Origin of the sequence: Pseudomonas sp. Tri1, assembly GCF_017968885.1 — a bacterium.
Lineage (GTDB): Bacteria > Pseudomonadota > Gammaproteobacteria > Pseudomonadales > Pseudomonadaceae > Aquipseudomonas.
In genome coordinates this window covers 1,821,396-2,744,141 of sequence record NZ_CP072913.1, presented here as the reverse complement: position 1 = coordinate 2,744,141, position 922,746 = coordinate 1,821,396, and the positions used below count along the sequence as shown (strand labels likewise).

General features: G+C 60.3%; 806 protein-coding genes, 4 tRNA genes, 1 other RNA gene, 18 pseudogenes and 2 riboswitches (2 of these 831 running past the window's edge). Of the genes and pseudogenes, 343 read left to right on the top strand and 486 right to left on the bottom strand.

Translation table 11 applies throughout. The features are described from left to right. Both J9870_RS12190 and J9870_RS12185 read left to right on the top strand, forming a co-directional pair. On the top strand, positions 1–69 hold the 3' end of the coding sequence (locus J9870_RS12190) for an aminodeoxychorismate/anthranilate synthase component II (protein WP_210644328.1). 516 nt of this gene lie to the left of the window's left edge; 69 of the gene's 585 nt are visible here — the last part of the coding sequence; its start codon lies off the left edge, out of view; the stop codon is at positions 67–69. 78 nt (positions 70–147) lie between these two features. Beyond that, positions 148–948, top strand: coding sequence for a LuxR family transcriptional regulator (locus J9870_RS12185; protein ID WP_210644326.1), 801 nt, complete (start codon positions 148–150; stop codon positions 946–948). Here the strand turns inward: J9870_RS12185 and J9870_RS12180 are convergent. The 15 genes and pseudogenes from J9870_RS12180 to J9870_RS12115 form a co-directional block, all read right to left on the bottom strand. After that, entirely contained in the window at positions 930–2,222 is a 1,293-nt protein-coding gene (locus J9870_RS12180; protein WP_210644324.1) for a nucleotide sugar dehydrogenase, read from the bottom strand. The genes J9870_RS12185 and J9870_RS12180 overlap by 19 nt on opposite strands. A 29-nt stretch (positions 2,223–2,251) precedes the next feature. Further along, positions 2,252–3,283: an anthranilate phosphoribosyltransferase gene (trpD, locus tag J9870_RS12175; protein ID WP_210644322.1), complete on the bottom strand. Its 1,032-nt coding sequence runs from the start codon at positions 3,281–3,283 to the stop codon at positions 2,252–2,254. Between the two features lie 64 nt (positions 3,284–3,347). After that, positions 3,348–3,974 (bottom strand): phosphoribosylanthranilate isomerase, encoded by a 627-nt coding sequence (locus tag J9870_RS12170; RefSeq protein WP_210644320.1) that lies wholly within the window; start codon positions 3,972–3,974, stop codon positions 3,348–3,350. Continuing rightward, a complete protein-coding gene (gene trpA, locus J9870_RS12165; RefSeq protein ID WP_210644319.1) occupies positions 3,971–4,759 on the bottom strand; it encodes a tryptophan synthase subunit alpha in 789 nt (262 codons plus the stop codon). Before trpA ends, J9870_RS12170 begins: the two co-directional genes overlap by 4 nt. Further along, the gene (trpB, locus tag J9870_RS29490) at positions 4,756–5,967 is read right to left on the bottom strand and encodes a tryptophan synthase subunit beta (RefSeq protein WP_246883143.1); all 1,212 of its coding nucleotides are present in this window, start codon (positions 5,965–5,967) and stop codon (positions 4,756–4,758) included. The genes trpA and trpB overlap by 4 nt, the downstream gene beginning before the upstream one ends. Before the next feature lie 132 nt (positions 5,968–6,099). After that, positions 6,100–6,552, bottom strand: a pseudogene (locus tag J9870_RS29485) (phenylalanine--tRNA ligase beta subunit-related protein); the annotation flags it as partial. A 68-nt stretch (positions 6,553–6,620) separates the two neighbouring features. Continuing rightward, positions 6,621–7,037, bottom strand: a complete 417-nt coding sequence (locus J9870_RS12155; RefSeq protein ID WP_210644315.1) for a hypothetical protein — start codon at positions 7,035–7,037, stop codon at positions 6,621–6,623. Next, the gene (locus J9870_RS12150) at positions 7,027–7,944 is read right to left on the bottom strand and encodes a Gfo/Idh/MocA family oxidoreductase (protein ID WP_210644313.1); all 918 of its coding nucleotides are present in this window, start codon (positions 7,942–7,944) and stop codon (positions 7,027–7,029) included. The genes J9870_RS12155 and J9870_RS12150 overlap by 11 nt, the downstream gene beginning before the upstream one ends. Further along, positions 7,941–9,026: an Ldh family oxidoreductase gene (locus J9870_RS12145; RefSeq protein WP_210644311.1), complete on the bottom strand. Its 1,086-nt coding sequence runs from the start codon at positions 9,024–9,026 to the stop codon at positions 7,941–7,943. Before J9870_RS12145 ends, J9870_RS12150 begins: the two co-directional genes overlap by 4 nt. Before the next feature lie 6 nt (positions 9,027–9,032). Further along, the gene (locus J9870_RS12140) at positions 9,033–10,307 is read right to left on the bottom strand and encodes a M20/M25/M40 family metallo-hydrolase (protein WP_210644309.1); all 1,275 of its coding nucleotides are present in this window, start codon (positions 10,305–10,307) and stop codon (positions 9,033–9,035) included. Next, positions 10,291–11,160 carry a sugar phosphate isomerase/epimerase family protein gene (locus J9870_RS12135; protein WP_210644308.1) on the bottom strand — a complete coding sequence of 290 codons (870 nt, stop codon included), beginning with the start codon at positions 11,158–11,160 and terminating at the stop codon, positions 10,291–10,293. Before J9870_RS12135 ends, J9870_RS12140 begins: the two co-directional genes overlap by 17 nt. After that, positions 11,144–12,259, bottom strand: a complete 1,116-nt coding sequence (locus J9870_RS12130) for a DegT/DnrJ/EryC1/StrS family aminotransferase (protein WP_210644306.1) — start codon at positions 12,257–12,259, stop codon at positions 11,144–11,146. The genes J9870_RS12135 and J9870_RS12130 overlap by 17 nt, the downstream gene beginning before the upstream one ends. Further along, entirely contained in the window at positions 12,256–13,389 is a 1,134-nt protein-coding gene (locus J9870_RS12125) for a DegT/DnrJ/EryC1/StrS family aminotransferase (RefSeq protein ID WP_210644304.1), read from the bottom strand. The genes J9870_RS12130 and J9870_RS12125 overlap by 4 nt, the downstream gene beginning before the upstream one ends. Next, positions 13,386–14,441, bottom strand: a complete 1,056-nt coding sequence (locus J9870_RS12120; protein WP_210644301.1) for a Gfo/Idh/MocA family oxidoreductase — start codon at positions 14,439–14,441, stop codon at positions 13,386–13,388. Before J9870_RS12120 ends, J9870_RS12125 begins: the two co-directional genes overlap by 4 nt. Further along, positions 14,438–15,226 carry an indole-3-glycerol phosphate synthase TrpC gene (locus tag J9870_RS12115; RefSeq protein ID WP_210644299.1) on the bottom strand — a complete coding sequence of 263 codons (789 nt, stop codon included), beginning with the start codon at positions 15,224–15,226 and terminating at the stop codon, positions 14,438–14,440. Before J9870_RS12115 ends, J9870_RS12120 begins: the two co-directional genes overlap by 4 nt. A 265-nt stretch (positions 15,227–15,491) precedes the next feature. On the opposite strand from J9870_RS12115, the gene J9870_RS12110 reads away from it, so the two are divergent. Continuing rightward, a complete protein-coding gene (locus J9870_RS12110) occupies positions 15,492–16,205 on the top strand; it encodes an autoinducer binding domain-containing protein (protein WP_210644297.1) in 714 nt (237 codons plus the stop codon). A gap of 30 nt (positions 16,206–16,235) precedes the next feature. Continuing rightward, positions 16,236–16,862 carry a LysE family translocator gene (locus J9870_RS12105; RefSeq protein ID WP_246883107.1) on the top strand — a complete coding sequence of 209 codons (627 nt, stop codon included), beginning with the start codon at positions 16,236–16,238 and terminating at the stop codon, positions 16,860–16,862. A gap of 76 nt (positions 16,863–16,938) precedes the next feature. Here J9870_RS12105 and J9870_RS12100 read toward each other — a convergent pair whose 3' ends face one another. Further along, positions 16,939–17,838 (bottom strand): LysR family transcriptional regulator, encoded by a 900-nt coding sequence (locus tag J9870_RS12100; RefSeq protein ID WP_210644295.1) that lies wholly within the window; start codon positions 17,836–17,838, stop codon positions 16,939–16,941. Between the two features lie 75 nt (positions 17,839–17,913). After that, the gene (locus tag J9870_RS12095; RefSeq protein ID WP_210644294.1) at positions 17,914–19,128 is read right to left on the bottom strand and encodes an MFS transporter; all 1,215 of its coding nucleotides are present in this window, start codon (positions 19,126–19,128) and stop codon (positions 17,914–17,916) included. A gap of 222 nt (positions 19,129–19,350) precedes the next feature. On the opposite strand from J9870_RS12095, the gene J9870_RS12090 reads away from it, so the two are divergent. The 4 genes from J9870_RS12090 (at position 19,351) to J9870_RS12075 (ending at position 24,570) form a co-directional block, all read left to right on the top strand. Further along, a complete protein-coding gene (locus J9870_RS12090; RefSeq protein WP_210644292.1) occupies positions 19,351–20,616 on the top strand; it encodes a c-type cytochrome in 1,266 nt (421 codons plus the stop codon). Beyond that, a complete protein-coding gene (locus tag J9870_RS12085; RefSeq protein WP_210644291.1) occupies positions 20,613–21,086 on the top strand; it encodes a (2Fe-2S)-binding protein in 474 nt (157 codons plus the stop codon). The genes J9870_RS12090 and J9870_RS12085 overlap by 4 nt, the downstream gene beginning before the upstream one ends. After that, positions 21,083–23,320: a molybdopterin cofactor-binding domain-containing protein gene (locus J9870_RS12080; RefSeq protein WP_210644289.1), complete on the top strand. Its 2,238-nt coding sequence runs from the start codon at positions 21,083–21,085 to the stop codon at positions 23,318–23,320. The genes J9870_RS12085 and J9870_RS12080 overlap by 4 nt, the downstream gene beginning before the upstream one ends. 137 nt (positions 23,321–23,457) lie before the next feature. Continuing rightward, positions 23,458–24,570, top strand: coding sequence for an alkene reductase (locus J9870_RS12075; RefSeq protein WP_210644287.1), 1,113 nt, complete (start codon positions 23,458–23,460; stop codon positions 24,568–24,570). Between the two features lie 8 nt (positions 24,571–24,578). Here the strand turns inward: J9870_RS12075 and J9870_RS12070 are convergent, their stop codons facing one another. Together J9870_RS12070 and J9870_RS12065 are read right to left on the bottom strand one after the other, a co-directional pair. Continuing rightward, positions 24,579–27,515: an EAL domain-containing protein gene (locus J9870_RS12070; RefSeq protein ID WP_210644285.1), complete on the bottom strand. Its 2,937-nt coding sequence runs from the start codon at positions 27,513–27,515 to the stop codon at positions 24,579–24,581. Positions 27,516–27,651: 136 nt separating this feature from the next. Further along, positions 27,652–29,394 (bottom strand): OPT family oligopeptide transporter, encoded by a 1,743-nt coding sequence (locus J9870_RS12065; protein ID WP_210644283.1) that lies wholly within the window; start codon positions 29,392–29,394, stop codon positions 27,652–27,654. 413 nt (positions 29,395–29,807) lie between these two features. Here J9870_RS12065 and msuE point away from each other — a divergent pair, with 413 nt between their 5' ends. From msuE to J9870_RS12040, 5 genes are all read left to right on the top strand, one after another. Continuing rightward, positions 29,808–30,371, top strand: a complete 564-nt coding sequence (msuE, locus tag J9870_RS12060; RefSeq protein WP_210644281.1) for an FMN reductase — start codon at positions 29,808–29,810, stop codon at positions 30,369–30,371. 59 nt (positions 30,372–30,430) lie between these two features. Beyond that, positions 30,431–31,618: an acyl-CoA dehydrogenase family protein gene (locus J9870_RS12055; protein ID WP_210644279.1), complete on the top strand. Its 1,188-nt coding sequence runs from the start codon at positions 30,431–30,433 to the stop codon at positions 31,616–31,618. 8 nt (positions 31,619–31,626) lie between these two features. Beyond that, on the top strand, positions 31,627–32,727 hold the full coding sequence (locus J9870_RS12050) for a sigma-54 dependent transcriptional regulator (RefSeq protein WP_210644277.1): 1,101 nt from the start codon (positions 31,627–31,629) through the stop codon (positions 32,725–32,727). A gap of 117 nt (positions 32,728–32,844) precedes the next feature. Further along, the gene (gene ssuD, locus J9870_RS12045) at positions 32,845–33,975 is read left to right on the top strand and encodes an FMNH2-dependent alkanesulfonate monooxygenase (RefSeq protein WP_210644275.1); all 1,131 of its coding nucleotides are present in this window, start codon (positions 32,845–32,847) and stop codon (positions 33,973–33,975) included. Continuing rightward, on the top strand, positions 33,972–34,820 hold the full coding sequence (locus tag J9870_RS12040) for an amidohydrolase family protein (RefSeq protein WP_210644274.1): 849 nt from the start codon (positions 33,972–33,974) through the stop codon (positions 34,818–34,820). The genes ssuD and J9870_RS12040 overlap by 4 nt, the downstream gene beginning before the upstream one ends. Before the next feature lie 117 nt (positions 34,821–34,937). Here J9870_RS12040 and J9870_RS12035 read toward each other — a convergent pair whose 3' ends face one another. From J9870_RS12035 to J9870_RS11965, 15 genes are all read right to left on the bottom strand, one after another. Then, positions 34,938–35,330, bottom strand: a complete 393-nt coding sequence (locus J9870_RS12035) for a hypothetical protein (protein ID WP_210644272.1) — start codon at positions 35,328–35,330, stop codon at positions 34,938–34,940. 10 nt (positions 35,331–35,340) lie between these two features. Beyond that, the gene (locus J9870_RS12030; RefSeq protein WP_210644270.1) at positions 35,341–36,573 is read right to left on the bottom strand and encodes an SfnB family sulfur acquisition oxidoreductase; all 1,233 of its coding nucleotides are present in this window, start codon (positions 36,571–36,573) and stop codon (positions 35,341–35,343) included. 170 nt (positions 36,574–36,743) lie between these two features. Further along, complete coding sequence (locus tag J9870_RS12025; RefSeq protein WP_210644268.1) at positions 36,744–37,520, bottom strand: ABC transporter ATP-binding protein; 777 nt, start codon at positions 37,518–37,520, stop codon at positions 36,744–36,746. A 62-nt stretch (positions 37,521–37,582) separates the two neighbouring features. After that, positions 37,583–38,917, bottom strand: coding sequence for an ABC transporter substrate-binding protein (locus J9870_RS12020; RefSeq protein WP_210644266.1), 1,335 nt, complete (start codon positions 38,915–38,917; stop codon positions 37,583–37,585). 64 nt (positions 38,918–38,981) lie between these two features. Then, the gene (locus J9870_RS12015; protein WP_210644263.1) at positions 38,982–40,322 is read right to left on the bottom strand and encodes an ABC transporter substrate-binding protein; all 1,341 of its coding nucleotides are present in this window, start codon (positions 40,320–40,322) and stop codon (positions 38,982–38,984) included. 78 nt (positions 40,323–40,400) lie between these two features. After that, the gene (locus tag J9870_RS12010; RefSeq protein WP_210644261.1) at positions 40,401–41,465 is read right to left on the bottom strand and encodes a branched-chain amino acid ABC transporter permease; all 1,065 of its coding nucleotides are present in this window, start codon (positions 41,463–41,465) and stop codon (positions 40,401–40,403) included. Between the two features lie 4 nt (positions 41,466–41,469). Further along, positions 41,470–42,351 carry a branched-chain amino acid ABC transporter permease gene (locus J9870_RS12005; RefSeq protein ID WP_210644259.1) on the bottom strand — a complete coding sequence of 294 codons (882 nt, stop codon included), beginning with the start codon at positions 42,349–42,351 and terminating at the stop codon, positions 41,470–41,472. After that, a complete protein-coding gene (locus J9870_RS12000; RefSeq protein WP_210644257.1) occupies positions 42,348–43,118 on the bottom strand; it encodes an ABC transporter ATP-binding protein in 771 nt (256 codons plus the stop codon). The genes J9870_RS12005 and J9870_RS12000 overlap by 4 nt, the downstream gene beginning before the upstream one ends. Further along, entirely contained in the window at positions 43,115–44,086 is a 972-nt protein-coding gene (locus J9870_RS11995; protein ID WP_210644255.1) for an AMP-binding protein, read from the bottom strand. Before J9870_RS11995 ends, J9870_RS12000 begins: the two co-directional genes overlap by 4 nt. Next, the gene (locus J9870_RS11990) at positions 44,083–45,510 is read right to left on the bottom strand and encodes an LLM class flavin-dependent oxidoreductase (protein ID WP_210644254.1); all 1,428 of its coding nucleotides are present in this window, start codon (positions 45,508–45,510) and stop codon (positions 44,083–44,085) included. The genes J9870_RS11995 and J9870_RS11990 overlap by 4 nt, the downstream gene beginning before the upstream one ends. Before the next feature lie 302 nt (positions 45,511–45,812). Continuing rightward, entirely contained in the window at positions 45,813–47,423 is a 1,611-nt protein-coding gene (locus J9870_RS11985) for a gamma-glutamyltransferase family protein (RefSeq protein ID WP_210644252.1), read from the bottom strand. Between the two features lie 63 nt (positions 47,424–47,486). Next, positions 47,487–48,266 (bottom strand): amino acid ABC transporter ATP-binding protein, encoded by a 780-nt coding sequence (locus J9870_RS11980; RefSeq protein ID WP_210644250.1) that lies wholly within the window; start codon positions 48,264–48,266, stop codon positions 47,487–47,489. A 2-nt stretch (positions 48,267–48,268) separates the two neighbouring features. Next, positions 48,269–49,045: an amino acid ABC transporter permease gene (locus J9870_RS11975; protein ID WP_210644248.1), complete on the bottom strand. Its 777-nt coding sequence runs from the start codon at positions 49,043–49,045 to the stop codon at positions 48,269–48,271. Between the two features lie 12 nt (positions 49,046–49,057). Beyond that, the gene (locus J9870_RS11970) at positions 49,058–49,864 is read right to left on the bottom strand and encodes an ABC transporter substrate-binding protein (RefSeq protein ID WP_210644246.1); all 807 of its coding nucleotides are present in this window, start codon (positions 49,862–49,864) and stop codon (positions 49,058–49,060) included. A gap of 77 nt (positions 49,865–49,941) precedes the next feature. Next, positions 49,942–50,610, bottom strand: a complete 669-nt coding sequence (locus J9870_RS11965; protein WP_210644244.1) for a GntR family transcriptional regulator — start codon at positions 50,608–50,610, stop codon at positions 49,942–49,944. Here J9870_RS11965 and J9870_RS11960 point away from each other — a divergent pair. Further along, positions 50,609–50,809 carry a hypothetical protein gene (locus J9870_RS11960; RefSeq protein ID WP_210644242.1) on the top strand — a complete coding sequence of 67 codons (201 nt, stop codon included), beginning with the start codon at positions 50,609–50,611 and terminating at the stop codon, positions 50,807–50,809. The genes J9870_RS11965 and J9870_RS11960 overlap by 2 nt on opposite strands. 15 nt (positions 50,810–50,824) lie before the next feature. Here the strand turns inward: J9870_RS11960 and J9870_RS11955 are convergent, their stop codons facing one another. From J9870_RS11955 to J9870_RS11910, 10 genes are all read right to left on the bottom strand, one after another. Then, entirely contained in the window at positions 50,825–51,763 is a 939-nt protein-coding gene (locus tag J9870_RS11955; RefSeq protein ID WP_210644240.1) for a helix-turn-helix domain-containing protein, read from the bottom strand. Between the two features lie 76 nt (positions 51,764–51,839). Next, positions 51,840–52,604: a 2-keto-4-pentenoate hydratase gene (locus tag J9870_RS11950; protein WP_210644239.1), complete on the bottom strand. Its 765-nt coding sequence runs from the start codon at positions 52,602–52,604 to the stop codon at positions 51,840–51,842. Further along, the gene (locus tag J9870_RS11945; RefSeq protein ID WP_210644237.1) at positions 52,601–54,208 is read right to left on the bottom strand and encodes a bifunctional 3-(3-hydroxy-phenyl)propionate/3-hydroxycinnamic acid hydroxylase; all 1,608 of its coding nucleotides are present in this window, start codon (positions 54,206–54,208) and stop codon (positions 52,601–52,603) included. Before J9870_RS11945 ends, J9870_RS11950 begins: the two co-directional genes overlap by 4 nt. A gap of 2 nt (positions 54,209–54,210) precedes the next feature. Continuing rightward, the gene (locus tag J9870_RS11940; RefSeq protein ID WP_135845949.1) at positions 54,211–55,074 is read right to left on the bottom strand and encodes an alpha/beta hydrolase; all 864 of its coding nucleotides are present in this window, start codon (positions 55,072–55,074) and stop codon (positions 54,211–54,213) included. Between the two features lie 27 nt (positions 55,075–55,101). Further along, a complete protein-coding gene (locus J9870_RS11935; RefSeq protein WP_135845950.1) occupies positions 55,102–55,704 on the bottom strand; it encodes an amino acid synthesis family protein in 603 nt (200 codons plus the stop codon). 13 nt (positions 55,705–55,717) lie between these two features. Beyond that, positions 55,718–56,167 (bottom strand): VOC family protein, encoded by a 450-nt coding sequence (locus J9870_RS11930; protein WP_135845951.1) that lies wholly within the window; start codon positions 56,165–56,167, stop codon positions 55,718–55,720. A gap of 11 nt (positions 56,168–56,178) precedes the next feature. Then, the gene (locus tag J9870_RS11925) at positions 56,179–57,219 is read right to left on the bottom strand and encodes a YCF48-related protein (RefSeq protein WP_135845952.1); all 1,041 of its coding nucleotides are present in this window, start codon (positions 57,217–57,219) and stop codon (positions 56,179–56,181) included. Between the two features lie 12 nt (positions 57,220–57,231). Further along, positions 57,232–58,026 (bottom strand): SDR family oxidoreductase, encoded by a 795-nt coding sequence (locus J9870_RS11920; protein ID WP_210644235.1) that lies wholly within the window; start codon positions 58,024–58,026, stop codon positions 57,232–57,234. A gap of 26 nt (positions 58,027–58,052) precedes the next feature. Next, a complete protein-coding gene (locus J9870_RS11915; RefSeq protein WP_210644233.1) occupies positions 58,053–59,543 on the bottom strand; it encodes an aldehyde dehydrogenase family protein in 1,491 nt (496 codons plus the stop codon). A gap of 10 nt (positions 59,544–59,553) precedes the next feature. Continuing rightward, complete coding sequence (locus tag J9870_RS11910; protein WP_210644231.1) at positions 59,554–61,095, bottom strand: acetolactate synthase large subunit; 1,542 nt, start codon at positions 61,093–61,095, stop codon at positions 59,554–59,556. Between the two features lie 274 nt (positions 61,096–61,369). On the opposite strand from J9870_RS11910, the gene J9870_RS11905 reads away from it, so the two are divergent. After that, positions 61,370–62,122: an IclR family transcriptional regulator gene (locus J9870_RS11905; protein WP_210644228.1), complete on the top strand. Its 753-nt coding sequence runs from the start codon at positions 61,370–61,372 to the stop codon at positions 62,120–62,122. Between the two features lie 210 nt (positions 62,123–62,332). On the opposite strand, the gene J9870_RS11900 is transcribed toward J9870_RS11905, so the two are convergent. The 5 genes from J9870_RS11900 to J9870_RS11880 form a co-directional block, all read right to left on the bottom strand. Beyond that, a complete protein-coding gene (locus tag J9870_RS11900; RefSeq protein ID WP_210644226.1) occupies positions 62,333–63,607 on the bottom strand; it encodes a serine protease in 1,275 nt (424 codons plus the stop codon). 431 nt (positions 63,608–64,038) lie between these two features. Further along, positions 64,039–65,364: a hypothetical protein gene (locus J9870_RS11895; protein ID WP_210644224.1), complete on the bottom strand. Its 1,326-nt coding sequence runs from the start codon at positions 65,362–65,364 to the stop codon at positions 64,039–64,041. Positions 65,365–65,446: 82 nt separating this feature from the next. Beyond that, entirely contained in the window at positions 65,447–66,796 is a 1,350-nt protein-coding gene (locus J9870_RS11890; RefSeq protein ID WP_210644222.1) for an aminotransferase class III-fold pyridoxal phosphate-dependent enzyme, read from the bottom strand. An 11-nt stretch (positions 66,797–66,807) separates the two neighbouring features. Further along, positions 66,808–68,229, bottom strand: coding sequence for an aldehyde dehydrogenase family protein (locus J9870_RS11885; protein ID WP_210644221.1), 1,422 nt, complete (start codon positions 68,227–68,229; stop codon positions 66,808–66,810). Between the two features lie 93 nt (positions 68,230–68,322). Further along, entirely contained in the window at positions 68,323–69,771 is a 1,449-nt protein-coding gene (locus J9870_RS11880) for an APC family permease (RefSeq protein ID WP_210644219.1), read from the bottom strand. Positions 69,772–70,142: 371 nt separating this feature from the next. Here J9870_RS11880 and J9870_RS11875 point away from each other — a divergent pair, with 371 nt between their 5' ends. Continuing rightward, entirely contained in the window at positions 70,143–72,194 is a 2,052-nt protein-coding gene (locus J9870_RS11875; RefSeq protein WP_210644217.1) for a methyl-accepting chemotaxis protein, read from the top strand. Between the two features lie 65 nt (positions 72,195–72,259). Here J9870_RS11875 and J9870_RS11870 read toward each other — a convergent pair whose 3' ends face one another. The 5 genes from J9870_RS11870 to J9870_RS11850 all read right to left on the bottom strand — a co-directional run bounded on the left by J9870_RS11870 (position 72,260) and on the right by J9870_RS11850 (position 77,925). Next, complete coding sequence (locus tag J9870_RS11870) at positions 72,260–73,528, bottom strand: MFS transporter (protein ID WP_210644215.1); 1,269 nt, start codon at positions 73,526–73,528, stop codon at positions 72,260–72,262. Between the two features lie 125 nt (positions 73,529–73,653). Beyond that, complete coding sequence (locus J9870_RS11865; RefSeq protein WP_210644213.1) at positions 73,654–74,502, bottom strand: ureidoglycolate lyase; 849 nt, start codon at positions 74,500–74,502, stop codon at positions 73,654–73,656. A gap of 36 nt (positions 74,503–74,538) precedes the next feature. Next, the gene (locus tag J9870_RS11860) at positions 74,539–75,279 is read right to left on the bottom strand and encodes an SDR family oxidoreductase (RefSeq protein WP_210644211.1); all 741 of its coding nucleotides are present in this window, start codon (positions 75,277–75,279) and stop codon (positions 74,539–74,541) included. Beyond that, positions 75,276–76,658: an MFS transporter gene (locus J9870_RS11855; RefSeq protein ID WP_210644210.1), complete on the bottom strand. Its 1,383-nt coding sequence runs from the start codon at positions 76,656–76,658 to the stop codon at positions 75,276–75,278. The genes J9870_RS11860 and J9870_RS11855 overlap by 4 nt, the downstream gene beginning before the upstream one ends. A gap of 328 nt (positions 76,659–76,986) precedes the next feature. After that, on the bottom strand, positions 76,987–77,925 hold the full coding sequence (locus J9870_RS11850) for a LysR family transcriptional regulator (RefSeq protein WP_210644208.1): 939 nt from the start codon (positions 77,923–77,925) through the stop codon (positions 76,987–76,989). A gap of 114 nt (positions 77,926–78,039) precedes the next feature. Between J9870_RS11850 and J9870_RS11845 the strand changes: the two are divergent. Together J9870_RS11845 and J9870_RS11840 are read left to right on the top strand one after the other, a co-directional pair. Continuing rightward, positions 78,040–79,220, top strand: a pseudogene (locus tag J9870_RS11845) (fumarylacetoacetate hydrolase family protein). 41 nt (positions 79,221–79,261) lie between these two features. Further along, positions 79,262–81,046: an IlvD/Edd family dehydratase gene (locus J9870_RS11840; protein ID WP_210644206.1), complete on the top strand. Its 1,785-nt coding sequence runs from the start codon at positions 79,262–79,264 to the stop codon at positions 81,044–81,046. Positions 81,047–81,156: 110 nt separating this feature from the next. Here the strand turns inward: J9870_RS11840 and pqqA are convergent, their stop codons facing one another. The 4 genes from pqqA to feaR form a co-directional block, all read right to left on the bottom strand. Then, entirely contained in the window at positions 81,157–81,228 is a 72-nt protein-coding gene (gene pqqA, locus J9870_RS11835; RefSeq protein ID WP_210645223.1) for a pyrroloquinoline quinone precursor peptide PqqA, read from the bottom strand. Positions 81,229–81,304: 76 nt separating this feature from the next. Then, entirely contained in the window at positions 81,305–82,195 is an 891-nt protein-coding gene (locus J9870_RS11830) for a transporter (RefSeq protein WP_246883106.1), read from the bottom strand. Between the two features lie 86 nt (positions 82,196–82,281). Then, positions 82,282–84,399, bottom strand: coding sequence for a PQQ-dependent dehydrogenase, methanol/ethanol family (locus J9870_RS11825; protein ID WP_210644204.1), 2,118 nt, complete (start codon positions 84,397–84,399; stop codon positions 82,282–82,284). Positions 84,400–84,571: 172 nt separating this feature from the next. Next, positions 84,572–85,534, bottom strand: a complete 963-nt coding sequence (gene feaR / locus J9870_RS11820; RefSeq protein WP_210644202.1) for a transcriptional regulator FeaR — start codon at positions 85,532–85,534, stop codon at positions 84,572–84,574. 259 nt (positions 85,535–85,793) lie between these two features. On the opposite strand from feaR, the gene J9870_RS11815 reads away from it, so the two are divergent. Then, positions 85,794–89,021: an ATP-binding protein gene (locus tag J9870_RS11815; RefSeq protein ID WP_210644200.1), complete on the top strand. Its 3,228-nt coding sequence runs from the start codon at positions 85,794–85,796 to the stop codon at positions 89,019–89,021. A 538-nt stretch (positions 89,022–89,559) separates the two neighbouring features. Here the strand turns inward: J9870_RS11815 and J9870_RS11810 are convergent. Next, a complete protein-coding gene (locus J9870_RS11810) occupies positions 89,560–90,174 on the bottom strand; it encodes a hypothetical protein (RefSeq protein WP_210644198.1) in 615 nt (204 codons plus the stop codon). A gap of 255 nt (positions 90,175–90,429) precedes the next feature. Here J9870_RS11810 and J9870_RS11805 point away from each other — a divergent pair, with 255 nt between their 5' ends. Both J9870_RS11805 and J9870_RS11800 read left to right on the top strand, forming a co-directional pair. Beyond that, entirely contained in the window at positions 90,430–90,648 is a 219-nt protein-coding gene (locus tag J9870_RS11805) for a tautomerase family protein (protein WP_135845974.1), read from the top strand. Positions 90,649–90,721: 73 nt separating this feature from the next. After that, complete coding sequence (locus J9870_RS11800; RefSeq protein ID WP_210644196.1) at positions 90,722–91,246, top strand: DoxX family protein; 525 nt, start codon at positions 90,722–90,724, stop codon at positions 91,244–91,246. A gap of 66 nt (positions 91,247–91,312) precedes the next feature. On the opposite strand, the gene J9870_RS11795 is transcribed toward J9870_RS11800, so the two are convergent. After that, complete coding sequence (locus J9870_RS11795) at positions 91,313–92,104, bottom strand: LuxR C-terminal-related transcriptional regulator (protein WP_210644194.1); 792 nt, start codon at positions 92,102–92,104, stop codon at positions 91,313–91,315. A gap of 138 nt (positions 92,105–92,242) precedes the next feature. Between J9870_RS11795 and J9870_RS11790 the strand changes: the two genes are divergently transcribed. From J9870_RS11790 to J9870_RS11780, 3 genes are all read left to right on the top strand, one after another. Continuing rightward, positions 92,243–93,346, top strand: coding sequence for a polyamine ABC transporter substrate-binding protein (locus J9870_RS11790; RefSeq protein ID WP_210644192.1), 1,104 nt, complete (start codon positions 92,243–92,245; stop codon positions 93,344–93,346). A gap of 164 nt (positions 93,347–93,510) precedes the next feature. Beyond that, the gene (locus tag J9870_RS11785) at positions 93,511–93,756 is read left to right on the top strand and encodes a hypothetical protein (RefSeq protein WP_210644190.1); all 246 of its coding nucleotides are present in this window, start codon (positions 93,511–93,513) and stop codon (positions 93,754–93,756) included. Between the two features lie 133 nt (positions 93,757–93,889). Next, a complete protein-coding gene (locus tag J9870_RS11780) occupies positions 93,890–95,656 on the top strand; it encodes a S8/S53 family peptidase (protein WP_210644188.1) in 1,767 nt (588 codons plus the stop codon). 57 nt (positions 95,657–95,713) lie between these two features. Here the strand turns inward: J9870_RS11780 and J9870_RS11775 are convergent, their stop codons facing one another. Then, positions 95,714–95,941: a hypothetical protein gene (locus J9870_RS11775; RefSeq protein WP_210644186.1), complete on the bottom strand. Its 228-nt coding sequence runs from the start codon at positions 95,939–95,941 to the stop codon at positions 95,714–95,716. A gap of 472 nt (positions 95,942–96,413) precedes the next feature. Between J9870_RS11775 and J9870_RS11770 the strand changes: the two are divergent. After that, positions 96,414–97,181 (top strand): annotated as a pseudogene (locus J9870_RS11770) (MFS transporter); the annotation flags it as partial. 26 nt (positions 97,182–97,207) lie between these two features. On the opposite strand, the gene J9870_RS11765 reads toward J9870_RS11770, so the two are convergent. Then, positions 97,208–98,221, bottom strand: a complete 1,014-nt coding sequence (locus tag J9870_RS11765; RefSeq protein ID WP_210644184.1) for an AraC family transcriptional regulator — start codon at positions 98,219–98,221, stop codon at positions 97,208–97,210. Positions 98,222–98,426: 205 nt separating this feature from the next. Here J9870_RS11765 and J9870_RS11760 point away from each other — a divergent pair, with 205 nt between their 5' ends. Next, entirely contained in the window at positions 98,427–99,278 is an 852-nt protein-coding gene (locus J9870_RS11760; RefSeq protein ID WP_210644182.1) for a 3-hydroxybutyryl-CoA dehydrogenase, read from the top strand. Next, complete coding sequence (locus J9870_RS11755; protein ID WP_210644180.1) at positions 99,265–99,885, top strand: TetR/AcrR family transcriptional regulator; 621 nt, start codon at positions 99,265–99,267, stop codon at positions 99,883–99,885. The genes J9870_RS11760 and J9870_RS11755 overlap by 14 nt, the downstream gene beginning before the upstream one ends. Before the next feature lie 9 nt (positions 99,886–99,894). Here the strand turns inward: J9870_RS11755 and J9870_RS11750 are convergent. Together J9870_RS11750 and J9870_RS11745 are read right to left on the bottom strand one after the other, a co-directional pair. Further along, positions 99,895–100,529 (bottom strand): annotated as a pseudogene (locus J9870_RS11750) (response regulator transcription factor). A 4-nt stretch (positions 100,530–100,533) separates the two neighbouring features. Beyond that, entirely contained in the window at positions 100,534–102,819 is a 2,286-nt protein-coding gene (locus J9870_RS11745; protein ID WP_210644178.1) for a PAS domain S-box protein, read from the bottom strand. 234 nt (positions 102,820–103,053) lie between these two features. Between J9870_RS11745 and J9870_RS11740 the strand changes: the two genes are divergently transcribed. Then, positions 103,054–104,676 carry an acyl-CoA synthetase gene (locus J9870_RS11740; protein ID WP_210644177.1) on the top strand — a complete coding sequence of 541 codons (1,623 nt, stop codon included), beginning with the start codon at positions 103,054–103,056 and terminating at the stop codon, positions 104,674–104,676. Positions 104,677–104,829: 153 nt separating this feature from the next. Beyond that, positions 104,830–106,602 (top strand): acyl-CoA dehydrogenase C-terminal domain-containing protein, encoded by a 1,773-nt coding sequence (locus J9870_RS11735; protein ID WP_210644175.1) that lies wholly within the window; start codon positions 104,830–104,832, stop codon positions 106,600–106,602. 40 nt (positions 106,603–106,642) lie between these two features. On the opposite strand, the gene J9870_RS11730 is transcribed toward J9870_RS11735, so the two are convergent. The 7 genes from J9870_RS11730 to J9870_RS11700 form a co-directional block, all read right to left on the bottom strand. After that, on the bottom strand, positions 106,643–109,663 hold the full coding sequence (locus tag J9870_RS11730; RefSeq protein ID WP_210644173.1) for an EAL domain-containing protein: 3,021 nt from the start codon (positions 109,661–109,663) through the stop codon (positions 106,643–106,645). Then, positions 109,651–110,670, bottom strand: a complete 1,020-nt coding sequence (locus tag J9870_RS11725) for a substrate-binding domain-containing protein (protein ID WP_246883142.1) — start codon at positions 110,668–110,670, stop codon at positions 109,651–109,653. Before J9870_RS11725 ends, J9870_RS11730 begins: the two co-directional genes overlap by 13 nt. Positions 110,671–111,084: 414 nt before the next feature. After that, entirely contained in the window at positions 111,085–111,354 is a 270-nt protein-coding gene (locus tag J9870_RS11720) for a YceK/YidQ family lipoprotein (RefSeq protein ID WP_210644169.1), read from the bottom strand. Between the two features lie 193 nt (positions 111,355–111,547). Further along, entirely contained in the window at positions 111,548–112,801 is a 1,254-nt protein-coding gene (locus J9870_RS11715; RefSeq protein WP_210644167.1) for an OprD family porin, read from the bottom strand. A 92-nt stretch (positions 112,802–112,893) separates the two neighbouring features. Further along, a complete protein-coding gene (locus tag J9870_RS11710) occupies positions 112,894–114,198 on the bottom strand; it encodes a citrate:proton symporter (protein ID WP_210644165.1) in 1,305 nt (434 codons plus the stop codon). Positions 114,199–114,335: 137 nt separating this feature from the next. Continuing rightward, positions 114,336–115,661 (bottom strand): dicarboxylate/amino acid:cation symporter, encoded by a 1,326-nt coding sequence (locus J9870_RS11705; RefSeq protein ID WP_210644163.1) that lies wholly within the window; start codon positions 115,659–115,661, stop codon positions 114,336–114,338. A gap of 41 nt (positions 115,662–115,702) precedes the next feature. Next, positions 115,703–116,785, bottom strand: coding sequence for a 4-oxalomesaconate tautomerase (locus tag J9870_RS11700; RefSeq protein ID WP_210644161.1), 1,083 nt, complete (start codon positions 116,783–116,785; stop codon positions 115,703–115,705). A 168-nt stretch (positions 116,786–116,953) separates the two neighbouring features. Between J9870_RS11700 and J9870_RS11695 the strand changes: the two genes are divergently transcribed. After that, positions 116,954–117,844 (top strand): LysR family transcriptional regulator, encoded by an 891-nt coding sequence (locus tag J9870_RS11695; protein WP_210644159.1) that lies wholly within the window; start codon positions 116,954–116,956, stop codon positions 117,842–117,844. A 192-nt stretch (positions 117,845–118,036) separates the two neighbouring features. Here J9870_RS11695 and J9870_RS11690 read toward each other — a convergent pair whose 3' ends face one another. Together J9870_RS11690 and J9870_RS11685 are read right to left on the bottom strand one after the other, a co-directional pair. Further along, complete coding sequence (locus tag J9870_RS11690; RefSeq protein ID WP_210644157.1) at positions 118,037–118,444, bottom strand: VOC family protein; 408 nt, start codon at positions 118,442–118,444, stop codon at positions 118,037–118,039. Between the two features lie 23 nt (positions 118,445–118,467). Next, complete coding sequence (locus tag J9870_RS11685; protein ID WP_210644155.1) at positions 118,468–118,893, bottom strand: YciI family protein; 426 nt, start codon at positions 118,891–118,893, stop codon at positions 118,468–118,470. Between the two features lie 163 nt (positions 118,894–119,056). On the opposite strand from J9870_RS11685, the pseudogene J9870_RS11680 reads away from it, so the two are divergent. The 3 genes and pseudogenes from J9870_RS11680 to J9870_RS11670 all read left to right on the top strand — a co-directional run. Then, positions 119,057–119,377 (top strand): annotated as a pseudogene (locus J9870_RS11680) (MFS transporter); the annotation flags it as partial. A 149-nt stretch (positions 119,378–119,526) separates the two neighbouring features. Next, positions 119,527–119,967, top strand: a complete 441-nt coding sequence (locus J9870_RS11675; RefSeq protein ID WP_210644153.1) for a hypothetical protein — start codon at positions 119,527–119,529, stop codon at positions 119,965–119,967. A gap of 32 nt (positions 119,968–119,999) precedes the next feature. Next, entirely contained in the window at positions 120,000–122,957 is a 2,958-nt protein-coding gene (locus tag J9870_RS11670) for a DUF4132 domain-containing protein (protein ID WP_210644150.1), read from the top strand. Positions 122,958–122,967: 10 nt separating this feature from the next. On the opposite strand, the gene J9870_RS11665 is transcribed toward J9870_RS11670, so the two are convergent. Together J9870_RS11665 and J9870_RS11660 are read right to left on the bottom strand one after the other, a co-directional pair. Next, on the bottom strand, positions 122,968–124,029 hold the full coding sequence (locus J9870_RS11665) for an HD domain-containing phosphohydrolase (RefSeq protein ID WP_210644148.1): 1,062 nt from the start codon (positions 124,027–124,029) through the stop codon (positions 122,968–122,970). After that, a complete protein-coding gene (locus tag J9870_RS11660; RefSeq protein WP_210644146.1) occupies positions 124,014–126,914 on the bottom strand; it encodes an ATP-binding protein in 2,901 nt (966 codons plus the stop codon). The genes J9870_RS11665 and J9870_RS11660 overlap by 16 nt, the downstream gene beginning before the upstream one ends. Positions 126,915–127,150: 236 nt before the next feature. Here J9870_RS11660 and J9870_RS11655 point away from each other — a divergent pair, with 236 nt between their 5' ends. After that, entirely contained in the window at positions 127,151–130,147 is a 2,997-nt protein-coding gene (locus J9870_RS11655) for a PAS domain S-box protein (protein ID WP_210644144.1), read from the top strand. Further along, entirely contained in the window at positions 130,144–130,773 is a 630-nt protein-coding gene (locus J9870_RS11650) for a response regulator transcription factor (RefSeq protein WP_210644142.1), read from the top strand. Before J9870_RS11655 ends, J9870_RS11650 begins: the two co-directional genes overlap by 4 nt. A gap of 15 nt (positions 130,774–130,788) precedes the next feature. On the opposite strand, the gene J9870_RS11645 is transcribed toward J9870_RS11650, so the two are convergent. The 11 genes from J9870_RS11645 to J9870_RS11595 all read right to left on the bottom strand — a co-directional run bounded on the left by J9870_RS11645 (position 130,789) and on the right by J9870_RS11595 (position 142,259). Further along, positions 130,789–131,865 (bottom strand): chemotaxis response regulator protein-glutamate methylesterase, encoded by a 1,077-nt coding sequence (locus J9870_RS11645; protein WP_210644140.1) that lies wholly within the window; start codon positions 131,863–131,865, stop codon positions 130,789–130,791. After that, complete coding sequence (locus J9870_RS11640) at positions 131,862–132,374, bottom strand: chemotaxis protein CheD (RefSeq protein WP_210644137.1); 513 nt, start codon at positions 132,372–132,374, stop codon at positions 131,862–131,864. Before J9870_RS11640 ends, J9870_RS11645 begins: the two co-directional genes overlap by 4 nt. 1 nt (position 132,375) lies before the next feature. Further along, positions 132,376–133,179 (bottom strand): protein-glutamate O-methyltransferase CheR, encoded by an 804-nt coding sequence (locus J9870_RS11635; RefSeq protein ID WP_210644136.1) that lies wholly within the window; start codon positions 133,177–133,179, stop codon positions 132,376–132,378. Then, a complete protein-coding gene (locus tag J9870_RS11630) occupies positions 133,176–133,700 on the bottom strand; it encodes a chemotaxis protein CheW (RefSeq protein WP_210644134.1) in 525 nt (174 codons plus the stop codon). Before J9870_RS11630 ends, J9870_RS11635 begins: the two co-directional genes overlap by 4 nt. Before the next feature lie 75 nt (positions 133,701–133,775). After that, the gene (locus J9870_RS11625; protein ID WP_210644132.1) at positions 133,776–134,288 is read right to left on the bottom strand and encodes a chemotaxis protein CheW; all 513 of its coding nucleotides are present in this window, start codon (positions 134,286–134,288) and stop codon (positions 133,776–133,778) included. A gap of 3 nt (positions 134,289–134,291) precedes the next feature. Next, complete coding sequence (locus J9870_RS11620) at positions 134,292–136,682, bottom strand: methyl-accepting chemotaxis protein (protein WP_210644129.1); 2,391 nt, start codon at positions 136,680–136,682, stop codon at positions 134,292–134,294. A 21-nt stretch (positions 136,683–136,703) separates the two neighbouring features. Further along, positions 136,704–138,830 carry a chemotaxis protein CheA gene (locus J9870_RS11615; RefSeq protein WP_210645217.1) on the bottom strand — a complete coding sequence of 709 codons (2,127 nt, stop codon included), beginning with the start codon at positions 138,828–138,830 and terminating at the stop codon, positions 136,704–136,706. A 16-nt stretch (positions 138,831–138,846) separates the two neighbouring features. Further along, positions 138,847–139,164 (bottom strand): STAS domain-containing protein, encoded by a 318-nt coding sequence (locus J9870_RS11610; protein ID WP_210644127.1) that lies wholly within the window; start codon positions 139,162–139,164, stop codon positions 138,847–138,849. A gap of 32 nt (positions 139,165–139,196) precedes the next feature. Then, entirely contained in the window at positions 139,197–139,565 is a 369-nt protein-coding gene (locus tag J9870_RS11605) for a response regulator (protein WP_135844811.1), read from the bottom strand. An 11-nt stretch (positions 139,566–139,576) separates the two neighbouring features. Then, a complete protein-coding gene (locus J9870_RS29695; RefSeq protein ID WP_281728967.1) occupies positions 139,577–140,758 on the bottom strand; it encodes a methyl-accepting chemotaxis protein in 1,182 nt (393 codons plus the stop codon). A 247-nt stretch (positions 140,759–141,005) separates the two neighbouring features. Continuing rightward, a complete protein-coding gene (locus tag J9870_RS11595; protein WP_210645213.1) occupies positions 141,006–142,259 on the bottom strand; it encodes an HD-GYP domain-containing protein in 1,254 nt (417 codons plus the stop codon). A gap of 619 nt (positions 142,260–142,878) precedes the next feature. Between J9870_RS11595 and J9870_RS11590 the strand changes: the two genes are divergently transcribed. Both J9870_RS11590 and J9870_RS11585 read left to right on the top strand, forming a co-directional pair. Then, a complete protein-coding gene (locus J9870_RS11590) occupies positions 142,879–143,625 on the top strand; it encodes a hypothetical protein (protein ID WP_210644125.1) in 747 nt (248 codons plus the stop codon). A 209-nt stretch (positions 143,626–143,834) separates the two neighbouring features. Then, on the top strand, positions 143,835–145,526 hold the full coding sequence (locus J9870_RS11585) for a thiamine pyrophosphate-binding protein (protein WP_210644123.1): 1,692 nt from the start codon (positions 143,835–143,837) through the stop codon (positions 145,524–145,526). A gap of 60 nt (positions 145,527–145,586) precedes the next feature. Here the strand turns inward: J9870_RS11585 and J9870_RS11580 are convergent, their stop codons facing one another. Continuing rightward, complete coding sequence (locus J9870_RS11580) at positions 145,587–149,321, bottom strand: ATP-binding protein (protein WP_210644121.1); 3,735 nt, start codon at positions 149,319–149,321, stop codon at positions 145,587–145,589. Positions 149,322–149,352: 31 nt separating this feature from the next. Continuing rightward, positions 149,353–150,453, bottom strand: coding sequence for an ABC transporter substrate-binding protein (locus J9870_RS11575; RefSeq protein WP_210644119.1), 1,101 nt, complete (start codon positions 150,451–150,453; stop codon positions 149,353–149,355). Here J9870_RS11575 and J9870_RS11570 point away from each other — a divergent pair. From J9870_RS11570 to J9870_RS11540, 7 genes and pseudogenes are all read left to right on the top strand, one after another. Continuing rightward, entirely contained in the window at positions 150,452–150,670 is a 219-nt protein-coding gene (locus tag J9870_RS11570; RefSeq protein WP_210644117.1) for a hypothetical protein, read from the top strand. The two genes, J9870_RS11575 and J9870_RS11570, sit on opposite strands and share 2 nt — an antisense overlap. Before the next feature lie 416 nt (positions 150,671–151,086). Next, positions 151,087–151,991: pseudogene (gene gcvA, locus J9870_RS11565) on the top strand (transcriptional regulator GcvA). Positions 151,992–152,066: 75 nt separating this feature from the next. Then, positions 152,067–152,894 (top strand): DMT family transporter, encoded by an 828-nt coding sequence (locus tag J9870_RS11560; RefSeq protein ID WP_210644115.1) that lies wholly within the window; start codon positions 152,067–152,069, stop codon positions 152,892–152,894. Positions 152,895–152,931: 37 nt separating this feature from the next. Further along, positions 152,932–153,693 carry an SDR family oxidoreductase gene (locus tag J9870_RS11555; protein ID WP_210644113.1) on the top strand — a complete coding sequence of 254 codons (762 nt, stop codon included), beginning with the start codon at positions 152,932–152,934 and terminating at the stop codon, positions 153,691–153,693. 232 nt (positions 153,694–153,925) lie between these two features. After that, positions 153,926–154,357, top strand: coding sequence for an ester cyclase (locus J9870_RS11550; protein ID WP_210644110.1), 432 nt, complete (start codon positions 153,926–153,928; stop codon positions 154,355–154,357). Positions 154,358–154,375: 18 nt separating this feature from the next. Continuing rightward, positions 154,376–154,630: an IclR family transcriptional regulator C-terminal domain-containing protein gene (locus tag J9870_RS11545; protein ID WP_210645211.1), complete on the top strand. Its 255-nt coding sequence runs from the start codon at positions 154,376–154,378 to the stop codon at positions 154,628–154,630. A gap of 33 nt (positions 154,631–154,663) precedes the next feature. Further along, positions 154,664–154,879: a hypothetical protein gene (locus J9870_RS11540; protein WP_246883105.1), complete on the top strand. Its 216-nt coding sequence runs from the start codon at positions 154,664–154,666 to the stop codon at positions 154,877–154,879. Between the two features lie 42 nt (positions 154,880–154,921). Here J9870_RS11540 and J9870_RS11535 read toward each other — a convergent pair whose 3' ends face one another. The 8 genes from J9870_RS11535 to J9870_RS11500 all read right to left on the bottom strand — a co-directional run bounded on the left by J9870_RS11535 (position 154,922) and on the right by J9870_RS11500 (position 161,212). Continuing rightward, positions 154,922–155,551 carry a LysE family translocator gene (locus J9870_RS11535; RefSeq protein ID WP_210644109.1) on the bottom strand — a complete coding sequence of 210 codons (630 nt, stop codon included), beginning with the start codon at positions 155,549–155,551 and terminating at the stop codon, positions 154,922–154,924. A gap of 339 nt (positions 155,552–155,890) precedes the next feature. After that, positions 155,891–156,256 carry a hypothetical protein gene (locus J9870_RS11530; RefSeq protein ID WP_210645209.1) on the bottom strand — a complete coding sequence of 122 codons (366 nt, stop codon included), beginning with the start codon at positions 156,254–156,256 and terminating at the stop codon, positions 155,891–155,893. Between the two features lie 120 nt (positions 156,257–156,376). After that, positions 156,377–156,778 (bottom strand): biopolymer transporter ExbD, encoded by a 402-nt coding sequence (locus J9870_RS11525; RefSeq protein ID WP_046061820.1) that lies wholly within the window; start codon positions 156,776–156,778, stop codon positions 156,377–156,379. Position 156,779: 1 nt separating this feature from the next. Then, positions 156,780–157,505: a MotA/TolQ/ExbB proton channel family protein gene (locus J9870_RS11520; protein WP_210644108.1), complete on the bottom strand. Its 726-nt coding sequence runs from the start codon at positions 157,503–157,505 to the stop codon at positions 156,780–156,782. Between the two features lie 99 nt (positions 157,506–157,604). Further along, positions 157,605–158,417 (bottom strand): energy transducer TonB, encoded by an 813-nt coding sequence (locus J9870_RS11515; RefSeq protein ID WP_210644106.1) that lies wholly within the window; start codon positions 158,415–158,417, stop codon positions 157,605–157,607. Positions 158,418–158,465: 48 nt separating this feature from the next. Next, positions 158,466–159,491: an ABC transporter substrate-binding protein gene (locus tag J9870_RS11510; RefSeq protein WP_210645207.1), complete on the bottom strand. Its 1,026-nt coding sequence runs from the start codon at positions 159,489–159,491 to the stop codon at positions 158,466–158,468. Between the two features lie 22 nt (positions 159,492–159,513). Next, a complete protein-coding gene (locus tag J9870_RS11505) occupies positions 159,514–160,326 on the bottom strand; it encodes an ABC transporter ATP-binding protein (RefSeq protein ID WP_134924881.1) in 813 nt (270 codons plus the stop codon). A 1-nt stretch (position 160,327) separates the two neighbouring features. After that, the gene (locus tag J9870_RS11500; RefSeq protein WP_210644103.1) at positions 160,328–161,212 is read right to left on the bottom strand and encodes an ABC transporter permease; all 885 of its coding nucleotides are present in this window, start codon (positions 161,210–161,212) and stop codon (positions 160,328–160,330) included. Positions 161,213–161,597: 385 nt separating this feature from the next. Between J9870_RS11500 and J9870_RS11495 the strand changes: the two genes are divergently transcribed. Then, the gene (locus J9870_RS11495; RefSeq protein WP_210644101.1) at positions 161,598–162,686 is read left to right on the top strand and encodes an LLM class flavin-dependent oxidoreductase; all 1,089 of its coding nucleotides are present in this window, start codon (positions 161,598–161,600) and stop codon (positions 162,684–162,686) included. A 234-nt stretch (positions 162,687–162,920) separates the two neighbouring features. Here J9870_RS11495 and J9870_RS11490 read toward each other — a convergent pair whose 3' ends face one another. Then, the gene (locus J9870_RS11490) at positions 162,921–163,715 is read right to left on the bottom strand and encodes a class II aldolase/adducin family protein (RefSeq protein WP_109753345.1); all 795 of its coding nucleotides are present in this window, start codon (positions 163,713–163,715) and stop codon (positions 162,921–162,923) included. A 126-nt stretch (positions 163,716–163,841) separates the two neighbouring features. Beyond that, entirely contained in the window at positions 163,842–164,747 is a 906-nt protein-coding gene (locus J9870_RS11485; protein WP_162893845.1) for a LysR family transcriptional regulator, read from the bottom strand. Positions 164,748–164,988: 241 nt separating this feature from the next. Between J9870_RS11485 and J9870_RS11480 the strand changes: the two genes are divergently transcribed. From J9870_RS11480 to J9870_RS11425, 12 genes are all read left to right on the top strand, one after another. After that, the gene (locus J9870_RS11480; protein ID WP_116832785.1) at positions 164,989–165,597 is read left to right on the top strand and encodes a cysteine dioxygenase; all 609 of its coding nucleotides are present in this window, start codon (positions 164,989–164,991) and stop codon (positions 165,595–165,597) included. Further along, positions 165,594–167,177: a rhodanese-related sulfurtransferase gene (locus tag J9870_RS11475; RefSeq protein ID WP_163858027.1), complete on the top strand. Its 1,584-nt coding sequence runs from the start codon at positions 165,594–165,596 to the stop codon at positions 167,175–167,177. Before J9870_RS11480 ends, J9870_RS11475 begins: the two co-directional genes overlap by 4 nt. Before the next feature lie 99 nt (positions 167,178–167,276). Next, the gene (locus J9870_RS11470) at positions 167,277–168,230 is read left to right on the top strand and encodes an ABC transporter substrate-binding protein (RefSeq protein WP_210644099.1); all 954 of its coding nucleotides are present in this window, start codon (positions 167,277–167,279) and stop codon (positions 168,228–168,230) included. A gap of 12 nt (positions 168,231–168,242) precedes the next feature. Continuing rightward, positions 168,243–169,595, top strand: a complete 1,353-nt coding sequence (locus J9870_RS11465; protein WP_210644097.1) for an LLM class flavin-dependent oxidoreductase — start codon at positions 168,243–168,245, stop codon at positions 169,593–169,595. After that, a complete protein-coding gene (locus tag J9870_RS11460; RefSeq protein ID WP_210644094.1) occupies positions 169,592–170,584 on the top strand; it encodes an ABC transporter substrate-binding protein in 993 nt (330 codons plus the stop codon). Before J9870_RS11465 ends, J9870_RS11460 begins: the two co-directional genes overlap by 4 nt. 58 nt (positions 170,585–170,642) lie before the next feature. Continuing rightward, the gene (locus tag J9870_RS11455; protein WP_210644092.1) at positions 170,643–171,830 is read left to right on the top strand and encodes an acyl-CoA dehydrogenase family protein; all 1,188 of its coding nucleotides are present in this window, start codon (positions 170,643–170,645) and stop codon (positions 171,828–171,830) included. Beyond that, entirely contained in the window at positions 171,827–172,786 is a 960-nt protein-coding gene (locus J9870_RS11450) for a D-isomer specific 2-hydroxyacid dehydrogenase family protein (RefSeq protein WP_210644090.1), read from the top strand. Before J9870_RS11455 ends, J9870_RS11450 begins: the two co-directional genes overlap by 4 nt. 457 nt (positions 172,787–173,243) lie before the next feature. Then, positions 173,244–175,373, top strand: coding sequence for a TonB-dependent receptor (locus J9870_RS11445; RefSeq protein ID WP_134924889.1), 2,130 nt, complete (start codon positions 173,244–173,246; stop codon positions 175,371–175,373). Between the two features lie 34 nt (positions 175,374–175,407). Continuing rightward, positions 175,408–176,982 carry an FAD-dependent oxidoreductase gene (locus J9870_RS11440; protein WP_163858023.1) on the top strand — a complete coding sequence of 525 codons (1,575 nt, stop codon included), beginning with the start codon at positions 175,408–175,410 and terminating at the stop codon, positions 176,980–176,982. Positions 176,983–177,006: 24 nt separating this feature from the next. Next, a complete protein-coding gene (locus tag J9870_RS11435; protein WP_210644089.1) occupies positions 177,007–177,504 on the top strand; it encodes a RidA family protein in 498 nt (165 codons plus the stop codon). Positions 177,505–177,540: 36 nt separating this feature from the next. Continuing rightward, positions 177,541–180,024: a TonB-dependent receptor gene (locus tag J9870_RS11430; protein WP_210644087.1), complete on the top strand. Its 2,484-nt coding sequence runs from the start codon at positions 177,541–177,543 to the stop codon at positions 180,022–180,024. Between the two features lie 110 nt (positions 180,025–180,134). Next, positions 180,135–181,112 carry an aliphatic sulfonate ABC transporter substrate-binding protein gene (locus J9870_RS11425; RefSeq protein WP_109753359.1) on the top strand — a complete coding sequence of 326 codons (978 nt, stop codon included), beginning with the start codon at positions 180,135–180,137 and terminating at the stop codon, positions 181,110–181,112. Positions 181,113–181,121: 9 nt separating this feature from the next. Here J9870_RS11425 and J9870_RS11420 read toward each other — a convergent pair whose 3' ends face one another. Continuing rightward, positions 181,122–183,113, bottom strand: a complete 1,992-nt coding sequence (locus J9870_RS11420; protein ID WP_210644085.1) for a sigma 54-interacting transcriptional regulator — start codon at positions 183,111–183,113, stop codon at positions 181,122–181,124. A 197-nt stretch (positions 183,114–183,310) separates the two neighbouring features. Between J9870_RS11420 and J9870_RS11415 the strand changes: the two genes are divergently transcribed. The 3 genes from J9870_RS11415 to J9870_RS11405 all read left to right on the top strand — a co-directional run bounded on the left by J9870_RS11415 (position 183,311) and on the right by J9870_RS11405 (position 186,140). Then, on the top strand, positions 183,311–184,333 hold the full coding sequence (locus J9870_RS11415; protein ID WP_210644083.1) for a Gfo/Idh/MocA family oxidoreductase: 1,023 nt from the start codon (positions 183,311–183,313) through the stop codon (positions 184,331–184,333). Further along, positions 184,330–185,121 (top strand): TIM barrel protein, encoded by a 792-nt coding sequence (locus J9870_RS11410; RefSeq protein ID WP_210644081.1) that lies wholly within the window; start codon positions 184,330–184,332, stop codon positions 185,119–185,121. Before J9870_RS11415 ends, J9870_RS11410 begins: the two co-directional genes overlap by 4 nt. A gap of 92 nt (positions 185,122–185,213) precedes the next feature. After that, positions 185,214–186,140 (top strand): sugar ABC transporter substrate-binding protein, encoded by a 927-nt coding sequence (locus J9870_RS11405; RefSeq protein WP_210644079.1) that lies wholly within the window; start codon positions 185,214–185,216, stop codon positions 186,138–186,140. Positions 186,141–186,232: 92 nt separating this feature from the next. Here J9870_RS11405 and J9870_RS11400 read toward each other — a convergent pair whose 3' ends face one another. Continuing rightward, a complete protein-coding gene (locus J9870_RS11400; protein WP_210644077.1) occupies positions 186,233–187,024 on the bottom strand; it encodes a GntR family transcriptional regulator in 792 nt (263 codons plus the stop codon). Between the two features lie 251 nt (positions 187,025–187,275). Here J9870_RS11400 and J9870_RS11395 point away from each other — a divergent pair, with 251 nt between their 5' ends. The 5 genes from J9870_RS11395 to hisM all read left to right on the top strand — a co-directional run bounded on the left by J9870_RS11395 (position 187,276) and on the right by hisM (position 191,391). Further along, the gene (locus tag J9870_RS11395) at positions 187,276–188,289 is read left to right on the top strand and encodes an SIS domain-containing protein (RefSeq protein ID WP_210644075.1); all 1,014 of its coding nucleotides are present in this window, start codon (positions 187,276–187,278) and stop codon (positions 188,287–188,289) included. Positions 188,290–188,291: 2 nt separating this feature from the next. After that, positions 188,292–189,146, top strand: a complete 855-nt coding sequence (locus J9870_RS11390) for a PfkB family carbohydrate kinase (protein WP_210644073.1) — start codon at positions 188,292–188,294, stop codon at positions 189,144–189,146. Between the two features lie 62 nt (positions 189,147–189,208). Next, positions 189,209–189,979, top strand: a complete 771-nt coding sequence (locus tag J9870_RS11385; protein WP_210644071.1) for an ABC transporter substrate-binding protein — start codon at positions 189,209–189,211, stop codon at positions 189,977–189,979. A 24-nt stretch (positions 189,980–190,003) separates the two neighbouring features. Further along, complete coding sequence (locus J9870_RS11380; protein ID WP_163858013.1) at positions 190,004–190,693, top strand: ABC transporter permease subunit; 690 nt, start codon at positions 190,004–190,006, stop codon at positions 190,691–190,693. Then, positions 190,690–191,391 (top strand): histidine ABC transporter permease HisM, encoded by a 702-nt coding sequence (gene hisM, locus J9870_RS11375; RefSeq protein ID WP_210644070.1) that lies wholly within the window; start codon positions 190,690–190,692, stop codon positions 191,389–191,391. The genes J9870_RS11380 and hisM overlap by 4 nt, the downstream gene beginning before the upstream one ends. A 65-nt stretch (positions 191,392–191,456) precedes the next feature. Here hisM and J9870_RS11370 read toward each other — a convergent pair whose 3' ends face one another. Beyond that, entirely contained in the window at positions 191,457–191,990 is a 534-nt protein-coding gene (locus tag J9870_RS11370; RefSeq protein WP_210644068.1) for a DUF2867 domain-containing protein, read from the bottom strand. Between the two features lie 20 nt (positions 191,991–192,010). Beyond that, a complete protein-coding gene (locus J9870_RS11365; protein ID WP_210644066.1) occupies positions 192,011–192,628 on the bottom strand; it encodes a DJ-1/PfpI family protein in 618 nt (205 codons plus the stop codon). A 126-nt stretch (positions 192,629–192,754) separates the two neighbouring features. Between J9870_RS11365 and J9870_RS11360 the strand changes: the two genes are divergently transcribed. Further along, positions 192,755–193,309 (top strand): TetR/AcrR family transcriptional regulator, encoded by a 555-nt coding sequence (locus tag J9870_RS11360; RefSeq protein WP_210644064.1) that lies wholly within the window; start codon positions 192,755–192,757, stop codon positions 193,307–193,309. A 44-nt stretch (positions 193,310–193,353) separates the two neighbouring features. On the opposite strand, the gene J9870_RS11355 is transcribed toward J9870_RS11360, so the two are convergent. Genes J9870_RS11355 through J9870_RS11320 form a run of 8 tightly spaced genes read right to left on the bottom strand, consistent with a single transcriptional unit; the run spans position 193,354 to position 201,026 of the window. Then, positions 193,354–194,544 (bottom strand): extracellular solute-binding protein, encoded by a 1,191-nt coding sequence (locus J9870_RS11355; RefSeq protein ID WP_210644062.1) that lies wholly within the window; start codon positions 194,542–194,544, stop codon positions 193,354–193,356. Continuing rightward, entirely contained in the window at positions 194,541–195,515 is a 975-nt protein-coding gene (locus J9870_RS11350; RefSeq protein WP_210644060.1) for a GTP-binding protein, read from the bottom strand. The genes J9870_RS11355 and J9870_RS11350 overlap by 4 nt, the downstream gene beginning before the upstream one ends. Further along, positions 195,512–195,811 (bottom strand): hypothetical protein, encoded by a 300-nt coding sequence (locus J9870_RS11345; RefSeq protein ID WP_047229666.1) that lies wholly within the window; start codon positions 195,809–195,811, stop codon positions 195,512–195,514. The genes J9870_RS11350 and J9870_RS11345 overlap by 4 nt, the downstream gene beginning before the upstream one ends. Positions 195,812–195,824: 13 nt before the next feature. Continuing rightward, positions 195,825–196,574 (bottom strand): SDR family NAD(P)-dependent oxidoreductase, encoded by a 750-nt coding sequence (locus tag J9870_RS11340; protein ID WP_210644058.1) that lies wholly within the window; start codon positions 196,572–196,574, stop codon positions 195,825–195,827. Between the two features lie 14 nt (positions 196,575–196,588). Further along, positions 196,589–197,350: an SDR family NAD(P)-dependent oxidoreductase gene (locus J9870_RS11335; protein WP_210644056.1), complete on the bottom strand. Its 762-nt coding sequence runs from the start codon at positions 197,348–197,350 to the stop codon at positions 196,589–196,591. Positions 197,351–197,360: 10 nt separating this feature from the next. After that, positions 197,361–198,701: an MFS transporter gene (locus J9870_RS11330; protein ID WP_210644055.1), complete on the bottom strand. Its 1,341-nt coding sequence runs from the start codon at positions 198,699–198,701 to the stop codon at positions 197,361–197,363. 28 nt (positions 198,702–198,729) lie between these two features. Further along, positions 198,730–199,608 carry a polysaccharide deacetylase gene (locus J9870_RS11325; RefSeq protein ID WP_003200462.1) on the bottom strand — a complete coding sequence of 293 codons (879 nt, stop codon included), beginning with the start codon at positions 199,606–199,608 and terminating at the stop codon, positions 198,730–198,732. Between the two features lie 41 nt (positions 199,609–199,649). Next, positions 199,650–201,026, bottom strand: a complete 1,377-nt coding sequence (locus J9870_RS11320) for an amidase (RefSeq protein ID WP_210645205.1) — start codon at positions 201,024–201,026, stop codon at positions 199,650–199,652. Between the two features lie 331 nt (positions 201,027–201,357). On the opposite strand from J9870_RS11320, the gene J9870_RS11315 reads away from it, so the two are divergent. Further along, positions 201,358–202,359: a GntR family transcriptional regulator gene (locus J9870_RS11315; RefSeq protein ID WP_210644053.1), complete on the top strand. Its 1,002-nt coding sequence runs from the start codon at positions 201,358–201,360 to the stop codon at positions 202,357–202,359. Between the two features lie 14 nt (positions 202,360–202,373). On the opposite strand, the gene J9870_RS11310 is transcribed toward J9870_RS11315, so the two are convergent. Beyond that, the gene (locus J9870_RS11310; RefSeq protein ID WP_135844793.1) at positions 202,374–202,826 is read right to left on the bottom strand and encodes a MarR family winged helix-turn-helix transcriptional regulator; all 453 of its coding nucleotides are present in this window, start codon (positions 202,824–202,826) and stop codon (positions 202,374–202,376) included. Between the two features lie 62 nt (positions 202,827–202,888). Here J9870_RS11310 and J9870_RS11305 point away from each other — a divergent pair, with 62 nt between their 5' ends. Both J9870_RS11305 and J9870_RS11300 read left to right on the top strand, forming a co-directional pair. After that, positions 202,889–203,449 carry a PaaI family thioesterase gene (locus J9870_RS11305; RefSeq protein WP_210644051.1) on the top strand — a complete coding sequence of 187 codons (561 nt, stop codon included), beginning with the start codon at positions 202,889–202,891 and terminating at the stop codon, positions 203,447–203,449. A 68-nt stretch (positions 203,450–203,517) separates the two neighbouring features. Beyond that, on the top strand, positions 203,518–204,522 hold the full coding sequence (locus J9870_RS11300) for an aldo/keto reductase (RefSeq protein ID WP_210644049.1): 1,005 nt from the start codon (positions 203,518–203,520) through the stop codon (positions 204,520–204,522). A 117-nt stretch (positions 204,523–204,639) separates the two neighbouring features. On the opposite strand, the gene J9870_RS11295 is transcribed toward J9870_RS11300, so the two are convergent. Continuing rightward, positions 204,640–205,410: a GntR family transcriptional regulator gene (locus J9870_RS11295; RefSeq protein WP_246883104.1), complete on the bottom strand. Its 771-nt coding sequence runs from the start codon at positions 205,408–205,410 to the stop codon at positions 204,640–204,642. A gap of 69 nt (positions 205,411–205,479) precedes the next feature. Between J9870_RS11295 and J9870_RS11290 the strand changes: the two genes are divergently transcribed. The 8 genes from J9870_RS11290 to J9870_RS11255 all read left to right on the top strand — a co-directional run bounded on the left by J9870_RS11290 (position 205,480) and on the right by J9870_RS11255 (position 215,746). Then, complete coding sequence (locus tag J9870_RS11290) at positions 205,480–206,760, top strand: M20/M25/M40 family metallo-hydrolase (RefSeq protein ID WP_210644048.1); 1,281 nt, start codon at positions 205,480–205,482, stop codon at positions 206,758–206,760. A 93-nt stretch (positions 206,761–206,853) separates the two neighbouring features. Next, on the top strand, positions 206,854–208,425 hold the full coding sequence (locus J9870_RS11285; protein ID WP_210644046.1) for an ABC transporter substrate-binding protein: 1,572 nt from the start codon (positions 206,854–206,856) through the stop codon (positions 208,423–208,425). A gap of 15 nt (positions 208,426–208,440) precedes the next feature. Next, positions 208,441–209,388, top strand: coding sequence for an ABC transporter permease (locus tag J9870_RS11280; RefSeq protein ID WP_210644044.1), 948 nt, complete (start codon positions 208,441–208,443; stop codon positions 209,386–209,388). Then, a complete protein-coding gene (locus tag J9870_RS11275; protein ID WP_210644042.1) occupies positions 209,381–210,214 on the top strand; it encodes an ABC transporter permease in 834 nt (277 codons plus the stop codon). Before J9870_RS11280 ends, J9870_RS11275 begins: the two co-directional genes overlap by 8 nt. Then, complete coding sequence (locus J9870_RS11270) at positions 210,211–211,845, top strand: ABC transporter ATP-binding protein (RefSeq protein ID WP_210644040.1); 1,635 nt, start codon at positions 210,211–210,213, stop codon at positions 211,843–211,845. Before J9870_RS11275 ends, J9870_RS11270 begins: the two co-directional genes overlap by 4 nt. Then, on the top strand, positions 211,835–213,052 hold the full coding sequence (locus tag J9870_RS11265; RefSeq protein WP_210644038.1) for a M20/M25/M40 family metallo-hydrolase: 1,218 nt from the start codon (positions 211,835–211,837) through the stop codon (positions 213,050–213,052). The genes J9870_RS11270 and J9870_RS11265 overlap by 11 nt, the downstream gene beginning before the upstream one ends. A 96-nt stretch (positions 213,053–213,148) precedes the next feature. Continuing rightward, positions 213,149–214,396 carry an OprD family porin gene (locus J9870_RS11260; RefSeq protein ID WP_246883103.1) on the top strand — a complete coding sequence of 416 codons (1,248 nt, stop codon included), beginning with the start codon at positions 213,149–213,151 and terminating at the stop codon, positions 214,394–214,396. Positions 214,397–214,936: 540 nt separating this feature from the next. Further along, the gene (locus J9870_RS11255; protein ID WP_210644036.1) at positions 214,937–215,746 is read left to right on the top strand and encodes an isocitrate lyase/phosphoenolpyruvate mutase family protein; all 810 of its coding nucleotides are present in this window, start codon (positions 214,937–214,939) and stop codon (positions 215,744–215,746) included. A 269-nt stretch (positions 215,747–216,015) separates the two neighbouring features. On the opposite strand, the gene J9870_RS11250 is transcribed toward J9870_RS11255, so the two are convergent. The 10 genes from J9870_RS11250 to J9870_RS11205 all read right to left on the bottom strand — a co-directional run bounded on the left by J9870_RS11250 (position 216,016) and on the right by J9870_RS11205 (position 228,332). Further along, on the bottom strand, positions 216,016–217,557 hold the full coding sequence (locus J9870_RS11250) for an amino acid ABC transporter permease/ATP-binding protein (protein ID WP_210644034.1): 1,542 nt from the start codon (positions 217,555–217,557) through the stop codon (positions 216,016–216,018). Between the two features lie 49 nt (positions 217,558–217,606). Continuing rightward, the gene (locus J9870_RS11245) at positions 217,607–218,404 is read right to left on the bottom strand and encodes a transporter substrate-binding domain-containing protein (protein ID WP_109755259.1); all 798 of its coding nucleotides are present in this window, start codon (positions 218,402–218,404) and stop codon (positions 217,607–217,609) included. Between the two features lie 23 nt (positions 218,405–218,427). Continuing rightward, positions 218,428–219,477 (bottom strand): 2-oxoglutarate and iron-dependent oxygenase domain-containing protein, encoded by a 1,050-nt coding sequence (locus J9870_RS11240; RefSeq protein ID WP_134923798.1) that lies wholly within the window; start codon positions 219,475–219,477, stop codon positions 218,428–218,430. Beyond that, on the bottom strand, positions 219,470–220,327 hold the full coding sequence (locus J9870_RS11235; protein ID WP_210644032.1) for a TIM barrel protein: 858 nt from the start codon (positions 220,325–220,327) through the stop codon (positions 219,470–219,472). Before J9870_RS11235 ends, J9870_RS11240 begins: the two co-directional genes overlap by 8 nt. 395 nt (positions 220,328–220,722) lie before the next feature. After that, positions 220,723–222,993, bottom strand: coding sequence for a molybdopterin guanine dinucleotide-containing S/N-oxide reductase (locus J9870_RS11230; RefSeq protein ID WP_210644030.1), 2,271 nt, complete (start codon positions 222,991–222,993; stop codon positions 220,723–220,725). Between the two features lie 189 nt (positions 222,994–223,182). Continuing rightward, a complete protein-coding gene (locus J9870_RS11225) occupies positions 223,183–223,971 on the bottom strand; it encodes an ABC transporter ATP-binding protein (protein ID WP_210644028.1) in 789 nt (262 codons plus the stop codon). Further along, positions 223,965–224,963, bottom strand: coding sequence for an ABC transporter permease subunit (locus J9870_RS11220; RefSeq protein ID WP_109755264.1), 999 nt, complete (start codon positions 224,961–224,963; stop codon positions 223,965–223,967). The genes J9870_RS11225 and J9870_RS11220 overlap by 7 nt, the downstream gene beginning before the upstream one ends. Continuing rightward, positions 224,950–226,023, bottom strand: coding sequence for an ABC transporter substrate-binding protein (locus J9870_RS11215; protein WP_116832038.1), 1,074 nt, complete (start codon positions 226,021–226,023; stop codon positions 224,950–224,952). Before J9870_RS11215 ends, J9870_RS11220 begins: the two co-directional genes overlap by 14 nt. A gap of 29 nt (positions 226,024–226,052) precedes the next feature. Continuing rightward, positions 226,053–227,378 (bottom strand): LLM class flavin-dependent oxidoreductase, encoded by a 1,326-nt coding sequence (locus J9870_RS11210; protein ID WP_210644027.1) that lies wholly within the window; start codon positions 227,376–227,378, stop codon positions 226,053–226,055. A 12-nt stretch (positions 227,379–227,390) separates the two neighbouring features. Next, entirely contained in the window at positions 227,391–228,332 is a 942-nt protein-coding gene (locus tag J9870_RS11205; RefSeq protein ID WP_210644025.1) for an aliphatic sulfonate ABC transporter substrate-binding protein, read from the bottom strand. 424 nt (positions 228,333–228,756) lie between these two features. Between J9870_RS11205 and J9870_RS11200 the strand changes: the two genes are divergently transcribed. The 3 genes from J9870_RS11200 (at position 228,757) to J9870_RS11190 (ending at position 231,009) form a co-directional block, all read left to right on the top strand. Next, positions 228,757–229,512 (top strand): SDR family NAD(P)-dependent oxidoreductase, encoded by a 756-nt coding sequence (locus tag J9870_RS11200; RefSeq protein WP_246883102.1) that lies wholly within the window; start codon positions 228,757–228,759, stop codon positions 229,510–229,512. A 29-nt stretch (positions 229,513–229,541) separates the two neighbouring features. After that, positions 229,542–230,378: a CmcJ/NvfI family oxidoreductase gene (locus J9870_RS11195; protein ID WP_134923791.1), complete on the top strand. Its 837-nt coding sequence runs from the start codon at positions 229,542–229,544 to the stop codon at positions 230,376–230,378. Positions 230,379–230,640: 262 nt separating this feature from the next. Then, positions 230,641–231,009, top strand: coding sequence for an AraC family transcriptional regulator (locus J9870_RS11190; protein WP_246883101.1), 369 nt, complete (start codon positions 230,641–230,643; stop codon positions 231,007–231,009). 18 nt (positions 231,010–231,027) lie between these two features. Here J9870_RS11190 and J9870_RS11185 read toward each other — a convergent pair whose 3' ends face one another. The 6 genes from J9870_RS11185 to pstS form a co-directional block, all read right to left on the bottom strand. Further along, positions 231,028–231,600 (bottom strand): hypothetical protein, encoded by a 573-nt coding sequence (locus tag J9870_RS11185; RefSeq protein WP_210645197.1) that lies wholly within the window; start codon positions 231,598–231,600, stop codon positions 231,028–231,030. Between the two features lie 71 nt (positions 231,601–231,671). After that, on the bottom strand, positions 231,672–232,370 hold the full coding sequence (locus tag J9870_RS11180; protein ID WP_210644022.1) for a hypothetical protein: 699 nt from the start codon (positions 232,368–232,370) through the stop codon (positions 231,672–231,674). Positions 232,371–232,463: 93 nt separating this feature from the next. Beyond that, complete coding sequence (gene pstB / locus J9870_RS11175) at positions 232,464–233,225, bottom strand: phosphate ABC transporter ATP-binding protein PstB (protein WP_025214260.1); 762 nt, start codon at positions 233,223–233,225, stop codon at positions 232,464–232,466. 75 nt (positions 233,226–233,300) lie between these two features. Next, entirely contained in the window at positions 233,301–234,212 is a 912-nt protein-coding gene (gene pstA / locus J9870_RS11170) for a phosphate ABC transporter permease PstA (protein ID WP_210644020.1), read from the bottom strand. Continuing rightward, the gene (pstC, locus tag J9870_RS11165; RefSeq protein ID WP_210644019.1) at positions 234,212–235,177 is read right to left on the bottom strand and encodes a phosphate ABC transporter permease subunit PstC; all 966 of its coding nucleotides are present in this window, start codon (positions 235,175–235,177) and stop codon (positions 234,212–234,214) included. Before pstC ends, pstA begins: the two co-directional genes overlap by 1 nt. Positions 235,178–235,252: 75 nt before the next feature. After that, positions 235,253–236,284, bottom strand: coding sequence for a phosphate ABC transporter substrate-binding protein PstS (pstS, locus tag J9870_RS11160; RefSeq protein ID WP_109755278.1), 1,032 nt, complete (start codon positions 236,282–236,284; stop codon positions 235,253–235,255). Positions 236,285–236,491: 207 nt separating this feature from the next. Between pstS and ppk2 the strand changes: the two genes are divergently transcribed. After that, positions 236,492–237,385, top strand: coding sequence for a polyphosphate kinase 2 (ppk2, locus tag J9870_RS11155; RefSeq protein ID WP_210644017.1), 894 nt, complete (start codon positions 236,492–236,494; stop codon positions 237,383–237,385). Positions 237,386–237,533: 148 nt separating this feature from the next. Here the strand turns inward: ppk2 and J9870_RS29690 are convergent, their stop codons facing one another. The 3 genes from J9870_RS29690 to J9870_RS11140 are packed head-to-tail and all read right to left on the bottom strand — an operon-like array spanning position 237,534 to position 238,996. Further along, positions 237,534–237,800, bottom strand: a complete 267-nt coding sequence (locus J9870_RS29690) for a hypothetical protein (RefSeq protein WP_210644015.1) — start codon at positions 237,798–237,800, stop codon at positions 237,534–237,536. A gap of 8 nt (positions 237,801–237,808) precedes the next feature. After that, entirely contained in the window at positions 237,809–238,066 is a 258-nt protein-coding gene (locus tag J9870_RS29685; protein ID WP_210644013.1) for a LysR substrate-binding domain-containing protein, read from the bottom strand. Between the two features lie 3 nt (positions 238,067–238,069). Further along, positions 238,070–238,996, bottom strand: a complete 927-nt coding sequence (locus J9870_RS11140; RefSeq protein ID WP_210644011.1) for a LysR family transcriptional regulator — start codon at positions 238,994–238,996, stop codon at positions 238,070–238,072. Positions 238,997–239,239: 243 nt separating this feature from the next. Between J9870_RS11140 and J9870_RS11135 the strand changes: the two genes are divergently transcribed. The 8 genes from J9870_RS11135 to J9870_RS11100 all read left to right on the top strand — a co-directional run bounded on the left by J9870_RS11135 (position 239,240) and on the right by J9870_RS11100 (position 247,388). Further along, positions 239,240–240,676, top strand: a complete 1,437-nt coding sequence (locus J9870_RS11135) for an NAD-dependent succinate-semialdehyde dehydrogenase (RefSeq protein ID WP_134923778.1) — start codon at positions 239,240–239,242, stop codon at positions 240,674–240,676. A gap of 12 nt (positions 240,677–240,688) precedes the next feature. After that, complete coding sequence (locus J9870_RS11130) at positions 240,689–241,021, top strand: carboxymuconolactone decarboxylase family protein (RefSeq protein WP_210644009.1); 333 nt, start codon at positions 240,689–240,691, stop codon at positions 241,019–241,021. 1 nt (position 241,022) lies between these two features. Next, complete coding sequence (locus J9870_RS11125) at positions 241,023–242,024, top strand: NAD(P)H-quinone oxidoreductase (protein WP_210644007.1); 1,002 nt, start codon at positions 241,023–241,025, stop codon at positions 242,022–242,024. A 641-nt stretch (positions 242,025–242,665) separates the two neighbouring features. Beyond that, positions 242,666–243,439 (top strand): pirin family protein, encoded by a 774-nt coding sequence (locus tag J9870_RS11120; protein WP_210644005.1) that lies wholly within the window; start codon positions 242,666–242,668, stop codon positions 243,437–243,439. Positions 243,440–243,561: 122 nt separating this feature from the next. Next, positions 243,562–244,341 carry a helix-turn-helix transcriptional regulator gene (locus J9870_RS11115; protein ID WP_210644003.1) on the top strand — a complete coding sequence of 260 codons (780 nt, stop codon included), beginning with the start codon at positions 243,562–243,564 and terminating at the stop codon, positions 244,339–244,341. A gap of 93 nt (positions 244,342–244,434) precedes the next feature. Continuing rightward, positions 244,435–245,394 carry a zinc-binding alcohol dehydrogenase family protein gene (locus J9870_RS11110; RefSeq protein ID WP_210644001.1) on the top strand — a complete coding sequence of 320 codons (960 nt, stop codon included), beginning with the start codon at positions 244,435–244,437 and terminating at the stop codon, positions 245,392–245,394. A 516-nt stretch (positions 245,395–245,910) separates the two neighbouring features. After that, on the top strand, positions 245,911–246,552 hold the full coding sequence (locus J9870_RS29470) for a DUF2182 domain-containing protein (protein WP_246883100.1): 642 nt from the start codon (positions 245,911–245,913) through the stop codon (positions 246,550–246,552). Between the two features lie 113 nt (positions 246,553–246,665). Then, the gene (locus J9870_RS11100) at positions 246,666–247,388 is read left to right on the top strand and encodes a hypothetical protein (RefSeq protein ID WP_210644000.1); all 723 of its coding nucleotides are present in this window, start codon (positions 246,666–246,668) and stop codon (positions 247,386–247,388) included. Positions 247,389–247,947: 559 nt separating this feature from the next. Here the strand turns inward: J9870_RS11100 and J9870_RS11095 are convergent. Genes J9870_RS11095 through J9870_RS11080 form a run of 4 tightly spaced genes read right to left on the bottom strand, consistent with a single transcriptional unit; the run spans position 247,948 to position 251,482 of the window. After that, the gene (locus tag J9870_RS11095) at positions 247,948–248,784 is read right to left on the bottom strand and encodes a sugar phosphate isomerase/epimerase (RefSeq protein WP_210643998.1); all 837 of its coding nucleotides are present in this window, start codon (positions 248,782–248,784) and stop codon (positions 247,948–247,950) included. A 1-nt stretch (position 248,785) separates the two neighbouring features. Continuing rightward, a complete protein-coding gene (locus tag J9870_RS11090; protein WP_210643996.1) occupies positions 248,786–250,027 on the bottom strand; it encodes an FAD-dependent oxidoreductase in 1,242 nt (413 codons plus the stop codon). A gap of 9 nt (positions 250,028–250,036) precedes the next feature. Beyond that, positions 250,037–250,357, bottom strand: a complete 321-nt coding sequence (locus J9870_RS11085; protein ID WP_210643994.1) for a MocE family 2Fe-2S type ferredoxin — start codon at positions 250,355–250,357, stop codon at positions 250,037–250,039. A 36-nt stretch (positions 250,358–250,393) separates the two neighbouring features. Continuing rightward, positions 250,394–251,482: a fatty acid desaturase family protein gene (locus J9870_RS11080; protein ID WP_210643992.1), complete on the bottom strand. Its 1,089-nt coding sequence runs from the start codon at positions 251,480–251,482 to the stop codon at positions 250,394–250,396. 162 nt (positions 251,483–251,644) lie between these two features. Here J9870_RS11080 and J9870_RS11075 point away from each other — a divergent pair, with 162 nt between their 5' ends. After that, positions 251,645–252,694 (top strand): LacI family DNA-binding transcriptional regulator, encoded by a 1,050-nt coding sequence (locus J9870_RS11075; RefSeq protein WP_210643990.1) that lies wholly within the window; start codon positions 251,645–251,647, stop codon positions 252,692–252,694. Between the two features lie 18 nt (positions 252,695–252,712). Here J9870_RS11075 and J9870_RS11070 read toward each other — a convergent pair whose 3' ends face one another. Continuing rightward, positions 252,713–252,856 carry a hypothetical protein gene (locus J9870_RS11070; protein WP_210645478.1) on the bottom strand — a complete coding sequence of 48 codons (144 nt, stop codon included), beginning with the start codon at positions 252,854–252,856 and terminating at the stop codon, positions 252,713–252,715. Between the two features lie 344 nt (positions 252,857–253,200). On the opposite strand from J9870_RS11070, the gene J9870_RS11065 reads away from it, so the two are divergent. Genes J9870_RS11065 through J9870_RS11035 form a run of 7 tightly spaced genes read left to right on the top strand, consistent with a single transcriptional unit; the run spans position 253,201 to position 261,025 of the window. Beyond that, positions 253,201–253,938: an FCD domain-containing protein gene (locus tag J9870_RS11065; RefSeq protein WP_210643988.1), complete on the top strand. Its 738-nt coding sequence runs from the start codon at positions 253,201–253,203 to the stop codon at positions 253,936–253,938. Continuing rightward, positions 253,935–254,939 carry an ABC transporter ATP-binding protein gene (locus J9870_RS11060; protein ID WP_210643986.1) on the top strand — a complete coding sequence of 335 codons (1,005 nt, stop codon included), beginning with the start codon at positions 253,935–253,937 and terminating at the stop codon, positions 254,937–254,939. The genes J9870_RS11065 and J9870_RS11060 overlap by 4 nt, the downstream gene beginning before the upstream one ends. Beyond that, positions 254,936–256,054: an oligopeptide/dipeptide ABC transporter ATP-binding protein gene (locus tag J9870_RS11055; RefSeq protein WP_210643984.1), complete on the top strand. Its 1,119-nt coding sequence runs from the start codon at positions 254,936–254,938 to the stop codon at positions 256,052–256,054. Before J9870_RS11060 ends, J9870_RS11055 begins: the two co-directional genes overlap by 4 nt. Then, a complete protein-coding gene (locus J9870_RS11050) occupies positions 256,051–257,553 on the top strand; it encodes an ABC transporter substrate-binding protein (RefSeq protein WP_210643982.1) in 1,503 nt (500 codons plus the stop codon). Before J9870_RS11055 ends, J9870_RS11050 begins: the two co-directional genes overlap by 4 nt. 34 nt (positions 257,554–257,587) lie before the next feature. Then, entirely contained in the window at positions 257,588–258,535 is a 948-nt protein-coding gene (locus J9870_RS11045; protein WP_176688168.1) for an ABC transporter permease, read from the top strand. Then, a complete protein-coding gene (locus tag J9870_RS11040) occupies positions 258,532–259,404 on the top strand; it encodes an ABC transporter permease (protein ID WP_210643980.1) in 873 nt (290 codons plus the stop codon). Before J9870_RS11045 ends, J9870_RS11040 begins: the two co-directional genes overlap by 4 nt. Positions 259,405–259,429: 25 nt before the next feature. Further along, positions 259,430–261,025 carry a gamma-glutamyltransferase family protein gene (locus tag J9870_RS11035; protein WP_210643979.1) on the top strand — a complete coding sequence of 532 codons (1,596 nt, stop codon included), beginning with the start codon at positions 259,430–259,432 and terminating at the stop codon, positions 261,023–261,025. Between the two features lie 466 nt (positions 261,026–261,491). On the opposite strand, the gene J9870_RS11030 is transcribed toward J9870_RS11035, so the two are convergent. The 7 genes from J9870_RS11030 to pyk all read right to left on the bottom strand — a co-directional run bounded on the left by J9870_RS11030 (position 261,492) and on the right by pyk (position 269,385). Further along, positions 261,492–262,259, bottom strand: a complete 768-nt coding sequence (locus tag J9870_RS11030) for a TerC family protein (RefSeq protein WP_210643977.1) — start codon at positions 262,257–262,259, stop codon at positions 261,492–261,494. Between the two features lie 160 nt (positions 262,260–262,419). Continuing rightward, positions 262,420–263,943 carry a 2,3-bisphosphoglycerate-independent phosphoglycerate mutase gene (gene gpmI, locus J9870_RS11025; protein WP_210643975.1) on the bottom strand — a complete coding sequence of 508 codons (1,524 nt, stop codon included), beginning with the start codon at positions 263,941–263,943 and terminating at the stop codon, positions 262,420–262,422. A gap of 8 nt (positions 263,944–263,951) precedes the next feature. Beyond that, entirely contained in the window at positions 263,952–265,577 is a 1,626-nt protein-coding gene (locus J9870_RS11020; protein WP_210643973.1) for an NADP-dependent glyceraldehyde-3-phosphate dehydrogenase, read from the bottom strand. Between the two features lie 97 nt (positions 265,578–265,674). After that, positions 265,675–266,454: a triose-phosphate isomerase gene (tpiA, locus tag J9870_RS11015; protein WP_210643971.1), complete on the bottom strand. Its 780-nt coding sequence runs from the start codon at positions 266,452–266,454 to the stop codon at positions 265,675–265,677. A 3-nt stretch (positions 266,455–266,457) separates the two neighbouring features. Continuing rightward, positions 266,458–267,759, bottom strand: a complete 1,302-nt coding sequence (gene eno, locus J9870_RS11010; protein ID WP_210643968.1) for a phosphopyruvate hydratase — start codon at positions 267,757–267,759, stop codon at positions 266,458–266,460. After that, entirely contained in the window at positions 267,752–267,922 is a 171-nt protein-coding gene (locus J9870_RS11005; protein ID WP_210643966.1) for a hypothetical protein, read from the bottom strand. Before J9870_RS11005 ends, eno begins: the two co-directional genes overlap by 8 nt. Before the next feature lie 14 nt (positions 267,923–267,936). Further along, the gene (gene pyk / locus J9870_RS11000; RefSeq protein WP_210643964.1) at positions 267,937–269,385 is read right to left on the bottom strand and encodes a pyruvate kinase; all 1,449 of its coding nucleotides are present in this window, start codon (positions 269,383–269,385) and stop codon (positions 267,937–267,939) included. A 319-nt stretch (positions 269,386–269,704) separates the two neighbouring features. On the opposite strand from pyk, the gene J9870_RS10995 reads away from it, so the two are divergent. From J9870_RS10995 to J9870_RS10985, 3 genes are all read left to right on the top strand, one after another. After that, the gene (locus J9870_RS10995; RefSeq protein WP_210643962.1) at positions 269,705–271,327 is read left to right on the top strand and encodes a methyl-accepting chemotaxis protein; all 1,623 of its coding nucleotides are present in this window, start codon (positions 269,705–269,707) and stop codon (positions 271,325–271,327) included. 150 nt (positions 271,328–271,477) lie between these two features. Continuing rightward, positions 271,478–272,431 carry a GntR family transcriptional regulator gene (locus tag J9870_RS10990; RefSeq protein ID WP_246883099.1) on the top strand — a complete coding sequence of 318 codons (954 nt, stop codon included), beginning with the start codon at positions 271,478–271,480 and terminating at the stop codon, positions 272,429–272,431. Then, complete coding sequence (locus tag J9870_RS10985) at positions 272,424–273,062, top strand: aldolase (RefSeq protein ID WP_210643960.1); 639 nt, start codon at positions 272,424–272,426, stop codon at positions 273,060–273,062. Before J9870_RS10990 ends, J9870_RS10985 begins: the two co-directional genes overlap by 8 nt. A gap of 49 nt (positions 273,063–273,111) precedes the next feature. On the opposite strand, the gene acnA (J9870_RS10980) is transcribed toward J9870_RS10985, so the two are convergent. After that, positions 273,112–275,793, bottom strand: coding sequence for an aconitate hydratase AcnA (gene acnA / locus J9870_RS10980; protein WP_210643958.1), 2,682 nt, complete (start codon positions 275,791–275,793; stop codon positions 273,112–273,114). A 214-nt stretch (positions 275,794–276,007) separates the two neighbouring features. On the opposite strand from acnA (J9870_RS10980), the gene J9870_RS10975 reads away from it, so the two are divergent. Continuing rightward, positions 276,008–276,748, top strand: a complete 741-nt coding sequence (locus J9870_RS10975; RefSeq protein WP_210643956.1) for an ABC transporter substrate-binding protein — start codon at positions 276,008–276,010, stop codon at positions 276,746–276,748. A gap of 38 nt (positions 276,749–276,786) precedes the next feature. Here the strand turns inward: J9870_RS10975 and J9870_RS10970 are convergent, their stop codons facing one another. The 4 genes from J9870_RS10970 to J9870_RS10955 all read right to left on the bottom strand — a co-directional run bounded on the left by J9870_RS10970 (position 276,787) and on the right by J9870_RS10955 (position 280,999). After that, entirely contained in the window at positions 276,787–277,827 is a 1,041-nt protein-coding gene (locus J9870_RS10970; protein WP_210643954.1) for an AbrB family transcriptional regulator, read from the bottom strand. After that, positions 277,824–278,888 carry a lactonase family protein gene (locus tag J9870_RS10965; protein WP_210643952.1) on the bottom strand — a complete coding sequence of 355 codons (1,065 nt, stop codon included), beginning with the start codon at positions 278,886–278,888 and terminating at the stop codon, positions 277,824–277,826. Before J9870_RS10965 ends, J9870_RS10970 begins: the two co-directional genes overlap by 4 nt. A gap of 42 nt (positions 278,889–278,930) precedes the next feature. Further along, positions 278,931–279,812, bottom strand: coding sequence for a LysR family transcriptional regulator (locus tag J9870_RS10960; protein ID WP_210643950.1), 882 nt, complete (start codon positions 279,810–279,812; stop codon positions 278,931–278,933). A gap of 116 nt (positions 279,813–279,928) precedes the next feature. After that, positions 279,929–280,999 carry an isocitrate/isopropylmalate dehydrogenase family protein gene (locus tag J9870_RS10955; RefSeq protein ID WP_210643944.1) on the bottom strand — a complete coding sequence of 357 codons (1,071 nt, stop codon included), beginning with the start codon at positions 280,997–280,999 and terminating at the stop codon, positions 279,929–279,931. A gap of 398 nt (positions 281,000–281,397) precedes the next feature. Here J9870_RS10955 and dctA point away from each other — a divergent pair, with 398 nt between their 5' ends. Next, a complete protein-coding gene (dctA, locus tag J9870_RS10950; protein WP_210643948.1) occupies positions 281,398–282,753 on the top strand; it encodes a C4-dicarboxylate transporter DctA in 1,356 nt (451 codons plus the stop codon). Between the two features lie 53 nt (positions 282,754–282,806). Here dctA and J9870_RS10945 read toward each other — a convergent pair whose 3' ends face one another. From J9870_RS10945 to J9870_RS10935, 3 genes are all read right to left on the bottom strand, one after another. Next, positions 282,807–283,823 carry an amidohydrolase family protein gene (locus tag J9870_RS10945; protein WP_246883098.1) on the bottom strand — a complete coding sequence of 339 codons (1,017 nt, stop codon included), beginning with the start codon at positions 283,821–283,823 and terminating at the stop codon, positions 282,807–282,809. 83 nt (positions 283,824–283,906) lie between these two features. Next, the gene (gene otnK / locus J9870_RS10940) at positions 283,907–285,175 is read right to left on the bottom strand and encodes a 3-oxo-tetronate kinase (RefSeq protein ID WP_210643946.1); all 1,269 of its coding nucleotides are present in this window, start codon (positions 285,173–285,175) and stop codon (positions 283,907–283,909) included. Positions 285,176–285,291: 116 nt separating this feature from the next. Further along, on the bottom strand, positions 285,292–286,362 hold the full coding sequence (locus J9870_RS10935; protein ID WP_210643944.1) for an isocitrate/isopropylmalate dehydrogenase family protein: 1,071 nt from the start codon (positions 286,360–286,362) through the stop codon (positions 285,292–285,294). Between the two features lie 254 nt (positions 286,363–286,616). On the opposite strand from J9870_RS10935, the gene rraA (J9870_RS10930) reads away from it, so the two are divergent. Continuing rightward, positions 286,617–287,099: a ribonuclease E activity regulator RraA gene (gene rraA / locus J9870_RS10930; RefSeq protein ID WP_210643942.1), complete on the top strand. Its 483-nt coding sequence runs from the start codon at positions 286,617–286,619 to the stop codon at positions 287,097–287,099. Here rraA (J9870_RS10930) and J9870_RS10925 read toward each other — a convergent pair. Beyond that, a complete protein-coding gene (locus J9870_RS10925; RefSeq protein WP_210645193.1) occupies positions 287,092–288,030 on the bottom strand; it encodes a GntR family transcriptional regulator in 939 nt (312 codons plus the stop codon). The two genes, rraA (J9870_RS10930) and J9870_RS10925, sit on opposite strands and share 8 nt — an antisense overlap. Positions 288,031–288,261: 231 nt before the next feature. On the opposite strand from J9870_RS10925, the gene J9870_RS10920 reads away from it, so the two are divergent. From J9870_RS10920 to J9870_RS10905, 4 genes are all read left to right on the top strand, one after another. Continuing rightward, entirely contained in the window at positions 288,262–288,921 is a 660-nt protein-coding gene (locus tag J9870_RS10920; protein WP_210643940.1) for an aspartate/glutamate racemase family protein, read from the top strand. Positions 288,922–288,951: 30 nt separating this feature from the next. Continuing rightward, entirely contained in the window at positions 288,952–289,740 is a 789-nt protein-coding gene (locus tag J9870_RS10915) for a TIM barrel protein (protein WP_210643937.1), read from the top strand. Positions 289,741–289,870: 130 nt separating this feature from the next. Continuing rightward, the gene (gene phbB, locus J9870_RS10910; RefSeq protein WP_210643936.1) at positions 289,871–290,614 is read left to right on the top strand and encodes an acetoacetyl-CoA reductase; all 744 of its coding nucleotides are present in this window, start codon (positions 289,871–289,873) and stop codon (positions 290,612–290,614) included. 118 nt (positions 290,615–290,732) lie between these two features. Then, complete coding sequence (locus tag J9870_RS10905; protein WP_210645191.1) at positions 290,733–292,067, top strand: CitMHS family transporter; 1,335 nt, start codon at positions 290,733–290,735, stop codon at positions 292,065–292,067. Between the two features lie 455 nt (positions 292,068–292,522). Here J9870_RS10905 and J9870_RS10900 read toward each other — a convergent pair. From J9870_RS10900 to J9870_RS10875, 6 genes are all read right to left on the bottom strand, one after another. After that, positions 292,523–292,598 (bottom strand) — tRNA-Gly (locus J9870_RS10900). A 62-nt stretch (positions 292,599–292,660) separates the two neighbouring features. After that, entirely contained in the window at positions 292,661–293,221 is a 561-nt protein-coding gene (gene pgsA / locus J9870_RS10895; protein WP_123343204.1) for a CDP-diacylglycerol--glycerol-3-phosphate 3-phosphatidyltransferase, read from the bottom strand. 32 nt (positions 293,222–293,253) lie between these two features. Continuing rightward, on the bottom strand, positions 293,254–295,077 hold the full coding sequence (gene uvrC / locus J9870_RS10890) for an excinuclease ABC subunit UvrC (protein WP_210643934.1): 1,824 nt from the start codon (positions 295,075–295,077) through the stop codon (positions 293,254–293,256). A gap of 2 nt (positions 295,078–295,079) precedes the next feature. Then, positions 295,080–295,721 carry a UvrY/SirA/GacA family response regulator transcription factor gene (gene uvrY / locus J9870_RS10885; RefSeq protein ID WP_134923765.1) on the bottom strand — a complete coding sequence of 214 codons (642 nt, stop codon included), beginning with the start codon at positions 295,719–295,721 and terminating at the stop codon, positions 295,080–295,082. A 127-nt stretch (positions 295,722–295,848) separates the two neighbouring features. Further along, entirely contained in the window at positions 295,849–296,283 is a 435-nt protein-coding gene (locus J9870_RS10880; protein WP_210643932.1) for a GNAT family N-acetyltransferase, read from the bottom strand. Positions 296,284–296,293: 10 nt separating this feature from the next. Next, positions 296,294–297,052, bottom strand: a complete 759-nt coding sequence (locus tag J9870_RS10875; protein WP_210643930.1) for a carbon-nitrogen hydrolase family protein — start codon at positions 297,050–297,052, stop codon at positions 296,294–296,296. Positions 297,053–297,207: 155 nt separating this feature from the next. On the opposite strand from J9870_RS10875, the gene J9870_RS29680 reads away from it, so the two are divergent. Both J9870_RS29680 and J9870_RS10870 read left to right on the top strand, forming a co-directional pair. Further along, entirely contained in the window at positions 297,208–297,336 is a 129-nt protein-coding gene (locus J9870_RS29680; RefSeq protein WP_281728965.1) for a hypothetical protein, read from the top strand. 333 nt (positions 297,337–297,669) lie between these two features. Continuing rightward, the gene (locus J9870_RS10870) at positions 297,670–298,740 is read left to right on the top strand and encodes a 3-deoxy-7-phosphoheptulonate synthase (RefSeq protein WP_210643928.1); all 1,071 of its coding nucleotides are present in this window, start codon (positions 297,670–297,672) and stop codon (positions 298,738–298,740) included. Positions 298,741–298,781: 41 nt separating this feature from the next. On the opposite strand, the gene J9870_RS10865 is transcribed toward J9870_RS10870, so the two are convergent. After that, entirely contained in the window at positions 298,782–299,843 is a 1,062-nt protein-coding gene (locus tag J9870_RS10865; protein WP_246883097.1) for a hypothetical protein, read from the bottom strand. Between the two features lie 327 nt (positions 299,844–300,170). On the opposite strand from J9870_RS10865, the gene J9870_RS10860 reads away from it, so the two are divergent. The 10 genes from J9870_RS10860 to J9870_RS10815 all read left to right on the top strand — a co-directional run bounded on the left by J9870_RS10860 (position 300,171) and on the right by J9870_RS10815 (position 313,251). Then, positions 300,171–301,049 (top strand): triacylglycerol lipase, encoded by an 879-nt coding sequence (locus tag J9870_RS10860; protein WP_210643926.1) that lies wholly within the window; start codon positions 300,171–300,173, stop codon positions 301,047–301,049. Between the two features lie 95 nt (positions 301,050–301,144). Then, complete coding sequence (locus J9870_RS10855) at positions 301,145–301,426, top strand: peptidylprolyl isomerase (RefSeq protein WP_016774509.1); 282 nt, start codon at positions 301,145–301,147, stop codon at positions 301,424–301,426. A 129-nt stretch (positions 301,427–301,555) separates the two neighbouring features. After that, a complete protein-coding gene (locus J9870_RS10850) occupies positions 301,556–303,424 on the top strand; it encodes an extracellular solute-binding protein (RefSeq protein ID WP_210643924.1) in 1,869 nt (622 codons plus the stop codon). Further along, positions 303,424–304,482, top strand: a complete 1,059-nt coding sequence (locus J9870_RS10845) for a microcin C ABC transporter permease YejB (RefSeq protein WP_210643922.1) — start codon at positions 303,424–303,426, stop codon at positions 304,480–304,482. Before J9870_RS10850 ends, J9870_RS10845 begins: the two co-directional genes overlap by 1 nt. Beyond that, positions 304,482–305,504, top strand: a complete 1,023-nt coding sequence (locus tag J9870_RS10840) for an ABC transporter permease (protein WP_210643920.1) — start codon at positions 304,482–304,484, stop codon at positions 305,502–305,504. Before J9870_RS10845 ends, J9870_RS10840 begins: the two co-directional genes overlap by 1 nt. 14 nt (positions 305,505–305,518) lie before the next feature. After that, positions 305,519–307,099 (top strand): ABC transporter ATP-binding protein, encoded by a 1,581-nt coding sequence (locus J9870_RS10835; protein ID WP_210643918.1) that lies wholly within the window; start codon positions 305,519–305,521, stop codon positions 307,097–307,099. 144 nt (positions 307,100–307,243) lie between these two features. After that, positions 307,244–308,650, top strand: a complete 1,407-nt coding sequence (locus J9870_RS10830) for a sigma 54-interacting transcriptional regulator (RefSeq protein ID WP_210643916.1) — start codon at positions 307,244–307,246, stop codon at positions 308,648–308,650. Positions 308,651–308,961: 311 nt separating this feature from the next. Further along, positions 308,962–310,353 (top strand): GntP family permease, encoded by a 1,392-nt coding sequence (locus J9870_RS10825; protein WP_210643914.1) that lies wholly within the window; start codon positions 308,962–308,964, stop codon positions 310,351–310,353. Positions 310,354–310,360: 7 nt separating this feature from the next. Beyond that, positions 310,361–311,137, top strand: coding sequence for a 3-hydroxybutyrate dehydrogenase (locus tag J9870_RS10820; protein WP_210643912.1), 777 nt, complete (start codon positions 310,361–310,363; stop codon positions 311,135–311,137). Between the two features lie 158 nt (positions 311,138–311,295). Next, positions 311,296–313,251, top strand: coding sequence for an acetoacetate--CoA ligase (locus J9870_RS10815; RefSeq protein ID WP_210643910.1), 1,956 nt, complete (start codon positions 311,296–311,298; stop codon positions 313,249–313,251). 152 nt (positions 313,252–313,403) lie between these two features. Here J9870_RS10815 and J9870_RS10810 read toward each other — a convergent pair whose 3' ends face one another. Next, positions 313,404–314,519, bottom strand: coding sequence for a PilT/PilU family type 4a pilus ATPase (locus J9870_RS10810; protein WP_210643908.1), 1,116 nt, complete (start codon positions 314,517–314,519; stop codon positions 313,404–313,406). Positions 314,520–314,652: 133 nt separating this feature from the next. Here J9870_RS10810 and J9870_RS10805 point away from each other — a divergent pair, with 133 nt between their 5' ends. Both J9870_RS10805 and J9870_RS10800 read left to right on the top strand, forming a co-directional pair. Continuing rightward, positions 314,653–317,190, top strand: a complete 2,538-nt coding sequence (locus J9870_RS10805; RefSeq protein ID WP_210643906.1) for a PAS domain-containing protein — start codon at positions 314,653–314,655, stop codon at positions 317,188–317,190. Positions 317,191–317,235: 45 nt separating this feature from the next. Next, positions 317,236–317,511, top strand: coding sequence for a peptidylprolyl isomerase (locus J9870_RS10800; protein WP_019690952.1), 276 nt, complete (start codon positions 317,236–317,238; stop codon positions 317,509–317,511). Between the two features lie 125 nt (positions 317,512–317,636). Here J9870_RS10800 and J9870_RS10795 read toward each other — a convergent pair whose 3' ends face one another. The 14 genes from J9870_RS10795 to cobW all read right to left on the bottom strand — a co-directional run bounded on the left by J9870_RS10795 (position 317,637) and on the right by cobW (position 333,531). After that, on the bottom strand, positions 317,637–318,551 hold the full coding sequence (locus tag J9870_RS10795; RefSeq protein WP_210643904.1) for a sugar kinase: 915 nt from the start codon (positions 318,549–318,551) through the stop codon (positions 317,637–317,639). Between the two features lie 154 nt (positions 318,552–318,705). Then, positions 318,706–319,923, bottom strand: a complete 1,218-nt coding sequence (locus tag J9870_RS10790) for an amino acid deaminase (protein WP_210643902.1) — start codon at positions 319,921–319,923, stop codon at positions 318,706–318,708. Positions 319,924–319,953: 30 nt separating this feature from the next. Next, positions 319,954–320,718 (bottom strand): IclR family transcriptional regulator, encoded by a 765-nt coding sequence (locus J9870_RS10785; protein ID WP_003182813.1) that lies wholly within the window; start codon positions 320,716–320,718, stop codon positions 319,954–319,956. A gap of 127 nt (positions 320,719–320,845) precedes the next feature. After that, complete coding sequence (locus J9870_RS10780; RefSeq protein ID WP_134923748.1) at positions 320,846–321,232, bottom strand: RidA family protein; 387 nt, start codon at positions 321,230–321,232, stop codon at positions 320,846–320,848. 26 nt (positions 321,233–321,258) lie between these two features. Further along, on the bottom strand, positions 321,259–322,065 hold the full coding sequence (locus J9870_RS10775) for an amino acid ABC transporter ATP-binding protein (RefSeq protein WP_210643900.1): 807 nt from the start codon (positions 322,063–322,065) through the stop codon (positions 321,259–321,261). Then, positions 322,062–322,724: an amino acid ABC transporter permease gene (locus J9870_RS10770; RefSeq protein WP_144925750.1), complete on the bottom strand. Its 663-nt coding sequence runs from the start codon at positions 322,722–322,724 to the stop codon at positions 322,062–322,064. Before J9870_RS10770 ends, J9870_RS10775 begins: the two co-directional genes overlap by 4 nt. Before the next feature lie 9 nt (positions 322,725–322,733). Beyond that, positions 322,734–323,396, bottom strand: coding sequence for an amino acid ABC transporter permease (locus J9870_RS10765; RefSeq protein WP_092327511.1), 663 nt, complete (start codon positions 323,394–323,396; stop codon positions 322,734–322,736). A 54-nt stretch (positions 323,397–323,450) separates the two neighbouring features. Further along, positions 323,451–324,299, bottom strand: coding sequence for a transporter substrate-binding domain-containing protein (locus tag J9870_RS10760; protein WP_210643898.1), 849 nt, complete (start codon positions 324,297–324,299; stop codon positions 323,451–323,453). Positions 324,300–324,695: 396 nt separating this feature from the next. After that, positions 324,696–325,037 carry a hypothetical protein gene (locus J9870_RS10755; protein WP_210643896.1) on the bottom strand — a complete coding sequence of 114 codons (342 nt, stop codon included), beginning with the start codon at positions 325,035–325,037 and terminating at the stop codon, positions 324,696–324,698. A 54-nt stretch (positions 325,038–325,091) separates the two neighbouring features. Continuing rightward, positions 325,092–326,738 (bottom strand): phospholipase D-like domain-containing protein, encoded by a 1,647-nt coding sequence (locus J9870_RS10750; protein WP_210643894.1) that lies wholly within the window; start codon positions 326,736–326,738, stop codon positions 325,092–325,094. A 198-nt stretch (positions 326,739–326,936) separates the two neighbouring features. Next, complete coding sequence (locus J9870_RS10745) at positions 326,937–327,500, bottom strand: VWA domain-containing protein (RefSeq protein WP_210643892.1); 564 nt, start codon at positions 327,498–327,500, stop codon at positions 326,937–326,939. A gap of 101 nt (positions 327,501–327,601) precedes the next feature. Then, the gene (locus tag J9870_RS10740) at positions 327,602–328,603 is read right to left on the bottom strand and encodes an AAA family ATPase (RefSeq protein ID WP_210643890.1); all 1,002 of its coding nucleotides are present in this window, start codon (positions 328,601–328,603) and stop codon (positions 327,602–327,604) included. Positions 328,604–328,689: 86 nt separating this feature from the next. Beyond that, a complete protein-coding gene (cobN, locus tag J9870_RS10735) occupies positions 328,690–332,463 on the bottom strand; it encodes a cobaltochelatase subunit CobN (RefSeq protein ID WP_210643888.1) in 3,774 nt (1,257 codons plus the stop codon). Positions 332,464–332,466: 3 nt separating this feature from the next. Next, positions 332,467–333,531: a cobalamin biosynthesis protein CobW gene (gene cobW / locus J9870_RS10730; protein WP_210643887.1), complete on the bottom strand. Its 1,065-nt coding sequence runs from the start codon at positions 333,529–333,531 to the stop codon at positions 332,467–332,469. 96 nt (positions 333,532–333,627) lie between these two features. Then, positions 333,628–333,842, bottom strand: a riboswitch (cobalamin riboswitch). A gap of 216 nt (positions 333,843–334,058) precedes the next feature. Beyond that, positions 334,059–334,282, top strand: a riboswitch (cobalamin riboswitch). 100 nt (positions 334,283–334,382) lie between these two features. Here cobW and J9870_RS10725 point away from each other — a divergent pair. From J9870_RS10725 to cobM, 4 genes are all read left to right on the top strand, one after another. Continuing rightward, the gene (locus tag J9870_RS10725) at positions 334,383–334,571 is read left to right on the top strand and encodes a CbtB-domain containing protein (RefSeq protein WP_014338677.1); all 189 of its coding nucleotides are present in this window, start codon (positions 334,383–334,385) and stop codon (positions 334,569–334,571) included. Between the two features lie 11 nt (positions 334,572–334,582). Continuing rightward, the gene (locus J9870_RS10720) at positions 334,583–335,278 is read left to right on the top strand and encodes a CbtA family protein (protein WP_210643885.1); all 696 of its coding nucleotides are present in this window, start codon (positions 334,583–334,585) and stop codon (positions 335,276–335,278) included. Continuing rightward, entirely contained in the window at positions 335,275–335,679 is a 405-nt protein-coding gene (locus J9870_RS10715; protein WP_210643883.1) for a cobalamin biosynthesis protein, read from the top strand. Before J9870_RS10720 ends, J9870_RS10715 begins: the two co-directional genes overlap by 4 nt. Positions 335,680–335,756: 77 nt before the next feature. Continuing rightward, entirely contained in the window at positions 335,757–336,503 is a 747-nt protein-coding gene (gene cobM, locus J9870_RS10710; RefSeq protein WP_210643881.1) for a precorrin-4 C(11)-methyltransferase, read from the top strand. 201 nt (positions 336,504–336,704) lie between these two features. Here cobM and nfuA read toward each other — a convergent pair whose 3' ends face one another. Next, positions 336,705–337,289: a Fe-S biogenesis protein NfuA gene (nfuA, locus tag J9870_RS10705; RefSeq protein ID WP_109751793.1), complete on the bottom strand. Its 585-nt coding sequence runs from the start codon at positions 337,287–337,289 to the stop codon at positions 336,705–336,707. Between the two features lie 116 nt (positions 337,290–337,405). Then, entirely contained in the window at positions 337,406–339,697 is a 2,292-nt protein-coding gene (locus J9870_RS10700) for a fatty acid cis/trans isomerase (RefSeq protein ID WP_210643879.1), read from the bottom strand. Positions 339,698–339,854: 157 nt separating this feature from the next. On the opposite strand from J9870_RS10700, the gene metH reads away from it, so the two are divergent. Together metH and J9870_RS10690 are read left to right on the top strand one after the other, a co-directional pair. Beyond that, positions 339,855–343,565, top strand: a complete 3,711-nt coding sequence (gene metH, locus J9870_RS10695) for a methionine synthase (protein WP_210643877.1) — start codon at positions 339,855–339,857, stop codon at positions 343,563–343,565. 54 nt (positions 343,566–343,619) lie between these two features. Next, on the top strand, positions 343,620–343,838 hold the full coding sequence (locus J9870_RS10690) for a DUF2970 domain-containing protein (RefSeq protein ID WP_135844707.1): 219 nt from the start codon (positions 343,620–343,622) through the stop codon (positions 343,836–343,838). 54 nt (positions 343,839–343,892) lie between these two features. Here J9870_RS10690 and J9870_RS10685 read toward each other — a convergent pair whose 3' ends face one another. Continuing rightward, entirely contained in the window at positions 343,893–345,032 is a 1,140-nt protein-coding gene (locus tag J9870_RS10685) for an ABC transporter substrate-binding protein (RefSeq protein ID WP_210643875.1), read from the bottom strand. Positions 345,033–345,536: 504 nt separating this feature from the next. Here J9870_RS10685 and J9870_RS10680 point away from each other — a divergent pair. The 3 genes from J9870_RS10680 (at position 345,537) to J9870_RS10670 (ending at position 349,016) form a co-directional block, all read left to right on the top strand. Further along, positions 345,537–347,195: a nitrite/sulfite reductase gene (locus J9870_RS10680; protein ID WP_210643873.1), complete on the top strand. Its 1,659-nt coding sequence runs from the start codon at positions 345,537–345,539 to the stop codon at positions 347,193–347,195. Further along, positions 347,179–347,673: a DUF934 domain-containing protein gene (locus J9870_RS10675; RefSeq protein ID WP_053121484.1), complete on the top strand. Its 495-nt coding sequence runs from the start codon at positions 347,179–347,181 to the stop codon at positions 347,671–347,673. Before J9870_RS10680 ends, J9870_RS10675 begins: the two co-directional genes overlap by 17 nt. A gap of 380 nt (positions 347,674–348,053) precedes the next feature. After that, positions 348,054–349,016 carry a transposase gene (locus J9870_RS10670; protein ID WP_210639263.1) on the top strand — a complete coding sequence of 321 codons (963 nt, stop codon included), beginning with the start codon at positions 348,054–348,056 and terminating at the stop codon, positions 349,014–349,016. Between the two features lie 94 nt (positions 349,017–349,110). Here J9870_RS10670 and sohB read toward each other — a convergent pair whose 3' ends face one another. Next, on the bottom strand, positions 349,111–350,142 hold the full coding sequence (sohB, locus tag J9870_RS10665; RefSeq protein ID WP_210643871.1) for a protease SohB: 1,032 nt from the start codon (positions 350,140–350,142) through the stop codon (positions 349,111–349,113). A 264-nt stretch (positions 350,143–350,406) separates the two neighbouring features. Between sohB and J9870_RS10660 the strand changes: the two genes are divergently transcribed. The 4 genes from J9870_RS10660 to J9870_RS10645 all read left to right on the top strand — a co-directional run bounded on the left by J9870_RS10660 (position 350,407) and on the right by J9870_RS10645 (position 354,347). After that, positions 350,407–351,117 (top strand): histidine phosphatase family protein, encoded by a 711-nt coding sequence (locus tag J9870_RS10660; RefSeq protein ID WP_210643869.1) that lies wholly within the window; start codon positions 350,407–350,409, stop codon positions 351,115–351,117. 51 nt (positions 351,118–351,168) lie between these two features. Further along, a complete protein-coding gene (locus tag J9870_RS10655; RefSeq protein ID WP_210643867.1) occupies positions 351,169–351,483 on the top strand; it encodes an SCP2 sterol-binding domain-containing protein in 315 nt (104 codons plus the stop codon). Between the two features lie 218 nt (positions 351,484–351,701). After that, positions 351,702–353,420 carry a hydrogenase maturation protein gene (locus J9870_RS10650; RefSeq protein ID WP_210643866.1) on the top strand — a complete coding sequence of 573 codons (1,719 nt, stop codon included), beginning with the start codon at positions 351,702–351,704 and terminating at the stop codon, positions 353,418–353,420. Positions 353,421–353,483: 63 nt separating this feature from the next. Next, on the top strand, positions 353,484–354,347 hold the full coding sequence (locus J9870_RS10645) for a LysR family transcriptional regulator (protein ID WP_210643864.1): 864 nt from the start codon (positions 353,484–353,486) through the stop codon (positions 354,345–354,347). A gap of 214 nt (positions 354,348–354,561) precedes the next feature. Here J9870_RS10645 and J9870_RS10640 read toward each other — a convergent pair whose 3' ends face one another. After that, the gene (locus tag J9870_RS10640; protein WP_210643862.1) at positions 354,562–354,795 is read right to left on the bottom strand and encodes a DUF465 domain-containing protein; all 234 of its coding nucleotides are present in this window, start codon (positions 354,793–354,795) and stop codon (positions 354,562–354,564) included. A gap of 217 nt (positions 354,796–355,012) precedes the next feature. Between J9870_RS10640 and J9870_RS10635 the strand changes: the two genes are divergently transcribed. Then, positions 355,013–355,534, top strand: coding sequence for a DUF4142 domain-containing protein (locus J9870_RS10635; protein WP_210643860.1), 522 nt, complete (start codon positions 355,013–355,015; stop codon positions 355,532–355,534). 285 nt (positions 355,535–355,819) lie between these two features. Continuing rightward, a complete protein-coding gene (locus J9870_RS10630; RefSeq protein ID WP_210643858.1) occupies positions 355,820–356,473 on the top strand; it encodes a Pr6Pr family membrane protein in 654 nt (217 codons plus the stop codon). Positions 356,474–356,566: 93 nt separating this feature from the next. Here J9870_RS10630 and J9870_RS10625 read toward each other — a convergent pair whose 3' ends face one another. The 7 genes from J9870_RS10625 to J9870_RS10595 all read right to left on the bottom strand — a co-directional run bounded on the left by J9870_RS10625 (position 356,567) and on the right by J9870_RS10595 (position 366,012). After that, positions 356,567–356,848: a hypothetical protein gene (locus J9870_RS10625; protein WP_210643856.1), complete on the bottom strand. Its 282-nt coding sequence runs from the start codon at positions 356,846–356,848 to the stop codon at positions 356,567–356,569. A 95-nt stretch (positions 356,849–356,943) separates the two neighbouring features. Beyond that, the gene (locus J9870_RS10620; protein ID WP_210643854.1) at positions 356,944–359,055 is read right to left on the bottom strand and encodes a PAS domain-containing hybrid sensor histidine kinase/response regulator; all 2,112 of its coding nucleotides are present in this window, start codon (positions 359,053–359,055) and stop codon (positions 356,944–356,946) included. Positions 359,056–359,267: 212 nt separating this feature from the next. Next, positions 359,268–362,345, bottom strand: coding sequence for an error-prone DNA polymerase (locus J9870_RS10615; protein ID WP_210643852.1), 3,078 nt, complete (start codon positions 362,343–362,345; stop codon positions 359,268–359,270). Then, positions 362,342–363,763 carry a DNA polymerase Y family protein gene (locus J9870_RS10610; RefSeq protein ID WP_210643849.1) on the bottom strand — a complete coding sequence of 474 codons (1,422 nt, stop codon included), beginning with the start codon at positions 363,761–363,763 and terminating at the stop codon, positions 362,342–362,344. Before J9870_RS10610 ends, J9870_RS10615 begins: the two co-directional genes overlap by 4 nt. Before the next feature lie 7 nt (positions 363,764–363,770). Next, the gene (imuA, locus tag J9870_RS10605; protein WP_210643847.1) at positions 363,771–364,394 is read right to left on the bottom strand and encodes a translesion DNA synthesis-associated protein ImuA; all 624 of its coding nucleotides are present in this window, start codon (positions 364,392–364,394) and stop codon (positions 363,771–363,773) included. Beyond that, positions 364,394–365,011: a transcriptional repressor LexA gene (gene lexA, locus J9870_RS10600; RefSeq protein ID WP_210643845.1), complete on the bottom strand. Its 618-nt coding sequence runs from the start codon at positions 365,009–365,011 to the stop codon at positions 364,394–364,396. The genes imuA and lexA (J9870_RS10600) overlap by 1 nt, the downstream gene beginning before the upstream one ends. 116 nt (positions 365,012–365,127) lie before the next feature. Continuing rightward, positions 365,128–366,012, bottom strand: a complete 885-nt coding sequence (locus J9870_RS10595) for a LysR family transcriptional regulator (RefSeq protein WP_210643844.1) — start codon at positions 366,010–366,012, stop codon at positions 365,128–365,130. A gap of 129 nt (positions 366,013–366,141) precedes the next feature. Here J9870_RS10595 and J9870_RS10590 point away from each other — a divergent pair, with 129 nt between their 5' ends. Beyond that, on the top strand, positions 366,142–367,785 hold the full coding sequence (locus J9870_RS10590) for a GMC family oxidoreductase N-terminal domain-containing protein (RefSeq protein WP_210643842.1): 1,644 nt from the start codon (positions 366,142–366,144) through the stop codon (positions 367,783–367,785). Between the two features lie 205 nt (positions 367,786–367,990). Further along, positions 367,991–369,613, top strand: a complete 1,623-nt coding sequence (locus J9870_RS10585; protein ID WP_210643841.1) for an MFS transporter — start codon at positions 367,991–367,993, stop codon at positions 369,611–369,613. Positions 369,614–369,654: 41 nt separating this feature from the next. Here J9870_RS10585 and J9870_RS10580 read toward each other — a convergent pair whose 3' ends face one another. From J9870_RS10580 to J9870_RS10565, 4 genes are all read right to left on the bottom strand, one after another. Further along, positions 369,655–372,132, bottom strand: coding sequence for a TonB-dependent receptor (locus tag J9870_RS10580; protein ID WP_210643840.1), 2,478 nt, complete (start codon positions 372,130–372,132; stop codon positions 369,655–369,657). Between the two features lie 95 nt (positions 372,133–372,227). After that, entirely contained in the window at positions 372,228–373,187 is a 960-nt protein-coding gene (locus tag J9870_RS10575) for a FecR domain-containing protein (RefSeq protein WP_210643839.1), read from the bottom strand. After that, on the bottom strand, positions 373,184–373,705 hold the full coding sequence (locus J9870_RS10570; RefSeq protein ID WP_210643838.1) for a sigma-70 family RNA polymerase sigma factor: 522 nt from the start codon (positions 373,703–373,705) through the stop codon (positions 373,184–373,186). Before J9870_RS10570 ends, J9870_RS10575 begins: the two co-directional genes overlap by 4 nt. A 104-nt stretch (positions 373,706–373,809) precedes the next feature. Further along, complete coding sequence (locus J9870_RS10565; protein WP_210643837.1) at positions 373,810–374,217, bottom strand: response regulator; 408 nt, start codon at positions 374,215–374,217, stop codon at positions 373,810–373,812. Positions 374,218–374,460: 243 nt separating this feature from the next. On the opposite strand from J9870_RS10565, the gene J9870_RS10560 reads away from it, so the two are divergent. Together J9870_RS10560 and J9870_RS10555 are read left to right on the top strand one after the other, a co-directional pair. Further along, positions 374,461–376,407: a DNA topoisomerase III gene (locus J9870_RS10560; protein ID WP_210643836.1), complete on the top strand. Its 1,947-nt coding sequence runs from the start codon at positions 374,461–374,463 to the stop codon at positions 376,405–376,407. A gap of 633 nt (positions 376,408–377,040) precedes the next feature. Then, complete coding sequence (locus J9870_RS10555) at positions 377,041–377,370, top strand: hypothetical protein (RefSeq protein ID WP_210643835.1); 330 nt, start codon at positions 377,041–377,043, stop codon at positions 377,368–377,370. A 58-nt stretch (positions 377,371–377,428) separates the two neighbouring features. Here J9870_RS10555 and glsB read toward each other — a convergent pair whose 3' ends face one another. Then, the gene (glsB, locus tag J9870_RS10550; RefSeq protein WP_210643834.1) at positions 377,429–378,337 is read right to left on the bottom strand and encodes a glutaminase B; all 909 of its coding nucleotides are present in this window, start codon (positions 378,335–378,337) and stop codon (positions 377,429–377,431) included. A 210-nt stretch (positions 378,338–378,547) separates the two neighbouring features. Here glsB and J9870_RS10545 point away from each other — a divergent pair, with 210 nt between their 5' ends. Further along, positions 378,548–378,739 carry a hypothetical protein gene (locus tag J9870_RS10545; RefSeq protein WP_210643833.1) on the top strand — a complete coding sequence of 64 codons (192 nt, stop codon included), beginning with the start codon at positions 378,548–378,550 and terminating at the stop codon, positions 378,737–378,739. A 10-nt stretch (positions 378,740–378,749) separates the two neighbouring features. On the opposite strand, the gene J9870_RS10540 is transcribed toward J9870_RS10545, so the two are convergent. Further along, positions 378,750–379,769, bottom strand: coding sequence for a hypothetical protein (locus tag J9870_RS10540; protein ID WP_210643832.1), 1,020 nt, complete (start codon positions 379,767–379,769; stop codon positions 378,750–378,752). Between the two features lie 289 nt (positions 379,770–380,058). Here J9870_RS10540 and J9870_RS10535 point away from each other — a divergent pair, with 289 nt between their 5' ends. Continuing rightward, positions 380,059–380,466, top strand: coding sequence for a YkvA family protein (locus tag J9870_RS10535; RefSeq protein WP_210645187.1), 408 nt, complete (start codon positions 380,059–380,061; stop codon positions 380,464–380,466). Between the two features lie 27 nt (positions 380,467–380,493). On the opposite strand, the gene J9870_RS10530 is transcribed toward J9870_RS10535, so the two are convergent. The 8 genes and pseudogenes from J9870_RS10530 to J9870_RS10505 form a co-directional block, all read right to left on the bottom strand. Continuing rightward, the gene (locus tag J9870_RS10530; protein WP_210643831.1) at positions 380,494–381,423 is read right to left on the bottom strand and encodes a ZIP family metal transporter; all 930 of its coding nucleotides are present in this window, start codon (positions 381,421–381,423) and stop codon (positions 380,494–380,496) included. 71 nt (positions 381,424–381,494) lie between these two features. Continuing rightward, complete coding sequence (locus J9870_RS10525) at positions 381,495–382,376, bottom strand: manganese catalase family protein (RefSeq protein WP_210643830.1); 882 nt, start codon at positions 382,374–382,376, stop codon at positions 381,495–381,497. A gap of 260 nt (positions 382,377–382,636) precedes the next feature. Further along, positions 382,637–382,757 (bottom strand): annotated as a pseudogene (locus J9870_RS29465) (glucose starvation-inducible protein B); the annotation flags it as partial. A gap of 26 nt (positions 382,758–382,783) precedes the next feature. After that, a pseudogene (locus tag J9870_RS29460) lies at positions 382,784–382,942 on the bottom strand (general stress protein); the annotation flags it as partial. 7 nt (positions 382,943–382,949) lie between these two features. Beyond that, positions 382,950–383,014 (bottom strand): annotated as a pseudogene (locus J9870_RS29455) (hypothetical protein); the annotation flags it as partial. Positions 383,015–383,467: 453 nt separating this feature from the next. Continuing rightward, positions 383,468–383,716 (bottom strand): metallothionein, encoded by a 249-nt coding sequence (locus tag J9870_RS10515; protein WP_210643829.1) that lies wholly within the window; start codon positions 383,714–383,716, stop codon positions 383,468–383,470. 30 nt (positions 383,717–383,746) lie between these two features. Next, positions 383,747–384,019 carry a hypothetical protein gene (locus J9870_RS10510; RefSeq protein ID WP_210643828.1) on the bottom strand — a complete coding sequence of 91 codons (273 nt, stop codon included), beginning with the start codon at positions 384,017–384,019 and terminating at the stop codon, positions 383,747–383,749. Positions 384,020–384,083: 64 nt separating this feature from the next. Beyond that, positions 384,084–384,593: a DUF892 family protein gene (locus J9870_RS10505; protein ID WP_210643827.1), complete on the bottom strand. Its 510-nt coding sequence runs from the start codon at positions 384,591–384,593 to the stop codon at positions 384,084–384,086. Between the two features lie 194 nt (positions 384,594–384,787). Between J9870_RS10505 and J9870_RS10500 the strand changes: the two genes are divergently transcribed. Then, on the top strand, positions 384,788–385,627 hold the full coding sequence (locus tag J9870_RS10500; protein ID WP_210643826.1) for an NAD-dependent protein deacetylase: 840 nt from the start codon (positions 384,788–384,790) through the stop codon (positions 385,625–385,627). A gap of 120 nt (positions 385,628–385,747) precedes the next feature. Here the strand turns inward: J9870_RS10500 and J9870_RS10495 are convergent, their stop codons facing one another. Beyond that, positions 385,748–386,638, bottom strand: a complete 891-nt coding sequence (locus J9870_RS10495; RefSeq protein WP_210643825.1) for a LysR family transcriptional regulator — start codon at positions 386,636–386,638, stop codon at positions 385,748–385,750. A gap of 142 nt (positions 386,639–386,780) precedes the next feature. Between J9870_RS10495 and J9870_RS10490 the strand changes: the two genes are divergently transcribed. The 4 genes and pseudogenes from J9870_RS10490 to J9870_RS29730 all read left to right on the top strand — a co-directional run. Further along, on the top strand, positions 386,781–387,479 hold the full coding sequence (locus tag J9870_RS10490) for a CoA transferase subunit A (RefSeq protein WP_003200117.1): 699 nt from the start codon (positions 386,781–386,783) through the stop codon (positions 387,477–387,479). A 35-nt stretch (positions 387,480–387,514) separates the two neighbouring features. Further along, positions 387,515–388,180, top strand: coding sequence for a CoA transferase subunit B (locus J9870_RS10485; RefSeq protein WP_003180355.1), 666 nt, complete (start codon positions 387,515–387,517; stop codon positions 388,178–388,180). Between the two features lie 11 nt (positions 388,181–388,191). Continuing rightward, complete coding sequence (locus tag J9870_RS10480; RefSeq protein ID WP_210643824.1) at positions 388,192–389,373, top strand: acetyl-CoA C-acetyltransferase; 1,182 nt, start codon at positions 388,192–388,194, stop codon at positions 389,371–389,373. Between the two features lie 454 nt (positions 389,374–389,827). After that, a pseudogene (locus J9870_RS29730) lies at positions 389,828–390,478 on the top strand (hypothetical protein); the annotation flags it as partial. 138 nt (positions 390,479–390,616) lie between these two features. On the opposite strand, the gene J9870_RS10475 reads toward J9870_RS29730, so the two are convergent. After that, entirely contained in the window at positions 390,617–391,327 is a 711-nt protein-coding gene (locus tag J9870_RS10475; RefSeq protein ID WP_210643823.1) for a FadR/GntR family transcriptional regulator, read from the bottom strand. Positions 391,328–391,664: 337 nt separating this feature from the next. Here J9870_RS10475 and J9870_RS10470 point away from each other — a divergent pair, with 337 nt between their 5' ends. Further along, positions 391,665–393,011, top strand: a complete 1,347-nt coding sequence (locus J9870_RS10470) for an MFS transporter (RefSeq protein WP_210643822.1) — start codon at positions 391,665–391,667, stop codon at positions 393,009–393,011. A 28-nt stretch (positions 393,012–393,039) separates the two neighbouring features. Next, a complete protein-coding gene (gudD, locus tag J9870_RS10465) occupies positions 393,040–394,383 on the top strand; it encodes a glucarate dehydratase (protein WP_210643821.1) in 1,344 nt (447 codons plus the stop codon). A gap of 185 nt (positions 394,384–394,568) precedes the next feature. On the opposite strand, the gene glgB is transcribed toward gudD, so the two are convergent. The 3 genes from glgB to J9870_RS10450 form a co-directional block, all read right to left on the bottom strand. Continuing rightward, a complete protein-coding gene (glgB, locus tag J9870_RS10460) occupies positions 394,569–396,803 on the bottom strand; it encodes a 1,4-alpha-glucan branching protein GlgB (RefSeq protein ID WP_210643820.1) in 2,235 nt (744 codons plus the stop codon). Positions 396,804–396,814: 11 nt separating this feature from the next. Further along, complete coding sequence (treS, locus tag J9870_RS10455) at positions 396,815–400,159, bottom strand: maltose alpha-D-glucosyltransferase (protein ID WP_210643819.1); 3,345 nt, start codon at positions 400,157–400,159, stop codon at positions 396,815–396,817. Between the two features lie 195 nt (positions 400,160–400,354). Next, positions 400,355–402,352 (bottom strand): alpha-1,4-glucan--maltose-1-phosphate maltosyltransferase, encoded by a 1,998-nt coding sequence (locus J9870_RS10450; protein ID WP_210643818.1) that lies wholly within the window; start codon positions 402,350–402,352, stop codon positions 400,355–400,357. Positions 402,353–402,561: 209 nt separating this feature from the next. Between J9870_RS10450 and J9870_RS10445 the strand changes: the two genes are divergently transcribed. Continuing rightward, on the top strand, positions 402,562–402,726 hold the full coding sequence (locus J9870_RS10445; protein ID WP_210643817.1) for a hypothetical protein: 165 nt from the start codon (positions 402,562–402,564) through the stop codon (positions 402,724–402,726). Positions 402,727–402,885: 159 nt separating this feature from the next. Here the strand turns inward: J9870_RS10445 and J9870_RS10440 are convergent, their stop codons facing one another. After that, on the bottom strand, positions 402,886–403,386 hold the full coding sequence (locus tag J9870_RS10440; RefSeq protein WP_210643816.1) for an MgtC/SapB family protein: 501 nt from the start codon (positions 403,384–403,386) through the stop codon (positions 402,886–402,888). Positions 403,387–403,522: 136 nt separating this feature from the next. Here J9870_RS10440 and J9870_RS10435 point away from each other — a divergent pair, with 136 nt between their 5' ends. The 3 genes from J9870_RS10435 (at position 403,523) to mapR (ending at position 406,939) form a co-directional block, all read left to right on the top strand. Further along, positions 403,523–403,759, top strand: a complete 237-nt coding sequence (locus tag J9870_RS10435) for a DUF3203 family protein (RefSeq protein WP_210643815.1) — start codon at positions 403,523–403,525, stop codon at positions 403,757–403,759. 204 nt (positions 403,760–403,963) lie between these two features. After that, positions 403,964–405,376 (top strand): cytochrome c oxidase accessory protein CcoG, encoded by a 1,413-nt coding sequence (ccoG, locus tag J9870_RS10430; RefSeq protein ID WP_210643814.1) that lies wholly within the window; start codon positions 403,964–403,966, stop codon positions 405,374–405,376. 153 nt (positions 405,377–405,529) lie between these two features. After that, the gene (gene mapR / locus J9870_RS10425; protein WP_210643813.1) at positions 405,530–406,939 is read left to right on the top strand and encodes a GntR family transcriptional regulator MpaR; all 1,410 of its coding nucleotides are present in this window, start codon (positions 405,530–405,532) and stop codon (positions 406,937–406,939) included. Positions 406,940–407,003: 64 nt separating this feature from the next. Here mapR and J9870_RS10420 read toward each other — a convergent pair whose 3' ends face one another. After that, complete coding sequence (locus tag J9870_RS10420) at positions 407,004–407,750, bottom strand: SDR family oxidoreductase (protein ID WP_210643812.1); 747 nt, start codon at positions 407,748–407,750, stop codon at positions 407,004–407,006. A gap of 79 nt (positions 407,751–407,829) precedes the next feature. Beyond that, positions 407,830–408,708: a Dyp-type peroxidase gene (locus J9870_RS10415; RefSeq protein WP_210643811.1), complete on the bottom strand. Its 879-nt coding sequence runs from the start codon at positions 408,706–408,708 to the stop codon at positions 407,830–407,832. Positions 408,709–408,975: 267 nt separating this feature from the next. On the opposite strand from J9870_RS10415, the gene ampC reads away from it, so the two are divergent. Then, positions 408,976–410,124 (top strand): class C beta-lactamase, encoded by a 1,149-nt coding sequence (gene ampC / locus J9870_RS10410; protein WP_210643810.1) that lies wholly within the window; start codon positions 408,976–408,978, stop codon positions 410,122–410,124. Between the two features lie 156 nt (positions 410,125–410,280). Here the strand turns inward: ampC and J9870_RS10405 are convergent, their stop codons facing one another. The 3 genes and pseudogenes from J9870_RS10405 to J9870_RS10395 form a co-directional block, all read right to left on the bottom strand. After that, the gene (locus J9870_RS10405; protein ID WP_210643809.1) at positions 410,281–410,826 is read right to left on the bottom strand and encodes a DUF4174 domain-containing protein; all 546 of its coding nucleotides are present in this window, start codon (positions 410,824–410,826) and stop codon (positions 410,281–410,283) included. A 299-nt stretch (positions 410,827–411,125) separates the two neighbouring features. Then, the gene (locus J9870_RS10400; protein ID WP_210643808.1) at positions 411,126–411,911 is read right to left on the bottom strand and encodes a sulfite exporter TauE/SafE family protein; all 786 of its coding nucleotides are present in this window, start codon (positions 411,909–411,911) and stop codon (positions 411,126–411,128) included. Between the two features lie 112 nt (positions 411,912–412,023). Continuing rightward, a pseudogene (locus tag J9870_RS10395) lies at positions 412,024–412,727 on the bottom strand (hypothetical protein). A gap of 321 nt (positions 412,728–413,048) precedes the next feature. Between J9870_RS10395 and J9870_RS10390 the strand changes: the two are divergent. Together J9870_RS10390 and J9870_RS10385 are read left to right on the top strand one after the other, a co-directional pair. Further along, a complete protein-coding gene (locus J9870_RS10390; protein WP_210643807.1) occupies positions 413,049–414,200 on the top strand; it encodes an aldose epimerase family protein in 1,152 nt (383 codons plus the stop codon). 161 nt (positions 414,201–414,361) lie between these two features. Further along, positions 414,362–415,183 carry an aldo/keto reductase gene (locus J9870_RS10385; RefSeq protein ID WP_210643806.1) on the top strand — a complete coding sequence of 274 codons (822 nt, stop codon included), beginning with the start codon at positions 414,362–414,364 and terminating at the stop codon, positions 415,181–415,183. Positions 415,184–415,377: 194 nt separating this feature from the next. Here J9870_RS10385 and J9870_RS10380 read toward each other — a convergent pair whose 3' ends face one another. Next, a complete protein-coding gene (locus J9870_RS10380; protein ID WP_210643805.1) occupies positions 415,378–417,741 on the bottom strand; it encodes a DNA polymerase II in 2,364 nt (787 codons plus the stop codon). Positions 417,742–418,088: 347 nt separating this feature from the next. Here J9870_RS10380 and J9870_RS10375 point away from each other — a divergent pair, with 347 nt between their 5' ends. From J9870_RS10375 to J9870_RS10355, 5 genes are all read left to right on the top strand, one after another. After that, complete coding sequence (locus tag J9870_RS10375; protein ID WP_210643804.1) at positions 418,089–418,529, top strand: CBS domain-containing protein; 441 nt, start codon at positions 418,089–418,091, stop codon at positions 418,527–418,529. Positions 418,530–418,640: 111 nt separating this feature from the next. Beyond that, a complete protein-coding gene (locus J9870_RS10370) occupies positions 418,641–419,237 on the top strand; it encodes a paraquat-inducible protein A (RefSeq protein WP_210643803.1) in 597 nt (198 codons plus the stop codon). 11 nt (positions 419,238–419,248) lie between these two features. Further along, positions 419,249–419,893 (top strand): paraquat-inducible protein A, encoded by a 645-nt coding sequence (locus J9870_RS10365; RefSeq protein ID WP_210645183.1) that lies wholly within the window; start codon positions 419,249–419,251, stop codon positions 419,891–419,893. Continuing rightward, complete coding sequence (locus tag J9870_RS10360; protein WP_210643802.1) at positions 419,874–421,532, top strand: MlaD family protein; 1,659 nt, start codon at positions 419,874–419,876, stop codon at positions 421,530–421,532. Before J9870_RS10365 ends, J9870_RS10360 begins: the two co-directional genes overlap by 20 nt. Before the next feature lie 17 nt (positions 421,533–421,549). Further along, positions 421,550–422,086 carry a PqiC family protein gene (locus J9870_RS10355; RefSeq protein WP_210643801.1) on the top strand — a complete coding sequence of 179 codons (537 nt, stop codon included), beginning with the start codon at positions 421,550–421,552 and terminating at the stop codon, positions 422,084–422,086. Positions 422,087–422,195: 109 nt separating this feature from the next. On the opposite strand, the gene J9870_RS10350 is transcribed toward J9870_RS10355, so the two are convergent. Next, positions 422,196–422,825, bottom strand: coding sequence for a glutathione S-transferase family protein (locus J9870_RS10350; protein ID WP_210643800.1), 630 nt, complete (start codon positions 422,823–422,825; stop codon positions 422,196–422,198). A 193-nt stretch (positions 422,826–423,018) separates the two neighbouring features. Between J9870_RS10350 and J9870_RS10345 the strand changes: the two genes are divergently transcribed. Then, positions 423,019–423,648: a phage infection protein gene (locus J9870_RS10345; RefSeq protein ID WP_210643799.1), complete on the top strand. Its 630-nt coding sequence runs from the start codon at positions 423,019–423,021 to the stop codon at positions 423,646–423,648. 98 nt (positions 423,649–423,746) lie between these two features. Here the strand turns inward: J9870_RS10345 and J9870_RS10340 are convergent. The 3 genes and pseudogenes from J9870_RS10340 to J9870_RS10330 all read right to left on the bottom strand — a co-directional run bounded on the left by J9870_RS10340 (position 423,747) and on the right by J9870_RS10330 (position 426,963). Next, a pseudogene (locus tag J9870_RS10340) lies at positions 423,747–424,840 on the bottom strand (DUF1615 domain-containing protein). A 221-nt stretch (positions 424,841–425,061) separates the two neighbouring features. After that, positions 425,062–426,036 carry a porphobilinogen synthase gene (hemB, locus tag J9870_RS10335; protein ID WP_210643798.1) on the bottom strand — a complete coding sequence of 325 codons (975 nt, stop codon included), beginning with the start codon at positions 426,034–426,036 and terminating at the stop codon, positions 425,062–425,064. A 228-nt stretch (positions 426,037–426,264) separates the two neighbouring features. Further along, positions 426,265–426,963, bottom strand: coding sequence for a glutathione binding-like protein (locus J9870_RS10330; protein ID WP_210643797.1), 699 nt, complete (start codon positions 426,961–426,963; stop codon positions 426,265–426,267). 321 nt (positions 426,964–427,284) lie between these two features. On the opposite strand from J9870_RS10330, the gene J9870_RS10325 reads away from it, so the two are divergent. Next, positions 427,285–427,959, top strand: a complete 675-nt coding sequence (locus tag J9870_RS10325) for a histidine phosphatase family protein (protein WP_210643796.1) — start codon at positions 427,285–427,287, stop codon at positions 427,957–427,959. A 19-nt stretch (positions 427,960–427,978) separates the two neighbouring features. Here the strand turns inward: J9870_RS10325 and J9870_RS29445 are convergent. The 3 genes and pseudogenes from J9870_RS29445 to selD all read right to left on the bottom strand — a co-directional run. Then, positions 427,979–428,083: pseudogene (locus tag J9870_RS29445) on the bottom strand (metal ABC transporter ATP-binding protein); the annotation flags it as partial. Between the two features lie 9 nt (positions 428,084–428,092). Beyond that, positions 428,093–429,196: a tRNA 2-selenouridine(34) synthase MnmH gene (gene mnmH, locus J9870_RS10320; protein ID WP_210643795.1), complete on the bottom strand. Its 1,104-nt coding sequence runs from the start codon at positions 429,194–429,196 to the stop codon at positions 428,093–428,095. Further along, a complete protein-coding gene (selD, locus tag J9870_RS10315) occupies positions 429,196–430,230 on the bottom strand; it encodes a selenide, water dikinase SelD (protein WP_210643794.1) in 1,035 nt (344 codons plus the stop codon). The genes mnmH and selD overlap by 1 nt, the downstream gene beginning before the upstream one ends. A gap of 309 nt (positions 430,231–430,539) precedes the next feature. On the opposite strand from selD, the gene J9870_RS10310 reads away from it, so the two are divergent. From J9870_RS10310 to J9870_RS10300, 3 genes are all read left to right on the top strand, one after another. Beyond that, on the top strand, positions 430,540–431,490 hold the full coding sequence (locus J9870_RS10310; RefSeq protein ID WP_210643793.1) for a nucleoside-specific channel-forming protein Tsx: 951 nt from the start codon (positions 430,540–430,542) through the stop codon (positions 431,488–431,490). A 42-nt stretch (positions 431,491–431,532) separates the two neighbouring features. Then, entirely contained in the window at positions 431,533–432,549 is a 1,017-nt protein-coding gene (locus J9870_RS10305) for a purine nucleoside permease (RefSeq protein ID WP_210643792.1), read from the top strand. Between the two features lie 128 nt (positions 432,550–432,677). Further along, positions 432,678–432,959: a hypothetical protein gene (locus J9870_RS10300; RefSeq protein ID WP_135844638.1), complete on the top strand. Its 282-nt coding sequence runs from the start codon at positions 432,678–432,680 to the stop codon at positions 432,957–432,959. A gap of 5 nt (positions 432,960–432,964) precedes the next feature. Here J9870_RS10300 and J9870_RS10295 read toward each other — a convergent pair whose 3' ends face one another. Beyond that, complete coding sequence (locus J9870_RS10295) at positions 432,965–433,417, bottom strand: DMT family transporter (RefSeq protein WP_210643791.1); 453 nt, start codon at positions 433,415–433,417, stop codon at positions 432,965–432,967. Between the two features lie 2 nt (positions 433,418–433,419). Beyond that, positions 433,420–433,884 carry a DMT family transporter gene (locus J9870_RS10290; protein WP_210645181.1) on the bottom strand — a complete coding sequence of 155 codons (465 nt, stop codon included), beginning with the start codon at positions 433,882–433,884 and terminating at the stop codon, positions 433,420–433,422. Positions 433,885–434,029: 145 nt separating this feature from the next. Here J9870_RS10290 and J9870_RS10285 point away from each other — a divergent pair, with 145 nt between their 5' ends. Then, a complete protein-coding gene (locus J9870_RS10285; RefSeq protein WP_210643790.1) occupies positions 434,030–434,962 on the top strand; it encodes a LysR family transcriptional regulator in 933 nt (310 codons plus the stop codon). Between the two features lie 14 nt (positions 434,963–434,976). Here the strand turns inward: J9870_RS10285 and J9870_RS10280 are convergent, their stop codons facing one another. Continuing rightward, positions 434,977–435,579, bottom strand: a complete 603-nt coding sequence (locus tag J9870_RS10280; RefSeq protein ID WP_210645179.1) for an NAD(P)-binding domain-containing protein — start codon at positions 435,577–435,579, stop codon at positions 434,977–434,979. Between the two features lie 142 nt (positions 435,580–435,721). Between J9870_RS10280 and J9870_RS10275 the strand changes: the two genes are divergently transcribed. Both J9870_RS10275 and J9870_RS10270 read left to right on the top strand, forming a co-directional pair. After that, positions 435,722–436,669: a LysR family transcriptional regulator gene (locus J9870_RS10275; RefSeq protein WP_210643789.1), complete on the top strand. Its 948-nt coding sequence runs from the start codon at positions 435,722–435,724 to the stop codon at positions 436,667–436,669. A gap of 35 nt (positions 436,670–436,704) precedes the next feature. Further along, positions 436,705–437,292, top strand: a complete 588-nt coding sequence (locus tag J9870_RS10270) for a hypothetical protein (protein ID WP_210643788.1) — start codon at positions 436,705–436,707, stop codon at positions 437,290–437,292. A gap of 124 nt (positions 437,293–437,416) precedes the next feature. Here the strand turns inward: J9870_RS10270 and J9870_RS10265 are convergent, their stop codons facing one another. The 4 genes from J9870_RS10265 to J9870_RS10250 all read right to left on the bottom strand — a co-directional run bounded on the left by J9870_RS10265 (position 437,417) and on the right by J9870_RS10250 (position 440,993). Next, the gene (locus tag J9870_RS10265; protein WP_210643787.1) at positions 437,417–438,133 is read right to left on the bottom strand and encodes an alpha/beta fold hydrolase; all 717 of its coding nucleotides are present in this window, start codon (positions 438,131–438,133) and stop codon (positions 437,417–437,419) included. A 64-nt stretch (positions 438,134–438,197) separates the two neighbouring features. Beyond that, entirely contained in the window at positions 438,198–439,310 is a 1,113-nt protein-coding gene (locus tag J9870_RS10260; RefSeq protein WP_210643786.1) for a M14 family metallopeptidase, read from the bottom strand. Between the two features lie 103 nt (positions 439,311–439,413). Further along, entirely contained in the window at positions 439,414–440,193 is a 780-nt protein-coding gene (locus J9870_RS10255; protein WP_210643785.1) for an ABC transporter substrate-binding protein, read from the bottom strand. A 365-nt stretch (positions 440,194–440,558) separates the two neighbouring features. After that, positions 440,559–440,993 carry a rhodanese-like domain-containing protein gene (locus J9870_RS10250; RefSeq protein ID WP_210643784.1) on the bottom strand — a complete coding sequence of 145 codons (435 nt, stop codon included), beginning with the start codon at positions 440,991–440,993 and terminating at the stop codon, positions 440,559–440,561. 102 nt (positions 440,994–441,095) lie between these two features. Here J9870_RS10250 and ftrA point away from each other — a divergent pair, with 102 nt between their 5' ends. Then, on the top strand, positions 441,096–442,055 hold the full coding sequence (ftrA, locus tag J9870_RS10245) for a transcriptional regulator FtrA (RefSeq protein ID WP_210643783.1): 960 nt from the start codon (positions 441,096–441,098) through the stop codon (positions 442,053–442,055). Positions 442,056–442,115: 60 nt separating this feature from the next. On the opposite strand, the gene cobF is transcribed toward ftrA, so the two are convergent. Both cobF and J9870_RS10235 read right to left on the bottom strand, forming a co-directional pair. Next, on the bottom strand, positions 442,116–442,871 hold the full coding sequence (cobF, locus tag J9870_RS10240) for a precorrin-6A synthase (deacetylating) (protein ID WP_210643782.1): 756 nt from the start codon (positions 442,869–442,871) through the stop codon (positions 442,116–442,118). Continuing rightward, the gene (locus tag J9870_RS10235) at positions 442,868–443,434 is read right to left on the bottom strand and encodes a histidine phosphatase family protein (protein ID WP_210643781.1); all 567 of its coding nucleotides are present in this window, start codon (positions 443,432–443,434) and stop codon (positions 442,868–442,870) included. The genes cobF and J9870_RS10235 overlap by 4 nt, the downstream gene beginning before the upstream one ends. A 289-nt stretch (positions 443,435–443,723) precedes the next feature. Between J9870_RS10235 and J9870_RS10230 the strand changes: the two genes are divergently transcribed. The 8 genes from J9870_RS10230 to J9870_RS10195 all read left to right on the top strand — a co-directional run bounded on the left by J9870_RS10230 (position 443,724) and on the right by J9870_RS10195 (position 451,982). Further along, complete coding sequence (locus J9870_RS10230; protein WP_210643780.1) at positions 443,724–444,578, top strand: MurR/RpiR family transcriptional regulator; 855 nt, start codon at positions 443,724–443,726, stop codon at positions 444,576–444,578. 2 nt (positions 444,579–444,580) lie between these two features. Further along, positions 444,581–445,225, top strand: coding sequence for an isochorismatase family cysteine hydrolase (locus J9870_RS10225; protein WP_210643779.1), 645 nt, complete (start codon positions 444,581–444,583; stop codon positions 445,223–445,225). Further along, complete coding sequence (locus J9870_RS10220) at positions 445,222–446,574, top strand: glutamine synthetase family protein (RefSeq protein ID WP_210643778.1); 1,353 nt, start codon at positions 445,222–445,224, stop codon at positions 446,572–446,574. Before J9870_RS10225 ends, J9870_RS10220 begins: the two co-directional genes overlap by 4 nt. Continuing rightward, positions 446,558–447,310, top strand: coding sequence for an N-formylglutamate amidohydrolase (locus tag J9870_RS10215; RefSeq protein WP_210643777.1), 753 nt, complete (start codon positions 446,558–446,560; stop codon positions 447,308–447,310). The genes J9870_RS10220 and J9870_RS10215 overlap by 17 nt, the downstream gene beginning before the upstream one ends. Positions 447,311–447,385: 75 nt before the next feature. Continuing rightward, complete coding sequence (locus tag J9870_RS10210) at positions 447,386–448,735, top strand: APC family permease (protein ID WP_210643776.1); 1,350 nt, start codon at positions 447,386–447,388, stop codon at positions 448,733–448,735. A gap of 110 nt (positions 448,736–448,845) precedes the next feature. Continuing rightward, positions 448,846–449,862, top strand: a complete 1,017-nt coding sequence (locus J9870_RS10205) for an arginine N-succinyltransferase (protein WP_210643775.1) — start codon at positions 448,846–448,848, stop codon at positions 449,860–449,862. Positions 449,863–449,920: 58 nt separating this feature from the next. Further along, positions 449,921–450,955, top strand: coding sequence for an arginine N-succinyltransferase (gene astA / locus J9870_RS10200; RefSeq protein ID WP_210643774.1), 1,035 nt, complete (start codon positions 449,921–449,923; stop codon positions 450,953–450,955). 157 nt (positions 450,956–451,112) lie between these two features. Further along, positions 451,113–451,982 (top strand): oxaloacetate decarboxylase, encoded by an 870-nt coding sequence (locus tag J9870_RS10195; protein ID WP_210643773.1) that lies wholly within the window; start codon positions 451,113–451,115, stop codon positions 451,980–451,982. A gap of 237 nt (positions 451,983–452,219) precedes the next feature. Here the strand turns inward: J9870_RS10195 and J9870_RS10190 are convergent, their stop codons facing one another. After that, positions 452,220–453,449, bottom strand: coding sequence for an acyl-CoA dehydrogenase (locus J9870_RS10190; RefSeq protein WP_210643772.1), 1,230 nt, complete (start codon positions 453,447–453,449; stop codon positions 452,220–452,222). 177 nt (positions 453,450–453,626) lie between these two features. On the opposite strand from J9870_RS10190, the gene J9870_RS10185 reads away from it, so the two are divergent. The 3 genes from J9870_RS10185 (at position 453,627) to J9870_RS10175 (ending at position 456,076) form a co-directional block, all read left to right on the top strand. Continuing rightward, positions 453,627–454,556 (top strand): LysR family transcriptional regulator, encoded by a 930-nt coding sequence (locus J9870_RS10185; protein ID WP_063322104.1) that lies wholly within the window; start codon positions 453,627–453,629, stop codon positions 454,554–454,556. A 128-nt stretch (positions 454,557–454,684) separates the two neighbouring features. Beyond that, positions 454,685–455,086: a MerR family DNA-binding transcriptional regulator gene (locus J9870_RS10180; RefSeq protein WP_210643771.1), complete on the top strand. Its 402-nt coding sequence runs from the start codon at positions 454,685–454,687 to the stop codon at positions 455,084–455,086. Between the two features lie 90 nt (positions 455,087–455,176). Beyond that, the gene (locus J9870_RS10175) at positions 455,177–456,076 is read left to right on the top strand and encodes a hydroxymethylglutaryl-CoA lyase (protein ID WP_210643770.1); all 900 of its coding nucleotides are present in this window, start codon (positions 455,177–455,179) and stop codon (positions 456,074–456,076) included. Between the two features lie 641 nt (positions 456,077–456,717). On the opposite strand, the gene J9870_RS10170 is transcribed toward J9870_RS10175, so the two are convergent. Beyond that, entirely contained in the window at positions 456,718–458,415 is a 1,698-nt protein-coding gene (locus tag J9870_RS10170) for an AMP-binding protein (protein WP_210643769.1), read from the bottom strand. Positions 458,416–458,614: 199 nt separating this feature from the next. Between J9870_RS10170 and J9870_RS10165 the strand changes: the two genes are divergently transcribed. From J9870_RS10165 to J9870_RS10150, 4 genes and pseudogenes are all read left to right on the top strand, one after another. Then, positions 458,615–459,778 carry an isovaleryl-CoA dehydrogenase gene (locus J9870_RS10165; RefSeq protein WP_210643768.1) on the top strand — a complete coding sequence of 388 codons (1,164 nt, stop codon included), beginning with the start codon at positions 458,615–458,617 and terminating at the stop codon, positions 459,776–459,778. Between the two features lie 11 nt (positions 459,779–459,789). Beyond that, positions 459,790–461,396: pseudogene (locus tag J9870_RS10160) on the top strand (carboxyl transferase domain-containing protein). 13 nt (positions 461,397–461,409) lie between these two features. After that, a complete protein-coding gene (locus J9870_RS10155; protein WP_210643767.1) occupies positions 461,410–462,228 on the top strand; it encodes a gamma-carboxygeranoyl-CoA hydratase in 819 nt (272 codons plus the stop codon). Beyond that, positions 462,225–464,174 (top strand): acetyl/propionyl/methylcrotonyl-CoA carboxylase subunit alpha, encoded by a 1,950-nt coding sequence (locus tag J9870_RS10150; RefSeq protein ID WP_210643766.1) that lies wholly within the window; start codon positions 462,225–462,227, stop codon positions 464,172–464,174. The genes J9870_RS10155 and J9870_RS10150 overlap by 4 nt, the downstream gene beginning before the upstream one ends. A 29-nt stretch (positions 464,175–464,203) precedes the next feature. Here J9870_RS10150 and J9870_RS10145 read toward each other — a convergent pair whose 3' ends face one another. Next, positions 464,204–464,851, bottom strand: a complete 648-nt coding sequence (locus J9870_RS10145; RefSeq protein WP_210643765.1) for a S24 family peptidase — start codon at positions 464,849–464,851, stop codon at positions 464,204–464,206. A gap of 129 nt (positions 464,852–464,980) precedes the next feature. Between J9870_RS10145 and J9870_RS10140 the strand changes: the two genes are divergently transcribed. Beyond that, a complete protein-coding gene (locus tag J9870_RS10140; protein ID WP_210643764.1) occupies positions 464,981–465,319 on the top strand; it encodes a DUF3077 domain-containing protein in 339 nt (112 codons plus the stop codon). 494 nt (positions 465,320–465,813) lie between these two features. Further along, positions 465,814–466,965 (top strand): M14-type cytosolic carboxypeptidase, encoded by a 1,152-nt coding sequence (locus J9870_RS10135; protein WP_210643763.1) that lies wholly within the window; start codon positions 465,814–465,816, stop codon positions 466,963–466,965. A gap of 101 nt (positions 466,966–467,066) precedes the next feature. Here the strand turns inward: J9870_RS10135 and J9870_RS10130 are convergent, their stop codons facing one another. Together J9870_RS10130 and J9870_RS10125 are read right to left on the bottom strand one after the other, a co-directional pair. Next, on the bottom strand, positions 467,067–467,603 hold the full coding sequence (locus tag J9870_RS10130) for a cytochrome b (RefSeq protein ID WP_210643762.1): 537 nt from the start codon (positions 467,601–467,603) through the stop codon (positions 467,067–467,069). Further along, the gene (locus J9870_RS10125; RefSeq protein WP_210643761.1) at positions 467,600–468,682 is read right to left on the bottom strand and encodes a catalase family peroxidase; all 1,083 of its coding nucleotides are present in this window, start codon (positions 468,680–468,682) and stop codon (positions 467,600–467,602) included. The genes J9870_RS10130 and J9870_RS10125 overlap by 4 nt, the downstream gene beginning before the upstream one ends. 156 nt (positions 468,683–468,838) lie before the next feature. On the opposite strand from J9870_RS10125, the gene J9870_RS10120 reads away from it, so the two are divergent. Together J9870_RS10120 and J9870_RS10115 are read left to right on the top strand one after the other, a co-directional pair. Continuing rightward, positions 468,839–469,345: a sigma-70 family RNA polymerase sigma factor gene (locus J9870_RS10120; protein ID WP_210643760.1), complete on the top strand. Its 507-nt coding sequence runs from the start codon at positions 468,839–468,841 to the stop codon at positions 469,343–469,345. Beyond that, positions 469,342–470,094: an anti-sigma factor gene (locus tag J9870_RS10115; protein ID WP_210643759.1), complete on the top strand. Its 753-nt coding sequence runs from the start codon at positions 469,342–469,344 to the stop codon at positions 470,092–470,094. Before J9870_RS10120 ends, J9870_RS10115 begins: the two co-directional genes overlap by 4 nt. Positions 470,095–470,213: 119 nt before the next feature. Here J9870_RS10115 and J9870_RS10110 read toward each other — a convergent pair whose 3' ends face one another. Continuing rightward, the gene (locus tag J9870_RS10110; protein WP_210643758.1) at positions 470,214–471,050 is read right to left on the bottom strand and encodes an IclR family transcriptional regulator; all 837 of its coding nucleotides are present in this window, start codon (positions 471,048–471,050) and stop codon (positions 470,214–470,216) included. A gap of 243 nt (positions 471,051–471,293) precedes the next feature. Between J9870_RS10110 and J9870_RS10105 the strand changes: the two genes are divergently transcribed. The 8 genes from J9870_RS10105 to J9870_RS10070 all read left to right on the top strand — a co-directional run bounded on the left by J9870_RS10105 (position 471,294) and on the right by J9870_RS10070 (position 479,415). Further along, complete coding sequence (locus J9870_RS10105) at positions 471,294–472,319, top strand: ABC transporter ATP-binding protein (RefSeq protein WP_210643757.1); 1,026 nt, start codon at positions 471,294–471,296, stop codon at positions 472,317–472,319. Then, the gene (locus J9870_RS10100) at positions 472,316–473,185 is read left to right on the top strand and encodes an ABC transporter permease (protein ID WP_210643756.1); all 870 of its coding nucleotides are present in this window, start codon (positions 472,316–472,318) and stop codon (positions 473,183–473,185) included. The genes J9870_RS10105 and J9870_RS10100 overlap by 4 nt, the downstream gene beginning before the upstream one ends. A gap of 6 nt (positions 473,186–473,191) precedes the next feature. Continuing rightward, complete coding sequence (locus J9870_RS10095) at positions 473,192–473,986, top strand: ABC transporter permease (protein WP_210643755.1); 795 nt, start codon at positions 473,192–473,194, stop codon at positions 473,984–473,986. 7 nt (positions 473,987–473,993) lie between these two features. Then, positions 473,994–474,284 carry a (2Fe-2S)-binding protein gene (locus J9870_RS10090; RefSeq protein ID WP_210643754.1) on the top strand — a complete coding sequence of 97 codons (291 nt, stop codon included), beginning with the start codon at positions 473,994–473,996 and terminating at the stop codon, positions 474,282–474,284. Positions 474,285–474,333: 49 nt separating this feature from the next. Then, positions 474,334–475,689: an FAD-dependent oxidoreductase gene (locus J9870_RS10085; protein WP_210643753.1), complete on the top strand. Its 1,356-nt coding sequence runs from the start codon at positions 474,334–474,336 to the stop codon at positions 475,687–475,689. After that, positions 475,686–476,801 carry an FAD-dependent oxidoreductase gene (locus tag J9870_RS10080; RefSeq protein ID WP_210643752.1) on the top strand — a complete coding sequence of 372 codons (1,116 nt, stop codon included), beginning with the start codon at positions 475,686–475,688 and terminating at the stop codon, positions 476,799–476,801. Before J9870_RS10085 ends, J9870_RS10080 begins: the two co-directional genes overlap by 4 nt. 18 nt (positions 476,802–476,819) lie before the next feature. Continuing rightward, on the top strand, positions 476,820–477,881 hold the full coding sequence (locus J9870_RS10075) for an ABC transporter substrate-binding protein (protein ID WP_210643751.1): 1,062 nt from the start codon (positions 476,820–476,822) through the stop codon (positions 477,879–477,881). 208 nt (positions 477,882–478,089) lie between these two features. Continuing rightward, positions 478,090–479,415, top strand: coding sequence for a protein kinase (locus J9870_RS10070; protein ID WP_210643750.1), 1,326 nt, complete (start codon positions 478,090–478,092; stop codon positions 479,413–479,415). A gap of 56 nt (positions 479,416–479,471) precedes the next feature. Here J9870_RS10070 and J9870_RS10065 read toward each other — a convergent pair whose 3' ends face one another. Then, entirely contained in the window at positions 479,472–480,176 is a 705-nt protein-coding gene (locus J9870_RS10065; protein ID WP_003199952.1) for a YebC/PmpR family DNA-binding transcriptional regulator, read from the bottom strand. A 219-nt stretch (positions 480,177–480,395) separates the two neighbouring features. Here J9870_RS10065 and tssI point away from each other — a divergent pair, with 219 nt between their 5' ends. After that, positions 480,396–481,802 carry a type VI secretion system tip protein TssI/VgrG gene (gene tssI / locus J9870_RS10060; protein WP_210643749.1) on the top strand — a complete coding sequence of 469 codons (1,407 nt, stop codon included), beginning with the start codon at positions 480,396–480,398 and terminating at the stop codon, positions 481,800–481,802. Between the two features lie 190 nt (positions 481,803–481,992). Continuing rightward, positions 481,993–482,541 carry a cytochrome b gene (locus J9870_RS10055; RefSeq protein ID WP_210643748.1) on the top strand — a complete coding sequence of 183 codons (549 nt, stop codon included), beginning with the start codon at positions 481,993–481,995 and terminating at the stop codon, positions 482,539–482,541. A gap of 7 nt (positions 482,542–482,548) precedes the next feature. On the opposite strand, the gene J9870_RS10050 is transcribed toward J9870_RS10055, so the two are convergent. Further along, positions 482,549–483,457, bottom strand: a complete 909-nt coding sequence (locus J9870_RS10050) for a pyridoxal-phosphate dependent enzyme (RefSeq protein ID WP_210643747.1) — start codon at positions 483,455–483,457, stop codon at positions 482,549–482,551. 202 nt (positions 483,458–483,659) lie between these two features. Then, the gene (locus J9870_RS10045) at positions 483,660–485,699 is read right to left on the bottom strand and encodes an NADPH-dependent 2,4-dienoyl-CoA reductase (RefSeq protein WP_210643746.1); all 2,040 of its coding nucleotides are present in this window, start codon (positions 485,697–485,699) and stop codon (positions 483,660–483,662) included. A gap of 205 nt (positions 485,700–485,904) precedes the next feature. Here J9870_RS10045 and J9870_RS10040 point away from each other — a divergent pair, with 205 nt between their 5' ends. Together J9870_RS10040 and J9870_RS10035 are read left to right on the top strand one after the other, a co-directional pair. Beyond that, positions 485,905–487,035, top strand: coding sequence for a carbon-nitrogen hydrolase family protein (locus J9870_RS10040; protein WP_210643745.1), 1,131 nt, complete (start codon positions 485,905–485,907; stop codon positions 487,033–487,035). A gap of 2 nt (positions 487,036–487,037) precedes the next feature. Then, positions 487,038–488,075, top strand: a complete 1,038-nt coding sequence (locus tag J9870_RS10035) for an AraC family transcriptional regulator (protein WP_210643744.1) — start codon at positions 487,038–487,040, stop codon at positions 488,073–488,075. Between the two features lie 302 nt (positions 488,076–488,377). Here J9870_RS10035 and J9870_RS10030 read toward each other — a convergent pair whose 3' ends face one another. The 10 genes from J9870_RS10030 to J9870_RS09985 form a co-directional block, all read right to left on the bottom strand. After that, positions 488,378–489,193 (bottom strand): DUF2242 domain-containing protein, encoded by an 816-nt coding sequence (locus tag J9870_RS10030; RefSeq protein WP_210643743.1) that lies wholly within the window; start codon positions 489,191–489,193, stop codon positions 488,378–488,380. A gap of 226 nt (positions 489,194–489,419) precedes the next feature. Continuing rightward, positions 489,420–491,291 carry a SurA N-terminal domain-containing protein gene (locus J9870_RS10025; protein WP_210643742.1) on the bottom strand — a complete coding sequence of 624 codons (1,872 nt, stop codon included), beginning with the start codon at positions 491,289–491,291 and terminating at the stop codon, positions 489,420–489,422. 224 nt (positions 491,292–491,515) lie between these two features. After that, on the bottom strand, positions 491,516–491,788 hold the full coding sequence (locus tag J9870_RS10020) for an HU family DNA-binding protein (protein WP_003183171.1): 273 nt from the start codon (positions 491,786–491,788) through the stop codon (positions 491,516–491,518). A gap of 148 nt (positions 491,789–491,936) precedes the next feature. Next, on the bottom strand, positions 491,937–494,333 hold the full coding sequence (gene lon / locus J9870_RS10015; RefSeq protein ID WP_210643741.1) for an endopeptidase La: 2,397 nt from the start codon (positions 494,331–494,333) through the stop codon (positions 491,937–491,939). Between the two features lie 160 nt (positions 494,334–494,493). After that, entirely contained in the window at positions 494,494–495,777 is a 1,284-nt protein-coding gene (gene clpX, locus J9870_RS10010) for an ATP-dependent Clp protease ATP-binding subunit ClpX (RefSeq protein ID WP_013692650.1), read from the bottom strand. A 107-nt stretch (positions 495,778–495,884) separates the two neighbouring features. Beyond that, positions 495,885–496,526: an ATP-dependent Clp endopeptidase proteolytic subunit ClpP gene (gene clpP, locus J9870_RS10005; RefSeq protein ID WP_003183177.1), complete on the bottom strand. Its 642-nt coding sequence runs from the start codon at positions 496,524–496,526 to the stop codon at positions 495,885–495,887. A 93-nt stretch (positions 496,527–496,619) separates the two neighbouring features. Then, a complete protein-coding gene (gene tig, locus J9870_RS10000; protein WP_210643740.1) occupies positions 496,620–497,930 on the bottom strand; it encodes a trigger factor in 1,311 nt (436 codons plus the stop codon). 422 nt (positions 497,931–498,352) lie between these two features. Continuing rightward, positions 498,353–498,437 (bottom strand) — tRNA-Leu (locus J9870_RS09995). A 58-nt stretch (positions 498,438–498,495) separates the two neighbouring features. After that, positions 498,496–498,571 (bottom strand) — tRNA-His (locus J9870_RS09990). A gap of 40 nt (positions 498,572–498,611) precedes the next feature. After that, positions 498,612–498,688, bottom strand: a tRNA-Arg gene (locus J9870_RS09985). Between the two features lie 281 nt (positions 498,689–498,969). Between J9870_RS09985 and folD the strand changes: the two genes are divergently transcribed. Then, complete coding sequence (gene folD / locus J9870_RS09980; RefSeq protein WP_210643739.1) at positions 498,970–499,824, top strand: bifunctional methylenetetrahydrofolate dehydrogenase/methenyltetrahydrofolate cyclohydrolase FolD; 855 nt, start codon at positions 498,970–498,972, stop codon at positions 499,822–499,824. A 355-nt stretch (positions 499,825–500,179) separates the two neighbouring features. Next, positions 500,180–501,118 carry a D-alanyl-D-alanine endopeptidase gene (gene pbpG / locus J9870_RS09975; RefSeq protein WP_210643738.1) on the top strand — a complete coding sequence of 313 codons (939 nt, stop codon included), beginning with the start codon at positions 500,180–500,182 and terminating at the stop codon, positions 501,116–501,118. Between the two features lie 51 nt (positions 501,119–501,169). Here pbpG and J9870_RS09970 read toward each other — a convergent pair whose 3' ends face one another. Continuing rightward, complete coding sequence (locus tag J9870_RS09970) at positions 501,170–501,376, bottom strand: DUF6021 family protein (protein ID WP_210643737.1); 207 nt, start codon at positions 501,374–501,376, stop codon at positions 501,170–501,172. A gap of 100 nt (positions 501,377–501,476) precedes the next feature. Then, a complete protein-coding gene (locus J9870_RS09965) occupies positions 501,477–502,154 on the bottom strand; it encodes a peptidase C39 family protein (protein WP_210643736.1) in 678 nt (225 codons plus the stop codon). 222 nt (positions 502,155–502,376) lie between these two features. Here J9870_RS09965 and J9870_RS09960 point away from each other — a divergent pair, with 222 nt between their 5' ends. Beyond that, entirely contained in the window at positions 502,377–502,538 is a 162-nt protein-coding gene (locus tag J9870_RS09960; protein ID WP_210643735.1) for a hypothetical protein, read from the top strand. A gap of 76 nt (positions 502,539–502,614) precedes the next feature. Here the strand turns inward: J9870_RS09960 and J9870_RS09955 are convergent, their stop codons facing one another. Then, the gene (locus J9870_RS09955; protein WP_210643734.1) at positions 502,615–503,364 is read right to left on the bottom strand and encodes a TerC family protein; all 750 of its coding nucleotides are present in this window, start codon (positions 503,362–503,364) and stop codon (positions 502,615–502,617) included. A gap of 26 nt (positions 503,365–503,390) precedes the next feature. Next, entirely contained in the window at positions 503,391–503,642 is a 252-nt protein-coding gene (locus tag J9870_RS09950; protein ID WP_210643733.1) for a hypothetical protein, read from the bottom strand. Between the two features lie 138 nt (positions 503,643–503,780). On the opposite strand from J9870_RS09950, the gene nhaR reads away from it, so the two are divergent. Further along, on the top strand, positions 503,781–504,677 hold the full coding sequence (gene nhaR, locus J9870_RS09945; RefSeq protein ID WP_210643732.1) for a transcriptional activator NhaR: 897 nt from the start codon (positions 503,781–503,783) through the stop codon (positions 504,675–504,677). On the opposite strand, the gene J9870_RS09940 is transcribed toward nhaR, so the two are convergent. Next, positions 504,674–505,834, bottom strand: coding sequence for an MFS transporter (locus tag J9870_RS09940; RefSeq protein ID WP_210643731.1), 1,161 nt, complete (start codon positions 505,832–505,834; stop codon positions 504,674–504,676). The genes nhaR and J9870_RS09940 overlap by 4 nt on opposite strands. 285 nt (positions 505,835–506,119) lie before the next feature. On the opposite strand from J9870_RS09940, the gene sstT reads away from it, so the two are divergent. After that, the gene (gene sstT, locus J9870_RS09935; RefSeq protein WP_210643730.1) at positions 506,120–507,352 is read left to right on the top strand and encodes a serine/threonine transporter SstT; all 1,233 of its coding nucleotides are present in this window, start codon (positions 506,120–506,122) and stop codon (positions 507,350–507,352) included. Positions 507,353–507,562: 210 nt separating this feature from the next. Here sstT and J9870_RS09930 read toward each other — a convergent pair whose 3' ends face one another. Next, on the bottom strand, positions 507,563–508,072 hold the full coding sequence (locus J9870_RS09930; RefSeq protein WP_210643729.1) for a DUF1993 domain-containing protein: 510 nt from the start codon (positions 508,070–508,072) through the stop codon (positions 507,563–507,565). A gap of 132 nt (positions 508,073–508,204) precedes the next feature. Here J9870_RS09930 and J9870_RS09925 point away from each other — a divergent pair, with 132 nt between their 5' ends. Then, a complete protein-coding gene (locus tag J9870_RS09925) occupies positions 508,205–508,852 on the top strand; it encodes a DUF480 domain-containing protein (protein WP_210643728.1) in 648 nt (215 codons plus the stop codon). A gap of 5 nt (positions 508,853–508,857) precedes the next feature. Here the strand turns inward: J9870_RS09925 and J9870_RS09920 are convergent, their stop codons facing one another. Next, positions 508,858–509,676, bottom strand: coding sequence for a shikimate 5-dehydrogenase (locus J9870_RS09920; RefSeq protein ID WP_210643727.1), 819 nt, complete (start codon positions 509,674–509,676; stop codon positions 508,858–508,860). 258 nt (positions 509,677–509,934) lie between these two features. Here J9870_RS09920 and J9870_RS09915 point away from each other — a divergent pair, with 258 nt between their 5' ends. Then, positions 509,935–510,285 (top strand): hypothetical protein, encoded by a 351-nt coding sequence (locus J9870_RS09915; protein WP_210643726.1) that lies wholly within the window; start codon positions 509,935–509,937, stop codon positions 510,283–510,285. An 86-nt stretch (positions 510,286–510,371) separates the two neighbouring features. On the opposite strand, the gene J9870_RS09910 is transcribed toward J9870_RS09915, so the two are convergent. The 5 genes from J9870_RS09910 to J9870_RS09890 all read right to left on the bottom strand — a co-directional run bounded on the left by J9870_RS09910 (position 510,372) and on the right by J9870_RS09890 (position 516,435). Next, positions 510,372–511,892, bottom strand: coding sequence for a nucleobase:cation symporter-2 family protein (locus J9870_RS09910; RefSeq protein ID WP_210643725.1), 1,521 nt, complete (start codon positions 511,890–511,892; stop codon positions 510,372–510,374). Positions 511,893–512,027: 135 nt separating this feature from the next. Then, on the bottom strand, positions 512,028–512,852 hold the full coding sequence (locus J9870_RS09905; protein ID WP_210643724.1) for an arylamine N-acetyltransferase: 825 nt from the start codon (positions 512,850–512,852) through the stop codon (positions 512,028–512,030). A 101-nt stretch (positions 512,853–512,953) separates the two neighbouring features. Continuing rightward, a complete protein-coding gene (gene xth, locus J9870_RS09900) occupies positions 512,954–513,748 on the bottom strand; it encodes an exodeoxyribonuclease III (RefSeq protein WP_210643723.1) in 795 nt (264 codons plus the stop codon). Between the two features lie 220 nt (positions 513,749–513,968). Then, positions 513,969–515,540, bottom strand: a complete 1,572-nt coding sequence (locus J9870_RS09895) for a GGDEF domain-containing protein (RefSeq protein WP_210643722.1) — start codon at positions 515,538–515,540, stop codon at positions 513,969–513,971. 235 nt (positions 515,541–515,775) lie between these two features. Continuing rightward, complete coding sequence (locus J9870_RS09890; protein ID WP_210643721.1) at positions 515,776–516,435, bottom strand: ribonuclease T2; 660 nt, start codon at positions 516,433–516,435, stop codon at positions 515,776–515,778. A 182-nt stretch (positions 516,436–516,617) separates the two neighbouring features. On the opposite strand from J9870_RS09890, the gene chrA reads away from it, so the two are divergent. After that, positions 516,618–517,976, top strand: a complete 1,359-nt coding sequence (gene chrA, locus J9870_RS09885) for a chromate efflux transporter (RefSeq protein WP_210643720.1) — start codon at positions 516,618–516,620, stop codon at positions 517,974–517,976. On the opposite strand, the gene arsN2 is transcribed toward chrA, so the two are convergent. Continuing rightward, positions 517,973–518,404: an arsenic resistance N-acetyltransferase ArsN2 gene (gene arsN2, locus J9870_RS09880; protein ID WP_210643719.1), complete on the bottom strand. Its 432-nt coding sequence runs from the start codon at positions 518,402–518,404 to the stop codon at positions 517,973–517,975. The two genes, chrA and arsN2, sit on opposite strands and share 4 nt — an antisense overlap. Positions 518,405–518,540: 136 nt before the next feature. Here arsN2 and J9870_RS09875 point away from each other — a divergent pair, with 136 nt between their 5' ends. Beyond that, complete coding sequence (locus tag J9870_RS09875; protein WP_210643718.1) at positions 518,541–519,026, top strand: hypothetical protein; 486 nt, start codon at positions 518,541–518,543, stop codon at positions 519,024–519,026. A gap of 48 nt (positions 519,027–519,074) precedes the next feature. Here J9870_RS09875 and J9870_RS09870 read toward each other — a convergent pair whose 3' ends face one another. Together J9870_RS09870 and J9870_RS09865 are read right to left on the bottom strand one after the other, a co-directional pair. Beyond that, positions 519,075–519,332 carry a hypothetical protein gene (locus J9870_RS09870; protein ID WP_210643717.1) on the bottom strand — a complete coding sequence of 86 codons (258 nt, stop codon included), beginning with the start codon at positions 519,330–519,332 and terminating at the stop codon, positions 519,075–519,077. 108 nt (positions 519,333–519,440) lie between these two features. Then, complete coding sequence (locus tag J9870_RS09865; RefSeq protein ID WP_246883096.1) at positions 519,441–519,860, bottom strand: helix-turn-helix domain-containing protein; 420 nt, start codon at positions 519,858–519,860, stop codon at positions 519,441–519,443. Positions 519,861–519,908: 48 nt separating this feature from the next. Between J9870_RS09865 and J9870_RS09860 the strand changes: the two genes are divergently transcribed. Next, positions 519,909–520,652, top strand: a complete 744-nt coding sequence (locus J9870_RS09860; RefSeq protein ID WP_210643716.1) for an SDR family oxidoreductase — start codon at positions 519,909–519,911, stop codon at positions 520,650–520,652. Positions 520,653–520,661: 9 nt separating this feature from the next. On the opposite strand, the gene J9870_RS09855 is transcribed toward J9870_RS09860, so the two are convergent. Both J9870_RS09855 and J9870_RS09850 read right to left on the bottom strand, forming a co-directional pair. After that, positions 520,662–521,885 carry an MFS transporter gene (locus tag J9870_RS09855; protein WP_210643715.1) on the bottom strand — a complete coding sequence of 408 codons (1,224 nt, stop codon included), beginning with the start codon at positions 521,883–521,885 and terminating at the stop codon, positions 520,662–520,664. Positions 521,886–522,010: 125 nt separating this feature from the next. Next, on the bottom strand, positions 522,011–523,033 hold the full coding sequence (locus J9870_RS09850) for an alpha/beta hydrolase (protein WP_210643714.1): 1,023 nt from the start codon (positions 523,031–523,033) through the stop codon (positions 522,011–522,013). Between the two features lie 250 nt (positions 523,034–523,283). On the opposite strand from J9870_RS09850, the gene J9870_RS09845 reads away from it, so the two are divergent. Next, positions 523,284–524,201, top strand: coding sequence for an AraC family transcriptional regulator (locus tag J9870_RS09845; RefSeq protein ID WP_210643713.1), 918 nt, complete (start codon positions 523,284–523,286; stop codon positions 524,199–524,201). A gap of 128 nt (positions 524,202–524,329) precedes the next feature. Here the strand turns inward: J9870_RS09845 and J9870_RS09840 are convergent, their stop codons facing one another. After that, positions 524,330–525,817: an amino acid racemase gene (locus J9870_RS09840; protein WP_210643712.1), complete on the bottom strand. Its 1,488-nt coding sequence runs from the start codon at positions 525,815–525,817 to the stop codon at positions 524,330–524,332. 10 nt (positions 525,818–525,827) lie between these two features. Then, entirely contained in the window at positions 525,828–527,123 is a 1,296-nt protein-coding gene (locus J9870_RS09835) for a dicarboxylate/amino acid:cation symporter (protein WP_210643711.1), read from the bottom strand. A 228-nt stretch (positions 527,124–527,351) separates the two neighbouring features. On the opposite strand from J9870_RS09835, the gene J9870_RS09830 reads away from it, so the two are divergent. Further along, positions 527,352–528,302, top strand: a complete 951-nt coding sequence (locus J9870_RS09830) for a LysR substrate-binding domain-containing protein (RefSeq protein ID WP_210643710.1) — start codon at positions 527,352–527,354, stop codon at positions 528,300–528,302. Positions 528,303–528,318: 16 nt separating this feature from the next. Here the strand turns inward: J9870_RS09830 and J9870_RS09825 are convergent, their stop codons facing one another. From J9870_RS09825 to J9870_RS09815, 3 genes are all read right to left on the bottom strand, one after another. Further along, on the bottom strand, positions 528,319–529,182 hold the full coding sequence (locus J9870_RS09825) for a nickel/cobalt efflux protein RcnA (RefSeq protein WP_210643709.1): 864 nt from the start codon (positions 529,180–529,182) through the stop codon (positions 528,319–528,321). A gap of 7 nt (positions 529,183–529,189) precedes the next feature. Then, positions 529,190–529,477 (bottom strand): metal-sensing transcriptional repressor, encoded by a 288-nt coding sequence (locus tag J9870_RS09820; RefSeq protein ID WP_018610008.1) that lies wholly within the window; start codon positions 529,475–529,477, stop codon positions 529,190–529,192. A 381-nt stretch (positions 529,478–529,858) separates the two neighbouring features. After that, complete coding sequence (locus J9870_RS09815; RefSeq protein WP_103308880.1) at positions 529,859–530,134, bottom strand: hypothetical protein; 276 nt, start codon at positions 530,132–530,134, stop codon at positions 529,859–529,861. Between the two features lie 662 nt (positions 530,135–530,796). Between J9870_RS09815 and J9870_RS09810 the strand changes: the two are divergent. From J9870_RS09810 to J9870_RS09780, 7 genes and pseudogenes are all read left to right on the top strand, one after another. Then, positions 530,797–530,979, top strand: a pseudogene (locus tag J9870_RS09810) (BrnA antitoxin family protein); the annotation flags it as partial. A 137-nt stretch (positions 530,980–531,116) separates the two neighbouring features. After that, the gene (locus J9870_RS09805) at positions 531,117–531,293 is read left to right on the top strand and encodes a YhfG family protein (RefSeq protein WP_210643707.1); all 177 of its coding nucleotides are present in this window, start codon (positions 531,117–531,119) and stop codon (positions 531,291–531,293) included. Further along, complete coding sequence (locus tag J9870_RS09800; protein WP_210643706.1) at positions 531,286–531,885, top strand: putative adenosine monophosphate-protein transferase Fic; 600 nt, start codon at positions 531,286–531,288, stop codon at positions 531,883–531,885. Before J9870_RS09805 ends, J9870_RS09800 begins: the two co-directional genes overlap by 8 nt. Positions 531,886–532,029: 144 nt before the next feature. Then, positions 532,030–532,701 (top strand): metallophosphoesterase, encoded by a 672-nt coding sequence (locus J9870_RS09795; protein WP_246883095.1) that lies wholly within the window; start codon positions 532,030–532,032, stop codon positions 532,699–532,701. A 593-nt stretch (positions 532,702–533,294) separates the two neighbouring features. Beyond that, positions 533,295–534,320 (top strand): YaaC family protein, encoded by a 1,026-nt coding sequence (locus J9870_RS09790; protein WP_210643704.1) that lies wholly within the window; start codon positions 533,295–533,297, stop codon positions 534,318–534,320. A 38-nt stretch (positions 534,321–534,358) separates the two neighbouring features. Next, a complete protein-coding gene (locus J9870_RS09785) occupies positions 534,359–535,822 on the top strand; it encodes an RNA-binding domain-containing protein (protein ID WP_210643703.1) in 1,464 nt (487 codons plus the stop codon). 117 nt (positions 535,823–535,939) lie between these two features. Further along, positions 535,940–536,998 (top strand): hypothetical protein, encoded by a 1,059-nt coding sequence (locus J9870_RS09780; protein ID WP_210643702.1) that lies wholly within the window; start codon positions 535,940–535,942, stop codon positions 536,996–536,998. A 19-nt stretch (positions 536,999–537,017) separates the two neighbouring features. On the opposite strand, the gene umuC is transcribed toward J9870_RS09780, so the two are convergent. The 3 genes and pseudogenes from umuC to J9870_RS09770 form a co-directional block, all read right to left on the bottom strand. Continuing rightward, entirely contained in the window at positions 537,018–538,271 is a 1,254-nt protein-coding gene (umuC, locus tag J9870_RS09775; RefSeq protein WP_210643701.1) for a translesion error-prone DNA polymerase V subunit UmuC, read from the bottom strand. A gap of 18 nt (positions 538,272–538,289) precedes the next feature. Next, positions 538,290–538,497: pseudogene (locus J9870_RS29440) on the bottom strand (S24 family peptidase); the annotation flags it as partial. 137 nt (positions 538,498–538,634) lie between these two features. Continuing rightward, entirely contained in the window at positions 538,635–538,946 is a 312-nt protein-coding gene (locus J9870_RS09770) for a hypothetical protein (RefSeq protein WP_210643700.1), read from the bottom strand. Between the two features lie 422 nt (positions 538,947–539,368). Between J9870_RS09770 and J9870_RS09765 the strand changes: the two genes are divergently transcribed. Further along, the gene (locus J9870_RS09765) at positions 539,369–539,809 is read left to right on the top strand and encodes a hypothetical protein (protein ID WP_210643699.1); all 441 of its coding nucleotides are present in this window, start codon (positions 539,369–539,371) and stop codon (positions 539,807–539,809) included. A 194-nt stretch (positions 539,810–540,003) separates the two neighbouring features. Here J9870_RS09765 and J9870_RS09760 read toward each other — a convergent pair whose 3' ends face one another. Further along, a complete protein-coding gene (locus tag J9870_RS09760; RefSeq protein ID WP_072346527.1) occupies positions 540,004–540,312 on the bottom strand; it encodes a BrnA antitoxin family protein in 309 nt (102 codons plus the stop codon). Beyond that, positions 540,296–540,565 (bottom strand): BrnT family toxin, encoded by a 270-nt coding sequence (locus J9870_RS09755; RefSeq protein ID WP_210643698.1) that lies wholly within the window; start codon positions 540,563–540,565, stop codon positions 540,296–540,298. Before J9870_RS09755 ends, J9870_RS09760 begins: the two co-directional genes overlap by 17 nt. A 177-nt stretch (positions 540,566–540,742) precedes the next feature. Here J9870_RS09755 and dusA point away from each other — a divergent pair, with 177 nt between their 5' ends. Together dusA and tal are read left to right on the top strand one after the other, a co-directional pair. Beyond that, positions 540,743–541,729, top strand: a complete 987-nt coding sequence (dusA, locus tag J9870_RS09750) for a tRNA dihydrouridine(20/20a) synthase DusA (RefSeq protein ID WP_210643697.1) — start codon at positions 540,743–540,745, stop codon at positions 541,727–541,729. Between the two features lie 178 nt (positions 541,730–541,907). Continuing rightward, positions 541,908–542,834: a transaldolase gene (tal, locus tag J9870_RS09745; protein ID WP_210643696.1), complete on the top strand. Its 927-nt coding sequence runs from the start codon at positions 541,908–541,910 to the stop codon at positions 542,832–542,834. 214 nt (positions 542,835–543,048) lie between these two features. Here tal and rssC read toward each other — a convergent pair whose 3' ends face one another. The 3 genes from rssC to J9870_RS09730 all read right to left on the bottom strand — a co-directional run bounded on the left by rssC (position 543,049) and on the right by J9870_RS09730 (position 545,735). After that, the gene (gene rssC / locus J9870_RS09740; RefSeq protein WP_134923527.1) at positions 543,049–543,531 is read right to left on the bottom strand and encodes an anti-sigma factor antagonist RssC; all 483 of its coding nucleotides are present in this window, start codon (positions 543,529–543,531) and stop codon (positions 543,049–543,051) included. Next, a complete protein-coding gene (gene rssB, locus J9870_RS09735; protein WP_210643695.1) occupies positions 543,531–544,712 on the bottom strand; it encodes a two-component system response regulator RssB in 1,182 nt (393 codons plus the stop codon). The genes rssC and rssB overlap by 1 nt, the downstream gene beginning before the upstream one ends. A gap of 333 nt (positions 544,713–545,045) precedes the next feature. Further along, complete coding sequence (locus tag J9870_RS09730; protein ID WP_210643694.1) at positions 545,046–545,735, bottom strand: VacJ family lipoprotein; 690 nt, start codon at positions 545,733–545,735, stop codon at positions 545,046–545,048. Positions 545,736–545,937: 202 nt separating this feature from the next. Here J9870_RS09730 and J9870_RS09725 point away from each other — a divergent pair, with 202 nt between their 5' ends. Both J9870_RS09725 and J9870_RS09720 read left to right on the top strand, forming a co-directional pair. Beyond that, positions 545,938–546,558, top strand: a complete 621-nt coding sequence (locus J9870_RS09725; RefSeq protein ID WP_210643693.1) for an HAD family phosphatase — start codon at positions 545,938–545,940, stop codon at positions 546,556–546,558. 109 nt (positions 546,559–546,667) lie between these two features. After that, the gene (locus tag J9870_RS09720) at positions 546,668–546,931 is read left to right on the top strand and encodes a DUF4404 family protein (protein WP_210643692.1); all 264 of its coding nucleotides are present in this window, start codon (positions 546,668–546,670) and stop codon (positions 546,929–546,931) included. Positions 546,932–547,038: 107 nt separating this feature from the next. Here the strand turns inward: J9870_RS09720 and queF are convergent, their stop codons facing one another. Both queF and J9870_RS09710 read right to left on the bottom strand, forming a co-directional pair. Further along, positions 547,039–547,869: an NADPH-dependent 7-cyano-7-deazaguanine reductase QueF gene (gene queF / locus J9870_RS09715; RefSeq protein WP_210643691.1), complete on the bottom strand. Its 831-nt coding sequence runs from the start codon at positions 547,867–547,869 to the stop codon at positions 547,039–547,041. A 61-nt stretch (positions 547,870–547,930) separates the two neighbouring features. After that, entirely contained in the window at positions 547,931–548,452 is a 522-nt protein-coding gene (locus J9870_RS09710; RefSeq protein WP_210643690.1) for a cupredoxin family protein, read from the bottom strand. A gap of 152 nt (positions 548,453–548,604) precedes the next feature. Here J9870_RS09710 and J9870_RS09705 point away from each other — a divergent pair, with 152 nt between their 5' ends. Both J9870_RS09705 and J9870_RS09700 read left to right on the top strand, forming a co-directional pair. Further along, the gene (locus J9870_RS09705; protein WP_025212766.1) at positions 548,605–549,285 is read left to right on the top strand and encodes a heavy metal response regulator transcription factor; all 681 of its coding nucleotides are present in this window, start codon (positions 548,605–548,607) and stop codon (positions 549,283–549,285) included. After that, the gene (locus tag J9870_RS09700; RefSeq protein ID WP_210643689.1) at positions 549,282–550,634 is read left to right on the top strand and encodes a heavy metal sensor histidine kinase; all 1,353 of its coding nucleotides are present in this window, start codon (positions 549,282–549,284) and stop codon (positions 550,632–550,634) included. The genes J9870_RS09705 and J9870_RS09700 overlap by 4 nt, the downstream gene beginning before the upstream one ends. A gap of 105 nt (positions 550,635–550,739) precedes the next feature. Here the strand turns inward: J9870_RS09700 and J9870_RS09695 are convergent, their stop codons facing one another. From J9870_RS09695 to J9870_RS09685, 3 genes are all read right to left on the bottom strand, one after another. Further along, the gene (locus J9870_RS09695; RefSeq protein ID WP_210643688.1) at positions 550,740–551,984 is read right to left on the bottom strand and encodes a lipoprotein-releasing ABC transporter permease subunit; all 1,245 of its coding nucleotides are present in this window, start codon (positions 551,982–551,984) and stop codon (positions 550,740–550,742) included. A gap of 63 nt (positions 551,985–552,047) precedes the next feature. After that, positions 552,048–552,731 (bottom strand): lipoprotein-releasing ABC transporter ATP-binding protein LolD, encoded by a 684-nt coding sequence (gene lolD / locus J9870_RS09690; protein WP_162843734.1) that lies wholly within the window; start codon positions 552,729–552,731, stop codon positions 552,048–552,050. Positions 552,732–552,738: 7 nt separating this feature from the next. Next, entirely contained in the window at positions 552,739–553,989 is a 1,251-nt protein-coding gene (locus tag J9870_RS09685; RefSeq protein ID WP_210643687.1) for a lipoprotein-releasing ABC transporter permease subunit, read from the bottom strand. 94 nt (positions 553,990–554,083) lie between these two features. On the opposite strand from J9870_RS09685, the gene J9870_RS09680 reads away from it, so the two are divergent. Then, entirely contained in the window at positions 554,084–554,680 is a 597-nt protein-coding gene (locus J9870_RS09680; protein ID WP_210643686.1) for a PilZ domain-containing protein, read from the top strand. Then, positions 554,677–555,399: a glycerophosphodiester phosphodiesterase family protein gene (locus J9870_RS09675; protein ID WP_210643685.1), complete on the top strand. Its 723-nt coding sequence runs from the start codon at positions 554,677–554,679 to the stop codon at positions 555,397–555,399. The genes J9870_RS09680 and J9870_RS09675 overlap by 4 nt, the downstream gene beginning before the upstream one ends. A 42-nt stretch (positions 555,400–555,441) precedes the next feature. Here J9870_RS09675 and sthA read toward each other — a convergent pair whose 3' ends face one another. Beyond that, on the bottom strand, positions 555,442–556,836 hold the full coding sequence (gene sthA / locus J9870_RS09670) for a Si-specific NAD(P)(+) transhydrogenase (RefSeq protein WP_041020652.1): 1,395 nt from the start codon (positions 556,834–556,836) through the stop codon (positions 555,442–555,444). A 211-nt stretch (positions 556,837–557,047) separates the two neighbouring features. Beyond that, positions 557,048–558,037: an FAD:protein FMN transferase gene (locus J9870_RS09665; RefSeq protein WP_246883094.1), complete on the bottom strand. Its 990-nt coding sequence runs from the start codon at positions 558,035–558,037 to the stop codon at positions 557,048–557,050. 235 nt (positions 558,038–558,272) lie between these two features. Here J9870_RS09665 and J9870_RS09660 point away from each other — a divergent pair, with 235 nt between their 5' ends. After that, positions 558,273–559,571 carry an MFS transporter gene (locus J9870_RS09660; protein WP_210643683.1) on the top strand — a complete coding sequence of 433 codons (1,299 nt, stop codon included), beginning with the start codon at positions 558,273–558,275 and terminating at the stop codon, positions 559,569–559,571. A 154-nt stretch (positions 559,572–559,725) separates the two neighbouring features. Here J9870_RS09660 and J9870_RS09655 read toward each other — a convergent pair whose 3' ends face one another. After that, a complete protein-coding gene (locus J9870_RS09655; protein ID WP_210643682.1) occupies positions 559,726–561,189 on the bottom strand; it encodes a glyceraldehyde-3-phosphate dehydrogenase in 1,464 nt (487 codons plus the stop codon). A 168-nt stretch (positions 561,190–561,357) separates the two neighbouring features. On the opposite strand from J9870_RS09655, the gene mfd reads away from it, so the two are divergent. The 3 genes from mfd to J9870_RS09640 are packed head-to-tail and all read left to right on the top strand — an operon-like array spanning position 561,358 to position 568,089. Next, the gene (gene mfd, locus J9870_RS09650) at positions 561,358–564,807 is read left to right on the top strand and encodes a transcription-repair coupling factor (protein WP_210643681.1); all 3,450 of its coding nucleotides are present in this window, start codon (positions 561,358–561,360) and stop codon (positions 564,805–564,807) included. A 10-nt stretch (positions 564,808–564,817) separates the two neighbouring features. Continuing rightward, a complete protein-coding gene (locus tag J9870_RS09645; RefSeq protein WP_210643680.1) occupies positions 564,818–565,384 on the top strand; it encodes a CsiV family protein in 567 nt (188 codons plus the stop codon). A gap of 11 nt (positions 565,385–565,395) precedes the next feature. Next, positions 565,396–568,089 carry a DEAD/DEAH box helicase gene (locus tag J9870_RS09640; protein WP_210643679.1) on the top strand — a complete coding sequence of 898 codons (2,694 nt, stop codon included), beginning with the start codon at positions 565,396–565,398 and terminating at the stop codon, positions 568,087–568,089. A gap of 205 nt (positions 568,090–568,294) precedes the next feature. On the opposite strand, the gene J9870_RS09635 is transcribed toward J9870_RS09640, so the two are convergent. The 3 genes from J9870_RS09635 to J9870_RS09625 all read right to left on the bottom strand — a co-directional run bounded on the left by J9870_RS09635 (position 568,295) and on the right by J9870_RS09625 (position 570,926). Next, positions 568,295–569,035: an S-methyl-5'-thioinosine phosphorylase gene (locus tag J9870_RS09635; RefSeq protein WP_210643678.1), complete on the bottom strand. Its 741-nt coding sequence runs from the start codon at positions 569,033–569,035 to the stop codon at positions 568,295–568,297. Positions 569,036–569,045: 10 nt separating this feature from the next. After that, positions 569,046–570,056 carry a beta-N-acetylhexosaminidase gene (gene nagZ / locus J9870_RS09630; RefSeq protein WP_210643677.1) on the bottom strand — a complete coding sequence of 337 codons (1,011 nt, stop codon included), beginning with the start codon at positions 570,054–570,056 and terminating at the stop codon, positions 569,046–569,048. Between the two features lie 162 nt (positions 570,057–570,218). Further along, positions 570,219–570,926, bottom strand: a complete 708-nt coding sequence (locus J9870_RS09625; protein ID WP_210643676.1) for a TetR/AcrR family transcriptional regulator — start codon at positions 570,924–570,926, stop codon at positions 570,219–570,221. A gap of 241 nt (positions 570,927–571,167) precedes the next feature. Between J9870_RS09625 and lexA (J9870_RS09620) the strand changes: the two genes are divergently transcribed. Together lexA (J9870_RS09620) and sulA are read left to right on the top strand one after the other, a co-directional pair. Continuing rightward, positions 571,168–571,776 (top strand): transcriptional repressor LexA, encoded by a 609-nt coding sequence (gene lexA, locus J9870_RS09620; protein ID WP_003199651.1) that lies wholly within the window; start codon positions 571,168–571,170, stop codon positions 571,774–571,776. Between the two features lie 10 nt (positions 571,777–571,786). After that, positions 571,787–572,260, top strand: coding sequence for an SOS-induced cell division inhibitor SulA (gene sulA, locus J9870_RS09615; protein ID WP_210643675.1), 474 nt, complete (start codon positions 571,787–571,789; stop codon positions 572,258–572,260). A 72-nt stretch (positions 572,261–572,332) separates the two neighbouring features. Here sulA and J9870_RS09610 read toward each other — a convergent pair whose 3' ends face one another. The 7 genes from J9870_RS09610 to J9870_RS09580 all read right to left on the bottom strand — a co-directional run bounded on the left by J9870_RS09610 (position 572,333) and on the right by J9870_RS09580 (position 580,877). Then, positions 572,333–572,566, bottom strand: a complete 234-nt coding sequence (locus J9870_RS09610; protein ID WP_122568400.1) for a hypothetical protein — start codon at positions 572,564–572,566, stop codon at positions 572,333–572,335. A 106-nt stretch (positions 572,567–572,672) separates the two neighbouring features. Further along, positions 572,673–573,197, bottom strand: coding sequence for a DUF6586 family protein (locus tag J9870_RS09605; RefSeq protein ID WP_210643674.1), 525 nt, complete (start codon positions 573,195–573,197; stop codon positions 572,673–572,675). A 209-nt stretch (positions 573,198–573,406) separates the two neighbouring features. After that, positions 573,407–576,019 (bottom strand): type I DNA topoisomerase, encoded by a 2,613-nt coding sequence (gene topA, locus J9870_RS09600; RefSeq protein ID WP_210643673.1) that lies wholly within the window; start codon positions 576,017–576,019, stop codon positions 573,407–573,409. Positions 576,020–576,134: 115 nt separating this feature from the next. Then, positions 576,135–576,371 carry a DUF1653 domain-containing protein gene (locus J9870_RS09595; protein ID WP_135844527.1) on the bottom strand — a complete coding sequence of 79 codons (237 nt, stop codon included), beginning with the start codon at positions 576,369–576,371 and terminating at the stop codon, positions 576,135–576,137. A 108-nt stretch (positions 576,372–576,479) separates the two neighbouring features. Continuing rightward, positions 576,480–577,655 carry an acetyl-CoA C-acyltransferase FadA gene (gene fadA, locus J9870_RS09590; RefSeq protein ID WP_210643672.1) on the bottom strand — a complete coding sequence of 392 codons (1,176 nt, stop codon included), beginning with the start codon at positions 577,653–577,655 and terminating at the stop codon, positions 576,480–576,482. A gap of 30 nt (positions 577,656–577,685) precedes the next feature. Beyond that, entirely contained in the window at positions 577,686–579,833 is a 2,148-nt protein-coding gene (gene fadB / locus J9870_RS09585) for a fatty acid oxidation complex subunit alpha FadB (RefSeq protein ID WP_210643671.1), read from the bottom strand. Between the two features lie 606 nt (positions 579,834–580,439). Beyond that, positions 580,440–580,877 carry a hypothetical protein gene (locus tag J9870_RS09580; protein WP_210643670.1) on the bottom strand — a complete coding sequence of 146 codons (438 nt, stop codon included), beginning with the start codon at positions 580,875–580,877 and terminating at the stop codon, positions 580,440–580,442. A gap of 109 nt (positions 580,878–580,986) precedes the next feature. Here J9870_RS09580 and J9870_RS09575 point away from each other — a divergent pair, with 109 nt between their 5' ends. Then, positions 580,987–581,427: a universal stress protein gene (locus J9870_RS09575; protein WP_210643669.1), complete on the top strand. Its 441-nt coding sequence runs from the start codon at positions 580,987–580,989 to the stop codon at positions 581,425–581,427. A gap of 107 nt (positions 581,428–581,534) precedes the next feature. Here J9870_RS09575 and J9870_RS09570 read toward each other — a convergent pair whose 3' ends face one another. After that, the gene (locus J9870_RS09570; protein WP_210643668.1) at positions 581,535–583,448 is read right to left on the bottom strand and encodes an ATP-binding cassette domain-containing protein; all 1,914 of its coding nucleotides are present in this window, start codon (positions 583,446–583,448) and stop codon (positions 581,535–581,537) included. Positions 583,449–583,661: 213 nt separating this feature from the next. On the opposite strand from J9870_RS09570, the gene J9870_RS09565 reads away from it, so the two are divergent. After that, a complete protein-coding gene (locus J9870_RS09565) occupies positions 583,662–585,590 on the top strand; it encodes a transglycosylase SLT domain-containing protein (protein ID WP_210643667.1) in 1,929 nt (642 codons plus the stop codon). Between the two features lie 110 nt (positions 585,591–585,700). Here the strand turns inward: J9870_RS09565 and J9870_RS09560 are convergent, their stop codons facing one another. Then, positions 585,701–587,473: an ABC transporter transmembrane domain-containing protein gene (locus tag J9870_RS09560; protein ID WP_210643666.1), complete on the bottom strand. Its 1,773-nt coding sequence runs from the start codon at positions 587,471–587,473 to the stop codon at positions 585,701–585,703. Positions 587,474–587,730: 257 nt separating this feature from the next. Here J9870_RS09560 and J9870_RS09555 point away from each other — a divergent pair, with 257 nt between their 5' ends. After that, the gene (locus tag J9870_RS09555; RefSeq protein ID WP_003199629.1) at positions 587,731–587,910 is read left to right on the top strand and encodes a PA1571 family protein; all 180 of its coding nucleotides are present in this window, start codon (positions 587,731–587,733) and stop codon (positions 587,908–587,910) included. Between the two features lie 100 nt (positions 587,911–588,010). Here the strand turns inward: J9870_RS09555 and pdxB are convergent, their stop codons facing one another. After that, positions 588,011–589,153 (bottom strand): 4-phosphoerythronate dehydrogenase PdxB, encoded by a 1,143-nt coding sequence (gene pdxB, locus J9870_RS09550; protein ID WP_210643665.1) that lies wholly within the window; start codon positions 589,151–589,153, stop codon positions 588,011–588,013. Between the two features lie 285 nt (positions 589,154–589,438). Here pdxB and J9870_RS09545 point away from each other — a divergent pair, with 285 nt between their 5' ends. Further along, the gene (locus tag J9870_RS09545; RefSeq protein WP_281728961.1) at positions 589,439–590,842 is read left to right on the top strand and encodes an MATE family efflux transporter; all 1,404 of its coding nucleotides are present in this window, start codon (positions 589,439–589,441) and stop codon (positions 590,840–590,842) included. Here the strand turns inward: J9870_RS09545 and tusA are convergent. Then, positions 590,839–591,090 (bottom strand): sulfurtransferase TusA, encoded by a 252-nt coding sequence (tusA, locus tag J9870_RS09540; protein WP_003183455.1) that lies wholly within the window; start codon positions 591,088–591,090, stop codon positions 590,839–590,841. The genes J9870_RS09545 and tusA overlap by 4 nt on opposite strands. Before the next feature lie 184 nt (positions 591,091–591,274). Further along, entirely contained in the window at positions 591,275–592,348 is a 1,074-nt protein-coding gene (gene rlmM / locus J9870_RS09535; RefSeq protein WP_210643664.1) for a 23S rRNA (cytidine(2498)-2'-O)-methyltransferase RlmM, read from the bottom strand. A gap of 172 nt (positions 592,349–592,520) precedes the next feature. Between rlmM and acnA (J9870_RS09530) the strand changes: the two genes are divergently transcribed. The 3 genes from acnA (J9870_RS09530) to J9870_RS09520 all read left to right on the top strand — a co-directional run bounded on the left by acnA (J9870_RS09530) (position 592,521) and on the right by J9870_RS09520 (position 598,072). Beyond that, positions 592,521–595,262, top strand: coding sequence for an aconitate hydratase AcnA (acnA, locus tag J9870_RS09530; RefSeq protein ID WP_210643663.1), 2,742 nt, complete (start codon positions 592,521–592,523; stop codon positions 595,260–595,262). 365 nt (positions 595,263–595,627) lie between these two features. Continuing rightward, the gene (locus tag J9870_RS09525) at positions 595,628–596,416 is read left to right on the top strand and encodes a CPBP family intramembrane glutamic endopeptidase (RefSeq protein ID WP_210643662.1); all 789 of its coding nucleotides are present in this window, start codon (positions 595,628–595,630) and stop codon (positions 596,414–596,416) included. Between the two features lie 90 nt (positions 596,417–596,506). Further along, positions 596,507–598,072: a PAS domain-containing methyl-accepting chemotaxis protein gene (locus J9870_RS09520; protein ID WP_210643661.1), complete on the top strand. Its 1,566-nt coding sequence runs from the start codon at positions 596,507–596,509 to the stop codon at positions 598,070–598,072. A gap of 171 nt (positions 598,073–598,243) precedes the next feature. Here the strand turns inward: J9870_RS09520 and J9870_RS09515 are convergent, their stop codons facing one another. Then, a complete protein-coding gene (locus tag J9870_RS09515) occupies positions 598,244–598,936 on the bottom strand; it encodes an alpha/beta family hydrolase (protein ID WP_210643660.1) in 693 nt (230 codons plus the stop codon). A 96-nt stretch (positions 598,937–599,032) separates the two neighbouring features. Between J9870_RS09515 and ccoN (J9870_RS09510) the strand changes: the two genes are divergently transcribed. From ccoN (J9870_RS09510) to J9870_RS09415, 20 genes are all read left to right on the top strand, one after another. Further along, on the top strand, positions 599,033–600,457 hold the full coding sequence (gene ccoN, locus J9870_RS09510) for a cytochrome-c oxidase, cbb3-type subunit I (RefSeq protein WP_210643659.1): 1,425 nt from the start codon (positions 599,033–599,035) through the stop codon (positions 600,455–600,457). A 10-nt stretch (positions 600,458–600,467) separates the two neighbouring features. Further along, complete coding sequence (ccoO, locus tag J9870_RS09505) at positions 600,468–601,076, top strand: cytochrome-c oxidase, cbb3-type subunit II (protein ID WP_003183469.1); 609 nt, start codon at positions 600,468–600,470, stop codon at positions 601,074–601,076. Between the two features lie 3 nt (positions 601,077–601,079). Beyond that, positions 601,080–601,283 carry a CcoQ/FixQ family Cbb3-type cytochrome c oxidase assembly chaperone gene (locus tag J9870_RS09500; RefSeq protein WP_210643658.1) on the top strand — a complete coding sequence of 68 codons (204 nt, stop codon included), beginning with the start codon at positions 601,080–601,082 and terminating at the stop codon, positions 601,281–601,283. Continuing rightward, positions 601,280–602,233 carry a cytochrome-c oxidase, cbb3-type subunit III gene (gene ccoP, locus J9870_RS09495; protein ID WP_210643657.1) on the top strand — a complete coding sequence of 318 codons (954 nt, stop codon included), beginning with the start codon at positions 601,280–601,282 and terminating at the stop codon, positions 602,231–602,233. Before J9870_RS09500 ends, ccoP (J9870_RS09495) begins: the two co-directional genes overlap by 4 nt. A gap of 483 nt (positions 602,234–602,716) precedes the next feature. After that, positions 602,717–604,159, top strand: a complete 1,443-nt coding sequence (gene ccoN, locus J9870_RS09490; protein ID WP_210643656.1) for a cytochrome-c oxidase, cbb3-type subunit I — start codon at positions 602,717–602,719, stop codon at positions 604,157–604,159. Then, positions 604,159–604,767 (top strand): cytochrome-c oxidase, cbb3-type subunit II, encoded by a 609-nt coding sequence (gene ccoO / locus J9870_RS09485; RefSeq protein WP_022643327.1) that lies wholly within the window; start codon positions 604,159–604,161, stop codon positions 604,765–604,767. Before ccoN (J9870_RS09490) ends, ccoO (J9870_RS09485) begins: the two co-directional genes overlap by 1 nt. Positions 604,768–604,772: 5 nt before the next feature. Then, entirely contained in the window at positions 604,773–604,958 is a 186-nt protein-coding gene (locus J9870_RS09480; RefSeq protein ID WP_003175465.1) for a CcoQ/FixQ family Cbb3-type cytochrome c oxidase assembly chaperone, read from the top strand. Continuing rightward, positions 604,955–605,938, top strand: coding sequence for a cytochrome-c oxidase, cbb3-type subunit III (gene ccoP / locus J9870_RS09475; RefSeq protein WP_210643655.1), 984 nt, complete (start codon positions 604,955–604,957; stop codon positions 605,936–605,938). The genes J9870_RS09480 and ccoP (J9870_RS09475) overlap by 4 nt, the downstream gene beginning before the upstream one ends. 149 nt (positions 605,939–606,087) lie before the next feature. Continuing rightward, on the top strand, positions 606,088–606,342 hold the full coding sequence (locus tag J9870_RS09470; protein WP_210643654.1) for a type II toxin-antitoxin system Phd/YefM family antitoxin: 255 nt from the start codon (positions 606,088–606,090) through the stop codon (positions 606,340–606,342). Beyond that, the gene (locus J9870_RS09465) at positions 606,343–606,753 is read left to right on the top strand and encodes a type II toxin-antitoxin system VapC family toxin (RefSeq protein ID WP_210643653.1); all 411 of its coding nucleotides are present in this window, start codon (positions 606,343–606,345) and stop codon (positions 606,751–606,753) included. 100 nt (positions 606,754–606,853) lie between these two features. After that, positions 606,854–611,251, top strand: coding sequence for an RHS repeat-associated core domain-containing protein (locus tag J9870_RS09460; RefSeq protein ID WP_246883093.1), 4,398 nt, complete (start codon positions 606,854–606,856; stop codon positions 611,249–611,251). Between the two features lie 4 nt (positions 611,252–611,255). After that, positions 611,256–612,266: a hypothetical protein gene (locus J9870_RS09455; protein WP_210643652.1), complete on the top strand. Its 1,011-nt coding sequence runs from the start codon at positions 611,256–611,258 to the stop codon at positions 612,264–612,266. Between the two features lie 376 nt (positions 612,267–612,642). Next, positions 612,643–614,058 carry a cytochrome c oxidase accessory protein CcoG gene (gene ccoG, locus J9870_RS09450; protein WP_210643651.1) on the top strand — a complete coding sequence of 472 codons (1,416 nt, stop codon included), beginning with the start codon at positions 612,643–612,645 and terminating at the stop codon, positions 614,056–614,058. A gap of 11 nt (positions 614,059–614,069) precedes the next feature. Next, a complete protein-coding gene (locus tag J9870_RS09445) occupies positions 614,070–614,609 on the top strand; it encodes a FixH family protein (RefSeq protein WP_210643650.1) in 540 nt (179 codons plus the stop codon). Positions 614,610–614,749: 140 nt separating this feature from the next. Then, positions 614,750–617,200 (top strand): heavy metal translocating P-type ATPase, encoded by a 2,451-nt coding sequence (locus J9870_RS09440; protein WP_210643649.1) that lies wholly within the window; start codon positions 614,750–614,752, stop codon positions 617,198–617,200. Positions 617,201–617,224: 24 nt separating this feature from the next. Then, entirely contained in the window at positions 617,225–617,443 is a 219-nt protein-coding gene (gene ccoS / locus J9870_RS09435) for a cbb3-type cytochrome oxidase assembly protein CcoS (protein ID WP_092166649.1), read from the top strand. Continuing rightward, on the top strand, positions 617,436–618,119 hold the full coding sequence (locus J9870_RS09430) for a sulfite exporter TauE/SafE family protein (protein ID WP_025212718.1): 684 nt from the start codon (positions 617,436–617,438) through the stop codon (positions 618,117–618,119). The genes ccoS and J9870_RS09430 overlap by 8 nt, the downstream gene beginning before the upstream one ends. Positions 618,120–618,379: 260 nt before the next feature. Continuing rightward, positions 618,380–619,762 (top strand): oxygen-independent coproporphyrinogen III oxidase, encoded by a 1,383-nt coding sequence (gene hemN / locus J9870_RS09425; protein ID WP_210643648.1) that lies wholly within the window; start codon positions 618,380–618,382, stop codon positions 619,760–619,762. A gap of 94 nt (positions 619,763–619,856) precedes the next feature. Next, the gene (fnr, locus tag J9870_RS09420; protein ID WP_210643647.1) at positions 619,857–620,591 is read left to right on the top strand and encodes a fumarate/nitrate reduction transcriptional regulator Fnr; all 735 of its coding nucleotides are present in this window, start codon (positions 619,857–619,859) and stop codon (positions 620,589–620,591) included. Between the two features lie 87 nt (positions 620,592–620,678). Beyond that, complete coding sequence (locus J9870_RS09415) at positions 620,679–621,227, top strand: adenine phosphoribosyltransferase (protein ID WP_025212715.1); 549 nt, start codon at positions 620,679–620,681, stop codon at positions 621,225–621,227. A gap of 65 nt (positions 621,228–621,292) precedes the next feature. On the opposite strand, the gene recR is transcribed toward J9870_RS09415, so the two are convergent. The 4 genes from recR to dnaX all read right to left on the bottom strand — a co-directional run bounded on the left by recR (position 621,293) and on the right by dnaX (position 625,644). Further along, positions 621,293–621,895, bottom strand: coding sequence for a recombination mediator RecR (gene recR / locus J9870_RS09410; RefSeq protein WP_210643646.1), 603 nt, complete (start codon positions 621,893–621,895; stop codon positions 621,293–621,295). Positions 621,896–621,961: 66 nt separating this feature from the next. Then, positions 621,962–622,999: an NADP-dependent oxidoreductase gene (locus J9870_RS09405; RefSeq protein ID WP_210643645.1), complete on the bottom strand. Its 1,038-nt coding sequence runs from the start codon at positions 622,997–622,999 to the stop codon at positions 621,962–621,964. Positions 623,000–623,171: 172 nt separating this feature from the next. Continuing rightward, positions 623,172–623,510 carry a YbaB/EbfC family nucleoid-associated protein gene (locus J9870_RS09400; protein ID WP_025212712.1) on the bottom strand — a complete coding sequence of 113 codons (339 nt, stop codon included), beginning with the start codon at positions 623,508–623,510 and terminating at the stop codon, positions 623,172–623,174. A gap of 64 nt (positions 623,511–623,574) precedes the next feature. Further along, positions 623,575–625,644, bottom strand: coding sequence for a DNA polymerase III subunit gamma/tau (dnaX, locus tag J9870_RS09395; RefSeq protein ID WP_210643644.1), 2,070 nt, complete (start codon positions 625,642–625,644; stop codon positions 623,575–623,577). 143 nt (positions 625,645–625,787) lie between these two features. Between dnaX and J9870_RS09390 the strand changes: the two genes are divergently transcribed. Next, positions 625,788–626,552 (top strand): transporter substrate-binding domain-containing protein, encoded by a 765-nt coding sequence (locus J9870_RS09390; RefSeq protein WP_210643643.1) that lies wholly within the window; start codon positions 625,788–625,790, stop codon positions 626,550–626,552. Here the strand turns inward: J9870_RS09390 and J9870_RS09385 are convergent. After that, a complete protein-coding gene (locus J9870_RS09385) occupies positions 626,504–628,246 on the bottom strand; it encodes a GGDEF and EAL domain-containing protein (RefSeq protein WP_210643642.1) in 1,743 nt (580 codons plus the stop codon). The genes J9870_RS09390 and J9870_RS09385 overlap by 49 nt on opposite strands. Before the next feature lie 339 nt (positions 628,247–628,585). Here J9870_RS09385 and J9870_RS09380 point away from each other — a divergent pair, with 339 nt between their 5' ends. Then, positions 628,586–628,900 (top strand): helix-turn-helix transcriptional regulator, encoded by a 315-nt coding sequence (locus tag J9870_RS09380; protein ID WP_210643641.1) that lies wholly within the window; start codon positions 628,586–628,588, stop codon positions 628,898–628,900. A gap of 184 nt (positions 628,901–629,084) precedes the next feature. Further along, on the top strand, positions 629,085–629,648 hold the full coding sequence (locus J9870_RS09375; RefSeq protein ID WP_246883092.1) for a DUF4823 domain-containing protein: 564 nt from the start codon (positions 629,085–629,087) through the stop codon (positions 629,646–629,648). Positions 629,649–629,834: 186 nt separating this feature from the next. Here J9870_RS09375 and ffs read toward each other — a convergent pair. The 7 genes from ffs to J9870_RS09340 all read right to left on the bottom strand — a co-directional run bounded on the left by ffs (position 629,835) and on the right by J9870_RS09340 (position 639,892). Continuing rightward, positions 629,835–629,931: signal recognition particle sRNA small type (gene ffs, locus J9870_RS09370), an RNA gene on the bottom strand. A gap of 433 nt (positions 629,932–630,364) precedes the next feature. Continuing rightward, on the bottom strand, positions 630,365–630,715 hold the full coding sequence (locus tag J9870_RS09365; RefSeq protein WP_210643640.1) for a hypothetical protein: 351 nt from the start codon (positions 630,713–630,715) through the stop codon (positions 630,365–630,367). Between the two features lie 149 nt (positions 630,716–630,864). Beyond that, positions 630,865–632,025: a putative zinc-binding metallopeptidase gene (locus J9870_RS09360; protein ID WP_210643639.1), complete on the bottom strand. Its 1,161-nt coding sequence runs from the start codon at positions 632,023–632,025 to the stop codon at positions 630,865–630,867. Positions 632,026–632,123: 98 nt separating this feature from the next. Beyond that, positions 632,124–634,481, bottom strand: coding sequence for an NAD-dependent DNA ligase LigA (gene ligA, locus J9870_RS09355; RefSeq protein WP_210643638.1), 2,358 nt, complete (start codon positions 634,479–634,481; stop codon positions 632,124–632,126). Positions 634,482–634,638: 157 nt separating this feature from the next. Beyond that, on the bottom strand, positions 634,639–635,484 hold the full coding sequence (gene zipA / locus J9870_RS09350; RefSeq protein WP_210643637.1) for a cell division protein ZipA: 846 nt from the start codon (positions 635,482–635,484) through the stop codon (positions 634,639–634,641). Positions 635,485–635,741: 257 nt separating this feature from the next. Then, positions 635,742–639,230, bottom strand: coding sequence for a chromosome segregation protein SMC (smc, locus tag J9870_RS09345; protein WP_210643636.1), 3,489 nt, complete (start codon positions 639,228–639,230; stop codon positions 635,742–635,744). A 2-nt stretch (positions 639,231–639,232) separates the two neighbouring features. Next, positions 639,233–639,892 (bottom strand): GntR family transcriptional regulator, encoded by a 660-nt coding sequence (locus tag J9870_RS09340; protein WP_210643635.1) that lies wholly within the window; start codon positions 639,890–639,892, stop codon positions 639,233–639,235. Between the two features lie 393 nt (positions 639,893–640,285). Between J9870_RS09340 and xdhA the strand changes: the two genes are divergently transcribed. The 4 genes from xdhA to guaD all read left to right on the top strand — a co-directional run bounded on the left by xdhA (position 640,286) and on the right by guaD (position 646,422). After that, positions 640,286–641,740: a xanthine dehydrogenase small subunit gene (xdhA, locus tag J9870_RS09335; protein ID WP_210643634.1), complete on the top strand. Its 1,455-nt coding sequence runs from the start codon at positions 640,286–640,288 to the stop codon at positions 641,738–641,740. Further along, entirely contained in the window at positions 641,733–644,132 is a 2,400-nt protein-coding gene (xdhB, locus tag J9870_RS09330; protein WP_210643633.1) for a xanthine dehydrogenase molybdopterin binding subunit, read from the top strand. Before xdhA ends, xdhB begins: the two co-directional genes overlap by 8 nt. A 123-nt stretch (positions 644,133–644,255) precedes the next feature. Continuing rightward, positions 644,256–645,098: a xanthine dehydrogenase accessory protein XdhC gene (xdhC, locus tag J9870_RS09325; protein ID WP_210643632.1), complete on the top strand. Its 843-nt coding sequence runs from the start codon at positions 644,256–644,258 to the stop codon at positions 645,096–645,098. Positions 645,099–645,117: 19 nt separating this feature from the next. After that, the gene (guaD, locus tag J9870_RS09320; RefSeq protein WP_210643631.1) at positions 645,118–646,422 is read left to right on the top strand and encodes a guanine deaminase; all 1,305 of its coding nucleotides are present in this window, start codon (positions 645,118–645,120) and stop codon (positions 646,420–646,422) included. Between the two features lie 123 nt (positions 646,423–646,545). Here guaD and J9870_RS09315 read toward each other — a convergent pair whose 3' ends face one another. Continuing rightward, positions 646,546–647,310, bottom strand: coding sequence for a GntR family transcriptional regulator (locus J9870_RS09315; protein WP_003183531.1), 765 nt, complete (start codon positions 647,308–647,310; stop codon positions 646,546–646,548). Between the two features lie 243 nt (positions 647,311–647,553). On the opposite strand from J9870_RS09315, the gene J9870_RS09310 reads away from it, so the two are divergent. Further along, positions 647,554–648,744, top strand: coding sequence for a benzoate/H(+) symporter BenE family transporter (locus J9870_RS09310; protein WP_210643630.1), 1,191 nt, complete (start codon positions 647,554–647,556; stop codon positions 648,742–648,744). A 168-nt stretch (positions 648,745–648,912) separates the two neighbouring features. Here J9870_RS09310 and J9870_RS09305 read toward each other — a convergent pair whose 3' ends face one another. Next, a complete protein-coding gene (locus J9870_RS09305; protein WP_025212695.1) occupies positions 648,913–649,257 on the bottom strand; it encodes a YggL family protein in 345 nt (114 codons plus the stop codon). A 232-nt stretch (positions 649,258–649,489) separates the two neighbouring features. Here J9870_RS09305 and dacB point away from each other — a divergent pair, with 232 nt between their 5' ends. Next, positions 649,490–650,956, top strand: coding sequence for a D-alanyl-D-alanine carboxypeptidase/D-alanyl-D-alanine-endopeptidase (dacB, locus tag J9870_RS09300; RefSeq protein WP_210643629.1), 1,467 nt, complete (start codon positions 649,490–649,492; stop codon positions 650,954–650,956). A gap of 90 nt (positions 650,957–651,046) precedes the next feature. On the opposite strand, the gene J9870_RS09295 is transcribed toward dacB, so the two are convergent. Both J9870_RS09295 and rlmKL read right to left on the bottom strand, forming a co-directional pair. Further along, the gene (locus J9870_RS09295; RefSeq protein WP_210643628.1) at positions 651,047–653,431 is read right to left on the bottom strand and encodes a GGDEF domain-containing protein; all 2,385 of its coding nucleotides are present in this window, start codon (positions 653,429–653,431) and stop codon (positions 651,047–651,049) included. Between the two features lie 143 nt (positions 653,432–653,574). Beyond that, the gene (gene rlmKL / locus J9870_RS09290; RefSeq protein ID WP_210643627.1) at positions 653,575–655,845 is read right to left on the bottom strand and encodes a bifunctional 23S rRNA (guanine(2069)-N(7))-methyltransferase RlmK/23S rRNA (guanine(2445)-N(2))-methyltransferase RlmL; all 2,271 of its coding nucleotides are present in this window, start codon (positions 655,843–655,845) and stop codon (positions 653,575–653,577) included. A gap of 531 nt (positions 655,846–656,376) precedes the next feature. Here rlmKL and J9870_RS09285 point away from each other — a divergent pair. Beyond that, positions 656,377–656,592, top strand: a complete 216-nt coding sequence (locus tag J9870_RS09285; RefSeq protein WP_003223300.1) for a ribosome modulation factor — start codon at positions 656,377–656,379, stop codon at positions 656,590–656,592. 195 nt (positions 656,593–656,787) lie between these two features. Here the strand turns inward: J9870_RS09285 and J9870_RS09280 are convergent, their stop codons facing one another. From J9870_RS09280 to J9870_RS09230, 11 genes are all read right to left on the bottom strand, one after another. Beyond that, positions 656,788–657,807 carry a quinone-dependent dihydroorotate dehydrogenase gene (locus tag J9870_RS09280; protein WP_210643626.1) on the bottom strand — a complete coding sequence of 340 codons (1,020 nt, stop codon included), beginning with the start codon at positions 657,805–657,807 and terminating at the stop codon, positions 656,788–656,790. Positions 657,808–657,905: 98 nt separating this feature from the next. After that, the gene (locus tag J9870_RS09275; protein ID WP_210643625.1) at positions 657,906–659,261 is read right to left on the bottom strand and encodes a hypothetical protein; all 1,356 of its coding nucleotides are present in this window, start codon (positions 659,259–659,261) and stop codon (positions 657,906–657,908) included. 50 nt (positions 659,262–659,311) lie between these two features. After that, positions 659,312–659,749, bottom strand: coding sequence for a hypothetical protein (locus tag J9870_RS09270; protein ID WP_210643624.1), 438 nt, complete (start codon positions 659,747–659,749; stop codon positions 659,312–659,314). Next, complete coding sequence (locus J9870_RS09265) at positions 659,739–660,446, bottom strand: oxygen-regulated invasion protein OrgB (protein ID WP_210643623.1); 708 nt, start codon at positions 660,444–660,446, stop codon at positions 659,739–659,741. Before J9870_RS09265 ends, J9870_RS09270 begins: the two co-directional genes overlap by 11 nt. Next, positions 660,418–660,984 (bottom strand): secretion system protein, encoded by a 567-nt coding sequence (locus J9870_RS09260; protein WP_210643622.1) that lies wholly within the window; start codon positions 660,982–660,984, stop codon positions 660,418–660,420. Before J9870_RS09260 ends, J9870_RS09265 begins: the two co-directional genes overlap by 29 nt. Continuing rightward, on the bottom strand, positions 660,971–661,693 hold the full coding sequence (locus tag J9870_RS09255) for an EscJ/YscJ/HrcJ family type III secretion inner membrane ring protein (RefSeq protein ID WP_210643621.1): 723 nt from the start codon (positions 661,691–661,693) through the stop codon (positions 660,971–660,973). Before J9870_RS09255 ends, J9870_RS09260 begins: the two co-directional genes overlap by 14 nt. Continuing rightward, complete coding sequence (gene sctI, locus J9870_RS09250; protein ID WP_210643620.1) at positions 661,690–661,998, bottom strand: type III secretion system inner rod subunit SctI; 309 nt, start codon at positions 661,996–661,998, stop codon at positions 661,690–661,692. The genes J9870_RS09255 and sctI overlap by 4 nt, the downstream gene beginning before the upstream one ends. A gap of 59 nt (positions 661,999–662,057) precedes the next feature. Further along, positions 662,058–662,321, bottom strand: a complete 264-nt coding sequence (gene sctF, locus J9870_RS09245) for a type III secretion system needle filament subunit SctF (protein ID WP_281728960.1) — start codon at positions 662,319–662,321, stop codon at positions 662,058–662,060. A 3-nt stretch (positions 662,322–662,324) separates the two neighbouring features. Next, on the bottom strand, positions 662,325–663,503 hold the full coding sequence (locus tag J9870_RS09240) for a PrgH/EprH family type III secretion apparatus protein (protein WP_210643619.1): 1,179 nt from the start codon (positions 663,501–663,503) through the stop codon (positions 662,325–662,327). Positions 663,504–663,620: 117 nt separating this feature from the next. After that, complete coding sequence (locus tag J9870_RS09235; protein ID WP_281728959.1) at positions 663,621–664,094, bottom strand: transglycosylase SLT domain-containing protein; 474 nt, start codon at positions 664,092–664,094, stop codon at positions 663,621–663,623. Next, the gene (locus J9870_RS09230) at positions 664,091–665,272 is read right to left on the bottom strand and encodes a winged helix-turn-helix domain-containing protein (protein WP_246883091.1); all 1,182 of its coding nucleotides are present in this window, start codon (positions 665,270–665,272) and stop codon (positions 664,091–664,093) included. Before J9870_RS09230 ends, J9870_RS09235 begins: the two co-directional genes overlap by 4 nt. 491 nt (positions 665,273–665,763) lie before the next feature. On the opposite strand from J9870_RS09230, the gene J9870_RS09225 reads away from it, so the two are divergent. Continuing rightward, the gene (locus J9870_RS09225; RefSeq protein WP_210643617.1) at positions 665,764–666,777 is read left to right on the top strand and encodes a hypothetical protein; all 1,014 of its coding nucleotides are present in this window, start codon (positions 665,764–665,766) and stop codon (positions 666,775–666,777) included. 1,133 nt (positions 666,778–667,910) lie between these two features. Here the strand turns inward: J9870_RS09225 and J9870_RS09220 are convergent. From J9870_RS09220 to J9870_RS09135, 18 genes are all read right to left on the bottom strand, one after another. Further along, positions 667,911–668,213 carry a phosphopantetheine-binding protein gene (locus tag J9870_RS09220; protein ID WP_210643616.1) on the bottom strand — a complete coding sequence of 101 codons (303 nt, stop codon included), beginning with the start codon at positions 668,211–668,213 and terminating at the stop codon, positions 667,911–667,913. Between the two features lie 22 nt (positions 668,214–668,235). Then, positions 668,236–669,333 (bottom strand): IpaD/SipD/SspD family type III secretion system needle tip protein, encoded by a 1,098-nt coding sequence (locus tag J9870_RS09215; protein ID WP_210643615.1) that lies wholly within the window; start codon positions 669,331–669,333, stop codon positions 668,236–668,238. Positions 669,334–669,346: 13 nt separating this feature from the next. Further along, positions 669,347–670,648, bottom strand: coding sequence for an IpaC/SipC family type III secretion system effector (locus tag J9870_RS29435; protein WP_246883090.1), 1,302 nt, complete (start codon positions 670,646–670,648; stop codon positions 669,347–669,349). A 96-nt stretch (positions 670,649–670,744) separates the two neighbouring features. Then, on the bottom strand, positions 670,745–672,514 hold the full coding sequence (gene sctE / locus J9870_RS09205) for a type III secretion system translocon subunit SctE (RefSeq protein ID WP_210643614.1): 1,770 nt from the start codon (positions 672,512–672,514) through the stop codon (positions 670,745–670,747). A gap of 2 nt (positions 672,515–672,516) precedes the next feature. Continuing rightward, positions 672,517–672,999 (bottom strand): type III secretion system translocator chaperone SicA, encoded by a 483-nt coding sequence (gene sicA / locus J9870_RS09200; protein ID WP_210643613.1) that lies wholly within the window; start codon positions 672,997–672,999, stop codon positions 672,517–672,519. A gap of 270 nt (positions 673,000–673,269) precedes the next feature. Continuing rightward, on the bottom strand, positions 673,270–674,304 hold the full coding sequence (locus J9870_RS09195) for an EscU/YscU/HrcU family type III secretion system export apparatus switch protein (protein ID WP_210643612.1): 1,035 nt from the start codon (positions 674,302–674,304) through the stop codon (positions 673,270–673,272). Beyond that, positions 674,279–675,085 (bottom strand): type III secretion system export apparatus subunit SctT, encoded by an 807-nt coding sequence (gene sctT, locus J9870_RS09190; protein WP_210645169.1) that lies wholly within the window; start codon positions 675,083–675,085, stop codon positions 674,279–674,281. The genes J9870_RS09195 and sctT overlap by 26 nt, the downstream gene beginning before the upstream one ends. A gap of 4 nt (positions 675,086–675,089) precedes the next feature. Further along, a complete protein-coding gene (locus tag J9870_RS09185) occupies positions 675,090–675,344 on the bottom strand; it encodes an EscS/YscS/HrcS family type III secretion system export apparatus protein (RefSeq protein ID WP_210643611.1) in 255 nt (84 codons plus the stop codon). Positions 675,345–675,354: 10 nt separating this feature from the next. Next, positions 675,355–676,014: an EscR/YscR/HrcR family type III secretion system export apparatus protein gene (locus J9870_RS09180; protein ID WP_210643610.1), complete on the bottom strand. Its 660-nt coding sequence runs from the start codon at positions 676,012–676,014 to the stop codon at positions 675,355–675,357. Continuing rightward, positions 676,007–676,930 (bottom strand): FliM/FliN family flagellar motor switch protein, encoded by a 924-nt coding sequence (locus tag J9870_RS09175; protein WP_210643609.1) that lies wholly within the window; start codon positions 676,928–676,930, stop codon positions 676,007–676,009. The genes J9870_RS09180 and J9870_RS09175 overlap by 8 nt, the downstream gene beginning before the upstream one ends. Then, positions 676,927–677,820 carry a type III secretion effector protein gene (locus J9870_RS09170; protein WP_210643608.1) on the bottom strand — a complete coding sequence of 298 codons (894 nt, stop codon included), beginning with the start codon at positions 677,818–677,820 and terminating at the stop codon, positions 676,927–676,929. Before J9870_RS09170 ends, J9870_RS09175 begins: the two co-directional genes overlap by 4 nt. Continuing rightward, a complete protein-coding gene (locus tag J9870_RS09165; RefSeq protein WP_210643607.1) occupies positions 677,817–678,272 on the bottom strand; it encodes a type III secretion protein in 456 nt (151 codons plus the stop codon). The genes J9870_RS09170 and J9870_RS09165 overlap by 4 nt, the downstream gene beginning before the upstream one ends. After that, positions 678,256–679,542 carry a type III secretion system ATPase SctN gene (gene sctN, locus J9870_RS09160; protein ID WP_210643606.1) on the bottom strand — a complete coding sequence of 429 codons (1,287 nt, stop codon included), beginning with the start codon at positions 679,540–679,542 and terminating at the stop codon, positions 678,256–678,258. Before sctN ends, J9870_RS09165 begins: the two co-directional genes overlap by 17 nt. After that, positions 679,539–679,946 (bottom strand): Invasion protein B family, encoded by a 408-nt coding sequence (locus J9870_RS09155; protein WP_210643605.1) that lies wholly within the window; start codon positions 679,944–679,946, stop codon positions 679,539–679,541. Before J9870_RS09155 ends, sctN begins: the two co-directional genes overlap by 4 nt. Before the next feature lie 13 nt (positions 679,947–679,959). Further along, positions 679,960–682,011, bottom strand: coding sequence for an EscV/YscV/HrcV family type III secretion system export apparatus protein (locus J9870_RS09150; RefSeq protein ID WP_210643604.1), 2,052 nt, complete (start codon positions 682,009–682,011; stop codon positions 679,960–679,962). A 23-nt stretch (positions 682,012–682,034) separates the two neighbouring features. Further along, entirely contained in the window at positions 682,035–683,141 is a 1,107-nt protein-coding gene (gene sctW, locus J9870_RS09145; RefSeq protein WP_210643603.1) for a type III secretion system gatekeeper subunit SctW, read from the bottom strand. Further along, the gene (sctC, locus tag J9870_RS09140) at positions 683,138–684,793 is read right to left on the bottom strand and encodes a type III secretion system outer membrane ring subunit SctC (RefSeq protein WP_210643602.1); all 1,656 of its coding nucleotides are present in this window, start codon (positions 684,791–684,793) and stop codon (positions 683,138–683,140) included. The genes sctW and sctC overlap by 4 nt, the downstream gene beginning before the upstream one ends. A 4-nt stretch (positions 684,794–684,797) precedes the next feature. Further along, a complete protein-coding gene (locus J9870_RS09135) occupies positions 684,798–685,529 on the bottom strand; it encodes a helix-turn-helix domain-containing protein (protein WP_210643601.1) in 732 nt (243 codons plus the stop codon). A gap of 246 nt (positions 685,530–685,775) precedes the next feature. Between J9870_RS09135 and J9870_RS09130 the strand changes: the two genes are divergently transcribed. The 8 genes from J9870_RS09130 (at position 685,776) to cobA (ending at position 697,637) form a co-directional block, all read left to right on the top strand. Next, positions 685,776–686,987: a CmpA/NrtA family ABC transporter substrate-binding protein gene (locus tag J9870_RS09130; RefSeq protein WP_210643600.1), complete on the top strand. Its 1,212-nt coding sequence runs from the start codon at positions 685,776–685,778 to the stop codon at positions 686,985–686,987. Positions 686,988–687,001: 14 nt separating this feature from the next. Further along, entirely contained in the window at positions 687,002–687,577 is a 576-nt protein-coding gene (locus J9870_RS09125; RefSeq protein WP_025212689.1) for an ANTAR domain-containing protein, read from the top strand. A 489-nt stretch (positions 687,578–688,066) separates the two neighbouring features. Next, positions 688,067–689,278 carry a nitrate/nitrite transporter gene (locus J9870_RS09120; protein ID WP_003199537.1) on the top strand — a complete coding sequence of 404 codons (1,212 nt, stop codon included), beginning with the start codon at positions 688,067–688,069 and terminating at the stop codon, positions 689,276–689,278. A 9-nt stretch (positions 689,279–689,287) separates the two neighbouring features. Further along, entirely contained in the window at positions 689,288–690,958 is a 1,671-nt protein-coding gene (locus tag J9870_RS09115; protein WP_210643599.1) for a bifunctional protein-serine/threonine kinase/phosphatase, read from the top strand. A gap of 428 nt (positions 690,959–691,386) precedes the next feature. After that, a complete protein-coding gene (nirB, locus tag J9870_RS09110) occupies positions 691,387–693,840 on the top strand; it encodes a nitrite reductase large subunit NirB (protein ID WP_210643598.1) in 2,454 nt (817 codons plus the stop codon). After that, positions 693,837–694,154, top strand: coding sequence for a nitrite reductase small subunit NirD (nirD, locus tag J9870_RS09105; RefSeq protein WP_018605256.1), 318 nt, complete (start codon positions 693,837–693,839; stop codon positions 694,152–694,154). The genes nirB and nirD overlap by 4 nt, the downstream gene beginning before the upstream one ends. Continuing rightward, on the top strand, positions 694,154–696,871 hold the full coding sequence (locus tag J9870_RS09100; protein ID WP_210643597.1) for a nitrate reductase: 2,718 nt from the start codon (positions 694,154–694,156) through the stop codon (positions 696,869–696,871). Before nirD ends, J9870_RS09100 begins: the two co-directional genes overlap by 1 nt. A gap of 10 nt (positions 696,872–696,881) precedes the next feature. After that, the gene (gene cobA / locus J9870_RS09095) at positions 696,882–697,637 is read left to right on the top strand and encodes a uroporphyrinogen-III C-methyltransferase (RefSeq protein ID WP_210643596.1); all 756 of its coding nucleotides are present in this window, start codon (positions 696,882–696,884) and stop codon (positions 697,635–697,637) included. Positions 697,638–697,851: 214 nt separating this feature from the next. Here cobA and J9870_RS09090 read toward each other — a convergent pair whose 3' ends face one another. The 8 genes from J9870_RS09090 to ppsA all read right to left on the bottom strand — a co-directional run bounded on the left by J9870_RS09090 (position 697,852) and on the right by ppsA (position 706,035). After that, on the bottom strand, positions 697,852–698,886 hold the full coding sequence (locus tag J9870_RS09090; RefSeq protein WP_210643595.1) for an OmpA family protein: 1,035 nt from the start codon (positions 698,884–698,886) through the stop codon (positions 697,852–697,854). A gap of 107 nt (positions 698,887–698,993) precedes the next feature. Continuing rightward, positions 698,994–699,584 (bottom strand): RNA polymerase sigma factor SigX, encoded by a 591-nt coding sequence (gene sigX / locus J9870_RS09085; protein ID WP_042729583.1) that lies wholly within the window; start codon positions 699,582–699,584, stop codon positions 698,994–698,996. Positions 699,585–699,675: 91 nt separating this feature from the next. Further along, entirely contained in the window at positions 699,676–700,500 is an 825-nt protein-coding gene (locus tag J9870_RS09080) for a mechanosensitive ion channel domain-containing protein (protein ID WP_047227144.1), read from the bottom strand. A 2-nt stretch (positions 700,501–700,502) separates the two neighbouring features. Next, positions 700,503–700,748, bottom strand: a complete 246-nt coding sequence (locus tag J9870_RS09075; RefSeq protein ID WP_014337331.1) for a hypothetical protein — start codon at positions 700,746–700,748, stop codon at positions 700,503–700,505. Between the two features lie 63 nt (positions 700,749–700,811). Then, positions 700,812–701,807 (bottom strand): zinc transporter ZntB, encoded by a 996-nt coding sequence (locus tag J9870_RS09070; RefSeq protein WP_210643594.1) that lies wholly within the window; start codon positions 701,805–701,807, stop codon positions 700,812–700,814. 25 nt (positions 701,808–701,832) lie between these two features. After that, on the bottom strand, positions 701,833–702,324 hold the full coding sequence (rraA, locus tag J9870_RS09065; RefSeq protein ID WP_210643593.1) for a ribonuclease E activity regulator RraA: 492 nt from the start codon (positions 702,322–702,324) through the stop codon (positions 701,833–701,835). A gap of 126 nt (positions 702,325–702,450) precedes the next feature. Continuing rightward, complete coding sequence (locus tag J9870_RS09060) at positions 702,451–703,440, bottom strand: alpha/beta fold hydrolase (RefSeq protein WP_210643592.1); 990 nt, start codon at positions 703,438–703,440, stop codon at positions 702,451–702,453. A gap of 219 nt (positions 703,441–703,659) precedes the next feature. Next, positions 703,660–706,035: a phosphoenolpyruvate synthase gene (ppsA, locus tag J9870_RS09055; protein WP_210643591.1), complete on the bottom strand. Its 2,376-nt coding sequence runs from the start codon at positions 706,033–706,035 to the stop codon at positions 703,660–703,662. Positions 706,036–706,211: 176 nt separating this feature from the next. Between ppsA and J9870_RS09050 the strand changes: the two genes are divergently transcribed. Then, positions 706,212–707,030 carry a pyruvate, water dikinase regulatory protein gene (locus tag J9870_RS09050; protein ID WP_014337326.1) on the top strand — a complete coding sequence of 273 codons (819 nt, stop codon included), beginning with the start codon at positions 706,212–706,214 and terminating at the stop codon, positions 707,028–707,030. A 74-nt stretch (positions 707,031–707,104) separates the two neighbouring features. Here the strand turns inward: J9870_RS09050 and J9870_RS09045 are convergent, their stop codons facing one another. The 5 genes from J9870_RS09045 to J9870_RS09025 all read right to left on the bottom strand — a co-directional run bounded on the left by J9870_RS09045 (position 707,105) and on the right by J9870_RS09025 (position 711,630). Continuing rightward, positions 707,105–707,332, bottom strand: coding sequence for an MbtH family protein (locus J9870_RS09045; RefSeq protein WP_210643590.1), 228 nt, complete (start codon positions 707,330–707,332; stop codon positions 707,105–707,107). 85 nt (positions 707,333–707,417) lie between these two features. After that, entirely contained in the window at positions 707,418–708,830 is a 1,413-nt protein-coding gene (locus J9870_RS09040) for an aspartate aminotransferase family protein (RefSeq protein WP_210643589.1), read from the bottom strand. 117 nt (positions 708,831–708,947) lie between these two features. Further along, positions 708,948–709,454 carry a GNAT family N-acetyltransferase gene (locus J9870_RS09035; RefSeq protein ID WP_210643588.1) on the bottom strand — a complete coding sequence of 169 codons (507 nt, stop codon included), beginning with the start codon at positions 709,452–709,454 and terminating at the stop codon, positions 708,948–708,950. A gap of 167 nt (positions 709,455–709,621) precedes the next feature. Beyond that, complete coding sequence (locus J9870_RS09030) at positions 709,622–710,953, bottom strand: ATP-binding protein (RefSeq protein WP_210643587.1); 1,332 nt, start codon at positions 710,951–710,953, stop codon at positions 709,622–709,624. Beyond that, positions 710,950–711,630, bottom strand: coding sequence for a response regulator (locus J9870_RS09025; RefSeq protein ID WP_210643586.1), 681 nt, complete (start codon positions 711,628–711,630; stop codon positions 710,950–710,952). Before J9870_RS09025 ends, J9870_RS09030 begins: the two co-directional genes overlap by 4 nt. A gap of 175 nt (positions 711,631–711,805) precedes the next feature. On the opposite strand from J9870_RS09025, the pseudogene dsbD reads away from it, so the two are divergent. The 3 genes and pseudogenes from dsbD to dsbG all read left to right on the top strand — a co-directional run bounded on the left by dsbD (position 711,806) and on the right by dsbG (position 715,156). Beyond that, positions 711,806–713,544: pseudogene (gene dsbD, locus J9870_RS09020) on the top strand (protein-disulfide reductase DsbD). Then, positions 713,544–714,413 carry a TlpA disulfide reductase family protein gene (locus J9870_RS09015; RefSeq protein WP_210643585.1) on the top strand — a complete coding sequence of 290 codons (870 nt, stop codon included), beginning with the start codon at positions 713,544–713,546 and terminating at the stop codon, positions 714,411–714,413. The pseudogene dsbD and the gene J9870_RS09015 overlap by 1 nt, the downstream one beginning before the upstream one ends. Further along, the gene (gene dsbG, locus J9870_RS09010) at positions 714,389–715,156 is read left to right on the top strand and encodes a thiol:disulfide interchange protein DsbG (RefSeq protein ID WP_210643584.1); all 768 of its coding nucleotides are present in this window, start codon (positions 714,389–714,391) and stop codon (positions 715,154–715,156) included. The genes J9870_RS09015 and dsbG overlap by 25 nt, the downstream gene beginning before the upstream one ends. Before the next feature lie 104 nt (positions 715,157–715,260). On the opposite strand, the gene J9870_RS09005 is transcribed toward dsbG, so the two are convergent. Together J9870_RS09005 and J9870_RS09000 are read right to left on the bottom strand one after the other, a co-directional pair. Continuing rightward, positions 715,261–716,067: an alpha/beta fold hydrolase gene (locus tag J9870_RS09005; RefSeq protein WP_210643583.1), complete on the bottom strand. Its 807-nt coding sequence runs from the start codon at positions 716,065–716,067 to the stop codon at positions 715,261–715,263. 199 nt (positions 716,068–716,266) lie between these two features. Beyond that, on the bottom strand, positions 716,267–729,253 hold the full coding sequence (locus J9870_RS09000) for a non-ribosomal peptide synthetase (RefSeq protein WP_210643582.1): 12,987 nt from the start codon (positions 729,251–729,253) through the stop codon (positions 716,267–716,269). Positions 729,254–729,524: 271 nt separating this feature from the next. On the opposite strand from J9870_RS09000, the gene J9870_RS08995 reads away from it, so the two are divergent. After that, complete coding sequence (locus J9870_RS08995; protein WP_025212663.1) at positions 729,525–730,073, top strand: RNA polymerase factor sigma-70; 549 nt, start codon at positions 729,525–729,527, stop codon at positions 730,071–730,073. Between the two features lie 129 nt (positions 730,074–730,202). Here the strand turns inward: J9870_RS08995 and J9870_RS08990 are convergent, their stop codons facing one another. The 3 genes from J9870_RS08990 to J9870_RS08980 form a co-directional block, all read right to left on the bottom strand. After that, positions 730,203–731,216 carry a GNAT family N-acetyltransferase gene (locus J9870_RS08990; RefSeq protein ID WP_210643581.1) on the bottom strand — a complete coding sequence of 338 codons (1,014 nt, stop codon included), beginning with the start codon at positions 731,214–731,216 and terminating at the stop codon, positions 730,203–730,205. 69 nt (positions 731,217–731,285) lie between these two features. Next, positions 731,286–732,062, bottom strand: a complete 777-nt coding sequence (locus tag J9870_RS08985; protein WP_210645167.1) for an ABC transporter substrate-binding protein — start codon at positions 732,060–732,062, stop codon at positions 731,286–731,288. Positions 732,063–732,175: 113 nt separating this feature from the next. Next, on the bottom strand, positions 732,176–732,802 hold the full coding sequence (locus J9870_RS08980) for a TetR/AcrR family transcriptional regulator (RefSeq protein WP_210643580.1): 627 nt from the start codon (positions 732,800–732,802) through the stop codon (positions 732,176–732,178). A 180-nt stretch (positions 732,803–732,982) separates the two neighbouring features. Here J9870_RS08980 and J9870_RS08975 point away from each other — a divergent pair, with 180 nt between their 5' ends. From J9870_RS08975 to J9870_RS08950, 6 genes are all read left to right on the top strand, one after another. After that, positions 732,983–734,773: an acyclic terpene utilization AtuA family protein gene (locus tag J9870_RS08975; protein WP_210643579.1), complete on the top strand. Its 1,791-nt coding sequence runs from the start codon at positions 732,983–732,985 to the stop codon at positions 734,771–734,773. A 142-nt stretch (positions 734,774–734,915) separates the two neighbouring features. After that, positions 734,916–736,532: a geranyl-CoA carboxylase subunit beta gene (gene atuC, locus J9870_RS08970; RefSeq protein WP_210643578.1), complete on the top strand. Its 1,617-nt coding sequence runs from the start codon at positions 734,916–734,918 to the stop codon at positions 736,530–736,532. A gap of 33 nt (positions 736,533–736,565) precedes the next feature. Further along, complete coding sequence (gene atuD, locus J9870_RS08965) at positions 736,566–737,723, top strand: citronellyl-CoA dehydrogenase (protein ID WP_210643577.1); 1,158 nt, start codon at positions 736,566–736,568, stop codon at positions 737,721–737,723. Positions 737,724–737,853: 130 nt separating this feature from the next. Continuing rightward, on the top strand, positions 737,854–739,824 hold the full coding sequence (locus J9870_RS08960; protein ID WP_210643576.1) for an acetyl/propionyl/methylcrotonyl-CoA carboxylase subunit alpha: 1,971 nt from the start codon (positions 737,854–737,856) through the stop codon (positions 739,822–739,824). A gap of 62 nt (positions 739,825–739,886) precedes the next feature. Beyond that, positions 739,887–740,429, top strand: coding sequence for an exonuclease domain-containing protein (locus tag J9870_RS08955; RefSeq protein WP_210643575.1), 543 nt, complete (start codon positions 739,887–739,889; stop codon positions 740,427–740,429). Positions 740,430–740,512: 83 nt separating this feature from the next. Then, positions 740,513–740,797, top strand: coding sequence for a pyrimidine/purine nucleoside phosphorylase (locus tag J9870_RS08950; RefSeq protein WP_053120557.1), 285 nt, complete (start codon positions 740,513–740,515; stop codon positions 740,795–740,797). Positions 740,798–740,903: 106 nt separating this feature from the next. Here J9870_RS08950 and J9870_RS08945 read toward each other — a convergent pair whose 3' ends face one another. After that, positions 740,904–741,713, bottom strand: a complete 810-nt coding sequence (locus tag J9870_RS08945) for an MOSC domain-containing protein (protein WP_210643574.1) — start codon at positions 741,711–741,713, stop codon at positions 740,904–740,906. 71 nt (positions 741,714–741,784) lie between these two features. Further along, a complete protein-coding gene (locus J9870_RS08940) occupies positions 741,785–742,708 on the bottom strand; it encodes a chemotaxis protein CheV (RefSeq protein ID WP_053120553.1) in 924 nt (307 codons plus the stop codon). Positions 742,709–743,189: 481 nt separating this feature from the next. On the opposite strand from J9870_RS08940, the gene J9870_RS08935 reads away from it, so the two are divergent. The 3 genes from J9870_RS08935 (at position 743,190) to J9870_RS08925 (ending at position 745,444) form a co-directional block, all read left to right on the top strand. Then, positions 743,190–743,660 carry a hypothetical protein gene (locus J9870_RS08935; protein ID WP_210643573.1) on the top strand — a complete coding sequence of 157 codons (471 nt, stop codon included), beginning with the start codon at positions 743,190–743,192 and terminating at the stop codon, positions 743,658–743,660. A 234-nt stretch (positions 743,661–743,894) separates the two neighbouring features. Next, positions 743,895–744,788, top strand: coding sequence for a sensor histidine kinase (locus tag J9870_RS08930; RefSeq protein ID WP_210645165.1), 894 nt, complete (start codon positions 743,895–743,897; stop codon positions 744,786–744,788). Beyond that, the gene (locus tag J9870_RS08925) at positions 744,785–745,444 is read left to right on the top strand and encodes a response regulator transcription factor (protein ID WP_210643572.1); all 660 of its coding nucleotides are present in this window, start codon (positions 744,785–744,787) and stop codon (positions 745,442–745,444) included. The genes J9870_RS08930 and J9870_RS08925 overlap by 4 nt, the downstream gene beginning before the upstream one ends. Here J9870_RS08925 and yegS read toward each other — a convergent pair. Next, positions 745,428–746,345 (bottom strand): lipid kinase YegS, encoded by a 918-nt coding sequence (gene yegS, locus J9870_RS08920; RefSeq protein ID WP_210643571.1) that lies wholly within the window; start codon positions 746,343–746,345, stop codon positions 745,428–745,430. The genes J9870_RS08925 and yegS overlap by 17 nt on opposite strands. Before the next feature lie 345 nt (positions 746,346–746,690). Here yegS and J9870_RS29430 point away from each other — a divergent pair, with 345 nt between their 5' ends. Beyond that, positions 746,691–746,999, top strand: coding sequence for a hypothetical protein (locus J9870_RS29430; RefSeq protein ID WP_246883089.1), 309 nt, complete (start codon positions 746,691–746,693; stop codon positions 746,997–746,999). Between the two features lie 61 nt (positions 747,000–747,060). Here the strand turns inward: J9870_RS29430 and glp are convergent, their stop codons facing one another. Both glp and moaB read right to left on the bottom strand, forming a co-directional pair. Beyond that, positions 747,061–748,248 (bottom strand): gephyrin-like molybdotransferase Glp, encoded by a 1,188-nt coding sequence (gene glp, locus J9870_RS08910; protein WP_210645161.1) that lies wholly within the window; start codon positions 748,246–748,248, stop codon positions 747,061–747,063. Between the two features lie 22 nt (positions 748,249–748,270). Further along, a complete protein-coding gene (moaB, locus tag J9870_RS08905; protein ID WP_210643570.1) occupies positions 748,271–748,810 on the bottom strand; it encodes a molybdenum cofactor biosynthesis protein B in 540 nt (179 codons plus the stop codon). A gap of 78 nt (positions 748,811–748,888) precedes the next feature. Here moaB and mobA point away from each other — a divergent pair, with 78 nt between their 5' ends. Further along, positions 748,889–749,491, top strand: a complete 603-nt coding sequence (mobA, locus tag J9870_RS08900) for a molybdenum cofactor guanylyltransferase MobA (RefSeq protein WP_210643569.1) — start codon at positions 748,889–748,891, stop codon at positions 749,489–749,491. 75 nt (positions 749,492–749,566) lie between these two features. Next, positions 749,567–749,788 carry a YgdI/YgdR family lipoprotein gene (locus J9870_RS08895; RefSeq protein WP_210643568.1) on the top strand — a complete coding sequence of 74 codons (222 nt, stop codon included), beginning with the start codon at positions 749,567–749,569 and terminating at the stop codon, positions 749,786–749,788. A 78-nt stretch (positions 749,789–749,866) separates the two neighbouring features. Here J9870_RS08895 and J9870_RS08890 read toward each other — a convergent pair whose 3' ends face one another. From J9870_RS08890 to J9870_RS08880, 3 genes are all read right to left on the bottom strand, one after another. Further along, the gene (locus J9870_RS08890; protein ID WP_210643567.1) at positions 749,867–750,757 is read right to left on the bottom strand and encodes a pseudouridine synthase; all 891 of its coding nucleotides are present in this window, start codon (positions 750,755–750,757) and stop codon (positions 749,867–749,869) included. Between the two features lie 71 nt (positions 750,758–750,828). Continuing rightward, positions 750,829–751,149 carry a transcriptional regulator gene (locus J9870_RS08885; RefSeq protein ID WP_135844442.1) on the bottom strand — a complete coding sequence of 107 codons (321 nt, stop codon included), beginning with the start codon at positions 751,147–751,149 and terminating at the stop codon, positions 750,829–750,831. A gap of 95 nt (positions 751,150–751,244) precedes the next feature. Further along, complete coding sequence (locus J9870_RS08880; protein ID WP_210643566.1) at positions 751,245–751,481, bottom strand: glutaredoxin family protein; 237 nt, start codon at positions 751,479–751,481, stop codon at positions 751,245–751,247. A 188-nt stretch (positions 751,482–751,669) separates the two neighbouring features. Here J9870_RS08880 and J9870_RS08875 point away from each other — a divergent pair, with 188 nt between their 5' ends. After that, complete coding sequence (locus J9870_RS08875; RefSeq protein WP_210643565.1) at positions 751,670–753,382, top strand: monovalent cation:proton antiporter-2 (CPA2) family protein; 1,713 nt, start codon at positions 751,670–751,672, stop codon at positions 753,380–753,382. On the opposite strand, the gene J9870_RS08870 is transcribed toward J9870_RS08875, so the two are convergent. Beyond that, positions 753,379–754,587, bottom strand: a complete 1,209-nt coding sequence (locus tag J9870_RS08870) for an ammonium transporter (protein WP_210643564.1) — start codon at positions 754,585–754,587, stop codon at positions 753,379–753,381. The genes J9870_RS08875 and J9870_RS08870 overlap by 4 nt on opposite strands. Before the next feature lie 338 nt (positions 754,588–754,925). Between J9870_RS08870 and J9870_RS08865 the strand changes: the two genes are divergently transcribed. From J9870_RS08865 to J9870_RS08835, 7 genes are all read left to right on the top strand, one after another. Beyond that, positions 754,926–755,240 (top strand): YqjD family protein, encoded by a 315-nt coding sequence (locus tag J9870_RS08865; RefSeq protein ID WP_210643563.1) that lies wholly within the window; start codon positions 754,926–754,928, stop codon positions 755,238–755,240. 2 nt (positions 755,241–755,242) lie between these two features. Beyond that, positions 755,243–755,632 carry a phage holin family protein gene (locus J9870_RS08860; protein ID WP_135844437.1) on the top strand — a complete coding sequence of 130 codons (390 nt, stop codon included), beginning with the start codon at positions 755,243–755,245 and terminating at the stop codon, positions 755,630–755,632. After that, entirely contained in the window at positions 755,629–755,964 is a 336-nt protein-coding gene (locus J9870_RS08855; protein WP_210643562.1) for a hypothetical protein, read from the top strand. Before J9870_RS08860 ends, J9870_RS08855 begins: the two co-directional genes overlap by 4 nt. A gap of 148 nt (positions 755,965–756,112) precedes the next feature. Beyond that, entirely contained in the window at positions 756,113–757,441 is a 1,329-nt protein-coding gene (locus J9870_RS08850) for a deoxyguanosinetriphosphate triphosphohydrolase (RefSeq protein WP_210643561.1), read from the top strand. Between the two features lie 458 nt (positions 757,442–757,899). Continuing rightward, on the top strand, positions 757,900–758,526 hold the full coding sequence (locus J9870_RS08845; RefSeq protein ID WP_123342045.1) for a response regulator transcription factor: 627 nt from the start codon (positions 757,900–757,902) through the stop codon (positions 758,524–758,526). Between the two features lie 11 nt (positions 758,527–758,537). Beyond that, positions 758,538–762,158, top strand: coding sequence for a transporter substrate-binding domain-containing protein (locus J9870_RS08840; protein WP_210643560.1), 3,621 nt, complete (start codon positions 758,538–758,540; stop codon positions 762,156–762,158). Positions 762,159–762,274: 116 nt separating this feature from the next. Continuing rightward, positions 762,275–765,223, top strand: a complete 2,949-nt coding sequence (locus J9870_RS08835) for an HD domain-containing phosphohydrolase (protein WP_210643559.1) — start codon at positions 762,275–762,277, stop codon at positions 765,221–765,223. Here the strand turns inward: J9870_RS08835 and J9870_RS08830 are convergent, their stop codons facing one another. Together J9870_RS08830 and J9870_RS08825 are read right to left on the bottom strand one after the other, a co-directional pair. Continuing rightward, on the bottom strand, positions 765,224–765,706 hold the full coding sequence (locus J9870_RS08830; protein ID WP_210643558.1) for a GAF domain-containing protein: 483 nt from the start codon (positions 765,704–765,706) through the stop codon (positions 765,224–765,226). Continuing rightward, positions 765,703–766,593, bottom strand: coding sequence for an ATP-binding protein (locus J9870_RS08825; RefSeq protein ID WP_210643557.1), 891 nt, complete (start codon positions 766,591–766,593; stop codon positions 765,703–765,705). Before J9870_RS08825 ends, J9870_RS08830 begins: the two co-directional genes overlap by 4 nt. Before the next feature lie 163 nt (positions 766,594–766,756). Here J9870_RS08825 and J9870_RS08820 point away from each other — a divergent pair, with 163 nt between their 5' ends. After that, positions 766,757–769,078: a response regulator gene (locus J9870_RS08820; RefSeq protein ID WP_210643556.1), complete on the top strand. Its 2,322-nt coding sequence runs from the start codon at positions 766,757–766,759 to the stop codon at positions 769,076–769,078. Here J9870_RS08820 and J9870_RS08815 read toward each other — a convergent pair. The 3 genes from J9870_RS08815 to msrB all read right to left on the bottom strand — a co-directional run bounded on the left by J9870_RS08815 (position 769,059) and on the right by msrB (position 770,551). Then, on the bottom strand, positions 769,059–769,523 hold the full coding sequence (locus tag J9870_RS08815) for a MarR family transcriptional regulator (RefSeq protein ID WP_210643555.1): 465 nt from the start codon (positions 769,521–769,523) through the stop codon (positions 769,059–769,061). The genes J9870_RS08820 and J9870_RS08815 overlap by 20 nt on opposite strands. Further along, complete coding sequence (locus tag J9870_RS08810) at positions 769,520–770,005, bottom strand: glutathione peroxidase (protein ID WP_210643554.1); 486 nt, start codon at positions 770,003–770,005, stop codon at positions 769,520–769,522. Before J9870_RS08810 ends, J9870_RS08815 begins: the two co-directional genes overlap by 4 nt. Positions 770,006–770,155: 150 nt before the next feature. Further along, positions 770,156–770,551: a peptide-methionine (R)-S-oxide reductase MsrB gene (gene msrB / locus J9870_RS08805; RefSeq protein WP_210643553.1), complete on the bottom strand. Its 396-nt coding sequence runs from the start codon at positions 770,549–770,551 to the stop codon at positions 770,156–770,158. A gap of 220 nt (positions 770,552–770,771) precedes the next feature. Here msrB and J9870_RS08800 point away from each other — a divergent pair, with 220 nt between their 5' ends. Together J9870_RS08800 and htpX are read left to right on the top strand one after the other, a co-directional pair. Next, entirely contained in the window at positions 770,772–771,983 is a 1,212-nt protein-coding gene (locus tag J9870_RS08800) for a pyridoxal phosphate-dependent aminotransferase (protein WP_210643552.1), read from the top strand. 302 nt (positions 771,984–772,285) lie between these two features. After that, positions 772,286–773,173, top strand: a complete 888-nt coding sequence (htpX, locus tag J9870_RS08795) for a protease HtpX (protein WP_186636836.1) — start codon at positions 772,286–772,288, stop codon at positions 773,171–773,173. A 190-nt stretch (positions 773,174–773,363) separates the two neighbouring features. Here the strand turns inward: htpX and J9870_RS08790 are convergent, their stop codons facing one another. Beyond that, entirely contained in the window at positions 773,364–774,017 is a 654-nt protein-coding gene (locus J9870_RS08790) for a thiopurine S-methyltransferase (protein ID WP_210643551.1), read from the bottom strand. 103 nt (positions 774,018–774,120) lie between these two features. On the opposite strand from J9870_RS08790, the gene J9870_RS08785 reads away from it, so the two are divergent. Beyond that, positions 774,121–774,888, top strand: a complete 768-nt coding sequence (locus J9870_RS08785) for a class III extradiol ring-cleavage dioxygenase (RefSeq protein ID WP_210643550.1) — start codon at positions 774,121–774,123, stop codon at positions 774,886–774,888. 185 nt (positions 774,889–775,073) lie between these two features. Here J9870_RS08785 and J9870_RS08780 read toward each other — a convergent pair whose 3' ends face one another. Both J9870_RS08780 and J9870_RS08775 read right to left on the bottom strand, forming a co-directional pair. Continuing rightward, positions 775,074–776,747, bottom strand: coding sequence for a DEAD/DEAH box helicase (locus J9870_RS08780; protein ID WP_210643549.1), 1,674 nt, complete (start codon positions 776,745–776,747; stop codon positions 775,074–775,076). A gap of 488 nt (positions 776,748–777,235) precedes the next feature. Continuing rightward, positions 777,236–777,991 (bottom strand): spermidine synthase, encoded by a 756-nt coding sequence (locus J9870_RS08775; RefSeq protein ID WP_210643548.1) that lies wholly within the window; start codon positions 777,989–777,991, stop codon positions 777,236–777,238. Between the two features lie 154 nt (positions 777,992–778,145). Between J9870_RS08775 and J9870_RS08770 the strand changes: the two genes are divergently transcribed. Then, positions 778,146–779,492, top strand: coding sequence for a 3-deoxy-7-phosphoheptulonate synthase class II (locus J9870_RS08770; RefSeq protein ID WP_210643547.1), 1,347 nt, complete (start codon positions 778,146–778,148; stop codon positions 779,490–779,492). A gap of 133 nt (positions 779,493–779,625) precedes the next feature. Here J9870_RS08770 and J9870_RS08765 read toward each other — a convergent pair whose 3' ends face one another. After that, positions 779,626–780,855 (bottom strand): winged helix-turn-helix domain-containing protein, encoded by a 1,230-nt coding sequence (locus J9870_RS08765; protein WP_210643546.1) that lies wholly within the window; start codon positions 780,853–780,855, stop codon positions 779,626–779,628. 64 nt (positions 780,856–780,919) lie between these two features. Next, positions 780,920–781,138: a DUF1127 domain-containing protein gene (locus tag J9870_RS08760; RefSeq protein WP_210643545.1), complete on the bottom strand. Its 219-nt coding sequence runs from the start codon at positions 781,136–781,138 to the stop codon at positions 780,920–780,922. A gap of 97 nt (positions 781,139–781,235) precedes the next feature. On the opposite strand from J9870_RS08760, the gene J9870_RS08755 reads away from it, so the two are divergent. Next, positions 781,236–782,090: a LysR substrate-binding domain-containing protein gene (locus J9870_RS08755; protein WP_185045843.1), complete on the top strand. Its 855-nt coding sequence runs from the start codon at positions 781,236–781,238 to the stop codon at positions 782,088–782,090. On the opposite strand, the gene J9870_RS08750 is transcribed toward J9870_RS08755, so the two are convergent. After that, on the bottom strand, positions 782,080–782,829 hold the full coding sequence (locus J9870_RS08750) for a sulfite exporter TauE/SafE family protein (RefSeq protein WP_210643544.1): 750 nt from the start codon (positions 782,827–782,829) through the stop codon (positions 782,080–782,082). The two genes, J9870_RS08755 and J9870_RS08750, sit on opposite strands and share 11 nt — an antisense overlap. A 147-nt stretch (positions 782,830–782,976) precedes the next feature. On the opposite strand from J9870_RS08750, the gene J9870_RS08745 reads away from it, so the two are divergent. The 3 genes from J9870_RS08745 (at position 782,977) to J9870_RS08735 (ending at position 785,283) form a co-directional block, all read left to right on the top strand. Continuing rightward, on the top strand, positions 782,977–783,438 hold the full coding sequence (locus J9870_RS08745; RefSeq protein WP_210643543.1) for a MarR family transcriptional regulator: 462 nt from the start codon (positions 782,977–782,979) through the stop codon (positions 783,436–783,438). A gap of 385 nt (positions 783,439–783,823) precedes the next feature. Next, a complete protein-coding gene (locus tag J9870_RS08740; protein ID WP_210643542.1) occupies positions 783,824–784,243 on the top strand; it encodes an organic hydroperoxide resistance protein in 420 nt (139 codons plus the stop codon). 26 nt (positions 784,244–784,269) lie between these two features. Next, positions 784,270–785,283, top strand: coding sequence for an alpha/beta hydrolase (locus J9870_RS08735; RefSeq protein WP_210643541.1), 1,014 nt, complete (start codon positions 784,270–784,272; stop codon positions 785,281–785,283). 107 nt (positions 785,284–785,390) lie between these two features. Here the strand turns inward: J9870_RS08735 and J9870_RS08730 are convergent, their stop codons facing one another. Next, complete coding sequence (locus J9870_RS08730; protein WP_003199385.1) at positions 785,391–785,960, bottom strand: elongation factor P; 570 nt, start codon at positions 785,958–785,960, stop codon at positions 785,391–785,393. Positions 785,961–786,008: 48 nt separating this feature from the next. After that, complete coding sequence (gene earP, locus J9870_RS08725) at positions 786,009–787,142, bottom strand: elongation factor P maturation arginine rhamnosyltransferase EarP (RefSeq protein WP_210643540.1); 1,134 nt, start codon at positions 787,140–787,142, stop codon at positions 786,009–786,011. A 121-nt stretch (positions 787,143–787,263) separates the two neighbouring features. On the opposite strand from earP, the gene J9870_RS08720 reads away from it, so the two are divergent. Next, complete coding sequence (locus J9870_RS08720) at positions 787,264–787,650, top strand: hypothetical protein (RefSeq protein ID WP_210643539.1); 387 nt, start codon at positions 787,264–787,266, stop codon at positions 787,648–787,650. 2 nt (positions 787,651–787,652) lie between these two features. Further along, positions 787,653–788,135, top strand: coding sequence for a GreA/GreB family elongation factor (locus tag J9870_RS08715; protein ID WP_210643538.1), 483 nt, complete (start codon positions 787,653–787,655; stop codon positions 788,133–788,135). An 11-nt stretch (positions 788,136–788,146) separates the two neighbouring features. Here the strand turns inward: J9870_RS08715 and cysB are convergent, their stop codons facing one another. The 4 genes from cysB to J9870_RS08695 form a co-directional block, all read right to left on the bottom strand. Beyond that, entirely contained in the window at positions 788,147–789,121 is a 975-nt protein-coding gene (gene cysB, locus J9870_RS08710; RefSeq protein ID WP_210643537.1) for an HTH-type transcriptional regulator CysB, read from the bottom strand. A 110-nt stretch (positions 789,122–789,231) separates the two neighbouring features. Next, on the bottom strand, positions 789,232–789,732 hold the full coding sequence (locus J9870_RS08705; RefSeq protein ID WP_210643536.1) for a universal stress protein: 501 nt from the start codon (positions 789,730–789,732) through the stop codon (positions 789,232–789,234). Positions 789,733–789,828: 96 nt separating this feature from the next. Continuing rightward, positions 789,829–790,734 carry a 5'-nucleotidase gene (locus J9870_RS08700; protein WP_210643535.1) on the bottom strand — a complete coding sequence of 302 codons (906 nt, stop codon included), beginning with the start codon at positions 790,732–790,734 and terminating at the stop codon, positions 789,829–789,831. A gap of 21 nt (positions 790,735–790,755) precedes the next feature. Next, positions 790,756–791,709, bottom strand: a complete 954-nt coding sequence (locus J9870_RS08695; RefSeq protein ID WP_210643534.1) for a putative 2-dehydropantoate 2-reductase — start codon at positions 791,707–791,709, stop codon at positions 790,756–790,758. Between the two features lie 268 nt (positions 791,710–791,977). On the opposite strand from J9870_RS08695, the gene J9870_RS08690 reads away from it, so the two are divergent. After that, complete coding sequence (locus tag J9870_RS08690; protein ID WP_210643533.1) at positions 791,978–793,054, top strand: 3-deoxy-7-phosphoheptulonate synthase; 1,077 nt, start codon at positions 791,978–791,980, stop codon at positions 793,052–793,054. Between the two features lie 80 nt (positions 793,055–793,134). Here J9870_RS08690 and J9870_RS08685 read toward each other — a convergent pair whose 3' ends face one another. Further along, positions 793,135–793,416 (bottom strand): GNAT family N-acetyltransferase, encoded by a 282-nt coding sequence (locus J9870_RS08685; RefSeq protein WP_003183779.1) that lies wholly within the window; start codon positions 793,414–793,416, stop codon positions 793,135–793,137. Positions 793,417–794,052: 636 nt separating this feature from the next. Between J9870_RS08685 and oprI the strand changes: the two genes are divergently transcribed. Beyond that, the gene (oprI, locus tag J9870_RS08680; RefSeq protein WP_003199355.1) at positions 794,053–794,304 is read left to right on the top strand and encodes an outer membrane lipoprotei OprI; all 252 of its coding nucleotides are present in this window, start codon (positions 794,053–794,055) and stop codon (positions 794,302–794,304) included. A gap of 123 nt (positions 794,305–794,427) precedes the next feature. Here oprI and J9870_RS08675 read toward each other — a convergent pair whose 3' ends face one another. The 3 genes from J9870_RS08675 to J9870_RS08665 all read right to left on the bottom strand — a co-directional run bounded on the left by J9870_RS08675 (position 794,428) and on the right by J9870_RS08665 (position 796,581). Continuing rightward, complete coding sequence (locus J9870_RS08675; RefSeq protein WP_210643532.1) at positions 794,428–795,399, bottom strand: L,D-transpeptidase family protein; 972 nt, start codon at positions 795,397–795,399, stop codon at positions 794,428–794,430. Between the two features lie 227 nt (positions 795,400–795,626). Beyond that, positions 795,627–795,920 carry a hypothetical protein gene (locus J9870_RS08670; protein ID WP_003183788.1) on the bottom strand — a complete coding sequence of 98 codons (294 nt, stop codon included), beginning with the start codon at positions 795,918–795,920 and terminating at the stop codon, positions 795,627–795,629. A 55-nt stretch (positions 795,921–795,975) separates the two neighbouring features. Beyond that, entirely contained in the window at positions 795,976–796,581 is a 606-nt protein-coding gene (locus J9870_RS08665; RefSeq protein ID WP_210643531.1) for an arylesterase, read from the bottom strand. A gap of 10 nt (positions 796,582–796,591) precedes the next feature. Here J9870_RS08665 and J9870_RS08660 point away from each other — a divergent pair, with 10 nt between their 5' ends. The 3 genes from J9870_RS08660 to greB are packed head-to-tail and all read left to right on the top strand — an operon-like array spanning position 796,592 to position 800,311. Beyond that, positions 796,592–797,275 (top strand): ABC transporter ATP-binding protein, encoded by a 684-nt coding sequence (locus J9870_RS08660; RefSeq protein ID WP_210643530.1) that lies wholly within the window; start codon positions 796,592–796,594, stop codon positions 797,273–797,275. Continuing rightward, complete coding sequence (locus J9870_RS08655) at positions 797,275–799,779, top strand: ABC transporter permease (RefSeq protein WP_210643529.1); 2,505 nt, start codon at positions 797,275–797,277, stop codon at positions 799,777–799,779. Before J9870_RS08660 ends, J9870_RS08655 begins: the two co-directional genes overlap by 1 nt. Positions 799,780–799,813: 34 nt before the next feature. Then, positions 799,814–800,311: a transcription elongation factor GreB gene (gene greB, locus J9870_RS08650; RefSeq protein ID WP_210643528.1), complete on the top strand. Its 498-nt coding sequence runs from the start codon at positions 799,814–799,816 to the stop codon at positions 800,309–800,311. Between the two features lie 38 nt (positions 800,312–800,349). Here greB and J9870_RS08645 read toward each other — a convergent pair whose 3' ends face one another. From J9870_RS08645 to J9870_RS08635, 3 genes are all read right to left on the bottom strand, one after another. Further along, complete coding sequence (locus tag J9870_RS08645; protein ID WP_210643527.1) at positions 800,350–800,658, bottom strand: class I SAM-dependent methyltransferase; 309 nt, start codon at positions 800,656–800,658, stop codon at positions 800,350–800,352. A 250-nt stretch (positions 800,659–800,908) separates the two neighbouring features. After that, the gene (locus J9870_RS08640; RefSeq protein WP_018603042.1) at positions 800,909–801,343 is read right to left on the bottom strand and encodes a DoxX family protein; all 435 of its coding nucleotides are present in this window, start codon (positions 801,341–801,343) and stop codon (positions 800,909–800,911) included. A 100-nt stretch (positions 801,344–801,443) separates the two neighbouring features. Next, positions 801,444–802,862, bottom strand: coding sequence for a transglycosylase SLT domain-containing protein (locus J9870_RS08635; RefSeq protein WP_210643526.1), 1,419 nt, complete (start codon positions 802,860–802,862; stop codon positions 801,444–801,446). Between the two features lie 238 nt (positions 802,863–803,100). Here J9870_RS08635 and J9870_RS08630 point away from each other — a divergent pair, with 238 nt between their 5' ends. Together J9870_RS08630 and J9870_RS08625 are read left to right on the top strand one after the other, a co-directional pair. After that, the gene (locus tag J9870_RS08630) at positions 803,101–803,907 is read left to right on the top strand and encodes a TatD family hydrolase (protein ID WP_210643525.1); all 807 of its coding nucleotides are present in this window, start codon (positions 803,101–803,103) and stop codon (positions 803,905–803,907) included. A gap of 185 nt (positions 803,908–804,092) precedes the next feature. After that, on the top strand, positions 804,093–805,574 hold the full coding sequence (locus J9870_RS08625) for a methyl-accepting chemotaxis protein (protein WP_210643524.1): 1,482 nt from the start codon (positions 804,093–804,095) through the stop codon (positions 805,572–805,574). Here J9870_RS08625 and J9870_RS08620 read toward each other — a convergent pair. Continuing rightward, the gene (locus tag J9870_RS08620; RefSeq protein ID WP_210643523.1) at positions 805,571–805,756 is read right to left on the bottom strand and encodes a hypothetical protein; all 186 of its coding nucleotides are present in this window, start codon (positions 805,754–805,756) and stop codon (positions 805,571–805,573) included. The two genes, J9870_RS08625 and J9870_RS08620, sit on opposite strands and share 4 nt — an antisense overlap. Between J9870_RS08620 and J9870_RS08615 the strand changes: the two genes are divergently transcribed. Continuing rightward, positions 805,755–806,117 (top strand): terminase, encoded by a 363-nt coding sequence (locus tag J9870_RS08615; RefSeq protein WP_210643522.1) that lies wholly within the window; start codon positions 805,755–805,757, stop codon positions 806,115–806,117. The two genes, J9870_RS08620 and J9870_RS08615, sit on opposite strands and share 2 nt — an antisense overlap. A gap of 14 nt (positions 806,118–806,131) precedes the next feature. Here J9870_RS08615 and J9870_RS08610 read toward each other — a convergent pair whose 3' ends face one another. From J9870_RS08610 to J9870_RS08600, 3 genes are all read right to left on the bottom strand, one after another. Further along, complete coding sequence (locus tag J9870_RS08610; RefSeq protein WP_210643521.1) at positions 806,132–806,929, bottom strand: acyl-CoA thioesterase domain-containing protein; 798 nt, start codon at positions 806,927–806,929, stop codon at positions 806,132–806,134. Positions 806,930–807,158: 229 nt separating this feature from the next. Continuing rightward, positions 807,159–807,920 (bottom strand): CHAD domain-containing protein, encoded by a 762-nt coding sequence (locus J9870_RS08605; protein ID WP_210643520.1) that lies wholly within the window; start codon positions 807,918–807,920, stop codon positions 807,159–807,161. A gap of 93 nt (positions 807,921–808,013) precedes the next feature. Further along, entirely contained in the window at positions 808,014–808,304 is a 291-nt protein-coding gene (locus J9870_RS08600; protein WP_210643519.1) for a hypothetical protein, read from the bottom strand. Positions 808,305–808,512: 208 nt separating this feature from the next. On the opposite strand from J9870_RS08600, the gene J9870_RS08595 reads away from it, so the two are divergent. Further along, positions 808,513–809,550, top strand: a complete 1,038-nt coding sequence (locus J9870_RS08595) for a patatin-like phospholipase family protein (RefSeq protein WP_210643518.1) — start codon at positions 808,513–808,515, stop codon at positions 809,548–809,550. 170 nt (positions 809,551–809,720) lie between these two features. Here J9870_RS08595 and J9870_RS08590 read toward each other — a convergent pair. The 6 genes and pseudogenes from J9870_RS08590 to kdpF all read right to left on the bottom strand — a co-directional run. After that, a pseudogene (locus J9870_RS08590) lies at positions 809,721–810,398 on the bottom strand (response regulator); the annotation flags it as partial. Between the two features lie 48 nt (positions 810,399–810,446). After that, the gene (locus tag J9870_RS08585; protein ID WP_210643517.1) at positions 810,447–813,098 is read right to left on the bottom strand and encodes a sensor histidine kinase KdpD; all 2,652 of its coding nucleotides are present in this window, start codon (positions 813,096–813,098) and stop codon (positions 810,447–810,449) included. A 130-nt stretch (positions 813,099–813,228) separates the two neighbouring features. After that, positions 813,229–813,774, bottom strand: coding sequence for a potassium-transporting ATPase subunit KdpC (kdpC, locus tag J9870_RS08580; protein ID WP_210643516.1), 546 nt, complete (start codon positions 813,772–813,774; stop codon positions 813,229–813,231). A 223-nt stretch (positions 813,775–813,997) separates the two neighbouring features. Beyond that, entirely contained in the window at positions 813,998–816,052 is a 2,055-nt protein-coding gene (gene kdpB / locus J9870_RS08575; RefSeq protein WP_210643515.1) for a potassium-transporting ATPase subunit KdpB, read from the bottom strand. Between the two features lie 11 nt (positions 816,053–816,063). Further along, positions 816,064–817,758: a potassium-transporting ATPase subunit KdpA gene (kdpA, locus tag J9870_RS08570; RefSeq protein ID WP_210643514.1), complete on the bottom strand. Its 1,695-nt coding sequence runs from the start codon at positions 817,756–817,758 to the stop codon at positions 816,064–816,066. A gap of 8 nt (positions 817,759–817,766) precedes the next feature. After that, entirely contained in the window at positions 817,767–817,856 is a 90-nt protein-coding gene (kdpF, locus tag J9870_RS08565) for a K(+)-transporting ATPase subunit F (protein WP_210643513.1), read from the bottom strand. Positions 817,857–818,262: 406 nt separating this feature from the next. Here kdpF and eat point away from each other — a divergent pair, with 406 nt between their 5' ends. Together eat and J9870_RS08555 are read left to right on the top strand one after the other, a co-directional pair. Next, positions 818,263–819,627: an ethanolamine permease gene (gene eat / locus J9870_RS08560; RefSeq protein WP_210643512.1), complete on the top strand. Its 1,365-nt coding sequence runs from the start codon at positions 818,263–818,265 to the stop codon at positions 819,625–819,627. Between the two features lie 120 nt (positions 819,628–819,747). Then, entirely contained in the window at positions 819,748–819,915 is a 168-nt protein-coding gene (locus J9870_RS08555; RefSeq protein ID WP_003183831.1) for a DUF2897 family protein, read from the top strand. A gap of 81 nt (positions 819,916–819,996) precedes the next feature. Here the strand turns inward: J9870_RS08555 and J9870_RS08550 are convergent, their stop codons facing one another. From J9870_RS08550 to mtnA, 40 genes are all read right to left on the bottom strand, one after another. Further along, the gene (locus J9870_RS08550) at positions 819,997–820,848 is read right to left on the bottom strand and encodes a DUF1989 domain-containing protein (RefSeq protein ID WP_210643511.1); all 852 of its coding nucleotides are present in this window, start codon (positions 820,846–820,848) and stop codon (positions 819,997–819,999) included. A 15-nt stretch (positions 820,849–820,863) separates the two neighbouring features. Next, a complete protein-coding gene (locus J9870_RS08545; RefSeq protein ID WP_210643510.1) occupies positions 820,864–821,517 on the bottom strand; it encodes a GntR family transcriptional regulator in 654 nt (217 codons plus the stop codon). 175 nt (positions 821,518–821,692) lie between these two features. After that, complete coding sequence (locus tag J9870_RS08540; RefSeq protein ID WP_210643509.1) at positions 821,693–822,028, bottom strand: helix-hairpin-helix domain-containing protein; 336 nt, start codon at positions 822,026–822,028, stop codon at positions 821,693–821,695. A gap of 114 nt (positions 822,029–822,142) precedes the next feature. Then, complete coding sequence (locus tag J9870_RS08535) at positions 822,143–824,137, bottom strand: nucleoside-diphosphate sugar epimerase/dehydratase (RefSeq protein WP_210643508.1); 1,995 nt, start codon at positions 824,135–824,137, stop codon at positions 822,143–822,145. A 632-nt stretch (positions 824,138–824,769) separates the two neighbouring features. After that, positions 824,770–826,779 (bottom strand): nucleoside-diphosphate sugar epimerase/dehydratase, encoded by a 2,010-nt coding sequence (locus J9870_RS08530; RefSeq protein ID WP_210643507.1) that lies wholly within the window; start codon positions 826,777–826,779, stop codon positions 824,770–824,772. A 95-nt stretch (positions 826,780–826,874) separates the two neighbouring features. Next, a complete protein-coding gene (locus tag J9870_RS08525; protein ID WP_210643506.1) occupies positions 826,875–827,891 on the bottom strand; it encodes a glycosyltransferase family 4 protein in 1,017 nt (338 codons plus the stop codon). Then, positions 827,888–828,853: an SDR family oxidoreductase gene (locus tag J9870_RS08520; RefSeq protein ID WP_210643505.1), complete on the bottom strand. Its 966-nt coding sequence runs from the start codon at positions 828,851–828,853 to the stop codon at positions 827,888–827,890. The genes J9870_RS08525 and J9870_RS08520 overlap by 4 nt, the downstream gene beginning before the upstream one ends. After that, on the bottom strand, positions 828,853–830,106 hold the full coding sequence (locus J9870_RS08515; RefSeq protein ID WP_210645159.1) for a glycosyltransferase family 4 protein: 1,254 nt from the start codon (positions 830,104–830,106) through the stop codon (positions 828,853–828,855). The genes J9870_RS08520 and J9870_RS08515 overlap by 1 nt, the downstream gene beginning before the upstream one ends. Positions 830,107–830,120: 14 nt before the next feature. Beyond that, complete coding sequence (gene wecB, locus J9870_RS08510; RefSeq protein WP_210645157.1) at positions 830,121–831,251, bottom strand: UDP-N-acetylglucosamine 2-epimerase (non-hydrolyzing); 1,131 nt, start codon at positions 831,249–831,251, stop codon at positions 830,121–830,123. Between the two features lie 22 nt (positions 831,252–831,273). Beyond that, positions 831,274–832,392, bottom strand: coding sequence for an NAD-dependent epimerase/dehydratase family protein (locus J9870_RS08505; RefSeq protein WP_210643504.1), 1,119 nt, complete (start codon positions 832,390–832,392; stop codon positions 831,274–831,276). Between the two features lie 5 nt (positions 832,393–832,397). Further along, a complete protein-coding gene (locus tag J9870_RS08500) occupies positions 832,398–833,432 on the bottom strand; it encodes a polysaccharide biosynthesis protein (protein ID WP_210643503.1) in 1,035 nt (344 codons plus the stop codon). Between the two features lie 31 nt (positions 833,433–833,463). Further along, positions 833,464–834,246: an AglZ/HisF2 family acetamidino modification protein gene (locus J9870_RS08495; RefSeq protein WP_210643502.1), complete on the bottom strand. Its 783-nt coding sequence runs from the start codon at positions 834,244–834,246 to the stop codon at positions 833,464–833,466. A 1-nt stretch (position 834,247) separates the two neighbouring features. After that, complete coding sequence (hisH, locus tag J9870_RS08490) at positions 834,248–834,862, bottom strand: imidazole glycerol phosphate synthase subunit HisH (RefSeq protein WP_210643501.1); 615 nt, start codon at positions 834,860–834,862, stop codon at positions 834,248–834,250. Further along, positions 834,859–835,992, bottom strand: a complete 1,134-nt coding sequence (locus tag J9870_RS08485; RefSeq protein ID WP_210643500.1) for an N-acetyl sugar amidotransferase — start codon at positions 835,990–835,992, stop codon at positions 834,859–834,861. The genes hisH and J9870_RS08485 overlap by 4 nt, the downstream gene beginning before the upstream one ends. Positions 835,993–836,118: 126 nt before the next feature. Beyond that, complete coding sequence (locus J9870_RS08480) at positions 836,119–837,258, bottom strand: hypothetical protein (protein ID WP_210643499.1); 1,140 nt, start codon at positions 837,256–837,258, stop codon at positions 836,119–836,121. After that, complete coding sequence (locus tag J9870_RS08475) at positions 837,255–838,508, bottom strand: hypothetical protein (RefSeq protein WP_210643498.1); 1,254 nt, start codon at positions 838,506–838,508, stop codon at positions 837,255–837,257. The genes J9870_RS08480 and J9870_RS08475 overlap by 4 nt, the downstream gene beginning before the upstream one ends. Before the next feature lie 12 nt (positions 838,509–838,520). Then, positions 838,521–839,201: a hypothetical protein gene (locus tag J9870_RS08470; RefSeq protein WP_210643497.1), complete on the bottom strand. Its 681-nt coding sequence runs from the start codon at positions 839,199–839,201 to the stop codon at positions 838,521–838,523. Then, the gene (locus tag J9870_RS08465) at positions 839,198–840,481 is read right to left on the bottom strand and encodes a hypothetical protein (protein ID WP_210643496.1); all 1,284 of its coding nucleotides are present in this window, start codon (positions 840,479–840,481) and stop codon (positions 839,198–839,200) included. Before J9870_RS08465 ends, J9870_RS08470 begins: the two co-directional genes overlap by 4 nt. After that, complete coding sequence (locus tag J9870_RS08460) at positions 840,453–841,394, bottom strand: Gfo/Idh/MocA family oxidoreductase (RefSeq protein WP_210643495.1); 942 nt, start codon at positions 841,392–841,394, stop codon at positions 840,453–840,455. The genes J9870_RS08465 and J9870_RS08460 overlap by 29 nt, the downstream gene beginning before the upstream one ends. Before the next feature lie 13 nt (positions 841,395–841,407). Further along, positions 841,408–842,412 carry a Gfo/Idh/MocA family oxidoreductase gene (locus tag J9870_RS08455; protein WP_210643494.1) on the bottom strand — a complete coding sequence of 335 codons (1,005 nt, stop codon included), beginning with the start codon at positions 842,410–842,412 and terminating at the stop codon, positions 841,408–841,410. Next, positions 842,409–843,152: an oxidoreductase gene (locus J9870_RS08450; protein ID WP_246883087.1), complete on the bottom strand. Its 744-nt coding sequence runs from the start codon at positions 843,150–843,152 to the stop codon at positions 842,409–842,411. The genes J9870_RS08455 and J9870_RS08450 overlap by 4 nt, the downstream gene beginning before the upstream one ends. Position 843,153: 1 nt before the next feature. Continuing rightward, positions 843,154–843,840 carry an acylneuraminate cytidylyltransferase family protein gene (locus tag J9870_RS08445; RefSeq protein WP_210643493.1) on the bottom strand — a complete coding sequence of 229 codons (687 nt, stop codon included), beginning with the start codon at positions 843,838–843,840 and terminating at the stop codon, positions 843,154–843,156. A gap of 1 nt (position 843,841) precedes the next feature. Then, the gene (locus J9870_RS08440) at positions 843,842–844,849 is read right to left on the bottom strand and encodes a Gfo/Idh/MocA family oxidoreductase (RefSeq protein WP_210643492.1); all 1,008 of its coding nucleotides are present in this window, start codon (positions 844,847–844,849) and stop codon (positions 843,842–843,844) included. Next, positions 844,846–845,898 (bottom strand): nucleotidyltransferase family protein, encoded by a 1,053-nt coding sequence (locus tag J9870_RS08435; protein WP_246883086.1) that lies wholly within the window; start codon positions 845,896–845,898, stop codon positions 844,846–844,848. Before J9870_RS08435 ends, J9870_RS08440 begins: the two co-directional genes overlap by 4 nt. A 659-nt stretch (positions 845,899–846,557) precedes the next feature. Beyond that, complete coding sequence (gene neuB, locus J9870_RS08425) at positions 846,558–847,634, bottom strand: N-acetylneuraminate synthase (protein WP_210643490.1); 1,077 nt, start codon at positions 847,632–847,634, stop codon at positions 846,558–846,560. A gap of 10 nt (positions 847,635–847,644) precedes the next feature. Then, positions 847,645–848,796 carry a UDP-N-acetylglucosamine 2-epimerase gene (neuC, locus tag J9870_RS08420; RefSeq protein WP_210643489.1) on the bottom strand — a complete coding sequence of 384 codons (1,152 nt, stop codon included), beginning with the start codon at positions 848,794–848,796 and terminating at the stop codon, positions 847,645–847,647. Next, positions 848,793–849,944, bottom strand: a complete 1,152-nt coding sequence (locus tag J9870_RS08415; protein ID WP_210643488.1) for a LegC family aminotransferase — start codon at positions 849,942–849,944, stop codon at positions 848,793–848,795. The genes neuC and J9870_RS08415 overlap by 4 nt, the downstream gene beginning before the upstream one ends. A gap of 8 nt (positions 849,945–849,952) precedes the next feature. After that, positions 849,953–850,933 carry an NAD-dependent 4,6-dehydratase LegB gene (locus J9870_RS08410; RefSeq protein ID WP_210643487.1) on the bottom strand — a complete coding sequence of 327 codons (981 nt, stop codon included), beginning with the start codon at positions 850,931–850,933 and terminating at the stop codon, positions 849,953–849,955. A gap of 512 nt (positions 850,934–851,445) precedes the next feature. Then, the gene (locus J9870_RS08405) at positions 851,446–852,489 is read right to left on the bottom strand and encodes a Wzz/FepE/Etk N-terminal domain-containing protein (RefSeq protein WP_210643486.1); all 1,044 of its coding nucleotides are present in this window, start codon (positions 852,487–852,489) and stop codon (positions 851,446–851,448) included. A gap of 180 nt (positions 852,490–852,669) precedes the next feature. Continuing rightward, positions 852,670–852,894 (bottom strand): LapA family protein, encoded by a 225-nt coding sequence (locus tag J9870_RS08400; RefSeq protein WP_210643485.1) that lies wholly within the window; start codon positions 852,892–852,894, stop codon positions 852,670–852,672. Between the two features lie 27 nt (positions 852,895–852,921). Beyond that, positions 852,922–853,218: an integration host factor subunit beta gene (ihfB, locus tag J9870_RS08395; protein WP_003183877.1), complete on the bottom strand. Its 297-nt coding sequence runs from the start codon at positions 853,216–853,218 to the stop codon at positions 852,922–852,924. Positions 853,219–853,363: 145 nt separating this feature from the next. Continuing rightward, a complete protein-coding gene (locus J9870_RS08390) occupies positions 853,364–853,642 on the bottom strand; it encodes a hypothetical protein (RefSeq protein WP_210643484.1) in 279 nt (92 codons plus the stop codon). Positions 853,643–853,868: 226 nt separating this feature from the next. Beyond that, the gene (gene rpsA / locus J9870_RS08385) at positions 853,869–855,563 is read right to left on the bottom strand and encodes a 30S ribosomal protein S1 (protein WP_210643483.1); all 1,695 of its coding nucleotides are present in this window, start codon (positions 855,561–855,563) and stop codon (positions 853,869–853,871) included. A 120-nt stretch (positions 855,564–855,683) separates the two neighbouring features. Further along, entirely contained in the window at positions 855,684–856,373 is a 690-nt protein-coding gene (cmk, locus tag J9870_RS08380) for a (d)CMP kinase (RefSeq protein ID WP_135844356.1), read from the bottom strand. Then, positions 856,370–858,577 (bottom strand): bifunctional prephenate dehydrogenase/3-phosphoshikimate 1-carboxyvinyltransferase, encoded by a 2,208-nt coding sequence (locus J9870_RS08375; RefSeq protein WP_246883139.1) that lies wholly within the window; start codon positions 858,575–858,577, stop codon positions 856,370–856,372. Before J9870_RS08375 ends, cmk begins: the two co-directional genes overlap by 4 nt. 28 nt (positions 858,578–858,605) lie before the next feature. After that, positions 858,606–859,718 (bottom strand): histidinol-phosphate transaminase, encoded by a 1,113-nt coding sequence (gene hisC / locus J9870_RS08370; protein WP_210643481.1) that lies wholly within the window; start codon positions 859,716–859,718, stop codon positions 858,606–858,608. 13 nt (positions 859,719–859,731) lie between these two features. Next, on the bottom strand, positions 859,732–860,826 hold the full coding sequence (gene pheA, locus J9870_RS08365) for a prephenate dehydratase (RefSeq protein ID WP_003199233.1): 1,095 nt from the start codon (positions 860,824–860,826) through the stop codon (positions 859,732–859,734). Continuing rightward, complete coding sequence (gene serC / locus J9870_RS08360; RefSeq protein WP_003199231.1) at positions 860,826–861,911, bottom strand: 3-phosphoserine/phosphohydroxythreonine transaminase; 1,086 nt, start codon at positions 861,909–861,911, stop codon at positions 860,826–860,828. The genes pheA and serC overlap by 1 nt, the downstream gene beginning before the upstream one ends. Before the next feature lie 233 nt (positions 861,912–862,144). Next, positions 862,145–864,808: a DNA gyrase subunit A gene (gene gyrA / locus J9870_RS08355; RefSeq protein ID WP_210643480.1), complete on the bottom strand. Its 2,664-nt coding sequence runs from the start codon at positions 864,806–864,808 to the stop codon at positions 862,145–862,147. Between the two features lie 445 nt (positions 864,809–865,253). Next, positions 865,254–866,330 carry an S-methyl-5-thioribose-1-phosphate isomerase gene (mtnA, locus tag J9870_RS08350; protein ID WP_210643479.1) on the bottom strand — a complete coding sequence of 359 codons (1,077 nt, stop codon included), beginning with the start codon at positions 866,328–866,330 and terminating at the stop codon, positions 865,254–865,256. Between the two features lie 106 nt (positions 866,331–866,436). Here mtnA and J9870_RS08345 point away from each other — a divergent pair, with 106 nt between their 5' ends. The 5 genes from J9870_RS08345 to J9870_RS08325 all read left to right on the top strand — a co-directional run bounded on the left by J9870_RS08345 (position 866,437) and on the right by J9870_RS08325 (position 871,443). Next, the gene (locus J9870_RS08345; protein WP_210643478.1) at positions 866,437–867,768 is read left to right on the top strand and encodes a TRZ/ATZ family hydrolase; all 1,332 of its coding nucleotides are present in this window, start codon (positions 866,437–866,439) and stop codon (positions 867,766–867,768) included. 60 nt (positions 867,769–867,828) lie between these two features. Next, on the top strand, positions 867,829–868,527 hold the full coding sequence (gene ubiG / locus J9870_RS08340) for a bifunctional 2-polyprenyl-6-hydroxyphenol methylase/3-demethylubiquinol 3-O-methyltransferase UbiG (protein WP_210643477.1): 699 nt from the start codon (positions 867,829–867,831) through the stop codon (positions 868,525–868,527). A gap of 4 nt (positions 868,528–868,531) precedes the next feature. After that, a complete protein-coding gene (gene mupP / locus J9870_RS08335) occupies positions 868,532–869,203 on the top strand; it encodes an N-acetylmuramic acid 6-phosphate phosphatase MupP (protein WP_210643476.1) in 672 nt (223 codons plus the stop codon). Positions 869,204–869,412: 209 nt separating this feature from the next. Continuing rightward, complete coding sequence (locus J9870_RS08330) at positions 869,413–870,153, top strand: YciK family oxidoreductase (RefSeq protein WP_210643475.1); 741 nt, start codon at positions 869,413–869,415, stop codon at positions 870,151–870,153. A 363-nt stretch (positions 870,154–870,516) separates the two neighbouring features. Beyond that, complete coding sequence (locus tag J9870_RS08325) at positions 870,517–871,443, top strand: GGDEF domain-containing protein (RefSeq protein WP_210643474.1); 927 nt, start codon at positions 870,517–870,519, stop codon at positions 871,441–871,443. 281 nt (positions 871,444–871,724) lie between these two features. Here J9870_RS08325 and J9870_RS08320 read toward each other — a convergent pair whose 3' ends face one another. The 7 genes from J9870_RS08320 to J9870_RS08290 form a co-directional block, all read right to left on the bottom strand. Then, positions 871,725–872,528 (bottom strand): iron-containing redox enzyme family protein, encoded by an 804-nt coding sequence (locus J9870_RS08320; RefSeq protein ID WP_210643473.1) that lies wholly within the window; start codon positions 872,526–872,528, stop codon positions 871,725–871,727. Between the two features lie 45 nt (positions 872,529–872,573). Beyond that, on the bottom strand, positions 872,574–875,033 hold the full coding sequence (locus tag J9870_RS08315; RefSeq protein WP_210643472.1) for an EAL domain-containing protein: 2,460 nt from the start codon (positions 875,031–875,033) through the stop codon (positions 872,574–872,576). Between the two features lie 191 nt (positions 875,034–875,224). Further along, complete coding sequence (locus J9870_RS08310) at positions 875,225–877,051, bottom strand: ABC transporter ATP-binding protein (protein ID WP_210643471.1); 1,827 nt, start codon at positions 877,049–877,051, stop codon at positions 875,225–875,227. After that, positions 877,044–877,679, bottom strand: a complete 636-nt coding sequence (locus J9870_RS08305) for a DsbA family protein (protein WP_210643470.1) — start codon at positions 877,677–877,679, stop codon at positions 877,044–877,046. Before J9870_RS08305 ends, J9870_RS08310 begins: the two co-directional genes overlap by 8 nt. Before the next feature lie 3 nt (positions 877,680–877,682). Continuing rightward, on the bottom strand, positions 877,683–878,624 hold the full coding sequence (locus J9870_RS08300; RefSeq protein ID WP_210643469.1) for a rhodanese-related sulfurtransferase: 942 nt from the start codon (positions 878,622–878,624) through the stop codon (positions 877,683–877,685). A gap of 186 nt (positions 878,625–878,810) precedes the next feature. Further along, on the bottom strand, positions 878,811–879,110 hold the full coding sequence (locus J9870_RS08295; protein WP_210643468.1) for a BolA family protein: 300 nt from the start codon (positions 879,108–879,110) through the stop codon (positions 878,811–878,813). Positions 879,111–879,122: 12 nt separating this feature from the next. Further along, entirely contained in the window at positions 879,123–879,650 is a 528-nt protein-coding gene (locus tag J9870_RS08290; RefSeq protein WP_210643467.1) for a DUF2059 domain-containing protein, read from the bottom strand. A 191-nt stretch (positions 879,651–879,841) separates the two neighbouring features. On the opposite strand from J9870_RS08290, the gene J9870_RS08285 reads away from it, so the two are divergent. Continuing rightward, on the top strand, positions 879,842–881,236 hold the full coding sequence (locus J9870_RS08285) for a class II fumarate hydratase (RefSeq protein ID WP_210643466.1): 1,395 nt from the start codon (positions 879,842–879,844) through the stop codon (positions 881,234–881,236). Between the two features lie 132 nt (positions 881,237–881,368). On the opposite strand, the gene J9870_RS08280 is transcribed toward J9870_RS08285, so the two are convergent. Further along, a complete protein-coding gene (locus tag J9870_RS08280) occupies positions 881,369–882,331 on the bottom strand; it encodes a DMT family transporter (protein WP_210645151.1) in 963 nt (320 codons plus the stop codon). A gap of 191 nt (positions 882,332–882,522) precedes the next feature. Between J9870_RS08280 and J9870_RS08275 the strand changes: the two genes are divergently transcribed. After that, positions 882,523–882,720, top strand: a complete 198-nt coding sequence (locus J9870_RS08275; protein WP_135844339.1) for a DUF6316 family protein — start codon at positions 882,523–882,525, stop codon at positions 882,718–882,720. A gap of 193 nt (positions 882,721–882,913) precedes the next feature. Here J9870_RS08275 and J9870_RS08270 read toward each other — a convergent pair whose 3' ends face one another. Together J9870_RS08270 and pap are read right to left on the bottom strand one after the other, a co-directional pair. Then, positions 882,914–884,098: a thiolase family protein gene (locus J9870_RS08270; RefSeq protein ID WP_210643465.1), complete on the bottom strand. Its 1,185-nt coding sequence runs from the start codon at positions 884,096–884,098 to the stop codon at positions 882,914–882,916. A gap of 95 nt (positions 884,099–884,193) precedes the next feature. Further along, on the bottom strand, positions 884,194–885,723 hold the full coding sequence (pap, locus tag J9870_RS08265; RefSeq protein ID WP_210643464.1) for a polyphosphate:AMP phosphotransferase: 1,530 nt from the start codon (positions 885,721–885,723) through the stop codon (positions 884,194–884,196). A gap of 151 nt (positions 885,724–885,874) precedes the next feature. Between pap and mnmC the strand changes: the two genes are divergently transcribed. The 5 genes from mnmC (at position 885,875) to J9870_RS08240 (ending at position 893,455) form a co-directional block, all read left to right on the top strand. Beyond that, positions 885,875–887,857: a bifunctional tRNA (5-methylaminomethyl-2-thiouridine)(34)-methyltransferase MnmD/FAD-dependent 5-carboxymethylaminomethyl-2-thiouridine(34) oxidoreductase MnmC gene (gene mnmC, locus J9870_RS08260; protein WP_210643463.1), complete on the top strand. Its 1,983-nt coding sequence runs from the start codon at positions 885,875–885,877 to the stop codon at positions 887,855–887,857. Positions 887,858–888,144: 287 nt separating this feature from the next. Further along, positions 888,145–889,917 (top strand): N-acetylglutaminylglutamine amidotransferase, encoded by a 1,773-nt coding sequence (locus J9870_RS08255; RefSeq protein ID WP_210643462.1) that lies wholly within the window; start codon positions 888,145–888,147, stop codon positions 889,915–889,917. A 3-nt stretch (positions 889,918–889,920) separates the two neighbouring features. Continuing rightward, positions 889,921–891,666 carry an N-acetylglutaminylglutamine synthetase gene (gene ngg, locus J9870_RS08250; protein WP_210643461.1) on the top strand — a complete coding sequence of 582 codons (1,746 nt, stop codon included), beginning with the start codon at positions 889,921–889,923 and terminating at the stop codon, positions 891,664–891,666. A gap of 141 nt (positions 891,667–891,807) precedes the next feature. Next, positions 891,808–892,995 (top strand): osmoprotectant NAGGN system M42 family peptidase, encoded by a 1,188-nt coding sequence (locus J9870_RS08245; protein ID WP_210645149.1) that lies wholly within the window; start codon positions 891,808–891,810, stop codon positions 892,993–892,995. Positions 892,996–893,227: 232 nt separating this feature from the next. Further along, complete coding sequence (locus tag J9870_RS08240; RefSeq protein ID WP_003199186.1) at positions 893,228–893,455, top strand: YheU family protein; 228 nt, start codon at positions 893,228–893,230, stop codon at positions 893,453–893,455. Here J9870_RS08240 and csrA read toward each other — a convergent pair. The 3 genes from csrA to J9870_RS08225 form a co-directional block, all read right to left on the bottom strand. Beyond that, complete coding sequence (csrA, locus tag J9870_RS08235; RefSeq protein ID WP_210643460.1) at positions 893,444–893,644, bottom strand: carbon storage regulator CsrA; 201 nt, start codon at positions 893,642–893,644, stop codon at positions 893,444–893,446. The two genes, J9870_RS08240 and csrA, sit on opposite strands and share 12 nt — an antisense overlap. A gap of 148 nt (positions 893,645–893,792) precedes the next feature. Continuing rightward, positions 893,793–894,125 carry a YnfA family protein gene (locus tag J9870_RS08230; RefSeq protein WP_210643459.1) on the bottom strand — a complete coding sequence of 111 codons (333 nt, stop codon included), beginning with the start codon at positions 894,123–894,125 and terminating at the stop codon, positions 893,793–893,795. 57 nt (positions 894,126–894,182) lie between these two features. Continuing rightward, positions 894,183–894,998: an SDR family oxidoreductase gene (locus J9870_RS08225; RefSeq protein ID WP_210643458.1), complete on the bottom strand. Its 816-nt coding sequence runs from the start codon at positions 894,996–894,998 to the stop codon at positions 894,183–894,185. 380 nt (positions 894,999–895,378) lie between these two features. Between J9870_RS08225 and J9870_RS08220 the strand changes: the two genes are divergently transcribed. Continuing rightward, positions 895,379–895,531, top strand: a complete 153-nt coding sequence (locus J9870_RS08220) for a DUF3309 family protein (RefSeq protein ID WP_003183939.1) — start codon at positions 895,379–895,381, stop codon at positions 895,529–895,531. 62 nt (positions 895,532–895,593) lie between these two features. Here the strand turns inward: J9870_RS08220 and J9870_RS08215 are convergent, their stop codons facing one another. The 12 genes from J9870_RS08215 to ccmA form a co-directional block, all read right to left on the bottom strand. Beyond that, positions 895,594–897,687 carry an LTA synthase family protein gene (locus J9870_RS08215; protein WP_210643457.1) on the bottom strand — a complete coding sequence of 698 codons (2,094 nt, stop codon included), beginning with the start codon at positions 897,685–897,687 and terminating at the stop codon, positions 895,594–895,596. A gap of 383 nt (positions 897,688–898,070) precedes the next feature. Continuing rightward, a complete protein-coding gene (gene speE / locus J9870_RS08210; RefSeq protein ID WP_210643456.1) occupies positions 898,071–898,946 on the bottom strand; it encodes a polyamine aminopropyltransferase in 876 nt (291 codons plus the stop codon). Between the two features lie 190 nt (positions 898,947–899,136). After that, complete coding sequence (locus tag J9870_RS08205) at positions 899,137–899,544, bottom strand: hypothetical protein (RefSeq protein ID WP_210643455.1); 408 nt, start codon at positions 899,542–899,544, stop codon at positions 899,137–899,139. A gap of 14 nt (positions 899,545–899,558) precedes the next feature. Then, positions 899,559–900,761 carry a c-type cytochrome biogenesis protein CcmI gene (gene ccmI, locus J9870_RS08200; protein WP_210643454.1) on the bottom strand — a complete coding sequence of 401 codons (1,203 nt, stop codon included), beginning with the start codon at positions 900,759–900,761 and terminating at the stop codon, positions 899,559–899,561. After that, positions 900,754–901,227 (bottom strand): cytochrome c-type biogenesis protein, encoded by a 474-nt coding sequence (locus tag J9870_RS08195; protein WP_210643453.1) that lies wholly within the window; start codon positions 901,225–901,227, stop codon positions 900,754–900,756. The genes ccmI and J9870_RS08195 overlap by 8 nt, the downstream gene beginning before the upstream one ends. Continuing rightward, positions 901,224–901,760 (bottom strand): DsbE family thiol:disulfide interchange protein, encoded by a 537-nt coding sequence (locus J9870_RS08190; protein WP_210643452.1) that lies wholly within the window; start codon positions 901,758–901,760, stop codon positions 901,224–901,226. Before J9870_RS08190 ends, J9870_RS08195 begins: the two co-directional genes overlap by 4 nt. Then, entirely contained in the window at positions 901,757–903,745 is a 1,989-nt protein-coding gene (locus tag J9870_RS08185) for a heme lyase CcmF/NrfE family subunit (RefSeq protein WP_210643451.1), read from the bottom strand. Before J9870_RS08185 ends, J9870_RS08190 begins: the two co-directional genes overlap by 4 nt. Positions 903,746–903,748: 3 nt before the next feature. Further along, positions 903,749–904,204 carry a cytochrome c maturation protein CcmE gene (gene ccmE / locus J9870_RS08180; protein ID WP_024778689.1) on the bottom strand — a complete coding sequence of 152 codons (456 nt, stop codon included), beginning with the start codon at positions 904,202–904,204 and terminating at the stop codon, positions 903,749–903,751. Beyond that, positions 904,201–904,377 (bottom strand): heme exporter protein CcmD, encoded by a 177-nt coding sequence (gene ccmD / locus J9870_RS08175; RefSeq protein ID WP_025212528.1) that lies wholly within the window; start codon positions 904,375–904,377, stop codon positions 904,201–904,203. The genes ccmE and ccmD overlap by 4 nt, the downstream gene beginning before the upstream one ends. Continuing rightward, positions 904,374–905,129, bottom strand: a complete 756-nt coding sequence (locus J9870_RS08170) for a heme ABC transporter permease (RefSeq protein ID WP_210643450.1) — start codon at positions 905,127–905,129, stop codon at positions 904,374–904,376. Before J9870_RS08170 ends, ccmD begins: the two co-directional genes overlap by 4 nt. 94 nt (positions 905,130–905,223) lie before the next feature. Next, complete coding sequence (gene ccmB / locus J9870_RS08165) at positions 905,224–905,892, bottom strand: heme exporter protein CcmB (protein ID WP_024778686.1); 669 nt, start codon at positions 905,890–905,892, stop codon at positions 905,224–905,226. Next, complete coding sequence (gene ccmA / locus J9870_RS08160; protein WP_210643449.1) at positions 905,889–906,524, bottom strand: cytochrome c biogenesis heme-transporting ATPase CcmA; 636 nt, start codon at positions 906,522–906,524, stop codon at positions 905,889–905,891. The genes ccmB and ccmA overlap by 4 nt, the downstream gene beginning before the upstream one ends. Positions 906,525–906,723: 199 nt before the next feature. Between ccmA and J9870_RS08155 the strand changes: the two genes are divergently transcribed. After that, positions 906,724–908,292 carry a flagellar hook-length control protein FliK gene (locus tag J9870_RS08155; protein WP_210643448.1) on the top strand — a complete coding sequence of 523 codons (1,569 nt, stop codon included), beginning with the start codon at positions 906,724–906,726 and terminating at the stop codon, positions 908,290–908,292. Further along, a complete protein-coding gene (locus tag J9870_RS08150) occupies positions 908,289–908,618 on the top strand; it encodes an EscU/YscU/HrcU family type III secretion system export apparatus switch protein (protein WP_003199146.1) in 330 nt (109 codons plus the stop codon). The genes J9870_RS08155 and J9870_RS08150 overlap by 4 nt, the downstream gene beginning before the upstream one ends. Positions 908,619–908,830: 212 nt before the next feature. On the opposite strand, the gene J9870_RS08145 is transcribed toward J9870_RS08150, so the two are convergent. The 14 genes from J9870_RS08145 to flhA form a co-directional block, all read right to left on the bottom strand. Further along, entirely contained in the window at positions 908,831–909,223 is a 393-nt protein-coding gene (locus J9870_RS08145) for a DUF2802 domain-containing protein (protein WP_210643447.1), read from the bottom strand. Next, positions 909,224–909,709, bottom strand: coding sequence for a chemotaxis protein CheW (locus J9870_RS08140; RefSeq protein ID WP_003183968.1), 486 nt, complete (start codon positions 909,707–909,709; stop codon positions 909,224–909,226). Between the two features lie 72 nt (positions 909,710–909,781). After that, positions 909,782–910,654, bottom strand: coding sequence for a CheW domain-containing protein (locus J9870_RS08135; protein WP_210643446.1), 873 nt, complete (start codon positions 910,652–910,654; stop codon positions 909,782–909,784). A 95-nt stretch (positions 910,655–910,749) separates the two neighbouring features. Next, positions 910,750–911,541 (bottom strand): ParA family protein, encoded by a 792-nt coding sequence (locus tag J9870_RS08130; protein WP_135844314.1) that lies wholly within the window; start codon positions 911,539–911,541, stop codon positions 910,750–910,752. A gap of 49 nt (positions 911,542–911,590) precedes the next feature. Further along, positions 911,591–912,475 (bottom strand): flagellar motor protein MotD, encoded by an 885-nt coding sequence (motD, locus tag J9870_RS08125; RefSeq protein ID WP_210643445.1) that lies wholly within the window; start codon positions 912,473–912,475, stop codon positions 911,591–911,593. Positions 912,476–912,490: 15 nt separating this feature from the next. Continuing rightward, positions 912,491–913,231: a flagellar motor protein gene (locus tag J9870_RS08120; RefSeq protein WP_025212520.1), complete on the bottom strand. Its 741-nt coding sequence runs from the start codon at positions 913,229–913,231 to the stop codon at positions 912,491–912,493. Beyond that, entirely contained in the window at positions 913,231–914,361 is a 1,131-nt protein-coding gene (locus tag J9870_RS08115) for a chemotaxis response regulator protein-glutamate methylesterase (RefSeq protein ID WP_210643444.1), read from the bottom strand. Before J9870_RS08115 ends, J9870_RS08120 begins: the two co-directional genes overlap by 1 nt. Before the next feature lie 48 nt (positions 914,362–914,409). Further along, positions 914,410–916,671, bottom strand: coding sequence for a chemotaxis protein CheA (locus J9870_RS08110; protein WP_210643443.1), 2,262 nt, complete (start codon positions 916,669–916,671; stop codon positions 914,410–914,412). Positions 916,672–916,701: 30 nt separating this feature from the next. Next, entirely contained in the window at positions 916,702–917,487 is a 786-nt protein-coding gene (locus tag J9870_RS08105; protein ID WP_057448511.1) for a protein phosphatase CheZ, read from the bottom strand. Between the two features lie 18 nt (positions 917,488–917,505). Further along, on the bottom strand, positions 917,506–917,877 hold the full coding sequence (locus tag J9870_RS08100) for a chemotaxis response regulator CheY (RefSeq protein WP_003183998.1): 372 nt from the start codon (positions 917,875–917,877) through the stop codon (positions 917,506–917,508). Positions 917,878–918,043: 166 nt separating this feature from the next. Next, positions 918,044–918,787, bottom strand: a complete 744-nt coding sequence (gene fliA, locus J9870_RS08095; RefSeq protein ID WP_014337177.1) for an RNA polymerase sigma factor FliA — start codon at positions 918,785–918,787, stop codon at positions 918,044–918,046. Next, the gene (fleN, locus tag J9870_RS08090; protein WP_003184001.1) at positions 918,784–919,614 is read right to left on the bottom strand and encodes a flagellar synthesis regulator FleN; all 831 of its coding nucleotides are present in this window, start codon (positions 919,612–919,614) and stop codon (positions 918,784–918,786) included. The genes fliA and fleN overlap by 4 nt, the downstream gene beginning before the upstream one ends. Positions 919,615–919,730: 116 nt before the next feature. Then, entirely contained in the window at positions 919,731–921,080 is a 1,350-nt protein-coding gene (gene flhF, locus J9870_RS08085) for a flagellar biosynthesis protein FlhF (RefSeq protein ID WP_210643442.1), read from the bottom strand. Positions 921,081–921,091: 11 nt separating this feature from the next. Then, positions 921,092–922,746, bottom strand: partial view of a flagellar biosynthesis protein FlhA gene (flhA, locus tag J9870_RS08080; RefSeq protein ID WP_210643441.1) — the 3' portion only. 475 nt of this gene lie beyond the right edge of the window; the window shows 1,655 of its 2,130 coding nt (coding positions 476–2,130); the start codon falls outside the window, past its right edge; its stop codon occupies positions 921,092–921,094.

Here is a 922,746-nt window from a genome sequence, read left to right as displayed (position 1 = left end):
GAAAGCATCCTGACTGAAAACGGCCTGGAACTGTTCCGCAGTTTCATCCGGTGTCACGTGCACCAGTGATTCGCCAGGAGGGGCACACGCCCCTTCTTTTCCGTGCTCCGGCTGTTTCATTCCCGCGATAACAAGAGCGACTCGTTTATGGACAAACTCAACTCCCCCGTCTGCGACCGGACCCAGGCCGGGCGAACCGCACCGCTGACCGCCTTCATGAGTCTGGCCAAAGATGCCAACCGTTGCGATTGGGAGCGCCTGGTCAACAAAGTTTTGCGCCAGCTCGGCTTCGGCAGCTACCTCATCAGCCTGGGACCGGTAGCACGCCGGGATACCGACCCCCTCGCCGGCCTGATCACCACCTTTCCCAAACGCTGGCTGGAACACTATCGCGGTGACGGGCTGATCGAGATCGACCCGATACTGCGGCACTGTCGACGCGAGCTGGTGCCTTTTTTCTGGGACAGCGAACGCAGGCGCGCCCGTGGACGCTCCCGGCACTTCTGGCAGCAACGCGAGCAACACGGCCTGCGCAGCGGCCTGAGCATCCCGCTGCGCTACGAACTGCTCAGAGGAACACTGAGCGTGGCTTTCGACGACACCCAGATCACCGAACAGGAAGGGTTTTCCAACCCCGCCGTCTACCAGTTGTTCATGCTCATCCCCTACCTGCTCGCCGGGATGCGCCATCAACTGCAGGGGCCCGCCCAACCCCGCCAGGACCTGACGCCCAAGGAAATGGACTGCCTGTATTGGGCCAGCGTCGGTAAGACCACCTGGGAAATCAGCCACATCCTGACCTGTTCCGAGCGCACCATCGACTTCCACCTGCTCAATGCCCGACGCAAACTCGGCTCAGTGAGTCGCCAGCAGGCCGTCAGTGCTGCGGCGGCCTGCGGGTTGGTCATGCCTGCGGTTGTCCCACCGGCTTACAGGCGCCAGAAATGATAACCCTCAGCCTCGTAGGACTCTCGATCCAGGACAGCCTTGACATCGATCACACAGGCCCCGGGCAATAACTTGGTGCGCATTTGCTGCAGTGAGGTGCGTCGATAGACCTCATGCGGCACAGCCACGATCATCGCATCGCCTGCGGGCAACTGCTCCCAACTGCTCAATGCGCAGTCGTACTCACGCATGACCGTCGCTGCGTCGGCCAGTGGGTCATGCACATGGACGTTGACGCCATAGGCTCGCAATTCGACGATGATGTCGTGAACCTTCGAATTGCGTACATCCGCGCAGTTTTCCTTGAACGTGATCCCCAGCACATTGATCGTCGAGCCCTTCACCACACGGTTGGCGGCGATCAGCAGCTTGATGGTTTTCTCGACGATCCACTTGCCCATGCCATCGTTGATCCGCCGCCCGGCAAGGATCACTTGGGGATGGTAACCATGGGACTCGGCCTTGTAGGTGAGGTAATAGGGATCGACGCCAATGCAATGACCGCCAACCAGCCCCGGCTTGAAATCCAGGAAGTTCCACTTGGTGTTCGCCGCTTCCAGCACCTGGCGGGTGTCGATCTTCAGTTCCGAGAAGATCAGCGACAACTCATTCATCAGGGCGATGTTCAGGTCGCGCTGGGTATTCTCGATAACCTTGGCCGCTTCAGCCACCTTGATCGAAGGAGCCCGGTGCACGCCTGGGCGGACAATCAACTCGTACAACGCGGCCACGGTCTGCAAGCTCTGCGGACTGTCGCCGGACACGACTTTGACAATGTCGCAAAGCGTGTGAGTACGGTCCCCGGGATTGATGCGTTCAGGCGAGTAGCCGACCGTGAAGTCCTCTTTCCACACCAGCCCCGAAGCCTGCTGCAAGGCGGGAATACAGCGCTCCTCGGTCGCACCCGGGTAGACGGTCGACTCGTAGATGACCAATGCCCCGGCTTTCATATGCCGGCCAACCGTATCGCTGGCCCGTATCAAGGGTGACAAGTCCGGTTGATTCGCCGCATCCACAGGCGTGGGGACCGCGACGATGATAATGTCCGCGCCACGCAGCGCCGCTGGATCGCTCGTATAAGTGAGCAAGTTCGCCTGCTGCATCTGCTCCTCGTCAAGCTCCCCGGCCGGATCTATAGCATCGCGTAATTGATCGATGCTGTGCTGGCAGATATCGAAGCCGATGGTCGGCAAGCGCTTGCCGAATTCGACCGCCAGAGGAAGCCCGACATAGCCCAGCCCCACCACCGCGACAGTCCCAAAAGTCTGTTCCATACTTCGCTCCTTGAAACCCGGCTGTGCCTTCAATTTCGCAATCCACGGGTAAATGACAACAACGTTTCGTAGGTTTGCATTGCCTGTCCGCTGTCCAGAATGTCGGTCGCCAGCTCCAGCCCCTGGGCGATACTCCCGGCCTTGTCGCCCAGGTAGAGCGCCGCGGCACTGTTGAGCAGGACAATGTCGCGTGGAGCACCTTCCCGACCCGCAAGCACTTCCAGGCATAACGCCCGGGCCTGTTCGATGCTGCTGACCTGCAGGCTCGCCAGATCGCACACTTTCAGTCCGAAATCGCTGGGGTGGAGGTGGTACTGGCGTATGTCGCCATCCCAGAGCTCAGCGACCAGCGTGCTACCGGACAGGGAAATCTCGTCCAAGCCATCCTCGCCGTGGACCACCAGCGCCCGCTCGCTGCCCAGTGCCCTGAGTACCTGCGCCATGATCGGCACCAGCTCGGCACTGAACACACCCAGCAATTGCCTGCTCGCCGCGGCGGGGTTGGTCAGCGGGCCGATGACATTGAAAATGGTGCGGATGGCCAGCTCACTGCGGACCCGCGTCAAGCCCGGCAGAGCCGGTCGATGGACTGGCGAGAACATGAAGCCAATTCCCACCCGTTCCAGGCATGTCGCGATCTGCGCGGGCGTCAATTGCAAATCCAGGCCCAGCGCCTCCAGCACATCGGCGCTGCCACAGGTCGAGCTGACACTGCGATTGCCATGCTTGGCCACCCGCACACCCGCCGCGGCCACCACGAAGCTGGCGGTGGTCGATACATTGAACGTGGCCCGCGCATCCCCTCCTGTTCCACACAGGTCCACCAGCGGACCCGCCACCGAATGCCGGACCGGGACCAGAAATTCACGCACCACACGGGCAACACACTCGATCGCCTGGCTATCGAGGCCTTTCACTTGTAAAGCCACCAGCAACGCAGCGATCAACGAATCCGACAACTGCCCCTGCATCAACGCTCGAAAGGCACTTTGCAGCTGATGCGCCTCGACCGGCTCCCCCTGGCTGTACCGTGCAACCACTCCACGCACGTTCTGCGGCATTGTTTTCCCTCACTTGTTACCTGGGCTTATCCCGCCTGTTGGCAGGCCACGGCGGCTGCCGTCATTACTGATTGCTGCTGCGTTGCACGCGTCGCACTTGCCCGAAGGCGATCCGGGCATTTCGACAGAACTCGTCAATAGCCTGGGGCGACTTGCAACCTGGCGACGACTCCACCCCCGAGGACACATCCACGGCCGCAGGCTCGAGCGCTTCGATCAACGCGGCGACGCTGTTGACCGTCAAACCGCCCGCGATCATCGCCTCCGGGTAGCGCGCTGCCGGCCAAGGATGCGCAATCCCATGGCCTGCCCCGGCATCGACCAGCGGCAGCGCCGAGGCCCTTCGATCGCGGCGGTAATCCGACGGCATCACACGACGGATCAAAGGCCGTCCCAGTTGCTCCCAACAACGCCCCTGCTCCTGGCCATGCAACTGCACCAGATCCAGGTCCAGGGCCTGGGTGGTTTCGTACACCTGGCTGTACGGCTGATTCATGAACACGCCCACGACCCTGGCCCGGTCACCGATCAGATCGCGCAAGATCGTTGCCTGTTTGAGCGACAGTTCGCGCTTGGAACCGGGCACCATGACCAGGCCGATCAGATCGACACGGGCCTGCAGGCATGCCTGGATATCCTCCGGAGTCCGGACCCCGCACACCTTGATCGTTCCCTGTTGCCAGCTATTCATCGCCGCCCCCCGGTCTTGAAAGCCGCCAGATAGTGATGGGCCTGCGTAGCGGCTTCGCTTGGATCATCCAGCCGGCGTGCCAAGGCGCTGCCAATGATCACGCCCTCTGCCTGCTGCCACATGGCCCTGGCCTGCTCGGGGGTGCCGATGCCGAAACCGACAGCCAAAGGCAAGTCAGTAAATCGCCGTACCCTTTCCACGAACGGGCCGATGTCGGCCAGTTGGTCGCGTTCACCGGTCGTGCCCAGCACCGATACCAGATAGATGAACCCCTTGGCGTGTTCGGCAATCGCGCGCAGGCGCTTGTCACTGAGGTTCGGCGTCATCAGAAGGATCTGATACAACCCTTGTGCCTCCAAGGCAGCGCGTAACTCACCACTGGCTTCGACGGGCATGTCCGGGACAATCACCGCACTGATGCCCGCCTCAGCCGCCTGCGCGGCGAACCGCTCGTAGCCATGATTAAGCAGAAGGTTTGTGTAGGTCATGACCACCAGGGCGGGCGCCTGCTCGTCCTGGGGGAGTCCAGCGATCTGCTTCAACGCCAACGTCATGGTCATGCCATTGGCAATCGCTGCGTGGCTGGTCTGTTGGATCACCGGGCCATCGGCGACCGGATCGGAGAAAGGCACACCCAGCTCGATGACATCGGCACCAGCATTGCGTGCGGCCTTTACCAGCTCCGGCAGGCTGTCCAATGCCGGATAGCCGACCGTCAGGTAAGGCATCAGTGCCTTCTCGCCCCGCCGGGCGAGATCGGCGAAACAGCTGTCGATACGGTTCATTGGGGGTTTTCCTCCGCACTCGTGAGCTGGGCAATGGTTTGCATGTCCTTGTCGCCACGCCCGCTGAGGTTGACGATGATTCGCGCTCCCTGGGGCAGTTGCCGCGCGACCTTGATGGCGCCGGCCAACGCATGAGCGCTTTCCAGGGCCGGGATGATGCCTTCACAGCGCGACAGCAGTTGGAGGGCTTGCAGCGCCTCGTCATCGCTGGCCCAGAGATAGTTGGCGCGACCGCTGTCACGCAACTGGGCATGCTCGGGCCCGACCATTGGGTAATCCAGCCCGGGCGCGATGCTGTGGGTCTCACCTATCTGCCCATTGGCGTCCTGCAGGACGTAGGAGCGACACCCTTGCAAGACCCCGGACCGGCTCTGTCCGCCCTGGCCGAAACGAATCGAGTGATTGCCACTGCTCTCGCCCTGGCCGGCGGCCTCGACACCGAACAGTTGCACGCCAGGCTCCTCGATGAAGGCCGAGAACAGGCCGATGGCGTTCGATCCCCCTCCGACACATGCCACCAGCGCATCCGGGAGTGCTCCGTCCTCAAGCGCTGCGAACTGCTGCCGGGCCTCGTCGCCGATGACGCTCTGGAAATAGCGGACTATGGCCGGGTATGGGTGCGGGCCCAACGCCGATCCCAGCAGGTAATATGTTGTGTCGGCATTGGCCACCCAGTCGCGCAGGGCGTCGTTGATCGCGTCCTTGAGTGTCTGGGTCCCGCCGGTGGCCGCCACTACCCGCGCGCCCATCAGGCGTATGCGTTGTACGTTCAGCGCTTGGCGTTGCATGTCACGCAAGCCCATGTAGATCACGCATTCGATCCCCAGCAGGGCACAGGCCGCCGCGGTCGCCACACCATGTTGGCCTGCGCCTGTTTCTGCGATCACGCGGCGTTTACCCATCATCTGCGCCAGCAGCGCCTGTCCCAGGGCATTGTTGATCTTGTGCGCACCGGTATGGGCCAGGTCTTCGCGTTTGAGGTAGGTTTTCACCCCGATTTCCCGCGAGAAATTCTCCACCAGCGTCAAGGGAGTGGCCCGCCCCACATAGTGTTTGAGCAAGCTGCGATAGCGTTGCTGGAACGCTGCACTGGCAATGATGTGCTGATAGCGCTCGGTCAGTTCGCTGACCGGTGGCGAGAGGGTTTCAGCGATAAAACAACCACCATGGTCAGCGAACCAAGGACCTTGTCCCGCCAAGGTTTCCAGCGCCGGCGAACGCCCGCCTCCCAGGCGTTGCGCGACAAGTTGCAGGGCCGCCCTGACTGGCGTGCTGTCGAGTGGCGGCAATACGCACCCTAGCAACAACAGCTCAGAGGTGCTGTCATGCGTAGCGGTATGGACCGTGTCTCGAATGGAAAACAGCGACAGGACTTTCTTTGAGTCACGCAGCACCAGCAGGCCGGCCGGCAGCGGCTCGCGTCCTTGACCGCCGACGGGCTCGTACGATTCGTCCTCGCCAGAGAGGTCCAACAGCACCGGTCCTTCGATTCCCGCGGCATCAAATGCCCCCAGCGAAGTCATGGTAGAGACCGCCACCCAGTTGACCGTGTCGACCACCTCATTTATGCGCGGCAACCGGGCCTGGGCCCGGCCGAATGCACGGTGGATGAAGTTGGCGACCGAAGGCAGGTGCTTGCGCGGGTTGATGCCCGCACGTTGGTAGTAGTTCGCATACGGCGCAATCGACGGATGGGTCAACAACGCGTCCTTGTCCACACCTGTCCATGCCGCGCGGTTGGCCGACCAGTCAAGCCCTGCCCCATCGACGCTTCCCACACCAGGCAGGCGCATTGCCAGGACCCTGGCGCCTGGGAACTGCTCACGCGCCGCTGCCGATACATTGATCTCGAATATCTCGTTCATTGTTCTTCCTCGAAGTGCAGGTAACTGCCTAAGCCGCAATCCCTGAGGGTGCCACCGGTCAGCAGGTCGTCCGCCGCTATCAGGATGTTGTAATGGTTGGGAAAATGGCATTCGTCGAAGCCAATGACCCGACCAACGCAGGTATCGCCAAGCAGCACTCGATCACCGCGTTCGATGACCCCGGCCTGCTGGATTTCGACGAAACCGATGAAGCCGACCCGCTCAATCCGGTCGCCCGGCTCGGCCCCTGCCTGATCGGTCGTCACTACTTCGTGCAACTCGCCGCGCCGTACACAACGGGAGCGGTGCTCGATCAGCGTCATGCCACGTGCTTGCTGAGTGTGATAGAGCAGCTTCACCAGCCGTGCCTCGAGCCTGGCCTTGGATGGCCGACGGGGCTGTTCAGCGAGCATCGCGGGCCTCCATCGCATAGGTGGCGCGCACCAGCCGCACCGCATCGACACCGATCGAGCCGTCTTCGGCCATGCCCTGGATGCTCCGGGCGAGGTGGGCGATGACACCCTCGTATTCGTGATAGAGGGACGTCTTGAAACCCACGCTGTCCTTGAGCAAGTCGACGACGACCTGGCGTCCGTCGGCGTAGTCGATCACCAGGTCCTTCTGTTCGCCGTGGGCGTAGTCCCAGCTCAGTTCAACGCTCGCCTCAAGCCCGTCCGCGTTGGTTAGCGTGACCAACGCTCCCATGTCGATCCCCATCGCATTTCGACGAACCTGCGCCCCGGTGACCTCGAACCGACCCAGTACGAAGCTCAGCGTGTCGTAGACATTCGGGCCATTGTCAGCAATGCAGCCGCCGCCACAGGAAGCACTGTCCAGGTACCAGGTGTCATGGCCGGCATGATCTTCGATGCGCTCGTGATAACGCGCCCGCACATGCACCGCGTCATTGAACAGACCTTGCTTCACGGCATTGAGCAGGTGGATGTTGTAGCGTCGGTGAAAGGCCGTGAGCAGGGTCAGGTTCGAGCGGCGGGCCATGTCGCGCAACTGTTCGGCCTGGTCCAGTTCGAGGGTCAATGGCTTCTCGCAGCACACATGCTTGCCCGCCTTCAGGGCAGCCATACAGGCGGTGAAATGAAGATGGTTGGGCAGGTTGATGATCACCGCGTCGAGATCCGGGTCGGCGAGCAAGGTGGTGTAATCGGTGTGGCAACGCACATCCGTCGCTGCGAATGGCGCCAGCCGTTCGGACGCCTTGTCGCACACCGCCACCAGTTGGCACAGGGTGCTGTCTTGCAGCGCCTTGAGGTAGTAATGGGAAATCACTCCCATGCCGATGATGCCAAGCCTGATCGTCATGCCGCTGTCCTCGTGATCGGTGAAATGCCGAGTTGTCCCGCGATGCTGTCGAGCTGTTCCAACAGTGCGGCATCGACGGGAATGCCCTGTGCCAAGCGCTCGGTACGCACCCTCAGGTCAGGCGCGCCGGGATAGCTCAGCGGGTCGAACGCCGAATGCACGGGCGCCTGCGTGATGTACTGGAGTAATCGGTCCATCGATGAACGAAAGCCTTCGCCAGCGCCAAAGGCATCGGGAGACAGGGCCAGGAAGAAGTGACCGATGCTATTGCGCCCCGGTCTGGCATGGTCCGCACCCGTCTGGGCGCCACTGAGCACCCCACACAGGATCTCGACCATCAGGCCCAGCCCCAGGCCCTTGTGTCCGCCCTGCTCCGCGTAAGCCCCGCCGAGCATCGGCAACATCCCGCTGCCGTTCAGGTACGTGCCAGGATCGGTGACCTCGCGGCCCTCGGCATCGTGAAGCCAGCCCGTGGGAATGGTTTGCTGGCGTCGAATGGCCTGTTTGATCTTGCCGCTGGCGCAAACTGTAGTGCTCATGTCCAACAGGAATGGCGCTGGCATGGCAGCCACCGGAGCCGCCAGGCTGATCGGGTTCGTACCCATCAAGGGCGCCACACTGCCCAACGGGTGAGCGACGGGCTCACGACCCAGGTTGGTCATGGCCATGCCGATCATGCCGTGTTCCAGCGCCATGCTGGCGTAGAAACCCGCCGCGCCGAAGTGGGAACTGTTGCGCACCACCGCACAGCCAATCCCAAAGTCCCGAGCCTTCTCGATGGCCCGTTCCATGGCCTGCTGTCCCGCCAACAGCCCCAGCCCGCCATTGGCATCAAGGGTGGCGCAGGCCCCTTGGTCGCTGATCCACTGACCGGTGGCGGCCAGATTGATTTCGCCACTCCGGGCGCCGGCGATGTAGACATTGGCCAGGTTGGCAATGCCATGGGTATCGTGGCCGTTCAGATCGGCATGCAATAACACGGGCGCCGCCTTCTGGGCCTGGGATGCGGTGAACCCGGCTGCCTTAAGGGCAGCCACAGTGAACCCATGCAGCTCATTGGCTGCAATGCAGAAGAAATCCATAGTGTTTTATCCTTGCTTGAGAGTGTTTTCGATCGGCTCGGCAAAGCGGCGTAGCAGCCCCTTCACAGCAACTGCGAAGGTTTCCAGGTCATTGATCGAAACGAATTCACGGGAGGTATGCGCACCGTTGTCGGCCAGTGAACCCGGCCCCCAGACGATGCTGTAGGCGCCGTCGCCCTGAGCCCACATCGCATCGCAGGTGAAAGCCTGTTCGGCATCCGGGTTCGCCACGATGCCGGCCTCGCCCAACAGGCGCTGCAAGGCCACATGGTGGTTGTTCAGGACCGGCAAGCCGCGCTTGAGCCAGCGAGCGCTGCAGGTGGTACGCAGGCGTTCGAGGGTCATGAGGAAAGGCGGGCTCTGGGCGAAACGTGAACTGCATTGCTGCAACGCCTGGTCGAACGCCTGCTCGACCAGCACCTCGGCATCCCGCGCCTGAGCGGCACTGCGATAGGCAAAATTGAAGAGGCAGTGCCCACTACCGTAAACCCGGTTGTGGTGCATGCCCGTATGCAGACCGGCCAGGGTCATCTTCACCTGCAGCACGTGCAACGGCTCTGCCAACTGGGCAGCCATGGCCTGGGCGACAAAGCCCAGAACCAGCGTTGCATTGTCGCCCTGGTGCGGAAAGTCGTCGGTCGAATCCCTGCCATCCATCCGTACTTCGTACGTCATCGAGGTGGTAGAAGCATCGAAGTAACCAGGTCCTGTCGGCTCCACGAAGATGTTCAGACAGCCCAGGTGGCCTTGCTCGCACAGGTAACGGGTACCATAGACGCCCATGGCGCCCCCTTCTTCACCGGCGACCACCTGGATCAGCACGCGGATATCATCCAGTGCCCGCGGCTCTTGCATCTGCAAGGCCTCCAGCGCTGCCAGCACCGCCAGGCCTGGCCCCTTATTGTCCACCGCACCGCGCCCCTGCACGCAGCCATCGACTACCTGCACAGGCAGGTGGGGCGACACAGTGTCCATGTGGAAATTGAACATGACCGTGCGTTCCCGCGGCCCGTTGCCGATCTCCAGCACGCTATGGGGCTGCCAAGCCAGGAACTGCGGCGCCTCGTTCATCCGGCGCTGTACCGATACCGGCACCCGCGCCTCATCGGGCAAGGCACCAGGACCGTTGAACACCTCGCGCATGCCCACTGCCTGCGCCCACTGGGCGAAGAGCGTATTGGCCTGTGCGATGCCCGAGGGCTGGCCGGTCTCCATCGGGGTTACCGTGTCGATGCACAGCAGTTGCTCAAGCCGGTCTACGTATTTATCCGTGAATAGCATGTTTCGCCTCCTGGCACGATTGCAGCAAGTCCCGTGCATGCCCGGCATAGGCCTGATAGATCTGCCGTTGTCGATGCGGATCCGTAGCCGACTGTTTGAGGTGCGGGATCAGGCACAGGTGCGGCTCGATCGAAAACCAGCCGTCGTAACCCTTGTCCAACAGCAGATTGATGCAGTCTTTGGCCCGCACCTGACCTTCCCCGGGGAAGGTGTAGTGCACTTCGTCCGCTTCCCGGCCCCCATCCTTCAGATGCACATGCGCCACATGCGGGAGAACTTGGCGCAGAAACGCCAAGGCGTCATAGCCATAACTCAAGCCATTGCCGATATCGAACAACAGCTTCAAGTGATCCGAGCCAACGGCATCGAGCAATTGCAGGGTCTGCTCGGCTCCCTGGCCGGCCCACCCGGCACAGTTCTCGTGTATCAGCACGACGTCGGCATCTTCGGCCACCTCGACCAGACGCTTGAATCGCTCAATGACCGCATGCCGCCAGCGAGCCTCTTCCCAGCCACAATTGGGGTAGGACATGACACGGATCATCCGCGTCCCAAGACGCCCGGCCATCTGTAACAGGCATTGCAACTCGGCCCGGTCGGTCTGCCAGTCGGTATCGATCCTGCTGCCCCAATTGCCGATCTGCGAGGCCAAGACCACCACTTCCACGGACTGTGCGAGCAGCGAATCGCACATCGATACGCGTGATCGCTCCGACAGGTTGGCCAGCGGCACGCTGTCGACACTGCGCAGCTCCAGATGCCGCCAGCCCAGTTCCGCATGACACGCCAACTGCTCGGCCAAGGACGCGCAGCCTTCATCGGCGATCCCCGTGAGCTTAAATGACCTCGGCATGGCTGAACTCCTTCAACGCCTCGATGACGCGCGAAACCTGCCCGTCACTCATGCCGGAGCACAGGGGCAATGCCAGGCATTGCTTGCCCAGCAGACGCGCATTGGGGTAGTGCGCCGGCCCTGCGGACCATTGGACAAACGCCGGCTGCTCGGGCAGCGGCACAGGAAAATGCACGCGGGTCTGGATACCGCGGGCGGTGAGATGCTTGGCCAGCCTCTCACGCTCTGCACTGCGCACGACGTAGGCGTGAGGGGAGAAATCCGAGGTGCCGCGATGCTGGCCGAGCAACACGCCATCGCAAGCTTCGATGGCTTCGTCGTAGGCCTTTGCAATCGCCTGCTTACGGGCCAGATGCAAGTCGTTTTCCCGCAACCGGGCCTGTAGCCAGGCGGCATTGGTCTCATCCATGCGGCTGTTGTATCCCAAGCGCTGGTGATAAAAGCGCCGGCGGCCGTCCTGCCCATGATTGCGCAGCATCCGGACGGCTCCCGCTACCTGGTCGTCGTCGGTAATCACCGCGCCACCGTCGCCGATACCGCCCAAGGGTTTGGCCGGAAAAAATGAATACACACCAATGTCACCGAGCGTGCCGGCATGACGGCCGCGCAGGCGCGCACCGAATGCGGTGGCACTGTCCTCGAGAATCAGGACATCGTCGGGCAGTGCCTCACGCAACGCATCGATGTCAGCCAGACCGCTGAACAAGTGGGCGACCAATACCGCCCGCGTCCGAGGGGTCAGGGCGCGGACAACGGCCTCGGCCTCGAGCACGCCGCTGCTGGGGGCTACGTCCACGAATATCGGCGTTGCACCCGCCTGCACAATGGATGAGGCGGCCGATACGTAGCAGAAAGCCGGCGTTATGACCTCATCTCCCGGGCCGATACCGGAGGCAATCAGCGACAGAGTCAGGCCGGAGGTCGCAGAACTGACACAGACAGCGTGGCGCGCGCCGACCTTGGCTGCCAGGGCTTGCTCGAAAGCCAGGACCTGCTGTTTGAGAATGAAATCGCCTTGTTGAACCCGGGCAGCGAGAATCTCGAGTATCTGTGTCTGGGCATTGGGATAACGGCGTTGGAAATCCTGGTACTTGATCATGACAGGGCTCCGGCAGTGGCATAGAACTCGGTGATCGCCTGGCACACGCGGGCAACGTCTGACGCAGTCAGATCGGCATAGAGAGGAAGCCCCAACGCCCTTGTGGCGGCCCGCTCGGCGACCGGGAAGCGGCCCTCGGCATGGGTTGGCCCGGCACACACCGGTTGCAGGTGCAGCGGCAGCGGGTAATAGGCCTCGACCCCAATCCCTCGCGCAGCGAGATGCTCAGCCAGGCCGTCACGGTTCTGAGCCTCGATCAGGTAGACATAGTCAACGCATCGCTGGCGCGCTGCCCGGGGCAACGTGACCGGCACCTGCAGGTGTTCACCCAAGGAGCCCAGGTGCACGTCGTAGGCATCGCGAAGCGCGGCACGCCGTTCGATTTCCTGGTCCAGCTCGGGCAATCGTGCCCTCAGCCACAAGGCCTGCAGGTCGTCCATTCGGCTGTTGTAGCCCAGGCACTGCGCAAGCCCGCTGGCATCGCGGCCATTGTCCAGGATCTGTCGCACACGCCTGGCCAGATCCGCATCGCGAGTCAGGACCATCCCGGCATCGCCGAGCGCACCCAGGGTCTTGGTGGGGAAGAACGACAGTACGCCAAGGTCCCCAATCAGCCCGGCATGCCTGTCATTCCAACGCATTCCGATGCCTTCGGCGCTGTCCTCGACAACCCTCAGCCCGTGTCGGCGGGCGATGTCCATCAAGGCGTCCATGTCGGCCATTTGCCTGAACAGATGGACCGGCATGATGGCCCGAGTACGCGGGGTGATGCACGCCTCGATCAAGCAGCAGTCGATTGCGTAGCTGCCAGGTTCGATATCGACGAACACCGGCGTCGCCCCCACTTGCAAGATGCAGGAGACCGAGGCAAAAAAGCTGTAGCAAGGCACGATGACTTCATCACCCGGACCGATGCCCAAAGCCATCAGGCAGATGATCAGCGAATCGGTAGCGTTGCCGGTGGCGATAGCATGGGGCGCGCCGGTATAGGTTGCGATGGCCTGCTCAAAAGCCCGTACCTGTTGGTCATTGACCCAACCAGACTGTCGATGAAACTCTGCCAGTCCCTCCTCCAGCAGCGGCAAGGCGCGGGTGAATCCTTCGGTGATCTGGAAAAACGGAACACTCATCGAACGGCCTCCTTGGCCATATGCATATTGATCGACGCCAATGCGCTCGCAGAGGCAACGCCGCGAGCCTGCTCCAGCAACTCGACAACCTGCTGGTTGAACGCCACTGTGCCGCTGCGAGGCATATCGCCGCCGTGACCTTGCAGATGGTTCCTGAAATAGCGGTAGTACTCGCCCACACACGTTGTCAGGGGTTCGTCAGCGAAGATTTGGTGAGCGGTACTGCTACTGTGCTCGGTGTCACATCTGAGCTGTGCATAGCTATCGTCGGCACCGACAGGGAAAAATCCTTCGCAGCATTCGCCACTCTCCAGTTGCAGGCGCACACTGCGTTGGCGGATCGGGCTGGCAAGATCCGATTCGAGCAGCACCTCGATGCCTTGCTCATCGTGCCAGCCGATGCTGCCGGCCTTCATGGCCTGACGCAGCTTGCCTTCGACGCGCAGATCTTCGGTGTGCGCATGAAACCCGGACGCCGGAGCACCTGCGAACAGCAAGGCCAGGCTGACTTGGTGCGGCATTTCAATGTCGAACAGGTGTTCGCCATGGCGGGTGAAAGAGCGCGAAAAACGAGGTTTGTCATGGATGACGTGCACGCTGCGAAGCGGCTGCCCACTGGCTTCCAGCCATCGGGTGAGCCGTGGAACCAACTGGCTGTGGCCCCACACTGAAACCACCAGGATCTGCGCGCCATATTGTTGTTCCATGGAGCGCAACGCTTCGGCCTCGGCCAGGTTCATCACCATGGGTTTCTCAATGATGATGTAGCGGAAACCGGCCATAAGCGCCTCGCGCACATGACGCAAGTGCAGGGCCGGTGGCGTACAGATATGCACGACACCTACCTTGCCCTGTAGGGCCGACGCCTCGGGCAGGCAGCGCTGCATCACCAGGCCATCGACCAACCCACTGCCAAGTTCGGGATCCACGACCGTGATGGTGGCGTCGACGTCGGGCAGGCAGCCCTGGCGATGCAATGAGCGCAGGCTGGCCAGATGCAGGTTTCTTCCACAGTGACCAAAGCCAAGGATTATTGAGTGCAGCATCGTCATACCGACTCATCCGTGCCCAGCAAGCGACGAGCCTCCAGGCAAGGGTCGGCAGCCGTCAGCAGGCGTTCCCCCACCAGCGCGGCGCCAAAACCGATGCGCTCCACCAACCGCATGTCCTTTGGACCGGCAACACCACTTTCCGCCACGGCAATGACCGACGCAGGCAGGAGCTCAAACAATTGGGCGGAGCGGTCGAAGTTGACATTGAAAGTGTCGAGGTCGCGATTGTTGATACCGACGATCGACGCGTCGACCGACAGCGCCTGGTCGATGTCCGCCTCGTCGAACGTCTCCACCAGTACATCCAACCCCAACTGGTTCGCCAAGGCATGCAGCCGCGCAAGGCTGCCAGGCGGCAGGCAGCGGACGATCATTAACACCGCGTCGGCCCCCAGTGCCCGGGCCTCGTAGACTTGGTACTCATCGACGATGAAGTCCTTGTACATCACCGGCAATGTAATTTCAGGGTGGTTGGCCAGCATGCCAACGACATACGGCGCATTACCGAAAAAGCGACTGTCGGCGATGACCGAAAGGGCACTGGCTCCTCCAGCCTGGTATGCCATCGCCAACTGCAGCGGATCATAGTCGGCACGCAACACGCCCTTCGACGGCGAGCGGTATTTGGCTTCGGCAATGAGGGCGATCCCCTCGCCCGCCAGGGTGCCGGCAAAGGGACGGGGCGCTCGCGCGTCACGAATTCGCTTGAGCAGGGCATCGATACTGTGCGCCTGCTTACGCTGAGCCGTTTCCTGGACTTTGTATCTGACAATCTCTTCGAGCATGGATCGACCACCGTCAATGAGTTTGGGACAGCGCCGGTAACAAGGCTCTGGAGCAACAGTGAGCATGTCCCCTGTCCGCCGGCGAGGAGCAAACCTAATGACAGTGAAGGGTTAAAACCACCTACCCAATGGGGTAGGCAGACAGCAGAATGCCATCGCAGGTGGGCTTCGCCAGCCCGAGGTGGCACTGCCCCTGAAGACTTTCCAAGCTGATTTCGCTGGGGTATAACGAACCTCGGGAACAGCATTCGGAAAGGGAGATTCGATGCGTACTTGGCTCGCAAGCCTGCTGGCATGGACAAGCTCGGTCAAAGACGAGCAGGCCTTGGTGAACGGCGTTCAACGCCTTGCCTGGGAGCTGGATTTCGAATGGTTTTCGTTCGGTGTCTGTACAGCCCTGCCCTTTTCTAATCCCGTCATGCAGATGCGTTGCAATTTCTCGAGCACCTGGCAGCGCCGATACAGCGAAGCCGAGTTTCTGCTCGTCGACCCTTCGGTACAGCGCGCGCGCGCCTGCACCACGCCCTTTTTGTGGCAGGGAGAACTCTTGCGCAAGATGCCGCAGTTCTGGGAAGAAGCTCGGGCCGCAGGCCTGAGGTACGGCTGGGCCTGCTCGCGCACCAACGCCTCGCGTCACCAGAGCATGCTGACCCTCGCCCGCAGTGGCTCTACGCTGAATGTCACCGAGCTCAATGCCAAGGAACTCAAGATGCGCTGGCTCGCCGAGACCATCGCACCAGTGATGGAAAGGCTGCTGATCGCCCCTTCACATCAGGCCCAGAACTACCGGCTGACGGCACGGGAGATCGAGGTGCTGCGCTGGACGGCCGATGGCAAGACACAGGAAGAAATCGCGCAGATCCTGGCGATTTCCTTCGACACCGTCAAATTCCATGTGAAAAACGCCGTGAGCAAACTCGGCGCCACCAACAAGACCGCAGCGGTGGTCAGGGCGGCTGTCCTGGGCATCATCAGTTGACCCCACACCTACCTCACAGGGAGCGTCACCGTGTTTCCGATGGATATCTGGTTCACTTACACCACCGCCTGCATATTGCTGGTCCTGTCTCCAGGCCCTGACAATCTTCTGGCGATAGGCCGCGGCCTCAGCCAGGGTCGCCTGGCCGCTCTCGTGTCGGGCCTGTCGTCTGGCCTGGGCATCCTGTTTCACGTCACCACCGCTTCGCTGGGGCTGACGCTGCTGATCCAGACCTCGACGGTCGCCTTCTGGGTCGTCAAGTTGGTAGGGGCCGCCTACCTGCTCTGGCTCGGGATCAAGGTGCTGCGCGCCAAAAGCCTGATCACCTTCGCGCCCGCCGCGCGACAGCCCCTGCGCAGCATCTTGTTGACTGGCTTCCTTTCAGCGGCGCTCAATCCCAAGCCAGGGTTGTTCGTGCTGGCGTTCATCCCTCAATTCATCAACCCCGCGCTCGGCTCAGTCACGGTGCAGATGCTGGTCTACGGGTTCTGGTTTGCCCTGTTGACGGCCGTGGGGTTCTCACTGATGGGCATCTTCGCCACGCGCCTGTCGCAATACATTTGCCAACGCCCGCGCCTCGCCAACGGGCTCAACCTCGGCGCGGGCCTGACCTTCATCGTGTCAGGACTTTCCATCGCAGCCCTCAGCCAGAAATAACGCTCAAAGGTTTGGTCGATGCCATCGGAAAAGCCGCGATCGGCCTTCAGCGGTCGCGGCTTTTCTTCAAGAGCGCTCAGGCGACGAGGATTTCCTCGAGGAACTCAATGAACACATTGATGCGACTGGAGCCGCGGTGGTTGGGCAGATACAGCGCGTTGATGCAAGAGCTGGCGGCCCCGGGATTGACTTCGTAGTGTTCCAGGATACGGCTAAGACGGCCCTGGCCGACATCGTCGCGCACCAGCCAGTCGGCCAGCAGCGCCACGCCGCCACCGGCCAGCGCCGCCTCGCGCAGGATGTCGGCATTATTGCTCTGCAAGCGCCCCTGCACATTCAGGCTCAAGACAGCTTCGTCACCTTGGAAAGTCCAGGCATGGTGCACTGCGCCATAATCAAAACGCAGGCACTGGTGTTTGAGCAGGTCATTGGGATGGCGTGGCAGGCCGGTCCGTGCCAGGTACTCGGGGCTGGCCACGACCCAACGCTGGAAATGGCCGATCCTTTTGCTGACGATGTCATCGCTGACCACCGACGAACCGAGACGCACCGACACATCGATTCGCTCGCTGATCAGGTCACTGACCCGATCGCTCAACGACAGGCTGATTTCCAGGCCGGGATGACGATCGAGCAACCGTCCCAGATGGGGGGCGATGATGCGTCGGCCGAACTCCACCGGGACACTGACACGCAGATGCCCTTGGGGCTCGGTGCCACGGTCGGCGACAATGGCATCGGCTTCGTCGATGGACTCGATAATCGCCAGGGCCTTCTCGAAATAGGCCTGCCCGGCGACCGTGACGCTGGTGTTGCGCGTGGTGCGATTGAGCAGGCTGGCGCCCAGTTCCCCTTCCAACGCCGCCACCTGCCGGGTCACCGAAGACGTGGAAATGCCCAGCTTGCGCGCCGCCGATGAATAGCCGCCACAACGCACGGTTTCAACAAACATCTTCAGCGCCAGCAACTTGTCCATAAGCCGATTCCGAGAGCGAAAAATCACCTCGACGACTATGCCTGAGCACGGGCGAGCTGTCTTGTATGACTGTGCTCAACCCTTGCGATAGCGACGGCTTAGGAACAGCACCAACGCCAAGCCTGGAACACAGGCGATCGCAGCCGCCGACAGGTTCCACCCAACCTGTTCATACAGGGGGCTGGCGATCAACGAACCCAGGGCCCCGCCGACAAAGATACTGGTCATGTACACGGCATTCAGGCGCGCCCGGCTATGGGGATCGATGGCGTACACCTCACGTTGGCCGAGAACCATGTTGAGCTGCACGGCAAAATCCAGCAGCACGGCGCACACCACCAGCCAGAGATAACCACTGCCTGGCAGGGCCCCCAACCACAACGCAACAGGAGCCAGTATCAACGCAGCGAGGGTGCCACGCTGGCCATGCCCTGCGTCCGCCAATCGACCGGCAATCGGGGCCGCGATCGCACCAACGGCGCCTACCAAGGCAAACATCGCGACCTGCGCCTGGCTGAAACCGTGTTGGCGAATCAGTTCAATGGGCACGATGGTCCAGAACAGGCTGAAGCTGGCGAACAGCAACCCTTGATACAAGGAACGCTCTCGCAGGCTTGGGTGGCGTCGCGCAAGGGCAAATACAGAGCGGATCAACTCGCCGTAAGAGGACTGATGTGTCGGCATGCGCCGTGGCAGGGCAACGGCCATGACCAAGGCAATCAACGCCATCAGGGCCGCGGCGCTGAAGAACACACCACGCCAACCGACCGCCTGTGCCAGCAGGCTCGACAGTGGGCGTGAGAGCAGAATCCCCAGCAGCAAGCCGCTCATGATATTGCCAACGACACGGCCCCGGCTTGCTTCGGGTGCCATGTGCGCCGCCAGCGGTACGAGAATCTGCACGGCCACGGAAGTGAGGCCTATCAGCAATGAGAACAACAGGAACAACGAAGGCGAGTCGGTGAAGCCTGCCGCTACCAGGCACAGGCTGGCGACGAGCGTGAAACCCACCACCAGGTGACGATTTTCCATCAAGTCAGCCAAAGGCACCAACAGCAGCAGGCCCACGGCATAGCCTAATTGGGTCAGCGAAACGATCAGGCTGGCGTTGGCGCTGGACAGGCCGATTTGCGGGGCGATCAGCTCGACGATCGGCTGGGCGTAGTAAAGGTTGGCGACGACGGCCCCACAACAGAAAGCCAGCAAGGCGACCAGGGTGCTAGAGATTGGAGCCGGTCGCTCGCCTGCCTGTGCTGTATTTGCCGTAGTCGCAAAGTTGCCGGTGGCCATGGTGAAACCTCATTCGATTGGAGAGAGTGTCGCCAAGGCTAGGCGCGACGCTCGCCCAGGAGAATCCGTCGCTGGGGCAATGGAGCGATGCGTATGGCGCAACGACCCCAGCGTTGCCGATGACGCAAAACGTCATTGCGCGTGTTGGCAATACCGCAACCCATACCCCTTCGCTACGCTTGGGCACTGGCTATGGAGAACCGGCGAATGAAGGGGCGAATCATGAAAACCAAGCCGCTGTGGGTGGGCGCTGTCGTACTCGCCTTGGTGGGTGGAATAGGTGCCGCGTTGTTGATGTGGCGCCCGGCGATCGCTCCCGCCAACGCGCCATCACCATTGAATTCCAGCCAAGTGCAACGCGGGGCGCGGGTAGCCGAAGCCGGTGACTGCGCGGTCTGCCATACCCGTCCCGGCGGTCAATACCTGGCCGGAGGGTTGGCGCTGGTCACACCGTTCGGCACGCTCTATAGCACCAACATCACGCCGGATATCGAGACCGGGATTGGCCAGTGGTCATTGCCAGCGTTCCAGCGAGCGATGCGCGAGGGCGTTTCCCGGGATGGGCATTTGCTGTATCCCGCTTTCCCTTACGCGTACTACCGGCGCATGACCGACGAGGACATCGCGGACGTCTACGCCTACTTGATGAGTGGCCCCGCTGTACACGCACCAGCGGCGCAAAACCGGATGAATTTCCCGATGAACATCCGGCCATTGGTGTCGTTCTGGAACCTGCTGTTTCTGCATCAGCAACCCTTGACTCCCGTGGCCCAACAATCTGCAACCTGGAATCGTGGACGTTACCTGGTCGAAGGCCCAGGCCATTGTGGTGGCTGCCATTCGCCGCTCAATCCGTTGGGCGCGGAAAAATCCGACCAGCATCTTGCTGGAGGGCATGTAGATGGATGGGAGGCCCCTTCCCTGCTGGGTATGGCCAGCCGGACATTCCCCTGGAGCAGCGAGCAACTGGCGCGCTACCTGCGGGCGGAGGTGGTCGAGGGCCATGGCACTGCCGCGGGACCGATGCGGCCGGTCAGCCTCAGCCTGGCCAACATGCCGGCCAGCGATGCCGACGCGATCGCCGAGTATCTCATGAGCCTCAAGGCCACCGCGCCCAACCCGGTCACGCCCTCGATCAAACCTCCCAGCGAGGTGATCGGGCAAACGCCTGGCCCTCTACTGTTCCAGAGCGCCTGTGCAGGCTGCCATGGCCCGGCCGCGCCCATGCGCGAGATCGATGGGCGCCCTGCACTGGACCGTACATCGGCGCTGCATGCGGCGAGCGCGCGCAACTTTCTCAAGACAGTGCTTGAAGGTGTGCCCGCCACCCCGGGGCGCCCCGGACCGAGCATGCCACCTTTCGCTGCCAGCCTCGACAACCGCCAGCTCGCCGCCCTGGCCGGGTTCCTGCGCGAGCAGGCCAAGCCTGGCCAGCCGTGGGCGGATCTTTCTTCCACTATTGATGAGTTACGTCAGGAGGCGCAATGACCCAAGTGACCCTCAACGTCAACGGCTCGCTCCATTCGCTGGAGCTGGAGCCGGATATGCCGCTGCTGTACGCGTTGCGCAATCACCTGGGGCTCAACGGCGCCAAATACGGGTGCGGCCTGGGCCAGTGCGGAGCCTGCACCGTGCTGGTCGATGACCAGCCCGTGTTCTCCTGCCTGACGCCCTGCACGGGCCTGGAAAACAAGCACATCCGTACGGTCGAAAGCCTGGGCACGGCGGATCGTCCTGGCCCGTTGCAACAGGCCTTTATCGAAACCCAGGCCGCACAGTGCGGTTACTGCATCGCCGGCATGCTGATGCGCGCCCAGGCGTTGCTCGAGCGCAATCCCCATCCGGACGAACAGACCCTACGCGAGCACATGGCAACCAACTTGTGCCGTTGCGGAACCCATTTGCGCATCATCGACGCCATCAGCCGCGTTGCCAGGCCAGACAGGAGTGCCACATGACCCTTCGCGATGAAGTCGACCAAGGACGCCGCGCTTTCCTGCGCGGGGGCGCGCTGGTGCTGGCGTTCACCTTGGTACCGGCTGCGCGCCATGCGCTGGCCGATAGCGAGGTCGACACCCTTGGCACGGTCGTGCTGGCACCCGATCTTCCAGGAAGCCTGCGCACCAATCCCTACCTCGATGCGTGGATCCGTGTCAGTGCCGAAGGCATCACGGTCTACACCGGTAAAGTCGAATTGGGGACCGGGGTAAAAACAGCCCTCCTGCAGATTGCCGCCGAGCGCCTGCACGTCTCGCCTGGGGCGATCACCCTGCTCACCGCCGACACCGCCCTGACCCCGAACGAAGGCTATACCGCCGGCAGCCACAGCATCTTCGACAGCGGCACCGCCTTGTTCAACGCCGCCGCTCAGGTGCGGCAATTGTTGCTGGAATCGGCGGCACGCAACTGGGGTGTGGAAGTCGCATTGCTGGTGACTGACGAGGGCGTCATCCAGGGCCCGGCTGGCCAGCGAATGTCCTACGCCGAGGCCGTCAAGGGTGTCGATTTGCACCTTTACGCGAAGGCGCAATCGCCATCGCTGCCACCGTCTGCTTTCAAGCTGATCGGCCATTCGCTACCACGCCTGGATATCCCGGCCAAGGTCAGTGGCGGCGCCGCTTTTGTCCAGGACATGCGCCTGCCAGGCATGCTGCATGCGCGGGTCATCCGCCCACCACGTCCCGGTTGCGCTCTTGAAGCCTTCGATGCCGAGTCGATAAAACGCCTGCCCGGCGTCGTACAGGTGGTGCGCGACGGCAACTACCTGGCGGTGGTCGCCCGAGATGAGTGGCAGGCCATCAAGGCGATGCGCAGCGGCTATGAGCTGGCGCGCTGGAGCGGCGCAGAACCGATCCCCGACCCTCAGGACATCCACGGATTACTGACACGCCTGCCCGCCCGCCGCTACCCGATCAGCCATGAAGGCACACCTGCGACCAGCGCCAGCGCGAGCTACCGCGCCCGAGTCACCAAACAGTACCTCATGCACGGCTCCATCGGCCCGTCCTGCGCCGTGGCCTGGTTCAAGGATGGCCTGCTCACCGTTTGGACTCATACCCAAGGGGTCTATCCTCTTCGCGCGGGAATCGCCGAAATGCTGGGGCTGGCAGTCGAACGAGTACGCTGCATTCATGTCGAGGGCTCCGGTTGTTATGGCCACAATGGTGCGGACGACGCCGCAGCGGATGCCGCATTGATCGCAATGCGCGTCGCCGGCACGCCTGTGCGCGTGCAATGGATGCGCGAGCAGGAAAATCTCTGGGAGCCCTACAGTTCCGCCATGCTCACCGAGGTCCAGGCCAGCCTCGATCCGCAGGGCAAGTTGCAGGACTGGACCTATGAACTGTGGACGACGCCGCACAACGAACGCATCGTAAACGCCGGCCGGCTGATTCCGGCCCGGTTGTTGGCTCGCCCGTTCGTTTCCGCGCCGTCGGTGCCGATCGCCCAGCCCGAAGGGGATGGCGATCGAAATGCAGTGCCGCTGTACAGCCTGGCATCCACCCGCATCGACATGAACTTCGTGACCCAAATGCCGTTTCGCACCTCAGCCATGCGGTCGCTGGGGGCGCATATCAATATCTTTGCCATCGAAGCCTGCATCGATGAACTGGCCGTCCAGGCCGGCGCCGACCCAGTCGCCTTTCGCCTCGCCCATCTCACAGACCCACGGGCACGTGCGGTGATCGAGCGGGTCCGGGACGCTATCGGCTGGCCGCACAAAAGCAACGAACCGGGTTCAGGCATAGGGTTCGCGTTTGCCCGCTACAAAAACATCATGGGTTACTGCGCCCTGGCTGTCCGTCTACAGGTGCATCCGCTGACAGGCGAGGTGCAACTCGATCACGTGGTGACAGCCGTGGACGTGGGCCAAATCGTCACCCCCGATGGCCTGCGCAACCAGGTGGAGGGCGGCATCGTGCAGTCCGCCAGCTGGACGCTGTTTGAAAAAGTCGGTTACGACCCCGGTGGCGTACGCAGCTACGACTGGAGCGGTTATCCGATCCTGCGCTTCACACAATTGCCCAGGCAAGTCGATGTGCATCTGCTCGATCAGCCGGGACAACCCTTTCTCGGTGCCGCCGAGATCGTCCAGGGCCCCATGGCCGCCGCCCTCGGCAATGCCGTGGCGAATGCCACGGGCCGGCGCTGGCTGAACCTTCCCCTGACCCGGTCAGCGCAGGCGCGATAGCCCGGCCTCACGCCGCCCCAAAGCGTTGCGTTTGACGCAATGCAGCGTAGAGCTTCGACTGGATTATCACTCGACGCCGGGAGGATTAAGTTAGTGCCCAACCGCTGCACTCTGCCATATCGTCACGAGGAACATCCATGACTCAGCACCTGCTTGAACCCATTAAGGTTGGCCCCTACACACTTGCTCATCGCATGGCCATGGCGCCCCTGACGCGCTCCCGCGCCGGGCAGCCGGGCGACCTGCCAACCGCCATGAACGCTGAATATTATCGGCAACGCGCCAGCGCCGCGTTGATCATTACCGAAGCCACGCAGATTTCCCGCCAAGGTCAGGGCTACGCCTGGACACCAGGCATCTACAGCGACGAGCAGGTCGATGCCTGGCGTCAGGTGAGCACACACGTGCATGAAGCCGGCGGGCGGATCTTCATGCAGCTGTGGCATGTTGGACGGGTTTCTCACCCCAGTTTCCAACCCGATAACGCCCTGCCGGTTGCCCCCAGCGCACTGCCCGTTCCAGGCAAGACGTTTATCGTCGATGATCAGGGCAACGGCGTTTGGGAGGATGTACCCACACCCCGCGCCCTGGAAGCATTTGAGATCGCCGACATCATCAGCGACTACAGCCGCGCAGCACGCAACGCCTTGAGAGCCGGCATGGACGGCGTCGAGATTCACGCCGGCAACGGTTATCTGCTCGACCAGTTCATCAATAGCAACAGTAACCAGCGTGAAGACCATTACGGCGGCAGCGTGGCGAATCGCGCCCGGCTCTTGCTGGACGTCGTGGAAGCGGTTGCCGATGAGGTAGGGGCAGAACGCGTGGGCGTACGGCTGACACCCATGGGACGCTTCATGGGCATGGGTGATGCGACACCCGAGGCCACATTCGGCTATATCGTCCGCTCGTTGAACCGCTGGCCCCTGGCCTACCTGCATCTCGTGGAGCCTGCCGTGGTAGGCACCGTCAAGGACGAAAACTTCGATCCGCGCTGGGACGCGATCATCAATCAGCTGCGTACGCAATGGAACGGTGTGCTGATGATCGCCGGAGGCTATGACCCGCAAACAGCTGAGCAAGCCCTGGCCGCCAACCGTGCGGACATCATTGCCTTTGGCAGACCGTTCCTGGCCAACCCTGACTTGCCACGACGGATCCGCGACGGGCTAGCGCTCAATACCCCAGACCCGAGCACCTTCTTTGGCGGTGACCAGCGCGGATACATCGACTATCCCACTCACCCATAAGGGAAACCTTATCCCAGGCTCGGTCTGCCGGGTGCGCTGTCCTTAGGCGCCTGGCGATCGAGCAGCGAAGTCGCCAACAAGGCATCCAGCCCCATCGGCTTGGCAAAATAATAACCTTGGGCCTGCCCTGCCCCCATTTCACGCAGCAAGAGCAGCGTCTCTTCATCCTCGACACCTTCGGCCACGACGCTGAGGTCCAGAGACTCGGCCATCCGCACGATTGCCCGGACGATGGCGCGACTGCGGGGGCTACTGGTCAGTTCGAAGATGAACGACTTGTCGATCTTCAAGCCGCTGAAACGGTATTGATGCACATAGCTCAGGGAGGAAAACCCTGCACCGAAGTCATCGAGCACCACCGACATGCCGTTATCGGCCAATTGCTGCATGGTCAAACGGGCAATGGCTGGCTCGGCCACCAGCGCGCCTTCGGTCAGTTCCAGGCAGATCCGCGAGGGCGCGACGTTATGCCGGGCCAACAGTGCAAGTACATCTTCGGCGAAGTCCGGGCGTGCCATGCTGTAGCTGGAACAATTGACATGCACCGGCGGCCAATTGGCATGCTGGGGCTGAGCAAGGATCACGGCGATGCTGGTGAGCATGTACAGGTCCAGTCGCCCGATCAGACGCAACCCCTCGACATCCGGCAAAAACTGGCCCGGCGCGATGATCCGACCGCCCGGCTGATGCCAGCGGATCAGGGCTTCAAGGGCCACCAGCTCGCCGCTTTCGACACTGACAATCGGTTGGAAATACGGCAGCAATTCGTCGGTACGCTTGAGCGCATTGCGCAAGGCGCCTTCACGCTCGACCTGGTCCGAAACCTCACGGCGCACTTCCTGATTGAACACCGCGTAGCTATCGCGCCCGGCACTCTTGACCCGGTACATCGCCGCATCGGCATCGCGCAGCAAGTCGGCGGGCTCGAGATGGAACTGACTGTCGGCACTGACAATACCGATACTGCAGGAGGAAAAAACTTCGTGGCCATTGATGAAAAACGGCAGGTCGAACACCGCCAGGATCCGATCGGCGATTTCGATCACCACCTCCAGCGGCGCCTCGGGTGCCAACACCGCAAACTCATCGCCTCCCAGGCGCGCCAACATGTCGGTTTCACGCAGGCAACTGCGCAAACGGTGGGCAGCTTGCATCAACAGCAGGTCGCCAAAGTGATGGCCAAAGCTGTCATTGACCATCTTGAAACGGTCAAGGTCGATGAACATCACCGACAGTTGCCCACCTTCGTTCTCGAACCGCGACCAGGCCAGATTGAGGCGCTGTTGCAGGTAAGTGCGATTCGGTAGCCCGGTCAGCGCATCATGGGCGTTTTCGTGTTGCAACTTGGCGTTGGCATGATCGAGCTCGCGGGTGCGGTCCTGCACCCGGGCTTCTAGCTTGAGGTTGGCGGCATGGATCGCTTCGGCCGCGGTGCGGCGCGACAACGCTGTATCAATGTGTCGCGACACGAACGTCAGCAGCTCCTGGTCGCGCAGGGTATAGCGCACCTGCGAGGTATAGCTTTGCACCGCCAGCACACCACGCACCACGCCGTCATCGAACAACGGAATGCCCAGCCAGGAATGGAATCGGACCGACTCGTAGGTCACTTCCAGTTCACCTTGCGCAGCCAACCGGTCAGCATCGAGTGGGTCAATCAGGCAGGGACAACGCTGACGGATAACATATTCGGTCAGGCCCCGGCAGCCGCGTCGCGCCGCCGGCTGGGTCGTGTCCCGTTCATCGACGTAATACGGAAAGGTCACTTCACCGATCGCATCGTCGAACAGCGCGATGTAGAAGTTCTGCGCGAACAGCAGTTCGCCGACAATGCCATGCAAGGTTTGAAACAGCTCGGCCATGTCGCCAGGTTGGCTCGACAGCTCAGTAATCTGGAACAACGCACTCTGCAGGTGCTCGGCGCGCTCCCGCTCGGCCACTTCCTGGCGCAATGCGTCGTTGAGTGCCGAAAGCTCCAGTGTGCGCCGCCTCACCGTTTCTTCCATGCCCTCTCGGTTCAGGATCCGGTCCAGGGCCATGGCCACGTGACGGGCCACCACCAGAAACAACGCGCGGTCTTCGGCGCTGTAGGTACGCGCAACGTCGTAGACCTGCATGGCAAGCATGCCAAACACTTCATCCGCGGCATTTTTCAACGGTGCGCCCATCCAGAACTCGGGACGATCACCCACACAATAGAAACGGTCCTCGGCCTGGGCCGCGCAAATGCCGGCGGCGTCGATCAGCAGCGGCTGGCCGCTGGTCAACACCTGGCCGGTCAATGACAGGTGCGCAGGGTCAAGGTATTCGTAGTGCTGCGACTCCACGGCATCGACGTCGATGATGTCGACGTAGTACGGGTAGTCAATCTTGCCTGTGCGCGGGTCATACAACGCGAGATAGAAGTTCTCGGCGTCGATCAGGCTGGCGAGCAGTTGGTGGACCCCCACCAGGAACACGGAACGGTCACGGGTCGAACTGGCCAGGTAGGTGATTTCATACAGCACACGCTGAGTGACCTGGGCACGGGCAAGGGTGTTGGTCTGTACCTGGATGCCCAAGCGCTGGGCAAACTCGGCAAGCGCCGGCTCCTGGGCAGCGGTCACTGGCGCCAGTAGCCACCCCAGCACACTCTCGCCTCTACCGGTCGGCCAGCGGTACAACCGCCGGGTCCGGCAGAACGCCTCGAACTCCGCATTCGCAACGCTTGACGGCCACTGCATGCGTGGGTCGCCCTGCCCGACCAGGTGCATTTGTTCACCGGCGCGATACACCACCCACTGGGTGGTATGGGCCCAGTTGCGTGCTGATTCCAGCAATTGTTCAATCGTGTTTTCTTCGCCAGCGTATGCCATGCCGACAGGATCCGGGGTTTCTTGCAGATGAGAGGTGGCCACGTAATTGTTCGACTGCTGCGGGGAATCGCTCAATGGACGAACACTCATCAGCGCTCCCTGAGCCAAAAAATGGCGTTATTTTACTTATCGATTGCCAGCAATATGCCAGAGAGCCCCCGATGTAAAGCGTCTAGAGGTCTTTTTCAATAGTTTTCGTCGGGCATGCCTTCGACAGCGCTCGTCATCACAGATTCCTAGCCATCTGCCACAACGACGCCCCCACCCCGGTAATGCTCTCCCCGGCAATCAACCCTGCTGCCGCCGTGATGGCGAAGCGTTCAGTGAGGCTCGGCCAGCGCCAGCTCACCAGCCAGGTGAGCAGCGCGCCGAGGGCCATCATCAGCGACACCGAGGCTGGCAGGATAAAGGCCAGGCCCAAAGCCGCCGTGCTTGGCAGGTAGCGGGCGCGATGCCCGGGCAGCACGCTGTCGAGAACTCCCAACAGCAAGCCGACCAGGCCGCCGATGAATATCGCCCAGCGGATGCTCGCAGAGAGCGAGTCCAAGCCATGGGTCAAGGTTTGCGCCACGGCTTTCCAAGTGGCGACCGCCGGAGCCGGCCACTCCTCGGAGAGCAACATGGCTTGCGGGTCCGGGATCAGTGCCAGGTAGGCCAAGACCCCAACGATGCTGCCGACGAAAATCCCCAGCGTCTGGGCGATCAACTGCTTGCGCGGCGTGGCGCCAATCGCCCGGCCCACCTTGAAGTCATTCATCAAATCCGTGCATTGCCCCGCCGAACCGCCGGCGGTGTTGGCGCTCATCAAATTGATCGGCACCTGCCCCGGCGCGACGATCCCGAAGCTCAACTGGGACAACTGTCCGATGGCACCGATGGGTGGAATACCCGTGGCGCCGACCACCCGGGCAGCCACCGCAGCCAGGCAAATCGCCAAGGGGATGGTCAATAGGGCCATCCATAGATTGATGCCGAACAACAGCGCTTGCAGGCTCACCACCAATGCGATCGACAGTAAAAAACCGGCGGCAGGGCCGGCCTTGGGTATCGCCCAGATCGCCCCGCCGCCGGCCTTGGTAGACCGGTGCAATGCCCACAAGCGAATCGCCAGGGAGGCCAAGGTCGAGCACACCATCAGACTCACGCCCGGCCACAGCAGCCACTCCACCAGCGCCGCGAACTGCGGGCCGCTGCTGTCGGGTGGCAACGGCACCAGGCCCTGCGCCAACACCCACGGCGCCAGGGCGCCCCATGCCAGCAAAGCTCCGAGCAGCAGGGTCAGGCCGACGCGAATACCGATGATCGCGCCGAACCCCACCAACAGGAGCGAAGGATCTGCAGTAAACGTCAGACGCTCCAACTGGGCCGTCGGCGACCAGCGCGGCAAAGCCCACAGGAAGGTATCGACCCACTTCACCGACCCGGAGAGCAAAGCGGTGCCGAGCAGCACCTTCAAGCGCGTCGCGGCTTCATGACCGTGGTTGTAGATGTGCAGCAGGGTTTCCAAGGTCGCCATGCCTTCGGGAAACTTCAGCGCCTTGTCATTGAGCAACGACGGTCGCAAGTACCAGGCAATCCAGATCCCCAGGAAACTCACCGAGAACACCCAGGCGATCATCGGGAGGGCATCCAGTTGTTGGCCGGTCAGCAAGGTGTAGGCCGGGATTGGCGCAACCAACCCACCGGAAATGATCGACGCGGCGGCAGAGGCCACGGTCTGGTTGATGTTGCTTTCGTGCAGCGTCCAGGGCAGTAGCCCGGCTGAGCGCTTGGCCAGGCCTTGCCAGATGCCGTAGCCGACCAGCAAGGCAATGATCGACATATTGAACGACCAACCGATTTTCAACCCAGCGTAGACATTGGAAGGCGTCAGCAGGATACCGAGCACAATCCCCGTTGTGACGGCGCGCAGGCTGAGCTCACGTTCGACAGGATTGGCCAGAGGGATCGATGGCGAGGTATCAAGCATGCGAATTCCTTATCGGCAATGGGACGACGCGAACACGCAACGCGGCGACCTAACAAGTGAGCGCAGTATTGACGCAAGGTTCATCTGACAGAGGGAAATCCTGGCGAACGTTGCACGCTCGAATCCAGGCATCACCCTGATGCGACTCCAGGCGCCTTCCGAATATCTGCCTGGTTACCGACGCAGTACATCAGTGTCCAAGGCACGACTTGTCCCCCCTCGAAAAACTGTTGCTGCAGAAACAGCAGGTCAACTGTTGCCCGGGCAACAGCAACTCAACAATTCATCCGCCAGAGCAACAGCCAGAAAACCCTCCAACCCCGCAAAGCCCCGGGATTACTAGGCTTTGCCCGTTGGTACGGCCCTTGCTCAAGCCTTTGCATCTCAATCGACAGTCCAACAGGAACACTAGGATGAGCACTCCCTTGAAAGTCGTCGCTATCTCCGGCGGCACCTCCCGCCCTTCGCGCACACTGGCACTGACCGAAGCCATCCTGGGCGAACTCGGCAGGCATCTGGCCATTGATCCCCACCTGATCGAACTGGGCAACATTGCCCGGCCGCTGGGCGGCGCGCTGTGGCGCAAGGAGTTGCCGGAAACCGTCGAGCACGAACTGCGCCTGATCGAGTCCGCCGACCTGCTGGTGGTGGCCGCCCCGGTCTATCGCGGCACCTACCCGGGACTGTTCAAGCATTTGTTCGACCTGATCGGCCAGGACGCCCTGGTCAACACCCCGGTGTTGCTGGCCGCCACCGGTGGCAGCGAGCGCCATGCGCTGGTGCTCGATCACCAACTGCGCCCGCTGTTCAGCTTCTTCCAATCGCTCACCCTGCCCATTGGCGTCTACGCCAGCGAGTCCGACTTCGCTGACTACCGCATCGTCAGCCAGACCCTGCAAACCCGTATCGAGCTGGCGGCCGAGCGCGCCGGCCGGCTGTTCAGCGACCAGGCGCGCGCACTGCGCAAGATCGCCTGAGAGGCCCGCATGAATCACTACAACGTCTGCCCGGAAGGCCAATTTGCGAGGGACATCGCGTGAGAATCCATCAACAACCCGCGGTGCTCACCCCACTGCAGACCGCCCGCCGCCTGGCGGCGGAATTTGCCGAGACCGCCATCGAGCGTGATGAGGCCGGCGGTACCCCCAAGGAGCAACGCGACGCCATTCGTCAGAGTGGTCTGCTGGCCTTGAGCATTCCGACCCAGTTCGGCGGCCTCGGTGCCAGTTGGAGCGAAACGCTCGGCGTGGTTCGCGAGTTCGCCAAGGTGGACAGCTCCATCGCCCATGTCTTCGGTTTTCAGCACCTGATGCTGGCCACCGTGCGCCTGTTCTCGCGCCCCGATCAATGGCAACCCTGGTTCGAACAGACCGCCCGCAAGAACTGGTTCTGGGGCAATGCGTTGAACCCGCTGGACACCCGCACCGTGGTCAAGACCTTCGACAGCTGGCGCGAATTCTCCGGCAAGAAGAGCTTCTGCTCCGGTGCCAGCGACTCGCAAATGCTGATCGCCTCGGCCATCGACGAAGGCGCTGGCGGCAAGCTATTGATCGCCGCCATTCCCAGTGGCCGCACCGGCATCACCCTGCACGGCGACTGGGACAATATGGGCCAGCGCCAGACCGACAGTGGCAGCGCCACCTTCGAGCGGGTACGGGTGGAAGAGAACGAGCTGCTCCTCGACCCCGGCCCGCTGAGCACGCCTTTCGCCTGCCTGCGCCCACTGATCGCCCAATTGCATTTCTCCCATATCTTCCTCGGCATCGCCGAAGGCGCCCTGGAGGAAGCTCGTCAGTACACCCTCAAGGAAGGGCGGCCGTGGTTCCGTTCCAAGGCCCAACACGTCAGCGAAGACCCTTATGTACTGCGCCATTACGGCGAGTTCTGGGTCGGCCTGGAAAGCGTGCGCCTGCTAGTGGAGCGCGCAGCCGAACAACTCGATGAAGCCTGGCACAAGGGACACGCCCTGGGCGCCGAGGAACGTGCGCAGCTGGCACTGTCCATCGCCACCGCCAAGGTGGCCTCTGTACGCACCGGCCTGGATATCTGCAGCCGCCTGTTCGAAGTCACCGGCGCGCGCGCCACCCATGCGTCCCTGCGCCTCGACCGCCATTGGCGCAACCTGCGGACCCAGAGCCTGCACGACCCTGTGGATTACAAACTCCATGAACTGGGTGAGTGGGCACTGAGCCAGACGCGGCCTACCCCCACCTTTTACTCATAGGGATGCCCATGCAACTGCTGACTCTCCCCCCTTCGCCGACACTGGCTACCTCGATCCGGGCGACCGCACAGGTCTTCGAAGACCCTAGATCGCAGGCGCTTCTCGCCCACGTGCAACAGGTCGCCCCCAGTGAGGCCAGCGTCCTGATCATTGGCGAGACCGGCACGGGCAAGGAACTGGTCGCACGCCACATCCACAATCTCAGCGGTCGCCGTAGCGGCCCCTTCGTCGCTGTCAACTGCGGCGCCTTCTCCGAATCATTAGTGGAGGCGGAGCTGTTCGGTCACGAAAAGGGCGCCTTCACCGGCGCCATCGCCGCCAAGGCCGGCTGGTTCGAGGAAGCCAACGGCGGCACCCTGTTCCTCGACGAGATCGGCGACCTGCCGATGGCCATCCAGGTCAAGCTGCTGCGCGTACTGCAGGAGCGCGAGGTGGTGCGCCTGGGCTCGCGCAAGAGCATCCCGATCAACGTACGCGTGGTCGCCGCGACCAACGTACAACTGGATAAGGCCATTGGTGCCGGAAACTTCCGCGAGGATCTGTATTACCGCCTCGACGTGGTCAGCCTGCAACTCTATCCATTGCGAGAGCGGCCGGGCGACATCCTGCCGCTGACCCGTCACTTCATCAAAACCTACTGCAACCGCCTGGGTTACGGTGAAGTGCGCCTGACCCCGCAAGCCGAGCACAAACTGGTGAGTTACAGCTGGCCGGGCAACATCCGTGAGCTGGAAAACGTTATCCACCACACCCTGCTGGTGTGCCGCAACGGTCTGGTGCAGGAGGATGACTTGCGCTTATCGGCCCTGCGCATCGAGCGCCAGGAACCCCTGGCCGCCACCGGCGAGAGCGCCGACGAACAACTGCTGCGCACCTTCCACCGGTTGTTCGAAGAACAGGCCGGCGGCCTCCACGAGAAGGTTGAAGACAGCCTGCTGCGCGCCGCCTACCGCTTCTGCCACTGCAATCAGGTGCGCACCGCCAGCTTGCTCGGCCTGAGTCGCAACGTCACACGAGCACGACTGATCGCCATTGGCGAGTTGGTGGTCAATCGACGCCGCCCCGACACCAACACACGCCCGGATCGGGCGCTGCAACTGTCGATCTGATCAAAATAAAACCAGGTGATGCGGCCCGGCCGACAAAGCCCCAATACGCCAAGCGTTGCGATACCGGAAGGGCTCATGCGCCCTTCCAGACTCCCAACCGCATAAGGATCAAACCCCATGAGCCTGGATATTTTCTGGTTCCTTCCCACCTCCGGCGACACTCGTTATCTGGGACACTCCAGCAGTGGCCGACCGGCGACCAATGCCTACATGCGCCAAATCGCCGTGGCCGCCGATCAGCTCGGCTATGACGGCCTGCTGATCCCTACCGGCGCCAGTTGTCTGGATCCCTGGGTGACCGCCGCCAGCCTGGTTCCGGTGACCCAGCGCATCAAGCTGCTGGTGGCCCTGCGCACCTCCCTGGGCAACCCCACTGCCTCGGCGCGCCAGGCCGCCAGCCTGGATCAGGCCAGTGGTGGCCGCCTGCTGCTCAACGTCGTACCGGGCGGCGACGCCACCGAACTGGAAGCCGACGGTGTGTTCCTCACGCACGACGAACGCTATAACGCCTCCGATGAATTCCTGACCATCTGGCGCCGCCTGCTCCAGGGCGAAACCGTCGACTTCGACGGCAAGCACCTGAAAGTGCGGGGCGCCCAGAACTTCTTCGCACCCGTGCAACAACCTCACCCGCCACTGTACTTCGGCGGTTCATCAGAGGCCGCCCACGAATTGGCGGCCAAGCATGTGGATGCCTACCTGACCTGGGGCGAACCACCGGCTGCCGTGGCCGAGAAAATTGCCGATGTGCGGGCCCGTGCCGCCAGGCATGGCCGCAGCGTGCGCTTCGGCGTGCGTCTGCATGTGATCGTGCGGGAAACCAGCGAAGCCGCCTGGGCCGCTGCCGACGAGCTGATCAGCCACCTGGACGATGCCACCATCGCTGCGGCCCAGGCCAACTACGGCAAAATGGATTCCGAAGGCCAGCGGCGCATGGCTGCGTTGCATGGCGGCGACCGCAACAAGCTGGAAGTGGCTCCCAATCTGTGGGCCGGTGTCGGCCTGGTACGTGGCGGTGCCGGTACCGCACTGGTCGGCGATCCGCAAACCGTCGCCGCTCGTTTGCTCGAATACGCCGACCTGGGTGTCGACAGCTTCGTACTCTCGGGCTACCCACACCTGGAAGAGGCCTACCGCTTCGCCGAACTGGTGTTCCCGCTGTTGCCGGGCAAGGGCAAGGTCACCGTCGAAGGTGCCTTCACCGGCGGCGCCTTCGACGTTCGCGCGGGCAAGGAGAAAGTCGCATGAAAGTCATCGACCTGCGTTGCCGCCCGGCCTACCTGCACCCCTTCTTCGGCGGCGTGCCAGGCTCGCCCGAACACGCCGTGGCGCGTTGGCTCAACCGACGTGTCGGCACCCGCGGCCCGGACGATCACTTCGAGCGTTCGCTGACCCCGCAGGGGTTTCTCGCCGAGGTGCGAGAGGCCGGACTGGACAAAGCCGTGGTAGTCGGCCGTCACACCCCAGGGCAGCACTTGCCGAACGAACGCATCCACGAAATCGTTCACGGCCACAACGAGTTGATCGGCATCGGCTCGGTAGAACCGGTACTGCAAGGCATCGAAGGCGCCCTGGCGGAAATCGACCGGGCGATCGACCAACTGGGCCTGGCCGGCATTGATCTGGAGCCGGGTTTCGCCGAGCCGGCCCGGCACCCCGACGACGCACTGTACTGGCCGATCTACGAACACCTGCAAAAGCGCGGTATCCCGCTATTCCTGATGAGCGGGCCAACCACACCGGACCCGAGCTACAACGACCCGGCGCGCCTGGCCGCCGTGGCTCGAGCGTTCCCGGACCTGACGATCGTCGTCTACCACGGCTACTGGCCCAACGTGCAGCAGGCCCTCGGTGTTGCGTTCCGCTTTGAAAACATTCACCTGGTGCCAGACATGTACCTGTTCCAACCGGGCAGCGAGGGTTACGTGCAGGCCGCCAACGGCTACCTCTGCGAGCAATTGCTGTTCGGCTCTTCCTACACGTTCCGACCGATTCGTCAGAGTATTGAGGATGCCCTGCAACTGGGGCTCAAGGACGAGGTGCTGGAGAAGTTCTTCCACGGTAACGCGCGCAGGGTATTGGGGCTGGCCTGAGCTGGCGTCGATTCTGTTTCCCGTGCAGCGTTTCCTGCGGTTCAAACCCGGCCGCAGGAAACGCCAGGCTTCTTGAGCGAACAACCCGGGGAGCGCTCCTGCACTTCCCGGATCCATTCACCTACCCAGCCCATCTCCTTGGCCGTCGGCCAACGCAGCGCCGTTGAGGTAATGATCACCAAGCAACCGACGCTGGGTCAGCAATGCCGGTTCGGCGTTGTCAGGCGAGGGCCGTGGCAGGCTGCGCCCGGCGAGCTCGAAATACACATGACCGCTCAAGCGCGCCGCCTCAGCGGCGGCCAAGCGAAAAGCAATGGCGGCCGACTGGGACTCGTCGGCGTACTCCAGCAAGGCGTCAGCAGCGTCGATACGGATACGCAGCTCACCGACCGCGGCGATTACCAGGGCTTCATGGCGGGCACTCTGTCCACGCAGATAATCGATCAGCGCCGCCTCGGTATGACGGGCATGGGCCAGGTCGCTACGGCCGTGGGAATGTAAGTTGGACATGCGCGATACCTCAGTTCCAGGAATGACGTTGCGGCTTGATGCCGTTGAGAAGCTGGTTGCCGACCAGGTGGTATTTCCAGCGCACCGGATCGTGTAGGGTGTGGGTCCGCGCATTGCGCCAGAACCGGTCCAACCCCTGGCTGGCCGAGACGCTGCGGGTGCCGCCCAACTCCAACAGACGGCTGGAGGCCTCCAGGGAAATCTCAGTGGACAACACCTTGGCCTGGCCGACGATCACCGAGGCTTCAGCAACACGTTCCTCGTTGGGTTCGGCGACGGCACGGTCAACCGCCTGCGCCGCGCGCCGCAAAATCGCTTCGGCCGCTTGCAGGCGCCAGGCCAGCTCGCCGATCAGCGCTTGGCCGAGTGGGTCCTGCCAACCGTGTTGCAGCCCGCTGTCAACCCAGGGCCGCGACTGGCGCGCTACGCGCAACGTCTCGGCGAAAGCGCCCCGGGCGATGCCGGTGTCGACTGCCGCCTGGATGATCTGCGAGATCGGACCGTCGGAGGTGGGTTGGTCATAGGCCTTCCAGGCCGGCACCACATCGCTCGCCGGCACCCGCACGCCTTCGATGCGCACCTGGCCGCTGGCGGTGATGCGCTGGCCGAAACCGTCCCAACTGTCGATCACCGTCAGGCCTGCGGCATCGCGTGGAACGAGGGCGATATGGACGCGGCCCGCTTCGTCCACCCCGGCGACCGGCACGATGTGGGCGAACAGCGCACCGGTGCAGTAGGCCTTTTCGCCGTCGAGTACAGCTGTGTCGCCGTCGAAGCGGATCTGCGTCTGGAAGGTGGTGACGTACTGGCTGCGCGCCTCGGAAAAGGCATTGCCGAAGCGGTGACCCTGCAGCACTTTGGCGTAATAGCGGCGTTTTTGCTCCTCACTGCCGGTCAGGCTGAGGTTGCTGAGCACGCCGAAATGGTTCTGCGGTAACTGGCCGAGGGATGGATCGGCAGCGGAAATGATCGCGATCACTTCGCTGAGGGTGGCATAGGACACCTCGGCGCCACCGTATGCCTTCGGTACGCGGATCGCCCACAGGCCACTCGCGGAAAAGCGTTCGATTTCCTCCCAGGGCAGCCGTCGTTCACGGTCGCGCAAGGCCGCCTCGCGGGCGAAATCCTCGGCCAGGCGCTGCGCCACTTCGATGGCTTCGGCGTCGCTACGGATGATATGGGCTGGGCTCCGAGGCACCGGGCGGGCCTGCTCGGGCAGATTGGAAGACAGTGAGTGGGTCATGTGCTACTCCATGCATAACGGGTTCCCCAGGGCTAAAGCACAGCCCGTACCAACCTGTAAAACTCTTTAAATTCAATAAGTTGAATAAAAACCAAAATCCCCGTGAAAACCCCGGGAGCGGCAAACTGTGGAAGGACTGTTGCCCGGCCAACAGTTGCGTTGTCCATCCATCAACCGGCCTTGCCGCCTAGATAGAAATGCTGGATGTCTTCCCGCGCCGCCAGCTCCGCGGCGTCGCCCTCACCCACCACTCGACCGTTCTCCAGGATGTAGGCGTAGCGGGCGTGGCGCAGGGCGACGTTGATGTTCTGCTCAGCCACCAGAAAGCTCACGCCCTCCTGGGCATTGAGCTGCGCGACGATGGCGAAGATCTCCTCGACGAGGATCGGCGCCAGGCCCATCGAGGGTTCGTCGAGCAGCACCAGTCGAGGCTTGGTCATCAGCGCCCGGCCGATGGCAAGCATCTGCTGCTCGCCGCCCGAGGTCAGCCCGGCCTGGGTCTTGCGTTTGGTCTTCAAACGCGGGAACCAGGCATAGATACGCTCCAGATCCTGCTCCAGCTCCCGTCGCGTCGGTTTGCGCAGGAAACCGCCGCTGCGCAGGTTCTCCTCGACGGTCAGGTGAGCGAACACATGCCGGCCCTCCAGCACATGGACGATACCCTGGTGTGCCAACACATTGGCCGCAACACCGGCGGTATCCCGACCCAGGAAGCGGATGTGTCCACGGCTGACTTGCGCCCGGTCGGCCTGAACCAGCCCGGAGATGGCCTTGAGGGTGGTGCTCTTGCCTGCCCCGTTGGCGCCGAGCAGCGCGACGATATCGCCCTGCCCAACCCGCAGGGATACCCCGGCCACGGCGAGAATCGCGCCGTCGTAGATCACTTCGATGTCTTCCACCGCCAGCAACTCGTGGCTCTCAGTGACAGGAAGGGTCGCAATGGCCATTGTTTCTATCCCTTGGGCGCCCTGCGCCCGGTTGTCTTCGATTGGCTGAGTGATAGGAGCGACTACTGCGTTGCACAATCGCGGGCGGTCACGCCCTTCTCTTTCGCATACTCGGCCGCCTTGGCGTCGATCAGTGGGCGTAATGTGGCGCGGTCGGCCTGGACCCAATCGGTGATCAGCTTCCATTGCTGGCCATCCCACTGTTGGACCTTCGCGGCACCGCCGCCCTCGTGGTCGCTGCATGACAGCTTCAGCGGCTGCATCAACCCCAGGAAGCCGATTTCCTTGAGGCGCGCATCATTGAGGTCGAGGTGCTCCAGGCCCCAGCGCCCCTCCTCACCATTGAGCGGGCGGTTGCCGAAGTGCTTCTGCCCGGTGCGGATCGCTTCGACGGCAATGGCGGCATTCACCAGGCCGGAGTTGTAGTACACGCTACCGAAGCTCTTCGGATCCTTGAGGTCGCTCTTGCCGGTATCGAGGATGTACTGACGGATGCGCTGGTGGATGTCGAAGTCCGCGCCGCCCGGATAGGGCGTCAGTGCCAGGTAGCCCTTGCCTGCCTCGCCAGCCGGCAACACGTCTTCGTTGGAACTGGCCCAGATATCGCCGACGATGCGCTCCACCGGGTAGCCGAAACGTGCCGCGGTCTTGATCGCCACCGGCGTGGACACGCCCCAGGTACGCAGGAACACCCAATCCGGCTTGATTTGGCGCACCTGGCGCCACTGCCCGGCCTGCTCGTTACCCGGGTCAGCCACCGGAATCTGGATATTCTCAAAGCCGTACTTCTGCGCCAGCAACGCCAGCGGTCCCTGGGTTTCCCGGCCGTAGGCCGAGTCGTGGTAGACCGTGGCAATCTTCTTGCCCTTGAGCTTGTCCAACCCACCCTCGCGCTCGGCCACGTAATTGATGAACGCCGAGGCCTCGCTGTAGAAGGTCAGCATGACCGGAAAATTGTAGGGGAACACCCTGCCGTCGGTGGCCTCGGTACGGCCATAGCCTAGGGTGATCAATGGAATCCGGTCGGCTTCGGCCTTCTCCGCGAGGGCATAGGCAGCCGGTGCGCCGTTGGGCTGGTAGACCGCCACTGGTGCGCCATTGAGGCCGTTCTTGAAGCGTTCGTAGCATTCGATGCCCTTCTCAGCCGTCCATTCGGTCTCGCACTCCTGCCAGACCAGCTTGACGCCGTTGATCCCGCCTTCCACTTCGTTGATGTAGCGCAGGTAGTCGATCATTCCGGCCCAGACCGGGATGCCGCTGGAGGCATAGGCACCGACCCGGTAGGTGGCCAGTGGAAAGAACTGTTCATTGGCTGCCTGGGCAGCCGTTGTCAGCACCGTGCAGAAGCCAAGGGCCAGGCCAATGGCGGCGACGCTACGTTTCAGGGTTGCATGCATGGTTTTTTCTCTGCTCGCTCACCCGGCACGCAAAAGCGGCCAGGCGAAAGTTATCGACGGCGGTTCACTGTTCGCTGGCGCAGTCACGTGGGGTGATGCCCTTTTCCTTGGCGTAGGCGGCGGATTTGGCTTCGATCAATGGACGCAAAGTGGCGCGGTCGGCCTGGACCCAGTCGGTCAGCAGCACCCATTTCTCGCCATCCCATTGCTGCACGCGCGCCGCACCACCCCCCTCATGGTCGGAGCAGGACAGTTTCAGCGGCGGCAGCAGGCCTTCGAAACCACTGGCCTTGAGCCGCGCGGCATCGATGTCCAGGTGTTCGAAGCCCCAGCGCGCTTCTTCGCCGTTGAGCGGACGGTTGCCGAACTTGGCCTGGGCCGTGCGCAGCGCCTCGACGGCGATGGCCGCATTGATCAGGCCGATGTTGTAGTAGACCTTGCCGAAGTAGCTGTGGTCCTTGAGGTCGCTCTTGCCGGTGTCGAGGATCGACTGGCGCAAGCGCTTGTGGATCTCGAAACCGTCGCCACCCGGAAACGGCGCAAGCGCCTGGTAACCCTTGGCGGCCGTACCGGCCGGAATCACATCGGCCTCGGAACCGGCCCAGACATCGCCAATGAGGTGATCTACCGGGATGCCGAATCTTGCGGCGGTCTTGATCCCCACCGGGGTGGAAACACCCCAGGTGCGCAGGAATACCCAGTCCGGTTTGATCTGGCGCACCTGACGCCATTGCGCGGACTGCTCATTGCCAGGATCGGCTACCGGAATCTGGATGTTCTCGAAACCGTACTTCTGCGCCAGCAAGGTCATCGGCGCCTGGGTTTCCCGGCCGTAGGCAGAATCGTGGTAGACCGTAACGATCTTCTTGCCCTTGAGCTTGTCGAAACCGCCCTCGCGCTCGGCGATGTAGTTGATGCCTACCGAGGCCTGGCCGTAGTAATTGAGCAACAATGGAAAGGCATAGGGAAACACGCTGCCATCGGTGGATTCGGTACGCCCGCCGGCGCCGTCGATCAGCGGGATCCGATCCGCCGCGCCTTTCTCCATCAGCGCATAGGAACCCGGCGTGCTATGGGTGAAGAAGAACGCTGTTGGAGCGCCGTCGAGCCCGCCCTTGTAGCGTTCATAGCACTCGACGATGCGGTCGACGTTCCACTCGGTCTCGCATTCCTGCCAGACCAGCTTGACGCCGTTGATGCCGCCCTCCACCTCGTTGATATAACGGAAATAGTCGATTTCCCCAGCCCACCAGGGGATGCCGCTGGAAGCGTAGGCGCCAACCCGGTAAGTGGCCATAGGAATGAACTGCTGGTTGCCAGCGGCCTGGGTGGTGGCCGGCAGCAGGGCCTGGGCCCCGAATACGAAAAGACTGGCGAGCAGGAAGCGATGCAAGGTTTTATGCATGGTCTGTACTTCTTGTGGAGTGTTGGAAACCTCCTTTCCCTGGGTCGGGTCAAGGTCAGTCGAGTCGTGGGTCGGCGCTCAGAACCGCAGCGGCCAGACCCGGAAACGTTCGCGCAGGTCGCCGAGCAGGCGTACCAGCCCCTCCGGCTCCTTGATCAGGAACCAGATGATCAGGCCGCCGAAAAGCACCTTCTGCAGGTTCTGCAGTTGCCCGGCGTCGACATTGCCGTTGAACAACCATTGCCCGGCATGACTGAGCAGGATCGGCGTGAGGCTGATGAAGGCGGCGCCGATGAAGCTGCCGGCGATACTGCCCATGCCACCGATAATGATGATGAACAGAATCTGGAACGAACGGTTGATATCGAAACTGCCGGCACTGGCCGTACCCAGGTAGGCGAAGGCCCAGAGTGCCCCGGCGATTCCCAGGTAAAAGGAACTGACAGCGAAGGCCAGGCGCTTGTAGCGCTCCACAGGAATGCCGATCACCGCGGCAGCGGTATCCATGTCGCGGATCGCCATCCAGTTGCGACCGACCTGGCTGCGCACCAGGTTGACCGCCACCCAGGTCAACAGCACTACGCAGGCCAGGGTCAACAGGTAGCGACCCAGTGGGGTGGTCAGGTTGTGGCCGAACAGTTCCAGGTGCGGTGCGCTGATGGTGCCGGACGAGGCGTAGTTGTAGAACCAGGGAAACTTGGCGAACACCCACTCCAGGAAGAACTGCGCGGCGAGCGTAGTGACCATCAGGTAGAAGCCCTTGATCCGCGAACTGGGGATGCCAAACAGTAGTCCCACCAGCCCGGCGATCAGGCCGCCACCGAGCAGTGCCAGCGGTAACGACAATCCCGGCACGCGCAGCAGCAGGCCGTAGGTGGCAAAGGCGCCCACCGCCATGAAGCCGGCGGCGCCTACCGATGTCTGCCCGGCGTAGCCGGTCAGCAGGTTCAGACCGAGGCCGGCCAGCGACAGCACCAGGAAAGGAATCAGGATGGCGTTGAGCCAATAGTCGTTGCCCAACCAGGGCAGCCCGACAAAGGCCACCAGCAATAGCAACAGCAGGCCCGGCGACCAGCGCCGACGCACCAGGGTCAACGGCGCTTCATCGAAGCTGGCACTCAGGCGCGGAACAATAGCGGTCATGGCGTCATACCCGTTCGATGGTCCGGTCGCCGAACAGGCCGGCCGGACGGATGTAGAGGAAAATCAGGGCGAGGAAATAAGCGAACCAGGGCGTAATGCCACCGCCGATCAGCGGACCGATATAGGCCTCGGCGAGATTCTCCGCAGCACCGACGATCAGCCCGCCAACGATGGCCCCGCCAATCGAGGTGAAACCGCCGATGATCAACACCGGCAACGCCTTGAGCACAACCAGCGAAAGCGAGAACTGCACGCCCTGGCGCGCGCCCCAGAGCAGCCCGGCAACCAGCCCGACCACCCCGGCCACAGCCCAGACGATCTGCCAGATACGGTTAAGGTTGATACCCAGTGACAGCGCCGCACGGGTATCGTCGGCCACCGCGCGCAGGGCAACACCGATACGGGTCTTGTTGAACAGCAAGGCCAGCACCGCCACCAGCAGCGCAGACACCCCGGCAGCGATCAGGTCGAACTGACTGATCATGATCTCACCGATGAACAACGGGACGTCCTCGATACCCAGGTCCAACGCACGCACCTGAGCGCCCATCAGTCCTTGGGCCAAGCCTTCGATGACGAATGACAGGCCGAGGGTGGCCATGAACAGGGTAATCTGCGAGCGATTGACCAACGGCCGCAGCACCAGGCGCTCGATCAGCAGTGCGCCAACGATCATCACCAGCACTGTCAGGGCCAATGCCAGGGCGAAGGGGACGCCCTGTTCGTGCAGGCTGACGAAGGTCAGAGCGGCGAACAGCAACATGGCGCCCTGAGCGAAGTTGAACACGCCGCTGGCCTTGTAGATCAGCACGAAGCCGATGGCCACCAATGAATACATGGTGCCAGCCAACAGCCCGCCGATCAGGGTTTCCAGGAAGAAGTTCATGAGTGCGGCGTCCCCAGGTAAGCGGCGATCACCTCGGGATTGGCCTGGACTTCGGCCGGCGTGCCATCGCCGACCTTGCGTCCATAGTCCAGCACCACCACATGGCTGGACAGGCCCATGACCACCTGGATGTCGTGTTCGATGAGAATCACTGTGGTGCCGAGGTCGCGATTGATATCGGCGATGAAACGGCTCATCTCCTGTTTCTCCTCGGCGTTCATGCCGGCCATCGGTTCGTCGAGCAATAGCAGGGTCGGCTGCGCGATCAACGCCCGGCCCAGCTCCACGCGCTTCTGCAAGCCGTAGGCCAGGCTGCCCACAGCGACGTCGCGCCAGGCTTGCAATTCGAGGAACTCCAGCACCCGCTCGGCACGCTCGGCGAAAGCGCGTGCCTCACGCCGCGCGCGCGGCAGGCCTAAAGCCTGTTCGAGAAAAAACGTCCGCTGGAAGCGCGACAGGCCGGTGAGCAGGTTGTCCACCACGCTCATTTTCTTGAACAGCGCGTTGTTCTGGAATGTCCGGCCGATACCGAGCCGCGCCGCCTTCAGCGGATGCGGGCGGCGCAACGGCTCGGCGGCGAAGAACAACTGGCCGGCATCGGCCCGGTAGACGCCGTTGAGGATGTTCAGCAGCGAACTCTTGCCCGCGCCGTTCGGCCCGATCAGCGCGCAGATCTCGCCAAGCTTTACGCTGAACGAGAGATCGGAAATCGCTTTCACGCCCCTGAACGACAGCGACACGTTGCGCACCTCCAGCAGCGCACTCATGCCGCGCGCTCCAGGTACTCTTGCAACCACGATTGACGCGCCGGGCCATGCAGCACCGCGTCTGCGGGAACGCTCGGCACCTCGATCCGGCGCAGCCGCTCAAAGCCCAGCAGGTGCCGCACCCGCGCCTTGAGCCAGCGTCGCAGGCCACGCCGCGGATCATCCAGGGTCCACTCGCACAGGCGGCGTCGCCAACTGCCTGGAAGTGGCAGGCGAGCTTCGATTTCCGCCGCCAGCGATTCGACTCGCGCAGCCGACAGCAGCAAGGCGGTCGGGGCGATCTCGCGCCGATCACGGCTGGCCGACTCGCGGGTTTCCGGAAACGCCAGGGCTTCGCCACGCTGCAGCCAGCGACTGAACAAGTGGGCCAGGCCGTCGCGCCATTCGGTGCCTTCATCGACCCACACCACCTCATCTCCGGCGACCTGCGTCCAACCCTGACGCTGCGTCGTCGGTGCCCCACCGACAAACAGTTCCGACAGCGACTGCACCTGCCACAGGCCACTGCTCGTGGCATTGGCCTGGGCCGAGTACAGGCGCAGCGGCCACTGCTCGTCGAGGCCGCTGTGCAGCCAGTGCGAGACACTTTCGCGACGCTGGACGAAGGCGAACGCCGGGCGGGCCAGGCGCAACTGGCGCTGCAGGTCCTCGCCACGGCTGTCGCGGCCGATCACCACGCTGTGTCCGCCAAGCTGGCGGGCGGCCAGCGCCAGAATCAGCAGGCTCGGCTCGAAGGCACCACTGAGCGCCAGTCGCGCGCCAGGGACAAAGCCCTGCTGGCGCAAACCATCGCAAACACGCTCGACCTCGCGCTGCACATCGATCCAACGCCAGGCCTTCCAGAGGCCGAGGCGCCGATGGCGCAGGGCGATCTGCGTCGGGCGCTCCCTGGCCCAGCGCTGCAATGCCCCCAGGGCGTCGTCGGCCACCAGCTCGGGCGGTGAAGCATTGAGTTCGTAGACGCTCATACGGCTACTCCCCCGCCAGCCAAGGCCGGCTCGGCAAGGTTGGCACGCTCGGCCTGGCGGCTCAGGTCCCGATAGCCCGCGCCGGGATGGTTGGCGGGTAGCCGTGGACCGTCGCCGAACAACTTGTCGCGCAAGGTGCCTGGGCGATACTCGGTCTTGTACGCACCGCGCTTCTGCAACTCGGGCACCAGCAGTTCGACCACATCGCGAAAGGTTTCATGGGCCAGGGCATAGGCCAGGTTGAAACCGTCCACGTCGGTTTCCTCCACCCAGCCCTGCAATTCATCGGCCACGGTTTGCGCACTGCCGACAATCAACGGGCCGAAGCCGCCGATGCCGACCCAGTCGGCCAGTTCCTGTACCGTCCACTGCTTGTCCGGGTCGGCGGTGGAGAAGGTCTCCACGGCCGACTGAATGGCGTTGGTATGGATGTGCTTGAGCACCTGGTCGGGCCGGTACTGGCCGAAGTCGATGCCGGTCCAGCCGGAAATCAGCGCCAGCGCGCCCTCATAGCTGCTGTAGGACTTCAGCTCTCGCCACTTGGCCTGCGCCTTGGCGTCGGTCTCGTCGACGATCACCGTCTGCAGATTGAAAATCAGCACCTTGCGCGGATCACGCCCCGCCTCGGCGGCGCGGCGGCGGATATCAGCCACGGTCTTCTTCAGAATCACCTTGGACGGTGCAGCGACAAACACGCATTCGGCATGCCCGGCGGCGAAATCCTTGCCACGACTCGACGCCCCCGCTTGATAGAGCACCGGCGTGCGTTGCGGCGAGGGTTCGCAGAGGTGAATGCCCGGTACCTGGAAGTGCTTGCCCTGATGACGGATCTCATGGACCTTGCTCGGGTCGCTGAAAATCCCGCGCTCACGGTCGCGCACCACCGCGCCCTCCTCCCAGCTGCCTTCGAACAACTTGTAGAGCACCTCCAGGTATTCATCGGCGTAGTCGTAGCGCGCATCGTGGTCACTCAGGGCTTTTTGCCCGAGATTGCGCGCTCCGCTGTCGAGGTAGGAAGTGACGATGTTCCAGCCGATGCGCCCCTTGGTCAGGTGGTCCAAGGTCGACAGGCGACGGGCGAAAGGATATGGATGTTCAAAGGTCAGCGAAGCGGTGAGGCCGAAGCCCAGGTGTTCGGTCACCAGCGCCATCGGCGTGATCAACGCCAATGGGTCGTTGACTGGCACCTGGGTGGCCTGACGGATGGCGGCATCGCCGTTGCCGCCGAGCACGTCGTAGATACCGATCACATCGGCAATGAAGATACCGTCGAACTTGCCGCGCTCCAGCAGCTTGGCCAGGTCGGTCCAGTAGTCCAGGTCCTTGTACTGCCAGGCGCGATCTTTGGGATGCCTCCAGAGACCAGGCGACTGATGACCGACGCAGTTCATCTCGAAGGCATTCAAACGAATTTCCCGTGGCATGGTAACTCCCGCTCGATAGATTCAGCACCACTTCCCGGTGCCTCTCACTGCTCTATCACACGATTCGTGCCAAGAAATAATTCGTTTATTTACAGCTAGTTAGATAATCATCCAGGCAGTGACCATGCCTGTACAGAGACACCCCTGTTGATCAACTGTCCAGCGTCAGACAGTGTGCGTCGAGCGGAACCACGGCCGCTCATTCGATTTTTCTCGCCGACCAAGTCTGTCAGGCCAATCACACCCGGCTCGAAGGCCCGGTCATCGGTTCTCCGGGCACTGGAATCGCAACCCAGAGGCGCCTACCACACTGCAATATGCGAATCCGCCCTGGGCTCGGTACCGCCACACAGCACGCCGCTGACCGGGTCGCGCAGAATGATTTGACCCCGCCCGTAATCGGTCAGGTCGCTGGCGATCTGCACCTCATGACCTAGCCGCGCCAGGGCATTGGCCAGGTCGCGGGAGGCGCCATGCTCGATCCCGACTTTCATTTCGCCCAGCCATTGCCAGCGCGGAGCATCCAGGGCCGCTTGCGGGTTCAGGCCGAAGTCCACCAGGTTCATCACCATCTGCACGTGGCCTTGAGGCTGCATATAGCCGCCCATCACGCCGAAAGGGCCGAGGGCCTGGCCATTCTGGGTGAGGAAGCCAGGGATGATGGTATGGAAGGTCTTCTTGCCCGGGGCCAGGCAATTGGCGTGACTCGAATCGAGGCTGAACTCCTGCCCGCGATTCTGCAGGGCAATACCGCTGTCGGGCAGCACCACGCCGGAGCCAAAGCCATGGTAGTTGCTCTGGATGAACGAGACCATGTTGCCTTCCCCGTCCGCCGTCGCCAGGTACACCGTGCCGCTGGCGTGGGGATCACCGGGCTTGGGCGCCCGCGCTTGTTCGCTGATCTGGGCGCGACGGCGGGCACTGTACTCGTCGCTCAACAGGTCAGCCACCGCCACGCGCATGTGCAACGGGTCGGTGATGTAGTGCAGGCCGTCGCTGTAGGCCAGCTTCATGGCCTCCAGTTGGCGATGCCAGGTTTGCTGGCTGTCGCGATGATCGAAGTTGAAGCCTTCCAGTATTTTCAGCGCCATCAAGGCCACCAGGCCCTGCCCGCTCGGTGGGATTTCCCAGACATCGACGCCTCGGTAGTTGATGTGGATCGGCGCCACCCATTGGGCGCGGTAATCCTGCAGGTCCGTGGCGCGAAGGTAGCCACCGCTGGCCCGGGAGTGGGCATCCAGGCGCTCGGCCAGGGCGCCGCGATACAGGCTTTCGCAGCGGGTGGCGGCCAGTTCTTCAAGGGTGCGGGCCTGGGCCGGGTTGCGAAAAATCTCCCCAGCCCGTGGCGCGCGCCCGTCAATCAGAAAGGTCTCGAACCAGGCATTCAGGACTTGATCACGATGGGGCGTGAACTCGTTCAGCGCGATCTGCCATTGATGGGCAACCACCGGCGACAGCGCGAAACCGTCCCGCGCCAGGCTGATCGCCGGCTGCAGCAACACGGCAAAGGGCAGCTTGCCGAAACGTTGCGACAACTCGGCCCAGGCCGATGGACAACCCGGGACCGTCACCGGCGTCCAGCCATAGAGCGGCATCTGCTCATGACCGGCCGTCTTGACCGCCTCGATACTCAAGGCAGCCGGTGCATGGCCATTGCCGTTGAGGCCGTGCAGTTGGCCTTTGCACCAGACCAAGGCAAAAGCATCGCCACCGATACCGCAGCCAGTGGGTTCGACCACCGTCAGCGCCGCCGCCGTGGCGATGGCGGCATCAATGGCGTTGCCGCCCTTTTGCATGATCTCGATGCCTGCCTGGGCCGCCAGGGGCTGGGAAGCGGCGACCATGCCCCGGCGGGCAAAAACGCTTTGGCGTTGTGACGGATAAGGGTACTCGTGAGCAGAAAATTTCAGCATGGCAAAAGGCTCTTCAACACAAGGATTCATTGGCAGGACTTAGGGCGAACACCCTGGCAAAGGTCATAACACGCGGCTGAGAAAAGCCCGGGTTCGAGGGTGCGTGGGGTGACTGAAGATCTGCTCCGGCGGGCCTTGCTCGATGAGCTCACCCTGGTCCAGCACCACCACACGGTCTGCCACTTCGCGGGCAAAACCCATTTCATGGGTGACTACGACCATGGTCATGCCCTCCTCTGCCAACGCTTTCATCACTTGCAGCACCTCGCCAACGGTTTCCGGATCGAGAGCGCTGGTGGGCTCGTCGAACAACATGGCCTGGGGTTTCATCGCCAGGGCGCGGGCTATCGCCACCCGCTGTTGTTGCCCGCCGGAGAGCATCGAGGGGTAGTGGTTGGCCTTGTCCGCCAGGCCGACCCGCTCCAACAGCTTGCGAGCCTGTTCCAGCGCTGCGGCGCGAGGTATGCCGAGCACCTGGATCGGCGCCTCGATGATGTTTTCCAGGGCCGTCATGTGGGGGAACAGGTTGAAGCGCTGAAACACCATGCCGATGTCCCGGCGCTGGCGGGCGATGTTGCGCTCCGAATCGCGCACCAGGCTACCGTCAGCCCGCTCGCGATACCCCATGGCCCGGCCATTGACGCGGATGCGCCCGCCCTGGATGTCTTCCAGCAGATTGATGCAGCGGATAAAGGTGGTCTTGCCCGAACCGGAAGCGCCAATCAGCACCACCACTTCGCCACGCCGTACTTGCAGGGATATACCCTTGAGGATCTGCAGCTCGCCAAAAGACTTGTGCACATCCAGGGCCTCGATGATCAGCTCTTCGCTTTTGTGCGCCATGGTTAACGTGCCCTCAGCAGGTTCAGGGTGCTGCGACCGAACATCCGCGTCGACGCTGGCGGTGGTGACGAGGGCCGGTCCGATTGACCGAAACGGGCCTCCAGCCAGCGCTGGAAAAAGCCCCACAACGTGGTCAGCAACAGGAAGTAGATCGCCACCACCAGGTACAGCTCGAACACCCGGAACGTTGCCGACGTGACCATTTGGGTGCTGAGCAGCAGCTCCTGTACGCCGATCACGCTGACCAACGTGGTGTTCTTGAGCATCACGTTGAATTCGTTGCCCAGCGGCGGGACGATGACCCGGAACGCCTGGGGCAGGACGACACGGCGCATCAGCTTGGCGAAGGTCATGCCCAGGGAACGCCCGGCTTCGTATTGGCCCTTGTCGACCGCGCCGATGCCGGCCCGAATGATCTCGGCCATATAAGCGCCTTCGTTGAGGCCCAAGGCAATGATCGCCGCCTGGATATTGCCGGGGATCACCAGGCCGAACAGGTCAATGTCTTCGAAGCGGAAAATCCCGCCGGCAGCCAGTGCGGTGTAGAGAAAAACGATTTGCACCAGCAGCGGCGTGCCCCGCATCAGCCATACGTAAAAGCGCACCGGCAGGTTCAGCAACGGGTTACGCGACAACCGCAGCAACGCCGCGGCCAGCCCCAGCACACAGCCCAGCAGCATCGCCAGCACGCTGATCAGGCAGGTCAGCCAGAGCCCGGTGAGGTAGACCCCACTGGGTTGTAGCAGGTACTGCCAGAACACATCCCAATTGAAATTCATCGATGGTTCACCTCAATCGAGTGTGTCACTGGCGACATGCCATTTACCGAGCAGTTGGCTGTAGCTGCCATCACTGCGCATGTCGCTGATCACTTGCTGGACCGCAGTGGTCAGTTGCGGATCATCCTTGCGAATGCCCAGGCCAGTGAGAATCCGGCTGAAGGCTGGGACCCCTTCTTCAAACAGGTCGGGGGCCATGGCAGCGTAATACCCGGCGGTTTCCACGGTGGTGCCGTAGGCGTCCACCTGACTGATGCGCAAGGCTTGGAAAGCATCGGTGTCGGTGTTGTAGACCACCAGTTTCATTGCAGGCTTGCCGGCCTTGGCCAGGGTTTCGTTCTCGGCGTCGAGCAGGGTCTTGATGGTGGAACCGTTGAGCACCGCGACCTTGTGCCCGGACAGGTCCGACAGCGTCTTGAGACCCTTTGGATTGCCCTTGGGCACCACCACCGCCTGGCTGGAATACATGTAGTTGACGATGTCGATCACCTCGCGGCGCTCGGGCTTGTCAAACAACTGGTCGACGATCATGTCGCACTGCTTGGCCAGCAAGGCCGGGAGCAGTCCGGAAAAGGGAATGACCCGCCACTCGACCTTCTTGCCGCCCAGGCGCTTGGCGATTTCCAAGCCCAGGTCGACGGTCAGGCCACGGGGTTTCTGCGCTTCATCGAAAGACACCAAGGGTGGCGAATCCATGCCCGAGCAGTAGACAAGTTTATCGACCTTGAGCAAGCGCTCCGGAACAACGGGCGCGGCAACCGCCCACTGAGCACAGAATCCCAAGGATAAGGCGGCAACCAACACGCGAGGCTTATGCATGACCAGACACTCCAGTTCAGTTAGTAACGGGCAGTACTCAAAGTCAAAACACGGCAGGATCTAGTGTCCTGCTCTGGTTATTTTTTCGATTGCAGGAACTCGATCAATTCAGGAACGGTGCCTTCGATGTGCGCACGCACCACCGCCTCGGCCTTCTCGGCGTCGCCAGCACGAATCGCGTCGAGGATCAGCATGTGCTCCTGGCGTGCACTGAGGGGTTTGTCCACGTGTTGCAGCCACAGGCGCATGGGCGCCTCGATCAATGAATAGAGGGCACTGATCTGTTTCAGCAAGCGGGGTCGACCGCTGAGGCTGCACAGGTATTCATGAAAGGCGCGATGCCGGCTGACCCATTCGGCGCTTTCCTCGCGGTAATCGTCCATCTCGTCCAGCAGCCGCTCCAAGGCAGCCAATTGACGCTCGCCGATCCTGGCTACCGCGACACGGATCGCCAAGCCTTCAAGGACGCTACGCATCTCGAAGACTTCATGCAGCTCTTCGATGTCCAGGCCACTGACAATGGCCCCGCGATTGGGCCGAAGAGTCACCAGGCCCTGAGCATCCAATCGACGAAACGCCTCGCGCACGGGCATGCGACTCATGCCGATTTCGCTGGCGATGTCTTCGGCGATCAACCGGTCACCCTTGCGGAATCGGCCGCCGCAAATGGCATCCAGCAGGAAGTTGTATGCCTCCTCCTCGGCCGTCATCGGCGGGCGTTCAACGTAACTCGGAGCGAATTGCATGGCTGCACCTTTTGAATTTTTGTATCCAATTATCCATAAATTCAAAAAAGCAGGTTGCGTGCCAACTGCATGGATTGGTGTGCAAGTGATTGATTTAAGGGAAAGAGTCTTGCTGTGGGGCATGCAAGGCCCCGGCGTTACTTGGGTAGACGTGCTACCAAATGGCTCAGGCTGCGGCCATTACTGTGCACAGCGGTAGCCAGGTAACACTCAATCATCCAGCCCTGGGCGTGTCCGAAGGTGACTCACCAAACAGCGTTCGGTAATGCGTCGCGAAGTGGCTCAGGTGGAAGAACCCCATGGCGACGGCGATCTCACCGACATTCAGCGTGCTTGCACAGGTCGTGATCAAGCGCCGTCGTACGGCATTGAGCCTCAGGTTACGCAGGTACTCGACCGGACGCATTCCGGTGACCGCCTGGAAACTGTTTTGCAGGGTCCTGCGGCTCACCCGTAATTGCTCGCACAGATCAAGAATGCTCAGCGATGTATCACCACTGTCGACGACCAATTCCTGGCAGCGCTTGACCAGGTAGGCACTGACGGCGACGTTACCGCGACGGCCACGAACCTCGTCCGAGGCGTGACTGAACAAATCGAGGAAGGCGTTGAGCAGCACCTCTTCCAACATTTTTTCCGAGGCTGGCGTGATGGCATCCGCTTGTTCCAAAAGGTGACGGAACAACGGATGAATCCTTTGCTGGACCCTGAGCAGCACCGCTTCATCCACGCTGATCTGGGACTCGCTTTTCAAACGCTTGAGCTGTTCGTTCGACAGTTCGTAGGCCGCCAGTTTAGCGAAACGAACAGTGTCAACGTTGACCGCGAAAAAGTGCGTACCTTCCGGGGCATGCAAGACAAAGTCCTCGCCATCGCGCAGCAACACCACGCTGTGGGCGCCGACCTGATGCCCTTGGACCACCGGCGCACTGCCCAGCGACATGGCAATGCACAAGCGCCCTTTTGGTGCGCAGCCGCGTTGCACTACACGTTTATCCAGCACTTCCTGGAAAATCTGGAAGCGATCAGCGCAAATCTGTCGCAGCTCGCTGGAAAGGCATCCGCGACCGAGTTGGTCATAGACTTGTTGCCAGCCCAGGATGGAGCCGGCGTGTTGCTGGGGATCATTGAAGGTACGGACTTCGGCGAGCATGGTCATCGTTCCTCGGTGGTCCGGTTCTTATTGTCGGCTCATGAGTTGCTCGATCCTCCCTGACGATGGCCGTGGTTCACGCCTGGAAAACCAAAGCCAGTTCCATGCCAAGCATGTGCAACCGGTACTCGCCCGCCTGGATAGCCATGGGTGGCAACAACGCTCCGGACAGCACGACGTGGCCCGCCTCAACGCACTGCCCGTCGGCCAGCAAGCGTCGCACCAGCCAGCACAGGTTTGCCTGGGGTGTATCCTCGCGCGCCTGGGCATTGCCTTCGCCGCAGGGCACCCCGTCGCACTCCAGGCGATAGGTCACGTGGGCCAATTGCTCAGGATGAAACCTGATTCGCGAGCCAAGGCAATAAAGCCCCGCGGCGGCATTGTCGGCCAGAAACGCCCCGACGCCGAAACGCCAACCGTCCCAGCGACAATCGGCAATTTCGAACGCCGGCGTGACCTCTGACACGGCGGCCAGAATATCTTCGTCGCTGTAAAAACCAGGCACCAGCGTACGCCCCAGGACAAACGCCAACTCGATTTCCAGCTTGGGCTGGATCAGCCGGGCAAGCGCCAGCGTACTGCCGGGCTCCACAGTCATGGCATCGGTCAGCCCGCCCAATACCGGTTCATCAATACCAAAACGGTCCTGGGCAGCGCGGCCAGCGAAAGCCACCTTCCATCCGGTCAACTGCTCACCCGCGACCTGGCGTCGGCGCAATGCCTCGCGCTGCAAGGTGTAGCCCGCCGATAGGTCGAAGGCATGAGGCTCCAACGAAGGCAGGGCGTGTACGGCCTGCGCAGCATCGTGAAGCCGGACCAGCAGATCATCTTCGCGCCTCATGAGAGTTGCTCCGCCAGTTTGCGCAATACGCCTTCGAGCCGCTCGGGTGTGGTGATCGCCGCGACAAACCGATCCGGCCGTACCACCACGATGCAATCTCGCACCTTGGCAAACCACTCGCCCAGACGGTTATCGACGTCCTCGACGCAAATGGCGCCACCGGCAGACAAGGGCTGGTTACGCCCCACGCCACTGCGCGAACGATTGATCTGGATGAAGCGCGTGTCCCAGCGCGCCCACCAGGCGGCGGTCTGCTCGCTGAGCTGTTCGCTCGGATTGACCCGATACCCCAGCACCGCATAGGAATGACCCAACACCTCGTCCAGGCGCCGGCGCTGGCCCTGGGCATCTTCGATAGACGGCTGGATGAACAACTGCCCGACCAGATCATCCTCATGCAGCTCGGCGCGCTCGTGATAAACCAGGCCTTTGGTAATGGTCGCCTTGGGTTTGAACTTGAATTCCAACAAGTGCGAACGCAGGTTGTCGACGCTGTTGACGGCCTGGAACAACCAGTCCCGGACACCGGCCATCAACGGATTGGTCAGCCCCAGGACGGCGCCCATGTTGTCGGCCAACGCGATGAGATCGGTCGCATGCCCACGGCGCTCCTGATCGTAGCTGGCAAGAATTGCCGGCGACGCGCGCCCTTGGAGAATCGCGGCAAGCTTCCAGGCGACGTTGGCGACATCCCGCAGGCCCGAATTGAGCCCCTGCCCGGCCCAGGGCGGGGAAATATGCGCCGCATCCCCCACCAGTGCCACCCGGCCCTGGACAAAGCGCGCCGCGACCCGGGAGTTATGGGTGTAGGCGCGGATCCGGATGATTTCCAGTTGATCGACCGCATCGCCGATATGCCCACGGATCAAGTCCCGGATCGTCGCCTCCTCGCACATCCTGGTCTCGTCTTCGCCCTCCAGGAGCATGAACTCCCAGCGCCGTTGCTGATACGGCAGGTAGATGCAGACGAAGGGGCGCTGAGGGTCGGCATGCAGGGCCGTATAAGGTGCATCCAGGGTGTCGTTGGCCGTGTCGATCACCACCCATTTGCGCGGATGGGTCAGCCCCAGGAGTTCGATACCGAGTTTCTTGCGCACGCTGGAACGTCCGCCATCGGCACCGATCACGTACTGCGCCTGCAATTGATAGAGCTCGCCCCCGGCATCGCGCACCTGCAAGGTCACGCCCTCGGCATCCTGCTCCAGGTCGAGCATTTCATGGCCCTGGCGCAACTGGACGCTGGTGTGTTTGCCCAGTTGCTCGCGCAACGTCGTTTCAAGCAACTGTTGCATGAAGATGTTGCGCATCGGCCAGCCATAGTTAGCCGTACTCGGCTTGACCTCGGCAAAACAGACGCCGCGCGCATTGTAGTAACGCAACGGCACGTTGCAGATCATGTCGCGCGCGGCCAGCTCGGCGATGCCGATGCCTTGCAACACCCGCAGCGCCTCGTCATCCATGCCCACCGCGCGGGGATACGGCAGGACGCCGTCAGCCAGCTCAAGGACGACGCAGTCGATTCCGTACAGCCCCATGTAATGAGCAGCCGTGATCCCGTTCGGGCCGCCACCCACAATGACAACCTGGGTTTTCTCCTGCTTCATCGCTATTCACCGCTTTGTTGTTGTGGTTGTAGGCGTTGGTCGTGCAAATAATCCATGACGACAAGGTTGAACATTTCGCTCTGGTCATCATGGACGTAATGACTGGCGTCGGCGATTTCCTCTGCCCGTACCCATGGATTGGCTTGCTTGATCGCCTCAAGGGTCGCCAAGGGCAGGAAATCGGAACGCGCGCCACGGATGAACAGCGTCGGACAATCCAGTGCCCGTACCGCAGGCCAAAGGTCAGTCGGGGTAATACTCAGGCGCGCCTGGGCAATGCCTTGCTGATCGTGACGCCATTCGATTCCGGACAGCGTTTCTTTCATAGAGTGCATCAATCTGGAAGCCAACCCCTCCAGCGACAGGCCTGGTCGGGCCTGGCGCCAGAATTGAGCGGCACTCTCCCAGTCAGGAAACACCAGCGGCGTCTGGCTCATCTCGCGCCGAATGCGTTCGGCGCCATCACCACTGACCGAAGAGCCGGGACCGATGTCCTCGATCACCAAGGCTTGCAGTCGCCCCGGATTGAGTCGCGCATACTCCAAGGCATTGGTGCCGCCGAGGGAATGCCCCACCAGGACAAAACGCTGCAGTCCCAAATGCGCCACCAGGTCTTCAAGGTCGCTGACATAGGCCTCGGTCCGGTAACTGGAGGGATCCGCCCAGTCGCTGTAGCCACGACCGCGCTGGTCAAGGGCATAGCAGCAGTAGCGCTCGCCCAGCGCATTGGCCAGGCCATCCCAGGTCTGGGCGTAGGAGCGCAGCCCGTGCAGCAACACCACCGCGATGCCCGACGGGTTGCCCCACGACAGATAGTGCAGGCGCATCTGCGAGCGATTGGTGAAGAAGTGGCTGTTTGCAGACATTCGTTTGCTCTCCACGATCAACCCACCTCAATGCAGGCCATCATTGCCCTTGATGTCTGCGGCCTGGAGACCGCCCAGGCGTGCATGCAAACGCCCGCGCGTGGCGAAGGCCCAGATGATGATCAACTCGTCCGCCGAGGGTCCATCACCGAACGACAGCGAAATGCTGTCGTAGTGCGAGCGGACATACAGCGCGTCCTTGTGAGCCAGCGGCACATCGATGGTCGCGCCAGGCCCGCCACGCTTGCCCGTGGAAGGGACCCAGGACTTGCCACCGCCCAATGCGACGCGGATCGGATCCGCCGCCGGATTGGTCAGCAATGCGTTGCCATGCTCGTACTCGCCCTGGCTGCCCACCAGGCAAGCCTTGCCATAACTGACAACCTCACGCTGCCCCGCCAGTTCCTGTATGCGACGGCCAAATTCCTGGCCCAACAAAGGGGATGGCTCGATCAGTTCGGCCAGACTTTCGCTGTAGCGCCCGGCATAGGGATTGGCGATCACTGCGGCAATGGCGTATTTGAACAATGGTTCGCCATCGGCCAACTGGCCACTTTCGTTGGCCAGGGTTTCCTCGACGAAGCTATACCATTTGCGGATGTGGTAACTGGCGAAATTTGCGGTTTTCATAAGACAGGTCTCTTTAAAGTGGGTCGAGATCAAAATTGCGGCTGGGTGCTCCGGCGGCCTTGAAACGGGCCTTGCCTCGCTCATCGTCGTGTTCGGTCTCGAGAAAGAATTCCATGCGATTGCCGTCGGGGTCGTTGAAGTACACGCCGTTGCCGATTTCGTGATCGGTGATCTTCACCACCTCGATTCCCTTGGCGAGCAACATGCCGTAGAGCTGGCGCAGCGTGGTCATGTCACCCGCGATTTCCAGCCCGTAGTGCTGCAGGCCCAAGCCGCCCTGATGGGCCCCCGGTTCTGCGCGGATCAAGGCAATGTCGTGATGCTTGGCACCAAACGCCATCATGACCCAGCTATCACCCCTGGCGCTTTCGTGCATGCCCAGAACATCGGCGTACCAACGTGCCGACGCTTCAGGATCGCTCACGAACAGCGACAGGTGAGTTCGAACGACCTCGACTTTCATCGTGCGATACCTCAGTTTTTCTTGACGATGGATTGATGCCCGGACTTGATCTGTGCCACGGCGGGCGTCCAGAGCACATCGGCGATTTCACTGAACTCACGCCACTGCTTCTGCCAGCCGTCACCGCCGTTTTCGGAGGTGAACAGATGTCCGTACTTGGTCCCGGCGACGATCTGGCGAGGGTCGGCAGGGTTGAAGGCAATCGCCCAGATACAGGAATTGGGTTGTTGCGGCAGTGGCAACACTTCCCAACTGAGGGCGGCATCCCGAGAGATGAGCACCTTGCTGGTCGTGCCAGGAGTACCGTCGGAAATACTCAGGTAGAGGGTGCTTTCACTGCCCAGCGGTGCGTTCATGGCGCGCACGTAGTACAGGCCGAACGTTTCCCGGGCGATGATGCCCGTCCAGGTTTGCCCTTCGTCCAGGCTGCGGTAAACGGCGTTGACGCACACCACCACGATGACCTTCTGGCCATGGTTGGGCAGGACCAGGATGTTGTGGACATCCGAGTTGAAGTCCCACAGCAGCCGATCGTCGACGCGGGTCCAGGAATCACCACCATCACGGCTGTGAAACAACCCGCCCTCTTCCAGGCCGAACCAGAGCTGGTTGCGATCCGTCGGGTCGTAGGCGAAGGCCAGCAAGCGCGGACGACTGACCCCTTCACAGAATTCGGGGATATCCACCGGCGCGCGCTCCCAGCTCAGGCCGGCGTCGAGGGTACGCCACAGCACGGCACGTGAAGGCGCGCCGGTGCCGACGAAAATACGCCGCGCATCCTGTGGATCGACGGCAACCTTCCATACGGTCTGGCCGTTGAACGGCGAATCCACCCGCTGCCAATGGCCGCCGGTGTCATGACTGACGCACAGGCCGACGTCGGTACCGGCATAGATCACTTCAGGCGCGCCGGGATGAACGCTCAGGGATCGGGTGATTGCATCAAACTCAAGATCTTGTCCCAGCCCCAGGCGATGCCAGGTATGGCCATCGTCGGCGCTACGGATCACCGCCTGTCCCACAGTGGCGACCAAAAGGGTTCCGTTACTCATCACTGCTGCTCCTCAAATGAAGATGCCACGGGTCAAGCCGCCATCGATGCCAATGGACTCCCCGGTCACGGCGCCCGCCTTGGGGGAAGCCAGGAAACCGATCAGCCAGCCCATTTCGATGGGCGCCAACGTGCGCCGGATCGGCGTCGCGTCGATGTAGCCCTGCTCTACCTGCTCAGGTGTCTTGCCCTGCTTGACGCCTTCGCGCTCGTACAGCTCCTGGATGTGCGGGGTGTCCACTACACCGGGGTGAATCAGATTGACGGTGATGCCCGATGGGCCCAATTGATCGGAGAGGGTCTTGGTCATGTGGGCGATGGCCAGGTTGCGCATGCCCGAGAGCACCTTGCTGCCACGCCCGGTCAGGCCACCGATGTTGATGATGCGACCGAAACCGCCGGCCTTCATGTGCGGGGTCACCGCCTTGGCGCAACGGAAATAGCCGATCACCTTGGTGTTCAGGTCCGAGAGCAATTCGTCGTCACCGGCGTGTTCGATGTCGTTGCGCACCACACCGGACGGAGCCGCGGCGCCGTTGACCAGGATGTCGATGCGGCCAAAGTGCTTGTGGGCCGCCTCGACCATGTCGGACACCGCCGACATCTGGTTGGTGTCACAGAACAACGGCAGCACTTCGTTGCCGGTCTGCGCGGTGATTTCCTCGGCGGCCTGCTGGAGAAACTCCATGCGCCGCGCACAGATCACCACCTTGCAACCTTCCTGGGACAGGAAACGCGCGACTTCCTTGCCGATACCCATACCACCGCCGGTGACGATCGCCACGCGGCCTTGCAATTCCAGATCCATAGCAGTTCCTCTTGTGATTGTTCGGCTCAGGCGAGATCGACGAAGACACTTTTGGTTTCGGTGTAGGCATCGATCACGTTCTTGCCCATTTCCCGGCCCCAGCCGGATTGCTTGTAGCCGCCAAATGGCGAGGCTGGGTCGACGACGTTCCAGCAGTTGATCCACACCGAACCGGCCTTCAACTGCGCAGCCACGCGATGGGCGGAACGCAAGTCACGGGTCCAGAGGCCGGCGGCCAAGCCATAGGGTGAGTCGTTGGCACGCAGCACCAACTCATCGATCTCGGTCCAACTCATCACGGTCAGCACCGGCCCGAAGATTTCTTCCCGGGCGACACAGGCACGCTCGGCGCGGTCGAGAAACACGCTAGGCCGGATGAAGTGGCCACGCTCCAGGTGGGCCGGACGGTCACCGCCGCAGATCAGTTGCGCGCCTTCTTCCTGGCCCCGTTGCAGGTAGCCACGGACCGTGCCCAATTGCCGCGCCGAGACCAGCGGCCCCATGCTGTTGGCCGGATCCAGGCCAGGCCCCAATACATGGGCGGCCGCGTGGCGCTGGAGTTCTTCCAGCACCTGGTCGAGGACGCTGGCGTGCACGTACAGACGCGATCCAGCGGTGCAGACTTGCCCCTGGTTGTAGAAAATGCCGTCGGCGGCGCCTTTGGCGGCCCGGACGATATCGGCGTCCGGCAGGATGATGTTGGGGGACTTGCCACCCAGCTCCAGCGAAACCTTCTTCATGTTGCCGGTGGCGGCCTGGGCGATCAGCCTTCCCACCTGGGTCGAGCCGGTGAAGGCGATCTTGTCCACGTCCGGGTGCTGGGCCAGCGGTGCGCCGGTATGCATGCCAAGGCCGGTGAGCAGGTTGACCACCCCGGCCGGGAAACCGGCGGCCTCGATCAATTGCACCAGGCGAATGGCAACCAGGGGGGTCTGTTCAGCGGGCTTGAGCACCGCGACACAGCCGGTCGCCAACACCGGGCCGAGCTTCCACACGCACATGGTCAGCGGGAAGTTCCACGGCACGATCAACGCGCAGACACCCACCGGCTCACGCAAGGTGTAGTTGAGCATCGGTGCGCCACTGGAGGGCGACACCGGCAGCGTGCTGCCTTCGATCTTGGTCGGCCAGCCGGCAAAGTAGCGAATGATATTGGCCGCACTGGCCGCTTCCCCGCGGGCGTTGGCGATCGGCTTGCCGTTTTCCAGGGTGATCAGTTGCGCCAGCTCTTCGCGATGCTGGTCGAGCAGTTCCGCCAGGCGAAACAGCAACAACCCACGCTGGGCCGGTGACTGCTGCGCCCAGGGCCCCGTGAAGGCCGCGCGGGCGGCAGCGACGGCGGCATCCACGTCGCGTTCGCCGCCTTCGGCGACTTCAGCCAGGGTCTGTTCAGTGGCTGGGTTTTCCACGGCAAACCGGCGACCATTGGCGGCGTCCTGCCAGGTGCCGCCGATAAACAGGCGGCCCGGTTGCGACAGGAACTTCTCGACGGCAGGTAACAATTGAATCTGGTTCATATCCGCTCCTTCACAGCGCCATTTCAATCAGGCAAGGACCGCCGTCGGCCCTGGCGTTGGCCAGGGCGCGGTGCAGCTCACCATTGGTGTGCACGGTGCTGGCCGGCAAGCCATAGCCCTTGGCCAAGGCTTTCCAATCAATGCGTGGACGGTCCAGTACGGTCAGGCTCAAGGCCTCGGGGCCCAGCTCGGTCATGCCAAAGCGGCGCAGCTCGTTCTGCAAAATCGCGTAGCGATGGTTGGCCGCAATCAGGATCACCACCGGCAGTTGCTCGCGAGCGATGCTCCACAGGGTCTGGATGGTGTACTGGGCACTGCCGTCCGATTGCAGGCAGAACACCGCGTTGCCACGCTCGGCCAGGGCAGCGCCAAAGCCCACCGGAATCCCCTGGCCGATGGCCCCGCCGGTATTGGTCAAGACCCGATGCCGCGCGGCGTGGGCCGAGGCGGTGAAGAATGGATAGCCGCATGTCCCGCCTTCCACCGAAACGATGCAGTCGTCCGGCAGCGATGCGGCCAGCACTTGCCCCACGGACTGGGGCGTCAACGTGGCATCGCCTGATGGCAGCTCGATACCGATTGGCGTTGACACATAAGCCGGCGCCTCAAGCGCATCGGCAAGCGCAGTGAGCGCTCCGGCAACGTCGTCCCCGACTTCCGCCAGGCAGAGCAGGCGTTCACGTTCCGCCAGGCGAGAAGCGATGCCTTCATAGCCGAAATAACTGATCGGTTCCGGCACGCCGGCACAAACCACCGCGTCGTATTGATCAAGGATCTCAATGGCCACTTCGGGGAAGTAAGGCAGGCGATCCAGGTCAGGCAGGCCACCGCCGCGATAGCTCAGGCGCGGAAAGGTTTCGGCGAACAGGCGCACCCCCGGCAACTGGGCCAGGCGCCCCGCCGCTTCGAGCCCGGCCACGGACAAACCTTGGTCGCCAACGATAAAAACCAGGCGCCGGCCATCACGCAGTGCCTGGGCGACCGCCTCGATCCGGTCACCGGCAAAACGCCGAACCGGAGCCTGCAACGTGGTGAAGGCGCGCTCACGCTGTACTTCATGGGCTTGCAGGTCCATTGGCAGGATCAGGCTGGAAATCTGCCCCTTGGCTTGCCAGGCCGCGCGCACGGCTTCCTGGAAATCCTCCCCTACGCCTGACGCGGTGCGCGACGTGCGCACCCAGCCAGAAACGCTCCCGGCCAGCGCCTGGATATCACTGGCCAGCGGCGGATCGTAATTGACGTGCCATGACGCGTGATCGCCGATGACGTTGACGATCGGGGTGTTGGCGCGCCGCGCGTTGTGCAGGTTGGCAATGCCGTTGGCAAAGCCTGGCCCCAGGTGGGTCAGGGTCATGGCCGGCTTGCCGGCAATCCGACCGTAGCCGTCGGCGGCCCCGGTGCATACCCCCTCGAACAAGGACAACACCGGCTTGAGGGCTGGCGCACTGGCCATGGCTGCCACCAGGGGAATTTCAGTCGTTCCGGGATTGGCGAAGCAGTATTCGATACCGCTTGCCACCGCCGCCTTCACTATCAGTTGCGCACCATTCATTTCCAGCCCTCTTGATCGAGCGTTTGCAGTGGCTGAGATTTATCACACAGAAGAACGGACAAAACAAGCTGTTTTCTTGCATTAAAATCATATTTTGAGATTAATGCATTTTTTAAGCGATCAATTCGCTCCAATTCAGCTTGTATTTCTCAGGCATTGGGTTACCGTGACAACGCGCTCCTGAGCGAGCCCGCGGGCTTTTCTTCACCGCCGCGGCTACCTATAGTGCTCACCCAACGACCACCTACGCGCCATTCCCCCCTTTAGGAGCGAAATGAGCAGTCTGAGCAAAATGCTGAGTGTGCTGGACCTCTTCGGCCCGGCAACGCTGAAGATCGACCCCGATACCATCGCCGAGCGCATGGGCCTGTCACGGGCGACCGTGTACCGCTATGTCAAGGACTTGTGTGATGCCGGCCTGCTGGTGCGGGTGGATGCCGGCAGCTATGGCCTGGGGCCGCGCATCATCGAACTCGACTGGATGATGCGCCAGTACGATCCGATCCTCGTGGCGGGCCGCGAGTTGATGCACGAACTGTCCGAAGCCACTGGCCTGGCAGTGTTCGCTAGCGTTTTCTATGACGGGCACATCATCAACACCTACATCGCCGAACCCAACGACACCTACCAGTTCGCATTCGGGCGCGGCCAGCCGCTGCCGTTTTTTCGCGGTGCACAATCCAAGGTACTGATCGCCTTTCAAAAGGGACGGCGCCTGCAACGCCTGTTCGAAGAGCACATGGCCAACGACCCGGACAATGCCTACGACTGGGCAAGCTTTTCCAAGGCAGCGAAAAAGATCCGCAAGGATGGTTATTGCCTGACCCACGACGAACTCAACCTGGGGCTCACCGGTATTGCGGCGCCGATCGTCAACCCAGAGCTCGACGAGGTGGTGGGCAGCCTTTCGGCGGTCGGCAGCACCCACAACTTCAAGCTGCTGCGCCAGGAAACCGTGATTGAGATGGTGATGGACACCACCCGGCGAATCGCTGAACGAATGCACAATCCGCCCGCTGCCGGCTAGAAACCCGAGGCTGCTCACTCAAGAGAAACGCTAACACCGTGGCAAGGGGATTTATCCCCGCTGGGTTGCGCAGCCCCCAAAATGCGCTCACATCTTGCCCATAATCAAGATGAACGTCGTCGCCTTGCCGGTGGAGGTCACGGTGACCTCCACCAAACTATGTTTGTTGCCAGTCGTCTGGTTCAGACACTGTGTCACCACTGTTGGCCATCACTGTCGCTCTCTTGCGACACCCACCTTCAAAAAGAACGTGGCCGTCCTATCGCTAGACATGGCAGTGACCTGCAATACACCCGTTCTGGAACCGGCCACCAGCGTCGGCGACGTTGCATCACCCTCGGCGTTCGTCTGCACGATCGGAGTCTGATCGTCCCCGTCGAACCGCGTCCCTGTCCCACCATCATCAGCAACCGCGAAGGTGACATCCGCGCCCACAACAGCCGCGTCCAGCGGGTCTTTCGCCCGCGCGGTCAATGGATTCGGGAACCGGCTGCCCACCGGAGCTACCTGAAGGTTCCCCGCCTGCACCTGTAGCGACTGAACCTCGCCTGGGCCCCGCGACATCACGTTCAAGGAGATGTTGTTTCCTCCGCGGGCTTGCCCTGTATCGGACAGTAACCGTACCCGGCCGTCGGTGATTTGGCCGTCGGGGGCGGTGTCATCCACGCGGAGCGTCACCGACTGTGCCGTGGTCCAGTCTGCTGCGCTTGGCAGGGTGCATGACGCGGCATTACCGGCCTCGGCAATCCACTTGGTGGTTCCACTCTGGCAGGACACGTCGGTGACCGTGGTATGTGTGGGGGGCTGGTAATACAGCTGTTCACCGGCCGCCCCTTCCACCGGAGCCTGCCCGTCCACCTGCGTCACTCGTACCGGCACCTGTACTGCAACTGCACCAGGCTTGGCCACCGGCACCGTCGGCTGTTCCACTGGGGTACTGCCCTCGGGCAACCTGCCATCGAAATACCGCGCGATACGGGGCCAAATGCTACTCATCTGCGCGCCAGCGTTATATCCTGAACTGAAGCCAAAATTCAGGGCAATTACCGTATTGGTCCCCGCGTCGATCACTGGCGATCCGGAAGAACCCGACTCAGTATCGCAATTGTATTTTGCGAAATCGCTGAGGTCGTTGTTTTGCACTTCAGTCACCCAGCAGGGACGCCCGTCATCGTGAAGGCGCGAGATCCGCTTCGGCCCAGCCTTGGGATGCCCCACAACGTAAACCGGGTCGCCAACCTTCGAGATACGCGTATCCAAGCCCAGATAGCCGAAGGAATCCAGAGCGCCGCTGTCGACCACATCCTGATCCAAAGCAAGTAGCGCAAAATCCTCCCATGCATGGGAGGCCACGACTCGCTCGACCGGTACCCGAATAGCAGGCCGCATGGCATCCGAGTCACAGCTGGACTCCTCGTAATCGAACGCCACGACCATCCGAGTCAGATCCGGGTTCTCACCGACAACATGCAGGTTGGTGAGCACAAGGTTTCCGGGGCCTACCCGCCACGCAGTCCCATAGCTGCGCCCTGTATAGATCCTGCCCACCGCGCGCGAGCGCTGGTACTTTGCCGGATCCGACGCCTGTACGCACCGAGCCTTCTCGAGCTGACTCTCCCCGATGATTTGACCCGGTGTAATCGGGGTGGGAGGCAGTGGCTGCATGCTAGCGACCGCCGCCCCAGCACCCAATACCAACCCAACAGAGGCCAGCATCAATCCACATACAGCCGAGCGCATGGCCAGCGACACGGGCGTTTTTTCCGGTTGGGTCGGCATGCGGGTACTCCAATCGCGTAAGGGACGATGGAGCGATTTATGAGGCGAAACGTACTCGCTGCCTACTGTCAGAGCTGACAGGTTTGAGCAGGTTGCAGACGGATGGTCGAGGCTGGCCAGAGAACCAGCCCCCCGCTTCAGAACGGAACGGCCATCGTCACCTGGCTGTACACGTTGGTGCCATTGCCCGTCACTTGATTCCCCCCCGTCGTTGCATCCCGATCCGGCTTGTAGAGGCCTATCAGCGGGGTGATGATCAAATGCTCGTTGACAGCCCACTCGGCATACACATCCAGCTCACGGGCATCCAGGTTCAGGGCGTTGTCTTTACGCACGGTATTGTAATCGAAGTACAACGCACCAAGGGTCAGGTTTTCCAATGGCGTGGCCTTCAAGCCCACATGGTGGATCCCCGTATTGCTGTTGAATGGCCCGGCGTAGTTGCCCGCGACTTCACCCTGGAACCAGGTGCCATAACCCGTGCTCTGCCCGGTGAACAGCGAGTCCCACTTCTGGGAATAGCGGGTGTAGCGGTACGTCAGCTTGGGCGCCCAGGCGATATCGGCAAAGGTGTAGCCGGCCTCGGTGTACCAGGCGTTCTGTGGGCCGGCGTCCTTGTCCTGCCAGGCGTATTCGAATGCCAGGCTGGCATTCTCGATACCCGCATCGCCTTCACCGCGAATGCTGTAGACGTCCATGCCCTCGCGCTGCTTCTGGAAATCGCTGGCCCACCGCTCATTCACGTCGAGGCCATGCACCCACGTCAGGCCCAACGTACCGGCCTTGGCGGTGTAATCCAGCGTCCCGGCGGCGAGTTCGGTTTCGGCCTGGGCGCGGTTGTCGGACTTGAGCCACGCCACGCTGCCATGCAGGCCGTCCTGCCCACCCAGACGCAGTACGGCGGTTTGATCGAACGCGTGTCGAGCCGCCAGGTAATAGGCGCCTCCACGATTCAAGCGGCCATCGGCCGGCCCTTTGCCCAGGTTCGGCCCGTCATCGTTGATCAAGAATCCCCGGCCCAGCTTGACCACCTGGCGGCCACCGGAGATGTCGACACCGTCCTGCCCCAGCACAGGGAACAGATCGGCGGAGCGCCAACCCAGGTAAGCGTCTTCGATCTTGGTGGTACGCTCGGACCCAAGGGAATTACCGGCCGGATCGCCATCGCCCCAAGTGGCGGAACTGATCAGGTTGAACGCACCATAGGCAGTGCCATGGCCGACCAGGCCCTGGTCGCCGCTGACACCATACTTGATGAAACCTTCGCGCCAGGTTGAACCGCCGGGCGTGCCGTCGTAGTTCTTGCGGCTGTTGAAATGGCCGAACACCGCCAGCATGTCGGTGTTGAAGTGAGTATCTTCGTCGGCATACAACTCATAGGCCTGAACCTGACTCGTGGCACAAAGCGCCAGCGTACAGGCAAGGCCACTGCCGAAAAAATCCATACGCGATAGAGACCGCATGGCTGGAGCTCCTTGTGGTGCACTTTTGAAGGCTGTCTTTATATTCAGGAGCCGGCGCAGGACACTGCGCCGGCTAAACAGGCTAGCGGCAATCGGCGAGTGCGCTGTCCAACGCGCCGACCATCAGGGCGGCCTCGTCGCTGGTGAGGGTCAGTGGTGGCGACATCACGATTTTGTTGCCGATCGGGCGCACCAATACACCGGCCCGGCGCGCTTGCTCGGCGATGCGCGAGGCCAGGCCGTTGGCCGGGTCAAGCGGCTCGCGCGTGACCTTGTCCGCCACCAGGTCCACGGCGATCATCAAGCCCTTGCCGCGTACCTCGCCCACCACCGCATAGCGCTCGGTCAGCGGCTGCAGTTGCTCCAGCAACTGGGCTCCGACTGTCCCCGCGTTACCCGGCAGATCCTCGGCCTCGACAATGTCCAGCACCGCCAGGGCCGCCGCACAAGCGGTCGGATGCCCGCTGTAGGTGTAGCCGTGCATGATCACACTGCTGAAGCCCGGGCCATTTTCGATCGCATCGACGATGCGCTGGTTGAAGACGGTGGCGCCCATCGGGATATACCCGGCAGTAATGCCCTTGGCCAGGCACAGCACGTCTGGCGCGACACCCCAGCCACGGCTGCCCAGCATGCAACCCGTACGACCGAAGCCGGTCACGACTTCATCGGCAATCAACAGAATGCCGTGGCGATCGCACACTTCGCGCAACCTCTTCCAGTAATACTTCGGCGGCACGATCACCCCACCGGCGCCCTGCACCGGCTCGGCGATCAGGGCAGCGATGGTCTGGGCACCCAGTAGCGCGATCTGCTCTTCCAACTGGCGAATGCAGTGCGCGGTCAGCTCTTCCGGATCCCGGCAATCCCAGGGATTGCGGTACAACCAGGGCGTATCGAGCAAATGACAGCCCGCCAACAGTGGCCCGTGGTTGTAGTGGTAGACACCGTTGCCCCCCACGGAGGTACCGCCCATGTGCACGCCGTGATAACCGTTGCGCAACGACAAAAAGCGGATGCGCCCCGGCTCACCATTGGCAACCCAGTACTGGCGCGCCATTTTCAGCGCGGTCTCCACCGCATCGGAACCGCCGGAACTGAACAGCACCCGCGTCATGTTTTCTTGGGCAAACATTGAGGTCAGACGCTCAGCCAGGTCGAACACCCGGGGATGGGCGATGCCGTCGAACGTCTGGTAATAGGCCAGTTCATCCAGCTGCGCGGCGATGGCGGCCTTCACCGAAGCACGGTTATGGCCCACGTTCACGTTCCACAAACCGCCGACGCCATCGAGCATCCGATGACCTTCGATATCGGTGATGTAATTACCGTCACCCCGGGCGATGACCAACGTCTTGGCGCGCTGCGCTGGCGCCGAAGAACTCATCGGGTGCCAGAACTTCTTCTGCGCTGTCTTGTATTGCTCATACATGGTTCAAGTCCTCACTCAGTTTCACGCTTGCGTACAAACAGCAGTTGCTGGCCAGTAAATTCCAGCAACCCTTCAAGGCCGAACTCGACACCGAACCCGGACATCTTGCTGCCGCCAAATGGCGTATTCGGCTGGATTTGTGCGTGGCAGTTGACCCAGGCCACGCCGCTTTCAAGACGACTGGCCAAGGCCTGTGCCTGCTCGACATCAGCGCCCCAGACCGACCCGCCCAAGCCCATCTCGCCGGCATTGGCGCGGCGCAGGACATCCTCGACATTCTGGTAAGCAATCAGCGGCAGCACCGGCCCGAACTGTTCCTCATCCACCAGGCGCTGCCCGTCCGTCACATCGGCGACCAGGGTCGGCGGATAGAAAAAGCCCGGTCGGTCCAGGCGCGCACCACCGCATAGAACGCGAGCCCCTTGGGCCCGGGCGTCAGCCACCAGCGCCTCCACCAGCTCCAGCTGTTCAAGGTTCTGCACCGGACCGAAAGTGACTTCGGGCTCCAAACCGTCGCCCACGACCTGACGCGCAGCAATGCGCGTCAGTGCCTGGGCAAAGGCTTCATATTGGGATTGGTGAATGTACAAGCGCTTGAGGGCGGCGCAGGTCTGCCCCATGTTCAGGAAGGCCGCCTGGAAAATGTCTTCGACCACCGCCTCGATCGGCGTGCCTGGCAGCACGATGGCGGCATCATTGCCACCCAGCTCCAGCGTCAAGCGCTTGAGATTGCCAGCGGCGCCACGCATCACGCTTTGGCCCGTGGCGGTCGAGCCAGTGAAGACAATCTTCTGAATGCCGGTGTGTGCAGTGATCGCACGGCCAAAACCTTGCTCGCCGGTCACGACATTGATCACGCCCCGGGGAACATGACGGGCGATGATTTCCACCAGGCGCAAGGTACTCAAGGGGGTCAGGCTCGACGGTTTGCTGATCACGCAGTTACCGGCACGCAGCGCGGGCATGATGTGCCAGACGGCGATCATGAACGGCCAATTCCAGGGCGTGATCGAGGCCACGACGCCCAAAGGTTTGCGATGCAACTCGATGCGTTGGGTGGGGGTGTCCTCCACCAGTTCCACGGGAATCTGTTGCTCGGCGGCATAACGCGTCCACGCCGCCGCGCCCATGACCTCGAAGACAGCCAGCGCCAATGGCTTGCCCTGTTCCAGGACGATGAGCCGGGCCAACGCCTGGGCATGCTGCTCGATATCCGCAGCGATGTTCAGCAGGCGCCCGCGACGATCCTCGTGAGTGCTGTGTCGCCACTCGCCAAAGGCTGCCTGCGCCGCCGCGACGGCAAGGTCCAACTGAGCCAGAGAGCCGGCGGGGCATTGAGCGAATGCGCTACCGTTCGCCGGGTTGAGCACATCAAAGTGGCCGTTTTCACCCCTGACCTGAACCCCATTGATGAGCATTTGATAATCGTGCATAAGAGCCTCCCTTTCGCGCGCTGACGGGCCGTCCCGAACAGCGTGGATCGGTATTTTCGTGAGAGTTGAACAGTGCCGCGTGATGCCCTGGGGCTAGAGCTTGTGGCTGCCCAGGGCCATGAATCGCTCGGGCGAGACCTTGCGCAGCCGGGCGGCGAGTAACAGGCCGCCGATCAGTGCCGCGGGAATGACGGCGCAAAGGGCATACGACAAGAGTTTGCTGGCGCCGGTCAGCACATCGAAATGCATCACAGCAAGTATCAGGACTGCCACCAACGCCAGGCAGGAGAAGCCGGGCAAGACTTGGCCGCGCAGAACGCCAAGCTTGAGTTCCGGGTGGGCGCGAAAGTAGACAAACACCGCAGCCGAGGTCAGCGCCATGAGCAGAATCACGCACAGCGTGGCCAGGTTGGAGAACCAGGCGAACAGTTGCAGGATCGGATCGGCATCCAACGCGGCGAAAATCAGTACAACCACGGCAGCGATCAGACTTTGCAGCGCCGAACCCATGTGCGGGCTCTGGTGGACGCGGTGGGTAGTGCCCAGTTGGCGGGGCAACAGACCGTCACGCCCGATGGCATAGAAGTAACGTGCGGCGGCATTGTGAAACGCCAACAGCCCGGCGTAGATACTGACCATGAACAGCACCCGGATGATCTGGGTCAGTTGCGGGCCGACAAAATGATCGGACATGCCATAAATGAACGTGGTGGGATCCTGCAGGGCTTGCAGCATCGGAACGATCTTGTCTGCCCCCACACCCACCACCATCGACCAGACCGACAAGGCGTAGAAACCACCGATCAACAATACCGAGCTGTAGGTTGCAATCGGAATGGTACGGTGCGGATTCTTGGCTTCCTCACCGTAAATGGTGGTGGCCTCAAAGCCGATAAAAGCGGCGAAACAGAACAGCAAGCCGATAGAAGGCGTCCCACTGAACACATGGCTGCGGTCGAAGGAATCGAGATTGATGCCACTGTCGCCACCGGTTCTGAGAATGGCGAAATCCAGTACCAGGATGGCCAGGTACTCGGCAATCACCATCACCGACAGCACCCGGGCAGACAGGTCGATCTTGCGATAACCGAGAATCGCCACGCTCGCCATCGCCAGGAGCGAATAACACCACCATGGCAACTCCACGCCGAAGACGCTGGCCATGGTGCCGCTGACGACGCCGCCGAACATGCCGTACAGGCCAACCTGGAGAATGTTGTAGGCAAACATCGCCAACACCCCCGCCGCACCACCGGCCAGGCCACCCAGGCCACGGGCGGTGAACGCGTAGAAACCGCCGGCGTTGGTCAGGTGCCGGGACATGGCGGTGTACCCCACCGAGAACGCCAGTAGCACCAGTAGCGCCAGGATCAGCAAGGCCGGCGTGCCAGCGCCATTACCCAGCATGATGCCAATGGGAAAGCCCCCGGCGATGACACTCAGTGGACTCGCCGCCGAAATCACAAAGAAAATAATGAAGCCAACGCCCAGGGCGCCTCGCTTCAACTCCGTAGAGTTGCTGATCGGGAAAGACACACTCATTTATCTTGACCTTATTGTATGAGGCAGTCGCTGTAGGATCGGGCCGCGGCCAGCTTCACCGCGTTCCAGACGCTTATTGTTTTGGTTGCACGCTGGATTCGATCCTATGCCTTGGCCAAAACCCTTCGCTATCCCAAATCGGCAGCATCCCCGACGACGCCCCAAAGTGGACCACCGCCATGTCAGGCAACACGACCGTTGTTGCCGATTCGGGCTAACTGGCCGGCTCTTCCTCGCGCAAGATAGCCTTGCCCGCCCTTCAACCCCGGTGCCGGTCGCAGAACAATAAAAATCAAATGGGTCGCGCCCTTCCAACACCTGCACAGGTCTTGGCCCGCGCGGCCTGGAGCCCCAGGCGCAGGAATCTCGACATGCTTTTCACTCGCCTCACTATCCAATGGCGCATCACTCTCTTGAGTGGGCTGTCCCTGCTGGCCGTCGTCGGCGCGTTGACTGGCGCGACCCTGTACCAGAATCAACAGGGTGCCAAGCTGTTGAAATTGCAGAGCAGCCAGTTGCTTGGGCAATCGGCCCTGGAAGGTCTACAGGCCCAGGCCTTCGCTCACGGTCAGCGGGTGGAACGGTTTTTCAGCGAAACCGCCCTGTATGGGGAAGGGTTTGCCCAACAGGTCCTGCAACTGCGCGCCCAGGCCCAGAACGGGCGGTTGACCGCCGAGCAATTGCGTCAGGACCTGATCAGCGTGACCCGCCAAACACTGCTCAGTCGCGAGAAGATCCTCGGCCTGTACGTCGTACTGCTGCCCGACGCGCTGGCCGGTAAGGATTCGGTGTTTGCTGGACAACGTGACCTGGCCAGTAACGAACAAGGTCGTTTTTCCCTGTATTGGTCGCAAAGCCAGCCTGGAGACCTGGTTCAGCAAGTGCTCAGCGAAGCACAGATCTTCGCCAATGAGGCGCCGGCGGGTAGCGAACCGGCAAACGCCTGGTACGTCTGCCCACAGACTCAGGAGCGCACCTGCGTGACAGAGCCTTACGCGGTTGAGGTCGAAGGCCAGAAAACCCTGATGAGCAGCATTTCGGTGCCGCTGATGGATAAAGGCAAAGCCATCGGCGTCGTAGGCATGGACATCAGCCTCGATACCCTGCAGAAACTCGCCGCCAGCCTTGCCGCGGACCTGTATCCCGGCCACAGCGAAATCAACATTCTTTCCCCGTCCGGCCAAATAGCCGGCCACAGCGGCAGCGTATCGGGCAGCTCCATCGACGTGCGGCAAGCGGTGCAAACCGTCACGCAAAATGCTCCTTGGCAGTTGCAGATACGCGTACCCGAAGCGCTGGTTCAGGCACCGGCCCTGCAAATGCAGGCCCGGTTGGATGACAAGAGTCGCCAAGCGAATTGGTTCAACCTCAGCCTGGGATTGTTGGCCAGCGGCCTGGGATTATTGCTGATCTGGCTGACCGCCTACGGGGTGACCCGACCGCTGCTCAGTGTGGCTCATATGCTCGATGCCATTGTCGAGGGCGACGGTGACCTCACCCAGCGACTGCCCAATGATCGCCGCGATGAACTGGGCCAACTGGCCAGTGGGTTCAATCGCTTTCTCGACAAATTGCAGCCCATCATCCGAGATATCCAGCAGGCTTCCCTGGATACACGGGACACCGCCGACACCTCTGCGCGGGTGGCCCGGGAGGTCAGTGCGGGCATGCACAAGCAGTATCAGGAAGTCGAACTGGCCGCCACCGCACTGCATGAAATGAGTACCAGCGCCCAGCAAGTCGCCCGCCACTCTCACCAAGCGGCAGACGCTGCCACTGTCGCCGAAAATGCCAGCCGATCAGGCCGGGAATTGTTCGCCAACGCCGTCAATAGCATCGATACCCTCGACCGGCGCCTGGAAACGACACTCGGACAGGTGAAGGTGTTGGCGGAAAATAGCCAACAAATCAACCAGGTCCTGGACGTCATCTGCGCCATCGCCCAGCAGACCAACCTGCTGGCCTTGAATGCCGCCATCGAAGCAGCCAGGGCGGGTGAACAGGGTCGTGGCTTCGCGGTGGTGGCTGACGAAGTTCGACACTTGGCCAGCAACACCCAGAACTCGGTCGAGCAGATACGCACGGTGATCGAAGCGTTGCAACAGCTGAGCCAGGACGTGGTGCACAGCACCCAACTGAGCCGCGAACTGGCCCGGGGCAGCGTCGTTCAAGTCGAAAAAACCCAAGGGGCGCTGCAACACATCACCGACGCCGTGGAGTTGATCGAACAAATGAACCAGCAGATCGCCAGCGCCTCCCTGGAGCAAAGTTCAGTCGTGGAAGACATCAGCCGTCGCGTCAGTGACATTCGAAGCATCAGCGAAACATTGACCGGCCAGATGCAGGAAGCATCCCAGACCAGCCATTCGCTGCATGCCATGGCCAACCATCAGCAGCACCTGGTGGGGCATTTCCGTATCTAAGGACTGACGGATGCCGTCATGCGAGCGCGCACGGCGGCTAACGACTGAAACCCGATGCGAGACACTCAGGCGCTTTCCCAGTCAGACGCGGGAACGGAACCGGACTGGGAAGCACGACTTGGCCTGAAGGTCTCCGGCAAGGCCAGCAGCAGCCCAAATGCCAATGCCGCAATCGCCGCCAGCGTCAGGAACGCAGCGCTGTAGCCGGCCCCTTGCACCACGAAGCCAGCCAGGCTGTTGCTCAGCGCGGCACCCAGGCCGAACACCGTCGACAGCACACCGAGGCTGACGTTGAAACGCCCGGTGCCCTGGGTTAGGTCCTTGACCACCAAAGGGAACAGCGCGCCAAACAGCCCGGCGCCGACGCCGTCCAGCAGTTGCACCGCCACCAGCCAGTAAGGATCGTCCGAGAGTACATACAGCACGCCGCGAATCGGCAGGATCAGGAAACCGGCCAGCAGTAGCGGCTTGCGACCCCAGTCATCGGCCTTGGTGCCGACCAGCCAGGCCATGGGCACCATCACCAGTTGCGCCGCGACGATACACGCCGAGGTCAGCGGCGTGGCCAGGTGCGCATTGGCCAGGGCGAGCTTCTGACTGACCAGGGTGAGCATCGCCGCATTCGCCAGGTGAAACAGCCCGCAGCACAGGGCGAACAACAAGAGCGTGCGGTTATCCAGCAACACCCGCAGTGCCGAGGGCACCGGGCCCTGGAGCGACTGGCCGGCCACCAGGCCGCGCGCCACGTCATGGTCGATGGCCTTGGCGGACACGCAACTGACCGCCACGACGCTGGCCAGTGCCATCGCCGCCATCAGGTAGAACACCGCGATCGGGCCGAACAGCCAGGCGAACCCACCGGCCAGCAACGCTGCACAGGCGTTGCCCGCATGGTTGAACGTCTCGTTGCGGCCAGTGCGCCGGGTGAAGGCCCGCGGGCCGGTAATACCCAGGGAAATCGCGGCAATGGCTGGGGCGAACACCGAGGCCGCCACGGCGCTGAGCGCCTGGGTCAATGCCACCAGGCCGAACGAAGAGGTGAATGGCAGCACCAGGCAACCCAGCGTCACCAGCAATGCCGCAGCGGCCACCACGGCGCGCTTGCTGCGCACCCGGTCGATCAATGCGCCGGCGGGCGCCTGGGCAATGAGCCCGACGATAGCCGCCACAGTCATTACCACGCCAATGCTGGCCGGGTCCCAACGATGCACCGCCAACAAATAGATCGCCAGGTAAGGACCCAGCCCGTCGCGCACATCGGCGAGGAAGAAATTCACACCATCCAGGGAAAGGTCGTTACGACGGTTTTGATCCACATCGGCCTCGGCGAGCACACAGTCCCAAAATAATGGACATCCATGATGCCAGAGAGCGCATCAGAAATTGAGGGTGCTCCCCAACAACGAGACAGCTTGCCTCGCTGCCGGGTTCCTTCCCGCCAATGCCGAAGAAGGTTGGATCAGTCCGCTTGCACCGTGACCTGACGTTGTTCACCCAACCCTGCGATCCCCAAGCGCAGGGTCTGGCCCGGACGCAGGAAAACCGGCTGAGGCTTGATGCCCAAGCCCACACCGGGTGGCGTGCCGGTCGAAATCACATCGCCCGGTTGCAGGCTCATGCAGCGGCTCAGGTAGGCAATCAGTTGCGGCACGCTGAAGATCAGCGTCCGGGTATTGCCGTTCTGATAGCGGTGTCCGTCGACCTCCAGCCAGAGATCCAGGTCATGGGGATCAGCGATTTCGTCCCGGGTCACCAGCCATGGGCCAAGGGGGCCAAAGGTGTCGAAGCCTTTGCCCTTGTCCCAGGTGCCACCGCGCTCCAGTTGCCACTCGCGCTCCGACACGTCGTTAATGACGCAGTAGCCAGCGACATGTTCCATGGCGTTCGCTTCATCGATGTAGCGCCCGCCTTTACCGATGACCACACCCAGCTCGACTTCCCAGTCGGTCTTGAGTGAGCCGCGCGGGATCTGGATGTCGTCGTTCGGGCCGCAGATGGCGCTGGTCCACTTGTTGAAGATGATCGGCTCTTTCGGCACCTCCATATTCGACTCGGTCGCATGGTCGGCGTAGTTCAGGCCGATGCAGATAAATTTGCCGACCTGTCCGACACAGGCACCAATCCGGGGTTGCCCGGCAACGACCGGCAGGCTGCGCGGGTCGAGGGCGGCGAGCGCTGCCAGGCTGTCCGGACTCAGGACCTGCCCGGCGATATCCGGTACGTGGCCCGACAGATCACGGATCTGATGATCGGCATCCAACAGGCCGGGCTTCTCCGAACCTTTTTCGCCGTAACGCAACAGTTTCATGGAGTGCTCCTGTTCAAATTCAAAGTGGGCACGGGTTCAGATACTCATGCCGCCGTCGATGACATGCACGCCACCGGTGGTGTAGCTCGATGCATCGCTGCCCAGATACAAGGCCAACTGGGCGATTTCTTCGGTACTGCCGATACGGCCCATGGGCTGGCGTTCAAGGAATTGCCGGTAGACCTGTACCTCATCCACGCCTTGTTGCGCGGCCTGAACGGCGATGCGCTGACGCAGTGACGGAGAGTCCACGGTACCCGGGCATATCGCGTTACAACGGATGCCCTGAGTGACAAAGTCGATGGCAACGGCCTTCGTCAGGCCCACCACGGCCGCTTTGCTGGCCGCATAGGCAAAACGGTTCGGCACACCTTTGAGGCTGGAGGCCACCGACGACATGTTGATGATAGAACCGCCACCCCGCGCCAGCATGCCCGGCAAGAATGCGCGGATCGTCCGGTACATGGCCGTGACATTGAGGTCCAGCGAACGCGCCCAGGCGACTTCGTCGCATTCGAGGATGTTGCCGCTGTGCACGTAACCGGCGCAGTTGAACAACACGTCCAGCCCACCAATGCGTTCGCAGGCGGCGCTGATGGCAGTGGCCGACGTGACATCCAGGGTGATGGCGGTAATCCCTTCGATGCCCGCCAGGGCGTGGATATCGATGTCACTGGCAAACACCTCGGCACCGGCCCCGGCGAAGGCCACGGCGCTGGCCAGACCAATGCCCTGCCCCGCAGCGGTGACCAGCACCCGTTTGTTCTGCAGGTTCATGCGACCTCCAGGTTTGCCGGGGTGACCACGTTTTTCGCTGTCCTGCCGAGCATCGATGCGGGAATGGCCAGGATCAGCCCGCCACTGACCAACAGACACAGGGCCAGCACATAGGTGCCGTTGTTGATATTGCCGGTAAGGTTTTCCGCCACGGCGGTGATCATCGAACCGGTGAAACCCGACAGGTTGCCGATGGCATTGATCATGCCGATGCCGGCCGCGGCAGCGACACCCGAGAGCACGGTCCCGGGCAAGGTCCAGAAAATCGGCATCAGGCTGAGGATCCCCGAGGCGGAGACACTGAGAAAGAGCACGGACAACACCAGGTTATCGGCGAAGAAGGCACTGAGGATCAGGCCGGCGCCACCGATGAAGGCGGGAATGGCCGCGTGCAGGCGTCGCTCACCGGTGCGATTGGAATGTCGTGCATTGAGCAGCATCGCCACGATCGCCACCGAGTATGGGATGGCGGTCAGCAAGCCGATGTGCAAACTGTTGGTGATACCCGTGCTCTTGATGATCGAGGGCATCCAGAACGCCAGGCCGTAGAAGCCAGTGTTGAAGGTCAGCAGAATCAGCACCAGCAACCACACCCGCGGGTTGAAAAACACTTCGCTCAAGCGTGTGGCCTTGCCCTGGTTATCGGTGTGCAGATTGGCCTTGAGCATGGCTTTTTCCGCAACGCTCAGCCATTTGGCTTTGTCGATGTTGTCGGCCAGGCAGACGATCACCACGAACGCCATGATGATGGACGGGACGCCCTCGATGAGCAGCATCCATTGCCAGCCGGACAGGCCATGCACCCCTTGCATGCTGTTCATCAGCCAACCGGAAAGTATGCCGCCCAGGGTCAGGCTGACCGGCAAGGCCAGCAGGAAACCAGACATCACCCGGCTTTGCCGATGGGTGGGGAACCAGTAATTGAGGTACAGGATCACACCGGGGAAAAAACCGGCTTCACAGATGCCCAACAGAAAGCGCAGCACGTAGAACATGCTGCTCGATTCGATGTGGAAAAACCCCGCCAGCGGCACGGTGTAGGCGACGGCCATGGAGACCAGCGCCCAGGTCAGCATGATCCGGGCAATCCAGAACCGCGCGCCAAAGCGATGCAGCAACAGGTTGCTGGGGACTTCGAAAAGGAAATAGCCCCAGAAAAACATACTGGCGCCCAAGGCATACACAGTGTTGCTGAATTGCAGCTCGTTGAGCATGTCGAGCTTGGCGAAACCGATGTTCACCCGGTCGAGGTAGGCCGCCATGTAGCACAAGAGCAGGACTGGCAGGATCCGCCAGATGACCTTGCGGTAGGTCCGGTCTTCAAAATCGAGCCCGCCAGCTTGCGCCTGGGCGGGCAACTGCTCGGAGATGGTTTGCATGAGGTAACCCCTGATTGTTTTTATTGGGTCACGTCGAATGAGCGAATCATCCGGCGATTGAACGAGGACTCTACTGTCGGGGATCGATTCTTTCCCAATGGCATTTTTGGATTAGTCGATAACGTACTGTTATCGAAGCCGGGGTTTGGCAAGGGGAGCTACTGCGCAGCCCAGCGGGAGCAAGCTCTCTCGCCACAGGTTCGGCGCAGGCTGATCCTGCGCCATCGCGAGCAAGCTCGCTCCCACCGTTGTTTCGTGTTGACTGAAATATCCGCGACACGCCCGCCCCCTTGTGGGAGCGCGCTTGCTCGCGATAGCGGCGGCACATTCAACGGCTCAGACGGGCGTTGTCCTTGAGGATCTCGGCGAACTCCAGTGCCGCGCCCACCAGCGGCTCATCCTTCCGCGTGAGGATGCCGTAGTCCTGTGGCACCAGGTGCAAGGGGGTGTCGAGGGTCTTGAGCTGGCCGCTTTCGAGCAGCGGATCGACCATGGCATTGGGCAGCATGCCGATCATGGGCCCGCGTTGCAGCACCTGGAGGAAGGTCTGCATGGAAATGGTGTCGATGGTGTTGCGCGGCATCCCCACCCCGGCTTCGGCAAAGGCCAGTTCCATGCGAGCGCGGATCGGCGTGCCGACCGGGTAGAGAATCCACGGCAGGTCCACCAGTTGCTGCAGGGCCGTCGGCCCGGCGTTCGCCAGCGGATGCTGGCTGTTGACCACGATGCAGAACGGTTCCGGGGCCAGCGCCTGGAAGTCATAGCGCTGTTGCTGGCTTTGGTCGGTAAAGCGTGCCACCGCCAGATCGAGCTTCTTCTCTTCGAGCATCTCCATCAGGTGATTACTGGTCTGCTCGACGACTTCAATGGACAGCAACGGCCAGCGTTGCTTGATCTGCAGGATCGCCTCGGGCAAGGCCACCGCCGTGGCGGCAAAGATCCCGCCGACCTTGAGGTAGCCATGGCCTCCTTCGCGCAGGCTGCTGATTTGCTCGACGAACGAACGTGCGTCGTTCAAGGCGATCTGCGCGTAACGCAGCACATGTTCACCCAATGCGGTGGGTGGCATGCTCCGGGGTCGACGTTCGAACAGAGCGAAGCCGAGCAGGCTTTCGATTTCCTTGAGCATCTTGCTCACGGCCGGCTGGCTGAGGTTCATCTGCTCGGCCGCCAAATGCATGTTGCAGGTACGCCCCAAGGTATCGATCAGCAGCAGATGGCGGAATTTGAGCCAGCCACAGAAACTGGAGAAAGACAGGTCGGACATGGGCAATCCTCGATGAGGCAATAACCGGACGTTATCGGATACTGAATATATCTCATTGGAGTTCATCAGCAGCGCACCCTAGCTTGAAAGCTTTACGAACCAGGAAGACTGCCCATGTCGCTGATGCTTACTCCCGAGAACACCCTGCCCGTCGATGGCGTGGCCGGTACCCTGATTGGTCGTGCCTGGGTGCCTGGCCGGATCGCCGGGCCTTCGCCCATCGTGTTGCGCAGCGACGGTGTGTTCGATCTGTCGGATCGCTTTGCGACCTTGAGTGACTTGCTGGAAACCGAATCGCCCCTGGTCGCCGTGCGGCAGACACCGGGCACCTTCATCGCCAGCGTCCAAGCCCTGCTGGCCAACACCGGCCTCGATGCCGACCCGTCCAAACCGTCGCTGTTGCCCCCCTGGATCTGCAAGTGATCAAGGCCGCCGGCGTGACCTTCGCCGCCAGCATGATCGAGCGGGTGATCGAGGAACAGGCCGGCGGTGACGCGGCAAGAGCTGAAGCGGTACGTGCCACCGTGCACAGCGTGATCGGCGACAATTTGCGCTCGATCGTGCCGGGCTCCGAGCAGGCCATGCGCCTGAAAGCCTGGCTCATCGAACAAGGCATGTGGTCACAGTACCTGGAAGTCGGCATCGGCCCGGACGCGGAAATCTTCACCAAGGCACCGGTCCTGGCCGCCGTTGGCAGCGGCAGCCGCATTGGCATTCATCCTGGCTCCCAATGGAACAATCCGGAACCGGAAGTGGTGCTGGCGGTGAACAGCCGCGGCCAGATCCACGGTGCCACCTTGGGCAACGACGTCAATCTGCGGGATTTCGAAGGCCGCAGCGCGCTGCTGCTGAGCAAGGCCAAGGACAACAATGCGTCCTGCGCCGTCGGGCCATTCATTCGCCTGTTTGACGAAGGCTTCAGCCTCGACGATGTGCGAGCTTGCGTAGTCGATCTGGAAGTCCAAGGCGAGGACGGTTACCGGCTGCACGGTTCGAGCTCCATGAGCCAGATCAGCCGTGACCCGCAGGACCTGGCAGGCCAGACACTCAATGCCAATCACCAATATCCGGATGGGTTCCTGTTGTTTCTGGGTACTCTGTTCGCCCCCACCGCAGACCGTGATCATGCCGGCAGCGGTTTCACCCACAAACTGGGTGACCGGGTCAGTATCAGCAGCCCGTTGCTCGGCAGCCTGCATAACCAGGTGACCCACAGCTCTGCCGCCGCGCCCTGGACCTTTGGCGTCGGCGCCTTGCTGCGCAACCTGGCCGCCCGAGGACTGCTCACCCGCTGAACCGTTTGCCGATTCGCCTAATTACAAGAGAGAAATGAATCATGACTGACACGCCAAAACGCCGCCTGCGCAGCGAGCAATGGTTCAACGACCCTGCCCATGCGGACATGACTGCCCTGTATGTCGAACGCTACATGAACTACGGGATGACCCGCGAGGAGCTGCAATCGGGACGCCCGATCATCGGCATCGCCCAGATCGGCAGCGACCTGACGCCCTGCAACCGTCATCACCTGGAACTGGCGCAACGGGTCAAGGCCGGTATCCGTGATGCCGGCGGCATTCCCATGGAATTCCCGGTGCATCCGATCGCCGAGCAATCGCGCCGGCCCACCGCGGCACTGGACCGTAACCTGGCCTACCTGGGGCTGGTGGAGATTCTGCACGGTTATCCATTGGACGGCGTGGTACTGACCACCGGTTGCGACAAAACCACCCCGGCCTGCCTGATGGCGGCGGCCACCACCGATCTGCCGGCGATTGTCCTGTCCGGCGGGCCGATGCTCGACGGCCACCACAAGGGCGAGCTGATCGGCTCCGGCACCGTGCTCTGGCATGCGCGCAACCTGATGGCCGCCGGGGAAATCGATTACGAAGGCTTCATGGAAATGACCACCGCCGCATCGCCGTCGGTGGGCCACTGCAACACCATGGGCACCGCCTTGTCGATGAACGCCCTGGCCGAAGCCCTGGGCATGTCGCTGCCCGGTTGCGCGAGCATTCCAGCGCCCTATCGCGAACGCGGGCAAATGGCCTATGCCACCGGCAAGCGCATCTGCGAACTGGTGCTGCAAGACGTCCGCCCATCACAGATCATGACCCGCGAAGCCTTCGAGAACGCCATCGCCGTCGCCTCGGCACTGGGCGCCTCAAGCAATTGCCCGCCGCACCTGATCGCCATTGCCCGGCACATGGGCGTCGAGCTGAGCCTGGATGACTGGCAACGGATCGGCGAGGACGTGCCGCTGCTGGTCAATTGCATGCCGGCGGGCAAATACCTGGGTGAAGGTTTCCATCGGGCCGGCGGCGTGCCCGCGGTCATGCATGAACTGCAAAAGGCCGGACGCCTGCATGAAGACTGCGCCACAGTCAGCGGCAAGACCATCGGCGAAATCGTGCGCAGCAGCCTGACCAGCAACGCCGATGTAATCTACCCCTTCGACACCCCGCTCAAACACCGTGCCGGGTTCATCGTGCTCAGCGGCAATTTCTTCGACAGCGCGATCATGAAGATGTCGGTGGTGGGCGAAGCATTCCGCAAGACCTACCTGTCCGAGCCCGGCGCCGAGAATAGCTTCGAAGCCCGCGCCATCGTGTTCGAAGGACCGGAGGACTACCACGCCCGGATCGACGATCCGGCGCTGGACATCGACGAGCGCTGCATCCTGGTGATCCGCGGCGTTGGCACCGTGGGCTACCCTGGCAGCGCCGAAGTGGTGAACATGGCCCCTCCGGCCGCACTGATCAAACAAGGCATCGACTCCCTGCCCTGCCTCGGCGACGGTCGCCAGAGCGGCACATCGGCAAGCCCATCGATCCTCAACATGTCCCCGGAAGCAGCCGTGGGTGGCGGCCTGGCACTGTTGAAAACCAACGACCGGCTGAAAGTCGACCTGAACACGCGAACCGTGAACCTGCTGATCGACGAGGCCGAGATGAGCCGGCGCCGCCTCGAATGGACGCCGAACATCCCGCCCTCGCAGACGCCTTGGCAGGAGCTGTATCGACAATTGGTGGGACAGCTGTCCACCGGGGGCTGCCTGGAGCCGGCCACGTTGCATCTGCGAGTGATCGCCCGCAGTGGTGAGCCGCGTCATTCCCACTGACGTGGGCAAGCGTGCTCACTGGCCCGCCACCGTGCCGTTGGCAGGTGGGCCAGGTGGCTATCCGACGTCTACCGTCGGATAGCCTGGACCTGGACTCTGTCCAAAAGCTTTCAGCGGTTGGCAAAGTACATGGTCACTTCGAAACCAATGTGCATATCGATATAGGTTGGTTTAGTCCACATATTGAGTTCCTCTGTAGGGTTTAATAGGTCTGGCTCTTTGAAAGGTTCGTCACCCTGGCCTGTTTCCGCTGACAACTCAGTAGAAATAGGCCAGTCGAAACTGCAGCGAATTATCGATTTTCACCCCCTCACGCACCGTCACATCGCGCATCACCTGCCCCATCAGTTGCAGTCGCTTGTTGACCATGGTCGCCACCGTGAAACCTGCCGTGCCGTTGTCATGGCTGGTGGCCAGGGTGGTGCCGTCGAGCGTTTCCTTCGCCCCCCAATTGTGCCGATACGAAATCGCGGCGTAAGTCTCTGGGGTGAAGTTGTAACGCAAATGGTTGTGTAACTGAATCAGCGGATCTTTTTTCGAATCGGAGCTGCGCTGGTCACTGTAGAACTCGGTTTCGGCGATCACATCCCAGGTAATCCTATCTGTCAGTCCCTTGATGTAGCCCACCTGGAAATCCACCGCCCAACGATTGTTGCTCAAGGCAAAACCTTCATCCTTGTCACTGCCGGTAGGCGCGGTAAAAAATACCGACCATCCCAGATGCTCATTACGTTCCAGGTCGGCTATGGTCCATAGCGTACCGCCGAAGGTAATGTCTCCCAGGCCAGAGGTTTTGCTGTCACTCAACCCCACTTCCTGGTAGCCGAAAGGGATCACGATTTGCGGATCCCAGGTGTATCCGGTGCCGAAAAAATCCGTGAAATGGATCAGCCTCAGTACCCCCACATTCATCCTCAAATCAAGGTCATCGGCCACTTTATGGCCGCCCGAATAAACTTCGTCACCCCGCGGATTCTGTTGGTACAGCACGACCACATCGGTGCCCTTGGGTAACGCGGTATAGTCGCCCGGGTCAGGCTTTACATCGGCCAGTGCCGCTGACGACAGTGCGGCGACGGTGGCTAGGGAAGCCACTTTGCACAAGCCGGACATAGCGAAGCCAGCGACGGGAATCGGGGAATTGGACATGGCTTGGACCTCATTATTTTTATTGTTGGCAGCAGCTTCCGGACGGCTCGCGTGCGAGCCGTCAACCGGACGTCGTTAAATGTCGATCAGGGTTGGGCGGAGTCTTTGAGCTCGGCCTGTAAATCGTGGGTACGCTTGACCAGGTACTGACGGATGAGCTCCATATCGTCAGGCTTGAGGATGTCGGCAAAGCTCGGCATGCCACCGCTCATTCGAGCACCGCTGAGAAACGCCGGGAAAGCCGCATGCTTGTCCATGGTCAAATAACGCAGGTCTGGAACTTCGCCTCCGCCGATGGCGTTGAGTCCGTGGCAGCCGGCACACAAGCCATTGAACATGGAACGTGCCTGGACCAGTTGCTCCGGACTGGCCTTGAGCTGCAGTTCGGTCTGCGGCAGTGGCGGCGCTGTCCTGGCCGGTGGCAGCTCAACCTTAGCCCCGAGTTTGAAAGCGATGACCCGCGACTCTGCCAGTACCTTGCCCTTGTTGGTCAAAGGCGCGGTCAAACGCGGGATGATCCCACCCCAACCTACGGAGAAAGCCACGTATTGTTCCCCGTTGACGGTGTAAGTGACCGGCCCGGCCATCACCCCGGAGTTAGCCCTGTGCTCCCAAAGTTTCTTGCCTTTGTCGGCGCTATAGGCAACCACTCGCCCATCAGCAGTCCCTTGGAAAACCAGGTTTCCGGCGGTACTCAGCGTGCCGCCATTTCCCGCGCTGATATACGCTTGCTTCCACGCTGCTTTCTGCTTGACCGGATCCCAGGCGATCAATTCGCCGGACCACGCATCGCGGATCGGTTTCAGCTGTTTTGGGTCTTCAGGCAGGTCGGGCACATCCAGGCCAAAGTTGACCACCGACTTGTTTGGGAAGAACTGCGGCCGCTCAGCAGCCTTGAGCTCAGCCAGGGTCAACTGCGCCGGGATATAGACGTAACCAGTTTTGGGATTGAACGACATGGGATGCCAGTTATGTCCGCCCAGAAAGCTCGGTTGTACGACCTTGGGGCCCGTCGAATAATCGGCCTTGCCGGTGTAAATCGGTCGACCGCTCTGTAGATCGATACCACTGGCCCAGTTGACCGGAACAAAATTCTTGGCCGAGAGAAGCTTGCCATTGGTACGGTCGAGTACGTAAAAGAAGCCATTCTTCGGTGCTTGCATCAGCACCTTGCGCAGCGTTCCATCGATTTCAAGGTCGGCCAGGATCATATGCTGGGTGGCTGTGAAGTCCCATTGATCCTTGGGTGTGACCTGGTAATGCCAGACATACTCGCCGCTGTCTGGCCGCAGCGCGACAATCGAGGAGACGAAGAGGTTGTCACCCTCGCCGTCTGTGCGAAATTTATAGTTCCAGGGCGAGCCATTGCCAGTGCCGATGTACAGCAAATCCAACTCCGGATCGTAGGCCATGGAATCCCAAACGGTGCCACCACCGCCCCACTTGACCCAACCGTCGCCTTTCCAGCTTTTGAGGGCCATCGCCATGGCAGGGTTCTCAGGAGGCAGTTTCGGATCGCCCGGCACAGTGTAGAAGCGCCAGTCTTGCTGGCCCGTTTCGGCATCGTAAGCGGTGACATAACCACGCACGCCAAACTCGGCACCGCCGTTACCGATCAGGACCTTGCCTTTGACAATGCGCGGCGCGCCGGTAATCGAGTAACTCTTGCTACGATCAATAATGGTGTCGACGCTCCAGACCGGCTGGCCCGTGGCCGCATCCAATGCAATCAGACGACCGTCAAAACTTGCGACATAGACTTTCCCATTCCAAACGGCAACGCCTCGGTTGACCGGCCCGCAGCAACCCTGGCTGAGGTTTTCAGGGGGAACTTTCGGGTCGTACTTCCATAGACGCTTACCGGTCGCGGCATCAATCGCATAGACAATGCTGAATGCCCCCGTGGTGTACATCACCCCATCAACCACGATCGGGGTGGCTTCGGTACCCAGATCGATGTCCAGCTTCTGCGTCCAGGCCATGCCCAGCTGCTTCACATTCCTGTCATTGATCGTGGTCAGTGGACTGAAACGTTGTTCGTCATAGGTACGTCCGTGTGACATCCAGTTGCCAGGTTCATTGTTTGCCTGAACGATACGCACGCCATCGACACGCGCCGCCAACGGCTGTGTATCAGCAAATCCGGGCAGACTGGACACCAGCAAAGGCAGCCCCAATAGCAGCGGCAAGGGCAACGTTCTCATGATCAGGATGCTCCAATCTCATACTTATTGTTGTTATTGGCAGTCCACCACACGCACCATCAGCAGCGGTTTGGAATTTGAACTGGCTGGAGTTGATTAGAGCGGGCGCCCGCCGAGGGCGCTTGACTGAGCGTGACAAGGTGGCTTGGCATTTCTTGCCAGATGGAGGCATTTATTGATCGGCCATCGAGGCATTCATTCGATAATCTCGAGGAGACACCCCGAAATGACGCTTGAACGCCCGACTGAAATGAGCAGCGTCGAAAAATCCCCACTTGAAAGCGATCTGCGTAATGGACTCGTGACTGAGCTCGTAAGCGCAAAGATCGTGCGCAACGCGCTCCAGGCGTTGGCCCTGAATGTAGCGGCTTACCGTTTCACCCTGCTCTTCAAACAATCGATACAGCTGTCTGACGGAAAGGTTTAACTGGCGTGCCAGATGGGACGGGCTTAGCGAAGCCTCTTGCAATTGTTCATCGACCAACTTGATCACCAGCCGATACAACTCGCTCGGTTCAAGCTTTCTCCCCATGACAGGTGGTTGCGCTTGATCCGTCAACGCGGGCACCAAAAGCGCCAGCAATGCGGACTGCATTGCGTCTCCATCTTCCTGGGGATACCTGACACTCCCACAAAATTGCGGATCACTCACAGAATGAATCAATGTGCGAATCAGCCGCGTGGACACGCAATTGCGTGACAACTTACCAAATACAGCCCGTCCCTTCAGTTGTTCTTCGACCGTGCTACGCAGCAGATGAGTGGACACATTCTCGATCAATCCGTCTGGCTCGATTTCAAAAATCTTGGCCGAATCGACCAAAGCCAGATCACCGGGAGTCAATTCAATCGTTTGCCCCATCTGCTGGATACGTTGGCAACCACTTCGTTGGAAAATCAGAAAGCAATATTGATCATCACCGTGATCGGCACTGGCATGCAGGCGGGCAATGTGTCCAGCATTGGTCCGGACATGCGCGATGCCCAACCCACCGAAATCCCTCCTGCAAACATCCCCAATGAACAAACCATGGTGGTGCGAGGGTCTTGTGGCGAGGCGCCCGCAGGCAGATCGCAACGAGGCGCTCCAGTGTTCGAACGCCGCAGCATTGTCGGAGGAAAAGGTAGGCCCCATGGATGCACCTCGAAGAGGTCAAGACGTACGTTATTATTTAGTTAACATATTATCTATCTAAATAAAGCGCAAGCACGTCAATGTTTGCCTGCTACGCGATCTCTTGTAGGGTGTCAGGCGAGCGCCTATCCCAGCCTGGCCTGCGACGGATTTTGTACATGTCCACGGCCAGCATCGCCCGCGCCAGCCGCGCCTTGAAGCACCAGCCCTGATATCCTTCCCGTCAGGAACTCAAGCCCAAGCACTTTCAAGGACGAAAATGAATCCACAAAACATTGTGCGCTACTGGCACGCCGTCGAGCTTTTGCAACCCCAGGCCGTCCCCAAGCTGAAAAAGCGCGACAGCGACTACCAGCCCTACATTCAAGACATTCCCGCCTCGGCCCAGATCCTGCCGTGGATGCCATCCAACGCCCTTGGCCGGCAGCGTCTGCCGAACAAGCTCGCATGGAGCCACACGCTCTACGCACACCTCTACGACAATCTGGAGGTCTCCCGCCAGTTGGAGGCGCTCTATGGCGCGGACCAAGGCTACAAGGAGCCGCAACGTCGGCAGTCGGCCCTGTTCGCGCTAAAGTTCAACGATCAGGGCATGATGGTGGCCGACAGCCTGGTACTGTCCAGCGAAGCGTGGTTTGTCGGCTGCGCCCTCCACCGCAAAGATTGGACCCGCGGCTTCGACGAAACCCAGGAGTTCCTTCGCGAACAGGCCAACAGCCAGCTCGCAGGCATGGTCTTGGCTGCCGACCTGGCAGGCATGACCGACTTTATCCGCCAGACACTGGGGCTCGATGCGTTGTTCGGCGACAAGCCGCGCATGCACCGCTTCCGTTCGGCACCGATCAACCCGGACAAGCCCGAACAGGAAGACGATCCGCTCAACAGTTTCCTGCTCAGCGACCTGGCCGACGTGGCCGATGCCCTGGCCCATGGCGAGACCAGCGAACCGTTGGCCCGCTACCTGAGCCTGCACGACTCCAGCCAGCGGCTGCACCTCGACCAACCCGTCGCGGACCTGGCGCTGATTGATCGCCTCGCCCCCTCGCGCTACGCCGCCGGCTGCTGGCCTGCCGAACGGCACCTGGGCCTGGTGCATTCTCAGCAATTGGCGGTCAACAGCCTGCTGCAGACCCTGGCCAACGACACGGGCGTGATGGGCGTCAACGGCCCGCCAGGCACCGGGAAAACCACCCTGCTGCGCGACCTGATTGCCGCCGTGGTGACTCAGCGGGCCGATGTGTTGGCATCACTGAGCAAGGCCTCGGAGGCTTTCGTTCAGAATGGTCGCGAGTCCGCCAACGACGGCGGACGCGAGCGCTACGCCTACCCGCTCGACCCGCGCCTGTTCGGCTTCGAGATGGTGGTGGCCTCCTCCAACAATGGTGCCGTCGAGAACGTCACCCTCGAGTTGCCCCAGCGCGACAAAATCGACCCGTCCTGGCTGCCCGATGCCGAGTACTTCAGCGAGCTGGGCGAGCTTACCAGCGGCAAACCAGCCTGGGGTCTGATCTCTGCGGCGCTGGGCAGCAAATCCAAACGCACCCGGTTCGTCGAACGTTTCTTCTATGGTAAATGTCCACCTAAAGCGGCAAAGGCGGAGGATGAGCCAACGCCTCTGGACCTGAATACGCTCGACAGCCAAGCACAGGACGAAGACCTGTACACTGGCGAGCCCATGCTCTATGCCCCGAAAGCGGACAACGAGCCAGCGCCCAAGGGCATGCGTGAGTGGCTGAGCGAACAGGCCCAGCAGATGAAGCTACTCACGCCCGCCGAAAAAGCCGTCCTCTGGCGTGCCGCTGTTGAGCAGTACCTGGCTGCCAAGGATGCCGAACAGGCGCTGCGCGCTCAACTCAGCGACATCCTCGAACGAATCCAGGGTGTGCTCAGCGCGAAGGCGCGGATCAGACAGAAGGAAGAGGAGCGCCAGGTCCGCCTGACCCAACGCCGCAGCCTCAATGACGATCAAGCTACGCTGGAAACACGGCTCACGTCCGCCCGCGAGCAATTGCAACTCAAACTCCAGACCCTCGACGCACACCTCGCCCAAAAACCCCGGCTGCTCGCCAACCTGCTCAGCCTGTGGGGCGCTCATCGCGCCTGGGCCGCCCGGCAACGCTTGCTCGACAGCGCCCATACCCTGGCCAAAGAGGCCTTCGACAGTGCCCAACGCCAACTGCAACGACTCATTGCCCAGCTCAGCGGACTCAATCGGCAATTGGCCACGGACGAACAAGAGATCAACGAAGCCATAGGCCACGCCACCTTGCAGATCGACAGGGCCCGCCGCATTGCCCAGTCAGGCCGAGCCGAGCACTTGCTGGCCTGGCTCGCGCAAGGCCAGCTCGGCAGAGGCAGCGAGATCGAATTGCTCGAACCCTGGCTCCTCGAAGGGTGGCGTCAGGCCCGGGCCAAGGTGTTCATTGAGGCGCTGAAGCTACACCGCACTTTCTTCCAGATCGAAGCCTCGCGCCTGGGCAATAACCTGGCCTTCATTACCAGCCTGCTGACTGGCAGCCGTTATCAGGGCGTGTCCCAGGCCGCAGTGCGCTCGGCCTGGGCCTCGCTGTTCATGATAGTACCGGTGCTCAGCAGCACCTTCGCCTCATTCGCTCGTTCCTTCGGTAGTCTGGGCTGCGGCGAGATCGGCTGGCTGCTGGTGGACGAAGCCGGCCAGGCCACCCCGCAGGCCGCAGTCGGCGCCCTGTGGCGCGCACGCCGCGCCGTGCTGGTTGGTGATCCGCTGCAGTTGGAGCCCATCGTCACTGTCTCCGACGCCGTGCTTGAACACATGCGCACCCACTATCAGGTCGATGCCCACTGGCTGCCCAACCGCCAATCCGCCCAGACCCTTGCCGACCGCGCCACCCCTTGGGGCCGCATGGCCGGCCCCCAAGGCCAGAAATGCTGGGTCGGCCTCCCCCTTGTGGTGCACCGGCGCTGCGATAAACCGATGTTCGACCTGGCCAACCGCATCGCCTATGACGGTGCCATGGTCTACGGCACCATTGCTCCATCACCCGCGAAGGAAACTCCGGCCCGTCTGCTCACCGGCTGGGTTCACGCAAGTGGTCGCTCCTCCGGCAACTGGGTCGACAACGAAGGCCTCGCCCTTGAACGCCTACTGACCGTGCTCGAAGCCGACGGAGTGCCAATGGACAGCATCGCCGTCATCACACCCTTTCAGGATGTACGCAACCAGCTCAAGGTTCGTCTCCCCGACAAGATCGTGCGCGGCACCATCCACACCATGCAAGGCAAGGAAGCCGCAGTGATCATCCTCATCTTAGGTGGCAACAGCGAAAACCCTGGCGCGCGCAATTGGGCAGTGTCCCGACCCAATCTCCTCAACGTGGCCGCCACCCGGGCCAAGCGCCGCCTATACGTGATCGGCGATCGCAATGACTGGAAGCAGCGCCCTCTCTTCTGCGAGATCATGGATCTGCTTCCCGCCCATTCCCAGATAGCCGCCGACATGCCAGCCTGAAAAACGGCCTTGAGTATTCGAGGCCACCTTTGACTCCCTGTCGATCCCATTGCCATGCAGGGTGTAGAGATCACCAAGGTAGATAACGCTATGCCAGAATTGTCATTGGCCATCAGAATTGTGTTCGCGTGTTGCCTGTGCATAGCAACCGTAAATCACATCCACGCAGACATTTCCCATGGATTGCTCTGGGACTATGGATACGGACCAGACGCTTACTTGGCCAGCCGTATTTTCTGGGGGGCACTGACATTTCTTGATCCACTTGCGGCACTGCTACTTTTCACCAAGCCAAGAACTGGGATCGGGTTTACGGTAACGATCATTTTGGTTGACGTAACTCATAACACTTATTACGTGGCGTTGAAGCAACAGTGGCTCGAACCGTTCTACCTGTCCCAGGTAGCTTTCCTTGTCGCCGTGTTCCTACTCTCGCCTATCGCATGGATTCACCCTGTTCGGAATGTAGTTCCCGCCCGTCCAGTTCGACTTGTTTGACCCCTCCCAAGCACTCAGGAACTCATACGCTTGCCAACGTTCAATCATCCCACCTACCGTCTTGCGCATTTGAGTACAATTGGGTTCCTCCATAGCCCACATCTGGCTTCTCGCATTGATTTCCTTGTGAGTCGAACCAAACCAGGCGATCTTTTCCGTACTGTCCACCCTCCCCATTATCCATATCAACTTCGGTCCTTCCTCTGCCAGTAGCGGGCTCCCAACTACCGGGACTCGTCTTGCCCAAATATCCCGCCACACAAATCGAGTCATAACCTCTCGTGCCTAACTGCATGGCAAATAGTCGAGCAAAGCCGAACCCCCAGCAGGCGAGCATACGAATTTTGCGGTGGCTTTGCGGTAACTCCCAAGTCTTGGCCACAAGTTCGGCCAATGCCCCATCTGACAAATTATCCCCGCCAGACTCAGCGGAGCTGATGATATTCTGAAAGTTGTCCTCACGAAAACCATGACCATCAATGATTAGCGTTGCATACCCTTCAACCGACTTCAGGCAGCCCGGAGTAAGGCGTTCTATCACCACCGCATTAACTTCCTCTTTTAGTTTGTACTTGCTTCGGGATGTCTGAAGCGCCTTATCGCCCTTTCCAAATGGGTTCAAATAATACTGCTTCCTCACTCTTTTCGGGCTCATGGTCACGCCTCCCTGCGACACTCCGGATAGTGTCAATGAGCCTAGTCGTCCGAGTTGGCCCAAGCAAGTGGAACGATCCACGCTGTCGATTGTTCGTTGCCATTGAATGTACATGGCAACTTCACAGGATTTATCCCGTAGGCCCGAACAAGAAGAATGCGTTCCAGGAGCATCGTGCTGTCTTCGCTGGCAGATCCGCCAGCCGCCCCTGCCCCCGCTCTCCCAACCTTGTTTCTCAACCAACGGAGTCACCCCATGCCATTTGCAAACTACAAATTTCCCGAAGGGATCCTGGACCACGCTCGCAAAGAGGAGATCATCCATCGCACCACGCAGATGTTTGTCGAGTACTTCGGCGAGCAGGTTCGTCCGTTCACCATGGTCCTTGTCGAAGAAGTGGCAGATGGCGGCTGGGGCCGCGCCGACGAGACCCTGACGCTTGAGAAGATGGGATTGCCGGCCAAAGGGCAATAACGCCTACGCAAGCCTGAGGTGCACGCCCTGGCGATTGTCGACCTGGGCGCACGCTGACAACCAAGGACCTGCCATGACAACGGAAAACGCATCGTCACCGCGCTCCATAGTGACCTCTACAAATGCACAAGCCGCCAGATTCGAACCTTACCTGTACGCCTTGCTGCGAATCGTCTTTGCTGTCGTGCTTTTTACCCACGGATTGCCGAAGGCTCTGCGCACCTCCCACGGTTCGATGGCTGACCCAATGGCCGGGTCGATCAACCTGATCCAGAACGTGATGGGATTACCCTTTGCTGCTCAGCTCGCCTTTCTAGTCATGCTCTTGGAGACGGCTGGCGCGATCATGTTGGCAATAGGGCTTGGCACAAGGCTGGTCGCATTGCCTATCGCCCTTGAAATGGTTGCAATCAGCTATGCCCTCGGCCCGACCTGGCCCTGGATAGATCGGGGTATCGAGTTCCCAGTGCTGATGGGATTTCTCGCCCTCTACATCGTCGCGCGTGGAGGCGGACCCTACTCTTTGGATGAGCGCTTGAACAGGGCTCGCAGGGTAGCGATTCATCGTTCAGACAGGGATGATCACTGGCAGCGTTAAGTGGCCGGTGGGATGTCTACGAACACTGTGCAAAGGCGAAGATCATGTCCAGGCTCGAACGCCGCTTCAACTGACAGGGAAAACATCCTGCTTCGGCGTGAAAAACCGAGTAAACAGCTCAGATTGTGACTTGATGTTCAACTTGGTGTAGATGTTACGCCGATGAACTTTTATCGTTTCCGCAGACAAGGAAAGCTTTCCGGCAATCTCTTTATTAGAGAAGCCACTCAGCAACAACTTGAGCACATCCTTTTCGCGGGCGGTTATTAGCGTGCCTAGCGAGGCAATTGTTTCCGGCCATGGCGCTGGCTCACTAACATCCTTTGCTACATCAACCTCAAAACACATGCGCTGGTGCATCAGCGCAGTCACCCAGGGTTTGATAATATCAAGCATCGTTATCTGCTCTTGATTAAACCGGACATTACTGCCAAAGGACACGCACAACGTTCTTTCAGCATCGAGCCGAACGTTGTACTGCGCCTCATCCACAGAAATATACTGCTCAAAATACTGGTGATAATACTCTGTTTCAAGAAAGTGCTCTGGCGCGACATCCAGCATATGAAAAAAGCCGCTCTGTGGATTTTCCCGATCCGCTATATAGAACGGATCCAACATATAAAGCTCCTTCACATAGCGATGGATAAACGCATCGACCTCCTCTGTATCTGCCACTTCTGGAAGGCTCACCACTTGCACTTGCTGATTACTGAAGATCAACACAACCCAGTTATCGATCTGCACATACTCGTTTAACACACGAACCAGCGAACTCCAGAATTCTGGACGATTCAAGCGCATGATCAGCTTTCCAATCGATCGGTGCCAAGCCAGGCTATGAAGGTCGAGTGGCATTTTCTACCCCTTTAGGGTTAGGGATTCGTTGGGCGCGGATAAGTATTCGTAGGTATTTACTATTCGTCAATGCCCGGTATATTCACTTCCCGGGATTACGCTGGCCATGAGGGCTAGCGTCTTGACAAGGATAGTTGTATGAACAAGTCACGTCTGCGCAGCTTTTTTTCAGCCTCTCTTCTTTGTATCGGGATTAACACATCCGCAGGGGCTGTAGAGTCTGGGGTGTATCTGTATAACTGGTTTGGGTTTATCGCACCACAGACGCCGAAGGAGTTTGAGCAGGAAACCGGCACCCGCTTCCACATGGATGCGTTCGACAGCGCCGAAATCATGCAAAGTAAAGTGATGGCTGGGCGCACGGGGTATGACGTGGTTGTGGCCACCTCCAATGTGTTGCCAAGCCTGATCCAGGCCGGCGTGCTTCAGCCTCTGGATCGCAAGCAACTGAGCAACTTGTCACACATCGATCCTGCCATCTTGTCCCAGCTTGCGGTCAATGATCCTGGTAATCGCTACGCTGTCCCCTATTTATGGGGCACCACCGGCATTGGCTATGACGTGGATAAAGTCAAAGCGGCATTAGGCGATAATGCGCCGGTCGATAGCTGGGATTTAATCTTCAAAGAAGAGAACATCAGCAAACTCAAGTCGTGTGGCGTGGCCATGCTTGATTCTCCCAGCGAGATCATTTCGATTGCCTTGCATTACCTGGGGCTCCCCAGCAACAGCAAGAACCCGGATGACTACCAGAAAGCGCAAGCCCTGCTGCTGAAAATCCGTCCCTACGTCGTCTATTTCGATTCATCCCGAATCGACGCTGACCTGGCCGACGGCAACATTTGTGCAGTGGTCGGCTGGGCCAATGGTGCTCTTGCAGCGCAGGCCATAAACGACAAGGCCAACACTGGACGCAAAATCGCCTACAGCCTTCCTCGCGAGGGCGCGCTGGTCTGGTCGGAAAATCTGGTTTTATTGAAAGACGCTCCCCACCCGAAAGAAGGCATGGCGTTTATTAATTACATGTTGCGACCCGACATCATTGCCAAGACTTCAAATCACACGCTGTACCCTAACGCCAATAAAGATGCCACTGAGTTTGTCGAACAAACGCTGCGCGATAACCCTTGGATCTATCCAGACAAAAAGACTGTCGCGACACTTGTTCCTCTTGAACCATTGCCATTGAAATTGGAGCGTATCCGTACCCGGATCTGGACCAAAGTGAAGAGTGGTACTTGACCTGAAGGGTTGTCACCTTTGTTTCTCTGCGCCAATCCTTAATTCAGCTGGGAGGACCTCTTCGACCCTGGCACGGGGTTAGCTGGAGCAATGGAAATCACATGGAGAGCAAGGACAGCCCTGATTCGAGGGCTGTCGCAGAGGTTCTAGGGAAGGATAAAATCATGCACCAAGGTGATTACAACTGCTACGTGGAGTCGGACGAATACAAAGCCTACAAGGAGATCGAGGAACAGATCATCCATTGCACGCCTGAACAAGCCTGGGCCATGTATTCCATCTCGACCGGGATGGTGCGTGTCAACATCACCCAGGTTGTGACGAAGCTCATTGCCGGAGGCAACAAGGCGCTGCAGGTTGAGTTTCCCGAACTTGCACCCGCTGAAAAGGACGTTCACCAATCAAGCTAACGTCCATCGTGCAATCTTTCGGGAGCGAGCCGCCCTGCCAGGCTTCGCCGACAGCCTGCGATGATCATCCCTCTGAACGAAGCGAGCAATGTGGCAGTCGGAATGAAGGACTCTCGGCAGAAAAACCTCGCCCATGCCCTTACGATCCGCTGCCCTCGCTACACTGTTCACACTGGTTGCCAACCCTGCGGCGGCTATGCAAGAGCCGCTACGCCTGGAAACCCTGAACCGCTGCGGTGACCTGCTGGAAAGCCGGCACCAGGACTGGTGCCTGACAGTGCGCGGGCTGAGTGCTGGAACGCCGCAACTGAAACTGGGTGCAAAGGCGATACCCGCGGACACTCTCCAGCGCGAAGGCGAAAACCTCAGGTTGCGTCTGGACAGCGCCGCTTACCAGAGTGGCCCTCTCTGGCTAGAGGACGGTTCACGCACTAGCAATGCAGTTTGGCTGACCCTGCGCAACAGTCACGTACTGGCCGCCGGGCCGGACGAAGTGGCGAAGAACATGGACGGCCTGAGTACCTACGTCGATCTGGTCAGCCTGTTGATCGAGGAAAGTCATGATGGTCGCCAGGAAGCTGAGCGCCTGGCCCGCAAGTACGGCGCGAAGGTCGTCGGCAGCATCGCGCCCCTGAACGTGTACCAGCTGCGCCTGCCGGCCAGGGACTTGGAGCAGCGCGATGCGCTGGTGCTTCGCCTGGGCAGCGAGACCAGCGTGGATGCCGTGGTGGTCGAGGAATCCGCGGCAGAAGAGAACGAGCACGCCACCGCGCCCCATGAAGCCTCGAAGAAACCGGCCCAGGACTCCGACGAATGGGCCGCGAACCGCTTTCTCGACGCGGTGAACTACTACCAGCGGCGCATCCCTGGGCGACAGCCGCCCATCCAGCCGCACCCTGTGCGCATCGGCCTCATCGAGCGTGATGTGGATTTCGACACAGTGGATTTCGCGGATTACCTCGGGGCCTGCTCGGTGCCGCGCACCTGCGTCTACGCACGTGATGCGCGCACGCCGGACAACCACGGCACGACCGTCGCCGGTATCCTCGCCGCAAGCTGGAACAACGGTGGCAACACCGGTTTTCTCCGTGGCCTGGACAAGGCGAGCGGTGGCTTCGAGATCATCGTCGAACGTAATTCCGATGCCGGTATCACGGCCAACATCGCCGCGTCGGTCAACCTCGTGGAGGACGGCGTACGCGTACTCAACTGGAGCTGGGGCATCCACCGTGTCGGCACGAAAAACGTCAAGGGCGATGACGTGGACTCCCTGCTGCGCTCGGGCATCGCGATGGGCGGTTACGAAGAGCTGCTGGAGGAGTTCTTCCTCTGGCTGCGCAAGGAACATCCCGATGTGGTGGTGGTGAATTCCGCCGGCAATGGGTCTTCGTTCTCGGGCAGCGACGAATACCGCCTGCCCTCCTCCTTCATCACCGAGCAGTTGCTGGTGGTCGGCGGGCACCAACGCAGCGAGCGCGCTGGCATCGCCATCGACGACCCGGCCTACGCGGTCAAGCGCAGCTCCTCGAACATCGACATGCGCGTTGACATCACCGCCGCTGCCTGCGCTCACGCCTCGACGACCAACGCCGACCAGGTCGGTGCCGTGCATTGCGGCACGTCCTACGCCACGCCCATGGTTGCGGGCCTGCTCGCAGCGATGCTGTCCATCAATCCGCAACTTCAGCCCGAGCAATTGCGCATGCTGCTGCGCCGCAGCGCGATGACCATCGGCGACAATCACGACTTCGAACAGACCGATGCGCAGGATCTCACCGCACCGATCCTGCCGTCGGAACGCCGCTATCAGCTCAACGACAAGGACGTGGGCCGTTCGGCGCGGCTGGACATGCACAAGGCGCTGGATCTGGCGCAGCAGAGCCGCAAACGCGTGCGCTGAATGCAGCCCGGGCAATCCCTTCAGATGCCCGGTCAGAAGCCCATGTCATGGCGTGATCTATCGGCAAATGGCGCCCATGACCCAGCGGCTGCAAGCATGCGATGACGCACCATCCTGCACGTCGCCACAGCGGTCATTCTCATAGGTAAAAACCAGTTCGCCACCAGAAAACGCCAACATAATGGCGCCGATTTCGCCGAAATAAAAAAATCCCGAAAAAGTGACATTTTTCCGACGATCGGCATCAATATGCCATTGCTGGAGCTCAGAACTCAGGCTCATCATTCGCTCGACCACTGCGCGTTGAAGTACCCCCAACCAGGGCCCACGCAGGATGTACTAATCGCATCGCTCGAGGGGAGCAGCACCAGGATGATGACTGTTTACTTTATGGTTATGGCCATTTGCAGTGGCATCGAAGGCTGTGTTGAGGAACGAAGGCCAGGGCCGACTTACGCCTCCAAGGCAATATGCATGGAGACAGCCAGGGGCATGACGCCACGCAAAGGCATTAAATTCAAATGCCGCAGCGAGCGTTTGTGGCTACCTACCGAGGCGCGCCGCGTGGGCGAGGAAGATTACGGTAGTTTGGTCTCCACTGGCGCCAAGACAGCGCCTTAGCAAGCGGGACACCGAACGATTGATCCAGCCAGGAATCAACCTCAGCGTTTGAACAACTCAGCGTTGATGAAATCAATGAACACCCGCAACTTCGGCGCTAGATGTTTGCTGGAAGGCCATAGCATGCGGAAGGTGGACGGCAGCCACGCAAGGCGTACGGCGACGATCGCTTTTGCTGTTCGCGATCGCCGGCTTCGCCGTTGCCAACATGGTCACGACACTCTCGACCAGCTACAGCTTGACGATCATCGCCCGCTTGTTGGGCGGCGTTTCAGCCGGGTTGCTTTGGGCATTGTTGGCAGGCTATGCCGCTCGCATGGTGCCGGAACGCCAAAAAGGTCGAGCCATCGCGATTGCCATGGTTGGCGCGCCGCTGGCGTTATCCCTGGGCGTACCCGCCGGCACCCTGCTCAGCAACCTGATCGGTTGGCGCATGAGCTTCGCGATCATGAGCCTGTTCGCAATCGCCTTGATGGTCTGGGTGCGCCTGAGGGTGCCTGACTTTCCTGGGCAAGTAGCTAATAAACGCTTTTCCTTGAGTCACGTTTTCACGCTGGCGGGCGTGCGTCCTGTGCTGTTAGTGGTGCTGACTCTGTGGTTAATGAGCGATAGTCTGGTTGCGGTCTATATCGCGATGGGCGCCTGGGGAGTCGCTTTCGGAGGTGCAGGGACGCTATTCCAGACGGCCATTGCCAACACGGCCGCAGACGCAGCGGATGTCGCCCAGTCCATGTTGGTCACGGCCTGGAACGTGGCCATTGCCAGTGGAGGAATTGTCGGAGGCGTGCTACTGGACCACCTGGGTGTCACTGCGTTTGCCCCTGCCCTGATCGTTCTTCTGCTTGTCACGTTAACAGTGATTGGGGCTGCCAGCCGGCATGGTTTTCCAAGGGCGGCCAAGTAAAGCCTCCGCCAGGTCGACATGAACTGCTACCCAACAGACTGGAAGCGTGCACGGTAGCGACCGGGGCTTTCGCCGGTCCATTTCTTGAAGGCACGATGGAAGGCGCTGGGTTCCTGAAAGCCGGTCTGCTCGGCAATGTCACTGATGCTGCGGTCGGTCTGGCGCAGCAACTCGACGGCCAGCCCACGGCGGACCTCGTCCTTGATTTCCTGGAACGAACAACCCTCGCGCTCCAAACGTCGGCGCAAGGTGCTGGGGCTCATCCGCAGTTCACTGGCAAAGGCTTCCAGAGTGGGCCACTGGCTGTAATGACTGCGGCGCAGGCATTGATGAAGGCGGGTTGCCAGGCCATGCTGGTTGCGAAAACGGATCACCAGCCACTGGGGCGCACTGCGCAGGAATACCTTGAGGGAGGCCAGGTCCTGGACGACTGGCAAGCGCAGGTAGCGACTGGCAAATTCGATTTCCGTGTGCTCGGCGCCAAAACTCAGGTTGGGCCCCCAGAGCAACGCGTCGTCACTGAGGGACAGGCGCGACTGACGAAAGTCCGCGCGATCGATAGGAATACGCCGCCCGCCCAGCCAGCACAGCAAGCTGATCATCAGCACAAGGAACGTTTCCTCACCAAAACGGCAGGCATCCGGATCCGCCGAGTACGTCTGCAGACTGATCACCGCCCGCTTGCCACGCACGCTGAGGCTGCCGCGAAAATCCCGCAGGAACAACCCGAAGTTGCCCAGGCACTGACGCAAAGCCTTGCCCAGGTCGGGCTCTTGAATCAGCCCCCGGCAAATCAGGGCAAAACTGCCGACCGGCATGCCGTGGGAGTCCAACTGGAAGAACTCATCCTGTAGTTCGCGAATCTGGATCAGCCACAAAGCGGCAAAGGCGCTCGCTGGAACGCGGGCCTCAGGCTGCCCCAGCAACGCCGGGTCGATACCAGCCTCGGCCAATATCGCCGCCAGCCGTTGGGGCTGGTCCCGCAGTGCATGGATCATGGTGTGCACGAAGTAGACCGCGACCGAATCCTTTTCCCGCATAAACCCAGTTTCTCCCACTTCCTCAATGGCAAAAAACGCCAGCATCGCTGAACAGTTTTGGCATAGGCCCACCCAACGGCGACCTCTAGACTGGCGGCATTAAGGGGGCACGGCGCGGCATCTGTCGAGCCCCTCCAGCAGACCGCGTCCAGGGGCAGGCCAGTGGCCGCACGCTGGAGTGCACTTGATAAGGAAAACAATCCACATGCATCTGCACACTATCGGCGTGATCGGCGCCGGCACCATGGGCAACGGCATTGCACAGGTCTGCGCCCTGGCCGGTTTCGAAGTGACCTTGCTGGACATCTCCTCCACTGCCCTGGAAAAAGCCCTGGTCACCGTCGCCAAGAACCTCGATCGACAAATCGCCAAGCAGACCCTGAGCGAAGCGCAGAAACAACTCGCCCTGGACAAGATCCGCACCAGCACCGATTACGCCAGCCTGGCCGGTGCCCAACTGGTGATCGAGGCCGCCACCGAGAACCTTGAGCTGAAACTGCGACTGCTGCAACAGGTTGCCACTGAGGTCGACAACGACTGCGTGATCGCCTCCAACACCTCCTCCCTCTCGATCACACAACTGGCCGCCGGCGTCAGTCATCCAGAGCGCTTTATCGGCCTGCACTTCTTCAACCCGGTGCCGGTGATGGGCTTGATCGAGGTGATTCGTGGCCTGCAGACCCACGACGCGACCCACGCCCTGGCCCTGGAAATGGCCCGGCGGCTGGGCAAGACCGCGATCACCGCCGGCAACCGCCCGGGCTTCGTGGTCAACCGGATCCTGGTGCCGATGATCAACGAAGCCATCCTGGTCTTCCAGGAAGGCCTGGCCAGCGCCGAAGATATCGACGCGGGCATGCGCCTGGGCTGCAACCAACCCATCGGGCCGCTGGCCCTGGCCGACCTGATCGGCCTGGACACCTTGCTGGCGATCCTGGAGGCGTTCTACGAAGGTTTCAACGACAGCAAATATCGCCCTGCGCCATTGCTCAAGGAAATGGTCGCCGCCGGCTACCTGGGGCGCAAGTCCGGGCGGGGTTTCCATGCCTATGGCTGAGCGTTGCTCGCGCTTCGCCGAGAGCCGGGACAAAGCCCTTGAGCTGTTCGCCAGCAAGGGCTTCGGCCAGGTCGGCATGCGCGAGCTGGCGACCCACCTGGGGCTGACGCCCGGCTCGCTGTATCACCATTACCCGAGCAAGCAGCACCTGCTGGCCGACCTGATCGAGGAGTTTTTCGAAGAATTGCTGGCCACGCTCGGGCGCATTGAACAGCTGCCCCGGGACAAGCGCGGCAACCTGCAACGGTTGATCCGCGCCCACCTCAAGCTGCACCGAGAGATGCCCTGGCATTTTCGCCTGGTGGAGCGCGACAGCGGGTGCCTCAACGTCGATCAGCAACAGCGAGTAGAGCATCTGCGCCAGCAATACGAACAGCGGCTGTTGCTGATGCTGGGCGCTCCCCGGCGCCTCCCCTCCAGGGTAATAGCCGCAGCCGGCCACGCCATTGCCACCTTGCTCAACAGCGCGCCCAGTTGGCTGGCGCACCAGTCCCTGGAGCAGCACGAGCACGATGAATTGCTGGAGAACCTGCTCACGGGTGCCATAGAACGGGTGTTGGCGCCCAAGGTCGGCTCCGAACCGACATTGCGAGTCACTGCGGCCTGAGCCAAACCCTCAGCGCAACTGCAATGGATCTACCAGGCCCGCGACAATCGCCATGCCCACCAGCTCCGGCAGGCTCTCGGCGCCCATGCGCTTCATGACCCGGGAACGATAGAGGTCGATGGTCCTGACGTTGACCCCAAGCTGCTCGGCGATTTCCCGGTTGGTATAACCCCTGACCAGAGGCAGCAACACGTCATTTTCCCTCGGGGTCAGGCTCTGTAGCCGCGCCTGCACCCGCGCCTGGCCGGCGCTGGCGGTCTGGCTGTCGTCGGCCAGGCTCAAGGCCTGTTGCACACTGTCGAGCAGCAGTTGTTCGTTGTAAGGCTTTTCGATGAAATCATGGGCTCCAGCCTTGAACGCCCGCACCACAATCGGCACATCGGCATGCCCACTGACGAAGATCACCGGCAGACGCAGCCCGCGGTTGCGCATCTCTTCCTGCACGTTGAGCCCCCCATGCCTGGCATGCGCACATCCAGCAGCACGCAGCCATTGAGCCGGTTGTCGCAAGCCTCGAGAAACTCCCGGCCACTGGTGAACGAGAGGGCCTTGAGGCCCACGGACTCCAGCAGCCAGACCGTCGAGTCGAGCATGCCTTGGTCATCGTCGACCACATACACCACCTGTTCCGCCACACCCACCATTGCCTTACTCCTCGTGTTGTCGGGCCAAGCCGGCCAGGGCCGGGGCCGGCAAGTTGCAGCGCATCTGCAAGCCCACGGCCAAGGGCCGAGCCTGCAACTCGCCACCAAAACCTTCGATGATGCTGCGACTCATGGACAGCCCCAACCCCAGGCCGTTGACCTTGCTGGAATAGAACGGGGTGAAAATCTGCTCCAGCTGCGCCATCGGCACGCCGTGCCCCTGGTCGCTGACGCTGACCTGCACCCCACCGTCGTTCCCCGGTTCGACCGCCAGGACAATCTGCGACGGTTGGCCAGGATGGGCTTCGCGATTGGCCTCGATGGCGTTGCGCAACAGGTTGAGCAGCACCTGCTCCAGCAGCACCCGGTCGGCGTAAACCAGCGGCGGATTATCCGGCAACCGCTCCACGATCTCCACCTGGCAACTGCTTGCTTCCCAGAGGCACAGGCGCGTGGTTGCCCGGGCCACGTCACTGAGGTCCAAGGCCTCCATGCGGCGGCGGCCTTTACGCAGGAAGGCGCGCAGACGCTTGATCACCTCCGACGCGTGATTGGCGTGCACGGCGATCCGCTCCAGCCCTTGGGCCACCTTCTCGGCGGCCTCGGATTGACTGCCCAGGGCCTGCAAATAGCGTTGGCTGGCGTTGGCGTAATTGACCACCGCCGCCAGTGGCTGATTCATCTCATGGGCAATGCCCGAGGCCAGCTCACCGAGGGTCACCAGGCGTGCCGTGTGGGCCAGTTCGTCCTGATGATGACGCTGCTGGGCTTCACGCAACTCGCGTTCGGACTGATCGTGGGCCACCAGCGAATAGAAACGCTCGCCACTGGCCGCTCGATGGGCCAGAAGCATCAGCGACACCGGCACCGAAGCACCACCGGCCGGCGGTTGCAGGCGCGCCTCGATGCTCCAGCGACCGCTGCGCTCAGCATAATCCCAACCCTCCTGTTCCAGGCTGGCCAGCACCTCGGCGCTGAGAAAGGCATCCAGCGTCGGCAGGCTCTGTTGCGCATCCAGGCCGAGGGTGCGGCGCGCCGCCGGGTTGAGGTAGGTCACCGCGCCATCGGGCTGGATGAACAGCACCGGGTCGGTGTTGGCCTCTACCACCTCCGCCAGCCTGCGCTTGTTTTCTTCGGCCTGGACCCGGGCGGTGATGTCCCGGGACACGCTGACCACTTCAACCACCGCACCGGTGTAGGTCTCGCGAATGGCACGGCACGCGGTCTCGAACCACAAGTAATGGCCGTCGCGATGGCGAATGCGGTAGGTCATGGTGTGGTAGCCGTCCTGCTCCAGGGCATCACGGGTGCGCTGCATCAGGTCGGCCTGGTCCTGCCGATGGAACAGGCTGCGAGCTTGGCGCCCATGTAGCTCCTGCGGCCAATAGCCGAGCAGGGTCCAAGAAGCCAGTGACGCATCGAGGAAACAGCCGTCCGGGGTATGGCGGGAAATCAGGTCGGTGGTGTTTTCGGTGATCAGCCGGTACAAGCGCCGCGCCTTGGCTGACTCGCGCTCGGCGAGAATCTGCGCGGTGGCCTGGCGACAGCGGGCCAGCACGCGATTGGCCTTGGGGTCGGGAATGAACGTCCAGACCAGAATCTGCTCGGCGACCTGCACCTCCACGTTCTCGATGGCTCGCTGCTGGGTCAGACAGGCCTGTACCAGGTGCGCGTGGCTGACCGGCAACAGACTCAAGGCATCGACCAACGACAGTTGCTCGAGCAACGCCAGCAGCGCCTCGTTGAGCTCCAGCGGTCGGCCTCGCGAATCAAGCAACGCACTTGGCTGCGGGTCATGGCCGAGCAGCGGCGAGTCGCGCAACTGGCCGCCGACACTGGCCAGCAGCAGATTCAGCAACTGGTGTACCGCCACCAACCAATCCTGGCCCACATCGGGCTGTAGCTCAACCAACAGCAAGCCTTGCTGCCCCGGCTGCAGGGCCAACTCCAGGACCTGGCCATGCTCGACGGCCGCGCGGCGCAGACGACCGGCCAGCCAGCAATCGAGCTGACGCACCTGTGCCAGCTCCAGCCGCTCTTCGGCCTGCAAGCGCTGGAAAAGTATCCGGTCACTGCTTTGCAGCGCATCACCAAACCCTGGCGGCAAATGCCGGGCACGGCCCTCATGCCGATAGATGCCACTTGGCGCATGCCAGCTCAGGTAGACCGCCCGACGGATTTGCACGCAATCCTGCAAGGCCCGGCACAGGGCATCGGCGCAAGCCGCCAGGGCCATGCCTTCACGTTGCAGGCGCAACCAGCCATGCAAGCGAACGGAGGTGGAGATCATCAGAAAACCTGTCGTGAAAGTAGGCCGAACAACATATGGTATATATACTATACAACTCAGGTAGTACTTCCATATCAATCGGCAAACAGTATATAAATTCCCCCGGATAAGTCACCGAGCTTTTCTGAGTAAACGTGTCGCCGACAATCGCACTGCGATTCAGCTAGCACCGGCAGCCGTGACGACGAGAACCTCGGCCAATAGAGCTAATAATCAGCCACCGGGTACCCAGCCATGTCCATCTACGAGCAAGGTCTTGCGCCAACCGGCGTCAACCACACCGCCCTTACCCCCTTGAGCTTCATCGAGCGCACTGCCAGCGTTTATCCCGATTACCCGGCCGTGATCCACGGTTCGATCCGGCGCACCTGGGCCGACACTTACAGCCGCTGCCGACGCCTCGCCTCAGCCCTGGCCGGACGCGGCATCGGTAAAAACGACACGGTGGCGGTCATGCTGCCGAATATTCCAGCCATGCTTGAAGCGCATTTCGGTGTGCCGATGATCGGAGCGGTGCTCAATGCCCTCAACGTACGCCTGGATGCCGAGGCCATCGCGTTCATGCTCGCGCATGGCGAAGCCAAGGTGTTGATCGCCGACCGTGAGTTCCATGACGTGGTACAAGCGGCCATCGGCATGCTCGACCACCCGCCCCTGGTGATCGACCTCGACGATCCGGAATACGGCGAAGGCCTGGCGGTCAGTGAACTGGACTACGAGGCGTTTCTTGCCGAGGGCGATCCGAACTTCGCCTGGCAGTGGCCAGACGACGAGTGGCAGGCCATTTCCCTCAACTACACCTCTGGCACCACCGGCAACCCCAAAGGCGTGGTCTATCACCACCGCGGCGCCTACCTCAATTCCCTGGGCAACCAGATGACCTGGGCCATGGGCAATCACCCGGTATACCTCTGGACCTTGCCGATGTTCCACTGCAACGGTTGGTGCTACCCCTGGACCGTGACCGCCCTGGCTGGCGTCCATGTGTTCCTGCGCCGGGTCGATCCGCAGAAAATCCTCAACCTGATTCGCGAACATCAGATCACCCACCTTTGCGGCGCGCCCATTGTGCTCAACGCCCTGGTGAACATGCCCGACTCGGCCAAGGCAGCGATCGACCATCCGGTCAATGCCATGGTTGCAGGAGCGGCACCACCGGCCAAGGTGATTGGCGCCGTCGAGGAAATGGGCATCAAGGTCACCCACGTCTACGGCCTGACCGAGGTCTACGGGCCGGTGACCCTATGCGCCTGGCACGCAGCCTGGGATGAATTGCCACTGGAGCAGCGGGCGCAGATCAAGGCTCGCCAGGGCGTACGCTACCCTACCCTGGAAGGGCTGATGGTGGCCGATCCAAGAACCCTCGAACCGACACCGCATGACGGCCAGACCATCGGTGAGATCTTCATGCGCGGCAACACCGTGATGAAGGGCTACCTGAAAAACCCCAGCGCCACCGCCGAAGCCTTTGAGGGCGGCTGGTTCCACACCGGCGACTTGGCAGTGACCCATGCCGACGGCTATGTGGAAATCCGCGACCGGCTCAAGGACATCATCATTTCCGGTGGAGAAAACATCTCTACCATCGAACTGGAAGGCGTGCTCTATCGACATCCGGCAGTGCTGGAAGCCGCAGTGGTGGCCCGTCCTGACGAAAAGTGGGGCGAAACACCCTGCGCCTTCATCACCCTCAAAGCTGACCATGAAGACGTGCGCGAAGCCGAGATCATCAGTTTTTGTCGCGAGCACCTGGCAGGTTTCAAAGTGCCCCGCACGGTGGTCTTCACCCAGTTGCCCAAGACCTCCACCGGCAAGATCCAAAAATTCGTACTGCGCGACATGGCGAAGAATCTCTAGCCCGATCGTCGAAAACACCCCAGGCATCGCTGACAGCCCGGCAGGCTCGTGGACAAGCGAGCACCCACACGTCAGCGATGCCTGGGATCGTGATCCGAGAACCGCGCGACTGCAGCCATCCCCACCTCCTTTCCTTGCATGAGGTTCATTGCAATGCCCGAATTCAACGCCCCGTTGCGCGACATGCGTTTTGTCCTGCACGAAGTCTTCAACGCACCGAGCCTCTGGGCCCGCCTGCCCGCGCTGGCGAATACCGTCGACGCCGCCACCGCCGATGCGATTCTCGAAGAAGCCGCCAAGGTCACCCATAACCTGATCTTTCCACTCAACCGAAGCGGCGACGAAGAAGGTGCCCAGTGGCGCGACGGCCAGGTCAGCACGCCGAGCGGCTTCAAGGCGGCGTATTCGACCTACATCGAGGGCGGTTGGGTGGGTCTGAGCGGCAACCCGGCCTATGGCGGCATGGGGATGCCGAAGATGCTCGCCGTGCAGTTCGAGGAAATGCTCTACGCCGCCAACTCCAGCTTCGCCCTGTACTCGGCGCTGAGCTCCGGCGCGTGCCTGGCCATCGACGCCCACGCCAGCGAAGCACTCAAGGCCCTGTACCTGCCACCGATGTACGAGGGACGCTGGGCCGGCTCAATGTGCCTTACAGAAGCCCATGCCGGCACCGACCTGGGCATCATTCGCACCCGTGCCGAACCCCAGGCCGATGGCAGCTACCAGATCACCGGCAGCAAGATCTTCATCACCGGCGGTGAGCAAGACCTGACGGAGAACATCATTCACCTGGTCCTGGCCAAACTGCCGGATGCGCCCGCAGGGCCCAAGGGCATCTCGCTGTTCCTTGTGCCGAAAATCCGTGTAGATGCGCAGGGTATGCTCGGGGAAGCCAACGCCGTCAGTTGCGGCTCGATCGAACACAAGATGGGCATCAAGGCCTCGGCCACTTGCGTGATGAATTTCGACGGTGCCAGTGGCTGGCTGATCGGCGAGGCCAACAAGGGCCTGGCGGCGATGTTCACCATGATGAACTACGAGCGGCTGTCCATTGGCATCCAGGGCATTGGCTGCGCCGAAGCCTCGTACCAGAACGCCCGCCGCTATGCCCAGGAACGCATCCAGAGCCGTTCCCCCGCAGGCGCCCAGGCCAAGGACAAGATCGCCGATCCGATCATCGTCCATCCCGACGTGCGACGTATGCTGCTCAGCATGAAGGCCATGACCGAAGGCGGCCGCGCCTTTGCCTGCTACGTCGGCCAGCAACTGGACCTGGCCAAGTTCTGCGACCAAGCCCAAGAGCGACATGACGCCGAAGCCTTGGTGGCCCTGCTGACGCCAGTGGCCAAGGCGTTCTTCACCGACACCGGACTGGACAGTTGCATCCATGGCCAACAGGTATTCGGCGGCCACGGCTACATCCGCGAATGGGGCCAGGAACAACTGGTGCGCGACGTGCGCATCGCTCAAATCTATGAAGGCACCAACGGTATCCAAGCCCTCGACCTGCTGGGGCGCAAAGTAGTGGGCAACGGCGGCGTGGCCCTGCGCCTGTTCACCGCTCACATCCGTGACTTCGCTTACCTGCCCGGCGCCCCCTATGCCGCCGAGCTGCTGGACGCCGTACAACGCCTGGAAAACCTCAGCGACTGGCTGCAGCAACAGGCCAGCCTCAACCCCCACGCCGTCGGCAGCGCCTGCGTCGAATATCTGCACTTGTTCGGCTACGTCGCTTACGCGTTCATGTGGGCCCGCATGGCCCAGACAGCGGAACACAAACACACCACAGACCCTACGTTCTATGGCGCCAAGCTGGGCACCGCGAGCTTCTACTTCAGCCGTCTGCTGCCGCGCATCCTCAGCCTGGAACAAAGCATCTGCGCCGGCAGCTCGTCACTGTTGCAACTGCAACCCGAACAGTTTTGAGTCCTGTCACTACCGTAGCGTGCGCCCGCACGTCGCGTCATCAATGCCCGGACATTGGACTGCTTGGGCGTTTTACATCGCGTTGTTGCCTTACCGAGTCAGGGCTGGCAGCGCGATTCGGTTGAGGCAACCAGGAGGTACGCAATAACAGACTGACTTCCTGCGCGCTGACCGCCTTGCTGAAAAAGTACCCCTGGATTTCATCGCAGCCGTTTTCACGCAGGAAGGTCAGCTGCTCTTGGGTTTCGACACCTTCGGCAATGACCTTGAGGTTCAGTTTGTGCCCCAACGAAATCACTGCGGTGGCGATGGCTTTGTCGTTCTCGTTGTCCGGCAGATCGCGCACGAAAGACTGGTCGATCTTGAGTCTTGCAATGGGGAAGCTCTTCAATGCGGCGAGGCTGGAGTAGCCGGTGCCGAAGTCGTCGATCGAGAGACTGATCCCCATCGATTGCAACTCTTTCATTTTGCTGATGGCTTGCTGAAGGTCTTGCATGATCAGACTTTCGGTCAGCTCCAGTTCGAGGTACATCGGGTCCAGTCCGGTTTCTTGCAAGGCATGCCTCACGCGGTCGATCAGATCCCGTTCGATGAACTGGCGCGCTGAAATATTCACCGACATGGTAATCGGCGGCCAGCCGGCATCCTGCCACGCCTTGTTCTGCCTGCACGCGGTATGAATCACCCAGTCGCCGATGGGCACGATCAACCCGGTCTCTTCGGCCTGCGGAATGAATTTGATGGGGGACACCATGCCCAGCTCGGGGTGTTGCCAGCGGATCAGCGCCTCTACGCCGATAACCTGGCCTGACTGCAGATCCACTTGCGGCTGGTACAACAGAAGGAACTCGTCATGGTTGAGTGCGTTTCGAAGCCCGTCTTGCATGGCGAGCTTGCCCTGGAATTTGTTGTTCATTTCACTCGTATAGAACTGGTAACTGTTGCGCCCCAGCTCCTTGGCCCGGTACATGGCGGCGTCCGCGTTGCTGAGCAACGTGTCGGTATCGCTGCCGTCGGCAGGATAAGCGGCCACCCCCATGCTGCAGGTAACGTGGAGTGTATGCCCGCTGAGCTGGATCGGCCGCACGATGGCTTCCTGGATTTTGCGCAACGCCGGTGTGATACCGTCGAGGTCTGAGGGCTGGTCGAACAGTACGATCACAAACTCGTCGCCCCCCAGTCGCACCACGGTGTCGGTGCGGCGTACGCACTCTTGCATGCGCTGGGCGACGGTTTTCAGCAGTTCGTCTCCCGCACTGTGCCCAAGGCTGTCATTCACCAGCTTGAATTTGTCCAGGTCCAGAAACACCACCGTTACCAGGCGGTTGTAGCGCTGGGCATAAAGGATTGCCTGTTTGAGACGGTCTTCGAGCAACGTACGGTTCGGCAGCCCGGTCAGCGCGTCATGGTCGCCCATATAGCGAATGCGTTTTTCGGTAAGTTGCCGTTCTATCGCAATGCCAGCAAGTGGTGTCGCCATGTCGATCAGGCGTGTCTCGATCGGGCTGGGGCTGCGTACGGTGTTGGAATACAAGGCAAACGTACCCAATACCCTGCGCTCATGGGACAGGATCGGCGTCGACCAGCAGGAACGAAAGCCATACAGCGCCGCGATTGAACGGTACTCCTCCCACAGCGGATCCAGCTGGATATCCGTGACGATAACCGGCTCTCGTCGATACACCGCGGTGCCGCATGAACCGACGTTCGGACCGATCGCAATCCCATCGATGAGCTGGTTATAGTCTTTCGGCAAACTGGGGGCTGCCCCGTGCAGCAGATGCGTGCCCTCCTCATCCAGCACCAGGATGGACACCGTCATTCCCTCCAGTTGGGCTTCGACCAGGTGAGCCAGGCTGTCGAGAACCTCAGCAAGCTCGGTACTCCTGGCGATCAGCTCCAGGACATGGCCTTGTCCTGCGCGGATGATAGCTTCCTGTTCTAATCGGTTGTTTTGCACGGCAAGCCGCTCGGTGGCGATACTCAATTGGAGCGTTTTTTCTTCCAGCTGAAGTCGGTCCTTGAGGAATTGATTCACCGCGCGAGCCATGTTGCCGATCTCGTCCTTCCCATGTTCCGCCATCATCACGTGCTTTTTGTCAGTGTGTTGCTGGCGTAATTGCAGGCTTATTTCGTTCAGGCGCATGAGCACATGACGGCCCATGAAGACCCGGGTCACGAACCAGGTGAATACCAGGCTGACACCCAACATGATCAGCACCCATTGCTGGCTACGATTGGAAGCCTCCACCAGGCGTTGCACAGCGGCGCGATAGTCCTCGGTGTAAGCAGTCGATTGCGCACGGGCCACCGCGACCAAGACCTCGGCCTCACTCTTGAGCCTCTCGTTGAAACGCTCCATGACAGAGTGCTGATTGATGAGCCTCAGGCGCAGGGCGAAGAGATCGGGCGTCTCCCTGTCAGTGTCGGGTAACTTGTCTGCGCTACGTGCCAGGCGCTCATATCGGATTCGAAGCCGTTGCACGGCATCACCGTCAACAGCCTGTGAAAGATCGAAAAGCAACACGGCCAGATCCAGGCTGGCCTGGGTCTGGGTCGCAGTTAACCGGGCGGTGTAATCCGCCAGGGCCTGCTCGAAAGTGACCTCGGTTTGCAGCAGGCTTTCTCGCAGCTGTGCAACGATGTTGGCGGTATTGCGGAATATCTGACTGGACTGGTGCATGTCGAGTATCGCCACGCCATTGTTCGCGGCGGTCAGCTGCCGCACCAGTTGGTCAAGGGCCGCAAGCTGTTCGACAGTCGCCGCGTAGCTTGAACGCAGCGTGTCGGGAGAGCGGGTGGTCAGGAACTGATCGGTCTGGCGCTCGATCAGCAAGGTCCGCTGCAGCATGTCTTGCCCATCCTGCATGCGAACCAGGCGTTCATCCGTCAGTTGGCGGGTGGCGCTGTTTGACGTGCGCAACGCATAGACGGCAGTTGCACCACCTGCCAGGATCAGTAGCGCCAGCGTTAGAAATGCCAGTGTGAACTGTGCTCGAAGCGACTGCGGCAATAACCGGCGTCCGAGCCGGGAAGTAACGTCCAATATCAGGGATTCCATTGGTAGCGATAGATTTCACGATACCCATTGTCAGGGTCGTACAGGAGTTTCTTCCCGCCGTCGAAGGCAACATTGTCGACATTGACCAAGTGAATCGGCGCTACGAAGCCGCTCACCGGCTGACCTGCTATCAGCCGATTCAATTCATCGATCACCTGCCAGCCATGCAGGTTGAGCGGTTCGGCCACGGTGACCGTCTGGTAGGTTTTAGCCTGTATACGCAAGAAAGCCGAAGCGCTACCGTCACCGGCAGACAACAGACTGATACCGTCGCTGGGGATGGCCGCCTTGGTCAAGGAGGCAATCGCGTGGTCGAAATAGATATCGTTGATGGCCAGTGTGTGGGTCCAGCGCTTGCCATAGCGCTGAAGCAGTTCCGTGGTGAGCGCCGGCATCTTCTGGGCACTTTCGGAGATCGCGACATCGCGCACTTCCAGCATCGTACATTCCCGACAAGCGCGAATGACGTTTTCCATGGCTTTGGCTTTCGCCATGGCGATGGCGTACTTGGAGTCGGTCAGAATGACTACGCCGGCGTGTCCGTTTGACTGGGCCACTGCCGCCATGGCCGTGAGGCGAGCCACTTCGAGCGGGTCGGTCGAGACGTTCATGGCCACCGGCGTGCCGTCAATCGGCCCGGGGTGTGCCCCGGCATGCCAGCCAACCACCGGTATCCCCCTGTCGGCGAAGAGCGCCAACTCTGCCTTGTTCTCCAGGGCATCGGCGCCGCACAGAATGAGCCCGTCGGGGTTCGCCGCCAGGGCATCGGAAAAGGCCTTCGCGCGCCCGGCCAATGATCCGGCGCCATCGAATACCCTCAGCGTCCAACCCATCGCCCTGACCGCCTCGCGAGCGCCCTGCGCGACACCGACAATACCGCCGTTGCGCAAATCTTCCGCAACGATGGCAATGCTCTTGCCCCGCTGGGCTCGCGGACCGGTTTCAGGACCGCTCCAGCGAACGGCCTGGAGGGAAGCCCCGGCAACGATTTCCTGTGCTTGAGTCACCGAAACCGCAGCGTTCTCCTCACCCGTCGCGGTGGGCAGGTTCTGTCCATATCCGGGGGTCGCCGTGAAAAGGCAGAAAACCGTAATTGACGCCATCCAGAGTAGCCGGGGCCTGCTCAGACGAGTTCGATCACCGCATGGGATGCCGGGTCTGGAGTCGATGGCGCAATCATAGTCTGGCATGACGTCCCTTTTCTGATGAGAGTGCTGTGTTCACTGTTCGAAAGAATAGTCGGTTCTGCTGTGATCAGGTCTTTTTTGGATAAAGTGCGCGAACTGTAAGGACAAGCGCCCACGAGGCGTCGGTACGACCTCGGGTGGCCGCTGCGGACTGATGCAGACTGCATTCGCGAGGCCATGGCAGGTGTCTAGACAGCCAGGGCAAGCGCGCGGGTTCGAATCGTCCAGAGATGACTACTGCTCGGCAGGCCTCATATGGAAAATCGTATAAGGCAGGATCAACGTATCGGCCACGATACTGAAAGGAAGATCGATTATTGCAAACGGCATCAGAGCGCGTGAATACACATCGTTGTCGTTCGTCGACGCCTTGATTATCTCGACATCGGTGGCCGCACCGCAGTACGGGTGCAGGCCACACAGTTGTCCCATGCCGAAGGTTTCATTGGCCGTCGCGCATCCTGCCAGCGACGCCATCGTTAAAGCCATTACTACGATCCGCATGACGTCCCCTCATCCTGAAAACGGGACTGTAGCATCGATGGCAGGCGACCTATAGGGGGCCAGGTCTGGATCTGTCGGGTGGTGGCCGTGCGGTCATGATCCGGGGTAGCCAACACGAGCCATTTCTGCGCTTGCTCCTGTCTCCTGCCAATGAAGCGTTCGCGGCACGCATCCGCGCACCGCGACGAGCGATTTACCAGAGGGCGATATCGTAGGTGAAGTAGATCCGATTGCTGTCACGGCCACGGGAAAAGTCCGAGCGATAGACGTAGTTTCGCAACTTCACCCCCACCCCCTTGAACGTGCCCTGCTGCACCACATAGGCAATCTCGGCGTCACGCTCCCACTCTTTGACCGTGGTGTTGGAGTTGCCGTCATTACCACTCAGGTAGCGAGTGGAAAACGTCAGGCCGGGCACACCGAGGCGAGCGAAGTCATAGCCGTAACCGAGCATCCAGGTCTTCTCGTCTTCCTCGATGAACTTGCCGATCCCGACGTTGCTGAAGGAGTACACCGTGGCTCCGCTGATGTAAGGCAGGCCCGCCTCGCCGCTGAGGGTTTGGTAGCCAGCACTCAATGTGTGGCCGACAACGGCGTAGGACAGCGATCCGCTGAGCATGTCGTTGTCGATTTTGCCGCCATAGGCCGAGCCCGAATCGACGCTGTTGAAGTAGCGCAGGTCGCTGGTCAACACCCCGGCGCCCAGGGGCAGATCATGCTGGATACCAACAAAGTTCTGTCGATAGAAATTCTCCAGCTCGCCATAGAAGTAGCTCAGGCGGATGTTCTTGCCAAGCTTGTAGTCGGCGCCGGCATAGCTGAAGTCACCGGACTCATCGCCACCGTAGCCGTCGGGCACAATGGGCATGCTGTTGCTCGAATCCCGCAGCTTGAAGCGCTCCAGATGCCCGCCGGTGAGGGTAAGGTTGTCGATGTCACTGCTAGTGATCTGGGTGCCCTGGTAAGTCTGGGGCAACAGCCGCGCATCGTTGTAGACCAGCACCGGGGTCTTGGGCAGCAAGGTGCCGTATTTGAGCGTGGTCTTGGCCAACCTGGCCTTGGCGGTCATGCCCGCGCTGGCGAACTCGTCGGCGGCGCGGCCGTCGTCATGCACCGGTAGCAGGCCGGTGCCGCTGCGGCCACGCCCGGAGTCGAGCTTGACCCCGAGCAGCCCCAGGGCATCGACCCCGAAGCCGATGGTGCCCGGCGTAAAGCCTGACTGGTAATCCAGCAGCAAGCCCTGGGCCCATTCGGTGCGCTCACTCTTGGCGGTCCTCGCCGCTCGCGCACTCATACCGTTCTCATCGCGAAAATTTTCGTTGAAGTAGACGTTGCGCAATTGCAGCTTGAGCTTGCTGTCGTCGATAAAGCCTTCGGCGCTGGCCGTGGCCAGGGGCAACAGGCCAAGGATTGGAAACAAAGCCCCGCGGGTAAGCAAAGTGGTCATGTCGAACTACTCGTTGTTGTTATTTGGCATGCAGGCCAGCGCACACCCGCTTGCGGGGGCGTGTCAGGCAAGAAAACAGGGGTTCGGGTGAATCAGGAAAACAGCGTCAGCGCCCCGGTCAGCAGGGCCAGCGCGGTAATCACCACAGAGGTGAGCACAGCCCATTTGACGGTGGCTCTCTGGAAATCACCGAGATCACGGTCAACCATACCCACCAGCAACAGGGTCGAGGCCACCAGCGGGCTCATCAGGTGCACCGGCTGGCCGAGGATGGAGGCCCGGGCAATTTCCACCGGATCAATCCCGTAGGCCGCCGCGGCATTGGCCAGGATCGGCACGACACCGAAGTAGTAGGCATCGTTGGACAGTACGAAGGTCAACGGCATGCTAGTAATTGCAACCACCAGCGGGAACAGATGGCCCCAGGAAGGCGGAATCCAGTCGACCAGGGTTTGCGCCAGCGCATCGACCATTTTTGTACCGGAGAAAATCCCGGCGAAGATGCCGGCGGCAAACACCAGCAGGACGACGGTCATGGCGTTGCCCGAATGGGCCAGAATACGTTCCTTCTGAATATCCAGTTGCGGATAGTTGATCATCAGCGCCAGGACGAAACCTATCAGGAACAGGATCGCCGAATGCATGATCCCCATCACCAGCGCGACCATCACCGCGATCACCAGCAGCAGGTTGACGTAGGCCAATTTCGGGCGTTTGTGCGGTGTGTCCTCGATAATCGCCTTGATGTAGCAATCACCACCGCCGCTTTGCAGCTGGACGTTACCAATGCGCTTGCGCTCGGTACGGCCCAGCAGGAATGCTGTGAACACCACCCACATCGCGCCGCCGATCATCGTCGGTAGCAAGGGCACGAAATACTCACCGGCATCCAGGCCTAGCGCTGCGATCGCGCGGGTCGCCGGGCCGCCCCAAGGCGTCATGCCGCTCATGATGCTCAAGGAGAGCATGGAAATGGTCGCCAGAATCATCGGGTTCATGCCGATGCGCTTATACAGCGGCAACATCGCAGCACAGGTGATCATGTAAGTCGTCGTGCCGTCGCCGTCCAGCGCCACCAACAGCGACAACAGCGCGGTGCCCACAGCGATTTTCATTGGATCACCGTTGACCCGCTTGAGGATCTTGCGGATCAGCGGGTCGAACAGACCGGCGTCGATCATCAGGCCGAAAAACAGGATCGCGAACAACAGCAGTGCCGCCGATGGCGCGACCATCTTCAAGCCGTCCAGCATCATCTTGCCGGTGGTACCACCGAAACCGCCGATCACTGCAAAGACTATTGGCACAACCGTCAGGGCGACGATCGGTGACAAGCGTTTGGTCATTATCAGGAAGGTGAAGACCACCACCATGGCCAAGCCAAGTAAAGCGAGCATAAGTCAGATCTCTTGTTGTTATGAGTAGCTTGGCCGACATCCGGGCGCACGCACCCCAACCCGCCAGGCGACACGATGAGGTGTGCCTGGCGCAGGTATTGAGAGATAACGCGGTGATGTCGAGTCAGCGGGACCGGCTAGATGTGTTTGGCGACCTGCGTGCCATCCCAGGCTTGGTCCGTTGCCTGGGTCTGCGTCGAGGAGGATTTACCATCCAGGGTCTGCAGCAGTACTTCGCGGTCGCAGGCATTCTCCGAGAGGGAGATCACCACCGTCGCGACTGCGTTGCTCGCCAGACTGGTCAGCGCCCGCGCTTCGGACATGAATCGGTCGATCCCGATCAACAGGGCCAAGCCGGCCAGGGGAATGTCGTGGATGACCGTCAGGGTCGAGGCCAGGGCGACGAACCCGCTGCCAGTCACCCCGGCGGCACCTTTCGAAGACAGCAGCATGATCGCCAGCATGGTGATGACCTGGGTCAGCGTCAGGTCGATGTTGCAGGCCTGGGCAATGAAGATCGCAGCCAGCGACAGGTAGATCGCCGTACCGTCGAGGTTGAACGAGTAGCCGGTTGGCAGGACCAGCCCCACGACGCCTTTCTTGCAACCCAGGGCCTGGAGCTTTTCCAGCATCCGCGGCATCACCGGTTCGGTCGAGGAAGTCCCCAGCACCACCAGGAACTCCTCGCGCAGATAACGCAACAGCTTCCACAGGCTGAAGCCATGTGCACGGCAAATGCCACCCAACACCACGAAGACGAAGAAGGCACAGGCGATGTACAAGGTCATGATCAGCTTGGCCAGCGAGCCCAGCGACGTGATGCCGTACTGCCCAACGGTGAAGGCCAAGGCACCGAAGGCGCCGATTGGAGCGAAGCGCATCAGGTAAGAAAATATCTTGAACACCATGTGCGAAGCCGATTCCAGTACATCCAGCACTGGCTTGCCGCGCTCACCCAAGGACGACAGGGCAAAGCCGCTGAGCACCGCGATAAACAGCACCGGCAGTACCTCGCCTTTATTGAAGGCGCCAATAAAGGTGTCGGGGATGATGTGCATGAAAAAATCCACCACCCCCAGTTTCGCTGCGGAGTCGGTGTACTGCGACAGGCCTCGGGTGCTCAACTGGGTCGGATCGATGTTCATGCCTGCACCGGGCTTGAACAGGTAGACCGACACAAGGCCGATGATCAGGCTGATCACCGTCAGCACGAGGAACAGCAGCATGGTCTTGCTCAACAAGCGGCCCAGCGAGCGCTTGTCGCTCATGCCGGCGATGCCGGTGACAATGGTGCAGAACACCACCGGCGCGATCATCATCTTGATCAGCTTGATGAAGGCATCACCCAGCGGCTTCAAGGCAATTGCCTGTTGCGACCAGAAGTGCCCGACCAACACGCCCAGCAGCACGGCACAGATGATCTGGAAGTAGAGCGATTTAACAACTTTCATGGCATCACCCATTTTTAGAATTGTTCTGATGCAAACGACAATGGCTGTCTGGACTATCCAGCTAGCCGGTGGGAAGCCGGGGCGTAGACAAAACCTGAGAAAAGCCTGCGCGCAGTACGCACCACCGAGGCTCGAATGGTCTCACCCTTTTCGCCGGTGTAGGACAGTACGACATCGATACCGCCGCTTGGGTGTTCGATACGAACCTGTTGCAAGCGCGGCTCACTGACGGTGCCGAGCAACTGTGCGACGACGCTACCCTCGGTCACGCATGCGGTGGCCAGGCCGATGGAACCGGTGATAGCCAGGGCGCGGTGACAGTTGTGCGGCATGAAATAACGCACCTGGACCGTCCCGCCGGACTTGGCCGGAGACACCAGCACCGGCTTGGGAATGACCTTGTCACTGACATCACCCAGGCCCATGGCCAGGCCGGCTTTCAATCGCAAGGCTTCCAGGCGCTGCAGGAAGGCTTTATCGGCGTCCAGTTCGGCGGGGCTTTCATCGCCGCGCTTACCAAGCTGACTGGCCTGGACAATCATCATCGGCATCGCCATATCGATACAGGTCACCGGGATGCCGTCGATCAGATCCTGGGTTTGCCCGGTTGGGAAGAGTTTCCCCGTCTTGCTGCCGGCTGCATCGAGAAAGGTCAGTTGCACCGGAGCGGCTGTACCGGGCACGCCGTCGATGGCGGTGTCACCTTCATAGCTGACTTTGCCTTCGGGGGTTTGCACCTCGGAGTTCACGAAGGTCCCGGTATTGAGGTTGCGGATACGTACGCGGGTCAGGTCGCCGGTAGGCTTGACCAGCCCCTGTTCAATGGCGAACGGGCCAACGGCGCAAAGCATGTTGCCGCAGTTGGGGGCGGTATCGACCCGGCGCTGGGAGACCATGACCTGGACGAACAAATAGTCGACATCCGCATCTGGGTGCAACGACGGGCTGACGATTGCCACTTTGCTGGTTTGTGGGCTGCCGCCACCGATGCCATCGATTTCCAGCTCATGGCCGGAGCCCATCAGGTTGAGCAGCAGCTCGTCACGTTCGGCGATGGCAACCGGCAGATCCCAGGCGAGGAAAACCGGCCCTTTGGAAGTACCACCGCGCATCAGTACACAAGGAATTCGCTGCATGAACACTAACTCTTGTTGATCAATCTGGATAATTGATGCTCTGGAAACAAGAGTGGCAGGGTTTAAAAAGTGTTTCCAATGCAAAGATCAGAGGCATTATTGCGTTTCGCAAATGAATTACCTTAGGATGATTCGGTCGTGCATTGCCTTCCACCGAAGAGATAGAACATGGAATACGAACTCCAGGACATACGATCTTTCGTGAAAATCGCTGAACTTGGCAGTTTCCACGAGGCAGCCGATGCGCTGCACCTGTCTCAGCCAGCCCTGAGCCGACGGATGAAAAAACTGGAGGAAGGCCTGGGGACAGCCTTGCTCGATCGCACAACCCGCAAGGTCAGCCTGACGAGTGTCGGCCGTGACTTCCTGCCCAAGGCACGGCGCTTGCTGGATGATTTCGATGACTCGATCCTCAACATCCGCGAGCTGGCGGAGCGGCAAATCGGCCGGGTCACCTTGGCTTGCATCCCCACTGCCGCTTTCTATTTCTTGCCTTCGGTGATCCGCCTCTATAACGAGCGCTACCCAAAAATCCGCATCCGCCTGCTCGACCTCAGTGCCAACGAGGGGCTTGAGGCGGTGCTGCGCGGCGAAGCCGATTTCGGCATCAACATGATGAGTGGCCAGCACCCGGACATCGAGTTCGTGCCCTTGGTCAACGAGCCGTTCGTTCTGGCGTGTCGACGTGACCATGAACTGGCCGGGCGCAGCTCGGTAAGCTGGTCTGAACTCAGCGATTACCGTCTTATCGGCGTGGGTCGTCTTAGCGGCAACCGAATGTTGCTGGACCATGCTTTATCGGGCTTGAGCTGGCGCCCGCAATGGTTCTACGAAGTGCAGCACCTTTCGACATCGCTCGGCTTGGTTGAAGCAGGGCTTGGAGTATCGGCGATGCCGAGCCTGGCAATGCCCGCAGTGGATCATCCAACGTTGGTGAGCGTGCCATTGGTCGACCCTGTGGTGAACCGCTCGTTGGGCCTGGTTTACCGGCGCGGCGCATCGCTATCGCCGGCAGCGGAGAAATTTGTCTCCATACTGCTTGAGCAGTGGGAGCACTGATTTTCGGCGTGGGTCATGCCGAATCAATAATGGCAAGGGCTTCAATCAAGAAGATACGTTCGATATCAACGCGAGCATTGGCTGCATAGATTGTCCTCGTTATCTGAGCCTGGATAACTCAATCAACCTAATGCCCATCGATATTCAGTTCGCCGGCCGCTTCCAGGCACCGGCGACAAGGCCCGACTCGACTTATTTCTGCCCCTCGTAATTGACCATCCAGGCAATCCCGAAACGGTCTTCGAACATGGCGAAGCGTTCCGCCCAGAAGGTCTTCGCCAAGGGCATATGCACGCTGCCCCCCGCACTCAAGCCGTTAAACAGCCGCTCGGCCTCCTCCACGCTGTCGACATTGAGGGAAACCGACACGCCTTGTGGCTTGCGATACGGCTGGCCTGGCGGGCAGTCGGAAGCCATCAGGCTGAAATTGCCCACCGTCAGGCAGGTGTGCATGATCAGGTTGGGATCCTTGGGCATGCCGGTTTCCTCGGGGGCCTCGGCAAAGGACATGGAAAACAGCTCGCCGCCAAGCACGTCCTTGTACAACGCAAAGGCTTCCTTGCAGCGGCCGTCGAAGATCAGGTAAGGGATTATTCTCATGGTGGATTCTCCTGTAGCCGGCTTCATGATTGACCGGACATCTGCGCCCGCAAGCGTTCTTCCTGCTCGCGCAATTCCGGGGTAAAGGTCTCGCCAAACTCCTCGAGTTCGAAGATCTGGCGGATCTCGATTTCACTGTCACTGACCATCGGGTTCGGGCAGCGTTTGACCCAGTCAATGGCCTCTTGCAATGACTGGACCTTGAAAATCCAGAAGCCGGCGATCAGCTCCTTGGTTTGCGCAAAGGGTCCATGGATCAGCGTTCGGTCCTTACCGGAAAACTGCACGCGCACGCCCTCGGCACTCGGATGCAGGCCTTCACCGGCGAGCATCACCCCGGCCTTGACCAGCTCTTCGTTGTAGGCGCCCATGGCGGCAAGCAGTTGCTCGCCAGGCATTTCTCCAGCTTCCGATTCCGGACTGGCTTTGACGATCACCATAAATCGCATGCTCGTGTCTCCTGAGAGTGGATGGATCAAGCCGTCCATGTGGCGGCTCTACGGGCTAATCGAATGGCGTCGGTAGAAATCGACAGCCTGATGCGATTTTTTTCGACCGACTGTTGAGGGCCCAGCAATGGATCACCAGGCCAAGCACTTAAGTGCTAGACGGGTTCTTGGCCTGATCGGCTTCAGCCTGGCGGACAGCATGGTGAGCTGGTGCGTGGCGATGTTCATTTTCACCCTCGGTGAAATGATCATTTACCCGGCCGAATTCCTTTTCGTCGATACCCTGGCCCCGGAAGAACTGCGCGGCAGCTACTACGGCGCTCAAAACCTGGCTGCACTGGGCGGCGCCCTGAGTCCGGTGATCTGCGGATACTTGCTGATGCACACCCCGGCCCCCACGATGTTCTATGTGTTGAGCGCACTGACCGCGATGGGCGGCCTCCTGTGCTTCATGAGTGGTCGTCGGATGGCCAAAGTAATCTGAGCCAGGCACTGCAGAAAAAGCAATGTCGTAGACCAGCCTATCAGGCGTCTGTTGTTACGCCCGAGCGCGCAGCGCGATGAAGTTTATTGCAGACCGGGCTATGCTAAGCCGCCATCCGCCCGGCTGGCCTGGCTTGCAAGGAATGCGTCATGGAGTTCGTGGTTCATAGCTATTGCCTCAAAGGCGCACGCCAGGAGCCTTTGCTGCCGCCTGTCACCCTGGCACCGACTTCGCTGACCTTGACCGTCGCCGAGCTCATTCGCCTGACCGTTGTCGAACAGATCGCCGCGCTGTCGGTCCAGCACTGGCTGGCGCAAGTGTCGGTGCGCGAAGCGCTCGATCGCCAATACCTGAGCGAGCGGGACATTCTTCAGCAAGCCAGTGAGGGCGCGGTTGTCATGCCGCAGGCCAGCGCGCCTCCAGACCTGGATGTCGGCGTTGAGGTCGAGCGCGCCTTGAAGGGTTTTGAAACCCGCGCGTTCCGCGTTCTGCACAGCGGCGTCATGCTGCAAAGGCTCGATGAGTCAATCGAATTGAGCCCGCCTTCCACGCTCGCGTTTATCCGCCTGGTCCCGCTGATTGGCGGTTGATCCTCGTCGCTCACTTTTGCTCGGATACCCTCATGCAATCACGCCGTCCTACGCCCGAACAAGCCACACGCCTCGCTGCGCTGCGAGCATTTTGTGATAGGGCGCTGGATGACTATCCCGAGCTCAGTCGATATGACGAATTCGAGCTCGACTTCTGGGACAGCATCGACTTCCTGCCCATAGCCGATGACTGGGTCAGGCAGCATCCCCAGGACGGGCCCAAAGCATTGGCTGATGGTTTTGTGTTCCCGACCGTTTGGGAGGATTTGGAGGACCGCCGCGATCAACAACGCTATGGCCTGCAATATCGACTCTGCGATACGTGGATCACGGCTCACCCCGATGCCTATGCACTGGAGCAGATCGGCGCGCGACTGCAGCACATGCTGCAATTTGCCTTCGAGGACAGTGACTATCCATTGCCTACTGACGAAGATGGCCCTGCCTATTACCGAAGAAGTCCGGACCAGGCCTGGGCCTTCCCCGACGTTCAGGCCTGCCTCAATCGCTTGAGTAATTACCCGCCCACCCTGGCCTGGCAGACCGTCGCCGAATGGTTGCTGGACGGCAGCTGGAACCGCGTGCAGCCCTCTTCTGCGCCTGATGAAGAACCAAGGAAAATCGCCGACGCGTATATCTACGCGCACAAGGAAATCCAGCGCATTGCGCTGGGCCTGCTGGAAGCGGGCCGCCTCGACTACCCTCGCTTCGTCCGGGCGGCCAATACCTGGGGCCGCGCCATGATGTTCTACTCAGACGATGCCGGACTGGACAGCGATGATGTGGACCTGAATCAGTACGCCGATGAAGCGTTCGATGAGGACGATTCAAACGACGAGGCCACGGAAAACGAAAGCATCGATGATGAGTCGCCGCAGAGCGATGACATCCCCTCTGAAGAACCCATTGCAGTGCATCCTATACTGGCGAGCTTCACCGTTCGTTACGTCGAGGACGCCCTGGCTGGACTGCCCGATAATGCTGAGAAGCTGGCTGACACCTTCCGTTTGGTAGAGGTATATCAGTCCCGCTGGTTGCTGCAGGCCCTGGCGGTGATCGAACGACTGGGCATGACGCCGGATGACTTCGATAGCTTCGGCGATACGGCTGCGGTGCTCCAATGCTTTCTACTGCTTCAGGATTTGCCCAGGACCCAATCAGCAGAGCTGCGCGCGGCGTTGTCCGGCTTTTCAAGAAATACCCTGCTCACCGCCCTGCCCTACGCCGGACAAGCCAGTCGAGTGGTGCTCGACGCGCTCGATTGGAGTGATCTGCAAGCCTTCCAGCGTGAATACCTGAACATTGCCCTGGCACCTCGGTCCGGCTGGGGCAGCGACCTGCCCAATACGCCGGATGAAACCGTGGGTGTGGTGGACCGTTACCTGCTGGACAAGGCCCTGGCCGAAGCCGACCCAGACCACCTGCGCGAATACCTCGCGGCACTCGAACCCTCGCACTGGGCGTTTCCCGAGACCCGTGTGCTACTCGACGCCTACCAGGGCATCGGCCGATCGGCGCTGGAAAAGAAATTGACCCGCCACGCACAGCCGGCCATGCGCATTTATGGCGTACTGCCCATCTCGGGTCCGGACGACGTACGCCAGCGCTATCTGACGCTCAAGAAGCTGCACAAGGAGGTGTGTAAATACGGAGCTCAACGACAGGCCAACTCCCATGCAGCGGTGCAGGCAGGCCTGGAAAACCTGGCGCGTGTCGCCGGTTACCCCTCGGCGATTCGCCTGGAATGGGCCATGGAATCGGAGATCGCCGAATCCGCCCTGACGGCCGCCACCATCGATGGCTATGACATCACGCTCGTCATCGACGGCTTGTCGCCCACGTTGCACATCTGCAAAGCCGGCAAGACACTCAAGACCGCACCGCCTGCGATTCGCAAGCACGCCGACTTCATCGCCCTCAAAACGCAGCAAACCCAGCTCAAGGAACAGATCGCCCGCTTCTGCCGCACCCTGGAAGCAATGATGAGCAGCGGCGAAAGCCTGGCGCTGGACGAGCTGAAGCCGCTGTTGAAAATGCCCGCGGTTCGCCTGCTGCTGGAACAGCTGATCATGCAGGCCGACGACGCTGCGCTGGGCTGGCTCGACACCGCGACGCTGACGGTGACAGACCTTGAAGGCCGCCAACACGTCGCTGAAAAGCACCTGCGTATTGCTCACCCCTTTCATCTGTTCACGGCGGGACAACTGTCGGCCTGGCAGAAAGAAGTGGTCACCCATCGCCGCGTGCAGCCGTTCAAACAGGCCTTTCGCGAGTTGTACCTGCTGACACCTGCCGAGCGAGACACTGGCTTGTGGTCCAACCGATTCGCCGGCCATCGCCTGAAAGGCAAAGTAGCCGCCCGGTTGCTGCAGGTCCGCAACTGGTCGACCTCAAGCGTCGAGGACATCTATTACGAAAGCAAAGAACACGGCATCTACGCCATGTTCAACTTTCTGGACACCGGCCATTACCTTTCGGAAACAGAACACTTTACCTTCGACACGATTGCGTTCTACCGCGACCAGAAAGCCATCCCCCTTGAGCAAGTACCGCCGCTGCTGTTCTCGGAAATCATGCGTGACGCCGACCTGCTGGTTTCCGTGGCCCACGCCGCAGACGGCTACAGCACCAGCAACGAAACCTTGCAACGACGCGCCGAACTGGTCGGCGAGTTGATCCAGGGTCTGGGGTTACGAAACGTTAAATGCGAAGGGAATTTTCTATTCATTACCGGCCAGCGTGCGAACTACCGCATCCATCTGGGCAGCGCAGCCATCCATATTGAACCCGGCAACTACCTGTGCATCGTGCCTGCCGGCAGCAGCTCTACGGAGTTCTACCTGCCGTTCGCCGACACCGACAAGAAAATGGCCGAGGTGCTGAGCAAGATGTTTCTGCTGCTGGACGACCTGAACATCACCGACAGCCTGATACTGGAGCAGATACAGCGCACGGATATACCGGGAGCCGGGCACGCCATCGACGCCTGAACGACATCAATCAGCCCTCTCGCGCATCGGCCAGGCGTAAGCGATCTACTTCGTCAAAGAGATTACAAAAGATGTCCACCAGGAAAGGATCGAAGTGGGAACCCGCTTGTTCGATGATAAATCGCCTCGAACTCTCGATATCCCAAGCCTGTTTATAGGCTCGAGGCATCCTTATGGCGTCATACACATCACATATCGCCACAATCCTTGCGGATAACGGGATCTCCTTACCCCGCAAGCCCTTGGGGTAGCCCGTGCCATCCCAGCGTTCGTGATGGGACAGGGCAATTTCCGCGGCCAGGTCCGTCAACGGCGAACCCTCTGGGTCATGCAGGATTTCATAACCAATGCGCGCATGCTCCTGCATGATCGTCCGTTCTTGCGGCGTCAGAGCGCCAGGCTTTTGCAGAATGACATCTTGAATGCCGATTTTTCCCACATCGTGCATCGGCGCAGCCATCCTCATAAGCTCGCACCATTGAGCGGGCATGCCGATGGCCTTGGCCAACAACGCAGCAGACTCGCCAATACGGACAATGTGGTGCCCCGTGTCGTCGTCGCGATAGCTGGCGGCTCGACTCAAGCTGCTGCTGATGGCCTTGTAGCTGGAAGCCAGCTGGGCCGTGCGTAACTCCACTTTGCGCTCGAGTTCAGCATTGACGTCGCGCAGCAGCTTCGCCGCCTGCGCCAGCTCCAGGCAATTTCGCACCCGGAGCAGCACTTCGGGTAGATCTATGGGTTTGGAGATGAAGTCGTTCGCGCCCTTTTCCAGTCCTTTTCGCCGGTTCTGCTGATCATTCAAGGCCGTTACGATGATGACCGGTGACTCAGTGCGGTCGCGTGTACTGAGGCGATCAAGGATTTCAAAACCATCGGGCGCGGGCATGTCCAGGTCCAGCAACAGCAGGTCCCAGGCGTTCGAAAGCAGCCAGTCCAGTCCTTCGCCAGAGTCGCTGAATGTCGTGATGTTATTCAGGCCCACGGCTCGCAAGCAGGAATCCAGAAGCCGCAGATTGGTGGCCACATCGTCGATAATGACGATCCTGCTTTCAGCATTTATTTTGGAAAACATGCATCTGCCCTCCCCATGGCGAGCGTCAATACCAGACTACGAATACTCTGCATCTCCAAGGGAGAAGACACGATGGCCTGGCATTCCAGGTGGCTCATCGAAGCGTGATCGGCAGCCGCACGGACCACGACGATCGACATGGCAGTCGTTGCGATACTGGTGCGCAAGCCGTTGAAAAAAGTGTGCAGCACAGGCACAGAGTCCGCAGTGGCGACGATCAATACACGGACCGTTGTGGAGTCGAGCACGAGGCTGGCGTCGGGCAACGTATTGACCCACTCCAACTCAAAATCGCCGGCTAACGCCTCTCGAACCGTCTGACCATCCTCGGCGTTTTTACTCACCAGCAGGACCCTTGGCAGGGCTATCGTCGACACGTTGGATGCGCTCCCGGGCACAGGAAAAGCCGACGAACACAGATCGATCCAGAAAGTCGTCCCCACTTCGACGTTGCTTTCCAAGCCCATGGTGCCGTGCATCAGCAGCGCCAAGTCTCGGCACAGCGCCAAGCCAATGCCAGTTCCCTGGATGGAAGAGTTCTCTTTGCCCAAGCGCTGGAAGGGCCTGAAAAGCTCGCCCTGCAAAGCCGGAGAAATGCCCATCCCGGTATCCGTTACATAAAGTCGAAGCCTGGCTCCGTCCTCGACAGCCAAGGCCCCCAGAGTGATATCTCCGCCGGGCCGGTTGTACTTGATTGCATTGGATAACAGATTGATCAGGACCTGCTTGAGACGGCGCTTATCCGCCCAGACATGCCAGGTATCCAGGGGAACATTGATGTGCAAGGTCTGGCCGTGCGCCGAGACTTGCTGCTGGACCATGTCAGCGCAGTTGGATAACAGGCTTGCCACATGCACGGGCTTGAGGTCCAGCAGGGGCTTCTCGGCCTGCAAGCTGGAGAGTTCAAGCAAGTCATCAACCAACTGCATGAGGTGTTCACTGGCCTCGATGATTTCCTGCAGATTGCTCGTCTGCTGCGAAGCCTGGGCAGGTGACTGCATGAGCCCCAACTGGGCAAACCCGTAGATCGCGTTCAATGGCGTACGCAACTCATGGCTCATGCTGGAGATGAATTTGGATTTGGCAGTACTGGCGGCTTCTGCCTCCAAGGTCTTCTCTCGCAGATCCAACTGAGTCTGCTTGAGTGTCGTGATGTCGACACACGCCACGACCACGACATCGGAATCATCAAGCCGGGAGGGTTCCAGCGTACGGCCCCGGCAAAGTATCCAGATCAGTTTTCCATGTACGTCGCGGATCCGGAACTCCACTTCCGGCGCCACGCTTGCACTGCCCCTGGCCTCTTCCAGGAACTGCGTAAAGGTCTGCCGATCCTCAATGGGAATGTTCTCCAGCAGAGTCGCCATCGGCACTTCGTTGGCGGCAAAGCCGAAGCGTTGGCACAAGGCCCCCTTGAGAATGAAACGCTGCCGTTTCGGGTAGTACTCCCAAAGCCCTTCGGCAAAACTCTCCATGACCAACTCAAGACGCTGCTGCGTGGAACTGCGAATGAACTCGGCCTGGGCCAACTGCCTGCCCATCCCCAGTGCCTGGTTGGACATTGACGACAGTTCGATGATATCGGAAGGAGTTGTCGCCGGCTGCCAGTTACCCCGACCAATCTCTCGCATCATTCGTGAGACGCCTTGCACCGGCGTGCTCAACTGGCGACTGAGGTCTCGTGTACGCCACCACATGAAGGCGAAGAACAAGGCATAGAACAGAACCAAGCCCGCGACCAACAGATACCCCACTTCGCGGTAATGACTGGCCAGCAGATTGGTTTCCTGCATGACCGCGGCTTCATCCACCACTGCCAGCAAGAACCAGCCGGTGGAAGGGATAGCACTCCAGGCGAGCAGATGCGGCCGCCCATTCAATGTCAGCGCAACGAGACCTTCTGGGTGGTCGGGTAAGTTCTTGTTGAGACTGGCGAGATCCGGATGACGGGCGAGGTTCAAATCCGGCGATTGCAAGCGCTCGCGCTCGACAGGCTCTCCAGCGGGCTGGTTCTCGACGGCTTGCAGGGAAAAATCACGCTGCCCCGCCTCGGGTACGGCCATGATATCGAGCTTGTTGTTGACCAGCATCAGGTAGCCATCCCAAGGCATCTTCAACTGCTCTATTCGCTTCAAGATGCCATCGACCGTTACGTCGACCCCGGCTACGCCCTCCAGGAAGTCTGCGCTGTAAACCGGCGCAATGGCAGACATCATCCACCCCTGGCCGGCAGGATCCAGGTAGACATCCGTCCAGACTACTTTTTTATCCGGGTTATGTTTTGCATCGGCCAAGTAGTAGAAGTTGTATTGGGTGATGTCCATATCATGCGGGTACTGCTTGAGCGTATTGAACCAGGGATAAATCCGGTTATAGCTGTCCCAACTATTGAAATAGATGCTGGCAATCAGAGGATCCCCGTCCTTCAACTGCTTCATCATGAAATCCTGATTCGCCAGAAGAGAGACTTTATAGAGGTCGTGTTTTCCCAACGGGGTGACATTCGAATAAAACGAGGCAGACGCCCCGTCATTGGCTGCGCTGTAACGGACACCGTCGGCACTTACTGAAAGCGATGCCGCCACGGGGTGGTGGTTTTCGGTGAGTTCATGTTCAGTGGCCTTGGCATAAAGGCCAATCGCATTGTGAATCTGCTCCAGTTGACCTTGCACCAACAGCGCATTTTGCTGAACCGATACCTGTATGTCTCGTGTCGCACTTTGATGCAGGTACTCGATCTGGGAGCTTCGAATGGACTGATTGGTGATGAAATAGGTGGTGATCAGCACGCCTTCCACCAAGACGAGCGGCAACAGGCTGGTACTGGCAAACGCCCGCCAGATCCATGTGCGCAAACTGACCTTTTTCCTTGAAGCTGCTTGCATAGGCACGCTCATTGCGTTGGCCGCACAATTGATATCACAACGACATCATTGTGGTCTCATCCTTGATTCCTGTCCAAGGGAACCCTCTCCTTTCGTCCGCCAGTTGAACAACCTTGCAGGTATGGCAAGCATCGATCAAAAACCCGTGGACAGCCTTATGACCATAGTCGAACACTCGATTTCGTTCCCAACGACTTAAGCTATGCTCAAGAACGGGTTACCAGAGGATGAGGCGAATGGATTCAGCCATGGCGGTAGCAGCGCCGTTCACGCAGGACGCGGATGACGTGGGTGTCTTGTTGCTGGATGCCCAAGGGGTGCTGCTCATCATGGATGACTGCGCCAGCGCATTGTTAGGGTTGAGCGAGACCGCCGCCTCCCTTGCTCCCTTGCCCACCCTGTTTTCTCTAAAACCGCTGACGTTCGAACAGCATCTCACCCATGCACGACTGAAGGGGAGCTGGCATTTCCAGAGTCTGTCGGCCAATGGCGACACGCTGAGTGTGCAGCTCGACTACAAAGCACATCAGTCCACCTACCTGATAAAAGTCCGCCGCGCCGAACACCTCCACCTTGCCGAACAGGATTATCGCCTGGCGTTCGACTCCGCCGGCACGGGCCTGGCCTTACTGCGAATGAGCGGTGAATGGATCGCAGCCAATCGAATGCTGTGCCAGATGCTCGGCTACACCGAAGAAGAACTTCGCGCCACGTCGTTCCAGCGCTTGACTCATCCGGACGACGCCGATGTCAGTAAGGACGAATTACACAGGCTCATCCAGGGCCAACGCACCAGCCTGACCCTGGAAAAACGCTACATTCGCAAAGACGGCAGCACCCTGTGGGCACGCTTGACGGTAGGCATCGCCCGTAACTCCCAAGCCCAAGCGCTTTACTTTGTATCGCAACTGGAAGACATCAGTGAACATCTTGCCCTGCGCCAGGCATTGTTCAATAACGAAAAAAAATACCTTTCACTGGCTAAAAACTCACAAAGCATCATCCTGCGCTACAACCGGCTTGGCCAACAGATCTATGCCAACCCCGAGCTTGAACGCGCTCGAGGCTTTCCCAATACGCACATCATGGAACGCACCTCGACACCCGATCCGCTCGACGAGTACTTTCGCACGCAAGTAAAACTCACGTTATCAACCGGCGCAGCAAACACGTTCCTGCTGGAAAACACGAACTCGTATTCAGGTCGTTCCGGGGATTTCCTGTGCAACCTGACACCGGAGCACGACGAAACAGGCGAGCTTTGCGGGGTGCTTGTCACAGCCCAGGACATCAGCGCGTTGCGCCGGCAGGAGCGCGCCGAAAATGCGCGCTCTGCCATTTTTCAAAAGATGGTCACTAACGACGCCCTGCTCGAAGTGCTGCCGCTGCTCAGCGCCTACCTGGAGATCCTGACGCCCGAATTTCGTAATGCCATGGCTTTCAAGGCTGTGCCCGGCGACGATCCCCTTCACGCGTACGCCGCAGACATCTCCTTGATTGAAACCTGCCTGGCCGAAGATCTTGATCGACATCCCGAGCTGTTCGAGCACCATCATTTCATTCGTGATCTAAGGAGCGATGCCCCTGACCTCGCTTTCAGCCAGCCCGCCTTGCAGGCAGGCTATCGAGGTTGCTGGGTAGAGCCGGTGGTCAATAAGACCGGTATCACGATGGGGGCCATCCTGTTGTTCGTCTGCGGTGAAACCCAGCTGAGCGAGCAGGACCGCAAGCATGCACAAATGGCCAGTCATATTGGCGCCATCGCGTGGGAGCGCAGCTGCGCCCACAGCCACCTGGCGCAAAGCGAACGTCGTTACCGTGAAGTCTTCGACCACTCGCAAGACATGCTTTGCCTGCTCGCCGTGGATGCCGACCAGCAACTCAGTTGCCTGGAGGCCAATCCAAAGCTGTGCGAGATGCTCGCCAAAAGTCATTCGGACATGATCGGCCAACCGTTGGGCCAGTGCCTGGAGAAAGAAGCCGCCAATATCATCGAGGCGATCTGCCTGCACTGTATTGCCGTGGGTGCCCCCATCGAGCTGGATGCACAGTTGCCTTGCGGCCAGCGCTCACTCGTCGTCCATTTCAACCTGGTACCGGTAGCCGACTCGAATGGACGCCTGCATCGCCTGGTTTGCATTGCTCGCAACATTACCGATATCCGCGAAGCCCAGCGCAACGAACTGGCCCGACAGCAGGAAATCGGCACATTGGTTGAAAACTCTCCGGATGGTATTGCACGACTGAGTCCGACGGGAGAGCTGTTGTTCGTCAATCCGGCACTGGAAGCCTGGTTGGATCGCCCGCAAATTGACTTACTGCACAAGGACCTGCTCGAGATTCTGCCGAAAAACCTGCAGAGCCAATTACTTCGTGCAGCGGTCATCGAGGCCGTGGAAAAGGGCCAGCCCCTTGAGCATGAGTATGTGCTCACCGAGCAACATCGCCTGCAACGCGTCTATCACATCAGTCTCGTTCCCGAACAAGATATCCGCGGAAAAATTGCCACCGTGCTGGCTGTCGTTCGCGATATATCCCAGCTGCGCCTGGCAGAACTGCGTCTGGCATCGCTCAACAAGCAACTGCGCCAATTGATGTCCAGCCGTGAAAGTGCACGGGAAGAGGAACGCAAGCTGATCGCGCAGGAGATCCACGATGAACTCGGACAACATCTAACGGCGATACGCATGGGTACTTCACTGCTGCGCTTCCAGTACGGCGAGCAATTGCCCCAGCTCAGTGAACAAGTCGCACGCCTGCTGCAGCTGATCGACCAGACGGTGCAGGTGGTCAGGAACATTTCCACCAGCCTGCGCCCTTCCATTCTCAACATGGGTATCGCCGCCTCACTGGAATGGCTGACCGACACGTTCAAGCAGCAATGGGGCATCGACTGCAACCTGCAGATTCGCCCGCAGAAAATCCGTTTGGACGATGCCAGTGCCACAGCCGCATTTCGCATCGCCCAGGAGTCGCTGACCAACATCGCCCGGCACGCCGAAGCCACTCGGGTCGATATCACGTTTGAACAAGGCGAGAATGGCTGGTCGCTGAAAATCACCGACAACGGCAAAGGCTTTGACCAACGCGAACAATCGTCCGGGACACTCGGCTTGCTGGGAATGCGTGAACGAGGCCTGACTTTGGGAGGGACCACCACCGTATCCAGCAGTATCGGCAGCGGTACCACCATTCAACTGCGCGTCCCTGTTTCAAGGAGTCAAGACTCATGATCCGTTTAATGGTGGCCGACGATCACACGATCATGCGCGAAGGCCTCAAGCAATTGTTCGCACTGGTAAAGGACTTTTGCGTGGTGGCGGAAGCGGAGAACGGCGCCCAGGTCCTGGAGTTGTTGCGCCATACCGAGATCGATGTGCTCCTGCTCGACATGACCATGCCCGGTTCAAGTGGCGAGGATTTGATCGGCCGTATCCACGCCCATTACCCCAAGCTGCCTATGCTCATCTTGAGCATGCACAATGAAGCCCACATTGCCCAACGCGCCCTGCGCGCCGGCGCTTCCGGATACATGACCAAGGACCGTGACCCGGAAGCACTGCTGGCCGCGATCCGCAAGGTGAGCACCGGCGCACGTTACCTCGATCCACAACTGGCCGAACAGATCGCGCTTCAGAGCAGCGGTGTGACGCCCGAGAACGTTTCGCAAAGCCTGACCGCGCGTGAATTCCAGATCCTGCGCATGCTGGCTCAAGGGCTGAGCGTCAACCAGATCGCCGAACAACTGGTGATCAGCAATAAAACCGTCAGCACCCACAAGACTCGGCTGATGGAGAAAATGTGCTTTGCCACCAGCACAGACCTGGTGCGTTACGCCTTGAGTGAAGGCCTGGTCTGAAACGACGGCGCGCGCTCAGGGGTGATTTGCACGAACGCCAAGGATGGCCGAAGCAATCTGCTCCAGTGGCAACTCGCGCTCGACCGCTCCCAGCTTCAAGGCCTCGCGTGGCATTCCATACACGACACACGAGTCTTCATCCTGGCCCAGGGTCCTGGCGCCGGCATCGCGCATTTCCTTGAGGCCGCGAGCGCCATCATCGCCCATGCCCGTCATGATGATGCCAAGGGCATTGCTGCCCGCGCTACGAGCGACCGAGCGGAACAGTACATCCACCGAGGGTCGATGCCGACTGACAGGCGGCCCCTGCACGATATCCACTTGGTACTGGGCACCACTGCGCTTGACCAGCATATGGGTTCCGCCTGGTGCGATCAGCGCACGCCCAGGGATAATGCGGTCGCCCTGCACCGCCTCGCGGACCTCGATCTCGCAAACGTGATTGAGGCGCTCGGCGAACGCGGCGGTAAACTTCTCTGGCATGTGCTGCACCACGACAATGCCCGGACACACCCGCGGCAACTCTTGGAGTACCTGTTCCAGCGCCTGCGTGCCCCCGGTGGAAGTGCCAATGGCAACGATGGTTTCAGTCGTTCGGGCCATGGCCACGTTCGCGGGAGACAGGATCGAGTCGGCGCTGAGCCGCGGTGGCACGTCAACAGGCACCCGAGCGCCCGCTACACGCCGCAGGTTGGCCTTTGCCGCGGCCCTGACGGCGTGGACCAGATCATCCGCGCTTTCAGTCAGGAACTGTCGCAGGTTGGACTGCGGCTTGGTGACGATACTGACGGCACCAGCCGCCAGGGCCTGCAAGGTGGTCTTGGCACCCTTCTCGGTCAGCGTCGAACAGATCACCACCGGTGTAGGCTTTTGCGCCATCAGTTTTTTCAGGAAGGTAATACCGTCCATTCGTGGCATCTCGACGTCCAGCACGATGACGTCAGGCCATTGTTTGCTCATCTTCTCCATGGCGTACACCGGATCGGCGGCAACGTCGATCACCTGGATACCGCTGGCCTGGTTCAGGGTCGCGCTCAACACCTGGCGCACCACCGCAGAATCATCAACGATCAACACCTTGATATCCGTCATTTGGTATTACTCTTGGGCGATTCGATTACTTTGAGTACGGAATCGGCGTGATTGAGTTGAAGGTGTCCGGTACCCACATCGAACACCAGGTGGCGATGGCCCCGGCCACCTACGTGATAAACCCGACATTGCAAGCCATGGGCCTGGATCAGGCTTCTGGCGGCATCGACATTCTGTTGGCCGATCCCGATACCGTTACCGCGCTTTACCCCGGGAAACATGTCAGCCCCGCCAAAAAGGCTCACCTCGAACTGCTCGGGCCGAGCCCCCGCGCGGTGAATGCACTCAAACAGCAGCGCCAACGCATCCGCTGCGTAACGACCGTTCAGATGTCCCGCGCCATGGGCTCCTCGACGAGGCAACATGTAATGACACATGCCGCCCAACAAGCGTTGCGGATGCCAGAACACCAGTGCGACACAGGACCCCAGCACGGTGCACAGGCGCGTTTGGCGCCCTCCAAACGCCACATCACCGGGTTGCAAGAAACATTCGATTACCCGGCTCATCTCAAGCGTCCGGTTTGCGGTAGATGGAGGGTTTGACCAACTGCAACTCATCACTGATGCCATTCAGGCTCTCTGAATGGCTCACGATGAAGTAGCCGCCAGGCCTCAGGTGTTTGCTCAAGCGCTTGACCACCTCAGACTTGGTCTGGTTATCGAAATAGATCATCACATTGCGCAGGAAGATCACGTCGAACTGCCCCACTGAAGGCAGCGCATTGTTCAAGTTGATCGACGTGAACGTCATCCGTGACGCCAACGCACGATCCACCATGAAAATGCCGTTGTTGCAGCCCACGCCCCTCAGGCAGTACTTGTTCAACAGCGCCTCGGGAATGCCGCGGATACCATCCAGTGGGTAACGTCCGCTTTGGGCTTTTTCCAGCACCCGGCTACTGATATCCGAAGCGAGGATCTCCCATGGCCGGGTGCCCAGGCTGTCGGCCAGCACCATGGCCAGGGTGTAGGGTTCTTCTCCCGTGGAACAGGCACCACTCCAGATGCGCACCGGGCCATTCCCACGAAGCTCGGGGAGGACCACATTGCGCAGAAACTCAAAATGCTTGGGTTCGCGGAAAAAGTAGGTTTCGTTGGTGGTCAGCAAGTCCACCGCCATTTGCAACTCGGTCCGGTCCTTCATCAGCAAGCGGTAATAGCTGCCGTAGGTGGTCAGGTTGAAGAATTGCAAACGCTTGGCCAGGCGGCCACTGACCAGCTGTTTCTTGGCAACCGACAAGCTGATCCCGGCAATTTCATGAATCATTGCCCGAAACTGCTGGAACTCGTTGTCGGAGAGAACGACATTCATGGTCTCAGCCCGTCTGCGTCGATGTTCGAAGGAAGCAGCGTCGACCAGTCTTCGCTACTGAGCATGTGCTCGATATCCAGCAACAAGACAAAACGGTCACTGAGCTTGCCGATCCCCACCACAAATGCAGGGCTGAGGCGCCCCTGCAATGCCGGTGCCGGCTCGATCTGCTCGGCCGGGATCTCCAGCACTTCGCTGACGGCGTCCACGATGATGCCCACCAGGCCTGCGCCGCCACTGCCATGGACCTCCAGCATGACGATGCAGGTGCGTGGGTTTTCCAGGGTCTGGGCGCCCCCAAAACACAGCCCCAGGTCCAGTACTGGGATGGCCGCTCCGCGCAGATTGGTGATGCCGCGGACCTTCGGCGGCGCCATCGGCAACGGGGTAATCGGACCGTATTCGACAATTTCCCGTACGCACAGGGTACCGACCGCAAACATCTCCTGGCCCACGCTGAAGGTCAGGTACTGTGGCGCTGTCGTCCCTGGGGCCGGCAGGCGCGAGGCGGATATGGACATGGTTCACTCCTCGGGATCCACCGTAGACGGCAGCCTCCCTCTCAAGACAATGTAGGCACGCCTGAGCGCTACACCTCAGTGCAACTGGCTGGCGATCTCACTGACACACAGCACCTGATCGATCTGAAGCACAGTCAGGAACGCCCCTCGCACCTTGACCATCCCTCGAATAAAGTCTTCACGGATCCGGTTTCCGAGCGCCGGAGCGGCCTTGATGTCGGCCAACTCGATTTCGATCACCTCGCTCACCGAGTCGACTACGATGCCCAGCACTTGCGGCTCACCTTCCTGGACCAGTTCCAGGATAACGATGCAGGTCCTGTTACCTTGCTGCGTGGCGCCCTTGCAAAAGCGCGCCTGCAGATCGATCACCGGTACCACCGAACCGCGCAGGTTGATCACCCCCCGAATGAAATCCGGCATCATTGGTACGCTTGTCACCTGGCCATACTCGATGATCTCGCGCACGCACAAGGTATCGATTGCATAGACCTCCCTGGCGGATACGAATGTCAGGAACTGCAGGAATTCGCTGTCACACGGACTCTGCGGCGCATGCTCGAAATGGCTGAAGACTGCAGCTTCCATGTCTCAACTCCCGAAGCGGATGAAACCGCCTTCCTGGGTATGCTCACTGCTTTGCATCCCGCCCAGGCTGGAAGAACTGGCCCGTGGCACGGCAGAAACCGCAGCCCGACCATGCAGGGTGAAAAAGCCCATCAACTCCTGCAACTGTTCGGCCTGGCTACTCATTTCCTCAGCGGTAGCGGCCAGCTCTTCGGAAGCCGAGGCGTTTTGCTGAGTGATCTGACTCATCTGCGACATGGCAGTATTGATCTGTTCCGAGCCGATGGACTGCTCTTCGGATGCAGCGGCGATCTCCTGAACCAAATCGGAGGTCTTGGTGATCGAGGGCACGATTTCATCGAGCAGGTTGCCGGCACGCTCGGCCAGGGCAACACTGCTTTTGGCCACCTGGCCGATTTCCTGTGCCGCGACCTGGCTGCGTTCGGCGAGCTTGCGCACCTCAGCGGCGACGACCGCGAAGCCTTTGCCATGCTCGCCGGCCCGGGCCGCTTCGATGGCCGCGTTGAGCGCCAGCAGATTCGTCTGATAGGCAATCGAGTCAACGATCCCGATCTTCTCGGCGATGGTTTTCATGGCCGAGACGGTGTCCTTGACGGCCTGTCCACCCTCACTCGCTTCCTTGCTCGCCTTGCCGGCCATGCCATCGGTCACTTTGGCGTTTTCGGTGTTCTGGGAGATCGACGCCGACATCTGTTCCATCGACGCCGACGTTTCCTCAACCGACGCAGCCTGTACCGAAGCCGATTGGCTGATGCTTTGGGCCGTGGCGGAAATTTCTTCCGAAGCGCTGGATAGCGAATCGGCGGAGCTGCGCACCTCGCCAATGATCTGCGAAAGTTTGCTCACCGTTTCGTTGATTGCATTCTTCAGGTCTTGCAGGCTGCCCTGGTAATCACCTTTGACGCTGCGGGTCAGGTCACCACTGGACAGGGCCACCATGACTTCCATCGCCTCGCTGAGGGGGGCAACGATCGAGTCCAGCGTACTGTTGATCCCGGCCACGATGCGGCGGAAATCACCTTGGTGACGAGTACTGTCGGCACGGGTATCGAGCTTGCCGATCACAGCATTGGCGCTCAGCATCTGAGTGTCTTCGATCAGCGCCTGGACGTTGCTGCGCAGTTGTTCGATGTTGTCGTTGATAAAGGCTTTTTTGCCGGGGAAACGGGCCAATGGCGCCGACAGGTCCCCTTCGCCGAAAGAACGTATGCACGCCATGGCCTGTTTTTTCACGCTGATGTGGCCATTGACCATGTCGTTGATGCCCTGGGCAATCTGACGGTACGAGCCTTGGAATCGTTGTGCGTCGATCTGCACATCAATGTCGCCTTTCTCGTGCTCGTCCGACATGTGACGCATCTCTTCGATCAACGCCATGATGGTGCTGCGCAGATGCTCGATGGTGACGTTGATAAAGGCTTTCTTGCCGGGAAACGCTTGCAGGGGCGCCTGCAGATCACCTTCGCTGATCGACTTGATACAGGCCATGGCTTGCTTCTTGACGCTGATGTGCCCACTGACCATATCGTTGATGCCTTGGGCCATCAGCCCATAGCTGCCAGCAAAGCGTGTGGCATCGATCTGCACGTCGATGTCGCCTTTATCATGCTCTGCGGACATGTGATTCATTTCGCTGATCAATTGATTCAAGGTCCCGCTCAGCCGGTCCATGGAACCCAACAGTCCGGTACGCTCAGAGCCATTGCCGCTGCCCCGCACATCCAGTTGCCCGGCCACGAGCCGGTCGGCCAGCAGTCGAACATCGTCGGGTTCACCACCCAACGCGCTGAGCAGCCGGCGTACCAGGAAGAAACCGATCAAGCCGATGGCCAGCAAGGTGGCGGCGCCGATCGAGGCTATGCTGTAGATCGCGGTCTGTTCGGTCGATGCCGCGACCGCTGCATTTTTACGTCCCAGCTCCAGGTTGTACTGACGCATATCACTCAAGGCAGAAGTGACTTTTTCGCGGGTCACCTCCAGGTCGAGCAGCAAACCACGGGCTTCCGGGGCGGCATTCTTGAGGGCGTTATCGAACCGCTCCATACCTCGGTAGTACTCGTTGACCGCACTGCGCAAGGCGCTGAGCAGCGTCGCATCATGATCGTCGGAGACGAACTCCTTCTGGTAACGATCCAGTGCCTGGAGCACCGATTCCTTGTCGCTTTGCTGGGGAATACCGGCAGGTCCGGACAGACTGCGCCATTGCCGGCTGTGGCTATCGGCCAGAGTCAGGGCCACTTGCTCCAGCAGTTGCAGGCTGGGCACCGTATTGACTTGCGCGTAGCTGGCCGTGTTCCTGACCCCGCCCATCAAATAAAGACTGAGGCCGACCAGGATCAGGATGCCCAACAGAGCGGAGGCGACCAACAGCGAGACATTTTTTTTAACGGTCATGATGCTGTACTCCAAGGAGAACTATTGAGTCAATTCAGGGCTGAGGGGCGTACCGTGCTTCTGCCGGCTGGCGACTTGCCCAAGTAGTTTTGGAATATCCAGGATCAACGCGACTGCTCCGTTCCCCAGGATGGTGAAGCCGCCCAGTCCATGAGCTGTACCGAAAATCTTGCCCAACGGCTTGATCACCGTCTGGAATTCCCCCAGCAATTGATCGACGACCAGGCCCACCCGCATCCCCGCGTAATGCACCACCACGATGTTTTCACGGCCATGGTTAGGCTCATCGATGGCAAACATCTCGCGCAGGCGCAGGACTGGCAGCACCGAGCCTCGCAGGTCCAGGAAATCCTGGTTGCTGCAGTCGTCGGTCGATAGCTCGATGCACTCCTCGACCAGGTCCAGAGGCACGACATAAGAGGCATTGCCCACCCCGATCAGAAAGCCATCGATGATGGCCAGGGTCAGCGGCAGGCGGATACGCACCGTGGTGCCCACCCCCTCCTCGCTTTCCAGATCGACCGAGCCTCGCAGGGCGACGATATTCCGTTTGACGACGTCCATGCCCACCCCACGCCCGGACAGGTTGCTGACCTGATCGGCAGTGGAGAAGCCTGGCTCGAAAATCAGATTGAGAATGTCGCCTTCGGCCAGCTGTTGCCCTTCGGCAACCAGGCCGCGCTCCGTCGCCTTGGCCAGGATGCGTTGCTTGTTCAGGCCACCACCGTCGTCACTGACTTCGATGACGATGCTGTTTGCCTCGTGATAGGCATTGAGGCGAACCGTACCCTGCTCCGGTTTACCCCGGTCACGGCGCAGCTGCGAGGGCTCGATACCGTGGTCCATGGCGTTACGCACCAGGTGAGTCAGGGGATCACCAATGCGCTCGACCACCGTTTTGTCCAGCTCGGTCTCCCCGCCATGTACCTGCAAGGCGATGTCCTTGCCCAGCTCCTTGGACACATCGCGCACCACCCGCTGGAAGCGGTTGAATGTGCCGCCGATCTGCACCATTCGCAGGGTCAGGGCACAATCGCGCACCTCCTCGACAAGGCGCGAGAGCGAGCTTGTCGCTTCAATCAGCTCGCCGATGCCGCTTTGGATGGCCCCCAGATTGGCGCCAGCGCCGGCGATGATCAGTTCGCCCACCAGGTTGATCAATTGGTCCAGTTTGCCGGCATCGACACGAATCAGATTACCTTCGGCCGAACGGGCTTCTTTTGCCCCCCGGCTCTTGGGCGCGTCATCGTGGACGGCTTGGTCTGGTGCCACTAGGGTCGCAACGGGCATCGACTCACCAAAAGAGGCACTCGCCAGCCAATCTTCACGGGTCAGGGAACCACAGGCGATAAAGGCCTCGACCATGACATCGGGCTCAGCCTCGAGACGGCCAATCAACGCCCGGAAACCGGTCAGGTCGCCATTGCACGGCAACACGCAGATCTGGCTGCCCTCGCGAACGAAGTCGAAGGCGCCTTCAATGGTGGCCTGGTCGGCATCACTGACAAACCCCAGTTCAAAGCCCAGGTAACACGTTTCCGGGTCCATCTTCGAGATGTCCGGCATGCCATCGGTGATGCACACGACCGCACTGATTTGACCGAAACTGTTGAGGTAGCGCAGCAACGACAGCGGATCCATACCGTTGCGCAGGACGTCGGGACACAGGCGCAGGGACAGATGCCAACGCGCGGTAAGAGCCGATGGCATCGGCTCAACGGTTGCCACGCACTGCACCGGCTCGTGACGGTGCTCAAGGTAGCCGTTAAGACGCTCCACCAATGCCGCTCCCTGGCGCTCATGCTCTGCGGTCATGCCTTGCAGGTCACCGTGGCAGGCAAGCAGTTCAATCAGCGTGCACAAGTGGTCACGCACTTCCAGGAACAAGGCACTCAGCGACTCGTCCACCCGCAGTTCATGTGCACGGACCCGATCCAGCACGCTCTCTGCCACGTGGGTAAAGGCAACGATCGGTGTGAAGCCAAACAGGCCAGCAGAACCTTTGATGGTATGGGCGACGCGAAACAGCGCGTTGATGGTGTCGGCATCATCCGGCGCCTGTTCGATCTGCAACAGCGCGTCCTCCATCAGAAGCAAAAGCTCCTGGCTTTCGGCGATGAACGTCTGTAGCACGTCGTCCAGATTCATGGGCGAACTCATGGCTTCAACCTCTCTGCTGACGGGGCGGGGCCGACGCGTCGAAAAAGCTGTGCAACCCACTCATATCCAGTGCATCGAGCACCGCTGCGCTGGGATTGCTCAGCAACAGGCTGGAGCCGTGGCGCTGTGACTCCTGCTTGATCAGCACCAACAGCTGGAGCCCGGCAGTATCCATTTCATCTACGCCCCCCAGATCCATTTCGACTTCCTGAGCCAAGGGAAACAGCTCCAGCAACAGGTCTTTGCGTTCAGCGGCGGTGTAAATAGTCAGCGGCCCTTCGAGAACCAGAATTCGACGCAGACTAGCGGTGGTGTTTGTCATGACAACCTCCTTTCCAGGGTCTCTGGGCGGCGTTACGGCATGATCAGTTTGGAAACGGCACCGAGCATCTGGGCCGGCTGGAAGGGCTTGACCATCCACGCCTTGGCGCCGACGGCCTGGCCCTGTTGCTTCATGGCATCGCCGGTTTCGGTGGTCAGCATGATCACTGGCGTGAACTTGTAGGCCGGCAGTTGTTTAGCGGCCTTGATGAAGCTGAGGCCGTCCATGTTCGGCATGTTCACGTCACTTACAATCAAGTGGATCTTGCGGCCGTCGAGCTTGGTAAGAGCGTCGCGACCGTCAACACCTTCGATGACCTCGTATCCGGCGCCCTTCAAGGTGATGCTCACCACTTGGCGAATGGAGGCAGAGTCATCGACAATCAGGATGGTTTTGCTCATGGGGAAACTCCCTAGAAAAAAGTGATCTCGGATGAAGTGCTGCTCACCACAGGCTTACCGTGATGTATCGCATGCTGTTCAGGCATGGTGTAGGTGCTTGCCAACTGCTCAAGCCAGGTGTCGGCGATGATCGGGGCAGGCGTACCGCCGGCGAGAGCCAGCTGCTGGCGTTCGGCGATATGCTCATGCAACTTGCGAAGATCGTTGTTGACCAGGGAAAGCATCTGGCCGACCCGATCCTGGAACTGCAGGGCGACCAGTACCCCCGATATCTCCATGGCAACGTTTTCGCTCTGCTGCTGAAGACTGCTGCTGGTATCGACGATGGCCTGGGCGTTGTGCCGGAAGTGCTCGATCACCTGGGACACCAGTTGCTCTGAATGAGCCAGGGTTTGTGAATCCTGCTGCGCCTGATGCCGAGAAAGCTCGACGGTGCGAGAGATGGCAGCGTTGACGGTGTTGACCGTCTCACTGATTTTCTGCCCCGTCTCCCCGGATAAGCTGGACAATTTGCGCACTTCATCCGCCACTACCGCGAAACCGCGTCCGGCATCCCCTGCCCGGGCCGCTTCAATGGCGGCGTTGAGTGCCAACAGATTGGTCTGCTGGGCGATATCGCCAACGAATTTGGCCATTTCTTGCAATTGAGAGGTGAAGTCGGAAAGGAGCATTACCTCCTTGAGTTCCGACTCCTTGCGCAACAGCGCGTCGCGCAGGGCAACCATGATCGAATCCAGGTCCCGCTGGCCGACTTCAAGGATTTCCAGCAACCGTGCTCCCGAACTCTGGCCCGCGCCGAGGGAAGCAGAAGCGCTGATGTCTCCCGACAGCGTCGCGAAGCGGTGACTGAGCTTGAGGATCGATTCCTCGCTGAGGATGCGCGCTGCGTCGATCTGGTGACTCCAGATCGGCAGTACCTGCACGCACACCTCGCCCAATCCATCATCAGGCGAAGCTGCCAGGTGAAGTTGCTGATCGTCGCCTGGTTGAGCGTGCGGCTGAGTGCTCGATAAACGCTGGGCCCACACGCCCATCAGCAACGCGCCAAACGAGACAAGCACGCAACTGGCTGCACTGCGCAGATTGAACTCCGCGCTGATCAGAATCGCGGCGCAACCGAGCACTCCCGTCAGAACCGCGGGCAGCATCATCAAGATCAGGGGGGAGGAAATTGCCTGTCCTTTCACCTTCATCTCTCCAGTTCATTGCGGATCCGACGGGACCCAGCGCAAGACATCCACTATGGGGATGCGCGGTTTTGTTGGCCTGGAGAAATAATGGCCAAGTGACAGTCCTGGAACTATCGGAGCATCCTGATTTACAACTAAGGATTGCGGTTGCGCGGTAGGAGAATTCCTACTCGACGGCGACAGGAACCCAAAGCGACAGAAAAAGAAAACCAGCGACAAGCGCTGGTAAAAAAAACAGACGCGCACCGCGTCACCCCAATCGCGACTCGCTGCCTTGCCCCTCGCCCACCCAAAGCGCTTCAAGGTTCTTCAAACCCCAGGTCTTCTCTGACTCAAAGCTGACAATGCGGTCCTGCCCACAGGCCAGATCAATGCATTCGGGAGACAACGGGGTACGAGTCGACGCCGAGTAGAAAACCTTTACCGTGGGCGTCAGCAAACATTCGGCGTGCTGCTCTATTACCACCGCCAACCTGTCACTTTGAAGGCGCACCAAAGCGCCAACCGGATAGATGCCAATGCATTTGACGAAGGCGTGAAACACTTTCTGGTCGAAATGCCCGATCCATCCGGCCATTTTTCGAATCGATTCGGCGGGGCCCCAGCGATCCCGATAAGGACGGTCAGATGTCACGGCGTCATACACATCACAGACAGCGGCCATGCGCGCGAACAAGCTGATCTGGGTTCCACATAACTTATGTGGGTAGCCACTGCCGTCCACCTTCTCATGGTGATGCAGGCAAACGTCCTGCACCCGGGAAGTGAAATGCCTGCTGTCCGCCAGCATCCTGGCGCCCGCCTCCGGGTGCGTGCGCATCTTCGTATGTTCGTGGTCATTCAATGGCAATGGTTTCGCCAGGATGGCCGCAGGTATCGCCATCTTGCCCACGTCATGCAGCAAGCCCGCCAGCCCGGCTTCTTGGACCAGGGGCGGTGGTAAATCCAGCTGACGCGCCAAACCAATCATCAATCCACAGACGGCCACGGAATGCATGTAGGTGTATTCATCGGCAGTCTTGAGGCGCACCAGGCTGAGCAGTGCATCCGGATGACGTAACAGCGAATCGGAGATTTCACCCACCATGTCCGTGACGCGATCCAGTTGAACGATCCGTCCCATCCGCAGATCGCCGAACATCTGCATGACAGCAGCCTTGGAACTGGCGCAAAGGTTGATCGCCCTCAACAGCTCTTCGCTCATTGCCACCCTCGGACGCGGCCCGGGGACCTCTGCACAAGGTCGGATCGATAGGCAAACAGGCTGCTGGCCACCTTGACCGACCTGCACAACGCTCTCATCAGGCGTAGATGCTTGCACGTCCGCCCCCTTGGACGGGTCGATCCATGCACCAACAATGCCCGAGGCGAGGACTTTCTCCAGCACCTCTTCATTCAGAATCAGGAAGCCTTTGCTCCAGAACGGACGCTCCTCACGAGAACCGGACAGCTCCTGGACATACATTCCTACGCAAAGATCGCTCACACCGATATGTTTCAGCACGATGCAGATCCCTCTCTGTTTGCAACCGCCTTCCCTGAATTGCCCGAACGCATTAACCCAGCGTGGGATGTCTGGAGTACGCATCAGGAGCCACCCTGGCCCTTGAATAATAGCCATGCGCCATCAATCAAAGAATCAGAGCAATCTTATTTAGGTCTAGGGATTACAGATGGGCGCGTAGGGATTTTCCTACGCGGCAAATCCTCAATACGCGGTCATCACTAAGACTTCTCTCCGTAAGCGTCCTGCTGGCGCAGGCCACGCTCGGCCATCGTGTCCCTGTAATTCGGATCGCCATAGATACGAGCCAGCAGAATAGCCCCTCGGGGTCATCCAGCCGTGGCCGTGTCAACCATCGCGCCTGCGCCTGGCCGCACCCGCCGCTCCTTGGCATCGGGTCGGCTCGGGCGGCTTGATCAAAGTGCTTTAGCAGCGGCTATTTGGAATAGCCGACTAGCCCAACGCCTGACATGTTCCTGTCAGCCTCCGGTCACTCTGACGTCAGATCCTTCTCACTAAAGTATCCCCCAATGACTGCACTTGCGGTGCCAGCGTTACAGGCACCAAGGACACATCACTTTAGCTGGACCTCTTGCCATCAGCCGGAAGGAGAAACGCAATGAGCCATCCTGATGCGCACGTCAGTGCTCTTGATCCATTCACTTGGCAATCGACGCTCGACAGCAATCTGGACAGAAAAGGCCTGTTGCTGCGCCTGTTCGCCGAACAGCGATTCATAGCCGCGCAGGTGCGAGCCTGCAAGCTGGATCACAGGGACTACCTGCTTTCGCTGATTGATCCGGCCTCGACGGTGAACGACGGCACTCGGCACTCATCATGCGTCGATGGGCATCGAATGCGGAGCGTCATCACCGAAGCGGCAGAGAAAGCTCATTGGGGCAAGCTCCCAAGACATGGTCGGGCACAAGGCATCGCTGCCCACTATGACGCGCAGACCTGCATGGCGGTCGTTCTCGACATCGAGGTGAGCGATGAAGGCCGCTTGATCATTCATGACGCGGTCGTTGTCGCGGACTTGGGTTTCTTGAAAAATCCTGGTCGCGTGCGCTCGCAACTCATAGGCGCTTGCCTAATAGGGATAGCGTTTGTGACATCCTGCGATTTTGCTCCGAGCACCGGAGATACCCGGCCTAAACCTGCCTATCGCACCCGTTGGCCACTCGTCTCATGGCTGCCAGGACAGATCGCGGTGCACCTGATCAATCCCACCGCAGCTCCCGAAGCCGCACAGCCCAGCCAGACCAGTTACGCACCTGTCGCCCGGGCCTTGTGCAATGCGATTTTGAAGGCCACGGGTAACGGTTCGGTCCGGAGCCAGTCACTGGAAAGATCGGGCGTAAATTAAATAAGCTCTGGGATATGCAGCGAAGTCGGCCTAATGGAGAGACCGGTGCCAAGAGACAGAGCCGACCAACGGTTGATGCTTTGCACAATGAGGGAACCAAGCTGTATTCGCCAGATATCACCATGGCTCGGGCAATCCGATTGCCGCACCACAGTCACCACAGCAAGCCAGCTAAATTAAAGCTTCCAGACCAGATGAGGTTCTGCGCCATGCCTTTAGGTTCCAATGTTTTTTCCAACAGCCGCGGGCAACGCGGTGCGGACCTGTTCGTAGAAGTGCTTCGCAGCGAAGGTGTACGCTACGTCTTCGGCAATCCGGGAACAACCGAACTGGCTTTGCTCGACGCCCTCTCCGGCGCCCCAGACATCCAATATATCCTCGGCCTCCAAGAGGCCTCAGTCGTCGCGATGGCCGACGGTTATGCGCAGGCATCCGGTCGCCCCGGCTTCGTCAACCTCCATACGGCCGGTGGACTCGGCAATGCAATGGGCGCAATTCTCAACGCGAAGATGGCGAATACGCCGCTTGTCGTCACGGCGGGCCAACAAGACACCCGACATGGCGCGACCGACCCGCTGCTCCACGGAGACCTCGTCGCTCTCGCCAGACCGAGCGTCAAATGGGCGGAGGAAATTCATCATCCCGAACACATCCCGATGCTGCTGCGTCGTGCGTTTCAGGACTGTCGCACGGGGCCGGCGGGCCCGGTTTTCCTTTCCCTGCCGATTAACATGATGGAGCAACACACAGATGTAACGGCCGGCCCGCCATCGCGAATCGAGCGCGGTGCCGTGACCGGGATGGTTGAGGAATTGGCCGCTGCCTTAGCGACAATTACCCCTGGTTGTCTGGCGATTATCGTTGGAGAAGAAGTGATCCAGTCGAGCGCGGAAGTTGAAGCCGTGATGCTCGCCGAAGCACTCGGCGCGCCGGTCTACGGGCCATCCTGGCCCGGGCATATTCCGTTCCCGACGGCGCATCCGCAGTGGCGGGGAACGCTGCCTGCGAAGGCTTCCGATATCAGGGAGACGTTCTCTGACTTCGACGCGGTCTTCCTGCTCGGCGGCCATTCATTGATCAGCTATCAGTATTCCCAGGGCCCCGCTATTCCATCTCACTGTCGCCTTATCCAATTGACCGGCGATGGGCACCAACTAGGCAGAATCCATGAGACAGCGCTAGGGCTGATCGGGGATTTAAGACTCTCCTTGCAAGCGCTGTTGCCGATACTGGACAAGAAATTGGCCCCCCACAGCGAGGCAATCGCGACGCTGCGAAACGTCGCGGGCCAGGAACGCGATACACGTCGTGCCGACGTCGTCGCTCGCCTCAACCGCGAATTCAACACTCCGGTGACAACGCCTTTCGTGGCTGCCCACGAGGTTATCCGGGCTATCGGGCCGGACGTCTGGATCGTCGACGAAGCACCCGCCACGATTCCTCATGTCCGTGCCTGCCTGGATTCCCATTCGGCCCGCCAGTATCTTTTTACCCGTAGCGCCATCCTGGGCTGGGGCATGCCGGCGGCTGTCGGTACGTCACTTGGCCTGGACCGCAGCCCGGTAGTCTGTCTGGTCGGTGATGGTTCGGCAATGTACTCACCGCAAGCACTCTGGACGGCGGCGCATGAACGGCTGCCGGTCACGTTCGTTGTCATGAACAATGGCGAGTACAACATTTTGAAGAACTACGCTCGTAGCCAGACGCACTATCTAAGTGCAAGCACTAACCAGTTCATCGGCATGGACCTCTGCGACCCGGCGATCGATTTCCTGGCCCTCGCCTCTTCCCTGGGGATCCCTTCCCGCAGGATCGAGCGCGCCAGCGATATTGCGGGAGCTGTCGAAGAAGGTATTCGCTCAGGTTGCCCCAATCTCATTGAACTACCCATCATGCCCTGAGGAAATGGGCGCACATGTCCCTGCCCTGCTTACACAGGACTGTAGGCTTTGACGGGACAGCTATCTCGTCATGACATCCAGCTGACTCTGCGCAACATCAATGGGAATATCGAGAACGAACGTCGCGCCCTGCCCGGCCCCGTCGCTATGCACGCTCAAGCTGCCCCCCATTTCCTGCGCGGCCAGCGCGCAGCTGTGCAGGCCGAAACCGTGACCGTCTTTGCGCGTAGTGAACCCATGGGAAAAGATACGCGCCATGTGCTCTGGCGCAATCCCATTGCCGTTGTCGGCCACCGTGATACGCAATACTGGCCCGTCAGCGAGGGAGGTGCTGAACGTGATGCATGGGCTGCGATCGATCACGCCGTCCAACGCCTGCTTGGCGTTGTTGATCAGGTTCACCAGAATCAGCAGCATCCGATGCCGGTCCAGCGACAACAGGGGCAAGTCGGCAATGTCCTTGACCACCGTCACCTCCTGGCGCGCCAGTAATCCAGCACTCATGCGCAAGGCATCGTCGATTAACTCCGGGACCGGCACTGTCTCGACAATACTGACAGCAACGGCATAGGACTGCTGGGCAGCGACAATGGTTTTGATGTGGTCAATGCCCTTGGTGAGTTGCTCGAGTTCTTCGATGATGCTCAGTTGCTCTGCGGTCACCACCTCCGCCAGCTTGAGCAGATAGCCGGGCAGCATCTTTCCTTTGTGGTCTGTGGTGAGAAAATCGGCCAGGTCATGGATGTGTTCGTTCATCAGTTGAGCCACCTTGCCCAACCCCTGGGCTTTGGAGGTGCGCATCTGGCTGCTGACCAGTTCTGCCGATACGTTCACGCTGTTGAGAACGTTGCCAACGTTGTGCAGCACAGTCGTGGCGATTTCGGCCATGCCCGCCTGACGGGATTTTGCATGCAGTTCGGTTTGCACCTGGCTCATGCGTAGCGCCGCGCGAACGCGGGCCTTGAGTTCCAGCGGCGAGAAGGGTTTGGCGATATAGTCATCGGCGCCACTCTCCAGCCCGGAAACACAGGCCTCGCTGCCGCCTCGGGCGGTCAACAAGATCACGGGTAAATGGGCGAAACCGGCGCTGGCTTTGATTCTGGCTGTCAGGCCAAAGCCGTCGAGCCGCGGCATCATCACGTCCGAGAGGACGACATCGATGGGGCGACGCTGCAGGAGTGCCCAGGCCTGCTCTCCATCAACTGCGGTGGCGACGATGTAGTCGTTGTGCAAAAGTTCGCGCAGGTAGCTCAGCATTTCCGGGCTGTCGTCTACCACCAGCACTCTGGATTGCGCGGCGTGTTCCGGGGGCTGCCCGTCTACGCTGTCCATCGAAGCTCGGTCGTTGCCACTGCCATGGCGGCCGTCGTCGAAACGCAGGTGGCGCTGCTCGGTCGTGCTCGTCGCGTTCGCTGACGATCGCTCGTGCATAGCGCTGGCTTCGGTCGACACAGTGTCTTGCTCAGCTCCCAGCGGAAGTCGAACAAAGAAGCACGAACCCCGTCCGAGCTCGCTGTTGACGCCGACTTCGCCCCCCATCAGTTTGACCAGATCCTTGACCAGGGCGAGACCGATGCCTGTGCCGCTGTAGTGGCGCGTGGCGGAATTATCGATCTGGGAAAAACGCTGGAACAACAGCGGCAGTTTGTCTGGCGCAATGCCAATCCCGGAGTCTTGCACCGCGAGTTCAAATCGCTCGCCATCAAGCGCAGTGACGGCCAGGTGCACGGTGCCGCCAGCGGGCGTGAACTTGATGGCATTGCTCACCAGGTTGAGGAGAATCTTCTCGAAGTGTCGGGGGTCAAGGAACACCGTGCCAAGCGCGGGATCGATGCTGCAGGTTAAGGTGCAGCCTTTGCCCTCGGCCACCATGGCGGCATCCTCGGCCAGCACACCCACCACCTTGCTCAAGTCCATTGGCGTTGGACACAACTCAAACTTGCCCGCTTCGGCCTTGGAGAAATCGAGGATGTCGTTCACCCGGTTCATCAAGCGCAGTGCGTTGCGTTGGGCGCGGTCGATTTGCACATGCCAGTCCGCCGGTGGTGTGGTCGCCGCCGAGAGCTGCTCCAGGGGTGCGAGAATGAGGGTCAGGGGGGTGCGCAGTTCGTGGCTGACCGTGGCAACGAAATCGCTCTTTGCCTGGTTAGCCGTATCGGCCTGGTTGCGCGCCTGAATAAGCTCGACGGCCTGCGCCTCTAGCACCTCGGTCTGATGGTGCAGCGTGTCGGTCCGTTCGGCGACCATTCTTTCCAAAGAGGCCTGGACTTGCTGTCGCTCGGCTTCGGCCTCGGCTTCCAGCACCCGGATGCGCAGGGCATTCTCCTGGAACACCCGTACCGCACGGGTCATGATCCCAATCTCGTCGCCGCGTCCGGCGCTGGCGATCTCGGCGTTCAGGTCGCCGGCCGCAAGCCGGCGCATGACCGAGGCCAGGGCCACGATGGGCTGCGCGACAAACCGCGACGTGCTCCAGGCGATGGCGCCGGCGAGCAGGATGGCGACGGTACCCGCGATCACCGTCGCAAGCATGCCGCGATCATTGTGAACCAAGGCCTCGGAGCGCGCTTCACCCGCGAAGCGCGCCACCAACAGGCCGGCGCTGCGTGCCTCGTTGCGAACCTGATCGCGCGCGCCACTCAAGGCGTTGCTCGCCTGATGGAACCTGGCGAATGCCGCCCGGTAGCCGGCAATCTGATCGTAGACCGTCAGGGGCGTAGCCTTGGTTTGCAGCCCCACGGTCGAAGGAAGAACCCGAGAGAGACGGGACAGCTCGTCCAGGATGGTGCCGACAGAGCTGGCGACCTCGGCCGACGGTGACAAGCGAAACGACAAGGTCTGCGCCTCCAAAGTGGCAACGCGCTCGGCGAAACGCTTGGACAGCGCGGCTGCATTTTGCAGCAAACCGGTGGCGGCCTGAATGTCGTTTGCGTCATGGGCAACGTGCTCGCCCACTTCATCCAACATCGCCTCGAGGCGCCCGGCCGCATCCCCGACGGCGGCGAGATGCCGTAAAGCCTCACCGCCCCGGAGCTTGGGCGCCTCGCCAAGGTGCTCGACCGCCAGGCTGGCAGCAGCGACCGCCGTCGCCAATTGCTCCAGGGTCTCCACTTCCTGCGGCGCCTCCATCAACTCGCGCAATTGCTCGACCACGGGCGGCAGTGCCGCGTCGGCGTTCCGCGCCGCGGTGGCAGCCGCCCCATCACCGGTCACCAGCATCTTGGCCACATTGGCGGTGATGATCCTTTCGCTGTTGCGCAGGATATCCAGGATGCGGTGGGCGCTTTCGATGTTGCTTACCCGCGCCTTGTGGTCGGCGGCGCGGGAATCAATCTCCTTCAGCCCGTCGGCGATGCCCTGTTCGACGAGGATCGTCGCCTCTCGCATCCGGCCGTAGTGGGCTGTCATGTTCTCCGTTTCGCCATCCATGGTCAGGGTCGCCGCCCGCAAGGCCGCGATCGCCGCGGCGAGTCTTTCCAGACTGCCCTTGAGCGATTGCGCCTCTGCCACCGGAATGGCGGTGAGGCCGACGATAGCCGTCGCCACCATGCCTTCGGCCTGGATCAGGCTTTCCTGGTCGCGGGTGGCGATGAAGTTTTCCACCCGCCCGGTGGCCCCGTTGACCGAGGCCAGAATCTCCGCGGAATGGCTGGCGGAATCCACCGCACGTACCATGCCGCGCAGGCCGTAGAGGTTCACGAGCGACACCGCCAGCATCAGGAACACCAGTGCAGCGACCGCCAGGCCAATTTTGACGGCAATGGGCCTGTCCCTGACGGGTTTGAATGTCAACATCGCGCCTCGCATCCTCGCTGCCCGCCCGCCACTACTGCTTCGTAACCTCCGGCAAAGGCGCCGGCGCCGCCGTGTTGTTGATGCCCGCGTCGATCATCGCCGCCACGGAAGCCTGGCTGTAGGGAGGATTGGCGGCGCCGCCCACCGGCATCGTGGCGAGCCAGGTATCCAGATCTTTCCCATCGATACGCACCAGCGGCACTTCGACGAACTTCGGCACCTGCTTGCCCGCCAGGATCTGCTGGGCCACCCAAAAGCCTACCTGGGACACGCTCGGAGAGGCGGAGACCGAGACGGTCTCATAGCCATTGGCATCGCGCTCCTGTTTCCACAGGGCGAGTTCGTCCTGACGATTCCCCATCACGATGATCGGCAAAGGGCGTCCCGCCGCCTTGAACGCCATGGCCGCGCCATAACCATCGCCGCCCTGAGTAGCCACGGCATCAATGCTGGGCAGCGACGGCAGCGCCAGCGCCACCTCCTTGCGTGCCACAGAAGCCGTCCAGTTCCCGTACACGGTCTTGGCGAACTTCAGGCCCGGATAGTCGCTGGCGGCCTTGCGAATGCCGTCGCTGATGTTTTTATCGGTGGCATCGCCGGCAATGCCACGGATCTCTAGCAGCGTTCCGTTGCCCTTGAGGCGCTCGGCGATATAGTCCACTTCCACGCGGCCCATGGCGGACCAGTTGTAGTCCACGGTATAGACACAGCGTTCGGTGACCAGGCTGGCCATGACCACGACCACGATGCCCGCGTTACAGGCATCGCGGATCACTCCGTTGAGGGCCGTGTCGGACGCGGCCAGGATGACGATGGCGTTCACGCCCTTGACGATCATCTCCTGGATATGGGCCGCTTGTTCCGACGCCGAGTTGTTCGCGCTCACCACCGGGGCCTCCCGGATCAAGCCATCCTTTTGCGCCTGGGCCGCAATCTCCTGCCAGTTGCGCACCATCACCTTGCGAAAATCGCTGCCCGCGTAGGAGTTGCTGAAGGCAATGCTATAGCTTGCGGTAGGGCCGCTGGCGATGCCGCCGTCGGCAGCTTGGGCTGGATTGGCGGCAACCATCGCCAGCCCGGTCACGCAGCCGGCCAAGCGCCACAAGATTTTATGGATTGGTTTAGTGTTCATGTGGTTCTCCATCACGCTTGGGATTTACGCTCGGCTCATCGACATCTTTGCTCATCGGATAGCCAAGGACATTGTTGATGCGGTGGAAACGATCGAGTCCAAGAACAGCACCGCCAGTTGTTCGTTGGGGCGCCTGGAAAGGAAAAACGACGGAGTCAAACGGTCGCCGGGTGAGGCGTTATGGGGCAATTCGGTCAATGAATCGTATTGGAACTGATGGAAAGTTCTCAGTGGCGCCTGCGCGGATGCCTCATTTGCGAACTCAACCCAGCGCGTTTGGTGCATCGCATTCCCTGCCATTTGCCATTTCCAAGTCAAAAGCATCGACCCTCCGTAGGCTTTCCAGAGCAACGAAGGGCACCTCAGGTTACGAGCCTGCTCATTCGGCCGCGATAGTCGAACCGGGTATAAAGAACTGAAGACATACGGACTCCTTTCCTTGGTGGCTGACGATTGAAACCAATGCACTGCCTGCTGTGGCCATGAGCATAGTATCAACGTGCCCGCTTCGCGCGCGGCCATGGAGGATTTCGGTCAACTGAACAAGCGACAAGGCCATTGCGGCTGTGATGCTCTATCATGAGCTAACGTTCATGCCATGCATTTCTGATGACCCGCCGGGACGCTCTGTACATGAGAGATCTGCCGCCAACCGCCACACTGCGTGCCTTTGAAGTCGCCACCCGACACGCGACCTTTACCTCTGCCGCGAATGAGCTGCATGTCACTCAAAGCGCGGTCAGTCACCAGCTCAAGCATCTCGAAGAGCTTTGGGGATTGCAGTTGTTCGAGCGTGGCAAGTCGTTGAGCCTCACCGCAGCGGGGGCTACGCTGGCGCCCATCGTGCGGGAGTTTTTCATGAGCCTGGAGGCGACCCTGGCCGATCTTCGGGAGCAGAAAGGCAGGGTCCGGCTCGAAGTCAGCACCACGTACTCCTTCGCGCTGAAATGGCTGCTGCCACGCTTGCCGAGCCTCTCCCGGCAACATCCCGAGCTGCTGGTTTCATTGGACACCACGGACAAGATCATCCACTTCTCCAGCGCCCAGGCCGATGTCGCGATCCGGCTCGGCAAGGGCAGTTACCCAGGCCTGTATTCGGAGTTTCTGTTCGGCGAGCAGGTGTTTCCGGTGGCAAGTCCCGATCTGCTGCAGCGATTCGGGACACCGCGCAGCCCTGCCGAACTGCTGCATTACCCACTGCTGACCCGAGATGGCGCCGAGCTGGTGCCGAAATGGGAGGCCTGGTTTGAAAAAGTCGGGCTGGAGTTTTTGCCGCTCAAGGAAAGCGTCCGGTTCGGGGACACCAACATGACGGTCGAGGCTGCCCTGCTCGGCCAGGGTGTCGCCCTGGTGCGCAGCGGGCATGTTGAAACCGAAATCAGCGACGGTCGTCTGGTGCGGCTCTTCGATGTGTCGTTCCCCTCCCCCTTGCCTACTACTTCGTCTGCCCGAAAGGCAGCGAATCGCAGCCGCACATCGTCAGCTTTCGCCAATGGTTGACCGGCGAGGCGCTGAAAGTCCAACAGGCTTATGGATGATGCATGAGGATTCACTCATGAAACGATGAGGAGACTTCGCTGTAGTCCGGGCAGCCGCGCTGCATAAAATGGCGCATGCCTATCCATATCACCTTGCTGGTTCTTTTCGCCGCGCTCCTGCATGCCAGCTGGAATGCGCTACTGCGCGGCGGCACCGATCGACTGTGGTCGATGACGATCATGTGCATCGCCATCGCTATCGCCAGTGTCGTCGCAGCGGTGTTCATGGAGCCACCGGCAGTTGCCAGTTGGGGCTATGGGTTGCTTTCGGCGTTGTTGCATGTCGGCTACAACCTGTTCCTGGTGCGCAGCTACCGGGTCGGCGACCTGGGACAGACCTATCCGGTTTCGCGTGGATCGTCACCCGTCTTGATCACTCTGGGCGCCGCGGCCTTTGCCGGGGAAAGCATCGCCCCCGGCGCGCTGCTAGGTATCGCGCTGGTGTCAGGCGCAATCATTTCGTTGGCCTTCAGGGGACGCAACCTGTCGGTGCCCGGCCTGCCCTATGCCCTGGGAACCGGCTGCTTCATCGCCGCCTACAGCGTCACCGACGGCATTGGCACCAGGCTCTCCGGCGCGCCACTGGCCTATACGGTATGGATGTGCGCCTTGTGGGGCGTGTTGATGCCAGCGGTGTACATCGGCCTGCGCGACGCCCGCAGCTTATTCTCCTTCCGGCCCGGCACATTGAGCGCCCTGGTCGGTGGATTGGTCTCCTTGCTGGCCTATGGAATCGTCATCTACGCCATGAACGAAGCCCCCTTGGGCGCGGTATCGGCATTGCGCGAAACCAGCGTGCTGTTCGCCGCGTTGATTGGCTACGCGTTCCTTGGCGAGACACTCACCACTCGCCGAGTCGTGGCTTGCGCAGTGATCGTCAGCGGCACGCTCTTGATTGGCTGATACAGCCGTTTTCTCACCGTTACAGGAGGTACTCTCGATGGATAACGTCTCCCAGGCACCGTTGATTCTGATTACCGGTGGCGGTCGCGGAGTGGGCGCCGCCACCGCGCGGCTCGCCGCAGCCCAAGGCTATGACGTCGCGATCAGCTACGTTGCCCATGAGTCCTCGGCGCTGGCGGTGGCGGCGGATGTGGAGGCGTTGGGCCGTCGGGCGCTGGTCATGCGGGCCGACAGTGCGGACCCCGGGCAGGTCGCCGATCTGTTCGCGGCCATCGACCGCTCGTTCGGCCGTATCGACGTACTGGTCAATAACGCCGGGGTACTGGCCGTGCAGTCGCGCCTGGAAGACCTCGGCTTCGAACGCATGCAGCGCATCTTTGCGGTCAACTCCATCGGGCCGATGCTCTGTGCCCAACAGGCGGTGAAACGCATGTCCTACCGGCACAATGGTCCGGGCGGAGTGGTGATCAATGTCTCTTCGGCGTCGGCGCGCCTCGGCAGCCCCAACGAATATATCGACTACGCGGCATCCAAGGGAGCCCTGGAGACGTTCACCATTGGCCTGGCCAAAGAGGTGGCTCGCGAAGGGATACGCGTCAATGGTATTCGCCCCGGTCACATCTACACCGACATGCATGCCAGCGGCGGCGAACCGGGGCGTGTCGACCGTATCAAGGACACAATCCCCATGGGCCGGGGTGGCCAGCCGGAGGAAGTGGCCCAGGCCATTCTGTGGCTGGCCAGCGCGCAGGCATCATTCGTCACCGGGACATTCCTCGACGTGACCGGGGGCAAATGAGCCAGTGGGCTGGATCAGTGTGCTAGCCCCGCTGGGGCGGAGGTCAAGCTAGGTGGGAGTTTCAAACGCGCTGGATATCAATGACTGCTACAGGGTCAAACGGCGCATGGCCCGACCATTATCGTCGGGGCCCCGCACTCCTTCGATAACCAGCACATCACCTTCATGACACCTGGCAACAGGGCCTGGGATCGCAGAAGGCGGAAGCAGGCATATAGCGGAGAACAGTCCCATGACCTCGAACCTTGCAGCCCTTTATAGCGACTACATCGCCTGCCTGAATGCACAGGACTGGGAAAACCTGGGGCATTTCGTGCACCCGGATGTGGTTCATAACGCGAGACGGTTAGGCCTGCACGGCTATCGAAGCATGTTGGAAGCGAACTACCGGGATATCCCTGACTTGCGCTTTGAAATCGAGTTCCTGGTGATAGAGCCACCTAAATTGGCGGCTCGCCTGGCATTCAATTGCACGCCGACTGGGGAATTTCTGGGCCTTGCGGTCAATGGGACACGGATCTGCTTCGCGGAAAACGTTTTCTACGCGTTCGAGGACGGCAAGATCCGTGAGGTCTGGTCGGTCATCGACAAGGACGCGATCGAAGCTCAACTCCAATGTCAAGAAGCGCTCAAAACAGCGCATCCAACACCCGGTAATAGCTGATCCCGGCAGCAATACACACTGACCGAGATCGACGACATCATCGAGCAGATCGAGATCACGCGGCGCAGGGGTTACGCCATAAACAAGGAAGAGCTGTTCCTGGGCGACATGTCTATTGCCGCGCCAATCATTGGCAGCCAGGGTTTGCCGGTGGCGGCAGTGCATGTGGTCGTGCCCAGCAGTCGCTGGACCATGGAGGAAGCCGAGCGCAAGCTGGTGCCCGCGGTTATCGAATGCGCGCGGGCGATTCGCTCGTCAATACGAACCCTGTAGCCGATCTACTTTTGCGACAGTCTGAATGCGGGTATGTGGGTCGTGATCGGCATCGTTAAGGGCATCGGCTTTTCAGGGATCCTCATAGGGTCCGCCGCGATCACTGTTATCGTGGGGCGCTTTGGCCTGGAATCGCTGATGTACTTCCCACTCATTCTGCTGGGCCTGCTGGCGGTGTTCGGCCCGATGCTGGTGCGCACCGGCACGCCAAAGGCCCAACCGCTGACGCAGAAACTGTCGGCTCTTTGAATCAGCATGCGTGAACTGGCTATTGGCAATGCGGCATTAGGCTCAAGCAGGATTGGAAACAGCCAGCTTGAGCCCAAACGCGACAAAGACACCGCCCGTGAGCCGATCAAGTGCCTTCAGGGCCGCCGGGCGCTTCAGGAAACTGCTCAACGGCGCCGTAGCCGCTACCAGAATGCCGAACCAGGCCAGCGTCAACAGTACGTGTAACGCGGCAAGGAAGAATGAATAGCTGGCAACGCTCGAACCACTCGGGACGAACTGGGGGAGAAAAGTGACGTAGAAGACGCCTATTTTGGGGTTCAGCAGGTTAGTCAATAAACCGCGGATAAAGGCGTCACGCCCAGTGACAGCCACGTTCTCGTTCCCCTGCCCTTGCAGAGTTGTCCTAGGTCGCAGCAGCAGTTTGACACCCAACCAAACGAGATAAGCTGCGCCGACAATTTTCAGCACCAGGTAAGCCCATTCCGAAGCTTGCAACAGGGCGCCGAGCCCCAGTGACACCGCAGCGCCCCACACCAGGCACCCGAGCGCAATACCGATAGAAGCCATCAACGCCGAGCGTCGACCGCCGGTGGCTGTAGCGCGAAGAACCATGGCAGTGTCCACGCCAGGGGTAACAGTGAGCACTGATGCAGCAGCGATGAAGGCTAGCAACAGAGGTAAGTCGCTCATTTGGATTTCCATGGCAGTAGGCCGCTCGTAGGGCTACACACTCTAATTAGCCACTTGAAGTTTGGTCAAACATTCTGTGTAGCTCGTCGGCCGGGGCCCTTTGACACCGCTAAAGGGTGACGTCTTAGTGCATAAATTTCAGGCAAAAAAAGATACTTATCTGAGTAGCTTTTTTCTGAATGCCAGAGCGGGAAACGAGACTCGCATCTGGCGTCCGCCCCATTGAAATCAAAAGAGTTTGCTTTCTTTACGGGGCAGGAAACGACTTAATTCTGGAGTTGTTTTCAGAGGTGCGGAGGGCCAAGAAAGAGTGGCTTCGGACTACACGATTCCCAGTCACTATTCGCCAAGCTCGACGTAGCTAGACTCCCCTCCTCCAACCGCGCCCGACAACCAACCCCATACGAATGTCAGAGTGGTCCGTCCCGCGTCATCAACACCCACCCTGCCACGGGACCATCCAGCAAGGATCTCGCCATCGCTGGTTAAACACTGGTAAAGGAGCTCAATGGTATCGGGGCCTGTCGCGCGCCCGACCTGATTGCCCATGCGAATCCGACCACCTTGGTAAGTGCTTGAAATGGCTCCATCTTCGGCATGGTAATGAAATATTGTGCCTGCGCCAGATAGCCCATGGGCATTGTTCGCTACGACAAATCGGCGATTGTTCAAACGCTCGCTGATTCGAGGAAAGAAATCTTCCATAAATGACGCTTCCTTTAGTAGAGGTGCGTTGCTGCTTTCAATTTTCTTAAGCCATTCGGTCACGACTCATGAAGGCAGCCTCCCATCATTCATCGCCCACATCAAGGCACGAGCCCGGTCCTATTTCGCCGTAATCACCGACAACTTGCTGATCCCCGCCCGCTCGATGGACGCCATGGCCCGGGCCACCTCGCCATAATTCACGCCGTTGTCCGCCTGCAGTTGCACCCGTACATCAGGGTTCTTCGCCTTGGCGGCTTGCAGGTTCGACTCCAGCAGATCCGCCTGGATTTCGTCCTTGTTGATGAACACCTTGCCCTTGTCGTCGATGCTCACCACCAGCGGGTCCTTCTGCTCCACCGGCGCCACTGACTCGGTCTTTGGCAGGTTGATGGGAATGGCGTTGGTCAGCAGCGGCGCGGTGACGATGAACACCACGAGCAGCACCAACATGACATCCACCAGTGGCGTGACGTTGATCTCACTGAGCACTTCGTCGCTGTCTTGTGTGGAGAAGGCCATGTCAGGACGCCTCCTTCACTTTCTGTCCGGCAGCGGTCGCGCCGGACTTGTTCAATACCGGGTGCAGCAACACACGGAACGCATTCTTCTGGGCCAGGCTGTAGAAGTCATGGGCAAAGTCGTCGAGGTCGGCGGCGGTCAGTTTCAGGCGACGCAGGAAGTAGTTGTAGACCAGCACCGCCGGCACCGCGACGGCGATACCGACGCCGGTGGCGACCAGGGCGGCACCGATCGGGCCGGCGACGGTTTCCAGGCTGGCCGAGCCCGCCGCACTGATACCCTTGAGGGCCGACATGATGCCCCAGACGGTGCCGAACAAACCGATAAAGGGCGACGTGCTGCCAATGCTCGCCAGGATTGCCAGGCCACTTTCCAGTGACCGGCGTTCCCGCACGATCTGCTGGCGCAAGGCGCGCTCGAGTCGGTCTTGGTGATTGATCGACTGGCTCAGGTCGGTGGCTTGCAGGCCTTCCGGCACCTGGATCGCAGCATAACCGGCCAGCGCCACTCGGGCAGCCGCGCCCGGTTGGCTTTGGGCCAGTTCGGCGGCGGAATCAAGGCTTGAGGCGGCCCAGAAGCGTTTATGGAATTTGCGGTCCTGGGTCTTGAGGCGAGTGAATTGCACGCCCTTTAGCAAGGCCAGGCCCCAAGTCGCGACGGAAAAAAGGATCAACAGCCAGATGACGGCGTGTTCGATGGATTCAAAAGGCGATGCAATCAGGTTCATGGTCAGGCTCTCCAACAAGGCGCTAAGTCAGTTGTTGCGGTATCGGTTGTAGCGATGCGCCTTTTGTCAGGTGGCCCGCGGTCTGTCGGTTGCGTTGAGTTACTTGATCTTGAAGTCAATGGGCACGCTGACCCACCCATCCACGGCGACGTCCCCCTGCTTGGCCGGAACAAAACTCCAGCGTTTGACCGCCGTCAGCGCAGCATCGTCGAGTTGATCGCGGCCGCTGCTTTTCTGGAGCTGGACCTCACCGGGTTTGCCGCTGGCCAGGACATGCACCCGCAACAACACCGTACCTTCCCAGCCGCGACGCATTGCCAGCGACGGATATTCCGGCGCCGGATTTTTCAGGTAACCGGCACTGGCCGAAGGTGGCGTCACCGGTTTCGGCGCGGGCGGTGCGGGAGGCGCCGGGGCCGCGACCGGTTGCGGCGGTGCCGGAGCTACCGGTGGCTGCTCCACCGGCTTGGCCACGGGTTTTGGCACCGGCTTGACCACCGGTTTGGGTTTGGGAGTCGGTTTAGGCGGCGGTGGCTTGATGGCCAATTCATCCTCGACCGGCGGCGGTGGCTCGACCACAGGTTGCGGAATCGGTGCGGGCGGTGGAGGCTCCACCACCGGCGGCGCGGGCTGGGAAAATTCGATGGTCATCGGCGGAATCTCTGGTGGCACCACGGGCAATACCGGCGCGGGCGCCTGGTTGACCCAGACAATCACCGCGCCATGCAGCACCAGGACGAATACCCCCAGCAAGAGCCCTTCACGACGACTCGATACGCGCTTGGGCATGGTGTGCAACCGCGACAATGCCAAAGGCTCGCGGAACACCCGGCCAAGATCCAACAACTCGCCACCCGGTAGTGGGCGTCGGAATACCTCCAGGGCACGGGTGGCGCTCTGAACATTGCCCATTGCTTGACTCCTATAAATGTCCAACTTGAACACGCGCCAGATCCTGGGTTAACGCGCCGATTCCGATTGCGTCAGCGCCAAAGGCGTCGGGGAAAACACCTGCTCATCCGTCAGTGCCTTAACGTCGACTCGATGGGGAAAAATCTTCTTTGCCACGAACAAATCGTCGACCTGCTGCAGGGCCTGGACGTCTTGCGCCTCGACCGGGACCAGCGACTCGTCGCCCCAACTGCGCAAGGTCTGCGAGACTTCAAGGGGAATGTCGTTAACCTTGGCAAAGACCCGGGCGTACTCGTCGCGATTGTCCTGCGCCCATTCGAAAGCCTTGGCAAAACGTCCGAGGACATCACTCAACGCCTTGCGCTTGAGCGGGTCATTCAGGACTTCATCGGAAGCCGTGATAAACGTCAGCCCCGAGTTGATGCCCTCGCCGCTGAGCAAGACCCGGGCGCCCTTCTGCTCAGCGAAAGCCTGGTACACACCAAACGTCGCCCAGGCTTCGATTTTTCCGGCGTTGAACGCTGGCAACGCATCGGTCGGCAGGACAAACCCCACGTTGACGTCTTTCTCATCGACCCCGGCGTTGGCCAGTGCGCGGATCAGCAGGTACTGGGAAATGCTGCCTCGGGCCGACGAAACCACGACGTTGCGGCCTTTCAGATCGGCGACACTGCGGATCGTTGAATCCGGCGGGACCAGAATCGCGATGCCTCGTGACTGGCCGCGCCGCACCGCGACAATCCGTAACGGCGTGCCTCCCGTTGCCGCCGCAAGCACCGGTGTATCGCCCGCCGGCGCCAGGTCGACAGCGCCGGCCCGCAGGGCTTCGAACAACGGCGCGGCGCCCTGGAAGTTTGCCCACTGCACCTTGTACTCGATCCCTTCCAATGCGTTCGACGCTTCCACCACCGTGCGCAACCCCTTGGCCTGATCGCCCAGCACCAACGTCACGCTGGACAAGTCAGGAGCCTTGGTCCTCGGTGATTGGGGGGCGTTGCTTTCTTTGCATCCTGCAAGCACCAACGCGGCACCGGCCAACAGTACGGCCGTGGTTTTCCAGGTGCGCCTGGGCATGGCGAACGCCTTCATCGATAGATCATCCATGGGCAAAACGCCGGACGCTGCTGGCCGTAGCCTGACGTGCAGCGCCATTTGCCTGGGCCGCGGGTTCCAGCGTTTCAACACCCAACAGTTTCAGCAAGCGCGCACGGATGTTCTGGAAGCCTTCCTGGCCGGTGTCCCGTGCCCTGGGCAGATCGATCGTCAATTGTTCAGCGATCTTGCCGTTGGCCAGCACGATGACCCGATCGGCCAGCAGGATCGCTTCGTCCACATCGTGGGTCACCAGCAACACAGCGGGTGTGTGTTTGCGCCATAAGTCGATGATCAACCGATGCATGCGGATCCGGGTCAGCGCATCGAGCGCGGCGAACGGCTCGTCAAGTAACAACAACTTTGGCTCGCGTACCAGACCGCGGGCCAGCGCCACCCGCTGGGCTTCGCCGCCAGACAGCGTCGCCGGGTAGGCCTCCAGCCGATGGGCCAGGCCCACCTCGGTCAGGGCTTCTACCGCACGGGTCTTGGCATCGGGAACGCGCAGGCCAAGAATCACGTTTTTCCAGGCCCGTTTCCAGGGCATCAACCGGGGCTCCTGGAACACTGCCGCCCGCGCTCTGGGCACGCGCAGTTGACCGCTGTCGATACTGTCGAGTCCTGCCAGGCTGCGCAGCAAGGTGGTCTTGCCCGAACCACTGGCGCCGAGCAGCGCGACGAACTCCCCCGGGGCGATGTCCAGGTCCAGGCCATCGATGACCCGCTGTTGGCCAAATTGACGCACCACATTGCGCAGTTGCACAGGCGCTACGGCATCCGTGGGTTTGGACGCCTCCACAAGATCAATGCTCGACATATCAGTTCCTCACAAAAGTTGGGCGCCAGGCCAGGGCAAATCGCTCCAGCGTGCGGATCAGTCCATCGATCAACAGGCCGAGGACGCTGTAGATCAGCAAGCAAATCACGATCACGTCGGTGCGCATGAAATCTCGCGCATCACTGGCCAGGTAGCCGATGCCGGCGGTGGTGTTGATTTGCTCGACGAAAACCAGCGCCAGCCAGGAAATTCCCAGGGAGTAGCGCAGGCCGACAAAAAACGAGGGCAAGGAACCGGGCAGGATCACGTGCCAGATCAACTCTCGACGGCTCAGGCCCAAGGTGTTGGCGGCCTCGATCAGCTTGGGGTCGATATTGCGAATGCCGGCAAATAGATTCAGGTACACCGGGAAAGTGGTGCCGATGACGATCAGGGCGATCTTGGTGAACTCGCCAATGCCGAACCAGAGAATGAACAACGGAACGAGGGCCAGCGAAGGGATGGTGCGCAGCATCTGCATCGGCGAATCGAGGACTACCTCGCCGCGTTTCGACAGGCCGCTGATCAGCGCCGCGATCACGCCGATCGTTACGCCGATGCTCAGCCCCACGAGCGCCCGTTGCAGCGAGACCAGCAGATGCCTGCCAAGCTCACCCGAGACGATCATGGCCCATAGCGTTCCACCGATCTGCGACGGCGCGGCAATGACCCGCGGCGGGATCAGGCCCCAGCGCGACGCCAGCTCCCACAGCAGCAGGAGCACAATCGGACTGATCAAGCGCAACAACGCCTCTGGCGTGCGCCAACGACGCAACCAGTCGGGGGCCAGTCTCGACGCACCTTTGCGCGCTGCGTTGAGGCGCGCGGTCTTCTCGACGAAAAAAGAGCTGCTGGTGCCCGGTGTCTCGAAAATCTTGTCGCTCATCAGGCTTCCTTCCTCATATAAAACATGGCCAGAGGCGCCATGCATCAGCTTCGGATTCATGCTATTCGCATAAAAAAACCCAGTGAAATTCTTTTTAGGAATAACCTAATATGTTTAAAAATCAGATGATGAAAATTCCAAATGAATTATTTGCATAATAATTCGCTACGGGCAGCGTCGATGGCGGGCATGCGAACCATTCGCTACAAAATGCAAATACCTGATGACGACCCAGATACTTGATTAAAATATTTGATAATTAACATAGAACAAATCGGCATTTCACAGGCCTGCCCCGCTACGCCTACTTTGCTGTCACGGACCGACCCCTCGCCCGGTGGAGGCTCAATCACGCCAATTCAGTGAAAATGAAAAGGAATCCACCATGAGTGTTGAATTTATCGGTTTCATCGGCGGCCACCACGCCTCGGAGATCCATCCACGCAGTGGCGCAGTCCTGCAACCCGAGTACGTGGAGAAAGTGGCCCGGGCTCACGAAGAGGCCGGTTTCGACCGGGCGTTGGTCGCGTTTCATTCCAATAGCCCGGACAGCACACTGATCGCTTCACACGCCGCCAGCGTGACGAAAAACCTGAAGTTCCTCATCGCCCATCGACCGGGGTTCGTTGCACCGACCCTGGCCGCTCGCCAGTTCAATACGCTGGATGTATTCAATGGCGGGCGCACCGCCGTCCACATCATCACCGGCGGCGATGATCGCGAGCTGCGTGCCGACGGTAGCTACATCGGCAAGGACGAGCGCTATGCCCGCACGGATGAATACCTCGACGTGCTGCGCCAGGAATGGACCCGCGAAAAGCCTTTCGACTATCAAGGCAAGTATTACCAATTCGAAGGCGCGCACTCGGACGTGAAGTCGCCGCAACAACCGCATATCCCGCTGTACTTCGGCGGGTCGTCGGCGGCCGCCATCGCGGTGGCGGGCAAGCATGCGGACGTCTATGCATTGTGGGGAGAAACCTACGAGCAAGTGCGCGAGGTGGTGAACCAGGTGCGTGCCGAAGCTGCCAGGCATGGTCGCAGCATCCGCTTCAGCCTGTCATTGCGACCGATTCTGGCAGACACCGAAGAGCAAGCCTGGGAGCGCGCCGAGCGCATCCTGCAACAGGCAAGCGCACTGGCCAAACAGAATGGATTCGTGCGCCGGGAACCACCGAACGAAGGCTCGCGACGCCTGCTGGCGGCGGCAGCCCAGGGCTCGCGCCTGGACAAGCGACTGTGGACCGGCATTGCCGGCCTGCTCGGCGCACAGGGTAACTCGACGTCTCTGGTGGGCACTCCGGAACAAGTGGCAGAAGCGCTGCTCGACTACTACGACCTGGGCATCACCACCTTCCTGATCCGCGGCTTCGATCCACTCGAAGACGCCATCGATTACGGCAAGCGCCTGATCCCCCTGACCCGGCAATTGGTAGCCGAGCGCGAGCGCCAGGCTGCGGAAAAGGTGGCCTGAAAGCGCCATGCAGGCATTGTGGGAGCGAGCTTGCTCCCACAATGTTTCCGGCTGCCGCCGGATCTACATTCACACATCAATATTCTGTGGGAGCGAGCCTGCTCGCGATGGCGTCGGATCAGTCGGTATTGATGTTGACTGGTCCGCTGCCATCGCGAGCAGGCTCGCTCCCACAAAAAGCTCCCCACAATAGGAATGTGCCGGTTGCAACCTCCAGCACATTCGCCCATAGGCTCAGTTCTTGTAGTCCAGATCGGTCCTTTCCAACTGCCGGATCAACGCATTCCAATGCCGCGCAACCCCCGGTCCATCGCCTCTCTTGAGTGCTTCGGCCTGGGTCTCGACCTTGGCTACGACATCGGCCGGCGGGAAAACCAGCTCGGCGTTGCCAGCGGCCTGCGCCGCGATCTGGATGTTGCAGGCGCGCTCCAGGCCTTGCAGTTGCTGGAACGCATGTTCGACGCTGACGCCCGCGGTCAGTAGCCCATGGTTGCGCAGGATCAGCACGCTCTTGTCCCCCAGGTCCGCCACCAGTCGTTCACGCTCGTCGAGGTCCAGCGCAATGCCTTCATATCCGTGGTAGGCCACCCGCCCGGAAAAGGCGATGGAATGCTGGGAGATCGGCAGTAAGCCGTCCCGCTGGGCGGACACCGCAATGCCATCGCGGGTGTGGGTGTGCAGAACGGCTTGCAGATCAGGCCGCGCACCATGGATCGCGCTATGGATCACATAGCCGGCGTGGTTGATGCCAAGTCCTGTCGGGTCGTCGACGAGGGTGCCGTCGACGTCGACCTTGACCAGGTTGGAAGCGGTAATTTCATCGAACAACAACCCGAACGCGTTGATCAGGAAATGCTCTTCAGGCCCGGGCACTCGCGCGGAAAAATGCGTGTAGATGTGATCGGTCCACTTGAACAAGGCCGCCAACCGGTAGGCTGCGGCCAGCTTCACGCGCACTTCCCACTCCTCGGGAGTGACGCGTTGGCGGACATTTTTCGAGGCGCTGGATAGCGGGCTGACGCTGCTCATGACAAGACTTCCTGGATGGGCTAAGGATCTCCAGCAAGCCTAGGGGAAGGCAAAAAATAATAAAAAGCACATTTTAATCTAAGCTAATTATTATTTTTTTTTATTATATATCGCCGGCCGTATTCCTTACGCAGCACTCTTGATCTTCTGCAACGATCCGGCCACCAGCTTGCCAAAGGCATCCACTGGCCCTTGCAGGTTGCCGAGGAAGTGCGGATAGATCAGCCACAGGTCCATCACGGGCTTGAAGTCCTTGAGGGGCATGGCCGCCAGCTGATCGCGGTGGGCGCTGCGCTCCAGCAACGGACGCGGCACCAGGCCAAGACCCAGGCCATCGGCGACCAGGCCCAATTGCAATTCAGTGCCGAAGGTCTCCAGGTTGACCCGCAGGGCCAAGCCCTGGTCCGACAAGGTCCGCTGCAACCCGGCGCGAAAACCACAGCCGTCGGGATTGAGTACCCAGCCATTCTGGTAGACATCAGCCAACTTGCATGGGCGCTTGGGCAGTTGCGCCTTGGCACAGACCACTACCAACTCCATCTTGCCGATCGACTCGCCAACAATGTTGTCGGGAAAAATCTTGCCAGCGGGAAATAATGCAGCCGCCGCATCCAACTCGCCGCGCTCGATCTTGCCGACCAACTGACTGCCCCAGCCCGTGGCCACCTGGGCGCGCAGTTCGGGATACTCGACGCGCAAATGCTTGAGGGCATCGAGCAACACCACATCACCGATCGTTTGCGGAACGCCCAGGCGCAACAACCCGGTAGGCGGCGCGTCGGTGGCGACCAGTTCGCGCAGCGCATCCATCTCCCGCAGGATCAAACGACATTGCTCATAGACCCGCGTACCGATCAAGGTCGGTTTGAGCGGCTTGGTATTGCGGTCGAACAACTCCACCCCCAAGGCCTGCTCGAAGTTCTGCACGCGCCGCGTGATCGCCGGTTGCGTCAGTTGCAACGTCTCGGCGGCATGGCTGATGGACTGGCAACGAATCACTTCGACAAAGGCGTCAATATCGTCAATTTTCATTTGGCCCGCACATAGAGAACAGTCAATAAGATGTTTGAAAAGCATAAAGCCCTGGGAAAAAGCATAGTGCCATTGCGCAAATCTGGATAGCCCGACAGATCTATCGATAACATCTAACACTAGCCAAATGGGTTCTAAATTCTTTTCAGCTATAACCTAATCATAAAAAAATAGCATATTAAGAAAAATCATTATGCTTAAATCCAGATATCGAATTTTCACCACGACGATGGAATCCGCCATGACCCAGGCCCGACACCCGGAGAGACTCAGAGCATTCATAGGCGCCCTGGCAGAGCTGATCGACGGCAATCCCCGCGAGGGTGATCTGCTGCATCGCGGCGGCAAGTTGCTTGCACAACTGGTCAGCCATGACGACTGGCTGCCCGAAGCGTTCGCCAAGCCAGACCCAGAGCGCTATCAGCAATACCTGCTGCACGCCGATTCGCGGCAGCGTTTCAGTGTCGTCAGTTTTGTCTGGGGGCCAGGGCAACGCACACCGATCCATGACCATCGGGTCTGGGGCCTGATCGGCATGTTGCGCGGTGCAGAGCATTCACAAGGCTTTGCTCGCCATCCCGATGGCAGCCTGGCACCCGAGGGTTCGCCGATTCATCTGCTGCCCGGCCAGGTCGAAGCCGTCTCTCCCCGGATCGGCGACATCCATCAGGTCAGCAACGCCTTCGACGACCAGGTCTCCATCAGCATCCATGTCTATGGCGCCAACATCGGCGCCGTACGCCGCGCGGTGTACCAGCCCGACGGCAGCGAGAAACTATTCATCTCCGGTTATTCCAACGCCTTCCTCCCCAATATCTGGGACCTGTCCAAAGAGAGCCAAGCCCTATGAGCACCGTACGTACCCGCTCCTACTCGCAGATTCGCCAGGCGTTGCTGAACCGTGAAGAGCTGGCCCTCATCGATGTGCGCGAAGAGGCTCCCTTCGCCCAGGGCCATCCATTGTTTGCAGCCAACATTACGCTGTCGAAGCTGGAACTCGAGGTCTACTCGCGCATCCCGAGGCGCGACACCCCGGTGACGGTCTACGACAATGGTGAAGGCCTGGCCGACATTGCGCGCCAACGCCTGCAAGGCCTGGGTTACGTCAATGTGAGCGTGCTCGAAGGCGGCCTGGAAGGCTGGCGCAAGGCCGGCGGCGAACTGTTCATCGACGTCAATGTGCCGAGCAAGGCCTTTGGTGAACTGGTGGAAAGCCAGCGCCATACACCGTCCCTGGCGGCGGAAGAGGTCAAGGCGCTGCTCGACAACGAGGCCGACGTGGTGGTGCTCGATGCCCGGCGCTTCGACGAATACCAGACCATGAGCATTCCCGGCGGCATCAGTGTACCGGGGGCGGAACTGGTGTTGCGTGCCCGGGCGCTGGCTCCGGATCCGTCAACCCGAATCATCGTCAACTGCGCCGGGCGCACCCGCAGCATCATCGGCACCCAGTCACTGATCAATGCGGGCATCGCCAACCCGGTGTCCGCCCTGCGCAACGGCACCATCGGCTGGACCCTGGCCGGCCAAACGCTGGAGCACGGCCAGTCGCGTCGATTCGCCGACAGTGGCGAGGAACATCGAGACATTGCCGCCGGCGATGCTCGCCGCGTTGCCGACAAGGCGCTGGTGGGTCGTGCCACCCTTGCCGACTTGCACCGCTGGCAACAGGAGCCGACACGCAGCACTTACCTGTTCGACGTACGCACCCCGGAGGAATTCGAGGCCGGTCACCTGCCCGCTTCCCGCTCCACCCCCGGCGGGCAACTGGTGCAGGAAACCGATCACTTCGCCAGTGTTCGCGGCGCGCGCCTGGTACTGGTCGATGACGACGGCGTACGGGCCAATATGACCGGCTCCTGGCTCGCGCAATTGGGTTGGGACGTGTACGTACTGGATGATTTGCAACCCGCGCACTTCAGTGAACAGGGCTCGTGGAAAGCTCCCGTTCCTGTGCCGCCACAGGCCGAGGAGATCAGCCCTGACACCCTTGCCCAGTGGCTGGCCGAGGGTGACACGGTGGTGCTGGATTTCACCAGCAGCGCCAACTACGTCAAGCGCCACATCCCGGGCGCCTGGTGGGTATTGCGCGCGCAACTGAGCGAAGCCTTGAGCAAGGTTTCGCCCGCTCAACGCTACGTCCTGACCTGCGGCAGTAGCCAGTTGGCACGACTGGCGGTCGCCGAGGTCGAGGCCATCACCGGCAAAGCCGTTTTCCTGCTGCGCGACGGCACCGCCGCCTGGATTGCTGCGCAATTGCCGCTGGAGCATGGCGAAACCCGCCTCGCCTCGCCGCGCATCGACCGTTACCGCCGGCCTTACGAAGGCACCGACAGCCCACGGGAAGCCATGCAGGCGTACCTGGATTGGGAGTATGGCCTCGTCGACCAACTGGCCCGCGACGGCACTCATGGTTTTTACGTCATCTGAATGCACAAGGGGGCGCAATGATCGCCCCCCACTACACCAGCCGACCCCTTCTCCAGGCGGAGGCGACTGAACGCAAAACTTTTAGCCTGGAGCCCCGCGATGCGCCTGACCCTGTCCCTGCTGTTAATCACCCTTGTCTTTGGCTCGGTCCACGCCGCCGACTTGCAACCGCTGCGAGTCGCCAATCAGAAGTCCACCATCAAGGCCCTGCTGGAAGTGTCCGGCGAGCTCAAGGACGTGCCTTACGATATCCAGTTTTCCGAGTTCCCCGCCGCCGCGCCACTGGGCGAGGCGCTGAATGCCGGTGCCGTGGATATCGGCGCCCTGGGCGATGCTCCCTACGCGTTCGCCCTGGGCGCCGGAGCGTCGCTCAAGGTCGTCAGCATCATCCACGCCGAAGGACGCAACACGACCGCCATTCTTGTTCCCAAGGATTCCCCTATCAAGGCTGTCGCCGATCTCAAGGGCAAGCGCATCGTCACTACACGTGGCTCCATCGGGCACTACTTGGCTATCAAGGCCCTGCGCAGCGCAGGCCTGAGTACCGCAGATGTGGAGTTCGTTTTCCTGCTGCCCAGCGAATCCCGGCTGGTGCTGGATAACGGCACCGCGGACGCCTGGTCGACCTGGGACCCCTTCACCACCGTCGTCACCGCGCAAAGCCAGGCCAAGGTCCTGGTCAGCGGCAGCAACCTGCTGAGCAATCATCTCTATCTCGCCGCCACCAGCCAAGCCATCGCCGATAAGCGCCAGCAATTGGACGACTTTGTCGCCCGGGTCGACCGAGCCTATCGCTGGAGCAACGACCACCCCAACGAGTATGCCGCTGCGCAGGCCAAAATCACTGGTTTGCCCCTGGAGGTGCACCTGGCGGTAGCCAACGCGACCCACATGCAGCCGGTGGTCATTGACGACGCGGTAGTCAGTGGCCTGCAGACAACCGCTGACATTTATCAGGAGGAAGGCCTGCTGACTCGACACATCGATGTCTCCCAGGGCTTCGACAAGAGCTTCAACACCCTGCGTGCCCCCCTCACCCAGGCTTCGCGCTAAAGGAGCAGAACCATGAGCAAACAACGCCCACTCAAACTCGGAGCAATGGTCCACGGCGTCGGCCACGGCTGGGGCGAATGGCGCCATCCGCAGGCACAACCCAACGCCAGTACCGACTTCGGTTTCTACAAGCAACAGACACTCCTGGCCGAAGGCGCCAAGTTCGATTTCGTGTTCATCGCCGACAGCCTGCACATCCATGAAAAATCCAGTCCGCACTACCTCAACCGCTTCGAGCCGCTGACCATCCTCTCGGCCCTGGCGGCGCTGACATCCAACATCGGCCTGGTGGCCACCGTCACCGTCAGCTACACGGAGCCCTACCAGGTGGCGCGCCAGTTCGCCTCGCTGGACCATATCAGCGGCGGGCGCGCCGGCTGGAACGTGGTGACGTCGTGGCTCAGCGGTACCGCGGATAATTTCGGCAAGAGCGAGCACCCGCCCCATGCCGTGCGCTACCGGATCGCCAAGGAACACGTGGCGGTGGTCAAGGGGCTGTGGGATTCCTGGGAAGACGACGCTTTCACCTACGACAAAAAAAACGGCGAGTTCTTCGCCCCCGGCAAGCTGCACGCGCTGGAGCACAAGGGCGAATTTTTCTCGGTGAAGGGCCCGCTCAACATCGCCCGCTCCCGGCAAGGTCAGCCGGTGATTTTCCAGGCCGGTACTTCCGAGGACGGGCGTAACTTCGCCGCCGAGAATTCCGATGCGATTTTCGTCGGTGCCGAAAATTTCGAAGAAGCGCGCGCCTATTACCAGGACCTCAAACGCCGCGCCAACAGCTTTGGTCGCGATGCGGCACAACTGTCGATCCTGCCCGGAATCCGTCCGATCGTGGGTCGCGATGAAGCCGAAGTCGAAGACCGCTACCAGCAAGCGGTGTCACTGGTGAGCATCGAAGACGCAATCGTCGCCCTCGGCCGCCCCTTCAATGACCATGATTTCAGCCAATACCCGTTGGACGCCCCGTTTCCCGACCTGGGCGACCTGGGTGCCAACAGCCAGAAAGGCGGCTCGGAGCGGATCAAACAGCTGGCCCGCGACGAAGGCCTGACCTTGCGCGAAGTCGCCCTGCGCTTCTCCCAGCCACGGCGCGATTTTGTCGGCACCCCCGAACAGGTGGCCGACGCCATTCAAGCCTGGTTCGAGAAGGGCGCAGCCGACGGCTTCATCATCAATTCCCTGCTGCCGGACGGCCTGCAATATTTCACTGAACTGGTCGTGCCGATCCTGCAGCAACGTGGTTTGTTTCGCAGCGAATACAGCGGCAATACCCTGCGGGACAACCTGGGCTTACCGGTGCCCACCAATCGCTATGCACCGACGGCCCGAGCGAATGATGCAACCCGCGAGGCCGTGGCATGAAACAGATCAATCGTCGCGACTTCCTCACGGCCAGTTCCTTCGCCCTGGGCGCGCTGGGGCTGTCCTCGCTGGGCTTCGCCCCGCGAGTTTTCGCGCAAGGCAAGAGCCTTGCGGACCTGACCCTGGAGGTCGCCACCTACCGTGGACAGGACTCTTACTTCGTCGAAGACGCCGGCACCGGCAACACACCCTACAAAGTCGCATATTCCGAGTTCGCCGGCGGCAACCTGATCGTCGAAGCGCTGGCCTCCGGTAGTCTGGATGTCGGTGGCATGAGCGAAATCCCGCCCATCTTTTCCATCCAGAGCCATCGCCAACCCCGCCTGATCGCCGTCTTGCAAAGTGACGTGAACAACCAGGTATTCCTCATCCCCAAGGATTCGCCTATCGAATCGATCGGACAGTTGCGCGGCAAGCGGGTCGGCTACGTGCGCTCGACCACCTCCCACTATTTCCTGATCAAGGCCCTGAAGGAACAAGGCCTGACCATGAACGACATCACCGCGGTGGCGCTCACGCCCCAGGACGGTTTCAGCGCATTCCAGAGTGGCCAGCTGGATGCCTGGGTGATCTATGGCGTGTTCATCCAACTGGCAAAGTTCCGCAGTGGCGCCCGGGTACTCAAGACCGCCTTGGGCTACCTGTCCGGCAACTACCTGATCGCCGCACGACCCGCAGCCCTGGAAGACCCGCTACGCAAGCAGGCGATCCAGGACTACATCCAGCGCCAGGCACGCACCTGGGAGTGGATCAACAATAATCCCGAGCCTTGGGCGACCAAGTCGGCGCAATTGCTGGGCGTCGACAAGGCAGTGTTCCTCGACATGTACAACAACCGTAGCCAGCCCACGAAAATCATTGAAGTGAACGACCAGGCCATCGCCTCGCAACAGGAAGTCGCCGATCTGTTCTTCGCTGCCGGCGTGTTGAACGAACGACTCGACGTGAGTCCGCTGTGGGACCGCAACTTCCGCCTGCTGCCGCTGTGAGCCCTCTCGCCACGGGAGTTATAGCTGGCTCTTACCTTTTTGATCGAGTGAACCCGCCATGAGTCTTTCTTCCCTACGTCCACCCTTGCTGCAATCGGTTGATGTCGCCGACTTCGACATATTGCTCGAACGCCTCAGCCAACAGTTGGCCGCGACCGCCCACGTCTATGACGAGAGCGGCGACTTCCCCCAGGACAACTTCAAGCTGCTGCACGAGCACGGCCTGCTGGCCCTGACGGTGCCGAAGGCGCTCGGCGGTGGCGGCGCCAGCCTGGTGCAGGCGCGCAAGGTCATCGCTGCGGTCGCCAAGGGCGAACCCTCCACGGCCTTGATCCTGGTGATGCAATATCTCCAGCACTCACGCCTGCAGGACAGCCGGACCTGGCCCGAAGCATTGCGCTTGCGCGTCGCCCAGGATGCCGTGCGCGACGGCGCGTTGATCAATGCCTTGCGCGTCGAGCCTGACCTGGGCACGCCGGCCCGTGGCGGTCTGCCGGCGACTGTCGCCAGGCGCACCTCGGAAGGCTGGCGAATCAGCGGCCGCAAGATCTACTCCACCGGCAGCCATGGCCTGACATGGTTCAACGTCTGGGCCCGCAGCACCGATGAAGACCCGCTGGTGGGCGCCTGGCTGGTCCACCGGGATACCCCAGGCATCAGCATCATCGAGGACTGGGACCACTTGGGTATGCGCGCCACCTGCAGCCACGAAGTGCTGTTCGACAACGTGCTGGTGCCGCTGGATCACGCGGTCAGCGTCAGCCCCTGGAGCGCGCCACAGCCCGAACTCGATAGCGACGGCTTCCTGTGGATGGCGGTGTTGCTCGCGGCGGTCTACGACGGCGTCGCGCAAGCCGCCCGTGACTGGTTCGTGGGCTGGCTGGAACAGCGCAAGCCGTCCAACCTCGGCGCCACGCTGTCGACCCTGCCGCGCTTCCAGGAAACCGTCGGGCACATCGACACATTGCTGTTCGCCAACCGCAGCCTGCTCGATGCTGCCGCCGAAGGGCGCACCCCCGCCCACCACGCCGCGCAATTGAAGTACCTGGTGACAGGCAACGCGATCCGTGCGGTCGAGCTCGCCATCGAAGCCTCCGGCAACCCGGGTCTGTCGCGGCACAATCCGCTGCAACGGCATTACCGCGACGTACTGTGCAGTCGCATCCACACCCCGCAAAACGATGCCGTGCTGCAGGGCGTCGGCAAAGCGGTGTTCGCTCAACGTCAGAAAAAGGACCTCCCATGAGCACCCTCGTGATCGCCAGCCAATTGGATGAAGACTTCAACCAGGTGATTCGCCAGCGCCTCGCGCTCACACATCCTGGCACCGAGGTCCTCGAGGTACCGGCCGGCGTCCCCAGTGACCTCCCGGCCACCGCCAGCGTGTTGCTGGCACGCCCCATCAATGTGCGCGGCTACCTGGCGCCGGACACGCCGCCTCCGGGTTGGCCTTACGGTTTGAAATGGATCCAGGTGGTGTCTTCGGGGATCGACTTCTACCCCAGGTGGCTGTTCGACGGCCCTGCGGTGAGTACGTCCAGGGGCAGTGCCGCCGAAAACATCGCCGAATTCGCCCTGGCGGCGATCTTCGCGGCAGCCAAGCGCCTGCCGGACATCTGGGTGCACGATGCGCAATGGAATTTCACCGCCCTGACGCCTCTCAAGGGCAGTACGTTGGGGATCCTGGGTTTTGGTGCGATTGGCCGTAGCCTGGCGACCAAGGCCCACGCCCTGGGCATCAATGTGCTGGCGCTGCGTCAGAGCCAGACTCCCTTCGAAATCGAGGGAGTCGAGGCCGCGCGGGATATCCATGAGCTGTTTTCCCGAGCCGATCACCTCGTGCTGGCCGCGCCACTGACCGAGGCAACACGACATATCGTCAACAGCACGGTGCTCGCCAGCGCCAAGCCGGGCCTGCACCTGATCAACATCGCCCGCGGCGGTTTGCTTGACCAGGAGGCGTTGCTTGCAGCCCTGGACAGCGGACTCATTGGCCTGGCATCTCTGGATGTCACCGAGCCCGAACCACTGCCCGACGGCCATCCGCTCTACACCCATCCCGGGGTACGTCTGTCACCCCACACTTCAGCGATCTCCAGCAATATCCGCTACGAAATCGCTGACAGCTTCCTGGCCAACCTCGAACGGTTCCTGGCCGGACTGGCGCCAGAGAACCTGGCGAATGTACAGCGCGGGTACTGACCCCGGGCAATCCTGGCGGGAGACGTACATCCCATGTGGGAGCGAGCCTGCTCGCGATAGCGGTCGTTCAGTTTGTATCAATGCTGAATGTGCCAACCCCATCGCGAGCAGGCTCGCTCCCACAGGATTTGAGTACATCCGCATCGGCGCAACATCAGAATTACGCATCTTAATAACAATATTGATGTCAATTTTTTATAATTAACTTATAACAAATCGGACTTTTACAGCGCCCTATTATACAAATATTGTTACAACCATCACCGACCCCTGACCAGGTGGAGGCTTTCGGAACTGCACGTTTTTCCGGCCGACACCACTCCACGGTCAATTGCCACACCCAAAACCTGAACCGGCCCAAGCCACCTCCGCCATGACTTTCAAGCCATGACTGCGGCAACGCTTTGCCCAAAAAAAATGAAACACCAACGCCACACCTACGCACCTGGGGCTCACCATGCACGACATCACCAAAAACCGTCTGACGCTGGCCGTATCGCTGACCTTGCTCGGGTTGTCAGCGCACGCCGAAGAAAACACCAAGGATGGTGCCCTCCCCGTTGTCACCGTCACAGCAGAACACCGCAGCGAGGACTTGCAAAAAGCCCCGCTGGCGATCTCCGCGTTCGACGAAAATGCCCTGGAGGACAAGCAGATCAAGAGCATCCGCGATCTCTCCGGGCAAGTGCCCAACCTGACCCTCAGCCGCCAGTCGATCTCCTACAGCGCGCAGACCTACGGGATTCGTGGTATCGGCGAAACCGACCCGATCCAGGAAGCCGCCGTGGCGGTCTACGCCGATGACCTGTACATCCCACGGGCGATTTCCTCGATGCTCGACTTCAACGACGTCGAACGCGTCGAGGTCTTGCGCGGCCCCCAGGGCACGCTTTACGGGCGCAACAGCAGCGCCGGCGCGATCCGCGTGATCACCCGCGACCCCACCCAGGAAACCCGAGGGTTCTTCGAACTCGGCGCCGGCAACTACAACGCCCAGAACGCTCGCCTGCTGATCAGTGGCCCACTGGTGGACAACACCTTGTTCGGCAGCTTCTCGGCGATTCGCCTGAGCCGCGACGGCACCGTGTCCAATCCCACCCGCGGCGAGGATGTGAACAATGTCGACCTGCAGTCCTACCGCGGCAAGCTGCGCTTCAATCCCATTGATTCGCCCTGGGACGTGCAACTGACCCTGGCCGGGACCTTCGACCGTGGCGATACCACCAGCTACACCCCATTCGATGCCGACGGTCACTTCGACAAGTTCAAGAGCTACAGCAGCCTCAATCCGAAAAACCGTCTCGACCAGGGCAGCTCGGTGCTGCGGGCGATCTACGCCATCGACGACCATCTGAACTTCAAATCGGTCACCGCCTATTCCGCGTTCAACCAACCGGTGGACTATGACAACTCGGGCCAGGCCGCCCTGATTCAGAACAGCCTGATCACCTACAAGCAGGACTACGCCACCCAAGAGTTCCAGCTCAACGGCGATTACGACGATTTCAGTTTCAGCACCGGCCTGTACCTGTATCGGGAAAAGTTCGATGCCGAGCGCGACAGCCTGACCTACTCGATTGCGCGCAACCGGGTGATCGGCCAGGGTCAATACAGCACGACCAATACCGAAAGCTATGCGTTGTATGGTCAGGGCAGTTACAAAGTCACGCAGCAACTGTCGCTGATCGCGGGGCTACGCTTCACTCGCGAACACAAGAACTTCGACTACACCAACTACGCCGTCACCACCGACCGCCAGATCACCGGCACCAACTTCACCGCCGATTCGAGCAAGTCCTGGCAGTCCACCAGCCCGAAACTCGGTTTCGAATACGCCTGGACGCCCCATCTCAACCAGTACGCCTATGTCGCCAAAGGCTTCAAGGCCGGCGGCTACGACAACCGCGCGCCAACCCAGGCTGCCGCCGAGCAGGCGTTCTCCCCTGAAGACGTGACCACTTGGGAAACCGGCTTCAAAGGCGACTTCTTCAACCGCCGCCTGCGCGCCAACCTTGCGCTGTTCTACAACGACTACAAGGACCTGCAGACCAACGCCTACGACCCGGCGCTGGGGGTCAGCCTGCGGACCAACGTCGGCCAGGCGCACACCTACGGCGTCGAACTGGAAACCCTCAGCGCGCTGACCAACGACCTGCAACTGACCTTCAATCTCGGCTACCTGCAAAGCCAGTACGACGATTTCGAAAACGCCAGCGGCGCCGGGGTCGATGCCAATGGCAAGCAACTGGTGTACTCGCCGCGCTGGAACACCAGTGTCGGTCTCAACTACACCATCCCGGCCGGATTGCCCGGCACCTGGCTGGCCGGCACCGATGCGCAGTTCCAGACCAAATCCTACGCCAACGCGTTAAACGACGACGTCCAGGAAATTCCCCAGCAGACCTTCTGGAACGCCAACACCCGCTATATCTCCGGCGACGGCCACTGGACCACCACGCTGTCAGTGAAAAACCTGCTCGACCGCGCATACCCGCAGGCAGTCGGCTACGTGCCCTCCAGTGGCGCCCGCTACTACTCGATCAACGATCCGCGAACCCTCTTGCTGACTGTGCGCTACGACCTCTGACCCCCTGATCGGCAACCATGCCAAGGAGCACTTCATGGCTTTCACTCGCAGGCAAATGATTTCCCGCATTGCCGCCGTCGGTGGTTATTCCGCCGCCCTCGGCGCCCTCGGTGCGCTAGGCCTGACACCTCAGGCCGTGGCCGCGAGTTTCACCCCGCTACAGCTGGGCAACAGTGGCAAGGGCAAACACGTGGTGGTGGTCGGTGCCGGCATTTCCGGCCTGGTCAGCGCCTACGAACTGCGCAAGGCCGGCTTCACCGTGACGATTCTCGAAGCCCGTGAACGGGTTGGCGGACGCAACTGGACCTTGCGGCGTGGCACCAAGGTCGATTTCGACGACGGCATCAGCCAGACCGTGGAATTCGATGACGGGCAGTTTTTCAACGCCGGCCCGGCGCGCATCCCCAGCCATCACCAGACGATCCTCGGCTACTGCCGCGAACTGGGCGTCGAACTGCAAGTGCTGGTCAACAGCAGCCGTAATGCGCTGGCCTTGCCGGACGCCCGACAGCCGGCGTTCCAGCTGCGCCAGGCAGTCAACGACACTCGAGGACAATTGTCCGAACTGCTGGCGCGCACCGTCAGCCGCAAGGCCCTGGACCAGGACCTGAGTGCCGACGACCGCCAGGCGCTGCTGAACTTCCTGAAGGTCTATGGCGACCTCAACACCGACTTCAAATACAAGGGGTCGGTGCGCTCGGGCTATACCCGCATCCCCGGTGCAGGCGATCAAACCGGCCTTACCCGCACACCGCTGGAATTGCAGACACTGCTCAACCCCAAGCTCTGGGGAGCATTGGTGTTCGATGAAATCCCCGAGTTTTCCTCGACCATGTTCCAGCCGGTCGGCGGCATGGATCGGATTCCTTTCGCGTTTTACGAGAAGCTCAAGGACGCGATTCGGTTCCATGCCGAAGTCAGCGACATCCAGACCGCAGAGCTTGGCAGCCGCATCACCTATCGGGATCGCCAGACCGGCAAGACTCAGACCCTGAGCGCCGACTACGCCATCGTCACCGTGCCCCTGCCACTGCTGGCCAGGCTGCCGAGCAACTTCAGCACGCCCTTCAAGCAAGCGATCCTCAGCGCGCAAAGCGACCAGGCGAACAAAGTGGCCTGGCAGTCGCCGCGATTCTGGGAGACCGACTTCAACATCTTCGGCGGGCTGTCTTACCTGGATCATGAGGTCAAGGGGCTGTGGTATCCCAGCGATCGCCTGAACAGTGATCAGGGCATCCTGGTCGCGGCCTACAACACCAGCGAAGCCGCCCAGTCCTTCGCCAGGAAGCCCCTCGCCGAACAGTTCGCCTCTTCCCGACAAGCCGTCGAACTGCTGCATCCCGGCCACAGCGCCAAACTGCAGAAACCGGTGGCTATCAACTGGTCCAAGGTGCCGTTCAGCAAAGGCCCGTGGATCGTCAACGATGAGGTCGGCGAACAGGCCTACCAGATCCTCAATCAACCCCAGGGCCGCACCTACCTGGCCAGCGATGCCCTCGCCCACGGCGGTGTCGGTATCTGGCAGAACACCGCCGCTGATTCAGCGCGGCGCATCGTCTCTCTGATCGGCCGCCATGCCGAGCGCCAGCAACCGGGCGTAGCCGCCTGATTCATTTCGATAAAGGACTGACCGATGAAAACCATGACCTTGCTCACAGGACTTCTCATGACTGCCACCGCCGTCACCAGCCACGCCGACGAGATCAAGCGTATCGCCCTGCCTAACTCCAATTTTCCAATCTCCCTGGCAGTGTCGGTGCCCGCACAAACTGACTTGCTGTTCGTCAGCGGCCTGCTCGCTGACCTGCACGACCCGAAAGCGCCGAAAGACTCTTTTGCCGCCTACGGCGATACCGCGATCCAGACCACCTCGATCCTCAACAAACTCAAGGGCGTACTGCAAAGCCAGGGCCTGGACCTGGGGGATGTGGTGCAACTGCGGGTGTTCCTGGTGGGCGATCCAGCCAAGGGCGGCAAGCTCGATTTCGCCGGGCTACAGGAAGGCTATACGCCGTTCTTCGGCAGCGTCGAACAGCCAAACAAACCCGCGCGCACCGCCGTCCAGGTGGTCGCCTTGCCGCTACCCGGTGGCCTGGTGGAAATCGAAGCCGTCGCCGCTCGCAAGAAGTGACACGGACCTCAGCCGACATTCAGGAGCTTCAAGCTTATGTTCAACTGCCAAACGCGCCGTGCCACGCCCTATCGTCCGTTACTGCTGCCGCTGTCGATTGCCTGCGGCCTCGCTTCATTCAACCTTGAGGCCGCCGAAAACGGCTCGCCGACCCTCGACACCGTGGTGGTCACCGGTAACCGTGGTGCCACCGAGCGCACGGTAACCACCAGCCCGACGCCCATCGATGTGGTGACGGGGGAACAATTGCGCGCCGTGGGCAAACCCAGCCTGCTGGAGGCGCTGAGTAAGTTCATCCCGTCCTTCAACCTGCCCGACCGCGCCGGCTGGGATGCCAGCGGCGTGGTGCGCTCGGCCACCCTGCGCGGGCTGACCGCGTCCCATGTGCTGGTGCTGGTCAACGGCAAGCGCCGACACACCAGCGCCACGTTGAACATCAACGGCATCAATAGCGGCGCAGCCCCCAGCGACCTCGACCTGATCCCGGTGGCGTCCATCGATCACATCGAGGTGTTGCGCGACGGCGCGGCGGCGCAGTACGGCTCGGACGCCATTTCCGGGGTGATCAATATCATCCTCAAGCAGACCACGGGAGGCAGCTCCGACACCACCCTCGGCCAGGGCTACGACGGTAAACGCGGGACTGCCCAGGAGGCGCTCAATTATGGTTTCCAGATCGGTGAAGCCGGGGTGCTCAATGTCTCATTCGACACCCGCTATCAAGAGCGTGACAACAAGGCCGGCAGCAACGGCTACACCTCCCATTACTACCCGCAGGCCGACGGCTCGCCCGACCCGCGTGAGGCCGATGCCAGCCATCACACGTACAAAGGCTACGGGCTGCCGCGCAGCCAACTGGCCGATGTCGGCTACAACCTCGATCTGCCGCTGAACGACGCCGTCACGCTCTACTCGTTCTCCACATTGGCGACCCGGGAGAACAACGACGGGCAGAATTTCCGCCTGCCCAATGGCCGTAACACGATTACCACCGGACCCAACGGCTACCCCGACGGCTACAGCCCCTATTGGCTGGTCAACGAAACCGACTTCCAATCGGCATTCGGCGCCAAGGGCGAGGACCTCGGCGGCTGGGCGTGGGACCTGAGCAGCACGTACGGGCGCAACTACGCCAAGCAACGCACCTACAACAACCAGAACCCGTCGCTGGGGGAAAACACGCCGAACAAGTTCACCTCCGGCATCTACATCGCCGATCAGTTGACCAGCAACCTCGACCTGAAAAACAGCTACGAAATCGGCCTGGCTAAACCCCTGGACGTGGCCTTCGGTTTCGAGCACCGACGTGAAAGCTACGAGACCCGCGCTGGCTCCGAGGCCTCCTACATCGATGGCGGCTATGTGTTCCCGGTCGGCCATCCACGGGCCGGCGAACGCCCCGATCCCGGAGCCCAGGTCACCAATGGCATTACCCCCGAAGACGCGCAGAAAGTCAGCCGCAACAGCGTTGCCAGCTACATCGACCTGGGCTTTTACCCCGTCGAGCAGTGGTACCTCGGCGTTGCCGCACGCTACGAGCATTACAACGAAGGCGTTGGCGGCACCCGCAGTGGCAAGCTCAGCACCCGCTACGAATTCAACCCGATGTTCTCGATACGCGGCACCATCAGTAACGGCTTTCGCGCACCGTCACTGGCCAATCAGATTTTCACCGCGCGCTCGACCGGGTTCGACACCATCAATGGGGTCTATCAGTCGTACAACTACGTGATTCTGCCGGTGGATTCGGCCGGCGCCCAGGCGCTCGGGGCTGAGTCGTTGAAACCCGAACGCTCGACCAACTTCAGCCTCGGTTTCGCCCTGACACCCAGCGAAGACCTGAGCCTGACCGTGGACGGCTACGTCATCAACCTGCGCGACCGCCTGGTGCTCAGCGAGCGTTTTCAGGGACCGGGCGTCGCCGCCCTGCTCGACAGCATTGGCGTGCCAGCCACCGCCGGCGCGCAGTACTTCACCAACGGCGCCAACACCCGCACGTCCGGGGTCGATGTGGTGGGTAATTATCGGCAGAACCTGGACCGTTATGGCTCAGTGAGATGGACCGCGGCGCTGAACTACAACCACACGAAAATCCTCAGCGTCAACGACACCCCTTCGCAGTTGAGCGCCCTGGGCGACTTCCAGTTGCTCGGCCGCCAGTCCCGAGCGCTGATTACCAAGACCTCCCCCAGCAGCAAGATGATTTTCTCTGCCGACTGGGCGATCAACGACTTCGACGTCAACCTGCGCCTGACCCGTTATGGCACCTACACCGAGGTCAACAGCTCGAGCGATCCAAGCCTGGATCGTAAGTATTCGGCCAAATGGATCACCGACCTCGACGTGGCTTATGCGATCAACAAACAACTGACCGTGGCCGTCGGCGCGCAGAACCTGTTCGACAAATACCCTGACCATATCGGTGTCAGCAACTCTTCGTTCGGCGATAACTGGGGCAGTTATTCGCCCTTCGGGTTCACCGGCGGTTACTACTACACCCGTCTGCAATACGCGTTTTGATCCCGGCAAAGCCGCCTAAGCTAATACTCAAAAAGTATTTATAAATTGATTTTTAGAACAATAAGCTTCGTCAAGCGTTTACCCATTCCTTAGCCAATATCGAGCACGCCATGTCAAAACTCATCAAGCATTCTGGGGCGTTATTGCGCCGCCCGGCCCTGGCAAGCCTGGTCGCGGTGCTGGTCTTGTCGACTCTCGCCCTGCCGGCCCAGGCACGAGAAACCCTGCGTATCGGCTATCAGAAATCATCGACCCTGATCACGCTGCTGAAAACCCAAGGCAAGCTGGACAAAGCCCTCGCCGAGGCGAATATCGACGTGAGCTGGCACGAGTTCCCCAGTGGCCTGCCACTGCTGGAGGCGTTGAATGTCGGCAATGTCGATGTCAGCGCCGATGTGGCCGATACCGTGCCGATCTTTGCCCAGGCCGCCCAGGCCAGGCTGACTTACTTTGCCCAAGAAGCCCCCTCACCTTCAGCCCAAGCCATCGTCGTGCGCCAGGATTCGCCGTTGCGGCAGTTGGCGGACTTGAAAGGCAAGAAAGTCGCCGTCACCAAGGCGGCCGGCGCCCATTATTTGCTGATCGCGGCCCTGGACAAGGCCGGCCTGAAGTTCTCCGATATACAACCGGCGTACCTGTCCCCCGCCGATGGCCGGGCGGCGTTCGAAAATCAGAAGGTTGACGCCTGGGTCACCTGGGAACCCTTCCTCAGCGGCGTGCAGCGTCAACTGCCAACGCGGACCCTGGCCGACGGCAGCGGCCTGGCCAGCTACAAGCGCTACTACCTGACCGGCACTGCTTACGCAAAAGCACATCCTGAGGTGCTCAAACTCGTTTACGAGCAACTGCAGGAAGCCGGGACCTGGGTCAAGAACCATCCTCGAGACGCGGCCCAGGTCCTGGGGCCGTTGTGGGGCAACCTCGACGTGGAGACAGTCGAGGCCGCCAACACCCATCGCAGTTATCAGGTACAGCCGGTGACAGCCGATCAGTTGAGCGAACAGCAGAAAATTGCCAACGCCTTTTTTGCCGCAGGTTTGCTACCCAACGCGGTAAATGCCCAGGATGTCGAAATCTGGAGGCCGTGAGGCCTCCTGCTAAGCACGGAACGCATCAATCTTGAGTCCAAACCGACTCATTTTGTTGTACAGCCCGCCACGCGACACATTCAACCGCTGAGCTGCCAGACGGATGTTTCCGCGGGTTTCGGTGAGGGCGGCGATGATTGCATTCATTTCATGGGTGCCGAGGTCGGGGGCCATCCGAGGCTCAGGGGTACTTCCCCACGTCGAGGGTCGCCCTCGTTGCCTGATCTCCAGCGCAAGATCGTTCGGTTGGATCAGTTCGCTCATCGCCAGGTTGGTCGCCCGCTCAATGACGTTTTCCAGCTCGCGAACGTTACCCGGCCAGTGATAAGCGCTAAGGATATCCAACGCCGCCGGGGAAAGGTCATGCATGGTCTTACGGAGCGACCGGGCACAACGTGCGAGAAAATGCCGCGCCAGCAATGGCACGTCCTCGCGACGCATCCGCAGGGGCGGCACCGTCAGGTTCAGCACGTTGAGTCGGTAGTAAAGATCCTCACGAAAGGCCCCCTCGGCCACCGCCTGACTCAGATTGCGGTGAGTGGCGGCGATGATACGAACGTTGACCCGCAGCGATTTCTTCGCCCCCACTCGTGTCACCTCGCCCTCCTGCAGGACACGCAGCAAGCTGACCTGTGCATCGAAAGACATATCACCGATTTCGTCGAGGAAGATCGTCCCGCCATCGGCCAATTCGAACTTGCCTGCCGAGCCACCGCGAGCCGATCCGGTGAAAGCGCCTTCGACATGACCGAACAGTTCGCTCTGTACCAGATCACGGGGAATGGCCCCGCAATTGACCGCTACAAAAGGACCACCACAACGGTCGCTGGCATTGTGGATGGCCTGGGCGAACAGTTCCTTGCCCGTGCCGCTCTCGCCGAGGATCAGCGTGGTCGAATCACTGCGACTGGCAATCCGGGCCAGGTGCATTGCATCCTGAATCGCCTGTGAGCGGCCCTGGATGGTTTCGAAGGTGTAGCTGGCCTGGGTGCCAATGATCCGCCGGGTGATTTCCCGGATGCGGCGGTTCTCGCGCAACGACACAATCCGCCCGCCCTGCTCCAGCGGGCAGACCGACACCAGGCACGCCAGATGGCTGCGGTCGTGCAGTTCAAAGGTGCAATCCAGGTCCCGCACGCCCTCCCCGCTGGCAAGCAGGACGGCCTCGGTCAATTCGCTCTGCCCCAGGCTCTTGAACGGCTTGCCGAGCAGGTCATGGCCCACGCGGAACAATTGTCGGGCGTAATGGTTGAGCGCCTTGATGCAGCCCTGTTCATCCAATACCACCAAGCCCTCGTTGAGCACCTCGAGGACTGTTTGCTGCTCTTGCAGCAAGGCTTGCAACGCCATCTGCCTTGAGACCGCCTCGGCCGCGGCCTGGACAGTGCCCAGCGTATGGAAATGAAACCAGCCTGGCTCCGCCGTCAGGGTCAACATACCCAGCGTCCGGCCCTGGGCATCGCGGATTGGCGCGGCGGTGCAATGCATGCGGCGTTGGCGCAGGCCAACCCCGAAGTTCTCCTCGGCCAGCACATAGACCAAACGGTCTTCGACAATCGCCAGCCCGGTGCAATTGGTGCCTTGTACCGACTCCAGCAGTCGACTGCCTATGGGTGTGAGATCCAGGCCACAGAAATGCAAAGTCGTGCCTTCGGCATCGGTCAGGTTGATATGGCCCCGGGGGTTATAGGCGAGCAATCCGCGCATGACTTGCGCCGCAGCGGCGATCAGCACCCGGTTGGCGGTCAGTGTCTCGGTCAGGTCGGCGGGAGCGACAAAACGGTATTCGCCATCTTCCGGATCGAGGCCGGCATTGACGCTGCGCAACCAGGACTGCCAAATCACCCGCCTGACTCCGACAGGGCGATCGATAGCCCCCTGCAAGCACGCTCGCCAAGCCTCATCCAGCACGGTGCTTGGCCCTTCGTTCAACGACGCAGGGCCGAGCGTGGTGAGGTAATCGCGGTCTTCTTCGCTCAATGCCGCCGGTTGCTCATTCATTATTATTCGACCACATGTTTATATTTTTGACATGTCAGTATAGACATGTAATTAAAATGAACACATGTTCGCGCCACGCGAAATAAAAACTTTTAAATATCAATTAGTTAAATATTGGCACAGCGCTTGCTCCCTACCTACCCAGACGAGGACATTCTTACCGCCGAGTCGTAAAAACAATAAAGGGAGTCATGTTTATGAGCACATCCAAGACCATTCGCCTTGGCCTCATCGGCGCCGGCCGCATGGGCAGTTTTCACGGCCTGACCGCCGCCCGGCACATCCCCGGTGCCTGCCTCGCCGCCATTGCCGACCCTACCCCCGGCCAAGCCGCGCGCCTGGCGGCAGAACTGGACGTGCAGAAGGTCTATACCGATCCACAGCAATTGCTTGATGACCCGGATATCGACGCCGTGCTGATTGCCGCCCCGGCACGCAGCCATGCCGAGCTGGTGATCAGTGCGGCCCGGGCCGGCAAAGGCGTGTTCTGTGAAAAACCGATGGCTATCACCCTGGACGAAGCTGACCGCGCCATCGCCGCCACTGCCGATGCACGGGTGACCCTCCAGGTCGGCTTCAACCGGCGCTTTGCCAGAAGCTTCCGCACGGCTCATCTGGACGTGGCTGCCGGCCGGGTCGGTACGCCACAACTGCTGCGCTCATTGACCCGCGACCCGGCGTTGAACAACCCGGCCGCGTCACCGCAATGGGTGATCTTCCTGGAAACTCTGATCCATGACTTCGATACCCTGCGCTACCTGAATCCGGGCGCCGAGGCGGTTGAGGTTTTTGTGATGGCCGATGCGCTCATCGCACCGGCCTACAAGGACAAAGGTTTTCTCGACACGGCGGTGGTCACGATCCGTTTCGACAATGGCGCCATCGCCACGGCCGAGGCTAATTTCCAGGCGGTCTATGGCTACGATGTCCGGGGCGAAGTGTTCGGCAGCGCGGGCATGCTGACCATGGGCAGCGTCAACGACTCTGACCTGCTGCGGTACCTGGCCAATGGGGTCCAGGCCGACACCCAGCGCATGGACACCGACTTACTGCGTGATGCCTATGTGGCCGAGCTCAACCACTTTGTCGGTTGCGTGCGCAGCGGCGAAAAACCTTTGGCCAGCGGTGAAGATGCCCGGGCGGCACTGGCCATCGCCCGCGCTTGCATCGAGTCCTTCCAACGGGGCACAACGGTGCGCGTGCAAGGAGCCCGTTCATGAGCTTCATACCGTTCAAGCTGGCAGTCAGCGCCGAGATGGTCTTTCTCGACCTGCCCTTTACCGAGCGGGTCAAACGCATCCACGCGCTGGGCTTCAGCGTCGAGATATGGAACTGGACGACCAAAGACATCCAGGCCCTCGTAGCGACTGGCGCGGATTTCACCTCCATGACCGGCTACATCTCGGGCAACCTGACCGATCCCGAAGGTATCCAGCAACTGCTCGACAGCGCCCAGGAATCCTTGGCCGTCGCCGCGCAATTGGGTTGCCCAAGCCTGAACCTGCATGGCACCGGCCTGGGGGATCAGGGCTTGCCGGTCAAGCCCGTTGCCCAGACCACCGGCCGCATGTGGTTGAGCGCCTGCAAGACGCTGGAAAAAATCGCTCGCCTGGGCGAAGACACGGGTCGGGTATTCCTGCTGGAAAACCTCAATACCGGAGTCGATCACCCAGGCACGCCGTTTGCCCGCGCTGAAGATACCCTGGCCCTGATCGAGGCCGTGGGCAGCCCGCACCTGAAGATGAACCTGGACCTCTATCATGCGCAGATCGGCGAAGGAAACCTGATCGAGCTGATCCAGCGCGCCGCCAGCGCCATCGGCGAAATTCAGGTCGCCGACGTCCCTGGCCGCATGGAACCCGGCACCGGTGAAATCCACTATCGCGCCATTGCCAGGGCTTTGTTCGGCATGGGATACAGCGGTGTCGTCGGCCTCGAAGGCTGGGCCAGCGGTGACAGCGAAGTCGCCCTCGAGCGTTTCAAGCAGGCCTTCACGCTTGATGGATGACGTCAGCGGTTGCACGGATATCACTCGGAACGCGATGCACATTTTTACCTATTGATGACGTTTCAACTCATAACAACAAAAGGAAAACCATCATGCGTCGTTGCACACTGCTTTTCGCCACCCTGCTGTTGCTTTTCAGCCAATGGGCCGCCGCCGACTATCGCATCGGCGTCAGCATCGCCAGGGTCGACGACAACTTCATGACCTACGTGCGTAACGGCCTGGACGAGGCCGCGAAAAAGGAAAACGTGCAGATCCAGTTCGAGGACGCCCAGGGCGATGTGGTGCGCCAACTCAACCAGGTCCAGGGCTTTATCAACCAGAAAGTGGATGCGGTCATTGTCCTGCCGGTGGACACCTCCGCCACGGCCAATATCACCCGCGCGGCGGTCGAAGCGAAGACGCCGCTGGTCTACGTCAACCGTCACCCGGATGAGCGTACCTTGCCCAAAGGCGTCGTCACGGTAGCGTCCAATGACATTGAGGCCGGACAGCTGCAAATGCGCTACCTGGCCGAAAAGCTCGGAGGCAAGGGCAACCTCGCGATTATCATGGGCGACCTGGCGCAAAACGCCACCCACGACCGCACCGAAGGCGTCAAACAGGTACTCAAGGATTATCCAGGGATCAAGATTGTCGAGCAGCAAAGTGCCGAGTGGCAGCGCAACAAAGGGATGGACCTGACCAGCAACTGGCTACTGGCAGGTAGCCGTTTCGATGCCATCGTCGCCAACAACGACGAGATGGCCATCGGTGCGGCCATGGCCTTGCAGCAGGCTGGCAAAGCCAAGGGCGAGATCGCGATCGTCGGCATCGACGGCTTGCCTGACGGCCTGGCGGCAATCAAGCGCGGGATGCTGGTCGCCTCGGTATTCCAGGATCCCAAGGCCCAGGCGAGCAGCGCAGTACAAGCTGCCCTCAAGATGATCAAGGGAGAGCCGGTAGAAACGGACGTCTGGGTGCCCTTTCAGTTGATCAAGCCTGAGCAGTTGGCGGTGTTCGAACAACATTACAAGTAGCGCCAAGCTCAACATTTCGCCGCGATCCTGATCAGGGGTCAGCGGCGATTCGCTACACAAACAAGCGAACAGATCGACCGTCCGGCCTTGAGCTAAAGATCCGTATGGAAACTATTGACCCGACTGTCCGCCAGTTTGAATACCACGCGCTGGGGATGGTTGATCGAGACCAGGTATTCCACCGGCTGCCCTTGACGGTCGAAGATCACACCCCGGTAGACCAGCGCGGCCGTCCCGGGCTCGACATCGAGCAAGCGCGCTTCCTGGTCGTTCATCGTGGCGATGCTCAGCGTGCCCTCGTCGCTTTCCATTTCGATCTGGTAGCGCGATAACAACAACGCATACAACGAAGCCCCCTCGACCAGGTCCCCCGCCACCAGTTCCGGAGCACGGGCGGCCGGGATGTAGCTGGTCTCGATGCAGAATGGCTTTTGATCCACAGTGCGCAGGCGCCTGATGGTCAGCAGCGTGTCGCCTTCCTGGATCTTCAGCAGTTTCGCCACGCGGGCACTGGCCTGGGTTTGTTCGAAGTAGAGCAATTTACTGCCAGGCCGGGCCCCTGATTGCTCCACCACTTCGGCGATGCCTTTGCGGGCCACGGTATTGAGGGGCCGCTCGACGCCTGGCGCGGTCACAAAGGTGCCACGGTTGCCCCGGCGCTCCAGGACCCCACGGTCGATCAACGTTTGCAGGGCCTTTCGCAGCGTCATCCGGCTGATGCCCAAGTGCTCGGCCAGGTCCCGTTCCGCCGGAATCCGCTCAGTCGGCCCGAACTCCGGACGCTCCAGCATTTCCAGCAACGCCTGGACGGCCTGCCAGGCTACCTGCTTGCGTTCAGGCGCCAGGAGCGCCACATCGGAGGACTTGGAAGGAAGAACTTTCATGGTCTACATCCTGGATTATTTTTTCTGCCGCCGTATTGCAACAATGACCATCGGAAAACCGTCGCAAACCCGCCAGCTTGGTAATGAGAGCAAAAAAACGGCCCCGTGCATACCTTGAAAGCCGCTAAGGCAGCTCATTAGACCATGGAGAAAAAGCCTTGTATTGGTATTTTTCATGGTATAGCTTTTGGTCTAAATGGTGATCATGAACAGTCACATGAGCCACCGCAACAAAGCCCCCAGGAGCTCACATGGCGATCCAGTTCAATCGGGAAGCATTCATCACTTCCTTGCAGCAATCCGTGCAAATCGTCGACGACGCCCAGCAGTTTGGCCAAGAGCTGGCCACGCGGATCGACCGCATCTACTTCGTCAGTTGCGGCGCCCCCAACCGCATCATGCTCGGCTTGCAATACTGGCTTGAGCGCTACAGCCATACACTGGAAGTGCGCCGTTACTTCCCGGCCGAGTTCATGGATATCGACCCGCCGCGTCTGGATGAACGCACCTTGGTGGTCCTCGTCTCCAAGTCCGGGACCACCCAGGAGACCATCGCCGCCGCACATTTCCTGCGAGACAAACCCTGCCTCACCGTAGGCGTGACACAAACCGCCGAGCTGCCGCTGGCCCAGGCTGTTCAACATTGCTTCCTGCTGGGACGTACCGATGAGGCGTACTTCGGCTGCTTCATGATCCTGCAGGCATTGGTCGGCGGGATCCTGGCCAAGCGCGAAGGCTGGCCCTTGCTGGACAAGCTCACTCGTTCGCTCAAGGCACTGCCACAGGCCCTCGCCGATGCGGCGGTCAATAACGACCGGCGCGCCATCGAAGAGGCACGCTTGTATAAAGATGATCGCGTGATGTACTTCCTCGCCTCGGGTCCGATGTTCACCACCGCTTATGTATTCGGCGTCTGCGTGGTGATGGAAAGCCAGTGGCTGCATTGCCTGCCAGTGGAGGCCGCTGAATTTTTCCATGGCCCGTTCGAAGCCATCGACGCGACCACTCCCCTGCTCCTGCTGTTAGGCGAAGACCCCAGTCGCGCGCAAATGGAGCGCGTCGTACGCTTCTGCCAGCGGTACACCGGACGGGTCATGGTCTATGACGCCAAGGACTTCGCGATGGAAGGCATCGACCCAGAGATCCGCGCCATTGTCGCGCCCTACATCGTCGGCATCGCCGTGGAGCGCATTGCCGCGCATCTCGCCGTCTGGCACCAGCAGCCGCTGACAACGCGTCGCTACATGTGGAAAACGGAGTACTGAGCATGGCCAGCCTGATCGCGGTCGGCGACAACACCCTGGATGTGTACCTGGACCGGAACATCGAATACCCCGGTGGCAACGCACTCAACGTCTCGGTATTTGCCGCCCGGCTGGGTGCTCGCAGTGCCTACCTGGGCTGCGTTGGTGATGACCGGTACGGCCAGTACCTGCTCGATTGCCTGCAACAGGAAGGCGTCGATGCATCGCGCTGCAGAACGCTGATGGGTGCCAACGGCTGGGCGTGTGTCGACAGTATCGCGGGCGAACGGGTGTTTCTTGGCAGCGATCCGGGCGTATGCCGGCAACTGCGACTCGATGCTGATGACCTGGCCTATGTCGCGAAATTCCCGCTGGCACACAGCAGCCTCTATAGCGGTCTTGAGAGCCAACTGGCGCAGATTCGCCAGGCCAGTGGCTGCCTGTCATTCGACTTCTCGGACAACTGGGTCGAATTCGATTGGCAGGCGCTGATCCAGCAAGTGGACATCGCTTTTTTTTCGTCGCCCGACCTGTCGTCAAGCGAAGCGCGTGAACTGGCGGACTCGATGCGAGCGATGGGCCCAGCAACGGTGGTCATCACTCGCGGCGCCCAAGGCGCCCTCGCAGTCGACGCACAGGGTGTGTATGAGCAGGCCGCGAGGCCCTGCGCGTTCGTCGACAGCATGGGCGCCGGCGACGGCTTTATCGCCGCGTTCCTGCTGGCATGGCAAGCGCGGCACAGCCTCGCCGAGTGCCTTGCACGAGGCGTCGATCATGCCGGCCAGGTGTGCGGCTGGGACGGTGGCTTTGGCCATGGACGAGCCGTAGACATCCAACGCGCCGAACAACTGAAACACGCCTTGAACAATCAAGACTGATGCGTGCTGCCCCGGGCCCCTTTCCGGGACGGTTCTACCAACCTATCGTGGATACCCTGTCGATGAAAAAATGTCTGATCGGTTTGATGCTTGTGGCCAGCCCGCTGATGACCTGGGGCGCCAGCGAAGAGCTGCGTTTCGGGGTGGACCCCACCTACCCGCCCTTTGAGTCCAAGCGGCCGGACGGCTCGCTGACAGGTTTCGATATAGAGCTGGGCGAAAGCCTGTGCGGCGAGTTGCAACGCCGTTGTGTCTGGGTCGAAAACGCCTTCGATGGCATGATCTCGGCCCTCAAGGGCAGGAAATTCGACGGGATACTCTCTGCCCTCTCGATCACCGAAGCACGCAAAGCCGAAATCGCCTTCTCCAACACCCTGTACGACACCCCGGCACGCCTGGTGGCCCCGCAAGGCAGCCAGTTGCAACCAACGGCCGAATCCTTGCGCGGCAAGCGCATCGGCGTACAGCAAGGCAGCGTATTCGAAGCCTATGCCAAGCGGATGTGGGGCCTCAAGGGCGTGGAAGTGGTGCCTTATCAAAGCAGTGACTTGACCTATTCGGACTTGATCAACGGTCGGCTGGATGCGGCGTTCGACGATGCCATCGCCGTCTCCGAAGGCCTACTGAAAAAGCCGATGGGCAAGGGCTTCGGCTATGCCGGCGAGGTGGTCAAGTCACCGGAGATCTTCGGTCCGGGCACCGGTATCGGATTGCGCAAAAGCGATACCGCCCTGGCCGGAGAAATCAATCAGGCGCTCGAACGGCTCCATAGCAATGGCACCTATGAGCGCATCGCCAGGAAGTACTTCGACTTCGACATCTCGCCGAAATAAACCGCCCGCGTGGAGCCCGAAAGCATGTTTCTGGAAGGGTACGGCTATCTCATTTTCCAGGGTGCGTGGCTGACCGTCCAGGTGGCCACCTGGGCCGCCTGCGTCGCCATCGTGCTCGGCCTGCTCGGGGCCTTGGCGAAACTCTCGCCAGTGGCGCCGCTACGGCTGGTCGCGACGGTCTACACCACGCTGGTGCGCAGCGTGCCGGACCTGGTCCTGATGCTGCTGATCTATTACAGCGCGCAGATCGGACTCAACCAGGTGGCAGACGCGTTTGGCCGCGAATCGTGGCAGTTGAACCCTTACGGCACCGCGATCGGCACCTTGGGCTTCATTTACGGTGCTTATTGCGCCGAAACCTTTCGTGGCGCCTTCCAGGCGATTCCGTTCGGCCAACTGGAAGCGGCCCGGGCTTATGGCATGAGCCATTGGCAAGTACTGCGGCGTATCCGCCTGCCGCAGATGATGCGGTTCGCATTGCCCGGCATCGGCAACATCTGGCAAGTGCTCTTGAAAAGTGCCGGCCTGATATCGCTGCTGGGTCTCAATGACATGGTTCAGGTCGCCAAACAAGCCGGCAACGCGACCTCAAGGCAGATGTTCTTCTATCTGGTGATTGCGACGATCTTCCTGGCCTTTGCGATCCTCTCCAGCCTGGCCCTCAAGCACCTTGAGCGGCGCTACAGCATTGAACCGCGGCGGAGCGTGTCATGATCGAGATACTCAAAGAGTTCGGGCCGAACTTTCTCTGGTCCGACGGTTACCGCTGGAGTGGTTTGTCCGTCACCTTATGGCTGTTAGTGACGTCCGCCGTTATCGGTCTGGCCGCGGCGATACCTCTGGCGCTGGTTCGCACCTATGGCAATCGTTGGCTGGCGCTGCCTGTACAGCTTTACACCCTGGTGTTTCGCGGCACGCCGCTGTTCGTGCAACTGCTGATCATCTACAGCGGCCTGGCAAGCCTGAGCCTGATCAGGGAGTCGCCGAGCTTGTGGTGGTTCTTTCGTGACGGCATGCATTGCGTGATCCTGGCGCTGGCCTTGAACACCTGCGCCTACACCATCGAGATTCTCGCCGGCGTACTGCGCACCACCCCACGCGGTGAGATCGAGGCGGCGCTGGCCCTGGGCATGACCCGCAGCCAATTGTTCATCCTGGTGTTGATACCAAGCATGCTGCGCCGGGCACTTCCGGCCTACAGCAACGAAGTGATCTTTGTCCTGCACGCCACGGCCATCGCCTTTACCGCGACCGTTCCTGACATCCTTAAAATCGCCGCAGATGTCAACGCTGCCACCTTCAAGACCTTCCAGGCCTATGGCATCGCCGCTCTGCTCTACATGTTGCTGGCGTGCGCGCTGGTGGGTGTATTCCGATTGGCTGAGCGCCGGCTTTTGGCTTATCAGCGTTAAGCGGGTTACTGCACATGAGGGGGTCGTCGCAGCCGGATGAGTGCGATCGAGCAACTGCTACCGCATCAGTGCGGGCAGGCAGCCAGAGGCCAACCGACGCGCGCAGCACGCAGGAGGCTGGCCTTGACAACCAAGCGGTGAAACGGGGCAATCACGAAGATGTAGGCCCGGCCTAGACGGTTGTGGCAGTGGACCACCGTTGAAAAAACGAGCTGGCGACTGCCTTCTGGCTCTGCCTCTCCAGAACAGAGGATCGATATCCGGAAGTCGAGGTGCTTGTCGTCCTCCCCCAACACGATTTCAGTCTGGCTCGTGCTGTAGACCTTGAAGACTCCAATCCGATTAGCAAGCGATGCCAAATGTCTGGCTGTCTTGAGACCAAAACAGGCAACGACAGTGTCTCGGACGTTCATGAGCCATCCGATCCAGGATGGCTGGTGGGAAAAGATGAATCGAGCGAGCAAATCTGGATCTCTGGATGTGCCCGCAGGGAGTCGAATCGCAAAAGCGTCGGCCAGGTTCATCGACGTGTAAAGGTGGGTGATGCCGGACCTCGAGGGGACTGGCACGGGCATGATGAGCTCAAATTCTTGGGGCATCGGGGGATCTCTACGCAATTCTAGGATGTTGTTGCCGCGCCAACTGCTCCTTGGCGGATACTGAGCCCGATCAAGACATCATAGAGCGCTTGCTGTCCAGCAGGCAGAACCGGGAGCAAGGTCGCACGGCGCTTGTCGACATCGAACAAGGATTCAACCAACCATCCCACCAGATAGAGCGCCGAAAGGCATCCGCCAGCGGTTGCCACGTTCCCCTGGCATACAAGAGGCTGGTCCATGGGCTCAAGCCCCAGCGCTTGCAAGCCCGATCGTGCATCCGGGTGTGTGGTCGCCTGGCCGCTGAGCAGCCCAAGCCGTTCGAGAATGAAAGCTCCGGCGCATATGGAGCCGATTCGCTGGCGTCTGGCGTCAAGTTCAAACGACGGCAGGAAATCTGGGTCGGCAAGTGCTGCGGGTATACCTTCCTTGCCGCTGACGAACAATACCGCGTCGGCACTATTGGCTTCGCAAAGCGGACCGTGCACCGAAACAGGCAGGCCATGCGCCGATCGCACAATAGCGCTAGAACCCAATATTCGGACGTGCCAGTCCTTCGTGTTGCGGCCTAGAATGTCCCACATCAGGAATAGGTCGATATCAGTGAATTGGTCGAAAGCAACCAGAACGATTTTCTTCAAGGCGAGCTCCATGAAAAGTGCTGGCGTGCAAAACGCAACGGCCATCTTTGCTGGTGTTCGCAGCGTATCAATCGGTTGCGCACCATACACAGTCTGTATGGCGCTAAATAGGGAGCGAAATAACAGGTGAGAAAACTAACGCGTGACCATTGGATCGCGGCCGGTTTTGAGGCCCTCGACCAAATAGGACATATTGGCGTTTCGGCCGAGAGCCTGTCGCGCCGATTGAATGTGACCCGCGGGTCGTTCTATCACCATTTCCGCAATCGCGAGGATTTTGTCCGCACCTTGCTTGGCGCTTGGGAAGAAGACTACACGGAGCGCATGCTCGCTTATGCGGCGCAGGGTCGTAGTGCGGGCGAAACCTTGACGCGCTACTTGAGTATTGCCGCGGAGAAACAACCTGGACGGGAAGTTTCCATCCGCGCCTGGTCGCTGCACGATCCGTTGGTGGGCGAGTTTCAGCAGCGCGTTGACACAAGACGACTGGACTTCGCGATACGGACATGCCGCCACCTGGTCCATCTGCCAGGCCAAGCAGAAGTGATTGCCCAGGTGGCCCATCTGTGCCTGATTGGTGGTCAACAGGCAGGGCTGCGGCGTGATGCCGAGCGCTTCAACAGTTTCCTGCATCGAGCCTTTTCACTTTTCGAAGGGGCTCTTGCACCATGGCGGGCCTAAGTCATGAGCTTAAGGTCGTCCGACTCCTTCACAGGTTCAGAAACTTACGGTCTACGGGAGCTTTTCGCCCCCGCCCGTAAAATATCGCCCCAGCGACGCACCAGATAGTTGTGCTCATCCATCACCGAGTTCCACACCGCGATATGCCCCATGCGCTGCTCATAGGAGCCACCATCGCGCACCTCGCCGACGTCAATCAGCGGCAAACCGTCACTGCCCAGTAACTCCTCCCGCGCAGGTTGACCGGCGTACCAGTAATCCCATTCGGCACTGCTCAGATGGTCGCGGCTGCGCGCCGGGTTGCCGATGTAGTAACCCTGGCGCGCCATCACCGCGCCGGGCCAGCCGGACAACCACCAATTGAGGTAAGCGTAGGCCGCATCCAGTACCGGACCCTGGGCGTGGCGCGACAACGACAAACCGCCGAACCAGGCGCGGTAGCCCTCGCGAGGCACCGCCAGGCGGTATTTCACCCCAGCGCGATGCAGGCGCATCAATGTCGGCGACCACAGGCTCTGGATATCGATGCTCGGGCTGAGCATCAATTGCGCGGCCTCCTCGTCGTCGGACCAGAACGCGGCAAAGTGACCCTCCTTCTGTTTGCGCACCAGAATATCGGCCAGCACATCGATCTCTTCGATGCTCATATTGCCGATGTCCTTGAAGCGTGCAAGTCCAGCGCCCTGCACCGCCAGCGCGGCATCCAGGGCACCGATGGCGGCGTCGCTCTGCAGTGCGGTGCGCGCACGCCAGGCCGGGTCCAGCAGCCAGCCCCAGCTTTCGTTGCCATGGCAAAAACCCTCGGGCAAGCGCTCGGGACGGTAGGCGAAACTGTCGGCGTTATGGGTCAGGGGCAGCATGCTGATGCGCTCGGTGACCGTGCTGCCGAGGCTGCCGTCGTGCTGCACGAACAAGCGCTCGCTAGGCACGCTACCACTGCCCAACCGATCATTCGCAGACAGACGACCGCGCTTGGGCAAGTCGTTGATCTCATGCCACAACGCAATGCGCCGTGTGTCGATGGGCTGGATCGCCCGGGCCGGCCATACGAAGTCGACGTTATGGAACCACTGATCGTACAGGTCATAGCTGTCGGGCTGCATCACCGCGATGCGCTGGGCCTGCTCGACATCGTGCACCTGGTACACCAGGCGAATGCCCAATTCCTGTTCCGCACGAACACGCAGGCATTCGAGCAAGGTCACTGAGGTGCCGAGGACGCGGAGTGTGATCATGCGGCGAACCGCTGAGAAAACACGGCAAAGGAGCGCCGCAGCAGCGCGGGGTCGAGACCACGCAGGATGAACACCAGACGCGACTGCCGATCAGTGCCCGGCCAGCCAGGCAAGTGCACCGGGGCATGCAGGCAATGCTGCACGCCATGGATGACGATAGGGGCGTTACTGGTGTGCACGTTGAGCAGTCCTTTGACACGTAGAATTCGTTCGCCGTGGCATCTTAACAGCATCGACAACCAAACCCCGAAGCCGACCCAATCCAACGGCTGGTCGAAGGTCAGGCTGCACACTTGTGCGGCGCCATGGGTGGCGCTGGTACTGCGATGCAGTTGCCAGCGACTGACTTCCACTGTCGGTTCGGCGCTGCGCAAACCTTCACCCAGCAACAACTGATCGCCGCTGTGGACGTCGCAGGTATCGAGGATCGGCGTACCGGCATTGAGCGCTTGCAGGCGCGCGCGCAGTGGGGCGCAGTCCTCCACCAGGTCGGTCTTGCTCAACAGCAAGCGGTCCGCGGCGGCGACCTGGGCCAGCCATTCCGGATGCAGGCGTTCTTGCAGAGTGGCGTGGCTGGCATCCACCAGGGTAATCACCAGGCCGATATGAAAACGCCCGCGCAGTTGCGTGTCGTTGTTCAAGGTGGCGAGGATCGGCGCCGGGTCGGCCAGGCCGGTGGTCTCCAGGATGATCCGTTTGAACGCCGGTATTTCGCCGCGCTCACGGCGTTGCAACAGGCCGAGCAATGCATCCTTGAGTTCGCCACGAATCGAGCAACAGACGCAGCCACTGGGCAACAGCACGGTATCCGGGGCGACTTCTTCCATCAGCAGGTGGTCGATGCCGACGTCGCCGAATTCGTTGATCAGCAAAGCCGTATCGCCGAGGCTTTCGCCTTGCAGCAGGCGCTTGAGCAAGGTGGTTTTGCCGCTGCCGAGAAAGCCGGTGATGACATTGAGAGCGGTGCTCATACGGCTGACTCCAAGTGATCCAACAAATGCGGGTCCAGAGGATCCAACGGGCGACCGAGCATGGTTTCGGCCGCTCGCCAGAGTTGATCCAGGCCACTCGCCAGTTCCTGCTTGCCGGTCGCGCCGAGCAGCAGGTAAGAGGCGCCTTGAAAATCTTCGACCTTGAGCCGGAACACCGCCAGTACCTGATTGATCGCGGCGATGCGGCGCAGGCGTTCGCGACGCCTGGGCAGCTCATCTCCCAAGGGATCGCTCCAGTGCAGGTCTTCACCGAGCAAACCGCAGAGTCCACACATGGCTACACCTCACTCATGGCATGACATCGCCAGAGTTCGGGCCGAGGGTCTGGCCAACGAACAGGTTGCCACCCGGCTCGCTGGCCAGCAGCACAGCGGTGGGCGCTACTTCGTCCGCCAGGCCGAACCGGCCGAGGGGCAACTCGGCGGCCTTGGCGCGTTTCCAGTCGGTGCTGATCCCGGCGACCAATGGCGTTTCAATCGGCCCTGGAGCGATGGCATTGACCAGTACGTTGTCCTTGGCGACTTCCAGCGCCAAGGACTTGGTGAAGCCGATGACCCCAGCCTTGGCCGCGGCGTAATGAGTGAGTTCGGCGCCGCCCTTGATGCCCAGTTGCGAGGCCACGTTGATGATCCGCCCCCAACGCTGGGCGAGCATATGCGGCAAGGCGCGCTGGCTGGCGACGAATACGCTGGTGAGGTCGACACGCAGCATGTCATTCCACATCTCGACAGTGAGGTCGACGCAGCGTGCCTGGGTGAGCATGCCAGCGTTATTGACCAAAATGTCGATGCCACCGAAGTGCTCGACGCAACGGTCGACGCTGGCCTGGGCGCCTTCGACGGTGCCTACATCGGCGAGGCACTCCAGCACTTCGGCGCCGAGGTTGCGACAGGTGATCGCGGTTTCAGTGAGACTGACAGCGTTGCGGTCGGCCAGCACCAGGTGCGCGCCTTCAGCCGCATAGGCACGGGCGATGGCGGCACCGATACCGCTGCCAGCGCCGGTGATGACGGCGCGTCGGTTGTGCAATTGTTTCATGCTCAGTTCCTCACTCAATCGGGCCAGCGTACGGTCAGGCCGCCATCAATCACGATGCTCTGCCCGGTCAGGTAACTCGACGCATCGCTGGTCAAGAACTGCACCAACGACGCCACTTCATCCGCGCGCCCTACCCGGCCCAACGGAATCGCCCTCGCAGCTTTCGCCAGGCCTTCCGGCCCGAGAGAGTTCTTCGCATCCAATGACTGCGGCGTCTCGATCAACCCTGGGATCACCGCATTGCACCGAATGCCCTTTGCTGCCAACTCCACCGCCAGCGAACGACACAACCCCGGCACACCCGCCTTGGCCGCTGCGTAATGGCTGTGCTCTTGCCAGCCATACACGCCGCCGGCAATCGACGAAATCGCCACCAACGCACCGCCCTCCCCCATATGCCGAGTCGCCGCGCGAAAGGTACGCATCACTCCCGTCAGGTCGACGTTGAGCATCTCGTCCCACAGCGCATCGGTCATTTCCAGCAACGGCGCACGGCGCAGCAAACCGGCGTTCGCCACGGCGTAATCCAGGCGGCCGAAGCGTTGCACGGCGTGTTCGGCCAGCGCATCCACCGAGGCGGTATCGCCCACGTCCAGCGGCAGCATCAGGCACTCGCCACCAGCTTCTTCCACCAAGGCCACCGTGGTCTGCGGGTCATGGGGATCGGCCGGGTAATACCCGCCAACGACCGCCACGCCATTGCGCGCATAGACCACAGCGAGGGCTTGGCCGATACCGCTGGCGGCACCGGTAATCAAGGCAACTTTACGGCTCATCTAAAACTCCTCACTGAACGGTTTCCGGGCGCACGTGACGTGCGGCGAACATCAGGGCACCGGACAAGAAGCACGGCACGGCACCGAACCACAGCGCGGCGGTCTGCCAGTCACTGCCGGCGGACAACACCTGGGTGGCGCCAAACCCTGCGACCACCGCGCCAATCGGCCCCATGGCATGGATGATCGCGCCACCGGTGGCGCGGATGCTGGTAGGGAAACTTTCACTGATAAAAAACAGCGCCGCCGAATAAGGCCCGATCAGGAAGAACAGGCCCAGGCTGTACAGCCCGACCACCATCGCCATGTTGCTCGGGCCGAACAGCATCCCGGCAAACGACAGGCCGCCGAGCATCCAGCCCAGGCCGATCACGTTGCGGCGGCCAATCTTGTCGCCCATCCAGCCGTGGCTGAGGTAACCGCAGTAACCCACCAGGTTCGACAGCACCAGGATGATCAGCGAGTTCTCGAACGAGATGTGGTGCACGCTGACGATCACCGAAGTACCGAGCACGCTGAACACCTGAATCGCCGCCCAGTTGAGCAACAGCGCGGCGCCGATCACCAAGGTGGCGCGACGGGCCGGGCCACGGAATGCGGCTTTGAGGCCGGCCTTGCTGTGTTCGTCGTAGTCCACGCCGTAAGTCACGGCGACGTTTTGCGCTTCTTTCACCGCACCGCTTTTACGCAGTTCGCTGATGCGCTGGTGGATCTGAAACTGCGGGCTCTCCTTGAGCTTGCGCGCCATGATCGCAATCACCACCGCCGGGATCGCGGCGAAGACGAAGCAGCCCTGCCAGCCGATGATCGGCAGCAACAGCGCGGTCAACCCTGCCGCGATCAACGCACCGACCGGCCAACCGCCCTGCACCAGGCTGTAGATAAAGCCACGACGTTTGGTCAGCCGCGGATCTTCCGAGGCGCCATACAACTCGGTCAAATAGGTCGCATTGACGGTTTCTTCGGCATAGCCCAGGCCGCCCAACGAACGGATCAGAATCAGCGGTGACTTGCCCCATGCCCCGCCAATCGCGGTGAGCGCCGAACACAGGGCGGAACCGGCCACCGTGAAGATAATCCCTTTGCGCCGCCCCAGCTTGTCGACGATCGGCCCGATGGCCAACGCAACGACGGCGGTACCCACCGCCACCCAGGTCGCGATTTCAGCCTGCTCCACTTCACCCCAACCAAAGTGCCGGCCGATCTCGGGCAGCAAGGTGCCGAACAGGATGAAGTCATACACCGCAAACACCCAGGCGAAGAAGGCGATCCAGGTGGCGAAGCGTACTTCCTGGGACGTCAGTTGCCGGGGTTTCCAGCCAGTCAGGTCAAGCTTGTTGTAGATAGACATGAATCGCGCCTCGAAGGATGGGTGGGTGTCAGGTACGCGGTTGGCGGCGGATAAAGTCGTCGGCGATTTCGTCGAAAGTGACGAAGCGCACGCCCGCATGGCTCTGGATGTGTTCGATCAGACGCTCGAGCATCAGCAGCACTTGCGGGCGACCGGATACATCGGGGTGGATGGTCATGGTGAACACCGCGTATTCGTGTTCGCGGTAGACCCAGTCGAACTGGTCGCGCCACATTTCCTCGAGGTGGCGCGGGTTGACGAACCCGTGGCTGTTGGGTGCCTTTTTGATGAACATCATCGGCGGCAAATCGTCGAGGTACCAGTTGGCCGGGATCTCCACCAAGTCGGTTTCTTCGCCACGCACCAGGGGTTTCATCCAGGTGTCGGGGTGCTGGCTGTAGTCGATCTTGGTCCAGCTGTCGCCCTTGCGTACGTAGTAGGGGTGGAAGTCGTTGTGCATCAGGCTGTGGTCATACTTGATGCCTTTTTTCAGCAGCAGCTCGTTGGTGACCTTACTGAACTCCCACCACGGCGCGACGTAACCGGTGGGTCGTTTGCCGGTGACCTGGGTGATCAGCTCGATGGACTTATCAAGCACGATTTCTTCCTGCTCGGCGGTCATCGCAATCGGGTTTTCGTGGCTGTAGCCGTGCACGCCGATTTCGTGGCCGGCGTCGGCCACGGCCTTCATCTGCTCAGGGAAAGTTTCCATCGAGTGGCCGGGGATAAACCAGGTGGTGCGCAGGCCGTAGCGCTCGAACAGTTTGAGCAGGCGCGGCGCGCCGATTTCACCGGCGAACAGGCCACGGGAAATATCGTCAGGCGAATCCTCGCCACCATATGAACCGAGCCAGCCTGCCACGGCGTCTACGTCGACGCCGAAGGCGCACAGAATTTCTTTAGCCATCATCGTTCTCCTGCGGATTTATCAATCAGTCGTGGGATTTTTCAGGGCTGACGCAACGCGCCTTCCACTGCCAGCGCCGCGCGCAACACTCGAAAGTCTTCGCCCGCAGGCGCGCTAATCAACATGCCGGTGGGCAAACCGAGCGCATCGCAGCCGCTCGGCAGCGACACACCTGGCATATCCAGCAAGCTACCGGGCATGGTCAGGCGCAACGTCGCGAGATTGGTGTGCACGAACAGTTCGTCGTCGGCTTCCAATGGCGCCAGTGGTGGCGCCACATGGGATACGCTTGGCGTAATCAAAAACGCCCCATCCAGCTCATCGGCAATTTGTTGCTGCAGCCGGTCGCGCGCGCTGTAGAGGTTGACCAACTGGCTGGCGGGGAATGCACGTGCGGCTTCCAGACGGCGCCGCACGCGCGGGTCAAGTCGGGCCGCGGCATCGCTGTCGAGCAGCGGCTGATGCAGAGCGAAAGCCTCAGGGGCGCCTAGCCAGCCATGTTGCTCGATGAGACGCAGTGTCGCTTGGAAGGCTGGCGAAGGTCGCAGGTCAATCTGCGCACCGTGGCCTTTCAACACGCTCAAGCAGTGCAGTAGGTTGTCACGCACCGCGGGTTCTATGCGTGAATCATCAAGGACTGACTGGTCGATCCAAAAACGCTGCCCTGCCAGACTGCGGGGGATGAGTGATGTCGACTTGGTGCGCCCGCACAGGATGTCGTCGATAGCCAAGGCATCGCGCACGCTACGTGTCAAAGGCCCCACGCTGTCGAGGGTATGTGCGAGCGGGAAGACGCCTTCGCGGCTATAGCGCCTGCAACTGCTGCGAAATCCCACCACCCCATTGAAGGCCGCTGGAATTCGGATAGACCCAGCGGTATCCGTGCCCATCGCAATCGGCACGACTCCCGCCGCGACCGCGACCGCTGAGCCTGAGGACGAGCCTCCCGGAATGCGTGGCTGGTCGAGTCCAACAGGATTGTGCGGCGTGCCAAAATGGGGATTGAGTCCAAGGCCCGAGTAAGCAAACTCGCTAAGGTTCGTTTTCCCAACGCTGACCATTCCGGCTCGCGCCAGTAGACCTACGACATTAGCGTCGAGCAGCGCTGGCGTAATGTCGCGGCGCACGGCTGCGCCTGCGGTAGTTGGACTGCCTGCGACATCGAACATGTCCTTCCAGGCAATGGGAACGCCGTCCAGTGCGCTTGCCGGCTGTCCGGCCTTCCAGCGTGCGGCTGATGAATGGGCTTCGCGAAAGGCACGTGCCGAACAGAGAGAGATGAACACGTCATCGACCCCCACCACCCTGGCCAGCATTTCTTCCAACACCTTGACCGGGTCGCTGCTGCCTGAGGCGAATGCATCCGCCATCGCCAATGCATCGGCTTCAAGCGGTAATTGAGGACTGGCGTAGGACATCTGCTTCACCAAAAACGTATTCATTATTAAAATGTACGTTTTACAGAGCAGATAGCGTGCCAAACTGAAGACAGAAGGAATGCCAGAGCGGCAACCTGAGCAAGCGACCAGCGTCTAGTCTACGGACTAGACGCCTTTCCAAGCGGGCAGATACTCCGATATCGCAAAGCCTTCCATGCAGAATCAATCGGCAACACCAATAATGTACCGATTAGAAAATATCCGTTTTGGTGCAGAACAGTAACAACGGCCCTACGAACGCGCACAAATGACGTGGTCCACGGTGACAACCGACTTGTGCGAGAATCTTCCCCCGCCTTTCGAGAAGCGTATGAGATCGATGACCGCCGAGGATTACCGCACTGCATCCCGCTACGCCATGATCCGCCAGGTCCTGCGCAACGCCATCGTTGATGGAGAGGTGGCTCAAGGACTTGTCCTGCTCGAAGCGCCTCTGGCCGACCTGTTCGGAACCAGCCGTGTACCGGTTCGCAAAGCGTTGGACCTGCTGCATAAGGAAGGCTTGATCAGTCGATTCGATGGCCGCGGTTATCTGGTCAACCCGAAGGGGGTTGAAGTGGAGCCACTGCGGTTAGCCGTTACCCACAAGCAACTCGGTCTTGATAGCAGCGAAGAACTGGTCGATACCCGGCCGTTGGGCGAGCGGATGTTCGACGAGATTGGCTCGGCTTTATCGACCTGTATTGCTTTCGGGCACTATCGGCTCGACGAGCAAATGGCCGCCGAACATTACGGCGTCAGTCGGGCGGTGATACGCGAGGCATTGATGCGCCTGCGTGACCGCGGCCTGGTGGAAAAGGAACCCTACTCCCAATGGCTGGCCGGCCCGCTCACCGCCAGGGAGATCACCGAAGACTACGAGCTGCGCGCGTGCCTTGAACCTGAGGCGTTACGCCAGAGCGCACCGGGACTTAGCCGGGAATCCCTGGAAGCCATGCTGGCGCGGGTTAAAGAGGCACAGAGCAACCCACGTTGCAGCCTGGCAAGCATCGAACAGCTTGAAGAAGACCTGCATTACCACTGCCTCGCCGGAATAAACAATCGCAAGATCGCAACGCTGATCCGGCAGGCCCAGAGCCCCAGGATCATCAGTCGTATTTTTTACAGTCAGTTGGGCCTCGGCCCCGACGAAGCCATGCTGGCCGAGCACCGTTTGATTTTAGAACTGCTATTGCATGGCGCATTCGACGCAGCCGCGCTGAACCTCAAGGAACACCTCCACCGCGCCCGCCAACGCATGTTGCAGCGGTTGAAAGTTCTGTCCGTGCTACCTGAGCAACAAGTGCCGGAGTATCTGACCAAGCTGAGCTGAAAATCGTCTACCGGTCAGTCCGTACACGTTTCAGGCTCATCATCAAGGCACTCGATACACGCATCCAGCAATTCATGGAGCGCCGCAACGCGATGCACGCCGAGTCGCTCATTAAGTGCCAATTGCGCCTCTTTCCAGGCGCGCCGCCCTTCGGCTTGCTTTGCCAGTCCTGCTTCGGTCACCTGGACAAGGCGGCTACGCGCGTCGCCACCTGCCCCGACCGTCAACCAGCCTTGAGCGACCAGTGGCTGCATATTCCGTGTCAACGTCGAAGCCTCCATTTGCATTCGCCTGGCCAGGTCGCTCGGGCGAATGGGACCCAGTCTGACGACGTGTGACAACAATGAGTACTGCGTGTTTTTTAATCCGGACTCGGCGATATAGCGATCGTAGTGACGCGTCACCATGCGATTGAGCTGGCGAATCTTCAGATTGGTGCAACCCTGTGGCTTGGTCATATTTTTCATGTTATAGATTGTATCTACAAGTGTTGCATATACAAGTATTGAGAATGAGGAAGGAGTTCGTGATGCAGGCTGACCAGGTCGTTGCTCGGTGGGAGGAAGAGGAAAAAGCGATTCGTGCCCGTTGGAACACCTCCCACACCGTAACGCACAAACAGATCGCCAGCCTGACAGGCATGGAGTTGTTCGAGGCAATCTTTGCCGGGGAACTACCGCCCGCCCCAATCGGCGATACGCTCGATTTCCTGCCCATTCACATGGAACCAGGCACAGCGATCTTCCAAGGCCGACCGCAACGAAGGCACTACAACCCGCTGGGCACCGTGCACGGCGGTTGGTTTTCCACGCTGCTCGATTCGGCGGTGGGTTGCGCCGTGCATTCGACCTTACCCGCAGGCAAGGGCTTCACTACGCTGGAGCTGAAAGTCAACATGGTCCGCGCCTTGACCGACGCGGTGCCGCTAGTACGCGCCGAGGGAAAGTTGATCCATGCAGGAAGTCGGATTGCCACGGCCGAAGGCCGAATCGTTGGCCCCGACGGCAAGCTGTACGCGCACGCCACCACGACATGCTTGATCTTCGATTTCCCTGCACCTTCCCCGAGGCGTCCACATGAGCAAGCCTGATGTTGTTCTCTGCGCTGCGGTCTGAACTGAGCAACCTCGTGGTTCCGCCTCGATCAACGGAGAAAGTCATGAAATACACATCCTTTGGCAAGACCGGCCTGCGGGTTTCGCAGGTGGCGCTCGGCACGGGCAACTTTGGCACGGGTTGGGGCCATGGCGCCGATCCCGATACCAGCCAAGCGATCTTCAACGCCTATGCCGAGGCTGGGGGCAACTTCATCGATACAGCGGATGTCTACCAGTTCGGACAATCGGAGGAGCAGATCGGCATCCTGCTGCAGGGGCGGCGCGAAGATTTCGTCATCGCGACGAAGTACAGCAACGGCGCGCAGCCGAATGCCAATCGGCTGGTCACCGGCAACAGTCGCAGGGCCATGGTCGCCTCCGTGGAAGCAAGCCTGAAGCGACTCAAGACAGATCGGATTGACATTTACTGGGTGCATCATCCCGATGGCCTCACGCCAGCCGAGGAAATCGTCCGCGGCTTCGAGGACTTGGCACGCGCGGGCAAGATCCTCTATGCAGGCCTTTCGAACTTCGCCGCCTGGCGTCTCGCCCGCACAGTGACCCTGGCCGAACTGACTCGTACCGTTCCCATCGCGGCTGCGCAGTTCGAGCACAGCCTGGTTCATCGCGAGCCCGAAGCCGACCTGTTCCCGGCATCGCACGCACTGGGCCTCGGTATCGTCACGTGGTCGCCGCTGGGCGGCGGCATGCTGACGGGCAAGTACCGCCAAGGGGAGAAAGGTCGCGCCGAAGGTTTGGGCGGTCGGGTGTTCCAGCCGGAGAATTCGGCGCAGCGTACGCACATCCTCGACACCGTCATTGCCATCGCGGGCGAGATCGGCGCCAGTGCGGGTCAGGTCGCCATTGCCTGGGCAGGCACCCATGGGGCAGTGCCGATCATCGGGCCACGCTCAATGACCCAGCTCACCGACAACCTCGGCGCGCTGTCGCTTGAGCTTTCTTCCGAGCACATCAGCCGCCTCGATACAGCAAGCATCCTGACACCCTCGGCGCCAGCGCGGACGGTAATCCCCTGGGCCGAGCACGCGGATCGGATCGTGGCATAGTGCGGTACTCGGCTAGAAGTGCCTATTGATAGCGCGGAAAACCAGCACGTCGGCGGGCAGAATCATTCGACACGCTGCCCACGGAGCCGTCGCCTTGAGCATCAGCCCGTTCACGTCTCAGCGTATTTCGTTGACGTACATGAAGTGTTCGGTACTCGCGCGCTGGTGAGTCATCATCACCGGCGTTGCGGCCTGATCGAACGACACCGCATCAATGATCATCACCGCATGTGGCGCAGTGAGTTCCAGCAGGCGGCAATCCTCTTCATTGGCCAGTCCTGCGGTCAGTTGTTCGCGCACTGCGGCCACCCGCAAGCCGTATTGCTCCAATAAATAGCGATACAGCAATTCCGGCAGTTCTTCAGGCCCTGGAAAGTCAGGCACCTTGCTGGCCACGATGGTGAATTGCTCGTGCATGGCGGGCACCCCGTCAATGCTGCGCAAGCGGTGCAGGCGATAGACCGGGCTGCCCTCCTCTATCAGCAGCTTTTGCGCATCCTCGGCACTCGCCACCCCCAACTGGTAATCCAGCAGGACCGTGCGCGATTTCAGCAACGCGCCTTCCTTGTTATGAAGGCGGAAGTACTGAAAGAAATAACGCAGGTTGTGAAGCGGTGCCCAGCCAGTCACCACGGTGCCGGTTTTGCGACGGCGCATCAGCATCCCTTCGGACACCAGCTCGGCCAAGGCACGGCGGACAGTGCCCACCGATACCCCAAAATCACTCGCCAGGGCATTTTCGCTGGGGATCACTGTGCCGCTGGTCCACTCACCCAGCAGGATCGCCTCGGAAATGTGTCGCTTGACCACTTCATACAGAGGCGCGCTGTCGTTTTCGCTCAGCCGCGAAAAATTACCGGAGGCGGCCGGCGAATTGTTATCTGTCATCTTTTTTCCTTGACGAGCCATGCGTGGATACTTAACTATAAACTATATAGAAATACTTCGAGAGCAAAAATGACGACCCATGCAGCCCTTGAACAGGCACTCGAATCCATCGAGGCGGATCATGATTCGCTGATCAGCGATCTGCAACGAATGATCGCTGTGGACACTTGTTTTCCTCCTGGAGCGGGCTATGGAACCTTTGCCGACCTGATGGATGAGCTGGTGACGCCACTGGGTTTGCACACCCATCGAGTCACCGTGCCACAAGAGTTGTGGCAAACCCGCAGCGGCGAAGCCTTTGGCGAGCGTATCAACGTTATTGCCAGGCAGCCCGGCGATCAGGAAGTCTGCAGCCTGTATTTCCACGTCGATACCGTACCGCCAGGCGACGGCTGGACCCAGCCTCCGCTGCAGCTGACCGAGGTGGATGGCAAGCTGATGGGTCGTGGCAGCGCTGACATGAAGGGCAGCATCGCCTCTACCCTCGCCGCCTTGCGCGCCGCACAACGTTTCAACCTGCCGCTGCGTTATTGCCCTTCGTTGTTGCTGTGTACGGATGAAGAAGGCGGTTTGTACCCGGGCATCCGTTATCTGGCCGAGCAGAAACTGGTAGAGGGTCACATCCTCAGCTTCAACGGTGGCGCCGCACCGCGCATCTGGGCCGGTTGCTTCGGCAGCATTGATTTGAAGATCACCGTCAAAGGGCGCTCGTCCCATTCCGGAGAGCCCGTCAATGCGATCAATGCCATCGAACAGAGCCTGCCGCTGCTCAACGCCTTGCACGCTCTGAAGCTGCAAGTGCAACAACGGACCTGGCCGATGCCGTCACCGCCCTACTACAACGGCGCCCCACTGATTTCCCGCATGACCCTGGCGGCGGCCCATGGCGGCAGCAAAGGCTCAACCGTCCCGGCGCAGTTCGAGATCCTGATCAATCGCCGCTATGCGCCGCAGGAGCCAGTCGAGCAGGTCATGGCTGAGCTGCAGCAGTGCATCGACACGGCCATGGCAAACAGTGAAGCGCTGTCCGTCGAGCATGAAGTGATCGGTCACCTGGCGCCGGTTGCCGACCCCACAGGGCCGCACTGGCCGCGTTGGCAGGCCGCACTGGGGGTAGGCTTCGGTTTCACTGCGGAGCAATTCCAGTGCTATGGCTCATCGAGCAGCTCCGACATGGGCTGGGTGCAGCAGGCCGGCATTCAGGAAATCCTCCTCGGCGGGCTGATCCGTCCGGAAAGCCGCATCCATGCTGCCGACGAATACACCACCCGCAGCGACTTGGTCGCTCTGGCGCAATCGATCCTGGTTTACCTGGCGGCCGACTTCACCCCGTCTGCTTTGCCTGACTGAACACTGTAAGCCCCGAAGACTGGCGCCAAGACTGGTCATCGGCTTTTTTATCTGGCTGCCCTACGTCCACTCATTAACCAGTGAAGTATCGCCATGACTACAGTTTTCAGGCTTAACCGCCGTCGTTTCCTGACCACCTCCGCTATTGTCACCGGCGCTGCGATGCTGCCGTTTTCCGGCACGCTCTGGGCGGCTGCGGCAGCTCGCAAGGGCGGCACGTTGCGCATCAGCGTCGACCAGGCGGTCGGCATGCTCAACCCGCTGCTGGCCAGGGTCAATCCTGAATACCTGCTCAGCGAGTTGCTCTACAACGGGCTGACGCGCTTGAGCCAGGACATGCAGGCCGAACCGGACCTGGCACAATCCTGGACCCATAACGACAACCTCACCGAGTGGACCTTCACGCTGCGCAGCAACGTGCGTTTCCACGACGGCAGCGCTTGCACAGCCCGGGACGTCGCCGCCAGCCTGCAAGCGATACTCGATCCCAAGACGGCCTCCCCCGGCCTGCGCAATATCGGCCCGATCCAGACAGTTGAAGCCCTGGATGAGTTACGCGTCAAGCTGACCACCAGCGCTCCCTACGCCGACTTGCCAGTCAGCCTGGCCTACCCGGATGCCAAGATCGTTCCGGCCGCCATCGTGCAAGGCGATCTGGCCCGACTGTCCCGTGAAGCAGTCGGCACCGGGCCTTTCAAACTGGTGTCGTTCGAGCCTGAACGCATGGTCGTGGTGGCCCGCAACGAACACTTCTACGACCCGCAGCGTCCCCATCTGGACCGCGTCGAAATCCGCGTCTATCCCGACCCGTCCGCGGAAAGCTCGGCGCTGATGTCCGGTGACATCGACCTGATGCTTTCCGCGCAGGCCACGGAGTTCAGCCGTCTCAATGAAGCCAGCGGCGTCAAAGGCCTGCGCGTTGCCTCCGGCCAATTTCTGAATATCAACATGGCGTGTGATCAGCCGCCATTCAACGATGTCCGTGTTCGCCAGGCGCTGTCGCTTTGCGTGGACCGCGCCGCGCTGGTTGATTTTGTCGCAGAAGGTTTTGGCACGCCCGGCAACGACACACCGCTCAATGCTGCCTATCGCTACCACGCCGATATCGCCCTGCGCGAAGCCAACATCGAGCAGGCCAAAAAGCTATTGGCCGATGCCGGTTACCCCAATGGTCTGGACATCACGCTGGTGGCCTCGGACAAGCCGTCGACCCGCACCCAGCTGGGCATCGCGGTGCGTGAAATGGCCAAGCCTGCCGGTTTCAACATCAACGTGGCGACCATGGCCAACAGCACTTATCTGGATCAGGTCTGGAAGAAAGGCAATTTCTACGTCGGTTTCTACAACATGCAGCCTTCCGCCGATGCGGTGTTCTCGCTGCTGTACACGTCGAACGCCGCCTGGAACGAAACGCGCTGGAACAACGCCGAGTTCGACACGGCGGTGACGGCTGCCCGTGGCACCGATGACCCGGTGAAGCGCGCGGCGCTATACGCCACTGCGCAAAAACTGATGCACGAGCAGGTTCCATCACTGATCCCGACCTTCTTCGACGTCCTGGCAGCGCAGCGCAACTACGTGCAGGGCTATCACCTGCATCCGCGCGGCGCGGTATTCCGTCTGGATCAGGCCTGGCTGGACGACAGCGCGCCGAAGCGTGGATGAACCGAGGATAAACCTGTGACTGCTGCTTATCTGACCAAGCGTTTGCTGTTGGTCGTCTATACCCTGCTGATCGTTTCGCTGCTGGTCTTTGCCATCACCCAGTTGCTACCCGCTGATGCGGCGGTGACGCTGCTGGGCCAGAGCGCCACACCCGAAGCCCTGGCTGCCCTGCGGGCAAAGCTGGGGCTGGATCAACCGGCGTGGCTGCAATTCAGCCACTGGCTGATGGCGGTATTGCAGGGTGACCTGGGCATGTCGATGCGCAATGGCCAACCGGTGCTCGGCTCTCTGGTCGACGCGCTCGGCCGCTCATTGCTGCTGGCGGGCTGCTCGTTGTTGCTGATGCTGGCTGTGGCGATTCCATTGGGCATCATCGCGGCGGTACGTCGAGGGCGTCCCGTGGACCTGATCATCGGCGTGCTCTCCTATATAGGGGTGTCGTTGCCGGAGTTCGTCACCGCCACGCTGCTGATCCTGCTCTTTGCCGATGTCTGGCAATGGCTGCCCGCGACCGGATATGTGCCCTTGGGCGACAACGTCTGGGAAGGCATTCGCCACTTGATTCTGCCGACGCTGACCGTGTCGATGATCATGGTCGCCCACGTTTCGCGCATGGTCCGCTCGGAAATGATCGACGTGCTGGAAACCGATTACATTCGGGCGGCACGCCTCAAAGGCCTTACGCGGCGCCGAGTGTTGCTGCGCCATGCGCTGCGTAACGGCTTGCTGCCGACCATCACCATTGTCGCGCTGGACGTGGGCTATCTGCTGGGCGGCATTGTCGTGGTCGAGGAGATTTTCAACATCCCCGGCATTGGCCGTGAACTGCTGGTGGCGGTCGCCGCCCGCGATCTGCCGGCCATTCAGGGCGGCGTGCTGATCCTTGCCGCCACTTATTGCGTGGTCAACTTCGTGGCTGACCTGACCTATGCCTATCTCGACCGGCGAATTCAATATGCGTAATGTTTTCTATCGGCTGCTGGCGACGCCTCAGGGCTTGCTGGGCAGTCTTATCCTGCTGTTCGCCGTGGTATTGGTGGTTGCCGGGCCCGCCCTGGCACCGTTCGATCCGGAAGCCATTTCGATTCTTGCCCGCTACAAGGCGCCGAGTCTGGTGCACTGGCTGGGCACCGACCAGATGGGCCGCGACATTCTCAGTCGCGTGCTGATCGGCGCGCGCGCGACCATTTCGTTATCCGTGTTTGCGACTGCCATGGCGATGCTCATCGGCGCATTGCTGGGCACGGTCAGCGGCTATCTGGGCGGACGCATCGATGAAGCGCTGATGCGTACCCTGGATGCAGTGATGTCGATCCCGACCTTGCTGTTTGCCTTGTTGATCGTCAGCACGCTGGGCAGAAGCGACTTCAATGCGGTACTGGCGATCACCATTGCCTTCGTGCCCGGCATGGCGCGGATTGCCCGCAGTGTCGCCCTCGCCGCCCGCCGCCAGGACTATGTCAATGCTGCCATTGCCCGGGGCGAATCCATTGCCTACATCGTGGTGCGCGAAATGCTGCCCAACATCGTCGCGCCCATCATCGTCGAAGCCACCATCCGTGTGGCGTTCGCCATCATGCTGTTCGCGACCCTCAGTTTCCTCGGCCTAGGTGCACAGCCGCCGCAGCCTGAATGGGGCCTGATGGTCGCCGAAGCGCGGCGCTATTTCTTCCAGGCGCCGTGGATGATGCTCATGCCAGGGCTGGCCATTGCCATCGTAGCGATCGGTTTCAATCTCTTGGGCGATGGCTTGCGCGATGCCCTCAATCCAAAGGGGCAGCGCTCATGAGTACCGTCTTGCAAGTGGCTGATTACAGCCTCGACTACCAGTTGCCCAATGGCCCACTGCACGTGCTGCAAAACATCGATTTCAGCGTCGCGGCCGGTGAAGTGGTTGGCCTGGTCGGTGAATCCGGCTCGGGCAAGACCACCCTCGGCTGGGCGATCATGCGTTACCTGGCCAGTAATGCCCGGGAGGTGGGCGGCAGCATCCGTCTACAAGGCGAGAACCTTCTGCAAATGCCCCCGCGTCAGGTGGAGAATCTGCGTGGTGGCCGCCTGGGCATGATTTTTCAGGACCCCAGCGCGTCGCTCAACCCGACGCTGAGTCTGGGTGAGCAAGTCGTCGAAGTCCTGACCCGTCACCGGGCTCTGGGTTATCGCGAGGCCTGGGCGCTGGGCGAGCAATTGCTGGCCGACGTCGACCTGAAAGACCCTGCCGCCATGATGAAGCGCTTCCCCCACGAAGCCTCTGGCGGTGAAAAACAGCGGGTGTTGATTGCCACCGCCTTTGCTTGCCGACCGCAATGCCTGATTTTTGATGAGCCCACGACCGCTCTCGACGTCATCAGCTCGGCGCAGATTCTGCAATTGTTCCGACGCCTGCGCGAAGAGACCGGGGTTGCCTCCCTGTATATCTCCCATGACCTGGCATTGGTTTCGCGGGTCGCGGACCGGGTGTGCGTGCTCAATCAGGGACGCATCGTCGAGCAGGCCCGGGGCGGGCGTATTTTCAGTGCGCCGAGCGATGTCTACACCCAGCGTCTGGTGGCCGCGGTACCTGCTGCCGACAAGCGTTTGCTGAATGAAGAAAGAGCCGTCGGCGCGCCGCTGCTGCAAGTCAGCGACCTCAATGTGCGCTACGGCCGCCCCGGGATGCTCGACAGTTTGCTGCGCCGCAAGTCTGTGCCGTCCATGGGCACCCGCGACATGAATCTGAGCATGGCGCGTAGCGAGATCCTCGGCATCATTGGCGAATCCGGCTCGGGCAAATCGACCTTGGCCAAGGCGCTCACCGGTCTGACGCCGTTCACCGGCGCGGTGTATTTCGACGGCCACCCGATCCAGGGCCCGGCGCAAATGGACCGCGACTACCGGCGCAAGGTGCAGATCATCTTTCAGCACCCGGATGCATCACTTAACCCACGGCAAACCATCGGCCAGATTCTTTCGCGACCGCTGCGCCTGTACGGCCTGACGGAAGGCGAAAGCGAACCTGCGGCCATCGCCCGCCTGCTTCGGGAAGTACGCCTGCCCGAAGACTTCGCCAGCCGCTATCCCCATGAACTGTCCGGTGGGCAAAAGCAGCGTGTCGCCATTGCCCGGGCTTTCGCCGCTCGCCCGGAACTGGTGATTTGCGACGAGATCACCGCCGCGCTGGACGTTTCAGTGCAGGCCACGGTGATTGAACTGTTGCTGGAACTGCGGCGCCAGCACGGCACTGCGTACCTGTTCATCACCCATGACCTCAATCTGATCCGGCAAATCGCCCACCGTATCGCCGTGATGTACCGCGGCGACCTGCTGGAAATTCTACCGGCCGTGGACATGGCGGCCCAGGCCCGTCACCCCTATACCCGCGCCCTGCTCGATGCAGTGCCGCAACCTTTGAATGAACTGGAGCCCCTTGATGACGCCTGAAGCGCTACTCGACCGCATTGACGAGGCGTACTGCCTGGATTTTCTCGCGCGTATGGTGCAGCACAAGAGCTACAGCGCTACTCCTGAAGAACGCAAACTCGCCGAATACATGGCCGGTCAGATGCAGGAACTGGGTCTGGACGCGCAGTTGATGCCGGTTCCCGGCGAGCGTCTGAATGCCATCGGCACTCTCAAAGGTCAAGGTGGCGGCCATAGCCTGTTGTTCAACGGCCATCTGGACACCAACCCGGCAACGGAAGGCTGGACGGTCGACCCTTGGGCCGGAAAGATTGATGACGAGTTCATCTACGGCATCGGCGTGTCCAACATGAAGGCTGGCGATGCGGCTTATTTCTGCGCACTGAAAACCTTGATCGATGCGGGCATCAAGCTCAAAGGCGATGTGATCCTCACTTACGTGGTGGGCGAACTGCAGGGTGGCATCGGTACCATTGCCGCCATCGAACAAGGTGTGAAAGCTGATTACTTCATCAACTCCGAGCCGACCGATCTGCAGGCTGTGACGCTACATGTTGGCTCGCTGATGTTTGTCATCGAACTGACCGGCGACACTCGCCACCTGTCCAAGCGTGAAGAAGCCGTGGACGTGATTACCGCCGCTGTGCAGTTGATCCCGCAGATCAACGGCATCACCTTCAGCGGCGCCCGTTCGCCCGAGCATGAGAAAGTCAATCGAGGGCACATCGGTGTGGTGCGTGGCGCGCTGGGCCGTGACCTCGAGGAATGGCGTCCGCCACAAGTCGCTGACTTCTTGCGTCTGCGTGGTTCGGCCCGCTACACCCCGGGCCAGACCGTCGAGTCGGTACTGGCTGACTTGCAGCGTTTGCTGGACCGGCTCTGCGAGCAATTCCCCGGTCTGCAGGCGACGCTGATCAATGACAGTCACAACCAGCCGTTGATGCCGCCGTTCGAAGTGTCCCACGACTCGCTGATCGTCAAGGCGGTCAACGAGGCCTATCGGCAAGTGCGTGGGGAGCCGCAACCCACCGGCATCATCACCCCGCCCGCTTATTTCGGCACCGACGCGGCGCATTTCTATCAGCGTCTGGGCATGCAAGGCGTGGTCTGCGGCCCTGGCGGCAAGTTCAATACCATGCCGGACGAGCGGGTCCATAAAACCGATTACCTGGACATGGTGCGCGTTTACATCCTGGCCATCCTCAGCATTTGTGAGGTTGCCGAATAACCCTGAATGCATAAATAAAAGGCACGGACGCCAACAATAAAAACAACACCTTCTATTTCGCCATCTGCTGATTACTTCTTGATAAGGGTTTAAACCATGCGGTCAGCTTTTATGTTTGGCAGTGCCACGCTGTGCGCGGCTGTTTCGAGCGCGGCGTTGGCAGATGAAGTTCTCGATAATCCGTTTTTCAAAGACAGCACCACGCAGATCGTGGCGCGAAACTTCTACTTCAATCGCGATTTCCGCAACGCCGCATCCTCCGCGCAGAGCTATCGCGAAGAGTGGGCGCAGGGGTTCATCGGCACCTTCACCTCGGGTTTCACCCCCGGAACCGTTGGCTTTGGCGTTGATGCAATCGGCCTTTACGGCTTGAAGCTCGACAGCAGTTCTGACCGCATTGGCAGCGGGCTCTTGCCCAGCAGCGGCAACCATGTGGCCGGTGTCGACCACGCGGCAGATGATTATTCACGGGCCGCAGGTGCGGTAAAAATCAAGATTTCAAAGACCGTGCTCAAATATGGTCAGCAAATCCTCAACTTGCCGGTTTACTCCACCGGTGACAGCCGCCTGCTGCCAGAAACCACCGAAGGTTTCTACTTGAGCAGCAAGGAAATCGACAATCTGCGAATCGATGTGGCGCACCTGACGTCCCTGAGCGCTTATAGCCAGAGTTCCCACAACGCCAACGGCATGACCAAGGCCGATGTGGTGGGCGCCACCTACAACTTCACCCCCCACCTCACCGGCGCACTTTATGCTTCGGATGTCGAAGATCTGTGGAAGAAAAAGTACGCGGGCCTCAGTTGGGTCAAACCGATTGATAGCAAACAGACGTTCTCCACCGACTTCCGCTTCTATAACCAGAAGAGTACCGGCGCGGAGAATGGCGGCGATATCGACAGTAACTCGTTCAGCATCAAGGGCGCTTACGCTTATGGCTCGCATAAAGTGACACTGGCTTATCAAGCCATTACCGGCAAGAACGGCTACGTGTTTTATACCGACGGCGGCAATACCGACTACATGGCCAACTACGTGCAGTACGCCGAGTTCACCCGTGAAGACGAACGCTCGTGGCAAGCCCGTTATGACTTCAACTTCGCTACGTTCGGCGTGCCGGGGCTGGACGTCTTCGCCCGCTACATCAGCGGCGATAACATCAGCCTGGCTAACGGTGCGCGTAATCAAACCGAATGGGAACGTGACCTGGAGGCGTCTTACGTGATCCAGAGCGGCCCGTTGAAAGACCTGTCGTTCCGGCTGCGCCAGGCCACCTATCGCAACTCGTTCAGTGGCGACGTCGACGACGTCAGGTTCATCACCCAGTACCCGATCAACCTCTGACCCCAAAAAAGCCGGCAGCTTTCATCGCCGGCGCATCTGGGCTCGATACGGTCGAACGCCTCGCCTCGCGGGCCAAGACCACTAGCACCTCTGAATCGGACGAGTGCTATCGCTATTCCCAGAACCTGGGTGCTGGAGCGAAGCTTCTTGCCCCACGTAACGATCAGGCTCGGCTCACGCGCACGCTATCCTCAAAACCCGCAGTCAGAACATCAGGAATCGCTCGCCTCCATCCCGCCAGTTTGCTCTCAAGCACTTTAGCCAGAGCGTCGACCTACTCGCTTTAACCAACCCGTCCAGGCAAGATGACAGCTGATCGCGTCCCAAACCGGGAAGGAACTTGTCCCAAGCCCTGCCCACATCACCGGACAGGAAGATATTCCATAAACTGTCATAAGCCAGATCCATGCCTTGCGGGCAGGCCTGCCTCACACTCCGAACAACGGGTTCCAGCAACCTCGCGATCTTTTGCATCGCGTCGAGTACCGAGGGCCTGATCGCGGCCATTAAAAACATAACGTTCAAAGGAGTTGAATTGTCATGCCCACCCTGGACAACGCTTTTCACAGCCTGCATCAGAATGGACTACTGGTCTTGGCCAATGTGGCCGATGCGGGCGGTGCGCGCATCGTCGAACGCTTGGGCGGCAAGGCCGTAGCGACCAGCAGCGCGGCCATGGCCTGGTCGCATGGTTATCAGGATGGCAACAAGCTGCCTCTCGACCTGCTGAGTACCACCGTCAAGTCGATGGTACGGGTGCTCAGCGTACCGCTCACGGTGGATATCGAAGGCGGCTATTCGGATGACCTGGAGCGGGTCGGCCAAGTGATTGACGCCGTCATCGCCGCAGGGGCGGTCGGGATCAACATCGAAGACGGCCTGGGCTCTCCAGAGCTGCTTGTCCGCAAGATCGACGTCGCGAGAAAGGTGGCGAACCAGGCGGGCGTCAAGCTGTTCATCAACGTACGGACCGACGTCTACCTGAAAAACCTGTTCCCTGCCGAACAACGCCTGGAGGAACTCCTCAAGCGCAGCGCACTGTATGCCAGCGGCGGGGCGGACGGTCTGTTTGCCGCTGGCGTGGTCGATTCGAACGAAATTGCCACCATCTGCCGGGACACCAAACTGCCCGTCAACCTGCTGTCCCGGGACGGACTGCCCTCCCCCGACGAATTGAAGCGTCTGGGCGTCAGACGACTCAGTGCGGGCTCCAGCATCGCCGAATTTCTGCACGGCGCCATGGGAGCATTGGTCCGCAGTTTCTTGGACAACGGCCAACTCGACACCCACGCCTTGAAAGCCCACACATACGGCGAATTGAACGCTTTGATGGCGGCGAAAACCGAGTAATGCTGTCCCGCGGACGAGGCCAAACGCCAGTCTGAATTGAAAGTGTCTAGTTCTGAAATAGGCTTACACCGGTTTCAGCGCTAGGACCACCGAAAGCAACGGCCTCCAAACCTGTACGGACACAGCTAACTTGTGCCCAGAGAATGGGCGAGTCCATCGACCTGTTTTGCCAGGGTTTCGAGGGTGAAATGTTCGATCGCGCGGGCACGCCTTGGCCCGAGAGCGATGTGACCACGATAACGCGGATCGTGCGACCAAACACGCTCGATTCAGCCCATCAACAGGCAACGCTCCTCCTCTGATTCTTCCAACCCGATAAACCGTCGCACCCGTTGGGCGCCATGCCCTTCGCGGATCGCCTGTGGCGAGGCATCCAGCTGCACGTTGCCGTTTTCCATGAAAATCACCCGGTCAGAGATCGACAGGGCAAATTCCATTTCGTGAGTGACAATCAGCAGGGTCATGCCTTCGCGAGCCAGGTCGGCGATCACCGTAAGCACCTCGCCGACCAGTTCCGGGTCCAGCGCCGAGGTCGGTTCGTCAAACAGCAGGATGTCCGGGTCCATGGCCATGGCCCGGGCGATCGCCACACGTTGTTGCTGGCCGCCAGACAGTTGATGCGGATATTTGTGAACGTGGGCCAGCAGGCCGACCTTGTCGAGCAGCTGGCAGGCCCGCTGCTCACTCAGTGCGCGGCTGACGCCATGGTAACGAGGGGCGAGGCTGATGTTGTCCAACAGTGTCCGGTGCGGGAACAGGTTGAAGCTCTGGAACACCATGCCGATGCGCTGCACGCCCTGACGAACCCGAAAGCCATCCGGTTTGTCCTCGGCATTAATGAAGCCCTCCCCGAACAACAGGATTTCACCCTGATCGATGCGTTCCAGGCCATTAATGGTGCGGATCAACGAGGTCTTGCCGGAGCCGGACGGGCCGATGATGGAAATCACCTGGCCGCTTTGCACCTTCAGGTCGATACCTTTGAGCACATGATGATCGCCGTAGCGTTTGTGCACGCCCTGCAGGTGCAGGGCCGGGGCCGCACCTTTGGCTGGGAGGCTGACCTTGCTCGGTACCCTAGGTGCCAGACTGTCACGCAGCACTTGTGTCGAGGCATTCTCCAGGGTTTGCGGTGTACGCAGGTTCAGGTCCAGGTAACGTTCCAGACGCTGCAAGGCGAAGCCAAACACTGTCACGATCAGCACGTAGTACAGGCCCACCGCCGCCAGGGTCTCCATGACCAGGAAGTTCTGGGCATACAGACGCTGGCCGACAGTCAGCAATTCGGTCAGTGAAATCACCGAGATCAACGAGGTCAGTTTGACCACCGTGATGTATTCGTTAATCAACGTCGGCAATGAGATACGAAACGCCTGAGGAATGACGATCAGCCGTTGCACGCCAAGCAGCCCGAGTCCCAGGGCACGGCCCGCTTCCTTCTGGCCCTTGGCGATCGAAATCAGCCCGCCACGATGAATTTCTGCCATGTAGGCGGCCTCAGTGACCACCAGCGCCAACAGACCGGAATAAAATGGCACCGACAGCACCGGCCCGGCACCGGGCAGCAACTGCGGCAGGTTGTAGACGAAGACCACCAGCACCAGCAGCGGAATGCTGCGAAAGAACCAGATGTAGAGTGATGCGGGTATGCGCAGCCAGCGCACGCTCGACAGTTTGGCCGATGCCAGGACAAAACCCAGCAGCATGCCCAGGAACCAGGCCAGGGTGCTCAGTTCGATGACGGTCAGGCTCGCCGCCCAGAAGTCAGCCAGGGCGAACAGCGAAAAAAAGTAATCCCAATCGAATTGCATAGACACCTCGCGCAAGCCGCGCCCCCGATCGAGGGCGCGGTTTCAGGCATTACTCAGAGACCGGTTCCAGGTCATACGCCTTGAGAATGGCGGCGTACTCGCCGTTGGCCTTGCTCTCAGCCAACGCCTTGACCAGCGCCTGATAGGTCGCGTCGGCGTCTTTCTTGACGTAGATGCCCAAGGTTTGCGGGTAAACCAACTTCTGCGAGCTGACGATCACACGGCCGTTGGTACGCTGAGCGATCATGTGCGCGGCACCGGCAATTTCCACTTGAGCCTGGATGTTCTTTGACAGCAGCGCCTGCGTCACCTCGGGTGCCGAGGGAAACTCACTGACGGTGATGGCGCCCTTGTTGTTCGGGACGCAGTAGTCGCTGGACAACTGACGGAACTTGCCGACCCAGGTGGTGCCCTGCTCCAGCCCGATTTTCAGGCCACACAGGTCTTCGGGAACCTGCGGGTTCAACTCACTGCCCTTGGGCACCATGATTGCCGCGCCGGTGTTGGCATAAGCAATGGTCCGGGCCTGGGCCTGGCGCTCCGGGGTGATGTACATGCCGGAGATGATTGCGTCGTAATGCCCGGCGTTGAGGCCGTTGAGCAGATTGGGAAACTTGGTGTCAACGAAGTTGGCCTTGACGCCCATTGCCTTGGCCAGGGAATGGGCCAACTCCGGGTCGGAGCCGACCACGTTCTTGTTGGCGTCATAGGACTCGAACGGCGGGTAGGTGATTTCCATACCAACCTTCAGTACACCCGGGGTCGCGGTGCTGGCGAAGGCGGCACTGGCACAGAACAGACCAGCGGCGAGCAGACTCAGTCGGGTCAAGGCGTAGGGGGTTTTCATGATGGGAAGCTCCGTTGGTTTTTTTAGGAATGAGAGGCAGTGTTTTTCAGGCGACCGAAGCTCGATGGCTTGCGGGCTCGGGACGGCAGTTCAAGCTCACCGTTCTCGACGCGTTTGCGCAGGTACTGATAGGTCTGCAGGGCTTGACTCCACATGTGTTCACCAATCGTCAGCGCCTCATAGACCTGAGCGTCATTGATGAATGCCGGCAACGGCTTGATCAGCGTGTGGTAGTCGCAGGCGTAAAACAGCGGGAAGCTATAGCGCTCCTGAGCCACCTTGCGCACTCGGTGAGCGGTGGCCACAAAGGTCCCGGCGGTCATGACTTCCAGCATGTCGCCGATGTTCACCACAAACGCACCGGGCATTGGCGGTGCATCGATCCACTGATCCTGGTCGTTCAGCACCTCCAACCCCGGCTGATCGGCATGCAGGATGGTGAAGCACTCGTAGTCGGTATGCGCGCCGATGCCTGGAGCATCCACGGCAGTGGCGTCGAAGGGGTAATGGATCAGCCGCAGCTTGGAAGGCGGACGGGTGACCAGTGCGTCGAAGTAGCCCTCTTCCAGGCCCAGGGCCAGGGCGAAGCCATCGAACAATCGGCGGCCCAGGGCAAACACGGCCTGATAGTAATTTTGTACCGCAACCTGAAAACCCGGCACGTCGGGCCAGTGGTTCGGGCCCAGCAGCGGCGTTCGACTCAGGAATAACGGATCGTCCACCGGCACTTCGAAACCGATGTCGAAGGCCTCTTTGTGGTCCGGCTTGCCCTTGGAGTACACCTCCTCACCTTCGGGCACGAAGCCCTTATGGCTTTCCGAGGCACCAATGTAATGGCGCATCTTGGTCTCCAGGGGCTGCGCGAAATAATCCTTGCTCGCCTGGCGCAGGCCCTCGATCAGTGCCGGATCAATGCCGTGCCCGGTGATGTACAGAAACCCCACATCGCTGGCGGCACGCCCCAGTTGCTCGGCCACGGCGAGGCGATGCTCCAGTTCGATACTGAAGAGGCCGGCGATGTTCACCACCGGAATGCTATTGAAGTTGGCCTGGGTCAGCGAAGTCTTATTCATGGCGGGCTCCTTCACAGGTAAAACGGTTGAAGTGTTCGCGCTCGGTTCGCGCCATCCACTGGTTCAAGGTCCAGAGATCAGCCACCGGCATGTTGGTAAAGGGCAAGTGATGCAGGTACCCGTCGGCACCGAACTCCGGGGTCAGGGTGCTGACTGCATAGCCACGCTGAATTTGAGAAGCCCAGACCGCCTCCCAGTGGCGCTGGTGAAACACCAGTTCACGGGCATATTCCGGGGCGGCGGGATGGGGAACTTGCGGGCCCTGGTCATAACCGACCCGAGCTTGAATGTGGTGAACGCGCTCGACGAAGGACGACAGATCGTCGGCCGGGTCGTCCAGTAACCGCTCACAGCACACCACCCAATGGCTGATGTCACTGGTGAAACGCAGTTCCGGCAGTTGGCGAATCAGTTCCAGAGTCACCCAAGGGCTGTACAGGGAGCGGGCGCGGTGAGTCTCGAAACTGCAGAACAGCCCATGCCTGGCGGCCAGTTCCAGGGCCTGACCGAAGAACTCGACCTGTTGCGCCAGAGGCCAGCGATCATTGCCTGCGAGCAGATTGACGAAACGGGGTGTCAGCTCCGTGGCCCAGCCGAGCTTGCGATCGATGTCGAGCAAGTGCTGGGCAGGCGTGGCGCGCTGATCAGGCAAGACATCGTAGGCACTAAACAGGGTGCAGATGTAGGGGACGTGATTGCTGCGCAGGAAAGCGCCGAACTCGCCACGCGCATTGGCCTGCAGTGGCAGGCGTGCTTCGATCCCATCGAAACCGGCGGCAAGCAATTCATCCAGGGCGGATGCATGGCTGGCGGTATAGCCCCATAAGGTACGGAAAATCTCTAGCTTCATGCATTCCTCTCGACTGCGTCGGGCCACTGGCGGATTGGGCTGGTGGCGTTGCTGGGCAGTCGAAAAGGGGCCGCTGCGGGCTGCTGCTCTGATGGCGTCGGTCCCGTGTGGAGGATCCTAAGGCCATCGTGACAAATGATTGAATAGGCTGTAGCAAATAGTTAGTTCAGAAATCCATGAACTAACAACGCTGGTGCGTTTCGCGAGAACGAAAAAAGAGATCAATACCTGAATGGCGCCTACCTGACCCTCTTCGGGTGTCCATTCCTCCTGACCTCAGTCCTTGCTGATCGACGTGTTTTCATCAGCATGGGTAAGGTTTAGGTCTTCGTTTCATGACACGCGGCTCAATCCTGCCCTGACACGCTCGACGACATCCCCAACAGCGACAACCGTCAAGTCATCGACGGTGGCTCGAAAGCCGTTACAGGCGGCAACGCCTGATCCCACTTCACAATGTCCACCGAGGCGGTTTGCGCCGAACAGCCCTGGGACAGACTCGATGAGCCGACATCAGCGGTGATCATGTTCGGGTTGCCGTGTTTATCGAGGCTGTTTCGCTCACCGTTCACCAACGGATCAAACCAGGCACCCGTGGCGATCTGCACGACACCCTGGCGGATTCCATCGCTGACAATCGCCCCGGCCAGAAAAGCCCCACGCTCGTTGAACACCTTGACCACGTCGCCATCGACAATACCCCGGGCGTGCGCGTCCGCCGTGTTGAGGGTCAAGGGCTCACGCTGCTGGATTTTCGAGGAGCGGCTGTAGGTGCCGTGATCGTATTGGCTGTGCAGACGGGTTTTCGGCTGGTTCGACAGCAGTTGCAACGGGTACTGCGCCACTGGCTTGTCCAGCCACACCGGGTGACCGGGACAATCGGCGTAGCCAAAACTCGCGATGCGTTCGCAGAAGATTTCGATCCGTCCCGAAGGTGTCGGCAGCGGATTGGCCTCGGGGTCTTCGCGGAAGGCTTTGAGCAATACCGTATCGGTGTCGGGGTAGGCAATTTCGAACAGGCCATCTCGCCAGAACGTGTCGTAGTCCGGCAACTCAATCCCTTGCTCCTGCGCCCTGCCCCGGGACTCGTCATAGGTAAAACGCAGCCATGCCTCGGCGTCACGCCCCTCGGTGAATGACTCGCCGAATCCCAGACGCTCGGCGACTTGCGCCAGAATCCAATAGTCGTCCCGGGATTCGCCCACCGGCTTGATCGCTTGCTGCATTGCGATCATGAAGCGGTCCGACGCGGAGCTGCCGATATTGTTGCGCTCCAGGGCCGTCGTGGCCGGTAGCACGATATCCGAATACTTGGCCTGGGCAGTCCAGAACTGCTCATGGACGATGAGGGTTTGCGGTCGCTTCCAGGCCTCCAGCAGACGGTTTAGATCTTGATGATGGTGGAAAATATTTCCCCCCGCCCAATAGACCAGACGTATGTCCGGGTAATGCATCCGCTTACCGTTATAGTCGAACGGGGCTCCCGGATTGAGCAGCATGTCGGTCACTCTCGCCACCGGAATGAAGTCTTTGACCGGATTGACCCCTTGGGAAAAGCGCGGCCCGGAAAACGCTTTGCGACCGCTGCCCGTGTTGTTCATGCAGCCATAGCCAAGGCCGAATCCGCCGCCAGGCAGGCCGATCTGCCCAAGCAGCGCGGCCAGGGTCACCGTCATCCAGAACGGCTGTTCGCCGTGCACCGCACGCTGCAAGGAATAGGCAATGTTGATCATGGTGCGCTGGCGGGCCATGCGCCGCGCCAAGTCGATGATTTGCGGCGCGGGGATGTCTGTCAGGGTCTGCGCCCATAACGGATCCTTGGGTTGGCCATCGACATGACCGAGCAGGTATTGGCGAAACCGCTCATAGCCGACCGTATAGCGCCGGACGAAGTCCTCATTGTGTAAACCTTCACTGACCAACACGTAGGCCAACGCCATCATCAGCGCCGTATCGCTGCCGGGGCGCACCGATAACCATTGATTATTTGTCGGCCCCACCAGGTCTTCGCGCAAGGGACTGACGTTGACGAACTGCACGCCGGCCTCGGACATCTTTTCGAGTGCTCGAGACAACAGATGCTCGCTGGCCCCGCCGGGGCTGGTCTGGGCGTTTTTCGCCGGCAGGCCACCGAAAGCGACAAACAACTCACAATGCTGCGCCAGGTTTTGCCATGAGGTATGCGCGGCCAGCAACCAATCCATGTTGCCGACGATATGCGGCATCAACACCCGCCCGGCGCCAAGGCTGTAGCTGTCCATGCTGAACACGTAGCCGCCGAACAGATTGAGGAAGCGATGCAGCTGACTCTGGGCGTGATGGAAGCGTCCGGCACTGCCCCAGCCGTAGCTGCCGCCGAAAATCGCCTGGTTGCCATGCTCGATCTTGACCCGTTTCAGCTCCCGGGCGACCAAGTCCAGCGCCACTTCCCATGACACTTCGACGAAGGGTTCCTGACCGCGCCGCTCGGGGTGAGATCCGGGCTCGGCGAGGTAACTGCGGCGCACCGCCGGCCGCATGATCCGCGTCGGCGAAGTAATGGCCCCGGGAATCGAAGCACCGATGGGCGACGGATCGGAGTCCCATTCAACAGGCACCATCGCATCCAGTTTTCCGTCGACGACCTGCGGACGGTACGCGCCCCAATGCAGTGAAGTGAAACTCATGGCGCGATGAACTCCCAATGGAATACGGTCGATAGCACGCAACAGATCTGATGTGGGAGCGGGCTTGCTCGCGAAAGCGGTGTGTCAGTCGCCATCAATGTTGAATGCCAGTCCCTCTTCGCGAGCAAGCCCGCTCCCACATTTGTGCTCTGTTGTCCTGCAAAGAGTGCTCGGGCACTCAACCAATAATTACCAGCTCTCACCCAGCCCCAGCAACCCCATGATCTGGCGTCTCAGATCCACCAGATAAGGATCGTCGCGATGACGCGGATAAGGCCGTTCGATGGTCAATTGCGCTTTAATCGCTGCCGGTCGGTCACTGAATACGATCACTCGATTGGCCAGCAGCAAAGCCTCTTCAACATCATGGGTCACCAGCAGCGCGGTGTAACCCTGACGTTGCCACAAATCGATCAACTCTTTCTGCATGGCAATGCGGGTCAGCGAATCCAGCTTGCCTAATGGCTCGTCGAGAATCAGTAGCCGCGGTTCGTTGACCAACGCCCGAGCCAACGCGACACGCTGGGCCATCCCCCCTGACAACTGCCGTGGATAGGCTCGGGAGAACGGGCTGAGGCCGACTTTTTCCAGTGCCTCATCGACCTTGGCGGAATAGGTTTTGAGCAGCCCCTGGGCCTCAAGGCCAAGGGCGACGTTGTCCCACACGCGCCGCCACGGGTACAGCGTCGGGTCCTGGAACACCACGACCCGGCTCGGGTCCGGCCCCTTAATCGGCAGGCCATCAGCCAGCAAAGCGCCCGAATCGGCAGGCTCCAGCCCCGCCACCAGGCGCAACAATGTGGACTTGCCGCACCCTGAAGGCCCGAGCAACGCGACGAACTCGCTGGGCGCCACGTCGAGGGAAACCCGATCCAGTACCGGCAAGTGCTGACCGTCCAGGGCAAAACCGTGGCTCAGGTTGTCAATGCGCAGGGCCAACCCTGCCGATGCGGTTGCTGCGTGTGCCAGCACTACCATTTCATCGCTCCTTTTTGCCAGGCCAACAACCGGTCACGGATCAGAAACAGCGCCGAGATCAACCCCGAGCAGGCCAGTGCCATGATCAACAATGCCGCGTACATATTGGCGTAGGCCGCCCAACCCTGGGCCCATTGCAAGTACCAGCCGATGCCAGATTTGACTCCCATCATTTCCGCGACCACCAGGGTCGAGAACGAGGCGCCCAACCCCATGAACAAACCGACAAACACGTGGGGCAAAGCGGCCGGGATCGCCACTTTGAAAATCAGAAAGCCCTGCTTCGCGCCCAACGTCCGGGCCACGTCGTAATAGGCTTTGTCGACACTGGCCACACCTGACCACGTCAACACCGTCACCGGAAACCAGGTCGCCAGAGCAATGAGAAAGACACTGGCACTCCAACTGGTGGGAAACAGAAAGAAGCACAGTGGCAACAGCGCCGTCGAAGGCACCGGCCCGAGAATGCGCAGGACCGGGTGCAACCAGTAGCCGATACTGCTCGACCAACCGATCGCAACTCCGGCCACAAAACCGGTCGCGGCACCCAGCGCCACTCCACTTCCAAGCAACAGTGCCGAATGCAGCAAGCTGTCGGCCAGGCGTGGCCAGTCATCGACGTACACCGCGAGCAACGCTTGCGGCGGTGCAAAGAATGGCACCGGCAGCAGGCCCAGCTTGGCGGTGAGCAGTTCCCAGATGCCCAGCAGAATGGGCAGTGCGATCAACCAGGCGCCTGCTGCCCGTAGGCGCGTGGCGAGCTTCGCCGACCAGTGACCGACGATGCCCAGCAACCCGATCAATGTCGCCACGGCCAGGCATAGATTCGCCAGGCCTTGGGTCATCGGCCAAAGGCGCGTGGCGTTGGGCCAATAGCTGATCAGCAACGCAACCGCCACCCATGCCGTCACCGCGACCGCACCTTGGCGCCAAAGCTTGAATACCCACGGCCTGGCGGATGCGGCCAACGTCGAAACATCAGCTGAAGACATCGGCGGTGATCTCCTTGGCGAACGCTCCGGCGTCGGTCCCCTGACTGATCACCTCCACGGTTTTCAGGTCGGTGACGTAAGTGGTGATCTCCTTAGTCAGCAACGGGCCAACGGCATGATGACCGTGGGTATGGTCGTGCAGGATGGCCTCGACTTCTTCGGTGGAAGTATTCAACGCATAGGCCTGGAAGCCCTTGGCCACGGCCTCGGGGTTTTTCACCGAGTAATCGTGGGCCTCGAGAACGGCCTGAGTCAGGGCTGCGACCACGCGTTTGTCCTCACGCACCAGTTTGCCGGTGACGCCGACGACGCAGCAGCTGAGGTTGGCGTACTCCTCGACCAGATTGGTGGACAGCTCCTGGGCTTTGCCGGTCTTGATCAGGCGGTACATGAATGGATCACTGCCGCTGACTGCCTGCACTTCACCACGCTCCAGCGCTGTGCCCAACAGGTCGGCCGGGTACAGTCGCCATTCCACATCCCGCACCGGATCGATGCCGTGCTTTTTCAGCAGGATCGAGAAAAAGTTACGGTCCGGGCTGGCCATGTCGGTGACGCCTATGGTTTTGCCCTTGAGGTCTTCAAGCTTATGCACGTTGCCGTTTACTGCGCTGAGCAAACGCAGGCAACCGCCGTGAGTGCCGGCGGTGAGTTTGACGTCGAAGCCCTGCTCCAGCGCCTTGAGCCAGCGCAATGCCATGCCGACTCCAGCATCGGCCTTGCCGGTGGCGATGGCTTCAAGCAGCACTTCGGTGGAGTTGCCAAAGTTGACCAGTTCGACATCGAGGTTGTGCTTCTTGAAGAAACCCTGACCGTGGGCGATGACCACTGGCGCCAGACAAACCGCATTGAGGTTGACCGCCAGTTTCAGCGCGCGCGGGGCATCCAGGCGAATGAATTCGCCCGTGCCGGCGGGCTCGCTGGAGCTATCGATAACATGGCCGGCGTGCTCATCCGCCGCCCGGCTAAAACGCGGCAACGACATCAACAACGGACTCGCCAGGGCAACACTGGCCAGCCCCAGCAGGTGACGACGGGTCAAACGTTCGAAAACAGCCATTCAAATATCCCTTTGGTTGGTAGAAGAGTTCAGTTCTTCAGCTCGCCGAGCCCTAGGTGCTCACGCAAGGTCGAGCCTTCATAAGCGCGACGGAACAAGCCTTTGCGTTGCAGATGGGGGATCACGCTTTCGACGAATTCGCTGAACGATCCCGGCAGGTAACCCGGCGAGATCACGAAGCCGTCGCAACCATCGCCCAGGAACAACTCGGCCAGTTGGTCGGCGATTTGCGCGCCGGTGCCCACCAGTTGCGGAACGCGAACGCTGCTGGCGAAGATCCGCCCCAGTTGCTCCAGCGTGGTCTCGGCACCCTGCATCAGTAGTTTTTCGGCCGCCGCCGGATGGATCAGCGGCGATTGGGCTATCTGCGCCAGCGTCGCGGATAACGGAAACGGTGACAGGTCGACATTGAGCTGTGAGGCCAGCGTGACCAGCCCTAATTCGGGACGTGCCAGTGCGTTGTGTCGATCGCGTTTGGTCCGTGCTTCGGCTTCCGTGCCGCCAATGAACGGCATGACCGCTGTCAGCACTTTGCAGCTGTCAGCCTCGCGCCCTTGTTGCACGACCTGCGCACGTACGTCGTCGCGGAAGGCGCGCATGGCGCTCAGGTGCGGATGAATGGTAAAGATCGCTTCCGCCCAACGCGCCCCGAAACGCCGACCGCGACCGGACGAACCGGCCTGGATCAGCACCGGTCTTCCTTGGGGCGTGCGCGGAATATTCAGGGGGCCTTCGACCTTGAACCACTCGCCACGGTGCTGCACCGACTGGATCTTCGATGGATCGGCCAGCTCCCCGCTTTCGCGATCGAGCTTGAGCGCGCCAGGTTCCCAACTGCGCCATAGCTTCAACGCCACTTCGACGAACTCGTCAGCACGGTCGTAACGCAGGTCGTGCTCCAGATGCTTGTCTTTGCCGAACAGCCGACCTTCGCTGTCGTTCATCGAGGTGACGATGTTCCACGCCGCGCGGCCCTTGGACAGGTGATCCAGAGTGGCGAACTCCCGGGCGATGTGCGCGGGTTCGTAATAGGTCGTGGAGCGGGTTGCACCCAGGCCGAGCTTGCTCGTTTGCCCGATCAGGTAAGACAGGATCGGAAGTGGGTCCAGGCGTGTCGCATCCTGAGCGCCATAACGCAATGCCAGATCCCGGGAGCCGCCCATTTGATCACCCACTGCGAGGCGATCGGCGAAGAACAGAAAGTCGAACAACCCCTCCTCCACGACTTTTGCGACGCGCGCGTAGTATTCGGGATCGAGGTAATTGCCGACGGTTTCAGGATGACGCCAGACGGCGTGACTATGGACGACTGGCCCCGTCAGCAAGAACGCTGACAGGTGAATTTGACGACTCATGCCAACACTCCCCTACTTAGCCTTCGGCGTCCAGACCGCAATATCGGTAACCTTCAACGCCTTGGGCGTCAGCTTCGCCGCGTAATAGGTGTCAGCGATACGTTGCTGCTCGACCAACTCATCGACCTTGACCGGGACGATGTCATAGCTACGGCGGGTATTGGCCAGTTCCACGGTGGCGGAAGGAATGTTGCCCCACAACGGGCCGAGTATCTTCGCGGCCTCTTGTGGGTGCGCTTTGACCCACTGCCCCGTCTCGCGCAGGGTATCGAAGGTAACTTGCAACACGTCCGGGTGCGCGCTGGCGAACTTTGTCGTTGCCAGGTAGAAGCGGTTGTAATCGGCCAGGCCGTCCTTGCCGTCAGCCAGCACGCGCACGTGATGATCCAGTTGTTGGGTCGCCAGGAACGGGTCCCAGATAGCCCAGGCATCGACACTGCCGTTGGCGAATGCCGCCCCGCCATCCGGTGCTTCCAGGTAACGCGGGGTGATATCGGCGAGCGTCAAACCGGCTTTTTTCAACGCCGAAATCAATAGGAAGTTGCTGCCCGAGCCTTTGGAAACCGCGACGGTCTTGCCTTTCAGATCGGCAACGCTGTGGATGGGCGAGTTGTCCGGAACGATGATGGCCTGGGCGCCAGGCGATGGATTTTCTCGGGCGTAGTAGGTCAATGGCGCATCGGCAGCCTGGGTGAACAGCGCAAAGGCGTCGGCGACGTCGGCATGCAAATCGACACTGCCGGCGTTCAGGGAACTGAGCAGGCCGGTGCTGAATTCATGCCAGTTGACAGTGAAGCCCAAGGGCTTCAGTCGCTCTTCCAGTTGGCCGTTTTGCTTGAGCAATATCCATAAGGTCGATGAACGCTGGTAGCTGATATCAATGGCTTGCTGGGCATGTGCCCCGGCGGCGGCGAACAACAGGCTGGCGGCGATGATGAGTTTTTTAAACGTCATGAAAGGCCTTTATAGGGGGTGGGGCGGCGTGGCTGAGGGAAAAAACCGAGTCAGCAGTGTTGCGTCCAGCAAGACTCGAAGGTCGAGGCTGAAAGCATCAACGATTATATTAATGATGAATGATTATGAAAGAATCATATAATGCTAAGGTTATTCCTGTTTAAGCGTCTGGTCCTGACGTGGGCAAGTGGGGCCGGTCAGCACAAGGTAAAACTCCGTGTTCAAGATGATCTCGAACATCGGCGCGAGAGCAGGTTCGAGTTATTCATGAATATGACGTCCATGAACTTGTTGAGCGCGGTGATGGGTCGCTAGCGGTGAAGGCTGAGCACTTACGTGGTCATCACAATCACTAATCCGATCTATCGTTAGCGTCCAAAATTCTAATCCGCGATTTAAATAGGACGTTACAGTAAGTTCCTTCTTGCCCTTGAAGGACGCCAGCATGTCATTAATCGCAGAAGTTGCCTGGGTAAACGGTGTCGGTGCTGTCGAAGGATTAGGCGCGGCGCTGGCACGACGATTCGCCAAAGGTGGATATAAGGTCGCCGTGAGCGGTCGCAGCCCCGATAAGCTCAAGGCCGTCGTCGAGAGCATCCAGGCACAGGATGGCGATGCGGTGGCGTTGCCGGCAGACGCAGGCAATGAAGCCGATATCCTGGCTGCGATTAAGGCTGTCAGGGAGCTTGGCCAACTGAAGGTCGCGATCTTCAATGTGGGTAACTCGGTGTCATCCCCCAGCCTTGAACTCAGCGCCGACCTGTTCGAACAAACTTGGCGAGCTTCGACCCTGGGCGGTTTTTTGTTCGCCAGAGAAGCCACCCGCGCGTTGCTTGAAAACGGTGGTGGCACATTGCTGTTCACGGGGGCCACGGCCTCCTTGAGGGGCAAGCCACCGTTCGCGGCGTTTGCAGCGGCGAAGGCCGGACTGCGCTCGTTGAGTCAGTCCTTCGCTCGTGAGTTCGGCCCGCAAAATGTTCACGTCGCGCACGTGGTGATCGATGGCGGCATCAATGGCGAACGCTTACGCAGCCATGCTCCGCAGCGTCTTGAGCAGCTAGGCGCTGAGGGCGCATTACAGCTCGAGGATATCGCCGAAACTTACTGGTACCTGCATACACAACCGCGCAGCGCATGGACGCAGGAATTGGATTTGCGGCCGTTCAAGGAATCATTTTAAAGCGGCTCGCCTCGAGCCAAGGAGTTCTTATGGGAACCCATCAGCAAGACATTGCACCTGTATCCGTAATCGGCGAGCTCAACTATCTGCTGGACAATGGCATACGTCCGGTCAATTACGCATTCGCGCAGCCCGACGGCCAACCACAACGCACGGGTGTCCTGCAGCCGACTCGGGTCAATATTCATAACGCACGCCTGCTCGACACTCCCGCCACACTCGATGTGCAAGGCTTTGAGCGAATCGAGCGTCCAAGTGCGGTGCCTGATCTGGAAGACGAAACGCAAGTTCGCCTGCTCTATTACCCCGAGGCTGACGCACTGATTCGCGAGCAAACGGGCGCCATCAAAACCGTGATCTTTGACCACACCATTCGTGTTGATCAGCCTGGCAGAGAGGCTGCAGGAATGCGCGAACCGGTGCGTTATGTTCATAACGACCAGACTGAGCGTTCCGCCGTGCGCCGTGTGCGCGATCACTTGCCCCCGGAAGAAGCCGAGCAACGTTTGCTCAAACGCTTTGCAATCATCAATTTGTGGCGTCCCATCGGGGGACCGGTCTTTACCACACCGTTAGCGCTGTGCGATGCCAGCACCATCGATCCTGCCGACTTCCTGCCCAGCGACCTGGTGTATCGCGACAAAGTCGGGGAAACTTTTTCCGTGCGCGCAAACCCGAATCATCGCTGGTATTACTACCCCCGCCTACGACCTGAAGAAGCGCTGCTGCTCAAGATCTTCGATTCGCGCACCGATGGTGTGGCACGAGCGGGTGCACACACCGCTTTCGATGATCCTTCTACGCCACGTGATGCCCCTCCAAGGCGCAGTATCGAATTGCGTGCATTGGTATTCTTTGCCCACTAGTTCACGACCGTAGTTCTTGTCCCCTTCGGTGCGCCTTCACTGGCACCCGCTCTCAGTCCTGATCTGTCGATCCGGGTTGCGGCTCACCTAGCCGTATATTCGCGCACTGAGCCGCCCCCCGGGCGACATGATCACACCCGCAAAACCTACGAACTCTGGCAAGGCCAGGTCCATCAGCCATTTCTGCCTTCGTTCCCGACCTCATGGACCGGCCGGCGGTTGCTCGGCAGCTCGACTTTGCAGATTCAAGCTTGCGAGAGTGATGCTCGACGAACTGGTCGAAATGCCGCGTGAGCGCTTCAACCTACCCATCTCCAGTAAAATTCGTGCGATAGCAAATGCGCTGACGCTCGAGCCCTCCGATCGCAGTACGTCAGCCGAATGGGCGAAGCGCGTGGCGGTGAGCGAGAGGTCGCTGTCGCGATTGATGATTAGTGAGACGGGCCTCACGTTTGGACGCTGGCGGCAGCAGTTGCACCTTGTGGTTGCGCTGCGAGAACTGGCCAGTGGTGCGAAGGTGCAGAACGTTGCGGCCGAGCTGAGCTATAGCTCGGTCAACGCCTTTATCACAATGTTCAAAAAAGGCACTAGGGAACACGCCCGCACGGTTGAGCAACTGCACTGCAACTAGTAGCGGAGTCGTACCACCTTAACTGAGAGGTTCAAGGAAAGCGTCTGCCCGTTGTTGCACCGACTCTTTCTGTCTGAACATTTGCTGCCAGACGAGCTGCGCCTGGACAACGGCAACCGCATCCAGGACTTTCTGCGCCCAGCGGTCATCCTCCGGATGCACCACGACAACGCGAAACCCATGATCCTTGCCTTCAATCTGCACGCCCTCGGAATCATCGACATGCAAATCGATATCGAACGCCGGCGGATATTTCGAAGGCGCATTCAACATCCCATGCACCGTCAGGGCACGGTTGTGCAGCACGCTGTTGACCACGCCGTCGACACGGATGCCGTACAGCAATAGCCAACGCCGGATATAGGACGGCGTGCGCCCGGACGACGTGTAGACCCAGACGCTGCAGCCCTGGCGGCGCAGCTCTCGGATCAGGGAGCGTGTGCCCATGCGCAACGGCTCACCCAACCAACGATGAACACAGGCCGGCAGCCTGCTCTGCTCGACGGCACAATGGTGAAGTTGGCAGGCGAGCGTGTCATCGATATCGAACGAAATTCGTATGCGCTGACGCTTGAACAGTTGCGTCGGCATCGCGCGGCGGATGACCTGCCCTACCCGGCTGCCGAAGGTTTTGCACCTGGCGAACGCTGGATACCCGCTCATCAATGGCCACCTTGATAAATGGGCAAGGATTTGTCCTTGAGAAAAAACTTCATGGGATCGGGCGCCTGTTCTTCTAAAAAAGCTGCGTATTTTTTCTTGATCTTGGGCAATTCGTACAACGCTTTGACGCCATGCTTGGCGGAGTTGCGTATGACTGAGGACGGGTTGAAGTAGCCCTCTGCGTTTTCCAGTGTCAACACGAAAGGAGGCAAACCCGCGCGCATGAGCAAATAGCTGACGATGAGCGAGCCACTGCGGTTGTTACCTTCGATGAACAGCTGCGGCTTGCTGAGAATGCGTACATAGACGCCGGCCGCACGCTTCCAGACGGATTCGCTGCGATACGCGCAATACCAGTTGTACAAGTCCTTGATGCCTCCCTCAACATTGTTGAAGAAATGCGCCTCGGTGGCTGCCAGGTGCTGGGCGTATTCCAACCGGCGCGCCGGATCTCGGCCACACAGCACCGTGGCATTGATCTCCAGCATCAGGTTCAGTTGCTGAAGATCGAACAGGTCGACGCCGCGGGCAACATAGTCGTCAACCAACGCATAACCTTCAAGCACATTCTGCAGCACTTCATCAGTCAAGGGGTCCCGCGGCTCGGTGAAGTACCGGCTCAGCTCGACGAAGCGGCCCTGAACCTCACGCAGTGCGCGTTCAATTGCAGGTAAATCAAGGCGGTGCGTAACAGGCATTGGTGCTCCTTGAAAACGTTTGGCAAATGTCTACCGGATGCCGCCAAATCCGTTTGGCTTCTGCAGGTATGCGGCCTTGACCGGATGAGATGCTTAGCTGAACTTGCCGCTGATGTAGTCTCCCGTCATCTGTTCACGCGGGTTGTCGAAAATCTGCGTGGTCGGGCCCATTTCCACCAGATAGCCGGTTCGCGTGCCCTGGGAAATATCCACCGAAAAGAAAGCCGTGGTGTCAGCGACACGGATGGCTTGCTGCATGTTGTGGGTGACCAGCGCGATGGTGTAGTCCTTCTTCAACTCCACCATCAGTTCCTCGACTCGCCGGGTAGCGATCGGGTCGAGCGCCGAACACGGCTCATCCAGCAGCAGGACTTCCGGCTCGGTGGCAATGGCGCGGGCAATGCACAATCGTTGTTGCTGGCCACCGGAGAGCGACAGGCCGCTGACCTTGAGCTTGTCCTTGACTTCGTCCCACAGCGCGGCGCCTTGCAGCGCATGCTTGACCCGGTCACCGATGTCGCCCTTGTAGCGATTGAGGCGCAGACCAAACGCGACGTTGTCGAAAATGCTCATCGAAAACGGGTTCGGCTGCTGAAACACCATGCCGATGTAGCGGCGCACGACCACTGGATCGACGCCCTTGCCGTAGACGTCCTGTCCGAGGAAATGCACATGGCCCTCGAAACGGAACCCCTTCACCAGGTCATTCATCCGGTTGAGGCTACGCAACACGGTGCTCTTGCCACAGCCGGAAGGACCGATGAACCCGGTGATCTTGTTTTTTTCGATCGGCACATGGCTGTCACGTACCGCCATGAAGTTGCCATAGAAAATCTTGTCCAGTTTGCAGTCCATGACTACAGGCGCCTGGGTGACAAACGGAGCGGCTATTTGCGCAGTGGATACGTTCAAGATCAGATGCTCCCGTTCTTAATATTTGGGCTTGCCGAAAATACGGCTGACGATGTTCACGAACAGCACGATCATCACCAGCACCAGTGAGGCCGCCCATGCGAGTTCAAGCTGGTTGTCGAACGGCATCCCGGAGAAGTTGTAGATCAGCACCGCCAGCGAGGCAGTCGGGTTCATGACCTCGAGATTGCCCTGGTGGTAAATCCAATAGTTGCTGAACAGCGCGGTAAACAGCAGCGGCGCCGTCTCGCCCGCGGCACGTGCCACAGCCAGCATGACTCCGGTCAGGATGGCCGGCATGCCGGTCGGCAAGATGATTTTCCAGATCACCTGCGAACGGGTGCAGCCCATGCCGTAGGCGGCATCCTTCATGATCTTGGGCACCATCCGCATCGACTCTTCCGCCGTCAGCACGACGATAGGCAGCATCAGGACCGCCAGCGCCACGCCACCCGCCGGTGCCGAATACGTACCGGTGGTCATCACCACCAGGGCATAGGCAAACACCCCGGCCAGGATCGACGGCAGGCCCGTGAGCATCTTGGCGGCAAAACGCGCGGCGTTCCCCAGCTTGCTGTCCGGTCCCAGCTCAGCCAGGAAGATTGCCGCCATGATGCCGACCGGCACCGCGATCGCCGCCGCGATACCGACCATCACGAAGGTACCTGCCAATGCGTTGCCGAAACCGCCCCCCATCTCGAAGCCGGTCGGCGGCAGTTCGGTAAAGACTTCCAGGTTGAGGCGCGCGCCGCCGCGTGTAATCAGCATGTAGAGCACAGAGATCAGCGGCACACTGGCCAGTAGCGCACCTGCCCAGACCAGGGTGGTCAGGATCAGGCTTCGCAGGGCACGGCCTTCGAACTTGCGCTGCAGGCTGGGCATCGCGCCTGTTGGAGACGTCAGGTCTGTTGCAGCAGTCAGATCAGTCATCACTTATTACCCCGTTGGGCGTACATCATGATCATCGAACCGAAGATGTTCACGATCAGCGTAATCAACATCAGCACCAGGGCCGCATACATCAATACCTCGATCTCGTTCGGCCCTGCTTCGGGGAAGTTCAACGCCAGCAGGGCGGCGAGCGTGTTGGCCGGTGCAAACAGCGAGAGGGAAATGTTGTTGGCATTGCCGACCAGCATGGCCAGCGCCATCGTTTCACCCAGCGCGCGCCCCAGGCCCAGCACCAGAGAGCCGAAGATGCCGGTGGCGGCGGAAGGCACCATCACCTTGAGAATCGCTTCCCAATGGGTAGTCCCCATGCCGTAGGCGGCCTGCTTGGTTTTCATCGGCACAGCCGTGAGCGCGTCCTGCGAAACGGCGGCAATGGTCGGCAGAATCATGATGGCGAGCACCAGCGCTGCGGGTAGCAGGCCTGGGCCGCTCAGGGTCGTGCCGAAAAAGGGGACCCAGCCGAGTTCGCTGTTCAACCAGGTTGTCAGCGGCCGAATCGCCGGGATCACCACGTAGATCCCCCACAGGCCATAGACCACGCTGGGGATGGCCGCGAGCAGTTCGACGATAGTGCGGAAGATGGCGGCGAGCTTGGGCGGCAGGAAATCCTGGGTCAGGAAAATCGCCATGCTGATGCCAAAAAAACCGGCGATCAGCAATGCGATCAAGGCGCTGTAGAGCGTGCCCCAGATAGCCGGCAGGATGCCGTATTTGCCCTGGTTAACGTCCCAGACACTGCCCAAAAGCACATCAAAGCCGTGCTTCTCCATACCGGGAAGTGCCTTGCGTCCCACCTCGAACACCAGCGCAAATACCAGCGCCAGGATCAGCACCACGCCGATACGTGCAAGCGCACGAAAGGTGCGATCAACCAGGAAATCCTTCCTCGAGGGTGGTTGGCAGGCAGAGTCCGGATTAACCGGTACGACAAAAGGTTTGTTCATGGGCTGAGTCCGGAACAAGGGGGAAAACTCTCCCGGCGTGGCGCAGACGCACACTCCGAGAGAGACCTCACGGCGTTACTGAATGTTGGCGGACGCTTTGCGAACCTGCTCGACGACCGATTGCGGCAATGGGATATAACCCATCGAATCGGCAATCTTCTGCCCCTCGGCCAGGCTGTATTCGACCATTTCACGCATGGCCTTGGCCTTGGCCGGATTGCCGTTGTCCTTGCGGAAAATCATCCAGGTGTAGGACGTGATCGGGTAGGACTTGGCACCGTCCGGATCAGGCAACCAGGCCACCAGGTTTTCCGGCATCTTCACCGCCGCCAGGGCCTCGGCACCGCTTTCGGCGTTTGGCACGACGTACTGACCGGCCTTGTTCTGCAGTTGAGCAAAGTCGACCTTGGCAAGCTTGGCGAAGCCGTATTCGATGTACCCGATCGCACCCGGGGTTTGGCGCACAGTGGCCGTGACACCATCGTTCTTCGGCGACTTGATGAACTTGTCGCTAGCCGGCCAGTTGACGGTATTGCCCTCCCCCAGCGCCTGCTTGAACTCCGGATTGATTGTCGCCAGGTGCTTAGTGAATACCGCAGTCGTGCCGCTGGAGTCCGCACGCACAACAACCGTGATCGGCGTATCGGAGAGTTTCAGATCCGGGTTGGCGGCAACGATCTTCGGATCGTTCCAGCGCGTGATTTTGCCCAGAAAAATGTTGGAGTACACATCTCGAGGCAGTTTTAGCCCCTTCGGATTGCCCGGCAAGTTATAGGCCAGCACGATTTCACCCGCGGTCATCGGCAACAACTGCACGCCTTCGGCGACCTTGGCGATATCTTCCTCTTTCATTGCCGAGTCACTGGCGGCGAAATCAACCGTTTTGTTCAGAAAGTCCTGTACACCCGCGCCACTACCCTTGGATTGGTAGTCCACAGTGACACCGTCAGATTTCTTGCTGAAATCCTTGAACCAAGTGAGGTAGATCGGTGCAGGGAAACTCGCCCCGGAACCCGTCAGACGGACACTCTCTGCAGCGTAGGACGCCGAGGTGGCACAAAGAGAAACCGCAATGGCGAGCGCAGCAGACTTCATCAAACTTTTCATTAGGGGGACACCTTGTGATTACGGGCCCCCGAACTTTGCAGCAGTTTTGTTACGTTCTCATGAAAGTTGAATGGCAACAGCACGCTCATTCTCTATGTGGCCCAGCACAGGAGTTAATGTAATTGGTTCGTAACAAATTACGCCTAACACTTTGCCATCCACCCTCGCGCGAGCCTCCCTCCTATGTCTCCCAGAGAAGCCACCTTAATGCAGCGCATCCACCGTGAACTGCTTGATCACAGTGACGAAGAGCTGGAATTGGAATTATCCGAAGACGGTCATGACCTGAACGCGCTGTTCGATGATCATGTAAAGGAAGGTACTGAGAAGGATGCTCGAAGGACTTATTTCAGCGAACTGTTTCGCCTGCAAGGCGAACTGGTAAAGCTGCAAAGCTGGGTGGTCAAGACGGGCCACAAAGTCGTGATCCTGTTCGAAGGGCGGGATGCCGCCGGAAAGGGCGGTGTGATCAAACGTATCACCCAACGCCTGAATCCCAGGGTCTGCAGGGTCGCCGCCCTACCCGCCCCCAACGACCGGGAACGTACTCAATGGTACTTCCAGCGCTATGTCTCGCACCTGCCGGCGGCGGGCGAAATCGTGCTGTTTGACCGTAGTTGGTACAACCGTGCGGGTGTGGAACAAGTGATGGGGTTTTGCAACGAAGATCAGTACGAGGAGTTCTTCCGTACTGTACCGGAGTTCGAACGTATGCTCGCCCGCTCCGGTATCCAATTGATCAAATACTGGTTCTCCATTTCCGACCAGGAACAGCATCTGCGCTTTCTCAGTCGCATCCATGATCCGCTCAAACAGTGGAAACTCAGCCCCATGGACCTGGAGTCCCGTCGGCGTTGGGAAGCCTACACCAAGGCCAAGGAAATCATGCTTGAACGCACCCACATCGCCGAAGCGCCGTGGTGGGTGGTACAAGCTGATGACAAAAAGAAAGCCAGGCTCAACTGCATCCATCACCTTCTCGGGCAGATGCCCTATGAAGAGGTGGAAATGCCGGTAATCGAACTGCCGCAACGCGTCAGGCAGGAGGATTATTCCCGCAGCCCTACGCCGCCGGAACTCATCGTGCCTCAGGTCTATTAAAGGTCAGCCAAAATGGGGGACACGCCGTTGAGCGCTTACGTGCTTTTTAAAGGTTCTTCACGAATTGTCTCAATGCCCCGACATTTTCGACGGGTCAAATGCGGTGTATCACAACATCAGTTATTTAAATTAACCATTAATCAATGAATCAAATCGACATCTGCTCGCTAGGAGAGAAGTCACCGAGCAACTCAATGAAGGACTGACGCAACCAACGATTAGCCGGGTCATGATGAAAGCGCGTATGCCAATACAGGTGTATGTCATATCCGCAGATAGCCCAAGGCAGCGGGACCAGGCGCACATTGGTCATTTCGGAGAACCGCCGGCCGACTGCCAGTGGGACGGTGGCGATCATGTCGGACTCGACCACCAGGAACGGCACGCCCATGAACCGTGGCAGGCTGAACCGCACCCGTCGTGTTACGCCGTGGGAGGCCAGCTCCTTTCCAGCACACCCATGCCGCGCCCCTCGGCCTGGACGGCGACATGCACGGCGGCCTGGTATTGCTCGGCGCTGATGCTGTCGCCGATGGTGGGATGATCGCTGCGCACTATGCACACGAAAGAGTGGCTGTACAGCGCCCGATGCCGGATCGAGGTGTTGAGCAGACGAGGGAAATAGCCAATGGCCGCGTCGACCTCGCCAGCGTCCAAGCCCTCTTCCAAATTCCTAGTCATTTTTCAATCGATGAGTTCTTTAACGGTGGTTGCTAGCTGACTGCCAACCTGATCTTTTAAGACATCAATAAAGCGAGTTATCTTTGCGTCGACAAACTGTCGAGAGGTATAGACGGCATAAACGTTGCGCTCGTACGTGTGATAGTCAGGCAAAACCCGCACCAACTTCCCAGAGCGCAAGTCGTCGATGGCCGTGAATCCAGCCAGCAAGCCGATCCCAGCGCCCCCCCGTATGGCAACCGCCATCGCGTCCATATCATTTACGCTGAAACTTGGCCCCGTGGGCGAAAATTTCGCGTCACCAGCCTTGCTCTTCAACTGCCACTCATCCCTCACATAGTCCACAGTACCCAGCAGCAGGCATTGGTGATCTCTGAGATCCTCTGGCGTCACCGGGGCCGCATGCCTCTTCAGATAGTCTGGAGACGCTACCAAGACACAATGGCTGACTCCAATCTTCTGACTGACATACGCGGAATCCGGCAGCGTTCGAGCAATCAGGATCGAGACATCCAGTTGATCTTCCAGCAGGTTGGGCATTCGTTGGGAAAGCATTAAATCCACGGTCACATCCGGAAATTCCTTGCGATACTCCAACACGGCGCCGGTGACCAGTTGCCTCGCCAATCCGGGTACGCAGTGCACACGTAGAGTCCCCCTGGGATTCAAGGCTGCATTGCTTGCTTCGGCTTCCGCACTCTCGAGGTCTGCCAAAATTTTCGTGCACCGCTCATAAAACCGCCGGCCCGCATCGGTCACCGAGAGACGCCGAGTCGAGCGTTGCAACAGACGGGCGTCGAGTACGTTTTCAAGTGCAGACACAGCACGCGATACGTTACCTACGGTGGAGTCCAGATGGTTTGCCACGGCAGTGAAACTGCCCATCTCGACAACCTTTACGTACACCGACATGTTCGAAAGTTTATCCATCCCGACCTTCCTGTAGATCTGACAAATACCCGTGATGACGAGCGAGTTTTCCAGATGCTACACGCTCCTCCCCGTGCTCGATATTACTTCTGGGTACAACAATGATTCCCTTTTGGCCGACTAAATCAAATGGCTCACCTTCCATAGACTTGGTTGCACAGGCCGCCTGAACAGGCCCTGCGGTACAGCCACTCAGGCGACGATATTCATACGAATCTCTGACAACCAACTGAAGGCCAAATCATGAACACTTCCTACGATCCGCTTTATCTTTTTATCGGTGGTGAATGGATCAGTGCCGAAGGGCGCGATACTGCCTCTGTCGTTAACCCGGCAACCGGACGTGAAATCGGACTCGTCCCCCTCGCCACCGCAGTCGACCTTGATCACGCCCTTGAGGTGGCTCGACTGAGCTTCGAAGAGTGGCGCCAGACCGTACCTGACAAGCGCGCGAAAATCCTGAAACGGGCCGCCGATCTGATCCTGGAACGAGCACCTCACATTGCGGCGCAGATGACTCTGGAAGAAGGCAAGCCGCTGGGTGAAAGCATGGATGAAGTTACCCGCGCATCTGAGTACTTTGAGTGGTTCGCCGAAAGCGCCCGTCGTATCGATGGCCGTGTTGTACCCGCCAACCGTCCAGGCGTGCTGCAACTGGTAAAACGCCAGGCCATCGGCCCTGTGGCTGCATTCACACCCTGGAATTTCCCGGCCATCACTCCCGCTCGCAAGCTCTCGGCAGCTTTGGCCGCCGGTTGCAGTGTCATTCTCAAGCCAGGCGAAGAAAGCCCCTCCACGGCGCTGGCCCTAGCTCGTGCCCTCGACGATGCAGGATTGCCTAAAGGTGTATTGCAAGTGGTCTTTGGCGTCCCGGATCAAGTGTCCAGCCACCTGATCGCCTCATCAATCATTCGTAAGGTGACATTTACCGGCTCAGTCCCCATTGGCAGACTCCTGTCAGCCCGAGCAGCCGAGGGCGTCAAGCCAATTACCCTTGAACTGGGTGGCCACGGACCCGTGCTGGTATTTGAAGACGCAGACATTGAAAAAGCCGCTGTAGAGGGTGTCGCGAACCGGTTTCGCGGGACTGGCCAGGTATGTATCTCATCCACCCGTTTTCTGATTCAGCGTGGCGCATATCAGAGGTTTGTCGATCATTTTGTCGCTGCAACCAAAGCCCTGAGAATCGGTGATGGCCTGCATCCGCAGACTCAGGTCGGGCCGCTCGCCAACCCAAGGCAGCTGGCAAAGATGGAAGAGCTGATAGCCGATGCCGTCGAGAAAGGTGCACGAGTATTGGTCGGTGGCGAGGCCTTACCAGGTGAAGGCTTCTTCTTCCAGCCCACCGTTCTGGCAGATGTCCCCATGAACGCCCGCGTCATGCACGAAGAACCCTTCGGGCCCATCGCCGTGCTGATGCCTTTCGATGAGCTGACTGATGGTCTGAAAGAAGCCAACCGTTTGCCCTACGGGCTTTCAGCCTACGCGTTCACCTCCAGCGCTCGAACTGCAATTGACGTTGCTGACGGTTTGGAGGCCGGGATGATCGGGATCAACCAATACCGCATCGTCGCCACCGAGCTGCCTTTCGGCGGAATGAAAGAAAGCGGCCACGGCTCGGAAGGCGGCATTGAGGGCATTGAGCACTATCTCACCCACAAATTTATCAGTCAGGTTTAAGGAAACTTTCCCATGTCCAATATCAATTTCAGCAGTCCTCGCGAAGCGGCCCGAGCGTTTACCCCGAAACTGTCGCAATTCGTCGACTCAACTCTCTATCCGCAGATATGGAGCGATCCAGCGTTGTCCCCCCGTGACCGCAGCCTGATCACAGTGGCCGCATTGATTGCCGGCGGTCACTCAGAAGAGTTGCCTGCGCACCTACGGCGGGCGGTGAGCAATGGGGTTACTCATGACGAAATTGCGGCGGCGATAACCCACCTGGCGTTTTACGTGGGTTTCCCTGCTGCCATCACAGCGTCTGCTATTGCTAATGCAACGTTTACCGAATCGGAGAAAAACTAATATGAAAGCCATCAATATCAGAGAATTCGGCACGGCGGACGTACTGGAACTCGCAGATGCTCCCACTCCTGAAGTACGCCCTACCGACCTGCTAGTGCGTGTCTATGCAGCGGGCGTGAACCGTGCGGATCTGACTCATCGAACCGGTGGATATGGCCATCCGAATTTCGGTGACTCGCTGATTATCGGGTTGGAAATCGCTGGTGAGGTGATTGAGAAAGGTAGCGCGGTTACGGGGTTCGAGGTGGGGGATCGAGTGATGGGCGTAGTCGGAGGCGGCGCCTATGCCGAACTGGCACGCATCGACTACCGCATGGCCATGCACATCCCTGCGCAGCTCGACTATGTCCACGCGGCGGCAATTCCCGAGGTCTTCGTTACTGCCCATGAAGCGATGATGCACCTGGCTCGGCTGAAATCCGGCGACTCAGTATTGATTCACGCTGCCGCTGGAGGCGTAGGATCTGCCGCAGTGCAATTGGCATACGCCACAGGTGCCACGGTGTATGCGACAACCGAGGCTAGCAAGTTATCGCGTGTGGAGCATTTGGGAGCCGATGTAGCTATTGACTACAAGACACAGGATTTCGCTGAAGCCATTGCCGATAAAACGAATGGCCGGGGTGTCGATGTCGTTATCGACTTTGTTGGCGAACCCTACTTCGCACGCAACGTCGCGTCTCTTGCTCACGGTGGCCGCATGGTCCAGGTCGGTATCCTCGGCGGTGGCGGCAAGGTGACTGTGGAGTTGGAGCACATCCTCTACCGTCACTTGCAAATCATCGGCACGGTCATGAAGTCCCGCACGCAGCCAGAGAAGCACGACATGATTAAGCGCTTCCGCGAGCATTGGCTTGATCGATTCGATGGCGCTGGAAGCCTGGAGCCGGTCGTTGATAGAACTTTCCCGCTGTCACATGCTGCCGATGCCCATCGCCGGATGGAGTCGTCCGAGAACGTTGGGAAAATTATCTTGACGATGCAGCCAGAAGACTTGGTTTGAGTCGGGCCGTATCGTCAGCGGCGAATGGAGGAAATTGAATCGAGTATCGACCGTTACCTGACTGCACTCGATTCGCCGGATAAACAGGTCTCACTGACCGATCCAGGCCACGACAAGGGTCGGTTGGCGAATCATGACGCAGTTAAATCAAGTTTTGTGAGGAGCTTGTCGGCTGCGTCAGATCGCCTGAGGTGGCTTTTCTGTTCGTTGCCCGGCACTCCGCCGGGCTTCGCTTTTCCGCTGACTGCCTCTACATTCAATCGTGCAAATCGAGCTCTGGCACCTTGAAGCTTCTGGCGACAGTTCTACAAAGAACAGGGACACGTCCAAACCAATCTAGGCTATCTGGAATTTAAAGATCTGCCCGTTGGTTTCATACAGGCGGAGGTCTTTATCAGATTGGCATGAGGTCAGTAATCTGGATAGCCCATGACCTCGTTTTCCATCTCGGATCAAAAAACGCCGAGATACTGCATCCAGTCAGGCAGTCCGCCATTGAGTGCCAAGTACGGGTTGAGATAGCGGTAAGAAATGATCTACACGCTCGATCATTAACCTTCATTTTTTGGCATATTCACGATCGATCCATCCCATTAAGCTACCTCGCACTCATATCCTGGCAGGCAGTTCGGTAGCGCATCATGTTAGAAATCCGCAAGGCGGGCGATCGCGGAAGCACCCGTTTGCCTTGGCTCAAATCCCGCCATTCGTTCTCCTTCGGCGGCTACAAAAACCCGCAGGAAATGGGGTTCTCCGACCTTCGGGTCATCAATGACGACCGTGTGGCTCCAGGTAAAGGGTTTAGTCAGCATGGCCACCGCGATGTCGAGATCCTCACCTACGTGCTGCAAGGAACCCTGGCCCATCGGGATACCCTGGGGAACAGTGCGAAGATCAAGGTCGGTGAGTTTCAGCTCATCAGTGCCGGATCAGGCATCGAACATAGCGAGCTCAACGCATCGAGCACCCAGCCCGTCCACTTTTTGCAGATCTGGCTGACACCGCAGGCCTCCCGCACCAAGCCCAGCTATCAGCAGAAGCAATTTTCAGTCGATCAGCATCGCGGGAAGCTCCAGCTGATTGCCTCAAAAGAGGGAGCCAGCGGCTCGCTGAAGGTGCGTCAGGATGCGAAGATTTACGTAGGCCGCTTTGGTGCCGGCGACTCGGTAACCTTGCCAATCAGCAGCCGGCGACAGGTCTATGTGCACGTGATTGATGGTCGGCTCCAAGTGAATGGCGTAAGGCTTGCGCAAGGTGACGGGCTAAAGCTGGCTGACGCCAGAAAGCTCGCGATTTCAGCTCCCGCCGACGCACAGGTGATGGTGTTCGACCTCCGCTCTGTGACAGAAAAATCGTCTAAGCCCAAGACCGCTGGCCTGTGTGTCACGCGCGCGTGCGGCAGTCGAAAGCGATGAAACCGGTAAGTTGGTGTCCGGTACCGTAAGCACTTCGGCTTTCGCTCAACGACAGCTACGCGGTGTCGGCGGTATGCTTCATCCTGAATAGCCAATGACCATCGTTTTTTGGAAAGCTCGTGATGGCAATTGCCGTACCCCCTGACCTGGATAGCGCGGAACACCCGATCCAGCCCCTGGCCCGCACCTATCCCCGAGGCCTGGCAATCGAGCCTCACATGCATGATTGGGGGCAGCTGCTGTATGCAGAGAGCGGGCTCATGTGGGTCGACACGCCGAACGCCGCACTGCTGGTACCGCCCCATCGCGCCGTCTGGATTCCTCCGCTTATCCATCATGGAGTTCGCGTGGTCTCCGACCTGGAAATGCGCAATATCTACCTGCGAGAAGAACTGGCTGTCCGAATCGGCAGCGAGCTTACGGTGGTGGAGGTCAGCCCATTATTGCGTGAATTGATCAGGCGTCGTGTCAGCGTGGGGGCAACACCTGATGAGATCTACCGAGATGCCCTGGATGGATTGCTGGTAATCGAGCTGCGGCAAGCACGCACCGCCTCCCTGCAAGTACCCATGCCCGCCAATGGCGATCGACGTTTGCGCAACCTATGCGAGAACATCCTGCGAACGCCCTCCCTGAGCATCTCGTTCGAACAGCATGCCCAAGCCATCGGTGCCAGCACACGGACACTGACCCGCCTGTTCAACCTGGAGCTGGGCCAGGGGTTTACCGAGTGGAGGCGACAGGTGCAACTCGCCTACGCGTCTGCCCGTCTGCTCGATGGTGCAGCCGTCAGCGCCATTGCCGACGAACTCGGCTTCAACTTGGGCAGCTTCAGCGAGATGTTCCGCCGCTCGGTAGGCGTTGTACCTTCCGTCTACGCCTCCCGTCACCTGCAGAGATGAATCCAAACTGTCAGATACGCGTAAGTATCTGGCAGGTGCGGCAGGACGGACGACCTTAAGCTGGGACACATCATCCACTTGAGGTAACGCATCATGAAGGCTCTGCAGTTCACGGCTACCGGCAGTATCGATCACCTGAGCCTGGTCGATCTGCCTACCCCTACCCCGGCTACCGATGAGATTCTGGTTCGCGTCAAAGCTGCAGGCCTCAACCCGAGCGATGTGAAGAACGTCCTTGGGCGCTTCCCCTACACCACGCTGCCTCGCGTACCAGGTCGGGACTTTGCAGGCGTTGTTGAGCAAGGCCCTGCGGACATGATCGGTCAGGAAGTCTGGGGCACGGGCAAAGGCCCTGGCTTCCTGCGCGATGGCTCGCATGCCGAGTTCTTCACCCTGCCCGCAACCGGCGTGGCGTTGAAGCCCAAAAGCCTCTCGTTCGCCCAGGCAGCCGCCATCGGGGTGCCCTTCACGACCGCCTACGACGCTGTTGAGCGCACTGGCATCAAGCAAGGCACGTCGTTCCTGGTCATTGGTGCCAATGGCGCTGTCGGTACCGCTGCATTGGCCCTGGCGAAGATCCGCGGAGCACGCGTGCTGGCCGCCGTGCGCAGACCAGAACAAGCCGCTGCACTTGAAGCCAAGGGCTACCAGAGCATCGTTCTCGACTCGGCGCAATCGCTGGGCGCTCAGGTCGCAGAGGTTTTCCCAGGCGGTGCCGAGGTAGTCTTCGACACCACCGGCTTCTGGCTCCCGGCGTCGGTGTCAGCACTCGCGAACTTCGGGCGTATCGCGATCATCGCGGCCCCTGTCGACGGCATGGTGAATTTCCCAGCATTGGCGCTGTACCGCAAGGGTGGCGTACTGGTGGGCGTCAATTCCCTGCTGTATGACACCACGCAATGCGCAGCCATGCTCAAGGACTTTGGCCATTACTTCGATGAAGGTGTGCTGCCTGCGCCAGAGGGTGTTCGCGAAGTGGCTCTGATCGATGGCATTGCCGAATACAAGGCTGTCGAGGGTGGCAACAGCGACAAGACCGTACTGATTCCCTGAAGGGTCGTGCTGGGTAACTCTAAACCCACCGGAGCATTTCCGGTGGGCATTGATCATTCGAGATCCTCACAGCATAGAACTGGGCTACGGGCGCACCAATGCTCAGCATCGCCTAGCGAGTGGCGCTTTGCTGCGCTACGCCTTCTCTCGATTAAACATTCGTCGAAAAACGCAAACACTCAGGTCGCTCAAAGCGCAATTGTTCGCGGATCTAGCCACGCGTAGCCTCACCTCCAAGCCTCCCGCCAATTGACTCGGTGAGCGCCAACACTCAGCTGCCTCGCCCGAATAAAAATAAAAGGAAGCAGGTATGTCCACACGTGCGTTTAAGAATGCAGCGCTTTGTCTCGCCCCCATTGTGACAATCGGAACCCTTATCTCTGCGAGTGCGCTCGCAGCAGATCCCCTACTGTTTGTCTGGACACTACCGGGTCGACAGGGATGTCGAGCAAGCAATGCTGGCGACCCAGGATCCAATCCACTGCAACGTTCGTTATTGACGACAAGGAGTCGGGCATGACCACTACCTCCACCACAGCGCCTGTCGCCCAACCTACCTGGTACGGGCAGATCCGCGACATGTTCACCTCAGTAGACCGGACGCACATGGCCAGGCAAGGCCTCGACCTGGCCAGCTACGACGCGGTGATGAAGCACGCAAGCGACATCTACCAACAAGTGGCGGGGGGCAATATGCCGCCAACCCGACCCTGGCCCGCTGACTGGGTGGGTACCTTCCTCAACTGGATGAACAACGGCTACCCAAAAGGAGTCCCCGCTGCCAGCGCCAACGCAGCGGACTTCGCTGCGCGGTCACTGTTCAGCGCAGACGCGTCCACCGCCAGGGTCCGCAAGGACATCACCACGCTGTCCAGCGCCGAGCTCGATCTGCTCAAACAGGCGTTTTCAGCCATTATGGCCATGGCCCCCACCGATCCCAACAGCTACATGGGGCGGCTAAGCCTGCTCGGCTGGGCTGCCAACAGGGATTGCCTGGTCCGAGGCCTGGCGCACGGCCTCTTTTGTATCGTTTCGTGCTGGGCCTGGATGGTCGTGCCGCTTGTCAGCGGGTCCTGGCACATTCCGATGATGTTGCTGGCGGGTGCGATCCTGCTGGCTGAACGGCTCATCGCTGCCAAAACGCCGCGCTGGAACTGACCGTTTAAAACAAGGCTTCACGTATGCAATCCGTCTGGACCTTTCCTTCCACCCTCATGTTTTTTCATAGGCCGTCGATACCCTGCTAATTCAGACGTTCAAGGAATGACGACATGACCCTTTCAATCAATTCCATATTTATCCGGCCATCAGCCGCTCAGCTGAGCCAAACCAGCCAGCCATTGACCACCAAATCCCTCAGTGAAGACTTGCTGAAAACCACGGTCAACATCAATCCGGCGGCAATTTACCATCCGATCAATGAAGCCCCCGCGCCGAGCCCGGAAACGGAATCGATCGAGAGCATGATCGCGCGCACCCAGTCGCCGGATTACCCGCAAATTGCCGAGAGGCACAAAAGCGCCCATCAATCGCTGAAACTCTCTTTCGAAGAGTTCCAATCAGCGTTGGCTCACACCGATCCGGATCTCGCCGACAAAAAATTTGGCTTCACCATCGAAGCGGATGGCAGCCTCAAGGTTCTCGACAGTTCACACCAGCTCAGCGCTTCCGACATGGATCGGCTGAACGAGCGGTTGAATGCTTCCAGTGAATTGAAATCGGCAGCGAGCAGCTACCGCGACGCCTCCATCGCCCTGGTGGCCGCCGACGCTACGTGGGGTGGCAACTTTACGGGTGGGTACATTCTGAACAAGGACAACTTCGCCAACACCATCGATCTGGGTGCCCTATTCCTTAAAAAAGGAACAACCCCAAACGCGGAGACCCTGAACGGCTTCTTCTCCTCCCAGTTGTGGAGCAAGGGCGAGCGGATGACGCATGAAACAGTCACCCAGATGTCCGTAGGCGCCAATAAGGTCGACGTGACGGTTTGACTGGCAAGTTCTTGGAACTCACGCTACTTCACAGCGCGCGGCGGATCCGCTTGATGGGAAACCAAAGATTGACACTGACTTCCGCTAGTTAGCGGGTTGTATCAATTTGGATCTTTGTGCCTCCGGCCTTCAAAACTTGCCCCAGTGCACATATGGACTCCCCCCAAGACTGCATCGCCCCTGGCTTCGTAGATGCCTCCAAGCCTCAAGGAAGGTCTGCCAAGTCCTCGGAACATCCGCTTCTGGCCGGGGCTGTGTAAAAACGTTTTAGGACGAGACAGGGCACAAAAAAAGCCACTCATCCGAGTGGCTTTTTTCTGAATCCTGGAGCGGGAAACGAGACTCTTATCTAGTGTCCGACCCATTGAAATCCAAGGGGTTTCTTTTCTTGCCGAAGCAGGAAAAGACTTAATCCCGGACTTGTTTTTGAGGTGTATCAAGGGTCAATAAGAGGCGGCTTCGGACTATGCGATTTGCCCCCCCCAACAACGGTTTTCCAATCTGGACCTCTCTGGTTTTATCCACGTATACAGAGCATCACAACCATCATGCATTATGATCAGCGCCCCGCCTGACACTCACCCCAGACACCACGCATCAGTTCCTTCAGCATCAGCGCCTCGCCCCAGCGATCCGTTATATCGCGCCCATCACTGCCCGTGATCGCATAGGGTGGCGGGCCAAGCTCGCAAGTGAAGGACAGGCTCGCGGGTGTGTTCGGTCGCGCCAGCCAGTCCTTGATTCCGTAACGCCACCAGCCCAAAAACCGGTCCAACCAAGGGCGATGCTGGGCGAAGGTCAAGGGCACCTGGACCTGCTCACTATTAGCGACCCGCCCGTGAAAACCCCAACTGTGTCGCAAGATGGTGTGAATCTGTTCGTCGTCTTCGGCAGTGGCCGACTCAGGCAGTTCGCGGCTCACAACGTAATGGGACAAGTCAGCCAACAATTTGAGGTCGGGCATCTGCGCAAGCAAGTCGAGGGTGAACAACAGGTCACTGGTGAGACGATAGCGGTGGGTTTCCAGCAGGATCGGAAAGTCCACCTGCTCGGCCAGACGCTGCCAGCCTTCGATCAGTGTGATCGCCTGTGCCAGCGTGCGCGGCCGGACGTCGGCTTGCAGCGTGAGGTGATGGCAGCCGTAGCGGGAGGCAACCTCAAGCGCTTGCGCCAAGTCACTCACGGTGCGGGGAAACAGTTGACCTTCGATTTGCAGGCCTTGCGCCTTGGCAGCGGCATGCAGACGTTCGGCCTGTGGCGCGATCCAGAAATGGTCGGTGATCCCATCGAAGCCAGCAGCGGCAATCTTCTCCACCTGCGCCTCAAGGGAAAGATCGCATTGACCACGGTGATCTTGCATGGCCCACAGGGACTGGAATACCAGGAATTCACGCATGTCATGGCCTTAGCAGATGTTTGAGCGACACATCGGCGTCGGCCAATGCGTCCACAGAGAGTGGGGTCAAGTTGGCAATCAGCCGTTCACACAACTTGATGTCCTTGGCAACGCTGTTGCCCTGCCCCCAACCGCAGGCGCCTTGCAAACGTTGCTCGGTGTCCAGGTAGAACAGCAGCAGACCACCGTCTGCCAGGGCGCGAATGGCCGAAGGTGGTGTCGGTGAGATCACGCCCACCGTCTGCAAGCCCCAGTCGTACTGATCAGACCAGAAGCCGGGAACCCCCTCGAACGGCAACTCGCCGCCCAACAGATTCAACGCCGCGTGACGGCCCTGGGTCTCGGCATTGCGCCAGGTTTCCTGGCGCTGGAATAACGCGTCGGCGTGCAGGCGAAACTCACACACATCGCCGGCGGCAAAGATGTCTGGCGCGCTGGTGCGCAACTGGGCATCGACTCGAATTCCCTGGCCCACCTCAAGCCCCCCCGCCGCGGCCAATTCGATGTTGGGTTGCATGCCGATACCGACCACCACCCAGTCACAGGGCAGCACCTGGCCGTCCACCAGTTGCACCGCCTCAGCGCGTTCGATGCCTTGTACAATTTCAAGCGCTACGTTCAGCCGCACGTCCACGCCCTGTTGCCGATGCAACTCCAACAAGGCCTGGGATACGGCTTCAGGCAAGACTCGCCCGGCCAGTCGTGGCCCGGCTTCCAGCAACGTCACCTGACAGCCCAGGGTTCGGGCCGTTGCCGCGACTTCGAGGCCGATAAAGCCACCGCCGACAATCACCAGGCGCGTGCCGGGCCTCAATGCGCTGCGCAGGGCCAGGGCTTCGTCATGGGTGCGCAGGTAAAGCACGTTGGCCAGAGACTCAGGCACCTGGGGCAAGCGACGCGCTCTGCCTCCGGTCGCCAGCAGTAATCGGCTGTAGGACAGCCAACGTCCGTCGGTCAATTGCAGGCGGTGATGCTGCGGATCCAGACTTTTTACCGGGTTGCCCGCCAAGTGGTCGATGTTCAGTTCCGTGAGCCGGCTCTCCCCCCACAGGCTGCAATCGTCCAGGTCCATCGTGCCCTGCAGCAAGCCCTTGGACAGCGCAGGACGCTCGTACGGCCGATGGAGTTCATCGCCGATCAGGATCAGCCGACCGGTATAACCCTGCTCGCGCAAGGTCAGCGCCGCGCGGCCACCGGCATGGCCGGCGCCGACGATAATCAGTGGAGCATTCATGGCGTGCACTCCTGGCGGTCAAGCCGAAATGGCGAGCAGAACCCGCCCCCCGTCGACCCGTACCGGATAGGTCTTGAGATTGACGCACACTGGCGCCCCCAGGGCTTTGCCGTTGCGATAGTCAAAGCGACCGTTGTGCTTGGGGCACTCGATGACGTGGTCCATCACCAGGCCGTCAGCCAGGTGGATCGACTCGTGAGTACACAGGCCAGCAGTGGCGAAAAACTCGTTATCGGCAGAGCGGTAGACGGCATAGGTGTGCGGACCGTGGTCGAAGCGAATGACGTCTTCTTCATTGATTTCGCCCACGGCGCATACATCGATCCATTGATCGTTCATGGCGTTTTCTCTTGTTCGGGATACAGCCGGAAGGTGTCAGCCCAGCGTGGCTTCAGCCTGTGGATGAGCGTCGGTGGCAGGCCTTGAGCTACCGACGGGGCGCCGCACGAAATACGTCGGGTCCTTACGCTGCTTCAAGAGGGTCGGAATGATTTCCTTGAAGGCCTCGCCTATGTTGGCGTAAGGCGGCGGGCAGTCGTGGCGGATCTCTTCATGGAGTTGCGCCAGGGCGTGGTACGGCACCATCGGGTACATGTGGTGCTCAAGGTGATAATTCATGTTCATGTACAGAAAGCGCAGCACCCGGTTCATATAGATGGTGCGGCAGTTGCTGCGGTGGTCCAGCACGTCTTCCGCCAGGCCCACATGTTGGGTGAGGCCAAACAGGTAGGACAACCAGCCGCCATACAGGATGGGCAGGCCGATATACATCAGCGGCAACCAGCTGTGCAGGTAAAGCGCCGCGCCAAAGACAACGGCGTAAATCACGAGCCAGATACGGGCCGCCAGGAACACCTTGGACCATTCGGACTCAGGGATGAACGTCTGTTCCTGGGCATCCATTTTGCCAACCGCGTGCCGGCACAGGCCTCCCATCGTCTTCAGCAGCAACGGGATCTGGAACAGGCTCAGCAGCATCATGAACAAGCTCGGTGGACGCGGTTCGACGATTTCCGGATCGCGGCCGACGACGATGGTGTCGGTATGGTGCCGGGCATGGCTCCAGCGCCACACATGGGGCTCGAACATGCACATGAAGCTCGCCACCTGGTAGAGCGCATCATTCATCCAGCGGGTCTTGAAGGCGGTGCCGTGACCGGCTTCATGCCAGCGCGGGTTAGAGGCGGTGGCGTACAAAACCCCATACGCAAGGAAAAACGGCACACAAGCCCAAGTGCCCCAGAACCAGTAGCCACCGAAGCCGGTGACCACCAGGGTCAGCAGCCAGATGGCGGTGTCGAGCAAGGCCGGGCCGTCGCGGCGCTGCATCAGTTGCTTCATGCGTTGACGGGAAATGGGCGACTGGTGCCAATTGGCCGATACAAGACCTTTTTCGGCAGCGCGGGCGGCTTCAGGGCCGGTCAGGCGATAGTCCCGGGGAGAGGCTGTGTTGTCTTGAGGCATTGTTATTGTTCTCCGCAAGCGTGAGAGGTCAGGTGCTTTGCGTAAAAAAATATAGAGAGCGTGGGAGCTACCCTCAAGGTCTTGAATACATTCCCTATCAAGCTATCATGCAGGTCCTGCAGGGCTTGATAGTTTTCTATCAAGACGCTTTGAAGGCTCATCATGAATAACAATAAACGCCCCACCATCGCCACGGTCGCCGAACACGCAGGGTTAAGTGTCGCCACCGTCGACCGCGTGCTCAACGCTCGCGCCCCGGTTAATCCAGCCACTGCCGAACAGGTGCTTCAGGCCGCCGAAGCCGTGGGTTATTTTGCTGCGCGGCTGATCGGCCAGCGCATTCTCGAACGCCGTCCCACGTACCGTTTCGGCATCCTGCTGCTGGGCACCGCCCAGGCGTTCTACGCCAACCTGGCCCAAGCCATCACTCAGGCCGCGCAGCGCCAGGCCGGGGCCAACCTGACCTGCCAATTCGAATACGTTTTTGATCGCACCCCCAGCGCCATCATTGCCCAGATCGAACAGTTGGCGGTGCAGTGCGACGGCCTGGCGGTGGTCAGCTTCGCCCACCCGCAGATCAACGCCGCCCTTGCCCAGATTCGCGAGGCCGGCGTGCCCGTGGTGGCACTGCTGTCAGGCATTCATGAGGCAGCGGCCGAGCCCTATGTCGGCCAAGACAATCAGGTAGTCGGGCGCACGATGGGGTGGTTGCTGGCCCGCACCTGTGGCGCGCGCAAAGGCAGCATCGGCATTCTGCTCGGAGGTCATCGCTTTCTTGGCCACCAGGCGCGGGTCGAAGGCTTGCACAGTTACTTGGCCGAACACGCACCTGGGCTGCGCCCGCTGGAGCCGCTGATCAATCTGGACAACTGCGACATCACCGAAGAAGCAACCCTCGACCTCCTGGTTCGGCATGACGATTTGCGCGGGCTGTGCGTGGTAGGCGGCGGTGGCGACGGGATCATCAACGCCCTGGCGCAACTGCCCAAGCGCCCGGCGCTGTGCTGCATTTTGCAGGAGTCCACCGAGCTGTCACGCCAAGCCCTGGCCCAGGGTTTGGTCGATGTGGTGATCGACTCTCAGCCGCGCCAGACTGCAACGGCACTGGTGGATCTACTGGTGGAATTGCAGACTGCGGAGCAGTTCGATCCTGTGCGTCACCGGGTGCATATTCCGCTGCAGATTGTGACATCGGAGAATTCCCAAAGCTGATGAGCTGGCGGCACAACCTTAATGGTTGCAGGCACGCTCATTGTGCTCGGGCAGGTTCAGCAACGTGTTGATACAGCCCCCCCCGATGATCACGACCTCAGCCTCGATATCGCCTTCAAGGTCCCGATAGTGCAGGTCGTATTTACGGGTTGTGGTTGGCATACGTGCACCTCTTCAGCATGTTATGCCCGAACACAGAATTTCCCAGATCAATACCAAGCACCACCCCGGCGCACTACGCACGAATCGATGCACAACCTGCATAAGCGGCGAAAATTGGTTCAATCATCCACGAACCAATCCTCTTTAATCCCCTGAACCAACCCGACGAACCCTTGCTTATCGGCCCCCGCCGTCGCTGCTCCTGAGAAATAGCTAAGCACATAGCGCTAATCCCGAGGCGAACCAATTTCAATTGGCATCGCGCTTGCACTTACCCTTTTGCCTCGATCTCCTGCCCACAGTCAGCTCGGAGCCGTTTTTTATACTCTGGCGCGAGTACCACGATGCAAAGGTTCGACCCTGACACACCCATCGACAACACTTCGAAACTAGCGCTGGATGCCTTGCGGCAGATGGTTGCGCAACATGCTGCCTTCCCGCACCGGGCATTGCCGACCGAGCGGGATCTGGCCGCCGATTTTGGCCTCAGTCGCCGGGCCATCCGGCGGGCGCTAGCGGTGCTGGAAGCCGAAGGGCAGATCTGGCGGCGCCAGGGCAAAGGAACCTTCGTCGGCCCTACGCCACCGAGTGCGGCCATGAGCTTTGCCCGGTTGTCCGGGCGGACCAACTTCAGCGAGGTTATGGAAGCGCGCCTGCATCTGGAACCGGCACTGGCGTCCCTGGCGGCGGTTCGAGCCAACGGCGACCAGATAGCAATTTTGCGCCGCCTTGCCGAACGCACCAGACACCAACAGGCCGCCGAGCCTGCCGATGCCGAGGGCATTGAGCTGTGGGACAGCGCCCTGCATCGCGGGATCGCCGAGGCCGCAGGTAACCGCCTGATGCTGGATATCTTTGAAATGCTCGATGCGATCCGGCTCGACCCGGCCTGGCGTGACCTGCGTCAGCGGGCTCGCAACGCCGATCGCCTCGACACCTACAGCCACGACCACAACGACATTGTCGACGCTATCGAAAACCGTGATCCGATCAAGGCCGCCACGGCCATGCGTGGCCATTTGCGCGCGCTGCAACAAGCGCTGGACAACGTCATCAATCAAGATCTGGAGGCAAGTTTATGAGCACCACAACTCAGGCCACCGACACGGTATTGAGTGTCAGCAACTTGACCGTGTGCTTTGCAGGCGCACCCGCCAATGTCGTGGACGGCGTCTCGTTCTCGGTCCAGCGCGGCAAGACCCTGGCCATCGTCGGAGAGTCCGGATGTGGTAAAAGCGTTACGTCCATGGCGCTGATGGGCTTGCTACCCGACACCGCCAAGATCGCCGCCCGTACGTCCGCCCTGCTCGATGAAGCCTTGCTGGGCATGCCCGACGAGCGCTTGCTGGATGTGCGCGGCAACCGCATGGCGATGATTTTCCAAGAGCCCATGACCTCCTTGAACCCGGTCTTCACCATTGGCGAGCAGATCGCCGAAAGCGTGATCCGCCATCAGGGTCTGTCGGCCAGGGACGCCCGTCAGCGCGCCCTGCAAATGCTCGAAAAGGTCCGCGTGCCTGACGCCGCGCAACGCCTGGACGCCTACCCCCATGAACTGTCCGGCGGCATGCGGCAGCGGGCAATGATTGCCATGGCCCTGGCCAACGATCCGGCGCTGATCATTGCCGACGAACCCACCACTGCTCTGGACGTGACCATTCAGGCGCAGATCCTGTCGCTGATCGCCAATCTGCAGGCTGAAACCGGCACGGCCATGATCCTGATCACCCATGATCTGGGCGTGGTCGCCGAAGTCGCTGACGACGTGATGGTGATGTACGCCGGGCGAGTGGTGGAAAGCGGCCCGGTAAAAATCCTGTTCGATGACCCGCAGCACCCGTACACCATCGGCCTGATGGGTTCGATGCCATCGATTGGCCCGCGTGAAGGTCGCCTGGCAACCATCAATGGTCGCGTCCCGACGCCTGCGCAAATGCCTACCGGTTGCCGATTCGCCGGGCGCTGCCCTTTTGCGATTCAGGCATGTCGCGAGGCGCGCCCGCCGCTACTTGAGCTTTCCCCCGGACATTTCGCCGCGTGCATTCGTGCGCCACTGGAACAGCATATGGGAATCAGCGCGTGAGCCTTTCTGAACGCCAAACAGTTAAGCGTGCAAGCCCTGAAATCATTCTCGACGGCATCGGCCTGAGCAAACACTTCGGGGTGGAAAGCGGCTTGTTCCAACGCAAGAAGCCGCCGGTACAAGCGGTCAATCAGGTCAATCTGTCGGTGCGCAAAGGGGAAACCCTGGCGCTGGTGGGCGAGTCCGGCTCGGGTAAATCAACCCTCGGCCGTCTACTGCTCAACCTGCTCAAACCTACGACGGGCGACATCATTTATGAAGGCCGCAACCTGGCCAATCTGACCCCGGAAAAGCTGCGCCAGGTGCGGCGTGATTTGCAGATCATCTTTCAGGATCCGTTTGCCTCGCTCAATCCGCGCATGACTGTGGAATCCATCGTCGGTGAGCCTATCTGGCTGCACAGCGATGCCAGCCGCAGCGACCGCCAGGCCAAAGTCGCCGAGTTGCTGCGCACCGTGGGCCTGGCGCCCGAGCACGGCGGCCGCCACCCTCACGAGTTCTCCGGTGGCCAGCGTCAGCGCATCGGCATTGCGAGAGCCCTGGCGTCTGACCCGCGTTTGATTCTGGGTGACGAACCCGTGTCCGCGCTGGACGTTTCGGTGCAGGCGCAAGTGGTCAACCTGCTGGAAGACCTCAAGCATCAATTCGGTCTGACCCTGATGATTGTCGCTCACGGCCTCGCCGTGATCCGCCACATGAGCGACCGAGTAGCCGTGATGTATTTGGGGGAAATCGTCGAACTGGCGCCGGTCAACGGCCTGTTTGAAAACCCTCTGCACCCTTACACCCAGGCGCTTATGGCCGCCGTGCCGGTCAGCCACCCGGACCTGCGCCGGCCGCGCCCATTGCTGGGCGGCGACATGCCGAGCCCGAGCCGCCCGCCATCGGGTTGCCGCTTCCATACCCGCTGCCCGCACGCCCGGGCGCTGTGCAAAGAAGTGGTGCCGGTGATGGAAACCGTCGAGGCCGAGCGTCAGGTGGCGTGCCACTTCTGGCGTGAAATCGCCAATGCCGGTGCAGGCACCCTGATTTTGCCGACACCCAGCGCTGCCTACACCCAGCGCCTGAATCTGTTCAAGAACCATCAATCCCTTGCAGTGGAGAGCCAGCCATGAAAATTGCACGCGTCATGACAGGAACCTTGTTATTGCTGGCCGCCAACGCCGCCTTTGCCGAATCCACCCTGCGCATCGGCATTCAGGACGATCCTGATGGGCTCGACCCGCATCGTTCGCGTACCTATTCGGGCCGTCTGGTCTATACCGCACTGTGCGACAAGCTGGTGGATGTGAACCCGGACCTGACCTACGCCCCACAACTGGCCACTGCCTGGAACTGGAGCGAAGACGGCAAGACCCTGACCATGACTCTGCGCGAAGGCGTGACTTATCACGACGGCGAAGCGTTCGATGCTGCCTCGGTGAAGTTCAACCTGGACCGCGCTCGCACCCTGCCCGACTCCCTGCGCAAGAGCGAGCTGGCCTCGGTGGACAGCGTTGAAGTGATCGACGCCAAAACCGTTGCCATCAAACTCAAGCAAGCGGACGCCACCCTGGTCTCCCAACTCTCGGACCGCGCCGGAATGATGCTTGCGCCGAAGGCCGCCCAGGGTGAGTTCGCCTCCAAACCGGTGTGCTCCGGCCCTTACAAATTCGTCCAGCGCGTGCAGCAGGATCGCATTGTGCTGGAGCGCTTCGACAACTATTGGAACAAGCAGGCTTATCACTTCGACAAGGTGATTTTCCTGCCGATTCCGGACACCTCGGTGCGTCTGGCCAACCTGCGTTCCGGCGACCTGGACATCATCGAACGGGTTGCCCCCACCGACGTGAAAACCGCCAAGGCGGACAGCAAGCTGGCGGTCTATAACACGCCAGGGCTTGGCTACATGCAGTTGATGTTCAACATTAACAACGGCGAAAAGGCCAACTCGCCGATGGGCAAAGACAAGCGCGTGCGCAAGGCATTCGAGCTGTCCATCGACCGTGATGCGATCAACCAGGTGGTGTTCGAAGGCCTGTATGCGCCGAGCGCCCAGCCTTTTCCGAAAAACAGCCCGTACTACGACAAGGATCTGCCGATCCCGACCCGCGATGTGGAAAAGAGCAAGACCTTGCTGGCCGAAGCAGGCGTGAAGCTGCCACTGGCAGTGGACCTGAAAGTCGCCAACAACCCTATCGCACAACAGGTCGGGCAGATCATTCAGGCCATGGCTGAAGAAGCGGGTTTCAAGGTCAATCTGATTGCCACTGAATACGCCACCATGCTTAGCGAACAGCAAAGCGGCAACTTCCAGATCGGCATGAGCGCCTGGTCGGGCCGTCCTGATCCGGATGGCGACATTCACCAGTTCGTGACCTGCAAGGGCGGCCAGAACGACGGCAAATACTGCAACGCCAAACTCGACGAGCTGTTGGACAAGGCCCGCACTGTCAACGATGTTGCCCAGCGCCAGGCCCTGTACAACGAAGCCCTGCGTTTGCTGGCTGACGAAGTGCCGACCGCATATCTGTATTTCGATCCGCGAATCATGGCCATGCGTAACAACGTGACTGGTTTCGTGCCGAGCCCGGATGGCCTGATTCGTCTGAACAACGTCGCGTTCAAGCCATGACTGTGAATGATCGCCGCAAAAACGAGGGTCCGGCATGCTGATGTTTATCCTGCGACGCCTGCTCAGTGCGATCCCGACACTGATCCTGGTTTCGCTCTTCGTCTTCACCCTGCAGAAACTGTTGCCGGGTGACCCGGTGCTGGCCATGGCCGGTGAAGAGCGCGATCCGGCGGTGATGGAATACCTGCGCGACAAGTATCGGCTCAACGACCCGATCCCCGTGCAGTACCTGAGCTGGGTCGGCAATGTGCTGACCGGCGACTTCGGCACTTCGCTGCGCACCGAACAACCGGTGACCACGCTGTTGGCGTCCAAGTTGCCGGTGACCCTGGAGCTGGCAGTGCTGGCCTTGTTGATCGCACTGCTGATCGGCATCCCCACTGGAATTATCTCGGCCGTACGCAAAGGCACCGTCGTGGATTACGGGGCCAATGTCATCGCGCTGTCGGGGATCTCGATTCCGCACTTCTGGCTGGGGATCCTGCTGATCATGGTCTTCGCCGTGAAACTGCAATGGCTGCCGGCCTCGGGTTTCGTGCCCGTGGGCGAGGACTTCGGGCAAAACCTGAAGACCTTGATCCTGCCGGCCTTCGTGCTCGGTGCAGGGTTGTCGGGGATTCTCATGCGCCATACCCGCAGCGCCATGCTTGAAGTGTTGCGCACCGACTACGTGCGCACCGCCCGGGCCAAGGGCCTGCGCCCGCGCACGGTAATCCTCAAGCATGCCCTGCGCAATGCATTGATGCCTATTGTGACCCTGACAACCCTGCTGTTTGGTGAACTGCTCGGCGGCGCAGTGCTGACCGAGCAAGTCTTCAGCATCCCTGGCTTCGGCAAGATGATTGTCGACGCCGTGTTCAATCGTGATTACGCCGTGGTGCAAGGCGTGGTGCTGTGCATCGCAATTGGCTTCCTGCTGCTGAACCTGCTCGCCGACGTGCTGTACCGGATGATTAATCCGCGTCTGAGGACTGCTTCATGACCGCTATTTCCAGCCTCCCTCATAGCGTGATCGCACCCCGCAGCCGCTCGCCGTTCGTGAAGAAATTCCTCGCCAACAAAGGCGCGGTACTCGGCGCGGCGGTGTTGCTGCTGTTTATCCTGGCGGCCTTGCTGGCGCCCTGGATTGCGCCCCATGACCCGCTGAAAGCCAACTTTCTCGCGGTCCGCAAGGCACCATCGCTGATCTACTGGATGGGCACTGACGAACTGGGTCGCGATCTGTTTTCCCGCCTGCTCTGGGGCGCACGCAGTTCGTTGCTGGCCGGTGGTGTTTCGGTGGTCATCGCCATGGCCATCGGCGTGCCTTTGGGCCTGTTGGGCGGTTATTTCGGCGGCAAACTCGAAGCGGTAATTTCCCGTGTCATGGAAGCGCTGTTGTCCTGCCCGTTTCTGGTATTGGCGATTGCGCTGGGCGCCTTCCTCGGCCCGAGCCTGACCAACGCAATGATCGCTATCGGCCTGTCAGCCATGCCGATCTTTGCCCGACTGACCCGTGGTCAGGTGCTGGCCATCAAACACGAAGATTACCTGGAAGGTGCTCGTGCCATTGGCTTGCCGGATCGCTGGATCATCCTGCGCTACGTGCTGCCCAACGTGATGTCGCCATTGGTTGTGCAAGCCACCTTGACCATCGCCTCGGCGATTCTGGCTGAAGCCAGTCTGTCGTTCCTCGGTCTGGGCCAGCAACCGCCCTCGCCTTCCTGGGGATCGATGCTCAACACCGCGAAAAACTTTATGGAGCAGGCACCCTGGATGTCGATTGCGCCTGGCGTGGCGATCTACATTACGGTCCTGTGTTTCAACCTGCTGGGGGATGGTTTGCGTGATGCGCTGGACCCCAAGGGCTAACTTTTTCTGCCAAAGAGAAACGCAAATGTTTGATGATCTGGATTACAGCCAACCCTACGCTTCGGCACGCTCGCCAGTGATGGGCAGTAACATGGTCGCCTGCTCCCAGCCATTGGCCGCCCAGGCCGGGCTGGACATGCTGCGCAAGGGCGGCAACGCCGTCGACGCGGCCATCGCAGCCGCCATGGTCCTGACCGTGGTCGAGCCCACCGGTTGCGGGATCGGCAGCGACGCTTTCGCTATCGTCTGGGACGGCAGCAAGTTGCAGGGCCTGAATGCTTCCGGTCGCGCACCGCAAGCCTGGACCCCTGAGTTTTTCGCCGGGCAGAGCAAAATGCCCCAGCGCGGCTGGCCAGCGGTGACTGTGCCGGGTGCGGTTTCGGCCTGGGTCGAGCTGTCCGAGCGTTACGGAAAACTGCCTTTCGCCAGCCTGGCTGAACCGGCCATCGGCTATGCTCGGGATGGCTACCAAGTCACCCCGATCATAGCCCAGCTGTGGAAGCTCGGCGCTGAACGGCTCAAGGATCAGCCGGGTTTTGCCGAGTGCTTCCTGCCCGACGGCCAAGCACCACAGGCCGGGGACAAAATCCGGCTCAAGGATCACGCCCGCACCCTGGAGCTGATCGCCCAAACCAAAGGCGAAGCGTTCTATCGCGGCGAACTGGCCCAAGCCATCATCGCCCATGCCAACGCCAATGGCAGCGTCATGAGCCTCGACGATCTGGCGACCCACACTGTGGACTGGATCGACACCCTGTCGGTGCCCTACGCCGGCGCCGTCGTTCATGAATTGCCACCTAATGGCCAGGGCATCGCTACCCTGTCCGGCCTGACTATGCTCGAAGCATTGGGCGTCGGCGAGCATCCAGTGGACAGCCTGGAAACCGTGCACCCAGTGTTGGAAGCCATGAAGCTGGCCCTTGCCGACCTGGACGAACACGTGGCGGATAACGACCACATGCGCGTGCCTTCCGAGCATCTGCTGGACAAAACCTACCTGATGGAGCGCGCCGGTCTCGTCACCGACAAGGCCGCCAATCCGGGGCATGGTTCGCCTAAACCGGGCGGCACCGTTTACCTGTCGGCGGCCGATGAAAGCGGCATGATGATCTCGTTCATCCAGTCCAATTACATGGGCTTCGGCTCAGGTGTCGTGGTGCCTGGCACCGGCATCAGCCTGCAAAACCGTGGCGCGGGCTTCTCCCTGGATCCGCAGCACGTCAACTACGTTGCACCACGCAAACGTCCGTTCCACACCATCATCCCCGGCTTTGTGATGAACGCCGACGGCACGCCGTTGATGTCCTTCGGCCTGATGGGCGGCCCGATGCAGGCACAGGGTCACTTGCAGATGATGATGCGCATCCTGCGCTACAAACAGAACCCGCAAGCCGCCGCAGACGCACCGCGCTGGAGGCTCGAATCTGGCCTGAAAGTCGCAGTGGAACGTGCATTCGACCCACAGGTGGTCGAAGCCTTGCGTGCCAAAGGCCACGACATAGTTATCGAAGAACCTAACGGCGTATTCGCCTTTGGCGGCGCGCAGATTATCCAGCGCACCACTCATGGTTATGTGGGTGGCACTGATCCCCGGAAGGATGGTCTGGTGGCCGCGTACTGAAAGTACGAAGATCCTAGGCGCAACTGAGTTGCGCGTAGGATTATTCTCTGAAAACCGCTAATTCTCATCCCACCGCAAGCTATTGCCAACATGCTTTGCCGCCCAGGGCTCAGAACTGAGGCGAGCTTGCATTGGGTCTGTATTTCACAGGCACAAAAAAAAGCCACTCATCTGAGTGGCTTTTTTCTGAATCTTGGAGCGGGAAACGAGACTCGTATCTGGTTTCCGACTCATTGAAATCTAAGGGGTTTCTTTTCTTGCCGGAGCAGGAAAAGACTTAATTCCGGACTTGTTTTTGAAGGGTATCAAGGGCCAAGCAGAGGCGCTTCGGACTACGCGATTTAATTCGACCCACTGCAAGAAGGCGATTGTATCGGGGCCTGTCACACGTCCGACCTGATTGCCCATGCGAATCCGACCACCTTGGTAAATGCTTGAATTCCTACACGTGCAATCAGTCACGCCTTCACTGCCCTCTACTTCCCATGCATTGCTCGTCCACCCCCTCAATGCTTGGGCCTTTTTTCTGACCGGCCCGCACACGAATGTTCAACGTCTCCACCAGCAGTGAAAAACCCATCGCAAAATAGACGTAGCCTTTGGGTACATGAAAACCCAAGGCATCGGCAATCAGTACCGTACCCACGACAATCAGGAACGCCAAGGCAAGCATCTTCAAGCTTGGATGCCTATCGATAAACGCACTGATTGCGCCCGCAGCAAGCATCATGATCACGACAGCGACCATGATGGCCGCGATCATCACCGGTACGTGAGAAACCATTCCAACAGCCGTGATGACCGAGTCCAGGGAAAAAACGATATCGATAATCGCGATCTGGATAATGGTGCTCAGAAAACCGGCGCCTTTTTTACCGAACTCAGATCCCCCCTCTTCCCCGCCTTCCAACTCCTGAAAGATCTCGCTGCTGCTCTTCCACAACAGAAACAGTCCACCGAAGAAAAGAATCAGGTCGCGACCGGAAATCCCTTGATCCCAAACATGAAACAGATCAGCAGTCAGACGCATGATCCACGTGATGGAAAGCAGCAAGAGAATGCGCGTAACCATGGCGAGGGCCAGGCCAAAAAAACGTGTTCTTGACTGCATGGGTTTTGGCATGCGGCTGACCAAAATGGAAATCATGATGATGTTGTCGATACCCAACACTATTTCGAGCACTGTCAGGGTAAAAAACGCGATCCAGATCTCCGGATTGAGAAACCATTCCATAACGTCAAAACTCTCGTTTGTTCAGAAAAAAAGGCATCGCCCGGTTTGCCGATGCCCGCATGCTCAAAGTGAGCGAGTCGTGGTAAGCCGCATCGCCTCGACGATAGGGGACCAATCCCATCATCAGGTCGGCGATGCACTGATGGCGCCTGCAGGCCAATCAGACGGTAAGCAGCGACTTGCCATCCATCTCCGACGGAACAGGCAAACTCAGCATCTGCAACAAGGTTGGCGCGATATCACACAGCCGGCCGTTCTTGAGCCCCGCACGACCGAGTTGTTCACTGACCAGAATCAGGGGAACGGGATTCAAGGTGTGAGCTGTGTGTGCCTGACCCGATTCAACATCAAGCATCTGCTCGACATTGCCGTGATCGGCGGTAATCAGGCATTCGCCGCCCGCAGCCAGCGTCGCTTCCACGACACGGCGCAAGCAGTCATCAAGTACCTCAACGGCCTTCACCGCGGCATCAAAAGAACCGGTGTGTCCCACCATGTCGCCATTGGCGTAGTTGCAGACGATCAAATCGAACGTGCCGCCGACGATGGCGCTGACCAGGTGATCCGTCAGCAGCGGCGCACTCATCTCTGGCTGGAGATCATAGGAAGTGACATCAGGTGACGGAATCAGGATCCGTTCCTCACCAGGGAAAGGTTGCTCTCTCCCCCCGTTGAAGAAGAACGTGACGTGGGCGTATTTCTCGGTTTCGGCAATGCGCAGTTGTCGCTTGCCAAGAATCGCCAGGTACTCGCCCAAGCTGTTATTGATCGTCTCAGGACCGAACGCACAGGGACAATCCAGCTCTTCGGAATAGCGGGTCAATGTCAGCAATCGATCTTTGGGCACAACAAGAGGTCGCTCAAATGCGTCGAAGTCAGGTTGGATCAATGCCTGACTCAACTCCCGAGCACGATCGGGACGGAAGTTCATGAAGATCAGTGCGTCATCGGGTCCAACGCGCACAGGCTGCCCAATCGTTGTCGGCTTGACGAACTCATCCGATTCTCCACGTGCGTAGGCCGCTGACAACGCCTCGGAAACAGTCGCTGCATGATACTCAGCGTCCGCTGAGACAATCAGACGGTAAGCAGCTTCGACCCTCGGCCAACGGTTATCGCGATCCATCGCATAGTAACGACCGACCAACGAGACAATCCGACCTGCGCCCAAACGAGCGAACTCATGCTCCAGGGCATCAAGCGATGCCTGCGCGCTTTTAGGTGGCGTGTCCCGGCCATCCAGGAAGCCATGCACGTAGATTCGTTCGATGCCTTGTTCGGCAAGACACCGGCAGGCCGCGACAATCTGATCGATGTGACTATGAACGCCGCCAGAAGAAAGAAGCCCCATGACATGCACAGCGCCATCGCGGGCCTTTACCCTCTGGAGCAGTTCCAGCAACGCCGGGTTACGGGCAAACTCTCCATCCGCCAGGGCCTTATCGATTCGAGTCAGGCTCTGGTAAACCACCCGGCCTGCTCCGAGGTTCATATGCCCAACTTCGGAGTTCCCCATCTGACCTTCAGGCAATCCAACCGCCAGGCCAGACGTTTCGATCTGGCTGTTGGCAAAGCGCTGGAGAAGTGCATCGAATGTGGGCTTTCTGGCCGCTGCAAAAGCATTCGACTCCGTTGCCTGTCGAATGCCGACACCGTCGAGAATAATCAAGGAGCGCGTAGTCATCATGCCCCCTAGAAGATGTAATCGGTGGTCAGGAAACTCGACTCACGCCGACGAATGATGTCGCTGACCAACTCTTTGTTGTTCTCCTGGAACTTGGTGGCCACCAACGTCCGGATGGAAAAGACCCGCAACGCATCATGGACTGACAAGGTGCCTTCGGCAGAGTTTTTACGACCATTGAAAGGGAAGCTGTCCGGCCCACGCTGGCATTGCGCGTTGATGTTGATCCGCCCCACCTGATTGGCGAACGCATCCACCAGTCGCCCCACTTGTGCGGGGTCGTTGCCGAAAATACTCAGTTGCTGGCCGAAGTCCGAGTCGAGGACGTAGTCGATGACCGTTTCCAGGTCACGGTAGACCACCACCGGCACGACCGGTCCGAACTGCTCTTCGTGATACACCCGCATCTCGGCGGTCACCGGGTAAAGCAATGCCGGGTAGAAGAATGTCTCGCAGACTTCACCACCTCCGGCATTGACCACCCTGGCGCCTTTGCTGACGGCGTCGGCCACAAGGCCAGTGAGAAACTCAGTCTTGCCGGGCTCCGGCAATGGCGTCAAAGCCACTCCGGCTTCCCAGGGCATGCCGGGTTTCAACTGGGCAAGCCTGGATTGAAACTTATCCAGAAAAGCGTCAACGACACTCTCATGCACGAAGAGGATTTTCAGTGCCGTGCAACGTTGCCCGTTGAACGACAGGGAACCGGTAACGGCTTCGGATACAGCGTTATCCAGATCGACATCCGGCAGGACGATGCCCGGATTCTTGGCATCCAGGCCGAGTGCAGCCCGCAAGCGATGTGGCTTGGGATGCAGTTTTTTCAGATCGCTGGCGGCCTTGTTGGTGCCAATGAATGCGAAGACGTCGATCTTGCCACTGGCCATTAACGCGCTGACAGTCTCTCGTCCGCTACCGTAGATGATGTTAATGACGCCAGCCGGAAAGCTGTCACGGAACGCTTCAAGCAAAGGTCGGATCAGCAGCACGCCAAACTTGGCGGGTTTGAACACCACGGTATTACCCATGATCAAGGCTGGAATCAATGTGGTGAACGTTTCGTTAAGTGGGTAGTTGTAAGGCCCCATGCACAGCGTCACCCCCAGCGGCACGCGACGGATCTGCCCCAGGGTGTCCTGTTCCAACTCGAAACGGCTGGATCGACGATCCAGTTCCTTCAGGGCATTGATGGTGTCGACGATGTAGTCGCAAGTGCGGTCGAACTCTTTCTCGGAGTCCTTGAGATTCTTGCCGATCTCCCACATCAACAACTTCACGACAGCTTCGCGCTGTTCACGCATGCGCTTGAGGAAAGCCTCGACGTGGCGAATGCGCTCGACCACGCGCAGGGTCGGCCAGGCACCCTGGCCCCGGTCATAAGCCTGCACAGCGGCGTCCAATGCGGTCATGGCGGCCTGCGCATCCAGCAACGGCGTACTGCCCAGAATGACGGACGCATGGCCTGTTTCTTTTTTCAGGCACACAGGGCTGCGCACGGCCGCCACTGGACCTTCCCACAATCGCAGCTCACCGTTGACGAGATACTCTCGCTGTTCGATCGCTGGGCCTGGGCGGTACTGGGCGGGAATGTCGTCAGCGCTTGGGAACAGTGCTTCGAGACGGCTGTTCAAAGTCATTTCATACCTCGGTGCTTGCAGGCGACGCGGGTCGGGAGACAGGATCGATCCGAGCCCCCGCGTCTACACATTCAAAAGAATTCATAGGGCGCAACGATCAGATCGTCGGCTTGGCCTGGGCTGCCTCGCAGATGGCAGCGAAGGACATCGCGTCCAGGGAGGCACCGCCGATCAAGCCGCCGTCTATGTCTGGCTGATTGAACAATCGCTCTGCATTGTCGGCCTTCACACTTCCGCCGTACAAAATCCTGCAATCGGCGGCTACACAGTCATGGTCAGCCAACCATTGCCGGATGTGGCGATGCACCGCTTGCGCCTGTTCAGGCGTCGCCGTTTCGCCCGTGCCTATGGCCCACACCGGCTCATAGGCAATCACGCCTTTGGCCAGCTCATCAATGCCCACGGCCTTGAGTACGGCATGCAACTGAGTGGTGACGACGGTTTGCGTTTCGCCGCTCTGGCGCTGGGCAAGGGTCTCGCCAACACACAGGACCGGAATGAGCCCGGCCTGCAAGGCCGTAGCAAATTTCTTCGCAACACAGGCATCATCTTCGCCATACAGCGCCCGACGCTCGGAGTGTCCGACCAACACGAAGCGACAGCCAATATCGCCAAGCATGGAGCCGCTGACCTCCCCCGTGTGAGCACCTGACAGCTCAGTACTGAGGTTCTGGGCGCCCAGTACGACGTCCGAATCATCGAGCAGATCCGCGACGGTAGCGAGATAGGGATACGGCGGGCAAAGCGCGATTTCGACACGTTCGAAACTCGAAATCACCGGCAACAGCCCCCGTAGCAAGGCCGCGTTGGCGGCGCTACTGCCATTCATCTTCCAATTGCCGATGACCAGTTTTTTCTTGTTCGCAGAGGTCGACATGGCTCAGGCTTTCCTTTGCAAAAGATCGGAGGTGTTGTACGGCGCACGCCCCTGCAGCGCCTCTTCGATGCGCAGCAGACGGTTGTACTTTCCAACCCGGTCGGATCGGCTGAGCGAACCCGTCTTGATCTGCCCGGCGCAAGTGGCGACCGCGAGATCGGCAATCGTGGTGTCTTCGGTTTCCCCTGAACGATGGGAGATCACGGCGGTGTACCCCGCATCCTGAGCCATGCGAATCGCGTCCAGCGTCTCGCTGAGTGTTCCGATCTGGTTGAACTTGATCAGGATGGAATTGCCGATGCCTTTCTGAATGCCCTCGCGCAGGATCCGGGTGTTGGTGACGAACAGATCGTCCCCCACCAGTTGCAGATGCCCCAGTTTCCGGGTCAAGCCAGCCCAACCGTCCCAATCACTCTCGTCCATCCCGTCTTCAATGGAAATGATCGGGTACCTGTCGCACAGCATGGCCAGGTAATCGGCGAACCCCGCCGAATCAAATGACTGGTCTTCACCCGCGAGCACGTAGTGACCGTCTTCATAGAACTCGGAGGCAGCACAATCGAGTGCCAAGGTAATGTCCTTGCCCAACTCGTAACCCGCTCGACTGACCGCCTCTTTGATAACAATCAACGCTTCTTCGTTGGAAGCCAACGAAGGGGCAAAGCCCCCTTCATCCCCCACCGCGGTGCTCAAGCCTCGCTCCGACAGAACCTTTTTCAAGGCATGGAAGACCTCGGCGCCCATGCGCAGCCCTTCACGGAACGACGCAGCACCGACGGGCTGAATCATGAACTCCTGAATATCGATGTTGTTATCGGCATGCTCGCCACCGTTGATGATGTTCATCATGGGCACCGGCATGCTGAACCGGCCTGGCGAGCCGTATAACGCCGCCAGATGTTCATACAAGGGAATGTTCTGGACCTGGGCGGCGGCTTTGGCCGTTGCCAATGACACGGCAAGAATCGCGTTGGCGCCCAGGATGCTCTTACTCTCCGTGCCATCCAGGGCGATCATGGCGTTGTCGATTTCGCGCTGGTTCAAGGCATCCAATCCAATGAGGCACTCGCGAATCGGATTGTTCACATTCTCGACCGCTCGCATGACCCCTTTGCCCATGTAGCGCAATGCGTTATCCCGCAGCTCGAGCGCTTCCCGTGAACCGGTCGAGGCACCAGAGGGGACGCTGGCAGTGGCACTGACTCCGTTGTTGAGGGTCACCACCGCTTCGACGGTCGGGTTCCCCCGCGAGTCCAGTATTTCCCGGGCAGCGATGTGTTGGATCAAGCTATTTTTACTAAGCATCTTTTTCCCCATTCGGATGGTTCGCAGCTGGCGTGGTGTTGTTCTGCGACCTCAGCAGTTCCTGCTGTTCCGCATACTGCTCACGAAAATCGAAGTCTCTAGGCCAAACGTCGCGAGCACGGTTATGCGCCTCGTCGTGGTCCGGTGAATTGATCGCACTCATCAACGTCTCCTCACTCAGCGAATGGTTTCACCAACGCATACGACGCGAAGGGAGTTGGTGCCACCCTGGGCGTTGGCGTAGTCGCCCTTGGTAATCAATACGTGATCGCCGGCCTTGACCACACCGCGCCGGGTCAATTGCTCCACGGCCTTTTCATTCACCAACTCTGGGGCGTACTCATCACTGTCGAACGGGATGGTGGTGACACCACGAAAAAGCGTGACCCGGTTCTGGGTCGCCAGGTTGCGAGAGAATGCAAAGATGGGCAGGTGTGAGCGGATACGCGACATCAAACGTGGGGTATCACCGCTTTCGGTCATGCAGATAATGGCTTTGACACCATGCAGGTGATTAGCCGCATACATCGCCGACATGGCGATGGATTCGTCAATCTTGTGGAACACCTGATCGACACGGTGCTTGGAGCGATGGGACTGCGGGTGTTTTTCGGCGCCGATGATGATTCGATGCATGGCCTCGACCGTCTCGATCGGATAGGCACCGGCTGCGGTTTCCGCAGAGAGCATTACCGCGTCGGTACCATCGAGCACCGCATTGGCAACGTCAAACACCTCGGCGCGAGTCGGCATCGACTGAGTGATCATCGACTCCATCATTTGCGTCGCCGTAATCACAACCCGATTCAACGTACGGGCGCGCTCGATAATCAGTTTCTGTACCGCCACCAATTCGGCATCGCCGATCTCCACGCCCAAATCGCCACGAGCGACCATCACCCCTTCCGACGCTTCGATGATCGCATCCAGAACACGCAGGTCATTGACGGTTTCGGCGCGCTCGATCTTGGCGATCAAGCCAGCCTGGCCTCCCGCCTCATGCAGCAATCGACGCGCCTGCTCCATATCCGAAGCATCCCGTGGGAACGACACGGCCAGGTAGTCCACTTGCATCTGTGCGGCAGTCTTGATATCGGCGAAATCCTTCTCGGTCAGCGCCGATGCGGAAAGCCCGCCGCCTTTGCGGTTGATCCCCTTGTTGTTGGAGAGCGGCCCACTGACCAGGACTTCACAAATCAATTGCGGCGCCTCGACCGCCAGGACCTTGAGCTCGATTCGCCCATCATCAAGCAACAAAATGTCACCTGGCCGGCTATCGGTAATCAGGGCCTCGTAGTCGATTCCGACGCGTTGCTGGTCGCCGGCATCCTTGTCCAGGGAAGCGTCGAGAATGAACTGCTGGCCTTTTTCGAGAACGACCTTGGCTTGCGCGAAACGCGCAATTCGAATTTTCGGACCTTGCAGATCAGCCAGTACCGCCACGAACCGTCCGTGCTTGGCCGCCAGCTCCCGTACTAACCGGGCACGAGCAATATGATCTTCGGCTTTGCCATGAGAGAAATTCAGACGCACGACATCCACGCCCGCCTTCACCAGCCCCTCTATAGCTTCGACCGACTCGGTTGCTGGCCCCAAGGTGGCCACGATTTTGGTTCTGCGCTGCATGACAGATGCTTCCTCGAACAAGGTTTTATTATTGAACGGCTAAAGAAAATCCGGTTTTGCCCGATGAATATTTGAACGTCAATATTCAATCTACTGAAAAAGCCATGAGCGCTGAGGGCAACCCACGCTTGGTCTCTAATGGAGAGATTCCCCAATGATCTCTGACCAAAAGCAAAGTTTGCAGATTCAGTCGCCTCAGAAGGCAGCCAAAAAATATTGGCATATTGACGCATAAAAATGCAATATTATTTTACCCCGTACAAAAACACGTTTCCGGTCAAGACCCGGACTACGCCACTCTAATGAAGGGACACCACTCATGATGCCAAGACATCTCTCAATCGCCGGTCGAATGATCCTCGGGTTCGTCATCATTGCCGCGCTGAGCGTCGCGCTAGGGGTATTCGCCCTGCGACAGATTGACGAGGTGCAGGACCAATCGATCCAGATCAAAGACAATTGGCTCCAGCGGGTTCGGGCACTGGGAGCGGCGAATGCGGCGTTGAACCGCTATCGCATGGGGTCGATGCAGCACATCCTTTCAGTCAGCGAAAAAGATATGCAGTCCTACGAGGAAAAGACCGCGGGACGCCTGCAACAAGTCCGTGAGCAGATGCAACGCTACGGACAACTGCTGGTCAGCGACGAAGAAAAAGATCGCTTGAACGCCTTCAACGCCAGCCTCGAGGTTTATGCAAAAAATCACCTCGAGTTGCTCAAGCTTTCTCGTCAAGGAGATAAGACCGGGGCCAGGGAATTTTTGATGAGCATCAGGGACTCGTACGACCAGATGACGAAAAACTTCGACGACCTGATCGAACGCTCGAACCAAGGCGCGGAAGCTGCTGGCAATCACTCGGTCGATGCTTATCAAAGCGCTGTCAGGGGAGTCGTGCTGGTTATCATCCTGGTCGGCATCGGCACAATCCTGGTGGCATGGCTGCTGACCCGCAGCATCACTGCACCGCTCAATGAAGCGGTAAGAGCGGCCAGGACGATTGCCGAGGGGGATCTAAGCAAACCCATTCAACCGACTGGAAATGACGAAACCACTCGTCTGCTCGAATCCCTGGCGACCATGCAGGACAACCTGATCCAAACCCTGGGTCGGATCTCCGGTTCATCGAAACAGCTGACCAGTGCCACTGCCCAATTGAACACCGTCACCGCGGCGTCAGGCCAGGATATTCAGCAGCAGCACGCAGAAATCGAACAGGCAGCCACGGCGGTCAATGAAATGACTGCCGCCATTGAGGAAGTTGCCCGCAACGCGCAGTCCACTTCAGAGCTGTCGGTGGCGTCCCGGGACATTGCTCTTCGAGGCCAACAGCGCATGGTTGAAACCTTGGGGGCAATCGAAACGCTTACCCGAGACGTGCAATTGAGCTCCAGCCAAGTGGAAGGTCTGGCGCAACAGGCACAGGGCATTGGAAAAGTGTTGGACGTGATTCGCACGATCGCCGAACAAACCAACCTGTTGGCGCTAAACGCGGCCATCGAGGCAGCACGGGCGGGTGACGCCGGACGTGGTTTCGCGGTAGTCGCCGACGAGGTCCGCGCGCTGGCGCACCGCACGGCACAGTCCACCCGAGAAATCGAAGCCATGATCAGCGGTATCCAGAGCGGAACGGATACCGCCGTGTCGACCATGCTCAGCAGCAGTGAAAACACCCGACTTACGCTGTCGCTGGCCCAATCTACCCAAAGTGCGCTGGCAGAAATCGTGGCCGCCAACGATGACATCAACCAACGAAACCTGATGATCACCACGGCCACCGAAGAACAGGCCCACGTGGCCCGCTCGGTCGACCGAAACCTGCTCAATATTCGCGACCTTTCCGTTCAATCAGCGACGGGCTCACAGCAGACCACCAGCGCCTCTCACTCCCTTGGCCTGTTGGCTCTGGAGCTGAATGCCATGGTGCAGCATTTCAAAATGTGAATCAGATACGTGCAATTTTTTGCACAATGCCACGCTAAAAAGTAGTCATATGCGATAAAACCTGATCGAATCGGAGCCATGCAGCATCTGATCTCACACTCCTGACCCGGATTGTGTTCTGTCGCCACCATTGCGTAAGTGATAACAGTTATGGCCTCAAGCGCCCTAGTACAACGAATCGCTGCCGAGATCCGGCAGAAGATCCAGACCGGTGAACTAGCCCCGGGCGCTCATCTCAGCGCGCAAAAAGTCGCCGATGAATTCAACGTCTCACGCTCTCCCGCCCGGGAAGCTCTGGTCTCGCTTTCAGAGCAAGGTACTCTTGAGCAGTTGCCCAATCGTGGGTTCTTCGTGCTGGAGTCGGTGCAAGACCCCACGCAGATCCACGACGAGGTACTGCCCCTTGAAGAGCCCGACGAGTATTACCGGCTCTCGGAAGACTGGCTGAACAATGCGATCCCGAGTGAGGTCACGGAGCAATTCCTGCGTACTCGCTACAACCTGACCAAAGCCCAGGTCATCGACATCCTCAATCGCGCGGCCAAGGTCGGATGGGCTGAGCCTAAACCAGGTTATGGCTGGCGCTTCCTGGATGTGGCGAAGACCCCGGAAACCCTTGAACAGATTTATAAGGTGCGCTCGCTGATCGAGCCTGCGGCATTGCTTGAACCGACTTACCTGCACGATCTGGCCAAGCTTCAACGCTTGAAAAAAGAGCAGCAGGACATGATCAACGGCGGCATCGATAGCCTGCCGGCGGATGTGCTCCTCAAAAACGGCATTCGTTTCCACGAAGAGTTCATCAAGCTTTCCGGCAACCCGCTGTATCACATGATTCTGGTGCAAATGAACAACATGCGGCGGCTGATCGAATACCGCTCGATGATCGACCGCAAGCGCCTCTACAAGCAATGCGCCGAACACATTCGGATGATCGAGCTGGTGGAACAGGGCAGTAACCTGGAAGCCGCGCATCTGATGAAGCAGCACCTGAGCGGCTCCTTTGCCCATAAATCACCGATCCTGAAACTGCGATCGGAGTCCACCGCCCCCCTTCACTTTCAGGCCTCGGCACAGGCCTTGAGGAGATCACCCGTTGAGTAACGAAGAACAACTACGTGAAGAAATCTGCGCCGTTGGAAAAAGCCTCTATGAACGCGGCTACACCGTAGGCAGCGCGGGAAACATCAGTGCCCGCCTGGAGGACGGCTGGTTGATCACCCCCACCGATGCGTGCCTGGGAAGACTGCGACCAGAGGAGATCGCCAAAGTCAGCCGGGACGGTACTTGGGTGTCGGGCAACAAACCGTCGAAAACCCTCGAATTGCATCGCCAGGTGTACGACCGCAACCCTGAAGTCAACGGCGTGGTTCACACCCATTCGACCTCGCTCGTAGCACTGACGCTCGCCGGGGTGTGGAACAACGACGATATCCTGCCGCCATTGACGCCTTATCAAGTCATGAAGGTCGGTCACATCCCATTGATTGCCTATCAGCGCCCCGGTTCACCCGAGGTGGCGGCGCAAGTGGCGCAACTGGCCAACAAGGTCCGCGGGGTCATGCTGGAGCGCCTGGGCCCGGTGGTTTGGGAAAGCTCTGTCTCCAAGGCGAGTTTCGCCCTGGAAGAGCTGGAGGAAACGGCAAAGCTCTGGATGATGAACGATCCCAAACCTGCACCGCTGGGTGAAAACGCAATTGAAGAGTTGCGCCAGGTGTTCGCTGTCAAGTGGTAGCCCCCAAAGCGGTCTTTGAACACTGAAGTTCAAAGACCGCTTTTTTGGTTTAAACCGCCTCGGCCACGACCTTACGCACGACATACGGCAGAATACCGCCCTCCCTCAAGTAGAGGGTTTCCTGCTGGGAATCCAGTTGCAGAATCAACGACACCGACGCCTGCCCACCGTCAGCGCGATTGATCGTCAGGGTCACCGAATTGGCGCCCACCCGCAGTGCATCCAGACCGCCGAAGTCCAGTGACTCATCGCCCCTCAGTTGCAAGCTCGCGACATTGCCCCCCGCTGCAAAGGTAATGGGCAAGATACCCATGCCGATCAGGTTGCTGCGATGGATACGCTCAAAACTTTGCGCGATGACGGCTTTGACGCCCAGCGTGGCCTGCGCCTTGGCGGCCCAATCACGGCTGGAGCCCGCGCCATAGTTGAAACCGGCAATGATCACCAGTGGGACCTCCTTGGCGACATAGCTCAGCGCCGCGTCGTAGACCCGTTGAACAGAACCGTCGTAGGCCAGGGCGAATCCCCCCTCCCCCGGTTGTCGCTCCAGCAGTTGATTCCTCACTGCCCGATTGACGAACGCACCGCGCATCATCACCTCGTGATTGCTGCGGCGAGTCGAGTACTGATTGAGGTCCTCGGGGTTTTCGCCGCGTTCAATCAGCCACTGCCCGGCCTGGCTTTCGAGTGGAATCGCACTGGCCGGCGAGATGTGGTCGGTGGTGACGTTATCACCCAACACCATCAACAGCCGCGCGCCTTGAATCGACAGCTCGGCGCTAGCCTGGGGTTTGACGTTTTGCAGATAAACAGGTCGGCGCAAATAAGTTGAATTCGGTGCCCACGGGAATTGCACACTGCCGCTGGCCGACAGCGCCTGCCAGTGGTGAGTGCCGTCCCACAGCATCGCGTTGCGCTTGCGGAACAGCTCCGGGCGAACGGTCTGCCTGACCAGTGCCTGGATCTGCTCTTCGGTCGGCATCAGCTCATGCAGATAAACATCATTGCCCGCCGCATCTTGCCCCAACGGCTCGTTCTGGATATCCATGTTGACCGTGCCAGCCAAGGCGTAGGCAACGACCAGCGCCGGCGAAGCCAGGTAACCGACCTGCACGCGCGGATTGACCCGTCCCTCGAAGTTGCGATTACCGGACAACACCACCACGGTCTTGAGCCCCTGATCGGAAAAGCGCTCCATGTGCTCTTCGAGGCTGCCTGAGTTACCGATGCAGGTCATGCAGCCGAACCCGGCCAGGTCAAAACCCAGGGCCGAGAAATCGCTCAGCAAACCCGCTTGCTCCAGGTAATCAGCCACCACCCGCGAGCCCGGCGACAACGAAGTCTTGACCCAAGGCTTGCTGCGCAAACCACGCCGCTGGGCGTTGCGAGCCAGCAATCCGGCCTGGATCATCTGGCTCGGGTTGGCGGTGTTGGTGCAACTGGTGATCGCGGCCAGAGAAATGGCGCCATGGGTCAATGCCTGGCCAAACGAAGGCTCGAAGTACTCGGCGTCATGGTCCGAGGAGCGGGCAATTACGCCCTCCCGCTCCCCCAGGATGTCTTGCCGGAAAGAGGGTGCGGCATCCGACAGTTTGCGCCACTGATGCGGCTGATGCGGCCCGGCGACGCTGGGTTCGATGGCCGCTAGGTCCAGCTCGATCACGTCATCGAAGTGCGGCTCGGGCAGAGAGTCGTGTCGCCATAGACCTTGGGCTTCAAGGTAGGCCTGGATGCGCACGATGGTGTCCTCGCTGCGCCCGGTCAGGTGCATGTATTGCATCGTGCTGTCGTCGAACGGGAAGAACACCACCGTGGCACCGTATTCAGGAGCCATGTTCGACAATGTGCCTCGTGCCGCCCAGCCGAGTCTCGACAACCCAGGACCGCAAAACTCGACGAATTTCCCCACTACGCTTTTGGCACGCAGTATCTGGGTGATGCGCAAAGCCAGGTCGGTGGCGGTTACTCCGGGTCGCAGTTCATTGCTCAAGCGGATGCCGACGGTTTCAGGAAAACTGATCGGCACCGGCTCGCCCAGCATGGCTGCCTGCCCCTCCAGCCCCCCCACGCCCCAGCCCAGCACGCCAATGGCGTTGATCATGGGCGTGTGGCTGTCGGTTGCGACGATGTCGTCAGGATGCAGCAGCGGCTGGCCATCGGTGGTCCGACTTTCCCAGACCACGGTGGCCAGTGACTCCATATTGACTTGGTGGATGATCCCGGTACCCGGTGGCACGACCTTGAAATTCGTCAGGCTCTTTTGTGCCCACTTGATGAATTCGTAACGCTCGGTGTTTCGCCGATAATCGATGTCCAGGTTCTTTTCGACGGCATCCGGCTCGGCATAGCGCTCGACAATCACGGAATGATCGATGACCAGCACCGCCGGAATCATCGGATTCATGGTTTGCGGCGCGCCGCCCATTTCAGCCACCATGTCCCGCATGCCGGCGAAATCGGCCAGCGCCGGCAGACAGGTGGTGTCGTGGAACATCAACCTGTTGGGATAGAACGGCACTTCGCAGGCGGGCGCGCCGTCCCGTATGCAGGCGATGACCCCGTCCAGCGCCGCCGGCGAGCAACGCGCCACATTCTCCAGCAGGATACGAATCGAATAGGGCAAGCGTGAGAGTTCGTCTCGGCTCAGTATTTTGTGCAGATCCACGTAGGCGTAACGAATGTCACCCACTTGAAGATGGTTTAAATAACGTGCATCGACGGCTGAAATCATGGATGGGTCATTCACTGATTGAGAGCATGAACGAACGACGCTAAGAGGTCGTTCAATTGGCCCCAGCCTAACCAATGGCCGGCCTGAGTAAAATTGAGCGTTGGGCAAGCCAGCGTTCGTCAATGGAGAACGCTGGCTTGATGAGCCTGAAATTGTCAGGCGCGGCGCACTGCCCTACTCTCGGGCCGATGACACCTTCCCTGGAGAACCCTGTATGCCCACCCCTAGCGCAGAAGCCCTGAACGATCTCGCCCCGACTGGCGTACTCAGAGCCGCCATCAATTTTGGCAACCCGGTGCTTGCGCAGCGCAATACCGAAACAGGACAGCCTCAAGGGGTTTCCGTAAGCCTGGCTGTGGAGCTGGGTAGACAACTGGGTGTTCCGGTCGAGTTCATCACGTATGACGCCGCGGGCAAGGTGTTCGCGGCCTTGGCGCAGCAGCAATGGAACATCGCGTTCCTGGCTATCGAGCCGGTGCGCGAAGCCCAGGTCGCCTTCAGTGAGCCATACGTAATCATCGAAGGCACCTATCTGGTCAAGAGCGACTCGCCGTTCCACAAGATGGAAGATCTGGATCAACCCGGCGTGCGGATCGCCGTCGGCCAGGGCGCGGCTTACGACTTGTACCTGAGCCGAACCCAGCAACATGCATCGCTCGTCCGTGCGCCGACCTCCGCAGGCGCGGTGGACCTGTTTCTGGACGAAGGTCTGGATGCAGCAGCGGGTGTACGTCAGCCACTGCTCAAGGTTGCCGAAGCCAACAGCGGGTTGCGCGTGCTGGAGGGATACTTCACCTCGATTCGCCAAGCGATGGGCGTTCCCGTGCAATGCGTCGCAGGTGCGGCCTACGTCAGGGCGTTTCTGGAGGAACAGAAAGCCAACGGTTTCGTCCGCAAGGCACTCGCCGACAGTGGTCAGAGCGATGTCACGGTAGCCCCCTTGCAGGGCCATTGACACTTGACCCATGGTCGATTGAAACGCCGCTGCCCCACTCAACGACGAAGGCGTTTCAACCACGCTTTATGCACTGGCTCGGCACACAGCATCACCACCACCAGCCGCATGATCTGCATCGCCGTGACAATACCGACTCCCAGGTTCAGGGCCTCGGCGGTCAGGTACATCTCCGTGCTGCTGCCCGGCATCATGCCCAATGCCAGCGTCATCACCGGAAAGCCTAACCAATACCCGATGCCAAGAGCCAGCATCAGTGTGCAGCCGATCATCGCCAGGGTGAACAGCGACACCTTGAGCAGGAAGGTCGGTGAGGCCCGGAAGAATTGACGATCAAAATAACCACCGAGGGCGCAGCCGATCATTAGCTGACCGTAATGACTGAGCTGCACGGGCAGTGCCGTTTGCAGGTTGAAACTGGCGGTGAAAAGGGCGCACAAAGCCATCGGACCAAACATCCATGGATTGGGCAACTTGTAGCGTTTCCAGATCATCGCCGTCAGCGCCCCACCTATCAGCAGCGGAAGGAGCCAATACCAATCACTCGGCAAACGGGCATGCACCGCCGTCGGAGAGATTTTCGCGGCAAAAAACATCGCGGGCGGGACACACAGTACGATCAACACCAGGCGCACGCTGTGAGCCGCGGCGATCTGACTGACGTTGGCCTTGTGCCTGATCCCGGACTGAATCATTTCTGAAAAATTGGCCGGCATGAACGCAAAAAATGCGGTCGTCAGGTCCATGCCCCGACGCCGCATGAACTCGATACCGAGCAGTGCGAGGAACAGGGTCAGAAACGCCGCGAACAGCATCATCGCGAAATGCCCCAGGATCTGCTCCAGTACCACAGGCGTGAAGTGCAAACCGATGGAGGTCGCAATCATCCATTGTCCGGACAGGCGCCCATAGGGAATTTCCCCCACGCGCCAGCCCAGGCAACGCACCAGGATCACCGCCAACATCGACCCGATGATCCACGGCAGCGGCCACTCGAGATAGCTGGCGACCAGAGCACCGGCAACGCCAACCACGGGTGTCGCCCACCACGATCGCATCGAGGCGAAGAACGCCTTCATGCCCTCGGGCCACCGAAGACCATGCACACCGGACTGCCTGTCTCGATCACCTCACCCGTCATGGCCAACTCCCCAGTCGTTGGGTCAACCCTGAAAACCACGATCGTATCGCTGTCCTCATTGGCGGCGTACAAGAAGCGCCCATCGGGTGACAACGCAAAGAATCGTGGCGTCCGACCTTCCGTCGGCGTCGCCGACTTGAATGTCAGCCAACCCGTTTGCGGGTTAATGTTGAAGAGCGCGATCGTGTCGCTGCCCCTGTTCGAGGCGTACAGGAAACGACCTGTTGCATCGACTTCAATCTCTGCAGCGGTGCTGTCGCCAGTAAAGGACTCGGGCAACGCAGAAATCACCTGCTGCGGCTTAAGCTCCCCGCTTTTGCCGTCAAAGTGGTAGGTCGCGACCGTGGAGTCCAGCTCATTGACCGAGTAGACAATTGGCAGCCCAGGATGAAAAGCGACGTGACGCGGCCCCGCCCCTTTTCGCGTGGCGACGAACGGACAGTCCGCCGGCAGCAGCCTGCCAAGTGACGAATCGAATCGATAAGTGAAAATCCGATCCAACCCTTTATCCGGAACGAGCACAAACTTTCCACTGGGATCAAATGGGTTGAAATGCGGTTTCGGATTCTTCTGCTCCACTCGATGGGGTCCGATCGGCCCGACAGTCGACACTTGATCACAGCGTTCACCCAGCTCGCCCGAGGCAAGGATCGGTAGCACAACGACCGAACCACTGTAGTGATTGCTCACCACGAGAAAATCACTGTCCGGCGAAATCGCCAGATGAGCCGGATTGTGGCCGTGGGTATTCTGGCTATTGAGATAACTCAACGCACCATCAGGATTGATTCTGAAGGCACTGGCCTGGTCCGTATCGCCATGGACGCAATAGAGAAAATCCTGTTGCTTACTGATGGCTAGAAAAGACGGGTTTACCAATCCATCCACCAGTTGCACATGGCTCAGGCACCCCGTCTGGGCATCCATGCTGTAAACATTGATACCGTTACCGCGAGCATTTCTTTCACGAGTGGTACGACAGCCGACATAAATAAACATGAACTCACCTCGCAGGGCGAACAGACGCTTTCACCGCGCCTGTCACGCGGTCAAGTGCGCAACGAACGCACGAGCAGTAGGGGGTAGGCCTTCAAATCGACGAGCGACGATTTGCAACTGACGTTTGGCCCAGGGCTCGGCAAGCGTGACCGCCTGCAAATGAAAGGGCCGTAGATACGGGCGCAACACATCACGGGGCAATATGCAGATGCCAAGGTTGGTCGAAACTATCCTGCACATGCATTCAAAACTGGAAACGCGAACGCGCTGCCTGACCGTTTTGCCCAACGACTCGGCTTGTTCAGTCAACAGCCGGTGGACCGAACTTTCCAGGTGAGGGCCGATGAACTCATAGTGCAACGCCTGCTCGAAACGGGCGTGCGCCTGCCCCGCCAGCGGATGATGTTCGGCAACCGCGATCACCAATTCATCCGTGCGATAGGGCAGTGTTTCCAAGTCCAGGGAGGATGTCTGTTCGGCGATGATACCGACATCCGCCCGCCCATCTGAGACGGCTCGCACAATGGCCGCGCCGACGCGCTCCTCGATGTCGAACTTGATGTCGGGATAGGTTTCCAGGAACGAACCGATGTCCAGGCTCAACTGTTGCGCCAACGCGGAGGTGATGGCATGCAAGCGCACATGGCCTTTGATACCGGCGCCGTATTCACTCAGCTCCTGATCCATCTTCTGCAGGGTTTCATTGACCTGCAGCGCGTAATGACGCAGCGACTGCCCTGCGGGCGTCAGTTCCATGCCACGGGGGTAACGAATGAACAGGGGCGAACCTACTTTCTCTTCAAGCTCGCTGATTCGTTTACTGACCGCGGACGTCGCCAGATGACAGAGTTGCGAGGCCTTTGTCAGGTTTCGCTGCTCCGCCACTGCCATGAAAATCTCCAGGCTGAGCAGATCATGGCGCATGGACCACTGCCTTCTCGAACTCTTCTAACAATTTGAATGTCCCCGACGCTTTCTTGTTATTAATCGCGCAACAGTTCAGACAACGGGCGGCATGACCGGCATGCCGCCCGAGCCGATCAGCCCAGGATGACCTTGGCGACCGCTTCGCCAAACGCCTTGGTGCCGAACGAACCACCCAGGTCCGGGGTACGTTGCTCTGGGTTCTTCAGGACCGCGTCGACCGCCTTGTCCATTGCCAGACCCGCATCGATCAAGGCCTGGCTGTCATGATGTTCACCCATCCATTGCAGCAACATGCCCACCGAAAGAATCATCGACACCGGGTTGGCTTTGTCCTGGCCGGCGATATCAGGCGCAGAACCATGTTGGGCCTGGGCGCAGCAATGAACGTCGCTGGCCATCATCGAACCGGCCAGCCCCAGGCTGCCGGACAACTCGCTCGCCAGGTCGCTGATGATGTCGCCGTAGAAGTTCGTCGCCACCAGCACGTCAAAACGCTCGGGGTTACGCACCAGGTGTGCCGTCGAGGCATCGACCAGCAGGTCGTCCAGCTCGACTTCAGGGAAATCCTTGGCCACGTTGCGCACGCATTCCAGGAACAGGCCGTCGGTCATGTGGAAGCTGTTGGCCTTGTGGATGGCGGTGACCTTCTTGCCACGCTTCATGGCCAGTTCAAAAGCACGGCGAGCGATGCGGTCGCTGCAATGACGAGTGATCTTGCGCGTCGACAGGGCCATGTCCGGGGTCGGCATCACTTCGCCCCAACCGCGGCTCATGTTGCGGTCCGGGTAAAAGCCTTCCGTCGCTTCGCGCATGATCACCAGGTCCATCGTCTTGCCTTCCTTCATGTTTGAAGTCAGGAACGGACGGGTACGCGCAGGACGCACGTTGGCGTACAGGTCCAGGCCGATACGGAAGCCGGCGGAGACGTTACGACCGCCCTTCTCCGGCGCCGGATAATCGGCGTGGGACTGAGTACCCAGAATGATGCCCTCGTAGCCCTTGGCCTTTTCCAGCACTTCTTCACGCAAGGTGGTGCCGTATTTTTCAAGGCTGGTGAAACCAACGTCGTCGTAATCGAACTCCAGGCCCAGATCGAATTTTTTGTTGGCGGCTCGCAGGACCGACATCGACGACTCAACGATTTCCGGACCAATACCATCACCAGGAAGAACCAAAATACGCATCGAACACCCCTTGCTTATTGTTGAGCTGATTTTCTGGAGCCGGTGCGTCAGGCACCGCCTCGATTTATGTATATCGTAAATACAAAGTACAATATTGGCGAAGCGAAGTCCCTAAATGATCGCTGCCGTTCATCACGCCCTGTCCGGCAGCATCGTTTTCGCTTCCGCAAGATTGCATTTTATTGCATCAATATTCAATTTATACAACCTTTTCATCTCATCTCCGTTCAAAATTCTTCCTTTCATCTTGTCTTGTCAAAAAAAATTGTCTTTTGTTGCATCAAGAGGCAATTTAAGTTCGCTCACACGACGCTCGCCACACCAGGGAATGCTTTTCCTGTGTCGGCCGACAACAACAATTAGGAGCTTTTCGGCTCCAGACGTCAGGAGTTTTCCCCGTGAAATTCGCGCTACTACGCCCGCTAAAACCCCTCTACATCCAAGTCCTGCTCGGGGTCATCCTCGGAACCCTTTTCGCGCTTTTTGATGCCAAAGCGGCCGTGGAAATGAAGGTGCTGGGGGATGTCTTCATCAAATTGATCAAGATGGTCGTCGCGCCAGTCGTATTCGCTACGGTGGTGGTGGGCATCGCCAGAATGGGTGACATCCGCTCGGTTGGCCGGGTGGGCGCCAAGGCACTGCTATATTTCGAGATCGTGACCACCGCGGCACTCGTTATCGGCCTGCTCGTCGCCCACCTGATGCAGCCAGGTGCCGGCATGAACATCGATCCCAAGAGCCTGGATATGTCGGCGGTGGCGGGCTACGCAAAGATTGCCAGTGAGCAGTCACTGCGCGAATTTTTCCTGCACATCATTCCAGACTCGGTCATGGGCGCCTTCGTGAATGGTGAAATCCTGCCCGTCGTGTTCCTCGCCGTTCTCTTTGGCGTGGCATTGGCGCAAGGCGGAAAGCGAGTGGCCACTTTCGTGGATGTGATCGACCAAGGGTTGATCACGCTATTCTCCATCATCGGCTACCTGATGAAATTCGCGCCCATCGGTGCTTTCGGCGCTATCGCATTCACCGTTGGCAAGTATGGAATCGGCAGCCTGGCGACGCTCGGCTACCTGATGATGGCGTTCTACACAACCTGCATCGTGTTCATCTTCGGGATTCTGGGACTCATTCTGAAAGTGTGTGGCGTGAACATCTTCGCTTTTCTGGGCTACCTGAAAACCGAACTGCTGATCACCCTGGGAACCGCCAGTGCGGAGCCGGCATTGCCGGGGCTGCTGCAAAAACTGGAGAAGCTGGGCTGTGAGAAAAGCGTGGTAGGCCTCGTCGTACCAACCGGGTACGCCTTCAACCTGGATGGTGTGTGTATTTACCTGACCATGTCCGTGATCTTTATCGCCCAGGCGACCAACACGCCACTTACGCTTTCCCAGGAGCTGACCGTACTGGCAATCGGGCTGTTCACATCCAAGGGCATGAGCGGCGTTCCCGGCGGTGGCTTTGTCGCTTTGGCGGCAACCCTGGCGAGTGTCCACGTGCTGCCACTCAGCGCCATTGCGTTGCTCGTAGGCATCGATCGATTCATGGGCGAAGCGCGAGCCGTCACATCGATCATTGGCAATGCCGTGGCCGGGATCGTGATCTCGAAATGGGAGGGTGCGCTGGATACGGAGCGCATGAATCAGGTCCTGCGGGGCGAATACGTCGAGCCAGAACCGGAGGTCGAATCGCAGTCATATCCTCTTCCGGCCTCGCAAAACCACACGGAAGCCAATGGGGTGACCACGCATTCCTGAATCTTGGACAAGCAAAAAGGGGCGCCAGGCGCCCCTTCTGCTTGAGCCCCCTATCAAAAACCGTAGAGCTTGGCCGGGTTATCGACGAGAATTTTTTCGACCATGGCATCGCTCTGTGCCCACACCTGCAACAAATCAAACATCGACGCGTCATCGGGCATCGGCTTTTTCTTCGACTGCAGGCTCGGATGCGGCCAATCGGTCCCCCAGACCACACGTTCTGGCGCCAATGCAATCATTTCCCTGGCCAAGCTTTTGACATCATCGTAATCGGGGCCACCCAGTACCGAGTCCTGATAGGCACCTGAGACTTTTACCCACGCCCGATCCCGATCAACCAATCGAGCAATCATCTTGAACACGGGATGATCGCTCCAGTTCTCCAAAGGGATTCGGCCGAAATGATCGAACGCGATTTGCACAGGCAAGCGAGACAGCAACGCCTCCAACTGGATCAATTCGTCGGGCCGCGTGTGGATCTCCACATGCCAGCCCAGGTCTGCGATGAGTTTTGCCAGGGGCTCAATCATCTCGACGGTGGTGGCGCTTCCCGTTCCAAGGTTGAACCGTATGGCGCGAACACCTCGCTCATGCAGGCGGCGCAACTCACTGACCTGGACCTTGTCATCCACGACCGCGACGCCCCGTGACTGCCGGCCAAGCTTGGCTAACGCGGCCAACATACAACGATTGTCAGTGGCGTAGGACGATGGCTGAATCACAACGCTGCGGGTCAGTCCCAGTCGCGCCTGAATACGTCGATAGTCTTCCACGCTTGCGCTTGGAAGATTTCGATCATCGTAATAAGGGAACGCCCGATCATAGATGTGATGATGGCAGTCACAAGCGAGTGGAGGGACACGCAGGCGAGGCGACTGGGTGCCGCTGCTAAAAGGATAGGCTTCATCGGCAAAGCTGTAAGCCATATGGGTCGCGGCGAATCCCAACCCGCCCAGCCTGCCGAGATTTTTTATGAATTGACGACGATTGGAGGGTCTGAGCACTTCTTTATCCTTATTTTTATCGTCTTGGGTGAAGGCGTATTTCCAATAGCAAAGAAGAGCAGGCAAGGCTGCAGGCGCTGATTGTCAGCACCCTCCTCCAAGCCAAACACAAAAATATGCGGGCCTGGAGGACGCCCTGGCCGGGCAAATCACGGCGCGCAGGCCAACGCCTTCTCGAAGAAATCGACGGTGCCAAAATTTCCGGATTTCAGCGCCAGCGCAACCGGGTCATCCCGCAAGCCGAGTGTCCATGGCACACCCGGGTCAATCGTTGCGCCGATTCTCAGCGCCTTGACCTGGAGAGCCTTGACCACCGCACCGGACGTTTCGCCACCGGCCACCACCAGTTTGCGTACACCCATTTCGTACAGGCCAACCGCAACCGCGGACAAGGCGTCTTCCATGAGTTGACCCGCGGCTTCCACACCAAGCTTTTGCTGGGCGAGTTTGACAGTCTCTGGCTGTGCGCTTCCGTAGATCAAGACAGGGCCCTTTTGAATCAGGTCCTTGGCCCACTCAAGTGCTTCAGCGACTTGATCGTGACCATTGGCCAAGAGCAGTGGGTCGAGTGAGAAACTTGGATGGTTTTTTTGCCAGTGTGCGACCTGGCTGTTGGTCGCCACTGAACAACTGCCGGAAACAACCGCGCCCAGACCTTGGACGGCGGGCAGCGCCGAGGCGGCCGCACCGTCTCCGAGCAAACCTGTACGACGAAAATTGTCGGGTAGACCCAGCGCCACGCCGGAGCCACCGGTTACCAGTTTATGCTCCGCAACAGCCTCGCCGATCGCATACAGATCCTCATCGTCGATCGCATCGACGATGGCATAGCCCTGGCCCTGGGCCGCAAGGTTTTTGAAGGCCATTGAAATGGCTTGTGCACCTTTGTTCACGACCGAATGCGCAACGAGTCCTACTGGCTTGCGCGTCTGCTGTTGCAGCACTCGAACCAGATTGGAGTCGGTCATGGGCGTCAACGGATGATTGCGCATGCCGGATTCGCTCAGCAACTGCTCGCCAACGAACAAGTGGCCGTTAAAAATCGTGCGTTTGTTTTCCGGAAATGCAGGACAGGCCACCGCAAAGGCAACACCCAAGGCATTGGCGAGGGCGTCGGTGACAGGACCGATATTGCCCCGGGAGGTCGAATCAAACGTCGAGCAATACTTGAAAAAAAATTGTTGGCAGCCCGTCGCGCGCAGCCACTCCAGCGCGTCGAGCGACTGAGCGACAGCCTCTTCGGGGCTGATGGTGCGGCTTTTCAGGGCAATCACCACCGCATCAATGTCATCCGGCAAGGGCCCCTCGGGCACTCCGATCACTTGCAGCGTTCGCATCCCACCCCTGACAAGCGTACTGGCCAAGTCAGTACCGCCCGTAAAATCGTCTGCGATGCAACCGAGTAGTAAGTGACTCACTGTTCTCTCCTCGCGCCCCTCCCTTGGTTACCTCAAGGAAGAACAGGCATTCTCTTGTTTTAACCGCGCAACACTCCGGACAACGGGCGGCATGACCGGCATGCCGCCCGAGCCGATCAGCCCAGGATGACCTTGGCGACCGCTTCGCCAAACGCCTTGGTGCCGAACGAACCACCCAGGTCCGGGGTACGTTGCTCTGGGTTCTTCAGGACCGCGTCGACCGCCTTGTCCATTGCCAGACCCGCATCGATCAAGGCCTGGCTGTCATGATGTTCACCCATCCATTGCAGCAACATGCCCACCGAAAGAATCATCGACACCGGGTTGGCTTTGTCCTGGCCGGCGATATCAGGCGCAGAACCATGTTGGGCCTGGGCGCAGCAATGAACGTCGCTGGCCATCATCGAACCGGCCAGCCCCAGGCTGCCGGACAACTCGCTCGCCAGGTCGCTGATGATGTCGCCGTAGAAGTTCGTCGCCACCAGCACGTCAAAACGCTCGGGGTTACGCACCAGGTGTGCCGTCGAGGCATCGACCAGCAGGTCGTCCAGCTCGACTTCAGGGAAATCCTTGGCCACGTTGCGCACGCATTCCAGGAACAGGCCGTCGGTCATGTGGAAGCTGTTGGCCTTGTGGATGGCGGTGACCTTCTTGCCACGCTTCATGGCCAGTTCAAAAGCACGGCGAGCGATGCGGTCGCTGCAATGACGAGTGATCTTGCGCGTCGACAGGGCCATGTCCGGGGTCGGCATCACTTCGCCCCAACCGCGGCTCATGTTGCGGTCCGGGTAAAAGCCTTCCGTCGCTTCGCGCATGATCACCAGGTCCATCGTCTTGCCTTCCTTCATGTTTGAAGTCAGGAACGGACGGGTACGCGCAGGACGCACGTTGGCGTACAGGTCCAGGCCGATACGGAAGCCGGCGGAGACGTTACGACCGCCCTTCTCCGGCGCCGGATAATCGGCGTGGGACTGAGTACCCAGAATGATGCCCTCGTAGCCCTTGGCCTTTTCCAGCACTTCTTCACGCAAGGTGGTGCCGTATTTTTCAAGGCTGGTGAAACCAACGTCGTCGTAATCGAACTCCAGGCCCAGATCGAATTTTTTGTTGGCGGCTCGCAGGACCGACATCGACGACTCAACGATTTCCGGACCAATACCATCACCAGGAAGAACCAAAATACGCATCGAACACCCCTTGCTTATTGTTGAGCTGATTTTCTGGAGCCGGTGCGTCAGGCACCGCCTCGATTTATGTATATCGTAAATACAAAGTACAATATTGGCGAAGCGAAGTCCTTAAATGATCGCTGCCGTTCATCACGACCTGTCCGGCAGCATCATTTTCGCCTTCACAAGATTGCATTTTATTGCATGAATATTCAGTTTGTGCAACCTTTGTGCTCACGACCACCCTTATCCGGAATCAGGAGACTCAGCCCATGACCGTCAAAACATCTGACCTGTGTGATCAGTACCCGGACACCATTCGCGTCCTGGCCCCAATTTTCAGCGACTTTGGCGCTAAGAATGACTTCGAAGGCCGCGCCTTCACCCTCAAGTGCTTTGAAGACAATTCCAGGATCAAGGAGATCAGCAGTCTGCCGGGCCATGGCAGGGTGCTGGTTGTCGATGGCGGGGGGAGCGATCGCTACGCGCTGTTCGGCGATGTGATCGCAGAAGATCTGGTGAAAAACGGTTGGGCCGGCGTTCTGATCTACGGTTACATCCGGGATAAAGCGGCCCTGCGCACTATGCCAATCGCCATCAAGGCGCTGGGCACCTCGCCGCGTAAGACTGTCAAGCGTAACGAGGGGCAGATTGCAGTCACGGTGGAGTTCGCCGGGCACGCCATCGCAGATGGCGATCAGTTATACGGCGACGATGACGGCGTGGTGCTGCTGAACGAGCCGCGCGCTAACTGACAACCGAGACCTCAAGGCTGCGCTGGTGTTCCAGCTCATCCTTGGCCTCTTTGTCGGTTTTTTGCCGGCCGACGACATCGAGGTGATTGCGCAGAAACTCCGCGGCAGCTTCTCGCTGCCCACTTTCAATGAGGTCCAGTAGATGGATGTGTTCCTTGCACTGGTTGATCAACCGAGGTCGATCGACGTTGGCCTTGTAGGCCATGAATCGACGCAGCTGATTTTGCCGGCGAATAGCTTCGAGAAAAAAAGCATTGCCAGAGCAACGGACCACCAGTTCATGAAGCTGCGCCCCCACTTGGAAAAGCTGAGATCGCGAAAGGCTGAAAATATCGCCATCCAACATCTTTTGCTGGATCTCCCGGGCCTTTGCGAACGCTACCTTATCCACCTCGTAGCCTGGCTCCAATACGGCGGCAGGCTCGATCGCCATTCGAAAACGGTAGCTCTGGATATGCGCCTTGGAGTCATGCAGGAAGCTGTTGATCTCCCACCCCTGCCCTGGCTTGCGCTCAATCATCGCCTCATTGGCCAGTCGATTCAGGACCTTCATGAGCTGCCCTCTCGGCACCTCGTACTTGCGCATCAGCTCGGCTTCAAAAAACGTCGTCGGGATATCACCGCGAAGTACGTCATCGACCACTCGCAAATAAAAATCTTCGAATGGGTCGACCTCCAGGGGGAGCTTCCGGCTATCGATTCCTCGCGCATCCGTCGTCAGGAAATAGCCCCGATTCGGTTCCTTGGTCGCGAGCCCCAACTCAGCCAGCAAAGCGAAACCTCGGCGTATGGGCGAACGGGAAACCCCCAACTCCTTGGCAAAAGACTCCTCGCGCAGTGGATCACCGGCGCGCATCGACCTGGCTCGAGCCATATCAATGATCTTGGGAGCCAACTGCTCGGCAAGGTCTTTTTTTATCTTGGGCTTCATTTTGGATTGTTCGCCCGCCAATGGTGATTGAGGAATCGATTCTGCTGAATTCATGGAAACCGGCTATCCGAGGAAGATGGCGTCAATTGCGAGGATTCTGGGGTAGAGCCTTGCTCATCCCTGACCATCCCTTGAAAGAAAAATAACACACCTATTGCACATCAACACGCCGCTGAGATGTCGCGATATCACCGGCTATCAACTTGATCGACCACAACTTGAGGTTACGTCATGACCGCACCACGCATTTATTTGATCCACGCAACACCGGTATCGATTGCTCCCATAACTGAAGCTTTCACACGGCTTTGGCCCGAGGCCAAGCTGGTCAATCTATTGGAAGACTCGCTTTCCGGCGATTTGGCAGACGCGGGTGAACTCACCCCGGCATTGAACGAGCGCTTCTTGAAACTCGCCACCTATGCCGCACAATCGGGGGCTGACGCCATCTTGTTCACCTGCTCGGCATTCGGTGACGCCATCGACCTGTGCAAACGCTCCCTGAGCATTCCCATCCTCAAGCCGAACGAAGCCATGATCGAGCAAGCCATTGAGCGCACGTCAAAGATCACCATCCTGGCGACCTTCCAGCCAGCCATTACGTCAATGACTGAAGAGTTCCAACGCTATGCACAGCAACAAGGCGTTGCGCTGGAACTGACGACCCACGTTTGCCCTGGAGCATTCGATGAACTGCGAAAGGGTAACGTTGATCGCCATGATGCGCTGATCGCCGATTCGGCGCGAACGCTGACGAACAGCGAACTGCTGTGTTTCGCACAATTCTCAATGACCAGCGCAGCACAACAGGCCAGCCAGACGAGTGGCCTTGCCGTGCTGACCACGCCTGACAGCGCTGTACTGAAGCTGCGTGGCCTGCTGAACGCTTGAAGCCGTCATAAAGATTCCGGAGCTACACGCATGATCAAGTTAAACGCACATATTGGTTTCCAGTTTACGGAACTGCCTTTTTTGGAACGATTCTGCGCTGCCGCAAAATCAGGCTTTCGAGCGGTCGAGTTCCCCTCGCCCTATGAATACGAAGCGACACAAATTGCGGAGCTTCTCGATGAATATCACCTTCAGATGGTGCAATTTTCCGCACCAACTGGCTCCACAAGGGGGACCACCGGCATTTGCGCCTCGAAGCAAGCGTTCCTGGCAGAAATCACCCAAGCCGTCCAATACGCAAAGACCCTGGACTGTAAAATGCTTCACCTGATGTCGGGTGTATCACTGCCTGAACTCGGGGTGATTGCCGACAGCGGCCTTTACCGGCGCAATCTGAAGTACGCGGCAGACTTCCTGGCCGACGAAGGTATTGAGCCCCTGATTGAGGTCATCAGCTCAACTGAGGTTCCAGGTTATCTCATGAGTCGCTTCGACTTTGCCGAGCAAATGCTTGAGACGATTCCCAATCTGGGCCTGATCCTGGACACCTACCACACGGAGTTGCTTGGCGAGGACTGCCTGCGAAAGCTGAATCAGTGGTTGCCGCGAGTGAGCCATATCCAAGTGGCCGACTTCCCGGGCAGACATGAACCGGGGACTGGCACTATCGATTTTCCCAAGCTGCTTTCCCTGCTCGAAGACCATGCTTATCAGGGCTGGGTGGGATGCGAGTATCGCCCTCATACCTCCACACTCGAAGGCCTCGACGGTTTAAGGAGAACCCTCAAGCCCAGCCCGCTGGAAGATGACCGTTGGTAAGAAAACGTTTCTTTTTGCAGAAATTGTACCGCGTTATCTTGCAAAACAATTTGGAGTGGAGTTTATTAGGACCAGTAGCCTGATGGCTGCACGCAATGCTCCCAACAAAAAACACAACAGGAGTGAACGCATGACCAAGAAAATCGCATTTGTGACTGCTGGCATGGGAAACCTCGGCACAGCAGTCTGCCAGCGTCTGGCGCGGGACGGCTTTACCGTCGTCGCGGGCTGCGGGCCTGATTCCCCATTGAAGGACACCTGGCTGGCCCAACAAAAGGCACTTGGCTTTACCTTCATTGCATCGGAAGGAAATGTGGCGGATTGGGACTCCTGCCGCCAAGCCTTCGAGCAAATCAAGAAAAATGTCGGCCCCGTGGATGTTCTCATCAACAACGCCGGCACTGCCCGAAACGTCGTGTTCCATGACATGCAGCCCAACGACTGGACTACTGTCATCGATACCAACCTCAACTCGCTGTTCAACGTGACCAAACAGGTTATCGATGGCATGGTCGAGAGAGGCTGGGGACGGGTCATCAATATCTCGTCGGTCAACGCCCAGCTGGGTCATGTGGGCCAGGTCAACTACTCCACCGCCAAGTCCGCCATCCGGGGCTTCACTCGCGCATTGGCACGAGAAGTCGGGCCTCGCGGCGTCACGGTGAATACGGTGTCCCCTGGCTACATCGAGACAGCCAAGCTCAAGTCCGTCACAACCACCGAAGTCATGGATCGCATCATTCAGGACATTCCGACTCGACGACTCGGAACACCTGAGGAAATTGCCTCCGTGTGCGCCTGGCTTGCATCCGATGAAGCCGGATACGCCAACGGTGCCGACTTCTCGCTCAACGGTGGCCTTCACATGAGTTGATACCCGTGTGAGACTCAGCGGCAACCCGCTGGATCAACCCAAAATACAGCGGGAACCTTGATGCGCTTTGAGCGCAGATCCCATAAAAATAATTGTACTTTACGTCAAGGTGATACAAATGCTTTCACTACTCGGCTACGGCATGATCGTGACCTTCATGGCGCTGATCATGACCAAGCGGTTGTCACCCTTGGTAGCCATGACAACAGTTCCGATCGTATTCGCGCTCCTGGCGGGATTTGGCCCGGACATGGGCAATATGATGATCGACGGTCTGAAAAAAGTGGCTCCGACCGCGGTCATGGTGATGTTCGCAATCCTCTACTTCGGCGTGATGTTCGATACGGGTCTGTTCGATCCGATCATTCGCAAGTTCATCAAGTTGATCAACGGCGACCCGATGAAGGCCGTTGTGTTTGCCGCACTGTTGGCCGGTTTGGTATCGCTGGATGGCGACGGTTCCACCACCTACATGATTACCGTCACTGCGATGCTGCCACTGTTCAAGCGTCTACGACTGGAGCCACTATCGCTCACTTGCGTGGTGATTCTTGCAGCGAGCGTGACCAACCTGCTGCCGTGGGGCGGTCCACTGGCGCGTGCCGCGGCGTCCTTGCAGGTCGATACATCCGAACTGTTCATCCCGCTCATTCCCGTCATGGTGGTCGGCTTCCTTGGCGTGCTGGCACTGGCTTACTTCATCGGTATTCGCGAGCGTCAACGCTTGGGCAAACTGCGCTTGTCGGTGAGTGCCGCCGCCACCGTCTTTGATGATGAGTCAGATGGAAGCTTGCCATCCATGTCGGATGAAAATGCCGAGCTGCGTCGCCCAAAACTGTTCTGGTTAAACGCCAGCCTGACAGTGGGATTGATGGCCGGGCTGGTGACGGAGGTGTTACCCCTCTCCATTCTATTCATGGTCGCGTTCTCCGTTGCCCTGGTGATCAACTATCCACACATGAACGATCAGCGTCGCCGCATTTCCGCGCATGCTCCGACCGCTTTGAACCAGATCGCGATCTTCCTGGCAGCCGGTATCCTGGCGGGCATTCTGTCCGGCACCGGCATGGTCAATGCAATGTCGGCGAGCTTCCTGGCCATGCTGCCAGTGACCTGGGGCCCTTACATGGCACCGATCACCGCGCTAGCGAGTATTCCGGGCACGTTCTTTATGTCTAACGACGCCTTCTACTATGGCGTATTGCCGGTCCTCGCCAAGGCTGCCGAGGTGTATGGCATCACTCACGCGGAAATCGGCCGCGCTTCGCTGGTGGGTCAACCAGTCCACTTGCTCAGCCCCCTCGTGGCCTCGACCTACCTGCTCTGTGGCTTGGCCGGCGTGGAGTTCAGCGACCATCAGAAATACACCATGAAATGGGCGTTCGCGCTGAGCTTCCTTATCTTGCTCGCCTGTCTGCTGCTGGGACTGTTCCCACTGGCGGCGGGTGTCTGACGAAGACACGCCAGCTCTGCATATCAACGTTACGCAATAACAACAAATCCCGGAGACAGAAATGTCTCTGGGATTTTGTTGAGTACGTTCAGTACGACCATGCGGCTTTGACTCGGAAAAAAACCGGTAGATCAAACGTCGGTTGGACATTACCGCACAGTTGAGCACAATCCGATGATGGCCCGCCGCCGAGCGGAGCGCTTTATGCCCGACATCGCTCCAGACAACGATGACTCTAGTCAACGACTTGCAGCAATACTTCCAGGATCAACAACCGTAGCTGAACCAGGAACTGGATCTTCAACAGGTGGCCAAGGCCTGTGACATCGACTTAACTGCTGAGGCGGCTGAAAGATTCTCCGTTGAAGTGCTCGAACATTCAGCAGTGCATTTAACGCCGGGGCATTTTCCAGGCACAAAAAAAGCCACTCATCTGAGTGGCTTTTTTTGAATCTTGGAGCGGGAAACGAGACTCGAACTCGCGACCCCGACCTTGGCAAGGTCGTGCTCTACCAACTGAGCTATTCCCGCGTCTTGGTGTGGCGCATTCTATAGATTCAGATTACGCCGTCAACCCTTTGATTCAAAAAAGTTTATTTCGGGTCTACGTCAGTGCGCAGATGCGGCCAGGCGGCGCGCAGGTACTGGACCATCGACCACAGCGTCAAGCCAGCGGAAATCAGCAGCAATGCATAGCCCAACAGGACCCAGAAACTGAAGTCCGACGGGTTGGCCAGCAGGATCACCAGCGCCAGCATTTGAGCGGCGGTTTTCCATTTGCCCAGGTTCGACACGGCGACCTGGGCACGCGCGCCCAGCTCGGCCATCCATTCCCGGAGTGCCGATACGACGATTTCGCGGCCGATGATCACCGCCGCCGGCAAGGTCAGCCAGAGGTTACCGTGTTCCTGCACCAGCAGCACCAGGGCCACCGCCACCATCAGCTTGTCGGCCACCGGGTCGAGGAACGCGCCGAACGGCGTGCTCTGCTCCAGGCGGCGGGCCAGGTAGCCGTCGAGCCAGTCGGTCGCGGCGGCGAAGGCGAAGACCGAGGCGGAGGCCACGTAACTCCAGTGGTACGGCAAATAGAACAGCAATATGAAGATCGGGATGAGCAGGACGCGTAGAACGGTAATCAGGTTTGGGATATTCATCGGCACAACTGGCTACGAGGTTGACGGGCATTCTACTCGCTGTGCAGGTTTGCATAAATCGACTCAGCGAGCTTTTTACTGATACCGGGTGCTTTGGCTATCTCTTCGATGCTGGCACGAGACAGCTCCTGCAATCCACCAAAATGTTTCAGCAGGTCGCGACGTCGGGTCGGACCGACCCCGGCCACCCCTTCCAGCGTCGACGTGCGGCGGGTCTTGCCACGGCGGGCGCGGTGGCCTGTGATGGCGAAACGGTGAGCTTCGTCACGGATCTGCTGGATCAAGTGCAACGCCGGTGAGTCGCCCTTCAGGGTGAACTCGTGGGCGGCATCGTTCAGGTACAAGGTCTCGAAGCCGGCCTTGCGGGTTGCGCCCTTAGCCACGCCCAGCAGGATCAAGTCGGGCACCATCAGCTCATTGAGCACGTCGCGGGCCATGGACAGCTGGCCTTTACCACCGTCCACCAGGAGGATGTCCGGGAGTTTGCCCTCCCCGTCCTTCAGCTTGCCGAAGCGGCGCATCAACGCTTGATGCATCGCGGCATAGTCATCGCCCGGGGTCACGCCTTCGATGTTGTAACGGCGGTAATCGGATTTGATCGGGCCTTCCGGACCGAACACCACACAGGACGCCACGGTGGCCTCGCCGCTGGAGTGGCTGATGTCGTAGCACTCCAGCCGTTGCGGCGGCTCGTCCAGGTTGAGGACGTCGGCCAGGGCATCGAACCGCGCCGCCACGTGTTGGCGGTTAGCCAGGCGAGCACCCAGGGCCTGTTCGGCGTTGGTCACGGCCAGTTGCTGCCAGCGCGCCCGCGTACCACGCACGCGGTGGCTGATGGTCAGTTCACGACCGCGAAGCGTATCGATGGCTTCGATCAGGGCCGGGAAGTCTTCATGGACCACGTTGACGATCAACTCGGCCGGCAGGTCGCGTTCCGGACTGCTGATGTAGTACTGACCCAGAAAGGCCGCCATGACCTCGGCGACGTCCTCCTCGATACCGACCTGAGGGAAGAAGTTCTTGCTGCCCAACACCCGACCGCCGCGCACGCTGATCAGGTGCACGCAGGCACCGCCCGGGTTGATGAACGCGGCGATCACATCGACATCGCCACTGCCGCCCTCCATGCTCTGCTGGTCCTGTACCCGGCGCAGCAGGCCGATCTGGTCCCGCAGTTCGGCGGCCCGTTCGAATTCAAGGTTGACCGCCGCGTCTTCCATCGCTGCTGACAGCTCATCGGTCAGCGCATTGCTGCGCCCCTCCAGAAACATCACCGAGTGACGCACGTCCTCGGCGTAGACCTCGGGTTCGACGAACCCGACGCAAGGGGCCTTGCAGCGCTTGATCTGGTATTGCAGGCAGGGCCGGGTGCGGTTCTTGTAGTAGCTGTCCTCACACTGGCGAACGAAAAAGGTCTTTTGCAGCAAGCTCAGGCTTTCACGAATTGCCCCGGCGCTGGGGTAAGGACCGAAATACCGGCCCTTGGCCTTCTTTGCCCCGCGGTGAATACTCAGGCGCGGGAACGCCCCGTCGGACAGGAACACGTACGGGTAGGACTTATCGTCACGCAGCAGGATGTTGTACGGCGGGCGCCATTCCTTGATCAGCGTCTGTTCGAGCAGCAACGCCTCGGTTTCATTGGCGGTAATGGTGGTTTCGACTTGCGCGATGCGCCCCACCAGGGCAGCGGTCTTCGGTGCGAGGCCGGTCTTGCGAAAGTAACTGGCCAGGCGCTTCTTGAGATTCTTCGCCTTGCCGACATACAGCAGGCGCGCATCGCTGTCGAACATGCGGTACACGCCTGGGCGGCCACTGCATGTAGACAGGAAAGCGCTTGGATCAAACAGTTCAGTCATTATCAGGCGCTGGCATCGACCATGCCGTGGCGCACCGCCAGCAGCGTCAACTCGACGTCGCTACTGATCGATAGTTTCTCGAAGATACGATAACGGTAGGTATTGACGGTTTTTGGCGACAAGCACAGCTTATCGGAGATGATCTGCACCTTTTGGCAACCGACAATCATCAAGGCGATCTGGATTTCCCGCTCCGACAACGCGTCGAAGGGCGAATCGTTGGTCGGTTGGAACGATTTGATTGCCAACTGCTGGGCGATTTGCGGGCTGATGTAGCGTTGCCCGGCGAATACCAGGCGGATGGCCTGGACCATCTCGTTCAAACCAGCACCCTTGGTCAGGTAACCCGCTGCGCCCGCCTGCAATAACCGGGTGGGGAACGGATCTTCTTCGCAGACGGTTACCGCGACCACCTTGATGTCCGGGTGGCTGCGCAGCATTTTACGCGTAGCCTCAAGACCGCCGATGCCGGGCATCTTGACGTCCATCAACACCACGTCGGGTTTCAATTCACGGGCCTTTATCAGGGCTTCTTCCCCGGATTCGGCCTGGCCAACTACCTGCAGGCCATCGATGTCAGCCAGCATTCGTGTAATGCCCGTACGGACGAGATCATGGTCATCGACCACTAACACCCTAATCAAGCAGACACCTCACGATTTGGTCTTATTTGGGTTGCCCCACACCTTAGCAAAAAAGCATCCGACAGACCTAGCGCAAAGGGACAGATAAAAGTTACAACACTTCTTGATCGCCACAATATCCGAGGTCTCAAGCACCGGCGTCTCGCTGCATTCTCAGGAAACACTCGTCCTCGCCCACGACACGCAGCCCCATGCGTTCGTAAAGCGCCCTGGCCGGATTATTCTTGAAAACCGTCAGGCGCAGTGCCGGCCGACGCTCCAGCGCCACCATGCCCCAAACCTGTCCGATCGCCCAAGTACCGGCACCCTGCCCGCGAAACGCCTTATCGATCTGTAGTTCGCGGATATACAACGCCCGGGCATCACGGCTGAGGCTGGCAAAACCGAGCTTCTGGTCGCCCCGGCAGATGATCCAGTTCTGGCGAATGATCCAGGCCACATCGAACGCTTCGTCCTGCCACAGCAAATCATGCTTGAGGTAATAAGCCAACATGTTGTCGCAGGTCAGCTGCCGGGCGAAGTCGATGTCCTCGGCCGTTGCCGCACGCCACTGAAAACTCATGCAAACCTCGTCAAAACGTGGCTACCGGCACGACGTGCCCGGCCCAGCCATCGGCGGCGCGACGAGCGATAACCAACAGATCACCCGTGCCTGGCGCTGCCGCAATCTGCGCACCATCCGCGCCCCAGATCGCGCTGCGACCGGCCGATTCCCAACCACCGGTGGCGCCACCATGATTGGCCATCAGGACCGTCATGCCATGTTGCCTGGCATAACCTTGCAGCAGTGCCGTATCAGGCACGTAGCCACCTTCGGTAATCAACACACCTGCCGCATACAGCGTAGCGCCCTGCTCGGCTGCCGCGGCAGCATGACTGGCGTGGGAAAAATCGGCGCATACCGCCAATGCGACGTGCTCCGGCCCCATCGCCAGCATCGAGCCACCGTAGCCTGGAGCGAAGGCCACTTCTTCGCCAGGGTGCAAATGCTGCTTGCTATACACCCCAAGGGATCCGTCGGCACCGAGGACCAATGCACCGATCAATACCGGTGCGCCTGCTGATAGACGGATCGGCATACCAACCACTGCGGTCAGAGCAAGTTCGCGCGCCAGCTCACGCAGCGGTTGCAAGATGCCATCCTCCGGTAGGATAGCCAGTTCCGCAGCCAGGCCCCGTTCGTAACCGGTGAGCGACAGCTCAGGAAACACCAGCAATTGCACATGCTGCTCAGCGGCGACCTGCATGAAACGTTGATGTCGCACCAGATTGGCCTGAATGTCCCCCGCGATGGAAATCGACTGGGCGGCGGCGAAGGTTGGAGCGGTCATGGTTCTTCCCGAGAAGACGATGCAAAGCCGAAGTTTGTCATAAAGCCCGGCGGACTCAAGCCAGCCTGAACAATTGCATGCCGGCGATAGAATTTTCTGATTGAACCGGCGCACTGCACTCTAGTAAGCTCAGGGCCATTCAACGGAGACAGACCATGTTCAACGCCCTCTCGCCGCTTCAAACCGCCAGCGCCCCGCGCTCGGTTGCGGCTGCCTGGGCGAACAGCGCTCAAACTCCGGTCAACTTTTATTTTGGGTATTGGTTTAGCCACTGGCGCGCCTGATACCCAACCGGCGCCCACTTTAAAACGGGTCGCCTTCCAGAGTTTTCCAAACCCCCGGTCGGCCTCCCGACCGGGGGTTTTGTTTTTCCGGCCCCAAAACATTTGCAACACCCGACAACTTGAGGATTGAGCCATGAACTACGCCACTTATTACCGTTACGACAGTTTTTCCGCCTGGCGATTTACCAGCCACCGCTCGGGACAGCCTGCCGCCTCCGATCGGTCACCTGCCGGTGGCAAGCCTCAATTGCGGGCCAATACGGCCAATTGTCGAACACCCCAATAGGACCGGCACGCGGGAACGAACCCGCTGCCCGTCCAGGAAGTCAGATCATGAATTCGTCCGTCTCTGCTTTGCCGCTGTCCACGCTCAACCCTGCCAATGAAGCCCTGACCCTGCGTCTGCCCAGCTCGTTGCAGCTCAAGCATCAATTGCCCCTCAGCACTGCGCTGAGCCAACAGGTTAGCGCCCACCGCCAAGCCATCCGCGCGATTCTCGATGGCGAGGACTCCCGCCTGCTGCTCATCGTCGGCCCCTGCTCCATCCACGACCCGAAATCGGCCCTCGAATACGCCGCCAACCTGGCTCGCGTTGCCCATGAGGTGAGCGACAGCATGCTGCTGGTGATGCGCGCCTACGTGGAAAAACCCCGCACTACCGTGGGTTGGAAAGGCCTGGCCTACGATCCGGGCCTCGATGGCAGCGATGACATGGCCACCGGCCTGACGCTGTCCCGAGAGCTGATGCGCGAGATGCTCCAGCTTGGCCTGCCCGTCGCCACCGAACTGTTGCAACCCATGGCCGCCAGTTACTTCGATGACCTGCTCAGTTGGGTCGCCATCGGCGCGCGCACCACCGAATCGCAGATCCACCGGGAAATGGCCAGCGGCCTGGGCATGCCAGTGGGTTTCAAGAACGGCACTGACGGCGGGGTCGGCATTGCCTGCGACGCCATGCGTTCGGCGGCCCATCCTCATCGGCATTTCGGCGTCGACAGCCAGGGGCATCCGGCGATCATCCAGACTCCGGGCAACCCCGACACCCACCTGGTGTTGCGCGGCGGCCATCGCGGACCGAACTATGACCACCAGAGCGTCGCGCAGATACACAGCGACCTGACCCGCTTGAAGATACCGGCCCGGATCATGGTGGACTGCAGCCACGCCAACAGTGGCAAAGACCCGTTGCGTCAGCCACAGGTGTTCAATGACGTGTTGGAGCAGCGCCTGCAAGGCAACCGCGCCCTCGTCGGCATGATGCTGGAAAGTCACCTGTTCGAAGGCTGCCAGCCATTGAGCCCATCGATGCGTTACGGTGTATCGGTCACTGATGGTTGCCTAGGTTGGGAGGCCACCGAACAGTTGCTGCGCCAGGCCCATCGCAAACTGCAATTGCCCGCCTGAGCCCCCCCCCCCGCAAGAGCCCTCCCTCGGAGGGCCTTCGCTCAGCCCGGCACCTTGGAGGGCACCTGGACCGTGACCCAGCCGGATTGCTGGCTGACGTCATCCAGACGCTCGACCTGGTAGAACAGCCGCACCGAGCGACCGCGCTGGTCCTGCCAGTACGCCGCTGGCACGACAAAGGTGACCCGCTGCCCCGCCATGGTCTCAGTGATTTCCCGCTCCTCGACATGGGCATAGTTGCCGTTGCATTGCAGCCAGACCAACTCGCCTGCCTCAAGCCTGGCACCGTCGATGACGACCGTCACCCCATCGTGCAAATCGTCGAGATCCAACGTCCCCCCGTCCAACCCCAGAAGCCGGGGCGCCTTCAACGCAGGGCGCACCAAAGGGCCAATGTGCAACGACAAGGGTTCGCCGCGGCGCACTGAGTGTCCGCGCCTGACGACATAAGCCAGGCTCAGGCGGTGGCCGATGTGGGGCACTATTTGCGCATGATCGATCCAGAACGACAGCTCACGACCGACCGCATGGGCCTCGATATCCAGCACATCGCGCCACAGCGCCTTGGCGTCCCTGCTGGCAGTCAGGATCAGCCGATCGCCAACCGCCATCCTGGGATAGGGCCGAATGGTCAAACAGGTTCCCTCCGGCACCCGCGCCGGATCGAGGCTTGCCCCCACCGCATCATCGGCAACAGGCGCCAGCAGTTGCGATGGCACGTCGCCGATCTCCAGTTGCAGGGCTTCTGAAACCAACGTCGCCGGTAATTGTTTGCCGGTCACCTGGTAGGAGAGCTCCAGCGAGCCGCCATCCAACTCGGCGATATGGGCTTGGCGCACGACGAAAACCACGTCTCGCCCCACCTGGCGCTCTGTCACGAACCGTCGTACTTCATGTCGATATGCCTGGGCGTCTGAGTTGAGCCCGTGCCAGAACAGCAACAGTTCGTCCCCACACGCCATCAGCGGATAAGGCTTGACGGTGATGACGGCCTTTCTCCAGGCGGGGTTGATCACCCCTGCCTTGGCAGCTGGCAGAGACGGTGCCGGTAGCGTGGCGGTTGATGTAAACCGGGCTCGTTGGGCGGTTCGGTAAGTGCTCATGTATAGGCTCCAATCCTTGGATTAGTGGCACCGTTTTTACCTGACGGTGCCCGACATCCCATTAAAGCGCAGCCGCTGTAAATCCACAGTCAGACAAGACCTCAGCGGCAGTGGTCGCTTGCGTTTGAAGCTGTAGCTGCATACGTCAGGCGCTATCAGAAGGACTCCGACACCTTGCGCGCGGTCCGGTTGCTTGTCCGATTCTTCCCGCTTCTTTTATTCCGCTTTCAGTAAGTCACTGAGGTTTCTTCCTACACCGAGCATCACGGGGCTGAATTAGAGTGAGGTGGCAAACTCAACGTGAACCTCTTCGAAAAAGGTACGAACATGCAACGGAATGCAACCACTCAATTTCCCATCCTGTTGGTCCATGGGTTGTTCGGGTTTGACAGGATCGGCGGCTTCGAACTTTTCCATGGAATCAAACAGGCATTACGCGCTACCGGTGCCCGGGTGTTCATCCCCTATATGTCGGCCACCCATTCCAATGAAGCCCGTGGCGAACAATTGCTGGCTCAGGTGGATCAGGTCCTGAGTGGAACCGGCGCCGCCAAGGTCAACCTGATCGGCCATAGCCAGGGCGCATTGGCTGCTCGATATGCCGCGGCGCTGGCTCCCGACAGGATCGCCTCGGTGACCTCGGTCAGCGGCCCGAACCACGGTTCCGAACTGGCCGATTTTCTGTACAAGGCCCTGACCCCAGGGCGCCTGCCAGAGCTTGTGGCGAGTAAAGTGGCCACGCTTTTCGCCGACTTCATCTCACAGCTCAGCGGCCAGGCGCAGCTCCCCCAGACGGCCGTCGCGGCACTGGCGGCGCTCACTACCGAAGGCGTAGGGGCATTCAATGATAAATACCCCCAAGGCTTGCCAAAGAGCTGGGGGAGCAGCGGCCCGGGCATCGTCAACGGCGTGCGCTACTACTCATGGAGCGGCACGCTGCCAGACGCGTCGGGCGAAGGATTCAATACGGCGTTCCCCTTGCAGGCTTTCTGCCGGGCATTCTCCGAGTATTTCATTACCGAAGCCGGGCAGAACGACGGCATGGTCGGGCGTTTCAGCTCGCACTTGGGCAAGGTCATTCGTTCTGACTACCCCTTGGACCACATGGACATCATCAATCAAACGGGCGACCGGGTGCGCAGGGGCACAGACCCGGTACAGCTTTATGTGCGGCACGCCGAGCGCTTGCGCAAAGCCGGCCTTTGATCGCTGGGTTCAAGGTTTTGACGCAATTTTGACAACAACCCGTTAATGAATCCGGTAGGCTCATCACCTTTAAAAATATTGAAAGGAATTTCCCCATGGCCAAAGCCACTGCCCGCCACATCCTGGTTTCCAGCGAAGACAAGTGCAACGAACTCAAGGCCCAGATCGAAGCCGGCGCCGATTTCGCCGAAGTCGCCAAAGCCAACTCCTCGTGCCCGTCCAGCCGTCAAGGCGGCGACCTGGGCTCGTTCGGTCCGGGCCAGATGGTCAAGGAGTTCGACACCGTGGTGTTCAGCGCCCCGATCAATGTGGTCCAGGGTCCGGTCAAGACCCAGTTTGGCTATCACCTGCTGGAAGTGACCAGCCGCCAGGACTGATCCCGGTTTATCGGCATAACGGCCCGCCCTCTGGTGGGCCGTTGTGTTTGGGTCTCGCGAGGGACTGGCGATCCACGCGCCGCTCGCGTACAAATCGTGGTCATCGATCACCCGGCTTTAAGGCTGACAATGCGACTGGCGTTCCCTTCCCTGCTATTCACTGCCGTGGCCCTGCTGACAGGCGTCGCTGGCGTGGATGCCGCACCGCAACATGCCCTCACCGTCTATGACGAACCGGCCAAGTACCCCGCAGGCTTCAGCCACTTCGCCTACACCAATCCCCAGGCCCCCAAAGGCGGGACCATGCGCCGCTCGGCCATCGAGATCGGCCATTTCGACCATGTGCTGCCGTATATCGACAAAGGTATCGGGGTCAGCCAGATCGATGGCCTGCTGTATTCGCCACTGGCCCAGCGTTCGCTGGATGAGCCCTACACCGTCTACGGCCTGGTGGCAGAGAAGATGGAACGCGCCGACGATGGCCTGTCCCTGCGTTTCTACCTTAACCCCAAGGCCCGCTTCGCTGATGGCAAGCCCATCACCGCCCAGGACGTGCGCTACAGCTTCGAGCTGCTGATGACCCAGGGCAGCCTGCGCTATCGCACCCAATTCGCGGCGGTCAAGGACGTCGTGATCGAGGACGAGCGCACCGTTCGCTTCAACTTCAAGAACAATGAAAGCCGCACCCTGCCCTTGGACATCGCCACCCTGCCGGTCTTTCCCGAGCACTGGTGGAAGAGTCGCGACTTTGCCAACGGCGGCGGCTACGAGGCACCGTTGGGTAGCGGTCCCTATCGGGTGGGCAAGATCGACTCCGGACGCAGCATCACCTTCGAACGCAATGCCGACTGGTGGGGCAAGGACCTGCCGGTCAGCCGCGGCCTCTACAACTTCGACCATTTCAGCATCGAGTACTTCGGCGACACCGATGTGGCTCGACAGGTCCTGCGCGGTGGCGCGTACGACTACAATCGCGAATTTTCCGCCACCGCGTATTCCATCGGCTATGACAGCCCGGCCCTGCGTGACGGTCGCCTGCAAAAGGCTCACCTGGCCACCGAGGCGCCCCAGACCGCCCAGGGCTTTGTGTTCAACCTGCAAAAACCGCAGTTCCAGGATCGCCGCGTACGCCAGGCTTTGGCCATGCTCTGGGATTTCGAATGGAGCAATCGCCAGATGATGCGCAACCTCTATGTGCGTCAGCAAAGCTACTTTTCCAACACCGACCTCGCCGCCCGACAACTGCCCGACGCGGGCGAACTGGCGATCCTCGAACCGCTGCGCGGGCAGATACCCGACGAAGTCTTCACCCAAGTGTTCGAGGCGCCGAAAACCGACGGCAGCGGCGTGATCCGCGACAAACAATTGCAAGCCCTGGCGCTGTTGGAACAGGCCGGCTGGCGACCTGACGGCGACCGCCTGGTCAATGCCGAGGGCGAACCGCTGAGCTTCACCTTCCTGAACAGCCAGAACGGCATCGACCGCCTGCTGCTACCTTACAAGCGTACCCTGGCACAGATTGGCATCGACATGAGCATCCGGCGCATCGACGCCTCCCAATACGTCAATCGCCTGATGAGTCGTGACTACGACATGATCATCACCGGCTACCCGGTCAGCACTTCGCCAGGCATGGAACTCTACAATTACTTCGGCTCAGCGGCCGCCAACGATCCGGGCGCCAACAATTACATGGCCCTGAAGAACCCGGCGGTGGACGCCCTGATCGACGGGCTGGTCAAGGCCACCACCAAAAGCGACATGCTCCGCCACGCCCACGCCCTGGATCGGGTGCTGCAATGGAATTACTACTGGATCCCCAACTATTACCCGCCGGGCAGCTCGACCGTGTGGTGGAACCGCTTCGGTATCCCGAAAGTGCAGGCCAGTAATGAGGAAGCCATCGAAAGCTGGTGGGAAATGAGTACCACGCCGCTGACCAACGAGCAGATGAGCGCCGAACGCATCAAGCGCGGCACACCCGGAGGACAGCATTGATGTGGGCTTATATCGCACGACGCCTGCTGCTGATCATTCCGACCCTGGTCATCATCCTGCTGGTGAACTTCGTCATCGTCCAGGCCGCGCCGGGTGGACCGGTGGAACAGGCCATCGCCCACCTGCAAGGCATCGGCGGCGCCACAATCGGCAGTTCGGGCAATGCCATGACCGGCAGTTCCCGGGCCAGCCGCGGCCTCGATCCCCAGTTGATCAAGGACATCGAGAAACAGTACGGCTTCGACAAGCCGGCCCACGAACGCCTGTGGCTGATGCTCAGCAGCTACGCCCGGCTGGACTTCGGCAAGAGTTTCTTCCGTGGCGCCACGGTCACCGACCTGATCCTGGAAAAAATGCCGGTGACCATTTCCCTCGGGCTCTGGGCCACGCTGATCACCTACCTGGTGTCGATTCCCCTGGGCATTCGCAAGGCCGTGCGTCACGGCTCCGCGTTCGATGTGTGGAGTAGCACGGCGATCATCATCGGCTATGCCATGCCGGCGTTCCTCTTTGCCATGTTCCTGATCGTGGTGTTCGCCGGCGGCACGTCGCTGAACTGGTTTCCGGTGCGCGGGCTGGTGTCGGATAACTTCGAGTCGCTGTCGACGCTAGGCAAGATCGCCGACTACTTCTGGCACCTGGTGCTGCCGGTGACCTCACTGGTGATCGGCGGCTTCGCCACCCTGACGATCCTGACCAAGAACTCGTTCCTCAATGAAATCACCCGCCAATACGTAGTCACTGCGCGGGCCAAGGGAATGAGCGAGCGACGGGTGTTGTATGGCCACGTGTTCCGCAACGCGATGTTGCTGGTGGTCTCGGGTATTCCCCAGGCGTTCATCGGTGTGTTCTTTGCCGGGTCCTTGCTGATCGAGGTGATCTTTTCCCTCGATGGCCTGGGACGCATGAGCTACGAGGCCGCCGTGTCGCGGGACTACCCGGTGGTGTTCGGCTCACTGTTCATCTTCACGCTGTTCGGCCTGCTCATTAAACTCATCGGCGACCTCTGCTACACCCTGGTGGACCCGCGCATCGATTTCGCCGCGAGGAACGCCTGATGTTCAAGTTTTCCCCCTTGGGCCGTCGGCGCTTTGAACGCTTCAAGAAAAACCGCCGGGGCTGGTGGTCGCTGTGGCTGTTCATCGGTCTGTTCATCCTGACCTTGGGCGGTGAATTGATCGCCAATGACAAGCCGCTGGTGGTGAGCTACCAGGGCTCACTGTATTTCCCGGTGTTCAAACGCCATACCGAGCAGGAATTTGGCGGACAGTTGCCATTCCAGGCCGACTACCGCAGCAGCTACGTGCAGAACCTGATCCACAAGGAAGGCGGCTGGTTGCTGTTTCCGCCGATTCCGTTCAGCGACGACACGCCCAACTACGACCTCAATCAACCGGCGCCGAGCCCGCCCTCGTCGGTGAACTGGCTGGGCACCGACGACCAGGCCCGGGACGTGCTGGCCCGGGTGATCTTCGGGGCGCGAGTATCGATCCTGTTCGCCCTGGCCCTGACCGCCATCAGCGCGCTGATCGGCATCGCCGCCGGTGCATTGCAGGGTTATTACGGCGGCTGGGTGGACCTGCTGGGACAACGCTTGCTGGAAGTCTGGTCGGGGTTGCCGGTGCTCTACCTGCTGATCATCCTGTCCGGCTTCGTGGAACCGAATTTCTGGTGGCTGCTGGGGATCATGGCGCTGTTTTCCTGGTTGGCCCTGGTGGACGTGGTTCGCGCCGAGTTCCTGCGCGGACGCAACCTCGAATACGTCAAAGCCGCCAGAGCCCTGGGGCTTAGCGACCGCAAGGTGATCGTACGGCATATCCTGCCCAACGCGATGAACGCCACCCTGAGCTACCTGCCCTTCATCCTCACCGGGGCGATTTCCACCCTCACGGCCCTGGATTTCCTCGGTTTCGGCATGCCGGCCGGCAGCGCATCGCTGGGTGAGTTGATCGGCCAGGGCAAGCAGAACCTGCAAGCGCCGTGGCTGGGGCTGACAGCGTTCTTCACCCTGGCGCTGATTCTTTCCCTGTTGGTGTTTATCGGCGAGGCGTTGCGAGACGCATTCGACCCACGATCATGAAGCGGAATCTTGAGATGAGCGACAACCTGATCGAAATCCGCGACCTGAGCGTGGCCTTCAACGACAACACCGTGGTACGCAACCTCTGCCTGGACATTCGCCCCGGCGAATGCCTGGCCCTGGTCGGCGAGTCCGGCTCCGGCAAGTCGGTGACCGCCCACTCGATCCTGCAATTGCTGCCCGCAACAGAAGCCCGCACCACCGGCAGCATTCGCTATCACGGCCAGGAGCTGGTGGGTGCCGATACCACGGCCCTGAGGGAGATACGTGGCAACCGGATCGCGATGATCTTCCAGGAACCGATGACTTCGCTGAACCCGCTGCACAGCGTCGAAAAGCAGATCGGCGAAACACTGATGCTGCACAAGGGCCTGGGGGGCAAAGCCGCGCGCCAGCGCATTCTGGAACTGCTGGCCCTGGTTGGCATCCAGAACCCTGTCGAACGACTCAAGGCCTATCCGCATCAACTGTCCGGCGGTCAGCGGCAGCGGGTCATCATCGCCATGGCCCTGGCCTGCGAGCCGGAACTGTTGATTGCCGACGAACCGACCACCGCATTGGACGTGACCGTGCAGCGCAAGATTCTGCTGCTGCTCAAGTCGCTGCAGAAACGGCTTGGCATGTCTATGTTATTGATCAGCCACGACCTGAACCTGGTGCGCAGCATCGCGCAACGGGTGTGCGTGATGAAAGATGGGGAAATCGTCGAGCAGGCGCCTTGCGAAACTCTCTTCAGTGCACCGAAACACCCCTACAGCTGCGAGCTGCTGCACGCCGAACCGGAAGGCGAAGCCCTGCCCCGGGATGAGCGGGAAGAGGTGTTGCAGGTGCAGGACCTGCGCGTCAGTTTCCCCCTCGGTGGCGGCCTGTTCCGGCGCAAGGAATACTTGCACGCCGTGGACGGCATCAGCCTGTCCATCCAGCGCGGCAAGACCCTGGGCATTGTCGGTGAATCCGGCTCCGGCAAGTCCACGCTCGGCCAGGCGATCCTGCGGCTGATCGAATCCGAAGGCGGCATTCGCTTCCAGGGCCAAGCCCTCGATCAACTGTCGCAAAAAGCCTTGCGGCCGTGGCGCAAGCAGATGCAGGTGGTGTTCCAGGACCCGTTCGGCAGCCTCAGCCCGCGAATGTCGGTGCAGCAGATCATCAGCGAAGGCCTTGAAGTCCATCAGCCTTCCAGCCCGCAAGAGTGTGAAGCCCGGGTGATCCAGGCCCTCAAGGAAGTCGGCCTCGACCCGCTGACCCGCCATCGCTATCCCCACGAGTTCTCTGGAGGCCAGCGCCAACGCATCGCCATTGCCCGGGCGCTGGTGCTCAAGCCGGCCCTGATCCTGCTGGACGAGCCGACCTCGGCCCTGGACCGTACCGTGCAAAAGCAAGTAGTCGCCCTGCTCCGCCAGCTCCAGGAGAAGTACGACTTGACCTACCTGTTCATCAGCCATGACCTGGCGGTGATCCGCGCCCTGGCCCACGACATGATCGTGATCAAGGACGGTAAAGTGATCGAGCAAGGCGCCAGCCATGACGTGTTCGATTCGCCTCAACATCCTTATACCAAGGAGCTGTTGGCGGCGGCGCATACGGGGTGGGCATAATGCCGTGCATGACGTAGCTTCGTGTCGCGCCCATCGCGAGCAAGCTCGCTCCCACAGTGGCCCGCGTCGCGCTGAAGATCAAATGTGGGAGCGAGCTTGCTCGCGATGGCGGCCTGACAAGCAATACACAATTCGGATTCGACCATGAACCCCACCGAAAGCCTCAAGGACTACAAGCGCGTACGCACGCTGGCGATCCGTTCGTTGTTCGAAATCATCGAGCAGTCCAGCGAAGGCACGGTGATTGTCGACCGCGATGCGAACATTGTCTGGATGAACGAACGTTATGCCCGGCGCTTCGGCCTGAACTCGGCGCAGGAAGCCATCGGCCGGGCCTGCGAGAGTGTGATCCCCGGCAGCCTGCTGCGTGAAGTGGTGCGTACCGGGCGGCCGATTCTGCTGGACATGCAGGACACGCCCAAGGAACCGCTGGTGGTGATGCGCCTGCCGATCCACGACAGCGCCGGCGCGGTGATCGGCGCCATCGGTTTTGCCTTGTTCGACGAGTTGCGCAGCCTGTCGCCAATGCTCAAGCGCTACCTGAGCATGCAGGAAGAACTGGCCTCCACCCGCTCGCTGCTGCGGGCACGGCAAACCAAATACAACTTCGCCCATTTCATCGGCACCAGCAGCGCCGGCCTGGAGGTCAAGCGCCGTGCCCGGCGTAGCGCCAGTGCCGATTCACCGGTGCTGCTGCTCGGCGAGACCGGTACCGGCAAGGAGTTGCTGGCCCAGGCCATCCACAGCGCTTCGCCACGCGCGCACAAGGCGTTCGTCAGCATCAACAGCGCGGCGATTCCCGAATCACTGCTGGAAGCCGAATTCTTCGGCACCGCGCCAGGGGCTTTTACCGGGGCCGACCGCAAGGGCCGAGTCGGCAAACTGCAGATCGCCCAGGGCGGTACGCTGTTCCTCGACGAGATCGGCGACATGCCCTTGCCGCTGCAAAGCAAACTGCTGCGGGTACTCCAGGAGAAGGAGTACGAACCGGTGGGCTCCAACGAGGTGCTGCAAAGTGATGTGCGGGTGATCGCCGCCACATCCATGGATCTGGAGGCCGCGATCAAACGCGGAGAGTTCCGCGCCGACCTGTATTACCGCCTCAATGTATTGCCGATCCAGGTGCCGCCACTGCGCGAACGCCTGGATGACTTGCCGGCCTTGAGCGAGGCGATCCTCGAAGAGCTGCGCAGCCAGCACGAACTGAACCACGACGCCCTCGACCTGCTGAGTCAACACGCCTGGCCAGGCAACATCCGCGAACTGCGCAATGTGCTGGAGCGGGCCGCGCTGCTCAGCGACAACCTGCTGCTCACCGCCGCTGACATCCGTGCGGCCATTGGCACCTTCGCACCGGTCACCCGCACGGCTGGCCCAAGCCTGGAGCCGCTGGCGCACGAAACTTTCAGCCAGGCCCGGGCGCGATTCGACCGGCAGTTGATCGAAACCACCCTCGCGCAATGCGGGGGCAAGGTGGTCGAGGCAGCCGAACGGTTAGGGCTGGGAAGGTCGACCTTGTACAAGAAAATGGTGGCGTTGGGAATTGCATAGTCTCAATAAAGAGACTTAATTCTCAAGATATAGACAGCCTTGCTTGAGAGCGCTTTACGCTCATCGCGAGCAAGCTCGCTCCCACAGTGGATCGCACTCTCCTGTCGCACACAGTCGTCCTGTGAGAGCGAGCTTGCTCGCGATGAGGCCCGCACAGCCCCTGAAAGTCTCAAAACAGAGACAAAGTATTCAGATCGCTCCTACAAAACCAAATAATTTCCTTATATTTCAACAAGTTAAATAACTGGCACAAAACTCGCTAAAGCCCCTCCACAGCTTCATCACAACAATAACAATCCAGGAGACACACCATGAGTGTGATCATTGCCTTGGCAGCCCTCGCGCTGCTGATGGTCGCCGCCTACCGTGGCTACAGCGTTATCCTCTTTGCCCCCATCGCCGCCCTCGGCGCTGTCCTGCTCACCGACCCTTCTGCCGTCGCCCCTGCGTTCACCGGGGTGTTCATGGAAAAAATGGTCGGCTTCATCAAACTGTATTTCCCGGTGTTCCTGCTCGGTGCGGTGTTCGGCAAGCTGATCGAGTTGTCGGGATTCTCGCGCTCCATCGTCGCCGCAGCGATTCGCTTGCTGGGTACGCGCCAGGCCATGCTGGTGATCGTGCTGGTGTGCGCCTTGCTGACCTATGGCGGTGTGTCGCTGTTCGTCGTGGTGTTCGCGGTGTACCCGTTCGCCGCCGAGATGTTCCGCCAGAGCAATATTCCCAAACGATTGATCCCGGCCACCATCGCCCTCGGCGCATTCTCGTTCACCATGGACGCCCTGCCCGGCACGCCGCAGATCCAGAACATCATCCCCAGCACCTTCTTCAACACCACCGCCTGGGCCGCACCGTGGCTGGGCGTGATCGGTACGATCTTCGTGTTCAGCCTCGGCATGCTGTTTTTGCAGCGCCAGCGCCACAAGGCTCAACGCGTGGGTGAGGGCTACGGCACCGAACTGCGTAACGAGCCGGAGACCGCCGAAGACATCAAGCTGCCGAACCCGTGGATCGCTGTCTCGCCGCTGCTGGCGGTAGGGATCATGAACCTGCTGTTCACCCAGTGGATTCCCCTGTGGTATGGCAAGACCCACAGCCTGGCGCTGCCGGGCATGGCAACACCGGTGACCAGCGACATCGCCAAGCTCACCGCGATCTGGGCCGTGCAAGCCGCGCTGTTGGTGGGCATCATCATGGTCCTGCTGTTCGGCTTCCGCGCTATTCGCAGCAAATTGGCCGAAGGCAGCAAGAGCGCAGTGGGCGGCGCCTTGCTGGCGGCGATGAACACTGCCTCGGAATACGGTTTCGGTGCGGTAATCGCCTCGTTGCCGGGCTTCCTGGTGCTTGCCGACTGGCTCAAGAGTATTCCCAACCCTCTGGTCAACGAAGCCGTGACCGTCACGCTGCTGGCGGGCATCACTGGCTCCGCGTCGGGGGGCATGAGCATTGCCCTGGCGGCCATGTCCGAAAGCTTCATCAGCGCCGCCCACGCCGCCAACATTCCCCTGGAAGTGCTGCACCGGGTGGCCGCCATGGCCAGCGGCGGCATGGACACCCTGCCCCACAACGGCGCGGTGATCACCCTGCTGGCAGTGACCGGGCTGACCCACCGCGAAGCCTACAAAGACATCTTCTGCATTACGCTGATCAAGACCCTCGCGGTTTTCGTGGTGATCGGTGTGTTCTACGCCACTGGCATTGTTTGAGGTTCCTATGACGACAACTCTTTCGGGCAAGACCGCCCTGGTTACCGGCTCCACCAGCGGCATCGGCCTGGGCATCGCCCTGAGCCTGGCCAAGGCCGGCGCCAATTTGATCCTCAATGGTTTTGGCGACGCCTCAGCGGTGATCGCCGAGGTGAAACAGTTCGGCGGCCAGGTCGGCCATCATCCAGCCGACGTCAGCGACCCGGCGCAGATCGCCGACATGCTCGCCTACGCCGAGCGTGAGTTCGGCGGCGTGGACATCCTGGTGAACAACGCCGGGATCCAGCACGTGGCCGCCGTGGAAGATTTTCCGGTGGAACGTTGGGACGCGATCATCGCCATCAACCTGTCCTCGGTGTTCCACGCCACCCGCCTGAGCCTGCCAGGCATGCGTGCCAAGGGTTGGGGGCGGATCATCAACGTCGCCTCGGTACACGGTCAGGTCGGTTCGGTGGGCAAGGCAGCGTATGTCGCGGCCAAACATGGGGTGATCGGCCTGACCAAAGTGGTCGGTCTGGAGACCGCCACCAGCAACGTGACCTGCAACGCCATCTGCCCCGGCTGGGTGCTGACGCCGCTGGTGCAGAAGCAGATCGACGACCGCATTGCCGCAGGCGTCGATCCACAACAGGCGCAGCATGACCTGCTGGCCGAGAAACAGCCGTCCCTGGAATTCGTCACCCCACCGCAACTGGGGGAACTGGTGCTATTCCTGTGCAGCGAAGCCGGCAGCCAGGTGCGCGGCGCGGCGTGGAATATCGATGGTGGGTGGTTGGCTCAGTAACCCTCACTACTGGATACTGATCGTTCCCACGCTCTGCGTGGGAATGCAGACAGGGACGCTCTGCGTCCCAAGAGCGGAACGCGGAGCGTCCCCAGAGGCATTCCCATGCAGAGCGTAGGAACGATCGTCAGGCCCGACAAAAGAACAAGAGGCACCCCATGTCCGACATCCTCTGGCAACCCTCACCCGAACGCATCGCCCAGTCGCGCATGAACGCCTTTCGCCGGTTCGTCAACGCGCGGCATCACCTGCAACTGAACGACTACCCCGCCCTGCACGCCTGGAGCATCGACCAGCGCGAGGCCTTCTGGCAGGCCATCGTCGATTTCTTCGAGATCGGCTTTCAACAAGCGCCGACCGATGTCTTGGTGGAAGGCCCGCAAATGCCCAGTGCCCGCTGGTTCCCGGGGGCGACCCTTAACTTCGCTGAACACCTGTTGCGCCGCCGTGACGAGGCCGTCGCGGTGGTGGCACTCGACGAGAACGGTGGCCAGGAACAACTGACCTGGGCCGAACTCGCCGCCCACGTCGCCGGCCTGCAAAGAAGCCTGCAAGCTGCTGGCGTGACCCAGGGCGACCGGGTGGCTGCCTGCATGCCCAATACCTGGCAGACCCTGGTGGGCATGCTCGCCACCACCAGCCTGGGGGCGATCTGGTCATGCTCTTCGCCGGATTTCGGCACCCAGGGGGTTATCGACCGCTTCGGTCAGATCGAGCCGAAGGTACTGATCACCTGCGCCGGTTATCGCTATGCCGGCAAGGTCATCGACCAGCGTGCCAAGGTCAATGAAATCCTCGAGCGATTGCCGTCGTTGCAGCAGTTGATCGTGCTGCCCTATGCCCGCCCAGATACAGGCATCGAGGATTTCAAGACCCAAGCCAACGTCGCATTGTGGAACGCGTTTTATCAAAGCGGCGGCGAACCCGCCTTCATCGGCGTGCCCTTCGATCATCCGCTGTACATCCTCTATTCCAGCGGCACCACCGGCGTGCCGAAGTGCATCGTCCACGGCACCGGCGGCGTGTTGCTGCAACACGTCAAGGAACATGGCCTGCACGTCGACCTCAGCCCCGAGGACCGGCTGTTCTACTACACCACCTGCGGCTGGATGATGTGGAACTGGCTGGTGTCGGCCCTCGCCGTGGGCAGTGCGGTGGTGCTCTATGACGGCTCGCCGTTTCATCCCGGCCCCGAACGGTTACTGGACCTGATCGACCAGCAGCGCATCAGCGTGTTCGGCACCAGCCCCAAATACCTGGCGGCCCTGGAGAACCAGGGCCTGAAGCCTCGGCAGAGCCATGATTTGGGTAGCCTGAAGACCATCCTGTCCACTGGCTCGGCCTTGGCGCCTCATAGCTACGATTACGTGTACCGCGACTTCAAGCCCGACGTCTGCCTGGCCTCGATGTCCGGCGGCACCGACATTGTCTCCTGCTTCGTCAACGGCAACCCGCTGTCGCCGGTGCGTCGGGGCGAGATGCAGGGCAAGAGCCTGGGCATGGCGGTGCAGGTCTGGAACGAGGCCGGCCAAGCAGTGATCGGCGAGAAAGGTGAGCTGGTGTGCACCCGGCATTTTCCGGCCATGCCCATCGGTTTGTGGAACGACCCCCGGCAGGAGAAACTTCGTGCGTCCTATTTCAGCCAGTTTCCCGGGGTGTGGGCCCAAGGGGACTACGCCGAAGAACTGGCCCACGGCGGTTTCCTGATCCACGGACGCTCCGACGCCGTGCTCAACCCCGGTGGCGTGCGCATCGGCACGGCGGAGATCTATCGGCAGGTGGAGAAGGTCGAGCAGGTGCTGGACAGCGTCGCCATCGGCCAGCAATGGCAAGGCGATGTGCGGGTGGTGCTGTTTGTACGCCTGCGGGACGGGGTGATGTTGGATGAAGCCTTGGAGCAACAGATCCGCCAAGTCATCCGGACCAACACCACGCCACGGCATGTGCCGGCGAAAATTCTGGCGGTGACGGACATTCCCCGGACTATCAGCGGCAAAGTCGTCGAACTGGCAGTGCGCAATGTGGTGCATGGCGAGGTGGTGAAAAATACCGATGCCCTGGCTAATCCCGAGGCACTGGAGCAGTTTCGGGGGCGAGTGGAGCTCGCTACCTGACTTTGAAAGCTTTGTCAGTCACTAGGGCCTCATCGCGAGCAAGCTCGCTCCCACACGGGCCCGCTGTGAACACGGAATTTGTCATCGCCGCGGCCCCCCTGTGGGAGCGAGCTTGCTCGCGATGAACGATAACGCGGTTTGCCTGAAGCCAATTAATCCACCAACCCCCACTCACCCGCCGCCGGATCAGGTGGCGGCACCGCGCCCGTCTCGGCATGCAACTTCAGCCGCAAGCGCAGGTTGTTCGTTGAATCAGCGTTTTTCAGCGCCTCTTCCTCATCGATCGCCCCCTCGACCACCAGGTTGAACAACGCCTGATCGAAAGTTTGCATCCCCAACTCTTCGGATTTTTCCATGATGCCCTTGAGCTCGCCCAGCTCATTGCGGCGGATCAGGTCGGCCACCGTGGGCGAGCCCAGCATGACCTCCACCGCCGCCCGACGCTGGCCGGTGCGGGTGCGCACCAGGCGTTGGGAAACGAAGGCCTTGAGGTTGTTGCCCAGGTCATTAAGCAACTGTGGCCGGCGCTCTTCCGGGAAAAAATTGATCACTCGGTCCAGGGCCTGGTTGGCGTTGTGGGCATGCAGCGTGGAGATCACCAGATGCCCGGTGTCGGCGAAGGCCAGGGCATGTTCCATGGTTTCGCGATCACGGATTTCGCCGATCAGCACCACGTCCGGCGCCTGGCGCAGGGTGTTTTTCAGGGCGGCATGAAAACTGCGGGTGTCGACACCGACTTCCCGCTGGTTGATGATTGATTTCTTGTGCCGATGGATATACTCCACCGGGTCCTCGATGGTGATGATGTGGCCGCTGCTGTTGCGATTGCGGTAATCGATCAGCGCCGCCAGGGAGGTCGACTTGCCCGACCCTGTCGCCCCGACGAACAGCATCAGGCCTTGCTTCTGCATGATGGTATCGAGCAGCACCCGTGGCAGTTTCAGGTCTTCGAAACGTGGAATGTCCAGCTTGACGTTGCGTATCACCATCGACACATCGTTGCGCTGCTTGAAGATATTGACCCGGAAGCGCCCGACACCGGCCATGGAGATCGCCAGGTTCATTTCCAACTCCCGATCGAACTCAAGGCGCTGTTCGGCGTCCATCAAAGACTCGGCGAGCCCGGCGATCTCGCCGACCTTGAATGCCTGGTTACCCAGGGGCTTGAGCACGCCCTCGAATCGCGCGCACGGCGGCGCGCCGGTGGACATGTAAAGATCGGAGCCATCCTGGCTTGCCAGGATTCGCAACAATGGATCGATTTCCATGGACTGAAATTTCCGCGAGACATCAATTGAAACAAGCTGAACCGAGCATGAAATCCTTCAGATCAACCCGCGCTTACCTTCTTCAGAGGATAGTAGACGCCGTGGCACCGACACGACTTCCAGGGGGGCTGTCATGAACGCGATACCCTCCGGCAGCGACATACAGAGCCTGATCACCCAACTGGACTGGACCCGCAGCCCGCTGGGCACCGCGCAAGACTGGCCGCAAAGCCTGCGTACCGCCGTGGACATCATGCTCCACTGCCCGATGCCGATGGCCTTGTTGTGGGGCCCGCAACTGATCCACTTCTACAACGACGCCTTTGCCCGGTTGGCCGGCGATAAGCATCCGCAGGCGTTCGGCCTGCCGACCCATACCGCATGGCCCGAACTCAAAGCCGTCAGCGAACCGATTTATCACCGCGTGTTGCAAGGTCGCACGTACAGCAGCCGCGATCAGCAATGGCGCCTGCCCTTCGCCGGCCGCCTCTGCGACCTGTGGCTGGACCTGACCTACAGCCCCGTGCACGACGAAAGCGCCAGCGTCGCCGGTATCCTGATCACAGCCATTGAAACCAGCGAACGGCGAAAGCTGGCCCAGGAGTTCGAACGGCGCTCCGAGGCCAGCCTCAAGGCCCAACATGAAAGCGAGGAACGCTTGCAACTGGCCCTGGCCGCCACCGATGCGTTGGGCACCTGGGACTGGGACATCAGCGAAGATCGCTTCATTGCCGATGAACATTTCGCCCTGCTGCATGGCGTCGATCCGAGCCTGTCACGCCAGTTGCCCATCAGCGCCTACCTCGAAGGCGTACACCCCGAAGATCGGGCCATGGTGGCTCGCAGCATCAAGCACTGCATCACCCATGGCACCGAATACGCCGAGGAATACCGTTTGCTGCGGCCCGATGGTGAGCTGCGCTGGGTGTTCGTGCGCGGTCGTTGCTACAAGGATCGCCACGGTCGGCCCAAGCGCTTTCTTGGCGCGGCCCTGGACCTGAGCGAACGCAAGCGCACCGAGCAAGCTCTGCGCCAGAGCCAGACCGAGCTACAGCTGATCATCAATGCCATGCCGATTCTCATCAGCTACGTGGACCGCGAAGAGCGTTTCCGGCTGAACAACAGTGCCTACCTGGACTGGTACGGCCTGACACCCCAGGAACTGTACGGCAAGACCATCCGCGAAGTGCTCGGCGAGCAAGCCTACGCCAGCCGCGCCGAACAGATCGCCGGCGCCCTGGCGGGCAAGCCGTGCAGCTTCACCGTACAGTCGGACCATCGCGACGGTCGCCAGCGCCATGCACTGGTCAACTACCTGCCCCGCCACGGTTCGGACGGCGCAGTGAACGGTTTCTACATCTTTGTGATCGACGAGACCGAGCGCAAGAAAACCGAGGAGGCCTTGCGCAACCTCAACGAAACATTGGAAGAACGGGTCATCGCCCGCACCCAGCAACTGGCCGAAGCCAACCATCGTCTGCAAAGTGAAATGTTCGAGCGCGAACGTGCCGAAGAAGCGTTGCGCCATGCCCAGAAAATGGAAGCAGTGGGCCAACTTACCGGCGGCATCGCCCACGACTTCAACAACATGCTCACCGGCATTCTCGGCAGCCTCGACCTGATGCAACGCTACATCGCCAATGGCCGTGCCGCCGAGATCGGTCGTTTCACCGAGGCGGCGGTGTCCTCGGCCAACCGCGCCGCCGCCCTGACCCACCGACTGCTGGCCTTCTCGCGACGCCAGTCGTTGGACCGCAAGCCGCTGGACCCTAACGTCCTGGTGCACTCACTCGAAGACCTGCTCAGCCGTACCACCGGCGATCACATCCTGCTGCGCCTGCAACTGGCCGACGAGCTATGGCCGGTGAACACTGATGTCAGCCAGTTGGAAAACGCCTTGCTCAACCTGGTGATCAACGCCCGGGACGCCATGCCCGACGGCGGTGAACTGACCATCGAAACCGCCAACGTCTACCTCGACGGTAATGACATCAGCACCCTGGAGCCAGTGAAAGCCGGGGACTACGTGATGATTGCCGTCAGCGACAACGGCAGCGGCATGACCCCCTCCGTGCTGGCCAAGGCCTTCGACCCGTTCTTTACCACCAAGCCCATCGGCCAGGGCACCGGCCTGGGGCTGTCGATGATCTACGGGTTTGCCCAGCAATCCGGTGGTCACCTCAACCTGGACAGCGTGCCAGGCCAGGGCACCCGGGTGCAGTTGTACCTGCCGCGGCTGCACATCACGCCCGCCGAACAGCCCGTGGCGCCAGAAACGGTCGACGTACCGGCAGCGCTCGCCGGGGAGACCGTGTTGCTGGTGGAAGACGAACCGGCGGTGCGCATGCTGGTCCTCGATCTGCTGGATGCCCTGGGCTATACCGCCCTGCAGGCCCAGGATGCCAAGACAGCCCTGCCCCTATTGGAATCAGGCCAGCGCATCGACTTGCTGGTGACCGATGTCGGCCTACCGGGCATGAATGGTCGGCAACTGGCGGAAATCGCCCGCCAGCACCGCCCCGACCTGAAGGTGCTGTTCATGACCGGTTATGCGCAGAAAGCTGCCGAACGCCAGGGCTTCCTCGAACAGGGCATGGATATGGTCGCCAAGCCCTTCACCCTCGACCTGCTGGCGAACAAGATTCGGACGATGATCAACCATGGCAGCTGACTTGAGGCATAATCGCCGGCCCGTTACGTTCAGGTCCGCGCTGTAATGAAAGCCCAAGCCCGCCATATCCTGGTGAAAACCGCCGAAGAAGCCGAACAGCTCAAGCAACGCATCGCCAAGGGCGAAGCCTTCGATGTACTGGCCAAGAAATACTCCACCTGCCCGTCCGGCAAACGCGGTGGCGACCTGGGTGAAGTACGGCCAGGGCAGATGGTCGGCGCAATCGATGCGGTGATCTTCAAGAAGCCGCTGCGGGTGGTGCATGGGCCGATCAAGAGCAAGTTCGGCTATCACTTGGTGCAGGTGTTTTACCGGGACTGACGAGTACCCAGTTTTCCCGTGGGAGCGAGCTTGCTCGCGATAGCGCCGGATCAGCCAGCATCCATGTCGACTGACACACTGCTATCGCGAGCAGGCTCGCTCCCACAGGTTCTGTGTACCCTGCGTTACCGAGGCATCAACGCCCCAGGCACCTGGATCACCCGGCTCGCCAACAGATGGCCGGCCTCGGCCGCTTCCTCCGGGCTGCCACCCAGCAAGCGACTTGCCAGGTACGCGGCGCTGAATGAGTCCCCCGCCGCCGTGGTGTCCACCACCCGCTCGACCCGGCGGGCAGGCACTTCATAAGACTGGCCATCGCAACGGATCAGACAGGCCTCGGCGCCGCGCTTGAGCACTACCTCCGGGGTGCCGAATTGCGCGTACGCGGCGAACACCGCCTCGCTGTCGGCATACCCGAACAGCGCCTGCTCGTCGTCCACCGTCAACAGCGCCAACTCCACGTAGGGCAGTACGCTGCGATAGGCCGCACGGGCCGCTTCGACCGAGGCCCAGAGCCTTGGCCGGTAGTTGTTGTCGAACACCACCTGGGCCCCGCGCCGACGCGCCTGGACCAGGGTTTCGATCAGCTTGGCCCGCCCCTGCTCGCCGAGCACCGCCAGGGTGACGCCGCTGAAATACAGCACATCGTAATCCACCAATGCGGCAAGAATCGCCCCAGCGGCCGGGGTGGTAAAGCAATCGCGTACCGCCGCCTCGTTGCGCCAGTACAGGAACCGCCGCTCACCCGCCGCATCGGTCTGGATGCAATACAAACCCGGCAAGCGCCCGGGCAACCGCTGGACCCGTTCCAGGCCGATGTTTTCCGCGGCCCACTGCTCGCACATGGCATCGCTGAAACTGTCGTCGCCCAGGGCGGTGACATAGTCAACCGAGCCCCGGTCGCCCAGCGCGCGGGACAGGTACACCGCCGTGTTCAGGGTGTCACCGCCGAAGCTTTGTTGCAGACTGCCGTCGGCGCGTTGTTGCAACTCGATCATGCACTCGCCGATCAGGGCGATGCGGGGTTTGGGTGTACTCATGAATGATCCTGATATTTCGGTGGTGTCTGGCAGGCCGCTATCGCGAGCAGGCTCGCTCCCACATCTGGGCCGTTGTGAACACACAATCTGTGCTCGCCAAAGATCCCCCGTGGGAGCGAGCTTGCTCGCGATAGCCGCGACTCGGTCTCAAGCCTTAGAAACAAGTCTCCATGCTCTCCACCACCCGCAACTGCTCATCCACCAGACACCCCACCCGCCACTTGTCGAACGTCAGGCACGGATGGGAAGTACCGAACGAAATGATGTCCCCGACCCGCAACGCAACCCCTGGCGCCACGCTCATGAACGCATGCTGGTCCATCACCGCCGTCACCTTGCAACCGCTCACGTCGTCACCTGCCACCCCATCTGAACCGGGCTTGTAGCGCTTGAGCGGTACCGGCAATCCGGCGTCGTAGGCCACGTCGCGCTTGCCCAAGGCGATCACCGCAAAACCCGGCTCCGGCAGCGATTGCACATGGGCCCAGACTTCCAGGGCCGGGCGCAGGCCTTCATGCAGGTCGCTGCGTCGCTCCAACACACAGCACTGCGCCTCCTTGTAGATGCCATGGTCATGGGCCACGTAACTGCCGGGACGCAACACGCTGAGGAAACGCCCGTGGGCATTCTGGGCTTCGAAGGATTCAGCGATCAGGTCGTACCAGGCCGATCCCGAGGCGGTGATGATCGGTTTGTCGATGGCAAACGCGCCGCTGTCCTGCAACTGCACCGCCAACCGCACCAGAGACGCGGCGAACGCGCGGATGCCGCTGATGGCGTGGTCACCGTGGATGACACCTTCGTAGCCTTCGATACCGGTCAATGCCAGCGCCGGTTGCGCCCGGATCGCCTCGGCCAGGGCCAGCACCTCGGCCTCGCTCCGGCAGCCACAGCGGCCGCCGACCACGCCGTATTCGATCATCACGTTCAGCTTCACGCCACGCGAGGCAAAGAACGCGCCCAGGTCAGCCACGTTGTCGGGATGATCGACCATGCAATGAAATTCGAACGCCGGGTCGGCCAACAACTCGGCGATCAACGCCATGTTCGGCGCGCCCACCAGTTGGTTGGCCATCAGTACCCGGCGCACGCCGTGGGCATAAGCGGCACGGGTCTGCACGGCAGTGGCCAGAGTCATGCCCCAGGCGCCAGCCTCGAGCTGACGGCGAAACAGCGCCGGGGTCATGCTGGTCTTGCCGTGAGGCGCCAGTTCGGCACCGCTGTCACTGACGAACGTTTGCATCCAGCGGATGTTGTGTTCCAGCGCCGCGCGGTGCAGCACCAGCGCCGGCAAGCTGACGTCCCGCAGCAAATGCGCGCCGACGGTGGCAGCACCCTTCTCCACGGCAGCGTTATGAATGGTAGAAGACATGTTCAAACTCCTCACAGGCAGCGCGGCTGTCTATTCATTGATGCGCCGGGCCAGGTTGTTGGCGCTTTCGATCAGCACCCGGCGGTAGTCGGCGTAATTGTTCTTGGCGTCGGCCCGTGGGGCGACGATGCACAGGGTCGCGATGGCCACGCCATTGGGGTCTTTGACCGGCGCGGCGAAGCAATGGGTGAAGGTGTCGGCCACGCTGTCGAAGGAAAAAAAACCATCGAGGCCAGCCTGACGAATTTCCTTGAGAAACTGCTCCAGGGGCAGGCGCTCGCCGTCCGGCAGGATGAAATCATCAGGGTCGATCAGGTCGACGATCTGCTGGTCGCTCAAATGCGCCAGCAACAGGCGTCCGGACGCCGTCCAGGGGATTGGCGCGTTTTCACCGATGTCCGATGAGATACGAAAATGCCGCTCACCCTCCTTCATCAGCGCCACTGTGTATTTGCGCCCGTTGAGCAGGCACATCTGTGCGGTTTCGCGAGTCTGGCTGACGATCTCCTGCAGCGCATGATCGGCCTCGCGGCTCAAGTCGAAATGCCGCAGGTGCGCCTGCCCGAGAAAGTACAACTGGCGGCCCAGATAGACGTGACCGTCCTTGCCCACGGGTTCGAGGATGCGTCGCTCCAGCAGCGACGCCACCAGTTCATAGACCGTGGACTTGGGGCTGCCGATGCCGCTGGCGATGTCGTTCGGACGCAGCGGTTGGCCGATTTCCTTGAGGAAATCGAGGATATCGAACGCCCGATCCAATCCCCGGGCCCGGCGCTTGATGGTGTCTTCGGTCATCTCAGTATTCCTGATCGTTCCCACGCTCTGCGTGGGCAATGCATCCCGTGACGCTCTGCGTCACATCGACAGCGGACGCGAAGCGTCCATGGCGGCTTCCCACGCAGAGCGTGGGAACGATCAATGATCACTTCTTCTTGTATGCCACACAATCGATCTCGACCTTGCAATCGACCATCATGCTGGCCTGTACGCAGGCCCGGGCCGGGGCGTGTTCCGGGCTGAAGTATTCGCCGAACACTTTGTTGAAACTCCAGAAATCCCGCGGGTCTTCCAGCCACACGCCGCAGCGCACCACATCCTCCAGGCCGTATCCGGCCTCTTCGAGAATGGCGACCAGGTTCTTCATGGTCTGGTGCGTCTGCTCGACGATCCCGCCGACGATGATCTCGCCGTTCACCGCCGGCACCTGGCCGGATACGTGCAGCCAGCCGTCAGCCTCCACGGCGCGGGCGAAGGGCCGGGGCTGACCGCCGCCTGCGGTACTGCCGGTGCCGTATCGGGTAATGCTCATGGGTTATCTCCTTGTTGAATAGAAAGTTAAAAACGCGTGTTCTTGAGAAATTCCGCCAGACGCGGCGATTGCGGCCGCTCGAACAGTTCCTTGGGTGGCCCTTGCTCTTCGATCCGGCCTTGGTTCATGAACACGATCTTGTCCGACACCTCGAAGGCAAAACGCATTTCGTGGGTCACCAGCAACATGGTCATGCCGTCTTCGGCCAGGCCCTTGATCACGTTGAGCACTTCGCCCACCAGTTCCGGGTCCAGGGCCGAGGTCACTTCATCGAACAGCATCAGGCTGGGGTTCATGGCAATCGCCCGGGCAATGGCCACGCGCTGCTGCTGGCCGCCGGACAACTGACCGGGAAAATGATCACGGCGTTCCAGCAGGCCGACCCGCTCCAGCCATTTCTCGGCCAGCGCCACCGCTTCGTCCTTGGGCAGTTTTTTCACCTTGAGCAGGCCCAGGGTGACGTTCTGCAACGCGGTCAAATGGGGGAACAGGTTGAATTGCTGGAAGGCCATGCCGGTCATCGCGCGGTGCCGGGCGATGACTTTCTCGGGATGGCGCACGCGCTTGCCGTCGATGTCGTCATAGCCGATGGACTCGCCGTCGAGCATGATCTGTCCGCCCTGGAACTCTTCCAGCATATTGACGCAGCGCAGCAGCGTGGTCTTGCCCGAGCCGCTGGAGCCGATCAGCGTGACGACGTTGCCGCGCTGCATGCTCAGGTCCACGCCCTTGAGCACTTCCAGCGGGCCGTATTGCTTGCGCAGACCGCGAATGTCCAGCAGCGGCTGGGTGTTGGAGAGCTCCGTTTGGGAGAGATTCGAAACGTCAGTCATGGCAAGGCCACCCGCTTTTCAATGTGCCGCCCGAGCAATTCGATGGCGTAATTGATGATGAAAAAGAGAAACCCGGCGAACAGGTAAAACTCCAGGGTCATGAAGGTCCGGGCGATGATCTGCTGGGTGCTGAGCAGCAGTTCGGCGACGCCGATCACCGACAGCAGGGTCGAGGCCTTGACGATCTCGGTGGAGGAATTGACCCAGGTCGGCAAGATCTGCCGCAAGGCCTGGGGCAACAGCACGTAGCCCAACGCCTGGAAGAACGTCAGGCCGATGGCCTGGCTCGCCTCCATCTGCCCGCGCGGCAAAGCCTGCAAGGCCCCGCGCACGATCTCGGCGACGTGGGAACCACAAAACAGCGTCAGGCCCAGGACACCGGCCTGGAACGCGCCGATCTGCCAACCCAGCGCCGGGGCCATGTAGAAGCAGGCCAGCACCAGCACGAACACTGGCGTGCCGCGAATCAGGTCGACATAGAAACGAAACGGCGCGCGCATCCAGGTCCGCCCGTAAGTCAGCACCAGCCCGGCGACCAGGCCGATCAAGGTGCCCAACAAAATCGCCAGCACCGAACACTGCACACTGGTCAGGAAACCAGCCCACAAGGTGTCCCGGGCGACCCACAACTCATGCAACCAACTGGGGGATTCGTACATGGGACACTCCTAACGGCGGATCGCCAGGCGCTGCTCGAAATACCGCAGCACCATGGCAATGAGGTAACAGGCCGCGACATACAGTGCCGTGGTCACCAGCCAGGTTTCGATCACCCGGTAGCTCTCCACGTTGATCTTGCGGGCGTAATAGGTCAGCTCCGGCACGGCAATCGCCGCCGCCAGGGAGGTGTCCTTGAACAGCGAGATGAAGTTGTTCGACAAGGCTGGTAGCACGTTGCGCAGCATCACCGGTACGGTGACGTAGGCTTTCACCTGCCACTCACCCAGGCCGATGGCCAGCCCCGCTTCCCGCTGGCCCTTGTGAATGCTCATCAGCCCGCCACGGAACACTTCGGTCAGGTACGCCCCGGCGTACAGCGACAGGGTGATGACGAACGACGGCAGCTTGTCCAGGCGGATGCCCAGGCTCGGCAAGGCGAAGTAGATCAACAGGATCAGCACCAGGATAGGCGTATTGCGGATCACCGTGACATACACCGATGCCAGCACCCGCAAGACCCGGTGTTTGCTGAGCAGCGCGAACGCCATCGCCAGGCCGATCACGCAACCGATGGCGATCGACACAAGCGCCAGGGACAGCCCCAGGCCAAGCCCCGCCAGCAAGGTGTCGAAATCGCGCCAGACGGCGGCAAAGTTCAACTGATAATTCATGGTCGACAGTACCTTCAACGGGGCGCCCGAAAGTGGCGCCCCGGGCTCACAGGGTCATTTGAATTCGACAGGGAAACCGATCGCTGGCGATGGCAGCTCGACGCCGAACCACTGTTTGAACGACGCTGCGTATGTCGGGAACTCCACGCCGGTCATGGCTTCATGCAAGGTGGTGTTGACGAAGTTCAGCCAGTCCTGGTCGCCACGCTTGACCGCACAGGCATAGGTTTGCGGGCTCCAGGCGTAGGCCGGGCTGCGGTAGCGACCAGGGTTCTGCACCATCAGATACTTGACCGAGGACTGGTCGGTGGCGGCAGCATCGGCGCGACCGGAGTTCACCGCCTGATACATCAAATCGACGCTGTCGTACTGGTCGACCTTGGCCTTGGGCAGTGCCTGGTGCACCAATTCTTCGGCGTAGACATTCTGCAGCACCGCCACGGTGACACCGTCGCCACCGGCCTTGAGGTCTTCGATTTCCTTGTACTTGCTGTTGGCCGGCAGCAGCAGGCCCACGCCTTCGCGGTAGTACGGCAAGGTGAAGGCCACTTGCTGGGCACGGCTGGCGGTGACGGTGATGAACTGGCAGCTCATGTCGACCTTGTCGGTCAGCAAGTTGGGAATGCGCGCATCAGAAGATTGCACCACGAACTCGACTTTTTCCGGGTCATTGAACAGGCCCTTGGCGACCATCCGCGCAATGTCGATATCAAAACCCTGCAACTTGCCATCCGCTCCCTGGAAGTGCCACGGCGCATTGGTACTGCCCGTGCCCACGATCAATTTCCCACGCTGCAGCACGCTGTCCAGCTTGCTGTCGGCCGCCTGGGCGACACCCATGGCAGCCGTCGTGGCCGCGAAGAGAAAAACACACGCTTTGAACAAGGAAGGTCGGCGTTGCATGGCAAGCACTCCAGAGTGAGTTTATTCCGCTATACCGGAACATAGTATGTAACAACGGAATAGACAGCAGAAAGTGTGCCACAGGCTTGAGAGCCATGGGAGAGGAAAATGGAAAGTGAAGAAAATCAGGGGGATGGGAAAAACCGGCCTGCGGACGGTGGCGTCCGCGTGCAAATGCTGTTGCTACCGTTGGCCACGAGTAACGGGTAATAGGGCCCCAAGTCGAGTACTCAACGCGCCCGACGCACCGAAACGGAGCCACTCTGAAATGGTAAATGGATAACCTGTAGGAGCGAGCTTGCTCGCGATAGCGGTGTATCAGTCAATGAAATGCTGACTGACCTGACGCCATCGCGAGCAAGCTCGCTCCCACAATTGTTCGGCGGTGTACCTGGCCTACTTGCGCTTGTAGCTCTTACTACCGCCAGGCGTGAGGCAATAGACCCCACCCCGGGGCCCGACGCAGTAATTGCCAGTGCCACATTGGCAACCGTCGGAGGATTTGAGCAACGACTGCGGTCGAGCCTCATTGCGCAGCCCCAGCACAGCAGAACAGGACTTCTTCGAGGCACTGATGGAGCCGTCGTTACACAGGAAGGTATCGCCATCACACCCGGCGATCCCGCCCTTGCGTCCGGAACACGGTTGATTGGCGGCGACGGCCGAAGTACCCAGGGCCAACAACAGGATCGCGACACTGATGCGCAGTAAACCGGACATTCCGTGGCAGAGACTCATGACAGCTTCCTGGCTGATAGGTAGCCCTATGCTATCACCGGATAACTGCTGCACCTAACGCCCGCAAAACCTCACCCTAGACAACATCCGCAAATCCCCCTCGCGGTAATAGTCATCACTCCAGCTGTCGTCCACCGCCAGGGGCTTGACCTGCTTGAGGGCGAGTTTTTTCGCGAAGTAGCGAAAGCGGTAGTGTTCATAAAAACGCAGCAGTTCCAGGCCATAGCGGTCGGCCAGGTCGGTGTCGCCCTGGATGATCAGGTAGTTCTCGTCGTTGCCACTGCTGGCCGCGGCGCTCAGGTTGTGGCTGCCGCTGATGATCGTCGGCGTGTCGCTGGTGAAGTCGGTGACGATGGCTTTGGTGTGCACCAGCAGGTTGCCCTTCTGGCCTTTCATGTTTTCCTTGAGCCAGCCTTCCAGACCGGTGTTGAGCAGCGCGGTGGCGGCGAATTCGGCGGTGCGGTCGGCGTGAAAGCCGGTGATGCGGCTCTTGGTGTTTTGCAGGCCGTAGCGCAGCACGTCGTCATTGGGCTGGCCGAGCACGGCGTCGAGGATGCGGTCGGGCAACACAAAGGCAGTGACGAACAGCAGGTCCTTCCGTGCGCCATTGATGATGTCAACGAAGCGGGCCAGGTCGCCCTCCCCGGTTCGCGGCGAGAACCCGGCGAACAACGCCTCTTGCGGTGCCATGGCGTTGTTACGGGTCAGCCACTGGCGAGTGGCATCGACGTCCTGAGGCTCGGCCCAAATTTGCTCGAACACCTGCAGGTAGCTGGTGCTCACCCGAGAATCATCCAGCACATGAACGACGTTGGCCTGGCGGTAGACACCATTGGCGGTGAAGTTGGTGCTGCCGCACAGCACAGCTTGCGGTTGCAATGAGCCACTGCCATCCACCTTGCTCAGTACGATGAACTTATCGTGGAAAATGTTATGGGTGACCCGTCCACGCTTATTGGCCGCCGGCATTTTTTCGAGGCTGGCTTCGTTGCGCGCCGTGGTGTCGTCTCCCGGCTCGGCGTGGTACAGCACCCTCACCCGGGCACCGCGAGCGTGAGCGCCAGTCACCGCGTCGACGATCACTGGCAGTTCGTACTCATAGATGGCGACATCCAGCGCCCAGCTGGCATCCAGGGCCCGGTCGATAAAACCGGTCAAGCGCCCCAGCAAGCCATTTTCCAGCCAACGGCGCGGCGCGTCGGGCCAGTCATCGATGGAGAGTTTTTTGTTGGCACTGATCAACGCATCCACTTCGGGAAACTTGCGCTGGAATGCCTGGCTGGCGGCCACGGCCCGATTGAAGATGACCCGCTGATTGGCCGGCTGCCCGTCATCACTGGTGACCGTGACTTCCAGAGATTCGCCCAATTGCGGCGCATCGGGGCTGCCATAGGCCAGGTGCACGCGATAGTGCATTGTCACACCGGGATTGACGGCGTAGTCAGCCCAACGAAATTTCTGTAACGGTGCCTTGTCGCTGGGGGTGGCGTGGAACTGGGGGAATGTGTGGGCCTTGTCGGGGAAGGTCAGGCTGTTGAACAGGAACAGCCAGGGTTTATCGCCCTGCTGCTTCTCGATGGCAAAACCCAGCAAGCCCTTGCGCCGGGATTCGGCCAGGTCCATGGCGAGCAGCACGCCGTTGGTGCCGGCATAGGCCTTGACCCGAAAATCGTCCTGGGCGTTGGTGACGAGTACGCGCATGGTTCACTCCTGTGAGGGACTGCCTGAGCATAGAGCAGTGATCCGGGTTAAGGGGGCAGATCCGGGACCGAGGGGATGCTAATCGCGAGCAAGCTCGCTCCCACAGGGGGCTTCGGTGTTAAGCAGTTATGTGTTCACAACACAACCCATGTGGGAGCGAGCTTGCTCGCGATGAAGCCCGATAGAGCCCAGTAAATCTCAGCCAGAAAGCCCTTCATCGATATGCCGATACTCAGCCCCCAACTGCCCCGCCAACTGCCGGGCCCGACCCAGGCGAATCGGACCGCGCTCGATGTCGATCAACAGGCACGGGCAATCCATGGAGGGCAGTGCCAGCCCTTCTTTCACTCGCCCATCCGTCATCACCAATACTCGCTGTTGCTCTGCCGGAAAACGCTTGCGCCGCGCCATTAACCAGCGCCCAGCCTCGTTCAGCGCCGCCAGCAACGGCGTACCGCCACCGGCGCCCAGGCCATCGAGCCAGCTCCGCAGGCCGGCGGAGGCCCTGAGCCCTTGCACCTGCCAGTTCGGCAGCGTGCCGCTGGCCGTCAGCAGGGCCAAGCGGGCGCGCTGTCGGTAGGCGTCGTCGAACAGTTGCGCCAGCAGGCCTTTGCCATCGCTGAGGGCTCGATGTCGGCGGGTCGAGGCCGAGGCATCGACGATGACCAGCCACAATTGATGGGGCGAGCGATGGCGACCGTGAAAGCACAGGTCTTCGTACAGGCGCGGCCGGCCATTGAGCAAGGTCCCTGGCCAATTCACCGCACCACTGGCCGTCGCTTTGCTACGGCCCTGGCGGCCCTGGTCGAGTCGTCCGGCACGGGGTCTGGCATTCGCCCCCGCCGGTGAACGGGGGCGAATGCCTAGGGCTTTTTTGGCCAGCTCGGCACTTCACGTCGGGCCCCCGTGGGCAGTGCCTGGGCCGGCAAATCACCCCACTGGCCCTGGCCTTCGTTGGGCTGAGCCGTTGCATTGGCAGGCGTTTGCGGCGCCTGGGACGGTGTCGGTGCCGAATGCCCGCGTCGACGGTGACGCAAGGCAAACTCGGCGACTGCATCGATGTCTTCATCGGCAATCGCACTGGCGCCGCGCCAGGCCGCATGGGCCCGGGCAGCCCTTAGCCAGACCAGATCGGCGCGCAAGCCATCGACCCCGGCGGCAAAACAGCGTTCGGTAATCTGCGCCAGCGCCGCATCATCCAGGGCAATCGCGGCCAAGCGGTTGCGCGCCTGCTGGCAACGCTCGCGCAACTGTTGCTGGGCCACCTCCCACTCTGCACAGAACGCCGCCGGGGCACTGTCGAAATCCAAGCGGCGCCGAATGATCTGCCCGCGCTCAGCCGGAACGGTGTGACCGTCGAGAGCCACGTTCAAACCGAAACGATCAAGCAACTGCGGGCGCAACTCACCCTCTTCCGGGTTCATCGTGCCGATCAACACAAAGCGTGCCGGATGCCGGTGGGAAATGCCGTCGCGCTCGATCAGGTTGGTGCCGCTGGCGGCCACATCGAGCAACAGGTCCACCAGGTGATCGGGCAGCAGATTCACTTCATCGACATACAGCACGCCGCCGTCGGCCTTGGCCAGCACCCCCGGGGAGAACTGCGCACGCCCTTCTCCCAGGGCCGCGTCCAGGTCGAGGGTGCCGACCAGCCGCTCTTCGGTGGCACCAAGGGGCAAGGTGACGAACTGACCACTGGCCAACAGATCCGCCAGGCCCCGGGCCAACGTGGACTTGGCCATGCCCCGCGGACCTTCGATCAGCACACCGCCAATTTTCGGATCGATGGCGGCCAGGCACAGGGCGAGTTTCAAGTCATCGGCGCCGACCACGGCGGAGAGCGGGAAATGCGGGGTGTCGGTCATATCTAATTCTCAAGGGTGGTCGGTAACGTCAATGTGAACAAAGTACTTGTGGCGGGGGGTTGTGTCTCGCCTGCCGAGTAGGCAGGTCAGCCATCTTCTTCGATGTCCAACAACAAATTCTCCAGCGCCTGGCGATACTCGCCCGGCTCCTGCCACATCCCTCGCTGCTGCGCTTCGAGCATGCGCTCGGTCATGTCCCGCAGGGCATCGGGGTTGTGCTGGCGGACGAAGTCCCGGGTGTCCGGGTCGAGCAGGTAAGCATCAGCCAGCAAAGCGTACTGGTGATCGTCGATCAACCGCGTGGTGGCGTCGAAGGCGAACAGGTTGTCCACCGTCGCCGCCAGTTCGAACGCGCCTTTATAGCCGTGACGCTTGACCCCGTCGATCCACTTCGGATTCGCCGCGCGGGATCGGATGACACGGTTGAGCTCTTCCTTCAGGGTACGGATCTTCGGCAGGTCCGGCTGGCTGTGATCGCCATGGTAACTGGCCGCCGCCGCACCGCTGAGGGTCTCCACGGCTGCCAGCATGCCACCCTGGAACTGGTAGTAATCGTTGGAATCGAGCAGGTCGTGCTCGCGGTTGTCCTGGTTCTGCAACACCGCTTGCACCTGGCTCAAGCGCCGGGAGAATTGATCCCGAGCGACGCTGCCTTCATCACTGGCGCCGTAGGCGTAGCCGCCCCAGTTCAGGTACACCTCGGCCAAATCCTCGCGGCTCTGCCACAAGCGACCGTCAATCGCGCCCTGCACGCCCGCACCATAGGCACCAGGCTTGGCGCCGAAGATCCGCCAACCGGCCTGGCGGGCCGCAACCTCAGGTTCGAGACCCGAGGCCAGCAGGGCTTCGCGCTCGCTGCGCACCTTGGCCGCCAAGGGGTTCATGTCGTCCGGCTCATCGAGGGCGGCGACGGCCTGCACCGCTGCATCGAACAAGCGGATCAGGTTGGCGAAGGCGTCACGGAAAAAACCTGACACGCGCAATGTGACATCGACCCGAGGCCGGTCCAGCAGGCTCAACGGCAGAATCTCGAAGTCATCGACACGTTGGCTGCCGGTGGCCCACACCGGGCGCACGCCCATCAACGCCATGGCCTGGGCGATGTCGTCGCCACCGGTGCGCATGGTGGCAGTGCCCCACACCGACAGGCCGAGCTGACGCAGGTGATCGCCATGGTCCTGCAAATGCCGCTCAAGAATCAGGTTGGCCGATTGGAAACCGATGCGCCACGCCGTGGTGGTAGGCAGGTTGCGCACGTCCACGGAGAAGAAATTGCGCCCGGTGGGTAACACATCCAGGCGCCCTCGACTCGGCGCGCCGCTGGGCCCGGCCGGCACGAAGCGCCCGCTCAAGGCATCGAGCAGGCCGCGCATTTCCGCCGGACCGCAGGCGTCCAGGCGCGGGGCCACGACGCTGCGCAGGCTCGCGATAATACTGTTGACTACCTCCCAGCCCGGTGCATCGAGTTGCGGCACTTCACCGTTTAGCGCTTGCTCGATCAACTGTGCAGCGAACCACTCCAGGCGCTCGCGGGTATCACCGGCGGTTCGCCAAGGTTCGGCGCTGGCCAGGCGCAACGCCTCGGGGCAGTCGCCAGTCCAAGGCTCGGCCAAGGCACAATCCAGCGGATCGAAACCCAGCCCGAACGCCTTGGCCAGCGCCCGCAGCAGGCTCGACTGCGCGCCCTTGCCGTCGCCACGGGGAATGCGCAACAACGCCAGCAAGGTGTCGATGCGCAGGCGTCCACTGGGCGACTCGCCAAAAATGTGCAGGCCGTCGCGAATCTGCGACTCCTTCAAATCGCACAGATAGGTGTCCAGGCGCGGCAGCCAGATCGCTGCGTCGGCATCGCTGTCGAGCGCGGCATCGAGTTGCAGCTCACGGTCGATGTGCGTCTCACGCACCAGGTTCAGGATGTCCCGTTGCAGTTCCCGGGCGCGGCGCGGATCGAGCAACTGCGCCTCGTAGTATTCGTCCGCCAACAACTCGAGGTTACGCAGCGGCCCGTAGGTTTCGGCGCGGGTCAGCGGTGGCATCAAGTGGTCGATGATCACTGCCTGGGTCCGACGCTTGGCCTGGGCGCCCTCACCCGGGTCGTTGACGATGAATGGATAGATGTTCGGCAGCGGCCCCAGCAATGCATCGGGCCAGCAACTCTCCGAGAGCCCGACGCCCTTGCCCGGCAGCCATTCGAGGTTGCCGTGCTTGCCGACGTGAATCACCCCGTGGACGCCGTAGGTATGGCGCAACCAGAAATAAAACGCCAGGTAACCGTGCGGCGGCACCAGGTCCGGGTCGTGGTAGACCGCACTCGGATCGACTTGATAACCACGGGCCGGCTGGATACCGACGAAGGTCATGCCCAGGCGCAGGCCGGCGACCATCAAGCGACCGTCACGATACATCGGGTCCTTGTCCGGTGCCCCCCAGCGCGCAAGCACCGCTTGGCGATTGGCCTCCGGCAATGCGTCGAACATGGCCTGATAAGCGTCGAGGGCCAGGCTTTGGTGACAGGGGCGCAAGTCGAGGCTGTCCAGGTCGTTGCTGACCCCGCCGAGCAATTGCTGGATCAACGCAGTGCCGTTGGCCGGCAGTTCGCCCGGCAGCGGATAACCCTCGGCCTGCATGGCCCGCAGGATGTTCAGCGCCGCCGCCGGGGTGTCCAGGCCGACACCGTTGCCGATTCGCCCGTCCCGGGTCGGGTAGTTGGCAAGGATCAGCGCCACGCGCTTTTCGGCGTTGGGCAGGCGCGCCAGGGTGGTCCAGCGCCGGGCCAGTTCGGCGACAAAATCCATGCGCTCGGGCACCGCCCGGTAGCAGACCACATCGCTCTGGCTGCGCTCGCTGCGCCAAGCCAGGTCCTTGAAACTGATGGGGCGGCTGATGATCCGCCCATCCAGTTCTGGCAAGGCAATGTGCATCGCCAGGTCCCGCGGCCCCAGGCCCTGCTCGCTGGCGCGCCAGCCAGGTTCGTTGTCCTGGGCGCAGATCGCCTGGATCACCGGGATGTTGCGGCGAAACGGCCGCAGATGCGGCGCTTCGGGGCTGGATTGGGCGAAGCCGGTGGTATTGAGGATCACCGCGGCTTCGACCTCATCCAACCAATCTTCAACCAATGCCAGGCAACCGGGCTCCTTGAGGCTGGCCACGGCAATCGGCAGTGGATTGAGCCCCGCCACTTGCAGGCGCTGGCAGAACACGTCGATGAACGCGGTGTTTGCCGCTTGCAGGTGGGAGCGATAGAACAGCACCGCCGCCACCGGTCGATCGGCCTGCCAGTCGGCTTGCCAATCGCCGAGGGCGGCGCTGGTTTTTTTCGGATGGTAGATCGCCGTGCGCGGCAGGATTTGCGGTTCCCCCCACGGATAATCGCGACCGAACCATTGGCTGCCCAGGTTATGAAACAGGTCCAGGGCATTGCCCAGCCCGCCCTGGCGCAAGAACTGCCAGAGCCGGTCGCGGTCCTCGAAAGGCACGTTGCTCAGGTCGCTGAGTTCCGGGTCCGGACGATCGTCGCCCGGCACCAGGATCAGCTTCACCCCGCGCCCGGCCAGCTCCATCAGACGCTCGATGCCGTAGCGCCAATAGCCGATGCCACCGTGCAGCGACAACAGGATGACTTTGGCGTGGCGCAGCACGTCTTCGAAATACAGGTCCACCGACGCGTGGTTCTGCACCTGCATCGGGTTGGCAAGGCGAAACTGCGGGTAGTCGTCCGGCAACTGCCTGGCCGCTTCGGCCAGCAGCGCCAGGCTGGAATCGCCGCTGCACAGGATCACCAGCTCGGCGGGGGTTTGCCCCAGGTCGGCAATGTTGTCGTCCGATACAAAGCCACCGGGCTGGGTCCTGAGCAGGTGCATGGCTTAGACGCTGAGGGCGGCGCGCAACTGCGCTTCAAGCAGCCCGGCATCGAGTGCCTGGCCAATCAGCACCAAACGGGTGACCCGTGCTTCATCGGCGCCCCACTGGCGGTCGAAATGCTTGTCGAACCGCGTGCCAACGCCTTGGATCAGCAGGCGCATCGGCTTGTTCGGGATCGCCGCGAAACCCTTGACCCGCAGTACGCTGTGCTGGACCACCAATTGCGTCAGTGCGTCCAGCAGCAGGCTTTCGTCGGCCTGGGGCAATTCGATGGAAATGGAGTCGAAGGCGTCATGATCATGGTCGTCTTCGTCGCCGTCATGGTGATGATCGTGATGGCTGTGGCGGCTGTCGATGTGTTCTTCGGAACCAGCGCCCAGGCCAATCAGCACGTCCAATGGCAAGCGACCGCTGCTGGCTTCGATGACTTTGACCGCCGGTGGCAACTCTTCGGCCACTTCCAGGCGGACTTTGGCCAGGTCTTCAGGGCTGATCAGGTCGGCTTTGTTGAGGATCACCAGGTCGGCGCTGGCCAGCTGGTCGGCGAACAGTTCGTGCAGCGGCGATTCATGGTCCAGGTTCGGGTCGAGCTTGCGCTGCGCGTCGACCTGGTCGGGAAACGCGGCGAAGGTGCCGGCGGCCACGGCCGGGCTGTCGACCACGGTGATCACCGCATCGACAGTGCAGGCGCTGCGGATTTCCGGCCATTGGAAAGCCTGGACCAGCGGCTTGGGCAGGGCCAGGCCGGAGGTTTCGATGAGGATATGGTCGAGGTCGCCGCGCCGGGCCACCAGCTCGCGCATCACCGGGAAGAACTCTTCCTGCACCGTGCAGCACAGGCAACCGTTGGCCAGTTCGTAGACGCGGCCGTTGGCTTCTTCTTCGGTGCAACCGATGGAGCACTGCTTGAGGATCTCGCCGTCGATGCCCAACTCGCCGAACTCGTTGACGATCACCGCGATACGGCGGCCCTGGGCGTTGTCGAGCATGTGCCGCAGCAAGGTGGTTTTACCCGAGCCGAGGAAACCGGTGACGATGGTGACGGGAAGTTTGGCCAGTGTTTTCATCCGATGCCCCTTGGCAAAGTGGCGGGCAAACGGGACGACAACCGCAGGCAAGGCGTGCGCGGAAGATTTCGCCACCGGATCACCCCGCCCGGTTGTAGTGAGAATCTGTGTCGAGGCAGGTCTCCTGGCTGACGGCGGGCCAGTCATTGACTGGCGATTGCTGCGCCTTCCCGTGCGCCCGATGGAACAGGGCATGCACAGTGGCCTTGCAGAAACAGCACCGTTCACAGTTGCGGGGGCAGCCGCGGCTTGGACCGCGTTCCCTTCTTAGCTTCGGCGCATGCCGAAGAACCTCGAAGGCGCAAGGCTACGCAGGGTGTGGGGGCGGGTCAATGTCCGCAGGTAAGTTCTGTGGTGGCCTTACCACCGTCATCGCGAGCAAGCTCGCTCCCACATGGGTTGCTGGCGTACATAGAAATAACGATCACCTCAAGTTCCCTGTGGGAGCGAGCTTGCTCGCGATTGGGCGCGACTCGGTGCCAGCCTGAACCCCCTGCCAATTGACGCCCCGCCCCCGCCCATGCTCTCCTGTGCGCCTAGTTACGGGTGCCCTTCACAGGGTGAAACGGGAAACCGGTGAATCGTGTGCTTTACTTCAAAGCCACGTCAGTCCGGTGCTGCCCCCGCAACGGTAAGCGAGCGAAGCGTCTGAACCACTGTGTCTGTCGACATGGGAAGGTGACGCTTGCAGGCCAGGCACAAGCCCGGCCCCTCGCAAGCCCGGAGACCGGCCCATGACTCATGCATCAACAAACCCGCGGTGGGCGGGCGCTGTTCGAACCTTGGCGGGTTTTCGCCCGGGGTTTCATTGCGCTCGAATAACCCACTGAACAAGAACAGAGGGAAGCGCCATGTCGACCATCAGCAGCACCGCCCGCACCGCCAGCAGCACCACCACCTTGAGCCAACGCCTGAGCGCCGCGATCCTGGCCTCGATCCTGGGTGCCGGCCTGGTCTATTTCGCCGGTTTCTCCCACATCGAAGCGGTGCACAACGCCGCCCACGACACCCGCCACAGCGCCGCCTTCCCGTGCCATTGAGACCTGACAACATGATCAAGCGTATCGCGCAGACCGCTGGTTTCAGCGGCTTGCTGGCCGCCCTGCTGCTGACGCTCCTGCAAAGCTTCTGGGTGTCGCCGCTGATTCTTCAAGCCGAAACCTTTGAAAAAGCCCCGGCGGCTGAGGTCCATGAACACGCCGACGGCGTGGCCCATACCCACGATGCCGAAGCCTGGGAGCCGGAAGACGGCTGGCAGCGCGTACTGTCTACCACAGGCGGCAACCTGGTGGTGGCGGTGGGTTTCGCCCTGATGCTGGCGGGTCTGTATACCTTGCGCGCACCGACTCGCACTTCCCAGGGCCTGCTTTGGGGCCTGGCCGGTTATGCCACCTTCGTCCTGGCGCCGACCCTCGGTCTGCCACCGGAGCTGCCCGGCACCGCCGCGGCCGATCTGGCCCAGCGGCAGATGTGGTGGATCGGCACCGCAGCGTCCACAGCGGTGGGCATCGCCCTGATCGCCTTCGGCAAACACTGGCTGCTCAAGTTGCTGGGGGTGGCGACGTTGCTGGTGCCCCATGTCATCGGCGCACCGCAGCCGGAAGTCCACTCGATGCTGGCGCCCGAAGCACTGGAAAGCCAATTCAAGATCGCCTCGCAAGTAACCAACGTCGCGTTCTGGCTGGCCCTCGGCCTGATCAGCGCCTGGCTGTTTCGCCGTGACGGTCAAGCCCAGCACGACGCATGAGCCGCGAGCCGATCCTGGTGGTCGGCCTTGGCTGCCAGCGCGGCTGCCCGGCCAGCACGTTACGGGCATTGCTCGATCAGGCGTTGCTGGCCCACGGTGTTGCGCTTGATCAGGTGCGAGCCCTGGCCAGTATCGACCTCAAGCGTGACGAACCGGGCCTGCTGGAACTGGCCGAACAACTGGCGCTGCCGATGACTTGCTTCAGCGCCGAGCAGTTGGCCGATTATCGGGAGCGGCTCAGTCACCGCTCCGAGATCGCTTTCGAGCGGACCGGGTGCTACGGCATCGCCGAAAGCGCCGCCCTGGCTCTGGCCGACCAACTGGGCACGACGCCCGCGATGCTGCTGATTCCCCGTCAAAAAGGCCCCATGAGCACGCTGGCATTGGCGCGCACGTCGTAAATCCCGATAATCCGCGCCCAGGATCATGAGCGATCTTCATCTGGACGACGCTCACCCATCTTTCACAGGAGCCGGTCATGACCGTTTACTTCATCGGCGCCGGCCCCGGCGACCCGGAACTCATCACCGTCAAGGGCCAACGGCTGATCCGCAGCTGCGCGGTGATTATCTACGCCGGCTCCCTGGTACCGGCCGCCGTGCTGGAAGGCCATCATGCCGAACAAGTGGTCAACAGCGCCGAGCTGCACCTGGAACAAATCATTGAGTTGATCAAGGCTGCTCATCTCAACGGCCAGGACGTGGCCCGGGTGCATTCCGGTGACCCGAGCCTGTACGGCGCCATTGGTGAGCAGATTCGTTGCCTGCGGGAATTGGGCATCCCTTTCGAGATCATCCCGGGTGTGACCGCGACCTCAGCCTGCGCCGCCTTACTAGGCGCAGAACTGACCCTGCCGGACATCTCCCAGAGCGTGATCCTCACCCGTTACGCGGACAAAACCGCGATGCCCGCTGGTGAGGAACTGAGCAGCCTGGCGCAACACGGGGCGACCATGGCGATTCACCTGGGGGTCAATCATCTGGAAAAAATCGTCGGCGAACTGCTGCCCCACTACGGCGTCGATTGCCCGATCGCAGTGATTCATCGGGCGACATGGCCGGATCAGGATTGGGCGGTGGGGACGCTGGCTGATATCGTCGAGAAGGTGCAGGCCAAGGGCTTTCGCCGCACGGCGCTGATTCTGGTGGGACGTGTACTGGGTAACGATGTGTTCAGCGAATCGTCGCTGTACCGCGCCGGGCATGCACATCTCTATAGGCCCTGACTCATTCAGCAAGAGCCAACCGGGATCCCCTGTGGGGGCGAGCTTGCTCGCGATAGCGGTGGATCAGCCAGCAGCGATGTTGAATGTGCCGACGCCTTCGCGAGCAAGCTCGCTCCCACAGGGATTGGCGGCGGTCGGATCTGCGCCCATAAAAAAACGGTGCTCACGGGCACCGTTTTTTATATCCGCAGCGAACACCTATCAGTAGTAGGCGTTTTCTTTCTGCGTGTGGTCGGTCACGTCGCGCACGCCCTTGAGTTCCGGAATGCGCTCGAGCAAGGTGCGTTCGATACCTTCCTTCAGGGTCACGTCAGCCTGGCCGCAGCCCTGGCAGCCGCCGCCGAACTGGAGCACGGCGATGCCGTCTTCCACCACGTCGATCAGCGAAACCTGGCCGCCGTGGCTGGCCAGCCCCGGGTTGATTTCGGTTTGCAGGTAGTAATTGATGCGCTCGTTGACCGGGCTGTCGGCATTGACCATCGGCACCTTGGCGTTCGGCGCCTTGATGGTCAACTGGCCGCCCATACGGTCGGTGGCGTAATCGACCACCGCATCGTCCAGGAACGCTTCGCTGAACGAGTCGATGTAGGCGGTGAAGCTCTTGAGCCCCAACGCAGTGTCTTCGGCTTTCTCTTCCCCCGGCTTGCAGTAGGCAATGCAAGTTTCAGCGTACTGGGTGCCGGGCTGGGTGATGAAGATGCGGATCCCGATACCCGGGGTGTTCTGCTTGGAGAGCAGGTCAGCCAGGTAATCGTGGGCGGCATCGGTAATCGTAATAGCGGTCATGGGAACTCCTCGCAGGCTTGCCGGCAGTTTACGCCAATCAACGCGCCGGACAAAGTCCCAGTATTTTTGTCAGGAAAGCAGCCAACGGCGACGGGTTCCGTCGCCGGGGCTCCCGATCAGAGGTTCTGGTAGCGATTCATATCCAGCACACCGGCCTCCAGAGGCTCCGTTTCCTGGATATAACGGTCCAGATCATGGAAGTAGTCCCAGAACTGCGGGTGGCTGCGACGAATCCCCCAACGCTCGACGATCCGCTCGAACGCCGCGGCGTCCTGGGCGTTCTCCATGGCATCGACAAACGCCGGCACCTGGCCGGCGGGGATGTTGAAGATGAAGTTCGGGTAGCTGCTCATCACCCCCGGATACACCGTCAACGTATCCAGCCCCGGCTGGTAACGCAGCGCTTCACCCAACAGAAACGCGACGTTGCTGTGGGCACGGTTGCGCAACAGGCTGTAGACCTCACGCCGACCGCCGGCGGTTTCGATGCGCAGCATGGTCGCTTCCGGCAACTGGTCGATCACCCTGAGCCCCGCCGCCGGCCGCGACACCAGGCGACTGAGGGCCTGCTCGGCGTTCTGCAGGGCCGGGTCGATGTTCGGCCGCGAGCAATAGGCACCGGCGCAACGATTGATCGGATCAGGCCGCGCATTCAGATCGCCATAGCGGGCCAGCAATTGCTCGGCAAAATCACGCTTGGGGTCACGTTCATCCAGCTTGAGCGCGGTCGGCTTGTCGTCGTCGATGGCCTCATAATCGAGCCACATCTTGAACTTGCCACCGGACTGGTACCAGTCGTCGAGATAGTCCTCGCGGGAATCGGCCGGCATCAGGCGCAGGAAATTCTGCTCCGCGCCGTTGCGGATCAGGTCGAAGTACAGCCGGGTCTGGGCCTGGTGGGACACGTTGCCGAACACATCGAAGTTCACCGCCAACTGATAGTAGGTGCGTTCCAACAACGGGAAGTCGAACAGCCACATCGTCTGCGGTACTTCGCCGATCAGGCCTTTGTTGACCGAAGCACTGTCGAAGTGGCGGAAAATGCTCAGCAACGCGTTGTCATTCCCGGCCCACAGCGTCGACCAGCTCGGCGCTGGCGCATCGGCGTAGACGTCGCGACGCAAGGCTTCGTACTCGTTGCGCTTGTCACGATAGTCGAGCCACAGGCTGACGACACTGCCCACGTCGTCGTTCTGCCCCGGCATCGCCAGCAGCGGCGTGGCCTGGCCGCGGTAGTTCGGGTCGGTGATGTACAGGTCATGCTCGGGGGCCTGGAACAGCGCCCAGAAGTTGTCGCGGATCACGTCCGTGGCGATCTGACCGCGGCACACCGGGCCACGGATGAACGTGCGCACGAAATACTCGGCGTTATCGAGCATGAACTGATAGCGGGCCTGGGCCGGGATCGCCTCGAAGGTGGAAAACGGGTTGGCTCGCCGCTCCGGCCCATAGCCCGGCAACGCGGTGACTTGCCATTTACCGCTGTAGAACAGGCTTTTGATCCGCGCCATCTTCGCCGCGCTCAAGCCATAGGTGATATGGGTCTTGTGCACGATCACCCCTTGCACCGGCCAGAGCCGGTAATACACACGGGTGCCGGGATCGTCGTTCGGGCGACGGGTGTTGATCAGGTCGATCGGCTGACCGGTGGGCGTGCGCGAACGCACCCATTGGAAGAAATGCCCCGGCTCGCCATCCTTGAAATAGATGTGCGCCAGAAACCAGTGCTCGAACAACCAGCGGCCCACCAGGCTTTCCCGGGCACCGGGGGCGTTGAGCAGACTCTCCCACTGCACCACCTGCAAAGCTTCAGCGGCACTCGGGGCCAGGGCCTGCTGATCGATGGGCGCGCCAGCAGCCAGCCAGCGCTGCAAGGTCTGGTATTGCTGGTCAGTCAGGCCGGTAACGGCCAGGGGCATGCCTTCCTTGGGATGCGCAGCAGCATATTCGTCGAATTGCCCAGGCATCGGGCAACTGTTATCCCGGTTGAGCCCGAGCACGATGTCTTCCGGCAGCTTGGCGTTGGGCTGCAGCGGCGTGCGATGCCCCAGTTCAAGCATCCGCGCCATCAGTGCGGCCTGGCTACCCTGGGCATCGAGCACGGAATAGAAACCCTTGCGCTGCCAGGCCTGCGGGCCAGAAGCGTCATAGAACAAGCGGGTCGGGGCAGCAGCCTGGTGGCGTTCGCCGTCGTATACCGACAACTTGCTCGCGCCTCGGGTCGCGCCCTCAGCACTGCCCAGGTTCAACTGGCAGGCGGAGTCGTAGCAGGCATGACAGGCCACGCACTTTTCCGTGAAGATCGGCTGGATGTCGCGGGTGTAGGAGATCGCCGGAATGGGATTCCCGGCGGCTGCGCTAAAAGACAACGACAGCAACAGACTGCCGAATAAGACGCGGTACGGCATGTCTCGGGTCCCTAAGAGATAGTCCGGCGATTCTACCGGGCCAGCATCGCCTTGCAAACATGAGCGATATTCATGCAAAAGCCACCCACGCTCAAATCCCACACAGGTTTGTTATCATTCCGGCCTTCGTAATGGTCTTTTTTCCCCAGGTAGTCCTATGTCCGATCGCAGCGCTCGCCTCTATCTTCTCCAGCAAGCTCTCAAGGAACGCATCCTGATCCTTGACGGTGGCATGGGCACGATGATCCAGAGCTACAAGCTCGAGGAGCAGGACTACCGGGGCAAGCGTTTCGCCGACTGGCCGAGCGACGTCAAGGGCAACAACGACTTGCTGGTCTTGAGCCGTCCCGACGTGATCGGCGCCATCGAAAAAGCCTACCTGGATGCCGGCGCCGACATCCTGGAAACCAACACCTTCAACGCCACCCAAGTGTCCCAGGCCGACTACGGCATGCAGGGCCTGGCCTACGAGCTGAACCTGGAAGGCGCGCGCCTGGCCCGTAAAGTGGCCGACGCCAAGACCCTGGAGACCCCGGACAAGCCGCGCTTCGTCGCCGGCGTGCTCGGCCCGACCAGCCGCACCTGCTCACTGTCGCCGGACGTGAACAACCCCGGTTACCGCAATGTGACCTTCGACGAACTGGTGGAGAACTACACCGAGGCCACCAAGGGCCTGATCGAAGGCGGTGCCGACCTGATCCTGATCGAAACCATTTTCGACACACTGAACGCCAAGGCGGCGATTTTCGCCGTGCAAGGGGTCTACGAAGAGCTGGGCGTCGAACTGCCGATCATGATCTCCGGCACCATCACCGATGCGTCCGGCCGTACCCTGTCCGGGCAGACCACCGAAGCCTTCTGGAACTCCGTGGCCCACGCCAAGCCAATCTCCGTGGGCTTGAACTGCGCCCTGGGCGCCAGCGAATTGCGCCCGTACCTGGAAGAGCTGTCGAACAAGGCCAGCACCCACGTCTCGGCCCACCCGAACGCCGGCCTGCCCAACGAGTTCGGTGAATACGACGAATTGCCCGCCCAGACCGCCAAAGTCATCGAGGAGTTCGCCCAGAGCGGCTTCCTGAACATCGTCGGCGGCTGCTGCGGCACCACCCCGGCGCACATCGAAGCCATCGCCAAGGCCGTGGCCGGCTACGCACCGCGGCAGATTCCAGAGATCCCCCGGGCGTGCCGCCTGTCGGGCCTGGAACCGTTCACCATCGATCGCAGCTCGTTGTTCGTCAACGTCGGCGAGCGGACCAACATCACCGGTTCCGCCAAGTTCGCCCGGCTGATTCGCGAGGACAACTACACCGAAGCCCTGGAAGTGGCCCTGCAACAGGTCGAGGCCGGCGCGCAGGTGATCGACATCAACATGGACGAGGGCATGCTCGATTCGAAGAAGGCCATGGTGACCTTCCTCAATCTGATCGCCGGCGAACCGGACATCTCCCGCGTGCCGATCATGATCGACTCGTCGAAATGGGAAGTGATCGAAGCCGGCCTCAAGTGCATCCAGGGCAAGGGCATCGTCAACTCCATCAGCATGAAGGAAGGCGTCGAGCAATTCATCCACCACGCCAAACTGTGCAAGCGCTACGGTGCCGCCGTGGTGGTGATGGCCTTCGATGAAGCCGGCCAGGCCGACACCGAGGCGCGCAAGAAGGAAATCTGCAAGCGCTCCTACGACATCCTGGTCAATGAAGTCGGCTTCCCACCGGAAGACATCATCTTCGACCCGAACATCTTCGCCGTCGCCACCGGTATCGAAGAGCACAACAACTATGCCGTGGACTTCATCAACGCCTGCGCCTACATCCGCGACGAACTGCCGTACGCGCTGACTTCCGGCGGCGTGTCCAACGTGTCGTTCTCGTTCCGCGGCAACAACCCGGTGCGCGAAGCGATCCACTCGGTGTTCCTGCTCTATGCGATCCGCGCGGGCCTGACCATGGGCATCGTCAACGCCGGCCAACTGGAGATCTACGACCAGATCCCGGTGGAGCTGCGCGATGCCGTGGAGGACGTGATCCTCAACCGCACCCCCGAAGGCACCGACGCCCTCCTCGCCATCGCCGACAAGTACAAGGGCGACGGCAGCGTCAAGGAAGCGGAAACCGAGGAATGGCGCGGTTGGGAAGTGAACAAGCGCCTGGAACATGCACTGGTCAAGGGCATCACCACGCACATCGTCGAAGACACCGAAGAGTCGCGCCAGTCCTTCGCCCGTCCGATCGAGGTCATCGAAGGCCCGCTGATGGCCGGCATGAACATCGTCGGCGACCTGTTCGGCGCCGGCAAAATGTTCCTGCCCCAGGTGGTGAAATCCGCCCGGGTGATGAAACAGGCCGTGGCCCACCTGATTCCGTTCATCGAGGCGGAGAAAGGCGACAAGCCAGAGGCCAAAGGCAAGATCCTCATGGCCACGGTCAAGGGCGACGTCCATGACATCGGCAAGAATATCGTCGGCGTGGTGCTCGGTTGCAACGGCTATGACATTGTCGACCTGGGCGTGATGGTCCCGGCGGAGAAGATCCTGCAGGTGGCCAAGGAGCAGAAGTGCGACATCATCGGCCTGTCCGGCCTGATCACCCCATCCCTGGATGAGATGGTACATGTGGCGCGCGAGATGCAGCGCCAGGACTTCCACCTGCCACTGATGATCGGCGGCGCGACGACCTCCAAGGCCCACACGGCGGTGAAGATCGAGCCCAAATACAGCAACGACGCGGTGATCTACGTCACCGACGCCTCCCGCGCCGTGGGCGTGGCCACGCAGTTGCTGTCCAAGGAACTCAAGCCGGCGTTCGTCGAGAAGACCCGCCTGGAATACATGGACGTGCGCGAACGCACCGCCAACCGCAGTGCCCGCACCGAGCGCCTGAGCTACCCCGCCGCCGTGGCCAAGAAGCCGCAGTTCGACTGGAGCAGCTACCAGCCGGTCAAGCCGACCTTTACCGGCGCCAAGGTGCTGGACAACATTGACCTCAACGTCCTGGCCGAATACATCGACTGGACGCCGTTCTTTATTTCCTGGGACCTGGCCGGCAAGTTCCCGCGCATCCTCACCGACGAAGTGGTCGGCGAAGCGGCCACCGCGCTGTACGCCGATGCCCGGGCGATGTTGCGCAAGCTGATCGACGAGAAACTCATCAGCGCCCGCGCCGTGTTTGGCTTCTGGCCGGCCAACCAGGTGCATGACGACGACCTGGAAGTCTACGGCGACGACGGCAAGCCGCTGGCCCGCCTGCATCACCTGCGCCAGCAGATCATCAAGACCGACGGCAAGCCGAACTTCTCCCTGGCCGACTTCGTTGCCCCCAAAGACAGCGGCGTGACCGACTACGTCGGCGGTTTCATCACCACCGCCGGCATCGGTGCCGAAGAAGTCGCCAAGGCTTACCAAGAGGCTGGCGACGACTACAACTCGATCATGGTCAAGGCTCTGGCCGACCGCCTGGCCGAAGCCTGCGCCGAGTGGCTACACCAGCAGGTACGCAAAGAGTATTGGGGCTACGCCCAGGACGAGAGCCTGGATAACGACGCCTTGATCAAGGAGCAATACACCGGCATCCGCCCTGCCCCCGGCTACCCGGCCTGCCCGGACCATACCGAGAAAGCCACCCTGTTCCGCCTGCTCGACCCCGAAGCCAGCGAACTGAAGGCCGGACGCAGCGGCGTATTCCTGACCGAACACTACGCCATGTTCCCGGCGGCGGCGGTCAGCGGTTGGTACTTCGCCCATCCCCAGGCGCAGTACTTTGCCGTGGGCAAGATCGACAAGGATCAGGTCCAGAGCTACACCGCCCGCAAGGGCCAGGACCTGAGCGTGACGGAGCGCTGGCTGTCGCCGAACCTGGGATACGACAGCTAAGTTGGGCGCGATTGACTATGCTCTCCACACATGACCTTGTGTATGGAGAGCATCATGGACGAACCAACCGAAAATAAGGCGCCAACCCTCTGGCAAATGCTGCACAGCGTGGGGGCGGCGGCCTTTGGCGTGCAAAGCGGAAAAAACCGCGCCCGGGACTTTACCCACGGCAAGCCGAGTCACTTCGTGATCCTCGGCATCCTGTTTACGGTGATTTTCGGGTTGACGTTGTATGGGATCGTTAATTTGGTGTTGTACTTTGCGGGTGTGTGAACACTCAGTACCCACAGATCATTATGGACAGCTTGCCTGCAATCCGGACTGAGGCTAGCGACGCCCCAGCCCATCGAGCGAGAAGGCATAACGCTCGCCATCCGGGTGGGACACCAGGCTGAAGCGCTTGAAGCCCAAGCGATAGTCTTTGGCGGGATCCATTTTCAACCAGGCGCGAGCCTGGGCCGGGTCGAGCGACTGCATCAGATCGAGCTGCTGGTTGTAGCCGCCATGACGCGCGAGGTCGACGCCCTGGGCGTGGTCATGCAGCATGACCATGGCCCAGCCGCCCAGGCTGAAATGCCCAGTGAACAGAACGCTCAAGCGCCCGTCGATACGTGCCTCAAGCGCCGGCCTGGAGCTGTTCATTGCACTGAACAATACATCCTTGCCTGGCTGGCGCCCTGCTTCCTCGAACGCTCGTATGGCACCCAGGGCCATTTCATCATTGGCGGACCATACCAGCGCGGTCTGCGGATAGCGTTTGACCAATTGGCTCGCCTGCTCATAAGCCCGTTCACGATTCCATTCGCCATAGACCAACTGGCGCAGACGCACTTGCGGATACTCGGCCAGTGCCCGAAGCAGGCCTTTCTCACGCAGCTGCGCCGAAGGGGTGAGTTTTTTCCCGGAAAATGCCAGCAAATCAAGGGTCTGCCCAGGAGCCAGCGGCCCGTGTTGACGCAACAGTTCCTTGAGCATCAGGTAGCCACTGCGCTCATCGTTGGGCACCAGGCTACCGAGCAGCTCGGAAGGCAGGGCACCGTTCTCGGTCAGCAGGTGACTCTGATCGCTGGTCAACGTGTTGTTCACCAGGAATAGCTTGACCCCACTGCCCTGCGCCAATTGCAGGATTCGCGGGGCGACATACTGCTCATTGACCAACACCAGATAGTCCGGACGATCAGTCGCCGTAACCGCCTCGCGCGCCAGGCGGATCATGAGCTGGGGATCGCGCTCGGCATACTCCACACGCAGCCGCAGGCCCAGCTCGCTTGCCGCCGCTTGCATGAACTCGGTATAGCTGACCCAGAAAGGCTCTGTGGAATACCCCGGGTTGAGAAATACCACCGAAGGAGCAGCCGACCTGGCAGCCAAAGCGCCGGTCGAAGAGGAAACCGTATGAGCGGCCTGGGCCTGTGCCCAGAATGACAGGCATAACCACGCCAGTAGCCTGCAGATAAACTTCGACATCCCGCCCGCCCCAAATAATACGCCACCCAGTATAACGACCCGGGTGGCGAACGGGCACATGAACTCGAGAGCTTCATGTGGCCTGCGGCGGCTCGACTTTATTGATGACTGACCCAGAACACTGCGGTGCCCACCACCAGAATAATCAGGAACAAAATGGCCCAGGCATCAACAGTACTGTCGCTTTTCCTTGCTTTGGTCGGATTGCTCATTGCATCGCCTCTTGTCGGTTTTGTAGGTGATTGCATCGGGACTCGACCACAGTTAAGACGATGATTGCCCGCACGACAAATGTGGGTTAGGCAATAATCAATCTCATTAGTCGTTTTGGTTCTTTACATATACTCAAACATCACTTTTGCGCATAACTCAAAACAGGTATCTTGCACCGGCTCCTCTAGGAGTGCGCGGCCGTGCGCGCAGAATTGCCGAGGCAGAATCCGATTTCAGCGAGCCAACACGCAGCTGTTTCTGAGTCGGCCCAAGCCTGAGAACGAGACTTATATGTACGTATATGACGAGTACGATCAGCGGATCATCGAGGACCGCGTAAAGCAGTTCCGTGATCAGACCCGACGCTATCTGGCAGGCGAGCTGAGCGAAGAAGAATTCCGCCCTCTGCGCTTGCAGAATGGCCTGTATATCCAGCGCTTCGCCCCGATGCTGCGCGTGGCCGTGCCTTATGGCCAACTGACTTCGCGCCAGGTGCGCAAGCTGGCCCAGATTGCCCGCGACTATGACAAGGGCTATGCCCACATCAGTACCCGGCAGAACGTCCAGTACAACTGGCCGGCCCTGGAAGATGTGCCTGAGATCCTGGCTGAACTGGCCACCGTGCAGATGCACGCGATCCAGACCAGCGGCAACTGCCTGCGCAACGTCACCACCGATCAATTTGCCGGGGTCGCGGCCGATGAGCTGATCGACCCACGACCATGGTGCGAGATCGTCCGCCAGTGGACCACTTTCCACCCGGAATTCGCCTACCTGCCGCGCAAGTTCAAGATCGCCATCAATGGCTCGACCTCGGACCGTGCTGCCATCGAAGTCCATGACATCGGCCTGGAGACGGTCTACAACGCCGCCGGCGAGCTGGGCTTCCGTGTGCTGGTGGGTGGCGGCCTCGGCCGTACGCCGGTGGTCGGCGCGTTCATCAATGAGTTCTTGCCCTGGCAGGACCTGCTGAGTTACCTCGACGCCATCCTGCGGGTGTACAACCGCTATGGCCGTCGTGACAACAAGTACAAGGCGCGGATCAAGATCCTGGTCAAGGCCCTTACACCTGAAGTGTTCGCCGAGAAGGTCGAGGCCGAAATGGCTCACCTGCGCGGCGGCCAGACCACCCTGACCGAAGCCGAAGTCCATCGTGTGGCCAAGCACTTCGTCGACCCTGCCTACAAGGCCCTGAGCAATCAGGACGCCGAACTGGCGGCGCTCGACAAAGAGCATCCAGGCTTCGCCCGCTGGCGCACCCGCAATACCCTGGCCCACAAGAAGCCAGGCTATGTCGCAGTGACCCTGTCCCTGAAGCCGACCGGCGTCGCCCCGGGCGACATCACCGACAAGCAACTGGATGCCGTGGCCGACTTGGCCGAGCGCTACAGTTTCGGTCAGCTGCGCACTTCCCACGAACAGAACATCATCCTGGCGGACGTTGAACAGAGCCAGTTGTTCACCTTGTGGGGCGAATTGCGCGAACAAGGTTTCGCCACCCCGAACATCGGCCTGTTGACCGACATGATCTGCTGCCCAGGCGGCGATTTCTGCTCCCTGGCCAACGCCAAGTCGATCCCTATCGCCGAATCGATCCAGCGTCGTTTCGACGACCTGGACTACTTGTTCGACATCGGCGAGCTGGACCTGAACATTTCCGGTTGCATGAACGCCTGTGGTCACCACCACGTTGGCCACATCGGCATCCTGGGCGTGGACAAGAAAGGCGAAGAGTTCTACCAGGTCTCCCTGGGCGGCAGCGGTAGCCGTGACGCCAGCCTGGGCAAGATCCTCGGCCCGTCCTTTGCCCAGGACGACATGCCTGACGTGATCGAGAAGCTGATCGACGTGTACATCGAACAACGTACCGAAGACGAGCGCTTCATCGACACTTATCAACGTATTGGCATCGACCTCTTCAAGGAACGCGTCTATGCAGCGAATCATTAAGAACAACGAGGTCATCGACGAAACCTGGCACCTGTTGCCCAAGGACGCGACCTTCGATGGCATCTCCAACTGCGACGACCTGATCGTGCCCCTGGCCTTGTGGCGCGACCATGCTCACGCGCTCAAGGCCCGCGACGGTGGCCTGGGTGTGTGGCTGGACGCCGACGAAGAAGCGGAAGAGATTGGTGATGACGCCAACCAGTTGCAGGTCATAGCCCTGAACTTCCCGGCCTTTACCGACGGGCGCAGCTATTCCAACGCTCGCCTGTTGCGTGATCGCTACGGTTTCAAGGGTGAATTGCGGGCAATTGGCGATGTGCTGCGCGACCAGCTGTTCTACATGCGCCGCTGTGGTTTCGACGCCTTTGCCTTGCGGGCCGACAAAGACCCCTATGAAGCCCTCGAAAGCCTCAAGGACTTTTCGGTGACTTACCAGGCTGCCACCGACGAGCCGCTGCCGCTGTTTCGTCGTCGCTGACACCTGAGACATGAAAAAAGCCCTGATCCGGGTGTTCCGGTTCAGGGCTTTTTTATTGGGGCATGAATTATGTCGAAATCCCGCAACCACTTCGAAACCAATGTGGGAGCGAGCTTGCTCGCGATGGGGGCAGCTGGCATCAATGTGGATGTGGCGCCGTCATCGCGAGCAAGCTCGCTTGTATGTTTAGACTTGAAGGGGTGGGCGGGACTAAAAGCTCGATTCCGACTCTAGCCAGTACGGACCGTGGGAGACTTCTCGTTCCGCCCTTTCTACCTAAAGCGCCGATAAGGAATTCATCGGTAAAACCGACGATAGAGGCAAGCCAGCGCAAAGGTAGACCCCGACAAGCACCTAAACCCTAGCTCCGAGGATTCGTCATGACAATCCTTAACTCACCAACGGTTATTGGTATCGATGTAGCGAAGGCCGAAATCGTCGTTTACCGCGAAGACCTGAAAATCACTCAAGCCATCGCCAACAATCGCGAAGCTCTTGGCCGGTGGCTCAAAACGCTACCAGCCCAAAGCTCGATTGCGCTGGAAGCCACCAGTTTTTATCACCTGGACACAGCTGAGCTGGCCCATGGAATGGGGTTTCATGTTTACGTTGTGGATCCTTATCGGGTGGCCCATTACCGTGAAAGTATTGGGCTGCGGGCTAAAACTGATCCTTGTGATGCGCGTTTGCTGGCTCGTTATCTAACGAACGAGCAAGCAAGGCTGCGTATCTGGAGCCCACCTCCAGAAGCCTACAAAGTGTTAAAAAACCTGCTTAGAAAACGTGCGGCACTCATCAAGGCCCGTGTCAGTATCGTGCTGAGTTTTTCGAACGAACCGTGCCTAAAGGACATCTTGGCCCGGCAGTTGGAGGTCTTCAAAGAGTCCGATCAGGCCATTCAGAAGCTAATGCGTGAGGCCAGCCAAGCGGTAGGGATCACTGAAAACATCAACCGCTGCAAAGCCATTGAAGGGATTGGTGAACTGACGGCCATTGGCTTGGCGACCGCATTCATGCGCGGTCACTTTGTCAGTGGCGATGCATTCATTGCTTTCTTGGGGATGGATTTGCGTCCAAAAGACTCAGGGAAGAAGCACAGTCCTCGTCACTTGAGCAAAAAAGGGGACGGGGAGCTACGACGCCTGGCGCACAACGCCGCGATGGCGGCCTGTCGGTCTCCTGCCTGGAAACCTTACTATGAGGCCTTCTTGGCACGAGGCCTGGCCAGAACTCAGGCCTTGGTTATCCTTGCCCGCAAGTTGTGTCGGGTAGCATTCGCCCTGATGAAAAATCAGAGCGAATACCAACCAAATTCACGGTTGCAGGGTTCCCCTGCAACATAGAATCTCCCACAGGGGATCTCCGGTGGTCACAAAATCCATGTACATGTCCAATTCCCTTGTGGGAGCAGGCTCGCTCCCACAGAGGGATTAGCCGTTACCAGAACCGCTGCTGGGTCAGGCGGCTCCACCAACTCAGCAAGACGCGGTCCACCGAACCACTGGCCGCCATGCCGATGCGTTCCTGCAGGCTTTTGCGTTCGGCGTAGTGCAGGTGATACAGCTCGGCGCCTTTGGCTCGTTCGGCAAGGTATTCGTCGCTGGTTTTCAGTTCGTCCACCAGCCCCTTGCCCAGTGCCGCGACACCTAGCCAGACTTCACCGGTCGCCACTTCATCGATGGCCAGTTGCGGACGGTAACTGGAGACGAAGTTCTTGAACAACTCATGGGTGATATCCAGGTCTTCCTGGAATTTCTCCCGGCCCTTCTCGGTGTTTTCGCCAAATACCGTCAAGGTGCGTTTGTATTCACCCGCCGTCAGCACTTCGAAATCGATGTCGTGCTTCTTCAGCAGGCGATTGACGTTGGGCAACTGTGCGACGACGCCGATGGAGCCAAGAATGGCGAACGGTGCGCTGATGATCTTCTCGCCAATGCACGCCATCATGTAGCCGCCGCTGGCCGCGACCTTGTCGATGCATACAGTCAACGGCACGCCGGCCTGGCGGATCCGTGCCAGTTGCGACGAAGCCAGGCCGTAGCTATGGACCATACCGCCGCCGCTTTCCAGGCGCAGCACCACTTCATCCTTCGGCGTCGCCAGGGTCAGCAGGGCAGTGATTTCATGACGCAGGCTTTCGGTGGCCGAAGCCTTGATGTCGCCGTCGAAATCCAGCACGAACACTCGCGGCTTGGTCGCCGGCTTGCCCTTCTGCTTCTTCTCGGCCTTTTCAGCCTTGCCTTCTGTCTTGCGCAGGGCCTTGAGCTGGTCCTTGTCCAGCAGTGTCTGCTCCAGGCGCTCGCGCAGGCCTTTATAGAAATCGTTGAGTTTGCTCACCTGCAACTGGCCGGCCGCCTTGCGCCGCCCCTTGCTGCGCAGCGCAGCAAAACTGGCCAGCACCACCAGAATGGCGATCACCAGCGTCACGGTCTTGGCCAGAAAACTGGCGTATTCGATGAAGAACTCCACAATGGCTCCTAGTCAATTCAAAAACGCCGCGCAAACGCCGGCACTTAACGCTCCCAGCATACCCATGCGCCTGCCTCGCGGCCAGCCATGAAACCTGCGGTTACCTTGGCGCGCCTTGCAATGCCCACAGCACACTCGGCGGCGGCAAACGCCCTCGCCACAGGCTGTAACGGGCATTTCAAACAAGCGTATGTTTTTTCATTGACAGCTCACCGCCTTCCTCATAACCTCGCCAAACCTTCAACGTACCGGGATGACGCGGACGTGGGCAGCATCTATCTGATTCGACATGGCCAGGCCTCCTTTGGTGCGGACGACTACGATGTCCTTTCGCCCAATGGGGTGCGCCAGGCGCAAGTGCTCGGCAGCCACCTGGCGGAGCTCGGTGTCGTGTTCGATCGCTGCCTCTCGGGCGACCTGCGTCGCCAACAGGATACCGCCACCGGCGCGCTAGGCCAGATGTCCGCTGCCGGGCTGCCGGTCCCCGGGCTGGAAATCGACTCTGCGTTCAACGAGTTCGATGCCGATGCGGTGATCCGCGCCCTGCTGCCAGACATGCTCCCCCAGGAACCCGAAGCCCTGGAGATCCTGCGCAACGCCGCGCAGAACCGCGCCGAGTTCCAACGCATCTTCGCACTGATCGTCGAGCGCTGGCTCAGCGGCCAGTACGACCCACCCGGGCTGGAAAGCTGGCTGGGTTTTGTCGAGCGGGTCCAGGCCGGCCTGCAGCGCATCCTGGAACAAGCCGACAACACCCAGAAAATCGCCGTGTTCACCTCCGGCGGCACCATCACCGCCCTGCTCCACCTGATCACCCGAATACCGGCCCGACAGGCCTTCGAACTGAACTGGCAAATCGTCAACACCTCGCTCAACCACCTGAAATTCAGGGGCCGCGAGGTGGCCCTGGCTTCCTTCAACAGTCATGCCCACCTGCAACTGCTGAAGGCCCCGGACCTCATCACCTTTCGCTGAGTCCGGATTACTGTAGACCCTTGCTGTATCACCCAAATAAGGATCGAAACCATGACCTCCGTAGCCGACGCCGTACAAGCCATGAAAGCCAAGTTCAACCCAGACGCCGCTGCCGGCCTGGACCTGGTATTCGGTTTCCGCATCGACGATACCAAGAACTTCTCGCTGATCGTCAAGGACAAGACCTGCGAACTGCTGGAAGGTGAAAACCCGGACGCACAGGTGACCCTGGTGATGGACGGCGAGACCCTGCAAGGCATCGTCGACGGCAGCACCGACGGCATGCAAGCGTTCATGGGCGGCAAGCTGCGCGCCGAAGGTGACATGATGCTGGCCATGAAACTGTCCGAGCTGTTCCCTGGCTGAGACAGCGCTCGCGCTCTTCGCCAGCCTTCTGGCTGCAAACGAATCCCGCCCCCGTGGCGGGATTCATGTTTCTGCCCTCCAGGGATTTCGCCCTGCACACACAACCTTGACCCTCGTCAGTAGCCGCTTGCCCCACAACCGCTAACTTAGCGCCTCCATCAAAGCCAGGGACGGCTCATCGGGAGCCTGCGCCCGCTCATCTCAAGGAAGAGACTTTCATGCCCGCACTGAAGATCATTCTGCTATCGACCGCGTTCAATGGCCTGACCCAACGCGCCTGGCTGGACCTGCGCGAGGCCGGTTATCGCCCCAGCGTGGTGTTGTTCACCGACCCAGCCACGGTCTGCCGGCAAATCGAAGAGAGCAGCGCCGACCTGGTGATCTGCCCATTTCTCAAGGACCGCGTGCCTGAGCAACTGTGGCGCAATCCTCGGCGTCCGGTGGTGATCATCCATCCGGGGATCGTCGGCGATCGCGGGGCCAGTGCCCTGGACTGGGCCATCACTCGACAACCCGAGCGCTGGGGCGTCACGGCGTTGCAGGCGGTGGAGGAAATGGACGCCGGCCCCGTGTGGGCCACCTGCGAGTTCAACCTGCCCGAAGGCCTGCGCAAATCGGAGCTGTATAACGGCCCGGTCAGCGACGCGGCCATCCGCTGCATTCGCGAAGTGGTGGAAAAATTCCATGCCGGCTTCGTCCCGGTGCCGCTGGATTACAGCCGTCATGAGGTGATCGGGCGCCTGCAACCGAACATGACCCAGGACGATCGCACCTTCAGCTGGCACGACAGCACGAGTTTCATCAAGCGCTGCATCGACGCCGCCGACGGCCAGCCCGGTGTGCTCGCAAGCCTGGCCGGTGGCCAGTTTTACCTGTACGACGCCCATCCAGATGTACGCCGCGGCCTGCCCGGCGAATTGCTGGCCGTGCGTGACGATGCGGTGTTAGTCGCGACCGGTGATGCAAGCCTGTGGATCGGCGCCCTGCGCCACAAGCCGCAATCCGGCGAACAGACCTTCAAGCAACCGGCACGCCATGTGCTCTCACAGCGACTCAACGGAGTGCCGGTGCTCGACAGCTCCCTGGGCCGGCATCCGTTCAGCGATGAGGCCTATCAGCCCATTCGCTACCGCGAATGCGGCCATGTGGGGGAACTGACGTTCGAATTCTATAACGGCGCGATGAGCACCGAGCAATGCCAGCGTCTGGTGCAGGCGCTGCGCTGGGCCAAGTCCCGGGATACCCAGGTGCTGTTGATCCGTGGTGGACGCGGCAGCTTTTCCAACGGCGTGCACCTGAACGTGATCCAGGCCGCCGCCGATCCCGGCCTGGAAGCCTGGGCCAACATCCAAGCCATCGATGACGTCTGTCTTGAGTTGTTCAGCGCCCGGCAACTAGTGGTCAGTGGCCTGACGGGCAACGCCGGGGCTGGCGGGGTCATGCTGGCCCTGGCGGCCGATATCGTGCTGGCGCGCAGTGACATCGTGCTCAACCCCCATTACGCAACCATGGGCCTGTATGGCTCCGAGTACTGGACCTACAGCCTGCCCCGGGCGGTCGGCCCGGACCAGGCGTGGAAACTCACCCAAGACTGCCTGCCCATCAGCGCCCTGCAGGCGTTGCGCTACGGCATGGTCCAGGAGATCGGGCCACGTTGTCCTGACGAGTTCGGCCTATGGCTGTTGCAACGGGCCAACAGCGCGCTGCTCGATCCAGCCTATGAAGCCCTTCGGGTTCGCAAGGCCGAACGCAGCCTGCCGGCGATCCAGGCGTGTCGCGACGGCGAACTGGCGCAGATGCGCCGCGATATGGTGGACAATCGCCATGGCTTCGCCCAGAAGTGCCGCAGTTTCGTGCTCAAGCACAAGGCCTGCCGCACACCCGAGCGCCTGATCGCCCCTTGGGCGCGAGTGACTGAGGCGCAAGCCATTCCATGATTCCCGGTATCGGGGAGGCGTGGCAGCTCTTACAATGCCCGCTTCCCCCGCATCGGCCTGACCATGGATATCGACCTCGCTCGCACCTTCCTGGAAATCGTCCGCCACGGCAGCCTCGCCGCCGCGGCCGACAAGCTGCACGTCACCCAGACAGCGATTACCGCGCGGGTGCAGAAGCTTGAAAGCCAGCTCGGCTGCGCGCTGTTCGTGCGCAACCGCGCCGGTGCGCGGTTGACCGCCGATGGCGAAGCCTTTGTGATCTACGCCAATCAACTTGTGCAAACCTGGGAAGCGGCCCGCCGAGACCTGCCGTTACCCGAGGGTTACCGCAATGTTTTGCACCTCGGTGGCGAGGTCAGCCTGTGCAACCCCTTGATGCTCGCCTGGGCCGGCGAGCTGCGCCAGAAGATCCCCGGCCATGCCCTGCGCATGGACATCCGCGACGGTGAAAAGCTGCTGCAACAGCTGGAACTGGGCCTGCTGGATGCGGCGGTGGTGTACCAGCCCGAATATTGGCCGCGCCTGCAAGTAGAACAGCTGTTGGAAGAAAAGCTCATCCTGGTGCGCCTGGCCACCCGTCCCGAACCCTACGTGTACATCGACTGGAGCGCCGACTTCCGGCGCCAGCACGACACCGCGCTACCGGAAAAGGCCAAGGCCGCCGTGACCTTCAACCTCGGTCCCCTGGCCTTGCAGTACATCCTGGAGAACGGCGGCAGCGGCTACTTCCGCACTCGTGTCGTGCAGAGTTACCTGGACAGCGGCATTCTGGAGCGAGTGCCCAAGGCTCCGGAGTTCAATTACCCGACCTACCTGGTCTATTCCCGAGACCGCGATTCAGCGGCGCTGCAGCAGGCGTTCGAAGTGCTGCGCGAAATCATCAAGACCGGCAGCGACTGGTCCCAGCGCTGGGATCCGCTGGGCTGATGGATCTGCAGTGCATCTGTTGTGACGAGGGGATTTACCCCCGCTGGACTGCGTAGCAGTCCTCCTGGGATCAACAACGCAGTGTGTCAGGGGGTAAATGGGGCCGCTTCGCGGCCCAACGGGGATAAATCCCCTCGCCACAGATAAATCCCCTACCCACAGATAAATCCCCTCGCCACAAGAGCCTCCTTGCAGTCATTACGAACGGGCAGTTTTATTGCAACCGCTGAGCGATCTCATCCTTGATCAGCAACCGTTTCTTCTTGAGTGCCTCCAGGGCGACGCCGGACAGGCCGGCGGATGTGGGCTTTTCGGCTTCCACAACCTCGGCATCAAGTTCAGAGTATTTTTGAAGCAACGAATTGAGCCTTGGATCCTCGCTGCGTTTTTTCTGGATGTGGTCTTTGGTGTAGTTGAGATCCTGGCACAAATCGTGGGACACCGGCATGGAACACCTCCTTCAGTGGGTCGGTGGCAGACGCCTTTACGGCGCTCGTCGATTATCAGAATGGCCTCGTTGACGGGGTTCTGTCGACCGCCAATCCGACCAGCGGTGACCGTTCGTCGTAACGGGATATCTTCCAATCAAACCTTTGCCGGCGCGCCGCTCTCCATTGAACAGAGACGAAACGAATCGCTCTTTCAACCTGTGTGGAGACTTATCAATGGACGGATTTACCTTGCGTCAACTCGGTCTGGCAGTTGTTCTGAGCACCAGCATGGGCGTGGCCTGGGCCGCGACTTCCAACGACTTCGTCGACAACGCGGCAGCCGGTGGCATCGCGGAAATCGAAACCAGCAAACTGGCCCTGGAAAAAAGCGCTTCGGCGGACATCAAAGAGTTCGCCAATAAGATGATCACCGATCACACCAAGGCCAATGAAGAGTTGAAAGCGCTGGCGAAAAAACACGACATCGAAGTGCCAGACGACACCACACTGATGAAGAAGGCCAAGGAAAAAATCCTCGACCTGCGGGACGAGTCCTTCGATGCAGCCTATGCCAACAACCAGGTCAAGGCTCACGAAGAAACCATTGCCCTGTTCAAGAAAGAAGCCGGTACCGTCACCGACGATAAAAAAGCTGGCAATACCGAACTGAAGGCGTTCGCCCAGAAGATGCTGCCGGACCTGGAGCATCACTTGGAAGCGGCCAAGAAACTTCAGGCGGCTCACCCAAGCAAGTAATCCTGAAGTACCGAATAAGGCCGTCTCCCTGAAGATGGCCTTGTTCAAGGTTTAACAACACCTCCAGTCACCCGCATCCGCCGAAGCGCCAGCACTCTCGAGTCGCCTGTTTTCGGGCTCGTCACGTAGCGGTAAGCGGCACGTCGACCGCTCGTCGGCACTGTCATTTCTGACAGTAGAATCTTGTACCGCGCTCTCCTAGGGTCTTGCTCAAAAGACGCTCCTGCTTAAGCGCCAACCGCTTGGGCTTTGCAGTCGCAGGCGCCGCGCAGCAGGAGCCAAGTCATGAGCGATGAACAGGTGTTAACGCAAAGCGCTGGTGGGATTGCGGTGAAAATCGCCGCACTGCTGGGATGGTTCGCATTGATCCTCCAGCTCTACCTGATCCTGACTTCGCGCTGGCAGGGCGACAAGAGCCTGCTGGGCGGAGTCGACATCTTCTTCAGTTACTTTACGGTGCTGACCAATATCCTGGTGGCCGTGGTGCTGACCTGCGCGGCCACCTCAGGAGATTCGGCGCTGCGGCGGTTCTTTCTCAAACCCACAGTCCAGGGCGGTGTAGCCGCTGCCATTGTGCTGGTCGGGCTGGCGTACAACCTGTTGTTGCGCAATATCTGGAACCCCCAGGGTCTGCAATGGGTGGCGGATGAATTGCTGCATGACGTGATGCCCATACTGTTTGTGATCTATTGGTGGTACTGCGTGCCCAAGGGCACCTTGCAATGGCGGGATGTCTGGCCATGGCTGATCTATCCACTGGCCTATTTCATCTATGCCCTGGTGCGTGGACACTTTGTCGGTTCCTACCCCTATCCTTTTATCGAAGTGGACACACTGGGTTATCCACGGGTGTTCATCAATGCGGTGATGGTGCTGCTGGGATTCGTGGGGGTGTCGCTGGTACTGATTGCCCTGGATCGCTGGAAAGGCAAGCGCTGAGGCGCCGCAGAAAAATTGCTCCATCCCCATCCGCCCAGGGGCCTCATCGATCTGGACGGGGCGTACTCAATGTTTCCACGATTCGGTTAACGGCTAGCCACCGTCTGTGTCGATATCAGCGTCAGTGCTGTCATCGGATTTTGGCCGGTCCGGATCAGGCTTGAAGCCGGGGCTGAAGGTATTGTCATTGTCTTGATGATGATGCTTCTGATCGACCTCACTGTCGGCGCTCTGGGCCTGGTCCGTACCGGCGGGGCTGACGGGCTGGGTGCCGGCCGAGGTGGTCGGTACCTGGGGATCGATAGCCGGATCGTTACGTGGGGTCGGGTCTTGTGTCTGGCCTTGTTGCTGGGTGTTTGCAGGATCGTCGTTCATAGGCACCTCGTTCATGGCAGGGCCGGATGGATGACCGGTCTTGTCATTCGAAGGTGACGCAACGGCTTCGGTTCCATTTGTTTACGCTGACGCGCTCAACGCCCCAGCACGGTTCTCACCATCCGGGTCAGCGCGTCCGGGCCGTAGGGTTTGCTCAGCAAATGAGTGTCGGGGCTCAATTGGTGGTTGCGGGAGATGATGTCCCGGGTGTGGCCCGAGGCAAACAGCACCGGTACCGGTGGAGACTGCACCTTGGCCCAGGCGGCCAGGTCGGAGCTCTTGATCAACCCGGGCATGACCACATCGGTAAAGATCAGATCCACCAAGGCGCCCTCCAGTAGCAGTTTCATGGCCTCGTCGCCATTGGCGGCGGTGAGGGTCCGGTAACCGGACTGCTCGAGCAACTCCACCGAGGCACTGCGCACCTCTTCGTTGTCCTCCACCACTAGAATAGTCTCGTGCCCACCCAGCTGGAGCGGGTCGTGTTGCGTCTCTTCACCGGCTTCTGGCTGGAGACTGCGGGGGAAATACATCTGCGCCCGCGTGCCCTCCCCCAGGCTGCTGGAAATCTCGATATGGCCGCCGCTCTGCTTGACGAACCCGAACACCATGCTCAGCCCCAGCCCAGTGCCCTGGCCGTCAGTCTTGGTGGTGAAAAACGGCTCGAATACCTGATTCAGGACATCGGGCGGCATGCCTGCGCCGCGATCGATCACTGACAATCGCACATAGTCGCCCGCCAGGATGCCCTTGCCGACACAGGACGACTCATCGAGCACGATATTCTCGCCAATCAGGCCGATGGTGCCCTCGCCGCCCATGGCATCACGAGCATTGATCGCCAGGTTCAACAGGGCGTTTTCCAATTGATTGCGATCAACATGGATGCACCAGGGTTCATCGGGCAAAGTCATTTCGATCTGGATGGTTTCACCCAGGGCCCGTTGCAGCAATTCGCCCAAGCCGTCGTAGATGCGCCGTGGGTTGTAGACCGCCGGTGACAGCGGCTGGCGTCGGGCAAAGGCCAGCAGTTGCGATGACAGCTTGGCGCCGCGCTCCACGGCTTCAAGGGAGGCACTGACCCGCCGTTGCACGTTGGCATTGTCCCGCTCGTGGCGGGCCAGCAAGTGCAGGTTGCCGGCAATTACTTGCAGCAGGTTGTTGAAGTCATGGGCCACACCGCCGGTGAGACCACCGATGGCCTCGAGTTTCTGCGACTGGCGCAACTGCTCTTCGGCCGTCAGCCGTGCTTGCACCTCGTCGGCAACGCGCTGTTCCAGGTCGCGGGTGAATTTGAGCAGCGATGCTTCGGCGGTCTTGCGTTCGTTGATGTCAATCAGTACCCCCGGGAAACGCAGGGGTTTGCCCAACGCATCGAACTCACACCGTCCGCTGGCCTGTACCCAAAGGTAATCCCCGCCCAGGCGACGCACCCGATATTCAGCGCTGTAGGGGGTGCCCGTACGCAAGGTCAGTTCGACCCGCTGGTTCACCTCCTCCAGGTCATCCGGATGGATGCTCTGGCGGGCGATCTCGATCGGCAGTGCGTCCAGTGGAGCGTCTGGCGGGTAATTGAAGGTCCGGGCGAAACGATCATCGCCGGACAGTGTGTCGGCCTGGATATCCCAGACAAACGATCCCAGCAAGGGCCCGGCCGAGAGGGCCAGCTGGATACGCTCATTGACGGCGCGGTAACTGCGCTCGGCTGCTTGCCGGGCCCGCTCGGTCAACACATGCTCGGTGGTCTCCACCACCACCGCCAACACACCCGCTGGGGATTGGTCTTCACCAGGCACCGGGCTGTAATAGAGGTCCATCCAGACATCTTCGGGCTTGCCGTTGCGTAGCAGCACCAACTCCTTGCTGCGATAGGACAAGGTGCCACCGGCCAGGCAGACGTCCAGGACATGGCGATTGAACTCGGCCACTTCCGGCCAACCCAACTCCACTGCACACCCCAGCAGGTACGGATGACGACCGCCAGCGAACTCGGCATAAGCATCGTTGTAGATCATGAAGCCCTGGCGCCCCCACAGCATGACCATCGGCAGGGGTGAAGCCAGCAGCATCTGGACAGCGTTGCGCAAACTGGCGGACCAGTGCTCGATAGCGCCCAGTTCGGTCTGGCTCCAATCAAACGCCCGGATACGCCCGGCCATCTCACCGCCCCAACCGGGACAGCCGTGATTCTGGGATAAGAACTGCATGGGTCGACTCTGAACCTCAAAAATGCTTGCAGGGAACTGGTATACCACGAGTGCCTTGCGCTCAGAGCTTCGAGCGTTGCGTTAGCGTTTGGTTTCATGGGTAGGCCATGACGACAACTTGTCAGGACTGGGGCCCTTATTCTGTTGCCAAGGGATTTGTCTGTGATAAGAGGATTTATTTGTGGCGAGGGGTTGCGGTATGGCTACCAGAGTTAGTGGAAATCACGACTGCGAACATTGATACCCGCCAGCAATTCGCTCAAGTCACTCAAGCGCCCGGCGATCAGGTGGCGGACCTCGCCGACGCTTTCCCAGCGCCCGTCGACCCTGAGCAATTGCGCGCCCACCAGGGTTTTGCGTTGGCGTTCGGCCAGGTCGCGCCAGACCACCACGTTGAGGTTGCCGAATTCATCCTCCAGGGTGACAAACGTCACACCGCTGGCCGTGCCCGGGCGTTGGCGGCCAGTGACCAGCCCGGCGACGCTGACGTTGCGGCCATGCTCCACCTCCTGCAGTTCCCGTGAACTGCGGCAACGGCGGGCGCGCAGTTCGGGACGCAGCAAGGCCAACGGGTGGGGCCCCAATGTCGTGCCGAGCGTGGCGTAATCGGCGAACAGGTTTTCTCCCACCGTGGGCCTTGGCAGGTCTATGGGCGGTTCTTCCTGGCTGGGCAGACCGGCGAACAAACCCAGTTGTTTCTGCACCCCGGCCACTTCCCAACGGGCACGGTGGCGATCACCGGCCAACCCCTGCAAGGCCCCGGCATCGGCCAGTTGCGCCTGGGCCCGGGCATCGAGTTGCGCGCGCTCGCCCAAGTCGGCCACATCACTGAAACCCCGCTGCCGGCGGGCCGCTTCGATACGCCGGGCATCCTCTTCGCGAAAGCCCTTGACCAGACGCAGGCCCATGCGGATCGCAGGTTGGCGGCCTTCCAGAAGTTCGAGGCTGCAATCCCAGTCGCTGGCGCGCACGTCCACCGGACGGATCTGCAATTGATGCCTGCGGGCGTCCTGGAGAATCTGGTCCGGGCTATAAAAACCCATGGGCCAACTGTTGATCAGGGCACAGGCGAACGCTGCCGGTTCGTGGCACTTGAGCCAGCTGCTGGCGTAGGTCAGCAAGGCAAAACTGGCGGCGTGGGATTCGGGGAAACCGTAATTGCCGAAGCCCTTGATCTGTTCGAAAATCTGCGCAGCGAATTCAGCGGTGTAGCCGTTTTTCTTCATCCCGGCGGCCAGACGCTCCCGGTGGGGTTCCAAGCCGCCGTGACGCTTCCAGGCGGCCATGGAGCGCCGCAACTGGTCGGCTTCGCCGGGGGTGTAATCGGCCGCGACGATAGCGATCTGCATGACCTGCTCTTGAAACAAGGGCACACCCAAGGTGCGCTCGAGCACTTTTTCCAGCGCTTCTGAGGGATAAGTCACCGCCTCTTCTTTGTTTCTGCGTCGCAGGTACGGGTGCACCATCCCACCCTGGATCGGCCCGGGCCGCACGATCGCCACTTCGATGACCAAATCGTAGAAGGTCTTGGGTCTCAAACGAGGCAACATCGACATCTGCGCCCGGGATTCGATCTGGAACACACCGATGGTGTCGGCGCGACTGATCATTTCGTAGGTCGCCCGATCCTCCTTGGGCAACGACGCCAGGGCATAGCGCTCGCCCCGGTAGCGCTCGATCAAATCGAAACACCGGCGAATCGCACTGAGCATGCCCAGGGCCAGGATGTCCACCTTGAGCAAGCCCACCGCATCCAGGTCGTCCTTGTCCCACTGGATGATGGTGCGCTCGGCCATGGCGGCGTTTTCCACCGGCACCAGGGTGTCCAGTGGTTGTTCGGAAATCACGAAACCGCCAGGGTGCTGGGACAAGTGCCGTGGGAAGCCGATCAGTTGCTGGGTCAGGCTCAATACCCGGCGCAACACCGGGCTGTCCGGGTCGAAGCCGCCTTCACGCAAGCGCTCCACCGGCGGCGCCTCGTCACTCCAGCGGCCACAGCAATCGGCCAGGGCGTTGACCTGATCCGGCGGCAGGCCCAGGGCCTTGGCGACATCGCGCACCGCCCCGGCGCCGTGATAACTGCTGACCACCGCCGTCAAGGCCGCACGATGGCGACCGTAGCGCTGGAACACGTACTGCAGCACTTCCTCGCGACGCTCGTGTTCGAAATCGACGTCGATGTCCGGCGGCTCGTTGCGCTCCCGGGACAGGAATCGCTCGAACAACAGGTTGGTACGACTCGGATCGATTTCGGTGATGCCCAAGGCGTAACACACCGCCGAGTTCGCCGCCGAACCACGTCCCTGACAAAGGATTTTTCGGCTGCGGGCGAAGTTGACGACGTCCTGCACGGTGAGGAAATAACTGTCGTAGCCCAGTTCGGCGATCAGCTCCAATTCATCGTTGATTTGCCGCCGGACCTTCTCTTCCACACAGTCCGCCCAGCGTTCACGCATGCCGCGCTCGGTCAGTACCCGCAGCCAGGACGCCGGATCATGCCCCTCGGGCACCAGTTCCCGTGGGTATCGATAACGCAGTTGGCCGAGGTCAAAGGTACAGCGCCGGGCGATGTTCAGGGTTTCGTCGAGCAAGGCCCGCGGGTAGAGATCGGCCAGATCCTTGCGGCTGCGCAAGTGGCGCTCACCGTTGGGGTGCAGGCGCTGGCCGGCCTCGGCCACTGTGACGTGGTGGCGGATGGCGGTCATGGTGTCTTGCAAGGCACGACGACCACGCACGTGCATGTGCACATCGCCACTGGCCACGGCTGGAAGACCCAAGCGCTCGGCCAGCACCAGTGAGTCTGCCAACCGACGACGGTCGTCCTGCCCGCAGTGCAACTGGACTGTCAGCCACAGGCGTTCGGCAAAAATCGGTTGGAGCCACCGCCCGTGCTCCTCGGCGTCTTTGCCCTCGGCTACCCACAACACCAGCAATCCCGGCAAGGGCTCAGCGAAGTCCTCGCGCACGATGCGATAGCGACCTTTCTCGCTGCGTCGCCGGGCGCGGGTGATCAGCCGGCACAAAGCTTGATAGCCCTCCAGATTCTCCACCAGCAACACCAGTTTCGGACCGTTTTCGACCTGGATCTCGCTGCCGACGATCAGTTGCAGCTCCAGTTCCTTGGCCGCCTGCCAGGCCCGGACGATTCCGGCCAGGGTGCATTCGTCGGTGATTGCCAGGGCCTGATACCCCTGTTCCTTGGCTCGCCGGCACAACTCCAGGGCGCTGGAGGCGCCACGTTGGAAGCTGAAGTTCGACAGGCAATGCAGCTCGGCATAGTCGACGCTCATGCGAACCAGCCCTGCAGCCACAGCGGCCCGCCTTCGCCCACCGGTCGATAGGCCCAGCCGCGTTGCCCGGTGCGGGTTTCGATCAGGTAGTAATCGCGGCGCACGTCGGCGCCGTCCCACCAACCGGTCTCGATGCGCTCCGGCCCCATGAGGATACGCGTGTGGCCTTCCGGCAACGCTTGGGGCTCACCGAGCAGCCAGCCGGGACGCTGCACGCCGGCGCGCACCGGACAGGCCTGGGGCGGGGGCTGGGGTGTCATCTGCCAGGCGCACTCCGGCCGATGATCGTCGCGAAACCCCAGGCCCTGCACCGCGTCATCCCCCAGCCGCGCCCGCAAGCGCTCGCGCAGTTGCTCCCAGGGCAAGGTCTGTTGCGGGCGCTCATCGAACAGCTCCAAGCGCTGAGGCACGAAACTTGGCAAGTCTTCGGCACACAAGCGAAAGCCGCGCACCGGTGCCGCGACCTGCACCTGCTCCAAGCGGCCACGGGCCAGTTCGAAGAGCATCGACGGATCCCGTTCGGCGCTGAGCAGGCCGACCTTGATCAGCGTGTCCGGTAACCCGGCATGCTCCAAATGCAGGTCAAAGCGCTGCACGCCGCTGTCGCGACCGCACAGGAAGGCCGACAGATCACCGGTCAACCGGCGCAACGGGAACAGCAACGCCTGGTGGGACTGGACATCGTAGTTGAGTTCGATGCGCACATCGAAACGGTCTGGCGGCAGGTAGAACGACAGCGCCAGGCTGCGACTGCCGGTCAACGCGTCGAGGTGCTTGAGCACCTGGGCTTCGAAGCGCCGTGCCAGGGTATGGCGGGGCAAAGCCTGGACCTGGCTCAGGCGGCGCAGGCCCATGCGCGACAACGCCGTGGCGACGTCGGGTTCCAGGCCGATCCGCTCCACGGGCATGTGCCCCAGGTACTGTTGCAAGGTCTCGGCGTCGGGCACCACCAAGGCGTCATAGGCATTGGCCAACACCCGCGCCGCCACCGGATTGGGCGCTGCAACGATGCGATGCCGAAAGCCCAGCTCGGTCAGCTCGGCCCGCAGGCGCGCCTCGAACACCGGCCAGGGCCCGAACAGGCCCAGGCTCGACTCGATCTCGAACAGCAGCGTACGCGGATAATGCACGCTGACCTGGGAACTGAAACGGTAGGCCCAGGCTGCCAGGAACTGTTGCCAGTGTTCGATCTGCGCCGCGTCGTATTCGGCGGTGGCAAAGCCTTTGCTCAAGGCCTGGGCGGCGGTCATGGTCTGGCCGGGACGCAAGCCCAGGGCCCGTGCCGGCGCGTTCACCGCTTGCAACACCCGGCGCTGGGCCGGGCCGCTCAACAAAGCCAGGGGCTGTTCGGGATCGGGACGCTGACGCAGCGCGGCGTCCAGCGCCAATTGCGGGAAAAGAATACACACCCAGCGCATCGCAACCTCAATGCCCTGTCTGTGGGGAAAAAGCGATCGGTGCCGAACGGGCCAGCCCGCCCCGACACTTGAGCACACGCAATTGCGCCGGCCGGGTATCGATGGCGATGCGCAGGGCCGCAGGTGACGGATTGATAGCTTCCTGGATCGAGCGCCAGGCGAACGCCAGGGTCTGGCCGGTTTCCGCAGCCACTTGCAGGCGGCGCAAGGCCCGGTCGTCCGCCTGGCGAGGCCAGCACAGCACCGCGCCACAACTGCCCGAACGCAGGCATTGTTCGGTGGCCCACAAAGCATCGCGCTCATCGGCACGGATCACTGACAACTGGCTCAGATCGACCCCGGCGCTCTGCCAGGCCTGGGGATAAGGCACGAACGGTGGCGCCACCAGCACGATTCGTTCCCCTGCCGCCGACAGTCGTGCCAGGGTCGGCCACACCAGTTGCAATTCGCCTATGCCGGGCGCGGCGATGAGCAATTCCGTCAACGCCGCTTCCGGCCAACCACCGCTGGGCAACGCAGCGTCCAGTGCAGCATGGCCGGTGGGTTGCGGGCTGGCGGCTGGCGGCGCAGGCCGGCCCTTCCAGACCTGGCCGCCGTTGAACAGCGTGTCCAATGCAACGACGGCGCCCATCAGCCTTGCCTCAACAGGCCGCAGAACACCCCTTCTATCGCCAGGTCCTGATCGGCTTCGACGATGATCGGTTGATAGGCCGGATTGCGTGGCAGCAAACGTACACGCTCGCCAATTCGCTCGAAGCGCTTGATGGTGACTTCCCCGTCCAGGCGCGCCACGACGATCTGGCCGTTGGAGGCCTGGGGCGTGCGCTGCACCCCCACCAGATCACCATCGAGAATACCGTCCTCGATCATCGAGTCGCCCTGGACCCGCAGCAGGTAATCCGGCGCCTTGGTGAACATTGCCGGGTCCAGCATCAAGCGGCTGTGAACCTCGGCGTCGGCACCAATCGGCAGGCCAGCGGCCACCCGCCCCAGCACCGGCACGTCCAGCAGTTCGGGACGCGGCGGCTGGTTCAACAAGCGGATACCCCGGGCCTGATGCGGATTGACTTCGATAAACCCGGCTTCGGTCAGCGCCAACACATGCTTGCGCGCCACGCTGCGCGAGGCAAAACCGAACGCCTCGCTGATTTCAGCGAGGCTGGGAGGCTGGCCCTGGTCGGCGATGCGTTCGCGGATGAAGGACAGGATGGCGGCACGGCGTGGGGTGAGAGTCGTCATGGAGTACATTTGTACTCCTGTCGGTTTTTTCTGACAAGCACCACCAGTCAGCTCACAGACTCATAGCCCACCGACAATCCTTGCTCACCACAAGGGTTGGGCCGACAGTGAATTCGGTAGCGCTGCTAAGGAAGCAGCAACTCCTGCTCACGCTCGCACAACTGCACCACGTAATCCCACAACACCCGCAGTCGCACAGACTTGTGCAATTCGCGGCGGGTGCTGATCCAGTAGCTGCGGCGAATGGTTTCATCCGGCAGCAAGGGCACCAGCGCCGGGTCACCGCTGGCCATGTAGCAAGGCAGCACGGCGATCCCCAGCCCCGAACGCGCGGCCTGTTGCTGGGCGATGACGCTGGTGCTGTGGAACACCACGCGGGGGTTGCGGCAAAAGCTGTTGAGGAACATCAGTTCCTGGCTGAACAGCAGGTCATCGACGTAGCCGATCCAGGCGTGGCGGGCCAGGTCCTCACGGCTGCGTAGCGCTGGCGAACGGTCCAGATAGGCCTGGCTGGCATACAGCGCCAGACTGTAGTCGGTGAGCTTGCGGGTCACCAGCAGGTCGGCCGCCGGGCGTTCGAGGTGGATGCTGATTTCCGCTTCACGGTTGAGGATGCTGACAAATCGCGGCACCGCCACCAGTTCCACCTCCAGCCCCGGATAACGTTGGAACAGCCCGTCCATGCGGCTGGCCAGGAACATGATGCCCAACCCTTCGGTCACTCCCAGGCGAATCTTGCCCAGCGGTGCGCTGGACTGGGTGATGTCCTCCTGGGCCAGCAACGCCACGTTCTCCATGGCTTCGGCGTGCTTGAGCAACGTTTCACCCGCCGGGGTCAGTTCATACCCCTGGGCGTGCTGGACGAACAGTGCGGTGCCCAGGCTCTTTTCGATGGATTCGATGTGCCGCGCCACTGTGGCATGGGTGGTGTTGAGGCGTCGTGCAGCCGTCAGCAAACGGCCACTGCGTTGCAGTTCGAGAAAATAGCGCAGGTCATTCCAATCGAACATGGACCATCCTTGAACACGCCTGAAGGCATGATTGTTTAAAAACGCACAGCCGCTGCGCAAAAACTAACATTCTTTTGACGAAAACTAACAACTAGGATGGATCCCACAAAAACAAAAATGAGGTCGCGAATGCAACCTGTCGTCGATGAATACGATTACGTGATCGTGGGCGCCGGCCCTGCTGGGTGCCTGCTGGCCAACCGGCTTTCGGCCAACCCGCAACACCGGGTGCTGCTGCTCGAAGCCGGCGGGCGCGATAACTACCCGTGGATTCACATCCCAGTCGGCTACCTGTTCTGCATCGGCAACCCACGCACCGACTGGTGCTTCAAGACCGAAGTACAACCAGGCCTGCAAGGGCGCGCCCTGAGTTACCCACGGGGCAAGGTGTTGGGCGGCTGCTCCTCGATCAACGGCATGATCTACATGCGCGGCCAGGCTGCGGACTACGATGGCTGGGCCGCCGAGGGCAATCCTGGCTGGGCCTGGAAGGACGTCCTGCCGCTGTTTCGCCAGAGCGAAAATCACTTTGCCGGAGCGTCCGAATTCCACGGTGCCGGCGGAGAATGGCGGGTCGAACGCCAGCGCCTGTCATGGCCGATTCTCGATGCATTTCGCAGCGCCGCCGAGCAGAGCGGCATTCCCAACGTCGATGACTTCAACAGCGGCGACAATGAGGGCTGCGGCTACTTCCAAGTCAATCAGAAAGCCGGGGTACGCTGGAACGCGGCCAAGGCCTTTCTCAAACCGATTCGCCAGCGCCCCAACCTCACGGTATTGACCGACGTCGAAGTCGACCGTGTGTTGTTGCGTGATGACCGGGCCCACGCTGTCAGCGCCCGCTGGCAAGGCAAGGGCATGACCTTCAAGGCCCGCAAGGAAATCGTATTGTGTGCCGGAGCCGTTGGCTCGCCGGGGATCCTGCAGCGCTCCGGGATCGGCCCGCGCAGCCTGCTGCAGCGCCTGGGCATTGGCGTAGTGCATGAACTGCCCGGCGTGGGCGGCAACTTGCAGGATCACCTCCAGCTGCGGCTGATCTACCAGTTGGAAAACGCCCGGACCCTGAACCAGATCGCAGGCTCCTTGTGGGGCAAGATGGGCATGGGCCTGCGCTACCTGTACGACCGCAGCGGCCCGCTGTCCATGGCCCCCAGCCAACTCGGCGCATTTGCTCGATCAGGGCCGGAACAGACCTCGGCCAACCTCGAATACCACGTGCAACCATTGTCCCTGGAGCGCTTTGGCGAACCGCTGCACAGCTTCCCGGCGTTCACCGCGTCGGTCTGCGACCTGCGTCCGCAAAGCCGTGGCCGAGTGGATATCCGCTCAGCCGACCCGCACGAAGCGCCGCTGATCCAGCCCAATTACCTGAGTCATCCCGAAGACCTGCGGGTCGCCGCCGACGCCATTCGCCTGACCCGACGCATCGTCGCGTCCCCGGCCCTGAGCGCCTTCAAACCGGTGGAATACCTGCCGGGCCCCAGCCTGCAAACCGAAGAAGAACTGCACCATGCCGCCGCCCGCATCGGCACAACGATTTTCCACCCGGTGGGCACCTGCCGCATGGGCCAGGACGGCGATGCGGTGGTGGATGCGCAATTGCGCGTCCATGGTGTCAAGGGCCTGCGCATCGCCGACGCGTCGATCATGCCGCGCATCACCTCGGGCAACACCTGCTCGCCGACGCTGATGATTGCCGAGAAGGCGGCGCAGCTGATGCTTGAACAGGACACCAGGAGTACCACGATCCAGAAGGAGGCTGCCACGGTCTGAAGAACAAGTAAGTCCCCCTGTGGGAGCGAGCTTGCTCGCGATGACGGCGGCACATTCAACACATGTGTGACAGGCAGACCGCTATCGCGAGCAAGCTCGCTCCCACAGGGAAAATATGTGAGCAGAAGGAAAGCATCAAAGCAGGAGACGCCACCCCGGCGTCGACAGTGGAACAACAAAAACAATCACTGTGAGGGATACCGCTATGTCTGAACATGTTCAGCCCCTGGAAGCCATACGCAGCGCCGGCACCAGCCAGGAAACCCAGAAAGTCATCTTCGCCTCGTCCCTGGGGACGGTGTTCGAGTGGTACGACTTTTTCCTCTACGGCGCCCTGGCGGCGGTGATCAGCAAGCAGTTCTTCGCCGGGGTCAACGACACCACGGCGTTCATCTTCGCCCTGATGGCGTTCGCCGCCGGCTTCATCGTGCGGCCGTTCGGTGCGCTGGTGTTCGGTCGGCTGGGGGACATGATCGGGCGCAAATACACCTTCCTGGCGACCATCGTCCTCATGGGCCTGGCGACATTCTGCGTCGGCCTGCTGCCCAACTACGCCAGCATCGGCATCGCCGCGCCGATCATCCTGGTGCTGCTGCGCATGCTCCAGGGCCTGGCCCTGGGCGGTGAGTACGGCGGCGCGGCGACCTACGTCGCCGAGCACGCGCCAATGGGCAAGCGCGGCTTCCATACCAGCTGGATTCAGTCCACCGCCACCCTGGGGCTGTTGCTCTCGCTGTTGGTGGTGCTGGGCTGCCGCTACTTCACCGGCGATCAGTTCGAAGTCTGGGGCTGGCGCATTCCGTTCCTGTTGTCGATCCTGCTGTTGGGCATATCCACCTGGATTCGCCTGAGCCTGCACGAATCGCCGGCCTTCGTGAAAATGAAAGAAGAAGGCAAGTGCTGCAAAGCGCCGATCCGCGAATCCTTCGGCAAATGGGAAAACCTGAAAGTGGTGCTGATCGCCCTGTTCAGCATCAACGCCGGGCAGGCGGTGACCTTCTACGCCGCGCAGTTCTACGTGCTGTTTTTCCTCACTCAGTTCCTGAAGATGGACCCGGCCCTGGCCAACAGCCTGCTGATTGTCAGCGTGGTGATCGGTGCGCCGTTCTTCATCTTTTTCGGCTGGCTGTCGGACAAGGTCGGACGCAAACCGGTGCTGATGATCGGCCTGCTGCTGGCCACGGCGCTGTACTTCCCGATCTTCAAGACCCTGGCCCACTACGCCAACCCGGCCATCGACCAGGCGAGCCGCCAGGCGCCGATCACCGTGCTCGCCGACCCGGCCACCTGCACCTTCCAGTTCGACCCGGTGGGCAAGGCGCGTTTCGACAGCCCTTGCGACAAGGTCAAGACCTTCCTGGTCAAGCAAGGCCTGCCCTACAGCAGCGTCGCGGCCCCAGCGGGCAGCGATGTGCAGGTCAGCGTCGGTGACGTGAAACTCGAAGGCTATGACGAAGCCGCCCTGCGCGGCGCGGTGACCCTGGCAGGCTACCCGCAAAAGGCCGACGCCCAGCAGATCAACCGGCCGATGATTGTTGCGCTGATCGTGGCGCTGATCATCATCTCAGCGATGTGCTACGGGCCGCTGGCGGCGTTGATGGTCGAGCTGTTCCCGACGCGGATCCGCTACACCTCCATGTCCCTGCCCTACCACATCGGCAACGGCTGGTTCGGCGGCTTCCTGCCCACCGTGTCGTTTGCCCTGGTGGTCTACACCGGGGACATTTTCTATGGGCTGTGGTACCCGGTGGTGATTACCGGGGTAAGCCTGGTGGTGGGCATGATCTGCCTGCGGGAAACCCGGAACGTGGACCTGGATAAAAACTGAGGGCAAACCGTGGCGAGGGCGCTTGCTCCCTCGCCAGCGGATCAGAAGCGCGCCTTCATGCTCATGGTTAAGTTGCGCGGCTCACCGTAATAGTTACCGAAACTCTCGGTGCCGATGGTGGTGTAGTAGCGCTTGTCGAACAGGTTGTTGCCATTGAGGGCCAACGACCAGGTGTCATCGATGCGGTAGCCGACGCGAGCGTTCCACACGGCATAACCGGCCTGGGTGATCTTTTCGCCGCTAGTCGGCGACACCCGGAAATTGTCGCTTTGGGCATTGACCCCGGCGCCGACGCTGAACCGTTCGAACGCCCCACCCAAGGCGTAATCGCCCCACAGGCGCAACACATGACGCGGCACGTAGCTGTTGAACGAGCCGCCGTTGAGGCTGGTGTCAATGTCATCCAGGGTCTTGGTCTGGGTGTAGGTGTAGCCGGCAAGCAACTGCAGGCGCTCGATGACTTCACCGCTGATCTCGGCTTCGAAGCCCTGGGCGCGCACCTTGCCGGCGTTCTCATAGCAGTAACCGTCCGAGGACGCACAGCTTGAGGTGTAGTCGGTCTGGGCCTGGTCTTTCTGCAGCGTGCGGAACAGGTTGAAGGCGCTGTTCAGGCGTCCCTCGAACCACTCGCCCTTGATCCCCAGCTCATAGCTCTCACCCACCAGAGGCTTGAGTGCCGACCCGCTTTCGGAGCGGTAGTTGCCTTGGGGCGTGAAAATGTCCGAGTAGCTGGCGTAGGCCGTCAGGTGTTCGTTGAGGTCCAGCAACACGGCGGCAAACGGGGTGACCTGACCGGTCTCCGTGCTCTTGGCGTGTTCCGAACCGCCGGTGAGGAACACCGAGTCGGTCTTGGAGTTGTACCAGCTCACCCGGCTGCCCACGACAAAGGTCAAGGGGTCCGCCAGTTTCAGGCGCAGGGTCGAATACAGGCCTTGTTGCCGGGTGACGGTTTTCACCGGGCCTCCGCGCGTTGAATTCTCGATGAAGTAACTGTCGTCGGGTTCTGGAATATGTCGATCCGGATCGAATACGTTCTGCTTCTGCGGCAGGAAGGCGACCGAGAAAAAATCATCCTTGTCCGAACGACTGGCGTTGAAGCCGACGGTCAATTCATGCTGCTGCCCAAAGCCTTCGAACTTGCCATCCAGGTAGGCGTCGAGGCCGTAATCGACCTGGTCATAGTCGTACATGCTGCCCAGCACGTTGGTGGTCGAGGTGCCCGGCGTCACCGAGCCCGATGAAAACGCATATTTGATGTCCTGGGTGTTTTTCGTATAGACACCGGCCACCTTCACGGCCCAGTCGTCATTGAGCTGGTGCTTGAGATCGCTGAACACTGTGGTCCGCTGGCTGCGCCAGGTATTCCACGACGGATCCAGGCAAGTGGAACGACTGAGTTTCAGGTCGCTGCCATCCTTGTAGCGCGGCAGCCCGCCCCAGCAAGGACTCGCATCGACATCCTCATAGGCCAGGCCCAGGCCGAGGGTGGTGTCGGGCGTCAGGTCGAAGTCCAGGGCACCGTAATAGATCTGGTCCTTGCGCCGGGCATCGTCGTAGAAATAATGCCGGCTCTGCTCGGCAATCACCGCCCTGCCCCGCAGTGTGCCGGAGTCATTCAGCGGGCCACCGGTATCGACCTGCCCACGGTAGTTGTCCCAAGTGCCGCCCGACAGGCTGAGTTCGGTCTGGGCCGTGGCCTGGCCGCGCTTGCGGACGAAATTGACGCCGCCAGAGGTACCGCCCGACCCCTTCATCATCCCGGCGGCACCGCGCAGGACTTCGACCCGGTCGTAATAGGCCATGTCGCTGCTGAAACTGTCGGCCTGGACATAGCTGTTGCCCATGTCCAGCGGAACACCGTCGTATTGATACTGGCCGGACATCCGGAACCCACGGGAATAGAAATATTTGCCGCCCATAGTCGAGTCGTAGACGGTAATGCCGGGCGTCTTTTCCATCACTTGATCGATGGTATTCAGGTTCTGGTCATCGAGCATTTTGCGGGTGATCACCGTCACCGATTGCGGCGTTTCGCGCAGGGAATGCTCGCCCTTGCCGATGGTGACCGCACCCGTCGTATAGGAGCCACTGTTCTCGGTGGTCGCTCCGAGCATCGGCGCGTCGATAGTGGTCACCCCAAGCTCCATGACCGAACCGTTGGCGGGCACGGGGCGAAGCACGTAGGCGCCGTTGGCCTGGAGCTCGGCTTGCAGGACGCTACCGCCAAGAATGCGGGCAAACCCATCACCTACACCGAACGAACCTCTCAGGCCGGGCGATTGCAGACCCTGGAGTTGCCGGGCATCAAACGAAATGGCGACACCGGCGGTGCTGGAGAACCGGGTCAGGACATCCACCAGGCTACCGGCCCCGATATCGTAAGCCTGCACCGAACGCTGCTGCGCCGAGGCCCCTGGAACCGGGCTGGCATTCACGACCCCGACGCTGGCGGTCGTGACGACCAACAAGCCGATTTTCACTGCAGACACCAGATGACCTGGCACGCTCACCCAAGACATGCTTCCCCTCCCCCAAAACGGTCGATAAAAACTCACTGAGGAAGAGCCGAACGATGGGGATAAAAAGTGCAGGGCAAGAATTCTTTATGTGTGTCTCAGCGCTGATCGCTGCTCGATACCCGGACCCAGAATCGGCTGTAGCGGGTCACGCGCAACGAAAAACCACTCTCCAGCGCCGCCAGGGCGAGATCCGTGTTGTCGACGGGAAACACGCCGGAAACCTTCAAGTCGGCAATGGCCGGATCACAACGCAGCACGCCGTTGCGGTAACGCGAGAGTTCATCCAGCAGCGCCGCCAGAGGACGGTCAATGGCGATGATACTGCCCTTCTGCCAGGCACCGACCGACACATCGTTGCCGCGCAGCGTACCCAGCGACCGATCATTGAAATCCAGGCGCTGGCCGGCTTCGACCCGCATCCTTGAGCCAATCGCCGGCAAACTGACCTCGACCGCTTTTTCAAGCACCGCCACCTCGCCGCCCTGCGCCTGGCCACGAACGATAAAACGCGTGCCCAGTGCAAGTACCTCGACATGACCGGTGATGACCTTGAAAGGCCGCTGCAAGGGATCGACCGCCGTGGTGACGATGATCTCCCCCCACAACAGCTCCAGTAGCCGCTGGCGCCCATCGAAACGAACGTTGACCGAGGTGTCGGTATTGAGCAGCACGGTGCTGCCGTCCACCAGCTGAAACTCGCGGCGCTCGCCCACTGCGGTGCGGTAATCGCAAAGCAGGTTCTGTGTAGTCTGGCTGCGCCAGCCCAACCAACCCAGGCCGCTGGCGGACGTCAGCAATAACGCGCTGCGCAATACCTGGCGACGAGATCGATTGTGGCGTTCGCTCAAGGTCGGTGCCGCCAGGGCGCCCGGCACACTCGCCATCTGTTCGGCCACCGCCATCATTCTTTGCCAAGCCTGGCTATGCAACGGGCTTGCAGTCAGCCAGGCATTCCACCCGGCCCGATCCGCGTCGGTCGTGATGCCGGAATGAAGCCTGGCGTACCACTGCGCCGCCACACGGATGGCTTGCAACTCTTCGGCTGGCAGGTTCATGAAAGTTGCAATTGGATCTGCATCAGGCAGCAATGCTCCATGGCCTTGGCCATGTGGTTATTGACCGTACGTACGCTGACGCCCAGGCGCTCGGCAATTTGCGGGTAGGTCAGGCCATCGAACTGCGACAGGATGAACGCCTGCCTGACTCGCGGCCCCAGCCCCAGGAGCAAGCGATCGATCTCCATCAGGGCCTGAAGCAGGATGGCCTGCTCTTCCAGCGACGGGTGCTGCTCTTGCGGCATGGCGGCCAAGGCTTCCAGGTAGGATTGTTCCAGCGAACGGCGGCGAAACAGGTCGATCAACAGCCCCTTGGCGATCATCGACAGATACGGTCGCGGCTCACGAATATCCAATGCGGAGCGAGCCTTGATGACGCGCACGAAAGTATCCTGGGTCAGGTCCGCGGCATCGAAGGTGTTGCCCAAGCGCTTGCGCAGCCAGCCCTGGAGCCAACTGTGATGATCACTGTACAGAACGTCGACAGCACTGCGTAAGGACAGATCATTGGCGGGCATGGCAATGGAATAATTCGCGACTGATAATGAATCGCATTGTCATGGAGCGCATCGCCGCTTGCAACCCAAACATGCGCGGAACTGGCCAGCCACCCCATCATTGCTCAGTGCACAGAGTGATTTTTCACCGTGCTTTCCACCAGATCCAACATCTGCCCCAGCGCCCAGGGCTTGGCGATGAACGAAGCGTGGTGCTTGATCCCCGCGCTTTCCGGCGTCTCGAAACCGGACATGATCAACAACGGTATCTGCGGCCAACGATCTCCGGTGACGTTGGCCAGGTCCGCACCGTTCAGCATCCCTGGCATGGTGATATCGGTGAGCAGCAGATCTACATCGCGAGCGTTATTCTCGAGAAACTTCAGTGCCTCGTCGGCGCTCTCCCGAGGCTCTACGACAAACCCTTCGTCCTGCAGGATCTCGCACAGGAATTCCAGAATGGTCTGATCATCTTCAACAACGAGAATCAAACGTGCGGTCGCCTGTCCGTTGCCCTTTGGCATCGAATTCATGTAAGTGACTCTCCTTGACCCCATAAACGTTCTTTGCGGTATCAGCCGCTCTGCAAGTTATGAGCGATACCCTGGCGAGAAAATTCATTCTGCGTGCAAATACACCGCCGAACGTTGCGCCAGACACTCCATTGCAACGCAGAGCAACGCTTTTATCTGTATATCCATACAGATAAAACTTGCCCCGGCACGCATCCATGACCATGCTACAGCCCCACGCAATCTGCTTAGGAATAGGGTGCTATGCAGCTGTACCTGTGTGAAAAGCCGTCCCAGGCCAAGGACATCGCCGCCGTGCTCGGCGCCACGCGTCGTGGCGATGGTTGCTGGCTGGGCGCGAACGTCACGGTCACCTGGTGCATAGGTCATCTGTTGGAAACCGCTCCACCGGACGCCTACGATGCGCGCTACAAGCGCTGGGTGTTGGCCGACCTGCCCATCGTTCCTGCGCAATGGAAAATGACCGTCAAGCCGAAAACCGCCAGCCAATACAAAGCGGTCAAGCGCTTGCTGGGGGAAGCGAAAGAGCTGGTAATCGCCACCGACGCCGACCGTGAAGGCGAAATGATCGCCCGGGAGCTGGTGGAACATTGCCGCTATCGCGGGCCGATCCGGCGGCTATGGCTGTCGGCCCTGGACGAAGCGTCAATCCGCAAGGCCCTCGCCACCCTCAAGCCGGGGGCCGAAACCTTCAACCTGTATCATTCAGCCTTGGGCCGTTCCCGGGCCGACTGGTTGATCGGCATGAACATGAGTCGCCTGTTTACCCTGCTGGGGCGCCAGTCCGGCTACCAGGGCGTGCTGCCGGTGGGCCGCGTGCAGACCCCGACGCTGCGGCTGGTGGTGGATCGCGACCGTAGCATCGCCGACTTCGTGCCGGTCGCCTATTGGGCCATCGACGTGCAGCTCAGCCATGAAGGCACCGCCTTTCTCGCTCAGTGGCGCGCCGATCCGGATGCTTGCGACGACCAGGAACGTTGCTTGAACCAGGCCCTCGCCCAGGAGGCCGCCCAAGCCATGGGCAATGCCGCCACCGCCCGGGTGATGAAAGTGCGCACCGAGCGCCTGCGCGAAGCGGCGCCATTACCTTTCGACCTGGGCACATTGCAGGAAGTCTGTTCGAAGAAGCTCGGCCTCGGTGCCCAGGAAACCCTGGACATTGCCCAGTCGCTCTACGAGACCTACAAGCTCATCACCTACCCTCGCAGCGATTGCGGCTTCCTGCCCTTGAGCCAACACAGCGAAGCCCCGGCCATCCTCGCCGCCCTCGCCCAGGCCGACCCGGGCCTGGCGCCGCTGCGCGAACACCTGCAGCCACAACGTAAATCCCGGGCCTGGAACGACGCCAAGGTCAGCGCCCACCACGGCATCATCCCCACCGCCGCCGCAAAGAACCTCGACAAGCTCGCCAGCAAGCAACGAGCCGTCTATACGCTCATTCGCGCGCGCTACCTGGCGCAATTCCTGCCCAACCACGAATACGACCGGACCCAGGCCGACTTCGACTGTGCCGGACAGGCGTTGCGCGCGGTAGGCAAGCAGATCGTCGAACCCGGCTGGAAACGCGCCCTGCCCGAAGCGCTGGCCCCCGCTCGGGGCCGAGAAGCACCGGTGCCGCAAACCCTCCCGGCGCTGGCCGAGGGGCGCGATTGCGCCGTGGACGAGGTGAAACTCAAGGACCTGTGGACCCAGCCGCCCAAGCCGTTCACCGAGGGCGACCTGATCAAGGCGATGAAGAACGTCGCCAAACTGGTGGAGGATCCGCTGCTCAAGCAAAAACTCAAGGACACCACCGGCATCGGCACCGAGGCGACCCGGGCCTCGATCATCCAGGGGCTGCTCGACCGCGGTTACCTGGTGAAAAACGGCAAGGCCCTGTCTGCGACCCCGGCAGCCTTCAGCCTGATCGATGCCGTGCCCCGGGCCATCGCCGATCCCGGCACCACCGCAATCTGGGAGCAGGCGCTGGACATGGTGCAAAGCGGTGAGATGAGCCTGGAAGAATTCGTCACCCGACAAGCCGCGTGGATGAGCAAACACATCGCTCGCTGCCAGGGCATGAGCCTGACCATCAACGGCCCGGCCAGCCCCGCCGGGCGCGGCGCCACACCGTGGAAGAACAAGCGCAAGCCGGCCAAGCGCAAGGCTGGCGGCGCACCGCGCAAGGCGAGCAAAGCCAAGGCGACCTGAACAAAAATCAGGCCCACCCTGATTCCTCCTGTGGGAGCGAGCTTGCTCGCGATAGCGGCATGTCAGTCAATTATCTGTTGGCTGATCTACCGCTATCGCGAGCAAGCTCGCTCCCACATTGATGAGGTCTGACTGGAAATCCTCATACCCAAACCGTTTTGTCCGACAATATGTAGTGACCAAAAATAATCACTACAAAACCGTTGACGCCTCCGATTTGCCCTTGCATGATGCAGACGTCTCCCCGATCGGGAGTACAGGCAACTGTTTGAGCAAGCTCGTCTGACCGCCGAGCTGTTTTTTGGATAAGGGACTGCCCACAAGGCAGATTGAAGGTGCTGACCTGGCATGACCGTCCGGTAACAAGGACGAGAAACGTCGGCGAAGATCCTCATGACGCACGTGGTCGACCCTCGAAAGTTGACACTGGCTGAAGATTCTTCGCTGTTTCTCTTCGTTGTAGCGCATTTGCGTAGCAGCCCTTCGATAACACTACACAACCGAGGCACGACCCCGTCGAAGTTCGACGGACGAACGCTGACGGCCTGGTTTCGGTACCAGGTGGCACTTACCGAGAAGCGAAGTTTTTGCGAACCACCAGACAGATCAACCAAATGGTCAAGGGGCTTACACATGAATCTGAATAATCAACCATCTATTGATGAACTGGCTCGCATATTCGCAGCACACAAAGACACTCTCGACAGCCATATCCTGTGGATCAGCAAGAATGGCCAGGTGCATATGGACTGCCTGTCACCTTTTGCCGGTGAAGACGAGTTCGAAAAGAACACGCAAGAGCTGTGTGCCCGGCTGAAGATGTACCGCCGTGGCCAGGGCTACGTTGGCAAGAAGGCCGCCGCCGACAAAGACTTCATCGGTCGCGTGCTGCAAACGCTGACCCAGGCCTGGCAGTCGATGCAAAACACTTCGCAAGTGCAGGTCATCGACCGATTCTGCTGATTGCACTTAAATAAAAAGGGCCCGTTCCTCAACCAGGAACGGGCCCTTTTTGTTGTATCTAGAAAACCGACCAGCCGATCCGCTGGCTCATCAATTCCAGCGCTGCCATGCCGGCCAGGGAGTTGCCGGCGACGTTGAGTTCAGGCGACCAGACGCACACCGTGAACCGCCCCGGCACCACGGCGACAATCCCACCGCCCACACCGCTCTTGCCAGGCAAGCCGACGCGATAAGCGAAATTGCCGGCCTCGTCATACAGCCCGCTGGTGGCCATGATGGAGTTGACCTGCTGGGTCTGTCGGGCAGTGAGGATCTGTTCGCCGCTGTGCTTGCAGAACCCGTCGTTAGCCAGGAAGCAGAACGCCCGGGCCAGGTCGATGCAGCTCATGCGCAGGGCGCAATGGCTGAAATAGCTGCGCAGCACCGCTTCCACGTCGTTATGGAAGTTGCCAAAAGACTGCATCAAGTAGGCCATCGCGGCGTTGCGGGCGCGGTGCTGGTATTCCGACTCGGCGACCTTGCCGTCCACCATCACTTGCGGGTTGCCCGACAAGCGCCGTACGAAATCGCGCATCGACAAGGCTGGAGCGGCGAAACGCGACTGGTTGATATCGCAGATAACCAAGGCGCCGGCGTTGATGAACGGGTTGCGTGGCCGACCGCGTTCGAATTCCAGCTGTACCAGGGAGTTGAAAGGCTGGCCGGACGGCTCGTGCCCCAAGCGTTCCCAGATCGCTTCGCCGGAATGCCCGATGGCCTGCACCAGGCTGAACACCTTGGAAATACTCTGCACCGAAAACGCCGTGTCGGCGTCACCGGCACAATACATCTCGCCGTCATTGCCATACACGGCAATGCCCAGCTGATTGGGCGCCACGGTGCCCAGGGCCGGAATGTAGTCGGCTACCTTGCCCTGACCGATCAGGGGGCGAACCGCATCGAGGATCTCGTTCAACAGTGCTTGCATATGCGCGGGGTCCAGTCATTCCCCGTTCGAGTGCGGGGATACAGACGCTAGACGCTGATGGACGGCCTCAGAGCACACTGCTGCATCAAACTGCACAAATCCCCTCGCCACAAGATGTGTTTGCCCTATGAACCTCAAAAGGTTTCACAGGCGCATCTCACAAAATCGAGCGGTCTATAGTTCAAAGGATCAATCGGCAGGAGGTACACAATGCGCCAGATCATGCAAAAAGAACCCTGGTGGGCCTCGCCGCCCAAGCCCGGGCAGGATGAAAATGAGTTGGAATGGGGCTGGCTGGTGATTTACAGCGAAGGTGAGCCGCGCTTCGAATTCGTAAAAGAACGTCCCACGGATGAACAGATTCGCCATCGCAAGGGTTGCCGCGTCACACTCGGAGAATGAGTCCGCTCCGTCACGGCTTGAGGTCCGGCAGCATCACCGCCCGATTAGCCAGGTCCGCCTCCACCAGGTTGCCTTCGATTTCCTCATCCAGGTAGTACACCGGTGCCATCACCCCGCTGAGGGGATGCTTGAGCGACTTGAACCAGGCCTCGTCGAACGCGGCGCTCAGGCTTTTGCGGATCTGCGCTTCCATTTCCGGCCGCTCACCTTCGTGGATCATGGCGCGAATACCCGCCACGCCCACCGAAATCATCGCCCCCACTGCCTTCCCGGCCACGGCTGCGGCCGCACCAGCCGCGCCTCGCGTGGCGAACTGCGCTTCGATTTTTTCACTGGTGCGTTGTGCCACCGTGGCGATCACCGCGTCCGATGGGCCCGAACCGGTGGCGGCGGCCTTATTGACGTGGTCAATCAGCGCGGCATAGGCCGGCAGTGCATTCAGCGGTTCGGTATGGACCATCTCATACAACGAAGCGTTGCGCGCCGCCGGCGGCCCCAGGGTGATGGCAGGAATGCCGTACAAGCGCCGGTTCATCAACTCGGTCGGGATTTGATGGCGCTGGGCGATCACCTCGACCTGCTGACTGAGCAGCCGCAGGTAATAACTCGTCGCACTGGCCCTGATCGCCTCGGGATCGATCTCCACCGCCACCGGCTCCAACACCTGCTCGCGATACTGTTCTTGCAGGTAAACCGCCAGGCGCTTGGCCGAGGAGTCCTCATCGCCCTTGGCACTGGCGGAATACCAGCTGACCTTCATCGCCAACCACTCCTGGGTCCAGTAGCTGCTGAACCAGGGAATGAATTGGGCCTCGGTGCGTTCGTACACCAGCGCCCGCCAATGCTCCATCGACCCGCGGGCATAGAGTCCGGCCTGTTCGAGGGCGCTTTTCGACGCCGCGATGATCTGCTGGTCAACCTGCCGCCAAGTGTCCTGGGAAATCACCACCGTGGCGGCCTGTTGACCGCGCTGTGACGTGGCGCACCCCGCCAGAACGAGCAAAACGGCCAACATCAGCGAACGCAGCACGATCGCGCCACCCCGGGTTCAAGTCACCCACGAGGTTGAGTATAGGCCGCGAGAAACAGGGGCTTAGAGCAAACACACAAAACTCATGTGGGAGCGAGCAAGCTCGCCCCCCACAAGGATCTGCGTCGCTCAGATACCTTACGAACAACGCGTGCTCGGCCTGCACCGCGCCAGAATGGCTTGCGGTTTTCCGTGCGACGTTTCTGAAGAATCCCATCGCCACATGCGAGGTACATTGTCTTCGCAGTTTGCGGTTACCCTTGCCTATCCCAACCCCTTGCAGGTTTTGATGACCGCACTCCTCGAACGTCTTCGCCAATGGGCCAGGACCCTGAAACGCCAGACCATGACGCTGTGGTTCTGCTATCGCCATCCGCAGACGCCCTGGTTACCCAAAGGGATCGCCATTATCGTGGTGGCGTATGCCCTGAGCCCCATTGACCTGATCCCGGATTTCATTCCGGTGCTGGGCTATCTGGATGATGTGATTTTGCTGCCCGCGGGGATTTGGTTGGCTATTCGCCTGATGCCGTCTGCAGTGCTGGCAGAATGTGAAGCCAAGGCCCGGCAATGGCAGGAGAACGATGGCCAGCGCCCGGTGAACAAGATAGCGGCGGCATTGATTGTGCTGGCCTGGCTGGCGACACTGGCAGGAGCCTGGTTCATGTTTTACGACGGTACCGGCAAAACCGGCTGAAACCACGCGCTCGGTTTCAGCGGGCCCTCACCCCAACGCCGTGTCGAGAAACATCATCACCGCAAACCCCATCATCAACCCCAAGGTAGCCGGTGTTTCATGGCCGTTGCGGTGGGTTTCGGGAATCACTTCGTGGGACACCACGAAGATCATCGCCCCGGCTGCCAGGCCCAGGCTGATGGGATAGGCCACGGCCACACCCGAAGACATGCCCAGGCCGATCACCGACCCCAGCGGTTCCATCAGCCCAGAACCCACGGCAATCAGCGCGGCACGCAAGGTGCTGATGCCGGTGACCCGCAGCGCCATGGCAATGGCGAGGCCTTCGGGAATGTCCTGAATGGCAATGGCGGTGGTCAGGGGCAGGCCGACCTTGAAATCGCCGTCGGCAAAACTGACGCCGATGGCCATACCCTCTGGCAAGTTATGCAAGGTGATGGCGAGTACGAACAACCAGACACGATTGATGCGTTCGACTTGCGGACCGCGCCGGCCACTCAACTCGTGTTCGTGGGGGACGAAACGGTCGAGGCCGATCATCAAGGCGACACCCAGACCCAGTCCCACCACGACGACAAACGCAGCAAGCAACTGATTGCCACAAATGACCTGTGCCGCTTCGATCCCCGGCAAAATCAGTGAGAAGGAACTGGCAGCGAGCATCATGCCCGCGGCGAACCCCAGCATGATGTCCTGGGTACGGGACGAGATGTCCCGCAACACCACTGCCATCACGGCACCCAGCGCGGTGGCGGCGAAGCCGGACGTGCCGCCCAGCACCGCATAACCCAGGTTTTGCCGGTCAGCGCCCACCAGAGCGTTGTAGCCGCTGTAGAGCAACAACGCGGCAATCACCGCCAACCCCAGCCAGAAGCTCACCCCTAGCACTAGATTGTTTTGCACAGGATCCAGCCAGGTACGCCAGGGCGATCGGATCCGGGAGGTGGGCTGGTCCATTGAGAGTCCTTACTGGTTGAACGATCGAACAGAATCCTCAGGCGAGGGAGCCGAGCCCCCTCGCCGGTTTCCTACAGTTTGTCACCTTGCATCCCTGAACCCAAGTCGGCGCCTGTGGTGGGGTCGCTTTCGGGGTTAGACATCGTCCGCGCCTTCATGTCCATCAACAGCGCTTCGTCTTTTTTACTCAACTGAACGCTGGCCAGTCCATCGCCACCATCCACCGCTGGCGTTGGGTTTTCCACGAACTCCCAGTCGTCACCCTGGTTCCACGGACCGCGCACGCTAGGTTCGCCCTGGGACATGTTGAAATACACATGACTGAATTCCGGCATGCCCGGCAATTTGCCTTGAGGGAAATTGGGCTGGATCGAGTGCAAGGCTTTTTCGAACGACAACTGGTGCGCGATTTCACGTGTCATCAAAAAGCCCAGCGCTTCTTTTACCCCGGGATCATCGGTAAGGTTCATCAACCGTTCATAGATGATTTTCGCCCGAGCCTCAGCAGCAATGTTTGAGCGCATGTCCGCCGTTGGTTCGCCGATGGTGTCGACATAAGCGGCAGTCCAGGGCACACCGGCGGAGTTGGTCAGCGGCGAGCCGGCGCCATACAAGAGGCTGGTGATGTGCGAGTCATTACCGGCACCGTTGATGTCCCGGTACAACTGCCCCTCTTTCTCCACGCCTTCGGCCATCTTGCCCTTGGCGCCCTTGTTCAGCATCACGATGATCGAACCGATCACCTCCAGATGACTGAGCTCTTCGGTGGCAATGTCCATCAGCAAGTCCTTGCGACCTGGATCGTCCTCGGACAGCGCCTGTGTGAAGTAACGCGATGCCGCCGCCAATTCACCCTGGGCACCACCAAACTGCTCAAGCAGCAGGTTGGCGAGTCCAGGATTAGGTTCAGCAACACGTACGGTGTACTGCAATCTTTTGTTATGCAGGAACATATTAAACCTCTCGATCAGGACACAAGCCAATGGGGACACTGCCGACGGCAGGCCCATAACTTCTGAAAAAGCTAAAGGATTAAAATCTATCTTCTATACAACAGACGAGCGGCACGGCAATCCTCATCAAACACTGACCACTGTGCGATTTAACAACTAAGCAAACTATTGAGCGTAAAAACAAGAGTGGCGCATTAAGTAATTTATATCAGGTCGGGGCAGGCCCCATGCGAATGGCACAGGGCCTGCCGAGCCGGACATTATGAATTACGTCCGCCACCCTGACTGTTTCCACTGCCTTTGCGAGTGGCCTCAGAAGCTTGCTCACGGTCGTTGGCAACGTTGCCACCGGACGCTTGCCCCCCTTTGCGACCGGCTTCGGAGGCGCGCTCCGGATCCTTGGCAAAATTGCCCCCCGAAGCTTGCCCGCCTTTGCGGCCAGCCTCTGCGGCACGCCCGGGGTCATTGGCGAAATTACCGCCCGATGCTTGCCCACCCTTACGGCCGGCCTCGGATGCACGTTCTGGATTATTGGCGAAGTTACCACCCGACGCTTGGCCGCCTTTTTTTCCGGCTTCCGATGCCTTCTCACGATCGTTAGCGAAATTGCCAGGATTGTTATTTCCTGTGTTAGCCATTTCATTCACCTCGTTAGTTAAAATTAACGAACCTCGCTGGTTCGTCTTATTGGGAGAAGCTGCAGCGGATAAGGTTTTAACGAAAACCGCCAAAGCGCGACGAACGGTCAAACTTTTTCAGACACTTTAAATAACACGCGTCCATTACCACGGCCTATCCAGTAACTGGCACGCAATAAATTATTTTAAACTCCGTATTTATCGGTCCCGCTTCGCTTGCGATAACGCGCGCGCAAGCAATCGAATAAAACAGTGCGTGTCTTTCCACGCTGTCCGCCAAAGGCCGGGCGCCGCCAGCACCCTATTGCACCGGTCTCGTCACCCTGGCCCCGCGCCGTCCCAGGAAGCCAAAACGCGCGGGCTGCCGGTGTTGTCCTGCACCACCACACTGACCGGCTTGCGGTGTCCGGATGCCCTGTCGCCGAGACCCGGATAGAGAAAATGCCGCAATGCTCAAGGAGAAATCGGATCACTCGCCGGAAAGGTTTCCTCCAGTGCATCATCCAGTTGACTGTTGGTGATATCGCGCTCACCAACTTTGCCACTGCGCTCGCAATGGCAGCCTGGTGCCGGACAGGGCTCACCGTTGGGGTGCTGCTCGGCACACGCCTGGCTGCAGTAAGCCTCGCCGTCGTGATTGAAGACCTGCTGTGGATCTACATCACAATGACACTCGGGACAGCCACACTTCAATTCGCTCATGTCCTTCTCCTGAATGGATCGACGGTGCGTTCAAGAAGACCCCGCCAGCAACTGAACCTCCAGATTTGCCGCCGCCACGCCGTGGTTCGCTACATACACGTCAGCGGTCCAGCCCTTGGTCAAGTTGCGATAGGACTGGGTGCCCAAGGCGGTGCCGCTGTCCCACGCGATGACGTCGCCAATATCGATGTCATTGGCCGAACTCAGCTCAAGCACGGTATGCCCATCCTCTTGGTCCACATACACGCCCACCATCGAACTCTGTCGATTGATGGCTCGTACTTCACCGGTGGTTCGCTTCATACTTCTCCTTTTTTCGGCAGCGCCACAAGCGTCCGCAAACAAGCGTGCGAACGCTCTTTCACACTCAGCGCTTAGCCTCGGTATGCGGACTGGCCGAACGTTCGAGGAACGCTTGGGTGATCTGCGGCAGGTGCTCGCGCAACCACTCGGCCATGGCGATTTCCTGCGGCAGGATCTGTTCGCAGGCTCGTTGTGTCTCCACATCGCCGGCTACTTTCGCTGCCTCGATCAGCACGGTGTAGGAGGCGATTTCCAGATTCTCGAACACATAGCCACTCATGGCGCCCTTGACCACTTCATCGCTCATCGTCATGCCGCCGACCGCCTGGCCGAAGGCCATGAGCTTGGCGGCCAGGTCTTTGAGCGTCGAGGTACTCCCACCCAGACGCTGTATGCATTGTTCCACCAACTTTTGCTGGCCGAGGGTTTCCTGCAAGTGCTCCTCGATCCGCGCCTTGAGCGCTGGATAATGCTCCAGACGTTCAGCCTGGGCCTTGAGCATTTTTTCCGCTTGCTGCTCCATGGCATGGGCATCGTTGAGCCAGTCCAGCAGGTTCTCTTTTGGCGTTGCCATTCCCTTCTCCTTAGCCGTGGTCGCCACTGCATCGCAGCGCGACGGTTATGAAGTACCGCACATAGAAGTGGATGTCGCCGGAGCGGGGAAAGTTTGAAGAAACCACCGCGCAGGGCGACGAAAGGCGTTAGCGCGTTTTCCCTGCACAACCGCAGTGCTAATCTCAACGGTTCCAGGCCAGCGGAGACACCCACATGCCCGACGATCTTCACCGTGAACCGATCGATCAGTTGGTGGAATACATGGCCGGGCGCCATTTCCTGGTCCTCACCGGTGCCGGCATCAGCACGCCATCGGGCATCCCCGACTACCGCGACAGCGACGGTGTGCGCCGCGGTCGACAACCCATGATGTACCAGGAGTTCCTCGCCAAACCCGAGGCGCGGCGACGCTATTGGGCGCGGGCCATGCTGGGCTGGCCACGGGTGCGACAGGCGCGGCCGAATGCAGCCCACGAGGCCTTGGCGACGCTGCAGGCCGAACAGCGCATCAGCGGCCTGATCACCCAGAACGTCGACACATTGCACGACCAGGCCGGCAGCCAGGACGTGATCGAACTCCATGGCAGCCTGCACCGCGTGCTCTGCCTGGATTGTGAGCAGCGCAGCGAACGGCAGCAGATCCAGTTATTGATGGAAGCGCAGAATCCCTACCTGGCCGGAGTCGATGCAGTGCAGGCGCCCGACGGCGACACCCTGTTGGACCCGGCGTTCGAGGCGCGCTTCCAGGTGCCTCGATGCCCTCATTGCAACAATGAGCGGCTGAAGCCCGACGTGGTTTTTTTCGGCGAAAACGTCGCCGCCGCCACCGCCGCGCGCGCCACCCGGGTCGTCGAGGAAGCGGACGGCCTGCTGGTGGTGGGCTCGTCGCTGATGGCCTGGTCGGCGTTTCGCTTGTGCCGGGCGATCAAGGACCAGGGCAAGCCGCTGCTGGCGATCAACCGGGGCAAGACCCGGGCTGATGAGTTACTGGATTTGAAGCTCGAAGCGCCTTGTGAACAGCTGTTGCCATTGCTGACACAGCGCCCGTTCTAGTCACACCACTCACCTCCCTGTGGGAGCGAGCTTGCTCGCGATGGCGGTGTGTCAGTCAATATCAACGCTGCTGATCCGACGCTATCGCGAGCAAGCCCGCTTCCGCAGGGGGATTGGTGGTTAACGCGCGGCCAAGTCCTGCTCCTTGAGCGTATCGAACAACGCCTGCGCCGCCGCCGACAGTTCATGCCCCGGCTTGGTCAGTACACCGATGGCCCGTTCGATCACCGGATCGCTCAGGGTGATGCAACGGGCGCCCAATTCATGCATCTGCCCCACACACAGGGCTGGCACTGCACTCACCCCCAAGCCGCTGGCGACCATCCGTCCGACGGTCGCCAGCTGATGGCTCTCGAACTCCACGGGCAGCTTCATGCCCCGGGCCTGCAAATGCTCTTCAAGCATCACACGCACGGTGGATGGCCGTTGCAAGGTAATAAACGGCTGTTCCAGCAAGGTCTGCCAGTGGATGTCACGCAACTGGGCCAGCGGTGAATCCAGCGGCACCACCGCAACAAAGCGATCCAGATACAAAGGGGTGAAGGTCAGGGACGAACCCTGCATCGGCTCGAATGCCACACCCAATTCGACATGTCGGTCACGCACCATTTCCAGCACCTGTTCGTTGATCACGTCGTTGACCGTGACGTTGACATTCGGATAGCGGGCGCGGAAGGTCTTGAGGATCGGCGGCAGCAGGTTGCCGGCAAATGACGGCATCGCCGCCAACGTCACACGCCCGCGCTGCAAAGTGAAGCGCTGGCGCATTTCATCCTCGGCGTTGTCCCAGTCGGCAACCAACCGCCGGGCCAGTGGCAACAAGGACTCACCTTCAGGTGTCAGCGCAACGTTGCGGGTATTGCGACTGAACAAGCGTCCACCCAGGCCTTCTTCCAAAGCCTTGATGGTCAGGCTCAGGGCCGACTGGGACAGGTGCAATCGCTCGCAAGCCACGGCGAAGCTCAGGCTCTGGGCCACGGCGAGGAAGGCGCGTACTTGCTTAAGGGTCATGGGCGTTCTGTGTCCGGTTGCGTCGAAGGGATAACTATTGAGTTTTATCAATCAATCCAATCTAAAAATCAACTTAACAAATATATGAGTTGGCGCAACACTGCATCTCATTGCGACCCCATCAAGAATAAAAGAGGTGTCTATGGCAGGTTTCGACAAACGCGTGAGTTCTTATGAAGAAGCGCTGGAAGGCTTGAAGGACGGCATGACCGTCATCGCCGGTGGTTTCGGCCTCTGCGGCATTCCGGAAAACCTGATCGCCGAGATCAAGCGCAAGGGTATTCGCGATCTCACCGTGGTCTCCAACAACTGCGGCGTCGACGGTTTCGGCCTCGGCGTGCTGCTCGAAGACCGGCAGATCCGCAAGGTGGTGGCCTCCTACGTGGGCGAAAACGCCCTCTTCGAGAAGCAACTGCTAAGTGGCGAAATCGAAGTCGTACTCACCCCCCAAGGCACCCTCGCCGAAAAAATGCGCGCCGGTGGCGCCGGCATCCCGGCCTTCTTCACCGCCACCGGCGTCGGCACGCCAGTGGCCGAAGGCAAGGAAGTGCGTGAATTCCATGGCCGCCAGTACCTGATGGAAGAATCCATCACCGGCGATTTCGCCATCGTCAAAGGCTGGAAAGCCGACCATTTCGGCAACGTGATCTATCGCCACACCGCCCAGAACTTCAACCCGCTGGCCGCCACGGCCGGCAAGATCACCGTGGTGGAAGTCGAAGAAATCGTCGAACCCGGCGAGCTGGACCCGACACAGATCCACACCCCTGGCATCTACGTCGACCGGGTCATTTGCGGCACGTTCGAGAAGCGCATCGAACAGCGCACCGTGCGTAAGTGATCCCCTGCCTCCGGCCCGAATGAAGGAATAACAACATGGCACTTTCCCGCGAACAAATGGCTCAACGCGTCGCCCGCGAAATGCAGGACGGCTACTACGTGAACCTGGGCATCGGCATTCCGACCCTGGTCGCCAACTACATCCCCGAAGGCATGGAAGTCATGCTGCAGTCGGAAAACGGCCTGCTCGGCATGGGCGCGTTCCCCACCGAAGCCGAGGTCGATGCCGACATGATCAACGCCGGCAAGCAGACCGTCACCGCGCGCATCGGAGCCTCGATCTTCTCCTCGGCCGAATCGTTTGCCATGATCCGTGGCGGGCACATCGACCTGACCGTGCTCGGCGCGTTCGAGGTGGACGTCGAAGGCAACATTGCTTCATGGATGATCCCTGGCAAGCTGGTCAAGGGCATGGGCGGTGCAATGGACCTGGTGGCCGGTGCCGAAAACATCATCGTCACCATGACCCACGCATCCAAGGACGGCGAGTCGAAGCTGCTGCCGCGTTGCAGCCTGCCGCTGACCGGCGCCGGCTGCATCAAGCGGGTACTGACCGACCTGGCCTATCTGGAAATCCAGGACGGCGCCTTCATCCTGAAAGAACGGGCCCCGGGCGTCAGCGTCGAGGAAATCGTCGCCAAGACCGCCGGCAAACTTATCGTGCCGGACCATGTGCCTGAAATGCAGTTCGCTGCCCAGTGAGGAGAGATTCGATGCAAGAAGTCGTGATTGTCGCCGCCACCCGTACTGCCATTGGCAGTTTCCAGGGTTCGCTGGCCTCCATTCCCGCACCGGAACTCGGTGCAGCGGTGATTCGTCGCCTGCTGGAACAGACCGGCCTGTCCGGCGAGCAGGTCGATGAAGTGATCCTCGGCCAGGTGCTGACCGCGGGCTCCGGGCAAAACCCGGCCCGTCAGGCGTCGATCCTCGCCGGCCTGCCCCACGCGGTGCCGGCACTGACCCTGAACAAGGTCTGTGGTTCGGGGCTCAAGGCCTTGCACCTGGGCGCCCAGGCGATTCGCTGTGGCGATGCCGAGGTCATCATCGCCGGCGGCATGGAGAACATGAGCCTGGCCCCGTACGTATTGCCGGCCGCCCGCACCGGCCTGCGCATGGGCCATGCGAAGATGATCGACAGCATGATCACCGATGGCCTGTGGGATGCCTTCAACGACTACCACATGGGCATCACTGCCGAGAACCTGGTGGACAAGTACGGCATCAGCCGCGAAGAGCAGGACGCCTTTGCCGCCGCGTCCCAGCAGAAAGCCGTGGCCGCCATCGAAGGCGGTCGGTTTGCCGATGAGATCACGCCGATCCTGATTCCGCAGCGCAAGGGTGATCCCGTGGCATTCGCCACCGATGAACAGCCGCGGGCCGGCACCACCGCCGAATCCCTGGGCAAGCTCAAGCCCGCCTTCAAGAAGGACGGCAGCGTCACCGCCGGCAATGCTTCGTCGCTCAATGACGGCGCTGCGGCGGTCGTGCTGATGAGCGCGGAGAAAGCCAAGGCGCTGGGCTTGCCGGTACTGGCGAAAATCAGTGCCTACGCCAACGCTGGCGTCGACCCGGCCATCATGGGCATTGGCCCGGTCTCGGCCACCCGCCGCTGCCTGGACAAGGCCGGTTGGTCGCTGGAGCAACTGGACCTGATCGAAGCCAACGAAGCCTTCGCCGCCCAGTCACTGGCCGTGGCGAGGGAGTTGAAATGGGACATGGACAAGGTCAACGTCAATGGCGGCGCCATCGCCCTGGGTCACCCCATCGGTGCTTCAGGTTGCCGGGTATTGGTGTCGCTGCTGCATGAAATGATCAAGCGCGACGCCAAGAAAGGCCTCGCAACGCTGTGCATCGGCGGCGGTCAGGGCGTGGCCTTGGCGCTGGAACGAGCTTAACCGGCAAAGGGTTCAACAGTGCTTGTGCGGACCCACGAATATCCGCGCAGCCACTGGCAACACCACCGGCGCAACCTGGGTTGCGCCGGTTTTTTTTGCCTGCCGGTTTTGAGCATGGCCTGCCGGCCTCATCGCGAGCAAGCTCGCTCCCACAGGGGATGGGGGTGTTCACAGATGCGGCGTCCACCACAGATCACGTGTGGGAGCGAGCTTGCTCGCGAAGGCGGTGGGTCAGCTTGCATCGATGTTGAATGTGACGCCGCCATCGCGAGCAGGCTCGCTCCCACAGGGGATGGGGGTGTTCACAGATGCGGCGTCCACCACAGATCAAGTGTGGGAGCGAGCCTGCTCGCGAAGGCGGTGGGTCAGCTTGCATCGATGTTGAATGTAACGCCGTCATCGCGCGCAGGCTCGCTCCCACAGGGGATGGGGGTGTTCACAGATGCGGCGTCCACCACAGATCAAGTGTGGGAGCGAGCTTGCTCGCGAAGGCGGTGGGTCAGCTTGCATCGATGTTGAATGTGACGCCGCCATCGCGAGCAAGCTCGCTCCCACAGGGGATGGGGGTGTTCACAGATGCGGCGTCCACCACAGATCAAGTCTGGGAGCGAGCTTGCTCGCGAAGGCGGTGGGTCAGCTTGCATCGATGTTGAATGTGACGCCGCCATCGCGAGCAAGCTCGCTCCCACAGGGGATGGGGGTGTTCACAGATGCGGCGTCCACCACAGATCAAGTGTGGGAGCGAGCCTGCTCGCGAAGGCGGTGGGTCAGCTTGCATCGATGTTGAATGTGACGCCGCCATCGCGAGCAAGCTCGCTCCCACAGGGGATGGGGGTGTTCACAGATGCGGCGTCCACCACAGATCAAGTGTGGGAGCGAGCTTGCTCGCGAAGGCGGTGGGTCAGCTTGCATCGATGTTGAATGTGACGCCGCCATCGCGAGCAAGCTCGCTCCCACAGGGGATGGGGGTGTTCACAGATGCGGCGTCCACCACAGATCAAGTGTGGGAGCGAGCTTGCTCGCGAAGGCGGTGGGTCAGCTTGCATCGATGTTGAATGTGACGCCGCCATCGCGAGCAAGCTCGCTCCCACAGGGGATGGGGGTGTTCACAGATGCGGCGTCCACCACAGATCAAGCTCGCTCCCACAGGGGACTGGGTTGGGTACAAAATCGGAGAACACCATCGATCCATTGTGGGAGCGAGCCTGCTCGCGATAGCGACAGGTCAGGCGACGATGAGCCCTCAGGCCCCCGCGCCAAACCGGTCGCGGCTGTTGGTCAGGTGCAGCCACATGGCGGCGCGGGCGGCGTCCGGGTCTTGGCGCTTGATGGCGTTGAAGATCGCCTCATGCTCCAGATTGGCCAGTTGCGCCAGTTTCCCGAGGTCCGCCTGGCCGCGTTCGGCCACGTTCACCCGGGTCCTGGGGATCATCGCACTGCCCAGGTGCTGCATGATTTCGACAAAACAGGTGTTGTCCGTGGCTTCGGCGATGAGCAGATGGAAACGCCGGTCGGCTTCGACGCAGCTGTCGTTATTGCTGTATGAGTGCTGATAGTCATCCAGCGCCTGACGCATCTGCTGCAAATGACGCTCACTACGGCGCTGAGCCGCCAACGCAGCCGCCTGGGTTTCCAGGCCCAGGCGCAGTTCCAGGATGCCCCGCACCCCCGCCGCGGTATCGACATTGAGCCGTAACCCCGGCTCGCCGGTTTGCTCCAGCACAAAGGTGCCGATGCCGTGACGGGTCTCCACCAGTCCAGACGCCTGCAACTTGGAAATCGCCTCGCGCACCACCGTCCGACTGACGCCATGCTCACGCACAATGGCACCTTCCGATGGCAGCTTTTCCCCAGGTTTCAACTGCCCCAGCAAGATGCTCTGGCTCAGCTTCGCCACCAAGTCATGGGCCAGGTTATGGGTACGTTTGCGCAGCGGCGCTTCGGTGTCTTGCATCGCCAGGGCTCCTCGAAAACAGGCTGATCGATCCTACCATCAGCAGGCTTGAGAGTGAGCATTACTGAACACTCAACTTGTATGACAACACACCGCTTTTGGCGATTTATCTCGAATATCAACGCCATGACAGACTCGCTACCTGCCGCACCACTTTCCCTCCGCGTCCTCACATATACCCACACCACCCCATAAACACAGTGCAATAAAGCCTAACCGCCCATCCAATCGCGCTCAAAAAAGTCTTGTCACTCAAAAAAATCAAGTTGTATGATGTCTATCAACATCGGCACCTGCACGATGCCCCGCATAAAAATAACGAGTGGGAGAAAAACCAGTGAACACATCCAGCCTCAAGGCGAATGCCGGCGCGGATCCCGTGCTGCTGTCGGCCATATCCAAGGTCAAGCGCCACATCCTGCCGCTGTTCGTCATCATGTTTATCGTCAACTACATCGACCGCGTGAACATCGGCTTCGTGCGCGCCCATATGGAGCACGACCTGGGCATCGGCGCAGCCGCGTACGGCCTGGGTGCCGGCCTGTTCTTCATCGGCTACGCGTTGTTCGAAGTCCCCTCCAACATCCTGCTGCAGAAAATCGGTGCACGTATCTGGCTCACCCGCATCATGCTCACCTGGGGCCTGGTTGCAGCCGGCATGGCGTTCATCCAGAACGAAACCCACTTCTACATCCTGCGCTTCCTGCTGGGGGTGGCCGAAGCCGGGTTCTTCCCAGGGGTGATTTATTACTTCACCCGCTGGTTACCGGGGGTTGAACGCGGCAAAGCCATCGCCATTTTCCTCAGTGGCTCGGCCATTGCGTCGTTGATCTCCGGACCGCTGTCGGGGTTGCTGCTGCAAATCAACGGCCTGGGCATGCACGGCTGGCAGTGGATGTACTTCATCGAAGGGATGTTCTCCGTCTGCCTGTGCGTCTTCGTCTGGTTCTGGCTGGACTCCAAGCCCCACGACGCCAAATGGCTGAGCCGTGAGGAACAGGACGCGCTGGTCAAGACCATTGACGATGAACAGCGGGCCCGTGAAGCCGCCACACCGGTAAAGCTGTCCATTGGTCAGTTGCTCAAGGATCGCCAGATCATCCTGTTTTGCCTGATCTATTTCTTCATCCAGCTGACGATCTACGCCGCCACGTTCTGGCTGCCGAGCATCATCAAGAAGATGGGCGAGCTCAGCGATATCCAAGTCGGGCTGTTCAACTCGATCCCCTGGCTGCTGTCGATTGTCGGCATGTACGCCTTCGCCTCGCTGTCGGCCAAATGGAAATTCCAACAGGCCTGGGTGGCCACTGCCCTGTTGATCGCTGCGGCCGGGATGTTCATGTCCACCACCGGCGGGCCGATCTTCGCCTTCGTCGCCATCTGTTTCGCGGCCCTGGGCTTCAAGTCGGCGTCGTCGCTGTTCTGGCCGATCCCCCAGGCCTACCTGGACGCGCGGATCGCCGCTGGGGTGATTGCGTTGATCAACTCGGTGGGCAACCTTGGTGGCTTCGTCGCCCCCACCACCTTCGGCCTGCTGGAAGAGCACACCGGCTCGATCCAGGGTGGCCTCTATGGCCTGGCGGCCACCTCGATCATTGCCGCGATCATTGTGTTTGCCGCGCGCAATACGCCCAAGCCCAAAACCGTGACAACCTCAGCCGATCCGGCCGCCAGCCACGTCTGATCATTCGATTGTTCAAGGATAAGTACAGATGAGCCTCTCAGAAACCAGCAAAGCCCCGATCATCACCAGCATGCAGATCGTGCCCGTGGCCGGCCATGACGGCATGCTGCTGAACCTCAGCGGCGCCCACGGCCCGTTCTTCACCCGCAACATCGTTATCCTCAAGGACAACGCCGGGCACACCGGCGTGGGCGAAGTCCCCGGTGGCGAGCGCATTCGCCAGACCCTGGAAGACGCCCGCTCGCTGGTGGTCGGCAGCCCCATCGGCACGTACCAGAAAATCCTCAACACGGTACGCCAGGCGTTCGCTGACCGCGATGCCGGCGGCCGTGGCCTGCAGACCTTCGACCTGCGCATCACCATCCACGCGGTGACCGGCCTGGAAGCGGCGTTGCTGGACCTGCTTGGCCAACACCTGGATGTACCAGTCGCGGCCCTGCTCGGCGAAGGTCAGCAGCGCGATGAAGTGAAGATGCTCGGTTATCTGTTTTATGTCGGTGATCGCCAGCAGACCGACCTGGCCTACCGCAGCGAGCCGGACGCCGACAACGACTGGTTCCGCATCCGCCACGAAAAGGCCCTGGACGCCGACGCCGTGGTGCGCCTGGCCGAAGCCGCCCATTCGCGCTACGGCTTCCAGGACTTCAAGCTCAAGGGCGGCGTGCTCCAGGGCGATGCGGAGATCGAGGCGGTCACCGCACTGGCCGAGCGCTTTCCCCAGGCGCGCATCACCCTGGACCCGAACGGCGCATGGTCTCTCAAGGAAGCGGTCCGCTTGTGCCGCGACCAGCACAAGGTGTTGGCTTATGCCGAAGACCCTTGCGGCGCCGAGAACGGCTATTCCGGTCGCGAGGTCATGGCCGAGTTCCGCCGCGCCACCGGCCTCAAGACTGCCACCAACATGATCGCCACCGACTGGCGCGAGATGGGCCACGCCATCACTTTGCAGTCAGTGGACATCCCCTTGGCCGATCCGCATTTCTGGACCATGCAGGGTTCGGTGCGGGTGGCGCAGATGTGCAATGAATGGGGCCTGACCTGGGGTTCGCATTCCAACAACCACTTCGACATTTCCCTGGCGATGTTCACCCACGTGGCCGCCGCCGCACCCGGCGACATCACGGCCATCGACACTCACTGGATCTGGCAGGACGGCCAGCGGTTGACCAAGGCACCCTTGCAGATCCAGGGCGGTTGCGTGCAGGTGCCGAAAAAACCGGGGCTGGGGATTGAGCTGGACACGGATCAACTGGCCAAGGCCCATGAGCTGTACAAAGGCATGGGGCTAGGGGCGCGGGACGATGCGGTGGCGATGCAGTACCTGATTCCGGGCTGGACGTTCAACAACAAGCGGCCGTGCCTGGTGCGCTGACAATTGCAAAAACCTGTGGGAGCGAGCTTGCTCGCGATTGCGGTGGACCAGTCACATCGATATCGACTGGTGCCCCGCTATCGCGAGCAAGCTCGCTCCCACATTTGGTCGATCACGTCCTTGAGCTTGAAGTCACCCACGACCCCTTGTGGGAGCGAGCCTGCTCCCACAAGGGGCGGCGTGAGCTAGCCCTCCGGTCGCAGGATCAACACCGCCAACGGCGGCAGATTGAGTTCCAGCGACAGGTTCTGCCCATGGCTGGGGACTTCTTCGGTGGAGGCACCGCCGCCATTGCCGTAGTTGGAACCGGCGTAGGTGTCGGCATCGCTATTGAGCAGTTCCACCCAACGTCCGGCGAACGGCACGCCAACCCGGTACGCCTCACGCGGCACCGGAGTGAAGTTGGCCACCACCAGCACCGGCCGGCCTTCCTTGCTCCAGCGCAGCCAGGCATAGACGCTGTTGACCGCATCATCGCCAATCAGCCACTGGAAGCCCTGGGGCGCGTCGTCCTGATCATGCAGCGCCGGCTCTTCGCGATAGAGCCGGTTCAGGTCGCTCACCAATCGCTGTACCCCACGGTGCTCAGGGTATTGCAGCAGGTACCAATCCAGTTGCTGATCGTGGTTCCACTCGCGCCACTGGCCGAACTCGCAGCCCATGAACAGCAGCTTCTTGCCCGGATGCCCCCACATGAAGCTGAGGTAAGCCCGCAGGTTGGCGAATTTCTGCCAGCGATCACCCGGCATCTTGTCGATCAGCGAGCGTTTGCCGTGAACCACCTCGTCATGGGAAATCGGCAGGACAAACCGCTCGGACCAGGCGTACATCAGGCCAAAACTCAATTCATTGTGGTGGTGGGCGCGGTACACCGGGTCCTGCTGGATGTAGTGCAGCGAATCATGCATCCAGCCCATGTTCCATTTATAGGCGAAGCCCAGGCCGCCTTGTTGCGTGCTCTGGCTGACGCCCGGCCAGGCCGTGGACTCTTCGGCAATGACCAACGCGCCAGGGGTCTCCAGCGCCACCACGTCGTTGAGGTGTCGCAGGAAATCGATGGCTTCCAGGTTCTCGCGCCCGCCGTGGCGATTGGGCACCCACTCGCCCGCCTTGCGCGAATAGTCGCGGTACAACATCGAAGCCACGGCATCCACACGCAGGCCGTCGATATGGAAATGCTTCAACCAGTGCAGCGCCGAAGCCAACATGAAGCCGTGAACTTCGGTACGTCCCAGGTTGTAGATCAGTGTGTCCCAGTCCTGGTGAAACCCTTCCAGCGGATTGCCGTATTCGTACAGCGCGGTGCCGTCGAACTGCGCCAGGCCGTGGGCGTCGGTGGGGAAATGCGCCGGCACCCAGTCGAGGATCACGCCAATGTTGGCCTGGTGACAGGCGTTGACGAACGCGGCAAAGTCGTCGGGAGAGCCGAAACGCGCCGTCGGGGCGAACTGCGACAACGGCTGATAGCCCCAGGAACCGCCGAACGGGTGTTCCATGATCGGCATCAGTTCGATGTGAGTGAAACCCAGATCCCTGACATAGGGAATCAGCCGCTCGGCCATTTCATGCCAGTTGTACTGCCGGGCCACCTCCCCCGCCTCGTCGATTTCGCACTGCCAGGAGCCGGCGTGCAATTCGTAGATCGACAGCGGCGCGCCAGGGAGCTGGCGCTCGCGACGCTGCTGCATCCACTCATCGTCCTGCCACTCGATCTTCAAGGGCGAGGCGACTTTCGACGCCGTGTCTGGCGGCATTTGCGTGGCCAGGGCCACCGGGTCGGCCTTGAGCGGCAAGATGCCGTGGGCACCGAGGATTTCATATTTGTAGCCTTCACCCGCGCCAAGCCGCGGAATGAACAGCTCCCAAACGCCGGACGGATAGCGGATGCGCATCGGATGCCGGCGCCCGTCCCAGACGTTGAAATCGCCAACCACTGAGACGCGTCGGGCATTCGGCGCCCACACGGCGAAGCGCACGCCGTCGATACCATCGACGGTGGTCAGTTGCGCACCAAGGCAGGAACTGAGGTCGCGGTGATTACCCTCGCCGAACAGATAAAGGTCCATTTCCCCCAGCAGTGGCCCGAAACTGTACGGGTCCTCCGCTACTTGCTCACCGCCGGCCCAACGGGTGCGCAACAGATACGCCTGGGCACGGTCGAAATGGCCGACGAACAGGCCCGGGGTTTGGGTGGCTTGCAGTTCACCCAGCTCTTCACCGCCATCGCGGGCGAGCACATGCACACTCAAGGCACCGGGCAGGTATGCGCGGATGAACTGCCCGCCGGCCCCATCATCGTGGGGGCCGAGGATAGAAAACGGATCGTGATGTTCGGCGCGCACCAGCGCGTCGATGTCATGGGGCGCCGGCAGCAATGACTCTTTGGCCTGCCCCTGGGATTCTTTGTTCGAGACACTCATGATTCTCTCCACTAAATCGGTCCGGCTAAGTCGGAAAAGGGTTTCAGCCCACTCAATAACCCGTACAGACCGTGCAAGGGCACGGGCAGCCAGGCGGGGCGATTCTCGGCTTCATAGGCCACTTCATAGGCCGCCTTCTCCAGGCCGAACAACGCCAGCGCAGCGTTTTCGCCTTCAGCATCCTTCCATTCATGAGCAAGACTAGCTGCCGCCAGTCGATATGCCTGGACAAATGCCTCGCGGGCCTCTTTTAAATAACGATCGGCCACCCGTTGCCGCGCCGCATCGGCATCGGCGGTGCTGTCGACGGTGTTCAAATGGATCGCCATGGCCGCCGCGTAATCGAAGGAGCGCAACACACCGCTGACGTCCTTGTACGGGCTGTGCTTGCCTCGACGCTCATGCAGCGGCCGCGCCGGCTCGCCTTCGAAGTCGATCAAATAGGCGTCGCCCTTGATCACCAGCACCTGCCCCAAATGCAGGTCGCCGTGGACGCGGATACGCAAACCACCGGCTGCCTTGCCGGCCAACTCCTGGATGTGGGCCAGGACGGTTTTCTTGTGCTCCAGCAAACGTGCGACCATGGCCTGGTCCGCCGGGTTCAACTGGCCCTGGTTCTGCTTGAGCAGACGCAAGGCGTTTTCCACCTGCGCGGCCACGTCCTTGCCAATGGCCTGGGCCTCCTTGGCATTGGTGGCCTGGGGAGCGAAGTCCGGATCGTCGTTGGCCTGGGCCAGCACCTGATGCATTTCCCCCAGGCGCTGGCCAAGCATGCCGGCGAAATCCTTCAGCTCGCCCAAGGCGTTGTAGTGCTGCTCCTGCTCGGAAACAGCATCGGCCAACTCGTCGCGCAAGGCGCGCTCAAGGTTGTTCTGGGTCCATTCCCAGGCATCGCCCTGATTGCTCAGGTAGCCCTGGGCAATCATCAGCAGCGCATCCTCGCCCTGGGCGTCGCGACGGATCACCGAACCCAGCAGCGGCGAGATATTGCTGAAGCCTGCCGCCGTCAGATAGGCGCTCATTTCCAGTTCCGGATGCACGCCCGAGGCGACTTTGCGGATCAGCTTGAGCACCAGGCTACCGCCGACCACTACCGAACTGTTGGACTGTTCGGCGGACAGGTAGCGAACCTCTGGTTCGGCCCCCAGGTTCAACGCGGTCAAGCCTTCGGTGGGCTCGAAACGCAATTCGCCTTCGGTGCATGGCAGCACCGTGCCGGCCTGCATGCCTTGCAGCACGGCCCGTATGAAATGTTCCAAGCTGAACGCATCAGTGATCAAACCGACCTGGCGAACCCGACGCACGCGAGACAATGCCAATTGCTGTGGCAACGCCGCGCCCACCTGATCTTCAGGCAGCAGGCCGAACGGCAGCTGATAGCGCAGGGTCTGGCCAGCGCTGGTGACGTCGATTTCGCTGAGCAGCACCGGATGCTGCGGGTCACCGAAGCGCACGCCATAGACAATGTTGACCTTCTCGATCGCGCTGTCCTTGCCGGCGAACCAGCGACGATTCTGCAGCCAGCTTGGCAGGATGGTCTGCTCCAGGGTGGTGCGCGACGGTGCTTCGAGCAACTCTTCCAGGCGTTTCTTCAGCACCAGGGTGGTGAAGTCCGGCAGGCTCTGGGCCGGTTCAACGTGCCAGCTCGGCATCTGGTTTTCGGCCGCCAGGGCAAACCAATAGAAGCCATACGGTGGCAGGGTCAGCAGGAAATTCAGCTGGCCGATGGGCGGGAAGGCATTACCGCCAAGCATCTCCACCGGGACCATGCCGGCGTAGGCCGACAGGTCCAGCTCGGCGGCCTGGGCGCTGCGGGACACGTTGGCCACGCACAGGATGATTTCGTGCTTGCCATCGGCACCGGTGTATTCACGGGTGTAGGCCAGGATCCGGCGATTGCTCGGCGAAAGCATCTTCAGCGTGCCCCGACCGAAGGCCTTGGACTGCTTGCGCACCGCCAGCATTCGCCGGGTCCAGTTGAGCAGCGAATGCGGGTCACCGGCCTGGGTCTCGACGTTGACCGACTGGTAGCCGTATTGCGGATCCATGATCGGCGGCAGCACCAGGCTGGCCGGGTCAGCCCGGGAGAAGCCGCCATTGCGGTCGATGGACCACTGCATCGGCGTGCGTACGCCATCGCGGTCGCCCAGATAGATGTTGTCGCCCATGCCGATTTCATCGCCGTAGTACAAGGTCGGCGTGCCAGGCATCGACAGCAGCAGGCTGTTGAGCAATTCCACGCGGCGACGATCGCGCTCCATCAGCGGCGCCAGGCGCCGGCGAATCCCCAGGTTGATCCGTGCCCGACGGTCGGCCGCGTAGTAGTTCCACAGGTAGTCGCGCTCCTTGTCGGTGACCATTTCCAGGGTCAGCTCATCGTGGTTGCGCAGAAAAATCGCCCACTGGCAATTGGCCGGGATCTCCGGGGTCTGACGCAAGATATCGGTGATGGGGAAACGGTCTTCCTGGGCCAGCGCCATGTACATGCGCGGCATCAGCGGGAAGTGGAACGCCATGTGACATTCGTCACCGTTCATACCCTGGGCATCGACATCGCCGAAATACAGCTGGGTGTCTTCCGGCCACTGGTTGGCTTCGGCCAGCAACATGCGGTCGGGGTAGTTGGCGTCGATCTCGGCACGGATCTGCTTGAGGACGTCGTGGGTCTCAGGCAGGTTTTCGTTGTTGGTGCCGTCGCGCTCGATCAGGTACGGAATGGCGTCCAGGCGCAGGCCGTCGATGCCCATGTCCAGCCAGTAGCGCATCACCGACAGCACGGCCTTGATGACCTGCGGATTATCGAAATTGAGGTCGGGCTGGTGGGAGTAGAAACGGTGCCAGAAATACTGACCGGCCACCGGGTCCCAGGTCCAGTTGGATTTTTCGGTGTCGAGGAAAATGATCCGCGTGCCATCGTACTTGTGGTCGTCGTCGGACCACACGTAGAAATCCCGCGCCTTCGAACCCGGCTTGGCCTTGCGCGCGCGTTGGAACCAGGGATGCTGGTCCGAGGTATGGTTGATGACCAGCTCGGTGATCACCCGCAGGTTGCGCTTGTGGGCTTCGGCAATGAAGCGCCGCGCATCGGCCATGGTGCCGTAGTCGGGGCTGACGCCACGGTATTCGGCGATATCGTAACCATCGTCGCGCCTGGGCGAGGGATAGAACGGCAGCAGCCAGATGGTGTTGACGCCCAGATCGGCGATGTAGTCGAGTTTCTCGATCAGCCCGGGAAAGTCACCGATCCCGTCGTTATTGGAGTCGAAATAGGATTTTACGTGTACCTGATAAATCACCGCATCCTTGTACCAGAGCGGGTCTTTGATAAAGGTGGCAGACCGGGGTTTCTTCGCCATTTGCAACTCCTGATGAATTCAATAAAGCCGCGGGGATACAGGCTTGTGAGGTCTTTTTATGTGAGCAGGATTTTTGGTGGCGAGGGAGCTTGCTCCCGCTGGGACGCGAAGCGCCCCCCGAAAACACGACTGCTTCGCAGCCGAGCGGGAGCAAGCTCCCTCCACACAGCGTCCCTCACTCGAAATCTCGCTGCGTCACGCCACGCTGATCCGCCAAATCCCAAACGGCTGGTTCGCCGGGTCAATGCGCATGAACTGATACTTGCCATACCAGGTCCAGCGATGGCCGCTCATCAAATCCTCGCCCTCGGTCTGGGCGTCGTCCGGCAAGCCCATCTCCCACAGCGGTAGTTCGAAATTGGCTTCCTGCGGCTGGTGTGGATCGAGACTCACCGCCACCAGAATGAAATTGCTGCCGTCGGGCGTGCGCTTGCCGAAATAGAGAATATTGTCGTTCCAGGCGTTGTAGACCTTCAGGCCCAAGTGCGTATGCAACGCTGGGTTCTGCCGCCGGATGCGGTTGAGCTGGGCGATTTCGGCAATGATGTTGCCCGGCGCCGTGAAGTCCCGCGGGCGGATTTCGTACTTCTCCGAGTCGAGGTATTCCTCCTTGCCCGGCACCGGGGCCGACTCGCACAGCTCGAAGCCCGAATACATGCCCCACAGACCCGAACCCATGGTCGCCAGCGCCGCGCGGATCAGAAAGCCGGCGCGCCCTGACTCATGGAGAAAGGCCGGGTTGATGTCTGGCGTGTTGACGAAAAAATTCGGCCGGTAGCATTCGCGCCAGGGCGACTCGTTAAGCTCGGTGAAATAGGTCGCCAGTTCGGCTTTGCTGTTGCGCCAGGTGAAATAGGTGTAGCTCTGGGAATAACCGACCTTGCCCAGACGCGCCATCATTGCCGGAGTGGTGAAGGCCTCAGCGAGGAAAATCACTTCGGGGTGCTGGGCCCGCACATCGGCGATCAACCACTGCCAGAACGGCAACGGCTTGGTGTGGGGGTTGTCGACACGGAATATCTTCACGCCCTCATTCACCCAGCCCACCACGATGTCCCGCAGCTCCAGCCACAGGCTGGGAATCGCATCCGCCGCATAGAAGTCGACGTTGACGATGTCCTGGTATTTCTTCGGTGGGTTTTCCGCGTACTTGATCGTGCCGTCTGGCCGCCAGCTGAACCAGCCCGGATGCTGCTTGAGCCATGGATGGTCCTGGGAACACTGGATGGCGAAGTCGAGGGCGATCTCCAGGCCATGGTCAGCCGCTGCCGCTACCAGGCGCCGGAAGTCTTCACGCGACCCCAATTGTGGGTGAATCGCCTCGTGCCCGCCCTCCTCGCTGCCGATAGCATAAGGGCTGCCCGGATCGTCGGGGCCGGCGGTAAGGGAATTGTTCGGGCCTTTGCGGAAACTGCGACCGATGGGGTGGATCGGCGGGAAGTACAACACGTCGAAGCCCATGTCCTGGATCACCGCCAGGCGTGAATGCACATCGTTGAAGGTGCCGTGGCGGGCGGGATCATCAGTGATCGAGCGCGGGAACAGTTCGTACCAACTGGCAAACTCGGCCAGCTCACGCTCCACATCCAGTGGGTATTCGGGGCTGATGCTCAAGTAGGGCCGATGATCGGCCAGGGACATCAGATTGGCGCTGCGCGGTGCCAGGAACAGCGCCACCTGCTCGGCCGGCAACAGGCCGGAAAGTTCATGGTGCAACGCGCTCAATTGCTCCTTCAGTTCACCTTCGCTGCGCTCGGCGGCCATTTGCACCTGGGTGCGCCCTTCCTGCAGCTCCAGGCTGATGGGCACCCCGGCGCCAAACTTTTTTTCCAGCTCATAGCAAAAACTGGCGAACTGATCGATCCAGGCTTCGATGCAAAACCCATAGCGGCCCTGTTTCGGCACGTGGATCTGACCTTGCCAACCGTTATTGCCCAGGTCAGTCATGACCTCGCTGTTCCATACCTCATCGTCCAGCGCATGCCAACGAATGCGTACGGCCAGTTTGTCATGACCATCGGCGAACACTTTGCTGGTCACCGTCACGTCCTGCCCGGCCACGGCCTTGGCCGCGAATTGCCCGCCGTCGATCACCGGCATGGTGCTTTCAATCGCGATACGCGGCAACAACAGGGCCTGGGACAACGGCAGATGCGGGTTATAGGCCAAGTCAGTCGGGTGTTCAGCAGTCATCGAGCATCACTCCTTTTACGCCCCATGGACGCGCTTGTGGCGGTAAAGGCCCAACGGGTCCCTGAAAAAACTCACTTAAACTCCGAACCGAATCAGCGGTTAAAAGTTCAGAGGGATTTGCCCCGATGCTCCGGGGATCGAACCCGGCGCAAGGTGGTCAACAACAATAAGCACGACTCAAGCCATGTGCGTCACGGAGACCCGTCCCGATGAATATTCCCATCCCGGCCGAAACACCCGATCCGAACATCGACGACCCCACCTTGCCACCGCCCGGCCCTGATCCGGAACCGATTCCGAAGAAAGACCCGCCGCTCGATCCACAGCCGCCGTTGGGCGATCCGCCGAGCGAGCCGCTGCCGGAGCGGGTTTGATCCAACAGCGTAGAAATAAAGGATCCGAATGGCAAAAAACCTGTGGGGGCGAGCTTGCTCGCGATAGCGTTGGATCAGTCTGTATAGACGTTGGCAGACAAACCGCCATCGCGAGCAAGCTCGCTCCCACAGGTGCCTGCGTTTTGTCTGAAAGCCAGGTCACGGCTTGTCTTGCCTCTCCAGTGCCCGGACGATCACCGGCATCACACTGAAGATCACCAGCGCCAGTATCGTACTCAGCACCGCCGTCGCCTCCCGGCCCAGCCCGGCAGCGACGCCGATGGCGGCGGTCATCCACAGACCGGCGGCGGTGGTCAGGCCTTTGACATGGCTTTCGTCGCCGTCATTGTTTTTCAGGATCGTGCCGGCACCGAGAAAACCGATGCCGGCGACAACGCCTTGGATCACCCGGCTCATGGCGTCGGCCTGGGAGCCGGACATTTGCGGCACCAGCACGAACAACGCAGCCCCCAGGGCCACGAGCATGTGGGTACGCACGCCAGCAGCCTTGCCCTTGTGTTCGCGCTCGAAACCCAGGATGCCCCCCAGCAGCGCCGCCATCAGCAAGCGCACCGTGACCCTGGTCATCTGCTGGGCATCGGTGATGTCGGCGAATTCCGCTTGCAGGGTCATCCAGACTTCATGCCACCAGGCTTCCATGAGTCGTCCTCTTTTCAGTCGATAAACGATGGACCGCAAGCGGCGACAGAGGTGCGCTTGACCGCTGATCAGCCGCGACGAACCCTGGCGATGGGGCGACGCCTAACGTTCAGGACATTCAGAAGGAAGTGCAACCATGACACTGCGTATCGATGCCAACCAAATCTGCCACTTCGAGACCGCCGACGGCTCGCAACAGTGCCCTGCTCGGCAACTGACCGTGATCACTGATTCGGACAAAGCCATGTCTGCCGTGGATGTCAACGGCGAACGGATCTACCTCACCGAGGCCGAAGTCGATGCCTTGACTGTGGCCGGGGCGAGTGACGAGCGCCAGAATCTCAAGGCCACTGACAGCGGCTCGGTGATCTGAATCTACTCTCACGGATATCCGTGGTGAGGGCGCTTGCCCCTCGCCACAAAGGCTTGTTCGCCTATCCCCGAGTGCATCAAAGTGTCGCAGGGCCGGGGCTTTCTGGCATCTGATCCGGTTTTTATCAAAACACCTGAGTCTGTTATGCAAACAGTTCCATGGTCATAGTGCGCCGGCCAGATAGAGGCTGATGAGCGACCGACCATGAGCGATAGAATCCCCGTCCAGTTGATACAGACCTTCGAACCCTCGCCGCAGAAGATCAAGGCCCGGACCACCGACAACCTGATCCACACCCGCAGCTTCACCGGATTGTTTCGCACCTTGCGCATGAGCGGTGCGGGCGTTCTGTTCCTGCTGTTTTTCGGCACAGTCTGGCTGAACTGGGGTGGCCGGCAGGCAGTGCTCTGGGACCTTTCCGAAAGCAAATTCCACATCTTTGGCGCGACCTTCTGGCCCCAGGATTTCATCCTGCTGTCGGCCTTGCTGATCATCGCCGCCTTCGGCCTGTTCGCCATCACCGTGTTCGCCGGGCGCGTGTGGTGCGGCTATACCTGCCCGCAAAGCTCCTGGACCTGGATCTTCATGTGGTGCGAGAAAATCACCGAAGGCGAACGCAACCAGCGGATCAAGCTGCAAGCGGCGCCCTGGGGCCTGAACAAACTGCTGCGCCGCTCAGCCAAGCACACGTTATGGCTGGCCATCAGCCTGCTTACCGGCCTGACCTTCGTCGGCTACTTCACACCGATCCGGCCACTGGCCGAAGAGCTGCTGACCTTGCAAATGGCCGGCGTCAGCCTGTTCTGGGTACTCTTCTTTACTGCAGCCACCTACCTCAATGCCGGCTGGCTGCGCGAAGCGGTGTGCATGCACATGTGCCCCTACGCACGGTTCCAGAGCGTGATGTTCGACAAGGACACGCTGACCATTTCCTATGACAGCGCCCGCGGCGAGATCCGCGGCCCGCGCAAACGCGATGTGAATCCGGCCAATATTGGCCTGGGCGATTGCATCGACTGCCAGATGTGCGTGCAGGTCTGCCCCACCGGCATCGACATTCGCGATGGCCTGCAAATGGAATGCATCGGCTGCGCAGCGTGCATCGACGCCTGCGATTCGATCATGGACAAGATGGGCTACGCCCGCGGGCTGATCAAATACACCTCCGAACACCAGTTGCAGGGCGGCAAGACGCACCTGCTGCGGCCTCGGCTGGTGGGCTATACCGCCGTGCTGGTGGTGATGATCGGCGCACTGGCCCTGGCGCTGGTGGAGCGCCCCATGGTGTCCCTGGACGTGAGCAAGGACCGTGGACTGTTCCGCGAAAACAGCGCAGGCCAGATCGAGAACATCTATAGCCTGAAAATCATCAACAAGACCCAACAGCGTCAGGATTACCAGCTGTCCCTGGTGGACGGCGATGGCTTCGTCCTGCAAGGCAAGACGCAACTGAGCCTGGCGCCGGGGGAAATCGTCGATGTGCCGGTGTCGGTGGCAATGCTCAGCGAACGACCTGAACGCGGCTCCCGGGAAATGACCTTCAAGGTGGCCGACAGTGACGAGCCGAGTATCTACAGCAAGGCCAAGAGCCGTTTTGTCGCACCAATGAACCGGTGAAGCTTTAAGATGCCGAGCACTTGTGAGAACGAGCTTGCTCGCGATAGCGGTGGGTCAGCTTGCTCAATGCTGGATGTGCCAACGCCATCGCGAACAAGCTCGCTCCCACAGTTTAAAAGCGCAAACCATGTGTCACTCAAGGCTGGGCCCGCTATGAAACGCTACGAAAAATTCGCCGACGACATCGCTGAACTGATCCGCTCCGGCATGCTGGGGCCGGGGCAGCGCGTGCCGTCGGTGCGTTATGCCAGCCAGACCTACGGCGTCAGCCCGTCCACGGTGTTCCAGGCCTATTACCTGCTGGAGCGTCGAGGCCTGATCCGTGCCCGGCCGCGCTCGGGCTACTTCGTCAACACCCATGCGCCCAGCCCGTTTTCCGAGCCGGCCATCAGCAGCCAGGTGCACGAATCCACGGAAGTCGATGTCAGCGAACTGGTATTTTCAGTGCTGGAATCGATCAAGGATCCGACCACCGTACCGTTCGGCTCGGCATTCCCCAGCCCGATGCTGTTTCCGCTGCAGCGGCTGTCCCGCTCGCTGTCCAGCGCCACACGGGACATGGACCCACGCGTGGTGGTCACGGACATGTCGCCGGGCAACCCGCAATTGCGCCGGCAGATCGCCCTGCGCTACATGGTCGGCGGGCTGATGCTGCCCATGGAGGAACTGCTGGTCACCAACGGTGCCCTGGAAGCCTTGAACCTGTGCCTGCAAGCCGTGACCGAGCCCGGCGACCTAGTGGCGATCGAAGCGCCAGCGTTCTACGCCAGCCTGCAAGTACTGGAACGACTCAAGCTCAAGGCCGTGGAAATCCCCGTTCACCCGCGCGACGGCATCGATCTGGACGTGTTGGCACAGACATTGGAACGCCACCCGATCAAGGCCTGCTGGTGCATGACCAGCTTCCAGAACCCCATGGGCGCGACCATGCCCGAGGAGCGCAAACGGGCACTGGTTGAACTACTGCGCCATCATCAGGTGCCACTGATCGAGGACGACGTCTACGCCGAGCTCTATTACGGCCAACAGGCACCCAAGCCCGCCAAGGCGTTCGACACCGAAGGGCTGGTGATGCATTGCGGGTCATTTGCCAAGAGCCTGGCGCCGGGCTATCGCATCGGCTGGGTCGCCGCCGGGCGCTATGCGCAGAAGATCGAACGGCTCAAACTCATGACGTCGCTGTGCGCCTCGATGCCGGCCCAGGCCGCCATCGCCGACTACCTGCAACACGGCGGCTACGACCGTCATCTGCGCAAACTGCGCTACGCCCTGGAAGAACAGCAAAGCGCGATGCTCGCCGCCATCGCCCGCTATTTCCCACCCCAGACCCGCGTCAGCCAACCGGCGGGCGGTTACTTCCTGTGGCTGGAACTGCCTGAGCAGATGGATTCGCTGAAGCTGTTCCAGATGGCCTTGGCCCAGGGCATCAGCATCGCCCCGGGACCGATCTTTTCACCGACCCGGCGTTTCAGGAATTGCATCCGCTTGAATTACGGCAGCCCGTGGACCGAGGCATCGGAAAAGGCCATGGAGACGTTGGGGCGGATCATTCGATCGTTTTGATAATGGAGTGTCTGTTATTGCCTGCTCGCGATGGCGGCAGAACAGACAACCTACATTTCGAGGCTCAGCGCCCGCCACCCAAATCCACAAACGTCCCGGTCGCATACGAAGCCTTGTCCGACAGCAGCCAGATGATCGCTTCGGCCACCTCGTCCGGACGACCGCCCCGGGCCATGGGAATCGCCGATTCCAGTTTGCTGACCCGATCCGGGTCGCCACTCAGGGCATGAAAGTCGGTGTAGATGTAGCCAGGACGCACCGCATTGACGCGGATGCCTTCGCCGGCCACTTCCTTGGACAAGCCGATGGTGAAGGTATCCAGCGCGCCCTTGGACGCCGCGTAATCGACGTATTCACCCGGGGCCCCCAGGCGAGCAGCCACCGACGAGACGTTGACGATGCTGCCGCCCTGCCCGCCATGTCGAGGCGACATGCGCAGGACCGCGTGCTTGGCGCAAAGAATCGGCCCCAGCACATTGGTCTTCATGATCTTGAGGATACGGAATTCGGACATTTCATCGAGTCGGGACTTCTGAGCGACCGTACCGGCGTTATTCACCAGCGCCGTGACGCGACCCAGTTCGGTGTCCACCCGGTGGAACAGCGCGATCACTTCGTCTTCGATGCTCACGTCGGCGCGCACAGCAATCGCCTGCGCCCCCTTGGCCCGGACATGCTCAAGCACCTCCTGCGCGGCGCTTTCATCGGACTGGTAGTTGATGCAGATCCGGTAACCCAGCTCAGCGGCCAACAGCGCCGTGGCCGCCCCGATTCCGCGGCCGCCACCGGTGATGACGATGACTTTATCCACGTTTGCTTCCCCCGTTCCACGGATAGACGTGCGCTCCCAAGAATAGCGTTCACGTCACGCTTTGCACAAACCGTTGCGCTTATCGGGCCAGGGCGCGCAGATCCAGGCGCCCATCCAGCAGCGGCGGGCACCAGTAATAACCGCCGGTGATCGGCCGGCTCATGCGATACAGGCCGTCGGTGATGCCGTCCTCCAGGCCGCTCATGCGCCGCAGTTGCGCTTCAAAAGCGTCGAGGGAGAAACCAAACGCCAGGAACATCAGGCCGGCGCGATCGCCTTCGATCCACGGCATGGAGCGGCGCACGACGAAAGCTTGCGGCGCGAAGCTTTCCTGAGCCGTGCGTTTGACGTGGGCCGACTCGGGCGCATCGTCGATTTCTTCATTGTCACTCAGGCGTCGGCCCATGATGTTGTCGCGTTCGTGGGGTTGCATCGCAGCGAAACCGTCCAGGTCGTGTTGCCACTGCTGGATCGCGGCGAAACTGCCGCCACGCACGCCATCAACGCCTTGGGCCAGGGCCGCGGCGATAGCTGCTTCGTCGTGAGGGTTTTCGGTGCCATCTTCATAACCCGTCAGGTCATGGCCGGTCATGTGGCGAAAGGTTTCGTTCATCTGCACCAGGTGCAACGCCGGGGCCAGTGCCGCCTCGATGGCGCGGCTGCGGTGCAACAGCTCGCCACGGTCCTCGCCGTGCAACCAGCACCACAGCGCGTGCTGGGTCGAGGGATTGTCCACGCCGACGCCGGCCAGCGCCGGAAACGCCCGCAGGCCTTCGACCTGTGCGCCCAGCGCCTGGACCAACGATTCGCCGAAGCCAATCACGGCCCGGTCATTCAACAGCAACAGGAGCCTGTCTATCGCAGCCGGCAACGCCTCGACCGATTCCAAGGCAAAAAACAAATGACGGGCCTGAGGCGGAACAGGGGTGGCGAGAATGCCGGACTGGTAGTAACTCATGTGAACTCCTTTAGAAAGAACGCAAGTTTACCCGGCGGCCATGGGTTTGTGTGGTTTGCCAAGCGACGTCGAATGCCCGACAGCCAAAGATTTTCGTAGGAACTCTCCGGCGCCCCAGTCGGATGACTCGGAACCTGACCTGGAACGGACCGCAGCCAATTGCCAGGCCACAGAAAACTCCCTAGATTGAGCTCCCCTCAGGTGCCCCAGGCGCCAAGAACTGCCGGATGCAGAGCGGCTGGAACCATCCATGGAGAGCGGTCAGACATGCACATCGCCAAATCGATACTCGCGGGTACTTTCTTTCTAGGCTGTAGCCTCACGCCGGCCTTGGCCCAGGACAGCCTGGAGGTCACGGTCAATGCCGCGATCCAGCCCTTGATGAAACAACAGGACATCACCGGCATGGCCGTGGCGGTCACCTACAACGGCCAACGCCATTTCTTCAACTACGGCGTGGCCTCCAAGGACACGAAAAAACCGGTCACCGACCAGACCCTCTTCGAAATCGGCTCGATCAGCAAGACCTTCACCGCGACGCTCGGGGCCTATGCCCAGGCCCAGGGCAAACTGTCCCTGTCAGACCCGGCCAGTCGCTTCGCCCCCGAGCTGCGCGGGAGCGCCTTCGAGGGCATCAGCCTGCTCAACCTCGCCACCTATACCCCGGGTGGCCTGCCTTTGCAGTTTCCCGAGGACGCGGACCATCCAGACCGGATGCTCAGTTATTACAAGACCTGGAAACCGCTCTACCCGGCCGGCACCCATCGACTTTATTCAAACCCGAGCATCGGCTTGTTCGGCTATCTGGCAGCCCGCAGCCTGGGCCAGCCATTCGATGAGCTGATGGAACACATGCTAATGCCAAAGTTGGGCCTCAAGCACAGTTATGTGCGGGTGCCGAAGGACCAACAGAGCCGATACGCCCTGGGCTACGCAAAGGACGGCGAAGCTGTCCGGGTCGGGCCCGGCGCGATGGACTCCGAGGCTTACGGGGTGAAAACCAGCTCATCTGATCTGATTCGTTTCGTCGAGGCCAACCTGCGGCCTGAAAAACTGGACGCCGATCTGCACCAAGCCATCGCCACGACCCACACCGGGTTCTACACCGTAGGCGGGATGACCCAGGGCCTAGGTTGGGAGTTCTACCCTTACCCTCTCACTTTGGAGCAATTACTGGCCGGCAACTCGACACAAATGGCCATGGAACCCAACACAGTAGAACCTCTCGATCCGCCACGGCCCGCACCGGACGACGCCTGGATCAACAAGACCGGATCGACCCGCGGCTTTGGCGCCTATGTCGCGTTCGTGCCCGGCAAGAACATGGGGATTGTGTTGCTGGCGAACAAGAACTATCCGATCGAGGAACGGGTGAAAGCCGCGCACCGGATCCTGACGGCGCTGGATGGCCAATAACTCGCTGGGGATCAATTGTGGCGGGGGATTTAGCCTCGCTCGAGTGCGCAGCACTCGCCTGTTCCGTCGGCATACCGCAATGCTGGAGGCTGCTTCGCAGCCCAACGCGGCGGTATGACGTTTCGCTAAATCCCTCGCCACAGAGGGGGCCTTGGCTCAATCATCCAGCGGCGGCGGCGCAGCCGATGGCTTGGCTGCCTTGCCAGCCTTGGCGCCCTTCGCATCCTTGGCCGGTGCAGGCTCTGGCGCAGGAGGCGCTGGAGGTGTCGCTTCTTTTTCGGCTGCTGGCAGTTTATCGACGGTGTCAAACAGGTCTTTCAGTTCGATAGCCCCGGAATGCTCAAGCTTCTTTTCCCCGTCCTTACCTACCAGGATGATCTTGGTCTGGGCGCCGGCTCCCAACCTGAGGGAACGGATCAACGCCATGGTGCTTTGCGGGTCGAGGTCTTTGCCATCGCGCTGGCCCATGGTGTTGAGGACGGTGTAGAGCACCATGTTGCGCTCGGAAAAACCCTGCTTGCCTGCCGGCTCATCCAACGCTTTTTTCAGGCTGACCCACGCTGGGTCGACAGTGCTGGGGGCAATGACGATCAGGGGTCGGGTCTTGCCGGTTTCCGCCACCAGAGGTGAATCACCATCAGCGGCGAACAGGGGGCCGGCGACAGCCAGCAAGGTAGCGAAGGTCAACGACCGAATGAGCATGCGCCTCTCCTATTGATATCTACGCTGTACTGATTGCGCATGGCGGCGATTGTTCCGCGACTCGCCCGATACTACGCCTGCCTGCCTTGAAGCTTAGGCTAGAGGGTTCATTGCGCAACCACTAGAAAAGAAGGAGCAATTTCGGTGCGAGAGTTGGCGGGGACTATTGTGGGAGCGAGCTTGCTCGCGATGACGATTTACAAGTCGACATCAATTTAGCTGACTCATCGCTATCGCGAGCAAGCTCGCTCCCACATTGGATCGGTGAGAACTCACATATTCATTTTCAAGCTTGGAACTCAGAATGCCAACTTGAACCCGATCATCGCCAGCATCACCGCCAGGCACGGACGCAGCAACTCGTCGGAGATGCGCCCAGACAAATGACTGCCCAGGTAGATCCCTGGCAACGAACCTACCAGCAGGAAACCAAGGATGTGCCAGTCCATGTTGCCCATGCTCGCATGACCCAGGCCTGCGACCAGGGTCAGCGGCACGGCGTGGGCGATTTCGGTGCCCACCAGGCGCTTGGTGACCAGGAACGGATAGAGGATGAACAGCGCGACAGTGCCCAAGGCGCCGGCGCCGATGGAGGTCAACGCGACCATGGTACCGAGCACGAGGCCGGTGATGACCGTGAGCACGTTGAGTCGCGAACCGGTGGGGTTGTAGTGACCGCCTGCGCGGTCATGGGCGAATTGCAGCAGGCGCTTCTTGAACAGGATCGCCAGGGCGGTGACGAACAACACAACGCCCAAGGCTTGCTTGATCACCGCGTTCATGGCGTCGGGCGAACTGTGCAGGCTGCTGAGAAACCACAGCGTCAATCCGACCGCTGGCACACTGCCCAAGGTCAGCCAGCCAGTGATGGCCCAGTCGATGTTGCGGTTCCTGGCGTGAACCAGGACACCGCCGGATTTGGTGATGGCAGCGTACAGCAGGTCCGTACCTACCGCAGTCGCAGGGTTGATACCAAACCACAACAGGATGGGGGTCATCAGCGAACCGCCGCCCACGCCGGTCATCCCGACGATAAAACCGACCACCAAGCCTGCTACGACCAAACCGACATTACCGAAATCCATTAAACCCGTCTCAGCGCGACCACGTGGAAAATCTGGCCGCGAGCATAGCGATTTTTCTTATAACCCCCTATATCGATGTGATCTATCTTTATTCCTTTTTTTAACCATTGCTTCACTGAACCGGCAGGAAGTTGAGGAACAGCAGGCTCTGGGCGTAATTGAGCCCGATCCGCCGGTAGCGCTCGTCCAGCATCTGGGTCAACAGGTCCAGGCGTGCGACGATTTTCCCGAACTCCACGGCGAAACTCAGGTTGCTGCCCTCCTCCGAGATCTCGTTGGAAAACAGCAACGGCTGGCCGTCCTTGTTCTGCCGCTGGCTCAGCAGCCAAGTGGCCTTTTCGATATTACGTGCCGCGTTGTTGACAAAGCGCGGGTCGATGGCATCGGTCATGTAGAACTCAAGGCGATTGCCATGGGCCGTGACCAGCATGCTGCCGATGGCATAAATGAACGCGCCAACCCGATCGCCGAGGAACTCCGGGCTCATGGCATAGCTCAGGGCGGCCAGGGCAACGGCTGTTGCTGCTCGATGGCCAGGCGCACCTGCTTCTCGGCGGTGCGGGCGTCGAGAAAGCCTGACTTGCGCAGTTCCTGCGGGTTGCGCAGGTACAGCTTGCTCATCAGCAGGTAAAGGCTTTGCAGATTGTCGCGCATCGACAACGTGGCCATGCGGTCGACGCTGGTTTGCAGGAATTCCTGGGGCCTGGCGTTACTGAACTGAGTGACCATGTCCTGCCCCTGCTGGTGGCTGCAACCGCCGCTGAACAGCATCAACCCGCCGACCAACAGCGCGGCACAGCGACGTCTCAACATCATCACGGAATAAAAAGCACCGGCCATCGAGTCTCGGTCTGGGCATGGGGAAGCGATGGGAATCGTCGCTTCCAGGCCATGGATAGAGCAGCAAAAACCGCAAAAGTGCAGTGTCCGGCCAAAAACCTCTGGCCCGGGATAGACTCGCCACACCTAATTAGTATTACTTTTTAATTGATAATTCTCCGTTTATGGCTATAAATCCCTTCTCCACCTTTAAATAGAAAGACTACTGAACAGAAAAGCCTTCATCGCAGTCCGACCAACAACTGACTCGACCCGCGTTAAAAACAACAACAAAACAACAGGAAGGAAGGTCATACCATGCTTGAATCCAGACATCTGCTCACGGCCCTCGGAGTGTCTCTGATGATCGCCACCTCGGCTTCCCAGGCTGCCGGCCTGACCAACGAACGCGGTGCGTTCGGCAAGACCAGCGACGGCACGGCGGTGGAAAAATTTGTGCTGCGCAACAGCCACGGCATGGAGGCCACCGTCATCACTTACGGCGGTATCCTCCAGTCGTTGAGCGTGCCGGATAAAAACGGCAAGGTCGCCGATATCGTGCTCGGTTTCGACGATGTGCAGGGTTACCAGAAGAACGGCAGCGTGTATTTCGGCGCGACCATCGGCCGCTTCGGCAATCGCCTGGCCGACGGTGCATTCGAGCTCGATGGCAAGCGTTACCAGGTGCCGCAAAATGACCATGGCAATTCCCTGCACGGCGGGCCACAAGGCTTCGACAAGCGCGTATGGAAGGCCGAACCCCATGATGGCAAGGACTCGGTCGGCGTCACCCTGACCTACCTGTCGCCAGATGGCGAGATGGGCTTTCCCGGTGCATTGAAGACTGACGTCACCTACAGCCTCAATGAACAGAATGAGTTGCGTATCGACTACAAGGCCACCACCGACAAACCCACGGTGCTGAACCTGACCAACCACAGCTATTTCAACCTGGCCGGCGCCGGCAATGGCGACATACTCGAGCAGATCGCGACCCTGCACGCGGCCCATTACACACCGGTCACCGGCAAGCTCATCCCCACCGGCGAGTTGGCCCCCGTGGCCGGCACGCCGATGGATTTCACCCAACCCACCGCCATCGGCACGCATATCAAGGCTGATCATCCACAACTCAAATTCGCCGAACCGAAACAGGGCGGCTTCGATTTCAACTGGGCGCTGGACGCCAAGGGCGACGTGAAAAAACTGGCTGCCGAGGTGTATGACACGGAGTCCGGACGACGCCTGCAGCTCTATACCAGCGAGCCTGGCGTGCAGTTCTACACCAGCAACTTCCTCGATGGCACGGTCAAGGGCAAGCAAGGCAAGGTCTACCCGCATTGGGGTGCGTTTACCCTGGAAACCCAGCACTACCCCGATTCGCCCAACCAGCCGAACTTCCCCTCGACGCGACTTGATCCAGGCCAGACCTACACCCAGACCATGGTGTTGAAGTTCTCGGCCAAATAACCTTCCCGTCGACTGATCGTTCCCATGCTCCGCGTTACGCTTTTGGGAAGCGGAGCTGCCCGAGCGGCATTCCCACGCGGAGCGTGGGAATGATCATTAGGTGAACACCTGGTCTATCCTGCTGCCACAGCATTATCGGTCTGAAAAAACAGGAGGTAGGCATGAGGACTCTGGAATTGGCCGGGGTGTCCGTACCAGTGATTGGCCAAGGCACCTGGCGCATGGGGGAAGAACCATCCCATCACAAGAAAGAAGTTGCAGCCTTGCGCTTGGGCATCGAGCTGGGCATGACCCTGATCGACACGGCGGAAATGTATGCCGAGGGGGGTGCCGAGACCGTTGTTGGCGAGGCGATCACCGGCCTGCGGGATCAGGTTTTCCTGGTGAGCAAGGTCTACCCCCACAACGCCAGTCGCAAAGGCATTCCCCTGGCGTGCGAACGCAGTCTGCGCCGGCTCGACACCGATTACATCGACCTTTACCTGCTGCATTGGCGCGGCCAGTACCCGCTGGCGGAAACCGTCGAAGCCTTCGAGCGTCTGCGCGAAGAAGGCAAGATTGGCCGTTGGGGCGTATCGAACTTCGACGTGGCGGACCTTGAAGAACTGGCCGCGCCGACCTGCGCGACCAACCAGGTGCTATACAACCTGCAAGAACGCGGTATCGAATTCGACCTGCTGCCCTGGTGCCAGAAACAGCGCATGCCAGTCATGGCTTACTGCCCGGTCGGCCAGGGCGGGCACCTGCTCAAGGATCACACCCTGGGACAAATAGCCGAACGCCATCACGCCACACCGGCGCAAATCGCCCTGGCCTGGCTGTTGCGCCAGGATAACGTGGTTGCGATTCCCAAGGCCGTGCAGCCTGAACATGTGCGCTTGAATGCCGAAGCGGCGAACCTGACGCTTGAACCACAGGATCTGGCGGCGTTGGACCTGATGTTTCCGCAGCCTCAGGGCAAGCAGCGGCTGGCGATGGTCTGACACCCAATCCAGGGATTCACCCCGACCTGTCGGTTCAGAACAACCCCATTTGATCGTTCCCACGCTCTGCGTGGGAATGCATCCCGTGACGCTCTGCGTCACTTTCCAGAAGCGGAACGCGGAGCGTCCCTGGCGACATTCCCACGCAGGAGCGTGGGAACGATCGATCCTGGAATTCACACCGACCTGTGGGTTCAGAACAACCCCATCTGCCCCCCCACCAACGTCGAGAAATCATCATCCACAAACGGCAGGATCGCGTCCGCCACCGGCTGTAGCTGCTTGGTCACGTAGTGGTCGTAATCAATCGGTGCGCTACGGATTTCCAGCGGTTCGGGACCGGCGACGGTGATGACGTAGCTGATCCAGCCGCCATTCTGGTATTGCCGCGGACGGCCCTGGCGCTGGTTGAATTCATCGGCCAGGCGCGTGGCCCGCACATGGGGCGGCACGTTACGTTCGTAGTCCTCCAGCGGCCGGCGCAGGCGCTTGCGATAGACCAGCCGATCATCGAACGCGCCGGCCAGGGTCTGCTGCACATAATCGCGTACGTAATCCTGATAAGGCTGGCGGTGGAAGATCCGTCCATACAGCTCCTGCTGGAATTGCCGGGCCAGCGGCGACCAGTCGGTGCGCACGGTTTCCAGGCCCTTGTAGACGATTTCGTCGCTGCCGTCGGCGCGGGTCACCAGTCCGGCGTAGCGTTTCTTGCTGCCTTCCTCGGCGCCACGAATGGTCGGCATCAAAAAACGCTTGAAGTGGGTTTCGAACTGCAACTCCAACGCGCTCTCCAGGCCGAATTCGTCGCGCACGTGCTCGCGCCACCACTGGTTGACGTGCGCCACCAGCTCGCGACCGATGCTGGCCGCCTCTTCCTGGCCGTGGGGCCGGCGCAACCAGACGAACGTGGAATCGGTATCCCCGTAAATCACCACATGCCCCTTGGCTTCGATCAGTTGCCGGGTGCGCTGCATGATCTGGTGGCCACGCAGGGTGATGGACGAGGCCAACCGTGTATCGAAGAAGCGGCACCCACTGGAGCCAAGCACGCCATAAAAGGCGTTCATGATGATTTTCAACGCCTGGGACAGCGGTGCGTTGTGTTCGCGCTTGGCGGTTTCCCGGCCTTCGGCGACCCGCGCCACGATGGCCGGCAGGCAATGCCGGGTACGGGAAAACCGCGCACCGCGAAAGCCTGGCACCGACGCCTGGTCGTCGGGATGACGCAGGCCTTCGATCAAACCCACCGGGTCGATGAGGAAAGTACGGATGATCGACGGATAGAGGCTCTTGTAGTCCAGCACCAGCACCGACTCGTAGAGCCCTGGCTGGGAGTCCATGACAAAGCCGCCCGGGCTGGCCTCGGGTGGGCGCTGGCCTAGATTCGGCGCGACGAAACCCTGGCGGTGCATCAGCGGCATGTACAGGTGCGTGAAGGCGGCTACCGAACCACCGCTGCGGTCCGCCGGCAGGCCGGTGACGCTGGCCCGCTCCAGCAGGAACTTGAGCAGCTCGGTCTTGGCGAAGATCCGCGTCACCAGCTCGCAGTCCTTGAGGTTGTAGCGGGCCAGGGCCGGCTTGTCCTCGGCGAACATGCGATTGATCTCGTCCATGCGTTGGTACGGGTTGTCGATGGACTTGCCCTCCCCGAGCAGCGTCTGGGCGACGTTCTCCAGGCTGAATGACGGGAAACTCCAGGTGGCCGAACGCAGGGACTCGATGCCGTCGATGATCAGCCGGCCGGCAGCCGAGGCAAAAAAGTGGTTCTTGCGTGCACCGTGCTCGCGCCATTGCATCTCTTCCCCACCACGCCCCAGGCGTAACGGCACGGCCAGGCGCCGGGCATGCTCGTGCAACACCCGCAGATCGAATTGCACCAGGTTCCAGCCGATGATCCCATCGGGGTCGAAACGGGCGAACCAGTCGTTGAGTTTTTTCAGCAGCGCCGTGCGCGAATCGCAGTATTCGAGCTGGAAATCCACAGTGCTGTCGTCGCCATTGGGCGGGCCGAGCATGTAGACCTGACGCTGGCCACAGCCTTCAAGGGCAATGGAGTACAAATCGCCCTGGGCGGTGGTTTCAATGTCCAGGGACACCAGGCGCAACGGTGGCCGGTACTCGGGCGCCGGTTTCATCTGGGCGTCGAGCAACAGGCCGTCAGCCGTCGGTGTGCCGTCAAACCAGACAGGTGCAGTGATGAAACGCTCCATCAAGTAGCGTTCCGGCGGCCGGATGTCAGCCTCGAACACCTCCACACCGGCACGGCGCAGGGTGCTGTCCAGACGCATCAGTTGGGCGTGTTGCTGGCAATACAGCCCCAACACCGGACGATGTTCGAAATCCAGCAGCTCCAGGGGACGTAGTTCTATGTCCTTCTCCCCTTGCAACAGGGCCTCGAGCTGGCCGCGCTGGATCTGCGGCACAAACGCCACCGACGGCTGCACCGGCAGGCGCAAGCGTCGGGGACCGGCATCGGTCGCCAGCCAGAACTCGACTTCGGTGCCGGCCGGGGTGTCGCGCCAATGCCGGGTCAGGACGAAGCCCTGCTGTAAATCCACCGCTGCAACCTCGAAATGTACGTGAGCGGTGATTCTACCTGTGGCGAGGGCACTTCACCCGCTCAACTGACATGCTCTTGTGGCAAGGGAGCCTGCTCCCGCTCAAGCTGCGAAGCAGCCCTAAAACCCGTCCTCTCGGTATATCGGGCGAATGCCAACAACCGGGGGCTGCTGCGCGACCCAGCGGGAGCAAGCGCCTTCGCCACAGGGGTGGATGACATCACATCGAAGGGAAACTCACCGGCAATGACGCTTTTGGACGACTGGCCGCCGCTTTACCGCTTGCTCTGCGCCGTTGGGTCTACGATTCTTTAACTACCCGCAAAAACAACACCTGAGGCTCCCCCATGAAAACCGTCGCGCAGTTGCTCCGGATAAAAGATGAAAAAAACCAGCAAGTGCACACCATCTCACCGGACGACATGGTATTGCAGGCCCTGATGCGCATGGCCGAGAAAAATGTCGGTGCCTTGTTGGTGGTAAAAAACGATGAAGTACTGGGGATCATCAGTGAGCGTGACTATGCGCGCAAAATGGTCTTGCACGGTCGCTCGTCGGTGGGCACGAAGGTCAGTGAGATCATGGTCTCCCCCGTGATCACGATAGACCCGCACCAGAACGTCGAGACCTGCTTGAGCATCATGACCGAAAAGCACCTGCGGCATTTGCCGGTGGTCGAGGACGGCAGACTCGTCGGTCTGCTGTCCATTGGCGACCTGGTCAAGGAAGCCATTGCCGAGCAGGCGGACCTGATCCGACAACTTGAGCAATACATTCGCGGTGAATGATCGTCCCGCGGGCGGTGTGCAAACCTAGCAAGTTTCCCCACTGCCTGCCGGGCGGGTTGCTCATTCTCAACGTGCTTCTATATTGAAGAGGTTGTTCCGCCGAGCATCCCGATGGCTGCCACCGACCGACTGATCATCTGTGAACATTGCGATGCGGTGTACGAGCCGGTTGTGCTCGCCCCGCACCAGAAGGCCTCGTGCGTGCGCTGCCACGCGGTGATCCAACGCTACAACGGCCTGAGCATCGAGCAGCGCCTGGCCTTGAGCGTCACGGCAGCGGTGTTGTGGGCCTTCGCCAATATCTACCCGGTGATGAGCATCCGCCTCCAGGGCCTGAGCAATAGCGCCACACTGTGGGACTCCATCGTGGCGCTGAGCCTGGGGCCGATCACTTTCATCGCCTTGGTGGCTGCGGTGGCGATCATCATCGCTCCGGCATTCCAACTGGCGCTCCTGATCTGGGTGTTGGCCTACGCCTATGCCAACCAGCGGGCACCGGGGTTCAACCTGTGCATGCGCAGCCTGGAAACCCTGCGGCCCTGGAGCATGCTGGAGGTGTGCCTGTTGGGCGCGCTGGTGGCCGTGATCAAGCTCGCCGGGCTGTTGGACGTTCTGCCGGGCGTGGGCCTGTTCGCCCTGGCGGCCTTGAGCCTGATGATGATCCGCATAGCCGGGCGCGATGTCCGCGACCTGTGGGACAGCCAGTGAACAGCCAGCCGCTGGACACCCCGCCAGAGGCCCGCGACCTGAACCTGTGCCTGTGTCACAGCTGCGGCCTGGCCTGCGACATGACCGACGAGCCGTCGACCTGCCCCCGTTGCGACGCCGCCCTGCATCGGCGCAAACCCGACGCCATCACCCGTACCTGGGCCTACATGCTGGCCGCGCTGGTGTTCTACATTCCGGCCAACCTGCTACCGGTCATGAACACCCAGATGCTCGGGAATGGCGCCGACAGCACCATCATCAGTGGCGTCATCGAGTTCTGGCAAAGCGGTGCCTGGGACATCGCCCTGATCATCTTCATCGCCAGCATCGCGGTGCCGGGCATCAAGTTCGTGGTGCTGACCCTGCTGCTGGTCACCGCCCAGCGGCGCAGCACCTGGGCCCAGCTCCAGCGAGCGAAGCTGTACCGCTTGGTGGAAGTCATCGGCTACTGGTCGATGCTCGACGTGCTGGTGGTGGCCTTGGTCGCGGCACTGGTCAAATTCCAGGCCTTGAGCGATATCGAACCACGACCGGGGATCCTGTTCTTCGGCCTCGTGGTGCTGTTCACCATGCTGTCGGCCATGAGTTTCGACCCACGACTGATCTGGGACACCCAACCATCCGAGGAGCTCATGGATGAAGTCGCAAGCCACTGACGGGCGGCAACCCACACCTGGTCGCGCCAAGGTCACCAGCCGCCGCTGGACGGTGTCGCTGGTGTGGATCGTGCCGATCATCGCGGTGTTGGTGGGCCTGTCCCTGGTGGTTCACGACTGGCTGCAGGAAGGCCCGACCATCACCATCACCTTCAAGACCGGCCAAGGCCTGACCGCCAACAAGACCCAGGTGAAATATCGCAACGTGGTGATCGGCCAAGTCACTGACGTGCAACTGAGCGACGACCAGAAGAACGTCACCGCCACGGTAAAGCTGGCCAAGACAGCCGATACGTTCACGCACGAAGACTCGGTATTCTGGGTGGTGCGGCCGCGTATCGGCGCAGGTGGTATCTCGGGGATCGACACCCTGCTGTCGGGGGACTTCATCGGTGCCGATGCCGGCCAATCGAAGGTGCGCGCCAAGTCCTTCACCGGCCTGGAAGCGCCGCCGCCGATCACCTACGGCGAGCCGGGCAAGCGCTTCACCCTGCACTCCCAGGACCTCGGCTCACTGGACATCGGCTCGCCGGTGTACCTGCGCAAGATTCCGGTGGGCCAGGTGGTGTCCTACGCCCTGGATGCCGAGGGTAAAGGCGTCAACATCGACGTGTTCATCAATGCGCCGAACGATGTGTACGTCACCGAAAACACCCGGTTCTGGAACGTCAGCGGCGTGGACGTGAACGTTGGTGCCAACGGCTTCGCGGTCAAGACCGAATCACTCTCGGCCCTGCTGCTGGGCGGCATCGCGTTCCGGGCACCGGAATACAACCCCAACGACGTCCCCGCCAGCGAGGACAAGACCTACGAATTGTTTGCCGACCAGCAGAGCGCCCTCGCCCCGCCCAATGGCAAGGCGCAGTACCTGGCGTTGCGTTTCGATCAGGCACTGCGCGGGTTGCGAGTCGGCGCGCCTGTCGAGTTCCTCGGCGTGGAAATCGGCAGGGTGGTCGCCATCAACCTGGACTTCGATGAGAAGCAGCGCAGTTTTCCAGTCAACGTCGGCGTGGTGATTTACCCTCAGCGCCTGGGCAAGGCCCATGAGAAACTGCTCAAGACGCTCAATCACAACCCAGACGACGAAGCCGCCGGTGCCCGCCTGGTCGGCAGCTTCGTCGAACGCGGCCTGCGCGCCCAGGCCCGCAGCGGCAACCTGCTGACCGGGCAGTTGTACATTTCGCTGGACTTCTACCCCAAGGCGGAAAAAGTCGCCTTCGACCCTGCTGCCCGACCGGTCCGTATACCGACTATCCCGGGCAGCCTCCAGCAACTGCAGGAACAACTGCAGGCGATGGTCGAGCGGATCAACAAGCTGCCGCTGGAAAGCATCGCCAGCAACCTGGATGGCAACCTGGTGGAGTTGCGCAAAGGCCTGGCCCAATTCAACAGCAAGACCCTGTCGGGCGTGCAAAGCACCTTGCAAGATGTAAGCAAGACCTTGCAATCGGCCAACTCAACCCTGGCCGAAGACTCGCCACAGCGTGAACAACTGACCCAGACCCTGGATGACCTGGGACGCATGTCGCGCTCGCTGCGCGAACTGTCGGACTACCTGAGTCGCCATCCCGAATCGCTGCTTCGAGGTCGTCCCAAGGACGCACCGGCACAGAACCTCACATTGCCGGTGACAGAATGATCACAGGAGCCCGCCCCATGCCAATGACGCTGAAACTCACCCTGGTTACCGTGACATTGCTACTGGGCGCCTGCCGCAGCGACCCGATCCACTATCACACCTTGAGCCCGGCCCAACCTGCCAGCCAGTCGCGCTCCAACCTGGACATCCAGATCGAACAAGTGAGCGTTCCGCCCCAGGTGGATCGCACCCAGATGGTTATTCGCCAAGGCAACAGCGGGCTGGCGATCCTGGAAACACAATGGTGGGCGGCAAGCCTGGCCGATGAACTGCACAGCAGCCTGGACGAACAACTGAACAACCCCGGTGCACCGAAGCGGTTGCTGCGAGTCGACGTACAACGCTTCGATTCCATCCCGGGCCGCTACGCCCGCATGGATGTGCAATGGCGCCTGCGCAACCTGGGCAACGAAACCCATCCCCTCTCCTGCCGCAGCAGCCTGCAAACCCCGGCGGGAGAGAGCATCGACGCGCTGGTGACGGCGCATCAGAACAATGTCCGACAATTTGTCGGCTTAGTTGAACAGGCCGCTGCACGCAACGCCTGCCCTTGACCTGTAGGAGCTGCCGAAGGCTTGGGCCGCGTTCGGACGATCCTTTGATCTTTCACTTGGGATTCAAGTGTCAGTGGAAAAATCGCAGCCTCGCTCCACTCGACAGCTCTTACGAAGGCCAATGCAGCGACAGCACCGGTGCTACACGCGGGTGATGGTCGATGCGTTCCAGCAGGCCGTAGAACTCAGGCCGGGCGCCTAGCAGCGCCTCCCGTGTGCCGCTCCATTTGGTGATCACGGCGGCCAGGATATCCAGCGCGCCCGGCTCGGCACCGCTGAGAAAAGGCCGGGCCGGGAACTGGTCGGCAAACAGTGCCCAGTTGCGGTATAGCCGTTGCCGGGTACCTGCGACCAATTGCTGTCGGGTCGCTTCGTCCGCATTGGCCAGCCAGCGCTCCGGAAAATCGATGATACCGATGGGCGTATAGCAATTGGCGGCGATATAGACCAGGCCACGTATGGCTTGCGCGCGCTGGGCAGGCCCTTCAGGCAGCAACTTCGATTGCGGATAGGTCAGCCCGAGATGAATCAGGATCGCTGCGGCTTCGGTCAGCACCGAGCCGTCCGGCAACTGCAGGGTCGGGACCTGCTTTTGAGGGTTCAACGCCTCGAGCTCTTTCGCCGCATCGCTGTCTTCGGTGGAATAGGCGTCGATCCGGCGATAAGCCACGTCACATAGACACAGGGCAATCTCCACCGCCGAAGAGCCGGATTGTCTGTGGCCAAATAACTGATACATGAACGTGCCTCCTGCATAAGGGTTAGCCGGTAGAGCCCGCGAGCCCGTCGGTGTTCCATCAAGCTGACCGGTAACGGGCCAACGAGCCATCACTGCCGTCGATGTTCACCATCATGTCAATGAAGTTCTCTTGATGATCGCCCGGGACAACAATGGCCCCACACAAACCTACTGCACCCCGGAGCACACCATCATGAAACGCCAAGTCATCCTCAGCCTCGCTTTCTCTGTACTGGCCACCAACGTATTTGCCGCTTCCTCCCAACCCGTCGTCGCCGAAGGCGGTTCTGATCGCCTGATCGAAAACCGCGTCGCCGAGGGTGGCTCTGACCGCCTGATCGAAAACCGCGTCGCCGAAGGCGGTGCTGATCGTCTGCTGGAACGTCGCGTCGCCGAGGGTGGCTCTGATCGCTTGATCGAAAACCGCGTCGCTGAAGGCGGTGCCGATCGTCTGCAGGAACGTCGCGTCGCCGAGGGTGGCTCTGACCGCCTGATCGAAAACCGCGTCGCTGAAGGCGGTGCCGATCGTCTGCTGGAACGTCGCGTCGCCGAGGGTGGCTCTGATCGCCTGATCGAAAACCGCGTCGCTGAAGGCGGTGCCGATCGTCTGCTGGAACGTCGCGTCGCCGAGGGTGGCTCTGACCGCCTGATCGAAAACCGCGTCGCTGAAGGCGGTGCCGATCGTCTGCTGGAACGTCGCGTCGCCGAGGGTGGCTCTGATCGCTTGATCGAAAACCGCGTCGCTGAAGGCGGTGCTGATCGTTTGCAGGAACGTCGCGTCGCCGAAGGTGGCTCTGATCGCTTGATCGAAAACCGCGCATGAGGTGTTCCGTCGTCACAGCGCTCCAGATAGCTCCCGAACCCATACCATCCCAGTAAAGCCCGGCCTTATCCGCCGGGCTTTTACTTGCCTGCGTTTGGCTAACGCCCCGACGCCCGCGCCATGCACCGCTGATAACGCTCATCCACTCGCTTGGCAAACCACGCCGTGGTCAGATTGCGCGTAATCTTCGGGCTCTTGAGCACGATCCCCGGCAATACCGCTCGCGGCAACGCCTTGCCCTCAGCCTGCTCAGCCAATTCGAACACCCGCTTGTAGAGCTTGCTGTCTTCAAACCCAAGGCTGTCGCCCTGCTCCAACTGGTCGCGAATGGTCGGGTTACGCATTCCCAGCGATTTGCCCAGCGTGCGCACCGCCAGTTCCGTGCTGCCCGGCATGATGGAACCCGGCAGAATCAAATCCCCGTCCAGCGCCAGGGAAATGCCTGAGGCCCGGCTCACCGCATGCTGGAAAGCCGCGTTACGACTGGCGTACCAGCCGGCATTGAAATCGGCAAAACGATACAACGGGTCGGTGTAGCTCACCGGATAGCCCAGCAAATGCGCGATACCAAAATACATTCCCCCCGACGACTGAACACTTCGCGACGAATCGAGCCATCTACCGTGTAGGGATAATTCCGTGCATTGGCCTGGGCAAAAGCAATGCTGACCTGCATTGGCCCACCCGTGTGTACCGGATTGAAGCCGTCGAACAGCGTCTTGCCCAACGGCACCGTGCCGATGAAATCATCGAAAATCTCACTCAATGCCTTCTCGCTACGCGCCGCATCGAGCCGGTCGCTGTAGCTTTTGCCGTTGGGCGAACGCACCTGGAGTGCACCACTGACCAACAACTGCGGAATGTGCACCTTCGCCGCACGGCGGTTGATCTCCTGACGCGCGATCTTGCCCAGCCCCGGCACCGGCGGGTCGGCCTGGAACGTCGACTCCTGTTCGGTCACCGCCAGGACAGCACAGATGTTCTGCGTCGTGGTTGGGATCTGTTGAGCCGCGAAGGCCACGTAGATGTCCGTCGCCCAACCTTCGCGATCCGTAGTCTTTGCCGGCAGCAATCGCACGATCTGCGCCTTGACCTCGGCGGGCTGACGTTCAGGCTCCTGAACCTGGCGGCTGCCGCAACCGGCCAGAGCCAGCAACGCGGCAAGGCTGATCATTAATCGGTTGAGTTGCATGGTGCTCCATCGGGTTCGTTATTCCGGAGCAACCATACGATCAAAAGCGGGCACGGGCTATGCCCAATGTGGGAGCGAGCTTGCTCGCGATGCCGGCGGCACATCCAACATCACCGAAACTGACCCACCGCTATCGCGAGCAAGCTCGCTCCCACAGCAGAATGGCGGCGTACCGGGATTCGCGATCCAACCCAGACAGCCAATGCGGCAGGGGCGCGGGATCAGATCCCGCCAAGCGCCAAATCCATCGCGAAATAAGTGAAGATCAGGTCCGCCCCCGCCCGTTTGATCGCGCCGAGGCTTTCGCGCACCACGCGGGCTTCGTCGATGGCGCCGGCCTGGGCAGCGAACTTGATCATCGCGTATTCGCCACTGACCTGATAGGCCGACAGCGGCAGGTTCGAAGCCTGGCGAATGTCGCGGATGATGTCGAGGTAGGCCCCGGCCGGTTTGACCATCAGCGCATCGGCACCTTCCTGCTCATCGAGCAAGGATTCGCGCAGCGCTTCGCGACGGTTCATCGGGTTCATCTGGTAGCTCTTGCGGTCGCCTTTCAACGCACTGCCGCCCGCTTCACGGAACGGCCCATAGAGCGCCGAGGCGAACTTGGTGGAATAGGCCATGATTGCCGTCTGGCTGAAGCCGGCTTCGTCCAGGGCCTTGCGAATGGCCTGGACCTGCCCGTCCATGGCCGCCGACGGAGCGATCACATCGGCACCGGCACGGGCTGCTGCCACGGCTTGCTTGCCAAGGTTGAGCAGGGTCCGGTCATTATCCACTTCGTGCCCGTGGAGTACCCCGCAATGACCATGATCGGTGTATTCACAGAAGCAAGTGTCAGACATCACGATCATTTCCGGCACCGCGTCCTTGCAGATTCCGGCCATGCGCGACACCAGGCCGCGCTCGTTCCAGGTATCGCTACCGTCGCTGTCCAAGTGATGGGAAACACCAAAGGTCATCACCGCCTTGATGCCGGCACGGGCATAGCGCTCGATCTCGCCGGCCAGTTTCGACTCAGGGATGCGCACTACGCCCGGCATGCTCTTGATCGGCACGAAGTCATCGATTTCTTCTTCGACGAAAATCGGCAGCACCAGATCGTTCAGGGTGAATTCGGTTTCCTGGAACAGACTGCGCAGGCTTGCATTGCGGCGCAGACGGCGTGGGCGGGCTTCGGGGAACTGGCTGGACATGGGACTCCTGGCAAATGGGTGCTCGATCACAAGGGGCAAAGCTTATGCCCTGGTCGACCAAGGCACAAACGCCGGCAGGAAAACAGAGTGTTACCGGCGCGGCAATAATCGCTTCACAAGGTCAGCGCACCATTGATGCAAGTCACCACCGCCAGCGGATTCCCCTGAGCGACACGTTGCTGAACACGGCCGGTTGGTTGAAATTGAATCGGCTGGCCATCGGCTCGCTCATTCCGGAATCTTCAACCCACGTGCTACCGCCGGCCGCGCCAGGAAGCGCTCCAGCACCCGTGTCACATTGGGGAAGTTCTGGATACCCACCAGATCCCCGGCTTCATAAAAACCGATCAAGTTGCGAACCCAGGGAAAGGTGGCGATATCGGCAATGGTGTAGCGCTCGCCCATGATCCAGTCCCGTCCTTGCAAACGACCGTCGAGCACCTTGAGCAGGCGCTTGCTTTCCTCGACATACCGATCGCGAGGCCGCTTGTCCTCGTAGTCCTTGCCAGCGAACTTGTTGAAGAATCCCAACTGCCCGAACATCGGCCCGATCCCGCCCATCTGAAACATCAGCCACTGGATCGTCTCATAGCGCGCCGCCGACTCCTGGGCCAGCAACTGGCCACTTTTGTCGGCCAGATACATCAGAATCGCCCCCGACTCGAACAACGCCAACGGCTGGTCCCCCGGCCCATGAGGGTCGAGAATCGCCGGGATCTTGTTGTTGGGGTTCAGGGACAGAAACTCGGGAGACAGTTGATCGTTGCTGCCGAAGTCCACCTTGTGGGGTTCGTAGGGTAGGCCGATCTCTTCCAGCATGATCGAGACCTTGACGCCGTTGGGGGTTGGCAGGGAGTAGAGCTGCAGCCACTCCGGGTACTGGGCGGGCCATTTTTGGGTAATGGGAAATGAGGTCAAGTCGGGCATGGGGGCAGGCTCGGCAATTAAGGAAAGGCCTGAGAATAATCCAAGATGTGCGGAACAGCACCACAAGCACGTCACGGGATTCACACCGGCCGTTCTTAATTCCGCAACATCCTGTCGCTAACATTCGACTGACCTCCAAGCTGGAGGCCTTACAGTGCACAGGATCAGCCGAGATCGAACCAACGGGCGCCAAGCGACTCTGAGCAATGCCCCCCGTGGAATCGAAGCGGCGTAACGACACGGAAAAACACCCAAGGCCAAATGCCTCGCGGTGCCTAGGTTTGTCAGCCTGACTAGAGAGTTCAAAAGAACATTTATTCGATGATGAACCCACTGAATTTCGCCAGACGCTTCAAACACCGTTCGTGGCTGTTGCTGCCAACGCTGCTTGTGACCTGTGGCCTGGTGCTGTCGCTGGAGTCGAGCGTCAGTCGCGCCCAGCCAGTCGACGGCATCCAGACCCTGGTGTTCCTGCGCCACGCCGAGAAACCCGCCGGCGGCCTGGGCCAGCTCAATTGCCAGGGCCTCAACCGCGCCATCGACCTGGCCACCCTGCTGCCGGAAAAATTCGGCAAGGCCGACTACGTGTTCGCAGCCAACCCGACCCGCAACGTCGAAGAGGGTGAGCTGGACAACTCCTACAGCTACATTCGCCCGCTGATGACCATCAGCCCCAGTGCCATCAAGCTCGGACTGCCGGTGAATATCAATTTTTCGGCCAACGATACCAGCGACCTGGCGGACGAATTGCTACATGACAAGTACCACAACTCGACCATCTATACCGCCTGGTCCCATGGCTACCTGCCGGAGCTGATCAACAAGGTCGCCGGTGAGGCCGTGGGCAAGAAGCAAACCATTACCGAAGACTGGGCCTCGGGGGACTTCGATTCGCTGTATGTGCTGACCCTGACCTGGCACAACGGCAAGGCCAGCCTCACCAGCCAGAGTTACAAGCAAGGGTTGGACAATGGCAAGGAAGCCTGTCCGACGTAGCCTGTCTGCAGCGACAAAACACCTGTGGGAGCGAGCTTGCTCGCGATAGCGGGGTGTCAGTCAACATGGATGTCGGTTGATCCGACGCTATCGCGAGCAAGCTCGCTCCCACATTGGTTCGGATCCAGGGCTATCACCCTCCCCTAACCGCTCGCTCACGCAAGTACTCCAACACCGCCGCCCGCTCCCCGGCAAACTCGATGCGCAGGCCCTTCTTTTCCCGCTGGAACACGTACATCGGGTCGTAATATTCACGCAGCAAGCCTTCGATCCAGCCGCGATGCAAGTCGACGGCGCCGCTATGGGCCTGCTCGGCCAGGGCGGCTTCCAGGATGTCCATCAAACGCCGGTGACGGTCGCCGCCCAGGCGCTTGTGGATGTTGTCCAGGCTCGCCAGCAATCGCTCGGAAAACAGCAAGAAGCCCTCGTCGCCATGTACGGCAATGAACTCGGCGCACAGGTTGATGACGTAATCGCGCAGGATCCGCTCGACCCGTCGCTCCAGGCTGTCTTCAAGCCAGACCATCGGAACCTGCTGCATGCGCTGGAACAAAGGCAACGGCAAGGCGCAGCTGCCGACCATGCGGCTTTCATCTTCCAGCACAAACTGTTCAATACCGGCGGCGCGCTTTTTCAGCATGTCCACCGCCAGACGGTTCTCGAAATCGATGTTGGAAGGCTGCCCAGTGGCGCGCTTGCCGAAACTCGAACCACGATGGTTGGCATAGCCTTCCAGGTCCAGGCTGTTGCTCAACTGGGTCAGCACTTCGGTCTTGCCGGTGCCGGTCATGCCGCCCAATAGCACCAGGTCACATTGGCTGACCGCCTGTTCGACGGTGTCCAGCAAGAATGTGCGCATGGCCTTGTAGCCGCCACCGACCCTGGGGTAGTCGATGCCGGCTTCGTCCTTGAGCCATTGCTGGACGATCTGCGAACGCAAGCCACCGCGAAAGCAATACAGCACACCTTCAGGATGGGTTTGGGCGAACTCGGCCCAGGCCTTGATGCGTTGTGCCTTGATCTCGCCGGACACCAACTGATGCCCCAGGACAATGGCCGCTTGTTGCCCCTGCTGTTTGTAGCAGGTGCCGACGCGTTGTCGTTCGAGGTCGGTCATCAGCGGCAAATTGACCACGCCGGGGAATGCACCCTTGAGAAATTCGACCGGCGCGCGGGTGTCCATCATCGGCCGGTCATTGAGGAAGATGTCGCGGTAATCGGTGATGTCATTGGCCATCAAGACACCTCGACCGCGTAGGTCTGTCGCTCGACCAGTTCACCAATCGGCTCCAGTGCCAGGCCGAGTTCAGCGGCAACTCGCAGGAATTCGCCCTCGCCTTCGGGGCTGACAGCAATCAGCAGCCCGCCGCTGGTCTGCGGGTCGCACAGCACGCGCTTGTGCAGTTCCTGGACACGACCGACCTTGGTGGCGTAGCTGTCGTAGTTGCGCAACGTACCGCCCGGCACACAACCCAGGTCAAGGTAGTACTCGACGCCCGGCAGACGCGGCACCGCGTCGTAGCGGATCCGCGCCGTCAGTTGGCTGCCATCGGCCATTTCCACCAAGTGCCCGAGCAGACCGAAACCGGTGACGTCGGTCATCGCCGTCACACCGTCGAGTTTGCCGAAGCGGCTGCCGGGTTTATTGAGTGTGCACATCCAGTCACGGGCCAGGCCAACGTCGGCGGCGCGCAGCTTGCCTTTCTTTTCTGCGGTGGTGAGGATGCCGATGCCCAGGGGCTTGGTCAGGTACAAGCGGCAACCGGCGGTGGCGGTGTCGTTGCGTTTCATGTGGCGCTTTTGCACCAGGCCGGTGACCGCCAGGCCGAAAATCGGCTCAGGCGCGTCAATCGAATGCCCGCCGGCCAGGGGAATGCCCGCTTCGTCGCACACTGAACGGCCACCACGAATCACCTCCCGGGCAATTTCCGGAGCCAATACATTGACTGGCCAACCAAGGATCGCGATAGCCATCAGCGGGTCCCCCCCCATGGCGTAGATATCGCTGATGGCATTGGTGGCGGCGATGCGGCCGAAATCGAACGGATCATCGACAATCGGCATGAAGAAATCGGTGGTCGAGACCACCCCGCGCTCCTCATCGATGGCGTATACCGCAGCATCATCCCGGGAGGCGTTGCCGACCCACAGCTTGGGGTCGAGGTTCTGCGCACCGCTGCCAGCCAGGATCACTTCCAGCACTTGGGGCGAAATCTTGCAGCCACAACCGGCGCCGTGGCTGTACTGGGTCAGGCGAATCGGCTCGCTCATGGGCATACCTCGTGTCAGTCAATTGGAACGAGTCTACCAGCAACGCCGACGGTCCTGTGTCGCGGCAAGACAGCGACCACCCTACGCCCTGCCACCTTTTGGTGCCCCTTCAAGGGACAGGGCGATAGGTCGTGCACGATGCCTGACCATAAGGACAGGAAAAACTTCCCAAGCACATGTTTTTAAAGCCAGTACGAAAATCTGGTACAGGATGTGCAAACGTTTGCGAAATCGATCGCAGCCCCGCAGCGAATCGGGTTTTTTCTATCACGGAACCCGGGTTTCGACCCGCACGAACAAGGACTTTCCATGGACTTCAATCCTCGGTGTTACGCCGCGCCCCGCGTATTTGCAGCCGCCGTGCTACTGACCGCCGTTACCGGATTACTCAGCACCATCAGCCAAGCGCAAGCGAGCGAAGCATCCGCCCAAGGTGAAACGCTCAGCCCTGAAGCCACGTCCTCGAAAAAAAGTGTCTACCTGTCCGACTGGTACAACCAGGACCTGACGATCATCGGCAGCAAGGACATCAGCTTCGGCCCGCAACCCGTCGATGACGTCTATCTGGAATACGAATATTTCGGGCGCAAGGGGCCGTTCGAGCTGTATGGCTATATCGACATCCCGAAGATCTTCGACATCGGCAACAGCCACGACAAAGGCGTGTGGGATCACGGCTCGCCGGTGTTCATGGAGCATGAACCGCGTATTTCCATCGACTACCTGGCCGGCCGCAGCCTGGCCGTCGGGCCATTCAAGGAATGGTATGTGGCGTTCGACTGGATCTACGATCACGGCAGCAACTCCGCCAATCGCGCGAATACTTTGTACAGCGGCCTGGGCACCGACATCGACACCCATTCGCGGGTCAACCTGTCGGCCAACTTCTACGGGCGTTATCAATGGGAAAACTATGGCGCCAGCAATGAATATTCCTGGGATGGCTATCGCGCCCAACTCAAATACATCGTGCCGATCAGCCAGTTCAGCAACGGCGCTTCGCTGACTTACATCGGTTTTACCAACTTCGATTTCGGTTCAGACCTGCACAAGGACAACCCGGCTCGCACCGCCAACGCCACGGTCGCCACCAACGTCTTGCTGTATTCCTTCACGCATCTGCGCTTCACGCTGGTGGGCCGTTACTTCCACAACGGCGGCAACTGGCAGGACGGCAGTGAGCTTAACTTTGGCGACGGCAACTTCCGCGCCCGCTCCGATGGGTGGGGATACTACGCGGGTGTCGGCTATCAATTCTGAGCCCCTGCTCGCCCCTTTTTAAATCCATGGAGGTAACGACTCATGACCAACCGCCTGCTTACTTCAATCGGCCTGGCCCTGTTCTGCTCGACCGCCGGGGCCACAGTGCCGCTTCAACCCAAAGTCATGCTGATCACAATGTTTGCTCCCGAGGCGCAGAATTGGATCGAACGCCTGCAGCTCAAAAATGAGATCCGCATACCAGGGCTGTCCGCTGAATATCCGACTATCCGTTGCAATACCGAGCGGGTCTGCCTGCTGATCACCGGCATGGGCCAGACCAACGCCGCAGCCTCGACCCTGGCCCTGGCGCTCTCGCCAACCGTCGACCTGCGCAAAAGCTATTTCCTGGTGGCCGGGATCGCCGGGATCAACCCGCACCACGGCACCCTCGGGACGACGGCCTGGGCCCATTACCTGGTGGAGTTCGGCACCCAATGGGAGCTGGATTCGCGCGATGTTCCCAAGGAATGGCCCACCGGCTACCTGGGCATCAACACCAAGGGGCCGAATGAGAAGCCGCCGCTGGACTACAAGACCGAAGTCTTCGAACTCAACCCGGCGCTGCAAGCCAAGGCACTTGCGCTCAGCCAGAAAGTGGCCTTGGCTGAAAGCAAGGAGTCAGCCGCCTGGCGCTTGAAATATCCGTATGCACCGGCCAACCAGCCACCGGTGGTAACCCGATGTGACACCCTGGCCGGCAACACCTGGTTCTCCGGTACGCGCCTGAGCGAACGCGCCGAAGTCTGGACCCGCCTGCTCACGGATAACAAAGGCGTCTACTGCACCACCCAACAGGAGGACAATTCCACCTACGAGGCCTTGCTGCGAGCCAGCCGCGAAGGTCGGGTGGATATCAACCGACTGGCCGTGCTGCGGGCCGGCTCCGACTTCGACCGTCCCGAACCCGGCGGCAACGAAGTGGACAACCTGCTCAAATACGCTGACCAGGGCGCGTTCGTTCCTGCACTGGAAAACCTCTTCCGCACCGGCAACCCGGTGGTACAGGACATCGTGAAAAACTGGTCGGCGTGGAAAGACGGAGTGCCTGCTTTGTGATCTATCGAAGCCCACGTCACAGGAAATGTGCAGGGGTGGTGAGCTAATTTCCATAGCTCACCCGATGGAATTTTCCATTCCAGGCAGGATCACTTGAACATCCACCGAGCGTCCCCAGGAGACCGCCGATGCACATGCCCCTTGCTGCCGACAGCACTCACTTCTATTACGGCCTGGACGCGCTGCTTGGGCACCAGACCCAAAATGCCACTTGCCAGTTCGATGTCAAACGCTTCGACGACGCCGAACCGCCATGGTTCGTACTGCACGTACGCCCACCGATGCCGGACGACCTGGATAAAGCCCAGATCGTAGTATTCAGCGCCGAAGGCCGGCAAACCAGTGGCATCGTCCGAAGCACCGAGCGCCTGGACGATGGCAGCCTGCGACTGAACGTCGAAAGCAACTGAGACCTTCAGGCCTTCTGCACACTGCTGCGATACATGAACACCAGCGCCAAGGCCAGGCAGGCCATGGCCAGGACCCGGCTACCGGACAACCCGATGGCCGGGTTGCCCAGCCAGCCGAAGTTGTCGATCAACATGCCCATGCCCAATTGCCCGACGATCACCGCCACCGTCGCCACGCCAGTCCCTACCCGCGGCACCGCACCGACCATCACCATCATGTAGACGACGCCGAACAACGCACCGCTGAGTTGCCATTTCGGCACATCCAGCAAGGTGACAGCGTGGGCCGGTTCGAAAAATACGATCAGCAACCCGGTCACCACAGTCCCTACCGTAAACGTCAGCAGGCTGCTGCGCAGCACACCGACCGTCTGGCCCAGGCGGCCGTTGATGGCCGCCTGCACACTCAGCACCGCACCCGCAGCGACGACCACCAGCAATAAAATAAACAGACTCATGTTCAACCTCGGGCAATCAGGACAAGGGCCACGACGATCAGCGCCAACGCCAGCCAACGTTCGCCGTTGACCCGCTTGCGGCTCGCACCGAACCAGCCGAAATGGTCGATCAACACACTTTTGCCCACCTGACCGGAAAGGATCGCGACCATGGTCATGGCGATGCCGATGTGGGGCGTGGCGAGCGTCAGCACCACCACGTAGACCGGCCCCAGGAAACCGCCGATCAGTTGCCAGCGCGGCAACTCATGCAAGGCCGGGCCTTGTTGCCGACCGCTGAGCAGTAACAGCAGGAACAGAATCGCCGAGCCGACGCCAAAGATGCTCAGGGTGGCCCACAAATGCCCGACCTGGCCCCCGAGCGGCCCCAGCAGGCCGGCCTCTACTGACAAGCCCATACCGGCCAGGATCACCAGGGGCAGCAATAGCCAGCGCAAGAACGAATGCGGTTGGCTGACAGCCGTCATCGGACCGGCCTCGTTCAATGAGGAAACCTGCATAGTCAGAACCTGTCTGGAAAAGGATGGCCGGCATTATCGGCTGGCGTCTCTGTGCGATAAATGGGAGCATCCCGACAACACTTTTGCGCAATACGCACAGGACAGCCATCCCATGCACGGCCTCAATGAACTTGGCTTCAAGGCGCTGCGCCTGTTTGTCGCGGTGCTCGATCACGGCAGCTTCTCGGAAGTGGCCCGACGCGAAGGCCTGGCTCCGTCATCGATTTCCCGGCAGATCCAGCTGATGGAGCAGGCCCTGAACCAGCAGTTGCTTTATCGCCACACCCGCGCCGTCTCCCCCACCGAAGCCGGCCGCCTGCTGGGGCATCATGCGCGGCTGCTACTGGTGCAATTGGAGGAAGCCGAACAAGCCTTGCAGGAACAGCACAGCGAGCCTTCCGGATTGGTGCGGATCAACGCCCCTGTGGTATTCGGCCAACGCCACCTGACACCATGGCTGGGCCAGTTGTGCGAACGCTACCCAAAGCTGCAATTGGAGATCCAGCAGACCGACAGTTACGTCGACCCACTGCAGGAAGGCGCCGACCTGCTGTTTCGGATCGGCCCGTTGCATGACTCAGGCATGCAGGCGCGGGTTGTCGCCCCCCATCGTTTCCAGATCGCGGCCAGCCCTGCTTACCTGGCTCGCCACGGCACGCCGCTCAAACCCCAGGATCTGGCGGCCCATCAATGCCTGGCCTACAAAGGCGTGACTGGCCAACAGCGCTGGTTCTTCCGCCGCCCGGGCCAGGCCTGGACGCCCTACAGCGTCAAGGGCCCGATCACCGGCAACCACGCCGACACCTTGACCCAGGCCGCCGAACAAGGCCTGGGGTTGGTGATGTTTCCGTCCTGGCTGATCGGCGAAGCGCTGCGCAATGGCACCCTGGTCCCGGTACTGCAGGATTACCAGGCCTCCAACAGCCTCGAACCCCAGCAGATCGCCATTCTCTGGCCGGGCAGCCGACGCCTGTCGGTGAAGGTGCGCACGGTCATCGATTTTTTCCTGGAATGTTTTGGCGAAGTGCCCTACTGGGATCGCTGACCGCACTGTGGGGCTCAGTCGAACTTGACCAGGTTCAGCACCGGCAGAGGGCCGCCCGGGAACTGGGTCAAGCGTGCGCCCACACTCAAGGGCCCCAGGTCCACGGCGAAGAACCCCAAGCGCTCGATCAACTGCGCGACTTCATCGCGTGCCTGCACATCATCACCGGTCAGGAACAGCACCCGCTTGCCGCCTTCGGACGTCGGGTCTGCCTCCAGCAGGCGCGCCAGCAAGTGATTGAAGGCCTTGACCACCCGCGCGCCCGGCACCCATTCACTGAACACCTCGGTGGAAGCCCGGCCCTGCAAATCAACCGCCTCGAACTCCGGGACTTTGATTGCATTGTTGGCATCGATCACGATGCGCCCGGCAAAGTCCGGCAAACCACTCAACGCCTCGGGCAGCCTCGACCAGTTAACGGCCACCAATACCATCGGCTGGGCCGCGGCTTGCTGCACGGTGCCGGCACGCACGGTGGGCCCCAGATCGGCGACCAGCCCGGCCAGGCTGTCCGGGCCACGGCTGTTGGCAATCACCACATTGATGTTCTGGCGGGCCAGTGCGCGGGCGAAAGCACTGCCGATGGCGCCGGCACCGATGATGCCGATGGTTTCGATACTCATGTCGTCTGTCCTCAAAGGTTGGGATAAGCCTGGCGGTGATGTCCGCCGTTGAGGTGCATATTGCCCTTGTCATTCCCGTCTGATTAGCCGGTAATAGCTTGAATCATTTTCAAGCATTGCTATCAGGTAGAACGCCATGGAAACCCTCGCCAACCTTGAATGCTTCGCCCGCAGTGCCGAGACGGGGAGTTTTTCCGCTGCCGCCAGGTTGCTGGGCCTGACGCCTGCCGCCGTCAGCCGCAACGTAGCGATGCTCGAGCGCAACCTGGGCGTGCGCCTGTTCCAGCGCTCGACCCGAAAATTGTCCCTGACCGAAAACGGCGAACACTTCCTTACCAGTATCGGCGCTCACCTCGAAGCCTTGCAGACGGCCATCGGCGCCGTGACCACGGAACGGGGTGAACCGGCCGGGGTATTGCGAGTCAGCCTGTCACCGAGTTTCGGCATCGGGCATGTGTTGCCGCTGATGCCGCAACTCCTGGCTCGCTATCCGCTGATCCGGCCGCAATGGCATTTCGAAAACCGCCGGGTAGACCTGATCGCCGAAGGCTTCGACGCAGCGATTGGTGGCGGCTTCGAACTGATGCCCGGCGTGGTTTCGCGAGCCTTGGCACCGGCCCATCTGATCGCAGTGGCGAGCCCAGCCTACCTGGCCCCACGCCCCCGGCCCGCGCATCCGGAAGACCTGGCCCACTTCGACAACATCGTGCTGCGCTCGAGCCTGACCGGTCGCGTGCGCCAGGCCGTAATGCGCAACGCTGCCGGGCTTGAATCGGCGCTTCGGCTGCCCGAATCCATCGTCCTCAACGATCCCGTCGCCATGCGCGAAGCCACCCTGCTGGGCCTGGGCATCTCACTGTTGACTGTCCCGGACGTGCTGCCCTGGCTGGAACGTGGCGAACTGGTGCGGTTGCTGCCGGACTGGCACATGGACCTTGGCGCGATCTCCTTGTATTACCCCAGCCGCACATTGATGCCTGCCAAGACCCGGGTCTTTATTGACTTGATCACCGAGCATTTCGAACGCGAGGGCCTGGCCAGACGTTTCTGCGCGCTGGAATCCAGGGCAGCGCCCATGGGATGATCGGCCTCCGAGCACGATCATCCGTGGAGCGTTCAATGTCATTGCTGAGTAAACAAGCCGCCGCCCTGTTGCTGACGGCCATCGCCAGCCTGGTCGTGGTACCGGCCCATGCCGCCCCGGCCAAAACCGCTGGCGATGCAGCGGCACAGAAGGTTTCGATGCTGGGTGGCAAGCTCAACTTCACCCTGCCCAAGGGTTTCACGGCGACGCCGCTGCCCGCCGGTGAGGTGGCTCAGGGCACTGCCGGGGCGACGGGTACGATGTACAGCAATGCCACCAGTAAAACCGTGGTGATCACCGCTGAAAACACCATCGTCAACGGCGCGAATGTGATGGACAACGACAATGCCTTTCTCGATACCACCTTCGCCGACTTCGCCGTTCAGAAAACCAAGGCCCTGCCGGATGCCAAGATCCTCGGCGAAAAAAGCCTGACCCAGAAAGGCACAGGCCTGGGTCTGCGCCAGCTCGACACCAGCGCCACCCAGGGCGGCGGGCCAACCCTGGATACCACGTTGATAGGCGCCTCCGGCACGCGCATGGCCGTGGTGCAGATCATCTCCCGGGCCAGTGACAAGGCCGGTCATGAGGCATTGGTGAAACAGATCGCCAGTGGCAAGTGATCAGCACCGCACTGATTACCCTGTGGGAGCGAGCTTGCTCGCGATGGCGTCGGCACATCCAGCCTTGATGCAAACTGACCCACCGCTATCGCGAGCAAGCTCGCTCCCACAGGCAGAACAGGGGTCAGGGATTGAGCCGCTCCAGCCAGGCTCGCAGGTCCTGCACCTCTTGCGCACTGATGCTGTGGCCCAGGCCCAGGTAGGCATGGAATTCGGGCTCCAGCGCCAGGGTCTTCAGAAATGTGTTGGCCTCGGTACCATCGTGGTAGGGAATGATCGAGTCAACCGTGCCGTGGCCGATGAACACCGCCAGTGCTCGTCGCGACTCGTCGGGGGTCAATTCAGACCGCAACACTGGCAGCACCCGCCCGCCCATCGCGGCAATACCGCCAACCGCTTCAGGGTGTCGCAAGGCCACTTCATAGCTCATCATCGCACCCTGGCTGAAGCCCACCAGATACACATTGCTCGCGTCGGTCGGGTACTTGGCCCGGGCTCTCTCGATGAAATCCAGCAGCATCTGGCCGCTGGCCTTCAGGTCTGAGGTGTCGCCGTCATAGGCCCCCTCGCCCTTTTTGGCGAACCACTGGTAATGCCCCGGCTCCATCACTTTTGGAGCCCGCACCGAGAGGTAATTGTAGTGCTTGGGCAGTTCGTCCCTGAGCTCGAACAGGTCCTGTTCGTTGCTGCCGGAGCCATGCAGAAAGATCACCAGCGGCCGGTTCCTGGCCTGTTCATCGGCATGGGCGAGGTAGTTGAGCGGCAAGTCCGTGTGCAGCGAAGGTTCAGCCTGCAGCCCGGACGAAACCAGCAACAGAAACAGGGCGAGCGCTTTAAACATCAATCTTCCTCCATCGTTCGATAGCCGCACGGCAACAACCGTGCGGTGAGGTAGACAGCACTTATCAGTCGTTGATCAATTTCCCCTTGCGAATCGGCTCACGCCCGGCGACTTTTGCCTGCCAGATCCCCGGTTGGGTGTAGCGCCCGCGGTCCAGGGCAAACAGCACGCCGCTGGTACCGGCCCGCACGGTGGTGAGCCGATCGTTCAGCGGATCGACCACTTCGAACAACGGATCGCCACGCTCCACCCACTCGCCCGCCTCACGCAAAAAGCTCACCACGCCATGGTGTGGCGCAAACAGGTACTCAGTGCCTTCGAACGGAAAGCCATCACAGCACTGCTCCGGCGCGGGTGGCCAATCCCCGGCGATGAAACCCTGCTCAGCGAGGAAGCCGAGGATGGCCTCACAATTGGCCTGGGCCTGCTCGACCCGGGTATCACCCATGCTACCCAGCTCCAACGTCGTCGCCAGGTTGGCCGGTGGAATCGCCGCCGTGGGAAAGGCTTTGGCCAAGCGTAACCAGGGCGTGGAGCAGGATTCATCGAACGAACTGCCGCCCGAATCCTCGCACAGCAACGCCACACCTGCCTTCAGCCGTGCGGCAAGGGAACGCCATTGCGGCCACTGTTGCGGCAAGGCATACAAGTGGATCGCTGCCTCGAAATCGCAATGCAGGTCCAGGGTGATGTCGGCATCGCAGGCATGGCGCAGCAGCAGCCGATGCAGCGCTTCGAGTTGTGACGGTGGCGCCGGCAATTCATCGAGGACTTGGGCCATGGTCTGGCGGATCAAGGTGATATTGGCGGCCGGGTCGTCACCCAGGCGATCACCGATGCGTTGCGCCACCGGGGCACTGAGTTCGACGAAGGCGCGGTTGAAATTCTTGCCGCTGCCCAGCTCGAAACGCCCCATGTGGGCACTTTGCAGATGTTGATCCAGGCCGATGGGATTGGCCACCGGCACCAGCTCGACCACGCCCTTGAGCAAGCCCTGGGCCTCCAGGTCGTTGAGCCGCTGCTTCAGCTCCCAGGCCGTGCGCATGCCCGGCAGTTCGTCAGCGTGCAGGCTGGCCTGGATGTAGGCCTTGCGCGGCCCATGGCCGTAACGAAACACACTGAGCCGGCGCTCGGTGCCCAGGTGGCTCCATGGCAGGGTATGGTCGATGCGTTGCATGAGGAACTCCGGATGGCGGTATCTCGATAGGCGCAGGGTAAAGCAATCGCCCATGAAAAAGGTGGCCGGCCGGGTCAACGGCGGGCCACCTTGGGTTCAGCGATTAATGCCCGTAGACGTCGAAGGCGAAGTATTTGTCCTGCACCTTCTTGTAGGTGCCGTTGGCGCGGATTTCGGTGATGGCCGCGTTGAATTGATCGGCCAGGGCCTTATCGCCCTTGCGCACCGCAATGCCGGCACCACCGCCGAAGTATTCCGGGTCTTCGTAGGTCGGGCCCACGAAGGCGAAGCCTTTGCCGGCGTCGGTTTTCAGGAAACCTTCGTCGAGGTTGACCGAGTCGGCCAGCATCGCGTCGAGGCGCCCGGCGACCATGTCCAGGTTGGCTTCCTGCTGGGAGCCGTAGCGCACCAGGTTGATACCCGCGGGCACCAGTACTTCAGTGGCGAAACGGTCGTGGGTACTGGCGCGCAGTACACCGACCTTCTTGCCCTTGAGTTCGGTCAGTGGGTCCTTGACCTCGGAACCTTGCTTCATCACGAAGCGCGCCGGGGTGTGGTAGTACTTGATGGTGAAATCGACGTTTTTCTTGCGGTCGTCGGTGATAGTCATGGACGACAGGATTGCGTCGATTTTCTTCACTTTCAGCGCAGGGATCAGGCCATCGAACTCCTGCTCGACCCAAGTGCACTTGACCTTCATCTGCTCACACAGCGCATCGCCGATGTCGACATCGAAGCCGGTCAGTTTGCCGTCGGGGGTTTTCATCGAAAAAGGAGGATAACCGGCTTCGATCCCGAGGCGGATCGGCTTGGCTTCTTCGGCCATGGCCGACAGGGACAATACGGACAGTGCCAGGGCACCGAACATGGCTAGCTTCTTCATTTTTGCTCCTGAGTGCGCAGGGATTCTTTTGATCGTTATGGGCAGATTCGTAGGCAGCATCCGGTCAGTGAAGACCGAAGTGGCCGGAGTCTAGAGGGGCGCTCAGGAGGGGAATTGTGTCGAGGCGACAAATAGTTATAAAAACAGCCAGGTGTATTCGGCATTCACCGGGTTTGCGAAAAACCTGACAGATAAACATCCTGCGGCAGATCCCCCTGTGACGAGGGAGCTTGCTTGCGCTGGGGCACGCAGCGGGCGCAAGTTAGGCCAGCGACGCCGTCTGTATCAGACGGCCGCCAAGGGGCTGCTGCGTAGCCCAACAGGAGCAAGCTCCCTCACCACAAAAGCCTGGTTGCGGAAGGTCATCAGCAGTCGCAACTGATCGCCTTGTCCGCCACGCGCTCCACCAGGCCGTTCAAGCGAAACCCCTCATCGAGCCAGCCCATGACGCCGCCGATCATTTCCTTGACCGGGTAACCCAAGGTCGCCAGGCGGACTGCCGCTTTGTTCGCGCCGTTGCAGTGCGGGCCGGCGCAATACACCACGAACAAGGTGGTCTGGGGGTAGGCCGCCAGCGCTTGCGCGGTGAGCGTGCGGGTTGGCAGGTTGATCGCCCCGGGCACATGCCCCCGTTCGTAAGCCACCGGCCCCCGCACATCCACCAGCACAAAATCGACATCACCAGCCTGTTGGCTGGCGTGAACGTCAGAGCAATCGGTTTCGAATGTCAGACGCTGACTGAAATGCTGCAGAGCGATCTCGGACGGGGCAGCAGGCACTTCGCGAACCAGGCTAGTCATCGGGGTGTACTCCAAGGTAGATGAGGGCGTGAGCAGACTTTATCCGCCCGACGCTTACCGCTACAGTGGCGGACAAGACACTCTGTGGGAATTTTCCGCCAAATGCAGCCTACTCCCGGTCTGGTCGCGATTCTCGCCTATGACGGCCTGTGTACCTTCGAATTCGGCGTTGCCGTCGAGATCTTCGGATTGGAGCGGCCCGAATTCGATTTCCCTTGGTACCAGCATCGGATCGTCGCCGTGGATGACGGCCCGATGCGTGCCATGGGTGGCTTCCAGGTATTGGCCGATGGCGGCATGGAGCTGCTGGAAACCGCTCGGACCATTGTCGTGCCCGGCTGGCGCAGCCGCAGCGAGCCACCGTCCGAAGCCCTGCTCGAGGCACTGCGCAGGGCCCATGCCCGAGGCGCACGCCTGCTGTCGATCTGCTCCGGCGCGTTCGTACTGGCCGCCGCCGGGCTGCTTGACGGGCTGGGCGCCACCACCCACTGGCGCTACACCGACGAACTGGCGAACAGCTTCCCCACCATCCTGGTTGATCCGGACGTGCTGTACGTGGACTCGGGACAGGTCATCACCTCGGCCGGCAGTGCAGCGGGCATCGATGCCTGCCTGCATCTGGTTGCGCGGGACTTCGGAGTCCAGGTCGCCAATGCCGTGGCGCGCCGGCTGGTAATGTCGCCGCAACGCACGGGCGGCCAGGCGCAATTCATTCCGTCGCCGGTCAGCCGCACGCCACGCAGCGACCTGTCTGGCGTCATGCAATGGGCCCGCGAACACCTGCATGAACCCCTCGGCGTGCGCGAACTGGCCAGCCAGGCGGCCATGAGCGAACGGACCTTTTTACGACGTTTTACCCAAGCCTGCGGCCTGTCGCCCAAGGCCTGGCTGCAACATGAACGCCTGGCGCGGGCCCGCGAGCTGCTGGAGAGCACCGAAGACAACACTGACAACATTGCGCAACTGTGTGGCTACCGTTCGGTGGAAAGCTTTCGCGTGGCGTTTCGCAGCGTGGTGGGGTTGGCGCCGTCGGTGTATCGGGAGCGGTTTGGGCGGGGGTGAAAATGCCAAAACACCTGGCAACTTCACATCCCCCGCCACGGTTCGGTTTAAGTCATCAAGTCACGGCTTACGCAGCAAATAGGTATCCATGATCCACCCATTCGCCTGCCGCGCGGCCTTGCGGGTGCGCTCGATGTCATCGGCCACGTCCCCCAGCCGGCCAGCGATGAGGATCTCATCCGGCGTTCCCAGATAGGCGCCCCAATAGATATGCGTATCCGGATCGCTCACCTGGCGGTACGCATCCTCGGCATCGAGCATTACCACCACACTGGCAGCGTCTCCCGCCTGCCCCGCCGCCAACCGACGGCCCGTGGTGATTTCCAGCGCCCCGCCGATGCTGTTCAACGGCACTTTATGTTGGGCCGCAAGGGCCTGGACACTGGTGATGCCGGGAATCACCTCAAACTCAAAGGTGCAGCGACCGGCGTCAAGAATCGTCTGCAGGATGCGCACGGTGCTGTCGTACAACGCCGGATCGCCCCACACCAGAAAACCACCACACTCACCGTCAGACAGTTCTTCATTGATCAACCGTTCGAAGGTGGCCTGCTTCGCTCGGTTCAGCTCTTCGACGCTGGCCTTGTAGTCCAGGTCGCCGCGTTGACGCTCAGGACTGTAGGCTTCGACGAAACGGTACGTGCGATCAACGATGTAGCGCCGACAGATTTCGCGCCGCAGATCCAGTAGCTTGTTCTTTGCCGGGCCTTTGTCCATGAGAAAAAACACATCCACCCGATTCAAGGCCTTCACCGCCTGCATCGTCAGGTAATCCGGATCGCCGGCACCGATGCCAATGACAGATAACGTCTTCATGCCTGCGACTCCTGGGCGCGCAGTCGCCACACCCCATTGAAACGCAACTCGATGGCCGACAGCGGTTCGATGTCGATCCGGTTGAAGGTGGCTGCCGGGCAGTGCAATACATTCACCAGCGCCGCGCGGATCACGAACGGGTGGGTGACGGCCAGCAAATGTCCCGGCTGGTCTTCCAGGCTGGTAAGCCAATCCCCGACCCGACGACATAGCAGGGCAACGGATTCACCACCATGGGGTGCTGACTCGGGGTCGTCGAGCCAGGCCTGCAGTTGTTGCGGTTCGCGCTTGAGCAAGTCGTCGATGGACAAACCGCGCCAGCGCCCCAAATCACAATCGGCCAGGACCTGGACAACCTGAGGCTCACCGCCGAACAACGCCGCCGTCTGCCGAGTACGCAGCTCCGGCCCGCATAACAGCTGCCGAACATTTGGGTAGCCATGGCCGGCATCTGGACGCTGCGCCAGCCAAGTTGCGTCCAGCGGTTCTTCCAGGCCAAAACGCGCCTGCTTTTGGGCGACGGTACGGGCGTGACAGATCAGGGTCAGACGGGTGGCTTGCACGCGGCATACTCAGGCAATCAGTGGACGGGACATTAGGCTTTTTCTTGTACAGCACCTTATATGAAATCAAATAACTGAGACAAAAAGACGTTTTATCTGACACCGACTGAAGCACTGGCCTGACATATCCGTTCCAGGCAGCCAAGCCCAAGTCCTACAGGGGTTTCGCACCACCATCGAGCATTTTAAACGGAACGTAAAAACCGCTGGACATGTAGCACCAGCTACATAAATACTATTTTCAGGAGTTATGAAAGAAATCCAACACCCATCCAGGCAAGGAGCACGGATGCCGCCTCTCAGAGACCTGATTACCGATCCCGGCTTGGTTTTGACGCCGTCGGAACGCAAGGTCGTACGTGCCCTGCTCGATCATTATCCACGCAACGGCCTCGGCCCGATGTCGCGCCTGGCGGACCATGCCGGTGTCAGCGACCCGACCATCGTGCGGCTGGTGAAAAAGCTCGGATTTGGCGGTTATGCCGAGTTCCAGGATGCGCTGCTCAGTGACATGGACCATCGCCTGCGCTCGCCCCGCACACTGTTGCAACCGCGGGCCAAATTGCCCCAAGGCGACACCTGGAGCCAGTACCTGGCAGCCAGTCAACGCACCCTCAACGACACCCAGGCCCTGACCCAGCCTGAAGACGTGCGCATTCTTGTCCAGTGGCTGCTGGACAGCCGCCACCAGGTGCATTGCTTTGGTGGGCGCTTCAGCAGTTTTCTTGCCCACTACCTGCTCAATCACTTGCGCCTGCTGCGGGCCGGCTGTTTTGCCCTGGAAGACAACGCCCAGTTGCCCGACCGGCTGTTCGACGTGCAACGCCAGGACGTGGTGCTGATCTTCGATTATCGTCGCTACCAGGCCCAGGCCCTGCGCGTGGCCAGCGCGGCCAAGGCACGCCACGCCCGGGTCGTATTGTTCAGCGATGTCTATGCCTCGCCATTGCGAGAGCTGGCCGATTTGATCATCAGCGCGCCAGTGGAATCGGTCTCGGCCTTCGACAGCCTGGTACCGGCGCTGGCCCAGGTCGAAGCGCTGATCGCCTGCATGACCCTGCAATGCCCTGACCTGGCCGAACGCCTGGAAGGTATCGACACCTTGCGCACGGAATTCAACACGCACCTGTTGGAGGAAAAATAAGGATGTTCTCGCTCCCCCATCGCTCCCCTCGGGATTTACCGTTCACCCGCGGCCACACCGCATTGCTGCTGGTGGACATGCAACGCGCCTGGCTGGAGCCGCAATTCGACGCTCATCTGGACACTGCCGAAGCCGAGTACTTCATTCGTCGCGCCCGCCAGCAGGTGATTCCCAAACAGCAGCGCCTGCTCGATGCGATGCGGATGGCACAGCAAAATGTGTTGCACACCCACATCGAAAGCCTCACCGCCGACGGCCGTGACCGCTCCCTGGATCACAAACTGTCGGACATGCACCTGCCCAAGGGCAGCCCCGAAGCGCAGATCATTGCCGAGCTGGCGCCACAGGAAAACGAGATCGTCTTGCCCAAGACTTCCTCGGGGGTCTTCAATTCCACCAACATCGACTATGTGCTGCGCAACCTGCAGACCCGCCACCTGATCATCGCCGGTATTGTCACCGACCAATGCGTCGACATGGCCGTGCGCGACGCCGCCGACCGCGGCTACCTGGTCACCCTGGTGGAAGATGCCTGCGCCACTTACACCGAACAACGTCATCTGGCGTGCCTGAACGCGATCAAGGGTTATTGCTGGATCACCGATACCGACACCGTACTCGGTCGCTTGCAGGAGATGCAGCCATGAGTCGCCTCGATGCTGCAACGCCGCTGGCACCATTGCCGGTCACAACGCTGGTGAGCACCGACCTGATCGGCGTGACCCGCGGGCGCTCGTTCCCCAGCGATGAACTGCCCCACTACGTCACTGCCGGTTGTGGCTGGGTGCCAGCCAATAGCGCGCTGACGCCCCAGGACATCATCGCGTCGGTCAACCCTTGGGGGGCTTACGGCGATCTGCGGCTGATCCCGGACCTGTCCAGCCGGGTGACCGTCTGCAACGGCCCTGACGCCCAGGCCCCAGCCCTGGACTTCATCCATTGCGACATCCGCGAGACCGACGGCCGGCCCTGGGGCGCCTGCCCGCGCACGCTGCTGCATGACGAAGTGGCGCGTTATCGCGCCGAACTGGGCTTGCAGGTATTCGCCGCGTTCGAACATGAATTGAGCCTCAACACCGCGCCAGCCCAACCCGATCGCCCGGCCTTCAGCCTCCAGGCCCAGCGCCAGCAGGCCGGGTTCGCCGGGTGGCTGCTCAGTGCGCTGCGGGCCGGCGGCGTCGAACCCGAAATGTTCCTGCCCGAATACGGCAAGCATCAGTACGAAATCACCTGCCGCCCGACCCTGGGCGTGGCCGCCGCTGACCGCGCGGTGAACGTACGGGAAATCACCCGCGAGATCGCCCGGCAAATGGGCCTGGACATAAGCTTCGCTCCCAAGGTCTCGGAAAATGCCGTGTGCAACGGCGTGCACCTGCACCTGAGCCTGCAAAACCTGAGCGGTGATCCCGTACTCCATGACGCCGCCAGCAGCCATGGCCTGTCCAGCCTCGGCCGGCACTGGGCCGCCGGTGTGCTGCACTACCTGCCGGCGCTGTGCGCGCTGACCGCACCGACGCCGGTGTCCTACGAGCGCCTGCAACCCCATCACTGGAGCGCGTCGTATGCCTGCCTGGGACAGCGCAACCGCGAAGCGGCGCTGCGCATCTGCCCAACCGTAAGCCTGGGCGGCAAACCGGTAGCGAACCAGTACAACCTGGAATTTCGCGCCATGGATGCCACCGCCTCGCCACACCTGGCGATGGCGGCATTGTTGATCGCCGGACGGCTGGGTATCGAGCAGCGGCTGGCGTTGACTGCCGTGACCGATGAAATACCCGATGACCTGGATGAAGAACAACGTCGCGCCCGTGGCATTATCGCTCTGCCAACGACCCTGGCCCAGGCACTGGATTGCCTGCGCCACAGTGGGGCGCTGCTCGAGGCCTTGCCCGGCCCCCTGGTCGAAACCTACTTCGCCTTGAAGGCCCAGGAGCTGGCCTTGACCCAGGCGCTGTCACCTGCCGAGCGTTGCGAGCACTATGCGCGAATCTATTGAATGTGCTGAATCGGGCCTCTACTCCGGGCCGGCCTACCGACTGGTCCGGGAAGATTCCGAGCACCCGCTGGTGCTGGTGTGCGAACACGCCAGCCGCTTCATTCCCCCGGCCCTGAATGCGCTGGGCCTGGATGAAACGGCCGCACAGGAGCACATCGCCTGGGACATCGGCGCCCTGGCGCTGGCCGAACGCCTGTCCGAGACCTTGGGCGCGACCTTGCTGTCGGCCAATTATTCACGGTTGTTGATCGACCTGAACCGCCCGCTGCACGTGGCCGACAGCATCCCGGCCCAGAGCGAGATCTACCAGGTCCCGGGCAACCATTGCCTGGACGAGGCCACTCGGGCCTATCGCCAGCAACGCCTGTTCCACCCGTTCCATGATCGGCTCCGGGCGCTGATCGACCAGCGCCTGGCCGCCAACCGGGCGGTGCGGGTAGTGGGCATCCACAGTTTCACCCCCGTGTTCTACGGCCAACCACGGGCCCTGGAAGCGGGCGTGCTGTTTGGCGAGGCCAAGGACTATGCCCAGCGCATCGTCGACGGGCTGAGCCGGCATTCGCTGCGGGCCGCGGGCAATCAGCCCTACAAGATCAACCCTCTGACCGACATGACGGTCCCGGAACACGGCGATGGACGTGGCCTGGACTCGGTGTTGATCGAAGTGCGCAACGATTTGCTGCGCAGCCCCGAGGCAGTACGGACCTGGAGCGCTTACCTGGCCCCATTGCTCTAGCAAAGCAGCACCCGCGGTTAGCGATACGCGGCCAGCAAGGACACACCCACACACAGCTGAGAAGGAGAACGGCTCATGAGTATCGAGGCATTTGGCTACAAACAGGAATTGAAACGCAGCCTGTCACTGACAGACCTGGTGGTGTACGGGATGATTTTCATGATCCCCATCGCCCCGTTTGGCGTGTATGGCTACGTCAACGCCGAAGCGCCGGGGATGGTGCCGCTGGCCTACATCATCGGCATGGTCGCGATGCTGTTCACCGCGTTGAGCTACGGCAGCATGGCTCGGGCTTTCCCGGTGGCCGGCTCCGTCTATTCCTACGCGCAACGGGGACTGAACCCCCACGTCGGGTTCATCGCCGGCTGGCTGATGCTGCTGGACTACCTGCTGATCCCACCTCTGCTCTACGTCTATGCGGCCATGGCGCTGAATCATCTTTACCCGGAGATTCCCAAGGTCGGTTTCATCCTGGCGTTTCTGGTGAGCGCGACCTTCGTCAACCTGCGGGGCATTACCTTCACCGCGCGGATGAACATCATTTTTCTGCTGGCGCAGTTGGTGGTGCTGGGGATCTTCCTGTTCTATGCCTGGAATGCCCTGCACAGCGGCGGCGGTAACGGCCAACTGACCTTGGCGCCGCTGTACAGCCCGGAACACTTCAACTTCGCCCTGCTGATGCAAGCCGTGTCCATCGCGGTGCTGTCGTTCTTGGGGTTCGACGCCATTTCCACCCTGGCCGAGGAAATCAAGGGCGACCCTGGCCGCAGCGTCGGCAAGGCAGCGTTGGTGACCTTGTTGGTAATGGGGGCGATTTTCGTGGTGCAGACCTGGATCGCCACTGACCTGGCGGCCGGCATGGGTTTCAAGTCCGCCGACACCGCGTTCTATGAAATCGCCGAACTGGCGGCTGGCAGCTGGCTGGCAACCTTGACCGCTGTCGCCACCGCACTGGCCTGGGGCGTGGCGGTGGCCATCACCTCGCAAGCGGCGGTGTCGCGCCTGTTGTTCGGCATGGCCCGGGACGGCAAGTTGCCCAAAGTGCTGGCCAAGGTCCATCCGAAACACAACACGCCGTACTTGAGCATTTACCTGGTGGCGCTGCTGTCCCTGCTGATCTGCTACCTGTTCATCAACGCCGTGGACACCCTGACCTCCCTGGTCAACTTCGGCGCCCTGAGCGGCTTCATGTTGCTGCACATCACCGTGATCAACCATTACTGGCGCCGCCAGCGCTCCGGCCAGGTGATTCGTCATCTGATCTGCCCGTTGGTCGGCTTCGTGATTGTGGCGGCCATCATGTACAACATGGGCGTGGATGCGCAGAAGCTCGGCCTGATCTGGATTGCCGCGGGCGTGGTCTACCTGTGTGTACTGAATAAATTCGGCAGTCCCACGGCGCTGCCCGACCCGGCCGCTCAGTGAGGTTCGGCGGTCGAAGGGTTCGACCCGCCGTGGTGAGTACGCGTGGACATCGACAGTGATCGTCAAGCCCGGTGCCTGGCACCGGGTTCCCTGGAACAGGAGTGCAATCCATGCTGGCTTTACGTCCAGTCCAATTAACCGACCTGCCGCAACTGCAGCAGCTGGCCCGTGACAGCCTGGTGGGGGTCACCTCGCTGCCAGACGATACCGAGCGTCTGCGGGAGAAAATCCTCGACTCGTGCGCCTCGTTCGCGGCCGACGTACAAAACCCTGGCGGCGAGAATTATTTTTTCGTCCTGCAGGACCTGGTATCCGGGCGCTTGGTCGGCTGCTCGGAGATTCTCGCCAGCACCGGTTGCAATGAACCGTTCTACAGCTTGCGCAACCGGCCGTTCTCCAGCGAATCCCGGGAGTTGAACATCCAGCATGGCGTGCCGGCGCTGTCGTTGTGCCAGGACCTCAATGGCCAGACGCTGCTGCGCGGCTTTCACATCGACGCCGAGCGCGTACGCACGCCGGAGTCAGAACTGCTGTCCCGGGCCCGGCTGCTGTTTATCGCCGCCCACCCTCAGCGCTTTGCCGAATCGGTGATCACCGAAATCGTCGGTTTCAGCAGCGAAGATGGCCAGTCGCCCTTCTGGGATGCCATCGGCCAGCATTTCTTCGATCTGCCCTACACCGAAGCCGAACGCTTGTGCGGCCTGCAGAGCCGTACCTTCCTCGCCGAGCTGATGCCGCAGTATCCGATCTACGTGCCCATGCTGCCGGCGGCGGCCCAGGCCTGCATCGGCCGGGTGCATCCCGACGGCCAGGAAGCCTTCGACATCCTGGAACGCGAGGGTTTCGAAACCAACAACTACGTGGACATCTTCGACGGTGGGCCGACATTGCATGCCCGCATCGCCAACATCCGCTCAATCACGCAAAGCCGTATCGCCGTAGCCCGGCAAGCCCCGCAGATCGACGCACGGGGCCGTTATCTGGTGAGCAACGACGGCCTTGGGAACTACCGGGCAATCGTCGTCGAACTGGACGTCAATGCCGAAGGGCCCCTGGCCGTGCCGCCTGACGGGCTGGCAGCCCTGGGCGTCAGGGATGGCGAGCGAGTCCGGGTGGTTGCCTTATGAACCTCATTCGATTTCCTGCCCCGCATCAGCGCTTCAACCGACATGAAGGAATTGCATCATGATTGTCCGCCCGGTCGCCATCACCGACCTGCCCGCGCTGCTGGACCTTGCCCGCTGCGCGGGCCCTGGGTTCACCAGCCTGCCGGCCAACGAAGAGCGCCTGGCCCACCGCGTTCGCTGGGCCCAGCGTACCTTTGCCGGGCAAGTCGAACGTGCCGATGCCGACTACCTGTTCGTGCTCGAGGACGATGATCGACAGGTCGTGGGCATCAGCGCGCTGACCGGTGCGGTCGGGCTGCGCGAGCCCTGGTACAACTATAGGGTCGGGGTGACCGTCAGCTCGGCGCCGGAACTGGGTATCCAGCGACAGATCCCGACGCTGTTTCTCAACAATGAGATGACCGGGCAATCGGAAATCTGCTCGTTGTTCCTGCACCCTGACCAGCGCCGCGGCCACAACGGGCGCCTGTTGTCCCTGGCACGCCTGCTGTTCGTGGCCGAGTTCTCGCAGCTGTTCGGTGAAAAGATGATCGCCGAACTGCGCGGCCACGCCGACGAGCAAGGTTGCTCACCGTTCTGGGACAGTCTGGGGCGGCACTTTTTCAAGAAGGATTTCAGCTACGCCGACCAGTTGTCCGGCATGGGCAACAAATCATTCATTGCCGAGTTGATGCCGCGCCAGCCGCTGTACACCTGCCTGCTCACCGAACAGGCCCAGGCGGTGATCGGCAAGGCCCACCCGAACACCGAGCCGGCCATGAAGATTCTCGGTGCCGAGGGGTTTACCCATAAGGGTTACATCGACATCTTCGACGCGGGCCCGGTAATCGAGGCGCCGGTTTCGAAAATCCGCACCGTGCGCGACAGCCAGTCGCTGACTCTGGCCATCGGCACGCCGGACGATCAGGCACCGGTCTGGTTGATCCATAATCGACGCCTGGCCAACTGCCGCGTAACCAGTGCCCGGGCACGTTTGCATGGCCAAAGCCTGCTGGTCGACCGGCTCACCGCCAAACGCCTGCAAGTACAACCGGGCGACATGGTGCGCGCCGTGGCGCTGCTCAAACAGGGGCGACAAGCGGTGGCGGCGTAGGCCCCGGGTTGGACCTTGATGTCGCCTTTTCTCGATGCAGGGAAGACATCGCCCATGCGCATTCGTCATCATCTTTGTATCTCCCACGTGATAGCCTTTTGTTCCTTCGGCGTTGACACTTTTGCTCAAGCCTTTCCATTCCATTGGTGGAACTCATATGTCCAGGCTTTCCCATCAAGATTTGCGTCGCAATTTTCGTCAACTGCTGGCTTCCAAAACCTGCTATCACACCGCCTCGGTGTTTGACCCCATGTCGGCGCGCATTGCCGCCGACCTGGGGTTTGAAGTGGGGATCCTGGGCGGCTCGGTCGCGTCATTGCAGGTATTGGGCGCGCCGGACTTCGCCCTGATCACCCTCAGCGAATTCGCCGAACAGGCCACCCGCATCGGCCGTGTGGCCCAACTGCCAGTGATAGCCGACGCCGACCACGGCTACGGCAATGCCCTGAACGTGATGCGCACCATCATCGAATTGGAGCGGGCCGGCGTGGCGGCGCTGACCATCGAGGACACCTTGCTGCCAGCCCAGTTCGGCCGTAAATCCACCGACCTGATCGGTGTAGCCGAAGGCGTCGGCAAGATTCGCGCGGCGCTGGAAGCACGAGTCGATCCGGAAATGGCGATCATTGCCCGTACCAACGCTGGGATTTTGCCGGTCCAGGAAATCATCAGCCGTACCCAGCAATACGAACGGGCCGGAGCGGACGGGATTTGCATGGTGGGCGTGCAGGACTTCGAGCACCTGGAGCAGATCAGCGAAAACCTGACGCTGCCGTTGATGCTCGTCACCTATGGCAACCCGAAATTGCGCGACGACAAGCGCCTGGCCGAACTGGGCGTGCGAGTCACCATCGACGGCCACGGCGCCTATTTCGCCGCGATCAAGGCCACCTACGACAGCCTTCGCGAACAACGGCAGATCTTCACCCAGGCATCGGACCTCAGCGCCACCGAACTGACCCACACCTACACCCAGCCCGAGGAGTACATCCGTTGGGCCGAGGAGTACATGAGCGTCAAGGAGTGAGTTGACCTCCAGCCTGCGGTGACATTCAAGGACGTCATCGCGAGCAGGCTCGCTCCACGTTGGTCTGTGGTGAACACACATTGAGTGGCCACCCGCATCAATTGTGGGAGCGAGCTTGCTCGCGATAGCGGTGGTTCCGTTTACATAGTGTTGGATGTCCCTACGTCATCGCGAGCAAGCTCGCTCCCACAGGGTTCTATGGTGAACGCGATGGCGTTGCCGGGGTGAAACAGGCCTTCAGCCCTTGCTACGCAGCATTTCCCTGGGCACGTACTTGCCGATCTCGAACTTGCCGATGGCGGCGCGGTGGACTTCATCCGGGCCGTCGGCCAGGCGCAGGGTGCGCTGCATGGCGTACATGTAGGCCAATGGGAAGTCGTTGGAAACCCCCGCCCCACCATGGATCTGGATCGCCCGGTCGATGACCTTCAGGGCCACGTTCGGCGCGACGACCTTGATCTGGGCGATTTCGCTCTTCGCCACTTTGTTGCCGACGGTGTCCATCATGTACGCCGCCTTCAACGTCAGCAGGCGCGCCATATCGATCTCCATCCGCGAGTCGGCAATCTTGTCGACGTTACCGCCCAGGCGCGCCAATGGTTGGCCGAATGCGGTGCGGCTGACGGCCCGCTTGCACATCAACTCCAAGGCGCGCTCGGCCATGCCGATGGAGCGCATGCAATGGTGGATACGGCCTGGGCCGAGGCGACCCTGGGCAATTTCAAAACCGCGGCCTTCACCCAACAGGACATTTTCGTACGGCACCCGCACGTTATCGAACAGCACTTCGGCATGCCCGTGCGGCGCATCGTCGTAACCGAACACCGGCAGCGGCCGAACGATTTTTACCCCGGGGGTGTCCACCGGCACCAGGATCATCGAGTGCTGGGCATGCCGTGGTGCATCGGGATTGCTCAGGCCCATGAAGATCAGGATCTTGCAGCGCGGATCGCAGGCTCCTGAAGTCCACCACTTCTTGCCGTTGATCACCCATTCGTCACCGTTGCGTTCAGCACGCGCGGCCATGTTGGTGGCATCCGAGGAGGCAACGTCCGGCTCGGTCATGGCGAAAGCCGAGCGGATCTCGCCGCGCAGCAGCGGCTCGAGCCAGCGCTGCTTTTGTTCTTCATTGGCGTAACGCACCAGCACTTCCATATTGCCGGTGTCCGGTGCCGAGCAGTTGAACGGCTCCGGCCCCAACAGCGAACGGCCCATGATCTCCGCCAGTGGTGCGTATTCCAGGTTAGTCAGGCCGGCACCCAGCTCGGACTCAGGTAAAAACAGGTTCCACAGGCCTTCAGCCTTGGCCTTGACCTTGAGCTCTTCCATGATGGCCGTGGGCTGCCAGCGATCGCCTTCGGCCACTTGCCGTTCGAACACGGCTTCGGCCGGGTAAACGTAGGCATCCATGAACGCCGTGACGCGTTCACGCAGTTCCTGAACCTTGGGGGAATAGGCAAAATCCATGAGCAGCACCTTCTTGGGCAGAGGTTGTTTAGGTCATGAAATCGATGCTAGTTCAGCTACGAAAATTTACCTAACCTATTCTCGGCGTGTATTAACATTCATCACCGATATATGTTTCACTGATTCGCATCGCCACCCGGCACCTCACAACAAGCCCAAGAATAAGAGTGCAGCGCCATGAATCTGAGCAAGGTCGACCTCAACCTATTCATTGTCTTCGATGCGATCTACACCGAAGCCAACCTGACTCGCGCCGGGCAGATCGTCGGCATTACCCAGCCAGCGGTGTCCAATGCCTTGGCGCGCCTTCGGGAGACCTTCAACGACCCATTGTTCGTGCGCACCGCCCAAGGCATGGTGCCCACGCCCATGGCCCAGAACATCATCGGCCCGGTGCGCAATGCCTTGTCGCTGCTGCGGGTGTCGGTGCAGGAAAGTCGGATTTTCAACCCGCTGCAGGCGGTCAAGACCTACCGCATCAGCATGACCGACCTCACCGAGGGCGTGATCCTGCCGCCGTTGTTCCAACGCCTGCGCCGCCTGGCGCCGACCGTGGCCATCGAAAGCTTCCTGTCCAAGCGCCGTGAAACCACCAAGGAACTGGCCGCCGGGCGCCTCGACTTCGCCGTGGACGCGCCGCTCAACACCGACCCGCAGGTGCGCCACGTCAAGCTGATGGAAGACCGTTACGTGTGCGCCATGCGCAAGGGGCATCCGCTGGCGGGCAAGGAAAAAATCAGCCTCGACGATTACCTGGCCCAGACCCACGTGCATATCTCCAGCCGCCGCAACGGGTTGGGTTATGTCGACCTGGCCCTAGGCAAAATGGGCATCCAGCGCAAGATCGCCTTGCGCTCCCAGCATTACCTGATGGCCTCCCAGGTACTGCAACAAACCGACATGGTCATGACCGTTCCCGAACGCTTCGCCCGTCGCCACGATCTGCATGCCTTCCTGTTGCCGGTCAACGATGTACCACCGGTGGAAACCCACTTGTACTGGCACGAAAGCACCGACCAGGACCCCGCCAACCGCTGGATGCGCGAGCAGATGATCGAGCTGTGCCAGCAGGTGACCGCTCATGAGAAGAAGCTCGATAAGGTTTAGGCGACCAAGACTGTGGGAGTGAGCTTGCTCCCACAGGTTTTGTGTTCCCGGTTCGAGACCGGGCTGCTTGACGCGCACGTCAACCTGCCATTAGCTTAGCGCCAGCCCCCTTCGTTTCGAGCGCTTCCATGAGCAGCCAGACCTACAGCATCTCCGACCTCGCCCGCGAATTGGACATCACCACCCGGGCCATCCGCTTCTATGAGGAACAGGGCCTGTTGAGCCCCGAGCGACGTGGCCAGGAACGTATTTACTCGCCGCGGGACAAGGTCAGCCTGAAGCTGATCCTGCGGGGCAAGCGCATTGGTTTCTCCCTGGCCGAGTGTCGCGAGCTGATCGAACTCTACGACCCCACCAGCGGCAATCAAAAGCAGCTGCACAGCATGCTGGCGAAAATCGCCGAGCGCCGCGAACAACTCGAACAGCAGTTGCTGGACATCGAACAGATGAAGCTGGAACTCGACACCGCCGAAGAACGCTGCATCCAGGCCCTGGAGCAGACGCTCAAGAGCGAGGAAATCGTGCGGTAACACTTTCCCCTTGTGGGAGCGAGCTTGCTCCCACAACAGGCTCATCATCGCTCTCGACATCATTGGCAACCCACTACAGGTCAATTCCCCATGTCCCTCCCCTCCTTTGTACGCCTGATCGAAGTCGGCCCCCGCGACGGGCTGCAGAATGAAGCACAGCCCATCAGCGTCGCCGACAAGGTGCGTTTGGTGGATGCCTTGAGCGCCGCCGGCCTGGGCTACATCGAGGTCGGCAGTTTTGTCTCGCCCAAGTGGGTGCCGCAAATGGCTGGCTCGGCCGAGGTGTTCGCGCAGATCCAGCGCAAGCCCGGCGTCACTTATGGCGCCCTGGCGCCGAACTTGCGGGGTTTTGAAGACGCATTGGCGGCCGGCGTAAAAGAAGTCGCAGTGTTCGCCGCCGCGTCCGAGGCCTTCTCCCAGCGCAACATCAACTGCTCCATCAAGGAAAGCCTGGAGCGATTCGCACCAATCATGGAGGCGGCCAGGCAACACGGCGTCAGCGTGCGCGGCTATGTCTCCTGTGTGCTGGGCTGCCCGTATGAAGGTGCGGTCAAGCCCGAGCAGGTAGCTTGGGTCGCCCGGGAGCTGTATGCGATGGGCTGCTATGAGGTGTCCTTGGGCGACACCATCGGTACCGGCACCGCCGGCGCCACGCGCAAGATGTTCGAGGTGGTTTCGGCTGACGTGCCTCGGGACAAGCTCGCCGGGCACTTCCACGACACCTATGGCCAGGCCATGGCGAACGTCTATGCCAGCCTGCTGGAAGGCATCGCCGTGTTCGACAGTTCCGTCGCCGGCCTTGGCGGCTGCCCCTATGCCAAGGGCGCCAGCGGTAACGTCGCTACCGAAGACGTGCTGTACCTGCTCAACGGCTTGGGCATCGAAACCGGCGTCGACCTGGACGCTTTGATCGGCGCTGGACGGCAGATCTGCGACGTGCTTGGCCGACCGACCGGTTCACGGGTCGCCAAGGCCCGTGCCGCACAGTGAGGTGTTACCGCTGCCTCTGTAACGGCAGCGAAACGAGTAACACGGAAACAATTTGTCAGGTTTGCGGCGTCATGATTTTCAGCACAAAAACATAACCTATTGATTTACATAGAATTTAAAAAGTTGGCACGCCACCTGCTATATCTCTGACATAACAAGAATAAAAAAACGCAGCAAACCAAATAAAAACAAGACGAAACGACTCTGACATAACAAAAACAACACGGCAGAGACGCAGCTAACAGATTTTTTTGGAGAGGATGTGCTTTTCAGGGTGCTTTCAGAAGCAACCCGCAACCGGGCAGAGAACAATAAAACTACCTTCAGGTAGCTCCCGAATCGGTTGGATCGCCAGGCGAAAAAGCAGATCAGCGCTCAAAAAAATACGTTTGCTCTTGATCCCGGATGGGGATCGCCAAAAACAGCGGTAAAGGGTCACGGCTACCAAAAACAACAACAGGCCGCCCCTCAATAATAAAAAAAGAGCACGCGACGACAAAATTAAAGGGGAGCTTCGGCTCCCCTTTGTGCTGTCTGGGGTTTGGGATTTTTTCGGTTGTTTTGTGAAGCGGGTGTGTCAGCCGCAGCGCTTTGACCGACACACCGCATCGCGAGCAGGCTCGCTCCCACAGGCCTTTTGGCTAGTCTTTTTCTTTGCGCAGTTCTTCGATACTGATTTCGCGCATGCGGAATTTCTGGACCTTGCCGGTGACAGTCATCGGAAACTCTTCGACAAACTTGAAATGACGCGGCGTCTTGAAGTGGGCGATGCGGTCCTTGCACCAGGCTTGCAACGCCTGCTCGGTGGCGCTGTGGCCGGGGTGGAATTTGATCCAGGCGACGATTTCTTCTCCATAGCGCGAGCATGGGATGCCTATCACCTGCACGTCCGCCACGGCCGGATGAGTGAAGAAGAACTCTTCCAGCTCACGCGGGTAAACATTCTCACCGCCACGGATGATCATGTCCTTGTTGCGTCCAACGATGCAGACGTAACCCTGCTCGTCCATGGTCGCCAGATCGCCGGTGTGCATCCAGCCGTCCTGGTCGATGGCGTCGGCGGTGCCCTTCGAGTTGTTCCAGTAGCCAAGCATCACGCTGTAGCCGCGAGTACACAACTCGCCGATGGTGCCCCGGGGGACGATCTTGCCAGCCTCATCGACGATCTTGCTTTCCAGTTGCGGCTGGGTGCGCCCGACAGTGGTGACGCGCAACTCCAGTTCATCCGCAGGCCCGGTCTGCAATGACACCGGGCTGGTTTCGGTCATGCCGTAGGCAATTTGCACCTCGTTCATATGCATCTCGCTGATGACCCGTCGCATCACTTCGATCGGGCACGTGGCCCCGGCCATGATCCCGGTACGCAGGCTGGACAGGTCGAACTCGCCCCGCTGCGGCTGATCCAGCATGGCGATGAACATGGTGGGCACGCCATACAACGCCGTGGCGTGTTCCTCGGCTACGGTCTTGAGTGTCAGCAACGGGTCAAAGGCATCGTTGGGGTAGATCATGGTGCTGCCGTGGGTCATGCAGCCCAGGTTACCCATGACCATGCCAAAGCAATGGTAGAGCGGCACCGGAATCACCAGCCGGTCGGTGGCGCCCAGGCCCAGGCTTTCACCGACCATGTAGCCGTTGTTGAGGATATTGCGGTGGCTGAGGGTCGCGCCCTTGGGGAAACCGGTGGTGCCGGAGGTGTACTGGATATTGACCGGTTGATCGAACTGCAGGCTCGCCTGGCGCTCGGCCAGTTGTTCAGGCGTAACCGCCGCGCCAAGGGCTGCCAATTGCACCCAGGGCAGAAAACCTGAAGGCGGTTGGGGATCGAGACTGATCACACCCCGCAGGTCCGGCAAACACTCACTCTGCAACTGGCCGATCGACTGTTGCGCCAGCTCCGGCACCAGCGCTTGCAGCATGGCGTGATAATCCGAGGTCTTGAACGCCCCGGCACACACCAACCATTGGCAGCCGGATTGTCTAAGCACGTATTCCAGCTCCGAGGCGCGGTAGGCAGGGTTGATGTTGACCAGGATCACACCGATCTTCGCGCTGGCGAACTGGCTGATACACCACTGGGCGCAATTGGGTGCCCACACCCCGAGGCGATCACCGGTTTTCAAACCCAGCGCCAACAAAGCCCGGGCGTGCAGATCGACGGCTTCGGCCAGCTGTCGCCAGGTGTAACGCAGTGATTGATGGCGAACCACCAGCGCCTCGCCCTTCGGATAGCGGGCCACGGTCTGGTCGAAAGCCTGGCCAATGGTCTGCGCCAATAACGCCTTGGCCTGGGAGCCACGGGTGTAGCTGACTTGCGAATGCGAACCGGGTTGATCCATGACGCCCCCTCTTGTCTTTATTAGTGGGTGTATCGGTGAACCTGCTGCTGCGACATGCCTTTGTGGGCACTTACTCTGGCTCAAGTTGACGTTAACGTAAAGGGCGATTGACAGCCATCCGTCACAGGCTTACGTTAACGTAAAGGTGAGAGCCATTCCTCAGCTCTCCGCACCCGATAAAAAAGCGAAAAGGTGTCCCATGAGCTACCCATCCCTGAACTTTGCCCTCGGCGAAACCATCGACATGTTGCGCGACCAGGTGCAAGCCTTCGTCAAGGCCGAGCTGGCGCCTCGCGCAGCACAGATCGACATCGACAACCTGTTTCCCGCCGACATGTGGCGCAAGTTCGGTGACATGGGCCTGCTGGGCATCACCGTCCCGGAAGAATACGGTGGCGCTGGCCTGGGCTACCTGGCCCACGTGGTGGCGATGGAAGAAATCAGCCGCGGTTCGGCGTCGGTCGCCCTCTCCTACGGCGCCCATTCCAACCTCTGCGTCAACCAGATCAACCGCAATGGCAATCATGAGCAGAAAACCAAATACCTGCCCAAGTTGATCAGCGGCGAACACGTCGGCGCCCTGGCCATGAGCGAACCGAACGCCGGCTCGGACGTGGTCTCGATGAAGCTGCGTGCCGACAAACGTGGCGACCATTACGTACTCAACGGCAGCAAGACCTGGATCACCAACGGCCCCGACGCCAACACCTATGTGATCTACGCCAAGACCGACCTGGAAAAAGGTGCCCACGGCATCACCGCGTTCATTGTCGAGCGCGACTGGAAAGGCTTCAGCCGCAGCAATAAATTCGACAAGCTCGGCATGCGCGGCTCGAACACTTGCGAACTGTTTTTCGATGACGTCCAAGTGCCGGAAGAAAACATCCTCGGTGCGCTCAATGGCGGCGTGAAAGTGCTGATGAGCGGCCTCGACTACGAACGCGTGGTGTTGTCCGGCGGCCCGACCGGGATCATGCAGGCCTGCATGGACCTGATCGTGCCCTACATCCACGACCGCAAGCAGTTCGGCCAGAGCATCGGCGAGTTCCAGTTGATCCAGGGCAAGGTCGCCGACATGTACACCCAGCTCAACGCCAGCCGGGCCTACCTGTACGCGGTGGCCCAGGCTTGTGAGCGCGGCGAAACCACCCGCAAGGACGCCGCCGGGGTCATCCTCTACAGCGCCGAACGCGCCACACAAATGGCCCTCGACGCGATCCAGATCCTGGGGGGCAACGGCTATATCAATGAATTCCCGGCCGGCCGTCTGCTGCGCGACGCCAAGTTGTACGAAATCGGTGCCGGCACCAGTGAGATTCGTCGGATGTTGATCGGCCGCGAACTGTTCAACGAAACCCGCTAACGGAGCTGACCATGGCCACGCTGCACACTCAGCTCAACCCGCGCTCACCGGAGTTCATCGCCAACCGCGAGGCGATGCTCAAACAGGTCGACGCCCTGCATACCCTGCTCGCACAAGTGCAGCAAGGGGGTGGCCCCAAGGCCCAGGACCGCCACACCTCACGGGGCAAACTGCTGCCCCGTGAACGCATCAACCGCTTGCTGGACCCGGGTTCAGCGTTTCTGGAAATCAGCCCGCTGGCGGCCTATGACGTTTATGGCGAAGACGTACCGGCGGCCGGCGTGATTGCCGGTATCGGCCGTGTGGAGGGCGTCGAATGCATGATTGTCGCCAACGATGCGACGGTCAAAGGCGGCTCCTACTATCCGCTGACAGTGAAAAAACACCTGCGCGCCCAGGCCATCGCCCAGCAGAATCGCCTGCCGTGCATTTACCTGGTGGACTCAGGCGGCGCCAACCTGCCGCGTCAGGATGAAGTGTTTCCGGATCGCGAGCACTTCGGGCGGATCTTTTTCAACCAGGCCAACATGAGTGCCCTGGGCATCCCGCAGATCGCCGTGGTCATGGGCTCCTGCACCGCCGGTGGCGCCTACGTACCGGCGATGGCTGACGAAGCGATCATGGTCCGCCAGCAAGCCACGATCTTCCTCGCCGGCCCCCCCTGGTGAAAGCCGCCACCGGTGAGGTGGTCAGCGCCGAAGACCTGGGCGGTGCCGATGTGCACTGCAAGATCTCCGGCGTGGCCGACCATTACGCCGACAGCGACGAACATGCCCTGGCCCTGGCCCGCCGCAGCGTGGCCAACCTCAACTGGCGCAAACTCGGTGACGTGCAACAACGCCTGCCCATCGCCCCGCTGTATTCGAGCGATGAGCTGTACGGCGTGGTGTCGGCCGACGCCAAGCAGCCGTTCGATGTGCGGGAAGTGATCGCACGCCTGGTGGATGGTTCGGTGTTCGACGAATTCAAGGCGCTGTTCGGTACGACGCTGGTGTGCGGCTTCGCCCACCTGCACGGCTATCCGATCGCGATCCTGGCCAACAACGGCATTCTGTTTGCCGAAGCGGCGCAGAAGGGTGCGCACTTCATCGAACTGGCCTGTCAGCGCGGCATCCCTTTGCTGTTCCTGCAGAACATCACCGGCTTCATGGTCGGGCAAAAATACGAAGCCGGTGGCATCGCCAAGCACGGCGCGAAGCTGGTGACTGCCGTGGCCTGCGCCAAGGTGCCGAAATTTACTGTAATCATCGGCGGCAGTTTCGGCGCGGGTAACTACGGCATGTGCGGCCGGGCCTATGACCCACGGTTCCTGTGGATGTGGCCGAACGCGCGGATTGGCGTGATGGGTGCCGAACAGGCGGCCGGCGTGTTGGTACAGGTCAAGCGCGAACAGGCCGAACGCAGCGGCCATCCTTTCAGTGCCGCCCAGGAAGCCGAGATCAAGCAACCGATTCTCGATCAATACGAAGAACAGGGTCACCCCTACTATTCCAGCGCACGGCTGTGGGACGACGGCGTCATCGACCCGGCCCAGACCCGCGATGTATTGGCCCTGGCCTTGTCCGCGTCACTGAACGCGCCCATCGAACCGAGCCGCTTCGGCGTGTTCCGGATGTAAACGGGAAATGCCCATGGATAACTTCAACACCCTCGAACTGCTCACCGACCCGCGCGGCGTTGCCACCCTGTGGCTCAGCCGCGAGTCGAAAAACAACGCGTTCAATGCCGAAATGATCCGTGAACTGATCCTTGCCCTGGACCAGGTCAGTGGCGATCCGAGCCTGCGCTTCCTGCTGATCCGCGGGCGCGGCAAACACTTCAGCGCTGGTGCCGACCTGGCCTGGATGCAGCAATCGGCCGAGCTCGACTACCACACCAACCTCGACGACGCCCGGGAACTGGCGGAACTGATGTACAACCTCGCCAAGTTGAAAATCCCTACGTTGGCGGTCGTCCAGGGCGCGGCGTTTGGCGGTGCGCTGGGGTTGATCAGCGCCTGCGACATGGCCATTGGCGCCGATGAAGCGCAGTTCTGCCTGTCGGAAGTACGTATTGGCCTGGCGCCCGCCGTGATCAGCCCGTTCGTGGTGCAAGCCATTGGCCAACGAGCGGCGCGCCGTTACGCCCTGACCGCTGAACGCTTCGGCGGGCAGCGTGCGAAAGAAATCGGTTTGCTGTCGGAAAGTTACCCGGCCGAAGCACTGGATCAGCAGGTCGAACACTGGATCGACAACCTTCTGCTCAACAGCCCGGCGGCCATGCGCGCCAGCAAGGAACTGTTGCGTGAAGTCGGCAACGGCGCCCTCACGCCCGCATTGCGGCGCTACACCGAAAATGCCATCGCCCGCATCCGCGTCAGTCCGGAGGGCCAGGAGGGTCTGCGGGCCTTCTTGCAAAAACGCGCGCCGAATTGGCAAGCCGAGTCGAATCATAAGGAGCCGCGTCGATGAGCGCCCCAGTCCTCACCACGTTGCTGGTGGCCAACCGCGGCGAAATCGCCTGCCGCGTGATGCGCACCGCCAAGGCCATGGGCCTGACTACCGTCGCCGTGCACAGCGCCACCGACCGTGATGCGCGCCACAGCCGCGAAGCCGACATGCGCGTCGACCTGGGCGGCAGCAAGGCCGCCGACAGTTACCTGCAAATCGACAAGCTGATCGCGGCCGCCCTGGCCAGTGGCGCCCAGGCGATCCATCCCGGTTATGGTTTCCTCTCGGAAAACGCTGGATTCGCCCGCGCCATCGAAAACGCCGGGTTGATCTTTCTCGGCCCCCCCGCCTCGGCCATCGACGCCATGGGTAGCAAATCCGCGGCCAAGGCCTTGATGGAAACCGCCGGCGTGCCCCTGGTGCCCGGGTATCACGGCGAAGCACAGGACCTCGAGACCTTCCGCGACGCCTGTGAGCGCATCGGTTATCCGGTGCTGCTCAAGGCCACTGCCGGGGGTGGCGGCAAAGGCATGAAAGTGGTCGAGGACGTCAGCCAACTGGCCGAAGCCCTGGCCTCGGCCCAGCGTGAAGCACAATCGTCGTTCGGCGATTCACGGATGCTGGTGGAGAAATACCTGCTCAAGCCGCGTCACGTCGAAATCCAGGTGTTCGCCGATCGACACGGCAACTGCCTGTACCTCAACGAGCGCGATTGCTCGATTCAGCGTCGGCACCAGAAGGTTGTCGAAGAAGCCCCTGCACCGGGCCTGAGTCCGCAACTGCGACGAGCCATGGGCGAAGCCGCGGTGCGCTCGGCGCAGGCCATTGGTTATGTCGGCGCCGGTACCGTGGAGTTTTTGCTGGATGCGCGCGGCGAATTTTTCTTCATGGAGATGAACACGCGCCTGCAAGTTGAACATCCGGTGACCGAAGCCATCACGGGCCTCGATCTGGTGGCCTGGCAGATTCGCGTGGCGCGCGGTGAGCGGCTGCCGATTACCCAGGAGCAGGTGCCGCTGCTGGGCCACGCCATCGAAGTGCGGCTGTACGCCGAAGACCCGGCCAATGATTTCCTGCCGGCCACTGGGCGCCTGGCACTGTATCGCGAGTCAGTCGAAGGGCCGGGACGGCGAGTTGACAGCGGTGTGGCCGAAGGCGATGAGATCTCGCCATTCTACGACCCTATGCTCGGCAAGTTGATCGCCTGGGGTGAGGACCGTGAACAAGCGCGCCTGCGGCTGTTGGGCATGCTCGACGAATTTGCCATTGGCGGACTGAAAACCAACATCGGTTTTCTGCGGCGCATCGTGGCGCACCCCGCCTTCGCGGCGGCGGAACTGGATACCGGATTTATCCCGCGTTACCAAGCGCAATTACTGCCAGAGCCTGGCGAATTGGATGACGACTTCTGGCGCGCAGCGACCCAAGGTTTCGCCTTGAGTCTGACGCCGCATTTACGAGCCGATGACGCCCACTCACCCTGGGCCGACACCGCCGGGCTGCGTCTGGGGCTGCCAAGAGAAACCACCCTGCATTTGAGCTGCGAAGGACAGGATCGCGCGATGACACTGGACGTTACAGCCGATTGTGCGCAACTCAACGGCGAGCAACTGGAGATCGAGCACAACGGTCTGCGCCGTAGACATCGGGCCATCCGCCAGGGCGACAGCCTGTATCTGCAATGGAAAGGAGACCTGCACCGAGTCGACCAGTACGACCCGTTGGCCGCCGCCGAAGCCAGCCATAGCCATCAAGGCGACCTGAGCGCGCCCATGAACGGCAGCATCGTCCGAGTACTGGTAAGCGTCGGCCAAACGGTGGAAGCCGGCGCACAACTGGTGGTATTGGAAGCCATGAAAATGGAGCACAGCATTCGTGCGCCCAAGGCCGGCGTGATCAAGGCGCTGTATTGCCAGGAAGGTGAAATGGTCAGTGAAGGCAGCGCACTGGTGGCATTCGAAGAATAGGCATCGGCCCGTCTGCCGGGCCGATCCAGTTAGAACCTGATGGTGGCCTGTACGACCACACCAATGATGCGGCATTGTTCGGTGTACAGGTTTTTCGGGTAAGTCGGATTGAGTGGAACCAGGTAACGCTGGCCGCTCTCTTCGATCAATTTGCGAAAGGTCGCATCGCTGCTGCCAGGCAGTTGCGCAACCACCAGTTTGCCGGGCACCGCTTCGATGGCTGGATCGACCAGGATCGACATCCCCTCGGGAATGCTCAACCCACTCGGGGCCGTCATCGCATCGCCAACCACGACTAGCCAGAACGCGTCCCCCTGGGCGTGGTAATCCGTCAGCTCATAGCGCCCCTTGTCGTAGGACGTGAGCTCGCCTTCGCGGATTTCACCCACCTCGCTCCAATCGCTCACTGGGTAGCGGAAGTACGGGTTGTACTTCTGCGCCAGGGCCATGCCTTCGTCGGTCGAGGTGTCCGGCTCGCGAATGACCATCGCCACTTCCAGAAACTCCATCCCCAGTTCCTGCAGGACCCGATTCATGTCTTCGACACTGGGCTGCCGACGCTTGGTCAGCCAATGGCCGACACCGCCCTGGGACATACCCAAACGTTCTGCGAGCACCACTTGCGTGACGCGCAGTTCCTTCATCTTGGCCTTGACCAACTCTATCCATTTATCCATGTGCGGCACGATACGTGGCTGGCTCCGGCCATCAAAACACAAATTGTAGTATTTAAATTATCGTCACAATTACGATAGGTACTATTCTGGACTCAGGCATTCATACCCCACACGGAGAATCTCGACACCATGGACATACCCAACAAAGATGCGCCCAACAGCCCCTTCGATGTCACGTTTCCTTCGCTGCAGGATTGCCCGGCGGCTCAGCGTGCCTTGGACTACTACTTGAAACCGGGTGTTTCGGACCAGGCAGAACATCGCTTCTTCGACGTAAACCGCAATATCAGCGGCGAAGAAGCCCTGGTTCATGCTTGCGATCTGTTGCGCTGCGCAGCGGCCACCGCCCATGAGTCCGCCAACCGACTACAGGGCTCGAGCCGCGACCTGGCGTTTTCAGTGGTGCATATGATTGATCTGGTCAAGGTGATGATTGACCGATCCCTGGATAGCTACCCTACCCGCTAGGCGTAGCAATGGGAATGGCGCCGCGAATGCGGGCAACAGGAAATATTTTCCAATCGATGCGATAAAACCATTTGACTTGCAAATGATAATGATTATTATTGCATCAGCTGGTCGCGAGATCAGTCGATAGCCCAGAAGACCTTAGGTCGGACTTCTGGAATATCTCCTCATCAGGCTAATCACGGTTTTTGACCCGGCTTTTTGCCGGGTCTTTTTTTTGCCGTTTTTTCGGCTTATGGCTTCAGGCTAATGAAGTCTTTGGGTGTCGCTAATTCGGTGGCGGCGATGATAGCAAATGAATATCCATTTACAAGGGTTCCCCACCGCCACGCCGGTGAAAACGATCGATAGGCAGCTACTTGAGAATCCCGTGCTGACTCTCTAAGCTGCCTTGGCGTCCAGGGAGGGCGCCCCCTTCTTCACATTGACGCAAATCGTCTGATTCCCCTTTCTTGCGTGTAAAGTAACGGCCATAAAAGTCCTTTGCAGGAGCTGTGACCGTGGCTAAATCTTCTTTTGATATCAGCGCCGATTTCGACAGTGGCAACATTGAAGTCGTCGACATCAGCAACCCGTTGCAATCGCTGCTGAAAATCAGACCCGACACCCGCAGCGCCCACTTCCAATGGTTCCACTTCAAGGCCAGCGGCCTGCACGTCGGCCAGGAATATTCCTTCCGCCTGCTCAATGCCAGTCAATCGACCTATAACAAGGCGTGGACCGGCTACCAAACCGTCGCCTCCTACGATCATGTCAACTGGTTCCGCATCCCTACTCAGTTTGAAGGCGACGCCCTGCGCTTTTACTTGGAAACCGAACAACCTCATGTCTGGTTCGCCTACTTCGAACCCTACAGCCGTGGCCGTCACGATTGGTTGATCGAGCAAGCGTTGCACAAGGCCGGTACCCAATTGCTGGCTATCGGTAAAAGCGTGGAAGGCCGTGACATTCAACTGCTGCGCAAGGGCAGCGGCGCCGAAGGTCGGCGCAAAATCTGGATCATCGCCCAACAGCATCCCGGCGAGCACATGGCCGAGTGGTTCATGGAGGGTGTGATCGAACGCTTGCAGCATCATGATGATGCGCAACTGAACGGACTGCTCGACAAGGCCGATCTATATCTGGTGCCGAACATGAACCCGGACGGTGCATTCCACGGGCACCTGCGTACCAATGCCATGGGCCAGGACCTCAACCGTGCCTGGCAGAGCGCCAGCCCGGAAATCAGCCCTGAAGTGTTTTTCGTACAGCAGCAAATGGAAAAGTACGGCGTCGACCTGTTCATCGACGTGCATGGCGATGAGGAAATCCCCCACGTCTTCACCGCCGCTTGTGAAGGCAATCCTGGCTACACGCCAAGGATTGCCAAACTCGAAGAACGCTTTCGCAACCATCTCAAGCATCAGACCAAGGACTTCCAGACCACTTACGGCTATACCCGCGACGAACCGGGTAAAGCCAACATGACCCTGGCCTGCAACGCGGTCGGGCAGAATTACGATTGCTTGTCCCTGACCCTGGAAATGCCGTTCAAAGACCACGACGATCATCCGAACCCGCTCACCGGCTGGTCCGGCAAACGCTCGATGCAATTGGGCAAGGACATATTGAGCACCGTTGCAGACATGGTCGACGAATTGCGCTGAAACTCAATCCAAGACTTGGACCTGTCAGGATGAACGCCCTGTGGGCGAGGGGATGAATCCCCTCGCCAGACGTTATCGCTCGCCCTCAGATATCAAGGACATCAACCCCGCCCGCGCAACATACTGTCCAACACCTCATCCCGCCGCACCCACGCGTGAAACAACGCCGCGGCCAAATGCACCAGCACGGTCAGGAACAACAGATAAGCCAGGTACCCGTGGGCCTTGCGCAGCAGTGCGAAGGTCTGGGCGTGCGCCGGCAGGATAGCGGGCAGTTGCAGCGAATGGCTGAGCATTACCGGGTCCCCCGCCGCCGAAATCATGCCCCAGCCCAATAGCGGCAGGACCAGCATCAAGGCATACAACAGGATGTGCGAGGCTTTAGCCGCCAACACCTGCCAGCCTGGCAGATCGGCCGGCAGCGGCGGCTGTCGGGTGTTCAAGCGCACCACAAGGCGAACGATCACCAGCAGCAGAATCGCTATACCCAGTGGCTTGTGCAGTTGCAGCAACCATTCATGGCGTTCGGACACCGAAGCGACCATGCCCGCGCCGATAAACAGCATGGCGATGACCATCAATGCCATCAACCAGTGCAGCAGCCGGGCCAGCGGTGCGAAGTGACGGGGCGCGCTCATGGGCGGGACTCCTGGGTGGCGGGCAGTTGGCTGACTTCGCTGGTGCGCCGCAGGTAGGAACTGGCATAAGCGGCAGAACGCGCGGCCAGCAGCGGGTCTTCGGAACCTTCGATACCATTGGGCAGGATCAGCGGGTCATAGTTGATATCGCGGCACTCGCCGTTGTCCTGCGCTTGGGTACGCTCCAGTACCAACGTGCCGGCATTGAGCACCTTGCGATCAGAAGGCCAGGGCTTGCTGGCATCGTTAACCGGGTCACCCGGATTGGCCAGGGTGATGTTCAACTGCCAGCGCAATGGCCCAGCGGCAAGGCGCTTGACCAGGTCTTGCTCAAGGAAATCAGCGCCCTGGGGTAACGGCGCGCCCCCGGCGTCCTGGCTCATCGGCACCACACTCCAGCGCACCGCCTGGCGTTGCCCTGCCGGGTTGACCAGATAGAACGCATTGATGCCGTTGTAGGTTTCAGTGGCATAGCTGGCCGACGGTTTGGCGGTCTTGATCCATTGCAGGAACGGCACGGCTTCCGGGTGCGCGGCAAAGAATGCTGGCACGGCTGCCGGGTTCGGCTTCCCGGTGGCCGGATCGGGTGATTGAGCCTGTTGAAATTGATAGAACGCTTCGGGCGTGCCCACCGGGAACACCGGCATGCTGTTCATGCCGGTACGCCACTGTTGGCCGTTGGCCTGGGTAAAGCGCAGTGCCAGGCTGCGGATCGGTACGCTGCCGTCCGGTGCGTAGGGGTTGCCGCTGGGCAGGGCGAAACGCCCAACCACCGGTGTTCGTGCATCCATAAACACCTGCGCGCGGGAATAGGCGCGGGCTTGCTCGGTGCTTTCGAAATAGCCGGCGACGCAGACACCTTTCGAGTGATTGCGCCGGAAGCCCGGGTGCACACCGTTATTTTTTTCCAACACGTTGACCAGCGCATTCGGCGTCAGACGTTGTGGGTCAAAGGTGCCGTTGACGTAGGCAAATGCCCCGGCCAGGGCGACGACGATCACCGCGATGCCGGCCAGGCGCAGCGTCAGGCTGGCGGTGCTCAGTGGCGGCCGACTCGGCAAAGAGGAAGGGTCAACCATAAAAAAGCTCCAGGGCTTGCGGAAAGAATCCGTCAGACGAAGGCCTGACAGGTTTATTCCCACGCCTCGTATTTATTTTTCCCGCGCTGGAATAATCTCGTTCGCGGATCGTCTTTCCAGTCCAGGCGCAGTGACTGCCCCAAGAAGCCCACTCCCATGAACGAACTCGACGAACAGCTGCGCATGCTCATCCCCCGGCTACGACGCTTTGCCGTGTCGCTGACGCGCAACCCCAGCAATGCCGATGACCTGGTCCAAGCATGCCTGGAGCGGGCGCTGTCCAAATGGAACGACAAGCGCCCGGACGGCGACCTGCGAGCCTGGCTGTTTTCAATTCTTTATCGGCAGTTTCTCGACGCCCATCGCCGTTCCCGGCGTTATGCGCGCATGCTGGAATTTTTCACCGGTCGCGACGATGCCCATCCTTCGGCCGAACGTAGCGTAATCGCGCAGTCGTCCCTCCAGGCCTTCGACCAACTCAGCACTGAACAACGAGCACTCTTGCTGTGGGTGTCGGTGGAGGGTTTGAGTTACCAGCAAGTCGCCGACATCCTCGGTGTGCCGACCGGCACCGTCATGTCACGCCTATCCCGCGCTCGCCAGGCCCTGCGCCAACTCAGCGAAGGCGAAATCACCCGCCCTACCCTGCGGATACTCAAATGATCAGCATGCCCCCCAATGAGAGCGACCTGCACGCCTACATCGATCGCCAACTGAGTGAAGCCGACCAGCACTTGATAGAAACTTACCTTCGTACCCATCCCGAGGTCGCCGCCCGGGTCCGGGCCTGGCAACAGGACGCACAACACTTGCGCACGGCCCTGAGTGGGGCCTTGCATCAGCCAACCAATCCGGATCTTGACCCGGCCATGATTCGCCAGCGCCTGAAATATCGATCTCGTCGCCACCTGGCCAGCGCCGCGGTGTTGCTGCTGGCGGTCAGTGTGGGCGGCATCAGCGGTTGGCAGGCGCGGGAAATGACCCTCCTGCGCGCGGCAGCACCCATGGCGGACGCCCTGCAGGCGTACCGGTTATTTGCCCAGCAAGGCATCCTCCCGGCCGATTACCAAACCGGTGACGAGCAGAGCATGCAAGACTGGCTCGACCGTTACTTCACCCAGGCCAACCGGCTGCCAGACCTGTCTGGCGCAGGTTTCAAGCCAGTCAGCGGCCGCTTGCTCAGCACCGAGCAAGGGGCGGCGGCCATGGTGGTTTACCAGGATCAAAGCGGTCAGAAGATCAGCTTCTACGTGCGCCCACCAGGCCCGAAAAACTTCCTGCTGCCCCGTGGCAGCCGTCGCGACGGCGAGCTGCAAGCCGAGTACTGGTCCGGACCGGGATACAACTATGCGATGGTCATACCCAGTGATACGCCGGCGGCGCAAAAGCTCCAGCAGACCCTCAACTTCTGAGCACCACGGTTCCCTGTGGGAGCGAGCTTGCTCGCGATAGCGGTGGTTCAGTCACTAGCGATGTTGACTGGCACACCGCTATCGCGAGCAAGCTCGCTCCCACAAGGGATCCGGGGCTCTCATCCCTGCCCAAACACCTGTGAAGGCCTGCGCAGCAGTGGGTCGAACGGGTTGACCCGCGGTCCGATCAGAGCCGCCTCGCGCTTGAGCATTTCCACCACCGTCGGCAGGCGATCAGGGCCCAGCCGATCACTCACTGTTGCCACACTCAGGGCCGCCACGGCCCGGCCTTCACGATCCAGGATGGGTACGGCCACCCCGGCCATGCCCTGCAACACGCCCGTATTACGTCCGGCATAGCCCAGTGCGCGCACGTTCTCCACCTCCGTGCGCAGGAAGACTTCGTCGTACAGATGGAAGTCCTTGAGCCGCGGCAGATTGTAATGAATCACCGTGTCGCGCTCCTCCTCCGGCAAGAACGCCAGGATGGCCAGGCTGCCCTGCCCCACGCCCAAGGCCACTCGCCCACCAATGTCGCCGGTGAACGTGCGGATCGGGAATGGTCCTTCACTGCGGTCCAGGCAGATCGCATCGAAACCGCTGCGCGCCAGCAAAAACAACGAATCCCCCAGGGAAGCCGACAGCCGCAGCATCGCTGGCCGCACAAGATCACGCAGGTTGCCAGAGTTGCCGGCACGGGCAGCCAAGGCAAAGAAATCCAGGCTCAGCCGATAGCGTTTGCTGCGTGCGTCCTGCTCGACCATGCCCTCGTCCATCAGACTGCGCAGCAAACGATGGGTGGTCGGCTGGGACAGGCCGATGCGCTGGGCCAACTGCGTCACCCGCTCCCCGCCTTCGACGGTGTCTCCCAGGCTGCGCAACACGGCGAACAACCTGGAGACGGCGCCCACCCCGACGTTACCCTTGCTATCATTCCGATCAGTGGAATCTGACATGTTATTTCTCGTCATAAAATTTGCTCAATGAATGAAACTGAAAATAGTCTTCGCTTCAGTGAAATAGCCCATTGAGCCCATCCTATTCTTCGTCCTACTCTGCGTCCAGACAGGGGCGATTCGAACAACAACGGCAGCCGACTCAAGCTCGAGCGCCAACGCACCCAGCGGCATCCTTTCGTATCTGCCCATAAAAAAGCGCGCCCCATGGCGACGCATAACAATCCCAGGTGGAGCGCAGCTATGGCTTTTGTGCGACTTGAAGGACTTGGCAAACGTTACGGCGACATCGATGCGGTGGTCGCCACCAACCTGTCGGTGGAGAAAGGCGAGTTCGTCTCGCTGCTGGGGCCCTCCGGCTGCGGCAAGACCACAACCTTGCAGATGATCGCCGGCTTCGTCGAAGCCAGCAGCGGACGCATCCTGCTGGACGGCCGCGACATCACCCACGCCAAGCCCGCCAGCCGTGGCCTGGGCGTGGTGTTCCAGAGTTACGCGCTGTTCCCCCACATGACCGTCAAGGACAACGTCGCCTTCGGCCTGCGCATGCGCAAAGTGGCCAATGCCGAGCTGCAACAACGAGTGGGTCGTGTGTTGAAGCTGGTACGCCTGGACCCACACGCCGAACGCTACCCACGGGAACTCTCCGGCGGTCAGCGCCAACGCGTGGCGCTGGCCCGGGCGCTGGTGATCGAACCGCCGGTGCTGTTGCTCGACGAACCACTATCCAACCTCGACGCCAACTTGCGCGAGGAGATGCAATACGAAATCCGCCGCATCCAGCGTGAAGTCGGAATCACCACCTTGATGGTCACCCACGATCAGTCCGAGGCGCTGTCCATCAGTGACCGCGTCGTAGTGATGCAAGCCGGACGCATCACGCAGATCGACGCGCCGTACACCCTTTACGAACACCCGCGCACCGAATTCATTTCCGGCTTCGTCGGCAAAGCCAACCTGCTGCCCGGCGTGCGGGACAGTGCGGGCGTCGTTCAAGCCTGCAGCCACGGCAATGGTGACCTGACCTTGAGCTTGCGCCCGGAAAAAATCGACCTGTGCGAGGCCGGTTCAGGGCGACTGCAAGGCACCCTCGTCAACCGCTTCTTCCTTGGCAGCCAGTGGCTGTACGGCGTCTCGACCAGCCTGGGCGAACTCTGTGTGGTGCGTCGCAACGACGGCTCGGCGCCCATGACCGAAGGCACGGCGGTGGGCCTTGACTGGGACCCGGCGCTGCTGCGAGTGCTGAGCGTGGACGAGGTGCCGGCATGAAGCTGATCGCCGGGATGCGCCGGGGCCGGCAAGGTTACTTGATGTCCGCACCGGCCTTGGCCTTGTACCTGGGCCTGCTGGTCATTCCGCTCGGCCTGACGCTGGTGTTGTCGTTCAACGTCTTTGACTACGGCTCGGGCATCAACGACGAGGCGTACACCTTCGACCACTACGCCAACCTGCTGGGTGACCCGTACTTCTACGAGATCTTTTTGCGCACGTTCTGGATCAGCGGCCTGACCACGCTCTTGTGTGTACTGATCGGCGTGCCCGAGGCTTATGTCCTCAGTCGCATGCGGGCGCCGTGGCGTTCGATTTTCCTGATCCTGATCCTCACGCCACTGCTGATTTCGGTGGTGGTGCGGGCCTTCGGCTGGAGCCTGTTGCTCGGCGCCGACGGCCTGGTCAACCAGACGCTGCAAGCCTTCGGCGGCTCACCGTTGAAGTTGCTGTATACGCCGTTCGCCGTGGTCATCGCCCTGGTCCACGTGATGCTGCCGTTCATGATCATTCCGGTCTGGACCTCGTTGCAGAAACTCGACCCGGCCGCCGAACAGGCTGCGCTGTCGCTGGGCGCGAGCCAGTTCACGGTGATTCGCAAGGTCGTGTTGCCACAGATCATGCCCGGCGTGCTGTCGGGCACCTTGATCGTGTTCGGCCTCGCCGCCAGTTCCTTCGCGATTCCCGGCCTGCTCGGTGGGCGCCGGTTGAAAATGGTCGCCACGCTGATCTACGACCAATACCTGTCGGAACTCAACTGGCCCATGGGCGCGGCCATTGCCGTCGCACTGCTGCTGCTCAACCTGCTGATCATGCTGTCGTGGAACCGGATGATCGAAGGCCGCTACAAGAAGTCATTGGGGTAACTCGTCATGTCCAGGAACGGTCCTTTCGCCCTGTTGTTTCATACCCTGGTGGTAGTGTTCATGCTGGCGCCGCTGGTGGTGGTCTGCCTCGTTGCCTTCACCCCGGAAAACACCCTGAGCCTGCCGACCAGCGAGTTTTCCCTGCGCTGGTTCCGTGCCGTGTTCGAGCGTGCGGATTTTGTCGATGCGTTCTACAACAGCCTGGTCCTGGCGTTCTGCGCAGCCTCGCTGGCGACGCTGATCGCGGTGCCGGCGGCCTTGGCGATCACTCGGCTCGAGTTCCCTGGCCGGGACTTTTTCAACGGCCTGTTCCTGTCGCCGATCATCATCCCGCACCTGGTACTGGGGGTGGCGCTGTTGCGCCTGTTTGCGCTGATGGGGGTGAACGGCAGCTTTGCCTGGCTGATCTTCGCCCATGTGCTGGTCATCACCCCGTATGTGCTGCGCCTGGTGCTGGCCTCGGCCATCGGCCTGGATCGCAGCGCCGAACAGGCCGCGCAATCGCTGGGGGCCGGGCGTTTCACACTGTTTCGAAAAATCACCTTGCCGATGATCCTGCCAGGGGTGGCCGGGGGATGGTTGCTGGCGTTCATCAACAGCTTCGATGAAGTCACGCTGTCGATCTTCGTCACGTCACCGGCCACGCAAACCCTGCCAGTGCGCATGTATGTCTACGCCACCGAATCCATCGACCCGATGATGGCGGCGGTGTCGGCGCTGGTCATTGGGTTGACGGCGGTGACCATGATTCTGCTCGACCGGGTCTATGGCCTGGATCGAGTCCTGGTCGGTAAACAATGAGGGCGCCATGGCTCTGCTGAAACGACTGGCCGAAGGCGACCGCCCGGCCCTGGACTTTACCCTCGACGGCGTACCTGCCAGCGGCCTGCTGGGCGACACGTTGCTGACCGCCGTGCTGACCAGCAGCGAACACCTGCGCGGCAGCGACTTCAGCGCCGAACCCCGGGCCGGTTTCTGCCTGATGGGCGCCTGCCAGGACTGCTGGGTCCGCCTGGGCGATGGCCGCCGCGTACGCGCCTGCTCGACCCTGCTCGAAGCAGGGCTGCACATCAGCCGCGAACCGGGGCGTCAGGTATGAACATTGTCGACAGCACCACAAATCCCCCGGCCCTGCCTATGAGGTGGCGATGAAATCGATAGCCATCATCGGCGCCGGCCCCGCCGGTATCCGTGCCGCGCAGACGCTGGTCGCCCATGGCGTTTACCCAATCCTGCTGGACGAGGCCGCCCGCGGTGGCGGGCAGATCTATCGACGGCAACCGCCCAACTTCAAGCGCTCGCCAGCCAAGCTATATGGCTTCGAAGCGCACAAGGCCAACGCCATCCACCAGGCCCTCGACGAACTGCGCGAACAGCTCGATTACCGTCCCGACACCTTGGTGTGGAACGCCGAGGCTGGTTTGCTGGACACCTTGCATGAGGGCCGCGCCGACCGCCTTGAGTACACCAAGGTGATCGTCGCCACCGGCGCCACTGATCGGATCCTGCCCGTGCCCGGTTGGACCCTGCCCGGGGTTTACAGCCTGGGCGCGGCGCAGATCGCCTTGAAGTTCCAGGGGTGCGCCATTGGTGAACGGGTGGTGTTCGCCGGCAGCGGTCCGTTGCTTTATCTGGTGGCGTATCAATACGCCAGGGCCGGTGCCAACGTGGTCGCGGTGCTCGACAGCTCGCCCTTCAGCGCCCAGGTTCGTGCCCTGCCCGGCCTGCTGGCCCAACCGATCACCCTCGCCAAGGGCCTCTATTACCGCACCTGGTTGACCGCCCGCGGCATCACCGTACAACAAGGGGCGAGCCTGTCGCGTATCGATGGCGAACGCCGGGTGCAGTCGCTCAAATGGCGCAGCTCAAAAGGCGAGCAATTCCTTGACTGCGACGCGCTGGCCTTCGCCCACGGCTTGCGCAGCGAAACCCAATTGGCCGACCTGCTGGGCTGCGAATTCACCTGGAACCCGCTCAATCGCGCCTGGTTGCCGAAGCGAGATCGCGCCGGTCGTAGCAGCGTGCCCGGGGTCTACCTGGCGGGTGACGGTGCAGGGATCATGGGCGCCGATGCCGCTGAAATAGCCGGTGAACGGGCGGCCCTGGCGCTGCTGGAAGACATCGGTTACCTGATCGACCCGCAGCGTTGTACGCAGTTGGAACAATCCCTCGAACGCATCGGCCATTTCCGCCAGGGTCTGGAACACGCGTTTGCCTTCCCCGAAGGTTGGGCCGCCGAAGCCGTTGACCACCTGATGCTTTGCCGCTGCGAAGAAGTCAGCGTCGGTGACATCCGCCAGGTGGTGGGCGAAGGCCATTGGGAGATCAACCGGGTCAAGGCTCATTGCCGGGTCGGCATGGGCCGTTGCCAGGGACGGATGTGCGGTGCTGCGGCAGCGGAGATCATCGCCCACGAGAGTGGCCGGCCGGTCTCCAGCATCGGCCGCTTGCGGGCCCAGGCGCCGATCAAACCCGTGCCGTTCGGCCTGGAGGTCGAGCCATGATCGAGGTGGATGTGGTGATCGTCGGCGGCGGCATCGTCGGCGCCTCGGCCGCGTTGTTCCTGAGCCAGGCCGGACGACGGGTGGCATTGCTGGAGCGGGACTTTTGCGGCTCGCACTCCAGCGGCGTGAACTACGGAGGCGTGCGTCGACAGGGACGGCCGTTGTCGCAACTGCCCCTGTCGCAACGGGCTCATGAAATCTGGGGCCAGTTGCCTCGATTGATCGGCATCGACGGTGAGTACCAGCGCAGCGGTCACCTGAAACTGGCCCGGAGTGCGCAAGATATGCAAGCGTTGCACGATTACGCCGCCAGTTGCCAGGGCTTCGGCCTCGATTTGCAACTGCTGGATCGCAATGAGTTGCGCGCCCGTTTCCCATGGGTCGGTGCGGTTGCGGTCGGAGCATCGCTGTGCCCGGATGACGGCCATGCCAACCCGCGCCTGGTATCACCGGCCTTTGCCCAGGCTGCCCGCAGGCATGGCGCACAGGTCCGCGAACAATGCCCGGTCAGCGGCGTCGAACATGACGGCCAGCAATTTGGCGTACACACCGAGGTAGGCCTGGCATTTCGCGCCCCCTGGTTGCTGAACTGCGCCGGCGCCTGGGCCAACCATTTCGCCGCGCAGTTCGGCGAAGCCGTGCCCATGCACGCCGGCCACCCGGCGATGCTGGTGACCGAGCCATTGCCCTTGGTGATGAACGCCAGCACCGGCGTGGAGGGCGGCGGCATCTATGCGCGCCAAGTCGCTCGCGGCAACTGCGTGCTGGGGGGCGGTCAAGGTTTTGCCCTGGACGACGCACGCGCCCGCCCCGGCCAGAACGCCGTGATCGACATCCTGCGCCAGGCGGTCGAACTCTATCCGTTTTTGCAGGGTGCCCAGGCGATTCGTACCTGGAGCGGCACCGAAGGTTACCTGCCCGATCGCCAACCGGTGATCGGCCACAGCGGCACTCAACCTGGCCTGTTGCATGCGTTCGGCTTCGCCGGCGCGGGCTTCCAGATCGGCCCGGCGGTGGGCCAGGCACTCACCGAGATCATCTGCAGCGGTGCATCAACCACACCGCTGGATGCGTTTTCCATCACCCGGTTTCACTCCATCTCCGTTGCTTGATAGAGGAAGGTCGCGCCAATGAATAACGTCAAACGCAGTGCACTGTTCGGTTTCTGCTCGCTGGGTTGCGCTTGCCTGGGCGCCCTGCTCCCGGTCAGCCAGGCGTTGGCCGAGCCGACGCTTTACCTGGGCATGAACGGCGGCACCATGGAGCGGCTCTACGCCGACAAGGTCTTGCCGGCCTTCGAGAAAGCCAACAACGTCAAAGTGGTGATCGTGCCTGGCACCTCCGCCGACATCCTGGCCAAAGTCCAGGCCAGTAAAGGCAACCCGCAGATGCACGTGATGTTCCTCGATGACGGCATCATGTACCGCGCCATCGCCATGGGGCTGTGCGACAAGCTCGAGGACAGCCCGCCCCTGGCACAGATCCCGGCCAAGGGCCGCATCAAGGAACAGGCCGTGGCGGTCAGCCTCGGCGTGACCGGGCTGGCCTACAACACACGGCTGTTCAAGGAAAAAGGCTGGAACGCGCCGACATCATGGATGGACCTGGCCGACCCACGTTTCAAGGACAAAGTGGTGTTCCAGTCAATGGCCTCATCCACGTTTGGCTTGCACGGTTTCCTGATGTTCAACCGGATCCAGGGCGGCAGCGAGGCCGACGTCGAGCCGGGCTTCAAGGCTTGGCCGAACACCGTCGGACGCAACGTGCTGGAATACATCCCGAGCTCGGCGAAAATTTCCGAAATGCTGCAGACCGATGAAGCCGCGCTGTTCCCGCTGACACCCACCCAGGTGACTGCGCTGAAACTCAAGGGCATGCCGGTCGAATACGCGCAGCCGAAGGAAGGCGCCGTGGTGCTCAACGTCGCCGAATGCGCCATCGCCCAAAATACCCAACCGGAGCTGGCACAGAAGCTCGCCGCCTTCCTGCTGACGCCCGAAGCCCAGGCCATAGCCCTGGAAGAAGGCGACCAGATCCCGTCCAACCCCAATACCCCGACCACCGACAAGACCCGGGGCCAGGTGGAAGCGATGAAGCAATACCTGGAAACGGCGATTGCAGTGGATTGGGACCAGGTCAACGAACAACGCCCAGCCTGGAATGCCCGGTGGAACCGCAGCATCGAGCGCTAGAGCGATCGACTGTGGCGAGGGGAGGAACACTGCTGCGGGAGCCGATGAAAACAGCGCGCTCGTAGAGAAAGAGAGGCGCCGGCATCGCGTGCAAGCCTTGCTCCCACAGAGAAATCCCTCGCCACAGGGTTTTGTGTTGGGCTGATTATTGGTTAACTGTCTGGCTTCGGACTGTGCGTCCGCCCCTTGATCAACAGCGACCCCCTCCATGGATACCCTCGCCCAACTGCGCGCCGGCCAGCTCTCAGGCATCACCCGGCTGGACCTGGCCTGCGGCCTGACGCAGTTTCCCCGGGAAATCTTCGAGCTGGCCGACTCCCTCGAAATTCTCAACCTCAGCGGCAATCAACTGGATTCGCTACCCGACGACCTGCATCGGCTGAGCCGCCTGCGCGTGCTGTTTTGTTCGGACAACCGCTTCACTGAGCTGCCCGAAGCCTTGGGCCGTTGTGCTGCGCTGACCATGGTCGGCTTCAAGGCCAACCGCATCGAACGCGTCACGGCTGCCGCCCTGCCACCGCAGCTGCGCTGGCTGATCCTGACCGATAACTGCATCAGCCAATTACCCGATGAGCTGGGCCACCGCCCGCCTCTGCAAAAGCTGATGCTGGCCGGTAACCGCCTGCGCCAGCTGCCTGCGAGCCTGGGCCAGTGCCATCGCCTCGAACTGCTGCGCATCGCCGCCAACCAACTGACCGAATTGCCGCAAGAGTTACTGGCGCTGCCAAGCCTCAGTTGGCTCGCCTACGCGGGTAATCCGCTGGAAACCCAGGCCGAGGCGGCAGCCCTGAATACCACAACGCCCATCGATTGGTCACAACTGAGCCTGCAACAACAACTGGGCGAAGGTGCGTCGGGAGTGATTCATCAGGCGCTGTGGCAGCCGCCGGGCCAGGAGGTTCGAAAAGTCGCGGTGAAGCTGTACAAGGGCCAGATGACCAGCGACGGCTCCCCCCTGCATGAAATGCATGCCTGCATCACTGCAGGTCGGCATCCGAACCTGATTGAAGTGCTGGGCCAGATTGTCGGGCATCCCGAGGAACAGACCGGGCTGGTGATGGCGCTGATCGAGCCCAGTTATCGCAACCTCGCCGGGCTGCCGAGCCTGGCGTCGTGCACCCGCGACGTGTACGCCGACGCGCTGCGCATGAGCGCCCCGGTGGCCTTGCGCATCGCCCGGGGCATCGCCTCGGTGGCGGCGCACCTGCATCGCCAGGGGATCACCCATGGGGATTTGTACGGGCACAACATTCTTTGCAACGACCAAGGCGATTGCCTGCTGGGGGACTTTGGCGCGGCGTCGTTTCACGCCACCACGGACACCCTGCAAACCCGCGTACTACAGCGCATCGAGGTGCGGGCCTTCGGGATTCTGCTGGGGGAATTGATGGCGCGGATTGAACCGCCGCTCGGTGCTATGGACCTGGCGAGGTTGCAGGATCTGCAGGTGCGTTGTTGTCAGCCAGAGGTGCTGGCGCGACCGGGATTCGAGGAAATTGAAGGGTTGCTGAGCGAGTTCAAGTACACCGGTTGAGTCAGCACCCTTGTGGCGAGGGGATTTATCCCCTCGCCACAAGGGAGTCGTACTGCTTAACCCGCCAACCCGACAAACATATCCTGCACATCATCATGGTTGTCGAGGCCTTCGAGGAACGCTTCGACTTCAGCCATCTGCTCGTCGGTCAGGCCGCTGACCGGGTTCTTCGGCTGATAGCCCAACTTGGCCGACAACACAGTAAAGCCCTGCTCCGGCAGCGCCTTCTGCACGGCATCGAGGTCGGCAGGATCGGTAAGGAACAATGTCGCGCCTTCTTCGCCCGGCTCGAAGTCCTGGGCGCCAGCCTCGATGGCGGCCATTTCCGGATCGGCATCCGGGCTGTCCGGTGCGGCCTCGATCATGCCGACATGGTTGAAGTCCCAGGCAACCGAACCCGAGGCCCCCAGTTGGCCCTTGCGGAACGCCACACGAATCTCGGCAACGGTGCGGTTGATGTTGTCGGTCACGCATTCCACGATCAGCGGCACCTGATGCGGTGCGAAGCCTTCGTAGGTGACGCGGTGGTATTGCACGGTTTCGCCGAGCTGGCCAGAGCCTTTCTTGATCGCACGTTCCAAGGTCTCGCGGGGCATGGAGGCCTTCTTCGCCTGCTCGACCACCAGGCGCAAGTGCGCGTTGGTTGCGGTGTCGGCGCCGTTGCGCGCGGCAATGGTGATTTCTTTCACCAGCTTGCCGAAGATCTTGCCCTTGGCGTTGGCAGCCGCTTCTTTGTGTTTAACCTTCCACTGTGCGCCCATTACTCACTCTCTTGTCTGACGCGCCGAGACATCTGCCGGCCGGCGCTGTGGCGCAAGTTTATACGGCCTAAACCGGCTGATCGACCAAAAAATTCACGCTATTGAATCGACATTTCCACAGGATGTTGTAGGGGTTTTCTGAAATAGCGATTCGCTAGCACCGTTTCACCCTGGGGTTTCGTACCCTCTGCGCTTCTCTCTCTGCAAGTAAGAACGGCGATGCGCAACGACACGGAAAGTCCCTTCAGCCTGACCCTCACGCAAAGCGACTTGCAATTGCAAGTATTGCGGTTCAATGGTCGTGAAGCCCTCAACCAGCCTTACCGCTTTGACCTCGAACTGATCGGCCTGGCGCCGCCACTGAACCCCGACACCCTGTTGGGGCAACCGGCCTTCCTGCGCCTGGACGCCGAAGCGGGCATCCATGGGATTGTCCACAGCGTCAGCCTGAACGCGCATGACTCGCAGCGCATTGGCTACCGCTTGACCTTGGTTCCTTACCTCCAGCGCCTGGAGCAAGGCCCGCAGCGACGAGTTTTCTATCGACTCAGCGTTGTGCAGGTGCTGCAGCGGCTGTTGGAGGACAACGCGCTGCCCGCCCACAGCTACCGTTTCGAGCTGCCCCATGGGCAGTACCCGAGCCGGCCTTTCTGCATCCAGTACGAGGAAAGCGATCTGGATCTGCTGCAGCGCTTATGCGAGGAAGAAGGCATCCACTATCACTTTGAACATGCCCTCCATGGGCATGTCCTGGTGTTCGCCGAAGACCCTGGAAGCTTCCCGGCGCGGCCGGTCGAACTGACCCTGCGCCAAGACACCAGTCTGCCATCGGCCGTACAGCGGCTCTACCAGCGTCACCGTTCAATGGCGCCTGGCTCGCCAGCCGGCTTCAGCGACCGGGCAAGCAGCGAAGCCGGGGATCTGGCGGCGAATCATGCCTTTGACGGTGTCGACCACGAGACACTGCGCGGCAACCCGTCGCTGGCGCATCGTTACCAGGTCGGTCGCCGAAACCTTGAACGGCTGCGTTGTCGGCAACAGGAGATACACGGCCACAGCAGCCAGTCGGCCCTGCGCAGTGGTCATATCGCGCAGATCTGCGAACATCCGGTATCGACCTTCAATGACCAATGGCTGATCACCGAGGTCCAGCATCGCGGGCGGCAATTTTCCATCCTTGAAACCCATTTGCCGCCCACACCGCCAGCCCAGGACTATCGCAACCGATTCTCAGCCATTGCCTGGTCCACCGTGTTCAGGCCGACACTCAAGCATCTCAAGCCCCGCATCCCCGGCTATCACATCGCCCGTGTGCTCGGCCCTGCCGGCCAACCGGCCAGGCCGGATGAGCGCGGCCAAGTCCAAGTCAGCCTATGGACCCCGGATGAGGAAGGCATCACGCTGCCCGTGTCGCGACTGACGCTGGACGCCAGCCCCACCCTGATGGCCGGCAGTGAAGTACTGGTGAGTTTTCTCGATGGCGACCCCGATCGACCCGTGCTGTGCCCCGGGATTATCGACAGCGGTGGCGGGCAGGCCGCTGCGTCACCGAAATCAGCGCCGGGCAACGATGACGCGGGTCTGTTGCTTGACTGGCTCCTGAACCCACCGGACACAACGTCCTGAACTGTCTGTTCGGTAGCAAGGGGCCTGCGCCCACTCGGCTGCACAGCCTGCGCGCTCCTGCGAAAGCACTTTCCGGATCTTCGTGCCGGTAAAACTGATTTGGCTCATGCAAACCCAGCGAAACGGGCTTACAGTAAAAGCACAACGCCGCTCAAGACGGCGCTTTACCCTGATGCTGGAGATACCTGCAATGCCCTGGAAAAACTCAGAAAGCCGCTACAGTACCGTCACAGTCACCTTGCATTGGCTGATGCTGGTTTTGCTGGCCGTGGTTTATGCCTGCATCGAGTTCCGAGGGATTTTTCCCAAGGGCAGTGGCGGAAGAACCCTGATCAAGGAAGCGCATTTCATGCTCGGCCTGACGGTGTTTGTGCTGGTCTGGCTGCGTCTGTTCGCCCGCAGCATGGGTAAGGCACCGGCGATTTTCCCGGCGTCGCCTGCGTGGCAAACCCTCCTTGCACGCTTGATGCACTGGGCACTGTACTTGTTCATGATCGCCATGCCGCTGCTGGGCTGGCTGATCACCAGCGCCGAAGGGCATCAAGTGATGTTCTACGGTTTCGATTTGCCGCTGCTCATCAATCAAGACAAGGATTTTGCCAAACAGCTGGAAGGCTGGCATGTGCTGGGCGGGACCATCGGCTATTGGTTGATTGGCCTGCATGCCCTGGCGGGCCTGTATCACCACTACATAGTGCGCGATAACACGCTGCTGCGGATGATGCCCAAACGCGGTTGATCGCCGGCTATTCGAAACCCCGGCGGCCTTGCAAGCCGCCGGTGTGAACGAAGATCAAGCGAGTGCCAGGAGCAAACCGCCCTGCCTCGACCTGCGCCCTGAGCAACATCAGTGCCTTGCCGGTGTACAACGGTTCCAGCTCGATAGCGTCGGTGGCGCCGATGAAGGCGCTGAGTTGGGCATCGACCCGGGCGAAACCGCCTCGGCTGCCGTCGAACAATTCATAAAGCGGATGGGCAAGTCCCGCCGCCTCCACGATGCTTTCGACCTGCTGCGCCACGCCATGGTCCTGAGGCACCGCCAGCACACCGTAGACCGGGCGCTCTCCCGCTTCGGCCAATACCAACCCCGCCAACGACGTGCCGGTACCGCAGGCCAACCACCAGCCGTGATAATCCGTCCACCCCAACGCCGCCAGTTGCTCACGGGCACGGGTCACCCAGCTCATGCAACCCTGGGCGCCGGGCAATCCTGAACCGCCCTCGGGTACCGGATGCAGATGTGGATATTGCCCCTGCCAGGGCCCCCAGAAATCCGCCGCATGCCGCGCTCGGTATCCACCATAACCCAACCAGTGCAGCGTCATGCCGAACGCTTGGAGGTCGAGCACCGTTGGCGTTTCCCTGGGATGGCCGCGCAGCAGCCCGACCGTAGGAAAGCCGAAACGCTTGCCTGCCGCCGCCAGCGCATGCAGATGGTTGGAGTAAACGCCGCCCAGGCTCATGAGCCCCTCGGCGCCGGCCTCATGAGCAGCGCGCAAATGGTGATGCAGCTTGAACCACTTGTTACCGCTGATCAGCGGATCGATCCGGTCCAGACGCAACACCGCCACTTCAACTGCAGCACGGGCAAGCCAGTCCAGATGAAGGGGTTCGAGGCGGGGTTGGGGGTGCCAATCGAGGGCGGGGAGAAGCATTGCGGCAGGCCGGTCGAAAATATGCCGGCATCTTAACAGCTCGGTCGCAGGTGACTTCAGGATCTGAATTCCCCCCATCCCTCTGTGGGAGCGAGCTTGCTCGCGATGGCGTCGGACCAGTCAACATGGATGTTGAATGTAATGCCGTCATCGCGAGCAAGCTCGCTCCCACAGAGGACCGGGTTATCCTTGAGCGGGCGCCTTACAACTGCGCCGCCAACCGCGATCCCTGGTTGATCGCCCGCTTGGCATCCAGCTCCGCCGCCACGTCGGCACCACCAATGAGGTGGACATTCTGCCCCGCCGCCACCAAGCCTTCCTGCAACTCGCGCAGCGGATCCTGGCCGGCGCAGATCACGATGTTGTCCACTGCCAGCACTTGCGGCTCGCCAGCTTCACCAATGCGAATGTGCAGGCCTTCGTCGTCGATCTTCAGGTACTCGACGCTGTTGAGCATCTGCACCTGCTTGTTCTTCAGGCCCGTGCGATGAATCCAGCCAGTGGTCTTGCCCAGGCCGTCACCGACCTTGGATGCCTTGCGCTGCAGCAGGAACACCTGGCGTGCCGGTGCGTGGGGTTCGGCCTTGATCCCGGCCACGCCGCCACGCGCCTGGAGCTGGGTGTCGATCCCCCACTCCTTCCAGAACGCTTCACGGTCCTGGCTGGTGGCAACGCCCTGATGGACCAGGAATTCCGATACGTCGAAGCCAATACCGCCGGCACCGATTACCGCCACGCTATGGCCTACCGGCTTGCGCTCCAGGATCACGTCCAGGTAGCTCAACACCTTGGCATGCTCCACACCAGCAATCGCCGGCACACGCGGCGCGATGCCGGTGGCAAGGATGATCTCGTCGTAACCGCCCGCCACCAGTCGCGCCACATCCACCCGGGTGTTGAGGCACAGCTCGACATTCGTGGTCTGCAACTTGCGATTGAAGTAACGCAGGGTTTCGAAGAACTCCTCTTTGCCTGGCACACGCTTGGCGATATTGAACTGGCCGCCGATTTCGCTGGCCGAATCGAACAGCGTCACCTGGTGCCCCCGCTCGGCCGCCACCGTAGCGGCAGCCAACCCGGCCGGGCCGGCACCGACCACGGCGATTTTCTTCACCTGGGTCACCGGCAAGTAGTTGAGTTCGGTTTCGTGACAGGCCCGCGGGTTCACCAGGCAACTGGTGAGCTTGCCGCCAAAGGTATGGTCCAGGCAGGCCTGGTTGCAGCCAATGCAGGTGTTGATTTCATCGCTACGGCCCGCCGCGGCCTTATTGACGAAGTCCGGATCGGCCAGGAACGGCCGTGCCATGGAGACCATGTCGGCGTCGCCTTCGGCCAGGATCCGCTCGGCCACTTCCGGAGTGTTGATACGGTTGGTAGTGATCAGTGGAATATTCACCGAACCGCGCAGCTTGGCCGTGACCTTGCTGAACGCCGCTCGCGGAACCTTGGTGGCGATAGTGGGAATTCGCGCTTCGTGCCAACCGATACCGGTGTTGATAATCGTCGCGCCGGCCTGCTCGATGGCCTTGGCCAATTGGACGATCTCGTCCCAGGAACTGCCACCCTCCACCAGATCGAGCATCGACAGGCGAAAGATAATGATGAAATTCGGACCGACCGCCTCGCGCACCCGTCGCACGATTTCCACCGGCAGACGCATGCGGTTTTCATAGCTGCCGCCCCAGCGGTCAGTACGGTGGTTGGTGTGGGCTGCCAGGAACTGGTTAATGAAATAACCCTCCGAGCCCATGATCTCGACACCATCATATTCGGCCTGCTGAGCCAGTACCGAACAAGTGACGAAGTCGCTGATCTGCTTTTCGATACCCTCCTCGTCCAGTTCCTTGGGCTTGAACGGGTTGATCGGCGCCTGGATCGCACTCGGCGCCACTTGCTTGGGGCTGTAGGCGTAGCGCCCGGCATGGAGGATCTGCATGCAGATCTTGCCACCGGCCTCGTGTACGGCGCGGGTGACGATCTGGTGCTTGCGGGCCTCTTCTTCAGTGGTCAGTTTGGCGGCACCGGAGTACACGCCGCCCTCGTCGTTCGGCCCGATACCACCAGTAACCATCAGGCCCACGCCGCCTCGGGCCCGCTCGGCAAAATAGGCCGCCATGCGTTCGAAACCGCCGGGCTTTTCTTCCAGCCCCGTATGCATCGACCCCATCAGGGTACGGTTGCGTAACGTGGTAAAACCCAGGTCCAACGGGGCCAACAGGTGCGGGTAATGAGAGGCGGTCATCGGTCACTCCACAACGGGCAATCACGGGAAATACGGAAGCTCTGCGGCTTCCCTCTGTCATGACCGACAGCCTAAGAGCCAGGATGCGCTCACTCAATGACCGTAACTGACAACTTAATGATCCAAATGCGCAGCGCCCCTTGGCAACGCCCACGGTGGGCCCTACCCTAGTCATTGAATCCGCACACGGCCGCTGACTGTCCCCATGCGCAAATTTCTGTACCTGCTGTTTTCACTGGCCTTGATTGCCGCCCTGATCACCTACGCACTGTGGACGATGGACCGTCCGGCGGGCCATTACCTGTCAGACCTTCGCATCAACCTGGCGGTCGACCAGGGCACACCCGCCGACCGGGGCAACTTGTTGGGCATCCAACCCGAGTTATTTCCCACCGACTACCAGAGCCCCGAGCACCTGCGTCGCAAACTGGCGGCCTATTTGCAAAACGCTCGCGACCTGGGCTTTCTCAATGACAAAACCATCGTGGTCTTGCCCGAGCACATCGGCACCTGGCTGATGGTCAGCGGTGAAAAAGACGAGTTGTATCAGGCTGCCACATTGAAGGACGCCATGAACTGGCTGGCGGTCAGCAATCCGCTGGCGTTTACCCGCGCCTTGTTCAGTGCTCAAGGTGACAACCGACTGGACGATGCCTACCTGCGCATGAAGGCCGATACCATGGCCCATGACTATCAGACACTGTTTGGCGGGCTGGCCAAGGAATTCGGCGTGACTCTGGTGGCCGGCTCCATCGTGCTGCCCGAACCCAGCGTCAGCGAAGGTGAACTGAAGATTGGCCGCGGCGCGCTGTATAACAGCAGCCTGGTGTTCGGTCGCGACGGACGACCAATCGGCCAGCCCCAGCGCCAACAACATCCCGTGTTCGAACAACGAGACGTACTGGGGGCCGCCCCCCCGAACGCAACCCGCGTCATCGACACCCCTGCCGGGCGCCTGGGCGTGCTGATTGGCAGCGACAGCTGGTACCCCCGCCACTATCGGCAACTCGATGACCAAGGCGCACAACTGATCGCCGTGCCCGCCTTCATCATCGGTCGCGACACGTGGAACAAGCCCTGGGGTGGTTACAAAGGCCTGTCCACGCCGAGCGAAGTGAGCCTCAAGCCAGGCGAAGTCAGCGAAGGCCAGGCCTGGCATCGCCTGACGCTGACTAGCCAACTGCCCACCAGCCGGGCCACAGCTGGCGTCAGCGTCTTCCTGCGGGGCCAATTCTGGGACAGCGCCAGCACAGGCCAGAGTTTCATCAGCCACAACGGCGAACACTTCCCCGACGGCGAGGCTCGTGGCGCCCGTCTGCTGAACCTTTGGTTGTGAACATGAAACCGCAACCGATGCGCTTGGGGGATCTGTCAGTAGGCTTCGTCCATAGCCTGGCGGATGCGGTCGCCAGCCATGGGCAGGACCCTCAACCCCTGCTTGAGCAGTACGGTCTGGATGCCGCGCGCCTGGCCGAACCCGGGGCTCGACTGTCGATCCCACGCTACATGCGCCTGGGCCACGCGGCGATCCAGCAGACCCAGGACCCGGCACTGGGCCTGCGTATGGGTCAACTCAGCCGTTTGAGCCAGGCTGGGCTGGCGGGCGTCACCGCCGCCCAGGCGCCGACAGTACGCGAAGCCGCGCGCTGCATGATCCGCTTCGAGCCCCTATACGGTTCCAACTATCGCGGCCAGTCGAGTTTTCACGAGGACGCCCGGGGCGCTTGGCTGCGTTTTTACTCCATCAGTCCGTATAACGCCTACAACCGCTTCGTCGTAGACTCGATCATCGCTGGCTGGCTGACGCAGCTCTCCAGTGTGAGCGACATCGCGCTAAGGGCCGAACGCATAGAGATCGAATTCGAAGAACCGGCGTACGTGGAAGCCTACCGCACGCTCGGTGATTGTCCGATCCAGTTTGGCGCCCAGCAGAATCAGCTGCGCCTGGGCCTGGACAGTCTCGCCCGGCGCAACCGGCAACATTGCCCGAGTACCTGGCGGCATCTGGTTAAGTTGTGTGAACAGGAGCTGGAACAGTTGACCCGCACCCGCAGTTTGCGCGAGCGCATCATCCAACTGTTGGGGCCGTTGCTCAATGGCGGTCGGGAACCCGACCTGGAAGAAGTGGCGGCACGCTTGAAGCTGCCGACCTGGACCCTGCGCCGCAAACTGGCCGAAGAGGGTACGCAGTATCGCGCAATCCTCAATGACACTCGCCGCGACCTGGCCATGACCTACATCCGCGAGACTGAACTGGCGTTCGGCGAAATCGCCTACCTGTTGGGCTTCGCCTCAGCCGAAGCGTTCCAACGTGCCTTCAAGCGCTGGAACGACCAGACGCCTGGAGAGTTTCGGCGCAGTCATAGGAGTTACTGAGCTTAAAGATTGCCGCTTGCAACTTGAGGCGTGCAGGCAACTTTCCCCCTACAACTCCGTCGCGTCCTCGGCGGGTTCCAGCGGGTCCAGTTCATACGCCTGGTATTCCAGCAGCTCTTCCTGATAATCATCCATTACGAGTCCTTCCCCTGTCGTTGAAACCGATGCCTGATGGCGTTGGAATCAGCATAAAGCTGCTTTATGAACAAAACATGAAGCAAAAGCTTCATGAATTAAACGTAGCACAGCGTCGGGAAATTACCCTGTGAAGGTGTGGCAAGGGATTATCCTCTTGCCGGACCTCAAGGGAGTGGCTGGATTGGCTCGCTCGGAGGCGCCAACGTACTGGGCGGTGGCGCAGTGATGGTTTCTGTCGCCGGCGCGGGCTCGGACGACTCGGGAGCAATCGGTGCCGGCTCGGCTGGCGGGGTGATCGGCTCCGAGGCTGCGGGAGCGGCTTCCACTGGCGTTGGCGCGGCCTGCGGTGCGGCGGGCTCAGGAGCAGGCACCAACGCCGCCGGTTCGAGCTTGGTTTCCGGGACGCCCAGTTCAGCTTTTGGCTTCTCGACGTTCTCGACAGCCTTTTTCGCTTCAGGTGGCAAGAACAGCTCCACTAGAGCAAAGAACCGCTCGTAGAACTTGGCCGCCGATACGGTTTCGCTGGCGACCTTGACCATCGAATCATCTGAGGAGCCGATCGGCATCGATACCGAGCCCAGCACTCCCACACCCAGGCTGGCGGAGTTGTTGGTCTTCTTCAGGGCATAGCGGTCCTGCAGGGCGTTGGCGAACATGGTCGCACGGTGTCCAGCACCGCCGTCTTCGGCACAGACCAGGTTGAAGCTGATCTCCATGTGGGTTTCGCCGGTCTGCTGAAAGCTCTTGTGACCGCTGACCAGTTTCGCATCGCTGCTGGTGATGATGTAGCCCTGACTGAGCAACGCCCGACGCCCGGCTTCACAGGTCGCCGCATCGCTCACTGGATAAGTGCGCGAGAACGTACCGGAATCATCGAAGTTTTCATGCTCGTAAATGGCGGCTTTCTTGGACGAGCAACCGGCTGCGGCGGCCAACGCCAACGCAAGCCCGATGGTGCGCATGTGAGGTGATATGAACATTGAACATCCTGAGAAAAACAGTCCGGGGCGTATTGTGCAACAGAACGCGGCTCGGCAGCGTGAGTAATCACGACTTAAACGGGTTACAAGTCTACTGGGGGTTGTTTGCAGGAAAAAGAAGCAATCCCGATGGATCGACGAACACCCTGCCATTAGCAACAACCAGACATAAAAAAAGACCCCGGCTTTTCGGCCGGGGTCTTCGATCAGCAAGCCATCAAGGCATTTAGAAACGCTTGATGTCCGCCTGGCTCTCCAACTGCTTGCGATAAGCCGCAAAGTCCTGCTGGCCGATACGCGAAGCGAGGTAGCGACGGTACTGCGCCTTCTCTTCGTCGGTTGGTGCTGCTGCTTCGTTCACGCCGTTCAGACGCACGACCACCACGCTGCCGTCAGGCAAGGTCACGCTGGTGAACGTCGGCTTGTCCTTGGACTCAGGCTTGGGCATGCGGAACAGTGCCTGCAGCACCGCCGGGTCGATACCTTCCTGGTTGCGGGTTGCCGCTTCGCTGACTTTCCAGCTTTGACCGACGACCGGTTTATCCAACGCAGTCTTGCCATCACGCAGGCTAGCGATCAACTCATCCCCACGGGCCTTGGCAGCCTCGCTGGCGTGCTCCTTGGCCAGTTGAGCCCGAATGGGCCCTGCGACGCTTTCGAGCGGCATCTGCTCAGGCTTGCGGTGCTCCTTGGCACGCAACACCACGACAGTTTCCGGGTCCAGTTCGATGGCGGCGCTGTTGGCCCCTTCATCCAACACTTCCGGGCTGAACGCGGCGGTAACCACGGCGCGATTGGCCGCAACGCCCTCTCCGCCTTCACGCCCGAACGGTGCCGAGGTGTGGACGGTCAGCTTCAGGTCCTGGGCCGGCTGCGCCAGGTCGGACGCTTCGAACGAGGCATCCTCCAGTTGCTTGGTCGCCTCCACGAAACGCTGCTCCACCTGTTGGGTTTTCAGCTCGCGGGTCAGCTTGTCCTTGAGGCTGGCAAACGTCGGGACTTCAGGCGCTTCAACACCCAGCAGCTTGATCAGGTGCAAACCGAAATCGGTGCGCACCGGTGCCGATACCTGATCCTTGTTCAAGGCATACAGTGCCTTTTCGAATTCCGGATCATAGACGCCTGGACCGGCATAACCGAGATCGCCACCGTTGCTTGCCGAACCCGGGTCCTGGGAAAACTCCTTCGCCAGGGCTTCAAACGACTCGCCTTTGGCCAGACGCGCCTGAATCTCCTCGATCTTCGCCTTCGCCTGGGCTTCGGTGACCTTGTCGTTCACCTCGATCAGAATGTGCGCAGCCCGACGCTGTTCGGACAGGTTGGCGATTTCTTTCTGATAGGCCGCTTGCAGGTCTTCGTCCTTGACGCTGACCTGATCGAAGAACGAGGCCTTCTTCAGCTCGAGGTAATCGATGACCACCTGATCGGGCGTCATGAATTCCTTGGCGTGTTTGTCGTAGTAAGCCTTGACCTCGTCATCGGTCAGCTTCACGGCCGACGGGTCAGCCTTGATGTTCAAGGTAGCGAAATCACGGGTCTGCTTTTCCAGGCGGGCGAATGCCAGGACCTGCGCATCGGTGACGAAACCGCTGCCAGCCAGACCGGCACGCAGCTGACCGATCAGCATTTCCTGAGCCAGCATCTGACGGAATTGCAGGCGGTTGTAACCCAGCTGGCGGATCACCTGATCGAAACGCTCGGGGCTGAACTTGCCATCGACCTGAAACTCAGGCGTTTGCAGGATCACTTGATCCAGCGCGGCTTCGGAGAAAGCGAATTTCGCGTCGTGTGCACCTTGCAGCAACAGCTTGCGATCGATCAGGCCCTTGAGCGCCGATTCACGCAGCATCTTTTCGTCCAGCAGGGAGGCGTCAAAATCCTTGCCCAGCTGTTGCATGAGCTGACGGCGTTGCATATCGACCGCCTGACTCAGCTCGTTCTGGCTGATGTTTTCGCCGTTGACCTTGGCCGCTTCGTTGCTGTTGGTGGTGGCTTTGAAAATGGCATCGAAACCGGTCAACGCCATCAACGCGACGATGACCCCGATGATGGTCTTGGCAATCCAGCCTTGTGAATTGTCCCTGATATTCTGCAGCATGCGTCCCCCAGAAACGGTTGAACTTCAAAATTAGGCAACCGTGGAGCGTGGGTAGAATCCGGATAGAAGAAAGGCGCATCCGAGGATGCGCCTTCTCGTAACTGGCGGAGCGGACCGGGCTCGAACCCGCAAGCCCTGGCGTCACACACCGGTAGCAACCGGTCGTATTACCGCTCCGCTGCCAAGCCAGGCATGACCCCGACCCGGATAAACTCAATGAAACCTTAGTTAACGGCTTCTTTCAGTGCTTTACCAGCTTTGAAACCCGGCTTTTTGGCAGCAGGGATTTCCAGCGTCTTGCCAGTCTGCGGGTTGCGACCGGTACGAGCTGGACGGTCGGTCACGGAGAAGGTGCCGAAACCTACCAGAACCACGGAGTCGCCGGCCTTGAGAGCGCCAGTGACGGATTCGATTACAGCGTCCAGCGCACGGCCAGCAGCAGCTTTCGGGATATCAGCGGATGCAGCGATAGCATCAATCAGTTCCGACTTGTTCACTCTAAGTCCCCTTATATCTATTTGAGATGATTCTAAGTTTTTTTGGTGAAAGCAAAAACGAGTGCTGAATGGCCTACAGACACTTAAGAGCCGCTTTATAACAAGGGCTCTAAAAAACTGTCAAGGAAGCCCCCCAGGCAAATGCGTATTAATGCGTACTAATTCTTTCCTTAGAGTCAGACTCGCGCTTTTCGTCCTTCGCGACTATCTCCGGAGCCACATCCGGCAAGGGCTCCGGCGCGTATTGCAGCGCAATTTGCAGGACCTCGTCAATCCATTTAACCGGTTTGATCTGAAGATCCTGCTTAATGTTGTCAGGAATTTCCTTCAGATCGCGAACATTCTCTTCAGGAATGATCACGGTCTTGATCCCGCCACGGTGCGCCGCCAGCAGTTTTTCCTTCAGGCCACCGATCGCCAATACCTGACCACGCAGCGTGATTTCACCCGTCATGGCGACATCGGCGCGCACCGGAATGCCCGTCAGTGCCGATACCAGGGCCGTGCACATGCCTACGCCAGCGCTCGGGCCGTCCTTGGGCGTCGCCCCTTCAGGCATATGGATATGCGTGTCGCGCTTCTCGTGGAAGTCCACGGGGATGCCCAGGCTCCGTGCGCGGCTACGAACCACCGTCAACGCTGCGGTGATCGACTCGACCATCACGTCACCCAGGGAACCGGTCTTGATCAACTGCCCCTTGCCCGGAACCACTGCCGCTTCGATGGTCAGCAACTCACCACCCACTTGAGTCCACGCAAGACCGGTCACCTGACCGATCTGATCCTGCTGCTCGGCCAGGCCGTAGCGGAATTTACGCACACCCAGGAAGTGCTCCAGCAGGTCCGAAGTGACCTTGACCGCGAAGCGTTTTTCCAGCGCATGCTCCTTGACCGCCTTGCGGCAGACCTTGGCAATTTGCCGCTCCAGGCCACGCACACCAGCCTCGCGAGTGTAGTAGCGGATGATGTCGCGAATCGCGTCGGCGTCAAATTCCAGTTCGCCCTTTTTCAAGCCGTTGGCCTGGATTTGCTTGGGCGAAAGGTATTTGACGGCGATGTTGATCTTTTCGTCCTCGGTGTAACCCGGCAGACGAATCACCTCCATCCGGTCCAGCAACGCCGCCGGAATGTTCATGGAGTTGGAGGTGCAAAGGAACATCACGTCCGACAGGTCGTAGTCGACCTCCAGGTAGTGATCGTTGAAATTGTGATTCTGCTCAGGATCGAGCACTTCGAGCAACGCAGAGGCGGGATCGCCACGCATATCGCTGCCCATCTTGTCGATTTCATCCAAAAGGAACAACGGGTTGCGCACACCCACCTTTGTCATCTTTTGAATCAATCTTCCTGGCATGGACCCGATGTAGGTACGCCGATGACCACGGATTTCCGCCTCGTCGCGCACACCACCGAGGGCCATGCGGACGAATTTACGATTGGTGGCGTGGGCAATCGACTCGGCCAGAGAGGTCTTGCCGACCCCTGGCGGGCCAACCAGGCACAAAACCGGGCCACGAATTTTCTTCACGCGCTTTTGTACGGCGAGGTATTCGAGGATGCGTTCCTTGACTTCTTCCAGACCGTAATGATCGGCGTCGAGGATGTCTTCGGCGCGAGCCAGGTCCAGGCGCACCTTGCTCTGGGCTTTCCAAGGCACTTGGACAAGCCAGTCGATGTAGGAACGCACCACGGTAGCTTCGGCCGACATCGGCGACATTTGCTTGAGTTTGTTCAGCTCCGCCTGGGCCTTGGCCAGTGCGTCCTTGGGCAAACCTGCGGCATCGATGCGCTTTTTCAGCTCTTCGATTTCGTTGTGGCCTTCGTCGCCGTCGCCGAGCTCCTTCTGAATGGCCTTCATCTGCTCATTCAGGTAGTACTCGCGCTGGCTGCGCTCCATTTGTTTCTTGACGCGACCACGAATGCGTTTCTCGACCTGCAGCAGATCGATTTCGCCGTCGAGCAATGCCAGTACGTGCTCGACACGGGCGGACAAATCGATGATTTCGAGAATTTCCTGCTTTTGCTCGATCTTGAGGGCCATGTGGGCCGCCATCGTATCGACCAGGCGTCCGGGCTCGTCGATGCTGTTAAGCGACGACAGGACCTCGGCGGGCACCTTCTTGCCCAACTGAACGTATTGTTCGAACTGAGACAGCAGGCTGCGGACAAACACCTCTGATTCGCGCTCAGGCGCATCGACTTCTTCGATCAGCGATACTTCGGCCCGACAATGGCCGTCCACTTCGCTGAAACGCTCAACGGTACCGCGCTGCTCGCCTTCGACCAGGACCTTGACGGTGCCATCAGGCAGCTTGAGCAGTTGCAGAACAGTTGCAATCGTACCTACGCGATAAAGCGCGTCCTCGCCAGGATCATCGTCAGCAGGGTTTCTCTGAGCCAGCAGGAGAATCTGCTTGTCACCCGTCATCGCAGCCTCGAGAGCTTCGATGGACTTCTCGCGCCCCACGAACAGCGGGATAACCATGTGCGGATACACCACGACATCACGCAATGGCAGGAGAGGCAATTCGATGGTTGTCTTCATGATTTCGCCTCTACGGCGGCCACAAGGCCGGAAACAGATGGAAGTAAGCTTGAAACCAAGATGGGGGCAGCCTTGAAAAAAAACAAGCGCAAGACACGTCTAAAACGCGCTAAAAGCAAAGGGGCCCGAAGGCCCCTCCTTTGTTACCGCAACAGGACGCTTAAGCGTCCGGTGCAGCCTTGGCAGCCGGCTCATTGTTTTCATAGATATACAATGGCTTGGACTTGCCTTCTATAACACTTTCATCGATCACGACTTTGCTCACCTCGGACTGCGAGGGGATTTCATACATCGTGTCGAGCAATACACCTTCAAGAATCGAACGCAGGCCACGGGCACCGGTTTTACGCTCCAGGGCACGCTTGGCGACCGATTTCAGCGCGTCGGAACGGAACTCCAGGTCTACGCCTTCCATTTCGAACAGCTTGGCATATTGCTTGGTCAGAGCGTTTTTCGGCTCGGTCAGAATCTGCATCAACGCGGCTTCGTCCAGCTCGTCCAGCGTCGCCAGAACCGGCAGACGCCCCACGAACTCTGGGATCAGACCAAACTTGACCAGATCGTCAGGCTCGACTTCACGCAGGGACTCACCAACCTTCTTACCCTCTTCCTTGCTGCGCACTTCGGCGTTGAAACCAATGCCGCCGCGGGTGGAACGGTTTTGGATAACCTTTTCCAGACCGGAGAACGCACCACCACAAATGAACAGGATGTTACGGGTGTCGACTTGCAGGAATTCCTGCTGCGGATGCTTGCGACCACCCTGGGGCGGAACGGAAGCGACCGTGCCTTCGATCAACTTGAGCAAGGCCTGCTGCACGCCCTCACCGGAAACATCCCGGGTAATGGACGGGTTGTCGGACTTGCGGGAAATCTTGTCGATTTCATCGATGTAGACGATGCCCATCTGGGCCTTCTCCACATCGTAATCACACTTCTGCAACAACTTCTGAATAATGTTCTCGACATCTTCACCTACGTAACCCGCCTCGGTAAGGGTGGTTGCGTCGGCGATGGTGAACGGAACGTTCAGCAAACGAGCCAAGGTTTCGGCAAGCAAGGTCTTACCCGAGCCTGTCGGGCCGATCAGCAGGATATTGCTCTTGCCGAGTTCGACGTCGTCATTCTTTTTGTCACGCTGGTTCAGGCGCTTGTAGTGGTTGTACACCGCTACGGCCAGTACCTTTTTCGCACGTTCTTGACCAATCACATACTGATCAAGGATGCCGCTGATTTCTTTAGGCGAAGGCAATTTATGCGCGCTGCTTTCGGCCTGGGCTTCCTGCACCTCCTCGCGGATGATGTCATTGCACAGGTCGACGCACTCGTCGCAAATGAAGACCGAGGGACCGGCAATCAATTTGCGTACTTCATGCTGGCTTTTGCCACAGAAGGAGCAATAAAGCAGTTTGCCGTTGTCCTCGCCGTTGCGGGTGTCAGTCATTCGATCGATCCAAATCCGATAGGCTTGCAACACAAGATGAAGGCAATTGCGGGCTTTTTCAAGCCCGCAGGCGGCCGGTCATCCCAACCACCTGCATTTTGAGCGGCTTAGGCAGGCATTTGACGCTTGTTGATCACGGAGTCGATCAGACCGTATTCGGCCGCACGCTCTGCGCTCATGAAGTTGTCACGTTCGGTGTCACGCTCAATGGTTTCGAGGCTTTGCCCGGTGTGATGGGCCAGCAGCGAGTTCAGGCGCGAACGAATATGGAGGATTTCCTTGGCATGGATATCGATATCCGACGCCTGGCCTTGGAAACCGCCCAGTGGCTGGTGAATCATCATGCGCGAGTTAGGCAGGCAGTGACGCTTGCCCGCTGCGCCACCGGCGAGCAGGAACGCGCCCATGCTGCAGGCCTGGCCGATGCAGATGGTGGAAACGTCTGGCTTGATGAATTGCATGGTGTCGTAGATCGACATGCCCGCAGTCACCGAACCGCCAGGTGAGTTGATGTACAGATGGATATCCTTGTCCGGGTTTTCCGCTTCAAGGAACAGCAATTGCGCCGCGACCAGGTTGGCCATGTAGTCTTCAACGGGGCCGATCAGGAAGATGACGCGTTCCTTGAGCAGACGCGAGTAGATGTCATAGGCACGCTCGCCACGGGCGGACTGCTCGATAACCATCGGGACCAGGCCGCCTGCGGCTTGGATGTCAGAGCTCTGCTGATAAAAAGAATTGCGGGACATGTCTCGCAGTCACTCCCAAATAGTTATGTCTTGAATACGCATAAGCCAGCGCGAAGGCTGGCTTATGGGTGTGTATTTCTTACCGCAGAACAATCAATCGGCTTGTGGAGCTTCCACCGGCTTGACCGCTTCTTCGTAAGAGACCGCTTTATCGGTCACGCTAGCTTTCTGCAGAACAGTATCCACAACTTGCTCTTCCAGCACAACCGAACGGACTTCGTTCAGTTGCTGGTCGTTCTTGTAGTACCAGGACACAACCTGCTCAGGCTCTTGGTAGGCCGAGGCCATTTCCTGGATCAGCTCGCGAACACGGGCTTCGTCAGGCTTGAGTTCGAACTGCTTGACCACTTCGGCAACGATCAGGCCCAGCACAACGCGGCGCTTGGCTTGCTCTTCGAACAGCTCGGCAGGCAGCTGGTCCGGCTTGATGTTGCCGCCGAACTGCTGAACAGCCTGCACACGCAGACGATTCACTTCGTTGTCCAGCAGAGCCTTTGGCACTTCGATAGGGTTGGAGGCCAGCAGACCGTCCATAACCTGATTCTTGACCTTGGACTTGATGGCCTGACGCAGCTCACGCTCCATGTTCTTGCGAACTTCGGTGCGGAAACCTTCCAGACCGGTTTCCTTTATACCGAACTGGGCGAAGAACTCTTCGTTCAGCTCCGGCAGTTTCGGCTCGGAAACGCTGTTGACAGTCACGGTGAACTCGGCGGCTTTACCAGCCAGGTCCAGGTTCTGGTAGTCCTCAGGGAAGGTCACGTTCAGAACGCGCTCTTCACCGGCTTTGGCGCCGACCAGGCCGTCTTCGAAGCCAGGGATCATGCGACCGGAACCCAGTACCAGCTGGGTAGCCTTGGCGGAACCGCCAGCGAACACTTCACCGTCGACCTTGCCGACGAAATCGATGTTCAGTTGATCTTCGTTCTGGGCAGCACGATCAGCCACTTCGAAACGGGTGTTCTGCTTACGCAGGATGTCCAGCATCTTGTCCAGGTCAGCGTCCGAAACGTCAGCGCTCAGACGCTCGACGGCGATGGACTCGAAACCGGCAACAGTGAACTCAGGGAACACTTCGAACGTGGCGACGAACTCCAGATCCTTGCCCTTTTCCAGCACTTTAGGCTCGACGGATGGAGCGCCAGCCGGGTTCAGCTTCTGCTCGACAACCGCTTCGTAGAACGAAGACTGGATCACGTCACCCACGGCTTCCTGACGCGCATCAGCCTCGTAACGCTGACGAATCACGCTCATTGGCACTTTGCCTGGGCGGAAACCTGGGATTTTGGCCTTTTGGGCAGTCTGCTGCAGACGCTTGTTGACCTGAGTCTCGATGCGCTCAGCCGGCACGGTGATGCTCATGCGGCGCTCAAGAGCAGAAGTATTTTCAACAGAAACTTGCATGGATATTCCTCGTTGCACAGACGTTGGCCGGGCGTTTCCGACCCCAGAATCAAGGGCATGCATTCTAGTAGGTCAAACTCAAGAAGTCACCCTACTGAAAACGCGCAGGAAACAAGCGCCGAATTTAAGGACGGGACAAACGCTCATGCCCCGCCCGGATTGCAAATACAGTCGATCAGCCCAAGGCTCTGCACCAACGCTCCTATATATAGAAGCACGGTATCCGAACTCGCAGCTCCCGGCCCCGCAAGGAGACCGACGGGCACCCCGCGCATCATCACGAAACACAATCGCGACGAACCGATCACTGCGCACGCCCCCAAAACCGGGGCTGACGAACAACACAGAACCATTGAAAACAAAAACGGCGCAGCCCTTTTCAGGTACTGCGCCGTTTTCTGCTATTTAAATAGCGACTTGTATGGTGCGGACGGAGAGACTCGAACTCTCACACCTTGCGGCGCTGGAACCTAAATCCAGTGTGTCTACCAATTCCACCACATCCGCGTATCAAGCTTTTAAAGCAAAGGCGCCAGACCGTTAAATCTGGCGCCTTTCTAGAATATGGGGTGGACGATGGGGATCGAACCCACGACAACGGGAGTCACAATCCCGTGCTCTACCAACTGAGCTACGCCCACCATATTGCCTTGTTGCGTTACTTGTGCCAAAGCTGCCTAATGGCGCACCCGGCAGGACTCGAACCTGCGACCATCCGCTTAGAAGGCGGATGCTCTATCCAGCTGAGCTACGGGCGCCTTTTTAATCTGTATTCTTGGACGATTACAAACTAAGTGCTTTCAGCTTTGCCGAGTTCAAACAACTAACTCCGCTCCACCTTCTTAACCAGTGCTAGGCTGTGCCCGACAAGTGCGACGAATGTTATAGACGGCCTGATAGGTCGTCAACTCTTTTTTAAAAAAAATTCATTTAATTAAAGGGCTTAGGGGAATTTGCAGACCAAGCGCCTTTGCCCTCACGCCTCGGCATGCGAGAATGCGTTCTCTTTTTTTCCCCTCTCGATGGTTAACCACGCGCAATGACTGCACAACTTATCGACGGCAAATCGATCGCCGCCAGCCTGCGCCAGCAGATCGCCCAACGCGTCACCGAGCGCCGCCAGCAAGGCTTGCGCACGCCTGGCCTTGCGGTGATTCTGGTCGGCAGCGATCCTGCCTCTCAGGTTTATGTCTCGCACAAGCGTAAAGACTGTGAAGAGGTCGGCTTCCTTTCCCAGGCCTACGACCTGCCTTCCGAAACCACTCAACAAGCGCTGGCCGAGCTGATTGATCGCCTGAACGACGATCCGAATATCGACGGCGTCCTGCTCCAGCTGCCCCTGCCCGAACACCTCGACGCCTCCAAACTGCTGGAGCGTATCCGCCCGGACAAAGACGTCGACGGTTTCCATCCTTATAACGTCGGCCGTCTGGCCCAGCGCATCCCGTTGCTGCGCCCCTGCACCCCCAAAGGCATCATGACCCTGCTGGAAAGCACCGGCGTGGACCTTTATGGGCTTGATGCAGTCGTCGTGGGCGCGTCCAACATCGTTGGCCGACCGATGGCCATGGAGTTGCTGCTGGCCGGCTGCACCGTCACGGTGACCCACCGTTTCACCAAGGACCTGGCGGGCCACGTTGGGCGCGCCGACCTGGTGGTAGTCGCCGCCGGCAAGCCCGGCCTGGTGAAAGGTGAATGGATCAAGGAAGGCGCCATCGTCATCGACGTGGGCATCAACCGCCAGGAAGACGGCAAGCTGGTGGGTGACGTGGTCTACGAGACCGCCCTGCCCCGCGCCGGCTGGATCACGCCCGTACCAGGCGGCGTCGGCCCGATGACCCGCGCGTGCCTGCTGGAAAACACGCTCTACGCGGCCGAAACGCTGCATAGCTGATACGCCGCTTCAATCCAGCCGCCCCCCTGTGGGAGCGAGCTTGCTCGCGATAGCCTCGGATCAGTCAGCATCAATGGTGGCTGACATACCGCTATCGCGAGCAAGCTCGCTCCCACAGGTGCTTTGGTCGTCCGCTCTTGAATCGACAGACAGCCGTCGGTGGTTGTTACTGAAATCCCCCAAATTACAAATTTTTCAGATTCGATTCGCCAGAATCTCCCTTCATTAAACTTTATTTATTCACAAGCCCCTGCGGCACAGGCATATAGCGCTGCTGTCGCCCATACTCATAAAATGCGACGTTTTTTAGAAAACCGTCGCCAACGGCACCTTCAACTCCATCGAGCCTACTCGCGTGAAAATCCGTCTTTCGATCCTTAGCCTGTTCATCGCTTTCACAGGCACCTTTATCACGCAAAATGTCGACGCACAGGAAACCATCGCGGCCCCACGAGACACTTCAAAACTTCAAGTCGCCTCGGGCAGTGCGATCCTGCTGGATCTGCAGACAGATAAAGTCGTTTATTCCAGCAACCCGGACGTGGTGGTACCGATCGCCTCGGTCACCAAGTTGATGACCGGCCTGATCGTGCTGGATGCCAAACAGAACCTGGATGAATATATCTCCATCACTATTGCCAACACGCCAGAGATGAAAGGTGTGTTTTCCCGAGTCAAGCTCAACAGTGAACTGTCACGCCGGGACGTACTGCTGATCGCCCTGATGTCCTCGGAAAACCGCGCCGCCGCGAGCCTCGCGCATCATTACCCAGGCGGGTATGCGGCATTCATCGCAGCCATGAACGCCAAGGCCAAGTCGCTGGGCATGACCAGCACCCATTATGTCGAGCCCACCGGCCTGTCGATCCACAACGTTTCCACTGCCCGGGACCTGACCAAGCTACTGATCGCCGCCCGTAAGTATCCGCTGCTGAGCGAGCTGAGCACGACCAAGGAAAAAACCGTCACCTTCCGCAAACCGGTGTATAGCTTGGGCTTTCGCAATACCGATCACCTGATCCACAAGGCCAATTGGGACATCCAGCTGACCAAGACCGGCTTCACCAACCAGGCTGGCCACTGCCTGGTGCTGGTGACAAAAATGGGTAATCGTCCGATGGCGCTGGTGATCCTTGACGCCTTCGGCAAATACACCCACTTCGCCGATGCCAGCCGCATTCGTAGTTGGGTGGAAACCGGCAAAAGCGCCAACGTGCCGGCTGTTGCCCTTCAATACAAAGCAGCGAAGAACCTCAAGAGCCGCCAGAGCGGTGTGGTAGAAGCGTCGCAGTAAACCGCGCGTCGCCCTAAAAAAAGCCCCGATTCGTCGGGGCTTTTTCGTTCATCAAGGCTTAAGGTTACCCAGCGGATCATAGGCCTCGGAACGAGGCTGTTGCTGCTTATCCTCATCATCCCGGGGCGCCTTGGCCGGTCCTATCGGATCGACTTGCGGGTCGCCGAGATCCGGGGAATCGGGATCGAACCCCAATTCATCGTCACCGGAAGAATGCTCTGAAGAATGGGGCCCCGTAGGTGTTTTCGACTGTGCCATGCCTGCCTCCTCGAATCATGGCCCGGAAACTCCGGACCCTGAAGATAGGAGCCTCAGGCGTGCCGGGTCGTGCCCGGCAGGTGACGAACGGGGCGAGCGATCAGTGGACGGTGTTCAGGGCTTTGGTAGCCCGGGCCGCTTCTTGCTCCTGCCCTGCCCCGGCGAGCTCATCCGCCGCTTTCAGCCAGCGCTGTGAGTTGACATTGGCCGGCAACTGCGTCGGACGCTGGAGCAGAACCGCCCAACCGCCTGCGCTTTTGAAGGCTGATTCGAACGTGCTGAAGCTCATCAGCTGTCGCCGGTTCATCCCTGAGCGCAGCAAGACCGTCTGCTTCTGCCGGTTATAACCGGCGAGAATCCCGTAGCGCGGCCCGGACCAGAACGCCGTCCCACCGGTGTAGCGCAGCAACACGGGATAACCCGCGGCAACCTGCTCCAACAGCGCTGGCAGCGTGTCGTCGAGGGGATACACCACCAGCCCATACTCCCGCGCCAGGGTTTGCATATTCTGCTGCAAAGCGGCCTCGCCTCCTGGCAGGTGCAGCGGTTTCTCCAACAGCCCCGGTGTAATCACGGTGCCTTGCAGCGTCAGCAGGGCGGCCAGCGACTGTGGAGCGCCCTGGTACATTTCGCCACGAAAGAACGGCACGCTGTTGAGTTCCACCCGCTCGGGCAGACGCTTGATCTGTGGCGACACGCTGCCCGCGCAGCCCGCCAGGGCCGCCAGGCAAGCCGTCGCCAGTACCAGTGATCGAAAAGAGGAAATTACCGGCAACATTATGACTCTCTTGTTCAGGCACCCGATATTCGGGCCATGCTTGGGCCGTCGATCATAAGGCGCGCACAGGCCTGGGTATAGCCTTAAACAACAGTCGCCCCCGCGTGATAGAACGAACCGCTCCGTCCTCGGTGCTCCCGATCGACTGCCTGCAACACTTGGTCGACTAGACTGTCTACTGTACTGATTGCGCGCCCTGAACCTGGGTGCTAGGAGGCACAGATGAGCCTGACGACGACAATTCTGATGCTGATATTCGGTTGGCTGAGCGTAGCGATGGCCATGCTGTGGGGCGTGCTGCGGATCACCCGCCGCCATCATCACGCGCCTGCACAAGTGGAAAAAACCGCAAAATCCTCAAGAGGCCACGCTGCCGCGCACTGAACCATCCACCGTTCAAAACTCATAAAAAAACCTCCCGGGCCCTAGACCCGGGAGGCTTGTTTTTATCTACCTGGAATCAGGCGTTGTCGGCCAACGCCTTCTGCCTGGCACGACGGGACAGCATGTTCAACACCTCGATCGCCGCCGAGAACGCCATGGCTGCGTAGATGTAGCCCTTCGGCACATGGGCCCCGAAGCCTTCGGCGATCAGCGTCATACCGATCATGATCAGGAAGCCCAGGGCCAGCATGACCACCGTCGGGTTGTCATTGATGAACTTGGCGAGCGGTTCGGCCGCCAGCAGCATCACCAGTACCGACACCACAACGGCAATGATCATGATCGGCAAATGCTCGGTCATGCCCACGGCGGTGATGATGCTGTCGATGGAGAACACCAGGTCCAGCATCAGGATCTGACCGATTGCGGCGGCAAAACCCAAGGTCACGCCAGAGGTTGCCGATTTCGGATCATTGGGTTCCGGGTCCATGCTGTGGTGGATTTCAGTGGTGGCCTTCCACAACAGGAACAGACCGCCAGCGATCAGGATCATGTCTTTCCAGGAGAACGCCTGGCCAAGGATCTCGATGACCGGTTCGGTCAACTGCACAATGAAGGCAATGGTGCTCAACAAGCCCAGGCGCAGGATCAACGCCATGCCGATACCGATCCGCCGAGCCTTGGCACGATCCTGTTCGGGCAGCTTGTTGGTCAGAATCGAAATGAAGATCAGGTTATCGATGCCGAGCACGATTTCCATGACAACCAGGGTAGCCAGGGCGATCCACGCGGTGGGGCTGGCGGCGAGCTGTAAAAGATAATCCATGGTTCAGTCCTGACTGATGTGACGGGTTAGATAGTTTGAGTAGAGGATTCGGATGCGTTAGCGTCGTCCTCCGACTTCTTCTTGGGGCTGATCAACCCACCAGTGGCTTCGCTGATGGCCTGTTCGGCGGCCTTGTGGGTCTCGTCGATTGCCTGCTTGGCAGTTTCCGCTGCCTGCCCCATCAGTTGCTGGGCGCTTTTTTCAGCCTGTTCACAACCCGCCAGTGCCATTGAAGACATCACTAACAAAGCTGCAAGTCCCAGGGTTTTGTACGTCATGGAGTCAATGCCTCATAAGAGAAGAAGGAACGCGAAAGGCGGCCCACCCATGGCGAGGCATTCTAGAGAGGAGAATACTTCAGGAAAATTCGTATTTTTAGCAGCTATACTTCGGTTTTTACGAAGCAATGTGAACCCATGCTCAATTACCGACAACTGCATTACTTCTGGGTGGTGGCAAAAACGGGCAGCATCGTTCGGGCTTGCGAGCAACTGAACCTCACGGCGCAAACCATCAGCGGCCAGATTTCCCTGTTCGAGCAGACCTATAACATCAAGCTGTTCCGCCGCGTCGGGCGGCAACTGGAATTGACCGAGGCCGGCCGGCAAACGCTGCCCTACGCCGAACACATGTTCCAGTTGGGCGGCGAACTTGAGCTGATGCTGCGGGCCCAGCCCAACGCGCAGCAGACGCTGTTTCGGGTCGGCGTGGCGGACGTGGTGCCCAAGTCCATCGTCTACCGGCTATTGGCACCAACCATGGAGCTGAGTGAACCGCTGCGTATCACCTGTCGCGAAGACAAACTCGAACGACTGCTGGCGGACTTGGCAATCCAGCGTCTGGACCTGGTGATTTCCGACAGCCCGATGCCCAGCCACTTGGACATCAAGGGCTATAGCCAGAAACTGGGGGAATGCGGGATCAGTTTTTTCGCCACCGCAGCCCTGGCCGAACGCTATGGAAAGGATTTCCCCCACGGCCTGCATGACGCCCCGCTACTGATTCCAGGCCCGGAAACCGTGGTGCGCAGCCGCCTGCAACGCTGGTTCGCCGAGCAGCAAATCCAGCCGCGCATCGTCGGTGAGTTCGACGACAGCGCATTGATGCAGGCTTTCGGCCAGTCAGGCAGTGGGATTTTCATCGGCCCGAGCGTGATCGCCGATGAGGTGAAGCAACAGTACGGCGTAGAGGTGATCGGCCAGACCGATGCGGTGAGCGAGTCGTTCTACGCCATTTCCGTGGAGCGCAAGGTCAGCCATCCTGGCATCGTCGCGATCGCCGAAGGGGCACGTCGCGAACTGTTCAGCTCTTAACTGTTCGCGCAGGTGACACGAGGCTTGAAGGTCATCAGCAACAACGCCAGCAGGATCGAGACAAGGATGAACCCGGCCGCGGCAAAACCGACGCTGCCCAGGCCCAGGGTATCGATGACTCGCCCACCCACCATCGCGCCCAGGCCAATCCCCAGGTTGGCACCGGCGATGTTCAGCGATGCGGCAAAGGCCGGGGCTTCGGGCGCCGCTTTCATCAGCCGCACGTGGCTGACCAGGAACAATGCGGCCTGGGTCACGCCCCAGATGCCCATCGCCGCTGCCAGCCCGAGAGTCGAATGAATGCTAGGCACCAGTGCCACCATGCCGCCAATCATGAACAGGCAGAACACCATCGACGCCATCAACGGATGCCGGTCCACCGCGCGGCCGCCCAGGGAATTGCCCAACAGCCCCACGGCACCGAAGCCCATCAGGCACCAGCCCACCAGCGTGCCATCGAACCCGGCCAGGCGCTCAAGGATGTCCGCCAGATAGGTATAGGCGGTGAACATGCCGCTGAACACCAGGATCGACAGCAGCACGTGCCCCTGCATCAATGGGCTGCGCAAAATCTTCAGTTGTGAACGCAAGCTCACCTGATGCTGGTGCAGGTTGGTTTTCGGTAGGTAGATAAACAGCAGCAACGCCTTGGCGAAGGCAATGACCGCCAGGATCGCAAAAGCGCTGCGCCAGCCAAGCGCGTCGGAAATCAGCGTACCCACCGGAATGCCGAACACCGTGGCGCAGACGATGCCGAAGCCAATCCGGGCAATCGCTCGCCCGGCGTATTGCGGCCCGACGATGTCCACCGCCGTTTCACTGGCCAACGCCCAGAACACCGGCAGGCCCAGGGCGGGAATCAACCGAGCGATGGCCATCACCCAGATATTGGGAGCCAGGGCAGCCAACGTATTAGCCAGGCCAAACATCACCAGCACGCTGATAAACAGTTTGCGCCGCTCGAAGCGGGCGAACCAGGCGGTCAGAAACGGCCCGAACGCCGCCACCGTAAACGCGAACAATGTCACCAGCAAACCGGCCTGGGCAATGGTGACGTGCAGGTCGCGGGCGATGGATGGCAGCAGGCCAACAATGATGAACTCTGTGGTCAGCACGGTGAAACCAGCGGCTGACAACAGGAAAATGGGCAACAACATGCAGAACTCCAGCAAAACGACGACACCAGCGTTAGCCGAAGGGCTCGCTGGCGCAATAGAAAGGTGAGAGGGGCAAAGCCTAACAGAATGTGCGCACCAGACAAGCGCGCCGGATGACCCGGATATGGGTGACGGATCGTCACAGGTCCGTCAGATTTTTCATCGGTCTGTGATAAAGTCCGCGGCCTGCAAACGCTGTACTCCTTTTCGGTCCCGCTCATGTGGCCTGCCCGCTTGTTGCCCTGACTCGTCGACCGTTGCACATAAAAAATCAGAGATGCCGTTATGACTGCTGTGTCCCCTTCCCTTTTGCAACGCTTTAAACGCACCGGCCTGGTCACACAAATCGTCATCGGCTTGATCGCCGGTATCGTCTTGGCATGGCTGGCGCCGGACGCGGCGAAGTCCACCGCATTCATCGGCAAGGTCTTCGTGTCCGCGCTCAAGGCCGTGGCGCCGATCCTGGTGTTCGTACTGGTGATGGCATCGATTGCCAACCATAAGCACGGCCAGGAAACCCACATCCGGCCGATCTTGTTTCTGTATCTGCTGGGTACTTTCGCAGCGGCCGTGGTCGCGGTGGTTGCCAGTACGTTGTTTCCCTCCAGCCTGGTGCTGACGACCCAAGACGTCGCGGTCACAGCGCCCGGTGGCATCAGCGAGGTGCTGCAAAGCCTGTTGCTGAGCGTGGTGGACAACCCGATCCGAGCGCTGATGGACGGTAACTTCATCGGCATCCTGGCCTGGGCCATCGGCATGGGTATCGCTATTCGCCATGCAGGCCAGACCACACGCACCGTGCTCGAAGACCTGTCCAATGGCGTGACCGTGATCGTGCGACTAGTGATCCGCTTTGCCCCGCTGGGAATCTTTGGACTGGTAGCCTCGACCCTGGCAACTTCCGGTTTCGAAGCCCTGCTCGGCTACTTGCACCTGCTGACCGTGCTGATCGGCTGCATGCTGTTCGTGGCGTTGGTAGTCAACCCTCTCATTGTGCTGTGGAAGCTGCGTCGCAACCCCTACCCGCTGGTATTCACCTGCCTGCGCGAAAGCGGCATCACCGCGTTCTTCACCCGCAGCTCGGCAGCCAACATTCCGGTGAACCTGGAGCTGAGCAAGCGCCTGGGCCTGCACGAAGACACCTATTCGGTATCGATCCCACTGGGCGCGACCATCAACATGGCCGGCGCCGCCATCACCATCACCGTACTGACTCTGGCCGCCGTGCATACCCTGGGTATCGCGGTGGATGTGCCGACGGCTGTGCTGCTGAGTGTCGTCGCCGCCATTTGCGCCTGCGGCGCGTCCGGCGTGGCCGGCGGTTCGCTGCTGTTGATCCCCCTGGCGTGCAGCCTGTTCGGCATTCCCAGCGAAATCGCCATGCAAGTGGTTGCGGTGGGGTTCATCATTGGTGTCTTGCAGGACTCGGCCGAGACGGCGTTGAACTCGTCCACGGATGTGCTGTTTACGGCGGCGGCTTGCTTGGGTGAGGAAGAGAAGCTCGCGCGTACGGCATAGCAACTGCGGTGGCTGTTCGCTCGTCATCGCGAGCAAGCTCGCTCCCACAGGTGGGCTAAGGTGCTCACGCAATGGGCGTTACACCACAAATCCCATGAGGGAGCGAGCTTGCTCGCGATAGCGTCGGTACATTCACCGACGACGTGACAGACAGCCACAAAAAAGCCCGGAACGGCCCACACCGTCCCGGGCTTTTTCATGCCTGCGGGTTTAGAACGCGCCCATGTAGTCGCGCTTGCCCACTTCCACACCGTTGTGGCGCAGCAATGCGTAAGCGGTGGTGACGTGGAAGAAGAACTGCGGCAGGCCGTAGGTCAGCAGGTAGTTTTGGCCAGTGAAGCGTTTTTCCTTCGGCGTGCCCGGGCGGGTGACGATTTCGATGCCTTCCTTGCCATCGATCTGCTCGGGGCCGATGCCGTCGATGAAGGCCAGTACCTTGGTGATCAGCGCTTGCAGCTCAGCGAAAGTGGTTTCGCTGTCGTCATACTTTGGCACTTCAACCTCGGCCAGACGCGCGGACACACCTTTGGCGAAGTCCACGGCGATCTGTACCTGGCGCACCAGCGGGAACATGTCCGGGTACAGGCGAGCTTGCAGGAAGGCGTTGGGGTCGATGTTTTTCGCGCTGGCGTGGGCTTCGGCCTTGTTCAGGACATCACTCAGGGCGTTGAGCATCTGCTTGAAAACCGGGACGGAAGCGGCGTACAGGGAAATAGTCATGGCGATCTCATGCAGGTGGTGGAAAAAGGACGAATCAAAACGTGGAGCGATTATAGCCATGGCTGTTGCGCAGCTTGTCTTTTATTGCGCAAGGATTACGCTAGGCGGCTTCCACAGCATAGGGAACGCGCGATGAGCATCGAAGAACAAAGCCAGGCTGAAGAACCACGGCTCAATAGCACGGAAATCCGCATCCTCGGTGCGCTGGTCGAGAAGCAGGCCACCAATCCCGAGACCTACCCGCTGACCCTCAACGCCCTGGTACTGGCCTGCAACCAGAAAACCAGCCGTGAACCGGTGATGAACCTCAACCCGGGCCAGGTTGGCCAAAGCCTGCGAGCGCTGGAAGGTCGCGGCTTTACCAAACTGGTGATGGGCAGTCGCGCCGACCGCTGGGAGCATCGGGTCGACAAGGCGTTGGAGTTGGTGCCGGCCCAGGTGATTCTGATGGGGTTGTTGTTCCTGCGCGGCCCGCAAACCGTCAATGAACTGTTGACCCGCAGCGGCCGCATGCACGACTTCGAAGATACCGAACAAGTGGTGCATCAGCTTGAACGCCTGATCGCCCGCGGGCTGGCATTGCTGGTACCGCGCCAGGCCGGCCAGCGTGAAGATCGCTACATGCACGCCATGGGCGACCCGGCGGACATCGAGGCGATCCTCGCCGCACGCCAGCATCCTATGGAACGCAGCGCCGGCAGCGGCGTGTCACCGGAACGCATCGAAGAGCTCGAAGCGCGGATCGCGGCGCTGGAGGAGCGTCTGGCACGCCTGGAATAACCGCCTCAGGCCCGGGCGAACGCCACGGCTTTGTCGAACTGCTCCGGGCTCGGCCGCACGCCGGTGTACAGCACGAACTGCTCCAGGGCCTGGATCGCAATCACCTCCAGGCCGGTGATGACTCGTTTTCCTTCAGCCCGGGCGCGCACGATCAATGGCGTTTCCGAGGGAATCGCCACTACATCGAACACAGTCTCGGCCGCTGCAATGGCGTCGGAGGCGAATGCCAGTTGGTCGGCTTCCGGGCCGCCGGTCATGCCGATCGGCGTCACGTTGATCAGCATCTGTGGCCGTCGCTTACCCAGTTCGGCTTGCCATTCGTACCCCAGTGACCCGGCCAGGGCCCGGCCGGCCGTTTCATTGCGGGCAACAATCAAACCATTCTTGTAACCACCGTCGCGCAAGGCACTGGCCACGGCCTTGGCCATGCCGCCGCTGCCGCGCAGGGCAAAGGTCGAGTCCTGAGGCACAGCGTGGGTTTGCAGCAATTGGGCGATGGCAATGTAATCGGTGTTGTAGGCCTTCAAATGGCCGTTGGTGTTGACAATCGTATTGATGGATTGGATCGCCGCAGCGGAAGGATCCAGTTCATCGACCAAGGCAATGCAGGCCTCCTTGAACGGCATCGACACACCGCACCCACGGATGCCCAAAGCGCGGATACCACCCACGGCCCCCGGCAAGTCCTGGCTGCTGAACGCCTTGTAATAGAAGTTCAGGCCCAGTTGTTCATACAGATGATTATGAAAGCGCAGGCCAAAATTTCCCGGGCGCCCCGACAGCGACATGCACAGTTGGGTGTCTTTGTTGGGATTGATCTGCATGTTCGTCTCCTTGCAGGCACATTCAGATAGACGGAGTCACCGTCCCGGCAGGTTTTATTCAATGATACGGCCAGGCCCAGCCAGGCCTCTGGCCAGTTGAGTTGCGCGGCGCGGTCATGAAAACGGTACAGACCTTACACAATATTTACCCAACGGCGCGGTAAATTCTGGAAAAATCGCTGTCAGAGCAAGTATCCCCGCGACCCTCATTGGGTCTGTTGCAGACCACAGGCGCCGGGGCCGAAACGAGGAACAGCCATGAATCGTAAACTTCCCATCATCGCCCTGCTCGTGGGGGCACTCGCGGTCACCGGCCAGGCATCCGCCCATGGTCATGGTGGTTGGGAGGGGCCCGCAGTGTTTGGCGCAATCGTCGGTTCGGCCATCGTCGGCTCGGCCATTATCAACCGTGATCGGCCGGTGTATGTGCAGCAACCGGTCTACGTCCAGCCGCAGCCGGTCTACGTGCAGCAACCGCCACCGGTCTACTATCAGCCGCAGCCGGTGTATGTAGAGCAACCTATCTACTATCGCCCGGCGCCGGTGTATTACGGGCCACCACGGGGCTATTACTATGGCCCACCCCGTGGTCATTACGGACGCTGGTAACCAGCCTCTGAGGTGACACAAAAAAGCAGCCTGTGATCGAGGATCACAGGCTGCTTTTTCATTGGGCAGGCATTGGTTTGCCAGTGTCAGACGTGCTCACTGCTTTTGAGGCGCACCGGGCCGTGCTCTATCGATGCATGCGAAGGCTCCGCCACCACGGGGATCTCATTGCCATCACAGTCGTGCAGCTTGCCATCACTGAAATAATCCCCTTCGCGCAGCGCTGCCAGGTCCTGGTAACGCAAGACTCGCTCGGTGCCGGCGGCAAAGACTGACTGCTGGTCGGAGTTACCCGTGGTGAAGTGGTTGAACGCCAGGTTCAGCATGATCGCCATGATTGCCGAAGAACTGATGCCGGAATGGAAGATGGTCGCGAACCAACTCGGGAAATGATCATAGAAATTCGGTGCAGCGATAGGAATCATGCCGAAGCCGATTGAGGTGGCGACAATGATCAGATTCACGTTGTTGCGGTAATCGACTTTCGACAGCGTTCGGATGCCACTGGCAGCAACGGTGCCAAACAGCACGATACCGGCCCCGCCCAGTACGGAAGTCGGCACGGCGGCGATGACCCGCCCCATGAACGGCAGCAGGCCGAGCACCACCAGGAACACCCCACCCGTAGCCACCACGAAACGGCTCTTGATCCCGGTCACCGCCACCAGCCCGACGTTCTGGGCAAAGGCACTTTGGGTGAAAGAGCCGAAGATCGGCGCGATCATGCTCGACAGCATGTCGGCCCGCAAGCCATTGCCCAAGCGCCTGGAGTCGACTTTGGTATCGATGATCTCGCCCACCGCCAGGATGTCGGCGGAGGTTTCCACCAAGGTCACCATGATCACGATACACATCGACAGGATCGCGGCGATGTGGAAGGTCGGCATACCAAAGTGAAAGGGTGTGGGGAAGCCGAACATCGGGCCTTCACTGACAGATGAAAAATCCGCCATGCCCAGGAACACCGCGATGATTGTGCCGATGACCATCGCCAGCAGAATCGACAAGCGAGAGATGGTTGCGCTGCCCATTTTGCTTAACAGCAGCACCAGCACCAACGTGACGGCCGCCAGGCCGATGTTCGCCATGCTGCCGAAATCGGCAGCGTGGCTGTTGCCACCCATTGCCCAGCGCGCCGCGACTGGCATCAGCGTCAGGCCGATGATGGTGATCACGATGCCGGTGACCAGCGGTGGAAAGAACCGGGTGATCCTGGAGAACACCGGGGTAATCAGCAAACCGATCAAGGACGCGGCGATCACCGCGCCGAGAATGGCCTGGAAGCCCCCCTCCCCGCCGCTGCCGACAATCGCCACCATGGTGGCGACGCCTGAAAACGAAACCCCCTGGACCAGCGGCAGCTGACATCCAAAGAATGGCAGGCCGAGGGTCTGCAACAAGGTCGCCAAGCCCCCGGCAAACAATGACGCTGCAATCAACAAACCAATGTCCGCGGGTGAAAGCCCGGCCGCCTGGCCGATGATCAACGGTACCGCAACGATACCGCCGTACATGGTCAACACATGTTGCAGGCCATAAGCCATATTCGCGCCGACGCCAAGGTTTTCATCCTCGGGCCGTGGGAGTGAAACATGGGGCGTTTTCATGGTTCGGGAGTTCCCTGTTTTTTGTTATGGGCACACTGTATTCAAAACTCAAGACAAATGTCCATAGAGTTGTATACAAGTTATCACCCATTACGCCACGAGCAGAGGACGGCTCCGCCACCAGAAAACACTACTTCATTGCTGCAACAGCCCCTCCACCGCAGGCCGCAAGAGCTCCCTGGGCGGCACCCGCAGGCTGAACTCATTTTCCAGCAGATCGATCAACTCATCGGCGTCAGTGATCAAGCGTCGCTCGCTCTCCTGCCCCATCCGGTGCACGGCATAGCTGTTGCCGTTAAGGGTCTTGCGGAACCCATCACCGGTGCGGGCCACCATCAACCGGCCCATAAAGGACGATTCAGGGTGGCTACAGACGTACCAATTGCCGAGGGTGTAGTCGATGTCTTGCTGGCGCTGCAGGTCGAACAGGTACATCGGTCGCCATTCGTCGGCGACGTTGGCCCGCAGCAGGTAGCCATCCTCGTGGAGCTCGATGCGGTACGGTTCGTGTGGGGTGAGCTGGATGTCACGACTGTCCAGCAGCAGCGGCGCAGTGGGCACCATGCCGCCAAAGCCGACGTCGGTGATGTAGCGCACACCGTCGAACGTCACCAGGCTGAGGCGGTGCGTGCGAGCCGTCCAGGCGCCTTCAGGGGCATTCATCACCACCCGCCCGGTGATGCCTCGGGCTTGGAAACCCAGCTCCTGCAGCAGCGCCAGGAACAGCTGGTTGAGTTCGTAGCAATAGCCGCCGCGCCCTTGCTCGAAGACTTTGCGCTCGACCGATTCGAGGTCGATGGGCACGGGCTGGCGCAACAATGTCGAGAGGGTTTCAAAGGGAAATTCGGCCGTATGACGCCATTGGAGCTGACGCAACGTGTCAAGGGTCGGGGCTGGCGGCTTATCGAAGCCCAGCCGTTGCAGATATCGACCGGTATCGCTCAGTCGGGGTTGGCTCATGAAGGTGTCCTTTCCTGGTCCGGTGCAGCGCATGCGTAACGCTCGCTGCTGTTGGGGCGCCAGATATAAGGCATTCCCCTTGCGGAGACAATATGCCCCCTTCAACGCCGCTTGCGCGAGGCCAGCCGGATCCAGGTGGGGGCATGGTCACTGGGGTGCGCCTGGTTCCTGACCCAGGCGTCGACCCCCGCCTCGCTCAAGTAAGGGCTTGCCACTGGGTTGAGCAGCAGATGATCGATGCGCAACCCGGAGTTTTTCTGCCAGTGTTGACGGAAATAGTCCCAGAAGGTGTAGATCCGCTCCTGCGGATACAGATGGCGCAAAGAATCTGTCCAGCCCTGGTCCAGCAGGCGCTGGTAGCACTCACGGCTTTCGGGCTGCAACAGCGCATCCTTGAGCCAGGAACGCGGGTTGTAGATGTCCATGTCAGTGGGCACCACGTTGTAGTCACCGGCCAGCACTACCGGGTGATCGCTGGCCTGCAGCCCTTGGGCATAGTCGATAAGCCGTTCGAACCACGCCAGCTTGTAGTCGAACTTGGGGCCCGGCTGCGGGTTGCCGTTGGGCAGGTAAAGGCAACCCACCAGCACGCCATGCACCGCTGCCTCCAGATAACGACTGTGGCTGTCTTCATCCCCGCCGGGCAGGCCTCGGCGGCTCTCCAGCGGCTCTGCATCACGGGCCAGGATCGCGACACCGTTCCAGGACGCCTGCCCATGCCAGATCGCACCATACCCCACCGACTCCAGCTCTGCCGCAGGAAAGTCCTTGTCCGCCGCCTTGAGCTCCTGCAAACAGACGATGTCGGGTTTCTCCCGCTCCAGCCACTCCAGCAGGTTAGGCAGCCGGGCCCGGATGCCATTGATATTGAAGGTCGCGATCCGCAGGTTTTTCATGGGGCCTGAACTCGATGTGCCAAGACACTAACTGTGACCAACAACCGCTCGCGGTGGTTGCACAGGTGTTCAGGAACCGGTTTTCGACAAGGCTCGACTCCGAAACCATCAGCTCACCCGGCCAAGGCAGTGCGGTTTCGCAGGCCTGGCGCAACACCCACCGCGACAGCGGGACTATCAGCTCGGTTTGCTCTGCCAATGGCGATGATTCCAACCGATCTCAACGATCCGAGCGCTCCAGCGCATCGAGTCCGCCCTCAGTCGACAACGCCGCCACCCGGTTGCGACCGCCGTGCTTGGCCTGATAAAGCGCCGCATCGGCCCGCTGGATGAAAACTTCGATGCTGTCCAGGCTGCTGGGTACAAAGGCGTAGCAACCCAGGCTCACCGTCAGGTAGCCGGTCGGCGAGCCGGAATGGGTGATGTGTTTGTCGATGACTCTGTGACGGATCTGTTCAGCCAGGGCCATGGCCCCCTGCAGATTGGTATCGGGCAGTAGTACCGCGAACTCTTCACCGCCATAACGCACCGCCAGATCAGCCTTGCGGTGGCAGCAGTCCTTGAGCACCGTCGCCACTTCCGCCAGGCAATGGTCCCCTGCCACATGGCCGTAGGTGTCGTTATAGCGCTTGAAGAAATCGATATCGACCATAACCAGACTCAGGGGGCTGCGCTGGCGGGCGCCTCGGCCGAACTCGATGTCCAGGGCCCGCTCGAACAACCGCCGGTTCGCCAGCCCGGTCAGGCTATCGTGGGTGGCAATCAGCTCCAGCGCTTCCTGGGCCTTGCGCAGGTCCGCTTCGATTCGCTCGCTGTTGCGCACCTGACGCACGAATACCCAGCCGAACAGGCAAATTCCCAGGACCACCAGGGCCACGATCAGGCTGGATTGGAAAGCCCTGTCATGCCAGCCCGCCAGGATCGCCTCTTCGGACATCGCCGCGGTGACCACCAGTGGATAGGCCTGCAAATGTTGGTGACCATAAAGCCTGACAACGCCATCGACGGCGGAACGGATGATGGCTTCACCGGACATCCCGCCTACCGAGTCGTGCTTGAAGATTTGCTCTTCGGCCAGAGGATGACCGATCCGCCCCTCTTCAAAAGGCCGACGGGCCAACAGCGTGCCGTCAGACAAGGCCAGGGCCATCTCGCCTTTATCGTCGAGGCTGAAACTTTTGAAGAACCGATCGAAGTAGGACATTTTGATCCCGGCCAGCAGCACGCCCTGGAAGTTGCCGTCCTGATCATTCACACGCCGGGAAACCGGGATGATCCATTCGCCATTTTGCCGACTGCGGATCGCCGGGCCGATATGCGCGATCAGCGAGGCGTTTTGCTGGTGGAAAGCAAAATACTCCCGATCCGCAACCCCCGCTCCTCTGTGCAGGCTCTCAAAGGAGGTGATGACCCACTGACCGTGCTTGTCGAAAAGAAACAGACCATGCAACTGCTCCAGAGATTGCACTCGCCGTGCAAACGTACTCTGCAGTCGCGATTGCAGTGCCGGACCGAAGCCATCAATTTGGATCCAATCGGCGAGACTGGCCAATACCAGATCAGTCTGCAGGAAAGTGTCCTGGGCCTGCTGGGACATGGCTCGGGTCAGGTTGGCCGAGGCGATGCGGGCCGACTCCAGGTCGTGGCGACGGGACTGTTCCAGTTGCAGGTAGAGCAAACCACAAAGGCACACGCAGACCGCCGCAATAAACATCACCGCTGCCTTGAGCAGAGGGAGGCGTTTGAGGGTACCGCCGGGGGCATGGAACGGATCGAGGATGGGGATTGGCAAGCGAATTCCTGAAGAGGGCAATTCATGAGCAAATCGCTCAAAGCCCCCAATATTCGTGAGCTTAGCCTACCGTCCGGGGGGCCGGCAATTTGCCCGTATTGCGCAGCCGATGGGCGGCTCAGTGGATCCAAAAACCTGTCCAACGCCGGGTAAAACCACCCTCTTCATGGCGGGGGAACGCACCTTGTGGCAAGGGAAGTCTGCGCCCTTGCCACAAGGCAATGGAGTTGCCGGCTCAGCGTACCGGCGGCACCCGGATTTCCCCGGCCCGGCACTGGCTCTTGACTCCCTTGCCACACCTGGCGAACGACAGGTCCTTGTCCATGCACACACGCACCTCCGATAACTGCGGCCCACTGCAAATCACCGCGATGCCGTCATCGGCGATACCTGGATTACTCTGGCGAAACAGCTGGGCGATCTCCTCGGCTTCGAAATAGTGCGAAGAACTGAACGGTTGCAGCTTCGCTGGAATCTCCACCGAGCCAAGCGCCTTGTCGGCAACCTTCAGATACTCCACGGCGCCGAGGCCACTGCAAGTACCGTGCTTGGACCATTCATGCTCGAGCAACTTGCGGGTCGGAAACAGGGTCAGGCCCTTCTCCCGCTCAGCACTCGTCAACGGCACCCTCGGTGCACAGGACTGCGGCCAGCCGCCCTTGGCGTATTGCGGCCAAAGGCCATGGAGCACAAAGCCATAACCTTTGCCGGAACACTGCACATCGTCCTGGTGAGTCAGGCAAAAAGTCGGTGACCAGGACAGCGACAACACGTAGTAATCAAACACCCCCGCCACGGGTTCCGCTCGTACCTGACGGGGCTCACGGGCATTGCCGATCCCAATGACGCCTACCGTCAGTGCGATCAGCACGAGCATTGCAAAACGTTGTTTCATTGACCCACTCCTTTGGGCGGACGTGCAAAACCGTGATGACGATCCGACCGATGATTGTTGCTACGTTGTATTTCAAGTATTTGAAGGGCAGTGTTTTTACAAGCAAACCTTGCCGGGGGCTATCTAAATTGCGTAACGCCCCCTAACGTAGATCGCCCCTGACTTATAAGTACCCGCCGACCATGAATGAACCCACCCGAATCGTCGACGAACAGGCCCTCGCCAGCCCCTGCACCGTCAGCCTGCGGGAAGCCTTCTGGTTCTGGCTCAAACTGGGCTTTATCAGTTTCGGTGGGCCGGCCGGACAGATCTCGATCATGCATCAGGAACTGGTGGAACGCCGACGCTGGATTTCCGAGCGACGTTTCCTGCATGCCCTGAACTACTGCATGTTGCTGCCAGGGCCCGAAGCCCAGCAACTGGCGACGTACCTGGGCTGGCTGATGCATCGCGGTTGGGGCGGCGTCATTGCCGGGGCACTGTTCGTGCTGCCCTCGCTGTTCATCCTCATTGCGTTGTCCTGGCTGTATGTCGCCTTTGGCGAAGTGCCGGTGGTGGCGGGTATTTTCTACGGCATCAAACCGGCCGTGACTGCAATCGTCGTGCACGCCGCTCACCGGATAGGCTCGCGGGCGCTAAAGAACAATTGGCTATGGGCGATCGCCGCCGCATCGTTCACCGCGATATTTGCCTTCAACGTACCCTTCCCGCTGATCGTACTGGGCGCGGCTGTCATCGGTTACCTGGGCGGTCGCTGGGCACCGGAAAAATTCAGCCAGAGCAGTCAACACGCCAAGCACCGATCCTTTGGCCCGGCATTGATCGACGATGACACCCCGCCCCCGGACCATGCCCGGTTCAGCGCTTTGCGACTCGCTCGGCTAGCGCTCATCGGCGCCTTGCTGTGGACATTGCCGATGGGGCTGCTGACCGTGGCGTTCGGCTGGGAAGGCACCCTGACGCAAATGGCCTGGTTCTTCACCAAGGCCGCATTGCTGACTTTCGGTGGCGCCTACGCGGTATTGCCTTACGTCTATCAGGGTGCCGTCGGACATTTCGGCTGGCTGACACCGACACAAATGATCGACGGCCTGGCCTTGGGCGAAACCACGCCCGGGCCGCTGATCATGGTGGTGGCGTTCGTCGGTTTCGTCGGTGGCTACGTGATGCAAGTCTTCGGCCCTGAGCAGGCCTTTCTCGCAGGCGCGGTCGCGGCCACGCTGGTGACCTGGTTTACGTTCCTGCCTTCGTTTTTATTCATCCTGGCCGGCGGCCCATTGGTAGAGTCGACCCACAACGCACTGAAGTTCACCGCCCCGCTGACAGCAATTACTGCCGCCGTGGTCGGGGTGATCCTCAACCTGGCCTGCTTCTTCGGTTACCACGTGCTCTGGCCCAAGGGTTTTTCAGGCGCCCTCGATTGGCCGTCGGCGATCATCGCGGTCACAGCGGCCATTGCCCTGTTTCGCTACAAACGAGGGGTGATCCAAGTGTTGCTCGCTTGCGGGCTGACAGGCTTGGCGGTGCATCTGCTGCGCTAGGCGAGGCGCTTGCTCAGGTAGGTCGCCGAGGCCGGACACAAGGTCTTGAATTGCGCCGTTGCGCTGATCGAAACAGGCGCCAGCGAGCGTTCCTGCACCTGATAGCCATGGGCGGCAAAAAACGCGGCGGCGCTTTGCGTGAGCAAGTGAAGCCGCTCTACCCCTTCGTTTTTTGCAAACGCCTCAAGAGCAGCCAGCACTGCCGCACCAGTGCCTCGCCCCCGGTGCCCCTCGAGGACCACCAACGAGCGCAGCAACCGCTCGGCGCCACCCCCCTCAATGCCTCCAAACGCCACGACGACGCCTTGTTGGCTGAAGCTGAAAAACTGCCGGCCAGGATGCGTCAGGTCATCCACTGGCAGACTGGCCAGGGTGAGTGCGTCACGCAACGGTGCCAGATCGTTATTGCTCAGCGCTGTCATGTGCATGACTCGCCTCCTCGTAAGTGTCTCAGTAATCTCCATGGGCGCCGATATCCGACAACACATCCTCTCATGACCCAGCGCAAATGAGCCCTCCGGCCCTTCAGCTAAGCTCAACCTATCATCACGACAGGGAATCGACATGAGCAAGGCAGACGAGTTAGCGGCCAAACTGAGGAAAACCCAGCAGACCCGCGCCGACACCGACAACTGCGCCGACCTGGCAATCGAACATTGGCCCGCCCAGGTCTATGAACTGTATCGCCAGGTAGAAATCTGGCTGGCCCCGGTCTGCGAGGCCGGCCTGGACATCCGACGCAACCCTACCCACGTATTCGAAAGCCATTCCAGCGGCTCGACGTACAACTACGCCATCGATCAGTTGGTAATTGAAGGCAACCACCGGCGCATTTCATTCAACCCGATTGCCCGTTTTTCTCCCCAGGGAGAAGGATGCATAGAAGTCCATATGAAGGGACAGGAGCACTGCATTGTGCGGACACTTGGCGAGCATGGCGAATCGCTGTGGCAGCTGCATGCGCGCCGCTCGACCGGACAACAGCCTGGCGCCGTGATATTGGACGAGGACGCCTTGCTTTCACTGATAGAAGAAGGTCTTGGGCTATAACGCAGATGGGCGCCCCTCAAGGTCGCCCATTTTCCGCAGCAGAACTGACTAGACGCCGATCCGGGCCGCCGATTCGAGTACGGGATCGGTCCCGGATTCCGGTAGCGCCAGTCCTACCGCCTGCCGTCCCACAAGGGTGTGCAAGGCGTTGTCGATCTCGTCAGCCGCGCCCTGTGCGTATCGGGCATCTGCCCAACACCAGTAATGATCGGACATCAGCCCGCCCACCGCCTGCGCACACAGCTCATCGCTGTTGATACCCATCTTCCCCGCAGCAGCGATCACGGCCATAAGGGCTTGTTCCAACTGGGAAATTCGCTCGGTAGTCACTGCTAACCAACTCGACAGGTCATTACGCGAAGCTTACCAAGATATCACTGTGCCACCAACCGCAGGCGCTCAACGGTCATCCCTTCAATTGCCTTTGGCTTTGCGCCCGCGCGGGCTCGAATTCACAGGCACGCTTTTGCCATATTCATTCCACCACGCCATCAATGCCTCCATCGTCGGCCCGAGCCCGCGGGCCTTTTGCGTGATCTCATATTCAACGCGTGGCGGTACTTCGGCGAAGACAGTACGCGACACCAGGCCATCCCTCTCCAGCTCACGAAGTTGTGCCGTCAGCATGTGCTGAGTAACGCCGGGAATGGCTTTGCGCAGCTCCCCGAAGCGATAGATCCGCTGGTGCAGCAACCACATGATTTCCAGCTTCCACTTGCCCGAGAGCAACGCAAATGCACGGCGCATTTCCTCGTGCATGTTGACCTCGGCATCTTCACTAGTCTGGTTTTCCATACTAACCGTCACTTTTTCATCCTTCTTGCGGGCTTTCATGTTAGGCGACATTCTCGCCCCGGTCATTCACAACCGATGGGGATCAACATGAACCGACTCACAGGAAAAGTTGCCATTGTCACAGGTGCCGGTCGCGGCATCGGTCGCGCCACCGCGAAACTGTTCGCAGCAGAAGGTGCGAAGGTGGCCGTACTTTCACTGACACCGGCAAACGTCAACAGCGTGGTCGCCGACATTGAAGCCGCTGGGGGCACCGCCCTCGGTGTCGTCTGTGACATCGGCAACGCCGATCAGATCGAGGCGGCGGTGAACGAGGTCGTAGCGGCCTTTGGCGGGATCGATATCCTGATCAACAACGCGTTCGATCCCACCGCACCGTTCTCCTCCATCATCGATCTTTCGGTGGAGCAACTGCAGCGCAACTTTGAGATGGGCCCCATCGCCTACCTGAGAACCATGCAAGCCTGCTATCCATACCTAAAGGCCAGCACCGAAGGTCGTGTCATCAACTTCGGCTCGATGGCCGGTGTCATCGGCCTGAACGGCTATGGTCCCTACAACATGGCCAAGGAAGCCGTGCGCGCCCTGACCCGAACCGCCGCCCGCGAGTGGGCCGCCGACAAGATCACGGTGAACAATCTGCTGCCCCTGGCCCACACATGGGGTGACACGGTTGACGTGCCAGCGCCGACCAACGCCCTCGCCCGCTTCGGTTCACCGGAAGAAGACGTTGCCCCCGTCGTGCTGTTCCTCGCGTCCAAAGACGCTCAGTTCCTGACCGGCTACAGCCTGACGCCAGACGGCGGCGCGATCATCGACAGCGCCCGTTGAAGCGGTTTGTCAGCCGGCCGTGCTGCATGCGACTGAGCTCGAAGTCGCTGAAGAGTCTCGAAGTGCCACGCGCGCAGCCAGCATAGAAAAACCGCCAGCAACGCACAGCACGGCCGCGCTGGTTTCGAAGGTCGCTTGATAGCCGCTCAGGTCAAACAGAATGCCGCCCACCGTTGCCCCCGCCGCGATGGCGAGCTGGACGATCGCCACCATCAATCCGCCCCCGGCTTCGGCATTGTCCGGCAGCGTTCGCGCCAGCCAGGTCCACCAGCCTACGGGGGCAGCCGTGGCCACCAGTCCCCAGAGGCCGAGCAGCAGGGTCGTGATCGTCGCTGATCCGCCGAACCACACCAGGGCGATGGCGATGGCCGCCATCAACAGCGGGATGACGACAAGCGTCCGATGCAGAGCGTTTTTCAGGAATGCGCCAATCAGGAAGGTCCCCAGCAAACCTGCCACTCCGATCACCAGCAACATGGCGGAAATCATGGACACACTCGCCTGCGTCACTGTCTCAAGGAACGGTCGCAGATACGTGAACAGCATGAACTGGCCCATGAAGAACGTGCTGACAGCCAGCATGCCCAGCGCGACCGGTGCCCGGGTCATCAGCGTGAAGACGTTGGCACTGCCTTTGTTCGCCTGCGAATGCATGGAGGGCAGGCGTAACAGCAGCCAGACCAACGCCACCGCCGCAACAGGCACGATGCAAAAGAACGCGCCACGCCAACCGATGATCGACCCCAAGAGGCTGCCCAACGGCGCAGCGATCACGGTCGCCAAGGCGTTGCCGCCATTGACGATGGCCAATGCGCGCGGGACTTGGTCGTGCGGCACCAGCCGCATGGCCGTGGCCGCCGACAGCGACCAGAAGCCACCAATCGCAACACCGATCAACGCGCGCGCCACCATGAATGTCGCGTAGTTGGGTGCCAGTGCGACCACCGTTGCAGAAACAATCATCAACAGGGTCAATCCTGAGAGCAGCCACTTACGGTCGACCCGGGCGGCAAGCGAAGCAATGAACAGACTGGTGATCAGGGCAAAGGCGCCGGAGACGGCAATGCCTTGGCCGGCCTGCCCTTCGCTGACGTGCAAAGCGGCCGCGACCGGCGTCAGCAGGCTGACCGGCATGAACTCCGATGCAACGAGGGCGAACGCGGCAAGCGACATGGCGAGCACCGCGCCCCAAGCGGCTTGGTTCGGGGATTTCGGCAATGAGCTTTCGGTCATGGGATATAAACCTTGGGTTTCTTGATGTACATGAAAGTCGGGCCATTCAAGGCCCAAAGCAAAGAGCTGCGGCACCGATGTCGATGCCGCAGAAAGCAACGCCGAGCGACGGCGTCATCACGGGTTTACTTCAGGCTGTTGCGGAAGAACTCGGTCAACTTGGCGAAAGGGATCAGGTTGACTCGGTCGTAAAGGTCCACATGATTGGCACCCGGGATGATCAACAGCTCCTTGGGTTGTGCGGCCCGCTTGTAGGCATCCTCACTGTACTCACGCGAATGAGCCTCGGAGCCGGTAATGAACAGCAGCGGACGGGGTGAGATGGTTTCAATGTCATCGAACGGGTAGAAGTTCATGAACTTCACGTTGCTGCTCAGCGTCGGCATGGTGATCGTCTGCGGCGAAGCACCGGCAGGAATGACTTGGCCACGTGGAGTCCGGTAAAAATCAAAGAACTCGTCGCCAATCGCATTACCGGTCAGCTTCATCGGCGAGCCTGCGGTGTATTGGGTTTGGCCACCGATGAATTCCGCATAACGTTGTTCGGCTGCCGTGGCGAGGAACTGCTTCTTCTGCTGCGCCGTCGCCGAATTGCCCAAGCCTTTACGATACAAGTCGCCATGGTTGTACATGCTGACCGTCGCGATTGCCTTGAGCCGCGGGTCGATCTTGGCGGCACTGATGACAAAGGCGCCACTGCCGCAGATACCGATGATGCCGATGCGCTCACGGTCCACGAATGGCCGAGTGCCGAGGAAGTCCACAGCCGCGCTGTAATCCTCCGCGTACATATCCGGCAACACGGCGTTACGCGGCGTGCCCTCACTCTCCCCCCAGAAGGACAAGTCCAGGGAGAGCGTAACAAAACCCTGCTCGGCCATTTTCGTCGCGTACAGGTTGGAACTCTGCTCCTTCACCGCGCCCATCGGATGACCCACGATAATGGCGGCGCTCTTCGCCTTCGGGTCCAGGCCCTTTGGGATAAACAGGTTGCCCGCCACCTTCATCCCGTATTGATTCTTGAAGGTGACCTTTTCCACCGTCACCTTGTCGCTTTTGTAGAAGTTGTCAGCGCCGTTCGACATGTCAGCTCCCATGGTTGAGAAAGAGGCGATAAGCAGCCCGAGGGCCAGCAGCATTCTTTTCACTGGATAGTCCTTCTGTTGGAAGTGGTTCGAGGGGGGTTGTCGCCCGCGCAGGCTCGAACAGGTATCAAGTCACGCCCTCCTGAATCAGGTTGGATTGCATTTTCAAGGCTCAGGCCGGATCGCAGGTAGCGCATTGCACTGGATTTCTTGCCCGATCCTATGAGTTCACCCATTCCGCGTAGGCAACGCTTCGCTTGGCGAGTTAATGTTCTGCCTATAGCTCTTAACCGCAGATGACATCGAACCCGCCATGACAAACCAACGCAGATCCCTGCAAGAGACGCTCGCCGATATCATTGGCGCCCGGACCACGCAGACGGGCGACTTTGAAATGCCGATTGCCGGACTCAGCTTCTTCCGTCGTGAAGCCCCGGCGGCGCCCGTCATTTGCATGATCGAACCGAGCATTGTGCTCGTGGCCCAAGGCGTGAAGCAGGTATGGGTAGGGGGCAAGGCCTACGGATACGATACCGGGCGGTTCCTCATGACCTCGCTGGATATCCCCGCCAACTCCGAAGTGATGGTGGCAAGCATGGAACAGCCCTGCCTGGGCCTGGTCATGAAGCTCGACTTGCGGATGGTGGCCGACCTGATTGCCCAGGGCGGCATGCCGCCGCTTCGGGATCGGGTTGCCGGACTCGGTGCAGGAATCGGTACCGCGACGCCCGACCTGCTGGCGCCATTCACGCGCCTGCTGGGGTTGCTGGATGAACCCGAAGCGATTCCCATACTGGCGCCGTTGATCCAACGCGAGATTCACTACCGGCTGTTGATGAGCGACCAGGCCACCCGCCTACGACAGATCGCCTCCGTGGACAGCCAGGGTTATCGGATCGCCAAAGCCATCGACTGGCTGAAACTGAACTACACCGCGCCAATCCGCGTTGACGACCTCGCGGCACGGGTGCAGATGAGCGCCGCTACGTTTCACCATCACTTCCGCCAACTCACCGCGATGAGCCCGCTGCAATACCAGAAGTGGCTTCGGCTGAACGAAGCGAAACGCCTGATGCTCAACGAGCATATGGACGTGGCAAGTGCGGCCTTCAAAGTGGGCTATGAAAGCCCCTCGCAGTTCAGTCGCGAATATGCCCGCCTGTTTGGCGTACCGCCCAAGCGGAATATTGCGGCGTTGCGCAGCCCGGTCAGTGGCAACGAGGTGGTTTGAGCCATGGTGGTTTGATTCAGTTTTTGGACTGTAATGTGGCAAGGGAGCGTGCTCCCGCTTGAGTGCGCAGCACTCATGAAATGGGTCTGTTGCGCAGCCCAGTGGGAGCAAGCTCCCTCGCCACGGGTTTAAATACCCATCGGCTTATCGGTCTTTTCCGCCAACCCGACACACTTCAACGCCAGGATCATCGTCGGATCGACAAGCGCCACGGTGTGCCCATTGAGGTCGAACGCCTCGCAATGCTCGAGCACCAGGGGCAGCTCCGTGCACCCGAGGATCAATACCCCCGCCCCCAGTTCACACAGGTGCTCGGCCGCCAGCAGCAGCTGCTCCCTGCAGAGCCCTTGCGTAAACCCGGCCTTGATCCCCCGCGGCCCGTAGATGGCGTCCATGACCATCGCCTGATAATCGACACCCGGCGTAAGGATTTGCAGCCCGGCGCGGCGTGCCGCCTGGTGATAGACCTGGCTTTGCACGGTACCGGAGGTCGCCAACAGACCAATGGCCTTGCCCGAACCGTACTGGTGCACGACCCACTCCACCGTCTCGGTCAGCATATTGACGATAGGTACCCTCAGGTGTGCCTGGATGCGCTCGACAAAAGCATGGGCGGTATTGCAAGGGATCGCGATGGCATTGGCACCCGCACTTTCGAGACGTTTGCAGGTGGCGTACATGGCCATGGTCGGGTCGGCTTCATCGCGCAGCAGGTTCGCCGTCCGGTCTGGAATCTGCGGATTCTGCTCGACCACCATCTTGATGTGGTCCTGATCCTTTCCCGCCGGTGTATTGGCCACCACCTTGGCCATGAAATCCACCGTAGCGGCAGGCCCGACGCCGCCGACGATACCCAATTTGAACGGCGGGCGCCTGGGTTGCTGCTGATCCAACGTCGCAAAATCCGCGTAGATCTCGTTGATGTCCAGCACCGCAATCCCACGGCGCTGCAAGTCGGCACACACCAGCGAAAGCTCAGTCATGCCAGGCAGGATCACCGTTGCACCCTGGGCTTGCAACGAGAGGCACGCCTGGTAGACCGCTTCAAACGGTACGCCTTCGAGGTGACCGTCCTTGATGCCATTGAGGCCGTACATGGCGTCCATCAACCCTGCTTGAGCTTCTGCGTCGGGGTAGACAATCTGGAAGTCTTTCCCAAAATGTCGCTCGAACAATCCGCAATGACGCACGAAGTCAGAGGCGATGACGCCCAGGGTCGTCTGGGCTGGCACTGTATGGCTGACGTGCCGGGCCAAGGCAGCCATCATGTCCAGCACGGGAATGCCCAGTTCCTCTTCTATTTCCGCGCGGAAAGTCTGGCTGGCGAAGCACGGGAGCATCACCGCATCGAAACCACTTTCCTCGAACGACTTGCACACCTGGAACACATAGAACTTGCGCGAGGTCATGCTCGCACCCTGGTCCAAGGGTAACAGCACATCCTTGAACGGGTGCTGCTCGAACAAAAAGTGGTAGCGGCCTTGATCCTCGAGCACCGCCCGGGACTTGACCAACTTGTAGAACAGATCGCCCCCGGCCAGCGACCCAAGCCCACCGACGATGCCCAGCTTGCGGGCAACAGAGGCTTGCTGGCTCCACTTCGCTTTAACCTTCATGACCCTCTCCTCAAACAGCCGGAACCGGTTCGGATCGGGACCGCACGGGGGAACGCGCGCCCTCGTCTTCAGCGGCTTCTTCAAGAGGCTCGGACTTGGCGACCACCGCCGTCGCGATGCTGTTGCCCACTACGTTGGTGGCCGTGCGGGCCATGTCGAGGAACTGGTCGATGCCGATGATCAGCAACAGTCCCGCCTCGGGAAGATTGAACATCGGCAGCGTGGCGGCGACCACGACGACCGAAGCGCGTGCGACACCGGCCATGCCCTTGCTGGTGATCATCAGCGTCAGAAGAATCAGCAGTTGCTGGGTGAAACTCAGATCAATGTTGTAGGCCTGGGCTATGAACAGGATGGCGAACGCCTGGTACATCATGGAGCCGTCCAGGTTGAACGAATACCCCAGGGGCAAGACGAAGCTGGACACACGTTTGGGTGCGCCAAACTTCTCCAGCGCTTCGATGGTTTTCGGGTAGGCGGACTCGCTGCTGGCGGTGGAAAACGCCAGGAGGATCGGCTCACGAATGAGCTTGCCAAGGTGAAAAACGGAGCGACCAAGAAACAGGTATCCGGCGCCGAACAGCAGCGCCCAGAGAATCAGAATCCCCAAGTAGAACTCGGCAATCAGCTTGCCGTAATCGACGAGCAAGCCAAGCCCCTGAGTGGTAATGGCCGAGGCGATAGCGGCGAAAACCCCAATCGGCGCGAAGGCCATGACGTAGTCGGTGATCTTGAACATCACCTTGGCCAGCTCCTCGATGGAGTCTGTAATCCGGGTGTAGCCCGCACGTTTGACGCCGGCCAGCGCAAAGCCGAAGAACAGCGAAAACACCACGATCTGCAGGATCTCGTTGTTGGCCATCGCTTCGGCAATGCTGCGCGGAAACACATGGCCAATGAACGCCTTGAGACTGAAATCGCCGGTATTGACTGGCACCGCAGCCGTTGCATGCTGGGCCACATCCATATTCAGCCCGGCACCGGGTTGAAACAGGTTGACCAGGCCCATCCCGATCAGCAGCGACACGAGTGAAGCGGTGACGAACCAGGCCATCGCCCGTGCGCCAATCCTGCCGACGGAACGTGAATTGCCCATGCTGGCGATACCACCGACCAGCGTCGCAAAAACCAGCGGTGCGATGATCATTTTGATCATGCGCAGGAAAATATCGGTGACCATCGAGAAGTAACCCGCTATCTCTTTGGCACTTTGTTCGCTCCCTGCGAAATGGTGACACGCCCAACCCACCAGCACGCCGAGGGCGATGCCCATTGCAATTCGACGTGGGAGCTTATTCTTCTTCACGGTGCTGTCCTCAAGTAGTTATTGGATTTTTTTACTTGGCAGGGATCAAGTGGATGTACCGATACTCTTGGCGGCATGGGTACTACGGTAAGGATTCTAAGGAGCGGATCCGGGGAGACGATGAGTAATCCTCCTAGCCCCATGCGCTTTTGGAATAGTTAGCGAAAAGCCGCGCCAGGCCTGGGAGTTGCGACATAAAATGACGCACTCATTGCGGGAGATCCCGGTATGCAACTCAAATGGTTGGACGATCTTCTGGCGATCGCCGAATGGAAAAATTTCTCCCGCGCCGCCGAAGTCCGCTGCGTGACTCAATCGGCCTTGTCGCGGCGAATCCAGTGCCTTGAGGAATGGGTGGGGGTCAAGCTGGTAGACCGTGGTACCTACCCTGTCCAGCTCACGGCCGCAGGCATCACCTTCTGCGACGAAAGCAGAGAAGCGCTCGCCGGCTTACTGAGGTTGCGTTCGATGCTGCGTGACGTAGAGCGGATGCCCGGCCGCTCCATCCAGATCACCGCAGGTCACAGCCTCTCGATGACCTTCCTGCCGAAATGGCTTTCGCAGTTCCAACAAAACACCGAGCAGTTCAATGCTCGGGTGGTCGCCGCCAATATTCATGACGCCGTCATCGCGCTGGAGGAGGGCAGTTGCGATTTGATGATGGTCTACCACCATCCGCTGGCGCCCATCCTGTTGGACGCCGAGCGCTTCGGCAGCCTGACCCTCGGCCACGACGCGTTCATCCCTCTATGTGCCCCCAACCCGAAAGGCCAACCGCTGTTTCCCTTGCCGGGTCGCCCCGGTAAACCAGTCCCTTACCTGGCCTACACCGCCACGACATTCCTGGGGCGCGTGGCGGATATCGTCATCAAGAACGGCCCGGCATCAACCGCATTGGAACGCTGCTATGAAGCCGACATGGCGATGCTGCTGATGCGCATGGCGATCGAAGGCTACGGCGTGGCCTGGTTGCCGCAGAGCGCGGTAGCCGATGAACTGGAGCGAGGGTTGCTGGTCCGGGCCGGCGGCGAGGAATGGAGCACGCGGCTGGAGATTCGCTCGTATTGTGCAATTGCCAATCGCAATCTTACGATGCGCAAGCTTTGGAAGACCTTGGAGGGAGCTTCACTCCATCGACCTGGCAGTGCGTCTGCGGCGCCAGAGGGAACCAACGGATGAACGATCTGCGCTCAGGCTACGCGTTCAAACCGTTCCAGCCGTGGATACCGACGTACAAACCAACACCGATGATCAACACGCTGGACAGGTAAGGTGCGCGCCGCGCAACACTGCTCAACCAAGGCCAGCGGTTGGAGGCCTGCCTTGCCCCTATGGCCGCAGCAGCGCCCACGGTCACGAGGGTGATTGCCAAGCCGATACTGAAGCTCAGCACCAGCATGCCGCCCAGCGCGACCTCCTTGACCTGAAGGCACAGCAGCAAGACGGTAATGGCCGCCGGGCAAGGAATCAAACCGCCTGTCAGGCCGAACACGACGATCTGGCCCGTGGTGACCTCCCGATTGGTGAAGCGCTTACGGATATCGTTGGCGTGCGCCCTTTCATGGGCATCCTGATAGCTATCGAGGGACGGCGCCAGGTCTTGCTGCTCGTGATGGTCGTGATGCTCGTGATGCTCGTGATGCTCGTGATGCTCGTGATGCTCGTGATGGTCATGGTGGTCATGGTCATGGCGATGCTCGGACTTGAACACCTGCTCGCCACGCCAGGTACGCCACAACATCCACAGCGCGATTGCGATGATCAGCCCGGAAGATGCCAGTTGGAAATAGGGTTCAGTGGTCTTGGCATCCAACCCTTGGCCGAGGTACATGCCACCGATGGCGACCAGCCACACCACGGCCGTGTGGGAAAGCGTAGCTGCCAAGCCCAGCAAAACCGCTTGTTTTACCGAGCCACGGATGGCCACGATAAACGCCGCCATCATGGTTTTTGAATGGCCAGGCTCCAGGCCATGCAAGGCGCCCAGCAAGATAGCGCTGGGAAAATACAGCCAGGCGTGAGCGCCCCCCTGTTGCAGCAATTCAGCAAAATTGGGCATGTCGGGCCTAGAGGTACTTGGTGATTTGTTTGAAAGCTTCCAGGGGTGCGCGCTCGCCTTTATTCAGCGACGAAACGGTGTCCTCCAGACAGTGATCGATGTGATCCTGGATCAATGTGCGCTTGGCCTGGCACACCGCTTTTTCCACCGCATGCAACTGCTGGGCGATATCCACGCACTCACGCCCCTCTTCAATCATCGTGATAATGCTGCGCAAATGGCCGTCCGCGCGCTTGAGACGCTTGATGATCGCAGCGTGGCTTTGGTGGGGATGTTCATGATCGTGCGCACTCATGACTTGAGCCCTGGATCTCGGTGAATTAACGCCGCCATCCTATCCCCCCTGGGAGGATATAAGCAAACCCATCGAAACGTTGACTAAGCTGTGGGAGCGAGCCTGCTCGCGATGACGGCAGCACATCCGACATTTTCATCAAATGACCCACCGCTATCGCGAGCAAGCTCGCTCCCACAGGGGATTTGATGTGAACGTAATATCTATGAACAACTCGGAAAAACTGTGGGAGCGAGCTTGCTCGCGATAGCGGCAGCACATCCAACATCTCCATCAACTGACCCACCGCTATCGCGAGCAGGCTCGCTCCCACGGGGTTCCAGGCTGCACACGATGATGAGCAAGGCAATGCAGGCGACCTCGTGAGGTCGCCCACTTTCATTACAACGCCAGAACCTGTGCCTGCAATCGCCGCCCGATCACATCCAGCAAATCACACCCGTCGCGCAGAGGGATCGCTAGCACTTGGGCGAAATCATGGAGTACCACCGCGTCCGTACTGATGTCGGAACGCATGGCGAGGTTTTCCAGCAACTGCGTGACGGCGGCGATGCGGTAAGCGGCGGTGTCGTGCAGCACGTCCAGCGGCGCTTCCGTGTCGATCAGGAGCGCGTGGAAATTGTTTTCGATACCGGTGATGGGCATGTAGCGAGACATGAGGGGTTACTCCTGCGGGGATGGAAGGTCAGAGGCGGATTGGGATGCCGCTGGCAAAGGGAGCGAATCCGGGATCGAGATTCGGATATTTGGCAGGAGATATTCTTGGGTGACGCTAGACGAAAGCCACCTTGGATTGGCAGTGGTTTTCGGAGGGTTGGGGGTGAGCTTTTTCATTGGCTTGTACCTAGGTTATGTAAAGGAACTGCCTTCACCACTTCCACCTGGTGGGTGGCAGCTGTACGCGGTTGTGGAAGACCGAGAACCTAGGACCCGGCGCACCCGAAGGCGCCCCGCGTACAGCCGCCGTAATTTAACAGCAGACCTAGGAAAAGCGTCTGCTTTTTAATTTAGCGGTGCAACGCGCTAGGTTTTCGTGAGGGCTTCCACACCCTCTCGCTGAATTTGCAGCGACGGAGAAAACTTAGCTCACGGGGTAATTGGGTGGATAGTCAGCGGGGAGCGACGCAGTTTGAGGAAAATTTCCGATGGGGTGTCCGGAGATGGATTGAGCTGCGCAGCTAGGGGTGACAAGGACAAATCTCGAAACGAATGAGTGCTCAACGCTTTGGCATCATCAAAGATTCTATCGTACGGTGAAGCGCAGCCATGGGCGCACGAATAGCTTTAAAAATGAACTGCGCAATACCCAGGGATAGCTTATGAGAGAAGAATACGACTTCAGCACGGCCAAGCGGGGTCCCGTTACGAGCAGCGAAGGAAAAACCCGCATAACCATCATGCTTGATGATGAAGTGATCAAGGCCGCTTGCGAGTACGCCGAAAGTGCCGGCACTGGATATCAAACCGTCATCAACCATCTACTGCGCCAAGGCCTACTATCAAAGACTGCTCACAATCTGGAATAGTCAGCCCGAAAGCAGCCCCGCACAGTCAAACTTGATTCGTCCAGGCGCGACGTAGGCCATGCCAACAGGATCGGCTATAATCCGCCCACCAGCGCGATTTGAGGTCCAGCCCCATGGGCAATATCAGCCTTGAAACCAAAAAAGCCTATGCCGCCAGGACGCGTAGATCCAACTACGCGGCCAGCCTCCGTCTGGAAGGCTTCAAAGTGACCTTCGCGGACGGCGAACGCAAAATGCCAACGCGTGAAGAGGTCTTGAAGGCCTTCACCCAGACCAGAACTAATGCCTGACAAATATGGAGTCGGCGAGGACGCTTATTGCTATCCCGGCTCCACGGTCCTTCGCAACAAACTCGATATCCGTGACGAACTGACCCTAAGCGAAGCCGAACAACAACTCTCGGCCATCGCAGCGGACAACGTCGAATTCAGCCCTCCTCCCTACAGCCTGGCTGACCTGCAGCACATTCATCGAATTCTCTTTTCGGACCTGTTCGAGTGGGCCGGGGAGCTGCGCACCGTTGGCATGTCCAAACAAGCCACCCGCTTCTGCCAACCCGAGTACATGGAGAAAGAAGCCAGCAAGATCTTCATGGCCATGGCCGCGGCAAACTGGTTCGAGGGCATGGAGCGAGCTGAGCTGATAGCTGCTGTGGCAGAGGCCTATTCCGACATCAACGTCGTACACCCCTTCCGCGAAGGCAATGGCCGTGCGCAACGCATCCTGTTTGAACACCTCATCATGAATGCCGGGTTTGAAATCAGTTGGTGGGGGATTGAGAAGGACGAGTGGATCTACGCCAATATCGCGGCTTATAACGGCGTCATGGAGCCTATGGAGCAGGTTTTTGAGAAGTGTATTGGGCAGGCGATTCAAGCTTGACCGTACGACGTTATTCCCCCCGCTCAGCGGCTTACTGTTTATTTCGCCAAGTGATACAGTCACCGCCAATCAACATCTGCTGAAGCACTGAAAATGTACAGGACGAGATCTTTCCCACCCAACAAAAAAGGTCGCGACTTTGTAGTGGGCGACATTCATGGACATTTCAAACTTCTAACAACGGCCTTAGACAAACTAGACTTCGACACTGAGCTGGATCGTATTTTTTCCGTGGGAGACCTCATCGACCGCGGCCCCGACTCCATAGATGTATTGAACTGGCTCGAGAAGCCGTGGTTCCATGCCGTGCGTGGCAATCATGAGCAGATGCTTATTGACTGTATCTCCGGCCATGGGGACATACCCCGACATATCCGAAACGGTGGCGCTTGGCTCTACGAGCTACAACCCCCCGTCCAACATGAACTCTTGAAAGCCTTGCAAGCACTCCCACTGATCATTGAAATCAATTTATCAAGCGATCAAACAATCGGAATAGTCCATGCCGAAGCCCCTGTCATCAGGAGTAACGATGGATGGCAGGAAGCCAAGGACGCTATCACTGGAAGTTTTGGAGAGCAACATCAGCGGCAAGCCTTGAAAACTGCGCTGTATGCAAGAGAGAAGATCGAGCAACAAGATCACACTTCCATTAAAGGAATAGACCGGCTCTATGTAGGGCACTCTTCAGTACCCGGTGTTATACACTTGGGCAATGTTGTCTATATCGACACCGGCTGCTCATTTTCTGATGGTGCGTTAAGCCTGGTAGAAATTCAAACCGAAACCATTATTAGCTTAAGCATGAGCCAGTGACGTAAGGCCCAGTTTGTTATTTTGCCCCCCGACGCGAGATCAGTCGCGTTCACTCCATCCCATACCTGATAAACTGTGCCCCCTCCGCAATTTGCATCCCAGATCTCCCATGCCTCTACAAAAAATTCCACCTCAGCCCATCTCTCGACGCTTCTCCGTTGCCCCGATGATGGATTGGACGGATTAACCACTGTGCCTCCCGCTCTGCTTGCTTACAAGCGCTCTCTAAGTCTCTCTTGTAGCAAGTATTCAGCAAACCCGATTTGGCTTCCTTAATCAGTGCGCCGCTGAGGAGAATCACACCGTTCGGCAGGATAGGTTCTGATTTGGCGCTCGGAGATAACCTGATTTTTCGATAGATCACAACGACTGGCACGGAAATTGCCACGACTCCGCGCCCGTTAGCTTAGCCAAGCCTTCTACCGTCTATCTTCCAAAGCTTTTCATCCATCAAGGCGTACGCCCCTGATCATGCTAAATACTGATTAGCGACAATCACCTCCAAAACATCTCCAGAATGTCAAATTGCCATATCTCGCTTGCAGCCCTATGCTTAGGAAAGGGTTAGGCACGTACTTTTATAAGGGACTGCAATGACACATCGAGATATAAAATATAAAAACAAGAATCTGACTATTCACAAATCAGTAACAACCCCCCACTTCAATGAAAAAACCGTGCTTGTCACAAGTACCTGGGATTATGTGGATCTTTGGCTAAAACGAGCCGGAAAAAAAGATGCTCGTTTTTTCTGGAGCCAAGCAAGAAGCTTCTACGACGCTACAAAAATGCTTCCTAAAACATCAGCTCCTCTTACTGCTTACTATTGCTTCCTGAACGCAACAAAAACTCTACTACTCGCAAAAGGAGTCCAATTCAGTGATGAACACGGCGTATCCGGCTATACAAAAAAAGGACACACGTCACTGAGTAACGAACAGGTGAAGTTCAAAACTTCTGGAATTCTCCCCGCACTATGCCGACATTTAGGCGAGCCGGCAGTCCAAGACACCTACACATTGAAAGATCTGCTTTATAACCTTCCTGGGATCCACCGAGCATTCACCTTGACTTTTAGTTCTGACACAGAACTATTCATACCCTTAAAAGAACCAAAAATCGTTAAATCAGCAAAAACTGATGAAGCATGGTTTAGTGCTAGAATCACAGATCAATATGCAACGAACCACACAACAAACAAGCTACCCATAAAATTTGAAAGAGATATAAGCATAGAAGACTCATTCACAATCCGCTCAACCGACAGATTCAAATGGAAAGCAAAACAGGTACCCCAAAACCTAGCGAGGTATAAAACATACCATACTAAACTTAGAAAAAAAATCTACTATATAAACGGAGCTCAAAGTTTTTGGTACCTCAAACGAGGGGGAAATATTTCCGGACTTATTCAAAGAAGTTCTATGACTATTGCATTTGCTGCTATGCATAAATTATCCGAGATGGCCAGGTATGAGCCCGACAAACTTTCGAGACACTTCGATTGCCAGCATAACTGGCTCCTTTCGGAGTTCATTTCTTCGGCATCCGCTCAATTCGTAGATGAAATTTCGTCTGAGCTCACAGGGCATGAGTTTATACTTCCTGGGAGAAACTAGACTACTTACACTTACCTTAGATATAGCAGGGGAGCTGAATGGCAACCGAGAGCGAAGTAAGCATTGGTGGAACGTACCTGGGTGGTACAGCCAAGCGCGTAGACGACAAATATGCTAGCCTTTTCAATACTGCTGATCTTGTTGCTATTGGCGACCTATCGGATAATTCATTCTTTCGAGCTTACGAAATCTCCGTCCGAGAATTACGCCGTAGATTAGAGGCGCTTGGATACTCTCTAGACCAAGTGCATAACGACATAATCTCCACCCTTAAAAAAGGATATCTTGAGTTAGACGAGCATTGTTTACCTCAGTGCAAACCATTTCTCGACTATGCTTGCTCGTTTTCTCTTGAACAACTCATAGATCTAGCTAAAGCCTGGAAAACCCAAGACAGCCACTCTTATGACTACATGGAACACCTCAATACAAACAATTTCCAACTTCATTTTTTAGATTTCTTACAGGGCTCCAGCTCAGGACTACTACTACCTTCAGAAGACATATGGCTTTACGGCTTCCATTTCGAGCGCCTACTTTGCGAAATTTATGACAACGAAGAAATTTTCGAGTTGAACTTTACTAGACTAATACGGGCCGGCTATTATAAACCCGATGACTGCCCTATCGGAGATGAATTTGACGAAACTCTTTCAAGATTCAATCCACTTGCCTTCAGACTACGAGAAAGGCTTTTGGAGGAGGAATCCGAAATATTGGAGTTCAAATCCGTCAACTCCAAAAACTCTGCCAAGACCATTGCTCAACAGTTAAAAAAATATCTAATAGGCTTTCTTAACTCTGATGGTGGACGAATTCTATTCGGAGTAACGGACGAAGGAATTGTCGAGGGCGTAAAACTAAATCGGGACGAAAGAGACGAACTTCAGCGGCTATTAACTGCCACCATACACTCTATCTCCCCCAACTTTCCGCAAAGTTCAATTAAAATTGTCAGCCACCCATTAATAAGTTCGGGCTCAGAGGTAACCGACCAGTTTGTCGTTGAGATTATTATACCCAAAGGAAGGCCGAATGAAATGTACTTTTCCTCAAGCGGAGAAACATGGGTACGGCATGGCACTTCCACATGCGTCCTAGAGGGGCATAAACTTTTTGTATATATCTGTGATCGCTATTGTTTTGCCGACAACCTTTTGTCCGCTTTAAACAAGCGAGTACATATAGCTTTAGAGGAGATCCGCAGACTTCAACAAGATGGAGAAAAATACAAGGGGGAGCTTTCATCAAAAACCAGGGAACTGTTAGACCTGAGATCTAATATCTCTTCTCAATTACAACTACTGAAAGAGACAGACCTCCTCTGCCCAATTTGCGAGTCTCCACTTAGTACAAGGACTTCATTTACTCAAAGCATGACTATAGGCGGCAAGGAATACGATGCCGATGGAGAATACCTACAATATGAGTGTGGCTACGCCGTCAGAGATGATCAAGACGAACCAGTATCGTCTTGCAGCCGGTCCTCTCAGGCTACATGACCGCTTCCCATATCATAACGTTATCTAGGTGCCCCCTTATCAGCCCGAGCTATTTACAGCTTGCATAACCTCCTAGCACGATCTACGCTCAATTTTTCCTCTCAGCTTGGTGTCACCATGCTTACTGATATTTTTGCTGACCGATATACCAATTTGCCGCTTTGGAAAGAGTTCACAGAAACTGAACGTCGCGTTTTGAATCAATGCATACAGCTAATAGAACAGCTTTTCCCCTACTGGACTCAAGGACAAGAAAACCCCATCGCTAAAGCTTCTTATACGTTGATACATGACCGTTTATGCAGAGAGCTTGGCAAGGAGGATCTTGCGCAAAAATATTACTCTTACCAGACAATGCAACTTGGACAGCCGCACACAACAACTGGCACATGGACAATTAATAAAATTTGTAGAGATTTTATCTGCATGCCTTATCAAACTGATTTTTCTCCCGATCGATTCATGAAGGAGCGGCTCAGCTTTATTGAACTCGCCTTTCGCCACCGTGATGAACAGATTCGTTTGATGAACTTACGCTTGGAAGAAGATATTGCTACTGCCGAGCGTCAGCAATCACAACGTTCCACCGTTCTTGGGATGGTGATTCCTGGAAAAAGGTCAGACGGACTTAAAGCGATAAACCGATCTGAAAATATAGCTTTTCAAGATGCTGTACATGAATTAAACGAGCGTTTCCTCAGAGCCAATTATCCACTCAACTATCATAATGGATTTATCCAAGCCTCAACAGATGAGCTAACCCAGCAACATATTGAGAATGCATTTTGGTCTTTAGTGGCGGCACCAATCTGGAAAAATGTAGACTCTGATATGAAAGAAGCACTTGATCAAAGAGATGCCAATGGCCGTGACCCAGCCTTTTTCGCAGCTCGCGCATTAGAAAGCGCGATAAAAATCATATCTGACCATAAATGCTGGACTCATGGAAAAGAACGAGGCGCTCACAACTATATAGACAACTTAAGCAGCGAAAAAAATGGAGCCTTTATAACTTCATGGGAGCGAGATGCACTTAAGTCTTTTTTTACAGAGATACGAAATCCCTTCAGCCACGGGGCCGGTAGTAAAGACCGGCCGGAACTAACACCACAACAGACATCATGGGCTATCGAATCATGCATGTCATGGGTAAAAAGTTTGGTATTAAGAATGTAAGATACTTGACTTCCACAAGTTAATCACATCGAACCGTCCATAACTGGTCTAGCTTAGTTGTAAAGCTCCGACTCATCATTTCCCGACGCATTCCCCAGTTTGGGTTGACGGGTACGCTAGCTGATCGGAGCGTCCCCCTGCCCCAACGCCCATTGATCTCGCCCAACACCGCCATCAGTCTCGTGGCATCTGCAGGCTGGGAGGTGGCAAACAGGTCGTCGGTGTACTCCCCCTGCTGACAGAGGTTCATCAACAGCATCTCAGCCTTGCTGTACTTGAAGCCTGGTCGGAACACTCGGTCGAGCGCGTCCACGGCCGTCTTGGTCAGCAGCCGTACATCGTCCGTTGGATACGGCATGTCAATCAGCACGCCATTGGCATACTTCGCCTCCTCCGGGTTGAACATGCCGGTGCGGATGCTGACGCGGATCTTCTTGCACAGCGACTTTTGCGCTCTGAGCTTTTCCGAGGCTCGCATCATGTAGGTGGCCACCGCCTCCTTGATCGGAGCTAGCTCCGTGAGTCGCTTACCAAACATCCGACTACAGCAGATCTCCTGCTTCGGCGGGTCCGGTTCATCCAATTCCAGGCACGGCGTGCCGGCCAGCTCCCGGGCAGTCTTCTCGATCACCACGCTGAACTTCTTGCGTAGCGTCCACGGGTCGGCCTTCGCCAGGTCCATTGCAGTCTTGATGCCCATGGCGTCCAGGTGAAGTTTCATCTTGCGACCGACGCCCCAGACCTCGGACACGTCGGTGTTGCGCAGAACCCAGTCACGCTTGAACGGGTCGCAGATATCGACCACACCGCCGGTCTCCACCTGGAGCCGTTTGGCGGTGTGATTTGCCAGCTTTGCCAAGGTTTTGGTGTGGGCGATCCCCACCCCAACCGGGATACCTGTGCAGCGAAGCACCTGGCTGCGGATCTTCCTGCCAAGCGCATCCCGGCCATCAATGCCGGTCATGTCGGCAAAGGCTTCGTCGATGCTGTAGACCTCGACGGCGGGCACCATTGATTCAACGAGTGTCATGACCCGCTCACTCATGTCGCCGTAGAGCGCATAGTTCGACGAGAACGGGACGATGCCGTGCTTATGCAACTTGTGCTTGATCTGGAAATACGGCTCGCCCATCTTCACATAGGGCTTGGCGTCGTAGCTGCGGGCGATCACGCAGCCGTCATTGTTGCTAAACACCACCACAATGGGCACACGGGCCAGGTCGGGTCGAAACACGCGCTCGCAACTGGCATAGAAGCTGTTGCAGTCGATCAAGGCAAAAACTGGAGGGGTTTAGACATGGCTGCGTACACTACATGTAATGACGCCCCAGATCACCAGCTCGTCGCCCTCAAGCACGTACCTCGGTGGATACTTTGGGTTCTCCGACAGGAGAATCACCTCCTTGCCGCGAATGCAAAGCCGCTTGCATACGGGTACGTTGTTCAGCAGCGCTGACGACGATGTAACCATCCGCAGGTTCCATCGTACGATCTACGATGGTCCTGCCCCCTCCAAAGATAAAATCGAATTCTGTACGCAGAGTCCCCCTTTTTCGAACCAACATATGTGTATGTCGTACGGAAACTGGTACGAGATCTACATCACTTCGCCCTGCCCCGCAGAGCAGCTGCATGCTCAAGCCAGCTCAATAGACCATGAGCCTCGCTTTTGCTGGTGCCCGTAGCGCTGGAACCACCTACCATCGTAGAAGCCACTTCCTTCCTGCTGCAGTGTCGCGGTATAGAGATAGTCCTCCTCCTCAATCTCTTGCCGTATTTCGAACTGCCCCTCAGCAATTTGTCGAGCCTGATAGGTCACACGGCTACCAAACTCGTCGACATACTCGATGATCATTGCTTCCTCGCGTACCACCACCTGACAGGGATTCAGCTTTTCACGATCAACCCCATCGGTAGTGTGGTACATGCGTGAATCTGGAAAAATCATAACGAATTCCTATTTTCATGGTTTGCCCGGCACCAGACCACTTTATCCTCAATCCATAGACAGGGCACCGTAGGTGAACCCGCCGAGGGGTTTGATCAGATGAGCTACCGCCTCCCGGTCACTGCTAAAGCTAGCCCCCCTCACGTCTTCAAAGCTTGGAAAAGCAACCGCGCCAATGGGCGCATCTGGACAGCCTTCAACTGAGGAGGCATGGGTTCCCATTAAGTAAAGCGCGGCACCGCCGATATACGCTTCAGCGTAGCGTTCGTGAGGAGGGAAAAGGGAATGAGGCGGCCCCCACGCTTTGTACACGAAGCACGGACCTTGGCTCGACTCGCAGGACGATACTACAGACTCAGTGACCATCCTCATGTTGGCGCATGGGAGATAGTCGCTCTTTTCACATGAGAGTGTAACGAAGCATGAAAACTCTGAATAAAATTTTGGTCTTAGCGTTCCTTACCCAAGTCGCAGCATGCGTAAGCAAGCCTTCAAGTGCATACGATAGTGGATGGACTGAAAATACCAACGAGGACGCATATAGCAGTTGCGGGCGCTATCGATGGGATAACAAGTTCAAGGAACCCGCGGTATTACAACATCTTGTTGCGTCAGGGGCCCTCACCAGCTCACAAGCACAGCGAGCGGAGCAGCAGGACGTACGCATCGGCGATCCAGAATGCTTAGCCTATGCTGCCTATGGTTTAAATCGAGCCAAAATTGGGTTTCAGAGAAATGAAAAAGGTCAGGTCACTGAAAAAACTGCCACCTACCTTTGCTTCAGCAGTGCGCCGACCTGCTCAGGTATCCGTGTTCATTTTGCCGATGGAAAAGTCTCCCGTATCAGCACGGTGAGTGAGTAATCCATTCTGTCGCTCATGAACAGCGGGGGCATCGAAGCATTGATAGGCTTCGTGCATATGCCTGACAAGCTGCCAGCGCGATCAGACTCCGGGGGACGAACTTATTTATAACCCTTACCGAAACAAATCCAATCAGCAGACAACAAAAAGCCGCCTTATCGGCGGCTAATTATTTTTGGAATGATATCTAGCGACTAAGCCTTCAGTTCTTCTGGTGTATGCGTCTTGAGCCAATCGGCCAAGGCGGCGTTCATCCGTGTTTGCCAGCCCGGACCAGAAGCTCTGAATCTCTCCAGCACGTCAGCATCGAAACGAACATTGACGTGCTCTTTAGTGGCCACCGACTTGGGGCGACCACGCTTTGGCTTGAGCATTTCCTTTGCCTGAGCTTTGCCAAACAACCCAACAAGCACCTCGCTGGCTGGTTTGGCCTTGGCAAAGTCTTCGGTCGACCATTCGGGATTTGCCGTATCGACCCTCTCAGGACTAGGTTTCTTGGTCATAATTTTTGACCTCCCGTTTGTTGGCTTTACGAAAGCTGATGACGTGGACCGCGTCACCCCGTGGGGTAAACACTACGACATGCAGCCGATCCCCTATGTACCCCATCGCCCGATAACGACACTCGCCGTAGTCGAATCGATCATCTTCCAGGATCAATGCTGTAGACCATTCAAAGTCCCGCACGAGGGCAAACGGAAGTCCACGTTCTTCGACGTTGCGAGCGTCTTTGGCTGGGTCATAGGTAATCTGCATGCAATTATCGTAGCCACATTAAATCGTCAACACAAGTTGTGAGTTGAAACGCTGACCGAGCATGCGCTGTGCCTGGTTGTCCTCAAAGATTGAGTGGCTAGGCTTGAGAGCCCGCCAAGTACCAGACAAACATCCCTGATAAACTGCGTCCATTCGCCCCGATGAATCAGACTCCCAATGCCCCTACAAACTGCCCCGCTCTCCCGCCGCTTTTCCGTTGCCCCGATGATGGATTGGACCGACGCCCACTGTCGCTACTTCCTACGCATCCTCTCCAAAAACGCCCTGCTCTACACCGAAATGGTCACCACCGGCGCCTTGCTCAACGGTGACCACGAACGCTTCCTGCGCCACCACGAGTCCGAACACCCGCTGGCCCTGCAACTGGGCGGCAGTGTTCCCGCTGACCTGGCCGCCTGCGCCCGTATGGCCCAGGAGCACGGCTACGACGAGGTCAACCTCAACGTCGGCTGCCCCAGTGATCGGGTGCAGAACAACATGATCGGCGCGTGCCTGATGGGGCATCCGGGGTTGGTGGCCGATTGTGTGAAGGCCATGCGTGACGCGGTGTCGATTCCGGTGACGGTCAAGCATCGGATCGGGATCAATGGGCGCGACAGTTATGAACAGTTGTGTGAATTCGTCGGGACGGTGCGTGAGGCCGGGTGCACGAGTTTTACCGTGCATGCGCGGATTGCGATTCTGGAAGGGTTGTCGCCGAAGGAAAATCGGGACATCCCGCCGCTGCGTTATGACGTGGCCGCGCGGTTGAAGGCGGATTTTCCGGAGTTGGAGATCGTGCTCAACGGCGGGATCAAGACGCTGGAGGCGTGCCATGAGCATTTGCAGACCTTCGATGGCGTGATGTTGGGCCGTGAGGCATATCACAATCCGTATCTGCTGGCCGAGGTGGATCAACAACTGTTTGGCAGCAACGCGCCGATCATTACGCGGGCCGAAGCCCTGGCGCAGTTGCGGCCTTATATCGCCAATCATCTGGCCGCCGGGGGCGCGATGCATCACATCACCCGTCACGTACTCGGCCTGGGCACCGGTTTTCCGGGAGCACGGCGGTTTCGGCAGTTGTTGTCGGTGGATATTCACAAGACCAAGGACCCGTTGGCGTTGCTGGATCAGGCGGGGCAGTTGCTGGAAGGGCGCTGACTGTCAGTTGCTTTGAACCTGCGGCCGGTTTTGGCATCGTATTTACCGATACCCGCTCCGGCCTTTCAAACAGCCGTTTTCAGGTTGTTGCCGCCGGGGCCGTTGATACCTCTTCACACCCTTGAGTGGCTGCCAGCCCTCGGGTAATGTCAACAGACCCATAGGACAGAGCACGCCCATGACTTCCAAGCTGGAACAACTCAAAAAATTCACTACCGTAGTGGCCGATACCGGCGACTTCGAAGCCATCGCCCGCGTTAAACCCGTGGATGCCACCACCAACCCTTCCCTGCTGCTCAAGGCTTCGGCCATCCAAGGCTATGCCGAGCTGCTGAACGCCTGCGTCGCGGACTGCAAGGGTGATGTAGGCTTGGCCAGCGACCGTTTCGGCGTGGCGGTTGGACAAGAGATCCTGAAGGTCATTCCGGGGCGTATTTCCACTGAAGTGGATGCGCGCCTGTCGTTCGATACCGAAGCCATGTTGAAGCGTGCGCATCGTCTGATCGACCTGTACGAAAAGGCCGGCGTTGGCCGTGATCGCGTGCTGATCAAGATTGCTTCCACTTGGGAAGGTATTCGCGCCGCCGAGAAGCTGGAGCGTGAAGGCATCCAGTGCAACCTGACCCTGCTGTTCTCCTTCGCCCAGGCCGCGGCCTGTGCCGACGCCGGGGTGTTCCTGATTTCGCCGTTCGTGGGCCGAATCTACGACTGGTACAAGAAGGCCAATGGCAACGACTACACCGGCGCCGATGACCCGGGCGTGCAGTCGGTAACGCGCATCTACAACTACTACAAGGCCAATGACTACAAGACCGTGGTCATGGGTGCGAGCTTCCGCAACCTCAACCAGATCGAACAACTGGCCGGCTGCGACCGCTTGACCGTCAGCCCGGAACTGCTGGAGAAACTGGCCGCAGACGAAGGCAAGCTGGAGCGCAAACTGGCGCCAGGGCAAGCTGGGGAAGCACGCTTGAACCTCAATGAAGCGCAGTTCCGCTGGTTGTCCAACGAGGACGCCATGGCGACGGAGAAACTGGCCGAAGGTATTCGTCAGTTTGCCCGGGACCAGGAGAAGCTGGAAGCGTTGCTGCAAGCCAAGCTTTGAGCTGATTCACGGATGTGAAAAGGGCGAACCTTGGTGGGTTCGCCCTTTTTTATGCGGTTTGGCTTAAGCGATGTGGCGGCTCGCCAAACGCTATCGCGAGCAAGCTCACTCCCACAGGGGATGTCGGTTGGGCTCGATTAAGAGATCGCCACAAGACCTGTGGGAGCGAGCTTGCTCGCGATGAGGCAGGTGCAGCCTACATAAAGCCCAAGGCTCAAGGCCGCTCCAGCGCATTCACCAAGTCATGAAACGCTTCACGATTGGAGTCATTGAGCCCCATGAGGATCTTGTGGGCTTCAAGCACCTTGATCCGCACTTCTTCTTCAGACTGGTCCTGGTCAGGCAGGTCGTCCAGGCATTCAGGGCATGGCACGGGATCGCCGACGATGTTGAACACCTGATCGAAGCCCATGGACTGCAGCAGCCGGGTAATGTCGTTGTGGGTGGTGACGACGGTCGGCAGCAAGCCGACCTTCTGCCGCGACAGGATCGACAGCTTGGCCAGCAGGCCCAACGTAGTGCTGTCGATGCTACGGGTTTCGGTCAGGTCAATCACGATGGCGTTGAAATTCAGCGCTGTGAAGATCCGCTCAATAGTCGCATCCAACGCCGAACACAGGGTCAGGCGCACTTCACCGACAAACTTCAGGACAAAGGTGCCGTCCTGCTCGGCGAACTGGATTCTACCAGTACTCATCAAAGGTTCCTGCTCAACACTAACAGGGCGATATCATCCGGCATCTCCCCGAGCGTGGCTAATCCAAACACTTGACGCAAGCCTTCCAGGCTGCCGCCCGCTGCGCTCACCCGTTCAGGCAAGGCCGCTTCTTTCTCTTTGAGTGTAGGTTCCGTCAAAAGGTCCAAAATGCCATCAGACATCAGCGTCAAACTGAATGTCGGTGGCAGTTCCAGCACGTGGTCTTCGTAGGTGGCCTCGTTGAACAGGCCCACTGGCAAACCACGCCCTTCCAGGTAACGAACACTGTCTGGCGTGTACAACACAGGCAACGGCAGGTGACCGCCGATGCTATAGGTCAACAAACCCGTCTCCTCGTCGATGACTCCACCGACCATTGTGACGTGTTTGCCCAGCTTACAACTGATCAGGCCTCGGTTGATATGCCCAAGGACTTCTGATGGCTTGAACTCCGGCAATGTGCCATTGCGCTTGGATTCGAACAGCAGGCGCGTGGTCATGAACTTCAACAACACCGTCACGAACGCCGAGGAAGCGCCATGACCGGAAACGTCGGCCAAGTAGAACGCAACTCGTCGCTCATCGACCCGGAAATAGTCCACGAAGTCTCCCGACAGGTACAACGACGGGATGATCTGGTGGGCAAAACGAAAACCGTCGACAGTCCAGGGGCTGACCGGCAGCATGTTCATCTGCACCTGGCGCCCGGCGTTCTGGTCTTCCTGCAACAGGTTCAGGCTGGCTTCCAGTTCGCGATTGGCGGTTTCGAGCTTTTCGCGATAACGCTGGTTTTCCACCAACAGGCGCGAACGGTCCAAGGCCCGGCGCACCGAGTGCTCGAGCACAGCCAGGTCTTCCAGGGGCTTGATCAGGTAATCCGCCGCACCCAGGCGCAACGCCTCGACCGCGTCGTTCATCACGCCCGCGCCCGAAACCACGATCACCGGGGTCTGCGAGGAGATCTCGGTGACCTGGCGAATGAGTTCGAGTCCGCCCATCTGCGGCATGCGCAGGTCGCAGATGACCAGGTCGGGCTTGTCTTGCTCGAATACCTGAAGACCCTGTTGGCCATTGCTGGCCTGCAGGACGCTGAAACCACTGTCTTCCAAGTAGGCCGCGAGGCTGGCTCGCACCACTTCGTCATCATCGATTATCAGCAGCGTGGCACTGGTTTTTGGCATGTGGGCAAACGGCGCCAGAATTAGGTTGGCGTAGCGGGCGGAGGCAATTGGCCTGGCACGCACTACTGGATTCGCTTTCTAGCCTCTCTGTCGTACCGGCTTCAGGCCTATGCCCTACACACAGCTACATCAGAGGTGCCCTTCTAAGGCGCAGACGGTACTCCCATCCGCGGGGCGTTTCAAGCTCAGGCAGATAGCCGCTTGCCGTCTTTATTTGTCAAAGTACAGAGAGTTATAAGAACCGAGCAAAGCGTAACTCAATGGAAGGATCAAACCCGCTCCAAAGCACAGAAGGCGGCCTTTCGGGCCGCCTTCCGGATTTACGAGACGAAATCAGAAATCGTCTTCAACCTGGCCATCCTTGACCTTGAACTCGCGGTTTTGCAGGTAGGCGTTGCGGATAAAGACATACTTGTCGCCGCTCACCATCTTCTCGGCCGACAGCAGGCTGGCGCGGGTATCGACGACGTTCAGGCCGCGAATTGAGTTACGCACCGAAACGTTATCGATATAGCGATACGGGGCCGTGTAGTCATCGACCAGCTTGGCCGGCGCGTCACGCACGGTGCTTGGACCCAACACTGGCAGCATCACATACGGACCGCTGCCTACGCCCCAATAGCCCAGGGTCTGGCCAAAATCTTCATCGCTACGCTGCAAGCCCATTTTGGTGCCCACATCGAAGAAGCCCAGCAAGCCGAAGGTGGTGTTGAAGATCAAGCGAGCCGTGTCGACTCCGGCGGCGGCCGGCTTGGCCTGTAGCACGTTGTTGGCCAGGTTGCCCACGTCACCGATGTTGCGGAACATATTATGGATGCCGTCTTCGAGAAATTGCGGCGTCACATACTGATAACCCTGGGCCAATGGCTTGAGCGCATAGGTATCAAGAGTGTCGTTAAAGGTAAAGATCGGACGGTTGATGCTTTCCCAAGGGTCTTCTTCCGTGGCGGCCTGGGCAGCGAACGGAACCAGCAGGACGCTGGTAGATAAACACAGCTGAGCTAGACGATGGCTCCAGCGCATAAGGGAGAACTCCTTGGATTAATCAGGCAAGGGCGCCGAGCCCAGGCGGTAAGGTGGTTAGTATAAGACGGAACGCTTGGATAGGCAGCACCGAAAAAAGAAGCGAGCCGTAGGACGTTTCCGCGAGCGGGCGCCTTCATGTCACTGTCACTGGACTGTCACTGATGCACGTTAGGCTGCCGGTTATTTCAAGGACGTTCCCATGCCCCGCGCCGAAACCCTGCCCCTCCCCGCTCCGAGCCTGACCGCCGTACTGTTTGGCCTGAGTGGATGCCTGGTGGATTTCGGGGCACGCATTCGCCAGCCTGGGGCTGCGCCGCTCGAGCATGCGCAGCCGACGCCTGGCGCCGTTGAAAGCTTGCTTCACTTGCAGCACCAGGAAATCCCCTGCGCCTGGCTCGACGAATTGCCACCCGCCGTCAGTCATACCTTGGCAGCCTCGTTGCCAACGTGGATCAAACCGCCGCAACTTCCAGCAACAAATTATCCGTGGCCGGCGCCGCATGCCTGCTGGCAGGCCTTGATGGCGCTGAACGTCCAGCAATTGGACGGCTGCGTGTTGGTCAGTGGCGAACCCAGGCTGTTGCAGTCGGGGCTCAACGCCGGTTTGTGGACGATCGGGCTGGCGTCCTGCGGCTCGCTGTGTGGCCTGACGCCAGATGAATGGCAGGCGCTGAGCCAACAGGAGCGAGAAACCAAGCGCGCCAAGGCCACCGTGCAATTGTTCGGCCTCGGGGTGCATTCGGTCATCGATCACCTGGGCGAACTCGACACTTGCCTGGCGGATATCAGCCTGCGTCGACTCAAAGGCGAGAAGCCATGACCGGGATCATGCAGGGTGCGTGAGGGTGGATTACTCTTAAGGCAAGCCATGGACTTTTGACCAGCCGTCGCGGTCCATGGCTGTGCCTATCAATAAAGGGAGTACGCCAATGCCTGCCCGCGAACTGCAAGAACAGCTCAATAACCTGCGCGAGCAATTGGAACAGAATCCACCACTTTCCGAAGTCGAGCGCGAAGACCTGCACGCGCTGATGAAACAGATCGAATTTGAACTTGAGCTGGAAACCAAAACACCGGACAACAACCTGGCCGACAATGTGAACCTGGCTGTCGAACGCTTCGAAGTGGAGCACCCCACCCTTGCCGGGACCTTGCGCAATATCGTGCAAGCCTTGGGCAATATGGGGATCTGAACCCGTCAGATGCGAAAAGCCCCGCTGTCGATAGCGGGGCTTTTTAATGTCGGCAATCTGAAATGCAATCCCTTGTGGGCGAGCTTGCTCGCTCCCACATTAGACACTCATTGGCGGACCAAACGGTGATTTGGCAACTGCACCGTTTCAGTACTGCGATACGGGTTGATGTCCAACCCGCCACGGCGCACATACCGCGCATATACCGTCAACTTCTCCGGCTTGAGCAAGCGTTGCAAGTCGAGAAAGATCCGCTCCACGCACTGCTCATGGAAATCCGAATGCTGGCGGAAACTGACGATATAGGCCAGCAAACTGGCATGGTCCAGGGCCGCACCCCGATATTGCACCGCCACGCTGCCCCAGTCCGGCTGGCTGGTCACCGGGCAGTTGGACTTGAGCAGATGGCTGTGCAGGCTTTCCTCGACAATGCGCGAATCATCGCAGCGCAGCAGTTCCGGGCGCGGGTGCGCGTAAGAGTCGACGCTGATGTCTAAATCGTCGATGCACGTACCCGGCAGCGCCACGATGCCTTCGCTTTCCACATCCTTGAGACTGCGAATTCGCACGCCCACCGGTTTGCCGGCGGCGGTCGACAAGTCCTGGCGCAGGGTCGCTTCCAGGCTCGCGATATCGGCGAACGGGGTCTGGTTCAGGGAATTGAGGTACAGCTTGAAGGATTTGGATTCGATGATGTTCGGCGAATCCGCCGGGATCGCGAATTCACCGATGGCGACCACTGGCTTGCCGGACGGCAACAGCCACGACAGTTCGAAACAATTCCAGAAATCCACGCCCTTGTACGGCAGGGTCTCGGCCGTAAGGCCCAGCTCCGCCCATTTCGCGGTGCGCGGGATCGGGAACAGCAGTGACGGCGTGTACGTGGCAATGTATTCGCTGGATTTGCCCAGCGGCGAATGTTCGGCTGCGGGATGCATGGCGGAAACCTGACTGAAGAATCAGTCGATTCTACCAGCCTTTGCCGCAGCCTTTGAGTGCTTACTGACTGACTGTCAGCTCACCCTTCATCCCGGCCTGGTAATGGCCGGGGACATTACAGGCGAATTCCAGGCGCGTGGCCTTGGTGAATGTCCAGGTCAGCTCGGCGGTCTTGCCCGGCTCCACCAGCACACTATTGGGGTCGTCGTGGCGCATGTCGGCCTGGCCGTGTCCCATGGCAGCATGATCCATCCCCGGCTTCATCGCCATCGGCATCAGTTGTCCACTCTGTTGCATCTTGAGCATTTCCTGCTGATGCTCGACGTGCATCGCGGCGTCGCCCAAATTGAATTCGTGGAGCAACTGCCCTTTATTGATCAGCACGAACCGAACCGTCTCCCCGGCCTTGATATCAAGCGCAGCGGGATCGAACGTCATGTCCCCCATTACCACATCGATACTACGCCCTGCCTTGGCCGCCGGTGCTGGCTGGCCGAAATCAAAATGGCCCGGCGACGCCCACGTCGGCGTACTCAGCACCAGTGCAAAAGCGGCCAGGATCAAGCGGTTTCCCATCAACATGTCCATACTCCTATCAGATTCGGCTTGTGGGGAACTCTATCGGTGTGCAACTGCCAGTCGGCTGACATCTTGATTACAACTTTGTCAGCTTGCGCCACGACCCCGCCCGCCACGGTATAACGCCCACGTTCAAACCATGCCTTGAGCTGCCCATGAAATTGCTGATCGTCGAAGACCAAACCAAGACTGGCCAATACCTGCGCCAGGGCCTGAGCGAAGCCGGGTTCAATGCCGACCTGGTGGCCGACGGCATCACCGGCCAACAACTGGCCCTGAGCGGGGAATATGCGTTACTGATCCTCGACGTCATGTTGCCCGGCCGCGATGGCTGGCAGATTCTGCAAGCCGTACGTGGCGCCGGCCTGGATACACCGGTGCTGTTCCTCACGGCACGGGATGCGGTCCAGGATCGGGTGCATGGCCTGGAGCTGGGTGCCGATGATTACCTGGTCAAACCCTTCGCTTTTTCCGAATTGCTGGCGCGGGTGCGAAGCCTGTTGCGCCGGGGCAGCTCGACGCCCCAGGAAACCAGCCTGCAACTGGCCGACTTGCGCCTGGACCTGATCCGCCGACGCGTTGAACGCAGCGGTAGGCGCATCGACCTCACCGCCAAGGAGTTCGCCTTGTTGGAAATGCTCCTGCGTCGCCAGGGCGAAGTACTGCCCAAATCCCTGATCGCCTCCCAGGTCTGGGACATGAATTTCGACAGCGATACCAATGTCATCGAAGTCGCGATACGGCGCCTGCGAATCAAGATTGACGATGACTTCCCCAGCAAGCTGATCCACACCGTGCGGGGCATGGGGTATGTCCTTGAAGAGCGCAGCCTGTGAGGGGCCAGTGGTCGCTGAGCAGCCGCCTGGCGCTGCTATTCGCCGCCTGCACCGCCGTGGTGTCGTTGTTTGCCGGGGTGTTGTTCAGCCGCGGCAGCGAAGCTCATTTTGTCGAGCTGGACCAGCAACTGCTGGAAGGCAAGCTGATCGGCCTGCGCCGTGCCCTGCAGGATCTCGACGCCGAACAGACCCAGATCCGCCTGGAAGATGAACTGAGCCGTCAAGCCGACCTGGCCTTGCGCATCAAAGGCAGCGATGGGGCGCGCTGGTATGACAGTTCGATTCGGATTCCGGCGCAATTGCCGGAGCGAGCCGGTCTGTCGACCCTCAGCGATGGCGACACCGATTACCGCGTGTTGAACGCACCGCTGTATCCCGACCAGCCCAATTCGCCGCAACTGACGCTGCTGCTGGACATCACCCACCACCAACACTTCCTGCAACGCATGCAGCACCTGATCTGGCTGACCGTCGGCCTCTCGGCCCTGGCCACCGCCCTGCTCGGCGCCTGGGCCGCCCGCCGCGCGCTGCGCCCCCTGCGACGCATGGGCGCCATTGCCAGCAATGTCTCGGCCCGCTCCCTCAACGCCCGACTACCTGAAGAGCAAATGCCCGCAGAGCTGGCGGAATTGGCCCACAGCATCAACGCCATGCTCGGACGTCTCGACGATGCGTTTCAACGACTCTCGGCGTTCTCCGCCGACATCGCCCATGAGCTGCGCACACCGCTGTCGAACCTGCTGACCCACACCCAGGTCACCCTCACCCGCGAGCGTTCGCTAGAGGATTATCGCGAGGCGCTGCACAGCAATCTCGAAGAACTGCAATGGATGGCACAACTGGTCAACGACATGCTGTACCTGGCCAAGGCCGACCATGGCTTGTTGACGCCCAACCGCGAGCCGCTGCAATTGGCCAAGGAAGTGGACGTGCTGCTGGACTTCTTCGCCCCCCTGGCCGAAGACGCCAATGTCCGTTTGAGCCGCGAGGGCGACGGTCGCATCGAGGGTGACCGCAACATGTTGCGTCGGGCGCTCTCCAACCTGCTGGACAACGCCTTGCGCTTCACCCCCATTGGCGGCGAAGTGTGGGTACGAATTGTCGATGAGGCTCACATGGTGAGCGTAAGCGTGGAAAACAGTGGCGAAGGGATTCCGGCAGACTTGTTGCCGCGCCTGTTCAACCGTTTCTACCGCGCCGACCCAGCCCGCCAGGAGGGCAGCAGCGAACACGCCGGGTTGGGGCTGGCCATCACTCGCTCGATCATCCGCGCCCATGGCGGCCAGATTCGCTGTGACTCGGCCGATGGCTGGACGCGGTTCCTGATCGAGTTGCCGAAGGGGGATTAAGGCGACACAAGCCCCTGTGGCGAGGAAGCAAGCTCCCTCGCCACAGGGGCAATCGCCACTTGCCAGAGAGCTTGCAGTGGCTCAGCAAACCCATTGTGTAGTTGCTCAGGAATAACGCAACGCCTGCGCCGGCTCGATCTTCGCCGCACGCCACGCCGGATAGACGGTGGCGAGGAAACTCAGGATGAAGCCAGCGGAACAGATCAGCAGCACATCGCCGCGCTGAAGCTCCGACGGCAGGTTGCTGACGAAGTACACGTCGGAACTGAAGATGTGCTGGCCGCTCACTCTCTCCAGCCAGCCCACCAGATCACTGACATTCAATGCCGCAATCACCCCCAGGACGCCGCCGATCAGCGTGCCGACGACACCGATCACCGTGCCTTGAACCATGAAGATTGCCATGATCTGCCGCGGCGTGGCGCCAATGGTACGCAAGATCGCAATATCCGCGCCCTTGTCGTTCACCACCATGATCAGGGTGGCGATGATGTTGAACGCCGCCACCGCGACGATCATCAACAGCAGCAAACCGATCATGGTTTTTTCCATTTTCATGGCACTGAACAGGCTGCCCTGGGTATGGGTCCAGTCATCGGCCTTGAAGTTCGCGCCAAGGCTCGTGGCAATGTCACCGGAAACCTTCGGCGCCGCGTACAGGTCTTTGACCGCCAGGCGCACGCTCTGCACCTGGTTAGGCTGCCAATGCTGCATCTGCGCGGCATCGGCAAGGTGGATCAGGGCCATGGAGCCATCCAGCTCGGCGCCTACCTTGAACACGCCCACGACATTCAGTCGCTGCATCCGCGGGGTGATACCACCCGGCGCGGTGCTGACTTCCGGCACGATCAGGGTGATTTTGTCGCCGACGTTCAGACGAAAGCGTCGAGCAGTGATTTCACCGATCACCACGCCAAATTCGCCCGGTTTCAAGGCATCGAGACGCCCCTGGACGATGTGCTGGGCGACGATGGACACCTTGCCTTCCTGGGCAGGGTCGACACCGCTGATCTGGATCGGCTGCATCGAACCCTTATGACTAAGCATGCCTTCCATCTCGGTGAACGGGACGGCGGCGGTTACTTCGGGGTTTTTCAGCGCTGCGGCGGCCACCGGCTGCCAATCGTCGATCGGATTGACGCCAACGATAGTGGCATGGGGCACCATGCCGAGGATGCGCGAACTCATTTCGCGCTGGAAGCCATTCATCACCGACAGCACCACGATCATCGCCAGCACACCCAGGGCGAGGCCGATCATCGAGGTCATGGAGATGAACGAAACAAAGCGATTGCGGCGCTTGGCGCGGGTATAGCGCGTGCCGATAAAGATCGATAACGGTCTGAACATTCGCGGGGCACCGTATAAAAATAAAAGACCCGGCGCGTGTAGCAAGCGCCGGGTTTCGGTCGGTCAGATGGGCGTCAGGCAACCTTCCTGCAAGTGCAGGACGCGGTCCATCTGCCGGGCCAGGTTCATATCGTGGGTCACCACCAGGAACGCGGTGCGCATCGAGGTGCTGAGTTCCAGCATCAAATCCTGGATGCCTTGGGCGGTGTGGGAGTCGAGGTTGCCGGTCGGCTCGTCGAGCATCACCAAGCCAGGCTTGTTCACCAGGGCCCGGGCAATCGCCACGCGCTGGCGCTCACCACCGGACAGTTCCGCCGGCTTGTGCTCCAGGCGATGGCCCAGCCCTACCCGCTCCAGCAACGCCGTGGCGCGCTGACGGGCTTCAGGAATCGCGGTGCGGCCGATCAACAGCGGCATGCAGACGTTTTCCAGTGCAGTGAACTCAGGCAGCAAGTGGTGGAACTGGTACACAAAGCCCAGGGACCGGTTGCGCAGCAGACCGCGGGCCTTCTCATTCAGTGCCGACAGTTCTTCGCCCGCCAGCCAGACACTGCCGGCGGTCGGTGTATCGAGGCCACCCAGCAGGTTGAGCAAGGTACTCTTGCCTGACCCCGAGGTGCCGACAATCGCCACGCGCTCGCCAGGATGCAACTCCAGTTGCAGGCCCGACAACACCACCACCGACTCAGGGCCTTCCTCGTAGGATTTGCCCAGGTTGCGGCAACTCAAGATAGCTTTTTCACTCATGCCCGACTCACTCATAACGTAACGCCTCCGCAGGCTGGGTGCGCGCGGCACGCCAGGCTGGATACAGGGTGGCGAGGAAACTCAGGACCAACGCGGCGCCGCAGACCATCAACACGTCATCGGCCTGCAATTGCGACGGCAGGTAGTCGATGAAATACACGTCGGCGTTGAGAAACTTGTGCCCGATCAGGCCTTCGAGAGCGGCAATCGCAGCGCTGACGTTCAGCGCGGCGAACATCCCGACCAAGGCGCCGACGAACGTACCGATCACACCAATGACCGTGCCCTGGACCATGAAGATCCGCATGATCTGCCCCGGCGTGGCACCGAGGGTGCGCAAGATGGCGATGTCGCCTTTCTTGTCGTTCACCACCATCACCAGCGTGGAGATGATGTTGAACGCCGCGACGGCGACGATCAGCAACAGCAGCAGGCCAATCATGGCTTTTTCCATACGGATCGCCTGGTACAGGTTGCCGTGGGTACGGGTCCAGTCCCGGGCGTAGTAGCGGTCTTCGCCGAGCTGCTGGGCGAGGGTCCAGGCGACGCGCGGTGCCTGGAACAGGTCGTCGAACTTCAACCGCAGGCCTTGGACCTGATCCGGCTTCCAGCGATGCAGCCGCGCCAGGTCCTGGAGGTTGGTGACGCCCAGGTAACCGTCCAGCTCGCCGGCACCGACATGAAAAATGCCGACCACGGTAAAGCGTTTCATGCGCGGAAACATGCCGCCCGGGGTCACGGTGACTTCCGGGGCAACGAAGGTCAGCTTGTCACCGATGGCCACGCCGAGCTTGGCCGCGGCCTTGTCACCGATGACGATGCCGAAGCTGCCTGGCGTCAAGTCATCGAGTTTTCCCTGCTGCATGAAGTTGTCGATGATCGACACCTGCCGCTCGAGCGCAGGATCGATGCCATTGAGCAAGACCTTGGAAACCTTGCCGTTGTTGGTCAGCAGCCCCTGCATCTGGGTGAACGGCGCAACGGCCAGCACCTGCGGGTTCTGCTTGACCTTGGCGGCCAGGCTCGGCCAGTCGCTGATGGCTTCGCCGGATTCGAGGGTCGCGTGGGGCACCATGCCCAGCACGCGGGTGCGCATCTCATGATCGAAGCCGTTCATCACCGAAAGCACGACGATCATCACGACCACGCCAAGGGCCAGTCCGATGATGGAAGTCAGGGAAATGAACGATACAAAATGATTGCGACGTTTTGCACGGGTATAACGCGTGCCGATAAATACGAAGAGAGGTCTGAACATGTCGGGGCTTGTTCGGAGGGAAAAGGAACGTCCTTGTGGCGGGGGTCACAAACCAGCTTTACACTCAGACCACCGCCGCTACCATGGGTTCGCCATGTCGACATTAGATGAAGAAGATCGCCGCGAATACTACCGTATCGAGGACACGATCGCACTGGAAATTCGGCCCCTCTCCATTCCTGAAGCTGCTGGCCAGGAAGTGTTGCAGGATGCTTCTCCACTGTTCAATCTGCTCAGTGAACTGCACCTGAGCGAATTCGAGTCACAGCACCTGCTGCGCCAGATCAGCGAGCGCGAACGCAGCATCGCGGCGTACCTCAAGGCGATGAACAAACGCATCGACCTGCTCAGCCAGGTCATTGCCCTCACGGTGCTCGGTGAAATCGGCAAACCGCAACCGGTGATCATTTCCGAAGGCGGCATCGACTTCCAGTCCCCCACCCCTATCGCTGTGGGCGCGCACCTGTCGATCAAGCTGGTGCTGATGCCGCAAGCCCTGGGCTTGCTGCTTCGGGCACGTGTCACCCACTGCGATCCCAAGGGCGACGGCTGCGACGTGGGCACCGAGTTCGAGCGCCCGACCGACGCCCAGCGTCAGCTACTGGCCCGCTACATCCTGCAGAAACAGGCGCAAGAACGTCGCCTGGCCCGGGAACAGAACGAATCAGGTATCAATAAGGAAGAACCGTGACCCTCATTTATGGCCACCGCGGCGCCAAGGGCGAAGCACCGGAAAACACCCTGACCGGCTTTCAGGAGTGCCTCAAGCACGGCGTGCGCCGTTGCGAGTTGGACCTGCACCTGTCCATGGACGGCGAGTTGATGGTGATCCACGACCCGACCCTCAAGCGCACCACCGATCGCCGGGGCAAGGTGGTCGAGCACACCGCCGCCGAACTGGTGACCTACGATGCGCGCAAGGGCGGCCCGGGCTGGATCAAGCCGTGCCCGATCCCACGCCTGGAAGAGCTGTTCGAAAAGTGTGATTTCGAGCACTGGCAACTGGAAGTCAAAAGCGCTTCACGTACCCGTGCCGCAGCCACCGTACTGGGGATCCGTGAAATGGCCCAGCGTTTCGGGCTGCTGGACAGAATCACCATCACTTCCAGCTCCAGGGAAGTGCTCAAGGCGGCCCTGGACCTGACGCCGGACATCTCACGCGGTCTGGTGGCCGAATACGCCTGGCTCGACCCGCTGAAGGTGGCCCAGAGCTATGGCTGTGAGATTCTGGCGCTGAACTGGACGCTGTGCACACCCGAACGCCTGGTCAAGGCCCAGCGCCAGGGGCTGCATGTGTCGGTGTGGACCGTCAACGAGCCCGCGCTGATGCGCAGGCTCGCCGACTTTGGCGCTGACAGCCTGATTACAGACTTTCCCGGTTTGGCCACTGCCACGCTCGAGAATTGCTGAAATCGGTCTCCCCGGCCGGCTCAGGCCACCGGCCGGAGCCGCTCAAAAAAGCCGGTTGAGCCCGTCATAGGCCGCTACCCGATAGGCCTCGGCCATGGTCGGGTAGTTGAACGTGGTGTTGACGAAGTACTTCAGCGTGTTCAACTCACCCGGCTGGTTCATGATCGCCTGGCCAATGTGAACGATCTCCGAGGCCTGGTAGCCGAAGCAGTGCACACCCAGCACCTCCAGGGTCTCGCGGTGGAACAGGATCTTCAGCATGCCTTGCGGCTCACCGGCGATCTGTGCCCGCGCCATGCTCTTGAAGAAGGCCTTGCCCACTTCATAAGGCACCTTGGCCTGGGTCAGTTCCTGCTCGTTCTTACCGATCGAGCTGATCTCCGGAATGGTGTAGATACCGGTTGGCACGTCATTGACGAAACGCCAGCTGCCATTATCGACGATGCTGCCGGCGGCCGAACGGCCCTGGTCGTGTGCGGCACTGGCCAAGCTCGGCCAGCCAATCACATCACCGGCACCGTAGATGTTCGGCACGCAAGTGCGGTAGTTCTCGTCGACTTCGATCTGGCCACGACTGTTGACCTTCACGCCGATGTTTTCCAGGCCCAGGGCGTCAGTGTTGCCCGTGCGGCCGTTGCACCAGAGCAAGGCGTCGGCCTTGATCTTCTTGCCGGACTTGAGGTGCAGGATCACGCCGTTGTCCACACCTTCGACGCGGTCGTAGTCTTCGTTGTGGCGAACCGTGATGTTGTTGTTGCTGAAGTGATAACTCAGGGCCTGGGAAATTTCCGAGTCCAGGAAGCTCAGCAACTGGCCGCGGTTATCCACCAGTTCCACCAGCACACCCAAGCCGCTGAAGATCGAGGCGTATTCGCAACCGATCACGCCAGCGCCGTAGACGATGAGTTTGCGCGGGGTGTGGCCCAGGCTCAGGATGGTGTCGCTATCGTAGATACGGGCGTGGTTGAAATCGATGTCAGCCGGGCGATACGGGCGCGAGCCGGTAGCGATGATGATGTGCTTGGCTACCAGTTTCTCGACCACGCCGTTGCCGCAGACCACTTCGACGGTCTGCTCATCGGCAAAGCTGCCAGTGCCAAAGAACACGTCAACGCGATTGCGGGCGTAGTAGCCAGTGCGCGAGGCGACCTGCTTGGAGATCACCTTCTCGGCGCTCTTGAGCACGTCCGGGAAGGAGAACCAGCGCGGCTCGCCGATGGCCCGGAACATCGGGTTGGTGTTGAACTGCATGATCTGCCGGACCGAGTGACGCAAGGCCTTGGACGGGATGGTGCCCAAGTGAGTGCAGTTGCCGCCGACCTGCCGACGGCTGTCGACCATCGCCACCTTGCGCCCAGCCTTGGCGGCGTTCATTGCCGCGCCTTCACCCGCCGGGCCGGAACCCAGTACCACCACGTCGTAGTTGTAGACAGCCATGCGTACTCCTCAGAACAGGCCGTGGCGCCTCACTTGGCACCGACGGCTAAATCATGCCGGCTTGCGGCATGAAGGAACAATTTGGGGCCGGTTCACGAGCCCGGCCACAGTCTATAGAAGCGTCAACGCCGCGCACATTACCCCTTGGTCGCGTCGGAGGCTAGTTTTGCCTGCGCTATTTCGCCACAGGTACGCTTTCGTAACACTGTCATCATTGGCTTTTTCCGTTGCTCATCCGTTCAAACATATCGTTGGTACGGGTGACATACCGATCGCCATCACGCAGCACGAAAAATACCCCGATGCCATGTTCCTGGGCATAGTCCCAACCCCGTTCAGGGCCGAGAATCAGCAACAGCGTCGATAGTCCATCGGCCATCAACGCCGAAGGATGAATCACTGTGACTGACGCCAGGTTGTGTAGGACCGGCGCACCGGTGCGCGCATCGAAGGCGTGGGAATAGCGCACGCCATCCTGCTCGAAATAACGACGGTAATCACCGGACGTCGAAACCCCGTAGCCATTGACCTCGATGACTCGCTCGGCCACTTGCCGGTCGTCCCGTGGCTCCTCCAGGGCAATGCGCCAGGCCGAACCATCGGGTTTGCGCCCGACAGCCTTGAGCTCGCCAGTGGCTTCGGCCAGGTAGCTGTCGATGCCCAAGCCCTGGAGCCTGGCGGCGATGCGGTCGACGGCATAGCCTGCGGCGATACTGTTGAAGTCGACCTCCACTGCGGCGTCCTTGCACAACCGGTCGCCGTCGATGCGCAAATGACTGTGCCCGACGCGCTGGCGCGCCAGGGCCAGGGATTCTGCGGTCGGTACTTTCTCTTCTCGGGACTGGGGACCGAAGCCCCACAGGTTCAATAGCGGCTCCACCGTCAGATCGAAGGAGCCGCCGCTTTGTGAGGACAACTGTTCACCCACACGGACCAATTCCAGAACAGGGCCAGGCATGATCTGGCAGCTATTGGCCGGCAACGCATTGAAACGCTCAATGTCCGAATCGCTGCGATAGGTCGAGAATTGCCGATCCACGTCGGCGAGGATGCTTTCCACCTCGATCTGTACCGCTTTCGGTCCAGGTGTAGCGGAATGCCTGACGTACTGAATCGAATAGTGACTGCCCATGGTCGGACCGTCGAAGCGCTCCAGGGTGCCGTCGTTGCCACATCCGGACAACACACTGACCAGCACCACAAGCGCAATCCATCGTCCAGTTAACAAATCTTCATCTCCCCTCAAAACCGCGCCAGCCATTATGGGCTTCAGCGCCAGTCAGTCCAGACACAAAAAACTGTGGGAGCGAGCCTGCTCACGATGGCGGCGCGTCAGCCAATCGCTATGCCGATTGATCCGACGCTATCGTGAACAGGCTCGCTCCCACAGAAAGTGCAGCGCTTTCATACAAGATTGTCAGAGTGAGTACCTACCTATGCCTTCCACCACGAGCAACGGCAAGGCGATCTTTCGCGTTGTCAGCGGCAACTTCCTGGAGATGTTCGACTTCATGGTCTATGGCTTCTACGCCACGGCCATCGCCAAGACGTTCTTCCCCACCGACAGTGCTTTCGCCTCGCTGATGTTGTCCCTGGCCACGTTCGGTGCCGGGTTCCTGATGCGCCCCCTGGGGGCGATTTTCCTCGGTGCCTACATCGACCGTCACGGTCGCCGCAAAGGCTTGATCATTACCCTGGCGCTGATGGCCATGGGCACCATACTGATCGCCTGCGTGCCGGGCTACGCCAGCCTGGGCGTGGCCGCACCACTGCTGGTGCTGCTGGGTCGGCTGCTGCAAGGCTTCTCCGCCGGTGTGGAGCTGGGCGGTGTTTCGGTGTACCTGGCGGAAATTTCCACGCCGGGACGCAAGGGTTTCTTTGTCAGTTGGCAATCGGCCAGCCAACAGGCCGCCGTGGTATTTGCCGGCCTGCTGGGGGTGGGCCTCAATCACTGGCTGAGTCCTCAGGAGATGGGCGACTGGGGCTGGCGCGTACCGTTCCTGGTGGGTTGCATGATCGTGCCGGCGATATTCGTGATCCGTCGTTCATTAGAGGAAACACCTGAATTCCAGGCAAGAAAACATCGCCCTACCCTGTCGGAAATTGTCCGTTCCATCGGTCAGAACTTTGGCATCGTCTTGGCTGGCATGGCGCTGGTGGTGATGACCACGGTGTCGTTCTACCTGATCACCGCATACACGCCGACCTTCGGCAAGGCCGAGTTGAACCTGTCGGACCTGGACGCGTTGCTGGTCACAGTGTGCATCGGCTTGTCGAACTTTTTCTGGCTGCCGGTGATGGGGGCATTTTCCGACAAAATCGGACGCAAGCCCTTACTCCTCGGCGCAACTATCCTGGCAATCCTCACCGCGTATCCGGCACTGTCCTGGCTGGTGATGAACCCCAGCTTCAGCCATCTGCTGATCGTCGAACTGTGGCTATCGTTCCTGTATGGATCGTACAACGGTGCCATGGTGGTGGCCTTGACGGAAATCATGCCGGTCGAAGTGCGCACCACCGGCTTCTCCCTGGCCTACAGCCTGGCGACGGCGACCTTTGGTGGATTTACCCCGGCGGCCTGCACTTACCTGATTCATGTATTGGATAACAAGGCAGCGCCGGGGATCTGGCTCAGTGGCGCAGCGGTGCTGGGGTTGATTGCGACCTTGGTGCTGTTCAAGGGTAATCGACATGCGCTGCGTACAGCACAGGCCTCGGTGGTCGGCGGCGCTTGATAGATCGCTATCGCGAGCAAGCTCGCTCCCACAGTTGACCGCGCATACCCTGTGGGAGCGAGCTTGCTCGCGATAAGGCCCACCCAGTCACCACAAAAACCCAGACAAAAAAACGCCCCGACAAGTCGGGGCGTTTTTCATTTGCGGCTAAAGCTTAGCGTGGGAATGCTGGCGGGTTTACACCGGCCATGTCTTCCATCACGCGAACCACCTGGCAGCTGTAACCGAATTCGTTGTCGTACCAGACGTACAACACAACGCGGTTATCGTTGCAGATGGTGGCTTCAGCATCGACCACACCGGCGTGACGCGAGCCCACGAAGTCAGTGGAAACCACTTCCTGCGAGTTAACGAAGTCGATCTGCTTGTGCAGGTCGGAGTGCAGCGCCATGTAGCGCAGGTACTCGTTCATCTCTTCGCGGGTGGTGGCTTTCTCAAGGTTCAGGTTGAGGATAGCCATCGACACGTTTGGCGTCGGCACACGGATCGCGTTACCCGTCAGCTTGCCCGCCAACTCAGGTAGGGCCTTGGCAGCGGCGGTGGCGGCACCGGTCTCGGTGATCACCATGTTCAGCGCGGCGCTGCGGCCACGGCGGTCGCCCTTGTGGAAGTTGTCGATCAGGTTCTGGTCGTTGGTGTACGAGTGAACCGTTTCAACGTGACCGTTGACGATGCCGAACTTGTCGTTCACAGCCTTGAGCACCGGCACGATGGCGTTGGTGGTGCAGGAAGCGGCGGAGACAATCTTGTCGTCAGCGGTGATTTCGCCGTGGTTGATACCGTGAACGATGTTCTTCAGCTTGCCCTTGCCAGGCGCGGTCAGGACAACGCGGTCGATACCCGGGCAGGACAGGTGCTGGCCCAGGCCTTCGGCATCACGCCATACGCCAGTGTTGTCCACCAGCAGGGCGTCCTTGATACCGTACTGGGTGTAATCCACCTCGGTCGGGTTCTTCGCGTAGATCACCTGGATCAGGTTGCCGTTGGCGAGGATGGTGTTGTTTTCTTCGTCGATGATGATGGTGCCGTTGAACGAGCCGTGGACCGAATCGCGACGCAGCAGGCTGGCGCGTTTGACCAGGTCATTCTCGGCGCCTTTGCGCACCACGATGGCGCGCAGGCGCAGGCCGTCGCCACCACCGGTTTTCTCGATCAGGATGCGCGCCAGCAGACGACCGATACGACCGAAGCCGTACAGCACGACGTCAGTGCCTTTACGGGCCGAAACGTTCTGCTGACCGACCACATCGGCGAGTTCTTCGCGAACGAACTGCTCGGCCGTGCGACCATTACCCTGGGCCTTGTACTTGACGGCCAGCTTGCCCAGATCCACCGAAGCGGCACCGAGCTTGAGCTCGCTCATCGCCTTGAGCAGGGGGAAAGTTTCGTGGACGGACAATTCGCTGTCGTCGGACTGACGGTGGCGGGCAAAGCGATGTGCTTTGAGAATCGCGATGACAGACTGGTTGATCAGGCTGCGGCCATAGATCGAGCTCACCACGTTGTTATTGCGGTAGAGCTGACCGATGAGAGGGATCATCGCTTCTGCGAGTGCTTCACGATCGATCCATTCACCAAGACACTGGTCGGGCTTCTGAGTCACGGGAACCTTCCACATGTAGGGACTGAAAAAAGGGGCTACATTATGCCGCCGAGTCCACTGCGGAGCAATGCGCGCCTGTCGCACCGTGGTTTTCCTGTCTGTCACGGTAGTCTGCGACTGACAGCCGCCCCCTTCCCCCGCTACAATTGTCGACTTTGTCGCAACGCTGGAGCTCAACCTTCCGTGCCCGTTCTGCGTCTTCCGCTACTCCCTGCCGCGGCAGGTAAACAGCACTGGGGCAACCTGCCCGGTGCCGCCCTGAGCCTGGCCATTGCCGAGGCTGCCAGCGCTGCAAAGCGTTTCACCCTGCTGCTGACCGCCGACAGCCAAAGCGCCGAGCGGCTGGAACAGGAGCTGAGTTTCTTCGCCCCGGATTTGCCCGTGCTGCATTTTCCGGACTGGGAAACCCTGCCTTACGATCTGTTTTCACCTCACCAGGACATCATTTCCCAGCGAATCGCCAGCCTTTATCGGCTGCCGGAGCTCAGTCATGGCGTTTTGGTAGTGCCGATCACCACAGCCCTACATCGCCTGGCTCCGACCCAATTCCTGCTCGGCAGCAGCCTGGTGCTGGACATCGGCCAGAAGCTCGACGTCGAACAGATGCGCACCCGCCTGGAGGCCAGCGGCTATCGTTGCGTCGACACCGTGTACGAGCACGGCGAGTTCGCGGTACGCGGCGCCCTGATCGACCTGTTCCCGATGGGCAGCAAACTGCCGTATCGCATCGACCTGTTCGATGACGAAATCGAGACACTGCGCACCTTCGACCCGGAAAATCAGCGTTCTATCGACAAAGTACAGTCGGTCCGCCTGTTGCCGGCCAAGGAATTCCCACTGCAAAAAGACGCCGTGACCCGCTTCAAGGCGCGCTTTCGTGAGCGTTTCGATGTGGATTTCCGCCGCTGCCCGATCTTTCAGGACCTGAGCAGCGGGATTACTCCCGCCGGTATCGAGTACTACCTGCCACTGTTTTTCGAAGAGACGTCCACTCTGTTCGATTACCTGCCCCAGGACACCCAAGTGTTTTCCTTGCCGGGCATCGAACAGGCTGCGGAAAACTTCTGGAACGACGTGCGCAACCGCTACGAAGAGCGTCGCGTCGATCCTTCCCGTCCTTTATTGCCACCGGCCGAACTGTTCTTGCCGGTGGAAGACTGCTTCGCCCGCCTCAAGAGCTGGCCACGAGTGGTGGCGAGCCAGCAGGACGTGGAGACCGGGGTCGGGCGTGAACGCTTTGCGGCCAGCCCCTTGCCAGACCTGGCGATCGAAGCCAAGGCCACGCAACCCTTGGCGGCGCTGGCTGGTTTTCTCGACACGTTCCCCGGCCGCGTATTGTTCACCGCGGAATCCGCAGGTCGTCGCGAAGTGCTGCTGGAGTTGCTTGAGCGCCTGAAACTACGGCCGAAGACGGTGGACAACTGGCCGGACTTCGTCGCCGGCAAGGATCGCCTGGCGATTACCATCGCGCCATTGAACGACGGCCTTGTACTTGATGACCCGGCCCTGGCATTGGTGGCCGAGAGCCCGCTGTTCGGCCAACGTGTCATGCAGCGCCGCCGTCGTGAGAAACGCGCCGACGCCGCCAACGATGCGGTGATCAAGAACCTCACCGAGCTGCGCGAAGGCGCGCCGGTGGTGCACATCGACCACGGTGTGGGCCGCTACCTGGGCCTGGCGACCCTGGAGATCGACCACCAGGCGGCCGAATTCCTCACACTGGAATACGCCGAGGGCGCCAAGCTCTACGTGCCAGTGGCGAACCTGCACCTGATCGCCCGCTACACCGGCAGCGACGACGCCTTGGCCCCGCTGCATCGCCTGGGCTCGGAAACCTGGCAGAAAGCCAAGCGCAAGGCCGCCGAACAGGTGCGCGACGTGGCCGCCGAGCTGCTGGACATCTACGCTCGCCGCGCCGCCCGCGAGGGTTACGCCTTCGCCGACCCGAAAGCCGACTACGAAACCTTCAGCGCCGGTTTCCCGTTCGAAGAAACCGTCGACCAGCAAACCACCATCGAAGCCGTGCGCGCCGACATGCTCGCGCCCAAGCCGATGGACCGACTGGTATGCGGCGACGTGGGGTTCGGCAAGACCGAAGTGGCGATGCGCGCCGCGTTCATTGCCGTGCACGGCGGCAAGCAGGTGGCGATCCTGGTGCCGACCACCCTGCTCGCCCAGCAGCACTACAACAGTTTCCGCGACCGTTTCGCCGACTGGCCGGTGACCGTGGAGGTGATGAGTCGCTTCAAATCCACCAAGGAAGTCAACGCCGCCGTCGCCGACCTGGCCGAGGGCAAGATCGACATCGTCATCGGCACGCACAAATTGCTGCAAGACGACGTGAAGATCAAAAACCTGGGATTGGTGATCATCGACGAAGAGCACCGCTTCGGGGTGCGCCAGAAAGAACAACTCAAGGCCCTGCGCAGCGAAGTCGACATCCTGACCCTGACCGCCACGCCGATCCCGCGCACGCTGAACATGGCGGTGTCGGGCATGCGCGACCTGTCGATCATCGCCACACCGCCGGCCCGGCGCCTGTCGGTGCGCACCTTCGTCATGGAGCAGAACAAAAGCACGATCAAGGAAGCCTTGCTGCGTGAGTTGCTGCGTGGTGGCCAGGTCTATTACCTGCACAACGACGTGAAGACCATCGAGAAATGCGCCGCCGACCTGGCCGAGCTGGTGCCGGAAGCTCGCATCGGCATCGGCCATGGGCAGATGCGCGAACGTGAGCTCGAACAGGTGATGAGCGACTTCTACCACAAGCGCTTCAACGTGCTGATTGCCTCGACCATCATCGAGACCGGCATCGACGTGCCGAGCGCCAACACCATCATCATCGAGCGCGCCGACAAGTTCGGCCTGGCCCAATTGCACCAGTTGCGCGGCCGGGTCGGGCGCAGTCACCACCAGGCCTACGCCTACCTGTTGACCCCGCCACGCCAGCAGATCACTCCGGATGCGGAAAAACGCCTGGAGGCCATCGCCAACACCCAGGACCTCGGTGCCGGTTTCGTGCTGGCCACCAACGACCTGGAAATCCGCGGCGCTGGCGAATTGCTGGGTGATGGCCAGAGCGGCCAGATCCAGGCCGTCGGCTTCACCTTGTACATGGAGATGCTCGAACGCGCGGTCAAGTCGATTCGCAAGGGCGAACAGCCAAACCTCGACCAGCCGCTGGGCGGCGGGCCGGAAATCAACCTGCGGGTGCCGGCGCTGATCCCGGAAGATTACCTGCCGGATGTCCACGCGCGACTGATTCTCTACAAACGCATCGCCTCGGCCAGCGACGAGGAAGGCCTCAAGGACCTGCAAGTGGAGATGATCGACCGCTTCGGCCTGCTGCCGGAACCGACCAAGAACCTGGTGCGCACGACGCTGCTCAAGCTCAAGGCCGAACAGCTGGGCATCAAGAAAGTCGACGGCGGCCCCAACGGCGGTCGCATCGAGTTCGAGGCCCAGACCCCGGTCGATCCGCTGGTGTTGATCAAACTGATCCAGGGCCAGCCCAAACGCTACAAGTTCGAAGGGGCCACGATGTTCAAATTCATGGTGCCCATGGAACGCCCGGAAGAGCGTTTCAATACCGTAGAAGCGCTGTTCGAGCGCCTCACTCCGACCACTGCTTGAAGGACGCCAAATGCGCCTGTTTCGCTCACTGACCTTGTTGATGACCCTGGTCACTCCCCTGGCGTTTGCCGACGACCTGTATCAGGTTGAAATGATTCTGGTGCGCCAGAACGCCGAACCGGCGATTATCAGCCGCGCTGCACCAGAGGACTGGGACGCCGGCGCACAGCGTCTGGACGCGAACAGCCAACGCACGCCAGCGCTCGGTGCCATCGTGGAGAAACTCAATGCCAGCGGCCAGTACACAGTCTTGATGCACAAGGCCTGGCAGCAGAACCTGGGCGAACAGGGCAGAAAAGTCGCCATCAGCGATGGCACTGAACAGTTTGGTCAATTCCCTATCGAGGGCACCCTGGAACTGAAACTGGGCCGCTTCACCGATGTGGATGCCGATTTCTGGATCAACCAGATCGACGCCAACGGCCTGGTGACGGCCAGCGAACGCCTCAAACAGCAGAGCCATACCAAGAACGGCCAGTTGAACTTCCTCGACAACGGCCATCTCGGCTTGCTGATCAAGATCACCTCGCTGACCGCGCCCGCGCCACGGCAGGTGCCTGAAACCATTCCGGACTGATCGGCGCGCCTATGCCCTCGCCCCTGAGCAAACCCCTGGCACCTTCCTGGGTCAATCGATTCAAGGAACAGAGCCTGGAGCGCGGGCGCCGTTATGCGCTGGAAAACCGCGTCAGGATCGTCGAGGCCGGCGACAGCACCATCACCGCCAGTTGCGAAGGCTCTGGCGGCAACGTCTACCGTCAGACCATTCGCCTTAAGGAGTCAGCCAAGGGCACGCTGATTCTGCTCGAGGCCGCGTGTTCCTGCCCGGTGCGCATCAACTGCAAGCACTGCGCAGCGGTGTTGCTGCAAGTCCAGGAAACCCTGGCCTACCCCGCCGCCGAGAAAGACGCGCAGTTGCTGGAGAAACTCCAGGCAGTGCTGGACAACCGCAGCCCCAAGGCCCCGCCGCAAGTGCTGGTGGATAACGTGCAACCGGTGCCGCGCCTGTGGCTGGCAAGCATCGAATTCAGCGCCTTTGAACCGCGCAACGGCAAGATGCAGCGCTACATTCAGCACCGCGCCGCCCTGTCCTTCAGCTACCTGGACGAATACGTCAGCGGCCAGCGCAATACAGACGTGCTGATTCGCCAGGAAACACAGACACTGCGGATCAAACGCCATACCGATGTGGAACAGTCCTACCGCGAACAGCTACGAATCCTCGGCTTCAAGATTGCCACCCGGCAAAGCAAGGCCCTTCCGGAAAGTGCCGGCGAGCTGTACGAAATGGTCAATGACAGCGCCTGGCTGACGTTCACCCTCAACGACCTGCCAAAACTGCGCGACCAAGGTTGGGAGTTGCAGATCGACGAGGACTTCGGTTTCGACCTGACCGCCGTGGACGACTGGTACGCCACGGTGGAGGAAACGCCGGAACGGGACTGGTTCGACCTGGAGCTGGGGATCATCGTCAACGGCGAACGCCTGAGCCTGCTGCCGATCCTGCTGAACCTGATGCGTTCGCACATCGAGTTGTTCAACCCGGAACGCCTGGCCCGACGCCGTGACGACGAACTCATCCTGGTCAACTTGCCCAACCGCCCGAATTCCGAATTCGGCCCGCAGCAAGTGGCCCTGCCCTACGGCCGGCTGAAACCGGTACTGGCGACCCTGGGCGAGTTTTACCTGCAAGAGCCCGGCACCACCAAACTGCGTCTGAACAGCGCGGACGCCTTGCGCCTGAACCCGTTGCAGGACATGCCCCTGAGCTGGGAAGGTGGCGAACACATTCGCGGCCTGGCCCAACGCCTGCGGGACATCAAGGATTACACCACCACCGCGCCAGAAGGCCTGAACGCGACACTGCGACCCTATCAACTCGAAGGCTTGAGCTGGATGCAATCGCTGCGTCAGCTGGAAGTCGGTGGCATCCTCGCGGATGACATGGGTTTGGGTAAAACCCTACAGACCCTGGCGCACATTCTCAGCGAAAAAAACGCCGGACGCCTCGACCGACCGTGCATGGTGGTCATGCCCACCAGCCTGATCCCCAACTGGCTCGACGAGGCAGCCCACTTCACGCCGCAGCTCAAGGTGCTGGCCCTGTATGGCGCCGGGCGCAAGAAACATTTCGAACGGTTGGCCGAATACGATCTGGTCCTTACCACCTACGCGCTGCTGCCCAAGGATGTCGAGCGCCTCGCAGCACAGCCGCTGCACGTGTTGATCCTGGATGAAGCCCAGTACATCAAGAACCCCACCAGCAAAGCCGCCCAGGCCGCCCGTGAACTCAATGCCCGGCAGCGACTGTGCCTGTCCGGCACGCCCCTGGAAAACCACCTGGGCGAATTGTGGTCGTTGTTTCACTTCCTGCTGCCGGGCTGGCTCGGGGACGTCAAGAGCTTCAACCGCGACTACCGCGTACCGATTGAAAAACGCGGTAGCGACGTACGCCTGCAACACCTCAACGGCCGGATAAAACCGTTCCTGCTGCGCAGGACCAAGGAGCAAGTGGCGACAGAATTGCCACCCAAGACCGAAATCATCCATTGGGTGGAACTCAGCGATGCCCAGCGGGACGTCTACGAAACCATGCGCCTGGCCATGGACAAGAAAGTCCGCGATGAAATCACCCGCAAAGGCGTGGCCCGCAGCCAGATCATCATTCTCGAGGCGCTGCTCAAGCTTCGCCAGGTGTGCTGCGACCTGCGCCTGATCAATGATGCAACCCTGCCCGCCCGGGGCAGCACCTCCGGCAAGCTCGACAGCCTGATGGAAATGCTCGAAGAACTGTTTGAAGAAGGTCGCCGGGTGCTGCTGTTTTCCCAGTTCACCTCCATGTTGTCGCTGATCGAAGATGAGCTGAAAAAGCGCGGCGTCGATTACGCGATCCTGACCGGCCAGACCCGGGATCGACGCACGCCCGTCAAGGAATTCCAAAGCGGCAAGCGGCAGATTTTCCTGATCAGCCTGAAGGCCGGCGGCGTAGGCCTGAACCTGACCGAGGCCGACACGGTGATTCACTATGACCCGTGGTGGAACCCGGCCACCGAAAACCAGGCAACCGACCGCGCCTATCGCATCGGCCAGGAGAAGCCGGTTTTCGTCTACAAACTGATTGCGCGTGGCACGGTGGAAGAGAAGATCCAACTGCTGCAGAAGGAAAAATCCGACCTGGCGGCCGGCGTGCTGGACGGACGCGTGGCCGGAGACTGGAAACTGCAGAGCGACGATATCGAGGCACTGTTTGCGCCGTTGCCGGATAAGCTGGAGAAGCGCTGATCCATACCGATCCCCGTGGGAGCCGAGCTTGCTCGCGATAGCGGTGGTTCAGTTCATGCAGATGTTGACTGTGCCGCCGTCATCGCGAGCAAGCTCGCTCCCACACTGTTCCGAGGCGGTGGCAGAACGAGTGCTCACCAAAACCCCTCGTGAGAGCGAGCTTGCTCGCGATAGCTGACTATCAGACAACGGACTTAATCATCCACTAGCCAGCCATCAACACCCGCGCCAAGGTCGACTTCACCTTCCCCATCCCGTCATGCAGCGCCTGCTCGATCTCGGCCATGGTGATCACTGCCGTGGACTTGCCTGCCGCCGGGTTGACCACCAGGGCCAGGCAGGCGTACTCCAGGTCCAATTCACGGGCCAGCGCCGCTTCCGGCATTCCGGTCATGCCAACAATGTCGCAACCGTCGCGCTCCAGGCGGGCAATTTCAGCCACGGTTTCCAGGCGAGGTCCTTGAGTGCAGGCATATACGCCATGGCTGCTGTAGCCGCAGCCTTCGGCGGCGAGGGCTGCGATCAATTGTTGACGCAAAGACTCCGTGTAGGGGTAGCTGAAATCGATGTGGGTCACCGCTTCCAGGTCATCGGCAAAATAGGTGTGCTGACGGCCGCTGGTGTAATCGATCAGTTGATGGGGCACGCAGAAATGCCCGGTCCCCATCGCAGCATGAATGCCACCCACGGCGTTGACCGCCAGGATCGCCTCGGCGCCGGCCTGCTTGAGGGCCCAGAGATTGGCGCGGTAGTTTACCTGATGGGGTGGAAAACGATGGGGATGGCCATGGCGAGCCAGGAACAGCACTTCGCGCCCGGCATACTCACCGATCTGCACCTCAGCCGATGGCGCGCCGTAGGGCGTCTCAACCGCCAGAGACTGGCGAATGGTCAGGCCTTCGAGCTGGGTCAGGCCAGTGCCGCCGATAATTGCGTAAACGGTCATGAAAAAGTCCTTAATCGATCAATTGAGCGGTTTTAAGCGCACCGATCGCCGTCAGCCAGCGCGGGTCCTGGCGATATTCTGTGGAGGCGAAGGCCTGGCCGCGCATACGGGCAATCCGCGTCGATGGCTGGACCTTCAGCCGCTGGACGGCACTCAAGGCCAGCTCTGCCGCAGCGCGATCGTTGCACACCAGGCCCATGTCGCAACCGGCCGACAAAGCGGCCTCGATACGACTGGCAGCATCACCAACCACATGGGCACCGGCCATCGACAGATCATCACTGAAGATCACGCCGTCGAAGTGCAACTCGCCTCGCAGGATGTCCTGCAGCCAACGTCGGGAAAAACCCGCGGGATTGGCATCGACCTGCGGGTAGATGACATGGGCCGGCATCACCGCCGCGAGCTGTTTGCTCAGCCTGGCGAATGGCACCAGGTCGTTGGCGCGAATCTGCTCGAGACTGCGCTCATCGTTGGGAATGGCTACATGGGAATCAGCCTCGGCCCAACCGTGCCCGGGGAAATGCTTGCCGGTGGCTGCCATCCCGGCGGCGTTCATGCCGCGGATGAAGGCACCGGCCAGCAACGCGGCACGCTCGGGGTCGCCCTCGAAGGAACGACTGCCAACCACCGCGCTGCGTTGATAATCGAGGTCCAGCACCGGGGCAAAGCTCAAGTCGAGGCCAACCGCCAGTACTTCAGTGGCCATGATCCAGCCGCACTGCTCGGCCAGGTATTCGGCATCCGGATTGTCGGCAATCGCTCGCATCGCCGGCAACCGCACAAAACCCTGGCGCAGGCGCTGCACGCGGCCGCCTTCCTGATCGACCGCCAGCAAGAGGTCGGGACGGACAGCGCGGATCGAGGCACTCAATTCGCGCACCTGCCGCGGATGTTCAATGTTGCGCGCGAAAATAATCAGCCCACCCACTTCGGGCTGGCGCAACAAGTGGCGATCTTCAGCCGTCAGCCAGGTACCGGCGACGTCCACCATCAACGAGCCTTGCAGGCCAGCAGTCATAGCATTTCCTTAATAACGATGAACCTCACAGACACGACCGCGCCACCGGGCTCCAGGCCCGGCAGATCACGGTTGCGCGATGAAATATGAAGCGGGTTCGAAACGAGAGTCGGCATGGGCGGCTAGCTTAGCGGATGTAGACAGCCGCGCCCACCCGTGCACTCAAGCCTTGGCGAGTGCCGGGGCTGATTTGCTGCGCGGACGCAATTGTGCGGCGGCCATGGCCTCATCGGTGACCCCGCTCTCGGCTCGCATGCCGGCAGCCAGGAATGGCACCATCAGGCGCATCACCTGCTCGATCGACGTGTTCACACCGAAATCGGTTTCCGCGATGGCCCGCAATGCCTTGATACCCGACATGCTGAACGCGGCGGCACCAAGCATGAAGTGCACGCGCCAGAACAGCTCGATCGGCGGAATCTGCGGCGCGGCCTCATTGACCAGTAGCATGTAGCGGCGGAACACCTTGCCGTACATGTCCTCCAGATAACGCCGCAAGTGGCCCTGGCTCTGGCTGAATGCCAAGCCCAACAAGCGCATGAAAATGGAAAGATCGTTACCGCTGCGTGGCTGCACGGCAAGCGCTTGCTCGACCAGCATTTCCAGCAATTCTTCCAGGGTAGGCTTGACGTCAGGCTTGGCCTGGCGCCGCTCCAGCTCGCGATCGAGGCTGAGGCAGAAAGGCCCGAGGAAGCGCGAGAAAACCGCTTGGATCAAGGCTTTTTTCGAACCGAAGTGATAATTCACCGCGGCCAGGTTGACCCCGGCCTTGCTGGTGATCAGACGCAACGAGGTTTCGGCGAAACCTTTTTCCGCGAACAACTGCTCGGCAGCATCGAGAATGCGTTCAACGGTTTCCGACTGGGCCATGGCTACTCCGCCTGACAAACACTTGTTTGAAACATACGTTTCAGCCTTGGGGTTGTCAAGCCTGCCGGGACGTTTTGCGAACGCCCGGTCAGTTATTTAACCACACCTTTAAACAGGCTGTAGCCATGTCGCTTCCAGCGGCACGACCGACCGTCCAGCGGGCGGTGAAAAAAGGAGGATTGCCAAGCGCTGTCCACTGTATATAATCCCAGTCACTGTATAAAAAGACAGAGCGATCAATATGCTAAAGCTGACGCCACGCCAAGCAGAGATTCTGGCCTTCATCAAACGCTGCCTCGAAGACAACGGCTACCCGCCGACCCGCGCGGAAATCGCTCAGGAACTGGGTTTCAAGTCGCCCAACGCGGCTGAAGAACACCTCAAGGCGCTGGCCCGCAAAGGTGCGATCGAAATGACGCCGGGCGCTTCCCGCGGCATTCGCATTCCTGGCTTCGAAGCCAAGGCCGACGAAACCACCCTGCCAATCATCGGCCGGGTCGCAGCAGGCGCCCCGATCCTCGCCCAGCAGCACGTCGAGGAGTCCTGCAATATCAATCCTTCATTCTTCCATCCACGGGCTGATTACCTTCTGCGCGTGCACGGCATGAGCATGAAAGACATCGGCATCTTCGACGGCGACCTTCTGGCGGTCCACACCACGCGTGAGGCCCGTAACGGCCAGATCGTTGTGGCACGAATCGGTGATGAAGTGACCGTCAAGCGCTTCAAGCGCGACGGCAGCAAGGTCTGGCTGATCGCCGAGAATCCCGAGTTCGCCCCCATCGAAGTGAACCTGAAAGATCAGGATCTGGTCATCGAAGGCTTGAGTGTCGGCGTCATTCGCCGCTAAAGGAGGCTTTATGCAGTTCCCACACACACCACAGCACACACAACTTCCGCTGTTCGAGGCATTCATGGCCCAACCGCTGGTTCCAGTCCTGAAAGAGGTCATCGAATCGCCCTGGGGCGTCGAGCCGGAGGCTTTCAGCGAGCTGTCGTTACGTGGTGCGGCTGGAAACTGCCTGAACCTGTTGGCGCCGATTCTGCGAGAACTGAGCCAGGACCAAGACGCTCGCTGGTTGACGCTGATCGCGCCGCCAGCCAGTGTCACCCAGGCCTGGCTGCGGGATGCTGGCCTGAACCGTGAACGGATCCTGCTACTGCAGCCACGAGGCACCCAAAGCGCCCAACAGCTGACGTGTGAAGCCTTGCGCTTGGGTCGCAGCCATACGGTGGTCAGCTGGCTCAATCCGTTGACCACAACCGCACGGCAACAGTTGATCAGCGCCGCTCGCACCGGGGACGCACAAAGCCTGAATATTCGATTGGGCTAAACAAACGCGGGGCTTCTCCAGGACAGAGAAGCCGGTCAGCTATACTAACGTCCAAAAAACCGACAGACGGGATCAATGAAGAACCCGCGGCCCCTCTTCCTTGCTGAATTCGCCTTCAACCAATCGGCCGGCCATCTGAACGCCCACGCTCAGCATCGCCTTGGCGACTTCGACATGTTGGCCCTGAAGGAATACCTTGGCATCTTCTGAGAAGTTCAGGGTAACCAGAGAACCTTCGTCCTCAGCCCTGCGCAGCTCGATGCGACCATCAGGAAGTTCGACAATTTCTAGAAAGGACGTAGGCATAAAAGTCTGTTCTCCACCAAAGGCGAGGATTATATAGTCATCAGTCAGGCTTCGCTCGGGATCTTGACCAAGCGTTATCAACGATCAGAACGGGTTGAAGGAAAACTCAGCACTCGTTCAACCCTTCACGAAAGCGAATCGCCAGGCTTTTCAGGTTCTGGCGCCAGCTCTCCAGCTCCTCCTGGCTCAGCTCCTGCTCGGGTTCCTGCTCATCCAGATTGACCGCAACGATCAACGGTTGGGTCACATCGCCCTTGGGTTTGCGAGGGGCCCGCGGCGGCTCGAACAGCGCCGCGTGGGCTGCCAGCAGCCTGGCCAGCCAGGTTTCCGGATTGTGGGCCAGCTCGACCATCTCGGCCAGCTCGGGGATGGCGATGGTATCCAGCACTTCCCGGGTCAACAGCAGCTCGGCCCGTGGCGCATTCGCTTGTGGCAGACGATAGAAACCGGCAATTTCATGGCACAACCCCAACAACGCACCGTACAGATGAAACAGCGCGGACTCACGTCCTGCCTGGATCAGCGCAGGGGAATTCATCGCACGCCCATCCTCCGCCCTGGCGAGCGCCTCGAGCGACAAGCCGGCGAAATAAATTTTCTGATTGGTGCGGGTGTAGAGTTCGTGGGCCATGGTGGCTTCTCCCCAACGAAATAAAAGCTTCACGCAGGTGCGACAGTGTCGTGGATCAACCGAGGCCACTGCAAGCCAAAAACCAGAAGGCCGCATGAAAACATGCGGCCTTCTGTTCACTTGGGGCTTGTTGGGGACGGCTACGCCGTCCAGCGGGAGCAAGCTCCCTCGCCACAGGAAGCCTCCCTACCTCAGACAAGCCCCGGCGATCAGCGCTTGTCTTCAACCGTCCATTTACCGCCGTCGTAGTACGCCTTCCAGCCGGTAGGCTTGCCGTCGACTTCGGTCTGCACGTACTGCTCCTTGGTCTTGCGGCTGTAGCGAATGACCGCCGGGCGCCCTTCCGGATCCTTTTGCGGTGCTTCGCAAAGGAAATGGTACTTAGGATCGATCTCGCTCTTATGCGGCAGGATTTCCATCACCAGCGGCGCTCGAGTCTCGCGGTTTTTCGGGAACTGACTGGCCGCCAGGAACAGGCCAGATGCCCCGTCACGCAGGATATAGGTGTCGTTGACCTTCTCGCACTTGAGTTCCGGCATCTTCACCGGATCCATTTTCGGCGGTGCCGCGTCACCGCTCTTGAGCAGTTTGCGGGTGTTCTTACAGGTCGGGTTGGTGCAGCCGAAGAACTTGCCGAAGCGACCAGTCTTGAGCTGCATCTCGCTGCCGCACTTATCGCATTCCAGGCTCGGGCCTTCATAGCCCTTGATGCGATAGCTGCCCTCTTCAATCTCGTAGCCGGCGCAGTCCGGGTTGTTACCACAGATGTGCAACTTGCGCTTTTCATCCAGCAGGTAAGCATCCATCGCCGTGCTGCAGATCGGGCAGCGGTGCTTGCCACGCAATACCAGGGATTCCGACTCGCCCTCGTCGTCCGCAGCGATTTCGTCGCCCGGCACCAGGTTGACTGTCGCCTTGCAGCGCTCCTTGGGTGGCAGGCTGTAGCCCGAGCAACCGAGGAAGACACCGGTCGATGCCGTGCGGATCTGCATCGGACGACCGCAGGTCAGACACGGAATGTCGGTCATGACCGGCTGGTTGGCCCGCATGCCGTTGTCAGGGCTTTCAGCCACTTCGAGTTTTTTCTTGAAGTCGCCGTAGAACTCGTCGAGGACATTCTTCCAGTCCCGTTCGCCCTGGGCCACATCGTCGAGGTTCTCTTCCATACCGGCGGTGAAGCCGTAGTCCATCAGGTTCGAGAAACTCTCGGACAGACGCTCAGTGACAATGTCACCCATCTTTTCCGAATAGAAACGACGGTTGTGCAGCGCCACGTAACCGCGATCCTGGATGGTGGAAATGATCGCCGCGTAGGTCGAAGGACGACCGATGCCACGCTTTTCCATTTCCTTGACCAGGCTGGCTTCCGAATAACGGGCCGGCGGCTTGGTGAAGTGCTGGGTCGGATCAAGCTTGATCAGCTTCATCACATCGCCCTGGGCCATGTCCGGCAGAACGTCGTCGTCCCCAGGCTTGGTGATTTGCGGCATCACGCGGGTGTAGCCGTCGAACTTCAGAATGCGGCCCTTGGCGCGCAGCTCGAAGTCGCCAGCACCGACGCTTACGGTAGTCGACAGGTATTGCGCCGGCAGCATCTGGCAGGCCAGGAACTGGCGCCAGATCAGTTCGTAGAGGCGCTCAGCATCGCGCTCCATGCCCGACAATTTGCTTGGCTCGGTGTTGGCGTCAGACGGACGAATCGCTTCGTGAGCCTCTTGTGCGCCTTCCTTGCTGCTGTAGACGTTCGGCGTGTCCGGCAGGTATTTCTTGCCGAACTCGCTTTCTATATAAGTGCGCGCCATCGTCACGGCATCAGCCGAGAGGTTGGTCGAATCGGTACGCATATAGGTGATGTAGCCGGCTTCGTACAGACGCTGGGCCATCATCATGGTTTTCTTTACGCCAAAGCCCAGGCGGTTGCTCGCGGCCTGTTGCAGCGTGGAAGTAATGAACGGTGCGGACGGCTTGCTGCTGGTCGGTTTGTCTTCGCGCTTGACGATGCTGTAGCTGGAAGCCTTGAGCTTCTCCAGGGCAGCCATGGCCTGGGCTTCGTTGAGCGGTTTGAAGGCTTCGCCCTTCTCCCGAGCCACGTCGAAGCGCACGGTGGCGCCCTTGGCGGTACCGAGGTCGGCGTGGACTTCCCAATACTCTTCAGGGATGAACGCGCGGATCTCCCGCTCGCGTTCCACCACCAGCTTCACCGCGACCGATTGCACGCGACCGGCAGACAGGCCGCGGGCGATCTTGGCCCAGAGCAGTGGCGAAACCATGTAGCCCACCACGCGATCGAGAAAACGACGCGCTTGCTGGGCGTTGACCCGATCGATGTCCAGCTCGCCTGGCTGGGAAAAGGCTTCCTGGATAGCCTTCTTGGTGATTTCGTTGAACACCACGCGCTTATAGCGGCTGTCATCCCCACCGATGGCTTCGCGCAGGTGCCAGGCAATGGCTTCCCCTTCGCGGTCCAAGTCCGTCGCGAGATAGATGGTGTCGGCATCCTTGGCGAGCCGACGCAGCTCTTCGATGACCTTTTCCTTGCCCGGGAGGATCTCGTACTTGGCTTTCCAGCCATGTTCCGGATCGACACCCATGCGTGAGACGAGCTGCTTGCGCGCCTTGTCCTTGGGCGACAGCGCCGGCGCTTCACCGGCAGCAGCCTTGCCGCGCTTGGCGGCAGGCTCCTTGCTGGCGCTAGCCGAACCGCTGGTGGGCAGGTCTCGGATATGGCCGATACTCGACTTCACCACGTATTGGTTGCCCAGATACTTGTTGATGGTCTTGGCCTTAGCCGGGGATTCCACAATGACCAGCGATTTGCCCATGGATCAGAAAATTCCTGAATTCTAAAAAGTGAAAGGCGGTTGGCGCCTGACGCGGCACCGCTATATATAGTGGCTACAAGGTGAGGTCAAGCGCAGGGTTTCCCGCAGACTGCCCTCAAGGCTTGGAAAAAAGGCTCTCTTCGGCCTGCACCAAAGCAAAGCGCGGCACCTGTTCGCCGTCAACCTCGACGGACTCTTCGAACATGCTCAAGGGCCTCACCCAAAAGCCGTAATCGCCATACAGGGCTTGATAGAAGACCACTTCTTCCTCGGTCTCGGAGTGCCGCGCGATACTGAATACGCGGTACTGCGGACCTTTGTAATGTTGGTAGAGCCCAGGTTGTATCGGCATGCTTTGGCCCTCACTGAAATCTTTTCAAAATAAAAACAAAATCTTTTCTACTAAACCCGGAAAAACAAAAACCGGGGCACTTGGCCCCGGCTTCCATCAACGCAACGCTTAGACGCGTTCGAAGACAGTGGCGATGCCCTGGCCGAGGCCAATGCACATGGTGGACACCCCAAAGGTGCCGCCGTTCTGCTTCATGACGTTGAGCAAGGTGCCGGAGATACGCGCACCGGAGCAACCGAACGGGTGACCCAGGGCGATCGCGCCGCCGTGCAGGTTAACCTTCTCGTTCATCTTGTCGAGCACTTTCAGATCTTTCAGCACGGGCAGGGCCTGTGCAGCGAAAGCTTCATTGAGTTCGAAGAAGTCGATATCGGATATGCCAAGGCCTGCACGCTTCAAGGCTTTCTGCGTGGCCGGTACCGGACCATAGCCCATGATCGCCGGGTCCACACCCGCCACGGCCATCGAACGAATCACCGCCATCGGCTGGATACCCAGGTCCTGGGCGCGCTGGGCCGACATCACGATCATGCACGACGCGCCGTCGGTGATCTGCGACGAGGTACCCGCTGTCACGGTGCCGCCCTTGGGATTGAAGGCCGGCTTGAGGGCCGCCAGGCTTTCCAGGGTGGTTTCCGGACGAATGGTTTCATCGTAGTCGAACAGCTTCAGGAAGCCATTCTCGTCGTAACCCTGCATCGGGATGATCTCATCCTTGAACTTGCCTTCCACGGTCGCCTTGTGGGCGAGCTGGTGGGAGCGCACGCCGAAGGCGTCCTGCTGTTCGCGGGTGATACCGTGCATTTTGCCGAGCATTTCCGCAGTCAGACCCATCATGCCCGAGGCTTTCGCCGCGTACAGCGACATGTGCGGGTTCGGATCGACACCGTGCATCATGCTCACGTGGCCCATGTGCTCGACACCGCCGACGACGAACACGTCACCGTTGCCGGTCATGATCGCCTGGGCTGCGGTGTGCAGCGCGCTCATGGACGAACCGCACAGGCGGCTGACAGTCTGGCCGGCCGCGGTGTGAGGAATCTGGGTCATCAGCGAGGCCATGCGGGCGATGTTCCAGCCCTGCTCCAGGGTCTGGTTCACACAGCCCCAGATCACGTCTTCGACTTCGTTGGGGTCGACCTTGACGTTGCGTTCCAGCAGCTTGCTGATCAGGTGCGCCGACATGTCTTCGGCGCGGGTATTGCGGTGCATGCCGCCCTTGGAGCGGCCCATCGGTGTACGACCGAAGTCGACAATCACGACGTCTCTAGGATTCAAGCTCATAAATGTTCTCTCGCTCTAGTCGTTGGGCGCTTAACCGAAGAAGCTCTGGCCGTTCTTGGCCATCTCACGCAGCTTCGCGGTTGGGTGGTACAGCGCGCCCAAATCAGCGTACTGGTCAGCCAGGGCAACGAACTCGGCCACACCGATCGAATCGATGTAGCGCAGCGCACCGCCACGGAATGGAGGGAAACCGATACCGTAGACCAGACCCATGTCGGCTTCGGCGGCGGTTTCGACAATGCCGTCTTCCAGGCAACGCACGGTCTCGAGGCACAACGGGATCATCATCCAGTTGATGATGTCCTCGTCGGTGACTTCGCGCTGCTCGTAGACGATCGGCTTGAGCACTTCCAGCACCGACGAGTCGGCCACCTTCTTTTGCTTGCCGCGCTTGTCGGTCTCATAGGCGTAGAAGCCCTTGCCGTTCTTCTGGCCCAGGCGCTTGGCTTCGTAGAGCACGTCGACGGCCGAACGACGGTCGTCTTTCATGCGGTCCGGGAAGCCTTCCGCCATGACATCGCGACCGTGGTGGCCGGTGTCGATGCCGACCACGTCCATCAGGTACGCAGGGCCCATCGGCCAGCCGAATTTTTCCATGATCTTGTCGATGCGCACGAAGTCCACACCGGCACTGACCAGCTTGGCGAAGCCGCCGAAATACGGGAACAGCACGCGGTTGACCAGAAAGCCCGGGCAATCGTTGACGACGATCGGGTTCTTGCCCATCTTCTTGGCGTAGGCCACGGTGGTGGCAATCGCCAGCTCACTGGACTTCTCGCCACGGATCACTTCCACCAGCGGCATCATGTGCACCGGGTTGAAGAAGTGCATGCCGACGAAGTTTTCCGGACGCTTGAGGGCCTTGGCCAGCAGCGAAATGGAAATGGTCGAGGTGTTCGACGCGAGGATGGTGTCCTCTTTGACCTTGTCTTCGACTTCAGCCAGTACCGCTTGCTTGACCTTCGGATTTTCGACAACCGCTTCGACCACCAGGTCGACATGGCCGAAATCGCCGTAGGAAAGGGTCGGACGAATGCCATTGAGCACTTCGGCCATCTTCGCAGCGGTCATGCGACCTTTGTCGACGCGGCCCACCAGCAGCTTCGCGGCTTCGGCCAGGCCCTGCTCGATCCCGTGCTCGTTGATGTCTTTCATCAGGATCGGCGTACCTTTGGACGCCGACTGGTAGGCGATACCACCCCCCATGATGCCGGCGCCAAGTACGGCGGCCTGCTTCACATCACGGGCGATTTCGTCGTAGGCCTTGGCCTTTTTCTTCAGTTCCTGGTCATTGAGGAACAGACCGATCAGGCTTTGCGCTGCCGAGGTCTTGGCCAGCTTGACGAAACCAGCGGCCTCGACTTCCAGGGCTTTGTCGCGACCGAAGCTCGCAGCTTTCTGGATGGTCTTGATCGCTTCGACCGGCGCCGGGTAGTTCGGGCCTGCTTGACCGGCGACGAAACCCTTGGCGGTTTCGAAGGCCATCATTTGTTCGATGGCGTTGAGCTTGAGCTTTTCCAGCTTCGGCTGACGCTTGGCCCTGTAGTCGAACTCGCCGCTGATGGCGCGCTTGATCGTTTCAAGGGCCGCTTCCTGGAGTTTGCCTGGCTCGACCACCGCATCCACGGCGCCGACCTTCAGCGCGTCTTCAGCGCGGTTTTCCTTGCCTGCGGCAATCCATTCGATGGCGTTGTCGGCACCGATCAGGCGCGGCAGGCGCACGGTGCCGCCGAAGCCCGGGTAGATGCCCAGCTTGACTTCCGGCAGGCCGATCTTGGCCGTGGTGGACATGACGCGGTAATCCGCGGCCAGGCACATTTCCAGGCCACCACCCAGGGCGATGCCATTGATGGCCACGACGGTCGGTACGTTGAGGTCTTCGAAGTCGCTGAAAATACGGTTGGCTTCGAGGTTGCCAGCGATCAGTTCGGCATCGGGCAGCTTGAAGTTATCGACGAATTCGGTGATGTCGGCGCCGACGATGAAGACGTCCTTGCCGCTGCTGACGATCACACCCTTGATCGAAGCATCTGCCTTGATAGTGTCCACAGCCTGACGCAATTCATTCAGGGTTAGACGGTTGAACTTGTTGACGGACTCACCCTTGAGATCGAACTTCAGTTCGACGATGCCACTTTCAAGAGCCTTAACCGTGATGGCTTTACCTTCGTAAATCATCAACTGATCTCCACGATATGGAAGCTGAACAGTACACGTTGAACGCTGACTGCTGGTTCGGCATTGACGTTACCGCCGATGCTACGCCAATCCGCCAGGCACACCCGTCAACGCGATAGTCGGGGTTCTGTAGGAGCATTCTGAAAATACAAACGCTCAATTCATACGCCCGTTTGATTTGGGTACGTCACCTTCACGGAATTTCCGACAATTGTCAATCGCCCTAAACAGGGGCTTGAACGCGACTTTCCGGTCATTTCCGTACTGCACGGATCCGCAACACGGCGCTGCATGAGCAGCCATTCATAGAATCAATAATTAGAAAAGTCGCCCTAATTCCAGGCACAACTGATTCAGCCGACTACGCTGTCCGGAGTGCAACTGGATATTCGGAGCAAGGGACGTTGCGAACGAACGCCCCGGACATCAAACTGGTTACCGGCCTGCCTGGCCAACCCGCCCGATGAAACTGTCGGGCTTTTTTATGCCCGTAGGAACTGCCGAAGGCTGCGATCTTTGATTTTCACTTGAGACTCAATCGAGCGTAGAAAGATCGCAACCTCGCTTGGCTCGACAGCGCCTACCGGAGAGTTCAGGCCAGAAGATTCAGGCCAGCGCCTTCAAAACCTCGGCAATGTCCTGCAAAACACTGGCTTCACCCTTCTCGCCCCAATACAAGGCGATCATTTGCCGGTCGGCTTCGACCTTGTAGACGTTAGCCGGCAATTTTTCGAAATGATTGAGCAATGCCTCCTCCTGACAGACTTCCCGCCATTGGTTGACCCACACGCCCGGCGCAGTCTGCCAATAACTCCAGACCGCCGGTTGCTTGCCGCGCCGGGGCCGGTGGTACTGCGCACAGGGGTTTGGAGGCTGCTGTCCTAGCCAGTGCGGCCACTCCTGCGGCGCCAGTTGCATGGCCAGCCCAAGGCGCCGCGCCTCCATGCGCAAGGCCATGCGACCGCTTTGGACACGCGACGGCCGCAACCATGCCAGGGGGCTTAACACCACCAACAGGATTGACACCACTATCCAGACCGTCATATTCGTATTCCCGAATTCTGATGAGCCCATTGAACGTTGACCCGCGTCGCCGTCAATGCGCTTGAAACCAGCCATACTTACCGTATCGCAATTCTCTGGAGTGTTTCCCATGTACTACCAACACATCCTGGTCGCCGTCGACCTCACTGAAGAATGCGATCCCGTCGTCAAGCGTGCTCGCGCTCTGTGCGACGACAGAGACACCAAACTGTCGCTGGTGCATATCGTCGAACCCATGGCCATGGCTTTCGGCGGTGACGTGCCGATGGACCTTTCCCAGTTGCAGCAACAACAATTCGATCAAGCCAAGGAGCGCCTGGACCGATTGATCGTGAAGTACCCCGACCTGAAAAAGGAAAACTGCCACCTGACCTACGGCCAGCCACGCCAGGAGATCCATCACCTGGCCAAGGAACAGGGCTGCGACCTGATCGTCGTCGGCAGCCATGGCCGCCACGGCTTGGCCCTGTTGCTGGGCTCTACCGCCAACGATGTATTGCACGGCGCGCCTTGCGATGTGCTGGCGGTGCATCTGGTCAAGCGCACATAAAACCTAACCCTGGGGGAGCGAGCAGGCTCGCGCCCACAAGGCATAGCGTTTTCAAATAGAAATCCCGACATTCATCGCTGAATGCCGGGATTCCTTGCACCGGCAGATCAAGCGTCCAGTTCAGCCCAGCGCTCGACCAGTGCATCCAACTCGGCCTGCAACTGCTCCAGGTGCGCGATCACCTTGGCGGTTTCGGTGGCGGGCCGCTGGTAGAACCCGGAATCGGCCATTTCGGCCTCCACCGCTGCGATCTGCTGTTCCTTCGCGTCGATATCACCCGGCAACGCTTCCAGCTCGCGCTGCAACTTGTAGCTGAGCTTCTTTTTCGCCGGGGCCGCCGCAGCGGCAACCGGGGCAGGCTCGGCCTTGACCACGGCCGAATTCAGGTCGGCCTTGCCGGACTTGCTCTCGGTCACTCCCAGAAGACGCGGCGAACCGCCCTGGCGCAGCCAATCCTGATAACCACCCACGTATTCGCGAACCAGGCCTTCGCCTTCGAACACCAGGGTGCTGGTGACCACGTTGTCGAGGAATGCCCGGTCGTGGCTGACCATCAGCACGGTGCCATTGAAGGTCAACAGCACCTCTTCCAGCAGCTCGAGGGTTTCCACGTCCAGGTCGTTGGTCGGTTCGTCGAGTACCAGCAGGTTCGCCGGCTTGCTGAACAGCTTGGCGAGCAACAGACGAGCACGCTCACCACCGGACAGCGCCTTGACCGGCGTACGGGCACGCTGGGGGCTGAAGAGGAAATCGCCAAGGTAGCTCAGAACATGGCGGCTCTGGCCATCGATATCGATGAAATCGCGACCTTCGGCAACGTTGTCGATCACTGTCTTTTCCAGGTCCAGCTGATGGCGTAACTGGTCGAAGTAGGCGACGTCGATCTTCGTGCCCTCTTCCACCGTGCCGCTGGTCGGTACCAGGCCGCCGAGCATCAGCTTGAGCAAGGTGGTCTTGCCGGTACCGTTGGCGCCCAGCAGGCCGATGCGATCGCCACGCTGCAGCACCATGGAAAAGTCCTTGATCAGGAACGGGCCGCCAGGGTGCGCGAAACTCACGTTCTCAAGCACCATTACTTGCTTGCCGGACTTGTCAGCGGTATCCAACTGAATGTTGGCCTTGCCGGTGCGCTCGCGACGCTCACTGCGTTCCATGCGCAAGGCCTTGAGCGCCCGTACGCGACCTTCGTTGCGGGTACGGCGCGCCTTGATACCCTGGCGAATCCAGACTTCTTCCTGGGCCAGTTTCTTATCGAACAGCGCGTTAGCGGTTTCTTCCGCCGCCAGCGCCGCTTCCTTGTGCACCAGAAAGCTGGCGTAGTCGCCGTTCCAGTCAATCAGGCCGCCGCGGTCCAGTTCGAGGATGCGGGTCGCCAGGTTTTGCAGGAAAGAACGGTCGTGGGTGATGAACAGCACCGCCCCCTGGAAATCCTTCAAGGCTTCTTCAAGCCAGGCGATGGCGCCGATATCCAGGTGGTTGGTCGGTTCGTCGAGCAGCAACAGGTCTGGCTCGGACACCAGGGCCTGGGCCAGCAGGACGCGGCGACGCCAGCCGCCGGACAACTCGGCGAGGGTCTTGTCGGCCGGCAGTTGCAAGCGGCTCAGGGTGCTGTCGACCAGTTGCTGCAGACGCCAGCCATCGCGGGCTTCGAGGTCGTGCTGCACGTGCATCAACTTGTCCAGGTCAGCGTCGGTGACGATGTTCTGGCTCAGGTGGTGATACTCGGCCAGCAGCGCGCCGACACCGTCCAGGCCTTCGGCGACCACGTCGAACACGGTCCGCTCGTCGGCCACCGGCAGTTCCTGGGGCAATTCGCCGATTTTCAGGCCTGGCGCGCGCCAGACCGAGCCGTCATCGGGCTTCTGATCGCCCTTGACCAGCTTCATCATGCTGGATTTGCCAGTGCCGTTGCGACCGATGATGCACACCCGCTCACCACGGGCGATCTGCCAGGACACCTTGTCCAACAACGGCATAGCGCCGAAAGCAAGGGACACATCGCTGAATTTGAGCAGGGTCATGAGCTTCTCCAAAAACCGGGCGCGCATTCTACCTGAGATGCGGCCTCAGGAGTCCGCCAATTTCGTCACCGAAGCACTCTGCACAACAAATCTTGCGAACTTGCGTAGACGGCCCTGCAAAGCTTTCGCCGGTTGCTGGCAAAAGGCTAAGCTACAGACAGTTACCCTGGGTTAACCCTTGGGCTTGTCATGTTTTTTCTGCCCGGACGTATCATGCGCAGTCGCCTTTTCAGTGCCATATCTTGCCTTTTCATCTGTGCCACTGCCGTTCAAACCGCTCAGGCGGTGGATATTTCAACCCAGCGCCAGTATTACGACGAGGCCAAGCGCGCCTTGGCCAAGGGTGATTCCGGCCCTTACTTCCGCTACAGCCAGGCCTTGCGCGATTACCCGCTGGAGCCGTACCTGGCCTATGACGAATTGACCGCCCGCCTAAAGACGGCGAGCAACGCCGAGATCGAGAAATTCCTCGCCGAGCACGGCGACCTGCCCCAGGCCAACTGGATGAAGCTGCGCTGGTTGCGCTGGCTGACCGAGCGTGGCGACTGGGACACCTTCGTCAAGTACTACGATCCCAAGCTCAATTTTACCGAATTGGACTGCCTCAACGCCCAGTACCAGCTCACCCACGGGCTGAAGGCCGAAGGTTACGCCAACACCGAGAAGTTGTGGCTCACCGGAAAATCCCAACCGCAGGCCTGCGATGCGTTGTTCGGCCTGTGGGCATCCCAGGGCCAGTTGACCGAACAGAAGCGCTGGGAGCGGGCGAAACTGGCCGCCCAGGCACGTAATTATCCATTGGCCAACAGCCTGGCCAGCGGCCTGACCACCCTCGCCCCCCGCGGCAAACTGCTGGTGGACGTCGCGCAAAAGCCCGAACTGCTCAATCAACCATCGCGCTTCATCCCCGCCGATGAGCCGATGTCCGATATCGTCAGTCTCGGCTTGCGCCGCCTGGCCCGCCAGGACCCGGACAAAGCCATGGCGTTGCTGGACGGCTATGCCAGCACCATGCATTTCTCCCGGGATGAAAAAGTCGCGATTGCCCGGGAAATCGGCCTGACCCTGGCCAAGCGCTTCGACGGTCGCGCCCTGGACGTGATGACCAAATACGACCCGGAACTGCGGGATGACACCGTTTCGGAGTGGCGCCTGCGCCTGCTGCTACGCCTGGCCCGCTGGGATGACGCCTACCAGTTGACCCGTCGCCTGCCCGAGTCGCTGGCCACCACCAACCGCTGGCGCTACTGGCAGGCCCGCACGCTGGAGTTGGCACAGCCACAGAATCCCGAAGCGCTGACGCTCTACAAGCATCTGGCCCGCGAACGAGACTTCTATGGTTTCCTCGCCGCCGACCGTTCCCAGTCGCCATACTCATTGGTTAACCAGCCGCTGGTGATGAGCCAGGCGCTGATCAACAAGGTTCGCAATACGCCGGGAGTACGTCGGGCCCTGGAGTTTCATGCCCGCGGGGAAATCGTCGACGGACGCCGTGAGTGGTATCACGTCAGCCGTCATTTCAACCGGGACGAAATGGTCGCCCAGGCGAAGCTGGCCTATGACCTGAAGTGGTATTTCCCGGCCATTCGCACCATCAGCCAGGCCAAATACTGGGACGACCTGGATATCCGCTTCCCGATGGCCCACCGCGAAACCCTGGTGCGTGAAGCCAAGGTCCGCGGCCTGCACTCAAGCTGGGTGTTCGCCATCACCCGCCAGGAAAGCGCCTTCATGGACGACGCCCGCTCTGGCGTCGGCGCCGCCGGCCTGATGCAGTTGATGCCCGGCACCGCCAAGGACACAGCGCGCAAATTCAACATTCCCCTGGCCTCGCCGCAGCAAGTGTTGAACCCCGACAAGAACATCCAGCTCGGCGCGGCTTACCTGAGCCAGGTCCACAGCCAGTTCAACGGCAACCGTGTGCTGGCCTCCGCCGCCTACAACGCCGGCCCCGCTCGAGTGCGCCAGTGGCTGCGTGGCGCCGATCACCTGAGCTTCGACGTATGGGTCGAAAGCATCCCGTTCGACGAAACCCGCCAATATGTGCAGAACGTGTTGTCATACTCGGTGATCTACGGCCAGAAGCTCAACTCACCGCAACCGCTGGTGGACTGGCATGAGCGGTACTTCGATGATCAGTGAGTGTTAGCGACAAGCTGCTCCTGAAAGCAAAATGCCCGTATCGAAAGATGCGGGCATTTTTTTGCTCGATTACTTGGTCGGTTACTGGACCTTGTGGGAGCGCACAGTCCTCAGTCAGTTGCCGACTCCAGGCCCACATTGAACTGCAACGCCGCCAACCGCGCATATAACGGGTTGCTGGCAACCAGCTCCTGATGGGTACCCACGGCAACCACTTTGCCCTGGTCCATCACAGCAATCCGGTCGGCGTTCTTCACCGTGGCCAAGCGGTGGGCGATGACCAGGGTGGTGCGGTTTTTCATCAGGTTGGGCAAGGCTTGCTGGATCAGGTGTTCACTTTGCGCGTCGAGGGCGCTGGTGGCTTCGTCCAGTAGCAGGATCGGTGCGTCCACCAGCAGCGCCCGGGCGATGGCCAGGCGCTGGCGTTGGCCGCCGGACAACCCGAGGCCACCGTCGCCCAGGTGGGTCTGGTAGCCGTCGGGCATTTTTTCGATGAAGTCGTGGGCGTGGGCGATCTGCGCCGCCTCACGCACCTGCTCGGACGTCGCGCCAGGGTTGCCATAGCGGATGTTCTCTTCGACCGTGCCGAAAAACAGCGCCGGGTTTTGCGAGACCAGGGCGAAATGGCGACGCAGGTCCAGCGGATCAAGTTGGGTCAGCGGCACCTCGTCGATGAAAATCTGCCCTTGTACCGGGTCGTAGAACCGCAGCAGCAGGTCATACACCGTTGACTTACCGGCGCCGGAAGGTCCAACCAGGGCAAGGGTCTCGCCTGCGTGGATGGTCAGGTCGAGGCCATCGACCGCGTAGCTGTCGGGTCGGGAAGGATAGGAAAAACGCACGCCTTCAAGGCGCAGATCGCCCCGGACCCGCTCAGGCAACGTCACGAGGCCTGAGGTCGGCGCCTGGATGATGTTTTGCGAACGGAGCAATTCGGCAATGCGCTCGGCCGCGCCGGCCGCTCGTTGCAACTCACCGATCACTTCGCTCAGGGTGCCAAAGGCACTGCCGACGATCAGGCTGTAGAACACGAAAGCCGCCAGCTCACCACCGGAAATCCGCCCGGCGATCACATCCATGCCGCCGACCCAGAGCATCACGCCCACCGCCCCCAGCACCAGCACGATCACCAGGGTGATCAGCCAGGCCCGCTGGGCGATGCGCTTGCGAGCGGTGTCAAAGGCCTGCTCCACCGTCACGGAAAAACGTTGTTCGTCCTGGACCTGATGATTGTAGGCCTGCACGGTTTTGATCTGGCCCAAGGTTTCGGAGACATAGCTGCCGACGTCGGCAATGCGGTCCTGGCTCTGGCGCGACAGGCTGCGCACCCGCCGGCCGAACACCAGGATCGGCGCCAACACCAGCGGCAAAGCGATCACGACAATGCTGGTGAGCTTAGGATTGGTGATGAACAGCAGCACGATGCCGCCAATCACCATCAACGCATTGCGTAAAAACAACGACAGCGACGAACCGATCACCGACTGCAACAGCGTCGTGTCGGCGGTCAGGCGCGACTGGATCTCCGAACTGCGATTGTTTTCGTAGAAGCCCGGGTGCAAGTACACCAGGTGATTGAAGACTTGCCGGCGGATATCGGCCACCACCCGCTCGCCGATCCACGACACCAGGTAGAAACGGGAAAACGTCCCGATCGCCAGGCCCACCACCAGCACCATGAACAGGCCGATGGACTGATTGAGCAGGTGCGGGGAACGGGTCATGAAGCCCTGATCCACTAGCAACCGAATGCCTTGGCCCATGGACAAAGTAATCCCGGCGGTAACAATCAGCGCCAGTAAAGCACCCACTACCTGCTTGCGATAAGGGGCAATGAAACCAGTGGCCAGGCGAATGGCCCGGCGTTGTTGGGAAGAGAGCATCAAGGACATCCGATAATGCAGCAGGAAAAGGCCGACCAGCGACAACGAAGCGTAGCGGAACCATCGTGAATCAGAATGAGTCAGGTTAAATATGACCGCAACGACTAGGGGCTAGATGTTATCGGTCTAAAGTCTGACTGGAAACGCAACTGTGTTTCTGATTGAGTGGAGCTGTCGCCATGAACCTACAAGGAGTGTCATGGCTCGGTCACCTGGCGACATTAAAGTAGGCACACAACCTGATGAGGAGACAGGCCATGTCCTTGCAACACAGCAGCGACGACAAGATTCAAGTGATCCGCACACAACCGGACCAGTCCCTGGGCTGCTCGTTCATCGATGCCCAAGGACGCGAAGTACCGATCACTGAAGACATGATCCAGAAGGCGTGCAGCGAACTGGAGAAACGACTGGTCAAACCTGCCGAACAAAAGTGATACAGCCCGTCTTCAATTGGACCCGACCCTGATGTCGGGTTTTTTATGCCTGAAAGGACGAGGCTGCCAGCGATCCCTGGCCTCGCCACAAAGGCGGCCTCTAGACGATAGTCGCACCCAGCGCGATAACGATCTGTTGCAAGGCCGGGCACGCCCCTTCGATGCGAACCTTCAAGCTGTCGATTTCCCGGCGTGGCGGATAGTGCTTGCGCAGGGCATCGAAGGCACTGCGCTGCTCGCCGACCGTCCCCACCAGGCTGCGACGAAAGTCCGCGTCGTCACGGCGCGGGTCGTACACGCCACGGCACAGCGTCGCCAGGGCCCAGGCCGGGTCGGTTTCGGCGTCCAGGGTAATACCGCCCAACCAGGGTCGCGGCAGCAAGTCGCTGAGGCTGACTTCAACTGGCTGATCCAGAAAACCGCACAAGGCTTCATAGATCTGCGCCGTGCCACGCTGGCGGCCATCGAGGCTGTAACCGGCAATGTGCGGCGTGGCGATCACGCACAGGTCCGCCAGGTCGACATCCACGGTCGGCTCCTGCTCCCAGACATCCAGTACCGCTTGCAGGTCTTCACGCTCCAGCAGCACCTCACGCAGGGCCGCATTATCGATCACCGGTCCGCGAGCCGCGTTGATCAGCCAGGTGCCGGGCTTGAGCTGGTTCAGACGCGCTTCGTCGAACAAGTGCCAGGTCGGTTGCTCACCGTCGCGGGTCAACGGGGTGTGCAGGCTGATGACGTCGCACTGTTCGATGATCTGCTCCAGGCTTACGTAATCGCCCCCCTCGGCGGCCTGACGCGGTGGGTCGCAGACTTTCACGGCCCAGCCAAGCCCCTTGAGCACCTCGATCAGCCGCCCGCCCACCTGGCCGGCACCGACTACGCCGAAGGTGCGTTGCTTGAGGTCCGCGCCTTCGATTTCAGCCAGGGTCATCAGGCTGCCCAGCACATAGTCCACCACGCCACGGGCATTGCAGCCCGGCGCACTGGCCCAGCGGATGCCGGCCTCGGCGAAATAATCCAGGTCCAGGTGATCGGTGCCAATGGTGCAGGTGCCGACGAAGCGCACCTTGCTGCCTTCCAGCAGCGCCCGATTGACCTGGCTGACCGAACGCACCAACAGCACATCGGCCTGCTCGACCATCGCCCGGTCGATGCCCCGCCCGGGTACTCGGCGGATTTCGCCGAAACCTTGGAAAAACGCATCAAGCAGGGGAATGTTTTCGTCAGCGACGATCAGCATGGCAGAGCTCCTTTGGCCGGGTGGGCAGTGTAGGCGTTCCGTTGGGCCTGTGCATTACCCGAAACGAATGATGTTGTGGCGAGGAGATTTATCCCCGTTGGGTACGCAGCCCCCCCCTGCGACTTTACGACTGTTGCGCAGTCGAGCGGGGATAAATCCCCTCGCCACAAAGTATTCGCAAGCCAGTTGAACGATTACAAATCCACAACACAGGTTTTTTCCTGACCACCGCGTCAAGGCGTAGAATCCGCCGCCTTGCGCTTAATCTTTTCGGACGCTTGCCTTGTGAACCCTGTGATCGACACCCCCACCACCCTCTCCCGCCCTGCCCGGATTCGCCTGGAGTTCAGGACGCTGCTGGCCCTGGCGCTGCCGATCATGGTGGCGCAACTGGCGACCACCGCCATGGGTTTTGTCGATGCGGTGATGGCCGGTCGCGTTGGCCCACGTGACTTGGCGGCAGTGGCATTGGGCAACTCGATCTGGGTGCCGGTGTTCCTGTTGATGACCGGCACGCTGCTGGCCACCACACCGAAAGTCGCCCAGCGCTTCGGTGCCGGTACGTTCGACCAGATCGGCCCGCTGGTGCGCCAGGCACTGTGGCTGGCGCTGGTGGTGGGGTTGATCGCGACACTGGCGCTGTTCTGCGCCGAGCCGATCCTGCACATCATGAATGTCGATCCTGAGCTGATCGGCCCGTGCATGGAATACCTGCACGGCATCGGCACCGGCCTGCCGGCGGTGGCGCTGTATCACGTGCTGCGCTGCTTCAGTGACGGGCTGGGTCGTACGCGCCCGGCGATGGTGTTGGGCTTGTGTGGGCTGGCGCTGAACATCCCGCTCAATTACATCTTCATTTACGGGCACCTGGGCGTGCCCGCCATGGGCGGCGTCGGTTGCGGCTGGGCAACAGCCATCGTCATGTGGGTCATGGTCCTGGGCATGGCCGGGTGGGCCAGGTGGGCACCGGCCTATCAGTCAAGCCGCTTGTTCGTCCGTTTCGACTGGCCGCAGTGGGCGGTCATCAAGCGCTTGCTGGGCATCGGCCTGCCGATTGGCATCGCGGTGTTTGCCGAGTCGAGTATTTTTGCGGTGATCGCGCTGCTGATCGGCAGCCTCGGCGCCACCGTGGTGGCCGGGCACCAGATCGCCCTGAACTTCAGTTCCCTGGTGTTCATGATCCCCTACTCCCTGGGCATGGCCGTGACGGTTCGGGTCGGCCAGGCGCTGGGGCGTGGCCAGCCTCGTGAAGCACGCTTCGCAGCGGGTGTGGGCATGGGTACGGCCCTGGCGTACGCCTGCCTGTCGGCGAGTTTGATGTTCAGCCTGCGTGGCCCCATTGCCGCGATCTATACCGCCGATCCGGTGGTCATCAACGTGGCGTCGATGCTGATCGTCTACGCGGCGCTGTTTCAGTTTTCCGATGCGATCCAGGTCACGGCGGCGGGCGCGTTGCGTGGTTACCAGGATACGCGGGTGACGATGATCCTGACGTTATTCGCCTACTGGGGCATTGGCCTGCCGGTGGGCTACACCCTGGGCCTGACCGACTGGCTCGGCGCGGCCAGCGGCCCGAGCGGGCTGTGGCAGGGCTTGATCGTAGGCTTGAGCTGCGCGGCGCTGATGCTGTCGATCCGCCTGACCCGCAGTGCGCGCAAGCAGATCCGTATCAGTCGCTCGACGGGTTAGGCGAGTTTCTTGCGGATCCAGTAGAGATAAGTGCCAGCTTCCTCTTGCTGCGCCACCAGTTCGTGGTCCAGGAACACACAAAACTTGGGGATGTCGCGGCGGGTCGATGGGTCGGTGGCAATCACCTTCAGCAGCCCGCCAGGCGCCAGGTCGCGGATGTGCTGATGCAGCATCATCACCGGTTCCGGGCAATTGAGGCCGGTGGCATCCAGCGTGCCGTCGACCGGCGTGTCGTTCATTTCACTCATGCTCTACTCCTGAAACTGGCCAGCATTGTCGCGCAATGTCGGCGTTCGGTCACCCTCTGGCTTAACGCCTGTGGGAGCGAGGTCACTCGCGATGGCGGTGGGTCAGCTTGCATCAATATTGAATGTGCCGACGTCATCGCGAGCAAGCTCGCGCCCACAGGAGGACTTCATTGCCTTTCGGGCGCTAGCGGGACTTGGGCTTTTTGCTGTCCAACCGTCGCAGATGGCACGTCACTTCCTCACGGTCGTGGTACAGCTGCTTGCAACCGATCTCGACCTTGATGCCCCGGGCCTTGAAGCCATCGGCAATGCGTTCGAGCAGGCGCTTGACCTCGGCATAGCGTTGTTTCATCGGCAGCTTGAGATTGACCACTGCCTCACGGCAATGCCCTTCGCCAATCCATTCTTCGAGCATCGCTGCGTTGCGCGCGGGCTTCTCGACGATGTCGCAAACCATCCAGTCCACCGGTTGCTTGGGCTTGAAGGTAAAACCGTCCGCCATCAGGTGCTGCACCAGGCCGGTGTCCATCAGGCTTTCGGCCATCGGTCCATTGTCGATGGCGGTCACCAGCATGCCACGGTTGACCAACTGCCAGGTCCAGCCGCCCGGCGCCGCGCCGAGGTCCACGCCGGTCATGTCGCTGTGCAGGCGTTCGTCCCACTGATCCCGAGGGATGAAGTGGTGCCAGGCCTCCTCAAGCTTGAGGGTGGAACGGCTCGGCGCTTCCCGTGGAAATTTCAGGCGGGGAATGCCCATGGGCCACATCGCCGAGTTATCGGATTCCGCCAGCCCCAGGAACACCTCGCGGCCACTCTTGAAGGTCAGCAGCAGACGCGGCTTGCGCGGGTCGTCCACCAACTTGCCAGCGCCGACCAGCGCCTTGCGCAAGGGGCCTTCGAACTTTTTGCAGAAGTTCGACAGTTCCTTGCCGTCGTTGGTGTCCACTACTTCCAGCCACAGGCTGCCGCAGGTCGGGAAAGCGGCCATGTGGGCCAGGATGACGCTGATGCGGTCGGTTTCCGGCAAATCGATGAAAGTGCCGCGCGCCCATTGGCGCGGAAAAATCAGTTCGGCGAAACGCAGGCCAGCCATCAGCCGCTCGGCGCCGTCGTCTTCGGTGCAGACAAATTCAGCGCAGGCACTGGCCGCCTTGGCCTTGGCGTAGCCGGCCACGTTAAGCCGGGCGGCATGTTCGGCGATCTCGGAGCAGACCTCGCCTTCGAAGCCTGGTCGGCAGTGCATGAAAAGCGTGTTCATTGAAACTCCGTAGCAAAGCCTGTCACGAAAACCGCCGCATGATAGCGGACTTCGGAACCCCGAACCTGCCCATAGAGTCCAGTGATTAGTCATCCGCTCAAAACAGGGCTAGGTTAAAGGCTCTGTCCGTCCCCTCAGTCCGTAGCCGTGCGGACTCAAAGGAGTGATTTCAATGCCGTCTCTCGATAGCCTGAAAACCCTTAAAACGCTGCAAGTCGATGCCAGGACTTACCATTACTTCAGTCTGCCCGACGCCGCCCGAAGCCTGGGCGACTTGGACAAACTGCCCATGTCGCTCAAAGTGCTGCTGGAAAACCTGCTGCGCTGGGAAGATGAAAAAACCGTCACCGGCACCGACCTCAAAGCCCTGGCCGGTTGGCTGAAGGAACGTCGTTCCGACCGCGAAATTCAATACCGCCCTGCACGGGTGCTGATGCAAGACTTCACCGGCGTTCCTGCGGTGGTCGACCTGGCTGCCATGCGCGCCGCCGTGGAAAAGGCCGGGGGCGACCCTCAGCGGATCAACCCGCTGTCGCCGGTGGACCTGGTGATCGACCACTCAGTGATGGTGGACAAGTTCGCCAGCAGCCAGGCGTTCGAGCAGAACGTCGACATCGAAATGCAGCGCAACGGCGAACGCTACGCCTTCCTGCGCTGGGGCCAGAGCGCCTTCGACAACTTCAGCGTGGTGCCGCCGGGCACTGGCATCTGCCACCAGGTCAACCTCGAATACCTGGGCCGTACTGTGTGGACCCGCGAAGAAGACGGTCGCACCTACGCCTTCCCGGACACCCTGGTGGGCACCGACTCCCACACCACTATGATCAACGGCCTCGGAGTGCTGGGCTGGGGTGTGGGCGGGATCGAGGCCGAAGCGGCGATGCTTGGCCAGCCCGTGTCGATGCTGATTCCCGAGGTCATCGGCTTCAAGCTCATCGGCAAACTGCGCGAGGGCATCACCGCCACCGACCTGGTGCTGACCGTCACACAGATGCTGCGCAAGAAAGGCGTGGTGGGCAAATTCGTCGAGTTCTATGGCGATGGCCTTGCCGATCTGCCTCTGGCCGACCGTGCCACCATCGCCAATATGGCCCCTGAGTATGGCGCCACCTGCGGCTTCTTCCCGGTGGACGACGTGACCCTGGATTACTTGCGCCTGTCCGGGCGGCCAGCGGAAACCGTGAAACTGGTGGAAGCTTATTGCAAGGCCCAGGGCCTGTGGCGCTTGCCCGGCCAGGAACCGGTGTTCACCGACACCCTGGAGCTGGACATGGGCAGCGTCGAGGCCAGTCTTGCCGGGCCGAAACGCCCTCAGGACCGGGTTTCGCTGCCCAATGTCGGCCAGGCTTTCAGTGACTTCCTGGGGCTGCAAGTCAAACCTACCAGCAAAGAAGAAGGTCGCCTGGAAAGCGAGGGTGGCGGTGGCGTCGCCGTGGGCAACGCCGACCAGGTGGGAGAAACCGAGTACGAATTCGAAGGCCACACCCACCGCCTGAAAAACGGCGCGGTGGTGATCGCCGCCATCACCTCCTGCACCAACACCTCCAACCCCAGCGTGATGATGGCCGCCGGGCTGCTGGCGAAAAAAGCCGTGGAAAAAGGCCTGACTCGCAAGCCTTGGGTCAAGAGTTCCCTGGCGCCAGGCTCCAAGGTGGTCACCGATTACTACAGGGCCGCCGGCCTGACCGAGTACCTGGACAAACTGGGATTCGCCCTGGTGGGCTACGGTTGCACGACGTGCATCGGTAACTCCGGGCCGTTACCGGAGCCGATCGAAAAAGCCATCCAGCAAGCCGATCTGACCGTGGCCTCGGTATTGTCGGGCAACCGCAACTTCGAAGGCCGGGTGCATCCGCTGGTGAAGACCAACTGGCTGGCCTCGCCGCCGCTAGTGGTCGCCTATGCCCTGGCCGGCACCGTGCGCATCGATATCAGCAGCGAGCCGCTGGGCAACGACCGGGACGGCAACCCGGTGTACCTGCGCGACATCTGGCCCAGCAGCAGGGAGGTGGCCGAGGCCGTGGCCCAGGTGAACACCAGCATGTTCCACAAGGAATACGCCGCCGTGTTTGCCGGTGACGAGCAATGGCAGGCCATCGAGGTGCCGCAAGCGGCGACTTACGTCTGGCAGGCCGACTCGACCTACATCCAGCACCCACCGTTCTTCGACGACATCGGCGGGCCGCCACCGGTCGTCAAGAATGTCGAGGGCGCCCGAGTCCTGGCCCTGCTGGGGGACTCGGTGACCACCGACCACATCTCCCCCGCCGGCAACATCAAGACCGACAGCCCCGCCGGACGCTATCTGCGCGAGCAGGGCGTCGAGCCGCGGGACTTCAACTCCTACGGTTCAAGACGCGGTAACCATCAGGTGATGATGCGCGGCACCTTCGCCAACATCCGCATTCGCAATGAAATGCTCGGTGGCGAAGAAGGCGGCAATACGATCTACATCCCCACCGGCGAAAAAATGCCAATCTATGACGCCGCCATGTCGTATCAGGCCGCCGGGACGCCGCTGGTGGTGATCGCCGGCCAGGAATATGGCACCGGATCCAGTCGGGACTGGGCAGCCAAGGGCACGAACCTGCTGGGGGTCAAGGCGGTGATCGCCGAAAGCTTCGAGCGCATCCATCGCTCCAACCTGGTGGGGATGGGCGTGCTGCCGTTGCAGTTCAAGCTCGACCAGAACCGCAAGAGCCTGAACCTCACGGGCAAGGAAACCCTGGACATCCTGGGCCTGAACGATGTCGAACTGACGCCGCGCATGAACCTGCCACTGGTCATCACCCGCGAGGACGGCAGCCAGGAGCGGATTGAAGTGTTGTGTCGGATCGACACCTTGAATGAAGTGGAATATTTCAAGGCCGGTGGGATTCTTCATTATGTGTTGCGGCAATTGATTGCCGGTTAAAAAGACCCGCCTCTTATGGCGAATGCAAGTCAGTGAAAGACAAGCCCCTCCCCTGTAGGAGCGGGCTTGCTCGCGATAGCGGTAGATCAGCCAACATCGATGTTGACTGACAAGCCCCTATCGCGAGCAAGCTCGCTCCCACAGGTTCTGCGGCTTCCTGACCGTTATCGCCCTCTAAACAGGCGGCGTTTTTGTATCGGTCTGCCTATAATCCCGCCGGCACTCACGGAACAGAGTCAGCCAACGGTCTGCCCCCCTACGCATAAATCTGCATGGATACAAAACGTGCTCTTTGCGCGATATGGCAGCGTCATAGACGCGGCGGCCACTTTCGCCCAAAGCTCTACCGCCTAAAAGGATGTTATATGCCCGCTCTACCCTGGCCATACCTGGCCCTGCTTTCCATCGGCTATTGCCTGGCCCTGGCCTACGGCCAGTTGGCCTGGACCGCCGTCATCTCAGTCGCGCTACTGCTGTTCGCCGGGTATGCCGTTCGCCAGCAACCCATGCCAATCGGCCGGTTTCTCGGTCACGTTCTGTTCGTGGTCATGGCCCTGGCGTTGGCCTTGCATTGGATGCCAGGCTTTTTCAATGGACGGGCAATCCCTGCGCAACGCTTGACCGATGATGCCGCGCCATTTGCCATGTACCTGAACCAGGACAAACCGCTGATCGGATTCTGGCTGCTGCTGGCCTGCCCCTGGATCGTCGGCCGGCGATCATTTCGCCTGTCGGTCTATGCCACGGCCCTGGGTCTGACGCTGAGCGCGGTACTGGCCCTCGGTGGGGCGATGTTGCTGGGCATGATCCACTGGGCACCGAAATGGCCGGATCACGCCTGGTTGTGGGTGCTGAATAATCTTTTATTGGTGACCTTGGTAGAGGAAGCGCTGTTTCGTGGCTACATTCAGGGAGGCCTGAGCCGTTACTTCAAACACCTGAGTTACGGCGACAACCTGGCGTTACTGCTGACATCGCTGCTGTTCGGCCTGGTGCACGTCGGCGCAGGCTGGCAATGGGTGCTGCTGTCGGGCCTGGCAGGGATCGGTTATGGCCTGGCTTATCGTTTTGGCGGCCTGGGCGCCGCGATTGCCACCCATTTTGGCCTCAACCTGCTTCATTTCGCCCTATTTACCTACCCGATGCTGGCGTGATAGCGACAGGGAAAAATAACTTCAACTAAAACCTGACAACGCCGACAACCTTTTCATAGCCTTTCAAAGCCTTTCGGATCTATACACACCATGCGCAACAATCAACCTGTCACACAACGCGAAAGGACCTTTCCGGCCCAGCAACGCTTGATTTCCACCACTGATACCAAGGGCGTGATCACCTACTGCAACGACGCGTTCGTAGAGATCAGTGGTTTTTCAAAGGAAGAGCTGATCCGTTCACCACACAACCTGGTGCGTCATCCCGATGTCCCGTCAGCTGTGTTCGCGCACATGTGGGGCACGCTCAAGCAAGGCTTGCCATGGATGGGCATCGTCAAGAACCGCAGCAAGAACGGTGACCATTACTGGGTCAACGCCTACGTCACGCCTGTTTTCGAAGGCAATCAGGTGGTCGGCTACGAGTCAGTGCGGGTCAAACCCACCGCCGAGCAGATCGCCCGGGCCGAAGCGCTCTATCAACGCATCAACCAAGGCAAGTCCGCGGTCCCGCGCAGCGACAAATGGGTACCCATGCTGCAGGATTGGCTGCCGTTTATCCTGGTCAGCCAACTGAGCTTCGTCGTTGGCGCGTTCTTGAACTCCCACTGGGGCTTTGCCCTGGCCGCCGTGTTGTCGGTACCCTTGGGACTCATGGGCCTGCAATGGCAGCAACGCGGCCTCAAGCGACTGCTGCGCTTGGCCGAGCAAACCACTTCCGACCCGCTGATCGCCCGGATGTACACCGACAGCCGCGGTGCCCAGGCGCGCCTGGAGATGTCGATTCTCAGCCAGGAGGCTCGCCTGAAAACCTGCCTGACCCGTCTGCAGGACACCGCCGAGCATCTTAACGCTCAGGCACGCCAATCCAACAAGCTGGCCCACGACAGCTCCAGTGGCCTGGAGCGCCAACGGGTGGAAACCGAACAGGTCGCCACCGCCGTCAATCAGATGGCCGCGACCACCCAGGAAGTCGCCAGCCACGTGCAGCGCACGGCCGATGCCACCCAGGAAGCCAATCGCCTGACCAGTCGTGGTCGCGATATCGCCGGGGAAACCCGCGAAGCCATCGAGCGCCTGTCGGTGGTGGTTGGCGAGACAGGCCAGACCGTGACCCAACTGGCCAAGGACAGCGACGAGATCGGTGGCGTGGTGGATGTGATCAAAGGCATCGCCGACCAGACCAACCTGCTCGCCCTCAATGCTGCCATCGAAGCGGCCCGAGCCGGGGAGATGGGCCGTGGCTTTGCCGTGGTTGCCGATGAAGTGCGGCAATTGGCGCAACGCACCAGCGAATCCACCGGGCAGATCCACGCCCTGATCGCCAAGCTCCAGCAAACCGCCACCAATGCCGTGCAGACCATGGACGCCGGCCACCGCCAGGCCGAAGAAGGCGTGGCGCGGGTCATGGAGGCGGACGCGGCGCTGGTGGGAATCAGCGAAGCAGTGGCCAACATCACCGATATGACCACACAGATCGCTGCCGCTACCGAAGAGCAGAGTTCGGTGGCCGAAGAGATCAGCCGCAACATCAGCAACATCTCGGAGCTGGCCGATCAGACCTCGGGCCAGGCCCACAGCTCGGCGCTGCTGAGCGAAGAACTGACCCGAACAGCCAATACGCAGTATTCATTGGTGGAGCGGTTTAACCGCTGATAGAGGTCTGTCTCCATAGAACCCGGACGGCGAAAGCTTCCGGGTTTTTTATTGCCTGGCAGGCCGCCATCGCGAGCAAGCTCGCTCCCACAGGGGAGCAAGGTTGCTCATTCAAATGCATTTTCAATTGTGGGAGCGGGCTTGCTCGCGAAGAGGCCGGGACAGGCGCTATCAATCCTGAAGAAGAAACGCCGCCACCTTGCCCGCAGCCGCCTCCAGATGCTGCTCATGACTGAACCCCGAAGCCTTCAACGGCTTCAAGTCATGATCCCCCGCCACCAGCCACATCACCTCGATGCTCGGTGACAGGGCATATCCCTGCACTGCCTCACGATTGCCCAGCGCATCGCGCTCGCCCTGGACGATCAAGGTTCGGGTCTTCAACGCCGCCAGGTGTTCGACCCGCGGTTTCTGCGGTTTGCCCACCGCATAGAAGGGATAGCCCAGGCACACCAGCGCATCGCAGCCCAACTCATCGGCGAGCAAACTCGCCATGCGCCCACCCATGGACTTGCCGCCGATGGCCAGCCGCCCAGCGACATAAGGCCGCACCGTGGCGTAGACCTCACGCCAGCACTCCAGCAGCTTCGGTGCCGGGTTGGGTGGGCGCTTGCCCCCATCCAGGCGCCGCTGGGCCATGTAGGGAAACTCGAAACGCAACACGTTGACGCCATGCGCGGCAAGGCGCGCAGCCATTTCATCCATGAAGCCGCTGTCCATCGGCGCACCGGCACCATGGGCCAGGACCAGGGTCGGCGCCTTGGCGCTGGCAACCGTTTGTCCGGCTGTCCATAACCAGCCGTGTTCGGCCACACATCGCGCCCATTGATCCCCGTCAATACTGGCCTTGTGCTGTTTGTCCATGCTGACCTCGCTTTTAGTCTGCCTATAACTCCAGGCGAAGAACGCCGCACTGCCTTGCGCAGGCGCTCACTTCGGCTGAACCGTGGATGGGGAACCATGAACACTTCTATCAGTACCGCCTACAACTACAAGGTGGTCCGCCAATTCGCCATTATGACGGTGGTGTGGGGCATCGTCGGCATGGGGCTCGGGGTTTTTCTCGCGGCCCAATTGGTCTGGCCACAACTCAACTTCGATTTGCCATGGACCAGCTTCGGCCGCTTGCGCCCACTGCACACTAACGCAGTGATCTTCGCCTTCGGCGGCTGCGCCCTGTTCGCCAGTTCGTTCTACTCGGTGCAACGCACCTGCCAGACCCAGCTGTTCGCGCCGAAAATCGCCGCGTTCTGCTTCTGGGGCTGGCAACTGGTGATCCTGCTGGCGGCTATCAGCCTGCCACTGGGCTACACCAGTTCCAAGGAATACGCTGAACTGGAATGGCCGATCGACATCCTGATCACCATTGTCTGGGTCGCTTACGCCATTGTGTTCTTCGGCACCGTAGCCAAGCGCAACACCAAGCACATCTACGTCGGTAACTGGTTCTTCGGCGGGTTTATCCTGACCGTGGCGATCCTGCACATCGTCAACAACCTGGAACTGCCGGTGAGCTTCACCAAGTCCTATTCGGTATACGCCGGGGCCACCGACGCGATGGTGCAATGGTGGTATGGCCACAACGCCGTGGGCTTCTTCCTCACCGCAGGCTTCCTGGGGATGATGTACTACTTCGTGCCGAAACAGGCCGAGCGCCCGGTGTACTCCTATCGCTTGTCCATCGTGCACTTCTGGGCACTGATCACCCTGTACATCTGGGCGGGCCCGCACCACCTGCACTACACCGCGCTGCCAGACTGGGCTCAGTCCCTGGGCATGGTGATGTCACTGATCCTGCTGGCACCAAGCTGGGGCGGCATGATCAACGGCATGATGACGCTCTCGGGGGCCTGGCATAAGTTACGCAGCGACCCGATCCTGCGCTTTCTGGTGGTATCCCTGGCGTTCTACGGCATGTCGACCTTCGAAGGTCCGATGATGGCGATCAAGACCGTCAACGCCCTCTCCCACTACACCGACTGGACCATTGGCCACGTACACGCCGGCGCACTCGGCTGGGTGGCGATGATTTCCATCGGTGCGCTGTACCACATGATCCCGAAAGTCTTCGGTCGGCCGCAGATGCACAGCATCGGCCTGATCAACGCGCACTTCTGGCTCGCGACTATCGGCACCGTGCTGTACATCGCCTCCATGTGGGTCAACGGCATCGCCCAAGGCCTGATGTGGCGCGCGGTAAACGAGGACGGCACGCTTACCTACTCCTTCGTCGAAACCCTGGCGGCCAGCCACCCGGGCTTCGTCGTGCGACTGGCAGGCGGGGCGATCTTCCTCATCGGCATGCTGCTGATGGCCTACAACACCTGGCGCACCGTGCGGGCCTACCAGCCTGCCGAAGCCGCCGCTGCCGCGCAGATGGCCTGAGGAGTCCGCCATGAAACACGAGACAATCGAAAAAAACGTCGGCCTGCTGATGCTGCTGATGGTCCTGGCCGTGAGCATTGGCGGCCTGACCCAGATCGTGCCGCTGTTCTTCCAGGATGTGACCAATAAACCGGTGGACGGCATGAAGCCCTACACCGCCCTGCAACTGGAAGGCCGCGACATCTACATTCGCGAAGGCTGCGTCGGCTGCCACTCGCAGATGATCCGCCCGTTCCGCGCCGAGACCGAGCGCTACGGCCACTATTCGGTAGCCGGTGAAAGCGTCTGGGACCACCCATTCCTGTGGGGCTCCAAGCGTACCGGACCGGACTTGGCCCGGGTCGGCGCCCGCTACTCCGATGACTGGCACCGCGCGCACTTGTATAACCCGCGCAACGTCGTGCCTGAGTCGAAAATGCCGGCCTACCCATGGCTGGTCACGCAGGCGGTGGACAGCAGCCACACCGAAGGCAAGCTGCGCGCCATGCGCACCCTGGGCGTGCCCTACACCGACGACGACATCGCCGGCAGCGTGGCCTCGCTCAAGGGCAAGACCGAAATGGACGCACTGGTGGCCTACCTGCAAGTGCTTGGCACTGCCATCAAGAGCAAGAGGTGAGCCATGGTTCTTGAAATGAGTACAGGAATGATCCGCGGCCTGGGCACGGTCGTGGTGTTCGTGGCCTTCATCGGCCTGACCCTCTGGGTATTCAGCAGCAAGCGCGGTCCGGAGTTCGCCCAGGCGCGCCTGCTGCCGTTCGCCGACGAGCCACCCACCGACATCGCCAATCCCCAAGACCCTGCAACAAGGAGTACCCGGCCATGACCACCTTCTGGAGTACGTGGATCTGCGTACTGACCATCGGCAGCCTGATCGGCCTGACCTGGCTGCTGATCGGCACCCGCAAGGGCGAAACCAAAGGCAGCGTCGACCAGACCATGGGCCACAGCTTCGACGGCATCGAGGAATACGACAACCCGCTGCCGCAGTGGTGGTTCCTGTTGTTTGCCGGCACCCTGGTGTTTTCCGTCGGCTACCTGGTCCTGTATCCGGGCCTGGGCAATTGGAAAGGCATCCTGCCGGGCTACGAGAATGGCTGGACCGGCGCCCATGAATGGGAAAAGGAAATGGCCAAGGCCGACGCCAAGTTCGGGCCGATCTTCGCCAAGTTCGCCGCGATGCCCGTGGAAGAAGTCGCCAAGGACCCGCAGGCCTTGAAGATGGGTGGCCGTCTGTTCGCCTCCAACTGCTCGGTCTGCCACGGCTCGGACGCCAAGGGTGCATTCGGCTTCCCGAACCTGGCCGACAGCAACTGGCGTTGGGGAGGCGCGGCCGACACCATCAAGGCCACCATCATGGGCGGCCGCATGGCCGCGATGCCGGCCTGGGGCGAAGTGCTGGGGGACGCTGGAGTCAAGAACGTGGCGGCCTATGTGCGCCACGACTTGGCCGGCCTGCCTCTGCCGGCGGACAGCGGTGCCGATCTGCAAGCTGGCCAGCAGGTGTTCAACACCACCTGCGTCGCCTGCCACGGCGCCAACGGCCAGGGTACCGAAGCCATGGGCGCGCCCAACCTGACGCAACCAGCCGGCTTCATCTATGGCACCGGCCTGGCACAGTTGCAGCAAACCATTCGACATGGCCGCCAAGGCCATATGCCAGCGCAGAATGAACTGCTGGGCAACGACAAAGTGCAATTGCTGGCCGCCTACGTCTACAGCCTGTCCCACAACGCGGGCGCCGAACGCCTGCAAGCGCAAAGCAAAAGCGAATAAATCCTGACCACACGAACAGCCGCATCCATCCGGGTGCGGCGGTTCCGTGCCCCTGCGCGACGCATTGTCGCACCCTTCCATGGTCTGCCTTTCGGTTCTACCCAATCGGGTCTAAGCTTGCCTCTGCGTGCACTGGCGAATGCCGGTTTCAGGTCGACCCGACCCGTTGTGTTCGACAATCCGTTCGGTAAAAAAGGCCGCAAAGGCAGGTAGATACCGGCTGTTGTGACAATTGCCTTGCATCTCCCGAACGTCGTGTTCGAACACACCCCGTTACAACCGACCCGACCCCCTCGTCTCTTTCCTTCGTTGCGACATTTTACCAAGGGCCAATTTTGTCCCTACACGGAACATGGAAAGGCCGCAGAATCAGCTTTAGAAAGCATTGACCCAGGTCATGGCGCGTTGCAATGACCCCCCGCTTTCTCCATACTTGCGACCGATTTTTATCCTAATAAAACACCCAAACCGTGGAACCTTAGAATGAGCACAGCAATCAGTCCGACTGCTTATAACTATAAGGTAGTCCGCCAGTTCGCCATCATGACGGTGGTCTGGGGGATCCTTGGCATGGGGCTCGGTGTCTTCATCGCCTCGCAACTGGTCTGGCCGGAGTTGAATTTCGGTCTGCCATGGACGACGTTTGGACGCCTGCGCCCGCTGCACACCAACCTGGTGATTTTCGCCTTCGGTGGTTGTGCATTGTTTGCCACTTCCTATTACGTCGTGCAGCGAACCTGCCAAACGCGACTGATTTCCGACAGCCTCGCCGCCTTCACCTTCTGGGGTTGGCAAGCGGTGATCGTCGGGGCGATCGTAACCTTGCCACTGGGTTACACCACCACCAAGGAATACGCAGAGCTGGAATGGCCCCTGGCTATCCTGCTGGCCATCGTCTGGGTGACCTACGCGCTGGTGTTCTTCGGCACCATCGTCAAGCGCAACACCAAGCATATCTATGTCGGTAACTGGTTCTACGGTGCCTTCATCCTCGTGACAGCCATGCTGCACATCGTCAACCACGCCTCCCTGCCAGTCAGCTTCTTCAAGTCGTACTCGGCCTACTCGGGCGCGACCGATGCGATGATCCAGTGGTGGTACGGCCACAACGCCGTGGGCTTCTTCCTGACCACCGGCTTCCTGGGGATGATGTACTACTTCGTGCCAAAACAGGCCGAGCGTCCGATCTATTCCTATCGCCTGTCCATCGTGCACTTCTGGGCACTGATCACCCTGTACATCTGGGCTGGTCCACACCACCTGCACTACACCGCGCTGCCGGACTGGGCGCAGTCCCTCGGCATGGCGATGTCGATCATCCTGCTGGCACCAAGCTGGGGCGGCATGATCAACGGCATGATGACCTTGTCGGGTGCCTGGCATAAGTTGCGCACCGACCCGATCCTGCGCTTTCTGGTGGTATCCCTGGCGTTCTACGGCATGTCGACCTTCGAGGGGCCGATGATGGCCATCAAGACCGTCAACTCCTTGAGCCACTACACCGATTGGACCATCGGCCACGTACACGCCGGCGCACTCGGCTGGGTAGCGATGATTTCCATCGGCGCCATCTACCACATGATCCCGAAACTGTTCGGTCGTGCGCAGATGCACAGCACCAGCCTGATCAACGCGCACTTCTGGCTCGCGACCATCGGCACCGTGCTCTACATCGCCTCGATGTGGGTCAACGGCATCACCCAGGGCCTGATGTGGCGTGCAATCAACGACGACGGCACCCTGACCTACTCGTTCGTAGAAGCGCTGCAAGCCAGCCATCCTGGCTTCATCGTGCGAGCCCTGGGCGGCGCGTTCTTCGCCAGCGGCATGCTGTTCATGGCCTACAACGTGTATCGCACCGTTCGTGCCTCTGACCCGGCTGAAGCTGAAGCCGCCGCCAAGATCGCCGTAGTTGGAGCTCACTGATGAAGCATGAAGTAGTAGAGAAGAATATAGGCCTGCTGGCCTTCTTCATGGTCATCGCCGTCAGCATCGGCGGCCTGACCCAGATCGTTCCGCTGTTTTTCCAGGACGTGACCAACAAGCCGGTCGAAGGCATGAAGCCGCGTACCGCCCTTGAACTGGAAGGCCGCGACATCTATATCGCCAACGGCTGTGTCGGCTGCCACTCGCAGATGATCCGTCCGTTCCGCGCCGAGACCGAACGCTACGGCCACTACTCGGTGGCCGGTGAAAGCGTCTGGGACCACCCGTTCCTGTGGGGTTCCAAGCGTACTGGTCCGGACCTGGCCCGCGTTGGCGGCCGCTACTCCGACGACTGGCAACGTGCGCACCTGTACAACCCGCGCAACGTGGTACCTGAGTCGAAAATGCCGGCCTACCCGTTCCTCGTAGAAAACAAGCTCGACGGCAAAGACACCGCCAAGAAAATGGAAGTCTTGCGTACCCTGGGCGTGCCTTACACCGACGAAGACATCGCCGGTGCAAAGGATGCGGTCAAGGGCAAGACCGAAATGGACGCGCTGGTGGCCTATCTGCAAGGCCTGGGCACCATCATCAAAAGCAAACGGTGATTTAGATGGATATCGGGATGATTCGTGGCCTGGGCACCGTCGTCGTGATGGTGGCCTTTATCGGTCTGGCCTTGTGGGTGTTCAGCCCCAAGCGCAAGTCGGAGTTTGAAGACGCGACCTTGCTGCCATTCGCGGATGATCCCGAAGCCATCAAGCACGTCGAGCAAGCTTCTAGGAGTAACAAAGAATGACTACGTTCTGGAGTCTGTACGTCACAGTCCTCAGTCTGGGAACAATCTTCGCCCTGACCTGGCTGCTGTTGTCGACCCGCAAGGGCCAGCGCGCCGAGCAAACGGACGAGACCGTTGGTCACTCGTTCGATGGCATCGAGGAATATGACAACCCACTGCCAAAATGGTGGTTCATGCTGTTCGTGGGCACCATTGTGTTCGCCCTCGGTTACCTGGCGCTCTACCCTGGCCTGGGCAACTGGAAAGGCTTGCTGCCAGGCTACAACTACCTGGACACCGAGAAGCAGACCGCCTTCGCCAACGGCCAGACCGGCTGGACCGGCGTTCATGAGTGGGAAAAGGAAATGGCGCGTTCGGACGCCAAGTTCGGTCCGATCTTCGCCAAGTTCGCCTCCATGCCGATCGAAGAAGTCGCCAAGGACCCGCAAGCCCTGAAGATGGGTGGCCGCCTGTTCGCCTCCAACTGCTCGGTCTGCCACGGTTCCGACGCCAAGGGTGCCTATGGTTTTCCCAACCTGACCGACGCCGACTGGCGCTGGGGCGGCGAGCCGGAAACCATCAAGACCACCATCATGGGCGGTCGTCACGCCGTGATGCCGGGCTGGGCTGCCGTGGTCGGCGAGCAAGGCGTCGCTGACGTGGCTTCCTACCTGGTGACCGGCCTGCACGGCCGCAAGCTGCCGGAAGGCGCCAAGGCCGATCCGGCCAACGGCCAGAAACTGTTCGCGGCCAACTGCGTGGCCTGCCACGGTCCAGCTGGCAAGGGCACGCCCGCCATGGGCGCACCTGACCTGACGCATCCGGCTGCGTTCATCTATGGTTCGAGCTTCGCTCAGTTGCAGCAGACCATCCGCTACGGCCGCCAGGGCCAGATGCCTGCCCAAGCTGACCTGCAAGGCAACGACAAGGTCCACTTGCTGGCCGCCTATGTCTACAGCCTGTCTCATGGCGAAAAGGCTCCGGCCTCTGACGCCCAGTAAAACCAGTAGCTGATACACGAAAGGCCCCGCCAATCTGATTGGCGGGGCTTTTTTGTTAGCGGTCCGAAACCTGAGCAAATCTGTTTCGCTTGCCGGCCACTCACTCCAGTAGTAACGTGCCTACATTCGAGCTCAATGAGGGCACTTCCATGTCCATCACGACCATCTCCAGCCGCGAATTCAACCACGACACAAGTGGTGCCAAAAAAGCTACGCGTGAAGGCCCGGTTATCATCACCGACCGTGGCAAGCCGGCCCATGTGCTGCTAAGCATTGAGGAGTACCAGAAACTGACCGGCATTGGCCCCAGTATTGTCGAGTTGCTGGTCATGCCCGATGCGCCGGATATCGATTTCGATACCGAGCGTGCCGTCATTACTCCCCGTTCGGTGGACCTGTCCTGAATGTTTTTACTCGATACCAATGTCATTTCGGAACTGCGTAAACCCCAGGCAGACAAAAACGTCCAAGCCTGGGCGCGCAGCGTCCCCGCTCCCAGCCTGTATGTCTCAGCGATTACCGTATTGGAACTGGAAACCGGCGTATTGCGCTTCGAACGCAAGGACCCGACGCAAGGCAGTCGCCTGCGGGCCTGGCTGGATAATCATGTGATACCCGCCTTTGCCGGCAGGATCCTGGCCGTGGACCGCGCCGTCGCACTGCGTTGCGCGCGCCTGCATGTACCCGACCGCAGCAATGAGTGCGACGCACTGATTGCCGCTACCGCGCTGGTCCATGGCCTGACCGTGGTGACCCGCAACGTGAGTGATTTCCAAGGCAGCGGCGTGGCGCTGTTCAATCCCTGGTCAAACTAATACAACGTCGCGACGCCCCCTCAACTCACCGCCAAGGAGATAGGCGCAATGGAAAGTATCAAACCACTTGAGCACACAGGCGTTTGCATGAGCCTTTGGCATGTCTGACGCGCTCTGGGCGGCCCGCCTGGGCGATGCACTCAACCACACTTCAATGATGGCCGACATCCTCGGCGGCGTGCTGGAGGTGGCGGCCAATATCGCGATCACCGCCCTGGCGACCGCCGCCGTGGTCGCGGCCACTGGCATCACCGTCGCCACCGGCGGCCTGGGCTGCTTCGTCCTCGGCCTGGTGGTGGGCACCGTCGTTGGCCTGGCCATGAGCAAGACCGGGGCCGACAAGGGGTTGAGCAATATATGCGAGGGCATCGGCAACGCCCTCTTTCCGCCCACGGTGCAGGCGAACATTCTCACCGGCTCCACCAACACCCTCACCAACAACATCCCTGCCGCCCGCGCCGCAGGGGCGATTGAATCCCACGTCGCCCCGGCCGGCACCGAGCTTGAAGCCCCGGAGCCTGAAGAAGAACCCAGCTACCTGGACATGGCCGGGAATTTCTTTTCGCAGATGTGGCGGCCCACCGTTGCCATGCCCGCACCCGGCGCGGTGCCAAAGCCGGAAGACCTGGTCATCTGCACCAAGCACCCGCCCATGCCGCCGCAGTTCATGGCCGAAGGTTCGGACAAGGTCACCATCAACGGCCAACCCGCCGTGCGCAGCGGCGACCGCAGCACCTGCGACGCGACGGTGGTGTCGGCCGGGCTGATTTCGTCCAACGTGACCATCGGTGGCGGTTCGGTGGTGGTGCGCGAGATCCGCAGCGGCAAGACCCCGGGCGTAGGGTTGGCGGTCACGGCGCTGTTGATGCTCAAGGGTGGCAAGGGCAAATTCTTCAGCAAACTGCCATGCATGCTGGTAGGCGGCGCGGTGTCCATGGCCGCCAGCAGCGCAGCGAACGCGGCGGCCAACGCCGCCCTAGGTTCGTCGAACCCGGTGCATGCCGCCACCGGGGCCAAGGTGCTGGGCGGTGCTGAAGAGCTGGACTTCGTCTTGCCCGGCCTGCTGCCCATCGGCTGGCAACGCGTCTACAACAGCCGCGATGAGCGCCGCGATAGCCTGTTCGGCGCCGGCTGGAGCGTGGCCTACGAGGTGCAGGTCGACATCCGCCCTCACCCGGACGGCGGCGAAACCCTGGTCTACACCGACGAGCAGGGCCGCCCGATCGACATGGGTTCCATCCCGTTGGACGGTGCGGTGTTCAGCGCCGGCGAAGGCCTGGCCGTGCGCCGCCACGTCAATGGACAGTTGCTGATCGAAAGTGACGATGGCCTGTACCGTTTGTTCGAACCCACACCAGCCAATGCATCGCTGCTGCGCCTGAACCAACTGGGCGACCGCAACAACAACCGTATTTACCTGGACTACGACGACGCCGGACGGTTAGTGCGGCTACGCGACACCTTCGATCTGGTGCAGGTCGAACTGATCCGCGAAGACGAACGCGTCACTCGGATAGAACGCCTCTACTCCGACCAGCAGCGCGAAGTGCTCGTCAGCTATGCCTACGACGCGGCGGACAACCTGGCCGAAGTACGCGATGCCAGCGGCCAGGTGCAACGGCGTTTCAGCTATGACGCCGGGCAACGGATGGTCGAGCACCAGTTGCCCACCGGGCTGCACTGCTTCTACGAATGGGCCTTGATCGAGGATCAGGAATGGCGCGTGGTCCGGCACTGGACCGACGAGGGCGATGCCTATCAGTTCGACTACGACCTCAAGGCCGGCATCACCCGCATCAGCGACAGCCTGCAACGCGTCAGCACCCGGCAATGGAACAACCAACACCAGATCACCCAGTTCACCGACAACCTCGGCCAGACCTGGCTGTTCGAGTGGAACGACGAGCGCCAGTTGCTCAGCGCCACCGATCCACAAGGCGGCCAGTACCAATTCAGCTACGACGAAGCCGGCAACCTGCTCAGCGAAACCGATCCGCTGGGCCGCAGCGAATCCACCCTCTGGCTCGAACACTGGGCCCTGCCGCTGGTGGACACCGACGCCGCCGGCAACAGTTGGCAATACCGCTACGATCAGCGCGGCAACTGCACCGCGGAAACCGACCCACTGGGCCACGTCACCCGCTACCGCTACGACGCCCACGGCCAGGTGGTGGAAATCATCGACGCCACCGGCAAGAGCAAAAAGCTGCGCTGGAACCCGTTTGGGCAATTGGTCGAGCATGTGGATTGTTCGGGTTACCCGACGCGTTTCAGCTACGATCACCGCGGCTACTTGCAAACCATCACCGACGCCCTCGGCGAACGCACGCACTTCAGCTACGACGCCCAAGGCCGCCTGCTCGGCAGCCAACTGCCGGACGGCCGCACCGAGCACTACCAGCGCGACATCGCCGGCCAGTTGACCGGCTACACCGACCCCGCCGGACACACCACGCGCTACCAACACAACCGCCGCGGCCAGGTCCGCCAACGCACCGACGCCCAGGGTCGCCAAGTGCAATTTGCATACGACAGCTTCGGCCGACTGCAAGCGCTGACCAACGAGAATGGCGAGAGTTATCGGTTTGCCTGGGATGCTGGGGATCGGCTGGCGGAACAACAGGACCTCAATGGCAGCGCCAGACGTTATACCTATGACGCCCTCGATAACGTAAGACAAGTCGAGACCCTCGCAGCGCCGCGAAATGATCACCAGCCCAACGAAAAAACTATCGTCCAGCATCTGGAGCGCGATGCGATTGGTCGGCTGACCACCCGAATCACACCTGACGGACGATCCCTGTACAGCTATAGCCCATTGAACCAGTTGATCGAAGCCATCGTTATCGATAACGAAGGCAACGAGCAGAGACTTGGCTTCGCCTATGACGCTCTGGGCTATCTGATTGAAGAGCAAAGTTCGACGGGCCATCTGAAGCATCATTACGACGAACTCGGTAACCTGATCCAGACCCAACTACCTGACGGACGCTGGATCAACCGCCTCTACTACGGCAGTGGTCACCTGCATCAAATCAACCTTGATGGCCAAGTCATCAGCGACTTCGAACGCGATCGGCTGCACCGGGAAGTGCTGCGCACCCAAGGGCAGATCAGTACCCGCAGCGAATACGACCGTAGCGGACGCTTACGTAGCCGCCAGCGTCGGCATATCAGCCACCCTTCGTTAATGGCGGCTGCCGAACAAATCCATTTTGAATTCGATCCCGGCGATCACCTTGTAGGACGTCTCGAACGACTACCACAAAGTCAACAACGCCAACTGCTGCACTACGACGTGACAGGTCGGATCCTGGCAAGCCAGGGAAGTCGCCAAGGTCAGAATGAAACCTTTTCCTTCGACGCGGCAGCTAATCTGCTCGACGGTCCCTGCAGCGCAATTGGACGGGTTGTGCATAACCAAGTGCTGACCTATCAAGACAAACGTTATCGCTACGACGGATTTGGACGAATGATTGAAAAACGCAGCAGGCGGCATGGCTTGCAGCGTTTCAGTTACGACTCGGACCATCGCTTGATTGAAGTTAGAACACAAAAAACCGAGGGTGAAAGCGTAGTCAGAATGCGCTATGACCCCTTGGGCCGAAGGATTGAGAAAACCGAACATAACCACAATGGGCAGCTGATTGCCTGTACACGCTTCGACTGGGATGGCCTGCAACTACTCAAGGAGCATAAAAACAGTCTGACCAGTCTGTACCTCTACATCGGTAACGATCACGCGCCCTTGGCCAGAGTCGATGGCCTCGATGAAAATCAACGCGTGCGCTATTACCACAACGACCTCAACGGACTTCCACAAGTCTTGACGGAAAGTGACGGCCACCCGCTATGGCACGCCCATTATCAGGTGTGGGGCAACACCATTGATGAGGTACGTGAGCCGTACTACATCGAAGAACAGAACCTGAGGTTTCAGGGACAGTACCTGGACCGGGAAACGGGTCTGCACTACAACACCTTCCGTTTTTATGATCCCGATGTTGGACGCTTTACCACCCCCGACCCACTGGGCCTGACCGGTAGCCTGAACCTCTACCGCTACTCACCAAATCCATTCACCTGGATCGATCCGCTGGGATTGAAAGAGAATGAGATTATTCGTTACATGGGCGAAAGCGAAACGGTCTCATCCAAGGCAGCCAACGGCGGCAAAGGGGGGTTGGTTCCTAATATCAGAGGTGAGAAAGCCGTCTGGGTGAATCAGGACAGCAACCCCGGCTTCAATCCGGGCAACGAGAAGTATCGAGTAGTAGCCACCGTCAATAATGAAGGGGTCAGCATGCTCAACAGTCACAAGGATATTTCTACCGTTGACTATAAGGAGACGGGCCTTAAGGATGGCGTGCTGTCCAAAACGAATGAACCCAAGGCCAGAGGTATCGGTTTCCGGTTACTGGATAAATTCAATAAAACCATCACATCGTTCCGTGTCGAGAAAAAAGGCCCGAACGGCAAATGGAAAACGTGCGGATAACGGTATGGACATATTCAATCTCCTTTCATACAAGCTTGAACATTTCCTGAATGCCCGGCCGTATCCAAAGGAGCTGGACGTTGTTTTTTACAAAGAGGATGAGCCGTCACTGCTCCGTGTTGTTGCCAGAAAACACAACGGCTCAGCCTTCAGCGTGAGTCGCTGGCAGGATTTGTTTTCCATGCGTACTTTCGAAAAATCCATGTCGAAAAACGGCTTCACGGAAGCGGACTGCTATGCCCTTGTCCTGGTCCTGTCGCGTTTTGGCTATTTGCTTGAAATCGACAACCGTCAACGCACCAACAAAGACTATTTTATTTTTTTCTATCTGATTCAGTTGATCAGCTTGAAGAACAGCCCTCTCGATGCGGATGCACAGCTCAGGAACCACATGCTCAGGTTCCTGCTCTTCGAATTGAGCATCGATGACGAGGCGTATCGTCGGTTCAGCATTGAAGATCATCAGCTGATGATGGCGACCGACGCGTTGGGACCTGTGAGTTTTCTGGATGCGATCGACTTGGCTTATGACGTGATCAAGTTCGCCAGTAGAAAAGAACATGCGTTGTTCAGGACGCTGAAAAGCTATCAAGCCGGCATCGTCAAGTTACTGGTGGAACCCGACAACACAAGTTACCGTTTCAGGCTCAATGATCGGTTCAGCGAACTCATGTACCCCGATGTATTTCTGCACGCCTATGAGCACGACGAAAAGCAGGTACTCGGGGCATTGGCCGACACGACCAACCCGCGCCAGTCAACGGATAACCTGTTTGTCTCCAATATTATCTTGATGAACTATTCCTTCCATATCCTGAAGAACAAGCCTCGCGAAATTCTAAAGTTGAAAAAGTACGTCAATGATGACGCCTTGTTCGGCAAACTGCTGGAGGCAATAATCAGGCGCCGAATGGCAGTCAATAAGGCGCTGTTCGACAAAATCCCCACGGGACACGATCTGTCCTTGATCCGGGACGATCCAACCTCGTTCTACAACATTTTGTATAGCCAGTAGCAGCCACAATTCGATAGCGCTAGCCGACAGGAGGCCGCATGAATCTCATCCAGGCATTTGCCTGCCCTTGGCGGTGGCTGTGCACATGGCACCTTCGAGCACACCCCGGATTTTCGTTGGGTTTGCCGGTCTACTGACTTGCGCACCGTTACCACCCTTCGATTTTCGCCAACGCCATGGAATGTCTATAGTCAATTGATCTGGGTCATGACTTGTTACATCCACTACACCATTCTATGCAGACCCCCAACGCGACCAAAGGTCGCACCCTTGGGCTAGAGCGACAGGCGTATCATTGCGCCACCGCAACACCCTTTCTGACCGTGGTCGGCACGTACTGGCCCCGGCACTTTTCCACTGCCGTGGGATGCATTTGATGAGTAACCAGATTCCGGTACATGACGTCACCCCGCCTGCCAAGGACGCGAACAAAAGCGTCGACCTGTATGCCTCTCGGGAAAAAATCTATACCCGCGCCTTCACGGGCCTGTTCCGCAACCTGCGGATGGTGGGTGGCGCGCTATTGTTCCTGCTGTATTTCGGTACGGTCTGGCTGAACTGGGGTGGTCATCAGGCCGTCTGGTGGAACCTGCCGGAGCGTAAATTCTTTATTTTCGGCGCCACCTTCTGGCCCCAGGACTTCATCCTGCTCTCCGGGATGTTGATCATTGCCGCCTTTGGCCTGTTTTTCATCACGGTCTATGCCGGACGAGTCTGGTGCGGCTATACCTGCCCGCAGAGCGTGTGGACCTGGATCTTCATGTGGTGCGAGAAGGTCACCGAAGGCGACCGCAACCAGCGCATCAAGCTCGACAAGGCCCCTCTGAGCGCCAACAAATTCCTGCGCAAGTTCGCCAAGCACAGCCTGTGGTTGCTGATCGGCTTCGTCACCGGCATGACCTTTGTCGGTTACTTCACGCCGATCCGTGAACTGGTGTTCGAGTTCTTTACCGGCCAGGCCGATGGCTGGTCGTATTTCTGGGTGGGTTTCTTCACCCTCGCCACCTACGGCAACGCCGGCTGGCTGCGCGAGCAAGTGTGCATCTACATGTGCCCCTACGCCCGTTTCCAGAGCGTGATGTTCGACAAAGATACCCTGATCGTTTCCTACGACCCGCGTCGCGGTGAAAGCCGTGGCCCGCGCAAGAAGGGCGTTGACTACAAGGCTCTGGGCCTGGGGGATTGCATCGACTGCACCATGTGCGTCCAGGTCTGCCCGACCGGCATCGACATTCGCGACGGCCTGCAGATCGAGTGCATTGGCTGCGCGGCGTGCATCGACGCGTGCGATAACATCATGGACAAGATGGATTATCCACGCGGCCTGATCAGCTACACCACCGAACACAACCTGTCGGGGCAGAAAACCCATAAACTGCGTCCGCGTCTGATCGGTTACGCCTTGGTCTTGCTGACCATGATCAGCCTGCTGGTAACGGCGTTCTTCATGCGTTCGCTGGTGGGTTTCGATGTCAGCAAAGACCGCGTGCTGTACCGCGAAAACGCCGAAGGTCGGATCGAGAACGTCTACAGCCTGAAGATCATGAACAAGGACCAGCGCGACCATACCTACGTCCTGGAAGCCGCCGGCCTGCCCGATCTCAAGTTGCAGGGTCGGCGAGAAATCAAGGTGGCGGCCGGCGAAATCTTCAGCCAGCCGGTCGAGCTTTCCAGTGCACCGGACCAACTGCCATCGAGCACCAACGAGGTGACCTTCATCCTCAAGGATGCCGATGACGAAAGCGTACATGTCGAAGCCAAGAGCCGGTTCATCGGCCCACAAACGCGTTGAGAGAATTGAACATGCCTGCAGCAACCGCCACCAGCCCCTGGTACAAGCACCTCTGGCCATGGATCATCATTGCGATCCTGACCTGTTCGGTGACACTGAGCCTGACGATGGTGACCATTGCCGTGAAGAACCCGGACAACCTGGTCAACGACAACTATTACGAAGCGGGCAAAGGCATCAATCGCTCGCTGGAGCGCGAACTGCTGGCCCAGACCCTGCAGCTGCGGGCCAACGTGCAACTGGACGAGCTCACCGGTGAAGTGAACCTGCGCCTGAACGGCAACAGCCGCCCTCAGACCCTGGAGCTGAGCCTGATCTCGCCGACCCAGCCGGAGAAGGACCGCAAGATCGTCCTGACCCGTAACGACAGCGAACCAGGGCGGTACGTTGGCCAGTTGACGGACAAGGTCGAAGGCCGGCGCTTTGTCGAGTTGCTGGGCGTGGAGAACAACAAAACCTGGCGCCTGTTCGAAGAAGAGCAGATCAATCACGGCCAGGACCTCTTGCTCGGCGATGAACCGCTGCAAGGCGCCGAAGACCTGAAGAAATAGCGGCTGCGCTTCGCGCAATCGCGAGCAAGCTCGCTCCCACAGGAGATTGCGGTGTATGACTTACCGCAATCGACTATGGGAGCGAGCCTGTTCGCCAAGAGGCCTTCAGATGCCAGCAAGTTTCGATATGTGAATACCTCATGACCACTCCACAGCCCTGCTACCACTGCGCCCTGCCCGTTCCTCCGGGCAGTCGCTTCACCGCCATTGTCCTGGGTGAAACCCGCGAGCTGTGTTGCCCGGGCTGCCAGGCAGTGGCCGAGGCCATCGTCGCCGGGGGCCTGGAGAGTTACTACCAACATCGCAGCGAAGCGTCGGCTAACCCCGAAACCCTGCCCGTCCAACTGACCGACGAACTGGCGCTGTACGATCGTCCTGACGTGCAGCAATCATTCGTGCGTCATGAAGGCGAACTGGCCGAAACCACCCTGTTGATGGAAGGCATCAGTTGTGCCGCCTGTGGCTGGCTGATCGAAAAACAATTACGCAGCCTGCCGGCCGTTGCCGAGGCGCGTTTGAACCTGTCAAATCATCGCCTGCATGTGCGCTGGGCTGATGCTCAGTTGCCGCTCAGCACGCTGCTCGCCGAGCTGCGCCAGATCGGCTACGTCGCCCACCCGTACCAGGCCGACCAGGCCTGCGAGCAACTTGCCGCACAAAACCGCCTGGCCCTGCGTCAGTTGGGCGTGGCCGGGCTACTGTGGTTCCAGGCGATGATGGCGACCATGGCCACCTGGCCGGAATTCAATATCGACCTGAGCCCGGAGATGCACACCATCCTGCGCTGGGTGGCACTGTTCCTCACCACGCCGATCGTCTTCTACAGCTGTGCACCGTTCTTCAAAGGCGCAATGCGCGACCTGCGCACCCGGCACCTGACCATGGACGTTTCGGTGTCCCTGGCCATCGGCAGCGCCTACGTCGCCGGGATCTGGACGTCGATCACTGGCGTCGGCGAACTGTATTTCGACGCCGTGGGCATGTTCGCCCTATTCCTGTTGGCCGGCCGCTACCTGGAACGCCGCGCCCGGGAGCGCACCGCCGCCGCCACCGCCCAATTGGTCAACCTGCTACCGGCCTCGTGCCTGCGCCTGGAGGATAACGGCCAGAGCGAGCGCATCCTGCTCAGCGAGTTGCGCACCGGTGACCGCGTACTGGTGCATCCCGGGGCCGTCCTGCCGGCCGATGGCAGGATCCTTGACGGCCAATCCAGCATCGACGAATCGCTGTTGACCGGCGAATACCTGCCACAACCTCGCCAAGTGGGCGACGCGGTCACCGCAGGCACGCTGAACGTCGAAGGCGCCCTCACGGTCGAGGTATTGGCGCTTGGGCAAGACACCCGTTTGTCCGCCATCGTGCGGCTGCTGGAACGCGCCCAGGCCGAGAAGCCGCGACTGGCGGAAATCGCCGACCGTGCCGCCCAGTGGTTCTTGCTGTTCTCCTTGCTCGCCGCCGCCGTCATCGGGCTGGTGTGGTGGCAACTGGATGCCTCTCGCGCCTTTTGGATTGTCTTGGCAATGCTGGTCGCCACCTGCCCTTGCGCGCTATCCCTGGCCACGCCAACCGCCCTCACCGCGGCTACCGGCACCTTGCACAAGCTTGGCCTGCTGCTGACGCGCGGTCATGTGCTGGAAGGCCTGAACCAGATTGACACGGTGATCTTCGACAAGACCGGTACCCTCACCGAAGGCCGCCTGGCATTGCGCGCCATTCGACCGTTGGCGTCCCTGGACAGCGATCGATGCCTGGGATTGGCCGCAGCCCTGGAAAATCGTTCCGAACACCCTATCGCTCGCGCCTTTGGTCGTGCGCCATTGGCCGCCGAACAGGTACAAAGCAGCCCGGGATTGGGGCTCGAAGGTTTAGTGAACGCACAACGCCTGCGCATCGGCCAGCCCGGTTTCGTGTGTGAACTCAGCGGTGCGGCGATACCAGTAATGCCGGACGAACCCGGACAATGGCTATTACTGGGCGATGATATTGGCCCACTGGCCTGGTTCGTCCTCGACGACCGTTTGCGCGCCGATGCTCCAGCCCTGCTGGCGGCCTGTAAGGCGCGGGGTTGGCGGACCCTGCTGCTGTCGGGCGACAGTTCGCCGATGGTGGCCAGCGTCGCTGCCGAACTGGGTATCGATGAGGCCCGCGGCGGTCTGCGCCCGGACGACAAACTGGCGGTGTTGCAGCAATTGCACCAGCAGGGCCGCAAGGTGTTGATGCTCGGCGATGGGGTGAACGACGTGCCGGTGCTGGCAGCGGCGGACATCAGTGTCGCCATGGGCTCGGCCACCGACCTGGCCAAGACCAGTGCCGACGCGGTACTGCTGTCCAACCGTCTCGACGCCCTGATCCATGCCTTCAGCCTGGCCCGACGCACCCGCCGGGTAATCATTGAGAACCTGGTGTGGGCCGGGCTGTACAATGGCCTCATGTTGCCGTTCGCCGCCCTCGGCTGGATTACCCCGGTGTGGGCGGCGGTCGGCATGTCCATCAGTTCGTTGACCGTGGTGTTGAATGCGCTGAGGCTGACCCGTCAGCCCAAGGTGCAGGTGTTCGACGCCACGCCCGATACCCGTCCGCTGCCGGCCTGAGCCGCGCGGGCATGGAGTTCCGACATGCCAGCTCTCTACGTGATGATTCCGGCCGCGCTGCTGATCGTGGCCATCGCCGTGTACATTTTCTTCTGGGCGGTGGACAGCGGCCAATACGATGATCTCGACGGTCCGGCCCACAGCATCCTGTTCGACGACCAGGACCCGAACCACAAGGCAGCGGTGGACGAAGCCAGTGGCCAGGCCCACGAACCGGACGACAAGGCCCCACCCCATGCTTGATCTGGCGCCATTGCTGGTCTCGGCGGTCATCCTTGGCCTGCTGGGCGGTGGCCATTGCCTGGGCATGTGCGGCGGCCTGATGGGCGCCCTGACCCTGGCAATCCCCAAGGAACAGCGCAGCCGGCGCTTCCGGCTGCTGCTGGCGTACAACCTGGGACGGATCCTGAGCTACGCCACCGCCGGCTTGTTGATCGGCCTGGCCGGTTGGGCCGTGGCCAATAGCCCGGCAGCGATGATCATGCGGGTGCTGGCCGGTTTGCTGTTGATTGCCATGGGCCTGTACCTGGCGGGTTGGTGGAGCGGCCTGACCCGCATCGAAAGCGTTGGCCGGGGCTTGTGGCGGCATATCCAGCCCGTCGCCAACCGCTTGCTGCCCGTGTCGAGCCTGCCCCGGGCCTTGCTGCTCGGCGCGCTATGGGGCTGGCTACCGTGCGGCCTGGTCTACAGCACCCTGCTGTGGTCCGCCAGCCAGGGCAATGCCCTGGACAGCGCGCTGCTGATGCTCGCCTTCGGTCTCGGTACCTGGCCGGTACTGCTCGCCACCGGCCTGGCCGCCGAACGCGTCACCGCCCTGCTGCGCAAACGCAGCGTGCGTATGGCTGGTGGCTTGTTGGTGATTGTCTTTGGGCTCTGGACACTGCCGGGGCCACACCAGCATTGGCTCATGGGGCATTGACCGAGTAGGTCTCATATCCACCACAAGTCTTTTGTGGGAGCGGGCTTGCTTGCGAAAGCGATCCGACCAAGTCCACGGTGTTGGATGTGCCGCCGTCTTCGCGAGCAAGCCCGCTCCCACAAAGAATTCGCACTGATCACAGTACGCCTGTGGAAGCCTGCTCGCGGTGGGGCCTCCAGCCCCGTTGACGCAAATCAACACGCTCCGACGCCCCCGCCCCTAGACTCGGACCCATGCCAGCCTATCCGGGGAACGCCCGCATGCTCGACGCCATTCGTTGGGACACAGACTTGATCCGCCGTTACGACCTGGCGGGCCCACGCTACACCTCGTACCCGACCGCAGCGCAGTTCGGCAGCCAGGTGGGCACCTTCGACCTGCTTCATGCCCTGCGCGAGAGCCGCAAGGCCCAGCGGCCATTGTCGCTGTATGTGCACGTGCCGTTTTGCGCGAACATTTGCTACTACTGCGCCTGCAACAAGGTGATCACCAAGGACCGCGGCCGCGCCCACGCCTACCTGCAACGCCTGGAGCAGGAGATCCAACTGATCGGCTGTCACCTGGACCCCGCCCAGCGCGTGGAACAACTGCACCTGGGCGGCGGCACTCCGACGTTCCTCAGCCACGACGAACTGCGCCAGTTGATGGCCAAACTGCGCAAGCATTTGAACTTGCTGGACGACGACTCAGGCGACTACGGCATCGAAATCGACCCTCGTGAGGCCGACTGGTCAACCATGGGCCTGCTGCGGGAACTGGGTTTCAACCGGGTCAGCATCGGCCTGCAAGACCTCGACCCAGCGGTCCAGCGCGCCGTCAATCGCCTGCAAAGCCTGGAAGAAACCCGCGCTGTGATCGAAGCCGCCAGGACCTTGCAGTACCGTTCAATCAACATCGACCTGATCTATGGCCTGCCAAAACAGACCCCGGAAAACTTCGCCCGCACGATTCAAGAGGTCATCGAATTACAGCCGGACCGCCTGTCGGTGTTCAATTACGCCCACCTACCGGAACGCTTCATGCCGCAGCGGCGCATCAACAGCCAGGACCTGCCAAGCCCGGCGCAGAAACTGGCAATGTTGCAAGGCACCATCGAACAACTGACTGCCGCCGGCTACCGCTACATCGGCATGGACCATTTCGCCCTGCCCGACGACGAACTGGCGATCGCCCAGGAAGAAGCCACGCTGCAACGCAACTTCCAGGGCTACACCACCCATGGTCATTGCGACCTGATCGGCCTCGGCGTGTCAGCGATCAGCCAGATCGGCGACCTGTACTGCCAGAACAGCAGCGACCTGAATCATTACCAGAACACCCTCGCCGACGGGCAACTGGCGACCAGTCGCGGGTTGATCTGCAATGCCGATGACCGGCTGCGGCGCGCGGTGATCCAGCAGTTGATCTGCCATTTCCATCTGGAGTTCGCCCAGATAGAGCAAACCTTCAATATCGATTTTCGTGGCTACTTTGCGCCGTTATGGCCGCAATTGCAGGCCATGGCCCAAGACGGGCTGATCGAGCTCGACGACATGCACATCAAGGTCCTGCCGGCCGGGCGTCTGCTGGTGCGATCGGTATGCATGGTCTTCGACGCCTATCTGGAGCAGCACAATCGACAACGCTTCTCCCGAGTCATTTAAGCGCGACAATTTGACGATGAAACCACACTGGTCGGAGTGCCATCTCTGGGGTACCCTTACGCCTTATGCGTGATTTCCCACAAGGATTTAAGAAATGTCCGAGCCAGTCAAACTGCGCGCCCACAACCAGGCCCACTGCAAGGATTGCAGCCTGGCCCCTCTCTGCCTGCCACTTTCATTGAATCTGGAGGACATGGACGCGCTGGACGAAATCGTTAAACGGGGTCGACCGTTAAAAAAAGGTGAATTCCTGTTTCGCCAGGGCGACGCCTTCGATTCCGTCTATGCCGTACGCTCGGGCGCCTTGAAAACCTTTAACCTGAGCGACGGCGGCGAAGAGCAGCTCACCGGTTTCCACCTGCCCAGCGAGCTGGTGGGCTTGTCCGGCATGGACACCGAGAGCCATCCGGTCTCGGCCCAGGCGCTGGAAACCACCTCGGTTTGCGAAATACCCTTTGATCGCCTGGACGAACTGGCCTTGCAACTGCCGCAACTGCGTCGTCAATTGATGCGAGTGATGAGCCGGGAGATCCGTGACGATCAGCAAATGATGCTGCTGCTCTCGAAAAAAACCGCCGACGAGCGCATTGCCACGTTCCTGGTCAACCTCTCGGCCCGCTTCCGCGCCCGTGGGTTTTCGGCCAACCAGTTCCGTCTGAGCATGTCGCGCAACGAAATCGGTAATTACCTGGGGCTGGCGGTGGAAACCGTCTCCAGGGTATTCACCCGCTTCCAGCAGAACGAGTTGATTGCCGCCGAAGGCAAGGAAATTCACATTCTCGACCCGATCCAGCTTTGCGCTCTGGCCGGCGGCTCTCTCGAAGGCTGATGTATACACGCGGCTGAGGGGCGGCTGAGGAATCGTCCCAGCCGCGCTATACTGCCGTGTTTGCAGCCCTGCCAGGACACCTCGACGATGGTCTTCGACTCCTTCGACATCAAATCCCTGATCCGCCCCGTGATCGATTTCCCCAAACCAGGCGTGATCTTTCGCGACATTACCCCACTGTTCCAATCCCCGACCGCCCTGCGGCTGGTCATGGACAGTTTCGCCCACCGCTACGTCGAGGCCGAATTCACGCACATCGGTGCGATGGATGCCCGGGGCTTCCTGATCGGCTCGATCTTGGCCTATCAGTTGAACAAACCGCTGGTTTTGTTCCGCAAGCAAGGCAAGCTGCCAGCGGATGTGCTGGCCGAGGGTTACCAGACCGAATACGGCGAAGCCTTCCTTGAAGTGCATGCCGACAGCCTGTGCGAGGGTGATTCGGTGGTGATGTTCGATGACCTGATCGCCACTGGCGGCACACTGATTGCCGCCGCCAACCTGATCCGCCGCATGGGCGCCAAGGTCCACGAGGCCGCGGCGATCATCGACTTGCCGGAACTGCTCGGTTCCCAGCGCCTGGAAGACATGGGGATTGCTACCTTCTGCCTGACGCAGTTCTCGCTCAGCGAAAGGTAATTGGCGCAAACGTCGAACCTGTGGGAGCGCGCAAGCTCGCTCCCACAGGGATTTTTGTGTGGCGGTTACAAGGCGATCGGCTTGCGCCCTGCAAACGAATGCGCCAGCGTCCCGCCATCCACCAACTCCAGCTCGCCACCCAGCGGCACACCATGGGCGATGCGCGAGGCGATCAGGCCTTTGTTGCTCAGCAGTTGGGCGATGTAGTGGGCGGTGGCTTCACCCTCGACCGTCGGGTTGGTGGCGAGGATGACTTCCTTGAACGTGCCGGCCTCTTCGATCCGCGCAATCAGCTGTGGAATGCCAATGGCTTCCGGCCCCAAGCCGTCGAGGGGTGACAAATGCCCCTTGAGCACGAAATAGCGACCGCGAAACCCCGTCTGCTCCACCGCATAGACATCCATCGGTCCTTCCACGACGCACAGCAGGCTGTCGTCACGACGCGGATCGGCGCATTGCGGGCAAAGATCGTCTTCGGTAAGGGTACGGCATAGACGGCAATGCCCCACCCCTTCCATGGCCTGGCTCAAGGCCTGGGCCAAGCGCGAACCGCCACTGCGATCACGCTCGAGCAATTGCAACGCCATGCGCTGGGCAGTTTTCTGACCCACACCTGGCAACGTTCGCAGGGCATCGATCAGTTGGCGAATCAAAGGGCTGAAGCTCATGGAGGAAATGTCCGACATAACAACGAGACGCGGTTTATACCCGCGCCTCCGATTAGCGTCAAATACTCAATCCTGCGCCACCCGGACCACCAACTTGCCGAAGTTGCGCCCTTCCAACAGACCGATAAAGGCCTGCGGTGCATTCTCAAGGCCATCGACCACGTCTTCGCGGAACTTGACCTTGCCATCACGCACCCAGGGCGCCATGGCGCTGATGAACTCCGGCTGACGATCACCATAGTCGTCGAACACGATAAAACCCTGGATCCGCACCCGCTTGGTCAACAAGGTGCGCTGCAATTGCGGCAAGCGATCCGGACCGCTCGACGATTGCTCGCCATCGTTGTAGGAAGCGATCAGACCACAGAGTGGGACACGCGCCTTGGCATTGAGCAGCGGGAGCACCGCGTCGAAGACCTTGCCGCCGACATTTTCGTAATAAATATCGATGCCCTGGTCGCAAGCCTGGGCCAACTCCTCTGCAAAGTGTTCACTCTTGTGATCGACGCAAGCGTCAAAACCCAACTCATCGACCACGTATTTGCATTTCTCGTGGCCGCCAGCCACGCCAACCACTCGCAACCCTTTGATCTTTGCCACCTGGCCGACCACCGAGCCCACGGCCCCTGATGCCGCCGCAACCACCAGGGTCTCCCCGGCCTGGGGCTGACCGATGTCCATCAGCCCCATGTAAGCGGTCATGCCCGGCATGCCCAGCACTCCCAGGGCCATCGACGGGCTGGGCAGCCCGGACGGGATTGGAATCACATTGCGCCCATCGCTGATGCTGTGGCTCTGCCAACCTGTGGCACCCACCACCAGGTCGCCTGCGTGGAATTTCGGATGCATCGAACGCTCCACGCGGCTGACAGCGCCGCCGGTCATCACCTCATCGATTTTTACCGGCGCGGCATAGGAAGGCGCATCGCTCATTCGTCCGCGCATGTAGGGGTCCAGGGACAGGAACAGCGTCTTGAGCAGGATCTGCCCGTCCGTCAGGTCCGGCAGGTTGACTTGCTCGATACGAAAATTGTCCGCGGTGGGAGCGCCTTTGGGGCGGGATGCGAGGACGATGCGCTGGTTGAAGGTCGATGTTTGTGACATGGAAGCTTCTCCTTGATCGTTGAGTGGGACCTATAGGAAGCAGACTCTTTTGAAGGGGGTGTGTTCGATGTCTTTGCCGTTGGACCGTGGCGCCTGCTTTCCCGAGCACAAACAAAAATGCCAGGCGCGATGCCTGGCATTGTGTGTAGCCCATCCCGACCGGGATGACGAATCAGAACGGCAGTTTCATGCCCGGCGGCAGTTGCATGCCGGCCGTCATGCCGGACATCTTGTCCTGGCTGTTGGCTTCGATCTTGCGCACGGCGTCGTTGACGGCGGCGGCGAACAGGGCTTCGAGCATTTCCTTGTCATCTTCGCTCAAGCCTTCGACCACGCTCGGATCGATGCTGACACGCTTGACGTCATGGCGACCGGTCATGACCACCGTGACCATGTCGCCGCCGGACTTGCCAGTGACTTCGGCGTTGGCCAGTTCTTCCTGCATCTTGGCCATTTTTTCCTGCATCTGCTGCGCCTGCTTCATCAGGCCGGCCATGCCACCTTTCATCATGGGAATCACCTCGAAAGTACTTGGATAAACATCGCGCCCGGCCCGTTCGGCCCGACGCTTTCAGTTATGGGCCCTGGGTAACCGGGGCCTCGACAGGTTCGATAGTATCGTGACGGACCACCGCGCCGAACTGTTGCATCATTTGCTGGATGAACGGGTCACCGTGGATCGACTCTTCGGCTTCGCGCTGACGGTCGGCACGGCGACGGGACGCAGCCTGGGCCGGGGTCTCCTGCTCAGGCTTGATCAGCTCGATGCTCAGCGTCAGGGTGCGCTGGTGGTACTGGTTAAGCGCATCGTTGAGGCGACGCTGCTGGGTCGCGTTGAACAGCGCGCTGTGGGCCGGGTCCAGGTGCAGCAGCCAGTGGTCACCCTCCACGGCGATCAGCGTGCAGTTGGCGGCAATACTGCCGGTCATGCCGGTAATTGGCAGTTTCGGAAACAATTCCAGCCATTGCAGGGCCAGCCCGGTGGCTGGCATTGCCGCCGGTTCCGGCTCGGGCTCCGGGGCCGGCTCGGCGGCATGCTCGCTGGCCAGATCGTCCAGATAACTGTAGGCCGAATCGATGTCCGGCTCGATGTAGTCCTCGTCCAGCGGGGGCTCATCGTCCAGGTCAATGCCCGGCGTGGCGACATCAACGTCGGCCACGGTCGGCTCAGGCATTGGGGCCGCCACCCATTCGGGCGCATCGGGCACCACGCTGTCGGGCGTGGGCAAGGGCATGGGTGGCAGCTCGGGCTGCTCGGCGGTGGTTTCCAGCACGGGCTCCACGGCGGGCTGCTGGACGATCTCAGGTTCGACCGGATCATTCCAGGGCAAGTCGATGACCGCTTCGGCCACCGGCTCGGGCAACGCCTCGGCGACCGCTTCAGGCTCGGGTTCAATCGGCGCACTGACAGGCGCCGGAGCCGGTTCAGCCAAAGGCATCACCGGAGCAGAAGCCACTGCCGGCGCAACGATGGGCGCGGCAGCCACTGGCTTGGCGGAATCAGCTGTGGCCTGGCTGATCCCCACTGGCTTTAGCGGTTGCCTCGGGGCGTCCGCCGTATCGGCCGGCCGGAACGCCAGCATTCGCAGCAGCACCATCTCGAAGCCGCCGCGCGGATCCGGCGCCAGGGGCAGGTCGCGACGGCCGATCAGGCCCATCTGGTAATAGAACTGCACGTCCTCGGCCGGCAGTGCCTGGGCCAGGGCCAGTACGCGGTCACGGTCGCCGTGGCCGTTGTCGACACCCTCCGGCAAGGCCTGGGCGATGGCGACCCGGTGCAGCACATTGAGGATCTCCGAAAGCACGCCGTTCCAATCCGGCCCCTGCTCGGCGAGGTGACGCACCGCTTCGAGCAGCGCCTTGGCGTCACCTTCGATCAGCGCATGCAACACGTCATAGACCTGGCCGTGATCGAGCGTACCGAGCATGGCCCGCACATCGGCGGCCATGACCTTGCCTTCACCGAAAGCAATGGCCTGGTCGGTCAGGCTCATGGCATCGCGCATCGAACCATCGGCGGCGCGGCCCAGCAGCCACAGTGCATCGTCTTCGAACGGGACGTTTTCCACACCCAGCACGTGGGTCAGATGCTCGACGACCCGTTCCGGGGTCATGTTCTTCAGGGAGAACTGCAGGCAACGCGACAAAATCGTTGCCGGAAGTTTCTGCGGGTCAGTGGTCGCCAGGATGAACTTGACGTAGGGCGGTGGCTCCTCGAGGGTCTTGAGCAGCGCATTGAAGGAATGGCTGGAGAGCATGTGCACTTCGTCGATCAGGTAGACCTTGAAGCGCCCACGGCTCGGCGCGTACTGCACGTTATCGAGCAGCTCGCGGGTGTCTTCGACCTTGGTGCGGCTGGCGGCGTCGATCTCGATCAGGTCGACGAAACGGCCTTCGTCGATTTCCCGGCAGACCGAACACTCGCCGCAAGGTGTGGAGGTAATGCCGGTTTCGCAGTTCAGGCACTTGGCGATGATCCGCGCGATGGTGGTCTTGCCCACACCGCGGGTACCGGTGAACAGATAGGCATGGTGCAGCCGCTGGCTGTCCAAGGCATTGATCAGGGCCTTGAGCACATGGGTCTGGCCGACCATTTCGCGGAACGAGCGCGGACGCCACTTACGTGCAAGAACCTGATAACTCATCGAAAACCGTCGCAACGAAGGAACATAAGCGGCTAATGCTAGCGGAGCAGGGGCGAAATTGCATCCGGTGTGCTCGTCTAATCTGACTAAGATGGTCTCAGGGGCTCGGTTGTCGACAGGGTTTTGTACAGTCAGGAGAGTTTATGCGCTCAGCCATGGGGGCTTTGCTGTTGTTCGGTACCGCGTGTTTTGCCGACGAAGTACCTTTGCGCTTTGCCGTTACCGACGGCTGGGCCATGCCCATGGTGCAGATCGAACGAGGCCGCCCGACGCAGGGCATACTCCCCGACATAATGACCAGCCTGGCGACCCAGGTCGGGATGCCAGCGCAATTTCACGTCCTGTCCCGTGCCCGCCTGGACGGCGCCATGCAACATGGTGAAATCGATATGCGCTGTTATGTCAGCCCCGATTGGGTGGATAAGGGCGGCAAGTACCTGTGGAGTGTCCCGCTGTTTTTCCAACGCGACCTGCTCGTCGGCATGGCAGACAGTACCGCCGCGGTGACGCCAGCGACACTGGCGCAACAACCCATCGGCACCGTGCTCGGCTATACCTATCCGACCTTGCAGCCCCTGTTCAACGAGGGGCACCTGCGGCGCGACGATGCGCGCAGCCAGGAACAAGTGCTGGCCAAGCTGCTGGCCGGCCGTTATCGCTATGCGGTCAGCAACCAGTGGGCGCTGGACTGGTTCAACCAACGGCATTCCGCCGACCGGCAACTGCACGAAGTGGCTGTTCTCCAGGAACAGCAATTGGGCTGCTACGTACGCGATGACCCGAGAATTCCAGCCCAACACATTCTGCTCACCTTGCAGAAAATGAAAGCATCAGGAGAAATTGACGCCATCATCCAGCTTTACACTGGCCGCAGGGACGCGTCGGAGGCCGACGCCGGCTCTCCCTGAACGCCGGCTCGCTGCTGCCATTGCAACGGCGGGACAAACCCCATCACCCAGCCAGGGACCTGTTCGGGAGGCATGGGACGGGCAATGAAATAGCCTTGAGCCACCTCGCAGCCCAGACGCAGCAGCAGGAGCCCATGCTCAAGGCTGTCCAGCCCCTCGGCGACCACCTGGCGGCCAAACGCCCGGGCCAGGCCGATCACCGCCTCCGTCAGCGCCAGGTCGTCCCGGTCATCGAGAATATCGCGGACAAAGGTCTTGTCGATCTTGATGGTTTGCGTGCGCAGGTGCTTGAGGTCGTTGAGCGAGCAATAGCCGGTGCCAAAACCACCCAGTGAAAATCCTACGCCCAATGCCTGGCATGACTGCAGGCACGTACTGACGTGTTGAAGGTTCTCCACGGCGACGGATTCAACGATCTGCAAATCCAGCATGCTCGGTGACACCGCCGGATGTCGCTCCAACACCTGTTGCAGCCGCTCGACGAAATCCTCTCGCTGGAAATGCCGCGCCGATATGTTGATGCTCACCGGCCAGCCCTGCCCCATCTGCTGCCATTGCTGCAGCTGGGTCAGTACCTGCTCCATGACCCACTCACCGATCTCGACGATCAGGTCAGTCTCCTCCACCAGCGGCAGGAACTCGCGAGGCGGCACCAGGCCACGTTGCGGATGCTTCCAGCGCAGCAATGCCTCCAGACCAACCACCGTACCGTTGCGCATATTGACCTTGGGCTGGAAGTGCAGGCGCAACTCGTTACCCGCCAGCGCCTGCCGGACCCGCTCGACCGTCTGGTAAGTGACCCGGACCTCCTGGTCCCGGGACACATCGAACAGATGGAAACGATTACGGCCACTTTGCTTGGCCACGTACATTGCCTGATCGGCGTGGCGCAACAAGGTTTCAGCGTTTTCGTTGTCCCATGGAAACAGCGTGACACCAATACTGGCGAAGACCTTGATGCCCTTGCCATCGATGACATATGGCATTGAAACGCCGACCAATACGCGGTTGAGCGCGGCATTCAATTCATCCATGCCACGCACATGACGCAGCACCAGCACAAACTCGTCCCCCGCCAGTCGCGCCACGACGTCTTCACCCCGCACAATACTGCGCAATCGCCTGGCGACTTCCACCAGAAGCCGATCGCCGCTGGCATGACCGTGACCGTCATTGACGGCCTTGAAACCATCGAGGTCGAGCATGCACACCGCCAGGGGCAGGTTTTCCGCACGGGAAAACGCCAGTGCCTGGTCCAGCAGATCAGAGAGGTAGGTACGGTTGGGCAAGCCGGTCAGCACATCGTGACCGACCCGCCACTGCAACGAGTGCAGCAGCCGACGCTTTTCGCTGACGTCGAAGCGAATCGCCAGGTAGCGTTCGATTTGCCCGGTCTCATCGTCGATCACCGGTACCAGGGTGGTATCGACCCAGTGCAGCGTACCGTCTTTGGCACGGTTACAAATTTCCCCTTTCCACACCTGCCCCAAGCCGATGGTGCGCCACATGCCGCTGAAGAACTCGTCGGGGTGCTGGCCGGAATTGAGCAGGCGATGATCGGCGCCCAGCAACTCCTCACGCTGGTAGCCAAAAAGGGTACAAAATTGATCGTTGACGTAGGTGATGCGCCCGCTCAGATCGGTTTCGGAAAAGATCGCGGCGGCGTCAACGGCTCTGCGGTACTTCTTATCCATCGAAGCAGTCATCCATGAGTCAGGCTCATTTGTCGCGCGCGGTTGCACCGCCTCTGCAAAGGCGAAAATCAACTAGGCTCAAACACCTTGAGATAAGCTGGAGCGCGGGCCCTGGCAGCGCTACCTGAGGGGGTAGGCCCCTGCCCCTTGTGTCGCGGCAAGAAACGCAAGGCCCACTCTTTTCGCACATCCCGGCTTCTGAAGCAGGTCACCAAATACCCGTGCCAAAGGCCGATTCTACGAAACACATCACATTTTGCAAAGCAAGGTGATGGATCATGCAGTTGCCTAATGCAAAAATCTATCGTTAAGTTCTTGATTCTAAATGGGAATTGAGCGATGCAAATTTCAAGTTTGGGTGCGGCCATCAGACGCTATCGCAAAGTAGCGGGGCTTACTCAGGCTGAACTTGGCGAAAAAACCGGTTTTGACCCCAAAACCATCAGCCGCTTCGAAACCGGCACCTACACCCCCAGCATCGAAGCCTTGTTCCTGCTTGCCGACGTGCTGGATGTGCAGCTGAAAGCCTTTTTTGTCGACATGGGCGATGAAGACGAACAGCGGGCGTATTTGTTCGGTGTCATACACAGAGCCACCCCGAAGGATCTGGGAAAGCTGATCGCAGCGGTTGACCAGGCCTTGTCCAAGCCTTGAGGCAGGCATGAAAAGAGCAATCCGGCCTGCCGATGCACGCCAGACCAGCCCCCTCTTGGGCGTTCGCTTGTCCGACTGGCAATCTGAACATGGCGCCACTGCCATTCGTTTGCGTGGGCGACACGAATAAAATAATGTCACGTTGACATCGTCTGCCGCGGCCCCCGACTATCAGAGCCCTATCTTGCATCCCCGTGATGCCTTCGACTCGCTGACATCAATAGAACTCCAAGGGTATACCGTGCATAAATTCTCGATCCTTCTTGTTTCGATACTCGCCACCGGCTGCACCGCCAAATATGCACAACAAGATGTATTTCCCAGCCAGGCAAAACTTGATCGACAAATGCCAGTCACTATTGCCACACCTGTCGATGGCCGTTACGAAACGACCGTCTACCCTGCGTCCGGCGACATGACAGCCGCCGCTGCTAAAACGGCCTTCTCTCATTACGCCAATCATGTGACGGTCGTGGACGCGTGCCGGGAATTGGGTTGCCTGAGGCAGAACAGCCCTTCGGGCTATTACGTCATCCCGGAAATCCTCCACTGGGAAGATCGCGCCACAGAATGGTCGGGCCTGCCTGACAAGATTGAAGTAAAGCTCGCCATTTATGGCCCGACGGGAACGCAACCACTGGGCTCTACGATCCTGTCCGGCAAAAGCAAATGGGCGACCTTCGGCGGGGATCACCCGCAGGATCTGCTGCATGAACCGATAGCCGAGTATGTGAAAGCACAGTACTGATCCAAGCGACCTGCGATAGGCGCTCGGTCCGTCGATGCAGGACGGACCGGATTTCCGGCACTCGACGCCCCTGCCCCAGTCAGAATCCGGACAGCAGAACGCAACGATCGATAGCGATCAGCGAAATAAAAAATGCTTGGAAATTGACAAACCTTGCGAACGAAGGCTTGGGCGTTATGGAGGCAACCCCACCAGCCACACCCCGGCACACAATGTTCCCGCTGTGGCTGCTTCCTTCCGGATCTGACCAGGTTCACGGGTAATCGTTGCGGGGGGACCGATGGGGTCACCATAACGACGCTCACCTGACGGCGAGCCGCGCCATTGTACCTATCTGACGAGAAGTTACAACCGTTCGCGCCGGATAAAAAAACTGAAGATGTTCAAGCACTTGCTGTGGGGGCAAAGCGTGCTTGCGATGGCTTCGGCACATTCGACCTGGGTGCAAGCTGACCCACCGCTTTCGCGAGCAAGCTCGCATCCACAAGGGATCTGGAGCGAACACTGTATCCGCGGACACTAGAGAACCCATGTGGGAACCGAGCTTGCTCGCGATGACGGAGGCTCATTCAACATCAATGCAAGCTGATCCACCGCCATCGCGAGCAGGCTCGCTCCCACAGGGAACCTGCAACGAGTCATAATAGATTGAATCTTTCAAACAACTACCAATGAGCAACTACGGCCTTGAATCATGGTTGACATTAAATAGCCGGTCATGACGAAGTATTACAAACTACCACTGGACAGAACGGCCCATACTCACCATTGGAAGCTTGCGCCCGAACTTGAACATTGAAATAGACAGGCCGGGAGCCGCCACTGACGCCTATCTCATGTCGGTACCAGCCGCGCCCGTCCGGTTTCACTTGGGTTGCAGGAACGAACTGCGCCTGCCCAGTAGCCACCGCAGTCACTTTAAACGTGTGACCCGCAATCTGATCGGGCCGAACATTATCCGAGATTTGCCAGGCCAATATAATGGTGTATTGGCTTTGACCGGCCTGGGAAAGCCGCCGAGGCGCATTGGGAATGGTTGTCGCTTTATCCACTTCATCATGTTTCATAGTATTTTCCATAATAAATATAGCCATCATCCATGGCGGCCTTAGAGTAAAGGAAAGCCTGAATACAAAACTACTATCAAAATAAATGGCATCACTTTAACGCTGCCCGATCTCTATCGAGGCAAGCAAAACTTAAAGCGGGAGCAAAGTTACATCAGCACCTCATCCGCCCGACCACCCTCTTCCTGAATCACCAAATGGATGAAATGCAGCTTGGTGATGACGGCGGCGGGTACGACGAACGGATAGAAGTCCGGCTGGCCCATGCTTCGGGACAGTTCGTTGAGCATGCCGGCCAGTTCGATCCAGGCGTTGACGAATGACAGGAACGCCGTCCCCCCGGTGTGCTCGGGGTCGTACAAGGTCTCGGGCGGAAAAGGCTGGTAGTCGATATCCATTTCCCGAGCACTCATGCCAAAACCCAGCGCCGTATCCACCGCGTCCATCATGTGCAGGTAGTGGGCCCAGGTTTCCGCCCAGTCTTCCCAGGGGTGCATGGTGGCGTAGGCGCTGACGTAATGGGTCTGCCAGTCCAGCGGCGCCCCTTGCTGGTAATGCCGCTCCAGGGCGTCGGAATAACTGGCACGCTCATCGCCGAACAGTTCACGAAACGCCTCGAGCCAGTGGCTGTTGGCGATCAGCCGATCCCAGTAGTAGTGCCCCACCTCATGCCGGAAATGTCCGAGTAAGGTGCGATACGGTTCGCGCATCTGCTGGCGCACGTATTCGCGATGGGCATCGTCGGCTTCTTTGATGTCGAGGGTGACCAGTCCACTGGCGTGACCGGTGGTCGGCGGCGTGCCATCGGGATCGACCCCAATGAAATCGAAAGCCAAGCCGATGTTTTCATCGACGGTTTTCGGAATCACCGGCAAGCCGAGGGTGATCAGTTGCGCCACCAGCCGGCGCTTGGCGGTTTCGACCTTGCGCCAGCGCTCGGGGTTTTCCGGGATCGACAAATCGGGAATGGTGCGGTTCAGGCTGCAGGCGACGCACAAGGCATCGTGGTCATTGGCCGCAAGCAGCCAGTTGCACGCCGCCGGGGTGTCGAGGTTGGCGCAGCGGCGGAACAACCCGGCCTGCGGGTCCGCATCCAGTGTCCAGGTGTCGGGTTGCTCGCCGGGTTGCAAGGACGACAGGCGGCTCTGTTCAGGCTGATAGCCCAACGCAGCCAGGCAGGCCAGGCATTGGCTGTTGCGAAAAAACAGCGACTGACCGCAGCGACACGACCAGATCTTGCTATTGCGTGAGCGATCGCCCATGAACGGCGCGGCGATGCGTGAGCTCAGTTGTTCAAAGAAGCGGTACATGGCGATCTCCCTGGAGCCTGAAGCACTAGATCCCCCTGGTGCATGATCGTTCCCACGCTTTGCGTCATAGCGCCGGATAGGCGCGGGAGCGCTCCCGATTAAACCGTGATGCCATGCTCGCTCAAAAAAGCCACAAACGCCTCTTCATCCAGCACCTTGAGCCCCAGCTCGTTGGCCTTGGTCAGCTTCGAGCCCGCCCCCGGCCCGGCCACCACGCAATAGGTTTTCGCCGACACGGAACCGGCGACCTTGGCCCCCAGGCTTTCCAGCTTGTCCTTGGCGACATCGCGGCTCATCAACTCCAGCGAACCGGTCAACACCCAGGTATGACCCGCCTCAGGCAGACCTTCGACGACTTTCTTCTCACTTTGCCAATGCATGCCAAAGTCCTGCAGCTGCTTCTCGGCAGCTTCGGCCTGCTGCCGGTTGGCGGCGACAGCAAAGAACTCGCGCACGGCGTTGGCCTGTTTTTCCGGCAGCGCCTGGCGCATGTCGAGCCAGTCGGCACTCATGACCGCTTCGAGTGAACCGAATTTGTCCGCCAGTTTCTGCGCCCCGCCCGGCCCGACCGACGGAATATTCAGCTTGTCCAGAAAACCGCCCAGGGTGGTGCTGGCGGAGAACTCGGCACCCAACTCGCCCTGGTCCTGGATATCCAGACCATGGCGCAACAAATCCTTGATCACCTGACGGTTATGCGGGTCTTCGAAGAAGCTGTGAATCTCATGGGCAACTTCCAGGCCGACGTCCGGCAAATACGTCAGCACCTGAGGCAAAGCCGCCTGTACACGCTCCAGCGAACCAAGAGAACGAGCCAGGACCTTGGCGGTCTCCTCGCCCACGTCCGGGATGCCGAGGGCGTAGATGAAGCGCGCCAGGCTCGGCTTCTTGCTGTCGACGATGGCCGCCAGCAGGTTCTTGCTCGACAGTTCGGCGAAGCCTTCCAGGTCGACCACTTGCTCGAAGGTCAGGGCATACAGGTCAGCAGGCGAGCCCACCAGGCCCTCGTCCACCAACTGCTCGACGCTCTTCTCGCCCAGGCCCTCGATGTCCATGGCCCGGCGCGACACGAAATGAATGATCGCCTGCTTGAGCTGCGCGCCGCAGGCCAGGCGACCGACGCAGCGGTACACCGCACCTTCGCTGATGGTCTCGCGGCCTTTGCTGCGCTTGATCAGTTGCGTACGCTCCACATGGGAGCCGCAGACCGGACATTCTTGCGGGATCTCCACCGGCCGGGCATTGTCCGGACGGCGCTCGGTGACCACTTGCACCACTTGCGGGATCACGTCCCCGGCGCGGCGGATAATCACGGTGTCGCCGATCATCAGGCCCAGGCGCGCCACTTCGTCCATGTTGTGCAGGGTGGCGTTGGCCACGGTCACGCCAGCAACCTTGACCGGCTTGAGCCGTGCGACGGGTGTCACGGCGCCAGTGCGACCGACCTGGAACTCTACGTCCAACAGTTCGGTGAGCTCTTCGCTGGCCGGGAATTTATGAGCGATGGCCCAGCGCGGTTCCCGGGCGCGAAAACCCAGCTCGCGCTGAGAGGCGATGCTATTGACCTTGAACACCACCCCATCGATTTCATAAGCCAACGCGCTGCGCCGCTCGCCAATGTCGCGGTAGTAGTCCAGGCATTCATCGATACCGTGGGCCAATTTCAGTTCACGGCTGATGGGCAAGCCCCAAGCCTTGAGCTGCTTGAGATTGCCGATGTGGGTATCGGCGATGTCCGCGGTCACCTGGCCGATGCCGTAGCAGCAGAACTCCAAGGGACGGTTGGCGGTTATCTTCGAATCCAATTGGCGCAAACTGCCGGCCGCCGCGTTGCGCGGGTTGGCGAAGGTCTTGCCGCCTGCCTCCAACTGCGTGGCATTGAGGCGCTCGAAGCCAGCCTTGGACATGTACACCTCGCCGCGCACTTCCAACAGCGGCGGCCAGCCACTGCCCTGCAATTTGAGGGGGATGTTGCGCACGGTGCGTACGTTGACGCTGATGTCTTCGCCGGTCGTGCCGTCACCGCGAGTGGCACCCCGTACCAACATGCCGTCCTGGTACAGCAGGCTGACCGCCAGGCCATCGAGCTTCGGCTCGCAGCTGTATTCCACCGCCGCGCCACCGCCGAGCAAGTCGCCCGTGGGCAGGTCGAGGCCTTCGGTCACCCGCCGGTCGAATTCGCGCATGGTGGTTTCGTCAAAGGCGTTACCCAGGCTGAGCATCGGGATCTCGTGCCGCACCTGGCTGAACGCCGACAGCGCCACACTGCCGACCCGCTGGGTCGGGGAGTCGCTGGTCACCAGTTCCGGATGCTGCTCTTCCAGGGCCTTGAGCTCATGAAACAGGCGATCGTACTCGGCGTCCGGGATGCTCGGTTCATCGAGGACGTGGTAGCGGTAGTTGTGCTGGTCCAGCTCGGTGCGCAGCTGTTGGATGCGGGTTTTGACGGCAGTCATGGATGTTCTCTCATAAAGCAAAAGAGCAGCCGAGGCTGCTCAATCTTCTCAAAACATTGGCAATGTCGAGCCTATACCGGCCGAATGCAGAACCTGTGGCGAGGGGATAAATCCCCTCGTCACAAAAAGCCCCTGCGCCACAAAAGCGCTGCCGACTTCAGCGCTTCTGGGTCAACGCCCGGCGTTCGAATTCGACGATGCGCTGGCGGTAGTGTTCGATGGTCTGGGCGGTCAGCACGCTGCGCTGGTCATCCTTCAATTCGCCATTGAGCTCCTGGGACAGCTTGCGCGCCGCGGCCACCATCACGTCGAAGGCCTGCTTGGGATGACGCGGGCCTGGCAGGCCGAGGAAAAAGCTTACCGCTGGCGTGCTGAAATGGTCGATGTCGTCCAGGTCGAATACGCCCGGCTTGACCGCGTTGGCCATGGAAAACAATACCTCGCCATTGCCGGCCATGCTTTCGTGGCGGTGGAAAATGTCCATCTCGCCAAAACGCAGGCCGCTTTCCAGGATGTTCTGCAACAACGCTGGGCCCTTGAAGCCGGCCGGGTCGCGGCAAATCACGCTGATCACTAGCACTTCTTCGGCTTGGGCCTGGTCTTTGTCGGCACCGGAGGTCTTGTTCTCGTCCGGGAAGTCGTCGTCACGACTGCTGAAGCTCGGGCCACCATCCAGGTCCAGATTGAGGTTCAGGTCCCCCTGGGACGGCTCGCTGTTGCGCTTGCCGCGCTTGGAACCCGACTCCCGTGGCTCGCGCGCAGGCGCGCTCATCGACGGCAAGTCATGCTCGTCCAACTGCGGCTCTTTATGGGTGTCCAACACCCGGGGCGGCCCCAGCAGCTCGGCATTGCCATCGTCGTCCGGCAGGTTCGACAGGCTGCGATCAAGGCGAAACTTGAGTTTGCCCTTGCCGCCGCGCATGCGCCGCCAGCCGTCGAAAAGAATACCGGCAATGACAATGATGCCGATGACGATCAGCCACTCGCGCAGACCGATTTCCATGTAATCCCGTGCCTCTATAAAAATGCTGAAAAATAAGGGGTTTAGCTATTTGCAAACCGCTTTAAAACGTGGCGCCAACTCTATGTTCTGAATGGCGTTTTGCCCACGCACACGAAAAATTGACATTAAACTAGCACGACCAAAGATAACTTTACACCGTCTGTCGCATAGGCTCGTGCCAATCTGTGAATTGAACAACAAGCCCAAGGGTAAAAAATACCTACAGCACTCCCAGTAGATGCCCTACAACCCGTGTGTCAGGCATCTACCATCGCCATGGCTTCCTCCACATCCACCGCCACCAGCCGTGAGCAACCCGGCTCATGCATGGTCACGCCCATCAGTTGATCGGCCATTTCCATGGCGATCTTGTTGTGGGTGATGTAGATGAATTGCACCGTTTCGGACATCTCCTTCACCAGCCGTGCGTAACGACCTACGTTAGCGTCATCCAACGGCGCATCGACTTCGTCGAGCATGCAGAATGGCGCCGGGTTCAATTTGAAGATGGCAAATACCAGGGCCAGCGCGGTCAGCGCCTTTTCGCCACCGGAGAGCAAATGGATGGTGCTGTTCTTCTTGCCAGGAGGACGCGCCATGATTGTCACCCCTGTATCGAGTAAATCTTCGCCCGTCAGTTCCAAGTAGGCGCTGCCGCCACCGAAAACTTTTGGGAAAAGTGCCTGCAAACCGCCGTTGATCTGATCAAAGGTATCCTTGAAACGGTTACGGGTTTCCTTGTCGATCTTGCGAATGACGTTTTCCAGGGTCTCCAGCGCTTCCACCAGATCGTCGTTCTGGGCATCCAGGTAGCGCTTGCGCTCGGACTGCTGCTGGTACTCATCGATGGCCGCCAGGTTGATTGCCCCCAGGCGCTGAATGCGCTGGGCAATCCGCTCCAGTTCCTCCTCGGCTTCCTTCTCGTTTGCCCCGGCCACCAGGGTGGCGAGCACGCCGTCGAGGTCGTAGCCATCTTCGAGCAATTGGTCCTGCAAGGCTTTGCGGCGCACGGTCAGTGCTTGCCACTCCATGCGTTGCTGTTCCATCTGGCCGCGGATCAGCTGGGATTGCTGCTCGGCCTGGCTACGGCGCTTCTCAGCGTCGCGCAGTTCACGGTCGGCGTCCTCCAGGGCAATTTGCGCAGTCTTGAGTTCTTCATCGACACTCATGCGCTTGTCGAGCAACTCTTCGAGCTTGAGGCGCAGCTCTTCCAGTGGCGCTTCACCCTCCTCCAGATTGAGGCTCAACTGCTCGCGTTTTTCAGTCAGGCGTTCGGACTGCATTTCCAGCCGTTCCAGCGCCTGGCGCGTCGAATCGTGTTGAGCCTTGAGCGAGCCAAGGCGCACCGCCAACTGGTGGGCATGGTCCTTGTGCTGTCGCGCTTCCTGGCGCACCCGGTCCAGGCGTTCGCGCAGGCTGTCGCGTTGGGCCAGCAGCAGCTCGCGCTGTTCGGTGTCCAGCGCCATGGCATCGAGGGCTTCCTGCAATTGCAGGCGCGCCTCGCCGATCTGTTCGTGTTCCAGCGCCCGCTGCTCACCCAGCTCGGCGATCTCTTCTTCGAGGCGGGTGCGGCGCAGGGCCAGTTGTTCGACCTTGGCCTTGCCGGCCGACAACTGCGCCTTGAGCTCGCCTTGCTGGCGCGCTTCGTCCTGCAACAGCCGACGCAAGTGTTCACGGCCATTCTCCTGTTGGCGCTGTTGCGCCCGCAGGTTCTGCAATTCGGTTTCCAGGGCTTCGACACTGGCCTCGCGCTCTTCGCGCTCGGCACTCAGGCGCTGGATTTCCTGGCCGCGGGCGAGCATGCCGCTCTCGGCTTCGCTGGCCCGGCGCACCCGCAGGAAATGCCGGCCAACCCAATACCCGTCGCGGCTGATCAGGCTTTCACCGGCGGCCAATTGCCCGCGCAGGGCCAAGGCCTGTTCGAGGCTTTCCACCGGTTTGACCTGCCCCAACCACGGCGACAGGTCGACTTGGGCCTCGACCTTGTCCAGCAAACTGCCGGGAATTCGTACCCCGTCGCCAGCCGGGCTGAGCAAACGCAGATCGCCCTGGGTGAAACCTGACAGGTCGAAACCGGCAAAGTCATCCACCAGCACCGCTTGCAGGTCGGCGCCCAGCACAGTTTCCACCGCCAACTCCCAACCGGCATCGACCTTCAAACCTTCGGCCAGTCGTGGACGTTCGGCCAGGTGCTGGTCGCGCAACCATTCGGCGGTGCCGGTGCCCGGATCCAGCGCGGCTTGCTGCAAGGCCTCCAGCGACGCCAGGCGCCCATTGAGCCGTTGCAATTCGCCCTGGGCCTGCTGTTGGTTCTGCAAGGCCAGTTGCAAGGCCTGGCGCAGTTGTTCAAGCCGCTCGACCTGGGCGTCTTCGCTGGCTTGCAAGTCTTCGAGGGTAGCTTCGCTGGTCGCCAGTTGTTCGCTCAGATCGAGGATCGCCGCGTCTTCCGGATCCGCCGCGAGCAAGGCACGCTCTTCGGCCAGGCGGCGCTGACGGTCGGCCAGGCGCTCCATGCTGGTTTCCAGCTGCTGGATGCGCGACTGCTGGACCTCGGCCTGACGCCTCGGCTCGGCCGAGGTCAGGTTGAAACTGTCCCACTGCTCTTGCCAACCATGCATGGTCAGCTCGGCCTCTTCCAGGGCGGCGGCAGCCTCTTCGGCGGCGGCGCTGGTGATTTCCTGTTCGGGCGTGAGCCGGTCCAGTTCCTCGCCAAGAGTCAGCAGCAAGGTACGGTCGTGGCCCAGGTGCGATTCGGTTTCCAGGCGCGCCCGCTCGGCTTCCTTCAAATCATCCTGCAACTGCCGCAGTCGTTGCTGGCCGTGCTGGATGCTCTGCTCGACCCGAGCGATGTCGCCGCCCACCGAATAGAAGCGCCCTTGCACCAGATTGAAGCGTTCGGACAGGTCGTGGTGACCGTCACGCAGGCGCTCGATGGCGGCATCGGCGTTGCGTTGCTCGGCCACCAGGGCCTCGAAGCTGACCTCCTGGTTGCCGATGATGGCTTCGCGCTGGCCGACCTGCTCATTCAACGCCTGCCAACGCAGGGCCGAGAGCTGGGCCTTGAGCTGCCGCTCTTCGCCTTTGTATTCCTGATACTTCTTGGCAGCCTCGGCCTGACGATGCAGACGTTCCAGCTGGCGCTCGAGTTCTTCGCGCAGGTCGGTCAGGCGCGCGAGGTTTTCGTGGGTACGACGAATACGGTTTTCAGTCTCGCGGCGGCGCTCCTTGTATTTGGAGATGCCGGCGGCCTCTTCGATGAAGTTGCGCAGGTCCTCGGGCTTGGCCTCGATCAGCTTGGAGATCATGCCCTGTTCGATGATCGAGTAGCTGCGCGGGCCCAGGCCGGTGCCGAGGAAAATATCAGTGATATCGCGACGCCGACACTTGGTACCGTTGAGGAAATAACTGTTCTGGCTGTCGCGGGTCACTTTGCGACGAATGGAGATTTCCGCATAGGCCGCGTACTCGCCCACCAGGGTGCCATCGGAGTTGTCGAACACCAGTTCGATGCTGGCTTGGCTCACCGGCTTGCGGCTGGTGGAGCCGTTGAAGATGACGTCGGTCATCGACTCGCCGCGCAGGTTCTTGGCCGAGCTCTCGCCCATCACCCAACGCACGGCATCGATGATGTTCGACTTGCCGCAACCATTGGGCCCGACCACCGCCGCCATGTTACTGGGGAAGTTCACCGTGGTCGGGTCGACGAAGGATTTGAACCCCGCCAGCTTGATGCACTTGAGCCGCACGTTCAGGCCTTCGTCAGGGCAGAGACCACAAGATCGCAACTGCGCTGGGCATAGGCCGTCAGCACGATGCGGATCTGCGGCAAATCACGGGCCAGCACGGCAACGAGCAGGCGCTGGAACAGGTCGAGGAACTCGCTCATCTCGGCCTTACGCTGTTCCAGGGCGAGGAAATAGGCACGGCTCATGGCCGGTTGCAGGTTCTCGACGGTTTCCTGCAGATACGGGTTGTTGGCAAAAGGATACGCAGCGCGCATCACGCTGAAGCTTTCATCGACGAAGGTGCGGATGTCCTGGCGCGCAAAGGCGTCCTTGAGTCGCTGCTGGATGGCCACGAACGGTGCCATGTCGGCCTGATCCTGCCAACCATGGGCCACGGCATTACCCAGCAGGATGTACAGCTCGCTCATCAGCGCACAGAGACTGCGCACATTATGTTCGCTGAGCTCGGTGACGTGTGCACCACGGCGCGGCAGGATGGCGATCAGGTGGCGCCGCTCCAGAATCAACAGGGCCTCGCGCACCGAGCCGCGGCTGACATTGAGCGCCAGCGTGACCTTTTGCTCCTGGATGCGCTCTCCCGGTTTCATTTCGCCGCGAATGATGCGCTCGGCGAGGTAATGGGCGATTTGCTCGGCGAGGCTGTCCGGGGCCTTGAACGTCATGGTTGTCCTTCAAACTCTTCGATCTGCACAAGCGGCGCAGTGTAGCGCACTCGATACGTCATGGCGCAGGGCCTGCACCGGGTTTTGGCACGATATAAGCAATTTTTTCAGCGGTGCGGACCTTGTGCGAGCGGGCTTGCTCGCGAAGAGGCCGGTCCACGCGCGAGAAATTTCCGACAGAAGCGTCGTCTTCGCGAGCAAGCCCACTCCCACGGGGATTTGCGCTTAACTGATAGAGGTAGGAGATCGCCCGAGGACCAATACCCAAACCCCATTGTTCATCGACAAAACGAATTTTCCTGACCCTTAAGTCAGAAAATCGTTGACCGAAAAGTCAGAACTGATAAATTCAGCCCAAGTCGATACAACAATAATGAGTCTGCGAGGCCTTCCGTGATCCAGTTTTTACTCAACCAGGAACTCCGTAGCGAGCACGCCCTGGACCCGAACCTGACCGTGCTCAATTATCTGCGCGAGCATGTCGGCAAACCCGGTACCAAAGAAGGCTGCGCCAGTGGTGACTGTGGTGCGTGCACCGTGGTGGTGGGCGAGTTGCACACGGACGAAACCGGCCACGAGCGCATGCGCTATCGCAGCCTTAATTCGTGCCTGACCTTCGTTTCGGCCCTGCACGGCAAACAACTGATCTGCGTCGAAGACCTCAAGCACCAAGGTCAACTGCATAGCGTCCAGCAGGCGATGGTCGATTGCCACGGTTCGCAATGCGGCTTCTGCACACCCGGCTTTGTCATGTCGTTGTTCGCCCTGCAAAAGAACAGCGAGCAAGCCGACGCCCACAAAGCCCACGAAGCCTTGGCCGGCAACCTGTGCCGCTGCACCGGCTATCGGCCGATCCTGGCCGCCGCCCAGCAGGCCTGTTGCGGCAAGCAGCCGGACCAGTTCGACGCCCGCGAGGCCGAGACCATCGCCCGTCTCAAAGCCATCACCCCGACCCAGACTGGCGAGCTCAACAGCGGCGACAAACGCTGCCTGGTGCCGCTGACCGTGGCCGATCTGGCCGATCTCTATGACGCGTATCCTCAAGCACGGCTGTTGGCCGGCGGTACCGACCTGGCCCTGGAGGTCACACAGTTCCACCGCACCCTGCCGGTGATGATCTACGTGGGCAACGTCGCCGAACTCAAGCGCATCGAGCGCTTCGACGATCGCCTGGAGATCGGCGCCGCCATGGCGCTGTCCGATTGCTACGAGGCCTTGAAAGCCGAGTACCCGGACTTCGGCGAACTGCTGCAGCGTTTCGCCTCGCTGCAGATCCGCAACCAGGGCACCCTGGGCGGCAACATCGGCAACGCCTCGCCAATTGGCGACTCCCCGCCCCTGCTGATCGCCCTCGGTGCGCAGATCGTGTTGTGCAAGGGCCAGACCCGTCGCACCCTGGCGCTGGAAGACTATTTCATCGACTACCGGGTCACCGCCCGCCAGGAAAGCGAATTCATCGAGAAGATCATCGTCCCGCGAGCCAGCGCCGAACAGGCGTTCCGCGCCTACAAGGTGTCCAAGCGCCTGGACGACGATATTTCCGCCGTGTGTGCGGCGTTCAACCTGCGCATCGACAACGGCGTGGTCCGCGACGCCCGCGTGGCCTTCGGCGGCATGGCCGCTACGCCCAAGCGCGCCACGCATTGTGAAGCCGCCTTGATCGGCGCGCAGTGGAACGACAGCACGGTCGAGCGCGCCTGCGCGGCCCTGGCCGAGGACTTCACGCCGCTGTCGGACTTCCGCGCCAGCAAGGAATATCGCCTGCTCAGCGCCCGCAACCTGTTGCGCAAATACTTCATCGAACTGCAAACGCCGCACATCGAGACTCGGGTGACCGCTTATGTCTAACCATCACGCCGTAGAGAAGACTCAAGCCGAACTGGCCGAGCTGTTCGCCCGCGACCTGACCACTGGCGTGGGCCGCAGCGTCAAGCATGACAGCGCCGCCAAGCATGTGTCCGGTGAAGCCCAGTACATTGATGATCGCCTGGAATTCCCTAACCAACTGCACGTTTACGCCCGGCTGTCGGACCGCGCCCACGCCCGGATCCTGCGCATCGACACCGCGCCCTGCTACGCCTTCGAAGGTGTGCGCATCGTCATCACCCATGAGGACGTGCCGGGGCTCAAGGACATCGGCCCGCTGCTTCCCGGCGACCCGCTGCTGGCCATCGATGACGTGCAGTTCGTCGGCCAACCGGTGCTGGCCGTCGCCGCCAAGGACCTGGAAACCGCGCGCAAGGCCGCGATGGCGGCGATTGTCGAATATGAAGACCTGGAACCGGTGCTCGACGTGGTCGAAGCCTTGCGCAAGCGGCATTTCGTGCTCGACAGCCACACCCACCAACGGGGTGATTCGGCCACGGCCCTGGCCAGTGCCGAGCACCGTATCCAAGGCTCGTTGCACATCGGCGGCCAGGAACATTTTTACCTGGAAACCCAGATATCCTCAGTGATGCCCACCGAAGACGGCGGCATGCTCGTCTACTGCTCGACCCAGAACCCCACCGAAGTGCAGAAACTGGTGGCCGAAGTGCTGGGCGTGTCGATGAACAAGGTCGTGGTGGATATGCGCCGCATGGGCGGCGGCTTCGGCGGCAAGGAAACCCAAGCCGCCAGCCCGGCGTGCCTGTGCGCAGTCATCGCCCACCTCACCGGCCAGCCGACCAAGATGCGCCTGCCCCGCGTCGAAGACATGCTGATGACCGGTAAGCGCCACCCGTTCTACATCGAATACGACGTCGGCTTCGACAGCACCGGGCGCCTGCATGGCATCGCCCTGGAACTGGCTGGCAACTGCGGTTGCTCGCCGGACCTCTCGGCCTCGATTGTCGACCGGGCCATGTTCCATGCCGACAACGCCTATTACCTGGGCGATGCGACCATCAACGGCCATCGCTGCAAGACCAACACCGCCTCGAACACCGCCTACCGGGGTTTCGGCGGGCCGCAAGGCATGGTCGCCATCGAAGAGGTGATGGACGCCATCGCCCGGCACCTGGGGCTCGATCCGCTGGCGGTGCGCAAGGCAAACTACTACGGCAAGACCGAGCGCAACGTCACCCACTACTACCAGACCGTCGAGCACAACATGCTCGAGGAAATGACCGCCGAACTTGAGCAAAGCAGCCAGTACGCCGAGCGTCGCGAGGCTATCCGCCGCTACAACGCCAACAGCCCGATCCTGAAAAAAGGCCTGGCGCTGACCCCGGTGAAGTTCGGTATTTCATTCACTGCCAGTTTCCTCAACCAGGCAGGTGCCTTGATCCACATCTACACCGACGGCAGCATCCACCTGAACCATGGCGGCACCGAAATGGGCCAGGGCTTGAACACCAAGGTCGCGCAAGTGGTGGCCGAGGTGTTCCAGGTCGAAATGGACCGGGTGCAGATCACCGCGACCAACACCGACAAGGTGCCGAACACCTCGCCCACTGCAGCCTCAAGTGGCGCCGACCTGAACGGCAAGGCCGCGCAGAATGCCGCGCAAACCATCAAGCAGCGTCTGGTGGAATTCGCCGCGCGGCACTACAAGGTCAGCGAAGAAGACGTGGAGTTTCACAACGGCCATGTGCGGGTGCGCGATCACATCTTGACGTTCGAGGCGCTGGTCCAGCAGGCGTATTTCGCCCAGGTTTCGTTGTCGAGCACCGGTTTCTACAAGACTCCGAAAATCTACTACGACCGCAGCCAGGCCCGGGGCCGGCCGTTCTACTACTACGCCTTCGGCGCGGCGTGTGCCGAGGTGATCGTCGACACCCTCACCGGTGAATACAAGATGCTGCGCACCGACATCCTTCACGATGTCGGCGCCTCGTTGAACCCGGCCATCGACATCGGACAGGTCGAGGGTGGCTTCATCCAGGGCATGGGTTGGCTGACCATGGAAGAGCTGGTGTGGAATGACAAGGGCAAGCTGATGACCAGCGGCCCGGCCAGCTACAAGATCCCCGCCGTGGCCGACATGCCGCTGGACCTGCGGGTCAAACTGGTGGAAAACCGCAAGAACCCCGAAGACACGGTGTTCCATTCCAAGGCCGTGGGCGAGCCGCCGTTCATGCTCGGCATCGCTGCGTGGTGCGCCATCAAGGACGCCGTGGCGAGCCTGGGGGATTACCAGCACCAGCCGAAAATCGATGCGCCGGCGACACCGGAGAGGGTGTTGTGGGGGTGTGAGCAGATGCGGCAGTTGAAGACTGTGACGCCTGCGCAAGCCGAGGCCGAGTTGGCTCCACTTTAGACCGCGGCGCGGCCAATCGCGAGCAAGCTCGCTCCCACAGGGGATTTGTGAACACCGACCCAATGTGGGAGCGAGCTTGCTCGCGATGAGGCCGGAACAGACAACAGAGATGTCGAGGTGAATATGTACAACTGGATCAGCGCCCTCGCCGACCTGCAAGATCGCGGTGAACCCTGCGTGCTGGTGACGATCATCGAAGAGCTTGGCTCCACACCGCGCAACGCCGGTTCGAAGATGGTCATCAGCGCCAGCCAGACATTCGACACCATTGGTGGCGGGCACCTGGAATACAAGGCCATGGAGCTCGCCCGGCAAATGCTCGCCAGCGGCCAGCAAAGCACGCATCTGGAGCGCTTCAGCCTCGGCGCCAGCCTGGGCCAGTGCTGCGGCGGCGTGACCGTCTTGCTGTTCGAACCCATGGGCCAGGTCCAGGCGCAGATCGCCGTGTTCGGCGCCGGCCATGTCGGTCGCGCCTTGGTGCCGCTGCTGGCGAGCCTGCCCTGCAAGGTGCGCTGGATCGACGCGCGGGAAGCCGAGTTTCCCGAACAACTGCCCCACGGTGTGCGCAAGATCGTCAGCGAAGACCCGCTGGATGAGGTCGACGAATTGCCCGCCGGCAGCTACTGCATTGTCATGACCCACAACCACCAGCTCGATCTGGAACTGAGCGCCGCGATCCTCAAGCGCAACGACTTCGCTTACTTCGGCCTGATCGGCTCGAAGACCAAACGGGTCAAGTTCGAACATCGCCTGCGCGACCGCGGCTTCGACAGCAGCACATTGCAACGCATGCGTTGCCCCATGGGTATCGGCGAAGTCAAAGGCAAGTTGCCGGTGGAAATCGCCATCTCCATCGCCGGCGAAATCATCGCCACCTATAACGCTGATTTCGGCCAGCACACCGCCCGCACCGAACCGATTGCCAAGCTGCTGCCAGCCTCGCGCCGCAGCCAGGCGAACCGTTGAACAATCGTTGAGAATTCCCATGCCCCTGACACGCAAAGCCTACCGCGCGGCCCTGCTCCACAGCCTTGCCGACCCCGCCGAAGTTGGCATCGAAGCATCCTATGAGTATTTCGAAGACGGTTTGCTGGTGGTGGAGAACGGCCAGATCAGCGCCATTGGTCACGCCTGCGATTTACTGCCGAGCCTGGCGGCGGACATCGAAATCAATCATTACCCGGATGCGCTGATCACCCCCGGCTTCATCGACACCCACATTCACCTGCCGCAGACCGGCATGGTCGGCGCCTACGGCGAGCAGTTGCTGGACTGGCTCAACACCTACACCTTCCCCTGCGAACGCCAGTTCGCCGACAAGCCCCACGCCGATGCGGTGGCCGACATTTTCGTCAAGGAACTGCTGCGCAACGGCACCACTACGGCGCTGGTGTTCGGCAGCGTGCACCCGCAATCGGTGAATTCGTTTTTCGAAGTGGCCCAGAAGCTCGACCTGCGCATGATCGCCGGCAAAGTGATGATGGACCGCAACGCCCCGGACTACCTGGTCGACACCGCCGAATCCAGTTACACCGAAAGCAAGGCGCTGATCGAGCGCTGGCACGGCAAGGGCCGCCTGCATTACGCCGTGACCCCGCGTTTCGCGCCTACCAGCACGCCGGAACAATTGACCCTGGCCGGTCAACTGCTGGGGGAATATCCAGACCTGTACATGCAGACCCACATCAGTGAAAACCTGCAGGAGGTGCAGTGGGTCAAGGAACTGTTCCCGGAGCGTAAAGGTTATCTGGACGTCTACGACCATTACCAGTTGCTTGGCGAGCGTTCGGTGTTTGCCCACGGCGTGCACCTGTGCGACGACGAATGTGCGCGCCTGGCCGAGACCGGTTCGGCCATCGCGTTCTGCCCGACGTCGAATTTTTTCCTGGGCAGCGGCCTGTTCAACCTGCCGATGGCCGAAAAGCATAAGGTGAACGTGGGATTGGGCACCGATGTGGGTGGCGGCACCAGTTTTTCGCTGCTGCAAACCTTGAACGAGGCCTACAAGGTGATGCAGCTACAGGGGGCGCGGCTGAGCCCATTCAAATCGCTGTACCTGGCGACCCTCGGCGGCGCCCGGGCCTTGCGGCTGGAGGACAAGATCGGGACGTTGCAGCCGGGTACCGACGCGGACTTTCTGGTGCTGGACTACAACGCCACACCACTGCTGGGCTATCGCCTCAAGCAGGCCCGAAATATTGCCGAGAAGTTGTTTGTGTTGATGACGCTGGGGGATGACCGGACGGTGGCGCAGACTTATGCGGCTGGCCGGTTGGTGCATCAGCGCTAAAATTTCAGCATCTGTTGGATCGCTATCGCGAGCAAGCTCGCTCCCACAGTGGATTTGTGTCGTTCACATAACCCCTGTGGGAGCGAGCTTGCTCGCGATTAGCGGTATGACTGACTTAACCCATCAAAGCTTGGCCGTCGACCGCCCAGGCTTCTTGCTCTGCAACAAATGCGAAAACACCGCATGCAAATCATCCGAAGCGCTTTCTTCGTCGAGGTTGAGCTTGCTGTCGATGTGGTCCATGTGATGCATCATCAGGTCCACCGCCAGCGTGGCGTCGCGAGCCTCGATGGCGTCGATCAACTGGGTGTGTTCGTCATAGGAACAGTGGGAACGATTGCCGCTTTCGTATTGAGCGATGATCAGCGAAGTCTGCGACACCAGGCTGCGCTGGAAGCTGATCAGCGGGGCGTTTTTCGCCGCTTCGGCCAGTTTGAGGTGGAACTCGCCCGACAAGCGGATGCCGGCGCCGCGGTCGCCGCGGGAGAAGCTGTCGCGCTCGTCGCTGACCATCTGCCGCAGTTCAGCCAGCTGTTCGGCAGTGGCATGCTGCACCGCCAGTTCGGTGATCGCCCGCTCTACCAGGCGGCGGGCCATGAACACCTGGCGCGCCTCTTCGACACTTGGGCTGGCCACCACGGCACCGCGATTGGGCCGCAGCAACACCACCCCTTCATGGGCCAGGCGTGACAGCGCCCGGCGGATGATGGTGCGGCTGACCCCGAAAATCTCCCCCAGCGCCTCTTCGCTCAACTTCGTACCGGGCGCCAGGCGTTGTTCGAGGATGGCCTCGAAGATATGCGCATAGACAATATCGTCCTGGGTTCCGCTGCGGCCGGCTTTACCTGCGCGCGGTTGTTTCTTGAGGGGCTGCAACTGTTCGTTCATGGGCACTCGAGTCGGGAGAACTGCGGCGAATTGACCGTGACTGTAATACGGCACAGCGGGGCGCTGGCAAGTATCGCGTAAAAAACACCTCGATTGTACACAACCTCTGATGGCAACACGACTGTACGGCTGTTTGCGGGCACGGCTGTATTGCAATCGGTGACTTCGTTGAGTTTAGGCTTAAACCCGCAACCTGTGGCTCCACCAAGCCAGTCAAATCTACAACAAGGACCACCGCCCACCATGACCGAAGTCACGACCACGCCACTTCGCCCACTGGCTGACACTTCTCCCTCGGCCATCGTCGCCGGGTTCATCGCGATGATGACCGGCTACACCAGTTCCCTGGTGCTGATGTTCCAGGCCGGACAGGCAGCGGGGCTGACCAGTGGCCAGATTTCCTCGTGGATCTGGGCGATTTCCATAGGCATGGCGGTGTGTTCCATCGGCCTGTCATTGCGTTATCGCACGCCGATCACCATCGCCTGGTCGACACCCGGGGCGGCGTTGCTGATCACCAGCCTGGGCGGTGTGAGTTATGGCGAGGCCATCGGCGCCTACATCACCTGTGCGCTGCTGGTGACGATCTGCGGCCTGACCGGCAGCTTCGAGCGCCTGGTCAAGCGCATTCCCGCCTCGCTGGCGGCAGCGCTGCTGGCGGGCATCCTGTTCAAGATCGGCAGTGAGATCTTCATCGCCGCCCAACATCGTACCGGCCTGGTGCTGGGGATGTTTTTCACCTACCTGATCGTCAAGCGCCTGTCGCCCCGCTACGCGGTACTGGCGGCACTGTTGATGGGCACCGCGCTGTCCGGCCTGCTGGGGCTGTTGGATTTCAGCAGTTTTGCCCTGGAAGTCGCGACACCGGTCTGGACCACGCCGCACTTTTCCCTGGCGGCCACTATCAGCATCGGCATCCCTCTGTTCGTGGTGGCAATGACCTCACAGAACATGCCCGGCATCGCCGTGCTGCGGGCCGACGGTTACACCGTGCCAGCCTCGCCGTTGATCACCAGCACCGGCATCGCTTCGTTGCTGCTGGCGCCTTTCGGTTCCCATGGCATCAACCTGGCGGCCATCAGCGCCGCCATCTGCACCGGGCCGCATGCCCACGAAGATCGCAGCAAGCGCTATACGGCGGCGGTCTGGTGCGGGATTTTCTACGGGGTCGCCGGGGTGTTCGGCGCGACACTGGCGGCGTTATTCGCCGCGCTGCCCAAGGAACTGGTGCTGTCCATCGCGGCGCTGGCACTGTTCGGCTCGATCATCAATGGCTTGAGCATCGCCATGAGCGAAGCCCGGGAACGGGAGGCGGCGCTGGTCACCTTCATGGTCACGGCATCGGGGCTGACGCTGTTTTCCATCGGTTCGGCGTTCTGGGGGATTGTGGCGGGAGTGTTGACCTTGCTGATCCTGAACTGGCGTAGCGCCTGACAGCCTTCAAGAGCATCGCGAGCAAGCTCGCTCCCACAGGGGATTTGTGTCGTTCACATCACCATTGTGGGAGCGAGCTTGCTCGCGATAGCGGCCTGAAGGACAACACATACCCAACAGACAGGCACAAAAAAACCGGCACCCAAACGGGCTGCCGGTTTTTGAACATCAAGCGACCGGATTGATCGGCTTTTCCGGGTACCAGACGTCCATCAGCGGGCTGACTTCCACGCTGGTCAGCTCAGGACGCGCCTTGAGCCAGGCTTCAACGGCTGCACGCTGCTCTTGGGTGACCGAGCCACGCTTCTGCAGGCAAACCAGACCATAGTCGTCGCCGCCTACATAGCCCAGGCCGTTGGCTTCCATGGCTTCTTTGAGGAAAGCGTCGAGGAAAGCGTCAATAGCCTCATCAGCCAGATCTTCTTTGAAATCCAGGTTCAGTTCGAAACCCAGCTCTTGAAATTCATCCACGCACAGTTTTTTGCGCAGACGCTGGGAACGGTTAGTCGCCATTGGAACAATCCTCATAAGTAATAACGGCCGGCACTTTACCAGTTTGGTGCATCGATTGCCCGACTGATCGGTGAGTCGACCTACCGTCGGTAAAAAAATACCACCCCGAAGGGCTCAAGCACGGCACAAGCCGTTGTACCTTGGGGCATAATGCCGACACTTTCATGACCGTTGAGGACGTTCATTTCCATGTCCTCGTCTTTTCCCCCTCGCCCGTAGGGTTTTATTTCACATGATCAAATCTTTGCGTCCACTGCTTCTGGCCAGCCTTCTTCTTCCTTTGGCGCTGCCTGTCACCACCAGCGCCGCCACCATCAACACCGCCCTGTCGCCCAACGTGCAAAAGGCCCTCAAGGCCAGCAAGCTGCAAGACGATGCCCTGTCCCTGGTGATGGTCCCGCTCAACGGCCCCGGCACCCCGACCCTGCACAACGCCGACGTCTCGGTGAACCCGGCCTCCACCATGAAACTGGTGACCACCTATGCGGCCCTGGAGATGCTCGGCCCCAATCACCAGTGGAAAACCGAGTTCTACACCGACGGTACCCTCAGCGGCGGGATCCTCAACGGCAACCTGTACCTCAAGGGCGGCGGCGATCCCAAGTTGAACATGGAAAAACTCTGGCTGCTGATGCGTGACCTGCGGGCCAACGGCGTGCAACAAGTCACCGGCGACCTGGTGCTGGACCGCAGTTTCTTCATCCAGCCACAACTGCCTGAGTTCAACGACGACGGCAACGACGAAAACAAACCGTTCCTGGTCAAGCCCGACTCGCTGCTGGTCAACCTCAAGGCCCTGCGCTTCGTCGCCCGCAATGACGGCGGTCGGGTCCTGGTGTCGGTGGAGCCGCCGATCGCCAGCATTCGTATCGAGAACCAGGTCAAGGCGGTCAACTCCAAGCAATGCGCCGGCGGCGTGCGCTACAACCCGGTGACCCAGGCAGACGGCAGCGTGACGGTGACCGTGGGCGGTCAGCTCGGTGACGGTTGCAGTTCCCAGACCTACCTGTCGCTGCTCGATCACGCTACCTACACCGCCGGAGCCGTGCGGGCAATCTGGAAAGAGCTCGGTGGCAGCATCCAGGGCAAGGACCGCCTGGCCCCGACCCCGAGCAGCGCCAAGGTATTGGCCCGGGCGTTTTCGCCAGACCTGGCGGAGATCATCCGCGACATCAACAAATACAGTAACAACACCATGGCCCAGCAACTGTTCCTGAGCCTTGGCGCGCAGTTCCGTAACGAAGCCGACGGTGATGACGCCAAGGCGGCGCAGCGGGTGGTGCGCCAGTGGCTGGCCAAGAAAGGCATCACTGCGCCGCACCTGGTGATGGAGAACGGCTCCGGCCTGTCCCGCGCCGAGCGAGTCAGCGCCCGGGAAATGGCGGCGATGCTGCAAGCCGCCTGGAACAGCCCGTATGCGGCGGAGTACATCAGCTCGATGCCAATCGCCGGCACCGACGGCACCATGCGCAAACGCCTCAAGACCACCGCCATGGCCGGTGAAGCCCACATCAAGACCGGCACCCTGAATACCGTCCGCGCCATCGCCGGCTTCAGCCGTGACATCAATGGCAACACCTGGGCGGTGGTGGCGATCCTCAATGATCCAAAACCATGGGGTGCGTCATCGGTGCTGGACCAGGTGCTGCTGGACTTGTACCGCCAGCCAAAACTGCCGCAGACGGCTTCGGTGCTCTAATTCTTTGATTCGCCGCAACTTCAGCGGCACAGAGAACCGTGTGGGAGCGGGCTTGCTCGCTCCCACACTTGACCGCGTATACCCAGCCAGCTATCCCAACTGCACATCGACCCGATCCCGCCCAGTCTGCTTGGCCGCATACACCCCTGAATCGGCCCGCAACAGTAGCGCATCCGCGCCCTCCCCGACCCGCCAGCTGGCAATACCAAAACTGGCAGTGACGATGCCCACGTCATCGATCGGCGCACCACGCAAACCTTCCCACAGCCCAATCGCCAGTGCATGAGCACTGGTACCGTCCGTGTCAGGACACAGCACCACGAACTCTTCCCCGCCCAGCCGACAGAACACGTCGGTACGTCGCAGCCGCTGGGCGATCCGCTGGCAGACCGCCTGCAACACACGGTCACCCACGGCATGGCCGTGCTGATCGTTGATCCGCTTGAAGTGATCGATATCGAGCATGATGACCGCCAGTTCGCCGGAACCCCGTTCGACCCGGGCCATTTCCGAGGTCAGGCGTTCCTGGAAATAGCGCCGGTTGCGAATGCCGGTCAAGGCATCGGTCACGGACAATGCCCGCAACTCTTCTTCCACCCGCTTGAGATCGGAAATATCCGAGATATAGCCGTGCCACAACACACCGCCCCCGGGCAACTCCTCAGGCGTGGCCTCACCACGCACCCAGCGCACACCACGCACCGGGAGTTGCACGCGGTACTCTTCACGCCAAGGGCTCAACGTCGCGGCCGAAGCACGAATTGAAGCGCGGACCCGCGTGCCGTCCAATGGATGAATGCGCGAGAAAATCGCTTCAGCGTTCTGGACCAGTACATCTGGCTCCAACTCGTAGATGTCACGAATGCCATCACTGGCATAAATCACGCTGAAACGACCGTTGAAATCCATCTTGAATTGGTAGATGCCGCCAGGAACATGGGCGCTGAGCTTTTTCAGTAACAGGTCCCGGGCAGCCAGGGCCTCATGGACACGTTTGCGTTCGGTGATATCGATGCAGATCGCCAGGTGGCCGACCCACAGCCCTTGGTCATCCAACATCGGCGTGGCCAGCATATTCACCGTCAGATGGCTGCCATCGCGACGAACCAGTGTCCATTCCCGTGCCTGCTGGCCACCCTGTTCGCCGCCTTCGACCAGCATGGCGTGGCACGTAGGGATCGGTTTGCCATAGCGCGCGCCAAGCTGTGTGGCCCGGGCCTGGAGTTCGCGGGGGACGTGCAGGCCTTCGAGGGTCATGCTCTGCAGGACCTCGCAACTGGCATAGCCAAGCATCTGTTCGGCGCCAGCGTTGAACGTGGTGATGACGCCGCGCAGGTCCGTGGCGATGATCGCGACCTGGGTCGCGGCATCCAGCACGCCACGTAACTGCCCATGGGTTCCGCGCAATTCCTGCTCACGGGCGCGCAGTTCCTGGGTACGCTGATCCACCAGTTTCAAGGCCCGTTGCCGCTGGCTGACCAACACGTAAAGCAGGACGCTGAGTAACAGGCTGAGCAAGCCGCCCAACACCACCAGGCTTACCACCGTGGAATGGTTGCTCGCCAGGAAGGTACCGCTGGGCCGCAATTCCACCCGGAAGTCATGATCGGCCAGGCGTAGCAAGCGGATCGCCGACAAATTACTGTCGACCGGTGGGTCGAGGGACTCGAACAGCACTTCCTCGCCATCATCAGAGGACAGATCCAGGACGCGCATCGAAAGGTTGTCATGATCAGGCTCCGGCAGGCCATCGCCTACCAACTGACGCATGCTGATGGCCGCCACCACGTAACCGAACGGCTCCTTGGCAGACGCCCGACTGACCGGCGCCACCAGCAAAACTCCACGGTTGAAGGCCGGGTCGACGCCCAGCAGGTCCAATGGCTGCGAGACCACCAGTTCGCCACGTTGACGGGCCCGCTCGAGCGCAGCACGGCGTAGTGGGTCAGCAAGCAGATCCAGTCCCAACGGTACCCCGTTGGGGACCTGGCTCTGGAGGTAGAGCACGGGCGCGTACTCGTCCCGTTCAGCGGCCTGTCGCAGGCCACCGGTGGCATCCGGCTCACGGATGGCAAAGTTATCTGCCCCTTCGGCCCGCGCCCGTTGCTCGAACGACGGCCGTTCGTCCCGACGCACCCGTGGCGCCCAGGCCAAGGCACGGGTGCGCCGCAACAGCGCTTCGGCGTAGCCGCGGAATTCACTGAGGGAAACCCCGTCAGAATTGGCGAAGAAAAGCCTCAGGCTATCGAGGCGTTGCTCCTGCCCCTGGAAGCGCTCCTCAATGCGGCTGAAACGCTCCTCGGCCTGCAGCTCGAAGCGTTGGCGCAATTGCTGATTGAACAGATTCATCATCGCCCAGGTCAGCAACCCGGTCAGGAACGTACCGGCCAGCAAGACCAGCGAAGCCACCAGCCAGGCCGACACATCTTCGCTGATAAAGCCCAAGATTCTGGGACGCACCTGATGCAATGCCATAAATACAACTCAGAAAGGAGCCAGGCATAGGCACAGCCCTGGGCACAGCCTAAGTTATAGCTATTAGCCATTACTTTGACCAGCCCTAAAAAGAGGCCAGAAGCCTTGAATTACAAGGCTTCGTGGATCCAATCAGCTACGGGTCAACGGGCCATGATCTTCCAGGCACGGTGGATCTTACTATTGCGCGCAAAATCCGGATCAATGGTCTTGGCCGTGATCTCTTCCACCGCATAACGCTCGCTGAGATTGTCCTCGAGCTGGAACTTGCGGAAGTTATTCGAGAAATACAACACGCCGCCCGGCGCCAGGCGAGCCATGGCCAGGTCCAGCAACTGGACGTGATCGCGCTGCACATCGAACACCCCTTCCATGCGCTTGGAGTTGGAGAAGGTCGGTGGGTCGATGAAGATCAGGTCGTACTCGTCCCGACTGGCTTCGAGCCAGGCCATCACATCGCCCTGCTCCAAGCGGTTCTTGTCGGAAAAACCATTGAGCGACAGGTTGCGGCGCGCCCAATCCAGGTAGGTTTTCGACAGGTCGACGCTGGTGGTGCTGCGCGCGCCGCCCTTGGCCGCGTGGACACTGGCGGTCGCGGTGTAGCAGAACAGGTTGAGGAAGCGTTTGCCGGCCGCCTCTTTCTGGATCCGCAGGCGCATTGGCCGGTGGTCGAGGAACAGGCCGGTGTCCAGGTAGTCGGTGAGGTTGACCAGCAGCTTCACGCCGCCTTCGTTGACTTCGGTGAACTTGCCTTGGGCGCTCTGGCGCTCGTACTGCTTGGTGCCGCTCTGGCGCTCGCGACGCTTGATCACCACGCGGCTCTTATCGACGTTCAGTGCCTGCGGGATCGCCGCCAAGGCGTCAAACAGTCGTGCCGAGGCCTTTTCCGGATCGATGGATTTTGGCGCGACGTATTCCTGGACGTGCACCCAATCGTGATACAGGTCGATGGCCATGGAGTATTCCGGCATGTCGGCATCATAGACCCGGTAGCAGTCCACGCCTTCACGCTTGGCCCATTTGCTCAGCAACTTGAGGTTTTTTTGCAGGCGATTGGCGAACATCTGCCCGCCCTCGCTCAAACGGGCCTGCTCGACCACAGGGGCCGGAGCCGGAGTTGGCTTGATCGGGTTGCCGTTCTTGTTGTACTGGCGCTCTTGCGGGACTTCAGGAGCCTGATCATATGCCGCTTGCTCACGCTCGGCCTGACGCTGTTCCGGAGTGCGACGTTCGCCGGTGACGAACTGATCCGGCAACACCTTGATCAGCAGCAACTTGCACGGCAAGGCGCCGTTCCAGAACGAATACTGCTTGTGGCTGCGAATCCCCATGCGCTTGCCCAGGTCCGGCGCGCCGGTGAACACCGCGGCCTCCCAGTTCAGGCAGGCCTGGCGTAGACGTTCGCCCAGATTCTGGTAGAGGTAAAGCAGGCTGGCTTCGTCGCCCAGACGCTCGCCGTACGGTGGGTTGCAGATCACCAGGCCTTTCTGGTTCTGGTCCGGGCGCGGCTCGAAGGTGGCGACTTCGCCTTGATAGATCTTGATCCACTCGCTCAGGCCCGCCCGCTCGACGTTATTGCGGCCCGGCTGGATCAGCCGTGGGTCGGCCTCGTAGCCGCGAATCCACAACGGTGGCTTGGCCAGGCCGGCGGCGGCACGCTCGCTGGCCTCCTCGTGGAGCTTCTTCCACAGCGCCGGCACATGGCCGAGCCAGGCGGTGAAGCCCCACTGCTGGCGACGCAGGTTCGGCGCCATGTCGGCAGCGATCATCCCGGCTTCCACCAGGAACGTACCCACGCCGCACATCGGGTCGGCCAGCGCCCCGCCTTCGGCGGCGATGCGCGGCCAGCCGGCACGGATCAGGATCGCGGCGGCGAGGTTTTCCTTCAGCGGTGCAGCGCCTTGCTGCAGGCGATAGCCGCGCTGGTGCAGGCTGTGGCCGGAGAGGTCCAGGGAAAGGATCGCTTCACCGCGGTCCAGGCGCAGGTGAATGCGCAGGTCCGGGTTGAGCTTGTCGATGGACGGTCGCTCGCCCGACGGCGTGCGCAGTTTATCGACGATGGCGTCCTTGACCTTCAAGGCGCCGAAGTGGGTGTTGTCGATGCCCGAACCGTGGCCGCTGAACTCCACCGCCAAGGTGCCATCAGCGAGCATGTGGTCTTGCCAGTCGACGTCCAGCACGCCGTGGTACAGGTCTTCGGCGTCCTTCATCGGGAAGCGCTTGAGGACCAGCAACACCCGGTTGGCCAGGCGCGACCACAGGCACAGGCGATACGCCGTTTCCATGTCGGCCATGCCGCGCACGGCGGAGGTGTGTTCGCGCGCCTCTTCAAGGCCAAGCCCGACGGCTTCCTCGATGAGCAGGCCTTCGAGGCCCTTGGGGCAGGTGAGGAAGAGTTCGAAACGATCGGACATGGGATTTCCAGAGCCTTTGGCTAAGTGGACCGGGCAACGCATTGCCGGGCCGGGTTCAATCAGGTGCTTTTCTCAAGAGCACCCGCGTGGCACGAAAGTGTGCCATTCCGCCCTCGCGGCTCAGGTTAGAAGAGCTTGGATGCGAAGGCAGATAAAAAATTCTGTGCAACAAATTGTGAAAACTTGTCCCTTTCGTCGAATAGTACCCGAGTGCAACGGGAGGACATTCTCATCCGGGCCAAGCCAGCGCCTTTCGGCGCAGGGCCGATCATACAGGGGTCTTGCTCATTAGCGGGCATCGAACAGCATGTTACTTATCGCCCTAACGTCTTTATTGTTACGTGCTTATGACAAAACGATCATTCCATCCATGTGACGCTTTGGTTAGAACTCAACACAGGTTGACGTCGCAACGGCGTCAACACCTCGGCTCGTCACGCCGGCAACGAGCCACCAACGGCAGAATGATTCTGCCCCGGCCTCGATAGAGGTCGACGCGAAGCAACAGTCAACAAGTGAGGGAAACACCCTATGAGAAGACTTAAGCGTGATCCGTTGGAAAGAGCATTTTTACGCGGTTACCAATATGGCGTTGGTGGTAAATCCCGTGAGCTTTGCCCCTTTACTCTACCGTCGGTACGTCAAGCCTGGATCAATGGCTGGCGAGAAGGACGCGGCGACAACTGGGACGGTATGACCGGCACTGCGGGTATCCATAGACTCAACGAACTTCACGCCGTCGGCTGACACAGGGCTCAACACTCAAGAACTCGACAATTTGATACTCACATCGATTTAACCACGCGCGTCCCATCCGGACGGCGGGCTTCGGCCCAGGGGGCTCCTTCGAGGAGCCCTTTTTAATGCCTGGGTTTTCTGAACAGGGTTTCTAACTCTGACTGTGAACACCATTGTGGGTCTGCGTAGCCTTCAAAAGATCAATCAACGCAACGCCGCAATCGCATCCACTGATTCACGAATCAACGCCGGCCCCTTATAGATGAAGCCCGAATAAATCTGCACCAGGCTCGCCCCGGCGGTGATTTTCTCGGCGGCATGCCGGCCTTCGGTGATGCCTCCCGCCGCGATGATCGGCAAGCGCCCCGCCAGTTCGGCGGCCAGCACCTTCACGGTGTGGGTGCTCTTGTCACGCACTGGCGCACCCGACAACCCGCCCGCCTCGTCACCGTGTTCCAGCCCCTCGACCCCTTCGCGACCCAGGGTCGTGTTGGTGGCGATCACCGCGTCCATGCCGGTCTCGATCAGGGCCTGGGCGACTTGGATGGTCTCTTCGTCGGTCATGTCCGGGGCGATCTTGATGGCCAGCGGCACATGCCGGCCATGCGTCACGGCCAACTCGGCGCGGCGGCGGGCCAGGTCGGCGAGCAGTTGCTTGAGGGAATCACCGAATTGCAGGCTGCGCAGGCCCGGGGTGTTCGGCGAACTGACGTTGACGGTCACGTAGCTGGCATGGGCGTAGACCTTGTCCAGGCAGATCAAGTAGTCGTCGACGGCCCGCTCCACCGGCGTGTCGAAGTTCTTGCCGATATTGATGCCCAGCACGCCCTTGTACTTGGCCGCCGCCACCCGGGCCAGCAAATGGTCGACGCCCAGGTTGTTGAAGCCCATGCGGTTGATGATCGCCTCGGCTTGTGGCAGGCGGAAAAGCCGTGGCTTGGGATTGCCCGGCTGCGGGCGTGGGGTGACGGTGCCGATTTCCACGAAACCGAAACCCAGCTGGGCGAACCCGTCGATAGCCGCGCCATTCTTGTCCAGCCCCGCCGCCAACCCGACCGGGTTGGGGAATTCCAGGCCCATGACCGTCACCGGCAATTTCGCCGGGGCCTTGCACAGCAACCCATTGAGGCCCAAACGCCCGCCCGCGCCGATCAGGTCCAGGGACAGATCGTGGGAGGTTTCCGGGGAAAGTTTGAACAGCAGCTCACGGGCCAGGGTGTACATGGGTGGGTTTGACTCGATCGGAGAAATGAGGCGCGGATTATAGCCGGGGTGGAGGGATGGGAGCGAGCAACCGATGGTGGCCGGCTCCTAGGGTCAGATCAAGGCGTGATTGTTGGCTGAGGCAGGTTAAAGGTGTTGTCGGTGCGTTTGAGGTTGGCAAAGATGAGGGTGAAGTAAAGAAGCGTCATCATCACAACGAGACAGCCGTTGAGAAGATGTCCTTGGGTATCGTCGCCAAATTTGGAGTCACTTAACCAGGCCGTTGCCGCCCCTCCTATTAGGGCGAGGGCGTGACCATACGAGACGCGTGTCCCTGCAACATTCACAAAAGCATTGGCCACTTGAGTTCTGGTGGGCCATTGAGCGGTAGCACGCGCCTCCATGACCATTTTTTGTAAAGACTCCGGATCAAAGGAGGGCGAATCAGGTCCTCGCTGGGGTGACAGCCAACTTTTACACAAAGTCAAGATAGCCACATCGACCACCATTCCGAGACCATTTAGCCCAGCTTTAATGGCGTCCGCCCCGAAATCGTAACCAAGCCCCTCGACTGCCCTGGCAGCACCACTCAATGGCATGTGCTTACTCAGCTCCGCCAGCACACCTTGAACCACACCATAAGCCGCTGCTGTAACCCCGGTCGCCACTGCGTTCGCAGGGCCTGTTTTGTCGTTCAAAGGGAAGAAGGAATCACCCACAGCTCTGGCCGCAATATAGACAACTCCGCCGACCATTGCAGGGAAAAGCTTCGACGCCGCTCCCGTGACAGCTGCCATTATCGTGCTTCCCACCACCGCGCTTGCCAGGCAGGCGGCCGCTAGTCTTGACTTCCAGCTCGCCTCCCCTGCGCACTCCCTGCGGATGGCGCCCATCAATATCAGGGCGGGCCCCGTCATCGCCAGCGCGACGGTCGCCCACGCCTGAGGGGCCTCAGGGCCTCCGCGCCTAGCATGCTCGACGAGAGAGGCAACGTATTCACGCAAAAGGGTGGCCAGCACAATGACTGTCCCCGTGCGCCCGACGATATGCAGCGCGTTGAGCCCAGGCCCCTTGGCAGCTTCGAGTAATCCCAACCCAGCCTCAAGCACAGCCTTCAGTCGACCCTCTCGGCTTTCGGTGCCTGCGGCTCCTACGTTCAAGGTGTCAAAAATCCCGCTTGTTTCATCTTTTTCGGGTCTCTCACCGTTGTAGACGTATCGCTCAATTTGATCCACCGCCCTCATGTCTGACTCCCCCAAATCAGTCTTTACGTTCAGTACATCTGGGTTTGTCACGCGATCCAAAAGCTTGAAACCGGCTGTAATTTCCCGATCTGGTCCTAGCGCGCTCACGCTAAAATCCCGAATCTCCACCGTCGAAGCATCGAGTGCAGCTAACGGCTTGGTCGAGGCTGAAGATGGAATGTCGTCACGCCGTCCAAAAGTACCGACATTGCCCATATCTGCAATTTTCATGATTTTTTCTCCTTTGTAGTTATCTGAACCGCCAGACTTTCGAGCATCTCTCACCACTCACTCTTCTCCCAAGCGTCATCCCCCATCGGCTGCATCACATCGCGCATCACGCCCAAGACAAAGACTTCCATGGCGAACGCCAGGCCATTGGCCCCGAAGACTTCCTTATAGAGCTGCGACTTTTCCAGGCCCTCGTCCTTCAATCGATACAGAACCTGTTGCGTGATCGCCTTCAACGCCTTGGCGGTGGGGTACGCAGCGGTTGCTCCATCCGCTCCCCGCAGGGTGCGGAGAAACTCATGAATCGCCTTCTCCCCTTGCCCTTCCATGGCCAGCAGCAATTGATACAAGTGCTCGAACTCAGGGTCCGGGCGTTTGTTGCCAGACGCTTCCTGGCGAGCGGCCAGCAAGCGTGATTCCAGCGTCTCGACCGACGCACTGGCGCCGTGCTCGACGGGACTGGAAGCGCTCATTGATTCAATCTTCATGACGGACTTCTCCGGGGGCGGTCTGCGTGGTAACGGCAAAGCTCGAACACAGCTCGGTCAGTGCCTGCAGCGAGGCTTGGTCCAAGGTACGAACCGACTCCGGCAGATCAGCGATGCTCGCCAATAACCTTGGCGCCAGCCGTTCCCGGGTCGCTCCAACATCGAACTCCAGCAGTTGATCCGCCAGCCGCAGCACATAGCGGTCTTGCGGGTGATACTCGACAATCAGCTCGCCAGCCCAACGCTCGCGCAAGCTGACGCGCAGTTCATCGCCACGCGGGCGACAATGCAGCGGCAGCAATACGTGCAGCACCGCCTCTGAATCGCCCGCTTGCCCGGCCAGCCAGCGTTCAAGCATTTCGTCCAACCATTGCGGGCGGCTCAAGGCCTGTGCGAGCACGTCATCCGCGGCTCGGGCGAGTTCGTTGCGCAATTGCAGCGCCAGGGTTTGCGTCTTCAGCAGGCCGTCAGCCAGGTGGCCGGTCGCCCGCAGGATGCCCTCGGCATAACCTTGTTGAAATGCCTGCGCCTGGACCGCGTCGGCCTCGCGCTGGGCCTGCTCGACACACTCGCGCGCCCGACGCTGGGCCTCGCGCTGCAAGGCGTGACGGCGGCGCGCGGCGGCGATGTCCTCGCGGGCCAGGCGTACGTCCGCGGACGCCGGCAGGTCACTCAGGGCGCGGATGGAATCGAGCATGCTGCACCGCCAAAAAGAAAAGCGTGGGATCAGGTTTCAAGAGGGGCCATTGCCGGTGCAAACGAACCACCGGCTCGGAGAATTGCAAGGCCAGGCGTTCGAGCAACATCGGCGGGACTTGCCCGTGCCAGCTCCATAAGGCATTGAGGCCGGCGGCTTCGACCTGCTCCATGGCAACGGGCGAGCACTCGATTGGCGGGCCGCTTCGCGCGCCTAGGCTGTAGCCGGCGAAGCGCCGAACTGACACAGGCAAGCAGCGCAGCGCCGCACCGCGCGCCAGGTCGGGCATCAAGCGATAGGCGCCCAACAGCGAGGCGATATAGGGCAATCGGCACCAATGGCGAACCCATTGTTTCGCCACACCGGTCAGCGGCGTCGATGGCCACGGCCCTTGCAGTGCCAGCCCCTCAAGCACGATGCGGTTGAGCAGGCTGCGTGCTGCCTCCCCCTCGAATCCCGCCGGTATCACCAAACGTTGAGGATGCAGATAACCCAGGGGCTCGGCGAGGATCCGCTGCAGCCCCTCAATGTCCGACATCACGTCGCCCTGCGTTTGACTGGTGGTAAACCCAGGCTGCACCGCCGGCCAGCAGTAACCCGCCGATCACGGCGAACAACCAAGGCCAGGATGACTTCCCCTGCGGTGCGGCCACCGACGGCGCGACATGCTGTATCGGCGAGCGCTTGGACAGCACCACCGAGATGTTCTCGTACTCCACCGCCGCAAAACTGTTCTTGAGAAAACGCTTGATGTCAGTGATCAGCAATTGCGCTTCGATATCACGCTCATGCAACACCACCGCCGAAAGATGAATGGGTGCCGACTTGCGCCCGCCCTCGCCGGCATCCAGGTCGTAACTGACATGGACCCGTGCGGAAACCACACCTTCGAGCACCGCCAGCGACTGCTCGATGCGTTGCTCCAACGCCGAATACAACCGGGCCTTTTCGGCGCGGGGCGAAGCCACCAGGGAGTCGGACGGAAACATCTCGGCGACTTGCAGGCGTGGCCGGGACGGTAAGGAATAGAGGTTGAGCAGATCGACCGCGGCGGAAAAATCCAACTGATCGATTCTCACCGCATAGCCGGCTTTGCCGCCGTCGACTTTCACCGCCGCGATGTTGTTGCGTTGCAGCACCGCAAGCACTTCGTTGGCCTGCTGCTGATCCAGCCCTTCCAGCAGACTCGGCTGGCGACACCCCGTCAGCGCCAGGCACATCAGCAGCAACAACAGGCCGGACCTCATGACGCACGCAACAGGGTTTCTGCCGTGCCCACCGCTTTGCGCACCAGTACGTTGAGCAAGTTGATGTCGACGTTGTATTGCCCGGTCAGCTCCTGCAACTGGGCCAATACTTCAGGGTCGGTGATATCCGGGCGCTGGATCAGTTGGTTGATCGCCGAGACATCTTGCGCGCTGTCGACGGCAGAACCGGCAAACGCTTCGATCAGGCGCGATTCCAGGGAAACGGTCGGGCCTTCCTGCGGGCCACGCAATTCAACGAAGGCAGAGCGCGCGATAAGCGACGGGGAAATACTTGGGATAGACATACGAGGCACTCATGAAAATGGCCATTGTCACGAGCAATGGCCAGCCGAAAGAGCAAGCGTCAGCGAGCCGCCTGGATGATCGCCATGTCGATATCCTTGAAGCCCTTGACCGTGTTGGTCTGGGCGTTTCGGAATACCGTGTAGGACGAAAATGCGGTCTGGTAGGCGGCGAGCTTTCCAGGGTCCGACGCATCGATTTTGAGCTCATCGAGGGCTTTATCCAGGGCCTCTTTGAGGCTCTGAGCGCCGCGCTCGAACGCAGCGGCCTGCTCTCCGAGAAAGTCATCGGGAAAATCGGGAAACATGATCGGGATACCAGCCATACGTCACCTGCTCTGTTTGTTTGAAAAAAGCCAGGACGAAGGACTCGTCTTGACGTAGCCCTGGGGGCCGGTTTGAAACGACTTGCCCTTGAGCGCGTCGTCCTTGAGCTCGACAGCGAAGTGCACGTAGCGATCACCCCACTGCCGGTAGAAACTGTCGACATACTGGCGAGCGGCGGCCAGCTCGGAATCCTGCAGGTCGCCCTCGACGGCAAACGTCACGCTGCCTTGGTGTTCGAACCGGCTGAAGGCCAGTGAAAGACGTTGCAAACCGCCCTGGGCGAGATCGGCGAGCAGCCTGTCATCCTGCATCTGCACCACGACGTCACGGGCATAAGGCGCCGCCGCGAGCAGCGTATCGAGCAGTTGTGCCTGCTTGTCGGGCGTGAGTGGATTGCGTTGGGCGCTGAGCAACAGTCGCGGCACCGACGGGTCCTTGAGGTCCAGAAAATGCCAGGCCAGCTGCGGGTCATGGTCCACCAGCACCTGCTCCAGCCGGCGACGCTCCTGATCGATCATCAGCACCTGGCCGTTCAGCGTGTTGTGGCGGGTCAACACCTGGCGACTCCAACCGGCATCCCGCTCGGAAGACACCAAGACGTAGACCGAATGATCACGACCGCGCAGCACCTGGACCTGGGCACTGGCACCAGTGATCATTGCGCGGATATCGGTTTCCGGCGCCGGCCCGGGCATCGACCAAAGGCCAATCACAGTGATCAACGCCACCAGCGCCAGACCACCAGCGATCCAACGAGTCCAAGGGCCACGCCAGGGCATGAAAACGGCTGCATCGGAAGGCACGCCGTGTGACAGGTCGAAAACCTCAGGCGCCCAGGATTGATCCTCGGGACGCAAGGCGATGTGCAGACCACCGACCTGCACCCTGGCTTGAAAGGCACAGTGGCGCACTTCCACTGGATCGCCGAGCAGTCGCAACGGCAAGCCGTCCAGCGCGGCCTGATCGGCCAGCACCTCAAAATTGCATCCGCCTTGCTCCAGGGGCACGAAGATGGCATCCGCCGGAACACTGGCCGACAACGCACCGTCACCGAGCACATCCAGCGCACCGACCACGAACAAGGTGGTGCCTTGGCCAAGCGCAAATTCGCAGCCCTGCAACGGACCGTTGAGGATCCGCAAGACGCAGGGCTGTAGGGAGGGGGCCGTCGGGACTGTCACCGTCCAAACTCCAGGGCAGTCGAATGAGCACACAGGGTAGGAAGGCTGGCGGCAGGATTCCTGATCGAATTCTGCCGATTGCCAGGGGCAAACGATCAGAATCCCGCGCCGGCCTGTTCAACGCGCCGCTTGTCGAGCCTGGGTGAGCACTCGATAGCGTTGCCAGACTTTGCGCGCGTAGCGCAGCCGCGCGGCTTGTCGGTGGGGTGAGTTGCCGGCGTTGTAGGCGCCGACCGCCGTCCAGTTGTAGCCATGACGGGCGATAAACTCGGCCAGCACCGACGCACCGACCTCCACCGACAGGCACGGCTCATCCAGCAGGCGTTGCTCGGTAATGCCTCGGGCACGCAATCGGGGTAGATGAATGCTGTTGATCTGCATCAGCCCGATATCGCGGGTGCCGTTGCGGTTGTGGTTGATCGCGTCTGGCCGCTGCCCGGATTCGACATCGGCAATCGCTTGCAGCAGTTCGGGTTCGATGGCATGCAACTGCCCCGCCCTGCTCCAGCACCAGGCGTGCGCCTGGGCCATGCCAAGCCCCAGGCCAAGACACACCGGCCAGCACAACCATTTGCTCCTGCGCCGCTTCATGCCAGGCGCCGCTCGCGGATCCACGTCAGTTGTTCGTGAATGCGCACCCGCATGATCTGCGCCCGTACACAACCCGGATCATGCTCCAGGCATTGGTCGATCATGTCAGCCGCCTGCTCGTTACGCCGCCAGAACCAGTGATGCCAGGCTTGGAAATACAGCACATCAGCCTGATCGGCCGAAAACAGACACTGCCGGAATAACACCTGGGCCGCCTCCTCACAACCGCGCAAACTGGTGAGCAACGCCAGGCGCGTCAATGCCGGGATGCTGCCGGGGTCCAGCGCCAAGGCCTTGGAAACCGCCGAATGAGCTTCTTCGATGGCGCGCTCGGGATCACCCAGGCCCATCATCGCCTGTCCCAGCCACACATCCGCCAAACCGCACCAGGGCGGCGCGTAGCCGGGATCGAGTTTCAAACATTGCCTGAACAGTACCTGGGCATCGCGCAGGCTTTGTACCGTGTGCTGCTGCACATTGCACAAGCCATTGAGATACGCCACCGCCACCGCGTAAGACCCACAGCGCTCACCGACCGGACGCAACCCGGGTACGCGTTGAGCAACCAGGCAAGTCAATGCGCCCAGCGCCTCCCCCGGATCCCAGGCATCCAGCGTCTGCCCATGCAGCAACGCCTGGTCGCGTCCACGAATCAACTCGATCGACCAGTGTTGCAGCCCGCCCGCGCCTATAAAACGACCGTTCAAGCAATAATCCGCCGACAGCCGCCCGGCCAACGACGGCACATCGCCCGACGCCCTGCAGGCCGCGATCAGCCCCGAGGGAATGATGTGCAATGCCTCACCGAACGCCGTGGTCAGTTGGCGGATCATCAGATCCTGCAGATCCAGCGCCGCGATCTCGTCCAGATTGCGAAAAGGCAACACCGCCAACGAAGGTGCCACCGCCCTCGCCTGGCTCGTCACGTCGAGCTCAACCACGGGACCGGTGAACCGATAACCCTGGCCGTAAACCGTCGCAATGTAGCCCTTGTTCTCCTTGAACAACTTGCGCAAGGCATAGATACAACGGGTCAACGACTCCTCCGCCGCATCCATCCGCGGCCAGACATGGTCCAGCAGATAATCCTTACTCACGACCGCGCCCGCCGATTTCAGCAGCAGGCGCAGTACGTGTAGTTCTTTGGGGGGAACATGAACTCCTTGTCCATCTCGCATCAGCGTTCCATCGCTTTGCAATAGCCAGTGGTCAAAAACGAACGACTTCACCAGCGGTTGATCAGTTGCACTGTCCATACTCTGGGATTTCTCTATAGAAAGTTACTGAAGCGCGATTGAGCCTGTGGGGGGACAGGCTCGGGATGGCGGGCTGCGTGACTATAGGAAGTTGAATCAGAGCATGCCGTAAGGAAATTAACTTATACATTGACGAAAATACGACCCACAATGTAGGACAAATCCCACTGAGCGCTTTTTGAAAGAAACAGAAGACCCTAAAAAACAATATGCAGGAGTTCCAACCCACATAACAATTGCATCAAAGGAATTAGATCTTGCACGTAGCACAAAGAAGCTTGTCGACCGGCAACCTATACAACGAGAACATCAAAACCCAGAACAAATCCCCCAACACACTCAGGGAAAAACTTGAATCCACTTCAAACTCACCCCACACACTCCATCGAACCTTGGACAACCTAGGAATCGACATGAGCACTCAAGCCACAAACAAAACATACGAAAGAACGGTTTTCGCACACAAAGATCAAAACAACAATTACAAATTAGAAAGCGGCATTTATATATCCGACCCGAATACAGGAGATAAATATGGTGATTTTAAATTCTATCAAGGGCGCGGAGCAATAAAGTACCAACGATCAGACGTCGCCAAACTGGAGTTCGATAGAGCCAGCCTAAATACTCTGAAAGATACTTACCACAAAACCTCATCCCCTACGTCCTTCTTGAGCGGACTACTCGCACTCCATCCGGAAAAAGATCTTGATCAATACCAAAAAAACCCCAGCTTGTTTTCGTACCTCCCTCCGCTAAACCAACATTCAAATGCCTTCCTGATTTTCCCCAACCTCCCTTACATCGAAACTCCATCATTACTGGACACACCCACTACTATGAAGGATAGTCGGGAGGGCATTGCCATATGCGCCTACGCCGTCCACCCCAATCAAGACCTATCACTCATTCAACACATAGAAAATAAGAGCCAGCCAAATAACACAAACACTTCGTACTCGAACGACATTCGTACTGCAAACGAAATTGAGTCAGGCACAACGGTAAAATATCTGACAAGTATTCTCGACCTTGACGCAGGAGACATCCCTTTACTTGAGGGCTTACGCGAACACATGCTAGAACACCTTACTCAAGTGTACAACATCAATATAATCGAGGATAAAGTTCAACTATTTTTCCATTTTCCAGTAGCGGAGGTCACTGCAACTCTACACCTCCACGCACGCGTTAACAAAGCTGACCATCCGCTAAATGAAGCCAGATCATTCCCCTTATCTGAGGTCATCGAAACGCTAAAAAATGGAAGTTCAATAATTGATATGATTCTAACGAGAAACAACGGCATCTACTATACAGAAGCAGAAACGGGAGTATCACAGATACAAAACATCCCTAACAAGGGCATAGTGAAAAACCCTTTCATCTTAGATCTCTCTCAACCATTCGAAAAACATAACACCTGACAGCCCTCCACCCGCAAGAAAATCAAATGATTTATTGGCTTGTAACTATAACCATCTATAGTTACAAGCCCGTCCCAAACCAAGACTTACACCAGCTCTCCCTAAAGCTCCTAATCTAGTCTCGGGCAAACCACAACATCAACTTAGTCCAACGGTAAAAAACAACTTTGATAGTAGAGCTTTGCAAGTTACTAGCATTATCTGAACGCGTGCGCCTGATATTGTACCAATGCGACCAACATCAATGCGCCGAGTAAAGCATGGATGACAAACGCAACCCAACATACATTGGGCGTCACATTCTTGACAATGGAAGGTATATTGGAGCCCCGTATCGAATCAGGTTTGGGGGATACGACACCGAACGTGACTTATGTGTCGCAGGTTGATCAGTAGCGCATTCGCTATCCAGACTCAGCCCCATCCCATCTCCGACAGAAATAAGCACCACAAAACCACACACAACCCGGCCTAAGCCTAATAATTTATGCAGACAATTCGCTGTTTTCTGCCTACCGACCTCCTCAATGTCGAATGGAGAGTCACTCACGGCTGCCTGCCCTTTGAGCAAATCATTAATCATATCCAATGCCGCACCATGCCCGAGCAGATGTGCTACTTCTTGTGCAGGACCATTGAGAACTTGTCTAAGGCTCGATACGCTCTGTTTTCTTAAGGAGGACCAGCGACATAAAAGCCGCCCTCCTAACCCAAACAAACGCTTGCTCAACATTTTTGATCTTCGGGCGTTAGATCCTGGATCAGATCACACAATGCCTCGCCGAGTTCTTGTACGAGCGAGTCCCCCGGATAATAAAGAAGCGCCCTTGCCACGTCCGTCGTGATAGTGCCTACTCAGCTGTCACCGACTCTTCTTCGGAGCGTAGGGTTGAATCGATGTGCGAAATCTTAAGCGCTCCATCCATTATTCGATCGAATACTGAACAAGATACTGACCTGAAGTTATCAGCAGCGACCGCCAAAACGTCCACCATCGAGCTTGCATTGACAACATCTCACTGCTTGACTACACCTTAATTAATGTTGTCAACAACGCCGTAGGCGCAGACCTTTCAAGATCACTAATACCAACAGAGTCACCTGGCACATTCACGATCTTCATTGCAATTCCATTAGGTAAATCTTAGTCGTGGCTCGCCCTTATCTTCAATTACAGCTTGCATTCCCTCGCTACCTGCAATTGAATTAACAATATCGACCACAGTCCTCCATTCCGCCACCTGACTCGACGACAGTTCTATGTTAAAGGCCTCATCCATAATTACGATAACCTCTACTATATCCACAGAATCAGCATTCAAATCCTCCACCAACCGCGAGTGACTATTTATCTTGTATTGCATGACCGAAAAATAGCCAGACAGTAACTGTATGACCCTGGATTCAACGCAAATATTGACAACCGGCGCATTCATTTACAGGCCCTGCATTTAAATATTAGAAATTCAACATCGCCCTCAACATATCCGCAAACTGATTCAAATGCGCCGACAACGTCTTATTGAAATTGTCATGATACGAATTGGCATTCGAATACTTCTGAGTCAACGACTGCAGCATGTTTTTCAAGCGTTCCTCCTGAGCGTTGAAACCGGTTTGCCATTGGTTGTACTTGGCGGTATTCCAGGTCACCGTGCCGCTGGACGGCAGTTCTTTTTTCATTAACGTCAGCGGTCCGGTATCGATAACCACGCACCAGGTACCGTCACCATTTGGTTTGAGGCAACTGTCAGGCAGGCCCAGCGCTTGACGCCATTTGTCTGCTTCTTCCTCGCTGGCTCCACCTTCCCCCGGTTTTGGAAAAAGAATGGAATCCGGGTTCGGATGGCTGAAATCGTTGATCAATTGTGTCAACGCAGCGTGCAGTTCACCCGCTTTCAGCTTCACGTCTTTACCATCGTTCGCCCCATCGACCCACTTACTCATCATTGCAGTGATTCGGGCGTTGAAGGCGGCGAAGAAGTTCGTATAGGCCGAGATGATGTGTTCGTAGCCGGCGAGGTAGCCGTTCTTGATCAGGTCGATCAGTTCAAGGAGTTTTTCGAAGAAGTCATTCGATGAATTTATCGATGCATCCAAAGCCTCTGCGATATCGAGAGGCTTGTGCTCTTGCAGATGTCGTTCGAGGGTGCAGATGATTTGGTTGTGTTCGTCATCGACCTGCTGGAGCTGGCTTTCGTCCAACAGCCCGGTCTTCAAGCTGTGGGCCATCACGGCGCAGCACTGGCGCAGTTGCATGGCCAACATTTGTGCGCGGTCACGCTTGCCGTGGATCTGTTCGACAACCTCCGCGATGAACTGCTGCGCTGTCGCCTCGGCGGCCATGCCCTCCTTCTGCTCGGCGGTGATTGCCGGGCACTTGAGCATATTGCCGAGGCTGCGATTCATTGCGTTCATCGACCTGTCCAGCAGATGCGTCAGGGAGCTGACCGTTTGTTCCTCAACGGGTACCTCGGGAGGCGGCGCTGTATCAGTGATGGCCTCCACGTTCGGCGGCAACACAATGGGCGAACGAGCAAATTGGGTGATTTCCATGAGTCTCTTCTCCTCAAGCCGTCAGGGCGCGAATGACATCGCTGCGCGATTGAAAAAGTTGCATCACCATGTCCATCAGTTTTTGCAAGAACGCCGCATCGGCCGCGTCTTTCTGGCTGACTTCGTCGCTCAGGCTCTTCTGGCTGTTCTGCGCACTTTGCAGCAGCACTTCCTTTTCCCGCGCGGCGTGCTCGGCCAGGCGCACGATGCTCGCCACCACCTGACTCAAGCTCATCGACATGGCGCTGAGCGCGCGACTGATTTCCAGCTTCCTTTCGATGCCCTTGCTGCCCATCTGGCTCAGCCAGTCGGAGGTCTCGCTGACCTTTTGCGCGTTGAGGATTTGCTTGTCGAACCAGGCTTGATCCTGGGCTGACAGGGACGATGCCTTGGGTTTGAAATCGACCAGTGTCGGACGGCCAAACTCGTCGAAGGTCCTGACCTTAGAGGTGACGTCCGAATTCCAGTCGGTGCGGTCGCGCTCAAGCTTGAGGTCGCGCTCGATGTTCCTGGCGTTCAGGGCGTTGGGCTTGTGCAGGTTCAATCTGTTCTGGGGGTCTGTCTCACTCAGCCACTTGGCGTTACGACCGACCTCCTGCGCCTTGAGAATTTCCTTGTCGAACCAGGCCAGATCCTCGGGCGGCCGAGGTGAACCGCTGAGTTTGAAATCGACCGTCGTCGGGCGACCGAAGTCATCCACGGTCTTGATCTTGTAGGTGGTCTGCGGATTCCACTCGTTGCGACTGCGCTCAAGCTTGAGGTCGCGTTCGATATTGCGAGCGTCCATGGCGTTACGCTTGTGCAGGTTGATGTCCGCGTGCTTCAACTTCTGGCCCTGAAAGGTCTTGAGCAGGGCGAATCCGGAAACTGCTCCAGACACGATTGCCCCGGCGATGGCGCTGTACATCGCTGCCTTGCCGGACTCGACAATTGCCGCGCCCTGAGCCTCGGCCGCATCGGAGGCCATGACGCTGAAATGCCCGCGCAGTTGCGCGTTGGCCACTCGAGCGATGTTCAGCGCAATGATCGCCGCCACCAGTACGTTGGCGTGTTTTTCCCAGGCGCCGGGGTCGAATATCAGATCGTTGCGTACTTCATCGCTGAGCATCATCGTGGCTGAAAGGAAGTCCTGCCAGTCCGATTCGGTGGGTTGGTAGGCGTTGATCTCACTCTCGAGCTCCGCAGCTGAGGGCGCTGGGAAGCCGTCGTTCTGGAGCACTTGCCTGGTGATGCGATTGTCGGAAATCCGAGAGCCCACAAGTGGCTTGGCTTTGAGATCCTTTGAAAACTGCTCTTGAGCGACTAACTCGCTCAACCCTGCGTCGTTAGTCAAATCGTGGTCAATGGCAACGGGGGCGATTCTGATTGGAGCGTGAATAGCATTCATCGTAGATACCTGTTCTCAGTGATTTCAAACATGCCGAACCATTTGCAGGCTGACGGAATGGCTGCGTTGCATGTCGGCAAACAACTGCTCGATCTGGCGGGTTCGTTCATGCATGGCTTGGCCGTAGTTCTCGACCACCTGGGTCAGGTACTTGCTGATTTCCTCGCTGATCGCCATGCGCACCCGCACGCTAGCCAGGAGCACGGCAGCCTGGGCGGTATGCCGGCCGCTTTCGATTTGCAGCACGCCCTGCGCCGCCACGTTGCCGAACTCGGTGACAGCCTGGGCGATCTCCAGGTTGGCGGCATAACGGGCCAGTGACACCGCATCGGCGCCGTTGGTGATGAACCCGCGCAACTGCGTGAGTATCTGGGTCAGCGAGTTGCCCACCGACGTTGCCATCTGCTTCATGGCTTGCATCGCGGCAGGCGCGGCCTGGGCGGCCATCGAGGCCAGTTTCGAAGCGAGGCTGCTGATCATCGGCCCGATCACCTGCACCCCGACCACGGCCACCAGCGCGATGGCGGCCAGCGTCGCAACGACGCCCTGGATCATGCCGGCGATCTGCCCGATTTCCTTGGCCTTGTCTTCATCAACACCCAGGTCGATCAGTATCTGGGTGTAGAGCTCGGTGAACCGCTTGATGGCTTCCTGCATGACGACGGTCAGCGGCTTCATGGCCTCGGCCATGAACGACTTGCCGGTTTTTTCCTCCACCACCACATCGGCAATCATGATCCCCATGCCAACCACCCCTACCACGATCAGCGGCAGGTTGGCGGTCAGGACCCCGGCAACGATGACTGCAACGGACAATATCGCGCCGACGATCTTGCCGATGCAGCCCATGGTTTTCTGCAAAGCCTCGGCCTTGCGGACTTCCTCCAGGTATTTATCCGACTCCCGCTTCATGTGTTCCTGAAGCTTGACCTGCAACGCCTGGAACAGCTCCTGGCTGAGTTCCTCCTTGTTCTGCGCCGCCTCGCCGAGCAATTCGATGATCCTCAAGCGATTGAGCAATGCCAGTGCACTGCTGCTGAGGGCTTTTTCGTCGGTTTCCTTGCGGGCCGGGCCGCTGTCGCCGGACACCACCACTTTCGCGACCACCCCGCTCAGGGCTTTGGCAAAGGCATTGGCGATCTCGATCAACTTCAAGTGAGCGTCGGTCGCCCCATTGAAGGCTTGGGTATGGCTCGCCAGTTCGCCTTTGAGCTGGTCGCGACGGGCCAGCTCCTGGGCGTATTCCGGCGATTCAGGATCCAACTGCGCCAGGCGCGCTTCGCTTTCTTCCAGCAGGCCCTGGACCTGCTGGACGCGTTCACGCAGCTGTTCGAGGTGTTCCTGACTGCTGCCGACCTGGCCCTCGGCAGCCTCCAAGGCCTGGACGGCGGCGGTATATTCAGAAGAGAGGTTGGCATAGCCCTGCTGCTTGGCGCCGGCCATGCTTTGCAGCATCGCCAGGCGGTTTTTCAGTTTCTTGACGTCGACCTCACCGATCAGTTCACAGATCATCGCCATCAATAACGTGAACATATCGCCGTCGGTTTCCTGTTTGTTGCCATCGACGCGTGGCGCTGGCGCATGCAGCACGGGCCGGCCGGTAGCGGCGGCGGACGGGCCATTCTGACCTTCGTATTTCACCGACATCAGGTCCGCCAGGGCTTGCTTGCCGGCCTCTTGAAAATCGGCGGTCCTGGCAGCCTTGCTGGCCGCCGCACCGTATTTTTCAAAGGCCTCGCTGCGACTCATTACCCCCTGGAATGCGGGGCTTGGGGTGTTTCTGATTTCACTCATGTTCAATCCTCCGAACATTGCTGTTCCATGTGGGCCAAGGTGTCGAGATACACCTTGGCCTGCTCGCGCAGATCGTCTTGCGTGGCTTGCTCAAGCACGTATTCGAAACACAACCGGGCCTTGCCGATCTTGCCCAGGGCCAGATGGCACTGGCCGGTGTAAAACATCGGTCGGTAGTCGTTCTTGCCTTGGGCAAAAGCGATGGCATACAGGTCGATGGCCTTCTGGTGGTTTTGCTTGAGCTGGTGCACCGCAGCCAGCCCCATCCAGTAATGGCTGTTGTAGAAGTCGTAGATGCACAGGAAGTGAAAGAACTTCTCGGCATCGTCCAGCCGCCCTTGTTCGTAGAACTGGAAAGCGAAGGCATAGAGACTGTCCATGTGCTCGTCACTGATGCCTTGCACATCTTTCAACGCCGCACCGCCGAGCATCGCGTCGACGACGTCCTGGGCCACCTGCTCGTCTTGTTTGTTGTCGCGACTCATCAGCCACACTCCTGAAAAAACGCCAGCGTCGCTGACCGATGCCATTGAGCCAAAACGTCGGAGGGCACGCTGCCAAATTGCGCTCATGCTGTTGTTGAAACGCGCAAGAACCTCCTGCCTGGCGAGAATGCTTTTGTGGCGAGGGGGTTTCTGTGGGAGCAAGGCTTGCCCGCGATGAGGACCGCGCGGTCTCAGGGGAAACGAGGCGCCTGCATCGCGGGCAAGCCTTGCTCCCACAGCCCCTCCTTGCCACCAGGGTTGGGCTGGACCTCAAGCCTGTTCAACCTGCTCCAGCCAGATCAGCAACCGCAGCACTTGCTCGACTTCCTGCACCTGGAGGAAGCTGTAGCGCTGGTGGGTCTTGAAGATGCGTCGGGCCAGTGCGACGTCGTTGATCACCGGCACCCCGACCTCTTTGGCATACGCCCGCACGGCCAGGGCACGCTGGTTGGTTTCCATCAGGGAGATAAACGGCAGCAGCGTGATTTCCGGGCGGAAGTACACGCCGATGGCAATGTGAGTGGGGTTGGCGATGATCATGCGTGAGCTGCGCACATCGGATTTGACCTGCTCCGACAACAGCTCCATATGCAGGTCACGGCGGCGGCCCTTGATCTGCGGGTTGCCGTCCTGCTCCTTGTGTTCGCGCTTGACCGAGTCCTTGTCCATCATCTGGTCTTTCATGAACAACCAGTATTCGCTGAGGGCATCGAGCACGACGATCAGCAGGACGCACGCCAGGAATGCCAGCACCAGCACCAGCAACAGATGCCCCCAGATCGCGAACAAGTCCGGCGCCTGGACGAACAGTTGGGCAAACAGCAATTGCCGCTGGGTGACCCAGACGAGCCACAGCGCCATGGCAAAACTGCCCAGGTACAACAACGCCTTGAACGTGTCCTTGACGGTGCGCAGGCTGAACAATTTCTTGAAACCATTGATCGGGTTCAACGCGCCAAGATTCAGCTTCAGCGCTTCGCTGGCCAGGGCAAAACCGCTTTGCAGCAGGGCCGGCAAGGCACTGGTCAGCACGCACACCAACAACAACGGCAGCAACGCCTTGAGGCCGACCTGCACCAGCATCGCCGAATACGCTTGCAGGTCCGTGTCAAAATCGCTGGCGATGATGCGCCGGTAGACCTCCATGATCTCGCCCAGCGAGCTGTTGAAGACCATGTACGCGATGCCGCACAAGGTCAGGCAGGTGATCACCAGGTCCTTGGCCTTGAACGTCTGGCCTTTGCGGGCCGCATCCCTGAGGCGCTTGGCGGTAGGTTTTTCAGTCTTCGAGGCGCTGGACGACATGCCCGCCCTCCCCGCCGTCACCCAGATAATCCGCCAGCGCCTCGGACCTCATGCCCATGCGCAGGACTTCATCCGGCAGATGCACGCCGAAATACAACATCAACACCACCAGCGCCACCAGGCTCTTGACCGTCAGCGACACCGAGAAGGCGTTCATCTGCGGCGCATACCGCGAGAGCAAACCGAGCAACGCTTCGCTGACCAGCAAGGTGGCGACCACCGGCGCGCTGATCACCAGGGTCTTGCCCACCAGCCCGTCGAGCACACCATGCAGGGCCGACAGATGCAGCTCGCAGCCTTGGGCCGGCGCGCAGATGCGATAACTGTGACCGACGGTTTCGAGCATCAACAACATGCCGCCACCTTCGAGATAAACCGCCGCCGCAAACAGCTGGAGGAAATTCGCCAACTCCGACGTATCGACACCGTTGGCCGGATCCACCGTGCTGCTGAGCATGGCCCCGCGCTGGTTGTCGATCAGGTTGCCCATCGCGTGCAGCACCCAGAACGGCCAGCACAACAGCAACCCCAACAGCACGCCGATACCCGCCTCACGCAACACCAGGCCAAGAAAGGCAACGCTGTCGAGGGCCGGCGCGGGCACGCCGACATAGCGCCAGAACCCCAGCGCGACCAACACAATCACCGCTTGGCGCGCCACGCCTGTCAGCACACCGCTGTTGAGAAACGGCAACATGAAGAAAATCGGCGCCAGACGCGCCACGCCCAATACCGCCGCCGCAAACCAGGCGTACAGCTCGAAGAACAACGTCACCGACATCGGGCTAACCCAACGCCAGGCGAATGACTTCACGACTGAAATCCAGCAGGGTTTCGCCGTACCAGCCCGAGAGCAGAAACAGACACGCGGCGACCGCCAGCAGCTTGAAACCGAACGGCAGCGTCTGTTCCTGTAACTGGGTCACGGTCTGGATCAACCCGACCACCAGGCCGACCACCGTGGCAACGATGATCGGCCAGGCCACCATCAGCAGAATCAGGTACAGGGTCTTGTTACCGGCATAGACCAGCTCGTTCATGGACGTGGGCCTATGCCAGCAGGGTCAGGTATTGCTTGACCAGCCCGGTCGACAGCAGCGCCCAGCCGTCGAGGGCGACAAACAGCACCAGTTTGATCGGCACGGAAATGATCACCGGGCTCATCATCATCATGCCCAGCGCCAGCAGGATGCTGGAGATCACCAGGTCGACGATCACGAAGGGCAGATACAGGTAGAAACCGATCTTGAAGGCGCTCTTGATTTCGCTCAGGGCATAGGCCGGCAGCAGCGAAAACAACGACGGCGCCAGTTCTTCATCGGCGAGCCAGTCGGCGTCGGTTTCATCCTGGACCACCTGGGCCCGTTCAAAAAAAAGCGCCAGTTCCGGGTCGGTGTACTTGCGCAGATAGTCCTTGTAGCTGCCCAGGCCGTTCTCGGCGAAATTCACCACCGACTCGATATCGGTGAAGGCCACCGCCTCGGTCTTGTAGTAGTCATGGCCCTGCTTCATGACCGGCGTCATGACGAAAATCGCCAGCATCAGCGCAATCGCATTGAGCGCCATGTTCGACGGCACTTGTTGCAGGCCCAAGGCGTTGCGCACGATGACGAAGACGATGGAGAACTTGAGGTAGCAGGTGCCCGCCGCCGCCAGGAACGGCAACAGCGAAGCGAATGCCAGCAGCGCGATCAGCGAGACGTCATTCATCGCCGTCGTTCCGATAGACCTTGAGCAATTCAACACCCAACTGGCCGTCCAACTGCACCAACTCTCCCTGGGCAATCGGCTTGCCGTTGGCACGCACCTCGATGTGTCGCACCGCGTCGTCGGCCAACGGGATCAATTGCCCCGCGATGACTTGCGACAGCGTCGCCAGGTCGGTTTCATGGGTCGCGAGCAGGAACTCCAGGTGCACCGGCAGCGTACCCAGGTCGATATCCACGTCGGGCTCAGGCGTGTTCTCCAGATTGGCGTCGGCCACGGTCGGTTGCATGTGTAAACCCTCTTCGGTAAAGGTGAAAACGCCCAGACAGCGGTCCGCCAAAAAGCAGCGTTGAGTCCGCTGGGTGATACGCAAGACATCGCCTTCACTCAGGCGTATCCGACTGGCAAGACTCAGGTGACTGACGCCGAGCACCAGCGCCAGGCGCAAGGGCAAATCGTTCAACCATGAGCCGGGTTCCAACGGACCTCGCATAGCGGTGCGGGACGGCAATTGGGTCAACCACACGCGCCCCCGAGGGGCGTCGAGCCATGGCAAGTCATGCGTCGGCAATCGATCCTGGGCCACGCATTCGATGTCCGTCAGCGTGCGGTAATGCAATTCGTCCACCTCCAGTAGCAGGGGCCGCGACACCGTCCGAAACAACTCGACGATGCTCGGTAACGGGCACTCGAGCACCAGCAACGATTGCAAGGTCGGGAGCGTGTGATGCAACCAGTCGCGGGCCAGGATCAGCCCCTGCCAATGCGTGCCGTCACCTTCTGCGCAAAAGCCCAGGTAGCCGGGGCGCACCGGCACCTTGGCCGAACCCGCGTCCCGACCGGCGCGCCGCCAGCGTTGAATCGCCTGTGCGTGGGCATGGGCGACAGAATCGATCCGACGGAGCCGCAATGCGCTCACGCTTCAAACCCGGACTGTTCGTCCTGATCTTCATCCGGCTGCTGCTGTGAACCCTGGCGCTGCTGCTCGCCACCGCTGTCAGCCAGCCGCCAGGCAGGTTCCCGGGCCAGTTCGAAAGGCGCCTTGAGTTGCTCGAACACCAGGGCATTGCTGGGGCTGAGCGTCAGTTGCCGAGTGGGTTCCTCGGGCAGCCGACTGATCGTCACTTGCCCGCTGGCCGCCCCTCTGTTGAAAGGCACTTGCAGCAAGCCCCGGTCGGCACCCGACAAGGGCTCGACCATGACCTCGGGCGTTGGCGGCGCTGCCGATGTTGCCGCTGGCAGGATCGATGCAGGGGCAACCGAAGGAGCATGGCGCGTGCCGTAAAAGCTCTGCGGCGCTTGGGGTAACGGCTCATCTAAGCGCGGCATCGAGCGCGTATCGGGAGCGGTGAAAGGCTCGAGCGTCATCGGCTCGATCGACGCTGGGGATGTCGGCGCCGCCAGGTGATCGCGGGCGGAAGCAACAGGCTCCAGGCGTTGGGGCAATGCGTGTTGTATCGCTTTGTTGAACAGCTGATCGGCGTGTGGAAAAGGCATCGCGTTGCGGGCTGTCGGTGGTGCTCTATCAGGTTCCAGGTCCGTCGTTGTCGGGACAATCGATCGTGCTTCATCGTGATCGACCTCCACCGCCGCCTGGGCCATGTTCATCGAATGCCCCGTCACTGCCCGAGCGATTTCCATCGTCGGTTGTCGCTGCCGAATCAGCGCAACCACAAGATCCAGCACACCTTGCGGCAGCTCATCCTCTTGCACCGGGACGAGTGGGTCTTGCAGCTCATCGATTGGGCCTTCATCGACGGGGTCCAGGGTTTGCACCGGTCGAGCAGGCACCACAGATATTTCTTTCATCGCCGAACCCCGATCATCTCTTCCAGTTCTCGTTCTTCCCGGCGCACCGCTTCAAGCCGCTGCGCACGCAACAGTTGCTGGACCGAGCGCACGTACTTGTCGTGCTTGCGTTGGAGCAAGCGCAGGTGTTCATGCTGCGCCTGCAACTGCTGCTCGACCTGCCGGCATTGCTGCTCCACGCGGTCGCGCTCGACACGCAGCAGATCGATCCGCCGCCGGATCACCGCCTGGGTGCGCAACAGCGCCAACAGTTGCCCGTGCTCCAGCACACAGTCATTGGCCCGATGACTGGCCAACAGGCGTTGCAGCGCAGCCTCCTGTTCCTCGAAGCCACCGCGCTCGGCAAGCAGCGGCTGCAACTGGCGCTGGACCCGCAGCACGGCCTGTTCGCCGCGTTGCCGGCGGAACTGACTGAAAGCCAACAGGCGTCGCTGGTCAGGCAATGATTTCATGCAGACTCCGCAAGGTTTCGTCCGGCGCGCAACACTCGCCTGTCGGCTGGCGCAACCACTGGCTCAGGGCTTCGCGACGCTGCATGGCATGGTCATTGGCCGCGTCCGCGCCCGGGCTGTACTCGCCCATGTCGAGAAAGACCTGCAGTTGCTCAAGACGCGCCAGGGTTTCCCGGGTCGACGCCGCCAGTTGCTGGACCTGCGGCGTAGTGACTTGCGTCGCCACCCGGCTGACGCTGCGCAATACATCGATGGCCGGATAGTGCCCCTTGGCCGCCAGGGCCCGGCTGAGGTAGACGTGGCCGTCGAGAATCGAGCGGATCTCCTCGGCAATCGGGTCCGGTTCATCGTCACTTTCCAACAGCACCGTGTACCAGGCGGTGATGCTGCCGCTCGCCGTCACGCCAGGCCGTTCCAGCAAGCGCGGCAAGGCATCGAACACCGAAGCCGGATAGCCGCGCCGCGCCGGCGCTTCACCAGCCGCCAAGGCCAGGTCGCGGCGGGCGCGGGCGTAGCGGGTCAACGAGTCCAGCAGCAACACCACGCGCTTTCCCTGGTCGCGAAAGTATTCGGCGATGGCCGTGGCTTGCAGCGCCGAGTTGCAGCGGTCCACCGAGGAAAAATCCGAAGTGGCGTACACCACCACGCACCGGGCGCACTTGGGCGACTGGCGCAAATGCTCGATGAACTCGGTCACTTCACGGCCGCGTTCGCCAATCAGGCCGATCACGAACACATCCGCATCCGAGTGTTCGATCAGCATATTGATCAAGGTGGTTTTACCGGAGCCGGCGGCGGCAAAAATGCCGATGCGCTGGCCGACACCGCAGGTCAGCAAGCCGTCGATCACGCGAATACCGGTGCTCAAGGGTTCCGCCACCGGGCGCCGTTGCTGGTACGTCGGCGGGTCGGCATCCACCGGGCGGTTCTGTTGCGCCACCGCCGTCGACGGTGCCAGGCGCTCGACGATCATGCCCTGGGGATCCACCACGCTGCCGAGCAAGGCATCACTGCAAGTCAGCTGCAGGATCGCGCCCGTGGGCACGATCATCGATTCCCGGGACAAACCTTTGGCATCGCCCAGCAAACTGAGAAAAACCACGCCGGGTTTGAAGCCGATGACCTGCGCCCGCGCAGTGACCTCGGGCAAGCGCCAATGCCGGCGCACTTCACAGACTTCGCCGACCACCACCTCGCCCAGCGCCGCTTCGATCAAGGGCCCGTTCAAACGCAACGGGTGGGCGGCCTGCCTTTCCAGCCGCAGATTCATCGACGCAGGATTTCCAACAATGCTTCGACGGCCTGTACAAAGGAGTCCAACGCCTGCGCCAAATGTTCGGCATCACTCAATGCCAGGGCATTGGCCATCAAACGCAACTCCAATCGCCCCTCGACTTCGCACAGGTGCAATTGCCCGGTGCGGGAAAAAGCGTTGCCTTCAAGCAGAAACTGCATCAGGTCGAAGGCGCAATAATTGAATGTCTGCGGGGTCGCTTCGGCAACCACCGCCCAGATCCATACATCGCCTTCAACGACCGCCACGTTGACATCAGGCAGATTCCTCATCCGCATTTCTATCGTGCCGTGGCCGTCGAAGTGAGCTATCTGGCTGTCCGCGCAGCCACTATGACGTAGCGCTTGACGCAGTAGGCCGGCGATATCCATCGGTACCATTTACAGGGTTTCCTCACAGGGTTTTGATGACATTGACCGAGACGGTCTCGGAGATTTCGCCGAACGACATCACGTCCAGCTCCCGGAAGCGTCCCTCGATCAGTTTCTTGATGTAGCGCCGCACATCCACCGAACACAGCAGCACCATGTCCTTGTGGGCGATGTGCACGCTGTCCAGGCCGACGCTGAGGCGGTCCATCAGCTCTTCGGACTCGGCCGGTTCCAGGTTGAGGAAACTGCCGCCCGAGGTTTGCCGGATGCCTCGGCGCACCACGTCTTCGAACTCCGCCGACAGCAACAGCACCCGCAGGTCGTTGCCCTGGGCAAACTTGTTGCTGATGTAGCGGGCCATCGCGCCGCGTACGTGTTCGACCAGCGCCAGCACATCCTTTTCCCGGGAGGCCCAATGGGCGAGGGATTCGAGGATGAGTTTCATGTTGCGCACGGAAATGCGCTCGCCAATCAGGCGTTGCAGCACTTCGGCGATCTTCTGCACCGTGACGTGGCGATAGACTTCCTTGAGCAGGTCGGGGTAGCGCGCTTCCATTTCGTCGAGCAACTGCTTGGTTTCCTGCACGCCGAAAAACTCCTGGATGTTGCGCGCCAGCAGCGTGACCAGGCAGCGATAACATTCCTCATCCGCCGGTCTCAGGTGATAGCCCAACTGCTGCACCCGTTCACGGTCAGCCGCAGTGACCCAGACACCGCCCAAGCGATTGCTGTCGTTGCCGCGCACCAGGGCAAAACCCAAGGGCTCCAGTTCCGGGGAATAGTCCAGCAGGCGCCAGTGCTCGAAATGAATATCGAACTGCTCGGCGCGCACCTCATTGATCAGCACCGCCACTTGATGGGCCGGCAGTGCCTCGCTGGCCCGTAGCTGCGGTTCGGGAATGCGCAGTCCGTAATCGACGAAGAACTGGCTGCGAAAGCGCGCGGCCCAACGGTCCTTCTCCAACGCTTGCAGGCGCGCGGTGGGCACCAGCAACATCAGGGCGACGGTTTCGGTGGCAATGTTGTCGATATCCTCCAGCAACCCGGAATCGCTCGGCAACGCGTCCTGCTCGGCGGGTGCGGCACGGCTTTCCCCCGAGCCGGCCGGACGCGAGGATCGGCGATGGCGCACAAACACCACCAGCCCCAGCACACTGGCGATCGACAAAAAGGTCAGCAGCGGAAAACCCGGCAACAGGCCCACGCCCACCGCCAGCAACGCGGTGACGCCGAGGACGAACGGGTTACCCAGCATCTGGGCGAGCATGTTGCGCCCCAGGTTGCTGTCATCGCCATTGACGCGAGTGACGATGAAGCCGGCGCCGATGGCGATCAGCAGCGCGGGGATCTGCGCAACCAGACCATCGCCGATGGTCAACAGGGTGTAGGTCGACAGGGCCGTGGACATGTCCATGCCCAGTTGCCCGACACCGATGGCCATGCCGCCGATGAAGTTGACGAAGATAATGATGATGCCGGCGATGGCATCGCCCTTGATGAATTTCATCGCCCCGTCGAAAGAGCCGTACAACTGGCTTTCACGCTCCAGCACGCTGCGCTTTTCCCGGGCCTGGGCCGCGTCGATGGCGCCGGCCTTGAGGTCACCGTCGATGCTCATCTGCTTGCCGGGCATGCCGTCCAGGGAGAAACGCGCCGCCACTTCAGCGACCCGCTCCGAGCCTTTGGTGATGACGATGAACTGGACAATGGTAACGATGGAAAAAATCACGAAGCCCACCACCAGGCTTTCGCCGATGACGAAGTCACCGAACGACGCAATGATCTCACCGGCATCGGCCTGACTGAGAATCAAGCGGCTGGTGCTGATCGACAGCGCCAGGCGAAACAGCGTCGTCAACAGCAGCAACGCCGGGAACGTCGAATAGCTGAGGATGCGCTCGATGTAGAACGAGCCCATGAACACCAACAGCGAGATGACGATGTTCAGGCCGATGAGAAAATCCACCAGCACCGTCGGCAGCGGGATGATCAGCATGGCAATGATCATCACCATCAATGTCAGGATCAGCAGCTCCGGGCGAGCACCGACGTTGCGCAGAAATACATTGAGCATTCAGGCCTGGCTCCGGGACAACATCATGGATGGCCGCCGGCGCGGCGCTGGTCGATGCATTCGTGGGCATAGGCAACGTCTGCCAGGCGGGTGAACTGTGCGGCCAGGCGCAACGGCGCGTCTTCGTCGGCAAACAGGGGCGATGGCAATTGCAGGCTGAGCCGGCGCACGGTCTGGAGCAGCATCGAACGCTCACGGTGGGCACTGAGCAGCACACCCTCCCCCAACACCCCGAGTAACAGCTGGTCGAGTTCATCGGGGTAGGTCAACACGCCGAACAGGAACACCAGCCAGTCGGACTCATCGGGGTTGTGCCGGCAGATGAGCGCATCGCCGAGCAGTGCGCCTATAAACAACTCATCGGCTGAGCGCAGGCGTTTGAGGTCGATCACCCGGGCCAGCAGTTGGCCGAACTCGGCGCGCGAGCAACTGGGGTCCTGGGCGCTGATATCGGTCAGTAGCGCGGCTTCGATGAAGGCCAACACCCCCTTGCGTTGTGCCGGGCCGTACAGGGCAATCCAGTCCTGGTAACAACTGAGCGGACCGTCGTCGGACTCGAGGAAATCCCGGTAAGTCTCGCGCAACAGCCCGGCACGCACCGCCATGGCCGCACCGAACAGCCTGGCCTTGAGCGCGGCGTTGATCCCGGCGTTCATACGCTTGGGAGAGCCTTGGGCAATCACCGTCTGCAAGAGCGTTTCGAGTCGCTGCCGTGTGCGCGCTTCCAATGTCCTTCGGCGCAACAACGCCCGCAGCACCAGCGCCAGGTCGCTGTCATCGGGGAACAGTTGTCGCGCCATTTGCAGCAACCAGGTGACGGGTTTATCCGCCAGCCGCGCCAGGCTCAGTACCTGCCGCGCCTTGGGCACGGTATCGTCCTCCAGCACGCGCTCGAAGGTATCGGTCAGCCCCTCGGACTTTTGCTCGAACAAGCGCCGGCCACGAAATTGCGTCAGCGCCGCTGACAACTCATCGCTGATCTGCACGAGGCGCTGCGCCACCGCCGCCGTCGCGCCGTCATCCAGCCCTGTCTCGGCCTCTATCGGCGGCTGCGGATGTTCGGCGGCCTTCTCGGTATTCAGCCGGGCCTGGGCCGCTCGGCCACCCAGGGAGATCGGCGGCAGGATCATGGTTCTGACAGTCGAAAATAGGAGCGGCGCAGACGCTCATACTGCTCCGGGCTCAGCAACTGCGCGCCGTGTTCGACGGTGGCGGGTTCAAAACCGTCGCGAATCTCTTTGGGCTGGATCAGGAACACCCGCACGGTGTTGGCCGAGCGGCTCTGGCGATAGCTGAACAAGCGTCCGATCCACGGAATCGACCCCAACACCGGTACGCGCCCGATTTGCTCGCCGTGGTCATCGCGGGTGAAGCCGCCCACCAGCAGACTCTTGCCCTGGGGCACCCGCGCCACCGTACTGATGCGGGTACGGCCGACCGTCGGCAACGCGCCCTGGTGCTCCCCCTGGCCGGGATTCTCGACTTCGTTGCCGTCCTCGATATTGAGCGACATTTCGATCTCGTCCGCCTGGGCGAACCGGGGCAGTACGCTCACCAGCGTGCCGTAGGTCACATGCTGCAAGTCGACGCTGCGCTCCCCGACCAGCGGGGCATAAAACGTGCGGTTGTTGTCGAAAATCGCCGGCACGTTCTCCTGCGTCAGGATGACCGGGCGCGAGACCACGTTCGCTCGCTGGGTCCGCTCCATCGCCATGACCTGGGTCACGAACGACGCGCCATCGAGGGTGGTCGCCGAGCCAGCGTTGAGGGATGCGCTGAAGGTGCCCCCGGATTTCACGGCGCCTTGCCAGTTGATGCCCAACTGATTGAGTTCATCCTTGTGCAGATCGATGATCCACAACGACAACTCGACGTGGCGTTTCGGCGTGTCCAGGGCATCGACCAGGTTTTCGATAAAACGCACCTGCTCCGGCAGCCCCTTGACCAACAGGCTGTTGGTGTCCGGGTAGGCCACCACCCGGATATTGCCGGCGGCCACCTCTCGGGCAATGACGCGCGGCGCCATTGGATCTTGCTCCGAGGCTGTGTTCGCCAGGCCCTCCAGGGGAAACACCGGCATCGACCCGGGCGGTCGCTGACCAGGAGCTTGCGCCACCGCCGGCTCGACCTCGTGCTTTTCGCCGCGCAACAGTTGCTCGATCACGGTCGCCAGTCCGGGGATGATCACTTTGTCATCGCGCAGCTCATATTTGCGGTCACTGACGAAGGTATTGCGCACATGGATCACGCCAATCTGCTGCTTGCCGAGCAACAGTTCGGAGCGCTGGTTGTCCATCAACCCGGCCGCTTGCAGCACCAGATCAACGTAGATGGGCGGCCCGGAGACGTGAAACGTGCGCAATCCATCATTGCGTAGTGGATAGCGGGCATCATGCAGCCCGGACTGTTTGAGAAACCCCAGCAGCTTGGCCACGGTCAAGGTCTGCAAGGACGCCATGGAGCTTTTGATTTCCGAGGCGTCATACAGATAAATCGCCTGGCCATCGCTGTACCAGATCAGCCCCATCTGCGCGCTGACTCGTTCAAAAGTCCGTTGTGGCGTGCGCAGATCGAACGTACCGCCAATCCGCTTGGTCGCGGCGACCTTGCTGACAACGACCGGCTTGCCCAACGACCCGGACAGTTCACTGAAGAAGGTCCGCGCGCTCTGTTCACGGGCTTCGAAGGTATAGACATCGGCTCGCACGACAATGGGTGCGAGCGGCAACACCGTGCTCAAGCAGACGGACAACAGGGGCAGGGATACCCATCGGCGGCTCATCGGATCAATGACCGGAAAGGTAGGTGATGTCGGCGAGATTGCTCGGCGCGAAGCCCACCAATTCGCGGACTTCCTTGGAGAAATGCGAAGAAGAGGCAAAGCCGAACTCCAGTGCCACATCGGTCAGCGAGCCGTCCTGAAGGCTCATGTTCAACAACGCCTGGGCGGTGCGCCAGCCACGCAGGGCTGGCTTGGCCGCACTGCCCAGGGCCTGTCGGCAAAGCCTTCGAAAATGCGAAACCGATACGCCGTAGCGCTGCGCCAGGGTGTTGAGTTTTTCGCTGCGAGTGCCTTGTTCCAACAAAAACCGCACGAGCCCGTAGCTCTCGTGATGACGCAACAGGTTGGCGACCGCGTGATAATCCGAGGTACCGCCCATCGCTTGCTCGATGTACCAGCGCTCGAGCCGTTCCCCGGATCGGACGATCTCATCCGCCACCGGCAACACCGCCCACGGCGCAACCTCAGCCCTTTGTTCGGCGAAGGCATCGCTCATGTCGAAAAAAGCCTGCAGCTTCACCAGCGACGCGGCGCACACAGGCAATACATGCAGCTCGCCGCCCGTGAACGCCAGCGAATCGCGCAGCACCACCAGCCCTTGCCAACCGACCGGCAGGCAGCGATCGAGCCCAAGTCCCGCGGCGCTCAGTTGAACCGGGCTTTGGGCGACACGCAGGTGCAGCACGCGTTCGCGCAGATCAGGCCATGCCGTGGCGCGAAATGATTTGTTTTGCACAGCCGTCTCCTTTGTTACGTGGCGGTTCAAGGAGCGACAGGATGAAAGACACGGCGCCTTGAATCCTGATGGAAAGGTGATGAGGCGTCGGGCTGGCATATGCCTTGCACCATTAGAGTTCATCGGCGCCCATACCAACGGCGGAATGCGTGCCACACTAGTTTTTAGGGACAACGGCGTCGTCATCCGGCCCTGCTCTGGCAGCCGTCCGGGTACGGCGCTTTTTTATGTAGAAGGTGATGCGCGATGAATGAAGTTCCAGCCAACCCCCTGGCCTGGGTCAACGGCAGCGATGCCCCGGAAAAGAGCGCGGTCAACCTTGGTTTCATGGCCTTGAGTGATTGCGCGCCGGTGGTGGTGGCCGCCACCCAGGGTTTCGCCCAACCCTACGGCCTGACCCTGAACCTCAAGCGCCAGACGTCCTGGGCCAACCTGCGGGACAAGCTGGTCAGCGGTGAAATCGACGCCGCCCACAGCCTGTACGGCCTGATCTATGCGGTGCACCTGGGCATCGGCGGCGTGGCACCGACCGACATGGCTGTACTGATGGGCCTGAACCAGAACGGCCAGAGCATCAACCTGTCCCATGGCCTCCAGGCCCAGGGCGTGACCAGTCCTGAGGCACTGGAGCACCACGTGCACCAAACTCGCCCGAAACTGACCTTCGCCCAGACTTTCCCCACCGGCACCCACGCCATGTGGCTCTATTACTGGCTCGCCGCCCAGGGCATCCACCCCCTGACGGATGTCGACAGCGTGGTGGTGCCGCCGCCGCAAATGATCGCCCACCTGCAAGCCGGGCGTATCGACGGGTTCTGCGTCGGCGAACCCTGGTGCGCCAGCGCGGTGAAACAGAACCTGGGCTTCACCCTGGCGACCACCCAGACCATCTGGCCCGATCACCCGGAAAAAGTCCTCGGCTGCACCCGCGCGTTCGTCGAGCAGTACCCCAATACCGCCCGGGCACTGGTGATGGCGATCCTCGAAGCCAGCCGCTTCATCGAACAAAGCCCCGAGAACCGTCGCAGCACCGCGCAACTGTTGAGTGCGCCCGAATACCTCGACGCGCCACTGGATTGCATCGAACCCCGGCTGCTGGGGATCTACGCCGATGGCCTGGGCAACAGCTGGCAGGACCCTCACGCGATGCGCTTTCATGGCAACGGCGAGGTGAACCTGCCGTATCTGTCCGATGGCATGTGGTTCATGACGCAGTTCCGTCGTTGGGGCCTGCTGCGCGAAGACCCGGACTACCTGGCCGTGGCGCAGCAGGTCCAGCAACTCAAGCTGTACCGTGAAGCCTGCGCGGCGCTGGACATCGCGGCTCCACACCTGAACATGCGCAGCAGCCAACTGATCGACGGCATCACCTGGGACGGCTCGGATCCGGCCGGGTACGCCCGCAGCTTCAAACTGCACGCCTTGAGCGATGCGGCTCCCCTTCTCGCCAGCCGCTGACAGGAGCCTCGACCATGCTGCGTATCCTGCTGATCAACGACACGGCGAAAAAAGTCGGCCGCCTCAAGGCCGCCCTGATTGAGGCCGGATTCGAAGTCATCGACGAATCCGGCTTGACCATTGACCTGCCGGCACGCGTCGAAACGGTGCGTCCGGACGTAATTCTGATCGATACCGAGTCACCCGGGCGCGATGTGATGGAACAAGTGGTGCTGGTCAGCCGCGACCAACCACGACCGATCGTCATGTTTACCGACGAGCACGACCCGGATGTGATGCGCCAGGCAATCAAGTCGGGCGTGAGCGCCTACATCGTCGAAGGCATCCACGCCGCGCGCCTGCAACCGATCCTCGATGTGGCCATGGCCCGCTTCGAAAGCGACCAGGCCCTGCGCGCCCAGCTCCTGGCCCGGGACCAGCAACTGGCCGAACGCAAGCGCATCGAACTGGCCAAGGGCATGCTGATGAAAATGAAGGAATGCAACGAGGAGCAGGCCTACACCTTGATGCGCCGCCAGGCCATGAGCCGCCAGCAGAAGCTGATCCAGGTGGCGGAACAGATCATTGCCATGAATGAGTTGCTGGGCTGAAGGCCTTGTAGCACCTGGCCTGGTCCCTTCGCGAGCAGGCTCGCTCCCACAGGTCCAGGGGTGAACACAGCATTCGCGAACACCCCAAATCCACTGTGGGAGCGAGCTTGCTCGCGATAGCGGTTGTGCATCCAACATCAATATCGACTGACCCGCCGCCATCGCGAGCAAGCTCGCTCCCACAAGGTTTGCGGGGGTGAACACGATATTTGCGAACACCTCCGATCAACTGTGGGAGCGAGCCTGCTCGCGATAAGGCTCCCCCCAATCTCTCGGGTTGGCACAGATCTCGCTTAAGCAAACCCACAGGTAACCAACGGCGGTTGCCCCACCTACGACAAAGACGTCGCACACCCTCCTTGCCTCTCTGGCGATCCGGGTTGCGGCGTTTTTTTGTTTTGGCCCCTCGGGGCCGGTGGTGCGACCACAGACGGCGCACTGCTCAAAGCACTGACTCATTTCTCGAGACTTTTACAGCTGAGGTGCGCGATGAATTCAAGCTTCTGGAAATCCGGCCATACCCCGACACTGTTCGCGGCCTTCCTCTATTTCGACCTGAGTTTCATGGTCTGGTACCTGCTCGGCCCACTGGCGGTGCAGATCTCCGCCGACCTGCACCTGACCACCCAACAACGCGGCCTGATGGTGGCAACGCCGATCCTGGCTGGCGCCGTATTGCGCTTGTTCATGGGCCTGCTGGCCGATCGGATTTCACCAAAGACCGCCGGCATGGTGGGCCAGGTGATTGTGATCAGCGCGCTGTTCTGCGCCTGGAAACTGGGCATCCACAGCTATGAACAAGCCCTGCTGCTGGGCCTGTTCCTGGGCGTGGCCGGTGCTTCGTTCGCCGTGGCCCTGCCGCTGGCGTCCCAGTGGTATCCGCCACAGCATCAGGGCAAGGCCATGGGCATTGCCGGTGCTGGTAACTCGGGCACCGTGCTCGCCGCGTTGATCGCCCCGGTCATGGCGGTGGCCTTCGGCTGGACCAACGTGTTCGGCTTCGCGCTGATCCCGCTGGTGCTGACCCTGGTGCTCTTCGCCTGGCTGGCCAAGAATGCCCCCGAGCGGCCGAAAGCCAAATCCATGGCCGACTACCTCAAGGCCCTGGGCGACCGTGACAGCTGGTGGTTCATGTTCTTCTACAGCGTGACCTTTGGCGGTTTCATCGGCCTGGCCAGTGCCCTGCCCGGCTACTTCAACGACCAATATGGCCTGAGCCCGGTAACCGCCGGCTACTACACCGCCGCCTGCGTCTTCGGTGGCAGCCTGATGCGGCCACTAGGCGGCGCCCTGGCCGATCGTTTCGGCGGCATCCGCACCTTGCTCGGCATGTACACCGTAGCGGCAGTCTGCATCGCGGCGGTGGGTTTCAACCTGCCAAGTTCCTATGCGGCCCTGGCCCTGTTCGTCTGCACCATGCTCGGTCTCGGTGCAGGCAACGGCGCGGTGTTCCAACTGGTGCCACAACGCTTCCGCCGCGAAATCGGCGTGATGACCGGGCTGATCGGCATGGCCGGCGGCATCGGTGGCTTCGCCCTCGCGGCGGGCATGGGCGCGATCAAGCAGAGCACCGGCAGCTATCAACTGGCGCTGTGGTTGTTCGCCAGCCTCGGTGTCCTGGCCTGGTTCGGCCTGCACGGTGTAAAACGTCGCTGGAGGACCACTTGGGGTTCGGCCGCTGTCACCGCTGCTCGGGTATAACCTGCAACCATGAGCCTGCAACTGAGTTTCGCCGAAGCCAGCGCCATCGGCCCACGGGAAGAGAACCAGGACGCCTTGCGCCTGGTCACCCCGGCCCCGGCCCTGGCCGCCAGCAAGGGATACCTGTTCGCCATCGCCGACGGCGTGAGCCAATGCGCCGATGGCGGGCTGGCCGCCCGTTCGACCTTGCAGGCCCTGGCCCTGGACTACTACGCCACGCCACAGACCTGGGGCGTGGCCCAAGCGCTGGACCGCTTGTTACTGGCGCAGAATCGCTGGTTGCAGGCCAACGGCGGCGGGCAGCCGCTGCTCACCACCGTCAGCGCCCTGGTCCTGCGCGGTCGGCGCTTCACCCTCGCGCATGTCGGTGATTGCCGGGTCTACCGCTGGCACGCCGACCAGTTGCAACGGGTCAGCGAAGACCACGTCTGGGAACAACAGGGCATGCAACATGTGCTCAAGCGTGCCCTGGGACTGGATCAACACCTGATCCTGGACTTTCTCGACGGCGAACTGCGCACCGACGAAACCTTCGTCCTGCTCAGCGACGGGGTCTGGGCGGTCCTGGGGGACACGGCCATCGCCGGCATCCTTCGCGACCAGCCGGACCTCGACCTCGCGGCGCAGACACTGGTCAACGCCGCGCACCTGGCCGGTAGCCAGGACAACGCCAGCGCCCTGTTGGTGCGAGTCGATGCGTTGGGTGAAGCGAGCATCGGCGATGCACTGATCCAATTGCAGCAATGGCCCCTGCCGCCGGCGCTGAAACCGGGCCAGGTGTTCGAAGGCTGGCAGATCGAAGGCCTGCTCGGCCAGAGCCAACAGTCATTGCTCTACCGGGTACACGACGGTCAGGGCCAGCCGTGGCTGCTGAAAACCTTGCCCGGGCAGCTACGGGACGACACCCGGGCTGGCCAGGCATTGCTGTCGGAAGAATGGTTTCTCAAACGGGTCGCGGGGCGACAGTTTCCCGAGGTCCATGGCGTTCCCCAGCGTCAGCATTTGTACTACGTGATGCGCGAATACTCGGGCATGACCCTGGCCGAGCTGTTCAACCAGGACGGGCCACTACCTCTCGCCCAATGGTTGGAGTTGGCGCAACGGCTGGTGCGGGCGGTGGGCCTGCTGCATCGAAGGCAGATCTACCACCGCGACATCAAGCCGGAAAACCTGCACCTGGGCGATGACGGGGAGTTGCGTTTGCTGGATTTCGGCCTGGCGTACTGCCCGGGCCTGTCCGAAGACCAGGCCAACGTGCTGCCCGGCACACCCAGCTATATAGCGCCGGAAGCCTTCGGTGGCACCGCGCCGACCGCGCAACAGGATTTGTATGCCGTCGGCGTGACCTTGTATTTTCTGCTGACAGGGCATTATCCCTACGGCGAAATCGAAGCATTCCAGCGCCCGCGCTTTGGCGTGCCGGTCAATGCCAGTCGCTATCGGCCAGACCTGGCCGAATGGCTCGGGCAAAGCCTGGAACGTGCCGTCGAGGCCGATCCGCAGCAGCGCTTTGAAACCGCCGAGGAATGGTTGTTGCTGCTGGAACAGGGCGAACGCCGCAGCTTGGGCGTAAGGCCCCGGCCGCTGCTGGAAAGAGAACCGCTGAAGGTCTGGCGGACGTTGGCGCTGGCGTCTTTGGTGGTGAACATCGTGCTGCTGTTTTTGGTGTTTCATGGCTGAGATCCAGTCGCGCCCATCGCGAGCAAGCTCGCTCCCACAGGTTTTGTGGCCACCACAGATCCAATGTGGGAGCGAGCTTGCTCGCGATGAGGGCCTATCTGCCACTACCAAGCTATCGGCTACCACGCTCCATTACCGGGCAACACGCTTTGATTCGGTGCAATAAATCCCTCTTCCCTGCGTGCCATCAGCCGCTCCCCCAATAAATCCGCGCCCCAGAGCCACTTGGCACAACCACTGCATAACCTCTCTCACCATACATAAAGCAACGCCTCCAACGATGAAGGCGGTGCTTCCCGAGAGAACGGGACCAGGACAAAGGCGTCCTCGCTAGGCAACTAGCGGGACGCCTTTTTTTGTTTTCGAAAAAATTGCCGAGCCAGCCCGATCACCGTGATGAAACGGGCCTGAACTTGCGGAGAACCCTGATGAAAAAACTCAAACTGGTAATGATCGGCAACGGCATGGCCGGGGTTCGAACCCTCGAAGAACTGCTCAAACTGAGTAACGAGCTGTACGACATCACGGTGTTCGGTGCCGAGCCCCACACCAACTACAACCGCATCCTGCTCTCACCGGTACTGGCCGGTGAGCAGACGTTCGAAGAGATCGTGCTCAACGACCTGAGCTGGTACCTGGACAACAACATCAAGCTACTGCTCAACCGCAAGGTGGTGGAGATCGACCGGGTCAAGCGCCGGGTCATCGCCGAAGACGGCAGCGAAGCCGAATATGACCGCCTGCTGATCGCCACCGGTTCCACGCCCTTTATCCTGCCGATCCCCGGCAACACCCTGGAAGGCGTGATCGGCTACCGCGACATCGCCGACACCCAGGCCATGATCAACACCGCCAAGACCCACAAGCATGCGGTGGTGATCGGCGGCGGCCTGCTCGGCCTGGAAGCCGCCAATGGCCTGAAGTTGCGGGGCATGGACGTGACCGTGGTGCACCTGGGCGAATGGTTGCTGGAACGGCAACTGGACAAGACCAGCGGCCAACTGCTGCAAACCGCCCTGGAAAACCGTGGCCTGAAATTCCGCCTCAGCGAACAAACCCAAGCCTTGCACGACGCTGGCAACGGCCGGGTCGGCTCGGTCCAGTTCAAGAACGGTGACATCATCCCCGCCGACCTGGTGGTGATGGCCGCGGGTATCCGGCCCAACACCGAACTGGCGGAAAAATCCGGCATCCCGTGCAACCGCGGGATCCTGGTCAACGACACGATGCAGACCTACGATCCGCGCATCTATGCCATCGGTGAATGCGCCAACCACCGTGGCACCGCCTACGGCCTGGTGGCCCCGCTGTTCGAACAGGCCAAGGTCTGCGCCAACCACCTCGCACAACTGGGCTTCGCCACGTACAAGGGCTCGGTGACCTCGACCAAGCTCAAAGTCACCGGCATCGACCTGTTTTCCGCCGGGGACTTCATGGGCGGCGAAGGCACCGAGACCATCACCCTTTCCGACCCGATTGGCGGCGTCTATAAAAAACTGGTGATCAAGGATGACGTGCTGGTGGGCGCCTGTCTGTACGGCGATACGGCAGATGGTGGCTGGTATTTCCGCCAGATCCGTGAGAACCACGGCATCAGCGAGATCCGCGATCACTTGATGTTCGGCGAAAACGCCTTGGGTGACGTAGGACACCAGGGCCAGGACAAAGCCATGAGCATGGCCGACAGCGCCGAAGTCTGCGGCTGCAACGGCGTGTGCAAAGGCACCATCGTCAAGGCGATCCAGGAGCACGGGCTGTTCAGCGTCGACGACGTGAAAAAACACACCAAGGCCGCCAGCTCCTGCGGCTCCTGCGCCGGCTTGGTCGAGCAGATCCTGATCAACACCGTGGGCGGTGCGGCGGACGTCAAGCCGAAAAGCGAAAAAGCCATCTGCGGCTGCAGCGACCTCAACCACGGCCAGATCCGCCAGGCGATCCGCGACCAGCACCTGCTGACCATCGCTGACGCCATGAGCTACCTGAACTGGCGCGCCCCCAACGGCTGCGCCACCTGCCGCCCGGCGCTGAACTACTACCTGATTTCCACTTGGCCCGGCGAAGCCCAGGACGACCCGCAATCGCGCCTGATCAACGAACGCGCCCACGCCAACATCCAGAAAGATGGCACTTATTCGGTCGTGCCACGGATGTGGGGTGGCGTGACCAATCCGTCGGAGCTGCGGCGCATCGCCGACGTGGCCGACAAGTACAACGTGCCGATGGTCAAGGTCACTGGCGGCCAGCGTATCGACTTGCTGGGGATCAAGAAGCAGGACCTGCCCGGCGTTTGGAAAGACCTCGACATGCCCTCCGGGCACGCCTATGGCAAGTCCATCCGCACCGTGAAAACCTGCGTGGGCAGCGAGTTCTGCCGCTTCGGCACGCAGAACTCGACCCAACTGGGCATCGAGCTGGAACACGACCTGTTCAACATGTGGTCGCCGCACAAGGTGAAGCTGGCCGTCTCTGGTTGCCCACGCAACTGCTCGGAAGCGGGCATCAAGGACGTCGGCATTATCGGCGTCGATTCCGGCTGGGAGATGTACATCGGCGGCAACGGCGGGATCAAGACCGAAGTGGCCGAGTTCTTCGTCAAACTCAAGACCGCCGAAGAAGTGCGCGAATACAACGGCGCCTTCCTGCAGCTGTACCGCGAAGAAGCCTTCTACCTCGAACGCACCGTGCATTACATGCAGCGGGTCGGCATGGAGCACATCAAGAAAGCCGTGCTCGAAGACCCGGCGCGGCGCAAGGCCCTTCATGAGCGCCTGAAGTTTTCCCTGTCGCTGGAGCAGGATCCATGGAAACAGCGCCTGGAACAGCCACTGCTGAAAAAAGAGTTTGAAGTCATCCCCGTGAAAAACCTGGAGGTGTCGGCATGAACTGGCTGGATATCTGCGCGCTGGAAGAAATCAATATCCTCGGTTCGCGCATCATCAATGGCCCGAAAGGCGATATCGCGATTTTCCGCACCAGCGACGATGAAGTGTTCGCCCTCGATGACCGTTGCCCGCATAAGGGCGGTCCTTTGTCCCAAGGGTTGGTCTACGGCAAGCGTGTGGCCTGCCCGCTGCACAACTGGCAGATCGACCTGGAAAGCGGCCAGGCCCAGGCCCCGGATGTCGGCTGCGCCCATCATCATTCGGCCAGGGTCGAAAACGGCCGGGTGCAACTGGCCCTACGGGACGCAAGCTGATGAACCGCCAGACCACGGCCTCGACCTGCTGTTATTGCGGGGTCGGTTGCGGCGTGCTGATCGAACATGACGACGAGCGCATCCTCGGCGTCAGTGGCGATCCCGCCCATCCGGCCAACTTTGGCAAACTGTGCAGCAAGGGCTCGACCCTGCACCTGACCGGCGACCTCGCCGCACGCGCCCTCTACCCGGAGTTGCGCCTGGGCAAAGGCCTGGCCCGAGCGCGCACAGACTGGGACAGCGCCCTGGATCACGCCGCCAGTGTCTTCGCCGAGACTATCGCCGAGCACGGCCCAGACAGCGTAGCGTTCTACATCTCCGGCCAACTGCTGACCGAGGATTACTACGCCTTCAATAAACTCGCCCGGGCACTGGTGGGCACCAACAACATCGACAGCAATTCCCGCCTGTGCATGTCCTCCGCTGTGGTGGGCTACAAGCGCAGCCTCGGTGCCGACGCCCCGCCCTGCAGCTATGAAGACCTGGAACTGAGTGACTGCGTGATGATCGTCGGCAGTAACATGGCCTACGCCCATCCGATCCTGTTTCGCCGTCTCGAGGAAGCCAAATCCCGCCGGCCACAGATGAAAATCATCGTCATCGACCCTCGACGCACCGACACCTGCGATCTGGCGGACCTGCACCTGGCGATCCTGCCGGGCACCGATGTCGCCCTGTTCCATGGGATTTTGCACCTGTTGCTGTGGGAAGACTGGGTTGACCGCGACTTCATCAAGGCCCACACCGAAGACTTGGCAGAGCTGAAGAACCTGGTACGCGATTACACCCCGGGCATGGTCGCCCAGTTGTGTGGCATCAGCGTCGAACAACTGCATCAGTGCGCCGAATGGGTCGGCACCTCGCCGAGCTTCCTGTCGCTGTGGTGCATGGGCTTGAACCAGTCCACTGCCGGCAGCGCCAAGAACAGCGCGTTGATCAACCTGCACTTGGCCACCGGGCAAATTGGTCGTCCGGGCGCGGGTCCGTTCTCGCTGACCGGCCAACCCAATGCCATGGGCGGACGGGAAACCGGCAGCCTGTCGAACCTGCTGCCAGGCCATCGCGAAGCCGCCAACCCGGAGCATCGCGCCGAAGTCGCCCGCTACTGGGGCGTCGAGCAACTGCCCGCCACCACCGGTTTGAGCGCCATCGAGCTGTTCGAGCAGGTTCGCAGCGGCAAGATCAAGGCCTTGTGGATCGCCTGCACCAACCCAGCCCAATCGATGCCAGACCAGACGGCGGTACGTGAAGCGCTGCAAGCCTGTCCGTTCGTGGTGTTGCAGGAAGCCTTCCGGACCACCGAGACCGCTGCCTTTGCCGACCTGCTACTGCCGGCGGCCAGTTGGGGCGAGAAAGAAGGCTCGGTGACCAACTCCGAACGGCGGATTTCCCACGTCCGTCGGGCCATCGGCGCACCGGGGGAAGCTCGTCCGGACTGGGCAATCACCGTGGATTTCGCACAGCGCCTGGAGAAGCGCTTGCGCCCGGGCCAGCCCAGCCTGTTCGCCTTTGACACCCCGGCCCAACTGTTCGATGAATACAAACAGCTGACCCGTGGCCGCGACCTGGACTTGTCCGGCATCAGCCATGCATTGATCGATCAGCTCGGCCCTCAACAATGGCCCTTCCCCGAGGGTGCCAAGGTAGGAACGGCTCGCCTGTACATGGATGGGATATTCCCGACCGACAGCGGCCGTGCCCGGTTTGTGGCCGACCCCTATCGGGCCGCCAAGGAACTGCGTGACGCCCGCTACCCATTGACCCTGAACACTGGCCGCTTGCGTGACCAATGGCACGGCATGAGCCGTACCGGCACCGCCGCGCAATTGTTCGGCCATGTGAACGAAGCCGTACTCAGCCTGCATCCTGACGAATTGCTCCGACATCGTCTGCAAGCAGGCGACCTGGTCAGCCTCAAAAGCCGCCGCGGCAGCGTGATCGTGGCGGTGGACAGCGACGACAGCGTGCGCCCTGGCCAGGCGTTCCTGCCCATGCACTGGGGCGACCGGTTCCTCAAGGGTGGGGTCAATACCCTGACGCAACCGGCCTTCGATCCGTTGTCGAAACAACCGGAACTCAAGCACAGCGGCGTGCGCCTGGAGCCGGTGAACCTGCCCTGGCAACTTTTCGCCCTGATCGAGGGCGATGTTCAACAGCACCTGGAGGCTTTACGGCCGCTGTGTGAGGCGTTTGCCTACGTCAGCCTCAGCCTGACCGGCCGAGAGCGTCCCGCACTGCTGATTCGCGCTGCCAGCGCTGTTGCCCCCGCACCACAAGTGCTCCAGGCGATCGACGAGCAATTGGGGCTGATCGAGGGGCCGGTACTGGCTTATGACGATCCGCGGCGCTCCATTGGTAAACGGGTGCGCATCGAAAACGGCCGCATCACCGCGATTCGCCTGGCCGGCGAAACCCTGGCCCGGCACTGGTTGCAGAACCTGTGGCAGGAAGGTCGTGCCGATGAGCAATTGCGCCGCTGGTTGCTGGCGCCCTTGAGCGCGCCGCCGGGCAACGTCGGCGCTGCGCTTGGCGGCAGTAAAACCCTGTGCAACTGCATGAACGTCAGCCAACGCGCGATCTGCGCAGGCATTGAACGTGGCCTGGACTTGCAGGGGCTCAAACAGGAACTGGGCTGTGGTACGCAATGCGGCTCCTGCGTACCGGAAATCAAACGCCTGCTGGTCGCCACTGCGCAACCGCTGGCGGCTATCTCGTGAGGAAAACACTATGAACGCAAAAGTCTGGCTGGTGGGTGCGGGTCCCGGCGACCCTGAATTGCTGACCCTCAAAGCCGTGCGCGCCTTGGGCGAAGCCGACGTGGTGCTGATCGATGATCTGGTCAATGCCGCAGTGCTGGAGCATTGCCCCGCTGCACGCATCATTGCCGTGGGCAAGCGCGGCGGATGCCGCTCTACACCCCAGGCCTTCATCCATCGCCTGATGCTGCGGTATGCGCGCCAGGGCAAATGCGTGGTACGGCTCAAGGGCGGTGACCCGTGCATCTTCGGTCGCGGTGGTGAAGAGGCGCAGTGGCTGCGCGAACATGGTGTCGAGGTGGAGCTGGTCAATGGCATCACCGCCGGGCTTGCGGGGGCGACCCAGAGCGATATTCCGCTGACCCTGCGCGGGATAGCCCGGGGCGTGACGCTGGTGACGGCCCACACCCAGGACGGTAGCAGCCTGAACTGGCAAGCGTTGGCCCAAAGCGGCACCACCCTGGTGGTGTACATGGGTGTAGCGAAGCTGAGCGAGATCCGCGAGCAGTTGCTGGCCGGCGGCTTGGCGGCGGACACGCCGGTGGCCATGATCGAAAATGCTTCCCTGCCCCATCAGCGTGACTGCCGCAGCGACCTGGCCTCGATGGAGACCGATGCAGGCGCCTTTCAACTCAAGAGCCCGGCGATCCTGGTGATTGGTGCGGTTGCAGCGGCCGCTGAACTTGCAGGGTCGCAGCCTGCCTGGGTCCAGGCTTCGGCGCAGTAACAAATAACACCCAACCTAATGTGGGAGCGAGCTTGCTCGCGATAGCGTCGGGTCAGCAGCATCAATACTGGCTGACACACCGCTATCGCGAGCAAGCTCGCTCCCACAGGGTTTGTGTTTAACCAACTGTTTTGCGGCAAAGCCTCTCATTTTCATAAATCCCAGGCAAAGAAAAGCCCGGCCTAAGCCGGGCTTTTCTACAGCTGCGGGGTAATTACTTACCTTGAGCTTCAACCTGCGCTTCTACGCGACGGTTAACTGCACGACCAGCTTCAGTCTTGTTGTCAGCAACTGGGCGGGATTCGCCGTAGCCAACAGACTGAACGCGGGACGATTCAACACCGTACTGGTTGGTCAGAACTTGCTTAACGGCGTTTGCACGACGCTCAGACAGTTTCTGGTTGTAAGCGTCAGGACCGACGGAGTCAGTGTGACCTTCAACAGTAGTGGTGGTGGATGGGTACTGCTTCATGAAGTCAGCCAGGTTCTTGATATCGCCGTAGCTGTTAGGCTTGACGACCGACTTGTCGAAGTCGAACTTGACGTCCAGCTCAACACGTACGACTTCAGCAACTGCTGGGCAGCCATCAGCGTCAACGGTTACGTTGGCTGGGGTGTCAGGGCACTTGTCGACGTTGTCGCACACGCCATCGTTGTCGCTGTCGGAGCAGACTTCAGCCGGAGCTGGAACTGGAGCAGCAGCAGGCTTGGAGCCGCCACCGAAGTTCACACCGATACCGACGCTTGGCGCCCACTCGGTGTCGCCTTGGTCGATGTTGTACTGAGCTTCAACGCCGGCACGGGCGTAGAAGTTCTCGGTGAAGTACAGCTTGGCGCCGCCACCAACGTTGGCGAAGGTGGAACGGTTACGACCGCTGGAGCCGTTCTGACCGATGCTCTGGTCGGAGAAGCCAGCCGATACGTATGGACGCAGCATGTCACCTGGGTTGTTGAAGTGGTACAGAGCATCCAGAGCGGTGTTGGCGCCCTTGATGTTACGACCATCGTCGGAACGTGCGTTGTGCACTTCGTCGTAGGCCAGACGCAGTTCAACGTCGTCGGTCAGGAAGTAACCAACCGAACCGCCGAACAGGTTGCCGTTGTTCTTGAAGTTACGAGCGCTGTCGAATTGTTCTTTCTTGGCGAAGCCTTCGATTTCAACTGCGCCTTGGCCTTGTGCCAGAGCGCCGAACGAAGTGGCAGCAATCAAAGAACCAATGGCAAAGCCCAAGGTGTTTTTCAGTTTCATCCGTTAAATCCCCATCTGGTGATTGTGAAGCAGTCCCGCAAACCGGGGGACAACTCGGCGGCAAGTCTATCAGAACTTGCCTACACGTAAGAGATATTTGCGCCAAACTAAGTTTCGGCAATGCCTGCAAATTTCTCACGCAATTTGTCAAGAGCGCGCTTGTAACGCATTTTTGTCGCGCTCAAACCCATATGCATTATGTCTGCGATCTCCTGGAACTCCAGCTCTGCGACAAATCGTAGCACCAGAATTTCCCGATCGATCGGGTTCACATGAACCAGCCAGCGATCAAGTCCACCCTTCTCCTCGGGCTTGGGCGCCTTTTCTTCAGACGCTTCTTCCAGAGGATCCAGGCTCAAGGCGTCCATCAAGCGACGCTTTCGCCGTTCCTTGCGATACTGGGTGATGCATTCGTTGTACGTGATGCTATAGAGCCATGTCTTGAACTTCGATTTCCCCTCGAAGTTCTTCAGGCCATACAGCACCTTCAACATCACCTCCTGACAGACATCGTCAGCGTCGCGATCGTTCCCAAGATACCGTGCACAAACGTTAAATAATGTTCTCTGGTAACGCCGCATCAACTCTTCGTACGCGCGTGTTACGTGAAACAGCTCCGTATGCGCGCGCGCGACCAACTCCTCATCGGAGAGATCACGGGGGTCATAGCGCGTAGATAGCGATTGGGGTTTGTTCAAAACAAGTCGGGCCGACAGTCTAGGTCAATGTGCGCCGCAGCCTGCGATATCGGGCATTTTGCGGCGGCATACATTAGCAGGGTTTGCCGGGTTAGCGGCTACTCACATGCTGTTCCAGCAGGATCCGATTAGAAAGCGACACCAGCTCGCCCTCCTCGGTCAGCAATGTGGTCTTCACCGTGCCGATCTCTTCGATCTGGCCTTCGACCTCGCCAACACGCACTTGTTGCCCAACCTCATACAATTCACGCACATAGATTCCCGCAAGAATCTGACCGGCAATTTCCCGGCTTCCCAATCCCATTGCCAGCGCAACCGCCAGACCAACGGTAATCAATACGATCACAATCACATGGTTGAGCAGGTCAGTCTTGACCTCCAACTGGCTGATCGCGACCGAAATACTGATGATGATCACCAGGCCCTGGGCAATTCGCCCCAGGCCCTGGGCATAATCCAACCCGACGCCTTCGGCAGCGCCGCGCACCAGCCCGTTGGCCAGTTGCGCCAGCAGAACGCCAACCAGCAACACCAGTGCCGCCCCGAAAACCTTCGGCAAATACAGTGCAAGCATATCGAGCGTAGCTGAAACTCGCTCAAGACCAAGGGATTCAGCCGCAGAAACCAGGAAAATAAGCAAAACGAACCAGTAGACAATCTTGCCGACCAGGGTCGAAATCGGCACCTGGATGCCGCCACGGGACAACAGCTTGGTCAGGCCGGTGCCGCCCATCAGGCGGTCGAGGCCCAGTTTGGCGAGCAGCTTGGACAGCAGCGTATCCAGCAGTTTGGCCACGACAAAACCCAGCAACAGCACGACCAGCGCGCCGAAAAGGTTCGGAATGAAGTTAGCCACCTTGGTCCACAACGCAGTCATTGCCGTGACGAGGCTCTGGGTCCAGAGATCAAGTTCCATATTCAATCAGCCTTATCAGCGGTGCGAGTAACAGGTTTACGACGGGAAACCGGCGAGACGTGGGCCGAGCCGTTATTCAAGGCGATCATCAGCGCGGGCAACCAACGGCCCAGCAGGCTGAACAGATCGCCGGCGCCGACCTGGCGATTGGCGGTTTTGAGCACGCGTCCCAGGCATGCATCGTCGTCCCGGCTGGACGGCGAAGCCTTGAGCATATCGCGCAAAGACTGTTCGAACGGATCGTGCATACGCACCTCTCGTAATGTCTGTGGAAGACGCGATCAAATTTCGTCGGGTCACATGAAACCCCATCACACCCAGCGCAAACGACGGAATAACCACCACTGCCCCAGGGCCACGCCGACCATCAAGAGGCAGGCGACCATGAAACCATAAGGGCTCGCGGAAAACGGAATACCGCCGACGTTGATACCCAAAAGCCCCGTGAGAAAACTCATCGGCAGGAAAATCCCGGTGATGATGCCGAAGCGGTACATGGTGCGGTTCATGCGCACCGAAAGACGCCGGTCTTCGGCCTCCAGCACAAGCCCCACGCGCTCTCGGGTCAATTCCAGCTCCTCGAGGTAACGGGTCAGGCTGTTGTTCAATTCATTCCAGTAATCGCCGTCGTCATCGACAAACCACGGCAATTTAAGTCGGGTCATCTGACCGAAGATGTCCCGTTGCGGTGCCAGGAATCGCTTCAGCCCGGCGGCCCTGCGACGGATATGCAAGATGGCGTCGTGCTCGGGGGTATACCGTTCGTCGGTATCAAGTTTTTCTTCCTCGGTATCGACGATTTCGGAAAGGCAGGTGACCAGATCCTGCACTTTGTTGGTGAGGTATTGCGCCATATAAAGGATGAGTTCCGACGCGGTCTTCGGCCCCTTGCCCTCGGTCAACTGCACCAGCAGCTCATCGGTGGCGCGCAACGGCCGCAGACGCAGGGAAATCACCCGTTGGGCGGACGCAAAGATCCGCACCGAAACCATGTCTTCAGGCTCGGCGCCCGGGTTGAGGTTGATCCCCCGAAGGAACAGCAGCAGCTCGGCGTTGGGCAACGGCAATAGTCGCGGGCGGGTGTTCTCTTCGAGCAACAGGTCGCAGTTGAATTCGCTCAGGCCGCTGGATTTGCGTAGCCAGGTGTGGGTTTGCGGATGACTGCGATCCCAGTGCAGCCACAGGCTTTCGTGGGCCTGCAGCTGCAAATCGTCGAGTTCGGTCCGGGCTATGGAACGCGCGCCGCCTTTACCGTCCAGCACCAGGGCATGCACCAGCCCCCATTGCGCGTTTTCTTCCTCGAACATCCTCATCCCTTATAGCTGTGACGCTTCATTCAGGCATTTTCAGCGGGCTCGGCGAGACGATCACGCCGTTGTTGTCCGCGTATACATATTCGCCCGGACGAAACGTCACGCCAGCAAAGGTCACCGGCACATTGAGTTCGCCGACGCCGCGTCGATCAGTCTTCATCGGGTGACTGGCCAGGGCCTGGACCCCGAGGTCTGTCTGGGCAATGACGTCGACGTCGCGGATGCAACCGTAGACCACCAGCCCTTCCCAGCCATTCTTCGCGGCTTTTTCCGCCAGCATGTCGCCCAGCAATGCCCGACGCAGGGAGCCGCCACCGTCGACCACCAGCACCTTGCCATTGCCCTTGAGTTCAACCTGCTCCTTGACCCGCGAGTTGTCTTCGAAACACTTGATGGTCACGATTTCGCCGCCGAAGGAATCGCGGCCGCCAAAATTGCTGAACATCGGCTCCAACACCTGCACCAACTCCGGGTAGGCGTCGCACAGGTCGGGCGTGAGGTAATGGTTCATCGAACAACTCCTGGAAGGCTGGAACGTCAGACTGAAAGAGCAACCGTTTGTGACCGGAACCGCGTAACGCGTCATATCTTAGCCGCAAGCCGACCAGAGCGAAATGCCCTTGTCAGAGCCTTCGCTTCAAACCGCCTCGGCCAGCCGGGGCTGTTCTGCCAGCAGCGCGGTGTGCTGATCCTCCAGCCAACGCGCCACCAAAGGCCAGACCTCTGCCTGTGCGGCTTTGCTGACCAGCATCTCGACGTGGCCGAAATCGCCATTGAAGCCCTGCTCCCGGCCCAGGCAGACAAACTGCTTGTGCTCGGAACCGATCTGCTCGAAGAGCTTGCGACAGGCCCAGGTCGGGTCCTGGTGATCCCCTGCCGCACTCACTGCCAGGACCGGCACCTGCACTTCGGCAAGGCCCGCCCACCAGTTCTTCTCGGCATCGCCGAAACGACCGAACAAGCCATACCAACGCATGCTCTCCAGGGCCAGGCCGATGGGCTCGTCCTCGGGGCCGCGCTTGAGCCTTGAACCGGACAATTGGGCAAACCGCTTGAGGATGAAGCGCCCGCTCCACTCCACTGGCGGAATCTTCAGCGGCCAGTAGGTGCGGCTGACCTGGGTACCAAAAAACGCCACCGACGCCACGGCCGGCTCACCCAGGTAGTGGCCACCCAACGCTGCCGCCAGGGTGATGCCACCCAGGGAATGGCCGATCCAGTGCGGCACTTGGCCGCTCTGCTCGCGCACGAAGGCGCCGATGGCCGGCAAGTCGTAGCGAGCGTAGTCGGCCACGCGATTGTTGCGGTAGCCCTGGTTGCGCAGGGACAGCCCATGCCCACGCATCTCGGGGATCCAGACATCGAACCCCAGGCGTGTCAGGTACGCCCCCAGGCCCAGGCCCTTGGGCGAATACCAGAAACGCCGGTTGGAAAAGCTGCCGTGCAAGAGGATCACGGGCACGCCACGGGTTTCGCTGGCGTCGGCCATGCCCAGGCGGGTGACGGCCAGCTCAACGCTGTAGTCCGGGCTGTTGCCAGGTTTCAAGCGATAGACGTCTTCGCTCAGATCACCCCGCCGTTCGGCGCTGATCAGAGCGACAGGAAAAAGGTTGCTGCTGCTTTGCATAATGCTCTTGCACAAAAAAGGGCGGCATCCATGAGGAGCCCGCCCTACTTCAATCAAAAGGGATCGGGGTGTTTGATAGCCACGGACCTGTGGGAGCGAGCCTGCTCGCGATAGCAGAGTGTCAGTCGAGACTAATCTTGCTGATCCAACGCTATCGCGAGCAGGCTCGCTCCCACAAGGTCGCCCGGCTTACATTACCGGTGAGGTCCCTTCACTCAATCAGACCGCAGCCTGTCCCTCAGCCAGGAAGAACCAGGTTTCCAGCACGGAGTCCGGGTTCAACGAAACGCTTTCGATGCCCTGCTCCATCAGCCACTTGGCCAGGTCCGGGTGGTCCGAAGGGCCCTGGCCGCAAATGCCGATGTACTTGCCGGCCTTGTTGCAGGCAGCGATGGCGTTGGCCAACAGCTTCTTGACCGCCGGGTTCCGCTCGTCGAACAGGTGGGCGATGATCCCGGAGTCGCGATCCAGGCCCAGGGTCAGCTGGGTCAGGTCGTTGGAGCCGATGGAGAAACCGTCGAAGAACTCGAGGAATTCTTCCGCCAGGATCGCGTTGGACGGCAGCTCGCACATCATGATCACGCGCAGGCCATTGTCGCCACGGGCCAGGCCGTTTTCCGCCAGCAGGTCGACGACCTGGCTCGCTTCGCCCAGGGTCCGGACGAACGGCACCATGATCTCGACGTTGGTCAGGCCCATCTCGTTGCGCACGCGCTTGAGGGCACGGCATTCGAGTTCGAAGCAGTCGCGGAATGCTTCACTGATGTAGCGCGAGGCCCCACGGAAACCCAGCATCGGGTTTTCTTCTTCCGGCTCGTAGAGCTTGCCGCCGATCAGGTTGGCGTATTCGTTGGACTTGAAGTCCGACAGGCGCACGATGACCTTTTTCGGCCAGAACGCGGCCGCCAGGGTGCTGATGCCTTCCACCAGCTTCTCGACGTAGAAACCGACCGGATCGTTGTAGCCGGCAATGCGCTTGTCGACGCTGTCCTTGATTTCCTGCGGCAGGCCGTCGTAGTTCAGCAATGCCTTGGGGTGCACGCCGATCATGCGGTTGATAATGAATTCCAGGCGGGCCAGGCCCACGCCGGCGTTCGGCAACTGCGCGAAGTCAAAGGCACGGTCCGGGTTGCCGACGTTCATCATGATCTTGAACGGCAGGTCCGGCATGGCGTCCACGGAGTTCTTCTTGATGTCGAAGCCCAGCTCGCCTTCGAAAATGTAGCCGGTATCGCCTTCAGCGCAGGAAACGGTCACGCCCTGGCCGTCCTTGAGCAATTCGGTGGCGTTGCCGCAACCCACCACCGCCGGGATACCCAGTTCACGGGCAATGATCGCCGCGTGGCACGTGCGCCCGCCACGGTTGGTGACGATGGCGCTGGCGCGCTTCATCACCGGTTCCCAATCCGGGTCGGTCATGTCGGAGACCAGTACGTCACCGGCCTGGACCTTGTCCATTTCCGAGACGTCCTTGATGATCCGTACCTTGCCGGCGCCGATGCGCTGGCCGATGGCGCGGCCTTCCACCAGCACGGTGCCGGTTTCCTTGAGCAGGTAGCGCTCCATGACGTTGGCCTGGGTGCGGCTCTTCACGGTTTCCGGACGGGCCTGCACGATGTAGAGCTTGCCGTCGTCACCGTCCTTGGCCCATTCGATGTCCATCGGGCACTTGTAGTGCTTCTCGATGATCATCGCCTGCTTGGCCAACTCGCTGACTTCGGCGTCGGTCAGGCAGAAACGCGCGCGATCGGCCTTGTCCACGTCGACGGTCTTCACCGAACGACCGGCCTTGGCTTCGTCGCCGTAGACCATCTTGATCGCCTTGCTGCCCAGGTTGCGCCGCAGGATGGCCGGGCGACCGGCTTCCAGCGTGCCTTTATGGACGTAGAATTCATCCGGGTTCACCGCGCCCTGCACAACGGTTTCACCCAGGCCGTAGGCGCCGGTGATGAACACCACGTCACGGAAACCCGACTCGGTGTCGAGGGTAAACATGACGCCGGCGGTGCCGGTTTCGGAGCGGACCATGCGCTGCACACCCGCGGACAGGGCAACCAGCTTGTGGTCGAAGCCCTGGTGCACGCGGTAGGAAATGGCACGATCGTTGAAAAGGGAGGCGAAGACTTCCTTGGCGGCACGGATGACGTTTTCCACGCCACGGATGTTCAGGAAAGTCTCCTGCTGGCCGGCGAAGGAAGCATCCGGCAGGTCTTCGGCGGTGGCCGAGGAGCGCACGGCAACGGCGACGTCAGGATTGCCCTCGGACAACTTGGCGAACGCGGTACGGATTTCGGCGTTCAGCTTCTCGGGGAACTCGGCTTCCATGATCCACTGGCGGATCTGGGCACCGGTCCTGGCCAAGGCATTGACGTCATCGACGTCCAGGGCATCGAGCGCATCGTGGATCTGCTTGTTCAGGCCGCTCAGTTCCAGGAAATCACGATAAGCCTGAGCGGTCGTGGCGAAGCCACCTGGCACCGATACGCCGGCACCGGCGAGGTTACTGATCATCTCGCCCAGGGATGCGTTCTTGCCCCCCACATGCTCCACATCATGGACGCCGAGCTTATCGAGGGAAACTACGTACTCTACCAAGGTGATCTCTCCACTAACTGTGTTGGAAAAGCTCAGGGCACCGACGGCTCCAGGGGAGCGATTGTCGGCGATATGGCCTGGACCTGGAAAATAAGTGAGAATGCGGGCCACTGGCGGCCAGCAAATCGCGCCTATCATATCCAAGAATCGTTATTAGCTTAAGGCCCAAGGCGCAAATGAAACGATCTGCTTTCTTTATCTCCGACGGCACCGGCATCACGGCCGAGACGCTAGGCCAAAGCCTGTTGGCGCAATTCGAAAACATTACCTTTGCCAAGTTCATACGCCCGTACATCGACAATGTCGACAAAGCGCGGGCCATGGTACAGCAAATCAATAAAGCCGCCGAAACCGACGGTTTTCGTCCGATTATCTTCGATACCATCGTCAATCAGGACATCCGTGAGATTCTCGCAACGTCCAATGGTTTCATGATCGACATTTTTTCCACCTTCCTGGCGCCCCTGGAGCAGGAGCTGAGCGAGCATTCTTCCTACTCGGTCGGCAAGTCCCATTCCATTGGCCACAACTCCAATTACATGGAGCGGATCGAGGCGGTCAACTTCGCGCTGGACAATGATGACGGCGCTCGCACGCATTATTATGACAAGGCCGACCTGATCCTGGTGGGAGTGTCGCGCTGCGGCAAGACGCCGACATGCCTGTACATGGCGATGCAATTCGGTATCCGCGCGGCCAATTACCCGCTGACCGAAGACGACATGGAGCGCCTGCAGCTGCCCAGCGCCCTGCGCGCCCACCAGCACAAGCTGTTCGGCCTGACCATCGACCCGGACCGCCTCACCGCGATCCGCAACGAGCGCAAGCCCAACAGCCGCTATTCGAGCTATGCCCAGTGCGAATTCGAAGTGCGCGAGGTGGAAAACCTGTTCCGGCGGGAGAACATTCCCCACATCAACTCCACGCATTTTTCCGTGGAAGAGATTTCGGCGAAGATCCTGGTGGAGAAAGGGGTGGAGCGGCGATTCAAGTGATGTAGAGGCCTAGCGCCAAAACCTGTGGGAGCAAGCTCGCCCCCACAGGGATTAGTTTTTTCAGAATGTCTGCATTAATGAGCCGCAGCCGCCTGCTCTTCCATCTTCTTGCGCAGGCTCAACGGACGCATGTCGGTCCAGACTTCTTCGATGTAGGCCAGGCAGTCCTTCTTGAACCCGCTTTTGCCAACGGTACGCCAGCCTTCGGGAACGGCCTTGTAGTCGGGCCAGATCGAATACTGTTCTTCGTGGTTGACCACGACCTGAAAGACGATGTCCTCGCGGTCGAATACTGAAGTCATGGGTGTTTCTCCATCTTTGCTCGAGGTTCGCTGCGGCATATGCGCAGCCAGGATATGTAAAGGAACGTATGGGCCCGGATGAAAATTAGGCGTCGGCTACGGCAGCCTTCAAGGCGCGTCCGAAGATCTCGGCGACCCGGTCGATTTGCGCCGCGGTGATGGTCAGCGGTGGCAGGAAACGCACCACACCGCCCTGCCGCCCCCCCAATTCCAGGATCAGCCCACGCTTGAGGCATTCACGTTGCAGTCGAGGCGCCAGGCGTGCATGCACCGGCCAATGGCCCAGGGCGTCCGGTTCACCCGCCGGGTCCACCAGTTCGACGCCGAGCATCAGCCCGCGACCACGAATATCGCCCAACTGCGGGAAATCCCGCTGCAGGATGTGCAGGTGCTCGCTCAGGCGCTCGCCCATGGCGGCGGCGTGGGCCGGCAGGTTGTGCTCCAGCAGATAGCGCATCACCGCAGAACCGGCGGCCATGGCCATTTGATTGCCACGGAAGGTCCCGGCATGGGCGCCCGGCAGCCAGGTGTCGAGCCAGTCGCGATAGACCACCACCGCCAGTGGCAGGCTGCCGCCGATGGCCTTGGACAGCACGACTACGTCCGGAATGATCCCGGCATGCTCAAACGCGAACATTTTGCCGGTACGGCCGAAGCCGCTCTGGATTTCGTCGACGATCAGCGCCACACCGGCCTGCTCGGTAATGCGCCGCAGGCCGCGCAGCCAATCCAGATCAGCCGGAATCACCCCGCCCTCGCCCTGCACCACTTCAACGATCACCGCCGCGGGCAATTGCACGCCGGCCTCGGGGTCGTTCAGCAGGTTTTCCAGGTAATGCAGATTGGCTTTCACCCCCTCTGCCCCGCCAAGCCCGAATGGACAGCGGTAATCGTAAGGGTACGGCATGAATTGCACGCCATTGCTGAGCAAGGCGCCCAAGGGCTTCTTCGGCCCCAGGCTGCCCATCAGGCTCAACGCTCCCTGGCTCATGCCGTGATAACCGCCCTGGAACGACAGCACGGTGCTGCGCCCGGTGGCGGTACGCACCAGCTTGAGCGCCGCTTCCACCGCGTCGGTGCCGGTGGGGCCGCAGAACTGGATCTTCGCCTCGGCGGCGAAATCCGCCGGCAACAAACCAAACAGGTCCTGGACGAAACGGTCCTTGACCGGCGTGGTCAGGTCCAGGGTATGCAAGGGCAGCTCATCGGCCAGTACTTGCTGGATCGCCTCGATTACCACCGGGTGGTTATGCCCCAACGCCAGTGTGCCGGCGCCGGCCAGGCAGTCAATGAAGGTTCGCCCTTCGACGTCCTCGACGTACAGCCCCTGGGCACGCTTGAGGGCCAGGGGAATACGCCGCGGATAGCTGCGGGCGTTGGACTCCTGGCGGTTCTGGCGGGCCAGTAGCGGCGATTCATTGAACTGGTAGAGCGTCTCGATCGGCGCGGCGCTGGCCCGGGCCGGCTGTGCTTCGATAAGGCTATTGGCGACTGACATCTCTCGACCCCGCAATACGTTGAAGTAATGACCCCATGACACACCGGGCAGGTGCGCATCCGGTCGGGGCGCACGTGCAGGTTTCCTGTTGTGGAAACGCATCAACGCGGCAAGGATTTACTCTCGGGCCGAACATTCCCTGACGGGCTGGACCAGTGACTTGTGCATCGCGATGGCCGTGACGCCGCCAATGGCAAAGGCCTCGACACTTTGCTCGAAGCCCAGGTGCCGATAGAACGCATGGCTGGTGCGCGTGCTGTTGAGGCGCACCTGGACCACCCCGCGCTCATGCAGCCAAGCCTCGATGTCGCGCACCAGCGCCTGCCCGGCACCGCGGCGAAACCATTCCGGCTGCACGTAGCAGAACGCGATCCGGCCATCGGCCGAGGCCATGGCCGTGCCCACCGGCCGCCCCTGCAAGCGCGCCAGGGTCAGGCGCAGGCTTGGGTCGGCCAACCACGGTTGAATCCGGGAAAGGGCACTGTTGCGGGTCCAGGCGGCCACGATGTGCGGGTCGTTACGGTGTTCAGCGGCACACCCCACCCGGATCGAGCGCTCGGCGATGCGGCTGATGATGCCGGCGTCGCTGGGCGTGGCTGTGCTGATTTCAATGAAGGTATCCATGGCGCGGTTTTCCTCAGTCCTTGAGTCGAGCTGAAAAAAACATAGACCCGGATCAGGTGGGCGCGCCAATGGCAGGTCGTTACAGCAGATGTACGCAAGTGCACTGCCCTCAGGATTTGCCTGAACCTTTGGTGAGGGGACAAATCCCCTCGCCACAATGCATCCATCTAGCCGGGCATTACCTGCACCGGCATCGTCAACTCGACCCGCAACCCGTCCGGACGGCTGTCGAAATGCAGGCCGCAGCCGCAACGCTGGACGATGGCCTGGACGATTGCCAACCCCAGCCCGCAGCCGGTGCTCTGGCCGTTGCGCCAGAAGCGTTGGGTCAGGTGCTGGATATCGTCGGCAGCGATGCCAGGGCCGTGGTCACGGACCTGGAAACGCACGCGCTGGCCGATCATCTCCAGGCTCAATTCCACATCGGTATCCGCCGGGGTATGCCGCAGGGCGTTGTCCAACAGATTGCGCAAGGCGGCGATGGAAAGCACCGCTGGCATCTGCACCGGTGCGTCGGACAGCCCTGGGGCTACATGTAGCTTGATTCGCCAGGAATCGCTGCTGGCAGCGTCCTGGATCGCCAGCCGGGCGACCTGCTCGGCGTTGCACTGCACGCCATCGTCGAACGACAGGCTGCCTTCGACCCGGGCCAGCAGCAACAATTGTTCGAGCGTGCGGTGCAGGCGGTCGGCGCCCTCCTCGGCCCGGGCCAGGGACTGGTCGCGGGCGGCGCCTTCGGTCATGCGCGCCACTTGCAGGTGAGTCTTGATCGCCGTCAGCGGGCTGCGCAACTCGTGAGCGGCATCGCCGGTCAGCCGGCGCTCGCGCTCAATGGTCTTGCCGATGCGCTGGAACAGCTGGTTCTGGGTTTCCAGCAAGGGCCGCAGCTCACTGGGCAGCGGGTGAATCTGCAAGGGTTCCAAAGAGTCGGCATTGCGCCGCATCAACGCATCGCGCATACGATTGAGCGGCGCCAGGCCCTGACCGATGCCCAGCCACAACAAGCACAGGCAACCGAGCAGCGCCACGCCCACCGGCACCGAGGCCGCCAGCAGTATCGACATGTTCAGGGCTTCGCGTTCGATCTGGCGGTCGGCGGTGGTGATGCGCAGATCGCCCCGGGCCAGGGTGAAGCTGCGCCAGGGCGCGCCGTCGATCATCTGGTCATGAAAGCCCATCTTCTCGGCTTCCAGGGTTTGCTCCGGGGTCCCGTGGCTACGGGCCAGGATCTCGCCGCGCAGGGAGCTGACCTGGCAGGCCATGCCGCCGGGAATGCTCAATTGCTCAGCGCTCAAATGCGTGCCCTCGCCCTTGCTGGACAATGGCGGCAGCTGTTCCAGCAGGCCGGCGACCATCCGCGCCGAAGCCACCAGGCGCTGGTCAAGGGAAAACATCATCTGGTTGCGCAGGTCGCTGAGCATCCATGCCGCGGCCAGGGCCCAGATCAGGGCGAAGGCCGCGCCGAGGGTCAGGCTCAGGCGCAGTCGCAGGCTCATCACTTGGAAGATTCCCCGCCATCGGCCGGCCCCAGGCGATAACCCAGCCCGCGCACCGTTTCGACAATCCCGTTGCCGAGCTTGCGTCGCAGGTGGTGGATATGGACGTTGAGGGCGTTGCTTTCCAGCTCGTCGTTGAACCCGTAGACGCTGTCCTTCAGTTGCTCGCTGGACAGCACTCGGCCACGGTTGTGCAGCAGTGCTTGCAGCAGTGACTGTTCCCGACGGGACAGATCCACCGGTTGGCCGCCCAAGGTGGTTTCGCGACTGCTGGGGTCGTAGGTCAACCGGCCATGCTCGATCAGATTGACGCTGCGCCCTGCTACACGCCGCAGCAGCGTGTGCAGGCGCGCCGCGAGTTCGCGCAGGTCGAAAGGTTTGAGCAGATAATCATCGGCGCCGGCCTGCAGGCCGTCGACCCGGTCGGTCACCGAATCCCGGGCGGTAAGAATCAGCACCGGTATCTCCAGGCCTTGCTGGCGCAGTTGCTTGAGCAACTTGAGGCCGTCCTCGTCGGGCAACCCCAGGTCCAGCACCATCACGTCGAACTCAGCCACGCCGACCATCGCCCGCGCCGCCGATGCCGTGGCAACGTGTTCGACGGTCAGGCCCTGGGCCGTGAGCCCGGCGACGATCCCGCTGGCGATCAACTCATCGTCTTCGCAGACCAGTACGTGCATGGTAAGCCCCGTGGAAAAAGGTACATTAGGCCGCTGGCCGATTAAGCCGACATTATGCGACGAGTACGGCGAACATGGGCGATCATTGCGGCCTGCCGATCGTCGCTGGGTTAATCGACCGTTAATCGCCAGTCGCCATTGTGTTTTCCACTTGCTCCGTTCTAAGGCTTTATCCATGCGTCGATTGCTTTTGCTGTGGCTGCTTCTGATGTCGGGCCTGGCCCAGGCCGCCAATCCCTTCGAGACCAAACCCGATTTCCTGCCGGTGGAAAAAGCGTTCGTGTTTACCTCCGAACGCCTGGACTCCGGTGAGACGCAGCTGTTCTGGCAGATCGCCGATGGCTATTACCTGTATCAGAAACGGCTCAGGTTCGAAGGCCTTGCCGAGGCGCAAAAACCGCAGTTGCCAGCGGGTGAAGCCCACAGCGACGAGTTTTTCGGCGATCAGCAAGTCTATCGCCAGGCATTGGAGCTGAAGATTCCGGCCGGGGCCAGCGGCAAGATCAAGGTCGGCTTCCAAGGCTGTGCCGACGCCGGCCTGTGTTATCCCCCCAGACCCAGGTGGTCGACCTGGGCGGCAACGCACCCGCAACAGCCACAACCGCCAATAGCAGCGAGGCGCCGGACCAGGCCCTGGCCAGCGGCCTGCAACAACGGGCACTGGCCTGGAGCCTGCTGGTGTTCTTCGGCCTGGGCCTGTTGCTGGCATTCACGCCGTGTTCGCTGCCCATGCTGCCGATCCTGGGCGGGCTGGTGGTGGGCAGCGGTGCCGGGCCGCGGCGCGGCCTGGCATTGGCCGGCAGCTACGTAATCAGCATGGCCTTGGTGTACGCCGCCATGGGCGTGCTCGCCGCGCTGTTGGGGGCCAACCTGCAAGCCTTGTTGCAGCAACCATGGCTGCTGGGCACCTTCGCAGCCGTATTCGTGGTGCTGGCGTTGCCCATGTTCGGTTTCTTCGAATTGCAATTGCCCGCCGCCCTGCGCGATCGCCTGGAAAACGCCGGACGCCAACAGCGCGGTGGCAGCCTGCTGGGTGCTGGCGTTCTCGGGGCCCTGTCCGGCCTGTTGGTCGGCCCGTGCATGACCGCCCCGCTGGCCGGCGCGCTGCTGTACATCGCCCAGAGCGGCAATGCGCTGCATGGCGGGCTGATCCTGTTCACCATGGGCATCGGCATGGGCCTGCCACTGTTGCTGCTGGTGACTGTGGGTAATCGCTTTCTGCCCAAGCCCGGTGCCTGGATGACCCTGCTCAAAGGCGTGTTCGGCTTCCTGTTCCTGGGCACCGCGTTGCTGATGATCCGTCCGGTCATCGACGGTTCGTTGTGGGTCGGCCTGTGGGGCGTGCTGTTGTTGATTGCCGCCTACAGCGCCTGGCGCCAGACCGAAGGCTTCGGCCGCATCGCCTATGTCTGCGGCAGCGCGTCGTTGCTGTTTGGCCTGTGGGGCAGCCTGCTGGTGATCGGCGCCGCTGGCGGTGGCGATGATTTCTTCCAGCCCCTGAAGGTGTACGCCGGTACCGAGGGCAGCGCGCCCGTGAGTGCCCACGAGGCCTTCGTCACAGTCAGCGAGCCCGCCGCGCTGCAACGGGAATTGGACGCCGCCAAGGCCCAGGGCCAATGGGTGCTGCTGGACTACTACGCCGACTGGTGTGTGTCCTGCAAGATCATGGAAAAACAGGTATTCGGCCGCGCCGAGGTGCTCGACGCCTTGAAAGACGTACGTCTGGTGCGCCTCGATGTAACCGCCGACAACGCCGCCAGCCGCGAACTGCTGAGCCGTTACCAGGTACCGGGGCCCCCAAGCCTGCTGTGGGTCGGCGCGGACGGTACCGAGCGGCGCAGCCAGCGGATCACCGGGGAAGTCAGTGCCAAGGTGTTCCTGGAGCGCTGGAATATCACCCGGGACGCGCGCTGATGCTGACGTTCACCCTCGGCACCTTTGCCATCGCCCTCAATCATCTGTTGCTGATCAGCGCCCTGGCGTTGGCAACGTTCGTGGGCTGGCGAGTGGCCAAGGGCGGTGGCGAGAACCCCGAATCGGTGCTGTTCGTACTGTTTTTACTCGGCCTGCTGGCGGCACGGGTCGGCTTTGTCGCCGCCTACTGGCAGCATTACCAGGATGACCCGTGGCAGATTGTCGACCTGCGCGACGGAGGTTTCCTGGCCTGGCCGGGTGTCGTGGCGCTGGTGATCGGCGCACTGCTCTGGGCCCGGCGCCGACCGGCTTTGCGTAAGCCACTGGGCTTCGGGGTTGGCAGCGGCTTGCTGTTCTGGCTGCTGGCGACAATGTCGTTGACGATTTATGAGCAAGGCACTCGGCTGCCGGACATCAACTTGCGCACCGCCGACGGCACAACCGTGAAACTCACCGATTATCAGGGCGGCCCTCTGGTGATAAACCTCTGGGCCACCTGGTGCCCGCCCTGCCGACGGGAAATGCCGGTGCTCGAAGAAGCCCAACAACAGCGCCCGGACCTGACCTTCCTGTTCGTCAACCAGGCCGAAAGCATGCAAAGCGTCAGCACCTACCTCGCCACCCAGGGCCTGAGCCTGGACAACGTGTTGTTCGATGGCAGTGGTCGTCTCGGCCAGGCCGTCGGCTCCATGGCCCTGCCGACGACCCTGTTCTATAGCGCCGATGGCCGCCTGCTGGGCAGCCACCTGGGCGAACTGTCGGAAGCGAGCCTGGCCCGCGCCCTGGAAAACTTTGAAACGCCGGGCTCGACCACGGCGCCCCACCCCGCCACAAGGAAACCGCCATGCCCCGCCTCCGCCACCTGCTGACCCTGGCCGTCGCCGCCACGCTGTCGCAGGCCCCGCTGCTACAGGCCGAAGAACTGCCTGCGGCCATCAAGAAGATCGAAGCCAAGGGCGCGAAAATCGTCGGCACCTTCGAGGCACCGGACGGCCTTCGCGGTTACGCGGCGCAATACCAGAACCGCGGCATGGCGCTGTACCTGACGCCGGATGGCCAGCACGTCCTGCTGGGCAACCTGTACGATGCCGACGGCAAGGACCTGAGCGTGGAGCCGCTGCAAAAACTGGTCTATGCGCCGATGGCCAAGGAAGTCTGGGCAAAGATGCAGACGAGCAACTGGATCGCCGACGGCAACCAGGACGCACCGCGCACGGTGTACCTGTTCAGTGACCCGAACTGCCCGTACTGCAACATGTTCTGGGAACAGGCGCGGCCATGGGTCAAGGCCGGCAAGGTGCAGTTACGCCACATCATGGTCGGCATCATCCGCGAAGACAGCCCTGGTAAATCCGCCGCCTTACTGGCCGCCAAGGACCCGGAAAAAGCCCTGGCGGAGCATGAAAAGGCCGGCAAGGGCAGCGTGCTCAAGCCCCTCAAGGACATCCCGGCGGCCATCCAGGCCAAACTCGACGCCAACCAACAGTTGATGGACGAGCTGGAACTGTCCGCCACCCCGGCGATTTTCTATCTGGATGACAAAGGCGAACTGCAACAGCAACAAGGCGCGCCATCGCCAGACAAACTGGTGAAGATTCTCGGGCCGAAGTGAGCCCATCAAGGATGGGACTCATCGCGAGCAAGCTCGCTCCCACAGGGTACTTGTGATCGACGCAGACCCAATGTGGGAGCGAGCTTGCTCGCGATGACGGTGGATCAGCTGCGCAATAACCCCAGCAATGTCCGATTCACGAACTCCGGGTTCTCCAGGTTGGAGATATGCCCCGCCTCCGGGATCAGTATATGGGGGCAACCGATCAGCTCGGCCATTTCCAGCGACTCGGACGGTGGGCGCGGTTTGTCCTGGTCGCCGAACATCACCGTTGTGCGCTTGGCATCCAGTTCATGCAGGCGTGGCAGGATGTCGTCCCGACCGAAAATGATCCGCCCCAGGGGCACGATGCTGTTGCGCAGGCGGTCGGCCGGCAGCGCGGCCAGCGTGGCGCGGAACTGCTGGTAGAGCGCCGACTGCGGATCGATGCCCGGCCGGAAGAAGATCGGCACGATGATGTCTAGCAACGGTTCGGGAACGCTGCCGCTGGCTTGGATCTTGTCGAATAGCGAGAAATAATACTGGCGGGTCGGCTCCGGCTCGACGCCCACGTAGGTGTCCATCAGCACCAGGGACTTGATCCGATTCGGCGCAGCCAGCGCCAGGCGCGTGCCCCACATCCCGCCGACCGAGAGCCCGACCAGATTGAAGCAGTCGATGTCCAGGCGGTCCATCAACGTCAATGCCTGGCGGGCCAGGTCGTCCAGGGAAGCCGTGCCCTCAGGCAACTGCCCGGACTGGCCGTGACCCCATAGATCCAGGGCAATGACCCGATAATGCCGGGACAACACCTCGATCTGCGGCGCCCACATGGTGTGGTCCCACAGATAGCTGCTGCCCAGCAACACCACCGGGCCCTGGCCTTGGTCCAGGTAATGAAGCGGTTGTCCGTCAATAATTGAAAAGGGCATTGATGACCTCCTTGTTTTGAGTGAGGGAAAGCCTTGGGAAGACTGAGCCGTACAGGGTGAGGCGTCAACCTAGGGCTTTGCGGTGTTAGTCATGACGCCATCGCGAGCAAGCTCGCTCCCACACTGGGTTCGCGGTGATCACAAATCCCTTGTGGGAGCGAGCCTGCTCGCGATGAGGCCCCTTATAGACGCCGCAAAACTACAATCCTTCCAATTCCGCCATCAAATCATTCAACCGATCCACCTTCTCCTCAGTGATCTCACTGGCCGCCAAGCCATCGATGTAGTCGGCCAGTTCCTGCACCGTGCTGCATTCGAACATCGCCCGCAGCGGCACGTTGCGTTGCAGGGCTTTTTGCACCCGCGAGGCGATTTGCGTCGCCAGCAGGGAATGACCACCCAGTTCAAAGAAGTTGTCCCGCACCCCCACTCGCTCGACTTTCAGCACCTGGGCCCAGATGTCCGCCAGGGTCTGCTCCAGTTCGTTGGCAGGCGCCTGGTAGTCGTGGCTTTGCAACTGGCCGATCTCCAGGGCCGGCAAGGCTTTGCGGTCGAGTTTGCCGTTGGCGTTGAGGGGCAGGCGATCGAGCCACAACCAGTGCAGCGGCACCATGTATTCCGGCAATTCACTGCGCAGGCGCTGCTTGATGCGCTCCAGGCGTTCGCTCGGGTTCAGCGCCGTGTCGGCGGCCACCAGGTAACCCACCAGATGTTTGCCGTTGACGCCCTCCTGCACACCCACCGCTCCATCGCGCACCTCGGGTTGTTCATGCAGTCGCGCTTCGATCTCTCCCAATTCGATGCGGTAGCCACGAATCTTCACCTGATGGTCGATGCGCCCGACGTACTCCAAGACCCCGTCGCTGCGCCGCCGTGCCAGGTCGCCGGTACGGTACAAACGCTCCCCCGGCGCGCCGAAAGGATTGGGCACGAACACCGGTGCGGTGCGCAACGGATCGCTGACATAACCGCGCCCAACCCCGGTGCCCGCCACGCACAACTCACCCACCGCACCCAACGGCACCAGGTCCAGCGCGCCGTCGAGCAGGTACAAACGGTTGTTGTCGGTGGGTGTGCCAATCGGCAGATACGTACCACGGGTCGAGGCCAGGTCGACCCGGAAGAACGCCACGTCATCCGAGCACTCCGCCGGACCGTAGGCGTTCACCAGGCCGATGTCCGGGTAACGCAACAGCCATTGATGGGCCAGCTCCGGCGGCATTGCTTCGCCGGTGGGCAGCATCCAGCGCAGGCCATCCAGGCCGATACGCTCCTGGGCGAGCATGCCCTGGATCAGCGACGGTACGCTTTCCAGCACGCTGATGCCCTGGCGCTGTACATGCTCCAGCAACCCTTGCGGGTCGTGGGCGATGGCATTGGGCACTATGTCGACCCGGGCGCCGAACAACGGCGCGGCGAGGAACTGCCACACGGAAATATCGAAACTCTGAGACGCGGTCTGGGCGATCACATCCGCCTCGCTCAGCGCCAGGTACGGCACTTTGCTGAGCTGGTTGTTGAGCATGCCGCGCTGCTCCACCATCACGCCTTTGGGCAGCCCGGTGGAGCCGGAGGTGTAGATCACGTAGGCCAGGTTGTCCGGCCCGCTGTAGACGCCGGGGTTTTCCTGCGACACAGCGCTGGCCTGGATGGCTTCCCACACCAGCAACTTCGGCCGCCCGGCACAGGCGAACTCCTCCAGCAGCGCCAGCGCCTGGGCCTGACAGGCCTGGGAACAAACCAGCAGCGGCGTGCGGCTCAGTTCGATGATGCGGCTCAGGCGCTGGCTCGGCAGGCCCGGATCCAGTGGCAGGTAACCGGCACCGGCCTTGAAGCTGCCGATGATCATGCCCAGCAGGTCCGCATCTCGTTCGGCCAGCAGCGCCACCGGCTGATCGAGCCCGACGCCGGAAGCGATCAAGGCGTGGCCGAGGCGGTTGCTGCGGGCATTCAACTCGGCATAGCTGTAGCTCGTGTCCAGGCAACTGACGGCGATGCGGTGCGGATGGGCCGCCACCCGGGCCTCGAACAGCTCTACGTAACTCTGCTCCAGCGGATAGACGTGCTCACTCTGGTTGCAGCCGTCGATCAGGAAAGCCTGCTCTTCGGCGCCAATCAGCGGCAGCTCGGCCATATCACCGTGGAAACCTTCCATCAGCGCCAGCAGCAAGCGCTTGAACTCGCCGAGCAAGCCTTGGACGGTGGACTCATCGAAGTAACGCTGGTCATACGAAAGGTGCAGCCCCAGGTCATCCCCTGGATAGCAGACCGCCGTCAACGGGAAGTTGGTGTGGGTGCGGCCCGAGTCCGAAGTGGCATTGAGGCTTTGGGCGCGGTCCAGCACCGAGACTTCCACCGGCGCGTTCTCGAACACGAACAAGCTGTCGAACAACGGCTGGCCCTTGGGCAGTTCGCTGACCTCCTGGATGCTCACCAGCGGCAGGTATTCGTACTCGCGCAGTTGCATGTTGCTGTCGAGCAAGGCGCTGAGCCACTGGCGCACGCTGCATGGCTGGTGGTCCTCGGGCATCTGCACCCGCAAGGCGATGCTGTTGATGAACAGCCCCACCGTGCGCTGCATCTGCGGCAACTCCACCGGACGCCCGGCGACGGTGACGCCGAACAGCACGTCGCGCTCACCGCTGACTCGCCGTAGTAGCAGGGCCCACGCCGCCTGGGCGAAGGTGTTGACCGTCAGTTGATGGGCCTGGGCCAGCTCCCGCAACCGCGCACCGTCTTGGGCATCGAGGCGGGTGTAGCAGTCGCCGACGATCATGCCGCCGCTGTCACCGGCGTGCTCGCGCAGGAACGGCCGGTCGCTGGGAATCGGCGTGGTCCGCGCAAAGCCTTGCAGGTTGCGCTGCCACCACTGCCGGGCTTCGGCCAGGCTCTGGCGCTGTAACCAGCCGATGTAGTCGCGATAACGCGGCGGCACGGCCAGTTGCGCTTCGCGGTTTTCGCCCAGGGCGGTGTAGAGCTCGAAGAAGTCATCCATCAGCAACGAACGGCACCAGGCATCGATCAGGATGTGGTGGTTGCTCATCATGAACCAGTAGCGCCCCGCGCCAACCTGGATCAGCCGCAGGTGAAACGGCGCCTGGTTCAGCAGATCGAAACCGGCCTCGCGCTCGTTTTTGAGCAGCGCCTGGAGTTTGGCTTCCTGCGCGTCTTCGGGTACTTGCGACCAGTCGAGATAATCCACCGGTGTGCTACCGGGCTTGTGGATGATTTGCAGCATGTCTTCACCGACGTTCCAGCAGAACGAGGCGCGCAAGGCTTCGTGACGGGCGATGACCGCTTGCCAGGCCTGGGCGAAACGCTGCGGATCGAGCTCACTGTTGATGCGGTAGCGATCCTGCATGTAGTACAGGCCGGTGCCCGGCTCCAGCAGCGTGTGCAGGAGCATGCCTTCCTGCATCGGCGTCAGCGGATAGACGTCTTCGATCTGCCCGGCCGGCACTGGCAGGCTGTCGAGCTGGCCCTGGGTCAGTTTCGCCAGGGGGAAGTCCGAAGGCGTCAGCCCACCCGCCTCCTCCGTCAGGCAGTGTTCGATCAGGCGTTGCAGCTCATCGAGGTAGGCTTCGGCCAACGTGGCAATGGCTTGTCGGTCATGGCGCTCGGCACTGAAGGTCCAGCGCAGCACCAGCTCGCCACCGCTGACCTGGCTGTCGACGCTCAGCTCATTGGGGAGCGGCGCGTCGGGATCATGGATTGCGCCCAACGGCGCATCCAGCGGCTGGAACAGCGCATCCTGCCCCAGGGTCTGGTCGAGCTGGCCCAGGTAGTTGAACGTGATCGCCGCTGACGGCAGACCGGCCAGCGCCTCACCAATGGCCGAATCAGCCAGGTAGCGCAGCACGCCATAGCCCAGGCCCTTGTGGGGCACCGCGCGCAGTTGCTCCTTGATCGCCTTGATCGACGCGCTGAAGTCGTCACCCACCGGGTTCAGGCGCAGCGGGTAGACGCTGGTGAACCAGCCCACGGTGCGGGTCAGGTCGATGTCCTCGAACAGCGCCTCGCGGCCGTGGCCTTCAAGCTGGACCAGGGCCGACTCCTGGCCGCTGCAGCGGCACAGCACCCGGGCCAACGCCGTGAGCAGCAGGTCGTTGACCTGAGTGCGATAGGCACTTGGCGCTTGTTGCAACAACTGCCGGGTGCGCTCAGCGTCCAGGCGCACGCTGACCGTTTCAGCGTGACGCTCCTGAAGCCCGCCGTCAGGACGCGCGCAAGGCAGCGTCACCTGCGGGCCTTTCAACTGAGCCTGCCACCAACCCAGCTCCTCGCGCAGGGATTCGCTGCCGGCGTAAGCCTGCAAGCGCGCGGCCCAGTCCCGCAACGGGCTGGTCTTGGCCGGCAGTCGGGCAGCTTGCCCCGCGGCGATCTGGCGGTAGACGGTCTGCAAATCGTCCATCAACACCCGCCACGACACACCGTCGACCACCAGGTGATGGATGGCGATCAGCAGCCGTTGCCGACCATCGGGCATCTGCGCCAGTACCGCGCGCAGCAGCGGGCCGGTTGACAGATTCAGACTGCGCTGCGTCTCGGCGAACACGCTTTCACTGGCCTGCTCACTCGCCACGGATACTGTCTGCAACAGCGCCGCTTCGGACAATGGTTGGTGCTCGGCGCACCAGTGGCCGGCGCGCTCGTCGAAGCCCAGGCGCAAGGCATCGTGCTGCTGGAAGACCGTGCGCAGTGCCTGCTCCAGAAGATGAGGGTCGAGGGTGACGGCCGGCTCCAGCAGCAATGCCTGGTTCCAGTGATGCCGGTTGGGCATCTGGCTGTCGAAGAACCAGTGCTGGATCGGCGTCAGCGCGGCCTCACCGTCCAACAGCCCCTGCTCGGCACTCACCTGCTGGCTGTGGCTGGCAACAGCGGCCAGGGTCTGCACGGTCTGATGCTGGAACAGGTCGCGGGGGGTGAAATGGATGCCCTGCTGCCGGGCGCGGCTGACCACCTGGATGGACAGGATCGAATCGCCGCCCAGCTCGAAGAAGTTGTCGTTAAGGCCCACTTGCCCCACGTTCAGCACCTCGCACCAGATCGTCGCCAGGGTCTGTTCCAAGGCATTGCTCGGCGCCACGTAGTGTTGGCGATTGAGTCCGGGATCGGGCATCGGCAAGGCGCGGCGATCGAGCTTGCCGTTGGCGGTCAGCGGCATGCTCGCCAGCAGGATCAGGTGCGTGGGCACCATGTAGTCCGGCAGTTGGGCCTTGAGGTGGTTTTTCAGTGCTTCGCGCAGGGCCGCTTGTCGGTCGGCGTCCTGTTCGGCGATGTCGGTCAGCAGGTAACCAGCCAGTTGCTTGCCCCCCGGCATGTCGAGGGCCAATACCACGGCCTCGCGCACCCCATCGTGCTCCAGCAGGCGGGTTTCGATCTCTCCCAGTTCGATGCGGAAACCGCGGATTTTTACCTGATGGTCGATGCGTCCCAGGTACTCCACCAAACCGTCGGCACGCTGGCGCACCAGGTCGCCAGTGCGATAGAGCCGTCCGCCAGCGACGGCGAACGGGTCGGCGACGAAACGCTCGGCGGTCATGCCCGGGCGTTGGTGATAACCCTGGGCCAATCCCGCGCCACCGACGTACAACTCACCCGTGGCACCTTGCGGCACCAGCGCCAGGTCAGCATCGAGGATGTAGGCGACCCGGGCGCCAATCACACTGCCAATCGGCACACTGGCCGCGCCCGTCTCCAACTGCTCCGGGGCCAGGCTCGCCAACGGCATGACCACGGTTTCAGTCGGACCATAGGCGTTGAAAAACAGGCTCGGGCTGAACCCAGCGCGAATGCGTTGCAAGTGCTCGCCGGTCAGGGCTTCACCGCCGGTGATGCACATGCGCACTGGCAGGGTTTGGCCTTGGGTCGCCAACCATTGCGCCAATTGGCTGCCATAGCTGGGGGTGAAACCCAGGATGTTGACGCCATGCTGGCGAATCAGCCCGCAGATTTCCTCGGCATCCCACTGTCCCTGGGCCCGCAGCACCACTTGGGCGCCGCTGAGCAGCGGCACCAGCAGGCGCTCGGTGGCGGCGTCAAAGTTGATGGAATAGAAATGCAGCTCGCAATCGTCCGCTCGCATGCCAAAGCGCTCGATCACCGCCTGGCAATGCATGGCGATTTCACCGTGGGACACCACCACGCCCTTGGGCTTGCCGGTGGAGCCGGAGGTGTAGATCAGGTACGCCTGGTGCTGCGGCAGGTTGATCAACGGCAGTGGGTGATCCGGATATTGCGCCAGGGCCGCCGAATCGTCTTCCAGGCACCAGCAACCCACACCTTCAGGCAACGCACCGAGGGCCTGGAGCATCGCCCGGTCGCTGAGCAGCAAGCCTACGCCGCTGTCCTCGATCATGTAGCTCAGGCGGTCCAACGGATATTCCGGGTCCAGCGGCACGTAGGCACCGCCGGCCTTGAGGATCGCCAGCAGGCCGATGACCATTTCCAGCGAACGCTCCAGGGCCAGGCCGACCCGCACCTGCGGCCCGACACCCCGCTCGCGCAACATCCAGGCCAGGCGATTGGCGCGGCTGTTCAGTTGTGCATAAGTCAGGGTCTGCCCGGCAAACGTCAGGGCCGGCGCGTCGGGTCGAGCCTGGACCTGTGTGTCGAACAGTTCATGAATGCATTGATCCAGGCGATGTTCACCGGGTTCGACACCGAGGCTATCGAGCAGTTGTTGCTGTTCGCCAGCGTCCAGCAATGGCAGCTCGCTCAGCCGTCGGCTCGGATCGACCAGCAAGGCTTCCAACAGATTGCGCCAGTGCCCGGCCATGCGCGCGATGCGCGGTTCGTCGAACAGGTCGGTGCTGTAGGTCAGGCAGCAACCCAGGCGATGGTCGAGGTCGGTGACTTCCAGGTTGAGGTCGAACTTGGTCGCCCGGGCGTCGTTGACCAGGTATTCGACGGTCATGCCGGCCAGCATGCGGCTCTGCTGGAACTCCCAGCGCTGCACGTTGCACATCACTTGGAACAGCGGGTTATAGGCGGCACTGCGCGGTGGTTGCAGGGCTTCCACCAGATGATCGAATGGCAAGTCCTGGTGGGACTGGCCTTCGATCACGGTGTGGCGCACCTGCTCGAACAACTCGCCCACCGACATTTGTCCGTCGAGCTGGCAACGCAGCACCTGGGTATTGAGGAACGCACCGATCAGCCCTTCGCTTTCCGGGCGAATACGGTTGGCCACCGGCGCGCCGATGCGCAGGTCGGTCTGGCCACTGTAGCGATAAAGCAAAACAGCCAGGGCGGCGGTCATGGTCATGAACAGGGTCAAGCCCTGTTGCGCGTTGAAGGCGCGGACCCGGGCGGCCAGGTCATCGCTGAGGTCAAAACGCAACAGCTCGCCGCGATGGCTTTGCACGGGCGGACGCGGGCGGTCGCCGGGCAATTCCAACAATGGGTGTTCACGGCCCAGTTGCCCGGTCCAGTAGTCCAGTTGCCGTTGACGCTCACCGGATTCCAGCCATTGGCGCTGCCATACGCTGTAGTCCAGATACTGCACCGGCAAGGGTGCCAGCGGTGATTCGCGGTCGTCGATAAAGGCTTCGTACAGTGCGCTCAGCTCGCGGGCGAAAATGTCCATCGCCCAGCCTTCGGTGACGATGTGGTGCAGGGTCAGCACAAAGTAGTGCTCCTGCTCGGCAGTCTTGACCAGGCAGGCTCGCAGCAGCGGCCCGGTTTCCAGGTCAAAGGGCTGGTGGGCCTCGCTGTCCGCCAGTTGTTGCACTCGCTGCTGGCGAATGTCGGCGGCCAGCATGGAGAAATCCTTCCAGTCCATGCGCAGGCCTGTCTCGCTGTGCACCTGCTGGCGGGCCACGCCATCGACGCTCGGGAACGTGGTGCGCAGGGTTTCGTGGCGCAGGATCAACGCCTGCAACGCGGCCTCGAAACGCCCGACATCCAGCACCCCGCGCAAGCGCGCCATGCCGCCAACGTTGTAGGCCGGGCTGTCCGGCTCCATCTGCCAAAGGAACCACATGCGTTGCTGGGAATGGGACAGCGGCACCGGTTGGCTACGATCGACCGGCTCGATGGGCGGCTGGCGGTTGGTCTGGCCGTTGGCCTGGATCAAGCGCACCTGTTCAGCAAACGCGCCAAGCTCACTGGCCTCGAACAAGGTGCGCAGCGGCAGCTCGACGTCGCAAGCCTGGCGGGTGCGGGAAACGATCTGGGTCGCCAGTAGCGAATGGCCGCCCAACGCGAAGAAATCATCCCGCAGGCCCACCCGCGCAAGACCCAGCACATCGCGCCAGATACCCGCGATCTGCTGCTCAAGGGCACTGACCGGCTCGACATGCTCGCGCACCAGCCATTGCGGTTCGGGCAAGGCGCGGCGGTCGAGCTTGCCACTCGGGCTCAGGGGCATGGCGTCCAGACGCAGCAATTGCGCGGGCACCATGTATTCCGGCAGTTCGGCGGCCAGGGCGGTTTTCAGCCGAACACTCTGGGCATCCTCGCTTTCAGTGACCTGCGCAGTGGTGTAATAGCCAATCAACTGCGGGCCGGCCGAGGTGTCGCGCACCAGCACCGCCACTTGGGCGACACCGTCCTGAGCCAGCAGGCGCGCTTCGATTTCCTGCGGCTCGACCCGGAAGCCACGCAGCTTGACCTGCTGGTCGAGGCGGCCGAGGTATTCGATCACCCCATTGGCGCTCCAGCGCACCAAGTCGCCAGTGCGGTACAAGCGCGCGCCCGCCGCGCCCAGCGGGTCGGCGACAAAACGCTCGGCACTCAAGCCCGGACGCCCGAGATAACCCCGGGCCAGGCCCTGGCCGCCGATGCACAACTCACCCGGCACACCCACCGGCACGGGACTGAGCTCACTGTCGAGTACCCGACACAGCACATTGCCCAGCGGCCGACCAATCGGCGAACGCTCGCCATCGGCTTCGGTGCAATGCCAATGGGTGACGTTGATCGCGGTTTCGGTCGGGCCGTAGCGATTGTGCAGTTGCGCCGACGGCAGCTGCGCCAGCACCCGGTTGCGCAACTCGGCCGGCAAGGCTTCGCCGCCAGAAAATAGCCGGCGCAGGCTGGTGCAGTGGGCGCTCAAGGGTTCGTCAATAAACAGGCTCAGCAGCGGCGGTACGAAGTGCAGCGTGGTCACGCCAAATTGCCGGACCAACTGGGCGATGCGGTGCGGGTCGCGGTGTTCACCCGGGCCGGCCAGCACCAATTGGCTACCGGTGATCAGCGGCCAGAAGCATTCCCACACCGACACGTCGAAGCTGATCGGCGCTTTTTGCATCAGCACATCGGATTCGTCCAGGGCGTAAGTGACCTGCATCCATTGCAGGCGCTCGGCCAGGGCCGCGTGGGTGTTGCCGACGCCTTTCGGCTGGCCGGTGGAGCCGGAGGTGTAGATCACGTAAGCCAGGTGATCGCCGTGCAAGTGCAGGCCCGGCGGGTTGCTCGGCCATTGCTCCAAATGCAAGGCGTCCATGGCGATGACGCTGACGCCCTCGCAGGCCGGCAAGCGTTCGAGCAACGCGGTTTGCGTCAGCAGCAGATCGACGCCGCTGTCGGCAAGCATGTAGGCCAGGCGTTCGGCCGGATAGTCGGCATCCAGCGGTACGTAGGCACCGCCGGCCTTGATGATCGCCAGCACGCCAATGAGCAACTGCGGCGAACGCTCGGCGGCAATCGCCACGCACACGTCCGGGCCGACGCCTTTGTCTCGCAGGTAATGGGCCAGGCGATTGGCCTGGGTGTGCAGTTCGGCGTAATCCAGACAACCATCGTCCCACCGCAGCGCGGTACGCTGCGGTGTACGCCGGGCCTGCTCGTTCAACAGCTCCGGCAACCACTGGCAGGCCGGCGCGCACGGGGCCGCGCCCCACTGCTGCTGTTGGGTGTATTCATCGACGCTCAACAACGGCACATCGCCGATGGCCTGCTGCGGATCGGCACAGACGGCCCGCAACAGGTTGCAGTAATGCGTCGCCAACCGGGCGATGGTCGCTGCTTCGAACAGCTCGTCGGCATAGTCGAACGACAGCGTCAGCCGGCCGTTGCGATCCTCTTCGCTGTGCAGTTGCAGGTCGAACTTGGCTTCGTGGCTGTGCCACGGCAACTCTTCGGCCAATAGCCCCGGCAAGCGGCGCAAGGCGCCCAGGTCACGCTGCTGGTGGTTGAACATCACCTGGAACAGGCCTTGCTCACGCGCCTCGGGAAACGCTTCGAGCAGTTGTTCGAACGGCAGATCCTGATGGGCCTGGGCACCGAGCGTGGCTTCCCGGGCCTGGGCCAGCAGCGCGGCGAACGGCTGGCGCGAATCGACCTGCCCGCGCAGCACCTGGGTGTTGATGAAAAAGCCGATCAGCCCCTGGGTTTCCAGGCGCGGACGGTTGGCGTTGGGCACGCCAATGCGAATGTCGGACTGGCCGGTGTAACGTTGCAACAGCGCCTGGAAAGCTGCCAGCAACAGCATGAACGGGGTGGCCTCATGGGCCTGGGCCACTTGGCGCAAGGCATCGCCCAACCCCTTGTCCAAGCGCAAGCTATGCCGCGCGGCGCTGCGCAGGTGTTGCGCGCTACGGGGATGATCCGTGCTCAGCGCCAGGGTTGGATGGTCGTCACCCAGCTGCTGTTTCCAATACGTCAACTGACGCCCGGCCTCCCCCTGGGCCAGCCACTGGCGCTGCCAACTGCCGTAGTCGGCGTACTGCAACGGCAAGGGCGCCAGCACGGCGAGCTGCCCTTGGCAGGCTGCGGCGTACAACCGGGAAAACTCATCGATCAGCAGGTTCATCGACCAGCCGTCGGCGATGATGTGGTGCAGCGTCACCAGCAACTGCTGGTCGTCGTCATCGAGGCGCAACACGCTGACCCGCAGCAATGGCCCCTTTTCCAGATCGAACGGTATGGCCGCTTCATCTTCCCGAACCTGCCGCGCCCGGGCTTCACGCTGGTCGGCCGGTACGTCGCGCAGGTCGATCACTTGCAGCTTGAACTCGCCAGCCGGGTCGACCTGTTGCAGGGCCACACCTTCACGTTCCAGAAAGCGCGTACGCAGGGATTCGTGGCGCTGGATCAGTTGCTGGAAACTGACGCGCAAGGCCGCTTCGTCCAGCTCGCCACGCAGGTGCAAGGCGCCGGGAATGTTGTAGGCATGGCTCGTCGGATCGAGCTGCCAGGTAATCCACAAACGATTCTGGGCCAGGGATTGCGGCAAGGCTTCGTGGCGCGGCAAGAGGCTGATCGCGCCCTGGGCCTGACCGCCATCCTGCTGTTGGTTCGCCACCGCGGCGGCAAATTCGGCCAGGGTCGGGGCTTCGAACAACAGACGCAGGTTGAGCTCCAGGCCCAGGGCTTCCCGCAGGCGCGCGATCACTTGGGTGGCGGCGATAGAGTTGCCGCCCAGCAGGAAAAAGTGATCGTCAGCCTGGACCTGTTGGACCTGCAATTGCTCGCACCAGACCTGACCGATCAGCGCTTGCAACGGCGAAGACGGGGTCGCTTTACGGGCCCCTTCAACCTCGGCGAACGGGAACAGCGCATAACTGTCGAGGCTGCCATCCGCCAGCCGGGTGCGGCAAGCCGAGCGCTGCAACTTGCCGCTGGAGGTCTTGGGCAACGCGCCGGGGTTGAGCAGCGCCACTACGCTCGGCGCCTGCTGACAGGCTTCGGCCACGGCCTGGCGAATGGCGTTGATCAAGGCCTCGGGCGGCAGGATCTTCTGCACGCTGCGGCTGATTTCCGCTGCGATGCCAATGCCTTCTTCACCGCCGTCGTTGACCGCGAACGCCGCCACCCGGCCCTTGCGCACAACGTCTACTTCACGCTCGACGGTTTGTTCGATGTCCTGGGGATAGAGATTATGACCGCGCACGATCAACAAGTCCTTCAGGCGACCGGTGACGAACAGCTCGCCGTCCCGCCGGAACGCCAGGTCGCCGGTGCGCAGCCAAGTGCTGCCGTCATGCTGGACAAAGGTCTTGGCGCTGGCTTCGGGGTTGCGCCAGTAGCCATGGGCGATGCTTGGCCCGCTGGCCCAGAGTTCGCCCACTTGATTGTCGGCCAATGGCTGCAACGTAGTCGGCTCGACGATTAGCACCGCGTGCCCGGGCTGGCTGACACCGCAACTCATCACCGCGCAGCCCTGCCCCGGCTCGGCGCGGTTTTGCGCCAGTGCCGCGTCATCCAGCCGTAGCAAAGGTATACCGTGGCGGCGCGGCGTACCGGCGACGAACAGGGTCGCTTCAGCCAGGCCATAGGAGGCCATGAAATTGTCTGGTGTGAAGCCGCACGGGGCGAACTTGTCGGCGAAACGCTCCAGGGTGTCGAGGCGGATCGGCTCGGAGCCGGAATAAGCCACGCGCCAACCACTCAGGTCCAGACGCTGGAGGGCTGAATCGCTGACCCGTTCGCTGCACAGCCGATAGGCGAAGTCCGGGCCGCCGCTGATGGTGCCGCCGTACTCGCTGATCGCTTCGAGCCAACGCAGCGGCCGGGCGAGGAAGTACGCCGGCGACATCAACACGCAGGGTACGCCGCTGAAGACCGGCTGCAGCAAGCCACCGATCAGACCCATGTCGTGGTACAGCGGCAGCCAACTGACGATGACGTCGTCGGGGTTCACATCAATGCCGAAACCGTGACGAATCAACGATTCGTTGGCCACCAGGTTGCCGTGGCTGACCTGCACGCCCTTGGGCAATGCGGTGGAACCGGAGGTGTATTGCAGGAAGGCGATGTCATCGTCCTGCAGGGTCGGCGCCTGCCATTGCCCGGCAATGGCCGGGTCGAGGGTGTCGACGCACAACACCGGCGGTGCCGATTCGATGGCTTGCAACGGCTCACGTAGATCGCTGCTGGTGAGCAACAGGCGCGGTTCGGCGTCGGCAATGATCGACAGCAGGCGCTCCTGATGATGGCGACGGGTGGACTCCGGTGGATAGGCCGGTACGGCAATCACCCCAGCGTAGAGGCAGCCAAAGAACGCCGCGACATAATCCGGACCGCTGGGGAACAGCAGCACGGCACGCTCGCCAAATGCCGCTTCGGCCTGCAAGGCGGCGGCAATGGTCCGGGCACGCAGGTCCAATTCGCGATAACTCAACACCACGCCCTGCTCCGCAGTGTCGGCAAGGAAGCGCAAGGCCACCCGATCCGGCGTCAACGCGGCGCGGCGCTGGAGGGCATGGGCCAGGGTGCTGGGGAGTTCGAACGCGTCGGTCATGGGGTTTCCTGCCTGAAATTCGGCTTGCAAGTGGTCACCCATGGGAACGGATAACACCGGCAAATAATTAGTCGGCAACCTCCCGCACCCAAGCGTTTGACGGCCACGGCCCGCGGCAAAGGGCCGCGCCTCTCATGCTGGACTTTGGCGCATCAATAATTCTTCTTCTCAATTGACAATCATTATCATTCATCCTAATTTGTCGCTCGATATGTAGGACGCGTCCGGCAATCCGGCCGCCCTGCTAACTTTTTGCAGCAAGGTGAATTCCATGACGGAACAAGTATCCACAAGCAGGTGCGACTCACCGTTACTTCAGGCATTCGTCGACAATCGAATGATCCTGGTCAAGATCGCGGCGCGCATCACCGGCTGCCGGTCCCGCGCGGAAGACGTAGTGCAGGACGCGTTTTTCCGGCTGCAATCGGCGCCGCAGATCACCTCCTCGTTCAAGGCTCAGCTCAGCTATCTGTTCCAGATCGTGCGCAACCTGGCCATCGACCATTACCGCAAGCAGGCGCTGGAACAGAAATACTCGGGGCCGGAAGAGGAAGGGTTGAACGTGGTGATCCAGGGTGCTTCGCCAGAAACGTCACACATCAACTTTTCCACTCTGGAACACATCGCCGACGCGCTGACCGAATTGCCCAGCCGCACCCGCTACGCTTTCGAGATGTACCGCCTGCACGGCGTGCCGCAGAAGGACATCGCCAAGGAACTGGGGGTCTCGCCGACCCTGGTGAACTTCATGATCCGCGACGCCCTGGTGCATTGCCGCAAGGTATCGGGGGTGCGTGGGGATACCTTCGCCCGGCGCTGATTTTGCGATGGCTTGGTGGTTTGGTTGGTCCCAGCGCGAGCAAGCTCGCACCCACAGGGGGGTGAACACCCAAATCCATTGTGGGAACGAGCTTGCGCGCGATGGCGGCCTGATGACCGCCCCCTGCCCTCACATCAACCCACACCGATCAAAAAACCGCTCCCGCCCCAGAATCATCAGCGCCGCCCGTTTGTGAGGGAAATCGAACTCCTTTGCACAATGGAAACACTGGTTGTGCAGATGACCGATCATCCGCGCGTTATCGGCCCGAGGCTCGGCCACCACGCGCTGGGTACGCGGGTCATCGAGAAACAGGTAATGCACCAGCGCCGACAGCCAGCTCGCCACCTTGTGCGGGCCCCGGTGCTGTTCTTCACCCACCAGCATGTGAATGCCGCGATCGTAGTTCTCGGCGTCATAGAACGGCGCGATTCGATCTTCCTTGGCCCAATAGGCTTCGAAATAGGCAAATGGTTGGTCGTCGAAGCAACCGATCAAGGTCAAGACCCGGGGATCGCTCTGCAGCTTGCTCAAATACTCGCGATGCTGTTCCAGGCTGCCTTCCTCCTGCCAGAAACTCGCCACCCGCGGGCTGTTCTGCCAGCGATTGAAACGCGTCAGGTCCTGCTCGATTTCCAAGGTGCGCAAGGATACCCAGGCCCCCAACCGTGCATCGAAGCGCCGATACACTTCCCCGCGCGGTTTCATGGGCCGACGCGGATGGCGCTTGCCGTCGGTGATGATCATTTGTTGCGGATAACTGCCGCTGAATGACTCTCCCAGCCACGGTTGCGGCAATTGCCAGAACATCGTGCGCTCGCAGACGTATTCGCCGGCACGCTCCGAGCCCGTCAGCAGGCCGCTGAGCAAGGCTTCGCCGGGACGTTCGTCGAGGTGCCAGGTCAGGCGCTGACAGCTGCCATCGCGGGCAAACAGCCAATAGCAGGCCGCCCATAACGCCGGTCCGACGGGGCGATCGTGGATGTCCTGCAAATGCACATGCAGCTCGGGACCACGCTCCAGGCGCAGCCGGATCAGCGGCGCGCCTTCAAGCATCAGGCTCAGGTGACGTTCGGTTTCATCGGCGCCGAGGCGACGCCCCCCAGGCAAGGGCAGCGTCGTCGGGTGATTGAGGTTGGACATGAAGGGGCTCACGTATTCGTCGGTAGTCAACGTGTGACGTGAGCCAGGAAGGGAAATTTAGTGCCGCCCTCAATGGGCGTGCGCCGGTACCAGGTCAATTTGATAGGGTTTGAAAATCGCCAGCAACTGACCGTTGTCCCGGAGTTTTTGCAGCAGCTGTCCAAACGCTTCGGCGGAGATCGGCGCCTGCGGCCGGATCAGCGCGTAATGGTGGTAAATCTGATCGATCCGTTCGGACACCAGCAACTGCGGGCCGACTTCGGGATTGCGCAACACGTAGTCGCTGAGGTACGAACGGGTAACCAGCGCAATATCCGCACGCCCGCGCAGTACCATCAGCAGGTTGCTGTCGTGGGAATAGGTCAGCGTGGCGTTGTATTGCCCGGCCAGGTACTTGGGGTCGGCATTGAATTGGGCAAAGGCGTAGTGGTAGCCGCTGAACAGCGCCAGGCGCTTGCCCCTCAGATCCGTGAAATAGTCTTGCTGACGATCCGGCTGGCGCTGGGTGACAAAGATTTCCGCGTCTTCCAGGCCCATGTCTACCGAGGTATGAGGCACATCCTGCCAGCCCCATTCCGGATTCTCGAAAATCGCCATATCGACCCGGCCTTGCTTGAAATCATTGAAACGGCGCGGAATCGAAGTCGGTACCAGCACGAACTGGTAGTCGGTTTGCGATCGATTCAAGGCTTCCACCATTTGCGGCAGCAGGCCGGTGTCGGCACCGTTCTCGGGGCGAACGGTGTAGGGCGGAAAATGAGCGGCGCCGATCCGGACCAATTGCGCCGCGCTGGCCGGCAACGTCAGGAACATGGCCAGTGCGGCCAAGACGATACGCGAGGTCATCCCCATCTGTGAAAACGTCAAGATAACCCACTCCCCAAAAGTACCCGTCAATACCATCAAGCTAGGCGGTTTCAGCCGCTTAGCCAGCGCGGCCCCTAAAAGACGCCGCTGGATCATCGTTTTTCTTCAAGCACCAGGATCAAGGCTTGTTCGGCCAACTCATCGAGGCTCAGGCTGCCTTCGGCGCGAAACCAGGTGGTGGTCCAGGACAACGCGCCCGTGAGGAAACGCCGGGTAATGAACACGTCCCCGCGAATATACCCGGCCTCCTTGGCCTGGCCCAAGACCTCAAGCCACAAGCGCTCATAAATATCACGCAAAGCCAGCACTTGCCCTTGGCCTTCCTGGGATAATGAGCGCCACTCATAGACCAGCACCGCCATCGCCTCGCCGCTGCCGCCCATGATCGACTGCAATTCACAGCGGATCAGCGCTAGCACGCGCTCGCGCACACTGCCCGCCTCGGCCAGGGCCGCGCGCATCAATGCGGTGTTGTAGCGGATGGTTTCTTCCATCACCGCCCGCAGGATGTCGTCCTTGCTTTTGAAGTGATGAAAGATGCTGCCCGACTGAATACCCACGGCGCTCGCCAGGTCGCGCACCGTGGTGCGCTCGAAGCCGTTGTTGCGAAACAGGTGAGCGGCGCTCTGGAGCAGCTTGCCACGAGCGCTGTCCGGGTCGGTCAGTTGCCCGTGATCGACCAGCTCACGCATCACGCTCAGGGCTTTTTGCTCGTCCACCCGTTCTCTCCTACAGTCGATCAATCAACGTGCAGCCACTGCCCCAAAGCGGCGGGGTGACGCGGGCAATTTAAGCTGGTCGGAACAACCTAGCAAGCGCTCGGGAAGAAGAACCAACGGTCGTTTACAGACCAAGCGCTTGCTTGGTAGTCTCGAACCTCGTTTGTGGGAGGGAACTCCATGCCAAAAACGATCCGAATCGGCTGCGCCAGCGCCTTCTGGGGCGATACCTGCAGCGCTGCGGCGCAACTGGTCGAAGCCGCGGCGCTGGATTACCTGGTGTTCGACTATCTGGCCGAGGTCACGATGTCGATCATGGCCGCAGCGCGCATGAAGAACCCTTTGGGCGGCTACGCCACGGACTTCGTCGAGGTACTTACGCCACTGCTCCGGCGCCTGCATGACGGTCGGATCCGCGTCATCAGCAACGCCGGCGGGGTCAATCCGCAAGCCTGCGCCGCGGCGCTGCAAGCCGCCTGCGATCAGGCTGGCGTACCCTTGAAGATCGCCGTGCTGCTGGGCGATGACCTGCAACCGCACTTCCAACAACTCGCCAGCCAAGGCATCCGCGAGATGTTCAGCGGCGAGCCCCTGCCATCCGCCTGCGTGTCCACCAACGCCTACCTCGGCGCGCCGGGCATTGTCGAAGCCCTGCGTCTGGGGGCCGACATCGTGATCACCGGGCGCGTGGTGGACAGCGCCGTGGTCAGCGCCGCCTTGGTGCACGCGTTCGGCTGGGCCTGGCACGACTACGACAAACTGGCCCAGGCCGCCCTGGCCGGCCACCTGATCGAGTGCGGCGCCCAGTGCACCGGCGGCAATTTCACCGACTGGCGGGAAGTCGCGGATTACGAGCACATCGGCTTCCCCATCATTGAAGTCAGCGCCGACGGCCAGTTCATTGTCACCAAAGCCGAAGGCACCGGCGGGCTGGTCACGCCACTGACCGTCGGCGAGCAATTGCTGTACGAAATCGGCAACCCGCAAAGCTACCTTTTGCCCGACGTGACCTGTGACTTCAGCCAGGTCAAGTTGATCCAGCAAGGCAAGCACACGGTGCGCGTCCACGGCGCCAAGGGCTTGCCGCCCAGCGATCAATACAAGGTCTGTGCCACCTGGCTGGATGGCTTTCGCTGCACGGCTACCTGCCTGATCGCGGGCATCGATGCCGTGGCCAAGGCCGAACGGGTCAGCCAAGCGATCATCAACAGGACCTCGCAAATGTTCAGCCAACGCGGCTGGGCGCCCTTCAGCGAGGTGAACATCGAACTGCTGGGCAGCGAAGCCACTTACGGCCAGCATGGTCGGCGCCAGGACAGCCGCGAGGTGCTGATCAAAATCGCCGTGCGACACCCGCAGAGAGCGGCGCTGGTGCTGTTTTCCAAGGAGATCGCCCAGGCCGCCACTGGCATGGCACCGGGGTTGACCGGTTTGGTCGGCGGCCGGCCAACGGTGTCGCCGCTGATCCGCCTGTTCTCGTTCCTGATCGACAAAACCGCCTGTCGGCTCGATATCGAACTCGATGGCCAGCACCATCCTTGCGCCCTGCCCGCCATCGAGCCGCTGGAGACCGCCGATTTACCGGGCGCCCCGGATCTGCCCAAGCCCCAAGGTCGGGCCGATGCCAGTGTGCCGCTGGTCAAACTGGCGGTGGCACGCTCCGGCGACAAGGGTAATCACAGCAATATAGGCGTGATCGCCCGAGAGCCCGAATACTTGCCATGGATCGCCGAGGCGCTGACGCCGGAGGTGATGGTCGACTGGATGAGCCACGTGCTCGACCCACTACTGGGCCGCGTCGAACGCTGGTATTTGCCGGGCACCCATAGCCTGAATTTCCTGCTGGAAAACGCCCTCGGCGGCGGGGGTGTCGCGAGCCTGCGCATCGATCCCCAAGGCAAGGCGTTCGCCCAGCAGTTGCTGGAGATCCAGATACCGGTGCCGCAAAGCATCGCTGATCAGCTCAACTAGGAGACGGTCGCGGCCCTAAATGCCTGCGATCTGGTGTGTCAGGCAAATTGAATCAACCGCTCAGGGGCTGCTGCGCAGCCAGCGGGGTTAAATCCCCTCGCCACAGGGGTAGCGCTAATCCGTTCAAGCAAGAGGAATCCTCATGCCAGTGATCGAATCGCAGCTTGACCCACACAGCGCCGACTACGCCCGCAATCACGCGGCGATGCTGGCGGGTGTCGAACACCTGCGCCAACTCGAACAGGCCGTGCTGGTCGAAGCCGCCCAGGCCCAGGCTAAATTCGACCAGCGCGGCCAATTGCTGCCGCGCCAGCGCCTGAACCTGCTGCTGGACCCCGGCGCACCGTTCCTCGAACTGGCGAGCCTGGCCGGCTACAAACTGCATGACGACAAGGATGGCAGCCAGGCCGGCGGCGGCCTGATCGCGGGAATTGGCTACGTGTCCGGGGTGCGGGTACTGGTGGTGGCGAACAACAGCGCGATCAAGGGCGGGACGATTTCCCCCAGCGGCCTGCACAAGACCCTGCGCCTGCAACAGATCGCCATGGAGAACAAACTGCCGGTCATCACCCTGGCCGAGAGCGGCGGCGCCAATCTCAATTATGCCGCGCAGATTTTCGTCGAAGGCGCGCGCAGCTTCGCCAATCAGGCGCGGATGTCGGCCATGGGCCTGCCGCAGATCACCGTGGTGCATGGCTCAGCCACCGCCGGCGGCGCTTATCAGCCGGGCCTGTCGGATTACGTGGTGGTGGTGCGCGACAAGGCGCGGCTGTTTCTGGCCGGACCACCGTTGCTCAAGGCCGCCACCGGCGAAGTCGCCAGCGAAGAGGAATTGGGCGGCGCGCAGATGCACGCGCAGGTGGCGGGCACCGCCGAATACCTGGCGGAAAACGACGCCGACGGCGTGCGCCTGGCCCGGGAAATCGTCAGCCTGCTGCCCTGGAACGCGCAACTGCCGCCGCTGCCACAACGCAGCTGGACAGAGCCGCTCTACCCCGCCGAGGAATTATTGGGGCTGATCCCGGACGATCCGAAGAAACCCTACGACGTGCAAGAAATCATTGCCCGCATCGCCGATGGCTCGAACTTCCTGGCATTCAAGAGTGAGTTCGACACGCAGACGATTTGCGGCCACTTGCACATTCGCGGCCATGCCTGCGGCCTGATCGGCAACAACGGCCCGATCACGCCCAAGGGCGCCAGCAAGGCCGCGCAGTTCATCCAGTTGTGCGACCAGAGCCGCACGCCGCTGCTGTTCTTGCACAACACCACCGGGTTCATGGTCGGCACCGAGGCGGAACGCCAAGGCGTGATCAAGCATGGAGCCAAGATGATCCAGGCCGTGGCCAACGCCCGTGTACCCAAGCTGACCGTCGTGGTGGGCGGCTCCTACGGCGCCGGCAACTACGCCATGTGCGGTCGTGGGCTGGACCCGCGCTTCATCTTCGCCTGGCCCAACAGCCACACGGCGGTGATGGGCGGCGCCCAGGCCGGCAAGGTCTTGCGCATCGTCACCGAGGCCACACAGCTCAAGAGTGGCCTGACCCCCGACCCGAAGATGCTGGACCTGCTGGAGCACACCACCGCACAGAAAATCGACAGCCAGTCCAGCGCCCTCTATGGCAGCGCCAACCTGTGGGACGACGGACTGATCGATCCGCGAGAAACCCGCACGCTGGTGGGCTATCTGCTGGACATCTGTCACGAGGCCGAGGTCCGGCCGCTGCAACCCAACAGCTTCGGCGTGGCCCGTTTCTGAGGACGCTCCACGGCTCACAGGAGAACACTGAACATGATCTTCACCCAGGAACACGAAGCGCTGCGGCGTACCGTTCGCCAGTTCGTCGACCACGACATCAACCCTAACGTCGAGGAGTGGGAGAAGGCCGGGCGTTTCCCCATCCACGAGATTTTCCGCAAGGCCGGCGGGCTGGGGTTGCTGGGCATTTCCAAGCCGGAACAATTTGGCGGCATGGGCCTGGACTACAGCTATTCGATCGTGGCGGCCGAGGAGTTTGGCACCATCCATTGCGGCGGAGTGCCAATGTCCATCGGCGTGCAAACCGACATGTGCACCCCGGCCCTGGCGCGCTTTGGCTCCGATGAGTTGCGGGAAGAATTCCTGCGTCCGGCCATTCGCGGCGAGCAGGTGGGCTGCATCGGCGTCTCGGAAGTCGGCGCCGGCTCAGACGTCGCCGGGCTCAAGACCACGGCCCGCAAGGACGGCGACGACTACGTCATCAACGGCAGCAAGATGTGGATCACCAACGCACCGAGCGCCGATTTCATTTGCCTGCTGGCCAATACCTCGGAGGACAAGCCGCACGTCAACAAATCGCTGATCGTGGTGCCGATGCACAGCCCCGGCATCAGCCTTGGCGCGCGCCTGGACAAACTCGGCATGCGTAGCTCGGAAACCGCCCAGGTGTTCTTCGATGACGTGCGGGTACCGCAACGCAACCGCATTGGCCAGGAAGGCGCCGGGTTCATGATGCAGATGCTGCAGTTCCAGGAAGAACGTTTGTTCGGCGCGGCGAACATGATCAAGGGCCTGGAGCATTGCATCGACCGCACCATCGAGTACTGCAAGGAACGCCAGACCTTCGGCACCGCCCTGATCGATAACCAAGTGATTCACTTTCGCCTGGCGGAACTGGCCAGTGAAATCGAGTGCCTGCGGGCGCTGGTCTACCAGGCCACCGAACAGTACATCAACGACCAGGACGTCACGCGGCTGGCGTCGATGGCCAAGCTCAAGGCCGGGCGCCTGGCCCGGGAAGTCACCGACAGTTGCCTGCAATACTGGGGCGGCATGGGGTTCATGTGGGACAACCCGGTGGCACGGGCCTATCGCGATGTGCGCCTGGTGTCCATCGGCGCCGGTGCGGACGAGATCATGCTGAGCATCATCTGCAAACTCATGGGGATTTTGCCGGGGAAGAACAAGTGAGTTTCTTGCCTGACTGGCCGCTATCGCGAGCAAGCTCGCTCCCACACTGGACGGTGGACGCAGTCAATGTGGGAGCGAGCTTGCTCGCGATGAGGCCCTGACAGCCACCGCAAAACCCAGGAGCGACCCCATGCCCACCTTCAGCAAAATCCTCATCGCCAACCGCGGCGAAATCGCCTGCCGGATCCAGCGCACCGCCCAGGCCCTGGGTTATCGCACGGTGGCGGTATTCAGCGCGGCCGATGCCGACGCGCTGCATGTGCGCATGGCCGACGAAGCCGTGTTGATCGGCCCGGCGGCGGTGCAGCAGTCCTACCTCAACCTGTCGGCCATTCTCGATGCGGCCCGGCGCAGCGGCGCTGATGCCATCCACCCCGGCTACGGCTTCCTGTCGGAAAACGCCGTTTTCGCCAAGGCCTGCGCCGAAGCCGGTCTGGTGTTCATCGGGCCAAGCCCCGAGGCCATTGACCTGATGGGCAGCAAGCGTCGCTCGAAAATCGCCATGATCAAAGCCGGCGTCCCCTGCATCGCCGGTTACCAAGGTGCCGCCCAGGACGATGACACCCTGCGCCGCGAAGCCGCGCGCATCGGCTACCCGCTGATGATCAAGGCCAGCGCCGGCGGCGGGGGCCGTGGCATGCGTCTGGTATCGCGGGCCGAGGATCTGCCGGAACAGTTGCGCACCGCGCGCTCCGAAGCATTGCACGGCTTCGGCAACGACGAACTGATTCTCGAACAGGCCTTGATCAATCCGCGGCACGTGGAGGTACAGATTTTCGGCGACCACCATGGCCAGCTCATCCATCTGGGCGAGCGCGACTGCTCGATCCAGCGGCGCCACCAGAAAATCATCGAGGAAGCGCCCTGCCCAATCATGACCGCCGAGCTGCGCCAGGCCATGGGTGACATGGCGCTCAAGGCAGCCCGCACGGTCAGTTACGTCGGTGCCGGGACCGTGGAGTTTCTGCTCACCCCGGACGGCCGGTTTTATTTCCTCGAGATGAACACGCGCCTGCAGGTCGAACACCCGGTGACCGAACTCGTCACCGGCCTGGACCTGGTGGCCTGGCAACTGGAGGTCGCCGCCGGCCTGCCATTACCCCTGCGCCAGGAGCACCTCGTGCTCAACGGCCATGCCATGGAAGTACGGCTTTGTGCAGAAGACCCGGCCACGGACTTCCTGCCTCAGACCGGGCGGCTGATCGGCTGGCAACCGTCCCCCCGCGACGGCGTGCGAATCGACCATGGCTTGCTGGAAGGCCAGGCCATTACGCCGTTCTACGACCCACTGCTGGGTAAACTCATCGCCCATGGTGCCACCCGCGAAGAGGCCCGACGCAAACTGCTGCGAGCAGTGGAGGATTGCGTGCTGCTCGGCGTCCAGAGCAATCAGCGTTTGCTGGCGGGGTTGCTGGCGCATCCGCGGTTCATTGATGCTGATTTCGACAACGGGTTCATCGGCCAGCATTTTGCCGGTCATGCGGCCCTTCAACCCCACGAGCCCTCGACCGAACAGCTCGCTATTGCCACGGCCCTGTTTTATCAGGCCTCGCACGCACGACATGCCTCCGGTCTGGCCGGATGGCGCAACAATGCCGGCACGGCACTGCACTATCGGATCGGCGCGGGGGAACGGAATTGGACGCTGACCCTGGCTGCCGAAATCGACGGGACGCTAAACATTCGCAGCACCGAGGGTTTGATCGAACTGAAGCTGCTCGACATGGATCGATGTGGTGCCACGCTGATGATCAACGGCCTTCGCCAACGCCATACCTGGCGCCTCGACGGCAACGACCTATGGCTGTTCACTCGCCCCGGCTGCCTGCACCTGCAAGACCGGACCCAGGCCGCCAGCATCCCCACGGCCAGTACCAGTGATGGCACGCTCAAGGCGCCCATGGACGGCGTCATTGTCGAGCTGCTGGCCAGCGAAGGCAGTCCGGTACGCCAGGGCCAACTGCTGATAGTGCTGGAGGCGATGAAAATGGAGCACCCACTCAAGGCAGGCATCGACGGGGTCGTCAGGCAATTACAGGTCAAGCCAGGCGACCAGGTGAAAAACCGCCAGGTTTTGTTGCGGGTCGAAACAGGGCACTAGGCGGATGCGCCGGGTTTGACTACGCTCAAATCCATCAGCGCGCCGATACCGGGAACCTTGCAATGCCTCACTGGCTGGTGATTGATCTGGAGGCCACTACCGATGAAGGTGGTTGGCCAGTAACCGAAATGGAAATTATCGAAATCGGCGCCTCGCTGGTGAACCGCGACGGTCGCGAGGTGGATCATTTCCAGCGTTTCGTGCGGCCCTTGAGGCGACCACTGCTTACATCTTTCTGTCGCGAGTTGACCCACATCACCCAGGCCAACATCGACGGTGCCGCGCCCCTGACCGAAGTCTGGCCCGTGTTCGAGCGCTGGTTGGCGCCGTATCACTCAAACCTGGAAAGCTGGGTCAGTTGGGGCGACTACGACCGCAAGCAATTGCTTCAGGAATGGCAACATCAGCAGTTACACAGTGTCCTTGGCCAAATACCGCACATGAACCTCAAACAGCGTTTCGCCAAGGCCCGTCGCCTGGAACGACCGCTGGGTCTCAATGGCGCGCTGCAACTGGCCGGGTTGCAATTTTGTGGTCAGCAGCACCGAGCCCTGGAGGATGCGCGCAATACGGCGCGGTTGCTGCCCTTGGTGCTTCCAGGGTGAGCCGCAGGTGCGGCAGATGACGAATGTTGAAGCCTTGTGCATACTGGCCGGCCCTTTTCAGCCCCTTTTTCGAGGAATCGCCCATGTTTAAAGTCAACGAGTACTTCGACGGCACCGTCAAGTCGATCGCTTTTGGCACCGCCGAAGGCCCTGCGACCATCGGCGTCATGGCCCCGGGCGAATACGAATTCGGTACGGCCCAGCGGGAAATCATGCACGTCGTCTCCGGCGCCCTGACCGTGAAACTGCCTGACAGCACTGATTGGGAAACCTTCCAGGCTGGCAGCCAATTCAATGTACCGGCCAACAGCAAGTTCCAGCTCAAGGTCGCCGTCGACACCGCCTACCTGTGTGAATACCGCGGCTGAGCCTGAGATATAGGGGCTGCTGCGCAGCCCAGCGGGACCAAGAGCTGTTGTGTGAAAATAAAAATGCCCGTGTCCAACGACACGGGCATTTTTGTTCAAGGGTCTCTTATTCGAGCACTTCTACCGGCATACCGACTTCAAGTCGACCATTGCTGTCATTGACCAGGTTCTGGCCAAACATCGCACCGTCCGGTGTCGAACGATACTGCTGCAGCGTCGCGAAGGGTTCGCGGTTCGGATCACGCTCGCCGGTTTGCGGATCGACCGTGGTCATGATGCAGCGCGAGCAGGGCTTGACCAGCCGGAACTCCACATCGCCGATACGAATGCGCTTCCAGCCGTCCTCGGCAAATGCTTCGCTGCCTTCGACCACCAGGTTGGGACGAAAGCGCAGCATTTCCAGCGAGCGCCCTACTCGACTGGACAGGTCCTGCAAAGAGGACTGGCCGATCAGCAGCAATGGAAAACCATCGGCGAAGGCGACCTTGTCGTCATCCTTGCCATAACCGGCGGCGGTGGTGCGCGCCAGCTCGACCGGCACATGCACCAAGCGGGTGGGGTTGCCGATGAATTCGCTGACCCAGGCAGCCGCCTCGTCACCGGCATCCGGCACGCGCAAGGTGTCGCGCCAGATGATCACCCCGCGCCGCTGTTCTTCAACGGCCGGCGGTAGCGGCACGTCGATGGTACCGTGGCCTGGGGCGCTGAGCGTCAGGCCGCCCGCTTCGTTCCACAATGCCGAGAGCTGGCTCATCTTCGCCACGGCGCGCTGGGTCAGGAAGCGACCGGTGCCCTCATCCACCAGCATCCAGCGCCGGTCACCGTCCAACCCGAGCTTATCCAGGCCAATCCCTTGCAGGGCCTGGCCCTTGCCGGACTTCAACGGATAGCGATACAGCGCACTCAGCCGCAACATGGTCAACTTCCCTGGTGGCGAAAAAATGCCACCTTATACGAGCCGGCCATTGAAGCAAACCACCATCAGCCTCAGTCGAGCATCAACCGCTGACGTACCACATCGACCAGTTTGTCCGGTTGGAATTTGGAGAGGAAATTGTCGCAACCGACCTTTTTGACCATCGAATCGTTGAAGCTGCCCGACAGCGAGGTGTGCAGTACCACATAGAGCCCACGCAGACGCGGGTCGTTGCGAATTTCGGTGGTCAGGCGGTAGCCGTCCATTTCGGGCATTTCCGCGTCGGTGAAGATCATCAACAGTTTGTCGGTCATCACCTCGCCGGTATCGGCCCAGGCCTTGAGCATGTTCAGGGCTTTCAAACCATCACTGGCGATGTGCATTTTCACACCCAATTGCCCCAGGGTGTCGCGCAGTTGGGAGAGCGCAACGTTGGAGTCGTCCACCAGCAGCACTTCACGCCCGCGGGCACGCTCCAGCACCGGGTCTTCGAGCTTGTCCCGGGAGACCTTGGCGTTATATGGCACGATTTCGGCCAGGACTTTTTCCACGTCGATGATTTCCACCAACTGATCGTCCACCTTGCTGATGGCGGTCAGGTAGTGCTCGCGACCGGCGCTGGTCGGAGGCGGCAGGATGGCTTCCCAGTTCATGTTGACAATGCGGTCCACACCACCCACCAGGAATGCCTGAACCGAACGGTTGTATTCGGTGACGATGATGGTGCTGTTGGCCCCCGGCACCAGCGGACGCATGCCGATGGCCTGGGACAGATCGATCACCGGCAGCGTCTGGCCCCGCAGATTGACCACGCCACATACAAATGGGTGGCGCTGTGGCATCAACGTCAGTTTCGGCAGTTGCAGCACTTCCTGGACCTTGAATACGTTAATGGCGAACAACTGTCGCCCCGCCAGGCGAAACATGAGAATTTCCAGGCGATTCTCACCCACCAGTTGGGTTCGCTGATCTACTGTATCGAGAATGCCGGCCATCGATGACTCCTGGGCTTGTTCGAATAAATCTTATAAAGGGATATCGGCTGCGTCAGTCGGATCTTGACCCCTGTATGAAATATGACCGAGGGGCATTGATGTCACATTAACATCATGCTTTACTGGCTTCACGGTTTCATCCGTGATTTTTCCCCGCTGCGCGACCTCGGTTTGCGCACAAGGTTCCCCTGTGTAAGGGATTCCCCTAGGCACAATCAGGTCCAACCTGATATTCCCGCTATCCAATAGCCATTAATGTGACGCCATTCTCATTGCTGAATGGAGTCAGGCCTTTGTGCGCGACCGCAGGACTTCGGACTTCCAGCCTCTGGGCCGATCTCGCCAACGCAACCGTTGGCGATTCAGTCATTGCCCAACGGCAACGATGTGCCGACGCGTCTTCGTTCGTAACCGGCGGTGAAGTCCAGCCGTTCGCCACATGCGATTTTCTTTCGCCTGACACGATGTTGTGGAGATAAGCATGCCGAACGACGATACGAACTGGAATCAGCGCCTTCCTGAGTTTCTGACCGAAGCCGAGACGCTTCTGGCCAAGTCCGAGGAATGCCTGAGCCACTTGCAACTGATCAGCAACGACAAAGACGCCATCGATTGCATGCTCAGCACTTTGTTGAAGCTGGCAAACAAGGCCGATGCCCTGGCGCTGGAAGCTGTTTCGGAGTTCTCGTTGCATATCCATGGCTTGCTCAGCCACGCGCAAAACCACATGGAACTGCATGACCAGGCCTTGGGTGCGCTAAAGGATTGTTTCACTTTGATGGCTTGGCAACTTGAACTGGTCGATCACACCACCGGCCAACTCGGTCTGGACACCAGCGAGCAAACCTCGCTGATCGAAGCTTTTGCATTCCAGGTAGGCCAGAGTCCGTGCCAGGAACTGCCAGCGTCGCGCCCAATGACACTGGTGCCTTACCCCCAAAAACAAGCCTGATGTCGAGGATGCCGGCCCAGGATGATATGCGTGCCTCATAGCGCTTTCTTGCTGCCATGCCGAGCGCGACCAACGATTTGCGAAGTGGTACTATCTCCCGCGTCAGTTGTTTCAGACTGCGGCGCAAAAGCCGCCACCTGAAATATGCCTTCGACCTCAAACGTTTACCCGACCCGGCCCGTCAGATGCGCTGACCGGCTTGCCCGCAGCGAACATTCATTGGCTCCATCCGCTATGTACGCCAGCCTCAAGTCATTCATCACCTGGCCTCCCTCCCGAGAAAATGCCCGCCGCTTCACATTATTACTGTGCATCTGCTCGGCCCTCGGCTGCCTATTGACTTACCTGTTTGCCCACACGGTGCCGCTGGGCCTGCTGGCACTGAATGTCGCGGCCATGACCTGTGTCTGGATCCACCATCGATTGTCGCGCAAATCCATCAAGTTCCAGCCTCACGAACTGGCCAACCGGTTGCTTGAGGTCCAGGAGAACGAGCGCCACCGGCTCAGCCGCGAATTGCACGACGACATCGGCCAGTTGCTGACCGCGGCGAAACTGCAAAGCGAATGGCTCAAGCGCCGGATACCGGAAGAATTGCAGGGGCAATGCACGATACTGTGCGAAACCCTCGACGAAACCCTCAACAAAGTCCGCGATGTGTCGGCGATCCTCAACCCGAGGCAATTGACCAGCCTGGGCCTGGAAGCCAGCCTGCGTGCGCACCTGCTCAAGACTCTGGCCAACACCCCGGTGAAATGGAGCCTCGATTGCCAACAGCGCATGGCGGGCATTCCCGAGGAAATGACCGTCGCGGTCTTTCGAATCACCCAGGAAGCGGTCACCAATATCTTGCGTCATGCCCAGGCGAAGAATCTGCTGGTGCGCCTGCAGCGCCTGCCCGAAGGCCTGATGCTGCTGATCAGCGACGATGGCCAGGGGTTTGTTCCCGCCGCCCACCCCGCTCGCGAAGGGCAACGCGGCATGGCCGGCATGTCGGAGCGGGCTGAGCAACTGGGCGGCACCCTCAAGGTCATCAGCGAAGCCGGTAAAGGCACGCACATCGAAGCACGCTTTCCCTGGGCGCCCCGAGCCCTGGAACGAGCCAGTAAGAATAAGGTTCTCCATTGATTTGTAATCTGCTCCTGGTAGACGACCACTCGCTGATCAGGGCCGGCGTGCGCGCCCTGGTCATGGATCTTCCCGGCTACGCCGTCATCGGCGAAGCCAATGACGGCACGCGATTACTGGAGCTGGTAGAGCGACTGAACCCCGATATCGTGCTGCTGGACATTTCCATGAAAAACACCAACGGCCTGGACGCCTTGCGGCAACTCAAGCAGGTGCGTCCTCACAGCAAAGTGTTGATCCTGTCGATGCACACCGATCCGGCGTTGATCATGCAGGCCCTCGAATCCGGAGCCCATGGCTACCTGCTCAAGGACACCACGCCCACCGAGCTGGAGCACGCCCTGGAGGCATTGCGCAACAACGAACGCTACCTGAGCCCGGCCATCGCCCACACCGTGATCAACCAGGCGCTGACCCGCGTCCAAAAGCACCTGCCCGACCCTGCCCAGACCCACAACCTGACTGCACGTCAACTGGAAATACTGCGCCTGATCGTACGCGGCAAGTCCACCCGGGAAATTGCCAACGGCCTGAGCCTGAGCATCAAGACCGTGGAAACCCACCGGGCACAAATCATGAAGCGGCTACAAATCCATGACGTGGCCGGGCTCGTGCTGTTCGCCGTGCGCGAACAGATCATCAGCCTGGACGATTGAGCCTCGCCGAAGCGCCAAGCAGCGGCGAATCGTGCGGCAGGTGCACCCGCAATGCCTTTGGCCGCACAGTGAAACGCAGACTGTCGACCTGCAACGGTTCGCCATCAAGATTGATATCCAGGCCCTGGGCGACTTTGATTTCCACCCAGGGCAAGCGCGCGCGCACAAACATATTGTCGATACCCAAACCTCCAGCCAACAGGTCTTTGAGCGTGCTGACCACTTCCTGCGGCGCTGGCAGGATGCTGATGTCCAGCAATCCGTCATCGACCAGCGCCTGCGGGCACAGCACATGACCACCCCCGGCCTGTCGGCCGTTACCGATGCCAAGCGCCAGCAAATCGCCCTGCCACTGAAAGCCAGGCCCCTGCAATTCGCCGTAGGCCGCACTCAGCTCACTGAAGCGCGATAAGCCGGTGAACAGGTAAGCGGCGCCTCCGAGGACCTTCTTCAAGTCCTCGGAGGTGTTCGCCGTCACCTGGCTGCCAAAACCGCCCGTGGCCATGTTCAGGAAAATCTGGCCGCCGACTTCACCCACATCAACAGCCTGTGGTGCAATGTCCAGCAAGTCCAGTGCCTGGGCCGGCTCCAGCGGGATACCGGCCGCCCGGGCAAAGTCATTGGCAGTGCCCAGCGGCAACAGTACCAGACTGGCGTCGCTCGACTGGTGGACGATAGCTTCGGCGATATCACGCAAGGAGCCGTCACCGCCACCGGCGATCAATTGCGTGTAGCCGGCATCCAGTGCTTCTTCGACACATCGCCGGGCATCGCCTGCCTCCCAGGTCAACCGTACCGCCAGGTCCCAGCCCTGCTCACGCTTGAGCATCACTGCGGCGCGAACCTCGTCGTTGAGGGCTTGCTTGCCATGCAAAATCATCAGCGCCTTGCCTTTGCTCATCGTTGTCTCCGTCATTGGAAGGTTCTGGAAATGGGACCGCTCATTCATCCGAAAAAGCCCTGACCGTCTCAATTTCAATAAAAAAACACGATCTAGCGCCCCAAGGAGACACTGCGAAGCAGCCCATCCACCCATACGTCTCCATTCGAAGAATTTTCTTACAAGCCCCGGCGAATCAGGTCAATTGACCCCCTGGCTGTATTAAGACACCTTGGCATTCTGTTGTGCTGGACCGTTAAAACGCTCATTACACAAGGATGTACTTACTCATGGATGGACACATCAGGGCTCGCGAGGGCCTGATCAGCGATTCGAACAGTAATGGCCAAAGGGATGAAGCGTCCCATGCGTAGCCATGAATACATGCTCTCGCCTCGGCAGTTCGCATCCTTTGGAAGCGAGCAGGCAGATACTCAAAACGAATGCAAAAGTTGCAGTAATCCCGCTGGAGGAATTGATTTGGAACCGCGCGTCGTTGAACTGGAAACCCACCTCAAATACATCCGCAAAGACATGGATGAAATCCGCACCGACGTCAAGGTGATCCGCCACAGGCTAGCCTATTCGGCCGGCGCGGCAGCGGTGGTCCTCGGTCTGCTGGGGTGGATTGCGAACAGTCGTTTCGACCAGGTGGTGATGCTGCTCTCGCGATAAAGGCAACGGATATGAAGGCCCGGGTATTCGACTCGGGCCGGAACACGTTATCGCTGCAGCGTTAACCCAGGACTTCGCTCAAGGGGATAAAACCTACTTGGTCACCTTCGACCAGTGTTTGCCCCTCGATCACCTCGACCAGCCCTTCAGCCCAGGCTGCGCTACGCAGGACACCGGAGCTTTGATTGCGGTAGATGATCGCACGACCATTCTCCATGCGACCTCGCAAGTATTCTCGTCGCCCGCCTGCCTTCGGCCAGGCAAACCCGGCCGGCACAGTGAACTTGAGCGGCGCCACCGACTGGACGCCCTGGCGTCGCAGCAGGTAGGGCCTTGCCAGCAATGCGAATGTCACCAGTGTCGAAGCGGGGTTTCCAGGCAGGCCTATCACCGGCACGCCACGGAAATGCCCGAAGGTCAGCGGTTTCCCGGGCTTGATGGCGAGCTTCCAAAGCGCCAACTCTCCCTCCTCGCGCAATGCGATGCCTAGAAAGTCCGCCTCCCCCACCGATACGCCGCCCGTGGACAGGATCAAGTCGACATCCAATAACTTCGCCAGGCGTTCGCGAGTAGCCGGCAAGTCGTCAGGCAGGATACCCGCATCCACAACTTCACAGCCCAGGCGCTGTAGCCAGCCACAGAGCAGCACGCGGTTGCTGTTATAGATCTGGCCCGGGCCCAGTGCTTGCCCCGGCTCGACCAACTCGTCGCCGGTGGACAGGACGGCAACGCGTACCTTGCGCACCACTTCCAGCGACGCGCAGCCCAAGGAGGCCGCCAGCCCCAGCTCGATTGGCCCCAGACGAGTACCCGCAGGCAGGACCTGCTCGCCAACGGTTGCTTCCTGTCCTTGAGGGCGAATGTTCTGCCCGCTGACCATGGGTTCGGTAAACCGTACCCGCTGATCACTTTCAACCACAGCGTTTTCTTGCATCTGCACGCAATCGGCGCCGGGCGGGACAGGTGCTCCCGTGAAGATCCGTGCGCAGGTTCCAAAGGCCAATGGCTGTGGTGCCTGCCCGGCAAAAATTCGCTGGCTGACCACCAAGGGTTCTGCGTCCCAGTCAGCCAGCCGCAAGGCATAGCCATCCATGGCGCTGTTGGGCCATGGCGGCAAATCAAGGGTCGACACCAAATCCTCGGCGAGCACCCGTCCTTGTGCGGCGGCCAAGGGTAGGCGTTCGCGCTGGACAATCGGCGTGGCCGCCGCCATTTCGAGCAATCGCTCCAACGCGACCTCGACGGCCATCAAGGCGCCAGCCTTGCCCGGTTTACCCACGGGATTCACAAGCAGCGGCTTGTTTCAAATGGGGCACGAAGTTACATGGACGATGCCGCGCGTCCAGTTGTTCGGCGAGGATCCCATCCCACCCGGTGCGCACCGCATTGGTGGAACCTGGCAGGCAGCAAACCAGCGTGCCGTTGGCCAAGCCGGCCAACGCCCGGGACTGGACCGTGGAAGTGCCGATGTCCGCCACGGAAATCTGCCGGAACAACTCACCAAAACCGTCAACCTGCTTGTCCAGCAGGCATGCGACGGCTTCCGGGGTACTGTCGCGACCAGTAAATCCTGTGCCACCGGTGATCAACACCACTTGCACCACGTCTTCGGCAATCCAGGTCGCGACCTGTGCCCGAATCTTGTACAAATCATCTTTGAGCAGGACCCGCGCCGCCAGGTTATGGCCGGCCGCAGTGAGCCGGTCGACAAAAACCTGCCCAGAGGTGTCGGTTTCCAGGGTACGGGTATCACTGACAGTCAGCACCGCAATATTGAGCGGCACGAAAGGTACATCAGCCTTGGCTTTCATAGGCTCGTCCAGTTGTAGGGGAAACAGCCCGGTGTTATATCACAGCGCTTCATTTTTTCGCCTGTGCGGAGACACGCCATGACCACGAACACTCCTCTGCCATCATGTTCCATTCTGCTATTGGCGGGTGGGCGCGGGCAACGCATGGGCGGGCAAGACAAGGGCCTGCTGGAATGGCAGGGCGAACCACTGATTGCCCATCTCCATCGCCAGACCCGGGCGCTGAGCGATGACTTGATCATCTCTTGCAACCGCAATCTGGAACGCTATGCGTTGTATGCCGATCAATTGGTACATGACGACGAAGGCGATTTTCCCGGCCCGCTGGCAGGTATCCGCGCCGGCCTCAAGGCGGCAAGGCATCCGTATCTGCTGGTGCTGCCATGCGACGTTCCACAAATCGACTCAAGCCTGCTCGACAGCATGCGCGAAACAGCCAGCCGGCATCCCGACCGACCGCTCATGGTGCGTCACGGCGAGCATTGGGAACCGCTGCTGTGCGTCATTCCGCGGGCGCTGGCAGGTGCCTTCGAACAGGCCTGGAGCGAAGGCGAACGAAGCCCCGGCCGCATCATGCGCACGCTCCACGCCGTTGCGTTGCCATGCCCCGCCAACGATCCTCGGCTGGCGAATCTGAATACCCCGGAATTACTGGCCCAACACAATGGCGTGTCAGATTGACACTAGCCAGGAACTTGCGTGCAATGTATACGTCTGAAGGTTAGTAACTTGAAGAATCCATTTCGGAGAAACACCATGACTCAACGGACCCTCGCCACTTTCATGCTCGCACTGGGCCTTGCCACTCTCGCCGGTTGCGCATCGCCAACAGTGATCACCTTGAATGACGGTCGCGAAATCCAGGCCGTCGACACGCCCAAGTACGACGAAGAAAGCGGCTTCTACGAATTCGAGCAACTGGACGGCAAACACACTCGCGTGAACAAGGATCAGGTTCGTACCGTTAAAGACCTGTAATCTTCAACGCCACGGCCAGATACAGAAAAGCCCGCAATATTTGCGGGCTTTTTTGTGCCGGTCAGAAAGCCAGGTCGGTTACCACTGCAGCGTAATGCCGCTTTCAAAAACACGTTCCTGGCCAGTGACGGGATCGACGAAACGCAGCCCTTGGGCCAGCAGCTTAAGTGGATTGGCGTAGTCGTCATCGGCGTCCCGCAGCACATCAGGATAAAACGGATCGTTACAGATGACGGCGCCAAGGGCGTTCATGTGAACCCGCAACTGGTGCTTCTTGCCCGTAACCGGATACAGGCCATAGCGCCACAGCTCGCCGTTTCTTTCCAGCACCTCAATGGTCGTCTCGGTATTGGGTTCGCCCGGACCTTCCTGCATCCGGAAGAACGGTTCGCCATCGATCATTCGGCTTTTATGCACCCTAGGAAAGGTTAATTCAGGCAGCGCGCGAGCAATGGCCTGGTAGCGCTTGTCGATCTGCCGGGTGGGAAACAGCGATTGATAAGCCGAACGAGTGTGCGGGTTGGCTGAAAACAGCACCAGCCCGGCCGTGTGCCGATCGATACGATGCAACGGCACCAGATGGGGATTGTCCAGTCGCCGGATCAGTCGTCGCAACAGGGTTTGCTCGACATATTCGCCTGCCGGAGTGACCGGCAAAAAATGCGGTTTGTCCGCCACCACCAAATGCTCGTCGGCATACAGGATCGACTCCAGCACGGGGATCGGCTTCTCGTCGGGCACTTCACGAAAATAGTGGATGCGCAGGCCTTCACGGTAGGGCAAGTCGACACCGATCGCCTTGCCCTCCCCATCCAGCACCCTCCCCCGGGCGATGCGGTCCAGCCATTGCTCGCGGCTGATAGCACTGAAATGCTCACACAGGCACTCCAATACCGTCTGCCAGGAACCGGGGGGCAGATACAACGTACTGGCTTGATGGTGGGCAGCGGAAAACGAGGAACCGGACATTGAAGACTCTTAGCCATTTTGCAGGGCAGCATTATCTGCCAGTCGCGCCAGCCAGCCCAGTAGTGATTGCTTCAGGCCGGGATCGACGTTGGCTTCGCCGCCGCCTCGGTGAATTCTTTCAACCAGCGCAGCACTTCCACCGCCTCCCAGCGCCCCGGATCGTACAATGCGTACAACAGGCCCTGGTAACCGACCACATCCAGCTGCTTATGGTAGCCGGCACGCTGGAACAACGCTTCAATCTCGGCAAAGCAGGTGTTGAAATGCAGTTTGTTGAAGGGGGTCTTGCCTTCGGTCACCAGCCCGTCCAGGCGTAACTCCTGGACAGCCTCGCGCACAACGTCCACGGACATCCGGTTCACGCTGTTCTTCAATTGTTCGACATTGACCAAGGGGTGCACTCCAGATAGCTGTATGGGCATACAGTAACCGAAGAATGCGATTTTCGCCAATGACCTGCATGTAGATACGATGAGTGGAAAGGCTATCAGCGCAGAAACGCGACAACCTGTTCGGCATCAAAAGGCCAGTCCAACTCTGCGCCAGTATCGATTCTGCGCAGGACCGGGATTCGTAGCCCATAGGCCTCAGCCATCGCTTCGCTTTCGCTGATATCCACCAGCTCCACCAACAGTCCATGTTCAACCAAAGGCATCAACTCCGCTTCGGCCACTTCACAGAGGTGGCAACCCAGGGTGCTGAACAGCTTGCATTCAGGAGGCATGACGGTAGACCCACAAAAGAGAGACGGTCATTCTAGGCCTGCCCCAGGAAACCGTCGAGCCGCTGTCTCTCTTGAGGGTGTCTCGGTAAAACGCTGATGCAAATCACTGAACGCGAAAGTTTTTCCGGCGATGCTTAGTACTTTTTTCCCTCTACGCTGTGTCTCAGAACCTTGAACCGGAGTGCCCCTTGTTTGCCAACCTGCTGATCATTCTTGCCTCGTCCCTGGTGGTCATCGCCTTGTTCAGGCGACTGCGCCTGCCACCGGTACTGGGCTACCTCTGTGTCGGGTTGGCGGTGGGGCCGACCGCGCTGAACTGGGTGAATGACAGCGAAGAACTGCCAGACCTGGCCGAGCTCGGCGTGGTTTTCCTGTTGTTTTCGTTGGGGCTGGAGTTCTCTCTGTCGAAGATGCTCGAACTGCGTCGGGTCGTGTTCGGCCTTGGCAGCCTGCAGGTGGTGTGTTCGGGTGCGCTCCTGGCGGCATTACTGACATTCTGCGGTGCGCCAGTGATAGCCGCACTGTTGCTCGGCACAGGATTGGCCTTGTCGTCCACCGCCATTGTCAGCAAGGAATTGACGAGCCTGGGGGAGATTTTCAGCAGTCACGGCCAGAACGCCATCGGCGTGCTGCTGTTCCAGGATGTGGTCGCGGTGCTGTTGCTGACCCTGGTACCGGTATTCGCCGGCAGCAGCGAGCACCCTTGGTATTGGGCGCTGCCCCTGACTTTGGGCAAGACCCTGGTCTTGTTCGGTGGCCTGCTGCTAGCCAGCCGCCTGCTACTGCCTCGACTGTTCCATGAAGTGGCTGCGTCCCGGTCCGCAGAACTGTTCGTGCTGCTGGCCCTGGTGATCGTGTTGCTGACGGCATGGCTGACACACCTGCTCGGCCTGTCACCGGCCCTGGGGGCGTTTCTGGCGGGCATGCTGTTGGGGGAAAGCCACTATCGGCATCAGATCGAGGCCGATATCCGCCCGTTCCGCGACATCCTGCTGGGGCTGTTTTTCGTCAGCATCGGCATGCTGATCGATCTGCAGTTGTTCATCGATGACGGTCTGCTGATCCTTGGTTTGACCCTGGCGCTGATGCTCATCAAGGGCTGCGTGGTCGCCGTGCTGGTGAAATGGCGCGGCAGCGACGGTGAAACCGCCTGGCGCAGTGGCCTGGCCCTGGCCCAGGGTGGCGAATTCTGTTTTGCCTTGATGGCGCAGATGCAGCAGAACCGCCTCATGCCGGCCGACATCAGTGGCCTGCTGCTGGCGGCGACCTTCTGTTCCATGCTGCTGACCCCGCTGTTGCTGCGCGCCGCACCCCACATCGCCGCGCGCCTGCATCGCAAACCCAACGAAGAGGCGCAACTGGACCAGATCAGCGCGCTTAACGCTGGCTTGTCGGGCCACGTGGTCATTTGCGGGTATGGGCGTGTCGGCCAGTCCATCGGGCGCTTTCTTCGTCGGGAAAACCAGGCGTTCGTCGCCCTGGATGATGACCCGGTGATCATCCGGGAAGCCACCGTCGGGGAGCACTGCGTGCATTACGGTGATTCGCGACGCGGCGACCTGCTGGTCGCCGTCGGCCTGGGCCGCGCCAGGTTGCTGGTGATTGCGGTCGACAAGACCGACATCGCCATCACCGTCCTCAGGGAGGCCCGGCGACTCAACCCTCAGGTGCCGATCCTGGTACGCACCCGCGATGACAGCCAACTGGCCGAGTTGCAGGCGGCCGGGGCCAGCGAAGTGGTCCCGGAGCTGCTGGAGTCGAGCCTCATGCTGGCCTCCCACGCCTTGATCATGCTCGGCCTGCCCGAGCAGCAGGTCCGGCATCATGTGGATCAGGTCCGGCATGACCGCTATCGCTTGCTGCACGGTTTTTATCCGGGCAATCAGGACAAAGAGCCTTAGTCCTGGCTGACCGCGCCGATCTTGTGGATCGACAGGTCGGCGCCGTAGTACTCCTCTTCCTGCGTCAACCGCAGCCCCAGCAAGACCTTGATCACTCCATAGACCGCGAACCCACCAGCCAGGGCGATGACAACGCCCAGCGCCGTGCCGAGCAGCTGGCTGATCAGGCTGACTCCTCCCAGCCCACCCAAGGCGCTTTGGCCGAAGATGCCGCAGGCGATACCGCCCCAGACGCCACACAACCCATGCAACGGCCACACCCCCAGCACATCGTCGATCTTCCACTTGCCCTGGGCGGCGGTGAAACACCAGACAAACAAGGCGCCGGCGATGACACCGGTCGCCAGCGCGCCGACCGGATGCATCAGGTCGGATCCGGCACAAACCGCCACCAGGCCAGCCAACGGGCCGTTGTGCAGGAAGCCTGGGTCATTGCGCCCGACAATCAATGCCGCCACGGTACCCCCCACCATGGCCATCAACGAGTTGACCGCCACCAGCCCGCTTACCCCAGGCAGGGTCTGGGCACTCATCACGTTGAAACCGAACCAACCGACAATCAGGATCCACGACCCCAGGGCCAGGAACGGAATGCTCGAGGGCGCGAACGCCACCAGGCGGCCGTCCCGGTAGCGGCCGTTGCGCGGCCCGAGCAAGAGCACGGCGGCCAACGCCAGCCAGCCGCCCATGGCGTGCACCACCACGGAACCGGCGAAGTCATGGAAGCCGGCACCGAACCGAGCCTGTAACCAGGCTTGCAGGCCAAAATTGCCGTTCCAGACCAAGCCTTCGAAGAATGGATAAACAAACGCCACGATCAGCACCGTGGCGCACAACTGCGGCGCAAACCGGGCACGTTCGGCAATCCCACCGGAGATGATGGCCGGAATCGCGGCGGCAAATGTCAGTAGGAAGAAGAACTTCACCAGGCTATAACCATGATCGGCGCTGAGCACCGCTGCCGGTTGCAGAAAGGTCACACCGTAGGAAATCCAGTAGCCTATAAAGAAATAGGCCAGGGTCGAGACAGCGAAATCGCTGAGGATCTTGGACAGTGCATTGACCTGGTTCTTTTGCCGGACGGTTCCCACTTCAAGGAACGCAAAACCGGCATGCATCGCCAGAACCATCACCGCACCCAGCAGAATGAACAACGTGTTGGAGCTATGGAGGAGACTCTCCACAGCGCTTTGCATATTTTCCATGGTGTTGGCAGACCTGAAAAGTTAAAAAAAGCACCAAACCGGTTCGCCTGCCCTGCCGACGCACCAAGTTGAAACGACTCACCAGCCTACCGAAGGCTCATGACCCGCTTTGGTGCGCGCAAACTGACAGCACGACATCCCGCTTTGAGGTGCTTCGCGGGTTTTGATTATTTAGGTTAAGGTTTTGCGGGGTTGTGCCCAGCTTCAGCGCACTGGTGCAGGGTGTCGCACCAGTACATGGCAATGCCTGAGCAAAAGTTGTACCAGCCACTTTCACTGAACCTTCCGACAAGGCTCATACTCGAACGCTTCAGACGTCACTTACGGAGATTCACCCCATGGCCAGAACCCAGGCAAAGACCGCTCAAGAAATCCTGATGGAAGATTTTCAGACACTGGTCAGCGACACCGAACGGTTGCTGGATCACACCGCGACGCTGGCAGGTGACCAGGCGGATGAATTGCGCAGCCAGATTCACGAAACGCTCTTGCGCGCCCGTGAAACCCTCAAATTGACCGAAGACTCGGTACGCGAACGGGGCCAGGCCGCAGTCACCGCCACCGAGGAATACGTACAGGCCAACCCTTGGCAGTCCGTCGGCATTGCAGCGGGCGTGGGCTTTTTGATTGGTCTGCTGGCAACGCGGCGCTGATCATGGGGATCGAACAACCGGGCTCGTCCGAAGCGGGCACACAACCTACAGCGCGCCGCCTGGGCGCGGCATTCCTTGGCCTGCTGCACAGCCATGTCGAACTGTTCGGCATCGAATTGCAGGAACAAAAGGCCCGCACCGTCAGCCTGCTGCTGTTCGCCGGGCTTGCGCTGGTGTTCGGTTTGCTGCTGCTGGTCGGGCTTTCGGCGCTGGTGCTGATCCTGGTATGGGATACCTATCGCCTGGCGGGCATCATCGGTCTGTGCCTGTTTTATCTGCTGGCGGCGCTGTTCTGTGGTCTTCGGCTCAAGGCAGCGATCTTTGACGAATCGTCCCCCTTCCATGCCACCCTCGAAGAATTGGCCAATGATCGGGAGCGCCTGCTGCCATGAGCTTGCCTGATATTCCTCAAGCCCGGACCCGCCAGGAAATGCGCAAGGCGTTGGTGCGTCTACGTATGGAAATGCACCGCCAGGAAATCCGCCAGGAAACGCGCCAGTTGCTGCAACCGCTGCAACGGGTTCGCGGCTTGACGCAAAGCTGGCATGAAGGCTTCGGCATCAAGCATGCGCCGCTTTGGGGCGTGGCCGCGGTGACCTTGCTAGGCTTCATCACGGGCAAACGCAGCCGCAGCGGTGGCGCCGGCGGCGTGACAAGCCTGATACGCCTGGCGACGACGTTGCTGCCACTGATCAAATTGGCCAAAAGCGTGCGCAAGCCCTGAAGCCCCACACCCTGTGGCGAGCGAGTTCCCTCGCCACAGGGGTGTTGTGCTTGACCATCCTCCTCTGTGCACGAACCCACGGCCCTTGCAGGGCGCGCCACGAACCGGGAAGCTAGGGTATCGATCTCATCAAACGGAGTAACCGGCCTTGGATTGGCATACCCTGCTGACTCGCGAACGTCTCGGAAAAACCTTGCACAGCCCGGAAGAGCTGGGCCGTAGCCCGTTTCACAAAGACCACGACCGCATCATCTTTTCCGGTGCCTTTCGCCGCCTCGGCCGCAAGACACAGGTGCACCCGGTCTCCAGTAACGATCACATCCACACGCGCCTGACCCATTCCCTGGAAGTCAGTTGCGTCGGACGTTCCCTGGGCATGCGTGTGGGAGAGACCATCCGCAGCGCCCTGCCCGACTGGTGTGAACCCAGCGACTTGGGCATGGTCGTGCAATCGGCTTGCCTGGCCCACGACATCGGTAACCCGCCGTTCGGTCACTCCGGTGAAGACGCTATTCGCTACTGGTTCCAGCAAGCCGCAGGCCGCGGTTGGCTTGACGCCATGAGCGAAGCCGAGCGCAACGACTTCCTCAACTTCGAAGGTAACGCCCAAGGATTCCGGGTCCTGACACAACTTGAATATCATCAGTTCGACGGCGGTACTCGACTGACCTATGCCACCCTCGGAACCTATCTGAAATACCCCTGGACCGCCCGCCACGCCGATTCCCTGGGTTATAAGAAGCACAAGTTCGGTTGCTACCAGAGCGAACTGCCGCTACTGGAACAGATCGCCCACAAGCTTGGCCTGCCCCAAATCGAAGACCAGCGCTGGGCACGGCACCCTCTGGTGTACCTGATGGAAGCCGCCGATGACATCTGCTATGCGCTGATCGACCTGGAGGACGGCGTGGAGATGGATCTGCTGGAGTATCCGCAGGTAGAGTCGCTGCTCCTGGATCTGGTGGGAGACGATCTTCCAGACACCTATCGCCAACTGGGGCCACTGGATTCCCGACGGCGAAAGCTGGCGATCCTGCGGGGCAAGGCCATCGAACACCTGACCAACGCCGCCGCCAGGGCGTTCGTCGAGCAGCAGGAGGCGTTGTTGGCCGGCACGCTGCCAGGCGACCTGGTGGAGCACATGCATGGCCCGGCCAAACGCTGCGTACTGAATGCCAAGGACATGGCCCGCAAGAAAATATTCCAGGACAAGCGCAAGACCCTTCACGAAATCGGCGCCTACACGACGCTGGAAATCTTGCTCAATGGATTTTGTGGCGCGGCTCTGGAACAGCACGGGGGCCGTACGCCTTCGTTCAAGAATCGCCGCATCCTCGATCTGCTGGGCAACAACGCGCCCGACCCCAACGGCCCGTTGCATGGTGCATTCCTGCGAATGATCGATTTCATCGCCGGAATGACCGACAGTTACGCCAGCGAAATGGCCCAGGAAATGACGGGCCGCACCCGGCAATAAGCTGTGTGGGTGCTGCGGTGCGCCGGGGTTCGTGCCAGCCACAAAAACTTGTGGGAGCGAGCCTGCTCGCGATGCGCCCGCTCACTATCGCGAGCAGGCTCGCTCCCACATGAGTTGCGCTGCGTGCCGAGGTTCTGTGCCCCCTCCAACAATGGCTTTCGGGCAAGTTTCACATCAGGAAGAAACGTGAAACCTGCCAGCAATATTGAATCCCCCTTCCCACTTCTCACTTATTTTTATAAACAACTCATTGAAGGAAATATCCTTTCATAAACTGCTATCAAATCCCCCTTCCTATTTCATCCACCTACTAAAAACCCAATCACACCGTAGTACCCTGCCTCTTTTTTTGTAGGAAACGTCTGAAACTACGAAGGCATGCCTTTCTCCTCGTACGGCCCTGGCTTTAACTGGGCTAAGGTGCGCGCTTTATTTAAGCTCGTAGGGATACTTTATTCATGAACTCCGTTTTCATTGTCGACGATCATCCGGTCATCCGCCTCGCCGTTCGCATGCTTCTGGAGCATGAGGGCTATAAGGTCGTAGGGGAAACTGACAACGGCGTCGACGCGATGCAAATGGTGCGCGAATGCATGCCAGACCTGGTGATCCTGGACATCAGCATTCCCAAGCTTGACGGGCTGGAAATCCTGTCACGCTTCAACGCCATGACCACACCGCTCAAAACGCTGGTGCTCACGGCACAGTCTCCCACGCTGTTCGGTATCCGATGCATGCAGTCCGGCGCCTCTGGTTACGTTTGTAAACAAGAAGACCTCAGTGAGCTTGTCAGCGCGATCAAAGCCGTATTGTCCGGCTACAACTATTTCCCCAGCCAAGCGCTGAACCCGGTCCGCCAGGATGACCCGCGCAGTATCGAGTTGGATCTGTTCAAGAGTGTCAATGATCGGGAGTTGATGGTACTGCAACTTTTTGCCCAGGGCCGTACCAACAAAGAAATAGCCAAAGGTATGTTCCTAAGTAATAAAACCGTCAGCACCTATAAAAAACGGTTGATGCAAAAACTTAAAGTCAAATCCCTGGTAGAACTGATTGAAATGGCGAAGCGCAACGCGCTGGTATGAGAAAGAACAGGATGCTCAAGTGCATAAAGGCATGTCTCCTGCTGCTGAGCGCCGGATTATATGCAGGGGGCCTCGCGGCGGCAGCGAATGAGCCCGAAGCCTATACGCTTCTAGGGCGTTCAACCCCGGCTCCTAGCGAGATCAGGCTGGATGACGCCCACCGCGCCTGGCTGCAGAGCCGGCGGGAGTTGGTTCTAGGCACCTCTGCGCCGGACTATCCGCCCTTCGATCTTTCCACCAGCGGGCGCGACTATGAGGGCATGACCGCCGACTACGCCGGTATCATCGCCCAAGCGACCGGCCTGCCCATGAAGGTCCTGCGATTCGCTTCCCGTGAGGCGGCCATCATTGCGCTCCAGAACGGGCAAATCGACCTGCTGGGGACCGCCAACGGTTTCGAAGCCCGCAACCCCGGCATTGTCCTGTCGATGCCATATGCAGTGGACCAGCCCGTGCTCGTCACCCGGACAAATGAAAGCCGATCCTTGACTGAAGACCTCAAGGGGTTGCGGCTGAGCATGGTCTATCACTACCTGCCGCTACCGGAAATCGAAAAACTCTACCCCCAGGCGCTCATCACCACCTATCCCTCTTACCAGAACGCCATAAACGCCGTTGCCTTCGGCCAGGCCGATGTATTTCTCGGCGATACCATTTCTACCCATTACATGATCAGCAAGGGGTACTTGAGCAATATCCGCATGGCCAGTTTCGGGAAACATGAGTCCTACGGGTTCGGTTTCGCAGTGCGGCGCGACGACACCCGGTTGTTGGAAATCATCAACGCCACGCTGAACCAGATTTCCGTCGCCGAGCAAGCGGCCATCTTCAAGCGCTGGAGCGCGGGCAGCGACCTGTTCCTCACGGAGCACAAAATACAACTGACTGAACGGGAGGAACGCTGGCTGGCCAGGCACCCGGTGGTTCGGGTGGCCGTGAACGAAACGGCGGCCCCCTTCACGTTCTTTGATTCGGACGGTGATTTGCGCGGAATCAGCGCCGACCTGCTGGAGCTGATCCGGCTGCATACCGGCTTGCGCCTGGACATCCAGCGGCGCCAGAACGACAGCGAAATGATTGCCGCCGTGCTGAATGGTGAAGCCGACATGATCGCTGCACTTTTGCCGAGCAGCAAACGCCAGCAACAACTTAAATTCAGCCGTCCCTACATCGACAGCTCGTTTGTGCTGCTGACCCGCAGGCAATCCGATACACCGGCGACACTCGACCAGTTCGGGGCCCGGAGCCTGGCGATCGCCAAGGGCAATCCGGTCATCGAATGGCTGCGCAACCAGTACCCGAGCCTCAAGATAATCGAAACCATCGACGCCTCCCATGCCATTGAAATGCTCGCCCAGGGCCAGGTCGACGGCAGCGTGCATTCCCTGGTCATGGCCAACTATTTCATCTCGTCTCACTCGCTGCGCGACACCTTGCAAATCAGCAGCACCGTCGGCACTCAGCAGGCCATGTTCTCACTGGCCACCGGGAAAAATGCCATCGAGCTGAACTCCATTCTCGACAAGGCCTTGACCAGCATCGACCCCGACGAGCTGGGCGTCATCAACAACCGATGGCGCGGCTACGTCTCGGCATCGCAATACACCTGGCGCACCTATAACCGCCTGTTCTTCCAGATCGTCGCAGGCGTCGGCCTGTTGCTGCTGCTTTCTCTGGCATGGAATGCCTACATGCAGCGCCAGATCAGACAACGGCAACGGGCCGAACTGGCCCTCAACGACCAGCTCGAGTTCATGCACTCGCTGCTCAACGGCACCCCTCACCCCATTTACGTGAGAGATCGCCACGGCTTCCTGCAAAGCTGCAACGACAGCTACCTGGAAACGTTCGGGGCCAAACGCGAAGACGTCATCGGCAAGAATGTCATGCCCGGGTCCATGAGCAATGCTTTCGAAGCGCAGGAGTACCAGGCGGACTATCAGCGCGTCATGGCCGAAGGCACCGCCCTGATCGTGGACCGGCCGCTGCACATTGGAGACAAAAAGCTGACGATCTATCACTGGATCCTCCCCTACCGTAACTCCACCGCAGAAGTGCAAGGCATCATTGGCGGCTGGATCGACATCAGCGAGCGGCGCCAGCTCTTCGAGGAGCTGCGTGCTTCCAAGAAACAGGCTGATGACGCGAACCGGGCCAAAAGCACGTTCCTGGCGACCATGAGCCATGAAATCCGTACCCCCATGAACGCCGTGATCGGCATGCTGGAACTGGCCTTGAAACATGCCGAAAAGGGGCATTTGGACCGCTCGGCCATAGAAGTCGCGTACGAGTCGGCCTCCGGCATGCTGGAACTGATAGGCGATATCCTGGACATCGCGCGGATCGAATCAGGTCATCTGAGCCTGGCGCCCGAGCGAGTCAATCTCAGGGCCATGCTGCAATCGGTCATACGAGTTTTCGAAGGCTTGGCCCGACAGAAAAACCTGGGGCTGTCGCTGCAGTTTGACCCTTGCGAAGGCAACCCGGACGTATTGATTGACCCCTTGCGATTCAAACAGGTGCTCTCGAACCTGATCAGCAACGCCCTCAAATTCACCGAACAAGGCCGGGTACAAATCAAGGTGCACCTGTCACGCACCGCCCAGGACAACGTCGTGCACATGCAACTGGAGGTCAGTGACAGCGGCATTGGCATCAGCCCGACGGACCTGCAACGTCTGTTCGAACCCTTTGCCCAGGTCGACAATACCGGCCGGATGGCCCGCAAGGGTGCCGGGCTGGGGCTGGTGATCAGTCGCAACCTGTGCCAGATGATGGGCGGCAGCCTGCATATGAGCAGCCAGCCGGGCACTGGCACGCAAGTCCAGGTCGGCCTGCAACTGACCGTCCTGCCCCCGACAATGGCTATCGCGCCCGCCGAACCGCAGATCGACACGGCCGCTACCGCGCTGAACGTCCTGGTCGTGGACGATCATCCGGCCAATCGTTTGTTGATGTCACAACAGCTGGAATATCTGGGCCATCACTATCAGGTGGCCCTCGATGGCGCACAAGGGCTCGAGACCTGGCATGAAGGGCATTTCGACCTGGTGATCGCCGATTGCAACATGCCCATCATGAGCGGTTATCAACTGGCCAGGTCGATTCGGCAACGAGAGTCCGAACAACAACTGCCGCCCTGCACCATCCTGGGGTTTACCGCCAATGCGCAGCCCGAGGAAAAACAACGCTGCCTGGACGCCGGCATGGACGACTGCCTGTTCAAACCGATCAGCCTGAGCGCCCTGAGCCAATGGATGAGGACGGTCAAACCCATCAACCGACCACGTGTCTTCAATGTACTGAGCCTAAAGGCCTTGACCGGCGGTGACCCACACTCCACACGACGCCTGCTGGCCGAGTTACTCAGCAGCAACCGTTCGGACCGCCAAGAACTGCTTGGCATCGCCCGCAGCGGCAACCGGCAGGCATTGATCGAAGCGGCGCATAAAATAAAAGGCGTCGCCCGAATTGTGCAGGCGAGCTCGTTGATCCAGCGCTGTGAGGCACTGGAACAAGCGTGTCATCACGCACAGGCGCCTGAGCGAACGAGCGAATGCGCCGAGGCCCTCGATCAAGCCATGACGGAACTGGAGCGGGCCCTGGAAACAGAGATCGCCAAGGCAAAATAATCCAGCGTTTACTATGCTGTTCGCTCAGCAGTGCGTATCAGGGGCGTTCTCAATCAGTTGCCTCAACGCACCGGAAAACTGATTGAGAACGCCCCCTATCACTTGGAGTGACTGCAATGCCCAGCGCACCGCCTCCGGAAAAACGCCGGTTTCCCCTGCACGTCCACATCAGCATGATGTTTACCCTGCTTCTGTTGCTGACCGGGGTGGTACTGGGCATTTTCAACTACCAACAAACCACGCAAATCATCCTGTCCAGCAGTGAAAAGCTGTTCAACCGGATTGAACAGGATGTGCGCCTGGATTTGTACGACACCTACGAACCGATCCGCCACCTGCTGGGCCTGCTGGCCGACTACCCGGCAACACGCAAGCCCCAGATGGCCGGGCGCATGGCCCTGCTCCCCCCTTTCAGCCAGGCGCTGCGGGACAACCCGAACCTGGCGTCGCTGTACCTGGGCGACAGCAACGGCGACTTTCTGATGGTCCGGCCACTGCGCACGGCGGCCCTGAAAGCCATCCTGAAGGCGCCGGCCAATGCGGCCTATCAGGTCTGGACCGTGGAACGAGCGAACAACCAAGGCCCGGTTATCTCCCAGTCGTTGTTTTACGACGAGGCTCTGGTGCTCATCGCCCGCCAGGACATCGCCGACGAAACCTACGATCCGCGCAGTCGCGCCTGGTTTCGCAGTGCTTTGGACAGCGCAGGCCAGATCACCACCGAACCCTACGCATTTTTTTCCACCCGTCATATCGGTACCACCCTGGCCCGGCGCAGCGGTGAGCATGCGGTCATCGGTGCCGACCTGACCCTGGCGGCGCTGTCCCAGACCCTGGCCAAACACAAAGTGACCGCCGACACCGAGATCGTATTGCTCGACCCCCAAGGCAATGCAGTGGGCTATCCCGACAGCGACCGGCTGATTGCCGACAGCGAGTCGGCACGCCTGATCAAGGCCCGCGACCTCAGCCCGGCGATCGCCGCCGCGCTCGACAACAACGCAGATACCCCACGCCTGACGGCCGCCGGGCGCCAGTGGATCGTTTCTCGCAGCCACATGCAGGAGGGTGGGCCGCAGGGCCTGGAGTTGGCACTGCTGGTTCCTGAAGATGAGTTGCTGGCCGATGCCTATCGCATGCGCTGGCAAGGCGCGCTCGTTACCCTCACCACCTTGCTGCTGTGCCTGCCCCTGGGTTGGCTGACCTCAAGGATCCTGGTCAAACCCCTGCGCGAGCTGGTGCAGGAGGCCGATGCCATTCGCAGCTTTGATTTCAACTACCCGGTGTCGCGTCGCTCCCCCGTGCTGGAGGTCGATCAGTTGAGCCTCTCGATGGCTCGAATGAAAGACACCTTGGCGAGTTTCTTTGAAATCACTGCAAGCCTGCGCGCCGAAACCCGCTTTGCCCCCTTGCTGGAGCGAGTGCTGTTCGAGACTGTAAAAATCGGCCAGGCCCAGGCCGGCTTGATCTACCTGCGGGAAAACGACGAAGATCGGGTCAAGCCGTACGGGCTGGTGATCGATGGAACGCCTCGCGACCTCCAGGCCTTCGAGCTGAAAAGTTATGCGCTTGACGCTGACGACAGTCCGCCCTGGCTCCAGCAACTGACCGTTTCAGAAAACCTCGTGACCTCCCTGGGCTTCGAGCAGGCCGGCGACCTGCGCAGTGTCCTGCTGGCCCTGGATTCTCCGCGAGTTCACCTGATCGGTATCCGCCTGCGCAATCGTCATCAGGAAACCGTCGGCGTATTGGTACTACTGATTACCGACAGCGGCACCGAAGCCGATCTGGAAAAGCTGCAACCGGACCGCATCGCCTTCCTGCAGGCCGTGTCCGGTGCCGCCACCGTGAGCATTGAAGGCCAGCGCCTGCAAGCCAGGCAAAAGCAATTGCTCGATTCATTCATCCAATTGCTGGCCGGCGCGATCGATGCCAAGAGCCCCTACACCGGAGGCCATTGCCAGCGGGTGCCAGCCTTGACGCTGATGCTCGCCCAGGCCGCCGCTGCCAGCCAGGCGCCAGCGTTCCAAGCCTACCGGCCGACGGAGGATGAATGGGAAGCGCTGCACATCGCCGCCTGGTTGCACGATTGTGGCAAGGTCACCACGCCCGAATATGTCGTGGATAAAGCCACCAAACTGGAAACCCTGAACGACCGGATCCACGAGATCCGCACCCGTTTCGAGGTGCTCAAGCGCGACACCTGGGTCGAGTACTGGCAGGCCACCGCGACGGGTGGCGAGCCGTCAGTCTTGGCCCAGCGGCGCGACGCGGCACTGGCTAGCCTGGATGACGACTTTGCTTTTGTCGCCCGCTGCAATCTGGGCTCCGAAACCATGGCCGACGCCGACCTGCAGCGCTTGCAACACATCGCCCGTCGCCCATGGACCCGAACCCTCGATGATCGCCTGGGGGTGTCCTGGGAGGAAAACCGGCGCCAGGCGCGCACGCCCAGGCCCACCCTGCCGGTCACCGAAATGTTGTTGGCGGACAAACCCGAGCATCTGCTGGAGCGCCACGAAGCCGAACTGATTCCGGCGGACAACCCCTGGGGCTTCCAACTCGACGTGCCGCTGTGGAAATACAACCGGGGCGAACTCTATAACCTCAGCATCAAGCGAGGCACGCTGACCCGCGAGGAGCGCTATGTCATCAATCATCACATGGTGCAAACCATCCTGATGCTCAGCCAGTTGCCCTTCCCCAGCCATCTGGAGAATGTGGCGGAGATCGCCGGCGGTCATCACGAGAAGATGGATGGCAGCGGCTACCCCAAGCGCCTCAAACGCGAGGAGATGAGCCTGCCGGCACGCATGATGGCGATTGCAGATATTTTCGAAGCGCTGACGGCGGCCGACCGTCCCTACAAGAAAGCGAAGAAACTCAGCGAAGCCCTGGGCATCATGGCCACCATGTGCCGTGACGCCCACATCGATCCCGAGCTGTTCGGGTTGTTCATCCAAGCGCAGGTCTATCTCGATTACGCCAGCCAGTTCCTCGACCCGCACCAGATCGACGACGTCGACCCGGACAGCCTGCTGGTCAAAGCGGGACTGAAGGCATGATCAGCAATCGCTCAGGCGCAGGAAAATCGCGGCCAACTGTTCAATGCCGGCCTGATCATGCTCGGTGAAGCGCGCCAGTTTCGGGCTGTCCAGGTCAAGCACGCCGATCAGGCGCCCGTCCTTGACCAGCGGCACCACCAACTCGCTGTTCGACGCGCTGTCGCAGGCAATATGGCCTGCGAAGGCATGCACATCTTCGACGCGCTGGGTCTGGCGGGTCTGCGCAGCGGTGCCGCAGACACCACGACCGAAAGGAATCCGCACACAGGCGATCTGGCCCTGAAACGGCCCCAGCACCAGTTCTTCGTTGCGATTGAGGTAGAAACCGGCCCAATTCAGATCATCCAGCTGACTGAACAGGAAGGCCGAGAACTGCGCGGCATTGGCAATGAAATCACGCTCATCGGCCAGCAAGGACTCAAGCTGTGCCGATAACAAACCGTAGCCATCGAGGCCTTCGCCGGTACTCTTCAAATCGATCATGCCTTTTCCTCCAACAGTTTCAGGCCTACCCAATAACGGGCAAACTGATAAGCGCAACGCCCGTTGCGGTTGCCCCGTCCGGTGGCCCAGCGCACCGCCTGGATGTCCAGCGCCTCGTCGCGCTGCCAGGCCAGGCCAGCCTTGGCCGCCAGCTCACCAATCCAGTGCTCCACCACGTTGAGGAAATGCTCCTGGGTAAACGGATAGAACGACAGCCACAAGCCGAAGCGGTCGGACAAGGCAATCTTGTCCTCCACCGCTTCGCTGGGATGAAGCTCGCCGTCCACCCGTTTCCAGTTCTCGTTGTCGCTTTCCTTTTCCGGGACCAGATGGCGGCGGTTGGAGGTGGCATACAACAGCACGTTGTCCGGCGCCTGTTCGAGGGAACCGTCCAACACGCTTTTGAGCACGCGGTAATCACCTTCACCGGACTCGAACGACAAGTCATCGCAGAACACCACGAAGCGTTGCGGCAGTTTCGCGACCTGCTCGACCACCCGGGGCAGATCCGCCAGGTGATCGCGCTCGATCTCGATCAGCCGCAGGCCATGCCGGGCATGTTCGGCCAGCAAGGCCCGCACCAGGGACGACTTGCCGGTGCCACGCGAACCCCAGAGCAGCGCATGGTTGGCGGGCATGCCGTCGATGAACTGGCGGGTATTACGCTCCAATTGTTCGACCTGGCGGTCCACGCCAATCAGGTCCGACAGGCGCATGTCGAGGCTGACCTGCAGCGGCAGCAAATAACCGCTGCGCCCGTCACGTTGCCAGCGGGCGGCCAGGGTCTGGGTCCAATCGATGTCCGGCCGCAGAGCCGGCAACAGAGGCTCGATCCGGGCCAGCACCGCATCGGCACGCTCAAGAAAAGCATTCAATCGCGAGTCCACGTCTTCTCCTCGGGCAGGTTCACAGTAATGATGGCGCTACAGCAACGAAACGCCGTATCCAATGGCGGGTCTACCCCACACGACACAAACCGGTTGCACCGGTATTCAGAGATGATCAGCTATGCTTGACCGGCGAAGGGAAACGTAAGTGGTTCATCACTCAATGGACATCAGATTCACCCAACGGCTGTCCTACAAGCAGGCCCGCCTGACCGTCCTGGTGGGTTTCGTGCTGGGCACCTTGCTCAGCCTGATGCAGATCGGCATCGATTATGCCAGCGAAGACGCTTCGATCAACCGTGAAATCCTCTCGTTGTTGGAAATCAGCCACAACCCGGCCTCGCGCATTGCCTACAACATCGACGCCGAACTTGCCCAGGAACTGTCCATGGGCCTGTTGCGTTCGCCGGCCATCATTGGTGCCGAGCTGATCGACAACAACAATACCGTGCTGGCCAGCGTCAAGCGGCCCGAACTCCAAAGCAGTTACCGATTCATCAGCGACTTCCTGTTTGGCGCCCAGCGTCAGTTCGAAGATCGACTTTACCTGGACCACCTGCCCGGCGAATCCCTCGGCGTGCTGCGCCTGGATGTCGATACCTACGCGTTCGGCAGCCGCTTCCTGCGGCGCGCCGAGGTCACGTTGCTCAACGGTTTTGCCCGTAGCCTGATCCTGACCGGTATCCTGTTGGCACTGTTCTACGTGATGCTGACCAAGCCCTTGGTGCGGGTCATCCGCGAGCTGAGCAGCCGCGATCCGAGCAGCAGCGAACAGAATCGCCTGGAATGCCCTTCCGGCCACCAGTCCGATGAAATCGGTGTACTGGTGTCGGTCGCCAACCAGCAGTTCGAAAATATCTCCACTGAAATCCAGCAGCGGCGCACGGCCGAAAATCGCCTCACCGAATACCTGGCGCAACTGGAAAACATCGTCTCGTCACGCACCGCTGAACTCAAGGCGATCAATGCTCGCCTCAGCCATTCCAACGAAGAACTGGAAGTGGCGCGGCGCACGGCCCTGGACATGGCCGAAGCCCGCTCTGCGTTCCTGGCCAACATGAGCCATGAGATCCGTACGCCGCTCAACGGTTTGCTGGGGATGATCGCACTGTCCCTGGATGGGCCCCTGACAGCCGAACAACAGCAGCAGCTATCGATTGCCCATGACTCGGGCAAAGTCTTGGTCGAGCTGCTTAACGACATTCTCGACCTGTCGAAATTCGATGCCGGTCAACTGGAACTCGAACGCATCCCGTTCGACCTCGGCTCGCTGGTCGAGGATACCGCCAACCTGCTTTCCCAGAACGCCGCACCCAGCGTCGAACTGGCCTGCCTGATCGATCCGCGGTTCCCGGCGCAGGTACTGGGCGACCCGACCCGAGTACGCCAGATCGTCAGCAACCTGCTGTCCAATGCCCTCAAGTTCACGCGCTTCGGCCGGGTCGATGTGAAACTGAGCCATTACGAAGGCGGCGTGCGTATCGAGGTCTGTGACACAGGCATCGGTATCCCCCAGGAGGCTCAAGCGAGAATCTTGCAGCCGTTCACCCAAGCCGGCGCCGGTATTACTCGCCAGTTTGGTGGCACCGGGCTAGGCCTGGCGCTGACCTACAACCTTTGCGAAGTCATGCAGGGCCGGCTGACCATCAGCTCCGAAGCCGGTTTCGGCAGCCAGTTCTGCGCCGACCTGCCCCTGCCGTGCCATACCCCCGCAGTAGCGCTCGAACCCCTGCGCGGCAACGTCGTGGCTATTACTGCCGGCAGCAGCGGCCTGGCCGAGTTGCTGAACATGTTGCTGCCAGACTGGGGGTTGGACTATTCAAGACGCTCCGTGGATGACAGCCTGCTGGGCCTCAAGCCTGATGTGTTGATCACCGATTGCCCGGAATGCCTGTTCCACCTGCGGCCAACCTTCGACGCCCCGATCCTGCTGGTGACCGCTTACGGCAGTTTCATGCCCAGCGAAGAAGCCGCCGCCCTCGCGCCCCTGATCCAACAGGCCCGGCCACTGGCGCGCCATGCACTGCATCAGATTTTGCGCCGTGCCCTGCAGAGCGAGACGACCAGCATCAATGACGCACAGATCGAAACCCTGGCACCGTCCAAGCGCGGGCGGGTATTGCTGGTGGAGGACAATCCGGTCAACCAACTGGTGGCCAAGGGCATGTTGGTGAAACTGGGCTGCGAAGTCAGCGTCGCTTCCCACGGTGTCGAAGCCCTGGATCAGTTGGAGCAGCGGGTTTTCGACCTGGTATTGATGGACTGCAACATGCCAGTGATGGACGGGTACGAAGCCAGCCGGCAGATCCGCCGCAGCGGGCGCTGGTCGGACTTGCCGATTGTCGCACTGACGGCCAACGCAATGCCGGAAGAACGCGAGCGCTGCCGGGTGGCCGGCATGAATGACTATTTGTCCAAGCCGTTCCGTCGCGAAGAACTGGCAGCATTGCTGGACCAGTGGGTACCTACAACGTCAGCGCTTTGATCTGCCCCAACAGATGATCGAGACCGTCGCGCAAACTCCCCAGGCGGTCCAGATCGATCCCGCTGTCGCACAACAGACGAGCCTTGAGCGGGCCAACCTGCTCACGCAAGGCCCGCCCCGCATCCGTCAGGCTCAAGTGCACCTCCCGCTCGTCGCGGGCCGAACGCTGGCGCTGCACCAGGTCCAGTTGTTCCAGGCGCTTGAGCAGCGGCGTCAACGTGCCAGAATCCAGCGACAACCGCTCGCCCAGGGCCTTGACCGTTGGTTGTTCCGGCGCGGTCTCCTGCCACTCCCACAGCACCAGCATCGCCAGGTATTGCGGATAAGTCAGGCCGAGCTGATCCAACATCGGCTTGTAGCCACGGATCACCGCCCGGGACGCGGCGTACAGCTTGAAGCACAATTGGCTGTCAAGCTTTAGCGAATCGACTGACATCTCATTCATTTGAGCAGCGCTTCGATCTCGCCAGTCAGTTCCTGAGGCTTGGTGGTTGGGGCAAAACGCTTGACCACCTGGCCGTCCTTGCCAATCAGGAACTTGGTGAAATTCCACTTGATCCCTTTGGAGCCCAGCACGCCCGGCGCCCGGCGCTTCAACTGGACAAACAGGGGATGGGCATTGGCCCCGTTGACCTCGATTTTCTTGAACAGCGGGAAACTCACGCCGAAGTTCAGTTCACAGAACTCGGATATCGCCCCTTCGTTGCCCGGCTCCTGCTTGCCGAACTGATTGCAGGGAAAGCCCAGCACGACCAGTCCCTGGTCCTTGTAGGTCTGCCACAGCGCCTCCAGGCCCTTGTATTGAGGGGTGAACCCGCACTGGCTGGCGGTATTGACGACAAGTACAGCCTTGCCGGCGAAATCGGCGAGGGTCTTTTGCTCACCGGTGATGGTGGTGCACGGGATGCTCAGCAGGTTGTCGCTCATGGCAAGGCTCGGCAGTCATGGGATGGACGCCGAAGATAGCGAACGATTCAATTGTGTGCAATTTAATTGTTTGAAGCGACAGCGTTGGCCCCGTTGATCTGCCGACCAACACAAACCTGTGGCGAGGGGATTTGCCCCTCGCCACAGGGCTCAATCGCGGGGCACGAGGTCCAGGCATACCGAGTTGATGCAGTAACGCAGCCCAGTAGGCGGCGGGCCGTCTGGGAAGACATGGCCCAAGTGAGCATCGCATTTTGCGCAGACCACTTCAGTGCGGATCATGCCGTGGCTGACATCGCGCACTTCCACCACCGCTCTGCCTTCGATCGGCGCGTAGAAACTCGGCCAGCCACAGCCGGAATCGAATTTGGTCTGCGAATCGAACAGCGGCTCGTTGCAGCAGATGCAGTGGTATACACCGTCGGTCTTGGTCGCGTTGTATTTACCGGAAAATGGCCGCTCAGTGCCCTTCAACCGACAGACGTTGTACTGCTCCGGGTCGAGCATGTCCCGCCATTCTTCAAGGGTTTTCTGCAACTTTTCCATCGTCCTACCTCGGCAATTGAAAAAGCCCGATCCGACGCTTTTCCGCAGATCGGGCGGCACGTATGATTGCGCCTCGTCAGGCGCCAGTCTGGCAGTCACGTCATGCGCATTCAAACGGATTGTGACGCATGTACCGCGTCAGGCCTGGGCACAGACGCAGGATCCCCAGTACGGTAGTTCATACGCCGCCTGGATCGTTCATTTTCGGGAACACATCGCCATGCAGGTCAGCAAATCGAACAAGCTCGCCAACGTCTGCTACGACATTCGCGGCCCGGTGCTCAAGCACGCCAAACGCCTGGAAGAGGAAGGCCATCGCATCCTCAAGCTGAACATCGGCAACCCGGCACCCTTTGGTTTCGAAGCGCCCGATGAAATTCTCCAGGACGTCATCCGCAACCTGCCGACCGCCCAGGGCTACAGCGACTCCAAGGGTCTGTTCAGCGCCCGCAAGGCCGTGATGCAGTACTACCAGCAGAAGCAGGTCGAAGGCGTCGGCATCGAGGACATCTACCTGGGTAACGGCGTGTCCGAGCTGATCGTGATGTCGATGCAGGCCCTGCTCAACAACGGCGATGAAGTGCTGGTGCCGGCGCCGGACTATCCATTGTGGACCGCCGCCGTAAGCCTGTCCGGCGGCAACCCGGTGCATTACCTGTGCGATGAACAAGCCAACTGGTTTCCTGACCTGGCGGACATCAAGGCCAAGATCACGCCCAATACCAAGGCGCTGGTGATCATCAACCCGAACAACCCGACCGGCGCGGTCTACTCCAGGGAAGTGCTGCTGGGCATGTTGGAATTGGCCCGTCAGCACAACCTGGTGGTGTTTTCCGACGAGATCTACGACAAGATCCTCTACGACGATGCCGTGCACATCTGCACCGCATCCCTGGCGCCGGACCTGCTGTGCCTGACCTTCAACGGTCTGTCCAAATCCTATCGGGTAGCGGGGTTCCGCTCAGGCTGGATCGTCATTACCGGCCCCAAGCATCACGCCCAGAGCTATATCGAAGGCATCGACATGCTGGCCAACATGCGCCTGTGTGCCAACGTCCCGAGCCAGCACGCGATCCAGACGGCGCTGGGCGGCTACCAAAGCATCAATGACCTGGTCCTGCCCCAGGGCCGCCTGCTGGAACAACGTAATCGCACCTGGGAACTGCTCAACGACATTCCCGGTGTCAGTTGCGTCAAGCCGATGGGCGCGCTGTATGCCTTCCCGCGGATCGACCCGAAGATCTGCCCGATCCATAACGATGAAAAATTCGTACTCGACCTGCTGCTGTCCGAGAAGCTGCTGGTGGTCCAAGGCACCGCGTTCAACTGGCCGTGGCCGGATCACTTCCGCGTCGTGACCCTGCCGCGGGTCGATGACCTGGACCAGGCCATCGGCCGGATCGGCAACTTCCTCAAATCCTATCGCCAATAAGCCGGGCAGCGTGCGAGAAGTCCTCGCCTCGCACGCTGTTTGATTCAGCAACATATCCGCTGCGCCGCTTTTGGCAAGCCTTCTACACTAGGGGCTGAGCAGCCGCCGGGCATCCGGGCTCAACGTTCACGGGGGATAGGCGCCATATTTCTTTTCCACGGTCACTTTCAGAAAAGTCTTTCAATCATTTAGGACGCCTGTAGGACACAGTTTGAAATAGTCGACGAGTTGAATAGCCTGCGGCAGCACCTTATATACCCCGCATAACGCTACATTTTTAGCATGAGGAGATTTCCACCACCATGATGCGCATCCTGCTGTTTTTGGCCACTAACCTGGCGGTCGTGCTGATTGCCAGCATCACCCTGAGCCTTTTTGGCTTCAACGGGTTCATGGCGGCCAACGGGGTTGACCTCAACCTCAATCAGCTGCTGATCTTCTGTGCGGTGTTCGGTTTCGCCGGTTCCCTGTTCTCGCTGTTCATCTCCAAGTGGATGGCGAAGATGAGCACCAGCACCCAGATCATCAGCCAGCCGCGCACTCGCCATGAACAATGGCTGCTGCAGACCGTCGAACAGTTGTCTCGCGAAGCCGGTATCAAAATGCCGGAAGTCGGGATTTTCCCGGCCTACGAGGCCAACGCCTTCGCCACCGGCTGGAACAAGAACGACGCACTGGTCGCAGTCAGCCAGGGTCTGCTCGAGCGGTTTTCACCCGATGAAGTCAAGGCCGTGCTGGCCCACGAGATCGGCCACGTCGCCAACGGCGACATGGTGACCCTGGCATTGATCCAGGGCGTGGTGAACACCTTCGTAATGTTCTTTGCCCGCATCATCGGCAACTTCGTCGACAAGGTGATCTTCAAGAATGAAGAAGGCCAGGGGATCGCCTACTACGTGGCGACCATCTTTGCCGAGCTGGTACTGGGCATCCTCGCCAGCGCCATCGTCATGTGGTTCTCGCGCAAGCGCGAGTTCCGGGCTGACGACGCCGGCGCACGCCTGGCTGGCACCAGCGCCATGATCGGCGCCCTGCAACGCCTGCGTGCCGAGCAAGGCCTGCCAGTTCACATGCCCGACACCCTGAACGCCTTTGGCATCAACGGCGGCGTCAAGCAGGGCCTGGCTCGCATGTTCATGAGCCACCCGCCACTGGAAGAGCGCATCGACGCCCTGCGTCGTCGCGGCTGACAGGTTCTAGCATCAAGAGAAGCCCGCAGAAATGCGGGCTTTTTTGTCTGCTGGTTTAGGTGCGCCAGGCCTGACGCCATCGCGAGCAAGCTCGCTCCCACAGGAATCTTCGGTGGACACGGGTTCATTGTTCACAGCCGATCAACTGTGGGAACGACTTGCTCGCGATGGTGCCAGTACAAACAACGCTTCAACCTTTGGAAACCCGATACACCCGCTCATCCAGCCTCGTCACCCCAGCCTGCAAGAACTTCCAGCTTTCTCCCAGCACATCCTGTTCCTGCAATACCTCCAGCCGCCAGGCATTACCCAGCAGCCGTAGCACCTCATCATTTCCTACGGAGAAAGGTGGCCCGGGCATTTCATCCTGGTTGTAATCCAGGGTAATCAACAGCCCAACGCACGCGGGCAAGATCTTCTGCAAATGGGCCACATACCGCTCTCGCATCGTCACAGGCAAGGCGATCAATGCAGCGCGGTCGTACAACGCCGCGCAATCGGCCACGTCCGCAGCACCCAAGGCAAAGAAATCACCGCAGCGGATTTCGATATCCCCGGCCCGAAACACCTTGAACGCACCTTCTTCACTCACGCTCGGCTCAAGCTGGTGCTCAAGGAAAAAATCAGCCGTGGCTTTTTCCGACAGTTCCACGCCCAGCACCGAATATCCCTGATGGGCGAGCCACAACAAATCCAGACTTTTCCCGCACAAGGGCACCAATACTCGACTGCCCCGCTCCAACCCCAATGATGGCCAGAAACGTTGCAGGTAGGGGTTCACCTGCGGCAAGTGAAAGCCAATCTGGTTCGATGACCAGCGCTTGTGCCAGAACTCAGGCTCCATGATTCACTCCAAAAATTCGATCAAAACGGGTTAAAACTTATATTAGATTTAGATCATTGCCCTGATGGAAGATGACCACATCTTAACGCTCAGGAGTCCGTTCATGCTGCCTAGCCTGTTTATCTCCCATGGTTCACCCATGCTGGCCCTGGAACCCGGCGACAGCGGCCCGGCACTGGCTCGCCTGGCCGCTCAACTGCCCCGCCCCACCGCCATCGTCATCGTGTCCGCCCACTGGGAAAGCAGTGAACTGTTGGTCAGCGCGAACCCGCAACCGTCCACCTGGCACGACTTCGGCGGCTTCCCACCGGCACTGTACGAGGTGCAGTATCCCGCGCCAGGCAATCCGCAACTGGCGGCGCAAGTGGCAGACCTGCTTAATACCGCACATCTACCGGCCCGCCTCGACCCTCAACGACCGTCCGATCATGGCGTCTGGGTGCCACTGTCCTTGATGTACCCCGAAGCCGACATCCCGGTGGTGCAGGTTTCCTTGCCCAGTCGCCAGGGGCCGACATTGCAGACGCAGGTTGGCCATGCCCTGGCGAGCCTGCGCCAGCAGGGTGTCCTGCTGATCGGCTCCGGCAGCATCACTCATAACTTGCGCGATCTGGACTGGCACGCCAGCCCCGCAAACATCGAGCCCTGGGCGAAAGCCTTTCGCGATTGGATGGTTGAGAAGCTGGCCGACGACGATGAGGCCGCGCTGCATGACTACCGGCACCAGGCGCCGAACGCTGTGCGCAGCCACCCCAGTGACGAGCATTTGTTGCCGCTGTATTTCGCCCGGGGGGCGGGTGGGAAATTCAGCGTTGCCCATACAGGGTTCACGATGGGGACGCTGGGGATGGACATCTATCGGTTTGACTGATGGACCGAGTCGTCCTCAATCGCGAGCAGGCTCGCTCCCACATTGGACCTGAACCCCTGTGGGAGCGAGCCTGCTCGCGATTGGACTCCCCCCGCTCTCCCTGAAAAAACATCAAACGACAGGCATAAAAAATCCCCGAACCAGTCGGGGATTTTTTATGTTCGATCAATCAGCCCGCAAGCCGATCAATCTTCGCGATAACGACGCAGCTTGAGCTGCTTGCCGGCCACGCGAGTGTCCTTCAGTTTGGTCAGCAGACGCTCCAGACCATCTTCCGGCAGTTCCACCAGGCTGAAGCTGTCACGCACCTGGATACGACCGATGGCTTCACGCGCCAGACCGCCTTCGTTGAGGATGGCCCCCAGCAGGTTCTTGGCAGCGATGCCATCACGAGCGCCCAGCGCGGTACGGCAGCGAGCACGGCCTTCGGCCAGCGGGATCGGCGCACGACGCTCACGATCACCACGGTCCGGACGATCACCGGTACGCTCAGGACGGTCGCCACGCGGCGCGCTGTTCGGCACCAGAGGACGTTCCTTCTCAATCGCCGCCAGGGTCAGCGCCTGGCCGTTGGTGGCCTTGCGCAACAGTGCAGCGGCCAGGGCACGCGGGGTGCAACCGATGTCGGCGGTCAGGCGATCCAACAGATCACCGTGAGTCGATTCGGCGTCAGCCACCAGCGGCGACAGGCTGTTGGTCAGTTTCTTGATGCGCGCATCGAGAACGGCCTGGGCATCCGGCAGGCGAACTTCGGCAACCTTTTGACCAGTCACACGCTCGATCACTTGCAGCATGCGGCGCTCACGCGGGGTGACCAGCAGCAGTGCACGACCTTCGCGACCGGCACGGCCGGTACGGCCGATACGGTGAACGTAGGATTCCGGATCGTACGGCATGTCCACGTTGAACACGTGGGTGATGCGCGGAACGTCCAGGCCACGGGCAGCGACGTCGGTAGCCACAACGATGTCCAGACGGCCATCCTTGAGGGATTCGATCACGCGCTCACGCTGGTTCTGGGCAATGTCACCGTTCAGCGCAGCGGCTTTGTAGCCCTTGGCTTCCAGGGCGCTGGCCAGGTCCAGGGTCGCTTGCTTGGTGCGTACGAACATGATCAGGGCGTCGAAATCCTCGACTTCCAGCAGGCTCAATACAGCCGAGGTCTTCTGGTCAGCGTGAACCAGCAGGTGAGCCTGCTCGATCGCGGTAACGGTCTGGGTCTTGGTCTGGATCTTCACGTGTTGCGGATCGCGCAGGTGGCGCTCGGCAATGGCACGGATCGACTGCGGCAGGGTGGCCGAGAACAATACAGTCTGACGGGTCGCTGGCAGGGCCTTGAAGATGACTTCCAGGTCATCCATGAAACCCAGCTTGAGCATTTCGTCGGCTTCGTCGAGAACCAGGTGGTTCACGGTAGCCAATACTTTTTCGTCACGACGCAGGTGGTCGCACAGACGGCCCGGAGTGGCGACCACGATCTGGGCGCCATTACGGATGGCTTTCAGTTGTGGGCCCATCGGGGCACCACCGTAGACGGCCACAACGGTAACGCCGGGCATTTGCTTGGCGTAGGTTTCGAAAGCGGTTGCTACTTGCAGCGCCAACTCGCGGGTTGGCGCCAGGATCAGGGCTTGCGGCTCGCGCTTGGCAGGATCGATGCGATGCAGGATCGGCAGAGCGAACGCAGCGGTTTTACCCGTACCGGTTTGCGCCTGGCCAATCATGTCGTGGCCGGCCATGATGATCGGGATCGATTGCTGCTGAATAGCCGAAGGTTCTTCGTAGCCGGTCGCTGTGACGGCTGCAAGAATGTTCGGATTAAGATTAAAAGCGGCGAAGCCGCCGGTTTCCTGGGTCATGGGTCTGCCTCTAAGTGCATCCGCAAAGACCCATGCTCCAAAGCTGCGCGTGCCGTGTTGAGACTCAAGAGTCGCCCTGGCTGCTTTGTCGGCGGGGATTTGCGAAAACGAATGAATGAAAAAGAACGTCGTGGAAGCATCCGTTGTGCGGACATGCAACCGAAGCTGGCTTCGGGGAATTGCGCTACCTTGACGCGGCCCGGCTAAAGGCCGGCGCGCACTATACCGGAATTCGCCCAAAAAGGGAGCTTTTTTTATCGCAAAGCACCAGTACGTGGCTCTCTGCCACTGGCTTTGTGTATCACTGCAAAATGGTCTGTTTCGCAAAGGCCCGGCGCTGCGGGGGCGGGATGCTAAAACGGTTCATCTTTACCTGTGGGAGCCAAGCTTGCTCGCGATGCAGACACTGCGATTCCCGCAAGTACTGAGTTGAGTTCATCGCGAGCAAGCTTGGCTCCACAGTGGGGTTGTCTCACCCTGGACGTGTTTCAAGTCGCCGGACGGATCGCCTTGATCAACGACTGCAACGAATAACCCAATCGCGGTGCCAGCCCTTCGGCCCTGGCGACCAGTCCCTGCATGTCCAGTTCCTGATCCAGGTCCGCCGGCACGATCAGGATCACATTGCCCTCCTTCACCGGCAGCTCCCAATAATGGCGATGGTACAGGCCACGCAACAGCGCCGCGCCCAACGGTTTGCCGTCGTCGGTGGCCCATTGGTTGATCACCAGCCAACCGCCCGGGTTGAGCCGTTTTTGACAGTTTTCCAGGAAACCCCAGGCCAGGTGCCCGACGCCTGGGCCGACATCGGTATAAAGGTCGACGAATATCAGGTCCGCAGGTTCGGCGGTTTCAAGTAGATCCAGGGCATCACCGACACGGATGTACAGCCGAGGATCGTCGTCCAGCCCCAGGTATTCGATGGCCAGGCGCGGTACATCCGGGCGCAGTTCGATGGCCTCGACGTCTTCCAGCGGCAGAAACTTGAGACAGGCCTGAGTCAATGTCCCGGCCCCCAAGCCCAGGAACAGCGCACTCTCCGGCTGCTCGTGGCACAACGCACCGATCAGCATGGCACGGGTGTAGTCATACTCGAGCCAGCTCGGATCAGCCGTGAACACGCAGCTCTGCTCGATGGCATCGCCGAATTCAAGAAACCGGTAGTCGGCCACTTCGAGTACTCGGATCATGCCGAACTCGTCATGCACCTCGGCGAGCAGATGCTCGACGCGTTCCTCTGTCATTTCATCTCCTGATGGCCGCCAAACGGCTGCGGCAACGCGCTGAACCTGTGCGCAAACTGGGCAAAGGAGCAATTGTCCGCGAAGCGACGCAAACAGGTCACGCACAATTTGCTGATAACATGGCGGTCCGAGCGTAAACCACCTAGAGATCATGATGAGCCAACCCTGGAGCCCTGACAGCTGGCGCGCCCTGCCGATCCAGCAACAACCCCGCTACCCTGACGCGGCGCACCTGCTGCGGGTGGAGCAGACCCTGGCCAGTTATCCGCCACTGGTGTTTGCCGGCGAAGCCCGGGAGTTGCGCCGTCAGTTCGCCGAGGTGACCCAGGGCCGGGCATTCCTGCTGCAGGGCGGCGACTGCGCCGAAAGCTTTGCCGAGTTCTCGGCAGCGAAGATCCGCGACACCTTCAAGGTGTTGCTGCAAATGGCGATCGTCATGACCTTTGCCGCCGGTTGCCCGGTGGTCAAGGTCGGACGCATGGCGGGGCAGTTCGCCAAGCCGCGCTCGGCCAACGATGAAACCATTGATGGCGTGACCCTACCGGCCTACCGGGGCGACATCGTCAACGGCATCGGTTTCGACGAAAAGAGCCGCGTGCCGGACCCCGAGCGGCTGTTGCAGTCCTACCACCAGTCCACCGCTACTTTGAACCTGCTGCGTGCCTTCGCCCAGGGCGGGTTCGCCGATCTGCACCAGGTGCACAAGTGGAACCTGGATTTCATCGCCAATTCGGCCCTGGCGGAAAAGTACAGCCACCTGGCCGGCCGCATCGACGAAACCCTGGCCTTCATGCGCGCCTGCGGCATGGACAGCTCGCCGCAACTGCGCGAAACCAGCTTCTTCACCGCCCACGAAGCGCTACTGCTCAATTACGAAGAAGCCTTCGTGCGCCGTGACAGCCTGACCAACGACTACTACGACTGCTCGGCCCACATGCTGTGGATCGGCGACCGCACCCGTCAGTTGGACGGTGCCCACGTCGAATTCCTGCGCGGGGTGAACAACCCGATCGGGGTCAAGGTGGGGCCGACCATGGACCCTGACGACCTGATCCGCCTGATCGACGTGCTCAACCCGGACAACGACCCGGGCCGGTTGAACCTGATCGCGCGGATGGGCGCGAACAAGGTCGGCGAGCACCTGCCGCCGCTGTTGCGCGCCGTGCAGCGCGAAGGCAAGCAGGTGCTGTGGAGCTCCGACCCCATGCACGGCAACACCATCAAGGCCAGCAGCGGCTACAAGACCCGGGACTTCGCGCAGATCCTCGGCGAAGTGAAGCAGTTCTTCCAGGTCCACGCCGCCGAAGGCACATATGCCGGCGGGATTCACATCGAAATGACCGGGCAAAACGTCACCGAATGCATCGGCGGTGCACGGCCGATTACCGAAGATGGGCTGTCGGACCGCTACCACACCCACTGCGACCCGCGGATGAACGCCGATCAGTCGCTGGAATTGGCGTTCTTGATTGCCGAGACGTTGAAGCAGGTTCGGCGGTGAGTCAGTAAGGCATTCGTCGGCTGTTGGACTGCTATCGCGAGCAAGCTCGCTCCCACATTTGATCTCTGATGAACACAATATTTGTGAACGACGCAGTCAATGTGGGAGCGAGCTTGCTCGCGATAGCGTCGGGTCAGTCACCACTTGACTGGGCCAACGCCACCGCCAACCGAACCCCACCCACCCGCTGGCAATTGAGCTGGACCCGCTCCAACCCCAACCAGTCGGCCATGCGCCGCAGGTTGATCGCCAACGCCTGTATCCCCTCCTCGTCCAGCCCCGGCGCCTCCTCATGCACAGCATGCACCGCCAGTCGCCCCGAGGCTCGTTCCGCCCGCAGATCCACCCGCGCTGCGATGCGTTCGTTGTGCAGGAACGGCAAGACATAGTAGCCATACACCCGCTTGTCGGCTGGGGTGTATATCTCCAATCGATAGCGGAAATCGAATAGCCGCTCGGTACGGCTGCGCTCCCAGACCAACGAGTCGAACGGCGACAACAAGGCGCTGGCCGTCACTTTGCGCGGGATTTTCACGCAGGGCCGACACCACGCCGGTTGCTTCCAGCCCTGCACCTGGCAACGCAACAGATCACCGGCCTCCTCCAGCTCGGCCAGTCGCCCACGGCAGTCAGCCAGATCGAGGCGAAAGTAGTCGCGCAAGTCTTTCTCGGTAGCAACACCCAAGGCGTCGGCGGCATGCAGCAACAAGCCGCGCTGGGCCTGGGCCTCATCCGGTAACGCTTGTCGCAGGACCGAGGCCGGGAGTACCCGCTCCGGCAAATCGTAGAGCCGCTCGAACCCCCGCCGCCCCGCTACCGTGACTTCACCTGCGGCGAACAGCCATTCCAGCGCATGTTTTTCGACACTCCAGTCCCGCCAGGGCCCGGCCTTTTCCTTGCGCGTGGACAAGCTGCCCGCACCAATGGCGCCCTGCTCCTGCACCGAAGCCAAAACGCGGCGGATAACGTCCTGACGCTCATGACCAAACCGCGCCAACTGCTGATAGATACCTTCACCACGGGACGCACGATTCATGCGCCAGCGCATCAGCGGGTACATTGAGATGGGCAGCAGCGACGCTTCATGGCCCCAATATTCGAACAACGTGCGACGGTGCCCCTGGCTCCAGGCGGCTTGATCGAGCAAATCGGGGTTGTAGTGACCGAGACGGGAAAACAGTGGGAGGTAGTGCGAGCGCACCAATGCATTGACTGAGTCGATCTGCAGGACGCCAAGGCGTTCGATCAGACGGTTGAGACGCGATGGTTGCACCGAAGCCGGCGGCGACCGCCCATCGAATCCTTGGGCGGCCAACGCCAGACGCCGGGCCTGTTTGAGGGTAAAGGACAGAGTCGCGGGCATGGAGATCTCCTTCTCTGCTCGCAACCTACCTCACCAATAAGGGGTTTGTGTAGGAAAGGATGGCTCATTTGTGCATTGGGTCATCCCAGAATGGCCGAACCACTTCCTGCTCCACGTCGGCACGGCTGACGCCGATATCCTTGAGCGCCTCGTCACTCATTCCAGCAAGTAGTTCGCGTTCATGGTGCAATTCGTACCAGCGACTAAACTTGTGCATCAGGGCGCTGATGGAAAAACCGTGGGAGAGCTTGTCTATCAGTAAATATCCTTTTTGACCTTTCATCGTGATGTCCTCCGTTGGGGATGGCTCAAGTCTCACGCCAACGCTAAGATCAATCCAACGAATGTTTCTTATGCAATACATCTCGGAGATTGATCAATTGTCGAGTTACCCGAGTATCGATACCGAAGTGCTGCGCACCTTTGTCGCCATCGCTGACCAGGGCGGTTTCACTCGGGCTGGCGAGTTGGTCAATCGCACGCAGTCGGCCGTCAGCATGCAGATGAAGCGGCTGGAAGAAGATGTATTGCAGCGACGGCTGTTCGAGCGTGACGGGCGCCAGGTCAAGCTCACCGCTGAAGGCCAGGTGTTGCTGGGTTACGCCCGGCGGATCCTCAAGCTGCACAGCGAGGTGTTCAACACCCTGCGCGAACCGCATATGGTCGGCACGGTACGCATTGGCACGCCGGACGATTATGTGATGCGGTTCCTGCCGGGGATCCTGCAGCGCTTCGCCCAGTTCTATCCGCTGATCGAAATTGAAGTGCACTGCGAATCGTCCAAACAGTTGTTGCTTCGCCAGGACCTGGACCTGTCCATCGTCACTCGCAAGCCAGGGGACGAAATTGGCCAGTTATTGCGCAAGGAGCGCTTTGTCTGGGCTGAAGCGGCGTGTTTCAACGTCCATGAAAAAACACCGCTGCCGCTGGCGATGTTCAACAGTGACTGTTTCTGCCGGCAATGGGCCTGCAACGCGCTGGATGCCATGGGCCGCGATTATCGCGTGGCGTACAACAGCTCCAGCCTCTCGGCACTCATGGCGGTGGTTGGCGCGGGCCTGGCGATCACCGCGCAACTGGAAAGCCTGCTGCCGCCGGACATGCGCGTGCTGGGCGAAGCCGAAGACCTGCCGGAACTGCCCGAGGCCAGCATCATGCTGATCCGCAACCTGCATAATCCGTCGCCGATCACCGAATGCCTGGCCGAGCACATCGTCGAAGGCTTCAAACTTTAAGGGCGAGCAACACCGCGCACAGCACCAGGAAACCACAGAATAGCCCGCGCAGCAGCCGCTCCGGCAGTGCGTGGGCGACTTTCACCCCCCAACTGATGCTCAGCAGGCCACCCACGGCCAGCGGCAGGCCGATGCTCCAGTCCACCTCGTGGTGAAACGCATAAGTGGCGAGGGTCACACCGGTACTAGGCAAGGCCAGCGCCAGGGACAAGCCTTGGGCAACCACCTGGGTGGTGCCGAACACACTGGTCAGGATCGGTGTCGCGACAACGGCCCCACCCACACCAAACAAACCGCCCATGGTCCCGGATGCCGCTCCCAACACGGCGAGCCATGGCCAGCCATAACGCATCTGCGCTGACACGGGGCCAGCGGCCGCGAACATTCGCACAAGGTTGTAGATCGTCAACGCAATCAGGAACGCCACAAAGCCGATACGCATGCTTTCTGCGTCAATACCCACGGCCCAGATCGAACCCAACCAGGCAAAGCAAAAACCCATGGAAGCCAACGGCAGCACATGGCGCAACTCGATGCGATTGCGCTGGTGATAGCGCCACAACGCGAGCATCACGTTGGGTACCACCATGACCAGGGCCGTGCCCTGGGCAAGTTGCTGGTCGAGGCCGAACCATACGCCCAGCACCGGAATTGCAATCAACCCGCCACCAATGCCGAACAATCCCCCAAGGGTGCCTAACACGGCACCGAACGCCACAAAAATTACAAATTCGATCACAGACGATTCCCCTTTCATCAGGACGCTTATCCTACGCAGTCGACGCCAGCGGGGGAACGCAACATCTGATCAGAACACAAGAATTATCTGGCGCATTAAAGGTTTGCCCGCTAGATTTGTCACGATCATTGATTGAAGGTTTTTGCCATGAGCACCCAGCGCGATACCCCCGAAGCCTGCGAAGCCCTGCTGCTCGACAACCAGGTCTGTTTCGCCTTGCACTCCACATCGCTGCTGATGACCAAAGTCTACAAGCCGCTGCTTCAGGCCCTGGGCCTGACTTATCCGCAATACCTGGCGATGATGGTGTTGTGGGAAAAGGATGGTTTGACCGTCGGTGAAATCAGCACGCGCCTGCTCACAGACCCCGGTTCGCTGACACCACTGCTCAAGCGCCTGGAGGCCGAAGGCCTGCTGAGCCGCACCCGCAGCCGTGAAGACGAGCGCGTGGTGATTGTCGAACTCACCGAACAGGGCCGTGCCCTGCGCGAAAAAGCCCTCGACATTCCCCAGTGCATCCTCGCCGCCAGCGGCCAGACCCTGGAGCAGTTGAAGAAGCTGCAGCTTGATCTACAGGCACTGCGCGGGCATTTGCAGGACAGTCTCTGACTTCCTTCTGTGGGAGCAGCTTACTCGCGAAGACGGCAGCACAGCCAACATCACCGCCATCTGGCCCACCGCTATCGCGAGCAAGCTCGCTCCCACATTAGATTGCGTCGAGCGCAGCTTTTAGAGCCACTGAAGATCAAGTGTGGGAGCGAGCTTGCTCGCGATGGCGGCAGTCCTATCGCCTGTTAACCTACCGTCTCAAAAAATTTTTTACTTCATTGAAACGCTCTAGCTCAAGGGTTCCACGCCCTTTCAGCTTCGCAGATCCCATTCGCCTCAAAAATTTATCTTGCGCGCAAAATATTAGCGCTATACATTCTCTTCACACCTACTTAGCGCGCAAACATTTAGCGCAGAAAAACAACCCGAAACCGAGGCGCTCACCATGCAAACGCTCTACACCGCAATCGCAACCTCCACTGGCGGCCGTGACGGTCGTGCCCTTTCCAGCGACAACGTTCTCGACGTGAAACTCGCCACGCCCAAGGAACTCGGCGGTGCCGGCGGTGCGGCGACCAACCCTGAGCAACTGTTCGCCGCCGGTTATTCGGCCTGCTTCATCGGCGCGCTGAAATTCGTTGCCAGCCAGAGCAAACGCAAGATCCCGGATGACGCGTCGATTACCGCCCATGTCGGCATCGGCCAGATCCCCGGCGGTTTCGGCCTCGACATCGATCTGCACATCAGCCTGCCAGGCCTGGACCAGGCCGACGCACAAAGCCTGGTGGACGCGGCTCACCTGGTCTGCCCGTACTCCAACGCCACTCGCGGCAACGTTGACGTGCGCCTGCACGTCACCGTCTAACCCCCCCCAAATTTAAGGAGATGAACATGAACACGCTCAGCAAAGCCCTGACCGGCACTCTTCTGGCGCTCAGCGTCAGCAGCGCCTTCGCCGACGGAATCGTCGAACACAACACCCAGGCGTTTCTCGATGCGCTGAATGCCGGCACTGGCAAACCCTTGGAGCAGTTATCGCCCAAGGACGCCCGCGCCGTACTGGTCGGTGCCCAGGCGGGGGTGAAACTGACCTTGCCCAAGGCCGACGTCAGCGAGAAAACCATCCAGGTCGATGGCCAATCGATCAACCTGACCATCGTCCGGCCGGCCGGGGTCAAGGGTGAGCTGCCCGCGTTCATGTTCTTCCATGGCGGTGGCTGGGTCTTGGGTGACTTCCCGACCCACGAACGACTGGTTCGGGATCTGGTGGCGGGATCGGGCGCTGTTGCCGTGTTCGTCAACTACACGCCTTCACCCGAGGCGCATTACCCGGTGGCGATCAACCAGGCTTACGCCGCGACGAAATGGGTGGCCGAGCACGGCAAGCAAATCAATGTCGATGGCAAGCGCCTGGCCGTGGCAGGCAACAGCGTCGGCGGCAACATGGCCGCGGTCGTGGCGCTGATGGCCAAGGACAAAGGCACGCCGGCGATCCGCTTCCAGGCGTTGTTGTGGCCGGTGACCGACGCCAGTTTCGAGACCGCTTCCTACAACCAGTTCGCCGAAGGGCATTTCCTCAGCAAAAACATGATGAAGTGGTTCTGGGACAACTACACCACCGATGCCGGGCAGCGTAACGAGATCTATGCCTCGCCTCTGCGCGCTACGACAGCACAACTCAAAGGCCTGCCGCCGGCGCTGGTGCAGACCGCCGAGGCTGATGTATTGCGCGATGAGGGCGAAGCCTACGCCCGCAAACTGGACGCGGCCGGGGTGCCCGTCACCGCTGTGCGCTACAACGGCATGATCCACGACTACGGTCTGCTTAACGTGGTGAGCCAGGTGCCGGCGGTGCGTTCGGCGATGTTGCAGGCGTCCGAAGAGCTCAAGCAGCACCTGAAATGACTGGGCTCCCTCGCCACAGGCTCTGGCATTGCAGCGAACCAACCTGATCCAGCGGAAATAAAAAAGCCCGACTCAATGGTCGGGCTTTTTCATACACAAGACTTCGCTTATTTAGCGCGGCCTTTGTAGGAACCGCCTTCGCGGGTATCGATCTCGATCATGTCACCGATTTCGATGAAGTCAGCAACCGACAGCTCGGTACCGTTCTTCAGTTTGGCAGGCTTCATCACCTTGCCGGAAGTGTCACCGCGAGCGGAACCTTCGGTGTAGTCAACCTGACGCACGATGGTGGTCGGCAGCTCTACGGAAACCAGGCGCTCTTCGAAGAACACGGCTTCGCAGACGTCGGTCATGCCTTCTTCGATGAACGGCAGAACGCTTTCGATGTCTTCGGCGTTCAGCTCGTACATGGTGTAGTCAGTGGTGTCCATGAACGTGTAGGTGTCGCCGCTGATGAAGGACAGGGTCGCTTCTTTGCGGTCGAGGATCACGTCGTCCAGTTTGTCATCGGCGCTGTAGACGATCTCGGTCTTGTAACCGGTCAGCAGGTTCTTCAGCTTGGTCTTCATGATCGCGCTGTTACGACCCGACTTGGTGAACTCAGCTTTCTGAACCAGCCAAGGATCGTTTTCGAGACGGATCACGGTCCCGGGTTTCAGTTCTTTACCAGTTTTCATTGCGAATATCCGAATTTGGATGGGATTTACAAAAATCTAGGCCGCGTATCATATCCAATTTCCATAAAACTTCACCAGCGCTGCGGCAAGATCGGGTCGCGAGGCCTGCTCCAGACACCACGCCTGGGCATGTTCAGCCAGTTCCTGGTGCTGTTGACGGGTGTCTTTCCAGTGTTCGGTCATGTCCTGCCCGGCATTCCAGGCTCGCCAAAGACCGCTGATCGCTTTTTGCGTCGCCTGCGAAAGCCCCTGGGTATAGAGCCTGAGAAATGCCTCGAGCTTTTCCAGATGAACGTCTTCTTCCTGCTGGTAGATGTGCCAGAGCAGCGGTCGAGCAGCCCACTGGGCACGCACGAAAGAATCTTCGCCACGCACGGCGTTGAAATCACAACACCATAACAGCTGATCGTACTGGTCCTGTCGGACGAATGGCAGCACCTGCACCGTCAAGGCGCCCCGTTTATGCAGCGCACCGGCCTTCAGACCGTCGACCCCGAGCCAACGCTCGACATCCCCCAGCACCCGCCCTTCGGGAACCAACACGTGAAATGCCTGGGTATCGGCTGCCATGGCGTCGAACCAACTCGCCAGCCCGGCGTTTTCGTAGGCAAACAGAGAAATCAGGCAGGTGTCCGGCGCCCGCTCGACGCCCAACCCTTGCAGGAACATTCGTTGCGCCTCGGCATCCAGCTGAAATTGCCGACGGCGCTCCAGAAGACCTGCTTCACGCAGCAGGCCACCTGTCCCCGTCTGGAAGCCGGGGAAAAAGAAGTATTTCTGCACATGTTTGTATTTGACCGATGGCAAGCCGTGACAGCCGACCACCCAGTCCTCGGCACTCAGGTAATCGAGGTTCATCCACAACGGCGTTGTCTGGCGCTCGGCCATCGCATCCATGTACGCGCTCGGCAACTGGCAGGCAAACGCAGCGATCACGACATCGGCCGCTTCGGTAGGCAACCAGTCCTTGGGCCAGTGACGCACCTGCACGCCCTGCTGCCATTGCTCGCCGAGGCTGACGTCGATTTGCGGGCACAACCGTTCGAAGGCTCGCAGATCATCGACCCATAACCGCACCGAGCAACGATGCTCGGCCACCAATTGCCGAGCCAGGCGCCAAGTAACGCCAATGTCGCCAAAGTTATCGACGACGGTGCAAAAAATATCCCAACGCACGGTCATTCCCGACTCCCTGTGGCAAAGGCCCGATTGTCCCGAATAAAGCGATGATGCAGAAGAGCCGACGGCGATTAATCTTCATGCGACAATCACCGCCTCCCCGTGCCCCTGCCAGGAAGCAGCCATGCCTGATCACTCGACTCCCTCGCGCCTTACGGCCCTGCAATTGACCGTCAGCATTGCCCTGGGCCTGTGGCTGGGGTTCCTCGCCATCGTGTTGACCGGCTGGCTGCTGTCCAGATTCCTGTTCAACGAACAACTGGCCCCAATGGCCGCCGCCGTCCATCAACTGGCGCAACCACCGGCCGTGCAACCGCCCCCCGAGCCGCCAACGCCGATGTTCGAGCAGTATCAGCAGAACCTGCAAAGGAACGAGCAGCGCCAGGCCCTCGACCAAGCCCGTAGCAACCCGCGCAACCTGTCCAACCCCAAGTGCCAGTTCTGGTTGCAACAGGACCAGAACGCGCCCAGCGAAAAAAGCCGCGCCAACGTTTTGCAGTTCTGTGAATGATCATGAACAAACAGACCGTCCACCAGTTGATTCTCGACAAGCTCAAGATTGATCTCGACATCGCCGAACGCGCCGCGCAGACCGCCTACGAAACCGCGACCCACGAAGAAAACATTGCCGAGAACAAGTACGACACGCTGGGCCTGGAAGCGTCTTACCTCGCCGCCGGGCAAGCCAGGCGCGTGGAAGAAATCCGCCAGGCCCTGGCCCTCTGCCAAAACCTGACGCTGAGGCCATACGACGCACAGCGTGGCATTCAGGTGGGCACGCTGATCGGGCTGGAGGATGAGGACGGTCGCCAGCAATGGCTGTTCCTGGGACCGGATGCGGCGGGATTGAAAGTTTCGCTAGTGGGCCAGCCGATCACGGTCATCACCCCTCGCTCGCCACTGGGCCGAGGCCTGTTGGGAAAATTCGAAGGGGATGAAGTGGAGATCGTCGTAGCGGGCGCCCGGCAACAGTTCGCTGTCACCGAGGCGATCTAGAAAAGCGGGGCTTAGTGCACCGGCAGTTCGACACCATCGAACAGCTCTTCGAGTTCCTGCTTGTTGTGGCACTGGATGGCCTTGGCCATAACTTCCCGGGTCAGGTGCGGGGCAAACTTCTCGATGAAGTCGCACATGAAACCGCGCAGGAAGGTGCCACGACGGAAGCCGATCTTGGTCACGCTGGACTCGAACAACTCGCTGGCATCCAGCACCACCAGGTCACTGTCGAGCTTGGTGTCGACGGCCATTTTCGCCACGATGCCCACACCCAGTCCGAGGCGAACATAGGTCTTGATCACGTCGGCGTCGGCGGCGGTGAACACCACTTTCGGAGTGAGGCCGCGATGGCTGAAGGCTTCGTCGAGTTTCGAACGACCAGTAAAACCAAACACGTAGGTTACGATCGGGTATTCGGCCAGGGCTTCGAGGGTCAGCTTGGGCAGCTTGGCCAGCGGATGCCCCTGAGGCACGACGACGCAGCGGTTCCAGCGATAGCACGGCATCATCACCAGGTCACCGAACAACTCCAGGGCTTCGGTGGCAATGGCGAAATCCACCGTGCCATCGGCAGCCATTTCGGCGATCTGCATCGGTGAACCCTGATGCATGTGCAGTGCCACGTCAGGGTATTGCTTGATGAAGTTGCTGATCACCGGAGGCAACGCATAACGGGCCTGGGTGTGGGTGGTTGCAATCGAGAGGGTGCCCTTTTTCTCGTTGGAGAATTCCTGAGCGATCTGCTTGATGCTTTCGACCTTGCGCAGGATCTCGCCAGCGGTGGTGATGATGCGCTCACCAGCCGGGGTCACGCGGGTCAGGTGCTTGCCGCTGCGGGCGAAGACTTCGACACCCAGTTCGTCTTCCAATAGGCGGATTTGCTTGCTGATGCCGGGTTGCGACGTGTAGAGGCTTTGGGCAGTAGCGGAAACGTTGAGGTCGTGGTGCGCCACTTCCCAGATGTAGCGCAGTTGTTGAAGCTTCATATGTATCCCTCAAAGCAGTTGGACGCCACGGGCATCAGCGACGGTATATAACTATATGAAAGGTTTCGACAATAAATCTAGAACTTTTTATAAGACGCCATCATTTAGCTTCAAGCCTCACCCTGCCGTCGGCGCTGCACCAATGGCACCAGGTAGACCGGCACCCGGGATAACTGCAATACCCGTGCGGCGGTCCTACCCAAGGGGCTCTCTACGCTTGCGCCCTGGCAATGACTGCCAAGGATCAGCAGGTCGACGGAGAGTTTCGCAGCCTGCTCGAGAATGACTTGCGAAGGATCGCCCTGGTACACCCTCACCGACTTGATCAGCTTCAAGTCCTGCTGCCCCTCTCCCAACTCCTCGCGAAAACTGTCGAGTACCCGCTGCTCGATATTGGCCATCACCGTATTCAGACCCTGGCGATGGAATTCGTTCAGCGCCTGTTCATCCAGATAGCTTTGCAACACCGATTCGGCGAACAGCCCCATCGGCTCTACCGCATGCACTACATACAACTCGGCTTCGAACGTCCGTGCCAGCGCCAAGGCATGCTGCATCACATAGGGGGCGTAGAGCCCCAGGTCTGTGGCATACAGCATCGAACGAATCATGTGACCTCCTCGCGTGCCAAGATGGCGGAGATTGATTCAGCTTAGCAGTGCCTTGAGGAGCGTGACGTGCGGTGTAACGTCCTGAACAGCGGGCAGTTAGAGCTTCACTTCATTACTGATGCCATGGGGCACATGCCCCGTGGCGACCACCTCACGGGCCAGTTCGCAGTGGCCGGTCTGATCGTCGAAAAATACGTCGGCAGCGAAGGCTTCCAGGAATGCCGATTTGGTCAGGCCGCCGAGAAACAGTGACTCGTCCAGACGGATATCCCATTCGCGCAAGGTACGAATAACCCGTTCGTGAGCCGGCGCCGAACGGGCAGTAACCAGGGCCGTGCGGATCGGACAGGCGTCCTCGGGAAACTCGCGCTGCAACGCATTGAGTGCGGCCAGGAAGCCCTTGAACGGCCCGCCTCGCAGCGGCTCGCGGGCAGCCTGGCGCTCGCTGGCCTGGAACGCCTCCAGACCACTGGCCTGATAGACGCGCTCGGACTCATCGGAAAACAGCACCGCATCGCCGTCGAAGGCAATGCGCAGTTCTTCGCTGGCGGCGCGGCTGGCACCGCCCGACAGAATGGTCGCCGCAGCGAACCCGGCGTCCAGCGCGCTGCGCACGTCTTCAGCATGGGTGGATAAAAACAGATCACAGCCGAACGCCTTGAGATAAGGGTAAGGACTGCGGCCGCCAACGAAGGCGGCACGGGAAATCGCCAGGCCATAGTGATGAATCGAGTTGAACACGCGAAGACCGGTGTCGGCACTGTTGCGCGAGACCAGGACCACCTCGACCCGGGCCCGCCCCAGGTGTTCGTTGAGGTTCAGCAGTTTTTGCACGAGGGCGAAGGCGTCCCCTGGCGCGAGGACTTCGTCTTCATGCTCGATCTGGTATTGCCGATAGGCCTCGACGCCACTCGACAGGTACACCTTGTGGCTTTCGCTCAGGTCGAACAGCGCTCGCGACGAAATTGCCAGCACCAGTTTGTCGTCGATGTTATTTGCCACGGCATTCCCCCTTTCGCCCGATCAGCGGTTGCGTCGGTCCATAAACGCCAACGCCTGATACAGAGCTTCGATTTTCGGCAACTCACACCCCACCGCTTTCGCCGCCGCCAACGGCCGGCCGTAGATCGCCTCCAGCTCCAGCGCACGCTTGTGGGAATAATCGTGATACATGCTCGGCCAGTAGTCGGGCATTTTCTCGGTCATCGCGAACAGATACTCGGCGTAGCCGGGCGCAATATGGTGGCCGCAAGCCTGGGCGCCGCGCACCACCTCGCCCATCAGCGCCTGAATCAACGTACGGCTATGATCGTTGGCCATCAACGGCGTAGTACTGGCCCCCAACAGGACCGAAAGGCCGTTGTACGGCACGTTCCACACCAGTTTCTGCCAACGGGCCTGTTGCAGGTCCGGCATGGCTTGGGAATCGATACCGGCATCACGAAACAACGTCGCCGCCTCCTCGACAATCGCCATGCGTTGCGCCTGGCTGTTACAAGGACCGCTGTGGTAACCCATGTTAACGGCGCCAAGGGCCTGATGGGCGATGACGCCGGGGCCGACACGGTGCACGCAGATCAGGCACAGGCCACCCAATAGATGCAGCGAATCAGGCAGCAAGGGACGGAGTTCGTCTTCGACATCGAGGCCGTTCTGCAGCAACAGGACTTTTGCACCGTCCGCGGCAGCCTGGATGATGGCTGGGGCCAAGTCGGCATTGCTGGTGGTCTTGGCGCCAACCAGCAGCCAGTCGCAAGGCGGCATGTCGGCGGCCGAGCGATACGCCTGGGCCGGGTTGAGGGTCAGCGCGCCATGAACCGCGCTGTCGACATGCAAGCCGTTTTCAGCCACGGCACTGAATTCGCTGCGCAGTAAAAAGTGCACGTCATGACCGGCACGAGCCAGCATCACCCCATAGAATCCGCCGATCGCACCGGTCCCGATCATCCCGATCCGCGGTTTAACGCCTGCCTGCATCTTTGCAACTCCTCTGGTAAACGGCCCCTGCACACTATCAGCGCGAGTGGCATGGCATGCAATCTTCATTACATCTGGTCACGAATCTGTTGCTGCTCCCCTCTTCAAGGCTTTTCCCCAGCCTGTAGGGCATTAAACCGGTCTCAGCCCATTGTCGAGCCACCTCGTAACGCGATAAGGTTCGGCTCCCCGACGCGCTTAACATTCGCTGTGCACCGCCGCGCGGGGATCGCTGGCGGCCGGCACCCGTGACCTGACGAGTAACACGATGGCTGATTTACCGATCAATGACCTTAACGTCGCCTCCAACGAGACCCTCATCACGCCTGACCAGCTCAAGCGCGATATCCCCCTGAGCGACGCTGCCCTGCGCACCGTGACCAAAGGCCGGGAAGTCATTCGCAACATTCTCGACGGCACCGACCATCGCCTGTTCGTGGTCATCGGGCCCTGCTCGATCCATGACATCAAGGCCGCCCACGAATATGCCGAGCGCCTGAAGGTGCTGGCGGCGGAAGTTTCCGACACCCTGTACCTGGTGATGCGAGTGTATTTCGAAAAGCCGCGGACCACCGTCGGCTGGAAAGGCCTGATCAACGATCCGTACCTGGACGACTCCTTCAAGATCCAGGATGGCTTGCACATCGGTCGCCAGTTGCTGCTGGACCTGGCCGAAATGGGCCTGCCCACCGCGACCGAAGCCCTGGACCCGATCTCGCCGCAATACCTGCAGGACCTGATCAGTTGGTCGGCCATCGGTGCCCGCACCACCGAATCCCAGACCCACCGTGAAATGGCTTCCGGCCTGTCCTCGGCCGTGGGCTTCAAGAACGGCACCGACGGCGGCCTCACCGTGGCGATCAACGCCTTGCAATCGGTCTCCAGCCCGCACCGTTTCCTGGGTATCAACCAGGAAGGTGGCGTATCGATCGTCACCACCAAGGGCAACGCCTACGGTCACGTGGTACTGCGTGGCGGCAACGGCAAGCCGAACTACGACTCGGTCAGCGTCGCCCTGTGTGAACAGGCGCTGAACAAGGCGAAGATCAAGCCGAACATCATGGTCGACTGCAGCCACGCCAACTCCAACAAGGATCCGGCGCTGCAACCACTGGTCATGGAGAACGTGGCCAACCAGATCCTGGAAGGCAACCAGTCGATTATCGGCCTGATGGTCGAAAGCCATCTGAACTGGGGCTGCCAGGCGATCCCCAAAGATCTCGCCGACTTGCAGTACGGCGTCTCCATCACCGATGCCTGCATCGACTGGAGCACGACCGAAAACACCCTGCGCAGCATGCATGCCAAACTCAAGGACGTGCTGCCTAAGCGCCAGCGCAACTGATCGGCCTGCTTCGACACATAAGCAACGCATAAAAAAACGCCGGGCTTTTCAGCCCGGCGTTTTTTATGGAATCCGTTATCTCAGAGCTTCGCCGCGTGCCGCTGGTGACGCTCCATGTAGCGCTCCACGTAGGAGCAGGACGGGATCACCGTGTAACCCATTTCTTCGGCGTACTGCAACGCCCTTTCGGTCAACGCCGCCGCAATACCCCGGCCGCGCAAGGCGTTGGGCACGAAGGTGCGATAGATATCCAGGGTCTGTTTACCCAGGTCCATATAGGTCAGATAGGCACGATGACCGTCCACATTGGTCTCGAACTGATGACCAGCCTGGTCATGGTGGATGGACAACGCCTCGCTCATCACTACTCCTCGCGGGTCTGAATGCTGACCCCTACCTTACCGATGTTTTTCCGGCGAAGGAACATCTACGCCACCCCGTGCCTGTCTGGTCACCGAGCGCAAAAAAACCAACCGCTCAAACCCGAGCACGTCGTGAATAGTAGGCACCAATGACGCAAATGCTCAAGGCACGCCTGTCATTACAGGGGCAAACCCTGTCAGGTTTATCGATTGAGCGCCGCTGTCGCACCGTAGTCGGCCAAGGCGCAATAGCTGAACATCGCCAGTTGTTGAGTCTTGAGACGAGCGCGCGTTATTAAAGTCACCGCCAATAATCAATAAAGATGCCTGGGGCATTGAGCAAATTTTGTACAAAAGTGTAGCCGAATCAATAAACAACGACGTTAGCGCTGGCTCGAAGTGTGCTCCTGCGAGCGGAACTTTTCTTCACCGGCACGCTCCAGGCAAGGGTTCGAGGCTGTATATTTTTTAAACAACCCTAAGAAAAGTTGCTCGAAAAAGAATCACCGCCTACAATTTTTTTGCTTCTTGCGCTACGTCAGTTTACTTACTACAAGTAATGGGTAGTATGTACGCCGGCTAACTCCTCAGTCTGAGGAGACAGTCACTAATAGAAAGTCCTTGAAGGGGAACACGATGAACAACGTTCTGAAATTCTCTGCTCTGGCCCTGGCCGCAGTTCTGGCTACCGGTTGCAGCAGCGCATCGAAAGAAACCGAAGCACGTCTGACTGCTACCGAAGACGCAGCAGCTCGCTCCCAGGCTCGTGCAGACGAAGCCTACCGTAAAGCTGATGAAGCTCTGGCTGCTGCTCAAAAAGCACAACAGACTGCTGACGAAGCTAACGAGCGTGCTCTGCGCATGCTGGACAAAGCTAGCCGCAAGTAATAGTCCTTCGGGATTGTTATCGAGCCGACCCATTTTTGGGTCGGCTTTTTTTTTGCCCGGTGTTTTCCCAGGCGATAAAAAACCCGCCGACGTAGCGAAACATCGGCGGGTTCTAATCAACCGTTATTGCTGCAGGTCGATCGGTGCACTCGATACCATCGGCGCAGAAGTACTCGGAACCGCGATCTCCACGGGCAGCCCGTCTTCGGCAGCCACCACGTCACGCACCACATCCCAGTCCATGCGCTGGTTATTGGTAATGTCCTCACGCTTGAGCATCGCGTTGATCACCGCAGTGTGCTTGTCCACCACCGACGGGTTGCCCTTGTCGTCCAGCGGTGTATGGGCTTCCAGGTAAACCTTGCCGCCGCTCAAACCGAGCTTGTACGGATCGTTGATGATTCGCACCGACGTGCCCACCGGCACCATGCCGGCCATTTCCAGGACGTTGTTGTTGAACATCCGGAAGCAACCGTGGCTGGTACGCATGCCGATACCGAACTTTTTGTTCGAACCATGGATCAGGTAGCCCGGGGTGCCCAAGGTGAACTTGAACGGGCCCAGCGGGTTATCCGGGCCGGCTGGCACTACATTGGGCAGCGGATCACCGTCGGCGGCATGCTCGGCCTTGATCGAGGCCGGCGGGGTCCAGGTCGGGTTGGGTGTCTTGGCGATGATGCTGGTGTGGGCGATCGGCGATCCCCAGCCTTCCCGACCAATCCCCAGTGGGAAGGTGTAGACCACGTTGCGGCCTTTGGGGAAGTAGTAGAGACGGTACTCGGCGAGGTTGATCACAATGCCCTCGCGCGGTCCCGGTGGCAGGATGAACCGGGTCGGCAGCACGATCTCGGTGCCTGCGCCCGGCAACCAGGGATCAACCCCCGGGTTGGCGGCGACCATCTCCGTGTAGCCCAGGTCGTAGGTAGTGCCCAGGTCGGCGAAGGTGTCTTCGTATTTGGCCTTGATGACCTGCACCTGGCCGACGATGTCTTCACCCGGCGGTGGCAGGGGCAACTCCAGTGCTGCAACGGGGCCAGCCATACACAGGGCGGCGAGAGACAAGCAGCGGGTGACGGCAGGCAAGCGCGGCAACATCCAGAAATCCTTCGCAGATCGAACAGAGGGGTATGAAAACCGCGATTGTACACTGCCACCTGTTATTTCGGGGAGAGTGCCAACAAGACGTCCGATGCGCAGCATTTTTTGAGGTGCTCACCGGATTGGCATTCAACGCAAATCCCCTGTGGGGGCGGGCTTGCTCGCGAAAGCGGTGGGTCAGCCGGCATTGAAGCCTGAGGTGCGCACGCTGCGAATCTGGAGGATTACAACTCGAAGCGCAGCTCAGGCCAGATCGGCGAGGTGCCGCGTTTCTGCGACTCCAGGATCGCCCGGCACAATGAACACAGGCGATGGTCCTGGAATATCTTGCGATCAACCCCCGACCAACGCGGCTGGGCCGGTAGCAAGCTGCCGCAGAGGGTTCGGTCGGCCGAGCCGCCAAGTTCCAACTGCCGGGTCACCAGATGCACCCGCACTTCCTGGCAGGCGAACAGATCCAGCTGTTCGTCAGGCTCGATCAGTTGGTAGGCAAACAGGGACCAGGCTGGGCGCGGCATCGGGGGCTCCAAATCGGGGGCGCCACATTAGCCGAAAGCCCGCCTGTAGAAAAGGTCAAAGCAGCGGTTTTAGCGTCGGCCAGACATTTTCCAGCAACTTGCCCTGGGCCGCGACGGACGGGTGCAGGCCATCGCCTTGCATCATCCCGGGAACACCACCGATGTCCTTGAGGAAAAACGGCACCAGCGGCACTTGTTTCTCCTCGGCCAGGCTGCTGTAGACCCGGGCGAAGGCATCGGTGTATCGGCGCCCGTAATTGGGCGGCAGTTGCATGCCCAGCAGCAGTACCTTGGCACCACTGGCGCGGGAGCTGTCGATCATCGCTGCAAGGTTTTGTTGCAATTGTGTTGGCGGCTGTCCACGCAAGCCATCGTTGCCTCCCAACTCAAGGACCACCAGGTCCGGCTTATGGGCTGCAAGCAGCGCCGGCAGGCGCGCCTGGCCTCCTGCACTGGTGTCGCCACTGATCGAAGCATTGATCACTTTGTCATCGAAACCCTCGGCCTTGAGCCGTTGCTCGAGCAACGATACCCAACCTTGCCGGGTATCCAGGCCGAAAGCCGCGCTGATACTATCGCCAACGATCAGGACTGTACCCGCCGCTGCGTTCTGGGCCATGCACATCAGGGCCAGGCCGGCACTCAAAAACCACACACGCATCGGATTCTCCATGGGCTCAAGCATTCTCACCGCGAAGGACCTTAGCAAAGTGGTTCCCAGCGCGGAAGGTGAACTGACCATCCTGCACGAACTCAGCCTGGAACTGAACAAAGGCGATAGCCTGGCGATCGTCGGCGCATCAGGCTCCGGCAAATCCACCCTGCTGGGCTTGCTGGCCGGCCTCGACCTGCCCAGCAGCGGCGAAGTGACCCTCGCCGGCCAGGCCCTCAGCGCGTTGGATGAGGATCAGCGGGCGCGGATTCGTGCCGAGCATGTCGGTTTTGTCTTCCAGTCGTTCCAATTGCTCGACAGCCTCAACGCACTGGAAAACGTCATGCTGCCGCTGGAACTGGACGGTCGTGGGGATGCCCGTGAACGCGCCACGGAATTGCTGCAACGGGTCGGCCTGGGCCAGCGCCTGACCCACTCGCCTCGCCAGCTCTCCGGCGGCGAGCAACAACGCGTGGCGATCGCCCGCGCCTTTGCCGCTGAACCCGACGTACTGTTTGCCGACGAACCCACCGGCAACCTCGACAGCCACACCGGTGAGCGCATCAGCGATCTGCTGTTCGAATTGAACAAGGAAAGCGGCACGACCCTGGTGCTGGTCACCCATGATGAACGCCTGGCCCATCGCTGCCGGCGCCTGATCCGACTTGAAGCGGGCCAGATGGTCGCGCCCCTGGAGCCTTGATGGCACGCTTGCCGCTGTTGCGCCTGTTCAGTCTCGCTGTCCGCCAATTGCTACGCGACGCCCGCGCCGGCGAGTTGCGCGTGCTGTTCTTTGCTCTGTTGGTGGCGGTGGCGGCGAGTACCGCCATCGGTTATTTCGGCGCCCGCCTCAACGGCGCGATGATGATGCGTGCCACCGAATTCCTCGGCGCCGACCTGCTACTCGAAGGCAGCTCGCCTGCCCGTCCCGAACAAATTCGCAGTGGCACCGAGCTGGGCCTGGAACATGCCCGGGTGGTGGAGTTCTCCAGCGTCGTCGCCACCGACAACGGCATCCAGCTTTCCAGCGTCAAGGCCGCCGATGACATCTACCCGCTGCGTGGCGAACTCAAAAGCGCCCCTGCCCCATTCGCCCCGGAAGAAACCGGTGGCCGACCGAACCCCGGCGAGGCTTGGGTCGAAGCGCGGCTGCTGACGGCACTGGACCTGAAAATCGGCGACAGCATCGATGTCGGCAACAAAACCCTGCGCCTGAGCCGGGTCTTGACCTACGAACCAGATCGCGCCGGCAATTTCTACAGCCTCACGCCCCGAGTCCTGATCAACCTCCAGGACCTGGACGCCACCGGCGTGGTACAGCCTGGCAGCCGCGTCAGCTATCGCGACCTGTGGCGCGGCCCGGCGTCAGCCCTGCAAACCTACCGCGACCTGATCAAACCGGGCCTTGAGCCCAACCAGCGCCTGCAGGATGCCCGCGACGGTAACCGGCAGATCGGGGGCGCCCTGGGCAAGGCCGAGCGCTACCTGAACATGGCCAGCCTGGTGGCAGTGTTGCTGTCCGGCGTCGCCGTCGCCCTCTCGGCCAATCGCTTTGCTACCCGCCGTTTCGATGCCAGCGCCCTGCTGCGCTGCCTGGGCCTGTCGCGCCGGGAAACCATGGTGCTGTTCAGCCTGCAATTGACGGTGCTGGGCCTGCTGGCCAGCATCAGCGGCGCCCTGCTCGGCTGGATCGCCCAGTTGGGATTGTTCGCGCTGCTGCATGATCTATTGCCCACCACCGTTCCACCGGGCGGCCTGCTACCGGCAATTGCCGGGATCGGTACCGGACTGGTAGCGCTGGCGGGGTTCGCCCTGCCGCCGCTGGCCGCGCTGGGCCGGGTACCTCCGTTGCGCGTGCTGCGCCGGGACATGCTGCCCATCCCCTCCAGCACCTGGGTGGTCTACGGCGCGGCATTGGGTGCCCTTGGCCTGATCATGTGGCGCCTGAGCCTGGACCTGGTGCTGACCTTTGCCTTGCTCGGTGGCGGCGTCGTTGCCGCGCTGGTGCTCGGCGGCCTGCTGTTGCTGCTGCTCCAGAGCCTGCGGCGCCTGTTGGCCCGTGCCTCCTTGCCCTGGCGGCTGGGCCTCGGCCAGTTGCTGCGCCATCCATTGGCCGCAGCCGGCCAGGCACTGGCATTCGGCCTGATCCTGTTGTCCATGGCGTTGATCGCGCTGTTACGTGGCGAGTTGCTGGACACCTGGCAAAACCAGTTGCCGAAAAACGCCCCGAACTATTTCGCACTGAACATTCTGCCCAATGACAAGCAGGCTTTCACCGACAAGCTGCTGGCGCTGTCGGCACAATCGGCCCCGCTCTACCCTGTGGTGCCGGGGCGACTGATCAGCATCAACGGCGAGCCGGCCACAGAGTTCGTCACCAAGGACTCGGCCGGCGACCGGGCGTTGCAACGCGACCTGAGCCTGACCTGGGCCGCCGACCTGCCAGCGGGCAATGTCGTCACGGCCGGGGCCTGGTGGTCGCAACAGCCAACGGACGATATCCCTGGGGTTTCGGTGGAAGGCAAAGTGGCCGAGAACCTCAAGATCAAGTTGGGCGACCGCCTGGTCTTCAGCGTGGGTGGCGTCAACCGTGAAGCGAAAGTCACCAGCCTGCGAGAGATCAACTGGGATAACTTCCAGCCTAATTTCTTCATGATCTTTCAGCCCGGTACCCTGAAGGATCTGCCAGCCACCTACCTCACCAGCTTTTATCTGGCAGCCGGTCACGACCAGCAAATTGTCGACCTGGCCCGATCCTTCCCGGCGGTGACGATCCTGCAGGTCGAAGCCTTGCTGGAACAACTGCGCAGCATCCTGGCCCAGGTCACCCTGGCCGTGGAGTACGTGTTGTTGTTCGTGCTGGCGGCAGGGATGGCCGTGCTCTTCTCTGGCCTGCAGGCCACCCTAGACGAACGGATCCGCCAAGGTGCGCTGCTGCGCGCCCTCGGTGCCGAGCGGCCACTGCTGGTCAAGGCCCGGCGCATCGAGTTCGGTTTGCTGGGTGCGGTCAGCGGCCTGCTCGCGGCCCTGGGTTCGGAACTGGTGAGCCTGGTGCTCTACCGTTACGCCTTCGACCTACCCTGGCATCCGCATCCGTGGCTGTTGGTATTGCCGCTGGTGGGGGCCCTGTTGATCGGCGCCGCCGGCGTGTTTGGCACCCGTCGTGCACTCAATGCCAGCCCGCTGACAGTATTGCGCGAGGGTTGATAGACTCCCGGCTTCGTCATCACAAGAAGTTGCCATGAGCCGCTATCGTCCACCCCGCACCGCCGGCACCGCGCTGATCACCCCCGAGGGTGAAGCGCGGATGCGCGCCGAATTTCATGAACTGTGGCATGTGCGCCGTCCGCAAGTGACCCAGGCGGTCAGCGAAGCGGCAGCCCAGGGTGATCGCTCGGAAAATGCCGAATACACCTACGGCAAGAAAATGCTGCGGGAAATCGACAGTCGCGTGCGCTTCCTCACCAAGCGCCTCGAAGCGCTCAAAGTGGTCAGCGAAAAACCCAGCGACCCCAACAAGGTGTATTTCGGCGCCTGGGTCACTGTCGAAGATGAGGATGGCAAGGAGTCACGCTATCGCATCGTCGGCCCGGACGAGCTGGATTTGAAACAGAACCTGATCAGTATCGATTCACCGCTGGCGCGGGCACTGATTGGCAAGGCCCTGGACGCCGAAGTTCGCGTCCAGACGCCTACCGGTGAGAAACGGGTCTACATCGTGGACATCACTTACCCGTAACCCCCCCCCCATCGGCCTCGCGTCAGAGGCCCTGTACCTCAACGACGAGTGATCAAGCCCTGCCGTGCAACTCGGGTCAGTTGCCGGATCATTTCAGGCGCTTGCGCCGCACTGGGGGACTGGATGACGGCCAGGTCGAAACTGTCGTCGGCGAAACGCGCCAGCGACTCACCGTCTTCTATGAACTGGATCAGGAAAGCTGCCGGCCCGTGGCTACGTCGCGGCCAGCCATCGAGATAACGCAACAGCGTTGGCTGGTGGCTACCGCCCAGGAGAATTTTCGGATTGCGCTGCAGAAGGTTCGCCGTAATCGGCGCAAGACGTACAAGGGGGCTGGGTGCGTTCATCGTGTCGTGTCTCTGCCTCAAAAGTCTGCATGGCAGGTGAGAGGCAACACCGAACCAGCGCTTTAGCGGTATTTCGAAGCCCGGCTTTCCGGCTTCTATCGGCAACTGGATGAGTCACCTGGCGCCCCGCAAGTAGCTGTTTAAATCGGCGCATGAGCGGCATCCTAGAGAAGCTGACTGGCCAGTGTCAAGAATCGCTGCTCATAAAAAAGGCCCGTACAAGACGGGCCTCGAGATTCAAATCGTGCAATCAACCGGCGATGGCGCGATCGACCGACAACTTGCCAGCGCCTTCGATCAGCACCGCAATACTGCCGGCCAGCAAGGCCAGGGCAAACTCATAACCGTTGTTGGCCATGAACAATCCATTGCCAATGTGCACGGAGAAAATCGCCACCAGCGACAGAAACGCCAGGCCCAATGCTGCCGGACGGGCCAGTAAACCGATGATCAGCGCCAGCCCGGCGAAAAACTCGGTGCCGCCAGCCAAGGTCGCCATCACGTAACCCGGGGTCAGGCCGATGCTTTCCATCCACTGCGCCGTCCCCGCCAGGCCGTAGCCACCGAACAGGCCGAAGAGTTTTTGCGAGCCGTGCGCGGCGAAAATGATACCGACAACGATGCGCAGGACAGTCAGGCCATAGCCGGCGCGGGTAAACAGGACTTTATTGATCAGCGAGCTCATGTGGGGTCATCCTTAGGTGTGTGGTTGTTGGTCGCCATATTAATCAAAAAAACTTGTGTTAAAAGCGGATAAATTTCGACATAACAATCAGTTTAATCGATCATTTTCGCTGAGCGACCTTTTCCTGAGGCTCCAGCGACTCCCGCTCCCGATCAAACGCCAAATAATATTTGTTCACGCTATTAACGTAGCTGACGGCGCCCATCCCCACCTGCTCCATGGCAATGCGCTCGACCTGGAAAAACCATTGGTTGGGGTTCAGCCCTCGCCGCCGGGCCTCGGCCCGCATGCCCTGGACGCGCTCAGGCCCCATGTTGTAGGCAGCCAATACGAAGGCCATGCGTTCGCGCTCGTTGAGCTTGGGGCTGGCAAAGAACTTGCGGCGGATCAGGGCCAGGTACTTGGCGCCAGCCAGGACATTGGCGTCCAGGTCCTGGATGTTATTGACCCCGACCCGCTGAGCCGCCGACGGGGTGATCTGCATCAGGCCGGTGGGCCCGCTGCCGCTGCGGGCATTGGGCTGCAGGGCTGACTCCTTGAATGCCAGGGCCGCCAGGTTGAGCCAGTCCATGCCTTGGGCCTCGGCATGTTTTTGCAGCACCGGACGCAGTTTTTCCAGGCGCTGGCGATCAGCCCGGGCCAGCGGATAGTGGACCTGGTACAAACGGCGATAGATGCGCAGGAACGCTGCGTCCTGGTTGGACGGTACCTTGTAGGTCGCCAGGAACTGGTCGACGCTCGCTCGTAGCATGGCGGCATCGCGGCGTACGAACCAATACTCATCACCCGGTTCACCGATCAGCACCTGACGATCGAAGCGCAACTTGGGCAGGATCTTGCCCCAGCGCTCGGCGATAGGTTGCTCGACGATGGTCAGGTGGAAAATCCCGCCCTGGACCATTTCCAATACATCTTCCACCGCCAAGGTGGGGTCGACCCATTCGACCTTCACGGGTGGCAACTTGAGCAACGCGAGTTTCTGGTTGATCTGGCTGACCGCATCCCCTGCCGCACTGCCGTTAGGCAGGGCCAGGGTCTTGCCGGACAGTTGCTCCACCCGGGTGTAGCGCTTCTCGCCCTTGATGCCCACCAGCAACAACGGCACGCCGGTACGGATCGGATCGCTGGCGCTGACCGCATGGCCGGTCTGGGGATCGAGCAACTCACCGGGTGCCACGAGGTCGCCCTCCCCGCGCTGCAAGGCGCCGAGCAATTGGTCCTTGGCCTTGGGAATGATCTTGAGGGTGATTTCCTGGCCATCCCGGGCGTGGCCGTTGAGGTATTGCTCGAAGGCCCGCAACCGGTGATATTCGACACCAATGGGCTGGCCCTGGACTTCGCCGGAGCTGTTGCGGCTCTGGTTGACCAGAACCTTCAATACCCGGCTGCTGCGGATCTGCGCCAAGTCGCGCACCGTGCCCGGCGCCACCGCTTGCACAGGTCCAGGCAGCCGCGCTTCGGCCGGCATCGGCAATAACAGCGAACAACACAACAGTAGCAACACCTGGGGACGTGTCATCCACTCTCCGGAAGGAATACCGCGGACCGCCTTCTTTGAAAAAATCGAGGCTGGGTCGACAGAAACAGAGCACCTGGGGCGCTGAAAAAGTGCGCAAGACTGGCACAGTGATGGCGTTTATACCAACCCGACTTATCTAGCGGCCTTAACAGACAGCCTCAACTCGTTGTAGTTCTTGGCTTTTCTTATAAATCTACAGCTCTGATATGCTTTCCGGCCTTTGGGCCGAGGTAGCACCATGCAACTCATCGATATCGGCGTCAACCTGACCAACCCCAGTTTTGCCGACAAACACCAGGCGGTGCTTGAACGCGCCTATGCAGCCGGGGTCTGCCAACTGGTCCTGACCGGCACCAGCGTCGAGGGCAGCGAACAGGCCTTGGCGCTGTGCGAACGCCTCGACGACAGCGGCGAACGGCTCTTTTCCACCGCTGGTATCCATCCCCACAGCGCTAGCGACTGGAGCGCCGAGAGCACCCGGCATCTCAAGGACTTGCTGATGCAAAGCCGCGTCCGCGCGGTGGGTGAATGCGGGCTGGATTTCAACCGGGACTTCTCCCCCCGCCCGCAGCAGGAAAAAGTCCTGGAAGAACATCTCGCCCTGGCGGTAGAGCTGCAACTGCCGGTCTTTCTTCACGAACGGGATGCCGACCAGCGTCTGCTGGAAATCCTGCGGGAGTTTCGCGACCAGTTGCCGGCCGCGGTGGTGCATTGTTTTACCGGTGAAAAAAAGGCCCTGTTCAGCTACCTCGACCTGGACCTGCACATCGGCATTACGGGGTGGATCTGCGATGAACGCCGGGGTACGCACCTGCACCCACTGGTGCGCGAAATTCCTCGCGGTCGGTTGATGCTCGAAAGCGACGCGCCGTACCTGCTGCCCCGTACGCTGCGGCCAAAACCCAAGAATGGTCGTAACGAACCGGCCTATTTGCCAGAAGTCTTGCGGGAAGTCGCCTTGCATCGAGGCGAAACCCTGGAAGATGTGGCGGCCCACAGCACGGCGTGTGCCCGGGCGTTTTTCGGCTTGCCCACGATCTCCTGATCAAATAGTTCCCTTGTGGGAGCGAGCAGGCTCGCTCCCACAAGGGATCCTTGCTGTTTATTGAGCCACATCAAAACCCTGGGCTCGGTGTTGTCTGTTGACCCACATCAAAATCCCGGCGCCTGAGTAGCGGCAGAATAATGGCACCTTGCCAATGCTGTTTCCGCTATCAGAGAAGACCTTCCATGGGTGCCTGGCTTAGCAACATCTCACTGAAGTACAAATTCTGGGCGGTCAATGCGGTCGCCTTTGTCACCACCTTGCTGCTGGTGCTCTACGCCGTGCACCTGGAGCAACAAGCGCGCAACCACGCGGCCCAGGCGAACGCCCAGGCACAGGCACACTTGCTCAATGCCTGGCCTGTCGGACAACCCTTGCCCAAGGCCGACTACCTCCTGACATTCCAGCGCGATCAGGCCCCCGTTTTCCACGACCAGGCATTGCCGTCGCTGGTGCAGGCCGACGGCTGGGTCGAACTGAACGCCGGACCGTTGTTCGGCAACGATCCGCTGCTGGGTGCCGAAGTGATCCGTCGAGGCGACGACCAGCGGCTCGCGGTCCTGGCCCATGGCGCGAGCCTGAGCCAAGTGTTCGGCGAGCGCTTCAGCCAATATGCCGTGGCGGTGTTCGTGTTGATGTTGGCGATGCTGGGGGCCTCGCAATTGTTGATCCGTTTTCTGCTCAGCCAGCTCAACACCCTGAAGGACGTGATGCTGCATGTGGAAAAAACCGGTGACCTGTCCGCCCGCGTGCCCCTGGCCTGCAAGGACGAAGTGGGTCAGATGGCCGCCGCGTTCAACGCCATGCAGGCCGGTTATCAACGTGTGGTGGACACGGTTGCCAATACTGCCCGACAACTGGACAGCGGTGCGGCGCGCCTGGCATCGAGCATGAACGATGTTCGCCACGGCATGCTCGGCCAGCAAAGCGAAACCGATCAGGCGGCCACGGCGATCAACGAAATGTCCACCACCGTGTATCACATCGCCCAGCATGCCGGCGCCACCCGCGACCTGTCGAAAACCGCCGACACCCTGGCCGGCAACGGTCGTGAAGTGGTCAGCCGCGTACAACAGTCGATCACTGGGCTGTCTTCGGGCGTACAGCAGACCGCCGAAATGATCCAACGCCTGGCCGAAGACAGTCAGAAAATCAACAGCGTGGTCAGCGTGATCCACAGTATTGCCGAACAGACCAACCTGCTGGCTCTCAACGCGGCCATCGAAGCAGCGCGGGCCGGTGAAATGGGACGGGGCTTTGCCGTAGTGGCCGACGAGGTACGCAACCTGGCCAAGCGGGTACAAACTTCCACGGATGAAATCACCACCATGGTCTCAGCCCTGCAGGCCGGTACCCAAGACGCGGTGGATTTCATGCAGGAGAGTTCGTACAAGGCCGACGACTGCGTGCTGCAGGCCCGCGAGGCCGGCGAAGCACTGGAGCAGATCACTAATGCAGTGGCGCAGATGCGCGAGAGCAACACCCAGATTGCTGTCGCGGCCGAGCAGCAAAGCCAGGTTGCCGAGGAAATGAACCGAGCGGTGGTGAGTATTCGCGACGTGACCGAAAACACCGTGCGCCAGACGGTGGACTCGGCCACCACCAGCCATGAATTGGCAACGTTGGCGGGTGAGTTGAACAAGGCGATCGGGCAGCTCAAGCTTTAGAACAGTGCGGCAGCGCCTGTGGCGAGGGAACAGGCTTGCTCGCCACACAAGCAGTCTCTTGCCGCATAGATGAAAGCGCTATCGCCGCCTATCGCGTCGATAGCCAACCGCGATTCGCCGCCCGGTCTGGCCAGGCCTATTCTTGGGTCATTCAGTTTGATGAACTCAAGGAACAGCATCATGGGCAAACGTCATCCCAACCTCCCGGCCTGGCAATGGCGCGCCTATCCTGATAACCATCGCCACCCGACCAACCTGGTGTTGCACCTGATTGCGGTGCCGCTGTTCATCGTCGCGTTTCTGTTGATTGTGTCCGGGGTGTTCAGCCTGAGCCTGGCCGATGTAGCCATCGGCATCATTGGTGTGCTCGCGGCCCTCGGCTTGCAGCGCCACGGCCACAGCCTGGAGACCCAGGCCTCCGAACCGTTCAGCGATCGCAAAGATGCAATGTCACGCCTGCTGGTGGAACAGTTCCTGACCTTTCCCCGGTTCTTTCTCAGCGGTGGCTGGTGGCGCGCCTGGCGGGATCGCCACCGCCACTGAACAGCTCAAGGCCCTCAGGCGAAGATGGTAACCGTCTGCCGGCTCAGGGCGATCAAGCGGCCATCGGCACTCCAGAATTTCGCAGCGACATGGCCGTAGCCGTCCTGGGCATGTTCGATCTCAGCCAGGTATTTGCACCAGTCCAGTGTCGTGAGTTCCAGCAGCGGCTGGACGAACTCAATGGTCCAGGTGAGCGTACTGCCCGGGGCCATTTGAGTAAGGTGCGGTAACAAGGCCGGCGGCCAGGCATCCACCAGTGCCAGGATGTGGCCTTCGTTCAACGGCTCCTCTTTCACGTCCCCGCGCAAGCGTACCCAGCCCCCCATGCTCCGCGATTTATTGCCCGAGAACGGCAGGCCGCCGACGCTCCAGCACATCGCCAGGTGCCGCATGAATTCCGGAGTACCGCCCTTGATATAAGGCAACTCCTGGCATTGCTCGACGCTTTTGAATTCAGGCGCGGGGTCGGCTTGCACCGCCACCACGGAGGGCCGCGATGCACCGAAACTACCCTGCACCACGGTGACTACCTGGCCTTTCTGCACGGCTCGGCCCAATACCTGGCTGACCGCCTTGCCCTCACGTACTACCTCGACTTCGAAGCTGACGGGCACATCGGGTTCGACCGGACCGACAAAGGTGATCGCCAGCGAACGCACCGGGCGATCCGCCGGCACCTGCGCGCGCATCGCCTCGTACTGCAACGCCGCAACCAGGCCGCCAAAAGTGGCGCGACCCTGGCCCCATTCAGGCGCGATGGTCACGGCGTCTGGCTGACGACGCACGGCATCGATCAAATCGGAAAAACGCATGAAGACCTCGGCAACAGGGAAAAAGATGAAGGCATCTTAACCAGCCCGGGCGGGCGGCACAGCGCTCATTCCGGCCAAAGAGACTGACAGAAGAGCCGCGAACTTTGAATTCACCCCAACCCACTGTGGGAGCAAGCTTGCTCGCGATAGCGGTGGGTCAGTCAACATAGATGCAAGCTGACCCAACGTCATCGCGAGCAAGCTCGCTCCCACAGGTGTTGGGGTGGGTTCAGGATTTTTCGAAGCAACTGGCAATCAGTTTATCGAGCACCTTATCGGATTTGGCCTCGGCCTCTTCCATCGTCCCCCGCCAAGTCGGTACACAGGATTGCAGGTCGCTCTCCTGTTCGGCCCTGGCCAACCACTGCCAGCAATCGTGCCAGTCGCCCAGCGCGGCCTGGGCGGATTTGAGCCGGGGCATGGCCGCTTCGGGCAGACGGTCAAGTTCGGGATAGGCTTCGATGGCATAACGCACACGCTTGATCAGTAGCCGCAATCGATGGCGGTCATGGGCTGGATCGCGCAAGGCCTCGCCGAGTTTCTTCCATTGTTTGTCGAGGCGTTTTTCGATGCGTTTGCGTAGCCCTTTGAGTAACCCCTGACGCTGGGCGGCACGCACAAAGCGTGGGAAGGCGTCGAGGATCATCAGCAACTGCACCAGCTCCGGGCTGCTGGCGACGGCGGGATAAGCGTCGACCATTTGCACTTGGCGCCGCAGTGCCGCCTCGCGCTTGCCGTGCAGCTCAAGGTAAGCCGCCAGTACTTCACGGTCGCGCAGGGGGGTGGTCAGGGTGCCGACCGCCGAAGCGGCTGTTTCCAGCTGTTCGACGCCGGGCAATCCGCGTAACGGGCGAAGCAGGCTGCGCAAACGGCGAACGGTAGTCCGCAGATCATGCAAGGCTTCGCTGTCGGTATGGGCATTCAGGCGGGCCTGGGAGGCCAGCAGGCGGACTTCCAGGCCCAGTATCCGGGCCACCAGCCGATCGATCATGGGGACGTACTCCGTAGCGTCAAGCTGCAAGCTTCAAGTGAGAGCGGTATTGTCCCTCTCTTGTAGCTCGCAGTTGACAGCTTGTCGCTGCTTTTAACGTCCTGCGCGGGATTCGCGGATGTAGAAACGCGCCTTCTCGGCCTTCTTCGAGCAGCCTTCGAACGCCTCGAATTGCTGTTGGGTCTTGGCACCGGTCAGCAGCGACAGGGCCTTGGAGTAGCTGACGGTGCCGGCAAAACCTTCGGCCTTGGCCAGGTCCAACTCATGCCAAGCGCTGTCGAGCTGGCTGGCGCAACTGTCGCGGTAAGCGGTTTTGCCTGCGCAACCGGCCAGGGCCAAAATCATCAAAGATGCCACCAGGGGCAGGCGGATCTGGGCTTTCATCGATTACACCTCAAGTCAGGTCAAACAGTCGTGCTGTTAAGACGGTGGCAACGGCGAAAAGTGCCTTGCTTGACCGCGTAAATTCCAGTGTGGGCGAGCATACGCAAATGCCGCCACGGCGTGTCAAAAAACGACGCCTGCGCCAGAACGATTGAGCGCAGCCGTCGATGAGTGCATTGTTGAAGTCTGTTGGACAAGAGGCCGGGTCATGACAAAACGTGTCGCATTGGTATTGGGCTCGGGCGGCGCCCGGGGCTATGCCCATATCGGGGTGATCGAAGAAATCGAACGGCGCGGCTACGACATTGCCTGCATCGCCGGTTGTTCCATGGGCGCCGTCGTGGGGGGGATCTATGCCGCGGGCAAGCTCGAGGATTACCGCAACTGGATCGAAAGCCTGGACTACCTGGATGTCCTGCGGTTGGTGGACGTCAGCTTTCGCCTCGGGGCTATTCGCGGCGAGAAAGTCTTCGGGCAGATCCGCAAGATTGTCGGCGAACTCAATATCGAAGACCTGCGCATTCCCTACACCGCCGTGGCCACCGACCTGACCAACCAGCAGGAAATCTGGTTCCAGGAAGGTTGCCTGCACCAGGCGATGCGCGCCTCGGCGGCGATACCCAGCCTGTTCACGCCGGTGATGCAAGGCAATCGCATGCTGGTCGATGGTGGCCTGCTCAATCCCCTGCCGATCGTGCCGGTGGTGTCGAGCCATTGTGACCTGATCATCGCGGTCAACCTCAACGCCACCAACCAGAAGCAGTACAGACTGCCAGTGATCCAGCGCCCTGCCGCGTTCAGGCGGCGCTTCGACACCCTGGTCAATTCCCTGGGCTCGCGCCTGCCGTTTCGCCGCAAACAGGCCGAGCAATTGTTGCTGCTGGAGCAGGAAGCGTTAAAGGCCGAGGCCGGCGAAATCAACCCGTGGATCGAATCGGCCGAGCCCGAAGGCCAGCAACCGGCTGCCGCGCCAGAGACCGATGGCGCGCCGAAATCCGCCACTGGCTCGTTCATCATCGATAACGTCGGCCCGGCCTCGTTGCTGGATTTGATCAACCAGAGTTTCGAGGTGATGCAGACGTCGCTGGCCCAATACAAAATCGCCGGTTACCCGCCGGATGTGTTGATCAACGTGCCGAAACGGGTGTGTCGGTTTTTTGAGTTCTACAAGGCTCCGGAGTTGATCGCCCTGGGGCGGGAGATTGCTCGGGATACGTTGGAACGGTATGAAAATGAGCAGAAATGAATCTGGGAAATCTCGATTGATTGCACAGGCCTCATCGCGAGCAGGCTCGCTCCCACATGGGTCCTGCTGAATACACAAAATTTGTTGCCAACTCGATTTCCTGTGGGAGCGAGCTTGCTCGCGATGGCGGCAGCCCAGGCAATGAACAAACTAAAGCCCCCCTCCCCCAACAATCGATACCCAACCCCAGCCTCGGTCACAATGAACCGAGGCCGGGTCGGGTCGTCGGCCAGTTTCTGGCGCAGATGGCCGACCACGATCCTCAGGTAATGGGTGTCCTCGATGTGAGTCGGGCCCCAGATGTCCTTGAGCAATTGCTGCTGGGTGATGACCCGACCCGGGTGGCGCGCCAGTTGCGCCAGCACGGCGTACTCCTTGCGGGTCAGGGCCACTTCGGCACCGTCCAACAGCACTCGGCGGTACGCCAGGTCCACCGTCAGCGGGCCGAACGTCAGCGCCGCTTCCTGCGCTTCGCCTGCCGGGGCCTGACGTAGCAGGGCTCGAATGCGAGCGAGGAATTCCTGGATACCGAACGGCTTGGTCACATAATCGTTGGCGCCGTTGTCCAGTGCCTCGACCTTCTGCGCTTCGCTGGCCCGCACCGAGAGCACCAGCACCGGCACCACAGACCATTGGCGAAACTCGCGCAACACCTGCTGGCCGTCCATGTCGGGCAGGCCCAGGTCGAGCACCAGCAGATCGGGCTTGTTCAACGCCGCCAGGGCCAAGCCTTCGGTACCGCTGCCAGCTTCCAGCACCTTGTAGCCTTGGGAGGCCAGGCTGATGCGCAGGAATTTGCGGATCTGCGGTTCGTCATCGATGACCAAAAGGGTCGCGGTCTGGCTCATGGGATCCGTTCAATGCAATCAATGGGTGAGAGAGTAACTCAGCGCCGCTCAGGCTTCATCGTCCATGCCCGGCTGCTTTTGCAAAGGCAGGTGCAAAGTGATGCAGGTGCCGCGCCCGTCGAGGCCGTCGTCGACGCTGATTCGCCCACCATGGGCACCGACCATGCCCTGACAGATCGCCAAGCCCAGCCCGGTGCCCTGCCCGCCTCGATCACCGCGTGCAGCGGTGTAGAACATGTCGAAGATTTTCTCCCGCTCTTCCTGCGGGATGCCGGGCCCTTCATCGGCGACGGCAAAAAACACCTCGCTGTCCGTCGCGCCGGCACTCAGCAGTAGCCGCCCATGGGCCGGCGAGAATCGCGCGGCGTTCTCCAGCACATTGACCAGCGCCTGTTCGATCAACGCCGCATGGACATACAACAAGGGCAACTCGGCAGGCACCTCGACGCCGACCGCCAGGGGCGCCAACACTGCCCGCAGGCGGTTCAGCGCGCTGCCGACGATGTCGGCCGGCGCTACCCAGTCCCGCGCCAGCTTCAGGGCGCCGTGGCCAAGCCGGGTCATGTCGAGCAAGTTCTGGATGTAGCGATCCAGCCGTTCGGCTTCATCGCGGGTGCCCTCGAGCAGTTCACGACGATCCGCCAGTGGGATCGCTTCCCCCAGCGCCAGCAGGCTGTCGATGCTGCCGCGCATGGACGTCAGCGGCGTGCGCAAATCGTGGGACACAGAGGCCAGCAAGGCACTGCGCAGTTGCTCGGTCTCGCCGTGCAGGCGTGCCGCTTCCAAGTCCTGGGCCAGTTGCGCCCGAGCCAGCGCCTGAGCCAGGGGCTGACTGAGGGCGGCCAACAAACGGCGACGCTGGCCACTCAGCGGCTTGCCCTCTTTCGGGCACACACCCAGCAACGCCAGCGGCCCACCCTCCGCCGACAACGGCCACCACCACCAACGCCCGGATGGCAGGGTCCCGGTGCCAGCGCCCGCCGGCTGGTCGTGCTGCCAGGCCCAATCGGCCGCCGCACGTTCGGCTTCGGTGAACGTCAATGGCTCGCCGGTCTCGACGATCCAATCGCTCTGGCCGTTGCGATTGAGCAGGCAAAGCTGTAAGTCGTGCAGGCCATTGAGGTGCTGCGCGGCGGCGCTGACCACCGCCTGGCGGTCAGTGGCGGCGGTGAGTTTGCGCGACAGGTCAAGCAACTCACCGGTTTCCTGCTGGGTGTCGCGCAACGCCTGCAACTGCCGGCGCTGACGGGCCGCGAGGTTGCCGGTCAGGGCCGCCATCAACAGGAAGAACACCAGCGTCAGCACGTCTTCTTCGCGCTGGATGGTGAGGGAAAAATTCGGCGGGATGAACAGAAAGTCATAGGCCAGGAACGACAGCGCCGCGCAGGCCAGCGCCGGGCCGAGGCTGCTGCGTACCGCCACCAGCAACACCGCCATCAGAAACACCAGGGAAATATTGGGCAATGCCAGCACCCCGGAAATGCCCCAGGCCAACGCGCTGGCCGCCACGGTCGCCGCCAGCGCCAGCATGTAGTCGAACCCAGTCTGGACGGTGCTTGAGCGCTCGCGGGCGGGCCGGGGCTGTTCATCGCTATCCAGCACGTTGATTTCCAATCCCCGGGCACCGCGCAGCAAGCGTGAAGCCAAGCCACCGCCAAACAGCCGCCGCCACCAACGCGGTCGGGACTGGCCCACCAGCACCAGCGTGGCACGCCGTTCGCTGGCATGCTGGATCAAGGTCTTGGCGACTTCCCCAGCCCGCAACAGCACCACTTCCCCACCGAGGCGTTCAGCCAGTTGCTGGGCATTTTGCAGGTACTGGCGCGATGCCTCGTCCCGCACACCACCGTTGTCCACGTGCACCAGGCTCCACGGCAGATGCCGACGCTGGGCGACGCGGCTGGCGTGCCGCACCAGGCGCTCGGCCTGAACATCACCGTCCACACCCACCAGTAATCGCCCACGCACGGCCGGAGCGGACTGACCCAGTTGTCGATAACCCTGGGCCAGGTCATTGTCGACCTGGGCGGCGGCGGTCTGCATGGCCAGTTCACGTAACGCGGTCAGGTTGGTCTGGGTGAAAAACGCATCGATCGCCGCGCGAGCCTGTTCCGGCACATAGACTTTGCCGTCACGCAGGCGCTCGAGCAGTTCGCGCGATGGCAGGTCGATCAGCAGCAGTTCATCGGCTTCCTGCAAGACCCAATCCGGCAGCGTCTCGCGAACCTGCACGCCGGTGATGCCGCGCACTTGATCGTTGAGGCTTTCCAGATGCTGGACGTTGACAGTGGTGTAGACATCGATGCCGGCGGCGAGCAGGTCCTGGATATCTTGCCAGCGTTTGGCATGGCGGCTGCCGGGGGCGTTGCTGTGGGCCAGTTCGTCCACCAGCACCAGGGCCGGCCGCGCCGCGAGCAAACCGTCGAGGTCCATTTCCTCAAGCATCACGCCGCGATATTCCGAGCGCACCAACGGCTGCTGCACCAAGCCGCCCAGCAGTGCTTCGGTTTCGGCGCGACCGTGGGTTTCCACCACACCGGCGACAACTTTCACGCCTTGGCGCAGTTGAGTGTGGGCCGCTTGCAGCATGGCGTAGGTCTTGCCGACACCGGGCGCCGCACCAAGGAAGACCTTGAGCCGGCCACGGTCGTTGCGGGGCAGATTGGCTAACAGTGCGTCGGCGCGGCCGGAGTCGCTCATACTGGGGGATCTCTTTCAGATATTGATCAAACACCTGTGGGAGCGAGCTTGCTCGCGATAGCGGTAGGTCAGCCAACATTGCTGGTGACTGATACACCCTCATCGCGAGCAAGCTCGCTCCCACAGGTTCTTACAGTTTTTCCAGGGCCAGATTCAACGCCAGCACATTCACCACCGGCGGCCCCACCAGGGGCTGCTCGATGTGGGCATCGAGCAGTTGCTGCACCGTCGAAACCGGCAGGTTGCGCGCCGCGGCCACACGCGCCAGTTGATAGGCAATCGAGGCCGGTGGCAAGTGCGGGTCCAAGCCGCTGCCAGAGGTGGTCAGCAACGCCAGCGGCACCGGTCCCTGACCGGGCACCAGCAGTTTGTGGGCGTCATCGATCACCCGAGTGGCCAGGGCCGGGTTGCTCGGGGAGTAATTGCTGGCGCCGCTGGCGACCGTGGCGAAGGCTCCGGCCGATGGCCGTGGATGAAACCAGGCATCGCCGGTGAAATCCTGGGCGATCAACGTCGAGCCACGGACCTTGCCGGCGGCATCGAGGATCAGGCTGCCATTGGCCTGGGCGGGAAAGGCGACTTGCGCCACGCCGGTGACCAGCAGTGGATAAGCGACGCCGGTGATCAGGGTCATCAGCAGTAATAGGCTCAAGGCCGGACGAATCAGACTGGACATTTCAAAATCCTCGAATCAGAAACAGTTAATTTCCAGGCATACACATTATGGCGAGGGAGCTTGCTCCCGCTGGGCTGCGCAGCCGCCCCAAAAAGACTGGACGCGGCCTTGTCCGATGCATTGGGATTGCTGGCTCTGGGGCTGCTTCGCAGCCCAGCGGGAGCAAGCTCCCTCGCCACAACAATCTGCCTGCCACCACAAATATGCTCACCACACATCAGGCTTAAACCAGCCCCAACGCCGTCAACAACATATCGATCGCCTTGATCCCCACGAACGGCACCACGATCCCGCCCAGGCCATAGATCAACAGGTTGCGCCGCAACAGCGCCGCCGCGCTCGCCGCTTGTACCCGCACGCCGCGCAGGGCCAGGGGAATCAGCACCACAATGATCAAAGCGTTGAAGACGATGGCCGACAGGATCGCGCTCTGCGGGCTGCTCAGGTGCATCACGTTCAACACCCCGAGCTGTGGATAAATCGAGGCGAACAGCGCCGGTAGGATCGCGAAGTACTTGGCGATGTCATTGGCGATGGAAAACGTCGTCAACGCCCCGCGGGTCACCAGCAACTCCTTGCCGATCTGCACCACGTCCAGCAACTTGGTCGGGTCGCTGTCGAGGTCGACCATGTTGGCCGCCTCTCGCGCCGCCTGGGTGCCGTCGTTCATCGCCATGCCGACATCCGCCTGAGCCAGGGCCGGAGCGTCGTTGGCGCCATCGCCGCACATCGCTACCAGCCGACCGTCGTTCTGCTCATGACGGATGCGCGCCAGTTTTTTCTCCGGCGTGGCCTCGGCCAGCACGTCGTCCACACCCGCCTCGGCGGCAATCGCGGCGGCGGTCAGCGGGTTGTCGCCGGTGACCATCACCGTGCGGATCCCCAGCTTGCGCAGCTCGGCGAAACGCTCGCGGATGCCGGGCTTGACCACGTCCTTCAGATGAATGGCACCCAACAGCTTGCCGTCGGCACACACCAGCAATGGCGTGCCACCGCTTTGGGCAATCTTGTCGACTTCCCGGGCCAGCGCCGGCGGCAACTCGCTTTTCGCCAGACCGATAAAGCTCAGCAGCGAATCCACGGCGCCCTTGCGGTAGACGCGCCCTTGATAATCGACACCAGACAGCCGGGTTTCCGCGCTGAACGGCACGACGGTCAACGCCTCTAGGCCTGGTTCGGGTTGCGCATGCAAGCCTCGCAGGTACTCGACGATGGACTTGCCCTCAGCCGTGTCATCGGCCAATGAAGCGAACAGTGCGCCTTCGGCCAGCTCTTTGGTGCTAACCCCTGGAGCGGTATAGACCGCTGCACAGCGACGATTGCCGAAGGTGATGGTGCCGGTCTTGTCCAGCATCAACACATGCACGTCCCCCGCCGCCTCCACCGCGCGGCCGGACTTGGCGATCACGTTCAAGCGCACCAGCCGATCCATCCCGGCGATGCCGATGGCCGACAACAGCCCGCCGATGGTGGTAGGGATCAACGTCACCAACAGCGCCACCAGGAACACCAGCGGCAGATTACCGTTGGCGAAATGGGCGAACGGTTGCAGCGTCACCACCACCAGCAGAAAGATCAGTGTCAGGCCGATCAGCAGGATATCCAGCGCCACTTCATTCGGGGTTTTCTGGCGCTTGGCGCCTTCGACCAGGGCAATCATGCGGTCCAGGGTGGACTCGCCGGGGTTGCTGGTGATGCGCACCAGCAACCAGTCGGAAACCAACCGCGTATTGCCGGTGACGGCCGAGCGATCCCCGCCGGACTCGCGGATGACCGGCGCCGATTCGCCGGTGATCGCCGCTTCGTTGACCGCAGCGATGCCTTCGATCACTTCGCCATCGCCGGGAATCATCTCCCCGGCTTCGACGCGCACCACATCGCCTTTGCGCAAACGGGTGGCGGGGATCATTTCAAAACCGCTGGCCGTCTGGCGGCGTGCGCTCAGGCCTTCACTGCCGGCCTTGAGACTGTCAGCCCGGGCCTTGCCGCGCCCCTCGGCCAAGGCTTCGGCGAAGTTGGCGAACAGCACGGTGAACCACAGCCACAGGGCGATTTGCGCGGCAACGAAGGTCGGCACGGCGTTGTCAGGAATGAAGCACAACACCGTGGTGAGGATCGCGGTCAACTCCACCACCAGCATCACCGGGGCGCGGTGCAATTGGCGCGGGTCGAGCTTGACGAAGGCTTGTACCAGGGCTGGCCGCCACAGGGCGGAGATCGCGGTTTTCGGTTGCTCCGGCGCCTTGGCGACGACGGTTTTGCTCATCGGCATATTCATCTTCATATCCCTCAGAAGCCCAGGCTCAGGTGTTCGGCAATCGGCCCCAGGGCCAGGGTCGGCAGGAAGGTCAAGCCACCCACCAGCAGGATGGTCACGGTCAACAAGGTCACGAACAGCGGCCCATGGGTGGGGAAGCTGTTCTGGCCAATCGGCGCGGTTTTCTTCAGCGCCAGGCTGCCGGCCAACGCCAGCACCGGCAGGATGTAGCCGAAACGGCCGATCAACATGCCCAGACCCAGCATCAGGTTATGGAAGGGCGTGTTGGCACCGAAACCGGCGAAGGCCGAACCGTTGTTCGCCCCCGCCGAGGTATAGGCGTAGAGCAATTGGCTGAAACCGTGGGCACCGGGGTTACTCACCGCCGCGGCCGGCCCGGGCAGGCTCGCAGCGATGGCACCCAGCACCAGCACACTCACCGGCATCACCAGCAGGGTCACCACCAGCAGCTGCACTTCCCTGGCCCCCAGCTTCTTGCCCAGGTATTCCGGCGTGCGACCGATCATCAACCCGGCCAGGAACACCGCGATCAGCACGTTCAACAACATCCCGTAGAGCCCGGCGCCGACGCCGCCGAAAATCACTTCGCCAACCATCATGTTCACCAGCGAGACCATCCCGCTGAGCGGGTTGAGGCTGTCGTGCATGGCGTTGACCGAGCCATTGGACGCCGCCGTGGTGGTCACCGACCACAGCACCGTGGCAGTGGTGCCAAAGCGTGCTTCCTTGCCTTCCAGCGGCGCGGTCTGCTCCACGGCAGCGTTGTTCAAGGCCGGATTGGGCTGGTACTCGGCCCACAGCGATGTGGCGCCGCCGAGCAAAAACAGCACGAGCATGCAGGCGATGATCGCCCGGCTCTGGCGCAGGTCCTTGACGTAATGGCCGAAGGTGAACACCAACGCGGCAGGAATCAGGATGATCGACGCGAGTTCAAACAGATTGCTCCAGGCCGTCGGGTTCTCGAACGGATGCGCCGAGTTGACGCCGAAGAAACCGCCGCCGTTGGTGCCCAGTTGCTTGATCGCGATCTGGCTGGCGGCCGGGCCCAGCGGGATAACCTGGTCTGCGCCCTGCATCGTGACCCCGTGCACATAGTGCGCGAAGGTTTGCGGCACGCCCTGCCACACCAGGAACAGCGCCAGCAGCAGGCACAGCGGCAACAACCCGTAGAGGGTGGCGCGGGTCATGTCGACCCAGAAGTTACCCAGCGTTGCGGTGGATTTGCGCCCGATCCCACGACACAGCGCCACCAGCACGGCCAGGCCGGTGGCCGCGCTGACGAAGTTCTGCACCGTCAGGCCGATCATCTGGCTCAGGTAGCTCAGGGAGGCTTCGCCGCTGTAGGACTGCCAGTTGGTGTTGGTCATGAAACTCACGGCCGTGTTGAAGGCCTGGGTCCATTCCATGCCCGGCAGTTGCTCGGTATTGAGGGGCAGATGGCCCTGCAGCAGGAGAACCGTGAATAGCAACACAAAACCCGCCAGGTTGAACGCGAGCAAGGCCAGGGTATATTTCTGCCAGCTCTGCTCAGCAGCGGGATCGACACCGGCCAGGCGATAACAACCGCGCTCCACCGGGCCGAAAACAGGTGATAGCCAAGTGCGCTGGCCTTCCATCACCCGGAAGTAAAAACGCCCCAGAAACGGCGCGGGAATCAGCACCAATGCGAAAAAGGCGAGGATCAGCCCGTAGTCATAACCGTGCATAGCCGCTCCTAGTTCCGATCCGCGCGTAACAGCGCAACCAGTAGATAGATGAACAGCGCCGCTGCCAGCAGCAGCGACACCCCGTCCAGAACACTCATGGGATTTCTCCGTGATACGGCGTCGTGCCGTGTGTGGAGTGATTGTCGGCAGGGAGGGTGTAAAGGAACGAGACCGAAGGAGGGCTTGGGGGATAAAGAATGTGTAAAGAATGGTTTTTTCGGCTAACTGGGATGGCCTCATCGCGAGCAAGCTCGCTCCCACAGTTGACCTGTTGTGAATAGAAAATCTGTGGCCACTGAAGATCCCCCGTGGGAGCGAGCTTGCTCGCGATGAGGCCAGCCCAGCCACTGACGCCCTGAACTGGAGCACAAAACCGAGCGATCCGGCAGCGAACATCCCCGATACGACACGATTTCAGCCTTTACGACGGCTCCCGCCACCCTGGCACGCCCACTGCAATGCCCCCTTCCAGCGCTTTTGCTATGGATCAAAGGGGAGCCACCGATGAACACACAACTCAAACCGACCCTGGGCACCCTGCATTTATGGGGCATTGCCGTTGGCCTGGTGATTTCCGGCGAGTATTTCGGCTGGAGCTACGGCTGGGGCGTTGCCGGGACGCTGGGCTTTCTGGTGACATCGTTCATGGTCGCGGCCATGTACACCTGCTTCATCTTCAGTTTCACCGAACTGACTACCGCCATTCCTCATGCCGGCGGGCCGTTTGCCTACAGCCGTCGCGCCTTCGGCGAGAAAGGCGGCTTGATCGCCGGGCTGGCGACATTAATTGAATTCGTCTTCGCGCCACCGGCCATTGCCCTGGCCATCGGCGCCTACCTGAACGTACAGTTCCCGGCCCTGGACCCGAAACACGCAGCGGTCGGGGCCTATATCGTGTTCATGGGCCTGAACATCCTCGGGGTGAAACTGGCGGCGACGTTCGAGTTGATCGTCTGCGTATTGGCAGTGGCCGAACTGCTGGTGTTCATGGGCGTCGTAGCCCCGGCATTCAGCTTCAGCAACTTCGCCCTGAACGGCTGGGCCGGCTCCGATGCGTTCGGTGCACCGGCGATTGCCGGGATGTTCGCGGCAATTCCCTTCGCCATCTGGTTCTTCCTGGCTATCGAAGGCGCTGCGATGGCGGCCGAAGAAGCCAAGGACCCGAAACGCACGATTCCCAAGGCCTACATCAGCGGCATCCTGACCCTGGTGGTCCTGGCCATGGGCGTGATGTTCTTCGCCGGTGGCGTCGGCGACTGGCGCACTCTGTCGAACATCAACGATCCGCTGCCCCAAGCCATGAAAACCGTAGTCGGCGAAAGCTCCGGCTGGTTGCACATGCTGGTGTGGATCGGCCTGTTTGGCCTGGTGGCAAGTTTCCACGGCATCATTCTTGGCTATTCCCGGCAGTTCTTCGCCCTGGCCCGCGCCGGCTACCTGCCCGCCTCCCTCGCCAAACTCTCGCGCTTCCAGACCCCGCACCGGGCGATCATCGCCGGCGGGTTGATCGGCATCGCAGCGATCTACAGCGACGGCTTGATCAACCTAGGCGGCATGACCCTGACGGCCGCGATGATCACCATGGCCGTGTTCGGCGCCATCGTCATGTACATCATGAGCATGCTCAGCCTGTTCAAACTGCGTAAAACCGAACCCAACCTGGAACGCACCTTCCGCGCGCCGGGCTATCCACTTGTACCCGGCATCGCCCTGGTATTGGCCGTGGTGTGCCTGGTGGCGATGGCTTGGTTCAACGCCTTGATCGGGCTGATCTTCCTCGGCTTCATGGTGGTGGGTTTCCTGTATTTCCTGCTCACCGCACAACTGCGTGCGGATGCGCCGGCCGATGCGATGTTGACCGGGCTATGAGGTGAGCCAGGCATAACGGGCGTAGTATTGAACCACTGCGAACAACCTTCGCTCATAAGTGGTAGGTGCGATGGACCGGCGAAATGTTCGTCCGCCATCGCCCCCCTCAAGGAGAGCCCTATGCCCTGGTATGCCTGGTTGATTCTGATTGTTGCAATCGGCTCGATCGTCGGCGGTCTGATGATGCTGCGCGACACCGCCAACAAGGTCGAGCTGACAGATGAACAGCGTAAGCGTGTTGCCGAACGCAATGCCGAGATGGATGCGAAGGAGGCCAAGGATCGTTGATTGCTGACCTGTCCAATACTCTTGTGGCGAGGGGATAAACCCCTCGCCACAAAGGCCTGCATATAGGCAGCGTGCACGGCATTACTTCTCCCAATCCGCCTTGGCAATGTGCAACCCATGCAGCCCCTTGTACGCCGCCCGCTCCGGCTGGCTCCAGCCTTCCAGCAATGAATCCTCCAGCCGATAGATCTCCACCCCCAGCGGACGACAGACACTGAGCGGATCCTGCGCATCCGGCCCCCACATCGCCAGCGACAAGTCCCCGCCAGGGCAAGTCGACAAGGCACACAGCAGATCGGTCTCGGCAAAAAATTCCAGATAATCGCCCTTCTGCGCCGGACAGGCCTTCATGAAGTACATGTCGTCATGATTGAGCCCGGTGCACTGGAAAATATTCAAGACGTCGTGCACGTCGAACTCCGTCAAGCCATGGGGCAACACCGCACGGGTCAGGTTCGAGTGGCAGTGATGGTGGAAGTCCTCGCCGGTCAGCATCTTGTTCACGTACGGGTCACAGCGGGTCCCCAGCAAATCGTGCAACCGCCCGCCATGCTCGTCGATGCCATAACCGGCCAGGCTGTCATCAGTGATCGTCACCAATGGCCTGAGGAATGGCAGGTTCGACCACAACCGATCATAGGTGCTGACGTGAGCGCCCTGAAGCTGACGCGTACGTGCCGCCCACAGACGCTCCCGCGGATCGTGAGCGTTCCAGACGTTGAAGTCGCCCACCTGCGGGCCTACAGGTGTAGTGACACGAAACACATGCCCAGCCGGCACATGCCACGCCCTCCCCGTGCGGATCGGCACTTCGAACTGCTCAATCAACGTGCGCTTGTCCTGCTCGGCACGGATGCGGTCGTAGAAGGGTTTGTCCACTTGCAGGGCTGAGCCTTTGCTGACCTGGTAGGCGGCTGGGTAGTCTTTGTACATGGCGCGGGTCCTTGATCAGTGGGGGATAGATGGGGCCAGGAACTGCAACAGCAGTTGCTCGGAATCGTCGAGGTAAAGGCTCATCGCTTCATAGGCAGCATCCTTGTCGCCTTCGGCCAGCCAGTCATGGATCTCGCGATCCCGGAGCAGCCACGGAGCCTGGAAACGTGGTTCATCGGGTGCGGCGTAGAACACCAGGCGCAGTTGCGCGACCACGTTGGTGAAAAACTCATTGAGTAACGGGCTGCCCATCAACCCAACGACATGTTGATGGAACGCCAAGCCATGGGTACCGACCGCACGCCAATCTTCACGCTCCCGGGCCAGCTCGGCGGCCTCAAGGGCTTCGAGCATTCGGTCGGATTGGTACTCACGCAGTGGTTGACTGCCCATGATGGCTTGAAGCTCCAGGGTGCGACGGACCTTGAACACGTCCCGCACATCCTCGGCGTTCAACCTGCGGACCATCACCCCCTTGTTACGCACATAGCGCGTCAGCCCCTCCTGCCCCAAGCGATGCAGCGCCTCGCGAATGGTGTTGCGTGAAGCGTTATAGGCCTCCACCAGGTCGTTTTCCACCAGGGCCATGCCGGGCAGCAAACGCCCCCCGATGATGTCGGCGCGTAGTTCGAGGGTGATGTGGTCGGCGAGGGAGAGTTCGCTGTTCATGTTCAAGGGCTCGAGATTGTTCAACAATCGATTGGCAATGGGTAATCACAATTTGTGCCATATCGCCATGCCGACGTCCTGAGGCTGGATCTCAGCCACAATCATCTTCCTAGGCGTCTATCACCAGAACGCAAAAAGGCCAGTCATCCCGACTGGCCTTTCTCGCTACCTCACCTCAGTTCACTTCCAGCTTGTCGCGATTCCTCTCCAGAAGCGCCTTGCCAATACCCTTGACCTCCAGCAACTCCTCCACCGACGAGAAGGCCCCATTACTCTCACGGTACGCAACAATCGCCTCGGCCTTAGCCTTGCCTATCCCAGTCAACTCGCGTTGCAGAGTCGCGGCATCCGCCCCGTTAAGATCAACCTTGGCACTTTGCGATTTTGCCGATACTTCCAATGTTTGCGGTGCAGCCATCGTCTCGGGTTTGACCACAGGCGCGGCGATTACCGCTATAGAGGCGCTAGTCAGAAGGGCAAAAACCAGAGAGTAGAAATAGCCTGTACGCATAAGTGACGCTCCATGACATCGTTAAGAAAGAAGCAGCTTTTCCGAAGCTGCTTCTCAAACTTAGGCGATGATGATTCGCTGTCAAAAATGTGTACGTTACAGCGTGTGTAACAATCAGGGTTCAAGGCGGCGCTGCTGGTAGATCCAGTCGACAATCTCGCCGTCCGGGGCATACCCACTGACCGTATTCCTAAGCAACTGACGAACCCTGGTGTAGTCATCACGCTCGATGGCAGAGAGCAGCTCAGACAGGCTCTCCTTAAGCACATCCCAAGGCAGATGATCTTCGTTGGCACTCATGATCATCGGGTGCTGGGTCGCGACGACGTTGTCACCAATCAGCAACTCTTCGTAAAGCTTCTCGCCTGGCCGAAGGCCCGTGAACTTAATTGAGATGTCTCCGTGGGGGTTTTTCTCCGAACGGATACTCAAACCAGACAAATGAATCATTTTTTCCGCCAGCTCGACAATCCTCACCGGCTCCCCCATATCCAGCACGAACACATCCCCACCCAACCCCATGGAGCCCGCCTGAATCACCAACTGAGCGGCTTCGGGAATGGTCATGAAATAGCGCGTGATCTTCGGATGGGTGACGGTCAGCGGCCCACCGGATTTAATCTGTTTATGGAACAACGGAATAACCGACCCGGACGAGCCCAGCACGTTGCCGAATCGGACCATCGTAAAACGGGTTTTATTGACGCGAGAAACATTGGCCTTATCGCCAAACAGCACCGGGGCGAGCTCGCGACTAAGAGCCTGCAACGTCATTTCCGCAAGCCGCTTGGTGCTGCCCATTACATTGGTCGGGCGCACAGCCTTGTCTGTGGAGATCAAGACGAAGTTCGACACACCCGCCTGCAATGCAGCCTGAGCCGTGTTCAACGTCCCGATCACATTGTTCAGGACGCCTTCGGCGATATTGTGCTCAACCATCGGGACATGTTTATAAGCGGCGGCATGATAGACCGTGTCGACATTCCAGGTTTTCATCACATCCAGTAACTTGCTCTGATCCCGGACCGAGCCCAGGATAGGCAACAACCGAACGGACAACGACTCCCGAACGAGGCGAGGTTCAAGTTCGGACAAAATGCTATAGAGATTGAATTCGCTATGCTCGAAAAGCAGCAACGTTGTTGGCTTCAGCGTCAGGATTTGCCGACAAAGTTCGGAGCCAATTGATCCCCCTGCCCCTGTCACTAGAACGGACTGTCCTGTGATGCAATGTTTAAGCAAATCTGCTTGGGCTGGCACTGCATCGCGCCCGAGGAGGTCGGCGATATCTACTTCCTGAATGTCATCGACCTTGACCCGGCCGCTGGCCAGATCCATAAAACCCGGGACGCTGCGTACATGCAGCGGAAACCTCTCAAGCAGCGTTAATATCTCTCGACGACGGCCTCGGGAGGAAGAAGGTACCGCCAGCAAAATTTCCTGCGCACCGGTTGTATCAATCATCTTTTGAATATGTTTGGGTTGGTAGACCTGCAACCCTGCAATAACTCGGTCGGCGATGCTGTGGTCATCGTCAATGAACGCAACCGGCCGCATCACCCGTCCCATACGCAATGCAGCCACTAGTTGGTTACCTGCGGCGCCGGCACCATAAATGGCAACCTTGGGCAGGCCATCGTCACGATTGGTAAACGGGACATGCTGTGCTGCGGTAAACCAGTCACCGAGGAAATATTGCCGCATCACCAGGCGTAAACCGCCAATCATGATCAGGCTCAGCCACCAATAGTTGAATATGATCGATCGAGGTACCACTGTTTTATGGTTGCTGTACCAATACACAACAAGCGCCAGTAACAAAGCCGAGAGACTCACCGCTTTGCAAATGGTGATCAACGCGTCGTTACCAAAATAACGCATGACGGCGCGATACATGCCAAAGCGAATGAAAATCGGAATGGCAACCAGTGGAGCCGATGCGAAAAGCCAAAGATGTGTGGTGACCGGGCTGGTCAATACCTCGAACCCCAGTCGAACAATGAACGCCAGCCACAGGGCAGTCCAGACTAATATTACATCCGTCGCCACTTGGATCGCGCGTTTATGGTGTCTTGGCAATCCCAGCAAGGCTATTCTTAACTTATCCATAAACCTCTTACGCACCTTGGCCCGCTCCTGTCGCAAATCCGTTTCTATTGTACGTAGCAGCGAGTCACATCACTTGATAAAAACGGTCATTTGAAAACGAAACTGCACCAGCATCCAGATTAGACCGTCTCGAGCTCCAGCATGGAATTTGAGCGGCCAACATCATCTGCGCGCGCATATCGCACCAGCCTCCACAGCAGGAGACTCACCCAACCACAGGCAACCACCAGCGGATACAGACCATCGCACAAGGGGGAGTAGACAGCTGGCGCGCGTATGTTACTGCCCCAAGGAGCCCACGACCATGGTCAGATCAGTAGATTGCAAAGCCAGGAGGATACTCTGGCAATGGACGGTGAGACGACAGCTGCTATGGGAGGGTAGCCGTCCGGCGATGGTATCGATCAAAATCTTGACGCAGTGCTGCTGTTCACACTCAGGTCAATCCGTACCAGTCGCTCTAGCTGCGACGATTCCATGATAGGGGATAGCGTAGCAGCCTGAGTCGCAAGCACCAGCGGCAGTACATAAAGTAGCTGGCACCCCATGAGACATCGGCCCGACTGCGACTCACTTCCGAACCTCACAGCGCTCACACTTATCGACCGACGAAGTGCCCCATCAGGAATAACTCAACGATCCTTGTATTTTGGAGCCAAGCGGCGTTGTTGGAATATCCAATCGACGATCTCTCCTTCGGGCTTATAGCCGCTTACGATCTCGCGGAGCAGCATCCGGACCCGTGAATATTCGTCCTTGGCAATGGCGACCATCAGTTCATCCAATGTAGTCTTGAGTTGCTCCCATGGCAGATGGTCTTCATGGGCACTCATGATCATGGGGTGCTGGGTCGCGATCACGTTGTCACCGATCAGCAGCTCCTCATAGAGTTTCTCACCTGGCCGTAAACCAGTGAACTCAATGGCAATATCACCGTGGACGTTCTTCTCGGAGCGCACATTCAAGCCAGAAAGATGCACCATCTTTTCAGCCAATTCGGCGATTTTTACCGGTTCCCCCATGTCCAGCACAAACACATCCCCTCCTCGCCCCATGGAGCCCGCCTGAATCACTAGCTGGGCGGCCTCTGGAATGGTCATGAAATATCGGGTGATATTGGGATGTGTAACGGTAATGGGCCCGCCGGATTTGATCTGCTGTCGAAAACGCGGAATAACCGAGCCGGACGACCCCAGTACATTACCGAAACGCACCATCACGAAGCGGGTTTTATTGACCCGCGCAACATTACCACTGTCTCCGAGCAGCACCGGTGCAAGCTCTTGACTCAGTGCCTGCAGGACCATTTCAGCCAGACGCTTGGTGCTGCCCATGACGTTAGTCGGACGCACAGCCTTGTCCGTGGAAATGAGCACGAAATTTTCGACCTGGGCCTTCAAGGCCGCTTGGGCGGTGTTCAAAGTACCGATGACATTATTGAGCATGCCTTCGGCGATGTTGTGCTCCACCAGGGGTACATGCTTATAGGCTGCCGCGTGATACACCGTCTCGACGCTCCAGGAACTCATGAGGTCGAATAATTTATCCGCGTTACGCACCGACCCCAGAATCGGCAACAAGATCACGGGGATCGATTGACGAATAATGGTCTCTTCCAGCTCAGTAAAGATACTGTAGAGGTTGAACTCACTGTGATCGAACAACAGCAAAGTGGATGGCTCCAGGGCGAGAATCTGACGGCAGAGCTCAGAGCCGATCGACCCACCCGCCCCCGTGACCAGAACGATCTTTCCCCGAATGCAACGTGAAAGAAGCGCGGGTTGTGCAGGCACCGCATCTCGCCCCAACAAGTCGGCAATGTCGACTTCCTGGATATCGCCGACTTTTACACGGCCGCTGGCCAGATCCATGAAACCCGGGACACTGCGTACGTGCAGTGGATAGCTTTCCAGATACTCCAGGATTTCACGGCGACGCGCGCGACTCGCCGAGGGCACGGCCAGCAACACTTCTTGTGCGCCAGTGAGTTCAATCATCTTCTGGATATGCTTGGGCTTGAACACCTGCAAACCCGAGATCATTCGATTTTCGATACTGTCATCGTCATCGATAAAAGCCACCGGCTGCATATCTCGGCCAATGCGCAAGGCCGCCACCAATTGGTTACCGGCGGCACCGGCGCCATAGATCGCTACCTTGGTAAGACTGGTGTTGCGGTTGACGAAGGGAACGTGATGGGAGGGAATGAACCAATCGCCCATGAAATACTGGCGCATGAGCAATCTCAAACCGCCGATCATCACCAGGCTAAGCCACCAGTAATTGAAGATGACTGAACGTGGGACAGCCTCCATGTAGGAGGAGCCCCAATACACCACGAGCGCCAATACCAACGCGCTCAAGCTGACTGCCTTGATGATTGCGATCAAGGCATCGTTACCCAGGTAACGCATGACGGCTCGGTACATACCAAAACGAACGAACAATGGGATAGCAATCAGAGAAGCACTGACAAGCAGCCATGGGTGGGTGGTGAACGGATTGATCATCTCGTCGAAACCAAGGCGCACCACGAACGCCAACCACAAGGAGGCCCAGACCAACAGCACATCGGTCATGACCTGGAGCAGGCGCTTCTGCCGATGCGACAGGCCCAGCAATGCAACGCGAAATCTATCCATGAAGTTTCCAGCACCTTGTTCCTGCCCAATTCTCGTTATGTCGGGCTGCCTGGTGACAGCCGTCCATGACCCATTTCACATCTTTACCCGGGTACTCAAGCGCCCTCCAACTGACCAGCCTTGAACTTCAAGGCCAGTAACACCAGAGGCACATAGGCCAACGCCACGCCTGTCAGTCCGTCCAACTTCAAGACCACGACGCACCACGCCAAGGGAAACAACCACAACACGTTGATCGCAGCGACTGCCAGTGTGACAGGACGATGGCGACCATAACGGCGGGAGGCAAACTGATAAGCATGACTGCGGTGCGCCTCGTAGACTTTATCACCCCGAAAAAACCGCCGGACCAGGGTGACAGTCGCATCGACGATAAACACTCCCAACAGGATCAGCCAAGCCCACAACAAGACCGGGGAGACCCAGGCAGCTTGCAGAGACATGATCCCAAGCGTGATACCCAAGAAGCCACTGCCCGCGTCTCCCATAAAGATTTTCGCGGGTGGGAAGTTCCAAAACAGAAAGCCCAGCACGGCGGCCGCCAGGATCAATGGAGGCCAGATCAGGTCGGTGAAACCCGACAATACGTAGAGAGCACTCGCCCCCAGGCAGGCCAGCACTGCTTCTACACTGGCGATACCATCAATACCGTCCATGAAGTTATACAGGTTGAGAACCCAGACCAGATAAAAAGCAGCCAAGACATGCCCAAACCAAGATAAATCCAAGGTCATACCGAACAGGTTCAAGGGTGCCAGACCTTTAAGCCATAACAGTGCCCAGACCGCCGCACTGAAATGCCCAAGCAATCGCCACCGTGCTGCAATATGCCCATGGTCATCCATGAAACCCACGATGGCGACCAGAGCACCTGCCCCACCTAACGCCACCAGGTAGTGGAGCGACACCAGACCCAGTAGACCCAGCAAAGGCAATGTCAGCAGAAAGGCCACGACTATGGCGACTCCTCCGCCCCGGGCTGTCGGAATACTGTGGGAGCTGCGCGCATTCGGGATATCGATGATGCTACGCGCCAAGGCATAACGACGTAGTCCCGCCGTCATGAGCAGCGAAGCCACCGTGACAGAGGCAAATAACCAGAAGTGCATCATTTCGCTTGATTCATCCTGAAATGCCGTGCGGTCTTGGCCAATGCATCATCGACACTCACGGGAGGGTTCCAATTCAAAAGCGTGCGGGTTTTCTCGATATTGACCTGCAGCGAACCACACAGGCGCTGGGACAGTGCTTTTCTGCCCAGCATGCGGGCGCCGCACTCAAGTATCCAGCTGGGGATCGGAATCAACCGGGCAGGCTTGCCCAGCGCACGGGCCATCCGACTGAGCAACGCTGTGGTCGACAGATCTTCTCCATCACTGACCAGAAATGTCTGATTCGCCGCCGCAGGGTGGTCGATGCACGTCACGATCAGGTCGACCAAATTGTCGATGCTCACCAGGCTGCGACGATTATCTATGGCACCAAACGGCAAAGGGGCACCCTTGTCCAGCCAACGCATCATGCTCAGGAAATTGGCCTTCACACCCGGCCCATACACCAGGACAGGCCGAATGATGACCACTTCCATTCCAGTCGTCCGCGCCATCTGTCGCAGACCTTGCTCGGCTTCCTGCTTGGAAACACCGTACGGATCCGCTGGCGCAGGCATATCGTCCGCGGCGTAGGGTTGACCGGGCGATGTGCATTCCCCATTCACTTTGATGGAACTGATAAAAATAAAGCGACGTACACCGGCCTCGGCCGCCTGCCTTGCAAAATTGAGCGTGCCTTCCACGTTGACCTGCCGAAAGACCGCCAGAGGATCAGCTTCCGTATCGTTCATCACATGCACACGAGCGGCACAATGAATGACCGTATCCACATTGGCCAGATGCGGTTGCCATTGAGTTTGCTGGGAGAATGCTTCGATCCGCACAGTACTGACGGGTATCGGTAAATGACGATCGCCTCGAACGACCGCAATGACAGACTTCCCGGAGTCTGTTTGCAGCCTTTCAAGTAACGCACCACCAACAAACCCGCTCGCCCCGGTCACAAGAATACTGCGCTGCATCAGTGGTTCACCTTCCGTAGCGTGGCTTTTCTGAAGATATCTTCCAAACGCGCCAGCAAGCGCTGTTTGGAGTAATGCTGAAGGTAATAGTCACGACCACTCTCTCCCATGACCATAAGTTGGGATGGGGCTGTGTCAGCCAGAGCCTGAGTGATACGTGCCAGACCATCTGCATCACCGGATGCACAAGTAAACCCCGCACCCGACTCATTGATTACCCGAGCGGCTTCGCCATTGATCATGCCCAGCAGAGGTCTGCCCGAGGCCAGGTAAGCCTGGACTTTGCCGGGAATGGTTTTTTCAAACACATCATTGGTCTTCAGCGACACCAACAATGCATCGGCGTTGGCGAACAAGGCCGGCATGGCTTTCAACGGATGTCTGCCCAGGAGCAGTACGTTATCCAAGCCTCGCGCACTTACTTGTTGGTTCAGCCACTGACTCATGCGGCCATCACCCACGATGGCCCAACGCACGGCGACTTTCCCACGCAATTGTTCAGCGGCGTCCAGCACTGCAGGAAAATCCTGGGCCTCGCCTAGATTCCCGGCAAACACCACGGTAAACACCGAGTCATCGCGTGCAAGTATCGAGTCCGAATGATTCGAAGTCGCAGAGAAATCGTCTTCAGCCCAACTTGGGAAATAGATCAGGCGCTTCGGGTCTATGGGACGAGTACAGTAGCCTTTGACGTTTTCGAGGAAGCCGTTCGATTGCAGCAGCAGGTAGTCGGCGCGGTTATAGATCCACGACACCATGCGGCCAACCACGGATAACAACGCCGGCTTTTTCAGCACGCCAACCGCTCTTAGGGTTTCCGGCCACAAATCCAGAACCCAAATCAATACGGGGGCATTTTTCAAACGCCCGATGACCAAGGCAGGAATAGCCGCCATGATGGGAGACACTGCGTAGACGAATATTGCATCGAAAGCACGTCCCCGCAGCGCATAACTACCGATGGTCGAAGCGCTGGTAAAAAAACTCAGGTAGTTGAGAATCAACTGAATACTGCGCTTTCCGCGCGGGATCATGGGAACCCGCACAATGCGGGCACCATGGTATTCAGTAAACTGCTCAGGTGCTGACCTGTACGCTTCGAACACCTGGCCTTCGGGATAATTGGGCACTCCAGTGAGCACCGTAACCGAATGGCCCTTTTCGGTGAGATCACGCACCAGATCGTTGATCCGCATGTTTTCCGGCCAGAAATACTGCGTGACCACCAAGATATTCAGCTTGCTCTCCGGCATATCCACTACTCGACTCAATACCGCTTCCATACGACACGGTTTACGTAGTCGGTATAGCTGTGCACGATTCTGGCAACTTTTTCGGAAACGTTAGGCATGCTGTAGTCCGCCACCAGACGCAGGCTGCGCTCGGTCCCCGCTAATTGCGTCTGGAGAATGTTCAGTCCTTGCAGGACTCGCTCGACTTCCAGGCCCACCATCATCACGGCCGCTTCTTCCATCCCTTCGGGTCGCTCATGAGCCTCGCGCAGGTTCAAGGCTGGAAAATTGAGAATGGAAGACTCTTCATTGATGGTGCCACTATCAGACAACACCGCACGGGATTCGAGCTGCAGCTTGTTGTAGTCCATGAAACCCAACGGCTTGAGCAATCGGATATTTTCATGAAACACGATCCCCATGGCATCAACACGCTTTTGAGTACGCGGATGGGTAGAAACAATGACTGGCAGACCAAAAGTGCTGGCAACGGTATTGAGTACCTCGACCAGCTTGAAGAGGTTCTTGTCCGAGTCGACATTCTCTTCCCGGTGGGCGCTGACCACAAAGAACTTGCCCGCCTCCAAGCCAAGCCGCTCCAGGACGTCCGACGCCTCGATACTGTCACGATAATGGTTGAGTACTTCGAACATTGGACTGCCAGTCTTGATTACACGATCGGCAGGCAAACCCTCGCTCAGTAAATAATCGCGAGCGATAGTGCTATAGGTCAGGTTGATGTCTGCTGTGTGATCAACGATGCGTCGGTTGATTTCTTCAGGAACACGCATGTCAAAACAACGGTTTCCAGCTTCCATATGGAAAGTGGGGATCTTGCGCCGCTTGGCAGGAATAACTGCCATGCAGCTGTTTGTATCGCCCAGCACCAGCAAGGCTTCAGGCTGGATGGTAGCCAATACCCGGTCCACCGCGATGATCACATTGCCGATGGTTTCCGCCCCCGTGCTCCCGGCAGCATTCAGGAAGTGGTCAGGCTTTCGAATACCCAAGTCCTGGAAAAAGATCTCGTTCAGCTCATAGTCATAATTCTGCCCGGTATGCACTAGCACGTGCTCACAATATTTATCCAATGCGGCCATGACCCGGGACAAACGAATAATTTCGGGGCGCGTTCCCACTACGGTAACGATCTTCAGTTTCTTCAGTGCAGTATTCATTGCTAATCCTTCAGGCCTGAGTGCCAACAGCCATGGTGTAGGTGTCTGGCCGCTCACGATCAAAAATTTCGTTGGCCCACAGCATTACGATCATTTCGGTTTCACCGGTATTGGTAATGTCATGGCTCCAACCCGGGACCGTTTCGACGATTTGTGGCGTGTCACCGTCAGTGTAGAGTTCGTAAAACTCTCCACTGACGATGTGGCGGAAACGGAAGCAGGCTTGACCTTTGATAACCAGGAACTTCTCGGTCTTGCTGTGATGGTAATGCCCTCCCCGCGTAATGCCAGGATGAGCAGTGAAGTAAGAGAACTGACCGGCATCCGGGGTCTTGAGCATCTCAACGAATACGCCTCGCACATCACCGTGCTTGGGCAGCTCATAGGTGAAATCGTCTGGCGTGAAATAGCTCAGGTAAGTCGAATACAAAGCGCGGACCAACCCAGTCCCCACCCGCTCGGTCACCATCGTCTCTCGGCTGCGCTTGAACGCCTGCAACTGATCGGCCAATGCCCCGACCGTCGTGGCATAAACCGGTTGTACATCCAGATAAGGGCCTTCCGGGGCGCCACCATCCATCACATCGATGAAGCTTCTGATTACATCGTCGATATAGACCAACTGCAGCGGTGCCGCGGGATCATTGACGGTAATTGGCAAGCCACGGACGATGTTATGGCAGAACGTCGCCACCGCCGAATTGTAGTCTGGCCTCGCCCACTTTCCGAAAACGTTGGGCAAACGATAAAGATAAACCGGTGAACCTTGCTGTTTCGACAGGTCAAGCAAGGCGTGTTCAGCATCGCGCTTGCTCGTCCCATAAGGATTATCGACCTCAGCCTGTATGGATGAGGTGTAAATCACGGGTATCGATCGGCCAGTGGCCTTGATGGCAGCACACAACGTTGCAGTGAGGCCACTGTTACCTTCGCTGAATTCCTCGATACGCTGGGGTCGATTGACGCCCGCCAGATGAAACACAAAGTCCACATCATCAAGCATCGACAACAGATCGGATGGAGCCTCCTGGCGACCAAATCGAACCACCTGAACGTCCTGGCGCTCTTGCAGGTGAGCCACAAGGTTTTTGCCGACAAAGCCACTGGCTCCAGTAACAAGAACTTTCATGGGCATCACTCTTCTGGAGTGGCGTGTTCGCCACGCTGTATGGCCCGCATGAAATCCAGCTTCAACAACAGCTTCTGCATACCCTCGACATCCAGACGCTCGGTGTTATGCGAGTTGTAATCCTCGGTGCGGGAAATCTTCTCCTCCCCTAGCTCGACGAACTTGCTGTAGTTCAAGTCGCGCAGGTCCGGCGGTACACGGAAATAGGCCCCCATGTCTTCCGCACAGGACATTTCCTCGCGACTGAGCAGTGCCTCGTAAAGCTTTTCACCGTGTCGCGTGCCAATGATTTGAATCGGGTGGTCCGGTTGCCCGAGCATGGATGTCAACGCTTGGGCCAGGGTTTCGACAGTGGCAGCTGGGGCTTTCTGGACGAAAAGATCACCATTGTTGCCATGCTCGAAGGCGTAGAGCACCAGATCCACAGCATCAGCCAGGGTCATCATGAAGCGGGTCATGTTGGGGTCGGTGATCGACAGCGATTTACCTGCACGAATCTGCTCGATGAACAGCGGGATGACTGACCCTCGGGAAGCCATGACGTTGCCATATCGCGTACCGCAAATAACCGTCTTGCTCTCGTCGACATTACGCGACTTGGCCACCATGACTTTTTCCATCATGGCCTTGGAGATACCCATGGCGTTAATGGGGTAGACAGCCTTGTCAGTACTCAGACAAACCACGCGCCGGACGCCATTCTGGATGGCGGCTTCAAGCACATTGTCGGTACCAATGACGTTGGTTTTCACGGCTTCCATGGGATGGAACTCGCAGGATGGCACCTGTTTGAGAGCGGCGGCGTGAAAGATATAGTCAACTCCGCGGGTAGCATTCAGCACACTCTGGTAGTCACGTACATCACCGATGTAGAACTTCAGCTTGGTGTTACCGTAACGCTTGCGCATGTCATCCTGCTTCTTCTCATCGCGACTGAAAATGCGAACCTCAGCGATGTCTGTATCCAGGAAACGTTTGAGCACTGCATTACCAAAGGAACCAGTACCACCAGTGATGAGAAGTTTTTTGCCGTTGAACATATGACCTGACCCTTGCCACGAACCTGGCGAACTACCTGGCTCGTAGAGCTGAATAAATAATGTCGTCTTTCTGCTGAGCGCTCGGATAGCTGATCAGCACCGCCCGGTACGCGCCCTTGAACACGAAGAAGCTGCCTGCCGCAACACCAACCACCCCACAAGCTGCCACGATGCTGCGCATGTCTTCAAGCGAGCCGCCACCACCAAGAATGGTGATCGGTATACGCACGGCTTCGCGAAGCTTGATTGCAAGCTCTACGTCGTAGCCTTTCATTTTTCCGTCGTTTTCGATGGAATTGAGCACAATTTCGCCGGCGCCGAGCCTTTCAAACTCTTGAGCCGCCTCAATGACACTGCGCTTGGTATTGCGCGTGCCGTTGTGCGTCCAGACCTCCTGCTGCTTGCTCAACAAGCGCGCTTTATGATCCAGGACCACCACAACACTCTGCCTACCAATCTCTTCAGCGATCTGACTGATCAATTGCGGATTTTCAAATGCCGCCGAGCTGATGGCAACCTTCTCAACACCCAACGCGATAATACGCTTGGCCTGCTGGGCTGTACGAATGCCACCGCCATAGCACAGCGGCATCCTGCATTCTGCCGCCAACTTGGCGATCTGGGCATAGTTAGGTTCCACAGCATTTGCGGTGGCATCGATGTCGACCACGATCAATTCGTCGGCTTCTTTCTCATTGAAGATTTTTACCGCATTGATCGGGTCCCCGACGTACTTGGGATCCTTGAACTTCACTGTCTTCACCAGCCCGCCATCCTGAATCAGCAAGCAGGGAATGATCCTGGGTCTCAACATGTCATAGTTCCGCGAAGTTTTTCAGTAGTCCGACGCCGAAGTGATGGCTTTTTTCAGGGTGAAACTGGACGCCATACACATTTTGAGCGCGTACAGCACAGCTGAAATCTAAGCCGTACGTGGACGTCGCCTCACTATATTGGGCCTCCTCGCACTCAAAAAAGAACGAATGGAGAAAGTAGAAGCGTGCGTCCTCCTCAAATCCCTTGAACAAGGCGGAATTGGAGGAAGCAGTGACATCATTCCACCCCATATGCGGCAGAGGTAGCTCAGCCAAGTCAGCTACTGAATTGAAAGACCGAACACGACCCGGCACCCAGCCAAGGCCGGGTAAGCTTCCTTCTTCACTGCTGCTCGCTAATATCTGCATGCCTACACAAACGCCCAGGACCGGCAATTTGTGGCGAAGAACCAATTCGTCGAGTGTCGGACGCATTCCCGAGGCATTGAGGCGCTCGACCGCATGATCGAATGCACCCACCCCCGGGAGGACCAACTTAGTCGCACCATCCAGCTGAGCAGCTGTCTGAGCGACGGCGACTGGGATGTGCAGACGTCGGTAAACGTTCACAAAAGCCTGGATATTACCCAGCCCGTAGTCAATGATGGTAATCATCTGAACAGTCGTCTTTCCAATCCGATTGCACTGAGAATACGAGCACCAATTCCAATCAAGAAGCGCTTGTTTTTGTAATCACGGAAGGTCTTGTTTTCGCCGTCGAAAATGCGCTGAAGCTCCGGCACAGTCAAGTCCAATTTATGCGCCACATACTCAAACTCCGACTCGAGAAAATTTTCGCCCAATTCGGGCTTGGCAATGCGCTCCAAAGCGGCTTCCCGGGTCATTTGCCCAGTCATGATAAGACTTGAGAAATGAGCGCGACGCTTCTCATAGCCAAACTTTCGGGGCATCCAATAGTCTTCGTAGAAACGTGTAAATCTGGATTCATGATGTTTATGCTGAAAACGCTTCCAACCAAACAGGCGCTCAAGAGTATCCTCTGCCTCGCTTTTTACATAGGGCACCAGATTTAGGGGCCGCACGACCTGCATACCTAGAACGTAACGATAGTAGATCTTATAAGACAGTATATCTACGAGGGGAAACGTTTTTAGCCGCCTCGAACCGAACCTACCATGAATATCATTAATAAGTATTTTATCAATGCCCGGATAGCCTCCCCACTCCTCCGGCTCACGACAGCACTCAGTAGAATAATTAGCACCCGTCAGTACATACTTTATTTTATTAGCCTTGGCAAACTTATAAAGCCCTGAAAAAAAAGCAGCATCCTGTGGAATATCCTGATCGGGAATCTGGGATTTTAAAAAAGCTGTTTGCAAGCTTTTCATTTCTTCCCAGTTGATAACATCGGTGTATAACTCCAAGCCAAGACCATCAACCAACTTCTCAATATTACCGACAGCTTGATCCGTATTCCAACCCGCATCCACATGAAACAACAACGGACGCAAACCCATAATCTCTTTAGCGACGTAGCATAGATACGAACTATCAAGCCCTCCACTAAGGCCGATTATGCAGTCAAAGTCCCGCCCGACACCATCGGCCTTTATTTTTTCAGCCAACACTTTAAGCTCAGCAGCACCTCGCGCATCTGTGTGCCAATTGGGCTTAATAACCTTCTCAAAATTATTACAATACTCGCAAACACCATGCTCGTCGAACTTTATATTAGGATCGCTTACATCCATAATACAGTTAGTACAGATATTATAATCCATAGCCCTCCCCCCGGCGCCGTCTCAACAACTGCAACTAATTATTATTATTAACATCTCGCAACACTCTTCAGACTTAATCGGCCTGCTCAATTATACGCCCCTCCAATAGTATTCAGCCAGATCTGACTACGCAGAAAAACTGCTTAGTGACCACCCTTCTTTAAGGAACAGCACTCGTTTACCCAACGACTTATATTCATACCCCAAAAACGAGTCATAAGACGCCATATAGTCACTGTCGGGAAAGTCTGAGCGATCTACCACTTCATCCGCCATCCCAAGCAAAATATTGACCGCATCTCCGTAAATATGCTTCGGGTGCAATTTCACAAGAACATGGTAATCCAGCTCCGCTCTCACAAAACGAAGAAATTCAATCTCGATGTCCAGATAAGGCTCCGAGGATGCCAAAAACAGAGTCGGCTTGGATGATGAGCACGCGCTCATTCTGATCTTTGGTGCGACCTTGCCTACCTGATCAATTGTAAAATATCGAGCGAAAACCTCGACGAATAATGGATCAAATACGTAAAGTTTACCCAACCGACCAAAGGGAGCCTCAAAATCGATATCTGCGTGGATAAACGCGTGCTGGATAAGTGAAGCACGAGGCGCCAAGTGGCTAATAATGAAATCCCAACGCTGCAGATTGCTATCAGTGATCGGACGCTTTCCATGAGCATCGAGTTGTGCGACAAATACCGCGAAGCAACTGATGGAAATCAGGTCACGCAAATGAAGCGACACATCTCGAAAACGAACGTTCTTATTATATGACTTTGTCAAACAATACCATAGCACGCATTGGATGACGAAGAACGCCCGAACAAAATCAGACACAGAGAAATACTCTACTAAAGCGAAAGCTTTCCTACACAAAAATTTTTGACGCCGATCAAAATCAGAAAAAAGATAGTGATATAACTTGAAGTCATTACTAACAGGAAAGCAAATTTCCTCGTCAAGATCAGCATATCGCGGTAGGCGCCTGCAGCAAGCATAGAGCATGCCCATTAAAACCAGCAAAATTGACCCGACGAACAAAACTGGCAACAATGTTACACTCGCCGCCCACAGCCCCAAGACGACCAACCCAGGATGTTTTTTATAGAATGGCAAAATCGCCATCATCTTATAGCGAGGAAGAAAGCTGGCGGAGGGCTCACGAGCAAGGAATTTGTCTCGCAACGCGATATCTAACCGTACCTCATTCAAGTAGGCGCTGAAAACCACCTGCGCAATTTTTATCAACTTCACCTCAGTCATGATGATGACTCAACTTTAACAAACAGGACACGCCCAAACATAAGCAGAAAACCATATACCAACAAAGAAAACAGATCAATCCAAGCAAACATGCTCCCACGAAACACACTCAAGAAATGCAAGTAGCCCAGTACATATATAAACAAAAAGACCGGCCCATACTTGAAGCGCACAGAGTAGAGAACACACATAAACAACGAATACAGAAACACTGGAACCCACCAAAAAACAAAATATCCGTAATTAAGGTAAAGTTCCGTTTCAATTGGCCATTGCTGTGTAGCACTCCCCTCAAACCATTGCGCAGGAAAATAAATGGATGTCAGCCAACGACTGATATCATGAAGGTATTCCTCACTCGGAACCCCCACAAATGTCAACCATTTATTTATTGGAAAATCAATAGTCAGGAAGAACTGGGGATCCATATCATGAACAATGCGATCATGCAAAAATATAGTATTAAAATAACTTAAAAAATACTCTAACAACATCTCTGGAGTACTATAAAAACCATTGGATCGAAAGTACATTGAAAACATGAAAGCAAGCATGAATGCTATAAATACACCGACCCCTTTTGAAATTGAAATCCGGGCATAAACAAGCCAGGGAGCACTAAAAAGAATTGCATAATAGAACATCCTGCTCTTAATACCCTGTAGATATGCACAGAGCACCAAAACCGTAAGCGCATACAAAAACAAAACCCAGTTGACACGCGTCTCAACTCGCCAATAAAATCCGAGTACGAAAGCCAAAAAGTTTGACCCCATAATCAACATAAAATTGAGTAACCCATACCCCTTCTTGTTCTTTATATATGTATCACTATAACTACCCAACCACTGATCTATCCCACCCGTCACCTGCATGAAAATTACCCCTCCAAGAAGAATGAGGGATATGAAAAAAAAGAAAGGTACCGGCCTTACTGCATAGCGTTCGAAAAAAGCTGCATCCACAGTACGACACATTCCGATTTCGAGCAGGCGCGAAAATATAAAAAACATCATGAACACGTACAAATACGACAGTACCGATTCTTCGGAAAGTGTAGACCAATCATTTGTCTTGCCCCACGGCAAGACATACTCCCAGTGCACAGCTTCCAAAAAATAAAACAGGACCGCAGGAAATACAAAATACAGCGCATAATTCAGGAAAACAATGTTGGAGGGGCCGAGCGCACTCTTATTCCGAAACGCTAGATAAACGAAGACCATTAAAAATGCAGTAAACAATACCATTTGCTTGCTCCGTCAGCCGCTTCCGTCCAAAAACTCACACAATGCCTGGCTCACGCTATTATAGACTTGGGTATGCCCTGTCGCATTCAAATGGTGATGATCATTCATGAACAATCGATCCCCTCCCTCTGCGTAACAGCTACCCAACACTTCAGCACCAAACAAGTCGGTCAGAATCCCGTTATAACTAGTCACAGCAGACTCAATCAATGGATTCTTGGCTTTATAATCAGAGCAAGGGGGAGCGATGGGCACAATGCGAAACTGTGCCCCCGGAAACAGGTCGCGCACCGACTGTAAATTCTCTTTAAACTCGGCAGCACCAACATATTGAATACGCCGACGCTTTATCAAATAACCATAATGACGCTTAACTTGCTGATGCAAGAGTGTATTCAACATCCTTGGCAAACGCATGATAATAGATAGTTCGCTACGCCTTAGCGCTCGCGGATAACAATCTACAATACCTACTTGAAGAATCACCAGATCCGGCTTGATTGCCTGATGGTAGTTCCGACTCGCCACTAACAACTGCCGAGTATCCATGCCCGGCGTACAAATCGCACGAAACTTGAACACATGACTAAAGGTGTCTTGAAGGCGATAAACCCAACACTCATCATCTGAAACACACTCGGGCTGGACTCGGGGAAGACCAAGAGAATCGGTCAACATCAAAACTGTCTTCATGTTTTTATTGCCTTGATGCGTATGAGCAGAATGCTAAACATCACAACGATCAATGCGCCGTTTGAAAGAGGCAGAAAGACAATCGCTTGCGTGGTGGAAAAAAAACCGACCCACAAATACGTTGCCAACAAGGAGATACTGGTGATAACAATATAATATCCCGCCAAACGCTTCTCACCGTTGTTCGCCAAATAAAAACTACACAAAGTGCCGAGCATGATCATAGCCGTCTTCATTAGCAGCATCGAAAACAACAATTCAAACATCATCCACTCGAATCGGCCCAGCACGAATATAAATACTGACGCACAAACCAGGAACAGTAAGAAGACCCCACTTAGAACGAAAAGAATCAACTTCATCGAGTGTAGAAAATGGGCAGCGGAAACGGCCCCTGCGGAGGTGTATCGCCGTAACAAATTAGGCGTAAAGTAGTACAGCACCGCTGACAAGCCGAGAAAGTAAATATTCGATAGAGTATCAATGTACTGAAAATTAGCGATAACTGTCTCTTCAGCCTGATGGAGATTCAGTATCACTCGATCGGACGTCAACAGCACGACACCACCGACAGCCATCACGAACATAAACTTAGAAGCACTCAGAATCTTGAAAAACAGGTTTCGGTCATAGGGGCGGCGACTAAATAGACCGACGTTTTTTCCACACACCACATAGAATACCGCCACCACTAAGGTGGTGGCGGTGAGCCACGTCAGAAAGAATGCCCGCTCGAGGGGTATGGGCCAGGCGAACCCTTGACTCAGCGCAAATAATAGAAAAAACAGCGCAGCACACGAGACATTAAGCAGATTGAGTCGATTATTCTCACCATTCAGTCTAAATACGGCCTGACAGGCTGCTTTCAAATGATTGACTGCACCGATCATCATGCCTGCCATTAAATAGAAATTGGGATTGAAGACCAGTACCGCTCCCAAGAGGGCCAAAGCTACACCAGAAGAGAATAGAAGTTCTAACCTCAATATTTCATTACGCTGCTCCAGCGTCGCGGCAATTGCACCATCTCGGGTGACACCATTGTGAAAGCCGAATGCCAGGAAAACACTGTAGGAGATCACAATGAAGGTGATGCTCGATTCTGCCAAAATACTGGCCGATGCTGTATTAATGAAATATAAAGTAAGCAGCGCCCCTAGCGCGAACTCGCTATAGACAAAAAACACATACCGCAGTGCACTTTTTAATTCAGGAACGTTAACCGCGCTAACGTTACCCCAGCGTTTCAATCTAGCGATCATAACTGGCGATTCGCGCATAAATAACACTGTTAGCCAAATGCTCACGCAGCGAGCACAATACGCTGATATCGTTATCCAAAAAGTGCTTAACTTGCAGAAACAGCCCTGGCTTATATTGCTGATCGAGTATGGCATCTACTTCGCAGTGTTCTACGGCAACACTGTTGCGATTTTGGATTTGCAATTGCTCCATGGGCTTTAAAATATACCGTCGTGCTGACGTCATGATCTCCACTGCCCAACGACCCGGCGCATTCCAATCCCCGGAATAAGAAAATAGCGCCCCTTGGCTCGTTTTACCGGCACCCGCAAACCTCGAAGCACGCGTATGCCATTCCAATTCTCCTGCGGCATAGCAGGATATGAGCTCCGGCTGCCCCCCCAAATAAAAAGCCAAGTCAGTAACGTGACTGGTATTTGCGAAGAACCAATTTTCTTTAACGCCTTCAGCCTTGGCTATCTTAGCAATGCTATCGGACCACTCGGTCAGCTCGAAAGTGAAACTGGTCACTCCTCCATCCGCAGCAATCATCGCCTTGGCAAGCAGTACTGATGACAGAAAACGCCGATTATAGGCAATAAAAATGTCGGCATTACGCTCAGTGGCCAGGTCCTGCAACGATTGAATAGAAGTAAGGGTTAAACCACCTGGTTTTTCAACCAGAATACGAGAAACACCATGGAGCAATAACTGCCGGGTGGTGGCCTCCAGTTGCTCGACACTCACCGCAACAATGGCGTACTCAATGACTTCAGCACACTCATTCAGAAATAGCTCCAAGCCACCCGTGATGGGCGACACACCCGTGGCATTTTCGAAGCGCGACGCGGAATCAAGACTTCGTCCTACCACACTGAATTCTTTCTTCAAACCTTTAAGTACATGCGCATAATGCACGGCCATCGGGCCGGCGCCAACAAGAAGAATCATGGGAACCTTGGTATCAAGTTATCGGACAGTGATCGCGCACGACATCGTCGTACTCATTGAAAAACGTCAGTAAAGCCTTGAGCAATGGCTTGTGTAACGCGACCGACTCCTTAAATGGAGTCAGTTCACAGTGCCCATGCTGTAATAGTGAATCAGCCACGAGATGAGTGAGTTGACTCTGGTAGGGAATCGAAAAACTTTGCTCCTGTTCAGAGTGGCTTGCCAAATCTACGATTCGACAGATCCCCTTAGACTCGAGAATATCGATTACCAGCCGTTCGGTTTCAATCCGCACCTTCAGAGGCTCTTTATCCACCGTATCCAATGCACGCGAAGTTAAACAGAAGGAGTGCCCTGCAGCGTGTCCGCTCAGGATGCCTGTGACTTCTTTATAGCCCTCGCGCTTACTATCGAGAATCGTGGAATCTAACGCAGAGACATCCACTTCATAGTCTGCGCATCCGGTCAGAAAAGCCCACAGGTCGATGAAATGGATGGCATTACAAGCCAGTCCCCAATCATCACCTTCAACTGTGAGTACGACCCGTTTGGCATCTTTAAGGTGCTCGCGCAGCTCCCGATAGATTGGAAACATACGGCGCGGGCAGTTGACATAGGTGGCGGTGCCAACTCGCTCGATCAAATCAACTGCCTGATCAAGCTGATCGGTCGACTGGAACAAAACTTTCTCAAGCAAGAGATACCTGACATGAGACTTTGCCAACACCTGTTTTATGACGTCGAGCCGACAGTTAGCATTAGTTGCAATGACTGAAAAATCGATAGTTGGCAAGATATGGTCAAACTTGCTCAAATAGGACAGTTCGACATATCCGTCGCTATTTTTCACAGCGTCGGCACGTTCACGTGCCATCGTCAGTGAAGTTTCGAAAGGATCGACAACCTGGATAGCGGTAGGCCCGGGAGCATGCCCGACCAACGCCTGAAGGTGCCGTGTCCCCAATTGTCCGGCGCCGACCAAGAGATAGTTCGATTTTACTTGATTGGCTTGGCTCATAATGAAAACCCGTCATCCACCACTAGATTTTGACCGTTCACATACTGAGATTGATCGCTTAACAGAAAAGCGATCGATCCAAGGACATCTTTAACGTCAAGCATCCCTTTACCCAGGCTATGTTGTTGATAGCGCTCCAGGAAAGGTTCGGGCTGGTGGTCGAACAACCCACCAGGACTTACAACATTGCAACGAAAATCGCTTTGGCCAACGTAACGGACAACGTACTTGCTCAGATGAATCAATGCAGACTTGATAGCCGCATATTCGACAGGCATCGTCATCTTGAGCCCCTCGTATACATCAAAACGCGGGGCCACCACACCGTAGATGGATGCGATGTTCACAAGCGAAAAAGGTGTTTTTACACGCTCAAAATAAGCGGCCGCTTGCTGCATGAAGAGAAACGAGGCTCCCAAGTGCAATGACACATTCTCATTGAAACTTGCAAGCTCCACGTCGTAGAAATGCGCGCCGTACTTACTATTCCGCGGATAGGAACAGTTCACCGCTCCGTCGAGATCAGACCGATCAGAAAAAAATCGAATAACCGCCTGTTCATCATTTAAATTAAGCGATTCGACTGTTACGGCGGCGTCCGTCGCATAGAGGCTTTGCAGTCCCTCGAGATCAATATCTACGGCCACCACCTGAGCCTGGTTTTCCACCAAGTGCCTTACTAGCTGCCTCCCAAGTAAACCAGCTGCGCCCGCAACCAAAAATTTCTTGCCTATAAACATGTTACTCATTCCGCATTGAATAGAAGGCTTCGGCCACTTTGAAGTCATAGAGATCATCAATATCGACGGCCCGATGCTTCGGCACTATCCACGACTTCACCCGACCGGCAAACAAACGATCATGACCTAAGATAAAGTCCGGTGTAGTCACATAAGCGACTGTCGTGATGTCGTACACAAGGGGGGCATCCTGACGCCGAGTGACTCTGTCACCCGAATTGACCACACTGCAATGACCCGCCTCGTCAATCACAACCATATTAAAAAAAGGACTGCGGGAAGCCGCTGTGACTGTGATAACGGCATCAACATCCTCGGTCAATAAATCCAGACAGCCTTGAACGTCCTCTTTGGATCGCAAAGGGCTGGTGGCCGGCAAACTAACGAATACGTCAAAGCAATAATTGCGCTCGGCTAAATAAGTGACGGCATGCTGCCAGGCGTTCCACTCAGCAGCCGTGTCGGTCGCCAAGTGCCCGGGGCGCACGATCACTTCTGCGCCATATTGTCGGGCTATATCGGCTATTTCGTCCGAGTCTGTCGAAACGAACACACGATCTATGGCTGGCATACTAGCTGCCAGTTTGATGCTATGGCCAATTAACGGAACCCCGCCCAGCGGGCGGATATTCTTGCCGGGCAGGCCCTTGGAGTTTCCACGGGCAAAAATGAATGCTGCAATTCGCATGCTAGACCTTCTTCATATTCACAGGCAGCCCCAGAGCAGAGGACTGGCGCATCGCCTCAATCACCCGCAAGGTCTGTGTTGCCTCTTGCAAGTTCACATTGGCCGCAACGCCATGCTTGAACACATTGACAAAGTGCCGGAGCTCGGCGACGTACATCTCATTGCGATCGTAATCGCAATCCTCATAAAGCCTTTGAACAGCGCCACCTGGCCCATGCAAGTCGACATCATTGCGATTCAGATCCCAGACAAGGGTGCCCTTCGCCCCAATGATTTTGCAGGTTCGCATAGGCGCACGCTGTAAAAAATCCATGTGCAACGTAGCCACGATATCGGCGGAAAAGGTAAACAAAGCGTCCACACAGTCTTCAACATCGATCTCGAGCTCTCCGGTATTCCTGACCTTGCAATAAACCGAGTCCACAGGCCCAAACAACCAACAGAGATAGTCGAGCTCGTGACTCAACTCCAGCAATACCCCTCCCCCCAGCGACTTCTGGGCGGAAACGTTATGTCTGAAGTTTGTCATTGGCCGCCAATCCGGCAAATACTGACCGACATCCGTATGAACGGAGTGGATACGGCCTAAGCCACCTTGCCGGATCAGATCTCTTACGCAACATGCTGAAGGCAGGAATCGTAAATTGTAGCCGATGTCGACACATGCATTATGCCGCTCAGCCTGTTCGGCTATCTTTATCGCGTCCTGCACCGTTGCAACCATGGGCTTTTCGATCAGCACGGGAATACCAGCCGCCATCAGCTGAGTCGCGTGGGATAAGTGCCAGGGAGCCGGTGAAGCTACGATTGCGCAGAGCGGATTGGAGGCAATGGCTTCATCCAAACTTGAATGGACGACATCAGCCGTCACCTCATCAGGCCTCAAGGGCCGCCCGGACGCCGAAACGCAGTGTATCGAACACTCCGGTAGCACCTGTCGCAGGTTACGCAGGTGACGCTTGGCAATGCTCCCACTGCCGACGACAAGGCAACAGCCTGAGGCGTTCATAAGTGCCCGAACTCTTGTTGGGCTTTCTGGAAATCTTCCATGCGACCAATATCCAACCAGTACTCGTGCAAGGGGAACATACTGACATCGTTACCTTGCGCAATTTGTTTTTCCAGCAGCGTCGGCATGTCGATTCGCGTGGCATAGGGCACACATTTTACTAGTTCCGGTGCCAGCACGTAGATTCCGGCATTGATGAAAAACTTCTGCACCGGCTTTTCCACCATTGCGCGAACCTTGTGCCCGTCACTTTGAACAACGCCATAAGGAACACAATATTCATGTTCACGAACACACATGGTGGCAACCCCTCCCTTTTCCCCATGGAAGTCGAGAAGACTTCGAAAATCTAGGGTGGTCAGCAAATCGCCATTCATCACGATCAATGGAAGATTGATCCCATCATGAGGAAGGAGCCCCAAAGCCCCACCTGTTCCAAGCGGTTCATGCTCGTGGATGTAATGGATCGTCACCCCCCACTGACTACCGTCACCGAAATGGGCAACAATCATTTCAGGCATGTAGTGCGTCGAGATATAAAAATTATGGAAACCAGACTTGATGAAACTTTCCAGAATTAGCTCGAGAATGGGTTTATCACCCACTTTGAGCAGGGGTTTCGGGCAATTATGAGTCAAGGGGCGTAATCGCGTGCCAAACCCACCCGCCATGAGAAACACCGGATTATCCTGCTTCAGGGGATTGACTAAGTCATGCAGTGTCTCGAGACCTACTACCACACCTGCATCGTCAAGGACCGGGAGCTGCAAAAGCTGATACTTCTCCATCACAGCCAAGACACGGTCCTTGCTCCAACCCCGCTTTGCCGTCCGAGGCGTGCTGCACATGACGTCCTGCACCGACTCACTGAGGGTGTGGCGTTTTAACAAGGCGCGGCGGACGTCACCATCGGTGAGCGTACCCAACAAGCGATTCTGATCATCGATGACCAAGACTATACGCAGAGCCACACGATCCAGTATGGCTATGGCATCTTCAAGCGTCGTCAGAGGCCCAGTCAGGGTCAACTCCCAAGGTCTCATCGTCATTCCTTACTCATCATGTTAAATGAATCACTTAAGTCTTACGGCCGGGCCGACCGCACATTGGTGCTCCGCCAAGTCACGTATCAATGTCACACCCGCACCAACGATCGCACCACGTGCAATCGTAAGCCCAGGCAACAGAGTAGAACCCGCGGCAACGAACGCCTCTTGCTGAACGTCGACATCCCCACATAGAACGGCACCTGGTCCAATATGCACATGCGCACCGATTCGACAATCATGGTCAATACTTGCACCTGTATTGATGATCGTCCCTGTCCCAACTATCACATCGGGCTGTACGATGACGCCTGCCATGATCTGCACCCCTTCCCCCAGCAAAGCTGTCTCGTCAACCCAGGAATAGGGATGGACCATGGTAGCGAATCGAAATCCCTTGGATTTCAATCGTTCATGTATACGCTGTCTGACACAACTACGTGGTAACTGACCGACTCCATGAATCAACAGCACTCGGTCAGGATCAAGGTGCTCCAGCGCATCATCGTCGCCCAATACCTCAATCCCCCGCCAACGGCTACCGCGCAAATCGGCGAGCTCCGGAGCACATACACCCTCGACCAACAGCCCCAGAGACCTCGCCAAGGCTAGCAATACCTTGGCGTGGCCGCCTGCGCCGATGATTATATGAGGGAGAGAGGTCACTGGATAACTTCTCCTGCTGCGTAATCGCGTAGCGAGACCTGTCCTACCAAATTCCAGATATGGGTAGGCATCAACCCCGAACCACAGCGAGCAGTGCTCAATTGATCGGATTCGATGACGCTACCCTTTTGAATTGGTTTCGATGCGATGATCTGTTGCCTTGCAGCCAACCGGGTATCCCATTCGCTCGGTTGCGGTATCTTGAAGGAATCCCCAAGGGCGATTTCCAAATCTCGGATGTCCGAGACCAGACATTTGAGTTCATCAGGCTCTAACGACGCGGCATGATCCGGCCCCGGCATTGCACGATCGAGGGTAAAATGTTTTTCAATCACACAGGCCCCCCGCGCAACGGCTGCCGTGGAAATCAGCCCCCCTGCCGTATGATCCGAATAGCCAACAGGGAGAGAAAAAGTCGAAGCCAGTGTATCCATAGCTCGCAGATTGACTTCACGCATGGGCGTCGGGTACTGCGACGTGCAGTGAAGCAAAGTCACCCAACCTTGCAAGGATTCACGAGCACCGGCTTGTGCCCAGCATTTCCAAACCTCGTCCAGGTGACCGGGTTCTTCCTCGTTCAGCCGTGCATGCGCAATGATCGCCAGGGCCTGCTCCACTTCACTCAGAGTAGCCATACCAGTTGAAACGATCAGAGGCTTGGAAGTACGCGCGAAGCGCCAAAGCAGTGGCCCATTGGTGATCTCCCCCGATGGAATCTTGTACATGGGCATGTCGAGACCGGCTAGAAACTCCAGGCTGGCGATATCAAACGCCGTGGACAAAAATTCGATACCTTGAACGCGAGCATAGGCTTGAAGTTCTATATGCCATTGCCGGGGCAATTCCAGCTTGCGCAGCATTTCCAGCTGGCTTTCCGAATCTGATGTCGTAGCCTTCTGGTAGTTTGCTTTTGGCGCAAACTGTGAAGCGAGAAGATCGGCGCTGAATGTCTGAAACTTGACTGCGTCAGCGCCAGCTGCAGCTGCAGCGTCGATCAGGCGGAACGCAAGATCACGCTCTCCATTGTGATTGACACCGGCCTCTGCGATGACATAAACCTTCTGATTCTTCATTTCTCAACCTTTATGCATCGAAGAAGGGTTTCGTGGACTGCAAAGCACAGGTCGTCAATACTTCGACGATACGCTTTACAGTGTGACCGTCACCATAGGGATTGACAACATTACGGCTCAGCTCTTGGAATGATGGAGACGATGCTTTGGCGATCGCTTCCTGGATGGCCAGAACGTGAGCCGGACAATGCAGCACCGACTCAGCAGCCAAACGCCCTCGCTGACGAATCCCGATATCAATGGAAGGGACCCCCATGCTGGGGGCTTCAATGATACCGCTAGAGGAGTTGCCAACCACTATCAGGGCATGCTTCAACGCACTGTGATATCGCCTGAAACCCAGCGATGCGATGGCCTTGACCCGTTTTGGATACCTGCTGGCGTAAGCCTCGATCAACGGTATTATGGTCCGTCCGCCGTTATCAGAATTAGGGTAGGTAATGATCACTTGATGATTGGGAAACTGATCAAGGGCAGCCAGCAATGAGGTGAATGACTGCGCCGGGTCCTCTCCTTCCAATGTGACTGGATGGTAGGTGACCAGAAAAAAAGGAGCATTAAGTTCAAACTCGAGGCTATTGCTCAACTCCTCGTAACTCATCACAGGACTGCGATTGAAATGCTCCAGGCCTATGGCACCGACGTTGAAAACCCGATCAGGTGACTCGCCCAACTGAATTACACGCTTGCGATAGACATCCGTCGCCACGAAATGCAGATAGGACATTTTGGTGATGCTATGTCGTATTGCGTCATCGTAAGCCCCTTCAGTCACTTCGCCCCCGTGAAGATGAGCGATAGGGATTCTCATGATCATCGCAGACTGAGCGATGGCCAAGGCCTCATAGCGATCCCCAAGAATGACTAAACAATCAGGCTTAAGTCGCTCAAGCGCATCGGCAAACCCCAGCAGTCCAACCCCCATGGACTTGACAACACCCACAGCACTATCGGAAGACAACAGCATTTCCACTTTGGCGTCTATATCGAAACCATCTTGGGCAATGGCTTTCCAGGTATCACCGAATTCGGGCGACAAATGCATGCCGCTGACAATCAGTTGCAAATCGACCGAAGGGGACGCTTTCAACTCCTTGAGGAGCCAGTACAACAGCCCATACTCAGCCCGCGTTCCAGTGAACACAGCAATCCGCCGCTTCATACGATTGCGCTCGGCACAACACTGCTTGGCAGGTTGACGACTCTAGCTTCGAGCCACTCGGCGTTGCTCAGATCCCCTTTGAGGCAAGCGGCATAGGCTGGCAATTTGTTCATCAATGCCCAGATAGGTCGAGTCATCACATTTTGCGCGTTGGTAGCCTTGAGCAACTCATCACGCTGCTGCGCACCCTCGCAGATGACTGCATTGAGCCAGTAATTCGAACGACACTCTGGTGGTTCTTTGAAGAAGACCAGGCCCGAGCCGTCAAGCTCGCGCTCATAGAACGCAGCTAATTGACGTTTAACTGCAATAAAATGATCCAATTGCTCAAGCTGCGCGCACCCTAGCGCGGCGTTGAGATTGGGCAGTCTATAGTTGTATCCGACCTCGTCATGCCGGAACTCATAGGCATGGCTAAGCTTGGCGGTGGTTGTGAGATGCTTTGCTCTTGCCCCTATTTGGGCATTGGTCAGGATCATACCGCCGCCGCCAGTCGTGATGACCTTGTTACCATTGAAACTCAGAGTGCCCAACGCACCGAAGGTACCCGTATGGCGCCCCTTGTAAAGGCTGCCAAGCGACTCGGCTGCGTCTTCGACTAGCGTCAACCCCCAGCGCGCGCAACATTCAATCAGCGTATCGAGCTCGACGGGATGACCAAATGTATGCATGGGCAAACATGCCTTTATGATCTTGTCATTGACCTTGGCCCGACACCGACCATCGACATCGCGGTAGGCATTCTGCGACAGCCAGCTCTCCAGCGCATGAGGAGACAAGCCCATCGTATGCAGGTCGACATCCACGAAAACTGGTTCGGCTCCACAGTAAGCGATAGCGTTGCAGGTCGCGACAAAGGTTAACGGTTGGGTAACCACCAGATCGCCGGGCCGAACGTCTGCAAGTAGCAGAGCCATGTGCAACGCAGCCGTGCCATTGACCGTGGCGACCGCACGCTCACTGCCAGTGAAGAGCGCCATACGATTCTCGAATTGATCAACGAAAGCACCGACACTCGAGACGAAAGTGGATTCGAGGGTGGCGTTGACATACTCCCGCTCTTTACCGGCAAAAACCGGTGCGTGCAAAGGAATAAACTCCGTCGTCCCGAAGTATTCGCGAATGAACCGAATCAGAGAATCGTACATATCATCCCTCACACATTGTAAATATTGGCTTTGTACTTGGACAGATTTTCAGGACGAACCAACCATTCGATAGTCTTCTCCAAGCCCTGACGAATCGAGTAGTCAGGTTTAAAACCAGTTAACCCTTGAATTTTGGTGTTATCACACCACAGACGAAATACTTCCGATTTTTCCGGGCGCAGGCGCTGATCGTCGACGAGGAACTCAACATCACTGCCCATGATTTCCTTGATCAGGCTCAGCGTGTCGCCCACTGAAATTTCAAAGTTCGAACCAATATTGACCGTCTGACCAATAGCCTCGTCGCAATTGGCCAATGCCAAGAAACCACGACAGGTGTCCAAGACATAGTTGAAGTCCCGAGTTGGCGACACATCACCCAGCTTGATCTGCTTCATCCCACTAGCAATCTGGGTAATGATTGTGGGGATCACAGCGCGTGCCGACTGGCGGGGGCCGTATGTATTGAACGGTCGCGCGATGGTCAGCGGCAAATTGAACGCGTTGAAGAAACTCATCGCCATGGCATCAGCGCCAATTTTGGACGCACTGTAAGGGGACTGCGCTTGGAGGGGGTGATTCTCGTCGATAGGGACATATTGAGCCGTACCATAAACCTCACTGGTTGAGGTATGGATGACACGCGACACACCATTTTCCAGAGCAGCCTGGCAAATGTTCAAGGTGCCCTTAACATTTGTATCGACATAGCTATCGGGGGCTACGTAGGAATAAGGAATAGCTATCAGCGCCGCCAGGTGATAGACAATATCGACATCTTTCGTGAGGTATTTACAGAAGTGTGGATCCCTGACATCACCACTGACCACCTCAATCGCTTCTCGGCAATTGACATCTTCCAGCCACCCCCAACTATTAAACGAGTTGTACTGGGACAGAGCTTTTACTTGATAGCCTTCTTGCACCAACAACTCAACCAAGTGCGAACCAATAAAGCCATCAGCACCCGTCACCAAAACTTTTTTCACTTTCCACCTCAGTACTAGTTGAGTATTTAAATTCAGCGCTGGCCGCTACGGCGAGGCGGTTTTCTGATGCTCTCATCAAAGCTGAAGGCGCATCTTCGCTGAGTTTGGCACGCTACCGCCTCAGGATGTGCGGTGCCCCCTGAAAACGCAATATCTATCAGGCAACCCAAGCTGCATTAGGCCAGTCGTCTTGTGTTAGGCTTTTGATCGGTAGGCTCATTCGCTGATGGCACAAAAATAGCAAATCATATAGGCATCACTTAATTAGGGTTTCCGACGCCTAAATCCGCTCACCGCACAACTGCAGCAATTAGAGTCATAACGCCATCACCCCTAAAACAAACCAACATACCGACAACCTGACGTACGAGCTCAAAAAACAAAAGAAGCCGCTAGCGTTGAAATCTATCACTCACTGAAAGATCACTCAGCCATGACAAGTCTACAAATCACAAACAAGCGACTGCCTCTTCTCGGGCCGCAAACATACAAGTGGTAGTAAACGACTTCATCTACTTAACCGAGTCACGATTCAAAACAAATCGCACAAGGGCAATAAATACCCCCAACATAAGACCCGCAATAAGCCCCAACATCAAGATCATACTTTTTACCGGTTTAATAGGGCTTTCCGGCACCTTAATACTACCATCCTGCCGATAAACCGAAATGCTCTCGGGGTCGACATTCAACTTACGATAGAAACCGTATCGCATCTGAAGCGAGCGCAAATCCGATATAAAGGCATCATCGGAAGCCCTAGTCTCCAGCGCTTTAACTTCCGCCGCCAGCGCTTTACTACCGCGCTGATAATCCATTTTATTTCCCGTATCTACGGTGATATCTACCGCAGCAGACGAATTTATTGTCGGAGTAGTCAAGCCGATCGCCTCGGCAATCTCCAACGCCTCACGCAGTTGTTCAATCCGATCTTCGCGTATCCGCTGCGAAGTTTCGCGCAAGCTGATAATCCTCTGCTCCAGATTCCTTGCCCTGACGGATGCTTCGGTCGTGACATTCTTGATCAGCTCTAACTCGGCAGCTTCACTGGCGCGCTGGACATAAACTTTTGCCCATTCCGTCACCCGAATAGGATCACCGCCTTGAACCGTAATTGAAAAACGATCCGAAGCGTCCTTACCCCCCCCTTTTATGACCAACTCTCGGGAGAAACGCTCGTACAAACCGTCGAGCGCCCCCTTGCGTTGAGACTCATCAAGCGAGGGAAGATAGACATCATTGAAGAATTTTTGACGGAGGGATTCACCCAGAAGGTTTCGAACAAATACGTCATACACTTGCTGGATGGAATAGAGCTCCAGCTCAGAGCCTTTCCCGCGACCATAATTGAGCTCAGCAATACCGTTCTGCGTCGGAGGTATGATAAAAAGCTTGGCCTCATAAACGGGCTTGCTGAGGAACGCATAGGTGGCCGCGCCAGCCGTGACCAAAATAGCGACACCAAGAATCAACCACACTTGCGCCCAAAGCCCGCGCACAAGCGCAATCAAATCGATCTCATCCGCGCCACGGCTGTCAACACGATTACTTTGCATGGGTAGCCTCGCCTTCTTCTTCTGAGACTGCACTTGCAAAAATACAGAGCGCATTAAAAGGCAAGACCCCGAGGGATACAGCGGAAAGCTGAGTTAGATTAAACACGAACAAAACGCACCCAAAGTCAGAAAAAATTGTAGACAGTGATCCTTACCGAGACTCCTGGGCTCACACATCCATTATTTAAACCGTCGACGCACATCCATGAACCACTTGAGCAACGGCCCAAGGATCATACCAGCGAGAAGCGCCGCCAGCACGAAAACCGAAACCGGAAGCTGCGGCGCCGACCAGCCCAAGAATAACAGCGTAGCAGGCTGGTTATTCTCAAGCACGAACAGAACAATAGTTGCTGCCGCAAGCAGCGCAAGCACAACCAGCATCAGGCGCTTAAAATTCCGCATGAATCCCCCTTTTGCATCGAGTCTCCTTTAAAACTCATCACCCTCCTCCTCATTCACACGATCCCTGAGCTCCTTGCCCGGCTTGAAATGAGGAACGAACTTCCCATCAAGGCTGACGGACTGGCCGGTTTTTGGATTGCGACCTACTCGCGGGGCGCGGTAGTGGAGGGAGAAGCTGCCGAAACCACGGATCTCGATACGATCTCCCGTAGCCAGGCATTGGGACATTTGCTCAAGCATGGTCTTGATAGCCAGCTCCACATCCTTGGATGAGAGTAGCCCTTGATGGGTGACAATTCGTTCGATCAACTCCGACTTCGTCATATTTTTCCCTTCTTTTTCAAGCAGCTAGGAAAATCGCTTGAAAAGGTTTTAGCATGGTCGGAGGGATTTGAACAGCCCAAGTATTGACATTCTTCATTACCCCCTTGCAGGCCCTTCCCATGCAGGCAGCATGACTTTCCTCATGCTATCGACAGATCACCAGCATCGTGCGAGTCAGGTAACCTGCCGGATTGAAACCAAAGGGATATTGATCTTCATCCTTCGCATCGTCAGAGCGGGTAATGACCTTGTAACCTGCTCCCTTGCACTCCCTTGCAGCGCGCTTACGGCACTTCTCCCAACCGGACCCCAACCCTGAGCAATCGACCTCGATACCGCTGACACCACGCACTGCGTGGGTCTTGGCGCTTGTAGAGCAACCCGCTAGCACCAGGACGGCCAACACCAGATAGAACTTGTTCATTCAGATCCTTTAGGTAGAGAGCCAGGACCGATTACGCACACAAGCCAGAGCCCCGAAGAGATTATTGATCTGTTTCATAAAAGAGACAGCCAGGCTGAGCGGTTGGTTTCGTAGCGTCTCGAATGATCGCAACTCTGCGGCGTTTACGGGAGTCGGAAAATTCTGAAATATCGCAGGCACAAAAAAGGGCGACCGAAGTCGCCCTTTTTCTATGGTCTGACAGAACTCAGTTCTGTTTTTCCATTTGTGCACGCAACAGGTCGCCCAGAGTGGTAGGACCAGGAGCAGCAGTGTCCGAAGCTGGCTTGTCGCGCAGGCTCTGGATTGCTTCTTTCTCTTCTTCAACGTCTTTCGACTTGATGGAGAGCTGGATTACGCGGCTCTTGCGGTCAACGCTGATGATCTTGGCTTCTACTTCTTCGCCTTCTTTCAGGACGTTACGCGCGTCTTCAACGCGGTCACGGCTGATTTCGGAGGCTTTCAGAGTCGCTTCGATATCGTCGGCCAGGGTGATGATGGCGCCTTTAGCGTCAACTTCTTTCACGATGCCCTTAACGATTGCGCCTTTGTCGTTCTCTTGAACGTACTCGGAGAACGGATCGCTTTCCAGTTGCTTGATACCCAGGGAAATGCGCTCGCGCTCTGGGTCAACCGACAGGATAACGGTGTCCAGCTCGTCGCCCTTCTTGAAGCGGCGTACGGCTTCTTCGCCCACTTCGTTCCAGGAGATGTCGGACAGGTGAACCAGACCGTCGATGCCGCCGTCCAGACCAATGAAGATACCGAAATCGGTGATCGACTTGATGGTGCCGGAGATTTTATCGCCCTTGTTGAACTGGCCAGAGAAGTCTTCCCATGGGTTGGACTTGCACTGCTTGATGCCGAGGGAGATACGACGACGCTCTTCGTCGATGTCCAGAACCATGACTTCCACTTCGTCGCCGACTTGTACGACTTTCGAAGGGTGGATGTTCTTGTTGGTCCAGTCCATTTCGGAAACGTGTACCAGGCCTTCAACGCCTTCTTCCAGCTCAGCGAAGCAGCCGTAGTCGGTCAGGTTGGTAACACGAGCGGTGACGCGAGTGCCTTCTGGGTAACGGGCTTTGATAGCAACCCATGGATCTTCGCCCAGTTGCTTGAGGCCCAGGGAAACACGATTGCGCTCGCGATCGTACTTCAGAACCTTGACATCGATCTCGTCGCCAACGTTGACGATTTCCGAAGGATGCTTGATACGCTTCCAGGCCATGTCGGTGATGTGCAGCAGGCCATCGACGCCACCCAGATCGACGAATGCGCCGTAATCGGTGAGGTTCTTGACGATACCTTTGACCTGTTGGCCTTCCTGCAGCGATTCCAGCAGAGCTTCACGCTCGGCGGAGTTCTCGGCTTCCAGGACACTGCGACGGGAAACGACAACGTTGTTGCGCTTCTGGTCCAGCTTGATGACCTTGAATTCCAGCTCTTTGCCTTCCAGGTGCGTGGTGTCGCGCACTGGACGGACGTCAACCAGGGAACCTGGCAGGAACGCACGGATGCCGTTAACGTCGACAGTGAAGCCGCCTTTAACCTTACCGTTGATAACGCCCTTGACCACTTCCTCAGCTGCGAAAGCCGCTTCCAGAACGATCCAGCATTCAGCGCGCTTGGCTTTTTCACGGGACAGCTTGGTTTCACCAAAGCCATCTTCAACCGAGTCCAGCGCAACGTGAACTTCGTCACCGACGTTGATGTTCAGTTCGCCAGCGTCGTTGTAGAACTGCTCAAGCGGGATGAGTGCTTCAGACTTCAGACCAGCGTGAACGGTTACCCAGCGAGCTTGGTAATCGATATCAACGATAACACCGGTGATGATGGAGCCTGCCTGAAGGTTCAGGGTTTTCAGGCTTTCTTCAAAGAGTTCCGCAAAGCTTTCGCTCATTTTAATTCCTGTTGATTAGGGCGAAGAATACGCCCGCCTCCACACCCCAGACAGTGTGGGTTAGTTTCATATAAAAGAAGCACCGCAGGACTATGACTGGTCCCCTGCGGAGCTTCCTGGTCACCCGGCGATATCGCGAATGGCGATCTCGCTCATGATGCGTTGCAACACCTGATCGATGGACAACTCCGTGGAATCCAGCTGTATCGCGTCAGCCGCCGGCTTGAGCGGGGCTACTGCGCGCTGGGTGTCACGCTCGTCGCGTGCACGGATCTCATCTAGCAGACTCGACAGACTAACATCCTCGCCTTTGCCCTTCAACTGCAAATAACGGCGACGCGCCCTCTCCTCCGCACTGGCGGTGAGAAAAATCTTCAGCGGCGCATCGGGAAACACTACCGTGCCCATGTCGCGACCGTCGGCCACCAGCCCTGGTGGCTCCTGGAAGGCGCGCTGGCGTTGCAGCAACGCCTCGCGCACCGCCGGCAGCGCGGCGACCTGGGAAGCACCGGCACCGACACTTTCGGTGCGGATGACATCGCTGACTTCATCGCCCTCCAGAATGATGCGCTGCAACTGACCGTCGGTCGCCGCGATGAACTGCACGTCCAGATGCGCGGCCAGCGCCTTTAGCAACTCTTCGTTGGTCAGATCGACGCCATGATTGGCGGCGGCGAATGCCAGCAGCCGATACAGGGCACCCGAATCGAGCAGGTTCCAGCCCAGTTGCCTGGCCAGGATCCCGGCGACGGTGCCCTTGCCCGAGCCGCTTGGGCCATCGATGGTGACGACCGGTGCCTTGATATTCACGACTGCGCCTCTTGTGCCACTCGAATACCGACCTGAGCGCACAGCGCCAGGAAGTTCGGGAACGACGTTGCGACGTTGGCGCAATCATGGATGCGAATCGGCGCACTGGCGCGCAACGACGCAACACTGAAGGCCATGGCGATGCGATGGTCTCCGTGGCCATGGACTTCGCCGCCGCCGATCTGGCCGCCGTCGATGATAATGCCGTCCGGCGTGGGCTGGCACTTGACGCCCAGGGCGAGCAAGCCATCCGCCATCACCTGGATGCGATCCGACTCCTTGACCCGCAGCTCTTCGGCGCCGGTCAGCACAGTGCGCCCTTCTGCGCAGGCAGCCGCCACGAACAGCACCGGGAATTCGTCGATGGCCAGCGGGACCAGCGCCTCGGGAATCTCGATACCCTTGAGTTTAGCTGCTCGTACGCGCAAGTCTGCTACCGGTTCGCCGCCGACTTCACGCTGGTTTTCCAGGGTGATGTCAGCGCCCATCAGACGCAGGATGTCGATCACGCCGGTACGGGTCGGGTTGATGCCGACGTGCTCGAGCACCAGGTCAGAACCTTCGGCGATCGAGGCGGCCACCAGGAAGAACGCCGACGACGAGATATCGCCCGGCACTTCAATGTGGGTCGCGGTCAATTTGTTGCCGGACTCGACGCTAGCCGTGGCACCGTTGACCGTGACCGGGTAGCCAAAGCCACGCAGCATGCGCTCGGTGTGATCGCGGGTCGGAGCCGGCTCGGTGACGGTGGTCTTGCCTTCGGCATAGAGGCCGGCCAGCAGCAGGCAGGATTTCACCTGGGCGCTGGCCATCGGCATGGTGTAGGTCAGCCCCTTGAGCTTGTGGCCACCGCGAATGGTCATCGGTGGACGGCCGTCAGCCGCGGTCTCGATGACCGCGCCCATTTCCCGCAGTGGGTTGGCTACGCGATTCATCGGGCGCTTGGACAGCGAGGCGTCACCGGTCAGGGTGCTGTCGAAGTCCTGCGCGGCCAGCAGGCCGGACAACAGGCGCATCGAGGTACCGGAGTTACCCAGGTAGATCGGGCCCGGAGCAGGCTTGAGGCCGTGCAGGCCGACACCATGGATGGTCACGCGACCGTGGTGCGGGCCTTCGATGACCACGCCCATGTCACGAAACGCCTGCAGCGTCGCCAGGGCGTCTTCGCCCTCGAGGAAACCTTCCACCTCGGTCACACCTTCGGCCAGGGAGCCAAGCATGATCGAACGGTGGGAAATCGATTTATCGCCCGGTACACGAATACGCCCACTCAGGGAGCCACCAGGTTGTGCCAGGAAAATCAGATCGTTGGAGTTCATAGCGTCCACATAGGCCCGACGGGCCAGGATTTTACTGAAATGCTCGCGGGCCACCCTGGCGCGTGTGAAAACGCCCAGCAATTGGTGCCCGTCCCCAGCATCGACCGCGTCGCGCAAGGCGTCGAGATCGCTGCGAAATGTATCGAGTGTGCGCAGGACAGCTTCGCGGTTAGCGAGGAAGATGTCGTGCCACATGACCGGGTCGCTTCCGGCGATTCTTGTGAAATCGCGGAAACCGCCGGCAGCGTAACGGAAGATCTCAAGATTTTCATTGCGTTTGGCCAATGAATCCACCAGACCGAACGCCAACAGGTGCGGCAAATGGCTGGTAGCGGCCAACACTTCGTCGTGACGCTCGACCTGCATGTGCTCGACATCGGCACCCAGTTCGCGCCACAAACGGTCCACCACCGCCAGCGCAGCCGGGTCGGTCTGCTCCAGCGGCGTCAATATCACTTTGTGACGACGAAACAGCTCCGCGTTGGAGGCTTCCACCCCACTCTGCTCGGAGCCGGCGATCGGATGCCCGGGCACGAAGCGCGCTGGCATGCCGCCGAAGGCTTCGGCGGCAGCACGCACGACGTTACCCTTGGCGCTGCCGACATCCGTGAGAATGGCACTCCCCAGATCCATGGCAGCCAGGCGCACCAGCAATTTTTCCATGGCCAGGATCGGCACCGCCAACTGGATCACATCGGCACCCTGGCAAGCGATTGCCAGGTCATCCTCACAGCGGTCGACCACCCCCAGCTCCACCGCCAACTTGCGCGACTGCGGATCCAGATCGACACCGACCACCTCACGGCACAGGCCGCTTTCACGCAAGCCCTTGGCAAACGAACCGCCGATCAACCCCAGGCCCACCACCACCAGGCGACCGATCATAGGGGCAGCAGGTTGCAGTGAAGTGACATCAACCACGAGCCAGGACCTTGCTCAACGCCTCGAGGAAACGGCTGTTTTCTGCTGGCAGGCCAATGGTGATACGCAGGTGGTTCGGCATGCCGTAATTGGCCACCGGACGCACGATCACGCCTTCACCCAGCAAGCCCTGGAATACCGGCGCGGCGACACGCCCGACATCGACGCAGATGAAATTGCCTTTCGATGGAATCCAGCTCAGGCCCAACTCACGGAACCCGGCTTCCAGTTGCTGCATGCCGGCCTCGTTAAGACGGCGGCTTTCGGCCAGGTAGGCGTCATCCTGCAATGCAGCGCAGGCGGCGGCCAGGGCGAAGCTGTTGACGTTGAACGGCTGACGCACGCGATTCAGCACATCGGCCACCACCGCGGTGGACAGGCCATAGCCGACTCGCAGCGAGGCCAGGCCATAGGCCTTGGAGAACGTACGCGAGACCAACAGGTTCGGGTAGGCAGCCAGGAAATCCAGGCCATCGGGCAAGTCGCTGCCTTCGGCGTACTCGATATAGGCCTCGTCCAGCACCACCAGCACGTGCTCGGGCACATCCTGCAGGAAGTCATCCAGGGCCTGGGCGTCGAACCAGGTACCGGTCGGGTTGTTCGGGTTGGCAATGAAAACCACACGGGTGTTGGCGTCGATGGCGGCCAGCATGGCTGGCAGGTCATGCCCCCAGTTCTTGGCCGGAACCACACGGGCGTCCGCGCCGACGGCCTGGGTCGCGATCGGGTAGACCGCAAACGCGTGCTCGCTGAACACCGCATTGAGCCCCGGCGCCAGGTAGGCACGCGCCACCAGTTCGAGAATGTCATTGGAACCGTTGCCCAGGGTCACCTGGTTCAGCTCCACGCCACAGCGTTCGGCCAGCAGGCTCTTGAGCGAGAAGCCGTTGCCATCAGGGTAACGGGTCAGCTCGGCCAGCTCGTCGCGGATCGCCGCCAGCGCCTTGGGACTCGCGCCCAGCGGGTTTTCGTTGCTCGCCAACTTGACGATGCTGGCCGGGTCCAGGTCCAGCTCGCGGGCCAGTTCGTCCACAGGCTTGCCTGGAACGTAAGGCGAGAGTTGTTGCACGCCTGGCTGTGCCAGAGCGAGGAAGTTGCCACTCATTTGCTATCCGCCCTTAAAGAACTGCCTTGGGGTAGGAACCCAGCACCTTGAGTGCCACTGCTTCCTGACTGATTTTCTCGAGCACACCTTTTACCAGCGGATCGCGGTGGTGGCCGACGAAATCGATGAAGAACACGTAGGTCCATTTACCGCTGCGCGACGGACGGGTCTCGATCCGCGTCAGATCGATACCGTTGTCGTGGAACGGCACCAGCAATTCGTGGAGCGCACCAGGCTTGTTGCTCATGGAGACGATGATCGAAGTCTTGTCGTCGCCGGTCGGCGGCACTTCCTGGCTGCCGATCATCAGGAACCGCGTGGAGTTGTCCGGGCGGTCCTCGATTTTTTCGGCCAGGCGGGTCAACCCGTAGAGGCCGGCCGCCATGTCGCCAGCAATCGCCGCCGAGTTCCACTCACCCTTGACCCGCTTGGCCGCTTCGGCGTTGCTCGATACCGCCACGCGCTCGACGTTCGGATAATGGGCGTCCAGCCACTTGCGGCACTGGGCCAGGGACTGGGCGTGGGAATAGATCCGGCTGATGCTGTCGGTCTTGGTGTTCTCGCCGACCAACAGGTGATGGTGGATACGCAGCTCGACTTCACCGCAGATCACCATGTCGTGCTCGAGGAAGCTGTCCAGGGTGTGGTTGACCGCGCCTTCGGTGGAGTTCTCCACCGGCACCACGCCAAAATTCACCGCCCCGGCCGCCACTTCGCGGAAGACTTCGTCGATGGCCGCCATCGGCTTGCTGATCACCGCATGACCGAAATGCTTCATGGCCGCAGCCTGGGTGAAGGTGCCCTCCGGCCCCAGGTAGGCGACTTTCAGCGGCTGCTCAAGGGCCAGGCACGAAGACATGATCTCGCGGAACAACCGCGCCATTTCTTCGTTGCCCAACGGCCCCTTGTTGCGTTCCATGACGCGCTTGAGAACCTGCGCTTCACGCTCAGGGCGATAGAACACAGGCACTTCGCCTTCGGCCAGGGAAGCCATCTTCACCCGGGCGACTTCCTGGGCGCAGCGCGCACGCTCGCTGATCAGCTCCAGGACTTTTTCGTCCAGGGCATCAATGCGCAGGCGCAGCGCCTTGAGTTCTTGCTCAGACATCAGCCATGTTCCTTCTCGAACTCTGCCATGTAGGCAATCAACGCATTGACTGCGTTGATGTCGACGGCGTTGTAGATGGAGGCGCGCATGCCACCGACCGAACGGTGGCCCTTGAGGTTCAGCAGACCGCGCTCGTCGGCACCGGCCAGGAATGGTTTGTCCAGACGATCATCGGCCAGGCGGAACGGCACGTTCATCCATGAACGGTCAGTCTTGTTGATCGGGTTGCTGTAGAGGCCGCTGGCATCGATGAAGTCATACAGCGTGCGCTGCTTCACTTCATTGAGCTTGCCGATGGCTTCGACACCGCCCTGTTCTTTCAACCACTCGAACACCAGGCCCGACAGGTACCAGGCCAGGGTCGGCGGGGTGTTGTACATCGAGCCGTTGTCGGCCGCGACCTTGTAGTTGAGCATGGTCGGGCACAGGGAACGGGCGCGACCCAGCAGGTCTTCACGGATGATGCTGACCAGAATGCCGCTCGGGCCGATGTTCTTCTGGGCTCCGGCGTAGATCATGCCGAAACGGGAGATATCCACAGGCCGCGACAGAATGTCCGAAGACATGTCGGCCACCAATGGCACGTCGCCAGTTTCCGGGATCCAGTTGAACTCCAGGCCGCCAATGGTTTCGTTTGGCGCGTAGTGAACGTAGGCCGCGTCCTTGGACAGGTTCCACTCGTTCTGGCCCGGAATGGCGAAATAGTCGTAGGGCTTGGCGGTGGCGGCAACGTTGACGTGGCCATAACGCGAGGCTTCTTCGATGGCTTTCTGCGACCAGATACCGGTATCGATGTAGTCGGCCTTACCGCTTTCGGGCAGCAGGTTCAGCGGAATCTGGGCGAACTGCTGGCTGGCGCCGCCCTGCAGGAACAACACCTTGTAATTGGACGGGATGTTCAGCAGATCACGCAGGTCCTGCTCGGCCTTGGTGGCAATGGACACGAACTCATCACTGCGATGGCTCATTTCCATGACGGACAGGCCCTTGCCATGCCAGTCGAGAAGTTCACCCTGGGCACGTTTCAGGACCGCTTCAGGCAACGCCGCCGGGCCGGCACAGAAGTTATAGGCTCTCTTGCTCACATCCAATCTCGCTCTGATCTGGTGGTCACATACATCTTGTGTTCTGCACATAGGGCCCAATGTGGGAGCGAGCTTGCTCGCGATTGCAGTGTGTCAGTCAATATCAATGCTGCTGACCCACCGAAATCGCGAGCAGGCTCGCTCCCACAAAGGGCGGAATGCGCAGTGTCGCAAATTTTCAAACGGGACAAACAACAAGGGGGCGAATCTTCATCCGCCCCCTGCGTGTCCGCTTAGTCCTGCGGTTCTTCTTCGTCAGCGGCAGCGTCGAGCGGTTGATCGCCGGTCATGTCATCGACATCGGCGCCAAGGGTGCCGTCAAACGCCACGCCTTCCTCGCCTTCCAGCTCCTCGCCTTCGACTTCCGATGGTTCCTGGACCCGCTCGAGCCCGACCAGCGTTTCGTCATTGGCCAGCTTGATCAGTGTCACACCCTGGGTGTTACGACCCAGGCTCGATACTTCGGCAACTCGCGTGCGCACCAGGGTGCCCTGGTCGGAGATCAACATGATCTCTTCGCCATCGAGCACCTGGACAGCGCCGACCAGACGACCGTTACGCTCGTTGCTGACCATGGCGATCACGCCCTGGCCGCCACGCTTGTACTCAGGGAACTCGCTGATGGCCGTACGCTTGCCATAGCCACGCGCCGAAGCGGTGAGGATCTGGCTGCCTTCTTCAGGGATCAGCATGGAAATCAGCTTCTGACCTTCCGGCAGGCGCATGCCTCGTACGCCGCGGGCGGTACGGCCCATGGCGCGAACGTCGGATTCCTTGAAGCGGGTGACCTTGCCGCCGTCGGAGAACAGCATGACTTCGCGCTCGCCGTCGGTGATGGCGGCGGAAATCAGCACGTCGCCTTCGTCCAATTCGAGAGCAATCAGGCCAACGCTACGCTGACGACTGAAGGATTCCAGCGGGGTCTTCTTCACGGTGCCTTTGGCGGTGGCCATGAAGATGAAGTGACCTTCGGTGTACTCCTCCACCGGCAGCATGGTGGTGATGTATTCGTCACTGTCCAGCGGCAGCAGGTTGACCAGCGGACGACCGCGCGCCGCACGGGACGCTTCAGGGATTTCGTAGGTCTTGAGCCAATACACCTTGCCCTTGCTGGAGAACAGCAACAGCGTGGTGTGGCTGTTGGCAACCAGCAGGTGGGCGATGTAGTCCTCGTCCTTGACGCCCGTAGCCGACTTGCCTTTGCCACCGCGACGCTGGGCCTGGTAGGCGGCCAGCGGTTGGGTCTTGGCGTAGCCGCCGTGGGAAATGGTCACCACGCGCTCTTCTTCCGGGATCATGTCACCCAGGGTCAGGTCCAGGCGCGCATCGAGAATCTCGGTGCGACGCACATCGCCGTATTCGGCGCGGATCACTTCCAGCTCTTCGCGGATCACTTCCATCAGGCGCGTGGCGCTGTTGAGGATGCGGATCAGCTCGCCGATCTGGTTGAGGATCTCCTGGTACTCGGCCAGCAGCTTCTCGTGTTCCAGACCGGTCAGGCGGTGCAGACGCAGTTCCAGGATGGCCTGGGCCTGTTCCGGGGACAGGAAGTACTTGCCCTCGCGCAGGCCGTATTGCGGGTCGAGGTTCTCCGGACGGCACGAATCGGCACCGGCACGTTCGACCATCGCCACCACCGCGGTGGACTCCCAAGGTGTGCTGATCAGCGCTTCCTTGGCTTCCGACGGCGTTGGCGAGGCCTTGATCAGGGCGATGACCGGGTCGATGTTCGACAGGGCAACAGCCTGGCCTTCGAGGATGTGACCGCGCTCGCGCGCCTTGCGCAGTTCGAACACGGTGCGGCGGGTGACCACTTCGCGACGGTGACGCACGAAGGCTTCCAGCAGGTCCTTGAGGTTCAGGATCCGCGGACGACCATCGATCAGCGCCACGATGTTGATACCGAACACCGCTTGCAGCTGGGTCTGGGCGTAGAGGTTGTTGAGGATTACCTCAGGCACTTCGCCGCGACGCAGCTCGATCACGACGCGCATACCGTCCTTGTCGGACTCGTCACGCAGCTCGGTGATGCCTTCGAGTTTCTTCTCTTTCACCAGCTCGGCGATCTTCTCGATCAGACGAGCCTTGTTCAGCTGGTACGGCAGTTCGGTGATGACGATCTGCTGGCGGCCACCGACCTTGTCGATGTCTTCGATGGTCGATCGGGCGCGCATATAAATGCGGCCACGGCCGGTGCGATAGGCTTCGATAATGCCGGCACGACCGTTGATGATCGCGGCGGTCGGGAAGTCCGGACCGGGGATGTATTGCATCAGCTCATCGACCGTCAGCTCGGGATTGTCGATGAGGGCCAGGCAACCGTCGATGACTTCACCGAGGTTGTGCGGCGGGATGTTGGTCGCCATGCCCACGGCGATACCGCTGGAGCCGTTGACCAGCAGGTTGGGGATACGGGTCGGCATGACCGCCGGGATCATTTCGGTGCCGTCGTAGTTCGGCACCCAGTCCACGGTTTCCTTGTGCAGGTCGGCCAGCAGCTCGTGGGCCAGCTTGGTCATGCGCACTTCGGTGTATCGCATGGCCGCGGCGTTGTCGCCGTCCACGGAACCGAAGTTGCCCTGGCCGTCTACCAGCAGGTAGCGCAGGGAGAATGGCTGGGCCATCCGCACGATGGTGTCGTACACGGCGGTGTCACCGTGGGGGTGATACTTACCGATCACGTCGCCGACGACACGGGCGGATTTCTTGTACGGCTTGTTGAAGTCGTTGCCCAGCTCGCTCATCGCGAACAGCACGCGCCGGTGCACGGGCTTCAAGCCATCGCGCGCATCCGGCAGCGCCCGCCCGACGATTACGCTCATTGCGTAGTCGAGGTAGGACTGTTTCAGCTCGTCTTCGATATTGACCGGGAGGATTTCTTTGGCCAGTTCGCCCATGAGAAGCCTGATTCCTTTTTCTGGTGAAACCTCGTCACATCCAGATGGGACGAACGAAGCTCGCCGCTGCAGAACAAGTGCCATGCAGCGACTTACGACAAATCAACGAGTTATGCCATGGATCTGCGCAGTAAAGGCTACCTCGCGAGGCAGCCCTGGAAACCGCCGGATGTTATCACAAGAGCCGCCACGCACCTATCCCCCTGATGCGCATGGAGCATAGTTAGTTGACCGGTGACAGGCTGATAGAGGACGAGAGGGGCTCAGAGACGCTGCGAATGAAGATTTTCGCCCCGATTCAGGCTCATTTGCTGGCTTTGCGGGCCTCATCGCGAGCAAGCTCGCTCCCACAGGAGACTGTGCATGCCTGAGATTCGGGTCACAACACGAACCAATGTGGGAGCAAGCGTGCTCGCGAAGGCGGCAGATCAGACACTGAAAGCCTTCAGTGCAACCGCTTGCGACACATCAACTGCGCCATTTTCGCCGTGTCTGGCCGTTCGACAATGCCCTTCTCGGTAATGATGGCGTCGATCAGGTCCGCCGGAGTGACGTCGAACACTGGGTTGAACGCTTCTACATCCGCCCCGACCCGTTTGCCGCCGACTTCCAGCAGCTCGCGCCCGTCGCGTTCTTCGATCGGAATGTCGTCCCCGCTGGCCAGGTTCATGTCGATGGTCGAACTCGGTGCCACCACCATGAAGCGCACCCCATGGTGCATGGCGCAGACCGCCAGTTGATAAGTGCCGATCTTGTTCGCCACGTCACCGTTGGCGGTGATGCGGTCGGCGCCGACGATCACCCAGGTCACGCCTTTGGTTTTCATGATGTGGGCGGCGGCGGAGTCAGCGTTGAGGGTCACCGGGATGCCTTCGTTGGCCAGCTCCCACGCGGTCAGGCGCGAGCCCTGGAGCCATGGTCGGGTTTCGTCGGCATAGACACGCTCGACCATGCCTTCGAGGAACGCACCGCGAATCACCCCCAGGGCCGTGCCGAAACCGCCGGTGGCCAGGGCGCCGGTGTTGCAGTGGGTCAGGATGGCCTGGGCGTTGCCCTGATGCTTGCGGATCAGGTCGACCCCAAGCTGGGCCATGGTCAGATTGGCTTCGCGGTCGCTTTCATGGATGGCGATGGCTTCGGCCTCAAGGGCAGCCAATGGCTCGGCGTGCTCTTTCAAGCGCACAAGCCGCTCACGCATGCGGTCCAAAGCCCAGAACAGGTTCACCGCTGTCGGCCGGGAATCGGCCAGCAAGGCGAAATCGGCTTCCAGCGCCGCCTGCCAGTCACCCCCTTCGGCCACTCTGGCCCGTGCGGCCAGCACTACGCCATAGGCGGCGCTGATGCCAATGGCTGGCGCGCCACGTACCACCATCGAACGAATGGCCTCGGCTACACCAGCGGCGCTGGTGTAGCCGATCCAGTTTTCCTCGAACGGCAACACACGCTGATCCAGCAGGTACAGGGCACCATCCCGCCAATCGATGGCCTTCACTTTCTCCGCAGCCAACAGTCGATCGCGCATCCCTCACCCCGCACTCATGAACAAAAGCCGCCGATTATAGCGATCCCTCCGCGAAGACGCTCGGGTATACTTCGCCATCCTTTATAACCCATGGAACCGTTCCACGATGCCCAAGCCTGCCGTTGCGCTCGACTTATTACTGCTGCCGACCTGGTTGGTGCCTGTCGAACCCGCCGGTGTGGTGCTCAAGGATCATGGCCTGGGCATTCGCGACGGCTGCATCGTGTTCATCGGCCCGCGGGCCGAAGCCCTGAAGTGCAATGCCACCCAGGTCCGCGAGTTACCGGGCATGCTGCTCAGCCCGGGCCTGATCAACTCCCACGGCCACGCGGCAATGACTTTGTTCCGTGGCCTGGCCGACGACCTGCCCTTGATGACCTGGCTCGAACAGCACATCTGGCCGGCCGAAGCCAAATGGGTCGATGAAGATTTCGTGCGCGATGGCACCGACCTGGCAATCGCCGAACAGATCAAGGGTGGCATCACCTGCTTCTCTGACATGTACTTCTACCCCAAGGTTGCCAGCGAACGCGTACACAACAGCGGCATCCGCGCGCAAATCGCCATTCCGATCCTCGATTTCCCCATCCCCGGCGCCGCCAGCGCCGACGACGCCATTCGTCAGGGCATCGAGCTTTTTGGCGACCTCAAGCACCATCCACGGATCAAAGTCGCATTCGGCCCACATGCGCCCTACACCGTGGGCGACGAGAACCTGGAGAAAATCCGCGTGATCGCCGAGGAGTTGGACGCGGCGATTCATATGCATGTTCATGAAACCGCCTTCGAAGTGCAGCAGGCTGTGGATAACACCGCTGAGCGGCCGCTGGCCCGACTGGGACGGCTAGGGCTTTTGGGGCCGCGCTTTCAAGCCGTGCACATGACTCAGGTCAGCGATGAAGACCAGGCCTTGCTGGTAGAAAGCAACTGCAGCGTGATCCATTGTCCGGAATCGAATTTGAAGCTGGCCAGCGGCTTCTGCCCGGTCGAGCGTTTGTGGCAGGCCGGGGTCAATGTGGCGGTCGGCACCGACGGTGCAGCGAGCAACAACGATCTGGATTTGCTCGGCGAGACGCGCACCGCCGCATTGCTGGCCAAGGCTGTCGCCGGTTCGGCCACGGCCCTGGACGCCCACCGGGCGTTGCGCATGGCCACGCTCAATGGCGCCCGGGCGCTGGGCATCGAAGCGACGGTCGGCTCCCTGGAAGTCGGCAAGGCCGCCGACCTGGTGGCCTTTGACCTGTCTGGCCTGGCCCAGCAGCCGGTCTACGACCCGGTGTCGCAACTGATCTACGCCACGGGCCGCGATTGCGTGAAACACCTGTGGGTGGCCGGCAAGCCGTTGCTGGAAGATGGCCGGCTGACCCGCCTGGACGAGTCGCAACTGACCGCCACGGCCCAGGCCTGGGGTCGTCGAATCAGCGGCCATAACGAATAACCCGCCCCTGGAGCCACGGCTCGGGGCACACGATTTTTCAAGCTTTTCGAGGATCTGCACATGAGCAACGTTGACCACGCCGAAATCGCCAAATTCGAAGCCCTGGCCCATCGCTGGTGGGACCGTGAAAGCGAATTCAAACCGCTGCACGACATCAACCCGCTGCGGGTCAACTGGATTGACGAACGGGTCAATCTGGCCGGCAAGAAGGTCCTCGACGTCGGCTGTGGCGGCGGCATCCTCAGCGAGGCCATGGCCCAGCGCGGAGCGAGCGTAATGGGCATCGACATGGGCGAAGCGCCGTTGGCGGTTGCGCAGTTGCATCAACTGGAGTCCGGCGTCAGCGTGGAATACCGGCAGATCACCGCCGAGGCCCTGGCCGAGGAAATGCCCGGGCAGTTCGACGTCGTCACGTGCCTGGAAATGCTCGAACACGTGCCGGATCCGTCATCGGTCATCCGCGCGTGCTTTCGCATGGTCAAGCCCGGCGGCCAGGTGTTCTTCTCCACAATCAACCGCAACCCGAAAGCGTACCTGTTCGCCATCATCGGCGCTGAATACATCATGAAGCTGCTGCCGCGCGGCACCCATGACTTCAAGAAATTCATCCGGCCCTCCGAACTGGGCGCCTGGAGCCGCATGGCCGGGCTGACCGTCAAGGACATCATCGGCCTGACCTACAACCCACTGACCAAGCACTACAAGCTGGCCGCCGACGTGGACGTCAACTACATGATCCAGACCCTGCGCGAGGAGTAAGTCGATGCGTCTCAAAGCGGTTCTCTTCGACATGGACGGCACGCTGCTCGATACCGCGCCGGATTTCATCGCCATCTGCCAGGCCATGCGCGCCGACCGCGGCTTGCCACCGATGAATACGCAGCACATTCGCGACGAGATTTCCGGCGGTGCCCGGGCGATGGTCGCGGTGACCTTTTCCATGGATCCGGAGTCACCGGGGTTCGAGGAACTGCGCCAGGAGTTCCTCGACCGCTACCTCAAGGGGTGCGCGGTCCACAGCCACCTGTTCGACGGCATGGCCGAGGTGCTGGCCGATATTGAAGCGGCAAACCTGATCTGGGGCGTGGTCACCAACAAGCCGGTGCGTTTCGCCGAGCCGATCATGCAGCAGTTGGGCCTGGCCGAGCGCTCGAAGGTGCTGATCTGCCCTGACCACGTGAAAAACAGCAAACCGGACCCGGAGCCCTTGACCCTGGCGTGCAAGATGCTCGACCTGGACCCGGCCAGCGTACTGTTCGTGGGCGACGACCTGCGGGACATCGAGTCCGGGCGCAGCGCCGGTACCAAGACCTGTGCAGTGACCTACGGCTACATCCACCCGGACGACAACCCCCGACACTGGGGCGCGGATGTGGTCATCGATCACCCCTCGGCGCTGCGCAAAGTGCTGGATAACGCGTTGTGCGGTTGCTGAGCTGACCGCACTCACTGTTGTCGCCGCTTTTGTGGCGAGGGGATTTATCCCCGCTGAGGCGCGAAGCGCCTCTGCTACAGCATCAGGCCAACGTGCAAAAATTTGGGGCTGCTTGGCAGCCCAGCGGGGATAAATCCCCTCGCCACAGATCAATCCCTTCGCCACATGCGCGCATCAGCGCGCATTTGTTCTGTTTCGTGAGGTTTTTTATGTTTGAGTATTCCGCCCGTCCCGACCTGCTCACTGGCCGGGTCATCCTGGTCACCGGTGCCGGTCGCGGTATCGGGGCTGCTGCCGCCAAGGCCTACGCCGCTCATGGCGCCACCGTGCTGTTGCTGGGCAAGACCGAAGCCAACCTGACCCAGGTCTACGATGAAATCGAAGCGGCCGGCCATCCGCAACCGGTGGTGATCCCATTCAACCTCGAAACCGCCCTGCCCCATCAATACGATGAACTGGCGGCCATGATCGAAACCGAGTTCGGTCATTTGGACGGCCTGCTGCACAATGCCTCGATCATTGGTCCACGCACGCCGCTGGAGCAACTGTCTGGCGAGAACTTCATGCGGGTGATGCATGTGAACGTCAACGCCATGTTCATGCTCACCAGCACCCTGCTGCCCCTGCTCAAACTCTCCAAGGACGCGTCGGTGGTGTTCACTTCCAGCAGCGTCGGGCGCAAGGGGCGGGCGTACTGGGGGGCTTACGGCGTGTCCAAGTTCGCCACCGAAGGGCTGATGCAGACCCTGGCCGACGAAGTCGACACCGTCGCCCCCGTGCGCGCCAACAGCATCAACCCAGGCGCGACCCGTACCAGCATGCGCGCCCAGGCCTATCCAGGGGAAAACCCGCTCAATAATCCAACACCTGAAGCAATCATGCCGGTCTACCTGTACCTGATGGGGCCGGACAGCACCGGCATCAACGGCCAAGCCTTCAACGCGCAATAACTGCCCTTCTCTGCGTCGCGTCGATTTACCGTCACGACGCAGACTTTCTTGGTGCTCAGCCAGGCGAAACGCCAAGTCGATGTCGCCCAAATGCTGACGCGGCGTTCGCACCTAATGGCCAATTATTTGATTTACCTAGGTTTTTATTCTAATGAACTGAATGGCACGACTTTCGCTCTAAATATCCTCAAACACGCCATGTTCGGCGGGGAACGGACGTTGAGACGAGTCTTACGCCTGACAGGGAAAGCGGACTAAACTCAAATCAGATGTCCTACGGGGCTGAAGGACCAGTACGACGCGCCACCTAAAGCCGCATCACCCAGCCCGGCAGGACAGATTTAGCTTAGGGGCTAACGCCAAATGAAAACGCCCACCCAGATCAACGCGATAGACTTCGACAGCGCCAAGTTGCAGCGCCTGGGCTTCGCCCAGCCGTCGCCGCTCGTGCCACGCTCGGTCAGCCTTTCGCAATTGCGCCAGCAACTGGGCCAACAATTGCAGACCAGCCTGGAGCCACAACGCATCCTGGGCCTGTTTTTCCGGGAAGTTCAGCGCTTGGTGCCCCTGGACGCACTGGCCTACCAGCACAAGCCCAGCGATCTGCGTCTCGAATTCGGTCAGCGCGGACATCACACCCTCAGCTACACCCTCAGCCATGAAGGCGAACACTTGGGCGAGCTGGTATTCCGTCGCAACCAACGCTTCACCGAGGCAGAACAGAGCGACCTCGAATCGGTGCTCTCGACGTTGCTGTATCCGCTGCGCAATGCCCTGCTTTACCGAGCCGCCACCCAGAGCGCGCTGCGCGATCCGTTGACCGGCACCGGCAACCGCATCGCCATGGACCAGACCCTGGTGCGTGAAATCGACATGGCCAGGCGTCATTTGCAACCCTTGTCCCTGCTGATGCTCGACATCGATCATTTCAAGCGCATCAACGACAGCCATGGGCATGGCGTCGGCGACGAGGTGCTCAAATCCGTTGCCGAGTCGATCAAGAATCAGTTGCGCAACGTCGACATGGTGTTCAGGTTCGGTGGCGAAGAGTTCCTGATCCTGCTCTCCAACACCAGCCGCGATGCCGCGGCCCTGGTCGGTGAACGCCTGCGTTATGCCGCCCAGGTACAGGATTATTTCGCCGCAGGGACACGCATTGAACTGACGGTCAGCCTGGGTTGCGCGACCCTGCTGCCAGGGGAATCAGCCGAAAGCCTGTTGCGACGGGCCGACAGCGCACTGTACGTGGCCAAGCGCGAGGGACGTAACCGGTTGGCGATGGCGGGCTGACACAGACGCCAAGCACACCGAAATCCCTTGTGGGAGCGAGCTTTGCTCGCGCTAGGGCCAGCACATCCAACATCCCCACAAACTGACCCACCGCTATCGCGAGCAAGCTCGCTCCCACAAGGGAGTGGCGGTGGGCATGGATCTGGAGATCAGCCAAAACAACAGTGGGAGCGAGCCTGCTCGCGATAGCGGTCTAGCAGTCAACCTCCCCGTCGACTGTCAAACCTCTTCGCGAGCAGGCTCGCTCCCACATGGGTTGTGGCTATCTGTAGCGGTGGAAATCAGCTTCCGGCCAGCGCCAGGCGCTCACGGGCCGAAGAAGATTTGCCCACAGACTCAGACTGCTCCAGTTGCATGCAGCGCTCCAGGAACAGGTACATGTAGTCATAACTCTTGCACACGGCCTGGCGCAGCTCCATTTGCAAGGCTTTGCTTGGGTTCATGCCTGCCAGGGTGCAGATGATTTCCAGGGCTTCCCAAGGGTGGGCGTCATCGTACTGGGCGTGCATTTTCAGCCATTTCATGGCCCGTTTGCGGTCTTCCTCGGCGAAAGCCGAGGCATAGACGCCGGTGGAACACACCAGCGCCGACCACTCCCCGGTTGCCCCCTCGATCGCATAGTTGGTCGCGGCGATTGCCACGATCAGCGAGTCCGACGAGCTGGTATGCCAGCACCAGTGGCTCAACGCATGCAGCTCCGGCGGCACCTGCTGTGCTTGCAGATCTTCCAGGGTCACGCCATGGGCGGCGGCCCAGTTCACCCAGTAATCGGCATGGTTGAGTTCGACACGAATATTGCGCATCAACCAGCGACGCGCCATGTCCTCGCCGGGATGTCGGGCAAAACGGGTCTTGGTGAGGTTTTGTGCCATGTATAAAGCGAACTGTTCAACGACCGGCCAACCACCGATGAGATAGTGGCGCATGGTCCTGGCGCTGAGCTTGTTGTCTCGCATGCGCTGATACAGCTCGTGTTCGACAACCCGGCGTTTGCTCTCGCTGCAATCGGTAATGAGCTGTTGTGCCCATTGCGGATAGCTTTTGGCGTCCATGAGCGGGCCTGTTCGGTTGAATGTGTCGATCACTGTCGGGCTCCTTTTGATTGTGATTTTTCCGGATCAACAAGAGGTTCAGCGGAACGTGCCGGGGGCCTTGAATAACAACGGCTGAGGCCGGGCCGGCCTACATTGCAAGGTGTCACAGGTAAACAATTGCGGGCGCTCGATCACATACCCTTGAGCGTAATCCACACCAATCTCCAGCAATGCCTGCTCGATCTGGGCGGTCTCAACAAACTCGGCAATGGTGCGCTTACCCATGACGTGGCCGATATGATTGATCACCTCGACCATTGCACGGTTAATCGGGTCGTCCAGCATATCCTTTACGAAACTCCCATCGATCTTCAGGAAGTCTACAGGTAAATGTTTCAGGTAAGCGAATGAAGACATTCCGGCGCAAAAGTCATCCAGCGAGAAATAGCAACCCAAGCTCTTGAGTTCATTGATAAAGCGAATGGCACTGCCCAGATTCGAAATGGCGCTGGTTTCGGTAATTTCAAAACAAATCATTTCTGGCGGAATCGAGTAGGCCGCGAACTGTTTACGCAGGAAGTCGAGGAACGCCTGATCTCCGATAGTAGTGCCTGACAGATTGATCGCACACATGGCCATGGGCGCCTGTCGCGACTCATTCAAGCACTGGCGGATGATCTTGAAGACATTTTCCACCACCCAACGGTCCAGGGAGGTCATCAGGCCATAGCGCTCTGCCGCCGGAATAAAACTGTCCGGCAGAATCATTCGCCCGGCTTCGTCATGCAGGCGCAACAGGATTTCAATGTGCCCACCGCCATGGTCACCCGGGCCCAGCGCGGCGATTTCCTGGGCGTAGAGACAGAAGCGGTTTTCCTCCAGGGCCATGTGCAAGCGCTGGACCCAGGCCATCTCGCCAAAGCGCAAGGACAACTCCGAGTCGTCCGCATGATAGACCTGGACCCGGTTGCGCCCCTTTTCCTTGGCCATGTAACAGGCCATATCGGCGGCGCGCAGGGACGCCTCCAGGGTCGTCGGGCTCTGGGCGATATGCACCAGGCCGATGCTCACGGTGGTCACGAACGGCCGGCCCTTCCAGACAAAGTGCAGGTTCTGCACTGTCTGGCGCAGCCCTTCAGCGATTTTTTCCGCCGCCTCCGGCGCACAGTTCTCCAGCAGGATGCCGAACTCATCGCCACCCAGCCGGGCCAGGGTGTCATTTTCGCGCAGGCCCGACTGCAACAAGGCGCAGATATGCCGCAACAACTCGTCACCCGCCGCATGGCCGCAGGTGTCATTGACCAACTTGAACTGGTCCAGGTCGAGAAACATCAAGGCATGGCGCCCGACCTGGCGGGTGAGGTTGTGCAAGGCCTGTTCCAGGCGATATTCGAACTCCCGACGATTCGCCAGGCCAGTCAGTGCATCATGGGTGGCCTGCCACGACAGGTTGGCGATGTATTGACGCTCCTGGGTCATGTCATGCAGCACCAGCACGGCGCCGCTGACCTTGCCTGCGTGACGGATCGGCGCCCCCACCAGGGTCACCGACACCGTGCTGCCGTCCAGACGCTGGATCAGCTTGGAATGTTCGCTGGCGCCACTGAGCCGACCGCTGAGGATATGCTCGATCAGCGTCAAGCCCTCGGTCTGTGCATTGTCGTCGAGCAGATTGAACAGCGCAGCCAAGGGCAATCCCGTTGCGTGTTCGGCCTTCCAGTGGGTCATCGCCTCGGCAGCGGGGTTCATGTAGGCAATGGCGCCTTCCACGTCGGTGGTGATCACCCCGTCGCCGATCGATTGCAGGGTGATCTGCGCACGCTCCTTCTCCAGTTGCAGCGCGCTGGCAAAGACCTGTCGCTGGGCCAGCAATTTATGGGTCCGCAACAACGCCAGGACGATCAACCCCAAGGCAGTGGCGAAGTTGGTCACCAGCAAAAGGCGCAGGATAAAGCGCGAGCCCTCCCCCAGCGCATCGCTGAAGGCCTTGGCAGCCGGAGTGACGGAGTCGTTGATCGCAAAGATCTGGGCCTTCCAGCCCCGGATGTCGCTTTCCGAAGCCTGCCCTGCGCTAATGCTGTCGTGCATTTGCCGGGCGACGTTATCCAGCTCGATCAGATAACCGTCGCCCACCGTCCAGAGATCGATAGCCTCTTCCAGGTAACTGAAGTGACGAAAATTCAGATAAAGCCAGATCACACTGGACACGTCGTCCGGGTGATTGCCGCCCTTGAGAATGCCTGCCCTTGCTGCTTCCAGGTCCGGCGGCTCGCGATCCAGCGCTACTCGCAGTTCATGGCCGCCCTCGGGTACGGCGATGGCTTGCTGGTATTTGCGAAAAATCGCCTCGTCACGGCTGTCGGCATACAGATTGAGGTAATAGATGGCGTCTTTCTGGCCCTTGGACCACAGACTTTCCCCCGCCACATAGCCGCGAACCGCAGACAAGACATAAAGGCTGACGCCTCCAAGCAAGGCTTGAAATAACACTACGGCAATAAAGGGCCAGACGATGCCCAGCAGCCGTGGTGTTGCGAGAGTCTGCTTTTGCTTCATGAGGTCCCTTGCACAGGCGCTGCCGGATGAACATCCGCGAGAATTCCGCTCCTGACTCCACAGCCTAGGCTAGTTTTCAACCCTTCGAATGACCGGATGAAGGATCGATGGGCTTTGGCTTGAAATTCGGAGGAAGTCGCGGAGTTTCCCTGAGTTTTTTCAGATACTAAGCGCAGAAAAGCATAGGAAACTCAAGGTTGCTGTATCTGTTGCAAGTGACCATAGAGTCGGGCGTACAAACCACCCTCGGCAATCAGTTGCATATGATCACCGTCCTCGGCGATTTGACCACCGTCAAATACCAGTACCCGATCGGCCTGTTTCACCGCCGACAACCGGTGGGCGATGATCAGCGTGGTGCGTCCACTGAGGAACCGCGCCAGAGCCTGGTGCAGGTTGTATTCAGTGGCGGCATCCAGCGCCGAGGTGGCTTCATCGAGAATCACCACCCGTGGCTCGGCCAGGACCATGCGGGCAATGGCCAGCCGCTGACGCTGGCCGCCCGACAGCCGCACCCCGGAACGCCCGACGACGCTCTCCAGGCCCAGGGGCAGCGCCCGCACCGTGGCATCGAGCTGGGCAATTTCCAGTGCCTGCCAGCAGGCCTCGTCGCTGCATTCTCGGCCCATGGAAAGGTTGGCACGCACCGTGTCGTTGAACAGCGCCGGGTGTTGCAACACCACGGCGACGTTCTCCCGAATGGTTTCCAGGCCGATCTCCTCCTGCGTGGCGCCGCCGAAACGGATGCTGCCGGCCTGCGGCGTGTACAGCCCCAATAACAATTGCACCAGGGTGCTCTTGCCGCCGCCGCTGGCCCCGACAATAGCTACTTTCTCGCCCGGCGCGATGGACAGGTTCAACTGGTCGAGTACCAGTTCCTCGCCATACCCAAAACTCAACCCCTGAATGTCGATGCCCACGGTGTCGCGCCCCTTGAACGGGTCGACCCCGCCGGGGTATTGCGGCTCGTCGGCACGGGCCAGTAGTTCGTTGATCCGCGACAGCGCACCGCCGGCGGCATAAAAGGCGTATTGCAGATTGAGCAGTTGCTCCACCGGACCGATCATGAACCACAAGTAACTGAACACCGCCAGCATCTGGCCGATGGACAGGTCGGAAAACAGCACGGTGAGCATGGCCGCGGCGCGGAAGATATCGATACCGAACTGGAACAACAAACCACTGGCACGGTTCGAGGCGTCGGTCTTCCACTGTGAACTCACCGCGTAATCGCGCACCTCCTTGGCGCGCAGCCCTAAACGACCGAGGAAATACCCCTGGCGGTTGCCCGCACGCACTTCCTGGATGGCATCCAGGGTTTCGGTCAGGGCCTGGGTGAACCGCGAGGTGCTGTCGTTCTCCAGTTTCTTGAGGTGCTTGACCCGTTTGCCCAACTGCACCGTGGCGTAGATCACCAACGGGTTGAACAACAGGATCAGCAGTGCCAGCTCCCAGTGCATCCACAGCAAAATGCCGGCGGTGCCCACCAGGGTCAGCATCGCCACCAAGAAACGGCTTAGGGTTTCGCCAACGAATTTGTCGAGGGTGTCCAGGTCGGTGACCAAGTGAGCTGCCACAGTGCCACTGCCCAGGCTTTCGTATTCGCCCAGGGAAATACGCTTGAGGCGTTCGATCAAGCGGACGCGAATGCGATAGACGATATCCTTGGCCAACCTGGCGAACAATCGCGCCTGCAACACGTTGAATAGCAACGCGCCGCAGCGCAGGGCCAAGGTCACCAACAGCATCAGGCCGATATAGCCGGCAGCGCTCTGCCAAGCCGTCGGCAGCGCCTGGTTCATGACCTTCAACGCCGCGTCGCCACGGCCCAGCAGGACCTCGTCCACCAACAGCGGCAACAACAATGGGATTGGTACGCTGCACAGCGTCGCCAGCACCGCTACGCCGTTGGCGATCCACAGGGCTTTTTTGTGTTTGAGGGCCAGCCTGCGAATTTCTGCCCAGCTCAACCGATCGATGCGCCGCGTGGCCGGTGCGTCATCCGCCAGGTCAGGCACAGGCCGCACGCTCCAGCCAGCGTCCCAGCAAGGGAGCCAATTGGCTCAGGGGTTGGTAGCCGTTAGTGAGCAAAGCCAGCTGGCCGTCACGTTCGGCCAGCAACGTGGGGAACCCTGCAATCCCCAGGTCCTGCACCCAGGTGAAATCCGCAGCGGTGGCCGCATGCAGATCGGCACGGTCGAATGCCGCGGCGAATTCGATGCGTGGCAACCCGGCCTGTTCGGCCAGTTCCACCAGGACGCTGGCATGGGTCACGTCGCGGCCTTGCACATAAAAAGCCTGCTGGATCAGCTTCACCAGCTTCCAGGCCAGGTCTGGCGCCAGGCTACGGGCCGTCACCACGGCCCGGCAGGCCGGCTCGGTGTCGTAGACGAAACCATCCGGTAACGCCCCCTCAACCTTGAAGGGTTGGCCGGTGGCCTGGGTGACGGCCTGCCAGTGCTCCAGGATGTAGCGCCGGGTGGTCGGCTCCAGCGCCGAGCCACTGCCCGTGCGCAAACCGCCCACCACCAGGTGCAGTTCGACGCCAGCGGCGTGAGCCTGCTCGACCAGTGCCTCGGCCACCGGCGCGAAACCCCAGCACCAGGAACACATCGGGTCCAACACATAGAGCAGGCGTGGCGCCATGGTTCAAGCCTCGGAAGATGACTGCTTGTAGTTGTAGCCGATCGGGTGCGGCATGTTGCGGGCCTTGGCCAGTTCGATCTGTTTTTGCCGGTCGATGGCACTGCGACGGGTCTTCTCGCTCAGCTTATCCCAGCAATGAGGACAGCTGATGCCCGGTACATAGTGTTCCGAGGCGCGGTCTTCGACGCTGACCGGTGTGCGACAGGCATGACATTGATCGTAGTCGCCTTCGCTGAGGTCGTGGCGAACGGTCACACGGTTATCGAACACGAAGCAGTCGCCGCGCCATTTGGTTTCTTCCTGAGGCACCTCTTCGAGGTACTTCAGAATGCCGCCCTTGAGGTGATAGACCTCATCGAAACCCTGGCCGAGCATGTAGCTCGAAGCTTTTTCACAGCGAATGCCGCCGGTGCAGAACATCGCGACTTTCTTGTGCCTGGCCGGGTCGAAGTTGGCCTTGATGTACTCAGGGAACTCACGAAAGCTGGTGGTCTTGGGGTCAATCGCGCCTTCAAAGGTGCCGATGGACACTTCGTAGTCGTTACGGGTGTCGATCAACAGCACTTCGGGATCGCTGATCAGCGCGTTCCAGTCCTGCGGCTCGACGTAGGTGCCGACCTGCTTGTTCGGGTCCACGCCTTCAACGCCCAGAGTGACGATTTCTTTCTTGAGCTTGACCTTGGTCCGGTAGAACGGCTGCTCGTCGCAGTACGACTCTTTATGGTCGATGTCGATCATGCGCGGATCGTTCTTGAGCCAGGCCAGCAGGCCGTCGATGCCTTCGCGGGTGCCGGAGACCGTGCCGTTGATGCCTTCTGCGGCGATCAGCAACGTGCCTTTGATGCCGTTGTCGAGCATGGCCTTGAGCAAGGGCTCGCGCAGCTCGACGTAATCTTCAAGGGTGACGAACTTATACAGTGCCGCCACGACAATGGGTTGTGTCATGGGTGTTTCTCCAGGTGGCTACCCTCGTAAAGGGTGAACCGGATACGAAAAAAAACGCGCCGGGTGAGCGGCGCGTTGCGGATTCTAACAAAAACATTTGGGTTACAGGACTGCAATTCCATAGCTTGCATATGTGTGGCGAGGGGATTTATCCCCTCGCCACACATAGCTCCTCACCACCGGTGGTCAGTGCTTGCTGCCACCGGCACAGGTCGGCGAAGCCGGAGCTGCCTCGATCTGCGCCCACTCCTCGGGAGTGTAGGTATGCAGCGCCAACGCATGGAATTCGCCCATCAGCTCGCCCAGCGTGCCGTAGACCTTCTGGTGGCGCTTGACGCGATTGAGCCCCTCGAACTGCCGGCTGACCACCACGGCCTTGAAGTGGGTCTGCACCCCACGGCTATGCATGTGGCTTTCATCCAGCACTTGCAGGTGCTCGGGCTGCAAGAGCCCGAGCGTCGATTCGATGCGTTGTAGCATGCTCATACCAGGCTCCGCTTACGGCTTTTTCTTGGCAGGGGCAGGTGCGGCGGCTTTTGGCTCAAGCTCGGCCGTCATGTCCGCCAGCAGCTTGTTGACCACTGGCACCGCGCTTTCAAGCTTGGCTTGGGTCATCTGGGCCGATTGCTGGGTCAGCTGCGGCATTTTTTCCAGGACTTTCTTGCCCAATGGCGACTGGTAGAAAGCTACCAGGTCCTTGAGCTCCGATTCGCTGAAGTTGCTGGTGTAGAGCTTGACCATGTCCGGCTTGAGCTTGTTCCAGCCGATGGCCTGGTCCAGGGCGGCATTGGCCTTGGCCTGGTAGGTTTCCAGGGTGGCTTTTTTCGACTCGGGCGCCTTGGTCTGTTCAAAGCGCTGGGCGAACATCTGCTGCACTTGCATGTACACCGGGGTTCCCAGTTTGTCAGCATGGGCCAAGGTCAGGAACGCTTCGGCACTGGCGTTGTGGCTGGCGGTATCGGCGAAAACAGGGCCGCTGGCACACACCAGAGCAACTGCGGTACAGATGGCACGAAGACGGGTCATCGAGTTTCCTTTCATAGCTGGCGAGGTAAAACCCCAAGGGCGACCATTCTGCGCCTAAAAAACGCCGGGCCTCAACCCCGAAGCTTGCCGGGTCCGATTGACGGACCGAACCGGCCGCCCCTAGATTGAGGGAACCGGTGCCGCCCATCAGGGCCTAAACTGCGCATTCAGCCCTACAGGAGTTTGACCCGATGAGCCGTATCGAAACCGACAGCCTTGGCCAGGTGGAAGTCCCGGATGACGCCTACTGGGGCGCCCAGACCCAGCGTTCCATGATCAACTTTGCCATTGGCAACGAACGCATGCCGCTGTCGGTGCTGCACGCCCTGGCGCTGATCAAGAAAGCCGCCGCACGGGTCAATGACCGCAATGGCGACCTGCCCGCCGACATCGCCCGCCTGATCGAACAGGCCGCCGACGAAGTGCTAGACGGCAAGCATGACGACCAGTTCCCTTTGGTGGTCTGGCAGACCGGCAGCGGAACCCAGAGCAACATGAACGTCAACGAAGTGATCGCCGGGCGCGCCAACGAGCTGGCGGGCAACCCCCGCGGCGGCAAGAGCCCGGTGCACCCCAACGACCACGTCAACCGCTCCCAGAGCTCCAACGATTGCTTCCCTACCGCCATGCACATTGCCGCCGTCCAGGCCGTCCAGCAGCAATTGCTACCGGCCATCGGTGAGTTGTCTGGCGGGCTGGCAGAACTGGCGGCGCGCCACATGAAGCTGGTCAAGACCGGTCGCACCCACATGATGGATGCCACGCCGATCACGTTTGGCCAGGAACTGTCGGCGTTCATTGCCCAGCTCGATTACGCCGAACGGGCAATCCGCGCCGCGCTGCCAGCGGTCTGTGAGCTGGCCCAGGGCGGCACTGCGGTGGGCACGGGGCTCAATTCGCCCCATGGTTTTGGCGAAGCCATCGCCGCTGAACTGGCGGCACTCTCCGGCCTGCCGTTTGTCACTGCACCCAACAAGTTCGCGGCGCTGGCCGGGCATGAGCCGCTGACCGCCCTGTCCGGCGCACTGAAAACCCTCGCCGTCACCCTGATGAAGATCGCCAACGACCTGCGCCTGCTGGGTTCCGGGCCACGGGCCGGGTTTGCCGAGGTGAAATTGCCGGCCAACGAACCGGGCAGTTCGATCATGCCCGGCAAGGTCAACCCGACCCAGTGCGAAGCCTTGTCGATGCTGGCCTGCCAGGTCATGGGCAACGACGTGACCATCGGTTTCGCCGCCAGCCAGGGCCATTTACAGCTGAACGTATTCAAACCAGTGATCATCCACAACCTGCTGCAATCGATCCGCCTGCTGGCCGATGGCTGCAGCAACTTCCAACAGCACTGCGTCGCCGGGCTCGAGCCGGATGCCGAGCAAATGGCCGCGCACCTGGAACGTGGATTGATGCTGGTGACCGCGCTGAACCCGCACATCGGCTATGACAAGTCCGCCGAGATCGCCAAGAAAGCCTACGGCGAAGGGTTGACCTTGCGTGAGGCGGCGCTGCAACTGGGGTACCTGACCGATGAGGAGTTCGACGCCTGGGTAAGGCCGGAGAATATGCTGGAGGCTGGTAGCCAGGGCTGAGCCTGCATCCCATGGAGATCAAATGTGGGAGCGAGCTTGCTCGCGATAGGGCCGGTCGACTCGACATCGACTGTCAGGCCGTCATCGCGAGCAAGCTCGCTCCCACAGTAGCCTTGTATCGTCTCTGCGTTGTTAACGCCCTGGCGCCAGCCGCTCGCGCCGGGCCCTGAGCCCTGCGATGAGCGACGGGCCCAGGGCAACCAGCGCCGATCCCAGCACCACCAGCACCGCCCCGCCGTACCCCAACAAATTGATTTGCTCGGCATGTACATAGTCTGGCCACCACCAGGCGGCCAGCGCCACTGCGGCGAAGGTCACCAGCGGTGTGATCGCCAGGGTCGCGCTGACTCGCGAGGCTTCCCAATGGGCCAGCGCCTCGGCAAACGCGCCGTAGGCAATCAGGGTGTTGAGGCAGCAGGCAAGTAACAGCCAGCCTTGCAGAGGGCTCAGTTGCAGTGCCTCCAACGGGTGCACCCAAGGTGTGAGCAGCAACGCACAGAACAGGTAGATCACCATCATCACCTGCAGCGAATTCCACACCGTCAACAGTTGCTTCTGGCCCAAGGCATAGAACGTCCAGACTGTAGAGGCCAGCAACACCATCAAGACCCCGGCGGTGTAGTCGCTCAGGGAGGTCAGCAACTCGCCCAGGCGCTGGTTGAAAAACAGCGCGAAGCCGATCAACAGCACCGCCAGGCCAATGCCCTGCCCCACGCTGAAACGTTCCTTGAACACAAACAGGCTGGCGACCAGCAACATGATCGGCCCCATCTGCACCACCAGTTGCGCCGTGCCGGGGCTCAAGCGGTTCAGGCCCATCAGGTACAACACGTAGTTGCCCACCAACCCGAGCACCGCCATCGCCACCAGCCACCCACCACGGGGGCCGAGCACCGTGCGACTAGGCAAGCGACGGGTAGCCCCCAGGTAGATGAACAACAAGCCGCCGGACACCAGCAAACGAAACCAGGTCACGGTGACCGGATCCATCACTTGCAACACTTGTTTGAGCTTGATCGGCAGGATGCCCCACAGCAAGGCCGTCAACAGGGCCAGGAACAGGCCATAGACCCAGCGACCGGACGATATGTGCATGCAACCCTCGAAGCTCAAGACATGAACGGCCATTCTAGGCGCCTATCACGCCAAGACACAGGGACAGTTGGGCAGAGGCCGCCCATGGAATTGTATAGGTCGCTGCCGTCGATCGGTTCGCCGGGCGCGAATCAAGGACAACACATATGCTCAATTTTGAGACAACCTCGCCGCCCTTTTGGAGATTCGCCATGCTTGGCAAACGCGCCCAGGATCCCGCCCCCACGACGATTTTTCGCAGCGACCGGATCTGCCGGGTTAATGGCGAGTTTTATTTCAATACCCGGGAAGGCACCCAGGAAGGTCCGTTCGCCAGCCGCGAGGCTGCAGAACGGGAGATAGAAGCGTATGTCGGGCGGATGCGACAGCTGACCCAGGTCGCCAGCTGAATGCGGTTCATCAGCCGGCACACAACCCTGTGGCGAGGGGATTTATCCCCGCTGGGTTGCGCAGCAACCCCTTCCAGGCAAATTAACGTGTTTCTGACAGACCGAGGTGTGAGGCTTCAGGGCTGCTTCGCAGCCCAGCGGGGATAAATCCCCTCGCCACACACAATCACCCTCGCCATCAATCAATTCGCGCTTATCTCACCGCCTCGAACAACCCCGTAGCCCCCATCCCACCACCCACGCACATGGTCACAATGCCGTAGCGCAGGTTGCGCCGTTGCAGCTCGCGCACCAAATGCCCCACCTGGCGCGAGCCGGTCATGCCGAACGGGTGGCCGATGGAGATAGAACCGCCGTTGACATTATATTTTTCGGGATCGATTTCCAGACGATTGCGGCTGTACAGGCATTGGGAAGCGAATGCCTCGTTGAGCTCCCACAAATCGATATCCGCAACCTGCAAGCCCCTGGCCTTAAGCAGCTTTGGCACCGAAAACACCGGACCGATGCCCATCTCGTCAGGCTCGCACCCCGCCACGGTAAACCCACGGAAAAACGCCTTGGGCTTGAGCCCCAGCGCCAGGGCTTTTTCCAGGCTCATCACCAGGGTCATCGAGGCTCCGTCGGACAATTGCGACGAGTTGCCCGCCGTCACTGAACCGTCTTCAGCGAATACCGGTTTCAGGCCAGCCAGGCTTTCATAGGTGGTGTCCGGACGATTGCAATCATCACGATCGACCACGCCATCGAGGATCTGCACCGCACCGGTGTGTTTGTCCTCGACCTTGTACTTGACCGCCATCGGCACGATTTCATCATTGAACAACCCGGCTGCCTGGGCCTGGGCGGTGCGTTGCTGGCTCTGCAAGGCGTAGCGGTCCTGCTCCTCGCGGCTGACCTGGTAACGCCGAGCAACGATCTCGGCCGTCTGGCCCATGGGGAAATAAATCCCCGGCACTTGCTCCTTGAGCAATGGGTTGATCAGGTTGTCAGTGTTGACGCTTTTCATCGTCAGGCTGATGGACTCCACACCACCGGCAACGATGATCTCGCTGCAACCGGAGGCAATCTGGTTGGCCGCGATGGCGATGGCTTGCAGGCCCGAGGAGCAGAAGCGGTTGAGGGTCATGCCGGCCGTGCCGATGCCCAACTGCGAGAGCACCGCCACGTTGCGACCGATGTTGTAACCCTGGGCGCCTTCATTGGAGCCGGCACCGACGATGCAGTCCTCGACGCTGGCCGGGTTGATGTCGTTGCGCGCCAGCAGGGCATTGACGCAGTGAGCCGCCATGTCGTCCGGACGGGTCATGTTGAACTTGCCGCGAAAGGACTTGGCCAGGCCGGTCCGTACGCTGTCGACGATCACCACTTCACGCATGGCTGTACCTCATTGTTGTTGTCAGTTAAGAGTGAATCGAGCATAAATCCACTGCATAACCGACCGCGACAATCATTCACCTCGCGTATGCGCACTCATCGCCTGATGCTGCCCTTCTTCGACTGACGAGCCTGTTTTTCCGAGCGCTCGAACGCCTCCTCCAGTGCCTGGTTCAGCGTGCGTAGCACCTTGACCCGCGCCCAGCGCTTGTCGTTGGCCTCCACCAGTGTCCACGGGGAAATCTCGGTGCTGGTGCGGTCCACCATGTCGCACACCGCTGCCCGGTAAGCGTCCCACTTGTCCCGATTGCGCCAGTCGTCTTCGGTGATCTTGAAGCGCTTGAAAGGAATTTCCTCGCGTTCCTGGAAGCGCTCCAGTTGAGTCTCCTTGTCGATGGCCAGCCAGAACTTGACCACCACCACGCCAGCGTCGGCGATCTGCTCCTCGAAGTCGTTGATTTCGCTGTAGGCCCGTAGCCAGTCGGCCGGGCTGCAAAACTCCTCGACCCGCTCCACCAACACCCGGCCATACCAGGAGCGGTCGAACATGGTGAACTTGCCCCGCGCCGGGATATGCCGCCAGAACCGCCACATGTACGGGTGGGCGCGCTCTTCTTCGGTGGGCGCGGCAATCGGCACGATGCTGTACTGCCGTGGGTCGAGGGCCGCCGCGACTCGCCGGATCGCCCCGCCTTTGCCCGCCGCATCGTTGCCTTCGAAGACGGCCACCAGGGCATGACGACGCATGCGCTTGTCCCGCAGCAAACCGGCGAACCGCGCCTGCTCGGTAATCAGTTGTTCTTCGTAATCGGCCTTGTCCAGGCGCAGCGTCATGTCCAGGCTACCGATCAGCGTCACCTGATCGTCCAGCGCCGGCAGCGGCGCCACATTCACTTTTTCCGATTTGACCTTCGGCCGGTCCAAGGCTTGGCGCAATCCTTCGAGCAGAATCCTTCCTACCGCGAGGTTGCGATAACAGCTGTCCACGCCTTCGATCACATGCCACGGTGCGTAATCGCGACTGGTGCGACGCAGCACTCGCTCACCGTATTTGACGAACTTGTCATAGGTCTGGGATTGCTGCCAATCCAGCGGGCTGATGCGCCAGCTGTGCAGTGGATCGTCCTTGAGCCCCTTGAGCCGGGCTTTCATCTGTTTCTTGGACAGGTGGAACCAGAACTTGAAGATCAGCGCGCCTTCATCGCAGAGCATTTTCTCCAGGCGCTCGGCGGCATTGATCGCCTGGTCGAGCCGTGGGTCCTTGAACTCGCCGTGGACCCGCCCCTGCAGCATCTGGCTGTACCAATTGCCGAAGAAAATCCCCATGCGCCCCTTGGCCGGCAGCATCCGCCAATAACGCCAGGCCGGAGGTCGCGCCAGCTCCTCGTCGGTCTGCTGGTCGAAGGTGCGCACTTCGATCAGCCGCGGGTCCATCCACTCGTTGAGCAACTTCACCGTCTCGCCCTTGCCCGCGCCTTCAACACCGTTGATCAGCACAATGACCGGGAAACGCCCCTGCTGCTGCAACTCGAATTGAGCTTCGAGCAGCGCTTCACGCAGGGCCGGCACCTCGGCTTCAAAGGTTTCTTTATCGATGGCGTGACCGATTTCAGCGGATTCGAACATGAACAGCTCCTTCCAGGGATTGGGGCAAGACTAGCGGATTGGAGGCAGCCGGGTGCAGCAGATTCCATCAAGAACAACGCTCTGTTGCGATGGGTCAAGCAAGCCGATACCGATCCGTTAGAATGGCCCTCCAGTTTTCACCGAGCCTGCCATGACGCCCATCCAGCACCACGCCCAACTCGACTGGGATGACCAGGGTCGCCCGCGTTCGCGGGTGTTCGACGACGTGTATTTTTCCGACCAGTCGGGCCTGGACGAAACCCGCTATGTGTTCCTTGAACAGAACAATCTGGCCGAGCGCTTTGCCGCGCTGCCGGATGACGGGCGATTGGTGATCGGCGAGACCGGATTCGGCACCGGCTTGAATTTCCTCTGCACCTGGCAGCTGTTCGAGCAGTGCGCACCGGCAGGTGCCCGACTGCATTTTGTCAGTGTCGAGAAATATCCGTTGAGCTTGGAAGATCTGCGCCGGGCCCTGGTCTTGTGGCCGCAACTCAAACGTCAGGCCGACCAATTGCTTGAGCAATATGTCGCGATCCACCAGGGTTTCCAACGCTTGGCATTGGCCAATGGGCGCGTGACACTGACCTTATTGATCGGTGATGCCCTGGAACAATTGCCGCAGCTGGACGCGCAAGTCGACGCCTGGTTCCTGGACGGTTTCGCGCCGGCAAAGAACCCCGACATGTGGACCGCCGAGCTGTTCGCCGAGTTGGCCCGGCTGTCGGCGCCTGGCGCTACCCTCAGTACCTTCACCAGCACCGGCTGGGTACGGCGGTTGTTGAACGCAGCGGGCTTCAAGATGAAACGCACGCCGGGTATCGGTCATAAGTGGGAAATCCTGCGTGGTGTGTTTCTCGGCTGGCCGGAGCAGACACCCGCGCCAACTCCGGCAAAACCCTGGTACGCCCGCCCTGCCGCGCAGAGCGGCGAGCGTCGGGCGCTGGTGATCGGCGGCGGCTTGGCCGGTTGTGCCAGCGCGGCCAGCCTGGCGGCCCGGGGCTGGCGGGTGACGCTGCTGGAACGTCATGCCGGCTTGGCCGAGGAAGCGTCCGGCAACCCGCAGGGCGTGCTGTACCTCAAGCTTTCCGCCCACGGCACGGCGTTGTCGCAAATGATCCTCAGCGGTTTCGGCTACACCCGGCGCGCTCTGGAACATCTGCAACGCGGCGTTGACTGGGACGGTTGCGGGGTCTTGCAGCTGGCCTTCAACGCCAAGGAAGCCGAGCGCCAGGCGCAACTGGCCGAGGCGTTTCCCCAGGATCTGCTGCATGCGCTCGATCAGCCACAGGCCGAGGCACGCTCCGGCATTGGCCTGGCCTGTGGCGGTTTGTTCTATCCCGAAGGCGGCTGGGTGCATCCGCCAGCATTGTGTCGCTGGCAGGCCTCGGGGCCGACGATTGACGTGCAGCCCCATCATGAAGTGTTGCAATTGCGCCGAGTCGACGGCCAATGGCAGGCCTGGGACGGCGAACGTTGCCTGGCCAGCGCGCCGGTGGCAATTCTCGCCAGCGCCGCCGAGATCAAGCGTTTCGAACCCGCTGCCGACTTGCCCCTCAAGCGCATTCGCGGGCAAATCACCCGCCTGCCACAGACCGCCCGCAGCCAGAGCCTGGCGACGGTGGTCTGCGCCGAAGGCTACGTCGCCCCGCCAAGGCAGGGCGAGCACACACTGGGAGCCAGTTTCGACTTCAAGAGCGACGACCTGACCCCTACCGCTGCGGAACACGCCGGCAACCTGCAGATGCTGGAAGAAATCTCCCTGGATCTGGTGGAGCGCCTGAATGCCAGCACCCTGGATCCGCAACACTTGGAAGGTCGCGCGGCGTTCCGTTGCACCAGCCCGGACTACCTGCCGATTGTCGGTCCGCTGGCTGACCGCCAGGCCTTCACCGAGGCGTATTCGGCCCTGGGCAAGGACGCTCGCCAGGTACCCGACAAGCCCTGCCCGTGGCTCGATGGCCTGTACGTCAACAGCGGCCACGGCTCACGGGGCCTGATCAGCGCACCGCTGTCGGGGGAACTGATCGCCGCCTGGCTGGACAACGAGCCGCTGCCCCTGCCCCGCAGCGTGGCCGAAGCCTGCCATCCGAATCGGTTTGCGTTGCGGGCGTTGGTTCGGGGCAAGGCCTAGCGCCGATCGCTGGCCCACCAAAAAAACCTGGGGGAGCGAGCTTGCTCGCGATGGCGGTGGCTCAGCCAGCACTGAATTGACTGACACATTGCTATCGCGAGCAAGCTCGCTCCCACACTAGGTACAAGTTCTCCCTGGGATGATGGGGCAGACCAAACGCCGCCACCCATCGGCTTATAACGCATCGATCTAAAACTCACAGCAATCCCCCCGGTCAGTTTCAGGGTACCCGCCATGTCGGCGCGTGCTGCTTGACCCCTCCCCAACGGAAAAACCGGTAAGGACTTATGTGCGGATTAGCTGGAGAGTTACGTTTCGATCAACAACCTGCGGACCTTGCGGCCGTAGAGCGAATCACCCATCACCTGGCCCCTCGCGGCCCTGACGCATGGGGTTTTCATAGCCAGGGCCCGATTGCCCTGGGCCATCGGCGCCTGAAAATCATGGACCTGTCCGACGGTTCGGCCCAGCCGATGATCGACAATCAACTGGGCCTGTCCCTGGCCTTCAACGGTGCGATCTACAACTACCCGGAACTGCGGGCCGAGCTCGAAGGCTTGGGCTATGCCTTTTATTCCGGTGGCGACACCGAGGTGTTGCTCAAGGGCTACCATGCCTGGGGCGAAGCGTTGCTGCCCAAGCTCAACGGCATGTTCGCCTTCGCCATCTGGGAGCGCGATGCCAAACGGCTGTTCATCGCCCGCGACCGCCTCGGCGTCAAGCCGCTGTACCTGTCGCGCACCGGCCAGCGCCTGCGTTTTGCCTCGGCATTGCCAGCCTTGCTCAAAGGCGGTGACATCAGCCCGATGCTCGACCCGGTGGCCCTCAATCATTACCTGAATTTCCATGCGGTAGTCCCGGCCCCACGTACCTTGCTGGCCGGTGTTGAAAAACTGCCGCCGGCCACCTGGATGCGCATCGAAGCCGACGGCCGCACCGAGCAGAAAACCTGGTGGACCCTGCCCTACGGTCCCCGGGCCGATGAGCAGAACCTGAACCTGGAAGACTGGATCGACCGGGTGCTCGACAGCACTCGCGAAGCGGTCGCCATTCGTCAGCGCGCCGCCGTCGATGTCGGCGTGCTGCTTTCCGGCGGCGTCGACTCGAGCATGCTCGTGGGCCTGCTGCGGGAAGTCGGCGTAGAAGACCTGTCGACCTTCTCTATCGGTTTCCAGGATGCCGGCGGCGAGCGCGGTGACGAGTTCCAGTATTCGGACCTGATCGCCAAGCACTACGGCACCCGTCATCACCAATTGCGCATCGACGAAAAAGAGATCATCGAACAACTGCCCGCGGCATTTCGTGCCATGAGCGAGCCGATGGTCAGCCACGACTGCATCGCCTTCTACCTGTTGTCCCGGGAAGTGGCCAAGCACTGCAAAGTGGTGCAAAGCGGCCAGGGTGCCGACGAGTTGTTCGCCGGTTACCACTGGTACCCGCAAGTGGACGGCGCCAGCGATCCGTACGCGGCCTATCGCGCAGCCTTCTTTGATCGCAGCTACGAAGAATATGCCGCCACCGTGCAGCCCAAATGGCTGACGGCCAACGACGCCGCCGGTGATTTCGTCAAAGAGCATTTCGCCCAGCCTGGCGCCGATGCGGCGGTGGACAAGGCCTTGCGCCTGGACAGCACGGTGATGCTGGTGGACGACCCGGTCAAACGCGTGGACAACATGACCATGGCCTGGGGCCTGGAAGCGCGCACGCCATTCCTCGACTACCGGCTGGTGGAACTCTCGGCGCGGGTCCCGGCGAAATTCAAGCTGCCCGACGGCGGCAAGCAAGTCCTCAAGGAGGCCGCCCGGCGGGTGATTCCCAGCGAGGTGATCGACCGCAAGAAGGGCTATTTCCCAGTGCCTGGCCTCAAGCACCTGGAAGGCAACACGCTGGCCTGGGTCCGTGAACTGCTGCTCGATCCCAGCCAGGATCGCGGTCTGTTCAACCCGGCCATGCTCGACCGCTTGCTCACCGACCCCAACGGCCAACTCACGCCGTTGCGTGGCTCGCGGTTGTGGCAACTGGCAGCGCTGAACCTGTGGCTCAGCGAGCAAGGAATCTGATTGATGAAACCTCATGCAACCGTTCACAACCAACGCCTCTTGCGTGGCCAGGCGCCCTCCTATGAACGCCTGCAGGCGCGCCTGGCCGAAGACGGCAGCGAATTGGGCGCCGACCCGATCGCGGTGCATTGCGGCTGGGGCCGATTGCTGATCGGTCACACCTTCCCGGACCCGGCAAGCCTGGCCCGGGAACTGCTCAACGAACAAGCCGGCGAACGCGACATTGCCTTGTACGTCGCCGCGCCCCAGCAGGTGCTGGGGCTGGAACCGGCGCAGTTGTTCCTCGATCCGTCCGACACCTTGCGCCTGTGGTTCAGCGACTATCGCCAGGCCACGCGGGTGTTTCGTGGCTTTCGGATTCGCCGGGCGCAAAGTGACGCCGACTGGCAGGCCATCAACCAGCTGTACCAGGCCCGGGGCATGCTGCCCATCGACCCGAAACGCTTGACCCCGCGTCACGAAGGCGGCCCGGTCTACTGGTTGGCCGAAGACGACGACAGCGGCGCCGTGATCGGCAGCGTCATGGGCCTGAATCATCAAAAGGCCTTTAACGATCCGGAAAACGGCAGCAGCCTCTGGTGCCTGGCCGTGGACCCACAATGCTCACGGCCGGGTGTTGGCGAAGTACTGGTACGCCACCTCGTCGAGCACTTCATGAGCCGCGGCTTGAGTTACTTGGACCTGTCGGTCCTGCATGACAACCGCCTGGCAAAAAACCTCTACGCCAAACTCGGTTTCCGCAACCTGTCGACCTTCGCCATCAAGCGCAAGAACGGCATTAACCAACCGCTGTTCCTGGGGCCAGGCCCCGAGGCGCCGTTCAATCCTTACGCGCGAATCATCGTCGAGGAAGCCCATCGTCGAGGCATCGAAGTGCAGGTGGACGACGCCGAGGCCGGGTTATTCACCTTGGTCCATGGCAGCCGTCGGGTGCGTTGCCGTGAATCCTTGAGTGACCTGACCAGCGCTATCAGCATGACTTTATGCCAGGACAAAAGCCTGACCCATAAGGTGCTGAAAAACGCTGGCCTGAACCTGCCAGCCCAGCAATTGGCGGGCAATGCCGACGATAACCTGGCGTTTCTCGATGAACACGAGCGGGTGGTGGTCAAGCCCTTGGACGGTGAACAAGGCCAAGGCGTGGCGGTGGACCTGCGCACGATCGAAGAAGTGCAGAGTGCCATCGACGCGGCCCGGCAGTTTGACAGCCGGGTCTTGTTGGAAAGCTTTCACGAGGGTCTGGACCTGCGGATCCTGGTGATCGGCTTTGAGGTGGTGGCGGCCGCCATCCGGCGTCCGGCGGAGGTGATCGGCGACGGCCAGCACACCATCGGCGCGCTGATCGAAGCCCAAAGCCGCCGACGGCAAGCCGCTACCGGGGGCGAAAGCAAAATCCCGATGGACGCAGAGACCCAGCGCACGCTGGGCGCGGCGGGGTTTGACTACGACAGCGTGCTACCGGCGGGCAAGCACCTGTTCGTACGGCGTACGGCGAATCTTCATACCGGCGGCGTCCTGGAGGATGTCACAAGCATCCTTCATCCGACCCTGGTCGATGCAGCGGTGCGAGCGGCACGGGCGCTGGACATCCCCATGGTCGGCCTCGACTTGCTGGTGCCGGCGGCCGATCAGCCCGAATACGTGTTCATCGAAGCCAACGAACGTGCCGGCCTGGCCAATCACGAACCGCAACCCACCGCCGAACGCTTTGTGGACTTGTTGTTTCCCCATAGCCAGGCGGTGGCCTAGCCCTCTACAGATCGCTCCCACGCTCCGCGTGGGAGCGCCTCAAGGGACGCTCCGCGTCCAGGTGACGCAGAGCGTCACCGGCTGCATTCCCACGCAGAGCGTGGGAACGAGCATGCGCTCAACCCATCAGGAGTTTCCATGATCAGCAAAATTCCCGAACCGAATCTCGAATACCTGCAAAAGGTCTTGCTGGAGATGCTCGCCATCCCCAGCCCGACCGGCTTCACCGACACCATCGTGCGCTATGTCGCCGAGCGGCTCGAAGAGCTGGGCATTCCTTTTGAAATGACCCGCCGCGGCACCATCCGCGCCACCCTCAAGGGGCGCAAGAGCAGCCCCGACCGGGCGGTATCAGCCCACTTGGACACCATTGGCGCAGCCGTTCGAGCCATCAAGGACAACGGTCGCCTGACCCTGGCCCCGGTGGGTTGCTGGTCCAGCCGGTTTGCCGAGGGCAGCCGGGTCAGCCTGTTCACCGATACCGGAGTCATTCGCGGGAGCGTGCTGCCGTTGATGGCATCCGGACACGCGTTCAACACTGCGGTGGATGAAATGCCCATCAGCTGGGATCACATCGAACTGCGCCTGGACGCCTACTGCACCACCCGCGCCGATTGTGAAACCCTGGGTGTGGGCATTGGCGACTACGTGGCCTTCGATCCCCTGCCAGAATTCACCGAGAGCGGCCATATCAGCGCCCGGCACCTGGACGACAAGGCCGGGGTCGCGGCGCTGCTGGCGGCGCTCAAGGCGATTATCGACAGTGGCGAAGAACTGCTGATCGACTGTCACCCACTGTTCACCATCACCGAGGAAACCGGCAGCGGCGCGGCGGCGGCCCTACCTTGGGACGTCAGTGAGTTCGTTGGCATCGACATCGCACCGGTCGCGCCCGGCCAACACTCAAGCGAACACGCGGTCAGCGTGGCCATGCAGGATTCCGGTGGCCCGTACGACTATCACTTGTCGCGGCACTTGCTGAAACTGGCCAAGGAGCACGACCTGCCGGCACGCCGCGACCTGTTCCGCTACTATTTCAGCGATGCCCATTCGGCCATCACTGCCGGCCACGACATCCGCACCGCCCTGCTCGCCTTTGGCTGCGACGCCACCCATGGCTACGAACGCACCCACATCGACAGCCTGGCTGCCCTCAGCCGCCTGCTCGGCGCCTACATCCTCAGCCCGCCGGTGTTCGCCAGCGACGCGCAACCGGCCCAGGGCTCGCTGGACCGTTTCAGTCACCAGATCGAACACGACACGCAGATGGAAAGCGATACCCGCGTGCCATCGGTGGACAGCCTGATCGGGCAGCGGTCGGATAACTGAGCCAGCTCGCGATTCCGGCTTACAACATGGCTCGCGCGGGTGTATCGCAATCCAATTGTGGGAGCGAGCTTGCTCGCGAAGGCGACGGCACATTCAGCATTGGTGCAAGCTGACTCACCGCTTTCGCGAGCAAGCCCACTGCCACAAGGATTGGCAATGACCGAAAAACCACAGGCTAGCCGCAAAAGCCCATTGGTCGTAGCATCGCGACAATGTCTAGCCGAGGTACACCATGCTGATTCCCCACGACCAACTCGAAGTCGACACACTCACTCGCCTGATCGAGGACTTCGTGACCCGCGACGGCACCGACAATGGTGACGACACCCCCCTGGAGACCCGTGTATTGCGGGTCAGGCAGGCGTTGACCAAAGGCCAGGCGCTGATCGTCTTCGACCCCGAGAGCGAACAGTGCCAACTGATGCTCAAGCACGACGTGCCCAAGCATCTATTCGACTGAACACGCCTTGCGAGCGGCATGGGCCTTTTTTCTCTGGATTTTTTCGTAGATTTCGGAGCGATGAACATCGATGTGCCGTGGCGCCTCCACGCCAAACCGCACGGTGCTGCCACTGACCGACAGCACACGAACGGAAATATCGTCACCGATGGAAATCAATTCACCCACAGCGCGGCTGAGTACGAGCATGGTTCTTATCCTTAAGACTGTCTGGACCTTGACCATGCCCGGCCTGTTGCCTGTTCTCAAGACACCCCCAGGAATTCAGTAATCCCCTACAATCAAGACTCTGGCGACTGAAGGAAACTTCCTGCAAAACTCGGTCAAACGGCTCCTTTCAAGAGGCCGAGAACCGTGGGCCGAACAGAATCACACTCGCCCCCAGTACACAGAGCGCCACCCCGATCCAGTCGGACCCCAGCGGCCGCACGCGCTCGACCATGGCCAGCCAACCAATCGAGGCAATGATGTAGATACCGCCATAGGCGGCGTAGGCGCGGCCGGCGTAGGTCGCCTCGATGCGAGTCAGCAATAGCGCGAACAGCGTGAGGCTCAGTAGTGCCGGCACGATCCACCAGGCACTCTTGCCCTGTCGCAGCCACATCCAGAAGGCGTAGCAGCCGGCGATTTCAAACAGCGCGGCGAGAAAAAACCACAAGTAATTGAGCATGAGGGTGTCCTTCAGGAGGGCTGGGTCGCGCCATCCTGAGGACACCGGGCATTCAGGTCAACTCGGGTTCTGACGGGCCTTGGCGCGCATCTTGTCGGCCATGACGGTCATTTCGTCGTACAGCAACTGCGGGTTCTTCTGCTTGATGGCCCAGGCCATCCGGCCCTGCTCATGGGGCAGGATCATGAACTGGCCCTCGGCGACCTGCTGGTAGATGTAATCGGCAATGTCGGCGGCGGTGATCGGCGAGCTTTCCAGTAACTTGCCCACTTGGGCCTTCATCGCCGGGGTCGGGCCGCGGAAGGAATCCAGCAGATTGGTCTGGAAGAACGAAGGGCAGACGACATGCACGCCGATCTCCTGCTGCGCCAGTTCGATCAACAGGCTTTCCGACAACGCCACCACCCCAGCCTTGGCCACGTTGTAATTGCTCATGGCCGGCCCCTGCATCAGGGCCGCCATGGAGGCGATGTTGATGATTTTGCCGCGGCTTTTTTCCAGTAACGGCAGGAAGGCCTTGCAGCCCTTGACCACGCCCATCAGGTTGATCGCGATCTGCCAGTCCCAATCTTCCAGGGAGAGTTCGCTGAAGAACCCGCCCGATGCCACACCAGCGTTGTTGACGATGATGTCGATGCCGTCGAGCTTCTCTTCGCAGGCCTGGGCGAACGCGGTCAGTTGGCTGTAGTCGCGCACATCGCAACGCTGGACGAAGCCCTCGCCACCAGCGGCGCGCACCAACCTGAGGGTTTCCTGAAGGCCAGGCTCACTGACATCCGACAAGGCCAGGCGCCAGCCTTCGCGGGCCCAGCGCAGCGCGATTTCGCGACCCAGGCCAGAGCCGGCACCGGTGATCATCATGCGATTTTGCATAGCAAACAGCCTTGTTGTTCCGGGAAAGATGGATCGAGTGTAGCGAAGGACCTGACGCGACCCACGCTCCATCAGATTGCTGAATGGCGGGGGCAAACCGTAATAGGTTTTGATCGAAGCGCGGCCTCTGTGGCGAGGGGGTTTATCCCCGTGGGTTGCGTAGCGGCCCCTGGCTTGGGGTTGCTACGCAACCCTACCGGGATAAACCCCCTCGCCACAGGGTATTGGGCTGCAAAAATGCTCTGCCATACGACAACAAAAAACTTTGAATTTTTTATAGGACGCCAAGGTCGGAGTTAATAAGCCGCCCGGATTTAACGCATGCGTGCTGGTAGTTGAAAGTTGCATCACTCCAGAACTGACCAATAAGGAAATCAACAATGGGCACAATACTCATCATTATCCTGATCCTCCTGCTGATCGGTGGTCTCCCGGTCTTCCCGCACTCCAGAAGTTGGGGTTACGGCCCGTCCGGTATCATCGGTGTAGTGTTGGTGGTGCTGTTGGTCCTGCTGTTACTGGGCAAGATATAAACCACTAAGTAAGCATAAAAAAAGAGGCCTCTGCAGGCCTCTTTTTTTACGCTCGCCGATAATCAGTCCGGCTTGCCGTCAACCACGCCGGCGGTGTTGTCCAGCAGGCTTTTGGTGGCGGTCTGCAGGAACGATTCGAGCTGCAATTTCATCTGCTCGGTATCCGGTGCATCCGGGATGATTTCCGCATGCGGGTTGGCACCCAATTCATAGCGGTACATCTTCGGCGGCATTTCCTTTTCCTTCGGCAACACCAGGATCTTGTCGTCACGAATGATCGCCGTCGTCTGCTCGCTGCCCGACGGCTTGATCACACCAAAACCGGTGTCACCCGCTGGCAGGTTCAACAGGTCGCGGCCCCAGCACTGGTTACGCACCTGGCCGCCGATACGGCCCATGATGGTCGGAACGATATCAACCTGCGTACCCACGGTATGGTTGCGCTGGCCAAACTTCTCCTGGATGCCCGGGCCGATCAACAGCATCGGAACGTTGAAACGCCCCAGGTCCATTTCGGTAATCTGGCGTTCATTGCCGAAACCATGGTCACCGACCACGACAAACAGCGTTTCCTTGAAGTAAGGCTCCTTGCGGGCCTTCTCGAAGAACTGGCCCAACGCCCAGTCGGCGTAGCGCATGGCGGTGAGATGTTCGTTCAGGCTGCCACGGTCGGTGACCGGCGCCACCGGCAACGGCGTCGGCAGTGCGTACGGCGTGTGGTTGGACAGGGTTTGCAGCAAGGCATAGAACGGCTTGCCGTTTTCCCGTGCCTTGAGCTCGACCAGGCCGCGGTCGAACATATCCTGGTCGGACACACCCCAGGTCGGATCGGAGAACACCGGGTTGACGAAGTCATTACGCCCGATGAACGTGGTCATGCCCTGGCTGCTGAAGAAACCTGACTGGTTGTCCCAGGCGAAATCACCGTTGTAGACATACACGTCGTCGTAGTCACGGGCGCTGAGCAGTTGCGGCAGGCCCGACAGTTTGTGGCTGCCTTCGGGGGTCTGCATCAGGTATTCGAAACCCGGCAGGTTCGGAAAGCACGCCATGGTGGCGAACATGCCTTGGTGGGTGTGGGTGCCGTTGGAGAAGAAACGGTCGAACAACAGGCCTTCCTTGGACAGTTTATCCAGGTAAGGGGTGATGTTGCCCGGCGCGCCCAAGGCGCCCACCGAGTGACCGGCCATGCTTTCCATGAGGATCACGACCACATTCTTGATAGGCAGGGTCTTGTCGGCCGGCGGCGTGTAGTCACGGCGCACGGCGGCCGTCTGGGTATCCACCAGTTTGTCGTCGGACATCACCAGCATGTCGCGCACGGTCTGTTGTGCCAGGGGCTGCTCGAGAGTGGCTTTCCAGATGTTGTCACGGTCTTCGGACATCCGGCTCTTGGCCGCCGCCACCAGTGACAGCGTGCCATTGAGGCCCAACTGGTTGGCGAAGTTCGAATCGGTGGTGTAGACATCACCCCAGCGCAGGGGTGGGCCCTGGCGCAGGGTGCCACGGGCGGCGGTCACGGCGACCAGCAAGCACACGACGAACACCACGATCCGGGCGTACCACGGGGCAATCTGGCGCGTGCCGATGCTGCCGCCGCTGAAAGGCCCACGAGGGCGAGTCGCACGGTCGGCGCCCTTGAACGCCAGGCTCAGGATGAGAGTGCCGCCGACCCAGGCCAGCAGGTAACGCACTACCGGAAAACCGTACCAGAGCATGCTCATCACGGTTTTCGGATCTTCCTTCACATACTGGAAGACCAGGCCGTTGAGGCGCTGGTGGAATTCACGGTAGAAGTCCATCTCCATCAGGCCCAGGAACAGCGCGATGCTGGAGGTGACAGTCAGCCACAGACGAAAGAACCCACGCGCCGCCATGGCCCGCGCACTGAACAGGGCCAGCAGCAACGGGATACAGAGGTAGACCACCAGGCGCAGGTCGAACCGCAGGCCGTTGATGAACGCTTCAACGAAGGTCGAGGCCGGGGTGTCGAGAATCATCTCGCGGTTATAAACCAGCAGCGCCACGCGCAGCAGGCTGAACATGACCATCATCACCAAGGCACAAAGCAACGTGTAGGCCAGGTGCGATTTGACGGTCGGTTGCAGCAGGCGATGCGTGGTGCGCTGCTGACTCAGGGCGTCCGGAATTGCCATGTCGATTGAGGACCTATTGGAGTTGAAGTGACAAAAAGAACAACGGCGCGCCCTCTGTCGACCAATGCCTGGCCCCGGGGCTTGCGCGAGTGCGCAAATGTTGCACGAACGGCTAAGGCATTGCCATTAAATAACCGACGGCGATAAAGCGCGGGAGATTGTCCGCAAGATTTTGTGAAAATTTTGTGCAATGAACATCTGGAAACACAAAAGCCCCTACTCATTCAAGCGGGAACGGTTGTGGCGAGGGGATTTATCCCCGCTGGAGCGCGTAGCGGTCTTGAATCCGACAGCGCGGTGTACCAGCGCCATTGGGTCGCTGCTTTAGGGCTGCTTCGCAGCCCAGAGGGGATAAATTCCCTCGCCACAGGTGATGCTTTGATTCAGTCGTTACTCGGCTTGTTGATCGCCTGCAATACGTATTGCGGCATAGCGAAGGCACCGATGTGAACTTCGGGGTTGTAGTAACGGGTGACGATACCGCTGCCAATGAAGCGCTCGCGCAGGGTCTCGCGGGACAGCTTGCGATAGGCCGTGTCGGTCGAGCCCCAGGCGAAGGTCATGGCGCCGCCGATGTAGGTCGGCACGGCAGCCTGGTAGAAATGCCAGTCGGCAAACAGGCCACGCAGGCGGCCGGCAGTGGTCTGAACTTCGCCCAGTTGCATGAACGGCGTACCGTTCTGGGTCACCAGGATGCCGCCATCGTTCAGGCAGCGATGGCACGCCTGGTAGAAGTTCTCCGAGAACAGCACTTCACCCGGGCCAATCGGGTCGGTGGAGTCGGAAATGATGACGTCGAATTTTTCCTGGGTAGTGGAGACGAAACGCATGCCGTCGTCGATCACCAGGTTCAAGCGCGGGTCGTCGTAGGCACCCTTGGAATGGTTGGGCAGGAATTCCTTGCACATATCCACCACGGTGCCGTCGATTTCCACCATGGTGATGTGCTCGACACCCACGTGCTTGGTCACCTCACGCAACATACCGCCGTCGCCGCCACCGATGATCAGCACGCGCTTGGCCGCGCCGTGGGCGAGGATCGGCACATGGGTCAGCATCTCGTGGTAGATGAATTCGTCGGCTTCGGTGGTCTGGATCACACCGTCCAGCGCCATCACCCGGCCCATGCGCGGGTTCTCGAAGATCACCAGATGCTGGTGCTCGGTGCGCACTTCGTGTAGCAGCTTGTCCATCCGAAAACGCTGGCCGTAGCCTTCGTAGAGGGTTTCCAGGTAGTCGCCGGTCGGGGTAGTCGTCATGGTCAGGTGCTCCGATAAATACGCGGTTGGCCGATGAAGGCTCGCAAAGGCGCGCATTCTACGACGATGAACATGACAGGTCGAACCTTGAAGGCCCCTGCTCGCTCAAACACCGCCCCCCTACCCTCGGTTCAAACAAGCCTCTGTGACGAGGGAGCTTGCTCTTTCGCCACGGGGCAATTGCCAATCCCTAGTGGAATTGACGCCCCAACCCCGACGGTACGCCTTCGATGGTGGTTTCTTCCCACGGGCCGTTCGGGCTGACGGAGCGGCTCCAGCCGTTGTTCCAACGGTAATAGGTGCGCTGGCGATAGAAGGTATTGGTCTGATTATCCAGAACATAGACTCCCAGCTTGGCATCCCAATGGCTGTTGCCTCCCGGCGGCGGAGCGAAGCTGGCGGAGGTGCGGGGCAGCGGTTTGGCCGGTTTGTTCGGAGTAACAGGCTTGCCCGGTGGTGTCGACGGCCCCGGCTTGGTGGTCGGGGTCGAAGGCGCAATGGGTGGCAGCGGTGCCGAAGGCTCTGGCGGGCGCTGGACCGCACAAGCGCTCAAGCCCAAAACGAGCGTGAGCAAGGTGATACGAGCGATGGCGGTCATGGGGCGAATTCCTGTTATTTGTCCGGGCTGTCGATGGTCAGTTGTTGCTGCGCCGTGGTGCTGCTCGCCAGGGGTTGGCTACGGCCAATCCACTCGCCGGCGGTCGGTTGACCGGCCCGCGAGATGCGCGCCACCAGTTGGACTTCAGGGAAGTTCGACAGTTTCAGCTGCGGCATCATCGCGTCCGCGTCGCCCAACTCCACTGTGGCGGGCAGATCGGCGACGGTCATGCGCTTGGCCGCCAGCGGCGCCGGCGGACCGGAAGCCGCGCGGGCGAAGATGAACACGCTGTCGCCCGGCTGCACCTTGGCCTTGAGCGCCGGGGCCAGGTCGACACGCACCTTGAGCAAGGCCGCAGCCTTGGCCACCGGGGCCTGGACGACCTTGCCGCCACTGGCCTGCAGCTTCTCGGTGGCGCGGGTGATACCGCCCTGCAGCGCCTCACGGGACTTGTCGCCCTCCGGCAGTTGCACCAGCAGACGCCCCCAGTAATCGATCGCCTCCTGATAGCGCTCGCCTTCGAACGCGGCGATACCCAGCAGACCAAGGCTGGTGACCTCCTTGGGATCGAGTTTCAGCGCTTCATCGGTCAAGGCCTGGACCTTGTCCGACCATTTCTTGCCGTCGGCAAAATATTGCGCCTGGGCCCATTGCCCGAGCAGCTCGGGTTGCCGTCCGGCCAGCGCCACGGTGCGCTCGAAGATCTTCGCCGCATCCGCCGGCCGATCCTGGGCCATGTAGGTACGGCCGAGGAAATACAAGCCCTCGGCGGAGTCCGGTTGCGCGGCCACCGCGCGTTCCAGACGCAGGGTCATTTCTTCCATCGACTGCGGTGCCTGGGCGAATTCGCGGGTCAGCTCGACCTTGTCGCTGGCGCCAAAATGCAGGTACAGCCCCAAGCCCAACAGCGGCACCAGCACAGCGGCGAGCAACGGCAACGGCTTGCCCAACCGCGACTCCCGAGGCGCATCGGCACCCTCAGTGTCAGCCAGCAGCTCACGGGCGGCTTCGGCGCGACCGGTGTCCAGTTGCGCCGCATTGAGCACGCCCTCCTCTTGCTCGGCCTGCAACTCGGCGACACGTTCCTGGTACAGCGCCACGTTCAGCGCGGTACGGTCCTCCTCCAGCTGGGCACGGCGACCGCGCAGTACAGGGATCAACAGAAAACTCAGGGCAATCAGAAGCAGCAGACCTGCGGCGAGCCAAAAATCAATCATGCTTGGTTTTATCCAACAGTTGGTCGAGGCGCTGGCGCTCTTCGACAGAAAGCGTGTCCGGGGCAGCTGTGCGCTGGACCCGGCGGCGGCGCACGATCAGCGCGATGACGACAAAACCACCGAGCAACAGCCCGGCGGGGCCGAACCAGAGCAGCGCGGTCCTGGAAGACAGGGCCGGGTTGTAGCGCACGAACTCACCGTAGCGATCCACCATGAAATCGATGATCTGCTGGTTATCCTTGCCCTCGCCGAGCATGCGGAAGATTTCCTTGCGCAGGTCGGCGGCAATCGGTGCGTTGGAGTCGGCGATGTCCTGGTTCTGGCACTTGGGGCAGCGCAGCTCCTTGGTCAGTTCGCGAAACCGCTCGCGCTCGCCGTCGTTGGCAAATTCGTAGGTGTCGATGGCGGCATGAGCCACACCGACCAGGCTCAACCCGAGGATGGCGGCAGCTAACCAGCGCTTCATGGCTTGGCCTCGTCCACCAGGGCCTGGTACTTGGCGGCCAGTTTCTCGCGCCAGACCTGCTCGTCGATCACACCGACGAACTTGTCACGGATGATGCCCTTGGCGTCGATGAAGAACGTTTCCGGCGCCCCGTAGACCCCCAGGTTCAAGCCCAGGGAGCCCTCTTCGTCGCGAATGTCCAGTTGGTACGGGTTGTGGAACTCGGCGAGCCACTTCAAGGCATCGGCGTTGACGTCCTTGTAATTGACGCCGTAGATCACCACCCCGTTCTGGGCCAGTTTATTCAGCACCGGGTGCTCGACCCGGCAGGAAATGCACCAGGTGCCCCACACGTTGACCAGCGCCGGCTTACCCAGCAGGTCAGCCCGGGTCAGGTTCTTGTCGCCCTGCACCGAAGGCAGGGAAAACTCCGGGAACGGCTTGCCGATCATCGCCGAGGGCAACTCAGTCGGGTTCAGGTAAAGCCCTCGGAACAAAAACACTGCCATCAACAGAAACAGCGCCAGCGGTACCAACATCAACCAACGCTTCATGCAGTGGCTCCCGTCATGCCCAGGGTCTCACGCACCCGGGTTTTCACCTTGACTCGATAACGCCGATCCAGCGCCGCCAACACCCCGCCCAGGCCGGTCAGCAGGCCGCCGAACCAGATCCAGCGCACGAACGGCTTGACGTGAACCCGGACCGCCCACGCGCCATCGCCCAGGGACTCGCCCAGCGCCACGTAGAGATCGCGGGTGAAACCGGCATCGATCCCGGCTTCGGTCATCACCGAATTCTGCACGGTGTACAGGCGTTTTTCCGGGTGCAGCACGCTCACTTCCCGACCGTCGCGAATGACCCGCACGGTGCCTTTGTCGGAGGTGAAGTTCGGCCCCTCGAAATGTTTGGCGCCCTCGAAAACGAACTGATAGCCGGCCAGGTCCATGGACTCGCCCGGCGCCAGGCGCAGGTCACGCTCGGCGCTGTTCTGGCTGGACAGCACCACACCCAGGGCGCAGACGGCGATGCCCAGGTGGGCGACCTGCATGCCCCAATAACTGCGGGTCAGGGTTGGCAAGCCCTTGATCAGGCCTTTGTGCCGGGTCTTGTCGAAGATGTCCCGCACGCCCGCCAGCAACACCCAGGCAGCCAGCATGAACGTCGCCAGCACCGCCCAGTTGAAGTCGCCATAAGCGACCCCGGCCACCACGGCCAGGGCCGCCGTGCCGAGCAATACCGGTGTCAGCATGCCCAGCAGCCATTTGACCGGAGTGTCTTTCCAGCGCACCAATACGCCAATGGCCATCACCACCATCAGGATCGCCATCAGCGGGATGAACAGCGCATTGAAGTACGGCGGCCCCACCGACAGCTTGGCGCCGGACAGTGCATCGAGCACCAGCGGATACAGCGTTCCGAGCAGGATCATCGAGGCGGCCACCACCAGCACCAGGTTGTTGCCCAGCAACAGGGTTTCCCGGGACCAGAGGTTGAAGCCGACCTGGCTCTTCACCACCGGCGCACGCACGGCGAACAGCGTCAACGAGCCGCCAACCACGAACAGCAGGAACATCAGGATGAACACGCCGCGCTCGGGGTCCGAGGCAAAGGCGTGTACCGACGTGAGCACGCCGGAGCGCACCAGGAAAGTCCCCAACAGGCTCAACGAGAACGCGGCGATGGCCAACAACACCGTCCAGCTCTTGAACACGCCACGCTTTTCCGTGACCGCCAGGGAGTGAATCAGCGCAGTGCCCACCAGCCAGGGCATGAACGAGGCGTTTTCCACCGGGTCCCAGAACCACCAGCCGCCCCAGCCGAGTTCGTAGTAGGCCCACCATGAGCCGAGGGTGATGCCAATGCCGAGGAAGGCCCAGGCGACGATGGTCCACGGGCGCGACCAGCGTGCCCACGCGGCATCGAGACGGCCACCGAGCAACGCGGCGATGGCGAAGGCGAAGGCCACGGAGAAGCCGACATAGCCCATGTAGAGCATCGGTGGATGAACGATCAGGCCGATGTCCTGCAGCAACGGGTTGAGGTCGCGGCCGTCCGTCGGCATCTGGGGCAGGATGCGTTCGAACGGGTTGGAGGTGACGATCAGGAACAGCAGGAAACCGCTGCTGATCATGCCCATCACCGCCAGCACCCGGGCCAGCATCACCTGGGGCAATTGTCGGGAGAACACCGAGACCGCAAAGGTCCAGCCGGAGAGGATCAAGGCCCAGAGCAACAGCGAGCCTTCGTGAGCGCCCCACACTGCGCTGAACTTGTAGTACCAGGGCAAGGCGCTGTTGGAGTTGCTGGCAACGTAGGCCACGGAAAAATCATCGGCCATGAAGGCATAGGTCAGGCAGCCGAAGGCAAACAGCATAAAGGCGAACTGGCCCCACGCCGCTGGCTGGGCCAGGCTCATCCACAAACGGTCGCCGCGCCAGGCGCCGAACAACGGCACCACCGCCTGTACCAGGGCAAAGCACAGCGCCAGGATCATCGCCAGGTGGCCCAACTCGGGAATAAAGATACCAGCAGCCATCGATCAACCCTCCTTCACGGGAGCGGGCGCCGACTGACCGCTGTCTTTCAGGGCCTTGGTCACTTCCGGCGGCATGTATTTTTCGTCGTGCTTGGCCAACACTTCATCGGCCACCACCACACCATCGGCATTGAGCTTGCCCAGGGCGACGATGCCCTGCCCTTCGCGAAACAGGTCCGGCAGGATGCCGCGGTAGGTGATGGTCACGGTCTTGTTGAAATCGGTGACGTTGAACTTCACGTCCAGCGAATCCCCGGAGCGCACCAGCGAGCCCTTCTCCACCATGCCACCGGCACGAATACGGGTGTCCTTGGGCGCTTCGCCGTTGGCGATCTGGGTCGGGGTATAAAACAGGTTGATGTTCTGCTGCAGGGCGCTCAAGGCCAGGCCGACCGCGGCTCCGACCCCCACCAGGATCGCAAGAATGATGACAAGACGTTTTTTGCGCAGCGGATTCACTGACCGTTCTCCCGGCGCAGACGACGCGCCTCTTGTTGCAGATACCGCTTGCGGGCCACGATCGGCACCGCCACGTTGAGGGCCAGCACGGCCAGGCAAATGCCATAGGCTGACCAGACATACAGGCCATGATGACCCATGGCGAGGAAATCGCCGAATGAAGCGAAACTCATCGAGCGGCCTCCAGGCTGTTCTGTACTTCGGCCTTCACCCAGCTGGCCCGGGATTCGCGCTTGAGCACTTCCAGACGCATGCGCAGCAACAGCACCGCGCCGAAGAAACAGTAGAAACCCAATACAGTAAGCAACAGCGGCAGCCACATTTCAGCGGGCATCGCCGGTTTTTCGGTGAGGGTGAAGGTCGCGCCCTGGTGCAGGGTGTTCCACCATTGCACCGAGTACTTGATGATCGGGATGTTGATCACGCCGACAATCGCCAACACCGCGCAGGCCTTGGCGGCGCTGTCACGATTACTGATGGCGTTGCCCAGCGCAATAAGACCGAAGTACAGGAACAGCAGGATCAGCATCGACGTCAGTCGGGCATCCCAGACCCACCACGAGCCCCAGGTCGGCTTGCCCCAGATCGCGCCGGTGACCAGCGCCACGGCGGTCATCCAGGCGCCGATAGGGGCGGCGCATTGCAGGGCCACATCGGCCAGTTTCATTTTCCACACCAGCCCGACCACGCCACACACCGCCAGCATCACGTAGACGGACTGAGCCAGCATCGCCGTGGGCACGTGGATATAGATAATGCGGAAGCTGTTGCCTTGCTGGTAGTCCGGCGGGGCGAAGGCCAGGCCCCAGACCACGCCGGCGCCAATCAGCAGCAGTGCAGCGATGCTCAACCAGGGCAGCAGTTTGCCGCTGATGCCGTAGAACCACTTGGGTGAGCCGAGCTTATGAAACCAGGTCCAGTTCATTGCAATTTCCATCACGGTTGCGGCTCGCCATCGCGAACCGCCGGGGCGGCCTTGACTTCCAAGGAAGTGGTCAGTTCTTGACCAGGCCTCATTATTATTCGCCGACGCTGATTTTCAGGCCAGCGGCTATTGCAAAGGGTGTCAGGGTTATCGCCAGGGCGGTCAGGCTCCCAAGCCACAGCAGATAACCGATTGCCGGCATGCCTTGCAGTGCTGCCTGCAAGGCGCCACTGCCGAGGATCAGCACCGGGATGTACAACGGCAAAATCAGCAGGGCCAGCAACAGGCCACCGCGCTTGAGTCCCACCGTCAATGCCGCCCCCACCGCACCGAGCAGGCTCAGCACCGGGGTGCCAAGCAGCAGCGACACTAGCAGCACTGGCATGCACGCGGCGGGCAAGCCCAGCATCATCGCCAGCAGTGGCGAGAGCAATACCAGTGCCAGACCAGAAAAAACCCAGTGTGCCAGTACCTTGGCCAAAACCAGAAGGGCCAGGGGGTGCGACGAAAGGACCCACTGTTCCAGGGAACCGTCTTCGAAATCACTGCGGAAAAGCCCGTCCAGCGAGAGCAGGACCGATAAAAGCGCCGCCACCCAGACCAACCCCGGCGACAAGGTTTGCAACAATTGAGTCTCCGGACCGACCGCCAGCGGGAACAACGCGATGACGATCGCAAAGAACACCAGCGGATTGGCCAATTCGGCCGGGCGGCGGAACAACAAGCGCGCCTCGCGGGCAAGCAACAGGCCAAACACACTCATACGGCCCAGTTCCCCAGATCAATGTTGCGATAACCGGACGGCATCCGGGCCAGGGTGTGGTGGGTAGTCAGCAGCACCATACCGCCCTTTTCGCAGTGACGGGCCAAGTGTTCTTCCAGTTGAGCCACGCCCTGCTTGTCGAGGGCAGTGAACGGTTCATCGAGAATCCACAGCGGCGGGCTGTCCAGGTACAGCCGGGCCAGGGCCACACGGCGCTGCTGGCCGGCGGACAGGGTATGGCACGGTACGTCTTCGAAACCGCGCAACCCCACGGTCGCCAACGCTTGCCAGATCGCCTCGCGCCCGGCCGGCCGGTGCAGCGCACAGAGCCAACTGAGGTTCTCTTCGGGGGTCAGCAAATCCTTGATCCCGGCGGCATGGCCGATCCACAGCAGGTTGCGGGCTAGTTCGCTGCGCTGGCTCTGCAAGGGCTGGCCGTTGAGCAACACTTGGCCGGCGGTCGGTTGCATCAACCCGGCCAGCAGGCGCAACAGGCTGGTCTTGCCACTGCCGTTGGGGCCGCTGACCTGCACCATATCGCCATTGGAGAGTCTCAATTCGAGGTGTTCGAAAAGCAGCCGCAAGTCTCGCTCACAGGCGAGGTCGACGGTTTGCAAAAGAGGACTGGTCAAGGGATCGCGGGCCTTATACGGTTCAAGTCGGCGGTGCAGCGGCCGTTAAAGAGATGCAGCATAGATGCATTGACGGCCTGTTCCACAGAGCTGCGTCAAACAATTGTAAGGTTTTTGCCACTCCCTGAAAGACGGGCGGCATTATACATGTGATGCCCTACTCTAAAGAGGGCTTATTTCCCCAAGGTTAGTACCGCAGATGACAGGTGACATGAACATCCTGCCGCTGCCCCAGGCCACGGCAACCACGCGTATGCCAGCGGTCAATGGCGAGCTGCTCAAACTGCTGACGCCGGCCGAAGGTCTGATCGGCTCCGGCCAGATGGCCCAGGCCGAAGTGCTGTCGCTCAAACAGGCCGACCAGACTTTCCAGCTGTTGCTCAAGGTCACCCTGGAGAGCGGCCGGCAAACCACCGTCCAGGCCACCAGCACCCAGCCGCTGCCCCAGGGCACCAACCTGGCCGTGACCCAACCATCGGCCAGCAATCTGGCGATTGCCGTGCAACAGACCGTCGCCTCCAGCGTCGCCACCCTGACCCGAATCGACACCGCACAGATGCCCGTCGGCACCCTGCTGCAAGGCAAGGTGCTCACCAGCCAGGCGTTGCCGCAATTGCCTGGGCAACCGGCGGTGTATCGGTCGCTGGTGAGCCTGCTGAATACCGCCCAGGCTGGCAGCACCCTGGATATCGACAGCCCACAACCGCTGCGCATTGGCACGCTGTTGAGCGCTCAGGTGCAAGATGCCCAGACGTTGAAATTCATCCCCCTGAGCAACCGCCAGGAGCAATTGGCGGTGAGCCAGCAATTGGTCACGCAAATGAGCCAGCAGGGCTCGTTGGACAGCCTGGTCAACGCCCTGCAAAACCTTCCGGCCACTGACGACACTGGCGCCGAGCTGCGCGCCGCGGTGACACGCCTGCTGGCTGGCCTGCCGGACGTCCAGCAACTGAGCACGCCCAAAGGACTGGCCCAGGCCATGGTCGCCAGCGGTGTGTTCCTGGAAAGCAAATTGCTCGCCGGGCAGCCGAGCCTCGCGCCGGACCTCAAAGGCGACCTGCTGAAGCTGATTGCTCAACTGACACCGGCCCTGCCTGCGTCCACCAACCTCAGCGCCATCATCGCCGCCAATACCTTGGCCCAGGTATTGCCCAACTTCGTGCGCAACGCCTTGGGAACCCTCGGCCAGGTCAGCGCCAAGCCACAACCCACCAGTTTTCCCCTGCCCTCGCGCTTGATGAAAGGCCAGGACGAAGACGCTGATCTGGAACACCTGTTGCGCCTGGCAGCCGCTGCGGTGTCACGCTTGCAAAGCCATCAGTTGTCGAGCCTGGAACAGACCGGCCTGACCGACGATGGCCGGCTGATGAGCACCTGGCAGCTGGAAATCCCAATGCGCAACCTGCAGGACATCGTGCCTTTGCAGGTCAAATTCCAACGCGAGGAAACCCCGCCCCGGGAACAGCCACAGGAGCGCCGGGAAGAACGCGAACCGAAACAACAACTCTGGCGGGTCGAGTTGGCCTTCGACATGGAACCCCTGGGGCCGCTGCAGGTTCAAGCACAATTGCTCAGCGGCAGCCTGTCGAGCCAGTTGTGGGCGGAGCGGCCCTACACCGCGAGCCTGATCGAAAGTAACCTGACGGCGCTGCGTGAGCGCCTGGTGACCTGTGGCCTGAACGTCGGCGACCTGGACTGCCACCTCGGCACACCGCCGCAAGGCCCCAAGACACGCCTGGAACAACGCTGGGTGGACGAAACCGCATGACGACCCACACTGAACCCCGCCAGGCCATCGCCCTCAAGTACGACGGCCACCACGCCCCAACCCTCACCGCCAAGGGCGACGAAGCCCTGGCCGAGGAAATCCTGCGCATCGCCCGCGAAAGCGAAGTGCCAATCTATGAAAACGCCGAGTTGGTCAAGCTGTTGGCACGGATGGAGTTGGGAGACAGCATTCCGGAAGAGTTGTATCGCACGATTGCCGAGATCATCGCGTTTGCCTGGAACCTCAAGGGCAAGTTTCCCCAGGGCTATGACCCGAATGCGCCAAGTGTCGAGAAGGATGTGACCGATCGCGGTGACGATTACTGATCCCAAAAACCAGTAAGGCCACTCTTGTGGCGAGGGAGCAGCGCCCTCACCACAGGGGTTTACGTTGGCAGGAATACTCAGGTATGTGAACGACAAAAAACTGTGGGAGCGAGCTTGCTCGCGATAGCGGTCGCACATTCAACAGCTTCGTTGACTGTTACACCGCTATCGCGAGCAAGCTCGCTCCCACAATTGGGTCTGGGCGAAGGCGATCAGCCCTTATGCAGCTTGCTCATCAACTCAGCCTCGGCCTGGGTCAAGCCGCAGGCTTGGGTCAGTTCGTCGACGCTGGCGCCCATGCCAACCAGGCGGGCGGCCTGGGCGAAGGACAGGGTGGAAGGGTCGCGTTGTTCCAGTTGGGCCAGCTTGTCCGGCAACGGCGCGACCACGGCACGCAGCTCGTGGATCGCTTCGCCCATGCGCACAGTACCGTTCTGATAATCGTCGACGCGTTTGGCCAGGTCCTTGATGCGCTGATCGCGCAGCGCATCGCCCTGGGCCTGCTGAGCGGCGATCTGCCGCTGGCCGCGTATGTACGCCACAAACATCGCCAGCGTGCCTGCCCAAAAAAGGAACAGGACAATGACTGCTACCTCAAGAATCAATCAGATACTCTCCAGTTCCGACCACTCTTCTTCGCTCATCATTTTTTCCAGTTCGACCAGGATCAGCAACTCGTTGTTCTTGTTGCAGACGCCCTGGATGAACTTGGCCGACTCCTCGTTACCGACGTTAGGCGCGGTTTCGATTTCCGACTGACGCAAGTAAACCACTTCGGCGACGCTGTCGACGAGGATGCCGACCACTTGCTTGTCGGCTTCGATGATCACGATACGGGTATTGTCGTTGACCTCGGTGGAGCTCAGGCCAAAACGCTGGCGAGTGTCGATCACCGTGACCACGTTGCCACGCAGGTTGATGATGCCCAGCACATAGCTGGGTGCACCCGGTACCGGAGCGATCTCGGTATAGCGCAGCACTTCCTGAACGCGCATCACGTTGATGCCGTAGGTTTCGTTATCGAGTTTGAAGGTCACCCATTGCAAAATCGGATCTTCGGAACCCTTGAGAGACGACGCCTTATCATTCATACCCTGACCCCTCGAAAAACCGCCTGTGGCGGCGTGTGTTCTGTCCCGCGACGCTGTGCGCCACGGGTTGTCTTATTTCGGTTTCTGGACCGGCTTGGAGCCGCCCAGGTGTTTTGCCCCGCCGCTGGCGATAAGCTCGGCCAGCTCGGATACGTCCAGCAAGGCGCACATGTGCTCGATCACCGTACCGGCCAACCATGGCCGTTGCCCTCTATGGCTGCGCCACTTGATCTCGTTCGGGTCCAGGCGCAATGAGCGGCTGACCTGATGCACTGCCAACCCCCACTCATAACCCTGCACCGAAATCACGTACTGCAGGCCCTGGCGAAAATCATCGCGATAACGGTCCGGCATCACCCAGCGCGCGGTGTCCAGCACCTTCAGGTTGCCAGCCTGGCTCGGCAGGATCCCGAGGAACCATTCCGGCTGACCAAACAACGGCGTCAATTCCTGCCCGGCCAGGGAATAAATCGATCCCAGGCATACCAGCGGCACTGCCAGGGTCAACCCGGCCACATCAAACAACAGACACTCGAACGGCTCGGCGGCCCAGGCCGGGCGGTCATCGTTCGGCACCGGCGGCGGCGGGTTGCTCGGCGGCAAGTGAACTTCCACTACCGGCGTCACCAAGCCCTGCAACAATGGCGCAACGGTCGAGACCGGCGTCAGGATCGGCGCGGGCGCGTCCATCACCGCCACCTGAGGCTTGATAAACGGTGCCTCCACCGCCGCCGCTATCACTGACTTCTGCGCATCACGGGCCTGCTCTTCGAGCACGGCCGCCTGGAATTCATCCAGCACACCTTCGGCTTCCAAGGTCTCGGGCAACGCCTCGATCACGCTCGGTTGCACTGGCAGTTCTTCGGTCGCTTCCTGCAATAGTCCGTCCAGATAGGACTGCAAGGCCATTTGCGGACGCGAGGTTGTCTTTATCGGGCGGCTCATAGAAACAGTGCGCCGCTTAAAGAGGTTATCGGCATGAATGCGGTAGGACTTGAGCGCTCGCAAGCGAGCACGATGCCTGTGGGAAACCTCGTCACTTAAGCCACCTGCTGTGAAACAAGCTGTTGGGCCAGCAGGTGCTTGAGCAGCGCCCGGTAGGCCAGCACGCCACGGCTTTTGCCGTCGAATTGCGAAGGGGTCAGACCGGCGCGGCTGGCGTCGCGCAAGCGGGTATCGACGGGAATGTAGCCTTGCCAGATATCATCCGGGTACATGTCCCGCAACACGCGCAGGGTGCCCAGGGACGCCTGGGTGCGACGGTCGAACAGGGTCGGCACGATGTTGAAGGCCAACGATTGCTTGCGCGAGCGGTTGACCATCGCCAGCGTGTTGACCATACGCTCCAGGCCCTTGACCGCCAGGTGTTCGGTCTGCACCGGGATCACCAGTTGCTGGCTGGCCGCCAACGCGTTGACCATCAGCAAACCGAGCAACGGCGGGCTGTCGATGATCGCGTAATCGAAATCCTGCCACAGCTGCGCCAGACTCTTGGCGATGACCAGGCCCAGGCCACTCTGCCCCGGCGACTGCCGCTCCAGGGTGGCCAGGGCGGTGCTCGACGGTAGCAGGGAAATCCGCTCGTCGCTGGTGGACAACAGCAACTGCCCCGGCAGGCCTTCGGGCACGACGCCCTTGTGCAGGAACAGATCGTAGTTGCTGTGCTCCAGGCTGTCGGGATCGTAACCAAAATAGCTGGTCATCGAGCCGTGGGGGTCCAGATCGACCATGACCACGCGCTTGCCCGCCTCGGCCAGCAATCCGGCTAAAGCGATGGAAGATGTGGTTTTGCCCACACCACCTTTTTGATTGGCAACTGCCCAGACTCTCATTCGGATCGTTCCTCCCGGCCGAAACAGGCTCGGCCGAGAAATAGCTCGGTTATAAAGCGGGTGACGGAGAATTGACGGCACTCTGTCGTCCCGGCGACTTGTCCGAGGTCGGTGCAGTTTGTGTGCCAGCGCGCTTCAATGCCGCGTCCGGTTTTGCATTGGCCGTGCCGGTGCCGGTCAAGCTGCGACGCACATCGAGGTTTCGCGACACCACCAACACCACGCGACGGTTGCGTGCACGGCCCTCGGCCGTGGCGTTATTGGCCACCGGCTGAAACTCGCCGTAGCCCACCGACGCCAGGCGACCGGGGTTCACACCCTGCATGGCGAGCATGCGCACGATGCTCGCCGAGCGCGCCGAGGACAGCTCCCAGTTGGTCGGGTACTGCGCGGTACGGATCGGCTGGTCGTCAGTGAAGCCTTCGACATGGATCGGGTTATCGAACGGCTTCAGGATCGCCGCCACTTTATCGATGATGTTGAACGCCATGTCGCTGGGCATGGCATCGCCGCTGCCGAACAACAGGCTGGAATTGAGCTCGATCTCGACCCACAACTCGTTGCCGCGCACGGTCATCTGGTTCGAGCTGATCAGGTCGCCGAACGCCGCACTGATGTCGTCGGCAATGCTCTTCAATGGATCGCTGCCGCCGGCAATACCGGCATCGACCTGCTCGGCATCCCTGACCAACGGCTTGGCCGGTGTGGTTGTCTTGGGCCGTTCATCGCCAATAGGGATGGGCTTGAGGGCGCGGTCGGAGTCGGTAAAGACACCGATCAACGCCTCGGAGATCACTTTGTATTTGCCTTCGTTGATTGACGAAATCGAATACATGACCACGAAAAAGGCGAACAACAGTGTGATGAAGTCGGCGTAGGAGACTAGCCAGCGTTCATGGTTGACGTGTTCTTCAGTGTGCCTGCGACGGGCCATTTTCCATGTCTCCCATCAGTCCATGAAGCCCTGGAGCTTCAACTCAATGGAGCGCGGGTTTTCGCCTTCGGCGATCGACAGGATCCCCTCCAGCAACATTTCACGATAACGCGACTGACGCAACGCGATGGCCTTGAGCTTGGCGGCGATCGGCAACAGCACCAGGTTGGCACTCGCCACCCCGTAGATCGTGGCAACGAAGGCCACGGCGATGCCGCTGCCCAGTTGCGACGGATCGGCCAGGTTGCCCATCACGTGGATCAGGCCCATCACCGCACCGATGATGCCGATGGTCGGCGCGTAGCCGCCCATGCTTTCGAAAACTTTGGCCGCTTCGATGTCGCGGCTTTCCTGGGTGTAGAAATCCACCTCCAGAATGCTGCGGATGGCTTCCGGCTCGGCGCCGTCGACCAGCAATTGCAGGCCCTTGCGCGAGTAACTGTCGGGCTCGGCATCGGCCACACCTTCCAGGCCCAGCAAGCCCTCCTTGCGCGCGGTCAGGCTCCAGTTCACCACCCGGTCGATACCGCCAGCCAAGTCCACGCGAGGCGGGAACAGGATCCAGATCAGTACCTGCATGGCACGCTTGAACGCGCTCATGGGCGACTGCAACAGCGCGGCACCGATGGTGCCGCCCAGCACGATCAGCGCCGCCGGACCGTTGGCCAAAGCCCCCAGATGACCGCCTTCCAGATAATTGCCGCCAATGATGGCGACGAATGCCATGACGATGCCGATCAGGCTGAGCACATCCATTACAGGCACGCCTCGACCAGGTGTCTACCGATGTCGTCCAGCCCGTACACCGCGTCGGCAAGATCCGCCTTCACGATGGCCATCGGCATGCCATAGATCACGCAACTGGCTTCGTCCTGGGCCCAGATCGCACTGCCGCCCTGCTTGAGCAGGCGCGCGCCTTCACGACCGTCGGCGCCCATGCCGGTGAGGACCACCGCCAGAACTTTGTCACCGTAGGACTTGGCTGCGGAACCGAAGGTGATGTCCACGCAGGGCTTGTAGTTCAAACGCTCGTCGCCCGGGAGGATTTTCACCGCGCCGCGGCCATCGATCATCATCTGCTTGCCACCCGGGGCCAGCAACGCCAGGCCCGGACGCAGGATGTCGCCATCCTCGGCTTCCTTGACGCTGATATTGCACAGCTTGTCCAGGCGCTCGGCGAAAGCCTTGGTGAAGGCCGCAGGCATATGTTGGATCAGCACGATGGGGGCCGGGAAGTTGGCCGGCAACTGGGTCAGGACCCGTTGCAGCGCCACCGGGCCACCGGTGGACGTACCAATGGCAACGAGCTTGTAGGCCTTGCGCTTGGGTGCCGGCGACGTCGGGCTGGCGGGTGCCGGACGAGCAGGTGCGGGCGCCGGGGCACTGCTGCGCACCGGAGGCGGATTGAAGCCGCCCGACGATGCCGGGGCAGGCGCAGGGCTCGGTGCAACCGCAGGCGCTGGCGCGCTGTAGGCGCCGGCACGCCGGTTGCTGCGGGAAATGCTATGGACCTTCTCGCACAGCAACTGCCGGACCTTGTCGGGGTTGCGCGAGATGTCTTCGAAATTCTTCGGCAGGAAATCCACCGCCCCGGCGTCCAGCGCATCGAGGGTCACCCGCGCGCCTTCATGAGTCAGGGAGGAGAACATCAATACGGGAGTCGGGCAGCGCTGCATGATATGCCGCACAGCCGTGATGCCATCCATCATCGGCATCTCGTAGTCCATGGTGATCACGTCTGGCTTGAGCGCCAACGCCTGATCGATTGCCTCTTTGCCGTTGGTCGCCGTACCGACGACTTGAATACTCGTGTCCGCCGAAAGAATTTCCGAGACGCGGCGGCGGAAAAACCCCGAATCGTCCACCACCAGGACTTTAACTACCATAAACACTCCGTTAGACGAGGCGCGGCCCTGGGCCCCGCCCCTCCAGAATCAAATACGCCGTGCGGCGTAACGCTTGAGCATGCTTGGCACATCGAGAATCAACGCGATGCGGCCGTCGCCGGTGATGGTGGCGCCGGACATGCCCGGGGTGCCCTGGAGCATCTTGCCCAATGGCTTGATGACCACTTCTTCCTGACCCACCAACTGGTCGACGACAAAGCCGATCCGCTGGGTGCCCACCGAAAGGATCACCACATGGCCTTCGCCCTGCTCCACATGAGCGGCGGAGCTGACCAGCCAGCGCTTGAGGTAGAACAGTGGCAGTGCCTTGTCCCGTACGATCACCACTTCCTGGCCGTCCACCACGTTGGTGCGCGACAGGTCGAGGTGGAAGATTTCGTTGACGTTGACCAGCGGGAAGGCGAATGCCTGGTTGCCCAGCATCACCATCAAGGTCGGCATGATCGCCAGGGTCAACGGGACCTTGATGACGATCTTCGAGCCCTGGCCCTTGGTCGAGTAAATGTTGATCGAACCATTGAGCTGGGAAATCTTGGTCTTCACCACGTCCATGCCCACGCCACGGCCGGACACGTCGGAAATCTCGGTCTTGGTCGAGAAGCCCGGGGCGAAGATCAGGTTGTAGCACTCGGTGTCGCTCAGGCGATCGGCGGCATCCTTGTCCATCACACCGCGCTTGACTGCGATGGAACGCAGCACGTTCGGGTCCATGCCTTTGCCGTCGTCGGAGATCGACAACAGGATGTGGTCGCCCTCCTGCTCGGCGGCCAGCACCACCTTGCCGCTGCGAACCTTGCCCGAGGCTTCGCGCTCTTCCGGCGACTCGATGCCGTGGTCGACGGCGTTGCGCACCAAGTGGACCAGCGGGTCGGCCAGGGCCTCGACAAGGTTCTTGTCCAGGTCGGTCTCTTCGCCCACCAGTTCCAGGTTGATTTCTTTCTTGAGCTGGCGAGCCAGGTCACGAACCAGGCGCGGGAAGCGCCCGAAGACTTTCTTGATCGGCTGCATCCGGGTCTTCATGACCGCGGTCTGCAGGTCCGCCGTGACCACATCGAGGTTCGACACAGCCTTGGACATGGCTTCGTCCTGGCTGTTGAGACCCAGGCGTACCAGACGGTTACGCACCAGCACCAGTTCGCCGACCATGTTCATGATCTCGTCCAGGCGTGCGGTGTCGACCCGGACAGTGGTTTCGGCTTCGCTGGCCGGTTTTTCCGCTGGCGCAGCCGCCGGGGCACGGGCTGCTGCCGGGGCAGCTGCCGCAGCCGGCTTGGGCGTCTCGGCCTTCGGTTCCGGTGCCTTGGCCGCGGGTTTTGGCGCAGCCTTGGCCGCCGGCGCAGCAGTGGCGGCAGTGCCCGCAGTAGGGGCAGCCGTGGCCTTCCCGACTTCACTGAACTTGCCTTTGCCGTGCAGTTCATCGAGCAGCGATTCGAATTCGTGATCGCTGATCAGGTCACTGCCCGCCGCCGCAGCGGTGGGCTTGGCCGGCGTCGGCGCAGAAGCGATGGCTGAATCCAGCGCTTCAACGGCAAACGTGCCCTTGCCGTGCAACTGATCGAGCAAAGCCTCGAATTCGTCGTCGGTAATATCGGAATTGTCGCCCGCCGCTTTCGGGGCGGCCGGGGTCGCTGCAGGAACGACCGCATCGGGCGCGAACTGGCCTTTGCCATGAAGCTGATCGAGCAACGACTCGAACTCGTCGTCGGTGATTTCATCGCTGGCAGCAGCAGTTGCCTCGGTGGCCGGCACAACGGGGGCCGGCGGGGCAGCGGCTTCAGCCTTGACGGCGTTCAGCGAGTCCAGCAATTGTTCAAATTCGTTATCGGTGATGTCGCCCGACTCCTCGGCGACCGGTTCTTCAACGACCGTCTCGACAACCGGAGCGGATTCGTCAGCCGATTGTGGCTCGGCCAGGCGTGCCAGCGCAGCGAGCAACTCAGGGGTGGCAGCGGTGATCGGCGAGCGCTCGCGCACTTCGCTGAACATGCTGTTGACCGCATCCAGCGCTTCGAGCACCACGTCCATCAGTTCCGAATCAACGCGGCGCTCACCCTTGCGCAGGATGTCGAACACGTTTTCGGCAATGTGGCAGCACTCCACCAGCTCATTGAGCTGGAGGAAGCCGGCGCCTCCTTTTACAGTGTGGAAACCGCGAAAAATTGCATTGAGCAAGTCTGCATCATCGGGTCGACTTTCCAGCTCGACCAGTTGCTCAGACAGTTGCTCTAGAATCTCGCCGGCCTCAACCAGGAAATCCTGAAGGATCTCTTCATCGGCGCCGAAGCTCATTAATGGCTGCTCCTAAAACAGGGCTAAAACTCAGAATCCAAGGCTGGACAGCAAATCGTCCACATCGTCCTGACCGGACATAACGTCTTCTCTTTTATCGGCATGAATCTGCGGACCTTCACCCTGCGAGAGATGTTTTTGTGGATCTTTTTCAGCAAGCATCGCTTCACGGTCGTGTTCGATGCCGGCAAAGCGGTCGACCTGGCTGGCCATCAACACCAGTTTGAGCAAATTGCTTTCTACTTCGGTGACCAATTGGGTTACGCGCTTGATCACTTGACCGGTCAGGTCCTGATAGTCCTGAGCCAGCAGAATGTCGTTGAGATTGCTTGCCACCGCGCGGTTCTCGGTGCTGCTGCGCGTCAGGAAACCGTCGACCCGACGGGCCAGCTCCCGAAACTCTTCAGCCCCTACTTCGCGGCGCATGAACCGACCCCAGTCGGTGCTCAAGGCCTGGGCTTCGTCGCTCAGGCCATTGACCAGCGGCGTTGCGCTTTCCACCAGGTCCATGGTGCGGTTGGCCGCAGCTTCGGTCAGCTTGACCACATAACCCAGACGCTCGGTGGCATCGGTGATCTGCGAGACTTCCTCGGCCTGCGGCATATTCGGGTCGATCTGGAAATTGACAATCGCGCTGTGCAGTTCACGCGTGAGCTTGCCCACTTCCTGATACAGACCACGGTCACGGGTCTGGTTGAGCTCATGGATCATTTGAACCGCATCGCCAAAGCGGCCTTTTTCAAGGCTGTCGACCAGTTCGCGGGCATGTTTTTTCAGGGTCGATTCGAAGTCGCCCATTGAAGATTCGTTGTCCATAGCTCCCCCGTGGCGCCGTTAACCGATGCGTTCGAAGATTTTTTCGATCTTCTCTTTCAACGCCTGGGCCGTGAAGGGTTTGACCACATAGCCGTTCACACCGGCCTGGGCCGCTTCGATGATCTGCTCGCGCTTGGCTTCGGCAGTTACCATCAGCACCGGAAGGTGCTTGAGTTTTTCGTCGGCGCGCACATGGCGCAGCAAGTCGATACCGGTCATGCCGGGCATGTTCCAGTCAGTCACCAGAAAGTCGATGCTCCCGCTGTTGAGAACCGGAATGGCAGTGGTGCCATCGTCGGCCTCGACCGTGTTGGTGAACCCAAGGTCACGCAACAGGTTTTTTATGATCCGCCGCATCGTTGAGAAGTCATCAACGATGAGGATTTTCATGTTCTTGTCCAATTCGACCTCCAAGCAGTCTTAAACGTGTCCAGCACCTGAACGCGCCATTTCAATCAATCCGGCACAACACTCGACAACGGCCTGGAGCCCCACGGATGGAGACTGGTGCGACGTATGCCAGACCAACCCCGTTCGCAGTGCTCCCACACAGCTGTCAGCGCGCTCGCCACTCCCCCAAACGCCCCCGCAAACGGGCCGCGCACTGGCTGTGTAACTGGCTGACCCGCGATTCGCTGACCCCCAGGACCTCACCGATTTCCTTGAGGTTCAGCTCTTCGTCGTAGTACAGCGCCAAGACCAGTCGCTCACGCTCCGGCAAATTGGCAATCGCATCCGCCAGCGCGCTCTGGAAACGCTCATCTTCCAGGTCACGCGACGGCTCCATGTGAGCACTCGCGTTATCCTCGTGCAGCCCTTCGTGTTCGCCGTCCTGCAACAGGTCATCGAAACTGAACAGGCGACTGCCCAAGGTATCGTTCAAAATCCCGTAATAATCGTCGAGACTCAACTGGAGTTCGGCCGCAACCTCGTGATCTTTAGCGTCACGCCCGGTTTTAGCTTCAATAGCGCGGATCGCGTCACTGACCATGCGGGTATTGCGGTGCACCGAACGCGGCGCCCAATCGCCCTTGCGGACTTCATCGAGCATCGCCCCACGAATGCGGATACCGGCATACGTCTCGAAACTGGCGCCCTTGCTCGCGTCGTATTTGTTCGACACTTCGAGCAGGCCGATCATGCCCGCCTGGATCAAGTCCTCGACCTGGACACTGGCCGGCAACCGCGCCAGCAAGTGATAGGCGATGCGCTTGACCAGGGGTGCATAACGCTCAATCAATTCATATTGGGCGTCCCGTGCCGATTTTTTGTAGAGATGGTTGTAACCGCTGGCTGTCATAACACGGGCCCTGCTGTTTGTTGCACGAGACGCTCGACGAAAAACTCCAGATGCCCACGAGGGTTGGCCGGCAGTGGCCAGGTATCCACCTTCTGGGCGATAGCCTTGAACGCCAGCGCGCATTTGGAACGGGGAAAGGCTTCATAAACGGCACGTTGTTTCTGGACGGCCTTGCGTACGCTTTCGTCGTAGGGCACAGCGCCGACATATTGTAGGGCGACGTCCAGGAAACGATCCGTGACCTTTGTCAACTTGGCGAACAGGTTGCGCCCTTCCTGCGGACTCTGGGCCATGTTGGCCAGGACGCGGAAGCGGTTCATGCCGTAGTCGCGGTTCAATAGTTTGATCAGGGCATAGGCGTCGGTGATGGAGGTCGGTTCGTCGCAGACCACCAGCAACACTTCCTGGGCCGCGCGCACGAAACTGACGACGGAGTCACCGATACCGGCAGCGGTGTCGATCACCAGCACATCGAGGTTGTCACCGATGTCGCTGAATGCCTGGATCAGGCCCGCGTGCTGGGCCGGGGTCAGGTGAACCATGCTCTGGGTGCCGGAGGCAGCCGGTACGATACGAATCCCGCCCGGTCCCTGCAGCAGCACGTCGCGCAGTTCACAGCGGCCCTCTATCACGTCCGCCAGCGTGCGCTTGGGGGTTAGCCCCAGCAGCACATCGACGTTCGCCAGGCCCAGGTCGGCGTCCAGCAGCATGACCCGTCGGCCAAGCTCTGCCAGAGCCAGGGACAAGTTCACTGACACGTTAGTCTTCCCGACGCCACCTTTGCCGCCGGTCACCGCGATCACCTGTACGGGATGCATGCTGCCCATGTTCGTTCTTTACCTTGTCTTACTTAGACGGAGGCCACATTACTGGCTGCGCGTTCACATTCGGAACAATGCATGGCAGACCATCGATGTAGGTACAAAAAATATTCATGATTACCTCAGCCGACCTGCTTGGTCGGGCTGTGGTAGATGTCAGCGAACATATCAGCCATGGCTTCTTCGCTGGGTTCTTCCTGCATTTGCACACTCACGGCACGACTGACCAATTGATGACGGCGCGGCAGATGCAAATCATCCGGGATCCGCGGCCCGTCGGTCAGGTAGGCCACCGGTAGCTCATGACCGATCGCCAGGCTCAACACCTCGCCCAGGCTTGCCGTTTCGTCCAGCTTAGTCAGGATGCAGCCAGCCAGCCCGCAGCGTTTGTAGCTGTGGTATGCGGCGGTTAGAACCTGTTTTTGGCTGGTGGTTGCCAACACGAGATAATTTTTTGACCGAATACCGCGCCCGGCCAGGCTTTCAAGCTGCATGCGCAGGGCCGGATCACTGGCTTGCAGGCCGGCAGTATCGATCAGCACGACGCGTTTGCGCAGCAGCGGTTCCAGCGCTTGAGCCAGGGATTGCCCCGGATCCACGTGGGTCACCGACACATTGAGGATTCGGCCCAGGGTCTTGAGTTGTTCCTGGGCGCCGATGCGGAAACTGTCCATGCTCACGAGGGCGATGCTCTGGGCACCGTACTTGAGTACATAACGGGCCGCGAGCTTGGCCAGGGTGGTGGTCTTGCCCATGCCGGCCGGGCCGACCATCGCAATCACCCCACCCTCTTCCAGCGGCTCGACTTCCGGCGTGGCGATCATCCGCGCCAGGTGCGCCAGCAACATGCGCCAGGCCTGACGAGGCTCTTCGATACCGTTGATCAGCGCCAGCAGGTCCCGGGACAAAGGGCCGGACAGGCCGATGCGTTGCAGGCGACGCCACAGGTTGGCCTGGGCCGGACGGCTGCCTTGCAGCTGGTTCCAGGCCAGGGAGCCGAGCTGGACTTCCATCAGTTCGCGCAGGCTGTTGAGTTCAAAACGCATCGAGTCCAGGGCACGCGGGTCGACACCACCGCTTGGTGCGGCCGGGGCCGGGGCCGGACGACGCGGTTCGACCTGGACCTGTTCGACCAGTGGCTCGGCAGCGGTCAACGGCAGGCCGGCGGTCAGTGGCTGACCGGCGAACAATTGACGATTGGTGCTAGCGCTGGTCTGGCCTTCGCTGCTGCGCAGGCTCAATTCGGCCTGGGCGCTGGCGATGCGCGACTGGGTCTTGCGCAGCTCATCCTCGAGTTCCATGTTCGGAACGCGTGGGGCCAGCGCCGACAACTTGTAATCCAGGGCAGCCGTCAACTCGACACCGCCAGCGATCCGGCGATTGCCAATGATGGCTGCTTCAGCGCCCAGCTCGTCACGAACCAGCTTCATGGCCTGACGCATATCGGCGGCGAAAAAACGCTTCACTTGCATAAACCACTACCTCAGCCGTTGGGCCCTACTGTCGCAACGATGGTCACTTGCTTGTTGTCCGGTATTTCCTGGTACGCCAGCACATGCAGCCCCGGGACCGCGAGGCGCCCGAATCGCGAGAGCATCGCGCGAATCGGACCGGCCACCAGCAGGATCACCGGTTGGCCTTGCATCTCTTGCCGCTGGGCTGCATCAATCAGCGAACGCTGCAGCTTCTCGGCCATGCTTGGCTCCAGCAGAACACCCTCTTCCGAGCCTTGTCCTGCCTTCTGCAGACTATTGAGCAATATCTGTTCCAACCTTGGTTCCAGAGTGATCACAGGCAGCTCAGACTCAGTGCCTACAATGCTTTGGACGATTGCGCGGGATACGCCGACCCGAACCGCAGCCACCAGGGCGGCGGTATCTTGACTCTTGGACGCGTTGTTGGCGATAGCCTCGGCAATGCTGCGAATGTCGCGCACCGGCACTTGTTCGGCCAACAGCGCCTGCAACACCTTGAGCAATTGCGACAGCGAAACCACGCCCGGCACCAGCTCTTCGGCCAGCTTCGGCGAGCCTTTGGCCAGTACTTGCAGGAGTTGCTGGACTTCTTCGTGGCCGATCAGCTCGCTGGAGTGCTTGTACAGGATCTGGTTCAAGTGGGTCGCGACCACGGTACTGGCGTCCACCACGGTGTAGCCGAGTGACTGAGCCTGGGCTCGCTGGCTGATTTCGATCCACACCGCTTCCAGACCAAAAGCCGGATCCTTGGCGGTAATGCCGTTGAGCGAGCCGTAGACCTGCCCGGGGTTGATCGCCAGCTCGCGGTCCGGGTAGATCTCGGCTTCGGCCAGGATCACCCCCATCAGCGTCAAGCGGTAGGCGCTCGGCGCCAGGTCGAGGTTGTCGCGGATATGCACGGTGGGCATCAGGAAGCCCAAGTCCTGGGACAACTTCTTGCGCACGCCCTTGATCCGCGCCAGCAACTGACCACCCTGGTTGCGGTCGACCAACGGAATCAGGCGATAACCGACTTCCAGGCCGATCATGTCGATCGGTGTCACGTCGTCCCAGCCCAGCTCCTTGGTTTCCATGGCGCGGGCCGGCGATGGCAGCAGCTCCTGCTGGCGCTTGACCTCTTGCAGGGCCTGGACCTTCTGCACGTTCTGCTTCTTCCAGAACAGGTAGGCAGCACCCGCGGCCATGGCTGCCATGCTCAGGAAGGAAACGTGAGGCATCCCCGGCACCAGGCCCATCACCGCCATCAGGCCAGCGGCCACGGCCAGCGCCTTGGGCGAGGCGAACATTTGCCGACCGATCTGCTTGCCCATGTCCTCGGAACCGGAAGCACGAGTCACCATGATCGCCGCGGCTGTGGATAACAACAGTGATGGCAATTGCGCCACCAAACCGTCACCGATGGTCAGCAGGGCGTAAACCTTGCCGGCGTCGGCGAAGGTCATGTTGTGCTGGAAGATACCGACCGCCATGCCGCCGATCAGGTTGATGAACAGAATCAGCAGGCCGGCGATGGCGTCACCGCGCACGAATTTGCTGGCACCGTCCATGGAACCGTAGAACTCGGCTTCCTGGGCCACTTCCAGGCGACGCAGCTTGGCCTGGCTCTGGTCGATCAGGCCGGCGTTGAGGTCGGCGTCGATCGCCATTTGCTTGCCGGGCATCG

Bases quoted from the DNA above. Each gene is read 5' to 3' on its own strand.
- J9870_RS12185 (WP_210644326.1), top strand. From the start codon at position 148: ATGGACAAACTCAACTCCCCCGTCTGCGACCGGACCCAGGCCGGGCGA.
- J9870_RS12180 (WP_210644324.1), bottom strand. From the start codon at position 2,222: ATGGAACAGACTTTTGGGACTGTCGCGGTGGTGGGGCTGGGCTATGTC.
- trpD (WP_210644322.1), bottom strand. From the start codon at position 3,283: ATGCCGCAGAACGTGCGTGGAGTGGTTGCACGGTACAGCCAGGGGGAG.
- J9870_RS12170 (WP_210644320.1), bottom strand. From the start codon at position 3,974: ATGAATAGCTGGCAACAGGGAACGATCAAGGTGTGCGGGGTCCGGACT.
- trpA (WP_210644319.1), bottom strand. From the start codon at position 4,759: ATGAACCGTATCGACAGCTGTTTCGCCGATCTCGCCCGGCGGGGCGAG.
- J9870_RS12155 (WP_210644315.1), bottom strand. From the start codon at position 7,037: ATGCTCGCTGAACAGCCCCGTCGGCCATCCAAGGCCAGGCTCGAGGCA.
- J9870_RS12150 (WP_210644313.1), bottom strand. From the start codon at position 7,944: ATGACGATCAGGCTTGGCATCATCGGCATGGGAGTGATTTCCCATTAC.
- J9870_RS12145 (WP_210644311.1), bottom strand. From the start codon at position 9,026: ATGGATTTCTTCTGCATTGCAGCCAATGAGCTGCATGGGTTCACTGTG.
- J9870_RS12140 (WP_210644309.1), bottom strand. From the start codon at position 10,307: ATGCTATTCACGGATAAATACGTAGACCGGCTTGAGCAACTGCTGTGC.
- J9870_RS12135 (WP_210644308.1), bottom strand. From the start codon at position 11,160: ATGCCGAGGTCATTTAAGCTCACGGGGATCGCCGATGAAGGCTGCGCG.
- J9870_RS12130 (WP_210644306.1), bottom strand. From the start codon at position 12,259: ATGATCAAGTACCAGGATTTCCAACGCCGTTATCCCAATGCCCAGACA.
- J9870_RS12125 (WP_210644304.1), bottom strand. From the start codon at position 13,389: ATGAGTGTTCCGTTTTTCCAGATCACCGAAGGATTCACCCGCGCCTTG.
- J9870_RS12120 (WP_210644301.1), bottom strand. From the start codon at position 14,441: ATGACGATGCTGCACTCAATAATCCTTGGCTTTGGTCACTGTGGAAGA.
- J9870_RS12115 (WP_210644299.1), bottom strand. From the start codon at position 15,226: ATGCTCGAAGAGATTGTCAGATACAAAGTCCAGGAAACGGCTCAGCGT.
- J9870_RS12110 (WP_210644297.1), top strand. From the start codon at position 15,492: ATGCGTACTTGGCTCGCAAGCCTGCTGGCATGGACAAGCTCGGTCAAA.
- J9870_RS12100 (WP_210644295.1), bottom strand. From the start codon at position 17,838: ATGGACAAGTTGCTGGCGCTGAAGATGTTTGTTGAAACCGTGCGTTGT.
- J9870_RS12095 (WP_210644294.1), bottom strand. From the start codon at position 19,128: ATGGCCACCGGCAACTTTGCGACTACGGCAAATACAGCACAGGCAGGC.
- J9870_RS12090 (WP_210644292.1), top strand. From the start codon at position 19,351: ATGAAAACCAAGCCGCTGTGGGTGGGCGCTGTCGTACTCGCCTTGGTG.
- J9870_RS12085 (WP_210644291.1), top strand. From the start codon at position 20,613: ATGACCCAAGTGACCCTCAACGTCAACGGCTCGCTCCATTCGCTGGAG.
- J9870_RS12080 (WP_210644289.1), top strand. From the start codon at position 21,083: ATGACCCTTCGCGATGAAGTCGACCAAGGACGCCGCGCTTTCCTGCGC.
- J9870_RS12075 (WP_210644287.1), top strand. From the start codon at position 23,458: ATGACTCAGCACCTGCTTGAACCCATTAAGGTTGGCCCCTACACACTT.
- J9870_RS12070 (WP_210644285.1), bottom strand. From the start codon at position 27,515: ATGAGTGTTCGTCCATTGAGCGATTCCCCGCAGCAGTCGAACAATTAC.
- J9870_RS12065 (WP_210644283.1), bottom strand. From the start codon at position 29,394: ATGCTTGATACCTCGCCATCGATCCCTCTGGCCAATCCTGTCGAACGT.
- msuE (WP_210644281.1), top strand. From the start codon at position 29,808: ATGAGCACTCCCTTGAAAGTCGTCGCTATCTCCGGCGGCACCTCCCGC.
- J9870_RS12050 (WP_210644277.1), top strand. From the start codon at position 31,627: ATGCAACTGCTGACTCTCCCCCCTTCGCCGACACTGGCTACCTCGATC.
- ssuD (WP_210644275.1), top strand. From the start codon at position 32,845: ATGAGCCTGGATATTTTCTGGTTCCTTCCCACCTCCGGCGACACTCGT.
- J9870_RS12040 (WP_210644274.1), top strand. From the start codon at position 33,972: ATGAAAGTCATCGACCTGCGTTGCCGCCCGGCCTACCTGCACCCCTTC.
- J9870_RS12035 (WP_210644272.1), bottom strand. From the start codon at position 35,330: ATGTCCAACTTACATTCCCACGGCCGTAGCGACCTGGCCCATGCCCGT.
- J9870_RS12030 (WP_210644270.1), bottom strand. From the start codon at position 36,573: ATGACCCACTCACTGTCTTCCAATCTGCCCGAGCAGGCCCGCCCGGTG.
- J9870_RS12025 (WP_210644268.1), bottom strand. From the start codon at position 37,520: ATGGCCATTGCGACCCTTCCTGTCACTGAGAGCCACGAGTTGCTGGCG.
- J9870_RS12020 (WP_210644266.1), bottom strand. From the start codon at position 38,917: ATGCATGCAACCCTGAAACGTAGCGTCGCCGCCATTGGCCTGGCCCTT.
- J9870_RS12015 (WP_210644263.1), bottom strand. From the start codon at position 40,322: ATGCATAAAACCTTGCATCGCTTCCTGCTCGCCAGTCTTTTCGTATTC.
- J9870_RS12010 (WP_210644261.1), bottom strand. From the start codon at position 41,465: ATGACCGCTATTGTTCCGCGCCTGAGTGCCAGCTTCGATGAAGCGCCG.
- J9870_RS12005 (WP_210644259.1), bottom strand. From the start codon at position 42,351: ATGAACTTCTTCCTGGAAACCCTGATCGGCGGGCTGTTGGCTGGCACC.
- J9870_RS12000 (WP_210644257.1), bottom strand. From the start codon at position 43,118: ATGAGTGCGCTGCTGGAGGTGCGCAACGTGTCGCTGTCGTTCAGGGGC.
- J9870_RS11995 (WP_210644255.1), bottom strand. From the start codon at position 44,086: ATGAGCGTCTACGAACTCAATGCTTCACCGCCCGAGCTGGTGGCCGAC.
- J9870_RS11990 (WP_210644254.1), bottom strand. From the start codon at position 45,510: ATGCCACGGGAAATTCGTTTGAATGCCTTCGAGATGAACTGCGTCGGT.
- J9870_RS11985 (WP_210644252.1), bottom strand. From the start codon at position 47,423: ATGCTGAAATTTTCTGCTCACGAGTACCCTTATCCGTCACAACGCCAA.
- J9870_RS11980 (WP_210644250.1), bottom strand. From the start codon at position 48,266: ATGGCGCACAAAAGCGAAGAGCTGATCATCGAGGCCCTGGATGTGCAC.
- J9870_RS11975 (WP_210644248.1), bottom strand. From the start codon at position 49,045: ATGAATTTCAATTGGGATGTGTTCTGGCAGTACCTGCTACAACCCAGT.
- J9870_RS11970 (WP_210644246.1), bottom strand. From the start codon at position 49,864: ATGCATAAGCCTCGCGTGTTGGTTGCCGCCTTATCCTTGGGATTCTGT.
- J9870_RS11960 (WP_210644242.1), top strand. From the start codon at position 50,609: ATGGCTGCACCTTTTGAATTTTTGTATCCAATTATCCATAAATTCAAA.
- J9870_RS11965 (WP_210644244.1), bottom strand. From the start codon at position 50,610: ATGCAATTCGCTCCGAGTTACGTTGAACGCCCGCCGATGACGGCCGAG.
- J9870_RS11955 (WP_210644240.1), bottom strand. From the start codon at position 51,763: ATGCTCGCCGAAGTCCGTACCTTCAATGATCCCCAGCAACACGCCGGC.
- J9870_RS11950 (WP_210644239.1), bottom strand. From the start codon at position 52,604: ATGAGGCGCGAAGATGATCTGCTGGTCCGGCTTCACGATGCTGCGCAG.
- J9870_RS11945 (WP_210644237.1), bottom strand. From the start codon at position 54,208: ATGAAGCAGGAGAAAACCCAGGTTGTCATTGTGGGTGGCGGCCCGAAC.
- J9870_RS11940 (WP_135845949.1), bottom strand. From the start codon at position 55,074: ATGTCTGCAAACAGCCACTTCTTCACCAATCGCTCGCAGATGCGCCTG.
- J9870_RS11935 (WP_135845950.1), bottom strand. From the start codon at position 55,704: ATGAAAACCGCAAATTTCGCCAGTTACCACATCCGCAAATGGTATAGC.
- J9870_RS11930 (WP_135845951.1), bottom strand. From the start codon at position 56,167: ATGAAAGTCGAGGTCGTTCGAACTCACCTGTCGCTGTTCGTGAGCGAT.
- J9870_RS11925 (WP_135845952.1), bottom strand. From the start codon at position 57,219: ATGAGTAACGGAACCCTTTTGGTCGCCACTGTGGGACAGGCGGTGATC.
- J9870_RS11920 (WP_210644235.1), bottom strand. From the start codon at position 58,026: ATGGATCTGGAATTGCAAGGCCGCGTGGCGATCGTCACCGGCGGTGGT.
- J9870_RS11915 (WP_210644233.1), bottom strand. From the start codon at position 59,543: ATGAACCAGATTCAATTGTTACCTGCCGTCGAGAAGTTCCTGTCGCAA.
- J9870_RS11910 (WP_210644231.1), bottom strand. From the start codon at position 61,095: ATGAATGGTGCGCAACTGATAGTGAAGGCGGCGGTGGCAAGCGGTATC.
- J9870_RS11905 (WP_210644228.1), top strand. From the start codon at position 61,370: ATGAGCAGTCTGAGCAAAATGCTGAGTGTGCTGGACCTCTTCGGCCCG.
- J9870_RS11895 (WP_210644224.1), bottom strand. From the start codon at position 65,364: ATGCGGTCTCTATCGCGTATGGATTTTTTCGGCAGTGGCCTTGCCTGT.
- J9870_RS11890 (WP_210644222.1), bottom strand. From the start codon at position 66,796: ATGTATGAGCAATACAAGACAGCGCAGAAGAAGTTCTGGCACCCGATG.
- J9870_RS11885 (WP_210644221.1), bottom strand. From the start codon at position 68,229: ATGCACGATTATCAAATGCTCATCAATGGGGTTCAGGTCAGGGGTGAA.
- J9870_RS11880 (WP_210644219.1), bottom strand. From the start codon at position 69,771: ATGAGTGTGTCTTTCCCGATCAGCAACTCTACGGAGTTGAAGCGAGGC.
- J9870_RS11875 (WP_210644217.1), top strand. From the start codon at position 70,143: ATGCTTTTCACTCGCCTCACTATCCAATGGCGCATCACTCTCTTGAGT.
- J9870_RS11865 (WP_210644213.1), bottom strand. From the start codon at position 74,502: ATGAAACTGTTGCGTTACGGCGAAAAAGGTTCGGAGAAGCCCGGCCTG.
- J9870_RS11860 (WP_210644211.1), bottom strand. From the start codon at position 75,279: ATGAACCTGCAGAACAAACGGGTGCTGGTCACCGCTGCGGGGCAGGGC.
- J9870_RS11855 (WP_210644210.1), bottom strand. From the start codon at position 76,658: ATGCAAACCATCTCCGAGCAGTTGCCCGCCCAGGCGCAAGCTGGCGGG.
- J9870_RS11850 (WP_210644208.1), bottom strand. From the start codon at position 77,925: ATGTCCGACCTGTCTTTCTCCAGTTTCTGTGGCTGGCTCAAATTCCGC.
- J9870_RS11840 (WP_210644206.1), top strand. From the start codon at position 79,262: ATGACTGACACGCCAAAACGCCGCCTGCGCAGCGAGCAATGGTTCAAC.
- J9870_RS11830 (WP_246883106.1), bottom strand. From the start codon at position 82,195: ATGTCCAATTCCCCGATTCCCGTCGCTGGCTTCGCTATGTCCGGCTTG.
- J9870_RS11825 (WP_210644204.1), bottom strand. From the start codon at position 84,399: ATGAGAACGTTGCCCTTGCCGCTGCTATTGGGGCTGCCTTTGCTGGTG.
- feaR (WP_210644202.1), bottom strand. From the start codon at position 85,534: ATGGGGCCTACCTTTTCCTCCGACAATGCTGCGGCGTTCGAACACTGG.
- J9870_RS11815 (WP_210644200.1), top strand. From the start codon at position 85,794: ATGAATCCACAAAACATTGTGCGCTACTGGCACGCCGTCGAGCTTTTG.
- J9870_RS11810 (WP_210644198.1), bottom strand. From the start codon at position 90,174: ATGAGCCCGAAAAGAGTGAGGAAGCAGTATTATTTGAACCCATTTGGA.
- J9870_RS11805 (WP_135845974.1), top strand. From the start codon at position 90,430: ATGCCATTTGCAAACTACAAATTTCCCGAAGGGATCCTGGACCACGCT.
- J9870_RS11800 (WP_210644196.1), top strand. From the start codon at position 90,722: ATGACAACGGAAAACGCATCGTCACCGCGCTCCATAGTGACCTCTACA.
- J9870_RS11795 (WP_210644194.1), bottom strand. From the start codon at position 92,104: ATGCCACTCGACCTTCATAGCCTGGCTTGGCACCGATCGATTGGAAAG.
- J9870_RS11790 (WP_210644192.1), top strand. From the start codon at position 92,243: ATGAACAAGTCACGTCTGCGCAGCTTTTTTTCAGCCTCTCTTCTTTGT.
- J9870_RS11785 (WP_210644190.1), top strand. From the start codon at position 93,511: ATGCACCAAGGTGATTACAACTGCTACGTGGAGTCGGACGAATACAAA.
- J9870_RS11780 (WP_210644188.1), top strand. From the start codon at position 93,890: ATGCCCTTACGATCCGCTGCCCTCGCTACACTGTTCACACTGGTTGCC.
- J9870_RS11775 (WP_210644186.1), bottom strand. From the start codon at position 95,941: ATGATGAGCCTGAGTTCTGAGCTCCAGCAATGGCATATTGATGCCGAT.
- J9870_RS11765 (WP_210644184.1), bottom strand. From the start codon at position 98,221: ATGCGGGAAAAGGATTCGGTCGCGGTCTACTTCGTGCACACCATGATC.
- J9870_RS11760 (WP_210644182.1), top strand. From the start codon at position 98,427: ATGCATCTGCACACTATCGGCGTGATCGGCGCCGGCACCATGGGCAAC.
- J9870_RS11755 (WP_210644180.1), top strand. From the start codon at position 99,265: ATGCCTATGGCTGAGCGTTGCTCGCGCTTCGCCGAGAGCCGGGACAAA.
- J9870_RS11745 (WP_210644178.1), bottom strand. From the start codon at position 102,819: ATGATCTCCACCTCCGTTCGCTTGCATGGCTGGTTGCGCCTGCAACGT.
- J9870_RS11740 (WP_210644177.1), top strand. From the start codon at position 103,054: ATGTCCATCTACGAGCAAGGTCTTGCGCCAACCGGCGTCAACCACACC.
- J9870_RS11735 (WP_210644175.1), top strand. From the start codon at position 104,830: ATGCCCGAATTCAACGCCCCGTTGCGCGACATGCGTTTTGTCCTGCAC.
- J9870_RS11730 (WP_210644173.1), bottom strand. From the start codon at position 109,663: ATGGAATCCCTGATATTGGACGTTACTTCCCGGCTCGGACGCCGGTTA.
- J9870_RS11720 (WP_210644169.1), bottom strand. From the start codon at position 111,354: ATGCGGATCGTAGTAATGGCTTTAACGATGGCGTCGCTGGCAGGATGC.
- J9870_RS11715 (WP_210644167.1), bottom strand. From the start codon at position 112,801: ATGACCACTTTGCTTACCCGCGGGGCTTTGTTTCCAATCCTTGGCCTG.
- J9870_RS11710 (WP_210644165.1), bottom strand. From the start codon at position 114,198: ATGCTCGCTTTACTTGGCTTGGCCATGGTGGTGGTCTTCACCTTCCTG.
- J9870_RS11705 (WP_210644163.1), bottom strand. From the start codon at position 115,661: ATGGGTGATGCCATGAAAGTTGTTAAATCGCTCTACTTCCAGATCATC.
- J9870_RS11700 (WP_210644161.1), bottom strand. From the start codon at position 116,785: ATGCAGCGAATTCCTTGTGTACTGATGCGCGGTGGTACTTCCAAAGGG.
- J9870_RS11695 (WP_210644159.1), top strand. From the start codon at position 116,954: ATGGAATACGAACTCCAGGACATACGATCTTTCGTGAAAATCGCTGAA.
- J9870_RS11690 (WP_210644157.1), bottom strand. From the start codon at position 118,444: ATGAGAATAATCCCTTACCTGATCTTCGACGGCCGCTGCAAGGAAGCC.
- J9870_RS11685 (WP_210644155.1), bottom strand. From the start codon at position 118,893: ATGCGATTTATGGTGATCGTCAAAGCCAGTCCGGAATCGGAAGCTGGA.
- J9870_RS11675 (WP_210644153.1), top strand. From the start codon at position 119,527: ATGGAGTTCGTGGTTCATAGCTATTGCCTCAAAGGCGCACGCCAGGAG.
- J9870_RS11670 (WP_210644150.1), top strand. From the start codon at position 120,000: ATGCAATCACGCCGTCCTACGCCCGAACAAGCCACACGCCTCGCTGCG.
- J9870_RS11665 (WP_210644148.1), bottom strand. From the start codon at position 124,029: ATGTTTTCCAAAATAAATGCTGAAAGCAGGATCGTCATTATCGACGAT.
- J9870_RS11660 (WP_210644146.1), bottom strand. From the start codon at position 126,914: ATGCAAGCAGCTTCAAGGAAAAAGGTCAGTTTGCGCACATGGATCTGG.
- J9870_RS11655 (WP_210644144.1), top strand. From the start codon at position 127,151: ATGGATTCAGCCATGGCGGTAGCAGCGCCGTTCACGCAGGACGCGGAT.
- J9870_RS11650 (WP_210644142.1), top strand. From the start codon at position 130,144: ATGATCCGTTTAATGGTGGCCGACGATCACACGATCATGCGCGAAGGC.
- J9870_RS11645 (WP_210644140.1), bottom strand. From the start codon at position 131,865: ATGACGGATATCAAGGTGTTGATCGTTGATGATTCTGCGGTGGTGCGC.
- J9870_RS11640 (WP_210644137.1), bottom strand. From the start codon at position 132,374: ATGAGCCGGGTAATCGAATGTTTCTTGCAACCCGGTGATGTGGCGTTT.
- J9870_RS11635 (WP_210644136.1), bottom strand. From the start codon at position 133,179: ATGAATGTCGTTCTCTCCGACAACGAGTTCCAGCAGTTTCGGGCAATG.
- J9870_RS11630 (WP_210644134.1), bottom strand. From the start codon at position 133,700: ATGTCCATATCCGCCTCGCGCCTGCCGGCCCCAGGGACGACAGCGCCA.
- J9870_RS11625 (WP_210644132.1), bottom strand. From the start codon at position 134,288: ATGGAAGCTGCAGTCTTCAGCCATTTCGAGCATGCGCCGCAGAGTCCG.
- J9870_RS11620 (WP_210644129.1), bottom strand. From the start codon at position 136,682: ATGACCGTTAAAAAAAATGTCTCGCTGTTGGTCGCCTCCGCTCTGTTG.
- J9870_RS11615 (WP_210645217.1), bottom strand. From the start codon at position 138,830: ATGAATCTGGACGACGTGCTACAGACGTTCATCGCCGAAAGCCAGGAG.
- J9870_RS11610 (WP_210644127.1), bottom strand. From the start codon at position 139,164: ATGACAAACACCACCGCTAGTCTGCGTCGAATTCTGGTTCTCGAAGGG.
- J9870_RS11605 (WP_135844811.1), bottom strand. From the start codon at position 139,565: ATGAGCAAAACCATCCTGATTGTCGATGACTCTGCCTCCATTCGCCAA.
- J9870_RS29695 (WP_281728967.1), bottom strand. From the start codon at position 140,758: ATGAAGGTGAAAGGACAGGCAATTTCCTCCCCCCTGATCTTGATGATG.
- J9870_RS11590 (WP_210644125.1), top strand. From the start codon at position 142,879: ATGAGCCATCCTGATGCGCACGTCAGTGCTCTTGATCCATTCACTTGG.
- J9870_RS11585 (WP_210644123.1), top strand. From the start codon at position 143,835: ATGCCTTTAGGTTCCAATGTTTTTTCCAACAGCCGCGGGCAACGCGGT.
- J9870_RS11580 (WP_210644121.1), bottom strand. From the start codon at position 149,321: ATGTTGACATTCAAACCCGTCAGGGACAGGCCCATTGCCGTCAAAATT.
- J9870_RS11570 (WP_210644117.1), top strand. From the start codon at position 150,452: ATGTGGTTCTCCATCACGCTTGGGATTTACGCTCGGCTCATCGACATC.
- J9870_RS11575 (WP_210644119.1), bottom strand. From the start codon at position 150,453: ATGAACACTAAACCAATCCATAAAATCTTGTGGCGCTTGGCCGGCTGC.
- J9870_RS11560 (WP_210644115.1), top strand. From the start codon at position 152,067: ATGCCTATCCATATCACCTTGCTGGTTCTTTTCGCCGCGCTCCTGCAT.
- J9870_RS11555 (WP_210644113.1), top strand. From the start codon at position 152,932: ATGGATAACGTCTCCCAGGCACCGTTGATTCTGATTACCGGTGGCGGT.
- J9870_RS11550 (WP_210644110.1), top strand. From the start codon at position 153,926: ATGACCTCGAACCTTGCAGCCCTTTATAGCGACTACATCGCCTGCCTG.
- J9870_RS11540 (WP_246883105.1), top strand. From the start codon at position 154,664: ATGTGGGTCGTGATCGGCATCGTTAAGGGCATCGGCTTTTCAGGGATC.
- J9870_RS11535 (WP_210644109.1), bottom strand. From the start codon at position 155,551: ATGAGCGACTTACCTCTGTTGCTAGCCTTCATCGCTGCTGCATCAGTG.
- J9870_RS11530 (WP_210645209.1), bottom strand. From the start codon at position 156,256: ATGGAAGATTTCTTTCCTCGAATCAGCGAGCGTTTGAACAATCGCCGA.
- J9870_RS11525 (WP_046061820.1), bottom strand. From the start codon at position 156,778: ATGGCCTTCTCCACACAAGACAGCGACGAAGTGCTCAGTGAGATCAAC.
- J9870_RS11520 (WP_210644108.1), bottom strand. From the start codon at position 157,505: ATGAACCTGATTGCATCGCCTTTTGAATCCATCGAACACGCCGTCATC.
- J9870_RS11515 (WP_210644106.1), bottom strand. From the start codon at position 158,417: ATGGGCAATGTTCAGAGCGCCACCCGTGCCCTGGAGGTATTCCGACGC.
- J9870_RS11510 (WP_210645207.1), bottom strand. From the start codon at position 159,491: ATGCCCAGGCGCACCTGGAAAACCACGGCCGTACTGTTGGCCGGTGCC.
- J9870_RS11505 (WP_134924881.1), bottom strand. From the start codon at position 160,326: ATGTCGAGCATTGATCTTGTGGAGGCGTCCAAACCCACGGATGCCGTA.
- J9870_RS11500 (WP_210644103.1), bottom strand. From the start codon at position 161,212: ATGAGCGACAAGATTTTCGAGACACCGGGCACCAGCAGCTCTTTTTTC.
- J9870_RS11495 (WP_210644101.1), top strand. From the start codon at position 161,598: ATGAGTGTTGAATTTATCGGTTTCATCGGCGGCCACCACGCCTCGGAG.
- J9870_RS11490 (WP_109753345.1), bottom strand. From the start codon at position 163,715: ATGAGCAGCGTCAGCCCGCTATCCAGCGCCTCGAAAAATGTCCGCCAA.
- J9870_RS11485 (WP_162893845.1), bottom strand. From the start codon at position 164,747: ATGAAAATTGACGATATTGACGCCTTTGTCGAAGTGATTCGTTGCCAG.
- J9870_RS11480 (WP_116832785.1), top strand. From the start codon at position 164,989: ATGACCCAGGCCCGACACCCGGAGAGACTCAGAGCATTCATAGGCGCC.
- J9870_RS11475 (WP_163858027.1), top strand. From the start codon at position 165,594: ATGAGCACCGTACGTACCCGCTCCTACTCGCAGATTCGCCAGGCGTTG.
- J9870_RS11470 (WP_210644099.1), top strand. From the start codon at position 167,277: ATGCGCCTGACCCTGTCCCTGCTGTTAATCACCCTTGTCTTTGGCTCG.
- J9870_RS11465 (WP_210644097.1), top strand. From the start codon at position 168,243: ATGAGCAAACAACGCCCACTCAAACTCGGAGCAATGGTCCACGGCGTC.
- J9870_RS11460 (WP_210644094.1), top strand. From the start codon at position 169,592: ATGAAACAGATCAATCGTCGCGACTTCCTCACGGCCAGTTCCTTCGCC.
- J9870_RS11455 (WP_210644092.1), top strand. From the start codon at position 170,643: ATGAGTCTTTCTTCCCTACGTCCACCCTTGCTGCAATCGGTTGATGTC.
- J9870_RS11450 (WP_210644090.1), top strand. From the start codon at position 171,827: ATGAGCACCCTCGTGATCGCCAGCCAATTGGATGAAGACTTCAACCAG.
- J9870_RS11445 (WP_134924889.1), top strand. From the start codon at position 173,244: ATGCACGACATCACCAAAAACCGTCTGACGCTGGCCGTATCGCTGACC.
- J9870_RS11440 (WP_163858023.1), top strand. From the start codon at position 175,408: ATGGCTTTCACTCGCAGGCAAATGATTTCCCGCATTGCCGCCGTCGGT.
- J9870_RS11435 (WP_210644089.1), top strand. From the start codon at position 177,007: ATGAAAACCATGACCTTGCTCACAGGACTTCTCATGACTGCCACCGCC.
- J9870_RS11430 (WP_210644087.1), top strand. From the start codon at position 177,541: ATGTTCAACTGCCAAACGCGCCGTGCCACGCCCTATCGTCCGTTACTG.
- J9870_RS11425 (WP_109753359.1), top strand. From the start codon at position 180,135: ATGTCAAAACTCATCAAGCATTCTGGGGCGTTATTGCGCCGCCCGGCC.
- J9870_RS11420 (WP_210644085.1), bottom strand. From the start codon at position 183,113: ATGAATGAGCAACCGGCGGCATTGAGCGAAGAAGACCGCGATTACCTC.
- J9870_RS11415 (WP_210644083.1), top strand. From the start codon at position 183,311: ATGAGCACATCCAAGACCATTCGCCTTGGCCTCATCGGCGCCGGCCGC.
- J9870_RS11410 (WP_210644081.1), top strand. From the start codon at position 184,330: ATGAGCTTCATACCGTTCAAGCTGGCAGTCAGCGCCGAGATGGTCTTT.
- J9870_RS11405 (WP_210644079.1), top strand. From the start codon at position 185,214: ATGCGTCGTTGCACACTGCTTTTCGCCACCCTGCTGTTGCTTTTCAGC.
- J9870_RS11400 (WP_210644077.1), bottom strand. From the start codon at position 187,024: ATGAAAGTTCTTCCTTCCAAGTCCTCCGATGTGGCGCTCCTGGCGCCT.
- J9870_RS11395 (WP_210644075.1), top strand. From the start codon at position 187,276: ATGGCGATCCAGTTCAATCGGGAAGCATTCATCACTTCCTTGCAGCAA.
- J9870_RS11390 (WP_210644073.1), top strand. From the start codon at position 188,292: ATGGCCAGCCTGATCGCGGTCGGCGACAACACCCTGGATGTGTACCTG.
- J9870_RS11385 (WP_210644071.1), top strand. From the start codon at position 189,209: ATGAAAAAATGTCTGATCGGTTTGATGCTTGTGGCCAGCCCGCTGATG.
- J9870_RS11380 (WP_163858013.1), top strand. From the start codon at position 190,004: ATGTTTCTGGAAGGGTACGGCTATCTCATTTTCCAGGGTGCGTGGCTG.
- hisM (WP_210644070.1), top strand. From the start codon at position 190,690: ATGATCGAGATACTCAAAGAGTTCGGGCCGAACTTTCTCTGGTCCGAC.
- J9870_RS11370 (WP_210644068.1), bottom strand. From the start codon at position 191,990: ATGCCCCAAGAATTTGAGCTCATCATGCCCGTGCCAGTCCCCTCGAGG.
- J9870_RS11355 (WP_210644062.1), bottom strand. From the start codon at position 194,544: ATGATCACACTCCGCGTCCTCGGCACCTCAGTGACCTTGCTCGAATGC.
- J9870_RS11350 (WP_210644060.1), bottom strand. From the start codon at position 195,515: ATGAGCACCGCTCTCAATGTCATCACCGGCTTTCTCGGCAGCGGCAAA.
- J9870_RS11345 (WP_047229666.1), bottom strand. From the start codon at position 195,811: ATGTGTGGACTCTGCGGTTTGCTCGGTGAAGACCTGCACTGGAGCGAT.
- J9870_RS11340 (WP_210644058.1), bottom strand. From the start codon at position 196,574: ATGAAACAATTGCACAACCGACGCGCCGTCATCACCGGCGCTGGCAGC.
- J9870_RS11335 (WP_210644056.1), bottom strand. From the start codon at position 197,350: ATGAGCCGTAAAGTTGCCTTGATTACCGGTGCCGCCAGCGGTATCGGC.
- J9870_RS11330 (WP_210644055.1), bottom strand. From the start codon at position 198,701: ATGTCTATCTACAACAAGCTTGACCTGACTGGCTGGAAACCCCGGCAA.
- J9870_RS11325 (WP_003200462.1), bottom strand. From the start codon at position 199,608: ATGGCTAAAGAAATTCTGTGCGCCTTCGGCGTCGACGTAGACGCCGTG.
- J9870_RS11320 (WP_210645205.1), bottom strand. From the start codon at position 201,026: ATGTCCTACGCCAGTCCTCAATTACCGCTTGAAGCCGATGCATTGGCG.
- J9870_RS11315 (WP_210644053.1), top strand. From the start codon at position 201,358: ATGAGATCGATGACCGCCGAGGATTACCGCACTGCATCCCGCTACGCC.
- J9870_RS11310 (WP_135844793.1), bottom strand. From the start codon at position 202,826: ATGAAAAATATGACCAAGCCACAGGGTTGCACCAATCTGAAGATTCGC.
- J9870_RS11305 (WP_210644051.1), top strand. From the start codon at position 202,889: ATGCAGGCTGACCAGGTCGTTGCTCGGTGGGAGGAAGAGGAAAAAGCG.
- J9870_RS11300 (WP_210644049.1), top strand. From the start codon at position 203,518: ATGAAATACACATCCTTTGGCAAGACCGGCCTGCGGGTTTCGCAGGTG.
- J9870_RS11295 (WP_246883104.1), bottom strand. From the start codon at position 205,410: ATGACAGATAACAATTCGCCGGCCGCCTCCGGTAATTTTTCGCGGCTG.
- J9870_RS11290 (WP_210644048.1), top strand. From the start codon at position 205,480: ATGACGACCCATGCAGCCCTTGAACAGGCACTCGAATCCATCGAGGCG.
- J9870_RS11285 (WP_210644046.1), top strand. From the start codon at position 206,854: ATGACTACAGTTTTCAGGCTTAACCGCCGTCGTTTCCTGACCACCTCC.
- J9870_RS11275 (WP_210644042.1), top strand. From the start codon at position 209,381: ATGCGTAATGTTTTCTATCGGCTGCTGGCGACGCCTCAGGGCTTGCTG.
- J9870_RS11270 (WP_210644040.1), top strand. From the start codon at position 210,211: ATGAGTACCGTCTTGCAAGTGGCTGATTACAGCCTCGACTACCAGTTG.
- J9870_RS11265 (WP_210644038.1), top strand. From the start codon at position 211,835: ATGACGCCTGAAGCGCTACTCGACCGCATTGACGAGGCGTACTGCCTG.
- J9870_RS11260 (WP_246883103.1), top strand. From the start codon at position 213,149: ATGCGGTCAGCTTTTATGTTTGGCAGTGCCACGCTGTGCGCGGCTGTT.
- J9870_RS11255 (WP_210644036.1), top strand. From the start codon at position 214,937: ATGCCCACCCTGGACAACGCTTTTCACAGCCTGCATCAGAATGGACTA.
- J9870_RS11250 (WP_210644034.1), bottom strand. From the start codon at position 217,557: ATGCAATTCGATTGGGATTACTTTTTTTCGCTGTTCGCCCTGGCTGAC.
- J9870_RS11245 (WP_109755259.1), bottom strand. From the start codon at position 218,404: ATGAAAACCCCCTACGCCTTGACCCGACTGAGTCTGCTCGCCGCTGGT.
- J9870_RS11240 (WP_134923798.1), bottom strand. From the start codon at position 219,477: ATGAATAAGACTTCGCTGACCCAGGCCAACTTCAATAGCATTCCGGTG.
- J9870_RS11235 (WP_210644032.1), bottom strand. From the start codon at position 220,327: ATGAAGCTAGAGATTTTCCGTACCTTATGGGGCTATACCGCCAGCCAT.
- J9870_RS11230 (WP_210644030.1), bottom strand. From the start codon at position 222,993: ATGAGTTTCACTTCACTGCATTGGGGCGCGTACCGTCCGCAGGTCGTC.
- J9870_RS11225 (WP_210644028.1), bottom strand. From the start codon at position 223,971: ATGGTAGTGCTGGCACACGCAGCAACCGCATCGGCAGGGTTGGCCCTG.
- J9870_RS11220 (WP_109755264.1), bottom strand. From the start codon at position 224,963: ATGTCTTCAGCTGATGTTTCGACGTTGGCCGCATCCGCCAGGCCGTGG.
- J9870_RS11215 (WP_116832038.1), bottom strand. From the start codon at position 226,023: ATGGCTGTTTTCGAACGTTTGACCCGTCGTCACCTGCTGGGGCTGGCC.
- J9870_RS11210 (WP_210644027.1), bottom strand. From the start codon at position 227,378: ATGAGTCGTCAAATTCACCTGTCAGCGTTCTTGCTGACGGGGCCAGTC.
- J9870_RS11205 (WP_210644025.1), bottom strand. From the start codon at position 228,332: ATGACGTTTAAAAAACTCATCATCGCCGCCAGCCTGTTGTTCGCCGCC.
- J9870_RS11195 (WP_134923791.1), top strand. From the start codon at position 229,542: ATGGGAACCCATCAGCAAGACATTGCACCTGTATCCGTAATCGGCGAG.
- J9870_RS11190 (WP_246883101.1), top strand. From the start codon at position 230,641: ATGCTCGACGAACTGGTCGAAATGCCGCGTGAGCGCTTCAACCTACCC.
- J9870_RS11185 (WP_210645197.1), bottom strand. From the start codon at position 231,600: ATGCCGACGCAACTGTTCAAGCGTCAGCGCATACGAATTTCGTTCGAT.
- J9870_RS11180 (WP_210644022.1), bottom strand. From the start codon at position 232,370: ATGCCTGTTACGCACCGCCTTGATTTACCTGCAATTGAACGCGCACTG.
- pstB (WP_025214260.1), bottom strand. From the start codon at position 233,225: ATGGACTGCAAACTGGACAAGATTTTCTATGGCAACTTCATGGCGGTA.
- pstA (WP_210644020.1), bottom strand. From the start codon at position 234,212: ATGACTGATCTGACTGCTGCAACAGACCTGACGTCTCCAACAGGCGCG.
- pstC (WP_210644019.1), bottom strand. From the start codon at position 235,177: ATGAACAAACCTTTTGTCGTACCGGTTAATCCGGACTCTGCCTGCCAA.
- pstS (WP_109755278.1), bottom strand. From the start codon at position 236,284: ATGAAAAGTTTGATGAAGTCTGCTGCGCTCGCCATTGCGGTTTCTCTT.
- ppk2 (WP_210644017.1), top strand. From the start codon at position 236,492: ATGCAGCGCATCCACCGTGAACTGCTTGATCACAGTGACGAAGAGCTG.
- J9870_RS29685 (WP_210644013.1), bottom strand. From the start codon at position 238,066: ATGACTAGGAATTTGGAAGAGGGCTTGGACGCTGGCGAGGTCGACGCG.
- J9870_RS11140 (WP_210644011.1), bottom strand. From the start codon at position 238,996: ATGGATAAACTTTCGAACATGTCGGTGTACGTAAAGGTTGTCGAGATG.
- J9870_RS11135 (WP_134923778.1), top strand. From the start codon at position 239,240: ATGAACACTTCCTACGATCCGCTTTATCTTTTTATCGGTGGTGAATGG.
- J9870_RS11130 (WP_210644009.1), top strand. From the start codon at position 240,689: ATGTCCAATATCAATTTCAGCAGTCCTCGCGAAGCGGCCCGAGCGTTT.
- J9870_RS11125 (WP_210644007.1), top strand. From the start codon at position 241,023: ATGAAAGCCATCAATATCAGAGAATTCGGCACGGCGGACGTACTGGAA.
- J9870_RS11120 (WP_210644005.1), top strand. From the start codon at position 242,666: ATGTTAGAAATCCGCAAGGCGGGCGATCGCGGAAGCACCCGTTTGCCT.
- J9870_RS11115 (WP_210644003.1), top strand. From the start codon at position 243,562: ATGGCAATTGCCGTACCCCCTGACCTGGATAGCGCGGAACACCCGATC.
- J9870_RS11110 (WP_210644001.1), top strand. From the start codon at position 244,435: ATGAAGGCTCTGCAGTTCACGGCTACCGGCAGTATCGATCACCTGAGC.
- J9870_RS29470 (WP_246883100.1), top strand. From the start codon at position 245,911: ATGACCACTACCTCCACCACAGCGCCTGTCGCCCAACCTACCTGGTAC.
- J9870_RS11100 (WP_210644000.1), top strand. From the start codon at position 246,666: ATGACCCTTTCAATCAATTCCATATTTATCCGGCCATCAGCCGCTCAG.
- J9870_RS11095 (WP_210643998.1), bottom strand. From the start codon at position 248,784: ATGCGTGAATTCCTGGTATTCCAGTCCCTGTGGGCCATGCAAGATCAC.
- J9870_RS11085 (WP_210643994.1), bottom strand. From the start codon at position 250,357: ATGAACGATCAATGGATCGATGTATGCGCCGTGGGCGAAATCAATGAA.
- J9870_RS11080 (WP_210643992.1), bottom strand. From the start codon at position 251,482: ATGCCTCAAGACAACACAGCCTCTCCCCGGGACTATCGCCTGACCGGC.
- J9870_RS11075 (WP_210643990.1), top strand. From the start codon at position 251,645: ATGAATAACAATAAACGCCCCACCATCGCCACGGTCGCCGAACACGCA.
- J9870_RS11070 (WP_210645478.1), bottom strand. From the start codon at position 252,856: ATGCCAACCACAACCCGTAAATACGACCTGCACTATCGGGACCTTGAA.
- J9870_RS11065 (WP_210643988.1), top strand. From the start codon at position 253,201: ATGCAAAGGTTCGACCCTGACACACCCATCGACAACACTTCGAAACTA.
- J9870_RS11060 (WP_210643986.1), top strand. From the start codon at position 253,935: ATGAGCACCACAACTCAGGCCACCGACACGGTATTGAGTGTCAGCAAC.
- J9870_RS11050 (WP_210643982.1), top strand. From the start codon at position 256,051: ATGAAAATTGCACGCGTCATGACAGGAACCTTGTTATTGCTGGCCGCC.
- J9870_RS11045 (WP_176688168.1), top strand. From the start codon at position 257,588: ATGCTGATGTTTATCCTGCGACGCCTGCTCAGTGCGATCCCGACACTG.
- J9870_RS11040 (WP_210643980.1), top strand. From the start codon at position 258,532: ATGACCGCTATTTCCAGCCTCCCTCATAGCGTGATCGCACCCCGCAGC.
- J9870_RS11035 (WP_210643979.1), top strand. From the start codon at position 259,430: ATGTTTGATGATCTGGATTACAGCCAACCCTACGCTTCGGCACGCTCG.
- J9870_RS11030 (WP_210643977.1), bottom strand. From the start codon at position 262,259: ATGGAATGGTTTCTCAATCCGGAGATCTGGATCGCGTTTTTTACCCTG.
- gpmI (WP_210643975.1), bottom strand. From the start codon at position 263,943: ATGACTACGCGCTCCTTGATTATTCTCGACGGTGTCGGCATTCGACAG.
- J9870_RS11020 (WP_210643973.1), bottom strand. From the start codon at position 265,577: ATGACTTTGAACAGCCGTCTCGAAGCACTGTTCCCAAGCGCTGACGAC.
- tpiA (WP_210643971.1), bottom strand. From the start codon at position 266,454: ATGTCGACCTCTGCGAACAAGAAAAAACTGGTCATCGGCAATTGGAAG.
- eno (WP_210643968.1), bottom strand. From the start codon at position 267,759: ATGCTTAGTAAAAATAGCTTGATCCAACACATCGCTGCCCGGGAAATA.
- J9870_RS11005 (WP_210643966.1), bottom strand. From the start codon at position 267,922: ATGAGTGCGATCAATTCACCGGACCACGACGAGGCGCATAACCGTGCT.
- pyk (WP_210643964.1), bottom strand. From the start codon at position 269,385: ATGCAGCGCAGAACCAAAATCGTGGCCACCTTGGGGCCAGCAACCGAG.
- J9870_RS10995 (WP_210643962.1), top strand. From the start codon at position 269,705: ATGATGCCAAGACATCTCTCAATCGCCGGTCGAATGATCCTCGGGTTC.
- J9870_RS10990 (WP_246883099.1), top strand. From the start codon at position 271,478: ATGGCCTCAAGCGCCCTAGTACAACGAATCGCTGCCGAGATCCGGCAG.
- acnA (WP_210643958.1), bottom strand. From the start codon at position 275,793: ATGATTTCAGCCGTCGATGCACGTTATTTAAACCATCTTCAAGTGGGT.
- J9870_RS10975 (WP_210643956.1), top strand. From the start codon at position 276,008: ATGCCCACCCCTAGCGCAGAAGCCCTGAACGATCTCGCCCCGACTGGC.
- J9870_RS10970 (WP_210643954.1), bottom strand. From the start codon at position 277,827: ATGAAGGCGTTCTTCGCCTCGATGCGATCGTGGTGGGCGACACCCGTG.
- J9870_RS10965 (WP_210643952.1), bottom strand. From the start codon at position 278,888: ATGTTTATTTATGTCGGCTGTCGTACCACTCGTGAAAGAAATGCTCGC.
- J9870_RS10960 (WP_210643950.1), bottom strand. From the start codon at position 279,812: ATGCGCCATGATCTGCTCAGCCTGGAGATTTTCATGGCAGTGGCGGAG.
- J9870_RS10955 (WP_210643944.1), bottom strand. From the start codon at position 280,999: ATGCGTATTTTGGTTCTTCCTGGTGATGGTATTGGTCCGGAAATCGTT.
- J9870_RS10935 (WP_210643944.1), bottom strand. From the start codon at position 286,362: ATGCGTATTTTGGTTCTTCCTGGTGATGGTATTGGTCCGGAAATCGTT.
- rraA (WP_210643942.1), top strand. From the start codon at position 286,617: ATGACCGTCAAAACATCTGACCTGTGTGATCAGTACCCGGACACCATT.
- J9870_RS10925 (WP_210645193.1), bottom strand. From the start codon at position 288,030: ATGAAGCCCAAGATAAAAAAAGACCTTGCCGAGCAGTTGGCTCCCAAG.
- J9870_RS10920 (WP_210643940.1), top strand. From the start codon at position 288,262: ATGACCGCACCACGCATTTATTTGATCCACGCAACACCGGTATCGATT.
- J9870_RS10915 (WP_210643937.1), top strand. From the start codon at position 288,952: ATGATCAAGTTAAACGCACATATTGGTTTCCAGTTTACGGAACTGCCT.
- phbB (WP_210643936.1), top strand. From the start codon at position 289,871: ATGACCAAGAAAATCGCATTTGTGACTGCTGGCATGGGAAACCTCGGC.
- J9870_RS10905 (WP_210645191.1), top strand. From the start codon at position 290,733: ATGCTTTCACTACTCGGCTACGGCATGATCGTGACCTTCATGGCGCTG.
- pgsA (WP_123343204.1), bottom strand. From the start codon at position 293,221: ATGAATATCCCAAACCTGATTACCGTTCTACGCGTCCTGCTCATCCCG.
- uvrC (WP_210643934.1), bottom strand. From the start codon at position 295,077: ATGACTGAACTGTTTGATCCAAGCGCTTTCCTGTCTACATGCAGTGGC.
- J9870_RS10880 (WP_210643932.1), bottom strand. From the start codon at position 296,283: ATGAGTTTTCAGTGGCGTGCGGCAACGGCCGAGGACATCGACTTCGCC.
- J9870_RS10875 (WP_210643930.1), bottom strand. From the start codon at position 297,052: ATGACCGCTCCAACCTTCGCCGCCGCCCAGTCGATTTCCATCGCGGGG.
- J9870_RS29680 (WP_281728965.1), top strand. From the start codon at position 297,208: ATGTTCAACGCCCTCTCGCCGCTTCAAACCGCCAGCGCCCCGCGCTCG.
- J9870_RS10870 (WP_210643928.1), top strand. From the start codon at position 297,670: ATGAATTCGTCCGTCTCTGCTTTGCCGCTGTCCACGCTCAACCCTGCC.
- J9870_RS10865 (WP_246883097.1), bottom strand. From the start codon at position 299,843: ATGAGCACTTACCGAACCGCCCAACGAGCCCGGTTTACATCAACCGCC.
- J9870_RS10860 (WP_210643926.1), top strand. From the start codon at position 300,171: ATGCAACGGAATGCAACCACTCAATTTCCCATCCTGTTGGTCCATGGG.
- J9870_RS10855 (WP_016774509.1), top strand. From the start codon at position 301,145: ATGGCCAAAGCCACTGCCCGCCACATCCTGGTTTCCAGCGAAGACAAG.
- J9870_RS10850 (WP_210643924.1), top strand. From the start codon at position 301,556: ATGCGACTGGCGTTCCCTTCCCTGCTATTCACTGCCGTGGCCCTGCTG.
- J9870_RS10845 (WP_210643922.1), top strand. From the start codon at position 303,424: ATGTGGGCTTATATCGCACGACGCCTGCTGCTGATCATTCCGACCCTG.
- J9870_RS10840 (WP_210643920.1), top strand. From the start codon at position 304,482: ATGTTCAAGTTTTCCCCCTTGGGCCGTCGGCGCTTTGAACGCTTCAAG.
- J9870_RS10835 (WP_210643918.1), top strand. From the start codon at position 305,519: ATGAGCGACAACCTGATCGAAATCCGCGACCTGAGCGTGGCCTTCAAC.
- J9870_RS10830 (WP_210643916.1), top strand. From the start codon at position 307,244: ATGAACCCCACCGAAAGCCTCAAGGACTACAAGCGCGTACGCACGCTG.
- J9870_RS10825 (WP_210643914.1), top strand. From the start codon at position 308,962: ATGAGTGTGATCATTGCCTTGGCAGCCCTCGCGCTGCTGATGGTCGCC.
- J9870_RS10820 (WP_210643912.1), top strand. From the start codon at position 310,361: ATGACGACAACTCTTTCGGGCAAGACCGCCCTGGTTACCGGCTCCACC.
- J9870_RS10815 (WP_210643910.1), top strand. From the start codon at position 311,296: ATGTCCGACATCCTCTGGCAACCCTCACCCGAACGCATCGCCCAGTCG.
- J9870_RS10810 (WP_210643908.1), bottom strand. From the start codon at position 314,519: ATGGAAATCGATCCATTGTTGCGAATCCTGGCAAGCCAGGATGGCTCC.
- J9870_RS10805 (WP_210643906.1), top strand. From the start codon at position 314,653: ATGAACGCGATACCCTCCGGCAGCGACATACAGAGCCTGATCACCCAA.
- J9870_RS10800 (WP_019690952.1), top strand. From the start codon at position 317,236: ATGAAAGCCCAAGCCCGCCATATCCTGGTGAAAACCGCCGAAGAAGCC.
- J9870_RS10795 (WP_210643904.1), bottom strand. From the start codon at position 318,551: ATGAGTACACCCAAACCCCGCATCGCCCTGATCGGCGAGTGCATGATC.
- J9870_RS10790 (WP_210643902.1), bottom strand. From the start codon at position 319,923: ATGTCTTCTACCATTCATAACGCTGCCGTGGAGAAGGGTGCTGCCACC.
- J9870_RS10785 (WP_003182813.1), bottom strand. From the start codon at position 320,718: ATGACCGAAGACACCATCAAGCGCCGGGCCCGGGGATTGGATCGGGCG.
- J9870_RS10780 (WP_134923748.1), bottom strand. From the start codon at position 321,232: ATGAGCATTACCCGATACGGCACCGGCAGTACCGCAGGCGGCGGTCAG.
- J9870_RS10775 (WP_210643900.1), bottom strand. From the start codon at position 322,065: ATGACTGACGTTTCGAATCTCTCCCAAACGGAGCTCTCCAACACCCAG.
- J9870_RS10770 (WP_144925750.1), bottom strand. From the start codon at position 322,724: ATGTACGAATCCCCCAGTTGGTTGCATGAGTTGTGGGTCGCCCGGGAC.
- J9870_RS10765 (WP_092327511.1), bottom strand. From the start codon at position 323,396: ATGAATTATCAGTTGAACTTTGCCGCCGTCTGGCGCGATTTCGACACC.
- J9870_RS10760 (WP_210643898.1), bottom strand. From the start codon at position 324,299: ATGCAACGCCGACCTTCCTTGTTCAAAGCGTGTGTTTTTCTCTTCGCG.
- J9870_RS10755 (WP_210643896.1), bottom strand. From the start codon at position 325,037: ATGAGTCTCTGCCACGGAATGTCCGGTTTACTGCGCATCAGTGTCGCG.
- J9870_RS10750 (WP_210643894.1), bottom strand. From the start codon at position 326,738: ATGCGCGTACTCGTCACCAACGCCCAGGACGATTTTCGGGTCAAGGCC.
- J9870_RS10740 (WP_210643890.1), bottom strand. From the start codon at position 328,603: ATGACCGACACCCCGCATTTCCCGCTCTCCGCCGTGGTCGGCGCCGAT.
- cobN (WP_210643888.1), bottom strand. From the start codon at position 332,463: ATGCACCTGCTCAGGACCCAGCCCGGTGGCTTTGTATCGGACGACAAC.
- cobW (WP_210643887.1), bottom strand. From the start codon at position 333,531: ATGAAAACACTGGCCAAACTTCCCGTCACCATCGTCACCGGTTTCCTC.
- J9870_RS10725 (WP_014338677.1), top strand. From the start codon at position 334,383: ATGTCGACCATCAGCAGCACCGCCCGCACCGCCAGCAGCACCACCACC.
- J9870_RS10720 (WP_210643885.1), top strand. From the start codon at position 334,583: ATGATCAAGCGTATCGCGCAGACCGCTGGTTTCAGCGGCTTGCTGGCC.
- J9870_RS10715 (WP_210643883.1), top strand. From the start codon at position 335,275: ATGAGCCGCGAGCCGATCCTGGTGGTCGGCCTTGGCTGCCAGCGCGGC.
- cobM (WP_210643881.1), top strand. From the start codon at position 335,757: ATGACCGTTTACTTCATCGGCGCCGGCCCCGGCGACCCGGAACTCATC.
- nfuA (WP_109751793.1), bottom strand. From the start codon at position 337,289: ATGACCGCTATTACGATTACCGATGCCGCCCACGATTACCTGGCTGAC.
- J9870_RS10700 (WP_210643879.1), bottom strand. From the start codon at position 339,697: ATGCCGTACCGCGTCTTATTCGGCAGTCTGTTGCTGTCGTTGTCTTTT.
- metH (WP_210643877.1), top strand. From the start codon at position 339,855: ATGTCCGATCGCAGCGCTCGCCTCTATCTTCTCCAGCAAGCTCTCAAG.
- J9870_RS10690 (WP_135844707.1), top strand. From the start codon at position 343,620: ATGGACGAACCAACCGAAAATAAGGCGCCAACCCTCTGGCAAATGCTG.
- J9870_RS10685 (WP_210643875.1), bottom strand. From the start codon at position 345,032: ATGTCGAAGTTTATCTGCAGGCTACTGGCGTGGTTATGCCTGTCATTC.
- J9870_RS10680 (WP_210643873.1), top strand. From the start codon at position 345,537: ATGTACGTATATGACGAGTACGATCAGCGGATCATCGAGGACCGCGTA.
- J9870_RS10675 (WP_053121484.1), top strand. From the start codon at position 347,179: ATGCAGCGAATCATTAAGAACAACGAGGTCATCGACGAAACCTGGCAC.
- J9870_RS10670 (WP_210639263.1), top strand. From the start codon at position 348,054: ATGACAATCCTTAACTCACCAACGGTTATTGGTATCGATGTAGCGAAG.
- J9870_RS10655 (WP_210643867.1), top strand. From the start codon at position 351,169: ATGACCTCCGTAGCCGACGCCGTACAAGCCATGAAAGCCAAGTTCAAC.
- J9870_RS10650 (WP_210643866.1), top strand. From the start codon at position 351,702: ATGCCCGCACTGAAGATCATTCTGCTATCGACCGCGTTCAATGGCCTG.
- J9870_RS10645 (WP_210643864.1), top strand. From the start codon at position 353,484: ATGGATATCGACCTCGCTCGCACCTTCCTGGAAATCGTCCGCCACGGC.
- J9870_RS10640 (WP_210643862.1), bottom strand. From the start codon at position 354,795: ATGCCGGTGTCCCACGATTTGTGCCAGGATCTCAACTACACCAAAGAC.
- J9870_RS10635 (WP_210643860.1), top strand. From the start codon at position 355,013: ATGGACGGATTTACCTTGCGTCAACTCGGTCTGGCAGTTGTTCTGAGC.
- J9870_RS10630 (WP_210643858.1), top strand. From the start codon at position 355,820: ATGAGCGATGAACAGGTGTTAACGCAAAGCGCTGGTGGGATTGCGGTG.
- J9870_RS10625 (WP_210643856.1), bottom strand. From the start codon at position 356,848: ATGAACGACGATCCTGCAAACACCCAGCAACAAGGCCAGACACAAGAC.
- J9870_RS10620 (WP_210643854.1), bottom strand. From the start codon at position 359,055: ATGCAGTTCTTATCCCAGAATCACGGCTGTCCCGGTTGGGGCGGTGAG.
- J9870_RS10615 (WP_210643852.1), bottom strand. From the start codon at position 362,345: ATGAGCGTCGACTATGCCGAGCTGCATTGCCTGTCGAACTTCAGCTTC.
- J9870_RS10610 (WP_210643849.1), bottom strand. From the start codon at position 363,763: ATGCGCTGGGTGTGTATTCTTTTCCCGCAATTGGCGCTGGACGCCGCG.
- imuA (WP_210643847.1), bottom strand. From the start codon at position 364,394: ATGGGCGCCGTCGTTGCATTGGACACGCTGTTCAACGGCGGCCAGGTC.
- lexA (WP_210643845.1), bottom strand. From the start codon at position 365,011: ATGTACTCCATGACGACTCTCACCCCACGCCGTGCCGCCATCCTGTCC.
- J9870_RS10595 (WP_210643844.1), bottom strand. From the start codon at position 366,012: ATGTTCGATTGGAATGACCTGCGCTATTTTCTCGAACTGCAACGCAGT.
- J9870_RS10590 (WP_210643842.1), top strand. From the start codon at position 366,142: ATGCAACCTGTCGTCGATGAATACGATTACGTGATCGTGGGCGCCGGC.
- J9870_RS10585 (WP_210643841.1), top strand. From the start codon at position 367,991: ATGTCTGAACATGTTCAGCCCCTGGAAGCCATACGCAGCGCCGGCACC.
- J9870_RS10580 (WP_210643840.1), bottom strand. From the start codon at position 372,132: ATGTCTTGGGTGAGCGTGCCAGGTCATCTGGTGTCTGCAGTGAAAATC.
- J9870_RS10575 (WP_210643839.1), bottom strand. From the start codon at position 373,187: ATGAACCTGCCAGCCGAAGAGTTGCAAGCCATCCGTGTGGCGGCGCAG.
- J9870_RS10570 (WP_210643838.1), bottom strand. From the start codon at position 373,705: ATGCCCGCCAATGATCTGTCCTTACGCAGTGCTGTCGACGTTCTGTAC.
- J9870_RS10565 (WP_210643837.1), bottom strand. From the start codon at position 374,217: ATGAATTCGATGCCAAAGGGCAACGGACAGGCGACCGCACGTTTGATT.
- J9870_RS10560 (WP_210643836.1), top strand. From the start codon at position 374,461: ATGCAGCTGTACCTGTGTGAAAAGCCGTCCCAGGCCAAGGACATCGCC.
- J9870_RS10555 (WP_210643835.1), top strand. From the start codon at position 377,041: ATGAATCTGAATAATCAACCATCTATTGATGAACTGGCTCGCATATTC.
- glsB (WP_210643834.1), bottom strand. From the start codon at position 378,337: ATGCAAGCACTGTTGAACGAGATCCTCGATGCGGTTCGCCCCCTGATC.
- J9870_RS10545 (WP_210643833.1), top strand. From the start codon at position 378,548: ATGCGCCAGATCATGCAAAAAGAACCCTGGTGGGCCTCGCCGCCCAAG.
- J9870_RS10535 (WP_210645187.1), top strand. From the start codon at position 380,059: ATGACCGCACTCCTCGAACGTCTTCGCCAATGGGCCAGGACCCTGAAA.
- J9870_RS10530 (WP_210643831.1), bottom strand. From the start codon at position 381,423: ATGGACCAGCCCACCTCCCGGATCCGATCGCCCTGGCGTACCTGGCTG.
- J9870_RS10525 (WP_210643830.1), bottom strand. From the start codon at position 382,376: ATGTTCCTGCATAACAAAAGATTGCAGTACACCGTACGTGTTGCTGAA.
- J9870_RS10515 (WP_210643829.1), bottom strand. From the start codon at position 383,716: ATGAGCGAATTGAAGTGTGGCTGTCCCGAGTGTCATTGTGATGTAGAT.
- J9870_RS10510 (WP_210643828.1), bottom strand. From the start codon at position 384,019: ATGAAGCGAACCACCGGTGAAGTACGAGCCATCAATCGACAGAGTTCG.
- J9870_RS10505 (WP_210643827.1), bottom strand. From the start codon at position 384,593: ATGGCAACGCCAAAAGAGAACCTGCTGGACTGGCTCAACGATGCCCAT.
- J9870_RS10500 (WP_210643826.1), top strand. From the start codon at position 384,788: ATGCCCGACGATCTTCACCGTGAACCGATCGATCAGTTGGTGGAATAC.
- J9870_RS10495 (WP_210643825.1), bottom strand. From the start codon at position 386,638: ATGACCCTTAAGCAAGTACGCGCCTTCCTCGCCGTGGCCCAGAGCCTG.
- J9870_RS10490 (WP_003200117.1), top strand. From the start codon at position 386,781: ATGGCAGGTTTCGACAAACGCGTGAGTTCTTATGAAGAAGCGCTGGAA.
- J9870_RS10485 (WP_003180355.1), top strand. From the start codon at position 387,515: ATGGCACTTTCCCGCGAACAAATGGCTCAACGCGTCGCCCGCGAAATG.
- J9870_RS10480 (WP_210643824.1), top strand. From the start codon at position 388,192: ATGCAAGAAGTCGTGATTGTCGCCGCCACCCGTACTGCCATTGGCAGT.
- J9870_RS10475 (WP_210643823.1), bottom strand. From the start codon at position 391,327: ATGCAAGACACCGAAGCGCCGCTGCGCAAACGTACCCATAACCTGGCC.
- gudD (WP_210643821.1), top strand. From the start codon at position 393,040: ATGAGCCTCTCAGAAACCAGCAAAGCCCCGATCATCACCAGCATGCAG.
- glgB (WP_210643820.1), bottom strand. From the start codon at position 396,803: ATGAGTGTCTCGAACAAAGAATCCCAGGGGCAGGCCAAAGAGTCATTG.
- treS (WP_210643819.1), bottom strand. From the start codon at position 400,159: ATGGCGAAGAAACCCCGGTCTGCCACCTTTATCAAAGACCCGCTCTGG.
- J9870_RS10450 (WP_210643818.1), bottom strand. From the start codon at position 402,352: ATGACTGCTGAACACCCGACTGACTTGGCCTATAACCCGCATCTGCCG.
- J9870_RS10445 (WP_210643817.1), top strand. From the start codon at position 402,562: ATGAATATTCCCATCCCGGCCGAAACACCCGATCCGAACATCGACGAC.
- J9870_RS10440 (WP_210643816.1), bottom strand. From the start codon at position 403,386: ATGGAAGCCTGGTGGCATGAAGTCTGGATGACCCTGCAAGCGGAATTC.
- J9870_RS10435 (WP_210643815.1), top strand. From the start codon at position 403,523: ATGACACTGCGTATCGATGCCAACCAAATCTGCCACTTCGAGACCGCC.
- ccoG (WP_210643814.1), top strand. From the start codon at position 403,964: ATGAGCGATAGAATCCCCGTCCAGTTGATACAGACCTTCGAACCCTCG.
- mapR (WP_210643813.1), top strand. From the start codon at position 405,530: ATGAAACGCTACGAAAAATTCGCCGACGACATCGCTGAACTGATCCGC.
- J9870_RS10415 (WP_210643811.1), bottom strand. From the start codon at position 408,708: ATGAGTTACTACCAGTCCGGCATTCTCGCCACCCCTGTTCCGCCTCAG.
- ampC (WP_210643810.1), top strand. From the start codon at position 408,976: ATGCACATCGCCAAATCGATACTCGCGGGTACTTTCTTTCTAGGCTGT.
- J9870_RS10405 (WP_210643809.1), bottom strand. From the start codon at position 410,826: ATGCTCATTCGGTCGTTGACCTTCGCTACCTTGCTGGCTGTCGCCGGC.
- J9870_RS10400 (WP_210643808.1), bottom strand. From the start codon at position 411,911: ATGGATTTCGGTAATGTCGGTTTGGTCGTAGCAGGCTTGGTGGTCGGT.
- J9870_RS10390 (WP_210643807.1), top strand. From the start codon at position 413,049: ATGCTTGAATCCAGACATCTGCTCACGGCCCTCGGAGTGTCTCTGATG.
- J9870_RS10385 (WP_210643806.1), top strand. From the start codon at position 414,362: ATGAGGACTCTGGAATTGGCCGGGGTGTCCGTACCAGTGATTGGCCAA.
- J9870_RS10375 (WP_210643804.1), top strand. From the start codon at position 418,089: ATGAAAACCGTCGCGCAGTTGCTCCGGATAAAAGATGAAAAAAACCAG.
- J9870_RS10370 (WP_210643803.1), top strand. From the start codon at position 418,641: ATGGCTGCCACCGACCGACTGATCATCTGTGAACATTGCGATGCGGTG.
- J9870_RS10360 (WP_210643802.1), top strand. From the start codon at position 419,874: ATGAAGTCGCAAGCCACTGACGGGCGGCAACCCACACCTGGTCGCGCC.
- J9870_RS10355 (WP_210643801.1), top strand. From the start codon at position 421,550: ATGCCAATGACGCTGAAACTCACCCTGGTTACCGTGACATTGCTACTG.
- J9870_RS10350 (WP_210643800.1), bottom strand. From the start codon at position 422,825: ATGTATCAGTTATTTGGCCACAGACAATCCGGCTCTTCGGCGGTGGAG.
- J9870_RS10345 (WP_210643799.1), top strand. From the start codon at position 423,019: ATGAAACGCCAAGTCATCCTCAGCCTCGCTTTCTCTGTACTGGCCACC.
- hemB (WP_210643798.1), bottom strand. From the start codon at position 426,036: ATGTCCAGCCAGTTCCCCGAAGCCCGCCCACGCCGTCTGCGCCGCAAT.
- J9870_RS10330 (WP_210643797.1), bottom strand. From the start codon at position 426,963: ATGCCCGACTTGACCTCATTTCCCATTACCCAAAAATGGCCCGCCCAG.
- J9870_RS10325 (WP_210643796.1), top strand. From the start codon at position 427,285: ATGATGAACCCACTGAATTTCGCCAGACGCTTCAAACACCGTTCGTGG.
- mnmH (WP_210643795.1), bottom strand. From the start codon at position 429,196: ATGGCCAATGACATCACCGATTACCGCGACATCTTCCTCAATGACCGG.
- selD (WP_210643794.1), bottom strand. From the start codon at position 430,230: ATGAGCGAGCCGATTCGCCTGACCCAGTACAGCCACGGCGCCGGTTGT.
- J9870_RS10310 (WP_210643793.1), top strand. From the start codon at position 430,540: ATGGACTTCAATCCTCGGTGTTACGCCGCGCCCCGCGTATTTGCAGCC.
- J9870_RS10305 (WP_210643792.1), top strand. From the start codon at position 431,533: ATGACCAACCGCCTGCTTACTTCAATCGGCCTGGCCCTGTTCTGCTCG.
- J9870_RS10300 (WP_135844638.1), top strand. From the start codon at position 432,678: ATGCACATGCCCCTTGCTGCCGACAGCACTCACTTCTATTACGGCCTG.
- J9870_RS10295 (WP_210643791.1), bottom strand. From the start codon at position 433,417: ATGAGTCTGTTTATTTTATTGCTGGTGGTCGTCGCTGCGGGTGCGGTG.
- J9870_RS10290 (WP_210645181.1), bottom strand. From the start codon at position 433,884: ATGACGGCTGTCAGCCAACCGCATTCGTTCTTGCGCTGGCTATTGCTG.
- J9870_RS10285 (WP_210643790.1), top strand. From the start codon at position 434,030: ATGCACGGCCTCAATGAACTTGGCTTCAAGGCGCTGCGCCTGTTTGTC.
- J9870_RS10275 (WP_210643789.1), top strand. From the start codon at position 435,722: ATGGAAACCCTCGCCAACCTTGAATGCTTCGCCCGCAGTGCCGAGACG.
- J9870_RS10270 (WP_210643788.1), top strand. From the start codon at position 436,705: ATGTCATTGCTGAGTAAACAAGCCGCCGCCCTGTTGCTGACGGCCATC.
- J9870_RS10265 (WP_210643787.1), bottom strand. From the start codon at position 438,133: ATGTTTAAAGCGCTCGCCCTGTTTCTGTTGCTGGTTTCGTCCGGGCTG.
- J9870_RS10260 (WP_210643786.1), bottom strand. From the start codon at position 439,310: ATGCAACGCATCGACCATACCCTGCCATGGAGCCACCTGGGCACCGAG.
- J9870_RS10255 (WP_210643785.1), bottom strand. From the start codon at position 440,193: ATGAAGAAGCTAGCCATGTTCGGTGCCCTGGCACTGTCCGTATTGTCC.
- J9870_RS10250 (WP_210643784.1), bottom strand. From the start codon at position 440,993: ATGACTAGCCTGGTTCGCGAAGTGCCTGCTGCCCCGTCCGAGATCGCT.
- ftrA (WP_210643783.1), top strand. From the start codon at position 441,096: ATGCAGCCTACTCCCGGTCTGGTCGCGATTCTCGCCTATGACGGCCTG.
- cobF (WP_210643782.1), bottom strand. From the start codon at position 442,871: ATGAAGACGTTATCTGTCATTGGCATCGGTGCCGGCGATCCGGATTAC.
- J9870_RS10230 (WP_210643780.1), top strand. From the start codon at position 443,724: ATGCCGCCTCTCAGAGACCTGATTACCGATCCCGGCTTGGTTTTGACG.
- J9870_RS10225 (WP_210643779.1), top strand. From the start codon at position 444,581: ATGTTCTCGCTCCCCCATCGCTCCCCTCGGGATTTACCGTTCACCCGC.
- J9870_RS10220 (WP_210643778.1), top strand. From the start codon at position 445,222: ATGAGTCGCCTCGATGCTGCAACGCCGCTGGCACCATTGCCGGTCACA.
- J9870_RS10215 (WP_210643777.1), top strand. From the start codon at position 446,558: ATGCGCGAATCTATTGAATGTGCTGAATCGGGCCTCTACTCCGGGCCG.
- J9870_RS10210 (WP_210643776.1), top strand. From the start codon at position 447,386: ATGAGTATCGAGGCATTTGGCTACAAACAGGAATTGAAACGCAGCCTG.
- J9870_RS10205 (WP_210643775.1), top strand. From the start codon at position 448,846: ATGCTGGCTTTACGTCCAGTCCAATTAACCGACCTGCCGCAACTGCAG.
- astA (WP_210643774.1), top strand. From the start codon at position 449,921: ATGATTGTCCGCCCGGTCGCCATCACCGACCTGCCCGCGCTGCTGGAC.
- J9870_RS10195 (WP_210643773.1), top strand. From the start codon at position 451,113: ATGTCCAGGCTTTCCCATCAAGATTTGCGTCGCAATTTTCGTCAACTG.
- J9870_RS10190 (WP_210643772.1), bottom strand. From the start codon at position 453,449: ATGGATTTTGCCTATTCCCCCAAGGTTCAGGAACTGCGTGAACGCGTC.
- J9870_RS10185 (WP_063322104.1), top strand. From the start codon at position 453,627: ATGAATCTGAGCAAGGTCGACCTCAACCTATTCATTGTCTTCGATGCG.
- J9870_RS10180 (WP_210643771.1), top strand. From the start codon at position 454,685: ATGAGCAGCCAGACCTACAGCATCTCCGACCTCGCCCGCGAATTGGAC.
- J9870_RS10175 (WP_210643770.1), top strand. From the start codon at position 455,177: ATGTCCCTCCCCTCCTTTGTACGCCTGATCGAAGTCGGCCCCCGCGAC.
- J9870_RS10170 (WP_210643769.1), bottom strand. From the start codon at position 458,415: ATGGATCAACCCGGTTCGCATTCGCAAGTCAGCTACACCCGTGGCTCC.
- J9870_RS10165 (WP_210643768.1), top strand. From the start codon at position 458,615: ATGAGCTACCCATCCCTGAACTTTGCCCTCGGCGAAACCATCGACATG.
- J9870_RS10155 (WP_210643767.1), top strand. From the start codon at position 461,410: ATGGATAACTTCAACACCCTCGAACTGCTCACCGACCCGCGCGGCGTT.
- J9870_RS10150 (WP_210643766.1), top strand. From the start codon at position 462,225: ATGAGCGCCCCAGTCCTCACCACGTTGCTGGTGGCCAACCGCGGCGAA.
- J9870_RS10145 (WP_210643765.1), bottom strand. From the start codon at position 464,851: ATGGATAAATGGATAGAGTTGGTCAAGGCCAAGATGAAGGAACTGCGC.
- J9870_RS10140 (WP_210643764.1), top strand. From the start codon at position 464,981: ATGGACATACCCAACAAAGATGCGCCCAACAGCCCCTTCGATGTCACG.
- J9870_RS10130 (WP_210643762.1), bottom strand. From the start codon at position 467,603: ATGAGCGCGCCCCGTCACTTCGCACCGCTGGCCCGGCTGCTGCACTGG.
- J9870_RS10125 (WP_210643761.1), bottom strand. From the start codon at position 468,682: ATGGTTGACCCTTCCTCTTTGCCGAGTCGGCCGCCACTGAGCACCGCC.
- J9870_RS10120 (WP_210643760.1), top strand. From the start codon at position 468,839: ATGAACGAACTCGACGAACAGCTGCGCATGCTCATCCCCCGGCTACGA.
- J9870_RS10115 (WP_210643759.1), top strand. From the start codon at position 469,342: ATGATCAGCATGCCCCCCAATGAGAGCGACCTGCACGCCTACATCGAT.
- J9870_RS10110 (WP_210643758.1), bottom strand. From the start codon at position 471,050: ATGTCAGATTCCACTGATCGGAATGATAGCAAGGGTAACGTCGGGGTG.
- J9870_RS10105 (WP_210643757.1), top strand. From the start codon at position 471,294: ATGGCTTTTGTGCGACTTGAAGGACTTGGCAAACGTTACGGCGACATC.
- J9870_RS10100 (WP_210643756.1), top strand. From the start codon at position 472,316: ATGAAGCTGATCGCCGGGATGCGCCGGGGCCGGCAAGGTTACTTGATG.
- J9870_RS10095 (WP_210643755.1), top strand. From the start codon at position 473,192: ATGTCCAGGAACGGTCCTTTCGCCCTGTTGTTTCATACCCTGGTGGTA.
- J9870_RS10090 (WP_210643754.1), top strand. From the start codon at position 473,994: ATGGCTCTGCTGAAACGACTGGCCGAAGGCGACCGCCCGGCCCTGGAC.
- J9870_RS10085 (WP_210643753.1), top strand. From the start codon at position 474,334: ATGAAATCGATAGCCATCATCGGCGCCGGCCCCGCCGGTATCCGTGCC.
- J9870_RS10080 (WP_210643752.1), top strand. From the start codon at position 475,686: ATGATCGAGGTGGATGTGGTGATCGTCGGCGGCGGCATCGTCGGCGCC.
- J9870_RS10075 (WP_210643751.1), top strand. From the start codon at position 476,820: ATGAATAACGTCAAACGCAGTGCACTGTTCGGTTTCTGCTCGCTGGGT.
- J9870_RS10070 (WP_210643750.1), top strand. From the start codon at position 478,090: ATGGATACCCTCGCCCAACTGCGCGCCGGCCAGCTCTCAGGCATCACC.
- J9870_RS10065 (WP_003199952.1), bottom strand. From the start codon at position 480,176: ATGGGCGCACAGTGGAAGGTTAAACACAAAGAAGCGGCTGCCAACGCC.
- tssI (WP_210643749.1), top strand. From the start codon at position 480,396: ATGCGCAACGACACGGAAAGTCCCTTCAGCCTGACCCTCACGCAAAGC.
- J9870_RS10055 (WP_210643748.1), top strand. From the start codon at position 481,993: ATGCCCTGGAAAAACTCAGAAAGCCGCTACAGTACCGTCACAGTCACC.
- J9870_RS10050 (WP_210643747.1), bottom strand. From the start codon at position 483,457: ATGCTTCTCCCCGCCCTCGATTGGCACCCCCAACCCCGCCTCGAACCC.
- J9870_RS10045 (WP_210643746.1), bottom strand. From the start codon at position 485,699: ATGACCGCCTCTCATTACCCGCACCTGTTGGCCCCGTTGGACCTGGGT.
- J9870_RS10040 (WP_210643745.1), top strand. From the start codon at position 485,905: ATGCGCAAATTTCTGTACCTGCTGTTTTCACTGGCCTTGATTGCCGCC.
- J9870_RS10035 (WP_210643744.1), top strand. From the start codon at position 487,038: ATGAAACCGCAACCGATGCGCTTGGGGGATCTGTCAGTAGGCTTCGTC.
- J9870_RS10030 (WP_210643743.1), bottom strand. From the start codon at position 489,193: ATGTTCATATCACCTCACATGCGCACCATCGGGCTTGCGTTGGCGTTG.
- J9870_RS10025 (WP_210643742.1), bottom strand. From the start codon at position 491,291: ATGCTGCAGAATATCAGGGACAATTCACAAGGCTGGATTGCCAAGACC.
- lon (WP_210643741.1), bottom strand. From the start codon at position 494,333: ATGAAGACAACCATCGAATTGCCTCTCCTGCCATTGCGTGATGTCGTG.
- clpX (WP_013692650.1), bottom strand. From the start codon at position 495,777: ATGACTGACACCCGCAACGGCGAGGACAACGGCAAACTGCTTTATTGC.
- clpP (WP_003183177.1), bottom strand. From the start codon at position 496,526: ATGTCCCGCAATTCTTTTTATCAGCAGAGCTCTGACATCCAAGCCGCA.
- tig (WP_210643740.1), bottom strand. From the start codon at position 497,930: ATGCAAGTTTCTGTTGAAAATACTTCTGCTCTTGAGCGCCGCATGAGC.
- folD (WP_210643739.1), top strand. From the start codon at position 498,970: ATGACTGCACAACTTATCGACGGCAAATCGATCGCCGCCAGCCTGCGC.
- J9870_RS09970 (WP_210643737.1), bottom strand. From the start codon at position 501,376: ATGGCACAGTCGAAAACACCTACGGGGCCCCATTCTTCAGAGCATTCT.
- J9870_RS09965 (WP_210643736.1), bottom strand. From the start codon at position 502,154: ATGTTGCCGGTAATTTCCTCTTTTCGATCACTGGTACTGGCGACGGCT.
- J9870_RS09960 (WP_210643735.1), top strand. From the start codon at position 502,377: ATGAGCCTGACGACGACAATTCTGATGCTGATATTCGGTTGGCTGAGC.
- J9870_RS09955 (WP_210643734.1), bottom strand. From the start codon at position 503,364: ATGGATTATCTTTTACAGCTCGCCGCCAGCCCCACCGCGTGGATCGCC.
- J9870_RS09950 (WP_210643733.1), bottom strand. From the start codon at position 503,642: ATGACGTACAAAACCCTGGGACTTGCAGCTTTGTTAGTGATGTCTTCA.
- nhaR (WP_210643732.1), top strand. From the start codon at position 503,781: ATGCTCAATTACCGACAACTGCATTACTTCTGGGTGGTGGCAAAAACG.
- J9870_RS09940 (WP_210643731.1), bottom strand. From the start codon at position 505,834: ATGTTGTTGCCCATTTTCCTGTTGTCAGCCGCTGGTTTCACCGTGCTG.
- sstT (WP_210643730.1), top strand. From the start codon at position 506,120: ATGACTGCTGTGTCCCCTTCCCTTTTGCAACGCTTTAAACGCACCGGC.
- J9870_RS09930 (WP_210643729.1), bottom strand. From the start codon at position 508,072: ATGACTATTTCCCTGTACGCCGCTTCCGTCCCGGTTTTCAAGCAGATG.
- J9870_RS09925 (WP_210643728.1), top strand. From the start codon at position 508,205: ATGAGCATCGAAGAACAAAGCCAGGCTGAAGAACCACGGCTCAATAGC.
- J9870_RS09920 (WP_210643727.1), bottom strand. From the start codon at position 509,676: ATGCAGATCAATCCCAACAAAGACACCCAACTGTGCATGTCGCTGTCG.
- J9870_RS09915 (WP_210643726.1), top strand. From the start codon at position 509,935: ATGAATCGTAAACTTCCCATCATCGCCCTGCTCGTGGGGGCACTCGCG.
- J9870_RS09910 (WP_210643725.1), bottom strand. From the start codon at position 511,892: ATGAAAACGCCCCATGTTTCACTCCCACGGCCCGAGGATGAAAACCTT.
- J9870_RS09905 (WP_210643724.1), bottom strand. From the start codon at position 512,852: ATGAGCCAACCCCGACTGAGCGATACCGGTCGATATCTGCAACGGCTG.
- xth (WP_210643723.1), bottom strand. From the start codon at position 513,748: ATGAAAAACCTGCGGATCGCGACCTTCAATATCAATGGCATCCGGGCC.
- J9870_RS09890 (WP_210643721.1), bottom strand. From the start codon at position 516,435: ATGAAACAACGTTTTGCAATGCTCGTGCTGATCGCACTGACGGTAGGC.
- chrA (WP_210643720.1), top strand. From the start codon at position 516,618: ATGAATGAACCCACCCGAATCGTCGACGAACAGGCCCTCGCCAGCCCC.
- arsN2 (WP_210643719.1), bottom strand. From the start codon at position 518,404: ATGCACATGACAGCGCTGAGCAATAACGATCTGGCACCGTTGCGTGAC.
- J9870_RS09875 (WP_210643718.1), top strand. From the start codon at position 518,541: ATGAGCAAGGCAGACGAGTTAGCGGCCAAACTGAGGAAAACCCAGCAG.
- J9870_RS09865 (WP_246883096.1), bottom strand. From the start codon at position 519,860: ATGAAAGCCCGCAAGAAGGATGAAAAAGTGACGGTTAGTATGGAAAAC.
- J9870_RS09860 (WP_210643716.1), top strand. From the start codon at position 519,909: ATGAACCGACTCACAGGAAAAGTTGCCATTGTCACAGGTGCCGGTCGC.
- J9870_RS09855 (WP_210643715.1), bottom strand. From the start codon at position 521,885: ATGACCGAAAGCTCATTGCCGAAATCCCCGAACCAAGCCGCTTGGGGC.
- J9870_RS09845 (WP_210643713.1), top strand. From the start codon at position 523,284: ATGACAAACCAACGCAGATCCCTGCAAGAGACGCTCGCCGATATCATT.
- J9870_RS09840 (WP_210643712.1), bottom strand. From the start codon at position 525,817: ATGAAGGTTAAAGCGAAGTGGAGCCAGCAAGCCTCTGTTGCCCGCAAG.
- J9870_RS09830 (WP_210643710.1), top strand. From the start codon at position 527,352: ATGCAACTCAAATGGTTGGACGATCTTCTGGCGATCGCCGAATGGAAA.
- J9870_RS09825 (WP_210643709.1), bottom strand. From the start codon at position 529,182: ATGCCCAATTTTGCTGAATTGCTGCAACAGGGGGGCGCTCACGCCTGG.
- J9870_RS09820 (WP_018610008.1), bottom strand. From the start codon at position 529,477: ATGAGTGCGCACGATCATGAACATCCCCACCAAAGCCACGCTGCGATC.
- J9870_RS09815 (WP_103308880.1), bottom strand. From the start codon at position 530,134: ATGTCTCGCTACATGCCCATCACCGGTATCGAAAACAATTTCCACGCG.
- J9870_RS09805 (WP_210643707.1), top strand. From the start codon at position 531,117: ATGGGCAATATCAGCCTTGAAACCAAAAAAGCCTATGCCGCCAGGACG.
- J9870_RS09800 (WP_210643706.1), top strand. From the start codon at position 531,286: ATGCCTGACAAATATGGAGTCGGCGAGGACGCTTATTGCTATCCCGGC.
- J9870_RS09790 (WP_210643704.1), top strand. From the start codon at position 533,295: ATGACACATCGAGATATAAAATATAAAAACAAGAATCTGACTATTCAC.
- J9870_RS09785 (WP_210643703.1), top strand. From the start codon at position 534,359: ATGGCAACCGAGAGCGAAGTAAGCATTGGTGGAACGTACCTGGGTGGT.
- J9870_RS09780 (WP_210643702.1), top strand. From the start codon at position 535,940: ATGCTTACTGATATTTTTGCTGACCGATATACCAATTTGCCGCTTTGG.
- J9870_RS09770 (WP_210643700.1), bottom strand. From the start codon at position 538,946: ATGATTTTTCCAGATTCACGCATGTACCACACTACCGATGGGGTTGAT.
- J9870_RS09765 (WP_210643699.1), top strand. From the start codon at position 539,369: ATGAAAACTCTGAATAAAATTTTGGTCTTAGCGTTCCTTACCCAAGTC.
- J9870_RS09760 (WP_072346527.1), bottom strand. From the start codon at position 540,312: ATGACCAAGAAACCTAGTCCTGAGAGGGTCGATACGGCAAATCCCGAA.
- J9870_RS09755 (WP_210643698.1), bottom strand. From the start codon at position 540,565: ATGCAGATTACCTATGACCCAGCCAAAGACGCTCGCAACGTCGAAGAA.
- dusA (WP_210643697.1), top strand. From the start codon at position 540,743: ATGCCCCTACAAACTGCCCCGCTCTCCCGCCGCTTTTCCGTTGCCCCG.
- tal (WP_210643696.1), top strand. From the start codon at position 541,908: ATGACTTCCAAGCTGGAACAACTCAAAAAATTCACTACCGTAGTGGCC.
- rssC (WP_134923527.1), bottom strand. From the start codon at position 543,531: ATGAGTACTGGTAGAATCCAGTTCGCCGAGCAGGACGGCACCTTTGTC.
- rssB (WP_210643695.1), bottom strand. From the start codon at position 544,712: ATGCCAAAAACCAGTGCCACGCTGCTGATAATCGATGATGACGAAGTG.
- J9870_RS09730 (WP_210643694.1), bottom strand. From the start codon at position 545,735: ATGCGCTGGAGCCATCGTCTAGCTCAGCTGTGTTTATCTACCAGCGTC.
- J9870_RS09725 (WP_210643693.1), top strand. From the start codon at position 545,938: ATGCCCCGCGCCGAAACCCTGCCCCTCCCCGCTCCGAGCCTGACCGCC.
- J9870_RS09720 (WP_210643692.1), top strand. From the start codon at position 546,668: ATGCCTGCCCGCGAACTGCAAGAACAGCTCAATAACCTGCGCGAGCAA.
- queF (WP_210643691.1), bottom strand. From the start codon at position 547,869: ATGCATCCCGCAGCCGAACATTCGCCGCTGGGCAAATCCAGCGAATAC.
- J9870_RS09710 (WP_210643690.1), bottom strand. From the start codon at position 548,452: ATGTTGATGGGAAACCGCTTGATCCTGGCCGCTTTTGCACTGGTGCTG.
- J9870_RS09705 (WP_025212766.1), top strand. From the start codon at position 548,605: ATGAAATTGCTGATCGTCGAAGACCAAACCAAGACTGGCCAATACCTG.
- J9870_RS09695 (WP_210643688.1), bottom strand. From the start codon at position 551,984: ATGTTCAGACCGTTATCGATCTTTATCGGCACGCGCTATACCCGCGCC.
- lolD (WP_162843734.1), bottom strand. From the start codon at position 552,731: ATGAGTGAAAAAGCTATCTTGAGTTGCCGCAACCTGGGCAAATCCTAC.
- J9870_RS09685 (WP_210643687.1), bottom strand. From the start codon at position 553,989: ATGTTCAGACCTCTCTTCGTATTTATCGGCACGCGTTATACCCGTGCA.
- J9870_RS09680 (WP_210643686.1), top strand. From the start codon at position 554,084: ATGTCGACATTAGATGAAGAAGATCGCCGCGAATACTACCGTATCGAG.
- sthA (WP_041020652.1), bottom strand. From the start codon at position 556,836: ATGGCTGTCTACAACTACGACGTGGTGGTACTGGGTTCCGGCCCGGCG.
- J9870_RS09660 (WP_210643683.1), top strand. From the start codon at position 558,273: ATGCCTTCCACCACGAGCAACGGCAAGGCGATCTTTCGCGTTGTCAGC.
- J9870_RS09655 (WP_210643682.1), bottom strand. From the start codon at position 561,189: ATGTGGAAGGTTCCCGTGACTCAGAAGCCCGACCAGTGTCTTGGTGAA.
- J9870_RS09645 (WP_210643680.1), top strand. From the start codon at position 564,818: ATGCGCCTGTTTCGCTCACTGACCTTGTTGATGACCCTGGTCACTCCC.
- J9870_RS09640 (WP_210643679.1), top strand. From the start codon at position 565,396: ATGCCCTCGCCCCTGAGCAAACCCCTGGCACCTTCCTGGGTCAATCGA.
- J9870_RS09635 (WP_210643678.1), bottom strand. From the start codon at position 569,035: ATGACCGTTTACGCAATTATCGGCGGCACTGGCCTGACCCAGCTCGAA.
- nagZ (WP_210643677.1), bottom strand. From the start codon at position 570,056: ATGACTGCTGGCCTGCAAGGCTCGTTGATGGTGGACGTCGCCGGTACC.
- J9870_RS09625 (WP_210643676.1), bottom strand. From the start codon at position 570,926: ATGGCCCAGTCGGAAACCGTTGAACGCATTCTCGATGCTGCCGAGCAG.
- lexA (WP_003199651.1), top strand. From the start codon at position 571,168: ATGCTAAAGCTGACGCCACGCCAAGCAGAGATTCTGGCCTTCATCAAA.
- sulA (WP_210643675.1), top strand. From the start codon at position 571,787: ATGCAGTTCCCACACACACCACAGCACACACAACTTCCGCTGTTCGAG.
- J9870_RS09610 (WP_122568400.1), bottom strand. From the start codon at position 572,566: ATGCCTACGTCCTTTCTAGAAATTGTCGAACTTCCTGATGGTCGCATC.
- J9870_RS09605 (WP_210643674.1), bottom strand. From the start codon at position 573,197: ATGGCCCACGAACTCTACACCCGCACCAATCAGAAAATTTATTTCGCC.
- topA (WP_210643673.1), bottom strand. From the start codon at position 576,019: ATGGGCAAATCGCTGGTCATTGTGGAATCCCCGGCTAAGGCCAAGACC.
- J9870_RS09595 (WP_135844527.1), bottom strand. From the start codon at position 576,371: ATGCCGATACAACCTGGGCTCTACCAACATTACAAAGGTCCGCAGTAC.
- fadA (WP_210643672.1), bottom strand. From the start codon at position 577,655: ATGAGCTTGAATCCTAGAGACGTCGTGATTGTCGACTTCGGTCGTACA.
- fadB (WP_210643671.1), bottom strand. From the start codon at position 579,833: ATGATTTACGAAGGTAAAGCCATCACGGTTAAGGCTCTTGAAAGTGGC.
- J9870_RS09580 (WP_210643670.1), bottom strand. From the start codon at position 580,877: ATGACGGTCTGGATAGTGGTGTCAATCCTGTTGGTGGTGTTAAGCCCC.
- J9870_RS09575 (WP_210643669.1), top strand. From the start codon at position 580,987: ATGTACTACCAACACATCCTGGTCGCCGTCGACCTCACTGAAGAATGC.
- J9870_RS09570 (WP_210643668.1), bottom strand. From the start codon at position 583,448: ATGACCCTGCTCAAATTCAGCGATGTGTCCCTTGCTTTCGGCGCTATG.
- J9870_RS09565 (WP_210643667.1), top strand. From the start codon at position 583,662: ATGCGCAGTCGCCTTTTCAGTGCCATATCTTGCCTTTTCATCTGTGCC.
- J9870_RS09560 (WP_210643666.1), bottom strand. From the start codon at position 587,473: ATGCTCTCTTCCCAACAACGCCGGGCCATTCGCCTGGCCACTGGTTTC.
- J9870_RS09555 (WP_003199629.1), top strand. From the start codon at position 587,731: ATGTCCTTGCAACACAGCAGCGACGACAAGATTCAAGTGATCCGCACA.
- pdxB (WP_210643665.1), bottom strand. From the start codon at position 589,153: ATGCTGATCGTCGCTGACGAAAACATTCCCCTGCTTGATGCGTTTTTC.
- tusA (WP_003183455.1), bottom strand. From the start codon at position 591,090: ATGAGTGAAATGAACGACACGCCGGTCGACGGCACGCTGGATGCCACC.
- rlmM (WP_210643664.1), bottom strand. From the start codon at position 592,348: ATGAACACGCTTTTCATGCACTGCCGACCAGGCTTCGAAGGCGAGGTC.
- acnA (WP_210643663.1), top strand. From the start codon at position 592,521: ATGCCGTCTCTCGATAGCCTGAAAACCCTTAAAACGCTGCAAGTCGAT.
- J9870_RS09525 (WP_210643662.1), top strand. From the start codon at position 595,628: ATGCCCGCTCTACCCTGGCCATACCTGGCCCTGCTTTCCATCGGCTAT.
- J9870_RS09520 (WP_210643661.1), top strand. From the start codon at position 596,507: ATGCGCAACAATCAACCTGTCACACAACGCGAAAGGACCTTTCCGGCC.
- J9870_RS09515 (WP_210643660.1), bottom strand. From the start codon at position 598,936: ATGGACAAACAGCACAAGGCCAGTATTGACGGGGATCAATGGGCGCGA.
- ccoN (WP_210643659.1), top strand. From the start codon at position 599,033: ATGAACACTTCTATCAGTACCGCCTACAACTACAAGGTGGTCCGCCAA.
- ccoO (WP_003183469.1), top strand. From the start codon at position 600,468: ATGAAACACGAGACAATCGAAAAAAACGTCGGCCTGCTGATGCTGCTG.
- J9870_RS09500 (WP_210643658.1), top strand. From the start codon at position 601,080: ATGGTTCTTGAAATGAGTACAGGAATGATCCGCGGCCTGGGCACGGTC.
- ccoP (WP_210643657.1), top strand. From the start codon at position 601,280: ATGACCACCTTCTGGAGTACGTGGATCTGCGTACTGACCATCGGCAGC.
- ccoN (WP_210643656.1), top strand. From the start codon at position 602,717: ATGAGCACAGCAATCAGTCCGACTGCTTATAACTATAAGGTAGTCCGC.
- ccoO (WP_022643327.1), top strand. From the start codon at position 604,159: ATGAAGCATGAAGTAGTAGAGAAGAATATAGGCCTGCTGGCCTTCTTC.
- J9870_RS09480 (WP_003175465.1), top strand. From the start codon at position 604,773: ATGGATATCGGGATGATTCGTGGCCTGGGCACCGTCGTCGTGATGGTG.
- ccoP (WP_210643655.1), top strand. From the start codon at position 604,955: ATGACTACGTTCTGGAGTCTGTACGTCACAGTCCTCAGTCTGGGAACA.
- J9870_RS09470 (WP_210643654.1), top strand. From the start codon at position 606,088: ATGTCCATCACGACCATCTCCAGCCGCGAATTCAACCACGACACAAGT.
- J9870_RS09465 (WP_210643653.1), top strand. From the start codon at position 606,343: ATGTTTTTACTCGATACCAATGTCATTTCGGAACTGCGTAAACCCCAG.
- J9870_RS09460 (WP_246883093.1), top strand. From the start codon at position 606,854: ATGTCTGACGCGCTCTGGGCGGCCCGCCTGGGCGATGCACTCAACCAC.
- J9870_RS09455 (WP_210643652.1), top strand. From the start codon at position 611,256: ATGGACATATTCAATCTCCTTTCATACAAGCTTGAACATTTCCTGAAT.
- ccoG (WP_210643651.1), top strand. From the start codon at position 612,643: ATGAGTAACCAGATTCCGGTACATGACGTCACCCCGCCTGCCAAGGAC.
- J9870_RS09445 (WP_210643650.1), top strand. From the start codon at position 614,070: ATGCCTGCAGCAACCGCCACCAGCCCCTGGTACAAGCACCTCTGGCCA.
- J9870_RS09440 (WP_210643649.1), top strand. From the start codon at position 614,750: ATGACCACTCCACAGCCCTGCTACCACTGCGCCCTGCCCGTTCCTCCG.
- ccoS (WP_092166649.1), top strand. From the start codon at position 617,225: ATGCCAGCTCTCTACGTGATGATTCCGGCCGCGCTGCTGATCGTGGCC.
- J9870_RS09430 (WP_025212718.1), top strand. From the start codon at position 617,436: ATGCTTGATCTGGCGCCATTGCTGGTCTCGGCGGTCATCCTTGGCCTG.
- hemN (WP_210643648.1), top strand. From the start codon at position 618,380: ATGCTCGACGCCATTCGTTGGGACACAGACTTGATCCGCCGTTACGAC.
- fnr (WP_210643647.1), top strand. From the start codon at position 619,857: ATGTCCGAGCCAGTCAAACTGCGCGCCCACAACCAGGCCCACTGCAAG.
- J9870_RS09415 (WP_025212715.1), top strand. From the start codon at position 620,679: ATGGTCTTCGACTCCTTCGACATCAAATCCCTGATCCGCCCCGTGATC.
- recR (WP_210643646.1), bottom strand. From the start codon at position 621,895: ATGAGCTTCAGCCCTTTGATTCGCCAACTGATCGATGCCCTGCGAACG.
- J9870_RS09405 (WP_210643645.1), bottom strand. From the start codon at position 622,999: ATGTCACAAACATCGACCTTCAACCAGCGCATCGTCCTCGCATCCCGC.
- J9870_RS09400 (WP_025212712.1), bottom strand. From the start codon at position 623,510: ATGATGAAAGGTGGCATGGCCGGCCTGATGAAGCAGGCGCAGCAGATG.
- dnaX (WP_210643644.1), bottom strand. From the start codon at position 625,644: ATGAGTTATCAGGTTCTTGCACGTAAGTGGCGTCCGCGCTCGTTCCGC.
- J9870_RS09390 (WP_210643643.1), top strand. From the start codon at position 625,788: ATGCGCTCAGCCATGGGGGCTTTGCTGTTGTTCGGTACCGCGTGTTTT.
- J9870_RS09385 (WP_210643642.1), bottom strand. From the start codon at position 628,246: ATGGATAAGAAGTACCGCAGAGCCGTTGACGCCGCCGCGATCTTTTCC.
- J9870_RS09380 (WP_210643641.1), top strand. From the start codon at position 628,586: ATGCAAATTTCAAGTTTGGGTGCGGCCATCAGACGCTATCGCAAAGTA.
- J9870_RS09365 (WP_210643640.1), bottom strand. From the start codon at position 630,715: ATGAAACATGATGAAGTGGATAAAGCGACAACCATTCCCAATGCGCCT.
- J9870_RS09360 (WP_210643639.1), bottom strand. From the start codon at position 632,025: ATGTACCGCTTCTTTGAACAACTGAGCTCACGCATCGCCGCGCCGTTC.
- ligA (WP_210643638.1), bottom strand. From the start codon at position 634,481: ATGACTGCCGTCAAAACCCGCATCCAACAGCTGCGCACCGAGCTGGAC.
- zipA (WP_210643637.1), bottom strand. From the start codon at position 635,484: ATGGAAATCGGTCTGCGCGAGTGGCTGATCGTCATCGGCATCATTGTC.
- J9870_RS09340 (WP_210643635.1), bottom strand. From the start codon at position 639,892: ATGACGTTCAAGGCCCCGGACAGCCTCGCCGAGCAAATCGCCCATTAC.
- xdhB (WP_210643633.1), top strand. From the start codon at position 641,733: ATGTCTAACCATCACGCCGTAGAGAAGACTCAAGCCGAACTGGCCGAG.
- xdhC (WP_210643632.1), top strand. From the start codon at position 644,256: ATGTACAACTGGATCAGCGCCCTCGCCGACCTGCAAGATCGCGGTGAA.
- guaD (WP_210643631.1), top strand. From the start codon at position 645,118: ATGCCCCTGACACGCAAAGCCTACCGCGCGGCCCTGCTCCACAGCCTT.
- J9870_RS09315 (WP_003183531.1), bottom strand. From the start codon at position 647,310: ATGAACGAACAGTTGCAGCCCCTCAAGAAACAACCGCGCGCAGGTAAA.
- J9870_RS09310 (WP_210643630.1), top strand. From the start codon at position 647,554: ATGACCGAAGTCACGACCACGCCACTTCGCCCACTGGCTGACACTTCT.
- J9870_RS09305 (WP_025212695.1), bottom strand. From the start codon at position 649,257: ATGGCGACTAACCGTTCCCAGCGTCTGCGCAAAAAACTGTGCGTGGAT.
- dacB (WP_210643629.1), top strand. From the start codon at position 649,490: ATGATCAAATCTTTGCGTCCACTGCTTCTGGCCAGCCTTCTTCTTCCT.
- J9870_RS09295 (WP_210643628.1), bottom strand. From the start codon at position 653,431: ATGGCATTGCATCAGGTGCGTCCCAGAATCTTGGGCTTTATCAGCGAA.
- rlmKL (WP_210643627.1), bottom strand. From the start codon at position 655,845: ATGTCCGATCGTTTCGAACTCTTCCTCACCTGCCCCAAGGGCCTCGAA.
- J9870_RS09285 (WP_003223300.1), top strand. From the start codon at position 656,377: ATGAGAAGACTTAAGCGTGATCCGTTGGAAAGAGCATTTTTACGCGGT.
- J9870_RS09280 (WP_210643626.1), bottom strand. From the start codon at position 657,807: ATGTACACCCTGGCCCGTGAGCTGCTGTTCAAACTTTCCCCGGAAACC.
- J9870_RS09275 (WP_210643625.1), bottom strand. From the start codon at position 659,261: ATGAAAATTGCAGATATGGGCAATGTCGGTACTTTTGGACGGCGTGAC.
- J9870_RS09270 (WP_210643624.1), bottom strand. From the start codon at position 659,749: ATGAAGATTGAATCAATGAGCGCTTCCAGTCCCGTCGAGCACGGCGCC.
- J9870_RS09265 (WP_210643623.1), bottom strand. From the start codon at position 660,446: ATGCTCGATTCCATCCGCGCCCTGAGTGACCTGCCGGCGTCCGCGGAC.
- J9870_RS09260 (WP_210643622.1), bottom strand. From the start codon at position 660,984: ATGTCGGACATTGAGGGGCTGCAGCGGATCCTCGCCGAGCCCCTGGGT.
- J9870_RS09255 (WP_210643621.1), bottom strand. From the start codon at position 661,693: ATGAGGTCCGGCCTGTTGTTGCTGCTGATGTGCCTGGCGCTGACGGGG.
- sctI (WP_210643620.1), bottom strand. From the start codon at position 661,998: ATGTCTATCCCAAGTATTTCCCCGTCGCTTATCGCGCGCTCTGCCTTC.
- sctF (WP_281728960.1), bottom strand. From the start codon at position 662,321: ATGGCTGGTATCCCGATCATGTTTCCCGATTTTCCCGATGACTTTCTC.
- J9870_RS09235 (WP_281728959.1), bottom strand. From the start codon at position 664,094: ATGAAGCGGCGCAGGAGCAAATGGTTGTGCTGGCCGGTGTGTCTTGGC.
- J9870_RS09230 (WP_246883091.1), bottom strand. From the start codon at position 665,272: ATGCGAGATGGACAAGGAGTTCATGTTCCCCCCAAAGAACTACACGTA.
- J9870_RS09225 (WP_210643617.1), top strand. From the start codon at position 665,764: ATGAGCACTCAAGCCACAAACAAAACATACGAAAGAACGGTTTTCGCA.
- J9870_RS09220 (WP_210643616.1), bottom strand. From the start codon at position 668,213: ATGAATGCGCCGGTTGTCAATATTTGCGTTGAATCCAGGGTCATACAG.
- J9870_RS09215 (WP_210643615.1), bottom strand. From the start codon at position 669,333: ATGGAAATCACCCAATTTGCTCGTTCGCCCATTGTGTTGCCGCCGAAC.
- sctE (WP_210643614.1), bottom strand. From the start codon at position 672,514: ATGAGTGAAATCAGAAACACCCCAAGCCCCGCATTCCAGGGGGTAATG.
- sicA (WP_210643613.1), bottom strand. From the start codon at position 672,999: ATGAGTCGCGACAACAAACAAGACGAGCAGGTGGCCCAGGACGTCGTC.
- J9870_RS09195 (WP_210643612.1), bottom strand. From the start codon at position 674,304: ATGTCGTCCAGCGCCTCGAAGACTGAAAAACCTACCGCCAAGCGCCTC.
- sctT (WP_210645169.1), bottom strand. From the start codon at position 675,085: ATGTCGGTGACGTTGTTCTTCGAGCTGTACGCCTGGTTTGCGGCGGCG.
- J9870_RS09185 (WP_210643611.1), bottom strand. From the start codon at position 675,344: ATGAACGAGCTGGTCTATGCCGGTAACAAGACCCTGTACCTGATTCTG.
- J9870_RS09180 (WP_210643610.1), bottom strand. From the start codon at position 676,014: ATGAATGACGTCTCGCTGATCGCGCTGCTGGCATTCGCTTCGCTGTTG.
- J9870_RS09170 (WP_210643608.1), bottom strand. From the start codon at position 677,820: ATGAAAGAAATATCTGTGGTGCCTGCTCGACCGGTGCAAACCCTGGAC.
- J9870_RS09165 (WP_210643607.1), bottom strand. From the start codon at position 678,272: ATGAAATCATTGCCTGACCAGCGACGCCTGTTGGCTTTCAGTCAGTTC.
- sctN (WP_210643606.1), bottom strand. From the start codon at position 679,542: ATGAATCTGCGGCTGGAAAGGCAGGCCGCCCACCCGTTGCGTTTGAAC.
- J9870_RS09155 (WP_210643605.1), bottom strand. From the start codon at position 679,946: ATGGTACCGATGGATATCGCCGGCCTACTGCGTCAAGCGCTACGTCAT.
- J9870_RS09150 (WP_210643604.1), bottom strand. From the start codon at position 682,011: ATGCTCAATGTATTTCTGCGCAACGTCGGTGCTCGCCCGGAGCTGCTG.
- sctW (WP_210643603.1), bottom strand. From the start codon at position 683,141: ATGATCCTGCCGCCGATCTCCCTGGGTGGCCGAGCGGCCCAGGCCCGG.
- sctC (WP_210643602.1), bottom strand. From the start codon at position 684,793: ATGAGCCGCCGATGGGTATCCCTGCCCCTGTTGTCCGTCTGCTTGAGC.
- J9870_RS09130 (WP_210643600.1), top strand. From the start codon at position 685,776: ATGAATGAAGTTCCAGCCAACCCCCTGGCCTGGGTCAACGGCAGCGAT.
- J9870_RS09125 (WP_025212689.1), top strand. From the start codon at position 687,002: ATGCTGCGTATCCTGCTGATCAACGACACGGCGAAAAAAGTCGGCCGC.
- J9870_RS09120 (WP_003199537.1), top strand. From the start codon at position 688,067: ATGAATTCAAGCTTCTGGAAATCCGGCCATACCCCGACACTGTTCGCG.
- J9870_RS09115 (WP_210643599.1), top strand. From the start codon at position 689,288: ATGAGCCTGCAACTGAGTTTCGCCGAAGCCAGCGCCATCGGCCCACGG.
- nirB (WP_210643598.1), top strand. From the start codon at position 691,387: ATGAAAAAACTCAAACTGGTAATGATCGGCAACGGCATGGCCGGGGTT.
- nirD (WP_018605256.1), top strand. From the start codon at position 693,837: ATGAACTGGCTGGATATCTGCGCGCTGGAAGAAATCAATATCCTCGGT.
- J9870_RS09100 (WP_210643597.1), top strand. From the start codon at position 694,154: ATGAACCGCCAGACCACGGCCTCGACCTGCTGTTATTGCGGGGTCGGT.
- cobA (WP_210643596.1), top strand. From the start codon at position 696,882: ATGAACGCAAAAGTCTGGCTGGTGGGTGCGGGTCCCGGCGACCCTGAA.
- J9870_RS09090 (WP_210643595.1), bottom strand. From the start codon at position 698,886: ATGAAACTGAAAAACACCTTGGGCTTTGCCATTGGTTCTTTGATTGCT.
- J9870_RS09080 (WP_047227144.1), bottom strand. From the start codon at position 700,500: ATGGAACTTGATCTCTGGACCCAGAGCCTCGTCACGGCAATGACTGCG.
- J9870_RS09075 (WP_014337331.1), bottom strand. From the start codon at position 700,748: ATGCACGATCCGTTCGAACAGTCTTTGCGCGATATGCTCAAGGCTTCG.
- J9870_RS09070 (WP_210643594.1), bottom strand. From the start codon at position 701,807: ATGTTCGAGGAAGAAAACGCGCAATGGGGGCTGGTGCATGCCCTGGTG.
- rraA (WP_210643593.1), bottom strand. From the start codon at position 702,324: ATGAACCATTACCTCACGCCCGACCTGTGCGACGCCTACCCGGAGTTG.
- J9870_RS09060 (WP_210643592.1), bottom strand. From the start codon at position 703,440: ATGCAAAGCAGCAGCAACCTTTTTCCTGTCGCTCTGATCAGCGCCGAA.
- J9870_RS09050 (WP_014337326.1), top strand. From the start codon at position 706,212: ATGAAACGATCTGCTTTCTTTATCTCCGACGGCACCGGCATCACGGCC.
- J9870_RS09045 (WP_210643590.1), bottom strand. From the start codon at position 707,332: ATGACTTCAGTATTCGACCGCGAGGACATCGTCTTTCAGGTCGTGGTC.
- J9870_RS09040 (WP_210643589.1), bottom strand. From the start codon at position 708,830: ATGTCAGTCGCCAATAGCCTTATCGAAGCACAGCCGGCCCGGGCCAGC.
- J9870_RS09035 (WP_210643588.1), bottom strand. From the start codon at position 709,454: ATGGATACCTTCATTGAAATCAGCACAGCCACGCCCAGCGACGCCGGC.
- J9870_RS09025 (WP_210643586.1), bottom strand. From the start codon at position 711,630: ATGCACGTACTGGTCTGCGAAGACGATGAGTTGATCGCCAGCGGGATC.
- J9870_RS09015 (WP_210643585.1), top strand. From the start codon at position 713,544: ATGCTGACGTTCACCCTCGGCACCTTTGCCATCGCCCTCAATCATCTG.
- dsbG (WP_210643584.1), top strand. From the start codon at position 714,389: ATGCCCCGCCTCCGCCACCTGCTGACCCTGGCCGTCGCCGCCACGCTG.
- J9870_RS09005 (WP_210643583.1), bottom strand. From the start codon at position 716,067: ATGCCCTTTTCAATTATTGACGGACAACCGCTTCATTACCTGGACCAA.
- J9870_RS09000 (WP_210643582.1), bottom strand. From the start codon at position 729,253: ATGACCGACGCGTTCGAACTCCCCAGCACCCTGGCCCATGCCCTCCAG.
- J9870_RS08995 (WP_025212663.1), top strand. From the start codon at position 729,525: ATGACGGAACAAGTATCCACAAGCAGGTGCGACTCACCGTTACTTCAG.
- J9870_RS08990 (WP_210643581.1), bottom strand. From the start codon at position 731,216: ATGTCCAACCTCAATCACCCGACGACGCTGCCCTTGCCTGGGGGGCGT.
- J9870_RS08985 (WP_210645167.1), bottom strand. From the start codon at position 732,062: ATGACCTCGCGTATCGTCTTGGCCGCACTGGCCATGTTCCTGACGTTG.
- J9870_RS08975 (WP_210643579.1), top strand. From the start codon at position 732,983: ATGCCAAAAACGATCCGAATCGGCTGCGCCAGCGCCTTCTGGGGCGAT.
- atuC (WP_210643578.1), top strand. From the start codon at position 734,916: ATGCCAGTGATCGAATCGCAGCTTGACCCACACAGCGCCGACTACGCC.
- atuD (WP_210643577.1), top strand. From the start codon at position 736,566: ATGATCTTCACCCAGGAACACGAAGCGCTGCGGCGTACCGTTCGCCAG.
- J9870_RS08960 (WP_210643576.1), top strand. From the start codon at position 737,854: ATGCCCACCTTCAGCAAAATCCTCATCGCCAACCGCGGCGAAATCGCC.
- J9870_RS08955 (WP_210643575.1), top strand. From the start codon at position 739,887: ATGCCTCACTGGCTGGTGATTGATCTGGAGGCCACTACCGATGAAGGT.
- J9870_RS08950 (WP_053120557.1), top strand. From the start codon at position 740,513: ATGTTTAAAGTCAACGAGTACTTCGACGGCACCGTCAAGTCGATCGCT.
- J9870_RS08945 (WP_210643574.1), bottom strand. From the start codon at position 741,713: ATGTTGCGGCTGAGTGCGCTGTATCGCTATCCGTTGAAGTCCGGCAAG.
- J9870_RS08940 (WP_053120553.1), bottom strand. From the start codon at position 742,708: ATGGCCGGCATTCTCGATACAGTAGATCAGCGAACCCAACTGGTGGGT.
- J9870_RS08935 (WP_210643573.1), top strand. From the start codon at position 743,190: ATGCCGAACGACGATACGAACTGGAATCAGCGCCTTCCTGAGTTTCTG.
- J9870_RS08930 (WP_210645165.1), top strand. From the start codon at position 743,895: ATGTACGCCAGCCTCAAGTCATTCATCACCTGGCCTCCCTCCCGAGAA.
- yegS (WP_210643571.1), bottom strand. From the start codon at position 746,345: ATGAGCAAAGGCAAGGCGCTGATGATTTTGCATGGCAAGCAAGCCCTC.
- J9870_RS29430 (WP_246883089.1), top strand. From the start codon at position 746,691: ATGCGTAGCCATGAATACATGCTCTCGCCTCGGCAGTTCGCATCCTTT.
- glp (WP_210645161.1), bottom strand. From the start codon at position 748,248: ATGGCCGTCGAGGTCGCGTTGGAGCGATTGCTCGAAATGGCGGCGGCC.
- moaB (WP_210643570.1), bottom strand. From the start codon at position 748,810: ATGAAAGCCAAGGCTGATGTACCTTTCGTGCCGCTCAATATTGCGGTG.
- mobA (WP_210643569.1), top strand. From the start codon at position 748,889: ATGACCACGAACACTCCTCTGCCATCATGTTCCATTCTGCTATTGGCG.
- J9870_RS08895 (WP_210643568.1), top strand. From the start codon at position 749,567: ATGACTCAACGGACCCTCGCCACTTTCATGCTCGCACTGGGCCTTGCC.
- J9870_RS08890 (WP_210643567.1), bottom strand. From the start codon at position 750,757: ATGTCCGGTTCCTCGTTTTCCGCTGCCCACCATCAAGCCAGTACGTTG.
- J9870_RS08880 (WP_210643566.1), bottom strand. From the start codon at position 751,481: ATGCCTCCTGAATGCAAGCTGTTCAGCACCCTGGGTTGCCACCTCTGT.
- J9870_RS08870 (WP_210643564.1), bottom strand. From the start codon at position 754,587: ATGGAAAATATGCAAAGCGCTGTGGAGAGTCTCCTCCATAGCTCCAAC.
- J9870_RS08865 (WP_210643563.1), top strand. From the start codon at position 754,926: ATGGCCAGAACCCAGGCAAAGACCGCTCAAGAAATCCTGATGGAAGAT.
- J9870_RS08860 (WP_135844437.1), top strand. From the start codon at position 755,243: ATGGGGATCGAACAACCGGGCTCGTCCGAAGCGGGCACACAACCTACA.
- J9870_RS08855 (WP_210643562.1), top strand. From the start codon at position 755,629: ATGAGCTTGCCTGATATTCCTCAAGCCCGGACCCGCCAGGAAATGCGC.
- J9870_RS08845 (WP_123342045.1), top strand. From the start codon at position 757,900: ATGAACTCCGTTTTCATTGTCGACGATCATCCGGTCATCCGCCTCGCC.
- J9870_RS08840 (WP_210643560.1), top strand. From the start codon at position 758,538: ATGCTCAAGTGCATAAAGGCATGTCTCCTGCTGCTGAGCGCCGGATTA.
- J9870_RS08835 (WP_210643559.1), top strand. From the start codon at position 762,275: ATGCCCAGCGCACCGCCTCCGGAAAAACGCCGGTTTCCCCTGCACGTC.
- J9870_RS08830 (WP_210643558.1), bottom strand. From the start codon at position 765,706: ATGATCGATTTGAAGAGTACCGGCGAAGGCCTCGATGGCTACGGTTTG.
- J9870_RS08820 (WP_210643556.1), top strand. From the start codon at position 766,757: ATGGACATCAGATTCACCCAACGGCTGTCCTACAAGCAGGCCCGCCTG.
- J9870_RS08815 (WP_210643555.1), bottom strand. From the start codon at position 769,523: ATGAATGAGATGTCAGTCGATTCGCTAAAGCTTGACAGCCAATTGTGC.
- J9870_RS08810 (WP_210643554.1), bottom strand. From the start codon at position 770,005: ATGAGCGACAACCTGCTGAGCATCCCGTGCACCACCATCACCGGTGAG.
- msrB (WP_210643553.1), bottom strand. From the start codon at position 770,551: ATGGAAAAGTTGCAGAAAACCCTTGAAGAATGGCGGGACATGCTCGAC.
- J9870_RS08800 (WP_210643552.1), top strand. From the start codon at position 770,772: ATGCAGGTCAGCAAATCGAACAAGCTCGCCAACGTCTGCTACGACATT.
- htpX (WP_186636836.1), top strand. From the start codon at position 772,286: ATGATGCGCATCCTGCTGTTTTTGGCCACTAACCTGGCGGTCGTGCTG.
- J9870_RS08790 (WP_210643551.1), bottom strand. From the start codon at position 774,017: ATGGAGCCTGAGTTCTGGCACAAGCGCTGGTCATCGAACCAGATTGGC.
- J9870_RS08785 (WP_210643550.1), top strand. From the start codon at position 774,121: ATGCTGCCTAGCCTGTTTATCTCCCATGGTTCACCCATGCTGGCCCTG.
- J9870_RS08780 (WP_210643549.1), bottom strand. From the start codon at position 776,747: ATGACCCAGGAAACCGGCGGCTTCGCCGCTTTTAATCTTAATCCGAAC.
- J9870_RS08775 (WP_210643548.1), bottom strand. From the start codon at position 777,991: ATGACAGAGGAACGCGTCGAGCATCTGCTCGCCGAGGTGCATGACGAG.
- J9870_RS08770 (WP_210643547.1), top strand. From the start codon at position 778,146: ATGAGCCAACCCTGGAGCCCTGACAGCTGGCGCGCCCTGCCGATCCAG.
- J9870_RS08765 (WP_210643546.1), bottom strand. From the start codon at position 780,855: ATGCCCGCGACTCTGTCCTTTACCCTCAAACAGGCCCGGCGTCTGGCG.
- J9870_RS08760 (WP_210643545.1), bottom strand. From the start codon at position 781,138: ATGAAAGGTCAAAAAGGATATTTACTGATAGACAAGCTCTCCCACGGT.
- J9870_RS08745 (WP_210643543.1), top strand. From the start codon at position 782,977: ATGAGCACCCAGCGCGATACCCCCGAAGCCTGCGAAGCCCTGCTGCTC.
- J9870_RS08740 (WP_210643542.1), top strand. From the start codon at position 783,824: ATGCAAACGCTCTACACCGCAATCGCAACCTCCACTGGCGGCCGTGAC.
- J9870_RS08735 (WP_210643541.1), top strand. From the start codon at position 784,270: ATGAACACGCTCAGCAAAGCCCTGACCGGCACTCTTCTGGCGCTCAGC.
- J9870_RS08730 (WP_003199385.1), bottom strand. From the start codon at position 785,960: ATGAAAACTGGTAAAGAACTGAAACCCGGGACCGTGATCCGTCTCGAA.
- earP (WP_210643540.1), bottom strand. From the start codon at position 787,142: ATGACCGTGCGTTGGGATATTTTTTGCACCGTCGTCGATAACTTTGGC.
- J9870_RS08720 (WP_210643539.1), top strand. From the start codon at position 787,264: ATGCCTGATCACTCGACTCCCTCGCGCCTTACGGCCCTGCAATTGACC.
- J9870_RS08715 (WP_210643538.1), top strand. From the start codon at position 787,653: ATGAACAAACAGACCGTCCACCAGTTGATTCTCGACAAGCTCAAGATT.
- cysB (WP_210643537.1), bottom strand. From the start codon at position 789,121: ATGAAGCTTCAACAACTGCGCTACATCTGGGAAGTGGCGCACCACGAC.
- J9870_RS08705 (WP_210643536.1), bottom strand. From the start codon at position 789,732: ATGATTCGTTCGATGCTGTATGCCACAGACCTGGGGCTCTACGCCCCC.
- J9870_RS08695 (WP_210643534.1), bottom strand. From the start codon at position 791,709: ATGCAGGCAGGCGTTAAACCGCGGATCGGGATGATCGGGACCGGTGCG.
- J9870_RS08690 (WP_210643533.1), top strand. From the start codon at position 791,978: ATGGCTGATTTACCGATCAATGACCTTAACGTCGCCTCCAACGAGACC.
- J9870_RS08685 (WP_003183779.1), bottom strand. From the start codon at position 793,416: ATGAGCGAGGCGTTGTCCATCCACCATGACCAGGCTGGTCATCAGTTC.
- oprI (WP_003199355.1), top strand. From the start codon at position 794,053: ATGAACAACGTTCTGAAATTCTCTGCTCTGGCCCTGGCCGCAGTTCTG.
- J9870_RS08675 (WP_210643532.1), bottom strand. From the start codon at position 795,399: ATGTTGCCGCGCTTGCCTGCCGTCACCCGCTGCTTGTCTCTCGCCGCC.
- J9870_RS08670 (WP_003183788.1), bottom strand. From the start codon at position 795,920: ATGCCGCGCCCAGCCTGGTCCCTGTTTGCCTACCAACTGATCGAGCCT.
- J9870_RS08665 (WP_210643531.1), bottom strand. From the start codon at position 796,581: ATGCGTGTGTGGTTTTTGAGTGCCGGCCTGGCCCTGATGTGCATGGCC.
- J9870_RS08660 (WP_210643530.1), top strand. From the start codon at position 796,592: ATGGGCTCAAGCATTCTCACCGCGAAGGACCTTAGCAAAGTGGTTCCC.
- J9870_RS08655 (WP_210643529.1), top strand. From the start codon at position 797,275: ATGGCACGCTTGCCGCTGTTGCGCCTGTTCAGTCTCGCTGTCCGCCAA.
- greB (WP_210643528.1), top strand. From the start codon at position 799,814: ATGAGCCGCTATCGTCCACCCCGCACCGCCGGCACCGCGCTGATCACC.
- J9870_RS08645 (WP_210643527.1), bottom strand. From the start codon at position 800,658: ATGAACGCACCCAGCCCCCTTGTACGTCTTGCGCCGATTACGGCGAAC.
- J9870_RS08640 (WP_018603042.1), bottom strand. From the start codon at position 801,343: ATGAGCTCGCTGATCAATAAAGTCCTGTTTACCCGCGCCGGCTATGGC.
- J9870_RS08635 (WP_210643526.1), bottom strand. From the start codon at position 802,862: ATGACACGTCCCCAGGTGTTGCTACTGTTGTGTTGTTCGCTGTTATTG.
- J9870_RS08630 (WP_210643525.1), top strand. From the start codon at position 803,101: ATGCAACTCATCGATATCGGCGTCAACCTGACCAACCCCAGTTTTGCC.
- J9870_RS08625 (WP_210643524.1), top strand. From the start codon at position 804,093: ATGGGTGCCTGGCTTAGCAACATCTCACTGAAGTACAAATTCTGGGCG.
- J9870_RS08615 (WP_210643522.1), top strand. From the start codon at position 805,755: ATGGGCAAACGTCATCCCAACCTCCCGGCCTGGCAATGGCGCGCCTAT.
- J9870_RS08620 (WP_210643523.1), bottom strand. From the start codon at position 805,756: ATGATGCTGTTCCTTGAGTTCATCAAACTGAATGACCCAAGAATAGGC.
- J9870_RS08610 (WP_210643521.1), bottom strand. From the start codon at position 806,929: ATGCGTTTTTCCGATTTGATCGATGCCGTGCGTCGTCAGCCAGACGCC.
- J9870_RS08605 (WP_210643520.1), bottom strand. From the start codon at position 807,920: ATGATCGATCGGCTGGTGGCCCGGATACTGGGCCTGGAAGTCCGCCTG.
- J9870_RS08600 (WP_210643519.1), bottom strand. From the start codon at position 808,304: ATGAAAGCCCAGATCCGCCTGCCCCTGGTGGCATCTTTGATGATTTTG.
- J9870_RS08595 (WP_210643518.1), top strand. From the start codon at position 808,513: ATGACAAAACGTGTCGCATTGGTATTGGGCTCGGGCGGCGCCCGGGGC.
- J9870_RS08585 (WP_210643517.1), bottom strand. From the start codon at position 813,098: ATGAGCGACTCCGGCCGCGCCGACGCACTGTTAGCCAATCTGCCCCGC.
- kdpC (WP_210643516.1), bottom strand. From the start codon at position 813,774: ATGTCCAGTCTGATTCGTCCGGCCTTGAGCCTATTACTGCTGATGACC.
- kdpB (WP_210643515.1), bottom strand. From the start codon at position 816,052: ATGAATATGCCGATGAGCAAAACCGTCGTCGCCAAGGCGCCGGAGCAA.
- kdpA (WP_210643514.1), bottom strand. From the start codon at position 817,758: ATGCACGGTTATGACTACGGGCTGATCCTCGCCTTTTTCGCATTGGTG.
- kdpF (WP_210643513.1), bottom strand. From the start codon at position 817,856: ATGAGTGTTCTGGACGGGGTGTCGCTGCTGCTGGCAGCGGCGCTGTTC.
- eat (WP_210643512.1), top strand. From the start codon at position 818,263: ATGAACACACAACTCAAACCGACCCTGGGCACCCTGCATTTATGGGGC.
- J9870_RS08555 (WP_003183831.1), top strand. From the start codon at position 819,748: ATGCCCTGGTATGCCTGGTTGATTCTGATTGTTGCAATCGGCTCGATC.
- J9870_RS08550 (WP_210643511.1), bottom strand. From the start codon at position 820,848: ATGTACAAAGACTACCCAGCCGCCTACCAGGTCAGCAAAGGCTCAGCC.
- J9870_RS08545 (WP_210643510.1), bottom strand. From the start codon at position 821,517: ATGAACAGCGAACTCTCCCTCGCCGACCACATCACCCTCGAACTACGC.
- J9870_RS08540 (WP_210643509.1), bottom strand. From the start codon at position 822,028: ATGCGTACAGGCTATTTCTACTCTCTGGTTTTTGCCCTTCTGACTAGC.
- J9870_RS08535 (WP_210643508.1), bottom strand. From the start codon at position 824,137: ATGGATAAGTTAAGAATAGCCTTGCTGGGATTGCCAAGACACCATAAA.
- J9870_RS08530 (WP_210643507.1), bottom strand. From the start codon at position 826,779: ATGGATAGATTTCGCGTTGCATTGCTGGGCCTGTCGCATCGGCAGAAG.
- J9870_RS08525 (WP_210643506.1), bottom strand. From the start codon at position 827,891: ATGATGCACTTCTGGTTATTTGCCTCTGTCACGGTGGCTTCGCTGCTC.
- J9870_RS08520 (WP_210643505.1), bottom strand. From the start codon at position 828,853: ATGCAGCGCAGTATTCTTGTGACCGGGGCGAGCGGGTTTGTTGGTGGT.
- J9870_RS08515 (WP_210645159.1), bottom strand. From the start codon at position 830,106: ATGCCGGAGAGCAAGCTGAATATCTTGGTGGTCACGCAGTATTTCTGG.
- J9870_RS08505 (WP_210643504.1), bottom strand. From the start codon at position 832,392: ATGAAAGTTCTTGTTACTGGAGCCAGTGGCTTTGTCGGCAAAAACCTT.
- J9870_RS08500 (WP_210643503.1), bottom strand. From the start codon at position 833,432: ATGTTCAACGGCAAAAAACTTCTCATCACTGGTGGTACTGGTTCCTTT.
- J9870_RS08495 (WP_210643502.1), bottom strand. From the start codon at position 834,246: ATGTTGAGACCCAGGATCATTCCCTGCTTGCTGATTCAGGATGGCGGG.
- hisH (WP_210643501.1), bottom strand. From the start codon at position 834,862: ATGATTACCATCATTGACTACGGGCTGGGTAATATCCAGGCTTTTGTG.
- J9870_RS08485 (WP_210643500.1), bottom strand. From the start codon at position 835,992: ATGGATTATAATATCTGTACTAACTGTATTATGGATGTAAGCGATCCT.
- J9870_RS08480 (WP_210643499.1), bottom strand. From the start codon at position 837,258: ATGACTGAGGTGAAGTTGATAAAAATTGCGCAGGTGGTTTTCAGCGCC.
- J9870_RS08475 (WP_210643498.1), bottom strand. From the start codon at position 838,508: ATGGTATTGTTTACTGCATTTTTAATGGTCTTCGTTTATCTAGCGTTT.
- J9870_RS08470 (WP_210643497.1), bottom strand. From the start codon at position 839,201: ATGAAGACAGTTTTGATGTTGACCGATTCTCTTGGTCTTCCCCGAGTC.
- J9870_RS08465 (WP_210643496.1), bottom strand. From the start codon at position 840,481: ATGCGCGAATCGCCAGTTATGATCGCTAGATTGAAACGCTGGGGTAAC.
- J9870_RS08460 (WP_210643495.1), bottom strand. From the start codon at position 841,394: ATGATTCTTCTTGTTGGCGCCGGCCCGATGGCCGTGCATTATGCGCAT.
- J9870_RS08455 (WP_210643494.1), bottom strand. From the start codon at position 842,412: ATGAGCCAAGCCAATCAAGTAAAATCGAACTATCTCTTGGTCGGCGCC.
- J9870_RS08450 (WP_246883087.1), bottom strand. From the start codon at position 843,152: ATGTTTATAGGCAAGAAATTTTTGGTTGCGGGCGCAGCTGGTTTACTT.
- J9870_RS08445 (WP_210643493.1), bottom strand. From the start codon at position 843,840: ATGCGAATTGCAGCATTCATTTTTGCCCGTGGAAACTCCAAGGGCCTG.
- J9870_RS08440 (WP_210643492.1), bottom strand. From the start codon at position 844,849: ATGAACGCCTCAGGCTGTTGCCTTGTCGTCGGCAGTGGGAGCATTGCC.
- J9870_RS08435 (WP_246883086.1), bottom strand. From the start codon at position 845,898: ATGACGATGAGACCTTGGGAGTTGACCCTGACTGGGCCTCTGACGACG.
- neuB (WP_210643490.1), bottom strand. From the start codon at position 847,634: ATGAAGAATCAGAAGGTTTATGTCATCGCAGAGGCCGGTGTCAATCAC.
- neuC (WP_210643489.1), bottom strand. From the start codon at position 848,796: ATGAAGCGGCGGATTGCTGTGTTCACTGGAACGCGGGCTGAGTATGGG.
- J9870_RS08415 (WP_210643488.1), bottom strand. From the start codon at position 849,944: ATGTACGATTCTCTGATTCGGTTCATTCGCGAATACTTCGGGACGACG.
- J9870_RS08405 (WP_210643486.1), bottom strand. From the start codon at position 852,489: ATGCAAAGTAATCGTGTTGACAGCCGTGGCGCGGATGAGATCGATTTG.
- J9870_RS08400 (WP_210643485.1), bottom strand. From the start codon at position 852,894: ATGCGGAATTTTAAGCGCCTGATGCTGGTTGTGCTTGCGCTGCTTGCG.
- ihfB (WP_003183877.1), bottom strand. From the start codon at position 853,218: ATGACGAAGTCGGAGTTGATCGAACGAATTGTCACCCATCAAGGGCTA.
- J9870_RS08390 (WP_210643484.1), bottom strand. From the start codon at position 853,642: ATGAACAAGTTCTATCTGGTGTTGGCCGTCCTGGTGCTAGCGGGTTGC.
- rpsA (WP_210643483.1), bottom strand. From the start codon at position 855,563: ATGAGCGAAAGCTTTGCGGAACTCTTTGAAGAAAGCCTGAAAACCCTG.
- J9870_RS08375 (WP_246883139.1), bottom strand. From the start codon at position 858,577: ATGATCGGTCGCCTGGTGGTGGTGGGCCTGGGGTTGATCGGCGGTTCG.
- hisC (WP_210643481.1), bottom strand. From the start codon at position 859,718: ATGAGTGGCAACTTCCTCGCTCTGGCACAGCCAGGCGTGCAACAACTC.
- pheA (WP_003199233.1), bottom strand. From the start codon at position 860,826: ATGTCTGAGCAAGAACTCAAGGCGCTGCGCCTGCGCATTGATGCCCTG.
- gyrA (WP_210643480.1), bottom strand. From the start codon at position 864,808: ATGGGCGAACTGGCCAAAGAAATCCTCCCGGTCAATATCGAAGACGAG.
- mtnA (WP_210643479.1), bottom strand. From the start codon at position 866,330: ATGCGCGATCGACTGTTGGCTGCGGAGAAAGTGAAGGCCATCGATTGG.
- J9870_RS08345 (WP_210643478.1), top strand. From the start codon at position 866,437: ATGCCCAAGCCTGCCGTTGCGCTCGACTTATTACTGCTGCCGACCTGG.
- ubiG (WP_210643477.1), top strand. From the start codon at position 867,829: ATGAGCAACGTTGACCACGCCGAAATCGCCAAATTCGAAGCCCTGGCC.
- mupP (WP_210643476.1), top strand. From the start codon at position 868,532: ATGCGTCTCAAAGCGGTTCTCTTCGACATGGACGGCACGCTGCTCGAT.
- J9870_RS08330 (WP_210643475.1), top strand. From the start codon at position 869,413: ATGTTTGAGTATTCCGCCCGTCCCGACCTGCTCACTGGCCGGGTCATC.
- J9870_RS08325 (WP_210643474.1), top strand. From the start codon at position 870,517: ATGAAAACGCCCACCCAGATCAACGCGATAGACTTCGACAGCGCCAAG.
- J9870_RS08315 (WP_210643472.1), bottom strand. From the start codon at position 875,033: ATGAAGCAAAAGCAGACTCTCGCAACACCACGGCTGCTGGGCATCGTC.
- J9870_RS08305 (WP_210643470.1), bottom strand. From the start codon at position 877,679: ATGGCGCCACGCCTGCTCTATGTGTTGGACCCGATGTGTTCCTGGTGC.
- J9870_RS08300 (WP_210643469.1), bottom strand. From the start codon at position 878,624: ATGACACAACCCATTGTCGTGGCGGCACTGTATAAGTTCGTCACCCTT.
- J9870_RS08295 (WP_210643468.1), bottom strand. From the start codon at position 879,110: ATGAGCATGCTACAACGCATCGAATCGACGCTCGGGCTCTTGCAGCCC.
- J9870_RS08290 (WP_210643467.1), bottom strand. From the start codon at position 879,650: ATGACCCGTCTTCGTGCCATCTGTACCGCAGTTGCTCTGGTGTGTGCC.
- J9870_RS08285 (WP_210643466.1), top strand. From the start codon at position 879,842: ATGAGCCGTATCGAAACCGACAGCCTTGGCCAGGTGGAAGTCCCGGAT.
- J9870_RS08280 (WP_210645151.1), bottom strand. From the start codon at position 882,331: ATGCACATATCGTCCGGTCGCTGGGTCTATGGCCTGTTCCTGGCCCTG.
- J9870_RS08275 (WP_135844339.1), top strand. From the start codon at position 882,523: ATGCTTGGCAAACGCGCCCAGGATCCCGCCCCCACGACGATTTTTCGC.
- J9870_RS08270 (WP_210643465.1), bottom strand. From the start codon at position 884,098: ATGCGTGAAGTGGTGATCGTCGACAGCGTACGGACCGGCCTGGCCAAG.
- pap (WP_210643464.1), bottom strand. From the start codon at position 885,723: ATGTTCGAATCCGCTGAAATCGGTCACGCCATCGATAAAGAAACCTTT.
- mnmC (WP_210643463.1), top strand. From the start codon at position 885,875: ATGACGCCCATCCAGCACCACGCCCAACTCGACTGGGATGACCAGGGT.
- J9870_RS08255 (WP_210643462.1), top strand. From the start codon at position 888,145: ATGTGCGGATTAGCTGGAGAGTTACGTTTCGATCAACAACCTGCGGAC.
- ngg (WP_210643461.1), top strand. From the start codon at position 889,921: ATGAAACCTCATGCAACCGTTCACAACCAACGCCTCTTGCGTGGCCAG.
- J9870_RS08240 (WP_003199186.1), top strand. From the start codon at position 893,228: ATGCTGATTCCCCACGACCAACTCGAAGTCGACACACTCACTCGCCTG.
- csrA (WP_210643460.1), bottom strand. From the start codon at position 893,644: ATGCTCGTACTCAGCCGCGCTGTGGGTGAATTGATTTCCATCGGTGAC.
- J9870_RS08230 (WP_210643459.1), bottom strand. From the start codon at position 894,125: ATGCTCAATTACTTGTGGTTTTTTCTCGCCGCGCTGTTTGAAATCGCC.
- J9870_RS08225 (WP_210643458.1), bottom strand. From the start codon at position 894,998: ATGCAAAATCGCATGATGATCACCGGTGCCGGCTCTGGCCTGGGTCGC.
- J9870_RS08220 (WP_003183939.1), top strand. From the start codon at position 895,379: ATGGGCACAATACTCATCATTATCCTGATCCTCCTGCTGATCGGTGGT.
- J9870_RS08215 (WP_210643457.1), bottom strand. From the start codon at position 897,687: ATGGCAATTCCGGACGCCCTGAGTCAGCAGCGCACCACGCATCGCCTG.
- speE (WP_210643456.1), bottom strand. From the start codon at position 898,946: ATGACGACTACCCCGACCGGCGACTACCTGGAAACCCTCTACGAAGGC.
- J9870_RS08205 (WP_210643455.1), bottom strand. From the start codon at position 899,544: ATGACCGCCATCGCTCGTATCACCTTGCTCACGCTCGTTTTGGGCTTG.
- ccmI (WP_210643454.1), bottom strand. From the start codon at position 900,761: ATGATTGATTTTTGGCTCGCCGCAGGTCTGCTGCTTCTGATTGCCCTG.
- J9870_RS08195 (WP_210643453.1), bottom strand. From the start codon at position 901,227: ATGAAGCGCTGGTTAGCTGCCGCCATCCTCGGGTTGAGCCTGGTCGGT.
- J9870_RS08190 (WP_210643452.1), bottom strand. From the start codon at position 901,760: ATGAAGCGTTGGTTGATGTTGGTACCGCTGGCGCTGTTTCTGTTGATG.
- J9870_RS08185 (WP_210643451.1), bottom strand. From the start codon at position 903,745: ATGGCTGCTGGTATCTTTATTCCCGAGTTGGGCCACCTGGCGATGATC.
- ccmD (WP_025212528.1), bottom strand. From the start codon at position 904,377: ATGAGTTTCGCTTCATTCGGCGATTTCCTCGCCATGGGTCATCATGGC.
- J9870_RS08170 (WP_210643450.1), bottom strand. From the start codon at position 905,129: ATGAACTGGACCTGGTTTCATAAGCTCGGCTCACCCAAGTGGTTCTAC.
- ccmB (WP_024778686.1), bottom strand. From the start codon at position 905,892: ATGAGTGTGTTTGGCCTGTTGCTTGCCCGCGAGGCGCGCTTGTTGTTC.
- J9870_RS08155 (WP_210643448.1), top strand. From the start codon at position 906,724: ATGACAGGTGACATGAACATCCTGCCGCTGCCCCAGGCCACGGCAACC.
- J9870_RS08150 (WP_003199146.1), top strand. From the start codon at position 908,289: ATGACGACCCACACTGAACCCCGCCAGGCCATCGCCCTCAAGTACGAC.
- J9870_RS08140 (WP_003183968.1), bottom strand. From the start codon at position 909,709: ATGAATGATAAGGCGTCGTCTCTCAAGGGTTCCGAAGATCCGATTTTG.
- J9870_RS08135 (WP_210643446.1), bottom strand. From the start codon at position 910,654: ATGAGCCGCCCGATAAAGACAACCTCGCGTCCGCAAATGGCCTTGCAG.
- J9870_RS08130 (WP_135844314.1), bottom strand. From the start codon at position 911,541: ATGAGAGTCTGGGCAGTTGCCAATCAAAAAGGTGGTGTGGGCAAAACC.
- motD (WP_210643445.1), bottom strand. From the start codon at position 912,475: ATGGCCCGTCGCAGGCACACTGAAGAACACGTCAACCATGAACGCTGG.
- J9870_RS08120 (WP_025212520.1), bottom strand. From the start codon at position 913,231: ATGGATGTGCTCAGCCTGATCGGCATCGTCATGGCATTCGTCGCCATC.
- J9870_RS08115 (WP_210643444.1), bottom strand. From the start codon at position 914,361: ATGGTAGTTAAAGTCCTGGTGGTGGACGATTCGGGGTTTTTCCGCCGC.
- J9870_RS08110 (WP_210643443.1), bottom strand. From the start codon at position 916,671: ATGAGCTTCGGCGCCGATGAAGAGATCCTTCAGGATTTCCTGGTTGAG.
- J9870_RS08105 (WP_057448511.1), bottom strand. From the start codon at position 917,487: ATGGACAACGAATCTTCAATGGGCGACTTCGAATCGACCCTGAAAAAA.
- J9870_RS08100 (WP_003183998.1), bottom strand. From the start codon at position 917,877: ATGAAAATCCTCATCGTTGATGACTTCTCAACGATGCGGCGGATCATA.
- fliA (WP_014337177.1), bottom strand. From the start codon at position 918,787: ATGACAGCCAGCGGTTACAACCATCTCTACAAAAAATCGGCACGGGAC.
- fleN (WP_003184001.1), bottom strand. From the start codon at position 919,614: ATGGGCAGCATGCATCCCGTACAGGTGATCGCGGTGACCGGCGGCAAA.
- flhF (WP_210643442.1), bottom strand. From the start codon at position 921,080: ATGCAAGTGAAGCGTTTTTTCGCCGCCGATATGCGTCAGGCCATGAAG.